Raw genomic sequence first — 756,740 nt, forward strand, 5'->3', positions numbered from 1 at the left:
TTGTTCGGGATATTTACCTTTTCTTCAAAATCCTCGCCCGTGCGTACATCATCTTTTTCGTTCACCGTTGGCTCTTGCTGGTTGACTGGTTTGCGATCAAGCGGTTTCCCTGGTTGACTTCTCATATCGTTTGGTTTTCTCTCCTGATTCTTCCCCTGATTTTTTCCGTGCTGTGGACGTGATTGGTCTGGTCGTTGTCCACCTGGTCGGCTGCCAGTTTGATTTCCCGGACGGTCATTGCGGCGATGCTGCTGTTGCTGTTGATTCGACTGTCCGGTTCGTTGTGTTTGTCCTTTGGATTCATCCCGTTTCTTCTCTTCCGTCTTAGCGGGCTTTGCCTCCCGCTGTCCGGAAGAACGTTGCTGCTCTTGTTGTTTCCCGCTTCCCGAACGCAATTTGGCCAAATGCTCTTCAATCTTTTTGACCATCGGTTCGTCCATGATACTCATATGATTTGCAACTTCTATATTTAATCTCTTTAGCAAATTGAGGATTTCCTTGCTGCTCATGTTGTGCTGCTTCGCATATTCATACACGCGTGTCTTCATGAGATCACCCCTTCTGAATTAGGTGAGCAGACGCTGTATACTTTCCGCCAGTTTTCCGTCTGTTACGGCAATCGTTACACGCTCATCCTTGCCGATTGCACGGCCAAGCTCATAGCGGTCTGTTGCTGATACACACGGCACACCATAATGGGCGCACTTGTCCTGCACTTTTTTGGATGTATTGGCAGAGGCATCGGCAGCGAGAAGCACCAGTTTGGCTTTTCCGTTCCGAACGGCCTCGACGACCAATCCTTCTCCGGTAATGACCTTGCGGGCCCGCATCGCCAATCCCAACATTTGCGCTGCCTTGGGGATCATTGTCCCATCATCTCCAGCCATTTTTCACGAAACGCATCGTACTGTTCCTGGGTGACAGACATGTTGAGGGCTCGTTCCAACACTTTTTTCCATTTACCTGCTGCAAATGTATCCGGCTTCAGGCAGCTCTCCTGACGGCAAACATACGCCCCGCGTCCTGCCGCCTTTCCGGTCGGATCAATAATGATCTCTTCCTGCGGCGTACGTACGACACGTACCAGTTCTTTTTTTGGAAACATTTCCTGACAAACGATGCACTTTCGCAAAGGGATTTTCTTTTGCTTCATGGTTATACCCAATCCGCCCCCTCATCGCCTTCCTCCGCTTTCGGATAGACGATGCCTTCTTGGTCTGCCTGAGATTCGCTCTTGATGTCGATTTTCCAGCCAGTCAGTTTGGCGGCGAGACGAGCGTTTTGTCCGCGTTTTCCGATGGCAAGCGAAAGCTGATAATCAGGAACGATCACCCGTGTTACTTTTTCCGCCGCGTTCACTTCTACATGGAGCACCTTTGCCGGGCTCAGCGAGTTGGCCACGTATTCAGCCGGGTCCTCCGACCAGCGGACAATATCAATTTTTTCGCCCTTCAATTCGTTCACGATTGTCTGAACGCGAAGACCTTTCGGGCCTACGCAAGCGCCGACCGGATCGACGTCAGGATTGATGGAATGAACGGCAATTTTGGAACGGTCTCCCGCCTCGCGGGCAACCGACTTGATCTCAACCACACCGTCGTAGATTTCCGGCACTTCCAGCTCGAACAGACGCTTGAGCAGACCTGGATGTGTACGGGACACGACGATTTGCGGTCCTTTTGTGGTCTTTTCTACCTTGATAATGTATGCCTTTACCCGATCCTGGGATTTAAAATCGTCAGTCGGCATTTTTTCCGTAATCGGCATGACCGCTTCCGCTTTTCCCAGGTCAATGTAGTAGTTGCGTTGGTCCATACGCTGCACAACACCAGTCACGATGTCGTCTTCGCGTTCGATGAACTCGCTGTAAATCAAGCCGCGCTCTGCTTCGCGGATGCGTTGGGTAACCACCTGCTTCGCCGTTTGCGCAGCGATGCGTCCAAAATCCCGCGGGGTTACCTCGATTTCGACGATGTCATCCAGGCGGAAATTGGGGTCGATCTCCTGTGATGCCTCCAAGGAAATCTCCAAGCGCGGGTCAAGCACTTCCTCCACAACGGTTTTGCGCGCAAAAACCCGAACCTGCCCCGAGTGACGATTGACGTCGACACGTACGTTTTGGGCAGAATTAAAATTTCGTTTGTATCCCGAAATGAGAGCAGCTTCAATTGCCTCAATCAGTATATCTTTGGAGATTCCCTTTTCTCTCTCAATGGCTTCCAATGCCTCGATAAAATCGGCGTTCATGATTTTCGTTGCCTCCTCCTTTACCCACAGACCACAGTATTAAAAGACAATCGCCATTCGGGCTGTGTCAATTTGCTCCAGTGCAATGACTTGCGTTTTTTTCTGCTCTTTCACTGTCAGCTTACCATCTTCAAAGGAAATCAGCTCGCCTTCGAAAGTGCTTTCGCCTTCGATCGGCTCCTTTGTCGTGATATGTACGTGCCTGCCAACAGCTTTGCGAAAATCGCTTTCTTTTCGCAGAGGACGCTCTGCTCCCGGTGAAGATACTTCCAGGAAGTATGCGGTCGGGATCGGGTCCACTTCGTCCAGCCGCTGGCTTAGCCGCTCGCTGACAAGGCCGCAGTCATCGATGTCGATGCTTCCTGTTTCATTGTCGATGAACACGCGCAGAAACCAGTTGCTGCCTTCTTTTTTGTACTCGATGTCAACCAGTTCCAGACCCAGCTCGTCGAGAATGGGAGTTACCAGGTCGGTGACGATGTCTGTTACCTTGCTCAAGCAAGTACCTCCTTGTCAAATGAAGCATTAAGTTCAGCCAGAAAGAAAGAGTGGGTTTCCCCACTCTCGATCTGCGTTCGTAATAACCAGTATTTCCAAAAAAATTATAGCATAACAGCCCTTTGTTGACAACCGCGGCTATGAAACCTGTCCGAACCGGCTTGGGAAGGTCGCCAAACCCTCTCCTATTTTTTAGAACAGGGAGAGCTGATTGGATTCTGGCAATCCCTGAAGCGCTCCTTGTTCTTCCAAATATTCCAGAATGGTTTTGGAAATGCGGGAGCGGGTGAGCAGGTCCTCTTTGGACAGAAACTCCCCTTCCTCTCTGGCTTTTACGATCCCGATAGCGGCGTTCGTACCAAGCCCAGGCAAGGCATTGAAAGGCGCGATCAGCTTGTCGCCGTCAATGAGGAACTTGGTGGCATCCGAGCGGTACAAGTCCACATTGGCAAATTTGAAACCGCGTTCTACCATTTCGAGAGCCATCTCCAAAACAGTCAAGAGCGACTTTTCTTTCGGCTGTGCGTCATGCCCTTTGCCCTCGATCTCTTCGATCTTTTGGCGAATCGCCGAGGAACCTTTTACCATCAACGGAATGTCGAAGTCGTCAGCGCGTACCGTAAAGTACGTCGCGTAGAATTCAAGCGGGCGATGCACCTTGAAATAGGCGATGCGGACAGCCATCATGACGTAAGCGGTCGCATGCGCTTTCGGGAACATGTACTTGATCTTTTGACAAGATTGAATATACCATTCAGGCACATTGTTCTTGCGCATCTCTTCCTGATCTTCCTCGGGAACCCCTTTTCCTTTACGGACCGACTCCATGATTTTAAAGGCCCGGGATGGCTCAAGACCTTTGTAGATCAAATAAACCATGATATCGTCCCGGCAACCAATAACTTCCGGCAGTCTGCACGTTCCGCTGCGAATCAGGTCCTGGGCGTTGTTCAGCCAGACGTCGGTTCCGTGTGAAAGACCGGAAATCTGCACAAGCTCGGCGAAGGTCGTCGGCTTCGTATCCTCAAGCATCTGCCGGACAAACTTCGTACCGAACTCCGGAATACCGAGTGTCCCCATGTTCGTGCGAATCTGCTCCGGCGTTACATTCAACGCTTCTGTCGAGCTAAAAATCGACATCGTCGCTTTGTCATCCAGCGGAATGGTTTTTGGATCGATTCCGGTCAAGTCCTGAAGCATCCGAATAACGGTCGGGTCATCGTGTCCAAGAATGTCGAGCTTCAGCAGGTTGTCATGGATGGAGTGGAAGTCAAAATGCGTCGTTCTCCACTCGGACTCGTTGTCATCCGCCGGAAACTGAATCGGGCAAAAATCCTCGATCTCCATATAGGACGGTACGACGATAATCCCTCCCGGGTGCTGGCCGGTCGTCCGTTTTACCCCGGTACATCCGTTTACCAGTCGCGCAATCTCTGCATTTCTGAGAGTCATTCCTCGCTCATCCGCATATTTGCGGACATAGCCGTACGCTGTTTTTTCCGCAACCGTGCCGATCGTACCCGCACGGTACACATAGTCCACACCGAACAGCTCTTGCGTGTATTTGTGCGCCCGCGGCTGGTATTCGCCCGAAAAGTTCAAGTCAATATCGGGGACCTTGTCCCCCTTAAAGCCAAGAAACGTTTCAAACGGGATGTCCTGTCCGTCTTTTGCCAGCTTATGCCCGCAGGAGGGACATTCCTTGTCAGGCAGGTCAAAACCGGAAGCGATCGAACCGTCCGTAATAAACTCGCTGTGCTTGCACTCCGGGCAACGGTAATGCGGAGGCAGCGGATTTACCTCGGTAATGTCGGACATGGTCGCAACAAAGGATGAACCGACCGATCCCCGTGATCCGACGAGATAGCCGTCAGAGAGCGATTTGGTCACGAGTCGCTGCGAGATAAGGTAAATGACCCCAAAACCGTGCTTGATAATGCTCGTCAGCTCTTTTTCCAGCCGACTCTCAACAATTTCAGGCAGCGGATCTCCGTACAGTCTCTTGGCCTTGTCATAGCACATCTGACGGAGCTCATCATCGGCCCCTTCGATGATCGGCGTGTACAGCGAATCCGGGATCGGCGAGACCTCTTCAATACTGTCGGCAATTTCATTCGGGGCGGTGATGACCACTTCGCGGGCGATATCTTCCCCGAGGAATTGAAAAGCCTCCAGCATCTCATCGGTCGTCATCAAATACAGCGGCGGCTGGTTGCCGGCATCGTGGGAGCCCTGCGAGAGCAAGAATACATCCCGGAAAATATCATCCTGCGGGTTGAGAAAATGAACGTCCCCGGTCGCCACCACCGGTTTTCCCAGCTCTTTCCCGATTTCCACGATCATCTTGTGATAGCCTTTCATCGTTTCCAGCGAGGGAATTTCCTCATTTCTGAGCAGCGGCGCGTAATGGGCGATGGGCTGCAGTTCCAGGTAATCGTAAAAAGCTGCCACTTCTTTCAACTCTTCCCTCGATTTCCCGCGCAGAATCGACTGCATCAGCTCGCCGTCTTTGCAAGCGGTCCCTATAAGCAAGCCTTCGCGGAATTTTACGAGCTGGCTCCGCTGGATGCGCGGCACCCGGTAGAAGGTTTCCACATGGGATTTGCTGACCAGCTTGTACAAGTTTTTCAGCCCGGCTTTGTTTTTGACCAAAATGGTTGCATGAAACGGTCTTCCGCTCTTGTAATCGACTTCGGCATTGCTCCGCTCGTTGAGGTCCATGAGGCTTTGAATCCCGGCTTCTCGCATATCTTTGAGCATATACTGGAACACGTGCGCCAATGCGACAGTATCGTCCAAAGCGCGGTGAGCGTTGATCAATTCAACGTTGAAGCGTTTTGCCAGCGTACCCAGGCGGTAGTTTCGCATCCCTTTATACATCATGCGGGCCAGCGGCAGAGTGTCCAAAAACGGATTGCTCCACGGCTCCATGCCGATCCGCTTTGCGCAGGCATTGATAAAGTTCTTGTCAAACTCCGCGTTGTGGGCGACGAGCACTGCATTGCCGGCAAACTCTTTAAAGCGGGGAAGGACAACTTCCAGGGTGTCTTTTCCGCGCAGCATCTCGTTGGTAATCCCTGTGATCTCTGTCGTTTTGGGCCCGATTTCCAACTGTGGATCAATCAGCTCTGTCCATTTGTCCACAATTTCCAGACCGCGCATTTTTACGGCGGCGATCTCGATAATCGTATGTTCGGCTGCGTTCAACCCGGTTGTCTCGGTATCAAATACGACATACTCCGTCTTTTCGTCGATCGGCAAATCACTCTCCGGCGTCAAATTGTAGATGATGTCGACACCGTCCTCTACGACATACGCCTCCATGCCGAGAATGCATTTGATGTTGTTCTTTTTGGCAATGCTGTATGCCTCCGGGAAGGACTGTACAACACCGTGATCCGTTACGGCAATCGCTTTGTGTCCCCACTTGGCAGCAGTTGAAATGAGAGATTTGACCGATGCGACGGCATCAAGCGCACTCATCGGCGTGTGGCAGTGCAGCTCCACCCTTTTCTCCGGCGAAGTATCTTTCCTGCTTACCTGCTCGATTTGATTGACGTCATTGGCCATCATGACCAATTCGCGCAGGAACGTATCGTGCTGGACGCTTCCGCGAACCTTCACCCACATGCCGTCCTTGAGCGCCTCCAGCATTTTGACGTCCTCTTTGTCGCGCGAGAAGATTTTGACGGTCAACGAGTCTGTGTAGTCTGTTACGTTGAACGTCAGGAGATGTCTGCCGCTACGCAGCTCCTTGACCTCAACATTGAACACCGTACCTTGGATCACGACACGGCGTTCCTCTTCCTGTATTTCGCAGATCGGAATCGGCGCATCCTTGATGTCATAGCCGATCATCAACGTAGTGATTGCTTCCGTCTGGTCGCTTCCCTTGCTGTCCTTCTCCTGCTGGACAGCACTCATGACCACTTCGACCAGCGCACGTTCTTCTTCTTCGCGCTGTTCCACAAAGGCCTTGTACGCCTCATCGCTTTCTTCTGCAATAAAGGCAAAACGGGGAACACAGCTTGTCGCTTTTTCAAACGACGACGCCAATTCACTATCGGCCCGTTTGCGTTTGGCCATCTCTACGGCCATCTCCGTCGGCAAGTAAATTTTGACTTCCTGCTGCTCTACCTGCTTGCGCGCCGTACGCAGAGTGACTGCCAACGAATTGAGGCTTTGCTCCAAATTTGCGAGCAGTACATCCCAATATTCCTGAACGGCAAATTCTACGGATGGCTGCTCGTGATAACGGAAACGGGCGTCCACCGAAGCCAGATGCGAGAACGTTTGCTTGAGCCGCTCGGAAAACGCCTTGAAAACATCAGCCGGAAGCAAGCGAGGAAGTGTAAAATGAAAGACCCATTCCTTGTTTTGACGATACAGCTCCAATTTGTCGATATGTGCATCAAGAAAAAATCGCTCCACCCAATCAGTTGGCAGGTCCATCTGCTTAACCAACAGTGAGAAGCGATGTTTTTGTTCTTGTAACCGATTCACGGTCTCTTCCACCTCAATCTCCCGATCTTACCCGAAAATGTCTCCCTTTTTCGCAAGGAGCGAACAAAAGAAATAAAAAAGGGATACTCCCCCATCACAAGGGGGCGTACCCCGACTAATTCGACAAAATCCGTGCAAGTTCCTGCTTGATTTTAGGACTTAAAACAGTTCCGCACCTGTACTGTCCACACGGGCGAGAAGCGATTTGACAAACGATACCAGTTCGGTTCGTTTCACTTCATGCGTTTCGCCTGTCCGGCGCACCCGCACCTCCACCAGCCCCTCTTCTGAGGCCTTGTCTGAAACGGTAATGCGAAGCGGCAGTCCGATCAAATCCGCATCTTTGAATTTGACGCCGGCTCGTTCCGGACGATCATCATACAGCACTTCAACACCGGCTGCCTCCAGTGCTTCGGTAATCTCCTCGCTGATCAGTCGCTGCGCTTCGACTTTGGCGTTTACCGGAATGACATGGACGTGGAACGGCGCGATCGACACAGGCCAAATGATCCCGTGTTCATCATTGTTTTGCTCGATCGCAGCTGCCAGTGTACGAGACACGCCGATGCCGTAGCAGCCCATGATCATCGGCTGGCTTCGGCCGTTTTCATCCAGATAGGTCGCGCCGATGGCTGTAGAGTATTTCGTGCCGAGCTTAAAGACGTGCCCCACTTCCACGCCGCGGGCAAACTTGATCAAGCCGCCGCCGCGCGGGCATTCATCTCCCTCCATAATGTTCCGCAGGTCAGCATAGCGGGAGACGGTAAAATCGCGGCCAGCCTGCACATGAACGAGATGGTAGTCCTTCTCGTTGGCACCAGCTACGCCGTCGGCAACATCCTGAACAAAGTTGTCGGCGATGATCTCCAGCTTCTCCTGGTCTACACCGACTGGCCCGACAAAGCCAACAGGTGTTCCAATCGCCGCCAAAATGTCCTGCTCTGAAGCCAAGCCGACATGGGTAGCATCATACAGATTTTTCAATTTCACCTCGTTGATCTCGTGATCCCCGCGTACCAGGACCATGACCAGCTTCTCATCCACTCGGTAAACGAGACTTTTGATAATCCGGCTGGCCTCAACATCGAGAGCTTGCGTCAACTGTTCAATTGTTTTTACATCAGGCGTGTGCACCTTCTCAACCGCCGGCGTATCTCCCTTCGGCTTCGCTGCAGGCTTGTACACCACTTCCGCTTTTTCCAGATTGGCTGCATAGTCGCCATTTTCCGAATAGGCGATCGTATCTTCACCGATATCGCAAAGCGCCATAAATTCATAGGTGCCTTTTCCGCCAATCGCTCCCGCGTCAGCTTCCACTGCACGGAAGTTCAGACCTACCCTCGTGAAAATGCGTGTGTAGGCATCGTACATCGCTTGGAAATTCTTATCCAGCCCTTCCTGCGTCGTGTCGAATGAATACGCATCCTTCATGATAAACTCCCGGCTGCGGATCAGACCAAAGCGAGGGCGGACCTCGTCGCGGAACTTCGTCTGAATCTGATACAGATTGATCGGCAGTTTTTTGTAGGAGTTGATCTCGTCTCTGACCAGGCTCGTAATCACTTCTTCGTGAGTGGGGCCGAGTGCAAAAGATCGATCATGACGGTCTTTCAAGCGTACCAGCTCCGGCCCGTACACATCCCAGCGGCCGGTTTGGTGCCACAGCTCTGCCGGCTGCATGGCTGGCATAAGCAATTCCTGTCCGCCTGCCCGGTTCATTTCTTCGCGAACGATTGCCTGAATTTTTTGCAGGGTCCTGAGCGCAAGCGGCAGATAGGTATAAATGCCTGAAGCTAACTGCCGCGCCATGCCTGCACGGAGCAGCAGTTTATGACTGGCAATTTCCGCATCCGACGGGACTTCCCGCAGAGTAGGAATCAACATCTGACTTTGCTTTAACACACACGTGTCCTCCTTCACGTTGCAGAGGGTCTAGCCGACCTGGGTGGTCTTTTTCTCTTCCACGATTTCATTGATTTCTTTCATCAATTCCTCGAACAATTCCGTTTCTTTTACCTTCCGTACAATTTCGCCGTTTCGGAAGATCAGGCCTTCGCCATTACCGCCGGCAACACCTACGTCCGCTTCACGCGCTTCGCCGGGACCATTTACCGCGCATCCCATTACGGCGATTTTCAAAGGTGTTTTGAGTGTAGAAACAGCATCCTCCACCTTGGTTGCAAGTCCGATCAGATCGATCGCACAACGTCCGCAAGACGGGCAAGCGATTACGACCGGATCGTTGTTCACAATCTCAAGGCTGCGCAAAATTTGCTTGGCTACCTTGATTTCCTCAACCGGATCAGCGGTCAGCGAAACCCGGATCGTATCGCCGATACCCATTGACAGCACTGTACCGATCCCGACAGCGGATTTGATGCTACCAGAGAACTGTGTCCCGGCTTCGGTCACTCCGACGTGCAGCGGATAATTGCGCTTCTGCGCCATCAAAGAGTACGTCTGGATCATGGTCGGAACATCGGAAGACTTCAGTGAAATGACGATGTTGTCGTAATTGAGCTCTTCCAGAATGTGCACGTGATCCATTGCGCTCTCCACGATTGCTTCCGGAGATGGGTAGCCGTATTTTTCCAACAGCCGTTTTTCCACGGAACCGGAGTTCACCCCGATCCGGATCGGAACATTGCGCTCACGGCATGCTTCCACGACCGCTTTCGTCTTCTCTTTTGAACCGATATTCCCCGGATTGATGCGGATTTTGTCAATTCCGCTCTCCAGGGCGATCAGCGCCAGTTTATAGTCAAAGTGAATATCTGCCACTAGCGGGAGTGGAGAACGTTCTTTAATCGCTTTGATGGAACGGGCCGCATCCTCGTTGATAACCGCCAGACGAACAATTTGGCAGCCTGCGTCATAGAGCCGCTGAATCTGTGCCAGCGTCCCTTCTACGTCCCGCGTATCAGCGGTTGTCATCGATTGAATGACAACACTTTTTTGTCCGCCGATTTGTACGCCTCCCACAAATACCGGTTTGGTCTCCTCACGCTTGTACATAGGGCACCATCCTTTATGTTTGTCAAACAGCCTGTGAACACTGCTTTATTCTGTAAACAATCGGTGTAAATCGTTCCATGTCACAACCAAAATCAACAACATCAAAAAGGCAAACCCAAGGAAGTGTACCATCCCTTCCTTATGCGGATCAAGCGGTCTTCCCCGCAGGGCTTCGATCAGCAGGAAGGCGAGTCTGCCTCCGTCCAAAGCAGGCAAAGGAAGCAGGTTGATCAGTCCCAGGTTAATACTCAGGACAGCTGCCCATTTCATCAGGATCGCCAAGCCTTGCTGAGCAAATTCGCCGGTCATCTTAAAGATTCCGACTGGTCCGCTAAGATCGTTCAATCCCACTGAACCTGTAAAGAGCATGCCGATACTCGTCAAAATCATCGTGGTAAACTCGTATGTCGATTTTCCGCCATACTGAAGCACTTGCCCCGGAGCGTAGGTGACAGCGTTGCCCACCATGATCTTCCCGACATTCTCCTCGTTCTTGACATGGACCATGGCATTGATCATCTGTCCTCCCCGATCAACAACGATTTCCAGTTGCTTGTCCGGCGATTTGCTGACGATCTCCACCATTTCTCTCCATGTCGATACAGGCTGTCCCTGAATCGTAATAACCTTGTCTCCTGATTGCAATCCCGCCTGTGCTGCCGGTCCTCCCTGGATGATCTCGCCCAGCACGGGCTCATTTACAGGTACTCCATAAACGAGTCCGATGACGATAAACAACACGAAAGCGAGCAAAAAGTTTGCAGCAGGGCCCGCAAAGATTGCCCAGAAGCGCTGCATAACCGTCTTTCCTTTAAACTGGCGGTCCAACGGGGCGATTTGCACCTCATGACCGTCTTTTACGAGCTGGGCTTGCGGATGCACCGAAAAAGTGCGTTGTTCTCCGTCTGTTTCCAGAACGATGGACAATGCTTTCTCCAGGTCGAAATCGACAATTGTACCTGTTACCGCACCTTTGCCTTCACCATTTGGGCCATCCAGCAGGATGCGGGTTACCTTCCCCACCGGATCTCGCTCCAAGGTCACTTCCATGTGCGGCTTCAGAACGTCCAGCTCAGGGTCCTCCCCCGCCATGCGTACCATCCCGCCAATCGGCAGCAGCCGCAGTGTGTATTCTGTTTCTCCTCGCTTTACGCTAAAAATCTTTGGTCCCATTCCAAGTGCAAACTCCCGGCACAAAATGCCGGCCCGTTTTGCCAACAGAAAATGACCAAGCTCGTGCACAAAGACAAGTACACCGAACACGATGACTATCGCGAGAATTGATTCCACTGAATCCAAGTTGGGAAAAGGCAAGAGAACAGCCACCTTTCATTCCGTTTTTAACGCTTGTTAACGCCCAGACAGCTCGCAGCCTGATCGCGTGCCCACTGGTCGGCTGCCAAAATTTCTTCCAGAGAAGGATGACTCGTGCCCTGATGGGCTTCGCACGTTTGGCGAACGATCTTTTCAATCTCCAGAAATGCGATGCTTCCTCGCAAAAAGCTGTCTACAGCCACCTCATTTGCAGCGTTCAATACAGTGGGGTGAGTCCCGCCTACTCTTCCGCACTCATACGCCAATTGTAACAGAGGATAGCGGTCAAAATCCATTGGTGCAAAATGAAGCGTGCCGCTCTTCACCAGATCGAGCGGTTCCGTACCAAGCGGCATTCTTTTCGGATAGCTCAGCGCATACTGGATCGGCACGCGCATATCGGGCGTACCCAGTTGTGCCATGACAGCCCGGTCTTTGTATTCTACCATAGAGTGAATGATGCTCTCATAATGGAGAACACATTCGATCTGTTCATAAGGAAGGTCGAAGAGCCAATGAGCCTCGATGACCTCAAAGCCCTTGTTCATCATCGTCGCCGAATCGATCGTGATTTTGGAGCCCATGCTCCAGTTCGGATGATGCAAAGCCTGCTCCACAGACACATCGGCCAGCTCCTCCCGGCTCAAATGGCGAAATGACCCGCCTGAAGCTGTCAAAATGATGCGGGCGATATCCTCGCGACGCTCCCCTTGCAAACACTGAAAGATTGCCGAGTGTTCGCTGTCGACCGGAATGATCTGCACACCTCTGTCCCTGGCTGCTTTCATCACGATATGGCCAGCGCTGACAAGCGTTTCCTTGTTGGCCAAACCGATGGTCTTGCCAGCTTCTATGGCAGCGAGTGTAGGCGCAACTCCGATGCTTCCGACCACTGCCGTCATTACGAAATTGGCCTCAGCATGCTTCGCCGTCTCCTCCAATCCCGCTTCTCCGTACATAATCTCGACCCGGCTGTTCCCCAGACGTCCCTGCAATTCTTTGGCCGCTTGAGCGTTTCCTACAGAGACCAGTTCCGGCCTGAACTGTTCGATCTGTTCAGCCAGCAGTTCGATATTGGACCCGGCTGCCATCGCGACTACGCTAAACTCCTCCGGATGTTGAGACACCACGTCGAGCGTGCTTTTGCCGATGGAGCCTGTTGAGCCCAAGAGCGATATTCGTTTCAAACGCTTCACCCTCTATATACTTTCTATATGGCTTTTCCCGTTAGACAATGCCCAGCAAATGCAAAACCGGAAAGACAAGAATCATGCTGTCAAAACGGTCAAGAACTCCCCCGTGTCCAGGGATGATTTGTCCTGAATCTTTTACTTCAAAATGACGTTTGATCGCGGACTCAACCAAATCGCCAAGCTGACCCGCAATCCCACTGACGAGGGCAATGATCAGCGCCTTGTCCAAAGAGATTCCGCCAATCCATACGTTTACTGCCATAACGACAAGAACAGCCGCAAGCAAGCCGCCTGCGGCTCCCTCAATCGTTTTGTTCGGACTAATTGCAGGCCAAAGCTTCCGCTTGCCGATGGCTTTTCCCATGAAATACGCTCCTGAATCTGTTGCCCATATTCCCAGGATAACGAGAACTGTAAGCATCAGCCCTGTGTCTGGCAAATTGCGCAGCGCAGCCATATAGGCAAAGCCATAGCCTATGTATAACGCCCCCACCAATGCAAGGGCGGCGTGTTCAATGTGAAACTGATTTTTCCGAAAGACCGCGTACAAAAGCAAAAGAAGGGTTACGGGCAGTACCAGATCAGGCAGTATGACTCCTGTCTCTTTCGTAAAGGAAAGAGACGGCCACAACAGGCTGATCATGAGCAGATACGCCAGTACCCCTGCCACACTCAGCGGTTGAACCTTTGCCATCCGCAAAAATTCAAAAAGGCCTATAACGGCCAAGAAAAATACGAGCAACGAGAACCAATGGTCCCCTAAATAAACCAATAACAAAAAGCCTGCCCCACCAATGAGGCCTGTAATGATCCGCTGCTTCAACTGATTCCACCTCTCGGCTTATACCGCTCCGTAGCGACGAGCTCTGCCCTGGTATTCAGCAATCGCTTGATATAAATGTTCCCTGGTAAAATCGGGCCAAAGCACATCGGTGAACCACAATTCCGTGTAGGCCAGCTGCCACAACATAAAGTTGCTCAAACGAAGTTCTCCACTGGTGCGTATCAACAGGTCTGGATCTGGGATGTCACTCGTGTACAAATGTCGGGAAATCATCTCTTCGTCCAATTGTTCCAGGTCGATCTCACCCGCTTGCAAACGGGTACCTATATCTTTTACTGCTAAGGCAATTTCCTTTCGTCCCCCGTAATTAAGGGCAAAAATCAACTGCAGCCCCGTGTTTTGCTTCGTCCGCTCCTCCGCTGTTTCCAGCGCTTTCAGCGTATGTGCAGGCAATTCGTCTTTGCTGCCGACCATTCGAATCTGAACGTTGCGTTCGATCAATTCTTCCAATTCTGTCGACAAAAATTCCTGCGGCAGTTTCATCAAAAAGTCTACTTCTTCTCTGGGTCGCTTCCAGTTCTCGGTAGAAAATGCATACATGGTTAAATACTTGACGCCAATTTCATCGGATGCTTTGACGATCTCTTTTACCGTCTTCATCCCTGCCCTGTGTCCGGCAATCCTGGGAAGATTCCGCATTTTGGCCCAGCGTCCGTTCCCGTCCATAATTACGGCCAAGTGGTTCGGGACTGGTCCGGAGCTGTCAAACTCTACGGATGACCCCTGTTTTTCTTTTCGAGTCAACTTGCGCGCGAGATGTTCTAACATAAAGTGTTCCCCCAAAATGAGAGATATAGACATTCATCCCCCTCAGATGAGGGGGATCATGCATTAAACTTCCAGAATGTCCTTTTCCTTTTCCTTGACGATCTTATCGACTTCAGCGATGTACTTGTCAGTCGCCTTTTGAATCGTCTCCTGATGGCGGCGGGACTCATCTTCTGATATCGTTCCGCCCTTTTCCAGCTTTTTGATGTCATCGTTGGCATCGCGGCGGATGTTCCGAATCGCTACTTTCGCTTCTTCCCCGCTCTTGTTCGCTACCTTGACCAATTCCTTGCGGCGCTCTTCTGTAAGCGGCGGGATCACAATGCGAATGATTGTCCCGTCGTTGGAAGGAGTCAAACCGAGGTCGGATTGCTGAATCGCTCTGTCGATTTCCTTTAAGGAAGACTTATCCCATGGCTGGATGGTCAGCATGCGCGGTTCCGGCACACTGATATTAGCCAATTGGCTGATCGGTGTCGGTGTTCCGTAGTAATCCACCACAATCTTATCCAAAATGGCCGGGTTTGCACGACCCGCACGCAGGCTGGCAAGATCTTTTTTTAGTGTGCTGATGGCTTTGCTCATACGTTCTTCCATATCTTTCAATACGGTTTGCGGCATGTATTATTCCCCCTTAACCAATGTTCCGATCTTTTCACCCATAACGGCGCGACGAATATTGCCTTCTTCAGAAATATTAAAGACAATCAATGTAATGTCATTATCCATGCAGAGGCTCGATGCCGTGGAATCCATTACGCCCAGACCCTTGCTTAACACTTCGAGGAACGTGAGCTTGTCGTACTTCACTGCTGTTGGGTCAATGCTCGGATCAGCGGAATAGACACCGTCTACTTTGTTTTTAGCCATCAGAATGACTTCAGCTTCGATTTCGGCGGCCCGCAACGCAGCCGTCGTATCTGTGGAAAAATAGGGATTCCCCGTACCTGCGGCAAATATGACCACTCGTTGTTTCTCCAGATGGCGTATTGCCCTGCGGCGTATGTATGGTTCGGCTACTTGCCTCATTTCGATGGACGTTTGTACACGAGTCGGGACGTTCACTTTTTCTAATCCATCCTGCAGAGCGAGCGAGTTCATAATGGTTGCAAGCATCCCCATGTAATCGGCTGTGGCCCGATCCATGCCTTTGGAGCTGCCTGAGAGTCCGCGCCAGATATTTCCACCACCGACAACAACTGCAACTTGTACTCCCAATTCTACAATTTCCTTAATCTGGTTGGCGATGGAGAAAATCACCTTCGGGTCAATCCCGTACCCGATGTCTCCCGCCAGAGCTTCCCCACTCAACTTTAACACAACCCGTTTATAGGCAGGAAGTGGCATGTGAAACGGCCTCCATTCATGAAACATTCTCTGTGCTTTACCGGAATCCTCCCAGCTAGCCGAGCGACTTTTCCGATCACCGGGCAATACGTGCCTAGCGGCGATCCGCCTGCTCTTATAAAATAGGGAACACGCAGGTGTTCCCTATTTTTACGGTCATTACTGTTTATTAACTTGCGCCATTACTTCAGCGGCAAAGTCTTCTTGTTTTTTCTCGATGCCTTCGCCCACTTGATAACGGACAAAGCCCTTCAAAGTAGCGCCTTTTTCTTTCAGCAGAGCGGCAACTTTTTTGTCTGGATCTTTAACGAATGGCTGCTCAACCATTACGTACTCTTCAAAGTATTTGGAGAGGCGGCCTTCTACCATTTTTTCTACGATATTTGCCGGTTTGCCCTCAGCCAGAGCTTGGTTTTTCAGTACTTCGCGCTCGCGCTCGATCTCGTCTTGAGATACTTCCTCACGGTTGGCAAAACGCGGGTTGGATGCAGCTGCGTGCATACCCAGGTCTTTTGCCAGCGTTTCGTCTGTAGTTCCTTCGAGGACGACTACAACACCGATGCGGCCGCCCATGTGCAGGTAGCTGCCGAACACGCCGTTATCGGATTTCTCCAGGATGGAGAAGCGACGGAAGGAAATGTTTTCTCCGATGGTGGAGATTTTTTCGTTGATCATGTGGCCGAGAGTTTCTCCTTGGCCTTTGAACGGCTGCTCCAGAGCAGCTTCTACGCTCGCAGGACGTTGGGATACAACGTGCTCAGCGATGTCCTTCACCAGCTCTTGGAACTCAGGGTTTTTCGCTACGAAGTCTGTTTCACAGTTTACTTCCACGATTGCCGCAACGTTGCCGGCTACAGCGCAGGAAGTCAAGCCTTCTGCTGCGATGCGGCCCGCTTTTTTCGCAGCCTTCGCGATTCCGCGTTCACGGAGAAGGTCAATCGCTTTTTCCATGTCACCGTTCGTTTCTTCGAGAGCGCGTTTGCAGTCCATCATCCCTGCGCCTGTACGCTCGCGCAGTTCTTTCACCGCTTGTGCACTGATTGCCATATCGTAGAACCTCCTTGGGAAAGTCGAATCTAAGTATAGGTGTTAAAAAGGGTGGACGGGGTTCTGAAACCCTCAGTCCACCCTCATACACTTGCTTACGCAGTTGTTGTAGCTTGTTCGCCGCCTTGGTTGCCTTCAACCAGAGCGTCAGCCATTTTGGAAGTCAGCAGCTTAACAGCGCGGATGGCATCGTCGTTACCTGGGATCACGTAGTCGATTTCATCCGGATCGCAGTTAGTATCTACAATCGCAACGATTGGGATACCCAATTTGCGAGCTTCTGCTACTGCGATGCGCTCTTTGCGCGGATCGATTACGAACAGCGCGTCTGGCAGTTCTTCCATGTGAGCGATACCGCCCAGGAATTTTTCCAAACGCTCTTTTTCCTTGCGAAGAACGATAACTTCTTTCTTCGGCAGAACTGCGAAAGTACCGTCTTCTTCCATACGGTTCAGCTCAGCAAGGCGAGCAGTACGTTTTTTAATCGTAGAGAAGTTCGTCAGCGTACCACCCAGCCAGCGTTGGTTGATGTAGTAGTGGCCTGTACGGATTGCTTCTTCTTTTACGGATTCTTGTGCTTGTTTCTTCGTTCCAACGAAGAGCACTTTTCCGCCGTTTTGAGCGAGTTCACGTACAAAGTTGTACGCTTCCTCAACTTTTTTCACGGTTTTTTGCAGGTCAATAATGTAGATGCCGTTACGTTCGGTGAAGATATAGCGTGCCATTTTCGGGTTCCAGCGGCGAGTTTGGTGACCGAAGTGTACACCAGCCTCGAGGAGCTGTTTCATCGAAATCACTGCCATATTTTCACACCTCCTTAAAAAATGGTTTTTTTGTGCTTACCTCCGCCTCACCGCATTTTCCAAACAAAACTGCCAATCTGGCAGCACCATTGCCGGAATTGGTGGACGTGCGAATTCAACACCGTTAATGAATATATCATATGACCTAAACGATTGCAAGAAACCAATCCCATTTCCCGCAAAAAAAATCGCCTCACTTTTTCGGAGGCGTCGCGATGATGGACACGATGTCAGCTTCGCTTGCCCCGAGGGGAATCTGATACGTGCCGACACGTATGCGATTGAGTTTGTTCTGCTTTTTCAACGTTTCTACAAACTGGTTGTCGGGTTCCAAAATCCCAGCGTCCACCAATGTGCGCTCGACACTTTCCGCCGTCGCTTTATATGGAATCTGGATCGTCTTCGTCTCTTTTGGCAAGGGCTCTGTCGGCACGGACACCTGAGAACTATCCGCCGGAACAGGCTGCTGCGGCTTGCTTGGATCAGCGGTTTCGGCAGTGGGCATGACCGAGGTCTCGCTTTTTGGTTCCTTTGCTCTCACCGGCGCTTGCGGCAGTGCTGCTTCGGGTTTCTCAGGCTTTCCCGCTTGCGGCTGATCCGGTGTCGATGAAACAGGGGCAGAAGGCTTCTTTGGCGGGGTTGGCAGCGGTTGGAGCTCAATCTTTTTTTCTTGTTGCAGCTGATTGAACTCTTCCTTAGAAAGAACGACCAGTTGCAGCTCTTCTGCAGCTGTCTCCAGCTGTTCCTTCGTCAAGGACTGGTGGGTTCCCGGGGCTTCCTTTTGTGTTGTAATTCCCAAAATCGATGCTGCCACGAGGAGACCGGCCCCGAATCCAAAAAAGATATCGCGCTTATTCATTGGCCGCTCCTGCCTCCCGTGGCTTGGCCAATGACAAGATCAAATCGATCTCTCCTCTGCCTGCCCCCAGCCTTTTTGCAATCTCGTCAGGCCCCAGTCCTTCTTGCATCAATTCGAATACGCGCCGATAGCGCTCACGCATGGAAAGCACATCCGCCGCCTCTCCGGAGGACTCCTGCTGGTCTGGACTTGCCGGCTGCCGACGGGCGGTACGCAGTTCAGCCAATTCCCGCTCCACTTTGTCCAGTCGCCCTTTCGCATCAGCCAGTTCTTTCTTGAGTTGTGCATTCGACTTGTAGAACGCTTCACTCTCAGCTTCTTTCTCTTGCTTGATTTGCAGGACAAAACGCTGGAGCGTTGCCTCCACTTCCTCTATATTCAGTTGTGGAGCGGCTGGCATGCGATCCCTTTTTGAACGTCTGGAAGAAAACAGCAGGGCCAGCACCATGATTGCCACCCCTGCCCCTGCCAAAATATAATAAGACCCATTCATTGTAGTCACCTATACTTCCTTCATTTTCTTCTTGATGGTAAGGTTACAAGGATATGTCGATGTAACGTCCGCGAAGAGGGTCGCGCATCGCCACTTCCCCAGATGCGGTGCCGCCATTTCCGGGAGATTGTGCCGCCTGTTTTGTAGAGGCTTCCAACGCCGACTCCTTGCTGCCCTGCTGGTCTTGTCGCTCTTTATCCCTCAGCTGGTTTTTATCTGTCTCGTTGACCTCTGCTGCACGCTGACTTTTTTGTTGGTCTATCCCTTTCTGCTCTTGTTGCAGGAGATGCTGCTCGTTGGTTAGCCGATGCTGGTATTGTTCCTGAATGCGCCCAACCTCAGTGGTTCGCGGCAGTGCCACCTGTAACTCAACCGTTTTGAGACTCATCAGGGCCATCTCCTTTTTCCGTATCGCTATGCTCAGACGAGAGTGGAAGTCGTGATCTCTCCGTTAACGACGAGAAAGCGGGTACGTGCAAACTCCTGCTTGATAAACCGGACCAGTTTGCCAAATACCATTTTAATGCCAGGATACATCGTGTAATACACATCAATGGCGGCTGGTGAATCTCCCTCCAGCTCCGCTTCCACTTCTTTTTTGCGAGCTTCGAGCTGTTTTCCTTCTTTCTCCAGAATCAGCCTTGTATTGGCCAGCTTGATTTGCATGGTCTTCTTTTCCGGAGAAAGCTCGCCATTTACCTGCAGGAGCTGGTTTAGTACGCCCAGCCCTTGATCCGTTTTGCGCAAATTTTCATACACAATTTGCAGTTCTTTATTGATCGATGCCAATTCCAGACGCAGCTCCGGCTTGACGCCAACCTCCAGAACCGTAGGCGTTGCACTCGTATTGCCTATCACACGAGCCGTTATTTTTTCTCCAGCTTGAAGCGTGCCGCCAATAATGATTCCTTTTGGACCATTACAAATAATTTGCTTTCCCGCCCGCACCTGGGAGAACATGATGCTCTGCGAAACCAGGACTTGATTGCCTGCCGTAACATTTGCATTTTGAATAAATGACGTCTTCACGTTGTTGCCGGCGATTACTTGTCCTTTGTCTTGAGCGACAATACCACTCTTGATCTCAACCGAACCTCCGGCTTCCAATTCGGCGCCCTCGACACTTCCGAGGACGCGAATATCCCCTGATGCCTTCACCCGAAAGCCAGTCGGAATGTTACCGCGAATGACCACCGTTCCCACAAAATCGATGTTCCCGACGCTAAAATCGACATCACCATTGACTTCGAACACAGGAAATACATTCACTTTATGATTGTCCGTAAAGGAAACCTGACCGTCTATCGCTGAATACAGCATCGTTTTCTCTGCATTCAACACCACATTTTTGCCGAGCTTCAGCACAGCTTCCTTGCCGGCTTTAGGAACGATGGGCTCTCCGGTAACCGCAATACCCGCTATTCCGGGCACTGGGGGTGTTTTCCGCGCCAACAGCTGCCCTTTAGCCACATTGGGAATGTTCGTAATGCTGTAATAGTCAACCCGTCCGTCTTCCAGCTCTTTTGGCCGTTTTTCGTCTTGATTTTTTTCAAGAAAGGTGTACTCGATCTCGCCATCCTTCCCGGCAACAGGAGCAGTTCCGTTCGCGATCGTAACGTACGTGTTCACAAATTTTGCCGGGTTGCTGCACAGTTCTTGGACGACCTGATCAAGAATTCCATGTGTAATTTTTTGTTGTCGCAATACTTCACGCACTTCTGTCTCCGTTATGCGAAGCTGCGATCCTAGCTCCTGGTCGGCAATCACCAACATGATCCCGGCTTCCAGTTTGTCCTGAGAGATTTTGACTTCGAGCTTGTAGTTTCCTATCGCTTCCATCTTTCTACCCCTCTCAAACCATGGGCCCTCTTCTCCCATTTTCTGTATCTTCTATTTGTAGCTATTTATCTTTTAGACAAGCTGAGACTTCCATCTGGCAAGTGCGGAACGCAAACGAAATATCGCCTTGGAATGAAGCTGCGAGATACGCGAGGGTGACAAGCTCATCACATCTGCAATTTCCGACAAGGTCAGCTCCTCAAAGTAAAACAAGGAAACGACAAGACGCTCTTTTTCCGGCAGCTTGTCGATGACGGCGGTCAACACTTCTTTCAGGCCTGCCAATTCAGCCACCTGATCGGGACGCGGTGTCACTTCATCGACGATGTAGGAATGCCTTGCTGTCTTTTGCTCCTCTTCTTCCCCCACAGCTTCATCTATAGAAATCATCGTGGCGAGTGAAGTTTCATAAAAGACCTGCTGCAAGTCTTTCTCCGAAATGCCGAGGTAAGAAGAAACCTCGGAGTCAGTCGGCGCTCGCAGTTGCTTTTGCTCCAAGAGCGTATACGCCTCTTCGATCTTCTTTGCCTTGTCTCGAACCGTCCTGGGGATCCAATCGTTCTCCCTCAAACCATCGATCATGGCACCGCGAATCCGCCACATCGCATACGTCTCAAACTGAAGCCCGCGGGTATGATCAAACTTGGCCAACGCGTCCAACAAACCAAAGCGGCCATAGCTGATCAGATCATCTTTGTCCACATTATTCGGAAGGTTGATCGCAAGCCTGTTGGCTACCTTGTCCACTAACGGGAGATACTGTGTGACCAGATCCACCTCCGCGTCCCGGCTGCCTTCTTCTTTCCACAATACCCATTTGTCAAACTGCCTTGCTTTTTCTTGATTGGTTAGCCGTGCCACGATTTCGTCACCAACCTTTACTCATCAGTTAAACGCCTCACAACATCTGCAACGGTGGTGGGATCATGCGCCAGAGGAGCGCTCCCCATTTGGTCCAGAGACAGCGGTATAAATTCACCGTCTCCCTGGGGATCATCCGGCTCTCCGGAAGCCGAGGGGACGCCCCCCTCGGCAGCTTCTGCCGGAACCATGGTCTCAGGGGCTTGGAAAGAGCCCATGATTTTAGCAACGAGCCAACGTATCGGGAAAGCTGCAAGAAAAAAAAGGATAAATGCATAACCGGCGCGTTCCAAAGAAACCAGCCAGACGTTTCCGGCCAAAGCCGTAAAAAACGTAATGACAGAAGCAAGTGCTCCGAACCCTGTATTCACCCACATCGTACCCAGCATACCTATACTTCCTTCACACCTTGATTGACGGTTCGAATTTGCAGAAGACCCGTAGCCGCATCAAACTCGATGGTCCTCCCGCAATTTCCTCCTGTATCCTCGGCAACTACTTTTATCTTTGCCTGCTGCAGTGCCATTTTGCACGCCTCTACATTTCGCGGTCCGATCCTCATCGAGTCACTCTTTCCGAGGAATGCAAACATCTGAGCTCCGCCGGCCAGCTTTGCCACCATGTTGGTCGTCGATGCTCCAGCCAGCTTCATGTCCTGAATGAGACGGGGGATAGCGGTATCGGCGTATTTCCCGATCGCGATCTCCCCGCCTTTTCCGAGAGAGGACTCAGGCAGCATGACATGGGCCATCCCGGCAACTTTATGTACAGAATCATACAGGACGACTCCCACACATGAACCTAACCCTGTAGTCCGTAATCGGTCAGGAGATTTTGCAACTCCGAGGTCCGCCATCCCAATTTTAATAATCTCCATCGAACGGTACTCCTAATGATCGAAATAATGTCTTTAAGGATTCGGGATCAGGGATCAGAAAAAAGTGACCTTGGACTTGTTCATTGCCTTCAAAGAAAGCCGTATCGATAGTGAGCGCGAAGTCCCCTGCTTGTCCCAGCTCCAAAAGTCCGTAGCTGAGAATGGCCCCCGCCATATCGATCGCCAGAGCCGGTACGGATGGCTGCAGATTCAAATTCGTAAAATCAGCCAGCGAAGACAAGTAGGAACCGGTGAGGATGTTGCCGATTTCATGAAGAGCGGAAGCCTCGTACTCTGTCCATTCTTCTACATCCTTTACTTCGCCGATAATCTGCTGCAGAACGTGCCGAGCGGAAGCCATATCCAGGATGAAAAACATGTTGCCCGGACAATCTCCCTCAACCCGAAGAAAGACAGTAACAACGACCGCCTCTGGACCTCCGACGCAGTCCGCTACTTCGTCAAAGGGAATAATTTTTACCTGCGGCACCTTCATGTCGATTTCTTTTTGTATCAGTTTGGAAAGTGCAGTAGCCGCGTTGCCAGCGCCAATGTTCCCTACTTCCCGAAGTACGTCAAATTGAAAATCGCCAAACTTTGTAAAGTATTCCATCCCTTATCCCTCAAAGGAGTCAAGTTGTTTGATTTCCTCGTTGCTCAACACCTTATCCAGATTCAACAGGATCAGCAGGCGTTTTTCCAGCTTGGCCACTCCGCGCAGGTAGGCGGCCTCCACTCCTCCGACAACCTCCGGCGGCGGTTCGATCGCGTTCACCGGTATATCGATCACATCATTAGCCGCGTCTACGATCAGGCCTACTTCCAGTTCACCAACCGCCACAATAATAATCCGCGTCGATTCGGTATACGCTGTCTCTTCCAGACTGAAGCGATTGCGCAGGTCGATAATCGGCGTTACAACTCCGCGCAGGTTGATTACCCCTTTGACAAATGCCGGAGTTCGCGGAACGCGGGTAATATGCTCCAATTTCTCAATCGATTTGACCTGATTTACATCAACTCCGTATTCTTCGTCTTTCAAGCGAAATACGATGACTTTTACTTCTCCGATGATTTCCTTTTGCTCGAGCATACGGCTGCCCTCCTCTTACTTAATCAGTGCGTTGCAGTCGATAATCAGCGCTACTTGTCCGTCTCCCAGGATCGTTGCCCCAGAAATGGCGAACACGTTTACCAGGTACTTGCCGAGTGACTTCAGGACGATTTCTTGCTGGCCAATAAATGAATCGACGACAAGTCCGGCCATTTTTTCACCCTTGCGGACGATTACGACTGCTACTTCGTCATCTTTGTCCGCTCCGTTATCCGGAATCTGGAAGATTTCCTGCAACGAAACGAGAGGAACCACTCTTCCGCGGAAATCAATGACTTTCTGGCGATGCGCCATCATGATTTGATCTTTGCGGAATACCGCTGTTTCAATGATAGAACTGAGTGGAACAGCGTATTTCTCGTTTTGAACCTGAACGAGCATGGCCGAGATGATCGAGAGCGTGAGCGGAAGCTGGATCAGGAATGTCGTTCCCTGTCCACGAACAGAGTCGACGCTTACGTTTCCGCCCAGGGACTCAATCTTCGTTTTCACTACGTCGAGCCCGACTCCTCGTCCCGAGATGTCCGAAATGACCTCAGCGGTACTAAAGCCTGACGAGAACAGCAGTTCAAAGATTTGCCTGTCGCTCAAGGAATCTGCGTTAGCCGGATTTACGATGCCCCGTTCAATCGCTTTCTTCAGAACTTTATCTTTGTTAATGCCGGCACCGTCATCTTTTACTTCGATAAACACATGGTTTCCGCTATGGAAGGCACGAAGCTGAATCGTTCCTTCCTCCGGCTTGCCAGCCTGCTTTCGTTGGGCTGGAGATTCCACACCGTGATCGAGCGAATTTCGCAGGAGGTGAACAAGCGGATCGCCAATTTCATCGATGACCGTCCGATCAAGCTCTGTTTCCGCGCCATATATCTCCAGATTTACTTTTTTGTTTAAATCTTTTGCCAGGTCGCGAATCATCCGAGGGAAACGGTTGAATACTTGCTCGACCGGAACCATGCGCATCGTCAGAATGATGTTTTGCAAATCGCCACTGATGCGGCTCATATGCTCAACGGTTTCCTGCAACTCGCTCTTGCCGAGTTCGCGGGCCAGCTGCTCCAAACGCCCACGGTCGATAACCAGCTCACTAAACAGGTTCATCAGGACGTCCAATCTCTCGATGTCTACGCGGATCGTTTTTCCGCCCGCCGTCACTTTTTTCACGGCCGTGTTGTTCTGTGCGGGTCCTTCGGCTTTTTTGACTTCTGCAGGCGCAGCGGCTGCAGCAGCTACCTGCTGCTCTGCTTGCTTGGCTTGCTTTCCTGCTTCCTTCATTTCAACCGGTTCTACGAGCACTTCCTCAATTTCCGAAATATTACCGATTGCTTTTTTCACTTTCTCCAAAGGTTCCATCGTGACAAAGACTACTTCGAAGGAAAGATCAAAGCGCTCGTTTTCCAAATCCTCTACCGCAGGTGTCGATTTGATCACTTCCCCCATCGACTCCAGCTGGTCAAAAACCATATACGCACGGGCTGCTTTCAACAGGCAGTTCTCCTGCAAGGTTACTTTGATCCAGAACAGGTTGTTGCCCGCTTCCTTCGATTGCTTCAAAACCGTAAGAGAAAACTCGTCCAGATCGTACTCGCGGTTGCCGTCTTCGGAGCCGCCAGCAGCGACTTGCTCGACTGACGCAGTTGCTTCCTGGGCTGCCACATTCGCAATGGCAGAAAAATCCCCCGATACGATTGCCCGCAGTTTAGCAACTGGCTGTGACACGTCTGCCGAGCCGTCTCCGCCTTCCATAATATTCATGACCATGCCTTCAATCAGGTCAACGCTTTGGAAAATCACATCCATAATATCGCTGTTGATTTTCAGCTTGTCATTTCGGATTAAATCCAGCACATTTTCCGCTTCATGGGTCAGACTCGCCATATCCTCAAAACCCATTGTCGCCGACATACCTTTTAGCGTATGCGCGGAACGGAATATTTCGTTGACGATCTGAGTGCTTTCCGGATCATTCTCCAAAACGAGCAAGTTCGCATTGATCGCTTGCAGGTGCTCCTTTGACTCTTCAATAAACATGTCCAAATATTGATTCATGTCCATGGGTGTTCCACCTCCCAAAATCAGTGCAGCAGCTTGCAGAGTGTTTCTGCAATTTTGTGTAATGGCACGACATGATCAGCGAGGCCTGCCTGGATGGCCGCACGCGGCATCCCGAACACGACACATGTCGATTCATCCTCGATAATACTCGTTACAGGACCTATTTCCTTCATTTTGATCAGGCCCTTCTTCCCATCATTTCCCATGCCTGTCATGATAATTGCCCATTTGTCTACTTTTGTCAATCGGCTGACAGACTCAAAAAGGATGTCGACAGAAGGACGGTGACCACCTCGGGGCTCTTCCTGATGCAGTTTGGCCTGCAGTCTTCCGTTCGTTTGTACAACTTCAAAATGATAGCCGCCAGGTGCGATGTACGCGGTTCCGGGCTCCAACCATTCTCCGTCTGTTACCTCTGTTACGCGGATCGCACAGAGAGAGTCCAGACGCTGTGCCAGCGATTTTGTAAAACCGGCTGGCATATGCTGCACGATTGCTATCGGAGCAGGGAGCTGACTGGGCAATGCTGTCAGAACAGTTTGCAGTGCTTTGGGGCCTCCGGTTGAAGTTCCCAGCACCACAAGCTTGGCCGAACCGGATGCAGCTCTGTTTACAGGCATTTCAGTCGATGCCTGCCGGGGTGCAAGCACAATGTCTTCCGTGGCCTTGGCTGCGAACAGGAACGGGGAAGCAGTACTCTCTGCATGAAGCTTAAACTTATTCGTTCTTTTCTTGGCTTGAGAGGCAGCTTTCACTCTCTCGATCAGACGATCGCCGACTTTGTGAATATCAAGTGAAATCGGCCCGGATGGCTTTGCAACAAAATCGATGGCTCCGAGCTCAAGCGCTCGAATCGTTGCTTCTGCGCCCTCTCTGGTCAAGCTGCTCAACATCACTACAGGAACAGGACTTTGCTTCATTAGCTGTTCCAAAGCTTCCAAGCCATTCATGATCGGCATTTCGATATCCAGCGTGATTACATCAGGCTTCAGCTTGGCAGCCTTCTCCACGCATTCAAGTCCGTTCTTCGCACGATCAATTACTTCGATTTCAGGGTCGCTTTGCAGGATGTCAGAAATAACCTTACGCATGAATGCCGAATCATCTGTGACGAGAACACGAATAGTACTCATCCGCCATCGCTCCCTTCCGAAGTCTAGTTGTATTATGGGATGAAGCCCTTCAGCTTCTTAAAGAAACCTTTTAAACCTCCTGGTGAACCGGAACCCGCTGCTCCAGCGCTCCCGAGATATGCAGCTACCAGATTTCTGATGCTTTTGGAAGCTTGCGATTGCGGAAAGGCAAGGAAATACGGACGCTGCTGTTTTACAGCCTTTGTGACATGATCGTCATCCATGACATAGCCGAGCTTGCTTATCTCCATATCCAGAAATCGTTTGGCTACCATGCTCAATTTGTCCGCAGTGGCTTGTCCTTCACGATCCGACGTTGCCCGGTTAATGACAAGGCGTACCTTCGTCTGAGGATTGCGGGAGTGAATCATTTTAATTACAGCATACGCATCCGTAATAGCCGGCGGCTCTGGCGTCGTGACCAAAATCACTTCATCCGAAGACAGCATGAATCGCAAAGACTCCTGAGAGATGCCCGCCCCGGTGTCAAAAATAATCGTATCGGCGTAGCCGTGAAGCGGTTCCAGCTTTTGAAACAGGATATCCAGCTTGTGGTTGTCGAGCTGAAGAATTTGGGTAAACCCTGAACCTCCCGCGATAAATTCCAAATTTCCGGGTCCTGTCTCCATGATGTCCCAGACTGTTGCCTCTTGATCGATCAAATGCAGCAGGTGACGCTTTGGCGTAATTCCCATCAGTACATCCAGGTTTGCAAGTCCCAAATCGACATCAAACAGGATAGCCTTGTGCCCTTTTTCGCGCAAGCCAAGTGCGAAATTCAGGCTGAAGTTGGATTTCCCTACTCCCCCTTTGCCGCTCGTCACCGTAACCAACCGCGTCTGCCGGGAGGACGAATTCTGCTGCATTCGCTCACGAAGTCGTTTTGCTTGGTCATGCATACGATTCATTCCCCCATTATCATGTTAGCTATCAGTCGGGGGGTCGCCACGATAATATCGTCCGGGACATTTTGGCCCGTAGTCACATAAGAAATCGAGAGCTCCGTCTCAAACGCTACGTTTAGCATGGCCCCATAGGCATCCGTTTCGTCCGCCTTTGTAAAAATGACCCGGGAAACCGGAACATCGTCAAAATTGCGGATGATCGTCTTCATGTCGCTGTATTTGGACGTGAGACTCAGTACCAAAAAGTTTAGACTGTTTTGATCTGCCACCACCAAATCGCGAATCCCTTGCACATACTCGTCATTTCGGTAGTTTCTTCCCGCTGTGTCGACAAAGATCAGATCACACCCGCTTAATCGCTCCATCGCTTGCGGAATCTCTTTCGGAGAAAAAACCACTTCAAACGGTACATTCAATATGTTTGCGTACGTCTTCAGTTGTTCAACGGCCGCAATCCGATATGTGTCTGCCGTAATAAAGCCGACTTTCCGCTTTTCCTTTAACATGCAGGCTGCCGCCAATTTTGCGATGGTCGTCGTCTTTCCCACGCCAGTCGGTCCAAAGAAGAAAGCATACCGTACGTCTTTTTCGATGCAAGATGGCCGTTTCACGGCTTTTTCGAGACGCTTGGCGATCAATTCCTCCGCTACCTGCGAGGCCTTGGCATCATCCCAATCAGTCTCGCACTCCAGAATGACTTGCTGAATAACCTGCGCTGCAGCCTCCTCAGTTACCTCTTGCTGCCTCAATCGGCTTCTCACCGCTTGAACCGGCTGGGGCAATTGCTGTGTCATATCATTGGTCAACAGCTTTTCAAACATCTGCCGCATGCTGCGGACCTCAAGTGCGATCTGATCGCTCTGCTCACTCGCCGACGGGGGCGAGTCGGTTTTCGAGTTCCGGGGTTGGATCGGTTCTTTCATTGGTTCTTTCATCAATTCTTTTATCGGTTCTTTTTCTGGGTGGTGCTCTTTCAGAAGATTGTCTGATCCGTGACGTTCCGCCTCCACCCTCTGCTCACGTGTATCCTGCTTGCCGAAGAGGACTGGTGCAGCGTCTTCCGACAGCGGCTGGCTCCCAATGCCCTGGCTTTTGGTCTGGGAGCTTGCCGCAATAGACTGATAGGCTCGCTGGGCAGTGCTCGTGCCGGTCGTTACAGGTCTGGCGGGAACGGTCCGCTGTCTGGCCGCAGCCGAGCTTTTTTGCTTTTCGGATTCTTTGTCGTCGACAGCCGCGACCACCTCAATTTGCTGCTTTCCAAAAAAACCGAGAAAGCCTCCCGTCTTGATTGCTTTGGAATTGAGAATGATGGCTTCAGACCCTAGATCAACACGAATTTTGTCAAGTGCTTCCGGCATGGAATCGACTATGTATCGTTTTACTCTCACGAAATGTTCACCATCCCTACACTTTGCACTTCAACATGTGGCTCCAGCTCGCTGTACGACAGAACAGGAACATCCGGCATCATCCGCTCCATGAGCTGACGCAGATACATGCGGACGGCAGGCGATGAGAGAATGATCGGCTGCTGTCCCGAATTGACCATTCTGCTAACCTCCGCTGACATATTCTGATAAATGCGCTGTGATGTTTCCGGATCGATAGCCAGGTAGCTGCCCTGCTCAGTCTGCTCTACGTGCTCGGAAATCGTCTTTTCTAATCCTGGTCCGGCGGTGATGACGCGGAGCGGCTGTCCCGGCTCCGTATATTGCAGGGTGATCTGGCGCGACATCGCCTGACGCACGTATTCGGTCAACACTTCCGGATCTTTTGTGTACATCGCATGATCAGCCAATGCTTCCAAAATGACTGTCAGGTTGCGAATCGAGACTTTTTCACGCAGAAGCTTTTGCAGCACCTTCTGCACTTCGCCGATCGACAGAGAGCCTGGAATCAGCTCATCGACGAGAACCGGTGCCACCTCTCTAACATTGTCAATCAGTGCCCGCGTCTCTTGACGTCCAAGCAATTCATGAGCATGACGCTTGATCACTTCGGTCAAATGAGTGGCGACAACAGATGGAGGGTCCACAACCGTATATCCGGAAAGTTCAGCAATCTCCTTATTTTCTTCTGTTACCCATAAAGCGGGAAGACCAAACGCAGGTTCAACGGTTTCGATCCCGACGACCGAATCATCGTCAAAGCCCGGGCTCATGGCGAGATAATGATCGAGCAGGATTTCTCCCGTCGCAATCTGATTCCCCTTGATTTTGATCACATATTCATTCGGGCGAAGCTGGATGTTATCCCGGATGCGGATGACCGGCACGACAATGCCAAGTTCCAAGGCAACCTGGCGTCGAATCATAATGACGCGATCGAGCAGATCACCACCCTGCTTGCTGTCCGCAAGCGGAATGAGTCCATAGCCAAATTCAAATTCGATCGGATCGACCTGAAGCAGGTTGACGACGCTTTCTGGACTGCGCACTTCTTCCAGCTGCTGATCTTCTTCTTGTTGAGCCGTCTCTTCCCAGGCCACCTTTTGCTTCCGCGTCATTTTCCATCCGGCAAAAGCGAGCAAGCCGGAAATCGGAACAACAGGCACCAGACCAATGGGCGTGAGCAAGCCAAGCAGGAATATTCCACCGGCCACGATAAACAGCAGGCGCGGGTAGCTGAATAGCTGATTGGCGATATCTTCGCCCAGTCCGTCTCCAGACGTTGCGCGCGTTACGATGATACCGGTCGCAGTCGAAATGAGCAGCGCCGGGATTTGGCTGACAAGCGCGTCACCTACGGACATCGTTGTAAATTTAGAAGCGGACTCGGCAAAGCTCATGTCATGAATCACCATGCCGATGATAAATCCGCCGATAATATTCACGATAAAGATGATAATACCGGCGATGGCGTCCCCTTTCACAAACTTGCTGGCACCATCCATCGCGCCGTAGAAATCCGCCTCGTCTTCGATTTTTTTCCGACGGGCCCGAGCTTCTGTATCGGTAATCATCCCGGCATTCAAGTCCGCATCAATACTCATTTGTTTCCCTGGCATTGCATCCAGGGTAAAGCGTGCTGCAACCTCGGCAACGCGCTCCGAGCCTTTTGTAATCACGATAAACTGAATAATGACAAGGATCAGGAAAACAACAAAACCTACGACCTGATTGCCGCCTACGACGAAGCTGCCGAACGCTTCAATAACTTTTCCGCCCTCGGCATGCGAAAGAATGTTTCGCGTCGTCGAGACGTTCAAAGCCAGTCGAAAGAGTGTCGTAATCAGCAGGACTGTAGGAAAGATGGAGAACTGCAATGTCTCCCGCGTGTACATAGACACTAGCAAAATCGTCAAGGCAAGGGAGATGTTCAATATGAGAAGCAGATCCAACAACTCGGAAGGCAGTGGGATCACCATCATGACAACGATACTAATGACAAACAAGACCGTACCTAGCTCTTTCATCTTTAATCCCACCGTTAGTCCTCCTCTCTTCTTTGTTTTACTTCACTTTCCCTTGCAGTTTGTATACATAGGCGAGAACCTCGGCAACCGCTTTAAACAATTCTTCAGGTATCGGCTGACCAATCTCCACCTGGCTATGTAGAGCCCTGGCAAGAGGCTTGTTTTCCATCGTTACAATACGGTGTTTCTTTGCAATTTCCTTAATCTTCAATGCCATGTAGTCTTGCCCTTTGGCAATCACTGTCGGCGCGTGCATCTCATTGCTGTCGTAGCGGATCGCAACCGCAAAGTGAGTCGGGTTGGTAATCACTACATCGGCTTTCGGCAGCTCCTGCATCATGCGCCGCATTGCCATGCTGCGCTGACGCTCACGAATCTTCCCTCTAATGAGGGGATCACCATCTGATTGTTTGTATTCGTCTTTAATATCCTGTTTGGACATTCGCAGATTTTTTTCGTACTCATATCGTTGATACAAGTAATCCAAAATAGCCAAGATGAGAAGCAACAGCCCGATTAGCAGTCCCAGTTTGGAAGCTTCCGCTGCAGCAAAGGAGAGCGTCGCTTCCAGCGGTTGCATGGAGAGCTTGATTAATTCATCTCGCACATCCCACAAGATCATGTAGGCAACCAGTATGCCTGTACTGATTTTTAAAAGCGATTTGGCCAGCTCCACCAATGAACGGAGGCTGAACATTCGTTTGGCCCCCTTGATAGGGTCCAATTTTTCCAGTTTGAACTGAATCGTCTCTGTCGTAAACAGCCACCCCACCTGGGCGTAGTTTGCAAAGAGGGCAACTAAAAAAACAGCGGCGAGCACTGGCCCGGCAATCTTGACTGCTTCCCAGGCAACCTTCCGGATAATGATTGCCAGGTTTTCTTCATTTACTTGCCACGTCGCAAAGGTGATCAGGGACTCTCTCATCAGGTTTTCAAAGGAATGAAACATAGTTGCACCAAAAGCGACGAGCATGAGAAACGCTGCCATCAGGCTAAGCGCCGGAGACAAGTCGGCGCTTTTCACCACTTGCCCTTTTTTACGGGCATCCTGTTTCTTTTTGGGAGTTGCCTTTTCTGTCTTCTCTCCGCTGAAGTATTGGAGGTCGACAGGGTACAAAAAAGTTATTCGGTTCATCCTGTTCCTCCGAGCAGCTTCATCATCTCCGCTAACGATCGAAACATTTTTTCGAACAAACTGCTTAACGTCAGGAGAAATGCAGGCATCACTACGATTAACAGAAGAAAGCCTGCCAGCAGTTTGATCGGAAATCCAACAACAAAAATATTAAATTGCGGGACTGATTTGGCGATAATACCAAGAGAAAGGTCTACCAGAAACAATGAAACGATTATCGGCGTAGCAATCAGAAAGGCGCTTAGAAACATTTCCCGAAATACTTTTACCGCCAGCCACATGACCTGTTCGCTGCCCAAAGCAGCCCATACGGCATCGATTGGAATGGCTTGATAGCTTTTGATGATTCCGCGAATGAGCATATGATGTCCATTCATGCTCAGAAAGTATAGCATCGCCAAAACGTTTTTGAATTGGCCCGTAAGCGGAACGTACGCACCGGTCCGCGGATCGATGACGTTGGCCATAGCCAGCCCCATTTGCATATCCATGATCCCGCCCGCAACCTGGACAGTGACATACATCAACTCGCAAATATAGCCCAATATGACGCCGACCAATGCCTCTTTGATGACGTAAAGGATAAATGTCAAATCCATCGGGATTGCCCCTTGAACCGGGACAGAACCAAAACTGATGACCGCCATAAACAAAGCCAAACCGATCTTAAACTGATTCGGCACGCCTTTCATCGAGAAAAACGGAGCCGATACGAAGAAAGCGGTCAGGCGGACAAATACAAGCAACAACACAGGTAGGTGAACCAAGAAGGCTGTCATTGGTTACCCGACAAACTTGTGGAGATTCCCAAATATCCCCATGGTGAACTCGAGCATGATTCGCAGCATCCAAGGGCCGACAGCCAGGATGGTGACCAGGATGGCGACGATTTTGGGAATAAAAGCGAGCGTTTGCTCCTGAATTTGTGTCGTTGCTTGAAAAATGCTGACGATCAACCCTACCAGCAGACCTACGCCCAGCGCCGGAGCAGCGATCAGCAAAATCGTATAGACAGAGCTTTGGGCAACTCTCATAAGTAACTCTTGTGTCATGCTCTACCCTCCTTGGCCGGGTGCCTCTCGTACGCTAAAAGCTGGTCAGAAGAGATTTGACTACCAGGTACCAGCCATCGACCATGATGAACAGCAAAATTTTGAACGGGAGTGAGATCATCACCGGGGGAAGCATCATCATCCCCATTCCCATCAGAATACTTGCAATAATCATATCGATGACAAGAAACGGAATAAAAATCATAAAACCGATTTGAAATGCTGTTTTCAGTTCACTGATCGCATAAGCGGGAACCAATGCAGTAAGCGGAATATCTTGTACTGTCTTCGGCCGCTCTGCCTTTGCAAACTCCAGAAACAGCGCCAGGTCCTTTTCACGTGTCTGTTTGGCCATAAATTCCTTGAATGGGATGACCGCAGCCGCAAACGCCTGTTCTTGCGATAATTGCCCCTGCATAAAAGGCTGGACAGCCGTCTCATTTACCTTGGCCAATGTCGGGGACATGATAAAAAAGGTCATGAACAGAGCGAGTGCGATCAATACCTGGTTTGGTGGCATTTGCTGAGTTGCCAATGCATTGCGGACAAACGACAATACGACGACAATTCGCGTAAAGCTGGTCATGAGCAGCAAAATGGCAGGCGCTACGGACAGAACTGTCAAGATCAACAGCAATTGAATGGCTGTCGAAGTCTCCTGCGGCGTACCAGCTCCGCCCCCAATTTTCAAGTCAATCGTAGGGACCAATGATGGTTGAACCGGTGCTGCTGCCGCCATATCCGGTATGACCAGCAATGCGAGCACAATCACGAGCAGCTGCAGTATTTGTTTCATCCCAAATCTCCTCTGTCCTTACCTTGCTCATCCATCCAGCGGACATTTTGTTCCGAGCGTTTTGTTACCGTTCCCCACTGGTTTCGTAGGATTTCTTCAAACGTACGACCTTGCCCATCGGAAGGCTGGAAAAATTCGTCACTGTTCTTTCGATTGCCGCCAAATGGGAGCCATTTCAGCGGCGATGGCAGCGCGCCTTTTATTTCTGCATCTGCCAAAATCAGGTCAGCTTCCTCTCCAGCCGGTATGTGATGAAGCAATTGAACATTTTCACCGACACCGAGCACGTACAATGATTCTCCGATCATTACCACTTGGACCGACTTCCCATTCCCGAGCGGTGCCATACTGATGACTTTAATCGGCCCTTGTGCCATTCCAACCTGACGCTTTGACAAAAAACGCAGCAACAAATAGATGAGAACCAGAATGATGCCCAGTGAGAAAATAACCTGTATCAGGTAACCCCACATACTGCCAGACCCGCTTCCTGGAATGGGTGCCGGTTCCTGTGGACCGGCGGACCCATCAGTCGATAGCGTGCCTTTTTTCAGTGCATCGGCGACAGAACTGCTCTCCGCCAAAGCCTGAGCCGGAAGGGAAGCGACGAACAACAACAGCAGGCAACAAATCCAGATGAGCCGCACCCTTGTGTCCCGGAGTTTCATCATTAGCTCAACGTCTTTTTGATCGCTTCCAATACGCGATCTGCCTGGAACGGCTTCACGATAAAATCTTTTGCTCCTGCCTGAATGGCGTCAATTACCATTGCCTGCTGCCCCATCGCAGAACACATGATGACACGAGCATTCGGATCAATCTTTTTGATTTCTTTCAGTGCCGAGATTCCATCCATCTCTGGCATGGTAATATCCATGGTGACCAGGTCAGGACCGAGTTCTTTGTATTTTTCTACTGCCTGTGCTCCGTCGCTTGCTTCTCCGACGACGCTGTACCCGTTTTTAGACAGAATTTCTTTAATCATCATGCGCATAAATGCTGCGTCATCAACAATGAGAACTTTGTTAGACATGGATTAGCTCCTCCTCGTTTTTACCGTTGTTATTGCAATTTCGAAACGCGGTCAATCGGACTGATAATGTCGGTTACGCGAACCCCGAAGTTTTCGTCGATGACCACAACCTCGCCTTTGGCGATCAATTTGTTGTTTACCAAAATGTCTACATGCTCACCAGCCAGCTTGTCCAGTTGGATGATCGATCCGGCTGAAAGATCCAGTATGTCTTTGATCAGCTTCTTCGTACGGCCAAGCTCGACTGTCACCTGCAGAGGAATGTCCAATAGCAAATTCAGGTTCTGTTCGTCAGGTGCAGCCATCATACCGCCACCGAACGGAGAAAATTGCGCTGCTTTCACATTGGCAACATTCATCGGCTGTGCTCCAAAGTGCTGGGGAGCGTGTGGAACCGGCGGCTGGACATATTGCGGCGGGTACGCATAAGCCGGTGGATAAGGATGCTGACCATATGGATCCTGGTACATCGGCGGAGCCTGATAACCCATCGGCGGTGGTGCGTAACCAGGGTGCGGCGCTTGTGCCGGCTGTTCTGGATAAGGTGTCTGTGCAGCTGCTGCTGGCGGCTGAGTGGCTGGACTTGCCGGAATCGTTGGTTCGGTGTGGCCAGCCGGCTGACTAGGAGCAGAGGGCGCTTGAGCTTCCTCAGCAGGACTTGCAGCAGCGGCATCCGCATCTGATGCGCCAGTCAGACGTCCGATCATATCCTTCGCAAAGGATAGCGGCAAGAGCTGCATGATATTGGAGTCGATCAGCTCTCCTTGCTCCCCTACCTTTAAACGGAATGAGACTTTGACCAGCGGGGTGTCATCCTCCGTGAAGCTGTCTCCGCCCTTCCCCTGCGCAAGATCCATCACATCAATCCCTGGCGGTGTGATGTTTACCAGTTGATTAAAAATGGTAGACATCGACGTGGCTGCAGACCCCATCATTTGATTCATGGCCTCTTGAACTGCACTTATATGCAGATCGGACATTTCCGTCGTGCTCGGGCGACCATCCCCGCCCATCATCAGATCGGCTACAACCGCCGCATCTTCCATCCGGACGACAAGCAGGTTGACGCCTTTAAAGCCATCTGTATACTCTACGTGAACTGCGACATGCGGCATGGGAAACTCTTTTTCCAACTCGCTGACTTGAACCATCGAAACAGTAGGCGTCGTAATATCCACCTTTTGGCTTAACAAGGTAGAGAGAGCCGTTGCTGCACTGCCAAAAGAGATGTTTCCAATCTCTCCAAGTGCGTCTTGCTCAAACGCCGACAGGTAGTCGGCCACATCTGGCACGCTCTGTTGTTCCGTTTCCTCTTCTACCAAATTGTTTGCTCGCAGCAGCGCGTCAATTTCTTCTTGAGAAAGCATGTCTCTACTCATTCATTTCCTCCCCTTCCTCAAGGACTTCGTCGATCTGCACCGCAACACGACCTTTTTGCGTGCCGGGCTGTCCCAGGAACTTCAGTTGATCTCCCACTTTAATTCTCAACTTGTTATCGACGAGATGATCGAGCTGGATCACATCACCGACCTGAAGCTGCAAAAACTCTCCTACGGTGATGGTAGCGGTACCCAACTCCGCGATAATCGGCAGGCTGGCTGCTTTCACCCGCTCCTCAACCCGCAATCGCTCCTCTTCATCCCTCGTTTTCTTCTGTTTGGAAAACCAGTACTGTCCGGACAGCTTCGACATGATTGGCTCCAACACGACGTGTGGCAGACACAGGTTGATCATCCCCGTCGTATCTCCAATTTTTGTACTAAAGGAGATAACCGCCACGATTTCGTTCGGAGAAACGATCTGCATGAATTGGGGATTCATTTCAAGCCCTTCCAAATACGGGTCCAACTCGATAATTTGTTTCCACGCTTCATGGAAGGTATCCAATGCCTTTCCAAACACGCGCTCCATCACGGTTGTCTCGATTTCTGTCAGTGCCCCCATTTTGTCGGGGATAATTCCTTGCCCGCCAAGGAGTCGATCCAGCATCGTGTATGCGATGTTTGGATTCACTTCCAAAACCATTCGGCCTTCAAGTGGTGGCGCCTCAAAAATATTGAGAATCGTCATCTTCGGAATGGAGCGAATAAACTCGTCATACGGTAATTGGTCGACGGAGGCAACTGTTATTTGCACGAAGGTACGAAGCTGAGCTGAAAAATATGTCGTCAACAACCGTGCATAGTTTTCGTGGATACGCGTCAATCCGCGAATCTGATCTTTGGAAAATCGCAATGCCCGCTTGAAGTCGTATACTTTAACCCGCCGCTCAGTCTCTTCTTTTTTCAGCTCGTTGGCATCCATCTCTCCGGAAGAAAGTGCTGCCAACAACGCGTCAATCTCACTTTGTGAGAGAACCTCGGCCATCTGTCGTCACCCCCTTGCTATGTATTCATTCATCATTTGTTAAGATAGGAGCTGTTTCGTTGTGATTACCTGAACGATTTTGCCTTCCTGCATCAATGCGCTAATCTCGTTCATGATTTTGGCTTCCAGCTTGTTGATTCCCTCTGTTCCCTTGATGTCATCGGGTTCCAGACCTGCTAGTGTCTTGATGATAATCTGGTTCACCTGAGGCAGGCGTTGCTCCAGCTCTTCCTTGGAACTGCTGCTGTCCGCAGTGATGGTGAAACGAACGATGATGTAGTTTTTGGAGAGCAGGTTTGTGGTAATCTCGCCAGTGTCAACCGAGTACTCTTGCATTTCCTTGGCCGAAAGAGCCTTTACCTCTTTGGATTCGTCATGGCTTGCTGATTGTGCTGCAGGGGAGAGATAGGTTTGCCAGAGCACGAACGATATGACTCCTAGAAGCGATATCGCAATAATGATGATAAGGGCCATGTTAAACAAGCGATTTTGAAACATTTTTTGCGCCTCCCGCTATTCAATGGAATCGTCTTCCGGCATGCGCGGCGGTGTAAACGCCGGGAACGCGTGCTGGTAGAAACGCAGGATCCGCGCGATCACTTCCTCTGCCGTTTCTTTCACGATGTGCTTTTTCCCCGTAAGCAAGGTGATAACCGTATCGGGAGTGGACTCCACCGTCTCTATGTGCGTCGCGTTCAAGTAAAACTGTGCGCCGTTGAATCGGGTTAGTTGGATCATCTGCCGCTCCTTTCGGGTTGTAGGGGGGAGGAAGCAAGCAGCTTCACTCCCCGATCCCCTTTACACATTATCGTTTCAGATTCACCAGTTCTTCCAGTACCGTATCAGATGTCGTAATGATCCGGGAGTTTGCCTGGAATCCGCGCTGAGCAACGATCATCTCGGTGAATTCCTCGGACAGGTCAACGTTGGACATTTCCAGCTGTCCGGAGATGATGCTTACTTGAGCCTGAGCAGCTGTGATCGGCGTATCAGGAGCACCATCGAATGGGCCAGCATTGTTCGTATTTTCATACAAGGAATTGCCGATTTTTTTGAGCCCGCCCGGATTGTTGAATTTCATGACGCCAATAGTGAACGGCGTGTCCAAAGCACCTTGCGCGTCAACCGTAGTGACCACCCCATCTTTTCCAATCGAATAGGAAACGTAGGTGTCCTGCGGGATTTGAATGGTTCCTCCACCGCTGTCTACGAGCTTGAGACCCTGGGAGTTTACCAAGTATCCTTGCGAATCCCGGGTAAAGTTCCCTGCCCGCGTATAGTAGAAAGTAGTGCCATCGTCGGGCGTTACCATGAAGAAGCCGTCGCCTTCAATGGACAAATCGGTTGGCAGGTTCGTTTGCATAGGGCTGCCGGCAGAGAAGACAGTATCAATTGAAGCCATTTGCGACCCCAAACCGATTTGAATCGGGTTTGTACCGCCTTTCCCTCCCTGATCTGCTGGCGCTGTCGCTCCCGCGATGTTCTGGCTGAGAATGTCCTGGAACATGACGCGTCCTTTTTTGAAGCCTACGGTATTCACGTTGGCGATGTTGTTGCCGATCACATCTAGTTTTGTCTGAAATCCGCGCAAACCTGAGATGCCCGAATACATAGAACGCAGCATAATGCGATTCCTCCTCGATAATATTCAGTAATTGACTGCTTCAGTCAGTCGGCAGTCCGCAGGCTTCCTCCGAAGAGGTCCAGCCCTCGTTCGTTACACAAACACAGCACTGTCTATATTGGTAAAAACGCTATCCTTCATTCGTCCGTCATCTACGGCAGTAATCACTTTCCGATTCTGGATGCTGACCACGAACGCTACATTGTCCATCATGATCAGAGATTCCCTTGCGCCTTTGTCGGCAGCCTTTTTGACGCCGCCAGCCAGACGGTCCATCTTGGTCTCATCCAGGCTGATTCCTCTTTCATTCAAACGGTTCAACGCATGCTGACTGAAAGTGATCTCCTGAGACCTCTTGGCTTTCTCAACAGATTCCGTCAGGTAGTCGCGAAAGGCTTTCCCGTTTGTCGCAGAACTGCCTGAACGTGCAGGTACGGTATGGCTTGGTTTGACAGGAAAGTAGGTCTGCCCGACGTTAAACGAGTGCATGGCGGTTCCTCCTTGTCCTGTTCCTTAGCCGGAATAACCGATTTTACTGATCTCATCGCTGCCTTCTACAAGAGCATCGAGCGAGAATTCAGCTTTGTCCTGCCTGTCGCTTTGCTGATTTTCATTGTTTTGCTGCTGCTGGCGTTCTCGTTGCTGCTGCTGAAATGGCAAGCTTCCAGCCTGTTGCTGCTGATTTACCTCCAGACGGTCGACTTGCAGTCCTTGCTGCGTCAATGCAGCGCGCAGCTGAGGCAGCTGGTTGTCCAGCAATTCTTTTCCGGCGGTTGTTTCCGCGGAAAAATGAGCGGTAATCATCCCGTTATGGGAAGTGATTTTGACGTCAACCTGTCCGAGAGACTGCGGATACAAGATCAGCCTTGCCTCGTGCACCCCGTCCACTTGCGTCAGCTTCATTTGCTTCACAAACAACTGTGTCACCTGCTGGCTGAACTGATTCGCGTGGATTGGATGGCCGCCAGTCGGAACATTTCCTTTTTGCCCAAACGTTTGCACATTCGGATTGTTCTGTTGTGCAGTCAAAGGATTGGCGTCTGGCTCCATCATGAAATCTGCCGTTTGCTGCTGGCTGGTTGGAGCGGCTGTTTTCGCCTGCACACCGGCCTCGGCCTGGTAGCTGGACAATGCGTGTGACACGCGCACCGGCTGTATCGTCGACATCAGGTTTGTCCGCTGTGACATATACGCCGCAGTCGACTGTTCCTTTGAACGAGCGGGCACAAGGCCTTGGGGCATAGTCTCATTGGATTGGTTGAGCGCCGCCATAAAATTGGCCAGCTTTTCTGCTGTTGCTTGGGAAAGTCCCCGTTGAGTGAACGTAGCTAGCAAGTTCTGAACTTGACTGTCAGACAAGACCGCTGTCTTCGGAAGCTTGTTCATCATGTCAGCCAGCTCTTTTGTCTTTGCTTCCAACGAATTGACGATGTCATGGCTCTGGGACTGCGACGTTGCAAACAACTGTTGGAGCATGGCTAGCAATTCAGCAATTTCTTCCTGGTCTTCTGTGTCCATTCCGTCCGCTTCAACCTGAATGACAGCATCCTCCATTCCCTCTAATTGTTCGAGAGCTGACATCATCTGCATGGCAAACAAATTCTCCAGAGTCCCAGGCAGTTGCTGACCAGCCGTCCCCGTCAGAATGGCTGAACCGTTTGCAGATGTTCCTACCGAAGCGGGTACTGCTGGCGCAGCGACATTGGCTACATTCATCTCTGTCACCTCCTCTTGTTTTTTGTTGCTTATGGAAAACGACAAGCGAACAAGCTTTAGGCTCTTCTCCGCTTATCGAAGCAACTCGCTGGTAATTCGGGCTGCTACATCTTCTTTCTTTTTGCTGTCTTCCTTGGCTACGGCCGCCAGGATAGACGCCCGTTTGTCATTGGACATGCCCGCCAGAACCGAGATTGCACGGTTCTTATTGGTCCCCATGAGCGAGCGGATAATGGAGGCCGCATCCTCGGCGGGCATCTGTGAAAATGTCTGAACAAGCGCGTCCAAGCTGGTCGTATCTTTCCTCGTTTCGCTCAGCGCTTTTGTCAGCACTTGAACTCTCTCCTGCAAGGCTGCGATGTCGTCGTCTTTGTTTACAACCGAGTCCTTCAGCAGGATCGAGATATCAGCAGCTTTTTTCGGGTCCATTTTGGCCAAAATGTTCGCCTGCTGATCCGCCTTCATCTTCTTCATCACCGTAACGGCTTCTTCCAGACTTAAATTCTCTACGATGGCAGCCGCGTTTTTCGGCGACATCGTAGAATACAGCTTCGCCAAATCCTGGTACTGCTTTTGGCGTTCTTCCTCTGTCGTCCGCTTGTCCTCGATCATTTTTTGCAAATCCTGAACTTGTTTCTCCAGCGCTTGAATGGTGGCGTCCTTCTTCTCTGCTTCTCCTTGCAAGCTGGCGATGGTTTGCTGGCTTTTTGCTTGTTCTTCCTGCAGGCTTTGTACCTGTTTTCCCTTATCTACCATTGGTGCTTCTCCATCGCCTGCCGCATAATCGTCGGGAACTAATTTTTCCACGTAGGGAATGCTGTTTGCCCATGTAAGCACTTGTCCCAAGACGTTGACACCCAGAAAGCTGAGAAAGACCCCCCCAAGGAGTGTGGCAAACAGAGCAGGGATGACAATCATGTAAAAGAACCATTCCCACCTGCTGTATTCCCGTTCTTCTTGGATCTCTTCCATAGTGAACCTCCATCAGTTGCTTTTGCGAAGATAGAGCTGCGTGCCAATTTCGTCCATCTCTTTTTGTTCCCGTTGTTTTTCAGCCTCGAGATACTGCCCATGGGCCCTCTCCCGGAGCTTATGCCACAATTGCGTTTCTTTCATGCGCTCTGTCAAGAGCATTTGACACCGTTCCATTTCGCGTACGCATCCATACACCATTTGCTTCTGGTTGTGGATAGAACGCTCGACTGACTGGCGATACCGCGTAATCTCCATAAGGTGTGCAACACTGACAGGCTCGGCTTGAACGGAGTGCAGCATCCCTGTCGCTTCTTCATGGAGCTCATGCAGCTGCCCCAGCTTCCACTCTTCTTCATTCTTTCTTTGGATTGACTTGCCGAAGTCCCATTCAGCCTGTTCCTTCTCTTTTTCTTTCACATCCAAAACCTTCTGGAGATGAAACTGGAACACCTTCACACTAGTTCACTCCCCCGAAATGAGCTGTCAGCGCCTTAATGGCACTTTGGAGATCCGAAGGCTCATGGGTGCCCTGCATCGTAAAATCTCTGATCACATCTCGGTAACGAATCGCCTGGTCAATCTCCCTGTTCGTGCCCGGCTTGTATGCTCCAATATTGATCAAATCCTCTGCTTCCTTATAGGTAGCCAAATACCGCTTCAACTGACGGGCTGCCTCCAGATGATCGTCTGTACAAATTTCGTTCATCACCCGGCTGACGCTTGCCATCACATCGATCGCCGGAAAGTGGCCTTTGTGGGCGATTTTCCGGTCAAGGACGATATGCCCGTCCAAAATTCCGCGAACAGCATCGGCAATCGGATCGTTCATATCATCAGAATCAACGAGTACAGTATAAAAGGCTGTAATACTTCCCTTGTCTGCTGTACCCGCACGTTCCAGCAGCTTTGGCAGCATGGCAAAGACGGAAGGCGTATAACCGCGAGTCGCAGGTGGCTCCCCGATGGCCAGCCCAATCTCGCGCTGCGCCATAGCAAAGCGAGTCACTGAATCCATCATCATCATGACATTGAGCCCGCGATCCCGGAAATACTCGGCGATCGAGGTCGCGATCATGGCACCCTTGATCCGTATCATAGCGGGTTGATCCGAAGTCGCGACTACGACGACCGATCTTTTCAACCCCTCTTCACCGAGGTCGCGTTCGATAAACTCCATGACCTCGCGCCCGCGCTCCCCGATCAATCCGATCACGTTAATGTCGGCTGTCGTATTGCGGGCGATCATGCCCATCAATGTACTCTTACCGACACCAGACCCGGCGAAAATCCCTACGCGCTGACCTTTTCCGACTGTCAACAATCCATCAATCGCCCGCACTCCGACACTAAGCGGCTCCTGAATACGCGGCCGCAACAACGGATTTGGCGGCATGTTCGATGTAGGATATGAAGCAAGGCCCAGCGGAAGGCTGCCCTGGAGCGGACGGCCGAGCCCATCGAGAATTCGGCCGAGAATTTCCGGGCCTACTTTGACGTGGAGAGAGCGGCCAGTCGCAACAACATCACTGCCCGGCCCGATTGCGGTCAGTTCTCCGAGCGGCATCATCAGCACTTTATTGTCTCGAAAGCCGACAACTTCTGCTGCAATCGGTTCCTCGCTTTGACTTGCATAGATATGGCAAATTTCTCCGAGCTTAACCTCCGGTCCCTGCGATTCGATCGTCAACCCTACTACCTGGGTAACCTTTCCATTGACGCGTACCGGATCTATTCCTTGCAGGATATGTCTGTACTTGCCTACATCAAGAACAGTCATGCCTCGTCACTTCCCTTGGCAATATCCAGCAGCGCTTGTCTGATTTCTGTCAATTGCGTATCAATCCGGGCATCCACGCTGCCCAGCGGGGTGCGGATGACACAGCCGCCCTCATCTACCGTGTGGTCAGGGTAAATCGCAATCTCTGCTTGTCCATCCAAAAGCGCAAGCAGCTGCGGGCGGTGCTGCTGAACAAAGTCAAAGTGACGCTGATTGACGCAGACAGTTATTTCACCGTGCACCCGCGAACGCTGAAGCGTATTTTTTACGATCTCAAGGACAGCTTCCGGAGATGCGCTCAACTCATTGCCGATAATTTTTTTTGCAATTTCCAGGCTTAACTCCACCAGGAACGGTTCAGCTTCAGAGATGATTCGCTCTTTCTCCCGGTGGGCAAACTCCAACAGATTCCGAGCTTCTTCTACCTTTTCACGCTCTTCCTCCCATGCCAGCTGCTTGCCATCCTGAAGACCGGCTTGAAACCCTTGTTCTCGGGCTTGTGCTTCGATTTCGGAAAAAAGCGCAGCTGCTTCCTGCCGTTTGTTTTCCCACCACTGTTCAATCTCCGCAAGGGCATCCTGCCGAATTTTTTCAGCCTGCTCCATCGCTTCGCGAAGCTGTCCCTGCGCGGTTTCTTCCGCATCCTGGAGAATCATTCCGGCTTCTTCTTCTGCATTTTTTACAATTTGTAGATTTTCTTGCAACCTTTCATCCGATTCAACCGTCTGTATGTGTGTAGACTTCACGGAGAGAAGAAAAGATTCGTCCGATGTCTGATAGTGAGACAGCTTGATAATCCTAGACAATGATATCATCTCCTCCGCCGCGAGCGATGATGATCTCACCCGCTTCTTCCAGGCGGCGAATGATCGCGACGATACGGGACTGCGCTTCCTCTACATCACGCAGACGGACAGGTCCCATAAATTCCATTTCTTCTTTGAATGTATCTGCCATCCGTTTGGACATGTTCCGGAAGATAACTTCACGGACTTCTTCGCTGGCAACTTTAAGCGCAAGCTGGAGATCTGCATTTTCCACATCGCGGATAACCCTCTGAATGGAGCGGTTGTCCAAAGTAGCGATATCCTCGAAGACAAACATACGCTTTTTGATCTCTTCTGCCAGCTCTGGGTCTTGTATTTCCAAAGAATCCAGAATCGTCCGCTCTGTACCTCTGTCTACACCATTAAGAACAGCGACAATCGCTTCGATACCACCAGCCTGGGTATAATCCTGAGTAACGGTGGCTGACAGTTTTTGTTCCAGAACCTGCTCCACTTGCGTGATAACCTCCGGTGACGTGCTGTCCATCAAGGCGATGCGCTTTGCTACCTCCGCTTGTCTCTCTTGAGGAAGCGCGGAGAGAATCATCGCTGCCTGTTGAGGTTCCAGATAAGAAAGAACTAACGCAATTGTTTGCGGATGCTCATTTTGGATAAAGTTCAGGATCTGGCCTGGGTCCGCTTTTCTTGCAAAGTCGAATGGACGAACCTGAAGATTTGCTGTCAAGCGGTTAATGATGTCCATTGCCTTGGTCTCGCCAAGTGCTTTTTGCAGGATCTCCTTGGCGTACGTAATTCCGCCTTGAGAGATGACTTCCTGAGCGACCGCTATCTGATGGAATTCTGCCAAGATCTTGTCCTTTTCATCCGCGTCTACCTTACGAACGTTGGCAATTTCCAACGTGAGCTGCTCGATCTCGTCCTCTCTGAGGTGCTTGAACACCTGGGCGGAGATTTCCGGCCCGAGAGAGATGAGCAGGATCGCAGCCTTCTGTCTTCCTGACAATTCTTTTGCGCCGCGAGCCATTTGCTTTCACTCCTTAATCTTCAGCTAACCAAGTACGAAGCAAAACAACGAATTCGTCCGGCTTGCTGCGCGCCAATTTTTCCAGTTGTTTCCGCACCACTGCCTGATCTGTATCGTCTTGATAGGTTAAATCGGGTACCTCCGTCGGTTGCATCGACATGACATCTGCGACTTCCTCTTCTTGCTGTTTGGCCTGGCGGCGTCTGCGGTAGATCAGGTAGGCAACCGCTCCGAGAGCCAGCAAGGCTACAGCACCCGTACCATACAAGAGGGCAGGAGTCAGACTTCCGGAACCATCAACTGCGACTTTTCCGGAGAATGGACGCGGCAGAACAGAGATGTGCTTGTCCAGTTCTTCTTGTGTCAAATCTATGCCTTTGTCGCTTAACGTAACGCGAACCACATTGCGAAGGACTTGCTTGATACTGTCGATAGTTTGTTCGTCGAGCTGTCCGCCTTCGGGTGGTTCTACCCCAACGTTGATCGTGATGTCATCGATTTTATAGGGACTCATTGAAATATTGCGGGTGATCCGGTTGACTTCCCGATTGATCGTGTCATTCAGTTCTTCATACTGACTGTTGTTGCCCTGCGGCGTACTGCCCGGGTAGCCTGGCGTGTCGTTCGCTCCCGTTCCCGCGATTCCTCCGGGAGGGGCGCCCTGGCCGCTAAAGGTTTTCGATAATTTTTGCGATGAGATGATAAGTCCTTCGTTGTTTTCCTTGTCTGGCGCTTCAACCAGATTCTCAACACGGTTTTCCTTGTCAAAGTTCATGCTGATAAAGGTATGAACAATGACTTTGTCTCTGCCCATAATCGTGCCCAAGAGCGTGTACAAATTTTGCTGGATCTTTCTTTCCACATCTGCTTTGATCTTCTCTTGCTGCTCGTAAGCTGTCAGGTTTCCTTCTGGTTCACTGCCGTCAGTTCGCTCCAGCAGATTGGAGTACTGGTCGGAAATGGTAATGTTTTCAGGCGACAGCTTGGGTACGCTGCGGGAAACAAGCAGATACAAGGAGTTGATCTGTTTTTGATCCAGTCTGGTTCCGGGCTCGACATCAACGATGACCGAAGCTGTCGCGCTATCAGGTGTCTCCGTCACCCAAACGCTTTCCTGCGGCAGAGTAATCATTACCTGCGCGGTGCGAACACCTTTTACCCGTTCCAGCATTTTTCTCAGTTCTTGCTGCAAAGCTTCTTTTTTCATCACGTCAAACTGACGGTCTGTTACTCCCAGGGTGTTAGAAAATATTTCCGAGTTGATGCCTGCTTCGCTGGGGATCCCTTGTGCAGCCAAGTCAACTATGACATCCTGAGCCATTTTTTCTGGCACTTCTATACTTGTGCCGTTGTCTGTAATTCGAAATGGAACTTTCTTTCCTTCCAGTTCCTGCTTGATGATCCCGATTTCCTGTTCACTTAACCGCTGGTTGTATAACGGCTTGTACACCGGCTGAGAAGCGATGTATATGTATAGGCCAAGTGATATGAGCAAAAACAGCGCGATACCGGAAATCATCCATTTCTGTTTAGCAGGCAGCTGGTTCCATTTCGCCAAAGCTTGATCTTTATATAGTGCTAGACGCTCGTTCATGGTTCACCTCACCAATGATACCGCCAAAACATTAAAGTGGCATGCGCATGATTTCCTGATAGGATTCTATGACTTTGTTACGAACTTGCATGGTCATTTGCAGCATGACAGAGGCCTTCTGCCCTGCAATCATGACCTGATGGACATCCTGAACTTGTCCCATCGCAAACTTGTCTGCCAAATTTGCCGATTCTACCTGGGCCTGGTTGACTTGGTTCAGTGCATCGGAAAGATACGCTGAGAATGATTTGCTTACCTCATCCGGCGTATAGGTCTTGGTCTGGATTTGAGGCTGCACTCCGCCAATCCGGGAAAGCGCGTTAATATCCATCCGTTCTTACTCCTTTCCCTACTTGATTTCCAGTGCTTTCATCATCATGCTCTTCGCACCGTTCAGTATGGTAACGTTCGCTTCATAAGCTCTCGATGCGGAAATCATATCGACCATTTCCTTCATCATGTCCACATTCGGCATCAGAACATATCCGTCCGCATCCGCATCCGGATGTGTCGGATCGTATACCCGCTTAAATGGGGTATTGTCTTCGCGAATGGACGTTACCCTCACTCCCTGCTCCGTTCTGCCGGACACCATGCCAATCGCTCCTTGCAGTACACTGTCGAAGGACTGGCTGGGCGCTTTCGGGGACAGCTCAACCATTTTTCTTTTGTAAGGCTGCCAAGCCCCGTTTACAAATGTAGCGCGGGTCGTATTTGCGTTGGCCACGTTCGCTGCAATTGTATCCAGTCTGAGCCGGTTTGCAGTCAGAGCGGAAGCGCTTGTATCAAGCCCTTGGAACAAACTCATTCTTATCTACCTCCGCCTTCAATTACGCTGCGCAATTTTTGAAAATGCCCTGCAGTCAATTGGGTTAACCCATTGTACCAGATCTGGTTTTTGGCGTACTCGCTCATCTCAAACTCAAGATCCACGTCATTGCCATTGTTTTGAACGAAGTTCTCTGGGTTGGAGACAATTCTCGGCACCACATTCAAACCGCTGTCGGCAAACGGGATATGCCGGGCATTAGTACGATACGCCTGCAGTTTTTGTTGTCCTGAAGCCCCATTCATCTCTTGTTTCAGTAGGTCTTCGAACACAACCTGCTTGCTCTTAAATTGCGGGGTGTCAATGTTAGCGACGTTGTTGGCTATCGTTCTTTGTCGAAGCATAGCGGCGTCCAAAGATCGCTCCAAGATTCCTAAATGGTTACTGACTAGCATTTTTTCCAAACTCCCCCAATCTTGCTTTCGCTCCATTCCCACAAATATTCCATTTTTTCCTGTTAATTCGACACAAGAATACGACTCAATCATAGCAAAACTGCTATGGCGAAAAAAGCCCTATTCTCACAAGTTGTGACAAAATGATTCAATGGGACTAAATCCCTGATGCTCCCTATTTTTGTTAGTGTGATGGAAAATTGTAAAAGAACCTTACATATATTTGAATAAACTAGCTTTTTTAGTTAATAATTTTTGACCGTTTCGATTTAATTCCCCCAATTTCGACAAATATCTAGGTACAAATACCTAGAAAAAAGGTGTAGCACGTTTAGCTACACCTTACCTATTCCCGTTATATATTCACTTTGAAACCTATTTATTTGCATAGCCCGCTTACCTGGAGCCAAAAAAATGTCATGAAGTTTTCAGCTTTTCCAGTTCTGGAAGCAGCTTCTCATTCAGAACCTTAATGAAGGTCCCTTTCATACCCAAGGAACGGGATTCGATCACGCCAGCACTCTCCAGCTTCCGCAGTGCATTTACAATGACAGAACGGGTAATGCCCACGCGGTCTGCAATTTTCGAAGCGACAAGAAGACCTTCTTTTCCTTCCAGCTCCTCAAAAATATGTTCAACAGCCTCCAGTTCACTGTAAGACAGGGAACCGATCGCCATTTGCACAACTGCTTTGCTGCGTGCTTCTTCCTCAATTGCCTCGGAACGTTCACGCAAAATTTCCATACCGACGACAGTTGCCCCTACCTCTGCGAGAATCAGGTCATCGTCGACAAACGGGTTGTTGACGCGTCCAAGGATCAGGGTACCGAGTCGATCACCGCCGCCCATTACCGGAACCAATGTCGTCCAGCCTGTGCGGAATACTTCTTTCATCTCCACTGGGAAAATGGTGTACGGGCTGTCCACATCCAGGTTTGCGGACGTCTCTTCCACTTTGAGCAAGCCAAGGCTGTACTCTTCAGGGAAGCGGCGTTCTTCGAGCATTTTACGGATGCGCTCGTTGTCCACTTCTTGGTGGATCGAGAAACCGAGCAGTTTTCCCTTGCGGCTGACCACGAAAATATTTGCTTCAATTACATCGCTTAATACTTGGGCCATTTCACTAAAATTGACCGCGTGTCCCGCTGACTTTTGCAGCAGACGGTTAATTCTTCTTGTTTTTGACAACAGATCCATTATGGTTTCCTCCCAGTCAATAATTGACCATCGTATGTTTTATAGGATGTATTGGCTCAAGTCCTTGTTGCCAACGATAGAGCCAAGCTTTTCACGCACATACTCAGGCGTGATCTGCACCACATCCAGATGAATGTCAGGGGCCTCAAAAGAAAGGTCTTCCAAAAGCTTTTCCAACAGGGTGTGAAGCCGTCTCGCACCGATGTTGTCGGTTGACTGATTCACTTCTGCGGCCAATCGGGCAATCTCCGAAATGGCATCCGGGGTAAAATCGACCCGAATCCCTTCTGTTTCGAGAAGAGCGATGTATTGCTTCAACAGCGCATTTTTCGGTTCCGTCAAAATCCTGACGAAATCCTCCACCCGCAAGCTGGTGAGCTCGACCCGGATCGGAAAACGTCCCTGCAGCTCCGGAATCAAATCGGACGGTTTGGCGATGTGGAAAGCGCCAGCTGCGATAAACAAAACAAAGTCAGTCTTTACGGGACCGTATTTTGTCATCACGGTAGAGCCTTCCACGATGGGCAGGATGTCTCGCTGCACACCTTCACGCGATACGTCGGGGCCTCTCCCATCCTTGCCGGCGATCTTGTCGATTTCATCAATAAAGATGATGCCGTGGTTCTCGGCACGCCGAATCGACTCCTGCGTGACTTCATCCATATCCACCAGTTTTTGCGCTTCTTGCTGAATTAATACCTTTCGTGCATCTTTAATTCGCAATTTTCTCTTCTTCGTCCGCTTCGGCAAAAGATTGCCCAACATATCCTGCATTTGCATCCCCATTTGTTCTGTACCCGGAACCTGGAACATATCAAACATGGAGGGGGATTGGTCCTCCACATCGATCTCAATCATCTGATCTTCCAGTTGTCCAGCCTCCAGCTGCCACTTAACCTGACGTCGCTGCTGTTCAATGGAAACGTCCTCGGGTTCAGATGATTGCTGTTGCTGTTGTCCGCCTCCGAACAACATTTCCAGCGGGTTTTTAAATGACTGCTGCTGCTTTCGCGTTGGAACGAGGATATTTACGATGGCCTCGTTGGCCAGTTTCTCGGCCTTTTCCTTTACGGATTCCATCTTCTCCTGTTTTACAGTGCGGATTGCTGCCTCTATCAAATCCCGAACCATCGACTCTACGTCACGGCCTACGTATCCGACTTCCGTAAATTTGGTGGCCTCGACCTTGATAAAAGGCGCGCCCGTCAATTTGGCAATCCTGCGAGCGATTTCTGTCTTCCCCACACCTGTCGGCCCGATCATCAGGATGTTTTTCGGTATGACTTCATCCCTCATATGCTCCGGAAGCATGTTCCGGCGATATCGGTTGCGCAAGGCCACGGCTATCGCTTTTTTGGCTTGACCTTGTCCGACGATGTATTTGTCCAGATGCTCTACAATCTTACGCGGGGTTAATTGTTCAAGGCTCAGCACCAGGAGTCCTCCCTTCCTTTCACTTCATCTCGTCGACAACGAGATTGTCGTTGGTGAATACGCAAATCTCAGCAGCTGTCCGCAAAGAAGCTTCGGCAATCTCTCTCGCACTCAGATGCGGCGCATACCGTTTCAACGCCCTGCCTGCAGCAAGCGCAAAGCTTCCTCCTGACCCAATGGCTAGAATACCGTCGTCCGGCTCGATGATTTCGCCGTTTCCAGAGATCAAAAGCAGATTATTTTTGTTGCAAACGATCATCATCGCTTCCAGTCTCCTGAGGACTTTGTCCATTCGCCATTCCTTTGCCAGTTCCACAGCAGCTCTTTGCAGATTGCCGTGGTACTCCTCCAGCTTTGCTTCAAACTTTTCAAACAGGGTGATCGCGTCTGCTACCGAGCCGGCAAAACCGGCCAGCACCTCACCGCGATACAACCGTCTTACTTTTTTAGCGCCGTGCTTCATTACCATGCTGTTGCCGAACGTGACTTGACCGTCGCCAGCCATGGCCGCTTCTCCGTTATGGTGTATGGCAAAAATTGTAGTAGCATGAAACTGTTCCATTGCAGATTCCTCCCGCTTATGTACTTCCGGCCGATCCTGGACGGGAATGACCCGCACGTGGATGGGCTGCGTCGTAAACGTGGCGCAACCGTTCCTTGGTCACATGCGTGTACACCTGGGTTGTCGAAATATTGACGTGACCAAGCAGTTCCTGCACCGTACGCAAATCCGCACCTCCATTCAGGAGATGGGTAGCAAATGTGTGGCGAAACGTATGCGGCGATACGCGCAGATTGAGCGCGTGGGCCTCCACATGCTTGTCGACGATACGGCGGACACTGCGGTCGGAGAGCGGCTCCCCGCGATAATTGAGAAGAAGGTACCCGTGGTCAGCCTTGCCGGCAAGAAGCTTCTTCCTTCCATTATCTAGGTATTGCCGAAGAATGTCGCACGCATAACTGCCGATTGGAACATATCTCTCCTTCGCACCCTTCCCGTAAACAAGAGCAATCCCCATGCTTGGGTTTACCGCTTCCAATGTTAGTGTTACCAGCTCCGACACGCGAATCCCACTTGCATACAACAGCTCGAAAATGAGCCGATCCCGCATGCCAAGTGGGGTCGAAGTGTCAGGCAGGTCAAAAAACGATTGGATTTCGTTCGGATACAGGAAGGATGGCAGTTTCTTCTCCACTTTTGGTGTCGATACCAATTGAAACGGATTTTGCGCCAGTTGACCTTCCCTTAACAAAAAACGGTACAGACTTCGCAAACTGGACAGCTTGCGGGCGATGCTGCGCCGCGATAGACCCTTTTTAGCCAAATGAGCGAGAAAGGAGCGGCCGTGCAAATAAGAAACAGCAGCAAATACAGGGATTTGGTGCTGTTCCATAAAGGCGACGAATTCGCTGATATCTGCCACGTAATGCTTCACCGTATGAGTAGAGGCGTTTTTTTCGACACGCAAATAGTCCACAAACATATCAATTTCCGTGGATATTTGCTGTGAATTGTCCATCTGACGCGCACCTCCTCAAAGGCACCTATATAGTAACATAGCCAAAAATCTGATATCAACCTAATTTGTGTCGTTTTTGTGTAAAATTCTGAATTGTGTCTAGCGCCCGCTCAGCGAGCTTTTCGTTTTTCTCCCGTTTATTGCGAATGCGCTTCTCGAGTTCCGGCACCAGCCCAAAGTTGGCATTCATCGGTTGGAAATTGTTTGGATCGGTTGTCGTGATGTAGCGTGCCATGCTGCCCATGATCGTTTCCGGAGGCAGTACGAGCAATTCCTCGCCTTTTGCCAGTCTGGCAGCATTCAGTCCAGCAAGCAAGCCCGACGCGGCCGATTCTACGTAACCTTCCACACCAGTCATCTGTCCCGCAAAAAACAGTGTATCCCGGTCCTTGTACTGATAGGTCGGCTTCAACAGCTTAGGGGAATTGATAAACGTATTCCGATGCATGACGCCGTAGCGGATGATCTCGCAGTTCTCTAGACCTGGAATCATCGAAAAGACGCGTTTTTGTTCCGGCCATTTCAGATGCGTCTGGAATCCGACGATGTTGTAAAGGGTTGCCGCACTGTTGTCCTGACGAAGCTGCACTACCGCATACGGCTGTTTTCCGGTGCGCGGATCGATCAGTCCGACAGGCTTTAACGGGCCAAACAGCATCGTTTGACGGCCTCTTTTTGCCATAACCTCGATCGGCATGCAGCCCTCAAAGAAAATTTCCTTCTCAAAATCCTTGAGCGGAACAGCCTCGGCTTCGATCAGGGCATCGTAGAAGCGGTTGAATTCCTCCTCCGACATCGGGCAGTTGAGGTACGCGGCTTCGCCTTTGTCATAGCGCGAAGCCACAAAGACCTTCTCCATGTCGATGGAATCTTTCTCAATAATGGGAGCAGCTGCATCGTAAAAGTACAGGTACTCCTCTCCTGTCAAAGACTTGAGCCTTTCAGACAAAGCGGGCGAGGTAAGCGGTCCCGTCGCAATTACGACGATACCGTCCGGGATCTCTGAAACTTCTTCTGTCATTACTTCAATCAGCGGATGGTTCCGCACAGCGTCGGTCACATACTGGGCAAATTCATGCCGATCGACTGCCAGCGCCCCGCCAGCAGGTACGGCACATTTATCCGCAGCGCCAATGATGACAGATTCGAATCGGCGCATTTCTTCCTTTAACACACCTACTGCATTGGTCAGCGAGTTGGCACGCAAAGAGTTGCTGCAAACGAGTTCGGCAAATTTATCGGTATGATGGGCCGGCGTCTGCTTTGTCGGGCGCATTTCGTACAGTTTGACGTGTACACCCGATTCGGCGATCTGCCAGGCTGCTTCACTTCCTGCAAGCCCGGCGCCGACCACAGTTACATACGGTTGTTTTGTCATGCTGTTATCCTCCATACGTTCTCAGGAATCCGCTTAGGAATCTGCTTCTTCCTGGTAATCGCAATTGGTGCACACCACGCTGACGCCCTGCTTCTTGCGTTTCTTTTCGACCAGCAGGCTGCTGCATTTCGGGCAAGGACGTGCAATCGGTTTATCCCAAGAGACGAAATCACAGTCTGGATATCGGTTGCATCCATAGAAAATACGGTTCTTCTTGGATTTACGTTCGATAATCGATCCGGTTTCACAGTTTGGGCACTTTACGCCGATTTCTTTGACAATCGGCTTGGTATTCCTGCAGTCCGGGAACCCGGAGCAAGCGAGAAACTTCCCGAAACGTCCGAGCTTGTAAACCATGACGCTTCCGCACAGCTCACAGAACTCGTCTGATTCTTCATCTTTGATCTCGACTTCTTCCATCTGTTCTTCAGCGACTGACAACCGTTTTGCAAAGTCTTGATAAAACTGGTCCAGCACCTTTACCCAATCTGCAATACCTTCTTCGACTCCGTCCAGATCCGATTCCATATTTGCCGTAAATTCAACATCGACAATCTCCGGAAAGAACTCCTCGATCATGGTAACGACGAGCTCTCCGAGTTCTGTCGGCAGAAAGCGTTTCTCCTCTAAGGCAACGTAGCCACGCTTTTGAATGGTTTCGAGTGTTGGAGCATAAGTGGAAGGACGTCCGATTCCTTGCTCCTCCAGCGTCTTGATCAGCCTTGCTTCCGAATAGCGCGGAGGAGGCTGGGTGAAGTGCTGGGTGGGCTCGATCTCCTTCAATTCAAGGGATTCTCCTTCTTCAATTGGAGGCAGGAATGATTCTTCCTCTTTATTGTCGTCGCTTCCTTCTATATATACCTTCATGAATCCGGGGAATTTTACCTTGGAACCGGTGGCGCGGAAGGTCACCCCGTTTACATCAATATCCACACTCATCGTATCCAAAACGGCGGAAGCCATCTGGCTCGCCAGGAAGCGCTCCCAGATCAAGCGGTACAAGCGGAGCTGATCCCGACTGAGGACCTCTTTCAACTGGTCGGGCGTCCGCAGCACGGAAGTCGGGCGAATCGCTTCGTGAGCATCCTGAGCGTTCTCGTTTTTCGCTTGTGTTCTCTGTTCCGTCAATATGTAGTCTGCACCGAAATTCTCCAGGATGTACTCTTTTGCTTCATTCTGAGCAGTCACGGAAATTCGCGTGGAATCCGTACGCATGTAGGTAATTAGACCTACCGCTCCCTCTTTGTTGCCCAGGTCAATCCCTTCGTATAGCTCTTGGGCAATCCTCATCGTTTTGGCTGTTCGGAAATTCAGCTTCCGAGCCGCTTCCTGCTGAAGCGAGCTGGTAATAAAAGGCGGAGCCGGATTTCGCTTTCTTTCCCGCTTGGTCACCTTTTTCACCAGGTAAGGATGATTGCCGATCTGCTCGATCACCTGTTTGACGTCGGCTTCGGACTTCAACTCTGTTTTTTCGTCGCCAATCCCGTAAAATTTGGCTTCAAAAACTTTTCCTTTGCTGATTAACATGCTGCTGATCGTCCAATACTCTTCGGGAATAAACTGTTGAATTTCTCTTTCCCGATCCACAATCATCTTGACAGTGACAGTTTGAACCCGCCCTGCGCTCAATCCTTTGCGGATCTTTTTCCAAAGTATCGGGCTGATATTGTAGCCGACGAGACGGTCCAGAATTCGTCTCGCCTGCTGGGCATTCACCAGGTCCATATTGATATGGCGAGGATGCTTGAAAGCCTCCTTGATGGCGTCTTTCGTGATTTCATTGAAAACAACCCGCAGAGGCTGGTTCATATCAAGGCCAAGATATTGAGCCAGGTGCCAGGCGATGGCCTCCCCTTCGCGGTCCGGGTCGGCTGCGAGATAGACTTTTTTCACTTTTTTCGCAGCGTCCTTCAAGGTTTTCAAAACGTCGCCTTTGCCGCGAATGGTTATGTATTTCGGTTGAAACTGCTGATTAACATCAACGCCCATTTGGCTTTTTGGGAGGTCGCGTACATGGCCCATGGACGCTTTCACTATATATTTGCTTCCCAAATATTTTCCAATTGTTTTTGCTTTCGCCGGGGATTCGACAATCACTAGCGTGTCAGCCATCTTTTTCCTCCCCTTTCTGTAAGGAATCTCCCCTATTATTAAATATGCTTATCCGATTTGTCAAACACTTGAAGCATGAAGGCTTCGGGAGGATTCCAGCGATTCCGGGAGAAAGTGACTATCGTCTCACATAATATCCTCCCGGTAGGCTGGCAATCACATTTTTACTTTCCAGCTTTAGTAATGTCCGAAACAAGCAGGCCTGATCAGCCCCGGAAAGACGTCGGCCTACTTCATCCATATGGATCGGTTCGTGGCGGATATGCTGAAAAAGCCGTTGTTCCTCGTCATCCAGTGCGACTTTCCCGTCCGCGAAAGCACCCGACCCCTTTTTCTTGTTCGCAATGACCGCTTTCCAATAAGGTGGCAGCTCATCGAGAACATCTTCAATGCCTGTTACTAGCTTTGCACCTTGTTTCACCAAGTTATTCGGCCCAGCGCTTACCTCAGAAAATATGGGTCCGGGCACAGCAAAAACCTCTCGCCCCTGCTCGAGCGCACAATCCGCTGTAACTAACGACCCGCTCCTCTCCGCCGCCTCAACGACCACTACCCCTACACTTAAACCGCTGATAATCCGGTTGCGCTCGGGAAACAGGCCAGGTACCGGCGGCACACCCGGCGGATACTCGGAGACAAGCAGGCCTGCGGATTCAACCTCTCGGAACAAGGGACGGTGGGCGGCAGGGTAAACGACGTCGATGCCGCATCCCAATACGCCGATTGTCGCTCCTTTCATCCGCAGGGCAGTCCGATGCGCCTCTGCATCAATCCCGTGAGCAAGACCGGAGACGATAACCAGACCTTCGCCACAAAGCTCCTTGACCAGTTGTGCGCAAGCGGCCCGGCCGTAGGGCGTTGGCTTTCTGGACCCGACAATGCCAATCGCAGGCCCGACGATCAATTCGATATTTCCTTTGTAAAAGAGTGCAAGCGGGGGATCGGAAATGTTTCGCAGCAGAGGAGGAAACACCTCTTCCCAGCATCCGATCACACCGATACCGTTTTGTCTTAAAAAAGTCAGACGTCTTTCTGAATGCACTCCGCTCAGCCGTTCTACTCCCGCTCCGATCAGCTTGACGGGGAATCCGGCTTCTGCCGCAACCTGACGCCACCCTTTGCCCACTGCCGTAAATGACCCATGCTTCTCATATAACTCTCGAAGCCTTTTTCTTCCCAGCCCCGGAATGCCCACAAGCCCGCAATACCAGGCAATCTCTTCTTCGTTTCCGACAGGTGTCATCCCTTCTCCACTCTCCCTTGAGCCCCTTTTTCATTAATTTTACAAAGAGACAGAGAGTCACTCTAGAAAACCTGGATATGCGTTTTTTTCTAGTAGTCGACGTTTGTCGGAGCTTTTATAACAAAACATGAGCTGATTTGACAACATTGGACCCGGGAATCGAGTAGGAGGGGGCGACTAACCCCCGTCCTCTCACACCACCGTACGTACCGTTCGGTATACGGCGGTTCACCAAGCTTGACGAATTTGAGAATATCGTTGCACTAAGCTTTTCAGCCCTTGTTGTTGCCAGTAGGCAATGCCGAGGGCTTTGTGTATATGCGGAGATTTTGTGGTACGCCATGCACCCTTGCGGGTATTTGCAATTTCAATGGCTTTTACGTGAGATATGCCAAGAGAACGAAGTTCTCGATATCTGGTTCTCACGCGTTTCCACTGCATCCACAAACAAAGACGGAGCCTGCGCCTTGTCCATTCCTCAATGGATTGTAGAATGCCCTTCGCGTCTGCAAGGGCGAAATATCCAATCCAGCCCATGAGGTACTGATTTATTCTTTCAATCCGCTTCTCCATCGAGATGCTCCACACCGGATTCGTGATCGTGCGGATTTTCTCTTTTAGCTTGAGGAGGGATTTGGGGTGGATGCGAATCCTTGTCTGTTTTGCAAAGGTAAAACTAAAGCCCAAGAATTTTCGTTTCCATGGTCGGTCTATCGCGCTTTTCTCCTCATTTACTTTTAGCCTTAGTACCTTCTCCAAGTGGTTTTGAATACTCTTCTTTACTCGTTCCCCTGCCCGTTTTGTTTTCACGTAGATATTACAATCGTCTGCGTAGCGGCAGAAACGGTGGCCTCTCTTTTCGAGTTCCTTGTCCAAATCATCAAGTAGGATATTTGCCAAAAGTGGGCTTAACGGCCCACCTTGCGGTGTTCCTTCACTTGATGTTGTACAGACGCCATTTATCATGATCCCCGCATTCAAGTAGGAACGAATCAGTCTTAAAATTCTCTTGTCCTGAACTTTTCGAGCCACACGGCTCATTAGAATATCATGATTTACGCGATCAAAGAATTTCTCTAGATCGATGTCCACCACGAAACGATATCCTTCGGAGATATACGCTTGCGCTTTCCTTACTGCCATGTGAGCGCTACGTTTTGGACGGAACCCATAGCTAGATTCCGAGAAGGTGGGGTCGAAGATCGGCGTTAACACTTGGAGGATGGCCTGCTGAATAAAGCGGTCTACCACGGTGGGAATGCCTAATAACCTTACACCACCGTCAGGTTTCGGGATTTCGACTCTGCGAACAGGTGAAGGTCTATAGGTTCCCCTTTCCATCTTCTCGCGGATGGCTTGCCAGTGTTCACGTAGATAATCGCGTAGTTGTTCGGTTGAAACACCATCGACTCCACCGACACCTTTGTTTTCCTCCACTCGTTGGAGTGCCATCCGTAAGTTTTCCCGTGATAAGACTTTTTCCAGCAAATCCATAATGATGTTCCTTCCTTCGCACATGCGGACTCCGTGCTTGCTGTACGATACTCAGCCCTCTTTTGTACCCTCGGGGCTTCACCCCTGCTCTTCAAAAGTAGTTCCTTGACAGAATTCTGCTTCGACGTACCGTATCAAAAGACATGGATCGCATGCTGGCTTGATGTTCGGCCCTTCCCCATTCAAGCGTCCTCTACTCGGGTACTATGGCCTCTGCTGACTTCTGCATGTTCAGCGTCTCCTTACGGAGACGGTTACCAACAGTTGAAGGCGTTTCATGCAGACCTCCCCAGGTAAGAACGATAACTTTCATCCCATGTACCTGCCCAAGTTTACTACTGTATCCCTTGGCTGTATGGGGCTTTGTCTTGTTTGGCAGACTCGCCCGGATACAACAGCCTCAAATTGGGTTCGTGTACCTCAGGTCGGGATTTTGCCGCCGGCTTCCTTCAGATTCGACCTCGCGGTCGACACCCTTGCCTTGAGCTAACGGTTGGTACAGCCAACCCCCGTTCGGGACTTTCACCCTATAGCTATCGCCCATGCTGGGCGCACCAAAAAAAGAAAGGGCAGGCACAAGGCCTGTCCTTTCTATGGCTAAAGCAGGAATCCTGCTTAGTTGCTCATTACTTTTTCGAGAAGTCCGCGTTCTTTCAGTACTTCAACCAGCGTTTCGCCAATTACTGCAGGGGTTTTCGCTACGCGAACACCGCACTCTTCCAGTTTGGCAATTTTTTCAGCAGCTGTTCCTTTACCGCCGGAAATGATCGCACCAGCGTGGCCCATGCGCTTTCCTGGAGGCGCTGTTTGACCGCCAATGAAACCGATAACCGGTTTTTTCATGTTGGCTTTGATCCATTCTGCTGCTTCCTCTTCGGCTGTACCACCGATTTCACCGATCATGATTACTGCTTCGGTATCCGGATCTTCATTGAACATTTCCAGAACGTCAATGAACTCCATGCCTTTTACAGGGTCTCCACCGATACCTACAGCGGTAGATTGACCGATGCCGCGGGTAGAGGTTTGGTGGACCGCTTCATAAGTCAAGGTACCAGAACGGGAAACGATACCCACTTTACCTGGCTTATGGATGTAGCCTGGCATGATACCGATCTTGCACTCGCCCGGAGTGATAACGCCAGGGCAGTTTGGTCCGATCAGTTTTGTCTTTTTGCCTTCCATATAGCGTTTTACTTTCACCATGTCCAGAACAGGGATGCCTTCGGTGATGCAGATTACCAGATCAAGACCTGCATCTACAGACTCCATGATGGAGTCAGCAGCGAAAGCAGCCGGAACGTAAATCACAGAAACGGTCGCGCCTGTCTTTTCCACTGCTTCTTGCACAGTGTTGAATACAGGAATGCCATCGACTTCCATGCCGCCTTTGCCAGGGTTTACGCCGCCGACCATTTTTGTTCCGTACTCGACTGCACCTTGTGCATGGAAACGACCCGTTGCACCAGTAATATTTACGGTAATGACTTTCGTGTCTTTATTAACAAGAATACTCATCGCGTATATTTCCCACCTTTTTCATCACGTGTAGATACCGCTCGAAAATATGGCCTTTCGAACCTGTACGTCAGGGAATGTTTGTTATTTTACCAACGCTACGATCTTTTCAGCGCCATCTGCCATGGACTCGGCAGCCACGATGTTCAGACCGGATTCGTTAAGAATCTTTTTACCCAAATCGACGTTGGTACCTTCCAGACGCACAACCAACGGACGATCCAGTTTCACTTGTTTGGCAGCGGCCACGACACCATTTGCGATGACATCGCACTTCATGATACCGCCAAAAATGTTGACGAAGATCCCTTTTACTTTCGGGTCTTTCAAGATGATCTTGAATGCTTCCGTTACTTTTTCTTCCGTTGCGCCGCCGCCTACATCGAGGAAGTTGGCAGGGTCGCCACCGTAGAATTTCACGATATCCATGGTTGCCATGGCAAGACCCGCACCATTTACCATGCAGCCGATGTTTCCATCGAGTGCGATGTAGGACAGGTCGTATTTGGAAGCTTCGATTTCTTTCTCATCTTCTTCGTCCAGATCGCGCAGCTCTTGGATGTCAGGGTGGCGGAACAGAGCGTTGCTGTCGAAGTTCAGCTTGGCATCCAGTGCCATAACTTCGCCGTCGCCGGTAACAACAAGCGGGTTGATTTCAGCGATGGAGCAATCTTTGTCAACAAATGCTTGATACAAGCTCATCATGAACTTGACAGCCTTGTTAACGAGTTCATTTGGAATGTTGATGGCATAAGCCAGTTTGCGTGCTTGGAAAGCAGTCAGACCAGTTACCGGATCGATTACTTCTTTGATGATTTTCTCAGGGGAGCGCTCTGCAACCTCTTCGATTTCAGTACCGCCCTCTTCGGATGCCATCATAACGACACGACCCGTTGCACGGTCAACTACCACACCCACGTAGTATTCTTTCTTGATGTCGCAGCCTTGTTCGATCAAGAGGCGTTTTACTTCTTTTCCTTCTGGACCGGTTTGGTGAGTCACCAGAACTTTGCCGAGGATCTCTTGGGCGTATGTACGAACCTCGTCGAGGTTTTTCGCAACTTTCACGCCGCCAGCCTTACCACGGCCACCTGCATGGATTTGCGCTTTCACCACAACAACCGCTGTGCCCAGCTCTTTTGCCGCTTCAACCGCTTCATCGACAGTGAAAGCAACTTTTCCCTCAGGAACTTTTACACCGTACTGCTTAAGTATCTGTTTGCCTTGATACTCATGAATGTTCATTCTCCATCCTCCTATGGCAGATAAAGATCGGCAGTCCAACCGTGCCAAACGCTTTTTGCGCATGATAAAAACTGCCACTATCAGTGCAACATGACTATTCTACGACAAAATTCGCAAAAGTGGTAGTGTCATGATCGGTTTCTTCTCTTTTATCCTGACCATATGAGGTGAACTTCATGAAATTCGGCTCTTACTTTTTTGCTCCGAGGAGCCGGATCATTTCTTCATCAAGCTTGTTTTGGGAGTACCATTTCCCTTCGTAACGGAAATAGTCGTCAAAAAAATGTATGGTATGATTTTTCTCTCCTACCAAAAACGTTAACTGAAACCTTTCTTTCCCTACATTTTGAGGTACTTTTGTCAGGGCGACGCTGTTTTTTAACAGGCGGATACATTGATGAGCCATTCCTTGCTCAACTGTAGTCTCTGTCGGCTTTTTTTCCAACGCTGGCACTTTCTCGTCCCCAGTGGCGATCAAGCGTATCGAAGTGGCTTGATAAAGCTGCTGAAAAGAATCATCGGTCGTTTTCCGGGGAGGCATCCATTGGGTCAGCTTGGAAAACAGCGAACCTTGAATCCGGTAATATTGGGTCTCCCGTCCGAACGGAATGGCAATCATCGTTGGTGTAAGCAAAGTCGCGTCCAGCATTCTCTCCCCGGAGTCTACCCTCAGTTGATAGTACGGATGTAGCGGATACTGCCGTTTTTCCTTCTCTATGAGTGGTTCTGCCGCTAAAAACGTCTGCTGGACCATTTCTGTCTGTCCATTATCCAAGGACATTGTTTGGTTCAGATCGACAGCAGAAAGCACTGCATTCTTGTATGTGCCCGACAGCAAGCCGACTCCAGCCTGACGGTAAATCCATTGGTACAGCTTCACGGCACCCTGTCCCCGGTATGTATTTTCTCCATATTGACTGGCCTGCTCTCCCACTTCGACAACCAACGGAGCCTGCTTTGACCGGTACAAAACAAGGGTATATCTGATTTCATCGCGGGTCAGTACTTGATCAGACTTGTGCAGGTCTCCTCCCTGCTCAGGCAATTCCTTGAGAAACTTTTGCAATTCCAGCGGAACTTCTACACCATCCGTAGACAGTACGGTAACCTTTTCAACCGACCCAAGTTCGTTATCCATCTGTTTTTTCATGTCAGCTGGTTGTCCATTCGTGTTTTCTGCGCACCCAGCCAAGAGTAACCCGGCCATTAGTACCGGGAACAGATACGTACGCAAATTCCCCTTCATGCAGGTACCTCCCCATCGTGTTCGCTTTTCTGTCAACACACTCACAGAAGCCCCAATCGACGGCTGATTTCGCTGCCCAATTTACGCTTCACGTAGATTTCCCCAATCTGGTGTGGATCTTTGACTGCGACAGAGCGATTGTTCGTTCGGATGGCTACGAATTTTTCGTTGTTCTTATCCAAGCCGCATACCAATTCTGAGCCCACTTCCACGAAAATGGCGACCACATATTTGTCCTGCACTTTTCTTACTGTAATCTTGGGAAACGGAGTCAAAAACGGAACCGTCTTGTCCTGGATGTACTGTGTAATGGCCAGAACGTACTTGTCTGGGTCCCCATATTGTTCCACTTCATGGTTTACTCCGATGATTTCCCCCTCATCGGATATGCCCAAAAACAGATTGCCGTTATTGGAATTGGCAAAGGCTACTACCGTTTTAATAATGCCGCTTTTGGAAAGGAGAAAATCCCGCTTAAACTCAATCATGTCATTTTCGCCGAGCTGTGTAGCAACGACAGGGTCATCCACCCGTCCCAAATAGCGAAAACGGCTTATCGCGCCCAAGCGGTATACGTACTCCTCAAAAATATCGGCCGGCAGTGAAATATCGGTTAGAATCATATCTGCATTTTGCCAGAGCTTGTAGGTTTGCGGCGAGAAACACATGTCAAATAAAACGGAGCTTCCCAGAGAACGAATGTTCATCCCGATGGCTGCCGGCTGGGCTTCCAGCGGTTGATAAAGGACGCTGCTCTCCACTTCCAGTACCCCGTTGTACAAGAGATAATCGAAGTAATGGCGAGGCAGTGTGACAGCATTCTTCAGCAGCTCTCTGGATGTCGGCGGTCGTTTCGTGACGTGATAAAAGTCAAAGTGAACGCTTTTTTCATCCGTTTCCTTGATGATCGCTAAAAATGTACACGTATGGCGCATAATTCCCTCTTTTGGCTCCTGGTTCATTTGTCTTATTCTATATCAGCCCTTCAGCGATTGACCAGTATTTTTCTGTCAATTGCGGAAATGAATCCGGTTTTCCAGAAATTTGACTTGGATGTTTTCCCGTTTTCAAGGTGTTTGATTGCCTATTTTTTTGAGGTTATTGATACTTTTGCAGGATCGACTGCAGCTTGAGAGACAACCCCAAATCACCCTTCACTTTTAGCTTTCCCATCATGAAGGCCATCGTTGGATTTAATTCCCCCCGGACCAGCTTGATGAAATTTGAATCAGACATCTCCAATATGCAAGCGGCTTCGTCCGGACCACCTTCGACCACACTTACGGCGTTCTCGCTAAAGGTTATCTGGAAAAGACCGCTGTCCTTGAGCTGAAAATGGAAGACTGCCCGCAGTCCTTCCAAACCGGCCGGATTCGCGTTTATTTTGTCTGCTAATGCCGCCATTGTCTCTTGTACTGTCATACGGATCACTCCTCAATTCTCTTTTTCAGTTTTTGGTCCATTCTGTCCAAATATTCCTTCTATTCATTAGCATAGTCCGATTCAATGTGCAGAGTAAAGCAAAAAAGAAGCCGGACCTTCCTGCTGTCCGGCTTCCTCTTCTTTTTGGGGGTTACTGCTGGCGTTTATGATGCGTCGATTCCTGCACTGAGAGTAAGGCTTATCTGACTCTGACCGCTGTTCCGGTGGCGATTACCATCATCATGCCTTCTCTGAGGGTTTCGAAGTCGAGATCGACACCGATGACAGCATTCGCGCCGAGTGCACGTGCCCTGTCTTTCATTTCACGCAGTGCCATCTCTCTTCCTTCTGCAAGCTTGCTTTCATATGCCCCGCTTCGGCCGCCAATAATATCCGTAATCCCTGCCAAGAAGTCACGGACAACATTGGCGCCTAAAATAATTTCCCCACTGACTATATCGAGATACTCCTCGATTTCTTTCCCTTGCAATGTACTCGTTGTTGTAACGATCATCCTCGCACCCTCCCGCTTGTTTAAACTAAGTCGTCTTTCTACTACTACGTTATGATGTCACTCCAAGTTTCACATGTCGCTGTTTTACATACTGTCGCTTCACTCGTTCACGTTTCACATGTTGCGGTGCCTAATCCTTCGTTTATTAACGTTTGTTTTGCTGGTGCTCCCTGGATGTGGGCTCGGTCTGCGGAGCCACTTCGGCTGCCTTGCCCTTGCTGCTCTGCTTATGCAAATCGATGTTTTTGTTCTTGGACATGCAATCCTCCTGCTACAGTGTTTTTCTACAGTATGCCCGGAGCATCTCCTCATATTATCAGAGGACACGGTGCATTCTATTGGAAATGGAAACGACAGGAGGCCAAAGATGAAAGAGCCTTTTTGGACAAAGCGGCATGATTACGCGGATGACGCAGATGGCTTGCAGCAATTGGTCGAGGTCATCAACGCCAAGGGAGACACCGGCGAGCTTAACGAGATTCTGTCGGAAGATGAATCCATCGGAAGTCAATCCGATGCCGAATCAGATCGGCTCAAGCCCTGACATTCAAAAAAAGAGTATCCTTCATGAAGAGGGGCACTCTTTTTTGGTTTTCCCTCACCTGTTTTGGTGATACATTATTCGTATTGTATTTGTAATTGCGAAGGAATTGATGCGGAGGATTTGGACATGAATGGAATTCGGCTTGCTTTACAGGACATTAAAGAGATGTGGTCCTCACACCTACTGAGAAGGTCCGTACTTGGCTTGATGATTCTGCCCTTGTTGTACAGTTTTCTCTATCTCTGGGCTTTTTGGAATCCGACCGAGCTTGTCAACAAGCTTCCCTTGGCCGTCGTCAATCTGGATCAAGGGATGGTCCAAGGCGCCAAAAAGGTTACCCTCGGACAAGATTTGACGAATAAACTGATTGCCGATGAGAAAACCAATTGGCAGGAAGTTTCCTTGGCCGAAGGTGAGGAAGGGATCAACAAGCTTGACTATTTTATCTTGTTGGTGATCCCTGAGGATTTTACTGCAAAAGCGTATAGTGCAGGTACTTCTGCTCCAGAACAGACCCAGCTTCAGTACCGCATTAACGAAGGTGCAAACATGCTGGGAGCAAAAATTTCCAGAACCATCGCAGAAACTGTAGAAAAACAGCTCCAGCATGAGCTGACCACACGATATCTTCAAGTGGTATTTGACAACTTGATGGAAGGCGGAGAAGGCCTCCAAAAAGCGGCTGATGGATCGGCTGCACTTGCCGCTGGAACCGACCAGGCCCTAAACGGGGCAAATGCGTTGGCAGCCGGATTAAAGGAAACTCATTCAGGGATGGCAAAATTGTCCTCTGGACTTGCTGATTTGTCGACAGGTGCCAATCAACTGGAAAACGGAATCATACGGTTGGACACAGTGGCCGGACTGTCATCTGCCGCAATCGGAAAAACAGCGGAGCGCTTGCAGTCCCTTGTCTCGTCATCTGAAAAACTGTCAAGTGATTTGGATGTGATTTCTGAAGGAGCACAAGCGTCAATCCGCGAGCTGCGCAACGGTCGCCAGGCGATAGCAGCTGTCGCTGAATCTATCAATACCAGCGCTCAATCTGCAGCCAAATTGCGCGATGATGCACTGGCTCCAGTCAATACTGCACTGGATAAGCAGCAGGCAGCTATGGACGAACTCAATCATTCTCTTGTCAGCTTATTCGATTCGCATCCCGAGCTGAAGAATTCTGAAGCGGGAAAAAGGGCCTTGAATGCGCTGGAAAATGTCTCACGCTACCGACAAACCGTACGGGATGATATGGAGCAGGCTAAGAATTCGGTCGACCAGCTTAGAGCCGATATGGCTAGTGCCCATTCCAGACTGAATGAGGCTGACCAGAGTATTCAAAAACAAACCGATCAATTACAGGCGGCGCTGAACCGTATTCATAGCGGCATAAACGGCCTTACGAGCAAACTGAGAAACGATGCCGCCCTCGCTTCACTGCCAGAGCAACTGCGAAGCTTGTCTGAAAATATCCACAAGCTGCAGGAGGGCAGTACGGCCCTGGTAAATGGTTTACAGACCTTTGGCCAAGGCTTCTCCCGTTTGCAGGAGGGGAATTCCAGACTCATGGATGGAGCCGACAAACTAAGCAGCGGTCTGGGAGAAATCTCCCGCGGGCAGCATGAGCTGACCCAAAAGCTCCAAGAAGCAGCAGGCATGGCCAAGCAGGACGGGAAGGCCGATCAGCGAGTTCAGGTTATTGCCGACCCAGTCGTCGCTGTTGAGCAAAATCTGCATCCCGTGCCGAATAACGGCACCGGCTTTGCTCCATACTTCCTCGCGCTCTCGCTCTGGGTAGGCTCATTGGTATTGTTCTTTGTGATCGATATCAAGAAGGTATATGCGATGCCGAAACGACCGCTTTCTTATATCACAAACAAATATTTTGCTTTGGCTTCGGTCAGCATCCTGCAGGCGATCATTTCGGTGTTCATCCTGCATGCCGGACTGGGTGTCCATACGGAGCTCCCCCCTCTCCTGCTTTACGGTTTTGCTATTCTGATCGGACTGTGCTTTACTGCCATTTTGTTTATGCTGTTGTCTGTACTCGGCAATGATGTGGGAAGATTTGCTGCTGTTCTCGTATTAATGCTGCAGCTCACCTCTAGCAGCGGGTCCTATCCGGTCGAACTGGAGCCTGGCCTCTTTTCCTTTATCCAGCCGTTTTTGCCGATGACCTATGCAGTGGAGGGACTGCGCCAACTCATCTCTGTCGGCAACACGGGAATTCTGCAGATCGACGCCCTGGCTCTCTTCTTGTTTGGACTGGGAGCATTGGTTCTGCTTTACGTCACCAAACGCCGCAGTATTTTTGAGGAGATCAGCCAATCTGTTTAGCTTTGCAAGTTGTCTGTGATTCCGGTATGATTACCGGTATGAATCATGGTCAGGAGGCAGTTTTTTTTGACACTCACCTATAACAAAAAAAGATTTAGTTCCGTTCAAATCATCGTATTTTTGTACTTATGCAGTGTGCTGGTAGCTTCTATTTTGCTATGGCTGCCGTTTTTCCACCTTCCAGGTGTGAGGCTCTCCTTCATCGATGCCATGTTTACTGCAGCCAGCGCCATTAGCGTAACCGGACTGAACGTAATTACGATTCATGAGGTCTTTAATCAAAAGGGGATTATTCTGCTTACGCTGCTCTTTCAAGTTGGCGGAATCGGGATTATGACATTGGGAACCTTTTTTTGGATGATGCTGGGGCAACGAATTGGCTTGGAGTACCGCAAGTGGATCGCAACCGACCACAATCGCCCAACCTTGGCCGGCCTGGTTGAATTGATGCGCAACATCATCGTACTCGCCGTAGTAATCGAGCTTGTAGGGACCATTTTGCTCGGCAGCTATTTCCTGATCGCAGGCTATCACCAAGATTGGTACGAGGCTTACTACTACGGATTTTTTGCCGCCGTCAGCGCTTTTACCAATGCAGGTTTTGACATCTACGGAAACTCCCTGCAGGACTTTTCCCACGACTATATCCTGCAATCCATCACAATGGGCCTGATCATCTGTGGTGCTGTTGGCTTTCCCGTTCTGATCGAGCTGAGAAACTACTTTGCCCATCGACGAGTAGGGCAACGATTTGCCTTTTCTCTATTTACAAAAATTACGACTGTTACTTTTTTTTCTTTGATTGTTGTTGGGACATTGCTCTTTTTCCTGTTTGAAAAGGACTTCTTCTTGCAAGGAAAGAGCTGGCATGAATCACTGTTTTACTCCTTGTTTCAGTCGGTGACAACGAGAAGTGCCGGGCTATCCACAATGGATAGCAGCCTCCTTTCCACCCCTACGATAGTAGTCCTGGCTGGCCTGATGTTTATCGGGGCTTCTCCAAGCAGTGTAGGGGGCGGGATTCGGACGACCACCTTCTTTGTTCTCGTCGCTACAGTGGTCGCATATATGAGAGGCCATAAAGACGTAAAGGTCTTCCGCCGGGAACTGGTCGAAGAAGACATCATTCGTTCGTTCATCGTCTTCTTCGTTGCCGTCATACTTGTCATCGCAGCGGTTGTGTCGCTGATGTGGATTGAGCAGCTCCCGCTTCCGCAGGTTCTGTTTGAGGTGTGTTCCGCCTTTGGAACGACAGGACTGTCTATGGGAATCACCCCCGAGCTGAGCGGTGCCGGAAAAATGATATTGATTGTCATGATGGTCATCGGCCGGATCGGGATCATCAACCTGTTGCTCTTCCTCAAAAAAGACGATCGCATTATTACGTATCACTATCCAAAGGAACGCATTATCATCGGCCAGTAAATATTGGGGCCGGACGAGAATGCAGCTTTTTGTACGAGTTTGCAGTCCGTTTCTTTCCCTCGACCCTCTTCATCTGAAGAGGGTTATTTTTATATCGCAGGAGAAATCAATGATGCTTTCCCATCCGCAAAACTCTCGTTCAAACAGCGATATTGCGATCTAGCGCCCTGTAGCGGATTGCTTCCGCCACGTGCGCGGACCCAATATCTACCGCTCCCGCCAAATCCGCTATTGTCCGGGCCAGTTTTACGATCCTGTCGTAGGCTCGGGCGCTCAGCCCCAGCGTGTCGAAAGCCATCTGGAGCAGCTCCTGTCCCTCCTTGTCCAGTTTGCAGTAACGACGCAGTTCTTCTCCATTCATTGCGCTATTGAACGGTGCTGCAGGGCGATTTGCAAACCTCTTGCTCTGGATCGCTCTGGCTGCTTCTACTCGAAGGCGAATTTCAGCGGAGCTTTCAGCTGCGTTCCTTTCGTTCAGCAACTGTACCGGGACTCTTGGCACTTCTAGGTGAAGATCGATACGATCGAGCAAAGGGCCGGAGAGCTTGGCGCGATATCTGTAAATTTGCTGCGGTGTGCACGTGCATTCACGCTGGTCTTTTGAGCCGTAGAAGCCGCACGGACAAGCGTGAAGATAACAACCTAGAAATTTCGATTCACAAGGAAACGTCGATGTCTCCTACATTGCCGGAAGATGATACCCCTGGAGGGCGCATCAGACGTGCACGTTTAGAGAAAAACATGTTGCTTGTCGATCTTGCTGCTGCAACCGGTCTTAGTGTCGTGTCTCTTCGTCTGGCCGAACAGAACAAGACAACAGTAAGCCCGCCTAACCTCAGAAAGTTGTCTGAGGCATTGGGGGTGTCAATCGCTTACCTCGGTTGTTTCGAAAACCTTCCGGAACATACACTAGGCCAGCGGATCAAAAAGGCTCGTCTGTATCATGGATATAACAAAAGAGAATTTGGAGAAATTCTTGGATTGAGCCCGCGGATGATATTAGGATGGGAAAAAGACGAGTACCAGCCTTCCGAAAAATATATGGAGCATCTTGATACTTTCCTAGCTGTTTTGCATTAACATGAAAGCCCTCCTCGGTCGAGAAGAGCTTGATTCATTACTCGCACGCGATTCAATCTTAGACGAATAGACAGGAGGTTGTGGCTACTGCCAAGCAATCTCCTCAATGCATTCAGGGAAATCATTTTTCGGGTTTCCAACAATCGTTGATACTGGATACACTCGCATCTGTCCGGGGTCAAATGGAACGAGCAGCAACTGTAACAAGTCGGGATCAAATTTCTCCCGGTCGAGCCATAGGTCTTCATCCTCCCGCCGTAGAATCACCGGCATCCGGTCGTGGATGTCAGCGACGACCTCATTGGGCCGGGTGGTAATGATCGTGCAGGTGTGAAGCTTCCGGCCATCGGGGGCCATCCAGGTGTCAAACAGGCAGCGAAGGCAAAGGGTTCTCCGTCCCGCATCGAAATCCTCATCGGCTGTTTCCCTCTGTCCATCTGCTTCCACTCGTAGAAGCCGTCGGCCGGGATCATGCAGCGTTTACGTTCAAACAGTCGACGAAATGCTGGCTTCTCCTGCAGCTTTTCGGCGCGGGCGTTGATCATCTTGTAGCCGATCTTCTCGTCCTGTGCCCATGATGGAACCAAGCCCCAGCGCAATTGGCCGATTCTGCGGTGTTTATGGCAGACTAAAAATGTAGGTTATGGCAGTTAATTTATGCAGACCCGTAGGGGCTGCATAAATTAAAAAACCACTTGCCAACATCCCCTTATCAAAATACACTCCTGTTGGGCATTACAGACGACGGGAGGTATAAAGTTAGGAGATGTTAGCAGTGGCAGAAATTAATTATATCAGGCATGAGGCAAACAAAAAAGGGCGAGCTTATAGCAAGATTGCCAAACAAATGAATCGTGATTCAAGGACGGTTCAGAAGTATGCAGAAATGGATGATTTCAATCTACAAGAAAAGCCCAAGCAAATTCGAAAAGCTAGAGTCATGGAGCCCGTTAAACCTATTCTTGATCAATGGATCAAAGAGGACTTGAACAAGAAAAAGAAGTTCCGAAGAACAGCACAACGCTTGTTCACGCAATTAGTGGAGGAATACCAATTTACAGGATCATCTCGCTCTGTCAGACAATATGTTTCCCAACGTAAGCACCAGTTAGCGGAGACAAGTGATGCTGCGGCATTGCCATTGGAAACGAGACCTGGATCAGCTCAAGTTGATTTTGGAGAAGCACCATTCAAATATCAGGGAGAAAGTGTTACCTTGCCATTCCTCGTTCTCTCGTTTCCTTATAGCAACACGTTCTACTTTCAAGTTTTCCAGTCTCAGAATCGAGAATGCTTTCTGGAGGGATTAAAGCGTATCTTTCACTATATAGGTGGAGTTCCAAAGGTCATTCGATTTGATAATTTATCACCAGCGGTGAAAAAGATCATGCCAAATGGTCAGCGTGAACTGACGGAGGAATTTCAAAACTTCGTTTTTCATTATGACTTTGAATACGAGTTTTGCAATCCCGGTAGTGGCAATGAAAAAGGGCACGTAGAGGCGATGGTCAAGTACGTTCGCAACAACTTCCTGCTTCCTGAGTTGCAGATACACAATCTTGATCAGCTAAACGAAACCCTTTGGAAAAAAGCCGAGAAAGATCGGGAGAGACCTCATTATGTGAAAGAAACCATGCTTTCCGAACTATATTTGGCAGACAAGGAACACCTTCTTCAATTACCTGCCAAAGAGTTTGATTGTATCCGATATGAACGAGTAAAAGCGGATAAATACGGATATATCCGAGTCGAAAATAAACTCTACTCAACGTCTCCCCGTTTTGCCAAATGTATGGTTTTGGCAAAGATCTCATTTGACCGAGTCGATATTTTAACTGAAGAATATGAGCTGATCGTACAGCATCCCAGGCTGTATGGCAAAGAGCCAAAATCAGTGATTTGGCAGCCATATTTGATATTGATGGCAAAACGGCCAACTGCTATTAAATACACAAGTTTTTATGAACAATTGCCAATCGAATGGCAAGTCTATCTCTCGAATTGCACGGTCCCAGAGAAGCAAGAAGCTCTCCAGCTACTATCCGTCATTTTAAAAAACGATGATATGAAAATACCCACGCAAGCTTTGCAGCTTGCCTCTGAGAATGGTCACCCAGCCGTTGATTCTATTAAGCAGATCTATTATCAACTCATGAATGGCCGTGGACAAAGGGATACCATCCAACCGAAAGGTTTTGTTCCTGCCGTTCCAACAGCCACTAGAGGATTAGCCCATTACAATGAATTTTTTAAGGGAACGGGAGGTCATCACTAGTGGATGCATTGATAAAAGAATATTCAAAGCGTCTCAAGTTGAGTTGGGTTCGGCAACATTTCCATGAGGTTGAAGCTACTACAAATGAAGAGTACTTACTCAAAATACTAGAAAACGAGATACAACAACGAGAAGTACGGAAAATCAATCTGCTCTTTAAACAATCTTCCTTGCCAAGAATAACAGGAAAGCCATTTGAATGGGGTCATATTCAGATGGGACAAGGTCTCACGCAGGATCATATCCTTCATGGTGGATTTATAGAGGAGAAAGAAAATCTGATCTTTTATGGCGGTGTGGGAACGGGGAAAACGTACTTATCCACTCTGATTGGCTTAAATGCCATTCAGCAGCAAGGGAAAAAGATAAAGTTCTTTACTGTCGCTGGATTAGTCAATCGGCTGCTAGAAGCTCACGAGACTGGCTCGTTGAGCCGATTCTTTAACCATATTGAGAAGCTAGATCTGTTAATACTCGACGAACTGGGGTATATTCCTCTGCATAAACAAGGTGCAGAACTGCTATTTCAGATTATCTCCATGTGCTACGAAAGAAAAAGTATTATTATCACGACCAATCTACAGTTTGGCCAATGGAATCATATATTTGGTGATCCAATTTTAACAGAGGCAGTTATTGATCGCTTGATTCATCACTCTCATTTGATCGTCTTCAATGGCGAAAGCCATCGATACAAAGAATCGCTATTACACGGTAAATAATTTAGGGGTTGGCAAGTGGTACATTTTTAATTGCCATTTGCTACATTTCTTACTTGCCAAAAACAATTCTGCGGTGCCCGCAGTCAGCAAGAATGGCCGGGATCGGCTGGCCAAGGGCGATATTGAACCACGGCTTCAGATCAAACGGGAACTCCTGTAGTTGAAATCGGCTCATCGGTTTTTCCGGGGCGGTGACCAACGTAAAACGTCCGCACATGGGCAGTCCCCTCCAGCCACCATCATACCTAAGTAGGCAAAAAAATAGTCCCCCCCGCCGAGCATTCCCCCTTTCTCTGTGAAGGTGTATTCAGTATCAATTGTGTTCACGTAAACTGTAAAAAGTGAAAAAAGCAAAGGGAGAACCCCTTTCTCCCTTTGCTTAAACATTGTTAAATTTACGGTAAAGTGTAGAATCTTCACAAATGTTAATGGTATCTGGAAATGCGTCTGTCGTGGAACAAGCTGAAAGTTTATATGCCGGGTCAATTTCGTACTGTCGAAAGAAAAAAGATTGGAGACAATGGTTCTGATGGATCGTAAACCGTCCTTCCTCTCCCTCTCGACTGATAACAAACGAGTCAAACGCAACGGACAAGCCTCTACCAATAGCTTTGACATAACTTTCTTTTAATGTCCACTGTTCGTAAAAGTATTCCAGTCTTTCCTTTTCCCTTTTTTTCATTAAGCATATGTAATCATCGAGAGAAAAGAAGTTCTTTGCAAGCTCCATCTCCATTGGGAGGATTTCTTCGATATCTATACCCACCAACTGTCGGTTTCCAACTATCGCAACGACCCATTTTCCTGAGTGTGAAACATTGAATGCAAAATCACGATCCCATTCCAAGAACGGTTTACCATACGAATTGTAAATAAACGTAATTTCCTTATTTGGTATTCCGTATTTGTCCGAAATGATAGATCGGATTAAAAGGTCGGCAAAAAGCGTTCGTAGGGAATCTTCTATTCTTAAAAATCGCTTTATTCGTTCCCGTTTCTCCATTGAAACACACGACAAGAGCCTCAAAAACAGTTTAGTATCCACCTCGTTTGGAACTTGTAAAGCATAGATTTCCATCATGTGTGATTTAACCTCTCTTGAGACATCTAAACCAAAAGTCAAATCGACGTATACTCTTTTCAAGTATTCAACAATGAAAATGAGTAGAACCTTTTGGTTTTGCTTACTTCCAATCCCTTTGTTTGTGTAAAACATTTTTGATAACTTGTATCACTTCCCTTTTAAAGGGTTGGATAAAAAAGTGCCCGCCGTCAAATTCAAAAAAACGGCATTGCTTTGTCGTATGAATCTTCCACTCCTCAATATCACCTACCTGCATATCATCTCGATTACCGTAGATTACGGAAATATCATAGTTTAACGGAATTTTTTTATTAAACTTGTACGTTTCAACTAATTTGTAGTCAGCTTTAATTATCGGAATAAAAATTTCCATCAGAGCATCATTTTCCAAACATTCCTTAGGGGTTCCCCCTAAATCTTCCAAAAACATAAGGAATTCATCGTCCGGAAGCAAATATTTGTAATCCAGTGTGTCCATTTTCTTATGAGGAGCAGATATGCCCGAAAAAAAGACGTGCAAAGGATCATCCATTCCGATCTCTTTAAGCTTATAGCATATTTCGAAGACGATTAGCCCCCCCATACTGTGTCCAAACAAGGCATAGTCGTCACCGGGAACTAAACATGATTGAATTTGTTTTAATACGTCATCAACTGCTTCTTCCAATGTATTGTATAATGGGTTATTAAACCGTTTGCCTCTTCCTGCTAACTCGATGGGGATGAGTTCAATTTCATTATCAAAATATTTTTTCCACTCCTGAAACACTACGCTTGACCCACCTGCATATGGAATTGTAAATAGTTTTATCTGTTTCATGGTACCCCCTTCAAACTGCACCTTTCCCTTGATTTATTGAAGCAAGAGAAGCTTATGCTATGTTAAAACTTCTCTTGCTTTCTCACTTAACATTTCACCCGTTATCAATATGCCGGGGTAAAGTATTCCAAAAATTGTATTTGATTGGATTCCTTAAATTTATTGATTCTTAATGTTCCAGCCTCATGCCATAAATCTAATGGTATTCCCAAACGAACAGCTTCTATCGCTGCAATCTTGTAATAATTTTGAATGGGGGCATCTAATGTTAATCCAAATGATCCGTGTAAATGTACACCCTCTCTTGTCGTCTCTAAAGCCAATTCGCTTATCATGGCCAAGGCTTCTGTAGCATGTTGTAAAGAAGAAACTCGTTCGTCTTCAAGCCAAGCTGCGTATTGAATTTTCAGTTTTGCTGCTTCTAATCGTCCATGTAAGGAAGCCAACCGAAACCCCACACTTTGATTTTCAATTACACTTTGACCAAACTGCTTCCTCGATGAAGTATATTTAACTGTTTCCCGAAGGGCACCCTCGGTAATCCCGGAAAGGTACGAGGCTTGACGGATTTTGAACCGAGCCATCACACGATTATGAATTTCTTGGTTAGCGTTTTGGTTATAAACAACAATATTTGAATCACTAAAATTTAAGTCCTCACAAATGACTTCGTATATACTATTACCTGTAATGCTTTTGTAAGGAACAAATTTGATTTCTTCCCCAACAGGGATAATTACCAGCATATTAGCACCTTCATACTCAAGTGGAAGGATCAGTTCCTGGATCATTTTTTTGCAAGTTGTTGTGAAACCAAGCGATCCGTTGATTGTCCAACCACCAGCCGACCTCATCAGACAACTGGAACCAACGCTATTAATTCTTCCTAGCCTTTCAACTGTACCAATTAATAATTTCCCGTGGGCAATTTTCCTAAGCTTCTCCCAATGAAAATCTTTTTGTTTCCCATCGTGGGATAGGGATATACTATCTACAGCAATCATCGTATCTATAAATAAATGGTTAAATAGGACCTTACCCAGCTCTTCGCATACCATTACGTTGACAAGCATGCCCAAATCATATCCATCTGCCGAAACCGGAACACTGTAAGCCGGTATTCCCAGATCAACCAGTTCAGACCAAACCTGTTCAAATGATACGTTGGCAGAGCGCTTCAAAGTATTGGAGATTTTCATTTGTAACTCCTGTAAAATCGGATCTGCTTCCAATCTCATTATTTTACCTCCAATATTAATGTTATTTATTGGGTGTCAATTTTATTTTTGTAAGTGTTTCAAGCATCATTTCCGAAGTTCCTGCCGATATGGTTAAACCTGGTGCCTCTCTGTAAGCAGCTTCAAGGCTGCCATAAACTTCAGGATAACCATGACTGTCCCCCAAACAGGCACCTATTCCTCTTACCTCCAAGCCCTTCCAGATAATTTCACACGCAAGTTCACTGCAATACCACTTGGAGATAGCCGCAAGAGATTCATCGACATGTCCTCTATCTTCCATTTGTTCTATTGATTTGTATGTAAGAAAACGAGCCGCATCCAATTTACTCCCAAGCTTCGCCAATTCAATTAATACGCTATCGCTTCTCACAAGTCCATTTTGATAAGCATTTTGCAAAATCATATGGTACCATCGTTCTGCTCGGATATAGTAGTCGAGCCCGGTCCGCTCGATCGCCAGCATTTTATTAATGACGGGCCAACCGTTGTCAACTTCGCCAATAATCATTTCAGGACTGACACGAACTCCATTCAGTGTCACCTTATAAAAGGATTCGTCAGCCAAGCTGTCTATTTTCGTGAGGCTAACGCCTTCGCTTTTGAGTGGAACCATAAAGAGGGTAATTCCGTCATATTTAGTTCCTCTCGTGGTGGTCCTCGCCGCGCACAGGCCATAATCACACAAATGCGTCTTCATATTATAAACTTTCTCGCCATAAATCCTGTAATAGCCATCTTGATCAAGTTCGGCCCTTGTTTTCAGTCCGCCTAAATCAGACCCAGCCGACGGTTCCGTGTAAAGAACACAAGCATATGCTTCCCCTTTTGCCATAGGTGGCAACAGTAATTGTTTTTGTTTCTCGGTTGCTACTTTTAAAAGTAACATTCCCACAATTTGAATTGAGATGACATGGAGCGACTCAGGAATCCCATTGCGAGACATTTCTTCAGCAACAATAGCTGACTCCACCATGGTTTTCCCTTGTCCGCCATACTCGATGGGCCAATTAACGGCGAGGAACCCTTGTTCCCCCATTATCCTGTAAAGCTTGCGGGGATCTACTTCCTCTCCCGTTTCTTTAATTTCTTTCAAAACTTGCTGGACCTCATCTGACTGGAAAAAATTTTTTATTACACCTCGAAAACGCTCCTGTTCTTCTGCAAATGCAAAATTCACAGTTTTTCCACCTTCCTGATCCCAGATTATAGTGAACGCAACAAGTCTCGTATCTCTTGATTAAATCTCTCTGTATTTTCCCAAAAAGGTGCGTGACCAACTTGAGGGAATAGTGATAGTTTGGCATCAGGATATCGTTTTTTTCCCAGTTCAGCGGTTTTAGGAAGAGACAATTTATCCTCCAAACCGTGAGTAATAACAACCGGTTTGGTTATCTTGACCAATTCAGGATTTTCAAGTGGTTTCCTTGAAAGGATGGCTTTGCGAACATGCGGAGGAACCAACGATTGAAATCCCTGAAACAAAAAATACTCCTCCGGTTGCATCGGTTCATGGATCATCGCATCAAGCAACATTGTATTCGCTTGGATGATCTCCTCTGCATCTTCTGACATCATTTTGGAATGGATCTTTGTCCAAGTCTCACCTACTACATCTTTTCCTGGAACGGATGCTACAAAATGAAATCCTCTTATCTCCTCTTCTCCATACTTTTGTAAATAATCCCCGATGATTCGAGTCCCGTACGACCATCCACATAAGACTGGATGATCCAATTGCAAAACTTGAATGATGGATCTCACATCATCTGCCCATACATCCGTGCTATCGTACATGTTTCTAGGCTTGTCTGAGAAACCATGTCCACGTAGATCGTATGAAACCAAGCGAAAATCATGTAACAGATCCGAATGAAACTGTTTTCTCCAAGCCAGATGGCTTTGGCAGAATCCATGAATGAATAATATAGGGATTCCGTTTCGGTTGCCGGCCTCCACAACGTGAAGTGCGGTTCCATCATGGCTTTTAACTCGATATGTTTGCATGATCAATCACCTAAAAGATTAACTATCCGACTCAGAGATCTTCCGTTATTTGTTTAAGCTGTGCGATAAATTGATGAGAAAATTGCGATACTGTGTCAAAATCTAGAACGGTCTGGTTGAACTCGAAAAGTCCAACCAATCCATATTCTCTTTCACTCATAACCAAACTGAGATCCAATTTTGCGTTATTGGGCATACTGTAAAATTCCAATATAGGTCGAATATGTAAGTCATCTTTATCACGGATTGTTGTTATATCGATACCGATTAAATCTTCATTACCACCGCTAGGTGCATTTTGCAATGCGAACAAGAAAGGAAATAGAGGTGGACAATTCGGTGAGACAGATAGCCCCAACGAATCAATTAATTGTTCAATCGGTAGTTCTTGGTGTGCAAAAGCTTCGGCTGATACTTGGCGAACTATATCAAGCAAGTCATGGAAACTGACCGATCCCTTCCAATTTAACCGCAAAACGGAGATATTGGCGAACATGCCAATCAAATCCTCAATCTCTTTGCGAGTACGGCCAGCGACAGGTGTTCCTATTACAATGTCTGTTTTCCCGGTAAATTTGCTCAGTACGGCAGCAAAGGCTGTTAACAGCGTCATGTACAGGGTAACCTTTTCCCGCCCGCTGAAAATCTTCACCTTCTCTAACAACATTTTTTTAATTGTGAACGGAACTCGACCATACCGAAATTCGCCTTTTCTTGGACGGTTAAAAGGCGATGTGATTTTTGGTTCGGTCAGTAAATCATGAAATATATTTCTCCAATATGCTCGTTCCTTTTCAAATTTTTGTTGTTTTTCCCATGCGGCATAATCGGCGTACTGCAACGGCGGAAGCGATGGAGAATACTCTGTCCCCATGCTGTAAGCGTTATAGAAAGCCGCCAATTCGCGGAAAAATATTCCCATAGACCATCCATCAAAAACAATATGATGGAAGTTTAGCAAAAGAATGTTATCTTGTTCTCCAAGTTGAATGATCTTAACCCGAATTGGTAACATCCTGGATAAATCAAATGGTGATTTTGCTTCCTTAATCCTCTCCTGGTTAACAATTTCCTCCTGTTTTTCAGTTGACATCTCCCGCAAATCTACCAAAGACGCCTGAAACTCATCGGCTCCGAGAATGACTTGATAAAGCTGACCCTCTTCCAAATGAAACGTCGTCCTCAACGATTCATGCCTCTGGACTATCATTTCAATACTTTTAATAAGAGCTGGAACATTTAGCCTTCCTTTCAAGCGATACGCAAACGGTATGTTTCCGACGGTTTGATTTGGGTCCTCATGATGGAGTTTCCATACACGAATTTGTGCCGCAGTTGCCACCTCTTGATTCTTTGGTTCGGTACGAGCACGAATAGAGGTTATAGATCCCAAGGAAGTTCCTTGGGATGCGAGTAGTATCTCCAGCAATTTTTTTTTCCGATCCGACAAAGCATGAATCCGGGAGTCGAGTTCAATCAATTGAGAACACCTCCAGTTTCCTGCAATTTTTGAATATAGAGCTCCGCATCCTCTTCGGAAAGAGCTTCGATTTGATCCAGCGTTTCCATTATCTTCATGCGGGCTGCCGTTTGCTGTTCTTGGTATTTCATTACCAAGTTGGCCACATTCGCTATAGTCGGAGACTGGAAGAATTCTACCAAACTAATATCTACTCCAAAAATTTCTCGGATCCGTGACACCACTTGAATCGCCTGCAGGGAGTTCCCACCCAAATCAAAGAAGTTGCCATGAATGTTTACCTGATTAATTCCAAGTAATACTTGGAAAACATCCTTTGCAACACGTTCTTCTATTTCGTTGGTTGGCAATTGGATGTCGTCTTGTGTTAGGGGTACCATATCATCCGGGGAAGGCAATGCTCGCCTATCGATCTTGCCGTTAGACGTTAACGGAATTGACGGAATTGTCATAATTCGAGATGGTACCATATATGTCGGCAGTCGTTCCAATAGGTATTCGCGAATCTTTGGCAACTCAGGTGTTCTCCCATCCTTCATCACGATATAGGCAACCAACTGCCGGCCACGTTGTTTGTCATCATGCACTTCAATAACGGCTTGCAAAATATCAGGGTGCTCCACCAATACAGATTCAATTTCTCCCAACTCCACACGGAACCCACGAATCTTGATTTGGCGATCCGTTCTTCCTAGAAACTCCAACTGACCTTCTATATTCCATCTTACAAGGTCCCCGGTTTTATAGAGACGGGATTCCGGTTCATCGCTGAATGGGTTTCGGATAAACACTTCTTCCGTTAAGTCTGGTCGATTTACGTAACCCCGTGCCAACCCTACCCCGGTGATATACAATTCTCCAGCGACTCCTACTGGTACTGGTTTCAAACTATTGTTCAGAACAAAAACCTGATGATTGGCCAATGGTCTGCCAATTGGCGGTGAGGTTTCCCATTTTCCCTGGCAATCCATGAGGACTACCGCAACAGTTGTTTCTGTCGGGCCGTATCCATTCATAAAACGGCGTGTCGGTGTGGCCCATTCATTCACAAGGTCACCAGAGAATGCTTCACCACCAACTGATACAAGCCGAATTGTCTGTAGCTTGTCCGGATCTAACATAGGCAATAAGGCAGGAGGCAACTCCGCGACCGTAACGCCTTTAGCATTCATCATAGCCTTCAAATGATCCGGCGATTTTTTCTCAAGATCGTTGGCGATACAAAGTTCAGCTCCAGTCAACAGTGCGGTGAAAATATCAAATACTGATACATCAAATCCGATGGAAGCGAATTGAAGGATACGGTCCTGAGAAGTGATCCCATAGGCTTCCGATATGGCAAGGATAAAGTTAATCACGGAGCGATGCTCAATCATGACCCCCTTAGGTTTTCCCGTACTGCCGGAAGTATAAATGATATAGGCAAGGGAAGTCGGATCAACTGTTTCAGGAAGATCTGCCGAGGGCTGATTTGAAAATTCTTCGGATTCGTTCTGAACTATAACCAGATGGCAGGATGGGAACCGTTCCCTAAGATGATCCTGGGTTATCACAAACTTGGCTCCTGCATCCGACAAGATAAAGTTAATCCGCTCCTGTGGATAGGTCGGCTCCATTGGAATATAAGTTCCACCTACTTTTAACGTAGCAAGGATAGCCACAACCATTTCAATTGAACGTTCTACGCAGATACCAACCCTATCTTGCGGCATTACTCCTTTATTAATGAGATAATGAGCTAACTTGTTGACACGGACTTTTAAATCCTTATAGGAAATCCGCGTGTCCTCAAAACTGATCGCTGTATTATAGGGGGTTTTTCTCACCTGATCCTCAAACGCTTTATGTAACGTGATTTGTGGGATAGGACGCTCCGGTCCTTTTCCCCATTCTTCCATAAGCAGCTTCAAATCAACTTGACTCAGAGGCGAAATCTCTGAAATACGTTGCTCCGGTTGATCGACGACGCGTTCCAAAACCCGCTCTAGCCCGATCATCAAACGCTGGATCGTTATTTCTTTAAACAACTTGGTGTTATACTCTACGATAAACACAAGATTGTTGGGATTTTCTTGAACGATAAAACTCAAATCAAAGCGAGAACCACTATCATGGATTAATTTGTGACTTAAAACGAGTCCATCTTCCTTTTTATCAGTTTTGCTCTCTAAAGATTGAAGAGTAAATTCGATCTGAAACAACGGATGACGGCTCGAGTCCCGAACCGGATTTACAGTTTCCACCACTTTTTCGAATGGCAGATCCTGATGAGTAAAGGCTTCTAACGCGGTCTCACGGACACGGTTCAATAACTCGATAAACGTAATATCTCCATTAAGGTTGGTACGCAAAACTAGCATGTTGACAAAGAACCCGATTAACTTTTCCAAATCAGGATGAGGGCGATTTTCTCCAGGTGTACCTACGACGATATCATCACTGCCAGTATAATGATGTAACAAAACCTTAAAGGCAGCGAGCAGTGTCATATACAGCGTTGTTCCTTGTCTACGGGACAATTCTTTGATTCGTGGAAGCAAATCGCTGTTGACCGGATGATAAACACGTGCTCCTTCGTAGCTGACTTGCTTCGGACGTGGATAGTCAGTAGGTATTTCGGTGACTTCCAATCCTTTTAACTGCTCTTTCCAAAAATCTTTGAGGGATTGGAGCCGTTTTCCCTGCAACACTTCCTTCTGCCATATCGCGAAGTCTGCATATTGGATCGCCAAATCTTCCAAAGGTGATGGCTCTCCCTTTAGAAAAGCATCATACAAAGCTAAAAGTTCTCTCTTAAAAACGTCAAGGGAACCGGGATCCCACACAATGTGATGGGCAACCCAAAGCAAAGCATACTCATTCTCCTGCAAATGGAACAGGAGATAGCGGAAAACCGGACCGTTCTCCAAATCAAACGGTTTGGCAGACTCCTCTTTGGAGATCCGTTCCAATTCCTGTTCCCTTCTCTCTGCAGGTACACCTCGTAGATCCATGACCGGCAGATTCACTATAATATGGGGAACAATCTCTTGATTGACCAGTCCATTTACGTTTTTAAAACGAGTTCTCAAGGATTCATGCCGTTGCACGATTTCTTGCAGGGCTCGATTCAGAACTTGGACGTTCAAAGCTTGGTTGATAAAAAAGATTGAAGCAACGTTGTTACGTGCTCGCCCCCCAGAGGAAAATTGGTCAATAAACCACAACTGCTCCTGTTGATAGGAGGCAACGACGTAGTCCCCCCGTTCGCGTCTTACCAATTCTGGTTTTTGCAAATGATTTTTCTCCACGTCAGATCGCAAATGTTTCAGCAAATGTGCTCGTTTTTCCTTCGGCAAACGTTTTAGACGATTGAGCAAATCACTCATAAAGATTTCCTCCTATACCCAAGTAACTTCAGTCTCTTTTGCAAAGTTTTCTATGACCTGATTCAGAAGAGGCAAGCTTTCAAGCACCTCATCCACCTCTATCCCAAAATCAACCAAACACGCAATTTCTGTTACTCCTATTTCCTTAAACCGCTCTACGATCTTAACACATGAGCTAGGGGTACCAACTAATCCGTTCGTTTGAAACAGCCGGTCGACAGCATGTGAAATTAGGCTTTCTTTTTCGTCCTCCGATAAGGTCTCTTCTTCAGCGTGCTTTCTTTGTAACTCAAGGTTGTGTAATAAATAGCTTCCATAAGCTTTTTTGACTTTTTCGCGTACCGTCTGCTCATCTTTACCCACAAAGGTATGCATCATTAACGCCACTTGCCCTGTTACGGGATCATGACCTCCACGAATCATCGCCCGACGATACAGACGAATTTTTCTGGCTAAATCCTCCACTCGTTTCCCACTAAAGTTGGTAAGGACATTTGCTCCCATTTCGCCACACTTTACAAATGTCTCGTCGGACTGACATGTAATCCAAACCGGTAACGTTTTTTGCAACGGTCTTGGATAAACGTAAATGGGAACTTCTTTTCCTTCTCCATTGATACGGTAAACCGGTTGCCCTCCCCAAAGTTCCTTTACGATTTCAATTTTTTCGAACATTTGCTGTCTGCGATTTTCATATTCGGCTGGATTTAAGACAAAGTCATTGACATGCCATCCCGATGCAAATGCAACCTCGACCCTTCCGCCTGACAGATTATCGACGACAGCCCACTCCTCCGCGACACGTAATGGGTCCTGCAGAGGTAGAACAATGCTACCCGCTCGAATTTTAATTCTTTCTGTAATCATAGCCAAAGCCGCACTAGTCACGGATGGATTGGGGTATAGGCCCCCGAAAGCGTCGAAATGACGCTCGGGGGTCCAAATAGCCGTCAATGCATGCTGATCTGCAAAGCGTGCACACTCTTTCATCATAGTGTACTTGTCCTTACTGTCCGTCGTACCATCTGCTGAGAAGAAAAACATGCTAAATTTCATCGCTGTAAGTCCTCCCGACTTTTTACTTGTAGGGATTATTCCTCATCTTCATAGTTTTTCAGGTAGTCCAGTAACTCTTCCAGTGATTCTTCATCGAAACTGGACAACTGTATTAATTCCTCCATAATTTCACTAATCTCATTTGAATCCGTCCGCTCTGCCTTCATCTGATCAATAACCTGGGCAAGATGTTCTATGGTCGGATTCTCAAAGAACGCACGAAGGGGCACTTCGATACCGAACAATTCACGAAGCCGGCTAAGGACTTTCATTGCCTTCAGCGAGTGGCCTCCAAGAGTAAAGAAATTTATACTCTTGGAAACATCGGTAATACCTAATACCTCTTTCCATACCTCGACCAGACACTCTTCTGTCGGGGTAAGCGGCTCAGAAGCAACCGAAACGTAATTTGCCTGAATGGTATCGAATGAAGGCAAGCGTTTCCAGTCAATTTTACCGTTCGGGGTTAACGGTAAAGCCTCCAAGGCAATAAAGATCGACGGAATCATGTAAGCAGGCAAATATGCTCGGAGATGATCCCGCATAGCGGATTCAAGGTCTTCAACGTCCGGAGCCACCACATAAGCGATCAGCAGCTTGTCTTCTTCAGACATTTCTTTCACCACGACTACCGTATCAAGCACATCGGGGTGTCTGCTGATAACCGCTTCAATTTCATCCAGCTCAATGCGGAATCCACGGATTTTAACCTGTCTGTCAACCCTACCCAAGATTTCAATGCGACCATCAGGCAGGTAGCGTCCTAAATCCCCTGTTTTATACATGAGGTCATCGAGTTTGCCCGTATAAGGATTAGGAATGAACTTCGACTGAGTATGCCGTTGATCATGGAGATAACCCTTAGACAAATACGGTGTCCGGATATGAATTTCTCCTAGTTCCCCAATGCCTGCCAATTGATTTGTTACTGTAAGAATCAGGATATCAACCCCGTCTATTCCTCTGTCCAAAGGAATCCGCGTTTTCAAGCGAGTCGAAGCATGGATGTCCTGTTCGTCATATCCTAGATCCACTCCGAATCCCATTGCTTGCGGCGTTTCAGTAGCTCCGTAAAAGTTCACACAAGTAACCTGCGGCGCTACTATGCAGAACTTTTTGGTGTCTTCTTTTGTAAGAACGTCACCGCTGAAGAAAGCATAGCGCAACTTGGTCAAATCACCCGGCTGAGCAGCTGTCAACATGAGTTGTCCCATTGCTGGCGTCAGATGAGCAACGGTTATTCCTGCACGCTTCATCCAATCACACAAGTTTGCTGAGCTTTCCATCAATCGTTGATCAGGAATGCATAGTACCCCGCCCACATAAAAAGGAGTGAATACATCACGAAGGAGGGGATCATGCGCTAAGCCTGACAGCATGGAAATGCGGTCTTTTTCTGTCAACATGAAAGTTTTGGTATGCCAATCAAGGAAATGTACGATCGGACGGTGCGTTCCTACGATACCTTTTGGTTTTCCGGTAGTACCCGATGTAAACGCGATATAAGCAGTATCATCCAGGCCGATCGGAATACCGGGATCATTGTAGGAACATTTTGAGAACGGCTCATCATTAATTTCATCTTTCTTTGCGGTAAGGGTGACCCTAAATCCTAATTTGAACAAGTCTTCTAATGGCTCGGCCATGTTGCCAGCTTCATTGATGTAAATCAAACCGACAATGTTCGCAGCCCGTACCATATCCACCAAACGTTGGGTTGGATAAGAGGAGTCGAGCAAAACGAAGGCAGCACCGGATTTGTAGATGCCCATCAACGCCAAGACCAAAGCAGCGTTCCTTACCGCATAAACAGCAATAACGTCTCCCGTTTTAACTCCCTGTGCAATTAAATAGTTTGCTAGCTGATTGCTTTTTTGATGCAATTCATGATACGTCCAGCTTCCTAGTGAATCCTGAATCGCAATCCGCTCTGGATACAACTCTGCTATTTTTGCTAGACGAGAATGAACCATATCAAAATCCTGCACCGGCAGCGGAGCAAGCGGGTTAGGAAGGATTTTTCTGGTTTGTTCAGTCACCAGAGACAACGCATGCAACTTTATTTCCGCATTCTCCGCTACCTGCTCATACAATACTACCAGTTGATTTGAAAATTCTTCCATTCTGTTTGGATGGAACAGGTCCCTATTGTAAACCAAATCAAAACAAATTTCTTCACCGGAATCATCCACATATAAAGTCAAATCAAATTTTGAAACCACCTCGGTCTGCTCAATTTGCTCAATGTTAAGATCTCCGATTTGAAAACGAATTGGAGGCACATTTAGCATGTTGAAATAGATTTGAAAAAACGGATTTCGACTGAGATCGCGATCCACTTTCAATTCTTTGACAAGCAATTCGAACGGTACCGCTTGATGTTCAAAGGCGTTAATCGTAGTTTCTTTCACATGTTGCAAAAGTTCGCTAAATGATAGATTCCGGTCCACGCGTGTCCGCAACACCAACGAATTGACAAAGAAGCCGATTAATTTTTCCATTTCCACTTGGGGACGATTGGCTACGGGTGAACCGACCACAATATCTTCTTCTCCCGTCAAACGTGCAACAAGAGCTTTGAAACCGGCTAGCAATGTCATATACAAGGTGGTACCTTCCCGCTTGCTCATCTCACGAAGTGTCTTGGAAAGATGGGAAGATAGCTTAAACTTGTACCTTGCCCCTCGGAAAGTTTGTACAGCTGGACGCGGGTAGTCGGCAGGTAAATCGACGAACGCTGGTGCTCCATCTAATTGCTTCCGCCAATACTCAAGGTGCAATTCCCCCTCCGATTGAAGCAGATCTCGCTGCCATAAAGTATAATCACTGTATTGAATCTTCAAATCGGATAACGGTGAAGAGTTTCCGCTTACAAAGGATTGATAGAGAGTTTCAAACTCCTTATAGAGAATTCCCCACGACCATCCGTCAAATATGATGTGGTGGGCATTAAGAGAAAGCCAATATTCCTCTTTACTCAATTGGAGTAATGTCGCCCTGAACAATGGCCCGTTTTCTAGATCAAACGGTTCGAAACCTAATTGTGTCACTTTTTGCTTTGCGATATCTGCTCGCTCTTTCTCAGTTACGTCCTGCAAATCGATGAAATTAACCGAGAATAAATCAGGACTCGCAATGACTTGAATGAGGCGTTCTTCTTTATTTACAAACGTAGTTCTTAAGATGTCATGGCGGCGAACGATTTCAGACAAACTGTGTTCTAATGCCCTTCGATTTAAGTTTCCATAAAACTTAAGAATAGAAGACATATGATAAGCGGTTGAGGATGGTTGTAATTGCTGAAAAAACCACAATCCTTCTTGTGAGGGCGATGCCAAAGCTTCCCCTAGCCATTTTTGATTCTGGACTGTAGATAAGGTACTCTTATTCTCGTTCATTTTGCCACCTTGCAATACACTTGCCAGATCGGCGACAGTAGGACTGCGGAAAAGATCAACCAATGACATTTCTATACCGAATCTCTCACGAATTCGGGAAATTACTTGTACAGCTCTAAGGGAATGTCCGCCAATTGCAAAAAAGTTATCATAAATGCTGATCGCCTCTTGATTCAAACCAAGTACTTCAGACCATATTTCCGAAATTTTGAATTCCAGTTCATTCCGAGGTGAAATTCGGTCTGCCTCCCGATCAATTTCATCCAGCTTCACCGAGGGCAACTGACTCATATCAACCTTTCCGGAAGAATTCAAAGGTATCTTGTCAATCTTCACGAAAAAGGAGGGAACCATGTATTCTGGTACTTTTTCTTTCATATAGTTGCGCAACGTCTCATTCAAAGGTTGATTGGTGTCTCCCACTAAGACATATGCTACGAGATTCTTGATCCCATCGACCTCCTGAACAGTTACAATGGCTTTTTGAACGCTTGGATATTGGGAAAGAATTTCTTCTATTTCACCTAATTCAACACGAAACCCCCGAATTTTTACTTGGTGATCCAAGCGCCCCAGAAAATCGACGTTACCGTCAGGCAGATAACGAACAAGATCCCCCGTCTTGTACATTTTGGCACCTGGTTTGGATTCAAACGGGTCCGGTACAAATCTTGATTCGGTTAATTCATGCTTCCGATGATATCCTGTCGCTAAACAGTCGCCAGCAATGTAAAGTTCCCCCGGCATTCCTATCGGCACAGGATTCATTGCTTGATCGAGCACATACAGTTTAGTATTCGCGATTGGGCGTCCAATCGGAATAACCGTCAGTTTTTCTTCTACTTCTTCTTCCAATGTAAAAATCGTCGAGGTAATTGTCGTTTCGGTAAGTCCGTAAGCATGTTTAAAAACTACACCGTTTCCGGAGATCTTCTTCCACATCTTGTAACGTTCCAAGGAAACTTTTTCTCCGCCCACTACCATTAAGCGAACACATGAAGGGACTCGACTCTCACTTATAAACATCGAGTTTACCCAGTCGCTCCAATAAGCTGTAGGCAGATTCAGTACTGTTAATTGTTCTTTCTCGATCAAAGTAAGCAATTCAAGATAGGTGGGGATTCGAACATTACTTAATACCAAAGCCCCCCCACTTAATAGTGTTGGGAAAATTTCCTCTGCCGACACATCGAAAGAGATGGAGGCGAACTGAAGCACTTTGTCTTCTATGGTTAAACAAAATTCTCTGATAATAGATAAATTATGATTTACAAGCGACTGATGCGGCACTAAAACACCTTTAGGCTTACCCGTGGAACCCGACGTATAAATCAAGTATGCAGTATGTTCCACTTCAATCACACAATCGAGATTTTCTCTGCTTTCGCGAGAAATGTCTTCCCAATACTTGTCAATAGGAAGTACTTTAACTGATAAGTCGGTAAACAAGTGTTCATAATAACCATGGGTGATCAACAATGAAATTTCCGCATCTTCCACCATATACAACATACGCTCTTTCGGAAGAGACGGATCAATAGGTACATAGGCCGCACCGGCTTTCAATACTCCTAATAGCGTAATAATTAACTCCGGAGATTTATCGAAGCTTACCCCAACAAAACATTTCGAACCAACACCAATCTTGCGTAAATAATGAGCAAGCTGGTTTGCTCTTTCGTTGAGCTCATGATAAGTTACTCGCACTTCGCCGATAACCACTGCAGTGGAGTCAGGCGATTTGTTCACTTGTTCTTCAAACAGATGATGAACGCCCTTATTCTTTGGCACTTCCCGATATGTGTTATTCCATTCGACTAACATTGTTTGTCGTTCATTTTCTGTAAGAAGCGGTAATGATAAGAGACGTTGTGAGGGATCTTCAACCACTCCTTTCAGCAGTACAATATAATGATTGAGCATCCTACAAATTGTGTCTTCGTAAAACAAATCAGTATTGTACTCTAATTCGGCCAGCAATTCTTGACCCTCATCTATAATGGTCATAGTAAGATCGAACATGGCTGTGCCGTTATGCAGATCAATTCTTCGGATGCTACATTGTGGCATTTCCGAATGCTTCATTCGTGAGTTTTCATAAGCGAACATTACCTGGAAGATCGGAGAATAACTCAAATGACGGTCTTGCAACAGTTCCTCTACAATTTTTTCAAAAGGAATATCTTGATTCTCAAATGCTTGAATGACGGTCTCGCGTACTCTGGACAGCAATTCCAGGAAAGTTGGATTGCCTGACAGATCATTACGCAACGCAAGAGTATTAACGAACATTCCGATCAGATGTTCAATCTCGGTTCGGTTCCGATTGGCCACGGGTGTACCTATGATAATGTCTTCTTGTGCTGAGTAGCGGTACAACAGTGCATTAAACGCAGCCAACAATGTCATATAAAGTGTCGATCCCCTGGATTGACTCAACTCATTTAGCCCCTGGCAGATTTCAGTTGGTATTTTCATCTTCCGAACCGACCCCCGGTAGCTCTGGATGGATGGTCTCGGTCTGTCCGTAGGCAAATTTAACACAGGAAGTGTGCCGCTCAGCTTCTCTTTCCAATAATTGAGTTGATCATTCTTCCATTCGCTTTGCATCCATCGATGTTGCCATATGGAATAGTCGGTGTATTGGATTGGTAACTTTTGCAGTGAGAGTGGAGTCCCATTCAAGAAATGGTCGTAATATTGGATCCACTCCTTCATAAGTACATTCCACGACCAACCATCAGAAATGATGTGATGCATTATGAACATCAAAACGAATTCATTGGAAGAAAGCTTGTAAAGCACTGTTCGGAAGAGAGGACCTTCCATTAGCGAAAAATTGTATTGCGCATCTTGAATCAAATAACGATTCAATAACTCTTCCCGCTCTTCTTCCGGTTCGTTCGATAAATCAATTATATGAAGAGAAACCTTTTGGTCATTCAAAACGACTTGAACCAAATCGCCTTTTTCTTCGGCAAATACTGTTCGTAAAATCTCATGTCTATTTACAATCTCCTGTAAACTTTTCTCAACTACTTCGATATTTAGAAAACCTGTGATACGAAGAGGAAGATGAATATTGTACGCAGCTGTCCCTTCCGTAAACTGGTTTAGCAGCCACATTCGTTTTTGTGCAAACGATTGAGGTGTATTTTTTTCTCTTGTAACAGAAACAATGGTACTATCCGTCTTCTCCTGATTTTTTTGGAGCATATTCTCGATCCATTCAGCCATACCGGCCACGGTAGGAAAGTCGAAGAACGCACGAACGGGTAACTCAACATGGAATGTATCGCGAATTCGGGAAGCAATTCTCGCCAACAGTAATGAGTGACCACCCAACTCAAAAAAATCATGATCTCTTCCAATTTGACTAAGGTTGAGAACCTCTCCCCAAATATTTGCTAATTTCACTTCGATTGGTGTTCGTGGAGCTTCATAAATATCCAGTATCGGTACGGCCGAAAAATCAGGTTCAGGCAAAGCTTGCCGATCAATTTTTCCGTTTACCGTTAACGGCATTGAGTCCAGCCATACAAACGAAGTCGGAATCATATACTCCGGTAAGTTTTCTTTCAAATACCCACGAATTTCGGAAAGCGATTTAAGATCATTGGAATCACCGACCAAATATGCTACTAATTGCACTTCATCATTTGGATTTGTATGAGCTAACACAGCAGCTTCTCTCACATAGGGATGTTGTACAAGAACGGCCTCCACTTCAACGGGCTCAATGCGGAAGCCTCGGATTTTGATTTGAAAATCCAGTCGGCCAAGAAATTCCAAAGTATGATCCGGTAACTTCCTCACCCTATCACCTGTTTTGTATAGACGATCGAATGGATCGTTGGAAAATGGATTTTGTATAAAACGTTCTTGCGTCAGCTCTTCGTTAAATAAGTAACCCCTGGCGACCCCTGCTCCACCTATGTACAGCTCCCCTGGTTCTCCATCAGGCACCATTTGCAAGTTCTCATCCAATACATACGTCTCAACATTCTGGATTGGAGTCCCCAAGGGAACGGTAACACCATGTCGTTCTTTCCCCTTCTCGATATGATAAGTCATAACTCCTACAGTGGTTTCGGTCGGACCATAATGATTAAAAATCAACAATTCAGGTGAGGAATTTTGGATCAGATCGACTAAATCCCAGTGAAGGGCTTCTCCTCCAAAAACAAGCCTTTTTTTCGGAAGTACCATTTCAGGATTTGTGCCTAGCAATGCGGACAAATGCGAAGGGACAATTTTCAAACAATCGACTGGGTTTCGACTTAAGTATTCCGCTAATGCATGCGAATCTGTTATCCGTTCCATCGACAAAATATGTAAAGTGCCACCAAGACATAACGAAGGAAAGATGGAGGTGTTCCCCAAGTCTGCAGCCAATGTAGAAACAGTAGCAAAATTCATGCCTTCTTCCAATTTCAACGCTGGGATAATGGAGCTAACATAGTGCATTAAATTTCTATGTTCCACCATTACACCCTTTGGTCTACCCGTAGAGCCAGATGTATAAATTACATATGCCAAATCCTCATTTTTTGTAATATTGGTTGGGTTTTCGGTACTCTCTCGATCGTATTCTTCGAAAACATCTAAACAAATCTTCTTAACCGCCAACGCTGGTAGATTAGAGACGAGTGTTTGCTTTGTCAACAACACCGAAAGATTCGAATTTTCCATCATATACAACAGACGATCCTTTGGAAACCGATAGTCTAGAGGTACATAGGTTCCACCAGCTTTTAATACTCCTAAAACCCCAACCATTATTTCGAGTGATCTGTCGACACAGATTCCCACCAGTTTGTTGGGCCCAACGCCGAGGGATCTTAGCCGATGAGCGAGTTGATTCGACCTTTTATTGAGCTCCTCGTACGTCATTTGCTGATTCTCGAATACCACAGCGATACGATTTGGATATTGCTTAGCTTTTTCTTCAAATACCTGGTGGATCAAGGATTGCCCAATTTCAATAGTCTGATTCTCCTTTTTAAAAACCGAGATTCCCATGTAATACACTCCCTTATTTATGTTTCCGCTAGCGTCATCTTGCTCAGCGAAGATTTTTTATAGACGATGATACCTGAAATGATAGAAACCATTCCCCCGATGATGACGACTATTGAGATTCCAAACCAGTTAGCTATAATACCAGCTGAGACAAAAGCTATCGGGACGAATAAATTTCCGAGCATCGTAATCACAGAGTACACCTGTGCTTGTTGATGCAACGGGACAGTGGTCTGAATGATCACGTATTCCGGGACATCAAATGAAGTTAAAGTAATGCCCATTACAAAACAACAAAATACAATCATCCAAATCCAATCTGACAACCCCGTCACTAAAAGAGACGTTCCTTCCACTATGCCAGCTAATACAAACAATGCTCCAAGTCGTTTTATTTTTACCTTGGTAAGGACTATTCCCATTGCTAGAGCGCCCAATGCCGTACTAATCCGTAGGAGTGTGAGAGTGGAAGCATCACCGTGCAGTTCTTGATAAACAAATAGTGCCGACAAAGCAGACCAAGGTGCCATTCCAATATTTACAAATATAACCAGAAGGCACATGCTATTGAGAAGGGAATGTTGACGAACAATCTCGAATCCTTCCCACAAACGCTTTAGGTAGGATTCATTTTTAGAGTTCTGATGTTTCCTTTCATCAGATAACTCTTCTAAATTATTATTTTGTTCATAATAATTTGATGTTTTAACGAACAAAATTATCAGTGCTGATACCAAATAAAGGACCGCAGTTAGGAAAATTGCCGAAGTTGTTGACATAAACATGATTAAGAGACCAGCTCCAGCTAAACCAACCAATTTGATGACTTCACTTGAAGATTGCATGATAGCATTTGCACGTTGAATATTTTCTTTTGCAACAATGCGCGGCAATAACGCAATTACGGATTGGCTATAAATCGCCCCAGTTGATGCTTGCAATGTAACTAACAAAAAAAACAGCCAAAGATACAAATGATTAGATAAATATAAAATGGGTACAAGCCCTAAAGTTATAGCTCGAAATAAATCAGAAAAAAAGATCCATTGCTGATATTTTTCATTGGACAGTAGTGGACTTACAAATGGGCCAAATAATGTTCTTGGTACAGATGAACAAACGAATAATATGGAGCTGCTTAAAGCATCCCCTCCCATTTCGATCAGAAGCCAAACTACTGCAATAGTTGCAATATTCTCCCCCATTACTTTTAAAATCCTTGATAAATAAAGCAAACAAAATTGTACATTCCATAGAATCGGATTTGATTTTTCTAACATAATTTCCTGTTCCAATCATATTCACCCTCTTTTTACCATTTCACAAAAAAGATTATAATTCCAAATATAAACAAGTGCAATATCTGTATAAAAATTTTTTCAATTAAAATAGGACTTAGTCAACGATGTCCATTCAGATGTCCTACAAGACGAATCACAGCTCCTCGGTTGGGAACATCCCGACAACGATCAAGTCCTAATTTGTGTGTAAATTTTCACTCGGTTAGAATGAACGCAGGGAGCACGCCCCCTCCCCCCGTCACCTGCCGTTGGCAGGTCCAGCTAAGGGATTGCTGAGTATACAAAAGTGTGTTGAAAAGGGCCTGTCAAGGCTAAATGAAACGCTTCGCGGCCTTGACAGGCTGCGATTGCGTTCGTTAGCTGATCCGTGTGACATTGGAACTCATGTTGGCCGCCTGTGAATCGCGCCACTCCAGATATTCCACCATATCCAGTTACTTTCTGCCACTTGCCCACTTCTCGTCGATTTCCATGAGCAATTCACTGAACAGCCGAATGGCCGATTCGCAATTCGGAAAGATCCGAATTACGCGTTCACGGAGACGAATTTCCTCATTCAAGCGCTCCAGAGCATTTTTTGTACAGAGCAACTTGCGGTACTTTTCCGGCAAAAGCAAAACCGCCGTCTCGTCTTCAAAGCCGGCTTCCAGGATCGCCATAACTTTCGGCGATTTCTTTTCGAATGCCTCCAGCACCTTATTCAAGAGCAGACGTGCCGTATCAAGATTCGGTGAATCCAAAATGGCTCGAATTCGGCTATGTACCTCGTCTTACAGCTGTTTCGACGTAGCGTCCAGCTGCTCCTTCTTATCCCCTGATCCATCGGTACTGACGCGATCCTAAAACAAAGAAGAGTGCCCATTCCTGGACACTCTCAACCTTCTTGAATCCTTTCCCCACGCATGTACATTTTCTTCGCGTGGAAGAACGTCACGTGTGTAGACAACGTTCTCTCCCCAAACAATTCATTCAAGTAACCGGCCACTGCCTGCGCTGCAAACCGGTTGGTAATCAACCGCTGCGGCTCGGATGCTATCACCTGGGAACATGCCATTCCAGAAGGAGCAATCTCGTCCTTATCCTCCAATATGTCCGGGAAACGGCAGGCCACCGGTTCCAGAACAGTTTTTCCGTTCAATCTGAGCCCGGCCACCACTTGTCCCGTCCATCCGGTATTGGCGTGGCGCTGCCGCTCCTCCTCTGTCCACTCTTCACGTGGCCGGCCATCACGAGGAACCCATGCAGCTTCCACTCCCACATCGATATAGAGCAACTTCTCTTGACTGAGAAAGTAACTGTGCATGACCTGGCGTGTGTAGTTGTTATCCACTGCGCCGATCAAAATAGGGAGAAAAAACGTGTCCCAACTGTAACACCAGCGATAATCCGTAAACTGAAACAGTCGTTCTAACGTTCTTTCATCCTCAATGTACCGTTCATCGAACGCAGCAATCGGCACTTGATAATGACTGCGGTACCGATTAGCCAGTACCGCAGCTTTCTTCTGTCCGACATCCTTTAGTATAAAGAGTTGATTAGCCAAATTCTTTTGTTCTACCGTATCCGGATCGGCCACCAGGTAAAACCCCTGTACCTTGAATATACTCATCATTTGAGCACATTGCTGCAAAATATATCCTCCATTTGCACCTGCGCCGATCTGAACAATATAGTAAAAGATCTTCTTCCGTTCGTTAAACCGTATCATTGTCTCCCGCTCCTTTCACGGACACTTGAGGAAAGTCCAGGCTCGTCGGAGACTCCAACGGTGATTCAAAGACGGTATGGGGATTGATAATCAGATACTCCCCGTCCAGGCACGTTCTCACCAGGATTTGCGGGAAGAAATCCAGAACCCTTCCCACAACCGCATAGAGGATTGGCGCCTGCTCAGATCGATCATCTTGGGAAGAAAAGTAGGCTTCCATCGTGTGGTGTGAGTGAATTTCCATCACTTTCACGACGTTTTCCACGTAAGCTACTTGCTCAGTTGGTTCACACATATCACTGCTCACAAGTTGTGAAGGTATCACCAGTCGATACCCTTCTTCTCCCCAATAAATCTCTCCATGAACCTCAGCGCCATATGTCCGGGCGAAGTGGCGGGCGACAACCAAAAACTGCGTCAAAATCCCCCAGGGAATCCTGGGGAATTTTAGACGCACACCTTCTACCAACGCCGGAACACTTGGAACCTTCCGGGCTTTTTTGCAGATCGTTAACGCTTCTGTTTCGCGGATATGGTACATATGACCATCAGCTCCGGGAAGGTACATGTTGGACCGGCGGTTTGCCACAGCGTCCTCCAACGTCAGATAAACACCATGTCGGCGATCCAAGATCATGCCGCTTCCTTTCTTTCGTGCGGTTAGAACAGGGATAATCATATTCTTTTCCTTAATGAATGTCATCGTTGTTAACTCTTCAGTTAGTTCGCCAAAGTCGTTCTCCAACCGCTTTCGCACGTCTTCACCAGTAATGTTCCTCAATTTCTTTGCGGTGTTGTCTCCTGTGGTTTGTTCATCAGTTGGGGAACTCTCTGGAAGACCATTCGTGATTTCTTCCGGTGTAAAGTAATCGGTCAGAGGAATGTTCTCCCCGCCATACCGGATGATCGTCTCGGTGTTTAGTTCCCAAGTTTCCGGTTCACTTTTCGTAACAGATACAGACGGTTTCTTTTGGTCCTTGGAAGCCACCCGTGAATTATTGGCTGCCGTCGTCCTTTTGCCCTTTCCTTTGTCCTGTATGGCCTCTGGTTCTCCTTCTCCCAAGAAACTAAACAAGGTTTCTTGATACAGTTTGTCAGTCATGTTTTATTCCTCCTCGTGGATTCTTATCAAAAAAATAAAGACTGTAGCTTTCGCTAAAGTCTTTGATCTACAGTTCTTGGCAGTATTGTCCAAACGTTTTTTGCTTGGATGTTAACCATTCCTCTGGAAAAGCCTGCCCCTGCATGCGATTGTATAGCTCCCGCAAATCATTGAACCCGGATTCGTTCCGGTTCGTGTCGTAATAGCAGGTAGAACTGGGGGCCGCAAAAAAGACCTGGTGCATGGTAGCAAGTTGAGCCAAGTCTTTAATAACCGGCAACGTATTTCCCCCCATACAAACCACACCATTCGATACATTCGCGTAAGGAAACTTGTATAGTTCGGTGTCCTCGCGAATCCTCCCCTTGTCCTTTACGGCCAAGATGTGCAGTTGTTGGATGCGACCATCCCGGATTCGGTACCCAAACAACATCCGCGGGAATCCCACTTGTTCAAAAGTGGTGTTGTAATAGGCAATGTCCCATTTTCCTTTCGGCACCTCGATAAATACCATCTGGATCTTCTGCGCTCGATTAATCCAAATGTGTTTGACACTGTTGACGGGCAAGGTAGGAGTCTCGATACGTATCGCCGGATTTTTCATCCGTTTTCTTCCGATGATTTTTCGTAGTCGTTTCCGTTTCTGAACCCCCAGGATTCTCATTGGCTTTAGATTCTCCGATTCAGAATTTCGGATGGACTCGACAAAATCATCAAAACTCATCACGTATTCGTCTACCTTTACGCCCTCCGATGAGGTAACCTGGACAGTACAGTATGGTGTGTGCTGCGTAAAATCATCACTAAACTTCACAGTAAAATGCAGCATACCTCGCACCTCTATTTCCTTTTAAGTATTGGGCATACACCAACAACCTATCGAGTAACTTCCTGATCTGGATGAGCTCTTGAATGAACTGATTGAAATAGGACGGACTTTCGTGGATCTCGACGATAAAGCCCATTTTCTTCAGTTCGATGATCATCTCAGCTCCTGTCCAGTCGCAAACAACTCTCTTATTACATCTGAGCTGTCTTTCGACCCATTCATTTGTAAACACCCCAAGAAGTTCTTCGACGTCTGGACATAGGATGACAAACTTCCGGATGTCATATGACCCGTCTTCCCCTTCTTCCTCAGCGCAAGCACCAAACAGTCGCTCCGTTGCCATCATAAAGATATCTCCACCCATGTTTTCAAATGCATAATCCGTTACCCAGCACCCCATGTCGGATACCCGGTACCCAGCATCGTGAAGGCGCTTTAACGAAAGCAAATTATCCAAGGACGACTGAATGACTTGGCAATCCTCGATACTAAACATATCAATGCTCTCCCTCAGATAAAATCGTCTTCTTCTGCATACTGTTTCTTCCTTGAATGAAGCAGTGTGTAAATGTTCTGCGTGCTCCTGACATACTCATAGATCACGTTGTACCAATTGGCCCGCTCAGTCTCTTCATCATAGATGTCTTCCATTGAATACAGAGCGTGAGCTTCATTGTATACGTAATCCAGTTCGTCCAGTGTGAAGCTGTCGAAATCGACTTCTGATGCATCGGCGCCGGCATACAGGTATTCGACGATGCAAAACATACCAGGAGTTTGCATACGTGGAATTTTTGATGAGATGCTGCGGTCCTGGAGTTGTTTTAGGAACTCATTGGTAGAAAATCTCCTTTTCTTCATCGCTAATGCATCCTTTCAAAAACACAGAAGGGGAATGAAATCCCCTTCTGCTCTGTAAATTATGCCGACCGCACAGGTAGTATTAAGGCAAACCCTGGTTCATCACCTGTCGGTCGTATGATTATCGGTGCATTTGCTCCAGATGCTTGAAACATGACTTCTTTGGCCTTCATATGTCGTAGCGCCTCCAGGAGATACTTCGTACTGAACTTCATCTCAAAATTATCGCCTTCGAGATCCGAGACAAACACTTCCTCCTGTACTTTTAACATCCCCTCCTGACTGGCCGAAATGAGAAGAGAAGGCATTGCGGATGGTATCACCTGTAAGCGACACATATTGGCTTTTCCTTCCTTGGAGACGATGCTCACCCGTTCCAGTACCTTGACTAATTCATCCCGATTTGCCACAAATGTTGTCGAAAAAATTGTCGGGATTACCCTGGATGTTTCCGGGTAGGTACCGGAAATTAGCCTTGAAGCATACGTTACGTTCTTGCAAGTGAGTCGTAACGAGTTCTCTGTGCAGTGGATGGTGACCTTATCGGTCGTGTCCTCAATTAGCTTTACCATCTCTTCTGCAGCTGTGGCAGGCAAAATCATCTTCGGTAAATTCAGTTCTTGATCCAGCTGAACTGTCCAAGAGCCCAGCCTATGAGAATCCGTTGCGACGAACGTTACTGCCTTTTCCTTACTAAAGATATGGATGCCCTGTAGGGTAGGGCGCATAGCAGATACCGAGCAGGCATACTCCAAACGTAACCCGTTAGCCAAATCCGATGCTTGTATCTCAACACAAACGCCGGTATCGTCCAACGAAAAGGATGGGTACTCATCAGCTTTCATCGTCTTTAGCTCGAAAGTCGATTTCCCCGCGGCAATGGAGATCTCATTTTCCCCAATTTTCAGTTGGATCTCACCCGCTGGCAACTTACGCACAATGTCCAGGAATATTCTTGCCGGTACGACTACCGCACATGGTTGAGACGATGAGCAATTGTCATCCTCCGTAATCTGGATGGTGTTATCCGTATCCGAACCGGTAATGGTCAAAGATTCTCCCGTGAATTGGAGATGAAAACCGGTTAGAATCGGAATCGTCGTCTGTTTTGCAACTGCTCGGTACGCTTTCGACAGATCAGCAACTAAACGTTCTGAATCCTTGATCACGATTTTCTTCTTCATGCTTCCTCCTACTCGAACCGGGGCCGAGTGGCCCCATAGTTCGAGCCACACGTTTTCTTACCCCGGTGGTAGGTAGAATCATTTCGGCAAATACGTTACCTTACCGTACTAAAAGTACCTCTGTTCTTTTAAACTAATATACTTTCCATCCCCGATAATGACGTGATCAAGCAGGCTAATACCAACCACCTCTCCTGCTTGCCGTAAAATTTGCGTGATCGAAATGTCTTCCTTACTTGGGGTTGGATCTCCGCTCGGATGATTGTGCAGACAAATAATCGATGCCGCGCTCCTCTTGATCGCCTCTTTAAAAATCTCACGGGGATGCACAACCGATGAATCCAAACTTCCTATAAAGATCGTCTGCTTACCGATTACACGATTTTTTGTATTCAGAAACAGACATATAAAATGTTCCTGCGTTAAGTACCTCATTTCAGGCATCATAAGTTCCGCTACATCACGCGGGAGACGAATGGAAATCCTTTTCTCTCTTGGGCTGGTTACATATTTGTGTGCCAATCCAAAGGAGGCGACGATCCGCTGTGCTGCCATTTCACTGATAGACGCAAGTTCCATGATTTCTTGGGCAGACATCGAAGCGAGTTGTTGAATCCCGATGCCAGTTAACTTTTGAATGTTTGCAGCATCTGCTTCGTTTCCAATAATGATCGTCAACAGATCGTTCAAATTCGCTTCCTTCGTCCCGTAGAACGTGATGCTTTCTTTGGCTTTTTTGACAAATTCAGTTACGATGAAATCGTATTGAAACATTTCGATTTGCTTCACCATTACCTCCCTACTCAAACCGGGCCGTCTGGCCCAAAGTTTGAGCCACACGTTTTATCGCCTCGGTGGTAGGCGAAATGTAATGTTTATTCATGCCAGTTCATCTACATTCGATGTAACTTTCTGGCTTTGTTTCGAGATACAATGTAAACCTACACTCCCTGCAAAAGTATTTTCTGTCAGGATTGTTTTGTTCAGCTTCATCCTCCAACATGATCTGAATGAATGACTTCCTTTCTGCGGTTTTCCGAATGATCGCCTTAAGTGTTGACATGGTAAGGATTCCATTGATTACGAAATGAACCTGGTACCGAACCATGAGAGAAGAGCTATCGTCGAACGGTTTCATCCCGCTTTTTAGGGTTGAAAGCAGCAAACTAATCACATTCCAGATTCGTTCGTTTTTCGTTTGTCCTACTGTAATCGACTCTTCCGGTTCAATATAGGTCTTCCATAAGGCAGAAGAGACCGCTGCCGGAATACTGATCCCAATCTCTTTAGCCGTATCCGATACGTCGACTAATCTTCCTTCGGAGATGGCTCGTTGGAAATCCTCAAACGTTTCCAAATTCATGACTGGCAATCCTCCCCTCGGATAAATAAAAGAAGCCAGAACCTCATTTGAGATACTGGCTTACGGTCCTTTGCAGTTTCCGCTGCAATTAACATACAAGCTTCTAATATTCCCTTCTCCGTTATTTCACCTTGGAGGAGCGGAATTGCTTACCGGACATGACACGAAAGACACCGTGTTCTTTCATCTGCTCTTCGTCCCATCCCGTCTTTTTCATGAGCTTCGTTGCCTCCGTTGATCCCAGCTTGAAGAAATCAAACGGATTCAACCCTTTTTCCCGGATATGTCGGGCAAGAGCTTCCCAATTCCCCTCCCACGAATACGACGGGACAAAATCAAATTGGGTGTCTCCCACCACGACTTTTCCGTTTTGCTCAACATATTGCTTCAGCTCTTCTTTCTTGGCTTTAAATATCGCTTCCAGATGAAGAATCTCAGCCGCCAATTGTTGAGCCTGTTTATACTCTTCTTCTTTATTTTCTTCCGGGAGATCCATCGGGATTGCTCCTTCATCAATCAAAGCTGCCGCTTCGATATCCATTGGTTCATCCCATGGAAATATCACTGTTTGACCGTTCATACAATATTCCTCCTTCATTTTGATCATGGGAGAAGCCGACCCATGTAGATCGGCTTCTTCGTTTTGGTTCTGTTAGACAGCCACCTTAGCAAGCAGTTCGCCGGCGTCTTGTTCCAACTCCACCCGAGCATCCCCTTGAAGGGTTTGGGCGGCGCGGGTCATGGCCTGCATCACGTAGAACAGGCTGTCACCGGGTTCTGCCATGTAGGTGCTGGTGATGGTATCTGTCATGGACTGACTGTATTTTTTGTCCTTGGCCAGCGTTTTGATGAAATCCAGCGGGTTTTCCACCTTCACCTCTTTGGCGGCCAAAGCCCGTTCCAACATGTCATCCCCGGCTTTGACGGCAGCCGTAAACGCTTCGGCCACCCGAGCGTACATCTCGCGCTCCCGCAGGTGAATGTGACGCTGCTTGAACACTTCCCCATCGTTGGTCCAGCGCATCAAGCCATTTGAGCAAACCAGGCGGTATACCATCGGCTGAATCGTAACCGAGCGGGCGCCCACCTCGGAGTTGGACAAGTGAACCCCCACCATGTGGACATCCGGTCGTCCCTCCAGGGTTCTCCCGATGCTTCTTGTCAGATCAGGGAACACAATCCGCAGGTGCATGCCGCGCTCATCGCGGTACCAGTACGAAATCCGATGGTCTTCTTCTGACCCGATCATGGATTCGATCATGCCCAAGAACTGTTCATCATCGAACCGGCTATAATCCTTGGACAAGGCTCCACGAATCATGTGGCCCAGTTGTTCAGACCGCGACCGATACGTACGTAACAGCCATTCCTCATCCGCTGGCAACCGCTCTGCGAAGTAGTTAAAGTTCGTTGCCCTTAAATCACTTGGGCAGCGGCGCATGAAGCGAGCTGGCAACTCCAGTTTTTGATACATCTGGTTTTCCGCCCATTCGGTTGCCGGGCTGGCGGCCGCATTCGTAAAGAGTGTCTGAAACGTAAAGTGTCCATCGTCACGCATCCGAATCTGATTGGCCGGTACAACGAAATCTTCTTTTTGCTGCGCTTGACGGTTCAGTTCGTCCAAAATCCGCTTGAAATTTTCTCCTGCATTGTGCATGTAATTCATGATTCATTCCTCCTCAATGAACTTGGTATTTTTTCGTCATGGGACATTCACGGATATAGCTGCAGTTGGTGCAGCCACTTCCCAATTTGGGCGGGAATGCTATCTCCGGTGGGGTCCCTTTTTTTAGTTCCTGATAAGCGTGTCTGGCCTGATGAATCTGCGTCTTGGCCCAATTGAGGGTTTCTGCAATCGCTTCAGGCGTTACTTGTGCTGTTTTGATTTCATTCTTTCTCGGAAATAGATAAGCGACCTCCGAAGCGTAAAGGCCGGATTGCCATGCGCTCCAAGCGTAGAGAAACAGTTGCTTGGGCTTCTGCATGACCTCATAGACTGCCCAGGATGTTTTCCAGTCGTAAACCGTAAGGGAAAATATATCGTATTGGACAATGAGATCAATCACCACATGGAACAGATCCGTTTCCGTAATGGGAGTGATGATTTCACGCTCGACCGCTACAATTTCCCCTTTGAAAATGTGGGTCTGCAACAGTCGATACGCCTTTATCGCCAACTCCTGCACGTCTTTCGGAATCCCCACCGGCGGAGGCTGCCGTAAAACAGAAGAAGCAATGACGTCGTGGAATTGCTTCCCGATCGCCATTGCTTCTGTTTCCTTCTCCTGCATCCCTAACACGTACCGGAAATAGTACGCGTGGGGGCAGGAGTCATATTTAAAGAGTCGGCTATAACTCCATTTCCAGGTCACGCCGTTCTCTCCTTCATTTTTTGCAACTCTCGCTGAATGGTACCTTCCAAATCCGCCGCTTTCTCTTCGTTCCGAATCGCTTCTACAAGTTCACGAACGATGACATCAGCTCGTTTGGCCCATTCTGCCCACAAATCCTTGGGGAGCTGATGCATTTTCACGGCGCGTTCCCAAAGACTTTCAATGCCGGTATCTTTCTCGGTTTTCCTGACGAAATCCTCCACTGCTTTTTCATTCGCCAGGTATTTGCCAATCAGAAGGACATGGAACGCTTCCTTCGATTTCTCAGACGTGAATAGTTGCCACTCCCGCCATGCCCACTGAAGAACCGCGCGTGCATAATTCGGGTTGGTGTGAAACATTTTCCCGTCGATCTTCCCGAGAAAGCCCATCAGTTTCCATTGGTGTGCGGAAAGCTTCATCGCAGGATGATCTTCCCATGTCTTTTTCTTCCGCTTTTTCCTTCGGGCGGCTTCGTGTTTGGTCTTGTATTCATCGATCACTTCTTGTTCGCCTTTTCCCTCCAGAAGACCGATGAATTTGGCCACGCCCCCTTTTTCCTGGCAACGAAAGCAGTGAAACGTATTCTTGACCGGATTTAGATACAGATGGAACCCGCGATCCGCTATACCGACAATCTCTGCGCAGAACGGGCAATGGACGCGAATTTCACCTCTCGGCGCAGCTTTTTGCTGTGCCAAGAGATTAAAACGATCAGCAACGTCAAGGATTTCAGGAAAAATGCTCATGCACTGCGCACCTCCTGAATCTCTTGTCCGCTGCGGCCGGCAATTGCCTCAAAATCCCCCATCGTGCGAGTAAGGAACTTTAACAATTGTCCCCCCATCAAGTTGTTTAAGTCTTGTTGGGCTACCAGATGATCTTCCGGAATCAGGACTTTGCTGCCGTTATGCAGGAACAAAATAAAGCAAGGTGTGTCGTTGATGGCTGTTCCTTGCACATCCGTTACGGTTCCCGTAATCCAACGGGGCGTATCGGACGGAGGGATGGCAGCGTGTTCCTTATGAGCACCGGATTGATGTTGTGGCGGATGCTTCCCTTCTTGTCCTTGCGGCCGGTTTGACGTCCTTCTGCTTTCGTTCCTGTTGTGACCGGGCGTTCCATTCTCACGTCGTGGGTTGGGTTCATCCGATGGAGCCGCTTCCGCCCAATCCTTCAAGTCCTCAACATCCTGGGTAAAGATACCTGAAGAACGGGTTGCAGAAAGCACAGCGTCAATCAGGCCGCGCTTCTTGGCCATCTTCAGAACGGTGTTCCATAATGAGTGGAGATCCTCATTTTCGATCCGGTATTTGATATAGGTTCCGTTTCCGTTCTTTTTCGGAAAACTCTTCTGTACCAAGGAGTTTTTATCAATCCCCCTCGGCAACTCGTTTTCGAAGACCCAACGCCAGCGATATCGACTTTCCATGGTATTGGCTTCCCCAACACCATCAGCAATGGTTACCCCACTGCGACGATGGATCAGGCTAATCGTTACCCGAGCCCGATAGTAGCCGGTATCTCTTTCCGCCGTTTCTTCGATCATTTTTACGATCGGTGAGAAGCCATACAGTTCGCATAGTTTTTCGGCACCCGCTTTCAATAGCGTTGGTTTCGCGGTACCTTCCAGAACGCCGTAATCTTGCCCCTCAATCATGACTTCCTTGAAGAATTGCTGCGTCAGATTGAGTTTTTGTTTCATCTCCTGCAAGACAGCGTGCATCTCTTGGTAACTGTAGCCCTCCATCAAGCGAGTTTCCTGTCCATCGATGACCGTCAGTTGGTTATTCATGGCATCTCCTTTCTTCGCCTCTCGGCCAACGTGCTATTGTTTTCTCCCGCACGAGGGATTTGGTGTATACAAAAAGACTTCTCCCGAACCATCGGAGAGAAGTCTTTTTTGTCCTGCGATGACCCATTCCCTAGAACGGCAAATCGTCATCCGTAATATTGATTGGTTTTCCTGAGCCACCGAACGGATCGGCAAATGGATCTCCATGGGCAAAGGGATCATGGCTTGGTTGCTGATTGCCCGTACGAGTCTCCTCTGCTTTCTCAAGGAAATAAGCACGGTCCGCCACAACCTCCGTCACGTATACCTTTCGTCCTTCCTGGTTTTCGTATGACCGTGTTTGCAGTCTCCCTTCAACAGCAGCTTGTCGGCCCTTGCGTAAGTAGGTTGCGCACAGATCGGCAAGTTTCTGCCAGGTTACGATGTTGATAAAATCTGCTTGCCTTTCTCCTTCTTGATTGGCAAACGGTCGATTCACTGCCAACGTAAACGTCGTAACAGCGATCCCGTTTGTCGTGTAGCGCATCTCCGGATCTTTCGTCAGACGACCAATCAAGACGACTCGATTCATTTCTTCTCCTTTCTGCCGTTATCTCGGCCCGTGCTATTGGTACGCCCGCACGAGGGACAAAATCAAAATAAAAAAGACTTCCTAACCTTAGCGGTTGAAAAGTCTTGGTTTCCTGTGCCTGATGAAAAAACTCATGACAGGCTGTATTTACTTACAAACTCCTCCGGGGTCAAAAACTCAATCTCTTGGATGAGTCTTTTCCCCTCTTCATCGGTGACGTACTCATGGAGTGTCGTTAAACTCCGGTCATTGGAGACGACCGCTTGTGCACCACCATCAATTGCGCACTCAATAAACATGGAGTCATCCGGATCGTAGCACCAGGAATACACGGTTGTTGAGCGTACCCTATTGGCCCGAAGCAAATAAGTCGCCGCTACTCTCAATGGTGGTTTCGGGTTTTGCCCTTTCTTTTCTGCGACGATGACAATCGTGGCAGCAAGCTCTTTCGCCATCTCATCTGTCAGTAGTACCTGATGTTCCCGAATGGACAACGAAAGAGCCCTTTGAGCCATCCTATTTTGTTCCAACGTCGCACGAATGATTGTGCTGGTGTCGATCACCACGTTCATTGTTCCACCACCTTACGGATGGATCTGCGAACGTCTTTGATGATCGCATCCAGTTCCTCATCGCTTAATGGCTTCGTGTTTGCAGCCTCTTTCCAGCACTCTTCCAGTTCTTTTTCAAGAGTGTCCATGTTATCCCTCTCCTTTTGCATGTGTATTCCACCTCCTTCGATACAACGTCTTTCTACCCATTGTATCTCAGTGGAGATGTCCTGAAAACGCAAAAAGGCGTAGTACCTCTTTTTGCACGAAACAATCCTGCAAAAAGCGTACTACGCCTATGCTTCCATCGAGAACATTCTTGTGGCAAGTTCTACAGTCATGCACAACACGTCTGCAGCTTGCGACCGTTACGAGTCCGTGCCTAGCTCTCTCGTAACCACCATGTCGCCTTGTCTCTGCCAGGAAACGACAAGCACGACATCTTTTCCGCCCATGTTGTCCAATCTGCTTCCCTTCGCAGGATTGGAAGAGGCGCACCATGGGTCAAAGCCTCACACACTCCATCCGATTCTGCGCTCAACGCAGATCATTAACCTCATAGGGAACAGGTATTGCCAACTACCCAACGGTATGAGGTATCCCGTTTCTTCGCAATCTCCCATGCTCAACATGGTTGATTGTATACGAACCCCTATCCGCTCCACGGAAAAAGCCTCTGATGATTCGTATATTGGACTTGATTTGCCCATATTTTACCTAAGATTTTATCCCTTCGTCAAGAGGGAGAGAGGTACGGGCGTCCAATTGTGTTCCCACTTCATCACCATTCCCTTTTCCCATACGTCCAGGGTTGCGGCAAAGTGTCCCGGCTGAACAAGCGATCGAAACTCGTTCCAATTTCCTCCGAACCATAAGACCCGCTCCCGTTCGGGAGGGTGGACATCCCCATACAGAATCCGAATGTCCACCAGATCGTCTCCAATCCGGATCGTGCCCCCGCTTGGGTTTGTCTGAATGTCAATGGGCTCCACACAGTCCAACCAGTGGTCCAAGACACGCTCCAGGATCAGTTTTTTTACGGCCTCTTCGCCGGCAACCGGTTCGATGGCGTAAACAGTCAGCTTTTGGTTGTCCTCGGATTGGGCTTGGCCCCGCATAATGATGCCAGCCGACAGAAGCTGCTTGATCGTTTCCCGCGTTTCCCTCTTGGTGGCATGAAACCAGTCTGCAGAAGTGGCCGTGATGATTCCGATGGTTTTCATCCATTCCAGAAGCGGTGAATGAACTTCAAGAGATGAGGTTTGCGTAGGTTCCCAGGTGAATGTCCATGATTTCCCGAACATGTTATCTCACCCGGTTACGCGGATAATTTCTCCACTCAACCGGCGCTCTTTGTTGTTGATCCGCTGCAGCTGGATGAATACTACTTGTCCCTCCCTCAGCAAGCCTTTGTGCAGACTCCGCTTCGGATGCAGGCAATACACATCCAAGCCAGGCACGAGTTCGACCCAATACCCTGCATCGAATTGCCGTTTAATCACGCCTTTGTACACGCCTCGGAGATTGAACCGTGTGCCAATAAATTCCCATTTGTCCTGAAGAACAGGGGCCACGATGAGCCTAATGGACGGAGTTGGCATGTTCTCGCCTTGATCTTCCCTGGCTGCCGCTTCACTCTGCTGCGCCGCATGCCCATTCCTAACGATCTCCTTGACTTCAACGGTGAGCGTGTGGCCTACCTGATATACATCTCGCAAATTCTTAAAGGGCAATTTCAAGTCGGAATTGGTAAACGTAAATGAGAACCCGGAGGTTTCCACGACGATGCGGTTCTGCGACACTTTCGTTACCGTTGCCGTGTATTGATCCCCTACTTTCATCCGCCGCAAGGCAATTTCCTGCATCAGGTCGATGGCACGGGTACGACTGCACAGCACTTGTTCGGCATCCTGGTCAATATGCAGGATCATAACCGGAATGGTCTGTCCTAGGAATTCATTCATCTCGGACGATTTCTCCACGCCCGTTTCCATGCGCGGAACGATGCCCTTTACAGTACCAGTCGGCTCTACTTCCAATACCCAGCAGCGAACGGATTCTCCATTCAATTTGTGTGTCTCCAAGCCGATAACATTTGCCTGAATGGCCATGTTATTTTGTTTGGCTGCGAACAGCTCCGCCCAAAAGTTCTTCTGGTCTCCTTTGCGCTCCAAAATGTTTGCCAACATGAACAATTCCTCCTTTTTCACATGAACGTGAGAAAATAAAAATAGCCCTCATCCTTATGGGAGAGTAGCTATGATCATACCTTCCAATATCTTTCTTCTCGCTCGTCCAGGATAAATGCTCCCGTTTTTATGTCCACTCTGAGGAATGGAACAAACGGTACCTCCTCACTGACTTTTGCCGATCGCTTCTTTCGAGTTGCTGGCTTCTGGGTTGCCACCATTTGTTGTTTATTGACAGCCGCTTGTCTTGCCATGTTAAATCGCCACCTTTATCAAATATCTTGAAGCCTCCGCTAGGAGAATGCCTCCAGAAGGGTTAAACCCGTTACTATCGTGATTCCTACCAAAACCAGGGTCCAAAATCGCCATTTCATCCAATGGACACCCCCACTTCATTTGAGAGGAAGCCGTATTATCCCGTTTTTCGTTTGGCTTTTCGTAACGTAAACCATTTCTCTTCCCCGGAAAGATTGGACTGCTCCGGAAACACTATCGTGATCTTCTTTCTCGGCTGATCTCCCCCTTCTTGTGAGACTGATGCTTTTGCCTCCTCTGATTCGCTCGGGGAATCCCTCGCGATCATCTCTTCCTTCCGTTTTCTCGTCACTGTCTCTAACCACGCGTATGGTTTCCGTTTTCCTTCTTCCTCCTTCCCTTCCGGTATTCGAACCAACTCCCCCTTCACAAGTTTGGGTACCTGTAATTGCCCGTTCTTCACAAGCCTGGCGACAAAGTGATAGGCCGGCAACTCCATCAGTTGTGTCGGGGTAAACCGCGGTACTTCCTTTTCCGTCTGCGTCACTTTGTCCGCTGTGAATGCTTTCATTCCCATATGGGTGTCGTAGATTTTCGTCTGGTTGACTCGTTTTTCTGTCCCGAATAAGGCGCTAAACTTCTTCGCATCCGCTTCGTGTTCGCAGGCGAAAATCAATTTATTCCGGCAGTTGGTCATAATGGTATCCTCCAATCCGGGATATCCGTCCACCTTCAGTTGGGAAATATTCTGGATGGCGATTGTACACGCGTTTCGATATTTCCGCCCCAACGTCAATAGCCGGCGAAAATCCGGATTGAGGTATTCGGGCAGCTCATCGATGAAGGTGTAATGCGGGCGCCTCGTCCATTGATTTCCCGGCCGACGGAAAACAGCGTTTTGAAACGTCATGATAGCAAACTGACCAAAAATGCTGCTGAGATTCCCCAACTCGCCCAACGCGGAATTGATGAGAACCACGCCTCCGTTGGCCAAATGTTCTTCAAACCTGACGCTTTCCTCTTTCTTTTTCGTTAGCAGTTTCAACACCAGCTCGTTCCCCACCAAGTCTTCCAACTGCATCCGGAGGCCCGTAGAGATTTTGGTGAAGTTTTCACTGTCGAAAACCTCCACCTGAAAAAACTCCACAAGGTCATCTCGCCTGTGTTTTCGTTCATACTCCGTGATGTGTTCCTTCAACGTTTTGAGATTCCGGAGCGCACGGACAATATGCAGCAGATCGGCATCGTCTCCGTACAGACGCTTCAACAGCAAAACCGCATTTCGCGCGGCCATTTCCTGCACCAACGCAAAAAAGGCTTCTTGTTTGCCAAACAGCCTTTTTAATACGGTCCTCGTCATTTCCGCAACGACTTGGGGTTCGCCCAGCAACGGGTTTAGACCATCGCTTCCGTGCCACGTTGGATCGATTCGACGTACCGGGATTCCATAGGCAAGGCACCCCTGGTAAATATCCTCCACAAAGTCACCACTCGGCTCCAAAATCAGCATCCCGACACGGTTTCCCCGCTTATACGACTCCAAAATCTGCATAGCCATGGGAGAGAGCAAGTAACTCGTTTTCCCACTCCCCGTTGGTCCCACAACCAAGGTGTGCAAAAACGCATCCAAGCCGCCATAGGTGACAATCATCTTGTTCCCCTCCCCCTTGTTAAAATTCTACCGGATCACCGGACTGCCACTGCACATAGCGGATTACCCGGTTTCGTGCCGCTGCTCGGTAAATCTCCGCCTGTTTTCTCCTCCTCTGAGGTGACCGATCTTCCAGGGCCTCATCCGGTTCGTCCAGCACATCCACATACACAGGAGGACTTCGCTCCGGCAGAACAAAATCCGGCTGATACCCCAGCCATTCCTCTGACGGCTCAATCGGACGAAGGATGGTGTACTTTCGTTCCCGCAACAGCATGAGCAATTCCCATTCTGCTCCGCTGTGCAGCCACCAAACTTCTTCCGTGATATACCACCCCACAACCGGAGCAATAGAACGCGGTTCGTGATAGTCGAAGTTGACGCGAAGCGCAACCAGTTTGCCATCCACACGGTAACGGGTGATATGGCTTTCGGGAACAAGGACACGGATCAAACACGACCTCATGCCCTCAATCCCCCACCGCTCTCCTCCGATCACTTCTTCCCGCTCACGCAGCCACCCAAGAACCACCTTCCGCCGTTTGGGAAGCCGAAACCGCTCGTTAGGGACGTACCCAAACCAATAAAAATCTTCCGTCCCTATCCAGATTCGGTGATGGGACATGCAGTGCCAAATGTGGTACAACACGGAGGCTGGTGTCATCTTCTTGCCCCTTCCCTGCAGCTGCTCGACAGCCAGCTTGTACCAGTCGAAGATGAATGAAGGAAACAAGCGATGACGATGCGTTTGTTCTTCCGTTTTAACCCCGGTTTGATTCCCTGTCTCCCGGCTTTTCCCTGTTTGTGTACCTGTTTCCGGGAACAGCTTGATATGAACGATCAAGCGATCGCCAATCTTTTCGACTGCTCGCCTCTCCCCTGTTCGGGACCGTTCTACCTCCCCGTAGTAAGGACAAGCAGGTGTATGTTTGTCGGAGTTTTCGGGATTGTTGACAAACGTATAGCGTCGATGAGGCGTTTTTCGCACGTGCATCTCCGCTCGCATGGCATATGCCTGACACGCGCATTGTATCCGCGGCTTTTGTTCATGCCATTGTTTCAAAACGGTTTGATCGTAATCTGTACCGGAGCGATACACATCTTCGGTTATCAACTGGTCGTTTACATAAATCACCTTCCCGACACCGCCTCGTCCAGTCTTTCAGATACGCGCATCAACTGCCCTACTATATCATGGACGCGTTCCCGCACCACGGCGTCCGTCAGGTTATCAAAAAACGGGAGGAGATCTTGTTCCAGTCGTTCAATCAGCTTTTCCGCCTTGTCTAGTTTTTTGATCAACAAGCGGCGCCGCAAGTTTCGGGCACTGGATGCTTCCAACGTGGGGGCAACGGCATCAATCGCCGTCTTGGGGATCTCCTTCTCCAGTTCGGTGTGCCATTCCCTGTCCTCTTCCGGCAACTCATTCTTCTGTCCACCATCAGCTGCATCTTGCTCCTCCATTTCTGCCAATACGTCTTCTTTCATGTCCAGCAAATCCAATTGTTCTTCCTGCAGATCCACCTGCTGCGACCGGCGCTCCCGGAGATATTCCAGTTCGCTGCGTATGGCCTGGATTTCTTGGGATCGTACCTCTTTGACATTGGAACGGGTAATGGCCTCGTACAGCTGGCGTTGCTCTTTTTCCGACAAGGCAGCCAGTTCGTTCCCAGCCACCACGCCGATAACGCCACGGGAAACCAGCTCTTGTAGTTCTGGAATCAAATCCAAGAGTCTGAGCAATCGTCTTGCCGTTCTTTCTCCCTCCCCTACTAGATTTGCTACGTCATGTCGTGTTTTTCTCGCATTGTGGTCATCGTGTCCCTTTTTGGGCCTCCCCACCGTGATTCCCCAATAGTCGTACAAGACCTTAATCTTACGGGCTTTCCGCATCGGGTCTTTCTCATCCCCGCGGCGTGCATCATTGGCCATGACAAGCAGGTACAGCATTTCTTCTTCCGTGACAGATTCCACGACTCGTACCGGTACCTCTCCCATTCCCTTCTGTTTTGCGATCTTCCACCGCTCATGACCGGAGATTATAACGTTTTCACCCGTTACCCATAAAGGCTCCTGAATCCCCATTTCGTCGATGCTGTTCTCAAGCAGAGCGGCCTCCATGGAACCCAATGGGGAATTGAGCATCCGATTGAGTGGATGTTCCCTTAACTCTTCCACCCTCCGATACTCCACTTTTTCCCGAATAAGCATGATTCTCCCCCCCTATTCCCCTCCTGGACGGAATGGTTCGCTTGTGATCTCGCTTGTACGATCTACCCCCAGCTGGAATTCGATTAGCTCCCAATCTTGGCCCATGGCCTTCTTTACCGAGCGGGTCAACGTCCCCATGGACGACGTTACCCATTTGGGAAGGGCAACCGCAAAGCGGTGACACATCTTGATGCCGACCACGGCATATAAGACGGTCACCGCTAACGTAATCAACAACCAGTTCATCGCCCCATCCCCGTTCCAATACTCCAAGGCTACCTGGTACAAGGCGAGACGGACTTCATCTCCCTTCCATCCCATGAGAATCCAATAGGCCGCGCCCATCCACCAGCCGGAATAAGACTCCTGTTTTTTCCATACCCACAGAGTTATCCCCAGTATCCACAGAATCCCCAACCAAAGCAAAAGAGGGATCCAAGTCATCGGAAGGGTGTTCGCGAGAACAAAACCTGCTACGACGATGACGAGAAACGATACTCTACCTTCACCCGTCATAAAGACCCCTCCGCTTTCCAGGTGTTCCCCCCTGATGTTCTCATGGCTGCTTCCCATCCGGCGCCGAGACTCAAAATGGCCATTCCTTCATCGTAGGGAAGAACGTACTCCCAATAATCAGGAAGACCCCACTGTTCCATGCACCACCCATTTCGGCTAAGAACGATCACGCCGTCCACGACACCTCGTACCCGACGGGATTCTTCTTTTGCTCGATAAATTGGCAATCTCCCTCCCTGCGGTTCGATCACGAACAAGGCATACTTTTGCTCTTCCCAAATAAGGATGCCGCCAATACGAGATTGCTCTCGATCTTGGCGGCCCCACCCGACAAATTCATACTTTGGTATCCACACCCATCCTGCTTTTTCGCACGCTACCGCTACGTTCATAATCCATAGGCGGTTCCATTGCGCTACTTTGCTGTCATTCCGCCATTCTTCCCATCGGCGAATCTCAATCTCCAACCGGTCCAGGCTCCACCCCTCTACGTCGGCCAACACTTCCAGCCCCTTTTTTAGTAGATACCAGCAGTATCCCCTCGGCCACTCCCGGTTGTAGATTGCTCGTTTGGCAATGTAACCGCGCTCTTGTAACGTTGCGATTCGTGTATACCCGTATCTTCGGCCATCGAAAATACGTTCTCGTAACACATCTGATGTGCAACCACGATAGGCCCATATCATCCGAAACAGGGCAATATCATTTGACGTGATTTCTGGTGTTCTCACAATCGTTCCCCCTTTTTCGTTGCTGTACGGCTCGCAACCGTCGAGTGCTGGGCACTCTCCCACTTGCTCGCCCGATTTCTTTTACCGATCAACTTTCAGAATAGCCAACATTCCCTCTTTCCACCTCCGTGGAATGGTAGCCTTCCCCCCGGCATTATTGAGCTCCCCTGGCTGCTGGTCACCTGGGCAGATTAGGGGCTTCAGCCTCCGGCCTTAGCCCCTAATCCCACCGGAATTGCCCTTTGATTGCACAACCCCGACCCCCAAACTCCAAAACCCATAGAACGACATGGGATCAGGACACTTTTTTCATATGGAATCTGTCTTTTTGCTCCTTCCCCGTAGTTAACCCCCGAAAGGCAGATATGGAACCAAAGAATCTTCACAACACCCGGCAACTGAATTTTGCTTTCCTTAAATAGCACCGTTCAAACATAGGGAATCAAATGTTTCTAGCGAACCCCTGTTTTCACCCTCTGTATCGTATGGATTCTAATTTGATTCCATAGGATAGCCGCTAACGTCGCGTGGAAATTTCTGTCGATTTTTTTGATTCAATACGAAAGAGCGCTTTGATTCCATACGTATGCCACCGCTGTTTTTCGGGTTTTACACCGCCAAGAAATCCATTAATTTTCGTCTGGGCAGCACGTACATTTCCGTGTGGGGGTGGTCGACGTTTGGTTCATAGTCAAACAAAAGAGACACCCGACTTTTGTTGTCGTCGGGGATGAAATAGGCGTTTACCAACGCATCGATCATCCACTTGTACACGTGGTTGTCCAGGTCAATGAGAAGATTGGCGGGATAATGGTTCCGAATCCAGACCGCCACGGGCTCCTGGAAGTAGTAACTTCCCACTCCATCCCTCGTATTAAAACCATCCCAAGCCTTCCTGCGGTCCGGCTGCCAGAATGCTCGCAAGGCTTCTTCTGTTCCTACCAACCACTCCTGCTTGATCTGCTCTCGCAACCCTGGTGCGTGGTTCTTCAATCGACTGAACACAGGAGCCAATTCCGGATAGACCAACCGAAAACAATGGTCTTCCAATGGTTCCAACAACGGTTGAAAAGAGCATGGATTTTCCACAGGATTCCTTTCTTTCATCCATTCCTTTAGCTGATACTGCGCTTGCAGGAGAAGTTCATAGGCTTGTTCCACCCCTGTACGTTCCCACATAAAACCACCTTATCAATAAATTGGCAGAGAATACCGTCACCATTCGTTGGGATACTATCGGCATACATACCGTTCACCCTAAAATGCTGAATTCTCGGCTCTCTGTTGCAATTGGTATAGGATACCGACAGTATCCGTAGGGATACCGTTGGATGCTATTACTGGTTTTCATGCAGACGAATCTTCCGCAGCGCATCGAAACGGTTTCCTGATCGTTGGCCAAAGCGGTTCGGCTGCTCCTCTTTCTTCTCCTTCTGATTCTCATCGTCTTTGGTGACGGCTGACTGTGATCGACTGAACACTGACTGAAATCCTCCCCCAAAACCACCCCCTCCGAATTTGTTCGTTTTCGGCTGATAGGGGTTGAACGTTGACTGTTTCACATTTTTGATAGCGGCAGACACATCAACATCCAGTTCCGATTCTTGTTGAACCTGCACTTGTTTTTCCTTGATCTGTTGAAGTTCTGTCGCCAGCTCGGCGAAACGGCTTGGCATCCCCATCCCAGCAAAAAAAGTGTAGATGACCGCGTAATTTTCATTCCAGATCGGGTCGCCAAACTTACCTCTCATTTGCGTAATCGGATTGTAGTCACTGATCACTTTCTTGATCGTCCGTTCCGTGATGACATCCTTGAAAAAGTCCGCATTGGACGGTCGCAAAATAAAACCGCCGTACATCGTCGCCGTTTGGTACTGGTGCCCGCAAGCAAAGTATCCCTTCTCGATACTCGATCTCATCTTTGCTTCCAGTTTTTCAATGGTAAAATCCGGTTCCAACCGCGCTTTCGCTATCGTAAGAAGCTTGCCGGAGAGCTGCATCAGCTTGATGAAGTCTGAAGGGTCATAGGTTACGTTGTCGCTTCCAAAATTGGCAGGGATGAGATTGGCTTCGTGGATGGTACTAATGACCGCATTATTCCCCTCGTCTTTCCAGGACAGGTTTGTATGTTGGAGCGTCCGCGATCCCTTCTTCAATTCAAAATCATGGTAAATCTTTTTGTTGTCGGTTAAAATCACGCTGGCTAACGGCTTTGTGTCAGAGTATTCAAATAACTCTTCCTGTATCTTGAGAAAATCCTGAATCTCCTTTAACAGCAGCAAGGCATTTGCGATTTCATCAGGATCGTCAATCGGCAGCGAAATGAGTAAGGTGATCGGAACAGGAAAGAATCCTTCCTTGATCAAATTGAGGGTTAAAGAGCCCCAACCGGTTCCCACGCCACCCCCGGCGCCAAGTGAAATGATCAGATGCTCCACATTTGCAAATTTCTTTTCCATGGCAGCAGCCAACTGGCTTCTCAATTCATTCGCCTTGGGATTCAACGTCGGATCGAATAACTCGACCACAAGAGAAGGAGTCCGAGCAGCTCCTTTCATTCCGTCAAAGTGAATGCGATCCTTTTCCGGGATGTTTTTCAGGTGAATCATATCCGCCTGGGCAAAGTTGATTGCCAACGTTGGGTAACATTGTGTTCCATCCGCAAAGTGATAACCAGCAAAGATATCCGCATCCTTGTTCCCCTTTTGACCGGCGCCTATCACACCAAATCGCAAGGACACATCTTGGATGAGGCCGTTGCTTGTCATGAACTCCAATTCCTTACTGTTCATCAGACTCATGGTATCCCCCCTCGTTTGAAGTCAGCAACAAATAATCTACAAACGCTTGTCCTTCCTCGGAGAGTGAGTAGAGCGTTTCTCGTCTTGGTGTCCTCAACTTGAGAAGTCCTGAAAAATACAACGCTTCAACACAAGCATGGACGACTGTTTTGCTGTATCTGCTCGTGTCAATGATCGATTGTTTATTGATCTCTCCACTCTCTCCGATAATGCAAAGAACTTCCTTCATGGGTTCAGTCAAACGGGCAGAGAACAAAGCATAGTGTTTCGACTCGTACAATCGGGTCATAGTTTCACCATTCCTTTAACTGTCTCCATTTCTTTTAGAAGCCAAAATGGTAACTCTCGCTTGTACATAATGTTTAGCTTTCTCAGCACGGTCTGGCTATGTTTTTCCGCTGTATAAGGAGAAACCTCCAAATGAACCGCAACTTGCGGGATGGAGTATCCTTGCAGCAGCATGGCCAGCACTTTTGATTCTTGGGGAGTTAGGCCATATCTTTCGGAAACTCCGTTCATCAATTTGTCTAGCAACTGGTTATCTGTCATCGTCAACACCTCCTTAATCCAGAATGCACATCGGCTTGTAAGAATTGTTCAAACTGATCGGCCGGCAGCGGTTTACTGAACAAAAAACCCTGCATGACGCAACAATCTTTCTGCATGAGATAATTCTTCTGTTCTTCCGATTCAACTCCCTCGGCTACAAGCTGCAGATTCAATTCGTGAGCAAGACGAATGATGGCTGAAGTAATCGGAACTTCCTGCTGGCTGTTTTCCACATCTTGCACAAATACTTGGTCGATTTTCAATGTGTCAACTGGAAACATGCGCAGGTAATTAAGCGAAGAGTATCCTGTACCAAAATCGTCAATCGCGATCTTTATGCCAATCCCTTTCAACCTGGCGAATGTCGAAAGGATATGTTCTTGTCGAATCGCAATGTTCTCCGTCAGTTCAATCTCCAAACACTCTGGGGGCAACCGAGTTTCTTGCAAAACATTCAAGATAACCGCAACAAAGTCGGCATGTTGGAAGGAAAGCGGGGAAATGTTGATAGCGATTCGTATTGGCCCATAAGTATTTAGCCACCTCTTCGCCTGTCTGCAAGCAACTGTTAATACGAATCGGACCAATTCGGCAACCAGACCATTCGATTCAGCTAGGGGAACAAAAATTCGTGGCGAAATCTCCCCTAACAATGGGTGTACCCATCGTGTGAGAGCTTCCGCTCCAATAACCTGACCTGTCCCAACGTGAACAAATGGTTGGTAAAAAATCTCAATCCCTCCCTGCTTTCCCGCTGCCAACGCTTTTCGTAATTCTTGTTCGCATATTTCTTTGGCGTGCTGGATTACCGGCAGATCCATCGACACCTCCTCCTTATTACCCCACCGAAATCGTCGGCAGAAGGATCATGAATGAAAACGTGATAAACGGTGCAAACGGTACATGAACTTGATTCATCACTTTAGAAAAAACGAGCCCCGACAAAAAAGACAATAAGATCACCCCATTTACGAGCGGGAACCCAAGTGCAAATCCCAAGAAGGTAAGGAGTTTCATATCCCCTCCCCCAATGCCGTCTTGTACGAAAAATGAAAGTCCCAGCAGCATAGATAACACAAAAAGACCACCAAATACGGAATGCCCCAATTGGTCATGAAAGTAATGGAACAGGAGCGAAACCACCATAGACGGATACGTCAACCAATCCGGAATAATCCGCCATTTCCAATCCGTGAAAGTGGCGATCAACAGAACAATGAGAGAGAACCCCATGAGTATCACGTCCTCACCTCATCCAGACTTGTGATGTAAACGTGGCAGATGCCCGTAAGGGAACTTGAGCCGTGATTCCGATGATCTTCAAAGACTGAAATGTGTAGGTGGACGAAACGGCAATCACGCCTTCCTCCCCTTTTGCTAATGGACCAGCTGTAACCGTCAAATCCCATTCAGCAGGGTCCAGTCCGGCATCAGCAAACCGCTGTTGCAAATAGGGGATAGTACCATCCAACAGCCCGCCATGCTCCCCCATCTTTTGAGCCGTGTCATTGATACAAACCTGAGCATTGAGCCATTTTCCTCCCCATTGAACAAAATCACCCATAAGGATGAAGAACGGAAAAATCAGGGAGAAGATGATCAAGTACTCAATACTGATAAACCCATTTTGATTTCGTAGCTTTTTCATTGGAGGATCACGCTCCGAAATTCATGTGCTTTCCCGGCATGTCGTACACTGGTGGTATAGTCGGAAAAATACGAGTTGATCCAAGGTAAGGCCATGGAGGCCAAACCAAAGATCATCACCGCAGAGACCACCAAAATCACTTTCTTTTCCATCAAGACCGTACCCGATTCATCAAGGCACCACTGGCGGAGAAACCTTCGCATTCGCACCCTCTCCTTTTGGAATTGATGTAGAGTAGAGAACTGAAACTTTCGGGCGACCGTATGGTCGCCTTGCTCATTTCAGCTCCCCCTCATCAAACCGTACGTGAGGTTTTCCCTCATACGGCTTTCCGATGTTCTTCTTTCTTTGGCATTCGGCTTACTTTATCCGGCTAATTTCAATAAACTACCCTGCGTGTTTTGTATGACCTTCAGCTTTCCGGCATGTTTATTCCGCTTGCTTCTTTTCTTGTTGCAGAAGATTGTAAGGCGTTCAATCACATACCAGTCTATCCGTCTTGCCCATCGTTTGGCGATGGGCGAGATGAAGTAGTAGTTCTTGAACCCCCTTAGCTTGCGATTTAGCCCTTTCACTAGCTCTTCTAGAGACAGAAACAGTTTGTTCCTTGGTGCAGTGTATTCCTTAATTTTACGTCTCATTTCCTTCATTGCTTTCTTAGCTGGTACATGAGACATAGCAAATACCTTGCTCCCCCCTTTGTTGAACACGGGGAATTTGCGATGGTGCAGCCCAAGAAAGTCAAACCCAGTGGAATTGTCCCAAATATTAACGAGTCTAGATTTCTCTTTACTGAGACTAAGCTCCAGCTTGTTTAGAATAGCCATCAGCACTTGAATGCTTTCCAATGCTTCTTGTTTGGTTCTGCACATGATAACGAAGTCATCCGCATAGCGGATAAGTGTGCCAAGATGGGAGAATTGATTTTCCCAAATGGTGTCCATGTAGTTTAGATAGATGTTTGAAAGAAGAGGCGAGATTACCCCTCCTTGCGGAGTTCCCAGTTCTGTTTCATGGAATTGATCATTTTCCATGACCCCAGCCTGCAGCCATTGTCGGATAAGTTTCAGAACACGTCTGTCGCTGATTCTCATTTCGACCAGTTTCATCAACTTCTCATGGTTGATGTTGTCGAAATACCCTTTAATGTCAACATCTACGACCCAATAACACCTCTTGCTTGCTTTGCGTATCTGTGCAATTGCCTGGTGAGCATTTCTTCCTGGCCGAAAGCCATAAGAACAGTCCCGAAAATCAGCTTCAAAGATCGGTTCAATGACTAGCTTAGTAGCCATTTGGACCACCCGATCCTTGATCGTCGGGATGCCGAGTGGACGTTTCTTGCCATCCGGTTTAGGGATGTAAGTTCGACGAACCGGATGTGGACGATACCGCTTTTCTTTTAAATCTAGATAGATCTCGTTAAGAAAACGGCTCTCCCCATACTCCTCCACAATCTGTGCGATGGATTGTCCGTCGATTCCTCCGCTCCCTTTATTTGCTTTTACTCTCCTCCAAGCTGTCGCTAGAATATCCGGGCGGTAGATTTTGTCATACAAGGCATGAAATCGCCGTTTTGAGTTTGCCTTGGCACAAAGATATAGGGTTGTCCAAAGTTGTCGAGCTTTTACATCGGTGTAGTTAGCAAGTTTACTTGCATTCACTCACTCTTACCTCCTTCGACCCGTGAACAAAGCAGGGCTCCTTCCCTCCATAAGGTTGTGTTGTCCTTATGTTCATCGGTACTATGAACCCCTCCGACTCCCTCTCTGCCATCCACCACTTCCCTTACGGTTATAGGTTTCCGTTTTACGCTCCTGACGGGGCGTGCAGAGTAGGGTCTCCCCAGTTCCGTTAACTACTTTCTCAACATACCGCTCCCCATACCCCGAGGGATTCATAGGTGCTGTATTCCAAGTTCTCCACACCGTCCTTGGCCTTCGCCCATATGAAACAAGCTCGGCTTCCCTTTGTCCACCTCTCGGTGGTCTTTCTTAACGAGGCTGCAGGATTCACTTTATGTTACGGCCTGCTGATTTGCTCGCACTCTTTCGAGTTACTTTGTCACAGGGCTTCAACCTTAGGATTTCTCCACCAGTTGCCTGTCAGCTACGAGGTGACTTGGCTCCTGCCTCGGTTGGACTTTCACCAACTAGCAATTAACGGCTTGCTGGGCACGCTTCATAAATAGAAAAACCGGGCATTTCTGCCCGGCCAGGCTGTCGAGAAACCCCACAATATGTTGGAGTTTCTTCTTTCATAACAATAAAATTGAGCACGAAGTGCTGGAAGTCTTAGATAGCACCACACCTAACATGCCTTTGCAAGGTGGAGTGCTATCTTTTTTATATTTTGAACGGTTGCTGTCAGCAACGCTTGCTCTTGGACATTTTCACGTCCGCGCAACCTACAATAGCGAAGTCCATGCAGTTCTTTGGCATCTGCAAAACTTCGCTCTATCGTTTGGTATCTCAACCTGTATAGGTATTTTCCTGACTTACTTAAGCGGTTCTGTCGAACCCATTCTTTACTCTCTTCCCATACATGCCTGGTTATCACCTTTTGGTGATTTTTTGACCGTGTACACATAGTGAGCATCGGACATGCCTTACATATTTCTTTATTTGACTTATACATTCTGTATCCGTTACGGTCAGTTGTCGAATAAGCAAGCTCATGTTTTTGGGGGCAAATATAGACATTCTTTTCGGGATCATATTTAAACCGCCATTTGGCGATAAGGCCTTTAACAGGTGAAAAAGCTCGATGGCCAATGACGGCAAAGATATTTAGATCGTGCAGAGCCTTGCAGATTGGAGTAGTTAAATAGCCAGCATCCAATGCAACGGCTTCAATGGTATCTGTAAACCCAAACTTCTCAATTTGGTGTTGTAGCCGATCTACATAAGGAACAGAATCATGAACGTTACCCGCAGTCACGTGTACATCAGTTATGATATTGTACTTATGATCGACTGTCCGATGATCGAGATAGAAAAAGCCTTCAGGCTTTCCGTCACGAACCATGTAACCACTGTCCGGATCAGTAGTACTCACCTTGATTTCCTTTTCTTCCTTCACATCCTCTCTAGGCTTCAATCCTTTTTTCCGTGTGCTTCACGGTCTTCATTAATGGCTGCTTCTAAATCACTAAGGTAGGCTCGACTAGATTTTTCAATAACATGCTTCTTAAATTTACGTTTGTTCGCATTTGCTTTCAGATGAGTGGAATCACTTATCAAAACACGTCCGCCAACCATGCGATGTTGGATAGCAAGGCGAACGATTTCATCAAAAATCTCTTGGAAAACATTTGTGTTTTTAAAACGAGTTCGACGATTCCAACTGATGGTAGTGTGGTCTGGAACTCGATCTGTTAGTGAAAGGCCAAGAAACCAGCGGTAAGCGATATTCGTCTGAATTTCCTTTTCGAGTTGTCTTTCTGACCGGATACCGTAAAGGTATCCAATGAAAATCATTTTAAATAAAACCACCGGATCAATGGCTGGTCTACCGTTATCTTCACAATAGTATTGGCGTACTTTTTCTCGGATGAAAGAGAAGTCTACATGCTTTTGAATAACTCGTAGCAAATGGTCCTCCGGGACCAACTCATCAAGGCATACAAATTCATATTGCATTTGTTGCTTTTTTTCATTAGAGGAAAGCACAATAATCACCCGCCAGTAAATGTAATTACAAGAATATTATAACACATTAACGCGGTGTCGTCATAAAATACAGGGAAATAAAAATGGCTGTCGACTTTCTCGACAGCCTGACCGGGCATTTCTGCCCGGCCTCCTTTTACCAGCTTACTTCTTCGTTGATTTGGCTGTTGTTTTTGATGTTGTCGGATGTTTGGCTCCAATAGTCTTTTAAGAACGTATAGCCAAGGGAACTGAATCCAAAAACACCTACGACAATGACGACCAACAGAATTTTCTTTTCCATCAGCACCGTACCACGATCGTTGCGGAGCGGTTTAAACAGGACTTTTCCTTTTTGAATCATTTTTTTCCACATCGTAATCCTCTCCTACATATTTTTTTTGGCTTGATTTCTTAGAGATTGCATCTACTCCATAGGGGGATCTCTCAAACTGCTCGCCCCCCTTAAAAGGCCGGTCCTTTGGACAGCATACTCACCAAATACAACGCCATCAGGGTGGCAATAAACAGGATACCGTCCAAGGCAATGAGCATATTCATCGCCTTGACCTTGGCAGGACGTACTTGCTTTTCGCGCTCCATGAGTTTTTTGTCCAACTCCCGAAACGTCAATTCCATTTGCCCCAAGATTTCCTGACCATCTTTACCGGGCCCTACTGTCATGTATTGAGAAAGAGCTGTACTGAATTCAATCAATTCCGGCACCTTTGTACTTCTGGCAAATTTTTGAACTGCCTCCTGCGGTGACAGAAACTCCAAGTCTTGTTTGAGTACTTCCGCATACGCTCTCAGCCCACTACCTGTTCCGTGTTCGCAAGCAATTCGCAGCGCATCTGCTGGGGTCTTTTGCCCCTTGAGCAAGAGTCTGACCGTCAATGCAAAGTTGGGCGTTTCCTTTCGTATCTCTTCCCGCAATTTCTTCGCTTTGTTTTTTAGCTCTCTCCTCGGCTCGAAGAAAAAGTATACGGCTAAAAGGATACCCAGACCGAGTATGAACCAAGATTTCACGAACAAGTGAACAATAAGAAACAGCAACAACACACCGACCATGTACACAAATTGTTCAACGCCAATCTGCTCAGGTGTCTTCCTCGAATCAGCATCCAGTAGTTCTTGCTCAATCGCAGCTCTGGTTCGCAGCAAGTACTTGTTGGTCAGAGGAAAAAGAAACTCGAATGACCGGTGCCATGTTTGATCGGGTTTGACTTCCTCTAAAAGGATTGATGCCCGATAGGTTGACGAGGGCTGAAACAGGTAAAACAGGATTAGAAAAAGGAGGAAGGCCAGTAACCCTCCCCCAAAAACGAGAAAGATCAACGATCACACCTCTTTTCGGATAATGAAATAACTCACGACGGGGACAAAAAGAGCAATCCCCAGATACACGGTTAACAAGCATTGGCCTACCAAACTATTTGTGTACACTGCAAATATTTCTGGCTGAAAGAACCGGAAAAATGCCACTGCAGCAATGAACAAATAGGACAGCCAACGATTCTCTCGAACAGCACTTAGCATGGCATTGGCCAGCTCCATTCTTGCCAATCGCTTGGTTTGAAAGAAGGCACCCGCAACCAATACGCCTTCGGCTGCGCTGTCGCCAACCGATTGACTGATCTCGGCCATCTTCACAAACAAGTTCATTTCGGGTACTTTGAGCCGTTCCATCATCTCCTGTAGGGCTTCCCCAATCAAAACATCACTGCTGTGAAGCTGGTACACACGCATGAACTCGCTTTTCAACGGCTCGTCCAGGCTCGGAATCGTGGTCTCCAACGCACGTTTCCAGTTTTTTTGAATGCGAAAAGCGGCGCCCAAATTTTGAAGCGCCGGTCCCAACTGCTCTTTCGCCAGATCCCGAATATGGCGTTCTTTATTTAAGTAAAACATCTTGATTGAGAAGTAATTGGCGACCAAAACGAGTATTGGAATAAATGGGTTGAGAAAAAGAAAAGACAAGCCAACTCCGATTCCGAAAGCAAGTCCCCACCATATGACTTGTTTCTGAACCGAAACCCCCAGCCTTTCTCCCTCTGCAAAAAAACTATTGCGCTCTCTTTTTGCTGGCTTGTGCAGTTCAATCCACTTGATCGTCTCTCTTTTCCCGGACTCAAACCATAGCAAGAGAAGGAAGCAAAATAACGCGGCTCCTACAGCTAACAAAATCGCCATGCTCATCGTTGCCACCTCATCCAGCGGGTTGGAGATACTTTTCGTATCTCGTTCTTAGAATTTCTGCATGTTGGAACATTTTGACCAGACGTTCAGAAATGGGGTTGCTGCGAACAAACTTTTTATGATCCCAGTCATACTCGAAGATCGGGTTGAGGATCAATTCTCCGTCTTTGTCAACGCCAACAATCTCCACGATTTCAAACACGCGGCGGCGGTCATCTTCAGCAAAATGCTTCTGCATCATGATAATGTTAAGCGACTTGGATAACAGCCGATTGGCGTCCTGTTTGGTCATAAACCGTGCCAAAAGCATACTAATCCGTTCTGCCAATTCTGAAGCACTGAGGCCATGCATGGTAAACCACAACGGGTGCCCAATCAAGGCAGCCTCAATCGCCGCCAAGAGATCCTTCTCTTTGCGAATCTCCCCGATGATCAACCGCTTTGGTGTCTGACGCAAACTGGTAACGACCAACTTTTGGATCACAATGTCCAACGACTCATCTTCCATGATCCGACATTCTTCCGAAATAAAGTGATAGCCTTCCTCATAGGGATACAACTTTTCCAATCGCATTTCGGCGGTGTCTTCAATGACAACGACTCGTTCGCCTTTTTTGATGAAGCCTGCCATTAGCTTAAAGGTTGTGGTTTTTCCGGACCCGGTACTCCCGCCCATGCAAATGGAGCAGCCCCCTTGAACAATTAGTTTGATAAACTCAAACATCTCGGGCGACGCTGTTCCTTTTTCCAAAAATTCCGTTTCCGTCAACGTGATCGGAGGAAACTTTCGGATGGTCAAGATGGGCCCTTTCATTTGACTGATGGGTTGCCATACCACATTTACCCTGCATTCACCGATCCGCGCATCCACAATCGGATTCTTATCCGATACTGACTTCCCGCATGAATTCAGGATTTTGGTGACAATGATGGTCTCCAGGTGCTTCTGATTGTCAAATTGAATCAGATCCCCTGCTGGGCGGTCTTTTCCGTTTTGCTTTACCCACGGCTGATCGTACCCGTTAATCATGATCTCCGTGATGGAGTTGTCCTCCAACGCATCATCCAGCGGCCCCAATGAAAAAATGTCTTTCCAAATTCGGAGAACGACATCATCGATGCTCATGCCAGCCACAAACTTTCGTTCGATCTGCAGGTAGTTGCGGATAGTCCGCTCTACCTCCGGCTTTCGTTTTTTATTGAACAGCGCATCCTGGACAAGTTTGTTATGTTCGTTCATGAGAAAGTTTCGCACTTCATTTCGCACCAATTCGTAGTCGGAACTGGTGTGTTCCACACTTTGTTCTTCGTCTGGCCGAGAAGACTTCGTAGCAGCCTGCTGGCTTTGCAGTTGTTGCAGGTTTACACGTCCTCTATTTAACAGGATTTTTTCATTTTGCATCGCTGACCCTCCTCACACGTTTTTTTCTCGAAACAGGGAAAAATGTGAAAGAAGGCTGACACGCCCTGTCTTTTTTGAATCGGCTTCCCGTCTTTTCGTTTCCTTCTCTAGCCCCAATAACCCTTCAGCGATTTCACCGATGGCTGACTCAAACGACTTTCCACCAAGCAAGTTTAATTTGTGAACCTCGGTGATCATTTGCGGATCATACGGAACAGTATAGGTGACGCTGCGCTGCAGGAACTCCTCGAATACGTCAATGTCCATCTTTTCAGGAAGCTTGTTGAGAATCACCTGGGCACCGTCCGTTGGAACACCGGTGTTCTCCAGCAGTTTGATTCGTTGTGGGAACAACCGCACAGCAGATGGACTGGTATCCATAACAAAGACACGTTGATCGCAAGCCCTGAGTATAGCCAAGTGTAACGGCTCATCCGGATCGCTTCCCATGGAAAAAATGATGTTTTCAAAGAATGGTTTGGCACCCTCCACGATTTTTTTCATGTAGTCGGTAATCTCGTTGAGGTCCGTCCCCAAGGTTGGAAAATACTCGAAACCAAGGTCGGCCGACGGAGACAGGACGTACAACAAATCCGGTAGCTTCTTGAAGTGTTCCGCCAGATGTTTGGTGACTTGCCCCATCTTGGACTTATGCAAAAAGTAGGGTTCCATATTGGGCCGTTCTTTGCTTTGAAGGGCCTCCAGCAGTCCTTCCAACGTGTATCGCGAATCTTTATACCCGATCTGATACGGCGCCTTGGGGAATCGAATATCCATGTCGATGTACAGCGTTTTCTTCCCATTCATGGCCGAATAAAAAGACAAGGCCCGGGCAATCGAACCAGCTCCTACTCCCGGTTGGATTCCAAAAAACCCGATCGTTCTCTTCACGTTCAAATGGGCAATGTGCTGTTTCTGCTCTTGCGTTTGCAGGGAGGACTGAATCCAGGCGTAAATTTGCTCCCATCTCACTTCCTCCCCCTTCAAAATGGAGGTAGAGGGAGACAAATTGACGGGAGGATCGTACGCCAAATAGAGAACAGGAACCCCCTGGCTCGCCAACGTATTCGCCACTTCACCGGTCGGGTCTGTGGTATCTGACAGAATGACAGGTGATTGTGCATCTCCAAGATCATAGCGTTCTTCGCACACGATTCCATAAGAACGTGCGAGCTGAGTAATCTGCTCATAGCTGCTTGCGTTGATGATCATCGGGCATCCCCCTTTGTAGTTTCGAGAACTTGAAACGTTTTACTCAATTCTGCCGTCATCCATTCCCGCATCCTTTTGACTGACCAAAGCCCGTTGTTCGTAGCTGATGTTGTTTTGCCATAGTCCTTGTAACTCACTCCGGCTACTTGAATGGTTCCGAGTTTTTCAGCCAGTTGGATCAAAGCGATCTGCTCATTATTGACCGCGAGAAGAATCGTTTGCGGTACGACATTTGCCCCGATGGTCACCGGCTGCTGCTCATCGCTGCTGTTTTTGGTAACGGCATCTGTCGTTGGCCGTGACTTTTGAGAACTGGTTGCATACGTCCCGATCACCCTCACTTTTTCCAAGAACGGGCCAATCACCGGCTTTTTATCCTCTTTGGCAACCGCTGACAGCCACAGGTCGATGTAACTCCCTTCCGTAATCTGGGCCGCTAAGGAAGAGCGCAAATTTGTGTTGATCGCAACCATCTTCTCCCCTTCGTTGAGGAGCATTGCCGCGCCATCTTTCATTTCCTCGGCCGTCAATACCTTTCCGACGTATAAGTAGCTGTTCGGCGGCACCGTATAGTTGGTGGCTGTAAACTTATTCAGGACGTCTTCCGGTTTTCGGAACACATTGGGCGGAACGATCTTGGCCGGGTGCATGCTCACCCTGATCACCCCGTCGTCAAACATCTTTTGGGTAATCATGGTACGGGGAGGAATCTCTTGCGAGACAGTCAATACCGGAACCAATGCACTTTGTCGTTTTTCATACTCTGTATATCCGAAGTAAACCCCCCCTCCAACCAAAGTGGTAAGCAAAAGAAGGATGACGATCCTCATGGTTCTTTGCATAAGAAAAAGGCGCCTATTGTGCGCCCATTCACCACCTTTTCATTTTACTCATAGTTTTTTACGTCGTACTTCGATTCGATGATCTCCGTTGTCTGTACCGGGACGTATACAAGTATGTTATCCTCCCTCAGCATTTTGAGAAGGGAACTGCTATAGTTAGCATCTACAGCAAGGGAAAGAAGCGCGGGCGACGTTTGTACGTTCATCCGCACGTTTAATTCCTTCGGACCCACATTCAGGTTGTTTTGAAGTACCCGACTAATGGTATCTTCCAATCCCTCCCGCATCAGATAAGGTGGATCTCCTACTCGCAAAGCAGCCCAATCCTGATGTTTGATAATGGCCTGCCGAGCCGCGGCAATCGCCGCACTTCGAAAGTCTTCTTTTCCGAATACGACGATGCTTACGTCTTTAAAGTACGCAATCACAAAAGCCAAGCAAATAAAAAAGGCTACCATCTTGGGTATCCCTGTCAAAGTGATCACCTCCGCTCTTCATGTGGGTAGACGGAGAATTCCTCAACCTCAATCCCGTTGGAATTTTCCTTTCCGTTGCTGTTGTACCAGGGAACAAGTTCATCGAAGTACCATTCGTGTTCCAGCCAATCCCATCCCGGCCGAATGTTGTGGGGATTTGGATTGTTTGGATCGACCCGTCGATAGATATAATCATCATGGGGGCTTCCTTGAATGTTATATGCTTGGTCAATACATGTGGCGAGACGCGGAGAAACAGGGGTTACCGTCGTATTGCCCTTAATATCCGTGTGAGTGATAAAGGTTACTCCTGCCCCTTCACCCTTCACCACAAAAGGATACGTTCCATCCTTTTGATAAAAGCTGGTGTAATACTTGTTTTGCCCATCCACGTACTGACTTTCATCGACTTCCAATGGATCAAGCGTGTGAAGATACTCGATGGCCTCTATGTCCTTCTGCCCCCGCTCAATCTTGGCTCGTGGAAATTGCCAAATGTTTTCTGATACCGGCGGAGCGTGTTTAGGCACCAATTCAACTGACGGCAGGACGATCGTATCTCCTTGGTACTCCTCCGTATCGAACTCCGCCACGATTTTGGAAAAATCATGGTTTGATCCATTGTGGGGATTGGAGTTGTGGTACTCCGTTTTCAGCTTGTAGGCAAAACCCATCCCTGCTTTCACTGTTGCCGTTTGATACTCCGGTGTAACGACGATGGACTCATAGTACTTTCCTGTGCAAATGCTGCAGCCAGTGGGTGTACAATTGCAATAGTACTCATAGGTGCCCGAAACCGCTGTCGTCTGGACCTTTGCCCCGCGACAAGCTGCCCCGACCACCTCTTCGGGCAGCAAAACAACACTCGCAGATTTGATATTGTCCGCGTACGTAATCTCGTCAAATCTCCGCGGCAGAGGATGAATCTCGGCCTCCAGTTTGTATGTCATCCTTTCAGATTTCCCGGTTACAGGTGTCTTCCACTCGAAAGGAACCTCCCTCTCTTCTCCCGGATTCAGATGAACGGATTGTCGGCCAACCTCCTTTCCATCGAAACGCAAAACGAGATCGACCGCTTCGGGCATGATACTATCTGGTATGTTTCCTACCTGTACAACTGTCGTAACGTTGTCTCCCTGACGATAAACCCCACCTTTGACTGATTTGACGTACAGATTCATGTTCTTCGTCAAATCAAGCGTGGTGACTTCCAAGTTGTTATGGAATCCATACAACTCAACAGGAGGAGCATTCTCATGTGGATTGAGCCGGGCATATACGGTATTTTGTAGTGGAAACGTTGCCGAAATGATTTTTTCTTCCCCAACCCCAAGCGAGATATTCGAGATCTCGCCCAATTTTGTTGCTTCTGCCCCCAAACCGTACTCCATGGATGTGACCAACGTTTGGGTACGTCCCGGCAAATCCTTTTGCTTCACAGGAAATTCGACTGTGATTCCAGTAGCTGTCTTAGCGGTCAATATACCTTCCCCGATTTCTAAGTCTGGGAAGTCAAACTGAACGAGCGTGTTCGCGTGATTATCCCCGTAATCTTTTTCCAACGGATTGTGATCGGGATTCACCTCGAATTCCATTGCTCTTTCCTTTTTCCCCTGCATGTCAAACGTGATGGAAAACGATATGGCTTGGCGCCCCAGGTTCTCATACCTCCCCGGTAAGGTTACTTCCTTGACTTCCTGCCATTGTTGATCCCCCTCCCATTTCCATGCTACCTGCGTTGTTTTCGGATTTGGTGATTGATTTTCCACGGTGACCGAAACATCTCTTGTCTCCTTATCTCGTTTGATCAGGATCGGATTGGGACTCACCTCAAGCAGTTTCAAGTTTGTGTCGCTGCCTACAATAACCGTAACCGTATATGGTTGCGCCACATTCCCTTCTTCGTCTTTCGCATGAAGCGTGACCTCATACGTTCCCTTTTGAAGTGCAAAGGTTCCGGAGTTTGTCTTTTCTTCAAGCCATTGTTCTTCAAATACTGTTGTCAGTTGATTGGTTTCAGTGTTCCGGTACTCCAGGGAGACTAACACCTTCTTGTTCGCCGAAAAGCTTTCCAACAAAATCGAATAACTCACTTCTCCAACGTCCGCGTATACGGTCGGAGCATTTTGTCCATTGATCGTCAGCGAATAGATCACAGGAGGCTTGCTCGATGAAAATCCGGACGCGGGAAGAACCGTGACCATGACCATCAGGAACGCAATCACGATCAAAGGGAGCAAGGTTTTTTGTCTGTTCCTCAAGTATCCCACCTCTCACTTCTTGAAATTAACAATCGCTTGAATGGCTCCCCTTACCTGATCCGGATACGTATAACTGGCCGGCATTCCATCACTAGTTGCTGTGGCCTTAGCCCAAAAGCCGCTGTCAACCAATGGAGACGGAAACTGGATGGAATATTCCCCCTTGTACTTTTTCGCGGAAAGAACGATCTCCACCGATTGGCCTTTGTTCACCACATACCGTTTCAAGACCTTTTCTCCTTTTGTCTCAAGGAGATAGGCCACCAATGGCTTCGTATCTTTTGAGTGATTTTCTAAGATGACCCCATTTTTGCTCTTCCCAATCTTGAATTCCCATCGGTTCATAAAGATGCTTGTATGAATGTCCGACACCCGAATGGGTTGATTCAGTTTGTCGGCAATGCCGTTGTTTTTGTTTACAGATTCAAGTATGGAACAAACCGCGGAGTTATACTGCAGCCCCCAAACGAGCGGCCCTCCGTATTTGATGGTCGATCCGTCTGACACATCCGGGAAGTAAATTCTCTGCGTTGCATCCCTCATCTTCACAAGAACCGGTTGGCAGCCTTGTACGATTCCAGTCTGGATGACAATCGATTTGGAAGCGGTTCTCCCAAACTTGTCACTGACCGCGAGTGTGACTTGATTTTGGCCCTGCTTTAGACCAGGCAATTCCGATAAAGGGACATTTCCCTCATAAGTAACCGTGTAGTTGCTGACTGGCGTATTTTTCGAAAAGAGCTGCTTCGTAGCCGTTCCGTTGACGGTGATAACTCCGGTGATAGCTGTATCAAAAATCGAGTGGGCCAACGCTTTGATGTGCAGACTTCCATTCGAGTTTTGTTCCAGGATCGGGATTGATGGCCATGGTGTTGTTTTATAAGTCGTACGAAAAAGTGGAGATGTAACTCCATCTCCACCTGCTGATTGCATTTCCGGATCACCACCGCCACTTAAATAGGCGATTGCACCGATGTTAATGTACTTGTATTTCCTGTCAACTGTATATTCCTGAACATATGGATGAGGGGGATTTTTACTAACCTGTTTCCATACCCATTCAGCATTCCCGTTAGCTTTGGTAGCCAAATCTTTGACTAATCCCTCATCCAACGGTATGATATGATAACCTCGTCGATCCTTGAAGTCGTCAGTTGGCAACATCTCCTGAATGTCATGTTGCACAGTTTGAATGTAGTCGCTAGTTTGGCCACTGATTTCATTGTGAAACCGCAAATCATGGCGGTTTACAGTAGATTTTCTTTGCTGTATACCTTGCAACCCACTCTTAGAAAAATTACCTCTTAGAACGATATCTTTCGTCCCAAAATTAAAAGCTCCGTAAGGGTAGGTCGCTTGGGCTAAAGCAATCGCTACAGAGCTTAATAACGCGATAATCACAAGAATGAAGACAAAGCGAATTTTCATCGTCTTGCCTCCCATTCAACTGTCATTTCTGGCAAATTGACAACTACGCCATTTTTCCCTTCGGCTCCCTTAAACAGACCGAAAGAAAGATATCCACCTGTACCTACAACCTTTGCAGAGAAAGTATCTCCAGGTTTTAGGTTATTAAAATCCCTGTCGTTTGCACGATTACCCCACTTACCGTCACTAGTGTCCTTATAGTGAAAGTTAATTGTGTGCCCTGCCGGTAGCTCTGGAATTTTTCCACTTACAATACCGTTTTCGTACTTAAGACTCGCAATAAACGACTCAATAGCCGGCTCTGTCACCGGATCTTTCCGCAACAACATGTCCGGATCGGACGGAGCTACAACCGTAAACTGCCCATCCACACCAACTTTCGTCCCTACTCCTGTACTGCCGGGTGTAGTCGACATGTTTCCGCTTCCAGGATTGGTTGCACTTGGTTGGCCGGTGCCTGGTGTTGCCGTACCTGGAGTTCCAGTCTCATCAGGCAGTTTTGTGGTGATTAGTACAAGTCGTTCAGTTGCCTTCCAATCGACTTTTGCACCGTAGGCTTCGCTGACAAAACGCAGCGGAACGAACGTACGATTATTTTGCAGCGTCGCTGCTGCATCAAATGTGATCTCTTGGCCAGCCACGACTGCCTTCTTTTCCCCGATTTTGAGCGAGATTTGTTTTCCATTCTTGTTCATAGTGACGGTTTGTTTCGCTCCATCCCACTCTACTGAGGCACCCAGTTTTTCACTGACAAAGCGAATCGGGATCATCGTCCGACTGGTAGATGGATCGATAAACGGCTTTGCGTCTGGGAATTGGACAGAGACATTGTCCACTTTCACCTGGATGTCCTTACTGTCCGCCAAAACAGTAACCGGACTGATGGCAGCGATCATGAGGGCTGCTCCAAGGAGATACTGAGCAAATCGAATCTTTTTCATACATTATCACCTCATGAAAAATTAAATTTTCGATTTCCCCCTAACAATTCCCATTATTTCATAATCGCTCCCCCTTTGAAAGTTGTCATAAATTACTTCTATAAAAAAGCAAAAGCCCCAGTCTCGGAGAGACTGAGGCTGAATCTACCAATCCATGGTATAATATGGTTTGCACAATAGAATCGGCTCCTCAAGGGTGGTCGGCTCACTCTCTACCCCATCAGGGAAGGGGGTGAGATCCATGATGTCAGCACACGACGCAATGAATCTGATGATCCAGTTTGGAACATTTGTTGTTGCGTTGATCGCTTTGGTCGTAACACTGCTGAACATCGGAAGAAAAAAGTAGATCACCCTTGAGCTTGGCAGCATGGTGATCTACTTTCCTAGAATATGAGCCGACGCCTTTGAGGGCGGCTATTGTGTAAGACCGACAGCGTTGCCGCGCTGTTGGTCTTTTTTAGTGTGCACAAATGCTGTTGTTTTTAAGATACCACAAAACCCTGAAGAATAACAGTAGATCACCCTTGGGCTTGGCAACATGGTAACCTACTCCCCCACAATGTGAGCCACGCCTTGGTTATTATTCAAGACGGGCAACGTCCCACCGCTGTGTTGTTATTAGGATACCACAAATCACTGGAGAAAAAAAGCAGATCCCCCTTGAAGCTAATAAGCCCTCATGTAGCCAATCCTGTTACTGAGATCTTTCCTTCTGTGGTAATCGTCTTGAGTTGCAAGTACCTGAGAATTTATAGGAGATCACAATTTAGGCACTTACTTATTGTCAATACTTATATTACCATATCCTGTGAATGGGAGCAAGCATTTTTCTTTCAACCCTGTTCAAAGATAAAGCCCCTGTCATTAAGTCAGGAACGTATTTGGGTTTTTGCCTTATGAATGCAAAGAATCTCGCATAAACTGAACTAAGTAAGACTAACGATAAAAAGGACAGCATAATGAAATGCTTGGTCGAGTTCAAGCATTACATTACCAGTCGATGGATGATCTAGCTGCTTAATACCTTTTACATACATAGCCCACCAATAAAGAAAATCCCTTTTATCAATGACAAGGTGACTGAAAAAAACCAGAAAAATGGCTCCCCAACTAAAGTATCCAAGGAATAGATAGGCTGCACCTAGAACCGTAGCGGTATAAATTGCACAATGTCGAATAAGGTAGCCCCAGTTCTCCGATTTGAGCCTAGCTTGTCCGTCTGTCTGAAACAAGTAATCGGCGATTTTATGAAAAATGTACAGGACGATAAACAGTTCTACGTTCAATTGAATAGGAACCACCTCCGCTTGTTATCTGAAAAATGTATCACAGAAACCGTATAAAAATATAACCCCGAATACAACCAAAAATAACTTGACGGAATTTATCGCATCGTTTACTCGAGCTACTTTCACATTTCGAATAAATGATACCTTCTGTAGCTCTATGGCAAGCTCACATAAGATATCCTCTGCCTTAGTATCCTTTAGTTTTTCCATATAGTCAGCTGTAGTCATCGTTAACTTAGGAAGTGCACGATCATGAAATAAATGTTTACCTGTTATGCTGTTATCCAACTGATGAAGGTAAAATAGCCCTTTAGGTTCGTAACCCGTACAGTCAATTTGGGCTAGTGGATTTATCTTCGGTGTTATTACTTTTAATGCAATCCAAATACTTCTAACAAAGAAAAACAACAGAAAGAAGATGCAACTGTACACAAAAAAGCGATCAAGAAAACCATCAACTGCTTTCAACCAGGGATACCAACTTTCATTTGTCCGCAATATGCTTGTTAGGACAATTCCCCAAAAAGTAATAACTGCCCCCGCTTTTCCGTCCGTGAAGCGAACGGTGTGTTGTGTATCTTCTATCGCTTTTGTCAGTAAATCAAAGCGAAACTTATGTAAATCCTTTTCTTCCATTTTAACCTCCTGCTTTCTTTTATAAAACAATGTAAGCTTCTTTCATTATGGTATTTTGATCGTTAATGGTATAAGCGTTTGCCAAAAACTCGCCTTCCTCCAACTTAACTATGAAGTAAACAGGAAGATACGGTTTCGAAAATAAACGAAGTAACTGCGTCATGGTTTTTTTATCGACAAATGAGGGCTCTAAACCAAAAGGGGCTGGATGTGAATGCCATGTGCCTATGACAAATAAATCCTCTCGTAATCTCTCTTGTGTATATTGCTGCAAATAATTCGCTTCAAAAACAACACCCGTTTTTGTGCGAATTGCTTTTTCACCTGCGTCGGACACATCAAGAATTTTTATCCACGAAGGATTCATTCTCCCAAAAAGTAAGCCACCATTTTCTACATCCGGATAGGCTGCTGTTAATTGTTTCATTTTTTCATAGGAATTAGATTTTAAATACACTTTTCGTTCCATCTATATTTATCTATCCCCCTTACAAGTACAGGCTGGATGACATTGTACGTAGCCGACCTTTGCTCTTGGAATGATTTCATCTGTTCCCCAATAATAGTTGACAAAGTCAAATGGAAATCGCCCATGTCTGCTGTAATAAGAAAGGATTGATACGATTTGGGTAGCTAAAAAATCCATTTTCTCCATTTGTGAGATCGTATGTGGATTCCCGCAGATATCAAATTCTATTGATGTAGCTGCCTTTATCTCTTCCAAAGCAATTTTTTGAAAGGTGGCTAGCTCTTTATCACTTTCTGTTAATGCATAATAACAGTTAAGGCAACCTGTCACTGATGTGGTGATTACAATTTCTTGTAGGATATTATTGGGGGAAGACCATGCCCAAATAATTGGTTTTGAATGACCGAGAAGTTTACGAAATGCAAGCTTGTCAAATGCCTGCCGATCCCCAACGGTTATTACCAGGATGTCCGATATTCCAATAACTTTTTCGTCCTCATTCATGTAAAAAAAATTGTTACTCAAGGTTTTAGTATTTAATTCAAATGCCAAGCCCCTAGATTTTAAATGACCGAGATAAAATGGAGACAATTCATGACGACCGATGTTCTCCATGGAAAGTACGTCAGGGTCACTCATCACAACTCTCCTGGTCTCTTTTTGCGAAAGAAGCCTTGCAACCTGACTTCCGAGGGAACCTACGCCAAGTAGCCCAACTGTCATATCTATCGCCATTGGTCTTTTGGGCATACTCTCCAGTTTCATTAAATGGATCTGAAAATCCTCTTTCCCTTCAATGTACTCTTTGCTGGCAAGAAAAGCCACAGCCTCATCGCGACCTTTATCTCCTCTATACATAACGATAACCGGCATATTTTGTGACTTTTCCAAAATTTTATTTAGGTCCGTGTTTTGTTGAATAGTTTTAAGAAGCTGATAGAGCGTCTTAAATAAGTAATTTCCAGGTAATCGCACAAGAAGTAACTTTGATGAGATGAATGCGTCTCCCAATTTAGCTTTCATCAAATGGGTAAACGGATGTTCTTTAGGAGACTCTGGAAAAAAGTAATATATTCGTTTTTGAAAACTAATCTCATTAATTGGATAGGAATTCCCTTCCTTTTTACCAGATGCTTCTCCTCCAGAAGTAAAAACATATGGTGTATGAAAAGCTGTCATCGAAAAAAAAGTCTTCGCCTCTTCCTTCCTTAGCTCCTGTAAAAAATAATCAGGAAGGTACATAATCGCATTGCTAAACTGAGGGATGATTCTCCAGGTTGGTAGATCTTCATCCACATTCCAATTGTTAGTTACATTGGACTGAAGCCAGCTTAATATTCGCTCATAAATAAACTTTCCACCACGATCTGACCTAGCGCTCCAGTTATGCATGGAGCAGATATAAAATTTGGTACTTTTAGGGTCGGATGAAAAAATAAATTCATCCAAGTGTCTCCACGTTTTTGGAACACTTTTATACAGTTCACTATCGTCATTAATGGAGATGAGCCTTACCTCTGGTTGTTTAATCGGAAAACCGGTAAGCGAAATTTCGACCTGTATATATACACCATGAACATCCCCGTCTTGTGGAACCCGACCAGACAGTGTATTTTCGTTGATAAAAGAGAAGCCGAGTTGTAATAACTCAGCTTCTGCCATTTGTCGTTGTTTATCCATGTTGAACCTTCTCTTCTCCCCGCATAATACTAATACTTGCCATTTTTGCCGCTTCTGAAGCGTCATACACATTACATATACTTGCGACATCTTCAACGTTAATGACTTTATCTTTGTAGTCTTTACAATCAATATAATGGGCGTTGTAACATTTTTTAACGTTGTACATCGTCTTCTCGTATGTTGCGATTTTATTAACCTTTACATCCTCCTTAAAATCCATTAACTCTTTGTATTTATCACCAAACAAGAGGACTCTTCCATATTTAGGGGAGCCGTCTAATTCTCCTTTTGCTTTATTATAATAGCCTAACAGCTTAGCGGAAAAGTCGATCTCAAATGAAGTAGCCTTTACTTCTCCGATTGGCTTTTTCTGATTGTTTACATTGACAATCACGCCTTGCGGGTTCATTAACGTCTCTGGAGAATACTCAATTCCAACCTTGATGTCTAATAGATTATCTGCTTGTATATGAGCTTCTTTCCCCTTATCTTTTAGTGTTTGCTTGAGTTGTTCATTTAAATGATCCGCACTTTCAAGGATTCGCAAAGCAAGTAAAAACGCACGTGCACCTACCGTCCATTCGTCCTTATCATAGTCTTGTTCCCCGCCCAATAGTACCATGATTCCGTCACCGGTAATGGAGTGTATATGCCCCTGATAAAACCTTGCAAGCTTAATCCAAGTAGAAATCGCTTGTTGTTTTAGGCTTGCAATCTCTTCCAGTGTTTCAACTCCAGGATCATCAATAAACAGCGCCCGTTTGGTGAAGTTGCGAAGGTCTATAAACAGCGAACAGAGTTTTACATCCTCTTGCCGTTGTGTCTCAAAGTCAGGATAATCATTCACCTGATCCAAAAGATGATCATAGTCAGCATGTCCACCCAATTTAAAGTCTTCAGTTAATTCTTGATCCAAAATCTCTTGGATCTCTCGCTTTTCTTGCTCAGATACGTAACCCTTAACAATCATTAGGCTTTCGTTGAGAATTACGCGTAACGGATTGTAGTTGTATCGGTATCTTGCATCATTACGAAGAATTTCTCTGTAAGTAGATTTTTTCATTTTTGCCACACTCCCATAATTTTTATGAAAAGGGAGCAGGAATATTCATGGTCATATAGAATATATACAATGAAGATGAATGACCATTGGCGGAAAATTTTCCTGCTCATTTTATGTAGGCTTATCCTTTCTACCGCCACCAATAACCCAGTGAGCCCCAATCATTGGGTTATTTTGTTATACACAATTGTAAGGGATATGTTTAAAACCGGTCAATCATTTCTATCAAACATACGTTTTCTAACCACAATATCTTGCGGTTTATTTAGTGTTTTAAAGCTTTTTGCACAAAATATAGATTATTCCTACATCATTGAGTTGGTTTAATTTTTCTTTCGACTTTGTCAAGCTTACTTAAAATTTGTCACATTACCTGCTCCTTTATCAAACCTTGTGACGTTTTTCATTTTGTCGAGTATATTAAATCAAGAAAATATTTAATGGATATTGATTTACACCTATACGAAAATATGCAATTTGTTTACCCCAAGTAAAAAGCCCTCGTCATTCTTACGACGAGGGCTACTGTCGATCAATTCTTCAATTCTGAATGAGTGAGAACTTCAATCTGCAAATGGTTTCCGCTCTTCGAGATGTTTACCACCTCCGGAGTTGTTCGGTTTGGGGTTGTAATCTCCCGTTGTGCACGATACGAGTATTTGCCGTTACGTACCTCGAACGAAACGACATAGACAGTGTTGTCATCCAGATTTTCAAAGCGTGCTTTTTTTGTGATCTCTTGAGAAAACCCTTCGATGGTTGCTGTCACGGCGAAGTTTGTTTGTGGTACCTCAACGTCGATCCAGGCTTTTCCGGAATTGAGCTGACCATCGGCGATCAGATTGATCGATTGGATAAACTGTGCTGCTTCTTTACGGAATGCCTCTTCTTCTGTTGTCCCTTTCTCCGGAGTTTTAATCGGATACTGCTTTTCCCTCATTCTGGTGCCATCGCTCACCACGACCGTTAGAAGGTATTCCTTGTTCCACTCAAGGTCTCCATATCGAACGGGCGTGGCACTTAAGAGTTGGGTAACCCCGTTGATCGTCCCACGAACATCCATTCCTCGGGTGTTTGTCACGGAGACATCGACCCATGCGCCTTTATCGTCAGCGTCCACCTGGTATACAACCTCGGAGAAGATGTCCTCCGCAGCTTTGTCAAATTCCTGATCGGGGTCAGAAGTGACTGGCATCGTTCCTGTCCGGAATGTTTTGGAAACCCATTCGGAATACTCGTGATTGGAAGACTCAACCCGGGCTTCATAGGTATATTCCGTATTTTCCTTGAGTCCGGTTTCTTCGATCATGGTTCCATTTACAACAGGGTTTCCTCCTTCACGTTTAGCCTCTATCAAAACATCATCCGAATTCCCATTGAGGTCAACTTTCAACGTGATACTCGTCGTGGTTACGTTTTGAACCTTCAAGATCGGCGGCGCCGGCTTGGTCCAAATGGTAATCGTGTTTTTGTTGCTCATGACACTATTTTCGGCCCAAAACTCGTACGTGTACGGTCTTCCTGGTAAAACTGTATCATCTGTAAATGTTAAATCTGTAAACACTTTGGGCTCATCCCAGTCGGAGCGTTTCACCTTGTACACATGTGCCCCTTGCACAGGGTTTACAATCAGAGTGACTTTCCGATCGGTACTTTCTTGAGAAGCCAAGGTGGGCATGGCTGGTGCCTGAATGAGTGTAAGGGTCTCCGAGTATAAAGTCTCAATCCCTTTACCATTTCGTGCTTTGATATGGACGTACACGGTTTCCGCATCTTGCAGATCAAGCGTAAACGTATCTCTGTCATTGTGCGGCGTCCAATCCTGCACGACATCAAAAACAGAGAAGTCGGGGTCTCCCGACTTCTCAATTTTCATTTCCGTTCCCAATGGGTTATTCGTTTCAATTTGAACGGTGTGCGTATTTCCAGATACACCTGTTACAGACAAAGTGGGTACAGTTGCCAAGGTCCATTCCTCGTGCTCTGATACAGCTGACGGATTGGCCGCTACCATTACCTGAACAGGTTGGCCGGTTAAGATGACAAGCGCCAGCCCGACTGTTTTCCATGACTGCTTCATCTTCGTTCCCCCTTACTCTGCGTATCGCGCTTCTCCGAGCACCTTGTACTTTCGATTAGGCTGCAAACCGGTAAAAGTGTACGTCAGCTCCGAGGCGGCCCATCCCGTACCTTGTTGAGCCCAGTCGGTAACCGCGACTTCTTGACCGTTTTCATCCTGCAGGACAATTCGGAATTCAACATTCGTCGAATCCGAATTCGGTGTAAGAGTTACTGTGATCGAGTCTTCTGTCGGAACAGTCTCTACTGAAGGTGCAGCCGGTACAGTGCCCGTCACCAGCTCGATCTCGGCCGTTTCCTTCACATTCGGGTTTTGTGTGTTATTTCGGGCTTTTGCGTATACCTTATACCTTCCGGGCGACAAAGAGCTAAAGTTGTAGGTAAGGTCTGTAGTCCAGTCACTTTCATCAATGGCCGTACCATCTATTGTGGTGATACGATATTTGTATTGACTCGTAGACGGATTCCCGTTTGCATCAATCGCAATTGCCAAAGACGTTTCTGTGCTGGCAGTCACTCGCAAATTAGCTGGATCTTTGGCATCCGTCCAGATCTTCACTTTATCTGATGGCACTGAATCGCCTGTCGTATTGGAATGAACAATGTAAAACTCATATGCGGTATCCGGTGTTAAGTCGGCCAATATTTTGTTTGTGTCTCCGTCATCGATCGTGAGTTGCTGATCTTTGCCGTCAAACAGTTTGGTCGTCGTACCAGGCTCGTTCCCCCAGTTAACCGTGATGGTTTGGCCATCGACACTTCCAGTTGGTGCTGGCGGTTTTGCAGGTTTTGTCAAGAATTGACCGGTCAGGTACTCCCCGTTTGTTCTCGGAGGTGAATCCTGGTTGTACGAGGAAACCCGAAAGTAGTACATCTTGTTTCCCGCCAATCCTATAACCGTTTCTTCCATATCGTCAATGCCCTTGTCCTGCACAACCGTCCAGTCGGTTTGATCCTCAGACATTTCGAGAGTATACCCTGTATTTGAAGGGTTTCCATTCGCATCCCAAAGCAAAGGCAGCGACGTATCTGTCGCTGCCTCCGTGTCCAATGTCAAGTTAGATGGAGTCTTCGCCAAAGTTACCACGTTAACAGTCGTCGTAGAAACCGCACTTGCAGCGAACGAAAGTTGAGCAAAAGAAAAGCAACCTAACAGCGTTAGAATTGCCATCTGACGTCCTTTTTTCACAATAACCACACTCCTCATTTGAATCTGACATCGACTTTAACATCATATATAGTGTTAGGGTCAAGCCCATTGAAGGTATATTCTGCTTCGTCAATCCAGCTTGAACTTTGGATAATCTGACCACCTTTTAGAATGCTAAACTGACGTTCTACAAGTTCAGGGTACGTTTGGGTGTCTGTTACTCTTACGCTGTCTTCAGACAGCTCTAAAACATTCACAATCGGATTGGGCGGGCCTATCGACGTAACGAAATGTGAGGCAACACTCTCGTTACCCGCTATATCGATAGCTCTTGCGTAGATGTTTGCATTTTTTGTCAGCGTGAGCGGTGTGGTATAGGTCGTCCAGTTTCCATTGTCAATCTTGTACTCTTTTATATTTGCATCGGACGGAAAGTTAATCGTGATTGTTTTGGAGATTGCTTGTCCGATTGTGTCACCGCCGGGTTAAAATTGACCCAGGTTCGCCGGAATGAAAATGACCCACCCCTGTAGAATACCTCTCTCTGAAATTACCGACCAAAGTAGCTTCAGAGGGGAGACATATGCTAAGGAGTGGGACTGTGATCAGATTACACGAACTTCAAGTGAGCGGCAAGAGTATCCGCGAAATCACAAGGGAAACGGGTCATTCCCGTAATACCATACGAAAATACCTCCGCGCAGAAGGAATTCCGGAACCTCGTCCGCGTAAGAAGAGAGTCTCAAAACTCGATCCGTTCAAAGCCTTGCTGGATCTATACCTCGAAAAGGGAATTTTCAATTGTGAAGTGCTGCTGCGTCTCTTGAAAGAGCGAGGTTACACGGGGGGCATTACGATCATCAAGGACTATGTGAAGCCCCGTCGACCTCCAAAACAGGCACCTGCGGTGCAACGCTATGAGACAAAAGCCGGACACCAAGCCCAAGTGGACTGGAAGATTTGCGAGTACATCGATTTAAACGGTGAAGTGCGTAAAATCCCCGTTTTTACGATGGTGTTGGGTTACTCCCGAGCGATGTACATCGAATTTACAAAGCGCTGTGACATCCACAGTTTCTTACGCTGCTTGATGAACGGTTTGGAATACTTCGGCGGTGTTCCAAAGACCATGCTAACCGACCAAATGAAGACCGTTATTCTTGGCATGGGCGATGATCGAAAGCCGAGATGGCATCCGTTGTTTGAAGATTTTGCTGCGGCTATCGGCTTGATCCCCAAAGTTTGCCGCGTACGACGTCCCCAAACGAAAGGAAAGGTCGAGAGAAGCGTTCAGTTCATCGAGCAGAACTTCATGCCAGGGCGATCATTCACCGATCTTGGTGACCTAAATCGCCAAGCCAGACACTGGTGCGATGAGCAAAACCGTCGTATCCACGGTACAACTGGGGAAAGACCGATCGATCGCTTGGCACAAGAGAAGCTCGGTATGCTTCCGTCTCCGGAACGATGGGCAAAGTACCGGTTTGAACCGAGGAAAGTAAGCCGTGACGGATTTGTGAGCTACGACGGCGTTCGTTATGGCGTTCCATGGCGGTATAGCGGACGTGAAGTAAAGGTACGAGAGGTAAACAGATTCGTCGAAATATACTGCGAGAAGCAGCTCATCGCCCGGCACGAGAAGCAGTACCAATCCCGAAGGCTAGTGATGTGTGAGGACCAATACACGAATTTGAGTACAGCTCAGGGATATGCTTATCCAAAGCCGCAAGGCGTTCAGATTCCTGTACAAGACGTGGAAGTGCGTCCGTTGGACGTGTATGAACGTCTTGTGGAGGTGGGCGCATGATTGAGCTCGAACAAGCCCGCCAGCGTCTGGAGGAACTTGGTTTGGGTCAAGCCGCCCAATCGCTTGATGCCAAGCTGGAAGCTGCCAGCCGGAGCCAAAGCACGTATCTCTCTTTCCTCAATGATCTACTGGACGCTGAGATTCAGGATCGCCAGCGCCGAAATGTAGAGGTCCGCATGAAGCTGTCTCACCTCCCTTATCGGCGTACGCTCAACGAATTCGACTTCTCGTTTCAACCGGGGATTGATGAACGACTGATTCGTGAACTGGCTGCGCTGACGTTCGTTGGGAGGCAAGAAAACGTGTTGTTTCTCGGGCCTCCCGGCGTGGGGAAAACGCATTTAGCCGTTGCTATCGCTATGGAGGCCATTGGACAAGGATTGCCTGTGTATTTCGTCTCTCTCGCGCAGCTCGTGGGCGATTTACGAAAAGCTTATGAAGAGAATCGCCTGGACAAACGAATGAGGGTATATCTCAGGCCACGCATCCTCATCGTGGACGAGGTGGGCTACCTCCCCCTCGATCCGCTCGCTGCAAACCTGTTTTTTCAGTTGGTTTGTGCACGCTACGAGAAAGGAAGCATGATTCTGACTAGCAACAAGAGCTTTGGCGAATGGGGCGAACTCATGGGCGATCCCGTTCTTGCTACAGCTGTTCTCGACCGCTTATTGCATCACTCCCACGTCGTGAACATCCGGGGGAACAGCTACCGGCTCAAAGAAAAACTAAAAACCGGAATCTATTCGACACCAGGCGCACAGGTGGGTCAAAATTATACCGGCGCTCGTGGGTCAAATTAATTCCGGCGTTGACAGATTGGATCTTCCGAAAAAGTTGGTGCTGCTGGAGGGGTTTTGTCCACCACAAAATTTCTTGATCCAATACTGCTAATTCCGCCTTTATCGTCTTCAACCCACACCTTCACAACGTGGCTTCCCTCGGAAATTGAACCATCAACTAAAATATCGTAATTATTGATGTTCTGGCTACTTCCGGTCGCTGTAAGAGTCTGGAGAGTCTGTACAGCTTTGCTGTTAATTTGATATTTCACCGTGAGGCTATCACCTACGTCAGTATCTTGGACAGTACCGGAAATTGACAGCTTATTGTGGCCAGACACTTCCGATAATGTTTGATTATTCGCAGGTGATGTAATATTAATAACTGGAACTGAATTATCAGTGTAATTTAAAGTAACAGTGTATTGATAATAATAAGTGTAGGTACGTGTATCAGGTTTCGTTACTGTTCCCGAGTAAGAGTAGTTAGCATAATATTGAGTTTGTTGGGAACCGTCTGCTTTCGTGCAAGTACCAGCATAATTATGGATACCCTCAGTCTTGGAAAGAGTACCCGAATAACCTCCACTATCAGGTCCATAACTAATTGAGCTTGGGGCCGTTGTATATGAGCATGAACCTGAGGAAGCACTATTGTGGTTAGTATAAAAGTATCGGGTCCCTGGACTGTAGTTTGAGATTGACTTGCTATCGGCAGGTGATCCTCCTGTTTGAACACTTCTCGAAATTGAACCGTTTTTTAATGTAAAAGTAATTGTATCACCACTTATAGTATATGTTACTGTACCTGTATTCACAGAAACGCTATTTACAGACTTTAAGTTTGGTATCGTCCACGTTGCTGTCTGTGACTGTGAGGTGCTTTCTGGAAATGTCCTTGATTGTGTAGCTGCAGAAACCTTCTGTAAATAGCTATTATTTGTAAAAAGTGCGAATACAAATAAAAGCGCCAGTAAAGTTTTTGATGCCTTATTCAATGTCTTCCTCCCCTTCCAAATATTTGATTTTCATTGTCCCACTCCCCTTTATCTAGATTTCCTGCTCGTTTTGTTCATAGATAATTCCTTTCATTTTCAGAAAACGGACTATTATGGTAGCGGCTTCGGCCCGCGTGGTGTTTCCGGAGGGGCGAAAGGTTCCATCTGGAAAGCCCTTCAATAGCCCTGCAGCAGCCACTTTCTTCACGTCTGTTGGATACTTTATGGCATTCTCGTCTTTGAACATAACTTGCTGCAAAGAGGTTTCTGGAACATCTATGGCTGTCCAGTTGGCAATCTCTTCGCGTGGGATCGCCTCATTAGGGAAGAAAAATCCTTCCGAATATATGACTGGATTAATGTTTTTGCGGACTACAAGAGAAGAAACCGGACCGAAAAACCAGTCACTTGGCTTTACGTCCATAAAGACCGCTGTGTCCACTGGCTGAGGAACTGATGATGTCATCTTTAACACACGGTCCAAGAGCGCAGCATATTCCGCTCTCGTGATGGTTCTTTCAGGTTTAATAGTTCCATCTGGATAGCCTTTCAGTAAACCAAGTTGATTCATAAGCAGGATGTCGTTTCTGGCCCAATGGTTTACTGAATCCATCGGTACGCTAACCGTAGAATCATCCTTTTCTCCAGTACTGTCTTCGTCCGTCTTTTCTCTTTTTTTGAGAGGAACCGTTATGATTTTGGGATCGATTTTGGTTTCAGGAACCGTAACCACCACAGTAATTTGATCCTCTTTGTACGTAAACTCCAAATCTACAAAATTCCCCTCCTTGTCCACGATTTTATAAGCGCTCGTCCCTTCCGGAATTGATACCGTAGCCTTTTTTTCCGCGGACGCAAAAGAGTGGGCGCTTCCCACTAGGGAAAGCGCCACTACAATTGCTAACCACTTTTTCTTTTTCATCATTTTTTCCCTCCAAACAGTCTTGCAAAAAATCCGCGTTTTTCTTTCACCACGAATCCGGATACGAGCGATTCCATCACTCCGATAAGAGCAACAGAAAAGGGATGGGATTTATCTTCTTGTACCAGCACCTTACCCTCATTGTGAATGGCCCGCATGCCGGACGCCTCCGGCAAAAAACCGATGATGGACAACCCGTTAAAGTATGCTTTGCACTTTTCCCTCGTAAGGGTATTCCGGTCTTTTTTCATCGGCTCAAAATTGACCAACACATTGACTTTTTCCAGGGATTGTTGCCGTCTGCTCCAAAGATCCAGATATTCCTGTGAATCCTTGATAGTTGCCAAATCGTAGTCAACGACCAACAGGGTTCTGTTCGCCATCGACATCGCCACACTGAGAAGGTCTTGCCTCTCTGGCCCGATATCAATCACCACGTAGTCAAATGTCCGACTGAGATGGGTCAAAATGTAGCCGACAAGTTCGGGAGAGCAAGATTGGCCCACATTTACACCTGGCAGCACATACAGTCCGTTTGGGTGCTTGACCACTAATTTGGTGAGAACTACTTGATCGGTTACCTGCGCCTTGTTTTCGAAGTACGGCTCCCACGTTTTCAGATTTACCTCCGTCTTGATCCGCATTCGTGTTGCTACATTGCCGTGTGGGTGCATCAAGTCAACAAGAATGACCCGACCGTTTGCATGAGCATGCAACAGCCGGGCCACGTTCATGGCGACAGTAGTTTTGCCGATCCCCCCTTTTGTTGAGGTGATCACAAACATTTGTCGTCCCCCAATGGGACGGAAGTGAAGTTCATCCAGGCGTGTAAAGTTGACGGATACAGTCTCGGGTTGCTTATCATTCAGATGATGGTTCTCTGGTTTTTCTTCCTCCCTCTGAAGTTCTTCATGTTCAATCGGTTCCGAAAACATCGAACGTTCTCTACTCCGGGGAACCGAAGAAGTTGGTCTTGTCCTTGGTACCAAGCGAATAACGTGTTCGACAGGCTTCGTATCCGTTTCCGAATTGTTTGTATCATATGAAGCGGTGGAAACGTGATCCGTACGATCAAGGAAGTCATGGGCACCATTCCGTAGTGCATCCTTCATTTCTTCAACGTATTGTTCATGCTTAGGATTCCCGAGAACATACACTGTTGCATGATCCCTCAGAAGAGGAAGCAGAACTTTATCCTCTGGCCAGAGAAGATACACGATTGAGTTTTGAGTCTCTTGCACTTGGGACAGCAGTTGATCGGGGGAAACAACCGTTACGTCTTTATTTTTCAAGGGAACTGTAGAAAATACGCGTTTTGTTTGAGTAGCGAGCATAACCATCTTCCTTTCGTTTTTTCAGTCATCAAGGGTTTTCCACACGAACAATGAGTGTGCGCCACTCCCCTTTCGCCGGGGCTCGTATGTTTTGATCGTCACCATACATCTTCCTTAGTACACCTCTCCACTCTCTTTTTGTCATTGGAGCCGATTGGTCATGAATGATGGGTGCTATCTCATAAACAAGGCCTAGCCGTATGGCTTCCTTCATCGCTGCAATCGTCAACGTTTGATGGGTGGTTCCGACGTAAACCACCCTCTTTTTCTGATATGTTTTGGCGAAGTCGTACAACCGTCGCAAGTCCCTGATGTACTGCCTCAATAACCGAACAGGTGTACTTCTTTGCTTTTGAACTGGTTCCATCAAATGAATTTCAAACCAAATTTCGTCGTTGGACTCGTTGTAGGGGATCACAAATGTTCTCTCTAGGCCCATCTGCTTGGCTTCTCGATAGTAACCTTGCTTGATCGTATTGCGTTTGCCAACCCCATAGAAAACAAGAACGACGGCTCCTACATACAGAGTTGCAGCCAGGTACAAAAGAAACATCCCTACATAAAAGTGGGATAGATAACAGATGGCAGCGGTTGCCATCATCCAAAAGAACAAACGATAATCCCGTTTCTGCCATACACGCATTTCGTGCATCTTCATCCGATACCACTTCTCATGTACTGATGGAGTGGATCCATTTGAACGATCTTGACCAATCGATCGCATAGCCCCTCATCTGTAAACGCTCGGGGGATGCCGTTAGCAATGTCCAGATAGTTCTCAGGGTCATACGGAATCGCCAAAGTAAGGAGGAGAGGAATCAGTTCTTGGGGATGACAAGCACCATCATATGCCATATTCCATATCAATCCGACGGGTTGAATTCCATCCAGCGACTTACTGATGATCACTTGCCGGGCGTAATCAGAGTCTACGATTACGTACACAACAGCCCCTGGTGGGATATCTTCCTTATTGGCCGCTTCCACAATCAGTACTCCAATCTTGGCAAAAGGTTTAGCTTTCCTCCCTGCGACCGTAAGGGGAATGTCGGATAGCGTAAACGGAAACGTTGGCGCGTTAAACCAAAGTTTCGTCTTGCATGTCGTCGTGCAATCCTTGTATAGAACGGGAACCTGCAATCTTTTGGCTGCGGCAATAGCCGTATTCACGCCGACATATGTTTTACCAGTCGATTCGGGTGAATACAGCACGATAACTTTTTCTGGAGTCGCTTCCGGTTCTTTCTTTCGAACCTCTACAACCGATTTCTCGACCGTCGATGTTGTCTCGGGAGCTGGTTTGTTTTCCTTCTCGCGGGCTTCCCATTTCTCTCGTAGCTTTTCTCTTACATCCTTCACGGACTTGGTAAATCGGAATACCCGTTGGCCAATCGGCCGTTGAGAACCTTCCTGATTTTTCTCTTCAGTCGCTACCAGCTTAATTTCTTTTGCTCGGTAGGTATCCTCCGATGTAAGTTCCTCTTCCTGACAAAGAAGGTGTTTCACCTGCTTGCGAGTTCCAGGATGGTGAAGGGCGGTAATCACTTGATCCACATTGATGGTATCCCCCATGATCAAATCATAGATTCCCAATCCAATCAGTCTTTCCAAAAAGGGATGACCTGGCGGGCGTTCATTGAGGATCATGACAACACGAATCCCTTCCTCGACAATCAACTCCAATATTTTGAGAATGTTTGCCTCCGCCCCCACATGTCCTGCATTCTGATCAAAACGGGAAGTCGGAATGGTTTCCGAAAACAATACGACGTCCGGTTTCAAGGAAGCAACCATGGTGACAAGCTGTTCCGCATACAATGCCCTTCCGGCTTCCAAAATGCCATCTTTTTTGCTCACATAATCATCCAGCGCTTCATCCCCTGTGGCAAAAACAATTTTCATGATAATCACCTCATTGGAGGAATTCAATGAACTTGCGTATTAATGGAACGGCATGTATCGTCAAAAACAAGCCGAGTCCAACAAAGCCAACAAATGACCAGATCCATGCCAGGATTTTTTTCAGTCCCATAAAAAACAGCAGCACCGATCCCAAAATGAGAAACGGTCCCGCCATCAAAAGGAACTTCACTGATAATTTCACAGATAGTTCTGTTAGCCATAATCGAATGACTTCCGTTTTTTTCTCCAACCAGTCCAGAAACGCATCGTTTTCTAAAGAGGACGACTCCTTAATGATGAATGTTCCTTTTTGATTTTCCTCTAATCCAGATAAGATGCGATTGGCCAAGTCGTTTTGTGATTGCTGCTCTTGCTCGGCATAAGCAACTGAACTAAGCAACAACCAAACAATCATGAGACACCATCCCCACTTTTTCATACGATCCCACCTATTGTTTGATGATCCAGACCCTACGTTTTTGTCTTCCAAACTGCAAAGCATCTTCTAACTCGGGCATGTAGATATCGATCCGATTTCCTTTGATGTCACTACCCGCATCTTCGACCACGTAATAGGGCTCCAATCCCTCAATCTTTACAATGCTACCGGCGGGAATAACCGTCCAATCGGCTGCGATTGTATGATCACGACGTACAGGTTTTCCGGAAGCCGTGATCCCATAACCAGGATCTCCTGGCTCCTTCCGGGTCGATTCCTTCCCAGCTGTATAAGCAGTGATCTCAAATTCACCAAAATACTCCATCCTTTCTGTATCCGGATTGGAAATCTCGCCCCCTTCGAATTCGGGTTGTTCTCCGTAAACATCCAGCAGACCGTCTGCCTTCATGAAGTCGATCCACTTGAGTGGGTCCCGACGTTTTCCTCCAATAGTGACATCCATGTGAAGGTGAGCGCCAGTACTTCGCCCCGTGCTGCCAACATACCCAATCACTTCCCCCTGCCGCACTCTCTGCCTAGGAGATACCACGAACTTACTTAAGTGCAGATACCGCACAACAATGTCCTGTGTCCGATTATTTTCATGGACTTGTGTATCCAGTTTTAACGCTACGTAATTTCCGGCAGAGTCCGAGTTTTTCGCAATCTGCACGAGCCCTGAGTTAATCGCCAGGACTGGAACCTGTTCAGGAACTCCCCAGTCAACCCCATCGTGGAATTCTCGCTTGCCAAATAGTTCTCGGTAACAAAAACAGCTGGTAATCGGCCATGTACTGCCATCCCAAAATGTATTCCCCTCCACTTCAAAGTTTGGTGGCTGAATTTGAAAGTCCGGGTCGAGAATGTATATGGGAATGGATTGATAATAAACCGTAAATGCACTACTCAGGGAAGCTTGTGCCTTGACCAACTTCTCCTCGTCTGTATCTTCTCCCCCCATGAAGAGATAAACGACTTCCTCTTTCTTGGTTCGATTGGTGATATCGTCTAACCAGGAAGTGAGGAGATCATAGGACAAGAAAAGATACTGGGCCACCTCATCGACAAAACGATCTGTTAGGATGTCATCATTGATGTTATCTGAGAATTCCTCCACAACGGCGTAACCGTACCTCGGAATATACACTTTCATACCGAGTTGAAGACCGTAAGGGTTATCTTTGGCAACCGCTATCGTTCCAAACCGTGTTTCACTTCCTCTTCGGGGCAGTGTGCCAAGTGGTGTCCTGCCATTATGAATCCGCCACGAATTGTCGTACACTTGAACTTTTACATTCATGTATTCGATATACTCCTTTGGCGTTCGCTCCGGCAGGAGAGCATACAAGTCGATTTCTCCCCACTCATTTCTGGGGGCAGAACCAATCGGCGAACGGGCAATCACTTGTTGCATTTCCGGTGGCAGCAGGTACTTCACGCGAGGATCTTTCAAGTCCCGATCAAACCCATAGGCTTGAAAAATTACGATGTCAACATTCTGGTTATCTTCCAAGCCATAGTGTCGAAGTGCCTGTTTCAGCTTTTCATACGTGAAGTCCGTGTCTACGCGGGCCAACACCTCACGACATTTTTGAGTGCCGTCCGGCTGCTTTTCGTAAACGGTTTGGTAATGATACTGATAGGTCCCGATGTAGGTATGAGCAAAATCAAGAAGAGTTTTGCCATCACAAGCGATTCGGAAGCGAAACTCCGGCTTGACCAGCTCGTAGGTTTGGTTCAGATACTTTTCCATTTGGGATAGATCGTCGAAGTTGTAGGCTAGTTTGTCGATAGCAGCCAGAATGCCCCATGAAAGTTGATGATCATGCTGGAAGACCTGGTCAATTTCCTCTTCTGTCAATCCTTCTTTCCATGTAGCTGCTTTCTGCTCATACGCCGCTTTGATTTCCAGACCGATTTTCGGATCAAAATCATCTCTTCCGGTAAAGTTCAGCATTCCCCCCGTGAGATTGAACATCGAGTCTAGGGTTAACATCACGAGAAGCACAATAAAAAGCAGTGGTATCATGCTCACAATGAGAGAGAACACCATCCGTTTGACATAACGAAAAAGAAGGCGGGCCATGAGCGCGCCCACCTTTTTCAACCGTTCCATCATTCTTTACGGAATCTCCTTTGGAGTTCCAATCCCTCTTCACCTTTTCTGAAACTGCTGATAATCAAGTGTGCCTCCCCCTTGTTCTTTACTGTGCTTGCTGGAACCCCCAATTTTTCTAGTGTGTACGCTTGTTTTTCGGTAACCGGATTAGCGAACCATGCGGGTTCAACGTTCACAGACGTTTGTCGATAGGGATGCCGAAATGCCTCCCCCGATGAATTTTGGAGTGAACTTTTCCCTTGAGATACGGGCCGGAGAGCTGTTTGCTGCGGCGCTGGCGTAAATACCGGTTCAATGCGGTACTTCCTCACAGGAACGGATGGACCAGAAGAAGGTAAAGGAATCACCTTCCCGGTAACTTTTTCAAGATGCATTTTCTGCCCCTCCGCGTTCATCCTTCCAGCCAACGCTTGTTGATAGTTTTCCGCTGCTCCTTGATAGGTTCGTTCCAACTCCTCGTATCGAGCACCTGCATGAGATTCTGCTCGCTGTACTCTCTGTGCAGCCTGATTCACCTGATAGCCTGCTTCCCAATATTGAGCAAGGGAAGAACCAGGGCGATAACCTGCTTTCATGATTGATTGAACATCTTCGCTCCGATAAACGGGATTTACAGCCCGTTTCGTTTGCTGTAACTGCTTGTAGGCTTGTTCCACCTGCTGGCGGGCCATGTTCTTTTTCGGTGTATTTGTTTTGATGGCTTGGTAATCTGCCAACGCCCTTTCGTACGTTTGCTTGGCATCCTGAACCGTCTGGTTGGCATGAATCAGCTGCGGCCGTGAACGATGATACGCCCCTTCATGCTGCTGCAACAGGTTTCTTGCTTTTACGCGTTCTTCCGGCTCCATTTGTTGATACAAAGCATCAAGGTTACGTTTGGCTTGCATGTGATCCTGCTTCGCTGCAAAAACCGGGCTAATCTGGCTGTCAACCTGACGGAGAGCAAATGCTGCTTCCTCTTCACGCTGACGGGCTTCTGCCCACTTTTGTGGTAATTCCATCATCTGCTGGTAGGCTGCTGCCTTTTGGCGATGATAATCACGATCCAAAAACGGAAGACGAGATGCTACGCTGTGGAGACCTTTTCGTACTTCCGGTGACGACGCTGCCGCGGTGATTTGGTTGGCTGCATATCCGGACAGTCTGGTACCCACTTTCGTTCCCGCTAACATACCGGGCGCACCGGCCAATGCCATTCCCGCTAATCCTCCAAAAGCGCCTGCACTAAACTGGAATCCACGCCGCAGGGTATTTCCAATGGACTGCCTTAGACTTTCACCGGGTTGAGCCAAGCCGCTTTGTTGATAAGCGTCACGCATCCCGTGAAAGCTTTGCATGGCTAACTTCCCTGTGTTCATGACACCCGCAATTCCAAGACCCGAAAGAGTCAGATAGGCCATCTTCCGCATCCAACCTGCTCCCTCTTGAGCAAATCCACCACCTTGAAATACTTCCCGCACAAAAGCGCCAGCTGGAATAATCGCAAGCAATAATACTACTGAATAGGCAATCTTCTCCACATCAGGGGCATCCTGCATGAGATTGAAGGCAAAACAGTAGAGCAAGGCATGAACCGGCTGCGTGAACAGGTTGGTCAGCATTTCCCGATTCCACAATCCAAACAGGTGACGCTTGGAGGGAAAATTTTGCAGCATCGCAATGATCGGGAACAGCACCAATAACCCCATGATGACAATCTTCTGCATGAAGTAAATAAAAAAGATCATCCCGTGCTGAGCCAGAGAGATCAATTTCAGCAATGCTTCCGTCAACTTGTCCTCAATGCTGTAATTCAATAACCCCTGCACGACAATTTCCGGATCGACCAAATTGGCGAACAGGGCGACAAATAGCATGGCAATATCGGAATAGATCCCCACAAGAAAGGGGATAAACAGGATTGCCAACGCTGAAAGAACCATGGTGGAGATAATGCTTCGGGCAGTAATGCGATCCTGAACACCGCTCGGAAACATCAGGTAATTTGCCTGATACCCTACGATAATGACAGCTCCTGCCCAAAAGATTCCCATCATGTAGTAGTAGATGTACTTAATGATCTGCCATGTACTTTCATTAAAGCGATAGTAGGCAAAACGGTCTTTGTCCTTAAATCGCACCTCTTCCGTACCGTCTTCGCTCTTCACAATTTCAAAGTTAAAGATTTGCCGCTCCGGCGGTGGAATCAAGAGTTCGAGCCATGCGGCTACCTTCTGAACCACGAAACCTACACTACTCCCCAGGAAGTTGGCGTCATTAAAGGCAATATCATACGCTGAAACACCAATACCGGTGAGGATCGCTCCCCATTTTGCCTTGTCATAAACCTTCTTCGCTTTTTCCCCCACTTTCGTTGCCTTATCTGAAATTTTTCCAAACCAACCGTCTTTGAAAAGATTTCCGATCCAGCTCCCTACAGCTCCACCTTTACCGGCATCTGCTTTATACACACCAAATGTCGTCAGGCCAACACCGGTAAGCATGACAATGGCCACAGTAAGGATTACGACTCGTCTCCACAATGTTTGCTCACCCCCCATGCTCTGGGAAGAAAATCTCCTGTTCCCAGGGAGAGAACTGCGTCACCACACGCACACTGTATTTTGGCTGCTTGATGATCGCGTGGTGAGCTAATCCCATTCCCAAAAATTCCAGTTCCCCTTCGGTTAGTTTGAACAGCTCGGCACATCTCTGCAGATCGCCTTCGTGTTGAGCAAAGATAATTTTCGTGTCGCTGTTCTGAATAACTGCCCTGCCGTGCTCATTCTCATAAAACTTTTGGAAGTTCTGAGTTGCCGCAATCGGCCCTCCCTTTCTCTTGCGGAACCGCCGGAAATAGGTTTCCAACGCCTTGGCCGAATACAGGTTTTTGAACAGTTCCTGGCACTCGTCCGCATCAACGCGGAACAAAGAGCCATCATCCAAATCGCGCTTTTTCAAAAAGCGGTTCTCCAGATAAGAAAGAACCACAATGTTGGCAATCGGTAATAATTCCGAATTGTGAAGATCCCTCAAACCAAATCCTGCACAAGGTGCCTTTCCAAGTTCCACATTGGTTTGACAATCAAAAATCCCAAGGGTTCCCTTATCCGTGAATCGTTCAAGGGTTAATACGGTACCTTGCAACTCGCTGATCCCTTCCGCCAGCAAACAAAACTCATGATAAAAGTTCCCAAATTGCGGCGGTTTCTTTTTTTGCTTTGTGACGAATTGGTTATTCTGAGGATCAAAATAAGCGTCATGATACAAACTGCGTGGATCTTCCGTAATCCCACACTTTTCATACGCCCTGCGCCACGCCCGATCCATATATGCTGCGATCACTTTATGATTCGCACTCTCCGTCAGACCCGCCATTGCAGCTGACAAGTTGACCATGTCTTCGACCTTCCCCTGCAGGTCTACAATGAAGCCGCGTTCCTTGTGGTGTTCTACTTCGATGTCTGCTGGGTTGAACCGTAAATCGGAGTAACGGCTGATCGGAAGATAGATACCTCCCAAGGTTTCAATGGTTTTTTTCAGGTCTCCTTCCTGATCGATCACCGCATGGTAAACGCCGAAAGGAACCTCTCCTGTAATGATCTTTTGAAGCATAGCGGTTTTTCCGGTACCCGAAACACCAATAAGGGAGATACCAAAATTGTTGACGTGCTGTTTATTGAAACCATCGAAAAGGACCGGAGAACCAACGTCGTAGTTTAATCCCAATATCGGGCCATCCTCATGCGGCCAATCCGAAACGGTAAAGGGATACAGGTTAGTTCCCGCAGCCAAATTCATCTCCTTCCACGCTTCTTTTCGCTTGATGGCCAGAGGACTGACCGCTTTGAACATCAGGTCATGCTCATGGTCAGCCGGCTTGAGGCAGTCCTTGGTCCCGCCGAACTTTGACATGAGGCGGTCTGCCTTTTTTTCTAGCTCTTCCTGGCTTGTGGCAGCCAGAATGATAAAGTTATCGAAGTAGATTATGCGATCTCGATTGTTATCAATATCAGACCGTAATTGCTGGAGCATGGCCAGTTCCTCTTGTTTGGACAGCACACCACGGCTGGACGCTTGATTGGCACGATCAATGAGTTTGGATTCGATTCCCTCAATACGGGTCGTTAGCCAGGACAAAATCCTGTCTTTGTCAACAGGGGCGATATATTGGATGAAATCAATATCCCCAGTGAAACTCACAAGTGGGTGCAGATATCCAAAGTCAATTTCAGACGGCCACCCGTCTACAAAAAACGATTGGATGTACCTCTCTCCTACCTGGATGTACGTAGCAGGTGAGAGATCAGCAGCGTTTGGAGCCAACACTTCAATAAAATCATCGATCGGACGATATTCATCATCCTTTTCCTTCTTGGCCGACCAGGTGAACTTGACTTTTGTTTTCAGGTTAAGCAAACGCGGGCACCCCTCTCACAAACAAGCTGTCAAACCCCTTTTCATAGAGATCAACACCCGAGATGTACTTGGACTGTTTTTTATTGCACCAAGCATGCAGAATGTCGTAAACTTCCGGTGTCTCCAGACGTTTGTACCGCCGTACAAACCGTTGGATACGCCCCAAAGACTCCTCGATACGATCACTGAGAAAGTCATTGGCTTTTTCAGGAGAGCGGGTTGGGTCATCTAAAGGAAACACAAGAAAGTTTCGGCGAACCGGCAGGTTTCTCGATGCCAGCAACTCCCGATTGAAGTGTTCTTGCTCCATCAAAAACGCCTCCGCTGTTGAACCGGAAGCGTTATACGTACGGACAAAATTGATTCGATTTTCCCTTTGTCTTTTCATCACTTCTTCCAGGTCAACCTGGCGACTTTGGATATACAAAGCAATCTCAATCTCCAATGTCCGTAAGAAATCCTGCCAACCCAAGTAGACATTCCGTAATTCTTTTTCCGAGCAATGCGTTAAGGGTATCGGGAAAATCTCCAAATACTTTCGGTAACGTCCGTTTGTAAGAACCGCAAGGCCATCCTGGACATCTTCCAGTTCCAGATACTCCGGCCAACTAATGCTCTTTCTGGAGTCCAATGTATCCTCTCCTTTCCCTTCGGGTCACTCTTTTCGGTCTCAACCGGAACAAAAACCGTCGCCACCACACGATCCATGGAGATTCCCCATTGATTTTTCGAAACATGAGATAGCCCCCTGCAATAGGAAACAAGGGGACAATCTCGTACAAACCAATGGAAACGGAGACAAGCAGCCCGGTAAATGAAACAATGCAAATGATCCATTGTGTGTTGGACAGAACGAAAAGCGGGATGTCATTTTTTATCCCTTTCGGTACTCGTGCACGCATGGTACTCACTCCGTCTTTGCTACACCTGCAGCATGTTGTAGATGACCTTGGCTAACGTAACCAGGCTTGCGATCAACAGCAATGCGATAATAATCCCGAAACCCCATGTTTTTGCGGTCTGTCTTGCGTTTTGACCCAAGGCGATGAAATTAAGAAAAAACCCTAGCAATGCACCAGAAATGACGGATGAAGCTAAAGATATCCCGATAACCCAGTTAAAAATTTTGTTGATCAGATGACTAAAATCATTTTCGGGATTTCCTTCGGTCAATCCAAATGGATCAAAATTTGGCTTGCTGTTTGCATTTGCATACGCCACTTGAGACTGAGTAATCGGGACAAACAGTGACGAGAACAAAATGGCAACAAGCATCAGGATCTTGACTGATTTGACAGTCCAGCTCATGCTAATTCACCTTTCCTTTTTAAGCAATTGGGAAAATGTCGAGGCTAGCTGCGCAAAATTCCTCCCTCCCTTCAAGCATGTATTGCTAAGCCTCTCACTAATAGAAAAAGCCCGGTACCGTTTGGATACCAGGCATTCAAAATGCAGCGCTCCTAACCAGGGAGATATGACTGAATAATAATCCACGCTGTGTAGACAGTGGCCCCCCGTTGGACAAGCAGCCGTTCAGCGGTTGAACCTGTTTGAAAAAGCGTTACTCCGAAGCGCCTTGAGCTCAACGGCGAAAACAGCGCGATCTTCTCAGATATAAAATCCAAGGCAAGATGGGAACCGTACCCAATCAGGGCCGGCATCCACAAGTTCGGTTGATACAACCATGCACATGCTACGACAACTCCGATCCCCACAAAGCCATGTGTAGGGCTTTCCCGGTTTTTTACAAGCACCAGTAAAAGCAGAAGAACCCCAATGGCCATAAATAACAGTTCGTGATTTTCCCATCCGTAATAAACCAGCATCCCTCCTACCACCAAGAAAGCAAAGGAACGGAGCCAAGAAGGAATGAAGGGCATCAATATCCCACCCATTCGACTTCTTGGCTCCGTTATATCAGGAAGTAACGATGTAAAAATGACCGTGCCCAGTCCCATTCCCCATAGCGGCAATTCATCCCATTGATGCGGTAGTACGTACGAGCAGTACGCAGCAACCGCAACAGTCATATGTGTGCGTCCTAGCATGGAAGGCTCTCCTTCAGGTTGAGTAACTGTTTATTGATGTCATCTAACTTTTCTCGTAGAATTGCCACTCGTTCGGGCGGGCATGTACGCAACTCTCGTTTCAACTTGGCTCGCTCCGAAAGCAATCGTTGCACATGGTTGTTGATTTCAAACAGAACTCCCATCCAATTTAATCCTCCTTTCACAAAACGTGCCCAAAACAAAAAGCCCTTTGCAACAGGGCCTCTTACTTCAAAGCTAGTAACCGACCAAATACGGTATCGAACATGTCAATTTTGGATTCTGCCGCTTTTCTTGCTTCCTCAAGTGATGTGAATTCCTTTCCGTCATCCAATGAACGATACTTTTTTGGAGATTCAATCTCAAAAACGTAAGTTTGGGTATCACGGCGAAATGTAACCTTTCCTCGATACCCCTTTTTCTTGAACGTCCACTCCACCGGCTGTAGATACGGAAAGTCACGTAAGGTAACGGGTATTAATTTCAACCACAAAACCCCCAATCATCATACAAAAATGGGTATTTTAAGCGACGAAAGGAATAAAAATATCGCTTTTCCAAGCGATTCAGAATGTGCGTATAATTCAAGCACTTTCATATTGTCAATACATAGCATAAATCATCATGGGAATGTTTTCAAGTACCAATTTACCAGAAACTTACCATGACAAATTGTTCCGCCTTATTTCCCCCTCCTACACGAGTAACAGAATTGAATGACATCCCCTGTTCCTCTTCCTGCTGCTCTCGATCCAACCGCTCAAACCGAAAATGTTGAAGATTTGCAAGCATGCTTCTTACCTTTACACAATAGTTGAACAGACGTGCTTTTTTGGCCTGCCATTGGCCACTTGCCTGTTTCATGACAAGGGAATTTGTACCGAGTAACTTTACCGCTGTAATGCCACGGGCGAGTATTTCTTCAAGCAACACCTGGAGCGCATGATAGTACGCCTCGTTCCGATCAAGCCCTTCAATACGCTCTTGAAATTGCCACACCCTTTCTCCTTCTGGAGAAATTAACCACGCAACAGCATACAAATTCTTCTTGTTTCGGGTAATGTCAAAGCAACCTGTATACATCTTGTCTGCACCATCCTTTTTTCATCCTTGCCGATATCGAACTCTCGCCATCGTACCTTGGAGACTGATCTTTGGCCGATCTACCGCGTAATAGTCTTCCCCATTATGTTCAATCCTGGTTCGTACCCAATATCCACCGTCCTCTTCTTCGTTCATCAATATTTCGATGGTCTCTCCGCAGGTGAAGTAATGATCCTCATTGATGGCATATCTGCCGCTGCTGTTTTTGTACAAACGTCCCTGAGCGGAAACCTTCTTGTTCAAATAGCTAAGATCATACAAAGCTGCTTCCAAGTGTTCTGTTGCTCTATACAAAAGATGGTATTCCAGTCGCTCATCAGCAGATAAAACGCTCGGCTCAATATTTTCGAGGTATCGATTCACCTGCTGAACAGTAACCGATAATGGCAGTTTCCCCAGTAAAACTTTCATGTGATTGATTTTGTCCATTGTTCTCATCCTCTCTTGTTTTTCAGTTTGAAGTTGCTCGGCAATATCCTTAAAAACATCCTTCGGCCTCAGCACTTCATATTCGAAACCCTTGCTTTGAAGTGTCTTCTTTGACAATTCAGCTCCTTGTTCGCCCGCCTCGTCATTATCACGGACAACGTATATCTTCACGTCTTTTCCAACAACCCGCTCTATCAGGCATGCTTGTTCTATTGATAGATGTGAAGCTTGTATGGCCGTAGCCGGTACCCGAAGCTCTTGACGCAATAAGATCGCATCAAATCCCCCCTCTACCAAATAGAGTGTCTTGCTGCGTTTTGCCTCTTCCATCACTTCATAAAGACCAAATAAAACAGCCCCTTTTTGAAAGAGGCTGTCGTCAGGCGTATTACGGTATCGTTTTTTTGAAGTGGGAACGATTGAGCGATACGTAAATCCAAGCACATCCCCCGTTACGGCGTCTCGGTTGGGGAATACGATGCTGTTGGTCTTCTGATCCCATCCAATGCCATACGTTCGGATGGTATTGGCATTCAAGCCCCTTTCTTTTAGATAGTTCTGAGCATCATCGGAGAGACAATGATCGGAAGCATACTTATGGGCCTGTTCCCGTCGTTGCATTTTGAGGAGACTATTTGAAACGATGGCCGTCTCCCGCTTGTGCAATGTTTGACCACGGGTTCTCCTGGACTTCCCCCAATCAATCCAAGCCCGATAAGCCTCCCCTGGTATTGCTAAAAGCACTCGGGTTTCGCCTTTGAACAATAGCTGTCTTACGTCCTTAAGCACCTTCCGTACCGCATCTCCAAAGCGCATTCCGTACATGTGTCGAACCATTTCCGCAGCATCGCCAGAAATGGAGCAGGCATGGCAGTACCAGATGCCTTTTTCCCTGTTGGCATACATACTTGGTTCGGTATCCCCATGTAGCGGGCACAAGCAAGGATGTTCACCCGATCGGTTTTCTCTTTGAACCGTAATCCCAAGATGACGAAGATATACCGGGAGGTCTATCCATTCTCGTATCCATGTTGCAGCAGCTCGTACTTGATCAGTGGAAACTCTCGTAGGCAAAATCAATACACTCGCGAGAGAGATCGCAGTGATTTCCCCCTTGTCACAATCAATTGGTTTTAGAGCCGTGGTCCCCGACTGCTGATTTACCAATGTTGCAGGATTCACACACGCGCGCGTAACCAACTGGGGTAATATATACTTTTTTTTATATACTCCATTAGCGGCTGCCGGTTCTTGGAATGCAACATTACCTGCTTTATCCATGCAATTGCAGCTGGGGACGAATGCAACATCGCTTTCCATTCCCATTGCAACATTGGGAACGACCTGTTTCGTTCTGGCGTCTCCTCTGCCCCCCACCTCCTGAACCCTATTTTTTTCTTTACGAACCGTCTTTAATGCAACATTACTGTCCCGCGCTTTTCTTGGGACGACTTTAACCTGGGTAGCATCCTGCCGCCACTCACCCACCTTTTCGATTTTGACCCCTTCACATGTCCGTTGTGTCTGGATCAGATTGGCAATTTCAAGTTTCCGTATATTCCTCCAAACGGTCGCTCTATGAACCGCGAGCACATCTGCAACATCATGAATACGAACAAGGGAATGGTTGACCAAATACACATAAAGTTGGTATAATTTGTTTGTGTTCATATTGAGATTCAAAAGGGACTAGCGGCATCTAGTCCCTTTTTCTTTCCTCCTTTCTTATAGTTTTTGTTGTTTTTTTCATACCACCTTCATCAAAAAACAGCCTCGACGAGTGCCAGTTTTCTGAGCCGTCGCTTTGCCTTCTGGCTGGCTTTGATTTTCACGAACTCAACGCTGCGGCCAGCTGGCCGGAATACCTTGATGATCTCGTCGGGGCGCCGGAGGTTGCTACTCATAGAAAACTTCACTGGTTTCTGGGTCGATGAATTGCCGCACTACACGTCACCCACCTCCATGAAAAAAGCACCGTGTGGGTGCTTATCTCGTCATTCTTTCACAAACCGACTTCATATGCTCAAGAGCTGCCTGCAAATCGTCTGTTTTAGTGTCTACCCAACCGTGTGTGTGTGAATGTGGACGAAGTGCTTCTTGCGCACTGCCAAGATAGTTTCCCTCCTTGTCTTTGGCTAGTTTAATTTCCCAATTCCAAATATATGTAGTATTTGGATGAGGTTGTTCAACAGCCTGGAATAAAAAAGATTTAATCTCATTCATCAAAAATCACCGCCAGCACATTATTTCGACATTGAATAGTGTATTTTTTCTCACTTACTTCAGTAGGGGACTTTGATTCACTTTTTATCGGGATTAAAATTTACATAATAATACAAGGTTTTCATATTCCTTATAGATATGAATATTGAATGTATTGCTAAACCGACCCAGATAACTGCTATACCCCAGGCCCATAATGGTACCCCCCATTCTTTAATACCTGATGGAATGAACGAAGCGAAATAATATAATATGATACTAAAGAATGCGACAAATAATTGGATAATCACGGCCCATGAGAAATAGATAGTTAATTGTTCAAACATATTTATTTTTGGATTTTCTTCACTTGGCTCATTTTTTAACTTTGCAATCGTATCACTTTGTACTGTAGAAATGATTGTAATACTCGCTACATTAAACCCCGCCAAAATCGATACGGCTGTTAATACTTGCCCACTTATTCCTTGGAACTTTTCGATAAATGTAGTAAAAAGAGATACGGTTTGTGTAGTAAATAAAACCATGAGTATTCCTAAAACGAAAGGAATAACCACATCCATGATTAATTCTGACTTAGTCGAACAGCCCCAGTAATTTTTAAATGTTACCCACGGAAATTTATTGGCATTAAAAAACGCCTTCATTAAGCTCATCTCCTTAGTGCTGCCCGTTTACCTGCCACATCTACCAGTGCTGTTTTTACGGATTCGATCATCGGTTGATTACTTCTATCAACTTCAATGCGCCTTTTGTACTTTTCTGATGACTCTTTAAGATTTATAGATTTTTCTGCTAGTCCTAATTTTCCTTTAACAACAATACTCGTAACACCTTTTTTGTCTTTATATTCATTTATAAAAGGAATTACATTTGACAACCCTTTTCGTGAATATTTCGCTCTGAAATCCAATTTTATGTGAGTTGCCTTCAATTTATCCACTTGTTTTTGCATCAACTTAACTGCTGAATTTTCATCAGATTCCTCCTTGGAGGTTATCTCAACAAATATGTTGTCAACGGAAGTTAAAGCCTTTATATTCTCGAAAAAATCATTGTCTACCAGTGTACATACATTTATTCCTGTCAAGTTATGAAGTACTAGGTCTGGCCTACCCAATCGCTCAAAGTATTCTTGTACCTTTCCTCGGTTCAACTGTATATGGCCTTGCAGAAGAAGTAATCCGTCTGTTTTTCTGATTAAAAAATAGGTGTACTGTTCCTCGCCTTCACGAATATTTTTGGGGTTCGGTCTTTTTTGTAAAGTATCAGCATGGACTAATGCTCCATTTGTGCCATACCCTGCCGATGAAAATCGACCGAAAATGACGTGCTCATCTACCTCTAAATAATCAAGGTACATCAACCAAGAATCTTTAAATTTCAAAGTTTTATCTGTTTCCTGGAGATGATATATTCTATTCAACATATCACCAAATATCTGGCCATCCCATTTGGTAGAATCGTATTGTACTTGTTTTCTCGTAGAAATGTAGTGCAAATCTATTTGAAAAGCACTAAAAGTCTTCTCTTTGATTGCCATAAGAAAAAACCTCCTTTTCTGTCATACTTCGACAAAAGGATGGATTTTCCTGTAACATTTTTACTATTTCCCCACTTGCTACGGCAGGGGAGTTCCGCCGTGAGCCAATCCTTATGCCTGCTGCGGTCACAGACTGTAGGAGATGGTACAGCTGGGTCTGCAAGCCTGAACCAGCAAATTTTGCCCCTTACTTGCCGGCAATGACACGTCCACTGCACTCTTGGGGAGGATCGGCATATCTAATAGCATGACAAAAAGATACAAGTAAATCAGTATCCTCCGTAGCGCCCGCCGCACCTAACACCCTTTTGGAGTGTGCATGCTCTTGTCGTCATGCGCGCATATAGGACTCCTGTTGCTCTGCCTGTTCGACTACAACACTCATCGCCCCTACGTCTCGTCCCGAGTACCGCCGTGTATAAGGGAGGACACACTATCTCCCAAGAGCAAAACTCTAAACTCAAGGGTACCGATCCGGCCAAATAAAAACGTCCAGCATTTTGTCCTCGTTTGTTTTCAAATTTCCCCTCGGGTTTTGTCCTACTTTTTGTCGGACTTTTTTCGAAAAATGATCCTGAGTGCCTCATTTTTATGTTGGGGTGTGGATCGAAGAGACATGAAAGTTTTATGCCTTGTTTTAAACCATAGGCTTGTGCTACAATAATCCTGCCTCTCAAGGAGGTGATACCATGAACAGAACAATAGAATTTTTAGCTTTTCTGGCGTTCTGTCTAACATTGGCTAAGCTCATGTAAGCTTACCCATTGGACTACAGGTGAAAATCCTTGTAGTTCCAATGCGGAAAGAAATTAAAAATAAAAGTTACGGTCTCCGGAAAGGAGATTTTTTACTTTTACAATCACTCCTTTTCTCTTTTGTTAGTCAGCCCGGTACCAGGTCCAAATTTTCGTATACGTTCCCGATCACTTTACAAAAATCAAAGTCCATTTCTTCGGGCCCGTACCATTCTTCTGTGGTTTCAAACACGAACCTCGCTTCTTCCGGAAGCCACTTCACGACATGATCGAAGATATCCCCGCGGTCTTCCAGGCGGACAATATCCCCCTCGTAAATCTCCTTGCCGTTCTTGTCGCGAAGGCCGGTGTATTGGCCTACACTATCAGTGGACACTTCGTGCACATGACCAGCATCTTCCCAATATGGCCGTCAACCGCAACTAAATTGGTATGCGGCGCGATAAATGCTTTACCGTTTTTTTGGAGCAGATCGCCGAAAACCCAATTCCCTTTCAGCTCGCCCTCCGCAATGCATTTGCCCCGGAACTTGATCTCACGTCCTGCTTGCCTCCCGTTCCCTCCTCCGCAAATACTCTTCCTTACCCTGTCTTTTTATGTCTTCCCATTGCTCACCCGACAAGTATTGAGTAATTGCCAGTCTTCCGTTCACCTGACCGATAACAGCCTCATTCTCCTGGAGCGTAGCCCAATCGTATGTGCTATCCAGCAAAATTGCTCTGTCAAACTTCAGAGTCACTTCCATCCCGGTCACTCCTGATTCAAAAGTAATGTTGTGTAAAACCTTTTTTTGTCCCAACTGGTCATATTATGCTCCACGAAAAGGAACGTGATCATATGGAAAAGTCGTTTTACTATCCGGTACCCTGGTCGGAGGTCAGCTACCTACGCGAGACGCTGACTTCTTTTGAGATACCATTTGTTATCGAACAGGTTGACTGTCTTGATCTTGCCGCAGGCCAAGTCGCCTTCGTTTTCCCGGACATGCACGTGCGACTCTACCGACACGTCTTTGAGTTGTTCGGCAATGCTGGCCTGCGGTATCCAAGTTAACCCCCTTTCTCTTGTAATGAATGGCATCCCAAGCCTTTATAAGCTAGGAAAAATCAACAGCCCTTCTCTCCTCCCAATCAGGATGAGTAGGGGCTGCCTTGTTCAGTCCATACAGCTGAATATCTTCAACGATTCGTTTGGTTAGTCTCGTATTTCGTGCCACAATCTTGTTGTTCTTAATTGCAATTTGCAAGGCTTTTTTGGTTCCAACTAAAACTACTTTGCATTCGGCCCGAGTGATTCCGGTGTAGATGAGATTTCTCGCAAGCATGATGTAATGACTGGTGGATACCGGAATGATTACGATAGGAGCCTGCCCTCCCTGCGACTTGTGTATGGTGATACTATAGGCCAGTTGAAGCTCATGTAATTCTTCCTTTGTGTATGTCACCGCTTGGCCGTTGATCGTGCAGTACAGACCTTTCTCTTCCGTTACTTGTCCTTCTTTGTCCAGCAGGTAATCAATCCGATCAATCTTACCGATATCGCCGTTATAAACCTCTTTCGCGTAGTTGTTTTTGGTCTGAATAATCTTGTCCCCGACTCGAAAGACTGTTTTCCCGACCACGATTTCTTCCTTATTGGGGGCAGAGGGATTGAGGGTTTCCTGGAGCACACGATTTAACTCTTCCGTTCCGATCGGCCCCTTTTTCATGGGACTGAGGACAAGAATATCTGCAGCGGTGTATCCAAGCTGCGTAAACCTCACGACGCTGTTCCGAATCGTAGCAGCGATCTCTTCCGGCTTTTCCCGCTGGATGAAGTAAAAGTCTTGTTTCGCTGGATCAATGACAATTGACTCGCCTTTATTGATTCGGTGAGCATTGGTAACAATCTGGCTGTTTTGCGCCTGGCGAAAGACTTCTGTGAGCCGCACGTGCGGAACGCCAGCGTCTAACATGTCTTTTAGTACATTTCCTGGGTTCACGGAAGGGAGCTGATCCTGATCCCCTACCAGTAGTACTTTCGTTTTGTTCGGGTTGATCGCTCTAAACAACAGATCGGCCAGCTGTATGTCCATCATGGATATTTCATCGACGATGAGTAAATCTGCTTCAAGCGGATTGCTCTCGTTGAATTCAGGCTCCTCTCCCGGCCGGAAGTTAATGAGTCTGTGAATGGTGGCCGCATCCAGTCCGGTTACCTCCGTCAGTTTGCGGCTGGCCCGTCCTGTCGGTGCAGCCAAAGCAATACTTGCCACTGGGTTAAGCCGTTGATACACATCAATGACGGCTTTTACGCTTGCGGTTTTCCCGCATCCTGGACCACCGGTTAAGATCAACAGGTTTTCCGTGAACAACTTCCGGATCGCCTCACGTTGTCCTTCCGCCAATACGATTTTGGAACGTACCTGGTAGTCTTTGATGGCAGTATCGATAGCAGCCATGTTTACGTTGTTACTGCCGCTTCGCATAAATTTGAGCAGGAGTTGGGCCAGTCTCTTTTCGGAGCGATACAAAAAAGGAGGATAGACTCCCTCTTCCTCAATGATGAGGCGGCCGTTTTCCTCCAGCTGAAAAATCCCCTGTTCTACCTCATCCCGCGTAATGTAAACGTCCGTGTTGTGGTTGAGAACCTTCAGAACCTCATCGACCAACTCTGCTTCTGGAATGAAGCAATGGCCAAAATCGAAGCACATCTTTTTCAGAACATAATCCACACAGGATTCAATCCGGAACATTGAGTTGGGCATAATGCCCATCCTTTTAGCGATTTCGTCCGCCTTAAGAAAACCGATGAGATCCAGTTTGGTGAGCTGGTACGGATTCCGCTTGATAATGTCCAGCGTGTTGGAGCCAAACTCTTTGTAGGCCTTCACGACAATACTTGTACTTATACCGTACTGTGACAGCTCCATCATGATCTGTTGAACCTCAAACGATGCCCGGACACTGGAGACAATAGAAGATGCCTTTTGCTGACCAATTCCACGGATCGGCAGCAAGCAGGCTTCTCCTTCTTTCATGATAATATCTAATGCGTTCTCACCAAGGACATCAATAATCTGCTTGGCTCTTTTCTCTCCGCAGCCTTTCACCAGGGACGAAGAGAGGAAAGCAATCACCTGTTCCTTGCTTTTCGGAATCGGACGTTCCCAACGCTCGACACGGTACTGGTCATCATATTTGGGATGTATAAACCAATCTCCGTATACCGTGATTGTTTCATTTAGTTCAACACCATAGATCGAGCCGGTAATAGTCATATCTTTGCCATTTTCGGGACGGAATACAGCTACAATGTACTCATTCCCTATACTCCGAAAGATAAATCGAATGATTTGACCTGTAATTGCCAAAATTTCCCTCCTCTCAGCTAATAATATTTCTTGCGATAACAAAAAGCCGCTGTCTTTTTGACAGCAGCCCAAAATTAACTTCCAAAATGTTTTCGTCTAAGCATAATGTCTTTCAGTTCTACAACAGGTTCATTTTCTTTAAAATTAAGGGTTCCGGGTTCGAGTTGACAAATACGTTCAATCTCATTAGCGGAAATTTTAACATCATATACGATTTCCATTTCGGTTTTAATCTTTGATTCAAGAAGCATTCTCACAGCCTTTCTTAAGATTGTAGGGTGACTTAAAGGTAATACATCGTCGAGAGGTTCTTTTTTTCTCATTTTTTTCATTGAAATTAGTTTTTGTAAATACGTATAACGATTTTCGGAAATGATCCTCACTTCTTTGGCCCTCATAATCATTGCTGCTATGGAAACTCTCCAGTATTTTTTCAGTTCCACATAGTCATCTAAAGTATAGTTGGTTTTAACTGTTTTTCGGAAGGAAGACTCAGGCAACAAAAATGATGAGGCAAAATGATTCGCTTCATCTTCAATACGTCTATATTCTTCCTTCGTCAATTGCTCTTGATCTTCAACCCATGAATGCATGAGAAGATGTCCAAGTTCATGCGCCAAATCAAATTGCCTTCGCACTGCGGAACCTTTATCATCACCGACAATGACCAGAGGCCTTCCAGAGCGAAATTGACAAAACGCATCTACCTTCTCATTCCCGATGTTAAGCTCTGCAACGATAATTCCGTTTTTCTCTAAGACATTTATCATATTTAAAATTGGTTTGTCCCCTAGATCCCATTTTTTCCGAACATATGAAGCCAATTCTTCGATGGTTTCCGTAGACCATTCTTTATTACCAAAAATTGATGTGTTGGGTATATTAAGGCGAGGAAAATTAATATATTTTTCGAGATAGCTATATATTCGGTAAACCCAATTTGCCCTCGCCCTTTGCATATCTAATACTTTTTTGGGTGTCGTGCTTGATTTCCGAAAAAATGTATTCCCAATATACTCTTGTTCGTCATGTTCGTAAAAATACATTCTGGGTAATTCTAACGCGTTGATTATGGCCATCATCGTTTCTGCTTTTGGCATGGCGTTCCCTAACTCAAATTGCGAAACAGCTTGCTTTGTTACATTTAATATCTCCGCTAGCTCCAGAATGGTAAGTCCTCTAGCTAGCCGGGCTTCCTTTAATTTTCTAGGGTTAAATACTAAAGACTCTTTGCTTCTTACATCACTCATGTTGACCGCTCCCTATGATAATGGCATAGTGCGGTGATTATAACTCAGCTGCATCATTAGTATCGTCTTCATCAAGAGTAGACTGGTTAGAGTCTTTTTGATCTTCTATAAATTCATCTCTAATCGACAGACCATAATCGTCATCGTCTGGATCGTCATCAATATCCACTTGAATTAGCTTCGTATAATCAGCCGCATCCAATTTATACTCAAACAGCCACCTATCTAATGTCGGTGATGTTGCACCAAGTCTGAAAGGTGTATGCACCCCAAGATTCCCGTCATAAGTCAAGATCAGGCCAAAAGGAATATCTTCTAGCTCCAAGTCGTTTGCTTCTTCCACGAAATCATCTTCGACTGTATCTTCGAATTCCTCAAAGAACATGGACAATTGCTCTTCATTTTGAACATCTACACCTAATTTCCTCAAAAATTCCAAATTACCACTAACCAGATCCAATCTTAATTTTGATGGCCTTGGCAACTTGTGGCTTTGAGGAAGATGCATAATGAACATGTTGGTATTTTTGTTTTCAAAATAAATGATTATACTCGACCAAGGACCATTTTTCACTATTTTGGCCCTCATGGACAAGTCTAATCGCTGATTGACGGCATCATCGACCTCTTGAATGACAATCGATCTTCTCACAAAAGGTAAATGGTCTTTAACACGCACTTCTTCAGATGCCTTGCGTTCAAACTTCTGCAACCCACGATGGATGGCAATTAAGATTACTGAAAGTTGGTCATCATTAGGAATGACGGGAGCCAATGAGGTCATACCTTCAACACCTTTCACTATGACATCGTTGACTTGAGAATACTACTATTTTTTAGAAAAAGTCAAGTGAAAGGGATTATTCTAATAGATTTGTCTATCGCTCTTGTTGTTCCACAAACAAAAGTTAAGTATTTATTCCCCCAATCTATATTCATAGTTCTCCTGCTTCCTTACTATTTGTATCTCCTATTAATCGGCTTGTTACTAGACCGTTTCCAATTCAAAAATAATTCAGTTAGTTTGGTTTAAACTTTTCAATAAACCACTTAATCTCATCCCCCAGAAAAAACCAGATAATCGGAATTATGATCAGAAGGATGCGAAGAGTTTTTTTATTTGTTCTTCGGTATACATTGTTATTCCCCTCACTTTTCAACCTAAAAAGCTGTACAGCTCAAATATTGCAAGTGAATATCCACAAATCGGATGAAATGTTGTCCACAGGGCAATTTAACTCGCATCTGAACTCCTATTGAGCGATAATGCTAATGTTTGTTTTGTCCGCCGATGAACGAGCAGCCACTTATCGGGCAGTTTTTTGCTTACCAGCCATTCCTTCGGATTGAGGTCACGGCTAAGAAGCACGGATTTTTGCGTTCGTGTCAAGTTTTTTCCGTTTTTCACTGTCACAACCCCTTTTCCCAATTCCACCGTCAAGCCACTGAGCCCCTCAAGTCTTCTTCAATAAGTACCGGCAGCCATTTGATTAGCCATTCTGTCGGGATGAACATGTTGAGTTGGATCGCCTGTGGCAAGTGTCGTTTGATCACGCCAAGAACAAAGTCGTAAGAAAGAGAAAGAACCCGCTTGGATTTCCTGCCGATCTCCCTTTCCTCTATCTTCTGCCCCATCGAACTCACTTTTTGTTTGAAGCGCTCCACCATTTCCTTGAAGGACACGCGCTTACGAACCACTTGTTCAGTTTTGGCATCTTCAGCTACAGCCTGGATCTCAACCACCTGAACAGTGTCAGTTTCATCTTCAGGCAACACCAGGCGAATCTCTGGCTCCAATTCTGTCCCAAGGTTACGAGCCATGCGTTCAATCTCTTCCTGAGAAGTAAACAGCCGTTGTTGAATCTGCTGCCACTTCCGGACCAACCCGATCACAAATGGGATGCCGCTTGTTAGAACGCAATACAGCTTCTCCAGTTGATCGGTGGTCCAATTCATCAGATCGGCACCGATAAACAGGTAGCTTTTCACCCCCTTTTCATAGCTATATTTGACGCGGTTGGAAACCTGAGAGACCCCTTTCCGGAAGTGACATACAACCACATCCTTCAGGAACGCGTATGTATCATCGGTCTCAACCAGCATTTCGATTTTCTTCCTGAGAAGATCCATGACATTGTGTTCCCGACCGCTCAAAACCATCAGCTCAACGTATTGCATAGTGATCCCTCCTCACTCTTTCCGAATCTGACCACTAACAAATGGACAAGAGCCTTTTTAATCGTGTCCTTTTGTTACTACTCAGTTTCAATTGGTAAGAAAAACGATAGGGAAGACTGACTTCCCCTGAGTAAAGACTATTTTTTTGTATCCGTGCGTAAGGTTTCGGCTTCTTTCAAGCCAGATTCCGTAAGCAAAAAGGGTGACGAAAAGCCTGTTTCCTTCGAATTGGATTGAGCATTTTGCAGTTCGGTTAATGCCTCCTCCACCAAGGAACGTTCCATATGGATCTCCCTCCTCGGAAAAGGTTGTTAGTTGATCGATCTGGAATCAAATTAACGAGCATTCACTACACCGTGCAGTATGAGAAATTCTTAAGGTGGAGATAATTAAAGAAACGAGTAGGAAAAAGCAGGAATAGAACTGAGAATGCAAAACCGCTAGAATATTCAAAAAGGTTGGTAGTCAAGCGGATTCTTCTCTCACCGATGCTTTATCTGTCAGGGAGACTTGATTAGGCTTCACAGTTGGAGATTCCAGTACAACCTTTAGTGCTTGAACCATTCGTTCCATATCCGGCTCGAATTCACGTCGGAATTCGATACCCTTGGGTGGTTTAATCACTTCAGATCCTCCTTTTAGGCAGTTTTATCACCGTTCATTTTATGAGCGTCACACTCAAAAAAAAGATACTCAATCGAGCGTTCCAAAACCCTCGAAATCCTATAAGCAGCCTGCAAAGATGGTAATGTATAACCTCGCTCAATGTTAGAAAGCATAGCACGTGAAAGGTTTGCCCTTGTAGCCAGATCGTCTTGAGTCATTCCATGATCTTTGCGCGATTTGATTAAATTTTTGCGAGGGGAAAGCTTCTTCATGTTTTATCACCTCACTCCTAAAATGCTCATTTAATGAGCCAACACCTATAATATACGATCAAAAAATGAGCGTGTCAATGCTCACATTCAAATAATGAGCGTTTATTTTATGAACATTTTTTTGTAGAATGGAGACAAGAAATGAGCGTGATATTATGGGATTTAAGGATCGACTGAAGGATCTACGAGCAAAAAAGGGAATAACACAGGAAGTCCTTGCCCTTGATTTAGGTATACCTGAATCTACAGTTCGCCGTTATGAATCGTCTGACGAGAATACACCCAGGCGTGAACGACTTGAAAAAATTGCTGATTACTTCGGTGTATCTGTTGATTACTTACTGGGAAGGACTGATGATCCCTCCCCTTCCGAGAAGTATGACAGGCCTCGAACGGAAATTGAAAACCTCTTTTTCTACGAGTTGGATAAATTGAGTGAGGAAGATAAGAAAAAGGCTTTGGAGCATGTGAGGTACCTAAGGTATTTGGCAGAACAACAACATAAAAAATGACACCGAGACACGCAAACTCATTTTGGGATTTGCGTGTTTTTTATTCTATATTAACAAGTGGTGATGAGCTTGACCGAGATGCTAATCTATATGTATGATCGTTTATCTAAGAGGATTAGTAAAAAAATACCTGATAATGAGCTACTAGAAAAAATTAAACAAGAGATAGATGCTAACATCTCCGATATACCCATCCTGTGGAAAAATATGATATACGAATTCCTTTTTGTTGAACCAATGTCATATTGGAATCGTGAGATTGCTGAGTGTACTTTTAATGGGTTAGAAAAATTGTATCTTAAGTCAGATATTTTTTCAGATGCATCAGCATCCTCTTTATCGCATTTCTTTATTTCGTACTTTACATACAAAGAATTAGTTACAATTATTAACGATTTATCTCTTATAAACGAAAACAATCAGATAAAAACTAGAATGTATAGAATCCCCACATACGTCTCTCTTGTTGAGGGATGTCTCTCAAATTTATTTAAATATCTTAGAGATATTATAGATTTATATGTAGAAAAGGATCTTAAGTCTCAAACAAAATTAAATGGATTGTGCACTATTATGAATACTTATGGTTTCGAAAAATTGACTCATTTCGTAGATGTTGATTTACGTAATGCAATTAGTCATGGAGGCGTTTATATTACTGATAAAGAGTCACACTTTAGCTATTTTAAGAATGGTACGCCTAGCAAGAAAATAATCAATAACTACGATTTCGATAAATTAATTGAAGATACACTGGATTCAATAGGTGGAATTTTTATTGGAATAATAAGATTTTACTCTAAATACAATGGCTCTCTTCAGAATATTGACAAGATCATGGAACAAGACAGTTTCTTAAAACATAGTTTTGCGAAAATTTTGTTTTCGACACCTGATTTTAGGTGTATGATGATAAGCCTATCTCCTAATGAAGAACAAATAAACTTTGATATCAATTCAACCTCTTTTGATCACAATGAAATTGTTACATTTATTATCGAAATTAGTATTATCGCTAGAAGTCTTTTTACATCATATACTAGATATTTCTTTAGTATAAGTAATGAGAGAATGATGCCTGGATGGATCAGATTCACTGCCGAAGAAATTGATTCACTATTAAATAAGCAGCTAACATTTACAGATGTGGTGGAAAGTGCAACACGACGTGGTGACATTATGTTATGGGATCACAATGACGCGGATATTGACTTAGATATTATTAAACACTTTAGGTTTCCTCTAATTACAAAAAAGAAATGGTCTGTTCGAAATATTGATGACTGTAGCCTTCCCGATAGTAAAAGAATTAAAGCACATCTCTTTATTAAAGAACAGATGCCCAAAAAAGATATTATAAGAGCTGTTAACGATGCCATTAGAGAATTAAAAAAGTTATATACCCCACCTAACCCGATGACTGTCATCAAACATGGAGATGTCCCTGCCGATTCAGTATTTTTAACAGTATATTTCGGGAATAAAAGGGTGAGAAACAGAAGTGTTCTACCATCCAACCCTAGCTTTCTTCTAAAAGCCGAATACAGTGTTACTGGTACTTCAATCTTAAAAAATGGTGGACTACCAAAATGGCTATGGGATCAACTGATAAAGGAACAATCCGGCAATATTCTTTACGCTTGGAATCCAAATTTTTATATTTAAGACCAAAGAAATGAGGATTTTACTTATGAGTATCCCTGATTTCAATAGTAAAGGGTTTCTTCCTGAAGGTATCCATTTAGCAACTGGCTCTGAGTTTATTGAGCGTTTTTGCAACAATGAATATAGGGTAAGTTTTAGAAAGTGTATCTCCGACATTTTTGATTTTGCAAAAGAGAGTAATGCAACGCATTTCAGGTTGCAGACAAACTCCCTCGCTGAACGAACAGCAGAGGGAGTTTGTTTAATAATTTGATGAAAATACCGAAGGTGTTTTGATCGTTCACCTTTTGGCGACCTGATTTCCATAGCCAGGTCGCCATTTTTTTCAAGTTCATGGCAGCGAAAACAAGCATCGCCTGCATCGTGACCTTCTCCAGTCCTCGTAAGGTCGTCCAACGCATGCCATGCTTTTCCTTCATATCAGCGAATACACGTTCAATCGTTTCTTTCCGTTTGCTATAGATTTGTTTGTTTTCCTCGGTATGCCGGAGGTGGTCTACCTCTTCGAGGTAATCAGCCCAGATGTGGCGACTCACTCTCTTTGTGTAGTCTTTACTTTCCGTGCATTGTTTCAAGAACGGACAACTTCGGCAAACTTGAGAATTTGATCGATAGATACGGTACCCATCCTTGTTTGTTGTCTCATATGTTAAGATTTGCTCGTTCGGGCAGATGTAGCAGTCGAAATATTCATCATACACATATTCGTGCTTTTTAAAAAAACCTTCTTTGGTGCGTGGTCTTGTGTAGGGCATAACGGGGCGAATCTGGTCATCAAGGAGTGTTGTCAAAATCGGTTGTAAAATCCCCAATATCAGCGGTTTAAAATTCCCCAGAAAAAGCCGACATACTCTCCGGGAGGAGAGTAAATATGGTGAAAAATGGGGAGTTTTTTGTGATCAAAGAAATGCGTCTGAAAGGTATGAGTATTACCCAAATTGCTGAAGAGATGGGACGGGATCGAAAAACGATTCGAAAATGGCTCCTGAAAGATACGCCAGAGAGCTTTCCTACTCGCAAACCACGTCCCAGCAAGTTGGATCCTTTTAAGGATTTCATCCGTACTCGTATGGCGGAGGGCTGTCAAAATGCCCGCATCATCTTCGAAGAAATAAAAGCCCGTGGCTATACCGGAAAGGACACCATCTTACGAGACTTCATGAAGCCGCTGCGTCCCCACTTTCGTTCAAAAGTAACCGTACGATACGAAACGAAACCTGGACAACAAGCGCAAGTAGACTGGGGACATTTTCGAGCAAATGTCAACGGAAAACAAAAGCGTCTTTACGCTTTCGTCATGGTGCTGGGTTATTCACGCATGATGTATGTAGAATTTACCGAGGACGAAAAGCTGGAAACTCTCATCGGATGTCATCTTCGGGCTTGGCAGTACTTTGGGGGTGTCCCTCAAAGTTGTTTGTACGACAACATGAAAACAGTTGTTTCTGGTCGAGATGACAATGGTAGGGTGATCTGGAACGAGCGTTTCGCCCGCTTTGCCAGCCACTATGGGTGCAAGCTGCTGAGCTGCAAGCCCTATCGGGCTCGAACGAAGGGAAAAGTGGAGAATGGGGTGGGTTATCTCAGAAAGAACTTTTGGCCTCGCATCGGCACTTTTACCGGGCTACAAGATCTCAATCAACAAGTACGCTATTGGCTGGACACCGTTGCAAATTGTCGCCTTCACGGAACCACCCATCAAATGCCGAATGAACGATGGAAAGTAGAAGACCTCCAACCTTTGAACCACGTGCCTTTTGCTGTTGTGGACCGGCATTACCGGAAGGTGATGAGTGATGCTTATGTTTCTTTTGAAGCCAATCGTTACTCTGTTCCATGGGAGCACATCGGTCGAGTAGTAGAAATTCAAGATGAGAAAAATGGAGTCTTGCGATTTTATTGCAATGGCCATCTAATCGCTGAACACTCCAAACAGTGGGGGCGTCATCAGACCGTAAGCATAAAAAAACACTTCGAAGGAATTCGCACATCTACGAGCAAACCGGTTCCCCAACCTACACCTCGTTATATGGCGAATTCAACACCCGAAGTGTTGGAACGCTCTCTTACGGCGTATGAAGAACTGGCGGAAGAAGAGGTGACGCTGCAATGATCTTGCAAGAACGCCTGTTGGAAGCGTCCCGTCATTTTGGATGGATACGCATCCCCGAGATCCTCCACGATCACGCCGAAGAAGCATCCAAACACAACATATCGTATTTGGAGTTTTTGGACAAGCTTCTGCAGGAGGAATTAGCGGCTAAATACGAACGATTTTTGCATACAAGAACTCGATTAGCACGGCTTCCGTTCAAAAAAACACTAGACGAATTTGATTTCTCTTTCCAACCTTCCATTGATGAAAGACGTATCCGTGATTTGGCGACTCTAGGTTTTATTGAGCATCAGGAAAACCTCATCTTCTTGGGGCCACCCGGTGTCGGTAAAACTCATTTGGCCGTAGCGCTTGGTTTGGAAGCAATCAAGCAACGCTATACGGTTTATTTTATCACTGCCCACGATCTGGTACAGTCGCTTCAGACGGCCCATGGCAATCGCACGATTGCCCAAAAAATGCGGGCGCTCACCAAACCAGACTTGTTGATCATCGATGAAATTGGTTACCGCAAAATGGACGAAACTGCTGCTCACTTCTTTTTTCAGATTGTATCTGAACGATATGAAAAAGGTTCATTGATCTTGACTTCAAACAAATCGTACGGAGCCTGGGGAGAGATTTTCGGAGATACCATTTTGGCCACTGCGATTTTGGACCGACTGCTTCACCATTCCAGTACGATCAATATCAAAGGGGAAAGTTATCGCATTAAGGAAAAGAAAAAAGCAGGTTTCTTTCGACCGGAGCCTGCTGAAGTAAACAACCAGTAGCGACAAAAATGGGGAATTTTCAACCGATAGTTTTGGGGAAAATTAAATCGATATTGACAGTGTTTTACTGATGTAAGGCGTCTTGTATCCCGAGTCCACTGCCACAGCTTGAGGCTGTGCAAACGTCTTTCGCACTTGATTCAAAACATCCTCAAAAACCTGACTGTCATGCACATTGCCTGGCGTTACCTTGGCACCAAGCACAAATCCATTTCGATCACATGCTGTATGAAAACTATAAGCAAATACACGTTCCTTTTCCCCTTTTACAAACAATCCGCAATCCGGGTCAGTTGTGCTGACTTTCACCTCCTTCTTCGAAGTTTCTGTCTTTTTTTCAAGGGGCTTCTTTCCATGTGCAATACGATCCTGATTGATTTCTTCGTCCAGCAGCTCTTGATATTTCTTCGCTTGTTCTTCAACGATTTCTTTCACGTATTTATGCTTATTCGCACTGGCTTTTACATGCGTAGCATCAATGAAAAGCACATCAGGCTTCACGAATCCATGATGAACCGCCTCCTCCAATATTCGAAGGAAGATCGACTCGAAGAGTTGAGTATCCCGAAAACGGCGAACATAGTTCTTGCCTAGGGTCGTGAAATGGGGAATGGGCTGACTGAAATCATAGCCAATAAACCACCGATAGGCAACATTGGTTTCGATCTCTTTAATCGTTTGTCGCATGGAACGAATTCCAAAAATATATTGGATGAAAGCAATTTTAACTAAGACTACAGGGTCAACACTGGGTCTGCCATTGTCATGACAGTAAAGGCTTTCCACCAAGTCATAGATGAACGAAAAGTCGATTGCATTTTCAATTTTTCTTACGAGATGATCTTCTGGCACCAACTCATCTAGCGAGAATGCAGATATCTGATAACGCCCTTCGGCCTCTTGCTTATTAAGCATAATGCCACCTCTAAAAAATAACTTTTGAAAACGTAACATGTTCTATATTCAACAAAAAAGCCTGCAGACCCTGTTCCTTACGGAACTTTGTCTACAGGCTGTAATGCAACGCATTTATTTTTCGGTGGTTCCTTTATTACAAATAAAGCAAAGCCTCATGATATTGATTGTGTAATGGTCTTTAAGGAAGAAAGATATATCCCCCATAAATCTGAAAGACTTGTCATAGATGGTACAAAGTTGGATATCACCTTTTGTTTATGGCAGACTAAAAATGTAGGTTATGGCAGTTAATTTATGCAGACCCGTAGGGGCTGCATAAATTAAAAAACCACTTGCCAACATCCCCTTATCAAAATACACTCCTGTTGGGCATTACAGACGACGGGAGGTATAAAGTTAGGAGATGTTAGCAGTGGCAGAAATTAATTATATCAGGCATGAGGCAAACAAAAAAGGGCGAGCTTATAGCAAGATTGCCAAACAAATGAATCGTGATTCAAGGACGGTTCAGAAGTATGCAGAAATGGATGATTTCAATCTACAAGAAAAGCCCAAGCAAATTCGAAAAGCTAGAGTCATGGAGCCCGTTAAACCTATTCTTGATCAATGGATCAAAGAGGACTTGAACAAGAAAAAGAAGTTCCGAAGAACAGCACAACGCTTGTTCACGCAATTAGTGGAGGAATACCAATTTACAGGATCATCTCGCTCTGTCAGACAATATGTTTCCCAACGTAAGCACCAGTTAGCGGAGACAAGTGATGCTGCGGCATTGCCATTGGAAACGAGACCTGGATCAGCTCAAGTTGATTTTGGAGAAGCACCATTCAAATATCAGGGAGAAAGTGTTACCTTGCCATTCCTCGTTCTCTCGTTTCCTTATAGCAACACGTTCTACTTTCAAGTTTTCCAGTCTCAGAATCGAGAATGCTTTCTGGAGGGATTAAAGCGTATCTTTCACTATATAGGTGGAGTTCCAAAGGTCATTCGATTTGATAATTTATCACCAGCGGTGAAAAAGATCATGCCAAATGGTCAGCGTGAACTGACGGAGGAATTTCAAAACTTCGTTTTTCATTATGACTTTGAATACGAGTTTTGCAATCCCGGTAGTGGCAATGAAAAAGGGCACGTAGAGGCGATGGTCAAGTACGTTCGCAACAACTTCCTGCTTCCTGAGTTGCAGATACACAATCTTGATCAGCTAAACGAAACCCTTTGGAAAAAAGCCGAGAAAGATCGGGAGAGACCTCATTATGTGAAAGAAACCATGCTTTCCGAACTATATTTGGCAGACAAGGAACACCTTCTTCAATTACCTGCCAAAGAGTTTGATTGTATCCGATATGAACGAGTAAAAGCGGATAAATACGGATATATCCGAGTCGAAAATAAACTCTACTCAACGTCTCCCCGTTTTGCCAAATGTATGGTTTTGGCAAAGATCTCATTTGACCGAGTCGATATTTTAACTGAAGAATATGAGCTGATCGTACAGCATCCCAGGCTGTATGGCAAAGAGCCAAAATCAGTGATTTGGCAGCCATATTTGATATTGATGGCAAAACGGCCAACTGCTATTAAATACACAAGTTTTTATGAACAATTGCCAATCGAATGGCAAGTCTATCTCTCGAATTGCACGGTCCCAGAGAAGCAAGAAGCTCTCCAGCTACTATCCGTCATTTTAAAAAACGATGATATGAAAATACCCACGCAAGCTTTGCAGCTTGCCTCTGAGAATGGTCACCCAGCCGTTGATTCTATTAAGCAGATCTATTATCAACTCATGAATGGCCGTGGACAAAGGGATACCATCCAACCGAAAGGTTTTGTTCCTGCCGTTCCAACAGCCACTAGAGGATTAGCCCATTACAATGAATTTTTTAAGGGAACGGGAGGTCATCACTAGTGGATGCATTGATAAAAGAATATTCAAAGCGTCTCAAGTTGAGTTGGGTTCGGCAACATTTCCATGAGGTTGAAGCTACTACAAATGAAGAGTACTTACTCAAAATACTAGAAAACGAGATACAACAACGAGAAGTACGGAAAATCAATCTGCTCTTTAAACAATCTTCCTTGCCAAGAGTAACAGGAAAGCCATTTGAATGGGGTCATATTCAGATGGGACAAGGTCTCACGCAGGATCATATCCTTCATGGTGGATTTATAGAGGAGAAAGAAAATCTGATCTTTTATGGCGGTGTGGGAACGGGGAAAACGTACTTATCCACTCTGATTGGCTTAAATGCCATTCAGCAGCAAGGGAAAAAGATAAAGTTCTTTACTGTCGCTGGATTAGTCAATCGGCTGCTAGACGCTCACGAGACTGGCTCGTTGAGCCGATTCTTTAACCATATTGAGAAGCTAGATCTGTTAATACTCGACGAACTGGGGTATATTCCTCTGCATAAACAAGGTGCAGAACTGCTATTTCAGATTATCTCCATGTGCTACGAAAGAAAAAGTATTATTATCACGACCAATCTACAGTTTGGCCAATGGAATCATATATTTGGTGATCCAATTTTAACAGAGGCAGTTATTGATCGCTTGATTCATCACTCTCATTTGATCGTCTTCAATGGCGAAAGCCATCGATACAAAGAATCGCTATTACACGGTAAATAATTTAGGGGTTGGCAAGTGGTACATTTTTAATTGCCATTTGCTACATTTCTTACTTGCCAAAAACAACCTTTTGTTCTTTGGACAATAAAGAAATTGTGGACACCTATATACATTTCTTTTCCCAGTACGGTCTATTGAAAAAAATAGGTATCGTACAAGTTGTTCTTTACCATGAAGATGAAGAGTGGGAAATTCAGCATTACCCTGATCCATCTTCTCTAGAAATAGTACAAAGAGCTTATATAAATAGACATTTTGTTGATGTTTATCAACCTAATGGTGTAATAGTTACAATTCACGGGTTATTGAGCAAAGGAGAGTGGAATTCTGAGATTGTTCCTTCTGCAAGTAGCCAAGGATGGATTGTTGCACCATATATTTACGACTCAAATACTCCTGATTTATTAACTAGACCTAATAAAAGAACTGAGTTCATAGATAACTTTAGAGATTGGATTTATGATCTTAGTGAATATCGATTTCCTGGGTACCCTATCTCCGTAATAGCACATTCTTTCGGAACATATATTATTGCCGCATATCTTGACAGGTTTGAAGAGTTCTCACCCGTTCATTTTAATTGTATTATTTTGACTGGGTCTATTATTAATTCAGATTTTAATTGGGAAAAACATAGAGGAAGCAAAGTTGCTGTTTATGGCAGGATAAAAGTGCAGAGAATTGCGGCGGAAAACTGCAGAGTTCCACCGCAATTCTGAGGCCATGAAAAAGGCACTTGCCAACATCCCCCTACAAAATCTACCCTTGGATTTGGCTAGAATCTGAGGGAGTGAGAGGAATGTTGAAAGTGCCACAACAACAGTATATCCGATTTTTGCGGGAAGTCGAAGGGTGTTCGATTCAGGAAATTGCGGAACGTGTCCAGGTGAATTGGCGAACCGCCAAGAAATATGCGGATCGCGACGATTGGAATGAACCGGTATGCAAGCGAAAAGGCCGCCATCCGGTGTTGGGACCGTACTTAGAGATTATTGACACATGGCTGGAGGATGATGAGCGTCTTCCACGCAAGCAACGCCATACAGCCGTCCGCATGTTTCAGCGGTTACGGGATGAGTACGGCTTCCCTGGCGGGCAGCGAACGGTATCCGAATATGTCTCCAAACGGAAGAAAGCCATGGCAGCCGAACGAGCCGAACATTTTGAGCGTTTGGAGCATCCAGGCGGGGAAGCCCAGGCTGACTTTGGGACGGTGTACGTGGTCAAGTCGGGAGAACTGGTGGAGCGGAAAGTATTGACCCTGTCGTTTCCGTACAGCAATGCCGCCTTTGTGTTCCCGGTTCCGAAAGAAAACACGGAATGCTTTCTGGAGGCCTTAGGGCGGCTATTTCAGCAAATGGGAGGGGTTCCTCGCAAGATTTGGTTTGACAACTTGTCCGCTGCTGTTGTGTCCATCCAGCAAGGCGGAAAACGAGAGTGTACGGAAGCGTTTCGGCGTTTCTGCGCCCATTACCGCTTTGAGCCCCTGTTTTGCAATCCATACAGCGGCCATGAGAAAGGCCATGTGGAAAACAAAGTGGGGTATGGACGCCGGAACTGGTGTGTTCCGCCACCGGTTATCGATACGCCGGAACAACTGGAGACGTATTTGGCGGAAGCTGCCCGTGCGGATATGCAGCGCCCTCACTATGTGAAAAAGCAAACCATTGCCGAGTTGTGGAAGCAAGAAAAATGCAAGCTGCTGACGCTGCCGACGACACCGCTGGAGATTTTCCGGCTGGAGACGTGCCACCTGAACAAATACGCTGAGCTGTCGTTTGACGCGGCTCTCTTCCCGTTGCCGCAGTGTCGGGCCATGCAGCCGGTTTTGGTGAAAGTCAAGTGGGATGTGCTGGAGGTGTTAACGGCAGACGGGACATACACCCCGATTGTGACATTGCCTCGTCCCTATACGGAGAAAGTCATTCCAGTAGATTGGAAGGCGGTATTGAAGAGATATGAAAAACGCCCGCGGGCGGTGATGTATTCTTCCTTTACCAATATGATGCCTCAGGCGCTCCAAACGTTTTTGACGGTGGAAGACATGAATGCACGAAAAGCACGAATTCGCCTGCTCCATCGATTGCTCGACACCTATACGTTGAAGGAAATCGGGCAAGTACTGGGAGAATTGTCGCATCAGCAAGAGCATCTGGCTGTTGCCTTGGAGCATGCCCTTTACGCGATAAAACACCCTGTTTTCCGCCCGGAACCGTTTTCAGAGTCGCATACACCCCCTGCCCTTCACGGGCAGATACCCATACTGGATGAGTACGACCGGATCCTGGGGGTGAGGGTGGAATGAGAGAAGAGCTGGCAAAGGTGTGCAAAACTTTGCATTTGGCGCATGTGATGGAAACCTATGAACAGGTGCCGTTTGAAGATCGGGAGAGCTTCTTGCTGGGAGTCTTGCGGATGGAGATTCAACGGCGGGAGGAGACAAAGCTGAAGCGACTGATAAAGAAAGCCGCGTTTCCCCAACTGAAGACACTGGAAGATTACGCTTTTGAGGCAGTCACCTTACCGGAAACATGTACAAAGGAGGGATTGATCGACCTACGTTTTTTGGAGCGCAAGGAAAATGTGCTGATGCTGGGAAAAGTGGGCACGGGGAAGACCCATCTGGCAACAGCGCTTGGCGTAGAGGCGTGCCGAAGGGGATATGCCGTTCGATTCTTCCGTGTTCCCGATCTGGTTGCGCTCTTGCAGGAAAAACACGCGAATGGGGCACTGATGCGGTTTCAAAAAGAACTGGCAGACTGTGAGTTGTTGATTTTGGACGAGGTTGGGTTTGTTCCCTTTCACCAAACGGGGGCTGAGCTGTTGTTTCATGTTATCTCGGCCTGCTATGAGAGAAACAGTGTGATTGTGACGTCGAATTTGGAGTTTGGGCAGTGGAATACGGTGTTTGGAGATACGCGATTGACGGCAGCCCTTGTGGATCGCCTCGTCCACCACGCCCATATTCTGGCGTTTACCGGAGAAAGCTACCGACTGCGCCATGCTCTATCCAGCATGAAGTCTTCCTAAATTCTTTTGTATTGATGTTGGCAGTGTTCTGCATAAATTGGCCGCCAAACTCTGCATTTTTGAGTTGCAAAATACAGTTGCAAGGGTTTTAAATGAAATTGCTCCTAATGACGAATGGGTCCGACATATGCCAGAGAATTTTATTAAAAGAATATTCCCTTTTGATCCTTTATTCGGAAGATCAGGTGTAGATGGTTTTAACTACTCCTCACCAATTTTAACTCAAAGTAGAAATTCAATCTTTACTCATAATAACGTGATTAAAAGAGATGTAATTGAAAAGAAATGGATACCATTTCTAAATGCCAATAAAGAAGCTTACTATTTTGAAGGCATGGAATATAGTATTCGAAAAAATAAAATCAAGCCAATATAATGGAGCTTCTCCTCATATTATATACACGGAAATTCACATATACTCCCCCACCCACTTGAATTATGGGTGTTGGAGCAGAACATGCTGAGTGAGGAAGATAAGAGAGCATGTAAGATACTTGAGGTATTTGGCGGAGCGAGAGAATTAGAATCGACTACGAGACAAGGAGTTTTACAAACCTCTGTGTATTTCCCGACCATGCTTAGCCGCTGGTCGTAAGGGTGTAAAGTACATGGTGCACAAGATTTTTCTGAAAGTGATGTTACAAAAAGGAGGAGCTAGTTTCGCTAAGCTCCTCTTTCTATTTTTAGAACTGAACACAATCTACTATAGGTTTTGCCTTGAAGTGTTCCCGAATGCTGAATACGTCAAGACGATTATTTTGAAGAAGAGTAACTAGTTTATTGATAGCCGCTTCTTCTCCATTGTACCTCAACTCATTTTTTACTTCTCGGTTTATGTGTTCGGTTCTAGTAAACAACTCACTAATGTAATCTGGATGTACAAGAAACAGATTCTCCGTTGCGTGAGCTGAATGTGAAGATACTCTCTGTTTTGCACAAATCATTACGGTTGTGATCTCGTCTTCAGGAACATTTTTTACATTGTGACGAAACCAGCTTGCATGAGCCTGAGCTTGCCGGAGGTCATCCAAGGGAATTTCTCCATCAGGATTATCAATATCTGTTTTCATTTCAAAAACAAACCAGTCATTTAAGATCCCCCAGTATCCATCCGGAACCCCATTCCCGTTCGGTCGATTTGAGGAAAAACCTAGAAACTCCCCCCAATCTCGCATGGACAATTCATACAGTTTGGCCTCTTTTTGATTAAGACCAACCCGTATCTGTTCCATTTTGTTTTCAAACTTCCGATGATGATCCCCATATCTTTTAAGATTTTCAATAATACGCTGCACCTGTAATTCAAGCGGTGGTGGTAACTGTATCTGCTGCTTAACTGTTGGCTCATCAAATAACCGCTTGTCCAACCAAAGTTTGTAGGTCGATGCACAAATAGCACGTCGATGGTATTCGTGTTCTTTTTCACGATTGTTCTGATGGACACCAATGCAAGCGATGAGGTAGTTCCACCATGCTCGGTACCCATTCAGAGTCGGTACTTTAGAGTAAATCTGTATCACACTATCAATTTCTCTGTGTGCACGATCCCATTCCTTTTCCCACACGTGATAGAGGTAATTGATTTCATGCTTTATGGCATTTTTAAAAAGTTCGTTTAACGGGTTTTTCAGTCGATCACGTTTCTTTTGCTCCGTTGTTCCTCGAATCCACGATTCAACATCTTGCCACTCCTCTCCTTGCTGTAGGAAAACTCTTACAGACTCGTTCCATTGTTCTATTGTTTTGATGTTGTCGACCTGCGCAAAGGCAAATTCCAGCTCTGCATCAATCTCTGGAGGGAGCATCTGTCTAAACTCATTCTTATAAAGATGTTGTCCAACATTTCTCCCTAAGAAAAGCACAACGGCATAGTCATCATTTCCACGCGTACAACGCCCCAATCCTTGTGTCACTCGGGTTAGTAACATGTTCTCAAACAACTCGGTAGCATTCAGTCGGTCAAGCAGGAATTTGTCCTGCATGCTGATCCCCGTTGGAAGGTCGTAGATAATTTGAAATCGACATTGTTCATCTTTGAGATCAATTCCTTCATAACGTCCATGCAAGACAAGAACTGCTGAATCATTTCCTGTAAAAGGAGACATGTCATCCTCCACATCAGCAGCTCCAAGCACCGTATGCTGTGTATTCACTTTAAAATAATTTTCTAAAGAGGAAGAGATTCTCTTAGATGGGGTAAGGACCAGTGTCCGCGGTTGGTTTTTAACAGAATCCAGTACAACCTTATCCAAATCCTCTTCCTCAAAATGATCATTTGGGAAAAGAATCAATCGTCGCCCCGACACCTTCTGCGTAGAGTCGTCAAACGGGCAAATTCGATGTATTTCTGGCACACCAAAAACCCTTTCCAACTCTCCGGCCTCTCCTATCGTCGCAGACATGTAAATTCTCTCTTCTGCTCCAGCAAATGCTGGATGTCGTAGGTTAGGAGGGAGGACAGGTTGTATGGAAATCGTGTTGTGCGACAAATAAATCTGACACGCATGCAGATGATTTCTTATACGGGTCCAGGGGTAATACAATTTTGTTCCATCGGTATGTTGATCCAAAAAGGCTTGAATGTTATACATTCTCGGAGCCCAAAGTGCTACCGGTATTATATCAATCCCATCGGTTAGGGGATCATAGTTACCATATATAATTTTACTTTTTACGTGGGTTGCTATCACATCTCCCAGTTCTGAAATGAGGTTTAAAAATACATTTTCAAATTCAGAACGTGTAATCTGGAGCCCCCAAAATCCTTGAATGGCATACTCTGCAGCGTGTGCATCATCAAAAATAATCAGCTGCGCATCAGGAAAAGCGGGTCGTGTATTAAAGATATGTGAGTAGGTGGTTACTGCGATCAATTGCGAGCGCTGATATTTCCCTAAATCTTGTTGAGGTAGCTCACTCACTTTCCCAACGAGTGTCGTTGATTTTATACCGTAAGAATTCAGCAGTTCTGCAGTTTGATAAGCCAATTGTCGTGTTGCGCAAGTGTACACCACTCGCCAGTTCTTCGTAATACGATTAAACTCTCCAATCAATCCTCCAACAAGAGTTTTCCCATGCCCTGCCGGCATTTCGATGGCTATATCTCTCTTACTGTTTCGAATTTCTTCATACGCAGTTACGGCATCACGTTGCTGGTATGACATCCGTTCCAGTTTCCCAAGTTGTGTAAAAAGTGTCTTAATGTCTGTCGGGGTTAACTGGTTACCACCTGGGATACGAAAAACCATGTTTTATCACCTCAACATTTGATAATTAAGAATATTCTACTTTTTAACTCAATCTAGTGATTTATGCCCCCCTGATAACTCCCTCTTTTTATGTCATTCCTGTTCCTATTAATAATCCTACTAGAGCAAATCCCCCCCTTACTTCAAATAGACCGACAAGATCTAGCAAAATTTTACACCAAAAGATATAATATGAATAGTCTGTTTGACCTGCTTTTATCTTCTTACACGAACATTTATTCGCAAATGGGGTGAATAACATTGAAACTTAAGTATTCCCCTACTCCTTTAGAATCATGGGTTTCTCGATTTTATTTATCCCTTGGCATTCGTAGGCCAAATGATCTGGTTGAATCCCGAATTGCTAAAGCCTTGAACATCTTCCTTATGTATAAGGACGTCCCCTCAATGTCGTACGAGTTTGGCCGTTTCAGAAGCATCACTATAGACAAAAGGCTCCCCACCAAAGTTCAACGGGAACGTTTTTACCATGAACTTTGTCATATCCTCCGTCACGCAGGGCGACAAATTATGATGCCCGAGGCATTTCTTGAACTCCAAGAATGGGATGCCAAGAATTTTACTAGATACGCTGCTTTGCCACTACACATGTTAACTGCTTTTGATTTCAAACAGCAAGGTATTGTAGATGTATTATCGGAACAGTTTAAGGTGACACCAGAGTTGTGTGCGGAAAGATTAAAAAGGATTAGGGAAAAAGCTAAACACTTAGTACGTTAAATCGCCCCTAGTTTTAAACGATGGGAGGGTTTAAAAACATCGTACTGGTAGACTCTTGGATGGAAAGACAAACAAATGATTACTTAATCGAACTAGTTGCCATCTGAAGCTCAGCTGTTTTTGTCGTACTCAGCCCTCACGTTATATAGTAAAACTTTCCACAACTTATAAAATGAGCTATACTAAAAATAAACATTACACAAATAGAATGGTTGACTTCGTATGGAACGATTCAAAAAAGTTTTTTTAGTTTTTAGCCACGAGTTTAAGAAAATTTTTTATAAGCCATTTATTGTTGGCATACTATTGTTGATCTATTCATTTTTACCTCTTTTAAACGTAAATGTTGTATTTGTTCTTTTTCTCGTCCTTTCCGGGATATTACTTTCACTACTACTATATCGATTTGCTAACAATCCGATACTTTTTCTATATGAAAAAATATACTTGGATATATTTTTATTATTAATATATTGGATGACAATTTCCACGATATATATTGTTCTTAGTGAATTTCTCTTCGAATATAACACCGTATTAAAAAGCACATTTTTTGTTACTTGTTTGGGTCTACTTTTTCTAAGAGCTACGAAATATCTTATAGATTTAACACTAGGGATTATAAATGATGTATCAAAAGTAAAAATCAAAGACCCGAAAATGAATTTATTAGCAACAATTATTACCATAGTTTTTATAGTGATTCTAACTGATTTTATTGTTAGTATAATCTATTCATCGGTGATCCTCTTAGGTGGGTTTTTTGGTAATTTGACGGAATTTGAATACTTTACTGATATCAAAGAAGAACTTAACACTAAAACAATTCTCGCATTATCTAAGATATTTTATTTTACTTTCTCAATTCATCACTCAATCCCCCTTTCAGATGGGACAGTATTCTCTAAATTTCAAGAGGTTATAAACAATAGTCCAATTCTATTCATAATTCAAATTCTTCACGTCCTTTTGGCTAAGGCGATTGACATTTTAATTCTAGGAGTTGTTGCAAACAGATTTTTCGAATACTTTCAAAGTAGATCTCTTGAACGAAATAGTCCTTGAAGGACTTTTCTTTTTTAAATACAAACGAACATATATTCCTATTTTGTATAGTAAGCTTTGTTGAGGAGATGAAAGCATGTATAGATTTGCAGTGTATTCCCGGGTAAGCTCAGACGACCAAGCAGAACGCGGAACAATTGAAAACCAGCTCGAATTTGCTCGTAAATACGCTGACCTCCACCAACTGGAAATCGTGAAGTGGTACAAAGATGATGGGGTTACCGGTACCATTCCTTTGGAGGCTCGACCTGCCGGCCGAGATCTCCTGGAAGATGCGAAAAACGGACAAATCGATCTCTTGCTCATCTATCGGCTGGACAGGCTCGGTAGATCGGCCAGGATCATCCTTAACTCAGTTCACGAATTGGAGAGCAACGGAGTCAAGATTCGATCCATGACTGAACCGTTTGACACCGGTGATCCCTCGGGGCGCTTCCTTCTAACCATACTGGCTGGGGTAGCAGACTTAGAGCGCGAGACTATATTGGAACGTTTGTGGTACGGCGCAAACCGCGCTGCGAGGTCAGGGAAATGGCTTGGAGGAATTGTCCCTTATGGTTATCGTGTCAACAATGAGGGCTACCTTGAGATATGTGAAGACCGGCTGCCTAACTGTGACATGACGGAAGCCGAAGTCGTTCGATTGATTTTTCACATGCTAGCGAACCAAGGCCATTCTTGCATTAAGGTAGCCGATTACTTAAACGCACTAGGTATCCCCACCGCGTATGCAAAGGACGACCGTAAAGTAATCCGCGGAAAACGAAAAGAAAATACGGCTGGTATTTGGAGACCATCCAGAGTGCGCGGGATCATTACCAACACCACATACAAAGGAATCCATCGCTATGGAAAACGGAGCTCGAAAGAACGTGAGCTAATCGAACGCGAAGTCCCGGCCATTGTTGACGTCGAGACATGGGAAAAAGCCCAACAAGTCCTTAGAGATAACCAAATTGAAGCCATGCGAAACATAAAAAATCGTTATCTGCTGCGCGGGTTGATGAAATGCCAGTGTTGCGGTTTAACTTATATAGGGGTTCATTATCCAGGAAGTAGACGCGCACTAAAAGGTTTTTATGTATGTACTGGAAAACAATCTTACAAGGGAGCTATGCAGGGGAAATGTACTTCGAAAAACATTCCTCAGGATTGGATTGAGGACTTGGTATGGAAAGATTGTCTCACGTTCATAAAACAGCCAGGGGAAGCGTTACAGGAAATTGCTGCGGCGATGGAAGCTAAACAATCAGAAAAGCTTGATCTTGAATCAGAAACTGCCCTCATTCAAAAAGCGATCGACGACAAGGATATAGAACGTCAAAGTATCTTGGATCTCTTCCGAAAGAACATCATCACCTTTACGGACTTGGAGAAGCAAATCCAAAAGATTAATCAGGAAAAGGAGGTCTTGGAACAGCGGCTTTATGAAATTCAAAATTCATTGAAAGTTGAACAGGACTACACAACCAAAGTCACAAATGCTCTCGAGTTCCTCAATACATTACGGAATAAGCTCAATAGCGAACCATCATTTGAGATGAAGCGAGAAATTGTGAAATCACTGGTTCAACGTATTCAGGTGCATACCATCTATGACGAATACACGAAACGACCTCGGGCATCCGTTACCGTTCAATATTCTTTTTCCAAAGATGTTATTCACACGGGCAAGGATTTAACGACGATATCAGCAAAAACCTTGCTGGAAACGTAAAAACGTGCCGCGATCTGGCGATAGTCACAACTCCCGCTTCCAACGGTTGCCGAAGCGCTTCCAATACGTGCCGTGAAAACTCGGGCATTTCATCGAGAAACAAGATGCCGCCATGAGCCAGACTGCATTCCCCCGGTCTCGGGCTATGGGCTCCTCCGCCGACAAGCGCTGCCGTCGTCACTGTGTGATGCGGAGAGCGAAATGGCCGCTCCTGGATGAGTCCTCTTTTATCCGTCAATTGCCCGGCGATACTGTAAATTTTTGTAACATCATACGATTCATCCAGATTCATTTTTGGCATGATGGACGGCAAGCATGTTGCCAGCATTGTCTTTCCGGAGCCTGGAGGGCCCATGAGCATCACATTGTGAAAGCCGGCGGCAGCCACTTCAAGTCCCCTCTTTACAAAAGTTTGACCGTAAACCGAGGAGAAGTCGGGTAAAGACTGCCGGGCAGAGTTGTCATCTGACCTCTCTTCAACTCCCTCCGGCGCTTCGAGGGTCGTTGACCAATACTTTACAGCAGCGCTTAAACTCGCAGCCGGCAGAACGGTCAATTCGGCCAATTTCGCCTCGGCGGCATTTTGCTCAGGCAGGATCACATGTGTAAAGCCTTCCGCCTGTGCCTGCAGCAAAATGGGCAAAACACCGCTGACCGGCCGCAATGAGCCGTCCAATGCCAGCTCCCCCAGCAGCAAAATTGCTTCTCTTCTCTGTGGAATCTGTTTGGACGCCAGCAGGATTCCCATTGCGATAGACAAATCAAATCCGGAGCCTTCCTTTCTCAGATCAGCGGGAGCAAGGTTGACTGTAATTCGCTGCATCGGGTACTCGAAGCCGGAGTTGCGAAGCGCTGCCCTGACGCGATCGCGCGATTCTTTTACAGCTGATCCCCCTAAGCCGACCAGATCAAACTGGGGCAAACCATTAGCTATATCGGTTTCAACAGCGACCAGCATGCCGTTGATCCCGTAAACAGTTCCGCAAAAACTGCGCGCGTACATAGACAAGCATCACCTCTTGCTTCCACTGTAGAAAAAGTAAGAGGGGGCTGGCAAATAAGTTTCCAGCAGCCATAAGCGATGGTACAATAATAGCTGGAAATTAAAGTGAAAGGAGTTGAACAAATGGATACGACGATTGAAAGGGCACTCGGCGTGATGCTGGAAAACTGGGACCGGTTAAAGAAAAGTCAGGAGGATGACGCAGAGGAAGATGCAAATCAATTTGAGGCCTCCTTCTACGCTTTGATAGATGAGATTCGGGACTGGTTCGCAGGCCTGGAAGAGGCGCCCAAGTCGCTTGATGAAGCTGTTCGGCTCCCCGAGATGGATCAGATTTTGAAACGATTGCCTGGCGAACTCGTCTTAAATTTTGAGACTGAGTTGGAATTGATCGTCGAAGGGGAAACAAGAGAGGAAGACGAGAGGTACGACTAAGGATCAGCATAAAAATTGATAGAAATAAAGGAAAAAATATGATGAAAAAGAAATGGCTCCTCATTGTCTCATTAGTCGCTCTTCAATTTGCATGTGCTTTTTCACCTGCTCCTGCGGAAACGGATTCTGCTTCCACCCCCATTTTGGAATACCATTCCATTGTGGATAATAAAGACAACATGTATTGTGTCGACCCCGTTACTTTTGAGGAACAAGTAAAAACAATCTTGCAAATGGGCTATCAGCCAATTACGGCATCAGAATTGCTCGAAATGTGGAAAGACAAGAAAAAGACGGTCTCCAAGCCTATTTTGTTAACATTTGACGATGGTTATAAAGACAATTACACCACTGCTTTTCCCATTTTGAAAAAATATCAAATAAAAGCTACCGTGTTCCTCGTCACTTCCTCCATCGGGAAACCGAATTTTTTGTCATGGGATGAGATTAAGGAAATGCAGGAAAGCGGTTTGATAGATTTTCAGTCGCACACGATAAGCCACCCGAATCTGTTGAAATTGAAGGCGGAAGAGGTAAGAAATGAGTTTGTCGAGTCAAAGCGAATGCTGGAGCAGCACCTGAACAAACCTGTACGAATCCTCGCCTATCCATACGGCTATCACCGCCCTTACATGTTTCCCATGTTAAAAAAGGCCGGTTATGAAATGGCGTTATCTACGTATCCTGGTCTGGCTGGGGAGAGGCAAGGCATGTTTGCTGTGCGTCGTATCTCGACGACCAAGGATCCTCTGATTTTCCTTCGTTGAGTGAATTGCTCCTTTTTGCGGCACACTCAGCTTTATATCGGTTAAAACATATTGACAAAGGATTGCTGTTAAACTCTCAGCAATCCTTTTCTTCGTTTGAGTTCCATCCGGTTTCGGTTGTTTGGGATGAAAGAAAAACTTGAAACCGACTTCCCTTGCAAGTTGTTTCAACACTATATGCTTTTCAGATGAACGATCGAGCCTTCTTTTTACGACTATTCCCTTGTCAGCGAAGAGCTATGCACTTCTTGCCTGCTGGCTGTACAATCCAGACAAAAGCGTTTCGAACCGGAAAAAGCTGTGTAGTATTTTTCTTTAGAGCATCTTCTGCATTTCCAGTAAAGAGCACACGACATCGAATAGTTCTCCTCCGGCGTATTCCTGTCAAGCTGCACGTAAGAGCGATGTTTCAGTAACAAATTTGCCGTGTTGATCGCGTCGGAACGAGCGGAGTGAAGCCTTCCCTGAACCTCCAGTCCCGATTGCAGGACAGCGTCCTTCAGCTTCATTTGTGTGCGCCCGCTCAAGTACTGGCTGATCGCCGGTTGAATATCATTATAATTTTTCAACCAGTTCAAGCTAATCCCGTATCTCGCGCAATGCTCAACGAATAGTAGTCTGTCATCCCCTCCCCACGAACATAAATAATAGTCATCACCGAGCCAATCGATGAACTGCCGAATGCCTTGCTGAAACGGTACTACTCGCTGCAAATCCGCTTCTTTCATCCCTATGAACTTTCTTGTTCTCAGGCCGATCTTTCCTCTTATCTCTGGATGTGTATAGCACTGAAATGTTTGCATCTGTGCCGACTGAGGATCAGATAAGTTTATTTTTCTTGCACCAATCTCGATAATTTCGGGAGTTTGCCCCTTTTCGTATGTAAATGTAGTCTCCAGATCAAACACAACTGCATCCATATCTTCACCTCAAGTGCACCATCATGTAGTCAATCAGTTTATTATAACTCAGCAGGCCCTACTGCCATACGATTTTCAAATATTTGCGATAGAGTTCATCAAGCTGCTGTGTTGGATCGGCAATGACGCTCCTTTGCAAAGCTGCGTAATCCGTATAATGTGTCATTTGCTCTTCGATGAACAGATGTAATTCATCGATCCGCTTTTCCAGATGCAGCTCCTCTCCCGCTATCTTTCTTTTCAGCAATTCCTCGATTATGTGTTTTATCTGTGAATCATCGAGCAAATCATCGAGCAATTCCTGAAACAATATGGGCGGATTCGTGTTGTATTTCTCGATCCACATGCATGCCAGCAGAGGGCGAAGCACGTAAAAGTATTTCTTTATCCGGACCTGTTCGCCTTGCAAATAATCCCGATAATTGCCTTTGGCCATGCTGAGATAATGGTGGAGGGACGACTTTGGAGAGAATACTTGATGCCTAATATTCAGCATCTCCTCTTTAAAACCGTACGCATCGTGATAGACAATATCGGAATTCAGCCATTCCAAGAGCGGCGGATTCGATTTTCGAAACAGCTTTAAAGCCTTTCTGATATCCCAACCGCTACTATCAAGGACATCATTGATCGGTTCCTCGATGACATCCCTTTTGTCGTCGATAGACAGATACCACTCAAGGGGTTTGATATACACAAACCTCACGTCGTAGTCACTGTCTTGAGACGGAAACCCCCATGCCCTGCTCCCTGATTCCACAGCAAATAAAATGCGTACCTGATGCTCTTCTTCTATTCTTTTGAGCGCTTTTTGAATGGTTTCGATCATTTTTCGTCCCTCGTCCTTCTGATCCACGTCATTCCTTGCCATTTTTGCTTTTTTCGTAAGCAGTTCAATGATTTTCTCATTTTGATCAATTTGGTGATAATATTGGAATTGAGCCCATTTTCATTCCCAACCAGACACACTGTTTTCGATTGAGATGGCATACCGTAATTTGCTTCCTAGCAATCAAAATGACTATCTCCACCGCCTCTTCCATTCATGAACCTCATAACGCTTCCTCAAAACCAATATAATGGAATATGCTTAATGAAGCTACTAAAGTATGCAAACCGACTGAAGCTCGTCTTCCTTTTTACAGATAACTCTCTCCACTTCTTAGTACGATTCTTACCAGTAGGAGTTGTTCCCATTGATTTCGCTCAATTTCGCTTTTGAGGAAAAATACCGTTCGCATACTGTTACACTGAACATAGAAGAAACCGCTACTCCCGATACATACTCGCATGCCATTGAAAAACTTATTCATGACTTTATCCCCTATATCGGGAAGACGCAAAATGATATGTATTCCCTTGAAATCATCGTGGCCGGGGAGGAAATCAGCGAACCGGCGTTTTGGGAAAAGGCGATTCTTGATTTTCGTTTGGAGGACTTGGCAATCCGTTATCACAAAGCATTGATACATCTTGTTAAATCCTCAAAACCTGTTTGGCTCGATGAAGAAAATCCTGCTGGACGAAGTGCAGCCTTTTATCTGTCCAAGCTATCAGTCGCTAACCTCCCCTATTACACTGAGTACATAAAATGGCACGACATGGATCACGAAGTGTCAGAATATCAGGATATCGAGGAACTGATTAAAATGTACGGTTGGTGTCCTGAAACTTTGGAGCTCGCAGCCGTTCGCGGCGGCATCGGATGTGGCCAAGAGGGGCTCTGGCAGTTTGACAGCTTTGTGAAAGAAATGGGGTTAAGGGAATACTTGCTGGAAAACAATTTGCTGGATCATTTTGTCTTTGCGGTATTCCTGGAGAATTACCTCAAGCATTACGGAGAGATCATGAAGAACAACCGTCATTTTCATTGGCCATTGTCATACTGCCTTGATTTTGTTTCCGATATTCTTGCCGATTTGATCGAAGATGAGGATGTCGCTGGGGAATATTTTGCCAAATGCCGCTCCATTGCCGAGAATTATTACGCGGAGCATAAATTGCCGGTGTAATTCAGATCGTGATGTGATTTCTCTACCAGGACCATGACTGGAGAAATGATTGGGAAGCTATGAACAGCAGAATTATGCCTTTCCAAAGGACAGGGAGTGACCGTTGCGGAATGAATGCTCTGCTCAGGGGAACAAAAAAATACCCCCCGGCGAAGCCGGAAGGTCAAGAGATGGTGCTTGGAGGAGTTTCATCGCGTCGAGTACAGTACATAGTACGCGATCAAACGGCCCTCTGCTTTAGACGCATCCCCAGAAGGCGGCCTATTTGGCGCCCGTTTTTCGGTTTTAAAAGGCATACTCGACATGGGTAATGACTGGTGCTTGGACCGTAATGTCCATATTGGCCCTATCGTTCGCTTTGCCCGTATGATACTGGATCCCCACTACATCAAAGCGAAACTGTCTCACCGAAATCATCTTCGCTTGCATGTACGTGAGCGCCATCTCCCTCAGCTTTTTTTGCTTCTGCCATGTAATTGACTCTAAAGCAGAGCCGTATCTCAGGCCGCTTCGAGTACGAACCTCGACGAACACAAGAACATCCCCGTCCCAAGCAACCAGGTCGATTTCTCCCCTCGCTGTCCGGTAATTCCGTTCTACGATCCGAAGCCCTTTTTGCTGCAAATACGCTTCCGCCATGCGCTCGCCTCGATGGCCCAGTTCACGGCGTGCATCATTCACCCCAACTTTTTCCCTCCTTTGTCCAGACGGTAGACGAAAGCGAGGACTTCCGCTACTACCTGGTACAGCTCGGGAGGGATTTGCTGGTTCAGATCGAGTTTGCCCAGCACTTCTACCAGTGATGGATCTTCCTGAATCGGAATATTGCTGTCTTTGGCAGCCTTCAGCAGGTTTTCCGCCACGTAGCCCTTGCCCTTGGCCACAACGGTTGGCGCCTCCATCACGCCAGCCTGATAACGCAATGCAACGGCTTGCTTTCGCTTTTCTCTTTCAAAGGGAGGGGTGCTCATACGCGAAAATCTACCCCCTTGTAGTCTGCAAGCATGTATCCACTATTACCGCCCAGCCGGGGGGCCGTCCGTTTCGCGTCCGCGTCCGGGATGCTCTGTACCCTCATGGAGGAGAGCTGATAGCCAATGCCTTGCAATTGGTCAGCCAGACCCTCTCGCATGTTCTGGACGAGCGGTTCTACCCAATCATTGTTGTTGAACACCTGGATATTCACAATTCGGTTGACGATCCCGACATCCAGCATGGTCGTGCCCATCGCATTTAGATCGAGATGGAAAAACAGGCGGCAGTTTTCCGGGTCCAGCTCTCCTCCGCCTTTTTTCTTGGACTCGATTTGTACATAGGCCGTGTCCTCGCCATCGTTTGTCCGGATAGGGATTTGCATGACCACTTGTGCAAACGGCTGATTGGAGGGCTGTGCGAGCATGAGCTGCTGTCCGGTGACTTGCTGCAGCAGAGTGTCTGCCGCATCGCGCAGACCTGCAGGCATGCCGTTTTGCGAACTGGAGGCAAGCTGCAATAACAGGGACTTTACAGACTCCAGTTGCCTCTGAGCTTCTTGTGCACCCTTCATCGCATGTCCCAACGCATCGCGCTCGTGGGAAAGCCCCAACTGACGAAACATCTCCAAAATCGGGTGGTCATTTCGCGGAGTTTGCGAGGACTGGAGGGATGCTGCTCTGTCGGTACCTGTACCGATCGATTCCGCTTCCCATATGCCCGCAGGCTGGTCGGCGGAAGTGGTCAGACCTCCGGCTCGTGGCTGGCTGAATGGCTGATTCCCAGACCTCGAGACCTGCTCTGTCAGCGTCCTCAACTGCTGCTCGCCGAACTGCCCAGTCGCCGCTCCTTTTGCATGGCCGGCCATAGCTGCAGAATTTGACGCTGGCTGCGGTGATTCGGACACATCGCCATGTGGCAAAGCGACTGGCAGTTTGGCGACTTTATCGCGGAGCTGTCCGACAATCATCCGAAGCTGGGCGTTCAGAAGATCGGCAGCCGCATTTCCCGCTCCACTGCCGCCTGAAGGCCTTGCTTGGCTTCCGTCTTGCGAGAAGCGATTCGCCCCTTGTTCCTCAGATTGCAAAAAGCTGTCGGCTTGGTTCAAAAAATGTTGTATCACTTGAGCGAGCGGCTTTTCTGACAGAAATGCTTTCAAGCCTGCAATTGAGTCGGGCGTCACCGGTAGATTGCGCTTCAAGGCAAGCAGGAACGCATCCAGTGTCCCCTGATCCGCTCCCAACTGCTGTGTCACGGCAGCATAGCTTTGTACAGCATCCCGATTTACAGGAAGGTTTGACGAAACCAGTGCTTGGACGATCGCTCGGTTCTCTTTTGTTTCCGCGAAGCCCAGAGATCTCATCAAGCCTTCGAGGGATGCATCTGCGACCGTTCCACCCTGCGGAGAGTTCAGCACCTTCAGTGTGATGACACCGCTGGTCGGCTGGACTTGAAGCCAGGCTCGCTGGCCTGCTTCCAGATTCGCTTCCAGCTTTGCCTGGACCTGCATCCCCCCGATCTGGACCAATGCCATATTTTCTGGATATGTCCTCACTACCGCTCCTGTAAATACTTGGCCAGGTGTAAACTCAATCGGTTTGGGAGCCGCAGCGCCGGTGCGCTGCATGAGTGATTGTACCATTTGCGCAGGGGAAAACATGTCATGCCTCCTATATCGCAAGCCCGGTGCCGGAGCGTCAGGCCTGCGCCTTTACCCCGGTAAACGTCCTCCGATGGATCGGGGTCGAACCGCAGCGCTCCAGAGCCGCCAGATGCTCCGCCGTACCGTAGCCAGCGTTTTTTTCAAAGCCGTATTGCGGATAGATTTCTGCGTATTTTGCCATGATTCGGTCTCGTGTCACCTTTGCGACGACCGAGGCCGCCGCGATGGAGACACTTTTGCCGTCTCCGCCGATGATCGGCAATTGTCTGTAGGGCAGATCCTTCAACTGAACAGCGTCGATCAGGCAAGCGTCCGGGGCAATCGAAGCATCTGCGATAGCCAGCTTCATCGCTTCTTTCGTCGCTTCCAAAATATTGATCTCATCGATGCGTTCGGCGGATACGATGCCAATCCCGACCGCAACCGCTTTGGATGCAATGACTTCGTAAAATGCTTCTCTCGTCGCAGCCGGCAACTTTTTCGAATCATTCAAACCAGGCAGGTAAAAATCTGGCGGCAAACAGACAGCCGCAGCCACTACAGGCCCCGCCAGAGGGCCTCGTCCTACTTCGTCGATGCCGAGAAGATGCTCATATCCCTCAGCCCGGAGCGACCGTTCAAACGTGGTCATCTCCTCCCACTGGCAGGCAAGCTTCTCCTGTCTGGCCTTGGCTTGCTCCATTTGGCGCACAAGGTCATGCACGCCTTTTCGTTTATCTTCTTTCAGCAATTGTAAAAAATCTTTCGGGACCTCGTCCATTTTTTCTAGCAGATCCCGTATTTCTTTTATCGACATTTCGGCCAGATTCATTGATTCCATCACCTTACGCTATGTATTTACGAAAAAACCCGTCTACCCATTGGATAGACAGGTGTGTATCTGTAAGCCTCCTAAATGAGGGCTTGCGGCTTGCCGATCGGTTCTTCCATTTCCCAATCGATGGGGCGCTCCAGCGTAACGGTCCCCAATTTGCCTGACCGCAGGTCGCGCAAAAACAATTCGGCTGCCTTGTCATAGTCGATTTCTCCGCCTGATATGAGGCAGCCGCGCTTTTTGCCGATTTCCTCGAGCATGGTGACCCGGTCTTGGGGCAATTCCTTCAGCTTGAACCGCTCTGTCAAGCGTTCCGGGTAATAGTGCATCATGTAGCTGATCGCAAAGAGCGCTACTTCTGTAAAATCGATCAATTCATCCTTGATGGCGCCGCTCGCTGCCAGCCGAAGACCGACCATCTGGTCCTCAAACTTCGGCCACAGAATTCCTGGCGTATCGAGCAGCTCCAAGGTGTCGCCCATTTTTACCCATTGCTGCGCCTTGGTAACAGCCGGTCTGTCACCCGTTTGCGCCACGGCACGCTTGGCCAGTCGGTTGATCAGCGAGGATTTCCCCACGTTTGGAATCCCGAGAATCATAATCCGGATCGCTCGGGCCTGCATGCCGCGCTCCGCTCGCTTGGCCAGCATATCCGCTGCCAGCTCCCTGCAGACTTCGGGCAGCTTGTTTACACCCTTCCCGCTCAGTGCATCGATCGGTAGGGTGCGGAGGTTTTGCTCCCGGAAGTATCGAACCCACTCTTCCGTTACCTTCTCATCTGCCAAATCGGCTTTGTTCAGCAGCAGCAGCCGCGGTTTATCGCTCACGATCTCGTCGATCATCGGATTGCGGCTGGATAGCGGCAGCCTGGAGTCAAGCAGTTCGATTACTACGTCAATCTGCTTCAGCTTCTCCGTAACCTGTCTGCGGGCCTTTGCCATATGTCCGGGAAACCACTGAATGGCCATGACGTCTCACCTGCCTTTTTGTCATACATATTCGTCCGATCAACGGGTTACCCGTATGTCGGAGAAGGGCCAAAATACAAACTCGGCACGTCCCACCACGCGATCCAGCCCTACTGGGCCGATGGCGCGGCTATCGTGACTGTTCAGGCGATTATCGCCAAGCACAAAAATTTGTCCTTCGCCGATCTGGAAGGGGCCGAAATCCTCAGTCAGCGGAATCTTCCTCTCCGCTGCTTCCTTGCGATTTTGGGCCAAGTAGGGCTCGTCTACGACTTTCCCGTTTATCAATAACTGGTCATCTTTCGCTTCGACCGTATCTCCCGCTACCGCGACAACCCGCTTGATATAATCCCGTTTTTCCTCAGCGTGGAAAACGATAATATCGCCGCGCTTCGGCTCGGAGAGATAGTAGATAGCTTTGTTGACCACCAATTTTTCGTTGTTATGTAAAGTGTGCTCCATCGATTCACCGTCTACGATGAAGGGGGCGAACAGAAACGTTCGGATGATAAACGCCAAAATGATCGCTATGCCTAGTGCCTTGAGCCATTCCCATGTCTCGTTTTTGGCTCGGCTGGAGGCGACTTCTTCGCTCATATTTCGATCCCTCCGCTTCTGCCGGTATGGTCCCCGAAATAGGGTTTTTCCATTCTTCTGCAATGGAAAAAGAGGCCCGGCTAGCAGGCCAGACCCCTTTTCTATCGAACACTTGCTATTATCGACGAATTTCCTTGATGCGGGCTGCCTTACCAACGCGATCGCGCAGATAGTACAGTTTCGCACGGCGAACTTTACCGTGACGCACAACCTCGATCTTGTCGATCTTTGGAGTGTGTACCGGGAACGTACGCTCAACACCTACGCCGTAAGAAATCTTACGAACAGTGAAGGTTTCGCTGACACCTGTACCACGGCGGCGGATCACAACGCCTTCAAACAGCTGGATACGCTCGCGCTGACCCTCGATAACCTTAACGTGAACACGAACAGTGTCACCAGGTCGGAACGCAGGAATGTCCTGTTTCAGTTGCTCTTTTTCCAATTCACGAATTACTTGGTTCATCCTCAATTCCCTCCTTCCGATCAGACGTTCTTACTCGTCTATCAATAGCCGGCATGAAAACCGGGATACGAGTAGCGGACCGCCTTAGTCAGCGGGCAAAATTGCCACAAGAAGTATATTAGCATATTGATCTGCAAACTACAAGGTTTATTCCTTAGACAAGCCCGAATTTTTTTCCTCTTGTTCCAGCTCGCGCAGCAGCTTCTGCATGTCCTCGGTCATTTCCATAGCAGCCAGCAGGTCGGGCCTGCGCTCTTTTGTTCTCCTCAGGGATTCCTTCATCCGCCAGCGAACAATATTGGCATGGTGGCCCGAGAGCAAAATATCAGGCACCTTCCACCCGCGGAACTCAGCCGGGCGCGTATAGTGAGGATGCTCCAGCAATCCGGTGGTGAAGGAATCCTCCACAGCCGAGCTCTCATTGCCCAAAGCCCCGGGTTGGAGGCGGACGACACTGTCGATGACGACCATGGCAGCCAGCTCGCCACCTGTCAGCACGTAGTCGCCGATCGATATTTCATCGGTCACGAGATATTGGCGGATGCGTTCGTCATAGCCTTCGTAGTGCCCGCATATAAACACCAGGTGCTCTTCACGGGCCAGCTCCTCCGCCAGCTTTTGTCGATACGGCTTGCCTTGCGGACACATGAGGATAACCCGAGGCTTCGCCTCAGCGGTTACTGCCTCGACAGCCCGAAACAACGGTTCCGGCTTGAGAACCATGCCCCCGCCGCCGCCGTATGGCGTATCGTCCACGGTACCGTGCTTGCTCTCGGAAAACTCCCGAAAGTTTGTCACGTGAAAGTCCACGATTCCCTTTTCCTTGGCCTTGCCGAGAATGCTGCTCCCCAAGACTCCTTCGAACATTTCGGGAAACAGTGTCAATATGTCAATTCGCACCCATTGTCCTCCTCTACAGCAAGCCTTCCATCAGGTGGCAGACAACGCGTTTGCCGGCAATATCGACTTCCTTGATGCAATCGTCAATATACGGCAAAAGGATTTCTCCGCGCTTCCCTTTTACGACCCATACGTCATTGGCACCGGGCTGGAGGACATCGACGATTTTTCCCAGCTCTTCTCCCGTATCTGTCACCACCAGACAGCCTACCAGCTGGTGTATGTAAAATTCGTCTTCCTCCAGCTCCAGCAGGGCATCGTCCGGGATTTTCAGTTCGCCGCCCTTGTATTTCTCCACGTCGTTGATAGACGAGTACCCTTCAAAACTAAGGATTTCAAAATCCTTGTGGGAACGGCGGGTCGCTACTTTAAGCGTGATCGGCTTGTCCAAGGAAGGGTGGAACAAATACAGCTCGCTGCCTTTTTTAAACCGCTCGTCAGGGAAATCAGTCGTGGAAATGACCCTGACTTCTCCCCGCAGCCCTTGCGTATTTACCAGCTTTCCCACGGTATAGAAACGCTTTTCACTCATGCGGTTCCTCCTTTCGGTTCGCGAAAACCTGTGTTTCGAGTACAAGCAGTGACGAAGCACGGCTGTTTACCCGTTAGTCGGCGGTCCGTTTCTAATCTCGTTAACGACACCGTCTTTTATCAGGATTACCGTTCCTGACATTTTTTCTTCCCAAACGTCGCCAATTTCAATTTGAACCGGGCTTTGTACCGTCATATAGTCCAATTCCGCACCCGCAGGCAAGGTTTCCACCAGCCTCATCTGTACATGCAAATGCTCCTGCTTTTCCTGGCGGCGGCGCTCTTCCTGCGAAATTTTTTCCTGTACCTGCTGCAGCATGTCTGCCGATCGTTTGCGGGCATCAGCCAAAAGCTTTTTCGCCTGAAACTCCCACTGCTGCCATTCGTCCTGCTGTTGGCGAAGCTGCCTTTGGTACTGCTCGGTTAGCGCGGCACGAGACGCTTCGGTCAAAACGATTTTCACCTGGACCGTACGTAAGATCGTGAGCACGTCTGCCATTTCCTCCCGTAAGGACTAGTCGACATCTGGACCTATAGAAAAAAGACTGGGACACCTCCCAGCCTTTCCTAGACAATCTCAACCGTGACCCGCTTGTCCGTTTGCACAGATGCGGCGGTCACGACAGTGCGAAGAGCCTTCGCTATTCGCCCCTGCTTGCCGATGATCTTCCCCATATCATCGGGATGCACCGACAGTTCGTAGACGAGCGTGCGCTCTTTCTCCACCGCATTGACACGAACTTCATCAGGATGATCGACGAGAGCCTTTGCGATCGTTTCGACCAGTGCTTTCATCATCGGACCTCCAGATGAACGGCTTACTTGCCGTATTTCGTTTCGTGTACTTTCGCCATAACGCCTGCTTTGGAGAGCAGGTTGCGAACGGTATCAGTCGGAGCTGCACCGTTCAGGATCCATTGCACCGCTTTCTCAGTGTCAATGTTCACAACAGCCGGTTGAGCAACCGGGTTGTAGTAACCGATTTCCTCGATGAAACGGCCATCACGCGGAGAACGGGAGTCAGCAACAACTACACGGTAGAATGGAGCTTTCTTGGAACCCATACGCTTCAGACGGATTTTAACTGCCATGTTGTTCACCTCCTATATGGATCAACGCAATCAACTATGCGTTGGCAATGCTTATCTGAACCATCGCCGCCCTTGCTTTTGCAAAAAGAGGCGAAGAGATCATCCCACTTATTTAAATGGCGGCTTGAAATTGAACGGGAAGTTGTTTCCTCCCTGATTGCCGCCTTTGCCCATGAACGGAAGTCCGAAGCCTTTTTTCTTCGCCTTCTTTTTCATCTTGTCCGCGACGCCGGTAAACTGCTTCATCATTTTTTTCATCTCGTCAAACTGCTTGATGAACCGGTTTACTTCCTGAATCGTTGTCCCGCTGCCTGCCGCGATGCGTTTTCGGCGGCTGGCGTTGAGCAGCTCAGGGTTGGAGCGCTCTTCTTTGGTCATCGATTTGGCGATCGCCTCGACACGGGCAATCTGTTTTTCATCCACCTTTACGGAGCCCTTCATCTTGTTCATTCCCGGCATCATGCCGAGAAGGTCCTCAAAAGGTCCGAGGTTGCGCATTTGCTGCATGGCGTCGAGGAACATGTCAAACGTAAATTCCCCTTGGCGCATCTGGCGTTCCATCTCTTTGGCCTTCTCTTCATCGACGGCTTCCTGCGCCTTTTCGATCAGGCTGAGCACATCGCCCATCCCGAGAATCCGGGAGGCCATGCGATCCGGGTGAAACGGCTCCAGAGCATCCAGCTTTTCGCCCATCGCGGCAAATTTAATCGGCTTGCCTGTCACTGCTTTTACGGACAAGGCTGCACCGCCGCGCGTATCGCCGTCAAGCTTGGTCAGAATCACGCCCGTCAGCTCCAACTGGCTGTTGAAGCTCTCTGCCACGTTGACGGCATCTTGACCTGTCATCGCGTCGACTACGAGCAAAATTTCGTCCGGCCTGGCTACTTCGCGCACTTGCTTCAGCTCTTCCATCAGCGCTTCGTCAATATGCAGCCGGCCCGCCGTATCGATAATCACATAGTCGAGGTGATTGGCTTTCGCATGGTCGATCGCTTGTTTGGCGATCTCGACCGGACTTACCTGATCACCCAGAGAGAAAACGGGAACGTTCAGTTGATCCCCCAAAACCTGCAGCTGCTTGATGGCTGCCGGACGGTAAATGTCGGCTGCAACCAATAGCGGTTTGCGATTTTGCTTTTGCAAGTACTTGGCCAGCTTGCCAGTCGTCGTCGTCTTACCGGCTCCTTGCAGACCAGCCATCATGACGACTGTTGGCGGTCGGTGAGACGCGGCCAATTGGGCGACGTTTCCGCCCATTAATTCGATCAGCTCTTCGTTGACGATCTTGATGACCATCTGGCCGGGAGTGAGGCTCTTGAGCACCTCTTGCCCGACTGCCCGCTCTTTTACGCGAGCAACGAAATCCTTTACGACCTTGAAGTTGACGTCGGCTTCCAGCAGGGCCAGACGGACTTCGCGCATCGCCTCACTGACGACGGCCTCGTCGATCTTGCCTCTGCCGCGCAGTTTGTCAAATGCGCTCTGCAGCCGGCTGGCTAAGCTTTCAAACGCCATACGAGCCCTCCTAATCCATCTCTGACAGTTGGTGGAGCAAAGTCATCAAGTCATCTCTCGCTCCGCTGTCCGCAAGTCCCTCGACGATGCTCTCCATCCGGTTCAGCAAAGCCTGCCGCTGTTCATGCCGGGCCGACAAACGCAGCTTGTCTTCGTATTCGAAGAGCTGTTTCTCTGCCCGCTTGATGTGATCGTACACAGCCTGTCTGCTGACCTCGTGCATCTCGGCAATTTCGCCCAGCGACAAATCGTCCAGATAATACAATTCCAGATATTCGCGCTGCTTGCCCTTGAGGAGCGGTGCGTAAAAGTCAAACAAGAGATTAACTTGATTGGTTTTTTCGAGCATGTAACCAATCCTTTGCTGAGAGGTACTCGAATCATCCTGTAAAGACTTTTTCCTTTACAGCACGATACCTATACTACCTAATTCCCCATGTACTGTCAAGCTTTTTTATTGACAAGATTTTTGGAACAACAATTACGGTTCCTGTACGCGAAAGATCAAGCCTCCGGCTGCTGCTCGCCCTCTGTCTCCTGCGCGATCAGTCCGGCGAACAAGGCGTGGACAAACTGTTCCGGGTCAAACGGCTGCAAGTCGTCCATCCTCTCGCCAAGTCCCACGTATTTCACCGGGATGTTCAATTCGTTGCGAATCGCGATGACGATGCCGCCTTTTGCCGTACCGTCCAGCTTTGTGAGGACAATCCCTGTCACGCCGGCAGACTTTCCGAACGTTTTCGCTTGCGAGAGCGCATTTTGTCCCGTCGTGGCATCGAGCACGAGGAGCACTTCATGCGGCGCTCCTGGCAATTCCCGCTGCAGGACGCGGTGGACCTTGCTCAGCTCTTCCATCAGGTTTACTTTGTTTTGCAAACGTCCCGCCGTATCGCACAGGAGGATGTCCACTCCCCGCGATTTTGCCGCCTGCACTGCATCGTAGATCACGGCCGCGGGATCGACTCCCTGCTGGTGCTTGATCACGTCCACGCCTACGCGGTCTCCCCACACTTCCAACTGTTCGATGGCGGCTGCGCGAAATGTATCGCCGGCTGCCAGCAGCACTTTTTTGCCTTGCTGCTTGAACATATGCGCCATCTTCCCGATCGTCGTCGTCTTTCCGACGCCGTTGACGCCGACAAACAGGATGACGTTCAAGCGGCCGTCCTCGATGTTCAGGCCCGCGTCCATGGAATCGTCATTTTTCAGCAGGGCAACCAGCTTCTCGGACAAGATCGGCTGCAAGTCCATCGCGTCTTCGATCTTTTGCTTGCGAACCTCGGAGCGGAGCTCGTCGATCAGCTCCATGACGGTATTGACCCCGACATCGGCGGTGATCAAAATTTCTTCCAGCTCTTCAAAGAAGTTCTCATCGATTTTTTTGTAGCGACGGACGAGATCCTCCACCTTTTCCACCAAGAGGTCTCGGGTCTTGGCCAATCCGTCTGTAAACTTCTGCGTGACTGCTTCCGATTTTTGTACAATCGCATCCCGCAAGCGTTTAAAAAAGCTCATCTTCATCTTCCTTTTCTGTCTGAGTAAAAGCGCCATGCCTTTACATGACTGGCTTTATCGGGCTTCTCAAGCCGACTCGATATATTTGCGCGTGTCCTCCAGCTTGACGGAAACGATCTTGGAAACGCCGCCCTCCTGCATCGTGACACCGTACAGCACATCGGCGCTCTCCATGGTGCCTTTCCTGTGAGTCACGCAAATAAACTGTGTCTGACCGCTGAATTGATGCATGTATTCGGCAAAGCGGTTGACATTGGCCTCGTCCAGCGCAGCCTCTACCTCGTCGAGCACGCAGAACGGCACCGGCTTGACCTTGAGTATGGCAAACAGCAGGGCCATCGCTGTCAGTGCGCGTTCTCCCCCTGAGAGGAGGGCGAGATTTTGCAGCTTTTTGCCGGGTGGCTGGGCGACGATGTCAATGCCCGTATCGAGCAGACTGTCTGGATTGGATAATACCAGATCGGCCCGGCCTCCGCCAAACAACTGGACAAATACGTCCCGGAACTGCTCCTGGATCGCGTCAAAGGTCTCCTTGAACCTGCGGGACATCTCTTGGTCCATTTCTTCGATCACCTGGTAGAGCATCGCTTTGGCTTCATTCAAATCCTCTTCCTGGGCACTGAGGAATTGCTGTCGCTCCGAAAGGCGTTCGTATTCTTCAATCGCGCCGAGGTTTACTGTACCGAGCGCGGCAATTTCTTTCTTCAAGCGGTTGACGATTTGCTGCTCGCTTTCAATCTCGCCGCGCGGCGGATATTTTTGCTTGGCCAGATCATAGCTCATTTCGTACTCTTGGGAGAGTTTATTCAACAAGTGATCCAGTTCGACGTCAAAGCGGTTGACCTTGACCTCCTCCTGATGCAGGCTGTCTTCCAATGCTTTGAGCCGCTTGCGGATCTCTTTTACCTCCAGCTCCACCTGCTCCTGGCGATGGTACAGAGTCGCGCGTTCGCTACGGCGTTCCTGGATCAGCGAAGCGACTCGCTCTTTATCCTGGCGCAGCTCGGCGATCTTCTGGTCGAGCTCGGCACTGCTTGTTTCGTTCGTCGCCTCCAGCTCGTCGTAGGAAGCAAGTGTCTTATTCAGCTCTTCCCATTCGCGCTGCAGGGTCTTCTTTTGCTCTTCCAATCTCTCTACCTGCTCGACGCGGGATTGATGCTCAGAGCTCACCTGCGCATCCAGCACCTTCAAGCTGGTGATCCGTTGATTCATCTCTTCTTTTGATTCCAGTTGCTCCTGACGCTTTGCTTCCGCAGCGGCAATCTGGTCCGACAGCGCTTTTTCTTCCTCCGTCATCAGGGCGAGAGCTGCTTCCAGCTCCTCCAGCTTTTTGCGGGCTTCATTCATTTCCCGTTCGTAACCGGCAATGTCCTGATCGACCACGAGCAGCCGGTCGGAGAGATTTTTCCCTTCTCCCTCTGTCTGTTGCAGGATGACCTTCACTTCCTGCTCCTTGAGGCGAAGCTGTTCTCCCTGATTGCGCAGCTGCTCCTGCTCCTGCTCGATCTGAAGCAGCTCTTTGGTTACATTTTCCACCAGTGTAGTATGCCCAATAATGGCCTCTTCGATCTGGGTCATTTGCGCTTCCAGCTCTTCAGCCTGACGGTTTCTCCCCAGCAGGTTCGTCGAGTTTTTCTTCAAGGCGCCACCCGTCATGGAACCCCCGGCGTTGACGATGTCCCCTTCCAAAGTCACGACCCGGTAGCGGTACCCGATCGTGCGGGCTACGCGATTCGCCTGTTCAAGAGACTCTGTCACGATCACATTTCCCAGCAGTGACTCTACGATGGTCCGATACGCAGCATCATAGGAAACCAGTTCGCTGGCAATGCCGACGACGCCCGCCTCCTTGCCGAGAAGGCGCTTGTCCTCCGGCTGCAGACTGCGCGGACGGATGACATCCAGCGGGAGAAAGGTAGCTCGTCCCGCGTTGTGCTGCTTCAAATAAGCGATGGCAGCCCGGCCGGCAGCCTCATTTTCCACCACGACGTTTTGCAGCGCTCCGCCAAGGGCCACTTCCATCGCTGTCTCGTATTTCTCCGGTACGACAACCAGCTCCGCCACGGCGCCGTGAATGCCTTGAAATCCGCGTTCCCGGGCCTTCAATATTTCCTTTACCCCTTGCTGGAAGCCGGCAAAGTCAGCCTGCATTTCCTTGAGCATATCCAAGCGGGAACGGATCGCTTCTTTGCGCTGCTCCGCCTGCCTCAGCTCGCGCCGGGCCGTCTCCAACCGGGCTTGTCCCTCGCGAATCCGTTCGAGCGATTCCTTGTAGCGGGCCAGCGTCTCCTCAAGTGCCGCTTCGATCTCCCGAAGCTGCCCCCGAAGCTCTTCGATTTTTCCGATCCGGGTCGCTTCCTCCTGGTCAAGCCGCTCTTTCTCGCTCGAAAGTCTTTCTGCACGGGCAAGGCCTGTCTGCAGTAGCTGCTGCTGATGGCGAATCTCATTTCGCAAATTGGCCAGATCGTTTACTTTTTCAAAGTAGTCGCCCTTTAGCCGCTCTACGTCGTCGGTCAGCGATTGGACCATGGCGTAAAACTGGTTCTCCGCCTCGCGCAGGGCAGCTTGGGCTTCCGAGAGCCGCTTGCTTGTCTCTTCCTTGCGGGCCCGCTCTCCCTCTAGTTCCGCTTCCACGGCGTGCTGCTTTTCCGTAATGCGGTGAAGCTGCTCGATTGTTTGCGAGCGATTGGCTGCCAGGTTGCGCAGCCTTTCTTTCAACACTTCCCGCTGCCCCTCTACTTTTTCCGTCTCCTCACTGACGGTCAAGAGAACCTGCTGCAACTCCTCAATCGATTCATCTATCTGGCTGACGTGAAACTTCGCCTTCTCCAGATCGGCTTCTCTGGAGGATGCCTGCGCCGACTGTCCGGCCAGCTCTTCCTGAAGCTCCTGGACGCGTCTTCCCGCTTCCTCCCACTTCGCATGGGCGGCTTCGATCTGCTGTACGTAAAGGGAGATTTCATGCTCAACCAGTGTCTGATGCAATTGCTTATAGGTACGTGCGGTTTCGGCCTGTTCTTTCAAAGGGCCGACCTGCTCGTTTATCTCGCTGACAATATCATGAATACGAACGAGATTTTGTTCCGTTTCATCCAGCTTTTTCTCTGCTTCCCGCTTGCGGCTCTTGTATTTGACGATCCCTGCCGCCTCTTCGAAAATGCCGCGGCGGTCTTCGGATTTCGTGCTGAGGATTTCCTCGATCTTTCCTTGTCCGATGATCGAGTATGCTTCTTTTCCGAGCCCGGTATCCATGAACAGCTCCATAATGTCCTTGAGCCGGCACGCTCGTTTATTTATGTAATATTCGCTATCGCCCGAACGATACACCCGACGGGTCACGGATACTTCCGAATACTCCACGTCGAGAGACCTGTCGGTATTGTCCAGCGTTAAGGTCACTTCTGCATAATTTACCGGTTTTCGCGAGTCGCTGCCGGCAAAAATGATGTCTTCCATCTTGGCTCCGCGAAGAGACTTGGCGCTCTGTTCGCCGAGCACCCAGCGGATCGAGTCCGAGACGTTGCTTTTGCCGCTGCCGTTTGGTCCGACTACAGCGGTGACACCAGGGACAAATTCAAGCTCTGTCCGGTCTGCAAACGATTTGAACCCTGCCAGTTCCAGGCGTTTCAAATACATACGAATGGTCCTCCTACCAAAAAAGCTCCTGTTTTGAAGCTCTACAAAGAAACTGTCACTACTTGAATAGCGTTCTAAAAGAAAGCTCCTGCCTGGGACAGGAGCGCAAGATTTTTTCTAGGACATTCCCTTTATAGTGTACCATATAACTGCAATCGAGCGGTATCTTTCTCCGTCCTGACAGATGGAGCCTTTGCTGTACGCTTCTACAAACCATATGAAAAAAAGAGCGAGACAAGCACAGGCGCTTCCTCACTCTCCTTCATACTCATTTTCCGTATTACTTGGCACCGAGTAGAATCAATGCTTTTGCGGCTGCCTGTTGTTCCGCTTCTTTCTTGGAACGGCCTGTGCCAACACCCAGCGACCGATTGTTCAAAAGCACTTCGGACACAAACTCACGGTTGTGAGCAGGGCCTTTTTCTTCCAATATGCGGTAGTTGATTTCACCCAGGTTATCCTGCTGAACAAATTCCTGGAGCTGGCTCTTGAAGTCCGTCAGGTTGGTAAACTCCCCTTTATCCACGCGCGGATAAACGTATTTTTCCATAAAGGTGAAAACCGCATCCAGACCTTGGTCCAGGTAAAGCGCTCCGATAAATGCTTCAAACACATCTGCCAACAGAGCGGGCCGCTGCCGGCCACCCGTCAATTCTTCCCCTTTTCCCAAGAGAACGAGCTCACCAAAGCGAAGCAGCTCAGCAAACTTTACGAGTGAGGGCTCGCAGACGATCGCTGCTCGAAGCTTGGTCATTTCGCCCTCGCTCATCTTGGGAAAAGTTTTATACAGGAACTGGGAAACGGTAAGCTCCAGGACAGCGTCGCCGAGAAACTCCAGCCGCTCGTTATCCTGTATACGCTTGCCGCGTTGCTCGTTGACGTAAGAAGAATGGGTGAACGCTTGCCGCAAAACACTCTCGTCGCGAAACCGGATGCCAATGGTTTCTTGCAGCTCGGCGAAATTCATCACCCTCACCACCATCCCCGAAGACTTCCTACTCTTCTTGTGAGCAGGGACCATTTATGCCTCGTAACGCTTTAAAATAATGGTTGCGTTGTGACCGCCAAATCCAAACGTATTGGAAAGGGCCACATTCACCTTCGCCTTGCGTGCTTCATTCGGTACATAATCCAGATCGCACTCTGGATCGGGGTTCTCCAGATTAATCGTCGGCGGCAAGATTTGATCACGGAGCGCGAACGCCGTTGCAATCGCTTCTACCCCGCCTGTTGCACCGAGCAGGTGCCCCGTCATCGATTTGGTCGAGCTGACTGCAAGCTTGTATGCATGCTCGCCAAACACTTCCTTGATCGCCATCGTTTCCGCAATGTCCCCTTGACCCGTGGAAGTACCGTGTGCATTAATGTACTCCACTTCGGAAGGTTCGATACCTGCGTCTCTCAGTGCGTTCTTCATGCAGCGGGCAGCACCCTCGCCTCCCGGTGATGGAGCGGTGATGTGATGGGCGTCCGCGCTCATGCCGTAGCCGATCACCTCTGCGAGAATGGTAGCCCCGCGTTTTTTCGCGTGCTCAAGCTCTTCGAGAATAAGCACGCCCGCACCCTCGCCCATGACAAATCCGTCGCGGTCGCGGTCAAACGGCCTGCTGGCCTTCGTCGGTTCGTCATTTCGCGTAGACATAGCCTTGGCAGAACAAAAGCCGGCAAACGCCATCGGACGGATCGTCGCTTCTGCGCCCCCGGTGATCATGACATCCGCTTGATCGTATTGGATCAGGCGAAGCGCGTCGCCAATCGCGTTCGTTCCAGTCGCACATGCGGTAATCGCACTGGAAGTAGGCCCTTTGGCTCCGTATTGAATGGACACGGCTCCAGAAGCCATATTCGCGATAAGCATCGGGATAAAGAACGGGCTGACGCGGCGCGGCCCTTTTTCCAGCAGCACCTGATGCTGCTCCTCCCAAGTGCTGAGCCCCCCGATGCCTGATCCGATGTATACACCAACACGTTCGGCATTTTCAGCTGTGATTTCCAGCTTGGCGTCCTCCACAGCCATCTTGGCAGCAGCCAGTCCAAACTGAACGAATCGGTCTGTACGTCGAATATCTTTTTTATCCATATAGTCTTCTGGATTGAAATCTTTGACTTCCCCTGCAATTTGCGTCGGGTAGTCAGAGGCATCGAAAGAAGTAATCGGTGAAATGCCCGACTTTCCTTCCAGCAAGCTATTCCAGAATGTCGTCGCGTCATTGCCAAGCGGCGAAACAACGCCAACGCCGGTAATCACCACTCTGCGTTTCATAAGGTATCACCTCTATAATGAAGTCAGCCATACGCTTCCTTGTTGCTTTTTAGGGGTTGAACTGCGATCGGAAATGGAGAAAGGAAGGGGGAAGCCCCGACCATGCGGGACTTCCACTGAATGGAACTACTTGTTAGCTGTTATGTAGGAAACAACCTCACCAACAGTAGTGATCTTTTCAGCGTCTTCGTCGGAAATTTCCAGATCGAATTCGTCTTCCAGTTCCATTACCAGTTCAACAACATCCAGGGAGTCAGCACCAAGATCTTCTTTGAAAGAAGCCTCCAAAGTGATTTTGGACTCATCTACACCCAGACGATCTACGATGATTTTTTTCACACGATCAAATGTATCTGCCATTTTGCTTCACCCCCTCTCCCCGTAATTATAGTGGATGAGCCTATGAAAAACTAGCAGGCTCTTTGTTACATGTACATACCGCCGTCAACGTGAAGCGTCTGTCCGGTCATATAGCCAGCAGCATCTGAAGCCAGGAACAGAACGACGCGGGCGATGTCCTCGGCCTGTCCGAAACGGCCCAACGGGATTTGACCCAGCATCGACGATTTCACGTCTTCCGGCAAAGCGGCGGTCATATCGGTATCGATAAAACCGGGAGCGACCGCATTTACCGTGATACCGCGGGAGGAAAGCTCACGCGCAGAGGTCTTCGTCAGTCCGATCACGCCCGCTTTTGCGGCCACGTAGTTGGCCTGGCCCGGATTGCCCATCACACCGACAACGGACGTGATGTTGATAATCCGGCCGGATCGCTGCTTCATCATCGGGCGGGTCGCTGCCTTGATACAGTTGAACACGCCTTTGAGATTGATCGCGATCACATCGTCCCATTCCTCTTCTTTCATCCGCATCAGCAAATTGTCGCGGGTAATTCCCGCATTGTTGACGAGGATGTCAATGGTTCCAAAGTGATCCAAAGCCTCTTTAAACATATTGTTTACTTCTTCGGCATCGGCTACATTCGCCCGTACCATAATCGCGTCGCGGCCCAGCTCTTTCACCTTGGCAACGGTTTCGGCCGCAGCCGCTTCACTGCCTGAGTAGTTCACCACGATATTGGCTCCCGCTTCAGCCAGAGTCAAGGCGATCGCACGCCCAATTCCCCGGGAAGCACCCGTAACGAGCGCCGTTTTTCCTGTGATCATAGGATACCTCCGTTCAACAGCTCCGTCAGCGATTCCATATCCTGTACGGAGACGATTTTCGTCTCGGCCGGGGCGATTTTTTTGATCAAGCCTGCCAAAACTTTTCCTGGACCTACCTCAACGAAGGTTGTGACCCCCTGCTCGACCATCCATTGAATGGTATCTTCCCACAATACAGGGGCCGCTACCTGTTGGATCAAGCTGTCCACAATGGTTCCCGCATCCGAAACAGGACGAGCCGAGACGTTCGCCACTACCGGCACAGAAGCAGCCTGTACGCTGACTTCTGCGAGCACAGACTGAAGCTTATCGGCCGCAGGCTGCATCAGACTGGAGTGAAACGGTCCGCTTACGTTAAGCGGCAGTACCCGCTTGGCTCCGGCTGCTTTGGCCTTTTCGCCTGCCAGCTTTACGCCCTCAGCCGATCCGGAAATAACGATCTGTCCAGGGCAGTTCATATTGGCTAGTTGGACAGGGTTCCCGGCACCGCTGACTTCCTCGCAAACAGCATGCAGGGCTCCGCGCTCCATCCCGAGAACGGCTGCCATGGCGCCCTGGCCTGCTGGAACGGCTTCCTCCATGAACTGGCCGCGTGCCCGTACGACTTTCACCGCGTCCGTGAAGGACAGGGCTCCTGCCGCCACCAGCGCAGAATATTCGCCCAAGCTATGGCCCGCATAAAAATCAACCTTCATATCCGCTTTCTTTTCCCGAAGTGCCTCCAGTACGGCTACACTTGCCGTCAAAATGGCCGGCTGTGTATTGGCCGTCAGGCGAAGCTCTTCTTCCGGACCTTCAAAGCAAAGACGAGAGAGGGAAAAACCGAGCGCTTCATCGGCTTGTTCAAAAATGCGCCGTGCGGCATCTGACTGTTGCGACAGCGCCTGGCCCATCCCGACAAATTGAGACCCCTGTCCCGGGAACACAAATGCCACCTTACCCATTACTTTTCTCCTCCTTCCGCTTCTTGGGTCGACCATTTAAGCAAAGTCGCACCCCAGGTGAGTCCGCCGCCAAAGCCGACGAGAATCACGTTGTCTCCTTCCTTCAGCCGCCCTTCCTGGATCGCTTCGTCCAGCGCAACAGGGATCGATGCGGAAGACATGTTTCCGTAGCGGTCCAGGTTAATGGCCACTTTATCTTCGGAGAGGCCGAAGCGTTGAATCGCCGAGTCAATGATGCGCTTGTTTGCCTGATGCGGCACCAGCAGGTCGATGTCTTCCTTGGAGGCACCCGATTTTTCCAGCACGGCTTCCGTTGCGGAGTTCATGACACGCACCGCAAACTTGAACACTTCTCCGCCAGCCATCGAAATGTAGTGGAGATTGTTTTCAATGGATTCGGCGGAAGCCGGGATTCGGGAACCGCCAGCCGGTTGAGACAGAAGTGCGCCGCCCGATCCGTCTGCCCCCAGCTCAAATGCCTGGAACCCGAGACCATCCTTGACCGGTCCGAGTACCGCAGCCCCTGCACCGTCTCCGAACAAAACGCATGTATTGCGGTCCTTGTAGTTGGTGATTTTGGAGAGCGTCTCCACCCCTACGACGAGGATATAACGGTACAGTCCGTTGGCGATGAACTGGCTTCCCGTTGCAATCCCGTACAAAAATCCGGTACACGCAGCCGAAACATCCAGTGCCGCCGCTTTTTTCGCCCCCAGCTTTTCTTGCAAGATGCAGGCTGTCGATGGGAACATCGTGTCAGGCGTAACCGTAGCCACAATAATCATGTCAAGCTGTTCCGGACTGATATTCGCTTTGGCCAGCGCTTTTTTCGCGGCTTCCAGGGCCAAATCGGAAGAAGCCTGCTCCGGTCCGCAAATGCGGCGTTCCCGGATACCCGTGCGGCTCACGATCCATTCATCCGAGGTTTCCACCATTTTTTCCAGATCAAAGTTGGTCAGCACTCTCTCAGGTGTATAGGAGCCTGTCGCCAAAATTCCAACCGAACGCGTTCCTTTCATCTGTTCTCACTCACTTTCTCCCGGTGTATTTTTCTGCAAGGCGTCCTGAATGTACCCGTTCACATCCTGTGAAACGAAACGTACGCCACTGGCTATCGCATTTTTGACCGCTCGTTCGTCTGACGAGCCGTGCGCCTTGATGACTGGTCGCCGCAATCCCAAAAGCGGTGCTCCTCCGTATTCCGCGTAATCCATCCGTTTGCGGAACCGGACCAGACCCGGTTTTAGAATAGCCGCCCCTACTTTATTAATCAAACTGGAAGTAAATTCCTGCTTCAAGACAGAAAAGATTGTCGCTGCCGTGCCTTCCATTGCTTTTAACAGCACGTTTCCAACAAAGCCGTCAGAAACAAGCACGTCGCACTCGCCCTGCATGACATCGCGGGACTCCACATTTCCGATGAAATGCAAATCGGCATCCACGAGCATTCCGTAAACGGCTTTTGTCAGCTCGTTTCCCTTGCCTTCTTCCGTCCCGACGTTCAACAGCCCCACGCGGGGACGTTCAAAGCCAAGCACCTTTTCCGCGTACAGGCTTCCCATGATTGCGTATTGATAGAGATGCTGCGGCTTGGCGTCCATATTGGCTCCAACATCAAGCGCCAACGTGACCCTTCCTTTGATGTTGGGGATAAAGGCAGCAAGCGCAGGCCGTTCGATTCCTTCCATTCTTCCGCACAGCAGAAGTCCGGCTGTCATAAGCGCACCCGTATTTCCTGCCGAAATCGCAGCATCTACCTTGCCTTCCTTGGCAAGCTGCACCGTTACGACGAGAGACGAATCCTTTTTTCGCCGGACGGCCCGCACCGGTTCATCATCAGCCTCAATGATTTCCGACGTATGGTGGATTTCCAAACCGGACGGAAGCTCTCCAGGCAGTTCACGCCGTATGGCTTCCTCGTCTCCCACCAGCACCACCGTTAAAGCCGGATTCTCTTTGACTGCCTCCCATGCGCCCAGTACAGCGCTTCGCGGAGCGTTGTCTCCTCCCATCGCATCCAATGCGATTCGCATCCGTGTCCCTCCTTGTTTGCTCATATATTTCTCGTGCTGACATTTGACATCCCGACGACTCGGAATGTCGCTGTAAAAACGAGCTCTCCCTGCACCTTTGTTTCGACGCGAACCTTGCATTCATCGCCATCGCGATTTCGTACGACCGCTTTGGCTACCAGCTTTTCGCCCAGTCTGACCGGGCGGACAAAGCGAATGCGTGCAGTCGCGGTCAAAGCCACATCGGCATCGATGACAGCGACTGCCAGTGAATTGGCTTGCGCAAATATGTAGTGGCCTCGAGCGATTTGTGTCCGAGCAAAAACATGCTCTTCTTTAATTTCAAGTACAGAGATTGCCTGTACGTCCAGTTGAAGGTCAACCACGTCGCCGATCACTTCATCGATCCCAAGCGATTTTACCGGGTCGAGATTTTTTTCGGCAACGGACTTGATACGCTCGCGCAGCTCCGGTATTCCAAGTTCCAAACGGTCTAACCGTATTGTTTGAATACTGACCTGAAATAACTCAGCCAGATCCTCGTCAGTGGCAAAAGGATTCTCCTGCAGAAACTGCACCAGACGATTCTGGCGGTCTTTTTTTGGCAAGCGGGCGATGCTCAACACCCCCAGTGTGTCTTTATTCGCATCCATATGTTTACGAGCTGTTTTTAATACCAGGTACCAACCAAAGTATAAGGGAGGATGCTTGCAATTACAAGTAAAGATCAGGGGTTGCGGCAAAAAAACGACCATAGACCTGTGATTTTTGAAGGGGAATGGTTCCCCAAGGTCCATTTTGAAGCAAAGACCTTCGCCTGAAAGAAAATCCGGCTTCCATCGCCGGTCGAGCAATGTAAATACAAAAACTAAAAAGGAGCCCCGACCATCAGGAGCTCCCCTTTGATAAATTTGCCTGCCGTCACGCTGTTGCCATAACGCCGGCCCGGCAAAGTTTATCCCGTTTCACTATTCGGTTGCATCCTCTTTAGCCAAGTGCTTGGTCGCCTGAATCCAGTCCACATTGTTGGCCCGCAAGGCATCCTGAATCTCTTCGGCAGGTTCTTCGTCCGTAATGACGACATCGATGCGCTCCAGTCCCGCTACCCGATACAGCAGCTGGACGCCGAATTTGGAGTGGTCGGCAAGCACGTAGATCGCGTCCGCGCGGCGCATCATCTCCCGGAGGATCAAGCCATCCTCCTCAGACCACGAGAACAAGCCATGCACCGTGATTCCGCAAGCCCCGATGAACAGCTTGTTGACGTGAAAATCGGAGAGCATTTGCACCGCTCGGGGACCGTACACATACCGGTTCTCGAGATCCAGATCGCCTCCGAGCAACTTGACAGAGACATTGCCCTTGTCGGCGAGAACCGCGGCAATATCAATCGAGTTCGTAATGACCACGTTATCCTTGGACTCCATCTTCTCCGCTGCGAAGCGAACCGTGGTGGAGGCATCCATCATCACCGATTCGCGGTCCTGGATAAAACGCGCTCCAAGCATGCCTATCGCCCGTTTCCCCTCAGACTCCAGCTGAAGCCGTTCCTGATAGGAGCGGATTTGTCTTGCAGAGCCGGGCAGGATCGCCCCTCCGCGGGTGCGGACGATTGACCCCTGCTCCTCCAGCTTGAGGATGTCTCTGCGCGCCGTATCGCGTGAAACCTTGAATTGCTCTACGATATCCTGGACGCCGATACGCTCATGCTGCTCCAGATAGCGAAGAATCGCCATCAATCGTTCTTCCTGGTACACACAAGTCAACTCCGTAATGGATTTGCATCGTTCCTTGCTTCATTGTATGCATTATTTTCAGCAATTTCAAGTGAAATCAAGTCATTTAGGTGCGTTTTATTTCATTTTTCCTTTTAAACACTTACAATGACTTATACAAGCTTCATTCTATGCAATACTCCCCACTCCAACAGCCAAACAAAATAAAAAAAGCAAGGTGATTTCTCACCTTGCTCTTCTTACTTCGACACTTTCACACCTTTGTAGTGTCCGCAGCTCGGGCAAACGCGATGCGCGAGCTTGTATTCGCCACAATTATCGCATTTGATCATGCCAGGAATCTCTAATTTGAAGTGCGTACGACGCATTCTTTTACGGGTTTTGGAAGTTCTCCGTTGAGGTACTGCCATCTTCCTTACACCTCCTTCAACTGGTAAATGCTCAAGAAGCTCTATAGGGTGGATGGAATAGGCGAAACGCTTTTTGCCATCCGTTCAAAAATGAGACGCGCAGACCATCAGATCTGTCGTCACATCTTGAAAACAAGTTTACTTTCCGTCCTTGAAAAAGTCAGCCAATCCGGCCAAACGAGGGTCGATCCGCTCGTTTTTGCAGCCGCACGCTTGCTCGTTCCGATTGACGCCGCAGGTCGGGCACAAGCCCTTGCAATCATCCTCACAGAGAGGAAAAGCGGGTATGTCCAACAAAAAATCCTCTTGCAGCAAAGGAATCAGTTCGATTTCATCGCCTTCGAGCGGGATGATATCACTGTCTTCCTCATCTGCGAGCAGTGATTCCTCAGAGGCGAAGGTTTCGGAAAACGGAACCTCCGTATGCTGACGAAACGGCCTCAAACATCTGGCGCAAACGTAATCGACATCGGCTTTCATGTTTCCATTGACGTAGTACAGGTCACCGAGCTTGGTCGCTTCGCCCGACACTTCTACCGGCGTCAGATTGCGAATTTCGTGATGACGGCGCTTCAGCTCGTCCGCATCCAACGTAAGTCGAAATGGCAGCGGCTCCCCTTTGCGATGATCCAAGTCTACAATTTTAATATTCACGGCTTTTCACCTCATGCACAACAAGGATGATTATATAATCTGGGTTTTTCTTTGTCAACCATTTTTCCTTGACAGCAAGTCCGCTCAAGATTTTTTCAGAGGCTGAGAACGAAGGTAAACAAGTGCATCCTCCACTGTACGGACTGGCACTACTTTCATCGAGGTTCCGATTCGTTTTGCCGTAGCCAGCGCTTCCTCGTAATTGGAGATCGGTCCCTGATCATCCTGCGGTGCAAAAAAGATCTCTGCTCCTGCCTTGTCTGCAGCGACAATTTTGTGGTTGATTCCTCCGATTCGTCCCACAGTGCCGTCGAGCGAAATCGTCCCCGTCCCTGCTATTTGATAGCCGCGGGTCAGATCCATTTCCGTATTGAGCTGATCATATATCTCCAGCGTCATCATCAACCCGGCGGAAGGGCCTCCAATGCCCTCGGAAGAGATCGTCACCCGATTGGGCACGATAATTTCCTGCTTGTCTTCGGGCCGGATGCCGATCCCGGCATTTTTCGATTGGGGCAATTGATCGAGAACCAGTGTCTGCTTTTGCTTCTTGCCGTCCCGCGTAAACTCGATCTCGACGGAATCCCCCTTGCGTTTTTCTGACAAATACCCGAGCAAGTCCTCTTTTCGGGACATTTTCTTCCCGTCTACTGAGGTGATGACATCCCCTATTTTCAGCACATTTTTGGCCGGCATGTTGTCAACCGTGCCCATCACCCAGACGCCCTGATTTTCCACCTTCACGTCGTATCCCGCCATCCGGAAAGCGACAGCCTCCGCAATTTTTTGCGAGTTGTCCATGACCGCAAGCTCGCGTCTGGTAAAGTCCTCGTTGCTTTCCCCTTTGCCGACAACCAGCTCTTTTTCCATCAGCTCGGCATCCGGGGAGAGCTGCGCGTACAAATACCAGGCAAGATTGGCCTCTCCCATCCGCACGGTCGTCAGCATAAAGGCACCGGTCTCGTCTTTTTCCCCGCCTTCGACATCGATCATCGGGGCCAGCTCAATGGCAGAGCCAGGTCTTGTAACATAATACGGCGTAGGTACAAAAAATAACAACCCCAGGGCAACCGGGATTACAACCATCAGCCAGCGGGCAAAGCCGTTTCGCCCACTGGCACTCCGGTGTGTCGTTATTCTTTCTTCACTCATTCTCCTGCCCCCAGTTCGCGATCATTTCCTGAATTTTGTCTACGTATTCCAGTGCCGCCTGTTCTCCGAGCGCAATAATCTCTTCTATTCCTGTATACGCGATACTGCTATAGTGTCCAACATCGGGGCGAATTACGAGATCGGCTGAGAGGATTCGATGGCGCAAAATCTCCCGCTCCATCACGTCGATTGTCTGGGCGATGACATCAAAAATGGTCGTTACTTTCATCGGCGTATCAAACAGCGCGACATCAACGGCGATGACCAGATCAGCTCCCATGTCGCGGATGACCGTGATGGGGACACGGTCGATGACCCCGCCGTCCACCAGCAGCCTTCCGTCCACCCGCTCCGGTACAAAAATGCCCGGAATGGAGATGCTGGCACGGACAGCCTGATCGACCGGGCCTTCCTGAAACACGACCCGCTCTCCCGTCTCGATGTCTGTCGCCACGATGGCAAGCTCCCTTTGCAGTTCCTCAATTCTTTTCCCGTGTGTCAGCAACCGAATTAATTGCTTGATTTTCTCGCCCGTCACAAAGCCAAGGCTCGGTACCGTCAGATCGAGCCAATGCTTGCGCTTCAGGTTGAGGGCCAGCTTTTCCATCATATGCGGCTCAATGCCGTTGGCGTAAACTGCCGCAATCAGACTGCCCATACTGCTTCCCGCCAGCATATCGATCTTGATGCCATGGGCTTCAAATACCTTGAGGACGCCGATATGGGCAAATCCCCGCGCGCCCCCCGATCCCAGGGCAAGCCCTATCTTTGGTTTCCTTCTCTTTTCCATGTCCACATCCCCCTTTTCAAGCGTATGTGGCCGATCGCCAAACTTTTCATGCAAACAACGCAGGCGAATAGTTTTGTCCTTCCTCACGTAGACATGTACTATCTAGCTGCAGGACAGGAGGTAGCCATGACACGCCGCTCTCCCATTCTCACATTGTTATACGCTTGTTCAGCGATCGCTCTGGTCATCATTCTGGTCTCCCATCCGCAGACGTCCTTCGAGGCGGCGATCCGGGGCTTGAAAGTATGGTGGGAGATTGTCTTCCCATCCACTTTGCCATTTATCGTATTGTCTGAAATTCTGATGGGCGTAGGTGTCGTCCACTTCGCAGGCGTTTTGTTAGAGCCTTTGATGCGCCCCCTCTTTAACGTTCCGGGGACGGGCGGCTTTGTGCTTACGATGGGATTCGCTTCCGGGTATCCGGTCGCAGCCAAGCTGACAACCAGACTGCGGGAACAAGGAAGCATAACGCAGGCAGAAGGAGAAAGACTGGTCTCGTTCACGACGACAGGCGACCCCCTGTTTGTCATCGGGGCAGTCTCCATAGGCTTTTTCCACAGTGAACAGTTCGGTTTTGTCCTCGCCTTCAGCCATTACGCGTCCGCTTTGCTGTTGGGGGTGATATACCGGTTTTACTCGCCTTTTGCCCCATCCAGCAGACCTTTGGAAAAAAATCGCCTGCCCCTGCCGCTTCGAGCCTTGCAGGCGATGCACCGGGCCCGTATTCGGGACCGTCGGCCATTCGGGCGGCTAATGGGAGAGGCGGTTCAATCAGCCCTCCATACTTTGCTGATGATCGGCGGGTTTATCATCGTCTTTTCCGTCCTGATTCAGTTGTTCGCCACGATTGAGCTGACCCGATTTTTAAGCAGTCTGCTCGCCGTGTTTCTCGGTCCTCTGGGCGTCCCTTCGGCCTTCTCCTCCGGAATTATTGCCGGTTTGTTTGAGGTCACGCTGGGTGCTCAAGGAGTGAGCGTCGTCAGCTCTTCCGTACCTATGATCTGGAAAGCGGTCGTTGCCAGCGCCATTATTTCGTGGGGTGGGCTCAGCGTGCACGCTCAAGTGGCAAGCATCCTCAGCGAAACGGACATCCGCGTTGCTCCGTATCTGATCGCTCGGGTCATTCACGCCGGCCTCTCCGCTTTACTGGCCTTTTTCTGCTGGAAACCGTTAACGGCTGCTTCTACCTGGTTTTCCGAAAGAGACGTCCCGGTGTTTATGCCGACGACCTCCGGCGTGCCTGTCGTGAGCTGGTGGGATTCCTTGCTTCATTCCGGCCTCGCAGCAGGAGCTCTCCTGTGTGTTCTGCTGCTGCTCAGCTTTTTGTTGCGCGGCACGAAAGGCCACAAGCCGCAATAAACCGGAGGCAAGAAATCAACGGAGAAGGTGTCACTTGCCGGCAAATTTTTTCGCCAGCGCATCCTCTACCGGGGGCGGCACCAGCCCTTTAACGCTTGCGCGGTATTTGGCCAATTCCCTGACGATGCTGGAGCTCAGGTAGGCATACTGCGGGTTGGTCAAAAGAAACATCGTCTCTACATCCTCGCCAAGCGTTTTGTTGGCCGCCGCGATTGGCATTTCATAGTCAAAATCCGCATTTGAGCGCAGACCGCGGAGGATAACGCTTGCCTTCTGTTTGCGCATGTAGTCCATCAAAAGTCCACTGAAGGAATCGACTTCGACATTAGGCAGGTGTGCGGTCGACAGCTCCAGCATTTCTACCCGTTCCTCTACGGTAAACAACGACTGCTTTTGCGAGTTATTCAGTACAGCAACGATTACTTTGTCGAATATCCGGGCACCTCGCGCTATGATGTCGAGGTGTCCGTTCGTTACTGGATCGAAGCTTCCCGAACATACGGCAATCCTCATAGATTTCCTGCCCCTTTGCGTAGTTGTAGAATCATTCCGGCTGCTGGTCACTTTCCGATGCAGCTTTTGGTTCAAGTTCGTCCGTTTGCTCTTGCTCCTGCTTTTGATCCGTCGGGCCGCCCGGTTCGAAGCGGTAGATGGTAATCGTCGTTTCACCATATGTAGACGTGCGGTCAAGACAGCATTCGCCAATCACGTCGGGCAAGCGGATGGCGCTGTCGTGTTCGGCGACGATCCAGGCTCCTTCCGCGAGCAGTCCTCCCTCCTGCATCTGCATGATCTCCTCGGCGATATGCTGATGGGCATAAGGTGGATCGAGAAAAACAACATCGAAGGCGATCTTCCTTTTAAAGAGCTGCTTTAATGCTCTGCCCGCATCGTTACGGTACAGCTCGGCCCTCTCCTCCAGCCGGCAGGCGGCTACGTTCTGTTTGACGACGGAAAAGGCCTTGGGATCCCTTTCCACAAATACGCATCGCTCGATTCCCCGGCTTAACGCCTCAATCCCCAAACCGCCTGTACCTGCGTACAAATCAAGAGCAATTCCGCCCGAGAAATAAGGACCAATCATATTGAAGATGGACTCTTTTATCTTGTCAGTAGTCGGACGGGTCCCTTTTCCGGGCACCGCCACCAGCTTTCGTCCCCTGTGTTCACCTGAAATTACGCGCATAAGCCATTCACCTTTGCAGTCTGGTTTTATTCCTCTTGGTTGAGAATGATTTCATACTATCACAACGGCCTAGGCCGGTAAAATTATTCAGATGGAAAATTTTTTCGCAGATGCTGAATAAAACGCACCTCCACTGGAAAAGAATATGGATAGCGACGCAACGGTGTCGCTGACAACCGCGGAGAAGACTTACGTTTCCCCATAAGCTCTTCCTCCGGTTTCTCCTCTCCCATAATTGAAAAGCAGTTCCTACTCGCGCACGGCGTGTCTGATAGGAGCATTCCGTGCCACCGCTCCCGAACAGGGAGAGATGGACTGCTGCCTCACTGCATTTGCGGTGAGGTTTTTTTTCTGTCTGCAGGGCACACTAACGCCAGTTTCGTGTACTGGAGGGATGAAACATGGCTGAAAAACTTCCATCGAAGCAAAAGCAGGAGGCTGCAGCGGCTCAGTCACGCGCTGACCGGACAGGAACAGGCAAGGAAGAAGCTCGCCTCATGCAGTCCGCAGCAGATCAATCGGACATCGTCAAGCACGGACAATAAGCAAACAGGCCAGCCTGAAAGCGAAGGCTGGCTTTTTCTATGGAAAAAAGCGCTGCTCCCACAACGGCGCAAATCGCCTTCTTTTCCCTACCCGATCCGATCAAAACATGCGGATACTAACGTAACAAGAGCAAAAAAGGGGGATTTTCGTGCATACCGTCTGGAAGGGGTCGATCAGCTTCGGACTGGTCAACATACCTGTGCGAATGTTTACTGCAACTGAAGAAAGGGATGTCCGTTTTCGCCAGCTTCACAAGGAATGCCATACACCGATCCGGTATACGAAAATGTGTCCGCATTGCGAAAAAGAAGTGGGTGCCGAAGACATCGTTCGCGGTTTTGAGTATGAAAAAGGAAATTACGTCATTATTCAAGACGAGGATCTGGAAGCCATTACTCCCGAAACGCGCAGAGCCATCGAAATTGTAGATTTTGTCGACTTGACCGAGATTGATCCGGTTTATTTTGACAAAAGCTACTTCCTTTCGCCACAAGAAACCGGGGACAAGGCTTACTCCCTGTTGCGGGCAGCGATGAAGGAAACGGGAAAAATCGCGATAGCCCGGGTGACCATGAGAAACAAGGAAAGTCTCGCTGTCATTCGCCTCTATGAGCACTGCATCATGATGGAAACGATCTTTTATCCTGATGAGGTGCGCCCGGTAGCTCAGGTGCCTGCGCTTCCAGAAGCTGATGTGGCGCTGGCGGAAAATGAACTGAGGATGGCTGCCGAGCTGATCAATAATATGACGACAGCTTTTGAGCCGGGCAAGTACAAAGATGAGTATCGAAGCAGCCTGCAGGCGCTGATCGAAAAGAAAAAGGAAGGAAAAGAAATTGCCGTGGTTCCCGCTGCGCCGCGCGCCAACGTCGTCGATCTGATGCAGGCGCTCCGAGAAAGCTTGGCGGCGACTGGAGATCAGGCCACTCCGGCAAAATTGGAGCCGCATCCAACGCCAGCCCCTCCAGCAGGAGTCAAGAAGCAGCCTGGAATCAAGCCCGAACGCAAAAGCCCCGAAAAGCCGACCGCCGCGACAACGACAACAAAAAAACTGCGCAGAAAAAAAGCAGAAACGTCCTGACCCGTCTCTGCCCTTGTTTATCTGGCCAGCCGTTCATCCGGCTCAATATGAATGTGCACGGTCCCGATCTTGTGTTTTTCCTTCATGTGTTTCTCAATCTCTTCTGTAATGACATGGCTCTCCAAAACATTCAGGTCCGGATCGACATGAATAACGGCGTCGACGATTACACTGCTTCCCAGGTATCGGGCTTTGATGTCTTTGATCTCGGCGACACCGGGTATTTGTGAAATCGTGTTACGCAGGACCTCCAATTCACCGTAGTCAAATCCATCGGTGAGACGGTGGGCGGCTTCTCTGAAAATCTCCCACGCAGTTTTCAGGATGATCACGCCGACTACAAGCGCTGCCAGCGGGTCCAGCCAATGGAGTTGGAACTGGGCCCCGGCAATCCCCACAAAAGTACCGATGCTCACCCATGCGTCGGAGCGGTTGTCCTGCGCAGCAGCAGCTACAGCTTGACTGTCAATCAATTTGGCCAAACGGATGTTGTAACGGTAAACAGCCAGCATCACCACAGCAGAGCCCAGCGCCACCCATGCAGCCACCATATCGGGCGCCTGCACCTCCGGATTGAACAGGGATGGCACGGCCCTCGTCAACACTTCAATTCCGACCGCAAACATAATGAAGGAAGCGACCATCGAAGAGATCGTCTCTGCCCGGAAATGCCCGTAGGGATGATCTTTATCCGGCGGCTTGCGGGCGATTCGAAGTCCAATCAAAACAGCAATGGATGCTATCACATCCGTCGTGTTGTTCAATCCGTCAGCCAGAAGCGCCTCCGAGTCGGCAAACAAGGCAACGACAACTTTTATGATCGAACAGAAAATGTACGCGGCGATACTGATCCACACCCCGCGTTCTCCCTGCTTTAAATTTGCGTAAACATCCATCCGAACCACTCCAATACAATCCATTTCAAGCGATCTTCATCGTATCAGACCCGGTTCGTGTGGGTCTACAGAAACAGTTTTAGTCTGACCCATGATCGTAGAGGGGGGGAAACTATGTTGGCCTTGGTCAATTTTTCAACTCTCCAAAACACAGTGATCAGCAGGTACATCAACAACCGCTTGAATACTGGGCTGTCGCAGTGTGTATCCCTCTGTCCACTCGGCAAATTGGACCTTCACCGTGATCTTTGGCGTCAACCAGACAGCTCCTTTGACTCTCGATGGTTTGTTGGCAAAGGGTGAATTCTGTTGCGTCAAAGGCGCTATCCTTTCTGTAAGGGCCCTCCAGTCGCTTTGAGTGAATCTGCCTGTTCCCGCATGGCCAATGTAAAATAAATGCCCCTCTTGATCATACAACCCCAAAAGAAGGGCATTTACGATGTTATCGCGGAGTGTCACTCCCCCAACAACTGCGATGGTGTCCCGGTAATATTTTTTCTTTTGCCACTGCTTCTCTTTGCCGCCAATGACATATTTGCTGTTCAGATCTTTCATGACTATGCCTTCCATCCCATGCTGCTGGATAACATCATACAAAGCCTGGCCATTGTCATTGCCAGGAACCAATTGGACGTGCTCATTCGGCATGATGATTTCCGACAGCAGGCTCATGCGTTCACGCAACGAACGATTGATAATCCACTCGCCATCCAGGAAAATCACATCAAAGATCATGTAGGTAATCGGAACCGCTTTTTGTGCCTGACTGACTTTTTCCGGTCGCCGAATGCCATCCCGCCGCATCACTTCATGAAATGACGGTTTTCCGTCAGACCCTAATGCGATGACTTCTCCATCCAGGATTACGGAGCGAGCTTTGCAGTATGTTTGTATGTCAGCAAGCTCCGGAAATTGGATTGTCCGCTCATTTTTTCTCCGGTTGAACAAACGCGTTTCCTGTCCGTCAAAGTAGGTAACAATTCGGACCCCATCCCATTTAACCTGGGCTATCCAGTTCGGCCCTTCGGGGATTGTTTCGCAGCTGATCGGTTCCATCGGAATGATTGGATGCATCCTTTCACCTCATGAAAAGGATTAATTCGTACCTCTTACCATCAACATCTCCACATTCGGCCATTCAAATGCATGATGCGGGCAGAACACAAAAAAGCGGTTCTTTTCTTAGAAACGGAGACAGCTTTGAATCACTCGTTTTTGGCTGCTGCGAAAAAAAGCAGTGCTAGCCCAAGACAGAAAGGATAGCCTCAGACTTTGCACTGCCTTTATTTATTTCTGTTCATCAAGTTCTACAAAGTAGTGGTCCTTCCGATATGACACTGCCTCCATCGTAGCTATCAGATTTTCCTCGTGACATTTATCGATCCGATAGAATCCTGTACGAACGTTTCGTTTAACCTCCGTCGCACGGGCAACGATTCTGTCTCCGGCTTTGCTGATTCCATAAACTGAATAGTGGTGGAGATGCCTCAAGGATGTATTTCCGTACGCGTTACAGGCAACCGAAAATGCGTGGTCAACCAACGCATAGATAACTGCACCATGTACGGTTCCCTATGCATTTACCATATGATTTTGAACATCCGGCACCGCTTCCGCAAAACCGGCCTCAAACTTTGTTACCTGAATACCTGATGATCGGGCATACGGGCCGCTCTGTACCTTTGATCATTGCGGAACTCATTTTAACGGGAAAAGCAAAGCGTCGAGGAAAAAAGGCAGCTTGTCCAGTCGGCCAATTCCATTTTTTCTGGTATGTTCCGCAAGCTGCAGGAAATAGCCGGGGATGAATCCACTCCGCTTTATAGCGACATGCTCTCAGATTTGGCCGCTTTATGTTTGCTATGGTACCAAATGCCAACTGGTATCAGCAGCAGTGAAAGAACGCCGCCGCCAAGCGAAAGTGCCGCGTAGCTGGAATGCGCTACGACCATGCCGGATAATGCTCCGCCCGAAGCCCCCGCCAAAGCAACCAGGACATCAATGGTACCTTGCGTTTTTGCCCGAGTAGACGAGTTGGTTGCATCTACGATAAGCGCTGTGCCGCTGATCAATCCGAAGTTCCAGCCAAGCCCGAGCAGAGCGAGAGCAATCGTGAGCAGCAGCATGGAATCTGCAGGTGCGACAGCCGACAGGACCCCGGCTGCAAGCAGAATCGCCCCAGACGCAAATGACATCGCCACTCGTCCCACCTTGTCAACGAGAATACCGGTCACAAGAGACGGCAGGTACATGGCGCCAATATGAACGCCGATGACCAACCCTACCTCACTGAGCCCATGCCCGTGGTGTTTCATGTGAACAGGTGTCATCGTCATGATCGCGACCATAACGATTTGGGTTAAAATCATGACAGTCGCCCCGACAATAATGCCCCGGGTGTTTGCGGATACGAGCGAGCTTTCTTTCGCAGCCGGGCTTTGATCCTTTTTGTGTGCATCAGCGATTGCCTTGGCTACAACGAATGGGTCCGGACGGAGGAAGGTCAGAAATACAAGCCCTGCCAGAATAAACGCGGCGGCACCTAGAATGAAAGGACCTGCCAGAGCCGGAACTCCGATCGAGGCGGCGAATCGCCCCATTACCTCCACCAGATTTGGACCAGCAACCGCACCGAAAGTAGTGGACACCATTGCAATACTGACTGCTGTTGCCCGCTGTTGCGGCTTAGCCAAGTCCGTCCCTGCATAGCGTGCTTGCAGATTTGAAGCCGTGCCTGCACCATAGAGCAGCAGCGAAGCGAAAAGAAGCCATATATTGTGACCAACAGCCGCAAGCACTACCCCAACCGCACCTACGCCACCAGTCAAGAATCCTGCTGCGAGTCCAAAACGACGTCCGAAACGCTGAGAGAGCCGCCCGACCAGCATCGCGGCTACTGCAGAACCAAGGGTGAGCAGCGCGGCAGGAATCCCCGCAAAGCTGTCCGTTCCGAGCATATCCTGGGCGAGCAGCGCTCCGACCGTTACCCCGGCTGCAAGGCCGGCTCCTCCGAAAATTTGTGAAATGACAACGATAAGCAACGTCCGCTTGTACAGCTTCCCCTGCATTTCCGGGGATTGAATGTAATGGTGGAAGCTCGATTTTTGATTTTGGTTTGCGCTTGCATCACAGGGTTCTTTTGACACGAACGGGAACCACCTTTCCAGTCTAAATTTTGGGCAGCCTTGCATATTGATCGGTTTCATGTTCCCGTTTCGCATGAATCAGGCAATCAAACCGTTGCGAGATCATCAGGCAAAAGGCTGGCTGCATACTTACGAGCAAACAAGTATTGGCGAAGATTGTAAATCCACTTCATGGAAAAGTCAAATCATTTTGAGCAATCCCAGGATTGCAAAGGTCGTACAAGTGTAAAGCCGGTTCCACCCTTGCCCTGGTGAAAACCGGCTCTTTCCGACAGCTCAAGCTCTGTTTCTCTAAGCCCTTCTCGCGATTGATTTTGCTCGCTCCATGATATGATTCAGGGACTGCAGTTCCAAATAAGAGAAGATAAACGCCGCCAAAAATCCAAAAAAGTAAACGGCACCGAAAACTCTTCCCCATCCCCCATAAAAGGGCTCTATAAATGAACCGATCAAAAGAGAAATCGTGCATATGGCAAAACATATCCACCACAATCGTGTGTATCTGCGATATTTCTTTAGGAGAGGGTGGCTGCCTTGATCCGAGCCTGCTCTCTTTCCTGCCTTTTGCCGTGCGGACAAGAACAGCAATAGCAACATTGGCCATTGGATCAACGGAACAAGTACAGGCAATACAAAGCCGATGAAGTTATTCACGTCGTTTATGTGCTGAAAGGTAGTAATGCTGAGGATCAGGACAAACCAGCCAAACGGCCCGTTGCAATACGTATAGTCCTCCCTTCTGGTCAACGTCCCGATCCCGATCAGTAGGGTCAAGTAGGTGATGACCACTTTAATCGCGAAAGCGGGAAACCAGATGCTGAACAGCATCACCTCGACCCGGTCGAGGAAGTCAGTCAAGTGGATCTGCTCAACGAGAACATATACGGGATAATTCAAGCGGCTTGTGATCAGGTATCCCATGACACCCAGTTGAATAATCAGGATCAGCATTATTCCGAAGCCGGCCATCGTCGCCCCGTGCTTAACCGCCGAAAAAAACAACCGGGATTGGGAAATGGCATGCAAAAAAGCGCCAAAAACAAAGATATCCCCGTACAACCCCCCTGACATCCAATTGCTCAGCAGCAACGCGACAAACTTGCTGTCCATAATCGGCTCGAGTCGTCGAAGATCATATTCGTTGGACAAGATAAAATACATCGAGAAAGAGAGTATAAAAAACATCGGGAAATACATCTCATTTACCCGAGCCGCCACTTCCATGCTGGACCGCCCGAAATACTGGAGAACCACGACAAAGACGAGAAGAATAATCTCCAGCGGGGTCTCGCTCAGCAAACTGAGATGCAGAAAATGACCGACTCCTTTTATATCGCGCAAAAGGATGAGCAAGAAAAAAAGCAGCAGTATTCCATTAAGCAGGCTGCCGGCAACACGCCCTCTGGTCTCTATCAAGATTTCAAATATGTTCTTCCCCGGATAAGCCCGAATGAGCCTTTCAAACACATAGGCGACAAGAACCGTATACATGACAGGCAGCAATTGGGACAGCCAGGCATCGTTTTTGGCCACGACCGCCAGTTGCTGCGGAAGGCTGACAACGGCCCCTGTCATAATCACACCGCTCGTCAGCCAGGCGATCTGGCGATGGTTGATCACTTGTTTGACTTGCAAATTTTCCTGCCCCCTTAGTAAAGGCTCATCATCCATGCTTTAACCCTTGACTCGAAAGCACTGATCGTGTTTTGAAAGGGCTTGAAGATATCAACCTGGTAAAACGCAGCGACGAACAGGCACAGCGTTGCGATATAGAGCAGATAGATGACCACTCTCATTTTTGAAGAACGGTGATGCTGTAACATGATGTCACGGATTGCCATCAAAGAGAAGGAAAGGAGAAAAATCCCTGCAAAAATCAGGTTCATTTTATCTCATCTCCTCCTTGGTTAGGTTCTCTGTGGTTTGTCCGATGTTTGGAACAGTCGCTCTGGTACGAATCTCAAATGTCACTGCTTTCAAATGCTTGTCCCAGTTTTCGCGAAACGATGTTTTCCATAGCTGAGGATATTTTCTTGCGAGCACCAGTCCCAACCCCGCTATGTCGCTCTGGTTTTTCACCATTTCCTGAAGGGTTGTTCGTATGCCTTCGCTTATGTTGGCAGCCAGCTTGTTTTCCAGCATGCGCAAATTCTTCGAGTTTCCCCAATCGGTACCGCTGTGATCTTCAATGATTGCCGCTCTCGCGTGGACGTTTATTTGAAAATGAACCTTTCCATTACGGACGATCGGTGTAATTTCCATCCTACCTTGATTTACTTGAACACTGATCTCCCTGTTTTTTCGGATATCAAAATCCGTAGCGTACGAATAGAAAGTCGGTTGGAACCATCGAATCCCTTTGGCATGCTCCAAAGTTAAAAAATGAGCGAACCGATCATCGCGAAACATGGAAAAACCGATCAGCTCGATTTCCTTTGATTTCCCTTTTGGTCTGGAATCAACGCTTGCCAATACTGGCAGATACGCATCGACACCAGGTGTATTCAACATCTGCGCAATGTCTTTTACCGTAACGGTAACACCCACCATTTTGATCAATTCTCTCATCGCTTCCGCAGAAAATCTCTCGAACTGAGGCTGGGCTTTGAGAAGATCGAAGCCTTTCCCTTTCGCCACGACCATGTATGCTGTCAGGCGGTTTTCCGGGAAACGGGCGATGACATCAAGTATTTCTCTCAGCCCTGATTTGGCTGTCTCCTCGCCAATGACAATCACCCGATGATGGGCGTAAAAAAGCTTTCGACTCATCCTTGACTGCAAAACGTTGTTCGCTTCCCGGAGTGTTTTTCCGGTAGCCGAATCCACATAATAGCTCTTGTCTCCACTGGTCCCTCCACCACCGCCGGAAGGACCTCCGAGACTGCTGACCAGGGGGAGTTGTACAGACATCCGGTACAAGCCGTCCTCTTCCTTATCCACCGCGAAAGCAAGGATGAGCGCCAGATCGTTCACTTCTACCCGATCCCAGCATCCCGTAAGCAGCAGTGAATGAATCAGGATGACGATGATACTAGCAATTTTGAAGCGGGAACTCCTTTTCACAGTACCACTCCCCCGGTTATTTCTGTTTATTTTAGCCTCCTCAATCGCTCGTTTGTCTGGACTTATTGATCGAGGCTGTGTTCAAGCGTTTTTCGTCCTCTACCCCCGTAAAGCTTGGGCGTTTCTCCATTATTGTCCAAGGAGCACGAATCAGCACATCCTTGAAGTCGCCTATCGACATCGGCGCCAGCGGGGAAAGGTACGGCACCCCAAACGAGCGAAGGTTTGCCATGTGTCCCATAATCAGAAGAATGCCGACCAGAATGCCGTATATTCCCAAAAAGGAGGCGGCAAACATCAATGGGAAACGAAGCATCCGCAAAGCGATCGATGCATTGTAATGCGGCACGGTGAAGGAAGCGATTCCCGTGATCGAAACGACAATTACCATCGGTGCCGAAACGATTCCCGCCTGGACGGCAGCCTGTCCTACGACAAGCGCCCCCAGAATGCTGACTGCCTGCCCTACTGTTTTCGGCAATCGAATCCCCGCTTCGCGCAGGGCCTCGAACGAAATCTCCATGATCAGCGCCTCGACAATCGCCGGAAACGGAATGGATTCCCGCGCTGCCGCGATGCTCAGCAATAAAGTGGTTGGGAGCATCTCCTGATGGAAGGTCGAAATCGCTACATAGCCTGCCGGTGTAACAAGAGAAATAGCCAAAAACAAATAGCGCAGCCAGCGGACGAGTGTGGCCATCTGAAAGCGTTCATAGTAATCCTCGTTGGCTTGCATCATCATCCAGAACGTAGTCGGAACGATCAGGACCATTGGTGTCCCGTCGACAAAAATAGCAATCCGCCCTTCCAGCAAAGCGGCTGCAACCGTATCAGGCCTTTCCGAATATTGGACCTGCGGAAATGGCGACAAAGCATTATCCTGGATCATCTCTTCGATATAACCCGATTCCAGAACCGCGTCGATCTCGATGTGCTCGATTCTCGAAATAACCTCGTCCCGTAAAGCAGGGTCTACTATTCCTTCCAGATAGGAAACGACGAGGTTCGTATTGCTCTCCTTGCCAACGACGATTGATTTCATTTTCAATCGGGGCGTTTTCAGCTTCCGCCGGAGAAGGGACGTATTCGTCCGGATATTTTCAATGAATCCCTCCCGCGGCCCCCGTACGACAACTTCCCCTTCCGGTTCGTTTACGGAACGTTTTTCGGCTCCGCGAATCCCGAGCGTGAGAGCAATGTCGTTGCCGTCTACGAGAATTCCCGTATCTCCCCCAAGCACAGCCGACAGAAAATCCTTGTAGCTCGTGACCTCGGAAATTTGCGAGACGGGGAGAACTTCATGCTCGATGCTCCTGATGCTCTCCCGGCCACCCTTCAGGATCATCAGCGCCCTCAGTGCTTCATTAACGGATTGCGTATCAATCAAGCCATCTACAAAGACCGCACAAGCTTGAACACTGTCTTTCAGTTGAAACTCACGCAGAACAAAATCCGAGCAATCCTGAAACAGATGTTCAAGAATCTCAATGTTCTCTTCCAAAGAAGAACGAACGGGAAAAGACTCCAGCTCGCTCAGACTTTTTTCGTTTAACTGGGCAATATTTTGTTCCTTCTTTGACTGACGAGTATGCTTCATACGATTCACCAACTGTTAGTAAGCTACCCGTATTATGTTACTCGGGTTTCCAAAATATGCAGGTGCCTCGCTTGCATATGTTTGGCCAATGCGGGAAAAGTAGGGGCAGCACTAGTCCCAGAGGGAGGGATTTGTCTTGCCTACTGAAGCTGCTGACATTACCGTTGCCGTTGCGGGCAAGGAATTGACGATTACGAATCCAACCAAACCGCTTTGGCCGGAAGCAAACGTCACCAAATGGGATTACATCGGTTATTTAATGGAGGTCGCCTCTCCGTTTCTGGCTTATACGAAAGACCGCCTTTTAACTGTTATCCGTTATCCCCACGGCATCCACGACAAGCATTTTTATCAAAAGAACATTCCTGAGTACGCTCCGGACTGGATCGCTTCCAGCGTATGGGAAAATACCGCTTATCCCCTCTTAAATGATGCGGCGACTCTTGTTTGGTTGGCGAATCAGGCGGCACTGGAATGGCACGTCTCGTTTCACCTGGCGGGAGACGAGATACCGACTGAGCTCGTTTTCGACCTTGACCCGTCTACACCGGAATTCGCTCCCGTCGCCGAAACGGCCATGCTTTTGAAGGAGCTGTTGGACGATTTGCAGCTCCCCTCTGTCGTCAAGACTTCTGGCGCATCGGGCTTGCAAATTTACATTCCGATCGAACGTCGTTATACATTTGAACAAACGAGACAGGTCGGGCATTTCTTGGCGACCTACCTGGCGGAAAAGCGGCCTGATCTGATCACATTGGAGCGCCTGGTCAAGAACAGGGGCACAAAGCTCTACATCGATTACTTGCAGCCCTGGCGGGGAAAGACCTTGACCGCCCCCTATTCGACGCGGGCCCGCAAGGAAGCGACCGTTTCCACACCGCTTCGCTGGGAAGAGGTTCCCCATATCCACCCGACTGATTTCACCGTCCATACGGTTCCCGAACGGTTGCAAAAGTTCGGCGATTTGTTCGCTGCCGTCCATGACCAGAAGCGTGCTTCCCTTGATTCGATCCTGGCCTTTCTGAAACAAAAGCCATAAGTGCGGCGGTCCACAGGCTGCCTGCTGTTGCCATCTGCACAATTGGAACTGCGCATGCGATTTGTGCTATACTGTGCAGAGATGTTTGGAGGCAAGGAGGAATACAACATGATTGATCCGATAGCATTATCACTTGGCCCCATCAATATTCGCTGGTACGGAATCATTATGGGGTTTGCGTTTTTTCTGGGAACCTATCTCGCCCGCTACAATGCCAAGCGTTCGGGCATAGATCCTGATCACGTCCTGAACATGGTCGTACTCATCATTCCCGCTGCCATCATTTGCGCTCGTGCTTACTACGTCATTTTTGAGTGGGACCAGTACAAAGACAATCTCCTCTCCGTTTTCTACGTTTGGGAAGGAGGGCTGGCGATTCACGGCGGCTTGATCGGCGGCGTTCTCGCCGGTGCCTGGTATGTCCGCAAGCACAACCTGCCGTTTTTGCTGCTGGGGGATGCGATGATTCCCAGTGTCATTCTGGGGCAAGCGATCGGCCGCTGGGGCAACTTTATTAACCAGGAAGCGCACGGCGGACCGGCAACTGCGGAGTACATGGCTCATTTTCCTGCGTTTATCCGCGACCAGATGTACATCGGGGGGCAGTATTACCACCCAACGTTCTTCTACGAGTCGATGTGGAACCTGCTCGTCTTCGCCATCCTGATGGCAATGCTGTACCGCTTCAAACGCTTTGACGGACAAGTATTGTTCAGCTATCTGGTCCTGTATTCAATCGGCCGCTTTTTTATCGAGGGCATGCGTACAGACTCTCTCCTGATCGGCGGAACATTGCGCGTTGCCCAATTGGTCAGCCTTTCTCTAATCGCGGTGGGCATTATCTTGCTGATCGTGTTTGCGAGAAAAAGCAGACAGTCCATCCAGTCCCACAATACTTCAGAATAAGAAACAGAATGACAGAGCCACCCTCCAACGAGCGGTGGCTTTTCTTTCGGGGCACCTGCGTCTGAATTGTCGAAAAGATGGGCATACTAAGGAAAAAACAAGGCGGGTGTTTTGATATGAATGAGGGTATGTTGGAGGACTACCTCGACAGGGATGTCCGGGTTCACTTCGCACCGGCGATGATTTCCGCTGGTACATCCTCCTTTGAAGAGGGGCGGCTCTACGATTACAGCGAAGACGGCATTCTTCTGGAGATGACGGACGGGTCTCTCGCGTATATTCCCATCTCATCCATACGCATGGTCACCATCAAACCGAAACAAGGCTTTTGGGCGCGTCTGACGCGTCCGTCATAACTTTGCTGGCAGCAAAAAGCGTCCTTCCCCGTACGGCAGGAAAGGACGCTGGCATTTTATTTATGAACGCTATAGACGAATTCCTTTTACAGGAACACATCGTACACCACGTAACAGGCAGCAGCCAGTAAACCTGTAGCCGGCAACGTGATTACCCATGTGACCAAAATCCTTCCGGCAAGCCCCCATTTAACAGCTGAAAACTTTTGGGAGGCACCTACGCCAAGAATCGAGGAAGTAATTACGTGCGTTGTACTGACCGGCAGCTTGAACGCCGTAAAAATGGTGATGATCATCGCCGACGAAAGGTCTGCAGAGAAGCCGCTGATCGGCTTGATTTTCATGATCTTGCCGCCCATCGTCTTGATAATCCGCCAGCCGCCGACAGATGTCCCTAGTGCCATCGCCACCGCAGCGGAGATTTTGACCCAGAGAGGAATGGAGAAGTCACCGTTTTCCGGCGTCATAAATCCACCGGAAATCAATGCGAAGGTAATAATCCCCATCGTTTTTTGCGCATCGTTGGCTCCATGGCTAAAGGATTGCCAGGAGGCAGCTACGACCTGCAGCATCCGAAAACCTTTGTTCGTCGGATGATACGCCATATTGGCTACGATCGCCGAAATGATCTTGATTACGGTAAAACCGACGACAAATGCGATCAATGGAGAAAAAATCAAGGCTTGTACAATGCTGATAAAGCCTGCCATGTTAATGGAACCGACGCCAGCAGCACCTACGACTGCCCCAGCGATCCCGCCAATCAGCGCGTGCGAGGAGGAGCTGGGAATTCCGAACCACCAGGTGATCAGGTTCCACAGGATGGCTGACGTCAATGCAGCAAGCACGACGACCAATCCGTTTTCCAACTGGAACGGGTCGGCAATCGATCCTCCGATCGTTTTCGCTACCCCTGTGTACGTGAGCGCCCCGATCAGATTTAAGAACGACGCGATAATGATAGCCGTGCGCGGGCTTAACGCTCGGGTAGACACTGAAGTCGCGATGGCGTTAGCGGTATCGTGAAATCCATTGATAAAGTCGAAGCTAAGCGCCATGATCACAACGAGGATCAGGATAATCATATCCGGGGAAAGACTAGGCATTCTTCAGCACGATCCCTTCTACCAGGTTGGATACGTCCTCGGCAAAGTCGGCACAGTCTTCCAGTTTGTCGTAAATTTCCTTGAGCTTGATCGCTTCGATCGGATCAGCGTTAGGAGCGTTGAGCAAATCAGAAACCATTTTACGGTAGTTGGAGTCGGATTCATGTTCCAATTCCTTGATTTCGGCAGCGTATTTGGATACGACCTGATGATCCAGTTTGCGCAGCGTACGGATCAATTCGATCAGCTTCGCCGAGCATTTCACCAAAATGTTGGCCTGTGCAAGCACGCGCGGATCTGGCTGGCGCACCTGGTACAAGTACATCCGGTCTGCTACGCCGTCGATGTAGTCGATCATTGAGTCCATCGTATGGGCCAACTGGTGAATATCTTCCCTCTCCAGCGGAGTGATAAAGGTAGAGTTCAATTCATTCATAATCCGGCGAACGATCTCGTCCCCTTCTTTTTCCACCGACTTGATTTCTTTTACTTTGGATTCCAAGTCCTGGTAGTTCCCGATCATTTCATAAAACAGATGGGTTCCCTTGTGGACATTGGCAATTTGCTGCTCGAACAAGTCAAAGAAGATGTGCTTTTTGCTTTTTAACATAAGATCAGTCGTCACTCCTTTGAATAACTAACGCCTCACCGATTATATCGAACAACTTTGTGAAGGTAAATTTAAAAACAAGGACAAATGTGTATTTTTTTCTTTAAGAAATTGTTAAGTTTTTGTAAAGACAGATGACAAATGAAAAATGATGCGTTAAAACGGCCCCGATCCTTATTTTCTGAAAGGATAAAAAAATACCCGTCCGCCTAGGGTACGAGTGTTAGTGTTGCCAGTTGTTCACTTTTTATTTCCCGGCTGCCAGCATGCCGTTTTTTTCTTTGACTTCCCCCTTTGCTGCCTGGACTCGGCAGCAGGAATCAGCGGCGGTGCGTGATCCGGTAAAGCTTGCGCTGGCTGGCGTAGCCTTCGACCAATTCAATATCGTTGTCATATGCGTGAAACCTCTTCTTTAACAAGGCACGGAGTTCGTCGTGTGTCTGGCTGTCCCTTGGAGATCCTGTCACCTCGACGACAAGCATTCCCTTGAGTGTCTCCCCCGTTATGGCCGTTCTCTTTTTGCCCGGTTTGACCCAGAGAGTCAGCTCTGTGACCTCCCGCTTCCATTCCGCCGCCTTCTCCAGCTCCTGGCTGATGATCTGAAAAGACTTCCCGGGTGACTGCTTTCTCCTCGCCGCCTCCATCTCCCTGCTGGCCGCTCGTGCTGCACGCTTGGCAGAAACGACGCGGCTCGGCTGAATTTCGAGCGCCTCGACTCCGCATATCCGGTCGAGAAGCCTTGGCAGGCGGTGCAAGAACTGCAGGATTGTAGCGTAAGGAGGGTCTTCGCCGCAACGCTCCGTGACGACTTTGTAAAGCCCGTTTTCCACCATTTCGGCGATCATCAGCCAGCCCGGTCCGTCTGCCTTTCGTACGGTCAATTTCATCCTTCTCACCCCAACTAATTGTATATACAACCATTAGGGTAACAAAAGGAGGTTGCATATGCAACCATCATTTCTCCAGGTGGTCCCTCAGCCTTACCACCATGCTTAGAAACATGTCTTGTTCAGCTTTCGAAAATGGCGCAAATACGCTTTGCGTGAAATGGTCCCGTACTGCCTCCAATGTTTCTTCTATGACCTTCACTTTATCAGGCGCCATTTTTACGATGTAGCTTCGGGCGTCCTGGGAATGGGGCTCCGTTTTCAGCCAGCCTTTTTTCAGCAAACCGGGCAAAATGCGCGATATCGTCGTCTTGTCACGCAAAGTCCGCTTTCCCAATTCCGAGGGAGTGAGCCCGTCCGTCTGTGCGGTCGCAACCAACAGTTGCCACTGCTCGGGAGTTATGCCAAACGGCCCAAGCGCTTTGGCTGTCTCTTCCCTGATCAGTTGGCCTACGCGATGAAGGTTGTGGCCGAGGCTGTCTCGAAAGCGATCTGTCATGTACCCTGTCTCCTTTTATTCTACCCTTGGGGGATCTGGTCTTCCTGCGATAATGCAGTTACTTCCTATAGAAACACAGGAGTAAGCATCCGTCAAAGCTCTTTTATAGCTTTTAAATCTCTGAAAGTTGCCAACAGAAACAATTTCCTTTCTTTTCAATAGACGCTTCCTTATACTTATGTCTTACTAAATAACCTTTTATCGGAAGAGAGGAATTTGTCGCATGGCTTGGCTGCAGAACATCATCTCACGCTATGATACCACGATTTGGATACGCGTGATCGGAACCATCCTGACAACGTTTGCCGGTTTTATGCTTCGCCCTTTTCTCGCTTTCTATTTGTACGATCGGATGGATGGGAATCTTCTGGTAGCAGCAATGGTTACAAGCCTTCAGCCTCTCACCAGCATCGTGGCCAGCGTATACGCCGGTGGACTTGCCGACCGCTATGGACGCAAGCCTTTGATGGTGGCCGCTCTGGTCATCGAGTCGATTTCGATGGCGGGCTATATTTGGGCCGAATCCCTGATCGCCTTTGCTTCTCTAACCATCCTGAATGGAATTGGAGCCGCTTTGTTCTGGCCTGCTGCCAGCGCCCAGGTGACAGACGTCGTCCCGGAAGAAAAGCGCAGCGAGGTGTTCGCCCTGCTCCATACCGCTTTAAACCTCGGAGCAGCCGCAGGCCCTCTTATCGGGGTCACGCTTTACAAGATCAACCCGGCTATCGCCTTCGGAATTTGCTCGGCGACGCTCATGATCTATTGTCTGTTGATCATGTGGAAAATCCCGGAGACACTCCCCAAGGAAAGAAGGGAATCCGGCAAACAGAAAGGGGGGCAGCCAGAGGACGTGTCAAAAGCGCCGAAGCTCCGCTTGCGGGAGCATACCACCCTGCTGTGGATGACATTGGCCGCAATCCCCGTCTCACTGTTGTACTCGCAGGTGGAAATTATCCTGCCGCAGCACTTGCGCACTCGCTTTGACGACTTCCTGACGGTATTTGCCACCTTGATGACAATCAATGGAGTACTGGTCGTCTGCTGTCAAATCGCCATTGCCAGGTTTGCCGATCGGTTCCCGCCCGAGCGAATTATTCTCGCCGCTTACCTGCTGCTCGGATGCGTCGGATTCGGTTACGGTTGGGCCCCAGTATTCTGGCTGCTCGTAGTGGCCGAAGCCATTTTTACGATTGGCGAGATGCTCTATGGCCCGCAGATCCAAAAGGCGATCTCCGTACTGGCACCAGCGGAGCTCCGAGGGAGATACTTTTCCATTTTCGGCGCGAACTGGGGAATCACCGGTACGATAGGTCCGTCCACCGGAGCCGTCGCGTTTCGCAATATCGGCGGCGCGTACTGGTTTTCCATCGTCGGTCTGCTCTTGCTGATCGCCGGAGTGTTTCAATACGGTTTGGTGAAAAAGGCTGTCAGAAAGTCGTCTTCCGCACCGGCAGAAACTTCTGTGAATATGTCCGCATCATGATCCGCAATTATTGTTGCTGGAACAAATAGGAACATACCTGCTGGCGGAATCTTGGCTGCGGATTGCAAAACAAGCTAATGTCTGGTCGTTGCCAGGCTTTGGCTTGTTTTTGTTTTGCTTGCTTCCTGTCACGAATGTATTCCTTGCGGTAGGGAAAAATGGAACTACTTACCTTTTAGAGGAGGTGAGCTCGCTGGCGCGGATTACTGCTGCTGCTACCGCTGTTCCTGCTTATGAAGTGACGCAAGAGGCTTCGATGGCCTTTGCCCGCCTGTTGTTCCAGGATGCTTTTCCGGACATCGACCGGCTGATCAGCATTTTTTCCCACAGCCGGATTCGCAAGCGGCACTTTTGCATGCCGCTGGAATGGTTCGGACAAGACCACAGCTTTGCCGAAAAAAACCGGTTGTACATACAACACGCTGTAGCTCTCGGTGCCGAGGCGGCGAAACGCTGCCTTGAGAACAGCAATTGCAGAATAGACGATATTGATTGCCTTGTATTCGTATCCAGTACGGGTATAGCCACACCCAGTATCGATGCCCACCTGCTGAACCGCCTGGGACTGCGCTCTGACATCACCCGCATTCCTCTGTGGGGGTTGGGCTGTGCGGGCGGAGCGATGGGACTCGCCCGCTCCTGCGAATATGTCAACGCCTACCCCAAGCGCCGGGTCCTGTTGCTCAGTGTGGAGTTGTGCGGCCTGACATTTATTCGCCAGGACGTTTCCAAAAGCAATCTGGTCGCCACCTGCCTGTTCGGGGACGGCGCTGCAGCTGTGCTCATCGAAGGGGATGAAGTGGTACATACAGGCGTCTCTGATCAGCCGCAGCTCCATTTTTGCGCTGCCCGCTCCAGGACGTGGTCCGATTCGCTCGATGTCATGGGCTGGGAAGTGACCGACCCGGGACTGAAAGTTGTCTTTTCCAGAGATATTCCCACTCTGATTCACAAATCCATGCGAGAAGAGCTGGAGAGCTTTCTTGCGCCCCTCGGCACAACCGTGGAGAAGCTGAGGCACTTTATTTTCCACCCGGGCGGCGCAAAGGTGCTGAACGCCTACCAACAAGCATTGCAGCTCCCCGCTGACTCGATCAGGTTTTCAGAAGAGGTTCTGCGGGATTACGGAAACATGTCGTCCCCTACCGTCCTCTTTGTGCTGGAAAAAAGCTTGCAGAAGCCGTGGTCGAAGGGAGAACAAGGCCTGCTAGCTGCCCTTGGTCCCGGCTTCAGCTCGGAATTCATCCTGCTGGAAGCGAGGTGAGGCCGTGTCCTTTTTCCTGATTGTCTATATGGCTGTTGTCCTCCAGCGCCTTCTGGAGCTCAGGCTCGCCTCGCGAAATGCCCGGTATTTGCGTTCGATTGGCGGGTATGAAGTCGGTGCTGACCATTACAAGTACATCGTATTTCTACATGTCGGTTTTTTTGCCGCGCTGCTGGCCGAGGGCATCTGGCGAAAAGGCATGCCTGCCCCTTGGTGGCCCCTGTCTTTTTCGCTCTTTCTATTCGCGCAGACTCTTCGCTACTGGTGTATCCTGACTCTCGGAAAACGTTGGAATACGCGGATCATCATCCTTCCCGGCGCTCCCCCGATTACACGCGGCCCTTACCGTTACATCCGGCATCCCAACTACTGGATCGTGACGATCGAGCTTTTCACACTGCCGCTGACCTTTTCCGCCTATGTTACAGCCATGTTCTTTACCATCTGCAATCTCTGGCTGCTGCTGCGGGTCCGTATCCCAGCCGAAGAACGAGCCGTATACAAGCATCGATAAAAAGAACCCGACGCTTCAAATCGGGTTCTTCCGCGTGTTTATTTCACATGATCAGCGGGTAGATAGAAAGTACGATTTTTTTAAGTACCTTCCCATTTTCCATTACTGACACGAGGTGACCTGTTTTGAAAACGACCAGCATGGAAGGCCCCCATGAAGTAAAACACATCATCATCCGTGAATTTTACAGCATGATTGAGCACTTGCCTGATAACGATCAAACCGCCACGATTCAAAAACTAGTCCGTTACTTGCAAGGGCTGCTGCGCATCAAGCAGGTAATCCCGCCCGTCGTAGAGATCATGACCTTGATCAAGAAGGCAAAACCGACCTTGTACAGCGCCACACGCAGAACGGTGGCTGCCACCAGCAATCTGCATATGCTGTTTCAGGTTGACATGGACCCTGTGCTTGCTGAACAGCGCATGCGCGATTTTATAAAATAACGGTTGCCGATCAGGAGCTGAGGTTTTCTGGGTTGAGACATTCTAATTCCGGAATGACAAACCGGCCGTCCTTTCGGATCAGAACTTCGTCAAACCAGATCTCCCCTCCGCCCCAATCCGGTCGTTGGATCGATACCATGTCCCAGTGGACAGAGGATTTGTTTCCGTTGTACGCCTCGTCATAGCACTGGCCCGGCGTGAAGTGGAAGCTTCCGTCAATCTTTTCGTCAAACAGAATGTCCTTCATCGGATTTCGGATCAGCGGATTTACGCCGATCGCAAACTCTCCGATATAGCGCGCACCCTCGTCTGTATCCAGGATAGCGTTCAAGCGCTCCGTATCGTTGGCTGTCGCCTTCACGATTTTACCCTGCTCAAAATGCAGGCAGACCTGTTCGAAAGTAAATCCGTTGTACGGAGTCGGCGCATTATGCGTAATCACTCCCTCTACGGAATCCCGTACCGGCGCTGTGTACACTTCTCCATCGGGAATATTGCGCAATCCGGCACATTTGACAGCCGGGATGTCCTTGATGGAAAAACGCAAATCAGTGCCTGGTCCTACGATTCGAACGCGAACTGTCCGGTTCATCAACGCAACAAGGTTATCCATCGCTTCGTTCATTTTACTGTAATCAAGGTTGCACACCTGGAAGTAAAACTGTTCGAAAGCATCGGTACTCATGTTCGCCAATTGCGCCATGGACGGATTCGGATAGCGCAACACCACCCATTTTGTCTCAGGCACCCGGACATCCATGACAGGCAGCTCGTAAAGACGCGAGTACATACTCATCCGATCAGCTGGCACATCTGCCATCTCATTGATGTTGTCGCCTGCGCGTATCCCGATATAACAGTCCATCTGTTTCATCAAGGCTGTCTCATGCTCCGCCAGCAGCGTCAGCTGTTGCTCTGTACACTCTTTGGCGAGCTCCCGTTTGATCTTCGGATCGACCAGTTGAACAAACGGGTTTCCTTTTGCCAGATACACCTCCCGAATGATCGCCTGAACCAGCTCAGGCGTATGGCCTACCGCATGTATCAGTACATTTTCTCCCGGCTGAACACGGACAGAATAAGAAACAAGATTGCGCGCCAATTCCTCCAAACGCGGATCTCTCATACGTTCACCCCTTTTTCAATTTTCTGACTCCCTTCTATTGTTCGCAATCAACCCTTGCAAGTCAATAAAAATTTTTTTATTAAAGACCGGCAGCTCGGACCGATTACACATACCTAAACAAAAAAGCAGCCTCTTCCCGGTGGAAAGAGACTGCTTTTTCGCGTTCATTTATTGGACTGTTCCTTATTTATCGCTATCGGATTCAGGAGCGGACCATACCCAGCCGGAACGAGTTCCAGTGTCAGCACCTTTGCTGGAAATGACGATGGTATTGTCCTCTGTCGGAGCAGCTACCCAACCAGTGCGTGCAGCTTCTTGGCTAACAACTGGAGAGATGACGATTGTTTCGTCTTCCTTCGGCATTTGAATCCAACCTGTCGGCTGAACATTTTGCGCCTGACCGCGCTCCAAAATGACATACTGGTCTTCTACCGGCATGTTTACCCAGCCTTGTGTTGGTGCTACGAAGGCACCCCGGTCGCTGACTACGATTGTTTGATCTTCCAGAGGGGCATTTACCCAGCCTTTAGCCGCAGCATTGCTGTCAATTTTATTGGTAATGGTGATCGTTTGATCTTCCAATGGCATGTTAATCCAGCCGCCTTGGCCGTTTCCAAATACAGGTTTTTCAGGTTGAGTCGCTACTTCTTTAGCAAATGCAGCGTTCGTAAACAGCGTTGCGCCCAGCACCATGGTTCCGAGCATGAGAGTTGTCATTTTTTTCATCATTCATACACTCCTGTCTTTTCACGCTGTCCATGAAATATCTCTTAGCCGCTATGCTACGCGATACCGGTTGCCCAACAGGCAAACGCGATCCTTCATTCTTCGAGGCCTTGTTTCATTTTTCGCAAATAGGTTGCAAACTGCTCAAGCTCTTCGTCGCTCAAGCTCTTCAACAAGCCCTTCATCAGGTTCCTTCGCTTGCATAGCAACCGTTCGATCAAGGGGATCGCTTTATCGGATACGGTTACCCAAACAACCCGCCGGTCCTGTTCATCGCGAATTCTGTTGACGTATCCGGCTTTCACCAGACGATTCAAAGCAATCGTCGTTGCACTGTTGGATTGCCGTAACACAGTTGCGAGATCCGAGACGGTACTGCGCTGCTTGTCGTAGAGGACACGGAGCAGTATGAATTGTTTTGGACTGATAACCTCATCTTCATCCAATAGCCAGTGACTGATAAAGTAACGGGCCATCTCGATAAAGGCTTGATCCAGTTCCTCGATTTGAACAGCGCGAGACATTTCGCTCACATCATCACCCATTTTCAGAAAGTAAATACTTTTACTATAAAACTATATAGCGTTTGGTTTTATAGTGCAAGTATTTCGATAGTTTCTGCGCATTTATGTACCCGCCTGAAAATAGGTTGATACGAGAGTGGACAATGCGTTTATGATTTAATATTTTTACTGTAAAACTAATTTGCAATGTCATATTACCTCATAATGAAAAACATGGCAAGATGTTTAATGGTGACGAATTTGTGAACAGGAGGCAAGTCCCATTTCCCACCGATTTCCATGAATCCGGCTTCTTCTTCGCTTTGAAAGCATGTATAATAAGAACATCTGTCGGTTTTTCCCCAAAACGTGAGAAGACCCGCTACATACAAAGATATGCCGACGGAGAAACTTGTACATGGGAGATTGCTTATGGAACAAATTGAACGTGCTGCCAAGTGGAAAACAGAATTGCTTGATTGGGTAAAATCGTTTGTCTTGATTGGCGGACTCACCGCTTTTATCTATGTCTTTGTCATGGCGCCTTATGTTGTACAAGGCCGCTCCATGGAAAGCACACTGCACGACCGTGAACGCGTCATCGTCAACAAGGCCATCTTCTATTTGAAGAACCCGCAAATCGGTGATATCGTCATCATTCACCCGGATGCTTCGGGGGAAAATTGGATCAAGCGGGTCGTCGCCCTGGCCGGCGATACGGTAGAAGCGAAAAACGACCAATTGTACGTAAACGGCCAGCCTGTCAACGAGCCGTTCCTGACAGCCAACAAATTAAAAGCTGCTGCTGAAGGTGTCACGCTGACGGAAGATTTTGGACCGATCACAGTTCCGGAAGGACATATCTTCGTGATGGGTGACAACCGTAACAACAGCATGGACAGCCGTGCAATCGGGCCTGTCAGCCTTGATCATGTCGTGGGACGGGCCGAGCTTGTCTACTGGCCGCTGGGAAGCATCCGTCTGCCCAAGTAATTGCAAGCGAGTAATGAATCCTCTTCCTTTCGCTCATCCTATGATGGTACGGCATAACGATCATCAGGAGGTTGGGAAGATGCACAATTTGCAACATACTCAGCAGGAAATCGCTCAGTGCAAGCAAATCGCTCAACAAATGATTCAGCAAACGATGCAAGCGAGCAATACGTATCGGCAAATGCTCCAACAGGAACAGCAAAACGCAGCCACTCTGCAACAGCTTGCTGCGCGTGAATTTGAGGCCGTTCGGATGATTCAACAGGCTTTGCAAGGACATGATACGGCTATCCGGCAGCTGCAGCAGGTCATCTCTTACTGCGATCAAATGGAACGCGAGCTGCTTCAAAGATCGTACCAGCAGCAGACCGCTTTCTCTCAGCCGTCTTTGACCGCAGTTACGGGAAGACAGTAGCTGTTATTACCGGGAGTCCTGGCTGCCTGGATTTATCCGGGAAACCATTCAAAAAACATGCAAAGAGCATGACGCGGGGGATTGTCCGTCCTTCCCGCGTCTTTTTGTTTGGGAGCAGTTCTCTGTGCAATGACAAAAAAATACCGCCAGATAGCAGCTACCTGGCGGATGGTTTCCTTGAAGCGAATTGGTCCTGTTTGTTTACGATTGGCTTTGCACAGCAACAGCATCCTGGAAGTATTCCTCCAGCGTGATGCCCTTTTCCATGATTTCTTTGGCCATCGTCGTTCCTACATACCGCAAATGCCACGGTTCATACGCATAGCCCGTGATCTCTTCCTTGCCCTTTGGATAGCGGATGATAAAGCCGTGCTCTGCACAGTGAGCGGCGAGCCACTTTCCTTCCGGCGTATCGGCAAACGGCTCTTCCAGTCTGGTCCGGGAATCGGCACCGGAAACGTCCATGGCAAGCCCGGTCTGGTGTTCGCTTTTGCCGGGATTGGCACTGTAACGGGCAGCGTGCTCTGCTCCCTGCGTCTTTACGTAGCCGTCAAAGAGCGATTTTTGCGTCCGGTAGGAACGATATCCCGACACGCCGTACAACTGGATTCCGTCTTTCTCCGCGGCGGCAAACAGCGATTCGAGAGCACGAGCGGCGGGCTCGCGGAGAAGCTTTTTCTCAGCCTTGCCGGAAAACGGGAAGGGGACGTTTGGTTCCGTTAATCCTGGCGGGATATAATCGACAGGCAGCGAGCGCTGCTTGTTCACAACAACTGCAAGATCAGTAGGATTGGTTACAGTCGGAACACTGTTTACCATCATAATGGTTTCAGCAAGCGACGATTTCACCGTAATTTGAGCCGTTTTGGTTTGCCCCTGATATTCTACGGTTACCTCTGCCTTGGAGCCGATCGCTGCGTGCTCGGAAATGGCCAGCTTGCCATCCGGCGATACCGTTGCCACATCTGGCGCAGAAATGTGGTACGTGACTCCTTCTCCATGAGGCAGTGCTTTCTCGCTTCCCGGAGCGAGGACAAATGTCTCAGGAATGGCATTCCAGTCGATAGATGGCGCTTCTGGAATCGTCGTCTCTTCTCCTGTCGCTTGTCCTTCCGGTGCCGTAGTCGATTGTCCGCCTGATCCAGAGATCCACGTGCTGACATCCGGAGCTTCACATCCTCCCAGAAGCGCGCCGGAAAGTGCGGCTGCGACAGCGAGAATGACTGTTGGTTGCTTTTTCATCGGTTATGCCTCCTGGTTTCCATCAAGACAAATACAGTCTTCAGTGTCTTTACTACCTTACCATGTATGAAGACGTATGAAAAGAATGGAACGTAACGGGCCAATTGGCTGCCGCGACTCATTTTATTCTGCCGCCAAGCGCTGAATCAAAGGCACAAGCCAATCAGAGAGCGACCGAAACGCATAGCCTTCCCTCCGGGCTTTGCCCGTATCCAGAACATAGGAATCCGGGATCGCAAACGGAGACAGCTGTTCGGCCGTACCGCCGGTCAAGATTCGGGCCGGTTTGCCGATTGCGTCTTCGACTGCACCGAGCAGTTGGGGAAGTGTCCATGCGTCGTCAGAACAAGCGTTGTAGGGCCCGCAAGCCTGAGCGGATTCGCCAGCCCACTGCAGAAACCGGGCCGCTTCGTCCGCGTCTATATAGGATTGCCTCGCATGCGGGTTTCCGACATAGATCTCTTTTTGAGCTCGTATCTGGTCCACATAAAAATGCAGCCTCTTGGTATAATCCTCCACACCCAAAACGATGGGAAATCTGACGGCAATCACCGGAAAGCCGGCTTTTTGAAACAAGGCGGCCTCCGCTTGCCGTTTTCCCTCTTCATAGGAGACCTCTTCTCTCGTACCGGCTGTGATCGGATATGAATACGGGTCAAAATCAGCTTCCCTCCTGATCAGCGGAGAGTGTTCGTACACAGCTCTTGAGGAAGTGACGACGAGTCTCTTTACTTTCCCCTCCAATACTTGCACAATGTGGCTCGCATTTGCTCCCGTGTAGCAGAGACTGTCAAAGACCAGCTCCCATTCAGAGCTTCCGATGCGTTTCAAGGAATCCAGATCATTCCGGTCTACCTGCATACGGGCAATCTCGTTTCCAAACGGGTCGGCTTGCCTTCCCCTGGTGGCGATCGTGACGTCATAACCGCTATCAACGAGACCTTTTACCAGCCTTTTTCCAAAAAATCGCGTCCCACCCAATACCAGAACTTTTTTCATCTCGCACTCCTCTTTCTTTTTTTTTGGTTGTCGGTAAACTACTTCTCCTATTTCGCACGCATCCCCTGCTCTCTTTGCATGAAGAAAGGGAGCCCAGTCTTGGAGCTCCCCATTGGCTTTTCATTTTGCTTGGTCCTGTCGGAATCCAGTCTCTATCTCCTATTGCTTTTGCAAGGAGACAACTTTTTCCTTGGCATCCCACGTCACCGTAAATCCTAGCCCCTCTGCTACTTTTTTGACGGGCAGAAAAGCGCGTCCGTCGATGAAGGCCTGCTCGCTCTGGAAGGAACCTGGTTTTGCGTGCAAGCCGAGCAGCAGTTTATCGGCCTGGACGTAAGGCTCGCCTTTGTACCAAGCCAGTTGATCTGCCGTATACGGATACAGGTTTCCGTTTACCTTTATCTGGAAGGCTGCTTTTGGCGATTCCTTCGGGGCGGGCGGCTCGGCAGACGTATACGCGACCGCGTCTACGCCCAGCACCGTTCCCTCACGGGTATTGTCGGCTCCGCCGTACATCCTGCCGTTTTCCAGGTCGTAGATGATCGCCTGCACGTTTCCGATGTTTTCCGGCTGTGCCTTGAACGCATGCCCCATCCCCATCAATTGAAGGATCACATCCTGATCAATGCCTGCCTCCCAACTGACCGTCGGATAGCTGCTGGAGAAAATCCGTGGAGAGAGGATCGCTTCCTGGATCGGCATATCGTGTTCCAGCACATTCAAAATCGTCTGGGAGACGGAGGCGATGATCGTCGAGCCGCCTGGCGATCCGACCGCCATAAACGGCTTGCCGTCCTTGAGCACAATCGTCGGCGTCATGCTGGAACGAGGCCGTTTCCCCGGCTCTACCTGGTTTACCCCTCCGGGAACAGCATCGAAGTCAGTCAGTTCATTGTTCAGCATGAAGCCGTAGCCCGGGACCATGATGCCGCTGCCAAACACGTCCTCGATCGTAGTCGTATAGGAAACGAGATTGCCCCACTTATCCATGACCGCAAAATGCGTAGTCTGTTTTACCGGAGACACCTCGACCTGAGACATGGCCTTCACCGCTTTTTTGCCCTCGTACCGCCATGGGTCTCCCGCCTTCACATCACTGCTTGCCTTTTCCGGGTTGATCAGCTTTCTCCGCTCACTGATATACTCATCATGGATCAACCCCTTTTTCGGCACCGGGTAAAAGTCCTCATCCGCCATATAAGCAGCCCGGTCGGCATACGCCAAATGATTCGCTTCGATCAGCCGATGGAGATACGCGGCAGAAAGAGGGCCGTCCTTCTTGTTGTCGAAGCCCTCCATCAGCTTCAAAATCTGGATCAGAGTCAAACCGCCAGAGCTGGGCGGAGCCATCGAGACTACCTCGTACCCGCGGAAAGTGCCCTTCACCGGCTCCCGTTCTTTTACCACATAATTTTTCAGATCCTGCATCGTCATGGCTCCGCCTGTGCGCTGGACCTCCTTGACCAAAGCCTCGCCGATCTCGCCCTTGTAAAGTGCATCGGTCCCTTTTTCCTTGATCAGCTTAAACGTTTTGGCCAGCTCCGGCTGAATCAGAAGCTCTCCCGGCTTCAGCGCCTTGCCATCCGGAACAAACACCCGGCCAGCCGTACCGTGTTTTTGGAGCTTCTCCGCAGAGTCCGCAATATGCTGGGCGGTGATCCAGTTCACCGGCACTCCTTTTTCGGCCAACGCGATGGCTGGATCGATCACTTCTCCCAGCTTCATTGTTCCGTACTTTTTCAAAGCAGTATCCAGTCCAAGCAGGGTACCCGGAACCCCCACTGCCTTTCCGTTGGTATGACGCTCTTCAAAAGGTACCGGCTTCCCGTCCTTATCCAAAAACAGCTTCGGATCAACTGCTTTCGGCGCCATTTCCCGACTGTCTATGACTGTGATTTTTCCTTCCTTTTTCAGGTAGATCATCATGAAGCCGCCGCCGCCAATGCCGGACATTTGCGGTTCGACGACATTTAGCGCCAATTGAATACCGGCAGCGGCATCCACCGCATTGCCTCCCTGCTGCAGGATATCCTTGCCCACCTGTGCGGCTGCAGGATGGGATACCGCCACGATTCCTTTCGTCGCGCCCGTCGTTCCCTCGGGAATGCCCGGGACCTTGGCTTGCATGGGGACAGCCAGCAGCAAAAAAGAAGCTGCCGAAGAGACGATTGCTTGAAGCTTTGTCTTCGTCGTCGCTTTCACCTTCCTCATCCTTTCCTTCCCGTCTATGTATTGCCTAGCTTCATTATAATTTTGAATATTCCGACCAGTCAACGTGGAGAAAGTCTTATCCACCCGGAGAGGACAGCCGGAACGACGTCAGAACGAAAAAAACCCTTTCTCGTTTGCAGAAAAAGCCTTCTTTTCCTGCTTGCGAGAAAGGGATTTCGTCTGTCTTCCCATCACTGTTACGGCAAGATGACCAAATTGCTAGATACCGGCCGCTCTTTGCCTCCGGATGGACGGTTCAGCAGCTTGCCGTTGTAGAAGAAGGCACTGGAGCCGCCGCCGTCCAGATTATAGGCATCCACGACGTGAAACTCCTGCAGCTTCCGCTGAGCCTCTTCCAAGGTTACGCCGTTGCTCCACCCCTTGCGCCGGCCGTCGATGACGATCAGCAGCAAGTCGCCATTGTCAAAGTGACCAATCAGTGTCCGCGGCTGACGTGTATTCGCCCATTGCTTCGGTATCGTCATCCGCTTGCCGTTTTGGAGCAGGGTCGGCAGGAAGCTGGCCCCTTGCAAAATGCCCTTCTTGGTAATTTCAGCCTGAGAGGAAATCTTTCCTCCCACCAGTCGCCCGTTTTTGTTAAAGCCGACGAAGCTCAAATCCGTATTATTGGAAAACGTGCGAATCTTGCCGTCAACGACCGTTGTGCCAATCGGCGTCAAATATCCGCCTTTGCTCATAAAGCCCCCTGCATTGATCGCCAGTATGGCGCCAGTCCGTCGGGCTGCGTGACTCGTCGTCTCTCCGCGACTTTTGACCGAATCGCCCGCGAGCACCATCTTGAGGGCATTTGGATTGTTTAAGCGGACTTTGGCCATGTACCCCCGATAGCCTGCTTCCTCCAGGGAGTAGACCTTGACCGTTGCATTTTTGCCAAAGGTTTGGCCAATCGGGTTGCCGAGCATGTTGGCCAGGAGCTTGTCCAAGACGTCCGCCGATTTTTGCGTTTGCGACTTGCTGGCCTCCAGAAGGTTGTGGATCGATTGGTTCTGCTTCTCGTACTCTTCTTTTTCTTTGGTGGCTTGGTCACGGATGTCTTCGATCAGGAGTTCCGTATTGCGAAGCAGATCTTTCGTCTCGTTCATTTGCTCCTGCAGCATGGCCACCTGCTCGTTCGCGGCCTTTGCTGATAATGCCAACCCTTCGTAAGGCAGCTTGTCTACCGGATTGGCCTGGGAGAACGCCAGCAAAAAGCCGACAGCTGGAGCGAGCAGAAACGCAAAGAAGCGATGGATCTTACCAAGCACGAGCCGCATCCTCCAGTTTTTTCAGCGAAGCTTTCAAATCGACCAGCTGTTTGTTCAATTGATCGATCCGATCCTGCAGGGCCTGCTTCGTCTTATTGCTTCCGCCGAGCGTCTCTCCAGTGAGCTGCAGCTCCTCCTCGATGTTGGAAAGCCCGCTTTGGACCTGCTTCATCTCATCTTGAACCAGTGCGATCTGCTCCTCCATCGCCTTCATTTGCTGAGCGTTCTGCGTCTGTATCGCCTGAATTTGCTGGCTGACCAGCTGCTGCTGCTTGTCCAATGTATGTACGGCAAAAGCGTACCCGGCCCAAGCCAGCCCTCCCCACAGCACAACAGCCAGGACGATTGGAACGGCTGAGCGTTTCTCCTCCGAGCGGGGCGCTAGCGTTTGAAACAAGCTTTTAAACAAACCGTTGCGCTTCCGTCTTCCCTGCTTGCTTTGATCGGGAGCATGTAACGTTGTGGATGGTGACGACGATGCGGACAAAATTTTGTCGCTCATCAGTTCCCCCTCCTTTCGTGTGACAAAGAATGAGGTTTTATTATATCATAAAACAATTTTCGACACCTCTTTGCGCAAAAGATCAGGACCATCGTCCTGATCTTTATCTTCCGATCATCCATTCATGCTTGAGCTGCTCATGAAGCCGCAGGACAAACCCGACCGGATGCGCTTCCGCCGCCTGTCCATCCGGCCAATCGATCCGCGTGCAGATGCGGCGAACAATCTGCATGGCCAGTTCAATCCGTTTCCCCTCAGACAAAGAGGGAAGTCTGTCTACGAAGGTTGCCAGCAGGTTCCAGTCCTCACGTGTAATGGCCCGCTTTTGCCGCTCCTCGAGCAGTACCGGCGGGGCTTCCGCCTTCCATCTCTCCACCTGTCTGCCCCATCGTCCGCGAAAACGGGTACGGGCCGCGCCTTCCTCGACCACAACGATCGTCCCTGCCACCAGGTCGCCGATCCGCTTGTCTCGCGGATGAAAAAACGAAACGATGCTTCCCAGCAAGTAGCCGGTCGGCAGGCTGTCAATAATCCGAAACAGATTGCGGATCACCGCTGACAAAAACGTTAGTGATTGACCATTCTCCTGAATCACACGGATTTTCATCCATTTTTTGCCAGGCGTCTGACCGGCTCGAAAGTATTCCCAGACAAAGAAGTAGCCAAAGTTGAACAGGAACAGCGCGATCATTATAATGGCAATCGCATAGCTCTCCGACTCCAGGAAAATATCCTCTCCATTTCCAAAAACAACTATGCCAAACAAAATAAATACAGTAATATTAACCAAGAGAAGCAGCCCTGTATCGATCAGATGAGCAGCCGCCCTGCTACCGAGACCGGCTGTCTGAAACCTTAGCTGGACGTGCTCCGGTGTGACGATGGCAACTTCTCGTCCCGCCTGGTTTGGTATGTGTTGTTCATTCATGCCGGTGCTTCACCCTTCCTGTACACTACACTCTTTATGAAAAATTGAAAGGAGGCCCTTTTCGTGAATCTGACATCATTTTGGCAGGCGCACAAAGCAACCTGGGCTGAGCTCGACCGCTTGCTGGAGCACTTTCAAAAGCGCCCCCGTTCTATCGGGGCGGTGGAAATAGACCGTCTGACGCTTCTGTACAAAAAAGCTTCCGCCCATTTGGCTTATATCCGAACCTACCATCCAAACGATGAGGTGACCCGCTATTTAAACCAACTGGTAGCACGGGCCCACAACATCGCTTATCAACAGCAGTCCAGCAGTCTCGGGCAGCTGTCCCGCTTTTTTTGGGTCCATCTGTTTTCGCTGGTGCACAAGCGGATCTGGTTCATCGGCCTGGCCGGGCTCCTGTTTGCCATTGGCGGAATTTCCGGCTTTGCAGCAGTCATGGTCGATCCATTGAATCTGTATTACGTGCTGCCGGAGGGAATGGCTGCCCAAATCGATCCCAGCCGACTGGGAGAAGGCCATGATGCCATCAACAGTCCGCTTATGTCCACCGCGATCATGCTGAATAACATCAAGGTGGCATTTCTGGCCTTTATCAGCGGCATTACGCTCGGCGTGTTCCCCGTTTACCTGCTGCTTTTCAACGGCCTGTTGGTCGGAGCGTTGGCATCTGTCTACAGCCAGGCTGACAGCAGCTATGCCTTCTGGGCTTACATCCTGCCTCATGGCGTGATCGAGCTGACGGCCATCTTTATTGCCGGAGGAGCCGGACTCCACATGGGCTATCGGCTCCTTGTACCGGGCATTTACCATCGCAAATTTCAGTTTTTGCAGGCAGCGAAGGAATCCGCACAGTTGCTGCTGGGCACGATGCCGCTGTTTGTCATCGCCGGGATCATCGAAGGGTACATTACTCCGTCTTCGCTCTCTTTGGAGGCGAAGTACAGTGTGGCCGTGCTGACGCTCCTCGCCTTGGCCGGCTGGTACCTCTACGGATTGTACCGCCATCGCCGCAGCAGCGGTCAGAGCGCTTCTCTCGACTTGATGTCCAAATAAGAGTTTACAACAGTCAGCGTCAATTGATCGGCCGGAATGTCCAGTACCTGGATGCCCGCGCCGATCATTTTTTGTTGAAACGCTTTGCGGTCCAGCCAGAAGCGCTGCGCCAGCGCCTTGATGTACGCCAGACGGCTGTCTTTGGTCTCCGTCCTGCTCCACTCATGCAGCAGCGGATCAGCCAGCGAGAGCAGCAGCAGCAAATGACTTCGCCGCAGTCTCCACAGGTATGCTCCCAATTGATCCTCCAGCAAGTAATTCTCCATGTCGGAGAAGAGGACGATCAGACTCCGCCGCTTCTGCTGCCGATGCAGGTACTCCAGTGCCTGCAGAGGATTGGATTCGACAAAATCGCTTTGCAGATCGTACACCGCTTCGACGAGCGTATGCAGGTGGGCGAGCCCGCGGCCAGGCGGCACATACGTTTTGATTTCGTGGGAAAAAGCGAGCAACGCTACTTGATCTCCCTGCTTCAACGCAACGGCAGCCAAGGTGAGCGCCGATTCGATGGTCAAATCCAGCTTCGTCTTCCCTTCCAGCTCGACGCCCATCATCCGCCCGCAGTCCAGGAGAATCGTCAGCACTTTGCCTTGTTCCGGACGGTATTGGTTTGTCATCAGACGCCTGCTCCGCGCTGAGGCAGACCAGTTTATGTAGCGTGGATCATCATCCTGCACATATTCGCGGATCGCATGAAATTCTGTACCGCTTCTCGTACGCAAGAGAATTTTTTTCCCGTCCACAATCAAGCTGTCCTGAAGGGACTGCAGATAGCCCCGGACGGCGGTGAGATCCGGATACACCTTGATCTTTTGTTCACAGGGGATTTTCGCCTGCTTTTCCCACAGCCGGATTTTTCCCTGATAGCGCAAATACAAATAGGACAGCGTAAACAATCCCCGCTCGTTTCCTCGCGTTGTGTACGATACCGTTTCATACTTTTGTTTCAGAATGCCCTCTACCGCTTCCGGGCGGTCAAAGGAGATGGGCAGATCGTCTCGCAATCGGAACAGGATCGGTTGACCGCTGTGGTTCTCCAGCTCGATTGACACCGTCAGTTCCTGGCCGATGTCGGTCTGCTCAGGCAGCCTGCGAACCGCTGCGATCTTCTTTGCTCGGGGCATCGTATACCAGTCGGCGATGCTCGCCAACAGCAGCAAAGCGTTGTACATCCAAAAAAGCGCATAACCGAGTCCGGCCAGCGAGCCTGCCGCAGCGACTGCAGCACCACACCCGAGCAGGATGATCATTCTCTTGGTGGGCAGCACGCCATTTTCCAGCAGCCTGTTAACGAGGGACCGGAATGGCCGCGAGCGTTTCGTCGATGATGTGGTCACTGTTTCCCCCCTCCAATTCCACTTGTGGAGCCACAATCAGCCGGTGACGGAGGGCTGGACGGGCGACAGCCTTGACATCGTCTGGTGTGACATACATCCGGTTATCGAGCAAAGCCCATGCCTTGCTTGCCATGAGTACGGCGATGCCTGCACGCGAACTGGCTCCCAGCAATAGTCTCTTTGTCTCCCGCGTCTTGCGGATGATCGTCGTGATGTAGGCGAGAATTTGCTCCTCCACCACTACGTCCTCCAGCTTTTGCCGCTGCAAAACAATCTCCTCGATTCCGCATACGACCGTTTCGCTCTCCTTCTTTTCGGCAAAGAACGGAACATGCTGCTTCAATATCTCCAGTTCCTGCTCCTGTGACGGATAATCTACCTGCAGCTTGAACAAAAACCGGTCCAACTGTGCTTCCGGCAATACATAGGTCCCCTCGTACTCAACCGGGTTTTGGGTAGCCATGACAAAAAACGGATTCGGCAGCTCGTAAGTGACCCCGTGTATCGTCACCTGGCGCTCTTCCATTGCTTCCAGCAGCGCTGCCTGTGTCTTTGGCGGGGTACGGTTGATCTCGTCCGCCAGCAGCAGATTGGAAAAAATCGGTCCTTTAAGGGTTTCGAACGAGTTTTGCTGCATATTGAAAACGACGTTTCCGACAATGTCGCTCGGCATCAGGTCAGGCGTAAATTGAATCCTTCTGTATTCACCGCCAATCAGCCGTGAAAGGGTCCGGACCATTTTGGTTTTCCCGATGCCGGGCACCCCCTCCAGCAGAACATGGCCTCCAGCCAGCATGGCGGTAATCAGCAGGCGGATATTTTGCCGTTGTCCGAATACGTGCTTCTCCATTTCCTGTAGCAATTGCTGCACGTTTTGCTTCACTCCTTTTCCAATCGCTTGGTCACATCATCTAAAAGCCGGCTGTCGGCTACCAGCCGTTTCGCCGTGTAGTGCCGGTCTTTCTTTGCGTCATCCAGCCGGGCGAGAGCGTGGCTCAGCTTGCCGGCCTCTTGCGCTGTCCAGTGGCTTTCAGCTACCCGGACGATTTCGTAATCGGTCGTGCCTTTGTGCAATCCCCATCGGTCCGCAAGCAACTGACGCAGGTACGCCTCCCGAATCTGCAGAGCGTCCTTGGCCAGCCGTCGCCGTTCGTACCAGCTCGAAATCGCCAGAAGCGTTTCATCTCCACGACGAACTGTCCATTCTCTAAGCGTATAGACGGGGCCAAAGCGTTTCCCCTTCCACCAGATAAAGAGCAGCAGAGCGATGGCGAGCTGTGCCAGGCTGGCAATCAGCCAGTCCGGATAGATCGCCAGGATTCCCGGTCTCTGCTGATAGCCGTGATGGTACTCATCTATCCAAAAAACGCTCCAGTCTCCCTGGAGGTACGGCCAGATCAATTCAAAGTGGTTATGTTCCATTATCTTGCCGTTCGTGAGCCACTCCGGGACGAGAAACAAGCTTACTGTCCCTTCTCCCACCCGGCTCCGCCCCGCCAGAATCCCCTCCTGGTCAGAAAGCAGCGGCTCCATTCCATCCGCAGGATCGATTCTCCACTCCGTATCTGCCTGTCCGAAGCCGGGATTGTTCAGCAGCGAGCTTTCTACTCGCCGTTGTTCCGACTCGTAGCCTCCAACCAGACTGACGCTTAGGTCGGCATCCTCCCATCCTTCCGGCTCCCTTTGAAAGATGAGCAAGTCATTCCCTTTTTCCACCCATTGCAGGAGCTCTTCCTGTTCTTCCTCCTGCAAGCTATATGGTTCTACAAGCAGCATGGCCTGGCTTGTTCCTTCCGGAAGGAATCCCGTCGGTTTTCTCCATTCCTTGATTGCCTCACGTTTTTGTCCCAGCAGCTCCATTACTGCCTTCGTTCCATTGGGGTTGGGAGAAAAGGAGACATAGGCAGAATACGATTGGCTCGACGGTTTGAGCAGCATGATTCCCGCCACTAAGAAAAGCAGGATCGCCGCTCCCAGAACCAGTCTTGATTTAGCGGCGTTCGTCATGTTTTCCCTCCCCGTGCAATCTCCTCTCCAATTCGCTCAGCGATTCCCAGAAAGCAGCCGGAGCAAGCTCGGCCCTTCCATACCAAACCTGTTCAAAAAGACGGGCATGTGTGCGGAAGAACGTTTCCCACTCGGGTTGCCTTGCCTGCAATTCATCGAGGTACTCCCAATTTGTCTTCCAGCTCTCAATCCGAACCCAAGAGCGCTCCTGCATAAAACTGAGCAGAGCCAAAAAAGAATAGCGCACACCTTCGCGCCAGTCTTCTTTTTGTCCCCGTTCTTTTGCCTCGCGCAAGTAATCGGCATACGTGCGGATCCGTTCTTCTCGGGCGAGCAACTGGTTCTCCGCCGGGCCCCTGCGGACCATTCTCCGCCACCAGATCAAAAGAAAAACGATGACGCCAATCACAGCCGCGGCAACGATAACCTTTGACAACACGCTTGCCGTCCCCGGACTGACATCAGCCGACTGCAGCATGCGGGCAATCGTATCGAGGATTTCCTCGAAGAGGGCATCCAGCCAGCTCTTCCCCTGCTTTTTTACTTCCCCAAATTCGTCTCTGGCCAGAATGTCCGCAAGCCTTTCCTTGTCTTGGGTAAGCATTTCCGAATCGATCATGGCCTATCTTCCGCCCCCGGGGCAGTAAATGCCGGTTCTGTCTGTTCCTGAAGCAGCGCTTCGACATCCGTTCCGTCGTGGCGTACTTTCAGATCGAGATAGGCAAGCGAGTAAACGATCATCATCCACGGAGTCAACAGACATGTGAACAGAACCATCAACAGCTGTCCCAAAACGGATATGCCGAATATACCCATGAGAAGGGCCTGAATGCCCCCTGAAAAAATCGAATAAATGACCATGAGCACCAGGTACAGCCCGACTAACCGCCAGAAGTTCCCCTTCGTCAGCCTCCAGCTCCGTCCGATCCCGATCCCGTCGCGTTCCACCAGGACAACCGGCAGAAAAAACGCCCAGCGCAGGAGAAAATACCCGGGAACCAGAATCATCAGGACCAAAAACAGCAGATAGGCCAAGATGGCGAAGATGACGATGACAACCGGATTCGGGTCGTCAAACTCAAACAAGCTGCCAATGCCAATCCCCAGCATCGACAATAGAAAAATAGCCACGCCAAACGCGAGCATAATGCCAATTGCAATCAACATATAGACGACCGTGCTTCCTGCCATCGGCCAGAACCTTCCAAATGATTGCTTCAAAGAAGCCTTCAGCGAGATCGATTCCCCGTACACAGCAGCCTGAGTAACAAGCAGCGTCGCTCCCTGCAGCTGCGGATAGACCAGCAGGATACTCAGCGGCAGCCACAACAGCAAATACACCAGCAATTTCCCGATGTCGTCCGTCATTGCCTCATCCGATTGGATAAAACGGTTTTGCAAAAACTCTTCAAAACTGCTCGAATCATCGTCCGATACCAACAGCGGCATGCTGCCTACGTCATTGAGCAGTACCTCCTGCAGCAACAGCAGCGGAGCAAACAGGATTAGTGCCAACAGAAAAAACGTGGTAAAATGTTGGCGGTACACCGAAAAGCTCCGGTCCAATAAGCCCCCCACTCCCATGGGTTCAAGCCGCTTTCGATCCATTCGTGAAACCTCCACCATCTCTGTATTTGGGATTACCCGACCATTATACACGATTTTCCTCTTTTTTGAAAAAATTCCTCTCTATTTGACACATCATGTCGGAACACGAAGCCCTTGCAAAAAGAAAGCACTGCTCCTTTTGAAGTGACCCCAAAAAGTTAGACAGTCATTTTAATTAAGCAGCAAGTAAGGTTTGAGTTCGGTATTGCACTGGACTCAAGCCTTTTAATTTTGCCTTGATTCGTTTGTTGTTGTAGTAATCGATGTATTTTGCTAACTCTTGTTTAAAATGTTCAATGTTTTCAAACTCCTGCATATATAAAAATTCCGATTTTAAGATACCAAAGAAGTTCTCCATTACAGCATTGTCATAACAGTTTCCTTTTCGTGACATACTCTGCGTAATGTTCTTTTCTTTTAATGCCTGTTGGTACTTGCTCATTTGGTAATGCCAGCCTTGATCCGAGTGAATAAGCAGCTCGTCTTCATCTGTTAGTCGTTTAAAAGCTTGGTCCAGCATCGTTGAAACAAGAGAATACCTTGGTTTTGAATCAATCGTATAGGCGACAATTTCTCCGTTAAATAAATCTAACATTGGCGATAAATAAAGCTTTTCGCCAAATAATTTAAACTCCGTAATATCCGTTACCCACTTCTGATTTGGCTTGTCTGCGTGGAAGTTGCGATCCAAAATATTCGGCGCCACCTTTCCAACTTCCCCTTTATAGGAGCGATATTTTTTCATCCGAACCATGCTTTTTAAGCCTAACTGTTTCATCAATCGCTGTACTTTTTTATGGTTTACCTGATGTCCTAGATTCTTGAGTTCATCCTTAATACGACGGTATCCGTAGCGTCCTTTATGTTCATGGTAAATCGCCTGAATTAATGTTTTTAATTCAGCATGTTTATCTGGACGGCTGAAAGTTTTTACATAGTAATAATACGTACTTCGTGGAATACCCGCGAGTTTAAGTAGCGCTTTTATAGGAAATTCGGTCCTTAGTTCAAATACTACTTGCGCTTTGTCTTGCTTTGTAATTTTTCCTTGCTTTGAACTAAGGCATTCAACTTTTTTAAGTAAGCATTCTCCATGCGTAAACGCTCTAATTCTTCCTGCAGTGCCTCGACTGATCCTTCAACAGGTGTTCCTTTCTTGTGTCTCTTCTTCATGGCTGGACGCCCCTTTTTCTTTGAAATGAGAGCGTCTATTCCTTGTGATTGAAATTGCATTCTCCATTTTCGAATCAATCCAGGAGAGGTGATTCGAAAAATGGCGGCTGTTTCATTCGGAGACGTCCCATAAGTATTCATATAATTGAGTACGTCTAGTTTAAACTGTACCGAGTAACTTGTATAGGATTTTACAAAGGCTTTTTCACCCTGATGCTCGTACTGCAACACCCAGTTTCTCACCATATAGTCAGATGCACCAATGGACGCTGCGATCGAAGCATAACTCTCCACACCTTCTAAGTATCGTTGAACCGCAGCTAACTTAACATCCCCACTAAATTTAGTCATAAAAAAACTGCACCCCCAACTGTTGAATATGTCCAACAATTGGGGTGCAGTTCATTTTGATGTGCAGTGCTTTTTCGACTCCATTTTTCTATTCCGTGACGCGGATCACCGCACTCGCCGCTCCCCGCTTTTCGCCGTCCTCTTGTTCTACCTTCACTTCAAACGTAAACGTCCCTTTTCGTTTGGGGACAAAGCGGATCACAACCTTCTGGATTCCCCGCTTTTTGTCGTATTGCCGCGTAATTTCCTCTGCCTTGTAATTCCAGGAGATTTTATGATCCTCCCATTTGCCGATCTTGTAGTAAGCTACCAGGTAAATTTCGTCTCCCGCTTTCATGGTCGCTGTGCCCGGACTGAGAGAGACAAGTATCTTGTCATGGTCCTCGACGGTAAACTCGGTGACGGCGCTTGCCTCAATTGTCTCGCCTGTCTCTTCGTCCTCCATACCCGCAAAGAAAAATGGCTTGTAAACTCCCGGTATTTTTGGAGTAAACGTCCCCGTCGTCACGTACTGGTTGTTTTTTGGATCCAACTCAGTCTCCAATTCCTCTACAGGCTGTGATTGATCAACAGAATTAAAGAAAAACATAAACTTCGGCTCGGATACGAGTTTACCTTTATTGGGTGTATAGACAGTAAACTTGATCGGCTCGCCTACCTTATAATATTCCTTCTGCTCAATTTTAAAGATGGACTCTACAGAAGGATTCATGGGCGGCATATTGTCAACTTGGATCATTTTGCTCGCATGTCCGAACCACTTTTGCTCTCCGTCATCCATAACGATTTTGTACACGAGCTTATAAGAAGTGATTCGACTTCCCGTCGAAAAGACACCCTTTGAGACATACTGGCCGTCGACCTCTTCGGTTTTCACAGGAATATCCAGTCGTTCTCCTTTCTCACCGTAATTGTCGATGGACATCTCGACCTGGACCAAATCGCCCTTTTTCTCCGTCATGGCTATGGCTGTAATCTCTTGTTCGTAATTATATTGCTTGTAGTCTGGTGTTAAACGAAGCTGACTCTCCAGTTCACTCGCTGTTTCTTCCGCAGTTGCTGGTTGAACGCAAAAGAAGCCAAGTCCAACAGCCAACACGGCGGTCCAAACAAACATTGACCAACTGGCTTTGTTGCTTCCCGGAAACCATCTGAAGCGCTTCATACCTTACAATCCTCCTCGGCCATATGGCTTAGGTCATTTTCTTTTATTATAGCGAAACAAATCGACTTTTCATCCATTTTCCAGTTATGTAAATATACAGAGTTCACACGAGCAAAAAAAATCCTCCAGCCATTGAATCAATAGCCGGAGGCATAGTACGTGAATGGTTCTATTATATGAAAAAGGCTCGGGAATTTCCTTCGTAGGTTGCTGGCAAGTCAGGCAACATTGCCTTGGATTGGTGTTTTCTATGTAAAGAAACAGGCCCATTTTCTTGAAAAAGATCGAATCCCCTCTTCCTCTCCCCGCCCCTACCGGTTTATACTTGCCGCATATTCTTCCTTGAACTGTTTATTGTACGACGAGATCAGACTCACCTTTCGCAGCAGCTCCTTTAAGCTATGGCTGAAAAAATCCGGCTCCTTGCATCCGTCCACATGTCCGACAGCAACCGATATGGATACTCCTTCAAGCACCATTGGCCGTCCGATCTCCTCGAGATATTCCTCTACTTGCTCTTGATCCGCTAACGATATCAGCACAAATTCATCGCCAGCATACCGGCACAAATAGTCGTATTTCTCCTTGGCGAGCGCGGAAAGCCGTTGAGATAAAGTCCGAATCACGTCATCGCCAAATGGATGGCCGTATTCTTTATTGATTCGACCGAAATCGTTTATGTCCACAAAAATCAGGTGGAACGGCTGACGCTGTTTGAGGAACTCCTCTCCAATGTACTGTATATAGGGAGCCCGGTACAAGCCTGTATGCGAATCCATGAACTCAGCCAGCTTTCGCATCACTTCTTCGCGAGTCACCAGCCCCTTCATCTCTGTCTTGTCCATGACGAGAATCCGTTCAATCTGATTCTCCGTGAGCATGCGATAGGCGTCCCAAATGTCGTGATCGGGACTGATCGTGACGGGATTGGGAGTCATGGCATCTGCTACGATCCGATTGGGATGGGATGATCGGACATCCCGGGAAGTGATGATTCCCTGTACCTGGTCGTGATCGACTACAATCAGCGACCCGATCTTCCATTCATTCATTTGCTCCGCCGCATAGGAAACACTTCTTCCCGACGTAATGGTGTGAACGGAAGTAGTCATGATTTCGGAGACCTTCATGACAGATCCACCTCGCGCTGAACAGAAACAGCGATTTTCAACTCAGAGCGAAGAACCATCGAATCGCTGATCATGTTTTCTGCTTCCTCCAGAATAATGTTCATCAACACATCTCTATCCAGCATCTGCATCAGCGAATTTCGGATGAGGACAGCCTCAATTCTCGGATGATCTATCTTCACCAAAGTAAATTGCTCCGGCGAAAGCGCCTCTGCCATCCGCCTGACGGCCTCTGGCCCAATGGGGGCTTTTCTTCCTACGATTAAGAGATCCTGCATCGGCGGAACCTCGAATTCCGAGATTCGTAGAGAAAGCGTCGCTTTCCGGGAATACACGTTTCTGTCACTCATCACATATTTCCTCCAGTATGTACACTTTTCATGAATATTGATTCAGTCGTCCCGGTTTCCCGAGGTAGTAGCCCTGACCGGTTTTTACGCCGAGGCTCGCGGCGCAGCAAAAATCCTCCTCGCGCTCAATCCCTTCCAAAATAAGCTCAGCTTCATCCCGGCAGTACTCAACCAAAAGCTGTACGATTTTTTGTTTCTTTCCTGAATGGGCCAAGCCATCTGAAAAGAACTTGTCCATTTTAATAAAATCAGGGGAGATCTCGACAATCTTGCGAAAGGTTGTCGCTCCTTCTCCGACGTCATCCAGCGCGATCTTGAAGCCGATCTTTCTAAGCATGGCGATTCTTCTCGTAAACAGCGGGTTCAGCCATATTTTTCGCTCTACGATGGATTCGTTGATTTCCAGAACAATTTTGCTCAGATTGGGACGAAACCTGCTCATGATGCCATCAATAAATGCCGGAAACTGATCCTCCACGATCGTAGACGGATAAATGTTGACAAAGAGAAACTCTCTTTTTTCCTGCCTCTGCTGGGGCATGAAAAAAACAGTCAATGCCTGTGAAATAGACAGGGTATCCAATTCAAATAACTTATTCTGTTCAGTCGCCTTTTGGAACAATGCTTCAGGGCCGATAGGGGATACGCTGCGAATCAGCGCTTCATATCCTATAACCTTTTTTTCCGGAAGGTGACAAATCGGCTGGAATACGTGGTAGAATCGTCGATTTTCAATAAATTCTGCTATGCTCTCCATCGTCTTACCTTCCTTACATGTTTGATTAAAATGATCGTACCCTGCACCCTCTTCAAACGGACACGCCAGCTGGTTGTACAACCAGCCCGATCATCTATTTAGGTAAATAGACTCACTATTCACAAAGAGTCCTTTTGACAAATAGCTCCATTATCCCTAATTATTCGCTAATTTTTACCTAATTCCTTTTCTTTTTTATGTAATTTGAACTGCCTGATTATTTTTTTCTGTTGGCAAGGATATTTTTATGGAGTAAACGCTTTCTTTTGAGCGCAAAAAAACCTTTCCCCAGCCGACTCTCGGTGAAGAAAGGTTCGTTCTTGTCGATTTTGTTTGGCTTGCGGTTTTATGTCGTCAGGTTTCCGCTTGCCTTGCTCTTTGTGACGATGTGATGGCCGACGGGCAACCCCCGCTGCTGCAGCTCGTCGGACGTGAAAATTTGGAGCGTCTCACTTTTGCATGGCATTGGCATCAGGCCGCCGAGAGGGCTCATCACTCGCCCGTTTGTGTCTGTCTCGATCACGACGTACAGCCCCTTGCTCTCCAACTGCTGGATAAAGTCAGTCCAGCGCTTGGCGGTCATGTGCCCCACGTGCTTCGTGAAAATGACACCCATTTCTTGTGCTAACATGTACAATCCCCTTTGGTTCCCATCAAGTTTGATCAGTTAAGACATTCTAACGATACAAGGAAACATTCCCTTCTGGCAAAATGCGTTTTGAACAATAATCTGCGAAAAAATCCGGTTTTTCCCCGCTTATCGTTTTTAAGACCCTTCCCTCGTCACCGCACACAACTTTTCACCGCGGGCCGCTGTTTTTCGCTGTTTGTCCTTGTCCTCCCTATTTTTACCGATAGGTGACCGCTTGTTTTCCCAATGCTTCCCAACTGTTCTTCAGCGCCTGGTGAGCTACTCTCCGCTGTTTTTTTACTGTCAGCGGATCGTTGACATAGGCGTAAGTCTCATCGTATCCGACCAGCAGTACGGCATGCTCGTCAAAAGGAACCACGATCTGTTTGCCGTCGCTGTCCCAGTACTCCCACTCAGTCGGCGGCGTAAAGTCTCCGGTCGCCCATATGACTACGGGATACCCTGCGGCTACACTGTCCAGCAGCGTTTCGTAGCTTTCTCCAGTCAGATTGACCGTCCGCTCCCCCATATAATGCCGAAGCAGTTCCTCCAGCGGTTTATTGTAGACGGCAAAGCCTTTTTTCTTTCCTGTCATATCCCCGACAAAGCCTTCAGCCGGATCCCCCCATTTTTTGATATCGCCATTTTGCTGAACGATCGGTTCCGGCTCCTTTTTAACTTGCCGGGCCAGTGTCATTTTATCTACGGAATGACCGGCATGCTGCAGCAGCATCGCCAAGCTCGTCACCTCGCAGCCGTTCTTTAATTCCGGATTTTGCGCGATAACGGGAATATCCAGCATCGCTTGAGCGGGTCTGGCTGTATTTGTATGCAAGGCCAGCGGTGCCGGAATCGCTGATTGTTCGCTGCTTGGGTGCTTGCTGCTTAGTCGCTCGCTGCTTGGAACAGGCTGGGATTGTTCGGTTTGCGGCGCTGCTGCACCGCATCCCGTCAGCAAAACTCCCCATGCCGTCAGAGTGGCAATGGCCGTTTGTCTCACGGAATTGATCCCCTTCGATTTTATCCACAGGATGCCCTGGAGTCGTGCAGTCCATGTACAGACTCTCTCAGGAGATCGCTTCCAGCTCTACCGCAAGCAGGCTGGAAAAGGGAATCCAGACGGTCTTCTTATCCGTGTGCAGCTTTATCTTTTTTAATGCCTGATCGACGTGGGCGATTTTCCCCGCCAAACCGCAAGCACTTTTTCCATCGTAATACGTCAGCACGACACCCTGACCTGTTTGCAGTGCCTCCCAGATACGCCCGCTTATTTCAGCCATCTGCTCCTCGTCGAGCCCAGGCGGCACATAACGAAGCTCTTCCGCTTTGATCCTGATGTACATCTCACGGTGCTCCGGCAGCACAAAACGGCTTGCCACAAACAAATTATCCCGTTTGGAAACGCGCTTTTCCCTCATGTCCTTCTCTCCTCTTTGCTGACTGCGCCTTGTTCTTCCTCTCGCCTCTGAAACATTGCTCGCGGTTCATCCGCAAAGGATTTCGGCCTTGCCGTCATCCAGGAGCGGGCCAATTCCTGACACTCGGAGCGAAGCACTTCGATGGAATAGACCGCTTCCCTGACATATCCGCGATGTCGGTACTGTACCACATAGGTGCCATCCTGCCGGGTCGCCGTCAGCAAAATGCAGCCCATCTGCCGAAGCCGGCGCCGCAACTGATGATGCTCCCGCTCTGCCCAGCGGGACAGCTCCTGAAAAAACCAGTCGTACGAAATTTTGAAGGGAACGGTCCGCCCCTTTCCCATATCGACCATCGCAACCCGAAACAACAGGCCAAACAACACGTACAAGCGGACCAGTTCTTGCTCTTCCTCGGCGTCCTGCCTCTCCGTCATTTATAGTGCCCCCCGATCTTGCGAGCACGCTCACGAGCCTGCCCGGCTCCCGACATGGAAGCGGCACGCAAAATCGCATCCGCTCCGTAGCGATTGCGGATATCGTCTACAGCTCGGGCAAGTGAACGCTGCTTCTGAGTATCGGTAAAGAGGTTGAGCTGAACCACGTTGTCAGGCACCAGCTGCTCCAGACTGACGCCGACGCTGCGAACAGGGGTTTCCTGCCAGTGCCGGTCAAACAGGCGGCAGACAGCTTCGTAAAGCGTCATCGCGTCATTGGTCGGCTCCGGCAGCTTGAGCTGACGTCCAAATCCTGTCGGCACGTCAAAGTCGGCTCCCCGGCATCCAACCGATACCACCCAGCCCATCAGCTCTTTGCTGCGGGCCCTGCGGCATACCTCTTCACACAGCTCAAGCAGCACCACCTTGATGTCAGCAGCTGTATGGTAGTCGCGCGGCAGCGTCATGTGGTGACCGATCCCCTTCTGGGTATCATGCGTACGAGGCGAAACGGGCGAGTCATCCATGCCGTGCGCCGTACGCCACAGCACCTCCCCATTGACGCCCCAGCGCCGGGTCAACACAGCGGGCGAGAGCTGCGCCAGCTGCCCGATCTGGTATACGCCCATGCGATGAAAATGCCGTTTCATCCGCGAGCCTACTCCAAACAATTTTTCAATCGGCAGCTTCCAGAGCGTCTCTGCAAGCTCCTCCCGCTTCAGCCAGAAAATGCCTTCCTCCCGCTTCTTGGCGAAATTGTCGCACGCCATTTTGGCCAGCACCTTGTTTTCTCCAATACCGACCCGTGAATGTACTCCTGTTTCCAAGCGGATGCGCCGCTGGATCTCCTCTGCGATTTTCCACGGACCTCCAAACAGCCGGACACTTCCCGTCACATCCAAAAACTGCTCGTCGATGGAATACGGCTCCACCAGATCGGTAAACGACTCGAATATGCGAGTAATTTGTACAGCCACACGGATATAGGTCTCCATCCTCGGGCGAACCACGACCAGATGGCGGCACTTTTGCTGAGCCTGCCACAAGGCTTCTGCCGTGGTGACGCCGTACGACTTGGCAATCGGGCAAGCAGCGAGGACCACCCCGCTTCTTCGTTCGGGATCGCCTGCTACGACGATCGGTTTGTCGCGCAGCTTCGGCTGAGCCGCTTTTTCGATACTGGCATAAAAGCTCTGCATGTCAGCGAGAAAAATAATCCGTTTGTTGTCATGAGCCATTACAACCATCCCCTGAATAGGAACAAACGTTCCCGTTTCATTTCTGTTCTTATTATAGCAAACAGATGTTCGCTTTTATACCATGTACTTTTAAAAAAGGGCTGGAAATTGAAGGAAGTCGCCTGACAGGAGAGAAATTAGTAAGCATCAAAAGCGAAGGAACCGGTGGAGCGCCCGGATGGACATCCCGTAACGAGCAGCAAGCCGGATCAGGAGCTTCACGAGCAGAAAGGAGAAAAGGATGGACATTCGTCTGCGTCCCACTGCATTGGCAGATATACCGTATGTATACGAAACCGAACAGATGGAGGAAAACCGCGCTTACATCCTGCCGTGGGAGAGCACGCGGCATGAGCAGTCTCTCGCAAACCCGGATATCCGCCATTTGATTGTAGAAGATGCGAAGAAGGGGAACAGCGTGGGATACGTGATCCTGGCCGGACTGGCCAATCCGCACGCGAGTATCGAATTCATGCGGATTACCATCTCCGAAAAAAGAAAAGGATACGGGCGCAAGGTGCTGCAGGAGATCAAAAGGCTGGCTTTTGACGAGTGGGGGGCCAACCGCCTCTGGCTGGACGTCAAGGAGGAAAATCGACGAGCGCTTCAGCTCTACCTGTCGGAAGGCTTTATCATGGAGGGAAAATTGCGGGAGTGTCTCAAAACGAACGATCGGTACGAATCGCTGATTGTCCTCTCCATGCTGGCACGCGAGTACAAAAGCTGGACGCAAACTTGACTGAACGGAGTTATACGCCAAAAGCAAAGATAATGGTGCAAAAGATGAAGGTGCAAGGAAACGCAAGCCGGGAAGAAAAGGAAAGTGGAGACTCTCGTGCTTGCAAAATGCTTGCCGGGTGGGTGGAATTAGCGAATATAGCACCATCCGCTAATTCCACTTGCCGACCGTTTTTCTCGTCTTGCAGAATTCAAGCTGGTCTTCACATAAGAGGTGCGCTGTCTACCAAACTGTCTCCATCTGGGAAAGGCTTTCCTGCTCAGTGCGGCTGAAGGTCGCCGCTGCTCAGCAAGTACAGCCACTGACCGTCAGCGCTTGCACCGATAAAGCTGATTCCGAAGGAGAGGTCTGTGATCAACGTGTCCGTCTTTCGCTGGTCAGCGTCAAAAGCCATAATGTCCATCGCGACCGCGTGCCCTTCCGCGTTCTCTTTATGTCTCGCAAACAAATACCGGTGACTGTTTGGGAGCCACAACCCTTCTCCCTGGAAATCCATCAGGTGCTCCTTTCCTTTAAACAGCCCCGCATTCCAATACATCTGATACATCCCGTCATCGGTTTGCGTATAGCCAGCCCAAGCATCTCTCGGAACAGGCGGGTTCCACGCGCTGACCTTTTCCGTCTTCCAGTCATAGCGGTAACGCAATTGGTCGAAGGAACTACGGCTCTGCCGCATCGCAAAAGTGAACTGCCGCCCGTCATCATCAAAGGAAATGGGGATGACATCTCCGTACATTTCATCGATAGGCACAAAGCCTTTCAGCGTACCGGTCAACCGCTGCTTTTCTCCGGTTTCCAGATTCAGCAGCAGCAGGTCCAGATTTTGCTCCTGGTCTTTGGGCCCAACAGCCATGATCAGCTTTTTTCGGTCATGGCTAAAGTCGGCTCCGTGAACGAATTCCCCTATCTCGACGGGAACCGCAGTTTCACTGACAGGCATGTTTTGCCCCTCTTGCGGTGCCGCATAAAAAAAGCCGCGCCGGTCGGCAACAAATGCGCCTTCCCCCCGGTAACTGGTGGTCAGCTCCACTGGATAGCGAGTCAGCTCGTTCGTCTGCCTGTCATAGATCCCGTACAGGAGGGGATGCCGCGCGTCGCATTCGCAATATTCCGTATACCGCCTCAAGAGCAGATATCGCTGCTCAGGGTCGAGAAAAGAGTCGCTATGATACGAGCCGGGATACCCGCTGATCTGCTCCCGCACCTTTCCATCCAGGCTCACCTTCCACAATTGGTTGGGAGCAAGAACAACAGCCAGGAAGCCAGGGGGTTCCGACAGAACATGGCCGCTGGCGGTGCGTGCGCCTTTTACATCCAATACATACTCCTTTATTCCGTCTTCCGGCTGTACTCTCGTCCTGGGTGTCGCCCGGAGGTGAAGCTGTTTATCATGGACCCAACGGAACTCCAGGTCGGGCTCGATAAACCATTCCTCGGCAGACGCCTTCTCTTTTATCCGCGATTCAATCGCTTCTACCACACTGCTTCGGTCCATCGCCTGACGAAAGAACAACGTAAATGTCTGCGGTCCACTACCAACCGGAGTCCTGATCGGAGATTGCAGTACCGGCTCCTCATCCAGTCGGATCACAACATCTGCTTTCATCGATGCATAGTCAAACGGAATCTCTGCTGGATTCCACTCGGCGGAGGAAGGCGTTGGCGGATGCCCGGAGGAGGAATTCGGGGTTGTCCCCGGAGTTGTACTCCCAGGTGGCGCTTGTGATTCCGGCTGTTGATTTCCGCCGCTGCCGGATGGCGGTGTGCCTGTGCTTGCGGCAGGAACACATCCGGTTAAAAGCAATGTGCCTGCGAGAAGCAGCGCGAATGCCTGTAAGCGTTTCATCTGAACCATGATTTCGCTCCTTTGACTTCTTAACAATATTTCCCTGTAAGACGTAGGAAAGCGTGTTTCGTTTCAGCCATACGGCCGGGACTGGTGGGAATTACAGCGGAATTGGCTTGAGTTGGCAGCATCACAACTCATCTAGCATCACAACTCATCTTATGCTGTCCCGCTTGTTTGATCCTTCGATAAACAAAGTTCATTCCAACAAAAAACGCCCTTCCGAGTCCATTCACTCGAAAAGGCGCAGTCGTCTAGCTGCCTTCTGTCCGGGACGTTTTGGCTGACGACGATCAATCAAAGACGATCCCGTCCAAAACACCTTCCCGCTTCAGATAACTGCGAAGCCAGACGTATTCCTTGTTTTTCCAAAACTCTTCCTTCTCTACCAAAGCAGCCGTCTCCTGGCGAGCCACTTCCAATGCCTTGAAATCGCTCATCAGATCGGCCACCTTAAATTCAGGCAAGCCGCTTTGCTTTGTCCCGAAAAAGTCGCCGGGACCGCGCAGTTCCAAATCGCGGCGCGACAGTTCGAAACCGTCTGTCGTTTCGCACATAACGCGCATCCGCTCTTTTCCGATCTCCGATTTGGGATCGGCGATCAGCACGCAGTACGATTGCTCCGAGCCGCGGCCAACACGGCCTCTGAGCTGATGCAGTTGGGCAAGCCCAAACCGCTCCGCATCATAAATGATCATGAATGTCGCGTTTGGGACGTTTACCCCTACCTCTACCACGGTCGTCGAAACCAGCACCGCATACTCCCCGGAAAGAAAGGCCTGCATCACCGCATCCTTTTCCTTTGCTGGCAGGCGCCCGTGCATAAGACCGACCCCGTACTCAGGAAATACCTGCGAGAGCTGAGCATGAACGTCAATCGCATTTTGCACGTCCAGCTTTTCCGACTCCTCGATCAACGGGCAGATGACATACGCCTGCCTGCCTTTCACGAGTTCCTCTCGCATTTGCTCCAGCACCTGGTGAAACTGCTCATGCTTTTTCCACGTAGTCTCGATCGGCTTGCGCCCCGCCGGCATCTGGTCGATCGTGGAGACATCCATGTCACCGAAGGCGGAAATCGCCAGCGTGCGCGGGATCGGTGTGGCCGTCATGAACAACACGTCGGGAGTAAGGCCTTTGTTTCTCAAAATGCGCCGCTGCTCCACCCCGAAGCGATGCTGCTCGTCCGTGATTACCAGGCCGAGCTTTGAGAAAAACACATCCTCCTGAATCAGGGCATGAGTCCCGACAACGACGTCAATCAAGCCCATCTGCAAGGCTCCGATCACCTCGCGACGCCGTTTGGCTGTAAGCGAGCCGGACAGCAGCGCCACCTGGATGCCGTGCGGGGAAAGAAGCCCTGTCAGCGACTGGACGTGCTGCTCAGCCAAAATCTCTGTCGGCACCATCAAAGCGCCCTGAAAACCCGCTTTGACTGCCGCAAACAAAGCGATGGCCGCGACTACGGTTTTTCCCGAGCCGACGTCCCCTTGAAGCAGCCTGTTCATTGCGTACGGCGAACGCATATCGGTGAGAATCTCCTTGATTACCCGCTTTTGTGCATCCGTCAGCGGGAACGGCAACGACTTCACAAAGGTGCGCAATTCCTCCATCGGAATTTGCAGAGCCGTCCCTTCTGTCTGCTCCCGGGCAATCCGGCGAAGCGCCTGCATTTTCAATTGGAATAAAAAAAGCTCTTCAAACATGATCCGCCGCCGCGCCTGGCGTCCGTTCTCGGCATCCTGCGGAAAATGGATCGACCGAATCGCGTCAGGCCGGGGCATGAGCCGGTAGCGACTGACGATATCGGTCGGCAGAATCTCCGGGATTTGCTCGCCGTACTGGCGAAGCGCCTGCTGGATCGTTTTTCGCAAAAGCGTATGGGTCACATCTCCGCCGAGCGGATAAATGGGTGCCAGTTCCCCTCTCTTTTGTGCCCGGTCGGAGTCGGTTTCGGTCATTTCACTGACGGTGATTTGCAGCTTGTGCTTGTCCCACTTTCCGGTCACGAGAATTTCTTTTCCCGGAGAGAGCCTGCTTTTCACGAATGTCTGGTTGAACCAGACCGCCGTCACCACCACTCTGTCCATGACCAGCTTGACGGAGATACGCGATTTTCGCTTGCCGTAAAAGCGAACAGAGGGTTCGCCGTAGACCGTGCCTGCCAGCGTTACCCTCTCTCCGTCCTTCACCTCTGTCAAATCGCGGACGCGGTAGTCCTCATAGCGGCTCGGGAAATACTCCAGCAGCTCCCCCACAGTCTCAATGCCCAAACCTGCGAAAGCTTTGGCCCTCTCCTCGCCTACCCCATGCAAGAGCGAGACGGGCGCGTCGTACCATTCGTTCATTTACTTTTTCTCCAGCTGCACACCGAAGATTTTGGCCTCGATCTGGCGTCCGGTCTGCGTCGCGGCCAAACCTCCCTGTGCTGTTTCCTTGAGGGTAGTCGGCATGGAGCAGCCAATCCGGTACATCGCTTCAATCACTTCGTCAGTCGGCACCACACTCTTGATCCCTGCAAGCGCCATATCGGCAGCTACGGTTGCGATCGCGGCCCCCATCGCGTTCCGTTTGACACAGGGAACCTCTACAAGTCCGGCCACGGGGTCGCAAACGAGACCGAGCATGTTCTTCAGGGCGATGGCGACAGCCTGAGCCGACTGCTCCGGCGTACCGCCTGCCATCTCGACAATCGCAGCGGCAGCCATCGAGGTCGCCGAGCCCACTTCCGCCTGGCAGCCGCCGGCAGCACCGGAAATAAACGCGTTATTGGCAATGCAGTAGCCAATCGCTCCGGCAGTAAAGAGGTAGTTGACCATCTCCTCGCGCGTCGGCTTCAGCTTGTCTGATACGGCAAACAAGGTACCTGGCACAATTCCGCAAGCACCTGCCGTCGGCGTAGCCACAATCGTGCCCATCGCCGCGTTTACCTCGTTCACAGCGACCGACATGGAGACGGCATTGAGCAGGGTGGGGCCAGACAGAAACGGCTTTGTGCGCATGTACTCCTGCAGTTTTTTCGCATCGCCGCCAGTCAGTCCGCTGTGCGAACGGATGTCTTCCGTCAGTCCGCGCCGGACGGCTTTTTCCATCACGTCCAGATTCGTGTACATATCCGTTAAAATGGCCTCGCGAGTCCGCTGGGAAACCTCCATCTCCGCCTCAATCATCACCTGCGAAATTTTTTTCCCTTGGGACTCAGCCAGTTCTACCAATTCTGCTACGTTGCGAAACATGTCCTGTTCACTCCTCTCCTCCCGCTTTACTGTAAAGAAAGCAGTGAGACATCAAAAATATACGGGATGTTCCCGATTTCCTCCAGCACCTCTGGCAGGACGACAGAATCCGTCTCGATCGCCATCAGCGCGCGTGACCCGCGGTCGTGCCGGGAGACTTCCATCAGTCCCACGTTGATTTTATGCTGCGTGAGAACCTTGGCTACGCCGGCGATCATTCCGAAGCGGTCTTCGTGCAAAACCATCAGTGTCGGCGTATCGAAGCCAAGCTGGAAGGCAAAGCCGTTGAGCTTGGTTACCTCGATCTTGCCGCCCCCGATGGAAACACCGACTACCTCCACATCCTTCTCATCGTCGCTCAAGCGAATCCGCGAAGTGTTCGGGTGACCGGTCAATTCTTCGGAAGTGTTGATCACAATATCGATACCCAGGTCTTTGGCAATCTGCAGGGAGTCCTTCAGCCGCAGATCAAACGTATCAAAATCAAGAATGCCCGCGACTGTCGCGACATCGGAGCCATGCCCTTTATACGTTTTGGCAAAGGAACCGTAAAACGTGATCTCCGCTTTTTTCGGCTGTCTGCCAAAGAGCTTGCGGGCTATCCGCCCGATCCGGGCAGCACCGGCTGTATGGGAGCTTGAAGGTCCGACCATGACTGGACCGATAATGTCAAATACACTTTTATATTTCACCCGGTTCTCCTCCTGAATGCAAAGGGGTTCTCCACCTTGAAAGGTTCACTCTCATTTTATCTTACCGCCTCTGAAAGCGCTACAGGTTCCTCTCATTGAAACTGGGCCATCACCCATTCCTGCGGCAGCTCATATACTGCAGCACGGAGCATGATTGTGCAAGCGCGATTTGACCAGGAAAGGAGCGAGCAAGATGAGCGAACGGAAGGACCCCGGAAGAAGAAAATGGACAGGCGTGGAATATCTCGGCATTTTCCTTGTTTTGTCGTCTCTGGCTTCCCTGTTGTTCTGGCCGCATGCGCTGGCCGGCCTGTTCGATGCCATTATCAAAAAAGTATTTCCGATTGTTGTCGACATTTTCCTCACGGGGGAAGTGGGAATTGCCGTCATTGTCAGCGTCATCGTCGGAAGGATGCTGGAACGGCTCGGGTTTACAGATGCGCTGTTCCGCGTATTTGCTCCTGTCATGAAATGGCTGTCCATAAATCCTGCCGTCATTATCCCGAGTGTCTACAATATTCTCGGTGATATCAATGCCGCCGGGCGGATCGCCGGTCCGATCCTGATGCGGGCAAAAGCGACAAAAGCGGAACAGAAAATCGCTGTCGCCACGATGATTCAGTCCCAGCAATCATTCGCCACGTTCATGATCGGACTGATCGCTCTCGCCGCCACCGGAGCCGCTGTTTTTCCGGTCGTACTGCTCTCGATCTTTGTCCCGCTGATCCTCGTTCCCTGGCTTCTGTCGAAGACAATCTACCGGGATACCCGGACAGTAGAGCTGGAGGAGCTTCCGCGTTTTACTCCCGGCACCGCTTACCTCAAAACGGTCTTTGACGCTGCCAAAGAGGGAACGGAGCTGCTCTTGCTGGTCATTATCCCCGCGGTTGCTGTCGTATTTGGGGTCATCGGCCTGTTGGAATACATTGGCGTTTGGCAACCGATCGAGAACGCTTTTACCCTGCTGCTCTCCGCTTTGAGCATCGAGCCTGCGACAGGCATGCTGTCCCTTTTGGCCAGTCCCACGCTGGCGATGGCTGAGCTGCAAAAAATCGCCGCGAGCATCGACCCGCGCCTTGCTGTCGGTTCCTTTGTCCTAGCCTCCTCGGGGCTGCCCTTGTCAGTGATCTTCGGACAGGTTCCTGCGACATGGGCGGCCCATTCCGACTTGACGGAGCGTGAAGCGATGGCAGCCGCTGTCATCGGCATGCTCATGCGGCTCGTCACTGCTTTTGTGATCGGATACTTTGTGACGCCTTGGGTGGTGTAAACATGAGCGGAACGTATATGATCAGGGCCAAGAAGCTGGTGACCGTAACCGAAAAAGGCAGTATCAACGACGGAGCCATGCTTGTGAAAAACGGGCTGATCGCTGACATTGGCCCCTGGGAGAAGCTTAGGGTAGAGCATCGGGCGAATGGAGTGGCTTTGCTCGACTGCCGGGACTGGGTCATTGCCCCTTCGCTGGCGGACTGCCATACCCACCTTTTGGAGTTCGCTCCCAGATCACTGTTTCCGGTAACGGAAGAAACACATGGAGCCGCCGGCATGTCGCTTCTGCTCAAGGCACTGTCCTGCGGGATTACGGCCCTTGGGGAACAAATTTGCGGGCATCCAAAGTGCAGCTTCGACCTCGCTTTTTATCGTCGTCTCGCTTCCTTTGTGCCCATCGATGTCTGCTTTTCTCTGTCCAGTATCTCGATTGGATTTTCGCAGCTTGCTCATTTTACTGCGGCTACCGGCCCCCATCCGGTCGAGAGGGAGCGCTTAGCTGCCCCTGAGATCGTGCACGTGCTGGCGGGCGAGAGCGAATACCCAGGAGAGAATCTGTTTCTCAACGCCACACCGGCCAATTTCAAGCCGGAGGAGGTCCCTCGGGCGGGCGAGATCATTTATGAACAGAGCGAATTGACCCGGGTCGTCGATGCTTTCCACCGATCGGGCAAATCGATTGGCGTTCATGTCGGCGGCGAAGAAGCGATCCGTATGGCCCTTGCTGCAGGAGTGGATGTGCTTCATCACGCTCACGGTATTTCCGATCAGCAAATTATCGAAGCTGCCCAAAAGAACATAAAAATAGTCGCGACTCCGCTGGGCGGCACACATGAACTGCCGAATTCCCCGGAGCAAATCAGCCGCTTGGTTCAGGCCGGGGTGACCACCGCCATTTCTACCGATGCCTACTTGCCTCCACACGAGCAGGCCTCCTGGCTTTCTTTTCCGGATCGGGAATTAAAGGGGCCGGAGACGCTGATGGCCATCGCCCAGCCTGCGATGAAGCTTTTGCAAAAGCAAGGGTATGGGGAAAACGAGATCCTCTCGCTCATCACCCGCAATCCAGCAATGGTCCTTGGGAAGGAAAAGCGTTACGGCAGTTTGGGAAAGGGACTGGAAGCGAATTTTCTGGTGACAGCAGGTGTGCCTGGACTGGAGATAACCTCCGAAGAGGACATCAGGCAGGTGTACTATCGCGGGGTGAAGGTAATTGATCGTATCGGAGAAGGCTGATTGAGCTGGTAGCGCAGAACCTCATCCCGGTATGGGAAGGGAAACAGGCAGAAGAGACAGTTCGGGTGGCGTCTGCTTGAGACACCCAGAATTGGGAATCGTCACGCTGGATCTGTCAGAAGTCAAGCGGATTAAGGAGCAGTACCCGTTTATCTACATGGAGAGCCGTCGGGCAGACATTTATAAAGCGAATCACTTGGTATAGAAACTGATGGGGAGGCTAGGCACTTTCAGCCTTGCCGCGTTAGAGAATACAGCGCAATGCTTTTCCCGTTGAACACGATTTCACGTTCAAAGTTCATGCCTATTTTCCGCGCTACCTTCACTGAGCTATGATTGTCAAATTGGATGAGCGAGATCAGCCGCTTTTTTCCCAGATGAGACAGGCCGAAATTCCGCAAGGCCAGGGCAGCTTCGGACGCATAGCCTTGTCCCCAATGCCTTCTCGAGATCCAATACCCAACCTCTGTCTCTTTGCGCTCATCGACGAGCTGGGGAACAAGTCCTGCGTGCCCAATCAGTTCACCATCAGACTTCCTTGCCACGACCATCAGTCCAAGCCCCTGCTCCTCTTCATAGCGGTTCATCCACATGCGCAGCCGTTCGGCGGTCTGTTCTCTGGTCCAGACATTCCCTTGACCGATATACCGCATCACCTCCGGATCACCTGTCATCGACATCAAAAAATCCAGGTCCTCTGCTGTATACGGACGAAATACAAGACGCTCTGTCGCCAGCATGCAAATACACCCTCCTTGTTTTTTCAAACATGCTCATCGTGTAAATGACAGTCCCCCTGTTTTCCAGAGCATATGGTCCGCAACTGCCATGCAGCGCCGCAACATGTACCGGGAGAGCACAGGACCGTATAAAAAACCTCCTCGAAGCACACGAGGAGGTTTTTCTTTCGAAAAGGACGTCTATTCTTTTACCATCACAAATCCGAGCAATCCCGGGCCTACATGAGTACCGATTACCGGGCCGATCTCCAGCAAGAAAGACTCGGTCACCTGAAACTCCTGCTTGATCGCCGCCAAATGCTCCGCCGCTTGATCAGGTACGGCGCTGTGCAGCATCGCTACCTTCACCGGCTGGTCTGAGGCGTATTCCTTCAATGCTTCCTTCACACGGGCGATCGCTTTTTTGGTCCCTCTTACTTTGTCAAAAGCAGCTACGTACCCCGCAGGGTCCAAGGTCAGAATCGGTTTAATGTTAAGCAAGGAGCCGATGACCGCAGAAGCCTTGCCAATGCGGCCACCCTTTTGCAGAAACTCCAGCGTGTCAACGATGAAATAGACCTGCACTTCATCGAGAAAACGATCGATCATGTCGAGTATCTGCTGCTTGCTCTTCCCTTCGCGCGCTGCTTTGGCCGCTTCGACACAGAGCATGCCGTAAACAAATGAAGCTTTACGCGAATCAATGACGGTGATATCAAGCTGTTCTTCCATCATCGATTGTGCGATGACGGCAGACTGATACGTACCTGAAAGCGAACCGGAGAGCATGATGGCGATGATTTGGACATCTTTGCCGTGCTGCTCCCGAATTTGTTTGTACGTTTCAGCGAAGTCGAGCGGGGACGGTTGAGATGTGGTCGGCATCACATCCGTATGCTTCAATTTTTCAAAAAACATGGCAGATGTAATGGAGACCCCGTCCAAATACGTTTCTTCTCCAAACATCACCTTCAGCGGAACTGCTACGATTCCGAGCGACTCCCGCAGCTCGGAATCGATGTCAGCCGCACTGTCCGTTACGATCACAATGGACATCTACACAACTCCTCTCCAGGGAAGCGAGTCAAAAGCGCAGCCCTCTATGACTACTCTACAGCGAAAATAAACGGATAAAGCGGCTGTCCGCCCTCGTGGATTTCCACGTCCACGTCCGGGAAAGCTTCATCCAACGCCTGTGCGAGTTCGTCCGCTTGATTCTCTTCAGCGCCTTCCCCGATAAAAATCGTCACGATGCCAGTCTCGTCATCGACAAGCTGGAACAGCAGTTCCTTTGCGATCGCCATCATATCCGGGCCGGATGAGACGATCTCTTTTTCAGCAATGCCGATAAAGTCTCCCTGCTTGATCTCGACATCACCCATTTTCGTATCGCGAACCGCATGGGTTACCATGCCTGTTTTCACTTGTTCGATAGAAGCAGTCATTGCCTGCTGATTGGCCTCCGGAGACGCGCCTGCGTTAAAAGCAATCAGCGCAGCCATCCCCTGCGGAATGCTCTTGGACGGAACAACCGTAACGGACTTGTCCGTCAGCTCGGCCGCCTGCTTCGCCGCCATCACAATATTGCTGTTGTTCGGCAAAAGAATAATCTCGTCTGCATGCAGCCCGTCAATCGCGGAAAGGAAGTCTTCCGTACTCGGATTCATCGTTTGGCCGCCTTCCACGACTACGTGAACACCCATGCTGCGGAAAATATCAGCCAGTCCAGGACCAGCCGCAACAGCAATCAATCCATAGGGCTGAGCGGCTGCTGCCGGAGCAGTTTCAGCAGGCACCTGTGCGGCCGCTTTCCGCTCCTCCTCGCGAAGGATGTTGCCGTGCTGTTCCCGCATGTTTTCGATCTTGATCCGATGCAGGCTGCCAAACTGCTGTGCGTATTGGAGCACGTTGCCGGGGTGCTCGGCATGTATATGTACTTTGACCATATCATCGTCAGAGATGACTAACAGAGAATCCCCCATCTGATCGAGCTGGGTACGGAATGCCGCTTCTGAAAACGGCTTTTTGTTGGCTTCCGTGCTATGCGTCAGCCAAACCATAAACTCTGTACAGTAGCCAAAATGAATGTCCTCTGTTTTCATATGGACTTGTGCATTGTGGTGCTCGTGAACCAGTTCTTCCATATCGAGCGAAGCAATCGATGGCTTCGCTTCCTTGACCTGATCCGCCGTTTCACCGCGAAGCGCACGGATGAAGCCCTCGTATACAAAGAGTAGTCCCTGTCCGCCCGAATCCACCACGCCTACTTCCTTTAGGACGGGCAGCATGTCGGGTGTGCGCAGCAGCGTCTCCTGGGCCTGCTCATAGGTTCTTTCCATGACGAAGAGAACATCGTCTGTCGTGCGTGCCGTCCGTACAGCTGTTTCGGCCGCTTCTCGGGCTACAGTGAGAATCGTGCCCTCAACCGGCTTCATCACTGCCTGGTAGGCGGAATCTACTCCGGCCTTTAACGCTTCGGCAAACTGGCGGGCGTTAATCTCGTCTTTTCCGTTTACCGCTTTGCTGAATCCGCGAAACAACTGGGAGAGAATCACGCCGGAATTCCCCCTCGCTCCCATCAGCAGACCTCTGGCAAGAGCGGCCGCAGACTCTCCGATCTTGGGAGATTCCTTTCGTGCAAGTTCCTCTGCTCCCGATGTGAGCGTCAAATTCATGTTTGTCCCCGTGTCACCATCTGGAACGGGAAAGACGTTTAATCCATCCACCACTTTGGCGTTGCTGGACAGGAGCCTCGCCCCCAGATAAACCATCCGGCTAAACAGCACGCCGTCAAGACGCGTATGTACCAACTGATGTTCCTCCTTACGTATCCCTGTCTGTACGGACTCCCTGTACAAAAATATTAACTGCTGTCACATCAATGCCTACCATCTGCTCCAAGGTGTAGCGAACGCGTCTTTGAACATTGCCGGCAACCTCAGAAATTTTCACGCCGTAAGTGACGATAATATGCATGTCCAGAATGACTTCACCGTTCTGGTTATGGACGACTACCCCTTTGCTGAGGTTGTCTCTGCCCAGCATCTCGGCAATTCCGTCTTTGAGCGCTTTGCGTGAAGCCATGCCGACCAGGCCGAACACTTCCATGGCGGCGCCTCCAGCGATCCGCGCGATCACATCTTCTGTCACATCGATTTTACCAAGAGGTGTGCTCATTTCCACTGTCATGCAAGGACTCCTCCTTTTTTCAAACGGCATCGCCGTCTATTGTAACAGTAACCGTACCAGTAAGCATGTACGACATTGCCACCATCCATACCGCATAGATCTGCTCCGATATCCACTCACCTATTGCAAAGTGCGTGTTCAAAAAATGCCGCTTGTCAAAAGAACTTCTTCGATTGAAGAAGCAGCAACCCAATGCATTTCCATGCTTCTCCCAATTTTACACTATCAATAGGTAGAAATGAAGCGTTTTGTCGAATGACCCCCAAAACAGAAGGAGAATGGCTTTTCCTCATGTCAAGTATTGCAATTGACAGGGGCGTATGCTAAGATAAGCAAGTGTTTGTATTATCTAAACAAAACAAAGTATCCCGTTTATATGCATCTGAGGGAGGTGGATCGTAATGGCACGTCGCTGCTTTGTAACTGGCCGTTCTGGCAAAACTGGTAACGCTCGCTCCCACTCCATGCGCGCAAATCGCCGCAAATGGGGTGTTAACGTACAAAAAGTGCGCATTCTCGTAGATGGTAAACCGAAGCGCGTTTATGTAAGCACTCGAGCGCTGAAATCCGGTCTGGTAACTCGCGTATAGTTTCGCGTTTCAACCGAACATCAGTAAAAAAAGCACCCACGAGGTGCTTTTTTGCTTTTCTGCTGCTTCCCCTGCTTCGACTGAAGGAGACCGCTGCCTTCATTTCTTCTTATTAAATGCCTCGATGACAGCGCGAATCATGCCACCTATAAACTTCGGCAACTTGATGGTGTAAAACCGCATGACTACCCCTCCTTACCGAAATTACTTCTTGTGATACAAATACCAGCCGGCCCCGATGAGTCCTACCGCCAACAGGCTATACCAAACCCATGGAGGTGCCGAGTACAATAGAATGGTAATACCTCCGACAGCCAATGCCACCCCGAGAACACGTCGCAAGGCGCCCCCCTGTCGCAGGCGAAAGGAGCGCAATCCCATTTCATGCCGCACCTCCTTCGGGCGTTCTTTCGAAACGTGCATATTACATCTTATTCCGCTCTGGGATAAACATGTGTCTCACCTTGTCGAAACAAAAAAAATTCAGGCAACATTTCGCTGCCTGAATACTCTATGCGGCACCAGCCGCCAATATGCGTGTTTCTTTGGTAAAAGCTTCGTTACGCCAGTCTGTTTCGCACCGGGAACAAAAGCTGAGGCGCACTCGACATGACGACGGTCAAAACAATCCCTGTGATGATCATTTCCGGGAGCAGATAGGTGATGTTGTAGACGAAGGAGTACAGCGCAGCCGGCATGCCCTCTGGCGCATATTCGCCGAACCAGATCACCCCGGAGAGAAAGTGACAGACAAACCGTCCGATCACGCCGACGAACAGGACGCTCCACAGAGCCATAACCTTGTTCGTACGCTTCTCGATCGCAGACAGGCGGACAAGCCCTGCCAGTCCCAGAGCGCCGAATGCGACCGGATAATCGAGCAGCAGCTGGACCGGATGAACGTAACCGCTGCCAAAGAAGGTTTGCAGTACACCAACCAGGATACCGCATGTCACTCCCGGCAAAAGGCCGCGACGCACCGCGAGCAGCGCGATCGGCACCATCACGAGGGACACAGATCCCCCTTGCGGCATTTGAAATACCTTGATCTCGCTGAATACAAGAGCGAGCGCTGTCATCATCGCCATTTCCAGCAAGATAAGCAATCGTTGCCTAGACATTTGTTTCTACACTCCCTTTTCATTTGTAAAAAGGCAATACCGAATATAAATAGCAGAATACACCAATAATTACTCGGCTCAACCTGATTCTAGCCCAAGGCCGAATGTCTGTCAAAAAAGAAAACGCTTCGCAGCCCCAAGGCTCCGAAGCGTAAAAACCACTCGTTGTTACAGCATTTTTTCCAAAAACTGCTTGGCCCGCTCGCTTTTGGGATTCGAAAAGAACTCGCTCGGCGGCGCATCCTCCACCAATCTTCCTCCGTCAAGAAAACAGATGCGGTCGGCGACCTCGCGGGCAAAATTCATCTCGTGCGTCACGATCGCCATTGTCATCCCCGTATCGGCAAGTCCCTTCATGACATCCAATACCTCTTTGACCATTTCCGGGTCGAGCGCCGATGTCGGCTCGTCAAACAGCATGATTTGCGGTTCCATCGCCAAGGAACGGGCGATCGCAACCCGCTGCTTCTGTCCGCCGGAAAGACGATTCGGGAAGACATCCGCCTTGTTGGACAGCCCGACACGAGCGAGCAGCTCCCTTGCCTTGGCTTCCGCCGCCGCTTTGGAGAGTCCCTTGACCTTGACAGGAGCGTACGTGAGATTGTCCAGCACGCTCATGTGCGGAAACAGGTGAAAATGCTGAAACACCATGCCGATCTTTTGGCGAATGCGCATCACATCCGCTTTCGGATCCGTAATGGCTTGCCCGTCGATGACGATCGTTCCCTTTGTCGGGGTCTCCAGCAGGTTCATGCAGCGCAAGAGCGTCGATTTGCCGGAGCCGGATGGACCGATGATCGCCACCACGTCACCGCGGCCGATCTCAGTGGAGATGTCGTGCAAAACATCGAGCGAGCCGAAAGACTTGCTCACATTCTGAATCTTAATCACTGCGTCTCATCCTCCTCTCCAGCACACGCGCCACCCAAGTGAGCAGCATGACCATGACGTAATAGAGCAAGCCCGCCAGAAGGTACGGCTCAAAGTAGCGGAAGATCGTCCCTTTGACGATATTGGCGTTCTGCATGATGTCCGCAAGGCCGATCGTAGATACAAGTGCCGATTCCTTCAAGAGCGCGATCGTTTCGTTTACCAATGCAGGCAGGATGTTTTTCACTGCTTGCGGCAAAATGATATCCGTCATCATTTTGCGGTACGGAACGCCGAGAGCTTTGGCCGCTTCCCATTGCCCCTTGTCTACGGCCATAATTCCGCCGCGGATCGTCTCGGAGATGTACGCCCCGGAGTTGAGCGTAAAAGTCAAAACGGCGGCTTCAAACGCTGAAATGTTGTAGCCTGTAATCTGCGGCGTGGCAAAGTAGACGAACGTCAGCTGCAGGATGAGCGGCGTGCCGCGAAAGACAGACGTATATGCGACCGCAAATCCTTTCAGCAGACGAATGTTGGAAATTTTGATGAGTGCCAGCAAGGAGCCCCAGATAAAACCGAACACGACCGACAGAAGTGTTACCTGTAATGTGACCTTTATCCCGTTTACTATAAAGGGGATATAGGGCACAATTTGTGCAAAATCCAAACTCATGCCCTTTCGACTCCTTTTCGAATAAAACTGCGCTGTCTAGACCGGGAACAAGGCCCTTCTGTCAGCTGATTATTGGCCGAACCATTTGTTGATCAGCTTGTCCATCTCGCCGTTTTCCTGCATGGTCTTGATCACCTTGTTGAACTCTTCCACATGCGGAGAACCCTTCGGGAATGCGATAGCGGAGCCGTTAACCTCATCGCTTTGGATGGTGGTGAACTGCAGTTCCGGATTCGCTTCCACATAACCCTTGGCTACAGTATCCTCCAGGATCGCAGCATCCACACGGCCTGTTTTGACTTCTTCCACGATCTCACCGGTTTTGTTCAGCGAAACGATCTCCAGGCCTTGGATGGTCTTTTGCAGTTCCTTGGCCGCACCTTCCTGAATGGAGCCGGTTTGTACGGTGATCTTTTTGCCCGCAAGCTGCTCCGGCTTGGTCAGATTGCTCTCCTTTTTGGCGACAATCGTATTTTTCGCATCATAGTAGATCGTCGAGAAGTCGGCGTTCTGCAGACGCTCAGGCGTTGGCGTCATGCCTGCCATGACGAAATCGGCGCGCTTGGTCTGAAGCGCCGGTACCAGTCCGTCAAAGTTCATGTCGACCACTTCGATTTCATAGCCGAGCTCTTTTCCAATGTACTTGGCAATGTCGATGTCAAATCCGACGATCTCGTCCTTCCCGCTGGACAAATCGTGAAATTCATACGGTTTGTAGTCAGCAGATGTAGCCATGACCAGCTTCTTTCCGCCTCCTGCGGCTTGTCCGGCAGAATCCTGGCCTGCAGGCTGCTGTGCAGTGCCCGGCTGATTTCCTGTGCCGCAGCCAGCCAGTACGGCTACAGCCAAAAGAGAAGAAAGTGCAAGTGAAGCGAGTGCAGATTTTTTCATGATGAATCCCCCTTCGTCATCTTGTATCTGTTGAATCGTTTTACAAAAAACATAAGTGCAAAACTGTTTGTAACAAGGAATAAAAAGAACTTTGCCCAACAACTAATATTTATACAATGAAATGAGTATTTTAATCAATACTAAAATTATTTCGCTGAATATTTATAAAATTCACATAGAAATATGGACATCATTTCTGATCCGCGATTCATGACAGCTGGTTCTTGTTGTTTCGGTACGAGCTTGTCTCTTTTTCTCCCTTTCACTTTAAAGCGAAATGAAAAAGATGATAGATAATGAACAAATTTACAGAAAAAAAGAATCATTCGTCAGCGCTTTCTGGCATAATGAATAGGATCAAAAACAAACATACAATCACAGGAGGATGGAATATGACTGCGAACTGGACAGCATACTTCCGCGATCAGCTGCCAGACATCCTGGAGGAGCTTCGCCGTTATGTGGAAATGGAGTCGCCTACACACAACAAGGAGGCCGTAGATCGGGTAGGCGTATTCATTGCCGACCGTTTCCGGGCACTCGGCTGCCGGGTGGATACATATCCGCAACATGAGTACGGAGACCAGCTGCGCGTGGAATACGGTGAGGGCGAGGAGCAAATTCTTGTTCTCGGTCACTTCGATACGGTCAAAGAGATTGGCAGCTTGAGCCGCGAGCCGTGGCGGATCGAGGACGGCAAGGTTTACGGGCCGGGAACATACGATATGAAAGCGGGAATTGTCTTTTGCTACTACGCATTGCGGGCCATCATCGAGCAAAAGCTGCCCCTCTCCCGCAAGCTCGTTTTCTTCTGGAATACGGACGAAGAGACAGGCAGCCTGTCTTCAGAGGAGCTGATCAAGGAAGAGGCCAAACGGAGCCGGTGCGCGCTAGTAATCGAACCGGCAGCCGGTGACGGTTCCCTCAAGACAAGCCGAAAAGGCGGCGGAGAATTTTTGCTGAAGGTCAAGGGCCGGGCCGCACATGCTGGGAATGACCATGCCAAAGGAATCAATGCGATTGAAGAATTGGCCCATCACGTGCTGACGATTCAATCCTGGACGAATTACGAGGCTGGTACCACCCTTTCCGTCGGAACCATCCAAGGGGGCAGCGTGAGCAACGTCGTGCCGGATTATGCAGAAGCGGTCATTGATGTAAGGGTGTCTACAGCAGAGGAAGCGGTACGGATTACCCGCTTGATGCACCAGCTGCAGCCTGTCCTGCCTGGTGCCGAGCTGATCGTCGAAGGAGGCATCCCGAAACCGCCGATGGAGCGGACAGCCGGGACGGAACATTTGTTTTTCCATGCCCGCGAACAAGCGCGTTTGGAAGGCTTCGATTTGACGGAAACAGGCGTAGGGGGCACCAGCGACGGAAATTTTGCCGCTTCAGTCGGGACGCCCACACTCGATGGTCTGGGACCGAATGGCGATGGTGCCCACGCATCCCATGAGCACGTCGAAATCGACAGCATTCCACAAAAAATCGCTCTCCTGGCAAGATTGTTCACAACCTTGTAATTTTTCCTTTTTGTGCATATAATAGGACAAAAATATAGGAGTGTGACAACATGGAAACAGCAAAACCATTGCCAATTAACCCTGTCGGTTTTTGGCGACGCCTAGGTGCAAACTTGCTTGATGGAATTATTATTGGTGTTCCATTGATCCTTCTCACCTGGTTGATCACAGGAGGCTTGGAGGACAATCTCGTCTCCAATCTGATCTCTACCCTTTACTCCCTGCTGCTGCCAGTATTTTGGTATGGCTATACGGTTGGGAAGAAAATCGTCGGGGTTCGCATTGTGAAAGTAGACGGCAGCCCGGTCGGCATCGGCACGATGCTGCTTCGCCTGATTGTCGGCATGGGACTCGTATACGGTCTTACTTTTGGAATCGCGGCTATCGTCAGCGCCATCATGGTAGGCGTTCGCGAAGACAAACGCGCCATTCACGATTTGATTGCAGGTACGTATGTGACTTCGAACCAGCCATAATACTCATTATCATCAAGTATGCAAAAAGACCGGGAACTGATGTCCCGGTCTTTTTCATGCACTTTTTTACCCGCGAATCGCAGCAATTGCCGCTGCCCGGTCTGCTTGATTGAACACCGCGCTGCCTGCCACGAGGACTGTCGCCCCCGCTTCTTCGCACAGCCTGGCTGTCTCGGCGTTTACACCGCCGTCAATTTCGATCTCGACGTGCCCCAAACCGCGCTCGTCCAGCATGCGACGCAGCTCTCTGATTTTCGGCACGACGCTGTGGATGAACTTTTGACCGCCGAACCCGGGGTTGACCGTCATGAGCAGGACCATGTCCAGGTCACCCAGCATCGGTTCAATCGTCGTAATCGGTGTCGCCGGATTCAGGACTACGCCTGCTTTTACTCCCTGCTCCTTGATCAGATGGATCGTTCGGTGCAGGTGGCGGCAAGCCTCCTGGTGGACAGTGATCCAGTCTGCTCCGCTCTTGGCGAATTGAGGGATGTAGCGGTCTGGTTCTTCAATCATCAAGTGGACGTCCAGAGGCAGCTTCGTCACCGGACGAATCGCATCGACGATCAAAGGTCCAATCGTAATATTGGGAACAAAGTGTCCATCCATTACATCTACGTGAATCCAATCCGCGCCTCCGCGTTCAACATCGCGGATTTCCTCTCCCAGGCGGGCAAAGTCTGCGGACAAGATTGAGGGGGCGATTTTTACCATGGTTTGTTCCTCCGTTGGTATTCTTTCAGTTCTTCCCGAAACTGCTTGTAGTGCTCGTAGCGCTCCGGGTCGATTTTGCCTTCCTCCAAAGCGCTTTGGACGGCACAGGAGGGTTCGCTGACATGAAGGCAGCCGCGGAACTTGCACTCGCTGCTGAGAGCGGCAAAATCACGGAAGGCCTCAGCCAGATCGAGCTCGTCGATTCCGATGAATTCAAGCGAGCTGAATCCCGGCGTATCCGCTACATAACCGCCGCCTTCCAGCGGAATCAGTTCTACGTGGCGGGTTGTGTGGCGTCCCCTCCCCAGCTTTTGGCTGATATCGCCTGTCTGCAGACTCGTGCCAGGGAACAAGGCATTGATCAGGGACGATTTCCCCACACCGGACTGACCGGCAAAAACAGAGATACGATCACGAAGCACCTCCCGCACCGAATCAATCCCGCGCTCCTGCTTGGTCGAGGTCGGGATGACGCGGTAGCCGATCGCTTCGTACTTGCGAACGATCGCCTCCACATCGCTTTCCGAAGCCTTGTCTGCCTTGGAAAGTACGATCACGGAATCGATGCCTGCATTCTCCGTATGGACGAGAAACTTGTCCAGCAAAAAGGAGGTGAAAGCAGGCTCGACCATGGAAAAAACAAGGACTGCCTGATCCACGTTGGAGATGGGAGGACGAACCAGCTCACTAGTCCGTTCGCCCACTTCCATGACATATCCTTCCGTCTCGCTGGTCGGATCGTACACGACCCAATCCCCGACCAGCGGATTTACTTTGGCTCCTTTTTTCTTGAACAACCCTCGCGCCCGGCATTGGTAAACCCGGTTGCCGTCGTCCACATAGTAGAACCCGCTTAACGCTTTGACGATCCGTCCTTCTGGCATTCATGTCCCCCCAACTGCTTAGTACATAATACTGTCGTAACTGATTTCTTCGTTAGATAATTCCACACCGGCGCGGATGACCTTGATCGTTGCCTTTTTCTTCGGAGACAGGACAATGGGAACATCGAAGGTCCTGCTTTCCGTGATTTTCTCGTCTACGACAACCTGATTGTCTCCCCGGGCGTCACTGACAGTGATTTTCACCGGGATTTCTCCCTCACCCGGATACACTTCTACGTAAACCGGGGTGCTGGTGATCTTGGCATCTGCCGGGTATTGCCCGTTGCTGACTGTAACCGGGATGGCTGTGCCCTTCTCAACCTTCATCCCCGGATCGTACGGCAGGGTGTGAATCACTCTGTTGGGCTCGCCATACAGGTATGACGACTCTGCTTTGATCGCTGTTTCATCGATCAAAAGACCTTGCTTGAACAGCTCTATCCGCGCTTGCTCCAGCGTATACCCGCGAACATCGGGCATGGTTACCTGTGCCTTTCCTTTGCTCACTTCCACGAGGACTTCCGTCTTGCCGGGCACGACCTCCTGATCAGCCGGCGGGAATTGATTGATGACCTCACCGGCAGGGACGTCATCCGACTCTTTTTCCGTGAACGTCTTGTCGGTTATTTTGAATCCTTTTGACTTCAGTTCATTTTCTGCGACTGTCCGAACCTTCCCGACCAGATTCGGCATTTTGATCGCTTCTTGTCCAGTGCTGACATACAGCGTGACGACGGCATTTTCCTTCAGCTTCATCGGCGGTGACGGGTCCTGGCTGATGACCATCCCTTTCTCTACCGTATCACTGGCTTCCTCCACAACGTGGGGGACGAGCTTGGCCGCCCGGATCGCCTGTTCCGCAACCGTCCGTTCGCTCCCCTGGACGAGCGGCACGTCTACTTCCGGCACAGAAGGAAACAGCTCCATGACCAGATTAAAGCCCAGAAAGGCGAGAACGAAGAACAATCCGACCGCTCCCGTCCACAGGGCCGTTTTCATCCACCATGGGCGTTTGGCTTTCTCCTCTTCGGTCTCCTGGCGCGATGGCGTTCCTGTCCGCCCTTGTCCTTCCAGCATTTCCTGCGTAATGACGGGATAGGCTTTGGTCGCTTCATCGTCAACAGGGAACTGGATTTTTTCTTCATTCAGCCGCTCCGGCAACAGGCACGTTTCCAAATCATCCAGCATTTCGCGAGCCGATCCGTAACGCAAGGTCGGGTCCTTGACCAATGCCTTCAAAATGACGTTCTCCACGCTTTGCGGGATGGCTGGATTAACCTGACGCGGCTCCGGCAGAGGCTCCTGCAGGTGCTTCAGAGCGACAGAGATCGGCGACTCACCGGAAAAAGGCAGCTTGCCGGTCACCATTTCATACAGCACAATACCGAGCGAGTAGATGTCCGATTTTTCAGCCGTAATACCGCCACGCGCTTGTTCAGGCGAAAAGTAATGAACGGAACCGAGCACCGAATTTGTATGGGTGATTGTCGTTGAAGTAACGGCTCTCGCAATGCCGAAGTCCGTTACCTTGATACGGCCGTTTTTCCCGATCAAAATGTTGTGCGGCTTAATGTCGCGGTGAATAATCTGGTTGGCGTGCGCATGATCCAATGCATCACAGATTTCCGCTGCGATCTCCACGGCATCCTCAACCGGAATAGCCCCGTTGCGATTTATCAATTCTTTCAGCGTATACCCTTCCACGTATTCCATGACCATGTAATGGGTATCGCCATCCTGTCCCACATCGTAGACACCGACTACATTGGGATGAGACAGGCTTGCCACCGCCTGAGCTTCCCTGCGGAAACGGGTGACGAAATCTTCGTCCGTCCCAAATTGCGAACGGAGCACTTTCACAGCTACCGGTCGATTCAAAACCAAGTCTTTGGCCCTGTACACGATCGCCATCCCGCCTCCACCGACGCGGGCTTCAAGCTGGTAGCGTCCCCCCAGTCGCTGACCTTCCATCTCGCTCACCCCTCTTTCTGAACGGTGTCAACCTTTGCCTGATTGCGAACGGCCACCAACGTGATATTATCCTCGCCGCCTGCCTCCAGGGCCTGATGAACCAAACCGTCCACCTGATCCTGCAGGGACACCGGCTTTTTCAGCCAATCAATCAAAGATGCGGACTGCACCTTATTTGTCAAACCATCTGAGCACAGCAGAACGACATCGCCCTCCGACCACTCAAACTGGCCAAGGTCGATGCGGACATCAGGCTCCGTGCCAAGCGCTCGCATAATCACGTTGCGCTGCGGGTGAACAGATGCTTCCTGCGCAGTGATCTGACCGCTTTTCAACAGCTCGTGAACAAGCGTGTGATCCTCTGTCTTCTGCACCAGCTCTTCATTTTGAAAATGGTACAGACGGCTGTCCCCGATATGGGCGGTTACGACCCCTGTCGGCCCGAGCAAAGCGGCCACAACGGTCGTGCCCATGCCATTGCATTCCGGGTGCTCCTGCGCGTATCGATAGACTTCGTCGTTGGCGAGCAGAAGAGCGTTCATCAGCTTCTCCCGTTCGTCCTCCCGATCCAGTCCTGTATCCAGATGACGCAGTTCTTTTACTATTCGCTCAACGGCAAGGCGGCTGGCTACATCGCCAGCCTGATGCCCGCCCATTCCATCTGCTACGACTGCTAACACACGTCCGCTCACATCGGCTATGCACGCATAAAAATCCTCATTGACCTGGCGCACGCAGCCGACATGAGATTTCATTGCCATTTCCATGGAATCACCCCACGGTTTCTTTCGCATATTGGGCTCTTAACTGTCCGCAGGCAGCAGCAATATCGCTTCCCTGCTCGCGCCGGATCGTGACGTTGATGCCCCTGTCCTCCAGGATGTTTTTGAACTGGAAGATTTCATTTCGCGGAGTCCGTACGTAATCCCGCTCCGGCACATAGTTTACCGGAATCAGATTGACGTGGCACAGCATGTCACCGATCAGATCGGCCAACTCCTCGGCGTGTTCGGGCTGATCGTTTGTCCCGCCGAACAGGCCGTACTCAAAGCTGATGCGTCGTCCGGTCTTGGCGATATAGTAACGGCATGCCTCCAGCAGCTTCTCCAACGGGAAGCCGCGGTTGATCGGCATCAGCTTGGTCCGCAGCTCCGTATTCGGGGCGTGCAGCGAGATTGCCAGATTGACCTGTCCGCCGCGATCGGCAAACTCGTAAATTTTCGGTACGATTCCGCTTGTGGATACCGTAATATGGCGGGCCCCGATGTTCAGGCCGCGATTGTCGTTAATGATTCGCAGAAAGGCGATCAGGTTCTCGAAGTTTTCGAACGGCTCGCCAATCCCCATAACGACGACGTGGCTGACGCGTGCGCCCTCCTCATCGAGCTTTCGCTGCGCCATCAGCACCTGGGCGACGATCTCGCCGGCGTCCAGGTTGCGCTTCAATCCGCCCAGCGTGGATGCGCAGAACGTGCAGCCGATCCGGCAGCCCACCTGGGTCGTCACGCAGATACTGTTGCCGTAGCTGTGACGCATGATTACGGTCTCGATGGCGTGCCCGTCGACAAGCTTGAACAAAAACTTGACGGTTCCGTCCTGAGAGGTCTGGTGGGTGATCTCTTCCATCGCTTCGATCCGGAAAGTCTCGGACAGCTTTTGGCGAAGGTCTTTGGAGAGGTTGGTCATCTCTTCAAAGGAACGGACGCGCTTGACGTACAGCCAGTCAAAAATTTGCTGGGCACGAAACGCCTTGTCTCCGATTTCGACGAGCCATTCTTTCATCTCGTCCGGTGTCAAACTGTAAATGAGCGGCTTTTCGCTCGTATAGGAAGTCAGTGGCATTCTTCTTTTCACATCCTCAAGTCATTAGCTTGGTGCAAATCGTCATCTTATCATTGTACCCTGCATTGTCTGTCGCATCAAACAAGAAATCGGTGGCACAACGCAAAATGCATCGCTTCTCCTAGTGTAAACCATTCCATCCGAGTACAAACGGCAAGGGAGCGGCTTATCCGGAAAACGGCATGCCACCCCCTTGTTTGCTACGCTTTTCGTTTCAATCGGGCGATGAAAAAGCCGTCACTTTCAAAGTGGTGCGGCAATACTTGAACAAAGCCCTCAGTAGTGTCGATTTTATCGCGAACCGACGCTGGCAGGTCGTCTGCAAGCGTTCGATCAAGCTCAAAAGCCGGGTGATTTTTCACAAATCGCTGAACGATTAGCTGATTTTCCTCCGGTTCAATCGTACACGTGCTGTATACGAGCAAACCTCCCGGAGCCAGCAGCGCAGCTACGCTTTCCAGCAGCTTGTACTGAAGCTCCGCGATTGCTTTGACGTCATCCGGCGTCTTGTTCCACTTGAGATCCGGCTTTCTCCGAATCACGCCAAAGCCTGTACAAGGGGCATCCAGCAGGATTCGATCAAATGTACCCAGGTTTTTCTCGCCTAGATGCAAGGCGTCTGAAACAATCGGTTCGATAATGGTGATCCCCAGTCGCTTTGCATTTTGGGCAATCAGATCGCGCTTGTGGGGATGCACATCACTTGCGATGATTTCTCCGCGGTTCTGCATCAGCGCAGCGATATGGGTCGTTTTCCCTCCCGGCGCCGCACAGGCGTCAAGCACCCGCATGCCCGGATCGGCAGCGAGCGCAGGGGCCACAAGCATAGAGCTTTCGTCCTGAACAGTGAACAATCCCTGGCGGAACCATTCTGTCCCGGCTGCATGGCCGCCTTCCATGACAAGGCCGTCTGGACTGACGACGGAAGGCTCGACTGCTGAAAACTGCTCCCTCAGCTTGCCCAGCAGCTCATCTCTCGTGGACTTCAGTGTATTGACCCGAATGGAAGTGCGCGGCGGGCGGTTGTTGCTTTCGAGAATCCGCCTCGTCTCTTCTATTCCGTATTGCCCCGCCCATCTGCGCACAAGCCATTCCGGATGGGATTGTTCAATCGAAAGCCGTGCAGCGTCATCACCGCTGCCCAGCTTGTCCCACAGATCGGGACTGCGAAGAGCGTTGCGCAAAACGCCGTTTACCATTGAGGCGATGCCCTGATGTCCTCTCCGCTTGGCGATTTCTACCGCTTCATGGACGACCGCCCGATCGGGAATCCGGTCGAGAAAGCGAATCTGGTATAGACTGAGGCGAAGCAAATTCTTCACCCATGTCTGCACCTTCTTGCCCCGTATGAAACGATCCAGCGCCGTATCCAGCGTCAGTCGGCGCTGGATCGTGCCATACACCAGCTCCGTCACCAGCCCGGCATCGGGAGCGCGCAACTCCTCTCGGTTCAGGACGTGTTTAAGCTCCAAATTGCTGTAAGACTGATGTTCTTCCACCCGGTTCAAGACATCGAGGGCAATGTCACGCGCACCTTTTTTTGCCACTTGTCATTCTCCTACCTTTGTGCCGATTTCCAAGCTGCCGCCCGCTCCCCGCAAAAAGTCGAGAGCGCTCATCCGTTTTTTCCCTTCCGGCTGCAATTCGGTGAGCTTGACCGCCCCGCTGCCGCAAGCGATTACCAAGCCGTCCTGCTCGAGGGCGATGATCGTGCCCGGCTCGGCGCCTTGGCTGGTCGCAGAATGCTTTTCTACCCACCATATTTTCCAGTTTTTTCCTTGATACGTTGTAAAAGCAACTGGCCATGGGTTTAATCCTCTGACCTGGTTGTACACTTCCTCCGCTGTTTTGGTCCAGTCGACCTTCTCCTCGGACCGCTTGATCGTCGGAGCAAACGTCGCTTGCTCGTGATCCTGCGGCTCAGGCACGATTTCTCCGGCCAGAAGTCCCGGAAGTGTTTTCACCAGCAGCTTGGCGCCTTCTGCCGACAGCTTGTCAAACAGTGTGCCTGCTGTATCCCGCTCTTCGATGGGGACGGTGACTTTGGAGAGCATGTCGCCTGCGTCCAACGCTTCCACCATGTACATGATCGTTACGCCCGATTCCTTTTCCCCGGCGATGATCGCCTTGTGGATGGGAGCGCCGCCCCGGTATTTCGGGAGCAGCGACGCATGGACATTTATGCAGCCAAATCCCGGTGCTTCGAGCAATTGCTTGGGCAGGATTTGCCCGTATGCAGCCGTGACGATCAGATCAGGGCGAAGCGAAAGCACTTCCTCCAGCGCTTCCGGCGCTTTGATCTTCTCCGGCTGCAGCACGGGAATGCCATGCCGCAAAGCCGCCTCCTTCACCGGAGGCGGCGTCATCACTTGTTTGCGTCCGACAGGCCGATCAGGCTGGGTGACGGCCGCAACAACCGTATACCCGTCTGCGATCAGTGCCTCCAGGCAGGGAACGGCAAAGTCGGGCGTTCCCATAAAGAGTATGCGCACGTCTTTCAATTCGATTTATTCCCCTTCCTCGTCCGGATTTACCGTATAAACCCGGTCTGCCACGTCAATAAACAGAACGCCGTTCAGATGGTCAATCTCGTGCTGGGCACAACGGGACAGAAGGTCGTCCGCTTCCATTTCAAAGACATTGCCGTTGCGGTCTTGTCCGCGCAGCTTGATCCATTTGTGGCGGCGGACATCCCCGCGCAGTCCCGGGATGCTGAGGCAGCCTTCCGGATAGTCAAACTGCTCTCCTTTGTGGTCAATAATTTCCGGATTGACGACTTCGATCAGACCGTCGCCGCAGTCCATGACGATGACGCGTTTGGAAATGCCTACCTGCGGCGCCGCCAGGCCTACTCCGTCAGCATCGTACATCGTTTCCGCCATATCATCGAGCAGCTTGTGCAGGTTGGCGTTAAAATTTCTTACCTGGATTGCTTTTTCCCGCAGGATTGGATCTGGGTGTTTGACAATTGTGCGAATAGCCATTTGTTGTTTATCCTCCCTAAAGCAGTACGTACGGATCGACGTCAATCGTCATCAGTACCTTCTGCTGTTTGTTCCATTCTTCAAATGCGGATGTCGCCTGGGCCAAAAGGTCCGGCAGCCGCGATTCATCACGATATTTTAACATGATTTGGAACCGAAATCTATCTTTCACGCGTGCAATGGGCGAAGCGACAGGGCCCAGCAAAATCGTCGTCTCCGCCAACCGGGGACGTAGATAATCGGCGACCAGATGTGCTGCTTTGATGACGACCGGTACTTCCTCATGGGAAAACGTGATCAGCACGAGCCGGAAATACGGCGGATAGCCAGTGCGCCTGCGCTGCAGCATCTCTTCCCGATAAAAAGAAGGGTAGTCATGCCTTGTCGCGTGCATGATGCTGTAATGCTCCGGGGTATAGGTCTGAATCACCACATCCCCTTCCAATTCGTGGCGTCCGGCGCGTCCGCCTACCTGGGTAAGCAGCTGAAAGGTCTTCTCGGCGGCGCGAAAATCGGGTAAAAAGAGCGACGTATCAGCGGCAATGACGCCGACCAGTGTGACGCGGGGAAAATCAAGCCCTTTGGCAATCATTTGCGTACCGAGCAGCACATCTCCCTGACCGGTGCGAAACTTGCGGAGCAGCTCTTCATGCGCCCCTTTTCGCGAGGTGGTATCCACGTCCATGCGGATCACCCGGATCCCGGGAAACAGGCGAGCCAGCTCCTCCTCGACCTTTTGCGTTCCCGTTCCAAAAAAGCGGATATGCTCGCTCTGGCACTCCGGGCAGTGGCTCGGCTGCTTGATCGTATACCCGCAGTAGTGGCAGCGAGCCGTGTGATTGGTCCGATGGTAGGTAAGCGAAATATCGCAGTGGACACAACGAAGCGTATAGCCGCAGGAGCGGCACATGACGAATGTGGAAAAACCCCTGCGGTTCAAAAACAGCACCATCTGCTCCTGACGCGCAAGCCGCTCTCCGATCATCTCATGCAGCTGACGGCTGAACATCGAGCGGTTTTCGGAACGCAGCTCTTCTCTCATATCGACGACGTGAACGCGGGGAAGCGGGCGGTTTCCGACGCGGTCAGGCATCGAAAGCAGCGTATAGCGGCCCCGTTCGGCCAGCGCATAGGTCTCCAGGGCAGGTGTCGCGCTGCCCATGAGAAGAACGGCGTTGTTTTCCTTGGCCCGCCAGATAGCGACCTCCCTCGCATGATAGCGCGGTGTCTCCTCCTGCTTGTACGAGCTTTCATGCTCTTCGTCGATGACGATCAGCCCGACGTTTTGGAACGGGGCAAAAACAGCGGAGCGGGCCCCCACGACGACGCTTACCTCTTTGCGGATGATCTTGCGCCACTCGTCATACCGCTCTCCCTGGGACAGGGCGCTGTGCAGGACCGCTACCTCATTGCCGAATCGGGCCTTGAATTTCTCCACCATTTGCGGAGTCAGCGAGATTTCCGGCACCAGAAAAATCGCTTCCCGCCCTCTGGCCAACGTCTCTTCGATCGCTTCGAGATACACTTCTGTTTTGCCGCTTCCGGTCACTCCATGCAAAAGAAAGGCGCCGTACTCGTTTTTTTTGATCGACAGCTGCACGGCTTGCAGGACATGCTCCTGTTGGTCGGTAAAGACGGGCTTTTGGGCTGCCGCAAAACGCCTGTGCGCATACGGGTCTCTGTATACCTCCAGTTGTTCGATCGCGATCCAGCCTCGGCTCTCCAGGCTTTTCAATGGAGAGCGGGTAATCCCGAGCTCTTCCTGCAGCATTTTTACGGAGAAGGACTGGCCTTCCTGCTCGATCAACAGCTGAAGAACCCGCCGCATCTGCTCCGCCCGGGCCGGCAGGCTCTCGGCCGCTGCCGCAAGCTCCTCGCGAGTCAGCAAACTGCGGACAAACGATTGCTGTTTGCGGGTCACCCGATCGGTTACTTGATAGCCTGTGGAGAGAAGTCCGCTCGAAATCCACCCCGGCACGAGCATGGCTTCTTCGGGAAAGTGCTTTTCCACCTCGGCAAGCGGCAGCTGCTTTCGTCTGAACAGCTCCCACAGCAGCGGAGAGCGGCCGCACATCTCTTCCTCCAACTGGTCTGAGGCGAGCAGCCATTTCTCCGACTTCCCCTTCAATACCGCCGGAATCATCGCCTGCAAAGCAGTTACCCATGGACAAAGGTACTGCTTCGACATCCATTCCCCCAGTCTGATCAGCTCGTCTGAGAGCGGCGGCTGATCATCGAGAACCTGTTCGACGTCCCGCAGCTTGTCAGCTGCTCCCTGTTCGGCCGCTTCCTCCAAGCCGATGACATATCCCTGCAGCTTGCGGGGGCCAAATGGAACGATGACTCTGCTGCCCGTTTTCATCAGCGGCACGAGCCACTCAGGAACGCGGTAATCGAACGGCCGGTTCGTCCGGTTTACGGGAACATCTACAATGACACGGGCGATCATAGCTTTTCGGGCAGAGGCTGATGGTCCAGCTTGAGCAAGATCGCATCAAGCAATTTATCCGCTACTTCCCGCTTGCTCAATTTGTCCAGCGCCACCTGCTCTCCCTCCCTTGTCAACAGGGTGACGATATTGGTGTCGCTGCCCATTCCGGCGCCTTCCAGCGAGACATCGTTTGCTACAATCATATCCAAATTTTTTCTGTCCAGTTTCCCCTTTGCATGCTGCAGCACATCCTGCGTCTCTGCGGCAAAACCGACGACAAACTGCTTTTCCTTTCTCTGCCCTACCTCTTTGAGGATATCGGGTGCCTTGTCCAGCTCCAGGACGAGTGGCCCCTCTCCTTTTTTCATTTTATGCTCGTGCACCACTTTTGGCCGATAGTCGGAGACTGCGGCTGATTTGATGACAATGTCGCTGATCGGCAGTTCAGCCATGACCGCATCGTACATTTCCTGCACCGATTCTACCGGTACGAGCTTTACTCTGGCGGGCGGAGGCAAATGTGTCGGACCGCTGACCAAAACGACATCTGCTCCCCGTGCCTGAGCGGCTTCGGCGATCGCATAGCCCATTTTGCCCGAAGCATGATTGGTGATGTAGCGGACCGGATCGATCTTTTCTCGCGTCGGGCCGGCGGTTACGAGCACCCTTTTCCCTTTCAAATCCTGCTTTTCCCGTGTTTGCTCAGCAAAAAAGCGAATAACCGCTTCTACGATCTCCTCCGGCTCGGCCAGCCTGCCCTTCCCGACCCAACCACAGGCAAGCAGCCCTTCGCCCGGTTCGATGAAGCGATAGCCGAAATCGGTCAGTTTTTGCAGGTTTTGTGCAACTGCCGGATGATGATACATATTTACATTCATCGCAGGTGCCAGCATGACCGGCGCTTTCGTGGCGAGCACAGTGGTTGTCAGCATGTCGTCGGCGATCCCGTTGGCCATTTTTCCGATCACATTGGCTGTAGCCGGGGCGATCAGCACCAAATCCGCCTTGTCCGCCAGATCGATATGACTGATCACGCTTGGTTCCGGCTCCTCAAATATATCTGTATACACCGGCCCATGGGACAGCGCTTGAAAGGTGAGCGGCTGTACAAATTTTGCGGCGTTCTGGGTCATGATGACACGCACCAAAGCCCCAGCCTGGGTCAGCTTGCTGGTTAGCGCCGCAGCTTTGTAAGCGGCTATTCCCCCTGAAACACCCAATACGATTTGTTTGCCTGTCAAAGGAAGCATCCATATCTCTCCTCTCTAGGTGGGTATCTCCAGTCCGAAAAAAAACAACCTGCGCGAGGTTGTTTCGTAACGAGGTACGCGGGCAGAGGTCCGCTTATTTCCGAGAATCAATCGTATCGTGGATCAGCTTGTCTTCGATCAGCTCTTCCAGCGCTTGGCCAACAAACTTCTTGGACTTTGGCTTATCCACCTGCACAGCGCTGTTCTCGCGGATTTGGCGGGCGCGCTTGGAAGCGATCGTCACCAGCGTATATTTGCTTTCAGCCTTTGCGGTCAGCTTGTCAATCGAGGGGTACAACATGATTCATTCAGCCTCCTTCAACCATTTGCGAAACTTGTGGATTTGACGTTCTTTCTTTAAATGTTCGGCTGTAATGATCGATTGAATACGTTCGCAGGCACATTCAATCTGATCATTTACTACTACGTAATCGTACTGATCCATCAGTTCGATCTCCGTGCGAGCCATTTCCATGCGGTGACGGATGGTTTCCTCTGACTCCGTGCCTCTGCCCACGATCCGATTTTCCAGTTCGGCCAAATCCGGCGGAGCCAGGAACAAAAACGTCCCCTGCGGGAACTTTTGCTTAACCTGCAAAGCTCCCTGCACTTCAATTTCCAGGATCACGTCACGCCCGCTGTCCAAGGTCTCTTCCACGAACCTGCGCGGCGTTCCATAGTAGTTTCCTACGTACTCTGCCCATTCGAGCAGCTGGTCCTGCTCGATCATCCGGCGAAATTCTTCCTTGCTCGTAAAAAAGTAGTTCACTCCCTCTACTTCACCCGCACGCGGCGAACGCGTCGTGGCAGAAACAGAGTAGACCAGGTCCGGCATGCGCTCCCGAAGGGCTTTGCAAACCGTTCCTTTCCCTACGCCTGACGGTCCAGAGAGAACCAGAAGGAGACCCCTATCGCTCATGAATGCATTCAACTCCTGCTTTATTCGTCCGATTCATCGTCTTTGTTCGTCAGCCGCTGCGCGACCGTTTCCGGCTGAACCGCGGACAGGATGACATGGTCACTGTCGGTGATGATCACTGCCCTTGTTCTTCTGCCGTATGTAGCATCCACCAGCATGTTGCGGTCTCGCGCTTCCTGGATGATCCGCTTGATCGGCGCGGACTCAGGACTGACAATGGAAATAATACGGTTGGCGTTGACGATATTGCCAAATCCGATATTAATAAGCTTAATGGCCATGACGGCACCGTCCACCCCTTCATCGCTACTCGATGTTTTGAACCTGCTCTCTCATCTTTTCCAATTCTGTCTTGATCTCGATGGCCAACCGTTGAATGGAAAGGTTGTTGGCCTTGGAAGCTATGGTATTGGCTTCCCGATTCATCTCCTGCAGCAAAAAGTCGAGCTTCCGTCCAACTGCTTCCGGCTGTTTCAGCAGCTCTGAAAACTGTGTGCAGTGACTTTCCAGACGGGTAATCTCTTCGCTGATATCGCTTCGATCTGCGAAAAAGGCAACCTCCTGCGCCAGCCGCTGCATGTCAAGCTCAAACGGTGCGCCTTGCATCCATTCACTGATACGCTGCTGCAACCGGGCTCGGTACTCCTCCACTACGACAGGAGCGCTCTGGGCGATTTCTCTGGTCCAGGAGACAATGTCGGCAAGCCGACTGCTGATATCTTCCGCCAGCTTTTGTCCTTCTTTTTTCTTCATCGAAAGAAGGTCTTTCGCGGCTTCTCTCGTCACTTCCAGAAGCGGCTCACAGAACGACTGGGGCTCTACCGCTACTGTCTCCTTCTCGGAAATCACCATCGGCAGCTGCAGCAAGTCTTTCGCTGCCAACGGTTCGCTGAGAGAAAACCGATCGTTCATTTCACGCAACGCCCTGACGTACTTTTCTGCGGCGTCCCAGTTTACTTGAAACTCTGCCTCGCTGGATGCCGCCTCATCGATCGAAATCATCACTTCTACTCGCCCGCGGCGGACGTATTCGGCCACCAGCTTGCGAACCGGATCTTCCAGTACACCGTAGGCTTTCGGCAGTCGAACGATGATTTCCGCATAACGATGATTGACAGCCCGCATCTCCACGGACAACCTGAAAGCCCCGTACATGGTTTCCTTTCGGCCATAACCAGTCATGCTTCGGACCATGGATATCACTTCCACTGTCGTAAAATCGTTAATTCATTATAGGAGACAACTCTTTGCAGTGTCAACCAAAGCCGCCCATGCTTCCAATACCGTCAAAGGGGGTAATATGTTACACTGTGTCTGACGCTAGGCGACAATCATCCTTATTTATGAGAAGAGGTCATGAACCGTTCACAGCGTATTTTGTATTTTTTAAGAGCTAGAGGTGAAGAAAATGGCTTTTGACGGTGTTGTGACTCGTGCCGTTGTACAAGAACTAAAGCGATGGGAGGGCGCGCGGATTGCCAAAATCCACCAGCCCCATTACAGCGATATTGTCATGCAATTGCGAATGCAGGGGGAAACGGGCAAGCTGCTGCTCTCTGCCAACCCGACCTATCCCCGCCTCCATCTGACTACCGAGGATTTTACCAATCCGATGGAAGCCCCGATGTTTTGCATGCTCCTTCGAAAGCATTGCGAAGGCGGATTGATTGAATCGATTGAGCAGGTCGGTATGGAGCGGATCGTCCATATGGATATCCGTGCCCGCGACGAGCTGGGCGATACGACGCGCAGGCGGATCGTGATGGAGATCATGGGAAAACACAGCAACATCATCCTGCTCGACCCGGCGACCGGTGTAATCCTGGACAGTGCGCTGCATGTGACTCTCGCCATCAGTCAGTATCGGCAGGTGCTTCCAGGCAAAACGTATGTCGCTCCGCCCGGTCAGGACAAAAAAAATCCCCTGCTTGTATCCCAGCAGGAGTTTATCTCGCTGTTTAACTGGAACGGCGGCCGTTTCGACAAGCAATTGGTCGATACATTTACGGGGATGAGTCCCCTGCTCGCAAAAGAAATCGTTCACCGCTCCGGCCTGCCGACCCGCGAAGCATTGTGGCAAGCGTTTTCGCAAGTGATGCAAGACATTGCCCGACACGACTACGTCCCTCATTTGGCCGTGGCCAAAGACAAAACATACTTTCACGTCGTTTCCCTGACACATCTTCAAGATGCTGCCATCACTTCCTTTCCCACCGTCAGCCAATGCCTGCAGGGTTATTTTGAAGGAAAGGCACAGCGGGATACGGTCAAGCAAAAGGTTCACGATCTGATCCGCTTCGTAACCAATGAACGGAACAAAAACGTCAAAAAAATCGAGAAGCTGGAGCAAACCCTGGTGGATGCCCAGGAAGCGGAGCAATACCGCCTTTACGGCGAATTGATCACGGCCAATATGCATCTGCTGAAACGCGGAGATACCGTGCTGGAAACAGTCAATTGGTACGACGAGGATGGCGGTGTCGTCCGCATCCCGCTCGATCCCCTAAAAACACCTTCGGAAAACTTGCAGGCGTACTATAAACGATACAACAAGGCCAAAAACAGTCTTGGCATTGTAGCGGAACAGATCGCGCAGGCTGAAGAAGAAATTGTTTATCTCGACGGCCTGCTCGTTCAGTTGGAGCATGCGACTGTACAGGATACGGAAGAGATCAGAGAAGAGCTGGCCGAGCAGGGCTACATCCGCAACAGGCAAAAGCGTCAGGCCAAAAAGAAAAAAGACCACCGCCCCGAGCTGGATACGTATACGTCCTCAGAGGGTGTGGAAATCCTGGTAGGCAAAAACAACAAGCAAAATGAATACTTGACCAACAAGCTGGCGTCCTCGGGTGATACATGGCTTCATACCAAGGATATCCCCGGGTCCCACGTCGTGATCCGCGGGCGAGATTTCTCGGAACAAACACTGAAAGAAGCGGCACTGCTCGCTGCCTATTACAGCAAAGCCCAAAACGGCAGTCAGGTTCCGGTCGATTACACACTGGTGAAGCATGTGAAAAAACCTAGCGGAGCCAAGCCCGGATTCGTCATCTACGAGCAGCAGCGCACTCTTTATGTCACACCTGACGAGAACAGCGTGCGCCGGTTGAAATCGAATTTCCGCGATACGAATAGCAAGACTACCTAGGATCATACTAAGAGCATGAAAGGAGGTGTTCGTTCTTGAGCATCTTGATAAAGCTCCTCTCAAACGGGATTATTGCCGTTCCGGGGCTAATGTGGTCGGGAACGTCACTCTCATTTGCGCTCGTCACCAGCGTAGTCATCAGTCTTATCTCTTATGTGGCCGGGGATCTGTTTATCCTTCCGCGTACAAACAACACATTCGCCAGTACGGCCGATTTTGGGCTCGCCTTTGCCCTTCTCTGGCTGAGCTGTGCCCTATTTGCAGTGCCCTACCGTCTTTCGGGAATATTTTTAACCGCTTTTGCCATCTCCATCGTGGAGTATTTCTACCATAATTACTTGCAGCACCGCGGTGTCCACCATTCCAGACACCCGGGTTGATACACGACTTTGACAGCTAAGGAGGATCGGGATGAACGTCATCGGGATCATCCAGACGGACTTGAATGAATTTAGCGTCCTGTTCGAGCCTGAGCAAGGTGGACAGCAGCAAGGCGGACAGGGGCAGGGACAAGGACAGCAATCACAGCAGCAGGGTGGCGGAGATCAGGACGACTCCATGTTCCTCAGCTTTTTGGAGGACCAAACCGGCGACAGCAGCGGCGGTCAAGACCAAGGGGGAAACAGCGGCAATCAGCAGCAGAATGGTCCCCAAGAGCTGACTGTTCGGATCAAAGGCATTCCCGAGGGCCAGAAAGCAAACTTCCTGCAAATGTACCAAATCATCCAGGATGCAAAGGACAGCAAGGACCTGGAGCAGACGCTGACCATCGTGAACAATGGCGATCAGCAAAATCAAGGCGCAGGCCATAACATGGCCGGCGGGAATAACGGAGGCGGCGGCAGCAGCTTTTCAGGAGGCTCCAATTCCTCCAAAAACCAATAGCGTCCCACATCACGAATAACAAAAAAACCTGAAGCGACGAGGCCTCAGGTTTTTTATGTACAATTTTTGCCACATAGGAATGGAAATTGCTTTCCAGGCTTGGACAAAAAAATCCCCCGCTCTGCCGTCCGACCTAATGTTTCTGTAACCTGTGCTCACACAGGTGGGCGACCCGTCCACGTTTTTGCCTTCCCATGCGTCCCATACAGGGAGGTGGGCCTGACATCCGCGTGAAGTTCTGTCTCCCAGAAAATACGTATAAGGTTAGAAACATATACAGCCTAACGAACATCGCAGGATCTTGTTGTTATTTACTTTACCATAGGTTAGCCCTGTTCTCAATGGATAATTTCCCCTGAAAGGCCCGTTCTTTGATGAAAAACTCTCTTGGCGCTTTACTCTTTTTTCAGCCGCTGGCGGATGACCGTCTGAAACTCTGGATGGGCGATCAGTTTGGGCTGCTGCTGTTTTTCCCAGGCTAGAGCCTCCTCCATGTTGAGCTCCAGACATGCTGTCAATCCCATTTTGGTGGTCTCCCACGCCAGCTTCGGCATCCGCAGCAGGACTTTCGCAAGCTGGTTTGCTTCTTGTTCAAGAGCCGCTGCATCGACTGCCTTGTAGATCAACCCTATCTTCTCGGCTTCGCTTCCGCTGATTTTTTCTCCCAGCAAGGCCAGTCGTTTTGCCTGGGCCATACCGACCAGCCTTGGCAACAAATACGTGCCGCCAAAGTCGGTAGTCAATCCGATATGGACAAACGGTTCCTGAAGCACGGCCTCCTTTGCAGCCAGGACAAAATCCGCATGGAGAGCAAGGTTTAGTCCTGCTCCTACCGCCGCGCCTTCCACAACAGCAATCACAGGTTTGGGCATGTGATGCAATTGCAGCAGAAAGTCGTTGATGATGGTCAGCGCCTGATGGGCTTGATCCGATTCACTCAGCATGCTGAGCACGCTTAAATCGGCGCCGGAACAAAAATTTCCGCCTGCTCCCCGAAAGATCACCACTCTTACTTCTTCCTTGGTAGCCGCAAAGGAAATCGCATCTTTCAGGAGAGAAAACATCTCGATCGTCATCGCGTTCAATACGCGCGGACGATTCAGCACAATAGTCAGAACCCCCTCATGAAGCTCGGTATAGAGAGGAAGTGTCTGTTGGTCATTCATTCACAAAACCTCCGTTTATGCTAGTATTCAAACGAAAATGACTCCGTCCCTTCCCAATTGGGCCAACTCTTCAAGCGACAGCCCCAGCTTCTGCGTCAGTACCTGGCGGGTATTCGCTCCATAACCTGGCGGAGGCGATAGGTCCCGGACCGGCTCGTCCCTGTCAGAAAGACTGGCTCGGGTGCGAACCTGCAGTCTCTCCCCGTATTCTCCTGCTTCAAGCGTAAACGTCAGTTGTCTGTTTTTTATAAAAGCGCTATCCAGCCAAGTATCCATCTCCTCTACGGGAGTCAGGCAGCAGTCCACCTCGCTTCCCAGTTCCCCCCACTCGGGCTGTGTCCTTGATAGAAAAAGCTTTTTCATTTCTTCGTACACATGCGGGTGTTCGTCGAGCCCCGCCCCGTACAGGTCTTCCCAATCCTCGCGGCCGACTGCCCTGCAGAAATTGAGCCAGAACTTTTCCTCGAGGGCCGCGAGAACGACGTACTTTCCTTCCGCTGTTTCAAAGATCTGGTAGGCAAGGCGACCTTTAAAAAACCGGGCCATCTCTTCTTCCCGTGCATGTTGGGCGCAAAGGACGTGCATGCCCATCCAGGAGGACAATGCGTCAACCAACGAAATGTCCAGATACGCTCCCTGGCCTGTTTGGTACCGCCTGATCAATGCCGCGCAGATTTGCTCGGATGCGTACATGCCGCCCGCATAATCGGCAATCGGGACCTCTGCAGCCACCGGTTTTCCGTCCTCGCCGCGGATCGCAGCAAGGAGTCCGCTTGCGGCCTGGAAGTTGAGATCATGCCCGCCTAGCTGATGCATCGGGCCGCTCTGTCCATACCCGGTAAGGGAGCAGTAAATGATGGAGGGATGGCTTTTGGAAAGTCTTTCGTAGTCAAGGCCCAAGAGCTTCATTACTCCGGGCCGAAAGCTTTCGACAACTACATCGGCCTGCCTGGCCAACTCATACGCCAGCTCTTTGCCTTTCCCCGTACGAAGATTGAGTGCCACGCTTTGTTTATTTCGGTTGGTAGAAAGAAATATTGCTCTTGCCTCCCCGATTCTCGGTCCCATTGCCCGTCCAGGGTCTCCGGACGGATGCGTCTCCACCTTGATCACTTCTGCTCCCAGGTCAGCCAGTCTCATGGTGCAAAACGGTCCGGGAAGATGGCGCGAAAAATCGACTACCGTAATCCCTGTCAACATGGCTTTGACCGCTCCTTTCCAACCCTTTCCATGTTCATTTCGTTTTGAATGCCTTCAATCCTCTTTTTTCCAAAAAATAAAACAGTCTGACAACAAAAAAAGCGCCCGACAGAAGACCTGTGTACACACAGCTTCTGTCGGCGCTTTTGGTGAAAGACGGATCGCATTCTTTCACATTTGGAGGTATGACCGCTGGCGGTCAGCACATGCTCCCGCTTAAATGGGAAGCATGTTATTTCTGTTAATAGCGGCTGTCGTAACCACCGCTGGAGGAAGAGGAGTCGTGACCGTAGCCGCCACCATACCCTTTTTTATAGCTATGGCAGTCGTACTTATAAACAGGTTTGTAATAGCATTTTTTCTTGTAGTATTTCTTTTTGCAGCATTGTTTGTGATAGCAATGGCCGTAAGACTTTTTGCATCCGCAGCTCACTCGCTTCACCCCCTCTTCACTTGGTACAGTTACAAAATATGTCGAGGGGAGTGCTTCGGCACGGTACATGTATCTATTCAATGGGAAAATGAGCATCCGCCCTACGCGCTGCGCTAGAGGCTTTTTGACTCGAGAAACGGTTCCGCCGGGGAATTCCTTTGTTTATTTCGCTCCGCCCAGGCCACACCGATGAGAACGAGAAAACCTCCCAGCACAGTCATTGCGGTCAAAGGTTCGTGAAGAAACAGAATAGCCGTCGCCACATTGATCAATGGTGTTGCATTCAGGTAGATGCCTGCCCGGGCTGCGGACACTGTCTTCAATGCCTGATTCCACAAACTATAGGCACAAACCGTGCAGCCGAGCGTCAGGAAGAGAAAGCAGGCAAAGGTCTTTCCGTTAAAAACAGGGGGCCCGTACATCCAGACCTCCGCCAGGGCGAACGGAATCACCATGATTCCTCCGATCAAAAGCGTCAGGCAGGTAAACCATTCGCTCGGCATCTTCTCTTCCCCTGCGGGCCGTTTTTGTTGAATCACATAGATCGCGAAAACAAATTCGCCAGCCAAAACGAGCAAATCCCCCAAAACCGAGAAGCTGGCTTTGCTTTGAGATTGCAGTGTGATCATGAGTACGCCTGCCATTCCGATCAGCAGGCCGAGCCACTGGGAGATTGTAACGCGCTCTTTTAAATAAAGAGCCGCGAGCGAGAGTGTAAAGAGCGGCAGCATCGCAGCGATCATGCTGGCGTGCACCCCGCTGGTAAGAGACATCCCGGAAAAATTGCAGAGAAAGTATCCAGCGACACCGGTAAATGAAAGCATGGCCATTCGCTTCCAGGGAATGATAAATCCTTCTTGCTGGGCGCCAGCATGACGCCTTGCTTTGGCGTTTCGTTTGGCAAAGAAAAAAAGAATGAGTCCGGCTGTAAGAAGTCTCATGCACATCAGGGAAAAAGGGTGCAATGTTTCCATGGCCCATTTTACCGGGACGACCGTCAGGCCCCATAAAAAAACGGCTCCCAGCAGCATCCAGCTCGCTTGTTTCATGAAATTTTCATCTCCGTTGGCTTTTACTGGGTGACGATTTTCCTTAGCTCATTGATCCCGTGGTGGTCAGGAATTTCCTGAAATTCCTTCACCTTGGGCAGCGTCAGGAGATGCGGCCGGGTCATGTAGCCCGGTTTGGAGATGTAAACGACGTCGCAATGGGCTATCAGCTCGAATACGTCCGGGGAATTGGCTTCTATCGTTCGCAAATCCAAGTGGGTAATACCGGCATTATGCAGATCGGCGATCATTCCTTCGGCTCCACGGAGGGTTGCGCAAATGAGACCTACCTTGGTTTGCCGCGGGTACGCCTCCATGGCAGGAATCACGGTAGTCGGGTCCGGAATGAAATCGAGACTGACAATCGGCGGTGATTCGCGCGGCAACGCCTGCTTCACTCTGGCGCTGACCGAAGGATGCGTGACAATCGCTTTATACTGGCACAATAGTCCTCCTTCTTTCTCCAGCCAATCCCAAAAGTCATCCAGTGTTCGCCCTTCCACCATCGCACTGGGCAAGTGATATTGGACCAAACGCAAATATTCGGCCAGCTCCAGCTCTGTAAAACGGATGAAGAGGACGGGAAACTGATTGATCTCATGCATCACTACGGAAAGCACCCGCGTGAATTCCTCCATCGAATACCCCATAGCCTTTACTTTGTGAATCGTCTCTTTGGCCAGCAAAGCTAGATGGGCGGGGTTGCGGGTCAGCAGGGGATCATTGACAACATTGCTGACAATCGTTCCTCTTCCTTGCCTGGAGTCGACCAGGCCCTCCTGTTGAAGCCGCAAGTACACGCTGCGAATCGTGTTGTAGTTTACCTTGAGCTGTGCCGCCAGTTCTCTAACCGTGGGGAGCTGTGCATGAGGCGGCAATTCACCGCTGCGTATGGCCGCTGCGATCTGCTGGTACAATTGTTCGTGATACGAAACATTGGAATCCTTTTGCAAAGACAGGCGAAGCACGTGGCAACCTCCCCGTATATCATTTAATTTCAATCGTAAATCAATTCTGAATGTATCGTCAACATGAACAATCAGGATGAACCACGCTGCCGTATGAAATACTAAGCGTGACGATTACATCGCATGGAAAGAGGGGAATATAGATGGGCGAGCGCAGCCGTTTTCACGAGGGAGACAAGTCTCCGAAAAACGCCGTATACATGGAAATCGGGGAGACTGGAGCGAGTGTCCAGGACCCGATGATCATCGAACTGGGGAAAGGCGACAAATTTCCTCCCACCCGGAACAAGAATCGGGTTTGGACTCAAAAGTAAAGAATAAAGAGAAGAACCAACCCCCACCGGAAGGTTGGTTCTTCTTCATGTATCAATCAGCGCCTTCGTCTTCCCCGCCTTCTTCGTCATCATCGGTCACGTAAATAATCGAAACCCCCATGCTCTCAAGCAGCTGGAGCACTTCCCGGTTCAGCGTCTCGTCCCAGAGAAGCCCCAGACTCTCAACCAGCTCCAGCTCCTCCAGATCACCCGTTTCCGCATCTTGTATCAGTTCAATCACATCTGTCAATTGCTTCTCTTCCAGAATGGCAAGAATTTCTTCTTTGGTCATTTTCTTTCCTGCACCTCGTTTTCTGTATGTATCCTCCTCTATAATAGTACATAGTGAAAACGGAAAACAAAAGAGTGAGGTCATCGTTATGTACCCCCAACCCTATCTGGAATACCTGATACAGTTCCATGCCGAACGGGATTATTTTGAATGCCACGAAATTCTGGAGGAATATTGGAAAGAAAGCCCTCCCGGAGAAAGAAGGGCGGTTTGGGTCGGCTTGATTCAAGTAGCCGTGTCGCTCTACCACCAGCGCAGAGGGAATTTTGCCGGAGCCATCAAAATGATGGACAGCGCGATCAAGATCCTCAATAGAGAGAGGACCGACGTCCAGTCGCTTGGCCTGGACCCGGATGCAACCATCCAAACGCTCAGCCAGCTCCTTGCTGAGATGAAGCAAAACAGTCCCTATCACAGCATCCGATTGCCTATTGCCGACCCGGCCTTGCTGGCCGATTGCCGGAAGCGTTGCGAAGAACGAGGCCTTCATTTTGACAGCGAAAGCGATCTGTTCAATACATTTTTGTTACATAAACATACACAGCGGGACCGGTCGGATGTAATCGCCGAAAGGCTTCGCCGGCTCGATGAGCGCAGTCAGCGGCGCTCAGGCAGCACCGATGCGGATAAGTAAGCAGCAGGAATGGCCTCGGCAAAAAAATAACGTTCCGAGCCTTGATAAAAGCGTATCTTTTGCTGCCATGCATCGTGGGCACTGACTGCAAGCAAGACCAGTGTACCTTGCTCCTCACCGATATCGGCCGGGCTTGCAGCCAACTGCACATGTTCGTTTGCAATTGGCAGGAGTCCTCCCTCGGCTATTTGCGGGATCAGCTTTCGATGCGTACCATAAAACAGCTGCGGCGGCGGCTCCATCTCCTCGCCCCATTTTTTCGGACCTGGCAAAAACCCGTACGTAGCGCGGATCAACGCTCCGCCATCCCAGTCGATCCGGTGCTCCGGATCGTGATCGACCACTTGCCGGATGTCGTTCAGGGTGACACCGCTGCAGCCTTTTAACGTGCGGATGTAGGCCAGCAAGGCATTCACAGGCGTATATCCATATGTATCAAAATAAAGCAAAGGCTGTTCTCCGTTTTGTCTGAGAGCCGAGAGCAGCCTTTTCCGCAGCCGTTGTTCTTCATAATCCTTGAGCATTCGGCACCCTCCTATGGTCAATTCAGTAAACCCAGATGTGCAGTGCGAGAATGATCCCCAAATCGGCCATGAGGTGGCTCAGCCAGGTCGCGTAAACGGTCGGGAACAATCCTTTCAGCCAGCCCCACAAAAGGCCCGTTCCAAACACAAGTCCCGTGATCAGCACTCCCCATAACAATCCAAACAAAATGACTCCGACGACGAGATGATACAAGCAGTAAAAAAAACCGCTTATCAGCACAGCGACAGGCCGGGCCAGCGCATCCAGCATACGCTCCAGAACAAAGCCGCGCCAGAGCAGCTCCTCCAACAAGGAATTGACAACGACCAAATACAGGGAAAACGGGAGAAGCCAGTCAGGTGTCACTCCCCAATCATTTAGCGTGTATTTGACGTGACTGGCGTTCACTATTCCCCCGCTGATCAAGAGCCAGGTCCCCGCCATCACTCCCGTCATGAGCATCGCTCCTAGGCCCAGACCGTATAGCATTCCTTTTTGATCAAAGGGCACCCATGCCCGCTTCCACTGTGCGGACAGCTTTTCTTCCCACATGCCGTGAAACAGCGGCACCAACAGACAAACGAGCAAGTGAAACAAGAGAAAGGTGGCAAACAGGCTGCGTTTTTCCACCAATCCGTAAAATATCGCCAAGGTAGCTGAAAAACCGTAAGCCACCAATAAGAGCAAAGCTCGCTTTCGTTTCACAGAGGAACACCCTTTTCCCTTTTGACAAATATAGGGTTCCCCATTTTCCGTCGCGCATACGACAGCCGGGAATCAATATACAAAATTTTGGGCAAATGCTATACTGTGTGAATCCAATTAATAAAAAAATTTTGAATAGGCAGAAGGAGTGGCTTAGATGTTGTGGCGCAATCGTACCTTTCTCCTCCTAATGACCGGAGAAGTGATCGCTGGTGCCGGTATGTGGATTTCCATTATCGCCAACCTCCAGTTCATGCAGCACATGATCCCTTCCGACACGGTCAAGGGATTGATTCTGATGAGCGGACTGATCGTCAGCATTCTCTTGTCACCAAAAGCCGGCGTCATGATCGACCGTTACGACAAAGGAAAGATCATGCTTTATGCGAGCCTCGTGCGTTGTCTCAGTCCGATATGCATGCTCCCTGCGATCTACTACGGCTCCCTTTCATGGATGGTCGTCTCCCTGGTCATCATGCAGGTCTCTGCCGCTTTTTATTTTCCGACCGTGCAGTCTTCCCTGCCAGCCATCCTCAGTCCGGCTGACTTGTTGAAGGCAAACAGCGTCTACCTCAACCTCTCGACATTGTCACGGATTGGCGGAACAGCCGTAGGCGGCATACTCGTCGCGAACATGGATTTATCCCAGCTCTACCTGTTTTCGCTCGCGGCTTATCTGGCTCTGGCCTTTGTCACCAGATTTTTGCGTATCCCCGCAGTCGATTCCCGCAAGCGACAGGAAAAGGTGGAATTCCGCGAGGTGCTGACCGTGACGAAGAAAGACCCTGCGCTGATGGTTGCCTTGCTCAACACAGGCCTGATTACGCTGTTTCTCGGCGGCTTTAACCTGCTCGTGCTCAATTTCAGCGAAATCCAGCAAAGTCCCGAGCTGATGGGCTGGATTTATACGGTAGAGGGCATGAGCATTTTGGCGGGCGGACTCCTTGCCAAGCGTTGGATTGGCGGACGCAACCTGATCGCCGCATCCACTGTTTTGCTGTTCTTTTTTGCCCTTTCGCAGTACGGCATGTCGTTTGCAGACAGCCGGTTCATGGTCTTGGCTTCATTTGGCGTCTTTGGCTTTACCGTCGCTTTCTTTTTCCCCGTGACCACGACGATTTTTCAGCGCCGGCTGCCAGAGCACCAGCAAGGCCGGTTCTTCTCCTTCAAAGGGATGCTTGACCGCGGGTTCTTTCTCGTCGCTTTGGGAACGACCGGGATTTGCCTCGATCTGTTCGGCGTCTCCGGTTACATGCTCGGGATCGGCTCCGTTACGCTGCTGATGGCCGCGCTGACGATGGTGTATAGCAAGAAGCACAAACTCGACGTCCGCGAGACGGATGAGCCTGCAGTCGCCTGACACCCGTCTGACTGCGATTGCTTGCAGAAATGGAAAAGAGCGCTTTCCTCTTTTTTAAAAAATGGTGTAAACTAGTACCATCATGGAGTAAGGAGGAGCATTTCCATGCACATCCTGTCAACGACCGCTCTCGGGATGCTTATCCCGTTACTCATGGCTACCGCGGTTATCTTTCTGCGACTCCGCGGACAGAAAAAGCCGGTCTCCGCACGCCGGATAATCCTGCCGCCATTGTTCATGTCAACCGGTTTTGCCATGTTTCATTTTCCGGAAACGGCAACACCGCTGATCTACCACGTGATTGCATTTGGTGCAGGGATGATTCTTTCCATTCCGTTGATTATGACGTCCCGTTTTGAAATTGTCGGGCAGGACGTATATTTGAAACGATCCAAAGCGTTTTTTATGATTCTTTTGGCGTTGCTCGTTATCCGGACCGTGATCAAGCTGTGGGTCAACGACTCGTTTTCAGTCATGCAGACAGCCGGCCTGTTCTTCGTCTTGGCGTATGGCATGATCGTTCCGTGGCGACTGGCGATGCTCTACATGTATCGCCAATTTACCAAAAATCCTGTCCGGGAATCGTAACAAAACACGTGCTTCCAAAAAAACAAGAGCAGTCCCCTGCGGAAAACCAGGGAACTGCTCTTTTTCGCATCAAATGGACGACCACTCGTAGTTGCCGCCGAAAATTCCTGCGCTGTGCACGCTGGAGCCGGGACCTGCAAAACGGATGAGAAAGGGACGTTCCCCTCTGGTGGACAACGCATCCCTGGTGACACCGGCTCCCATCGGTTGACAGAGCAGCAGATCGGCCCCGTCGCATTGGATGCGCCGGCATTTGGCTTGCAGCCGTTCGTCCGCAAATTCTTCGCCTGCCACAAGACCGAGCCACTCCTGCCAGTCGCGGGCCGCTTCGTCCAAATTGCCGGTAGCAAGCGCAATGTATGCGATTTCTTGTGAGCCGTTTTCATGCGGGGCGATCATCCCTCGTCTGGTCAAGTCATTCACTCTGGCTTCATCTGACTCATCCCATTGGATCAGAAAGGGAATGCGGCGCTGCTTTTCGGCCCCCTCGGCAAAAAGCATTTTCCACTGAATGAACGTGCCGTCCTCCCGCTTTCTGCTGCCAGGCAACGGCCCTGTCACCTGGTATCCGCGCTGTTCAAAGCGCTCTGCCCACCGCTCGATCTCATCTGTGCGAAAGGCAAGCTGCCCCATTCCTTCGCCGACTGTCGCCTCGGCAACCAATTGCCGGACGAGCGGATTCTCTGCACTCGCGGCAATATCGGGAAATTCTACGGCGAGAAACTCCACGTAGGATAAGCCGAAATAGCTGAGGCTGTTGTAAGTCCCCCACGATTCATGCCGTCCCCCCGCTACTGTATGAAAGCCCGCCTTTTTCAGCCGATCAGAAGCCTCCAGGGGTGGTCTGTAAAGAAAGTGAACGAGGTGATCAAACGAAAGTTTCATCCTATCCGCCCTCTTTTCTTGAACGTCCTCATAATGATCGTTTCAAAAAATAGTACCTGATTTTTGGGAAAAGTCAATTGATTCCCCAACATGATCGGATAGGTCCTGCTCATTTCGCGGGAGATTTTTCAGCGAATGCAGGTAGTTTTGCGCTTCGGCATTCTGGCGAGCTGCCTCTGCAGCGCTCCAGCCCAGCTCCTGTGCCATCAGCCGGACGACAAGCTCTCTTAGCTCCTCGGCCTTGTGCAGTTGAAAATAGGTCCATCCCGTACGCAGTCGGAGGAAATCAACGGCCTGGACGGTCATTTCTTCCTCGATTGCATACTTGATCTGTGCCGCCAGCAATTGTTCCCGGGTGGGTGAGCCCTCGGAAATCCGCTTGTAAATGCTCAATGTGTTGCTACCGAAAGTATCGATCCACTCCTGCGCTATCTCCGTTTCTACTCCCAGCTCGATTCCCTGTCGAAGAATCTCTTTTTTCCAATCCCCGTACTTTTCATATCCATGGTGTTCCCCTCCGCTGATGACAATGCGGTCGGTGGAGCAAGCCGGGTACTCCTTGCCTTCATTCTCCTTCAGCTTGTGGGCGATCGTGTCGACCACTTTTTCCGCCATCTTGCGAAAGCCCGTCAGCTTGCCGCCAGCGATGGTGATCAATCCGGTAGGCGAGTGAAAAATTTCATCCTTGCGGGATAATTCCGACGGTCCCTTTCCTTCCTCGTAAATGAGCGGACGAAGCCCGGCCCAATTGGAGTGGACATCTGCCGGCTCCAGCCTGACGGACGGGAACATGCTGTTTACGGCACGGAGCAAATAATCCCGGTCCTCTTCTGTCGTGCGCGGATGGTCAATGGAATGCTCGTAGGCCGTATCCGTTGTGCCGATGTACGTGATCCTTCCTCTGGGAATGACAAAAACCATCCGTCCATCCGGCGTATCAAAATAGGCGGCCTGCTTGACCGGCAATCTGTCCGCCGATACGACCAGGTGAACACCTTTTGTCAAATAGAGCCGTTTGCCTTGCAGGGAGCCGTCCACTTGCCGTACGCCATCTACCCATGGCCCAGTCGCATTGACGACATATTTGGCATGAATCGGGTAGCTCTTGCCTGTTAACCGGTCTGTGACGAGCGCCCCCTTCAACATGCCGTTGTCGTACAAAAATTGTTCAGCCTTCGCGTAGTTAACGGCCGTTGCGCCCAATCCAACGGCTGTTTTCATGATGTCAAGCGTCAGGCGGGCGTCATCTGTCCGGTACTCAAAGTACAGGCCCGCGCCTTTTAACCCTTCCGTTTTGAGCAGCGGCTCCCGCGAGAGTGTTTCCTTTCTCCCCAGCATCTTGCGCCGTTCCTTCCGCGCCACTCCGGCGAGCCAGTCGTACACGTACAAGCCGACAGACGAAGCCAGGTAGCCGTAGGTCCCTCCCTTGTAGATCGGCAAAAGCATCGGTGCAGGGATCACCAGATGAGGGGCATTTTTGTACAGAATGGCCCGCTCTCGTCCCACCTCCTGAACCAGCCGCACTTCCCCTTGCTTTAAATACCGCAGACCTCCGTGAATCAGCTTGGTCGACCGGCTGCTCGTGCCGGAACCAAAGTCGTTCATTTCCAACAAGCCTACCTTCAGTCCGCGTTTGCTCGCATCAAGCACAATGCCGGCGCCGGTAATGCCTCCACCGATGACGAGCAGGTCAAGCGTATCTGTGGACATTTGCTGCAGAAGTTCCTGTCTGGTCCGTGCTGAAAATCGGTTACCCACTGGTTGCCTCCTCTCCGGCTTCGTGCCGGATGTTTTTGATCAACGAAAAAACCCCCATGAAAAGATCGGCCTGCCATGCAGACATGCCGTCTTTCCAAAGGGGTATCTCCTCATCTCTTCCCTTTTTCCTATTCAGGTGAAAACCAAAATTCTTTTGTTCCGACCGACACGGCCAGGGCGCCAGCCGCCAGTGCCTCGTCGATTTCCTGCCTGGTTCCGATCAGGCCGCCCGCGATGATCGGCAGCGGAGTGAGCTCGGTCATTTCCCGGATGACTCTGGGCATCACACCCGGCATGATCTCGACAGCATCGGGGGCGCTCTGCTCAACTACCCTGATTCCTTTGACTACCGCATTTCGGTCAATTAAAAATATCCGCTGAATCGCCATCAGATCCATTTCCTTGGCGACTCGGATCAGGTTGCTTCGCGTGGAAATAATACCGGTAGGGGCGATGTTTCTTGCCACATAGGCAACCCCGCTCTTGTCCGGTGCGATCCCCTCGATAAATTCCATATGCAGAAACACCTGTTTGCCTGCTGCTTTGCTTCTGTCGACAAGCTCCTGAATGTTAAAAATGGAGCCGGTCAACAGAAAGATGATATTGACATTGCTTCTGAGTGCGTCATCCAAATCGGCTTCGGATTGGACGGCAGCAATGGTTTCATACTCGACCAGATCTACAATAGGATACATCCGCTACCTCCATATGGTGCTTGGTTGCTCCCATTATAGCATCGCATGTCTAAAGATTCACAATTTCTTTAATACTGTTTAAAATGTACCGCGGATTGTATTCGCTTTGCTCGGCCATTTCCCTGGTCGAAATTCCGGTCAAGACCAAAACGGAGTTCATGCCTGTATCGTTCCCCATTTTGATGTCCGTTTCCAGCCGATCCCCTACCATGTAGCAAGCATGGTAGTCCAGACCGAGGTGACGTACGGCCGCTTCGGCTGCTATCGGAGAAGGCTTCCCGACCACCAGATCAATCGGTCTTCCCGTCGCGCCTTCCAGTGCCCCGATGAAGGCCCCGGTATCGGGTATTTGGCCATCCTCCAGCGGGCAGGTGCGATCCGGGTTGGACGCGATCACCTTGGCCCCGCGAATGGCGGCTTGATACAAGTCGTTTAATCCGTCATACGTGAACTGGCGATCCCAAGAGAGAACGACATAAGACACTTCATTCGGGTCTTCGCTCATCTGTATGCCGTGCGCGCGCAGCTCGTCTCGAATCGGCTGCTCGCCGATCACCAGTACTTTATCTGTCGGAGTCATCACTTGCTGAAGGTATCTGGCTGCGATCAAGGATGAGTTCAGCACATCCTCCACTGTGGTGGGAATTCCCATTTTGGTCAGCTTTTCCGCGTAGGATTGACGGGTCGCGATCGGTTTGTTGGACAGAAACACGACCTTGTCCCCGCGGTTCCTTAGTTCCTGAATCGCTTCTGCTGCTCCCTCGATCAGGCGGTCTCCGAGATACACCGTACCGTCGAGGTCGAAGATAAACCCCTTCACTGCCTTTCCTCCTTAGTACAGTTGATCCTTGGTCAATTTTTTCGCCAGGTACTGCAGGACAATGACGATCGCAATGATCAGAATCGCCATCGCTGACGCGGTGTAGTATTCACCCCGCAGCAGGTTTTGGAATACCGCCAGGCTCATCGGCGCCCAATCTGTCGGGGCCAGAAGCAGGGAAATGCTCGTTTCCTTGATCACCGTTACGAATACGAGGATAGCACCCGCTGCAATGCCGGGCAGCATCAGCGGTCCGATCACGGTCACGGCGGCGAGCAGGTTGGATGCCCCCATATTTACCGCTGCCTCTTCGATATCCTTGCGAATCGCCATCATCGAGCTCATCGTCGAGCGGATCATGTACGGCATTCGCCTGATCGTATAGGCGATGATGAGCAAGATCGCTGTTCCCGTAAGCTTCAACGGAGCGGTATTAAACGTTTGGATAAGCGCGATTCCCAGCGAGATGCCCGGTACGATCAGCGGAATGGACGAGATAAAATCAAGTCCCCCGGAGTTGCGACGCACGACAAAGTAGGAGACGAAGGTGGCAATCACCACGCTCAGGACCAGCGCTCCGCCGGCAAGAACCAGACTGTTTAGAATATTTTTATGCGACGTGCTGAAAATCGTCAGATAGTGGCTGAGCGTATAGCCGTCCGGCAATGCGTGACGTCCCCATGTAGTCGCGAGCGACGACAGGAAGATGGATGCGACACCGAGTACGGGAATCAGTACCACCAAAAAGGAGTAGGTGGTCAGTACGGAGACTACGCCCTTGTGATCGTTCATTTTTTGGCGAGTCGGTTTTCCCGAGATCGTGCCGTATTCCTTTCCCTTGATCACGAGGCGCTGGAGCCAGAAGAAGAAGGCTGCGACCAGGAGCATGATGACGGTCAATACCGCGGAACCTGCCCAGTTGAAGAAGCCGGCCATCTCCCGATACGCTTCGACCACGATCAGGTTGAGATCTTTTGGCGCCAAAATAATCGGTGTCCCGAAGTCGGAAAAGCTGACGGTAAAAATCAGCAGCATGCTCGAAACAATCCCCGGCATCGCCAGCGGCAAGGTCACTCGCATAAACGTGTACCAACTATGGGCACCGAGGTTTTGCGACGCTTCTTCCAAGGTCAGGTCGCTGATCTTGAAGGCTGCCACCATCGGCCACAGGGCGTAAGGAAAGAAGTAGAAGACCTGTACGAGCACAATCCCGAGCATCGACTGGATGTCAAAAAGCACGCCTTCCCCGCCCAATGCTTGGTAGATGTGATTGACCCACCCCGTTTTTCCGAACATCAGCATGAAAGCATAGGACGAAATAAACGTGGGTACGACCAGAGGAATTGTACACAGTGTGGCAAAAAGTCCTTTGAACGGCATTTTCGTCCGCGCAAAGGCGTACGCAATCGGAATGACAACGATGGTCACAAGCAGTGCTACTCCGGTACTCAGCTTCAGGCTGTTCAGGAGGGCATCAAAGTAGCCCTTGCCCTCAAACAGCGAGGAGTAGGCCTCCAGAGACACATTGGACAGCTTCTCGATTGTCTTTGCCAGCGTTTTTTGGCTGACCAGGCTGCCGAACAGGTTGATCGGCTGGCCGGTAAAGCTGACGAGCAAAATCGAGAACAACGGAACCAGGAGAAACAGGAAGAAGAACAAGTAGATAAACCATTTCAGGACCGTAAACCCGCTCAATGATTCGAGAAATCGCTTTTTCATAGGATCACCACTAGATGAGGATCGATGGAAAGATAGACCTTTGTGCCTGGCGGAAGCAGCGGCGTTCCTGCTTCAAACGTCTTGTCCACTTCGATCTGCATGTTTCCGACCTGTACGTCATAGCGAATGCTGGGTCCAAGGTAGGTAGACATGGTGATGGTACCCTCTATCGATTTATCACCTGCATCGACCGGTTCTCCGGCAGCCAGGCGAATGCTTTCAGGGCGAATGATTACCTCTACATCTTCACGTTTCGCGGAAAAAGCCGATGTGAGCAGTTGCCCGCCTTCAAGCTGAATGACTGTACCGCTTGCCTCCGTTCCTTTTACCTTGCCCTTGAAAATATTGGACGAGCCTACGAAATCCGCTACAAAAGTGGAGCCCGGATTGCTGTACAGCGCGGTGGGCGTGTCCACCTGCACCAGCTTGCCTCCCTGCATAACTGCGACCCGGTCAGCCATGCTCATGGCCTCTTCCTGATCGTGTGTGACAAAGATCGTCGTAATTCCTACTTTTTGCTGAATCCGGCGGATCGTGACCCGCATGCTGTTGCGCAGCTTTTTGTCCAGGTTGGAGAGCGGTTCATCCATCAACAGCACAGCCGGCTCCATGATCAAGGCCCGAGCCAGCGCCACCCGCTGCTGCTGGCCGCCGGAAAGCTGTCCCGGCAGCCTGTCGGCCAAATGACCCAACTCTACGAAATCCAGTGCATCTCTCACCTTTTTTTCTGTCTCTTTGTCCACCCTGCCCAATTTCCGATTGAGCATATTGCCGAGGACTGCGAGCTTGGTGCCGAAGCCGCCTTGGTAGAAACGGCGCACCTGCAGGCTGTAGGCGACATTTTCAAATACATTCAAATGAGGGAACAGCGCATAGCTTTGAAAAACCATTCCGCAATTGCGCTGGTTGGCGGGGACGTTGCTGACATCGCGGTCCCCGATAAAAATTTTGCCGGATGCGGGACTTTCAAACCCGGCCACGCAGCGCATAGTCGTCGTTTTTCCGCAGCCGGACGGGCCGAGAAGGGCGAAGAACTCGCCCTCCCGAATGTCCAGACTGACGTCTTCCAATGCGGCGATTCCGTTAAACGATTTGTGCAAGTTCTCAATTCTGACCGACCCCATGGAAGAACCTCCTTATTGGAATTTTTGCCGCCATTCGTTGCGTACGCGGTCGTAGTTTTGCACGACCCAATCTACGTCGAGCTCCTGTGCATGCGGGATGACCTTTTCCAGCGTGAGCGGCGTTTTCGATTCAACCTCTTTGGAAATCGGGATATGGTACCAGTTGGCAAGCGTTTGCTGTCCTTCCTTGGACAACAGGTAGTCGATCAGCGCTTTGCCGCCGTCAGGGTTCGGTCCATCCTGGACAAGAGATACCGGGTTGACGATGACAGGAGTTTTCTCAGGAACGATAAAGTCCACCTTTTCCCCCTTTGCCTTCATTTCGTATGCCATGAAGTCAAATGCGATCGCGACATGGGCTTCGCCTTTGGCTACCGCTTTTCCGGGCGCCGAGCCGGAGTCAGGCATCGCGCTCATCTGATCGACCAATTTTTTGAAGTACTCCCAGCCTGGTTCCTCCCCGCGCTCCATCAGTTGGCTCAGAACCGTAAGCGTGGCTGTTCCGGATGCTGCCGGGTTCGGCATTTGGAGCTTGCCTTTCCATTTCGGGTCCAAGAGGTCGTCCCATGTTTTCGGCGCTTCTTCCGGTTTTACCAGGTCGGTATTGTAAACAAAGCCGAGGACGAACACCTCTGCTCCGATCCATTTCCAATCCTTGTCGCGGATTTTGATCCCGTCGCGCACTTCCGGCCAATCCTTGATCGCTTCAGGCGTATAGGCCGTAATAATATCCTTGTCCTTCGCCGACTCAAACGGCAGGAAACCGCCTCCGCCATACCAGACATCCCCCATCGGATTGTCCTTTTCGGCAATCATCTTGTTCACCAGAACGTTGGTGCCGGCGTACTGAATGTTAACGGTCGAGCCCTTGAAAGCCTTTTCAAAATTCTGACCAATTTCTTTGGTCATATCAGGTGTCTCAGGCGAGTAGAGTGCAATTTGACCCAGTTCTTTTGCGGCACCCGAACCCCCGCCAGCTTCTCCTTGGCCCGTACTGGATGAGCCCGTATCCCCCGAGGAACACCCTGCTACTGCCACCGTCGACAACAACGCCGCGGTCGCTACGACATTCAGCCACTTTTTCACCATTTGTCAGACCCCTCTTTCTATTCGTGTTCATTTTTCTGTTGATCGAATAGTTCGACGATAATGAATAAAAAGAAAACCCTTACGTATATAAACACACTCCTCCCCTTAAAAGGAATGTGTTTACGGGTAAGGGTTTTCTCCGTTTTCTCCGCCTAACCGTATTTCCGTATGTTTTCGTGCTGCACGATCAACTTTTCTAAAGTATAACCATAGTTTTCAATAACTGTCAATGAAAATGCTTACACAAATGCTGCCGCAGCCCGGACAGCCTTTTGCCAACCGGCATATAGCCTGCTGCGCTCCGTCTCTTCCAGTCTCGCCTCGAATGAGCGCTCAACCTGCCAATTGTGCGAAATCTCCTCTTTGCTTTTCCAAAAACCGATGCCCAACCCGGCCAAATAGGCGGCACCGAGCGCCGTCGTTTCATGTACGCGCGGACGCTCGACGGTGACACCGAGAATATCGCTTTGAAATTGCATCAGGAACTGATTCGCTACGGCACCGCCGTCTACGCGAAGCTTGCTCAGCGGAATGCCGGCATCTGCTTCCATGGCTGCCACCACGTCTCTGGTTTGGTACGCCAGCGACTCCAGTGTGGCCCGGATGAAATGCTCTTTTTTGGTTCCCCGGGTCAGTCCAAAAATCGCGCCGCGGACCTCGCTGTTCCAGTAAGGAGTGCCCAAGCCCACAAAAGCCGGGACGACATAGACGCCTTCGGTGGATGACACGGCCGTTGCGTAGCGTTCGCTGTCTGCCGAGGTTTTGAGCATGCGCAGGCCATCCCGCAGCCATTGGATCGCAGAGCCTGCGACAAAAATGCTCCCTTCCAGCGCGTACTCCACTTTTCCGCCAAGCCCCCAGGCGATCGTCGTCAGCAAGCCATGCTCGGAGCGAACGGCTTGTTCTCCGGTGTTCATCAGCAAAAAACAGCCGGTGCCGTATGTATTTTTGGCCATGCCCCGCTCGAAGCAGGCTTGCCCGAACAAAGCGGCCTGCTGGTCTCCTGCAGCCCCCGAGATCGGAACCTCCACGCCAAAGAACAAATCCTTGTCGGTTACCGCATACACCTCCGAGCTGCTTCTCACCTCAGGCAGCATCGCACGCGGGACATCGAGCAGAGCCAGCAGCTCATCGTCCCACTTCAAATCAAAAATATTGTACATGAGTGTGCGCGACGCGTTGGTATAGTCGGTCACATGCGCCCGGCCGCCGGACAGCTTCCAGATCAGCCACGTGTCAATCGTTCCGAACAGGAGGTCGCCCTGCTCCGCCAAAGCGCGGGCGCCTTCCACATGGTCGAGAATCCATTTTACTTTTGTGCCCGAAAAGTAAGCATCGATCAGCAGACCGGTCGTATCCCGAAACAATGGGTCGTATCCCTTGCTTTTGAGCTCTTCGCAAATTCCCGCTGTCTGTCTCGACTGCCAGACAATTGCGTGATAGATGGGCACTCCGGTATGCTTGTTCCACACCACGGTCGTCTCGCGTTGATTGGTGATCCCGATGGCTGCCACTTCCTGCGCCGAAACATTGTGGCTGGCCAAAACCTCGCCGATTACGCCGACGACCGATGACCAGATGTCCAGGGCATTGTGCTCTACCCATCCTGGCTGGGGAAAGAGCTGGGGAAATTCTTTCTGGGCCATCCCGACGATGCTTCCTTGCTTGTCGAACAAGATGGCCCGGGAACTGGTCGTCCCCTGATCGATTGCGAGCACATACTTTGTATCCATGAGCTTCCTCCTTCTACCGCGGGATACGGGCACCCTTTTTCTCCTCTATTAGGGGTGAAACCGGATGCGGTCTATATCCCGAAGCATTGGGCCGTCTCCGCTCACAACACGGGAAACTCTTCCGCCCTGATGCCGAAATCGCGGTGCAGCGCCTTCTTGTGCTCCTCTGCAAAACCGCTGGCAATCATGCCGATGCGCAAGACGCTCGCCCAGTCATATTGTATTCGCTGTTTTTCCACGAGAACTCCTGCCCGATCCAAAAAATGCGTGACTTGATCAGGCGTTCCCCGCAACGCTTTACTTTCCAGATAGCAAAAGCACCGCTTCTCCCCGGCTTCCCGATTGCCTGCCGGCTCGCTTTCCTGCCAGACCGGCTGAGGAGTGAAGCGCTGGGTCAGCAAATAGGCCAGATCCTCCACCACAGCGCTTGCTGTCGGAAGCTCGCCTGCCCCTTTGCCCATGAACAAAAGGTCGCCGACGATATTGCCCGACACCTGCACGGCGTTGTAGGCATCCTGCACCTGCGCGAGTGGGTGATCCAGCGGCAGAAGCGTTGGACGGACGGAAAGCTGTAGACCGCCCCCGGCCTTGGAAGCCTTGGCCAGCAGCTTGATCCGGTACCCCAATTCGCGGGCGAGGCCGATCTGTCCGAGATGCAGCTTTTCAATCCCCTGCCTCTCGGCTGCATGCAGCGGCAGCGATTCACCAAATACGAGCTGGGCGAGGATGTACGTTTTGTACAAGGCATCCCAGCCCTCTACGTCCGAGGCGGGGTCCGCTTCGGCGTAGCCCAGCTCCTGCGCCTGCTTCAGCACTTCGGCGTAGGGAAGCTTTTCCTGTTCCATCCGCGTCAGGATGTAATTCGTCGTCCCGTTTAAAATGCCGCTGACCGATACGATGTCATTAGTCCGGAGAAACTGGCGCAGCACGCCGAGAATCGGAATCCCTCCGGCTACGCTGGCCTCGTACGCGAGCTGAACGCCGTGCCGATTGGCTAGCCGCACCAGCTCCGTTCCGTGCTTGGCAAGCAGCTCCTTGTTCGCGGTGACGATGTGACAGCCCTTTTCAATCAGTGCGCGGACATAGCCGTATGTCGGCTCGACGCCGCCCATCACCTCGACGACGATGTCCACGTCTGACGCCAGCACTTCTTCAAACCGGGTCGTGATCAGATTGTTCTCAATCGGTACAGACCGCTGCTTTTCCGCATTGCGGACCAGCGCCTTGACCACCTCGACACGTCTGCCCAACCTGTCCGACAGCTTTTGCTGCTGAGAGCGGATCGTTTTCAAGACGCCGCCCCCCACCGTCCCTACGCCAAGCAATCCTACTTTTACCACACTTGCACTCATGTACTCCACCTCTTTTTCTCATTTCAAACATAAAAAAGGCCTTCTTCCGTTTAAGAAGAAGGCTCGCGAGCTACAGGGGGCCTCCTTCTCATCTGCCAAGACATACTGCTGCTGTCTTGCAGGAATTGGCACCTTGCCACAAACTGCGTGACGGTTGCCGGGCTTCATCGGGCCAGTCCCTCCACCTCTCTGGATAAGAAAGAAGTTATGAAGTTGCGATAACTCAAAAACATTTGATCATACAAATAAAAAACCTTCTCCCGTTAAGAAGAAGGTTGGCATCCGGAATGGACGTACTCCCGCTTCTTATCTGTCAAGACTGTCATCAGTCCTGCAGGAATTGGCACCTTGTCACAAACTGCGTGACGGTTGCCGGGCTTCATCGGGCCAGTCCCTCCGCCTCTCTGGATAAGAACAGTATTTTCCTGTTGGCAACATTGTAAGGAATTCGGTTTGAGCCGTCAACCAGATATTTCCGACATTTCATCTTCGGACAATTCCTTTCATTTTTGAAAAGAAAGGTTTCTCATTTTTAATAAGGTGTTCTCATGCAGGTGATGGCGCACCAACAGACATTTCCAGCACTTTGTTTTGGTTTTTGCTTTCTCAATAGTGAGAATAATGGTACTGCCGATGCTCCTTCATACTGCACAGGAAGCAGCCGGTCATTTGGTATCATTCTTGCATATATTTTCAGAAAAGTCAGAGTATAATTCCCTTTTTCCATTCGCATGGGACGTCGGGTGCGTCGAATATACATGAATAAAAGACGCTCCACTCTGACTTTTTCAGCAGGAAGGAGGTGCTTTTTTTGAGTAGGCTGCTGCCTGTTTTGATCCACGATCGTCCCACTTAGCTTCGGTTTCTACTATGATCTGCCCGTGTGCAGAAGGAGGGTGTTTGGATGAGACTTCGTCCGCGTGAACCAATCGATGTTGCGACACAAGTCGCGGTATTTCCTGCTACGATCGATCTGCATTTGCAGAAATGGCTGTTTCGAATGCGAAGATAGAACGTTTTCCAAAAATGGAAGGAGGACTCTATGCGAGTCGCTATTTTAGGAGTTGGCGGTGTAGGACAAGTAAGCGCGTGTGAAATCGTGAAATCGAAGTATTTGCAAAAACTGGTGCTGGCAGATATATCGATCGGCCCGGCTGAAGAGCTGGCTGCCGAGCTGCGCCGGGAGACGGATGTGGAAATCCAGGTAAAACGTGTCGACGCACGCGATGTATCGAGCGTCCAATCTATTTTGACTGACATTGACGTACTGCTGCATATCGGCTTGCCGGAAAACAACTTTGAAGTGATGAAAGCGTGCCTGAACACGAAAACCCATTATATCGACACGGCTTCCAGCGGCCCGCAATGGCTCCGCAAGCAGCTAGCCTGGACCGATAAATTCAAAGCGGCAGGCATTCTCGGAATCATGGGGCTTGGGTGCGATCCCGGCTTCTCCAACATCGCGGCGCGGTACGCTGTGGATCAGTTGGACGAAGTCGATGAGATTTTGATTCGCGACGGCGACAATTCCGTCGTCGACTACGACGGCTTCTGCTCCTTCTTCAGTCCGCAGACAGCCATTCAGGAGTGTTTGGCCAAACCGAACTTCTGGACGGCTGACAAGGGTGAACAATACTTGCCTACTCCCTTTGCCAACAAAGAGGAGTTCGAATTCCCCGAGCCGATCGGCTGGCTGGACTGCTACAACGTGGAGCACGAAGAAGCGACCACTCTTGGCGAGACGATTGGCCGCGCAAAAGGGTGCAAATACGTGGACTTCAAGTACGCCCTCCATCCCGACTTTGTGAATACCCTCAAGGTGCTGAGCTATCTGGGACTGGACAGCGACGAAGAGATCGAGGTCAAAGGCGTCAAGGTAGCGCCGCGCGATGTAGTCGTGACGACCATGCCGAAACCGGCCGATCTCGCCGGAAAAATCCACGGATACTCCTCCGTCGGCGCACTCGTCAAAGGCAAGAAGAACAACAAGCGAAAAGAAGTTTACGTCTACACGATCGCCAATCACGATGAGGTTTACTACAAGACGGAATTTCAAGCAACGATCTGGCAGACAGGCATCCCGCCGGTCGTCGCTGTCGACATGATCGCTGAAGGATTGTTGACCACGACCGGCTGCATTCCGCCCGAGCTGATCGACCCGCTCCCCTTTTTAGAGCGGTTAAAGGCTCGCGGCATGACTTGGGATGTGATTGAGAAGACTGCCCCTCTCAGGCAAATATCGTAGTACGTAACTTGAGATATAGAAAAAGATCGGGATTGGCAGCTGTTGCCGCTGTCCCGATCTTTGTTAAATACAGATCGGGTACGTTTCTTCCGATTCATCAATCCTACATGAAACGAAGGTGAAACCTCTCATGATGGAGAAAAAGCGGACAAGCCTGTTCATGCTCATCTTAGTCGCTGCTCTGGTTCTGTTGACCGGATTGACTGGTTGCGGAAGCAGCTCTGTCCAGCCGGGTCAGCAGGTCCAGGGGAATGGCGCTCCCTCGTCGGGAAATGAAGCTGCCAAAGCGGGCGGAGACAGCCAGGCAGGATTGTCCAAATCGCTCAACCTCTTTATCTGGTCGGAGTACATCCCGCCAAGTGTTCTGGAGGCATTTGAAAAAGAGTACGGCGTAAAGGTGAATATCAGCACCTACTCCTCGAACGAGGAAATGTTCGCCAAACTGTCTGTCAATTCTTCGGGCTATGATCTTGCCGTCGCGAGCGACTACATGGTAGACTTGATGCGCAAACAGCAATTGATGGAAAAGTTGGACTACTCCAGCATCAGCAACATCAAAAACGTCGGTCCGGAGTTTTTGAAACGCTCCTCTGATCCCGAGGGGGCTTTTTCTGTGCCGTACATGTGGGGAAATGTCGTGATTGCGGTCAATGCGGACAAGGTTTCCATCCCCATTTCCGGTTACCGGGATCTGCTTAACCCAAAGTTGAAGGGATCGCTGGTCGTACTCGATGACGCCCGCTCGATGATCGGCATCGCCAATCAAATGCAGGGCAAGTCACTGAATGAGACGGACCCCGCCGTACTGGAAAAATCGAAAGAGCTGCTCAGCCAATTGATGCCCAACGTAAAGGCTTTTGACAGCGACAGCCCGAAGACGCTGCTCGTATCCGGCGAGGTGGCGGCCGGCATCGTCTACGGTGCCGAGGCTTCGCTAGCCCGTCAGGAAAATCCGGCGATCAAAACGATACTGCCCCAGGAAGGCATGGAGCTTTGGCAGGATAATTTCGTCATTCCCAAGGGCAGTCCAAACAAAAAAACGGCAGAGACATTCATCAACTTCATTCTTCGCCCGGACATCAGCGCCGAAATCTCCAAACATTACCCGTATGCGAATCCGAACCTGGCCGCCCACGAGCTGATCGACAAGGCCGTTTTGGAAGACCCCGCCGTCTATCCGCCGAAGGAGGACTTGGCAAAAGGGGAATACATGGTGGACATCGGGGATGCCGCCAAGCAGTATGACCGGATTTGGTCGGAAATTAAACTTGAGTAAAAAGGTGGATGACGCGTGAAACGGACAACCTGTTTTCTGGCAAGCCTGCTGCTGCTCGGTTCCCTGGTCAGCTATGGCGCAAATGCCGCACCTCTGCCTGCGGACGAGCAGGCCGATCTGATTTTGCAAAATGGAGCCGTTTACACGGTGGACAAAAACCGCAACTGGGCAGAAGCCGTCGCGGTCAAAGACGGGCGCATCCTTTTTGTCGGAACCGATGCCGATGCGAAGAAATATGCCGGCCCCAAGACCGAAGTCGTCGATTTGAAAGGAAAAATGGTGCTGCCCGGTTTCTTCGACAGTCACACTCACGCCAGCGAAACGGTCAAGCAAATTCATTCTGTCGATCTGTACGGCAAGCAATCGGTGGATGAATATTTGCAGGCCGTGCGCGAATTCGCCAAAAAGCATCCCGATGCCAAAGTCATTACCGGTATGGGCTGGAGCAACCCGCTGATCCCGGGCAAAGGGCCGAGCAAAAAAATGCTCGATGATGTCATTTCGGACATTCCCGTCGTGCTCACTTCGGAAGACGTTCACTCTGTATGGGCAAATTCAAAAGCACTCGAGCTCGCCGGCATTACCAAGGATACGAAAAATCCCGAGGGCGGCGTAATCGAACGGGATGACGCCACGGGCGAACCATGGGGGACGCTCCGCGAAAAAGCCGTTGATCTGATCGCCGACGTGGTTCCCGAATTTACTGTCGACCAGTATATGGATGGCATCCTGGCCTATCAGGAAATGGCAGCAGAACGCGGTGTCACGACAGCCCACGAGCCAATGATCGGCGGTCCCAACGTTCTGGCCGCCTACAAAAAAGCCGAGGAAAACAACAAGCTGACCATGCGTTTCCGCAATTCCTTCCTGGCTGATCCCGGAAAAGGGCCGGAACAGCTCCAGGAGTTCATTAAGGAACGGGAGAAAAACAAAGGACCGCTCTACCAGACAAACAGTGTCAAAATCTTTATGGATGGCGTAATCGAAGGCAGCACAGGTTATTTGTCCGAGCCTTACGAACATATTGATTCACTTGGCGAGCTTGTCTGGAGGCCGGACAGCTACAAGCAAATGGCAGCGGCCATCGACAAATCAGGCTTTCAGGTTCATGTTCACTCCATCGGAGATGCGGCCACTTCGATTGCGCTGGACGGACTGGAAGCGGTGCAAAAAAGCAACGGCAAACGCGACTCCCGCCATCTCATCACCCATCTCCAGCTTGTCAAGCCGGAGGATATCAGCCGCTTCAAGGCTCTGGGAGTGATCGGAGTTCCTCAGCCGTTCTGGTTCTTTAAAGAACCGGGCTATTACGAAGACATCCAGGTACCGTACCTCGGTCAGGAACGGGCTGACCGCGAATACCCGATGAAGAGCTTTATTGCCGCCGGGGTACACATGGCCTCCTCGAGCGACTATCCGGTGACGCAGGAGTTCTCTCCCCTGGATGGCATCGAGCGCGGCGTCACTCGGGCGGAGCACGGTTCTACCGATCCCGGCGACATTCTCTGGCCGGAGGAGAGAGCCACGCTGGCTGACATGATCGCCAGCTTTACGATCGAGGGAGCGTATGCCAATTTCCTCGAAAACGAGACTGGCTCCATCGAGATCGGCAAAAAGGCCGACCTGGTCGTCCTGGAGAAAAATCTGTTTGAGATCCCGGCGACCCAGATCAATGAGACAAAGGTTCTGCTCACCTTATTTGAAGGCAAGCCGGTTTATCGCGACAGCTCATTTGGACCGGCAGGCAAATAGCGTTTGATAAACAAGAAGCATGTTTTCCTCAGGCAGCCGACCGGGAGCGCTCTGCAAAATTCTTTCCTGAGCAGAGCTTGGCGGCTTGGTGGAAAGCATGCTTCTTTTCGTTTCACCTTCGCAGTCTGTTTGTCATTCTAACAACTTTTTAACCGTCACAGCCTGTTCGTTATCCCAACTCGATCTATAAACCGCTCTTCCTCTTACATCCACATTTCCGGCAAGAGGTACCCGGAAGCTACCCACCTCGTCGGTCCTCCGAGAACGATGTCTCTGACCAGATTGTTTTCAAGGCGAAAGGAAACCCTAAGCTCTCCTCCCCTGGTCAAGACTGTTACCGGCGACGCGACCAGACCGAGCAACGACGACGTGATTGCGCTGGCCGTCGCACCCGAGCCGCAGGCGAGCGTCTCTCGCTCTACTCCCCTCTCATACGTCCGGATCTTGAGCTTGTTTTCGTCAGCTATTTGCACAAAGTTCACATTGACGCCGTCAGGAAAGATCGAGTGATCGTACCGGATCGCTTTTCCCCAGGCTGATACCTGCTCGTCACTCATCTCTTCTGTATCCGCGACAAACCAGACCGTATGCGGCACACCGACCACGGCAAAATGGTATTGACGAGCTCCATCCATGGCTTCATAACGGCGATTCAGGAAAAAGTCAGCCCTGTCCATTGCCGGAAAGTACACGTCTACCCATCGACCTTCCACAAGAGAATGATACAGGCCGTCTTTGGCAGCAAACCGCATCGCTGCAGGCGCAATCCCTTTTTCAAAGGCGTAACGGGCAATACATCTGGCCCCGTTCCCGCACATTTCCCCTTCGCTGCCATCTGCGTTGAAGTAACGCATGGAAAAATCGGCAACGTCGGACTTCTCCACCCACATGCATCCGTCAGCTCCCAATGCCGTTTCCCGATTGCACAGCCGACGGGCGATTGCTCCGAGCTCCTTGCCCTCCCATTCTTCCTGCCGATTGTCCATAATCAAAAAGTCGTTGCCGCAGCCATGCATCTTCGCAAAAGGGATGCACCTTTTCATGATCTCAATGGAATTTCCGGGATTCATGCTTTGTTCATCCACCCTTTGCCCTCGAGGATGCGAGAAACGAGCATGCTGGCGGCAGTATCCCCGGTAGCGTTCACCATCGTCGCAGGGGGATCGACCAGCGTTCCGATCATCGCGACGATCGGCAGTGCTTCCGGCGGAAAAGCGTACATCGTAACGATCAGCATTTCCCCGATAAAGCCGCCGCCCGGGACGCCAGACATGACCACACCGCTCAGAACAGCGATGACAATGGCTGTCACGTATGTCTCAAACCCGTGAAACGGCATTTGAAACAAGCCAAACAGAAATGAAATTTTCAGAATGGCGCTCAGACAGGAACCATCCATATGGGCAGTGGCTCCGAGCGGGATGACGATCTCGCGGATGTCCTTTGGCACACCGAGCCGGGCCGTCGCTTCCAGATTGACTGGAATGGTCGCTACGCTGCTCGATGTCGCAAGCGAAGTGACGGCAGGAGAGACGGCTGCCCGCCAAAACTTTCCCGGACCTCCCCTGCCTGCTGCCATATACGCATACAACGTGAAGAACAGGAAGAAATACAAAATTGCAATCGGATAGTACACCGACATCGCCCGGGCGTACGAACCTAACAGCTCCGGGCCGAATACCCCGACGAGCGTGGCAAAGTAGGCACCCAGCCCAATCGGAGCATAGTACATCAGCAGCTTGATCAGCTTGATCATTACCTCGGACAAAAGAGAGAGGCCGTCTGCTACCCTCCTCCCTTTTTCTCCGGTAAGACTTACCGCAAGGCCGAACAAGATCGAAAAGACAATGAGTGCCAGCATGTTTTTCCGCGACAGCAGATCGCTAAAATTGGGCACGGTAAAGGCGTTTACGAACTGCTCTCCCGTTTGCAGCCGCTTCAGCTCGTCCGGTGCTTTGAGTTCGATTTGAACACCATCAGCCGGCGGAACAAGCGAAACTCCGACGATCATCAGCACAGATGAAACGATACCCGTAGCGACAAAGACTGCCAGCATCACGCCCAGGATTTTTCCCAGCCGCTTCAAGTTTGCGATGCTGGCTACCGCGCTGCTGATGTTGACAAAGACCAGCGGCACGACAATGGTAAACATCAGATTGATAAAAATGTCGCCAAACGGTTTGAGCACATCTGCCTTCGGTCCGGCCACCCACCCTATCACGCCGCCGATGAGGATCGCAACCAACAAAAGGATGGGATACCGATACGCTTCCCATGCCCGGCTTTTCCCGGATTCCCCCATTATTTTCACCCCTTTTTGGACTTGTGTGGAGTTGTCTACTTAAATATATGGAGGAACGCTCGATACATTTCTGAAAATTCACTAAAATAATGCCTGTTGGTTCAAAGTACGAGAACAGGGGAAAGTGTGGCACTATCACCCGCTTTAAGACTTGAAGCTTCTCCACTGACAAAAAAACTTCTCTCGAATGGAGACATTTTTCCATTCGAGAGAAGCTGATTACTCGCCGAGCGGCCGCGGATTGTAGCTGGAGCCGGTCCAGTCGGTCAACTCGCTGATCGCCTTCCATAACACCGGATAAAACTCGTGTCGGACCCCTTTCTGCAGCGCTTGGGCCGGTATCCCCTTGAGGCTGTTTGTCTCCAGGCCGATCATCCGGCGCACTAGCTGCAGATGCTGATAGCGAAAGCTTTGGAAGCCCTCGTCAAACTGGATCAGCTCCTGCATCAGCTGATACAAGGCGAGATGTGCCGTGGGCTCTTTGTGCACGTCGAGAGGAGACAGTCCCTTTTCGCCCAGGAGCTTTTCAAATGGCTCCCAAAGGGTCGGGCCAAACTGGAGGATCTGATTGAACCCCGGCGAATCCTGTCCGCTGCCCCTCCCGAGCGCGAGCCGTATGGTATGGTAATCCAACGGACTGATCACTTTGACCATCGTAAATACTTCCGGCAGATGCTTCATGTGGAGATTGACGCGGTGCAGCTGTTCCTTTGCCTTGTCAGGCTCCCCTGCGACCATCGCCGATTTGGCCATTTGCAGATATTGCATGACGAGTTTGAAATGCAGCTCCGCGATCTGATGAATCACCTGAAAGGTCAGTTCATCCGCGCACGCCAACTCATCCTCACGCTTTTGCAACCCGAGCAGTTCCTCTGTCCGAATGTATTTCTCGTAATCCGACAGCTCTCTGGTCAACGGCTTTTCCTCCCCTTTTTCAAGTAACAGCGAGCAGCATGGCCGAAAGCATCCGGCTCCGCGATGTCTTATTCATTTCCCTGTGCTAAACGGCGCAATACGGCACGAACAGGACTTCCGTCCGCCTGGACGAGCGGCAGCGGCAGGGCTATCAGCTCGTACTGTCCCGGCTCTACATGATCCAGCAGCAGCCCCTCCAAAATGTGAATATGGCAGGCGTGCAGACTGTGATGAGCCGGCAGCTCCTTGCTGTCCAGCGGATCGACCGACGGGACGTCGACACCGATCAGGCGAATGCCCTGCTCCGCTAAAAAAGGAGCCAGATCAGAGCGGAGATAACAGATATCAGAAGGAAAACGCCCAGGATCGGGCCACGAGCCGGTACGGAGCAAAAGCCGTTCCACCCCTGTCAGATCGATACCGTCCAGATCGGCGGCTCCGACGCTCTGTTTCCCGGACACATCCAGAACTATAGCCGGACCGATGTAAATCTCGATCGGCAAATCAAGAATTTTATTCCCGTCATCGTCAAAGTGATAAGGAGCGTCTACATGTGTACCCGTATGCAGGCTCATCGTCAGCTTGCCTACATTGACAGAGCCGCTCTCGGATTTCGGCCAGCTCACCTCGTAGTGAAACGGCGTATCGCCAGGCCATGTAGGGGCACCGGGCGCGAGCGGACGCGATATGTCAATCCAGTTCATATTCCTGGCAGCTCCTCTCCTGCGTTTCCGGCAGATTTATTGTGCTTCAAGCGACCACGCCGCGTTTGTTCTCGTAACGTTCATACGTCCGCTCCTCCATAATCCGCTTCAGGATTTGGACGGCACGCCATACATCATGGTATGAGGTATACAGGGCTACTGGTGCCAGGCGTATCACGTTTGGCGCCCGAAAATCCGGAATCACCCCGCTATCTTTCAAAGCCTTGCAGATGCGGGCCGCTTCCGGATGCTCCAGGCTGACATGTCCCCCTCTCCTCGCATCCTCTCGCGGATTTCCGATGACAAAGCCGTGATCCGCAAGCTCCTCATCAAGCAGATCCATCAAATAGGCAGTCTGCTGCAAGGACTTCTGGCGAATCTGGTCTATTCCCGCCTCCTCGAACATGGACAGCGCTCCGAATAAGGGGGCCATGCTCAAAATATGCGGCGTCCCGATCTGGTACGCTCCAGCCGTCTGCGCGGGCGAAAAGCTCAGCTCCATATCAAACTGTTTCTCTTTGTCCGATCCGAACCAGCCGGCCAGTCCTGGCAACCGCCCGAAGTGCTTCCGGTTTACGTACAGCGCGCCAACACTGCCAGGCCCGCCATTGAGGTACTTGTAGTTGCACCAGTAGGCAAAGTCGACATCCCATTCGCTGAATCGATGCGGAATCGCACCGACCGAATGACAGCCGTCAAAGCCGATCATGATTCCCCGCTTGTGCGCTTCCTCCGTCAATCGCGGGATATCGAGGAGCTGTCCGCTTCGATACAAAACAGTGGGGAGGACGATCAGGGCGATCTCTTCAGTCATGCAAGCGATGATGTCGTCCTCCTCCAGAAAGCGGCCATCGCGGCTGGCTGCCAAGACCAGATGCTCATGCGGATCGAGTCCACGCAGCCTGATCTGGCTTTGCAAGGCATAAATATCCGAGGGAAAGGTAAGCTCATCGGCGAGAATTTTGGTCCGTTTCCCCTCAGGCTGATAAAAGGTGGACGCCAACTGGTGGAGATTGACCGTTGTGGAACCGCTTGCAATCACTTCATCGGGATCCGCTCCGACAAGCGGCGCCAGACAAGCCCCCAGCCTCTCCGCCTGGTAAAACCACGGTCGCTCCCCTTGTGTCCACCCATCAATCCCCATCCGTTTCCAATCGTTCAGCGAGTCCATGAGGGTACGCTCGGCCCTTTTTGACAACATCCCAAGCGAGTTTCCATCCAGGTAGACAATACCTTGCGGAAGGTAGTACTCTTCGCGAAAAGGACCCAGAGCATCGCGATTGTCCTGCTCCAGAGCAAATTCTTCCGTGGGCGAAAACGCAGATTCCTTCAAGGGAAAACCTCCTTCGTATCGGTTGTTAGCACAAGATTACAGAAAAGTTGACATAGTGTCAATATTTTGAATTAGTTGGCTTTGGAGTCCGCCTCTCTTCCTTTTTCCCTTATTTCCCTGTATTCTAGTTGGTAAAGGAGGGCGGTGCTGTGGAAGAGACAAAGAGCGTAACGGATGGACGCCATTTGCGTTCGCTGCACACCCGGCACAAGCTGTTGGAAGCAGCCAAAGAAGTATTTCGCGAGGAAGGCTTCCACAAAGCGACGATCTCCCAGATCATCAAGCGGGCAAAAACAGGATACGGTACCGCCTATGTCCACTTTACAGGCAAGGATGACCTCCTGATCGTTTTGATGGAAGATGTCATGACGGCATTCTACAGTATTGCAGAGCTTCCCTTTACACCCGCTTCCCGCGCCGAAGCTGAAGAGCTTATTCTGTACCAGACGACTGCCTTTTTACGAATGGCTGAGTCTGAGCGCAAGATGCTGCAGGTATTTGGAGAGGCGATTGGCGTCTCGGCCTCTGCTTCGCAAAAATGGGCCGAGATCCGCGAGCGCTTCATCAACAGAATTGCCCAGGACATCGCCTATTCCCAGCAGAACGGCTTGGCACGGACCGGACTTGATCCGGAGCTGGTCGCACGCGGCTGGTTTTACTCGCATGAAATGTACCTCTGGGAAATCGTTCGGGGAGAACATCAAGCTCAACTGGACGAGATCGCGAAAACATTGGCAGCCATCTATACGGGTGGATTGTATTCATAAGCAGCAAAAAAGAGACTTGCAGCCCGCTTGTTGACGGACAAGTCTCTTTTTTCCGGCATTTGTACAATTTCATTCCTTTTCACGGAATTTCGGTTTCCACTTGGGGGTTCTTCATGAAAATGAAAAAAAAGCGATCTACCCGCGTTTTATTGCTGTTGTCGCTGCTTGTTCTACTGACGGTGTCTCACGCAGCCTACAGCATTTGGTCCTTTGCCTCCGTCCGCTATTGGGGAAAGACAGATGCGGCCATCGTCCTCGGAGCAGCCGTCTGGGATTCGCAGCCTTCCCCGGTGTTTCGGGAACGGATCGACCACGCTATCTGGCTGTACCAGAACGGGTATGTCCAAGGAATCCTGTTTACAGGCGGCAAAAGCGCAGACAGCGCCGAAGCCGAATCCGAGGTGGCTCGCGATTACGCCATCAAGCATGGGGTGCACCCTGCCGATATTTTGTTGGAAAACCGCTCTACTATTACGGAAGAAAACCTTTCATTCGCACTCGAGGTTGCCCGTACCGCAAACTGGCGCAGCTTTACGATTGTCAGCGATCCGCTGCACATGAAACGCTCTCTGGCCATGGCCCACGACCTGGGGATGGAGGCATACTCCTCGCCGACGCCCACCTCAGCCTATCAAAGCCTGAAGACAAAAGCTCCTTTTTTTCTTCGCGAGTTGTTCTATTACCTCGGCTATCAAGCCAGCAAGCCGCTCAGGTGGCTGGGCCTTTACCGATAGCGCCCCCATTTTCGCACTGCCCGGTAAATGAAAGGGGAGATCCATGTATATATGCAGAAAGGGACGTAGACCATGGCGAGGACTCCCGCAGCCCCCTCCCAGTCTAGCTTGCCGAAAAGAAAAACGGCCCCGATAAAACAAATCCACCAGACGACCGGCCCGCCCGTTTTCTGCATCAAGCGATTCGGGAAAAAGACCGGATGGATGATCTCGTCGATTTCTTCGATCGCATACAAGAGCGGTTCATTGCCGGGATCCAGCAAATAGGCCTGCCGGTAACACTCCCGGGCTTCCCGATAATTTCCCCGATCCAGTGCGGCCAGCCCCATTTTCAGCAGCTTGTCAACATCACTTCCGGCGATTTCGTTGTATTTTCGGATCGTTTCCTGCTGGGCTTCGACCTCATCGTACGCCCGCAAAAAATGGTAATGGTAGTGCAGGACGACTTCGCTTTCCGGGTCGACTCGCATCGCTTCAGCCATCAACAGCTTCGCCTTTTCCTCGTAACCGGTGACCAGCATCAAATACCCGTATTGGGCGAGTAAATCGCCGTCCTGCGGATTTTTGGCAAGGCCGGCCAAAAAAAATTCTTCCGCCTCAGCGTAAGCGCCCTTTGCCTTGCAAATAATACCAAGCAGCGAGTATACCTCTTCCCCGAAGTAGCCGACGCGCAAAGCTTCGCGGGCAAACGTCTCGGCTTCGTCCAGCTGGTCCAGCTTGAAAGAGCAATAGGCTACGAAGAACAGCAGCTGACCGTCCTCCTGACTGGTTGCCAAAAACGGCATGAATTTTTCTTTTGCCTGTTCATAGCGCCCCATGTGGTACAAATGCATGGCTTCCTGCCAGGCTACGTTATTGTCATCCCTGATCAAAGACATCGTGAATCCCCTTCCCCATCGTCACCAGCCAACTGTCGAATACGATTCCGGCCACCACGGCAAGCAGTCCCCACCAAAAAATCGGCTGATCCTCACCGATGATGACGGAATGCAGCTTGTAGCGCTTTCGTTGGGCGTATCGATAGACAACTGCCAGGGCGACGCCCATGATCCGTGACAGAAGCGCTACGCTGTCGGCTCCCGTCCAGGCGACGTAAGCGAGCTTCAATCCGCAAAGAAGCAAGCTGATTCCAAGCAGCATCGCGATCATCTTCTTGCTGCACCGTAGCCATATCGCATTTCTCGTACCCAAAATCATGACCGGCAGCACGCCGCCGAAAAAGCCGAGATAAAAAAAACGATCAATGTCGTAAGATTTGGTTACACGTATCTCTCCATTCGCCAAAGAAGGCTGTAAAAGCTCCCGGTTCAACAAACTGTCATCTCCAATCCCGATAATGCAAACACCATTAATCTTACTAGCATACCAAGCATTGTCAAGAATTGACAAACAAAAAGTGCCCGGTTTCCTACTGCGAAACTTTGGGCACTTTTTTCCGTTCCCCCTGGCTGATCTCGGCTCCTACTTCAAAGGAAATCCCTGCTTCCTTAAAAAGTCGCCAAGATGCGGACGCCTTGGTTTTTGCAAATAATCGGCCATCTGTTTGGTCCAGCCTTCCGCATGATCTTTCCTTGTTCTGCGGGCATAATATTCGGCGGAAACCGCTTCGTACTCCTCCAGCGCTTCCGGCAAATGCTCCGTCCGGTATTCCTCTTCATGGATGACCGCACGCTTGGGCAGTCTTGGCTTTTGCTCCACGTCTTGATCGGGATAGCCCAGGCACATGCCCATGATCGGAGCGGTTAGCACAGGAAGCTTAAGCAGGCGGGCGACATCCTCCGGCTGATTGCGTATTCCGCCGATCATTACTCCGCCCAGACCGTGAGAACGAGCGGCGACTAGCGCGTTTTCCGCTGCCAATGCCGTATCTACGGCGGCCACCAGCATATTTTCCACCTCGTCAGCCAAAAATTCGCTTCCGTGCATGTCGCTCGCCAGCTTCAACTTGTAGAAATCAGCGCAAAACACAAGAAAGACGGGACATGTCTCCACCCATTTCTGTCCCCCGCATAGCTGGGCCAGCTGTTTTTTCTTTTCCGCTGAACGCACGACGACAATGCTGTAGGCTTGAACGTTGTGCGAGGAAGGAGCCCACTGGGCGCTTGCCAAAATATCCGCAAGCACGTCGTCCGGGATCGGTCTGTCCGTGTACTTGCGGATGGAGCGGTGCGATTGGATCAACCTGGTTACATCTGTCTGCATCGTATGCCTCCTGTCGGTAACTGAACGAATATTTGATCAAGCTTATTCTTCCTTATGGTTTGCCGATTCGGTTTTTCCCCCGTAAGCCTGATACCACTATTATAGCTTGTCTGCCCCTCTTTCGTCTGAACAGCAAAAAGCTGCGGGAAAATCCGCAGCTTTTTGCACAAGCGTGATGATCTGTTGTCACTCTGCTTCGTGCTACACGCGATCAGGAAGAAAAAAAGGTTCTGGGCGATTTGCGCCAGTCGGCGAGAATGGATTCCTGATCAGCAGTGATAACTCCGTTCTCTTTGGCAGCTTCCAGCAATGCCGTATAGTTGGACAAGGTGCTTGCCTCAATGCCGGCTTCCGCGAACAGCCCCGAAGCGTCGGGGAATTGGTAGCTGAAGATCGCGATCACGCCAAGCACTTCGGCTCCTTCCTCCGCTACAGCCTGGGCCGCCTTCAGCGAGCTTCCGCCTGTCGAGATCAAGTCTTCGATGACGACTACTTTTTGGCCTTTGTGGAGGGCGCCTTCAATTTGATTTTGACGCCCGTGGCCTTTTGCCTTGTCACGAACATAGATCATCGGCAAATCGAGAATTTCCGCCACCCAAGCCGCATGCGGAATGCCAGCTGTCGCCGTGCCCGCGATCACTTCCGCTTGCGGGTACTTTTCGCGGATCGCTTTCGCAAATGCTTGCGCGATCTGGCGGCGAACAGTCGGGTAGGACATCGTGATCCGGTTGTCGCAATAAATCGGAGACTTGATCCCCGACGTCCAGGTGAACGGTTGATCCGGCCGCAGATGCACGGCCCCGATCTCCAGCAATTTGCCCGCGATTTCCTTGGCAGTAGTTTTTGTATTTGTCATCATTGCTTTTCCTCCCCCATGCGCGCTAGATGCGTGCCGCTTCTGCCTCTTGCACGATTTTTTCCCATGCTTCCGCCGGGTCCGGCGCACCCGTGATCGCCCGGCCGATGACCAGATAATCGCTGCCTAGCTGAAAAGCCTTCTCCGGTGTCGTGATACGGGTCTGGTCTCCTTTGTCCGAACCGAGCGGCCGTATCCCCGGAGTCACGGTAATAAACGAGCTGCCCGCTGCCTGTTTGATCACGGGGACCTCCAGAGGAGAGGCAACGACCCCATCGAGGCCCGCTTGCTTCGTCATCATCGTGTAGTGTACGACTACATCCTCGACATTCCCGGGAATAGCCAGCTCCTGGTTCATCGTCGTTTTCCCCGTAGATGTCAGCATCGTGACTGCGATCAGGAGCGGGCGTGCAGCGCCCGCCGGCGTTCCTTGCTCCAGGCCTTCCCGTGCAGCGGCCATCATCTGTGTGCCGCCTGCTGCGTGGACGTTGACCATGTCTACCCCGTGGCGGGCCAGGCTTCGCATCGCTCCTTTGGCCGTGTTGGGAATGTCGTGCACCTTCAGATCGAGGAAGACTTTGAGGCCCTTCTCTTTCAGGAAGTGCACGATTGCCGGACCTTCCGCGTATGCCAGCTCCATTCCCACCTTTACATAGCGGACCCGTCCATCCAGGCGCTGCAGACATTGCTCTACTTCTTTTTTGGTGGAAAAGTCCAGCGCTACGATCATCCGCTCGCGAACATCTGTTGGTTGTGATTGCACACTACTCTCCTCTTTTCTATCCCGTTTCATTCAAGCTTACCGTTCCCTTACACGGTTACCGCAACTTGCGCGCCAGAGCGCTGCGCCGGCATGGCTTCCGTGGAGAAGGTGATCGTCTCCAGTACATGCAGAAGTGCCGTCGCCGTATCCAGCGAGGTGAGACATACCGCCCCGTTTTCCACCGCTTCGCGTCTGATGCGGAATCCGTCGCGCTGCGGCGTCTTGCCTCTGGTCAAGGTGTTCAGCACGATGTTGGCTTCGCCCCTGTGAATCATGTCCAAGAGGTTCGGTGTGCCCTCTGACAATTTGTTCACGCGGGTGACGGGGAGACCTGCCTGCTCCAGATAGTCGGCTGTCCCTGCCGTAGCCAGCAGCTTGAACCCGAGCATGCGGAAGCGTTTGACGATACCCAGCGCTTCCTCTTTATCCTTGTCTGCCACGGTGACCAGCAGGGAGCCGTGAGTCGGGATGTTCATGCCCGCAGCCACCAGCCCTTTGTAAAGCGCTTTGGCCAAGGTGCTTTCACGCCCCATGACTTCCCCGGTCGATTTCATTTCCGGTCCGAGCGTGATGTCTACCCGGCGCAGCTTGGCGAAGGAGAAGACAGGCACTTTGACAGAAACCATCGCTTCTTCCGGATGGTAGCCCGGTGTAAAGCCTTGCTCTGTGATCGAGTGGCCGAGGATGGCCTTTGTCGCGATGTTGGCCATCGGAATGCCGGTTACTTTGGAGAGGAACGGCACGGTCCTGGATGATCTCGGATTCACTTCGATCACGTACGGCTGGTTTTTGTAGATGACAAACTGGATGTTGAGCAGCCCTTTGATTTGCAGTGCGCGGGCCAGCTTGGTCGTCATCTCGATCAGTTCCTGCTTGATCGCATCTGACAGAGACTGCGGCGGATAAACCGCGATGGAGTCGCCGGAGTGCACCCCTGCGCGTTCGATGTGTTCCATTATTCCCGGGATCAGGACGTTTTCGCCGTCACAGATCGCGTCGACTTCGGCTTCGGTCCCTACCATGTAGCGGTCGACCAGCACCGGGTGATCCGGGTTTACCTTTACGGCCTTTTCCATGTACTCCAGCAGCTCGTCATTGTTGTAGACAATCTCCATCGCGCGTCCGCCCAGCACATAAGACGGGCGGACCAGTACCGGGAAGCCGAGCTCTTCCGCAGCCACGACTGCCTCTTGTACCGAGGTGACCGTTTTTCCGGGCGGCTGGGCGATGTTGAGATTGCGCAGCAGAGCCTCGAACTTCTCCCGGTTTTCTGCTGCGTCGATGTTCTCCAGACTGGTTCCCAGGATTTTGATCCCCCGGGCTGCTAGCTTGTCTGCCAGATTGATCGCCGTCTGACCGCCGAACTGGACGATCACGCCTTCCGGTTTCTCCGCATCGATAATGTTCATTACGTCTTCGATGTAGAGCGGTTCAAAGTAGAGCCGGTCGGATGTGTTGAAGTCGGTGGAGACCGTCTCCGGGTTGTTGTTGATGATGACCGCCTCGTAGCCCGCTTCCTGCAGCGCCCAAACAGCGTGTACGGTCGCGTAGTCAAACTCGATCCCCTGTCCGATGCGGATCGGACCCGAGCCCAGCACGATCACCCGCTTTTTGCCTGTCTCGATGCGCTCATCCTCTACTTCGTAGCTGGAGTAGTAGTAAGGCGTTGACGCCTCAAACTCAGCCGCGCAGGTGTCTACCATTTTAAAGACCGGCGTAAACCCGTGCTGCTTTCTGAGTGCGCGAACCTCGTCTTCGGTTTGCCCCGCAAGCTCGGCGATTTTCCTGTCCGTAAATCCGAGGCGCTTGGCTGTATACAGCTTTTCTTCCGTCAAACCTTGAGCCAGCTCCGACTCGAATGCCACCAGCTTGTGGAATTTGTGCAGGAAGAAGAAGTCGATTTTGGTCAAGTCGTGAAGTCTCTCAAGGCTCCATCCGCGGCGCAGCGCTTCTCCCAGAAGGAACAGCCGCTCGTCGTCGGCAGCGATCAGGCGAGCCGTCAGCTCTTCTTCGGCAATTTCCGATGCGCCTTTCATCTCCAGGTGATAGGTGCCCACTTCCAGCGAGCGGATCGCTTTCATGATCGATTCCTCGAATGTTCGACCGATCGCCATCACTTCTCCGGTCGCCTTCATCTGGGTGCCCAGCTTGCGGTTGGCCGATTGGAACTTGTCAAATGGCCAGCGCGGGATTTTGCTCACGACGTAGTCGAGTGTCGGCTCGAAGCAAGCGTACGTTTGTCCGGTAACCGGATTGCGCAGCTCATCCAGGGTGTAGCCGATCGCGATCTTTGCCGCCATCTTGGCGATCGGATAGCCGGTCGCTTTGGAGGCCAGGGCCGAAGAACGGCTGACGCGCGGGTTGACCTCGATCACGTAATACTGGAAGCTGTGCGGGTCAAGCGCATACTGCACATTGCAGCCGCCCTCGATGCCCAGTGCGCGAATGATGTTCAGCGCGGAGGAGCGGAGCATTTGGTACTCGCGGTCCGACAACGTCTGGCTAGGCGCGACAACGATGGAGTCGCCCGTATGCACGCCTACCGGGTCGATATTTTCCATGTTGCAGACCACGATGCAGTTGTCATTGGCATCGCGCATCACTTCGTATTCGATTTCCTTCATGCCGGCAATGCTTTTCTCGATCAGGCATTGCGTAATCGGCGAGTATTTCAAACCGCTGGCGACAATCTCGCGAAGGCTCTCTTCGTCCGCGCAAATGCCTCCGCCGGTGCCGCCCAGCGTGTAGGCCGGACGGACGATGATCGGGTAGCCGATCTCGTTGGCAAAATCGACTGCTTCTTCGACCGTGCTGACGATTGTGGAATCCGGCACCGGCTCGCCCAGCTCCTTCATCAGCGCACGGAACAGCTCGCGGTCTTCCGCTTGTTTGATGGAATCCAGATTGGTACCGAGGAGCTTGACGTTCTCCGCTTCCAGCACCCCTGCCTCGGCAAGGGCTACCGCCATATTCAAGCCTGTCTGTCCGCCGAGCGTCGGCAAGAGACCATCCGGCTTTTCCTGCCGGATGACACGCGTGACAAATTCAAGCGTGATCGGCTCGATATACACCTTGTCTGCCATATTTGTATCTGTCATGATGGTGGCCGGATTGGAGTTGATCAGGACGACCTCCAGTCCTTCCTCTTTCAGCGCCTGGCAAGCCTGCGTGCCTGCGTAGTCAAACTCTGCCGCCTGCCCGATCACGATAGGACCGGAACCGATAACCAGAATCTTTTTCAAATCAGCGTGTTTTGGCATGCGAACTCTCCTCCTTGGCGTTTTCCATCATTTCGATAAAGCGGTCGAACAGGTAACCCGAATCATATGGACCCGGAGCGGCCTCTGGGTGGTACTGTACCGAGAAGGCCCGCTTCTCCGGGCAGCTCAGCCCTTCCACGGTTCCGTCATTGAGAGCCGTATGCGTAATCGTCAGACCGGTTCCGGCGATCGACTCTTCCTTCACCGCGTAGCTGTGGTTTTGCGAGGTGATATACGTGCGTTCGGTGGCGACTTCCTTGACCGGATGGTTGCCTCCGCGATGCCCGAATTTCATCTTCATCGTGTCCGCCCCGGATGCGAGCGCGAACAACTGGTGGCCCAGACAAATTCCGAAGATCGGGTATTCTCCGAGTATTTCGCTGATCATCCGGATCGCCTGCGGGACGTCTTTCGGATCGCCGGGGCCGTTGGAGAGCAGGATTCCGTCAGGCTGCAAGCGGCGAATTTCCTCGGCGGTCACGTTGTACGGCACCACGACCACATCGCATTGGCGCTTGGTCAGCTCACGCAGGATGCCGTGCTTTGCGCCGAAATCGACCAGCACCACGCGATGTCCCGTCCCCGGGCAGCTGAAAACGCTCTTGGTCGATACGCGGGCCACCTGATCGGTCATGAGCGGCGTGCTGCGCAGCGAATCAAGCAATTCGGAAAGCGGAGCGTCACTCGTCGTGATGAGCCCTCTCATCGTTCCGTGGTAGCGGATTTTCCGTGTCAGCATCCTCGTGTCCACCCCGGCGATTCCCGGGATGTCGTACGCCTTGAGCAGCTCGTCAAGGGTGCTGGTGTTGCGCCAATTGCTCGGTTCGTCGCAGTGCTCTCTGACCACAAATCCGTGGATATACGGACGTACAGCTTCGAAGTCGTCGCGGTTGATCCCGTAGTTTCCGATCAAGGGATAGGTCATCGTGACGATTTGTCCGCAGTAAGACGGATCGGACAATACCTCCTGATAGCCCGTCAAGCCCGTGTTGAACACGACTTCACCGTATGTTTCCTTCACCTTTCCAAACGCCGTTCCGACGCATTCCGTACCATCTTCCAAAATCAGTCTCGCTCGCATCTTCGCTCCTCCTTTTTTACGCTTGGCGGTAAACGATTTTTCCGTCAACCAGTGTTACTGCAGGCCATCCTTTGCATTTCCAGCCGGCAAACGGCGTGTTTTTGCCTTTGCTCGCAAACGTATCGGGGTCTACTTCTTTTTCTGTATCCAGATCAATCACGGTCAGGTCGGCCGGCGCTCCGATTTCCAGGCGTCCGTATGGCAACTGGAAGCAGTCAGCCGGCTTCACCGTGAGAAAATCGACCAGTTGTTTCAATGTAAGCTCGCCTGTCAGAACGAGGTTTGTGTACAGCAGCGGGAAGGCCGTCTCCAGACCGACGATGCCAAACGGCGCCCGCTCCAGGCCGTTTGCCTTTTCCTCTGCCGTATGCGGGGCGTGGTCCGTCGCGATGATGTCGATCGTGCCGTCCTTCAGACCCGCGATCAGCGCCGCGCGATCGTCCCGGGACCTCAGCGGCGGGTTCATTTTCCAGTTCGTATTCAAATCTTCCGGGATGTCTTCATCGCACAAAAGCAGATGATGCGGAGTCACTTCGCAGGTGACGTTGACTCCGGCGCGTTTGCCGTCGCGGACCAGCCGTACGGATTCCTTGGCGCTGATGTGGCAGACGTGATAGTGAACGCCTGTCTGCTCGGCCAGCAGAATATCGCGTCCCACATGGACCGACTCAGACTCCGACGGGATGCCGGGCAGTCCGTGGCGGGCGGCCACAACGCCGTCGTGCAGCGCGCCGCCCGGAGGCAAGAGCGTGTCGTCCTCGCAGTGGGCGACGATGGAAAGACCCAAGGCCGCCGCCTCCTGCATCGCTTTTTTCATCATGCCGGCCGATTGCACGCCTACGCCGTCGTCTGTGAGGGCAAAGATCCCTGCTTCCTTCAATCCGGCAAAATCGGTCAGCTCTTTGCCCAACTGGCGGATCGTAATTGCGCCGTAAGGGAGGACGCGGGCAGCACCTGCTTCGCGTGCCTTATCGTGGATGTAGCGGACTGTCTCGACACTGTCGATGGAGGGCCGGGTATTCGGCATGCAGGCAATGGTCGTAAATCCGCCTCGCACCGCCGCATTCGCTCCGGTCGCGATCGTTTCCTTTTGCTCCAGGCCAGGCTCGCGAAGGTGGACGTGCACATCGATGAAGCCAGCGGAAATGAGCCCGCCTCTGCAATCGATCCACTCGTGTCCGGCTCTGTCTACCTTTTCCGCTATCGCCGTGATCCGTCCGTCAGTGACCAGCACCTCTGCGGGGATCAGCTCTCCCGTCCGATTGATCAGTTTGCCGTTGCCAAGGATGATTCCCATTTCACATCGCTCCCTCTCAGTAATGTTTCCATGACGGCCATGCGTGCCGCTACGCCGTTGGTCACCTGCTTATGGATCAGCGACCGCTCGCAGTCGACCAGATCCGTGTGAATCTCCACTCCGCGGTTCACTGGAGCAGGGTGCATGATCACCGCTCCCGGCTTCATCATGCGTGCTCGCTCCAGCGTGAGTCCGTGGGCCAGATGATACTCTTCCTTGGATATGAACAGCGAGGAGGTGTGCCGCTCGAGCTGGACACGCAGCATCATGACCACGTCAGCCGTCCTGACGGCTTCGTCGATTTCGACGATTTGAACTCCATGAGGGACGAGCTGGGGTTGCGGCATCATGCTCGCAGGTCCCGCAAGCAGCAGATGGGCGCCCATTTTCGGCAGAGCGTGCAGATGCGAGCCGAGGACGCGGCTGTGCCGCAAGTCGCCGATGATCGCGACGCTCAGCCCTTCGATTTTGCCAAATTGCTGCTGCATGGTCAGCAAATCGAGCAGGCACTGCGTCGGGTGTTCGTTCGTACCGTCCCCGGCGTTGATCAGCTGGAGCTCTACCTGATCAGCCAGCTCTTCAAACAGGCCGTCCTTGCGAGTCCGGATGACCGCTGCTTCCACGCCCATCGCTTCCAGTGTTCGCACTGTATCCAGGATGGTTTCCCCTTTTACCGTGGAGGAGGTCTCCGGGATGAAGTTCAGTACATGGGCACCGAGCCGCTTCTGGGCTACTTCAAAAGAGAATCTGGTCCGCGTACTTGCTTCAAAGAACAGGTTGGCGACGAAGCGTCCCCGCAACACCTCTGATTGCACGCCCGGACTCTTTGCCCAGAAATCCGCACGCTTCAAAAGGCTGCCGATCTCTTCTCTAGACAAATTCTTGATTCCAGTCAGATGCCGCATGTTACTCATCTCGAATCCCTCCGTTATTTCCGATTTCTCCAAACCGTCTTGTAGATGTGTACAAAAAAAGCTTCTTGCCAAGCTGCCGCGTGAGGCGGGCATAGGCAAGAAGCTTTTCGCTTCGTTCGACAAGCAGGGCAAACAGCGCCCTACTTCCTTGCCAGCCTCACGGGACTGTTTTAAAGGAATTTGGAACGTGTCAGGATTGCGCTTCGCGGTGAGCTTCCCCCATCGCCGATTCTTTCCCCGGGAGAATCACGTGCAGGATGATCCCGAGGAAGGTAGCGAAGGCGATGTTGTCAATCGTCAGATTGTGCAGGAATGCCTGCCAGAAGGTAGCACCTTCGAAGCTTATTTTGTAGCCGCCGATCCCGGTTACGAGGATCGCGGCAGAGATGATCATATTGCGCTTGTTGGAAAAGTCGACCTTGTTTTCGACGAACATGCGCAATCCTTGGGCGGCGATGATTCCGAACAGGATAATGGAGACGCCGCCAAGCACCGGTGTAGGGATGGTCATCAGCAGCGTGCTGATTTTGCCGACGAAGGCGAACAGGATGGCACAGACAGCAGCCAGTCCGATCACGACCCGGCTGTAGACCCGAGTGATTGCCAGAACTCCGATGTTTTCGCCGTACGTCGTCGCCGGAGGTCCTCCGATGAACGCGGCCAGAGAGGTCGCAATCCCGTCACCCAAAAGGCTGCGGTGCAAGCCGGGGTCTTTCATCAGGTCACGGTCCATGACTTTGCTCGTAACAAGCAGATGACCCAAGTGTTCTGCCAGTGTCACGAATGCGACCGGCGCAATGATCAGCGCTGCAACCCATGCGGAAGGATTGCCGATTACAGCTGCAACTTCGCCGAATTTGAAGTGATCGTGAAACATCCCCGAGAAGCCGACAAACCATTTTGCTTCAGCCACTTTGTTCAGGTCGATCAAATCGGGATGGCGGAGCAGGGTGTAAAGATACCCGACGATGATCCCGATCAGAATCGGAATCAGGGCGAAAAATCCGCGCAGCATCACTGCCGCAAGGATTGTCACGATCATCGTGACAAGCGAAATCTCGATGGAGGTCAAGGACAGGTGCGATTGTCCGTCTACCGTTACCTTTGTCGCCATATCGACAGCGACGACAGACAGGCTAAGTCCGATTACGACGATGACCGACGCAATTACCACCGGTGGCAGTACCCGATCCAGCCACTTGACACCTGCCTTCTTGACGATGGCCGCCACGATGATGTAGACAAGGCCTGAGAGCAGACAGCCGAGCAGTGCAGTGCCGACTCCGTAAGCCTGGCTCACTGTGATGATCGGACCGATGAAGGCAAAGGAAGAGCCCAGGTAGTTTGGAATCTTTCCTTTTGTAATCCAGAGGAACAGAAGCGTCCCGATCCCGCTGGTAAACAGTGCGGTCGCCACGTCCAGGCCTGTCAAAATCGGCACCAGTACAGTCGAACCGAACATGGCAAACAGGTGCTGAATGCTGAGCGGCAAAAGCCTGGAGATCGGCGGCGTTTCGTGCACATCAACAAAGTTTTTTTGACTCATTTTCGATATCCCCCTGTGCGTGTATAACGTTTCTGTCTACTAAAAAACCTCTTTGCGAGAGGCGCAAAGAGGCATACTCCTTCCATCGAAAGACGGGAAGCAAGTACCTCTTTGCAACCTCACGGGATTGCCATTTAAAGAGGTGTATGCAGTTAGATCAACTGGCGAATGGTCACCATGTCCATGGCGTCCACTTCCGCTAGCTGTACATCGATAATTTCGCTACGCGAGGTCGGAACGTTCTTTCCTACAAAATCCGGCCGGATCGGCAGCTCGCGGTGGCCCCGGTCTACCAGTACGGCCAATTGAATCATGCGCGGACGCCCGTTGTCGATCAGCGCGTCCAGCGCCGCTCTCACCGTACGGCCGGTAAAGAGCACGTCGTCGACGAGAATCACCGTTTTACCAGTAATTTCATCAGGCAGTTGGGAACCGTGGAGTACGGCGTCCTCGGACTTGTGCTGCAAATCATCCCGGTAAAATGTAATGTCCAGCTGTCCGACAGGAACTCTTACATTTTCGATCAGTTCGATCCGCTCAACCAATCGCTCTGCAAGGTAAATCCCTCTCGTCTTGATGCCGACGACGATGCAGTCTTCCACGCCCTTGTTGCGTTCGATAATTTCGTGGGCAATCCGGGTTAAAGCCCGACGGATCGCAGCTTCATCCATAATCACGCTTTTGTTGATCATGTGTATTTCCTCCCCCGACTGACAGCTTGACATATTTGACGAGATGAAAAAAAGCTTCTTGCCGGTTGACAAGAAGCCACTGGGCATGACAGAAGAAAAGCGGCAGAGCCCCATTCTCTTTTGTCCATGCTTGTATCCGTGCCCTTGCCAGCCTCACGGGACTGGATTTAAAGGTTCTCGATTCGTCAGAACACATTATGTCATGAATCGGGCAAGGTGTCAACACTTTTTCATATTCCTCGAATCATTTCACTCAGATTGAATCCAGTAAACTCCCACCCATTCGGGCAAATAATTCGCATAGTATCCCGGGTCACCCGTCACATGGCGAACCAGCTCTTTCTCTTGCCCATCCGTTGTGCGAGCGTAGACAGAGCCATGCTCAGCTCCATCCAATCGGACAAAGATCAGCTGCTTTCCGTCTGGAGAAGGGTGGGGATACGTATCGGCTGTACCCTCGGGTCCCTTGGTGACTGGCAGCGCACGGCCTTGCGTGTCTCGCATCCAGATTCGTTGTCCGGAGATAAGAAGCTGTTTCGGATCGTAATTCCCGAGCCATTTCGCATTTTCAAACCCTCTCGCAAAATACAAGCTGTCCGCTGCTTTCTCGGGCCAACGCGGAAGGGCGTCCACTTTGCCAGGCTGTCCTGCATGTACAATCTTGCCGTCTTTATCTGCAAGGGTCAGATGTTTGTTTTCCGTTGCGATGCGTCCGCTCCCGTCGATAAAAGCCAATCGGGAACTATCCGGCGACCAGGAGAACCATTCCGGATAAGCCAGCCCCACCCCGATCTCGACCGGCTTTCGGTCCGGCTTCGTCAGGTCAAAAAGCTGAATGCTTACGCCATCGGCCGACAGTGAGCCCGATGAAACCCGGACATAGTAGGCCACCCGTTTGCCGTCAGGGGACAATGTGAGTCCTTCGGCCGAATACGGATAGATGCCTTCCTCGACATTCGGCGGCCCCCCCAGCGCATAGGCGGCCAGCTTTTTCCCTGCAAGATCGGTCAACTCCAAAGTAATAGGACGCCCCTTTGCAGCAGGAACAGACACAAGCAGACGCTTTCCATCCGGCAGCCAGGCAAAATCCTCAATCTCCCGCCTTTGCTCCAACAGCTTCTGTACCCGCTCCCCATCCAGTCTTGCCACGACGAACTCGGGAGAATAGGCATTGTCTGGACCACCTGTTTGAGTGGATTGAACCATGTATGCAAAGGTCTTTGCATCACTCGCCCATTTCGGTTTCTCCAGAACCCGGCGCGGGTCCACCTGAAAGGCTCCGGATCCATCCGCTTTCACTGCCCACAGAACATTTCCGGATGAAGCATCAGCCGGATTTTGGTTGTGCAAGTAAAACAGCCATTTTCCGTCTGGCGACCATCCTGCAATCTCCACTGCACCGGTTGTCGTGATCTGCTTGGGTTTTGCCTTCGGGTCACTGCCGTCCAGCAGCCATAATTGCGCGTTGCTGGTAAACGCCACTCTTGCAGGTACGCTCGCCTCAAATATTCTCTCAGGTGTCTGGATTTGTTCGGCTGCACTGCCGATACCGCTGCCAGCAAACAGCACAACTGCTGCGCAAACGATACCGGACAGGATGGAAACACACTTCCGCATCGCATTTGCCTCCCTCATTCTTGTTCAATCGTACGACGCATTTCGGCTGTCTTTTGTTACCTCCCAAACAAAAAACGCCAGGGAAATGATTTCTCAATCCCTAGCGTTTTCCAATCGCATCGCTTTTATGTGACACCTATACCAAGGCTGGCTCCATCAACAAAAACAGATTTCCGTACAGATCGGCAAAAATGGCTTCGCGCCCGTACATCTGATCACGCGGCTCAGTGACAAAGTGCACTCCCCGTTCGCGGAATGTCGCATACGTCTCGTCAAACCGATCCGTCTCCCACACCCACATCGGATTTTTCCCTACCAGGGCCAGCATTTGTTCCGCCGTCTCCTGATCGTGCCAATGCGTCGGGTCGTGCAGCACAATTTCCACTTCCTGCCCCGGGAGTCCGACCGTCAGCCACCAGGCTCCCGAGTCCATTTTGGCACTCATCCGCACCTCAAAGCCCAGCTTTTCCGTGTAGAATTGCAGCGCCTCTTCGCAGTCCCTCACGTACAGCGTGACATGTGCCAGTCTTCGCAGCATACCTTTGCCTCCGTTACTGTGATCATCTTGAAAAAGCCCTTCCAATCGTACGCTTTACGCTTGCCGCAAATAATCGATCACATCGACCATTTCTTCTGGCAGCGGCGCTTCGAACTGCAGGCGCTCCCCTGTTCGCGGGTGGTCAAAGCCCAATGTTTTGGCGTGGAGCGCTTGTCCATCCAGATCAAGCGTGTTCTTCGGTCCGTACTTCGGATCTCCAGCCAGCGGGTAGCCAATGTACTTCATATGTACACGGATTTGATGGGTTCTGCCCGTCTCCAGCTTCAGCTCAACGAGTGTATACTCTTTGAAGCGTTCCAGCACGACAAAATGAGTCACGGCCGGCTTGCTGTTCTCAAAGACGACTGCCATCTGCTGGCGATTTTTCGGATCACGGCCAATCGGCGCGTCAATCGTTCCCATCTCGTGCGGGATGACCCCGTGTACGATCGCCACGTACTTGCGGTCTACGGTATGCTCCTTCAATTGATGGGCAAGCGACAGATGCGCCTTGTCGTTTTTTGCCACCATCAACAGTCCCGACGTGTCCTTGTCGATCCGGTGGACAATACCCGGTCTGAGGACGCCGTTGATCCCGGACAAATCCTTGCAATGGGCAAGCAGGCCGTTCACCAATGTCCCCGAATAGTGTCCCGGTGCCGGATGGACGACCAAGCCCCGCGGTTTGTTGACGACCACGACATCGCTGTCCTCATAAACAATATCCAGCGCCATCTGCTCCGCCTGGATCTCCATTTCTTTCGGCGGCGGTACGCGCAGCGTCACCTCATCGTCGGCAGACAGCTTGTAGTTGCTTTTGATCGGCTCTCCGTTTACAAAGACTCGGCCTTCCTTGATCCAGGCCTGCACCTGAGAGCGGGACCACTCCTCGTTTTGCCCGGTAATAAATTTATCGATGCGCTCTTTTGCATCCGATGGCTCTGCCACCCAGTCATACCTTTCAAACAACTCCAAATCGTCCATGATACTCTCCTCTGGTGTAGTCACTCTAGTATCCGTCAATATCCGTTTATCCATTAAACGGCCTTGCGCTTGCTATCCAGCAGAACATCGAGCAAAAGCAGCCCCACACCGATGGTAATCGCCATGTCGGCTACGTTGAAAATCGGGAAGTTGATCACGGTCACATCGACAAAGTCAACTACTTTCCCTGTGGTGACGCGGTCAATAAAGTTGCCGATCGCTCCGCCTAAAACCATCGAAAGCGCAAGTGAAACACGCGGTTGGGACTTGCCGATCCGAATAAGCGAGATCAAAATGCCGACCACGACCGCGATCGTGATCACAACGAACAGCATTCGTTGGTTCGCAAGGATGCCGAAAGCCGCTCCCGTGTTGCGATGAGATGTCAAATGAAGCACATCCTGAATCAAGGGAATCGACTGTCCCAGCTCCATATGTTTTACCACCAGAGACTTTGTCCACTGGTCAAGCGCAATAATGGCGGCAGCGATGATAAAGTACATAATATGGAAGTCCTCCTTAAATCCCGACTACAGACAGCCGCAAAAGATTCACGTCAAAATATAATTCTACCATAGGTGGCATAGCTCAACAATCTCGCCTCTCGGCCACTTACTTTCGCAGCAGCCTGGACAGCTTTTTGTAATAGCGATACCCCCTCCGGATTCCTTCCAAAAGCCAGAGCGGCATTTTCCAGCCGCGGTCTTTGATAAACGGCAAATAAAACCGGTAGTACGCTTTTCGCAGATCACGCCACTTGCTGTCCGGCTTGTCGCTCTTGTAGTAGTCGGAGACGTCAATCAAATAGCCGCGGCCTCGGTCCATCAAGACGTTTTTGCCGTGAACGTCATGTGGAAACAGGCCTTTCGAGCGGGCCTCCTGCAACGCCTCCTCCACATCCTCGATCACCTGGGGAGGGACGGGAATCCCGTAGCGGAAGCAATCGTACAAGGAAATGCCGCGTATCCGCTTCAAGACCAGATAGTGCGGCTCCGCCTGGTAGCATACCGGGAACGAACGTGTCTCCCCCAGTTTCCGGTAGACCTCGACCTCTTGTTCCCAACCCGGCCGTCCCGGTGCGTACAGCTTGACGACGACGTCGGGATAATCGGGATGTCCGAATACGGCCGCATAATTTCCCGTACCGACCAATTCCCATGGATAGGGGGTCGACAGAACGACCACAGGATCATCCGGTGAGCGACTTTCTATTTTTACCGTTTGCAAAAAGGGGGTTAATACATCCCGATGAATGCGCATGTGTCCACTTCTTTCATGAGTAAAAAGCTGGCATTTGGCAGTCTGATGCAAAAAAAGCATCCACTCGTTCCTCCAGACAAGATTTATTGGGCGGGTCGAACGAGACCAAGATAGCTTCTTTTGATTCTAGCAAAACGCCAAAACGGTCGGCAACTCAATCGAGTAGGAGGGGGCGACTAACCCCCGTCCTCTCACACCACCGTACGTACCGTTCGGTATACGGCGGTTCACCAAGCTTGACGAATTTGAGAATATCGTTGCACTAAGCTTTTCAGCCCTTGTTGTTGCCAGTAGGCAATGCCGAGGGCTTTGTGTATATGCGGAGACTTTGTGGTACGCCATGCACCCTTGCGGGTATTTGCAATTTCAATGGCTTTTACGTGAGATATGCCAAGAGAACGAAGTTCTCGATATCTGGTTCTCACGCGTTTCCACTGCATCCACAAACAAAGACGGAGCCTGCGCCTTGTCCATTCCTCAATGGATTGTAGAATGCCCTTCGCGTCTGCAAGGGCGAAATATCCAATCCAGCCCATGAGGTACTGATTTATTCTTTCAATCCGCTTCTCCATCGAGATGCTCCACACCGGATTCGTGATCGTGCGGATTTTCTCTTTTAGCTTGAGGAGGGATTTGGGGTGGATGCGAATCCTTGTCTGTTTTGCAAAGGTAAAACTAAAGCCCAAGAATTTTCGTTTCCATGGTCGGTCTATCGCGCTTTTCTCCTCATTTACTTTTAGCCTTAGTACCTTCTCCAAGTGGTTTTGAATACTCTTCTTTACTCGTTCCCCTGCCCGTTTTGTTTTCACGTAGATATTACAATCGTCTGCGTAGCGGCAGAAACGGTGGCCTCTCTTTTCGAGTTCCTTGTCCAAATCATCAAGTAGGATATTTGCCAAAAGTGGGCTTAACGGCCCACCTTGCGGTGTTCCTTCACTTGATGTTGTACAGACGCCATTTATCATGATCCCCGCATTCAAGTAGGAACGAATCAGTCTTAAAATTCTCTTGTCCTGAACTTTTCGAGCCACACGGCTCATTAGAATATCATGATTTACGCGATCAAAGAATTTCTCTAGATCGATGTCCACCACGAAACGATATCCTTCGGAGATATACGCTTGCGCTTTCCTTACTGCCATGTGAGCGCTACGTTTTGGACGGAACCCATAGCTAGATTCCGAGAAGGTGGGGTCGAAGATCGGCGTTAACACTTGGAGGATGGCCTGCTGAATAAAGCGGTCTACCACGGTGGGAATGCCTAATAACCTTACACCACCGTCAGGTTTCGGGATTTCGACTCTGCGAACAGGTGAAGGTCTATAGGTTCCCCTTTCCATCTTCTCGCGGATGGCTTGCCAGTGTTCACGTAGATAATCGCGTAGTTGTTCGGTTGAAACACCATCGACTCCACCGACACCTTTGTTTTCCTCCACTCGTTGGAGTGCCATCCGTAAGTTTTCCCGTGATAAGACTTTTTCCAGCAAATCCATAATGATGTTCCTTCCTTCGCACATGCGGACTCCGTGCTTGCTGTACGATACTCAGCCCTCTTTTGTACCCTCGGGGCTTCACCCCTGCTCTTCAAAAGTAGTTCCTTGACAGAATTCTGCTTCGACGTACCGTATCAAAAGACATGGATCGCATGCTGACTTGATGTTCGGCCCTTCCCCATTCAAGCGTCCTCTACTCGGGTACTATGGCCTCTGCTGACTTCTGCATGTTCAGCGTCTCCTTACGGAGACGGTTACCAACAGTTGAAGGCGTTTCATGCAGACCTCCCCAGGTAAGAACGATAACTTTCATCCCATGTACCTGCCCAAGTTTACTACTGTATCCCTTGGCTGTATGGGGCTTTGTCTTGTTTGGCAGACTCGCCCGGATACAACAGCCTCAAATTGGGTTCGTGTACCTCAGGTCGGGATTTTGCCGCCGGCTTCCTTCAGATTCGACCTCGCGGTCGACACCCTTGCCTTGAGCTAACGGTTGGTACAGCCAACCCCCGTTCGGGACTTTCACCCTATAGCTATCGCCCATGCTGGGCGCACCAAAAAGGCCCTTTCACCGGAAAAAGTGAAAGGGCCGCCGATTCTACGCGTTGCTGGCTACGAAAACCACTCGCGGATGGCTTCCGTTATCTTGTTCAGCGCTCCGACACTCGCTGCCTCGCAATAAATCCGCAAAAGCGGCTCTGTACCGGACGGGCGGATCAGGACCCAGTGTCCTCCCTGGAGCAAGAGCTTGATCCCGTCCATTCTGTTCACGCCTGTGACAGCATAAGGTCCCACTTTTGCAGGAGAAACGGTCCTGATTTGCTCCAGCCAAGGCGTTTTCTCCGGCAACCGGATGTCCATACGCGTACTGAACAGTTCGCCAATTTCGTCATACACGTCCCGCAGCGTCTGGTCGATGCCTTTCTTTTCCCACGCACACATCTCCGCCAAGAGCAGGTTGATCAGGACGCCATCCTTTTCCGGGATGTGACCCAAAATACTGGCACCCCCGCTTTCCTCTCCGCCCAGCAGCACATCGCCTCGCATCATTTGGGCACCGATGTACTTGAACCCGACAGGCGTCTCCACCAGCTCCAGATCGTAACGCTCCGCCAACCGATCGAGCAAGTGAGTAGTAGCGACCGTCCGAACGATTCTGCCGCGAAGCCCCCTGTTTTTTACGAGATGATAGGCGACCAGAACGAGGATGGCATTGGGCGTCAAATACTGGCCGAACCGGTCCACGACGCCAAAGCGATCCGCATCGCCGTCATTGGCGAGTCCCAATGCCGCTTTCTGCTTGATGACCTCCTGCTTGAGCAAAGAAAGGTGCTGATCCTTTGGCTCGGGCAGCTGTCCGCCGAAAAATGGATCAGCCGTATCCCGAATCCCGCAGGTTTCTACGCCTGCTTCTGCAAGCATGCGGCTGACATAGCCAATCCCGGCACCGTGCATGGGATCGACCACAACACGAAGATGCGCCTGCCTCATCTTGTCAAAATGGATCATGCGACGCAGATGGGCTTCGTAGTGGGGACGCAGCACAATTACTTCAAGAAGCCTGCGGGCTACTGCTTCCTCAGGGGTGATCGACAGCACTTCTCCCCCGTTTTGAATGCGCTGAATTTCCTCCTCCAGTCTCTCGGTAATCTCCGGCGTTGCCGGTCCCGCGTAATCGGGTATATACTTGATGCCGTTGTATTCGGGAGGATTATGACTGGCCGTGATCATAATCGCCCCGCTGACGGCAAAATGCTTGACTCCAAAAGCGACAACAGGCGTCGGGACGGATTCGTTTGCCAAATACGTCCGAATGCCATTGGCGGCCAGGACACCGGCAACGGCAAGTGCAAAGCGTCTCCCCAAAAACCTGGTGTCATGACCGATGATAATGCCTTGCTCCTCCTGACCGATTGCCTTCGTATAAGCAGCAATGGCTTGGGCCACGACCCGTACATTTTCCATCGTAAACTCATCAGCTACGATGGCTCGCCAGCCGTCCGTGCCAAAGCGTATTGCATTCACATTGTCTCACCTCAGCTCTCTTGCTTCATTTCTCTCGTCTCCTTTATGGATCCATTTAAAATGGAAAGGCTGCAGATTTCCTTCCTCCCACATTTTACGCGGCGATTTTCCCTCTGATAACCATGGACAACCGGCTATCTTTTGCCTCACTGCAAACGGAGCGCAGCCCGTCTCTGAAGAACCAAATCCGCCAGCGAAAGCTCCTTTTTGCAAAGGTAATCTACGATGCACATGAGTATGTAGATGGCATCCAGCTTTGGATGGAAACGGGCCTCATTGGTTCCCTCGCTTCTCGTCTCGCAAAAGATCATTTGCAGATCGGCAAGCTGGTCCTCCGTCAACCGCTCGCCCGTATGGGAAAACAGCTCGAGCGCTTCCCCGCTTTGCAGAAGCCGTACGCCCATATCCGCCTGATAGCTGCTGACGCCGTCGGCAATCGAGCCAACCAAAGCGGTCATTCCCAGTTCAGTGAATAAAGGATATAAAAGGCTAAGCAAAAAACGGGATTCACATTCAACCAGTACTGTATATCCCCTGTGCTTGATTGTTCCGCCATCGACTTGCATAAACAATGCCTGTTTATACGCATCCCAAACGCGATGCTCCACATGCAGCTGACCCAAGCGCCCCAGGGAACGAGCGTACATCTCCTGTCTACATGACAACTCGATGCTTTGCTGCATCTCACGGTTGATGGGCAATCCGTCTTGATCCGCAAATCGAAGCGTTACCTGCTTTTCTCCATGCTGCTTTGCCATCTGGATATGGATGCCGCCGGTGCAGGAAAGGCTTTGTACACCATAGCGAAGCTGAGGCGCAATACCGACACCGAAATCGATTGTATCAATCCCTGCTGCACATAGGCTGGTCATGACGCTATGCTTGAGCAATTGAGCAAATGGATGATCGCAATCGCAAAGCGCTATTCGGCTCCCCGGCGGAAGCTGATAGGCGTAGGCAGCAGCCAGTCGGGAAACAAACTCCGGGGTTATGTCAACATTCCCTATCCCCGTAATCCCTTGGCTGTCAAACAACCTCCTCGGCTGCGTATTGCCGAAAATAACCGTATGGTTCACCGTTGCTCCTTCCTCAATTCCTTTGTGGGGCCAGATCAGCACACCGGCTTTGACACTGGCTGCGCGTCCGATGCGGCAACCATCCCCCACGACTGTGTTCTCCCCGAGCAGGACGCAATCGCCGATGCTTGTGTTTCTCCCGAGGATACTGCCCGACACATCCGCTTGCATCCCGATATAGCTGTTTTCCCAGAGGATCGTTTGTGTCAATGCTGACCCTTCTGCTACGACAGATCGGCTCCCGATGACAGAGTAAGCCCCAACCGATGTCCCTGTTTGCAGGTGGACCCCTTTTCCGATCAGGAGCGGTCCTTCCAATCTCACAGAGGCATCGATTGCAAGATCTCCCTCCACATAAATTCCGGGAGCCAGCTGCCTGGCGGGGATAGCCCTGTCCACCTTGCCGTCCAGCAGATCGCATTGAACCTGCTTGTATTCCATCAGCGAGTGTATTTTCGACCAATACGCCTTCATGACATAACCGCTCAGAGGGATTCCCTGTTGGAAAAGCGAGTGAACAAGCTGTTCCGGTTCCGCTAGTTCGCCTTCATCCTCAAGCAGCGAAAAAATCTCCGGCTCTATCAACACAATTCCCGTACCCAAGGCAAAACTGCCTTCTTCGACTGATTGTTCCGCAACCCCTGTTACGTTGTCTTCCCGATTTGTCCATACGTGGAGACCTTGTAAACGAGACTCGTCACCAGACAGCACCAGAGTCGCCATCGAACGCCTTTCCCGATGGAAGCCAATGGCTTCCGACAGATTGCAGTCGGTCAAGATGTCTCCGCGAATGACGACGCTTGTATCATTCAGAAATTCCGCAAGGCTCTGCCGATTTTTTTCATCGCCTGCAGACAGCCTCTGCTCCTCAAAATAGGTAAGTGCAACGCCGAACCGGGAACCGTCGCCAAAGTAATCCCGAACCAGCTCGGGAAGGTACTCTAGCGAAACGGCAATATCTGTAATGCCATGCTGCTTTAAGAGCTCGACCGTGTACTCCATGCACGGGCGATTCAATAGCGGTACCATCGCTTTTGGAGTACGCACGGTCAATGGAAGGAGCTCTTCGCCCTTTCCGTCCGCCAAGATTACAGCCTTCATCCACGGTACCTCCTTGTTTGCACAATCATCCGGAACCCCCGGGAAAGAAGCGTACGTTTACTCTATTCCGATTTTCCGGCCAATAGAACAAAACGGCGGATTTACTGCTTGAAATGAATTTGTCCTCTATCGGCTGCCTCCCGCATGCAGTCTTTGCCAAAACATCTGATTCCTCGCTGGCATCGTCACTGGCTCCGAGCGCAGGACAGGACAAAATCGTCTATCGTGAAATAATCCGAAATCAACGAGATACGTTCCACCCGGGCGCAAGCGATCAACAACAGTTTCCCTTGTATCCGCCTGCACGCAAATCTCTCTGATCGGATGAGGAGGTTTGCCATTTATTCGCAGATTCGTGGCATCGTACACACGAAGCCCTTGGGCTACTTCTTGTTCGTCAGCCTGCAGGTAGGAAGCAATCATCCGCAGCCGGGCTGCGCCTATTTCCCACTTTACACAGAAGGCGTCAGGTCTTTTTACAGCAGTCAAGATTCTGTTGTGGCCAAACGGACACGGGCTCTCCTGAGAATCGGACTTCGACTGTGAATGGATTGGAACTGGTTGAATGAGCACCGTACATCGCTCCCTTCTGTCGTATTCCCATATGTAGTTCTTCTCTCCTATCCCACGAAGACTGTTTACGGATCAATCACCATTGCAATCATAGCGGAAGTGGCAGACAAAAACTGTCGAACGCTGCAAACATATCGCTTGTTCTTTTGTCGAGTAAACAGCTCTTTTTCGTCATCATCGTACAAAAATCGTTTTGACCGTTTTGATTGGAGGGAATCACTTAAAATTGTTGCATCTTGAACAAGGAGAAAATTTATGGAAAATGTCTACATCGTAAGCAGCTATTTCCAGCGACCTCAGGCTACATAGCTGTTTCAACTCAAAAGAAAAGAGCCCACCTGTGCGGTGAAGTGCACCCCTTAGAATGGACATTGGATTAAACCCCTGGTAAATCCGATGAAATTTAAGGGGTGCATTTTTTATGGTGAAAAAGGGGCAAACGTTTAGAAGTTATTCTCACGAATTAAAGGTGGAAGCCATACGACTGCATATCGAAGAAGGATGGACATACCGTCGAATCATGGAGCATCTGGGGATTCCGGACCGCCACCGGCTTAAAGTATGGATGAAAAAATATAAACAGTTAGGCGAATTTGGGTTGATGGATCAACGAGGTAGACGTGAAGAATATGTTGATCAAGATCGATATGTTAAAAAGCTAAAACGAGAGAACTCGATGCTAAAAAAGTGTTTGAAAATCTGGATGCGGGAGGTGCAGCCCATAAGTATGAGGCGATCAAGCAAGTAGCTGGTGAGTATACGACTAGTGAACTTTGCAAGCTGTTTGGAGTCTCAAGAAGTGGATACTATGCATACTTGAAACGGCAACAAGCGGACCGGGACAAGCCCGTGAAAGACCTCATCAAAGTAGTTTATAAGAAGTATGATGGTAAATATGGGTATCGACAAACCCAGCTGTTTCTCTTACGAGATCACGGGGTATGGGTCAACCATAAGAAGGTACTACGTCTGATGCAAGAAATGAAGCTCCGTTCTCGAATACGCCGCAAATATCGAGGTCACTATGCTTCAACCGAAGGTGGACGAGTCGCTGAGAATGTGATGCAGCGGAATTTCAAAGCGGATGCACCTAATCGAAAATGGGTAACCGATGTCACACAGTATCGTGTCGCGGATACGTGGCTCTACCTGTCTGCTATTAAGGATTTGTTTAATAATGAGATTGTGGCTTACCACATTGGAGTTCGCAACGACAATCAGTTGGTCCTACGGACCTTTGAGAAAGCCTTTAAAAAGACGAAAGACGTGACTGGACTGATCGTTCACAGCGATCAGGGATTCCAGTACACGTCCTACGCTTACCACGACATGTTGCCGAAGGTTGGCGCCCAAATCAGCATGTCTCGGAGAGGCAACTGTTATGATAATGCCTCGATGGAGAGCTTCTTCTCGCATCTCAAAACGGAAGGGCTCTACCCTTATGATATCCGAAGTGTGGATGAGGCACAAAGGCGAATTGAGGAATATATTCAATTCTACAACCAAAGTCGACCACAACGAAAATTAAAAAGGCTGACGCCTGTTGAATTCAGACGTCAGCTGTCGGTCTAACGGTCGGGTTTTTTCTTACTGTCCACTAAATGGGGTCTTGACCACGGTGGCCCCGGGCTAGAAAAACTTTTTCCGATCTCGTTCTTCTTTCAGTATTTCCACTGCTTCCCTGAAACGAAGCGAGTGAATGACCTCCCGTTCACGCAGGAATTTCAGACCGTCCTGCAAATCCACGTCATCGGTCATATCGATCAGCCACTGATAGGTCGCTCTCGCTTTTTCCTCTGCGGCGATGTCTTCGTAGAGGTCGGCGATGGGATCGCCCTTGGCTTGGATGTAGGTTGCAGTCCAGGGGACGCCGGATGCATTTTGATAAAACAATGCCTTGTCGTGGTTGGCGTAATGATCGCCAAGCCCGTTTTCTATCAGCTGCTCGGGCGTAGCGTCTTTCGTCAGTTTGTAGACCATCGTCGCGATCATTTCAAGATGAGCGAACTCTTCCGTCCCGATATCTGTCAATAGGCCGATGACCTTGTCAGGAATCGAGTACCGCTGGTTCAGATAGCGGAGAGCCGCAGCCAGTTCACCATCCGCGCCCCCGTACTGCTCAAGCAGGAATTTTGCCATACGCGGATCGCATTTGCTCACGCGGACAGGATATTGCAGTTTCTTTTCATACACCCACACGATGTGTTCTCCTCCTCGTCTTTATACCTGCCAGGGCCAAGGCGTGTCGTTCCACTGCCACGGGTAACCAGAAAAACTGAGACCAAATTGCAGCAGCGGTCCGTAGCTTGCTTCAAATTCACAAGCAACCTTCCAGCGCTCCTCGGATATTTGGTTGAACTGCTGCAGCGCGTCAGCGTCATTGCTATGTGTATCGAGATAGAGCGTCAATTCGACCAAGACGAAATCGAGTGCCTGCAGTTGATGCAATAGTTGGTAGTATCGCTCGTCAACAGGCTTTGGTTCATTCATTTTTTTCTCCTCCCTTCGCTCCTGTCGCCGCGTCCTTCATAAGGGCTGTACAGCTCTGGCCACAGTGTGCCGTGGAATAGCGCCTCACGAGGTGAAAACTGCGGCAAATTGGGAGGTTGGAAGTGAATAAATAGCTGCGGCGGAACCACATATGTCTTCACTCGTTGCGGAGGGCAAGGATCAAACGGGCTGACATACGGATAATAGACTCGGTACTGGGAGTACAATGCTGGAACCTCCTTGGGGATAGGTCTTTGACTAACCACTACCACTCTATGACAATTACCCATGCCCGGTGTTGGGCAATCGCCCGATTCGCGTAAATAAAAATCGTCTATTTGCGTATGACAATCGTTCCGGTCACAGGTCAATGCGTCCAATTCTCCGCCTCTCAGCTTTAGGAGAAGAAATGTCTGTTCCTCTCCGTCAGTTATTGATGATGAAAAAATGCATGCGATTACGATTGGAAATCCTGCATGTATGTACAAACAAAAAAGACCCGCTTCTGAAAGCGGATCTTTCTCATACGGATTATCTTCTCTTGGTTATTCGTCCGTAGCCCCCTACCTTCGTACGCGGCGGCGATTTGCTTCGGGGCGTGGAAAAGATCGACGACTTCTTGCTGGAGCTGCTGTCAGAAATGCTGCTGCCCTTGCTTGAGGTTCGGGTAATTTTTCCTTTCTTGCTCGAGCCTGAAGACGTATCCACCGGCTTCTTGGTGATGCTGCCCTCGGAGCCGACGGTCGTATCTTTTCCTTTCGCTCCCCGTTTGATGATGCTGCCGGTTCCCTGCGTTGTGATCGGCGGAGCCTTCTTTATCTCTTCTGCAGTAGGTGTACGGTACGTCCCTGACGGTTTGTACACTTCCTTGGTCGTGTAGCCCCGGTACGTACCCGGATAGCTTTTGTGGCCATCGAACAGATCACTCAGGATGCTTGCAAGGATGTACCCTTCGAGGAAGGACGGATTGTAGTTTTGTCGAACAAATTCCTTGCTGTCCACTTCGATGAGCGTATCTGAAGGCTTGGCCTCATCCTGCTGCAAATGATACCATTCATCCGAGTAGACCAGAAACATGTGTTTCTCGTCCTCTTTGGAGATTTCGTCCGGCTCTCTTTGCGCGGACAACTCCTTGGCCACTTCCGGCACCGTTTTATTTTCAGCGCGGTAAACGCGGGAGGTCTGGCTTCCGTCTTTGGAAATCACAGATTCCAGCGGATAGGTTTCACCTACTGATTGGGTGTTGCACCCTGACAAGGCAAGCAGCAACAGGGCCGGGACCAGGATGAGCTTGATCGCTTTATACAGTGCCTGTCGCATGTCTCTCCCCCTTTACGTCCCGCGAATAATCTGCACGTCGGCCGGCAGGATGCTCTCCCCTTCATACAGCATAATGCGTCCGTCTTGCCACTCGATTCTGAGCAGCCGCCGGTCATCTGATTGGAACTGCCAAATATGCTGCTCCCCCGAGGATTGGAACGCTGTGCTTCCCGTCGCCGTCACCTTTCCGGAAAATTGCTCCTCCAGATGGTAGGTGGCATCGTCCAATTCAATCGTGCTCGGGATTTCATCCACTGAATCCAGCCGCCCGTCAATGACGTCATATAGCTGATAAACCGTCCGCTCCCGCTCTTCAATCAAAAAGTAGCGCACTCGATTGCCATCCTGCAAAGTGAGCATCACAGCGTTCCGGTTGAGATTGCGGGTCTTGCCCGTCACTTGATAGGTCTCCAGCGAGACTTCGATGACATCTCCCGGTCCGATCGCAAGCAAGCTCTCTTCCTCATGAGGAGGCTCATGCTTGGCAAAGATGTTTTGGATTCTCTTCCATACACTCATTGGTGAACCCCTCTCAATCTAACCATTTACAGACAGGCCCCCAAAATCAATGCTCCAACGACATGAAAGGACCCGGCCAGGAGCGCATACGCTACCATTCCCTGCTGGGTGCCTTCATCCAGATCCAGGCCTGTAAACGTTTTTAACAGCCTTTCCACCACAAATTCCAAAATGAACAAGATGATAAAAGATACCACCGAGACGAGCAGCGCTTCCCACAGGTCATTGGATGTCGCAATCGACTGCGACAGAATGTATCCCTGTGCAAACAGCTTCATCACAAATCTCGTCGTGACGGCCACATTGCCTTTTTTCATTTCCGTCAAATCTTTGTATCTGGTAAACAAGGAATCTATCCACATGAGCACAAACAACAAGATAGCCCCTGCTCCCGTCCAAACGAGCATGGCGAGAATTTCTCTCCAGGCCACTGACAATCCCCCCACGCATCAAGTTCATTCAATCCGGAAAATCCCGTGCCTTCGTCTTTCCCTCGGCTCCAACCGTCTCTGCTGATAGAAAGCCGGCTTTGCCAAGCCTTGGCTGAACGCAGTGCCCAAGGGGACAAGGGCTTCAATAGTTGTACTATCGGTCCATTACGCATCATTTCGTTACTTCCTGCGACGAAAAAAGGGGGACCGCCCAGGCGGCTTACCCCTCGTATTTTTTCATCAGCGCAGCAAGCTCGTCTTCAACCTGCTGATCCTTGCTCAGTTTGGCAATTTCTTCGTCCAGAGAGGATTGTTTCTTGTACAGCTCTCCGCTCGCTTCCGCTTCTGCTTCCAGCTGCATCGCTTTTTCTTCCATGCGCTTCAGCCCGGCCATAGCAGTACTGGAGTCGAACCCGGACATCGATTGGTTGATTTGCTTTTGCGCTTTGGCGGCATTCACGCGTGCAGCCAATGTTTCCCGTTTGTTTTTCAGCTCGGTAATCTGCTTGCGCATTTCTTCCAGCTTTTCGCGCAGCATATCGGCAGCAGCCTTGTTTTGCTCATAGCTTGTTTTGTACTCGGCCATTTTTTGCTCGGCTGCTTTCTTTTCTTCCAGCGCGCGGCGAGCGAGGTCGATATTTTTCGCCTGCGCTGCGACATGGGCCTGCTCATCGCGTTTTTTCACCAGGGCTTCCTGCTCTTCATACAGTTGTTTGAATTTCTTTTCCAAAACGATCTGAGCAGCCACCGCTTTTTCCGCTTCCGCCAGGTCTTCCTGCATGTCACGCAGGTATTGGTCGGTCATTTTAATCGGATCTTCCGCTTTTTCTATAAGCGCATACAGATTGGACATGGTCAGGTCGCGAAGTCTTTTAAAAATGGACATAGGTCTTTTCCTCCTCGGATAAGGAACTTGGAAATACAACTTTAGACGCTGTACCTCTTTCTCTATATAGGTACGGATGAGTACAAAAGAAGTTTCAAAAAACGATAGGACTCAGGGCAGAGAAACTCTTTTCGCTCCCCGATCACCCATTCAAGGCTTCAGCGCCAGTATTACGAGTCCTGTTCGACCTTCACTCTTTTCTCCTCCTCGTCCCAAACCAGATAGGCGTCAAAACTCTCCTGTCCTTTTTTAAATCCCTTGATCTTGTTGCTTTTGCCCTGCTCCATCAGCTTCTTGGCATTGGTTTCGGTAATCTTCTTGCCCATGATCTGCTTGGAGATGGTCACGCTGCATTTTGTCTTTTGGTAGTTGCTGCAGCCGTAGAAATCTCCCTTGTCTACCAGATCTCCGCCGCATACCCGGCAGGCGGCCACCTTTTTGCCGAGTCTGAATCGCGAAGCCTGTTTGGGCAGGGCCTGGACATCGTAGTCCTGCAGGTTCCATTCCTTCGATTGCTCCACGGCGTCCTGGACGATCTTATGGGACAATTTTCGCACTTGCTCCATGAACGCCTGGGCAGACGCCTGTCCCTGGCCAATCTCGGCCAGACGCTGCTCCCAACGCGCCGTCATCTCGGCGGATGCCAGAATCTTGTCTCCAATCACTTCGATCAAGAGAATGCCTTTTTGCGTGGCAAACACCTGGTTCCGTTTTACCTCGATGTACTTGCGCTGCTTCAGCATGGCGATGATCCCGGCTCTGGTCGCTTCCGTCCCCAAGCCTTCCGTCTTCATCAGGACCTTTTCCAGCTCCTGGTTGTCCAAATGCTTGCCCGCCGTTTTCATCAAGGTGATCAACTGGCCTTCCGTGTATCGCTTGGGCGGCTGCGTCTTGCTCTCCTTTACCTTTACCTTGTGCACGCTGCCCTCTTCGCCCTCTGCAAGCGGCGGCAAAATCTCATCGTCGCCGTCCTTCTCCTGGTCAAACAACACGGTTCGCCAACCGGCACGCACCTGAACCTTTCCCTTGCTGACGAACTCTGCCCGTCCCTCCACCAGCGTCAGCACGGTCGTATAGTCAAATAATGCGCTCTCGCAGTGGGCGGCGATCAGCCTGCGCGCCACCAGGTCGTAAATTTTGCGCTCTTCATCAGGCAGCTTCGCGACGTTCGGCACCTGCTCCGTCGGGATGATCGCATAGTGGTCCGTCACTTTCTTCTGATTGACGTAGCGGCTGTTCCCTGCAAGCGATGTCTTGGGCGTCGGAAAATAGCCGCTGAACGCCGGCTGCTTTGCCAGCTTGGCGAGAATATCGGGAAAGGTCCGCGCCTCCTCCGTGGTGACGAAGCTGGAATCGGAGCGCGGGTAGGAAAGATATCCTTTCAGGTAGAGCTTCTGTGCCACTTCAAGCGTCTTTTGCGGCGAGAACTTGTAGAGCTTGTTGGCGGTTGCCTGCAATGCCGAGAGATTAAACAGATAGGGCGGCAAATACTCCTTCCGTTCCTGCTTCACCTCTTTTACAGAGGCTGACTTCCCGCGGCAAAAGGCGGCGATCCGCTCTGCCATCTCCGCCTGGTCGATGCGGGACTGCCCGTCCTTTTGCCAGACGCCCTCGTACTTCTTGCCATCGATCTGAAAAGTGGCCAGCACCTCCCAAAACGGTTCGGGCTTGAAGTTCGCGATTTCCTTTTCGCGCTTGACGACCAGCGCAAGTGTCGGGGTCTGAACCCTCCCCGCTGAAAATACATCGTTGATCCCCTTGTTCTTCAGCAGAATCGTGTAGACACGGGAGGCGTTCATGCCGATCAGCCAGTCGGCACAGGAGCGGCTGTAGGCTTCCTGATACAGGTTTTGCGTCTCCGTTTCGTCCAAAAGCGACTCGAAGCCCGCGACAACGGCCTTCTCGGTCAGAGAGGAAATCCACAAGCGCTTCATCGGTTTTTTCACGCCGCACTGTTCGATGATGGTCCTGACGATCAGCTCGCCTTCTCTCCCCGCATCACCGGCGTGGATAATTTCACGAACATCAGACCGTCTGAGGAGCTGCTTGATGATGGCAAACTGCTTGGCTTTGGACCGTGTCACCTGATGGCGAAACGTCTCCGGAATCAGCGGCAGGCTTTGCAGTGTCCATCTTTTCCAGGCTGGATTGTACGCTTCCGGGGGAACGAGCTCACAGATGTGGCCGATCGCCCATGTGACGAGCGCCCCCTGGGGAAACAGGCGATTGGGGGCGATCTCAAGAAATCCCTGCTTTTTTCTATGTGTAAAGGGGCCGGCCAGTTTCATGGCTTGGTCCGGCTTTTCTGCTATGACAACCTTCATTTCCTCGTTCTCCCTATGCTATTTGTACAGGTTTTGTTGAAAAGCTTGTTCCCGTTCATTTTACACTATCCGCTTCCCTCCTTGCGAGCGGATGGAAAGCACAAAAAGGGAGCAGTCTCCTGCCCCCGTTTCCCATATGCTCGTTATTCGCTTCTCGAATGCAGCCTCGGTCTATCCGGTCTGACCGTTGTCGGCTCCCGCTGAAGGCGGACTCGGCACCCACTGCTGCGGATTGACAATGTCGGGAGGCGGCATGTCTGCCGGCGCAGGCTGACCTTCACCTCCCGGAACAGGAACCGCACCACCTTGCCCTTCTCCCGGTGCAGTATTGACATCCGGCTGCATATCACCTGGGGGCTTCGGAGGCTGCGGACTCGTTTGCTGCTTGGTTGAGCCAGAGTCCGGCTTTGCGGACGGCGGCTTAGCCGGAGTTGCATGACTTCCGCTGCCGGTGGACGGTTTTGTTCCCCCGGAAGGCTTGCGGGGCTCCGCACGGGCTACCTCCGCGATCGCAGCGTCGTTCATCGCGATTTCGGATTGAGCGCCCCGCTCGCTTTGCAGAATGCGGCGGATCTCATTCATGTTTTCCCGCGGCCACAGCGTATACAGCAGGCGGGAATCCCACAGCGCCCCGTTGTCAAGCGAAACGATGTCTTTCGAGGAGAAATTGCTGAAATCCATGGCCAAGCCTTTGATTTGATCCTTCGACAAATCGGTTTTCACATGCTTGCCGGCTGTTTCCAAAACAGCCAGGGCCTTCGTCAGTCCATCAGCAGAGGTCATCTTGTCGGTAACGGCTTTGATCACCTCTTGCTGCCTCCTGTTCCGGTCGAAATCGCTTGAATCGTATTTGCTACCCCTTCTGTCTATACGATGGCGGACATAGCCGAGAGCCTGCTCGCCATTCAGCACCTGTTTGCCAGCTCTCAGCGTCCGGTAAACACCCCCGCGCGGCAATTCGTAGACCAGCTCGCGGTCGACAGTTACCTCGACTCCTCCCAATTTGTCGATAACGGCCTTGAAGCCTTCAAAATCAAGCAGGATATAGTGGTCGACCGGGATGCCAAACATGCTCTCCATCGTTTTTTTCAGGATGGTCACACCGTTTTCGGTCACAGGCTCTCCCTTTTTCTCCGCCTGCTGCCTCAGCCCTTCTCCAATGGCGAATACTCCGTTGATCTTGTGGTATTCCGGGTAGCCGGGCACCTTTACCCGCGTATCCCGCGGAATGGAGACCATGCTCACCTTCTTGTCATCCGGATCAGCGACAGCCAGCATGAGAACATCCGTATTCAGCATGCCGATGTTCTGGCGTGTATCCGTCCCGATGATCAGGATCGAAAGCGATTTGTTTTCTTCGTAATGCTGTTCGACTACGGGCTGATCCGGCAATTTGTACGGGTTCTCGGTTACCTCCGTCAGCGTGTCATCCAGCTTGGAGAGGACATATCCCCCGCCGATGATGGCTGCTAGCAGAAGCATGCTGCCGGTCAACACGAGCCACAGCTTGAGACCCTTTTTGCTCCGCTTGGTCCGCCTCTGCTTTGCCGTCGGCACTCCGTTCTTTTGTGTATTCCCCAACATCCAGTCACTCCCTCGAAAAGACAGAGAAATTTTTGTTCTTGTAAAATTATGTCTCATTCTACCATACCCGGGTCTATTTTTGTAAAACTTTGGTGAAGGCTGCTTGACGATGCCATTTTTTTCTCCTATTATGAAAATCACAATAGAGTTAGTCATTCAACTAACTAATCAATGTCAAGAGGGTGAGTGTATGGCCAAACCGAACGTCATCTCTCGTCAGGAATTGCTCCAATCTGCCCGTCAGGTAATCGCAAGCCACGGGATGCAGGCCCTTACCTTGAAAGCTGTGGCCGAGGGAGCAGGCGTTACCCAAGGAACGGTGTACTACCATTTTCGCAACAAAGAACAACTGCTTCTCGAGTTGATTAAAGAAATGTGTCAGGATTCCTGGCATGACCTTCTGGCAGATGCCGGCCAAGGCGAAGCCATTTTGGAAAAGGCGCTCGCTTCCGCCCGGAGCCGCTGTACCCATGATTCTCCGTATCATCGCGTCTATTTCTCCTTGATCGCTGCGGGTATCTATCAGGACTCATTGCGCAGCGAGCTGGCCCTGCTGCAGGACCAGGAAAATCAAGCGCTTGGCGAGATTGTCAAAAAATTCGCGGGGGAGCGTACACCTGTTGATATTCCAGCCGAACGCTGGGCCCCTCTGTTCAATGCGTGGATTGACGGACTCGCCTTGCAGGCGCTGCTGTCGCCCACCTTTGATGCCGATCAGGCGTATGCCGACCTCGCTCATGTCATTTCATTTCTTGTTGGAAGGAAAGGAGCCGAATCACGATGAAACTGTCAACACGCGAATGGGTCACTCCGGTTGTCTCCGGCGCAATAGTCTGGCTGCTGGTCACGTTATTTTTCCGTTACTTTGGCCATCACGTACTTGTCAGTGTGACACACGACCTGTTTTTCCCCGTCTTTCTCGGACTGGAAGCTGTCACGGCCATCGCTCTTTACTTGGTGGGCCTTTCCTACCACCTGATTGATCCATCAAAGTACGGCCTCGTCCGCTTCGGGATGCTTGGCACAGCCGTAGGACTAATGCTGGACAGCATCTCCCTTTCGAATCACACTCTCTTCTTCCCGCACATGAGTGATGAGCAGGTGCTTTCCTTCTCGGTCTGGGTGGTCTTTGCCTACGGGTTGTACATCTTGATCCCGGCCTGGCAGAACACTCTTGCACTCGCCCGTCGAAAGGGGTAGTCTAAAACTGTCTGGATCATCATAGAAAGCATATATATAGAGAGCGTTTGGCAGTCTCTTTTTGGAAAGGGGGACTCGTGTGGAACATGTTCAGGTACTTATCGCTGGCGGCGGCATAGCGGGAATGTCGGCCGCCATTTGGTGCGAACGGCTCGGGTTGTCCTGCATTCTGATCGAGAAAACGGATCGGTTGGGCGGCCAGCTGGCGCAAATCCACAATGAAATCTGGGATTTTCCTCCGCATATTTACGCGGACGGAACGAACCTTCTTGAAGAGCTGCAAAGTCATAAAGTGCTTCGAAGCCTGCAAGTCCGGTTTGGTGAAGCGCTGACCTCGGTCGATCCCACCAAGCGAAAGGTAACAACCACGCGGACGGCCTATCAGACAGACTATCTGATCGTTGCGACAGGCGTAAGCCCTAATCAGATTCCTGCCCTCGCGGATTGTTCCAAGGTACTGGCCCCCTGGTTTTCCACTACCGCCGAGGCGGAAGCAGTCACCGGAATGGACATCGCCGTCATCGGCGGAGGCGATCGTGCAGCGGAGAGCGCCTACAATCTGAGCCGCTATGCACGGACGGTTCACCTCTTGGTGAGAAGCGCCCACATGCGGGCCCGCTCCCAGTGGAGAGAACGACTTTCCACGCTTCCTTCGCTGACGATTCTGTGGGAAACGGAGGTCGCCGCTTGCTCGGAGCGGGATGGAAAAGCTGTTTTGTCCCTTCGCTCCTTTCGTCCGGATACGCCTTCAACAATAAGCGTCGATCGCATTTTGCCCAGAATTGGGGTTCACGGCAATGTTGACGGGTTAGACAGCCTTTTGGGAGAAGAAAATTCCCGCTATCTGCCGGCAGACAATTATCAGCAGGTCAAAGGGACAGAATGGATTTACGCGATCGGTGATGTCACCAACGGTGCGGATTATGGCAGCCTGTCTTTGGCGGCAGGTCAGGCGATGAAGGCAGTAAAGCACATTTCACTCCAACTGAAGGAGCAGTGAAGCATGCATGAATTCGTAGATGACTTCGGCTTCGCGGTTACCCTTACCTTTGATCCTGCCGTCTTTCGCCAGCGTACCGCCAAGCACGTCCTCGTCTTCCCCTTTTGGCAAGGAAAGCTGGTGTTTACCCGTCATCGGACGCGAGGGATTGAACTTCCCGGGGGAAAAGTCGAGCCCGGTGAAACAAGCCTGGCCGCCGCCGTCCGGGAGACCTTTGAAGAGACGGGTGCTGTCCTGGAAGCAATCGAGAGGATCGGTCAGTACACGGTTGGCGGTGAAATCGTAAAGGATATCTACATAGCCCGGGTGCTGCATCTTGCGGATCTCCCAACCGGAACCGATGTGGAAGAAGCCGTTTGGTTTGAGGAAATACCCGTAGCGGTAAAAGGGCAAAAACCGTTTAGCCGATATTTGTATGATGACGTCTATCCGTTGACGCTTGAGCAAGCAAGGCGCCATCCCTTTTCCGCGAATGTGAAAACATGAAGAGACAGGCATCTCCTTTAAAAAGGCGGATGCCTGTCAGCTTTTTTCCTTGTTTTTGGTCCCTTTGTTCTTTAACAAGGCGTCCATTAAATCGTTTGGATCGAATCCAAACCTTTTTATCGCTTCCACGCGTCGTTTGTCCTCTTCGCTCTCCCGATGGATGCCAAGAATCTCCGCTACCTGCTCCATCGCCTTTGTCTCTTTGGCGCTTTCCTCCTCTTCTTCCGACGGCTGCTCCGAGGCAGCATCCCCTGCTTGCTTCGGTTTCAAGAAGAAGATCGCCACCACCCCAAATAGTGCAGCCAGCCCCGCAATCGAGAGGAACATCACGCTTCTTGACCTATCCAAAAGCCAGGTAAACACAGGCGGTCCGACGGCTACACCGATAAAACGGACACCGCTGTACAAAGAGGTTATCATGCCCCGCTCTGACTTCTTTACAGCCCCGATGATCATACTGTTCAGGCAGGGCAGGATTAATCCCGTACCGACACTTCCAATGATAAGAACGCCCGTCAATACATAAGCACCTTTTACAAAATTGGCGATAACGTAGGAAGTGGCAAGCAGGAACATCCCGATGATGACAAAGAGGCGCATGAGCCCTAGTTTTTTCTTGATAATCAATCCGGTGATGTACGCTGTGATGCTCATCACCAAAAGGGGAACCGCCAAAAATGCGCCTTTCAAGAGCCCGTCGATTTTATACTTTTCTTCCAGGAGGTCGGACAGATAGAACAAGACCCCGAAAAGCGTAAACAGACAGATGCTCCCGATAAAAAAGGCCGGAATCAACCAGCGCCCATGCTGCCGAAAGACTTGCCCAATCGACTGCAGATATTGGCGAACCGGCATCGGCTGTTTTTCCTGTTTTTTCTCCTTGGTAAAAAACAGAAACAGCAGCAAAACCACTCCGCAAATAATGGGAAAAGCCAAGAACACCATATACCACGCAATCATCGCCAGGAGCGAGCCGAAAACCGGACTGAGGACTTTCCCAAGCCCGTTGGACGTCTCCATCAAGCCAAGCGCCCGGCTTTCCGAGGCGCCTTTGAACAAATCTCCGGCCATCGCCATCGCGATCGGAGCTGTTCCTGCCGCTCCAACCCCCTGCATTACGCGACCCAGCATGATAAGCATGTACGGATTGTCCCACCAGAGCGATGCCAGACCGGCCACCAAGCCGCCTGCGCCATAGAGGATGAGCGACAGGATAATGACGATCTTGCGTCCGAACCGGTCTGACAAATAGCCCGCAAGCGGAATGACAATTCCCGCAGAGATCGAAAAAGCAGTGATCAGCAAGCTCGTCTGCAAGGCAGTCAGATCCATTTTGGATTTCATCGTGGGCAATACAGGGATGAGCATTGAATTGCCCAGCACCATGACCAGCGGGATGCCGGTTAAACCAACCAGATTTTTTGTGTTTTGCGCCATGTCCAATCTCCCCGTATTTACACGTATGCGCTGCCGTCCCAGCGCAATGCGTTTATAATTCTCCAATCCGGTTCAACACCAATACCGATGCCATCAGGGACGACAGCCAGTCCTCCCTGAAGCTTTATTGGGAATAATTCCGTAAACGGATTCTCCATGACGTCCCATTCGACAGGCTCAATTTTGTCTCCGTCCATTTTGCTCCAGGCCGGCAAGCAAGCTTGTGAGCAGATGGCATAAAGACGGGCCAGGGAGCCGTCGTAAACATGGGGGGAAACCCGATGCCCAAAATTTCGGCCCATCGTCAGGTTCTCCCGATAGCTGTCTATGCCTTCCGAATGAACGGGGTCAGGTTGAATCAAGTCAACAGCCCCATTTTTTAACAGATGTAAAAATTGATTACATCTAATCAAATTCTCCCCGCCTGCCAAAGGAACCGAAAGAGCTGCACGAAGCTTCACATACTCCTCGGTCCTTTCCATCGGCATCGGCTCTTCCATCCATAACCAATTTCCATAGCGAGAAAAAACTTGCTCCCACTTGCGGGCAGTCGCCAGATCATAGCTTTGGTTTGCATCCAGAGCCACCTGAACACTTTCCGGAATGGAGGCCTTCAGTCGTTCAATATGCCTCCGGTCCTCCTGCCAGCACCTGCCTCCGACTTTCACTTTGACCATGCGAAAACCGTTGTGAATCTGGGCTTCGACGAGGCGGACTGAATGGAGCGGCCAGTCTTCTCTATCGCTGTACGATTGAAACGAGGCGTAAACCGGAATAGAGCTATGCAAGGCACCTCCCCACAGTTCGCACAGTGACAAGCCTGCCTCTTTTGCCACAATTTCAGTCAGAGCCATGCTCACCGCCACGGCAGCACGCTGGTGCCATTTTGCGATGGTGGAGACGATTGACAACCGGTCTGGCGCCCGCTTTCCAAGCAAATAAGGAATGATCCTCTCGGAAAAGCCTTTTTCCAGTGTGGGCAGCCAGTCAACCGCTTCACCCCAGCCTTCGGTGCCGGAGTTGGTAATGATCCTGATCAGGAAACAGGTCCGGTATTTTTTGTACCCATTTGCGTCCCCATACGGCTGCCCAAGCGTGTAGAGCAAGGGATACGTCTCAACGCGTGCGATCTGCATGAAAGTCCTCCTGATTTACATCAAATCATTTCGCCCTTCCCGCTCCGCTCTTTCTTCCAAGGCATCTTCATAATTCAAGAACTGCCCTTTTCCTTCGCCTTTGCGCATATACTCTTCATACGTTCCGCTGCGCATGAATTTGACGCTGTCCGGCCCGTGATAGCCGTGAATATCCGTATATCCGATTTCCTCCACAGCCTCGACAAACCCGTCTGGCTCGTCGCTTTCTATATACATTTCCTTGTAGTCGGTTTTGTCATTATCCACGAAGGAAAACGGCGTGCTGGAGGTTCCCCACGCCTCGACGATTTGCCAGGCATCCTCGCCGTCGAAGCCGTTTTGTCCCTCTTTTTCATCCAGAGAAGTCCGCCCAAATGGCGGCTGGAGGAATTCTTCTTCGATTGGACGCGATTCGTTGAGGTTCGGAGCAGGTGCATGTTCCTTGCACGTCTGGGCTTGAGGCAACGCTTCCAGACGCTCCTCCGGTATGTCCTGTCCGCATACCGTACAGATGCCGTATGTGCCTTCCTCCATTCTGCTCAGCGCCTGATCGATTTCCTTTAGTGTTTCCCTGTCCAAGCTGTCCAGGGCAAGATCCTTTTCCCGCTCAAACATTTCGCTGCCGATATCGGCCGGGTGGTTATCGTACATGGAAAATTCCTGTAGGGAAGTAGACATCGGTTCGCGCATTCCATAGTGGTCCTGCACCCGATCCTCCAGTTCCTTCTTCTGCTCCAGAAGTCTTACCCTGAAGCGCGCCAGCTTCTGCTCGTCCACGTATGACACCGTCCTTCCTTTGTTATCTCTGAAGGGTAGTATGTCTATTCGCTGTTCAAATTAACCCCGGCCGCAAATACGCCAACCGTATCAAGGTAAAGGTCATGGAGAAAAAAACACTATTCGGAGGGATAAATCGAGTAGGAGGGGGCGACTAACCCCCGTCCTCTCACACCACCGTACGTACCGTTCGGTATACGGCGGTTCACCAAGCTTGACGAATTTGAGAATATCGTTGCACTAAGCTTTTCAGCCCTTGTTGTTGCCAGTAGGCAATGCCGAGGGCTTTGTGTATATGCGGAGACTTTGTGGTACGCCATGCACCCTTGCGGGTATTTGCAATTTCAATGGCTTTTACGTGAGATATGCCAAGAGAACGAAGTTCTCGATATCTGGTTCTCACGCGTTTCCACTGCATCCACAAACAAAGACGGAGCCTGCGCCTTGTCCATTCCTCAATGGATTGTAGAATGCCCTTCGCGTCTGCAAGGGCGAAATATCCAATCCAGCCCATGAGGTACTGATTTATTCTTTCAATCCGCTTCTCCATCGAGATGCTCCACACCGGATTCGTGATCGTGCGGATTTTCTCTTTTAGCTTGAGGAGGGATTTGGGGTGGATGCGAATCCTTGTCTGTTTTGCAAAGGTAAAACTAAAGCCCAAGAATTTTCGTTTCCATGGTCGGTCTATCGCGCTTTTCTCCTCATTTACTTTTAGCCTTAGTACCTTCTCCAAGTGGTTTTGAATACTCTTCTTTACTCGTTCCCCTGCCCGTTTTGTTTTCACGTAGATATTACAATCGTCTGCGTAGCGGCAGAAACGGTGGCCTCTCTTTTCGAGTTCCTTGTCCAAATCATCAAGTAGGATATTTGCCAAAAGTGGGCTTAACGGCCCACCTTGCGGTGTTCCTTCACTTGATGTTGTACAGACGCCATTTATCATGATCCCCGCATTCAAGTAGGAACGAATCAGTCTTAAAATTCTCTTGTCCTGAACTTTTCGAGCCACACGGCTCATTAGAATATCATGATTTACGCGATCAAAGAATTTCTCTAGATCGATGTCCACCACGAAACGATATCCTTCGGAGATATACGCTTGCGCTTTCCTTACTGCCATGTGAGCGCTACGTTTTGGACGGAACCCATAGCTAGATTCCGAGAAGGTGGGGTCGAAGATCGGCGTTAACACTTGGAGGATGGCCTGCTGAATAAAGCGGTCTACCACGGTGGGAATGCCTAATAACCTTACACCACCGTCAGGTTTCGGGATTTCGACTCTGCGAACAGGTGAAGGTCTATAGGTTCCCCTTTCCATCTTCTCGCGGATGGCTTGCCAGTGTTCACGTAGATAATCGCGTAGTTGTTCGGTTGAAACACCATCGACTCCACCGACACCTTTGTTTTCCTCCACTCGTTGGAGTGCCATCCGTAAGTTTTCCCGTGATAAGACTTTTTCCAGCAAATCCATAATGATGTTCCTTCCTTCGCACATGCGGACTCCGTGCTTGCTGTACGATACTCAGCCCTCTTTTGTACCCTCGGGGCTTCACCCCTGCTCTTCAAAAGTAGTTCCTTGACAGAATTCTGCTTCGACGTACCGTATCAAAAGACATGGATCGCATGCTGACTTGATGTTCGGCCCTTCCCCATTCAAGCGTCCTCTACTCGGGTACTATGGCCTCTGCTGACTTCTGCATGTTCAGCGTCTCCTTACGGAGACGGTTACCAACAGTTGAAGGCGTTTCATGCAGACCTCCCCAGGTAAGAACGATAACTTTCATCCCATGTACCTGCCCAAGTTTACTACTGTATCCCTTGGCTGTATGGGGCTTTGTCTTGTTTGGCAGACTCGCCCGGATACAACAGCCTCAAATTGGGTTCGTGTACCTCAGGTCGGGATTTTGCCGCCGGCTTCCTTCAGATTCGACCTCGCGGTCGACACCCTTGCCTTGAGCTAACGGTTGGTACAGCCAACCCCCGTTCGGGACTTTCACCCTATAGCTATCGCCCATGCTGGGCGCACCAAAAAGTCGCCCGAAGTCATGACGACTTGGGCGACTTTGACAAAAACTGCTTTTCATTCGTCGGTTTTCAGTTGTTTTTTGACCGATGAAAGGACCTCTTACTCCGTTACATGCGCATAGTGTTCGTTGACAACGGATGCACAGCGCTTGCAGATGGAAGGATGTGCACTGTCGGCACCGACATCCAGCTTCACGACGCGGCAGCGTTCGCATTTTACACCGTCAGCAGGAGCTACCACGACAGAGATTCCTTCCAATGCAGCCGCTTCCGCAGGAGCAGGCGTTCCGTACGGATGCAGGTCAACGTGGGCAACGATGAACAGGTCGGCCAGATCCTCCATCGAAGACAGTACGCTTGCCGTCTCTTCCGTTTGCGGATAAAGCGCCAGCTTGGCGTCTACGGAGTTTCCGAATACTTTGTTCCGGCGCGCTTCTTCCATAGCCTTCAGTACCTCATCGCGTACTGCGAGGAACGCATCCCATTTGCTGAGTGCTTCCGCTGCAAAGCCCAAGTGCTGTTCATTTGCTTCCGGCATGTCAGTCAGCTGAACACTTGCTTCTGTCACACCCGGGATAAAGCTCCATACCTCATCTGCTGTATGCGGCAGGATCGGTGCCACCAGCTTGACCAGGCTCATCAGACAATCGTACATGACAGTCTGCGCTGCGCGACGCTTGAGGTTATCCGGCGCCTCCACATAGAGTCGGTCTTTGCAAATATCCAGATAGAAAGCAGACAGATCGATGACGCAGAAGTTGTGAACGGCATGGAAGACAGTGTGGAACTGGTACTCGTCGTAAGCCTTGCGCGCACGCTTGACTACTTGCGCTGCTTTGGCCAGGACATAGCGGTCCAGCTCGCTCAATTGCTCGTAGGCTACGCGGTCTTTCGCCGGATCGAAGCCGTCCAGATTCCCCAGCAGGAAGCGGAACGTATTGCGCATTTTGCGGTATACTTCCGCGATCTGGTTGAGGATCGCGTCAGAGATGCGCGAGTCAGCCTGATAATCGACCGAAGCTACCCACAAACGCAGGATGTCCGCGCCAAGCTTGTTGATGACTTCCTGCGGAACGATCGTGTTGCCGAGCGACTTCGACATTTTGCGCCCTTCTCCATCCAGCGTGAAGCCGTGGCTCAATACCGCTTTGTACGGTGCTGTACCGTATACGGCAACGGCAGTGGACAGCGAGGAGTTGAACCAGCCCCTGTATTGGTCGGAGCCTTCCAGGTACATGTCAGCCGGCCAGCCCAGTCCACGCTCTCTCAATACCGCTTCATGGCTGGAGCCGGAGTCAAACCATACATCCATGATATCTGTTTCTTTGCGGAATTCCGTGCAGCCGCATTTGCCGCAGGACAAGCCTTCTGGCACCAGCTCATTAGCCTCGCGAGCGAACCAGACGGACGAGCCTTCTTTGCGGAACAGCTCGGAGATGTGCTCAATCGTTTGGTCATTGATGATCGGCTCGTTGCAGTCTTTGCAGTAGAAGATCGGAATCGGCACACCCCATACGCGCTGGCGGGAAATGCACCAGTCTCCGCGGTCGGCGATCATATTCGCCAAACGGGTTTCTCCCCAGTGCGGAATCCACTTCACGTTTTTGATGGCCTCGAGCATGTTTTCACGGAATGCATCAATCGAAGCAAACCACTGTTCTGTCGCACGGTAAATGACCGGCTTTTTCGTACGCCAGTCATGCGGATACGAGTGAGTGATGAAGCCCAGCTTCAAGAGCGCGCCTGTCTCATTCAGCTTTTCCGTGACCAGCTTGTTGATATCTTCGTAGAACAACCCTTCGAAGCCGGGAGCTTCCTTGGTCATTTTTCCTTCGTGGTCCACAGGACACAGTACGCCAAGGCCGTATTTTTGACCGACAGCGAAGTCGTCTTCCCCGTGACCCGGAGCAGTGTGAACGCAGCCCGTACCGGCGTCGAGCGTTACGTGCTCGCCAAGGATGATCGGCGACTCGCGATCGTAGAACGGATGCTTGGTGACTACGCCTTCGAGCTCCTGCCCTTTGAAGGTTGCCAGCACCTCTACGCTTTCCCAGCCAATTTCCTTGCTGGCCGCTTCCAACAGTCCGCCCGCAAGTACGAATTTGCGTCCGTCGGCTTTGACTACGTTGTACTCCAGTTCCGGATGCAGGGAGATCGCCAGGTTGGCTGGCAGCGTCCAAGGCGTGGTCGTCCAGATTACGACACCTGTTTCCGTATCCAGCTTGCCTTTTCCATCCTGTACCTGGAAGCTGACGTAGATGGATGGCGAGCGCTTGTCCTTGTATTCGATTTCGGCGTCGGCAAGCGCAGTCTCCGATGACGGGGACCAGTACACACAGCGCAGCCCTTTGTAGATGTAGCCTTTTTTCGCCATTTCGCCAAAAATCTTGATTTGACGTGCCTCGTACTCCGGCAGCAGGGTCACATACGGATTTTCCCAGTCACCGCGAATTCCGAGGCGCTTAAATTGGTCGCGCTGCTTGTCGATGTAGCTCCAGGCGTACTCTTCGCAGCGTTTGCGGAAGTCATTTACCTCGATGCTGCGGCGATCCAGTCCTTGGGCGTTGATGATTGCCTGTTCGATTGGCAAGCCGTGCGTATCCCAGCCCGGAATGTACGGAGCGCAGTAGCCCGCCATCGATTTGTAGCGGACGATAAAGTCCTTCAACACTTTATTCAAGGCATGGCCGATGTGGATGTCGCCGTTCGCGTAAGGAGGGCCGTCATGCAAAATGAAGCTGGGGCGTCCTTTTGTCCGCTCCTGCACTTTTTCATAAATATTCAGCTCTTCCCATTTTGCCTGCATGTCAGGCTCGCGGGCCGGAAGATTCCCGCGCATCGGAAAGTCTGTTTTTGGCAGTGCCAGCGTTTTGCTATAATCCATTGTCTGATTCACTCCTACAGAAAAATATAAAAAAGCTTTCCCTCATCCCCTGTAGGGACGAGAGAAAGCTCCCGTGGTACCACCCTGATTGAACAGAAATCAGCCGAAATATACCGGCACAAGCCCTGTTCCTCTTGATTCATTCGTAACGAGAATGACGCGCTCACTTACTCGACCGCCGCACGACGCAGCCAGCAGTCTTTCGGTTATTGAACTCCCGGGTGATTTTCAGCGGCAAGCAGCAGTCCGGTTTTCACCGTCCACCGGCTCTCTAAGCTGCGCTCGATCGCTTACTCGTCCCGATCATCGTTTGTCAGCGAGTGTATAGTTGTAAAGAAAAGTTTCAATAAATTATAGTACCATCATAGCCCTGGCGTCAATGGATTATTCGGCAAGCACTGCGGAAGACGAATCTGCTTGTTCGATATCGTCCCACGCGCCGTTTTCCAGCATCTCCAATTGGGCTTCGAGCAGCGTACGGAAACGCATCCGGTACACAGACGCCCGTTTCTTCAACTCTTCGATCTCGATTGCAATCTTGCGAGACTTCGCCAACGCTTCGTTGACGATCCGGTCTGCATTTTTCTCCGCTTCTTTCAGGATCAGCTGAGCTTCTTTTCTTGCGTTTGACTTCACGTCTTCGGCCGTTTCCTGAGCGACGAGAATGGACTTGCTCAAGTTTTCTTCCAGGCTTTTATAGTGATCCACACGCTCATTCAGTATGGCGATGCGCTCTTCCATTTCTTTCTTTTCCTTGATCAGAAGCTCAAAGTCCTTGATGATCTGATCCAGAAATTCATTTACTTCGTCGACGTTGTAACCACGGAATCCTGTGCTGAATTCTTTATTGTGTATATCTAACGGCGTTAAAGGCACATGTACCCCCCACTTCTTCCGATAATCGTACTGACATTTTCGACAGCTTCCACATCATTTCCTGCCGGATTTTGCAATTTTTTAAGCCCTTCTATGATTCTATGTAACCAAGCCGACATTCATTCGTAACCTTCCACTGCGGGTAGCTCCGGCCACTTCGAGCAGCTTGAAGCGTCCAAAACCGGCGAGGGAAACCATATCTCCCGTCTCTAGCTGGTAGGACGGATCGTCTACCACCTTCCAATTGACCTTCAAACGGCCGGCACGGATCGGGATGACCGCCTTGGCCCGTGACAGATGGTACACCTCGCCGATTACCGCGTCCACTCGCGGTGAGGGAACGGTGATGGTCTTTTCGGTCAAACGCTCTGACGGCGCCTGAAAGGAGGCCCACTCCACTTTTTCAAACGAAACGGGCGTACGGTGAATATGGGTCACTTGAACGCGGACAAAGTCAGCCACTTCCTCTGCAACGACGGCAAACAAGCCGCTTTCGTCCACGATCATATCCCCGAATTTCTCCCGCTTGAGGCCTGCATTGAGCAAGGCTCCCATCACATCCCTGTGCTCCAGCCGCTTAAACCGCTGATCAGCGGCGATGTGCAGCAAGGTCAAACGAAACTCCTCCGCCTCGGGGGTCAGATAATCAGGGTGCAGCATTACACGAACCCGCTCTGCCCCTTCATAGCCGCCGTTTGCGGTAACCGAGACGTCCTGTACCTGCGAGGTCAAGCTTTTCAGTATGGCCGCTTGCCGCGGGTCCAAAAAATCAGTAAGGCGCATGGCCTGCTTCCGCTCTACCAGCGTCAGCATTTCCAGCGCCCGTTCCACAAAGGGAAGTTCTTCTTTTCGAAAATGGTCGTATACACTCATGTGACCGGCTCCTACATATACAGCAGTTTAATGAGGATTGTCTTCAATCCGCTGTGGGCAAAATTCAGTGCGATCAACGCTACGATTGGAGATATGTCAATGAAGCCGAGCGTCGGTATGAACCGGCGAAACGGAGCCAAATACGGTTCCACCAGCCGCTCCAGCAGTTGCCCGATTCCCGTATCTCTCATCTGAGGCACCCACGACATGAGGACATACGCAATCACCATAAACTGATAAACCGTAAAGGCAAAATCAATGATCGTAAACAGAATGGCTGTCATTCACTCACCCTTTATCCTTTTCAAAGTAACAAGCATCATGTTACTCATCCAAACTTCGCTTCCGTTCAATCAAACACTTTTATTCTTCCACCACGCTGGAAATGGTACCCTGGATGTCAACATGATCGGGTGTGCAAACAAAAATGTAGTCTCCGACTTTTTGGATATCGCCGTTCAGCGCATAGACAGTGCCGCTGAGAAAGTCGATAATCCGTTTTGCCTGTTCCTTTTCCACCCGTTGCAAATTGACCACGACTGGTCTGCGGTGACGCAGGTTGTCAGCGATGTCTTGGGCGTCACTGTATTGACGGGGTTCGCAGAGGATCAAACGGATTCCCTCCTTCTCCCGTGTCTGAAAAGGAACGACATTGTTCGCACGCGCTGCAGGCTGTCGTCTGGCAATAGGCTCTTGCTCTTCGCGTTCCTCTACTACCGTCTCTTCGAAGTATTCCTCGTCTTCCAATCCCAGAAACCCTTTGATTTTATTCATAACGCTCATAGCAATCCTCCTCTCGTGAATGGTCGATTAGTCCGGCTTGACCAAAACCGAGCCTAGCCGAATATATGTAGCTCCTTCTTCAATCGCTACTTCAAAGTCGTTGGACATGCCCATCGACAGCTCTGTAATTTCCGCATGCGGAAACTTCCATTCATTGATCCGCTCTTTCCATTCTCGCAGACCACGAAATACAGGCCGCACCTCTTCCGGATCATCGACACGAGGCGCCATGGTCATCAATCCCGCGATCCTTATATGTTTCATATTACTGGTTTCGCGCAAAAAAGCCAATACGTCATTGGGACTAAGGCCAAATTTTGTCTCTTCCCCGGAAATATTGACTTGCAAAAAGCAGGGAACGACAAGATTCAACGCTTCTCCCCGTTTCTCTATTTCCCGGGCCAGGGACAAGCGGTCCAGAGAGTGAATATAGGAAAAGCGGCCGACGACCTCTTTGGCCTTGTTTGTCTGCAGGTGGCCGATAAAATGCCAAACTCCCTGCTCTCCCCATTGCTCGTATTTGGGCAGGGCATCCTGGACCCTGTTTTCGCCGATGTGCTCGACGCCGACCTTGAGCAAATCGCCAATGGTGTCGGCACCTACATATTTCGTAACCGCGACGATCTTTACCTCGCTGCGGTCGCGCCCCGAACGGCTGCAGGCAGCCGCTATTCTCTCTTCGATTCGGTCCAATCTTTCTTTCAGCAATTCCTGTTCCCGCGTCATAACTTCTTCCGACTCCCTTTCCAAACAAAGATCTATTTCAACGATCCCGCCATCCGATAAAGGAGGCCATCCTTCCCGTCTTCCCTGCAGGTCCCGCTTCTCTCCGATGGGAGAAGAACAGGTCTGTACGGCAGCTTGTACACCATTGGGTCCGTATTATGTTATCGGGCAATATTCCGCATTCCGTTACAATTTCCTGATTGAGTCTGGGCAAATCCAGCAGGTAGCGCCCATTTTCACGCGGGGACACTGCTGGCGACCAATTTTTTGCGGCTGCCCGTACCTGCCCGATAATCCGCTCATCGACCTCATAACAGTTCCCGCATATTGCCGGGCCGATCGCCACTTTCATGTTTGCCGCTTTTGCTGCGTAGTTGCGCTCAAAAGCACGCACCATTTCCTCGGCAATACGCGAAACAGTTCCTTTCCATCCGGCGTGAGCCAGCCCGATCGCCCCCGTCTCCGGGTCCAGAAAGAAAAGCGGCACGCAATCTGCGTAAAAAGACACAAGCAGGACTCCCTGTTTATTTGTAAATAGCCCATCCGTGGCTGCAATGACGTCTTCCAGACTTTCTCTGCCTGCCCCTCCTGCCACTACCTCGCATACCCGGTTGCCATGCACCTGGTCTGCGCAGGTCCACGCATCGAAGGGCATGCCCAGCTCCTCGGCAAGCCGCTTGCGGTTGGTTACCACGTGGGAGGAGCTATCGCCGACATGCAGCCCCATGTTAAACGATCCGTAAGGCTGCTCGCTTACCCCGCCGGAACGTGTGGTAAAGCCTGCGACAAGACCGGGAAACGCTTTTTCCCACTCCTCCAGCCGAAGCCCTGCTTTCCCTGTATGTCCAACAAATGGTTCGTTCATGCCGCCACCTCTTCCTTCGTGATAGAACCGTAGAAAAACCGGGTTGTCCATTCGCATGCTGGACTCTCTTTTCTATGGCTAATGATACCATAGCCCAAAAGAAAAGAAAGGCTCTCTTATGCCTTTCTACGAGCGGTACTCATCCTCGGTGCTGCCCTTCACGTCTACGCGAAGCGTCTCTTCTACTCTCACAAGAACAACGTCTTTCCCGATTTTCACAATGTTGCGCCAAGGGATGACATAATCATTGCCCGATGAAAAAAATCCGAGAAACTTACCCGGTCCGGGGACGACGATGGCCTCTACCCTCCCGTGGCGAAGGTCTATTTCCAGGTCGGATATCTGTCCAAGCCGCTTGCCGTCCAAGATGTTGACTACTTCTTTGGTCTGGAAATCTGAAATCTTGACCATCTGCTCCTCACCTACTTTTCTCCCCTTCCCTTTCATTATATGAGCAGGCGGGCGATTATGTCCGAAATCCGGCGCAAAAGAATAAGCCCTGCAGTGCCGTTCCGCAGGGCTTGGACAAACTGATAATGTTACGATTGCACGTGTTTTTGCATATGGGCGATCGCCGCTTTTTCCAGACGGGAGACCTGCGCCTGCGAGATGCCGATTTCCTCGGCTACCTCCATCTGCGTCTTCCCTTCATAAAATCTCATCGAGAGAATCATTTTTTCCCTCTCGCCTAAACGCTGCATTCCTTCACGAAGCGCGATTTCCTCAACCCAGATGACGTCCTTGTTCTTCTCGTCGCTAATCTGATCCATCACGTAGATCGGATCGCCGCCGTCCTGATAGATCGGTTCAAACAGAGAAACCGGGTCCTGGATGGCATCCAGCGCGAATACGACGTCTTCCTTGGGAACATTGAGCTCCTGGGAAATTTCCATAATGGTGGGCTCACGCGAATGCTTGTTGGTCAGATTGTCCCGCACTTGCAGCGCTTTGTAGGCGATATCCCGCAAAGACCGTGAAACGCGAATCGGGTTGTTGTCCCTCAGGTAGCGGCGGATTTCCCCGATGATCATGGGCACGGCATAGGTCGAAAATTTAACGTTTTGCCCGAGATCAAAGTTGTCAATGGCCTTCATCAGTCCAATGCACCCTACCTGAAACAGATCGTCAACGTACTCTCCTCGATTGTTGAAACGCTGAATGACACTCAGCACCAATCGCAGGTTGCCGTTGACCAGCTTTTCCCGCGCTGGCAGTTCCCCGCCCTGCAAGCGTTCGAACAGCTCCCGCATTTCCTTGTTGGTCAGCACGGGAAGCTTAGAGGTGTCTACCCCGCATATCTCTACTTTATTGCGCGTCACGTCTTTCCCTCCTCGAAGCAAGAAAAAAGTTCCTAACCCGGTTGTCTTGAAAGGCCGCGTTCTGACGCGTACCCGGACGAGAGAGTGGCGGGACCACTTTCTGGCACGGTTTAGGAACAGTATCTCCCTCGATTGGGAAAATATGCGTTAGACCATTTTGTTGAATTCTTTTCGCAACCGTTTTATAATTCGCTTTTCCAGACGGGAAATATAGGATTGGGAAATGCCGAGCAGATCGGCAACATCCTTCTGCGTCTTCTCCTCGCCTCCCGTGAGGCCGAAGCGCAGCTCCATGATGACGCGCTCCCGCTCTGTCAGCTTATCGAGTGCTTTTTTCAACAGCTTGCGGTCTACCTGGTCCTCGATGTTTTTGTAAATGGTGTCGTTTTCGGTGCCGAGGACGTCCGACAACAGCAGCTCATTGCCATCCCAGTCAATATTCAGCGGTTCGTCAAAAGAAACCTCCGACCTGATCTTGTTGTTTCGGCGCAGGTACATCAAAATCTCGTTTTCAATACAGCGCGAGGCATAGGTAGCCAGTTTGATGTTTTTCTCGGGATCAAAGGTGTTCACCGCCTTGATCAACCCAATGGTGCCAATGCTGACCAGATCCTCGATGTTGATCCCGGTATTTTCAAATTTGCGGGCAATGTAAACGACCAGCCTCAGGTTTCTCTCAATCAGCATGCTCCGCACTGCGGGATCGCCGGAAGGCAATCTGCCAAGCAAGATCTCTTCCTCTTCTCTGGTCAGTGGCGGAGGAAGGGCCTCGCTTCCGCCGATGTAGTAAATTTCCTCGGCTCGTGCACCAGTCCACAGCAGGAAACGGTACCAGAGTAGTTGTAATTGTAGGCGAAGTTTTACATACATTTTCGTTAGCCCTCCTGTTCGCGTACTGCGTATTCTTCTTGGAAAGGGGTCTCTATCATCGCAGGGTGTACGATGGCCTGGTATTGCCCGTCTGCTGCCAATGGAATCGGGTTGAGACCAACCAGTACTTTCTCGCTCACATAGCGCTTGCCGTCCTGCACGATCAGCACTTCGTCCGGTTTGAGCGCGATCAGAAAGCTCATCCCGCTGGAAACGCTGCGATACGGAACAAGCCGAAGACGAGACTGCCACGCAGGCGGCAGCTCCTCCCACACACCGTCCATCTGATTGACCGCTCCTTCGCTTTTTTCGATAAGCGTGGCGAGAGCTTCCGGCAGGATGTGGGCTAGCAGACTGCTCTCCAAAATCATGACAGGCGTACGGGTAATCGGCTCATGCAGCTGGTTTCCCGTGTCGACCAAACCTCTGCACAAGACGGTTTCACCGGCGAGCTTCACCCTTACCTCCGCGAGAAAGGCTTCGATCCGTCGCGGCTGCGAAATAGCCCCATAGCTTTGCCTGCTTAGGAAGAAAACGAGCACGAAGCCGGCCAAGAGGATGCCGAGAGTAGGCGTGAAGCCGACGCCGAAACCGTCGTTGTGGACAGTGACCAGTCCATTTACGACCTCGCTTTGCGTCGAAAGAAAATACTGGAGTCCAAACACTCCCCCGCCGAAGACAAAGGCCACAAAGTAAAAGATGACCAAATTATGCAAAAAACCGAGCAGCCTCCTTCGGCCAAAGGCAATCCACAGCATGATGACGGAAAACAGCAATTTTACAGCCCACTGATACATCGGTGCAAAAGCTGGGAAAAAGAAGAAGGCCAGATAGGTTGACCCAAACAAAGATGCCAGAGAAATCCGCCACCACCGCACCCGCTCTTTGCGAAAATATGCCGTAAACCAAAGCAGCAAGGTATCAATGGCAAAGTTGAGGAGTAGAATGATATCGAGATAGACGATCACTCCGCTATCACCCCCGATCCCGAAAAGACCAGGCCGCTCCCGGCCTCCCCGGAGGGTCGTACCTATCTCTGGCCGCTATCCCTTCCGACCAAGGCCAGTATATATCAATGTGTATGTAAAGTCTGTCAATTCTTGACCGTGTTTTTTCGGATTTTTTGTAGAAGATTTTGGGTCCTCTGGGTGAATCCCCGGTTCCGAAACAGCGCTCTCAGCATCTGATGTATAAAACCCATCAGAGAGGCAGGGAGCTTCCATTTGAGCAGAAAAAACAAGCAGTCCTCTCACAGCCATGCCATCGACTTTATCCGCTTTGGCGATATCCCGGGTCATATCCACTCTTATTCCACACTGACAAGTGTAGACGACCGTCATCGCCATGAAGTCCGAGGCCGAACCTCCCCTCCCTATCAAGGAACAGGGAGAGGACATTTGCATTACTATGAAGGCGTCACCTCCTATGATGACGGGCATGTTCACCGCTTCCGCGGATGGACCGGCCCTCCGATCCCACTTCCCGGTGGAGGACATTACCACGATTTTTCTGGCGTAACGACATTTGACGACGGCCATACACATTCGTACCGGGGAAGAACCGGAAAAGACTATGGATAAATAACGCCACGCACGATCGAGTAGGAGGGGGCGACTAACCCCCGTCCTCTCACACCACCGTACGTACCGTTCGGTATACGGCGGTTCACCAAGCTTGACGAATTTGAGAATATCGTTGCACTAAGCTTTTCAGCCCTTGTTGTTGCCAGTAGGCAATGCCGAGGGCTTTGTGTATATGCGGAGATTTTGTGGTACGCCATGCACCCTTGCGGGTATTTGCAATTTCAATGGCTTTTACGTGAGATATGCCAAGAGAACGAAGTTCTCGATATCTGGTTCTCACGCGTTTCCACTGCATCCACAAACAAAGACGGAGCCTGCGCCTTGTCCATTCCTCAATGGATTGTAGAATGCCCTTCGCGTCTGCAAGGGCGAAATATCCAATCCAGCCCATGAGGTACTGATTTATTCTTTCAATCCGCTTCTCCATCGAGATGCTCCACACCGGATTCGTGATCGTGCGGATTTTCTCTTTTAGCTTGAGGAGGGATTTGGGGTGGATGCGAATCCTTGTCTGTTTTGCAAAGGTAAAACTAAAGCCCAAGAATTTTCGTTTCCATGGTCGGTCTATCGCGCTTTTCTCCTCATTTACTTTTAGCCTTAGTACCTTCTCCAAGTGGTTTTGAATACTCTTCTTTACTCGTTCCCCTGCCCGTTTTGTTTTCACGTAGATATTACAATCGTCTGCGTAGCGGCAGAAACGGTGGCCTCTCTTTTCGAGTTCCTTGTCCAAATCATCAAGTAGGATATTTGCCAAAAGTGGGCTTAACGGCCCACCTTGCGGTGTTCCTTCACTTGATGTTGTACAGACGCCATTTATCATGATCCCCGCATTCAAGTAGGAACGAATCAGTCTTAAAATTCTCTTGTCCTGAACTTTTCGAGCCACACGGCTCATTAGAATATCATGATTTACGCGATCAAAGAATTTCTCTAGATCGATGTCCACCACGAAACGATATCCTTCGGAGATATACGCTTGCGCTTTCCTTACTGCCATGTGAGCGCTACGTTTTGGACGGAACCCATAGCTAGATTCCGAGAAGGTGGGGTCGAAGATCGGCGTTAACACTTGGAGGATGGCCTGCTGAATAAAGCGGTCTACCACGGTGGGAATGCCTAATAACCTTACACCACCGTCAGGTTTCGGGATTTCGACTCTGCGAACAGGTGAAGGTCTATAGGTTCCCCTTTCCATCTTCTCGCGGATGGCTTGCCAGTGTTCACGTAGATAATCGCGTAGTTGTTCGGTTGAAACACCATCGACTCCACCGACACCTTTGTTTTCCTCCACTCGTTGGAGTGCCATCCGTAAGTTTTCCCGTGATAAGACTTTTTCCAGCAAATCCATAATGATGTTCCTTCCTTCGCACATGCGGACTCCGTGCTTGCTGTACGATACTCAGCCCTCTTTTGTACCCTCGGGGCTTCACCCCTGCTCTTCAAAAGTAGTTCCTTGACAGAATTCTGCTTCGACGTACCGTATCAAAAGACATGGATCGCATGCTGGCTTGATGTTCGGCCCTTCCCCATTCAAGCGTCCTCTACTCGGGTACTATGGCCTCTGCTGACTTCTGCATGTTCAGCGTCTCCTTACGGAGACGGTTACCAACAGTTGAAGGCGTTTCATGCAGACCTCCCCAGGTAAGAACGATAACTTTCATCCCATGTACCTGCCCAAGTTTACTACTGTATCCCTTGGCTGTATGGGGCTTTGTCTTGTTTGGCAGACTCGCCCGGATACAACAGCCTCAAATTGGGTTCGTGTACCTCAGGTCGGGATTTTGCCGCCGGCTTCCTTCAGATTCGACCTCGCGGTCGACACCCTTGCCTTGAGCTAACGGTTGGTACAGCCAACCCCCGTTCGGGACTTTCACCCTATAGCTATCGCCCATGCTGGGCGCACCAAAACAAAAAACCTTGCTCCGTCATGGAACAAGGTTTTTCTAATGGTCATATTTTTGCCAAAACGCGAATTTACTTTTTGTTGCGGCGACGGTTGCGCAGGAAGGCAGGAATGTCCAGATTGTCCAAATTGCTCATCGAGAAGAAAGACTTCTCTTCTTCCTCTTCCTTCGCACGGCTCGCTCCCGTATTGGAGATAGGTGTCGGGCGGTTGCCTGTCTGAACAGGCTGTTGCACCCGGCGCTGTCCAGTGCTTGTGTTTTGCCGCTGGTAGTCTTCAAAGCCGGTAGCGATTACCGTTACAACGATCTCGTTTTTCAAATCCTCGTTGATGACCGCACCGAAAATCATGTTTACATCCGGATCAGCCGCAGATGAAACGATGTCTGCCGCTTCGTTTACCTCGTACAAGCTGAGGTTTGTCCCTCCCGTGATGTTCATCAGAACCCCGCGGGCACCATCGATGGATGATTCCAGCAGTGGACTGGAAATGGCACGGCGAGCCGCCTCAGCCGCTCTGTTTTCGCCGCTGCCTTCGCCAATCCCCATCAAAGCGGAGCCGCGTTCGGTCATGATTGTTTTAACGTCAGCAAAGTCCAGGTTGATCAAACCTGGAGTAGCAATCAAGTCGGATATCCCTTGCACACCTTGACGCAGGATGTTATCCGCTTCACGGAACGCCTCCAGCATCGGGGTATTTTTATCTACGATTTCCAGCAAGCGATCATTCGGGATGACGATCAGCGTATCGACTTTTTCCTTCAACGCTGCGATCCCTTGCTCGCCTTGAGTAGAACGCTTCCGTCCCTCAAATGAAAACGGACGAGTGACAACCCCAACTGTCAGAGCGCCGAGTTCTTTGGCAATTTCAGCTACGACAGGAGCCGCACCGGTACCGGTACCGCCGCCCATACCAGCCGTTACAAATACCATATCTGCCCCGCGCAGGGCTTGCTCGATCAGATCGGCACTTTCTTCAGCGGCTTTTTTTCCGATTTCCGGATTGGCCCCTGCTCCCAGTCCTCGCGTCAGTTTTTCTCCGATCTGCAGCTTGATATCAGCACTGGAGAGTTGCAAAGCTTGCGCGTCAGTGTTCAGAGTGATAAATTCTACTCCTCTTAAACCTCCGGCAATCATACGGTTTACCGCGTTGCTACCGCCACCGCCGCAACCAATCACTTTAATTCGCGCATAGGATTCCATGTCCATATCAAATTCCAGCATCTTGCTAGTCCTCCCCAATTCAACATGAGAAAAGCTTCTGTGTGGTGAAGCCGGTTGGTTGTGCGGTTCATCGCTCGCAAGAGACTACTTCCCCGCGCGCAATGTTCGTAAACATCAGCCGATTCACCGTATTCGGAGTCTTGAGGTTACAGGCGGTTATATAAACTCGCTGAACCAGTTTTTCACTTTTTCCATCAAACCGCCGCCTTCTTTCGGCTTGGAAACAGCTGCAGGCTTCGGTCCGCCTTTAAACGACGGAGGGGCTGTTCGTACGCTGCGACGTTCCATCTGATGCAGAGCGTACTGTATCAAACCCACGCCTGTCGTATAGGCGGGATCTCGCACCCCGATATAATCAGGAATCGCGACGCGCACCGGCGCATCCAGTTCTTCCTTTGCCAACTCCAGCATGCCTGGCATCGCAACCGTGCCGCCAGTCAATACGTATCCGCCGGCAACTTCATCATGGAAACCCAGCTTGTAGACCGCATCCTCCACGAGGTTAAAAATCTCCGCTGCACGCGGTTCAATGATATTGGCTAAATCCACCTGAGTAAACTGCTTTTCCACATCACTGCCAATACGGGTTACCTTGAATTTTACATCCTCCGACGCTTCATCGATCAGAGCGCAGCCATTTTTCGTCTTCACGCGTTCAGCTACATCCGTATGGGTCCGAAGTCCTAAAGCGATGTCGTTGGTAATATGGTCGCCCCCGATGCCAATCACGGTCGTTGCTGCCAGTTTTCCCTGCTCAAATACACCGATGGTGGTAGAACCCGCACCGATGTCAACCAGAACAACCCCCATATTTTTGTCATCCTTGGAAAGAGCTACCGTGCTCGAGGCTAGCGGTTGCAGAAAAATTCCGGCTACGCGAAGATTTGTCCGCTCCGTGCAACGAACGATATTATGTACGACAGTTTTCGAGCCTGTGACGATCGTGCCTTCCATTTCCAGACGGACACCAATCATCCCTCTCGGGTCCTTTATGCTGCCCTGCCCGTCGACGATATACTCTTTCGGAACGACTTCAATGATCTCCCGGTCAGGCGGTATGGCAACAACTTTTGCTGCCTGAATAACTCGCTGGATGTCTTCATCTCGTATTTCACGGTCTTCGCTGGATACAGCGACAACCCCTTGGGTTTCATGCAGCTCAATGTGGTTTCCTGTGATACCGACGTATACTTCATCAATCGATACCCCAACCATGCGTTCAGCATGGTCAACAGCTTCCCGGATGGCATGCACAGTTTGGTCGATGTCGACGATCACACCCTTCTTGATACCCTCCGAGTGTGCCTGTCCGACTCCGATGATGTTGATGGAACCGTTGTTTACTTCGCCGATCATGACGCGTACTTTTGAAGTTCCAATATCTAGGCTGACGATGAGTTCATTGCTTACCAAACCTGTGACACCTCCCTTGCTACGTCTTTTGTCGTCATAATGTGAATACATCTGCGTAATTTATTCAACACAGGACTACCATTCCCTTTTTTTGATCATGAATTTTTGTAAAAATATGACCTTCTTCCCAATTTCGAGTGATTCTCTATTCCTGCTGGTTAATCCAACGGGATAGGACTATCCGACGAATCACCGCCAAATTGTTAAACAAACGCACGCCGAAAGCAACAATCGCGGCAAGGTAGAGGTCGATGCCGAGAAAGCCTCCGATAAATGCCAGTCCGGCCGCAAACAGCGTATTGAAGAAAAAACCGGACATAAAAACGCGAACATTAAACGTGCGTTCCAGATAGGAACGGATTCCCCCGAAAATCGTGTCCAGACCAGCCAGAAGGGCGATAGACAAATAGCTGCTGTATTCTTGAGGCACGCGCCAATCCAGCATAAATCCGACAGCGATGCCAACGATGAGTCCGATAAGCGGGAGCCACATGTCAGGATTCTCCTTTTTCTTTGACTGGTTTCATGTATTGGATGGGGCGCTGCTCCCGATTAGCCGGTATGATCAGCTTGTCCCGCTTCTCTGCAATAATCTCCTTGTTGGCCAGACGAAAGTTTTCTTCCACACCCTCCAGCTTGAGCGCCGACAGCAGCACGTCCGGCTCCCCGAGCGCTTTCAGTTCGTAAGGCGGCTGAATCGTCCTGGTATCAATCTGAATCGCATTGCCGACATAACGGATCGGTGTCGTTGCCACCATTCGATGCCCATTGATGGACACTGCCTGAGAACCGTTGGCAAAGAGAATATTGACGAGCCATCTGAGGTCTTCATCGTCAATCGTATAGCCTCCGATTACCGGCTCGGTCATCCCTCCGTCGAGGCCCGCTTCCGCAGGATTCACCTGGGCATCAACGACCCGAAGTATGATCCCCTCGCCTTCCACGCTGACCATTCCCGCCATTTTCCGGTTTCTCGCCAGCTCTTCTTTCATGACAGAAAGGCTCTCATCCTCATTGAGGGCGGTCTCATACTGATAGTAAAGCTGATTGTATTTGGAGATGTCAGCCAGAAGATTTTTGTGCTTCTCCAGCTCTTTCTGAAGCGACGTCCGCAATTCCGCTATACTGCGTGATTCCTTATGTGCCGGATGAAGGCTGCTTCTGAGCTGTACGGTCAACATAACCCCTATGATAGCACTAATAATGGCAAGAATAAATGTGATTTTACGGCTTTTTTGCAACATGAGAAACGCTTCCTTCACCTAGGAATGTTTGGTCTTGGCGTCACCTACATAAGCTGGCAGTTTGATTTTTTCTTTTTTTGAAACATCAATCTGTACAAAGTCTTGCAGCGTTTGGATTACGCCGCCCGGGAGATTCAAGGCCGCCTCCAGCGTATTTGGCTCTCCGATCGCGGAGATGACGAAAGGCGCCGCCGACTTGATCCCGTTTACAATAATGGTCGGACCTACGCAGCGAATGGCCGAATTGCTGACCAGCCGTTGCCCGTTGATGCTGATCGCCTCAGCACCGGCGGCACGCAGCTCGTTTACAACCAGCCGTACGTCCTGTTCATGAACGATGTAATTCGCGACGTCCATGCTGCTTCCGGCATTTTGACTGTCCTGCATGGTTACAACGAGCCCTGGTCCTTCTACGGGTACAACCCCGGCCATCATCCTCGCTGCCTCGAGCTGACTGAGTATGCTCGCGCCTTCCGATTTTCGCTGCGCCATCGCCTCCTCGATCTTTCCGACCTGCCGCTGCAAATCGAGCAGCTGGTTCTCCAGGTGCCGGTTTTGCTCCTTTTCAGCCAGAATACGCTCGGTTAATTGCGTCTCTTGCTGAAATTGCTGGTCGTTCAAGCGTTCCCGTTGCAACAGCTTGGTCGTCTCGACCGAAGTTGCCACAAGAAAACCCGTACAAAAAGTGACGAGAGTGAGGTACAAGTTAAATTTATGACGACGACCCATTTTGCAGCTACCCCTTTTACCCATACTTAAAATGATTGGGGCTATTACCCACCGGCAGGAAGCTGAATGGGCGCCCCAGGATTCGAATACGGTACGAACCATGGCTGCTCAAACAGCGAAAGAACCCCTTTTACCCCTTTTGGCAGCTCCTGCACGATTGTCGGATACCAGTTCAGCATAGTATCCAGCTTGTACACGACACTCCTGACCTCGTTTCCGTCCCTCATGAACAGAGTGACCCGCTGATTGTCATAAATCGTCGGCGTCAGGGCGATATCGGAAATCTCCCCCAATACTGCAGGGGACAGCTTCGCCAGCGCTTTTGCCAAGTCCGGAAGCATTTCGGGATTTGGCCATGAACTGATTAGCGGCCTGTCCACCATCCGTTTGGAAAAATCCACCTGTCTGAGCACTTTCCCGTTCTCCAGGAGCGGAGCCCTGCTGCCATCCTGTCCATTCCAAAACGCCACACGTTTGAATTCGGTTACATGCAAGCGAATTACGCCGGGAAAGGATCGTTCCACAGAGATGGTTTTCACCCCTTCCAAAGGCTTGCTCGCTTTTTGCACCTGGCTTTCCCACACATTCAAAAACTGCATGCCAAGTGTCAAACCGGAATGAGCGATGATCTCCTCGCTCGAGTACATGTCGTTTCCATACACCTGAATTTCCTGAACCTTGCTGTACGGCGAGCGGATGAACAAGACGATCAATACGATCAAAAAAAACAGGACGAGCAAAACAACCAGCTTGCGATTTCCTTTGCGCCGCGGACGCTGCTCTTTAACGTGCGGAATGCGTTCTTCGATTACCGCCATGACTCAACCCTTCCTCACTACGCTAGCGTGTCACGCGCCGAGCACTGATACACGATTTTTCCGTATCCAAGGAGACCTGCTTTCCGGCAAATCACCTCACAAATAATGGCAATCCTATAAATAACTGCCACCATACAAAACAGGGAAAGCGGCATAGCATATGCCGCTCACTTTCTTCTTGTCTATATCGACACGCGGGAAATGCGGGCACCCAGCTGCTGCAGCTGCAGCTCCAGCCGTTCGTAACCACGGTCGATATGATGAATCTGTGATACCGTGGTCGTGCCTTCCGCCGCCAATCCCGCCAGAACAAGTGCGGCACCTGCCCGCAGGTCACTTGCCTCAACACTCGTACCTGACAGTTTGTTTCCGCCGCGGATAATCGCGGAACCCAGGTCGACGTAAATGGAGGCGCCCATTCGCGCCAATTCGTTCACATGTTTGAATCTTCCTTCAAAAATCGTCTCCTTGATCACACTTGTTCCTGTTGCCTGTGCCAAGAACACCATCAACTGCGCTTGCAAATCGGTCGGAAAACCGGGGAACGGAGAGGTAATTATCCGTTCGTAGGCAAGCGGGTTGCCTGTGCTCTTGACTTCCATTATATCATGGTAGGTCTTGATTTCAACACCACAGCTACGGGCGACCTCAATTAATGCGGTGAGATGCTCGGGGATGATATTGGTCAGTTCAATGTGTCCCTTTGACACTCCGACCGCCAGGAGATGAGTGCCCGCTACGATCCGATCGGGGATGATCCGATAGCTGACTGGACGCAGCCTGGTAACGCCGTTGATCTCGATCGTATCCGTTCCGGCGCCGCAGATGCGTGCACCCATGGCGTTCAGGAAGTTTTGCAAATCGACAATTTCCGGTTCCCTGGCGGCATTGCAGATACGTGTCGTTCCCTTGGCCAATACAGCAGCCATCATGATGTTTTCTGTTGCCCCCACACTCGGGAAAGAGAGAAAGATGTTAGTACCATACAATTGATCTGCCCGAAACGTAATATAGCCCTCTGCTTCCTCGATTTTTGCTCCCAGCGCTGTCAAGCCGGCCAGATGCAAGTCGATCCGCCGCTCTCCAATCAAACAGCCGCCTGGCCGGGAGATGGTCACCTCGCCCAAACGTGCCAGAAGCGGTCCGGCCAAAAAGATCGAAGAACGCATTTGACCCATCAGATCATCAGGGACATGCGACACGGAAACTGAGGTCGTATCCAGATCGACACTTCCGTCCGCATGCTTTGTCCTGGCTCCCAGTGCAGTTAAGATTTTCAGCATCACCTCGATGTCTTTGAGGTGGGGAACATCATAGATATAAAATTGCCCTTCCGCGAGAATCGACGCGGCGAGGATGGGAAGGGCAGCATTCTTGGCTCCTTGGACCCGAAGCGAACCAGACAGAGGTCTTCCGCCTTCGATCGCAAAAGTATCCAAACTTTCACCTCCGTGTTACCCCTCGCCCACCACCAACACCTCCGGATGCAAATCAACGCCAAACTTTTCTTTGATCGTGCAGCGGATGTGCGTAATCAAGGTGAGGACGTCGGTAGCCGTAGCGCCTCCCCGATTGACGATAAAATTGGCGTGAATCTCGGAAACCTGAGCTCCCCCGTAATGAAATCCTTTCAGGCCTGCAGCCTCGATCAGACGGCCGGCGTGGTCTCCAGGCGGATTGCGAAAAACACTTCCGGCACAAGGCATTTGCAACGGCTGCGTGATGCGGCGCCGCTCCTTGTTGGCTGCCAGTGTAGCAGCTATTTCTCGGCGGTCGCCCTGGCGCAGCCCAAAGCGGGCTTCCAAAACAACTCCCTTGCGCTTTTGCAAAAGGGACGTCCGATAGCTGAAGCTCAGTTCTTCGTTGTTCAACACTTTGACTTCACCATCATCAAAGAGGATTTCGGCTTCTTTGATAATACGTGACAAATCCGATCCGTGCGCCCCCGCATTCATGTAGACGGCCCCGCCTACTGTACCAGGAATGCCTCCCGCAAACTCCATACCTGTTAATCCCTTTTTGCCTGCCTCCACCGCCAGGCGGATCATGGAATATCCGGCACCCACACACACCTCTTCGCCCCTGAATTCGCAGTGACTCAAGCCCTCAGCCACCTTGAGCACGGCTCCGCGTATCCCTCCGTCCCTCACCAGAAGGTTGGAGCCGCGCCCGATTACACTCCAAGGAATATCATGACGATGGATGATTTTCAAGGCTGTCAACAACGCTGACTTATCCTTGGGCTGGATTAACAAATCAGCAGGACCCCCAATCCGCCAAGTGGTATGATTGGCGAGAGGTTCATCGGTCCACACTTTTCCAATATCCGCCTGCCTCAATTCATCTATGATCTGCTTCATTTGTGAACCTCCTGATACACATGCTAGGTCGGACCTAGGCCTTATCACGTGTTTGCTCCATACTATGCGATCGCCCATATTGGCGTGACAGTCGCCCAAAAAAGACCCTTCTACCTTTTAAGCTCCCCTAGCACCTGATAGATTTTCGTTGCGGCATCAGGCATTCCAAGCTGGCGAGAGCTCTTTTGCATCGCAGCCCACCGCTCCTCGCTTCCCAAAATGGCAGAAAGGGATTCCAACAGCCTCTCTCCGCTAAGCTCGTTTTCCAAAATAACGATGGAAGCTCCTTGCTTCTCCAGTCCGCGCGCATTTTTTTCCTGATGGTTGTTGGTAACGTACGGACTCGGAACCAGTATGGAGGGCACGCCCAACGCTGTCAGCTCAGCCAGGCTTGATGCCCCGGCACGGCCTACCATCAAGTGGGCGGCTGCAAGCAAGTCCGGCATATTGTGGACGAACGGATAGACGGAAAGGTTGCGGGGCTGCTCCCCTTTTTCTTTCAATGCAGCCGAAATGGAATCGTAGTGAACGTCACCTGTCACGTAGACAAAATGGGTGCGGGGAAACTCCTGCATGCGCGGTACAATGGCCAACGTCGCCTCATTGATCGCTCTTGCTCCGCGGCTTCCGCCAAAAATCAGCACCACACGCTTGTCCTCGCCTACACCGAGAAAAGCTCTTCCCGCCCGCGGATCTCCATGCATCACCTCGGTGGCCCGAGGATTGCCGGTCAGCACTGTTTTTCCCGCAGGAAAAAACGAAAGCGACTCCTCAAACGAGACAGCTACGCGATCGACATAACGGGCCAAAAACTTGTTTGTCAAACCCGGTACGACATTTTGTTCATGAATCACCGTAGGAATCCCGAGACGAGCCGCAGCATAGACAACCGGGCCGCACACATACCCGCCCGTGCCGATGACAACATCAGGCCGGAACTCGCGCAGCATCCGTTTGGATAAAGAGACAGCCTGGATGAATTTCCACAGTGTTTTTACGTTATCGAAAGTCAGCTTCCGCTTCAGACCAGCGATCTCGACTGATTGAAACGGAATGTCCGTCCGTGGAACGAGCTGTGCTTCCAAGCCTTTTTTACTGCCTATGTACAAAAAGGCAGCCTGCGGCTGTTGGCGAGAAATTTCTTTCGCCACCGCAAGCGCCGGATAAATATGTCCACCTGTGCCTCCACCCGTGAGGACAACACGCATAGTAATCACCTTCACCCAAGTTTGCCGTTTTCCCCTCTTCATCTGGAAAAACGCGAAATGTTTAGTAATACCCCTACCCCTGTAAGCATCAGCGTCAGCGATGACCCGCCGTAGCTGAGAAAAGGCAAGGTGATTCCGGTAACCGGAAACATGCCGGTAACGACGCCGACGTTGATCACGACCTGAATGGCGATCATGCCGATAATCCCGAGCGCCAGCAGGCTGCCGAACAGATCGGGCGCCGTAATGGCCGTGCGCATGCCTCGCCACAGAAGCAGAAGGAATACGAGCAGCACCAGTGTCCCGCCGATGAAACCAAGCTCCTCGGCGATGACCGAGAAAATAAAGTCATTATAAGGCTCCGGCAGATAGAAATGCTTTTGTCTGCTCTGTCCGAGCCCAAGGCCGAACAAGCCGCCGGGGCCGATCGCATAAAGCGATTGAATGATTTGATAGCCTGTGCCCAGCGGGTCCTGCCAGGGATCGAGGAACGATGTGATCCGTTTGATCCGGTAAGGAGCCGACAGCACGAGCCCGACAAAACCGGCGACACCAATCAAGCCGAGGCCGACAAAATGGCTGATCCTGGCTCCTGCGGCGAAAATCATCATGACCGCCGTCCCCATCAGTACAGTCCCTGTGCCAAGGTCCGGCTGCAGCATGATCAAGCCAAAACAGACAACAGGGATCGCCAGTGCCGGGGCCAAACCTGTCCGAAACAGCACGATCTGTTTTTGATTGTCTGCCAGCCAGCGCGCCAGGAAGGCGACGACACCCAGCTTGGCAAACTCGCCCGGTTGAATCCCGAACGCTCCCAGACCAAGCCAGCTTTTTGAACCATTTACCTCAATCCCGATGATCAGAACGACGATCAAAAGGCCGATGCTGATCATGAAGCCGAGCTTGGCCCACTGCTTCCATACCCAGTAGTCGATATTCATCATCAAATACATCGAGGTGATCCCGAGCAAAGCAAAGATCAACTGACGCTTGGCAAAAAAATACGGATCGTTGAAGGGCGCTCTTGTTGCAACGATGGCACTTGCGCTGTACACCATCACGATGCCAATTCCTAATAAAAAAAGTGTTGCAAAAATAATCATGAAATCGGGGGCAGAGCGTACCTTGCTCATCGTGCAAAGTCATTCCTTTCTCACGCCGTCCCGAGATGATAGTCATTTGGTGAGACAGTGCAGGGACAAGGCGTTATGCTAGGCTTGTTTTAAGTCTATGCACAACGTCCTTAAACATGCTCCCCCTCACCTCAAATGAAGGAAACATATCCCAACTCGCGCATGCCGGACTCAGCAGGACAACGTCACCCGGCACGGCTGCCTCGGAAGCGGCAATAACGGCTTTTTCCACAGTATCGACATGGATCAGCCTGTTGATTCCTGCTTCTTTGGCTCGAGCCAGCAATATCGGTGCCGTCTCGCCGAAGGCAATCACAGCTTTGACATTTTTCTGCATGACCGGAATGAGGTCGTGAAAAGTGACACCTCTGTCCAATCCGCCGCAAATCCAGATCGTCGGTTCAGACAGAGCCTGCAGCGCTCGCGAAGCAGCCTCCGAATTCGTCGCCTTGGAATCATTATAGTACTTGACTCCTGCCACGGTCCCGACAAATTCCATCCGGTGCTCTACTCCGGCAAAGCTAGACAGCACCTTGGCGATTGCTTCGCTGCCCGCGCCTGCCAGCTTGCCGACCAATGCAGCCGCCAGCGCGTTGTCCAAATGAGCCACAGACAATCTGTCCAGCGGCAAAATTTCTTCCCGCTCCCCCGCTGCGTCTACGTAGACGATGACTCCATTGTCTACACAGACGCCACGCGGAACGGGCTGTTGCTTGCTGAAGTAATAAACCGATGCTCGCAAAGCCTCATCCGCAGGCCAAGCATCCGGCTGGTCGTAAGGCAAAATGGCGATGTCGTCAGACGTCTGGTTGGCAAACAGCTTCCATTTGGCTGCCTTGTACTCGTCCATCGTATGATGATAATCGAGATGTGCCGGATAAATGTTCATCAGCACGCCGATTTTCGGTTTGAACGAAAGCGTCCCCATCAGCTGAAAGCTGCTCAACTCGGCGACCAGCCATTGATCCGGACGGGCTTCTTGGGCAAGGCCGCACAAAACGGTTCCGATATTGCCCCCTGTAAGAGCGTCGATCCCCGCTTCCTGCAGAATCAATCCGACCAAAGTGGTTGTCGTGGTCTTCCCGTTGGACCCCGTAATTCCGATAATCGGCGCCTGGGAGACCTGGTAAGCCAGCTCAACCTCCGTCACAACCGGAACGCCCAGCTCGATCGCTTTGGCTACCGGCGCTGCCTCGTACCGAATCCCCGGATTTTTCACCACAAGCGCTACTCCCGGGTGAATCAAATCATCCGGATGGCCGCCGCAGATCACCTCGATGCCGAGCGCTTCCAGCTCGTCCGCGCCCGCCGCTTCCTCGCGCGGCTTTTGGTCATTTACGACAACATGCGCACCAAAGCGGTGCAGCAGTTTGGCCACCGCTACACCGCTCTTTGCCATGCCCAGAACGACGACGTGCTGATTTTGATAGTTGTTCATCGCAGAGTCACCACCTCGAGGTAGACGCCCAATCCAGCGAAGAAAATACCCACCAGCCAGAACGTGACGACCACGCGCCACTCTGACCAGCCCGTCAATTCAAAGTGATGGTGCAGCGGACTCATGCGGAAGATGCGCTTGCCTCTCGTTTTGAAAGAAACAACCTGAAGGATGACAGACAAGGTTTCAACGACGAAGACGCCGCCGATGATCGCCAATAACAGTTCGGTTTTGGTCATGATCGCAATGCCTGCCAGCGCTCCTCCAAGCGCCAGCGAGCCGGTATCGCCCATAAACACGCGGGCGGGATGAGCGTTGAATACGAGGAATCCGAGAACCGCGCCGACTACAGAGGCGCTGAAAATGGCTGTATCGTAATTCTGGCTGAACCAGGCAATGATCGCATAAGCTCCAAATGCAATCGCTCCTGTCCCCGCCAAAAGTCCGTCGAGACCGTCTGTAATATTGACGGCATTGGTGGTACCGACCAACAGGAACAAAAGGAACGGAAAGTACAATACTCCCAGCTCAATGTTCCAGGGAGTGCCTGGCAAATGGAGCGAGGTGTCATGACCCATCAGGTGCAAAAGATAATAGGCACCGATAGCTAAAAGGATTTGGCCGGCAAATTTTTGTTTTGCAGTCAGTCCCAGATTGCGCTTTTTGATAATTTTGATGTAGTCATCCAAAAAACCGATCAATCCGTATCCAATCGTGACCAGCATCAAAAAGAGAACTTCGATGGTGGCATTGGCAAATTTAAGCACAGTGAATATGAGTGCCAACAAAATGATGGTCCCCCCCATCGTGGGGGTCCCTGCTTTTTTCTGATGGGATTGTGGTCCTTCCTCCCGGATCGCCTGCCCAAATTTCAAGCGGCGCAGGACGGGGATGAACAAGGGACCGATGAGTACGGCGATGAGAAACGCGGCTACGATCGTGACTAGGAGTACGTTGTCAGCGAACATGCCCGACCCTCCTTTCTCTGATGCTATTCAAGAATATGTGCTTCTATTCGTTCTTCTGCCCTCTGATAGCTTCTTTTGCCACTTCCCGGTCATCGAAAGGCAAAACCTCGCCCTTGATGATCTGGTACGTCTCATGGCCCTTTCCGGCGACCAGGATCACATCGCCATCAACTGCAAGGGATACGGCATGCCCGATCGCTTCCCGTCTGTCCACGATGGAAGTGTAACGGTCCGGAGCGGTTTTCTTCAGACCGGCGAGCATGTCATCGAGAATCGCCTGCGGGTCCTCGGACCTCGGGTTATCTGAAGTTAAGACGGTCAGATCAGCGTATTTCGTTGCAATTTGCGCCATAATCGGGCGCTTTGTCTTATCCCGGTCACCGCCGCAACCGACGATGCAGAACACTTTTCCTTTGGCAAATTCCTTGATCGTCACAAGCGCGTTTTCCAGACTGTCCGGCGTGTGCGAATAGTCGACGAGCACGGCAAAAGGCTGCCCTGCATCAACGGACTCAAACCGCCCACTCACGCCTTGCACCTGTTCGAGACTGGACTTGATCGCCTCTAGCGAAATTCCTTCGGCCAATCCGACCGCCATCGCCGCCAGCGCATTGTAGACGTTGAACTTGCCCATCAGCTTCAAAGACAGTTTGACAGAGCCTTGAAACGTATGGGCGACAAATGTCGTCCCTTTTGTGCTGATCTCAATGTCCACCGCTCTGATGTCAGCAGGGTTGTCAATACCGTACGTGATGACCCTGGCCGGTGTGACGGTGGCAAAAAAGCCGGACGCCTCGTCATCCGCATTCAGCACGGCTGTTTTCATCCGCTGCGGATCGTATTCATTGCCCAGTTGGGCGAACAAAAGCGACTTGGCGTGGCGGTAATTCTCCATGGTCTTGTGGTAATCGAGATGATCCTGCGTCAAGTTGGTAAAGACGGCTGTATGTACATTGCAACCGCGGACGCGGCCCAGCTCCAGCGCATGGGAAGACGCTTCGATAATGGCGTACTCCGTATCGATATCGCGCATGCGGCGAAAGCTTTCCTGCAGCTCCAGCGCATCCGGCGTCGTGTTTTTTACTTCCTCGGTGACATTGCCGATTCTCATGTGAATGGTGCCGATCAAACCGGTACGCTTCTGCTGATCAGATAAAATCTTGTCGATCAGATGGGTCGTGGTCGTTTTTCCATTGGTACCCGTAACCGCGATCACCTTCAATTCACGCGTCGGGGACCCGTAAAAGCGGTCAGCCAGCATCGCCATTGCCCGACGGGTATCAGGAACCCGAACAATGGTTGCTGGCACGTCCACATCCTTTTGAGCCAACACAGCCACGGCTCCCTTTTCCACCGCCTGCGCTGCAAACGTATGTCCATCCACGGTAAAGCCAGTCAAACAGACAAATAAAAAGCCGGGCTTTACTTTGCGTGAATCTGCTGTTATTCCTGTAATTTCGATGCTGTCATCCCCAGTAGCATGCACTGGCAACAAGGGAGCAAGCAGATCCCGAAGCAACATAAAACTGGCACCCCATTCTTTCCCTATTATAGACAAAAGCCAAGCAAATTCTACAAAAGCGGAGGGTGAGCACCTGTGTACAAGCCTCTTCCGCTCCGCTCCGAATACTCATTTTATAGCTAATCGCTTGATTTGTCACCAAGGTAGATACGAATTTTTGAGCCTTCCTCAATTTTGACTCCGGCCGCAGGCGATTGCTGGATGACATGTGACCCCTTGCCTTCGACAACGAGCGGCAGCTGATCATAGGTCGTTGCCACCTCGCGCATGGAGAGCCCCACCATCTGCGGCACCTCCAGGTAGTTCTTGTCGCCAAGCGCCCTGTTTACTTCCCTTTCGATCCCGTCCTTGCGTTTGGGTACGCCCAAGTGCTGCAGGGACGACTCCAAAATGTTCTTCACGCTGGGCGCGGCAATCAGTCCGCCGAATGCGAGCGCCTTCGGGTTGTCGACTGCGAAATAGACGAGTATCTGGGGATCGTCTGCAGGGGCGAAGCCGATAAAAGACACGATGTACTCGCCGTTTACATACCTGCCGTCCCTCACCTTTTGCGCCGTACCGGTTTTTCCGCCGACGCGGTAGCCTTCGATGTACGCGTTCTTTCCGGTTCCTCTGGCCACGACACTTTCCAGGGCGTAGCGGACTTTTTCAGAAGTCTCGGGAGTGATCACCTGACGAACCTCCGTTGGCAGCGTCCGGCCGACGATGTCATGCGTAACACTGTCCCGCCACTCCTTGGCGACGAACGGTTTCATCAGCTTCCCGCCATTTATCGCCGCCGAAACAGCAGCCATCTGTTGGATCGGGGTCACCGAGACCCCCTGCCCGAATGAGGTCGTACCCAGTTCAACGGGTCCTACCCGATTCAGATTAAACAAAAGACCGTTCTCTTCTCCAATCAGGTCAATGCCCGTCTTTTGGCCAAATCCAAATTTTTTGATGTACTCAAACAGCCTTTCCTTTTGCAGGCGTTGCCCCATGGTGACAAAGCCGGGGTTGCAGGAATTTTCCACGACTTCGAGCATCGTTTCCTGCCCGTGCCCCTGCCGCTTCCAGCAGCGCAGACGCTTGCCCGCGACCATGATGTAGCCGGGGTCAAAGAAGCTTTCGTCCAGCTTGACCTCACCTTCGTTGAGAGCTGCGGCCAGTGTTACGATCTTAAAGGTGGAACCGGGCTCGTACGTTTTCCAGATCGGCAGGTTCCGGTTGTAGATTTCGCTTGGATAATCCCTGTACTTTTCGGGATGGTAGGTTGGGCGGCTGCCCATGCCGAGAATCTCGCCTGTCTTCGGGTTCATTGCGATCGCAAGTACATCGTCCGGCTGATATGCAACCATCGCTTCATCCAGCTCCCGCTCGATAAACGACTGAATTTGACTGTCGATGGTCAGGTACATATCCATCCCGTCGACCGGCGCTACGTATTCTTCTGACCCGCCCGGCATCGTTTGTCCTGTCGCATCGGCAAGATAGGATACATATCCCTCTTTGCCTTGCAGGAACTGGTCGTATATCCGCTCAAGTCCGGTCAAGCCCTGGTTGTCGATGCCCGTAAAACCAAACAGATGGGCTGCCATCGTCCCGTTTGGGTAGAAGCGTTTGGAATCTTCTACGACGACAATGCCCGGAAGGTTCAACTCCTGGATTTGCCGCGCTTTTTCTTCAGAAATTTTCCTGCCGCCTGGAACGCGATTGATCCTCTCTTTCTTCATAATCCCCTTGTAAACGACGTCTTCCGGCTGGCCCAACAATACTGCCAGCTGCTTCGCCGTCCCATGCGGGTCTTTGATCTGAACCGGAATCGCGACCACGGAAGGAACGCTGATGTTTGTCACCAGCTCCTTGCCATTGCGGTCAAGAATGCGCCCTCGCTTCGGCTCGTATTTGATGTCGCGGTTCCACAGCTTCAACGCCTTTTCCTGGAGCTCCGGCCCCTTGACCAGTTGTACGTAGCCTAGCCTCGTAATCAGAGCCGTATACAACACGATTCCGATAACCAATGCGACAAAAATGCGGCGTCTCACGGTTACATTGGATACCCGCACAGCGAGTCCCCCCTTATGACACAGGTTGTCTCATTCCTACCCTATTCGGAGGGGGGACAGGTTAGAACCTATGGCTGTGCGGTTGTCGATCCGGCCGGAGCAGCAGGCGGCCCTGCGGGAATCTGCTGTGTGCCCGGCACAGTATTGTTTGGGTAGGGATACTGCCAGGTTGCTTGTCCCTGCGGCAAGCTTTGGCCTGTTCCGACCGGCATTTGTCCCGCACCGGCAGGTTGCCCCGGATGGCCTTGATAGCCCTGATAGCCGGAATAGCCTCCAGTCGGAACAGCTTGTGTTCCCGGGGCGATACCTGTGCCCGATTGCACGGCACCTGGCGGATAAACCGGTGGATACGTTCCCGGTGTCCCAGATGTCCCTGTCGTCGAAGCGGGATTGCCACTCCTTGTCGTACCTGTCTGGGGAACTCCAGGTACGGTCGTATTCCCGCTATCGCCTTGAGGTGTACCGTTACCAGGCACTGTTGTTTGCGAAGAGCCTGGTGGAGGCTGCCCTCCAGCAGCGTTCGCTGCACCGGACTGGCCATCAGGCGAATTTGCGTCCGGTTGGGCTCCGCCCGGATCTGTTGCCGTTCCTGGCACCACGCCTTGACCAGGCTGCAGTGCCGGAGAAAGCGGACCGGATGACGGCTGGAGAGTAATCTGAAGCTGCTCTCCTCCTTTTAACGCTGTACCTGGCGGAATATTTTGCTGCGTGACGAAGCCGGCGCCGTACGAGGTGATCTTGAGCTGCATCAGCGATGCGAACTCCATGACTTCGCGCAGCGATTTCCCTTTGAAATCAGGCATTTTTGAACCTTCGATTCGGTCTGTTACAAGCGTGACCGTCGATCCGGGCACCACTTTTTCATAAGGAGCCGGGTATTGATTGACAATCTTCGTCCCGGTTCCCATGATGTTGACCGTGATGTTGTCCTGCTCTGCCCTGAGCTTGGCGGCTGTTGTAGACATCCCGACCAGCTTGGGCATGCTGACCTCGCGAACTTGCTCTGCCTTTGCAATGGCCTGCTCCGTCACCGTTTGGGCATTTTTCTCGGCTCCTACCGCATCCGGCTTTTGCTGCAGGTACTGGAGGCTGCGCTCCATGACGGATTTGAAGATCGGCGCTACGAAATTTTTTCCCCATGAACTGTAATGCTCGTTTGTGGTCGGGTCATCCACGACGACGTAGACAAGCAAACGGGGATTGTCTTTGGGAGCAAAGCCGATAAAGGACACGATATAGTGCTGCCCCTCCATAATTCTTCCCTTGTCGTCGTACTTTTGGGCCGTTCCCGTTTTACCTGCAACATGGTAACCGTCTATAAAGTACGATTTCCCTGTACCATGCTCTCCGGTAATGACCGTTTCCAAAACATCACGAGTCTTTTTGGCGGTCGCCTCGCTTACGACACGGTGGACCACTTCCCGCTGGCTGCGTTTTACGACTGCTCCCGTCACCGGATCGCGCATTTCTTTTACGATGTGCGGCTTGAGCAGCTCGCCGCCGTTGGCGATGGCTCCTACCGCTGCCACCTGCTGAATCGCGGTGACGGCCACCCCTTGCCCAAAAGTGGTAACGGCAATGTCGCGCTGGGAAGCCGGTTTCAGCAGGTTGTTCAAAATCCCTTTCTTCTCGTACGGCAGCTCGATGCCTGTCGGCTTGCCGATCCCGAAATTCTCAAAGTACTTTTTCAAAAGCTCAGGTCCAAGGTAGTCGTATCCCATGATGACAAACACGACGTTACTGGATCTTTGCACCCCTTCAAGGAAGGAGATGGTGCCCCAGCCCGCCCCCTGGTTGTGGTCCCGGATGGGCGGCTTGAATTTCTTGTACGTCCCGGATTGATAGTATGCGTTCGGATCGAATTTGCCTTCTTCGATCGCTGCCGCCAGTGTAATAATCTTGAATGTAGAGCCCGGCTCAAACATGGTGGTTACGGCGTGATTCGTAAAGTTGGTAATCCCGGTAAAGTACGTATTCGGATTGAACTGCGGCCGGTTGCCCATCGCCAAAATCTCGCCGGTCTGCGGGTCCGCCACCACGACAGTCGCCCCTTTTGGCTTGTACTCCTGCTCGGCCTTGTCGAGCGCTTGCTCCACGTAATCCTGGATCGTCTTATCGATCGTCAGGTAGATGTTCATGCCGTCCTTGGCTGGCTTGTACTCCCGTTCGCCATCCGGCAATTGGTAGCCTACCTTGTCCGTGACTACATGCATCTCTCCCTTTTCGCCCCGGAGCTCTTTGTCGAACTGGAGCTCGATCCCCATTTTGGCCTCCTCTTCAAAGAAGTCCAAATAGCCGAGGACATGTGCTGCAAAGCTATTGTTCGGGTAGTACCTACGTGTCGTTTCGGTAATAATAATCCCCGGGAGTTGGTTGGTCTTCACTTTTTCTCCGCTTGGGAGCTGGGGGTACTGCAGGTTTTCAATGCCGACTTTTTGATTTTCGCTGATCTTTTTTCCGTATCTTCCCAGCTCAACAACTTGATTTGGCTTGGTCAGGATTCGCAACAGCTCATTTACAGGGGCATTCAGGATGGGCGCAAGCGCCTGTGCAGTATAATAAGGATCTTTCACGACATCCTGATCCCTGTCATCGCGAGGCTTGAGCCTTGCGCTCACATCATACGCCTTTCCCTCATAGGCCAAAATTTCCCCATTCCTGTCCAAAATGGCTCCACGCTTTGGCTTCAGCGTTTTCTCCAGATCCCACTGCTTTTGCGCGATTTCCATAATGCCTGTCGCTTCCACCGTCTGAATCCACCAAAGACGTACCGTGAGCGAGGAAAACAGTACGATTACACACAGGGCCAGGAGGATAATGCGCAAATTCACACGCCGTTTCAGTTCCATTTTGTTTCACTCCAAACCAAGGATATTCCATTGCATATCAAAAAACCGACTGTCAAAAGAAAAGCTTCCGTCGAATCATGTTCGACGAAGCCGGCGGATCTGCATTCGAACAGTCTTTTTATTCAGAAGACATTATGAAAAAATGTTACTCACTTGCGCAAGTAACATTTTCTACAGAGCTCATTGCTGTCCCGTGCTTGGGTTATGGCTGTTTCTTTTGACTCGCAGCTTTGCTTCCTTTCCCGTCCTTTTTTGCAGCTTCTTTGGATTGACCTACCAGATGAGCCGCTTCCGGATTGTACACCATTCCCATTCTCTCCGCTTCCATGATGATCCGATCGCGGTTGCTGAGCTGCTCGATCTGCAGCTGAAGACTGGTGTTCTTTTCCTTATTTATTCTGATCTCTTTCTTCAGGCGCTGTATTTCATAGTTGTACTGCGAGATTTGCGAATAACGAACACCAACCATCCCCACACCTATGACAACCAGGGTGATAAAAAACAGATACATCAGCTTCTCCTTGGTTGGTATAGACGGTTTGATGCGTACAGTCCGCTTCGTTTTCTTCTTGGTGACGGAACCTGGCGAATCCTCCAGTTCTACCGCGAGATTACTCCGGTAGTAGTAGCTCATCTCGGTCTCACTCCTTTTGCTCTGGCTGCGAGCGTCTCAAATTTTTTTGCCGCATTCTTTTTCTATAACTTTTCAGCGACCCTCAGCTTGGCTGAACGCGCCCGAGGATTAGCCTCCAGCTCTTCTTCTGACGGCAGGATCGGCTTTCTGGTCACGATCTTGACCGTGGCCTTGTTTCCGCAGGCACATACAGGAAAGGAAGGGGGACAAATGCACCCTTTGGAAAAATCCTGATAAACCTGCTTGCAGATCCGGTCTTCGAGGGAATGGAACGTAATCACACTCACTCTACCTTCGGGACGCAGAATGCCGATCGCATCCACGATCGCATCCCGGAAGGCATCCAGCTCGTCATTGACAGCGATCCGGATCGCCTGGAACGTCCGCTTGGCCGGATGGGGACCAGTACGGCGCGCTGCGGCCGGGATGGCTTCTTTAATAATTTCCACCAGCTCCCCCGTCGTCTCTACAGGGGCCTGCTGCCGCCTTTGAACGATTTGCCGGGCAATTCGCCGGGAAAATTTTTCTTCGCTGTATTCCCAAATAATTCGGGCCAGCTCCTGCTCGTCCCACTCGTTGACGATGTCGTAGGCGGTAAGCTCTCCCTGCTGGTCCATCCGCATGTCAAGCGGTGCGTCGGCATTGTAGCTGAATCCGCGCTCTCCTTCATCCAGCTGCGGAGACGAAACGCCCAGATCAAACAGTACGCCGTCTACACCATCGAGGCCCAGCTCAGCCACAATTTCTTTCAGATGGCGGAAGTTGCTTTTTACCAGCGTTACCCGATCTATGTAGGGTGCAAGACGTTCCTTCGCGTTATCCAGCGCCCAGTCATCCTGGTCAACCGCAATCAATCGTCCGCCTGGCGCAAGCCGCGAAGCGATCAGACTGCTGTGCCCGGCGCCACCGAGCGTACAATCCACATAAATGCCATCCGGCCGGATGTTCAGTCCGTCAACGGCTTCTTCTCGCAATACAGTTACATGATGAAAGGACAAAGCCGTCACTCCTAATTCAACGGGTGCACCTGAATGGTTCCGACGCACCGCATTTTCTCCGATTCCTATAAATCAAAATCCACCAGCTTCTCCGCAATCTCGGCGAAAGATCCTTCCGACTCCGCAAAGTAATTTTCCCAACGATCCTTGCTCCAGATCTCTACCCGATTGGATACACCGATGACGACGCACTCTTTTTGAAGCGCCGCGTAGTCGCGCAAAGTAGGTGGTATATTTACCCTTCCCTGCTTGTCCCACTCGCATTCCGCCGCTCCGGAAAAGAAGAACCGCGTAAAGGCGCGAGCATCCGCTTTGGTGAACGGCAGCGTCTTCAGCCGCTCCTCCAATGCTTTCCACTCTTCTGGCGGATAGACAAACAGACATTGGTCGAGCCCGCGGGTAATGACGAAGGAAGCCCCGAGGCCTTCACGGAATTTGGCAGGGATCGTCAACCGGCCTTTTTCATCGATGCTATGTTGGTATTCACCCATGAACACGGCCTGCCCCCCACTTTCCTTCCGCTGACCTCCACTTTCCCCCACTTTTCCCCACTCGGTCACCTACTTGCTATTATAAATAAAAAATCCTGCTTTTGTAAGCAGGATTTTTCGTTGATTTTTTTACCGGGAAAAGACGCGTTTCGCGAAATTATTCGACCCAGCTGTCCAAGTATGCTTTTTGCTCGTCTGTCAGCTTGTCGATTGTGATGCCGAGTGCCTCCAGCTTGTAGCGGGCAACCATTTCGTCCAGCTCGTAAGGCACGTTCAGCACGTGTTTGCCGATAGACTCGTAGTTTTTGTTTACGTATTCGAGAGAGACGGCTTGCAGGGCAAAGGTCATATCCATGATTTCCGCCGGATGGCCGTCACCGGCAGCCAGGTTGACCAGACGTCCTTCGGCCAGGAGATACACTTTTCGACCATCTGCCAAGACAAATTCCTCGATGTCTTTGCGAACGGTGCGCTTGGATTTCGACATCGCTTCCAACTCAACCTTGTTCACTTCGACATCGAAGTGGCCGGCGTTGGAGAGGATCGCGCCATCTTTCATGACTTCAAAATGCTCTTTGCGGATGACATCGCGGTTTCCGGTTACTGTGACGAAATAATCGCCGTGCTTGGCCGCTTCGCTCATCGGCATGACTTCGAATCCGTCCATGTACGCCTCTACCGCTTTGATAGAGTCGATCTCGGTGACGATCACTTTCGCTCCAAGACCTTTCGCACGCATCGCAACGCCTTTGCCGCACCAGCCGTAGCCGACGACAACTACCGTTTTTCCAGCGACGACCAGGTTGGTGGTCCGGTTAATGCCATCCCATACGGATTGGCCTGTACCGTAGCGGTTGTCAAACAAGTATTTGCAGAATGCGTCGTTTACCGCAACCATCGGGAATTCCAGCTTGCCTTCCTTGTCGAGCGCTTTCAAGCGAAGGATTCCTGTCGTGGTTTCCTCGGCACCGCCGCGCACTTGGGAAAGAAGATCGCGACGCTCGCTGTGCAGGATCGTCACCAGATCGCCACCGTCGTCAATGATCAGGTCCGGACGCGTTTCCAGCGTTTTGATCAGATGGCTTTTGTACTCTTCCGGGGAAGGATTGTATTTCGCAAAGACGCGAATGCCGTCTTCCACAAGCGCTGCGCAAACATCATCCTGTGTAGAAAGCGGATTGGAACCGGTGATGGTTACCTCGGCACCGCCGGCTTGCACCACTTTCGCCAGGTAGGCGGTTTTTGCTTCCAGGTGCAACGAAATCGCTACTTTCAGGCCTGCAAACGGCTTTTCCTTTTCAAAGCGCTCGCGGATCCGGTTGAGGACGGGCATATGTTCTTTTACCCAGTCGATTTTCAGGTGGCCATTCGGCGCAAGCGCCATATCTTTTACGATGCTTTCAGAAACCATGTTCATGAGCGGATTGAACCTCCTTCTTCTACAAACAAACTATGATTTATCTTACCACATGATTTTTGTTTTTCCTATCCGTTCCATAACCCTATAACCAAAAAAGCAACTATTCCGCTTTGTTTTTGCCATTTAGATCTCACGGGCAGGCATCCCTTCGGTCAACAGATTGAAAAAGTGGCGCATCGCTCGCGGCATCCACTTCTTTTTATGGTATACGAGCTGGCGGTAAACGCGAATGTCTGGATGCGTAAAGGGCAAGACCGAGATCGTCCCCTTTTTCACCTCTTCGGCCACAGCGATCATCGGGACAAGTGCGATTCCCAGCCCGTATGCCACACATTGCTTGATCGCTTCCAGACTGCCAAACTCGAGCGAGGGTTCCAAGCTCGCTCCACTGTCGCGCAGGACTGACTCGATCATCGACCGATAGCTGCAGCCCGCCTCGGGAAAAATCCACTGTTCGCCATTGAAGTCACTCGCTTCAACCCGTTTTCGCGAAGTCAGCGGATGTTCGGGAGATGCAATGACGACCAGTTCTTCTTCTCCGAGATTTACGCTTTCCAAGTCGGGGTGGGATTGCAGCCAATCGAGTACAACCGCAAAGTCGTAAGTGCCCTCCTTGACACCCTGACGGAGCTCGTAGCAGATCCCCGGATTGAGCAGCACCCGAATCTGCGGCTGCTCGCGGCGAAACTGCTGCAAATAGGGGGGCAAGTAAAAAGCGGCGAGAGATTCCACTGTCCCGATGGTCAACGTGCCGGCTAGCTGAGCCTCTTCACTCAGTTGGGCCTTCGCCTCATCAAGCAGTCCGAGCAGCTGCCCGCTGTATTCCAGCAGCACTTCTCCGGCATGTGTCAGCCTGATTTTTCGTCCCCACCGCTCGAACAGGGTGACGCCAAACTCCTGTTCCAGATTCTGTATCTGAGTCGTAACACTGGATTGGGCATAACCAAGCACTTCAGCCGCTCGGGTAAAGCTGTGCCATTTCGCCACTTCGCGAAAGGTCTGCAAATAACGGGTATCCATCGGGCTCTCCCCTTTATTATTAAATCGTTTTTTTCGATTCTCATCATCGAATATTATAGATAACTCCGATGATAACGTCTATGCTACACTTCAAATACCAGCAAATAAATAGCTTTCGGGAGAGGAATTTACATGAAAAACTCGACTTCTCACACGTCAGGACTGGCGAAAACGCTGTCGCTTCCCCAAATCGTCGCCCTGTATATCGGTGCCGTGATCGGTTCGGGAGTGCTGCTCATCCCCGGGATGGCGGCAGAAATGGCCGGCCCCGCCTCTGTCCTCGCCTGGCTGTTCATGGCCATCCTCGTACTGCCGATGGCCATCACCATGGGGCTGTTGTCCGCCCGACACCCTAGCTCAGGTGGCGTCTCCACTTACGTCAGGATGGCTTTCGGAGACCGCTATGGAAACATGGTCGGCTGGTTTTTTCTGTTGTCGGTTCCGATTGGCGCCCCGATCGTCGCTGTCACAGCGTCCCACTATGTCGCTGTCCTTTTGCAGTGGAGCCAGCTTCAAGTGTATCTCGCTGCAGGACTGATTCTTGGTTCTGTCGTCCTCATGAACGTATTTGGCCTGAAAGTCGCAAGCCGCGTCCAGACGGTTGTCGTTTCATTGATCGTGGCTATTTTGGTGATCGCGGTATTGGCCGCGCTGCCCCATGCTTCTGCCAGTCACTTTACTCCATTTGCCCCGAATGGCTGGCTGAGTGTCGTGCAAGTGGCTGGCCTGTTGTTCTGGTGCTTTATCGGTTGGGAAGCGGTGACACACCTCTCCGAGGAGTTTGTCGATCCGGAGAAAAACGCGGTCCGCGGCGTCCTGTGGAGTGCATGCATCGTCGCTTTGCTTTACTTCGCCGTTGCCCTTATGACCGTTGCTACCCACAGCTATGGCGAAGGCCGGTCGGAAGCATCTCTGAGCGTGATGGTTCAGCTTTCGTTTGGCCCGATCGGAGGGTGGATTGTCAGTGTGACGGCCCTGTTTATCTGCGTCGCTGCGGCCAATGCGTATATCAGCGCCGCTTCCCGAATTGCCTATGCTTTGGCTCAGGAAGGCACGGCCCCGCGCTGGTTTGGCCGTCTCCATTCCAAATACGGGACGCCGGTCGGCGGACTGCTCTTTTTATCGATTTGTTTTTTCATCGTTCTATTCGTTCTTGCCATGGGCTGGATTGATCTCGCTCGTCTCATCCAGTTTCCCAACGCGACTTTTTTTGCCACCTATATCGGGGGCTGTCTTGCCGGTGTCCGACTCTTGAAGAACAGCCGGTATGGACGTATCGCTGCCTGGACATCGCTGATCGTTACCGGTGGGCTTTATCCTTTTCTCGGATGGTCGGCGCTTTATCCGCTGGTGATTGCCGGCGTTCTCCTGATATGGGAAAACTGGCAGCGAAAAGCTTCATAACCTGATGGCAAAGGAGCGGGCTTCGACATAAACAATGGGCATGTGAATAGGTATCAGTCCAAAAGATGATAGTAAAAACGATTCATTTCCCAAACAAAAAAACAGCCGTTTCCGAAACAAAAAACAGCCGTTCCCTGCTTGTCAAACTTGAGCAGGAATGGCTGTTTTTCTTGTTCTCCGGCTTTACTCCGTCCCAGTTTGCAGGACAGTCTGGCAACCGTCAAACGAGCACGTGTAATCAATCTTTGTTTTTGCTGCCACCGTATCATCATCGTTTCGCTCGTCCCGTTCTATTGAAACGGGCAGCAAATTTTCCGCCTTTCCGGCAGTCCCTGCTACTCGTCTTTTCCGATCAACCGGAAGTCCTTTCCGTCCGCGGACGCGAGATAGAACGTCCTGTCTACACTGCCGCCCAGCTCTCCGGAATAGTATTGGACGGTCATCCGGTACTTGCCCTCGCTGATTTTCGCGTAGTAAATCAGTTCGTCAAAACGCGGAAAGCGAATGAAATCATAGACGTCGTATTTCATAAACGAGAAGTGCTCTTGCAGGAACTTTTCACTGACGGGCAGCTTGTTTTTTTGTACGTAGCTGACCAGATCGTCGTATCGCCGGATTTTCTCCTTGTCCATAACGGTTGTGACAAAGCTGTCTACCGCTTTTGTCATCGCCTGGCGCTCCGCCTCGGTTACCTTCCCCGGGTACAGCTCCTCCTGCGCTTCCCTGATCCTGTTCAGGAGGACCACCGCCTGCGCCCTGCTGACTTTGTCATTCGGGCGGAACGTCCCGTCCGGGTAACCAGCCATAACGCCTAGTTTATAGATCGGATACACCATCACTACCTGATGCTCATTGTCCACTGATACATCACTAAAAAAGCGGGACGTCGTACCCCGGTATTTTTCTCCCTCTGACTGTTTACCCAGCGCAGCCAAGGTCAATCTTGCCGCCTCAACGCGCGTCAGCGGCTCCTCAGGCTTTCCGCTCGGCAGTATGCCAGCTGGCAGCAAATGCTTATACGTTTTTTCCGACCAGCGGCCCTTCACGGGTTTCAGGTAAAGGTCCTGCGCGAAATCATCCGCTTCGTGTCCGTTAAATGGCGGCAGCATGCGCTCAACCAGCGCCATGAACTGCTCCTGGGAAACAGGTGTCTCCGGCCGAAACGTTCCATCCGGAAATCCTTGAACCCATCGTGCGCTTACCGCTTCTGCTATCTCTTTTTTGGCCCAATGCCGCTCGGTATCCACGAAGGTACCGCTGCTGGCTGCCAGATCGCTAATGCGGGCCTCGGCCGTCTGTCCCCCTGCTCCCAAACCGGATAGCAGCCAGGTAACAGAAAGAGCAACGGTCAACACCCATCTGCCTGTCGTCATTTTCTTGCCTCGCATGAAAAGTTTGACCACCTTTCGGAGAAAATCTCCTGTTCAAAAGGTATGACGTTTATATGCATGAAATGTTTCGACAAATCCCAACAAAACGGCAAGAAAGTTTTTCCATGGTGCATGGTCAGACCCTTCATTTCCGGGAGCACAAAAAAAGAAGCCGCAACCCGATCACAAACGGTGCGGCTTCACTCATGTTATCCGGTTTTACAGATAGACAACCTGATGGCTGCCATCGTGGACGAGGGGCGCTTCCACGAGCCGGTCGACAAGCGACAGACCGTATTTGTTTACGAACGGGATAATCGACAGCTTCCTCTCCTGCAATCCTCCTGCAGGATTCAGCGCCGCTTCCAGCCTCCACAGACGCCGCTTCCCGATATCTTCCCGCTGCTCCAGCGCCAGAACTAGCCGCCGCTCCAAAAAGTCTACCTGTTCCAATAGACGAGCCGCATTTTTCTCCGCCAACTGCTCCATTCCCGGCTCCAGGAGTGCAACCTCGCTGACGAGCGGCTGATACAGCTCCTGCATGGCGTCCCGGACATGCTGAAAGCGGTCCGTCAAGGGATGGGCTCCCCTGCTCGCTTCCCATTCCTCCTTCCACGCGGCAAACGAAGCCAGCGCCTTGTCGATGGGCAGGTCGAAATCTTTCAGCAAGCGGGCAATCGCCCCTTCAACCAGGGTGACGGAGACCCGCGGGAGCACGATCGGCAGCTGCTTGCCAAAAGCGGCAAACACCTCCTTGAAATACGCCCAGTAAGCAATCTCCCCCGCGCCAGCCACAAAAGCCAAGGTCGGGAAGAGATGCTCCTGCATCAGCGAGCGGGTGACTACATTGGAGCTGAATCGACAGGGATCTGTCTCGGCCAGCTCAATCATCTCCTCGCGGGTATACGTTCCCCGGCGGGTGACGAAGCGATCTCCGTGGCGAAGCAGCTGCAAACGATCCTTTCCTTCATACAGGAAGAGATTCGCCTCCTGTCCCCCCACCTCCAGCTGAAGCGGGTAGCCTGCACTCTCCAAACGGCCAGCCGCGTCGGCTACAAGCGCGCTGAGCTCCTCATTTCGCTGCAAAACTTGCGTAAAAACCGGCTTTTCCAGCTCTCTGACAAAAGGGAGAGAAGATTCGACCAGAATCAGGCCGTGCTTGCCAAACAAACTGGCCATCAGGCGGGCAAACCAATCGACGACGGTTTTTGACGATGCAGCAGCCTCTTCCACCCACCTGCGGATCGCCGCTGTCTCCTCCGTCTCTGTCAAATTGGCGAACAGCTTCTCCATGAATGCCTCGTACTCCGCACGTCCCAGCGGCACACTGCTGGCCGAAGGGCGTCCCGTACGCGGAAGGGAGATTTTCTCCTTATGCAGCTTTGTCTCTTGATCGGTGAGCCAGAATGTGTGGTCAATCTCATCGATGTCGTGATCCTCGCCGGCAATCCAGAACACAGGAACGACTTCTGCATTCAACTGTGCCGAAAGCTGCCTTGCAGCCTGAATCAGATGGACAGCCTTGTAAATCGTGTACAGCGGGCCAGTAAGGACACCAGCCTGCTGGCCGCCGATCACAACCATAGTACCCTGCTTTCGCAGCTTTTCGATCCCTTCCATCGCTCGCTGATGATTGCCGATCGCTTGATTGTAGGCAAGCAGCCCATCAGCTAGTTTGTCTCTGTGAGGAATCTCATTGTTTTCAAGCCATTCGAGCCGTTTCCGATACGATTCCATCTGGTACGGGGGATAGGTAAAAAAACGCAGCGCGTCGGCGTTTCCCAGCTGGTAATCATGAGCCAGCCGGTTGGCCAACGGCAGCGATACGCATTCAACATTCATAGAAGCTCACCTTTCTTACTCCATGTCACTGCAAATTATACCATGCCCCCCTCCCCCAAAAAAACAAGACAACCCGCCGTAATGGGTTGTCAAAGTGTAATTGCCATTGTATGCAATTAAAATTGCGGCGGAGTGACGGACCAGATCAGAACCGCTTCTTCCTCGCCCGTATTTTCGACACTGTGTGATTTGGTGCTGTCGAAAGTGATGCTGTCGCCGGCCTCCAGTACGTGCTCTTCATCGTTGAATCGCACGGTAACCGTTCCCTTCGTGACGACAAAGCACTCTTCTCCTTCGCCTTGCACGAATTTGTCCACTACCATTTCGCCTTTTTGCAGCTTTACTTCCAACATACCCAGTTTTGAGCTTCCCCCCGCAGACAATAACGCGTACGTCCCTGTTGACTCGGGAAAAACCATCTGTCTGCGCTTCGGCTTTCGCGTAACGTGGACCTGCTTCTGGTCGATGTCCTCGAAGAAATGGATGATCGAAGCCTCCAGAGCCTTCGTGATTTTCCACAGGGAATCAAGAGAAGGCTGAGAAATGCCGCGTTCGACCTGGCTGAGCAAGCCCTTGCTCAGTCCTGTTTTGTTCGCCATAATCTCCAGGGTAAAGCCACGCTCTTTCCGAATCATTCGAATCTTATGCCCAATCGATTCGATGGGAAGCCTCATAAATCCTACCTTCTTTCTTTATTGGTATATGTATCGGTGCCGCGAGTGTTTATACGTCGCCCATCGTCTTAAAGATCCCGGTTGTATACAGCACTACGTAGACCAGTCCAAACAGGAGGAAAGACAGTCTCCAAACCGAGAAGCTCGCCTTCAACAGCGACAGCTTACCTTTCAGCCTGATTTGAACCCAGCCGATGAGTCCAATGGCCGCGAGAAAAAATCCGGTAATCCACCACCACGCAGACAGCGCTTCCGGCCAAATTACGCTATACGCGACGACAACGGCACGAATGAGCAAAAAATTCGTGATATTTACAGCCCAGCGTCCGGCCAAACGCCGGTCCTTTTTCCACAGATACACCAAAAAGTACGCCAGTGGGAATCCAAGAAAAGGAAACGCGGTCAACGTCGCCCAAAAATAGGTCCACGTCGTTGAAAAAAACGACCAAAGCTTACCCAAAAAGGTCAATGGCGGCCTCTCCCTTCCCCTTCACCATGTCTGTCTTCAGAAGCACGGCGCGCAGCAATGTCTCATGCATCGGGACGGGTATTCCGGTTTCCCTCCCCTTTTGAACGAGATAACCGTTGATAGCGTTTACTTCCGTGTGATTCCGCCGCCGGATGTCTTGCAACATTGAGGAAATGTTACGGGAAGTATTTCGGCAAATTTTTACAACTTCCTGCCAATCTCGCTCTTCAATTTTTTCACCGCAGCGCTCCGCTACGGCCGCGGCTTCCCAAAACAGTTCTTTCATGAATGTCACGGTGTGCGGGGATTCAAGCAGCATGCCGTTTGGCATCTCGAACAGAGTTGTCAACGGGTTGATCAAGGCATTTGCCAGCAGCTTTCTCCAGGCGAATGGTTTTATCGTATCCTCATAAACGGCCTGAAAACCACAGCGGTTGGCAAGCTCTACGAACGCGTTGCAGATCGGATCGCGCTCATCCTGTTCCGTCCAAGGACCTATGCGCAAAAGTCCCGTTCCGGTATGCTCGACCTCTACAGGGGACAGCCGGCGCGCTCCTTCCGTATTGCTTGCAAAAAAACACTGACGGCTTTCAAGCACCTGTGTCAATTTCTCATAATGTCCCATGCCGTTCTGGAGGGCCAATACCCGCGATGCAGCAGAAAGGTGGCGAAGATCAGGCAGGATCGCATCAAGATCCGACTGTTTGACCGCCAGCAGGTAAAGGTCTCCTTGCGGCAAACCGTCTTCCATCGGGTTGCTTCGGATTGAAGCCTTCTGCACCGTTCCGTCGAGCTGGCGAAGGGTTACTCCTGCTTGCGTCAAGAGCTGCGCCTGCTCGCGGGTGCGGGTGACGAGTGTGACTGACTGCCCGCTCAGCAGCAACCTGGACGCGTATAAAAGCCCTACAGAACCGCCGCCTATGACAACCAAATGGAGTGGTATCGACTGAAGCTGCATTTGTTCACCTACATTAATCAATACTTATTTCAAGAATACCAAAGTTGCTGGCAATGATCAATTATTCCTACGTAAAAAGATCGAAATTGTCAAAAAAATATTCACCTGCCGAAATAAAAAAGGCCATCCCTCTTGGGACGACCAGCGGGCGAAATGGTCACACCGGATAAACGGGGTGCTTTCGCTCTGAAAAAATCTGCTTCTTGTTCGCATAAACGTCAAATCTTGCAATCAGCTCCCGCCTCAGCTCTTCGGGAGGAATGATCGCGTCCACGATCAGATTGGAAGCGAGCAAATAAATGTCGATATCTTCCTGGTACTCCTTCCGTTTTTGCATGATAAAGGCTTGCCGTTCCTGCGGATCTTCAATGGCTTGAATCTTGTTGCTGTAGACAGCATTCACCGCTGCTTCCGGCCCCATTACGGCTATTTGCGCTCCCGGCAGCGCGAGGCAGGCGTCTGGTTCAAAAGCAGAGCTGGCCATGGCATAAAGTCCTGCTCCGTAGGCCTTTCTCACGATAACCGAAATTTTCGGAACCGTCGCTTCCGCCATCGCGGATATCATTTTTGCTCCGTGGCGGATGATGCCGGCCCGCTCGACCGCCGTGCCGATCATGAAGCCCGGTACGTCCGCCAAAAACAGCAACGGGATTTGAAAGGCGTCGCACAGCGTGATGAACCTCGCCGCCTTGTCAGCCGAATCGACAAATAAGACGCCTCCCTTTACCCTCGGCTGATTCGCCACGATACCGATCGGCTTGCCATCGAGACGGGCAAGCCCCGTAATCAGTTCCTGCGCAAACAGCTTCTTCACCTCAAAAAACGAGCCTTCGTCGACCAACGCGTCGATCAGTTCATGCATGTTGAACGGAGCATTTTGATTCTCCGGGACGATCTCGCTGATTTTTTTCGCGTCTGGACGAGGCGACTTGGCGGCCCCAACCGGAGGCTTGGCCGTGTAGTCGGCAGGAAAGTAGCCGAGATAGCGGCGAGCGGCAGAAATCGCCTCTTCTTCATTGGCTGCCAGTACGTCTCCGCAGCCGCTGACAGAGCAGTGCATGCGGGCACCGCCGAGCTCTTCCAGTGTCACCTTTTCTCCGATCACCATCTCGGCCATCCGCGGGGACCCCAGATACATGCTGGCATTCTTGTCGACCATGATGACGATGTCGCAAAACGCCGGGATATAGGCGCCTCCGGCAGCGGAAGGTCCAAACAGGATGCAGATTTGCGGAATTTTGCCGGAGAGCTTTACCTGATTGTAAAAAATTCGACCTGCCCCCCGCCGGCCCGGGAACATTTCAAGCTGGTCCGTAATCCGTGCCCCTGCGGAATCGACCAGGTACAACAGCGGCACCCGCATTTTCTCCGCCGTTTCCTGAATGCGGATGATTTTCTCGACCGTCCGGGCACCCCAGGAGCCTGCTTTTACCGTAGAATCGTTCGCCATGACGCAGACCGTCTGTCCGTTTACTTTCCCGATAGCCGTAACGACTCCGTCTGCCGGCAGGTCGCCAGCCATAAAGTTGGCAAACAGGCCGTCCTCCACGTGAAATTCGTCGTCAAACAGAAGCTTCAAGCGATCACGGACAAACAGCTTGTTCTGCTCCTTCAGCTTGGCATGGTATTTTTCGTCTCCGCCCTTTTCCACCTGGGCGATGCGTTCTCTCAGCATGTCTTCTGCTTGTTTGCTCATGGGTGCCTACTACCTCCTCTTATTCGCCGCGATACACCGGCTTTCGCTTCTCTTTAAAGGCGTCGAGTCCCTCCTGCCGATCACGGGTAGGGATTAATACCTGATAGGCGTTGCTCTCCATGGCCAGCCCCGTAGCCAGGTCAGTCTCCAGACCGTAGTCGATCGCATACTTGGCCTGGGCCAAGGCGATCGGGGCATTTTCGGCAATCTCGCGGGCAAGCGACAGGGCAGCCGTCATGACTTGATCGGAAGCCGCCACCTTATTCACCAGTCCGATGGCAAGCGCTTCCCCGGCAGCTACGCGGCGGGCCGTAAAGATGAGCTCCTTTGCCACTCCTTTGCCGACCAGCCTGGGAAGCCGCTGTGTTCCGCCCGCGCCGGGAATGATCCCGAGGGACGTTTCCGTCAACCCCATCTGGGCTGTCTCGCTCATCACACGCAAATCACACGCGAGAGCCAGCTCCGTGCCGCCGCCAAGGGCAATGCCATTGATGGCTGCGATTACCGGCTTGGGAATCCGCTCCAGCTCGCTGAACGTGTCGCGGATTGTTCTGATGTAATGCTGTACCTGCAGATCGGTCATGGACCGCCTCTCCTTCAGGTCGGCCCCGGAGCAGAAAGCCCTGTCTCCCGCTCCGGTGACGATCAGCACACGCACGCTCCGATCCACGGCTGCCTCGGCAACCGTTTGCCGCATCGCGAGCAAAGTGTCCAGGTTGAGGCAGTTAAACACCTCAGGGCGGTTTATCGTCAATATCCCGATCAGTCCTTCTTTTTCATACAAGACAGTCATGCTTTGCCTCCTTCTGCCCGGGATTCGGGTTGTCTTCTGTGCGACTGGGCCAAGGCGGCCTGGAGCACCTTGGATGGCAGGGCGCGTCCCAAAAGCTGCTGGACATACGCTCCCGCCTCGACCAGCTTCTCCAGGCTGACCCCTGTCTCGTATCCCATCCCGTGCAGCATGTAAACAAGGTCTTCGCTCGAAATGTTTCCAGATGCCCCCGGCGCATATGGACAGCCGCCAAGCCCTCCGATCGAGCTGTCAAAGATCCGTATGCCCTCGTCCAGCGCTGCGGCGACATTTGCCAGACCAGTACCGCGGGTATCGTGAAAGTGACCGGCCAAGCGCTCAGTCGTAACATCTTTCACAAGCGCCGCAAAAACTTGATGAACCTGCAGGGGTGTAGCCACTCCTATCGTATCGCCAATCGAGACCTCATAGACCCCCATCGAAATCAGCTCATTCGTGACTTTGCGGGTGTTGTCCAGGGGAACCTCTCCCTCGTAGGGGCAGCCGAACACCGTCGACACATAGCCGCGGACACGCATGCCCAAGGCCAATGCTTCCCTGGCTGTCTCGCGAAGGACGGGAAAGGTCTCCTCGATCGACTTGTTAATGTTTTTCAAATTGTGCGTCTCCGATGCGGACATGAACAGGGCTACTTCGGTCAAGCCGCACTCCCGCGCCCGCTCCAGCCCTTTCAGGTTTGGAACAAGGGCGCTGTACCTCACGCGTGACTGGTGCGGAAGCGAGCGGCAAACCTCTCCCGCATCAGCCAGTTGGGGAATCCACTTCGGGTTTACGAAGGAGCTCGCTTCCACTCTTTGCAGTCCGGCTTCCGCCAGCATCTCGATCAGCCGGATTTTTTCCGGAGCGGAGAGCACTTTTTGTTCGTTCTGCAGTCCATCGCGCGGTCCGACCTCGACAATTTGTACCTGCATGGACGCTCCCCCTTTCCTAGCGGGCGCTCAGTTTAGAAGCAGCCCCATTCTATTCCAGTACGACGATCACATCTCCATCGTTGACAAAATCGCCGCTGTTGACTTTGATCTCGGCAACAACGCCGTCTGCTTCCGCCTGAACCGGCACTTCCATCTTCATTGATTCCAGTACGATCACATCTTGACCGGCTTTGACTTGATCGCCTTTTTGCACCAGGATGTTGATGACTGTTCCTGCCATCGTTGCTGCTACATTCTTCATTTTGCTCGCACTCCTTAGACTGATTTTTGTTTCCGTTCCTGGATGAAACGAGTGGTATAGGTTCCCCGGACGAACTGCTCGTCTTCGAGTACCTCCAGCAAGAATGGAATATTGGTTTTGATTCCGGTGAGGACAAATTGCTGCATTGCCGCTTTCGCCCGCTTGATCGCTTCGCTCCGGTCCGCTCCGGAAGCGATGACCTTGGCAATCATCGGATCGTAGAACGGGGTCACTTGTGTCCCTGTTTCCACACCGTCGTCGATCCGGACGCCCTCCAGCTGCGGCGGCTGATACAGCGTGATCGTTCCCGGCGAAGGCATAAACGTGACCGGGTCTTCTGCATAGACCCGCAGCTCTATCGCGTGCCGGATCGCCTTGATATCTTCCTGAGCAAATGAGAGTTTTTCTCCTCTCGCAATAGCCAACTGCATGGCGACCAGATCAAGTCCGGTCATTTCCTCCGTGACAGGGTGTTCTACCTGCAGGCGTGTATTCATTTCCAAAAAATAGAATTGTTTGTTTCCATCGACGATGAACTCTACTGTTCCGACACCGGTGTAGCCTACAGCACGTGCTGCCTGCACCGCTGCGCTGCAGAGCTTCTCTCTCGTATCGTCGTCCAAAAAGGGAGAAGGACTTTCCTCCAGTACCTTCTGATGTCTTCTTTGGATCGAGCACTCTCTCTCCAGAATATGCAGAACGTTTCCGTGAATGTCCCCGGCGATCTGCACTTCGATGTGACGGGGCTCATCGACATAGCGCTCAATGTACATCGCATCGTTGCCGAAGTACGCCTTTGCCCTGCCCTTTGCCGATTGATACGCTTGCCTCAGCTCGGCTTCGTCACGGCAAATCTGCATGCCGATCCCTCCGCCGCCAGCGCTCGCTTTCAGCATGACCGGATACCCGATCTCCGAAGCCAGCTGCGCCGCCTCGTCAGGAGACTGCGCGGGTTCCTTGCAGCCTGGTACGATCGGGACTCCTGCGTTGTGCATCACGTTTCGAGCCGTCAATTTATCTCCCATCTGGGCGATCACCTCTGGCGATGGACCGATGAAGAGCAGGCCTTCCTCCTGACAGCGGCGGGCAAACGCTGCATTTTCGGACAGCAATCCGTAACCCGGATGAACGGCATCCGCCCCTGTCTGTTTGGCCGCAGCGATGATGGCGTCTACATTGAGGTAACTGTGCGGTACCGGTGGCGGGCCGATATGTACGGCCTCGTCTGCTTCACGGACAAAGGGAAGATCTTTGTCTGCGTCTGAAAACACCGCTACCGTCCCCAGCCCCTGCTCCCGGCAGGTGCGAATAATCCGCCTGGCGATTTCCCCGCGATTGGCGATCAATACTTTTCGCATGGCAACGCTCCTCTCCAAGACCAATCGGCCGGCACCGTGAAACCGTTTGCAACTCGTCCGGACGATTGTCGAAATTGTTTTGCTTCTCTCTATTTTGCCATGAGATATGACATAGTTCTAGGTTGAAATTTAAATTTTTTCCATGGAGACGAAAACATTTTTTGCAAACAGATGGGACAAAAGGAGAAAATGCGCTCAGATGTAACCGATTTTGTGTATAATGATAAGTAATGTTATGGCAAGGCAAAGCGCGTGAGAGGAGTGGCTTACTCATGTTTGAGGTAAAACGTCTAAACATCAACTACAAGACTTTGGAGGAGTTTCAAAGATTCCGCGAATTTGGCCTGGAGGAGCTTTCGATGAAGGAAGACCTGGAGGCGAACATCGTGGAAAACGATTCCGAATCTCCTTTCTACGGCATCTATGACAATGATTTGCTGGTGGCGCGGATGAGCCTTTACAAAATCGACGGCAAGTACGATCGATACTTTGCCCCCGCTCAGGATTACTACGAGCTGTGGAAGCTGGAGGTCCTTCCGGATTATCGCGGCAAGGACTACGGTACTGCTCTGGTGAACCATGCCAAGAGCTTCGGTGCCCCGATCAAGACCAACTCCCGCTGTCGTGCGGATGAATTCTGGTTGAAGATGGGTTTTACTCCGGTCAAGTACAACCCGGTCCGTGACCGCGGCGAAAACCCTTATGTATGGCTCCCAGAGGGTGTCGGACTTCAAGACTGACGGGGTTTGAAAAACGAAAGAAGCGGCTATGCGGCCGCTTCTTTTTCATGATTCGCTGTCCCTTGCAGACTTTCGGGTCTATTTTTCCACCCTCTCCAAATTCCCGTTCTCGTCCATTTTGAAAATGGCTTTCACGGGCTCCTCTTCATTCAAGAAGGCCATTTTCCGTGCACGCTCCATGATTTGAACCAACGCTTTGTAATCCTCGTTGACTCCCTGGACCTGTTCCAAGTCTTTTTTCATCCTGTCGTGCGCTTCCTTCAACTCTTTTATCTCCAAAACCTTTCCTTCCAACTCTTGTTCAAGCTGCCGTACCTTTCGGACCAAATCCTTGTGATTCATCAGCATCCGAATCACTGCTTCAATCTGCTCCTCGGCTGAGCCGCTTGGAGAGAGCTGCTGGACCGGCGATTGCTGTTTTCTCAGAAGCTGTGCCTCTCCATTTACCTCTGTTTGGACAGAAGTAAGCCGTCCCATCTTTTTCAACTGCTGCCGCTGGTTTTTCGCTATCACAATCGCTGCGTCATATCTTTTGCGCACACAACTGTTCCAGCGAAATCCGCATGCGGCCGCCGTACGCCCAAGGCGTTGCCCTACTTCTTCAAAAGCAGCAAGCTGCGTCCCGCCCTCGCGAATATGGCGTAGGGTGACTTCCGCCAACACCAGATCGTCATCTTCAGTCCATGCGTCCTGTCTGGAAGCTACCATGTATGAAGTCCCTCCCGTTACCTTTAAAAGGATGATGTACTCCATCCTATGCTTTTTCCTACTCTGGTAGAATCGTTTTCTACTAGAAAAAGTATGTCCAAGCACACAATTGTTTAAACGGGAGCGGAGCTGGCGAGTTCCTATTCTCTATTTGCCTAAAAATTTCTCTACAAGACGCACGTGCTCGTCATTTCCCCATAGCTCGGCGCATTGGCTGACTTCCCGGCGCGTGCGTTCCGCCAGTGACAACCCTTTTCGCTTCCAGGCGAGCATGTCCATATATGCTTCGATGCTGGCCAAGGGACGGGCGGCGATTGCCGCGGCGAACTGTTCCGTCTCCTCGCGCAGGCGCTCAGGATGGCAGACGCGGTCCACCAGTCCGTAGCCTTTCGCTTCTTCGGCGCTGAGTCTTGCCCCTGTCAACAGGAGGGCCAGTGCTTTGGACTCCGGGAGCTTGTCCAGCAGCCGCGAGCCTCCTCCCCAGCCCGTCGTGATATGGAGCCCGATTTGCACAAAGCCCAGCACTGCGGTTTCACTGGCGAACCGAAAGTTGCAGGAAATCGCAAATTCACTGCCCCCGCCGAGCGCATGTCCATTGATCATGGCAATCGTAGGCTTTTTTGCAGTCTCCACTGCCTGGAGCACATCCGCCACCTTGCTGAGGATGGGCAGAGCCTGCTCCTTGCCGCGAGCAGCGATGAATTGCCTCACATCCCCGCCGGAGACGAAGCTCGCACCTTCCCCGGTGAAAATGATTACTTTGATTTCCTTATCCGCCGAAGCGTCCTCGATTGCCTGCTGCAGCTCTTCTGCCATTTCCAGACTGATCGCATTATGTACCTTTGGACGATGAAAAGTGATTGTCGCGATGCCGTCCCGTTTTTCTACCCGAATCGTTTCCACCCGGTCTCCACCCTTTCTCGCTCGTTTTCCCCATTGTAACCCCCTCTGAAAAAAGAGAAAAGAGAAGGGGGCTACCCTTCTCCTCGAATTAGGAAAGCAGGTTTTTCATAGCAGATTGATTGAAGCCGACGATCAGGTTCTCGCCGTCAGTCAAGATCGGACGTTTCAGCAATTGCGGTTCTTCGCTCAACATTTCCAAAAGCTCGCTCACAGACATATCGTTGATGTCCACATCCAGATTTTTGAATCGCTGACTGCGTGTAGACAGGATTTCATCCAACCCGTTCGTTGTCATTTTGATGATCTCCAGCAGTTCTTCTGATGTGGGCGGATTTTTAAACAAATGACGCTCTTCATAGTTCACTCCGTTTTCCGCCAGCCATGCCTTCGCCTTCCGACAGGAAGTACAGCTCGGATACGTGAAAAAAGTCAATTTTTGGGTACGTGTACGCTCTGCAACAGCCATCTTATAACCCTCCATCTCATCTATCGCATAATCAGCTATCTAAAAGTAAGCTAATAAAAAAACCTTTTCTACTTTGGATTATAAATGTGGTATTAACACTATGTCAATAGTATTAAATCTAAAAAATACGATTAGATATAACGGCAATCGACAGCGCTAAAACCCATCGGCTGCACACTCTTACCTTAACAATCGAAGAAAAATCGGATACACTTAATGTAATTTGTCAACGGAAAGGGGAGAACGGTATGGAATGCGATGCTCAGAAACTTACAAGCGCTTTGGCTGATTCTACCCGTTTTTCAATATACCAGTACGTTTCCAACAGCAGGGAGCCCGTTACCGTTCAAGACGTGGCCGAACACTTCTCGATCCATCCCAATGTAGCCCGTCTTCATCTGACCAAGCTTGAGGATGTCAATCTGCTCAGCTCAGCTTCTGACAAGAGCGGAAAAGGCGGGCGTCCCAGCCGTCTATATTCGCTTTCCGATCAGGTGGTCAGCCTGCAATTTCCTCCGCGAGATTACCGCCTCTTGGCGGACATAGCGATAGAAAGCATCCTTTCACTCGGCGAGGCCGGGGAAGCTGCGCTAACCAAGATGGGCTATCGGATGGGAACGGAAATGGCGAAACGCGCCTTGAAGGAGTTCCCTTTAGATGAAAACAAAGCTTCCTTTGAAGAAAAGCTGGAGCATATACACCGGCTGGTCGTCGCCCAAGGCTTGAAGCCTGACATCGAAGCGCTCCAGGACGGACGTTTGCGCTTTCGCGTATTCAATTGCACCTTTTCCGAAACGGCCAAGCGCTATCCTTCCTCTGTATGCAGGATGCATAACGCCTTGTTGACGGGAATATTTGAAACATACTTTGGGCAAATTGAGTTACGAGAAGACGAATCGATGCTGAGCGGCTGCCGCTCATGCAATTACACGGTAGTCCGCGTACCCGAGCTGGACTGCCAAATGTCGGTTGATTAGCTAAACCAGCAGCATTTACCAAGACAGTCAAAAAACCGTCATACCTTCCCGTTTACACGTCTCCTCCTGTCCTATATAATGGGGAAGGAATCTTGTAAATATTGCCGACTTGCTGCAAAAGGAGGGATTACAGATGGATCGTATGTATCGCGTACTGGGCTTCTGGACGATCGCAATCGCGCTGATGTCGTTCTGGGCTGGCTTGTACCCGATGGCCCTGTTGTTCTTCGGCCTGACCGCATTCTTTGTGGCGCTCAGCTACATGAATCTGACTGAGCGGGCATACTTGAACATCTTCTTCGGTTTTATGTTTGTCTCCTTCGTTGGGTTCACCTATTACACGTTCTTCGTGATGCCGGTAGGACCGCAAGAGCACTCCATGATGATTCAATCGTTTCTGTAAGAAAAAAGATGCTCACATCTGATGAGCATCTTTTTTTCTTGGCATCTTCACGCTGCCGTCATCTTTTCTCCCCGTACTTTTCTGCTGTTTGGAAACGAAACCCGTGACTTGTAACCTCCCCTTTTGCTTGCACCAGCACCCGGAACATCCCGCCCAAGCCCCCTGGGTAAATCAGCTGTTGGATTGCTCTGTTCCGTTTCATCGCCTGGCTGGTAAACGGATCTCTGTCCGTATGATTGACCGCTTTTTCCAGTATCCCGCTCCTGATCAGAAACTGATCCTGGCGCATATACGTGACCTTCTGAAATCCCTCCCGCTCCCCTGCGCGGATCAGCGCGGAGAAATTGACATGCGCCGTAATATCTTTGTCGCCGACATGCTCGTATGGATTATCATCGGCTTGGTGACGGCGGTAGCACATCAGCGTCCCCCGCTTTCTGCTCGGATGGTATAGCTCCTCCTGCAAGTCGCCGTAATCGATGGTCATCACGTATCCAGAACGGAGCAGCCGGGAGAGTTGTGCGAATGTCTCCTCGATTCCGAGATTGGCTTCCACCCGCATGCCTATGGGCAATCCATTGTCAATCTCGGCCAAGTAACGGGCCAGCGGAGGGATCGGGTCCCGATAGCACTCTGCCAATTGATCGCCGTTTTTGGTGACCCATACCTCTTGCCAGCCCTTCTGCGTTTTTTCAGCGATATGTACCGGAAAAGCATCCAGCCACTCATTGGAGAACACGACACCCTGCAGGCTCTCGGATGCTGCCGCTTGCTCGAGACTTTGATAGGTGCGGACGGGCAGCCCCCACTTCGACAGCGCCTGTTTCTGCAGCTCCCTGTGATACGGACTTGCTTCGATCAGGACGACCTGGATGGAATCGAACAAATGCGGAGAGCTCTCCTGCAATCGAGCAAGCATGCCGCTGCACAATGCCCCGGTCCCGCCACCGATCTCTATCAGAGCAGGCGAACGCCATTTTCCCGCGTCCCACATCTCTGCCACCGCGTCAGCCAAGGTCTCCGCAAAAACCGGGTGCACAGATGCACTTGTAAAGAAATCGCCTTCCTTTCCGATCTTTGGGCGGCTGTTTGTATAATAGCCCTCGCTTTCATCATACAACGCCAGCTCCATGAAGCGGACAAACGGGATTGCCCCCTCCGGATGGCTCTCTATTTCCTTGTAAATTCTGGATATTGTCGTCATCTTCACTTCTCCTGCTATCCAAATTCCGCCAACTAAGGCTATAATACGAAAAGAGATCATACAATGTGGTGAGAGCGTATTTGGCTAGTTGCTCCAATCACGCTACGAAACAAAAGGTGAAGAGATGCGTAAAATTTTGCTCGTGTTACTGCTGGCCGCGATTCCGCTTACCGCTTTTGCCCAGGAAGCGCCTCCTTTGGAACAATTGATCCTGCAGCAGCACTTTACACAAAAAGAACTGGAAAGAACCTTGGGCCTGATTAAACAGGAGGAAGGAAAGCTGAGCGGGGAAATAGCCCGTCTCGATCTGGACATGCAACGGCAAAAGGCAGTCATCGAAGCGATGAGGAGACATGCTGGTGAAGTCGCCAGAGCCTATTACATGGGAGAACGAGTGTCGTTTCTGACACTTCTGTTTGATGCCGAGAATTTCAACGATTTTCTGTTGATGTTTGAGTTTCTGCAGCTTCTCTATGAGCGGGATATCTCGCGCCTGGAAAAATTTCAGGCAGAACGCGCCAAGATGACAGCTCTGCAAGCAGACAAGCTGGAACGGTTGACGGCCCTGCAAGACCTGCGCAAGCAATACGAGCTGCAGCTGGCCGAAATGCTGGCCGTCCAGACGGAAAAAGAAAAAAACCTGCAAATGGTTGGAGATGCAACCAGCGTGCAATCGCTGATGGACCATTTGATCGTCGATTGGCAAAAACGCGGTCTGCCCGCCTTCCAAACCTTCTTTACCCAGTTGTCGACCGTCATGTTCCAAATTCCCGAGCTGGCGACACCGGAGAGAATCCAGTCGGAAGGGCTGTTCCTTCACACGCTGACGATCAATCAGAATGATTTCAACCAGTTTCTGATGAGTAAAAACGACCTGTTCAAACAGTCTCGTTTTCAATTTGAAAACAATCAGCTCATCGTTGAAGGTGAATACGATCACATGAAGCTTCGGCTCGTCGGATCATATGAGCTCGTTTCGCCGAAACAGTTGAAATTTAAGATCAATGAATTGTATTTCGACGGCTTTGCCCTGCCTTCCTCCACTGTTGAAGAGATGGAGAAGCAGTACGACCTCGGCTTTTATCCGGAATTGATCTCCCCGAACATTCAGGTGCAGGGGATCAGCATGATGGATGAAGAACTCCGTTTGCAGCTGAAGGTCAACTTCCCCTTTGGCTTCGGAAAAAAATAAATCCCCCCTTGCACGCAAAAAAGGCCAGCTTCCTAGCTGGCCTCAGGTTGCAGACAAACTCCCTCGCTGAACGAACAGCAGAGGGAGTTTGTTTAATAATTTGATGAAAATACCGAAGGTGTTTTGATCGTTCACCTTTTGGCGACCTGATTTCCATAGCCAGGTCGCCATTTTTTTCAAGTTCATGGCAGCGAAAACAAGCATCGCCTGCATCGTGACCTTCTCCAGTCCTCGTAAGGTCGTCCAACGCATGCCATGCTTTTCCTTCATATCAGCGAATACACGTTCAATCGTTTCTTTCCGTTTGCTATAGATTTGTTTGTTTTCCTCGGTATGCCGGAGGTGGTCTACCTCTTCGAGGTAATCAGCCCAGATGTGGCGACTCACTCTCTTTGTGTAGTCTTTACTTTCCGTGCATTGTTTCAAGAACGGACAACTTCGGCAAACTTGAGAATTTGATCGATAGATACGGTACCCATCCTTGTTTGTTGTCTCATATGTTAAGATTTGCTCGTTCGGGCAGATGTAGCAGTCGAAATATTCATCATACACATATTCGTGCTTTTTAAAAAAACCTTCTTTGGTGCGTGGTCTTGTGTAGGGCATAACGGGGCGAATCTGGTCATCAAGGAGTGTTTTACTGATGTAAGGCGTCTTGTATCCCGAGTCCACTGCCACAGCTTGAGGCTGTGCAAACGTCTTTCGCACTTGATTCAAAACATCCTCAAAAACCTGACTGTCATGCACATTGCCTGGCGTTACCTTGGCACCAAGCACAAATCCATTTCGATCACATGCTGTATGAAAACTATAAGCAAATACACGTTCCTTTTCCCCTTTTACAAACAATCCGCAATCCGGGTCAGTTGTGCTGACTTTCACCTCCTTCTTCGAAGTTTCTGTCTTTTTTTCAAGGGGCTTCTTTCCATGTGCAATACGATCCTGATTGATTTCTTCGTCCAGCAGCTCTTGATATTTCTTCGCTTGTTCTTCAACGATTTCTTTCACGTATTTATGCTTATTCGCACTGGCTTTTACATGCGTAGCATCAATGAAAAGCACATCAGGCTTCACGAATCCATGATGAACCGCCTCCTCCAATATTCGAAGGAAGATCGACTCGAAGAGTTGAGTATCCCGAAAACGGCGAACATAGTTCTTGCCTAGGGTCGTGAAATGGGGAATGGGCTGACTGAAATCATAGCCAATAAACCACCGATAGGCAACATTGGTTTCGATCTCTTTAATCGTTTGTCGCATGGAACGAATTCCAAAAATATATTGGATGAAAGCAATTTTAACTAAGACTACAGGGTCAACACTGGGTCTGCCATTGTCATGACAGTAAAGGCTTTCCACCAAGTCATAGATGAACGAAAAGTCGATTGCATTTTCAATTTTTCTTACGAGATGATCTTCTGGCACCAACTCATCTAGCGAGAATGCAGATATCTGATAACGCCCTTCGGCCTCTTGCTTATTAAGCATAATGCCACCTCTAAAAAATAACTTTTGAAAACGTAACATGTTCTATATTCAACAAAAAAGCCTGCAGACCCTGTTCCTTACGGAACTTTGTCTACAGGCTGAGGCCAGCTTCCTAGCTGGCCTTCGTCTGTTTATTCATCGAATTCAGATGCGTATCCATTTCCTTTTGCAGCCGGTTCAGGAAATCGGCCAGTTCCTTGCCAAGCACAGGCGGCTTCTGACCTTGCTCCATGGCTGAAACAGCGAGCGGTACAGGATAAATGACATAATGACGTTTTCCATTCTTCCGATAATAATGAACATAGGTTGTCGTCCATTCCGCTTTTTCCACTTTGGCTTCTCCTGATTCTCCTTTGTACAAGGTGAGCTTCAGGATCACTCCTACGTCTTTGTAATCCCGGCGTTGGGCGGAAATAAAATTGCCCAGTGAATAGGCAATAAATCCGGTGTGGGTACTCCCATCCTCCAGTGTCATCGTCTTCCATTCATACGGCTGCACGACATGGGGGTGCGCCCCTAGCACCAGGTCGGCTCCGAACTTGATGCACAGCTCGGCAGTCTCCCGCTGCTTGGCGTTTGGCATGCGCTGGTACTCGTTTCCAAAATGGAGCGCGACCGCGACCAGATCGACACCCGCTGCTCTTGCTTTCGCGATGTCTGCCTTGATCAGATCGGGATTGATCAAATTGACCAGGTAAGGCTTATCCTTTGGAATCGGAATGCCATTCGTCCCGTACGTGTACGAGAGCAGCGCCATCGTAAAGCCGTCTTTGTTCAAGATAAGCGGCTCATTGCGGCTTGCTTCGTCCCGAAACGTTCCGGTATGGAGCAAGCCGACCCGATCCAACTGATCGATTGTTCTCCGCACGCCCTTTTCTTTTCGGTCCATGGAATGGTTATTGGCTGTCGTCAGGGCGGTAAAACCGAGCTGTTTTAGCGTATCGGCCAAAGAATCCGGGGAATTGAACATCGGATAACCGGAATAGCGCAGCTCTTGCCCGGCGAGTGTCGTTTCCAGGTTGCCGATCAACCAGTCGGCTTCTTGAAAAATCGGTTTCACGTACGCAAATGACGGTGCAAAATCATAGGTTTTTTTATCCGGCAAAAGAGCGGCTTCCAGTTGTTCGTCATGCACCATGATGTCACCTACAGCCATTAGCGTAATGCGCTGCTCCGGAAAACGGGAAAGCGGTGCCGATAGTCCCGCTGCATGGTTGGTGCCGGACTCTTCCGTGGAGACATCTGCTGGCTCGTCTACAGGTTTGTCTGTTGGTTCGTCTGTTAGTTGGTCTGTTGGTTGGTCTGTTGGTTGGTCCGTTGGTTTGTCTGCAGGTGCCTCAGCAGGTAAGTCAGCCGGCTCTTGAGCCGCGGCGGAAGAGACAGGGGCTGCTGTGGTTTGATCGGTCTTTCCTGTCTGCGGGACACATCCAACTGTTCCCCAGCCAAGCGCAACGACGATCACCAGTGAACACCATTTTTTTCTCATGTGTCAGTAAACTCCTTTTGTTTTCCTGTCCTTCCACTCGCTTCCGTGGGGCGCTCTATCGAAGCATCCCCGTTACGTATGGATTGAAGGTTTTCTCTGCGTCGATCGTCGTTTTGGGGCCATGTCCCGGGTAGACGATCGTATCGTCATCCAGTTCAAACAATTTGTCTTGAATGCTGATCATCAGCGTCTCAAAGTCACCGCCTGGCAAATCCGTTCTGCCGATGCTCTGGGCAAACAGCACGTCGCCGCCAAAACAATGTTTCCCTATGACAAACGAACAGCTTCCCGGAGAATGGCCCGGTGTATGCAGAACGCGGAGAGAAAAACCGGCAAGCTCCAGCATCTGTCCATCGGCCAATTCATATTCGGCTGGCTCACAAATAATCGGTTCCGGCAAATTCCAGCGACTGGAACCATTCAGGTCGGGATTCGTCAACCATTCACTCTCCAAAGGATGGATGTAGACAGGCGCTTTTGTCAACGCTCTGACAGCATTCAAACCGCCGATATGGTCCAGATGGGCGTGGGTCAGCAGCACAGCCGCTACCTTTTTGCCTTCCAGTGCACGAAGAAGAGGTTCCGGTTCCATTCCCGGATCGATGACGATACATTCCTGTGTTTCCGGATGGGTCAGCACATACGCATTTGTCTGAAACACTCCAAGCGCAAAGCTCTCGATTTTCATATTGGCCTCTTTCATGTGAAACCTCCTTATGAACTATGATACGATGAAAGAAAACGGCGTAAAGTGGAGTGATGACGATGAAACGAATGTTCGGTGTTGAAATGCAAGCCCCGGCCGGCAAGCTTCCCGGATTCTATGCTCAAGTCATACATAAAATCGGAGACAATGTCAATGTGTTTGACCGCGATGGACAGCTGTTCATCGTTGAAGGCGAGCATGATCGTCAAAAGCTGAACGAGCTGTTGACGAAAGCCTCGATGCTGGGAGAGGAATTCTCCCTTTGGCTTCTCCCTCCCGACACGGAAATCATTCACCTGGATGACATCGGGTTTGAAAGCCAGGAAGGCCATACTTACCTGTATGCAGATCGGGTCGCATTTTTTTCGCTTGATGTATCCGCAGGTGACGATCAGGATCAATGGGCGGCGCTGGAACAAATGAAGGAAACTATCCTCGGGCGCATTCCCTCCACGCCGGCTGATCTGTACCTGATTGATCCTGCCCATGATCCGTTAATCGACGGAATTGCCCGGGCCTACAACATCTCTGTACTCTGGCAGGACAAAGACGTGTAAAAAACCATACGCTACCCGAAGGATGCACGCATGGCTGTTTGCGAACGTTGTATCCCATCTCTGTCAATCGCCAATCGTATCGAAACGAAAACCGATCACCTTGTCATCGTGAATGCTGAATAGCGCCTTGTACTTGCTTCCTTGAAGCGACACTTCCTGCCCGGGCTTCGCCTGGCCATACAGCTCCTGCAAGCGTTGGAAGCTGTCATAGACAGCCAATCCGCGATTCGTGGCAAATTGGGCGGCTTTTTCCGGAGGAACGCCTCCGACTGCGATCGATTTCAAGACACCTTGCTTCACCATGACTATCAGTTGGGTATCGTCGACCAGGAGCAATCCCATGACAACGGTACCGGCTCCGGAAGCCATTTGGTCCAACGTATAGCTCTCTCTCGTCACAGCATCCATAAAATCGGCCTTTGCCGGCTTCAGGACGTCCATCGCCTCTTTGACGTTTTGTCCCAAATAAATGCCGCGAATGCCGTATTCTTGCGGATTTTCCGGATCAAATGCGGCGGACAATCCTCCCTTTGCCGATTCAGCCGATCCGCACGCCTGAAGCAGAAAGACTGTCAGCAGGAAGCAAATTGCCAAAAGTCCGTACTTTCTTCTCATGCCTGCTTCTCCCTTTTTTTCTCAAAATTGCACAAGGCTATCTTATCGCAAGAGCTGTGCAAGGGGCAATAGAGCGTACGGTACCCGGGAAAGGGAAAAGGATGCCTCCTATTGCTTCGGGCCGCTCACCTTTTGCCGCGGCTTGTTGGGGATATGGTTTCCGTTCATATTATGCTTCCAGCACTCGAGAATTTTTAGGAGCGACGCAAAAAACGGAGAGCCGAAGACTGCGACGATTCCCCACATCCACGTACCCAACTGCCAGGAGTTCTCTACAAAAGCAGATGGGGCACCGACTAGAATCAAAGCCGGGTCTAGCCGGAGAAAACCAAAAATCAGACCGGCTGCGACAACAGAGATGAGCAAATTCAGGAATTTTTTGTAGTGGGAAAGCCGGGCAGCATGATTGTGATCCTCCAGCCTGTCTTCTTTTGCTTCGTAATCTGTATTTAGAAAAGGTACGACCGATTTGACAGCCTCTGTCACCCCTGCGGCCGCGCTGGAAACCGCCGTGATGTAAATCAAAAAAGAAATAGATGTATCCAGTGTAACCATGCTTCACTCCCCCCTTGCTTCATCTTTATGGGGAAAGAGACAACCATAGCACATTCGGATATTTTCACCAGCGACAATTTCAAGTAACATTTTTTTGTATGGATACGAAGATGGAAGGCGGTAATGCGAATGAACATTGCACATGCTTGGGATCATTACGATGTAGTCCGCAGTCTTACGCTTGCTACGCTGCAGGCAACGAAGGAAGAGCAGGCCGACATTGTGCCGGAAGGGTTTTCCAACAATATCCGCTGGAATATTGGCCACGTTTTATTTACCCAGGATGCTCTGCTCTACGGGGGAAAAGCTCCGCACCTCCCCGAATCTTATGCGGCCCTGTTCGGCCCCGGCACAAAACCTGCCGATTGGCAAGGGGAGCTTCCTACCCTGGAAACATTGAACCAACAATTGGCAGAGCAAACGGAACGGATTAAAAAAGAGTTTGCCGATCGCTTTGAAGAAAAGCTTCCCAGCCCGTTCAACCTTCGCGGAAAAGCCGAAATCGATACATTTGGGGGCATGTTTTTATTCAGCTTGTACCATGAAGGCATGCACGCAAGCACGGTTACATTGTTGAGAAAAGCTCTGCAAAATCAAGCTTAGCCGTTTGCCCGGGATACCGGGCTTTTTCTTTTGCCTGACAGGAAGTCAAAAAAAATACCACCCGAGAGGTGGCTAAGAGTTTATGGCAGTTCGACCTTGCTGAAATTAAGTATTTGATTGAATATTCAGAACTGAAATCACCACGGGCAGGCCCATTGTGGACCACCATTCAGACATACGCAATCCGGATGAGGTTTTGGCGCTTTGCAGCCAGCGCAAGCTTCCGAATTTGCCGTGACTGAAGAGGACAGCGTAAAAACCAGAGCTGCTCCGAGTAGAATACCAGCCAGTTTTTTCATTGTTTTCACCTCCTTATTTACTATATATTCACTATATTCCATATATTCCCTTTATCGAAAAAGCACTTTATTTGTCGATTCGTTGTCTATCTTTTTACCAAAAGATTGCTGATCGCGTTTTTAGCCATAAATCAAAACCGCTCCCAAATTGGGAGCGGCCGTGTCGAACCCGTTGCTATGGGGTAGTACCGATTATTCTCTTTAGCTCCTCAACCTCCGTAACAGAGTTTGTCTTACCTAAAGAGTACGGTGTCCGCCAGTTCGATCGATATCGAGAGCGTGATCATGACCATCCACGGTTCTTCGCCTCCTGGAAGGCTTTCGCCGATTTTGATTCATGGATCATCGGGTTCGACAATCCTAGTATGTCCGGATTCGCTTGCACTATGCACACTTACAGCAAGTCTGCCGCAAGCTGTGCCAGAACGCTGCGCTCCCCTTTTTCCAAGCGGATATGACCAGCCAGTTTCTGATCCTTAAACATCTCCACCACGTACGTAAGTCCATTGTTGCTCTCGTCCAGGTATGGATGGTCGATCTGCTCTGGATCTCCCATCAATACGATCTTCGACCCTTCCCCCACCCTAGTCAAAATGGTTTTCACTTCATGCTTTGTCAGGTTTTGCGCTTCATCAATGATAATGTACTGCTCCGGAATGGAACGCCCGCGGATATACGTCAGCGCTTCTACCTGAATGCTGCCCATCCCTGCCAATATTTTGTCAAGGTCACCGGAGCGTTTTGTATTGAACAAATACTCCAAATTATCGTAAATCGGCTGCATCCAGGGACGAAGCTTCTCTTCCTTCTCACCGGGCAAATAGCCAATGTCTTTCCCCAACGGGACGATTGGCCTTGCTACAAGCAGCTTCTTGTATGTTTGCAAATCTTCAATTTGCAAAAGCCCCGCGGCCAATGCCAGCAAGGTCTTCCCGGTACCCGCTTTTCCTGTCATCGTCACCAGCGGAATATCCTCTCGCAAGAGCAATTCGAAAGCCATCCGCTGCTGGACATTGCGGGCCCTGATTCCCCAGATCGGATCGTCGTCAGCGACCAGCATCTCCAGATTCTTTCCATCGATGTCAACCTTCCCGATAGCCGATATGGACGGATTCAACTCATCCTTCAGCACCAGGAACTGATGGGGATAAAAACGCTGCTGCGGAAAACAGGTGGAAAGTGACAACTTTCGGCTGCCGTAATAATTTTTGATGATTTCCGGGGCAACCTGCATTTTGTGATAACCACTGTAAATGTGGGAATACTCGCCGACGACGCGGTCCGAAAGAAAGTCCTCGGCAATCAGTCCAAGCGCATCAGCTTTCACTCGCATCAGGGCATCCTTCGAGACGAGTATGACAGGGCGTGGTTGAGGCAAGAGGTTTTCTTCTTCCTGCAAGTTAAGCGCTACCGCCAGAATGCGGTTGTCATTGGTCATTTCCGTAAATTGCTTTTGAAGCTTGGCAAGCGAGGAATGGTTCAATTCGACGCGCAATAGCGCACCCGTTTCCAAAAGGATGCCTTGATGCAGATGCCCCAATTCGCGAAAGCTGTCAAACAGCCGCGACACATAACGAGCGTTGCGGCCAATCTCGTCCATATAGCGCTTTTTGGAATCAATTTCTTCCAACACCACGGCGGGTATGACGATTTCGTTATCCGCAAAGGAAAACATCGCTCGTGGATCTTGCAGGAGTACGTTGGTGTCCAGCACGTAGATTTTCTTCAAAATCTCGCCTCCTATTACCCATCTGTTATACCCTATGCAATTGCGGGTGGGATGCTCAGTAGCCGCGACGTGATGTACTACAGTCTATGTCGGCAAGAGTGAAGATAGACGAGTCCCGCATGAAAAGGTGGACAGGAGAACAAAATACAGATAATCATGCATGACTTGTGTGGGAGCAACTTAAGAAGCGAAGGAGAATGACCGTGAAGCGGACAGCCGTACTTGTACTCAGTGTCAGCCTGCTGCTCTCCGCCTGCATGTCTGGCAACAAGCCTCCCGGGAATCAAGCAGCACCGCAGCCCGGGAAACGGGCAGATGAAACGCAGCGCGTACAGCAAACAGCACCGTCCCCTGGCTATAACCAATCGTCACAAGCTACTGCAGACCGGCTGGTTCAACTGGCCACCCGTGTACCAAACGTAAAGGATGCCACCGCTGTTGTATTGGGCAAATGGGCTGTTATCGGCATCGACGTCAACGCCCACCTGGATCGACCTGAAGTAGGGGTCATCAAATATACAGTGGCAGAAGCCTTGAAGGAAGATCCCCAAGGCGCCACTGCGCTCGTAACGGCCGATCCCGACATCGTTCAACGCTTGCGGGAAATGTCCACTGATATGCAAAAAGGCCGGCCCGTGGCGGGTATTGCGGAAGAATTGGCTGATATTGTCGGACGCATCATTCCCCAAGCCCCTCGCGATGTTCAAATGAAAGAGGAAGCGCCATCCAGAGAAAACGAACAACGCCTGAACAACAGCGGCAACGCAAAACCGGAAGGAAATCGCAAAATACCGGTCAACCGGCAGTAAAAAGCTCCTCAATAAAAAGGCATTCTCCCGGTTATGCCCCGGAGAATGCCTTGCTTTTGCTTTCAGATAAAGCGGCCTCTACACCTTCAAGCGCCTGTTCCAGGTCGCGGACGAGGTCGTCAGCGTCTTCCAGTCCGGCGGATAAGCGAATCAATCCGTCCGTTATACCGCGACGCTCTCTTTCTGCCGCTGGCATAGCGGCATGTGACATCATCGCCGGATACGACAGAATGGTTTCTACGGCTCCGAGACTGACCGCTACGATCGGAAGCGTAACCCGATCAAACAAAGCCTTCGCCCGCTCTCTGCTGCCCACATCAAAGGACAGCACGGCTCCGTGGCCGCTCGCCTGCCTCGATTGGAGCTGGTGGCCGGGATGACCCGCTAGTCCCGTATAATGTACCTTTGCAACGGAAGGATGATTTGCGAGCCATCGAGCGATCTTTTCCGCTGTTTGGGTGCTTACATCCAGTCTGGCTTTCAGCGATTTCAGCCCGCGCATCACCAGCCAGGAATCCTGCGCTCCGAGTACCGCTCCCATGCCGTTTTGGATAAAGTAAAGCTGTTCACCCAGCTCAGCATCCTTGGTAACAGCCAGCCCTGCAACGACATCGCTGTGGCCGCCGATGAACTTCGTCGCTGAGTGGATGACGATATCTGCTCCGAGTTCAAGCGGACGCTGGTAGTACGGGGTCAGAAACGTATTGTCGACAATGACTATGATATTCTTGGCCTTTGCGATATGGCAGACAGCTGCGATGTCTGTCACCTTCAACGTCGGATTAGAAGGTGTCTCCAGGTAGATCCCGCGAGTGCGAGGAGTGACGGCTCTCTCCACTGCCTCTACGCAGGTCGTATCCACGAACGTAACGTCAATATTCATGCGGGACAACACTTTGGTCAAAAAGCGATACGTTCCGCCGTAGACATCTTCTGCCACGACAACATGATCGCCCGCGGAAAACAGCATAAACACGCTGGAAATCGCGGCCATGCCGGAAGCAAATGCAAATCCCCGCGCACCGCCCTCCAGGACGGCAATCGCCTCTTCCAATGCATGCCGGGTCGGGTTGCCGGACCGCGCATAGTCGTATGCGCCCGGACGGTCCAAATCCGCTTGGTGAAACGTAGATGCCTGGTAAATCGGCGTGGATGCCGCACCGGTCACCGGATCGAAACAAGATGTCCCGTGAAGCAGTTTCGTGGCAAATTTCATCGTCTACACCCTTCCGCTACCAGACTTGCATCGAGAGCCTGTATCAAATCATGAATCAAATCATCCGGATGTTCAACTCCTACCGACAATCGCAGCAAACGATCACAGACCCCGACGTATTCTCGAATTTTTTGCGGAATGTCGGCATGAGTCTGTGTCGCCGGATACGTGCACAAAGACTCGACGCCTCCCAGACTCTCCGCAAAAGAGATGATGCGCAAGTTTTCCAAAAACGGCCCCACCTGAGCAGAGAAGCGAACGCGGAAGGACACCATGCCGCTGTAACCGGTCGCCTGTTTGCTCTGAATCTCGTAGCCGGGATGATCGTCCAATCCCGGATAGAATACATCGGTGACCGCCGGATGCTCCCGCAGTTCGCGCGCAACCTGGAGAGCATTGCTCTGATGTCGCTCCATACGCAAAGCGAGCGTCTTCATGCCTCTGACCAGCAGCCAGCAATCCTGTGGGCCGAGGGTTGCACCGATGGAATTGTGCAAAAACCGGACCTTTTCAGACAACTCAGCGCCTTTTGTCACAATCAGGCCAGCCAGCACGTCATTGTGGCCTCCAAGATATTTCGTCCCGCTATGGAGCACCAGATCTGCCCCCAGCTCCAGTGGACGCTGATAGTACGGCGTCATAAAGGTATTGTCCACGATGGTCAGCAAACCGCTTCGTTTGGCGATCCCGGCTACGCAAGCGATATCCGTTATTTGCATCAGCGGATTTGTCGGCGTCTCGATGAGAACGGCTTTTGTCTCCGGACGGATCGCGCCCGCAAATGCCTGAAGATCGCGCAGATCAACATAGCTGAACTGGAGCCCGTAGCGGGAAAGGACCTGCTCAAAAAGACGGTATGTCCCACCGTATAAATCAAGCGAAACGATCAAATGGTCGCCTTGAGAAAAAAGTCCCATGACTGTGTGAATCGCTGCCATCCCGGAAGCACAGGCAAAACCGGCATCACCGCACTCGGCCTCTGCGATCGCCTCCTCCAGCACCTTGCGTGTCGGATTGGCCGTACGGGTGTAATCGTATCCGGTACTTTGACCAAGAGACGGGTGGCGGTAAGCGGTCGCATAGTAAACCGGGAAGCTTACCGCGCCCGTGATCGTATCACGACCTACCCCCGCCTGTACCAGTTTCGTTTCCAGATGCATAGCAATCTCTCCCTCTGCTTTGATGTTGAGGGCATGAAAAAGCCCTCTTTTCTTTTGAAAAGAAGGCTTTGTTTACGTCGCCGCAAGCAAACCCTTCTCATCTTTCAGAGCATGATTTGCTCTGCAGGAATTAGCACCAGTATCGTCCTGTTAACAGGAAAATTGGTTGCCGGGCATCATCGGGCCAGTCCCTCCGCCTCTCTGGATAAGAAGTTTGCTATTCAATTTGTTGATCCTAATACTAACGGAAATATCGAGTGATTGTCAACAGATATTTCCTCTTCGTTTTCACCCGTTTTCTCTGTTACTCCGCTTTGCGCAGTGCTGTCATCACCTGATTGTCCAGCTTCGCCGCCGCATTTTTATCATATGTTTTTTCATACTGCGGTTCTACGGAGATACGGGAACCGTAGAACATGACATCACGCACCGCCTCAATGGTAACCTCCACCATCGCCAGCTTCAGGGGAACCTCCTCCATCCGCTCACTCTTCAATACAGCCCTTCCGTTAATGGCATAAGAAGAGCCAGCACCAATCAAATGCAGAACCACTTGTGGCTGCTTGGCGATATTGGTCAAGATGCGTGAACGGTTGTCTACCGCAAACCGGATGACTTGCGGCGATGCCGCAAACGTCCAGGAAAGCGAGCTGAGCGATGGCGCCCCAGACTCATGGTCAATGGTGCCCAATGTGATAAACCGCTCCTGCTGCAACAACCCGAACAGTTCCTCCGAAAGCGTTTGGGATACGGTCTCAGCCATTCCGAAGCCTCCTTGTGTAAGTTTTGTACGTCTATTGTACCCGCCAAGGAAGAGATAGGCAAACCTTTCCGGCATGCGCTTGATTCTTCCCCTTTTTTTCCCTACACTGTTACTTAACTGGTAACCATAGGAGACAGGAGGAGAAACCAGATGTCACAAAGCCCCACAGACCGCCTGTTGTCAAAGATTGACCAGCTCCTCGAAGAAATTCAGGAGGCACGCAAATTAAATGACCGGATGGACAAAATCGCCATGTTTTTAGAGGATATCCGTCTGGCAGATGTCATTCAAAATTATACAGCCCCGCGCAAGCTGCTTTGGATCAATTTCCTGGCAGGTCTGGCACGGGGCCTGGGACTGACGATCGGAACAGCCATCGTACTGGCCATTCTCGGTTCCGTCCTGAGCAAATTCCTCTCGATTCCCATCATCGGGGACTACATCAGCCAACTGATGGATTATGTCTCCACCTACCGTCAGCCCTAGTCAAATGGAATGATTGGCAAGCTGCCCGGAGCAGAAAGAAGATTGCCATTCGCGGTCGCTCAAGAATGCAACGGATTAGTCGTTGTCGCGATCGTCGTTATCGTCATCGTCTCCGTCATCGTCATGGCCATGCTTTTTCCAGTAGCCATACGCATTTCCGTTCGGATGCTTTTTGTCTTTGTCCTTCTTTTTCTTATCTTTATCTTTATCGTCATCAACTTCGTTTACTGGCGTACCGTGAGGAATGTCAGCTTGTGCTACGACCTTCCCGTCAACGACTACTTCCAGATGGACGGACTTGGCGCTGTAAGAACGATTTTTGTAAGAGAGCTCCACTTCGAACTCCCCGTCATCGTCTATCTTGACCTCGTGTTTTTTGCCGTCCGGAGCGATTACATACAGCTTCGCTTTTTGGTTTTTGGAGAATCCTGCGATTTCCCCTTCTACTTCAATTTCCTTATCTTTGGCGTCAAGCTTGGCGGTTCCGGTAATTTTGTATTGGGCAGGCTTCGGCTTTTCCGGCTTGGTCGGTTTATCCGGCTTGTTGACAACAAGCAGATCGACGGATTCCGAATCAAGCTTCTTGCCGTCCTTGTACACCTCAATCAATACTTTCCCTTTGTCAGCCTCTACATCCTTCATGGTGACTGAATAGGAGCCGACACCGTCCCACAGCTTTTTCACGCCGGCGCCTCTCTTGTCTCCGTCATAGGTCACGACTACTTTGCCTGCCGTAAGGTTTACAATGCCGTTTACTTTCAATTCACCCTTTTTGCTATCCAAAACAGCCTGCGTATGAATCAAAACATCGGAATCTACAACAGTTCCCGAGTTGATCCGCACTTCGCGGGTATCGACCAGTTTGTCGTTGACGTAAGCTTTCACTGTCGCGTATTGCGGAGTCGCACTCACAGTGGCCGCAAAGCTCACCGAAAAGCTGTCGTTGGCCGTTGGCACGACTTCGATGCTGTCGCCATTTGGCTTGACAACCACGACTTTGGTTACTTCATCCGTTACTTCACCTTTCAGGTAGGTGGTGCTTTCTTTTGTCTCTGGAGTTAGGCTGACAAAGCCCTGCTCGGTTTCGTCAAAACGTACTTCGAGGTAAATATCGGAATAGTACTCCTTGTAAATCCGGTTCCACTCCGCCTCATTTTGCTCAATGTACGTTTGCATTTTTACGTCGAGATTCAGTTTGTCCACTACAATGTACAAGTGATCTGCCTGCGTTTTCAGCAACAGATTGAGCGTGGCCGGATCGTTTGTTGCCAGCTCTTTCAGATTGTAGCGAGTCACTTGCTTGCCTTCTTCATTCATGACAACCTTGATCGCACTGCTGCTTCCGGTTGTACTGGCATTGGCCAGCAGCGGCGTTACGCCCCCAATTATCGTAGCGGCAGCCACAACTGCCAGCACGGGCCTGGTCATGTATTTTTTCATTGATGTACTTCCCCTTTCCATGTTTTCCCTCAATGCCCTGGGCACAGTTACAGACGAGGGCAACCTTGGAAAAGTTGCAGAAATAAAAAATAGGGCCCCGCCAAAGCATGCAAGGCGGAGCCATCTTGTTTCAGAACAGTGATTATGATTCATTGTATCGCGGTTCAAGCTCGATTGCCCTCAGCAGGGATTCTGCCTCCTCACGATCGTATCTCCGTTCGACCTTCTCTTGATTGCATAGAACGGAAACCACGTAGCTGTCTTCATTTGCCTCGTAGGTCAGGTTGCTCGCCTGATGATCCTCTTTGAGAATGGCCTCAAAAAAGGCGGCAGTATCAGCGGCGGAGCGATCGTCCGGACGAGCATCCGCAACAATCCTGATCTGCAGCCAATTGGCCAATGCATCCTCACGCTTCACGTGCGCTCCCCCTCACTTTCTGCTGCTTCCTTCCGGCTTAATTCTGACCTTGACGATCACCAGGATGGCAATCGCTACGAGCAGGGCGCTTTTCACAGGCAGCTGCACATCCAGAATGCCAAAGATCAGAGCGCCGATAAAGAGCAGTACGTAAAGCAAAATTGTTTTTAAAATGGGCATTCGCACACGAGTGGCAAATCCCATGTAATAGACAAGTATCAATTGTACAAAAATGATCCACACCCGGTTATGATCAGCCCACATCCGAAAGCTGTCATAAGCCGAAAGTCCCTCCGTTGAAGAAGGAGCATAGGTAGAAACAACCTCAAACCATTCCATCTTTAACCCTCCTGCCCTGCGGCCATACTGCTTCGGGTAAGCGCTCGCAAACCAGCGAATTCTCCCCCGCATTTTCTCTCGTATGTAATGATGTTTCCCAGAGGCTCTTGCACTGGTTTACCCCATCCTTATCACTTTATCAGTTGCCTTGAAACCTGTCAAAATGCTGTGACTGCAGGTTGACAGACTGGCATGCATTCTCGTCCTGTTTTTTTCATACGTTCAATAGAAAAGAAGCGGTCGGGAGGGGTTCGCATGAAGCACGCTCAGGTACAGGCAAGCCTGCAGTTTCTGCAGGAGCGCTTCGGTTATTCTGTCATGCATGATTCTCGGCGAAAGAGCGGGAATGGGGAGATCCGCACGATTATCGCCCAAAACCCGGAGGGAGTTGTACGCATCCTGCAAAGCACCGCACGAAAAGGGTCGGAATCTGTGCAGCAAATCATCTTGTCCGAGGTCGAAATGACGATTATCAAACAGTTGCTTTAGCCGGCAGGCTGGAATGACTCCCCTTTGACGTGGTATAGTGGACGGGATCACAACTCTTTGAAAGAGGTGGAATCCTTGCGTATTTACGACATCCCCGTCACAACCATCGCTGGTGAAGAAACGACACTGGCCCGCTACAAGGGCAACCTGCTTCTGATCGTCAACACTGCCAGTGCTTGCGGGCTGACTCCGCAGTACAAAGGACTGCAGGAATTATATGAGCGCTATCGTGACCGCGGTTTGGTCGTACTTGGTTTTCCGTGCAATCAATTCGGCGCTCAGGAGCCTGGTACGGCTGAAGAAATTTCGGCATTTTGCGATCGAAATTACGGAGTGACTTTTCCCCTGTTTGCCAAAATTGATGTAAACGGACCGAATGCTCATCCCCTGTATCAGTATCTGAAGCAGCACGCCCCCAACGAGGAAAACCAGGACATTGAATGGAATTTTGCCAAATTTCTGGTCGACCGTGAAGGAAACGTCGTCAAGCGGATTGATCCGCGGGTGAAGCCGGAAGAATTGACCGGGCTGATCGAACAGTATTTGCAGTAGGGGCAAACCAGTTCATACACATTGGTCTCGGGTGAATGCCTGCGATGTTTTTTGCCTCTTGGCCGAAGCAATTTCTTGCTGAGAAAATGAAAAAGCCGCCCTTTTACCAGGCGGCTTTTTGCATGGTTACTTTCGTATCCGGACAGTATGTCATGCCAGACAAAATTGCGTTTGCCTCTGCAAATCAAGACTGAGACGCATAGCGTTTTTGCTTCTCGTAGCGTTCGCGCTCCGATTTGGTCAGATACTTTTTACGCAAACGAACGGATTGCGGGGTAACCTCGCACAGTTCGTCGTCATTCAGATATTCCAGCGCCTCTTCGAGCGTCAAGAGACGAGGCGTTTTCATTTTCACGGTATCATCCTTCGTTGCCGAACGGACGTTGGTCGCGTGCTTCTCTTTGCAGACGTTTACGGTCAGATCGTTGTCGCGGTTGTGCTCGCCGACAATCATTCCTTCGTATACCTCGGTACCCGGCTGGATAAACATGATGCCGCGGTCTTCGACGGACATCAGACCGTACGTGGTGGCCGTTCCCGTTTCATTGGAGATCAACACGCCTGCATGGCGTCCGCCAACGCTGCCCGGAACGAGCGGACGGTAGCTGTCAAAGGAGTGGTTCATGATGCCGTATCCGCGTGTGATCGTCAAGAACTCTGTACGGTAGCCGATCAGACCACGGGACGGAATGATGAATTCCAGGCGAACCTGGCCAAAGCCGTTGTTGATCATGTTGACCATTTCAGCTTTGCGTTGGCCAAGCGTTTCCATGACGGAACCGGTGTATTCTTCCGGCACGTCGATAATCAGGCGTTCGGCTGGCTCCATCTTTTGGCCATCGATTTCCCGCACGATTACTTCTGGCTTGGATACGCCCAGCTCAAAGCCTTCACGACGCATGTTTTCAACCAGAATGGACAAGTGTAGCTCACCGCGTCCCGATACGATAAACGCATCCGGAGAATCCGTTTCGTCTACGCGAAGGGATACGTCAGTCTCCAGCTCGGCCATCAGGCGGTCGCGCAGCTTGCGGGAAGTTACGTGTTTGCCTTCGCGTCCGGCAAACGGGCTGTTGTTGACGAGGAATGTCATTTGCAGGGTCGGCTCGTCAATTTTCAGCAGCGGCAATGGATCCGGATGATCTGTATGGCAGACAGTTTCCCCTACGTTGATATCCTCGAGACCGGCGATGGCAACGATATCACCGGCTTTTGCCGTTTTTTGCTCAACACGCTGCAGGCCAGAGAATCCAAACAGCTTTTGCACGCGCATCCGTTTAACCGAGCCGTCCCGTTTTACCAGGGCAACGGTGTCATTTACGTTCAGCACACCGCGGTAAATACGGCCAATCCCGATGCGGCCGAGGAAGTCATTGTAGTCCAGCATCGTAACCTGCATCTGCAATGGCTCTTCGGAGTTCGCTTCCGGAGCTGGAATGTGCTCGATGATCGTCTCGTACAGCGGACGAAGGTTTCCTTCCAGTTTGTCCGGCTCCATACCCGCAATCCCTTGCAATCCGGATGCGTATACAATCGGAAACTCCAGTTGATCTTCGGTTGCGTCGAGATCAATAAAGAGGTCGTAAACTTCGTTGATGACTTCTTGCGGACGTGCATTATCACGGTCCACTTTATTGACCACGACGATAGGCGTCACTTTTGCTTCCAGCGCTTTTTTCAATACAAAGCGAGTTTGCGGCATGCATCCTTCAAAAGCATCGACGATCAACAGAACGCCGTCCACCATGCTCATAATCCGTTCTACCTCGCCGCCAAAGTCGGCGTGCCCAGGAGTATCCAGAATGTTGATGGTGTACTCGTTGTACTTAATGGATGTGGTCTTTGCCAGAATGGTAATTCCGCGCTCCCGCTCCAGGTCATTGGAGTCCATCATCCGCTCTTCAACCTGCTGGTTGCTGCGGAATGTACCGGATTGAATCAACAGTTTGTCCACCAATGTCGTTTTACCGTGGTCGACGTGTGCAATAATTGCGATGTTGCGTATGTCAAGACGCTTCATGTAAACCTCCTCTAGTATGCGTACCTTCCATATTAACAGGTAGAGAAAAATGGCACAATGGGGTGTTTTGACATCCAGCCCCTTCCTGAGTATCGAGTGCAATGCGGGCTCATACTAACCGAAGGAGGTGGCTCCCCATGAATAAATGGGCGTATTCTCTTGTTGGCGTAATGGTGCTGGCAACTGTATCCGGGTGTGCAAATGCAGGCACGGATCAAAATAAAGGTACCCAAACAAACAATTTGGCATACCAGCGTCCAGCTAACCTGCAAAACAATGCGCAGCCTAACAACGGCACCGCAAACAATTTCGGAGCAAACAACTACGGTGCCTACAATTATCAAAACGGCTTTACTGCCCAAGGATTTAACCGCGATGTCGCAGATCGTTTGGCGCAAGCAGCAGACAATGTTCCCGGGGTTGAAGGAGCAACGGCAGCCGTGTACGGGAACGATTGCATTATCGGCGTCAGGACCCGTTTTGGCGCTCAAGATATGCAGCAAAGGCAAGCCATCGAACGCCAGGTTCACTCTGCTGCGCGGGCTGCCGCACCAAATCTCAACATCCGCGTCACTTCAGATGACAACATGTACAGCAGGGTGCAAAACATCAGCAACACCGTGACGAACGGCCTGGCGAACACCACCAATGCCGTTACCTCCGGGCCGAATACGGTAACCGGAAATCTGGCAAACGCCGCAAACGATTTTACCGTATTGCTGCGGGATGTCGGCCGTACGATAACCGCTCCGTTCCGTTAAACCCGGGCAATTTTTGACACAAAAGAGGTGCGGACATATTCCGCACCTCTTGGCTTTTTCCAATCGTTACTTGCTTGCCACCTGGGCCGGTTTCATTTCCGGTTCAACCACTTGCAATTCGCCTGTACCGCGAACCAGTTTCTTTGCGTACACTTTTTCTGGCCGCAATACAGAAACCAGGTAATCAATGGCAACTTGCGGGTCTACGGTCTCACCGCAGGTGTAGCAATCCAGAGCCGCAAATCCACGCTCTGGGTAGGTATGAATAGACAGATGGCTTTCCGAGAGAAGAACCAGAACGGTAGCCCCTTGAGGAGAAAACTGCTTGGCTTGCACACTGAGTACAGTGGCACCACAGCTTTCAGCAGCTTCAATCATTTCCTTCTTCAAAAATTCTGCGTCGTTCAACAAGTCAAACTGAACTCCCCATGTGTCAACGGCAACGTGTCTTCCGAAAGTCGAGTATTCCATCTTTCGGTTCCCCCTTCCTAGCAAGTGTAATGTTAAACATCGCTAGGACCTGCGTCATTCACTAACGGGGGCGGTTTCCCTCTTGTTATCCACCCTTTAAAGTGAATCCTGGTTCCTAATCCTGTTTCCAACGAAAACAAACATACCATGCTTCGGCCTAGTTGACAATACTTTTTATGAAAGAAAATCATGGGAAACAAAAAATGGGCGCCGCAGCACCCATTTCATGCAGAAAATCTTCAGTTTTCTCAGGCTTCCAGTTCAAACAAACGACGTGACAATGCGCACAAACGAAGGTCGATCATGCCAAGTTTTTCCGGGGCAGCATGCTTCGCCCAGTTACGCAAGTCCAGCCATCTATCCGTCTCTTGCCGGATCGAGTCAATCTCACACTCGCTTCCCGTCTGCCGGAACAGCTCTTCCAGTTCCTTTGCGGCATGAGGGGCGGTATTTTCAAAAATGGACACTTCCTCGTCGCCGGAAACCTCCTGGATGCTTACGACAGAACCTTCGTCGTAATGATAGACGACTGTAAATCCGTCATAAATCCGATGGACGATCCCGTGGCCTCGAAACGTTTTCATTGCTTTCCGCATGGCATTAGCCAGATGCATATCTCTAATGAGGTAGGAACTTTCACAGGAATACCGGTTGCCCAAGCGGTGGAATGTCAACTGAATCGCACCGCTCTTGTCCGTCAACAAAACGTCCCGATCGCCGTTTTCACAAATTTTCACTTCGACAGAAATGTGCTCATTGGTGAAGAGAGAGACGAATCGGTTCAACTCTTCTTCGTTCATCGTAAAATAGGCCTTGGCGTAGTTTGTTGCTAAACGCTGTGCCATAAATATCTCCTCAATTCTTTTGGTTTACCTGGATCGTTTGGACGAAAACGGTTGCCAAATGAGGAGATACGCTAGGTGTCAACGAAGGAACGTTGTAGAACCTGGCCTTGCCCCGCGAATCGAAAATCGATTTGGGTATTGAAGGCGGATCACCTACTTTTCGTATTTAAAGCCAACCTTGACTCCTTTATTATACTACAGAGGCAGTAAAAAGTCTTGAGCGAAAAGCGGATGAATTTTCGCAAAAAAGCCGAATATCCGTTGAATTTTATCCTGACACAAGAAGAACTCACCTATTCTGCCGGATACTCGCTAATTTTCCTGTTTTATTTCCGTTCCAGAAGGGCTTCCAGCTATTTGATTCATTGCTTTTCTGATCGCTGTCTGCTCTTCTTCTGACAAATGGTAAGGCGAGCTGCCCTGTTCGACCGGCTTTGCGTAGACCCGGGACTCCATGCGGCTGAAAATACTGGTAACAACCACACCATTCTGGGAATCGTCGATGATTGCCAAGGAAAAGCTGAGGTCATTGCCGATGTCATCAAACGCATTGTAGCGGACAACCCCGACATTTCCGCACTGTCCGGCAATGCGCTGTGACAGGCGATTGAGCAAAAACTGCTGATCCGTTTGCCGTTTTTTCACATCATCCATCTCGTCAAAGAGACGATGCATGCCTTCCTCCAAATTAGCCCCATTTGTACCGCTCAGCAAGCGATTTAACGATTTGCGAAGACGGTTGATACGAACCGACTGCATGATCAGGAGCAAAAACAACAAGAGGATGAGCCCGAGGGTGGCCAGGAGCAAGAACGGCGTGTTTTCAGCAAGCGATAGGAGATCTACCATGTAACATTTTCTTCCTTTCTAGTGGCGCAAGGGGCCCAAAAATCCTACTCTATTGTACATCTGTTGCCTGGGCCAATTCAAATGAAAAGACGAACATTACGATCAAAAAGATGCCCAGGAGCAAAAACCAAAAAAAGCGACACTCTCGATATGAGATGCCGCTTTTTTCATTCCCTATTCACATGTGCGACCTTCATCGTTTTTGTTCTTTCCTCCACTCATGCACGCATCTTTCGCATGCTTTCGTGTAATCGCAAAGCTGTTAACGTTTCACTGGCCTGCATCTTAGGTTGGCTTTCCCTATGCTTCCAGCAGCAGCATTTCCTTGCGGAGCTGCTTCAAGCGTTCGGTCGATCTGCGAATCTGAGCCGTATCCTTGGCATGCAAAGCATCGTACAGGGTAGCCAACTCATAATCGAGTTCCAAACGCAAAACCGGTATTCGTTCCTCTGCATCACGACGTTTGAGGGCGGCAATCACCTGATCCATGGTTACACTGCAAGCTTTTTCGTAGATCACTTTTTTCTCAGCTCCTTTTATCTCCACGATTCTGACGGCTTCTCCATACCGAATGTGCTTTATGAGCAACCCGCTTTCATGGAGCATTTTTACAACGACATGTCCTTTTGCCTTCTGGATAAAGCGGTAGAGTATCAAGGCCACCCGGGTGTCACGGACTGAACAATCAGGTTGCTGCCATCTGTAGACACCGTTGACGCGTTGAAGTCTCCATTCTGCTCTGCCGTCCTGGGTGCACACGAGTAAATGAAAGTGCTCCTTGGTTTCCTTCCAAGTGACAGTTGCTCCTGCATTGACCAGAAACTGCAGCATCGCATACAAGGTTTTTCGGTCAAACCAGACAGACAAATTGCAATACTCCAATTCCTTCCCGTCTTGCATCAGATCCCTCCCATTCACAGAATACTCAGTAAATAGAACTGCTTACGGGAGTGAGTGGTATATCATATTATTCTGTTGCAGCTTTTGCTATTCGTTTCCCTGCATGTTTTTTCCTAAAATCTTATGTTATTATATGGGGGGTTCTGAGCTCTTTTGACAAAGATACTTGCCTGTTTCCCAGCGGGCTGCTTGCTACAGATCGTGCTATGAGAGGTGGTCGTGATGACGAATTCTTTTACCGGTTTTCATCAGAATGATTTTGATGTGTTTGCCATTGAGGGATTGGACAACAGAATGGAAGGGATCAAGGAGCTGATCCGGCCCAAGCTGGAGACCCTCGGACAACATTTCGCTCCGTCTCTCTCGCTGGCAACTGGCGAAGAGATGTTTTACCATGTCGCCAAGCACGCGCGCAGAACAGTAAACCCGCCAAAAGATACATGGGTTGCCTGGGCTGGCGACAAACGCGGATACAAGAAACACCCTCACTTTCAGGTAGGCTTGTGGGGCACTCATCTGTTTGTCTGGTATGCAGTGATTTACGAATCTCCCTTCAAGGAGGAGATCAGCCGGTCCATGAAGGAACACCTGGAGGAAATCCTCGAAATGGTACCTGACGACTTTCGCTGGTCCCCCGATCACATGCAGCCGGGCAGCACTCCTCAAGCAGTGTTGGGACGTGAAGGCGTACTGCAACTGATCGACAGACTGCAACAAGTGAAAAAGGCAGAAATTCTGTGCGGCATCAATATCGATCGCCATGATCCTGTCCTTGCGGATGGAGACAAACTGCTTTCAAAACTCGACGCTACCTTTGCTGTCCTGACCAAGCTGTACAATCTGAGCAAGCTGCGTACAACGGGACTCGCTTGATGAGGATGTAGTTTAGGTATATGCAGAAGAACAGGTCCGCTTTCTCTAAAAAAGCGGTTTCCTGTTCTTTTGCTTTTCGGACACATAATCGGGTGCGACCGGGAACACTAAGGAAAACCACTAGGAACGACCTGCACTGTTGTTGAGAAAAGCCAGCTTGCCTTGTACATCTTGAAACATTCGGTCAAACAGTTCTTGTACACTCGGGACATCGTCAATCAATCCGATCACTTGCCCTGCCCATCCGAAGCCCTCCTGCTCGTTTCCTTCGTGGATAAACAAGCGGTTTCGCTCACCGCTGATGTACGGCTTCAAATGCTCATAGTCCGAACTGCTTTTTTCCATTTCCAAAATGAGATCTGACCCGGGTGTTCTGACTACCCTCGCAGGAGTCCCCAACGTCCGTTTGATTACTTGGGTGTCGTGCTCTGTGCTTCTGATCAAAGCATTCTTGTAGGCAGGATGAGCATGGACGCACTCTTTGGTCGCGATAAACCGGGTCCCCATCTCTACGCCCTCTGCTCCTAAAGCGAGAGCGGCCAAAATTCCTCTGCCGTCTCCGATCCCTCCGCTGGCAAGTACAGGGATACGCACCGAATCAACGACGCGCGGGATCAGTACAAACGTGCCGATGTCATCTCTGCCCAGGTGCCCGCCGCCCTCCTGACCTACGGCCATGACCGCATCTGCGCCGATCGATTCTGCCTTTTGCGCCTGACGGACTGAGGCGACAAGCACGAGCTTTTTCACATCGAGGCCGTCCGTTCGGCGAATGAGCGGCTCGGGATTTCCTCCGGTTATGGAAATGACCCGGACCCCCTCTTCCAAAGCGGCCTCCAGCATGTGTTCATATGGGCGACCATGCTGGCCAATGGCAAAGTTCACACCAAACGGCTTGTCAGTCAAGGCCTTGGTTTTCCGAATTTCTTCACGCAAAGCCTCCGGAGAGGGAAGAGACATTGCTGTTACCTGTCCCAGACCGCCGGCATTGGAGACGGCAGCCGCCAATTCGGCATACGCCAGATAAGCCAGCCCGCCTTGTACGACCGGGTACTGGATCTGCAGCAGCTCAGTCACTCTTGTTTTCATAAGCGTCACCTCTCTCACTCACTTCTCGGCCAAAAGGGAGAACTCCTGCCGCCACAGATAAATATCAAAAAAATGAACTTGCTTTCCCCCCCCTTTTTGCTATACTCAATTTGTTTGTTTTTTACCCTTTTATTCTTGTTGCAAAGTGAGGCGATCATATGAGACAAAAGAGTACTCCTCTGTTTAGCGGGTTGTTGGAGCACGCCCGAAGAAATCCTATTCAATTTCACATCCCTGGTCATAAAAAGGGCATGGGCATGCACCCGACATTCCGTGAATTCATCGGGGAAAACGCTCTCTCGATTGACCTCATCAATATTGCTCCTCTGGATGACTTGCACCATCCCAAGGCAATGATCAAGGAAGCCCAGGATCTGGCAGCCGAAGCTTTCGGAGCTGACCATACCTTTTTTTCCGTTCAGGGAACGAGCGGCGCGATCATGGCCATGATTATGGCCACTTGCAATCCGGGAGACAAAATTATCGTCCCGCGGAACGTTCACAAATCAGTCATGGCGGCGATCATTTTTGCCGGAGCGACTCCGATTTTTATCCATCCTGTGATGGACGAGCGTTTGGGGATATCTCACGGGATTACTGTAAAAGCTGTTCAAAAAGCGCTGGAGCAGCATCCCGATGCGGCTGCTCTCCTCGTCATCAACCCGACATACTTCGGCTTTGCGGGCGATCTCAGAGAAATCGTACGTACTGCGCATAACTATGAAATTCCCGTATTGGTGGATGAAGCACACGGTGTCCACATTCATTTTCATGAAGAGCTTCCGATTTCCGCGATGCAAGCCGGTGCCGACATGGCAGCGACCAGCGTTCACAAGCTGGGAGGCTCCTTGACCCAGACCTCTATCCTGAATGTTCGCGAAGGCCTGGTCGATGTCGATCGCGTCAAGACCGTCATGAGCATGCTGACGACGACTTCGACCTCTTATATCCTGCTCGCATCTCTGGACATGGCGAGGCAGCACCTGGCCATTAACGGTCGGATGTTGACCGAGCAAGCGATGCAGATGGCCAACAAAGCCAGAGAGATGATTAACGAGATCCCGCGGATTCACTGCGTCGGTCGGGAAATTCTCGGTACGCCTGCGACTTTTGCCATGGACCCGACCAAGCTCTTGATTCACGTTCGCGATCTGGGGATTACTGGCTGGGAAGTGGAGAACTGGCTCCGTTCGAAGTACAACATCGAGGTCGAAATGAGCGATTTGTACAATGTCCTCTGCTTTGTTACCGCTGGCGATACAGAGGAATCGATTCGCACTCTGGTGAATGCGCTGAGGGAACTGTCTGTGGAATTTGCTCATGTGCAGGCAGAAGAAAAGCCGACCATTTCGCTGCCGAACATCCCGGTCCTGTCCATGACGCCGCGCGATGCCTTTTACGCAGAGACGGAGACTGTTCCCTTGGCGGAAGCGGCAGGTAGGGTAATCACCGAATTTATCATGGTTTATCCTCCCGGTATTCCGATCTTTTTGCCCGGAGAGGTGATTACAGAGGAAAACATCGCCTACATCAAGGAGAACATTCGTGTCGGCCTTCCTGTTCAAGGCCCTGAGGACGAGTCACTGAAAACGGTCAAGGTCGTAAAACGTCAAACAGCTATCTCTGGATAACCTACAAAATGCCGGCTCTACGCGAGTCGGCTTTTTTTGTCTCGAAGGTCAATTCGGAAGAGGCCATTCGCGTTTTGTATGTAGTCAGCATTTGATATGATAGGGAAAAGTGGGTATAGATGGAGGAAACCATTATGCCGGATTGGTCGTATCACACGATGTTTCGCCCCTTATTGTTTACACTGCCCGCAGAGCGGTCACGCCATTTGACCTTGACCGCTATCGGCACATTGGCAAAATGCCCGGGCGGTCCCTCACTCATCGAACTGATGGGACATATGGAGCCTCCCGCCGAGCTTTCGAGAAAGCAGTGGGGTATCTCCTTTCCCACTCCGATTGGCTTGGGAGCCGGGCTCGATACCGATGCCCGGGCGCTATCCGCCCTTTCCCAATTCGGCTTCGGCTATATAGAACTGGGTCCCGTCACCCGCAATCCCGTTGATGAATCCGGCGGCATCGAGCGGTTATTGGCAGACGAGTCTATCTCGTATCCAGCTCCCTTGGCTAACATGGGGGCGGCAAAGCTGGCCGAGCGGCTTGAGCGCTGCGGACATCGCTCGCTTCCATTGGCTTGCCGGCTGTCATTCGCCCCTGGGTCCTCTCCGCTTGAAGCGGCTCAGGAGCGCATTGAAATGATTGAACAGCTATCGCCTTACTGCGGATTCTTTACGCTTGATACACGTCAACAGCTTTTGGATGGGTGGGATGAGACTGCATGGAACCTGCATCTCTCTTTGCTCGCAGAGGCAACAAAGGCCCCGCTGCTTCTGGTACTGTCACCGGACTTGCCCAAGGTCGAGGCCGAGTGCTTGCTATTGCCGGCGATTCGCGCGGGGATAAAAGGTGTTGCAATCGCCGGTGGCATTTCCCCATCATCTGCTTTTGGCAAAACATCGGTCCCGCAGTCTGAAGCCAAAGACGCAAAGCCGCCGCAAGAGCTGTCCCCACGCCGCTTGACAGGGGGCATAACAAGAGAAAAGAGCATCCAGATGGTTCAGTGGATTCGAAAAAGTTACCCGAATCTTTTTATGATCGGTTCCGGCGGCGTGATCGAGCCAGACGATGCTCTGGCTTTATTCGCGGCAGGCGCCGATTTTGTGCAGCTTCACAGCGGACTGATTTATTCCGGTCCTGGCCTGCCAAAACGAATCAATGAAGCCATTTGGCAAAGCAATCATCCTCTTCGGACTGCTGAACTTTCTGCCGACAGCAAGTTGTCCGAGCCGGATTCACCAACCGTCGAGAGCCATCGTGCTCCTCGGAAATTCACCGGGCAGTTCACTGGATGGTTCTCTGGCTCGCTGCTGGGGATCGGCATGGTGATCGGGGGATTACTCGCACTCCTGGTAGCATTGACAACTGTCGTACTTCCCTATGATGAAGCCTTCCTGGGCATGAGAGCGTCCGAGCTCCAGGCTCTCAACCCGCAAATTCTCCCTTTCATGTCCCATGACAGGGTTAGTCTGGCGGGTACAATGATTTCGATTGGCGTGATTTATTTCCAGCTTTCCCGATTCGGCCTTAGCCGGCAGCTTCATTGGGCTAAGCAGGTCTTGCTCGTTTCCGGCTCAGTTGGCTTTCTCAGCTTCTTTCTCTACATTGGCTACGGTTATTTTGATATTCTGCATGCTGTATTGTCTCTGTCGCTGTTCCCGTTTTTCCTGTTGGCCATAAGGCAACCTGCAAACAAACAGCTCTCTCCTCTGCCCGCCCAAGTCAAAAATGACCGTGACTGGCGCCGCTCACTGTGGGGACAATTGTTCTTTGTGATTATCGGCTGCGGGTTGACCGGAGCTGGACTGATTATCTCCATCATCGGGATTACCGGTGTGTTTGTCCCACAGGATCTGGCCTTTCTTTGTGCTACGCCCGAGGTTTTGCAGGCCTATAATGAGAAGCTGATCCCCGTGATCGCCCATGATCGGGCCGGATTTGGCGGTGCCCTGTTGTCAGTCGGAATCGCGGTCCTGTTGATCAGCTTGTGGGCATTCAGACAGGGAGAGTCCTGGGTCTGGTGGACGCTGTTTCTGGGAGGTCTGCCTGGATTCGCATCCGGGATTGGCATTCATTTCGCAGTTGGATATACGGACTTTATTCATTTGATCCCTGCGTATGTGGCTGCCCTTCTCTTCCTGGTGGCATTAATGCTCACATACCCCTACTTTTGTCTGAGGAAGACGTAGCAATTACGACTCCGTCATTTGTCGGGAAGACAGGACTTATGATGAGTGTTTTTTAAAACCTAAAACAGGCATAGAGGACCTTTCCTCTATGCCTGTTTTTGTAGATACTATTTATTAAATACTCGAATCACAACAGAATTTATATTCGTTCCATTCAACAGTTTGAAAAATGTATTGACGTCATCTAATGCTGTCATGAAAGGTATGCTTTTCTCTTTACTTGTTCCAGGATCTAACACAAAATAGGTCCGATTAGCATTTTTTGCAATGATTTTAATAACTGAATCATCGCTTCCAGTCATAACCTTTATAAAGTTATAATCTGTGTAATCTCCTGGAATTTCTCCACCGTTGTCGTCATCATCGTCGTCATCTCGAGGGCTGGCAAATTCAGCGGTATAAACTGCAGGAGTGGAGTCTCTGTTATCGATCCAGACTAGTCGGTTACCACCCATTCGCGGTTCCTCAATCTCGGCATCCTCCGACCAGATTTCATTCATATAGGAATCTCTGTCTATATCGTATAGCTCAAAGTAGTAGTCGGTGTCTCTCTTGGAATTTCGATTATCCGAGAAGAACACAACATCTCTGGAAGCTTGCGGTTCGATTTGATCTCTTTCCGTCCATCGTACTGCAAGATTGGTCCGTTCCCGATCGATGTCATAATAATACAAGTCGTACGATCTCGTGGAATTGGAGTATTCACTCCAAACGACAAACTCGTCGCCTAAGCTTGCTCCTTTGATTTCCACGTCAGTACGAATATCCTCATCACGTCCTCGGTCGATATCATACAGTACAATTGTACTATCACCCGAGCGTTCTTCTTTCACCCACATCGCATAGTCTTCATTTACATCTAGATAAAGCGGTTCATCATTAAGTGTTTCAAGCTCCTCGTAATCACCTGAAGACAGGTCGGTCAGGATCACATCATAACGACGGCCCTCGTTTACCCACAGAAGATTATTCCCTTCAAGTTCGTAAAGACTGTCATGTGGCGTATCATCTTGATCAATAGCTCTTTCCAGCTTGCCAGTTCGTATGTTGTACACCATAAGCGTTTCTTCATCTTCGTCATACCAAACTACATATGGACTGCTGACAAGCGGACGGCTCGGCTCGGAATCCGGTTTGCTGATGACCTTGCTTGTTTTCTTCTGCAGATCGTACAGAACAACACTCGAGGATCTCTTTGACTCGTTTATGTAGACTACGTATCTATCATCTCCATCCGGCTGTGTAGGCTCTCCCGAGGTTCCTCCAATTTGGACAAGATCCTCATCATCCGTGTCATAAATATAGATAGATAGATTATCATCGCGGTCCTTCTTGGCGAAAATGACATAATCCCCCGCTATGCGTGGCTGCAATCTGTCATCAACGTCCGAGGCAATTTCTTTAGCGTTTTTAGGTCTGCTTACACTGCCAAAATACAATGCTTCGTCTTCTTCGTTAAAATAGATGAAGTTGTTTTTATAAATTTGCGGCATTACTTCGTCAGCGGAATCAGTTGTCAGCTGTTTATTCCTGGAACTTCCCAGTTCATGAAGATAAATATCGGTATCGCGGCCAGTGTCACTCTCGTATACGATTTGATCATCGTATATAGACGGATTGGTCTGATTTCCCGACTCTTCTACAGCTGGGTATTCGCGCCCCTTGCTGATGTCGTAATAAAAGATATCGGAATTTTTGTTTCTAGTGTCTTCCCAAGCAACGTAATTGCCGGAAACAGTCGGGTTGCTCGCTCGACCGCTGGTAGAAACACGCTTTGCTTCCCCTGCCTTGATATCGTAGAGGTAGATGTTGTCGTCTGAACTATCTGTCCACACGATCATATTGTCCGCAAGATCCAGTTGAGACGGTTTGGCGTCTCCATTCGTAATCCGGGTTTCCTTTTTTCGGTCAATATCGTAGAGGTAGACATCGTCTCCTCCGTGGCGGTCGTCAATCCAGGCAACATACTTGCCGTCCACCACCGGATTTTTCTTTCCAGAGGACTTGTCCCCAATTTTGGTTTCGGATTGATCATCGATGTCATACAGAGTAATGGTGTTTTCATTCTTCAACATCCACACGGCATAATCGGTAGAAATGTCAAAGCCTACACGGGCAATATAAGGCTGACTTGCATCGACTCGGATTTCATTTGCGGCGAAAGCCGATGTACCGCCCCAGAGGGAAGATGTCAGCAAGACAGCCGCCATCAGTCCCCGGATGCGTCCTCGCTTCATGAAACAATTCCTCCTCTTACAACTATTTTCTCTCTTTCCCATTATCCTTCATTCGCCAATCATTGTCAAAAAAAAACAGACGCTTTCGACAAGCGTCCGTGTTCTATCTATTTCGCCTTATTTCTGTTTCGTCGCTTCCGCGTGCTTGCATTCGCCTTTGCACATGCCATACAGCGTCTTTACCTGATTGCTCTCAAAATGCTCGATGATCGACTCACAGCTTTGGCAAATAATAGTCCCCATATTGCGCAAACCCCTCCGACTCTCATATTGCTGTCGCACAAGCATGTCATATATCCTACACGCCAGCAAAAAGATGATGCTCATTCATGATCGTACCTTTATGTTAATACGTCATAATGGAGGAGTCAATCAAAAAAATACACATTTTAATCTCTATTAGTATGTCACATTTCTAGTCCGTGCTGCTTCATCCACTCTACGATACAGCAGAGCACATCTTCCCGCTCCGGCTCATTCAGAAGCTCGTGACGCATTCCGGGGAAGCGCCGGAATACAGCTTCTTCCGGCAAATCAGCCGCAAATCGCTCCACGGCATCCGCGTCGACCAGCAGATCATCACCGGCCTGCAGCACAAGAGTCGGCAACAAAAGGCTGCCTCGTTCCTCCCAAGCTTCCCCCATCGCTCGATGTAGCTCCTGGTACCAGCGCACGCTTACTTTTGGATACTGCCACGGGTCTGTTATGTAAGCCTTTTGCACCTCCGGGTCGCGCGTAACCATCTCGGGCGTTATCCCGCTCGCCATTCGCAGTGTAGGCCAGCTCTTATCCAACCAAACAGCCAGCCTGGCCTTCCACTGTGGAACCGGCACCTTCAGTTGGAGACATGGAGACGTGAGAATCAGTCCGGCGAGTCGTTTTCGCTCCGCAAAGCGCTCGATGAGGCGCACCGCGACAAGGCCGCCCATGCTGTGCCCAAAAACGAATACCGGGTATTTCTGTCCCGTTTTTTGCAAGGCCGTCTCTACCCACGCCCCAGCCGCGTCCAAATACTGCGAAAAGCTGTCGATATGTCCTTTCCTGCCCGCAGACCGGCCCCACCCTGGCAGATCCCCTGTCACTACTTCGACTCCGAACCGATTTAACTCGTCAGCGACATGTTGATATCTGCCATGATGCTCGCCTGTTCCGTGGATCAGCACCATCGCTGCACGAGGCTTTTCTACAGACCATGTATGGGAAAACCACTCCATTTTGCTCCCTCCTCTTCTCCAAGAATAGCATGTGACAAGGCAATTGTATGAAAGCGCCATCTCTTCTGGAAGGCAATGATTGCATCTCACCGCACAAAAAAATGAGCAGAAGCGAACTTCTGCTCATCCGTTAATACTGGTTTTCTTCGAAGGGCAACGATGGCAAATGCTCCTGGAAAAAGTGGGAGAGCATTTCTGCTTCATCTGAACAATCCAAGCGGAAGATTTTCTTCAGGTACTCCGGGTTTACGGCATCCTCTGAACCGAGAAGGGTAGATTGCCCAGTCTGCATACAGATGACCAACGGCTTTCCATAAAACTTGTTCGTATAGACGATTCCGAAGTCGTGGCGAGTCCGTTCTGTGACAAAACCGAAAAAACGAACCTGTGCATTCTCGGCGACGTCGTACAAATGGTCATAGCGTTCCATCAGCAATCCCTCCTCCAAGTGTAATGATCCGAGCATTGTTTAAATATTCGGATTCTTTATTAGTGTAACACAATCTCCGCTCAATTTCCAGTTTACATTTCAACCTGCCAAATATTGGGCGAAGTCAGATGATCATGGATTGCCGATTGGGTACCCGGTCTTCTCCTTCCTGAATCCACCGGACCTTTTCCGATCCGTGCAGCGACTGCGCGACAAAAGACAGACACTCAAAAAAGAGCTCGACAACAGCTGTACTGTACCTCTCTTCCAGCTTCTCCAACGCATAGGTGAGACGGAAAATCGAAGGGACCCGCTGCCTGCTTGTCTCGATCACTTCTCTGCCCTTGCGCGTCGGATAGACATGGACAACCCGCCCATCCAGCTCTGACTTTTCGATGTAGACCATCTCTTTTTCCACCAGCTTTTTGATGTGGATCACAATGGAAGACGGATGCCAGAAGGTCCACTCCGCGATTTGCGTTACGCGCACGCCTTCGTAGCAATAAATGATCCATAGAATATTCAGTTGTACGGAGGAGTCCAGCTCCGCTTCTTTTGCCGCTCGCTCCCAATCTTCCTTGTTGACCACATCTATGGCGCGCATCGTATTTAATGCTTCATAGACATTTCGAATGGAAACCTCCTGCATGGTATCTTCCCTCCACAATCCATTTGTCGTTCTCTAGTGCTGTAACGCGCTGCAAATGGTATATACATTTTACACTTTTCTGAAAAAACTCGCAATTGTTTTCCCCCTGGGAATGATTCATTGCCAAAGAGTGGCAGGAATGCTACACTTAACGCAGGAGATTCCCGGGACTAGGAGTGAATGCAAACGTGAATCTGCAGTCGGCCTACATATATTTAGTGGATGGCTCTACAGCCACTGAAGCATCTCTGGATGAAGTCAAAGCAAAATTGCTGCGCTACGTCGACATGACCAAAAAAACCGGTGAACAACTCGGCTGGTCCTACGCCGATGCCGCTTTCCCTTATGTCATCGATGAACGCCCCGAGGGCAAGGATTCCTGGCTGCTGCTTCGCGGCAAAGATCCGAGCACTCACAAGGCGATTATCATCGGAGTTGGCAAACGAGAGAAAAATGGTAAAGAACATTCTTACATTCAAGTTTCCCTGCCGGACTCTGCAACACATGGCGACAAGAGCAAGGCAAATGAATTTTGCCGTTATCTTGCACGCAATTTTAAAGCAGAGCTGCACCTCTTTAACAACCGCATCCAATATTTCCAGCCGCGCAAGCCATAAAGCGCCTGGAGCAGCAGCAGCCGGCATTTCCCGGCTGTTTTTTATTTTCCGGCTGTTTTTGTCCACATTTGCCGCTCTTTCTAAAAGGAGAGACAGCAGCCTTCCCCGCTCTGCTTGTTTTCTCATAAAAATAGAGCACAACCCTTCTTTTGGGAGGAATGCCCGATGGACCAACAAGTGTTTATCCATTTTGTAGCCGGGCCAGCCCGCCAATCTTATCTGACGCATCGCATCTTCCCCTCGATCACGATTGCCCAGGCCATTCTGGAATCCGGCTGGGGCAAGCACGTTCCAACCGATGCCGCAACCGGCCGCTACTCCTATAATTTGTTCGGGATCAAAGGAAGCGGACCAGCCGGTTCTGTCACGGTCAACTCCCGGGAGGTGGAAAATGGCCAGACGGTTATTCGCCCCTCTGCCTTCAAAGCCTACTATTCCTATCAACAGTCCATCGATGACCACGCTTCGTTTTTGCTTCGGCCCGCGTATAAGCGTGTCATCCTCGCATCCACTCCCACCGAAGCCGCACAGGAGCTGCAAAAAGCGGGCTACGCAACGGATCCGGCGTACGCCGAAAAATTGACCAACCTGATACGCACCTACCATTTGACACAGTACGATCAATTTGCCCCCGAAGAGAAGTCCGTCCCCGAGTGGAAGCAGGAGCTGGGGCTGCGCGCATTAAAAGAAGGCTTGATCACCTCACCGGAATGGCTCGGAAAGCTGGATGAACCGATGCCGGCCTGGGCTGTATTCGCTGTCGCTCTGCGCCTTTTGGACAAACAGAGAAATATCCCTTAGCGAATGCAAAAAAAGGCTCTCCCAAAGGTGAAGTGACCCCAAAAAGTTAGACAGTCATTTTAATTAAGCAGCAAGTAAGGTTTGAGTTCGGTATTGCACTGGACTCAAGCCTTTTAATTTTGCCTTGATTCGTTTGTTGTTGTAGTAATCGATGTATTTTGCTAACTCTTGTTTAAAATGTTCAATGTTTTCAAACTCCTGCATATATAAAAATTCCGATTTTAAGATACCAAAGAAGTTCTCCATTACAGCATTGTCATAACAGTTTCCTTTTCGTGACATACTCTGCGTAATGTTCTTTTCTTTTAATGCCTGTTGGTACTTGCTCATTTGGTAATGCCAGCCTTGATCCGAGTGAATAAGCAGCTCGTCTTCATCTGTTAGTCGTTTAAAAGCTTGGTCCAGCATCGTTGAAACAAGAGAATACCTTGGTTTTGAATCAATCGTATAGGCGACAATTTCTCCGTTAAATAAATCTAACATTGGCGATAAATAAAGCTTTTCGCCAAATAATTTAAACTCCGTAATATCCGTTACCCACTTCTGATTTGGCTTGTCTGCGTGGAAGTTGCGATCCAAAATATTCGGCGCCACCTTTCCAACTTCCCCTTTATAGGAGCGATATTTTTTCATCCGAACCATGCTTTTTAAGCCTAACTGTTTCATCAATCGCTGTACTTTTTTATGGTTTACCTGATGTCCTAGATTCTTGAGTTCATCCTTAATACGACGGTATCCGTAGCGTCCTTTATGTTCATGGTAAATCGCCTGAATTAATGTTTTTAATTCAGCATGTTTATCTGGACGGCTGAAAGTTTTTACATAGTAATAATACGTACTTCGTGGAATACCCGCGAGTTTAAGTAGCGCTTTTATAGGAAATTCGGTCCTTAGTTCAAATACTACTTGCGCTTTGTCTTGCTTTGTAATTTTTCCTTGCTTTGAACTAAGGCATTCAACTTTTTTAAGTAAGCATTCTCCATGCGTAAACGCTCTAATTCTTCCTGCAGTGCCTCGACTGATCCTTCAACAGGTGTTCCTTTCTTGTGTCTCTTCTTCATGGCTGGACGCCCCTTTTTCTTTGAAATGAGAGCGTCTATTCCTTGTGATTGAAATTGCATTCTCCATTTTCGAATCAATCCAGGAGAGGTGATTCGAAAAATGGCGGCTGTTTCATTCGGAGACGTCCCATAAGTATTCATATAATTGAGTACGTCTAGTTTAAACTGTACCGAGTAACTTGTATAGGATTTTACAAAGGCTTTTTCACCCTGATGCTCGTACTGCAACACCCAGTTTCTCACCATATAGTCAGATGCACCAATGGACGCTGCGATCGAAGCATAACTCTCCACACCTTCTAAGTATCGTTGAACCGCAGCTAACTTAACATCCCCACTAAATTTAGTCATAAAAAAACTGCACCCCCAACTGTTGAATATGTCCAACAATTGGGGTGCAGTTCAAGGAGAGCCTTGCCTTATGCGTACGTTGATCAAATCAGTTGAGATCGCGACAGCGAATAAAATCTGCCATCAACCATCCGAATCCCCAGATCAACACAGTATCTCAGTCCCTGTGTCACTCCATAAAGAATCCATTCTGAAGACCGGTGGTTAATATCAAAGTCTGTATACAGATCTGTGCCGTCATTACGAATCTCGTTGCGGTCCGTCACATCGAAGAGGCGGAGTACAAATGGCAGTTCGGCAAATGGAATCGCGAATTTTCGCTCGACTTCCTGCTCAAACTCTTTTGTCATTTGCCATTCGGCCAAGATCGAATGCTCATCTTGCCAGGCAATGGTTATACTCGGGCCGTCAATGTCGGTGGATGACCGCGGGGGATTTGTCTCCATTCGCTCCCATCGTTCCTTTCTCTCATGTACTTGCTTGCGGATTATGAAAAAACTTGTGTTTTGTAATCATTATACCACGTTAACAAGTCATGTGGAAACGCATCCAAGCCAGATAATTTTATCTGCCCACGGAAAAACTGTTTTCCCCTACTGTTACATACTGATCAAACTTTTCGGTTTTCATCTGCACCTGCACTTTGTAGGTCCCGTACTGCTCAAGCTTGGTGGAGACAAACGGTTCCGAGAAGTAGAAGCTGTTTCCGTTTTGAGTTGAGAATTTCCAGACTTTACTTTGCTCCACTTCTTTTCCATCCGGTCCAATCAATACTACTTGCATGCGCAAATCCTTTGCCGAAGGGGCTTCGTCTACTTCGACAAAGACGTTAAACGTGCGAGGGACATCCTTGTCGCTGTACCCTTTGATCGGGTTGCTGAAGACGACATTTTTATTGCGGCTTTGCTGAACTCCCTCAAGAACAAGCACATTCACATTAGGCTTGATAATTTCCATTTTGCCCGAGCGCTGATCGTACTCTGTGAATCCACCCAAGCGATTCACCAATTCTTCCATGGAAGAAGCCGTAGACCCGGGCAGATCGCTTACAATGCGCTCGCCGCTCAGAAAAATGCGCATTGCGCCTTCGCCCAAGGCCGTACTCCCTACACCTGCAACCGTCAGCACCAACAGGGCAGACAACCACCTTTTTTTCATGACTCAATCCTCCAGTATCGTTGCGCTTCAGCGCTTGTTTTCCTCAGTGTTTCTTTCCATATTCTTATACGCCCAAGCAAGCAAATAGTTGTGGTGCCCCGCGAAGTTTTTTCTGCGATATCCACAAAATCCACATCATCCACAGCTATGGCCTGCTTGGCGGGAATAGGCACGTCACATCATGTCCAAACAATAGAAAAACGACCCCCAAGAGGTCGTTTTCCTGCTTTTATCCACATGTTTTATCCGGTCATGCCTGCTGATCGGAGAGCCATGTAAAATATCGGGTCACTACGTCGATGGCGACTTCAATCGCCTGCTCATCCGGCTCGATCTTGGAGTGGTGAAGTCCATAAGGGGTATCCGCTCCCAGCCAGAACAGGAATCCGGGAATTTCGGTCAAGAAAAAGCCAAAATCCTCACCGGTCATCGCTTCCGCGCAGTGTACAAGGGTGACGTCGGGCAGATTTCCCCTCACCCAGTCCATAAACTGAAGGGTCATTTCCTCGTGATTGTACACCTGAGCATAGCCGCAGCCGTAATCGATCTCGGCCTTGCACTCGAATCCCGCTTCCACCCCTTTGACCAGGGCTTCAATCCGGTCCTTCACCCGGGTCATGGAATCGGTGGAAAACGTCCGGATCGTCCCTTCCAGTCTTGCCTTCTCCGCGATGATGTTCTGCCGCGTACCTCCCTCAATCTTCCCGACCGTAATGACAGCCGAATCCAGCGGATCAATATTGCGGGAGATGACCGACTGCAGCTGGGTCACCAGATGGCTTGCCGCGACTACCATGTCGTTTGCCTTATGCGGAAATGCCGCGTGTCCGCCTTTTCCGACCAGATCAATCATCAATTCGGATGTGTTGGCAAACAGAATGCCTGGCTTTGTCGCGATATGGCCTACGGGATACTCTGGAGCGATGTGCAGGGCAAAAATGCAATCCGGCCGCCATTCTCCAAACTCCTCGCTCTCCATCATCGGCTTGGCTCCGCCAGGTCCTTCTTCTGCAGGCTGGAAGATAAAGAGGAGATCGTCGTCAATGGGATGATGGACGAAATGCGTCAGAATGCCGAGGCCAATCGCCATGTGCATATCGTGTCCGCATGCGTGCATATACCCTTCGTGCCTGGAGCGGAATGGATAGGAGGTCTCTTCCGTGATGGGAAGCCCGTCCATGTCCGCGCGCCAGGCGATCGTTCTTTTCGGATTGCGGCCTGCCACTTTTACGAGAATGCCTGTCTTCCATGTCTTGAGCTCAAACCGCTCTGCAGGGAGCTGCTCCAGATAATCGAGCAGGTAACGCTGTGTCTTGAACTCCGCGAACCCGGGCTCGGGAATTTGATGCAGATCTCTGCGGATACGGACAAACGTCGAAACACTCACGCTGCTACGCCTCCTTTCCGGCCGCCAACTGGCTCATTTCGCGGGTGAAGGCTTCCATAAAACGATCGACATCTCCGCGGGTCAGCGTAAGCGGCGGGAGCAAACGGACAATGGTTTTTTGCGTAACATCGACCAAAATCCCCTCCTCCAGCAAATTTTGCTGAAGCCGGCTTACTTCCTCCGGTGAAACCGAGAGCGGGATTCCCACCATCATTCCCTTTCCGCGAAGCGATTGCAGCTGCTCAGGAAAGGCTGCCCGCAGATCTTCCAAACGATCCCACAGGTATTGCGTCACATCCTGCAATTGACTTTGGAACGCTGCGTCCAACAGTTCGTCCAGAACTGCATTCCCCAAGGCGGCAGAGAGCGGTGACGGCGCAAACGTGGTGCCGTGATCACCCGGCTTGAACAAGTCTTGCAGTTTTTCGCCTGCGATGACACCCCCGAGCGGAAGCCCGCCCCCTACTCCTTTGGCAAAAAGAATGAGGTCCGGTGTCACAGCAGCGTGTTGAAAAGCGAATAATTTGCCTGTCCGTCCCATTCCTGTCTGAATCTCATCCATTGCAAACAAAGTGCCTGTCGCCTGGCAGATCGCCGCCACTTCCTGCAAATAGCTTTCAGCCAGAGGGACGACACCGCCCGAGCCCAGCACCGGCTCCATCAAAACGGCAGCAGGACGGCGTTCCTCACAGACAGCGCGAAGCTGATCAATGTCTCCTGCCTTCAGCTCATAGACCGGAAAATCGGGCTGAGGAAAATCCTGATAGACGTGAGGCTGTCTGGTCAGGCGAAGAGCTCCCAATGTCCGGCCGTGAAAGCTGTTGGACAGAACCACGATGCCTGAGCGTCCCGTACCTTCGGCAGCCGTCCATTTGTGAATCAGCTTGATAGCCGCCTCGGTCGCTTCTGCTCCGGAATTGGTAAAGAAGACTTTCCCCGGGATGGTATGCTCGATCAGCCTCTGCGCCAGCTTGATCGCAGGGGGATTGAGGAAAATATTGGAGATGTGCAAAAATTGCTCCCCTTGCTCCCGCAGGGCCTGAATAATCCGCGGGTGAGAGTGGCCGAGCACGTTTACGGCAAGTCCGGTAAACAAATCGAGATATCCCTTGCCATTCGTGTCGTAGAGGTAATTTCCCTCGCCCTTGGCGATAGCGATCGGCAGTCTTTTGTACGTAGAGACGATGTATTGTTGATCAAGCGAACGCCAGTCCATGCCTACCCTCTCCCTTACAGCTGTCTCAGCTCCTGCTTGATCTCCGTCTTGGAGCGTGTCTTTTCGTCGATTTGCTTGATAATGCGTGCGGGCGTACCAGCTACTACCACATTCGGCGGAACGTCCTCGATAACGACAGCTCCTGCGGCTACAACGGAGCCTTTTCCGACGCGAACCCCTTCCAAAATGACCGCATTTGCTCCTACCACGACATCGTCTTCGATAACGACCGGAGACGCAGATGGCGGTTCGATCACGCCGGCAATGACAGCACCTGCGCCGATGTGGCAATTTTTCCCGATCGTTCCGCGTCCGCCGACGACGACGTTCATGTCGATCATGGTGCCTTCTCCGATGACGGCTCCGATGTTGATGGAAGCTCCCATCATGATGACGGCGTTGTTGCCGATGCTCACCTGGTCGCGAATGATTGCGCCTGGCTCAATGCGTGCCTGAATGTTTTTTGTATCCAAAAGCGGAATCGCAGAGTTGCGGCGGTCGCTCTCCACTACATAATCCGCGATTTTATCCGCATGCTGCTCCAGAACAGGCTGGATTTCCTTCCACTCCCCGAAAACGACTCCCGTGCCGCCGTTCAAAAAGGCTTTTGCGCTGGGACCGAAGTCGATGCCGTCCAAATCCCCTTTGAGGTATACCTTTACAGGCGTTTTCTTTTCGCTTTTTTGAATAAACGAGATAATTTCATTGGCATCCATCATGTTCACAGTACTTCTCCTCCACTTTTCTTGAAATGAATGTAGAAAAAGCAATGAGTGCAAACGCTATACTCATTGCTTTTTGATACCGGACAAGCAAACGTAAATAGCGCTCCATAAGAGAAACTTCTCCTATGACAGGATGATCATTATTCACGAGCACCCCAGCCCTGCCGCCAATGGGGATGCGGCCAGAACTTCGGCGCTTTGGCCTTTTCTCCTCTTCCCTTTCCCCATTCCTGATGAAAAGAAGTACTCATCCGCAGCGCGCCTCTATTTAGAAGGCAATATGCAATTGTTCAGCTTTACTTACCCTGTACTGTACCAAATTCCGTACCCGGTGGCAACTGTTGAATCGAGAGTGGGCCGCTCCTGCTGGACGGCATTGTCAGCGACTCCCTTTTCCCTCTTTTCAACAGTCCTGATTCATGCTAAACTTTCCATCCACCCTATATGTGAATAGGAGGCTGAACCTGAAGATGTTTGCACCTTCTGCGTTTCTTGTTCGTCCCTTGTCTGCAAGCGATGCCCCTGCCCTGGCCTCTTTGCGGCAACAAAACCACCAATTTCTGCAGCCTTTTGAACCCATCCGCCCCGCTTCTTTTTACACAATTGAAGCGCAGTACCAGCAGTTGGAGGAGGCAGAGCGAAGCTTTCGCGAAGGGACAGGCTATTCGTTCGGCATTTTCGTCGGCCCTGATCAAACCCTCGTCGGCCGCGTCAACCTCTCCAATATCGTGCGCGGAGCCTGGCAAAACGCTACACTCGGCTATTTCCTCGATCAATCTCATAACGGCAAAGGAATAATGACCAGAGCAGTAGGAGAAGTCATCCGATTTGCGTTTACCGAAGCAAAGCTTCACCGGGTTCAAGCTGCGGTCATGCCGCGCAATACAGGCTCGATCAAGGTTCTTGCGAAAAACCGATTTCGCGAAGAAGGACTGTCGCTTCGCTATTTGCAAATCAACGGTAAATGGGAGGATCACCTGATCTTTGCCATTACCGCCGAGGAGCTGGAGACGACGTAGGAGCGGCAGCATCACTTAATCTGGACGGTTGCAATTCAGAAAATCGGTTCAATAATTCGGTTCGGCGTTTGGCTGGGCAATTTGTTCGGCCGATTCGGCCATTTGGGCTTTTGTTCACACTACAGCTACGCCTCCGTGCCAAGCCGCTCGAGAATCCTTCTCTTGCGATACAGCATCATGCCCGTCTCCGCCACGTCACGGACAGACGAGCGATTCAGATAAGCGCCGAAGAGCATTCCCGCGACCGGTACGATCTGAAACAGCTTTTTCCACCCGAAATTTTCCGTGTAGGTCACCACTACCTCTCGCCAGCCCTGAAGCTGAGAGAGTACATCCCGCTCTTTGGAAGGATTGTCGAAAGAAGACAGCTCCTCCAGGATCGCCTGCTTTCCTACAATATCCGAGGAAGCGAACTGCAGACATTTGACAATAAACAGCCGCTCCCGCTTGTCCTGCGGATCATAGCCGTAGCAAATCGCCATCTCCTGCAGTACCTTTAGCGAGGTGCCCAGCAGCAGAGGAATGTCGATTGCAAGCGTAAAGATGCCGCCAAAGCCTGTGGTGGCTCCTTGTACGGCTGCAAAGGTGGCACGCGACTCGCTCAGCTCTGCGGCGATTTTATCCATTTGCGCGAGTGGACGCTGATTGATCGGAAGCGTTTCTAGCGACTGCTCGTCCTTCCTCGGGAACGCTTCCTGAAAGCGGGTGTGGATATCCTGCTCACGTACCAGGTACTTCCCTCCGTTCTCCAAAAAGGCAACCAGTTCGTCGACGGCTGTGCCAAGTTTGTCCCGCACCACGTTTGGCGTGATCCGGTCTAGAAAGACAAAGGGGAGGCGCCCAAGCTTTTCCCAAAACCACAGATCGTTCTGGTCTGATTCCCATTTCCTTACCTCATCCAACTTACGGGTTAGTGTCACTCGATCTTCAAGCTCCACGATCCGTTCAACCCCTTTGCCGTTTATCGCGTTTCTTCTGCTTGTTTACGAGGCATCGGGTCCGCAAGCATTCCTTTGCGAATGCTTCCAACTCCGAGAGTGAATCAAAACCCGAAAAATCCTCAATTTCTTTTACGACTCCCAGCTTGAGATGTTTCACTTTTCCTTCTTCCATGCGAAAGCCAAGTTTGTAGAGGATGCCCCACTCTTCCTCCGTCATTGCCGTTCCCTCCCTGATCTTTCTTTCCCAAATCCTCGAAGCACGTCAGAAAAAATTAGGAAGGTTCAGGGTTTTTTCCTTTGCGAAGCTCGGTTATTCCCTCCTTGCAGACACCGTAGGATAACCACGAGCACCCTTCGCATAAATGGGCCAAATCATCTGGGGATACTCTCTCGCGTGTCCTTTGCACGAGTTCCGACTTGAGATAAACCTCCCCTGGCGTGATTCCCAGGTGCCGAAACACATTTTGATCCAGCGTTTGGACATGCTCCTCCGAATCAGGAGCCGCTTCGCAGCGCGTCGATCCTTTATGAGGACAGACTTGACACGTTTCATCGAATCCTTTTACGACTTGAATCGGAAAGTCTTGCTCATTGTCGCGGATTCTCTCTACAATCTCCCCCATTTTGACAACAAAGTCAGGACTGTATCCCATTCCGCGAAAACCGTGGACACACAGCAAATGATGCCCGCGCAAAACAACTGGTTCCATCCTTCATCCTCCCTTATCGTCTGCCTGAAGGCATTGTTTCGCAAATGCAAATAGAAATTTCCTATTACTTTTATACTTATTATAGATTTGACTAATACCCTTTTTGCTGGTAAAAACAAAGCAAGGAGGGGGTTCACATGACTGATACGCATTCATGGAATTCGCAATTGTACGACACGAAAATGAGCTTTGTTTCCGCCTTTGGCAAAGGCATCCTGGATTGGCTTCAAGCGAAACCGGGCGAGTCTGTCCTCGATATCGGGTGCGGGACGGGCGACTTGTCCCATGAGCTGGCGAGCATGGGGGCCAAACCGACCGGAATTGACTTCTCTGAAGAAATGATCGATGCCGCGCGAAAAAAATATCCGCATCTTCCTTTTTATGTTGCGGACGCTCATACTTATCGTACAACCGAAACCTTCGATGCCGTTTTTTCCAATGCCGCCTTGCACTGGATGAAGCAGCCCGAGAAGGTGGCTGAAAGCATTTGGATTGCGCTTCGTCCCGGCGGGCGCTTCATCGCCGAGTTTGGCGGAGCCGGCAATGTGGAAACGGTTATCGAAAAGATCCGAATCGTGCTAAGCTCAGCCGGCATTGATGCATCTGAAAGAATGCCCTGGTACTTTCCCAGTATTGGCACTTATTCCACTATATTAGAGCATCAAGGCTTCTCTGTCACTTGTGCGCAGCTTTTTGACCGCCCGACTCCCCTGCCTGATGGAGAAAACGGCATTCTTCACTGGCTGAACGCTTTTTGCTCCCCCTTCTTCACCGGGATGTCCGCTGGCGAAAAAAAGGCCGCATATCGGGACATCGCCGAAGAGCTCAAGCCTCATCTGTTTCACGACGGCTCTTGGGTCATCGACTACAAACGGATCAGAGTGGCTGCTGTCAAACCATTTGAAAAGGAGATTTCCTGATGCGCCTTGGCTGTTAGCACGCCCATCACTCCAATATCGCCCTCATTTCTGATGGTTTGTGTATCGACGGTTTGGCGTTGACCCATTTTGTCGACCCCGGCGTCCTGATTCGCTCAGAGCTTTCGGGACATTTTCCCGACGAGGCGTCGAGAGCAAAGATACGGGAACAGCTGCAATGGATCGCCGCATGCGGCGTGGACGCGATTCTCATTACTTGCACTCAGTACATTGCAGGCATGCAGCCTGAAGATGAAAATTGTGTAGAGCTGCCCATCATCAAGCTGGACGAACCATTTTTCCACGACGTATCCAGCTCCTCCGGCTCTCACCGTCTGCTTTTTTCAAACCCTGCTACGATCAAAGGGACCATGGCGCGTTACCATTCGTTCGCACACGTGCGTTCTTCGGAGACAGACGTACGTGCAGAGCTCGTTCCCGACTCATTTCCTTTGCTGATGAGCGGACGAACAGCGGAATACCGCGAAGCCATCTATCATGGCTTGCAAGTATTGGCCAAGCGAGGGGAGCCGGAGAGCATTTCCGTGGCCCAATTGTCCATGGTTCCTGCTGCCGAGCTGTTCGAAGCAAGCACCGGGCGGCCGATCGGCAATCCGCTAAAAAGCTTGCGGGCCGAAATAGAGAGAATCTTGTTTCCTTCATAATTTCATAAAAAACCGCCCGGCTGTCCATGAATAGAGACATCGGGCGGTTTCCCCTTTATTTGCGGTTCGCTCCAGCCTGCTCCGGCTACATTTCTCCGCCGAGCATCATCAAAACTTCATCTCCGGCTGCAAGCCCGCTCTTAATCTCAACAAATTCCGATCCTTCGATCCCAATCTCCACTTCTTTCGGTGTCGGTTCTCCGGACGCCGGATCTTTCACCATGACCTGTCCTTTCCCTTCTTCCAGGACTTCAACAGCCTGCATGGGGAGTCGGAGCACATTTTCTTTCTTCTCTACGAAAATATCGCAGTCCCCGGTCATTCCGTGCTTCATCTCGTTCGTATCGGACAGTTCGATTTTCACAGCAAATCGAACCGTCTTGTCTTCCTTTGTACCTTCTTTTGGCACTTCGATTACTTTTCCTGTAAACGGCTTGTTGCCAAAAGCCGAGACATACACTTCCGCGTGCTGCCCTACCTTGATCGACGGGATGTCCAGCTCGTCCACAGCCGCGATAAAGTAAACCGCGCTCGTATCCATGATGACCGCAGCAGGCTTGCCCGAGTCAGGTGTTTCGCCTGCCGTTACATTGAGCTTGGTAATTACCCCGCTGATTGGCGCCGTTACTTGTTTTTTTGCGATGTCCCGTCGCTTTTGCTCCATCGTCAGCTGGGACTCCTTCAGCGCCAGTTCTTTTTCCTTCAGTTCCAGATCGACGGAGGTCATGTCCATTTTTGCAATGAGCTGTCCTGCCTTCACTTCGTCGCCATTCTCAATCTCGACTTTGCCCACTTTTCCATGCGTACCGGCTACGAGATCGATGTCATCCGGATTCTCGAATGGCGTGGCGATCTGGCTGGCGTACAACGTGCCTTTTGCATCTGTATACTGCACCTCGCCCATGTCCCCAACGTAAATGGCTCCCGGCTTTTTCACGAGCACCTCTACGTCATGCACGCCGCCGACACCTTTTTCCTTGGTTCCGGTCAGGTCGATTTTCGTAACCGTTCCGTCGACATAAGAGAGAGAGGCTACGAGAAATACCTTCACCTGCTGGCCTACCTTAAAGCGTTCGGCCTCGTATGCCGTGAATTTCCCTTTGATTTTCAGATAATCCGTGTTGACCAGCTTTGCCACAATCGTGTCGGGCGTTACCTGATCGCCTTCCTTGATCAAAACTTCTTTGATCTTTCCGGTTTTGTCAGAGAGAATTTTGTCCTTTTTATTTTTGATCTCGGCCAAATCCTTTTGCGCCCGGATGATGTTCAATTCCTGCTTTTGCAGCTCAATGGCAGCGTCCTCGCCGTCAATGCTAAAGAGAGGATCGCCCTTTGAAACGCGCTGTCCCTCCTGCACGAACACCCTCTCGACCTTTCCGCTCAGCTCCGGCTTCACCTCTTCACGGGCCTTGGCTTCCACTGTCCCCGAAGCGAAGATGGCTTTGCTTACTTCTCCCGTCTCTACTGCCGCAGTCGGGAAGGAAGGCGGTTCCTCCTGCGGCTGCTCCGATGCCGCCTCGTTGCTCGTAAACTTCGTATAACCATACACGCTTCCGCCGCCCAACAGCACGAGAACGGCAGAAATGATGATCCACTTTTTCTTTTTGCTCATCGTAAGTAACCCCACATTTCCTTATTCAGATCGAATCGCTTGCAATGCGCTCAAACGGGACGCGCGAATGGCCGGGAAAATGCCCGCCAACAAACCGATAATAAAGGCAAATCCGATGGCGAACAGAGCCAGCCATGTCGGTATCACAGCCAACGTGGTCATTTCCTCTCCTCCGCCGCCAAAGCCCAGACTGTCCATCAGACCGCCTGCTTTGCCGAAATAGTTGACCAATTCAACGGCGCCCCAGGCAAGTCCCAGACCGGTCATGCCTCCAATCAGACCGATGAAGCCCGACTCCATCAAAAACAGCCAGCGGATGTTGTAAACGGTGGCTCCGATTACCTTCATAATCCCGATTTCTTTGGTCCGCTCCAAAATGGACATGATCATTGTGTTTACAATCCCGATGGAAGCGACCAGAAGAGAAATGGCTGCAATCCCGCCGAGAATCATTTGAATCACGAAGAAGAACTTGTTGATCTGCTCCAGTTCGCGGGCAGGCGACCAAACCTCGTAGCCAAGCTTTTTCAAATCGGATACGACGCTCTCGACCATTTCGCGAGACTCGACCTTGACTGTAATCTCATCGAATACAAACTCGTCCTGATTTTTATCGCGCGAGCGCCTTGAGCTGGTGTCACCAAACTCCTCGCCCCTGCTGCGGTTCAGCCAGTCGTTCATTTCCTTTACGAGGCTGAGTGGAGCGTAGACCGCACTTCCGTAGCGGAAATTCTCCGATTTTTGCAGTTGGCCGACGACCCTCACCCTGACGTCTTTTTTCTCCAGCTTCAATTCATCGTCGATCCGGTATTCGCGAGTCAGCGTAATCGTTGCCGGCTTGCCCACCATGTCGAATGGAGCCGGGCCTTCTTCGCCTCCTCCGCCACCACCTCGCCGAGAGAAGTATACTTCCCCTCCTCCGCCGCCACTCTTGTTGGCATTCCTCATTCGGGCTTCCCGCTTTTCTTTTTCCACGTCCCTCATCTCTCGCGGAACGTAATAGGAAACAACAACCTCCTGAGGCGCTCCCGTAAGATAGGTTCCTTTTTCAATTTCGTCCTTCCGGTATGCGGCAGATTCGCGGACGTCGACACCGACCAGCTCGATGTACCCTTCCCTTCGGCCAACCTTCAGCTTGGACTCGCCGCGGATGCGCTTGATCGGCATGACCGCAGCTACGCCTTTGACCGCTTTCAACTCTTGAACAGCCGCCATATTCAGTTTTTTTCGTTCGTCGTCGGGAATCACTCTGTCTTCTTCCGGTATGTAGAAGGCCGGTTCCACGTCGAGCTCTGTCAAGTTCCCCCAGCTCTCCAGGCTTTTTACAGCATTTGCCTTCAAGCCCAAGCTGAGGGCAATCATCGCGACAATCGCTGCCGTACCAATCATGACCCCAACCGAGGTAAGCGCTGTTCGCAGCTTCATGCGCCACAGGTTTCTCCATACAATCCGAAATGAGTCTATAAATTTCACTTTTGTTTCACCTCATACCCTCGATCACGCCGGTTTGGTACGCCTTTGCACGACTCTTCCGTCCTGTAGGTAAATCACCCGGTCGGACTGCTCGGCCACTTCCTGCTCATGCGTAACGATAATAAATGTCGTATTGCTTTCTCGGTTCATCTGCCTCATCAAGTCGAGAATTTCCTGCTCTGTTTTGCTGTCCAGGTTTCCAGTCGGTTCGTCAGCCAGCACGATACTCGGGTTGTTTACCAGGGCGCGGGCGATACTGACACGCTGCTGCTGCCCGCCGCTAAGCTCGTTGGGGCGGTGATCCAGGCGGCCTTCCAGCCCCATTTTCTCCAGGATCTCGGCAGCTCTTATCCGTCTTTTTTTCTTGCTCTCACCTGCAAAAATCAAGGGAAGCTCCACATTTTCCAGCGCGGTCAGACCCGGCAATAGATTGTAGGACTGAAAAATAAAGCCCATGCATTTGCGCCTGAACAAGCAAAGCTCGTTCTCGTTAAAACGGGAGATTTCCTCGCTATTGACGAAAATCTTGCCCTCTTCCGGTTTGGTCAATCCCGCCAGCAGGTTGAGGAGTGTCGATTTTCCCGATCCTGAAGACCCGCACAGCGCGACAAACTCCCCTTTTGCAATGTGGATATTGATGTCAAAGAGGACAGGGACTTTGATTTTCCCGGTTCCATAGCTGTGATTGACGTTTTCGACCGTCAATTCACCCATTCCGTTGGCCATCTTCTGTGTACACCTCTTTTGCTATTACAAATTTGGAAAAATCATCTCATTGTATATAGACGGAGGAGCAGGAAAAATGTAACGATTTTATTTCGTGAAATAAAATTAACCCTTTGTACACACCAAATTCAAGAACTTGTAACACTCCTGTAACCAAATCATTCCAGTTCGCTGATATAATAGGAGCAGGCAAGAAAAACACGAGAGGGCAGAGTGAAGATGAGGATCTATCGCTTTTTGTTTGAAACAGCTACACGTCAATGGATTGAAGTCATTAAAGCTCCTAGCATGTTTGAAGCAGCGAAAGAGGCCAAGAAACTGGCCAGCACAAGGTCAAAAGCAATGGCCGCTCCCATCAGCTTCTCTTTCCATCACGTCGCATCTGTCTAACACATACATAAAGTGGCCATGGTTTGACCGTCCACCTTTTTGAACCGCTCTTCCTCACAGGGAAAGCGGCTTTTTGCGTGTCACCCTTATTGACACCGCTGTGCATTTGCTCTTCAATAAGGATAAGAAGATTTCAGAGATGCCCCTACTACCATCGTAGCGGATACAAAGGGAGACGAAAGCCATGACCATGAAGAAAGCATTGACCATCGCAGGCTCTGACACAAGCGGCGGAGCAGGTATTCAGGCGGACTTGAAAACCTTTCAGGAGCTGGGCGTATTCGGGATGACTGCCTTGACTGTTATCGTCGCGCAGGATCCGCATAATTCCTGGTTCCACGAAGTGTTCCCGATCGACCTGAACACCCTGGAAAAGCAGATCGAGACGGTCCTCTCCGGGATCGGTGTCGATGCGGTAAAAACCGGCATGCTCGGAACAACGGATCTGATCGAGCTGGCTGCCAAAAAAATCGAACAGTATCAACTGAAAAACGTAGTCGTTGACCCTGTCCTGGTCTGCAAAGGGGCAGACGAGGTGCTCCATCCGGAAAATGCGGACTGCTTGCGTGACGTTCTGGTGCCGCGTGCGACCGTCGTCACACCTAACCTGTATGAAGCAGGGGCTTTGTCCCAGATGGGCGCGCTCAAGACTGTCGACGACATGAAGGAAGCCGCCAAGCGGATTCACGACAAAGGCGCGGCCTATGTTTTGGTCAAGGGCGGCGGCAAGCTGCAGCATGAAAAAGCAATCGATGTGCTCTATGATGGCAGTACATTCGACATCCTCGAAGGCGAACGCATCGATACCACCTATACGCACGGAGCAGGCTGCACGTATTCCGCGGCGATCTGCGCCGAATTGGCAAAAGGACAATCGGTTCGCGATGCCGTTAACGTAGCGAAGCAGTTTATCACGGAAGCGATCCGCCACTCCTTCAAGCTGAACGAATACGTTGGTCCGACCAATCATGGAGCGTATCGCAAGCTGCAAAAAGCGTAAGTGTTGGACTAGCTATATAAATAAAGGCAATAGCAAAAACTCCCGGCCTCCTCTATATAAGGAAGCCGGGAGTTTTTCTGTTGTTATGCTTTCTTTTTGAAAGCCAGGTTTGCGTTTGGAGCGGGAGCTGTTGATGTTCCCTTGCTTCGGAGCGAACTGATCGTAAATACGACCAATGCGCTCCAGATAAAGCCAAAGCTGATCAAATGGGTCTGGGTAAACGGTTCATGGAACAAGAAAATGGCCATCAGCAGCGTGATAGTTGGCGATAGGTATTGAACGAAGCCGACCATTGACAAAGGCAATCGCTTCGCTGCCTGGGCAAACCAATACAGCGGCAGGGCTGTCGCAACCCCAGCCAAGGTCAGCAAGACTATTTGCCAAGCTTCCAGTGAAAGGGCGGTTTCCTGTCCGTTTACCTGAAGTGCAAGCACGTAGGCAAGAGCGATCGGGGCCACAAACAATGTCTCCCAGGCGAGACTCATCATGGGCTCGAGTTTGACGGTTTTTTTCGCCAATCCATACAGGGCAAACGTGAGCGCGAGCAAAATAGCTACCCACGGAACCTTTCCGTAATGGAAAGTCATGACGGAAACCCCTATCGCCGCAAGTACGATAGCGATCCATTGCCCCAGGCGCATGCGCTCTTTAAGGAACAAAACCCCGAACAATACACTCAGCAGCGGATTTATGTAATAGCCCAGGCTCGTTTCCATCACATGGCCGATGTTGACTGCCCATATATAGATCAGCCAGTTGCCGCTGATAATTAACGAGCTCAGCACCAAAGCGATCCACGTTTTCGCTTCCGTTACCGACGATTTCAAATAGCGCAGTTTTTTTGTCACAAACAGCAGGGCTACGACAAACACCGCTGACCAGATAATCCGGTGAGCCAATATCTCCCAGGCTCCCATCTTCTCGAAAACCTTCCAGTACAGCGGCAGCATTCCCCACATAAAATAGGCCCCGATTGCGTACAAGACTCCTTGTTTCATCCACACCTGCCCCCATTTGTTTCTGTTTCGTTCTCCTCGCTCATTCTCTTCAGTGTAAACGATAGAAGAGCAACTTATCTATCTATGTACATTCTTTATAGGAAGCTCAAAAAGGAGATCAACCCTTCATTGCGCTACCATGGTAACTAAGCAGTTTATTACCTAATTATCACGATAAAGCATGGTATAAAATTTTATTGTATCAAGTTTGCTTCTATAGTACAATAGGTCCCATCAATTATTTGTTTAGTCAGAAGAAAGGAAGTTTACTAATGTCATACTGGAAATGCGTGATTCTCGTTCTCGCGGGAGCTGTCAGCTACGGAATCCTCTCTATTATCATGAAAGCAGCCTTCCACGCAGGATTTTCCCCCTATGAAATGAGCAGCAGCCAATTAATCTTTGGCGGTCTCATCATGATCGCGGTCGCCTTCTTTTTATCCAGGGAACGCTTTCGCTGGCGTTATGTGTTCATTTTGCTGCCTGTCAGCGTGATGATGGCCGCGACCAGCTTTCTGTATCATCAATCGGTCAGTCAAGTGTCCGCGTCGCTCGCCATCGTCCTGTTGTTTCAATTTACATGGATTGGCGTGATGATCGAAGCGATCGCAGACCGGAAATGGCCGACTCGTGAAAAATGGCTGTCTCTTGTTCTGCTCGGCATCGGGACGGTGCTTGCCAGCGGACTCGGCATAGACAGCCTGAAGAGCGTCAGTCTGTACGGACTCGTGACTGGACTGCTCTCAGGCGCCACCTTTGCGATGGTCATCTTTTTCAGCGGGCGGCTCGTCCCTGACATGAATCCTTATTTGCGCAGCGCCATTTCCATCAGTTTGGCAGCCATTCTGCTTTCGTTGGTGTACCCCCCTGCCTTCCTGATCAATGGCAGGCTTTTGGACGGCCTGCTTCCGTACGCTCTGCTGGTCGCCTGCTTTGGATCGGTCATCCCGATTCTTTGCCTTGCGATCGGGGTTCCTCGTCTGGGCAATGGCGTAGCGACGATTCTCAGTGCAATCGAATTGCCTACGGTCGTCCTCTTGTCCAGCTTCGTTCTCCATGAGCAGGTGTCCGGACTGCGATGGGCCGGCGTCACGCTGATCATGCTCGCGATCATCGTCCCGCAAATCAGATTGAAGCAAGCGCGTTCGACCACAGCCATTTTGAGCGAGAAAAGCATGTAATCCCAGCAAAAAAAAGCCCAGTGGCTGTCCAATTGGACAAACACTGGGCTTTTTTGCTGTTTGACAAATGGGGCGATCGATGGGAATCGAACCCACGAGTGCCGGAGCCACAATCCGGTGCGTTAACCACTTCGCCACGACCGCCATAAATGAAAAAGAGCGGGTGATGGGAATCGAACCCACGCGACCAGCTTGGAAGGCTGGGGTTCTACCATTGAACTACACCCGCACGATCTTGCTTCTATTTATAGTAGCCAACTATTCGAGAAAAAAACAAAGATGGTCGGGAAGACAGGATTTGAACCTGCGACCTCTTGGTCCCGAACCAAGCGCTCTACCAAGCTGAGCCACTTCCCGATGCAAAATGAATCATGCCTTTCGCAAAAGGCTATCAGATCAACCGAGGTACCTCCCCTTGCTGGGGGGATAAATGGCGTGCCCTGAGAGATTCGAACTCCCGACCTTTTGATTCGTAGTCAAACGCTCTATCCAGCTGAGCTAAGGGCACATATATATGGAGCGGACGACGGGGCTCGCTTCCATTGGCAATACCTCGTCGAGTATCCTTCTTTGCGCAGCCAAATCTGAAGTACCCGAGCAATTCTTCGTGTTTTACCACGAGGGTAAACCCGGCACGGGTGAGAGACCTCATACGCATCATGGAGCGGACGACGGGGCTCGAACCCGCGACCTTCGCCTTGGCAAGGCGACGCTCTACCAATTGAGCTACGTCCGCATATGGTGCGGTCGAGAGGACTTGAACCTCCACGGTGTTGCCACCACTAGAACCTGAATCTAGCGCGTCTGCCAATTCCGCCACGACCGCATGAGTTATGGTGACCCGTAGGGGATTCGAACCCCTGTATGACAGCGTGAAAGGCTGCTGTGTTAAACCGCTTCACCAACGGGCCATTTTAAGCAAGATGGCGGATGGAGTGGGATTTGAACCCACGAGACGAGTCATCCCCGTCTACACGATTTCCAATCGTGCTCCTTCGGCCACTCGGACATCCATCCAGTACCAAATCACATTGTGTTTGTCCGTTTTGACACAAATGACTATATCATAAAACAAGAGTTATTTCAATACCTTCTTTTTCCCTTCCACTTCTCGCATGTTTGACAGCCATCTGTACGCGATTTCTCATCTGATGCGAATTTCTCTAGACAAAGGCAAGGCAGTCGGATATTTTTCACAATTCGAAATTGCACGTTCAGGTACACAACTTGGTAACAGATCGGACTTTTTTTCGTCACATGTCCGACGTTTTTCTTTGCCTGATTCTGGTACGCTATTTTGTGGTCAAGGAGGGAGAGTAACCAGTGGAAATACACATACGTACCGACGCGGGAATCGCCGCCAGACTAAACAAAGAGATCGTCAGGCACGGCATTTCCAAATACTACGTTCGCCCGCTCGAACAAGATCAGGTGGAGTTTGTTTTTCTGTCACTGTCTGAGCATCAGCAAAAGCTTCTGTCGTACACGCTGAAAAAATACAGCTACATTGCATCCATGATCCGGTAAGTCGATCGCATCCAATGTGTACCCGCCTCATTCTTTCGATCTAAATGCTCAATGCGCAAATTTTTCCTCGAAACGGCCCTACATCGCAACAGCCACAGCACCATACCGCAAAATATCTTCCGATGACACCATCGCCAGTTGATTCAGAAATTCAATTTGAAAACTGCCAGGGCCTTTTTCCTCTGTTTTTTCCGCGGCAAGCTCGGCTGCAACCCCGTAGCTGACCAGAGCCGCTGCTCCTGCTGTCAAGAGGGTTTGTTCAACGGAAGCGAAAGCGCCGATCACCGAAGTCAACAGACACCCCGTCCCGGTAACCTTTGTCAAAATGGGATGACCGTTCTTGATAAGATACGCGGCAGTGCCATCCGTAATGATATCTTCCCGTCCGGTGATGACCACGTGCGTTTTCCAATGCAGCGCGGCCTTTTTCGCCAGCGCGACAATATCCCCATTGCTTTCCCCTGCATCCACACCCTTGATGGTCCAGTTTTCTCCGATGACATGGGCAATCTCGGCCGCATTGCCTCTCAGCAAAGAAACGTTGACCTCCTGCAGAATGCGTCTGGCTGTCTCTGTCCGGTACGAAGTCGCGCCAGCCCCCACAGGGTCGAAAATAACCGGCACCTGCTGCTGATTGGCTGCCTTCCCGGCAATAATCATAGCTTCTACTTCCGGCTGATTCAGCGTACCGATGTTCAACACGAGCGCCCCGGCAAGTCTGGCCATGTCTGCCACCTCTTCGCGGGCATATGCCATGACAGGCGAAGCCCCCAGAGCAAGCAATCCGTTGGCTGTAAAATTGGTGACCACCACGTTTGTGATATTATGCACGAGTGGCTTCTTCTCTCGTACTCGTTCTAATGTTCGGGCAATATCATGCAAGCTGATCATGTTTTCCTTCACTCCTGTTTCCAAAACGTAAGAAGGCAGCATGTACGCTGTTTCATACATGCCGCCTTGAATTTTGTTTTAGGCGATTCGCACCACTTTCGCTTTTTCCGTATCCGGGAGGAACGACAAATCGACATGACCTCTGGCCAGTTCCATCCCGATATCTTCCGCCAGAAGGAGTGCTTCTTCGCGGAATGTCGGCGTACAGCTGCCTTCATTCAGTTCGCATAGCCGCTTCAGCCGTTTGAGTCGCTCAGCAGTTTTTTCCGCCCTCATGACTTCGTTTTTCAGATCACATACGTTGATATGTACGGCATCTGCAACCATGCTGACATCATTCACATGGACAATCAGACGCTTGCCTTCCTGGGTGACAAAGCCAAGCGAACAAAACTGTGCATCAGACATTTCAAGCCGCGTCAGAACCGCATTGGTGAACTCTTCACCGGTCCGCAGGCGAATCAAGCCCGCCTCGACAGCACCGCCCACCTTACGTTCATTTGCCACCACCGTGTACATGTCTGTATAACCATTGATTTGATAACGCATGGCACCCTCCCGCAAAAAGGACTAGCAAAGCAATCGCAAACGTTTCATAACTGAGATCAATTATCATTACCATCGTATAATGAAAATCATTATCTGTCAACGATGAGAATGATTTTTATTGGCAATTGAATGCTTCATTTGCTCCGGTAATTTTATCGTTTCCTATTAAATAGATGTCGAAGGCAGTTCTCGCCGCTGACTGCATTTCCTTGCAGACAGTTTTCCCTCTCCTCTGTTAAGGTATTCGCCTACCGATGACACGTTCTGGGGCACTTGCCCAGATTGCTGGTACATGTCTATTTGTTACGTTTACGGCTGTGGATTGAAAAGTTGCAGTATCCCCAGCCAAAAAAAGACCCGGGGATAACCCTCGGGTCTTTTCGCTTGGCAACAGGAGGCCCTCCTGTCGCTTGTCGGATCCAGATTGAAAATGGATATTTTTATCATTTTCGTCAAAACTCATCGGTGGCTTGTCGAAACGCCCCGGACAGGTCCATGGACGTTCTCTTCTTCCTCCGTCGTTCCTTTTCCAATCGTCCAGTTAATCACCCTGCTGGCGATCAAGACCGCCAAAATGGTGTACAGCACCTCTTTGACCGGCAAATACAGGAACGACAGGCTAAGCACCATGCAGTCCAACAGGAGAAAGATCGTCCCGATCGACAGACCGGTATATTTGCTGAGCAGGACAGACATGATGTCATCCCCGCCCGTAGCAGCGCCGAAGCGCAGAACAATCCCTGTTGCCAGGCCAGTCAACACCCCGGAAAGCAGGGAGGCGACCGGCATATAGTCACTCAAATTGATTACGATAGGCGAAAATCGTTCAAACAATTCATAAAAGCCTGAAAAGGCAAGCGACGCAAGTATGGTGTTCCAGATGAACTGGCGTCCTTTCAGCAACCACGCCATGATAAAAAGCGGGATGTCCAGGACGAGCATCGTCGCAGCCGGCGGGAGATTAAAGCCGTACTTGGCCAAAAGCGCCAAGCCTACGAATCCGCCCTCCGACAAGTGGTTTTGGAAGTTGATATGGTAATACGCAAATGCCAATAAACAAGATCCGAACAAAATCAAACTAAGCTGTGCAAACTGTTGTCGTAACGGTTTTGCTCTCCTCATCATTAATTCCTCGCAATGTCATCGGTTTTGGCTTGAGCGCCCAACCGACCACTGAGGAACTTCTGACATACAGACAGCGTTCCATACGTATTTCCTCACTTTCGCAGCAGGTTGAGTCGCCCTAGTGACGATCGACATGCTGCGACGCTATGTGTAGGAGAGATCATAACGTTTCCATACGCTCCTATACGGAACCATTGGTATCCTGATCCTTTCCGTTTTTGAGATGTCTTTATTGTATCACAAAAAATGGAACTCTCCGAATCCGGCTATTCCGCATAGACCTTCAAAAACGGCCGTTTTTTCGTTTTTTTGCAAATGGCTCCTCGGCAAGATCAGGATTTTGCAATGAACCGATAGGGTTTGCTCTGTTTCCCTCGCTTTTTTGCACTCATGAGCAAAAGGAGCGGCGCATCTCCTCTGCCCGCCTGTCCTGCAGCCAACAGGAAACCTGATGCTCCGGACCAAGGCTCGTCGATTGGGGCGAAAAATGATGGCACACCCGCATCACATAGGGACAGCGAGGGGCAAAAGAGCATCCACCCATCAGCCTGGTCACATCGGGCGGAGACCCCGGGATCGGCACCAGCGGCTCGGAGCGGTCCGCGTCCAGACGGGGCATCGATTGCAGCAATCCCTTCGTGTAGGGATGCTGCGGCCTCGTGAATATCTCATGGACAGGCCCGATCTCGACGATTTCTCCCGTATACATGACGGCAACTCGCTGGGCCATATTGGCCACGACTCCCAAATCATGCGTGATCAGGATGATAGACGTCCCTGTCTGCTTCTGCAGTCCGCGCATCAGGTCGAGAATTTGCGCCTGAATGGTGACATCCAGAGCCGTTGTCGGTTCATCGGCGATCAGCACCTTCGGTCGACAGGCGAGCGCGATGGCGATGACGACTCGTTGTCGCATTCCTCCGGAAAATTGATGGGGATAGGCATCGATCCGCTCGGCTGCCTGCGGAATCCCGACCATCTCCAGCATCTGAATCGCCTTTTGCTTTGCCTCCGACTTCGTCAACTTTTCATGCTTGGCCAACCCCTCCATGATTTGGCGGCCGATTTTCATCGTCGGATTGAGCGATGTCATCGGGTCCTGAAAGACCATGGAGATCTCTTTGCCCCGCAGCTTTTGCAGCTCGCGCGGCGAAAAGGACAGCACATCCTGATTGTCATAGCGGATGGCGCCCTCCGTTATTTTGGCAGTTTGGGCCGGCAGCATCCGCATCAGGCTTTTCGCTGTCACTGATTTGCCTGAACCGGATTCTCCCACGATCGCCAGCGTCTCCCCTTTTTGCAGCGCAAAGCTGACTCCCCTGACGGCTTTGACCACCCGGTTCTGGGAATGAAACGAGACGTGCAAATTGTCTACGGACAAGATCGGTTCGTACATGGTTTGTCTCCCTTCTATTCCGGCTATTTTTTCATGCGCGGGTCAAGCGCGTCCCTCAGTCCGTCAGCCAACAGGTTGAAGCTGATCATCAAGGCGCTGATCACAATGCCCGGGAAAACGAGCTTGTAGGTGAAATAACGCATGGACACGTACCCGTCCTGGATAAGGACGCCCAGCGATGCAAGCGGAGGCTGCAAGCCCAGCCCGATAAAGCTGAGAAACGCTTCGAAAAAGATGGCAGTCGGAATCGTAAACATCAGTGTGACCAGGATCGGGCCGACCGCGTTTGGCAAAAGATGCTTGACGATCAATCGGGAGTTGGAAGCGCCAAGGGCCCGGGAAGCGAGCACAAATTCCTGCGCCTTGATCTGCATCATCTGCCCGCGTACGACACGGGCCATTCCGACCCAGCCGGTCACGATCATAGCCAAGACGATGGAGAAAATCCCCGGATCAAGGATCAAGATGAACAAAATAATCACGATCAAGTTTGGTATGCCTACGAGCACTTCGATGATGCGCTGCATTACATTGTCGATCTTTCCGCCGTAAAAGGCAGAGATTCCGCCGTAGGCCACTCCGATGAACAAATCAAGCAGTGCCGCCAAAAGGGCGATGGTAAGCGATATTTGCGTCCCCTTCCAGACACGCGTCCAGAGGTCTCGCCCGAATTCATCCGTTCCGAACCAAAAGTGCTCGGTGATTCCTCTTGCCTCGTATTGATCGATTCCTTTGGCATCCTTCCCGTCAAAACCGAGCCATTCCAGGCCAGCTACCTTGGGCGGCAGGTTGGAAAACGTCAGATTTTGTTCGTCGTAGGGTCGTCCAGACAACTGCGGTCCGATCAATGCCAAGAGTGTGATCAGGACGATGATGCACATCGCAATAACGGTTCCCCTGTTTTGCAGCAGCCGTCTCCAGGCATCCTTCCAAACAGAAACGGTCTGGCCCGATACCTGCTCTTGCAACCGAGAGTCAAGCGGTTCATGGACGAACAGGTCATCCGTGACTTCGGCAGGCGGAAAGACAGACGAATGGCTATGTACTTGCGACACCAGAGTCGATTCGTTTTTTCCCAGTTCAGCACTCATTTCGCCTTCGCTCCTCTCACGCTGATTCTCGGATCAAGCAGACCATACAGGATGTCCACCACGAAAACCATCAGGATAAAGAGCAAGCTGTAAAAAAGCGTAATCCCCATAATTACGCTGTAATCATTGACGACGATGGACAGCGTAAATTGCTCGCCCAGACCCGGAACAGAGAAGATCTTCTCGATCACAAGCGTCCCTGTCATAATGTTGACGGCGAGCGGTCCGAGCATCGTCACGACGGGAATCAAGGCGTTTCGCAGGACGTGTTTTACGATTACACCCGTCTCGGACAAGCCTTTGGCCCGGGCAGTCATGACGTAATCCTGACTGATCACGTCCAGCATTTCCGTCCGAATGAACCTGGCGACGGTAGCGATTACCGTAACCGAAAGCGCAAGAGTCGGCAAAATGGTGTACTCGTACCCCTTCCACAGAGCCGGCGGCAACAAGCCCCATTTCAATCCCAGGTAATACTGCAAAAGAGCGGCAAAGACAAAGGAGGGGATCGACATCCCCAACACAGCCAGCGTAACCGAGGTGTAGTCCCAGATGCTGTTATGCCGGAGCGCTGAGACACCCCCGAGCCCAAGCCCGACAAACGTCCCCACGATCAGCGCCTGAAATCCGATCAGCGCCGATGGACCGATCCGCTCAAAGATCACCTCGTTTACACTTCTGCCCATAAATTTAAATGACATGCCCAAATCGCCTTGGACCAGATTGGCCAAATAGCGAACGTACTGAATGGCAACCGGCTGATCCAGTCCGTATTTGGCCTTCATGTTTTCCAACTGCTGCTCATTCAACCGGTCGGCATTGGTGAAAGGTGTGCCGGGGAGCGTCTTCATTAAAAAGAAAGTAGCAGTTGCAATGATAAACAGCGTCACCAGCATGTATCCAACCCGTTTCAGCAAATAAGCTCCCATTTGTTCACCCCATCTTCAGTCTGGCTGTCCGCTTCGCAAAAAATCGGAAAACGGGAGGGTTATGCTCTCCCGTGATTTACAGGTGAAAAGAGGATACGCAAATGCGATCCTCTTTTTTTGGTCATTGGATAATGATACCGTCAATTACTGCCCTGCAATATCCACCCACATGTAGTTGTACCTCGGCGCTGTTGGCAGAACGACGTAATCCTTCACCGTCGGCCGCTGCAATACTGCAAGCCCTTCCTGATAAACAGGCGCGACAGCCACGTCCTGATCAAGCAGCATCTTCTCCAGCTCCAGCATCATCTGGAAGCGCTTGGACATATCGGTCTCCATCTTGGCCTGTTTTACCATTTCGTCGTACTTTGCATTTGAGTATTTCATCCGGTTGGCTGAGCCGCCTGTCACCCACATGTCAATGTAGGTCATCGGATCGCTGTAGTCCGGTCCCCAGCTTGAAAGCGAGATGTCGTAATTGACCGCCTTTTCGAGCTCAAGCCGTTGGTTGGTCGGTACTGATTTCAGCTCAAGCGTAAAGCCGGGGAGATTTTTCTCCAGTTGGTTCTTTAAGTATTCGCCCACTTTTTTCTGCGTATCTGTATCGGCAAGGTTAAGCGCTACCTTCACTTCGCTCAGCCCTGTTTCCTGCAATCCTTTTTTCCAGAATTCCTGTGCCTGCTCTACCGTCCCTTTGTTGATATCGCCATTGAGCTGTCGGAAATCCTTTCCTTCGGGCGAGAAGAAGAATCCACCGGGAACCATGCCATATAGCGGGGTAGCACCGTCGTTTAAAATGACATCCGTGAGTCCCTGTTTATCCCAGGCCAGGTTGATTGCCCGGCGAATGTTCACATTGCCCAGTGCAGGATGCGTATGATTGAAGCGCAAGAAACGGATAGACGGGTCCTTGATCGTCAGGAAGCCCTCTTTGTCCCTGTACTGATCCACGAAGGAAGAAGTCAGCTCCACCCGGTCGATTTGACCCGATTCATACAGAGTCAATGCCGTAGAGACATCCTTTACGACATAGGCGTCGATTTGATCCAGCTTGACCTTGTCTTTATCCCAATAGTTCGGGTTTTTCTCGTACTTCCAGCCCTGATCGTGCTTCCATTCCGTCAGCATGAAGGGGCCGTTGTACAGCACCGTGTCGAATTCCAGGCCGTATTTCTCCTTTTTGCTCTCGACGAACTCCTTCTTCTGCGGGAAGAATGTCGGGAAGGAAAGAAGCTGATTCAACAGCGGGTTGGGGTACTCCAGCTTGACTTCCAGCGTGCGGTCATCCAATGCCTTTACACCGAGATCCTCCGGCTTCTTTTCTCCTTTGAGAATCGCAGTAGAATTGAGGACCGCTGCTGTCTCGAACATAAAGCTGTAGTGGCCGGCCGCCTGAAATACCTTTTTCCAGGCGAACTCAAAGTCATGTGCGGTTACCGGCTCGCCATTGTTCCATTTGGCATTTTCGCGAATCTTGAAGGTATGTACCAGACCGTCCGGGGACATATCGTGCTTCTCCGCCATCGCCAAATACGGCTGGCTGTTCGCGTCTCTGCGATACAAGCCCTCCATCGTGTTGTTCACGACCGCGAACGAGACATCTTCGTGTACTTGAGCGGTATCCAGCGTCGGAATCTCGTCCGAGTCATAAATCCGCAGTACCTTTTTCCCCGCGGTTGGCTCAGCGGTTTGATTGCCGTTATTTGGCGCCGGTGTCTGCGTATTTGTCTGTTCGGAGTTGAAATTGCATCCGGCCACAGTAAACGCCATCAACAACGCGATGACTAAGGATAAGCCTTTCTTTTTTCGTCTCATAGTGCCCCCCATTGTTCGATTTGATGGACGTTCCATCTTTTGGTAGGATATACTAGAGATAAAATACAACTTTTTGGAATTGTCAGTCAAGTTATTTTCAGGAAATACAGTAATATTTTACATGCGCTGAATCTATTCAGCTTGCCTACATCTTTTTTTATAAGGAGAGATCGCATGTCGACTGCAAATTGGTCTTCCGGATGGCAAATGGCGTCGCTGATTGCAGGTCCTCCCCTCTTTGCTCTGGCATTTGGCTTTTTCTCTCCCTCCCCGCTGTCGCTTGGCGGATACGCAGACGGCCTCTGCTACGCTTCTCTTCTGCTGCTGATGGCATGGGGCGTGCTTTTCGTCATCCAGGGGCAATTTTTTACCGCCTTCTGGATCAGTTGCAAGCGTTTTTTTGCTTCTTGGCGGAGGCAGGAATCATACATTCGTAAGGTCGAAGGCGGGCAGAACGAAGGGATGTATGAGCTAACCGGACAGGACGACGTGTCGTTTCACCCGCGACTGATCCCCCACGGTCCGTTTTTTTGGGCGGGAGCCGGCTATTTTGCGGTCAGTTTTATTTTTTCGCTTCTTTTCATAAAATAGGAGATCTATCTTGCTCATTTGGAATATTTTCAAACAGGAGATACGACGAATACAATCAGGACCAATTCCGGAAGAAAGGAAAATCTGACAGCGAAGGCTGGACAGAGACGCAAGGAGGATCAATTCCTCTGCTCTCGATACATTCGAAAGATTTCCGCGGCGTACAGGAGGAAAAACAGGCCCAGACAGAGCGGCCACAAATCAGGGGCAGTGATGTACAAAAGAAACGGGAGAGCACCGTCCCCGATTAACCGGATGCTTCTGAACCTGGGATTGACACGCGAAAGAATTGCCCCTGCAAGCAGTATCAACCAACCGATCAGCAAAAAAAGACTTCATTGGTAGGCTTCCCTCTCTTCAGCTAAAATCATTGATATAAGTATACGGCTTCGCTTTTGGAAAATAAAGGGATTGGGGGCATTTATGAATGGGTCTGTTTTCCAGGTTTTTTTCTCGACACAAGTGCCTGGTGCATATAGCGGTCGGCACCGAAGCGTATGCCAAAGCCGCGGCAAAATTGCAGGCTCACGGCATCAGCTACCGGACAAAATCGCCAAATGACATCAATCATTTGGGTTTGGATACTTCTAGTGTAATGTTCCCCCGTACCGACCGCACCACTACCTATGAAATTTTTGTCCGTCCGGAGGATGAGCATAAGGCGCAAAAAGCGATCCATAGCGGGCAATGATTGGAAATGCAAATGGATCACCTCTCCCGGCACAAGTTCCGGGTGCGGGTATGCTGTTGATCGGATCGCTTCTCCGCAAATAGAATCCGCTTAGATTAGCTTAGCGTACCGTAATCGTATACCCAAGCTCGGGTTGCTCGATGGTGAATGGACCTCTTTCTCCTTCACTTTCTCCGCTCCTTTGCTCCACCTCCACGATGATCGGATGAATCGCGGCCGGACGGTTGGTCGGAAACCAGGAACGTCCTTGCTTTACGAGCACCAATACCCCACGCCGATCACCGAAAAAGCGAAATGTATCGCTTTCCGCTTCAAATTCGCTGCCCAAAACGGAAAGCTTCTCGGCAAAGGCAGCTACATCCGGGACCGGCATTCCAATCTCCTGAATGCGCAGCCACCCTCCTTCGGCTCCCTCTTCCTCAAAGGAAAGCACTTCTACAATATTTCCTTCCGGGTCTTCGAAATATATCTGGCTTCCTTTCCAGATCACTGAAGTCATCCGTTCCTCTCCATCCCGGTCTCGCAGCAAGCCTTGGTGCTTTTTTATTCGTTGAAGGCACGCTTCAAAATGCGGCTTGGCAATCGCAAACGCATAATGATAGAAAGCGGGCTCCGCCGACTCGGAAAAACGCAGGAGCGAGCTGCCTGCCTTTACTGCAAACGATGCGGAGTCTTCCGACGTTAATGGAAGCCTGAGCACTTCGGTATAAAACCTCTTCATGTCTGAAAGCTTGCTGGTCACGACTGAAAGCACATGAAAATTCATAATATCCTCCTCCATGAAACTTCACTCACTGACTACGCGAGCGGACAGCTTTCGACTATTCGGGCGGACAACTCACCACCCCGAGAAAAAAAGCCCCTATCTCCAAGAAGGAATTGCAATGGATTTGAAGAATACTCTGACAACTTGTCAAACTATGGGAGGCGCACGAATGGCACGAGTCGTTTTGTTTGAATTAAACAGCCAAGACCCTGAAAAAGCAGCAGCGTTCTATTCATCCGTATTTGATTGGAAAATTGCAGAACCTCACTGGGACTATCGCGAAGTCACGACTGGCTCCGATACCAAGCCCGGAATTCATGGCGGCATTGCACTCGGTCCAAGCGATTATCCGCACGGGACACGGGTTGTCATCGAGGTGGACTCGCTGGACGATACACTGGCCAAGGCGGTAGAGAGCGGAGCCAAAATAGTCCGGGATAAAATGGAGTTCGACGAGTTTTACCTGGCTTATCTGGCAGACCCTGTTGGCTTGGGAATCGGGTTGATTCAGTATAAATAACGGCAGCAAGCAAACTATGGGCGAGGAGTCTGCCGATTTAACGCAGGCGTTCTATATACTTATTAAATCAATAAGTATGTTATTCTCCAATCATTAGCAATCCCCTTTAAAACGGCACCATTTTTTTGTCCCTGAATCTGGGAAGTCCAAAGCTTAGGAAACTTTTCTCTTGTTCATGTAAGAAAACCTGACATATAATTGACTCAAATTCGTCAGGTGGTGAACAGCATGTCTTCTATTACCGTAAGAAAAGCAACCGAACACGACTTGCCCGTCCTATTGGAAATATACAATCACGTCGTACGGACTTCTCCTGCCACGTTCGACCTGGTGGAACAGACGCTCGAGCAGCGAAAGAAATGGTTCCAAAAATACGACGAGCAGCACCCCTTGCTGGTGGCAGTAGAAAACGGATCGGTAGTAGGATATGCGTCGCTTGGCACGTTTCGGGAGAAGCCCGCGTACAACCAGACAGCGGAATCTTCTGTCTACGTTCATCATGATCATCATGGAAAGGGAATCGGAGGGCTGTTGATGACAAAGCTTATCGCGGCGGCGAAAGAACTTGGCTACCACGCGCTGGTCGCCGGAATCACCGGAGGCAATGAATCCAGCGCTCAGCTTCACGTCAAGTTTGGGTTTCAGCCAGTGGGGGTTTTTCGTCAGGTGGGGTACAAATTCGGGGAATACCACGATGTGGCGTTTTATCAATTGCTTCTCGAATAAGTGATCGGTTCATGGATGGATGGAGAGACGGGACCGACTGGGTTCTCATTGGGTTGCCTCAGCAAAATACCACCACCCTAACTTGTTCTGTTTAGATACCAAGCGAGAGCTGCCTCATCGATCTGTCGCACAAGTCCGCTTTTGCCGTCTGCGTACGCCTGGCTGTCATAGCGGAATTTTTTGGCAAGCTCTTCCTTGAGGCTCGCATAAGCAGCCATTGCATCGGGGTGGCTGCTTACGTAATCGCGGAAGGCAAGATGCCTGTGGATATCGGGATGGCCTTGCTGGTACATATGGACGTGGTGTGTTCGCTGGTCGCCTCCTTTTTGAAAGTAGCGGCGGCCAGGCAACCCGTTCTCCCCTTTGGGCTCATATCCGGCCATTCGCATGGAGTCGTTATACAGATGGATCCGCTCAATGTCTTTTACGACCGGCATGATGTCAATGATCGGCTTTGCCTTCATTCCTCTGATCGAAGTGCTGCCGATGTGATGGATCGCGACCAGTTCTTCGGAGAATATGCCCTGCAAAAGCTCCTTCTCTTTTTCAAACAATGCCGCCCACTCTTCGTCATAGGGCAGGACTTCAATCTGTCTCATAACGGTTTCCCCTTTGCCTAATGCAGAACTAGTCACGCAGCAGCTCACTCAATTTATCTAAACATTTTTCAAATACGGCAATCTCGTCAGGATCCAATTGCAGGCGAAGCTGTTGATAAAATTCATGATGCATTTCCTCATGGATGCGATATGCCACTTTCCCTTTTTCCGTCAGCGAGACCATCACCGCTCTGGAATCTGTCGGGTGTGTCGTCCTTGTAACCAGCGCCTTGGCTTCCAGGCGCGTCACGAGCTGGGTCACGGCACCTTTTGTCACACCGAGGCGGGACGCAAGCGCACTCATTAGGATGCCGCCCTCACAGCCGATGGCGTCGATTGTATGAATTTCGCTCGGCGTCAGCACGCCCGCTTCCCCAAACGTTCGAGGCTGCCGCTCCAGTCGTTGAAGCTGCAAAATGACGCGCCCCAGTTTTTGACTGCCTGTATTCATTTTTTCGGGTGGGAAAATTTGCTGTTCTCTCATACCCATACTTTAGTTTCTAAACCATACCGTGTCAAGGCGCCCGTTTTGGGTCAAACAGAATGGTTTGTCTCTTGCTTTTGGCTTCCCTTGGTTTTCCGGTCCAAAAATAAGCCGTATCCAAATACCGCAATGCTCAAAACAAAAATAGCGACGTTGATTCCGAACACGCTTGTAAATGCACCCATCGCCTGTGCTTTTTCATCGAAGGACACTCCATTCATGAACCCGAGGCCCAGTGCCGCACCGAAAACCATCCCGACATTTCGCATCAGGGCAACCATTCCGCCAATCGTACCCACGTAGTGGGAAGCGACATTTTTCATAATGAAGCTGTTGTTCGGGGACGTTACCAGCCCCATGCCAAAGCCTGTCAACGCAAGCGTCAGGACAATCTCCAGCATGGACAGCTGCTCCAGCCACAGCGTCAGGATCAAAGAACCTCCGCCCATGCCGCATAAGCCGAGAAACTGGAACAGCCGGGAGCCGTACCGATCCGAGAGTGCCCCCGCAAACGGCCCTGCAGCCGCAAGTATGAGAGGATAAGCGGCCATGATGTACCCCACTTCAAGAGGAACGATTCCAACCAACCCGGTCAAGTAAAACGGCAAGACGACCAAAATCGTGTTGGCGAGCAAAAAAGAGCTTCCCGTGATGAACAGGCCGGATGTCACCGCGGCGTTTTTGAATACCGGCAGGGGCAAAAACGGGTGAGCCTGCCTTTTCTCCCACCAGAGCAGAAGTACCAGCGCGGCAAGAGCTGCGGCAAATAACGAAACAAGCCCCAGCGATCCCCAGCCCCACACCTGGCCCTGGGTTACGCCCAAGATGACGATGCCGATGACGGCGGTAAAGAGAACCGCCCCCATGCCGTCAAAAGTGCCCGGCTTTCTCTCCGGTTCCTGGTTCGGAATGCTGCGAAAGGCAAGCCAAGTCGCAAAGAGGATAATGGGAACGTGAATCAGGAACAGCCACTGCCAGCTCAGCCATTGAGCGATCATGCCTCCCGCAATGGGACCGCTCATCCCTCCAAGCGCTACAGCCGTACTGACAATTCCGAGCGAGCGGCCTCTCCGCTCCTTTGGCATATACATAGTGATCAACGCGATATTTGTCGCCTGGAACATCGAAGCTCCGGCCGCTTGCAACACTCTCAGCAGCAGCAGGATGGCCACATTCGGCGAAAAGGCGATCAAAACCGAGCTTATCGTAAAGCAAACATAGCCGAGATTATGAATGCGGCGTTGGCCATAGCGGTCGCCAAGCTTTCCCATCACGGGCAAAAGCGAAGCGACAGCCAGCAAATACCCGGTCGTGATCCACTGAACAGTGCCAATTCCCGCATGGAAGGTTTCCGTCAAACGAGGGAGCGACACGTTGACGATCCCTGCTGTGAAATGTGACACGAATGCTCCGAGACAAATGGCCATAAGCATGTAAAAAAGGTTTCGGCTTGAGCCTTCTTTTTTCTTGATTATTTCCGTTTTCATTTCGCCGTTTCACCGACCTACCATACAGTATAGATACTAAACAAATTATGCAAAAAAATATTCCTGGACCATTCTCTCCTCATCCATATTGTTTGTTGTCGCCAGGGATATGCCAAATTTTTCTATTCATTAGTTTAGACACTATACTATCTGTTGTCAATGTGTTTTCTTTCGACCTTCCTCAATCACATAAGGAAGAAACAGTGCGAAGCTTAATTGCCTTCGCACTGTTTGCTTTTCCTAGCATATCGCTTGCCTTTCCGAGCACGTCTTTTGCTTCTTCTCCGAGCATGACGTTATGGTTCTTTCTTCTGCCATAACGCTATGTTTCTGTTTCCTCGATTCCATCACGCCTTTGGCTTGCAGCCTCGTCGCCTTTTACCGCAAAACCGAACCCTCCCGTCCATTTTCTTCCTCTCTCCGATAGCGGAGGATCGGATTGCGGGCTGCCTTCGCCTCATCCAGCCTGTTCACCACAGTTGTGTGCGGCGCTTCCTGTACGGTCTCCGGGCTACTCTCAATCTCCTCGCATATCCGGATGAGCGTCTGGATAAACTGGTCCAGCGTCTCCTTGCTTTCGGTCTCGGTCGGCTCGATCATCATCGCTTCTTCGATGTTCAGCGGAAAGTAGATTGTCGGCGGGTGATAGCCGAAATCGAGCAGCCGCTTGGCGATGTCCAGCGTCCGCACCCCTTTTTTCCTGAGCTGCCTTGCTGACAGGACAAATTCGTGCATGCACGTCCTGTCGTAGGGCAGCTCGATGTGCGGCTGCAGTTTTCTCATCATATAGTTGGCGTTTAGTACCGCGTTTTCGGTCACCAGCTTCAGTCCATCCGGTCCCATCGTGCGCATATACGCATAAGCCCTGACCAGAATGCCGAAATTTCCGTAGAACCCCTTGACCTTTCCGATCGACTGCGGCTTGTCTGCATTCAACCGGTAGCGGTCCTGGTCCCGCTCTACGATCGGTACGGGCAGAAACGGAATCAGTTCCTTTTTGACGCCGACGGGTCCCGCCCCCGGCCCTCCGCCGCCATGGGGGGTGGTAAAGGTTTTGTGCAGGTTCAGGTGCACCACGTCGAATCCCATGTCTCCCGGACGGGCATAGCCGAGGATGGCGTTGGAATTGGCTCCGTCGTAGTAAAGCAGTCCCCCTGCCTCATGGACGATGCGGGCAATCTCCAGAATGTTTCGGTCGAACAGACCGAGCGTAGACGGATTGGTCAGCATCAGGGCGGCGGTATCCGGCCCTACCGCTTGCCGGAGCGATTCGAGATCGACCTCGCCGTACTCGTTGGAGGCAATCGTGACACTCTCAAACCCGGCGACGGCAGCCGAGGCAGGATTTGTACCGTGGGATACGTCCGGTATCAGCACCTTGGTCCGCTTTTCCCCGCGCGACTCATGATAGGCCCGGATCATCAGCAGGCCTGCCCATTCTCCCTGAGCTCCCGAAGCCGGCTGCAGCGAGACCTGGTCCATCCCCGTGATGGCCTCCAACTCCTTTTGCAAATGGTACATCAGCTCCAGCGCCCCTTGCACGGTCTCCTCCGGCTGGTACGGATGAATGGACGCAAATCCGCTCAGCTTGGACACTTTTTCATTTCGCTTCGGGTTGTACTTCATCGTGCAGGAGCCAAGCGGGATAAAACCATTGTCAACTCCGTGGTTTCGGCGGGACAGAGCCGTATAATGCCGGACGACATCCAGTTCGCTCACTTCCGGCAGCTCGGCCCGCTTCGCTCTGATGTAGGGCAAAGGCAGAATGTCCTCCACAGAAAGCTCCGGCACATCGAGCTTTGGCAAGCTATAGGCGCTCCGGCCTGGCCGGGACCATTCAAAAATAAGCGGCTGATCTTTTTCCTGTCTCATAGCACAGCCTCCAATCGCTCGGCTAATGTATCGATCTCCTCTTTCGTCCTCGCCTCCGTAAAGGCAAGCAGAACGCTGTTTTCGTATCTGGGGTAGTCTTTCGCCAGCTCGTATCCGCCGATGATTCCGTGCTCAAGAAGCTTTTTGTTCACTGCCGCAGGAGATGCCGGCAGCTTGAACGCACATTCGTGAAAAACGGCTGTCGAAAACAATCGCTCCACTCCTTTGATGGAGGTGAGACGCTCAATCGCGTACTGCGTTTTCAGCATGCACTGTCTCGCTACTTCGCAGAGCCCCTGCTTGCCCATATAGCTGAGGTAGACGGTCGCTGCCAAAGCATTGAGCGCCTGGTTGGAGCAGACGTTGGAGGTCGCCTTTTCCCGGCGGATATGCTGCTCTCTGGCCTGCAGGGTAAGGACGAAAGCGCGTCTGCCGTCGAGGTCCGTGGTCTGCCCGATGATCCGGCCCGGCATCCGCCGAACAAGCGCCCGGGTGGTCGCCAAAATGCCGAGATAAGGCCCGCCAAATGACAGCGGATTTCCAAGCGGCTGTCCCTCCGCCACGACGATGTCTGCTCCAAAGGAACCCGGCGGCTCCAAAATTCCCATCGCAATCGGATTGACGACCGCGATAAACAGCGCCCCGCAATGACGCGTGAGAGCAGCCAGCTCTTCCAGCGGTTCCACGCAGCCGAAAAAATTCGGATACTGGACGATACATCCGGCGATGTCGTCACCCATCCGGTCTCCCAGCTCGTCCAAATCTGTCAGCCCATCCCCCATGCCAATTTCCACGATCTCCAGCCGTTGGCCGTAAGCGTATGTTTTCAGGACTTCCCGGTATTCCGGATGAACCGCCCTGGAGACGAGCAATTTGGTTCGCTTGGTCGCCGCACAAGCCATCATCCCCGCTTCTGCCATCGCTGTCGGACCGTCGTATAGAGAAGCATTGGATACTTCCATTCCGGTCAATTCGCAAATCATCGTCTGGTACTCAAAAATCGCCTGCAGGATGCCCTGCGAGATTTCCGGCTGGTAAGGCGTATATGCCGTGTAAAATTCCGAGCGGCCGACGATGGCTTCAACCACTGCCGGAATCGCGTGCTCATAAGCGCCGGCTCCCAAAAACGAGACATATTCTTCGGTATTTTTGTTTCTGGCGGCCATCCGTCCAAACTGTCTGGTCAGCTCCAGCTCCGACCAAGCCGGCGGTATCTGGATCGGCTCCTGCAGCCTGATCTCGGCAGGAATTTGGTCAAACAGTTCTTCTGTCTGCTGCAAACCCAAAACCGCCAGCATTTCTTTGCGCTCTGTCTCTGTATGGGGCAAATACCCGAACGACTTCAAAAAAAGACCTCCCCTACCCATTGCTTTTTTGTTCACGATTTTGCACTGGACACAAGGTCACCTTCATTATAAGCTTCTATATGCATTGATCAATTCAATCATTATTATCATTTCGATTGTATTTACCTATGAAAAGAAAGCGGTGAGAACGATGGAATTGAAGCAATTGGAGTATTTTTTGGCTGTGGCACAGGAGCTGCATTTCACCAAAGCATCAGAAAAGGTCGGGATTTCTCAGCCCTCTTTAAGCCAGCAAATCCGCGCTCTGGAAGCGGAGATTGGCGTCCCGCTGTTTGACCGGATCGGCAAGAAAACCGCCTTGACGGACGCCGGCCGCATCCTGCGCGGACATGCTCAACGCGTCTTCCATGAACTGTCCCAGGCGCGGGCCGCCATCACGGAACTGCAGGGCTTGCAGCGCGGCAAGCTGACCATCGGCGCACTCCTGACGGTCGTCAATTACCTGCTGCCGCCAGCCATCCTCGCGTTTCATCGGCAGTATCCCAATATCGAGCTGTCCGTACTTGGCCTGCGAACGGGCGACATCCGCTCCGCTCTGTTAGACAACCAGCTGGATATGGGCATTGTCTTTTTGCCCGTCGAAGACGAGGAGTTCGAGACGCTGCCACTGGTACAGGAGGAGCTGTGCCTCGTAGTCCCGTCCAGCCATACACTGGCAGAGAAACGTTCCGCTCCGCTAGAGGTGTTAAAGGAGACGCCTTCTGTCCTGCTTCCGCAAAACTACTATCTCAGGCAGCTCATTGATCAGCACTGCGAGACTGCCGGCTTTTCCGTCAAGCCCTCCTTTGAGATGACAACGATGGAATCGATCGTCAATATGGTCGCAAGCGGAATCGGCGTCACAGTCCTGCCCAAACCATACGTCGACTTTATCCAGAATGGCAAAATTGCTGCCGTCCCGTTCACCATTCCGATCACCCGCCAGATCGGCATCATTTACCGGGCGGACAAATATATGTGCGCCGCCACGCGGGTTTTCCTCGAAAATCTGATTGGGACTGCCAAAAAGGTGTAGTAACCGCAGTCGCCCTCACACATAAACGACAGACAGGCTAGCGGCGGCTTTGCGCTTCCATAAAAAAAAGAGGCGTAATGCACGAGCTTACGCCTCCAAGAGGTTCTATCAACGAGGTGAGTAAAGAGCCATGAACAAATTGTTGCTACTGCCTACGATACTGCCTTCACTGCCTACGATGCCGCCTTCTTACTTGCCAACCGCCTTGCCAACAGCCTTGCGGACATCCTCCATGCTCGCCCCGTAGTTGATATGGTACACCGTACCGTTCAATACGAGTGCAGGCACAGATTTCACTCCCAGTTTTTCCGCCTCGTCCAGCTTGTCCGGATGCTGGGCGAAATGAATGGTTTCCACATCGGTTTTGGTACGGTCGAGATACGGCAAAATGGCCTGTTCCGCATCGACGCATACACTGCATCCAGCATGATAAAACACAGCTTTCGCCATCCTTTTCTCTCCTCCTCTCCTGATGTAATACAAGGGCCCTTAGCTATAAGGTAGCGATTTTGGCAGGCAGCATCAATTCCAAATCCGATATGATAAGGATTGGTTTAGCGAATGAACACATGGAAAGCAGAGACGGTGCCCCGCTTGGTCAGTTGCCGCCTTTTGATTGCCGATAGGCGCTGTGATTGGTCGGTCCGACAAACGAGCGCAAGGAAAACGAGTGACGGATGCCCTCGGTAATAAACGCTTTTGCGGTCGCAACTGCCTCTGGCACTGACCTTCCCTTTGCCAATTCCGCGGTGATTGCGGCAGAGTAGGAGCAGCCCGCCCCGTGCGTATTTGTCGTGCGGATCTTTTCCACTTCGAAAATGTCAAAGCTGCTGCCGTCATACAATAGGTCAATCGCATTGTCTCCCGGCAGCCGCCCTCCCCCTTTTACCAGCACATAAGACGGACCGAGCCGGTGAATGCGTCTGGCCGCTTCCTTCATCTCTTCCACAGATTGTAGCGGTGCCATGCCGCTCAGCTTGGCCGCCTCGATCAGATTGGGCGTCACGACGGTCGCCAGCGGAACCAGCACTTCGCGGAGGCACTCATTTACTTCCGGGTGCAGTTCTTCATCGACGCCTTTGCAAATCATGACGGGATCGATAACGATCGTTTGAATGCCGCTCGCGGCGATTGCTTGGGCCACAAGCTCGATGACCCGGATAGAGCCTAGCATGCCTGTCTTGCAAGCATCCGCTCCGATCACCTCCAGTGCCGTTCGTAGCTGCGCTGCTACCGTGTCCGGTTCAACCGGAAAAACATGATGGCCCCAGCTTTCATCTTGCGCGACAATCGTCGTCAAGGCCGACATCCCGTAAACCCCCAGCTCCTGAAAGGTTTTGAGATCGGCCTGAATACCCGCTCCTCCGCTGGAATCCGATCCGGCTATGGTCACTGTTTTATACACTTGCATGTCTGCCCTTCCTCCTTCATGGTGCTTTTTTAAGCATCGTGCTTGCCTCTCCAAATCCGTGACACTGAATCTTTTTAGGCACTCCGTCTTATTTATTTCGGCGAAACAAGTCCTGCGCCTTCTTTAATCCCAGGATCAGCGCATCTACGTCTTCTTCGGTGTTGTAGAGATAGAAGCTGGCCCGTGCCGTCGCCGCTTGTCCAAACCATTTCGCCAGCGGCTGCGCGCAGTGGTAACCGGCACGGATGGCGATCCCTTCTGCATCGAGCACGGTAGCCAGATCATGGGGATGGATCTCCCCCAGTTGAAACGTCAGGATGGACGTCCGATGCCGCAGCGGCCCCAGCACTTTGCATTCTTTGAGCTCCTGCAACCGCTCCAGTGCGTAGCCAACCAGCCTGCGGTCATGCCGTTCGATCTTCTCCATGCCGATTTGAGCGAGGAAATCAATCGCAGCCCCCAGCCCAATCGCTCCCGCAATCAAAGGGGTTCCCGCTTCCAGCCGGTACGGAAGCTCTTTCCACGACGCCCATTCGGCATCGACCGACTCAACCATCTCTCCTCCATACTCAACAGGTACCAATTGCTCCAGCAATGGACGCTTCCCGTACAAAACTCCAATTCCTGTAGGACCGCACATTTTGTGACCGGAGAAAACGTAAAAGTCGCAGTCCATCTGCCCCACATCGACTGGTGAATGAGGCGCTCCCTGCGCACCGTCGACAACCAAAACTCCTCCGTGTGCATGGACGATGCCGGCGATCTCTCTGAGCGGTACTACATCTCCCAAGACGTTGGATATATGGTGGAGTGCTGCGATTTTAGTCCGTGGGGTCACCACTGAACGGACAGCTTCCGGCGTTATCGTCCCATCTTCCTGCAAGGGAATGAATTTCAGTGTTGCCCCGGCCGCTTTTGCCGCCTGCTGCCAAGGGATCAGGTTGCTGTGATGCTCGGCCAATGAAATGACGATCTCGTCGCCTTCGCAAAGGACCAAACGGCCGTATCCGCTGGCGATCAGATTCAAGGCGCTCGTCGTCCCCCGGGTAAAAACAATCTCGGCCGCTTCGCTTGCGCGGATGAAAGCGCGGACCTTTTCTCTCGCCGCCTCGTACATGTCTGTCGCCTTTGCCCCCAGGTAGTGGACTCCCCTGTGAACGTTGGCGTTTGCCATCCGATAAAATGCTTCCAGCGCCTCAATCACCTGAACCGGTTTTTGGGCAGTGGCTGCGTTGTCCAAATATACAAGCCGCTTCCCGTAGATCGGGACATTCATAATCGGGAAGCATTTCTTCACTTCATGCGGATTCATATCGCTCTCAACTTCCTTTCCGGGATTTACCCGTAAGGATAGCCGCGGCAAACCAATAGTTCAATTCAATTATTTATATAAAAATCATTTGATTATCCTATAGATGGTTGGATTTGTCTTGAAACGTTTCCCTCTTCTTTTTCGTTTACTATATTGAGAGGGTTCGTACTTTGGGAAGCATGTCGCTGCGGCATCACATCAAAAACGGGGGTTAACTCCGGGGTTAGGGAGGCAGTATCATGGCAGTGAATTCCAGAACTCACGTGCTCCGTTTCGTCATCCTTTGTCTATCTGCACTCGTCTGCGGGTGTTCACAGCAACAAGCGCCCCACCCGGGAGCGGCGCTGGAATCGCTTTTTCATTCAGGAAAAGGGAAAGCCATATGGGTACATCACTACCGGGAAGACTCCATCAAAGCGCAACCGGAGCTTCTCTCCCTGTACTCGGATAAAACCGAGCAGATTGCCGTCGTTGATTGGATCTCCGGCAGCGAAAAAGTGGAGCAATTAACGGGAACGGCTGATTCGCTGTTCATTTTGCAGTTTGAATATGAAACGGCCAACAAGGTTTCAGACTACGCGTATATGATGTACGTGGAAACGCGGGAAGGAGAGCATTATCTCAAGCCGTTTACGATGGGGCCGAAGTTTCATCTCGACTCTTATAAGCAAGAGGATGGAGACGCGATTCTCTCCTCGGTGGGAATGGACCAATGGTACAAGCTGGACAAAGCTTTGCACGATGTCTTTCCTCCTGCTGCGACAAAACCTCTTGAACAATTGGGAAAAAGTAGTTATGCTATGGTGGAAACAACAAACTATTTCTAAACAATGATGCACGGGAGCTTGGGGATGACCAGGCTGAGAGGACGGCTACTCTGTCGTCGACCGTTGAACCTGAACTGGGTAATGCCAGCGGAGGAATGTTTATATAGACCGGAGAGGACTGCGTATGCTTGCGTCCCTTTCCTGTCTGCTCTCGCGTCTGGCGTCGCAAGTTTTTTTGCGGCGTTTTGTTTTTGTCATGCAGACGCGTCTTCTTCCGCCTCCATCAGGGTTCATGCCGCGTGCAACCATGACAAGGAGGTTTTTTTCATGTCCATTCCACACGCATCTTCCCTCAACCTGACGGCTGTACAGCCTTTCCCTGGCAGCCGCAAAGTGTACCAGGTCGGCAGCAGGCCTGATCTTCGCGTCCCGATGCGGGAAATCCAGCTTTCGCCATCCCAGGGCATGTACGGAGAAATTCCCAACCCACCCATTCGCGTCTATGACACCAGCGGCGAGTATACGGCGACCGACTACATTGCCGACATTCAAAAAGGACTGCCTTCCCTGCGGCAGCCCTGGATTGCGGAAAGAAACGATACGGAATCCTACGCGGGACGCCCGGTGCAGCCTGTCGATAACGGCTTCAAAAGCGCCGAGCAGCTTGAAGCAGTACCTGTTTTCCCCCGAAATGACCGCAAGCCGCTTCGGGCCAAAAAAGGCAGCGTCGTCACACAGCTCCACTACGCCCGCCGCGGCATCATCACGCCGGAAATGGAATTCGTCGCCATCCGCGAAGGAGTTTCGCCGGAATTCGTCAGAGCCGAGATCGCCAGCGGCCGCGCGATCCTGCCGGCCAACATCAACCATCCGGAATTGGAGCCGATGATTATCGGTCGTCATTTTCACGTGAAGGTAAACGCAAACATCGGCACATCCGCGGTCACCTCCTCCATCGGTGAAGAAGTGGAAAAAATGATGTGGGCCACCCGCTGGGGAGCCGACACCATCATGGACCTTTCCACCGGAAAACACATTCACACGACCCGGGAGTGGATTATCCGCAACAGTCCCGTGCCGATCGGTACTGTCCCGATTTATCAGGCACTGGAAAAAGTAAATGGCAAAGCCGAGGAGCTGACTTGGGAGATCTACCGGGATACGTTGATCGAACAGGCCGAGCAGGGAGTGGATTACTTTACGATCCACGCAGGGGTGCTGCTGCGCTATATCCCGCTGACCGCCAATCGGGTGACCGGAATCGTCTCCCGCGGCGGCTCCATCATGGCGGCCTGGTGCCTGGCCCACCATCAGGAAAACTTCCTGTACACGCATTTTGAAGAGATTTGCGAAATCCTGAAGGCATACGACATTTCCGTCTCGCTCGGTGACGGACTGAGGCCGGGGTCCATCGACGATGCGAACGACGAAGCCCAGTTCGCCGAATTGGAGACGCTTGGGGAATTGACCAAGATCGCCTGGAAGCATGATGTGCAGGTGATGATCGAAGGTCCCGGACACGTGCCGATGCACCAGATCAAAGAGAATATGGATAAGCAGCTTGAGCTTTGCCACGAAGCGCCATTCTACACGCTGGGCCCGCTCACGACCGATATCGCTCCCGGCTACGATCACATCACGTCCGCTATCGGCGCCGCGATGATCGGCTGGTTTAGCACCGCGATGCTCTGCTACGTCACCCCGAAGGAACATCTCGGCCTGCCAAACAAGGAGGACGTGCGCAACGGCCTGATCGCCTACAAAATCGCCGCCCATGCCGCCGATCTGGCAAAAGGACATCCGCGAGCCAAGCTTCGCGACGACGCGCTTTCCAAGGCGCGGTTTGAATTCCGCTGGAACGATCAGTTCAACCTCTCGCTTGACCCTGAGCGGGCACGCGAGTATCACGACGAGACTCTCCCTGCCGAAGGGGCAAAATCTGCCCATTTTTGCTCAATGTGCGGCCCCAAATTTTGCAGCATGAAAATCACCCAGGATATTCGCGCCTACGCCCGAGACAACCAGCTTTCGGTCCATGCGGCTATCGACGAGGGGCTGCAGGAAAAAGCCAGGGAATTCCGCGAGCAGGGAGGACAACTGTACAAAGGGACGGACAGGAAATGAAGCGGGATGCCGATATAGGAAAACTGCGTGATCCCGGCCAGCTGCGTGCTGAAATCAAGCGGTTGGAGTCGGCTTTAGCCGCACTCCGCGCGCAGCTTGGGACTGCCCAAAAAGCATGTGATCACGATTTTCTGGAGACCCCGCTTTCCCGCATGTGCCGAAAATGCCAGTGGACGGAAAGTCTTTATTATTAAAGGAGCGACTGCGGCGCTGGGTTACAGCACTGTTTCCGATGGCGAAACCGACTTTTAAAATGCCAGCGGCCTTCCTGTTTCGATCAGTGTCTTCGTGCTGCTGAGGATCATCCACCATGCCTTCGCGCTGTTATCGTATGACAGATCATTCTCATGCCAACGGTCATGGGTCAGGGTCAGCTTTGTGGACGCGCCGGCCGGTTCGAGCCGATAAGTGATGCGCGATTCGTACCGTTCCTGGCCGGGGTGGTAGGAATCGCCGACAAAGTGGGTAAAGCTGAGCGTCTTGGCCTGCTCGCACTGCAAAATGACGCCGTAGACGTGGATGGTTTTATCTCCGTCTGCGCCCGGGCCGATATAGCGGATCGGGTCTCCTTCACGGAACGTTGACTCGATCACACAGCCCCCGTAAATGGCTTTTACCCCATCTGGCGAGACGAGCGTGTCCCACACCTGCTCTGGGGTTGCCAATACGTAAAATTCGTAGTGCAAGTCGGTTGGTTTCATCTTTGAAAGTCCCCCTCGTATCGTTAGTGTTTTGTATGGCAAAAAGGTTTCCGCCCCATAGAGATCTGATACCCGGAGCTTTTTCGAGTATATCCACTCATCCCTGACAATCGCTGTCAGTGGAGAAATAGGTTACAGAAAAAAAGGCGGGTGCTATACTTGTTAACAGATACCAGTTGAGGGAGTGGGGGTAAAATGGGGCCATTTGCAAAGACGCCGAAGCCGCCTTACTATGCTGTGATCTTCACCAGTCAACGGACACAAACGGATAATACGGGGTACGAAGAGATGGCCGCAATGATGGAGAAGCTGGTATTTGCCCAGCCGGGCTTTCTCGGCGTGGAAAGCACGCGCGATGCGGACGGATTCGGAGTGACGATCTCGTACTGGCAGTCGCTGGAGGATATTCGCAACTGGAAGCAGAACGAGGACCATCTGGTGGCGCAGGAAAAAGGGAAACAGGTATGGTATGAGCAGTACGTGACGAGGATTTGCAGAGTAGAAAGAGAGTATTCGTTGAATGAGCTGTAAGATGAAGATTCGGACGCGGAGCCATTTTCCGCGTTTTTTTGTTTGCAGTCGTTCAGGCTTTTGGCAGTGGAGATGAAAATAGAAGAAAGCAATCAGGTACGGTGGGACACCTCTCGGATGTAGACTGGCCGGCTTCGCCCCAAAAGCGGAACCTCGTCCAAAAGCAGAACCGCATCCAAAAGCAGAACCGCATCCAAAAGCAGCGGACTAAAGGATGCTTAATCAAAGGTTGGCCGCATAAAAAACTGGAGGCTTTTGACGTCAGCCTCCAGCTTCTCTTTGCAAACATATGTCTTGCTTTCTTTTGAAGCGTTTTTTGCTTTTTGCTCTTTTTGCTCGTCAGCATGGTGTCCTGCAACGAATCGACGACGGCTTTGCTTTGTGTCGGTCGAATTGGCTGACATTCGTGATGAGAGCATTTTCTCGCTTCCTCTGAAGCAAGCCGTTCATACTTACTGCGTTCTTTTCAGAATGGAGGTCAGCTTGATCTGATCGTTTCGCAGCCATACTTTGGAATACTCGATCGGTACATTGTCCTCGGTGTAAATGGTCTGCTCCAGGAACGTAATCGGCGTTCCTTTGTCGATCTGCAGCATTTCCGCGATCTTCTCGTCAGCGCCTTTTCCCAAAAATGAGCGTTTTCCCCAGGAGATTCTCAGTTTGTAGCGATCTTCGATTATGGAAAACAACGTCTTCTCCTCAAAGTTGTTCTGCTCGAAGCCGGGGAAGAGTTGTTTCGGCAAAAAGTTCTCCAAAAAGACAACCGGCGTGTCTTCGATAAAACGCAGCCGCTTTAGATGATAAACCTGTCCGGATGGGTCCAACTCCAAAAACCGGCTTACGGTTTGATCGGCTGGGGAGGTCTCCAGTCCGAGCAGCCTGGTCGTAAAGTCTTTGTGACTTTCGATCATGGTTTCGGCGATGGAAATCAGTCTCTCCGCCAACGGATACTCCATTTGCTCGCCTACGACAAAGGTTCCCTTCCCGTGTATCTGGACGAGAATGCCTTCTGTGATTAACTGCTTGATCGCTTGTTTGATGGTACCCCGGCTGATTCCCAATGTGGCTGCGAGATCCGATTCCGACGGCAGCTTCTCCTTTGCCTTCCACTCGCCGCTGGCAATTTTTCCCCGAATCCAATTTTTCGCTTGAATATAAATCGGTTCCGGACCTGTTTTTTCGATCACTGGGTTCACCCTTTATCCAACTTATTCTCATTTACTATACTTTTATCCCGCTGTTTTTTCAAGACAACCCCCAGCTTGCCAGGTTTGCACACCTTACATTTTGTCTTTGTAATAATCGGGAACAACGATGCCGGGCTTGTCAAACCACTGCGGAACGCTCACCCCGGATTGCAGGATGACGTTGCCCCATGGATCGAATGCACCTGTACGGACGATCACCTTCGCTTTATAAGCCATCTCGCTCAATATTTTTTGATGCTCCATCGTGCCGATTTCTACGCCGGGGAACATCGCCTTGAGCTTGTTGTACAGAGGCGCATTGTTCGTTTCGACCTCCTCGGCGACGTAGATGTTTTCTGCGATGAAATCTCCGGCGATCAGGGAGAGAACCGTTTCCAGATCGGGCACATCCTTTTTCAGCGCCAAATCAATGCGCTTTACGCCATTTGGGATCGGAAAACCGGCATCACAGACGATCATATAATCAGTGTGACCCATCGAGGCAATCGCTTCATTCAGCTCACGGTTCAGGATTGTACCTTTTTTCATTGTTCTTCGCTCCTCGTTTCCAATTAGTTTTGAGATTCCTTGATCGCTTCTTCTACGTTATCCTTGCTTACGAAAATAGAGGGGAGCTCCAGTTTCTTTTCCACGGATTCGCCGCCGGCTACTTTCTTGGCGATCTGGACTGCCTTTTGTCCGTACTGGTTCGGATAAATGGCCATCGTCCCGGCAATGTCGCCGTCTTTTATCGCCTGAAGAGCATCGGCTGTACCGTCATTGGATACGACCATGATGCCTGTGCGGTTTGCCGCTTTGATCGCCTGTACCGCACCGAGCGCCATTTCGTCGTTTGCCGCATAGACGCCGTTTATCTCTGGATTGGCCTGAAGGATGTTTTCCATGACCGTCATGGCTTTGGCCCGATCAAAGTCGGCCGACTGCGATGCGACAATCTTGATGTCCGGCGATGTCGCAACGCCCTCCTGGAAGCCTTTGCTGCGATCCTGTGCCACGTTTGTGCCCATGATGCCTTGCAGCTCCACGACATTTCCCTTGCCGCCCAGCTGCTTGCTCATGAATTCGCCTGCGACGATGCCATGCCTGACCTCGTCATAGCCCAGATGCGTGACGACTTCGGCGCCTTCCAGCTCGCGTCCCGTGGTGATCACCTTGATCCCGGCTTTATTCGCTGCTTCTGCGGCTGGTATGGTCCCTTTGCTGTCCACCGGATCGAGGATGAGGACGTCGATCTTTTGCTGGATCAAATCCTCTACGCCTTGCAGCTGTGTGGCCAGGTCGTCGTTTGCATTGACCACCACGAGCTCTACGCCCAGCTTTTCCGCTTCTTTTTCCGCTCCATTTTTTACGGCGACAAAAAACGGGTTGTTCAAAGTGTTGATCGCATAGCCGATTTTGATCTTGCCCTCGCCCGCACTGCCGCCTTGCGCGGAGCCGCCCGATCCCGTGGCCGGAGCGCCAGTTGTACCGGACGAACCACACGCCGAAACTGTCAGCATCAGCGTCGCTGCTACCAATGAAAACATCCATTTTTTCATGAAAATTCCCCTCCTCAATTTATTGGCCATTTTCTGTGAGCTATTGTTTTTCTTTGTTGATCATCCGGTCGATGATGACTGCCAACAGGACGATCAACCCCTTTGCCACATTTTGGTAAAACGGAGAGACGTTGATCAGGTTCATTCCGCTCGTCAGTATCCCGAGCAGCAGGACCCCGATCAGTGTCCCGACCACGCTTCCTTTGCCGCCGAACAGACTCGTTCCGCCCAGGATGACCGCGGCGATGGCGTCCAGCTCATACCCCGTTCCCGCGACAGGTGTCGCCGATGACAAACGCGCTGTCAGGATGACGGAGGCCAGACCTGCCAGCAATCCCGATGTTCCGTACACAATCGTTTTGTGCAGGTTTACCCGCACCCCCGCGAGCAAGGAAGCTTTTTCATTGCCGCCGATGGCGTAAATATACTGGCCGTGAACCGTTCGCTTTAGGACGAAGTAAAGAATGGCGTAGACCAGCAAAAGAACGACGACAGGAAACGGGATCGGACCTACATAGCCTTGCCCGATGAATTTGTAGACCGGGTTTGTCACCAAAATCGGATTTCCGCCCGTATAGATCAGGGTAAAACCGGACAGCATCGTCATCGAGGCCAATGTTACGATGAAGGGCGTCAGTTTCAGGCGGGAGATCAACAGACCGTTTGCCACCCCGAATACCATCCCCGTCAACAGCCCGGCGGCAATTCCCAGAAACGCATTTCCTGTGGCAAGCGTAACTCCCGCCGAAACCGCTCCCGACAGGCCGACGATGCTGCCTACGGACAAATCAATTCCCGACGTGATGATGACGAGCGTTTGACCGGCTGCCACAATGCCGATTACCGATACCTGTCTTAAAATGTTGATCAGGTTGGACGGCGTCAAAAAGTTTGGTGTCAGCATCGTGAAGATCGCTGCCACGAGAATCAGGATAAAAAACATGCCGTATTGCTGAATCAGACTGAGCCTGTTTACCGCCGGTTTGCTTGCAACCGGATTTGTGCTATTGATCATGTTCATCCCCCCACCCCCGTTGTTTGCCGGGCTCCAGACGCATATTCCATGAGGAGTTCGATGCTGGCATCGGCCTGATCTACCTCTGCGATGATTTCTCCCCGGAACATGATCAAGACCCGATCACACAGTCCAAGGATTTCATCCACATCACTCGACGCGATCACGATCGCTTTTTCCTCATGTGCCAGCCGGTCGAGCAAGTGGTAGATCTCCGACCTTGCCCCAATGTCGATTCCCCTCGTCGGTTCGCTCAAAAGAATAATGTCCGGGGAGGTAAGCAGCCATTTGCCGAGAATCACTTTCTGCTGGTTTCCCCCGCTCAAATGCTTGACCGGATGATGCAGGGCGTGCAGCTTGATGTTCAATTTCCCCACGCACTCTTTGGCGATCTCCTTGATTTTTCCGAGGTTGCGAAGCCCGTAGCCGGAGAATTGCTCCATGCTGGTCAGCGTCATGTTCTGATCCGATCCGAGCTCCAGCACCAGGCCCTCTTCTTTTCTGTTTTCGGTCACCAGCGCGATTCCGTGGCTCATCGCGGTACGCGGTGAATCGATTTGGACCGCCTGGCCTTTGCAAATTAGCTGTCCCCCATCTGCCCGGTCTGCGCCGAAAATAATCCGCATCAGCTCTGACTGTCCGGCTCCCAAGAGTCCGAATATCCCGACGATTTCTCCCTTTCGGAAGGTGGCGGAGACATTGCGCAGGACTCCGTTTTTCCGTATATGCTGCAGTTCGAGAACGACTTCGCCCGGGTTGTGCTTCGTGTTTGGGTAGTAATGATCCATCTGTCTGCCCACCATGCATTCGATAATCCGCTCGTTGCCGAACTCCGCGATCGGCCCCTCGGCTGTTTTTCTGCCGTCTTTGAGGATCGTGACCCAGTCGCAAATTTGCTGGATTTCATCGAGGCGATGCGAGATGTAGATAATCCCGATCCCTTTTGACTTGAGGGAGTGGATCACTTCAAAGAGCTGATTGGTCTCCGCTGCGGTCAAGGTCGCTGTCGGCTCATCCATGACCAGGACACGGGAGTCCTCCGAGATCGCCTTCAAGATTTCGACCACCTGCTGCTGCCCGATCGAGAGGTCTTTGACTTTGCGGTGCGGATCGAGCTCAATCTGGTACTTGTCGAGCAGCGCTCTCGTCTTCCTAGCGGCTTCGCTCCGAGACAGAAGAAATGATCCCGGTCCTTGTGCCGGCTCTTTGCCGAGATACACATTTTCTGCGACCGTAAATTCTGGCACGAGACTCAGTTCCTGATGAATAACGCTAATCCCCTGGCGTTTGGCGTGACCTGGACTTAGGATTTGCACCTCCTCGCCTTCGATCCGGATGGTTCCCGCATCCTTGGTGTACTCTCCAGCAATGATCTTCATCAACGTGGATTTTCCGGCTCCATTGGCCCCGAGAAGTGCGTGAACCTGTCCCTTTTGCAGGTGAAAGTCTACCTGGTGCAAAATCTGATTGCTTCCAAAGCTTTTTTCGATTTTCTGCAGACTCAGTAGCGCCGGCATCTGGCTCCCTCCCCTCGTCTTTCAATCCCGCTTCCATTTAAAGCGTTTTCAAAAATGGCATTTATTCAAACGTCTTGATGAAATCATTCAGTTGTTCCCTCGTGGGGAGCGCAGGTATGACGTCTTCCTTGGTCACACAGTAGGCGCCGACGCAGCAAGCAAACCGCACGGCTTCCGCAAGCGACTTGCCTTCCGACAAGGCGACAGCCAATGCCCCTGTAAAGGAATCGCCTGCTCCGGTCGTATCTGCCACGGTTACCTTCGGAGCCGGAATCGATGCGACCTCATCTGCTGTCACAGCCATCGCGCCCTTCTCCCCTCGGGTGACAATGACCGCTTCCGGGCCTTTTTCCAAAAGCAGCCGGGCCAAACGCTCACACTCCACGTCCGTCAGCTCGGCAGCAGGATCGAGGCCGTGCAGGATCAGAAGCTCCGATTCATTCGGAGTGACGATGCTGGACAGCGCGAGCAAATCGTCCAAATCCGGCGTTGCCGGAGCCGGGTTGAGGATCACCGTTTTCCCCCACTTGCGGCCGAGCTCCATGCCTTTGCGGATCGTATCCAAGTGATTTTCCAGTTGGAATACGAGAATATCGGCGCGGCGGATGGACGCTTTCGTCTCCAATTCCTCGGGCAAAAGCAGGTGGTTTGCTCCCGGATCGACGACGATGCAATTTTCTCCATGCTGATTCAGGAAGACGAAGCCCACACCTGTCGGGGCAGCCTGTGAGAAGGAGACCTCATCCACATTGACCCCCGCTTCTCGCAGCATGGCGACGCCGGATTTCCCATACGGATCATCCCCGACACAGCCGATAAAAGAAACAGAGCCTCCCAATTTTGCTGCCGCAACGGATTGATTGGAGCCTTTCCCTCCGTCACAAACAGAGAATCCGCTGCCCAATATCGTTTCTCCCCAAACGGGCATTCGCGGCGTGCTGCAGATAAACCCGACATTGTAGCTGCCGATGACGACGATATGCTTTTGCCCTTGTGTCTCCATCTCTCTTCTCCTTTGGCATCAGAGTAAAGGTAATAAACGTATATTGACGTCTATAAACCATGATATACATCTGTTTTCTGTTTTGTCAAAATAAATAATGATCGAAAGAGTCTGAAATTACAGTTTGGGAGAAGCCCTGCTCCCTGCCATAGGATGGCTATGTCGGCATTGACCAATCGACAGGGCAGACGGCCTCGCTTTAATAAACCGTGCTTGCTTCTCCCTGTCCCGTGACGATTTTCACGCTTCCGCTGGTCCCGATCAACTCCGCGCCTGCGTTCAGTATTTTTACGGCATCCTCAAAAGTGCGAATCCCGCCGGACGCTTTTACCCGTGTCTGTGTGCCGGCGATGCGGCGAAGCAATTGGATGTCTTCCACCGTGGCATGGCCGCCCTGTCCCCAGCCGCTGGAATTTTTCAAGTAGGTGACGCCCGCTTCCTTGGCCAACGTAGCGGCTTTTATTTTTTCTTCCTCATCCAGCATCCCGAATTCGAGCATGATTTTGACCACTCTGCCCTCGGCCGCTTTGACGACAGCAGCGATTTCCTGAGCGAACTCGTCGTAACGCCCGCTTTTGAACAATCCGTAGTTCGGCATGAAGTCAAACTCATCTGCTCCGGCAGCAATCACGTCGCGCGCCTCTGCCACCTTTGTAAAAGTGGTAGCTCCGCCCATCGGGTAGCCAAATGCCGTACATACCTTTACTTTGCTGCCCGCAAGCAGTTTTTTGGCGAGGGGAATCCACACCGGCTGAATCATCGCCCCGTCAAATCCGTAGGTCAGGCATTCTTCGCAAACTCGTTTGATATCTGCCTCCGAAGCATTGGGGGTTACCAGCGTATGCTGAATTTTTGCGGCAACTTGCTCTACCGTAAATGTAGCCATTTTCTTCAACTCCTCTATGTTTGGGTAGCGATCCTTCCTACTGGGCAGCCTTACCTTTTGCGATCATCCTGTTGGCTATCTCCGTGATTTTCTCAATTTCTTCGGCTGTAGCCGTTTCCACCGTACGCTTGACGATGCTTTCGCACATTTCCTTGATCTCCGTATAATCATCCGGGTCCTGCCCCCGCTTTTTCAGTGCCGCAGACAGCCACGTCTTTCCATAGCTCGTGTGGATCGTCTCATCGGCCCAGTCGAAGTCCATGTCGTGCTGGCTGGTGCGGTCATTCATCGATTCGAAATTTTTGATTCTGTCCAGCTTTTTCCCGATGTTCTTCGATTCAAAGTAAAACAGCATGCCGAGCCGGTAGATCGGGTCCTGTCCTTTGCAGCTGTCGTAAATGTACGTGCCAAGCGGCAGTTCCGCTTCCTCAAATCCCCATGATCGGAGCCGCTCATAGCCCATCCGGCAATGTCTGCTCTCGTCGTAGACCCAGCGCGCGGCGTCATAGATAAATTCCCATCCCAGCTCCCCGGCAAACGAGTAGAGGACATGTCCCGCATTTTCCACCGCCCAAATCTCGTTCAGATGGCTGACGGCGCTCCGAAGCTGTAGCCGGAAGCCTTCTCCGTAAGGAAACGACGGGTCCACATTGTCCGGCCAGTAGAAGCGCACATGAATAAAGCGGCCATCTCTGGCGGGCACTTCCATCGGGGCAAAGGGGATCGCATGAGAGAGCGCTTCGGCGGACTCGCCGGCTGCTGCGGGCTGATTTCCCAAAGCTGTCTCTTTTTGCTCAGCCTCTGCCACTGGCGCATCAAGGCCGATTCCGCCCATCGCCTGCAAGCGCTCCTGGATCTCATTTGTCCACTGTTCGGCGAGGACTCGATCCGTATGATCGGCACGAGCCGACTCTCTTTCGAGCAACAGACTGATCTCCCGAATCTGCCTTTGTTTTTCTTCCACAGCGAGATTCATGAAGCGGTAGGTTGGGCCGTCCCCGATATGATCGGCCAAGCGGAGATAGGTTTGGTAAGCCTGGAGAAGCGCCGGTTTGAAGACATGTGCCAGCGAAGACAGGAAGGCTAGCGCATTCGGTGCCGAGCGGGCCCTCTGGATGAGGTCGATCAGCTGCTGGTCCTCGCCCACTTCAAGAATCCGGCTTGGGAAACGCAGTTCAAACACTCGTTCCCGCAGCGCATTTGCAGTCATCGCGTCCTCCCACAAGATTTTGGGCAGAAGCGTTTTCATGTCAAAGTAAGGAATGCCAGGAATCCAGCCTGCCTCGCCTACGACCAGCTCTTTTTCGCAAAGGTAAAATCGCTTCAGGATTACAGCCGTGTCGTAACGCATGTACTTGCCCCGCTCAGATCCCGGCAGATACGTTTGTGTCATCCGCTTTTCTCCTCCTTGTCGTCTCACATAGAACGTTGCTGGCGTCATTGTCGGTACATCCTTCCAGTAAATCCATGAACATCTATTTTCGATCGATTATTCACTTGAAAGAATGCGAGTTTCAGATTATGATATGTTCATGTTGGAATATATACCTCTATGGACGTCTAATAAAAACGTAAAGGTTTTTCCGCCGGATGTCAATCCCATTTTTCCAAGTAGTCAGTTTCTTTTCCTATTCTGTTTTTTTGTCTCTCTTACCACATTGTCTCTGGAAAATCCATTTCTACCGAAGGAGAATGTACATGAACTTCTTACAAAGTATGTGCGGGCCTCACCATCTTCCTCCTCGCCTGGAGGTTCACCAGTCATGGTGGGCTATGCGCGGGATCGGCGATGAAAACGGCGAGTGGTCCCTCGCAAAAAAGCTAGCGAAAATTGCGGAAGCAGGCTACGGCGGCATTATGGGGAGACTGCCTGCCCCTGAAGAAGCAGGCCTCTGGCGCAGCTTGCTCGACCATTACAACCTGCAATTCGGCGTCGAAGCTTTCCCGGAGGAGCCGGAAGAATTTGCGGCGTTTCTGCGCAAGGCTAAACAGTTTGGCGTCAGCTACGTAAATGCGCAAGTCAAGGATTCCTTCGTCGTAGGCGAAAAAGCGATCAACCGGCTCAAGGGCATCATCCGCGAAGGCAAAAACCATGGGATTCCTGTTTTTGTGGAAACGCACCGCGGACGGATTACACAGGATTTGCTGCGAACGGTCGAGTATGCGGAAGCATTGCCTGACCTTCGCCTTACCATCGATCTGTCTCATTACGTCCTGGCTGGCGAGATGCTTGTTCCCCATCCTCAGGCGGAAGCGTGCTTTCAGAAATTGCTGAAGCGGACTTCCTGCATCCACGGCAGAGTATCCAACGGCCAGCAAATACAAGCAGACATCGGACCTGGCGGCGAGCATCCGATGACGGAGCGCTATATGCAATGGTGGAAGCAGGGCATGGCTTGCTGGCTGGATGAAGCAAGGCAGGGAGATGTGCTTCCTTTCGTCTGTGAACTAGGGCCTGTCCCCTATGCGATTGCCCTGAACGGATACCTCGCTACGCCCGCGGAAGAAATCTCGGACCGCTGGCAGCAATCGCTGGTATTGAAAGAATTGGCGGAAAAGGCCTGGCGGGAAGTGCAGCAGGCCCGTTCGTAATGGAACGGGCCCACTTCCGGGCAAAAAAATAGACAGCCTCTGCACAGTTTGGCTGTCTTTGATCCCCAGAACAATTTTACGAGGAATTGTCATTCCTTACTTCTATTATCGGCCAAGCTGCCTTTCCTTTTATAGGTCCAAATTGTGGAAAATGGGCCCCTATCGATCGTTCCCGACGGAAAAAATACCGGCAAAATCGCAAAGAGAGGCAGCTTGCGTCAAATCTTTTTGTGGCCTCGCACCTTCGCGTCTTGCGAAATTTTGAGGTCGCTTGTATACTCCACCTCATCGATCTCGCAGCCTTCTCCGATCACAACATTTTTTCCTCTGACGACTTTGGCTCGCGTATATTCCAGATAGATTTCGTCGCCTTCGATGGTACCTGCGTGCAGTTCATGGGCCCCAGCGAAAAAGGATCTGATCAGCTTGCCGATGCCAAACCTTCTCCCTTGTTTGACCGTTATTTTCTCGCCGCCAATTTCCTTGGCGCGCGCCTTTCCGTACAGCTCGATGTCGATTGTTCCCGCATTCAGCAGCCCGTCAACCGAAAAACTGCCCAGTCCTCGAAAAGACTCCGCCTCACAGTCATGGGCAATCGAAACCGAACCTTGTATCTCAATGCTCTCCCCGGACACCGTCCCCTTAATGCCGCAAGAGCCGCTCACCAGCACTTCACCGCTCGTCAAATTGCCCTCAATATCGCAGGTGCCATATACCTTTACCTTTCCGGCGTTTACATTCCCCTGAAAAGAGGCTGTGCCATTCACTTTGATCCGCTCAGCCTTTACATTTCCGCGGACGTCGGAAGTCCCGTTGCAAAAGAATGAAGCACAGTCCAGATCGCTTGTTATCGTACCCGATCCGTTTATTTTCACTTCGTCGACGGAGCCTCCAGTCGCCGTTCCTGCCCCATTGATATTGATACTGCTACGCTGTTGATTATCCATCGTTGCCAACCTCCGTTACCCAATCTGTAGTTTTAGTTCTTCTATGCAGCTATTCAGGTTTAGCCGCTGCACGATTTTTGTGTTTCTTTCAAGATATACGCGACTGTCGCTTTCGATCAGCAAAAAAGTGGATATCCCCAGCTTTCGCACAAACATCAGGTCGAATTTTTTGCCTTCCAGGCTGGCAGAGTGATCCTGAAAAATCTGAAGCAGCATCTTCCCTTCATCCAGGCTCATTTCGCCGGTTTTCAGCATTTTATCCAGTACAAACAACTGCAGAATCCGTTCAAAAGGAAACGGACTGCTGTCTCCTGTTTGTTCCAGATAAAAATTCAGCGAAACCTCTGTAACAATGTTTCGTTTTATCAAATCCTCTTTCGTCAATGACAGCTCTGCTGCATTGGGCGAAAACATATCCGCCAGTTCGTCCAGGGACAAATCCTCTTTCATATTCAAGATTTTGTCGATCCGAATCAATATCTTGTCTTTGGGGAAAAACGTCTCTTGGCCCGTAAACGTGGACTTGCGGATGAACCACTCCTCCGGGATCAGTTGTTTTCGTTTCCATCTATAGAGCTGTCCGTATGAAATGCCTGTCAGCTCCAGCAGCTCTTTTTTGGAGATTAGTCCTGGTTCCATTTGGAACACCTCCTGAAGATAATGTAACATAACATTGTTACGTTGTAAATGCGGTCTTTTATCCCCTTGTTTTGTGCCTTCCTTCCTTTGACTCATTGTTCTCGTTTTTGCTTTGTTCTCCGTCCTCCTATCAACGGGACTCTCGCGCATTTTCTGGCGATCCTGCCATTTGTCCCACACTTTTTCTGATTCAGCCGCATTTTGTATACAAACTTCACCAAAAAAGGACTGATCCCATCGGTGAAACGAACGAAACAACGCCGCGATCGACTCTTCCAATACCCAGCAACAGGAAAGTGTCGGAGCGGACGGTCGCGCGCGAAATCTCGGAATGAGAGGAAAACAGTCTGAACCTAGCAAAAAGCGAAAGAAGAAACGGGACAACGAGGGTCTCGTCATCGTGATCAACAATCAGGTCGCCAAGCGCCGCAACAAGAAAAGCACAGCTGCAGCAGCTACGCAGGTGGCCAGCGGCAGTGGAAAAGACAGTACATGCGGAACGAATGCGGCTATCCAAAGCTCTACGAAGCAGCAGCAAGCTGTTGGCGGCGGAACGACCGGACGGGCTCTGAACAGGGGAATGAATAGCCGGCAAAAGGAAGGCCGTGCGAAAAGCAGGAAGAAGTAAGCATTGCAAAATAGGGAGAATGGAACAAAAAAAAGACCCCGCGAGCTTTTGCTGCCGAGGTCCCCCCATCGCTGTCTTTCCATGCTGCGCTGAATCAATTCCACAATTCATTTGTTCATCGGCGGATTGGAAAGGCGATGAATTCCTGGTTCCACATTTCCTCATTCACCTTTCTGGCTCCAAATACTGTTCCTTTTCCCGTAAACTGTTTGCGGAGGTGATTTGGTTGCGTCCGTTTTTTTTCGACTGGTAAAGGGCTTTGTCAGCAAGCCCCAAAAGCTCGGACAGATCAAAGCTGCTTTCGCTCGTCACCACTCCCAGCGATGCGCTTACCCGAATTTCTTTCTCTTCGTGGCAGATGATTCGATCGGCCAGCCCTTGGTGAATCCGCTGCGCTACTTCCATTGCCTCCTCTTCTCCTGTTTCCGGCAAAAGAATGACAAACTCTTCTCCCCCATAGCGGGCCGTACAATCCGTTTCGCGTACGTGGGAACGGATGAACCGGGCTGTCTCTCGCAGAACCGCATCCCCCGCGAGATGCCCATACTGATCATTAATCCGCTTGAAGTGATCAAGGTCGATCAAGATAAGCGAAAGCTGGTGGTGATACCTCTCGGAGCGAAGCTTTTCTTCCTTGAATTTCGCCTCAAAATACCCGCGGTTGTGCAGCCCTGTAAGCTTGTCCTCCGTCGCCTTCTTCTCCAGCTCCCGCTCCATTTCTTTTCTCTCTGTCAGATCGGACAATACGAGAATCCTTCCGTTAATAAAGCCATCGTCCTTGAAATGATACGTATTGACGCTGAACGTGTATGATTTCCCGCCTTTAACAATCTCCAACTCCCTGCATCCTGCCGTTTTTTCCGTGTACAAGAGCGAAAAGATCGCCTCCACCGCCTGGTTTTCCTCGGCACCCAGCTTTTCTTCCACTTCCCAAAAATACTGCTGAGTAACATCTGCCTTCCCTACCCCGAGAAACTGCAGCATGCTTGCGTTGCAAACATCAATAATGCCTTCCCGGTTGATCCCGATCACCAGATCGCGGGAATTCTGCAGCAGCACATGCTGCTTGTTGGCCACCTGGTCCCGCAGATTCACGACAGTTCGAATCAAATAAACGAGCAATCCCGTGAACAGGATGTTCAGGCACATCTCGATGAGGTAGTCAGCCTGAAAGCTGCCTACGAGAATTTTTACCAGCAGCAAAATGAGATTGGATATTCCGGTGACGATCAGTCCGGCTGTCGTCGACAAAAACAAGGTGGCAAGGACAATCGGGATGTAGTACAGCTCAATCCCGAGCTGGGAGCCAAACAGGTAGTAATGCTCGATTGTCCACAGGCCGCAAATAACCATCGCTATGCCCGTGATCGCGTACGTCACCCATTTGCGGAGTCTGCGAAATGTTTTGATCCAGGTGGGCTGGACCACAATATACGTCATCGAGAGCGCCGTGATGTCGATCAAAAAATGCAAAGCGTAGGGCAGTATCTGAAAGTAAAAGAGCTTTACAAGCGTGTATGCTGCATAAAATAAAAGAATGGCTATATTTTTTAAAGTCAGGGCAAGTCCTTCCTTCACGTGGTCGATCACTCCTGTTATTCGTGTTGTTAGTTAGCATAGAGACGGATGTTTTGAATGCCTGTGCCGGGGGTATTTCGGCACTCCTAGATTATATCGGCTAAACCGCTCTTTTTTCATACCGGTATTATGCATTCTACGAAAAAAGAGGTTAACCCCCTTAACGGTCAACCTCTACCCGCACGACTGTCGATTTTGCAAGATACGGCATGTAGTCCGACTACCGCCATGCAGCGCCGCAACGTGTACCGGGAGAGGCACACGTCATTTGCATGCAGCAGTTATCAGCTTGTTTCCTGCGTTTGCAATCGGATAAAACTTCTGCTCATTTCCACTTAAAAACGGTACAACAGCACGCAAGCCTTCTCATGATGATTTCACCCACACACGGAGCGATCCTATCGATGTGAAACCGGATAGTAGAGCCGCCGACAAGTCGCCCGCTCGTTCGTATCCCACCATTGGCACTCCCGGAAATTCAGCCGACACTATGCTTGCAATATCCAGCCACAGACCTTCATTGGCATGATTCGTAGTAAAGACGTTGGAAATCCCTACTACACCCGCAGCCAGATTTGCAATAAAACCGGAGATTTCACCCTTTTCTTCGTGCATGAATAGTTTCACGGCTGTTTGCTTCAATAGATCAGCCTTGATCACGTCTTGCAATCCATTGGCATGCGTCCAGCTCATCAGGTCTTTTTCGGTGGCAATCAAGCGCCATGAAGCTCGAGCTGGTCGACTAACCGAAATCGAGTCGCGGTATATCCATTCTGCCTCAAGCAAGATGTCAAAACCAAAAGGGGACAAGTCCAGATTCGCATAGCTGTCTTTAATGCTCAAAATGTCTCGCCTCCCCGCGAAGGCTTGTACATCGGCAGTTGTTGCATTCCTGCTCGAAGAGATGATATCAGGATAAAAAGCAGGCGCCTTCGAAAGCACTCCCCAGACGTGGCTGTGAGCGGCTTGGGCAATCCCGTGCGTATCACAAACAGTCCCGCACCATGCGATATTATTTTGAACGGCGGCATCCACCCGGTCCATCATCATCCGACTAGGCCTCCATCTCATTTGCCAATGCGACCAGCTTGTTGAGCGTATTCCAATTGCGGACCGTCACCGGGACATCCAGCTTCTGCAGATTCGCGGAAAGCTTGGAATTGCGAACACTCCGACTAAACAATAGGAATATCTCGCGGCCTGCAATGTAATACTGCTCGTCTTCATTTTTGTAGGGGGCCAAGCGTTCCATCCCTTCCCGTGAAGGCTCCCTGAGCAAAAAGCCTACGTACAGGCTTTCTCCCTCTGCCGATTCCTCCGCTTTCTCCAGCGCGGCTTCCGAAAATGGACAGCTCGCGGCAATCCGTCTCAATTCCTCAGCCGTCCTCAAAATGACACTCACGGACAAACCTTGGGCTGCAGCTATCTCCTGTTCAATCCGCTCGCGCAGCGGTTCTTCCTCCTCTTCCGATTCGAAGAGAACATTGCCGCTTTGGATATACGTCCGCACGCGGCCGAGGCCCATTGTTTCAAATGTACGCTTCAGCTCCGCCATCTTGATCATATTCTTGCCGCCTACGTTAATCCCTCGCAAAAGCGCGATATAAATGGCCATCGATCCCACGACCCTTTCCAGGCATAGTGTGAACACCCCATTTGATGCTCTAAAGCGATGCACCGATTTGGAAGTTTCCATTGTCGCAACATTATCTTAAAAGGGTATCATGGGCGTATCTGGATATGCAATTGCCGATTCCATTTTCAGGAGTTCGCTCACCATTTCTTTCAATCGACAGGCCATGCGTCTACGAACGCAAAAAAGCCTCACCGAATCTCGATGAGGCATGCAACCTATAGAACTGTTGCTACCATTCAAAAAATGGTGAATGAAGGCACACCTTTATGACACAGTACCCAGCCATTAGTAAAGCCGGTTCTTATAGCTGTCTTGCAGTTGGCTTGCTACCTCTTCTGCCGTAGAGTTTGGGGTTTTCGAGTGATCTGCCAGCATTTTCGGGACGGAAGGCAGCAGCTCCTTGGCCAACCACGAATCCGGATTCCACAGACCGGAGCGGATGAAGGCTTTTGCACAGTGCGCGTACACCTCTTCCACCTCAACCCCGATGCCATACATGGGAGTCCGGCCGCTTACAGCGGTTTTTTCAAGCAATTCCGGATCGCGGCAAACAACCGCTTTACCGTTTATCCGCAGCGTTTCCCCCAGTCCGGGAATGAAGAATAGAAGGCCGACGTGGGGATTTGCAATAATATTTTGAATGGAATCCATCCGGCGGTTGCCCGGGCGTTCGGGAATAAACAGATGATGGTCATCCAGCACGAGGACAAATCCGGGTGCATCGCCACGCGGCGACACGTCGCAATGGCCGTTTGCATCGGAGGTAGCCATCGCCAGGAAGGGGGACTTGGATATAAACTCGCGGCAATGGCGGTCAAGAGCGTGAACCACTTTGTTTGCCGCAAGTGAGCTCGGATTTCCCAAAGGCTCGCGAAGCTCTTTCATAAATTGTTGTTCGGTGGAGATCACATCACGAAATACGGCGCTCATTTTATCACCTTTTCCCTGTGGAATATCCTCCCATCGTACTACACTTCCTGTGTTTCTGCCATTGCGCCCGAGGGTATTGCGGCTCATCCCATGCCTTTGTTGCCGCGAAGCTACTCGATTTCAAAACGGGCAGCCACAATGATTTCCTTTTCATTTGCGGAAAAGCTTTTGATAACCCGGTATTCTCCCTTGGTCAAGGTATAGTCAAGGTCACTCATGCTAATTTGGTCCTCGCGCGTTTCTCCCGGCTCGACAAGAAGACCAATGGACGTAAACGCGATATCGGAGCGCATTGGGACCACGTACCATTTTCCTTGCTCCCGTTTCTCAAGCGTAAAAGGCGTCCCAAATGTCAACGTAGTAGGACCGTCGTTTTTGATTTTCAACGTCACCTTGTCAACGGAAGCGGAGTAGCTGGGTTGTTCTGTATTCATTTCCACCTTGGCTTCTTCTGTGCTCGCCTGATTGGATATTTCTCCGTAGCTCGACAGGGTTGTCAACGGTTTTGTCTTTTCCGAAGAACAGGCGGCCACGAGCATTACAGCCAAGGCAACAGCGGCTATCAAAAAAATCTTTTTAAGCATGTTTTTCCCCCCTTCTTTAAAAGACGGAGGCGATGCTGGAGCGTTTCCATTTTATTGGGACCTGTGAGCAGATTTTTTTATTTTCCTAAAATAGCTTTTATGCGTTCCTTTTTCTCTGTCTCATTCAAGTATTCAAAGAACCCCAGCCGATTTCCCCAGGGGTCGGAAAAAGTCCCCCATTTTACAGGAACTTCTTTTCTCGAACAGATTTCAAAGCTCTCGATATGCAATTCCCTTCTTAGCCTGTCCCGCTCCGCTTCGATATCTGCAACGCCAAAGCGAATAGGTCCGCTGCCATCAGCGGGAGCACCTTCCGCCACCTGCAGCCAACATCCGGGAATAAGCTCCCATTCTGCGAATCCTTCGTGAGGGATGAAGTCGGGTTCCTTTTTGAGCAGTGTTTGATACCACTTTTGTCCTTCTTTTATATCTGGAACACGAACTTGAACCGTCATTTCATAGATCAAACATATTCCTCCCTTACATACCCGACAGCTTGTATATACTCGTCATACCATTTTTACCATTCGCTTTCTCTGGAATCTATCGTCCTGCCATCCAATAGTGCCTTGACTTTCAGACAAACATGGCAGCGCGTTGCAGATACAGGCTCAGGCCATCCAGCCCTTAGTTCTTTCCTGCTTTTTCAAAAAAGCTGATATAAACATCAGGTGCGACCTCAACATCCCGCTTCCATTGATAATGATTTTTTTCGTACAGATTTTTGGCAGGGGTATTTTCTCTGCCGGTCGCTACTTTAAAAGAAGAACAATTTGCATTCTGCAATTCCATCGCCACCAACAGCTTTTGGGCAATTCCCTTTCTGAAATGAGCCGGATGCACAACCATTCTGCAGATCGTCAGTTCTTCATTTTCTATGGTATAGGAAATGGCGCCTGCAAGTTTGTTATCGATAAAATAACCCAAGAATTCCTCGCCGCACTGCTGGAACTCTTGAAATGATTCTTTCAACGGGGGGATTTCAAAAAAATTGATCAGTTCTGCTTCTACCTGGTATGCGGCTTTTTGCAGGTCGGAGAGCTTTTGGACGGTATCGGTTTCGGTGAAATTGATTTTGGTGATCATGGAGACTCCTTTTAGAAAGTATGTCCGTTGCAACATTTTTCCTTTATTTAGCATTTCCATTTTGATGGATCGTCTGATTGTCTATTCACTTCAGATAAATGTAGGATTGAGTTACAGATGCTGGATCTATTCATTATACCTTGAAGAATGAATATCTTACATTATGTATTTTCATCACCGAATAAACGTACGATTCTGTTTCTGAAGGTACGTCACCCTTTTTTCCTGTACCCAAATCTTTTTTATACTGATGTTTTGACTCGGAATCTTCCTTCGGATTATGTCTGTATAAATGGCCTATGCCAGTTCCTTAAAGAATGCCGCTGTTTTCCGAAGTTCGTTTTCGACTAAGCAAATCCCTCACCTCCGCCTCGACCGCATCCGTCAGCGAATACTTTGTGGCAAAGCCGAGCTTCCGTATTTTGTCGTCCTTCCAGATTCTGTTTACCGTCATTGTCTTTACGGCGAATGGACTCAACCCATAGGCAGCCATTTCATCTTCGGTCAATGCTTCCGGCAGCTCCAGCATTTTGGCAGTCTTCCCTGCGGCAAGGTCCATCGCTTCCTTCAGTTGACGCCACGTTGTATCGAATCCTTTGAGCAGGTAGACGCCGTCATCTTGCGGCTGCTTTTGGAAGGTACCCAGCCAGACCATCGCCCGGCCGATGTCGCGGGTATCTACCAGCGAAACTTGTGCAGCCCCCTCGCCGATCATCGGGTAGCGGTCATGCGCATGTGCGGCAAACAGTCTGGCGAAAAACGAGGTAGTGTCCCGGACGCCGATTGTACTTGCCGGCCGCAGCACCACGGTCGTCATTCCGGTTTTTCGTCCCACTTCCCCGACGACTCTCTCCCTTTCAATCCCCAGCCGCTGTATCGGGTACTCCGGCTTCGACACATACGACTCGTCTATCGGTTCGTTGCTTTGAAAATCGTAGATGACCACTGTGCTGAGTTGAATAAACCGGGAAATGCCCTGCTTGGCCGCTTCTTCCGCAAGCGTTCGGGTCAACTCAATTTCCACCGGGGCATTCATGCTTATTTGCGTGTGCAGCTTTGCGTCGGCTGTGCAATTGTACGCTGCGTCATTTCCTGCCATCACGTCTGCTATGGCGGCTGGATCTGAAAAATCGATGCGAACGACGTCGACCCCCAAGCTGTCCAAAAACGCGGTGTTGCTGGTCTTGCGGACAACTGCCGTCACGCGGTGTCCAGCCAGATGCAGTTGTTCCGCGACATGCCCTCCAATAAACCCCGTACCTCCAAAGACAACAGCTTTCATGCTTTTTTCCTCCATTCAATTGCTTCAGGATGATTATTCACTATAATAATGAAAGTGCTATTATTATAAAAGTACGGATATTTTTTATAGTTACTATTCAAAAAGATAGCGGAGGGATGTTCATGCCTGAAGAATATAATCAAAAAGCGTGTCCGATTGAAAAAACAATGCACGTGATCGGGGGGAAATGGACGTTCATCATTTTAAGGGAACTGTTCTATGGTCCGCGGCGGTTTGGAGAACTGCAGCGCTCCTTGAAGGGGATCAGCCCGCGGACGCTGTCCATGCGTCTGAAGGAGCTGGAAGAAGAAGGGATTATCAGCCGGACGATCTACTCGGAAATCCCCCCGCATGTGGAATACGCGCTAACCGAAAAAGGCCAAACGCTTCGCCCCGTCTTCGATGCGATGAAGGAATGGGGAAATGCGTGGGATGTGCTGAAGCTGGGAAAACAATAGAAAAACAAAAACCCTTGAGACTGTCTCAAGGGTTTGCTTGCGTATAAATATTTATTCTTGGCTTGCCGGCAACTCGGCTCGTCCCCGCATCAGTACCTTTTTCCCCAATCTGGTTCGATAAAAACCGCGTTCCAGCAAACCGAACAGGGAGCCGGTGGTCCAATACAAGCCCAAGGCGACAGGCGCTTTCCAGAGAATCATCAAGAAGAAGGCGACCATGATCAGCGAGGTCAAGGCCCGTTGAATCAGAGGCGTGTCTGTCAGCATTTCACCAGTCAACGGAATCATGCCGGTCAAAAAGGTAAGTCCAGCGGCAAGCGCAGGCAGGATGTGCCACGCGTCATGCTGGGCAAAGGAGACAACCCAGGGAATAAAGGAAGAGGACATCGCCGCTCCATGCGTCAAAAACAGTCCGTACATCGCCATGAAGATCGGCATCTGCATTATCGCCGTCGTAAACATCGACAGCGGCTTGACTCCCGCCTTTTGGTAGAGATTCATCGTCTCTTGCATCAGCTTTGGCTGGTCGTCTTTGTACCGTTCCTGAAGCAGCTTCAGCTCAGGGCGAATCAAGACCTGCAGCATCGTCTGGCGGGCCGTCCGCAGATTGAGCGGAAAAAGCAGTCCTCTCACAAACAGTGTCAAAAGAACGATCGCAATTCCCCAATCCTGCGCAAACTGAAAGATCACATTCAGCAGCGAGGCCAGCAAATCAATGACAGGTTGAACAAAGGTATACATTCGGAATTCCTCCTCGTATCGTTGCAAATGTCTTTTCGATACAAGAAGGAAAGCGGATCAGCATCGTCACTGGAAGACCCTTGCTCCTCGGGAGGCTTTTTTCGCCGCACCCAGAGCATCCTCGGATGCACGGCGGGGCGAACCGAAATCTCGTTTGGCGGCTGCGAATCTATTCCCTTTTCCAAACAAGCTACCCATCCCAGCGGCTTTACCGGACTGCATAGCAGATGTGCAACCAGATATCCCGACAGGCCCATTGCCAGCAGCAAGAGTGTCATATCCAAGGAAAACTCCACAGCGTCACCTCCCAGAGGACAAAAATCGTTCGCTTTATACTAAAGATACCATACATACTTGGATACTTCCTATAAAAAGAATATGGGGAAGGAACGGGAATGTAAAAAAAGCAGCCCGAGTTTTTTCACGGGCTGCTTCTTCTATAAAAGCCTTGCTGCTTTTTTGCCTGACCTATGCTTATCTTGCTTCTTGCATAAGCCTAACCTGTATATTCCCTGCCTCTTCTTCCCTACTTCGCTGCTGGCTTTGCCTGAGCAGCCGCAGTCTTTCTCGCTTGATTCAGCTTCTGATAGAACTCTCCCTTGGTTTTCACATTGGCAAACGCGGTTGCATTCACCTTTGCCTTTTGCGAGAGCTCCGCAATCTCTTCTTTTGTTACCGGGTCCTTGATGTTGATCGAAGCCACGTTGGTGTACTTGCCGTCTTCTGTCTTTGGCACCCCGAGGATTCCGGCGTTGATCAGCTCAACGACATCGGCACGCTCAGGCGCAGTGGTGTCCACGCCGACAATCTTCCAGTAATTCAATGCTTTTGGCTCGTAAACGCCTTTCTTCACTTCTTTGAGATAGGCGATGGCGCGGTTGCGAATCGTTCCGCCTGTTTCGCCAAATGCGCTCTCATCCTTGGACGACCAGAGCTGTTTGAACTTCCGTCCTTCCAAAGCGCCGCCCTTCGCGATGAGTGCGTCCATACGGTAGGAGTTCATGCCAAGCTTGAGCACATCCTCCGCTTTGATCGGCTTGTCGTCCAGACGACGGAGGTTGGTGATGCGGCTTCCGGCAGGTTTGGTAAGGTCGATTTCGTACTTCACTCCGCCGAAAAAGTCGTTGGTGCTGTATTTGGAGGAACGACGCGTCTTGTCAAAGCTGATCGTCACATCTCCCGGACGAGCGGTATTGAAGTAGCCAGCCGCCCATTCCATGTAGTCCTTCAAATCTTTGCCTGTTACTTCGTACACGGTAATTTCGCCCAGTGCGTACTGGTAGTTGAAGGCGATGTCCTTTTTCTTGATCGGCCCTACATCCAGACGGGCCTTGTCATTGTCGATCTGGTGAGCGACGACATCGGCCTTGCTGTAATAGAGCATGACTTCATTAAAGAAGTCGGCAAGGTGCGTCTCCTGGATTTGGACCTGCGGGATGCCCTCAATCTCATTTTTCGGCACCATATTTTCGCCCTTCAGCTCAGCCACGACGACATTGGCGTCTGCGCGGGCAATCTCGTGGAAAGGCTTCAGCGTTTCTTCCAATGCCTTATCGGACTCGACGAAGGTACCGTCTGCTTGTTTCACAGGCAGCGCTGTCGCTTCCTTGCTTTTCAGCACCACTTTGTTGCCTTGCTTGGCAAACGTCAGGTCGATGCGGGACAGATGCGTGCCGTATTTGTCCGGTTCGGTGATCAGTACGCCGTTTACCTCTTCGCTTTTCACCAGCTTGTGCATGTGGCCGGCGAAAATGGCGGTCAGCTCGGGATTGGCATTGGCAATGTCGCGCACGCCGGTCCCCGGTTTCCCGTTCTCGTTGTCCAGCCCCATATGCATCAGGCCGATCATGACGTCTACTTTTCCTTCAAGCTCCTTGATTGCCTTTTTCGTTTCATCGACAGGATTTTTAACGACAAGCCCGTTCAGGTGGTCGGTTCCCTTTTCAAAATCCTCGATCATCGGGGTGTTCATCCCGATAATGCCGATCTTTACCCCAGCTTTTTCAATAATCGTGGAGGCTGGCAGGAAGCGCTCGCCGTTTTCCTTGTAAATATTGCCCGCAAGCAGCGGCCCGTCGTATTGGCTGCTGATCTTTTCCAGCACGTCCAGTCCAAAGTTGAATTCGTGGTTGCCAAATGCCCACGCGTCGTATTTCATCGCATTCATCGCAACCATCATCGGAGACTGTGGATGGCTGTTAAACAGTTCAGCCGAATTTCCCTGGATGCAGTCTCCCGCGTCCAGAAGAATCGTGTTGGGATTCTCTTCGCGAATTTGTTTGACCATCGTAAATAATTGCGTTAGGCTTCCGTTGTTGTTTGGACCATCGATTTCATAGTCCCACGGCATGAAACGTCCATGGATGTCAGACGTCCCGAGCAGCGTGATTTTGATTTCTGAATTCCCGGCGGCTTTTGCCTGAGCGGGCTGTGCAGCAGCAGCACTGCTGAACAGCGTAAGCCCGAGAGCTACGCTCAGACAGGTTTTCAGCGCCAATTTCCCCTTGCGCATTGCTTGTCCTCCTTTTGTCTAAAGAGTTCTTTCTGAATTTTCTTTCTCTTTATTCAGACCCTCTTTCTCTTGTTGTGCATAGATGGGCACTCTAGTAGACTATCGCAACAGGAAAAGATTCTCAATCATTTTCTTGCCATTTCTGCTTTTTATCCATGGCATTCGCCTGCAGAAAAAGCCAGCGGCGAGAAACCGCTGGCTTTTCATCGTCTTGACCTTGCAAATTGTCCGAATCACGCTCGCTTACTTTTTAACGGATGGCTGCACACCTTCCGGGATCGGGCATTTGTATGGCTTTCCGCCCAAACGCTGCTGCAATTCGGCTTTGGCCTGTTCGATCAGCTCCGGATTGTTCAGCATGTCGACTGCCGTGGAGGCAAGCACCTTTCCGGCATGGAGCATGCCTTTATGGCCCAGGGAGGTACCACCGAGCGACACCCATTGCCAGGAGTGCAGCGTCGACCCGTTCACGAAGCAGGCCGTCGTACACTGTGCGGTAGGCGCGATCCAACTGACGTCACCGACGTCTGTAGAGCCGTTCAGCGGGCTCGTTTCACCGTTGTACGGATTCAGCCATGTCACCATATCGACGTCCGGCCCGTCCGGAAATTCTTTTTCCGAGGTGTTTAACTCCTGCTCAGTCAGCGTGGCGCGAACTTCCTTGGCCAGCTTGAGCTCCTCCTCGTCATGCACGGGGACGCCCAGCTCCTGGAAGTTGCGGTACATGACCTGTTCCACGACCTTGTTTTGCACCACATTGGAGCACGCTTTGTCAAACACGATCTCTACCTCGGTTTCGGTCATCAGCGCTGCCCCTTGGGCGATTTTGCACACCCGCTCATAAATTTCCTGCACCTGGTCAACCTTTGGCGCACGCACCAGATAGAGCGCCTCCGCATAGGCCTGCACGACATTCGGAGAGAGTCCGCCCGTATTGGTCACGGCGTAGTGGACGCGCGCTTCCGGGATGATGTGCTCACGCAAGTAGTTGACGCCGACGTTCATCAGCTCTACGGCATCCAGCGCACTGCGTCCCAGATGCGGGCTTGCTGCCGCATGCGAGCTTTTGCCTCTGAATTTGAAGTACACCTGGTAATTGGCCAGCGATTCGATCGCCATGATGCTGTTGTAGCCCATCGGGTGCCAGCAGAGGGCAAAGTCGACGTCGTCAAACAGTCCGGCGCGGGCCATAAAGGCTTTGCCGGAGCCCCCCTCCTCGCCGGGACATCCGTAGTAGCGGACAGTGCCTTTGAGATTGTTCTCCTCCATGTACTGCTTGACAGCAACCGCAGCGGCCAGAGAAGCCGTACCGAGCAGGTTGTGTCCGCAGCCATGCCCGTTGCCTCCCGGTACCTCCGGTTCTTGCACCGCCTGCCCTTTCTTTTGGCTCATTCCTGAGAGGGCGTCGAACTCTCCCAAAATGGCGACAATCGGACCGCCGCTGCCGAAGCTACCGATAAATGCCGTCTTGATGCCGCCTACGCCTCTTTCTACCTGAAAACCTTCGCTCTCCAGCGTTTGCGCCAGCAATTCGGCAGATTGGTACTCTTCAAAGCGCGTCTCGGCAAAGCTCCAAATGTTGTCGCTCACACTGATGAACAAATCGCGTTTTTGTTCAATCATTTCCGAAATTCGTTGGGTATGCATAAAGAAACATCCTTTCTATTCGCAGCTGCAGGATTCGGGGAGTGTCCGATAGAACGGCTTCTCACGTCAACAGACGTTTGGCGATGCGGTGCAACAGCTCTACGGAGCGCGGGAGAATCTCCTCCTGGATGTCAAATTTGGGGTGATGGTGAGGTGCGGGAATATCCGTCCCGATCGCCATGTACGTCCCTTTTCCTCCGCGCTCCTGAACGCGCTTGATCATGAAGCTGGCGTCCTCGCTGCCCATCGCATTGCTGTCGCTGACCTTGAAGGCGGTGAAGCCCTCGACCTGCTTCGCTTCCTCGATCGCCAGCTCAGCCATGTCCAGATCGCTGTTGATCGGGATGGCGCCGCCAATCACTTCGATCTCGTGCTCCAGCTCGTGCATGGCTGCGCTGTGGGCGATGATATTGCGGACACGCTGTTCCAGCTCGGCATTCACTTCTTCTGACACCGAACGGGTTTCCACGATCATTTTTGCATGCTGCGGAATGATATTGGCTGCCGTCCCGCCTTCCAATACACCCACATTCACACGGGTTGAGCCTGTGCTAAAGCGCGGAATGGCATGGATGTTCAGCAGAGCGGTAGCGGCTCCGAGCAAGGCGTTTTTGCCCTTTTCCGGAGAGGCTCCAGCATGGGACGGTACCCCGTGGAAATGGGCAACCATCTTGGTTGTAGCGAGAAAACCGAAAGAGGCTCCGTGCACCTCGCCGAGCGGGACATTGGTCCCCAGATGGTGACAGAAAATATAATCGACATCGTCGAGCATCCCTTTTTGGACGATGGAGTAAGCGCCGCGGACACCTTCTTCGGCGGGCTGGAAAATCAGCTTTACGGTACCGGAAAAGTTTCCGTCCGCCAGTTTTTCGGCAAGCCCGAGTCCAATCGTCGTATGGCCGTCATGGGCGCAAGCGTGCATGTTTCCTTCATAGCGGGAGCGAAATGCCTTTGCCTGGGGGAGGTGGTCCGCGTCCGTACTTTCCAGGACAGGCAGCGCATCCATGTCAAACCGGAACGCGACGGCAGGCCCTTCCTGCTTTCCTTTTTTCACCCCGATCACGGCTGTGTAGCCGCCTCGCATTTTCTCCACGATCTGCGGGTTTGCCCCGTCCCGCAAGGCCCGCTCGTAAGCAGCCTCCAGCACGTCCGGGGACGGCAATCCCCTGCGGGAACCGCCCTCCATTGCGTCTGCGCCGTAAATCACGTCAAAACCGAGCGAAGCAAGTATTTCCACGACCTTGGAAGCCGTACGGAATTCCGTGAATCCCACTTCCGGGTGCATGTGAAAATCTCTTCGCAGTGAAACCAAATCCAGCATAGTCAATTCCTCCTGTCTTCTCTTGGAGCCATTTTTTGCGTTACATTCTCGGATAGACGCCAGGACCGATTGGCAAGCCCAGGAAATACCAGACGACCAGCAGCAGTGTCCAGAGAATGAATATAGCGATCGGGTATGGCATGATCAGCGAATAGTACGTCCCGAGCTGGGCGTCCTTCTTGTATTCCTGCAGGAACCCGAGGAACAGCGGAATAAACGGCGACACGATCGCGAACGGAATCACGGCAGAGTCGGCGATCCGGAACGTGATTTGCGCGAAAGCCGGGTGGAAGCCCAGCGCCATGAACATCGGGATAAAGACCGGCGCCAAAAGCGACCAGATCGCAGAGCCGCTGGCAATGAACATGCAGAGGAATGCGGACAAAAACATCAAGCCGATAAAGACAGGCGCTCCTGTCATGTTCATTTTTTCGAGCAAATCGGTGATAAACAGGGCGAGGAAGCTGCCCATGTTGCTCCAGTTAAACATGGCGACAAACTGGGAGAGCGGGAAAACCATGACGATGAAGCTGGCCATTCCCTTGATCGGATCGGTCAAAAGGGCCGGAATGTCATTTTGCTTCTTGATCACGCCCACCTTGATCCCGTATGTGATGGCAACCGTGAAGAAGAACAGCAGAATGACCGGGACAATCCCTGAAATAAACGGCGACGGAACAATCGTGCCCTGCTTCGGATCACGCAGGATTCCGCCCTCCGGCACGACCAGAATGGCGAGTACGGCGATGAACACCAGCGCTGCAATTCCTGCCGCGCGAAGCCCTTTCTTTTGCTGAGCCGAAAGGTCCTCCAGCTTTTTCTCCGCACTGCCCTGATAAACACCCAGTTTGGGCTCCACAAACTTGTCGGTGATAAAGCCGATGATGGCAGAAAGCAGCAGTACCGAGACAGACATAAAGAACCAGTTGTCCAAAACGCTTACCGTCACGTTCGGGTCGACCGACTTCGAAATTTCCGAGCTGATCCCGGAAAGCAGCACATCTGTTGTTACGATCAGCATATTGGCTGTAAAACCTGACCCGACACCGGCGATGGCAGCCAAAAGTCCCGCTACCGGGTGACGTCCTACAGCCAGGAAGATCAGCGCACCGAGTGGGGGCATGATGACAAAGGCAGCATCAGACGAGACATGGCTGAAAAAAGCGATAAAGGCAACCAGGTAGCTTGCATATCGGGCATTTACCCGCAGAGACATCTTGCGGATGACCGCTTCCAACAGACCGACCTTCTCTGCCAATCCGACCCCCAGCATCAGCGTCAGAATCGATCCCAACGGCAAGAATCCGGAAAAGTTTTTAATGATATTGGGCAGCAGCCATTGAAGCCCCTCTTGGCTGAGCAGATTCTTTACCTGAACTTCCTCGTTTTTGATCGGGTCTACGGCTGTAATGTGGAAAAACGACAAAACGGCTGTCACTACGAACAAAATGGCGATCAGATAGAGGAAGAGCATGAATGGATTCGGCAATTTGTTCCCGATCCGCTCCACCCATTTCAATAAGCCTGTCCCCTTTTGCTCCTGAAACTCTGACTTTGCTTGCTGCGTTTGCGCTTGCATTGAACAATCCCCCTCGGCCCGTGTCTTTCTGTCCTGGTAAGTCACTCGTTTTCCATGTGTGTGTAAAGCAAGCCGGCAACGAAACCGAATGAGTGTTCAGTCTGCAGCCGCCCCAATGTAAGCACTTTCTTTTTGCGAAAGCGGTAGCCAGCGCCCCTTTCTTCGTGAATTCTGCGCATATTTTTCATTATGCGAATAAATAGAGAAATTGTCGTTAAATGAATTATATAGCCTTGTTAAATGTTTTTCAACAGAATTGTTCGACTTCTCACAAAACAGCAAGCGCTTTCCATACAAAAAGCCAGTCCTCTCTTGAGAACTGGCCTGCTCATCTTTTTTATCGCTACTTTTTTAATTGGTATATTTTTTTCGGACGTCCGCGCACAGCCTGAAGCTCTTCTCCCTTATACTCGGCAAGTCCGTATTCGCACAGGCTGCCGATGATCCGCTGGGCATTCCGTACCGTCATCGACAAGTACGTGGCGATGTCTGAAGTCGTGAATGTGCTCCAGCCCATGCGCTGCACCAACGCTTGCAGCTTGTTATAGGTTTTGATGCTGACGTTTGCCTTGTTTAATTTATCCAAAAGCTCCTTGTCATTGGAGCGATAGGCATAAGCGATTTGTTCCGGTTCGCCTGCCGCTTCCACGATGACGCCGTTTTCCTGGACGATCACGATCCCGTATCCGTCCCTGTTTTTTGCATGCTGAACCGCCTTGCGCGCATTGCTTTCGGCGGAAAAAGCGGTCTCGCCAAACCCGATGCCCACTGCGACGGGAACGTCCGCCTCCAGGGAGAGCTGCTGCAAGGTCGCGCGCAGCATGTCAATCTCCCGCTCGATGGCTCCCCGGGAGCTGAAAATCTGGTAGCGGCCGTTGCCGTTTGCCATAAGTGAACCGTCCAGCTTTTCGCACAGCAGCAGCAAAAGCTGCCTGATCTTCAATTCCAGATGCTGTAAATGAAAACGGGCCGTTGATTTTTCCACAATCGTGTCAAACTGCTCAAGTTCAATGATTTCGACACCGATCTGCGTATCCTTGAAGTAGGAGCTCCTCGCTCTTTCGATGACCATCTTCATTGCTTGCCGAATTTCCATCTTGGTCATATAAATGCGGTAGACAGGAACCCCTGCCTCGCGAAGAAGCTCTTCCACGGTCATCAATGTAGTAAAAGCGCCCTGGGTCTTCCCTTCCCTCCAGACCTTCAGATGGAATTGCGCGACTGCCTGCGCGTCATAATGCTCGTCGTAGGTCATCACGTGCGTGTCTTCTTCCGGTATCTGCAGTTCGGACAACTGCTCCTGCAAAAACTGCCCCTCCGACTCGATCATGTCAATCGAGACTCGCTTCACGGCTTCATCCCGGTCGATCGACATTTGAATAAAGCTCCGGTACAGGTTGGAGCCGGTAGGCGGGCAGTAGACCATATTGGCCTCGGGGCTGAGCACATTTTTCGCAATCGTGAACGGAATGGGTCCGGAGAAAAACCATCCGTCAAATTCGTGATTGCGCTCCTGAACAATGCCGCTCACTTCTTTTGCATCCCCGTACGTTATCGGAACAAATTCGATCTCATGTTCAAATTCGTTGGCTACAGCCAGTATCCGCTCGACAGAAGGAGGCGGTCCAACGACACCAATTCTATACATAATTTTCGCTAACCCCTGCCTGATTTAGATGATGTTTCATTTTTTACTATATCAGACAGGAAGTCATAATCTCCATCTCTATTTCCGAAGATCCCGATAGGCCGGGAGCCCTTCTGCCCCTTCCGCCGCTTTGATCGCGTTGACGACCGCTGCGGCAAGCACCTCCGCGGACAATGCTCCCACGAGATTGACAGATGCATCGACACCGCCTGTCGCAACTGCGAAAACCGTATCCCCGTCGCTCATCGTATGTACGGGGAATATCGCTTTGGCCAGTCCATTGTGAGCCATCTGCGCGACTTTATTCGCCTGCGTTTTGTTCAGGTTGGCATTGCTTGCGACCACCGCAATCGTGGTGTTGGTGCCGCTCGGGACAGGCGGAGAGCTCTGCTCGATCATCCAGGAGAGAGCGTCGCGAATCCTGCCGCTGTCGTCACGCGCGCCGGCCAAAATCTCTCCGGTAACGGGGTCGCGCACCTCTCCCACGGCGTTGACGGAGACGACCGCGCCTACGACCAAGCCGTTTGGCAAATGCAGGGATGCGGAGCCAAGCCCGCCTTTCATCGCCCGTTTGCCTCCTGCCAGCTTTCCTACTGTCGCCCCGGTTCCCGCTCCTGCATTTCCTTGCTTGACCGGGTCTTTGCTCGCTTTTTTGGCTGCCTCGTAGCCCATCTTTTGATCGGGCCGCACCTTTGCGCTTCCGAACGATAAATCGAAGATGACCGCTGCCGGAACGATGGGAACGACACCTACCCCCACATTGTGGCCGATGCCCTGCTCCTCCAGATAGCGCATGACGCCGCTCGCAGAATCCAGTCCGTAGGCGCTTCCTCCCGTCAGCACGATGGCGTTTACTTTTTCCACCATGTTGATCGGGTTCAACAGATCGGTTTCCCGTGTGCCGGGGGCTGAGCCGCGTACATCTACGCCGCAAGGGGAGCCCTCTTCCAGCACGACTACGGTACAGCCGGTCATCGCCTTTAGATCTTGCATCTGGCCGACTTTCACACCCGGTACGTCGACGATCGTTCCGCCTGGTTTGATCCATTCACCGATGCCTGCCGCAGCGGCTTTTGCTCCTTCCATTCCCCCCGCCTCCTCGGCCATGACAGAACCGATGGTCAGAAGACTTCCGGGAACAGCCGCAGCCAAGCCAAGCAGGGCTGTTTTGTGGAGAAACTCTCTGCGGGAGACAGATTGGGTTGTCTGTGTTTGCTGCTGTGGGTTGGGTTCTTCTGACGAAGAGAGAGCAGATTCAAAGACATCGACACTAGGAGGGGTTTGCCTGCAGCCACACTCACTAGGTGAAATATGACTCTGCATCTGGCCGATTTCTTCGGTTGTTAACGGCTTGTCCAACGATTCATTTTTCATGCTGGTCCCACCTTCGTTTTCAGATGTTCTCACAAGCACAAGACAAGTTGCCAGAGTAATTATTTGAATATTCTATCTATTAAATCGTAGCGGAATTTCTTCCCGCAATCAATTGATTTTCCGCAAATAGGGAAAAAGTCGCAGAAAAACCGGAGCTATCGAGGCCATTCAAAAAAGAGGGAGTACGAACACTTTTGTCCTTACTCCCTCGTCCTATCAACTTATAGAAAGATAAAAACGATTCCTAATACTGAAGCAAAGATGATCGTCCCTTCGCCCTATCGTGGAGCCACTCATCCACCGCGCTCTTGGGAAACAAATAGTCCCCTCTGATCTTGATATACGGAAAGTCGGAGCCATGAATGAGCTCCGTCAAATTTTGCTCACTGATCCCCAGGTATTTTCTGACTTTCTTCTGATCCATGACTTCCGGTTCTTCGGCTTGAATCATCTCGTTCACCGTTGCCTCCAGACGAACGACGGCTCCGGCGATTTCAGCGGTGTTGTGCGTTTCCGAATCGCCGTAGGCGGCAATTCCGGTTGCCGCTCTGGCTACGAGCCACGCGCCGATCAGGATAGCTGGGGCCAAAACAAAAATTTCGAGTTTTCCCGTGTTTTTCAAACTGGTTCCTCCTGTACCGACTGTTCCATATTCAGTGCTTCCGACCTTGCCTTCAGGAAAATTTCCATGACTGCAAGAAGACTTCGCTTTTCGTCCTCTGTTCCTTTTGGTCCCCTCCAGTATTCGCTCTAAAAAGACATGCCTCCACCTGGACGGCAGCCTTCCGAATGAGTGAGCGGTTTGCACGAAATGCTATTCACTTGCTCAGTAAATAGACGAAAAAAATGACTTGAAGTCACAGAACTTATTTTTTCGGCTCCCTCTCCTCCTGTTGGTGAATGGAGATAGAGGGAGCCGCTGGATGGGAACGTATGAGAACGGATGGGTCTGCATGAAAACGGGTGGGACCGGCTGGAACGTCACGTCCCCCGTCCTATTCACAGCCGCGGATCGATCTCCTTTTCCTTGGCCGCTTCAAACAACAGATTTGCAACGGCTTCCTTATACGCTTCATTGTCAGACGTGATCTCATGGAACGGAATTGCCAGCATCTTTTGTCCCAGCACGTATTCGTTCATCGATGTCCGCAGCTTTTGACCGATGTTTTTCTGTTTTAGCAGCTTCCTGTACTTGTGAGGGAAACGGTAGTCATACCCGTAGATGATCGACAAGTAGTCAGGATTGCGGACCTTCAGATAGGGAACGGCCCTGCTCGTCGCTTCCTCCGGCTTGATCACGACGCCCTCCATCCGGTTTTCCAGCGTCAATCTGGCGAAGAACCGCTCTGCCCGCTCCACGCTGTCCGGCTCAGCCAGATCGAGCAAGAGGAAGTCGTCATCCGACAGAAAGCTGTACATCTCTGACGTCTTCCAGTCCGGAAGCTGCTCCTGTCCATTCTCCAATACCGCCTTGAGCAAGGAAAACGGCTTGTATTCCAGCTTCCCGTCCCCGGCGTACAGCTCCAGCTGCTGTTTGTACGTGTGGTAGGCGCTCACATGGACGTCCAAGGGAACATACGTCTCCAAAATGTCGTGCAGATGCTTGTAATTTTGATAGACACTCGCCCCGTATTTTTGACTCAGCTCGCTCTTGGAGCTGCGGAACTGGTCTTGCTCAAATCCGCTGTTCCGGTACTCGTCCACCAGCTTTCCAAAGGCTTCCTCAAAGCCATTTTGCTGCAGAAAGGCAAGTTCGCCCTCCAACGCCTTTTCAATCGGTCTGAACTGCTTTTGAATCAGGCTGTCGCCAATCGCGCTCCAGGGAAGCAGCTCCCCGTCCAGTATGAGCATTTGCAGCCCGTTTTGCTCCATGTAGCCGCCGAATTTTTGCAGCAGCCCCTCGTAAATCTCCGTCAGGTCGACCTGCGTGATTTTATAGCCGTTCCTGCTGACCGCAAAGCACTGGACGAGTTCCCTGTGCAGATACACATTGCATCTGGAGCCCATGTACTTCGGCTGCAAAACGACGTGCCGAATCCCTTTCCCTTCAAAGTACTGCAGCCCGCGCTTCAAAGACTCCAATTCATTTGCCGCTTCGTCCTTGTCCGCCGGAGACATTGTACCCGATATAAAATTGACCCGGTTTCGCGAGCAGTAATCCAGCCTGCGGATTTCCTCCTCCTGCAATTCGTCGACAGATACCTTTTGCTCCTCCTGGAACAGCAATTGCAATTCTTCGGTCAGGACAGCCCGGCCGGATTTATATGACCGGAAGAACGGTTTGTGTGCAATACTGACGGCGGTCAGGACATTGCCGTGGACGCAGCCTGTATCGATATGCAGCTTGTTTTTGATGCGAAACGCCTGTTTCGCCGCGATGTGTCCAAATACGTGATACGGGTGGTTTTTCACCGCTTCCTGCCGCAGAAAGGCAAGCTGGTTTTCCAGCGGTTTTTCCCGATCGATCCGATAATTCCGCTGGCGGCGAACCGAATGGTCGTCCATTTTCCCCAAGTATTTGTTTTTGCACGGCGCATGGGTCACGATGAAAGAAGGGCTGTTTGCCCCGATAAATCTGTAAAACGGCTTTGACAGAGCATGCAGGCATGCAAACTTTTCCAAAAGTTCCGCATCCTGCAAAAACACCTGCGTAGAATCGAAATACGAATGGACGAGCTCCTGGTCGGCTCCCTTTATTTTTCCCCTTACATACTTGTCGACAAAGTTCTCGTGATTCCCCGTGACAAACAGGAAATGCTCCCGGTTCGCGTACAAAAACGCTACAATTTCTCTCGTGTTTTTTCCTTTGTCGAGCCAGTCGCCGACCAAAATGATCTTCGTATCCCGGACCTTCTCCGTAGCGATCAGCTTGCCCGCCTCGATCCGGTAGCCGTAGGCGAGCAATAGTCCTTGCAGCTCCTGTACGCACTCATGGACATCTCCGACGATAATATAGCGCCCATCCGGCGGCAGAATTGTCCCGAGGTACTCTTCCCTGTTTTCGATCACAACCCGGTAGTCGGGATGGACCTTGCCCTCTGCCGGCCGGTAAAAGTCTTTTGCCCGCACCCGATGGATCTTTTCGTATCCTTCCTTTGCCAGCGAGCCGAGGACATCTCTTTTCAACCGGTTAATGTGGCTGGTAATCAGCTTTTTGGACCGCTCGGAAGCGTAGTAATCCTCCCGGTTGCGATAGTCGAACACGACTGCTTCCAGTCTGTAGTGATTCTGGCTGGCAATCTCCTTCACCTTTGCCCGAAAATCGTCGGCCAGTCCCGTCGTATCGAGCACGACGAATTCCGCATTGATCGGGTAGGAGGTCACCGCTCTCAGCTTGTCATACAAGAGCTGAAACGCCTGCTCGCTCGCCTCCAGCATGACTTGGTCGTACTTGTCCAAATCCGCTCCCAGAAGCTCCTGGCGAATGCTGTCCGAGGAGATGTACTGGACATTTGCCCGATAGTTTTTCGTCTCGTCGGCAAACCGCAGACCGGGAATGAGCACTTCCCTGGCAAACGTCGTCTTGCCGCATTCCGTCGGTCCGATCAGCATGAGGATAGTGTGGACTTTCGTTTGAATTTCCATGGATTCAAGCCTCCTTTCTCCTGACAATGACGCCCTGCGTCGTGTGAATGCCGTTTACCGCGTCGCCGATGTCTACAAATTCCGTGTTTACCCCGACCCCTTTGATCACATTGGAGAACCACTGCTGAAACGCGTCTTTTCCCATCTCCCACTTGTGGTCGTCATGGCGAAATCCATCCAGCTCGTAAAACTGGTTGAAATCTGCATTCGGCGTCGTGATGATAAAGTACTCGAAATCGATATGCCTCAAGATAGACTGAATCAGCTTCCCGGCTTCATCCTCGGCCATATGCTCGATGACCTCTGTCAGGATAACGTCAACTCTCTCTCCGTTGTACACCTCCAGGAAGCGGTCAAGCGAGTCGAATACCGCGATGTTATCGATGTCTTTTGCCTGCGCCTTGCGATTTGCGGAAGCGAGCGCTTCTTTATCCGTATCAATCGCAAAATAGCTGCCTTCTATCTTCCCGGCGAACCGCAGTGCATAAAATCCTTCCCCGCAGCCTACATCGACAATCGACTTGTTGAAGGGCAGCAAACCTTCGATGTAGTTCCGGCGTTGCAGCGCGGTGCTTCCAAATGCAAACCGGATCTCGCAGCCGCCCGTTTTCTCCAGCTCTGCCTTGTATGTTTGAAAACGGTCCCGCGAGGACAGGAAGTTTCGGACAAACAGGCTGCGAATATAAAACGGCGCGTCAATCAGGTTGATGCTCCTCGTGTACTTATCGAGAATGCTGTCGGAAATGTCGATATACTCTTCGCCAAACATGGACAAGAACAGGCACAGCACACTTGCCGTATGCAGCAGATGATGCAGGCTCTTGCGCGTCGTGATGGTCAGCGCATAGCTTTTATGCGCCCGATGCTCGACGGCAAACGCAAACTCCTTGAGATGCTTGGCAAAAAACTCGATATACCGCAGCTTTTCAATATGAATCATGTGGATGTAAAAGGCGTGTTCATAGCCTTCTATGTCCCGCTCGTCATGCACTTTTAACGGTGCTGAAAAAAACTCGTTTATCGCATTTAACGGAAAGAGCGGCGTGTTGTACCGCGACACATTCAAATATTCGAATTGTTCCTGCTCATGCCGTTTGTAGGAAATTTCATTGTCCGCGTCCTTGAAGTACACGTTGAAAGTGGTCGGGTCGGTGTACCAGCCGTACGCCATTCCCTTTCGGATCGACCGGAGCAAAACGCCGGTTTGCGGGTTCTTTTTGATCAGAAAGGAAAACTGCGGGTTTGTAGATTTCAGTTGAACAATAGCCATATAAACCTCCTTTAGGGAAAGTGGATGGTTGCAGCCGCTGGATCGTTTCAGCCACCGGTTCCTTTCCGGCGGCGCCGCCCGTGATACGCAAAAAGGCCACAGACCAAACGTCCATGGCCGAACATCTGCTGTGAACAAATCTGCCTCTACTCTACTTTCCGTCCTCTATCTCCAGCGCTTCTACCTGCTCCGTCATGGAGGCATACCCCTGGAGGGTCTGGGCGATGTAAGCCAGGACGTGATCGCTCCAGCCGTAGATGTAGTAGGTGTCCTTGATTTCCGGCGGAAGCATGGCATGCCGGTACGGAGCAATGTCGACGATAAACGCTTTTGCTTCCGGGTTTATTTTCGAACGGTATTTTTGCAGCTCCAGATAAAAGGGGCTTCCGCTGTTTTGCTGCTCATCGGTTATGATGATGATCTGGTCGACCCGCTTCCGCTCCCGGATCAGCTTCCTCACGGGGGCTCCCGTATCGGTCCCCCCTCCGGCGCGGATTCGCTCCGCCTGGCTCAAGATGCTGTCGTGCCGGGAAGGCTTCGCGTCATGCACATCTGTGTCAAACAGCCAGAACAAGGAGTTCCCTTTCGTTTTTTTGAAAAGCGCCAGTGCGAATACAGAGCCTATCTGCAAATACTCCCCGTCCATCGAGCCTGAGATGTCGAGGAAGATCGCGGTATGCTCGCCCAGCTCGGGAAGATTGTCAAAGGTAAGCTCGACCGCTTCCCTGAGCGCATCGCGAAGCTCGGGATGGTCTACCTGATTGAATGCTTTTGCAAAGCGAAACGGAAGGATTTTTGCTTTTGCCAGCGCCTGGCGGTCAGTCAGCCTTTTCACCGCATAGGCGAGGCTTTCTTTGCTCTCAAAAACACCTGCCCGATCCAGCGCATTCAGATGACGCAGGAGAGCGAATGCCGGCATTTGGTGAAGCAGCGCTTCCCACACGGCCCTGGACGGCTTGATAGCCCCAGTCACCGTTTCATAAGGGAGCCTCCCTGCCTCGATCCAGTGAATCTGCTCCGCCTCCGACTCCGCTTGCTTCAATTTTTCCAATGCTTCCACCTGCGGGATCAGCGTAAGGTTCGTCTCATGTCCGCGCAAATAGCGGAACAGCGCCTGCTGCTTGTCGTCTTTCGGCTTTGGATGCGCGGTGGCGATGATATCACCGAGACTGTAGCCGCGGCCACGGCCGTTGTATTTGAGCGCCCAATACTCCGACACTCCGGCCAAAAAACGGTTGACCTGCCGCTTGACCGCCCTTCCGCCTTCCCCTCGTCCCATGCCTTGCAGGATCGTCAAAAAATCGGACAAATCGGAAGGAATACGAACGACCTGAAGAAACACCTTGGCAAACAGGTCTGGGCGGCAGCCCGACAGGACAGCCAGGCCAAACAACGGCTGCAAGCGCATAAATCCCTCGTTGCGGGCAAAAACGATTGCCTTTGCCATGAACTGCGGGTTTTGCTTGGCCATCTCATGGTGGAGCTGCTGGGCTTCATCCAAAAGCTGTTGTGTATCGGCGTAAAACGTATGTCCCAATGTATTGGTCAACAGCGTCTGCAGGTACTGCTCTTCTGCCGAACGCTTGAATGCGGGGTATCCGTCGCTGTTGTATGTAGCTGGCTTGATTCCGGAGAATACCTTTTTGGCAAAGCTCATGGGTATACCCTCCTTATGCGTAAAAAAGGAAGCGAGGAAAGAGGTGAAAAGGCACCGGCTGCCGCTCTTGGGCAACCTTTCAATCCCAATCCCATATTTTTCGAAGTAGCCCTTTCAAGCGCCTCGCTTCATCTTATTTATCAAAGGGATCATTGAGGAAAAGGTTGGATAGGTACAGATTGCTCTACCAACTGAGCTATCCTGTACGTGTACAGGAGTTGGACTCGAACCAACGACCGATCGCTTAGAAGGCGAAGTAACCCATCCGAGCGCCTCAATGATCTGATCTTCGCGGGCGCCGCCGTGCGGCGTCGACCTCGCACATTCATCATCGCCTATTTTTATGCCCGCGAACATGGCAAAAGTATTACGACATGAGAGAAACTTTTCCATTTTGACCATTTTTCGCTGTTTGGTAAAATGAGAAAGGACGATTAAGCGGAAACGGGGTATTGCCATGGCGAAAGAGAGCTTTGATAAAGAAATCCAATTCCTGCGAATGCTGGTGCTTACGAGCGGCGCCTACAACCGCCAGCAATTTGCGGAGCGCCTCGGCATCTCCGTCCATACCTTTGACAAGACGCTTCGGCGGCTGAAAGAAATCGTGCAGACGATCCATGCGGAGCTTCCGGAAAAGCAGGGAACGGAATTCGCAGACATGCTCCGCTTCAGCTACTATGAGTCGTCAGACCCGATCCTGTTGTTTTTGTACAGGGCCAAGTCGCTGAAAGAATCGGAAAGCCACCGGCTGTCTCTCATCGTTGCTGCCCTTCAGGAAAAGGCATTGACGGCAGCAGAGCTGATGGACATTTGCTGCGATGAACTGCCTGCCGATGTTTCTCTTCCCGACGAGAAAACCATTCGCTCCGATTTGAAGTATTTGGAGCAGGTCGGCGTGATCAAAAGGGAGGCTGGCGGACGGCCCTACCGCTATCGTGTATACAACGATCTGGTAGCCCAGCTTACGGACGACGAATTGCTCGATCTGTATGACTTTGTAGATGTGATGGCAAACACCCAGGTTCCTTCCGTACAGGGGTACCTGCTGCGGGACACCTTGAAGAAAGCGCTGAAGCAAAAAGAGCTTCCTCTTGCTGTCACCGATTCATTTTTGTACAAATATCACTACTACTCGCGCATTTTGGACGAGGCGCACTTGTTTCCCCTGTTCCAGGCAATCCGTCTCCGCCGGAAGGTCAGATTTCTTTACTTTTCTCCTAAAACGGGAAAAAGCTATGCTTCCCAAAATACGAATCCCCTCTTTGAAAGGGAGACAGAAGGCAGAGAAGAGCACGTCCTGCCCTTGAAGGTGGTGTATGACCATCAATATGGCCGTTGGTACCTTCTCGGGAATAACTACCGCCAGGGGATCATGAAATACAGAGTGGAAGGACTGACGCAGGTCGAGGAGAGCGAAGAGGTGCCGGAAGCGGAGTTTGCGCAAAAGCTCGCTCAACTGGAGGCGAGAACACGCTTGAGCTGGCTCGTCGACACGGGTGCGCCGGTAAAGGTCAAGGTCCGCTTTTTCAGACCGGACAAACAGCAGCCGGATTTCGTCAAGGAGCGGGTCCTGCTCCAGGGGCAATGGGGCACGATTACCGAGGAAAACGATGACTGGTTTATTTACGAGATCACGGTGAACGGGACAACGGAGATCAAGCCCTGGCTCCGCAGCTTCGGTTCGAGCTGCGAGGTTCTTGAGCCTGTGCGGCTGCGGCGGGAGTTTATTGCGGAGTGGAAGGAGATTCAGTCCTATTATGAACCTTTTCGAGAAAATCTTTAATTATCAGCTCATTTCCCGTCTGGACGAATACGGGACTTTGCCCATCACTGCCCATGAGCGATCCTGGCTGAAAGCAATGCTGGCCCACCCGTCGGCAGAAGCGGCTTTTGCCCCGGAAACGCGAACCAAATTGCAATCCCTTCTGGAGCCGGTAGAGACGGTTGCCTTCACGGAAAGCCTTGGAGAAAAGGCAAAAAGCAAGGAGCGGCACGTCTACCACCCTCTTCTCAGACTGCTTCGGCGCATTCTGGCAAAGAATCAGGGAATCCGCATGACGTACCGGACAAAAAACGGCCGGGTAAACACGGGACATAAGGGCCTTCCTTATAAGCTGGAGTATTCGATGGTCAAAAAGGAATGGTATCTGCTCTGGTATCATTTCCGCTATCAAGCCTATATGTCGACCAGGCTGCAAAGCATCGTTTCTGTCAGCGAGGAGCCGGTAGATCCAGGCGAGGCAGCTGAGATCAGAGAGAGAATCGAAGCCACTCTGGAGGCACGCAAGGAAACGGCTGTCATCGAGGTCGTCCGTTCGTACAACCGGGAGCTGTCGAGGATATTGTACGCCTTCTCCTGTTTCGAAAAGGAAGTGGAGTATCTGGATCAGACGAATACGTACCGGATCAGGCTTACTTTTCTCGCTGACGACAGCGAATACATTTTGTCCAAGCTTCGCTTCCTGGGCAAGCGGGTCCGCGTCATGGAAGGAGAGCGTCTAAAGCAGCGAATGTATGAGTCCGCGGTCAAGGCACTTTCCCGGTACGGGATCGAATCAGTGGATCCGCTTTTCTAACAGTTGTTTACAAGTCAAACATCTGTCAGCACTAAAAAAGAGATTTGCACCATGTCGAGCCATAAAACAAATAGCCAGTTGAGACGCTCCCGCCGGGAAAGGGGGAAATGGACTCACCTGGCTTTTTTCCTTGTTCATTGTTCATTTGCATTTCTCCTTAACCGCAATCAGCGCAAGGAATCAACAGGGGGGACCTCGAAGGGTTTAGGGAAGAAATGTCGAAATAGTAAGAAATATACAACGGACAATCTGTGATGGGGATGCTAAATGAGTCTATTAAAAGAGATTATCCTGCAAATCTTCTTTGCTTTAATCCCTTTTGTCGCATTTAATATCTACTACCGCGATAAAATCAGAAACTACAGCCAGACTTTTATTCTCCTCACGAGTTCACTCTGTCTGTTTCTCGCCATGACCTTTGCATCCAATGTCGTAGACGGAGTCATCTTCGATATTCGCTACGTCATCATGTTTTTTGGACTGGTTTACGGCGGTGTCCAAACAGGCATTATCCTTCTCGTCGAATTTGTCATTTACCGGTTGTACCTAGGCGGGGAAGGAATGCCGGTCGCGATGATCATCTTGGCCTGCACCTTCTCTTTATCCCTTCTCTTTTACAAATTGTACAAAGCGAATTACCGCAGAACGTTTGTTACCTTTCTGGCGGGAATTGCCTTTTCGGTTATTCCCTTGGTGCTTACGTACTCCTTTTTTCCGAACGACGTGAAGGAGCACCTCGCCTACCACCTGATCGTCATACCGATGCAAAACTCGCTCGGCACGTGGCTCCTGCTTACTTTGTTTGGAAAATCCGTAGCAGATAAAGAAATGTTCATCAGGCACGCTCAAAACGAGAAAATCGAAACAATGAGCCATGTGGCGGCCTCCCTCGCTCACGAGGTGCGAAATCCGCTGACAGCGGTTAAAGGCTTTTTAAAACTGATTCAAGAAGACCATAAACATCTGCCCAAGCTTGAACAGTACATCAACATCTGCCTCGGCGAGGTTCAAAGGACCGAGCTCATTCTCTCGGAGTATCTCTCCATTTCCAAACCGTTGACCGCCCGCCATGAGGTAATCAACTTCTCTGAGCAGCTTTACGTGATTCGGGAGGTGATGTCTCCGTACGCCAACATGCACAATGTCGAGCTGGAGGTCCATGCTCCCGACAGTCCGGTACCTGTTCTGGCAAATCCGGACGAAATCAAGCAGGTGCTGGTTAACTTCATTAAAAATGCGGTCGAAGCGTGCTCGGAGGTCTCCGACGCAAAAGTGATCCTCAGGCTGTCGTCCGAGGAGGACCGCGTCGTTCTGAAGATCAAAGACAACGGCATCGGCATGACTGAAAGCCAGATGAAACGGCTCGGCTCCATTTATTTTTCCACGAAGTCAAACGGTACCGGACTCGGGCTTACGTATTCCTATCAAGTGATACACGCCATGGGCGGGACGGTGACAGTGGCAAGCAAGCCTGGAGCAGGAACGAAGTTTACGCTCATTTTTCCCGAAGCCGAGCAAGTCGGTTGACCCTGATCGCACATGGGAGGGACTTCTATTTATCTACCTTCCATATATTTCGCTGTTCACTGTATGCAGCAACCGGTCCCCGGACAAACCGCGCAAAATGTTTTCCGCCGTCATCATCGCCATTTTTGTTCTCGTCGCGATGCTGGCGCTGCCAATATGCGGGGCAACCACTACATTGTCCAGCTCCAATAGCGGATGGCCCGTACTGATCGGTTCAGTCTGAAAAACGTCCAGTCCGGCCGCCCAGATCCGCTTCTCCTTCAACGCTTTATACAAGGCTTCCTCGTCCACGTTTGTGCCACGCGACGTGTTGATGAAAATCGCGCTGCGCTTCATCAGCGAAAACTCCCGCTCTCCCATCAGCCTTCGCGTGTCTTTTGTCGCCGGGGCCATCAGGATGACGTAATCCGACTCCAGCAGCAATTCTTCCAGTTCACAGTACCGGGACCCCAGCTTTGCTTCCGCCTCCGGCTTGCGGCTGCGGTTGTGATACAAAATGGACATGTCAAAGCCTTTGGCGCGTCTGGCTACCGCTTCGCCGATCCGCCCCATGCCGATGATCCCGATCGTTGCCCCCCATACGTCTTGTCCGGTCAACAGCATCGGGGACCAGCTCTTCCACCTGCCCTCCCGCACGAACCGGTCGGCCTCCGGTATGCGTCGGGCCGTTGCCATCAGCAGCGAAAACGTAAGGTCGGCGGTCGTTTCCGTCAAAACGCCAGGGGTGTGGCCGACGGGAATGCCGCGCCTGGTCGCCTCCGCCACATCAATGTTGTCATAGCCTACCGCCATCGTCGCGACCACGCGCAAGAACGGAGATGCATCGAATACCGCCCGATTGATCGAATCGGATACATTGGTGAAGATCGCTGCCGCGTCTTGTACTTCCCCCAGCAGCACGTCTTGCGGTATTTGCTCTTCCTCAGAATCCCACATGTATACCTCAGCTCGTGCTTGCAGCAGTTCAAGCGCTGGCTGGGGAATTTTTCTCGTTATCACAATTTTGTCTTTCACCGTACATTCCACCTCCGGTATGGAAAGAGACAGCAGGGTCATCTCGACTGCTGTCTCGTTTGGTGCATTATCTGCTTCCTCACTTTATACGCGCTTCGGCGCCAATTCGATCGCCTGCCGAAGCGCTTCTTTCAAACTGAGCTCATCGGCAATGCCTTTTCCGGCGATGTCAAAGGCAGTCCCGTGATCCACGCTGGTACGGATAATCGGCAGGCCGACTGTAATGTTCACGCCCGCCTCCAATCCAAGCACCTTTACCGGACCATGGCCCTGATCGTGGTACATCGCCACCACGATGTCGAAATCGCCGCGCACCGTCCGGAAAAACAGCGTATCCGCAGGCAGCGGCCCCACCGCCTGGATGCCTTCTTGCTGGGCCTTTTCCACAGCGGGAACAATTTTTTCCTCCTCCTCGCCGTAGCCGAACAAGCCGTTCTCCCCCGCATGCGGATTGATGCCGCAGACACAGATGCGCGGCTGGGCATAGCCTGCTTTTTGCAGTGTCTCATGGGCCAGCTTGATCACCTTGTAAACACGTTCTGCATTGATCTTTTTCACCGCGTCGATCAGTCCGATGTGCGTGGTCACGTGAATCACTTTCAGCTTCGGTGCGGAGAGCATCATGGAGTAATCTTCCGTCCCCGTCAATTCCGCCAAAATTTCGGTATGACCCGGATAAAGATGACCGCCCTTGTGCAATGCCTCCTTGTTTAACGGCGCCGTGCAAATCGCATCGATCAGTTTCTCATTTGCAAGCGAAATGGCCTTTTCCAGATAGCGAAAGGCAGCGTTGCCAGCCTCCGCCGAAACAACTCCGAACGGAAGATCGTGAGGCAGCAGATCCAAATCCAGACATTCGACAATGCCCGGTTCAAACGCGGCTTTCTCAATAGATGAGATCGAGCGCACGACGAGGTCCGAGCCTACGACTCCTTTGACACGCTCCAGCATTTTCGCGTCGCCGATCACGAATGGACGGCACGCATCGTAAATCGCTCGATCCCGGAGCGCCTTCATGATGATTTCCGGACCTACCCCGGCAGCATCCCCCATCGTGATCGCGATAATCGGCTTGTTGTTGATCGTCATAGCCGTTTTCCTCCGTTCTTTCAAAAGTCGCCGCTACAGCGCTTTGCGCAGAAGCTCTTCCAGGCTTTTCTGGGTTGGCACACGGGGGTTGTTGCGGATCAGCCGGTTGATGCCGAGCGATTTGCTGGCGATCTCGGCCAGATCCTCTTCTTTAATGCCGATCTGGGAAAGGCGGGTCGGCAATCCGATCGCTTCGACCAGCTTGAATACTTCCTGCCAGGCCACCTCTGCCAACTCCTTTTCCGTCTTGCCTGCCGGGTTCACCCCGAACGCCAGCGCGATTTTGGCCATTTTTTCCTGTTCCACGTCTGTGTTGTACGCCATGACATAAGGCAGGAGCAATCCGGTCACTTCACCATGCGGCGATTTGACCAAGCCGCCGATCGGATATGCCAGCGCGTGGGCAGCCGCTGTTCCCGCATTGGAGAAGGCCATGCCGGCAAGCAGGCTGCCGAGCAGCATGTTTCCGCGTGCCTCCAGATTGCTGCCTTGCTGAACCGCCAGGACGAGATTTTTCGCGATCAGTTCGATGGCTTTATACGCCAGTGCGTCGGCAAGCGGCAGCGATCCCTGGAACAGCAATTCGCCTTCCGCCCGAATGTAGCGAAAATCCTTCGCCGTATACGCTTCGATTGCATGCGAAAGCGCGTCGATGCCAGAGCAGGCAGTCACGTACGGAGGCAGGCCGACGGTCAGCTCGGGGTCGAGCAAAGCTACCGCTGGGCGCAAATAGTTGTCCGAAATGCCGATTTTCAGATTGTTTTCCAGGTCAGCCAATACGGCAACGGAAGTCACTTCCGAACCGGTCCCCGCTGTAGTCGGGATCGCGATCAATGGAGCGATGGGGCCGGGCACGCGGTGCTCGCCAAAGTAATCGGACGGATGTCCGCCATGGGCCATCAGCAGCGCTACCACTTTGGCCAAGTCGATGCTGCTCCCGCCGCCCAAACCGATAATCGCGTCCGTATCCATATGCGCCTTGGCAAATTCATAGCAATCGATCGCCGTTTGGATCGGCGGTTCCGGAACAGCCTGATCGTAAACGACCACCTGATACTGCGCTTCTTCCAACAGACGGAGCACCTTATCGGCGATCCCCGCCCCCTTGATGCCGGGGTCTGTGATCAAAAAAACATTTTTCGCTTTGATCCGCTGCAAAATCTTGTCCAGCTCGCGAATCGAGCCATTCCCGTATACGATCCGCTCTGTAGAAAAGAACTCCCATGTATGTCTCATACCCGCTTCTCTCCTCTTCCCTGTCGATTAAGACAGATTGATCACGACAACCCGCTCTTCCGTCATTTCCTCCACTGCCCAGCGCGGGCCCTCCTTGCCGATGCCACTGTCTTTCACTCCGCCGTATGGCATCACGTCAGCACGGTATGTCGATACGTCGTTGATGATGACTCCGCCGAACTCCAGTTCATGGACAGCCCGCATCGCCAGCTGCAGGTTGGCTGTAAACAGACCGACCTGCAGTCCAAGTCTGCTGTCGTTTGCCTGGCGGAACGCATCCTCGATGTCGTCGAACGGAATGATGCTGATTACCGGAGCAAATACCTCCTGGCAGACCACTTTCATCTCAGGCGTTACATCCACCAGTACGGTCGGGTAAAGAACCGCTCCTTCCCGCTTTCCTCCGCATGCCGCTTTTGCCCCTTGTGCGATGGCTTCGCTGATCCACGCTTCTGCCCTTTTCGCCTCTTTTTCCGAAATCATCGGACCGACATCTGTCGCCGGATCGGTCGGATCCCCCACCTTGAGCGAGTGAGCGACCTTGACCGCCTGCTCCACGAAGCTGTCGTACACGTCGCGGTGCACGTAAACGCGCTGAACGGATATGCAGGCTTGCCCGGCGTTCGAAAAGCCGCGTGTGACGCACAATTCGGCTGCCTTGCCAAGGTCTGGCGCATCCCGGTGGACGATGTTGGGCGAGTTGTTACCCAGCTCCAGCGTGACCCGGCGGATGCCCGTCGTACTCTTGATGTGGCGTCCCACACCAGGACTGCCTGTAAAGGTAAACATCGCGATGCGCTCGTCCTCCAGCAAATATTGACCCGTTTCCGGACCAAATCCGTTCACCACGTTGAGAAAGCCCGCCGGGAGCCCTGCTTCTTCCAGAATTTCGGCCAGCTTCATGGCGATGATCGGCGTCATTTCCGCCGGCTTCAGCACAATCGTATTGCCCGCCGCAAGAGCAGGGCCGACCTTGTGCACCGTCAGGTTGAACGGGAAGTTGAACGGAGTGATGGCTCCGATCACCCCCACCGGTACCCGAACGGTAAAGGCCATCTTGTTTTCATTTCCCGGCTGGCCGAGCGGAACGCCTTGCCCAGCGATTCGCTTCGCCTCCTCCGCAGAAGCGATCAACGTCTGAATGCCGCGATCGATCTCTCCCCGCGCGTCTTTGAGGACCTTGCCTACTTCCGCGACCAGAATCAGGGCCAGCTCCTCCCTGCGCTCTTTGATGATGTCCGCCGCGCGCATGAGAATTTCATAGCGCTCCACCGGACTCAGCTTTTTCGTATGAAAGGTATGAAGAGCACTCGTTACCGCTTTCTCCACGTCTTCCTTTGACGCTTTGCTGACACGAGCAAGCTCTTCTCCCGTATATTTGTTCATCACGGCGAACATATCATCATTTACTTGCCATTTCCCGTCAATATAGTTTCCGTACACGGTGGTGCCTTTTCCAGTCTGTGCTTGCATGGCGTACACTCCTCTCTTTTTTTGCTTGATCTTACGGATGGTGCTGCATTTTTGGCAGGTAGCCCTGATCGTCAAACTCCAGCTCCGCCAATTCTCCCACCACTTCCACATGCGGCAATTCGGCCACTTCCGGCAGCAGCGCCTCCGATACGTAGAGGTACTCCAGATGAAGTGTACTCGGAATCCGCATGATGCGAGCTTTTTCCGGCTCTACGCCCCAGTTGGCGCGCAGCGCTGCAGCTAACGCTGCCCGGTCGCTTTCGAGCACGATCGGAATGCTCGCCCGGGCAAGGAATGTGCTGGTGATGACATTCTCATTCATCGCTTTGAAGTCAAGCTTGTCAAAGAAACGCTGCGTGGTCAGATCAGCCAGGCCGATGCCAAGCCCATTGCCGTGCGACGCCTCGGAAAGATCGCTGGCGATGATGTACTTGATGCGCGGCGACTGGGGTTCAGGCGTCCCCTGAATCCGCAGCCTGCCGATGATATTCGTGTCCATTCCCGTGCCGCTGTAGTTCTTGCCCACTTCATCCACGATCAAAATGTCGATCTCTTCTGCGGGCAGCTTTGGCATCAAGGCCGCTGACTCTGCCAAAAGCTCCCGCTCCCTGGCTTCAATCTGTGCCGTCGGGATCGCTTCGATCAGCGCCGTCTGTTCAAACGCATTTTCCACGATGGCGATGCCGCAAAGAATCTTTGTACGGGCCAGCATGACCCGCGCCACTTTGGGCATGATGTCGCGGATGCCTGTCACCCCGTGACTGTGGATCAGCAAGGCTTGCTTGTGTTTTCCAAGCCCGATGGCGGCCATTTTCATCAATCCGCTTTCAATGCCGATCGGCGATTTGAAATCGGTATGCACCTTTACCCGCCCCATCAGGATGATCCCGTCCGCTGCCAGAGCGTTCTTGTCCACGTAAACCGGCATGCCCTCTTCTGTCTGGCCGATCTGCTCCACTTCCATCGAAGAACGGATCGGCGCTCCGCAAAAGGCCTCCGTTATCCCCAGGCTCTCCAGCACTTCCACCTGTCCTTTTGCCGTCGCGCCTCCATGGCTGCCCATCGTCGGCACGATGAACGGTTCAGCTCCCATCTGCCTGAGCTCGCGGACGACAGCCCGGATGATCAATTGGATGTTAGCAATGCCCCGGCTGCCCGCTGTAATGGCTACCTGCATCCCCGGCTTGACATTCTGCTTCAGCCCTGCGCTGTCGAGCTGCTTGCTGACGGTTCCGTCAATGTCCGCAACGACTGGTCCCGTGAATCGTTGTCTGATTTTGATCATTTTTGGAAAGTTCATGGTACAAATATGCGCCTCCCGCTTTGAACTTACGTCGTTATTTCAACAAGCTCGGCAACCAAGTGGAGATCGCCGGTACATAGGTGATGATCAGAATGTCGACGATCAGCATGATAAAGAACGGAATGAGCGCTTTCGTCAGCTCCTCCAGCTTGATCCCGGCGATCTGGCAGGCGACAAACAAGTTCACTCCTACCGGCGGCGTTACCATCCCCATCGCCAGATTGACGATCATGATCATGCCGAAGTGAACCGGATCAATGCCAAGCTGAACGGCGATTGGCGTCAACAGCGGCGCCAGAATGATGATTGAAGCAGACGTTTCAAAGAACATGCCGACAAAGATCAGCAGCAAATTGATCAAGGCCAGGAAGATAATCGGATTGTCGGAAAAAGCGGTAAACGCGGCGGCAATTTTTTGCGGCACCTGTTCGCGCGTCAAAATCCAACCGAACATTCCTGCCGCGGAAATGATAATCATGATGATCGACGTCGTAATTGCCGACTTGGAGAAAATCTCCACCAATTGCTTCCATTTGACTTCACGGTACACAAACACGCCGACGATCAATGCATACAGGACGGCGATCACTGCCGCTTCTGTCGGTGTAAAGAACCCCCCGTAAATTCCGCCCAGGATAATGACCGGCATCAACAGGGCAAGCAGCGCTTCTTTGAACGCTTGCCAGCGATGCGACCAGGTAATGCCCGTCTCGCCTTTGTAGCCGCGCCGCTTGGAAATGTACCAGCATACGAGAATGAGCGAGCCGCCGATCATGATCCCAGGAAGGAATCCCGCGATAAACAGATCGCCGATGGACACTCCAGCGGAAATACCGAACAAGATCATCGGAATGGACGGGGGAATAATGACCCCCAGCTCTCCGGATACAGCCTGTGTCGCTCCGGCAAAGCGGATGTCGTATCCCTTCTTCACCATCGCCGGAATCAGGATCGAGCCGATCGCAGCAGTAGTCGCCGCGCTGGAACCGGAGATCGCGGAGAAAAACATGGCCGTCACGACCGTTACCACTGCGAGGCCTCCCGTCATTCCCCCTGCCAGCGAATTGGCAAAGTTGACGAGCCTGCGGGAAATACCCCCCGACTCCATCAGCGAACCGGCGAGGATGAAGAAGGGAATCGCCATCAGCGGAAACGAATCGAGTGCGGCAAACATCCGCTGGATCAAAACGATGAGCGGCATCGATCCGTCGTTCATAAAAGCGACCGTGGAAGCAAGGCCGATAGACAGAGCGACCGGCACGCTCAAAAGGAGCAGCACCAATAGCGAAATCATCATGACAGCTGCCATCGTTATTCAGCTCCTTTGAAAAATTCGCGGTTCATTTTTCCGGTGACCACCTCGATCAGAACCGCTATCGAATTTAGCAACATGAACACTCCGCCAATCGGCAGCGATGCATACGGAATGGTCATGGGGATTTTCAAACCTGGGGAAAGCTGTTTTCCAACATGGGCAAGCATTTGAAAACCATACACGATTAAGACGACGAAAAAGACCATGGAAACGAGCAATACAATGATACGAAGCACCTTTTGCAAGTGGGCGGGAAGGCGTTCTGCGATTGCCTCCACTCCAATCAATGCACTGTAGCGAACAGCCAGAGATGTTCCAATCAACACAAGCCAAATCATTGCGTAGCGAGCGAGTTCCTCCGTCCAACGGGGGATATCGATATTGATATAACCGCTCAGCAAGCGCGCAACCACCTGGTATACGATCAATGCCGTCATCACGGCCAGAAGCAATGCAATTGCGTAACGCAACACCTTGTTTACACCGTCAATCGCTTTTACTATCGCCTGCAAAAGACTTCACCCCACCTTATGAATCGGCGGATAGGTCCCCCTATCCGCCTCCATCAATCTCCAGACCTTACTGAGTATTGCGAATTTTCTCGATCAGCTCTTTGCCGAATTGCGGTTCGTATTTTTCGTAAACGGGTTTCACTGTATCAACAAACGGCTGCAGGTCCGGATTTTCCACGATTTCCATGCCTTTGGACTTCAGCTCGCTCAAGTACTGCTTCTCCATCTCGGCCACGGTTTCACGCTCGAATTTCCCTGCTTCCAGCGCCGCTTCTTCAATCGCCTTTTGCTGTTCTGGCGAAAGCGCATCGAATTTGGCCTGCGACATCATCAGGATCGAAGGAGAGTAGAAGTGGCGAGTCAGGGACAGGTGCTTTTGCACTTCGTAGAAACGGGAGGTCATGATAACCGGAATCGGGTTCTCTTCCGCATCAATCGTTCCTTGCTGCAGAGCCGTAAACAGCTCGGTGAAAGCCATCGGCGTCGGCTGTGCGCCCATCGCCTTGAAGGAATCCATGTGGATGTCGTTTTCCATCGTACGGATCTTGAAGCCCTTCAAATCCTCTGGCTTCGTGACCGGATGGGCGTTGTTGGTGACGTGGCGAAACCCGTTTTCCCACCAAGCAAGCGCTTTCACACCCATGCTGCTTTCAACCTTCGCCAGCAAATCGGTTCCCACTTCACCATCCAGCACTTTGTGTGCATGATCAGCGTCGCGGAACAGGAACGGCAGGTCCACAACCGTTACTTCCTGTACAAAACCGCTCATCGGACCAGTCGAAGAAAGGACCATGTCAATGGAGCCGACATTCAGACCCTCGATCATGTCGCGCTCTCCGCCAAGCGCACCGTTCGGGAAGGTTTCAATCTTGACGGAGCCATTGGTTTTGCTCTCTACCAGTTCTTTGAACTTCTCCAGACCCACCTGGTAGTGGGATGTGTCGGCCAGCGTGTGACCTACCTTCAAAGTGACTGCTTCACCCGAAGCGGCTGCTTGCTGTCCGCCGGCATTTCCGCTGTCAGCAGGTTTTGCCTCGCTGCCTCCGCCGCCACATGCGGTCAAAAGAACCATAGTCGAGACGACCAGCGTGCTAAACATTTTTTTCATTCTTCTATTCCCCCTCTATCAAAGTCGTTTTGTATATTTTTTCCACGGCATGCACCAAGGAAAAACGATTGCCAAATGCTCCTGCCTTGGTCACGACAGGCAGCTTGTCCGCCAAACCGCCGATGATGACGGAAAGCGGAATGCCTTCTTCCACTTCACTTACGATTTGCAGTGCTTCTACACCCAGGTGCAGGCAGGTACGGTAGGCAATATCGCCGCCGGTGAGAACAAATCCGCTCAGCATGCGCCTGGCAAACACGCTTTTCCCCACTTCTCCCAGGAAATCCGCGATCGCGTTGCCGACTGCAAAACCGCTTTCTCCCGTGCGTTCCATCCACTCTGCAACTGCCCTTCGCATGCTTTCGGAAGAATCTGTACTCAGTACGGGCACAAGCTGATCGTCAATGCTTGATACGATCTCTGCTTCTACCCGCATCCTTTCCTGATAAGCAGTCTCTTCGTTTAATAGAGCCAGCGGATCGGCCGTCACGATGCGGAACTTCGGCAAGCCCCTCAGTACCTCAATCTGCTCCGCCGTAATAGCGCTTACACTTCCGGCAATCACGAAAACAGGAGCATCAATCGCAACGCTTTCCCCTTTGTCTGTAAATTGAAGCGGTTTCAAATTTCCTCGGGGGGCAAGCTCATTGGATAATGCATCGGCAAGCCCCGCAGAGCCCACCCACAGCACGCGCTTACCGGAAGCAACCAGTGCTTCTGTCGCCTTTTGCATATCCGACTGGTCAAAGGCGTCAAAAACGATCAGCCGCAAGCCCGCTGCATGTTGACTGTTGATTGCAGCAACCAGCCTGTCGCGATCGCCGCGAACCGTTCTTACATCGATATGTCCCACCGCCCGGCTCGTTTGTTTGCCCAAAAGAGTCGGCAGATGCGATTCATTCACAGGCGATTTTGGGTCGCGGGCGAACTCGGTGTCTTCGAGCAAAACCTGGTTGACCAAGTGATAACCGCCGATCGTCGTCCGGTTGTTGGCCGGATACGCCGGAATAATCGCCGCCAGATCGAACGGCCCGTCATCCATGAGTGCGTTGATTTCAATCCCCACATTCCCGCGCAGGGTTGAATCGATCTTCTTGTAGACGCAGGGAATGGTATGGAGATGCAAATGTGCCGCCATTTCCTTGTTTTTTGCATATGCCTCCGCCGGATCAAGCGACCTGGTCTCCGCGTTGATAATCCAGACGTCAGCTGCTTGTCCGCTTTGACGCTTTGACGGATCAAACAGCGATACAGTCCGAAAGCCTTTCTTTGCAAACTGCACACCCGTATCGTTTGCTCCGGTCAAATCGTCCGCGATAACGACTATCCTAGCCAATCAAACAATCACCTCTTTGCTGCATGGCACCCGTTCGAGCCGATCACCTCTTCAGCACCTCGCACAACTTCATGTGTTGCATAATTAAAATACACGAATTAGTTGCAAAATTCAATACTAATTTTTCGATTCTTCGATTCATTTTGCAACATTTTAAGAAAACTGATGATTCCCATAACAAAAAGCAACAAGCTATCTGCTCGTTGCTTTTTGAAGATTTCCGTCTATTCGCTTGTCGTTTGCTTTAATTTTCTCCACAGTGTCGACCGATTGATCCCCAGTCGTTTTGCCGCTTCCGACTGGTTCTGCCCCTCTTCCTGCAGCACGCGCCAGATCACTTCCCGCTCGATTTCCTCCAGTGTTTTTCCGCTGATGTCAATCCCGCTTCCCAGCGATTGGGCGTCTGCCGTTTTGCCTAGCTCGGTTACGATATGCTCCGCTTCCATCCGCTCGATGAAAGGACCTGTTGCAGCATGGCACATTTTCTCAACGGCTGATTTCAATTCCTGAATATTGCCGTACCAGTCGGCCCTCTTTAACAAATGAAGCAATTCCGGGCGCACCCCGACGATCTGTTTCCCGGATCGGGCATTGAAAGAAGCGATGAACCAGCGAACCAGGTCGTCGATGTCTTCTTTTCGCTCGCGCAACGGCGGAATCACAAGGGAAAACCCGTTGATCAGGTGAAATACATCTTCGCGGAAGCTGCCATCCTCGATACAATTCTTCAAGTTTCGGCCGTTGGCGCAAATAACCCGAACATCGACGGATATCGGTGTTGTACCGTTGATTCGGCTCACCTTGTTTTCCTGCAGGACATTGAACAGCATCGCCTGCACAGATAGCGGCAGCTTGCCGACAGCGTCGATGAACAGGGTGCCGCCATGGGCCATTTCAAACGCCCCGCGCTTGATCAGCGCTCCTTCGCTCCCGAACAGCTCCAGAGGTAGCTGCTCCTCCGTATAGGCCTCGCAGTTGAAGAAGACAAACGGAAAGTCCTTTCGACGTCCCGCATTGTGGATCGCCTGGGCGAGACTTTGCTTGCCTGTCCCCGGTTCCCCGTAAATCACCACGGGCAATTCGGTTTGGCTTGCTTGCATCGCTATTTTCAGCGTCTCTTTCATTTTGTCCGAACCTGCCACAAGCTGGTTGAAATGCATGCTGGCCCGGTGCTCAAAGCCCGTGATGGACTGGCGAATCTGCGACTCCGCTTTCTGTATCCGGCGTGCGGATGAAATGACCGCAAACCCGCCGTCCTCTTGCTCATCTAGCAGCAGCGCTTGTTTGGTGAGCAGCGCTTTTTCACCGTTTAACGAGACTACTTCCTCGGCAGACCGCTCTCCTGTTTTCAACACGCTGTCCATATTCAACAGCGGATGAAGCTCTTCGATCTGTTTGTCCAGCGCATGCTCAGATCTGATCCCGAACAATTCCTCTGCCTGCTGGTTAAAGACGAAGACGCGTCCCTCCCTGTCAGCGGCAACGATGCCTTCCGGAAAGCGCTGAATCACGGCCTCCATCCGCTGCCGCGCCGCTTTTTCGCGCCGGGTGTAATACGCCATATGCACTGCTTCGGAAATCGACTCTGTCACCGATTCCTTTCCCGAGGTAATCAAGATCGCCTGCAAGCCCATCCTCGTTGCCATCGAGGTGGAAATCACGTCGCCGATAATCACCTGGACGCCTTGGGCCAGAGCCAGCTTCAAGCCGTTTTCGATTTCTTCCTCCTGATCAATGGGAAAAAAGGTCAGGTTCATATCCAGCAGCGTTCCGATCGCATCGGCGCCCTGGATCGTGTTCAGGTAGCTCATCAAGCCGACTTTGCCAGTGTAGCCCTTGACCAGCGTCAAGGTCCGCAGAATATCGTAGCCGGATATTTTCACTTCCACCACCGGCAGATTGCAGTGCTTTCGGAGCAGGCGAGCGGTCGCCCCCCTGCTGATGATCACGTCATATCCGTTCTCTTCAAGGCTCTTCGCCAAGGCCAAGCCTTTGTACAGGTCGCCTACTTCCACATCCAGTTGAGCGCCGCTTGGCATGTCCTCTTTTACTTCGAGAAAAACATCGCGCATCCCCGGATACGGGGCAATTACCAGGATACGAGTCAAGAAAAACCCCTCTTTTGCGCAACATATCACCATGCTCCATGTTGCAATTTGATACATACAGTGTACAAGAATTACTTTTCCCTTTTCAATAGGGGGTGGGAAATTCTCTTGGACGAGCATTGATTTTCCGTTCAACCCCTGTAGATGAAACAGAAAAAACCTCATCGTAAAAGCCATGAGGTCCGTCTGCTCCAGATTATTTGCTCCTGTCTCGCTGGGAGAGGTAGATTCCGATGGCGATCCGGCCGACAACACTGAAGGTGAGTCCCGCTCCCGCAAAAATGTAGATCATGGTAAATATTTTTCCCTCGTTCGTTTGCGGAATAAAGCCGGCATGCCCCACTGTCGTCAGGGTTGTCACACAAAAATACAAAGCATCGAGAATGGAAAGCCCTTCCGCATTATGATAAAAAATAGTGCCAGACAGCAGCAAAAGGACGACCAGCGTAAAAATAACCTGAAAATCTTTTTCTTTGAAAGCATGCAGCAAGCCTTTCAGCATGCGTGTCAGAGTCAAAAAAAATGAAATCATGGCAGGTGCTCCATTTCCGGCTGAATTCCATTTTACACCAGCTCGTTTTGCCTAAAATTGTTCCCCCCTGTCTGCAAAAATATCCAAGGCTTTCGTGGCCTAGCAGCGCCTTCCCCGTTGGGAGTTCCCTCTGTCGGTGTCTGGGCTTCCCATTCTGGCCCGAGGGCTTCCACAATAATCATCGGAAAGGCCGAGTTCTTCGTCCCGAAAGACACTTTGCGTCGCGTAAAGGAGTACGGTCAGTTGGACTGAAGCCTTTGCCGTTGTTTAACCCTCCTGATAGCCGTACCCACCTGGACCGACAAGCAACCCTCAGAGCCGCTTGGCTGCAGGCAGATTGTAAACACCCTGACCTTTATGACCAAACGATTTTCACAGCTTGCAAAAAGAAGCACGATTCTCTCCGCAGATGCTGCGAAAAGAATCGTGCTTTTAGTGGTAAGCGATTTGGGATTCCAGCATGTAATTGAAAAACACATCGGCAAACGCTTCTGCCGTATTGTAACACTCCTCCAATGTGTTGTTCGTTCCGCCAAATTCCAAAAGCAGGCTTCCCCCGGAAATGGACTGATTGTACTCGCCATTCCCCTGGTTTGAACCTTTCAGAATAACTCCCCGCGACAAGCCGGGATACGAGGCTTCCAGACGGGCATGCAGATGTTCCGCCAGCTTCTTGTTTTCCAAATAGTTCGGATTGGCCGTCCCGATCACAAACAAGATGCGCGAATACGTCTTGCCATTCAACGTAATGGCAACCTTGCTGCGAGGCTCGTCGCTGTCGCGGTGAATATCGAAAATGTATTTCAGGTACGGACTTGTCGCAGCAGCTGCGCTTACAGCTTTGTACGATTCCGAATAGGAAAGCGAATAGCTTTTCTTTTGCTCCGCGAGCTTTTGCGCAAAGTCGTCCCGGTTCACCATCGTGGGGATGCCTCTTGTTTGCAGCAGCTCACCGAGCCTTTTTCCGACCAGTGTAATATTGATCTCGGGGTCATCCACTGAGCTGCCCTGTGTATTTCTGGCCACATTTCGCCACGACTCGCGGTTATGTGTGTGGTAGATGTAGACGGTCTCATTTCCGACCATGCCGTGGTTGTATCCGACGCCAAGGCCGTTCGTTCCATTCGCCGGCTGGCCTCCCGGCTGAATGCGATCAACGACCCAACCTGCGATATAGGCGGTCGTATTGTCGCCGCGACGGATCACATACCAGTCTCCTGCTGTCTGCACGATTGGGTATACTTCACCGGGCTGAACGGTTCCAATGACGGCGTACTCGGTTCCGGGGCCAGACCGTAAATTCGTGTCGGGATTTTTTACGCGAATCGATGCCTGAGCTTGTCCCGCCGGATTCGGAGTGCTTACCCCGGCCCCTGGAGTGCTGACCGGCTGTCCCTGTCCAGGCTGCCCTCCTGCAACAGGATTGAAAATATAGGCATAGACGCCGTTGAAGCTGATCTTGTACCAGCCATCCGCATATCCGTAATGGTTGATGGCCGTGCCGGCATTTAGCTGGCCGATCACGGGACTTAGAAAATCCGGCGCGCTAAATATTACATAGCCTTCCGACAGCATAATCGTGCCGGAGGCTTGTCCGTTGCTTGGCGTAAATGAGGATGGCGGAGCAGCCGGGACAGCAGGTGTTGTTGACGGTACAGGTGCTTCCCACGGACCAGGAGTCTGTGTCGTCAATGGCGGCTGCGTCGTCGCCTGGATTGGCGTTGGCACTGGCGGTGCTGCTGGATTCTGCGAAAAAACTGGCGGTTGCGTGGTCGCAGGATTCTGCGATAAAGCCGGTGGTTGCGTGGTCGCAGGCTGCTGCGCAGGAGCAGGTGCCGGTTTGGGGGCAGGAGCAGACGTTTCCGTTAGAAAACGTGCATTGACCCAGCCGCTCACTTTGTCAGACAGCTTGATCTGTGCCCAATCTCCCTGCTTTTTGGTTTGCAAATAGACGCCGGTTTTGTCGATGATTTGCAAAATTTGTGCCGTCGCATTCGGTTCGGCCCGAACATTCAGCATGTCTACATTGCTCTTAACATATTTCGGTTGCTGAATTTCAATCATTTTGACGTATTTATTGATGACCCAGCCTGTCTTCCCATCCGTGAGCTTCACCTGTGTCCAGTCTTTCTGCTGCTTGATGATCGGCAGCCGTGTAGCTTTGGTGATGGTTCCGACGATTTGGGAGGTTGTACCCGGAGAACTGCGAATATTCAGCTGATCAACAGCTACCTCGATATGGGTAGCCGCCCGCACCCAAGATGGCGGCAGCAGCAAAAACAAAAAACAACTGGCGATCAAAGCGACTTTTAATCGTGCATGCAACAATCTCGTTCCCCTCTGTTCGAGTATTCGGCATTGGAAAATCTATCCTAATGATTAGATTTTCTAGATTCATCTACATTTTCCTTCACCGTGCGACATTTTTTGTCTGTAAAATGAAACGGAAATGTTGAACGGAAATCAATAAAAAAATGGGTACAAACGATCCCGGCTTCGTTCCCTGATAAAAATGAAGTTTCTTGTCACACTTTCTGCTTCAGCCGGATCAATCTTGGTAGGAACAATAAATGAGGTGAAACAATTGAACGACTTGGAAGCCCTGCCGATCACGCTCACGAGAAGCCGGGAAGCGACCCTCAGATGGCTGATGCAGCAATACGGGGAAAAGGTGTACCATCTGCTCTGCCTGACGGTCAAAAACCACGCGGTTGCGGAGGACATCACACAGGAAGTATTTATCAAAGCGTATCGCGCACTGGATTCCTTTCGCGGCGAAGGCGACATCAAGCACTGGCTGTTCAAGATTGCCATGAATGAAGCGAAAAAGCACTTTCGCTCCTGGTCATTCCGCCATATTTGGACGGTGGTGGATGAGCGTCTGGGCAGCATGCTGGATCAGGACGCCAAAGACAGCGTCGAGGAGGAAGTGGAAGACAGGCTGCATCGGGAAGACATTTTTCAAGTGGTCATGTCTCTTGCCCCCAAGTATCGGCAGGTCGTCATCTTGCACTACTACGAGGATTTGACGATCAAGGAGCTTGCCCACATCCTGGGCGTGTCGCAGGAGGTTGTCCGGACCAGATTGAGCCGGGCGCGAAAGCAGTTGAGAAAGATCATGTCCGAGGAGGCCGGAAGATGAAGGAAGATCGTGTATGGAGAGAATTTGCCGAATCAGCCAAGCAGGAGCTTCGTCAAAAATATCCGTTCCGCCTGTCCGAGCTGGAAGCCAAAGTGATGGATAAAGTGGAAAAGCGAAACCGGCAGTTCCGGTGGAAAACAGCTGCTTGGATGACCGGAGCCGCCGTTTCCTGTGCGCTGGTAATAGCCGTGTGGAATCCACTTGGCCTTGGAGGCCTATTCGTAAAAAACAACGCGATCCAGTCAACGGCGAAATTCGAATGGCTGGCCCCTGACGAAGGTTTTGCCAATGCCCTTAGAAACGGCTACCCCATTTTGCATTCGGTAAAAAAAGAGCAAAACGGTTATACCGTTGAGGTCAAGGAAGCGATGATCGACCACCGCAGGGTCATCTTCACGATGCTGATCTCGGGGAAAATCATCGACGACGTCGCAAGCGAAAATGATGAAGAGAAAAAAGCGGATTTCGTTTTTGCAAAACTGACTACCGCTATTGGAAAAATCGGGAAAACAGGTGGCACGTCCTACGAATGGAAGCAAATCGACGGTACCCACTATCTTATTTTCAAGTCGAGATACATGATGGATGACGACGACATGGATGCGCTTTTGAAACAGCCAAACCCGGCTCTGCCCATCCAGCTCGTGAAACAATCCCACAATGGCGAAGAGGTGCTCGTGGAAGTCCCCCTGCCCTTGCCGGAGGAAGTCGTCTCGGCAAAGAAAAGCATTCAGCCGACAGCTACGAACAACCAGCCCCAGCTCGGGAAACAGGACCTGCTTCGCGAACTCGCCATGGAAGAAATAGAAATGACGCCGACCCTTACGCGGGTACATCTGCAGGCAAAAACGAAGGAAGGCTTTGAACTCCAAAGCTTGATCAATCCCCGTCTGGTGGATGACCAGGGAAGGGAGTACAAGCCGGCAACTGACGGCAACCCCATTCAGGGGTATAGACATATGGCTGACTCCTTCTATCTGGATATGATTCCTTCCCTGTACTATGGCGATGTTCCGCAAAAGCTGTCTCTGAAGTTTGATGGTGCAACCGTTTCAACAATGAAAACAGGCCATTTTACGCTGGAGCGAAGCGGGCAATTCCCGCTGGAAGCGCCGTTTGGAAACAAGACCGGCCGAATCCTCCAGGCTTACTACAAAGATCAAAAGCTGCATGTGCTGCTGCCAGGAGAGGCATTGTCGGAAGAAACCGTATTGAAAGTAGACGGCTTGAATTACGACAATGAAATTTTTCAAAACGGCTCCTTCATTCGCACATATTCTGTTCCGAAAAAGGATGCTTACCAGGTCGACACGGAGAGAATCGACTTTCAGGAAATCAAGATGGATGGGCTTGTTCCCATCATTGACGGCAAATAAGCTATACGAGTTCGCTAGGCTTTGGGGACGGCCAGACTGCCCATGTCACCGCCAGACGGAAGCTGACACTCTCGAAAGTGTCAGCTTTTTTCTTAGGTCCAGTTTGTATCCTTATTTCCTTTTTTGTAAAATAATAAAAAAACAGTGAGTTAACGCAAGTAAATACATCGCGGTCTGCTAAACGGGGTCGCTTCCCTATCTAATCCAAACAGGATGATTCGTACCTGATTCCCGCAAAAATAGGAGGATTCATGCAAATTTTAAAAATGCTGATGGTTCTTTTTGGGGCCGTTGCGATCTATTCGCTGGCAAGTGCTACAACAGGCCATTCGTTGGACAGCGGACTGGCGGCCATTGCCTGGATTTTATCGTTAATTGCATCTGTGCAGCTCGTAAGAATGTTCACGGATGGCAAGGACAGGTAAGGCTATTTGTACGGCTACCCCTCTCCTATTAAAATACTGAAGCACCTACTCTAATCCGACTACACTTCCCTCTATCCCCCATTGCAGAAAAAGACCAATGAGTCCCACCGTTTCAAGCCGTTTCAAAATCCGAGGCACTAGAGGCCATCTGGCTGTTTCTCATACTTCTATCTTTTATCCTTCCGGTTCCCTATTAATGAAAAAACGAGTCCGGCGCAATACCGGACTCGGAAGACTTGATCGGGATTATTTGCGTTGCCAGTTCGTTTACCGCTGAACCACTCGCTGATCCTCGTCTACACCGCGTACATCGTCGGCCAGAAGTACTCCACACCTTCCGAATACAAGAATGCCTGGAACTTTTGCAGCTCCGCAGGCGTATTGCGGACAGCACGAGGGGTCAGGCCGTATTCGAGGCAGTATGCCGCCAAATATCCGGCAGCCTCGCCGACGTTCCACTCCACCGGATGAAGCCGGAAGCAGCCATTGGTGATGTGGGTGACGCCGAGGTTCTTCGCTGCAGGCAAAAGGTTGTTCACGCGCACCGGGATGAGGCTGCCCAGCGGAATTTGGAATGGATAGGTGGAGACATCGACGTAATTGCGGTTTGCGGTACTCGGATGCAAATCGATGCGATAGCTCCCCACACCGACGGAATCATGGAATGGTTCCGCCTTCCCCGTTTGACGGCATGCCGCGCTGACATGCTGCTCAAGTACAGTGAATTCAGCCTTGATCCGCCGGGATTCGCGAATATACGGGTACATGGCAAGCCCGTCCTCTGTTCCGACGACATCCTTGCGGAGACGCAGCCCGGGGTATCCTTGTCCTCCATCCGGGCGAGGAGCCTCCGTCTGCATCCAGTACAGAAGCGACATGCTCAGTTGCTTAGCCATGTAAAGGTGGCGCTGCCGCTCTTCTTCCGGTACATCAATGATAGAGCCCAGCCAGTAGTCATTTTGCGGCCAGTTGACGAGGGAAACCCCGCTTTTGTACAAGCCGTCCCGGAAATTTTTGGGGTCTGCTACCCGGCGATACGTGAATAACGGAAAATACTCGGTTCCCGGAAACAGCTCATATCGTACAGCTTGCGTGGTGTCTCGCGGATTGGAGCCTGTCCAGCTAAGCAGCTTGTCCGGCCAGAAATCCGGTTTGTAGCTTCTCCAGAAGCCGTAGGTTTCCGGCCTTTCAATCGTATGGTCTTCATCCTCCAGATAATCCATGGCGAAGCAGTACGTAAATGCCTGAATATCGTTTGGCTGCGGCGGACCGACGACGGCGTTTGGCTCGCCTGTCTCCTCCACCGATTCTGCTCCGAGCACATATTCCACGCCTGCCAGAGGAAGCACGTCGCCGCATTCGGTAGCGTCCAGGAAATAGGGAGCCGCGAGTTCGATCTGCTCATGATGCCTTGTATCTTCTACAACGATGGACAACACCTCATCGCCGTCCACACAGACGGAATGAAGCTTGTGGTTGGTCAGAACAGTCAATCTCCCGCTGTTTATATACGGAGCGAGCATCTGATAAAAAACAGCCAGAGCGACCCGCGGCTCGTGGCAGAGACGGCTGACGGAGCCATTGCCGGGATTCAGATTGGGAATTGCTCTCGCCTCGGCCGTCATCGGATAGTGATTGCGGTAATAATCGCGGACACTGTTGCGGAATGTGCGATAGCTGCGCGTACAGCCAAACTGTTCAATCCAGGGATGCTCATCCGGCGGCACTGCTTGACTGGTAAATTGGCCGCCAATCCATTCCGTTTCCTCCGTCATAATGACTGATTTTCCTGATTTGGCTGCGGCCAGAGCTGCTGCACATCCGCCTGTTCCCCCGCCAATAATCACAACATCGGCATGAAGCTCTCTCATTCTCTCTCCCTCGCTTTCTCCAGTTTTTGGGTATCTCTACTTATAGTTACGATTAATTGGCAAAAAATGTTTCAATAAATATAAAATTTCCTTTTTTATCTTCTTCGAGAAATACGAAAAAACCCCCGGGCTACCCCGAGGGCCGTTGATGGCTGCCCCCCTCATTTTGCTAAATATTTCCACTTGCCACATTGGATACTCCAGCACGCTTGCCCTCTTCGACGATCATCCGGAAATAATACAAACCGGAAGCACGATCGGGCAGCCGGATGTTCAGGTAGCTTGTTGTGGACGTAACAGGTCTGTCTGGCTCTGCATCTACCCATGTATCCTGGTCTGTAGAGTACTGAAAGGCAACCGAGGCAGCACCGGCAGGCTCCGCAAAGGTTAAAAAGACAACTACGGAACCGTCTGCGCGTTTTGTTACGCCAAAGACATGCAAATTTGAAATGGGCGCTGGTTCTTCGCTATTCTCGACTTATCTCCTTCTTCTTGCGAGGAGCTTCGTTCGAGCCTACACCGTGCGGGCGACTTTCATCGCACACGGCGTTCCATCAACGGAAAAGAAGACTTTACAACGGGCAAGCCTAGCTTAGACCAGCTTCAAAAGGATGTCTGCTATCGAAAGTTAATTTTCTCTGATGGAACGACCTTTTTCCAGTCCTTACACGTTTACAGGCAATTCGCTATTTCAATATGCCCAAATACTCTTTCCAAGGCCCCACGTCCGTTCTGTACCTTTCAGCCATTACCCGTACGATTTGCGCTATATGTGTCAAATCGTGAACAACCCACGTAGACAGCAGTTCTCGGACCTTCACTGTACCGAATGCAGGGTGAGAGCCAGTCACCTCAAGATGCGCTTCCGGTTCAACAAGCTCCTTTAGTTTGGCGATATTTTGCATTCGGATCATTGTAAATTCCAGCAGCTTTTGTTCAATCGATCGTTCAAGCTTTTCATTCAAGTGCGAATAACGGTCAAACGGGGGAAACGGTTTCCCCTCTCCTTCCTGAAGCATAAATTCCAGTCTCGGTATCCAATTGTGTTTTTCTCCTTCTATCAGATGCTCAATCACTTCGGAGACGTTCCAGGTTCCTTCGCCTTCATTGCATTGCAGCCATCCATTGGATACACCGGACAAGAAATGCTCCAAAGCCTGTGGCGTTCGCTCAAGAATTTCAATGGCTTCTTTCAGTTGAAAATTCATAGACTTGCTCCTTTCTTTGCTTTCTGTCGAAGACTCTCCTTTCATCACGCGACTGCTCATGTCGTTTGTCGCTGTTACTAATGGAGGAACAATGTTTGGTAGCCATTTTGTTTGAGCCAAGCGAGCTTGTTCTCTATTTCAATCGCTTGTTAGATGACCTGGAAATCGGTTACGAGCGAAACAATTTTTCCGCTTTCGTCAATCCCCCAATAAGTAGCGTAAAAGCCGTCTCCGTATCCTGAGCGAAAAATAATTACATTGAGTCCCGCATCCTCGTCTGTAACCGCATTGCACCATTCATCGTCATGCTCGGTCATCAAGTCATCGATCAGGTCGTCGTATAAGCTGATAAAATCCTCGCCGCGTTCGCTTTGCAGCTTTTCCTCCAGCTCGTCCATTTTCTCGATCGCTTTTAAATCAGCAAAACATCCGAGGCCCGTATCAACCGGGTAGCCGAATATATACCCCTCTTCCAGTTCTTCTACATTCTGCCCAGGCACTGTAGCCATTTCCCAACGAACCGGCCGGGACTCGGAAAGCTTCAGTTCAGCTCCTGCGATGCAGTTTTCTTCCACGTGCCACCAGGCAATGACTGGGTACGCACCTGGCTGAATAGTCCTCTCAAATGGGGTATGCCGGGAAATAAGAGGGTCACAGGCGACAATCTTGCCGGAAATCACTTTAAGCTGTTCGAGAATCTCTGGGCGCAGCGTTTTGCTTTCGGCATTGGCTAATTCGTTCAACAGATTTGACATTTGTGCGGTTTCCTACCTTTCCCTGAATCCATTATTTTTTGTTCCATAATGCCTTGTCGTAGTAATCGACGCATAACCCCTGGTGCTTTCCTGTAAAAATGTCGAGATGCACATGAGCGTGTCCGCCATTTCTTCGATATTCTCCTGCACCAGCTCTGGAAAGCGGCTCAAACAAGCCGGAAGCCACTTCAAATACGCTTTTGCTGCCAATCAAAAACAGCGTTTCATATTTGCTTTTGACCAATATCTTGTCTTTGTTTTCTGCGAAGGCAAACTTTTGATAATCGTCATGACCGAGATCGGCAAACCTTCTCGGGTTGCAGGTATAGCTTTTCTTGTTCCCTTTTTGGGTGCGAAACCGCTCCCTCAGGTCCTTCCAGAGTCCGGTGTTCGCCTGCAAAGAATGGTGCAGCAAAACCAATTCATCATTTCTGTCGCTTGTAGAAAACGAATGCAAATCTTCGGGCAGAAACTTATCCGTATGGCGCAAATAAATGATTTTGTCTCTATTCTGACTGGCGAGAAGAAAAATGCAAGCAAGCTCCTGCAATGCCCGCTGATCCCCGAAAATCATGTACATATTCTTGTCGAACTCGCATGAATACAGATTGACCGTATCAACTGTGAGACAAAAGTACTTTTGATTGCCGAGGAACACTTCTTTTTGAACGTATTGTATTTTCAATGTTCAAACCACCATACTTAAGTATCGATATGATTTCCTTATTTAACCATTTTTTGGAGCATCCTTGGCGGCTCCTGACATTCCATCGTATGCTCCTGCAAGCTGTCCATAGACCGCACCGGTGCCGGATGTGTCTCGTCATCCCGAGATTCACGGCAGCAGTATGCCATCCTCGATACCATCCGAGTGGGAAAAGCCAATAAAACAGACTGATAGACTCTACCACATTCAATAGATTCCTGAACCTCAATGACATGTTAACGAACCGGTTTTTTTACAAGGTGCATCATGCTTGGCGATTGGAATATATAACCATTGTCTCAAGCTCTCCAGCAAAAACCTGAGAAACTTGTGTTACAATAACGCTAAAAACTGTTTCACAAGGAGAAACCATGAACCGATATTTGCTCATAACGAATCGAACCGAAAGCTTCAATTCAGCCGACATTCCGGGACATTACGAACATTTGGAACAATTAAAGCAAAACAACCGCCTGGAGCTATACGGACCTTTTAGCGATGTTTCAGGCGGAGCATACCTCATCAAGGCGGAATCGCTGGAAGAAGCCATTGCCATCGGGAACGCCGATCCCTTGATCAAATCGGGTTCTTCTACCTTGTCCGTAAAAGAGTGGCTGACCAAGTAGCATAGCTTTCCTTAATTAAACGCCTGTTTTGGAGAGTCCTGCAAAAGTCCACCTAATATCTGTAAACCGTAACCCTAGTGCCCTTAGGTACTGGGGTTTTAAGTATCGAGAATGTAGCTGTAGTGGGGAGAAGCATGTTTCCGATCTGCGCTCCGGTCTACGTCCTGCAAGGATGTGAAACTGTCCGCTCCACAGCGATCCCGGGGGAAGCGCAAAACGGCGCGCAGCTCCGGGGTTTACTCATAGATTGCGCTTCTGTTTCCCCGGGCTCGCTGTTCCGCTTGGCTGGACTCCGCCAGTCGCTCCGCCTGGAAACATGCTTCTCCTCCGAAACAGTAGGTTTTCAACAGGCTGAAACCCAATGCCCCTTCGACACTGGGTTTGTTGTACAATGAAAAGAAAACGAAAGAGTTGGAACCATTGCTACAGCCCTCTAAACAAATCACGGCATCCTTCCATGCCGAATTATATAAACTAATTCCCGCGGATCACCCTTTACGTAAAATCAATGAAATCGTAGATTTCACATTCATTCATGAGTTGGTTCGTTCCTCTTATTGTGAGCATTACGGAAGACCTGCTAACGAACCCGAACTCCTGTTTCGTCTATTGTTTTTACAAGTTCTCTACAATCTTTCGGATGAACGCATCATTCAGGAAACGCAGGTAAACCTCGCTTATAAGTGGTTTTTAGGTTTAAATCCAGAAGATCCCCTTCCTGACCCCTCTCAATTATCCCGCTTTCGTAATCATCGGTTAGGGGCCGGAGCCGTGGATGAGGTGCTTAAATCAGTTGTACGTCAGTGCATCGAAAAAGGACTTGTGAAGTCAAAGACGATCATCATGGATTCCACCCATACACTGGCAGCTTCACAAAAACAAAAGCCGCTTGAAGTACTGCGGGATGCGGCGAAGCGCTTATTCCGTGTTGTGGTGAAAAAGCATCCAAAACTCGAAAAGAAACTCCCACGGTTACCGGAGTTGAAGAAAGATCAAGAGGATGCTGAGAAGATCATGCTTCACTACTTGGCGGAACTTGGAGAGACTGTCGAGACTTTGTTACCCGATCATGAGGGTTCCATCTCGGAGAAGGTCAAGATCGCCAAGGCCATCGTGGAAGACGAACGTCTCCTCGCCAATAAAGGTATTATGTCGGCCATTGATCCAGATGCACGCTTTGGATGGAAGAGTAATACGAAATCCTTTTTTGGCTACAAAGAGCATATTGCCATGACCGAAGAAGAAATCATTACGGCTGTGGAGGTCACCGGAGGAAGTACGGATGACGGAAAACAATTCAAACAACTTTTGAACCAATCGCTTGACGTAGGAATAGAAGTACAAGAAGTGATTGCTGACACCGCATATTCGGGTAAAGATAACTTGGACGAGATGAAAGCCAAGAAGATTCAACCCGTCGTCCCACTAAACCCAATCGTACATAACGGAGGGCTAAGGCAAGAAGGTTTTGAGTACAACAAGGATGCAGACTTTGTTATTTGTCCGGCAGGACAACATAGTATCCGAAAGGCTGTCCAAGGAAGCAAGAGTGGCAAAAGTCGTTCTCTCGTTTTCTACTTCGATACGGAGAAATGTAAGACATGCCCACTTAGGGAAGGCTGTTTCAAACCAGGAGCGAAGAGCAAGACCTACTCCATCCGGATCGTGGCGGAAACCTACAAGGCGCAAATCGAGTTTGAAAACAGCGATACGTTCAAAGAACGTATTCGTCGCAGATCGATTATTGAGCACAAAAATGCTGAATTAAAAAGGTATCATGGGATGACCAAGGCCAAGTACCGTGGTCTCTTTCGTATGCGAATACAGGCAATACTTACGACTTTCGTCGTAAATGTAAAACGGATGATAAAATTGGCAGAAAAAATGCAGCCCGCCTCTTAAAGGAGAATGGGCTGCATTTTTCGTTAAAGTCCTTTTTTGTAAAAAATAGTGTGGGTTACCCGATCCGCAAACCTCAAAAGAGGTATTTTGCAGGCCTCTCTTTTGGAGGCGTTTTTTCTTTAGTAAAAAAAACAAGCCAGGGATTTTGGCCTTCAAGCGATTATACGGTCTCCTGCAGCATTTGCACAAACTTCAGATCTGCCGGCGCAAACGGATACTCATGAAGTTCACTGGGATGCACCCAGCGAAACTCATCATGATCTGTCAGAACGATTTCACCGCCAACGTATAGCGCCGTGTATGCTATCAAACGAATATGTGTGGAGCCGTATCGATGGTCATTCACGGCAAAGGGCTCGTACGGATCGATTTCGATCTTCATTTCCTCCAGCAATTCCCTTTTCAGGCAAGCCTCAACGCTTTCGCCCTCCTCGATTTTGCCGCCGGGAAATTCCCACATTCCTTCCTGAGACTTTCCCTTTTTGCGCTTTGCAATCAATATCTGTCCTTGTTCATTTCCTATAATTGCCGCGGCTACTTCAATCATCTGCGTCACGTCCTATAACATTTGCCTTTGTTTGCTGCTGGCACAACCGCGCGCAGCTCGAAATTCCCTTCCTATGGTATTATCTGTATTTCATTCTTGCCGAATTCCATTTTCCTTTCAAGCTTGTTTTCTCAAAACGAAATCCTTGCCCCATCCAGGTTATAAAAGGACATACAACGTTGGAGGGCCCAAAAGAAGGCTCTCCCCGCTCTCCAAAGCATTGCTGCAAGCAAAAAAATCCTTCCAGCCGGACAATTCCAGCGTGGAAGGACTTTACCGTGCAATTTACTTGAACAAATTGATCGTCGTAATAATGATCGGCATGCCGAACACATCGATCAGAAAGGCACCCACAATCGGGACGACCAGATAAGCTTTTCGCGAAGGCCCAAAGCGCTCGGTCACCGCGGCCATATTCGCCATCGCATTCGGTGTAGCTCCAAGTCCATGTCCTGTGAACCCTGCGACCATTACCGCGGCGTCATAGTCTTTGCCAAGCAGCCGGAACAAAACGAAGGCACCGAACAGGACGATAAAGACAACTTGCACCAGCACGATCACCAGCATTGGCAGCGCAAGGCTGGCCACTTCCCACAATTTGATACTCATAAGTGCCATGGACAGGAAGATGCCAAGCGTCACGTCGCCAATCAGATTGATGCTTTTCATGTCGATAGCTGCCGGTTTGAATTTGTCAACGATGTTGCGCACGATAACCGCCACAAACATCGCTCCTACATAACCGGGAAGAACAAAACCGGTTGCCGTTGAGAACAGCTCGCCCAAATACGTTCCCAATGCCATACAGAACGTGATGAGCAGTACCTGAATGAAGAAGACGTTTGTCGTAATCGGTTCGACTTTTTCTTCTACCTTCGCCGTTCCTTCTTCTGTTTCGGTCGGTTTCAGATTGTATTTGGAGACCAGGTACTTGACAGTCGGTCCGCCTACCAATCCTCCGGCTACAAGTCCAAAGGTAGCTGCCGCAATCCCGATGGCCAGTGCAGATTGGATCCCCATGTCTTCGAGGGTTTGTCCAAAGGCACCTGCCGCTCCGTGTCCGCCTTCCATGGAAACCGCGCCTGCCATCATCCCGATCAGCGGATGAATGCCGAACAGCGAAGCCAGGGAGACGCCAATCACGTTTTGCATCAAAGCGAGGAATCCGCATGCAATCCAGTAAATGACGAGCAGCTTGCCGCCCAGTCTGATGAGCTTGAAGCTCGCTCCCAGTCCTACTGTCGTGAAGAACGTGAGCATGAACAGGCTTTGCAGGGAAGTATCCAAGGTAATTTCCAAAACGCCTGTCGCCTTCAAGGCCGTTGCGATGATCGCAAACAACAGCCCTCCGACGACGGGTGCGGGAATACAGAACTTTTGCAGGAATCCGGCCTTTTTTACGAGGAAGGTTCCCAATACGAGCAGAGCTACTGCGAGAAAAATCGTGTTGACTTGATTAAGTGCCAACGTCATCGTTGTGTCCCCCTAAGAATCCCATGATGGCTTCGTTTGTCAGATAAGCACCTAATTTTACCGTTCTGCCGTTTTCATCCAAAACCGGATTCACTTCGCAAATGTCAAAAGAAAGCGTTTTCTTATGAGTGGCAACGGTGCGGATCAAGCTGCGGACAACCATTGGCGTCAATCCGAAAGGCGACGGAGCGCTCACTCCCGGCGCAAACGCCGCATTTAACACATCGGTACAAAGCGTGAGCATGACATGATCGTGTTTTTCGATGAATTCTTTTAGCTCGGAGATAATGTCGTCCATCTGTTCAGCGGTCATGTCTTCTTCATACACGTACCGGACACCGAGTTCGTCCGCCTTGTCAAACAGCTCCTGCGTATTGCCGAAACGCTGGATCCCGAGGACAAAATATCGGCTGTTTTTGTCATGCTCCAGGATTTGTCGGAACATCGTCCCGGAGGAAGGCTGGCTTTCATAGGAGCGCAAATCGAAATGAGCATCGATATTAATGATTCCGAGCGAAGCTTCTTTTCCGGTGTGTTTGCGGACGCCCAAATAATGGCCATACAGCGTTTCATGTCCGCCGCCTAAAATAATCGGCACCGCCGACTTGGACAAAATATCGGAGACTGCCTGGCCCAATTCCTCCTGGGCTTCTTCGAGCTTTTCATTTTCACAGCGAATATTACCGACATCGACGATGCGGTTGCCTTCCTGCAGCTTCCAGGGAAGGCTTGCAAGCGCTTGCCGAATTGCGTTCGGAGCTTTGGCTGCGCCTACTCGTCCTTGATTGCGCCGAACTCCTTCCTCACATTCAAACCCAATCATCGCACATGTGTTGTCCGCGAAAGGCAGCCATTGATCCAGATCCACCAATTCCACAACCTGGTGGTAGCGAAAACTGCTTCTTCTTTCCGTATGATCAGTCCGGCCGGTCCATACATCAGCTGAAACTTTCGTAGGCAATCTTTTCATCCTTTCTGAACCTTTTAAGTATATGTGTTTTTTTGATTATATAATGACATACTTATTATTTCTAATATATAATTTAAATAATTTTATAGTTTCAAGCTATAAATAGAGGTGGAAATTATTGTGGATATCAAACAATTGTATTATTTCGTAACCGTCTCCGATCAACTGAGCTACTCCAAAGCCGCGCAAAAGCTGCATATTTCACAGCCTTCGCTGAGCAACGCCATCAAAAATCTGGAGCAAGAGGTCGGCTCTCCCCTGCTTGAAAGAAACACGAGAAAAATGGAGCTGACGGACGCTGGGAAGATTTTCTATAAAAAAGCGATTTCGCTGCTTTCCCAAATGGATATGTTGAAAAAGGAAATGGAAGAAGTAAAGCTCACCGGCAGCGGCGAGCTGATTGTCGGCATCATCGAGTCGGTGAAGCATTGGATTCCGAAAGTGATCCGTGAGTATCAAGGGCGTTATCCTTCCATCAACATCAAGCTGATCGAAGTGCTGGGCGGAAAGGCTGTGAAGGAGTCGCTGCGGAAGTATCATACGCACCTGCTCATTACGAACCAGTATGTACATGAGGAGGATATCGAATCGATCCCGTTGTACGATGAACGATTGGTGCTCGTGCTGCACAAGGATCATCCTTTGGCGCATAAAGAAACGGTTTCTTTGCACGAGCTGGAAAGTGAGCCCTTTATCATTAGCACGGAAGGTTTTCAGACGAGGGAGGATATTGTAACAGCCTTTTCCATTGAACAGGTGACGCCGAACATTAAGTTTGAGATTGAACGGTTTGAGACTGCCTTGACCTTGGTGAGGGAAAATTTGGGCGTCACGATTATTCCCGAAAATTATTTAGCTGAATCGACGGACCCGTCTATCGTGTGGAAGGCGATTGATTCCCCGGCATTGGAGAGGACCGTTTATTTGATGTTTATGCGGAATCGTTATTTGGCTCCGGCGGTTCAGGCTTTTCTCGGCGGGATTCGGAGGAAGTTTGGGTGAATGGAGAGTAGGCTTCTCGCGGGCGCTTTTTCAGTCCCTCCTCCCCCTGCGCAACACGTGAAGTCGTGCAGCGTTCCATCGAAATGAAACAGCAAAATAACGAAATAGGCAGTGTTTATAATTGGGGATAGGTCTCTTGATCGGAGACATCGAAAACTTGGTGATTCATTTCATAGCGGGAGGAGAACGATGATGCACAAAGTCGTTGAGCCAAAAATTCTTTATTTCGGAACCCCGGTTGTACTCATCAGCACAGTAAATGAGGACCAATCCGCCAATCTTGCCCCTATGTCTTCAGCGTGGTGGCTGAATCAATCGTGCATGCTCGGAATGAGCAGTTCATCCCAAACCGTTGCGAATTTGTTGCGCGAGCGCGAATGTGTGCTGAATCTGCCCTCGTCCGAGCTCGTTCGTGCTGTAGACCGTCTGGCCCTGCTAACCGGTCGAAATCCTGTACCCGAGCGCAAGGCTCAAGTGGGATACCGATTTGAACCGGACAAATTCGAAGCGGCCCAGCTCACGCCGCAAGCTTCGGACCTCGTCCGGCCGCCGCGCGTGGCTGAGTGCCCGGTGCAATTGGAGGCCGTAGTAGAACAGGTCCATGACTTCGGGATGCCCAGTACGCTAAAAGCGATTGAGGTCAAAATCATCCGCGTTCATATCGATGAACGAATCCTGATGACTGGCGAGCAGAACTACATCGATCCCGAGAAGTGGAACCCGCTGATTATGAATTTCTGCGAATTTTTTGGACTTGACCGCAAGCTGCACCCTTCGAGATTAGCCCCGGTCTTTGCACCTTCTCTAGGTAATGTCAGCCAGGCGAATTAATCATTTGGGCACGATAGCTGGGGGACTGTTCAAAACCCCTTCACCCCCGTTGCCACCCTTCAACCTGTTGCCGAAAACTGCAGGCAAAACGAAACGGCCTTTCACCCCATGCAATTCGGGACAAAGGCCGTTTCTTTCCTTCTATTTTTCGACCGTCTGCTAGACGAGAGCCAGTTCACTGTGCAGACCAAGCGTCTGCGCTGTGGAAAAATCAATTTCACGGATAAGTTCCGGGTGCTCCAATAAGGATATACCATAAGAAGGAATCATTTCTTTTATTTTCGGTTCCCACTCATTGATATGCTGCGGGAAGCATCTTTTCATCAGGTCCAGCATGACGGAAACAGCGGTAGAAGCCCCCGGAGAAGCGCCGAGCAACGCGGCGATCGAGCCATCCGCTGCACAGATTACTTCCGTACCGAATTGCAGCGTTCCTTTGCCGCCAGTAGGCGTATCTTTGATCACCTGCACACGTTGGCCCGCTACGACAATATCCCAATCCTCGCTTTTCGCGTTCGGGATAAACTCGCGCAGCTCTTCCATGCGTTGTTCCTTGGACAGCATCACTTGCTGGATCAGGTATTTGGTCAAGGGAACGTTTTTTGCCCCTGCTGCCAGCATCGTCAGGACGTTATCCGGTTTTACGGAACCGAGCAAATCAAACATCGAACCGGTTTTTAGGAACTTCGGCGAGAAACCGGCAAACGGCCCAAAGAGCAGCGATTTTTTATTGTCGATATATCTTGTGTCCAGATGCGGAACAGACATTGGCGGCGCGCCAACCTTGGCTTTCCCGTATACCTTGGCATGATGCTGCTCGATCACATCCGGATTCTTGCAAACCATGAACAGACCGCTTACCGGGAAGCCTCCGATATGTTTCCCTTCAGGAATACCGGATTTTTGCAGCAAAGGCAGGCTTCCTCCACCGCCGCCAATAAACACAAATTTGGCCGTATGGCGTTCAACGGTGCCGCTGTCGAGATTTCGCACTTTCAATTCCCACAGGCCGTCGCGGTTGCGTTTAATATCATCAACATTATGCTTGAAGTGGATATCGACGTCTTTCCTTTTCAGATGGTCAAACAGCATCCGTGTCAAAGCACCGAAGTTGACATCTGTTCCAGAGTCGATTTTTGTTGCCGCAATCGGTTCATTCGATACCCGCCCATTCATAATTAGCGGAATCCATTCCATCAGTTTTCGAGGGTCTTCGGAGTATTCCATCCCTTTGAACAGGGGATTGTTTGACAGCGCTTCAAAACGTTTTTTGAGAAACGATACATTCTTTTCACCTTGCACCAGGCTCAAATGAGGCAACGGCCTGATAAAGTCCTGCGGATTGCGGATCAGATTGCTGTTTACAAGATAAGACCAGAATTGTCTTGAAACCTGAAACTGTTCATTAATTTTTACAGCTTTGCTGATATCAATGGATCCGTCCGGTTTCTCGACGGTGTAGTTCAGCTCGCACAGCGCTGAATGCCCCGTTCCTGCATTATTCCATTCGTTAGAGCTTTCCTCTCCTGGGCTTGCAAGCTTTTCAAACACTGTAATGTTCCAATCCGGTATCAATTCTTTCAGCAGTGTTCCCAACGTTGCACTCATGATTCCGGCACCAATTAAGATAACGTCTGTTTTGGTTTGTCTGTCGCTCATGTTTACCGTCCTACCTCGCTAATATTTGAAGAAAAGATGTAGGCCCTCCTGCTTAGGCTCCACAGCAAGCCAGGGTGCGACCTGTTCACACACCTTTTCTGCATGATTGATAACCTAAGTAATAGTGTAACACTATTATATATAGAATTAAATATTTGCTATTAAATGGATTGCTAAATGCTATTAATAAGCCGGAAAATTTGAGAAATGATATCAGGTTGTGATTAAGAGAAAGGAGACGTCCACAGATTGGTTTTTGAATCTCAGAAAGATGTGTTTCGATGGTGGCGATCTTATTGCAAGTGGTTGAACTTTTCAAAATACACATTTCGTAAAAATCCAATTTCGACAGCGAAGCCGTATGGTATAATTTTCCTAAATGAAACAAAAGGAGATATCGCCGTGAATCTTGTTCTCAAAGAAGTAACCTCTGAAAACTGGGAAGAATGCATTGAGCTGCAGCCCCGTGAGGACCAAAAACAATTCATCGCTTCAAATGTGTATTCCTTGGCACAGTCAAAATTTTTGCCGAATTTCGAAACACTGGCTGTCTACAAAGATGAACGCATGGTTGGATTTGTGATGTTTGGGATAGATCCTGACGATTCGCAATACTGGATTTATCGGCTGATGATCGATTCCCGTCACCAAGGCAAAGGTTACGGAATGGAAACCATGAAACAGGTCATTGCCAGAATAAAAGCAAAGCCTGATACCACAGATATCATGGTCGCCTATCACCCTGACAACCAAGGAGCTGCTACTCTTTATGAAAAATTAGGATTCAAGGTTCTGGGCAAAGCTCCATGGGGCGAAATCATGGCGCGTCTTTCGAAGGATGATGAAGCAAACTGATCAGTCTGGCAGTTGCTCACGATCATGGAGGTCAGATCCTCTCAAACCCAACGAATCGTTTTTAGTGAACAGCTTTATCGACGCTTTACGCAAGCTCCGTGAGAAAAATAGGAAGAAAAAGGAAACATTTGCATGCAATGAAGCGTTTTCGTAATGGATAAAAGAGGGAGGAACCAAAACCGATGAAAAAAAGCATTCTGGCTTCCATGATCACCGTCATGCTGTTATCTGGTTCATTCGTGCCAGCCATTCAAGCAGCTCCATCAGGGGCACATACATATCGTGTCACTTACAAGATGCCCACTATCAACACACTGGAAGAAGTGGAACTGCTTTATTCCCTTCTGAAAGATTCCCTGCAGGTCAAAAATCCATATGATGCTGCTCTTGTAGAAAAAAACCGGATGGATATATACGAGATTGTAGCAGATCTATATGGTACTGATTCCATTCGCTCGTTTATGATAGATGAAATGTATTTATCCAGAAACGGATATTTGCTCGAGCTCTTTAATCACATAGGGGTGTTAGAACCTGTATACCCCGCAGGCTACGACCCCGTGACTATAAAACAGCAAATCGCCAAGCTGGCAGCATCCGAAAAATGGGAACAATATGCGGAATTCAGAAAAAAACGGGGGCAGATTGAGCTTGACTCGCGCATAAAAGCACTGGTTCAGGCCGGATTTGTAAAGCCGGAGGAATGGAACAGTCAATCGATTACAAAGCAATTTGTTGCGGACACGTTGTATCGCATATACAAAAACGCGAGACCTTACAAGGGCAGTGTTGCCCCGAAGGACAGCCAAAGCGAAGCAGTTCGCTGGGCCATCGAGGCGGGCCTCCCGGGATTTCAAATCGATGCCAAAGGATACATTTATCCGGATCAGCAGTTTTACTATCATGGCGTCTTCGATTTCATTTATTTGTTTTTCCCGAGCAAATTCAATGGGACAGAGCGGGAGTACTTTCAGTTCGAAGTCAAACAAGACCGTCTGTCAGAGGCTGTTGCCAACCGTTCTCAAGAATTCTTGTATGTGAATAACAAGCCCCTTTACTCCCTTCCCGACGGTGTCATGTTGCTCGATCGTCCTGAAGTGAAAAAAGCAGCAGCGCAGCTAAGTGCCGATCTTGGCCCGAAGTTGATCGGGATGGTCGAACAAGTGCGGCGTGAAGTTCTAAAACCGCGTGTGTGGGACTGGCGAAACGATGTGATCCGGCACCCTTCCTTTGCAAAGCTCGTGCAGGAATACCGGAAAACCAAGAGCCAGAAAGCGCTCATGCAGGTATATCAAGCGGTTAAGGAACGGTATAACTTGTTTGATCGCCAGGACTCGCCGCAGGTTATGAAAAGTGTGTTGGATAATATTAAGTAACGGCTGTTTAGTAGAAGCAAATGGAAAACACCTTCTACTCGTATGTGGTTCCTATGATTAGGAGGTGTTTTGTGTTGTTAATGTGGATTAGAGAGTTGTTCTCCTATGATAGATTCCTATATTGACTTGCCTATACAAACTTTCTGGTACATCTGTATTAGCCATACATGTTCTAAACGTTGTTCTTGCTGCGTTGTTAGCGGCTGGAATTGCAGCAATCACTGCAGCGGCACAAGCAGGCGAAGGTCCACCAGCAGCACCACATGCACCAGTTAAGATACTATAGGCAGCCTGTACAGCAGGTGCTGCACATGAATAGATCGTTGCCTGTGCAGATCGGTTTACCGCTGGATGATTAAATCCAATGTAGAATGAAAGGTCATTGTATCTTCTCCTTGGACAAGGAACACATTGTCCCAAAACCCTTGAACAACATGGGTCTCTGATAAAATCATGATATCGAAAACCCCATATCTTATTTTCAAATCCTGGCAATAGGGCCACTTCCTTTATGAAATATTTATGTGAGCCTATTACACTATATTTTTCTGGAATTTCTCTGTGCTAGGCACTTGCCAAAATGTGCTTCTATTCTTTCCTAATGCACTAACCTACCCTTGCAATCAACTGTTCTTCTGTTAACAGACAAAATGGCCGTTATCATCCGCATATTTCTGTTCAAGGGTTCCAAAACATTTCAAAAGGAATCACATTGTAACAAACACCTTAACGCGTTCTGTATAAGGGTCATATAGCCTTACAATGCCGCTAAAGACAAAAGAAAGATCGTCCCGCAACATTGTGGGCGATCTTTTTCTTTTTCATAGGCTTTGCTCAACATTGAACGTCCGCAGAGAGTTTTCCAATGATTAAGAACGTACGCTCCATGCTGCTTTGTTTATCTCTCGGTCATATCATGATAGAAGCCAAGAGATAGATTTAATCAATTGGGGTGCCATATCTGAATTGCTGATAAAACGCATGATACTTTTTAGCTTATCGGGATTCAAGACAGCATACATGTTCACAATCCGATCATTCTGAATATCGAAAGAAATCGTAGCAAAGAGCTGCTCGCCTGCATAAAACACCAATCCGGGCTGGGCATTCAGTTCGCGAAGCGTAAAAGAGAAATCCGGAGGGAACTCCGGAAGAATAGCGATAAAGAAACGGGCGATTCGATCATGGCCAAACAGCGGACGCAAGGGGGCTTTCACTTTGCCTCCACCATCCATATAGAGGATCGTGTCCGCAGTTAGCGTTTCGAGCAGTATTTTCATATCCCCACTCAAAAGGGCTTGCGCAAACTGTTCAATCAAATGGATGGTGTTTCGCTCTATGCCGACGTTCACTTGAGGAATTTTGCCCAAGCTCCTTTTGGCCCGACGAAATATTTGCCTGCAATTCGTACTGCTTTTGTCGACGATCTCCGCTATTTCCTCATATTCGAATTGCAGGACCTCTCGCAACAGGAATACAACCCGCTCGGTCCATGAAAGCTGATGAATCAAGAGCAAGTAGGCCATCGAAATGGTTTCTTTCCGAATATATCCTTCCAAAGGGTCGGTTTGTCCGTCTCCCCCGCTCACAATCGGTTCCGGAAGCCAAGGTCCTGCATATGTTTCACGATGCTTGCTTTGCGCCCGCAACCGGTCTATGCACCGGTTGCTCACACTCCTGAACAAATAAGCCTTCGCATTCCTAACCGTATCGGCGGGAACCTTTTCTATCGAAAGGAACGTTTCTTGAACGATATCTTCGGCATCCATCATACTGCCCATCATACGATAAGCAAGAGAAATCAGCGAAGGCCCCAGACTTTTATACAGCTCTTCCACTTCCACCGTTTGCATGCCCCTCCGCATTGTTGTATTCTCGCAGAATCTCCTCGGAAGCCCGCTTCGCGCTGGCAAAAACCGCATCGACTAATACTTCGCTTTGACCCGTCCAATCCCCGGAAACGTACAAACCGCGCACCTCTGAGACAGAAGGGCCGTAGCGTTTGCCGAAGCGATCGATGGAATCAAAATCATGGGCAACCGTGATTTTTGGCAAGAACTGTCTTGCAACAAGTTCTTTTCGCCATCCTGGTTGAATGAAGTCCAAAGCCCGCTCCAAATGACTTTCGTCGTTTTTGGGATTGTCAGAGCCAAAGCCGATATCCTTGCACACATGAATAATGGCGGAACCATCCTCACTCGCATCGGAAATGGCAGATGGAGTGCTAACAAAGATCGGTTGATCCAGGAAGAAGGTGAAATGGCGCTTTGGATCATCTGGGTAGGGCAGCTTGCGGAGCGCGACGTCCAGACATGCAGCATAGATTGGTTTTGCCCGATCCCGCCACTCCCTGAGCGATGTGTGCTCGGCGTTTTTAACGAGCTTGCAGGTTTCGCCCGGTCCTGCCGTTACAACGACATATGGGATTTCCAATGTTTCGCCATCATGAAAACGGATTTGCCTTACTCTGTCGTCATGCTCAATCTCGGCTACATGTTTTCCGCACAGAATGGCAACTCCTGCCCGGATCGCCTCCTGCCGCAGACTTTCGACCATCTGGCCCCACCCTCTATCGACATATATCACTTGATTTCCTTTAAAAACGAGCTGCAGCCTTCTGACTCCAGGAGCCGCCAAGAGAAGTTCAGGGTATGGCACAAACGTATTGGTTCGGCAGACGGCGTAAATGAGGTGCCGTATCATCGGATCGTTTATTTCCTTTTCCGCCCATTCCCGAAAACTGATCGGCGGCAAAGCCTTTGGATCGATTTTTGCCAGTCGTGCCACAAATTGAACGATTTCCAACTTGGCGGAAGCAGATAACAATTTGGATGTGAGAATCGCGAAAGGATTTCCAGGTAGTCGGTAAAGCTTGTTATTCCACACCATGCCGCCTTTTGCGGGCACGATCCCCCCTTTGACCGGGATTCCCAGTTCGTTTAACACCTCCTCGGCGGCCCCTCCTTTATAGAGCGCATGAAGACCCAAATTCAGCATGGCCCCATTCTTTTTTACCGTAACGGAACGACCGCCCAATTGATTCGCTTTTTCCAACAGAACTACAGATAAACCTGCTTTTGCCAAATAAATCGAACTTGTCAATCCGGAAAGCCCTCCGCCGATTACCGCTGCATCATATTTTCTCATGCCCATTCTCCCTTCCATTCTTTTTACAAACAAGACGAATCGAAAGGATGGATTTGTGACAAATATTGCGTTGGTCGGGGATTCTTTCAGGTTCTTGTGAAAGTCGGCTCAACCGCCCGATCCGTTGACGCCGAAGGCAATCAAACCGAGCGCAACCGTGTAGAGCATCCAGCCGGGATGACGACCGCGCGTTGCCTTACAGTTGATGAAAGCGCCATACAGGTAGGAGCTGCCAACGAGCAGGCCCGTCACGAGCCTTGCGTCCGGCCCGAACCAGATGGAAGCAATCAAAGCGGGCCCGCCAAGAAACCAGTTGAACGTGCTGAACTGCAAGAGCCACGACACGATCCATCTGACTTCTGCCTCGGCAAATAACGACTCCGCTTTCGCCAACGGCCTGACCATGAGCCGTTGAGTCAAAATGCCGTGAACCAGCGCCACGCCGCTTCCGATAATTCCAGCTACTACCAAGGCAATGTCATGCCAATTCATGTCCATACACCTCCATAGAACTTTATGTTAAACGGACATAAAAACATTTGTGTTCCCGATGAGCTTAGATGTCATCGTCTGCACAAGCAAAGACTATTACGCAACACCTAGGGAAGGAACGCCTTAAAAAAAGCTTAATTTATCCACAAAGTCAAACACGATGGCTGCTGCAAAAATCGCCGTAACGAGACATGTTAAAAACAAGAAAATCAGTGTGCCGCGTTTCAAAGCAGAAAGCGAAACATCTCTCGCTTGTGCATAATGCGCTGCCGACAAGCCAGACAATACTCCCATGATGAAAAACCATGGTTGGTAAACGAACAAGTCCCATAATGCATCGATGCGCATATCCACTTCATCGCTAAATGTCGGCATTTTCAAGTCTATGAAGCCAGCCAAAAAGAGGACTCTTGTAATGATTCCGGCTGCTCCATGAGCGATTAAAAAGACAGAGCAGAGAAGGGTGGGGAATAACAGAAATCCTCGGTAGACATTGACTCCGCCGATCCATGGCATCCATAAAGGGACAACCTTCCCCCAAGGTTTAACGAGTCCTAACAAGACAAATCCACACAACATGATAATGACACCCACGACATAGCTTGCTTTGTATATGCCGCCGGTGGGATCAACAATCGGAGCCGAAAGACCGATTGTTCCTCCCGCAGCCTGATAGAATCGGACAAAGACCGCATACAGGAGGGCCCAGACGCAACCCGCATAAGCCGCCCATCTTGACCTCTTTGTAAAGTGGGCGTAGGCTTTCCAGCCATTACGTAACGACGAATCAAGCTTGTGTTCCACCACATAGCACCCTCTAATTTGATTTGGCGACCGGTGAATCGTAACCTTTCACTTTCGCGTTAAAAGCCACGCCTGAGGCAAACCAAGCCAAAAACCTGAAGTCGGCATCACGATAATCCCAATCAAGCAGATGGCAAACAGCATCCATCCGAGAGAAACAGGCGGGGCAATCCCTTTCTTTTTCATGAGCCAATCCACCGTATAGCCGAGAAGAATCAGCACGAAGCCGAGCATCAGATACCAAAATGCGGTTGCCCGCTCCCACTGCCCACTCCCCACCGTATCCCATAGACCCTCGGCAACCATTGGCTGCAGGTGATTCATAAATCCAATCAGCCCCAAGACCGTATGAAACAGTCCGGTCAGCACAAGTGTAAGCCCGACATGACGTTTGACCCCACTCACCATCTGTTCCTCATCCTCTCCCGATTTATGAAATATCAATTTTGCGTGCATATGGAGTGCGGCTTGGCTCCTCCAACAAGTCAATGAGGCTGTCGATGACCGCACGGGAAGCCAGCAGCCCTTCCTTGACGGTGTTTCTTGCATGCTTCCCCGCCTGGTGTCGCTTCAGATGCTCCAACAGCCGTTCTATTTGAAGCTCGTCGCTTCTCATTGCCCTTCATTCCCTTCTGCCATATTTCGCTTACCAAAACGGATGAGCAGCCGGTCCTCTGAAAACTTCGCACCTGTCACCTGCCGGCCTATAAGCGGTCTTGGCAAAATCACCTTCCGCTTGTAGGCACCTGCATGTACCGTCAGTTCGTCGCCAGTCTGCGTCAAATCCAAATCCGTTTTCTCCATAAAAGGAATCGACAGCTCCAGAACCATTCCTCCATCCTCTTCCCGGATCTTTTCTGTTCTGCCCCGATAGAGAATAGTGGAGGGATTCTGATCTTTAAAAACGATATCCGCCAACTCTTCGAGAACAGGCAATCCGATGACTTCCTTTGGCATCATGGGCGCTTTGAGAATCGGCAGCGGCTGGAAGTTCATAACGATTTCCTCTTCATATTTCCTTTGAAGGTCCCGCCAGTATGCGAAAAATCCTTCTCCTGCCTCATTCGGCAGCACCCGGTTCACGATGACTGCGTCCGTATTGAACCCGAATAAATTCAGATACGTGAAGGATCGTTTCGCTTCGGAAAGCACCATCTTCTCGGGGTTCAGCACCAGTCTCACCGATGTCATCTCCGGGTCCAAAACAATCCGCTGCAGCTCCTCCAGGCTGCGCGCCAATTGCTCAACACTGTCAAGGACATCATCCGAGGGAAGCTCTACGTTGTTGATGAACTTGGCGACCGGCCGAACGAGCTTGATCAGCCTGCGTTCGTTTGGAAACATTTTTTCGAGCCACCAATTCAAGACATTGGGATAGCTGAGCAGCCGCAGCGTCTCTCCGGTCGGCGCACAATCAACGACGACCACATCATATTTTCCGCTTTGCGCGTGTTCCTTGATTTGCAATAAACTGAACAGCTCTTCCATGCCAGGAAACACGAGCATTTCCTCCGTAGCAATATCGGTAAGCTGTGCTTTGTCGAGCAGTGCGGTCAGCCACCCTTGGACAATTCCCCAATTTTTCTCCGTCTCCCGCAGGCTGTTCACTTCCTGCCCCCATAAGTTTTCGCAGATTGGGACTGGCTCCGGCCCGATCCGCACGGCCAGTGAATCCCCTAAACTATGTGCCGCGTCCGTGCTGAGAATAAGCGTCCGTTTCCCCTGCTTTGCCATTTTCACCGCTGTCGCCGCGGCTATACTCGTCTTGCCCACGCCACCCTTGCCCGTGTAAATGATGATTCTCATATCCATTGCTCCTCTTAGTACGATTTCGTAGTAATTGTGAAATAGAAGAGTCCGGTTGAATCGGTCACTCATCGATCTTGATCTTTACCGGACGGTTCTTTGTTTCCTCAAGCTTTACAGGTTCCTCGTCTTGGAAGACTTTGATAGCCTTATACGAAAGCAGCGTAAATTGCTCCAGTTCTTCCGGCGTAAACGCCGCTTCCAGCTTGCCCAGCATCCCCAGCATGATGCGCTCCCACTCTTTCGCAAGTCGGATACCCTCTTGTGTCAGCATGACGAGCTTGACCCGTTGGTCTTTTGGAGATGTCGCTCGGGCGATATAGCCTTTTCGCTCAAGCCGCTTGGCAATACTGGTCATCGAACTCAGCGGCGCCCCCATCTCGGCCGCCAATTCCGTCATCGTCAGGTCCCCCCGAAAGAGCAGAATAAGCAGCGTCGCCAGATCCGAACGAGTCACTTTCTGTTCAAGCTGCAGCATGTCGGTCATGAATGCGAAAGGGCGCAAACCGGTCTTGAGAAAAAGATCGTATAGCTTATGCATACCGGGAGCTCCTTTTTAGTACGATTTCGTAGTAAGTGTTTGAATTCAATTTAATACGTTTTCGTAGCAATGTCAACTCGTTTTTGCGGAGGGGCTTGGTTTTTTTTGTAAAGACCATGAATGTGGTTACCTGTGTGATTCTTTTTGTGAGGCGACAACTTAATGTACTTTTGCAGGAGGCGTATATGACATGCACGTATATGACTGTATTCGAAGGACAATGGGTCAATCATAGGGAAGGTTTATTCCTCGATGGATTATCCTTATTGATCTATTCACAAATTAAGTGATCTTCTAAACTCGTTTACCATCAAAGTACCGTTACCCCGCTTTCGAATATGACTTTCATATAGTCACCCTCATAGTGAAACTCGATACTCAGGGTTAGGTCATTTGGTTCGCCATCTGTCGTCAATGCATATTCGTATGAAAGTCCGCTTCCATCAGTAAAGTGGTAAAAAGATTCTTGCTTGTAAACACTGCCATCTTTATAGACAGGCTTGAAGGTACACTCTACCTCAAATTTATCGATCTGTTCCAACTCATTATCTTCCTTAAAATTTTCGATGACCTCTTTTAATAACTCTACGTCCCAATCCCGCATATCATCAACTTTGCGAGCAATTTCTTCGTAGTTGCCTTCTGCAATTGCATCTACAATCTCTTTTGCAAATGCTCGAATGGTTTCTTCTTCTTTTCCTGCGATCCGCTTTAGCACAATAGTCCTCCTCGATTATTGGTTAATCAAATGTCATTATTATAAGCGATTCCCAGAAGCGTTTGACAATTTTATACATCTGTGAAACAAAAAACACGTAGGGGACTACTGCTACGTGCATCTACAGAGCCCTAGATTGATAAAAGTTGTAACGAGATTTGCTCCGCCATATAGCCTAGATTTCTTTACCAGGGTTATTGTAGCCGATCGTACCGATTGAAAGCTGTAATGGGCTGAGAAGTTAATCTGTTGTTTGGAGTCAATATTTCTATCACTCTCAATTTATGAGTTCGATTGTGAGAATACTCTTCTTTGCAGGATTTTCCATACCACTGTATTATTTAAACTGATAGAGGAGATGATCCTATGACTGAAGCAAAGAAACGGGCATATAAAAAACTCATTTCGCAAGCTCTACTAGATATTAAGAACACTGGGCAATTCAGCGAAGAAAATTTCCACCGGAATTTTCGGATAGCTCACGCATTCCATAACCTCGCACATTTTATCGTCTTGGATTTTGAGGGCTTCGATGAATATGAATTTTGGAATATGGTTAATGCATTAGCTGATCAATTTGATTTGCAGCATTATAGAAAAGTCTTCGATGAAGCTGTTATGGAAGGGTAGAACCATCTTGTCAACCGTCTCTGTTATCTTTTCAATCGACTTGTTTATCCCATCAATTGGTTTGTTAACTTAATCCAAAACAAAATCCCACCAATTTCCCGTATGATAAAATATTGCCTAGAGATTATAAGGGGGAATACTCTATTAAGCCGTTTGCCAAGGAAGTAAAGAAGATAGAAGTTAATGGTTCTTTATTTCATTGTGTTATTGACCAAACACCTAACAACGATATGATTAGATTTACTATTTATCCCGACAGAACAAAAACAGCGCATGTCTTACTATCATTTTCCTGGTCAACAAACTGGAAAACCAACCTTTGTAAACCGAGTGCATGTGCCAGTTTAATAAAATATGCCCTGCAAAATGGTTGGGATTTCACTAAAGAAAAGAGCGTAATGACGGTGTCGTCCCATCTTTGACTACCGAGAGGTAGGCACATTGACCATTACCGTAGTGCATATAAGTAATATCCGTGAGCAGTACTTTCTCTGGCTCCCTTTGGTCAAACCGGCGATTCAACAGATTAGGGCATGTCTGATGCTGTTGTGTTGCTTTCGCCATTTTGCGATAAGGATTAGCACGTCTAATTGTAGCTGTAAGATGATATTTACGCATTAATCGACGAATCTTTTTATGGTTCATGATTATGCCATCTACACGTTCAATCCGCATTTTAATCACAAGAGCTCCTGCCTTGCCACGCAGAGCATCAAAGTGCTCTTTGATAAGTCGGAAGTCGTGTTGATCAGCATCCTCACGGAGCTGGCGAACCTCTTCGGCAGTACGCCAGCGATAATAACCGCTCGCGCTCACGCAAGCAAGCTTACACAGATAACGTGTCATTCGCTGCAAGTTGTGTTGACGGATGGATTGGTTAATCAATTGGTAGCGCTCGGAAGGCGTCAATGTTTCCTCTGCATCTTCTGCGTTTCGAGCGCATCGAGCTTTTTTAGAAAGTCGTTCTCCGCCTCGAGCAGCTTGATACGAGCTTCGGCACGTTTTAGCTTTTCCTCCATAGACAGCCTTTCTTCTGTTGGTCTGCCAGTACTGCCTTTCCCTCGTTGTTCCTCTAAAAGCCCGTTCTCTCCAAGAGCTGAATACGTGTAGCGCCAACGTTTTAAGCACTGATGGGGTTTGTCATGACCAATGACATCTACGTTAAAACCTGCGTTACGAAAGATCTCCATAGGTGTTTGCCCGCTAATGTATGCTTTAACGGCAGCTAGTTTGAATGCTGGAGCATACGTAATACTTTTATCCGTTACATGCAAGACTGTGAATGTCAATCAAAATGTTGACCACCGTGCTCATCAAAAAATTGACCACCATGGCAAAAATCAATCCACCCGTCGGGTGGGTAACTTTTTCATGATCACGATCTTTGAATGCTCTGCTTAAAGCGATAGCTGTCTCCATTCATTGCAAAGATATGGGCACGATGGGTAAGCCGATCAACCAGGGCTGACGTCATTTGCTCATCTTTGAAAATCTGTGTCCATTCCGTAAATTCCAGATTACTGGTAATGATCATGCTTCCTTTCTCATAGCGGGCCGCACAAAATTGGAATAATAACTCCGCCCCGGTCCGACTCAGAGGGACAAACCCGACTTCATCCAAAATAATCAAATCTGTTTTCAACCATTGCCTCTCTAGCTGGAGGATTCGCTTTTGGGACTGAGCTTCCATAAGCTCGTTACATATTTTAGCGGCAGTCCAAAACTGAACGGAATAGCCATGATGGCAAGCTTCCTTCCCGAGTGCAATGGAGAGATGAGTTTTGCCAGTGCCAGAGTTTCCGATAAACATGATGTTCTCTGCCTTTTCGATGTACTCACAACGAGCCAGTTGAAGCAATTTGGGCTTATTGAGGGACGGAATCGCCGAGAATTCAAATTGATCGAGCGTTTGTTTATGGCAGGATAAAAGTGCAGAGAATTGCGGCGGAAAACTGCAGAGTTCCACCGCAATTCTGAGGCCATGAAAAAGGCACTTGCCAACATCCCCCTACAAAATCTACCCTTGGATTTGGCTAGAATCTGAGGGAGTGAGAGGAATGTTGAAAGTGCCACAACAACAGTATATCCGATTTTTGCGGGAAGTCGAAGGGTGTTCGATTCAGGAAATTGCGGAACGTGTCCAGGTGAATTGGCGAACCGCCAAGAAATATGCGGATCGCGACGATTGGAATGAACCGGTATGCAAGCGAAAAGGCCGCCATCCGGTGTTGGGACCGTACTTAGAGATTATTGACACATGGCTGGAGGATGATGAGCGTCTTCCACGCAAGCAACGCCATACAGCCGTCCGCATGTTTCAGCGGTTACGGGATGAGTACGGCTTCCCTGGCGGGCAGCGAACGGTATCCGAATATGTCTCCAAACGGAAGAAAGCCATGGCAGCCGAACGAGCCGAACATTTTGAGCGTTTGGAGCATCCAGGCGGGGAAGCCCAGGCTGACTTTGGGACGGTGTACGTGGTCAAGTCGGGAGAACTGGTGGAGCGGAAAGTATTGACCCTGTCGTTTCCGTACAGCAATGCCGCCTTTGTGTTCCCGGTTCCGAAAGAAAACACGGAATGCTTTCTGGAGGCCTTAGGGCGGCTATTTCAGCAAATGGGAGGGGTTCCTCGCAAGATTTGGTTTGACAACTTGTCCGCTGCTGTTGTGTCCATCCAGCAAGGCGGAAAACGAGAGTGTACGGAAGCGTTTCGGCGTTTCTGCGCCCATTACCGCTTTGAGCCCCTGTTTTGCAATCCATACAGCGGCCATGAGAAAGGCCATGTGGAAAACAAAGTGGGGTATGGACGCCGGAACTGGTGTGTTCCGCCACCGGTTATCGATACGCCGGAACAACTGGAGACGTATTTGGCGGAAGCTGCCCGTGCGGATATGCAGCGCCCTCACTATGTGAAAAAGCAAACCATTGCCGAGTTGTGGAAGCAAGAAAAATGCAAGCTGCTGACGCTGCCGACGACACCGCTGGAGATTTTCCGGCTGGAGACGTGCCACCTGAACAAATACGCTGAGCTGTCGTTTGACGCGGCTCTCTTCCCGTTGCCGCAGTGTCGGGCCATGCAGCCGGTTTTGGTGAAAGTCAAGTGGGATGTGCTGGAGGTGTTAACGGCAGACGGGACATACACCCCGATTGTGACATTGCCTCGTCCCTATACGGAGAAAGTCATTCCAGTAGATTGGAAGGCGGTATTGAAGAGATATGAAAAACGCCCGCGGGCGGTGATGTATTCTTCCTTTACCAATATGATGCCTCAGGCGCTCCAAACGTTTTTGACGGTGGAAGACATGAATGCACGAAAAGCACGAATTCGCCTGCTCCATCGATTGCTCGACACCTATACGTTGAAGGAAATCGGGCAAGTACTGGGAGAATTGTCGCATCAGCAAGAGCATCTGGCTGTTGCCTTGGAGCATGCCCTTTACGCGATAAAACACCCTGTTTTCCGCCCGGAACCGTTTTCAGAGTCGCATACACCCCCTGCCCTTCACGGGCAGATACCCATACTGGATGAGTACGACCGGATCCTGGGGGTGAGGGTGGAATGAGAGAAGAGCTGGCAAAGGTGTGCAAAACTTTGCATTTGGCGCATGTGATGGAAACCTATGAACAGGTGCCGTTTGAAGATCGGGAGAGCTTCTTGCTGGGAGTCTTGCGGATGGAGATTCAACGGCGGGAGGAGACAAAGCTGAAGCGACTGATAAAGAAAGCCGCGTTTCCCCAACTGAAGACACTGGAAGATTACGCTTTTGAGGCAGTCACCTTACCGGAAACATGTACAAAGGAGGGATTGATCGACCTACGTTTTTTGGAGCGCAAGGAAAATGTGCTGATGCTGGGAAAAGTGGGCACGGGGAAGACCCATCTGGCAACAGCGCTTGGCGTAGAGGCGTGCCGAAGGGGATATGCCGTTCGATTCTTCCGTGTTCCCGATCTGGTTGCGCTCTTGCAGGAAAAACACGCGAATGGGGCACTGATGCGGTTTCAAAAAGAACTGGCAGACTGTGAGTTGTTGATTTTGGACGAGGTTGGGTTTGTTCCCTTTCACCAAACGGGGGCTGAGCTGTTGTTTCATGTTATCTCGGCCTGCTATGAGAGAAACAGTGTGATTGTGACGTCGAATTTGGAGTTTGGGCAGTGGAATACGGTGTTTGGAGATACGCGATTGACGGCAGCCCTTGTGGATCGCCTCGTCCACCACGCCCATATTCTGGCGTTTACCGGAGAAAGCTACCGACTGCGCCATGCTCTATCCAGCATGAAGTCTTCCTAAATTCTTTTGTATTGATGTTGGCAGTGTTCTGCATAAATTGGCCGCCAAACTCTGCATTTTTGAGTTGCAAAATACAAGCGTTTTCATAGAAGGGAATTTGGCGTGCTTGATGCGACTCGCGATTTGGTTAGCATCCCTTTGCTGAACTTCTTGCTCTAGTAGGGCTAAGAGGAACTCCTCGTAGGGAATTTGCCGTTCAGCAGCATCATGGGCGATTTCCTTATAGACACGTTTAATCGCAGGTAAGCGAAGGCGTTTCGCGTAGGTTTCAAGCAGGAAACTCGTACTCAATGAACCACACTCCTTTTCTGTAACAAACGATTGTACTGGCTAAGATCTGGGGCCTTTACCTGAATACGTGGAACAGAGCTATCCTCCGCCAACGAGAGTTGGGGCAAACGGTGTTCCGGCAATGTTCGCTGAAACAATAATTGCCTTACGGCATCATACTGGAACATCCCTTTTTGGCAGGCCTCCCCCAGTGCTTCTTCGACGAGAGAAGTATCGAATTCACGGTGCAAAAGCAAGAGTCGAACGAACTCCTTCATCCCTCCTGGTCGGTTACGGCACTTGTCCAAGAACTTTTGGTAAATGGCGGGTAATCCTGCCTGATGCAATGGTCTAGCATAAAGAACTGCTCCTGGGCGAATAAGAAGTAAATCCAGATAATGATCGTATTGCAAAATCTCCTTTCCTTTTTCCAAGCACCGCTCATGCGTCGCAATCAGGCTTTTTCCGTGATACACCTCAATTTTTTCAGCAAATACTCGGCAAATAAGTTGGGTCGATGCATAGGAAACCGGGACGGAATAGGCATTTTTTTCAATGTGGATCATGGATAGCGTATTGCTTTTCACGGGTACAACACGGAAACAATCCAATGGCCGTGGAGGCAATGGAAGCATGATGGGCAACTCTTGAACAAATGCTTCTCCAACCGTTAGGGAAGACCGGGGAACGGTTGTATTCTCGTAAGAGATACATTTTTCGAGGAGGATTTGATTTAGCTCCTCCAGAGAAGAAACACTAGGAACAGGTGCAAAAAATTGCCTCTGGGCAAACTGTACGAGGTTTTCCACTTGGCCTTTTTGATGCCCTTTTCCCGGATCACAGAAATAGCTTTCAAACAGGTAGTGGGCACGTAGCTGAATAAATCGCTCTTGTTCCTCGCGATTTTTGCCTTCCAATACCTTCTTAACGGCTGTTGTCAGGTTGTCGTATGTGATGACTTGGGGAACAGCACCGAAAAATTCAAAAGCATCTACATGACCTTGGAGAAGAGCCTCTTGCTTCTGATGAGCAAATGTCTTGATGAAAATCTTTCTGCTGTATGTGCAACGCATACAAAAGACTTGAACCTTCACTTGTTTCCCTTGTAAATGAACCGTAACCTCACCCCAGTCAAATTGGGCAAATCGCCCTGGCGGGAAATCAAGAGGGACAAATGCTTTAGGAGGAGAAACCCGCAACTCTCTGACGTAGCGTCGTACAGTAGATTCACCGCCGGTGAATCCATGTTCGTCAACGAGTCTCTGGTAAATACGTTTGGCAGTATGACGCTGCTTCGGGGGAGCCTGTTCATCTTGACGCAGCCATTCCAAGATGATGGGCTTGACAAAATCAATGACTGGCTTCGGCTTCGGTTTTGAAAGCTGGTATACAGGGATTTCCGTTGATGTCAAGGCTTTTCGTATCACTTGACGCGAGTAGCCAGTTTCGCGAGAAATTTGACGAATCGACTTCCCTAGCAGAAAGTGTTGTTTCCTGATAAACTCATAATTAGCCATCTGAAGCATTTCCTTTCCTCCTATATCTTGTTGTCTAGACAACTACAAGATACAGGAAAGAGGTGCTCAGGTGGTCAACTTTTTTATGAGCGATGTACCACTAGGTGGTCAATTATTAGATTAGCATTCACACAAGACATTTGGATTCGACTCCAGCTGCTTTATTTCATGCTCCGAAAAAATCTTTGAACTGCTCCTTTTTTTGCCCATAAATTTTCCCCCTCTCTTTTCGAATTAGGTTGATTAAAACACAAAATGACCCACAAAGAAGCGTTCACTTAGGGATTGAAGAAAAACTTAAATGAACAGCTTCAAGCGGGGCAAAAAAGACCACATAAGAGTTTTTATACTCCTGTGTGGTCTTTTTTTACATTCAGCTAATTTTGTCCCAATAGTTCTATAATCAATAGTTTATCTGCAATATCCTTAATAAAATGAGGAATTTCCTCTATATGTTGTGCAATAGCTTTAGCTTTTCCTGGTTTTGAAGAAATATGATATTTTTCAGATATGGTTTGTTCCATTGAAGTATAATCATCTATTGCTATACGTAAATAGGATTCAAAGTCTTTACCGAAGTATGCATAATCGGCTCTAACAATACAATTTTCAGTTTCTGTATCCCATTCTTCTTCGCAAAAGATGCCATTAAACACATCCCTAGTCTTTGATGCATTCCTGTCACAATCAAATATGGCATAACAATTGTAACCGTATGCTTTAAATAACCTCCAGTACAAGGGGATTGCATCCTTACCGCGACAATTAACAATTTCGGTTCCATGTTCAGCTAAAGAATATCCACTACGTTTTAAATACACTGGCAGAGCAAAATATTCAGTAGCTCCCTCCACTAAAATGATTGTTTCGGCAAACATTCCTTTTAACTGGTCTGAAAATAGTTTTGTCGAGTAAAAATCAACTATGTTTTCTGGTGACACACAATTCTCTGGAACACCTGACCCTATACAAAAATCGCAAAGTTGTTGAGCGGATAGTTGTATTGCTTTAGTAACTCCACCCTCTTTATGTACTCGAACAAGTCCGTCTAAGTATTCTGCATCTATGAATTCTGCGGAATGTGTTGAAATGATTACTTGAATACCACATGAACACATATCTACAACATATTCCTTTAACCATCTTTGAGCTAAGGGATGGAGATGAGCTTCTGGTTCTTCAATAATCAACACAAAATTTTCACCTGTGAATACTTCCATATATGCTTTAACAAAAGCCATTAATAAGACTTGCTGTTCACCAGTGCCGAATTCTTCAAATCCACGAATATTATCTCCCTCTTTTGCATAGATCCGAAGTGACTTTGCATAATTGTTTGGATCATAGGCTGAAAAATCCACAGCCAATGAATGAACAAACCCTTTTACTGCCCCCTTTAGAGCTTCAGAAAATCGATTAAAAAAACCAGAGAATTCATCAGTCTGTTCAAAGGATGCTGTAATTTGATTAAAGGCTTGTGATAATTCATCTTTGTGTTCTGTACTTAAGGCTTCATGTATTTTCTTTGAAAATTTGCTTAACAGGGAGTAGCTACTACTATAATTAAAAGCGCTCTGGATATTTCTTTCAGCATCAATCAAGTAAGATTGACAAGCGGAACGCTCTTCATTTTTTATATATAACCTATTTCCATTAACATCGTGAAAAAGATTATTATTAGCCTGTCCATTATAATTATAACTTATAGTTATCACATCATGTCCATTCCCTCTACTATCATAATGTAAAGGCTCAGAAAATTTAGCAGTTATCTGTGCGGTAGGATATTCACTTTGATTACGTTTAAAGTAATCACTTTCCAACATCTCAATATTTGTTGGATACCTTTCACCAAGTAATCTATTTATAGCTGATAATATATTAGATTTTCCTGCGTTATTCGGTCCAAATAGGACAAGTGGCTTATTTTGAGGAAGTTTAAGAGCCACTTTTTCTATCGACCGATAATGTTTAATTAAAAATGCTTCTAACCTCAATCTTTCACCCCCCTAAATTAAATTACTCTGCCAATACTTCCTTAATAATCTGAGCCATCTGTTTGTTGTTTAACTGATCACGGAAATAAACAGTGTATCCATCTTTCGAGAGCATATCAAAGAAAACACGAGCACAATCAATTTTTGCTTTTTCTGTACCACGTAAGTCGGATTTATTTTCTACGTCTTTTGTTTCGACTACAATGTTAAGCTCTTTCTCACCGGAAGCCTTTCTTACAACATACATGAAGTCTGGACTGTACATTCCACCGGTAATAGTTGGTATGGCAATGCTGCTACGTGGAATTTTTCCATATACAATGACTTCTTCGATGTCCGACATAATATTTTTTTGTTCCAACGGTGAGTCATAAGCGAAAGCATCATATAAATACTTCTCACTTGGAGTTCCCGGAACTATCTTTGTGCCAATACGTCCCTGCGCAATATCTTCACGTGGAGAACCGTCTGAATAGGTGAGTGCTGTTGCACCAACAGGCGTATTGCTTTTTGCATAATGGAATCGACCTTGCAAATTATTGCTTCTCCAGTCATGAAATTGTTGGATAAACATGCTGACAGAATTTTCATTAATACGTTCTGGATTTATAGTTCCATTCCTCTTAACATACTCACACAATGCCTCATGCAATACTTTAATTGGAATGTTTGTAGCATTTGTGATCCTCTTAAGAAATTCATTGTAGGGAATAGGTTTGGATACTATATATTGGGCACCTGTATCTGAAACAATCATCATCTGTGAGCCATCGCTCTTAACGATATCTCTGGAGCTAGTCATGACAACGTCTGTAAAAACACCGGGTTTTTCCAGCAAAGATAAAACAACTTTAGCCATATCAGCATCCAGATCATCATCATAGAAAAGTAGGTATCGTTGATTGATTGCTTCCCATAATTCGCGTATTTCACTGTAAACAGCTTTGCGGATTTTTACAGGTCTTGGTTTTGCTACATTTCGGTCTTTTACCTTACCTGAAGACAATCCTGTAGCAAAGTCCGGGTATTCTGCAAAGAAAGCGTCCCTTGTATCGGGTTTTATATTTAATCGCCTGTCTATGTAATGTTTATCATATAGTGCATCAAAAAGTTCATCTGAAGTCATGCCAAGCTTCTTGGCCACTTGTTCCAATCTTTCTTCGCTAATAGAAGAAGCTTGTGGAATTTCTCCGTTTATTTGGTCTATTAATCGTTTAGCAAAGTCTGCCTCTGTGAAGTCGACAATATAATTAAGCTGGAATTCTTCATTGGAGATTCGATTACCATTCTCATCTACAGGCAGTCGTAAACCTCGTCCAACCTCTTGCAGTTTACTGTTTTCACTTCCACTAGAACGAAGTTTAGCTATCGTAAATACATTAGGGTTATCCCAGCCCTCTTTAAGTGTCCATTTTGAAAATAGAAAACGTAAAGTGTTATAGCTACCGTCTTTATTCTTGAAAGAGAGAAGGTGTTTTTTTCCATGAAGGATAGTTTCTACTTCTTTTGCTATATCTTCATCCGAATCGCTATTGTCCTGTGAAAAATAGCCTGCATGGCAAGCAGAAATATCTGCAAGACTTGCTTCCAGATATGCCCGATATTCAGTATCATGCTCACTGAGGGTAGATAGCACCGATTCTATCCGTTCCTTAAGCAATCTCTCAAAAGCTTGTAATAGATAAGGGGTTTTACCTTCCTCGTTTGGTCGATATGATGATATATCATCGATAAAAAATAATGCCAATGTCTTGATCTTGAAATTGCGACCACAGAAGTTTATTTTTTCTGTTTCAAAATGACGCTCAAGGGCAAGACGCATCATCTGCTCTTGATAAGAGGTCATATAGATATCCACATCCAATTCCTCACCAGTTGACTTTTGAATACCATTAGAAAACTCAACTGTTGATTTGCCAATAGCATGAACCGTAATTCCCTCGAAAGCTTCATTAATGATAGATAGTGAATCTCCAGTTTTAAGAGTAAATGTTTTAGTCGATTCATCACGCTTTTTATACTGAAAGGTAACAGAATCCTTGCTTGTGATGGAAGTGATTTTCACCTTTTCTTCACGCTTGGATACCGGTTCAAAATGCTCCTTCGTTACTCCCTTTATCAAATTTTGATTAAAAGATTCACAGGCATTTAAATCATAGAGCAGGTTTTGGTAGTCTTTTACGGTTATTTTGTTTTTTCCACGTCCACTTGTAGTTTCAGGGAAGGTAGCACCAAAGCGTATAATACACTGTGGTTTTATTTCATCAACGATAACCTTAAATGCCTTCTGGTCACGAGAAAATCTATGTGGCTCATCAATAATAACAACAGGGTTTGTTGCACGAATAGCATCAAGTGGTCTATAAAAACCTTCTACTCCATAATCATAGTCGTCACGGCTAAGCATACCATTTGATCGGACAACAAGTAGTTGCATATTAACTAATAATACATAAATCTTCTTCGTGTTCTGGCAAGAACCTTTTACAAAGTCGCTCACAACACTCGGGAAATAGGAGCGACCCTTTTTCTTGTTTTTTGGTGCTTCTAGTACTCCAACCTCAATCTCTGTACCATAGCCACAAACATCGGAAAAATGTCGCTTTACATATTCATCACGCAAAAACTGTGCAGTTCCTGCTTTAATCGCAAGTGAAGGTACAGCGATAATAAACTTATTAAGTCCGTAACGTTTATGAAGCTCATATATAGTATGAGTATAAACGTAAGTCTTTCCTGTACCGGTTTCCATTTTAATATCAATATTCAAGCAGTCATCAATAGGCATACTGCTTCGATATTCTGAAGGTATATTTTTTTGAATTTCTCTAATATTTGCAGCTAGTTTAGGATCAGAAAGAGAAATGCTTGGATTTTCATAAAATTGTACAGGAGAAGTTATCTGTACCCCATTCAAAGCAGCACTTATTGCATCTACAGCTTTTTGTTGGTGTGGTAATCCTCGTTGTAGGATAAGTTCCATAACATACCCTCCAATCAATAACGGATATCGAAGTTGATACGCAAGTTTTTCTCTGTATCCTTCAACCGTTTCAAATTAATTTTTAAAGCTTCCATTTCCGTCCATGTAAAACTATAACCGAATAACACCACGTTCTCAGGATTAAAGCTGCCGTCAGTTTCATATTTTACTACAATGGCTTCAATCGCCTTATTAGACAATTCCGGGTCAATTAGGTAAAGATGTTTTCCTATATAATAGCCATTGTATCCAGCAAAATTTAACTCCTCAGCATCTGCTGTAAGTCCATATCCATCTCTAACAAGCCACGTTGTAAGGACGGTAGGTTTTCCAAAATCACTAAGAATGTCTTTGTCAGCAAATAATTTATTTTCAGTAGGGTCAAACTTTTCAAGCTTGTCTAGAGTGTTTTGCTCAGGCTCAGCAAGAATAAAGTGCCTAAAACCGAGATCTACCTTAGTGTCTGGAAATTCTTCCTTTATCTTTTTTGCTGCCCTGATAATGCGTTCTATACCAATTTGATCAAGTGTATGAGGTCGGCTTACGCTATCAAGAAAATCAATAACTCGTTGAATTTTAGGTTTCTCCGTTGCAGAGGCATTTTCATATTTTAAATCTAAATCCTCAGGCAATTGTACTGCTATATAACGTCTTTGCCCTTTCGACATTAATTCAGCATTAAGACGCATAACTGCTTCCGCTGTTGTTGCAGAACCAGAAAAAAAATCAACGCATATACTATCATGCTCTGAACCAAGTGTAAGAACCTTTTTAACCAAGTAACTAGGTTTGGGAAAATCAAAGACATCGCCCATATCATAATTTCCTAGTTCGACTGAACCTTGCTCTGTAATCACACCTGTTTCATCCCAAATATCATCATCTTCATCGATTAAATCATCAATAATTGCATCACTAAACCATATAGTCTTTGCTTTATATGTTGTTTTACGATACTTCTCATAAATACCGTATTCACCAGTATTCTTTTTCCTTGCGACCACATTGCTAAGCATAGTATCTTCATTATTATTGGCTTCCAATTTTTTAGTACCCCATCGCCAACAACTTTCTTGTCCTTCGCTGTTTAGTGGGTATACTTCTTCAATAAAGTTACCATGTTTAGTTAATGATATCGGTGAATATCCATTTTTATCTACACGAGTAGTATCAACATAAATTGGATAATATAAATTGGGTCTGTTGAATCTTCCAAATTTCGGGTTTCTGTTTCGAAGTTCCCGTTCTGAGAATTCACTTACATTATCCTCCATCTTAAATGAACCTACTTCTTTCATAAGTTCATTTATCTTACCATCAATATTTCGCGTATAAACTAAAATATATTCGTGTGTCTTTGCTAGTTGTTTGTATGTCTGTCCCCTTTTATTTGATTGAACAATAATTTGTGCAACGAAATTATCAATTCCAAATACATCATCACATATTAATTTAAGATTTGCTTGTTCGTTATCATCTATAGATATAAATATTGTTCCTTCGCTACTCAGCAAATCTCTTGCAAGTAGAAGTCTTGGGTACATGAACATCAACCATGCAGAATCCGATGCCGAACCACGCTTTGTTAAATCTAAAATGCGTTGTGCCTGTTCTTCGCTAATACTTAGTTTTTCCGAAAGCTCTTCCACAGTAAAATTGAACTGGTCATTATACACAAATCCATCTGTTCCAGTGTTATAAGGAGGATCAATATAAATACATTTAACTTGACCTGAATAGGACTTCAAGAGATGCTTTAACCCATCAAGATTATCGCCACTTATGTAGATGTTTTCACTGTTCATATTTTCTGGTTTTGAGTTATGTTCCTCGTCTGGCACAACAACTGTTGTAGTATCAATTGAAGCCAGCAATCGGGAATAATTTTTTCCTAAAAACTTGAGTTCATAACCCTCTCCTGTTACAGCAATCTTATCACTTAAAAATTCCTTAAACCGCTCAATATCAAAGGATCCATCTGCCCTAAAACATGAGGGGAAATTTTCTTTTAATACAGCCATTTCTCGACTGTTCGGTGTTGCACTATCATTGGCATTCATAATATCCTTAATCATTGTTATCATTCACCTTGCCTTTCTCAATTTTATCAGGTACAAACTCTAAAATATCACAAATATCACATTCTAAAGCTGTGCATATTTTTTGAAGTATTTCTGTATTTACATTTTCGTTTCTACCAAGCTTTGTGATAGTTGCCGAGCTAACACCGGAAAGGCGTTGCAAATCTTTCTTTTTCATATTCTTATCAATTAGCAGCTTCCATAGCTTGTTATAATGTATTGCCATTTTTTGCACCTCCTACAAATACTAATAATTATATCACAAAAACACGCTATAAACAGTATAAATTTTTAATCTCACATTATTTTTCGTCTATTTCAATCACAATTTTCTATTTACGCATTTATCTTAAGATGTTCGAATTAAAGCTTTTAGACAAAAAAGTCGAAAAGTCTAATTGAAAAATCCAAAACTACAGCATTAAGCCTTCTTAAATTTAATACCACTTTCGCTCAAATTTGAGCAAAAGCATAAGCATTACAGCTGTCTTTTCTGGAAAAAAGACAGGCTGTTTTTTTATTTTAGGGGTTCGAATCAATAGAATTCTTCGCTTATGAATGAGGAAGAAAAATTTTTTTCTAAAATCCTCAACTAATGTGTTCTACCAAGGCTATAAGGTGAGAGGAAAAATAATCCCCATTAGCTTCCAAGTTAGAAATTAATGAGGCATATAGCTAAGGGGTTAATAATTTCGGCTATTAGTAGAGGAAAGCAATACACAGAAATATTTGTTCCGGCACTCAAACTGCAGGCTTGTGTCTTGTGCATGATGAGAGGAAATTGCCTTAAAAATACTTTGTGGATTTGCCTTTCTCATGAACAACCAATAAAAGCATAGTTTTTCTCTCACTGCTCCTTGACAACTGAATACCCCGAAATGCAAGAGATACTTCAAGCAGAATATGCCATGACGATAATTTCGAGCGTATTCCTTGAAAGATAACGAGGTTGTGTCAAACAAGGCAAACCCTCTTGAACCGTAGCTTTTCGGGTCATTTATAACAGGCAAGGAGGTGAAATAACTGAAAACAAAATATGATAACTTGCCACAGATGCTTAAAGATAAGCCACAGTTTTGTTGTTGGAAATATGAAGCGCGAAGTGGTAGAAAAACCAAAGTTCCCTATAACCCAGTAACGGGAAAAAGGGCAAAAACAGATCAGCTGAGTACATTTTTAGATTTTAGTTTGGCGGTAGCTGCTATAAGTGATTATGACGGTATCGGATTTTTGGTGGGTAATGACATATGTGTTATCGACTTAGATGATTGCTTTGATAGCAGCGGTAAGCTTAAGCCTATTTCCCAAAGTGTTGTAGACGCTTTTAGTGGTTGCTATATGGAACACAGTCCATCTGGGAAAGGGTTGCATATTTTCTTTAAGGCCACTGGCTATAACTTTGACAAGACAAAATATTATATCAACAACAGAAAGTTAGGAATCGAGGTCTATGTGGGCGGAGCAACAAATCGTTTTGTTACCGTAACAGGAAATGTATTTGCAGATGGTGATATACCGGAGAAACCCAATGAACTACAGATGATACTAGACAAGTATATGCTGCGTCCTACCCCTGTGAAGCAACTACTGGATACAGAAAGCCGATCCTATCTATCTGACAAGTCTGTTATTGAGAAGGCATTAAAATCAGCAAATGGAGAAAAATTCAAAGCATTATGGCAAGGAGATACGTCTGGTTATGCTTCTGCCAGTGAAGCTGATTTGGCACTTTGTGGTATGCTGGCATTTTGGTGTGGCAGAGATATTGGACAGATGGACAGACTTTTCCGAAAAAGCGGCTTAATGAGGGATAAATGGAATAGACCGCAGTCCGGCAGTACCTATGGAATGATAACCATAGAAAAAGCTATCGCAAATGCTACTGAAATATACAAACCAGGTGGTAAGCGTTCATCAGCTGCAGAGGATTTTGGTGAATGTTCTCTTGCTGACTTTAAGCCTGAGAGTAACGATCGCTACCCTTGGACGGATATTGGGGCAAGCAGGCTGTTTGCTGATTATTATAAATCTTTTGCCCGCTTTGTTCCCGAAAGGAAGATGTGGTTTTGCTATGAGAATGGCATTTGGATTCCTGATGTCGGTAATCTCAAAGTGATGGAAATGTGTAAATCATTGGCTAATCAACTGCTAACCTATGCTTTGACTATTCAGGATGAACATCAAAGAAAGGCATACATTGACTATTGCCGAAAGTGGCAGTCAAGAAGATACCGAGAAACGGTACTTAAAGATGCACAGAGTGTATATCCCATATCAATGGCTGAATTCGACCAAGACCCGCTTATGCTCAATTGTGCCAATGGAACATTGTTTTTAATGTCTATGGATTTTCGTCCCCACAACAGCGAGGACAGACTCACAAAGATATCTGGTGTTAAGTATGATCCAGAAGCAAAAAGTGAGCGATGGGATAGATTTATTCATGAGATTATGAGCGGAGATGAGGAAAAGGCAAAATTCCTCCAAAAAGCCTTTGGCTACAGTATCAGCGGAGACACTCGGTATGAATGCCTGTTTGTTCTCTATGGTGCTACAACTCGAAACGGTAAAGGTACGCTATGTGAGAGCATTCTTAAGGTATTAGGCAGTTATGGCTGTACCGCAAGGCCGGAGACTATCAGTCTGAAAAAGAACAATAACAGTTCAAGTCCAAGTGAAGATATTGCCCGGCTTGCAGGAGTACGCTTTGTAAATATCTCAGAACCTAGTAGAGGACTTGTCTTAAATGCTGCACAAGTAAAAAGCATGACAGGTGGTGACACCATTAACGCAAGGTTTCTACATGAGAATTCTTTTGATTTTTCGCCAAAGTTTAAGCTGTATATCAACACTAATTATCTGCCCGTTATTACGGATATGACACTGTTTTCCAGTGGCAGAGTGGTAATCATCCCTTTTGAACGACACTTTGATGAAAGCGAGCAGGATAAAAACTTAAAACGTGAATTCGCCAAACCAAAGAATCAAAGTGCTATCCTCAACTGGCTAATTGAAGGCTATCAGCTGTTAAAGAAAGAAGGCTTGACTTTACCTGATTCCGTTAAGACAGCAACGGAGGCTTATAAACGTGACAGCGACAAAATAGCATTATTTTTCGAGGATGCCTTGGAGGAAAGTCCTAACAGTGAGGTGCGGACATCCGAAGTGTATGCCCGGTATCAGCGTTGGTGCAGTGCCAATGGATGTTATTCGGAAAATGCAAGAAACTTCAAACAAGCCTTAACAGCTATCGCCCGTGTAGAACGGAAACGACCACGTTCTGGTGGTGGGATGACCACAATGCTTATCGGATATAAGCTGACAGAAGAAGAATTTTTTCTTATTTAAACACAGTGTAGCAGCTTGTAGCAAGAAAAACAGGTTATATAAAAAATCGCTCTCGTATAGAGAGTTTAGTTTTTACCTGCTACATCTTGCTACAAAGCTTAATACCACTGAAAACACTGGATACAACTTAATGTGTTGATACCTGCCCCTAGGGGAGGTCAAATCTCCACACCTTTACATCTGGACAACGGGCGTGGGGCAACGCGTAAAAAAACGCGGTTTCAAACGGGGTATATACCCCACATTTAATAAAATTTAGGAGGTAAACGATTATGGCAACATCAACAACTTATAATAGAGCGTTTTGGAATGTTATGAAAGGAAAAGAAGAAAATAATCAAAATCTAAGCGAGGGCTTTGATAATGTAGGAGCCTATGTCGCACCAGATGAGTTCAGAGAAGGCTTTAACACTGCTTTGGCAAAGGAGAATATATTCCGCAGATTTGCTACTGTTATCAATCTATCTTCTGCAGAAGGTAAAATTCAAGCGGTATCCTCAACGGGTACAGCAGATTGGGTTGAAGACGGAGATCCAATCCCCGAAAGTGCCGATACATTTACACAGTTTCTGGTGAAATCATACAAGCTGGCATCTCTTGTCAAGCTAAACCGCTCATTCGTCACCGATATGAACTTTAATCTTGAAAAATATCTGATGGGTGATTTTGCGAAGCGTTTTGGCAAGGCTGAGGAAAATGCATTACTTAATGGAAATGGCACAACACAGCCAACAGGTATCCTTACAGCAGATGCAGATGTAACTACAGCAGATAGTGCTACCATCTCTTTTGACGAGATTATCTCTCTGTATTTTTCATTAAAAGATGAATACCGAAATAACGCTGTGTTTATCATGCACGATAATACAGCTATGCTTCTTAGAACCCTTAAGGATACAAGCGGCAGTTATCTGTGGAATCCTTCAGATAACACCATCTTCGGAAAGCCTATAGTTACCTCTCCATATATGCCTACAGTATCAGCAGGAGCAAAAAGCATTGTATTTGGAGATTTATCATACTACTGGCTGATTGAACGTCAACCAATAACGATAAAAAAATTAAGTGAGTTATATGCATTGCAGGGGCAAATTGGCTTTTCTGCTTACGAGAGATTGGATGGCAAGCTAATTCAACCAGATGCTCTGAAAATATTACAAATAAAAGCTTAAAAAATGGATTAGGCACTGGATCATTGATTCGGTTCAGTGCCAGTTCCTTCAAAACATCGGACAGGAGGTCACGATATGGAAAACCAAATTAACAGCCGCACAACCAAATCCGATATCGGAGGTACGGTCTATGTGGTGGAATCACGAGTAAGTGATTCAGCAAAGGAAAGTGCATATTCCAAGCTGAAACGACTGATTACAGTCAACGCAAAAAGCCTTTCAAAGTTATCAGATAGTTCATATAAACCCACGGAAATCAACTCGACTTCTTCAAGGTAGTACGGTAATATACATAGTGCTAAACCGCTTGAAGACTGTCGGAAATGGAGGAGAAAAATGAATAGACAGTCAACATTTAGCACTATACTTAAATCAACAATAGCATTTGAAGAAGCGAAAATTACTGCTCTTTACTGCAGGCTTTCACGTGATGATGAGCTTGCAGGAGACAGCAACAGCATAGTGAACCAGAAGGCAATTCTAAAAAAATATGCTGAGGACAACGGTTTTCGCAACATCGAATTTTATGTGGATGATGGGGTCAGCGGTACAACTTTTGATAGACCAGACTTTAACCGCATGATTGCTGATGTAGAGTCCGACAGAATTGGAACGATTATCATCAAGGATATGTCCCGCTTCGGCAGAGATTACCTCAAAGTAGGCTATTACACAGAGATTATGTTTCCTGAAGCAGATGTACGATTCATTGCTATTAACAACGGTATTGATAGTGCAAACCAAGCAGACAGTGACTTTACACCGTTTCTTAACATTATTAATGAATGGTACGCTAAGGATACTAGCAAGAAAATCCGTGCTGTGTTCAAATCCAAGGGACAGTCCGGTAAGCCACTCTGCACCAATCCACCTTACGGTTATATTAAAGACCCTAAAGACAAGTTGCACTGGATTATAGATGAGAAAGCCGCCGAAATGGTCAGAGATATTTTCCGACTGTGCATGGCTGGCTTTGGACCCACGCAGATAGCAAAGCAACTTGAAAAGCGATGCATTGATACACCTACGGTTCATCTTCGCAAAATGGGTATTAACACTCCAGCAAGACCACCTGAAAACCCATATGCTTGGTCGGCTCGTACCGTAGCAGATATTCTGGCTAAAATGGAATATCTAGGTCACACGGTAAATTTCAAGACTTCTAAAAAGTCATATAAGAGCAAAGTCAAGATATTGAACAATCCAGAAGATTGGCTGGTTTTCAAAAATACCCATGAAGCAATTATTGATGAGGGCACTTGGGAAACAGTGCAGAAAATCAGAGATGGCAAGCGAAGACCATCGCGATTAGGTGAAATGGGAATGCTTTCTGGCATGATGTTTTGTGCCGACTGTGGAGCAAAGCTGTATCAGGTTAGAGGCAAGGGATGGACACACGATAAGGAATACTTCGTTTGTGCTACTTATCGCAAGAAAAAGGGTATGTGCAGTTCACATCAGATACGCAATGTTGTAGTGGAACAGCTTCTTTTAGAAGACTTAAGACGTGTAACCTCCTTTGCCAAAGACCATGAACAGGAATTCATCCGTATAGTTACGAATAATTCAGAAAAGGAACTTGCCAAAGAACTCCGCCAAAGTCAAAAGGAGTATGAACAAGCACAGACTCGCATTGCTGACATAGACAAAATCATTCGAAAGCTATATGAAGACAATGTGATGGGCAAAATTCCCGAAGAGCGTTTTTACAAGATGTCGGCTGAATATGAAGCCGAGCAGAAGGCACTGGAAGAAAGGATATCCAAATTAAAGCATACCATTGATACAGCAAATGAACAGTCCCTCAATACCGACCGCTTTTTGGCACTGGTTAAAAAGTACACAGAAATTACAGAATTGGATGCAGAGATTATCCGAGAGTTCATTGACAAAATTATAGTATTCAAGGCTGAAAAGATAGATGGCCGCAGAACCCAGCGGATTCAAATTTTCTATAACTGCATTGGTGCTATCGACTTACCAAAATAAACGAAAAAACGGCATAGCCGAATATCAACGACTATGCCGAATTTTTTAGGAATTATAAATCCCTATCTGACCGCTCCTAAGAGGGTCACTTTTTTAAAGTGTCCATCTTATGGGTCACAGTTCAGCCTTACTTCAATTCCTTTATTAATTTCTCTGCTTCCTCCAATAATTTATTTCCTTCATCAAAGTGTTTAACTCCTTCAATGATTAACTCGTTGTTGGAAGTTGTAGTGCCTTCCATTATTTTGTCACTCATTTCCTTAAATTCCTTCATACTTTTTTTAGATTCATCACCATAACCCGTGCTAGACATTGAAAAAACGCAGATGTTCCTCTATCGTGGGAGTTGTCGAGACAACCACTGAAAAGGAGGAAATCTGCGTTGTGCCTTGATTTTAGCACAGACTTTGTCAGACTTCCATCATTCCATCTCACTCATTGGGAAAAAACAACGGAAACGGATTGGATCGCTGTTCTGGAACCGAATTCTGCTTGTTATCTTTGTCCGATCTGTCTCCGAGCCAGTACCAACCATGCCCGTCCTGGACGGCGTATTCTTCGTCATCGTTTCGTTCCTTCTTGGGGGACCGTCTGGGTATCCGTTCCCGTGTATCGCCAGCGCTGTGCGAGTTGTGGGCTTACATGGACAGTGGAATGGAACGGTATCCCGCCTCGAGGATTGGTCACCTCTGCTTTTCAAGAGATGGCGGTGGATATGTGCCGCGGCCGGGATTTGCTCTCGGTTGCCAAGCAATTGAGTGTGGCCTACTCGACACTCGAACGCTGGTACTACCAACTGGCCCCCCAACGCCTTGCTCAACCAAAAGAACATGAAGCTCCTGAAGTGGTCTGTCTGGATGAGTTTGCGTTGCAAAAAGGACATAAGTACGGCGTGAACCTCATGGATGCTCAAACCGGTCATATCTGGCAAGTCACAGAAGGACGTTCACGTGAACAGGTACGAAACGCCCTGCAGCAATGGCCCTTTCGTAAGGCTCCCCATGTAGTTGTCACGGATTTGGCTCCAGGAATGGCTGAAACAGTACGCCAAGTCTGGAAGCATACCCTTGTGGTAGCAGATAAATTTCACGTGATCCAGCTTTTCTCGAAAGCGTTGGAAGCTACCCGAAAACGCACTCATGCTCGTGGAACACATCGTCGGGGCAGACATGAGCAACGCCTGCTCCATACGATCCCTGACAAGCTGAAGCCCGAAGAGCTTCAGGAACTGAAGAATTGGTTAGCAGAAGATCCACACCTCAAACGACTCTACTTTGCGCTTCAAGACATAAGAACCGTGTATGCCGTTCAAACCCAAGAGGCAGGCGAGGAAGCACTTCAGAAATGGATTGACGACCATCTCTATTCTCCGACTCCTGCGGTTCGTTCCATTGCCAAAACGATTGTCCAGTGGCGAGAGCCCATTCAGAATTATTTCTCCTTTCGGGTAACGAATGCCAAGATTGAAGGGACACACAACAAAGTGAAGGTGATCAAACGAAGAGCCTACGGCTACCGCAATCTAGAGAGATTCAAGATTCGCATTAGACTGGAGTGTAAACCGGCTACATAACTACGAAAAACTGCGATAGAGGGAGATCAAGCACGTTTTACGGTGAAGAGCTTTTTTTTATATTTCTCATCAAGAACAATTAAATCTTCGTCAGTTGTGGCCTTACTCAATGCTTCATCTGCTAAATTTTCTAAAAGCGTTAGCGTTTGATACATATTGGGAGAAGAATGAATCTTTCCATTTTGTTCAAGTAGTACATTTAAGAAAAAGATTACCTGTGCCTGTATTTTAATATCGTGTAATTTGACCCACTCTTTGTATTCATTGTCAACTTTATTTACAATATTAAAATTTGAAGAATAGTATACAATATTTTCACCAAGGGAAGAATCTTGCTTGACATAAGTTCCAATTAGATTGCTTCCTTTTTCGCCAAAGATTTTCTGTACCGAATCACTTTGGGTACTAACAATAGGAGTAGTGATCTCATATTGAAAATCACCCGACTTTAACGGCTTACCACCATCAGAAAACAAATTGGAAGTAAAAGTTCCTTTCTCGATCTTACCTTTGTCTTGAGCCACATACCCGTTTTTACCCGAAATTTTAATCATAACTTCTGTGCCATCTGGTAAATTTGTCGAAAAAGCCACTTTTACTTTGTTGTCATCTGTTCTTTCAATTTTAGGATCTAGTTTTACTTCTAATTTTGGTGCGCTACACCCTAATAACAAACTTAATATTACTAATAAAGAAAACAAAAACATTCTTGTAGAGTAGAGAACTGAAACTTTCGGGCGACCGTATGGTCGCCTTGCTCATTTCAGCTCCCCCTCATCAAACCGTACGTGAGGTTTTCCCTCATACGGCTTTCCGATGTTCTTCTTTCTTTGGCATTCGGCTTACTTTATCCGGCTAATTTCAATAAACTACCCTGCGTGTTTTGTATGACCTTCAGCTTTCCGGCATGTTTATTCCGCTTGCTTCTTTTCTTGTTGCAGAAGATTGTAAGGCGTTCAATCACATACCAGTCTATCCGTCTTGCCCATCGTTTGGCGATGGGCGAGATGAAGTAGTAGTTCTTGAACCCCCTTAGCTTGCGATTTAGCCCTTTCACTAGCTCTTCTAGAGACAGAAACAGTTTGTTCCTTGGTGCAGTGTATTCCTTAATTTTACGTCTCATTTCCTTCATTGCTTTCTTAGCTGGTACATGAGACATAGCAAATACCTTGCTCCCCCCTTTGTTGAACACGGGGAATTTGCGATGGTGCAGCCCAAGAAAGTCAAACCCAGTGGAATTGTCCCAAATATTAACGAGTCTAGATTTCTCTTTACTGAGACTAAGCTCCAGCTTGTTTAGAATAGCCATCAGCACTTGAATGTGTTTTGCAAGTAGAAAATGCTCAGCTTTGCAGCCAAAATTGCCTAAGCACTTGCCAGCCGTTTGAAACTACAAAGGAATCCTATCCATTGCCTGTTTGAAGCGGAAACTCTCACCTGTGAATGAGAGGATATGAGCGTGGTGTACCAGACGATCAACGAGCGCCGACGTGAGCTTCGTGTCTCCAAACACCGATGTCCATTGGCCAAACTCCAGGTTAGATGTAACGATCACACTCTGTTGCTCATAGCAATCCGCAATCACGTTAAACAATAACTCAGAACCGGTTTGGCTGAACGGCACGTAGCCGACTTCATCGAGAATAAGTAAATCTATCTTTTTCAATTTCTCGCGAAATCGGCTGAGTGTTCCCGCCACAAATTTTTCCTGAAGTACAGAAACAAAATCGGAAGCCCGGTAGAACTGTACCGCCTTGCCCCGGCGGCAAGCCTCCACGCCCAGTGCCGTTGCCATATGGGTTTTCCCTGTGCCGACGGCACCCATTAAGAGTAAATTTTCTTTGCGTTCGAGCCAATCCAATTCCTGGAGCAGCTCCGGACTACTGCCACTAGGGAAAGAGATATGGTCATACACATACCCCTCGAAAGTCTTAATATGCGGGAACCCCGCCTGCTGAACAAGCTTACCTAACTTGGCACGGCGGCGGCCGTCCAGTTCCGCAACAAGGATTTGCTCCACAATGCTACGAATCTGCTCATTCTGTTGAACGGATACGTAGTCCACGACATGCGCCAATCGGAGTTGTCGGCACAAATCTCCCAATGCCGTCGGCATCTCAGCTCACCCCCACAAGTTGATCATAGCGTTGGAGAGAACCTTCTACGCGAGTTCCCGGAGGGGACAACGTCTCCTCCCACGTGACAGGGAGGTCACGACTGCCATATTTTACGCCTAGCACGGCCGTGATGCGCGTAATCGGTGTGTCTTGGCCTAGTAGAGCAATTACCTCTTGAATCTGTTCGATGGTGTAAATATCACACCAGTGCGACATTGCCTGAAGACGATCTTTTCGCTCTGTTAGATCCTTCACGGTTACATACCCTTGCAAGATCTCCGGTAGCATACGGAGAAACTGCGAGTGCGTTACACTACGTGGTTTTTTCAGCCATCCAGCGCATACTTGTGACCACGGAATGTCTACATTTCGTCCCGTATAAGGTCTGGGTACTTCCCGAATTAGCTGGTGTTGGCCGTTTAGAATGACAAGGCGATCCCAAAACGTTTGGATCAGTACCTCACTGCCTGGCGTTGCCATCCCCAGCAACGGAACCGTCAATTCATCCTTCCGAATCTCTCCATACTTATTCACCACTGCAGCACCCAAGCGAAAAGCCTCAAATCCATGCTCCGGCAAGGTAAGCAATTTACGGCGATCATCCTCCCATAGATCTGCGATGCAACGATTTAGGGCATAATGCTGACGACCACGATCACGGCTAGCTTGCTCGGCGAAGTAGGCAACTAACTGTTCATGGCTTTCATAGATGGGAATCGGCACTGCCCAATTGCGCTTGGAGTACCCGCATTTGTTCTCCACGTGCCCCTTCTCATGACCACTGTATGGGTTGCAAAAGACAGCTTCAAACCGGTAGTGAGCGCAGAATCGCTGGAAGCCATCCGTTAATTGCCGTTCGCCCTGCTTCTCGATATGAACGACGGCAGCGGAGAGATTGTCAAACCAGATTCGCTGAGGAACACCTCCCATTTGTTCAAAGCACAGCTTCATCGCCTCCAAAAAGCATTCCTGATTCTCCGCTGGTGTCGGATAGACGAAAGCGGCATTGCTGTACGGAAAAGACATTACCAGCAGTTTGTATGTGACCAATCGATGATCTCGGCATACCTCAATGGTTGTAAAGTCCACTTGTGCCTCACCCGGTGGATGTTCAAGCCGTTCGTACGTTTTGGCACGGTCCAGTTCCATTTCACTTTTTCGTCTCTGCACATAGGCCAATACTGTACGTTGTCCACCTGTAAACTGATGCTCATCGCGCAAACGTTGGAAAATGCGCACACCTGTGTGTCGCTGCTTACGGGGGACCAAACGGTCCTCCTCTAACCAGGTATCGACGATCTCCATAAATGGACCCATGACAGGACTTCTGCCCTTTCGTTTTGTCATCGAGGCATTCCAATCGGTTTTATCGGCATATTTTTTGGCAGTCCGCCAGTGAACACCTACGCGTCCTGCAATCTCGTTTACCGAGCATCCTTCTACTTCGCGTAAAAACCTGATATAGTGTTGTTGAGGCATTTTCAGCATCCTTTCCATTCTCCTTCGCTAAGTTGTCCCAAACCTAACGGTAGGAGGAATTATTGATGCTGACAAGTGCCTTTTTTGTATTTGTTTTGAGCATTTTTACGCTGCAATATTAGGCATTTCTATTGTGCAATAAACAACTTGAATGCTTTCCAATGCTTCTTGTTTGGTTCTGCACATGATAACGAAGTCATCCGCATAGCGGATAAGTGTGCCAAGATGGGAGAATTGATTTTCCCAAATGGTGTCCATGTAGTTTAGATAGATGTTTGAAAGAAGAGGCGAGATTACCCCTCCTTGCGGAGTTCCCAGTTCTGTTTCATGGAATTGATCATTTTCCATGACCCCAGCCTGCAGCCATTGTCGGATAAGTTTCAGAACACGTCTGTCGCTGATTCTCATTTCGACCAGTTTCATCAACTTCTCATGGTTGATGTTGTCGAAATACCCTTTAATGTCAACATCTACGACCCAATAACACCTCTTGCTTGCTTTGCGTATCTGTGCAATTGCCTGGTGAGCATTTCTTCCTGGCCGAAAGCCATAAGAACAGTCCCGAAAATCAGCTTCAAAGATCGGTTCAATGACTAGCTTAGTAGCCATTTGGACCACCCGATCCTTGATCGTCGGGATGCCGAGTGGACGTTTCTTGCCATCCGGTTTAGGGATGTAAGTTCGACGAACCGGATGTGGACGATACCGCTTTTCTTTTAAATCTAGATAGATCTCGTTAAGAAAACGGCTCTCCCCATACTCCTCCACAATCTGTGCGATGGATTGTCCGTCGATTCCTCCGCTCCCTTTATTTGCTTTTACTCTCCTCCAAGCTGTCGCTAGAATATCCGGGCGGTAGATTTTGTCATACAAGGCATGAAATCGCCGTTTTGAGTTTGCCTTGGCACAAAGATATAGGGTTGTCCAAAGTTGTCGAGCTTTTACATCGGTGTAGTTAGCAAGTTTACTTGCATTCACTCACTCTTACCTCCTTCGACCCGTGAACAAAGCAGGGCTCCTTCCCTCCATAAGGTTGTGTTGTCCTTATGTTCATCGGTACTATGAACCCCTCCGACTCCCTCTCTGCCATCCACCACTTCCCTTACGGTTATAGGTTTCCGTTTTACGCTCCTGACGGGGCGTGCAGAGTAGGGTCTCCCCAGTTCCGTTAACTACTTTCTCAACATACCGCTCCCCATACCCCGAGGGATTCATAGGTGCTGTATTCCAAGTTCTCCACACCGTCCTTGGCCTTCGCCCATATGAAACAAGCTCGGCTTCCCTTTGTCCACCTCTCGGTGGTCTTTCTTAACGAGGCTGCAGGATTCACTTTATGTTACGGCCTGCTGATTTGCTCGCACTCTTTCGAGTTACTTTGTCACAGGGCTTCAACCTTAGGATTTCTCCACCAGTTGCCTGTCAGCTACGAGGTGACTTGGCTCCTGCCTCGGTTGGACTTTCACCAACTAGCAATTAACGGCTTGCTGGGCACGCTTCAATACAAAAACCCTCCCATTTGTAATATAGGAGGATTTTACCATACCTATAGTGTTATTTGTTTGATTTTTGGGAAATTTGGTGTTAAGTGGTCGGAATATTATTGTCCTAGCGAATCATTTAACATTTGTTCTAATTCGGCTTGAATTTCCTCTTGCGTCATAGATTCGACAGGTTTGTATTCACCGTTTTTATTGTAATCTGCTGGGTTACTTGACGCTCCATTTTGTGGAACATACTGTCCATTTTGGTCATAATCTTTTGGGTCTTTGGAAGGTGCTTGAGGATCTGATTCCAATTCTTCTTTTGAATAAACAGGTTGAACCTTGGTAGTAGGTTCTGAGATTGTGGAACTCTTATTTTGAGATGACGGTTCCGATTGTTGATTAATATTGTTGCTTGGTGGATTATCTGAGCAACCATTCAATATGCTAAGGAATAATACAGACAATAAAATCCTTTTCACGAGAAAACCCTCCTAATATAATTTACAGGAGGATTTTACCATATCTAACGAACTATTTGATGGTTTTTGGAAAAAATTCTAGTTTGTGGTCAATAGAAGAAACTATTTTTTCGCGTGTGTGTAAAACGCTATGCTACAGCACTTTTTATGCCAATTGGGGTATCGAACAATCCCAATGAAAACTTGATTTTATCATGTCTATTCCCGAACATTACCCCAAAAACTATCTCTCTACACTTGCCTATTGTCAACGCCGGAATTAATTTGACCCACGAGCGCCGGTATAATTTTGACCCACCTGTGCGCCTGGTGTCGAATAGATTCCGGTTTTTAGTTTTTCTTTGAGCCGGTAGCTGTTCCCCCGGATGTTCACGACGTGGGAGTGATGCAATAAGCGGTCGAGAACAGCTGTAGCAAGAACGGGATCGCCCATGAGTTCGCCCCATTCGCCAAAGCTCTTGTTGCTAGTCAGAATCATGCTTCCTTTCTCGTAGCGTGCACAAACCAACTGAAAAAACAGGTTTGCAGCGAGCGGATCGAGGGGGAGGTAGCCCACCTCGTCCACGATGAGGATGCGTGGCCTGAGATATACCCTCATTCGTTTGTCCAGGCGATTCTCTTCATAAGCTTTTCGTAAATCGCCCACGAGCTGCGCGAGAGAGACGAAATACACAGGCAATCCTTGTCCAATGGCCTCCATAGCGATAGCAACGGCTAAATGCGTTTTCCCCACGCCGGGAGGCCCGAGAAACAACACGTTTTCTTGCCTCCCAACGAACGTCAGCGCAGCCAGTTCACGAATCAGTCGTTCATCAATCCCCGGTTGAAACGAGAAGTCGAATTCGTTGAGCGTACGCCGATAAGGGAGGTGAGACAGCTTCATGCGGACCTCTACATTTCGGCGCTGGCGATCCTGAATCTCAGCGTCCAGTAGATCATTGAGGAAAGAGAGATACGTGCTTTGGCTCCGGCTGGCAGCTTCCAGCTTGGCATCAAGCGATTGGGCGGCTTGACCCAAACCAAGTTCCTCCAGACGCTGGCGGGCTTGTTCGAGCTCAATCATGCGCCCACCTCCACAAGACGTTCATACACGTCCAACGGACGCACTTCCACGTCTTGTACAGGAATCTGAACGCCTTGCGGCTTTGGATAAGCATATCCCTGAGCTGTACTCAAATTCGTGTATTGGTCCTCACACATCACTAGCCTTCGGGATTGGTACTGCTTCTCGTGCCGGGCGATGAGCTGCTTCTCGCAGTATATTTCGACGAATCTGTTTACCTCTCGTACCTTTACTTCACGTCCGCTATACCGCCATGGAACGCCATAACGAACGCCGTCGTAGCTCACAAATCCGTCACGGCTTACTTTCCTCGGTTCAAACCGGTACTTTGCCCATCGTTCCGGAGACGGAAGCATACCGAGCTTCTCTTGTGCCAAGCGATCGATCGGTCTTTCCCCAGTTGTACCGTGGATACGACGGTTTTGCTCATCGCACCAGTGTCTGGCTTGGCGATTTAGGTCACCAAGATCGGTGAATGATCGCCCTGGCATGAAGTTCTGCTCGATGAACTGAACGCTTCTCTCGACCTTTCCTTTCGTTTGGGGACGTCGTACGCGGCAAACTTTGGGGATCAAGCCGATAGCCGCAGCAAAATCTTCAAACAACGGATGCCATCTCGGCTTTCGATCATCGCCCATGCCAAGAATAACGGTCTTCATTTGGTCGGTTAGCATGGTCTTTGGAACACCGCCGAAGTATTCCAAACCGTTCATCAAGCAGCGTAAGAAACTGTGGATGTCACAGCGCTTTGTAAATTCGATGTACATCGCTCGGGAGTAACCCAACACCATCGTAAAAACGGGGATTTTACGCACTTCACCGTTTAAATCGATGTACTCGCAAATCTTCCAGTCCACTTGGGCTTGGTGTCCGGCTTTTGTCTCATAGCGTTGCACCGCAGGTGCCTGTTTTGGAGGTCGACGGGGCTTCACATAGTCCTTGATGATCGTAATGCCCCCCGTGTAACCTCGCTCTTTCAAGAGACGCAGCAGCACTTCACAATTGAAAATTCCCTTTTCGAGGTATAGATCCAGCAAGGCTTTGAACGGATCGAGTTTTGAGACTCTCTTCTTACGCGGACGAGGTTCCGGAATTCCTTCTGCGCGGAGGTATTTTCGTATGGTATTACGGGAATGACCCGTTTCCCTTGTGATTTCGCGGATACTCTTGCCGCTCACTTGAAGTTCGTGTAATCTGATCACAGTCCCACTCCTTAGCATATGTCTCCCCTCTGAAGCTACTTTGGTCGGTAATTTCAGAGAGAGGTATTCTACAGGGGTGGGTCATTTTCATTCCGGCGAACCTGGGTCAATTTTAACCCGGCGGTGACACCTATAAGATAGGTTATAAGCAATTACCATCAATTAGGTCAAAAATAGACCACAAACTCAAGGAGTTAGTGGTTAAGTTAGACACAATTAGCCAGATATCAGGATCAAGTTGAATAATCAGCAGAAGGAACGCAAAATTTTTGAAAATCACGTTCCCCTTGCCATTTTCAATATCGTTTCACCCAATGAAACCGTATAGGTAACATGTGAGCGCGAGTGGATATTATCCCTTCTCACTCAATACCTTATTATTCCTACAATTATTTCCCATTATCATTTCCCGAATTATCCGATTCCATATTCTCTTCCTCATCATTATTTCCCGTTTTATTTCCTACTTCATTATCCTTCAATCGTCCCATTTCCTGCACTACATCATTAGTATATGGTGAACGCTCAAGAATACTTTCAATACTAATCGCTCGCATATCACTAAGCACCTTCAAATTATCAATAACCTCTTTAGCCGACTGTGGACGAGCATATTGGAATACAATGCCCAACGAATCATAAGCATCATCTGAAATGGCAGTCTCTTTAAGCGACAACAACTTTCTAATCTTCTCAAAACGCTGTTCCAATCCTTCTCGCATATATTTTTCATTCATACTGGCTTTAATATCTGCCAATGAGAACAACAATTTAATGGATACTTCGGATAGATTACTTATATCCACCTTACCCATACTGACACCAGGTACTGAACTTATATCCAACAACGTAGTCATCAGCGTCTTATATATTGTCTCAAATGATTTATAATCCAGTTGATTGCTCACCATTTTGAAGTCGCTGCCATCATCGAGGACAATACCTGTACCGACTACATTCGGGTTTATTCCTTCGCCTTTTAACTGCTGACCAATGATGGTTGGAATAGGATTATGATGTTTATAAAACGAATCGGCAAACTTACTGAGCAAATCCTCCATGCTGTCGATGATGGTCACAATGTCCTCAAGGTCACTTCTGCCTGTCGTACTATCCAATTCATTCTGATTCTTATACACAATTGGCAATCCGCTTAAATTACTGTATTCACCGACTAACTTCAATTGGCTACCTTTGTTACAATACTTCTGCACTTTATCAGGATAGTAGACCGTATAATAACTCACATTGTCAGCCGTTGTATAATGCTCAATAAACGCTATGTAATTGTTCTCATCATCATAAATTGGATATGAGTCAGCAGGATCAATTAACTTTGATTTAATCTCTTTGTTCTCATCCAAGAAAACATATTCAGCCACAAATCCATATTTCGTAATCTTATCTAGCACATCAAAGTCAACTCGGTCATATTTCCCCTTTTTATAAACCTTCTTGTATTCCTTGGCAATGCTATCTTGTCCAGTCAGAGTGACAGGATGTGAAAGTAAATATGACGTGCTAAAATTCAGTACATTCTTAGCCCTATCACGGGGATAGGTTTTTATCATAGTTCGGATTTCGTGCAGTTTTAATTCAACTGCTCTTCGAAATCGTTCTGTTCGATTTGGAATGGGACTCTTAAGAGTTTGTCTTTAAACAGCTTTATGGTCTCAGAGTCTATTCGTCCAGCCATACTGCTTGCTTGCCATTCCGCAATGGCATCATATATGCAGTGTCTAAAGTAATTAAGCAAATCTGAAGAGCTTTGGAGTTCTAGCATATAAGGATGGTTGAGATTGACGATCACAATAATTCTATTCTGAGTGACGCTGGGTTCCCGAATGACATAAGGGTCATTAAGGCTTAATTCTCTGGAAATATAGAGTAAAATTTCTAGCCTTCCGATCTTCGCCGATAAGTCTGGTGGTGTCTCGATTATTGGTTCTGCGATTTGTGACAGAGACTGGTTGATGGCTTCCTGAGGTGGAACTTCAATTGCAATTTCGATTTGATGAGTCTGTAAAATATTTTGTGTAAACTCTCAACCTCTAAACTACAATTAGGAGTAGAAAGGTTGGGAGATTTTTATGATGTCAAAAGAGCAGATCAAGCAGTGGATCAAAGAGAAAAACATGAAGTCAGTGGACGACGTACAGTCAGCGTTAAAGGATCTATTCGCAGACACAATCCAAGAAATGCTGGAAGCTGAAATCGAGTCCTCTCTTGGATACGCCAAGCATGACATGAAAAACAAGCGGACAACCAACAGTCGCAATGGGTATAGCAAGAAAACCGTGTCAACTGCAAATGAAAATTCCCCATTATCTGCACTCGAATTTTCCCCATTATAGGCAATAGGTTTGTCTGAATGATGCCCCCTCTGAGGGGGGCGGGTGGCGACCAAAATTCCGTTTATTCTGTTTTATCTTCGGTTGACTCGGGTCGAAAGAAACCTGCTTTTTTCTTCTCCTTTATGCGATAACTTTCCCCTTTAATGTTGATCGTGTGGGAGTGATGCAATAATCGATCAAGGATGGCTGTAGCAAGTACTGTATCCCCAAATATCTCTCCCCACGAACCATAGGATTTGTTCGAAGTAAGGATAATTGAGCCGGATTCATAACGTTCTGATACAATTTGAAAGAAAAAGTGAGCTGCGGTTTCATCCATTTTGCGATATCCAATTTCATCAATGATGAGTACATTCGGTTTTATAAATGCTCGCATTTTTTGTTTGATGCTATTGTTTTGATGAGCAATCTGGAGCGTCTGAACCAAATCATGAGCAGTTGTAAAGTAAACCGTCAACCCTTGTTTGATAGCTTCGAGAGCCAAAGCAACAGACAAGTGAGTCTTGCCGACCCCTGGCGGACCAAGTAAAATGAGATTCTCTTGTTGTTGTACAAACCGGAGGGTTGCCAAATCACGAATCCGTCTTTCATCAATGGAGGGCTGGAAACTGAAATCGAATTGCTCCAACGTTTTATGGTAGGGTAAATGAGCCAATCGCGTTTTCATGCGGATAAACCGATCCCTCTTGGCCATGATTTCTTCTTGCAAAAGCTTGTCCAAGAACTCCAAATACGATATATTCTGAGCAGCAGCTTCTTCTGCGTGGTGGTGAATAATTTCCGGGATTCGTACCCATCCCATCTGTACAAAGGCTTCTTCTAAACGGGCCTGGAGTATCATTGTACGATTACCTCCTCGTCAGCAAACTGCTCATAGACAGACAAATCACGTTCCACCACTTCGGGGCTTGGATTGGGAACCAAACGCGGCATAGGTTGGGGAGCCTTCGCGCCAATTTGGTTTTGAATCCCCTCGAAGTGTTTTTTATTGGTTATGACTTGCTTGGTACGAGTAGCTTTAGGATGTTCAGCGATGATCATGTTGCCCTGATAGATCCGGATATGGCCATTCTGGAGATCTTGTACTTCTACCGTATGACCTACATAAACATAGGGGACTGAATACCGGCTTCCTCCGTAAGAAACGAGTGAATCATTCGATACTCTTCGAGTATGGCGTTCTACCTCTTCGAATGGGATCGGGTTAAGTGGCTTCAACTGTTCGTGTTTCCATCGATCTACTGGTTTTTCATGCGTGGTGCCGTGTACCCGTACATTAGCCACCGTATCCAACCAATGACGTACTTGCTGATTCAAGTCACGAAGGCTGGTAAACGTCTGCACCCGAGGCCAAAAGTTCTTGCGAACATATCCTACTCCATTTTCCACTTTCCCTTTTGTTCGTGCACGGTAGGGAGCGCAGCGTCGCAGCGTAAGACCGTGATGGCTTGCAAACTGGGAAAATCGTTCATTCCACAATACATGCCCTTGATCGTCGTAACCGACAATGACGGTTTTCATATTGTCATACAAGCATGTTTGTGAATGCTAATCTAATAATTGACCACCTAGTGGTACATCGCTCATAAAAAAGTTGACCACCTGAGCACCTCTTTCCTGTATCTTGTAGTTGTCTAGACAACAAGATATAGGAGGAAAGGAAATGCTTCAGATGGCTAATTATGAGTTTATCAGGAAACAACACTTTCTGCTAGGGAAGTCGATTCGTCAAATTTCTCGCGAAACTGGCTACTCGCGTCAAGTGATACGAAAAGCCTTGACATCAACGGAAATCCCTGTATACCAGCTTTCAAAACCGAAGCCGAAGCCAGTCATTGATTTTGTCAAGCCCATCATCTTGGAATGGCTGCGTCAAGATGAACAGGCTCCCCCGAAGCAGCGTCATACTGCCAAACGTATTTACCAGAGACTCGTTGACGAACATGGATTCACCGGCGGTGAATCTACTGTACGACGCTACGTCAGAGAGTTGCGGGTTTCTCCTCCTAAAGCATTTGTCCCTCTTGATTTCCCGCCAGGGCGATTTGCCCAATTTGACTGGGGTGAGGTTACGGTTCATTTACAAGGGAAACAAGTGAAGGTTCAAGTCTTTTGTATGCGTTGCACATACAGCAGAAAGATTTTCATCAAGACATTTGCTCATCAGAAGCAAGAGGCTCTTCTCCAAGGTCATGTAGATGCTTTTGAATTTTTCGGTGCTGTTCCCCAAGTCATCACATACGACAACCTGACAACAGCCGTTAAGAAGGTATTGGAAGGCAAAAATCGCGAGGAACAAGAGCGATTTATTCAGCTACGTGCCCACTACCTGTTTGAAAGCTATTTCTGTGATCCGGGAAAAGGGCATCAAAAAGGCCAAGTGGAAAACCTCGTACAGTTTGCCCAGAGGCAATTTTTTGCACCTGTTCCTAGTGTTTCTTCTCTGGAGGAGCTAAATCAAATCCTCCTCGAAAAATGTATCTCTTACGAGAATACAACCGTTCCCCGGTCTTCCCTAACGGTTGGAGAAGCATTTGTTCAAGAGTTGCCCATCATGCTTCCATTGCCTCCACGGCCATTGGATTGTTTCCGTGTTGTACCCGTGAAAAGCAATACGCTATCCATGATCCACATTGAAAAAAATGCCTATTCCGTCCCGGTTTCCTATGCATCGACCCAACTTATTTGCCGAGTATTTGCTGAAAAAATTGAGGTGTATCACGGAAAAAGCCTGATTGCGACGCATGAGCGGTGCTTGGAAAAAGGAAAGGAGATTTTGCAATACGATCATTATCTGGATTTACTTCTTATTCGCCCAGGAGCAGTTCTTTATGCTAGACCATTGCATCAGGCAGGATTACCCGCCATTTACCAAAAGTTCTTGGACAAGTGCCGTAACCGACCAGGAGGGATGAAGGAGTTCGTTCGACTCTTGCTTTTGCACCGTGAATTCGATACTTCTCTCGTCGAAGAAGCACTGGGGGAGGCCTGCCAAAAAGGGATGTTCCAGTATGATGCCGTAAGGCAATTATTGTTTCAGCGAACATTGCCGGAACACCGTTTGCCCCAACTCTCGTTGGCGGAGGATAGCTCTGTTCCACGTATTCAGGTAAAGGCCCCAGATCTTAGCCAGTACAATCGTTTGTTACAGAAAAGGAGTGTGGTTCATTGAGTACGAGTTTCCTGCTTGAAACCTACGCGAAACGCCTTCGCTTACCTGCGATTAAACGTGTCTATAAGGAAATCGCCCATGATGCTGCTGAACGGCAAATTCCCTACGAGGAGTTCCTCTTAGCCCTACTAGAGCAAGAAGTTCAGCAAAGGGATGCTAACCAAATCGCGAGTCGCATCAAGCACGCCAAATTCCCTTCTATGAAAACGCTCGATCAATTTGAATTCTCGGCGATTCCGTCCCTCAATAAGCCCAAATTGCTTCAACTGGCTCGTTGTGAGTACATCGAAAAGGCAGAGAACATCATGTTTATCGGAAACTCTGGCACTGGCAAAACTCATCTCTCCATTGCACTCGGGAAGGAAGCTTGCCATCATGGCTATTCCGTTCAGTTTTGGACTGCCGCTAAAATATGTAACGAGCTTATGGAAGCTCAGTCCCAAAAGCGAATCCTCCAGCTAGAGAGGCAATGGTTGAAAACAGATTTGATTATTTTGGATGAAGTCGGGTTTGTCCCTCTGAGTCGGACCGGGGCGGAGTTATTATTCCAATTTTGTGCGGCCCGCTATGAGAAAGGAAGCATGATCATTACCAGTAATCTGGAATTTACGGAATGGACACAGATTTTCAAAGATGAGCAAATGACGTCAGCCCTGGTTGATCGGCTTACCCATCGTGCCCATATCTTTGCAATGAATGGAGACAGCTATCGCTTTAAGCAGAGCATTCAAAGATCGTGATCATGAAAAAGTTACCCACCCGACGGGTGGATTGATTTTTGCCATGGTGGTCAATTTTTTGATGAGCACGGTGGTCAACATTTTGATTGACATTCACACATGTTTCCGGTCTGCCGCCAAAGTATTGCATGGCACGCAAGTGGCAGCCGATGAGGGTATCAAGCCGTTCATTCTCTGTAAATTCCACATACAACATTCTCGAGTATCCCAAAACCATGACAAAGGCGTACAGCCGTTTATATCCACCATTCCACTCTACCTTAAAATGTCCCCAGTCTACTTGCGCTTGCTTTCCGGGTGCCGTTTCATAACGGAGCGTTGCCTTGGTCTTAACAACCGGGCGCAATGGTTCCATGAATGAGCGAAGGAGCCGAATTTGCCCTGGATAACCTTGGGCTTTGATCTCATCAAACAAAACGACAGCATTGAAGCAGCCTTCTTCCATTCTCGCTTTGATATAGGGTTTAAATGGATCGAGAATGCTTGTTTTTTTAACAGATCGTTGGTATTTCGAAGGCTCATCCTTTTTCAGCCACTTACGAATTGTTTTTCGATCCCTCCCTAATGAATCAGCAATTTGTGTGATATTCATTCCTCTTTGTCTCATGTCTTTGATCAAGTAAAACTCCCCATTCTTAAGCATATTTTCTCTCCTCCAGGGAGAGATTTTCTGCCGAAAGTGGGGAATTTTCAAGTGCCGTTATTGAGGATTTTAACAGTGCCGTTCACAACCGTCCGTTCTGAGTACGGGGATGTCGACATCCAAGTCCCTCGAGATCGAGAGGGTGATTTTGAACCAAACATTGTAAAGAAACATCAATCCAATGTTACAGGGATCGAAGATCAAATTCTTGCCCTCTATGCCAAAGGCGTATCCACACGCGATATCCAAGACCATCTGCAGCAGCTCTATGGCATCGAAGTCTCACCAACGCTCATATCAAATGTAACGAATAAGATTGTACCGATGATCAAAGAGTGGCAAAATCGCCCCTTGCAAGCGGTTTATGCTGTTGTTTTCCTTGACGCCATTCACTTTAAGGTAAAACAGGACGGAGCTATCGTCAATAAAGCCGCCTATATGGTCATTGGTATTGACCTTGACGGTCATAAAGATGTGCTTGGGATCTGGATTGGGGAGAATGAATCGGCAAAATTCTGGCTGCATGTCCTCAACGAACTGAAAAATCGTGGAGTCCAGGATATTCTCATTACAAGCGTCGATAATCTTCGTGGCTTTACAGAAGCCATCTCTGCATGTTATCCGAAGACGGAGATTCAGAAATGTGTCATCCATCAAATCCGAAATTCCATCAAATATGTTTCCTATAAGGATCTCAAAAAGATCACGTCCGAGCTAAAACCTATCTATAAGGCTCCAACGGAGCAAGCCGCGTTGGAAGAACTCGATCAGTTTGAACAAACCTGGGGCAGTAGATATCCCTTGATGGTTCGTTCCTGGCGGAATAACTGGGACGAGATTGCCACTTTCTTTAAATATCCTCCAGAGATTCGAAAGCTGATTTATACAACTAACGTGATCGAGAGTTATCATCGACAGCTTCGAAAGGTGACAAAAGGAAAAGCCATGTTTCCCACAGATGATGCCCTTTTGAAGATGTTATATCTCGTAACCATGGATGTTCTACGAAAGTGGACGGGACGAGTTCAGAACTGGGGCCAGATTCTCTTACAGCTATCCGTTTTCTTTGAAGATCGGGTACAGCCGTACATCCGTTAACAAATGAAAGGCTTCATCCCCGAAGGGATTATCTTTCTCTCCACCAACGCGTCAAGGGTTCGCTTCGCCTTTCGCCCTTGACTCTATTGGTTTCGAAAAATGGCCCAATTAGGGGGATGAAACCTTTTCATATATTGGTTGATTGAGTTTACACAAAAATCTTGACAGACCCGTTCTATTCCAATGATCCCTCCTTAAAATGAAAATCAGCAGCTTTCGTATTTAATACAAGATGAATAGTTGGGCGAGTATATCCCCTTAATGTACGCTCCTGGAGCACCGACTGGGGATGAGATTGCGACCTTTTTCAAATATCCTCCAGAGATTCGAAGATGATCTATACAACTAACGTTATGGAAAGTTGCCACCGACAAAAGTAACGAAGGGAAATTCGTCTTTCCCACAAACGATCCACTTCTCAAAATATTACATCTCGTAGCCATGGATGCCCTATTTAAATTGACGAGAAGAGTCCAGAATTGGGGACAGATTCTCATGCAGCTATCTGTTTTCTTTGGGAATCACATATGACCACACATCAGCTAATAAATAAAAGAAAGGCTTCATCCCCGAAGGAACTATCTTTTTCTACACCAACACGTCAAGGGTTCGTTTCGCCTTACAACCCTAGACCCTGTTTGCTCCGAAAAAAGATGTTCCTAATTAGGGTGATGAAACCTTTTCATATATTTAGATTGATTGAGTTTACACGAAATTCTTGACAGCCCCCTTACAAGTAGCGGGCTAGTTATTTTTTAAGTTCTTGTAGTATTTTATTTATCAAGTTTTCAGCTATTGTGGACTCCAAATTATTATCAATTACTTCAAAAATGATTTGAACTATCTTCTTTTCTTTCTTTGAATACGAGGAAGGCAAATCTCTTCCTTTATATTGAACCTTATTTTCTAGTATTTGTTCAAGATTTTTTATTTTCATTTTATAATCTTTAATTTTTTCCTTACCTTCTTCGGTTGTAGCCTTTATTTTATCCGAAGATTCATTGGCCTTAATTAATAAATCCATAACTTTTTTCTTTTCCACCTTTGAACTTGCACCGTTCTTAATTAGAGCAGTCACTCTATCCTCAGCTTCTTGAACAAGTTTGATAAGCTTACCTTCTCCTTCATTTCTCTTCTTCGATGCTTCCCTAATATCTAAAGATAATCTATCGAAAAAGTCGGTTAAATAACTTCTAATTTGGTAATACGCATTATTTAGTTCAAAATTATCTCTACGAGCATTTGGTATAATTTCTGGATCAAGAATATGTATTTCTCCGATATACCAGGAGTTAAATCTCTCCTCTCTAAACAATTCCGACAGGGTATTACTATCCCCAACCATTATATTACCTTTTCTTAAACGAATTCCCTTAATATGCTCTTCAGAACATGCTCCTTGTAAGTTAGTTTTACCATACCACCCAATATAGAGAAGTTTACCATCTGATTCCTTAATAATTGGTTCTATTTGAAGGACTTCCTCAGCATTTTTTTTATTAAATAATGCATACCTATGTTTATATGGTTTATAAATCGGTTTCAAAGTCTCCTTTGAATCACCAATTGAAATTTTATACTCGGTTAATGGAACATCATATTTCTCAAATAGATTTATAATTTCTGTTGTAAATACAAACTTACCTCTATTAAATGGAACCGGTGCAACCTGACTTAAATATGTATTTACTTTCGTCATATCAAGTAATTTATCTTCGTTAGCATCGATTCCCTCCATAATAACACTAAAGTAATGGACGGCACTGTCCTCAGGAATTTTCTCGTAACTTGTAACTAAGTCTAAGACATTTTCTGCAGTTAAATGGTCACTCTCTCCAGGAATCAATAATTTTTTCATTAAAGAACAATCGAAGGTCACAATAGACTTAAATGGTTCGCCTTTAAAACTCGTTACAAATTTTAACGTATTACAATAAGCAAAACCGGCCAGTCGTCCAATTCCTCTAAATCCTCGGTTTGTTGAATAGTCTTTAGTGGATTTACCTACATCGACAAGGGTTTTAAAAGCAACGTCACCTGGGATACCCAAACCATTATCGAGTATTTCAATCCTCCGTTCTTCTTTATTAATAATAATATCGATAATGGCTTGCTGTTGTGTTATTATCCCATCTTGTACCGCCTTATCAAGTGAATCGGCACTATTCTGCACATACTCTCTATATACAACTAAGTGATTCTCGTACATACCTGTTGTTAGTGACTCAATTGAAAATTTTCCAATCTCCGCCTTTGGCTTATTCACTGATTCATTACTCCTTCGACTGGAAATATGATGGTTTTGGAAATTTTATCTTCAATAAGGTTCTAAAAATTGGATGTTGAATAATCAATTCACCTTTATTTAATCTTGTCATCATAGATTTAAAAGTATCTGAGATGAAATTATAGTCCTTCTTGGCAACCTCAATTGAGTTTGTTCTCCCGAAAACATGCGTTCCGCTATTTCCGGTAATTCTAGAGTGAACTGCACTTTTAAATTGCTGTGCTGAGAATAGTATAATTCCCATAGACCTCCCTCGCTCAGCAATTTCAAGTAACAAATTCAAAATTGGTGTTGACTTCGTAGCTGCTGGAGCATATTTATTTAATTCATCAACAAAAATAATTATTTTTGAAGGTACTGGCTCATCAGAATCTCTTCCTTCGTTTTTCAATTGATAAACTGCATCAACAATATCCCCAAAAACAAGGCATTGAAGTTGTTCCTCTAAAGCTGCAATATCCACTACAAATACATCACCAGATTTAATATTTTGAATCTCCTCAGAAAGAAAACAGTGCCCATGTTTGGGGTCGGTTGACTTCGAGTTTTGAAACAGAGAATTACCTAGGTAAGGTTTTATACTCGAATTTAAAAGTCTCTTAAATCTTCTCCAAGAGTTAATAGTAATTTCTTTATCTTTTCCCGAACTAGCTTGGGTATACTCGCTAACCTTATCTAAAAATTTTTTCCAATCAGGTACATTAAATTCACTGTCTTCGGAAATTTTTACTAATATTGAATCCAATGTTTGATTGGTATCTTCGACATTGCTGAATAATAATTCTATTTTGTCTCTATGCTCTTTATAGGTATAAACATAATTAGCGGCTTTTCCCGATTCGTGTTGCTGTTTTAAAATATTTGATGGAAGATGTGTCCTACTATAACTCCTGTCAGGATTTTTATCAAAAGGATAAAAAAATTTGACATTATCAAAAGGTTTAAATTCTAATCCACACTTCTCCCAATCTTCACGACCATCAGTATCTTCTGCGCTTTCATTGATTCTTAATAAATCACGACCCTTAACATTTAAAATTATTATTGCTGTATCCTTTTGTTTTTGTTGTATTGCTTGCAATAAAAACATAGCGTATGATGTTTTCGTTGCTAGACCTGAAATACCTGAAATATTTAAATGTGCTCCTTCTGGACCGATCAAAAAATCTGCATCGAAACATACTGGTACAGAAGTATTATTGGACATACTAATAAAGCCTGCTGGAATCTCTTGCTTAACATTGTCCAACCCCAAAGCAATTTTAATTTCATCAGCATTTGCGAATTGAACACTATTTCCATCTCGTACTGGCATATATATTTCTTTATTATTTGATAACACCTGCGCTGTTGCGTATGTAACACCTAATCTTTCAGTAATTGGTTCAGCATCTGTATCACCAAAATCGTAAGATACAAAGTTACCCATATGCCCCGGACTATCTGTAATGTAAGTTAAGTCTCTAATCAATGCATAAGTATGGGAATTTTTAAGATGAGGTACTTTAATTATGTCAAAGGTATCAACAATTTGATCGTTATCAAGCCAAAAGTGAAACTCATCTGTTGTAGATTTATGCTTTTCCGAAATTGAAACTCTTCCAATCCTCATATGTGGGTATCTCCTTTAAAAAACGTTTAAAAAATGGTAGTCACTTTTGAACGAGCTCTTTAGAAATTTCTCAGTAAGATAAATTGGATACAAATGCGAAGCCCAACGTGAATCACTACCATAACAAGTGGGTAGTCGCTCATTTATTAGACTCATTGAAATGTTGTCAATTAATCCGGTGTCAATACCATCTAAATGCTCATTTTCACTCTTTAATGCAACCTTTTCTACTTTAATAATACCATCCATAGGACTCCTCATATATTCCCTATGCCTTATTCTAAGATACCAAGCCCCAATAGTTAATTGATTTGTTTCTATTTTAAAAACAGGGGTTCTTTCCCCAAATTCAAGTGTTGACAATATAGTACCTATTTCTTGATCTCTTCGCTTTAATAATTCTTTCAGGTTAGAATTAAAGGATTTGGCGACACCTACTACATGTCTAAATGTTTCCTCTATCAACTTCGGCTTATTTATAAATTCAAGTGAACCATCTAAAATTATCATAGAATCAGTATCTAATACTCTTTCTCGATGCATTTCATTTATTATTTGTAATTCCATCCCTTGCATTTCAGAGTTTATTTTCGCTACAGATTGGTCTGCAAGATTTCCATTTGTTTTTTTAAACTCATGATTTATTGTTCTTAACTTGATACCTTTTAAACTTATCCGTTCAATATTATTCTTTAGTTCCTCTAATGTTAATTCATTAATACTATCTGGTAGTACCATTAAATTTTGTTGAAATTGCAAGTGTCTTTTCAGACGTTTACCATCTCTAACACAACATGCAGCCCCAATTTGTCCTGCTACAATTGGTAGATAGCTATCATCCACTAAAACGTCTGCAATTTTGTACGTTCGTCTCGAACCATCTAAAAAAAATTTAAACAATGATTTTGAATACTGAGGATTTATAACCGTTTTTTTACCTTTTGTCGGGTGAGTTTCTAAGAAAAACTTTGGGTCATATATTTTTTTTTGCTCATCTACAGAAAGATGCACATAGTCATCCAAAGGAATACTATCTTGTCTAAAACATTTTAGTCCTTTTTCCTCTAATAAATCCAAAAATCTCTTCATTATTACACCTACCTGAAAAGATATTTCGATACGGTAATGCGAGGATCTTCGACAGATGCATTTCTTTCTCCTTCATAAGTCTTACTAATATGGTAATAATCCTACTGAGTAATTAAATTATTTTTAACAAAACTGTGAGAAAAGCTCTAGGCCCTTGTACTTTAGAGGATATCCTATAGTTTTCACTCATAGTAGATAATACTTCAATACTCAAGATATATCCCATCAAGGTCCCTCGATGCTAGTAGTTATGGTCGGCCCCTGTTAGCTCGCCATCATTTGTCAGTACAGCTTAACAAGAAAATCTTATGTTTTTGCATATAAATATTTTCACGACTTGGTTCCTTCTTCTTTCCTTCGGAAACTTCAAGAGGATCTCCCCCTATTTCCATCTTTTTACACTACCGAATCTTCAAACATCTTTTTTATACATACTCTGTTTAGTTACTTCTACTTAATCGACCGAATAATTTCTTATACTACCTAGGAAAAGTTTCTGAGAAACAATATTCGTATTAGGGCATTTGTTTGTCATGTCACAACTTTACCAACTACAATTAGGCTACCCCCTGTCAAACATATTTTTTTCGATAAAAAGAGGCTGTCCCAAAAGTCATCATAAATGACTGAGGGACGGCCCTCTTTTCATTCAGGTAAACAAAAAGAAACCGCTCTTTGTTAAAATGGAAGTACCACCCACCATTTACAAAAAGGAGTCGGTTTCTTTGTACATTCAATATACCATGAATCAACTCTGCTTACCAATGGATTTAGAAGAAGACATTCCCGAAAATCACCTCGTTCGTGTGGTCAATGCCGCCGTCAATCGTCTCGACGACGCCATCTTCGATGCGGCTTACCCCGGTGGCGGACGAGACAGCTATCACCCCAAGATGCTCACCAAAATTATCATTTACGCCTACACGCAGCGTATCTATTCCTCTCGCCAAATTGCCAAGGCCGTCCGTGAAAACATCATGTTTATGTGGATCGCAGGCAGGCAGCGCCCAGACTTTCGTACCATCAACCGTTTTCGCTCAGAGCGCATGAAAACCGTTCTGGAGACCGTCTTTACCGCGGTGCTTCAATTTCTGGTTGAGGAGAACTACGTGCAGCTGGAGCACTACTTTGTGGACGGCACCAAGATCGAAGCCAATGCCAATCGGTATACGTTTGTTTGGGGAAAGGCTGTCGTGAAGCAGAAAGCCAAGCTTCAGGAGAAAGTCCAAACCTTGTTCGCCGCTATTGAGGAAGCCGAGAAGCATGATGAAAGAACACACGAGGGCAAGGATCTTCGTGAATTAGGCGAGTCTTCTACCATCACCAGCGAAAAGCTAGAGTATGCTGTGAAACAATTGGAAGAACGTCTGCAGCAGACGCCGAAAGACAAGCCACTAAAGAAGGCAGTTCGCACAATCCGCAAGGATCTGCTTCCTCGCCTCCATAAGTATGAGGCGCATGAATCGATTTTAGGCAAGCGAAACAGCTACAGCAAAACGGACCATGATGCTACGTTTATGAGGATGAAAGAGGACCACATGGGAAATGGCCAGCTCAAGCCGGGTTACAACGTTCAGATCGGTACCGAAAATCAATTCATTCTCGGCTACAGTGTCCACCAGCGGCCAACTGATACACGCTGCCTCATCCCTCATCTGGAGAAAATAAAATCACAGTTCGGCAAGCTGCCAAACACCGTCATTGCTGATGCGGGCTATGGCGGTGAGGAGAATTATGACTACTTGGAGCAGAATGAAGTCGAAGCCATCGTCAAATACAGCACGTACCACCACGAAAAAAGTAAGGCATGGCAAAAGGACATCAGCAAGATGGACAACTGGACCTACAACAGCGAACAGGATACGTGGACATGTGCGGCGGGTCAAACGCTCCATTTCCGCCGGATGAGTAGGGAGAAAACGGAAAGTGGGTATGAAATCGAATACCGACATTACCGAAGTGCCGGTTGTGAGGGGTGCCAGCTAAAGCCGCAGTGTACGAAAGCCCAAGGAGATCGTGAGATCAAAGTCAGCATGAAGTATTTGCGGTTAAAGAACCAAGCAAGGCAAAAACTCCGCAGCGAAGAAGGCTATGCCCTGGCCGTGAGACGCATGATCGAGCCGGAGCCCGTATTTGGCGATATGAAGAACAACCGAGGCTTTAAAAGGTTCCTGCTTCGAGGCTTACCAAAAGTAAGTCTGGAGGTCGGGTGGCTTTCCCTTGCCCACAATCTGCTCAAGAAAGCAGCGGTAGACGCTAAAAACCAAGGAGCTAAGCGAGAACAGGCCGCTTAGCTCCTTGGTTTCTTACAAACTCATCTAATTTTTGCTGATGGGGGTGTTCCAGAGTTTACTTTTGAGACACCCTCCCAGGTTGCAGACAAACTCCCTCGCTGAACGAACAGCAGAGGGAGTTTGTTTAATAATTTGATGAAAATACCGAAGGTGTTTTGATCGTTCACCTTTTGGCGACCTGATTTCCATAGCCAGGTCGCCATTTTTTTCAAGTTCATGGCAGCGAAAACAAGCATCGCCTGCATCGTGACCTTCTCCAGTCCTCGTAAGGTCGTCCAACGCATGCCATGCTTTTCCTTCATATCAGCGAATACACGTTCAATCGTTTCTTTCCGTTTGCTATAGATTTGTTTGTTTTCCTCGGTATGCCGGAGGTGGTCTACCTCTTCGAGGTAATCAGCCCAGATGTGGCGACTCACTCTCTTTGTGTAGTCTTTACTTTCCGTGCATTGTTTCAAGAACGGACAACTTCGGCAAACTTGAGAATTTGATCGATAGATACGGTACCCATCCTTGTGTCAATATCGATTTAATTTTCCCCAAAACTATCGGTTGAAAATTCCCCATTTTTGTCGCTACTGGTTGTTTACTTCAGCAGGCTCCGGTCGAAAGAAACCTGCTTTTTTCTTTTCCTTAATGCGATAACTTTCCCCTTTGATATTGATCGTACTGGAATGGTGAAGCAGTCGGTCCAAAATCGCAGTGGCCAAAATGGTATCTCCGAAAATCTCTCCCCAGGCTCCGTACGATTTGTTTGAAGTCAAGATCAATGAACCTTTTTCATATCGTTCAGATACAATCTGAAAAAAGAAGTGAGCAGCAGTTTCGTCCATTTTGCGGTAACCAATTTCATCGATGATCAACAAGTCTGGTTTGGTGAGCGCCCGCATTTTTTGGGCAATCGTGCGATTGCCATGGGCCGTCTGAAGCGACTGTACCAGATCGTGGGCAGTGATAAAATAAACCGTATAGCGTTGCTTGATTGCTTCCAAACCAAGCGCTACGGCCAAATGAGTTTTACCGACACCGGGTGGCCCCAAGAAGATGAGGTTTTCCTGATGCTCAATAAAACCTAGAGTCGCCAAATCACGGATACGTCTTTCATCAATGGAAGGTTGGAAAGAGAAATCAAATTCGTCTAGTGTTTTTTTGAACGGAAGCCGTGCTAATCGAGTTCTTGTATGCAAAAATCGTTCGTATTTAGCCGCTAATTCCTCCTGCAGAAGCTTGTCCAAAAACTCCAAATACGATATGTTGTGTTTGGATGCTTCTTCGGCGTGATCGTGGAGGATCTCGGGGATGCGTATCCATCCAAAATGACGGGACGCTTCCAACAGGCGTTCTTGCAAGATCATTGCAGCGTCACCTCTTCTTCCGCCAGTTCTTCATACGCCGTAAGAGAGCGTTCCAACACTTCGGGTGTTGAATTCGCCATATAACGAGGTGTAGGTTGGGGAACCGGTTTGCTCGTAGATGTGCGAATTCCTTCGAAGTGTTTTTTTATGCTTACGGTCTGATGACGCCCCCACTGTTTGGAGTGTTCAGCGATTAGATGGCCATTGCAATAAAATCGCAAGACTCCATTTTTCTCATCTTGAATTTCTACTACTCGACCGATGTGCTCCCATGGAACAGAGTAACGATTGGCTTCAAAAGAAACATAAGCATCACTCATCACCTTCCGGTAATGCCGGTCCACAACAGCAAAAGGCACGTGGTTCAAAGGTTGGAGGTCTTCTACTTTCCATCGTTCATTCGGCATTTGATGGGTGGTTCCGTGAAGGCGACAATTTGCAACGGTGTCCAGCCAATAGCGTACTTGTTGATTGAGATCTTGTAGCCCGGTAAAAGTGCCGATGCGAGGCCAAAAGTTCTTTCTGAGATAACCCACCCCATTCTCCACTTTTCCCTTCGTTCGAGCCCGATAGGGCTTGCAGCTCAGCAGCTTGCACCCATAGTGGCTGGCAAAGCGGGCGAAACGCTCGTTCCAGATCACCCTACCATTGTCATCTCGACCAGAAACAACTGTTTTCATGTTGTCGTACAAACAACTTTGAGGGACACCCCCAAAGTACTGCCAAGCCCGAAGATGACATCCGATGAGAGTTTCCAGCTTTTCGTCCTCGGTAAATTCTACATACATCATGCGTGAATAACCCAGCACCATGACGAAAGCGTAAAGACGCTTTTGTTTTCCGTTGACATTTGCTCGAAAATGTCCCCAGTCTACTTGCGCTTGTTGTCCAGGTTTCGTTTCGTATCGTACGGTTACTTTTGAACGAAAGTGGGGACGCAGCGGCTTCATGAAGTCTCGTAAGATGGTGTCCTTTCCGGTATAGCCACGGGCTTTTATTTCTTCGAAGATGATGCGGGCATTTTGACAGCCCTCCGCCATACGAGTACGGATGAAATCCTTAAAAGGATCCAACTTGCTGGGACGTGGTTTGCGAGTAGGAAAGCTCTCTGGCGTATCTTTCAGGAGCCATTTTCGAATCGTTTTTCGATCCCGTCCCATCTCTTCAGCAATTTGGGTAATACTCATACCTTTCAGACGCATTTCTTTGATCACAAAAAACTCCCCATTTTTCACCATATTTACTCTCCTCCCGGAGAGTATGTCGGCTTTTTCTGGGGAATTTTAAACCGCTGATATTGGGGATTTTACAACCGATTTTGACACTTGTTTGTTGTCTCATATGTTAAGATTTGCTCGTTCGGGCAGATGTAGCAGTCGAAATATTCATCATACACATATTCGTGCTTTTTAAAAAAACCTTCTTTGGTGCGTGGTCTTGTGTAGGGCATAACGGGGCGAATCTGGTCATCAAGGAGTGTTTTACTGATGTAAGGCGTCTTGTATCCCGAGTCCACTGCCACAGCTTGAGGCTGTGCAAACGTCTTTCGCACTTGATTCAAAACATCCTCAAAAACCTGACTGTCATGCACATTGCCTGGCGTTACCTTGGCACCAAGCACAAATCCATTTCGATCACATGCTGTATGAAAACTATAAGCAAATACACGTTCCTTTTCCCCTTTTACAAACAATCCGCAATCCGGGTCAGTTGTGCTGACTTTCACCTCCTTCTTCGAAGTTTCTGTCTTTTTTTCAAGGGGCTTCTTTCCATGTGCAATACGATCCTGATTGATTTCTTCGTCCAGCAGCTCTTGATATTTCTTCGCTTGTTCTTCAACGATTTCTTTCATGTTTTTGGCAAGTAAGAAATGTAGCAAATGGCAATTAAAAATGTACCACTTGCCAACCCCTAAATTATTTACCGTGTAATAGCGATTCTTTGTATCGATGGCTTTCGCCATTGAAGACGATCAAATGAGAGTGATGAATCAAGCGATCAATAACTGCCTCTGTTAAAATTGGATCACCAAATATATGATTCCATTGGCCAAACTGTAGATTGGTCGTGATAATAATACTTTTTCTTTCGTAGCACATGGAGATAATCTGAAATAGCAGTTCTGCACCTTGTTTATGCAGAGGAATATACCCCAGTTCGTCGAGTATTAACAGATCTAGCTTCTCAATATGGTTAAAGAATCGGCTCAACGAGCCAGTCTCGTGAGCGTCTAGCAGCCGATTGACTAATCCAGCGACAGTAAAGAACTTTATCTTTTTCCCTTGCTGCTGAATGGCATTTAAGCCAATCAGAGTGGATAAGTACGTTTTCCCCGTTCCCACACCGCCATAAAAGATCAGATTTTCTTTCTCCTCTATAAATCCACCATGAAGGATATGATCCTGCGTGAGACCTTGTCCCATCTGAATATGACCCCATTCAAATGGCTTTCCTGTTATTCTTGGCAAGGAAGATTGTTTAAAGAGCAGATTGATTTTCCGTACTTCTCGTTGTTGTATCTCGTTTTCTAGTATTTTGAGTAAGTACTCTTCATTTGTAGTAGCTTCAACCTCATGGAAATGTTGCCGAACCCAACTCAACTTGAGACGCTTTGAATATTCTTTTATCAATGCATCCACTAGTGATGACCTCCCGTTCCCTTAAAAAATTCATTGTAATGGGCTAATCCTCTAGTGGCTGTTGGAACGGCAGGAACAAAACCTTTCGGTTGGATGGTATCCCTTTGTCCACGGCCATTCATGAGTTGATAATAGATCTGCTTAATAGAATCAACGGCTGGGTGACCATTCTCAGAGGCAAGCTGCAAAGCTTGCGTGGGTATTTTCATATCATCGTTTTTTAAAATGACGGATAGTAGCTGGAGAGCTTCTTGCTTCTCTGGGACCGTGCAATTCGAGAGATAGACTTGCCATTCGATTGGCAATTGTTCATAAAAACTTGTGTATTTAATAGCAGTTGGCCGTTTTGCCATCAATATCAAATATGGCTGCCAAATCACTGATTTTGGCTCTTTGCCATACAGCCTGGGATGCTGTACGATCAGCTCATATTCTTCAGTTAAAATATCGACTCGGTCAAATGAGATCTTTGCCAAAACCATACATTTGGCAAAACGGGGAGACGTTGAGTAGAGTTTATTTTCGACTCGGATATATCCGTATTTATCCGCTTTTACTCGTTCATATCGGATACAATCAAACTCTTTGGCAGGTAATTGAAGAAGGTGTTCCTTGTCTGCCAAATATAGTTCGGAAAGCATGGTTTCTTTCACATAATGAGGTCTCTCCCGATCTTTCTCGGCTTTTTTCCAAAGGGTTTCGTTTAGCTGATCAAGATTGTGTATCTGCAACTCAGGAAGCAGGAAGTTGTTGCGAACGTACTTGACCATCGCCTCTACGTGCCCTTTTTCATTGCCACTACCGGGATTGCAAAACTCGTATTCAAAGTCATAATGAAAAACGAAGTTTTGAAATTCCTCCGTCAGTTCACGCTGACCATTTGGCATGATCTTTTTCACCGCTGGTGATAAATTATCAAATCGAATGACCTTTGGAACTCCACCTATATAGTGAAAGATACGCTTTAATCCCTCCAGAAAGCATTCTCGATTCTGAGACTGGAAAACTTGAAAGTAGAACGTGTTGCTATAAGGAAACGAGAGAACGAGGAATGGCAAGGTAACACTTTCTCCCTGATATTTGAATGGTGCTTCTCCAAAATCAACTTGAGCTGATCCAGGTCTCGTTTCCAATGGCAATGCCGCAGCATCACTTGTCTCCGCTAACTGGTGCTTACGTTGGGAAACATATTGTCTGACAGAGCGAGATGATCCTGTAAATTGGTATTCCTCCACTAATTGCGTGAACAAGCGTTGTGCTGTTCTTCGGAACTTCTTTTTCTTGTTCAAGTCCTCTTTGATCCATTGATCAAGAATAGGTTTAACGGGCTCCATGACTCTAGCTTTTCGAATTTGCTTGGGCTTTTCTTGTAGATTGAAATCATCCATTTCTGCATACTTCTGAACCGTCCTTGAATCACGATTCATTTGTTTGGCAATCTTGCTATAAGCTCGCCCTTTTTTGTTTGCCTCATGCCTGATATAATTAATTTCTGCCACTGCTAACATCTCCTAACTTTATACCTCCCGTCGTCTGTAATGCCCAACAGGAGTGTATTTTGATAAGGGGATGTTGGCAAGTGGTTTTTTAATTTATGCAGCCCCTACGGGTCTGCATAAATTAACTGCCATAACCTACATTTTTAGTCTGCCATAAACATTCTTTCACGTATTTATGCTTATTCGCACTGGCTTTTACATGCGTAGCATCAATGAAAAGCACATCAGGCTTCACGAATCCATGATGAACCGCCTCCTCCAATATTCGAAGGAAGATCGACTCGAAGAGTTGAGTATCCCGAAAACGGCGAACATAGTTCTTGCCTAGGGTCGTGAAATGGGGAATGGGCTGACTGAAATCATAGCCAATAAACCACCGATAGGCAACATTGGTTTCGATCTCTTTAATCGTTTGTCGCATGGAACGAATTCCAAAAATATATTGGATGAAAGCAATTTTAACTAAGACTACAGGGTCAACACTGGGTCTGCCATTGTCATGACAGTAAAGGCTTTCCACCAAGTCATAGATGAACGAAAAGTCGATTGCATTTTCAATTTTTCTTACGAGATGATCTTCTGGCACCAACTCATCTAGCGAGAATGCAGATATCTGATAACGCCCTTCGGCCTCTTGCTTATTAAGCATAATGCCACCTCTAAAAAATAACTTTTGAAAACGTAACATGTTCTATATTCAACAAAAAAGCCTGCAGACCCTGTTCCTTACGGAACTTTGTCTACAGGCTGAAGTGCTTCCGAAGGAAGCACTCTAAAAATTTATTCCTCTTGCCAGGTATCTGAAGCTCCAAACTCACCCACAAGTATCTCCTCGTTATCAACTTCCAAAATTCTAGCTATGGATTGATATTCACTATAAACTTTGCGAAATGTTTTTGATACACGAGAGTCTGCGTAAATATTAACGGACTGACCATTCACTTTTGTATTAATACGTTGCATAAAACTTTCAACTCGGACATAATCACTTATATCAATTTTACATTCCCCATGTTTGTTGATTAAGTCTTGTTTCAACATATCAAAAAACGGGAACAATTTTCCGTTCAAGTGTTGTAGGTCAAATCCCTTACTTTTGATGTAATCTTGATACTGCTCGTACACCTTTGTTGAGGGAACCGGGGTAAAAAGCATAGGTATAACTGAACCAACGCGTTCACTAGCATATAAGGCTGTATCATAAATCTCTTCTAAATCTTCGCCTGGTAATCCAAACATAACAAATGCATTCACATTTTGCTTCCTGGTGTCAAAACCTACTTCTTCTAGAGCAGCAAGAAGAGACTCGAACCGCTGGAGATTGCTATTCCATGAACGGTTCCATCGTGCGTTCGTTTCTTTTTTTATCGTTTCAAGAGGTAAGTAAATCTTCTCAAATCCTGCTAATTTCATTAAATACACTATCTCGGGAACCCCTACTAGATATAATCCTAACGAACTTTCATGCTCGTTCTCGTATACAATTTCATGTTTACCGTTGTCCTTGTGAACTTTTCTTAAGATAACCTCTTCTTCTCCACCAACTCTTAATTTGATGTACTCCTCAGGGTTACTGTTGTCAATAACTTCCACAGCTCCTTGAGTAAGATCTTCCTCAAAAGTTATATATGATCGCTTTTGAGTTAATTTTGGATTCTTAAAGCTCTCATATATCCCCTCAATATTTGGTTGTTCTAGAGGCGCGTCCGTATCAACAGACAACGTAGCTAGTATTTGCTTATTCGACTTTAACTTTAACAAAAACCGCTTACGGTCACTTAAAGCAACTCCAATCTCAATCCCTTCAGGTGCAAATATCTTAATTCCATATAATGACTTATCACTAAGAACAGCTTTCAAAATACGTTTGAACTCTTTCATTTTCATAAGTAAATTGTCCTCGTAAAAACAAAAAACGCGAGTACCCTGAACAAACTTTTCTTTGATCTCCCTGATAACGTCGTCAAAATCACGATTACGTACTTTTGTCCCATCATTAAGGACGTTTGAGGCACAATACGAACATATATGCGGACATCCACGTGAAGTTGTCAAGATAGTATAGGGAGGACGCTCATCTTCCTCATATAAATCCGTTGCCAATGATAGATTAGATGCCTCAGGGATCTCATTATAGACAATGAGATGCTGCGCCATTTGTTTTTCATCAGTAAGGTTAACCTGATCACCCTTTATAACAAGTGGCTGAATCCCGAGTTTAACCCTGGCATGTTCTGGTGCAAGCGTAGGATAGATACCACCCACACGAATTTTGGCTTGTGGGAAGACTTCTAAAGCAAGTTGAACAACATCACGGGTGCTTTCCCACCAATAGGTCATGATGGAAGTCACCCAAAACTCAATTGCTTCGTACTCTTTAAACTTGATTTCTTCTTTATATTCGTATAGCTGTCTTTCCAATGTTCCTATAGGACAACCAAATACATACTTCCACTTCTCATTTGGCTTTAGTTTGTAACTTAGTCTATCTGGTTCAAACTCCTGATTAGTTCCTAATACCACTACACTTTTTTTTTGCTTACGTACTGCATCGAAGCTTTCAAATTCGGCGACATTGTCTATAAGCCCACTTTCTTTCCCATAAGGATTCAAGCAATCAAAAAGTTTAAGGTCATATATTTGACTATCTCTTAACCATGTTGCAATTTTCAATAAACCATGAGGCATACTCCATCTAGCCCAGTATTGAGTATCATAAATTGGAGGGTTCACCAATATAGCGAGTTTTTTTCGTTCCATGTTATCACCCCTTCTTACCTAAACTTCGCTTTAAAGCTATTGAGCAATAATGATCATCAAAAAAGTTAAATGATTGACCTAAACGTTTTTCATTTAAGAAGCTTGTGTGTTGGTAAAACTCCATATATTCTTCTCTAGAAATACCATTTTTTTCAGCTAAGGGAAAAACATGAGGCGAGAGTAAGTCAAGCCTTCCTGCTCGTGAATATGATTTATATTCATCAGTATGAAACGAAGGAGTATAGGGCTTAGGTATAAGCGACCCACATAATTCCAGTAGTTGAAAACTATGACGGAACATCGTTTCAAGATCATCTTCAGGAGTACCAATCATCAGAAAACCTGCGAAATTTCCAGAGCTTATTTTATTACTTTTAAGTTCTCTGTAAACCCGGATATAGTTATCGATAATGAGCTCATTGCCTTGTTTTTCGTACTCCAAAAAAAAGGATCTATACCCACCATTATACATTTCCTGAAAGATTCCTAGAGGAGCATCCTTTATCTCAATTCCGCATAAACCATGAAAAGACAGCTGAATACCTTCCTTATTAAGAATGGACAAAAATTCTCTCAATATCTGACCTTCATGAAGGAAGAGGTTCTCCTCAAAAATGACGGTATCTTTTATATTATTCCTTCTCAGAACAGCAACTTGTTCTAGAAGCCCATTCACTGGATCCTGGGTAAACTTTAGTCCCCCAAACCGAGGAAGTTTATCCGAGTTTAGTTTTTTAGTTATCGGTTTAAAATACAACTCATAGTTTGGAATACACCGTTGAAAGTCAAGGTAATCGGTAACCAAATAGGTTGCTCCCATTTTTTTCGCATGCTCTGTCTCCATTGCGGCATAAGGACCAATTATTGAAATTCTTGTATCAGGGATCAGCGTTTTTAAATAAGGAATAAGTGTTCGTAATGTCTCATACCAGTAAGATGTAAGGGTATCGATGATTATATGGTCTGGCTCCCATTCTTTAAGAACGATCCGTAGATTTTTTGCCGCTTCATCCATAGGCATCCCATATGTACGTGCCTTATACGAGGTACTACCTATCACTTTTTGTTTTGCTAAATCTCTTATTGCAACGCGCCCAGTCTCTGAAGGGAGCATGAAATCAAGTAATTGTACATCACAATGCATTTCTGTTAATACTGTACTCAACATCAATAGTGTTGTCGGTTGATTCCAGCGTACCCAAGCATATCGTACCTCTTGAACAGGAGGATTAATTAGTAAGATCTTTGTTTTCGAATTAAATTCTTTTATCCACTGTTCTGCCTGTAAACAAATAGTCATCATTCTGCCCCTAATTAAATTTTGTTGGTTACAAGCTTAATGTATTTTTCTAATTGGTCTTGAGGGAGGTTAGAGGCAACCGTTGCTAAGCAATGCTTGATAAAACCCGCATCCCCCATTGTACCCCTTATCGGATGATCCCAGTTCAAATATATCTTTTTAAGAGATGGATTAACTTCGCAGAAAGTTTTATTTTGTTTTCCTAGTTTGTAGACAATTTCGAAATCATCCCCACCGATGGAAATGTTTCGTTTCCATATATCGGCACGTTTATTTAATTTGAGTGTTTTCGAAACATAATCAATTTCATAATCGCCATCTATGTCCTCCTCGACAGTCACCGTAAAGGAGGCAAGCTTTCCTTCCGCCTTAAATGGTGCTGCCGGGGCCAATTGAAGCTCATAATGTAAGCTACCTTTGTAAAAATGATCTATTACTTCAGGATCCTCAAAAGATAGCTCCATTATTCCCGCGCTAGCTTCTATTATTGCATTCCGTTGTCCTTCATAACGCTTAATAAAATTTGTCATGCTAGCATTAATATCACTACGGTTAATAATTGCATCAATTAGTTCTTTTAGCGGACCTTCCAAACGAGCAGAATTATCACCAATTAAAAGGTGCTTTAATCGGTTATACTGCTTACTCTCTTTATAAAACCCATCTCGTCCCGGATTAATATCGTAAATTGCATCGATACCTTTAGTAATATTTATTTCACCCGAGATTTGCGATAGGGCTACTTTTGAAGCCCCTGTTAGTATTTGATCGAGTCCTAAATATGTTGGATCTCCTATTGCTACTCCTTTCACACGTAGCAAAATTCCTCGACATTCTGCTGGATAAATAGTAGTTGATTGACCAATTAAAAATCCATTAGCTTCAAAATCCTCGCTAGTAAAATTAAGTAACTTAAATAAATCAGCATCTGTTTTTTGATCTAATGGTCGCTCTGGTTCAATTACACTCCTATAAAGATTCTCCGGAATACCACCATTGATTGAATAAGAAATAGCTATCGGATAGTCCAAATGTTCTCCGTCTATATCCGTTCGAATAAAATTACGCACTACTTCCGGAATGTTTTCATGAAGTTTTGCCTTTATTGGGATGATACGACTGAGATTCCAAAAAAATTGAGCAACGCCACTAAAACTTTCTACATTCCTTGCACCTCTTTTTGCGGGTTTAGTAAGGTCACGGACAACAAAATCTTTTAAATCTTTCAGTGTAATTTTGGTATATGATTTTCTGAGTTCTGATATCTCTACTCCTCGGACTGTGATTTCACAGAAGTTATCAATATCTTCGAGGCTACGGTTAGATGCCAGGGAAAACAAAGCTTTGAAATTAATCTTTGCAATGAGTTCAATCTCAGAAGCTTTTAAAATGTATGAGATTCTAGCGTAGTTAATTGAATCTTTAATCGTAAGAACCTGTTCTTTTACTTGGAAAGCGATTTCGTTTTCATTTTCATCTACTACTCCTACAACTAGCACTCGTCCAAGAAGTTCACCACTTAGACCGTGTGGAAGTATAGCTCGCAGATTTAAATTCTTCAGCCCCTTTGCTTGCCAGTGATACACATGCTGCGAATCCGAACCTTTCTTCGTTTTAATTTCAACTTCATCACAATACCTCGCAGGAGCTAGAAAACCAATTCCTTTACCTCCAATACGGGGTCTTCTCTTTTGTGAAGTATACCCCTCTTTTTGTAAACTCTTTCCTATCCTGATATAATCTCTTACAAATTCAACTGGGTCCATACCGCAGCCATCGTCCTCTATGGTTAAAAAACGGAAGTCATCTCTAAAATCAAGATGAACACTGTTTGCATCTGCATCATAGGCATTTGAGACCATTTCTTTAACAGCTTTTACAAAAGGCTGATAAACACCTGATAGTTCTCTTAAAACCACCGGACTTATACCACCAAACCGTAAGTTAGAATGTTCGATGATTAAATCATTTATATTGGTATTCATCAAAGAATTCCTCCAAATCAAATAAGGTTAGGTTCCCTACCTCTAATTCCTCATCTATCGTCAATGTCAATAGAAATTTATTATTAATGTCCACTAGGAATTGATTTTGCTGTTTTTCCAATCTCCCCTTTTTTCCAGTAGGTATATGAAACGAATAAAACTCGTTTCTATCAGTCGCCCAAACAATGGTATCTCGATTGATAAGTATATTCGCAATAAAACTATTTCGATAACAGGTTTCATTATAATAATCTATCTTACCCTTAGGCCTACCGTCGCGAGTTAGAGAATTTAGATAGACCTTCCACAAACAATTACCGGTTTTTTTCTCAATACAAACCAAATCATTCGATGGTAGAAGAAAAAAAAGCCAGTCACCTAAGGCTCCTTGATACTGACTTCCGAGGAAATCATTTAATTGCACGACCACTTGATCTCCACACTTAATGAAAAGCCCCTTACGATTACTATCGTGTTGCATTTCCATTTCCCCGAGATTCCAAATTCCTGATAATGGTGATGGCTTTGTTAATGGAATAACATCACCTGTTATTAGATTAATTTTCATGAGACCACAGCTATATGACATAGTTAATCGGTCGAGTGTATACGGAATTGAAAACTTCTCTATAAGTGCACTTTGGAGAAGCTCCCATTTCATTTTCAAGTTATCTAAATTTAACCATCCAAAGAAACTTAGTTGATCATGAGCTCTAGCATCTTCTACTTTAGTTAATAAGACATCAGGTCCTAACGAACCAATTAATGCATTGTACTTGGTAATTCTCTCTTGTACTGTCCTATCATTTATGTATACCACACGTAATTTTCGCTTATTCGAAGCCATATCACGAAAAAGCACAACGATGTGCTTCTCAGTAAGTAACGCCCAGTTAGCAATAGACCAGTAAGCCGGTAGTTTACCGGACCATATGACTTCCATTGTTATACCCCTCTCGAAGCGAAAATTAAGGAGTCAAGCTTTGCTTTTACCATATCTGACGCATACCGACTAGAATACCCTTTAAAGTCACCGTCACTCATCCAGTTTACATTCTCAGCACGTTTCAAATAGACCCGGAGTCGTTCTTGATCTATTACTCCTGTTTCTCTATTAAGTACAAGCGGGATCAAATAACTTCCCAGTTTACTGACGGCGAGTGTACCCATCGCTTTTTTTAATAGTGAGTTTCTAGTTGCCTGCCAAGCTTCAGGCCATACTTCAGCGACTACATTCCAAAAGTCCACTGCTAGTTGATATTGCTTTTCGATATCAAGCATTTTCACTTCCCCAGACTGCAGTAGTTCCTGTAAAGACGCCCTTAAGGATTGTAGAGAAACAGGACGTTTTGTGCCTCTAGCACCTACAAGGTTTACATTGTGATACCATGGGCTATCAGGGTCTGATTCTAATCTAATTACAAGTTCTGAGAGCATGTCATTTTTATGTCCTACAAAATGAACATGGCTCATAGAAACTTTTTTTTGCTCACGATTAATGGTAATAAATAAGTCTTGCTCGTATTCAGTGTCTAAACAGTTAAATAAAAGAAATGGAATATCAATACCATGTTCAAAATAGTCCAGAATTCCAATCGTACGATGTTGGCCATCAATAATGGATAAGTTGTGTCCTTCTTTAATATAAATACTTCCAAAAGGAGATAATATATCCGGGTTTGTAGGAATAAAATCAAGCTTCTGACGAGCATTAAGAAGGATTGGTGTAACGAATCCAGCAGGATTTTTATTTAAGTATGCTGCAAAATCGACAGCTCGTTTTTTTTCAGGTGGTCGTTGATACCCTAGTCGATTTGGTGCAGGTGGATAATGGTCACAAAAAGTCAAAGACTTAGCCAATTCTTTTGTTAGAAAACCAGTAAAGATTTCTTGGTTTTTTTGCACGGTTCTTACAACTTCAAGTTTATATATGGTCATAAAATCACCTCAATATGACTCATGTAACAGTTACATTATAAACTAATACATATGTAATTTACCATCATGTTTTCATGATGTTCAGAAAAAAGCTCATTGCTAAATTAAGTGAATCTTCGAGAATAAATATCCGGATTCAAAAATTTTTCTCAGTAAATAATAAACTCGGGATAAGTTATGTTAGTTCATTAATTTTAACTACAAATTTCGTAATTTCAACAAAAATTGGACCGCGGCTCATACCAGTGATATTAGTTTAGCTGTGATAAACACAAAACATATAATTAGTATCAAAGGAGGTTAAGTTAAAACCGGTTAAGGTTCCTACTCATAGAATCATTGAAGACAAAAACTGTAATTCCCTTTCCTAACAAAGTAGATGTAAATGGAAAATATAACTTAACCACTCATGGTCTTTTTGGATGTGTAAACGATGGCCATACATTGTAGAGTAGAGAACTGAAACTTTCGGGCGACCGTATGGTGTATTTTGCAACTCAAAAATGCAGAGTTTGGCGGCCAATTTATGCAGAACACTGCCAACATCAATACAAAAGAATTTAGGAAGACTTCATGCTGGATAGAGCATGGCGCAGTCGGTAGCTTTCTCCGGTAAACGCCAGAATATGGGCGTGGTGGACGAGGCGATCCACAAGGGCTGCCGTCAATCGCGTATCTCCAAACACCGTATTCCACTGCCCAAACTCCAAATTCGACGTCACAATCACACTGTTTCTCTCATAGCAGGCCGAGATAACATGAAACAACAGCTCAGCCCCCGTTTGGTGAAAGGGAACAAACCCAACCTCGTCCAAAATCAACAACTCACAGTCTGCCAGTTCTTTTTGAAACCGCATCAGTGCCCCATTCGCGTGTTTTTCCTGCAAGAGCGCAACCAGATCGGGAACACGGAAGAATCGAACGGCATATCCCCTTCGGCACGCCTCTACGCCAAGCGCTGTTGCCAGATGGGTCTTCCCCGTGCCCACTTTTCCCAGCATCAGCACATTTTCCTTGCGCTCCAAAAAACGTAGGTCGATCAATCCCTCCTTTGTACATGTTTCCGGTAAGGTGACTGCCTCAAAAGCGTAATCTTCCAGTGTCTTCAGTTGGGGAAACGCGGCTTTCTTTATCAGTCGCTTCAGCTTTGTCTCCTCCCGCCGTTGAATCTCCATCCGCAAGACTCCCAGCAAGAAGCTCTCCCGATCTTCAAACGGCACCTGTTCATAGGTTTCCATCACATGCGCCAAATGCAAAGTTTTGCACACCTTTGCCAGCTCTTCTCTCATTCCACCCTCACCCCCAGGATCCGGTCGTACTCATCCAGTATGGGTATCTGCCCGTGAAGGGCAGGGGGTGTATGCGACTCTGAAAACGGTTCCGGGCGGAAAACAGGGTGTTTTATCGCGTAAAGGGCATGCTCCAAGGCAACAGCCAGATGCTCTTGCTGATGCGACAATTCTCCCAGTACTTGCCCGATTTCCTTCAACGTATAGGTGTCGAGCAATCGATGGAGCAGGCGAATTCGTGCTTTTCGTGCATTCATGTCTTCCACCGTCAAAAACGTTTGGAGCGCCTGAGGCATCATATTGGTAAAGGAAGAATACATCACCGCCCGCGGGCGTTTTTCATATCTCTTCAATACCGCCTTCCAATCTACTGGAATGACTTTCTCCGTATAGGGACGAGGCAATGTCACAATCGGGGTGTATGTCCCGTCTGCCGTTAACACCTCCAGCACATCCCACTTGACTTTCACCAAAACCGGCTGCATGGCCCGACACTGCGGCAACGGGAAGAGAGCCGCGTCAAACGACAGCTCAGCGTATTTGTTCAGGTGGCACGTCTCCAGCCGGAAAATCTCCAGCGGTGTCGTCGGCAGCGTCAGCAGCTTGCATTTTTCTTGCTTCCACAACTCGGCAATGGTTTGCTTTTTCACATAGTGAGGGCGCTGCATATCCGCACGGGCAGCTTCCGCCAAATACGTCTCCAGTTGTTCCGGCGTATCGATAACCGGTGGCGGAACACACCAGTTCCGGCGTCCATACCCCACTTTGTTTTCCACATGGCCTTTCTCATGGCCGCTGTATGGATTGCAAAACAGGGGCTCAAAGCGGTAATGGGCGCAGAAACGCCGAAACGCTTCCGTACACTCTCGTTTTCCGCCTTGCTGGATGGACACAACAGCAGCGGACAAGTTGTCAAACCAAATCTTGCGAGGAACCCCTCCCATTTGCTGAAATAGCCGCCCTAAGGCCTCCAGAAAGCATTCCGTGTTTTCTTTCGGAACCGGGAACACAAAGGCGGCATTGCTGTACGGAAACGACAGGGTCAATACTTTCCGCTCCACCAGTTCTCCCGACTTGACCACGTACACCGTCCCAAAGTCAGCCTGGGCTTCCCCGCCTGGATGCTCCAAACGCTCAAAATGTTCGGCTCGTTCGGCTGCCATGGCTTTCTTCCGTTTGGAGACATATTCGGATACCGTTCGCTGCCCGCCAGGGAAGCCGTACTCATCCCGTAACCGCTGAAACATGCGGACGGCTGTATGGCGTTGCTTGCGTGGAAGACGCTCATCATCCTCCAGCCATGTGTCAATAATCTCTAAGTACGGTCCCAACACCGGATGGCGGCCTTTTCGCTTGCATACCGGTTCATTCCAATCGTCGCGATCCGCATATTTCTTGGCGGTTCGCCAATTCACCTGGACACGTTCCGCAATTTCCTGAATCGAACACCCTTCGACTTCCCGCAAAAATCGGATATACTGTTGTTGTGGCACTTTCAACATTCCTCTCACTCCCTCAGATTCTAGCCAAATCCAAGGGTAGATTTTGTAGGGGGATGTTGGCAAGTGCCTTTTTCATGGCCTCAGAATTGCGGTGGAACTCTGCAGTTTTCCGCCGCAATTCTCTGCACTTTTATCCTGCCATAAACACCGTATGGTCGCCTTGCTCATTTCAGCTCCCCCTCATCAAACCGTACGTGAGGTTTTCCCTCATACGGCTTTCCGATGTTCTTCTTTCTTTGGCATTCGGCTTACTTTATCCGGCTAATTTCAATAAACTACCCTGCGTGTTTTGTATGACCTTCAGCTTTCCGGCATGTTTATTCCGCTTGCTTCTTTTCTTGTTGCAGAAGATTGTAAGGCGTTCAATCACATACCAGTCTATCCGTCTTGCCCATCGTTTGGCGATGGGCGAGATGAAGTAGTAGTTCTTGAACCCCCTTAGCTTGCGATTTAGCCCTTTCACTAGCTCTTCTAGAGACAGAAACAGTTTGTTCCTTGGTGCAGTGTATTCCTTAATTTTACGTCTCATTTCCTTCATTGCTTTCTTAGCTGGTACATGAGACATAGCAAATACCTTGCTCCCCCCTTTGTTGAACACGGGGAATTTGCGATGGTGCAGCCCAAGAAAGTCAAACCCAGTGGAATTGTCCCAAATATTAACGAGTCTAGATTTCTCTTTACTGAGACTAAGCTCCAGCTTGTTTAGAATAGCCATCAGCACTTGAATGCTTTCCAATGCTTCTTGTTTGGTTCTGCACATGATAACGAAGTCATCCGCATAGCGGATAAGTGTGCCAAGATGGGAGAATTGATTTTCCCAAATGGTGTCCATGTAGTTTAGATAGATGTTTGAAAGAAGAGGCGAGATTACCCCTCCTTGCGGAGTTCCCAGTTCTGTTTCATGGAATTGATCATTTTCCATGACCCCAGCCTGCAGCCATTGTCGGATAAGTTTCAGAACACGTCTGTCGCTGATTCTCATTTCGACCAGTTTCATCAACTTCTCATGGTTGATGTTGTCGAAATACCCTTTAATGTCAACATCTACGACCCAATAACACCTCTTGCTTGCTTTGCGTATCTGTGCAATTGCCTGGTGAGCATTTCTTCCTGGCCGAAAGCCATAAGAACAGTCCCGAAAATCAGCTTCAAAGATCGGTTCAATGACTAGCTTAGTAGCCATTTGGACCACCCGATCCTTGATCGTCGGGATGCCGAGTGGACGTTTCTTGCCATCCGGTTTAGGGATGTAAGTTCGACGAACCGGATGTGGACGATACCGCTTTTCTTTTAAATCTAGATAGATCTCGTTAAGAAAACGGCTCTCCCCATACTCCTCCACAATCTGTGCGATGGATTGTCCGTCGATTCCTCCGCTCCCTTTATTTGCTTTTACTCTCCTCCAAGCTGTCGCTAGAATATCCGGGCGGTAGATTTTGTCATACAAGGCATGAAATCGCCGTTTTGAGTTTGCCTTGGCACAAAGATATAGGGTTGTCCAAAGTTGTCGAGCTTTTACATCGGTGTAGTTAGCAAGTTTACTTGCATTCACTCACTCTTACCTCCTTCGACCCGTGAACAAAGCAGGGCTCCTTCCCTCCATAAGGTTGTGTTGTCCTTATGTTCATCGGTACTATGAACCCCTCCGACTCCCTCTCTGCCATCCACCACTTCCCTTACGGTTATAGGTTTCCGTTTTACGCTCCTGACGGGGCGTGCAGAGTAGGGTCTCCCCAGTTCCGTTAACTACTTTCTCAACATACCGCTCCCCATACCCCGAGGGATTCATAGGTGCTGTATTCCAAGTTCTCCACACCGTCCTTGGCCTTCGCCCATATGAAACAAGCTCGGCTTCCCTTTGTCCACCTCTCGGTGGTCTTTCTTAACGAGGCTGCAGGATTCACTTTATGTTACGGCCTGCTGATTTGCTCGCACTCTTTCGAGTTACTTTGTCACAGGGCTTCAACCTTAGGATTTCTCCACCAGTTGCCTGTCAGCTACGAGGTGACTTGGCTCCTGCCTCGGTTGGACTTTCACCAACTAGCAATTAACGGCTTGCTGGGCACGCTTCAAAATTAAAAACCCTTGCCGAAGCAAGGGTTATCTTATATATGGTCTAGGTTCGAAAAACAGCGCCGCCCCAGTCATGAACTGTGAACCTCTTTGTGGACAGTTTTAAAAAAGCTTCCTGACTAGGCAGCCAATAGATGACTTCTGAATTCATCAGGAGTCATCTTTTTTAATGACCATTGGTACCGTTCCGAATTGTAATAACTGATATAGCTGTCGACTCGATCTCTCAACTCTTGAAGCGTTTGACCTGTCTTATACTCCAGATCATCCTTCATATGTCCAAAAAACGACTCCATAGAGGCATTGTCCCAACAGTTTCCCTTGCGGGACATTGACTGTTTGAAGCCAGCTTTCCTGATCAAGCGGCGAATTTTAGGATGTGTATAGTGCATACCTTGGTCAGAATGAAGAATCGCTTCGGGATGAATATTGCCATCCAGTCGATGAAATAGCCGTTTTAAAGTCCTCTTCACCAAAGAGAGCTCCAGGGAAGAGGAGAGATAGTGGGCTAAAATCTGTTTCGTTGCTCCATCTTTGACTACCGAAAGGTTGGCACATTGACCATTACCGTAATACATATACGTAATATCTGTGAGCAGTACTCGTTCAGGTTCTCCTTGATCAAACTGACGTTGTAACAGATTTGGACATGTTTTATGCTCTTGTATTGCTTTGGCCAATTTTCGATACGGATTTGCTTGTCGAATCGTAGCCACAAGCTTATACTTTCTCATTAATCGACGGATCTTTTTATGGTTCATGATCACGCCGCTTTCACGCTCAAGTCGCATTTTGATAACTAATGCTCCTGCCTTGCCACGGAGAGCGTAAAAGTGCTCCCTGATAAGCTTGATGTCGACCTCGTCTGCATCCTCACGTAGTTGTCGAGTTTCCTCGGCACGAAGCCAACGGTAATAGCCGCTCGCACTAACGTTTGCCATTTTACACAGGTAGCGGGTCATAAAATGCAGGTTGTATTGACGTAAGGTATTGTTGATGATTTGATAGCGCTCGGAGGGGGTTAAGGCTTCCTCAGCATCTTCTGCTTTTCGAGCGCATCGAGCTTTTTTAGAAACTCGTTTTCCGCCTCTAGCAGTTTGATGCGTGCTTCCGCACGTTTCAATTTTTCCTCCGCAGAAAGCTCTCCGGTCGGCCTTCTACCCGAGCTTCCCTTTCCGCGACGTTCTTCTAAAAGTCCTTCCTCACCGTGAGTCGTGAACGTGTTACGCCAACGCTTCAGACAATGTTTTGGTTTCTTGTGGCCAATGACGTCTAGGTCAAAGCCTGCTTTACGGAAGATTTCCATTGGGGTGTACCCTTCCTCATATGCCTTTACAGCAGCAATCTTAAATTCCGGTGCATACGTGATACTTTTGGCCGTTACGTGCATCACATTCGGGTTTAGCTCCAATTGTTTGATCTCATGTTCCGTAAAAAGCTTTGAAGTTCCTCTGGTTTTGCCCATTAATTTATACCTCGCCCATTTCTAATAAATTGATTAAAACACAAATGACCCGCAAGAGGGACACTTTTTTAAAGTGTCCCTCTTGCGGGTCACAGTTCAAGGGGGTTATAAAAACTATTCTCTTAATTGTCTCTTTACGCAAACAAGAGCCAAGAATGTGCATTCCACAGTGCAGGCGTAATTTAGTATCCTACTAGGTTCGGTAGTTGGCCCTCTTGAATGGCAGAAACCATTATTTCATTTTTTAATGGGGAAACAAGCAAAAAGGAAGGCATAAAAAGAAAAAACCCTTAAACAAACACGGGTTCTTTCTTTTGAAGTATGGTGATCCGGACTGGGTTCGAACCAGCGACCCCCACCCTGTCAAGATGGTGCTCTCCCAACTGAGCTACCGGATCATGGGATATTTGCTATTGTGACTTCACCACATACGTTCAATGGTGGGCCCTGTAGGACTCGAACCTACGACCAATCGGTTATGAGCCGACCGCTCTGACCAACTGAGCTAAGGGCCCGAATCGTACCGGACGTCGATCACATGTTTTAATATACAGGATTTCTTTTCCGATTTCAAGAGGAAAAACAAAATTTCTTTCAAAAAATTTTACCACCATCAAAAACCCTGCAAAATCAAGGAGCATCCCGATAGGGATGCCCCTTCACTCCACCTATCAACCAGGCACAACTAAAGGTCACCCAGCCTCATCCACAGCCTTGCCTTCCACTCGAATCTGCCCCGCAGCCAGCACCTCCGACTGCTCCTGCTCATCTCTCAACCGATGAGCCATCCGGCTTGAGGCATTCGCCGCCACGCTCGCGACCAAATCATCCAGGAACGTATGCACTTTTCCACCGGATGTCTTCGTATCCAGCCGCTTGATCACGCCAATCTTATGCTTATCCAAATGTCCAAACGTCGTTACCGCAATGCTCCCGTACCCGAACACCGAACCGAGCGCCAAGGTTTCGTCGCAGCCAAACAAGCCTTCATCGGAGGCGATAATCGACTGCAGCGGCTCGGACAATAGGCCCTTTTCCGCCAATGTATCCAGCTCAATGCCCACGAGGATGGCATGCTGCATTTCCCTTTTCTCCAAAACAGCCTTTACGCTCTCGATGCACGGTTCCATGGTCAGGTCAGGATGATAGGGCGATTGCATCAAATATACGATCTCCGCGATATCCTCTACGCGCACACCGCGCTCTGCCAAACGATCCAATGCGGCTTTTCTGACTTCGCTGCTGTGTACCTGCTTCTTCATGTAAGACAACCCCTTCCACCATTAAGTGAAGTCACCTATGTTACATAGTATCACAAGGTGACAAAATTGCGACAATCTTCGGCCGCAAGGTCGAAACCCACCCTCCATCCAAACCAAGGAGCCGAAAGGCTCCCCACCTCCCCCACTCCCGCAAAAAACACCTCTCCCCCAGACACCCCCAGCCTCTCCAGCCCCCCACACGACTGTATAATACGAAAACCACCCCCAACAATTTCATCCTCCAACACCCACGCCCCAGCAATTCGCCCGCTCTCTTCCCCACAACCCAAAAAGCTATTTTCCTCCCCCTTCCCTTTCTGCTACAGTAAAACCAACACCCCAAAGGAGGACAACGCAGTGGCACTTGACGAACTGATCCTCACCAGCAAACACCTGGGGACGACGGAGCGTCTCCTCGTCTACCTGCCGGAGCGATATTCCCCGCTCTATTCCTATCCGGTCCTGTATGTCCAGGACGGCGACGACTACCTGTCAATGGGACGTCTCGCCACTCTGCTTGAGGAAATGCACCGGGAAAAGGAAATCCCGAATCTCATCTCCGTTTTCCTTCCCGTAGACAAAGAACGCCGCTACGCCCGCTACCACCCGGACGGGGCGGAACACCAAAAGTACCTGCGCTTTCTCGCGGACGAAGTCGTCAGCGCCGTAGACAGCCGCTACTCCACCCACCCGCTGGGCATGGCCCGCACGCTATTGGGCGAGTCTTTGGGAGGCGTCGTCTCGCTGTTTGCAGCGCTCTCCTATCCTCATACCTTCGGCCAGGTGGCCTGCCAGTCCGCCGCTATGGACGCCGCCCTCAACCGCCGGGTGCAGGAGTCCGACTTCCCCGTACCGTTGCATGTCTATCTTGAGGTTGGACTCGAAGAAACGGCGGTAGAGACGAGCCGCGGCACCCTCGATTTGCTCCAGGCCAACGAAGCGCTGCGCGACATTTTGCAAACAAAAACGGTCACCCTGGCCTATGAGACCTTTGCGGGTGACCACACGTGGGGCTATTGGCAAGCCAACCTGCGGCGCATTCTTCCTGCGCTTTTCGGGTAAACTTACCTTGTCTGTTCTTCCTGAGGACCTTCTTCTTTTCCCGGGGAGACCAACGCCTCGTCGAATTCGGTTTTGCGGATTGCGGTGATGAGGGAAAAGGTAAGGAGGGACAGCAACAGAAGAACGAGAAAAATGAAGATGATCATCATAGCTGTTTTCACGATTGAATATAGCACCTCCCTGCTCCTTAACAGTCTGTCCCGAGCGGGGAGGAATATACAGGCTGACGCATAAGATTACACAAATGGAGAATTTTCTGTTAAAATAAGTTTATTGGATTTTTCCATGGGCTATATGGGCTGTATAGAAACGAAAGAGGAGGGATTCACATGAAGTACAGTATCGTTGTATTTCCATCCAGCAAGGTGCAAGAAGTCGCCAACTCATACCGCAAACGTTACGATCCAGCTTACTCTTTGATCCCGCCGTATATTCGCCTGAAAGAAGCATTTGAACTCGACGAATCTCAGCTGCCTCATTTGGTAAGCCATTTGGAGCTGGTTGCAAATTCCACGGAAGCTTTTACTGCCAATTTCCACCGGGTTTCTTCGTTCCATCCGACCAACAACGTCATTTACTTGGCGGTCCAAAACAAAGAGCCGTTTGAACAGCTCCACGCCAAGATCGTAGAAAAGGTTGTGCAAGAAAAGGAAACGTATGCATTCGTACCGCATCTCACGATTGGCCGGGACCTCTCCAATGATGAGCTGCGCGACATTACCGGACAATTGAGCATGGTCAAGTTTGACCTCACCTCCGATGTGGACCGCTTCCATCTCATTTACGAGCTGGAAGACGGCATCTGGAGCGTGTACCAGACGTTCCTGCTGAAAAAATAAACATGGGGGCCTCCCCCTTGCGCCCTTCCCTGCTGCGGAAGGGCCTTTCCTTTTTGATTTGATACTGCATCGCGTCGAGCGCTATGAAAGGAAGAAAACCATTGACTGAACCGAAAATCCACCAAACAAACGAAACAGACAATCCAATCCAAAAGAACGACTCGCATGAGGCTAGCTCCTCAACCAAGAGCCCCTACCAAATCGAAGAGGTCAAGACTGACAAGCAAATGCAAGACGCTCTTTCAGTAAGACGCACTGTCTTCATTAAAGAGCAGCAGGTTCCAGAGGAAATCGAGATTGACTCGCACGACCGCATCGGCTCCGAAACCATCCATTTTGTCGTTTATAAGGAAGAACGGGCTGTAGGAGCAAGCCGTCTTCGTCCGTACGCACCCGAGGTTGGCAAAATCGAGCGGGTAGCTGTTTTGCAAAGCGAGAGAGGCACAGGGCTCGGACGCCTGCTGATGCTCGCTATGGAGGAAACTGCCCGCCGCCAAGGCTTCAAGCGCCTCAAGCTGAATGCACAGACCCACGCGCAGCGCTTTTACGAAAAGCTGGGCTACACTCCTGCAGGAGAAGTGTTTGAAGAAGCCGGAATTGAACACATCGCGATGGAAAAAGCGATCTAGCTTGGCATCCGTACAATCGCTTTGATCCCAAAACAAAACAAGCCCCGCTTACGGACGAATCCTCATTGAAGTGCACCCCTTAGAATGGACATTGGATTAAACCCCTGGTAAATCCGATGAAATTTAAGGGGTGCATTTTTTATGGTGAAAAAGGGGCAAACGTTTAGAAGTTATTCTCACGAATTAAAGGTGGAAGCCATACGACTGCATATCGAAGAAGGATGGACATACCGTCGAATCATGGAGCATCTGGGGATTCCGGACCGCCACCGGCTTAAAGTATGGATGAAAAAATATAAACAGTTAGGCGAATTTGGGTTGATGGATCAACGAGGTAGACGTGAAGAATATGTTGATCAAGATCGATATGTTAAAAAGCTAAAACGAGAGAACTCGATGCTAAAAAAGTGTTTGAAAATCTGGATGCGGGAGGTGCAGCCCATAAGTATGAGGCGATCAAGCAAGTAGCTGGTGAGTATACGACTAGTGAACTTTGCAAGCTGTTTGGAGTCTCAAGAAGTGGATACTATGCATACTTGAAACGGCAACAAGCGGACCGGGACAAGCCCGTGAAAGACCTCATCAAAGTAGTTTATAAGAAGTATGATGGTAAATATGGGTATCGACAAACCCAGCTGTTTCTCTTACGAGATCACGGGGTATGGGTCAACCATAAGAAGGTACTACGTCTGATGCAAGAAATGAAGCTCCGTTCTCGAATACGCCGCAAATATCGAGGTCACTATGCTTCAACCGAAGGTGGACGAGTCGCTGAGAATGTGATGCAGCGGAATTTCAAAGCGGATGCACCTAATCGAAAATGGGTAACCGATGTCACACAGTATCGTGTCGCGGATACGTGGCTCTACCTGTCTGCTATTAAGGATTTGTTTAATAATGAGATTGTGGCTTACCACATTGGAGTTCGCAACGACAATCAGTTGGTCCTACGGACCTTTGAGAAAGCCTTTAAAAAGACGAAAGACGTGACTGGACTGATCGTTCACAGCGATCAGGGATTCCAGTACACGTCCTACGCTTACCACGACATGTTGCCGAAGGTTGGCGCCCAAATCAGCATGTCTCGGAGAGGCAACTGTTATGATAATGCCTCGATGGAGAGCTTCTTCTCGCATCTCAAAACGGAAGGGCTCTACCCTTATGATATCCGAAGTGTGGATGAGGCACAAAGGCGAATTGAGGAATATATTCAATTCTACAACCAAAGTCGACCACAACGAAAATTAAAAAGGCTGACGCCTGTTGAATTCAGACGTCAGCTGTCGGTCTAACGGTCGGGTTTTTTCTTACTGTCCACTAAATGGGGTCTTGACCACATCCGATGCGGGGCTTCCTTTTTTTCAAATCTGTACTACAACTTTGTACCTCAAGTCAGCACTACAAGCCGCTACTCCCCTTGCCTCTTCCGCTTACCCGCAATCTCCCGCAGCCTTTCCACCGCATCATATGGCGCGGTATGCGTACCAAGCATCGCGTGAAACGGCTCCTCGCCGCGCCAGCCGTGGAAATCCGAGCCGCCGGTCATGACCAGACCATGCGCCTCGGCCCAGCGCTGATACTGCTCCCTTTGCTCCTGGCTGTTGTCCGGGTGCCACACCTCGATGCCATCCAGACCGAACGCAATCAGCTCCTGCACAAGCTCGTCGTCATCGTACAGCCCGGGATGGGCCAGCACAGCGACGCCGCCTGCTTCCTTGATCAGCGTGATCGCCTCCTGAGGGGTAATCCGCGGCGGGTTGACGTACGCCTTTCCCTCTTTCCCCAGATAAACGGCAAAGGCTTCGTCGATCGACTGAACCACGCCCAGCTCGATCATCTCCTCCGCGATATGCGGCCGTCCGATGTTTTTATCTTCGCCTGACTTGCGCCGGTAGACTCCTTCCAGCGTGATCGGTATGCCCAGCTCCTGCAGGCGGGCGATCATCAGCTTGTTTCGCTCATGTCTTGTATCGCGCAGGCCGGACAGCCTCTGGAGAAAAGCCTGGTCCTCGTACGGTATAAAATACCCCAGCACATGGATGTCCTGTCCGCGCGCCAGCGAGCTCACCTCGACGCCGGGAATGACTTCAACAGCTTGTCCCAACTGCCCGGCTGCTTCCAATGCTGCCGGAATGCCGGCAACCGTGTCGTGATCCGTAATGGCCACGGCAGCCAATCCCGCTTCGGCGGCCAGACGCACGTTTTCATGCGGCTCGCATGTGCCGTCTGAAGCCCGGGTGTGTGTATGCAAATCCGCTCGTTTGTTCATGGAAGTTTTCTCTCCTTCTTTCCCCTTGTCTGTCATTCTGAATCCGAACTCCCCTACATATGATTAGGCAAAACGCTTTTACTACATATGCCAAGGAGGATGTCCATGCGGTTAAAGAGCAAAAACCTGACCGGTGTCGTCCAGCCGCTTTCCTTTGTCGACAAGATGCTGCGGCAGCAGGGCTTTTCCCCATCCGGCGGGGACACCCCCACCTATGATGTCGTTATTTACGATTCCGCTACCAGCAGTTCTTATTTTCTCCGCATTCCCGCCAATCCTGTGAGCAAGCCGTCCCACACCGGTGAGATGACCGTCAAATTGGGCCACCCCTATCTTGAGGCAAAACTGATCTTTCATACCGAACAAGAAGAGTATTCCGTTATTCCCAAGGAAATACGCCAAGCCGCCGAGCACAAGCTGGCTGAAATCGGGGACTACCTATCGAGGCCGTCATGTTTCCCCCACAGCCACTGATTTGCGGCAAAGCGGTACCGGATCCGCTCTTCCTTTAACAACCCAATGAAATAGCCCATCAGCGCGGTACGGTAGAGCACGTAGCTCGTCGCGTTCTCAATGGAAATTTGTAAACGCTCACAGACGAGCGCCAGCGCTTGCTCCAGCGTCCGCTCTTCCGACAAAATTTCTTCGATCATCCCGTACAGCCTGCGATGACAATGAATGTTTTGCGTCAAAACCGCTTCCGGAGTGGTGGTGTATGGCCCGTGACCCGGCAAATAGCCGCGGTAATTCGATTCCAAAAGCTTGACTAAGCTTAGCAAGGTTTCGTGAGCATCGACCAAAAAAGGCAGCTTGTGCTTCTTCAATGTCTCTTCGCCGAGGTAACTGTCGGCGCTAAAACATATCCTGTCTACGACCAATCCGACCTGATTCCAGCTGTGTCCAGGAAGGGGGATGACTTCAAAGCAGGTCTCATCAATTTCTACGCGGCCTTCTGTGGGCAAGAGGTGGTCGACGCGCGATGCTTCGGCGAGCAAAAATTTGTTGCGCAGCTCATCCAACGGCTGCGCTCCCATGCCCAGGTAGATCGGCTCCAGCAGCGGATAGCGGATGATCGCTTCCTCCAGCGGCGGAGCGTATACCTGTGCCGCTGGCCAACAGGATAACAGATAGGCATTGCCGCCAAAATGGTCGGCATGGGCGTGAGTCTGTACAATTGCGCTTAGCGGCTGGGCGATCGCGTCCAGCCCTTTCTTTATCTTTTTGGCTGTCTGGGTATCCAGCCCGGAATCAATCAGGATCGCGCCTGTTTTTCCCTGGACAAACCCGATATTGACGCTGCCGGGAAAGTATCCGACTGTTTCGGTGATCATCTCCAACGTATGCTGTGCCATCTGTCTCCCTCGTTTCTTCCTGTTTTTTCTTAGTTTCTCCATCTGCGCCCAGCTTCCCTGCCGAGCGGCCCGATTACGACATATGGAGGCTTCTTGAATCGCATGTTGTAAAAACCGTGGGTAAAAATGGCCACTGCGATGATGGTGCACATGGAAAAAACAGCGCGCTCGATCCCGATTGCGGGAAGCGAAATAGAGACAATGACTCCGTCGATCATCAAGATATACAACGCTACCGGCACCTTTGACCTCCGCGCCAAAAACTGTGCGATCAGATCGGTTCCCCCTGTGTTGGTCTGGTACGCCAGCATGAGACCGGTCCCCGCTCCGATCAGCGCTCCTCCGATTACCGCAGATGTCGGGAGCGTCCAGTTATTCCACGCTCTGAGCGGGGCAAATACGTCAATCATTAACGTTTCGATCAGCATTCCGTGAAAGCTCTGAAAAAACAACGGACGATCATAGGCAAACACCATCGCATAAACAGGTATGCTGCAAGCGATCATGACCAGGCCCGGGGGCCATTGAAAAAAATAGGTCGCCAACAGGCCAATCCCGATCATCCCCCCGTCCATCAAATGGTGCGGGACGAGAAACAGGTTTACCCCGACTGCTATCCCGATGCTCCCCAAAAGGATCGCCGCTCCCTTCTGTACCCATTCCATTCTTCTCGCCTCCAGGGACAGGGTTACTCGATTATCTTTATGTCCCCTGAAATCCGCGTATGTATGGAATTGCTCAAAACTGCAGGATAAAATCGGATGGTTTTGACTGTTTGCTTTCGTTATTGGTATACTATCCTTTAATAATGAAATCGAATGTTTCCCTCTTTGCTTTCGTACATTGAAAGGAAAGCGCAAAACGAGAATAACAAATGGAGGTGAATCTCCTCCTTTCGCCCATCGGCGGAAGGGTGGAGACTTTCTTGGAGAGTCCGATAGGGGAGATACTTCTGAATCTGCTGCTCGTTGTGTTTTTGGTACTGCTCAACGGTTTTTTTGTAGCAGCAGAATTCTCGCTGGTAAAAGTGCGTCAAACCCGTCTTGCCCAACTGGTGAGCGAAGGGAACAAATCCGCTGTCTATGCGCAGAAGGTAACGAAGCAGCTGGATGCCTACCTGTCGGCTTGCCAGCTCGGGATTACCCTGGCATCGCTCGGTTTGGGCTGGGTTGGCGAACCGGCTATATCCCAATACGTCGAACCCGTAATGGTTTCACTCGGTCTGCCGAACTATTTGGTCAGCCCTGTTTCGCTGGCGATCGCTTTTGGAATCATCACCTTCATGCACATCGTCTTCGGAGAACTCGCTCCCAAGTCGCTGGCCATTCAAAAGGCGGAGGCCGCCTCTCTCTGGACGGCTGGACCGCTGATGGTTTTCTACAAGCTCAGCTACCCGCTGATCTTGGTGCTCAACGGAACGGCGAACTTTTTTATCCGCCGCTTGGGGATTGAGCCTGCGACTGAAACGGATTTGGCGCATACCGAAGAAGAGATTCGCCTTTTGGTCAATCAAAGCCACAAAAGCGGTCATATCGATCAGACGGAGATGGCTTTGGTGGACAACGTCTTCGAGTTTTCGGAGCGTCTCGCCAGGGAAATCATGATCCCTCGCATCGATATGGTCTGTCTGTACGACGACAATACCTTTGCTGAAAATTTGGCAATTATGCGGGATTCCCGTCACTCGCGTTTCCCGGTCGCGCATGAAGACAAAGACCGGTTGATCGGCTTTGTCCACATCTCGGATTTCTACCTGTCTGCCCTGACCAACGGCAAGGCCGATTTAAAGGATTTCCTCCGCCCGCTCTTGACGGTGCCGGAATCCATGGAAATCAGCCATGTACTGCGGCTCATGCAAAAGCGGCGGTCGCAAATGGCGATCGTCATCGACGAGTACGGCGGAACAGCCGGACTGATCACGATGGAGGATATCCTCGAGGAGATCGTCGGGGACATTCAGGATGAATTCGACGAGAATGAGCGTCCTGACATCGAAAGCTCCAATAACGAGCTGTCCGTGTCCGGGAAAACGCTGTTGACGGAGTTGAACGACTATATATCTGTAGAAATTCACTCGGATGAGGTAGACACGATTGCCGGCTGGCTCTACAGCCAACTGAATGAAGAAGTAGCCGAAGGCAAATCGGTGCAGTACCAAAACTACATTTTTACGATTTCCGAGCTGGAGAACCACCGTATCACGCGAGTCGGGATCTCCTATCTGAGCGAGGAAGAACTGGTGGCAGATGATAGCGAAGACAACTACCTGCTGCACGCCCAGTCCTGACCTGTCACACACATAAGGCAAGTGTCCCCTGCCCGCAGGGGGCACTTCTTCTTTCCCTCATTGTGCGGAAGCGATCCGCAACACCCTCTCCATTCGAGGTGTCATGATGAAATTTGCACAGCTAGACGACCGGTTGATCCGGTTGCAACCCGATACATATTCGATGATTGCTGCTTGGCGCCTGGCCGCCCGGCGCGAAAAAGTGCGCTGTCTGCGATGCGGCGCACCTCTTCGGCTGTATGCCGGTGTAAGCTTTGATCCGCACTTTTTGCATCCGGAGGGCAGCACCTGCGATTGGGAAGCGTTGGACGAGCCTCCAGCCGAGTGGCTCGTTTCAGAAGCTCCGCCTGCCATTCAGGCTGCTTTTGCGGCTTCTTTGGAAACGGCAGCGGCAACGGAAGCGCTGTCTCATTCGGGCACAGGGGCAGCCGCTATTGGCGGGGCTGTAGATATTGCCGCCACTTCTGGAGCAGACAATAATGGTGCGAGGACTCGTGGACGCGCTGATTCGCAGCCTGCTGAATCTGCATCTTCTGCTGGAGCTTCCACCGCTGGGAATGGCGTTTCTGCCTTTGCCAACGGAACTCCCGCTACCGCAAACGGCGCTTCCGCCACTGCGAATGTCGCTTCCACCCTCCAAAACGACGCCGCAGTTCCTGCGAGCCAAACTGACGAGGAAGACGACACGATCACAGTAGGGGCCTTTCGCCTGCCAAAGAAGCGATCCATCCATGAAGCAGGCTCGGTCACAGTCCCTCCCCCGGCTCAGCCCAAACCGGCGCTTTTTCGCAAAAGACTGGTGCCCAAAAAGGCGATCGAGCATTTGGCTGAGCGCCACGACGAGCCGCTTCACCCCCATCAGCGGGAGGCCATGCTTACGACCGACGGGCCGCTTTTGATTCTGGCCGGTGCAGGCAGCGGCAAGACGCGTGTGATGACGGCCCGAACCTCCCATCTCATCCGCGAGCTCGGCCTTTCTCCACGGCAGATCATGGTCGTGACGTTTACGACAAAGGCCGCTGAAGAGATCAAGCACAGGCTGGCCCGCCAGCTCCCTGCGCAGCAGGCCCGGGAGCTTGTTGCCGGTACGTTCCACAGCATTTTTTACCGGATGCTTCTGTTTCATCAGCCGGAGCGTTGGGATCAGCAAAGACTGCTGAAAAAGGACTGGCAAAAGTGGCGGCTCCTGCGCGAAAGCAATGCAATGAACATGCACGCGGAAATCGGACCGCGCAAAGAAAATGAAGTGATGGACGCGCTGGCGGTCATCAGCCGCTGGAAAAACGAATACCTCCTGCCCCAGCAAGCCGGATTGCGGGAGGCAAACGATGATGCCGAACGGCTGGCCCAGCTCCTTTATCCTCACTATGAAGAGGCGAAAAGACGGACGGGCTGGTTTGACTTCGACGACATGCTGATCGGCTGCTACGAGCTGCTCCGCCATCACCCCGACATTTTGCAGCGCTATCAGGAACGGATCACGCACGTGATGATCGACGAGTTTCAGGACATCAACCGCATCCAGTACGAGACGGTCAAGCTGCTGGCAGCGCCGCAGAACAACCTGTGCGTGATCGGCGATGACGACCAGTCGATCTACGGCTTTCGCGGGAGCGACCCGCAATACATACTCGGTTTTACAAAAGATTTTCCCCAGGCGAAAACAATTACACTGGAAGTGAACTACCGTTCCCGCTCCGCTATCGTCGGGCTCGGCTTTTCGCTGATCGGCCACAATCGGGCCCGCTGGCAAAAGGACTGCCTTTCCTTTCACTCCGAAGAAGGCGAAACGTATCTGTTCGAGCCGGACGACGAAGAGGAGCAAGCGGCCCGGATCGTAGACGAGATCAGCCACCGCATCCGCGAAGGCACACCAGTGGGAGAATGCGCGGTGCTTTACCGGACGAATGAGTCAGCCCGCCCTATTCTGGAGAGATTGAGCGAAGCCGGCATTCCCTTTCACTACTCGCAGGAGGAGGAATCGTTCTACCAGCGGCAAACCGTTCGCTGGGCACTGGCTTACTTGCGCTTGTCGCTTGACCCTGACGATTCGGCGGCATTGAAAGAAATTCTGCCAACGCTCTATATTTCCCAGGAGATGTGGAACGCTGTTCGCAGTCGAGCGATCCTGGAGGATGTCCCGATCCTGCACGTGCTGCCTGGAATGAACCACTGGAAGCCGTTTCAACGCAAGGCTTTGAAAACGATCACCGAGATACTGGCAGCCTGCGCTTCGTGTCCGCCGGCCCAGGCGCTGGAGCTCATATGCGAAGACGGCAAGCTGCGGGATTACCTGAAAAAGCGGGCAAAAGAGCGGGATGGCGGCCGGGAACGCTGGAGCGAGGAGCTGCAGCAGCTGATTGCGGCAGCCAAACGACACGATAGCGTAGGCGGATTTCTCCAGTACATCGACCGGATGGTCCAACAGGAAAAGGAGTGGCGCGAGGTTCAGCCACTCCCTGGGGAAGGAGTACACGTCTTGAGCATTCACCGGGCAAAAGGACTGGAGTTCGACCACGTCTTTCTGCCTGATCTCGTTGAAGGCTCCCTTCCTCATGAATACGCGCTGGACGCCGTGAGAAAAGGAAACAATGCCGCCCTTGAGGAAGAGCGGAGATTACTGTACGTCGCCATTACAAGGGCCAGATACTCCTTGAGTGTCGGAATCCCCCGCGAGCGCTTCGGACGAAAAACCAGGCCCTCCCGGTTCATCTCCGAAATGGGCCGATAAACGGTCGATGCCGCCGCCCATGTGGATCAGAAATTCTTCCATATTCGTAATGATCGGAAACAAGGCAAAGGCTCCCTTCCGCATGTTTGCTTCTAGCATGCGGATGACGGGAGCCTTTTATTCATCGCGGGAGGTTATTAAAGGCTGTTGGAAGGCCTTTATTATAGGCCGTTATTGAAGGCCGTTATTGAAATTTCGCCAGCTCTTTCAGCCTGTTTGCCATTTCCTCCAGCGACAGCAAGGCCGCATTGATCTGTTCAATGCTCGCGGCCATTTCCTGCGTAGCGGCCGATTCTTCCTCCACCTTTTTCAGCACCGTCGCCACCTTTTGCTTCATATCGTTCATGCCTTGCAAAATATTCTCAGCGGAATGGCGAGACTGTTCTGCAAGCGCTCGGATCTCTCCCGCCACGACGCCAAAGGTGCGGCCGTGCTGGCCGGCATGGGCTGCCTGGATGGATGCATTCAGCCCCAGGAGATTGCTTTGATTAGCGATGGAGCGGACGATATCCACGACCTTGGCATTCTCCTCGACGGCATGGACCACCGTCTCGCAGTTGGTGTTGATCTCTACAATGGAGCTGGCGAGCTGTTGAGCTGTAGCCGCTATATTTTGCGCCCACGATGTCATTTGCTCGACGGACGCAGCCAGCTCCTCGGACAAGACGGCTGTCCTCTCTTCCCGGTCACTGGAGAGGATCAGCGTCAAGGCTCCCTTCAGCACTCCCTCCTCATCTCTGACAGGCACGCTTATAGCGTGAAACGCGATGCCAAATCGGGATGACTCTCGCGGGACTGTCTGGCGGATCGACTGCCCCCCTTCGAGGGTCTTGTACGTAATGGATTGCCTATTCACTTCATGGTCGACAGTCAAGCCAAGGTGGATCTCTCCTTCTCTGTAGTACCTGATGTGCGTCAAATCTGCAAGAGCCACAGTGGCCTTCGGAAACAGCAGGGACAATGTAGGCATGCTTGCCAAAACCTTATCGATCATGGAATTATGCACCAGCCCGTTTGGCCTGTCCCGGTTCAAGCCCGTCGGCTGCGGCTTCTTCTTTTACCAGCAGGATGATGAACGCCCCTAGCAAGGGACCGATCGCCAGCGTTAAAAATGCAAAGAAATAGCTGTTTGTCGCATCGAGTACGGCGCCGACGGCAAGCGGCGAGATGAGCGAGCCCAGCTGCCAGATCGTGTTGACAAAGCCTGTCGCGGTCCCGACAAGTCGGCGCGGGACCAATTCGCCGATGTAATTGTTCATGATCGGGCTGTAGACAAAGGCAGCCACGCCGAGAATCGCCGCAACCACATAGAGCATGCTGGCACTAGTTGTCATCGCAAACCACATCAGCACCGGACCAAACAAGAAGAGAACGATAAAGAGCAAGGTTTTCCGTTTTACCTTCAACACATCCGACAAGATCCCGATGACCGGCTTGCACAGTAGAGCGGTTACTCCGTAAATCGACATGATTACACCTGCTTCTACGAGGGAGATGCCCAAGCCTTTGTTCATGTACGTGTTGGCCCAGGTTGCCGTGCCCCATGTGGCCCACATCGCGCAAAATCCGGCGAATCCGGTAACCATCAGATTGCGGTTTTTAAACAAATGGGCGACGTCTTTCCAGAACGCAGCAGAGGATTCCGCCTGTGCCCGCTGCTCGGCGGCAGAGGTCTTTTCCCGCAGGAAAAAGTATCCGAGAACAAGTCCCAGCAGCGGCAAAGCACCAGCTACGAAAAAGGCCGTTTTCCAGCTATAGCTGTTGGCAACTGTCGGTACAAACATGTTTACTACCGATACCCCCAGCGAGGAGGCGGTCATAAAAAAGCCCATCGCGGTTCCCCGTCCCTTTGCCGGGAACCAGTCAAAGATGGCCCGCACACATGCGGAAAATACCGCCCCTGAACCAAGTCCGGCCAGGACCCGCATAGCAAAGCCTGTATGATAGCTATTGATCAATCCCATCGAAACCGTAAACAGACCCATAACGAAAAACGAGCCCAGCAGCACTTTGCGATAGCCAAACCGGTCGGTGAGCAATCCGCCAGGCAGCTGCGTGATCACGTAGCCGATGTAAAAGGCGGTCATGTAGCTGCCCGCTTCTGCCTTGGACAGCCCCAGATCCTGGGAAGCGAGCGGCATGATCGGCGGCCAGGACAGCCTGTCCACAAAAGAGAAGAGAAAAGCCATCCATACGATGAGCAAAACGCCCATCTGCCATCTTCGTTCATTCATTTTGTATCACTCCATTTCATTCTCTCAAACTTTTTTAGTAGAGTTAAATTTATTACTTACCTAACTATAACGCATTAACAGTATGTTTTTTTTATAAAATCGCTTCCTGGCGGAGCAATTCGGAGCGTACCGACTGGTAGTCACTTGCGCCCTGCTGTCCGTGAAGCGCCGCTGCCACACCCGCAGCCTGTCCCGTTGCAAACGCCGTTCCCATGACACGGGCGGAAGCGAACGCCAGCGGATCACAATCGATGATCCGGCCTGCGGCCCACAGATTGCCAACGCCTTTGACCTTGAGCGAGCGGAGTGGAATATCGTAAAAAGACTTGTCCTTGATCTCATGCCAGACGTTGGGCTTTCCCGGTTCCGGGTGCAGCTCTACCGGCCAGCCGCCGCGGGCGATTGCATCGGCTTGCCGTCTCGCCTGGAGCACGTCGTCCCCGGTCAGCGTGTATTCCCCCACGATATGTCTCGTCTCCCTGATACCGATCTGCGGGCCAGTCTGCACCAAGTAGGCGCTTTCAAAACCGGGCAGGTACCTTTTGAATGCTTCCAAATAAGCCCATGCCTGCCGTCTGCCGGACAGCTCAGCCTTGGTCATGCTGCCCGCTTCCAGTCCGTTTACCTCTTCATCGCACAGGATCGCGAGTACATCCTGATTTCCTCCGGGCATGCGGACGATCGTTCCCAGCTCCTTGGTCAGCCCCTCGATTCCATCCGCTTTTCCTTTCAGAACGGCCTGCTCTACCTGCAGAGGATGAGCATGCGCGCCAGTTGCTACTCCGCCGATCCGGATCATCAGCGTGGCTGACTGCAAATGGCCTTCCGCGTTTCCAAAGATGACTTCCCCTCCCGACAGACTGGCCAGATCGCCTTCCCCGCTGGCATCGACAAAAGCGGATGCTTCAATCGTGAACATACCGGCATGATCCACGCATTGAATGGCGGAAATCCTCCCTCCGCTCGTCTCCGCTCCAATCACTTGAGCGTGCAGCAAAGGCTCCACCCCCGCTTCCGTCACACAGCGGTCCAGCGCCAGCTTGGTCACTTCGGGATCGAGCAGAACGATTACGGTTCCTGTACGCGCTGTTCGCCTCGGGCCTTCATACATGCCCAAGCGGGCGAGGTGGTTCAGGACGTTTTGGCCAACGCCGCCGACAATTTGCTCAGGCGGCTCTCCCTGCGTAAAAAAACCGCAGTAGGTCAATACAGAGCTGTGAGTCGCCGCACCTCCAAAGTACGGGTTGCGGTCGATCAGGATCGTCCTTGCCCCAGTCTGAGCCGCCCCTACGGCTGCCCCGACACCGGCCGCGCCACCTCCCACTACAGCGACATCAAAGGTAAGCTTTCTTTGCATCTGTCTGTCTCCTTTTGAGTGAATTTGATTTGTCCCAAATTTACAAAATATTTGTTTATTCGTTCAATCGATCTTTCCGATACAGTTAATAACTAGGACTAATAAATCAAAGGAGACTTGCCCTATGGAACTCCACCAGTTTGAATATGTCCTGGCCGTGGAGAAACATCGCCATTTTTCACGAGCCGCCGAAGCAATTTCCATCTCTCAATCTGCCCTCTCCCAACAGATCAGAAAGCTGGAAGAAGAGCTCGGAATCGTTCTTTTCGAGCGAACCACCCGCAGCATTCAGCCTACTCCTGCAGGCGTGGAATTCGTCCAATACGCCAAGCGGATCATCGGGGAGGTAGAGCGCGTCAAGCAAGCGATGCAGGCCCACCGGACACTGGAGCGGGGGAAGGTCACGATCGGAGCCGTACCGATCCTCGGCTATCTCGGACTGACCCCCGCTATCGCCGGTTTTCGCAAGTCCTACGCCGGAATTGATCTGGAGATACGCGAAGCGACCAGCGACCATCTTCTTCAGTGGCTGCATGCCGGGGACATTGACCTGGCCCTCACTACCTTTTCCCAGCATCACGATACAGATGAACACATTCACTTCCTTCCCTTGCTTGAGGACCAATTGGTGCTGGTGACAAGCCACTATCATCCGCTTGCCCAGCGCAAAAAAATCGATTTGAGCGAAGCTGCTGGCGAGCCCTTCCTTGCGATCAAGGCAAGCCATTTCATGCGCAACATTTGTGAGCACGCATGCGAAGAGGCCGGCTTTACGCCGACCATCATTGTCGAGAGCAGTCAGGTTGAAACGATTTGCGGACTCGTCGAAGAGGGCATGGGCGTGGCCCTATTTACCCATCGGGTCGCCAAATGCTTTCCCCGCTCCCGCATCGCCGTCGTCCGGCTGAAAAAGCCTTTCACCAAAATTACGGGAATCGCGCTTTCCCGGAACCACCTTCTCACTCCGGCAGCCAATGCATTCTGCCGCTTTTTGCAGGAGTGGCAAAAGGAGCACGAGTGGCACTGATTTCACAAGCCGCCGCGATCCAAGTGCAAAACGGATGGCAACTACCCCATAAGCGACTTCAGGCAAAAACCACAGCCAAAAGAATCTCTATGCCGAAAAACAAACCGCAAAAACGAACAACAAGAAACGAACGGCAAAAAACAAACGACAAAAAACCCCCCGATATCGGATGAAAGTGTCCGTCGTTTCGGGGGGTGAAACTGTGTTTTATTTGCCCATGATGTTGTAGCCGGCATCCACGTGAATGATTTCGCCGGTGATTCCGCGGGACAGATGGCTCATCAGGAACAATGCCGTGTCCCCTACCTCTGATTGATCGATGGTGCGGCGCAGCGGCGCTCTTTCCTCGATCTCTTTCAGTACGCTGTTGAAGTTGCGAATGCCCTTTGCCGCGAGTGTGCGGATCGGACCCGCAGAGATGGCATTGACGCGGATGTTTTCTTTGCCCAGATCGCCCGCCAGGTAGCGAACAGAAGCGTCCAGCGCGGCCTTCGCCACACCCATGACGTTGTAATTGGGCACCACGCGCTCGCCGCCGAGGTACGTCAACGTTACGATGCTTCCGCCCTCCGTCATCAGCGGACGAGCAGCGCGGGCGACAGCGACCAGCGAGTATGCGCTGATGTCTTGGGCAAGGGCGTAGCCGTCACGGGAGGTATTGACAAACTCGCCTTCCAGCTCCTCCGTTCTGGCAAACGCGATGCAGTGCGCCAAGCCGTGAATGACGCCGACTTTTTCCTTGATTTGGGCAAAAGCGGCTTCTACTTCATCGTCCTTGGTCACGTCACAGTTGATCAAGAGCGATTCTTGTTCCAGCTCTTCCGTCAGCTTCGCCACGTTTTCGCGCAGGCGCTCTCCCTGATACGTAAAAATCAGATTGGCTCCCGCTTTGCTCAGGGATTGGGCGATTCCCCAGGCGATGCTGCGGTGGTTGGCGACACCCATGATCACGATATTTTTTCCTGCAAGCATGGTATTCATTATGTATCGGCCCCTTCCTACGTATTTCCCTGCCATTATAACCGATCTTGTCTGCGGTTACGAGCAAATTTAGGAACAAAACACGCAAAAGGGGCCAAGCAAAAGGCTACTCTCCCTGCTGCATGGCTCGAGCGAGGTCATCGACAGGGGCGGCAGCGGAATTGGCAAACGCCCAAGCCTCTTCGACGGGATTCAGCGGTGTTCCGGTTGCCGGGAATTCCGCCTGCATGTTTGCCATCTCTTCCGTATCGGACATAGGCTGTTTGTTCTCCACGTTTCCTTCTCTCCTTTCGAAGATCGATACATGCTGCAAAAAGCATGTTCTTAGACTAACAAGCAGGAAACGTGTTTATGCATGCAGGTGCGCATTGCTGTGAAAAAATGTCATCAGCAAAAGATAAGCCACCATCCCGGCAAAAAAGAACAGTCCCTGTCCTCCTTTTCGCTCGTGGAGGATAAACGGCACCAGATGGCTGGCCGAGACGTAGAGAAAAACGCCTGTTGTCAGCGCCATCATCACAGGGACCCAGCCTTCTTGCAAAAAAGGCTCCGCGATCTGAAAACTCAGGGCCCCTGCCAGAGTAGCCGCCCCCAGCCCCGCCGCTCCCCAAAAAGCCTTTTTCCGCGAACGCGTGACAGCCAGCAGCAAGGAGGCAACGGTTACCCCATCCGGCACTTTATGCAAAAGCATGGCAAACAGCACGGACCATCCCAGTCGCTCGTCCATCCAGAAGCTTGCCAAAATCGAGATTCCCTCCACATACGAGTGAAGCAAAAATCCGGACAAAACTCCGATGATCCGGGCTGACCCCATCGCTCTCGTGTTATTTTCACCCGCATGCCCCATCCAATCGAGCAAAAACAAGCAGGAAAAGCCAATCAGGACAAACGGCATCACCCGCCCGCTTCCCACATGCAGTGTATGGGGAAGCAAATCAAGCAGGGTAATCGCCAGAAGCAAGCCCGCTCCTGCGCTGATCATTGCAAAGAGCGACTTTTCGGACCATGACCGCAAACAGAGCAAAAACCCGCCAATGCTGCTTGCCGCCGCGGCACTCAGCAGGACGACAAGGATGACTGGCTGCATGAGACCGCCTTCCCTTCTACCGGGTGTATCCCTTCCATTCTACGCGCCTGTCCGGGTCATTATGTGTCTCGACAAAGTGCGTCAGCCTGTCCGAATTAGCCGAATTAGCACTAGTTTTTAGAACCTTTGTCGACAAGCTTTTTCCGGGAAAAAATGGTGCTATAATGAGGCCACCGGGAATACCTGAAGGGGAAAAGGAGTGATTCGAATGGATGTGCAAGTTTGGATGGCTTCCAAAGAAGTCGCAGATCGATTGGATGTTCATGTGCGGACGCTGAGAAATTGGCTGGAAATGTTCGTTCCGGCTCAGGAGCGGCTGAAAAATCCGCAGGGTCACTACCTGATCAGCGAGGCTGGATTTGCCCTGCTGAGTGAGGTGAAGCAGAGAAAAGACGAGGGAAACCACTCTTTGCGCGAGATACAGCGACAAATGATAGAGGAAGGCAAAATTCCGGAGTGCATGGCTGCGGAAAGCGAGGTGGCTGCCGCTGACGGACAGGCTCTGTCTGTTTCCGGGCCAAATGCGCTTTCGCACTCCGTACAGGAAATGGAAATGACCGTATCGGAGGCCATCGTCCAATTTCAGCAGGAGCTGGCCCAGCTCTCTACGATGAACCAGCTACAGTCCACCATTCTGCAAAAAATGGCCGACATCGAGGAAATGCAGGAGTCTCTGCGTCTTGAAATGAGGCGGGTCACCTTTGAAATGGACTTGATGCAGCAGCGGTTGACACGCAGAAAGGAGCGGCTGGACAGGCATCAACCCCGCTGGTCTCTCAATCCCTTCCGCTGGTTTACTCGTTCAGACCGCAATCTGACAGCCGGACAGTAAAAAACACGTCTTTTTTCACGGATAAAAAGTCCTCCTTTTCTGACAAACAGGTTTCGAACACCCTGTCTTTTGTGCTATATTTTTACTATTCAAACTGGTTCTTCTTTCAGAACTTTTTGTATGTAAGCCAAGAGACAGGAGTCCTCATTTGTGAGAAAAGTAAGCATCCACTCTGCAAAGCCGGGAGAAATCATCGCCAAAACGATCTTTTTGGAAAATGGCAATGTCCTTTTGGGAAAAGGTGTCCAACTGACGGATCGGTACATTCAGCGCCTGATCAACATGGGTATTGATATTCTCTATATCGAAGACAAGCATACAGATGACATTGTCCCGGAAGACGCCATTCGAGATGAAACGCGCAAACACGCAGTCGATGCCGTCTACGCCACCATGACCGGCTTAATGGAGAACACCGTCCTGAAGCGGCGCACCTCTGTCCCTGATTTGGGACTTGCCTTTCAAAAGGTTTTTGGCGAAATCCTGACTGATCTGAGCAGCCGCCGCGACATCCTGGTCAACCTTTGCAGCCTGCATGTCTTGGACGGGTACTTTTTTCATCACGCCGTCAATGTGTCCGTGCTCGCCGGAATTATCGGGCTGGCCAAAGGGTACAACCAGCAGCAATTGATGGAGCTGGGAATTGGCGCGCTTCTGTTTGATATCGGGATGACCCAGCTGCCAAAAGAATTATGGAACAAGCGGACGAGGCTGAATGACGAGGAGAAGCAGCGGATCCGCTATCACACCGAGGATGGTTTCAATTTGCTGCGGAACCAGTACAACATCTCGCTCCTGTCTGCCCACTGCGCTCTTCAGCATCATGAACGCTACGACGGAACAGGCTATCCGCGCCAACTGGCCGACAAGCAGATCCATGAATACGCGCAAATAGTGGCGATCGCAGATGTGTTCGATGCTCTGATTTCGAAGCGCCCTTACCGGGACAGCTACTCTCCGAGCGAGGCGATTGAGCTGCTGTTTGCTGCCGGGAACAGCATGTTCGATCTGGAATTGGTCAAGCTGTTTTTGCAGCATGTCGCGATATATCCGATCGCCTCGACTGTCACTCTCAATACTGGGCAGATCGGTGTCGTGTCTGCAGTGAACCCGTTGGCTGTAAACCGGCCGACGATCCGGATTCTCCGGGAAGAAGACGGCTCTCCCGTGGCCGCGCCCTATGAGATGGACCTGTACAGCAAAGACTTCATGAGCATTACGATTGTCGATTCGGTGTGAGCAAGGAAAGACTGACAGCTCTTTTGTCGCCTTGAACAATGCCGGTGCAACTGTCTGTGCTGGTACGCATTACATATTGCAGCATTCCAAGAAAATACAAAAAAGCTGGGCTCCACGTCCCAGCTTTTTCTATTTTGCAGCCACAAACATCAGGCCTGCTCTGCCGGTTTACTGCCGCCGCTTCGCTTTCGCTGAATAAACCCGAGCACTAACACGGCCGCAACGATCGCTATTTTGATCGCTGTCTCCACTCCGCTCAGCCCTTCTACCCAGTGCTTTACCACTTTTTCCTCAAAAATCATTTTGGCTGCCGCCCAGGCTAAAATGCCGGAGCCGATGTAAACGAGCCAAGGCAACCGTTCCATAGCCTTCAGGATCAGCTGGCTTCCGAAAACCATAATGGGAATGCTGATGACAAGACCCAGAATGATCAGGACCAGATCGCCGCCAGCCGCTCCCGCAATCGCCAGCACATTGTCCAGTCCCATCATGACGTCTGCAATCACGATCGTCTTGACTGCCTGTACGAGGCTGTCGCTTGCGCTGATCTGTTCCTCGCCGTCATCCTCGAGCAGCAGCTTGTAGCTGATCCAGACGAGAATGAGCCCGCCGATCAGGTACAGATAAGGAATTTTCAACAAGTAAACAGCAAGTGCTGTCGCCAAAATGCGCACAATAATAGCCAGACCGGTCGCCCAAAAGATCGCCTTTTTCCGATGCGCCGGCGTCAGCTTTCGACAAGCGATGGCAATCACGACTGCATTGTCCCCGCTCAATACTATGTTAATCGTAATAATAAGCAACAGTGCCGAAAAAAATCCTGCATCCAACAATGCCTGCGCCCCCCTGTTGGTGAGTAGTGTGCCACGTTTGCCGGGTAAAAAAACAATCCCTATCCTATGCCTGTCCAGGGTTGTTGTCAACCTCTTATTTCAGTATGATGGTAACGAGGAGGGTTGTCGAAATGTCGAAACAATTCGTTATCGAAGCGATCATGTTGGCCATCTACGGGGAATTGATGGCTCCTTCGCAACCTGCAGATTATTATATCCCTTCGTCGACAATCTACGAGCTGGAAGAGTTCATTCATAGTCCCGAACCGATTATGCCGGACCCAGACGATGATTTTCACGTGCGAAGGGTAATGCGAGAGATGAGTCAGTTTTTTGACGATCCGTTTAACCGCAAACGACTGGAAAAAGGGTTGATCGCTCCCTGGTCGACGATTCCCTTCACATTTCCGAACGGTGTCACGCTGCATGTGGTAAAGGTGGATGACAACGAGATGTGGGGCGAACTGTTTGATCCGGTGGAAACACAGCTGCTGCTTACCGCGATGCGGTTTGAAATTCCACTTGTCACAGACCAGCCTGATTTTCAGGACCGCATTCTGGAATACGTCGTCCCCGTCCAATTTTACGATATTGACGACTTTGAATTTGCGTTGGAACAAGGCATCTCTTTACATGAACTGCGGGACCCGTAAGGACTGTCCGCTGTCAAAGCGAAGCGCACAAAACCGGCACAGCCACTGGCCTGACCGGTTTTTTGGCTTTTTATAGATTGAAAATTGGCTCTTTTATTTATTTTTGGAAGAGCGTATAGTATTGAGCAATAGACTGGTGAAAAAGAGGCGACAGCATGGGGCGCAAAGCACTTTATACAAAGATCTACAATCAATTGCGCTATCAAATTTTAAGCGGGGAGCTGGCAATTGGCTCCCCTTTGCCTCCCGAGAGAAAGCTGGCCATGCAGCTCGGAGTCAGCCGCAACACGATCGTCAGGGCTTATGCAGAGCTGGAGGCGGAAGGGATCATCGCCAGCAGGATGGGCAGCGGACGTTATGTGGAGGCTCTTACTCCCGCCCCCGCGAGGATCGACTGGCATTATCACACGCTCGGCACGCTCGCCCCTGCTCCCTCTCACATGGCTGAGCTTCTGGGCGTAACGGACAAATACCCGGATATCATCAACTTTGCCCATGGCGATGGCGGCAAGCACACCCTGGAATCGTCAGGCTTCCCCGATTACGTCAAAAGTACGGCAGAGCAGCTTCACTCCTACTACTTCACCTCTGTCCAGGGGCTGCCGGAACTTCGCGAGCATCTTGTGAGCTGGATGGACATGGAACAGATTTCCTCGCCGGAGCAGGTGGTCATCACCAGCGGCTCGCAGGAAGGACTCTACCTGATCGCTTCGCTTTTAGCGCGTCCTGGCGATCTCGTCTTGACGGAAATGCCCACATACTTTGGCTCGCTGCAGCTTTTTCAATCGCTCGGGATGCAGGTTGTCCCGGTCCCGATGGATGCGGACGGCCTGCGGGTAGATGTACTGGAAAGGATCTTGAGCCATTGCCGGCCGCGATTTCTTTACACCGTCCCAACCTACCACAACCCGACCGGATGGACGATGTCGGCCATCCGGCGCAAGCAACTGCTGGCTTTGAGCGAAAAATACGGGCTTCCCATCGTGGAGGACGATGCCTACCGTCACCTCCATCTCGACAAAGAACCCCCGCCCGCCTTAAAAGCGCTGGATCATTCGGGCCATGTCGTATATTTGAACACGTTCTCGAAGCTGCTCTTCCCCGGACTGCGGATCGGATGGGTGGCGGCCAACCGCAAATTGGCCCAACTGCTCACCCGGATGAAGGAGCTGTCTATCACTACAAATACGCTGGGCCAGCTCGCTCTGGCTGCATACCTGCGAAACGGCGCTCTACGGCCGCATCTGGAAAACGCTCGCTTGCAATACAGTGAACAGGCGGCCATCATGGAAAGTCATCTGGACCGCTTCAGCCCGCTGGGAATTCGGTATGAGCGACCCAAGGGCGGGTTCTACTTCTGGGTCTCCCTGCCGGAAGAGATCAACCCGCGCAAGCTGATGGCCAGATGCCTGGAGCGAGGCGTTTCCTTTACCTGCGGCGACATGTTTCTCTTGCGGGAGGCCGAGCAGCCATACATCCGTCTCTGTTTTACCCATGAGCGCTCGGAAAAAATTGATCGAGGCATGAAAATCATTGCAGAGGTTCTGCAACAAGGAAAGGAGCTGCAAATATGAAAAACGCATCCCCCTCAACGTCCAGTTGGACGGAAGGCCTGATCGACTCTTTGCCGATCACCGCCAGCTACATCATTTACGGAGCCATCTTTGGAATGCTGGCCGGGCAGGCCGGTCTTACCTCTTGGGAAAGCATCGCGATGTCTGTGCTTGTCTACTCCGGAGCTTCCCAATTTGCCGGCAGCTCGCTCATTGCTGAACAGGCAAGCGTCTGGGCCATCATCTTGACTACTTGTCTGTTAAACCTGCGCCACTTTCTGATGGGCTTGTCAATCTCGCCTCATTACCAGCGTTTTTCCACTGCTCAAGTAAACGGGCTCGCCTTTTTTCTCACGGATGAGCAGTACGCGCTCACACTCAACCGTTTTCGCCACCGCGAAAGCGATGTTCCATATATTCTCAGCGTCAGCGTTGCCCTTTACGCAGGCTGGTGCGGCGGTACTTGGATCGGAACGGCAGCGGGCGCCTGGATACCCGATCCGGCTTCGCTCGGACTCGGCTTCAGCTTTACGGCCATGTTCCTCGCCCTCGCCTATTACCAGCTATCGTCGCTCCTGCGCATTTTTGCCTTTTTGCTGTGCGGGGCGGCGTCTGTTTTCCTGTCGTTTGTAGTGCCAAATGGCTTGCCGGTTTTGATCGCCGGATGCCTCGCCTTTGCCATCGGGTATTTCTGGCCGACACAGGAAGACGGAGATCAGACTGCCGCCGAAGAGACGAGAGGAGCTGAATCCGCATGACGACACAGACCCTTTTGCTGTTTCTGGGGATGGGCGTGCTCACCTATATTTCGCGCAGGGCGTTTCTCCGTCTGCCCAGCAAGCATTTTTCACCCCGCTTAAAAAACGGTCTCAGCTTTATTCCTTTGGGCATTTTTGCGTCCCTCATTTTTCCTTCTCTGTTTGTGCAGTCCGGCAGCTTTGTCATTCAGCCCTTGCTGCTGATCGCCAGCCTCGTCTGTCTGGGTGTTATGGCCCTCAGCAAGAATGTATTCCTCAGCTTTGGCGTAAGCCTCGGGCTCGTCGTTGTTGTCTCGCTGGGTCTGTTTTCCTGGTAAGGAACGGAGTTGAGAAAAATTCCCTTCCGATCCCGTTTGACCGTGGTACAATAAGGGTATAGATTGCAAAAGGATTTCGGGAGGGACCAGGTAATGGAAACGGTGAAACTACACGGAGAAACGGACTGGAACACAGAAGGAAGCACGGTTCATTCCATTCTCTTTCAAATGGGAAAAGAGTACTACGGCTTACCGATTTCGTTGGTAAAGGAAATCATCAAGCCTTTGCCCGTGACCCGTTTTCCCAAGTCTCCCCCATTCGTCGAAGGCGTGATTGACCTGCGCGGGCGCATCCTGCCGATCATCAACCTGCGGACGATGTTTGGCCTGGAGCCGCTTCCGCTCACGGAAGAGAGCCGGTTTGTCGACTTGCAGCTGGACGGGCTCGATATTGGCATTGTCGTCGAAGCGGTCTCAGAGGTCATGCACATACCGGCATCGCTGATTGAGCCTGCTCCTCCGATCGTGAGTGGAGTCGATGGGAAGTTTTTGAACGGGATTGCCCGGGTGCAAGATAAATTGATCATGCTGCTCGATGTGGACGAGATCTTCTCCACATGGAAAAAGTAAAAATGACACGGAAGAAATCGTCTTTCTGCTACACGCCGGAACAGCTCCCTCTCGCCTTTCTGCAGGGGGAATACGAGCAGATTTACGCGCAGACAAGCCCCGCTTTTCGCAAAAGAGTCTCTGCCGCTGAGCTTCGCTCGCTGGGAGAAGACTTCCACCGCGGTGTAGATCGCTACAAGCTGCAATCTACCATACTTCTGGAGCACGCGAAACGATATGTCTGGGTAGACGGATCGGGAGAAAAGGGATTGGCCGCTGCCTTTGACGAGGAGGGCACGATCATCTCCCTCGTCATTTTGCACCTCGAGACACATCCGGAGACTGACAGCATGCTTACCCGTACCGTGTTCGTTCCTCCGTTTGCCGGAGAGTGGCTCACGTACTGGGGAGGCCATAACGAGCTGGTCAATTATCATTACGCCTATCCGAACCAACGATACGCCTTTGATTTCCTCGTGATGAAAGAAGGCCGCACCTTTACGGGCGACCCTGCGGCAAATGAGAGCTATTACGCGTTCGGGCAGCCGATCCTCGCACCGGCCTTTGGAAAAGTCGTAGGAGTCGCAAGCCATATACCAGACAACACTCCGGTCGGAACGGTAAACGAGACACAGCCTGCCGGCAACCACGTCATCCTGGAGCACGAAGCTGGCGAATACAGCCTGCTTGCCCATCTCAAGCAAGACTCTGTCTGCGTCGAGGTCGGCGATTGTGTGCAGCCGGGCGATTTGATCGGGCTCTGCGGCAACTCGGGAAATTCCAGCGAGGCTCACCTTCATTTCCAGGTATCTGATTCTCCTGTTCTTTTAAGCGGACACTCGATACCGGTCCGCTTTCAGGACGGACGACGGATCGTACAGGGGCAGTTGGTATCGGGCCCGGACCGGCGAAGCGAATAAAAAAACAGGCGAAGCGCCGGACTCCGCCTGTTTTTGCATGTTCGTACATTTTTTCTTTCTCCGTCAGAGTTGCTGGGTCATCTTTTCATGCATGACTACGTCCTTCCCTTATTTCTGACCGCCGCTCGCCAAATAGGAATAGCTGACCCACACCATTTCCTCGATGCCCAAAATCTCCTTGAACAAATCGACTGAATCGTACAAAAGCGACGCCCCTGTCTCATCATCGAAATCCGTCAGCAGCTGCAAATCAAACAGGGAACGAAGCTGCTGCACCTGCTTGGGACCGACAATCCGGTTGAAGCATTGCGGACAAGCCCGTTTAATCCCCTTGCTTACTTCCCTTCGATACTGGTCGGACCTTGCGACCCTGTCCAGAATGTCATCGTACATCTGCCTTACGTCCTCGCTCTCGGTTATGGCCTCATGCAGGTTTATGTGGGGGTAGAGGCGGGCAAATTCCGCTTCCGCCATATCTGCATCCAGCGAATAGCTGATTGTCGCCGACGACACCTCGAAGCCCGCGTCAAAGAGCCGATACCCCCATCCGTTGTCTTCGGCGTCATGGAACCAGAGGAGCGGGACACACTGACGGGACAGGTTCAGAATAAATTGCAGGGTATGGGCTGTCTCAAGCCACTCATCCCGCAGGAAAAAGGCATTCCAGTCCCGGTTGATGTTCCTATGGAAATAAGGCTGCCTCGATTTGGGCAGGGCGATTAATACTTTTGGTTCATATTTGCGTGGATACAACATGCCTGTCGTGAACTCACCCATCCGATTCCCACCGCTTTCTGGCAGGCTCTCCCTGGTCTGGCACGGTTTGAGCCATCGTTCTTGCTACCAGTTTATTCATCGGATGGCGATTATTTGCCGTGTTCTTTATCAAACGTGCTCGTGTGGATAATCGTATGTACCGCCCCATCCGGCCGCAGCTCTGACTGGTAGAGGTGAAAACGGGTCACTTCCCAGGCGGGCGGCTCCGAGGAGAGGAGTCGTTCGTTCCATTCCGCTAGAGGCACCCCTTCCTGGCCAACCTTGGGGCCTCTTGCCAGCGTAATATGCGGGCTGTATCGCTTCTTGTCATAGGTCAGGCCGGGATGCAGATCAAACCGCTTGCCCAACAGCAAATGAAGCTGTCTGAGCGGGTCTGTCTGTCCGCGAAGCCCGAGCCAGAGGACTCGGGGACGTTCTGCGTGGGGAAATGCGCCGAAGCCTCCGACCTGCAAAGAAAAAGGCGAAATAATTTCGCTGACAATATCCATGTCCTTGCAGATTTCTGGCACCAGCTTTTCTCCTACCTCTCCGAGAAAATGCAGGGTGAGATGGAGATTGTGCAGTGACTGCCACCGATCTGCCTTGATCAGGCTCTTCACCTGTTTTTGCACGCCCGCAATGTAGCGGACAGCGTCATCGGGAATATCCAGAGCCACAAAAAGACGCATCGACATATTCCTCCTCTTGGCAACATCGCATTTGAAAACGTGGCCTCGCCAAGCTTTATGGGGAAGCCTTCGTTGCACTTATGTCGATAGGTGCATTTTCATAAATTCCTGTCGACAAAAAAAGCCCGCCCGCACGAACGGGGAGCCTTTATGCGGCCATCATCTTTCCTGTTACGATGCCCAGAACGCAGCGTACGTATTCGTTCATCCTGCTCGCACCGGGCTCGGCCTGAAAAGCAATGGTCAGCTCTATATGTCCAATATGTCCTGCGGGCGGTCTGTGCCAAAACAGCTCCACTTCCCCGTACAGGATTTCTTCGATTCGCTGCTTCAACCACTCGATATCGGTCTGCGGGTCACAGGACAGCGAAAACTTCATCGTAACCGAAATTGTTTTGCAATCGGCCAGATCGTCCGTCAATGCGTTCAGCTTCCCTTTGACAGCGACCACTCCCGCTTCCCCCCAAAGGGCGTATTCCAGCGTCGCCTGCAAGCGCGGATGGACATGCAGTTCCATGGCGGGAAAGCGGCCATCTACCTCTAGTGAAAACCGTTCTGCGAGCTTTTCCACATCCTCCTGAAACCGACGGGCACAGTCGGAAATCGCCTCAAATCCCTCAGGTTGTACTGTGAACATCCTCCTCACCCTTCCATGGAAAATCTGTCTATATCTCTTCGCAATGATGGCTAAACTTTCCTTTGTTGAATGGTGACTTCTTTTCCCGTTTTTCCACGAAAGAATGCTCGTTCCACAATCGTCAGTCGTCATGCGGGTGCCCTTCCGAAAAAACTACTCCGACACGTTCTCGTACGGATTCAGCTCTCCCGGATACAGCCTGTCAAAGATAGCTCCTAGCCGCTCCGCACTCGTCTCATCCAGCTCCAGATGGTAGAGTCGCCCCGCTTCCATGCGAATCAAAGGATAAGCTCCGTGTCTGAGCGGCACCGCATCCTCTGTCGAAAGAAATTCCGGCAACGTAAAGAGAAAGCGTGAAAAAGGATTGGCTTCATCTTCAGTCAGATGAACCACCTCAAACAAGTCTGACATCTCCGGTGTCACGATGAGTCTCAGCAGCCCATCATGTTCGGCTGCCCACACGGTAAAAGACCTCTCCCTGACTTCGCTTCTGGCATGGCGCCGCATCACCCATACAGCTTGATGGACGGTGCTCATCAGCAAATGCTGGGCTTCATCTGCGCCGTGTTTGTCCTGCAATCGCATAAAGTCGATCAAGTAGGCCGTTCCCTTTTCCTCCAGCTTTGCATCCGAGAGGAAAGAGAGCGGAACGCTTTGCGCTTCCGCTGCTTCCTGTACCTCGGCCTGATGCGGAAGCTCGTCAGCCCTGTCGAAAAACAATGCTTCCACCATCGCATGCGCTTGTCTCGCTTCCTCTGGCGAAAACGTAATCCCCTCCGTATAAATATGCGTCAGCCGTCCCTCTTCAAAGGCCAAATAGTGCAGGGGAACCTCGGCTTGTTCCAGCATCCGCAGCGCCATGCCGCGGTCCTCAGTTCGCTTGATGTCAAACGACAGCGGAAAGCCCAACGGATCGAGCGGATCAGTGAGCGTCCAGATGACAGCCAAAAGCTTGTTGCGATACGTTTTAAACTCGACGGAGACAGCGTCCCGTGTCGATTCGCTGAAGGCGTCAATGCTCTCGAAGACGAGGAACAGCTCAACATCGCCAGCCGCAGACATTCGGGCAAAGTAGGGCAATCCTTCTGTCTCTGCCAAATGATACAGATCGGAATAAACCGCGGAATCAAGCACCTCTCCCTGGGTATCGGATGTCGGCGATACCCGCTTCGGATCGGGGATCAAAGCGGGACGAAAGGACTCGTGAACCGTCATTTTTTTTCGTTGCCCGACTGCTTTACAATCGGCCACTCCAGCATTTTATCGAGCAGTGTCCGGTCTGTCGCGTCGATATGTACCGGGGTTACCGCGATGTATCCGCGTTTCACCAGATAGTAGTCTTCTTCAGGTGTAGGATTGCTTCTGTCCGGGTATTCGCGAGTCAGCCAGTAGCCTTCTGCTTCCTGATTGTATTTGTCTTCGTAGTGGTTCATCGCCAGTGCGGCAGGGACGATTCCGCGGATTTCTTCCGGCGGCAAATGCGGAATGTTGACGTTCCAGAACACTTCGGGAGCCAGTCGATCCTCTCTTGCCTGATCGCAAAACAACTGCAAAAGCGGGCGAATGATTTCCTCCACCTGTCCGTAATTGTCCTGGTCGGTCCAGTTGTCATAGGAGAGAGCCACGCCCGGAATGCCCAAAATAACGGCTTCTCTCGCTCCGCTGCAGGTACCCGAATAATAAATGTCCCGTCCCAGATTTGTCCCTACATTGATCCCGGAAAAAACGATATCCGGTTTTTTGCCTTCCTCAAACAACAGGTGGTAGGCGCCCTTGATACAGTCGGCAGGATTTCCGTCGATCGTCCACGCGGTCACCGGCAGTCCGTAAAAGGAATGCGGCTTAGGCGAGAGCGCACTGCGGTAGGTCAGGCCGTGTCCTACGCCGCTTCTTTCCTCGGCGGGAGCTACAACAAAAATCTCTACATCGGACAAGGCGAGAAGCGCTTCAGCCAGTTTGCGGATGCCCAAAGCCTCAATCCCGTCATCATTCGTCAACAATACTCGCAACATATCATATCCTCCCTTTTCGTGACGCTGCTGCCCATGATTTCTTTGTTCCGGCAAGCCGCGTCCGGATTCTGGCAGGCTGTCTTCTCCTTATTGTACCAAAAAGACCTTTTGTCCGGGAAAAAAGAGGCGTGCAAAAAAACCGCAGACCGGTTTGCACGCCTCTATAGCTATTCCCATTTCACACCAGAAAAAACTGCTTCCAAGCACTCACGGACTTATTCGCCGACGATCTCCTTCCAGCGGTCGCGCCATTGAATCCCTTCCACGATCCATTCTTCCACCTGTTTTTGCTTTTCTTCGGAGATTCCCAACAAGCAGGAAATTCGTCTAATTTCCAACGTTTCCGCAAGCGAAAGCTTTTGATCGACCAGGGCGATTTTGTACAACTGCCGGAGCAGACCGAGCTTCTCCGGCAGAGACAGGTCCACCATGTCCTTGACGATGGTTTCCGGCTGCTTGGGGTAATCCATATCGTCCATGAGAATCTGTCTTTCTCTCAGCGTAAAGTGCTCCGAGTTGACCAGCTCATGGATTCGGCTCACTTCTTTGTTTCCTATATAACCATCTGCATGACCGACGCAGATTATCAGGCGAATGGATGCAAACAAAATATGTTTGTCCTTTTCCGTTTTCGTATACACTTCTATATCCTCCCTCGAACTCTTGGACGCTGATTCTTGTTGTTATATCGTTTCCTAATTATACGATGAAAGAGGAAAGCGGTTTCATACAAAAATGTGACATTTTTTTATGTTCTCACCACAATTCGACAAAGATCCGGCCAACCGTGTGCACCAAGCGAGATACCGCCAAGCCTCGAGTCCGCCCTAGCTTCGATCCGATTGCTGTACAAGGGCAAAAACAGGCGCTGGCTGGCGATCCATTTCATCAGCTCCTGCATTTTTTGCGTTATTTGCTCCTCATCTGCTGCGGCACACCCTCTCTCAACACGTTCCATCACCTCATCGGCAAACCCAGGCGAGAGAAAATGAGACAACGCAGCCGAATCGTCAAATAAAAATTCCAGGAGTGACAGGTGCTCGCGCTCATCCATATTGGCGCTGTCCAGGATGAGATCAGCCCCGCGCATCTGTTGGCTCGCCAACACTTCGGGCTCGACATAATGGATCGCCAGCTTGATGCCGTATCGCCCCAGGCGCTTTTGCAGCCATTCCGCATCTTCCACATGATCGTATTCGGGCATCGTGAACAGACTGAGCGTCTCGCCCCGGTAGCCGCTTTGACGCAGGAGCTGCTGAATTCGCTCTTCCCTTGGACGCTCAATCTCTGGAGGCTTGACCTGACTTCCACTCCAATGAACAGCCGGCTGTCTGTCCCCTCCCAGCTCGGCCAGCATCGCCGGACGGTCGATAATGAGATCGAGCGCCTCCCGGAGTGAATCGTCCTGGAGCGGCCCCGGCTTGCCTGCATTGCAAGCCAGGTATTGAAAGCACTGCTCGATCCTGTAAACGGTTTGCCAGTCAGCTCGCATGGTCTCGCCGTCAACGCCAGCCTCGCCGGGAGCATACAGGATTCGGGGGATGTCTGCTTGCCCGAGCTCAGGCGCAGTCTCGCGTTCCGGCACCTGCCACAGCTCGATCCGATCCAGAAACGGCCTGCCCCCAAAGTACGGCTCGAACGCCTCCATCACCAGCATCGAATCGTCGTTGCGGACGATCCGAAACGGACCCGTGCCTGCCGGCATCCTACCGAACTCCTCCCCCATACGCTCCGTGTAATCCTCCGGAACGATTGCAGCGTACTCTTTGCTGAGGGCATGAAGAAACAGAAAATCCGGACGATGCAGCATGACTTTTACGACGTATGAATCAATGACCTCCACCTGCCGGATCGAGCGAGTAATCCACCGATGCGGGGAGGCCTGTTTGCCGAGCCTGAGCAGGGAATAGCGCACATCCTCCGCTGTCAAGGCACGGCCATGGTGAAACCGTACGCCTTTGCGCAAATAAAACGTATAGGCTGTGCCGCCATTATCCACTTCCCAATAAAAGGAAATTCCTGGTTCTATTGTCTTGTATGCGGGATCAAAGCGGACGAGTCCGTCAAACACGTGACGCACCAGATTTGCCTCTGAACGCATCAGCAGTCTGGCCGGGTCCAAAATCGGCTGCGGTCTTGACGCAAACAGCCGCAGCATATCGAGCCGCTTGCCGTGGCTTTTTTGGACATGCAGCCCGAACTGGCTGTCCATCCAACGCCCAAACGCCTCTCCTAGTCCTTCCCATTCATCCTGGTGAAGGGCTACAAGCTCTTGGCCGTCGCGAATATCTCCGCGAAGAATCATTTCCTGGGCCAGGGAGAGCACGACATCCCCCGGCTGCAGCCGAAAGGTCAGCGTCGACTGATTGCCCCTGCCCCTTCCTGGCCGCCAGTCTATCCATCCCCGTTGCTGCAGCTTTTTTACCGTTGTCGCGGCATTTCGCTTCGTACAGCACAAGTGAGATGCGACCTGCTCCAGACTGATGGAAATCGGGCGGGATACGCCTTGCTCCCGAAAAAATGAATACAGCCGATGGTAGTGTTCGAACAAAAGCATGCGATAGTCCCCCTAAAACATGAAAAAAAACGGGCCGAATCTGTACCCTTTTTGTCCTGGTGTTTTCCCCGTACAATCGGGAACAACCCAAAAATCATTACAGAAAGGATACCAGATATGAACGAGAAAGCGACACGCCTTTTTTCCAGGTACCCTGTGATCCTCTGGGTCCGGCTCTTCGGCGAGCTGCTGACGGAGCTGTCCCGCAGCATGATAACGCCGTTTCTCATTTTGTACCTGCACGAAAAAATCGGGGGAAGCATCCCCTTGATTATGCTCGTGATCGGGCTGCAGCCTGCAAGCGACATTCTCTTTACGCTGATCGCGGGAGGCGTAACCGATCGGTACGGCCGTAAGCCGATCATGCTGCTCGCCCTGCTTTTGCAAGGCCTCAGCATGCTCGGAATGGCCGCGGCAGGCTCGCTCGCAGCGTTTGCCCTTTTGTACGTGCTAAACGGCATCGGCCGTTCTCTGTTTATCCCGGCAAGCCGGGCCGTGCTGGCCGACAGCATGACGGCCAAGCAGTTGACAGAGGCCTTTGCCCTTTTGAGTACGGCAACCTATATCGGAGCCTCCGTCGGCCCTCTTCTGGGCGTTCTGGTCTATCAGACGGCACCTGCTCTTGCCTTTGTCTGCACCGGTCTTTCGCTGTTTCTGTATGCTGCTGTCATCTGGTGGAAGGTGCCGGAAACGAAGCATCAGGGGCAAAAAGAATGCGCGAGCGCACACGAGCAAATCTCGTTTCGCAAAGTGGGCGCCCATCGCGCTGTGCTTTCCATGATGGTCCTCGCTCTGCCGATCAGCTTCTTCTATGCCCAAACCGAGACGAACCTGCAGCTTCATCTGAAGAACGGCTTCGCCAATTATCTCGATGTGCTGGCATGGCTCGCTTTGACGAAAAGCATCTCGGCCATCATGCTTGAGTTTTGGCTGGTGAAAGCTACTCAGCGCTTTTCCCCCCGCCGACTGGTGGTCTTTTCCTACATCTGCTTCGCCGCAGTCTCCTGGACTTACGGGAATGCCGACAGCATTATCCTGCTGCTGTGTATGCAACTGGTGTTCGTCATGGGAGAAAGCATCGGCCTGAACCATATGCTGACGATGGTATCCAAAATGGCTCCCGCCGCGATGCGGGGCAGGTACTTTGCCGTGTACGGCTTGCACTGGGACATATCGCGCACGCTCGGCCCGCTTGCCGGCAGCTTTCTGTTTCTGCACTTCGACGGAGCCGTCCTGTTCACCATCGCGACGGCCTTGCTTCTGATCGGTGCTGTGATCCAAAACGTTTTCCTTCGCCGCATGGAAAAAGCCTCCCCGCTTAGTCGGGAAGGCTCCGGTTCGTAACTAGCCCGTGTATTCGTTTTGAATGCAGGCTCAGCATGACACCCCTAGGACAAAAGATACCGGTCCTCGCTGAAGGACTCTCCGCCGCGGGCTTGTTCGAAGGCCCGCAGGAGATCCTGCGGCTTCATCGTTTGCTTCTTCTCCTGAGGAATGTCCAGGATGATCCCGCCGTCATGCAGCATCAGCAGGCGGTTCCCCATATTGAGCGCCTGCTCCATGTTGTGGGTGACCATAATGGTGGTCAGTTTGTACTGCTCGACGACCTTTTGGGTCAGATCGACGATCAATTGAGCCCGTTTTGGGTCGAGCGCAGCCGTATGCTCGTCAAGCAGCAAGATCTTCGGCTCCGTAAAGGTAGCCATCAACAGGCTCAAGGCTTGTCGCTGACCTCCCGACAAAAAGCCTACCTTTGTCTTCAGGCGGTTCTCCAGCCCCTGATCTAGCTGCCTCAACTGTTCGCGGAACAGCTCCCGCTTCCGGTTGTTCACTCCAAATGAAAGTGTCCGCCGCTTTCCGCGCGCATAAGCGATCGCCAGATTTTCCTCGATCGTCATATTCGGCGCAGTCCCCGCCATCGGGTCTTGAAACACGCGGCCAACAAAGGAGGCCCGTTTGTGCTCGCCCAGCTTTGTCACGTTTTTTCCGTCGATGATGACGCTGCCGGTATCCGGGATCAGTCCGCCGGAGATGATGTTCATCAGCGTGGATTTCCCCGCTCCGTTGCTGCCGATAACCGTAATGAACTCGCCGGGAGTGACGTTCAGATTGATTTCCCGCAGAGCGATTTTCTCGTTGACTGTCCCCTCGTTGAACACCTTGCGTACACGTGAAATTTTAAGCATCGCCTCTCCCTCCTTTCGTCGCCCGGAACGGCTGCCTTTTCCAGACGCTTTTTGCAACCGCCGGAACGGTCAGCGCGATAATTACGATGAGCGCCGTAATCAGCTTCATGTCGGACGGATTGAGCCCCGCATCCAAGGCAAGCGCGATCACCAGACGGTACACGACTGAGCCGAGGATAACGGCGAGCGTAGCGCGGAAGATCGACGAGCTGCCAAACAGCACTTCCCCGACGATCACGGAGGCAAGACCGATGACGATCATCCCGATCCCCATCCCTACGTCGGCAAAGCCTTGGTATTGTGCGACCCAGGCGCCGGAAACTGCGACCAGCGCATTGGACAGGCCGAGCCCGATAATTGTTGTCGTATCCGTGTTGGCTCCAAAGCTGCGAATCATCTTCGAGTTGTCTCCGGTTGCGCGGATATCAAGTCCAAGATCGGTTTGCAAAAACCAGTCGATAATAGCCTTCAGCAAAAAGATGCCGATCAGGAAAACGAGGGCAACCCCGGTGAAAAAGACGACCCCTCCCACCGCGAGATTGGGCACCCCAAGATCTTTCACAAAGGTATACAGCGTGTCCTCGCGCAGAAGCGGCAAATTGGCCTTGCCCATGATCCGAAGATTAATGGAATAAAGTGCAATCATCGTCAGAATCCCGGCCAACAGACCGTTGATTTTGCCCTTCGTGTGCAATACTCCGGTAAAGATGCCCGCTACCCCTCCGGCCACGAAGGCCATCAGGGTAGCGAGAAACGGATTCGTTCCTTCGATGATTAGTCTGGCTGCCAGCGCCCCGCCCAGTGCAAAGCTGCCGTCCACGGTCAGATCGGGAAAGTTCAAGATGCGAAAGGTCAAATATACGCCCAGGGCCATGATCGCGAACAACAAGCCCTGTTCGATTGCTCCGTGTAATGCCAGATTCATAATATCCTCCTACGATTATTGCTCAATCACTTCGCCAGCGCGATCAAGCATGGATTGCGGAATTGTCACGCCCATTTTTTCTGCTGCCTTCTTGTTCAGCACCAGCTTCATGTCGGCTTGCATTTCTACAGCCATGTCGGCAGGCTTGCTTTCGCCCTTGAGAATTTTCACGGCCATGTCGGCTGTTTGCGCGCCCAGTTTTGTGTAGTCGATGCCGTAGGTTGCGATCGCGCCGCTTTTGACGGAGTTCTCTTCGCCGGCGACTACCGGGATTTTTTGCGATTCGGCCACACCGAGAACAGCGGAGATCGAAGAGACGACCAGGTTGTCTGTTGGAACGTAGAAAGCATCTACTTTGCCTACCATCGATTCAGCCGCCTGCTTCACTTCTGTCGCGCTCGTTACGGCTGCTTCCTGTATCGCCAGGCCGAGCTTCTCGGAAACGGCTTTGGCTGCGTCTACCTGCACCTTGGAGTTGACTTCGCCGGAGCTGTAGATGACACCTACTGTCTTGGCGTCAGGCTTCAGTTCCTTTACCAGCTTCAGCTGCTCTTCCACCGGGTTCATGTCAGACGTACCGGTTACATTTCCGCCCGGCTTATCCATCGCCTTTACCAGGCCCGCTTCGACCGGATCGGTCACCGCTGTAAACAGGATCGGAATGTCCTGGGTCGTCTGCGCGGAAGCCTGAGCGGTCGGAGTCGCGATTGCCAGGATGAGATCAACCTTGTCGGAGTTGAACTTCTGGGCGATTTGGATCGCTGTGTCCATGCTCGCCTGTGCCGAACTGATATCGTACACGACTTGCTTGTCTTTTTCATATCCGTTCTTTGTCATCTGTTCGATAAAACCTTCGCGTGCCGCGTCAAGCGCAGGGTGCTCCACAAACTGGGCGATACCGATTTTTACCTGCTTGGTTTCCTGAGAAGGTGCTGGTGCTTCTGCCGGCGTCTGAGCAGATGGCTGGGCAGAATTGTTTGCCGGTGTACTTTGTTGCCCACATGCTGCAACGGACAAAAGCAGCAAAGGACACAGAATTTTCTGGACCAATTGGATAGACTTTCTTTTTCTCATAATGTATCAAAACCCCCATTTGAAATTTTTTTAATCTTACCATGATTAAAACAGGTTGGAAAGCTGTAATCTGGTGCTTTCGGGGGAAGTGATACAAATCCTTGAAAAAAAGATAAGAAGAGAGCTTGGCGCTCTCTTCTTTTTACTTCACGATCTCTTTCGCCTGTGATTTGAGCGCTTCGGGCACAGTCAGGCCAAATGTTTCCGCGGCCTTTTCATTGATGTACAAATCAGCTTGTTTGGAAACCTCTACCGGTGTGTCAGCGACTTTTTGTCCTTTCAGGATGCGAGAAGCCATTTCACCGGTCTGCTTGCCGATTTGATAGTAGTCGATGCCGTACGTAGCCACTGCTCCCCGCTTCACCGTGTCGGTATCGGAGGCAAATACCGGGATTTTGTTCTGCTCCGCTGCTCCCAGTACCGCTTCAAACGAGGATACGACCGTGTTGTCGATCGGGATAAACATGGCGTCCGTTTTACCGGCAAGCCCCTGTGCTGCAAGCTGTACTTCAGAGAGCTGGGAGATGCCGGCCTTGACTACTTCAATGCCCTCTTTTTTCGCCGCTTCTTCCAGTTCCTTTACCTGTACCTCGGAGTTTACCTCCGAAGTCGTGTAAATAACGCCCAGCTTTTTGAGCTCGGGCAGGAAGGTTTTGACCAGCTTCAGCTGCTGCTCCATGGATACCTTGTCGGAGGTGCCTGTGACGTTTTTGTCAGGCTTTTCCAGACTGCTGACCAGTTGGGCAGACAGCGGATCGGTCACAGAACTGAAGACGACCGGCTTGTCCGTAATCGCCTTGGCGGCTGCCTGCGCGGATGGCGTAGCGATCGCTATCACCAGATCTTTTCCGTCGCCGGCATACTTCTGCGCAATCGAGACCGTATTATTCATATCACCGTGGGCGTTCTGATAATCGAGCTCCACGTTTTTTCCATCTTCATAGCCGGATTCCTTCAGTCCGTCGACAATCCCCTGACGGATCGCGTCCAGTGCCGGGTGCTCCACAAACTGGGTCAACCCGAGCTTGACGACTTGCTCACCACCCGCAGCAGGCGTAGCCGAACCGGTGCTTGCGGCTTCCGGCTGGTTGCCACAGGCTGTCAGCCCCGCGAATAAACATGCGGATAGTAAAAAAGATACTGCTTTTCTCATCTGAACTTCCTCCTCTAATCTCTGCTAAGCTAAACTTGTGTCCCATTATAGCACAATTTTTTCGGATGAAAAGATTTTTTGCCGCAACTATCGCAAACGCTTTGTCTCAGCCGTTTGGAACCGGCTCCTCCTGGCCTTCCTGCTCTTTTGGCGCTTCCTTCGCGACTTTTTTTACCAGCACCCTCGTAATCCGGTAATGATCGACCTCGCCGACGACGAATTCATAGCCGGTATGCCGCACCGTATCCCCGACTCGCGGCGGATGGTCGATCTGCATGTAAATCCAGCCGGCGAGTGTGTCTACCTCTGTATCATCGAGATCCAGGTCGAGATAGTCGTTTACTTCTTCCAGCAGCATTCGTCCGTCAAAGGAAAGCTGGCCGTCCTTTTTTTCCACCTCGGGCCGTTCATCGTCGAATTCATCCTGGATGTCGCCGACGATCTCCTCCATAATATCCTCCAGAGTAACCAGCCCCGCCGTTCCCCCGTACTCGTCGATGATGATGGCGAGCTGCACCCGCTGTTTTTGCAGCATGGTCAAAAGACGGCTGATCGAGATCGTCTCCGGGACGGTCAAAATCGGGCGCATGATCGATTCCAGGCTGTTGCTCTTGCCTTCCAGCAGGCTGGTCAAAAGGTCCTTGATATGCAGGCTGCCGACGACGTGGTCCTTGTCCCCGTCGACCACCGGGTAGCGGGTAAACCGGCCGTGCTGGACGAGCTTGATGTTTTCCTCCAGGGAGTCGTCGAGATTGAGCACGACCATATCTGTACGCGGGACCATAATTTCTCTGGCCATCGTTTCTGAAAAATCAAAGATGTTGTCGACCAGCATCAGCTCGGTTTGGTCGATCAGTCCGCTTTTGTGGCTCTCGCTGACCAAAATCCTGATCTCTTCTTCCGTGTGCGCCTCCTGGTGCGGCTCCATCGTGATGCCGGCCAGACTCAAAATTTTTGCAGCCGACCAATTGAGAAAGGCGATAAACGGGTACATGACCTTATGAAACAACTGGATCGGTCTGGACACGTGGAGGGCTACCCATTCGGTCCGCTGGATGGCGAGCGATTTGGGAGCGAGCTCGCCGAGGACGATATGCAAAAACGTAATGATGGAAAAAGCGATAATAAAGGAAATGCTGCCGACGAGGGCCTCGTTCATTCCGAAATAGTGAAAGACCGGATGCAAAAGATGGGCGATGGCAGGTTCTCCAAGCCACCCCAGTCCCAATGACGCGAGGGTAATTCCCAGTTGACAGGCCGACAGATAAGCATCCAGATTGTCCAGCACCTGCTCTACATTCCCCGCTCTTTTGTTGCCCTCTGCCACCAGCTGCGTGATGCGCGATTCCCGCACCTTGACCACGGCAAATTCAGTTGCGACGAAAAAGCCGTTGAGAAGGACGAGGATTACGATCAGGAACAGATTGAACACGTTCCCCCATACGTCCATGCCGTCTCTCCTCCTTCATCGGGGTTTCTTCGGGTTAGTGTAACCCACACAGTCCCAAAAGTTTCCCCGCGGCACTGCGCCAACAAGGACTGGAGCATTTTTCCACTGAGAAAAGGCGGTTTTTCTTTCTATATCATGATGTGATAACATGGTGCTAAACGAACATACAATCGGCGAGGTGAAGAAGTTGTCGTACCGTCCCGATTTGCCGATGATTGTGCAAAGCGATCGGACCATTCTCCTGGAAGCCCAGCACCCGTTGTTCAATGAGGCGCGTCAGGCGTTAGCAGGCTTTGCGGAATTGATCAAAAGCCCCGAGTACATCCATACGTACCGCATTACGCCGCTTTCCCTGTGGAATGCCGCAGCGGCCCATATCGCCCCTGAGCAGGTAACCGAGGTGCTTGGCACGTATAGTAAATACGGAGTTCCTTCTACGATTGTCCGTGAGATTCATGAGACGATGAAGCGCTACGGACTTATTCGTCTGGAAAAAGCAGCGGATCAACTTCTTTTGACCGGCGACGATCCCCTGCTGCTGCAGGAGCTGACGAGCTATCGCTCGATATCGTCATTGTTGGAGGAATATCGGGAAGAGCACGAGTATCCGGTCAAGCCGTACGCACGCGGTTTGATCAAGCAGGAATTGATCCGCCTGGGGTATCCCGTACAGGATCTGGCAGGCTATACAAGCGGCGAGGATTGCCCTGTTTCCCTTTTACCGACCACGGCTTCCGGAAAGGCGTTTTCCTTGAGAGGATACCAGCAGGAAGCGGTGGATGCTTTTCATGCCGCCGGATCGGCCTTGGGCGGCAGCGGCGTGCTTGTGCTCCCCTGCGGGGCGGGCAAAACCGTTATCGGGCTGGGAGCTTTGTGCCAGCTTCAAAAAGCAACCCTGATCCTGACCACCAATACCACTTCTGTCAGGCAGTGGATTTCCGAATTACGGGACAAGACAGACCTTGATCCCGCCATGATCGGAGAGTACACTGGCGAGCGAAAAGAAGTGAAGCCCGTGACTGTGGCCACATACCAGATTCTGACGTACAGACCGGACGCAGAAAGCGACTTTCCGCACATGGAGCTGTTTTCCAAGCGGGATTGGGGATTGATCATCTATGATGAGGTGCATCTGCTGCCCGCTCCCGTTTTTCGCGTCACATCAGGCATTCAGGCGACGCGCCGGCTCGGACTGACCGCTACGCTTGTCCGCGAAGACGGACGAGAAGAGGACGTCTTTACGCTGATTGGCCCGAAAAAGTACGAGATGCCGTGGAAAGTGCTTGAAGAGCAGGGGTGGATCGCCGGTGCCACATGCCAGGAAATCCGTCTGCCCTTTGAGGCGAAGTGGCGGGAGGCTTACGCCCATGCCGGAGCGAGACAAAAGTTCCGGATCGCTGCAGAAAACCCCCGCAAGCTCGATGTCGTCAGAAAGCTGCTCGACCGCCACGGAAATGACCGGGTCTTGATTATCGGTCAATACGTGGAGCAGTTGGAGCAAATGGCACAACTGCTGGACATCCCTGTCATTACCGGAAAAGTGCCGGAAAAAGAACGGGAGTCGCTCTACCAGCGCTTCAAGGCTGGCGATCTTACGCGCTTGATCGTCTCCAAGGTAGCCAACTTTGCGGTCGACCTGCCCGATGCCAATGTCGCGATTCAAATATCCGGTACGTTTGGCTCGCGGCAGGAGGAAGCGCAGCGGCTGGGCAGAATACTGCGGCCAAAACAAAAAGAAAACACGGCCCATTTCTACACCTTGGTCACCAGGGATACGAGAGAGCAAGAATTTGCTATGAATCGCCAGTTGTTTCTGGTAGAACAAGGATATAAATACGATGTGATAGAAATAGAGTCGCTGGACTGAAACGTTTCAGCATATGCCAGCGTCACATAGAGGGAAGGAGGCCGGAGATTCGATGCAATCCGACGCCGAAATCATTCAGCGGATTCTCCAGGGCGACATTGAAGGATACCGGGAGTTGATCCAAAGGTATCAGCACATGATTTACGTGTTTATCTACAAAATGGTAAACAATCGTTCCGATGCGGAAGACCTGACGCAGGAGGTCTTCGTCAAAGCGTATGAAAAACTCTCCACCTTTCGGGGGGACAGTCAATTCTCCTCCTGGCTGCATACGCTCGCACGCAACAAGACAATCGATTTTATCAGACGGCGCAAGTTCCATGATTCTGACGAACAACTGGCCTACGTCCCTTCCCAGGTGCGCGACGAATCTCCCCAGGAGTCGCTCATGAACAAGGAAACGCGCAGGGAAATCGAGGAGGCTTTTGCCTTGTTGTCTGATTCGTATCGGGAGGTCATCGTGCTGCGCTGTACGCATGAATATCCTTTCGAAAAGATTGCTGCGCTGCTCGGCATCGCCGAGTCGACAGCCCGCGTCCGATATTTGCGCGCTCGCCAGGAACTGGCCAAACTACTTTCACGCAAGGAAGGGGGGCTCGTACATGAACTGCCAGGAATTTAGAAAAGCTTGGGAAGACACCACGAATGAGAGCACGCTTTTCCATATCGAAACATGTGAAGAGTGCATGGTCTGGATCGAAGCACAATTTGCAAACGGCGAGGAGGTGCAGTTCTTGAAAGAGGTTCCTCGGCCGTCGGCGCAATTGGAAGACAACATTATGCAAGCGATATACAAGATGACCGGACAAGAGTCTACTCCCCAAGCCGCTGCAGCCCTTGTCGTCAAACCGGCTGCGCCGCGCCGCTTCAGACCGAACATCTCTTCGATGGCATGGGTTGGTGCCGCGGCTATCCTGCTTGTCGTCGGTGCGATCGGCTTCCAGCAAACACAAAACAGCAGCCAGGAAATCAGCATGAAAGCGGAGTCCAGCGCAGCCGATATGCAAGGCGCCATCGTTTCCGCTCCCGCTGCAAACAGCCCGGCTTCTGCGGCCATGGACACAAAATCAGGCACTCAGGCCTTCGGCGGCAGTTCAACTGAGCCAATCCAGGCAGCACCGCCTGAAAGTAAAGCAGCACCTGCTCAGGAAAAAGCCGGACAACCCGATGGGAATGCAGGTGGCCCAAACCAATCGGCTTTTGGCAATCAGATTGCCATGGATGTACCTGCTGAGAAAATCGGCGAGCTGAAGTCTGCCAGGGAGTCTGCAAAACCGGAAGGAAATGAAGCGCCCGAACCCAAACGGCCGATAATCGCTGCCCGCAATGCAAATGGAAAGCCTCCTGCAGATCAGCCAAAAGCGAAAGGCAATGCGGAAGCCGCGCCAAATCAGCCAGGGCAGCACAACCCGGTTGCAGGCGTTCCAGCGGACGAACAGAACAAAGCGCTGGCCAATCAGCCTGTAGGCGCACTGGCTCTGGACGCGAATGCCGACGAAGCAGGACAGCCTGCCGCGGAGCACGCACCTGCGCTCGTTGGACCTGCTGTCTCGACTATGGCAAAGTCGGAAATTACCCTTTCCAGCTTTTCTGATGTAGAGACGGCGGCACACGCCTCAGATATGCCTGTACCCCAGGCAGGACAGCTGCCTGAAGGTTTTTCTCTGCATGCGATTTCCGCTCAATACGAATCGCAAACCAGTCAAAAGGTCATTCGTTTGACATCTGAGTACAAGCGAAACAAAGACTGGATCAAGGTAGAAGTGGTTCGCAATGAACACGGGAAACGGAGTCTGTCCATCCCTGGCACCTTCACCGCGACCCAACTGTTTACCGTTCAATCAGAGCAAGCCATTGCGGTTACTTTTGACAAACAGGCAAACGCGGGCGAAGCCGCAGCACAGCACGCCGTACACTTCAACGCCCAACCGGACAATCAATCGCTGTACGTCGTTGTCACAGCAAACGGGGTTACACTGGATCAGCTTGTGGAAGCGTCAAAGCAAATCACATGGCAGTAAGAAAGACGCGGGTAGTCGCTCCCGCGTCTTTCGTTATATGAGGGTAGCCAGCAGAAGTTGGCTGGCCATTTTTTATTTTGGGGAGTGAGGCATCACCCTCACTCTCAAATCCCTGCTCTATCAAAACGGCTCTGCTCGGGTTATTGAAGCACAGTCTCGTTATTGGCCCAAGCACCCCCCAACCAATCCGTCTACGACGTCACATCCCGCTTGATAAACACAGCATAGGCAACGACGAGCGATGCCGCCCCCCATACTGTCAACACTGTCAGTGAGAACGGCAGGCTCATGCCTTTGATCGGAGGCAGCGTCCCTGCCAGGTAATCGGTCAACTGCAGGTTGACGACGAACAAGTATTTGGCGCTTTCCCATGAGGAGGCCATCTGGGTCAAAATCGCCCCGCTGATCAATGCGGCCATCATAATGCCCATACCTGCGGCCGCGCTGCGGACCAATACCGAAACCATAAAGGTGATCGTTCCCACTACTACCGAAACAAACCAGCCCAATCCGTATTGCATCAGCAGGTACTTCCATTGCGGCAGCGCAAAGACTCCGGCAGTCTCCAGCTCTCCTCCGGCAATTTCGAAGCCTGTCAGCACCGGCATGTCCCAGCCTGCATAGCCAAACACCACTCCTGAAATCAGCGCAGCCAGGATCAGGGTCATCAGCACTGTGAGCGAAGTGAACAGCAAAAGTGTCACATACTTGCTGGTCAGCACCTTCCAGCGTCTGACGGGCCTGGTAAGCAGCAGCTTGATTGTCCCCTCGCTGAATTCCGCCGATACGAGGTCGACGGCCAGCACTACGATGATCATCGGCAGAAACAGCGATATCGCCTGATCCATAAAGCCGCGGGCAAACGTCGGAGCCCCCGGAGCCATCGGATTAATGTCGTGATCCAGATAATACTGCTGCTGTTGCACGGTGATTTTCAGAAACTCGCGCCATTCCTCCGGCAATCGGCTGGAGGCAAGCCGGTTTTGCGTGTCGACGATTTTCTGTTGAAGCAGCGCTCTCCAGTCGCTTGTTCCCATCTGCTCTTGGGCAGTGAGAACGGATCTGTATTGGGCATAGGTAAAAATCGGGATCAGAATGGCCAGGATGAGCAGAATGACGAGAAAACGGCGACGGCGCAGTATCTTGATGGTCTCATTTTGCACCAGGTCCAGCATGCCCATGTTCTGCTCCCCCTTCTTCTGTCGTTAGCGCGAGGAACAGGTCCTCCAGCGTTACTGTTTTTGCGGCGATGCCCAGGACGGCGATGCCCTGCAGAACCAAAGTCCGATTGGCCTCTGCGATCCGCTCGGTGTCCATTTTGCACATGATCCGGCCTTCCTTGGATGCCACGGCTTCTTCGACGAAAGGAAGAGCACGCAAGATACGGCTGGCCGCCTCTGTCGTCTCTGGAGAAACGCTCCATTCCACCTGATCGCCAAACTGTTCCATCAAGTCTTTGACAAGTCCGACCGAAATGACTTTGCCCTTGCCTATGATCGCTACCCTGTCGCACATCATCTCGATTTCGCTGAGCAAATGGCTGGAAATGAAGACAGCCAGCCCTTCCTCTTCGGCAAGTCTGCGGATAAACTGGCGCAGCTCGCGAATTCCTGCGGGATCGAGGCCGTTGGTCGGCTCGTCCAGGATCAGCAGCTTCGGATTGTGAAGCAGGGCCTGAGCGATCCCGAGCCTCTGCCGCATCCCGAGCGAATACGTCTTTACCTTGTCGTCGATCGCTCTTTGCAAATCGACAAAACGGACAATCTCTTCAATCCGCTCACGCGAGATGCCGCCGCTCATTCTGGCAAAGTGCTCCAGGTTTTCCCGGCCTGTCATAAACTTGTACAGCTCCGGATTTTCCACAATGCATCCCACTTGAGCGATTGCCTGGGGAAAATGCTTGTGCAGCGAGATGCCGCCAATGTGAATTTCTCCCGCATCTGCCGACGCAAGCCCGACCAGCATCCTGATAGTCGTGGTCTTGCCGGCACCGTTTGGCCCGAGAAAGCCAAATACTTCACCCGCATATACGTCAAAGGAAATGTCCTTGATGATCGGCTTTCCTCCCATTTGCTTGCGAAGCCCTTTGATTGACAATACCGTTTCCGTCAAATAGCTGCACCTCCTATCCTGTCAACTGCCCCTGCTTGGGCAAAAAAGGGTCTGTTGTGGTACACTCAAAATATATGTTTACTGTCACATTATACCATGCAACACGATTCAATACCGAAACGGGAGGTACCCATGCAAAGCTCCGGCAAATGGTTATGGCGCGTGTTTGGACTTCTCTCGCTGGCCTCGATGCTGCTGCTGGCGGCTGGTTTTGTGCTCGCTCTTGACCCGAGCCAGCTTGCTCCAGAAGGCCCAGTCGGCCCTGTAAAAGAGGCAAAGCCGCCTACTCTGGTCCCGGCAGAAGGAGTCCGGCAAATCGTCGGGCTCGGTGATTCGTTGACAAGAGGTGTCGGTGACGCCAACGGGCTTGGCTACATCGGACTTGTGCGGCAAGCTCTGGAAAAAAAGAGCGGCAACAAGATCACGCTGTCCAATCTGGCTATCAACGGGCAAGAATCGCCCTCCCTCGTAGCCCAGTTGTCTCAGAAGCAGGTGCAAAGCCAACTGGCAGCCTCCGACCTCATCTTCTTTACCATTGGCGGGAACGATCTGTTCAAGCAGTCCGGAGAGCTGGAGGAACTCGATGAAAAAAAATTGGCCGCAGCCACAAAACGGCTGACGGTCAACTTTGAAGAGATTATCAAGCAAATCAGAAAAGCAAACCCGGATGCAACGATTGTCTATGCGTCCCTGTACAACCCGTTTGGAGACACCGAAGCAGCAGCGGATACGATTCAGCCTGTCCTGGATTGGAACAGCGCAGCTTCCGATATTGCCGCTCGCTATCCCCGCGTGCTGGTCGTGCCGACCTATGACCTGTTCGTAAACAAGGAGCAAGCTTATTTGTATACGGATCATTTTCACCCGAACGCAGCGGGCTACAAGCGGATTGCCGACCGGATCCTGCAGGCGTTGGAATAACTTCGCTCCCCGCTCCCTTTAGGCCTGGACTCGCGCGGCATCGAGCGCTTTCCCGCTCTGCTTCAAGTACGCGCGCTGTCCAGCCCACTGGAAGGCTGTACTGGTCAAGGAAAAAGCGGCGACGACACAGAATAAAGCGCTGCCTCCCAAAGTAGCCAGGAAAATGCCGCCCATCCACGGACCGATGAACTGCCCCAGATTGCTGAAGCTCTTGGCCCCGTAATACGTACCGCGCATATCCTCCGGGGCCATGCGGTCAATCAGCACGTCAGATGCGGTAAAGGTGAGGATTTCACCCAATGTAAAGACGACCATGGCGATGATGAACACGCTCCACGAACCGGCAAAAGCAAATCCTACATCCCCCAGCGCATAGGCCACGTTTCCGACCACGATACTGGTGAGCGGCGTCCGTTTTTCCGACCAGCGCATAAGCGGCATCTGCATCAGCACGACGACAATCGCGTTTACGCTCATCAGGATCGCAAACAGCTTCGTCCCGTCAACCACAGACATTTCCGCGTACTTTGCCAAGGTAGAGGACATCTGCGAGTAGCCGATCGCCCCGAAGACGCCAGCCACCATGTACAGGCGGAAGGCCTTGTCCTTGACCACGACTTCAAAAGCTCGCTGAAAGCTGACGGCTTCCTTCTTCTGCCCCTCGATCTTTTTGATCCCAAACACGTTCAGCATCATTTGCAAGCTGATTACGTACACCAGGTAAATGGCCGCCGTTACGAGAAACGGCAGTGCGGCGGAAGTCATGGCCAGCATCGCGCCCAGTATCGGCCCGACCGCGACCCCGACGTTGATCGCCGTATAGCGGAGTCCGAAGACGCGGAAGCGTTTTTCCGGCGGAGTGACATCCGCCATCAGCGCTTGGGAAACAGGCTCGTAAAAAGAACGGCAGAGCCCGCCGATAATATTGAGCAGCAGAAACAAAAGCGGGCTTTTCCCGAATGCAAAACCGACGAACACAAGCATCCATACATAAAGGGCACCGAGCATGACCCGGCGCCGTCCGAACTTGTCCGAAAGGGTTCCCCCGAAAAATCCTCCGATTGTTCCGGCAAGCGCACCGGCACCAATCGTCAGTCCAATCATCCCGAGGTCCATATCCGTATGGTTGGACAAAAACAGAAACAGAAAGGGCATGCTCATCGAGCTGGCCGCCCGTACAAATACCGTCCCGACCACCAATGACCAGACAATCGGGTGAAACTCACGAAACATTGCGCTGACCCTACTCATTTTTCTCTCTCCTCTAGGTGTTCTGCTCTTCTACCAATTCCGAACAGTTCCGTAAGTTTTTTTTTATTGTAGTGAGCGGCACTTGATTCGTCAATCAAGTTTGAAGCTTTTTGATTATGGAAAATTTCGATGAGGATGTTCGATTATTTGATAAGGTTGGAAAAACTCGGAGGCGGACAGATGAAAATGCAAGAAAGCCGGGGCATCTCCCCGGCTCTGAAACGCAATGGCACGTCTTTATGCTTCCACTTTGATCTGACCGATCAATTCGTTCTGCTCATTCCACTTTACCGCATGATAGATGGCGTCGTGGTAGAAGGTAAACCACGCTCCATCCTTCAAGCCTTGTTTGACCCATTTTTCCTTGGCAAAAATGGAGTCCATCGGGTAATCGTCATAAGCCAGCACCCACAGAGAATTTTGATGTGCATGAGTCGGCATCAGATCAGCCATGTGCAGGGCAAGCTCGCCCCCGCTTTCCATTCTGACAATGCTGTGTCCCTGGCTGTGTCCCCCTGTATGGTGCATCGTGACACCCGGGATGACAGAAAGCTCGGAGCCGAAGGTCTGCACCTGCTGCTCGATCGGACGCCAGTTTTCTTCCCAGTATGTATTGCGGGAACGGATGTTGGGGTTTCTCATCTCCTCCCACTCCAGCTCCTGTACGTAAATAACGGCCCTGGGGAAGGTGGAGGACAACTGGCCGCCGTCCTTGACCGATACCAGTCCATTGGCGTGATCATAGTGCATGTGGGTCATTAATACAATATCAATATCTTCCGGAGAGAGTCCAACCGCTTGCAGAGACTCGAGCACCTCTGATTCTTCCTGCAATCCGAAATTGCGCTTCTGCTTTTCGGTCAAACGATCTTTCCCGATTCCCGATTCGATCAGGATGCGCTTCCCGCCCGCTTGCAGGAGAATGGGATCAGCCCGGAGCGGTATCTGGTTCAGCTCGTTGTTTGGGTAACGCTTGCTCCACAGAGGCTTTGGCACCACTCCAAACATCGCACCGCCATCCAACTGTGTCAGGCCGCCTCGCAGCCAGGTCAGGGAAAACTCCCCCAGCTTCCATTCTGTCAACTTCATTTGCCTCATCTCCTGTCTGAAAATAGGGTCAGGATAGTGAAAAAGCACCCTGCCTGGGTGCCCTATTGTTTCACTGCTACGTTGACCGTACGAGTCGCGGGCGACATTTCCAGACAAATTTCACTGGAGATGGCCTGGACAGACAGATCCGAATCGCAGCGTCTATGACTGAGCACAAGTTGTGCGATTTTCTCGGTTTCGTGATAAATGCTGATCAACGTTTGCAGCGGATTGGCACTGCCGCCGGCAATCACCTTAAAACCCGGGGCTATTGTAAACGTCCATCCCTCCACTTTTACAACCCGCTCGGTAGAGTGCAAGAAATGACGTTTTCCCAATAAGATGCCATTTTGATTCATCAAGGCGAGAGCCCCCATTCAAATTGATTTGAACAGCACATTTTTATTTTGCAAAAAAACATGTACAAATGATAGTCTTTCGACAAAAGATCCTAAAAGCCGACAATATTCTATTATGGTGCGAATGGATTATATATTCCTGCCGATCGCCGCTCCCTCGTAAATGGCCCGTTTGGCATCCAGCTCTCCTGCCTCTCTGGCGCCGCCAATCAGATGGACCGGCAGCTTTTCCCGCAATGCTTCATACAGGCGATTGTTTGGCGTGTTTCCGGCCGCGATCACGACTGTATCTGCCGGCAGCAGCTTCTCTTCCCCCTGATGCACGATCCGCACGCCCTCCGGCGTTATCTCGCGGTACTCCACCTCCGTCAGCATTTCCACTCCCTGCCTTTTCAAATTGGCGAGCACAGCCCAGCGGGTCGTTTTGCCCAGTCCTGTTCCCACATGCTTGCCACGCCTCAGTATCGAGATTCGTCTCGGACTTGTCTGCATCCGCTGCAGCTGCTTTGGCTCCACAATCCGATACTCCAGCAAATATTTCATCGTCTCGGAGGACAGCTGGGCGGGTTCCGCCAAAAGATGGGACAAGTCGCAGGCGATTCCTCCTGCTCCGATGATCACGACCCTGCTCCCCACGCTTGCCTTCTTTTCAAAGATCTGCGCATAGCTGACTACATGAGGCAGATCGATGCCGGGAAGCTCCGGAATGCGAGGGATGACACCTGTAGCAATCACTACTTCATCGAACCCTTCTGCGATAAGCTGATCAGCGCTTGCCTCGACACCAAGCCTGACCTCTACACCCAGCAGGCGCAGCTTTGTTCGGTAATATCGCAATGTTTCGGCAAATTCGGATTTGCCTGGGACCTGAACCGCGTATGTCAGCTGCCCGCCGATCTGTGTCTGTCTTTCCAGAACGACGACCTGATGGCCGCGCTCGGCGAGAACTCGTGCCGCTTCCAAACCTGCCGGGCCCGCTCCCACAACAGCTACTTTTTTTCTCACAGGCGCACTCGCCAGCTTCCACTCCTCTTCCCTGCCAGCCATCGGGTTGACCAGACAGGACGCTGTCTTGCCTTCGAAGATGTGGTCCAGGCAAGCCTGGTTGCAGGCGATGCATGTATTGACTTCGTCAAATCTGCCCTCCATGCTTTTCTTCACGATATCCGGGTCGGCCAGCAGCGGTCTTGCCATCGAAACCATATCCGCATATTGGTCCTCCAGGATTGCGTCTGCCTGCCTGATATCGTTGATGCGATTGCTGGCGATAACCGGAATGTTGACGGCTTCCTTGACCTGTTTGGCGACCCAGACATAAGCGCCGCGCGGTACCATCATGGCGATCGTGGGGACTTTTGATTCGTGCCAGCCGATCCCGACGTTGAGCGCATCTGCTCCGGCAGCCTCGATCTGTCTGGCGAACTCGAGCGTCTCTTCCATCGTGGTGCTGTCGGGTATGAGGTCGAGACCGGACATGCGGAAAATGACCGGATAGCCCTCTCCGACTGCCCCTCTGACCCGTTTCATCACTTCGATGCCAAATCGCGACCTGCGCTCGAAGTCTCCTCCCCATTCGTCAGTGCGATGGTTCGTGACAGGAGAAAGAAATTGATTGATCAAATATCCTTCCGATCCCATGATCTCGACACCGTCAAACCCCGCCCGTTTGGCCCGAAGCGCTGCATCGGCAAACGCCTGAATCGTCCGTTCGATCTCTTCCGGACTCAGCTCGCGCGGCTTCGTCCGGTTGATCGGCGCTTGCAGGGGGGACGGGGCGACCGGTTCCAGGCCGGTCGTCTCTTTGTACGCATAGCGGCCCGCATGGAAAAGCTGCATCGCGATCTTGCCGCCTGCCGCATGTACGGCTTGCGTAAGATGGCCAAGCTGCTCGACATGATGGTCGGCATACGCATTGCAGTACGCTTCACCCATGCCGCCCTCAGGGAGAACTGCAACTCCGCCTGTTACGATCAGGCCCACTTTGCCTTTTGCTCGCTCGGCATAAAAAGCGGCCAGCCGCTGAACGCCCCCCTCCAGCCTTTCCAGGCCGACGTGCATCGATCCCATCATGACCCGATTGTCCAGCGTCAACTGCCCGATCTGAATCGGTTCAAATACCCGTCTGATCGCCATATCAGCTCACTCCTCACCATCCGAATGAATGCTCATTCATTTCTTTGCGTAATACAATTCTCCACGCTCCTTTCATTTTCCTTCTCTTCATTCTGTCCGACCTCCCCCTACAGCCCCAGCAATTTTCCCAAATCGCTGGCCGCTTGCTTGATAATCTTCTCGGTCCCCTCTTCATCGGAGCATTCCACGACGAAATGATAGTCGAGGATAAAGGTGGCTTCTGCCAACTGGCCAGGGGCCAGGAATCGCTTTTTCTCCGATAGGGACACCTCTGCTACAATCTCTCTCGCCTGCTCCCACAAGCGTTCACCCTGCTCCGAAAGGTCAAGGCCCGGGTATTCCAGCTCGATCTCCACTTCACAGCTTTTTCCCGGCTCCAGCTCGTAGAGAAAAACTGACGCAGCCGGCTGCTCCCCTTCGGCTGGGGCAATGATCAGCTTTACTTCCTTGGTTTCTTCGTCTTCCAGCAAGGAATGCTCCGAACGCAAAATCACATCATGGATCATACCGTTCTCCGGCATGTTTTGGTCCCATAGTTCAATCAGTCTTTGCAGCATTTTGTCTACTCCTTCTGTTGCACACTTACGTTCCTATCCGAAGTATACCACGCCGGGGGGATCAACGAAAAACCCCTTCATGGCGAAGGGGTGGGTGTATTGTTCAAGTCCTTGTTATTGACGAATTCCGAGAGCCAGGCACGCCTTACTTCCTTGTTGGGGCAAAAAGCGAGCACGTAGCTTTCGCCGCGCATGTATTTTTCCTTGATCCAGTCCTTATGTTTGCGAAAGAACGCCTGTTGGAAGTCGATGGGCATCTGTTGGTATTCTTCAAGGGCTGAGGGGTTCTGGAGAAAAAAATCTTCATCATATATGATTTCTTCGTTTTGTTGGCGGCTGATCAGGTACACGAACGCGATCACCAGAAACAGGTTGACCAGAAAAATTGTCATCCAAATCCCTCCCTGTCCGTTTCATTTATCAGATTTATCTGTCTTCTCAGCATATTATTATTTTACCATGCTTTTGGTGTTTTTAAACCACTTTGCAATGATTTATCCAAAAAGTTTTTTTATGAATCTTTTTCCCAACACGGCATCGACGAAAAAAGAACACCCGACATCTCGGGTGTTCCTCTGTCATTTTGTTATGGATCAGGAGGTCGTTTTCTCGCCTTCCCCTGCTGGTGGTGGAGTCATTTCCTGACTTGGAGCAGGAGTGGGCGTTGGTTGAACAATATCCGGCGGCGGCGTCGATCCGTTGCCTGGCGTCGCACCCGATCCTGGAGTGGTGGCGTCCGGTGTCGGAGTCGTCTGCCCGCTCTGCTGGTTGTCGTCAGGCGCCATAATGTCAGGCGGCGGCGCGACTGTTTCATCCGCCTCTGCGGTGTCAGGCTGCGTTTCTTTCGGCTTGCTGGCTGCCTGCTCCTTCTTTGGCTTCGCCGGTTGCGATGAAGCGGCCGACTCGCTCGTTTTCTTTGTCGTGCGAGGCTTGCTGCTGGCATAAGAATCGTCCCCGGCCGCAAGAATTGGAGAGTCGTTCAATTTCGCAACGATGCTTTCCGTCTGCCCCATCTCCGTTTGCAGCGCGGCACGTATCGAATTCAGGTTCTCCTTTGGCAGGAACGTGTAGCTTCCTTGCCAGTAGGCGCCGTTGTCCAGAGTCGTCACGGAAGCGGAATTCAAGCCTTTGAAATCATAAGCCAGCCCTTTGATCTGCTCCTTGGACAAGTCGGTATGTATGTGCTTGGCTCCGACATCCATGATGCTGAAAATTTTGGTCAAGCCTTCCAGCGAGCCTACCTTGTTGATCACTGCGGCGATGACTTCCTGCTGGCGGCGGTTGCGGTCAAAGTCGCTGGAATAGTACTTCGTTCCCCGGTTGTCGTGGCGGTGGCGGACATAGCCAAGGGCCTGTTCGCCGTTCAACACTTGAACGCCCGGGTTCAGGTTGATATGCGTGTTATCGGTCGGATCGTCGTAGACCAGCTTGCGGTCAACGTTGACCTCCACTCCGCCCAGTTCGTCAATAACGGCTTTAAAGCCGTCAAAATCGACTGCTACGTAGTGATCAATCGGGATGCCCAAAAGCTCGGTCAACGTTTTTTTGGTCAACGAAATCCCGTCTTCAGTCGGTATTTGTTTCTTTCGTTCGGCTTGACGGCGCTCAGCCTCGCCGTTGGCAAAGACCGAATTGATCTTGTGGTAATCGCGGTATCCTGGAATCTTTACACGTGTATCGCGCGGCAGAGAAACCATTGTCACCTTTTTGGTGGTCGGATTGGCAACCGCTACAATCATCACGTCCGTATTCATCGAGCCTGTTTCAGGCCGGCTATCGCTCCCCAGAATTACGAGAGAAAGAGGTTTATCATTATGGTATGTAGGATCAATATTTACAGAAGCAGGCGACACATAGCCGTCCTGCGGCGAGGTCACCGTATCGAGGGCGTTGTCAATTTTCAAGTAGATCGCCCCGGCAACTCCCCCTATCAGGAGCAAGCAAAAAACAGTAAAGAACATCAACCATTTGCGCAGATTGCGGCGGCGGACTGGTTTCTTCGTCTTATGAGCAACAGTACGCGTTTTTCCGACTGTATCCGGCATGTGCATCAATCTCCTTGTCAGCGAAAACGCTTGGTATTGTATGGAAATGTTTCTGAAAATAAGAAAAGTGCTTTTCGACAATAAGCACTAAGTTTTTCTTCCATTGGTAAAATACTGACTAAGGTATTGTAGCACATTCATGTCCGCTTTTGTAGAAAAATGTTCCGATCATGCGAAACTCCCCCATCTGTGTCGATGAGGGAGCCCGCTTTTACTGTTTGCCGTGTGGCGCTTGACTGAAGCCCTGTACGGGGCCCTCAGGCTCTTTTTGTGTAGAACGGTGAGCGTCTCCGCCATGGCGCGTGTGACTTTCCTGTTTGCCGTTTAGATCATTCGACTTCTTTTCCATGCTACCCCTCCTTTTCGGCTAGGGAATAGTGTGTGCCGCTCTTCTGTTTCTCATCCTCCTATTTTTGCATGCTATATGCTGACCTTACAGTAATGACGTTCGGAAAAAACAGTGCTACAGTAAATAGCAAAAAAATACGGAGATGAAGGAAGATATGAGTGCCCAGACCGGCAGTTTGAATGCCAGCCCAGCGGCCAGCGCCGCTCCGACGGTTTATCGCATGTTGTTTGCCATTAGTCTCGTTCATCTGCTGAACGACAGTATCCAAGCCGTCATTCCCGCCTTGCTGCCGATTTTGGAGAGCAATTTGGCACTGACGTACACGCAGGTAGGCATTATTTTACTTGTAGTGAATCTTACTTCATCCGTGCTTCAGCCAGTCGTAGGCTATGTCTCCGACCGCAAGTCCCGCCCTTATATGCCTCCGATTGCGCTGTTGATTTCCGGGTTGGGCATGCTTGCCCTGGCCCTGGCCGACCAGTATTACGTGGTACTGTTGGCTGTCGCGTGCGTCGGTATCGGCTCTGCTGTCTTTCACCCGGAAGCGTCCCGGGTCGCGCATCATGCCTCCGGTCCCAGACGCGGGCTCGGCCAATCGATTTTTCAGGTGGGAGGAAACGCCGGCCAGGCTCTGGCCCCGCTGATGACCATCCTCATTTTTCAGCCGCTTGGCCAGCCAGGTGCGATGTGGTTCCTTGTTCCTGCGGCTGCAGCCAGCGCTGTCCTGGTTTACGTCGCGATCTGGTACCAGGGACAGCAGCGAGCGAGGAAAGCCGTGCAGGAGGCCGTAGCGTACAGCTTTAAACAAAAACGGATAATCGCTCTTGGCCTGCTCGTGCTCATCGTCAGTGTCCGTTCCTGGATGAACGCCGGCTATCAAAGCTTTTACCAGTTCTTTTTAATGGATGTCAAAGGGATGGAGTACGCCAGCGCACAGCTTTGCGTATTCGGATTTTTGCTCGCCGGAGCGATTGGAACCTTCATGGGAGGGCCGATCGCTGACCGCTTTGGAAAAAGAAACTTGCTCGTGCTCTCCACGCTCGGCTCGCTTCCATTGACCTTGCTCACGCCGTATGTATCCGGAATCTGGACGTATCCTGTCCTGTTCTTGAGCGGGCTTGTCATGCTCTCCAGCTTTTCCGTTACCGTCGTGTACGCACAGGAATTGCTGCCCGGCCGCATCGGCACCGTCTCCGGCCTGATTATCGGCCTTGCCTTTGGAATGGGCGGCATGGGAGCTCTCGTACTCGGCTACCTGGCTGACCTTCAGAGCATTTCCTTTGTCATCACGGTGTGCTCGCTCATGCCTTTGATCGGCGCACTTGGTCTTCTTTTGCCAAGCGACAAGGAAATTACGAGCTGGAACAAGACGGTATAAACGCAAGATTCCAGCGCAAACAATTTACGCAGACTTGCGTAAGCAAAAAACAACAACCCCGGGCTCGGATAGCCTCGGGGTTGTTGTTTTATTTATACCAGAACTCGCTGCTTGAGTCCCATAAGCTGGCCGATAACAGGCGGATAAAGCTCGGGTGTTCCGATCAAGCTCCATGTATCGTCACCGGTTTGGCCGACCAGTCCGGAAATCAGCCAGTCGGAAGCGAGCTGCAGGACATCCTCTGCCGGAAGCGTGAGCAGTACCCGATCGCCCTTGCTGTTTTTGACGTACCAGCCTTCCGCTGTTTTCTCTTCCAGAACCATTGTCTCTTCCTTCACCGTGCGGAAGCTCTCTTCGCTGCCAAACAGCCGCTGATGTGCATCCTTTTCCAGCAAAGTCCGGTAGCGGTATGCTTCAGGAAGCGTATCCTTCAATTCTGCCAAAAGCGGCTGCATGACCGGCGTCAGCGTTGTCTGATGCTGTTTGTCCAGCCATTTGAAGAAAGCGGTCAAAACCGACAGCAGATTGGTTGCCAGCGTCTTCGTCGAAGCATCCACACGCGTAAAGATGTCGTGAACCAGGAAGTATGCCAGGTCCTCGCGTCTGAATTGCTCCCAGGAAAATCCGGGACCAAAGGCGCTCCGTACAAACGAGCGGAAGTTGGTCATGACCTCGTCGTACTTTTTCACCGTTGCCTCAGACTTGCCTTCGGTCATCTCCTGAACAAATTGGTGGATATCAGCCAAACGCTCCGGTTGAACCGTATAGACGCTCTCAGGCAATCCCTCGATCAACGGTCTGGAGAGCAAGCCGGCGATATGCAAATCATCGTTTGCGATGGCCAGGCGCGATTTGAGCGACTCCACCCGGATAAACCGGGCAACGCCCTGACCCAGCTTGTTGTCTTTTTCCAACTGCTCCACCAGCTTGTGGAGCTTGTCCTGCATCGTCTCATTGTCAGATGCAGCGACCAGGACCGGTGCGAGACCGTCCAGTGCGTCGTTCGCGGACAACAGCCATTTTTCCGTAAAGTACGTCTGGACAGCCCATTGCAGCACTTTGGAGGGCAGCGTAGGCTGACTTGTGATGAACAGCGTTCCTTTGGTCAGCTTTGCTCCCGTCGAGGACAGAGCTGTGATCGCTTCCTCCCCGGAGCTTTGCGGGAGCTGCAAGAGTGCTGCCAGCTCATCCAGTTGGGGAGCATACCCTTCCAACAAGACTGTTCCGTCCTGGATCAGAACTTCCGCCCGAACCTCATACAATTCCAGCAGCGTGTCCTTTAACGCTGTAAAAAGATGTTCTTCCTTCCGCGGGGCGTAGACCCAAATCTCGCGAGAGCCCTCCCGCTTTTTCAGCTCCAGCATTCGATGCGATTCAATCATCCGCTGCAGGCGGGACATATCCGGAACTTGATAAACGCGCCGAACCATGCCCTGCACGCTCCGGGGAGTTTCTTCCGCGCCAAACTGTACGATAAAGCGATAGAAGGCAGTGGTGTAGGTGCGTTCGGCGCTGTCGTCTGCCGCTTTGGAAATCTCGGGATGGGCTTTGAGCCACTCCAGCAGCGCCGGCTTCAGGTGAGGCTGCAGGACGATGCTGCCGGTGAACAGCACATCGCGCAATCCGAGCGAAAGCAGGCGGCCGGCAATCAATTGCCCCGGCTCAACCTGCAGTGTATTTGTTCTGATGACGTATCGGACGTCGCCGCGCAACGGATGCTGAACGGTCAGCGCGTCACGGTCTACCTGCACGATCTCGTAAACATCGAGATTCAGACGGGAGAACGCACGGCGCAGATCAGGTTCCATCCGGCGCCCGTGCTGCTTGAGATAGTTTTCAATCGGCGTGTCGCCGTTCGTCTTGACGTCCAGTACAAGCCAGTTGAAGAAGTGCGCCGTCCACTCCGGGCTCATGACGCTCTCCCCGGACAGACCGACTTCAGCGGCAAAACGGGCACGCAGCTCCTGAACGGCATCACTGCTCACCTGTCCGCTGACAAAGTGATTCAGCCGCTCTACCCAGCCGGCGTACTCCTTCTGGAGCTTTTGTTCATGGCGGCTGCGGAGCTCCGTAATCGGTGTTACGACACCGCAGCATTTTTTGTATTTTTTCCCGCTACCGCAGGGACACAGTTCGTTTCTTCCTACAGACATAAGGGGTTTGGATCTCCTTTCTATCCCGTCGCGGCATGCGCAGGGATCTAGCGCAATCCCCCTATAACTACCGCATATTTCAGGTCTTCGTATGTTCTCGTTTTGGTTCGTGCGAGATGCCGGCGTCTTGGACTGATTCCCACTCCTTGATAAATTGCTCCAGCTTGCGAATCAGTCTGACTATGCGTTGCTGTTCCTCCATGCATTCGGATATGGCCGCCAACTGATTGGCGGCGAACAGCTCCACAACTTTCCGTTCCATCTCCTGTAGGCGAATCCGATAACTCGCGATAATGTCGCGCAGCAAGGCAAACCTAACCTCCAACCGGATCTTGGCCTCCAGATCACTCATTGCTGATCGTTGGCTTTCAGCACTTGCTCAATGCCAAGTGCGAGTTGCTCATTTTTATGTTTCTCTTTCATCAGAACTTCTATAGCTTGCATATTGCTTTTTTGGAAATGGGCAACAACCTCCTGAGCCATTTCCTGATTGCGGACCTGCAGACGGTCCAGGGCCAGGCGAAGCATTTCCTTGGCCTCCTGATAAGCAGATTGAGTTTGAACAGCGTTCATTGGCAATTCCTCCTCAAATTGTAGTTGTTCATGTTGTTCATGTTGTCGTGTAGGCGGCGCTTCTTGCTGCTCATCGGGTGCTTTGGCAGGTGATGCAGCAATTTCTTCCCGCACTTCGGATTGTTCTGAAGGTGCTTGGTTTACAGACTGTTGCTCGATTTGCGCGGTTGTGGGAGCTGCTTCGGCGCTTGCTTTCTCCAGTTCCCATTCCACTTGCTCGCCGTATGGTTCGGCATCGGCATCATCTTCCTCAGAATCGGTGATGTCTTCGCGGACAATGATGTGAAGCGTCTCCTCATCTGTGCGAAACCGATCGTCCAGAGCGGACAAAAAAACGGAGCCCTGCGGCACTTCTGCTTCCAGCTCCAGAAAATGCGTAAGCGACCTAACAGATATTTGCGCAATGCCATTTTTGCGGCAAAATTGGTACACCTGATCGTTGGCCAATGTCCAATCGGCCAAAAACCAGCGAACATCCCCCTGATATTGGACGAAGCGAAGATCGCGCTCCAGTTGCAGCATCCGCATGATCTGATTCCATCCAAACTGCGTTTGTCGACGCAGCTCAGCTACGATCTGTTCCAGCGTTTTCGGCGATTGGGTATCGCGCAAAAAACGATACGCCAGATCAAACAGTTGATGGGGCTGGTACGTTACCTCCACGATCGCTTCTGTCCGCCCGATGCGCACAGGCGACTGTTCCATCTGCAGTACTTTGGCCAGCAGCGCTTCTGCATCCATGTCCAGAAGGGAAATCAGTCCGGTCTCGTTCAAACGCGCACAGATTTCTTCGCGAGGAAGCGAGCGTTCGCCTGACCGAAACACCTTTTTAACGATACTCGACAGGGTATAGGTTGGCCGTTTCATATACTTTCTCCTTCTAGTTCGCTTGGCAAAACAACCGCCAAACAAATGGGAATCACAAAGGTATTCGACACGAATAAAAAAAATCCTACTACGGATTGCCCCGATTGTCCAATCTGACTGATTAGAAAATATCTTGCTGGCCTTTTACGGGCAGATTTGTGCCTACAAAAAGAAAGGGAGGGGGATTATCCTCCCCCTCACTGTAAACAGCGCGAAATCGTACCGCTCTCCCGCCAATTTTTCGCTGCTTTCTACTCTTCTTCTGACTTTTTCTTTTTCCCTTTCTCTTTCTCCAGGTATGTCTGCTTCTCTTTGGGCACGCGTTTTACCGGCTCTCCGGTTTGGGCGTTGAGCGCCAGAGTTTCCATATTAACCGGCAGGTAGACTAATTGCGGAAGCGAAGGGGTCTGCCCTCCGTATTCCGGATAAATATAGTACAGGGATACCTCCAGGTCGCGCAAAATTGCGTCTGTTGCCGCTTTTCCTTTGACGCTCGCCAGTTTTTCTTCTGTTTCCGGACGTTTGGTCATCTTGTGTTCTACTGAGCGAATCCCGCCTCTATCCGCATCGACCACAATCGTATACAGCGGCTGCAAGCCTATTGCGCCATTGGCAAACACCTCGTGGAAAGCGTATGTGTACTCCCGGTAGTCCTTCGACTTTTCAGCCCATTTTGGCCGTTCTGCAGAAAGACTCATTTCTTTTACGAGAAAGGATTTTTTTCCGGAAATCAATGCGTTTTGAACAAAGTTGACAGCCATTTTGCTTGCTTCCCGATCCGATAACGGCTCCTCGCGCTCTTTCCGTGCTTCGTCGTCGACACTGATCGTCCAGCCTTTCTTTTCTTTATCAAAAACTGCGTGAATGCCGGCCCTTGTTACAGGGGCATCCCATCTGCCATTTTTCTCGGCGGCTGTCTTTGTTTCCTCTCCAATATCAACGGGCACGGAGGGGAGCTGAAGCTCGGCTTTCAAAACACGCTCCAGCTTGAAGCTATCCTGCCAAGCAGACAGGTCAGCCTGACCGTTTATCTCGACCTGCTCCTCCTTTACTATGCGCATGGGAGACACCGGCTCTCCTGTCAAAGCGTTGACCGCCTCTACCGTGCGCGGCAGGTACAGCCAGCTCCCGTTTTCTTCATCGTAAACCAACTTCAGCTTCAGATTTTCTGCGATAGCGTCCTTCGCTTTTTGGACCGGAACCGCTTTTCGCGGATCATCGACCGAGGACTGATTCGGAAGCTTTACGTTTTCCCGTTTGACAAACACAATATCCCTGTCTCCGTTCACGACCACTTCCGCTGCTTTCTTCTGTAACGGAACGCCGTTGATCGTAGGATAGACTGACCAGATGGCTTTGTTTTCGTGCTGACCGTCCTCGATGCCCAACACCGCAAACGAGCTTGCCGTAAAATCGGGAGAGAGACGGTAGTTTACAAAATCGTTTACCAGCTTTTTATCTCCGTACAAATCGGGCAATTTTCCGCTTGCGGCATCCGGCTCCTTCACCTATAAGGAGATCAATTCTCCATCCTCTTTGACCTTGATGGTAGCAGTTGCCTTCTCGTCGCTCCGTTCCGTCTTGCCCGCATTGGACAAGGTGACGGTGTATGTATCATCTTGATGGGAGATCGTCCCTACCCTCATATTTTTGAGCAGCGGAATATCATCACGCACGCCGGTGATTGTCAGTTGGGCTTGAAATGGCAGATCTTCCAGCTTGTTGAGCAGTGTCGTCATCAACGGCCGCTCTTGTTTTTCCGCAGCCCATGCCGGCGTAGCGAGCAGCGAGCACGCAATCAGCGCCACCAATGTTTTACTTCCGTTTTTCAATGAAAGCTCCTCCTTATTGATCACGTCTATTTGGTATTACGTTCCAGATAAGGAAATAGTCACACTGCTTTCGATCTATGAAAATAGGAGCCTTTCCGCAAAAAACCGCCTGCCGTAAGCAGACGGTTCCAGGCTGTCGAGAAACCCCACAATATGTTGGAGTTTCTTCTTTCATAACAATAAAATTGAGCACGAAGTACTGGAAGTCTTAGATAGCACCACACCTAACATGCCTTTGCAAGGTGGAGTGCTATCTTTTTTATATTTTGAACGGTTGCTGTCAGCAACGCTTGCTCTTGGACATTTTCACGTCCGCGCAACCTACAATAGCGAAGTCCATGCAGTTCTTTGGCATCTGCAAAACTTCGCTCTATCGTTTGGTATCTCAACCTGTATAGGTATTTTCCTGACTTACTTAAGCGGTTCTGTCGAACCCATTCTTTACTCTCTTCCCATACATGCCTGGTTATCACCTTTTGGTGATTTTTTGACCGTGTACACATAGTGAGCATCGGACATGCCTTACATATTTCTTTATTTGACTTATACATTCTGTATCCGTTACGGTCAGTTGTCGAATAAGCAAGCTCATGTTTTTGGGGGCAAATATAGACATTCTTTTCGGGATCATATTTAAACCGCCATTTGGCGATAAGGCCTTTAACAGGTGAAAAAGCTCGATGGCCAATGACGGCAAAGATATTTAGATCGTGCAGAGCCTTGCAGATTGGAGTAGTTAAATAGCCAGCATCCAATGCAACGGCTTCAATGGTATCTGTAAACCCAAACTTCTCAATTTGGTGTTGTAGCCGATCTACATAAGGAACAGAATCATGAACGTTACCCGCAGTCACGTGTACATCAGTTATGATATTGTACTTATGATCGACTGTCCGATGATCGAGATAGAAAAAGCCTTCAGGCTTTCCGTCACGAACCATGTAACCACTGTCCGGATCAGTAGTACTCACCTTGATTTCCTTTTCTTCCTTCACATCCTCTCTAGGCTTCAATCCTTTTTTCCGTGTGCTTCACGGTCTTCATTAATGGCTGCTTCTAAATCACTAAGGTAGGCTCGACTAGATTTTTCAATAACATGCTTCTTAAATTTACGTTTGTTCGCATTTGCTTTCAGATGAGTGGAATCACTTATCAAAACACGTCCGCCAACCATGCGATGTTGGATAGCAAGGCGAACGATTTCATCAAAAATCTCTTGGAAAACATTTGTGTTTTTAAAACGAGTTCGACGATTCCAACTGATGGTAGTGTGGTCTGGAACTCGATCTGTTAGTGAAAGGCCAAGAAACCAGCGGTAAGCAATATTCGTCTGAATTTCCTTTTCGAGTTGTCTTTCTGACCGGATACCGTAAAGGTATCCAATGAAAATCATTTTAAATAAAACCACCGGATCAATGGCTGGTCTACCGTTATCTTCACAATAGTATTGGCGTACTTTTTCTCGGATGAAAGAGAAGTCTACATGCTTTTGAATAACTCGTAGCAAATGGTCCTCCGGGACCAACTCATCAAGGCATACAAATTCATATTGCATTTGTTGCTTTTTTTCATTAGAGGAAAGCACAATAATCACCCGCCAGTAAATGTAATTACAAGAATATTATAACACATTAACGCGGTGTCGTCATAAAATACAGGGAAATAAAAATGGCTGTCGACTTTCTCGACAGCCTGAAACCGCCTGCCGTAAGCAGACGGTTCTTTTTTAGGCTGTCATGCATCAATACCCTCGCCAGATTTTCCTCTTTACGACCGCGGAATAGGCCCACTCCTCGTCTTCCATGTCACTCAACGTTTGACCCAGCGCGTTCATCTTGCTGTCGATCATATCGAGGTGGTGGAACAGGATGGCCGTTGGCGTTTTTCCCGAGACGGCGCTTCCCCAGCCGTTTTCCACGTCGCCGTGGTGACTGAGAATGCAATGCTTCAGGTGAAGCACCTCCGCGTTCCCCAGCGGAATATCGTGTTTGCGGCAGATGCCGCTGACGATCTCCACTCCCATCACCAAATGGCCGATCAATTGTCCGGGCGTTGTATATTCGGGAGCGATCGGATCGGACAGCTCGTACAGCTTGCCGATATCGTGGAGAATGCAGGTCGCCACCAGCACATCCCGATCCGCCTGCGGATAGAGCGGGAGCAGCCTCTCCGCTGCGGAGAGCAGCGAGACGATATGCTCCAGAAGCCCGTGATAGTACTGATGGTGCATTCTCACGCCAGCCGGGAAAGCACGCAGTCTTTCTGCCGTTTCCGGGTCGCTCAAGGCTTCCGTGACGATGGTCTTCAGCGTATCGCTTTTCAGACTGTCGACCGCTTTCATCAGCTTGTCCCAAAGCTCGTCTGCAGGGAAGGGTGAGACGGGCACCAGAGATTCCATCTGCACCTCATCCGATGCTGTCGCCAGCCGGACCCGCTGGATGACCAGCTGCTTTTTCCCCCGGTAGCTTTGCACAGCGGCATCAATTTTGATGACGGACTTAACCTGAATCTCTTCTTTGAGCTCGGGTGTGACATCCCACAGCTTGGCACTGATCGTGCCCGAACGGTCTCCCAGCTCCAGATTGAGGTACTCGCTCTGGTTGCTGGCGACCCCCGCTTCCTTGCTTTTCACCAGACAAAACGCGACAACCCGTTCTCCCTCTTGATAATCAAGCAAATATTTCATAGATAGGACCTCTCGTTTTATTTTTTTCGAAACAGTGTCTGTTCGATCTTTTTCACCAGCTTTTTGCCCAGCAGATCATCTGCAGAACGGACGACCTTGGTGATGACGCGGAGCAAGTCTTCTTCTCCGTTCCAGTGCTCCTTCACGATGCTCTCGTCGACATCCACGAGTATTTTTCTCAGCGCATAAACGGCGAACACGACATCGTCCAGCAGTCCGAAAGCGCCTGTAATCGCCTCCGGGATAAAATCGATCGGTGAAATGAAGTAAGCGACGGCAGCTCCGGCCAAAGCCTTGGCCTGCAGACCGACGCGCTTGTCGACCAGCAGCCGCGCCAGCAAAACAAACAGGTCCGGAGCAAGCAAAATGTATTTCGCCACCGCTTCGTTGCCGCTCTGCTCCCGAATGAACGCCTCGATTTTGGCTCTCAGCTTGTCGTAAAAGCGCTGGTGCTGTTCAGGCAGCTCGATGGGAACCAATTCTCTCGACTTTTGAACTGCCGGCAGGTTCTCACCCGTACCGCGGTTGTCTTGTTGCTCTTCGCTCAAGTGTGATTCCCCCTTTTCGGTTTTGACTGTGCCCTGCGCATGCGCCAAAAAGACCATGCGGCGATCAGGGCAAATACGGCTACGAAGAAGATCGCCAGGTTTCTGGCAATGAGATTGAACAGCTCGTCCCAGCGTTCGCCCAACTGCCACCCGAGTGTGACGAATAAAACACTCCAAAACAGCCCACCTGAATAGGTGTACAGCATGAAGGTCGGAAACGGCAGACGGGTAATCCCGGCGAAATACGCGGTAAACTGTCTGACACCAGGAATAAAATAACCGAGCGGCAACGCCCATTTTCCTACCTTGTTAAACCATCCTTCCGTTTTTTTATACAGGGAGTAGCCCAGTCCCAACTTTTTCCCGTACCGCTCGATAAAGGAAAAGCCCAAGGTTCTGCCGATCCAGTACGCTGACGTCATCGCGGAGATCGACCCCAAGAAACAAGCGATAAAGGTGGGAACGAGCTTTAACTGCCCTGTGGACACCAAAAACCCCGAGAAGACGAGCAGTGTTTCCTCCGGAAGGGGCATTCCGAGAATTCCTAGAAAAAACAAGCCGAACAAGGCTCCATAACCATAGTGTGTGATATATCCGCCAAACGATGTTACGATTTCCTCCATGCAAGACACCACATTTCAACACCGGATAAACTACTCCCTCATTATGCCAAAAACAAAGCTCAGGCACAAACATTCGCCCAGCCATATTCCCTGATTTTGGAAATTGCTGTAGAAAAATGACGAAAAACTGCACGTCAGCCGTGGCTTTCTTGTTCCCTTTTCGCTATAATGAGTTGAATGAGTTGAACTGGTAAACGAGGGACAAGCCGGCATGTGGAAAAAAATCTTCCGAAAAATGAAGTACGAGTACTACAAGCTCATCCGGATGAAGGGAGCCCCTTCCTTTGTGGCTCGCGGATTCTCCGTTGGTATTTTCGTCGAGTTCATTACGTTGCCGACCTTTGGTCTGGCATTTCTCCTGCTCTTTCCGCTGGTCAAACTGTTCCGTTGCAGCCTGCCTGCCGGACTGATCGGCTTCGTCATCGGCAAGCTGGTCTTGCCTATCTTCATGGTTTTGAACTATCAATTGGGTTACTCGATCGTGGGCAGGCCTCTTCAGGAGCATCTGGAACACAACAATGAATCGGTCGCGGGCTGGCTGGTCTGGATGAAGGAAAAAGGATTGGCTTATTTTACCGGAAGTGCCGTCATGGGGCTGATCGTCGCCATCGGAAGCTACTTCCTGGTGTACTCCGCTTTGCAATGGTACCGTCGCAAGCGTGCGCGGCGTGTTCCTGCGCGGGGGCCATCCACTCCGTAAAACAAAGCCCGCAAGCTGCAGAACCGAACATGCGTCTGGACGTTTGTAGAGTAGAGAACTGAAACTTTCGGGCGACCGTATGGTCGCCTTGCTCATTTCAGCTCCCCCTCATCAAACCGTACGTGAGGTTTTCCCTCATACGGCTTTCCGATGTTCTTCTTTCTTTGGCATTCGGCTTACTTTATCCGGCTAATTTCAATAAACTACCCTGCGTGTTTTGTATGACCTTCAGCTTTCCGGCATGTTTATTCCGCTTGCTTCTTTTCTTGTTGCAGAAGATTGTAAGGCGTTCAATCACATACCAGTCTATCCGTCTTGCCCATCGTTTGGCGATGGGCGAGATGAAGTAGTAGTTCTTGAACCCCCTTAGCTTGCGATTTAGCCCTTTCACTAGCTCTTCTAGAGACAGAAACAGTTTGTTCCTTGGTGCAGTGTATTCCTTAATTTTACGTCTCATTTCCTTCATTGCTTTCTTAGCTGGTACATGAGACATAGCAAATACCTTGCTCCCCCCTTTGTTGAACACGGGGAATTTGCGATGGTGCAGCCCAAGAAAGTCAAACCCAGTGGAATTGTCCCAAATATTAACGAGTCTAGATTTCTCTTTACTGAGACTAAGCTCCAGCTTGTTTAGAATAGCCATCAGCACTTGAATGCTTTCCAATGCTTCTTGTTTGGTTCTGCACATGATAACGAAGTCATCCGCATAGCGGATAAGTGTGCCAAGATGGGAGAATTGATTTTCCCAAATGGTGTCCATGTAGTTTAGATAGATGTTTGAAAGAAGAGGCGAGATTACCCCTCCTTGCGGAGTTCCCAGTTCTGTTTCATGGAATTGATCATTTTCCATGACCCCAGCCTGCAGCCATTGTCGGATAAGTTTCAGAACACGTCTGTCGCTGATTCTCATTTCGACCAGTTTCATCAACTTCTCATGGTTGATGTTGTCGAAATACCCTTTAATGTCAACATCTACGACCCAATAACACCTCTTGCTTGCTTTGCGTATCTGTGCAATTGCCTGGTGAGCATTTCTTCCTGGCCGAAAGCCATAAGAACAGTCCCGAAAATCAGCTTCAAAGATCGGTTCAATGACTAGCTTAGTAGCCATTTGGACCACCCGATCCTTGATCGTCGGGATGCCGAGTGGACGTTTCTTGCCATCCGGTTTAGGGATGTAAGTTCGACGAACCGGATGTGGACGATACCGCTTTTCTTTTAAATCTAGATAGATCTCGTTAAGAAAACGGCTCTCCCCATACTCCTCCACAATCTGTGCGATGGATTGTCCGTCGATTCCTCCGCTCCCTTTATTTGCTTTTACTCTCCTCCAAGCTGTCGCTAGAATATCCGGGCGGTAGATTTTGTCATACAAGGCATGAAATCGCCGTTTTGAGTTTGCCTTGGCACAAAGATATAGGGTTGTCCAAAGTTGTCGAGCTTTTACATCGGTGTAGTTAGCAAGTTTACTTGCATTCACTCACTCTTACCTCCTTCGACCCGTGAACAAAGCAGGGCTCCTTCCCTCCATAAGGTTGTGTTGTCCTTATGTTCATCGGTACTATGAACCCCTCCGACTCCCTCTCTGCCATCCACCACTTCCCTTACGGTTATAGGTTTCCGTTTTACGCTCCTGACGGGGCGTGCAGAGTAGGGTCTCCCCAGTTCCGTTAACTACTTTCTCAACATACCGCTCCCCATACCCCGAGGGATTCATAGGTGCTGTATTCCAAGTTCTCCACACCGTCCTTGGCCTTCGCCCATATGAAACAAGCTCGGCTTCCCTTTGTCCACCTCTCGGTGGTCTTTCTTAACGAGGCTGCAGGATTCACTTTATGTTACGGCCTGCTGATTTGCTCGCACTCTTTCGAGTTACTTTGTCACAGGGCTTCAACCTTAGGATTTCTCCACCAGTTGCCTGTCAGCTACGAGGTGACTTGGCTCCTGCCTCGGTTGGACTTTCACCAACTAGCAATTAACGGCTTGCTGGGCACGCTTCACATGAAAAAAGACCGGTACTGACTCTATCGTCAGACCGGTCTTTTTTCATGCGGCATAGATTATCCAAAAAAGCCCTTTTCCCGCAATTGGCTCATGATTTCAGCAACGGTCAGGTTGCCTTCTTGAAGCAAGCGAAGAGTTTCCTCTACCTGTTCAGGGGACAGTCCGTTAGCACCCAGGCTTTCTCGGACAAGGACGATGTTCGGACGGCGGAAGTGCGTTTGCAAGGTCCGAAGAACGCGTCCTTCCAGTGACGTTTTCAGCATCAGTTCAGTTGTCGACATCTGTTCCACCTCTTTACTAGAAAGATTTGCGCGTACCTTTCATTATCGTACAAACCGGACAAAGAATCAATGTTTAGATCTCCGGCATCAGACGGCGTTTGTGCTCCGAAATTCGGTGCAAGTAATCGATGCGCTTCTTGGCCTCCGGATTTGTTTCTCCTGTGATCAGCAGCCGATCCAATTCCTCGTAGGTAAAGCCCATTTCCTGTTCGTCCGTCTGTCCTTCCCACAGGTCTGCAGAAGGCGGCTTGACGATGATGGATTCGGGAACCCCCAGTTCACGGGCGAGAATCCGCATCTCGTGCTTGGTCAGGCTGGCAACCGGGTTAAAGTCAGCCAATCCGTCGCCGCCTTTGGTCATGTATCCGACATGAACCTCGCTGCGATTGCAGGTGTCTGCTACCAGGTACCCCTTTTGATTGGCGATCGCATAAAGCGTCGTCATGCGCAAACGCGCTTTGGTATTGCCCCGGGTTTTATCGTCCAGCTTCAGCACACCTTCAATCGCAGGCAGGATGGCATCATACGCCGGACCGATATCCACCGTAAACAGATCGAGCTGGATTGCCTCTGCCAATTTGCGGGAATCCTCTTCGTGGACAGGAAGTGAATAGGCAGGCATCCATACGCCGATGACCCGGTCCCGCCCAAGTGCACGGACGCAAAGCGCTGCTGTCACCGCGCTGTCGATGCCCCCGGAAATTCCGACGACTGCACCGCCCAGGCCAGGTCCGTCCACCTGCTCACGGATGAAGGCCAGTCTTTTCTCGATATCTTCTTTCACATGAGCCTGGTAATTCGCCAAATGTGCTTCAAACTTGTCCAAGTCAAGTCCCCCCGTCTCCAACATTTCCTCCTCATCCTACCATGCGGAATTGACTGTGGCAATCGACGGCAAACAGGTCTACACTATAGAGAGAAAGACTTACTTTATGAAGGAGCGAACCGATGATCATTCTCAAAAACCAAGAAGAAATCGACCAGATGAGAGCAGCAGGCGAGATTCTGGCTGCCTGCCATCGGGAGTTGGCCAAATTGATCCGCCCGGGCATCACGACTTGGGAAATCGATCAATTCGTCGAGGGATTTCTGAAAAAACATAACGTAACTCCCGAACAAAAGGGATATTCCGGCTATCCATATGCGACATGCGCTTCCGTCAACGATGTTATCTGCCACGGCTTCCCTAAAAAAGAGCCCCTCAAGGATGGAGATATTGTCACGATCGACATGGTCGTCAACCGCAATGGCTGGCTCGCCGACTCCGCCTGGTCCTACGCTGTCGGCAATATTTCGGAAGAAGCGAGACGGCTTCTGGAGGTCACGGAAAAATCCCTGTACCTGGGGATTGAGCAGGCAGTCGTGGGCAATCGGATCGGCGACATTTCCCATGCGATTCAGACCTACGCCCAGGAGCAAGGGTACTCGGTCGTTCGCGACTTTACCGGCCACGGCATTGGGCAAAAAATGCACGAAGAGCCGTATGTTCCCCACTACGGTCCGGCAGGCCGCGGGCCGCGCTTGAAAGAAGGCATGGTAATTACGATCGAGCCGATGCTGAACGTGGGGACGTATCATGTGAAAATCGACGAGGACGGTTGGACGGCGCGTACACGCGACGGCAAGCTGTCGGCACAGTATGAGCATACGATTGCAATCACAGCTGACGGTCCGTTGATTTTAACAAAGCAATAACAGGCATAAAAAAAGTGGCCCCCTTTGATCAGGCGGAGCCACTTTTTGCGTTATGCGCGGACGCTGTTTGCAGTAGTGCTGGTCAACTCTTCCAGCTTCTTTACGTCTTTCTCCAGCTCGCGAATATCTTCTTCAATCAGCTTCTTCAAGTGCTGTTTCTCCCGCAGTACCTTGCGGGTCTGCTCCAGACGCTGATTCATGTCGAACACGCCGAGATACACTGCCTTTCCCTCCCTATGTAAGTGCTGCACTCTACCTTACATCGTATGCAGAAAGGCAAAAAAGTTGTCGTCTAAATCCCTCTCCACTTGGCCAATTCCGCGCGCAGGCGATGCACCTCTTGGACCAGTGCGCGTTTTTCCAGCCGTTCGATCTCACTGTCCAGATCGTAGCCGCGTCCGAACATCGGGTCAAAAGGATCGCAGCCATCATGGCTGTAAGACCAAACCGGCTCCTTTGGCATCAGCAAGGCCAGGAGAAAATAAATCAGAAGCGGCACACCTGTAAACAAGGTCAGGATCACCACACCGATCCTCACCAATGTAGCATCTACCCCGAGAAAACGGGCCGCTCCCCCGCAGACACCAAACAGTCGCTTGTCGTAACGAGATCGATATAGACGTCTTTCCATCATGACATTCCTTCCTCTCTTTGTATCCGTTTCCGTTTGTATCTCCAAGATACCCGAAAGGAACGCCGATCAAAACTGGCCCTGGGGGGATTTGTCCTCCGTCCCGGGACGGAGGACGCGGTCGGACCCCGTTTGGCGTATGAAATGGCAAAGCTACGACCACTCTACAACTGAGGTGAATTCGATGCCATTTCTGATCATGTTTCTGGCTGCAATGTTGGCAGGATGCACGCCTGCAAATGAGTCGCCCGGACAGATGCGGACAAACGCTGTTTTGGATAGCGACCGAAGCATGTATTACCAGCAAAACGTCCTTCTCCCCCCTGGCATGGAACCAAACGCCACACCGTACGGAACACCGGCAAATTCCGGAACAGCCGGAGAATACGACCGCAGCCTTCGAAAAGACGCCGTATCCCATTACCCGGGGTTCGAATAAAACGACTCGTCGTCAGATCACCTGATTGGCAAGCAGGGCCTGCGTAATGCCGATAAAGTATTCCGATTCCCGGCGAATGTGGTTGAGCACAGTTATGGCTACGGGATTGTTGCGATACGGTGCACTTGTTTCCCCTATTTGGTTAAGGAGCTGGATAAACTGCTCACTCTGCTGCATCGCAAATGTGACCAGCTCCCTGATTTGGTGCAGCGTTTCAGCGCTCACCTGATTGCCCGACCTCACGACAACTTCGATGTATCGTACGAACATGCCTTGCGTTTGAGCAAAAGCCTGCTCCCACGCCATCAGTGCCTCTACGAACGGCGTTTCCAGATTGGGCGCAAGCTCCCGAAGCACGACAGTATGCTCGTTCTCTTGCTGCTTCCAAAAGTCTCCCTCGTCCAGAATCCTGAGCGGCATCTTGTCATCGTAATAAAATTGCACAAAGACTCCTCCTCTGTATATCTGTGCCCGTTTGGGTCCACCACAGTTTATGTGCCGAAAGCCCAAGGTTGTGCTTGATTTGTAGAGTAGAGAACTGAAACTTTCGGGCGACCGTATGGTCGCCTTGCTCATTTCAGCTCCCCCTCATCAAACCGTACGTGAGGTTTTCCCTCATACGGCTTTCCGATGTTCTTCTTTCTTTGGCATTCGGCTTACTTTATCCGGCTAATTTCAATAAACTACCCTGCGTGTTTTGTATGACCTTCAGCTTTCCGGCATGTTTATTCCGCTTGCTTCTTTTCTTGTTGCAGAAGATTGTAAGGCGTTCAATCACATACCAGTCTATCCGTCTTGCCCATCGTTTGGCGATGGGCGAGATGAAGTAGTAGTTCTTGAACCCCCTTAGCTTGCGATTTAGCCCTTTCACTAGCTCTTCTAGAGACAGAAACAGTTTGTTCCTTGGTGCAGTGTATTCCTTAATTTTACGTCTCATTTCCTTCATTGCTTTCTTAGCTGGTACATGAGACATAGCAAATACCTTGCTCCCCCCTTTGTTGAACACGGGGAATTTGCGATGGTGCAGCCCAAGAAAGTCAAACCCAGTGGAATTGTCCCAAATATTAACGAGTCTAGATTTCTCTTTACTGAGACTAAGCTCCAGCTTGTTTAGAATAGCCATCAGCACTTGAATGCTTTCCAATGCTTCTTGTTTGGTTCTGCACATGATAACGAAGTCATCCGCATAGCGGATAAGTGTGCCAAGATGGGAGAATTGATTTTCCCAAATGGTGTCCATGTAGTTTAGATAGATGTTTGAAAGAAGAGGCGAGATTACCCCTCCTTGCGGAGTTCCCAGTTCTGTTTCATGGAATTGATCATTTTCCATGACCCCAGCCTGCAGCCATTGTCGGATAAGTTTCAGAACACGTCTGTCGCTGATTCTCATTTCGACCAGTTTCATCAACTTCTCATGGTTGATGTTGTCGAAATACCCTTTAATGTCAACATCTACGACCCAATAACACCTCTTGCTTGCTTTGCGTATCTGTGCAATTGCCTGGTGAGCATTTCTTCCTGGCCGAAAGCCATAAGAACAGTCCCGAAAATCAGCTTCAAAGATCGGTTCAATGACTAGCTTAGTAGCCATTTGGACCACCCGATCCTTGATCGTCGGGATGCCGAGTGGACGTTTCTTGCCATCCGGTTTAGGGATGTAAGTTCGACGAACCGGATGTGGACGATACCGCTTTTCTTTTAAATCTAGATAGATCTCGTTAAGAAAACGGCTCTCCCCATACTCCTCCACAATCTGTGCGATGGATTGTCCGTCGATTCCTCCGCTCCCTTTATTTGCTTTTACTCTCCTCCAAGCTGTCGCTAGAATATCCGGGCGGTAGATTTTGTCATACAAGGCATGAAATCGCCGTTTTGAGTTTGCCTTGGCACAAAGATATAGGGTTGTCCAAAGTTGTCGAGCTTTTACATCGGTGTAGTTAGCAAGTTTACTTGCATTCACTCACTCTTACCTCCTTCGACCCGTGAACAAAGCAGGGCTCCTTCCCTCCATAAGGTTGTGTTGTCCTTATGTTCATCGGTACTATGAACCCCTCCGACTCCCTCTCTGCCATCCACCACTTCCCTTACGGTTATAGGTTTCCGTTTTACGCTCCTGACGGGGCGTGCAGAGTAGGGTCTCCCCAGTTCCGTTAACTACTTTCTCAACATACCGCTCCCCATACCCCGAGGGATTCATAGGTGCTGTATTCCAAGTTCTCCACACCGTCCTTGGCCTTCGCCCATATGAAACAAGCTCGGCTTCCCTTTGTCCACCTCTCGGTGGTCTTTCTTAACGAGGCTGCAGGATTCACTTTATGTTACGGCCTGCTGATTTGCTCGCACTCTTTCGAGTTACTTTGTCACAGGGCTTCAACCTTAGGATTTCTCCACCAGTTGCCTGTCAGCTACGAGGTGACTTGGCTCCTGCCTCGGTTGGACTTTCACCAACTAGCAATTAACGGCTTGCTGGGCACGCTCCAAATAATAAAGACCGTCCGCAGACGGTCTTTACTTGCTATTCGATTGGTACACCGGCCGCGGACGTTCAAAAAGCTCACCCAGCCTGGCATATGATTGTCCTGCCAGACGGCTGACAGGAGCAAAGGCTTCGATGTCGATTTTCCCGTTCTGGTACAAACGGTCTTCCACATGGACGTGAACGACTTCGCCGATAATCAGGTCGGACGTGACAGGATCGCCCAGTGTGACGATTTGATGGAGCCTGCACTCAAAGTGGATGCGAGAGTCGGCCAGCCGGGGCGGACGTACGACCGCACTTGGCTCGGTGGCCAGCCCGAGCGCATCCACTTCCCCTATCTCTGGAGGAAAGTCGGCAGAGGTTTCATTGGCAACGTCAACATTGCAGACGTCCACCATATTGACGACGAACTCTTTTGTTTCCGCGATGTTGCGAGCAGTATCCTTTCTGACACTGCCTGGCTTGCGCATGACCGCAATGGAAACCATCATCGGTTCAATGCTCGCCACATTGAAATAGCTGAACGGAGCCGCATTCAGGACACCGGCTCGGCCGATCGAGGTCACCCAGGCGATCGGCCTCGGTACGATGCAGCCGATCAGCAGCTTGTATTTGTCCTGTCGTTCGATTGCGCTGATGTCGATTTCCACGAAAAAACACCCCTTTTCACTCCGGCGACACAGGTGGAAGCCAGCTGTTCATATAGTCCGGGTCTTCGATCTCCAATGCCTGCTTCGTCACATACAGCGGTTTGAAGGTATCCAGCATGACCGCCAGCTCCTTCGTCTCCTTTTTGCCGATGCTCGCTTCCACTTTCCCCGGGTGGGGCCCGTGCGGAATGCCCATTGGATGGAGCGTGATGGACCCTTCATAGATGCCTTTGCGGCTCATAAAATTGCCGTCGACGTAATACAGCACCTCGTCACTTTCTACATTGCTGTGAAAGTAAGGGGCGGGAATCGCCTGCGGATGATAGTCGTACAGTCTCGGCACAAAGGAACAGACGACGAAATTTTGCCCGGCGAAGGTCTGATGAACAGGCGGCGGCTGATGAATCCTTCCGGTGATCGGCTCAAAATCGTGAATGCTGAGCGCGTACGGATAGAGATATCCATCCCAGCCCACCACATCAAAAGGGTGAAAATCAAACATGTAGCTGTATAAGGTGGACTGACGCTTGACCCGAACTTCGAAGGAGCCCTCCTCTACATGTGTATCCAGCCTCTCCGGCACGCGGATATCCCTTTCGCAAAACGGCGAATGTTCCAACAATTGCCCGTGCTCGTTGCGGTAGCGCTTGGGCGGAACGATCTCGTTCTGGGATTCGATGACGAGGAATCGGCTCGGCGTCTTCATTTCAATCCGGTAGGTGGTACCGATCGGAATCACCAAATAATCTCCCGGGCAGTACGGAATCGTTCCGAAAATCGTCTGCAGCTCGCCTTCTCCCTGATGGACGAACAGAAGTTCATCCCCGTCCGCATTCCGGTAAAAGTAGTTCATCTCGTCTGTAGGAACGCAAACGCCGAGCACGACGTCGCTATTGCCCAACAAATACGTTCTGCCCGAAACAGGGTCGCCTCCTGCCGGCGCATCGAACGTCTTGAAATGCTGATGCTTGAGATCGGCTTGCTCGACATATTCCGGCTTTACGTCGGCAACCCTTTTCGTCGAGCGGACCTGGGTCGGCGGATGATGGTGATACAAAATCGATTGAATGCCGGAAAAGCCTTTTGTTCCCATGACCTGTTCCCGGTACAGCTCCCCGTTTGGCTTGTGAAACATCGTATGCCGCTTCTTCGGAATCTCCCCCAAGCGGTGGTAAAATGCCATTGCGAACCCTCCTATTCGGAAATGATGTTTTGTAATACGCCGAGCCTGTCGACCTCCAGCTCCACCACGTCACCGGCTTCCAGCCATCGGTGGCGCTCCGTCCCCAGCTCGAGGATGCACCCCGTCCCGACTGTACCCGAACCGATGACATCGCCGGGGTAAAGCGGACAATCAGCGGAAGCGCGGGCGATCATCTGGGCAAACGTGTAGTGAATGTCCTGAAAATAGCCGCGGGACAGCTCGATGCCGTTCACTCTTGCGACCATCGTCAGCGCAAAGCGATTGCCTTCCTCGCCGGCTATGCAAACATCGGCGAGCTCGTCTGGCGTAACGAGCCACGGACCCATGGAAGTGGCAAAGTCCTTGCCTTTTGCCGGGCCCAGCCCTACCTTTACTTCCTCCCGCTGAAGGTCGCGTGCGCTCCAATCGTTCAGGATGCAGTAACCGGCGATGTAGCGATCCGCCTGCTCGACAGGGATGTCAACGCCCTCCTTGCCGATTACGCAGGCAAGCTCCAATTCATAGTCGAGCCATTTGGTCGTCGCTGGCTTTTTCACATAAGCATTCGGGCCGACAAAGGCGGCTGCATTGGAAAAATAGAAGACGGGGAAATGATACCATTGCGGAATCATCTCCAGCCCGCGGCGTGCGCGAGCCGTCTTGACATGCGCTTCAAACGAGTAAAAATCCCGAAAGCTTCGGGGACGAGGCAGCGGCGATCCAAGCAAGACAGCTTCTAAAGGAAAAGACTGCCCTTCGGCAGGAGTCCCAGCCTGTTGTGACAGAAGCTGCAAGGGCTCTATCCACCTCTCCCACTCATCCAGCAGCTCCAGCATCCCCGGCGGCGCCCCCGCCAGGCTGGAGGCGATGTCTACGATGCGGTCCTCCCGCAAGATTCCGGCTCTCCACGCCTGCTGTTCTTGCATTCGATACGATACCAGCTTCACATGCTCTCCCTCCTCTCCTACGGGCCCCAGCCCCGGCTTCAGACAAGCAAATGAAAGCAAAAAAGCCCAGCATACGAACAAGCTGAAGCAAGGAGCCCGAAAACGGTATCATCCATTTTCGCGGGCACCCGATCAAGCTTATTGACGTACGCTGGGCTCAGTCTGCTAACGAAGAAGACCTTGCGGGAATTCCCCCGCAGACGACCAGCAATTTCCATTGCTCACTGTTTTTTCATTGGTATATTTATCATACCGGAAACGCTTTTCGGTTGCCAGAGGCAAAAGCGTTTTTTCTATAAACGGTTTTATCTATACGTTTTTCACTCCAGCTATTTCATGCCAGTCCCTCGCCGGCAAAAAACGTCCTGTACAGCAAGGCCATATCCTCCGGCAGCGGCTCCGTCCACTCCATTTCCTGTCCCGTCCGAGGATGGGCAAAATGGAGCCTCGTTGCATGCAGCGCTTGCCGCCCGATGTGGGCTCTGCTCCCCCCGTACATGTCATCGCCTGCTAACGGATAACCCAGATGGCTCATATGGACCCTGATCTGATGCGTTCGTCCCGTTTCCAGCTTCAGCTCCACCAGGCTCATGCCAGCTCCCCGCTGCCTGACCCTGAAACGGGTTACGGCCTGCTGGCCATCCGCTCGAACCTCCCTCGCAATGATGGAGTCGTCGCGAAGACCGATCGGCTCGTCAATGACACCTTCTGTCTCATCGCACACACCCTCGACGATGGCTATATAGTATCGGTGCAGCTGGCGTTCCTTTTGGAGACGGCTGAACTGCTCGTGCGCCCACTGGTTTTTGGCTACGATCATCAGTCCTGACGTGTCTTTGTCCAAACGATTGACCGGACGGAATTTCCGCTGCTCTCCCCGCTCCTGCCAGTAGTGCGCCACGCCGTTTGCCAGTGTATGGCTGCTGTGATTCCCCGTCGGGTGGACGACGAGTCCCGCCGGTTTGGCGATGACCAAAATGTCCTCGTCCTCGTAGCGAATATTCAAGTCCATCGGTTCGGGTGCGAGCATTTCTTCTTCGGCCGGGACGAGTACGCGAACGACATCTCCCTCTTTCAACCGCTCTGTCACATAGACGGAAACACCGTTTCGCGTAATATCCCCCTGGTACTTCGCCCTGACCAGCAAGCGCCGGGAGACGCCGAAGTCTTTTTGCAGCACGTCGCGGATGGTCATGCCTTCATGCCGTTTGGCGGCTGTTATTTGCAAAAGCTCTTCCAACATGCAGTCACACCTTCTGTCGCTTCAACTCCTGCCAGTATATCAAAAACAGCTGTGCGCGTCCTGTCGAAGGCCACTGATGTGGGAAAGCCCTTTTAAACCCCCCACGGTTTTCCAATTGTATCGCAATATGAAAACAATGCACAGAAGACCGGGTCTTCTATCCCCATACAGAGGAGAAACCTTCAGGAGTCGATGAAAATGGACAAAAGCTTTTCCACATGGATAAAGAACTTTCCATTTGGCGGAAACGTCCGACAAGACGCTCTTTCGCTGCTTCGTTACCACCAGCTTGATCATATTGCCGAGCATACCGAGCGAGTCGCCAAAGAAGCGATTCGATTGGCTGAGCAATTCCATGTCGATCCTCGCTTGGCCGACGCCGCCTTCGTTTACCTTGACTATTTATGGGCGCAGCGCACCAAGCTTCGAGTGATCCATCCGTGGCTGAAGGAAGCGTATTTGCAGCTTCGCGGGGGACGCGATCTGTACTGCTGACAAGGCTCCGGTCTGTCGGCAACCTACTTTATCCAAAGTGACACCTGACCGCTGCTCGCTGTCACTTTGGCCTTGCCGCCGATCGGAAACGTGATCATCGGACTGGTATGCCCAAAGTCAGCATTGGCGACCACCGGCATGGCTGCCAGCTCCGGTTTGCTGCGGATGATCCGGACGAGCTTTTCCCGGGTCATTTGCGAAGCTTTTTGAAACCGGCCGATGACGATTCCTTTCACGCCGAAAAAGGACGGCTGATGAATCAATGATTGCAAATCCCGGTCAAACGTCGAAGGAGACACATCCCGGTCGTCCTCGATAAACAGAATCGCTCCTTGCAAGTCAGGCATGTACTCTGTACCCTGCAGCAGATTGAGCGTACACAGATTGCCGCCGATGAGTGTCCCTTCCGCCTCTCCTTCCTGAATCAAAAGGTAGCCCTCATTCGGGATAAAGCTGCGATTTTCCTGATCCAAATACCATTCGTCGTCACTCCATTCAGAGGCAGGCGTGATTTGGAGCGGTCCCGCTTCGGCTTCTCTAGCCGCCCCCGCTTCCCCCTCCAGCAAGCAGCTTTGAAAGAGGCGGATCGTGTACTCGGCTCCCTTTTTCATTCCGAATGTGGAGAAATGAGGGCCCGAGAAGCCAATCAATCCTGTTTTGGCATAGATCGCATTGGACAGTGCCGTGATGTCCGAGTACCCGCACAGTATTTTGGGGTTGCTTCGGATCAACTCATAATCGATGCCGCGAAGCAGCTGATTGCTGTTGAATCCGCCCAGCACTGTCAAAATACCTTTTACGTTCTTATCGGCAAACGCTTCATGGAGGTCTTGCAGCCTCTCTTCGACTGAACTGGAAACAAACTCGTCGCAAACCTCCACATGTTTTCCATACGTTACCGTTAGGCCCATCGATTCCAATCTTTTTTGCGCCCGCTCTCTCACGTCCTGCGACAGGATCGCCATGCTTCTGCTCGGGGCAATCACTCGGACTTCGTCGCCTCTCTTTAATTTATCTGGCCTCATTTCCCTCACTCCTCGCGGCTATTCGTTCTTTGCCTGCCCTGAATGTAGACGCGTTATGATTTGTTCATTTATTATACAGGGGCAAACAACATTTTCCATAAAAAAACCTCCTTCACGTGGAAGGAGGCTGGTATTTTTGACAGTAGACGCAAAAATGTTGGCGGGAATCGATTACTTCGCCGCTTTGGCTGCTTCGATCGCAGCTTCGTAGTTCGGATGATCGCCGACAACCGGAACGTATTCTGCGTAAACGACTTTGTCGTTTGCATCCACGACAAAGACTGCACGAGACAGAAGACGCAGTTCTTTGATCGCTACGCCGTATGCCAGACCAAAGGAGAGGTCGCGGTGGTCAGACAGCGTTTGCACCTTGTCGATGCCGGCAGCACCGCACCAGCGGCTTTGCGCGAACGGCAGGTCGACAGAGATCGTCAGGATGGTTACGCCGTCCAGCTTTGCAGCTTCTTCGTTAAAACGGCGGGTTTGCGCGTCGCACACGCCAGTATCCAGAGACGGAACGACAGAGATCACGCGTACAGTGCCTTTGGAATCATCCAGAGTCACAGGGGTCAGGTTGTTAGCCAATACGGTAAAATTAGGAGCGGTGTCCCCTACCTTTATTTCAGGTCCGAGCAAGGTAACCGGGTTGCCTTTGAAGGTAAATGCGCCATGGCGTTCTACTGCAGATGTCATCAAATCTTCCTCCTCACAAAATGATAGTAGGTTATGTACCTTCTCAATCATACCTCATTTTTCTACGATTTTCACTATGGAAACAGGGAAATTACAGATTCAGTCGCAATCCGCCGATCTGATTTTGTTCAAGTTTGGTAATGCTTTTGATTTCGTGCTCGTACTCCCAGCCGCTCCGCCTGTTCAGCTCATGGCAGCGCATGAGGGCGTGATACAGCGCTAATATAAAGCTTACTTTTTTCAGCTCGTAGCGCGTGCACATCGATTGCGGGAGAACCGTGTTGATGATTTCAATTTGAAACGAACTTGTTTCACGGGGCCTGCGGGTCGTAACGACGAATCCCATCTGCTTCAGTACAAAGCCGTAATCAAATTCCCCGTTATCGTCGAAATCGACAGTCTCCTCCGACGTTGCCAGCCATTCCAGCAGCGTTTCCAGATCGAGCTGTTCAAAACACGCCGGCTTCGGCAGAGCCAGCACCGATCCGTCCTCGTTGATAAAGTAAATCGAATCGCGATAATGAAAGATCAGCTCGTCCTCTGGCATCTCTTCACAAAACATCCAGTTTGCAGGCGGTATCAGCATGCGCCAAATTTCGGCCGGGGTCTTTTGCAAAAAGTCCATGGCAGGGTCCCCTCCTTTCCCTACCATTTTGGGCAAATCCGGTAGCTGCTATTCACCCTGCCTGCTGTCCCTCTGCCTGTCTTTGATAAACCCGGCCCAATCTCCCGACGGAATGTAAATCCCTTCCCGTCTGGCCCAGTCTTCCTTTAGATACCTGTAGAGGAATGCCCGGATTTCTTCTCCTCCAGGCATTTTCATGACACTTTCCTCCACCCGTTCATACTCATTGCGAGGGTCGCCTGGTCCGAAATAGTCCTCCAGCTCGTCCAGTCCGGCCAGTGCTTCTTCATAGACGTCTTTGGAAAATGTGAGCAGCGCTCCTTTCACAGTCCCCGATTCGCCCCGCAGCAAGCCGGGATAACCGGCAGAAAAATGGTACAAATGTCCCCGTACTATCGCAGGCTGAAGCGTATGCGGGTAAGGCTTGACATACCTATTGTGGTTGCCGAAACCGGGAAGCAGAGAGCCATATACGAACACGGGCAGGATTCTCGTCATGAATATTTACACCTACTTCAGGATTTTTCAGAAAAAAAAGGGGTGTTTCTGTATCTGCAATTTTGTATATTTACTCTATATATAATATTCACTTTACAAGTGCTTAGGGTAAAAAAGGGGGAGAAACCATGACAAAGAGAAAAATCAACCGGCTGCTGGTCGCCAACCGCGGGGAAATCGCCATTCGGATTTTCCGCGCAGCAACTGAACTGGGCATTCGCACTGTAGCGATCTATTCCGAGCAAGACAACGTGTCCATCCATCGTTTCAAGGCGGACGAGTCGTATCTGGTAGGCGCCGGAAAAGGTCCCATTGAAGCCTATCTGGACATTGAGAGCATTATCGAAATTGCCAAGCGCAACGATATCGATGCGATTCACCCGGGCTATGGATTTCTCGCGGAAAATGCGGAGTTTGCCCAGCGCTGTCTTGAAGAAGGCATCATCTTTATTGGCCCTTCCTCCACTTTGATCGACAAGTTTGGAGACAAAGTCGAAGCGCGCCGAATGGCCATCGAAGCAGGCATTCCCGTTATTCCGGGTACACCCGAGCCGATCGAAACCCTTCAGGAAGCCCTTTTGTTTGCCAAGGAGCACGGCTATCCGATAATCATCAAGGGGGTCTCTGGCGGAGGCGGCCGCGGCATGCGGATCGTGCGAAGCCAGGATGAGCTCCAGGATGCTCTGGACCGGGCCCGTTCCGAAGCTCGCTCCGCCTTTGGCAACGCCAAGGTGTATCTGGAGCGTTATTTGGAAAACCCCAAGCATATTGAAGTGCAGATTCTCGGCGATGCACACGGCAATATTGTGCATCTGTTCGAACGGGACTGCTCCGTGCAGCGCCGCCATCAAAAGGTGGTCGAAGTCGCGCCAAGCCTTTCCCTGGATGATGCGCTGCGCGAGGAAATCTGCCAGTCTGCCTTGAAATTGATGAAGGAAGCCGGTTACTCCAACGCGGGTACGGTCGAGTTTTTGCTCACGCCCGACGGTCAATTTTACTTTATCGAAGTAAACCCGCGCATTCAAGTGGAACATACGATTACCGAGCTGATCACAGGCATTGATATCGTGCAGGCGCAAATCCGCATTGCCGAAGGGCACAGCCTGTCTGATCCGGAAATTGGCATTGCCTCCCAGGAAGCGATCAAGATGAGCGGTTACGCGATACAGTGCCGGGTGACGACAGAAGACCCGGAAAACAACTTCCTGCCCGACGCCGGGCGCTTGCTGGCATGGCGTTCAGGCGGAGGCTTCGGGGTGCGGCTTGACGGCGGAAACGGCTATCCGGGGGCGATTATTACACCGTACTACGATTCGCTCCTGGTGAAGATCTCCACATACGGCACGTCTTTTGACCAGGCCGCCCGGAAAATGCTCAGAACGCTGCGGGAATTCCGCATCCGCGGTGTCAAAACAAATCTTCCGTTCCTGGAAAATGTAGTGACGCATCCCGATTTTCTCAGCGGACAATACGATACGTCTTTCATCGATACGAAGCAGGAGCTGTTCATTTTCCCGGGACGTCAAGACCGCGGCACCAAGCTTCTAAGCTACATCGGCAACACGATTGTCAATGGCTATCCGGGGCTGTCCACGCAGGACAAGAAGCCGCACTTCGATACGCCGCGCATCCCGCGCACTCCCTTTGCCCAGCCGTATCCGGACGGAACCAAGCAAATTCTGGAGCGCGAAGGCGCAGACGGCCTCGTGAAGTGGATTCAGGAGCAGAAGCGCGTGCTCGTAACCGACACCACCTTCCGCGACGCCCATCAGTCGCTGTTTGCGACTCGCGTCCGGACGTACGATTTGGCAGCTGTCGCTGAAGCGACCGGCAAGCTGGGAGCAGACCTCTTCTCCCTGGAGATGTGGGGCGGGGCCACGTTCGACACGTCGATGCGCTTCCTCAGAGAATCGCCGTGGGAGCGTCTGCAAATACTTCGTCAGCGCATTCCCAACATTTTGTTCCAGATGCTTTTGCGCGGCGCAAATGCGGTCGGCTACACCAACTATCCGGACAATGTGATTCACGCTTTCGTGAAAGCGTCCGCCGAGAACGGCATCGACGTCTTCCGCATCTTTGACAGCCTCAACTGGCTGCCGGGCATGCAGACAGCGATCGAAGCCGTCCGCAATTCGGGCAAGGTGGCCGAAGCGGCGATCTGCTACACCGGCGACATTCTCGATCCATCGAAGACCAAATACACGCTGCGCTATTACGTCGATCTGGCCAAGGAGCTGGAGAAGGCAGGAGCCCATATCCTCGCGATCAAAGACATGGCCGGACTGCTCAAGCCGTACGCAGCCTACGAGCTGGTGCGGGCTCTCAAGCAGGAGATCGGCATCCCGATCCATTTGCATACGCATGACACGTCCGGAAACGGCGGCGCGATGCTCGTAAAAGCGATTGAAGCCGGCGTCGATATCGTCGACGCGTGCGTCAGCTCCATGTCGGGGCTTACTTCCCAGCCCAGCCTGAACGGATTGATCGCTTCGCTCGAGCATACCGAACGGGATACGGGTCTATCCCTCGACGCGTTCAACAAGCTTTCCGATTACTGGGAGGATGTCCGCCCCTACTACCAAGGATTCGAGAGCGGAATGAAAGCAAGCAATACCGAGGTTTACATCCATGAAATGCCGGGCGGCCAGTATACGAACCTCGAGCAGCAGGCGAAAGCTGTCGGACTGGAAGGCCGCTGGGACGAGGTAAAACAGATGTACGCTACTGTCAATCAGATGTTCGGCGACATCGTCAAGGTCACACCGTCCTCCAAGGTAGTCGGAGATATGGCGCTGTTCATGGTTCAAAACGGACTGAACGAAGAAAACATCTGGGAAAAAGGCGAGCGGCTCGATTTCCCCGACTCTGTCATTCAGTTCTTCCAGGGGTACCTGGGACAGCCTCCGGGCGGATTCCCGAAAGAACTGCAGGCGCTCGTCTTGAAGGGACGAGACTCCTTTACGACTCGTCCGGGAGAGCTTCTGGCACCGGTAGACTTTGACAAGGTAGCGTTGGAACTGACAGAGAAAATCGGGCGGGAGGCGACAGAACTGGATGTCCTGTCCTACATCATGTACCCGCAGGTGTTTCTACAGTATGACCAAAGCTTGAAGGAATACGGCGATTTGTCCGTGCTCAATACCCCGACCTTCTTCTACGGCCTTCGTCCGGGAGAAGAGACGGCAATCACGATCGAGCGCGGAAAAACGCTGATTATCAAGCTTGTCGCCGTAGGCGAGCTGCATCCGGACGGACGGCGCATCATGTATTTTGAATTGAACGGCCAACCGCGGGAAATTTTCATCCGCGATCACGCTGCAAAGGTCTCGGAGCTGGCCCGCCGCAAAGCCGACCCGCAAGATCCCGGACAGCTCGGCGCGTCCATGCCGGGCAAAGTCTTGAAAGTTCTCGTTACAGCAGGCGACAAGGTACGCAAGGGAGAGCATCTTTTGGTCAGCGAAGCGATGAAAATGGAGACCACCATTCAAGCGCCAATGGACGGGAAAATCAAAGCCGTTCATGTAAAAGCGGGAGATGCGATCGAAACGGGTGACTTGCTTGTTGAAATGGAATAGGATTGCCTTATAATGGTAGGGAGATGAAACGCAAGTGAAAGGAGGAGATGGGTGTGCGTCTAGCACAGGTCAGCCAGATTCCGTACAGCAGGCGGGTGGGTCCATACCACTTTCAGATGATTCAAGCCAAATTGAGCGGTCCTGTCCAGCCCATTGTCGGATACAGCCTGCAGCCCTTTTATACGCGCCAACAGCAATGGATGACAGACATGGCTGACTCCCTCTCCCAGCTATATCGTTATACGGCCGAATTAAGCCAGGCTGCCAAGCAATTTGACCCTTCGCGAAGAAACAGTGTGCTGCACGCGCGAGTTGCAGTGAGCTCCCACCCGGAACGCGCTCAGGCAAAAGCCGCCCCCGGGGCAGAGCCGGGCAGCTACCAATTGGATGTCATCCGCCTGGCAACGCAGCAGACAAATCGGGGAATCATGGCTGAAAGCAGCGGCCCTTCCCTCTTGCCCCCCGGCGTGTATACGTTTTCCCTGACGATCGGTCAACAGGAGAACATCCTCGCCATCCAGGCAAAGCAAGACGATTCGCATGAACAATTGCTTAAGCGTTTGGCAGGTGTCATCCATCAGGCAGATCTGGCTGCTTCAATCGAATATTCAGAGACGATGAGCCGGATGGTCCTCCGCTCCAGTCATACGGGGGCAAAGCATGCTTTTCAGCTACGCGATATAGACGGGGCCGTGGTTCGCACTCTCGGACTCGATCAGGTCGCTATGAAAGCCTCCGATGCCGAATACGATCTGGACGGGATGCGTAGCGGCTCCCCCTCCAACCAGGTGGAGCTTTCTGGAAAGGTCGCCGCAACCCTGCTCCAGCCGGGCAAAGCATCCCTGGTTATCCAGCCGGACAGCGAACTCTTGCTGGAGAAAACCCGGGAACTGGTGACTCGTTATAATCGCTTGCATGCTTTCGTAGAAGAAAGGCCGAACCTTTTCACGACCATACTCCCTGCATCACTGGAGCAGATTGCCCGGACTGTTCAATCGGGGCTTGCTGATTACGGATTGCACATTGCTCCCAACGGTCAGTTGAAATTGGACGAGGAGACGCTGACCCGTTCTGTCGAGCGCGATTTTTCTGCTTTTGTACAAGACGTATCCAAGGTGTCTCAACTGGTCGAAAGGGAGACGGGAAAATGGAGGACGGCTTCCCCTGCCAATTTGACAGGCTTCAACGAAGAAGATGCTTCGGGTCGAGCATTCTCCTCGTTTCTTTTGCCCAATCACTTCTACCGGCAAGCGGTTTACACGGGCTTGATCATCAATCAGTTGTGGTGAATATCCCAAACAAAAAGACAGGTGTGCCCCCGCGCGGCCAACCTGTCTTTTTCGTTTTGCCTCATGCCCCAACAATCAGCTTCGCTCAATCAGTTCTTCCAGATCGTGCTCATCGACATTGGTCACGATGGTAGTCGAAGAGACCGGGGCCTCTTCCTTTTTGCCGAACATCCCCTGCATTTTCTCCACGAATTGAGGGATGCTGTCCAAAATACGGTCATACAGATGAGTGGAATTTTCGAGAGGAATGGAGCGGATGCCCTGTTTGCCCACGACCAGGAATGCAACAGGCGTAATCGATACGCCGCCCCCGCTTCCGCCGCCAAAAGGATGCCCGATCACACCCGGATGATCGCGCTCGTATTGAAACTCACTGCCCCCTGCCGCAAAGCCGAAGCCAACCTTGGAGATCGGCAGAATCACACTTCCGTCCGGCGTTTCCACCGGGTCGCCAATAATCGTATTCACATCAACCATTTGTTTGATATTTTCCATAGCCGTTCTCATCAAACCCTGAATGGGATGGTCTGCCATATCATTTCCTCCTTACTGGGGTGAAATGCAGTTTTGCGCAAACTGTTTACAACTAGTAGCTTGCCCAAAAGAAGAACAGGCCATGTACGCTTTTCCTACGCCCCGGAGGGACTCGTCTCCCATTTGTGGACACGCCCCTTTTTCAAGCGAAACAGCAGACGGAGCCCCATTACCAAGACATGGCCGAGGAAAAAGTGGAGAATGCACCTCGCTTGGGTGCGAATGACCGGTTGATTCCAGACAGGCTGCACACTAAGCCGCGGCATGCTCCGCAAAGAAATGGCGTGTGAGAAAAGCGCGATCAAAATGCTTTTCACTCCCCACACCGCTCCGAGGAGCGCACCAGTCTCCGCAGCCTCGCCCGTTCCCAGAACAGTGTGCCATTCCAGCCGTTCGCATCGAATCTGCTTGGCAAATTGCTGAAGAACCGGTTTAAAATCATGGAAGCGTTCCAGTATGACCTGATAAATCTGTTTCCACTTCTGCAGTTGATCCTTCCCTACACCTCTTACCGTTTCTGCCGTCTTCTCTTCCTGTCTCACCGTTTCCACTTTTGCCTTCAATTCGGGGCCATTTTCCGTCTGTTTTACCATCACGACCGGCAGCTCATATTTGCGCCGGATCCGGTGAAACCATGCCGAAACCTCAACGACGAGGTGATCGTTTTCACTGACCCTGCCATAGTAAAGGGAAATACGTACAGGCGTTGCGGCAAGCAGCACAATAAATACGAAGAGTCCAATTAGTATCCAGCCCAACAAAAAAACCCCATCCTTTCACCGTTAGTATGAGTGAATGGATGGGAAAATATGTTGCAAAAGGTAAATCTATCAGTCGAGGACGTAAACAGTCACGCCATCTTTAATCCCGTGGTTCAAGGCTTCCACCCGCGAAGAGAAAAACAGGTCCACGCGATTATTTTTCACCGCGCTCCCGATATCAGCCGCGACGGCATACCCATAGCCTTCAATGTACAAATGGCTACCCAGCGGGATAACAGCAGGATCCACGGCTACAATCCCTACACGCAATGGGAATTCCAGATAAGAAAGCGCCTCCGCTTTGTCCTCCGGATATGTATATGCCGTCGTCTCAACCGTCAGTTTTTTTGTGAAGGGAGTCCCTGTAGGAGCTTTTTGTTCTTCTCCTTTTTCCAAAAGGTGGATAGCGGTATAGGTCGCAGCTTCCGCTCTCGTTATTTCATGGTGTGGCTGCAGGTTTCCATCCTGGTACGGATTCACCAACCGATTTTGCAGGGCAAATGCAAATGACCGCTGATAAGCCTCTTCCACGCTGCGTCCATCCGGATACTGCTGCAGTGTTTGAATCGCGGAGGACCAAGGCAACTGATTCACCTTGCCGCTGTCGCCCATTGCCCGTATCAGCATCGACACCATCTCTTCTCGACTTACCAGCTCGTCCGGCTTGAAAACGAGTTTTCCCTCTGAATACTCTCCATGAACGATGCCGAGTCGATACGCCGTTATGGCATATGGCGCGAGCCAATCGCCCGAAGGAATATCCGCAAAGGGTGATGCCTCCTGTGCTGCTGGCTGGACTCCTTTGGCTTTTACAAACATTGTGATCAATTCTGCCCGTGTGATCGGATCGTCTGGGCGGAAACTCTTGGCATCACCGATTACCTCTGTTATGTACAATTGTTGAATGTCCTTCTCTGCCCAATGTCCGGCTACATCGGTGTATGGTAGGTTTGCTCGTGTTGTCTCTGCCTCTGCTTTTGGCATGCCCGTGAAAATGACAGCTGCCAGCGAGGCTAGAATCAGCATCTTTTTCATCATCAACCTCCTGTAGTCGATTGCTGGAAATCTCTTTGTACTATTGTAAAGGAAAATATTCAGAAAACAACCCTCAATGATTGCCAGCCTCTGTTGGTATACAAGAACCGAAAGCGGCAGTAAAAAAGGAGCTGCCCACATCGTAGATTCATCTACTCGTCGGACAACTCCACTCACTCGACGATCCCCAAATAGACCAGGTCCTCCAGACCGATCTGCCCTGTCACTGCAAGGCCTTCTTTCTTTTGAAAGCGAAAAACGGCCCTTTCAAAATGTTTGTCAAAATGACCATGCACGGGACCATTGTAATAGCCCGCCGCCTTTAATCGATTTTGTACAAGCTTGACCAATGCTCCTCGCGACCCCGGAACCAATACCCGATAAGTTAGCCTTTCATGCCCCATGATCGGCCCGTCTATGATGATGGGGGTCCCTACTTTTACAAGCGGGTAGAGCTTCTCGATGTCCTTGTTTTTCATCCGGAAGCATCCATGACTGACGTACCGTCCAATATGCTCAGGGCGATTTGTCCCATGAATTCCGTACGTCCCCCATTCAACATTGATTCCCAGCCAGCGAGAACCAAATCCGCCGCCCCAATTCAGCGATTTTTTCGTGACTGTGAACAGGCCTATGGGCGAGGGCGTATCGACAGCTCCCGGTGCTATGCGGTAAGAGGCTAGTACTTCCCCCTTATCCGTCCGCAGGTACAGCTTGTTCTCCCACAAATTGATATAAATGTAGACTGGCGGATCAGCCTGCTCGGCGTGAACCGGAACAAGCGAGGCCATGAGGATGATGAGCACGGAAATGACAGACAGAAAGGCTCTCATCATGCTGATATCGCTCCACTTCTTGATCTGATTATCAGAAGAAAAGCTGTACGAAAGCAATCACTATCGATTATTTGGCAAAGATATGGCTTCCGATTTTTTTAATCTGAGGTCTGGACCAGATCCACTTGGAAGTCGCTGTTTTGGGATTAAAGTAGAACAGGGCATTGCCCGATGGGTCCCATCCTCGCACCGCTTCATAAGCGGCTCGATATGCCGTCTTCCCTGGTGTCAGCCAGTATTGTCCGTCGTCAATCGCCGTAAAGGCATAAGGCTGAAAAATAATCTCTTGAATACTGTTGGGGAAATTGCTGGATTGCAAGCGGTTCATGACGACTGCGGCAACGGCCACCTGTCCGACATAAGGCTCGCCCCTTGCCTCGGAATAAACCAATTGGGCCAGCATTTGCATCTCGGATCGATTTACGGTAACTTTCTTCAGCTTTTTCCATGTCATTTTTCCTGTAATTCCATCTGCAGGCATCCCGTACTTTTTTTGAAACTGGCGGACTGCCTGGGTGGTCTTGCTTCCGTATATTCCATCCAAAGGCCCTTGATACAGGCCTATCACCTGCAGACGATACTGCAAATCCCAGACGTCACCGGTCCTGCTTCCCTTTTTAAGCACGGGAGCAGCAGATGCCGGAACAGCCAGCAAGAAAGCGACCAGGACAGACAAAAACAGGGCAATCCCGCTTTTTTTCTGAAACACCTATATCCCCCTCCTCAAGCCCCCATTCTATCGGGAGAGAAGATCAGGTTCAATTCAAGGTTTTTGGCATGTTTGCCAATACATGCCGTCTATCGCTCAAGCCCATGCTTCTCGTTTCATCCTTTTGGTTTGAACAGGACCGCCGCAAAAAATCCAAACACGATCGCCGCCGAAATCCCTGCACTCGTCACTTCAAATATGCCGGTAATCACGCCGACAATCCCGTGTTTTTCCGCTTCCTGCATGGCTCCGTGAACCAAAGCGTTGCCAAAGCTGGTAATCGGCACAGTGGCCCCGGCTCCGGCGAATTTGACAAGCGGCTCGTACAAGCCGAATCCATCGAGCAAAGCTCCTGCTACGACCAGAGAGGACATGGTGTGAGCGGGCGTCAATTTGACGACGTCGAGCAGAAACTGGCCAATCAAACAGATCGTGCCTCCCACCAAAAATGCCCACAGGAACGTCATGCTACCCCTCCTCCGGATGCTCTGCTTCAATGGCGACCGCATGAGCAATGCAGGGAATGCTTTCCCCTTGCTGATAGGAGATGGGTGACAAAAGGGCGCCGGTAGCGACGACCAATATGCGTTTCCATTCGCCTTCTCTCATCCTTCGCAACAGATGTCCGTATGTAACCGTAGCGACACAGCCACAGCCACTCCCTCCCGACCAGACAGTCGGATTGTCTCCGTATATAAGCTTGCCGCAGTCGATGTACCGATCCAGCGGAATATCGACGTTATGCTTCGGCAAAAGCTCCGAGAGGATCTGGTGACCGACCTTTCCCAAATCTCCCGTTACGACGAGATCGTAGTGATCGTGCGGGAGCCGCATATCGCGGAAGTGAGTCTCAATCGTCGAAAGTGCTGCTGGCGCCATCGCCGCCCCCATGTTGAACGGGTCGCTCAGCCCCATGTCGACGATGCGGCCGATCGTCGCGGCATGAACCCGCAGCCCGCTCCCCTTGTTTCCCACAACAGCTGCACCTGCTCCGGTAACGGTCCACTGGGCTGTAGGCGGCTTTTGCGAACCGTATTCGGTTGGGTAGCGGTACTGTTTCTCTGCTGCCCCGTTGTGGCTTCCGGTAGCAGCCAATACGTAGTCGGCTGACTGGCTGTCTACCAATAGCGCACCAAGCGCCAAGCTTTCCATCGCTGTCGAGCAAGCTCCAAACAGGCCGATGTAGGGGATACCCAATGTACGGGCAGAGAAGCTGGACGTAATGATCTGATTCATCAGATCGCCTGCAAGCAAGAAATGGACTTGCTCCTTTTGCAGGCCTGCTTTTTCCAATGCTTTGTCGCAAGCTTCCTCCAACAGAACTTTTTCGGCTTTTTCCCAGCTGTCTTGTCCAAGCATGAGGTCCCCATGCGTGATGTCAAAATCCTCTCCCAAAGGTCCTTTTGCTTCGAAAGGACCGCCGATGGCAGCCGTACTGAGAATGACCGGCCTCGAAGGGAACACCCATGTTTGATGCCCTTGTCGCATGGCTTATCCTCCCATTTTGATCAACGTTTTCACGATCCCGATCACGAATGCGGAAAAAACTCCAAACACAATCACCGATCCCGCCAGTTTGAACATGTTTCCGCCCACTCCCAGGACAAAGCCTTCGCTCCGGTGATCGATAGCGGCTGATGCAATCGAATTGGCAAAACCGGTTACCGGAACGCTTGTCCCGGCTCCTGCCCATTGTGCAATCCGGTCGTATACACCGAGCCCTGTCAAAAGAGCGGACAGAAAAATGAGCACGGCTGTTGTCGGATTTCCGGCCGTCTTTTCCGTAAAGTCAAAGTACCGGATAAACATCTCCTGAATGCCTTGCCCGATCAGGCAAATAATCCCCCCTGTGAAAAACGCCCGCGTAAAATTGCGCAGCAAAGGGCGAGGGGGCTCGTGACGTTTGGCTAACTGCTGATACTCCTGCTGGACGGGGGTAAGCTTTTTCTTTTTTTGATCCGCCATTGTTTTCCCTTCTTCCCTATCTTGTCAGCAGCGGCTTGACCTGATCCATAACCTTTTGCAGTTCTTCAGCGTCTCTTTGGTACACGAGTTTTTGCTGCTGATTTTTCGTAGACAGCGCAAACACTTCCAGATCGGCCTGGCACTTTTTCAACTGCGCGTAGGTTAGTTTCAACGCCTGCGGCTCAGCCACTTTGATTTTGTCGTCATACAGATCGAGGTATAGCTGACCGCCTTTGTCAACCTGGCCGAGAAAGACATTTTCCAGGGCGACGCCGGCCTTCTGCAGCTCAGCCCGTACCCAGGAACGGTTCAAGCCCATGTTCGACAGCGGCTCATCCATGATCATCCCGTCCATGATGACTGCTTGCGGCTCCTCTGCCGGCGACACCTCAAGCTCGAGATGCTGCGGGGTCACTGGCTGATGCTGCGATTTTAAAAGCACGCTCAATTCTCCACTGGTCTCCATCACTGCAAATTCGACGTCGGCCACGCGAAACACATTTTTGATTCGCAGCTGCTCCATCAGGTCTTCAGAGGTCAACCGCTCTTTTTTCAGGTTGTCTTCCAACACCTTGCCATCCTTGATCAAGATCGTCGCTTTTCCCTCAAAAAAATCCCGAAGAACCTTGCTCTTTAAAGCCAGCCATTCAAACAAAACAGGAAAGATTGCTACCACCGTCAAAGCGATCAGGCTGTGGTAGATAGGGCCGTCCATCTCTGTTGCCATGAAGGCGGCGATAGAGCCGATCGTAATGCCGACAATGTATTCAATGTACGTTAATTGCCTGATTTGACGCTTGCCGATAATTTTTGTCAGGATGAACAGATAGACCACAGCTCCGAGTGAGCGCAGTGCGATATTTAACCAATCGGGCACGCATAAACCCTCCCGCTCATGTACTAGAGAAGAGGAGAGAGAAGCCCCTCTCCTGTTTCCTGAAAGGTACTTAGAAGCCTTTGTATTGAGGCTCCTCGTTTTCAAGCTCGGTAACGCGCTGCTGCAGATTGGTCACGATCGACTCTGTCTGCTGTGCAGCTTGTGTGTACAACTGCTTCGCTTGCTGATTTTGGGTGCTGAGCGCAAATTGTTCCAGATTCGCTTGAGCTCCCTTTAAGCTTGCCAGCGTCTGCTTCACTTGGGATGCAACTGTCATCTGATTCACCTCCTAGCACCTATAGAGTCAACCAACTGCAGGCATTTAATCCCACGCTTTTAAAAAAGCGAACTGTAAAAATTTTACAAATACTAAATCGAGTAGGAGGGGGCGACTAACCCCCGTCCTCTCACACCACCGTACGTACCGTTCGGTATACGGCGGTTCACCAAGCTTGACGAATTTGAGAATATCGTTGCACTAAGCTTTTCAGCCCTTGTTGTTGCCAGTAGGCAATGCCGAGGGCTTTGTGTATATGCGGAGACTTTGTGGTACGCCATGCACCCTTGCGGGTATTTGCAATTTCAATGGCTTTTACGTGAGATATGCCAAGAGAACGAAGTTCTCGATATCTGGTTCTCACGCGTTTCCACTGCATCCACAAACAAAGACGGAGCCTGCGCCTTGTCCATTCCTCAATGGATTGTAGAATGCCCTTCGCGTCTGCAAGGGCGAAATATCCAATCCAGCCCATGAGGTACTGATTTATTCTTTCAATCCGCTTCTCCATCGAGATGCTCCACACCGGATTCGTGATCGTGCGGATTTTCTCTTTTAGCTTGAGGAGGGATTTGGGGTGGATGCGAATCCTTGTCTGTTTTGCAAAGGTAAAACTAAAGCCCAAGAATTTTCGTTTCCATGGTCGGTCTATCGCGCTTTTCTCCTCATTTACTTTTAGCCTTAGTACCTTCTCCAAGTGGTTTTGAATACTCTTCTTTACTCGTTCCCCTGCCCGTTTTGTTTTCACGTAGATATTACAATCGTCTGCGTAGCGGCAGAAACGGTGGCCTCTCTTTTCGAGTTCCTTGTCCAAATCATCAAGTAGGATATTTGCCAAAAGTGGGCTTAACGGCCCACCTTGCGGTGTTCCTTCACTTGATGTTGTACAGACGCCATTTATCATGATCCCCGCATTCAAGTAGGAACGAATCAGTCTTAAAATTCTCTTGTCCTGAACTTTTCGAGCCACACGGCTCATTAGAATATCATGATTTACGCGATCAAAGAATTTCTCTAGATCGATGTCCACCACGAAACGATATCCTTCGGAGATATACGCTTGCGCTTTCCTTACTGCCATGTGAGCGCTACGTTTTGGACGGAACCCATAGCTAGATTCCGAGAAGGTGGGGTCGAAGATCGGCGTTAACACTTGGAGGATGGCCTGCTGAATAAAGCGGTCTACCACGGTGGGAATGCCTAATAACCTTACACCACCGTCAGGTTTCGGGATTTCGACTCTGCGAACAGGTGAAGGTCTATAGGTTCCCCTTTCCATCTTCTCGCGGATGGCTTGCCAGTGTTCACGTAGATAATCGCGTAGTTGTTCGGTTGAAACACCATCGACTCCACCGACACCTTTGTTTTCCTCCACTCGTTGGAGTGCCATCCGTAAGTTTTCCCGTGATAAGACTTTTTCCAGCAAATCCATAATGATGTTCCTTCCTTCGCACATGCGGACTCCGTGCTTGCTGTACGATACTCAGCCCTCTTTTGTACCCTCGGGGCTTCACCCCTGCTCTTCAAAAGTAGTTCCTTGACAGAATTCTGCTTCGACGTACCGTATCAAAAGACATGGATCGCATGCTGGCTTGATGTTCGGCCCTTCCCCATTCAAGCGTCCTCTACTCGGGTACTATGGCCTCTGCTGACTTCTGCATGTTCAGCGTCTCCTTACGGAGACGGTTACCAACAGTTGAAGGCGTTTCATGCAGACCTCCCCAGGTAAGAACGATAACTTTCATCCCATGTACCTGCCCAAGTTTACTACTGTATCCCTTGGCTGTATGGGGCTTTGTCTTGTTTGGCAGACTCGCCCGGATACAACAGCCTCAAATTGGGTTCGTGTACCTCAGGTCGGGATTTTGCCGCCGGCTTCCTTCAGATTCGACCTCGCGGTCGACACCCTTGCCTTGAGCTAACGGTTGGTACAGCCAACCCCCGTTCGGGACTTTCACCCTATAGCTATCGCCCATGCTGGGCGCACCAAAAAGGAAAGACACCGTTATGGTGCCTTTCCGACATTCAACCTATTTGGTTATGCACGACCAGCCAATTGTTGTTCAGCGAAGGAAACGAGACGCTTAGTGATCTCTCCTCCAACAGAACCGTTTTGACGGGAAGTGGTGTCTGCTCCCAGTTGAACACCGAACTCAGCAGCAATCTCGTACTTCAGTTGATCCAGAGCTTGGTTAGCTTGCGGTACCAGAAGGTTGTTACGGGAACCACCGTTGTTGTTTGCCATCTGTAATCACCTCCTCGTTGGTTGTAAGCTTAATATGTCTGTTGACCCCCTCTTTCATTCATTCTGTCACTTTGATTTTCACTGGCAATTTATAGCGTTATAGCTGGAGCAGATATTTCGCAATCTGCTCTGCCGAATCCGGTTTGCTCAAGGAAGCCATTCTTTGGCTCACATCCTTTCTTTCTGCAGGGGAGTATCGAAGCTGCCGTACGATCTGGCTGATTTCATCTGTCGTACGTGCATAAAAAGCAGCTTCGTGCTTGAGAAGAAAGGACAAATTCCGCCATTCCTGACCTGGCAGCGGTTGAAACAAGACAAGGGGCGTTTGGACTGCAAGGGCTTCTGCGATGCTGATTCCACCCGGTTTGGTAAGAAACACATCCGCAGCAGACATCCATTTCCATATTTCGGGCTCATATCCTCTGACGATGACATTATGAACAGGCGGACATGAGGATGTCAGCCTGACCAATTTCTCCTGAAGAGAGTGATTTTTTCCTGTAATCACGACGATTTGGAGAGGCTCCGGCTCGCGCATCAAAACGCGAATCACCTCTTCCATCGAGCCATATCCCCCTTCACCTCCGCTTATTAACACAGTAAACTGCTGGGGGCCCAGGCCAAGCTGATCTTTCCAGGAAGCTTTATCCTGGAGGGCAGACGACTGGAAAGTGCGGCGGATCGGAATGCCATACTCCAGTACAGGTGTTCTCTCAAGCCGACGATCTGCCCGAATCGGATCGGCCAGTTGTTCATGGGCAACTACGTAAGCATCCGTCTCTGGATGAATCCAAAATCGATGGACGCAAAAGTCGGTGGGAACACCAACAAGCTGATAGGGTTTGGCCCCTTTCCGCTTTGCTTCAGCGAGCGCGGAAAAGCAGTACGCATGCGTAGCAACGACAACATCAGGTCTTTCCCGATCGATCAATTCCCGAACCATTCTTCTGGAGAGCCAGACTGCCAGCGGTTTGTTAAGCACGGCCGCCCACTTTTTGTCGTTGCGATGCATTTTTTGCCATAATCCGGGGTTGTACCGGAGCATGTGCAGATAAAAAAAGCGGGAGATTTCCCGCAACGCCGGACTTGCTGTTTGTAGGCCCGACACTACTTTTACATAAGCTGTGGGCCGCAGCTCTATCAGAGCTTCAGCGAGTGCTTCGGCGGCCATGCGGTGACCGCTTCCCGCCCATTCTTCGGTAACGAGCAAGATTCGCTTCGCGCTCATACCGTATCACCTGCTCGTTCGGGCTGTTGCATGAGATACCTTCGCAACAGCTCTTCCTTGGACATGTACACCCGCTTTAACGGGACGTCCTGATCCCATGTTTTCATCCTTTTCTTTCCATCCGGATGAATAAATCGAATCATCAGCTTCAGGTACCAGCGTTTGTATCGAAAAAACCAGCTCATCGGCACATTGGAAACGGAGAAGCCCAAAGGGGTTACCCCTTTGCTCAGGGTTGTTGTTCCGACGATTCCCTTGATCTCGTCCCTCTCTTCCATATTATTGAGGTAACTGGCTAGCTGCGGCAGTGAACGCATGATTTGCTGCCTGAGCAGCAAAGCCACTCTGAGGTCATCTTTTACGCCTTTGCTGAGGGTCGCGAAGTAGTAATTGTGTATATGCAGTTTTAAGATCAGATCGCCTTTTGAAATGACGCGATTATCCGAGGTGACGAGCGGTTCACCACGGTAGCGCATGCGGACAATGCGAAAGATATTGTTGCCTTTTTCAATATATCGCAGCCTGGTGCAGCGCTGATAAAGCTCGTCCCAAATCCCCCACAAGATCAAGATGCCCGTGTTCATCTCCAAATCGGTTCCTTTCTAGCTGTGTATTTCTGTATTCGTAGTATGCCCGATCCTGCTTGAAGAAAACACCGGGCTGCTGCCGGAGGAAGACTTGATTCAGCCAGTCGTTCTCCAGTAGCGCCCGAATGCGACGATGCCGCCCGCAACCAAAAATGGAATCCACGCATGATTTAAAAGCAACGGATTGAGAAGCTTCCAAACGTAAGGGTCCTCCAGGCACATCTCCGTGGCCGTGTACGCCAGTACCCCGCCGCCGAGCAGGGACAAGCTGGGAAATCTGTTAATCAAACGCGCGACCAGCGAGCTTCCCCACATCAATAGTGGTATGCTCATACCCAATCCCATCAAGATCAAGAGCAAGTCTCCGTCAGCAGCGCCGCCTACCGCCAACACATTGTCGAGACTCATGACAAAGTCCGCCAGAATAATCGTTTTGACTGCCTGCGAGACATTTTGGCTATAGGACACCTCCGTCGGTTCCTCCTGATCGCCAAACATGAGCTTCCAGGCGATCCACAAAAGCAGAACTCCTCCTACTACTTTTACCAAGGGGATGTCCAGCATCCAGGTCGTCATCCCGGTCAGCAGAACACGAAGCACGATCGCTCCCATTGTTCCTATGTAAATGGCTTTTTTTCGCTCTGTTGGCGGCAACCCCCGGCAAGCCATCCCGATAACAACGGCATTGTCACTACTGAGTACCAGATCGATGAGAAAAATTTGCAGCAAGCCAATCCAAAATTGCCCCTCCATCGCTCTTCCCCTTACCCACTTCTATTTGCCCTTCCCCTAACCGACTTCTATTTGCTCTTCCCCTAACCGACTTCTTTTTCGCCCTTCCCCCGCCCGACGATTCCGATTTACGGTTGTCCTTCTTACTCTATGCTCCCAGATGCCCCCTCATGAGCGCTTTTCTATTCCCGAATAAAGACGAGAATACTCGGATTTTGTTGAACAAAAATTCCATAAAAAAACAATTTTCAACGCAATATAGGAGATATATACCTTGTTTTTCTGGACATCCTTCCGTACGATATGAGTGGGGTGGGATAAGATATGGTGGAAACTGTCTCTCTGAACCTTCAAAACGTTTCACAAAAAATTCTGGATATGGGGCCGACCATCACTACGCTATGGTTGCAGGAGATCGTTTTGAGCATGGAAACCCCGCTGACGATCCCTCGCGATTTTGCGGAGAAGCGTACCGTATTGTTGGCACGTTATCTGGTTGAAAATGTCGAAGAGGATATGCAAACCTGGTGTCTGGAAATGGGGGAATGGCTGCGTTCCCAGGAGTACCCGTTTTCGTCGATCTTACGCACCTATCAGCTGTATCGAAATGTCTTTTGGCGTGTGATCAAGCCGGAGCTGCTCAAGTGGTCGCTGACAACTGAACACATGATTTACCTCGAAACGCAGTTGGGGAAGGCCATGGATGAAAGCATTTTTTGGGCTGTTTACCATTTTGAACAACTGATTAATAAAGAGCTTGTGAAAAAGGAAGAAACGATCTCCTTCCTGCATAACGACAAATTGACCATGTTGGGCAAGATTGCTGCTAATATGGCACATGAGCTCCGAAATCCGTTGTGTGCCATCGAAGGCTTCTTGAAGCTGATCGCCGAATCGACTCGCGACCAGGACAAGCTCCAGTCCTATATCCAAGTGGTCATGCATGAATTTGAAAACCTGCATCGGCAAATAACCGGTTTTCTCAGCTTTTCCAAGAAGCCAATCCTGGATGAAATCTTTAAGACGGTTGATGTGGAGCATTTGCTATACGAGGTAGAGCTTCTCATTACACCTCGGCTTCTGGCTGAAAATATCGGGTTTGAAAAACAGATTGAGCCCTGTATGCTGAGCTGCTATGAAGAAGGGTTAAAGCAAGTCGTCGTTAATCTTTTGACCAATGCTATCGACGCTGTCCAGGGAAGACCCGAAAAGATGATCCGGGTTCAGTCAGCTTGTCAGAATGGCATGGTACAGCTTTCGGTCGAAAACAACGGGGAAATGATTCCGCCAGACATCCTGGAAAGCTTGTTTCAGCCCTTTTTTACGACGAAACAAAATGGAACCGGGATTGGTCTGTCGATCTGCAAAAACATCATCGAGAAGCACAATGGAACGATTTCCTGCGAATCTACCCGCGAGTCCACCCGTTTTATCGTTACACTGCCTTTGGCATAAACAAAGCTTCTTTCGAGGTTTGCTCGAAAGAAGCTTTTTCATTCTCACCTGTTTGTCATGTTCGGGCTGTTTAGATCGCTTTGGACTCAGCTGCTCCCCTTTACAACAGAGACGTGCTCGTGTGGACAACGTGCTTTTTATCGAAAGCGAAAAAATGCCCTCTGATGACAGAGGGCGAGGCAAGAGATCCGTTTACCTTTCGAGTAAGCGATCTAGACCCTACTCTACACGAAAACATATGTTTCTACTACCCAAACCTTAAGACAACTTTCGACAAAGTCCATTGACCTTGTCGAACTCCTCACATATTGTCGATGGTCGAAAAATCTGGGCCAAAAGACTTATTTAGCTCATTTATATAGAGATTGGTCGGGTTACCGGTTTTAATAAATTCAATTCAATCGCAGGTAGGTATCAATCTATAATGAGAGCATAAAAAAACAGGCACTTATTGAAGTAAGTGCCTGTTTCTTCTAGCTGATGGAGCGGGTGATGGGAATCGAACCCACGCGACCAGCTTGGAAGGCTGGAGTTCTACCATTGAACTACACCCGCATAACAACGATGGTACCGAGGACCGGGCTCGAACCGGTACGGGAGATACTCCCGACAGATTTTAAGTCTGTTGCGTCTGCCAATTCCGCCACCCCGGCAAAAATCATGGTCGGGAAGAC

General features: G+C 50.0%; 727 protein-coding genes, 13 tRNA genes, 1 other RNA gene, 11 pseudogenes, 5 riboswitches and 1 other annotated feature (2 of these 758 cut by a window edge). Of the genes and pseudogenes, 154 read left to right on the forward strand and 598 right to left on the reverse strand.

From position 1 onward, the window contains the following. The 66 genes from infB to NST96_RS16130 form a co-directional block, all read right to left on the reverse strand. Nucleotides 1-548, reverse strand: partial view of a translation initiation factor IF-2 gene (gene infB, locus NST96_RS15805; protein ID WP_003385843.1) — the 5' portion only. Its footprint begins 1,915 nt before the window's first position; the window shows 548 of its 2,463 coding nt (coding positions 1-548); the start codon lies at nucleotides 546-548; the stop codon falls past the left edge of the window. Nucleotides 549-566: 18 nt separating this feature from the next. Continuing rightward, nucleotides 567-866 (reverse strand): YlxQ family RNA-binding protein, encoded by a 300-nt coding sequence (locus NST96_RS15810; protein WP_003385844.1) that lies wholly within the window; start codon nucleotides 864-866, stop codon nucleotides 567-569. Next, nucleotides 863-1,153, reverse strand: coding sequence for a YlxR family protein (locus tag NST96_RS15815; protein WP_003385845.1), 291 nt, complete (start codon nucleotides 1,151-1,153; stop codon nucleotides 863-865). The genes NST96_RS15810 and NST96_RS15815 overlap by 4 nt, the downstream gene beginning before the upstream one ends. 2 nt (nucleotides 1,154-1,155) lie before the next feature. Next, nucleotides 1,156-2,247 carry a transcription termination factor NusA gene (gene nusA, locus NST96_RS15820; RefSeq protein WP_003385846.1) on the reverse strand — a complete coding sequence of 364 codons (1,092 nt, stop codon included), beginning with the start codon at nucleotides 2,245-2,247 and terminating at the stop codon, nucleotides 1,156-1,158. A 39-nt stretch (nucleotides 2,248-2,286) separates the two neighbouring features. Then, nucleotides 2,287-2,745, reverse strand: a complete 459-nt coding sequence (gene rimP / locus NST96_RS15825; protein WP_003385847.1) for a ribosome maturation factor RimP — start codon at nucleotides 2,743-2,745, stop codon at nucleotides 2,287-2,289. A 192-nt stretch (nucleotides 2,746-2,937) separates the two neighbouring features. After that, nucleotides 2,938-7,248: a PolC-type DNA polymerase III gene (locus NST96_RS15830; RefSeq protein ID WP_031932904.1), complete on the reverse strand. Its 4,311-nt coding sequence runs from the start codon at nucleotides 7,246-7,248 to the stop codon at nucleotides 2,938-2,940. 159 nt (nucleotides 7,249-7,407) lie between these two features. Next, entirely contained in the window at nucleotides 7,408-9,150 is a 1,743-nt protein-coding gene (locus NST96_RS15835; RefSeq protein ID WP_024983829.1) for a proline--tRNA ligase, read from the reverse strand. A 30-nt stretch (nucleotides 9,151-9,180) separates the two neighbouring features. Next, a complete protein-coding gene (gene ispG / locus NST96_RS15840) occupies nucleotides 9,181-10,263 on the reverse strand; it encodes a flavodoxin-dependent (E)-4-hydroxy-3-methylbut-2-enyl-diphosphate synthase (protein ID WP_003385851.1) in 1,083 nt (360 codons plus the stop codon). A gap of 45 nt (nucleotides 10,264-10,308) precedes the next feature. Further along, a complete protein-coding gene (rseP, locus tag NST96_RS15845) occupies nucleotides 10,309-11,577 on the reverse strand; it encodes an RIP metalloprotease RseP (RefSeq protein WP_039071274.1) in 1,269 nt (422 codons plus the stop codon). A 26-nt stretch (nucleotides 11,578-11,603) separates the two neighbouring features. Continuing rightward, nucleotides 11,604-12,764, reverse strand: coding sequence for a 1-deoxy-D-xylulose-5-phosphate reductoisomerase (locus NST96_RS15850; RefSeq protein WP_122957627.1), 1,161 nt, complete (start codon nucleotides 12,762-12,764; stop codon nucleotides 11,604-11,606). A gap of 40 nt (nucleotides 12,765-12,804) precedes the next feature. After that, on the reverse strand, nucleotides 12,805-13,593 hold the full coding sequence (locus tag NST96_RS15855) for a phosphatidate cytidylyltransferase (RefSeq protein WP_003385854.1): 789 nt from the start codon (nucleotides 13,591-13,593) through the stop codon (nucleotides 12,805-12,807). Between the two features lie 18 nt (nucleotides 13,594-13,611). Then, nucleotides 13,612-14,382, reverse strand: coding sequence for an isoprenyl transferase (locus NST96_RS15860; protein ID WP_003385855.1), 771 nt, complete (start codon nucleotides 14,380-14,382; stop codon nucleotides 13,612-13,614). A 63-nt stretch (nucleotides 14,383-14,445) separates the two neighbouring features. Beyond that, complete coding sequence (gene frr / locus NST96_RS15865) at nucleotides 14,446-15,003, reverse strand: ribosome recycling factor (RefSeq protein WP_003385856.1); 558 nt, start codon at nucleotides 15,001-15,003, stop codon at nucleotides 14,446-14,448. A 3-nt stretch (nucleotides 15,004-15,006) separates the two neighbouring features. Continuing rightward, complete coding sequence (gene pyrH / locus NST96_RS15870) at nucleotides 15,007-15,729, reverse strand: UMP kinase (RefSeq protein ID WP_003385857.1); 723 nt, start codon at nucleotides 15,727-15,729, stop codon at nucleotides 15,007-15,009. Between the two features lie 159 nt (nucleotides 15,730-15,888). After that, nucleotides 15,889-16,776 carry a translation elongation factor Ts gene (tsf, locus tag NST96_RS15875; RefSeq protein ID WP_003385858.1) on the reverse strand — a complete coding sequence of 296 codons (888 nt, stop codon included), beginning with the start codon at nucleotides 16,774-16,776 and terminating at the stop codon, nucleotides 15,889-15,891. 95 nt (nucleotides 16,777-16,871) lie between these two features. Then, on the reverse strand, nucleotides 16,872-17,579 hold the full coding sequence (rpsB, locus tag NST96_RS15880) for a 30S ribosomal protein S2 (RefSeq protein ID WP_003385859.1): 708 nt from the start codon (nucleotides 17,577-17,579) through the stop codon (nucleotides 16,872-16,874). 193 nt (nucleotides 17,580-17,772) lie between these two features. Beyond that, the gene (locus tag NST96_RS15885) at nucleotides 17,773-18,438 is read right to left on the reverse strand and encodes a hypothetical protein (protein WP_024983831.1); all 666 of its coding nucleotides are present in this window, start codon (nucleotides 18,436-18,438) and stop codon (nucleotides 17,773-17,775) included. After that, nucleotides 18,431-18,931 carry a hypothetical protein gene (locus NST96_RS15890; protein WP_003385861.1) on the reverse strand — a complete coding sequence of 167 codons (501 nt, stop codon included), beginning with the start codon at nucleotides 18,929-18,931 and terminating at the stop codon, nucleotides 18,431-18,433. Before NST96_RS15890 ends, NST96_RS15885 begins: the two co-directional genes overlap by 8 nt. 43 nt (nucleotides 18,932-18,974) lie before the next feature. After that, complete coding sequence (locus tag NST96_RS15895; RefSeq protein ID WP_003385863.1) at nucleotides 18,975-19,319, reverse strand: hypothetical protein; 345 nt, start codon at nucleotides 19,317-19,319, stop codon at nucleotides 18,975-18,977. Between the two features lie 32 nt (nucleotides 19,320-19,351). After that, nucleotides 19,352-20,770: a FapA family protein gene (locus NST96_RS15900; RefSeq protein WP_003385864.1), complete on the reverse strand. Its 1,419-nt coding sequence runs from the start codon at nucleotides 20,768-20,770 to the stop codon at nucleotides 19,352-19,354. Nucleotides 20,771-20,842: 72 nt separating this feature from the next. Continuing rightward, the gene (locus NST96_RS15905; RefSeq protein WP_003385865.1) at nucleotides 20,843-21,631 is read right to left on the reverse strand and encodes a FliA/WhiG family RNA polymerase sigma factor; all 789 of its coding nucleotides are present in this window, start codon (nucleotides 21,629-21,631) and stop codon (nucleotides 20,843-20,845) included. A gap of 17 nt (nucleotides 21,632-21,648) precedes the next feature. Then, nucleotides 21,649-22,020: a hypothetical protein gene (locus NST96_RS15910; RefSeq protein WP_003385866.1), complete on the reverse strand. Its 372-nt coding sequence runs from the start codon at nucleotides 22,018-22,020 to the stop codon at nucleotides 21,649-21,651. A 2-nt stretch (nucleotides 22,021-22,022) separates the two neighbouring features. Beyond that, nucleotides 22,023-22,508: a chemotaxis protein CheD gene (locus NST96_RS15915; RefSeq protein WP_003385867.1), complete on the reverse strand. Its 486-nt coding sequence runs from the start codon at nucleotides 22,506-22,508 to the stop codon at nucleotides 22,023-22,025. Then, nucleotides 22,495-23,121: a chemotaxis protein CheC gene (locus NST96_RS15920; RefSeq protein ID WP_003385868.1), complete on the reverse strand. Its 627-nt coding sequence runs from the start codon at nucleotides 23,119-23,121 to the stop codon at nucleotides 22,495-22,497. Before NST96_RS15920 ends, NST96_RS15915 begins: the two co-directional genes overlap by 14 nt. A 3-nt stretch (nucleotides 23,122-23,124) precedes the next feature. Then, a complete protein-coding gene (locus NST96_RS15925) occupies nucleotides 23,125-23,601 on the reverse strand; it encodes a chemotaxis protein CheW (RefSeq protein WP_003385869.1) in 477 nt (158 codons plus the stop codon). 15 nt (nucleotides 23,602-23,616) lie between these two features. After that, complete coding sequence (locus NST96_RS15930) at nucleotides 23,617-25,677, reverse strand: chemotaxis protein CheA (protein WP_342404172.1); 2,061 nt, start codon at nucleotides 25,675-25,677, stop codon at nucleotides 23,617-23,619. A gap of 20 nt (nucleotides 25,678-25,697) precedes the next feature. Continuing rightward, complete coding sequence (locus NST96_RS15935) at nucleotides 25,698-26,810, reverse strand: chemotaxis response regulator protein-glutamate methylesterase (protein ID WP_342404173.1); 1,113 nt, start codon at nucleotides 26,808-26,810, stop codon at nucleotides 25,698-25,700. 32 nt (nucleotides 26,811-26,842) lie between these two features. Then, nucleotides 26,843-27,709, reverse strand: a complete 867-nt coding sequence (locus NST96_RS15940) for a MinD/ParA family protein (protein ID WP_003385872.1) — start codon at nucleotides 27,707-27,709, stop codon at nucleotides 26,843-26,845. A gap of 5 nt (nucleotides 27,710-27,714) precedes the next feature. Next, nucleotides 27,715-29,103, reverse strand: coding sequence for a flagellar biosynthesis protein FlhF (gene flhF, locus NST96_RS15945; protein WP_342404174.1), 1,389 nt, complete (start codon nucleotides 29,101-29,103; stop codon nucleotides 27,715-27,717). Beyond that, nucleotides 29,100-31,142 carry a flagellar biosynthesis protein FlhA gene (flhA, locus tag NST96_RS15950; protein WP_003385875.1) on the reverse strand — a complete coding sequence of 681 codons (2,043 nt, stop codon included), beginning with the start codon at nucleotides 31,140-31,142 and terminating at the stop codon, nucleotides 29,100-29,102. Before flhA ends, flhF begins: the two co-directional genes overlap by 4 nt. A gap of 25 nt (nucleotides 31,143-31,167) precedes the next feature. Continuing rightward, on the reverse strand, nucleotides 31,168-32,265 hold the full coding sequence (gene flhB, locus NST96_RS15955) for a flagellar biosynthesis protein FlhB (RefSeq protein ID WP_003385876.1): 1,098 nt from the start codon (nucleotides 32,263-32,265) through the stop codon (nucleotides 31,168-31,170). Next, nucleotides 32,262-33,044 carry a flagellar biosynthetic protein FliR gene (fliR, locus tag NST96_RS15960; protein ID WP_003385877.1) on the reverse strand — a complete coding sequence of 261 codons (783 nt, stop codon included), beginning with the start codon at nucleotides 33,042-33,044 and terminating at the stop codon, nucleotides 32,262-32,264. Before fliR ends, flhB begins: the two co-directional genes overlap by 4 nt. Nucleotides 33,045-33,047: 3 nt before the next feature. After that, nucleotides 33,048-33,317 (reverse strand): flagellar biosynthesis protein FliQ, encoded by a 270-nt coding sequence (fliQ, locus tag NST96_RS15965; RefSeq protein WP_003385878.1) that lies wholly within the window; start codon nucleotides 33,315-33,317, stop codon nucleotides 33,048-33,050. Between the two features lie 34 nt (nucleotides 33,318-33,351). Further along, entirely contained in the window at nucleotides 33,352-34,113 is a 762-nt protein-coding gene (gene fliP / locus NST96_RS15970; protein ID WP_003385879.1) for a flagellar type III secretion system pore protein FliP, read from the reverse strand. After that, nucleotides 34,110-34,784, reverse strand: coding sequence for a flagellar biosynthetic protein FliO (locus NST96_RS15975; RefSeq protein WP_024983837.1), 675 nt, complete (start codon nucleotides 34,782-34,784; stop codon nucleotides 34,110-34,112). The genes fliP and NST96_RS15975 overlap by 4 nt, the downstream gene beginning before the upstream one ends. Beyond that, entirely contained in the window at nucleotides 34,784-35,146 is a 363-nt protein-coding gene (locus NST96_RS15980) for a response regulator (RefSeq protein WP_003385881.1), read from the reverse strand. Before NST96_RS15980 ends, NST96_RS15975 begins: the two co-directional genes overlap by 1 nt. Before the next feature lie 29 nt (nucleotides 35,147-35,175). After that, on the reverse strand, nucleotides 35,176-36,525 hold the full coding sequence (fliY, locus tag NST96_RS15985; protein ID WP_003385882.1) for a flagellar motor switch phosphatase FliY: 1,350 nt from the start codon (nucleotides 36,523-36,525) through the stop codon (nucleotides 35,176-35,178). Further along, nucleotides 36,518-37,513 carry a flagellar motor switch protein FliM gene (gene fliM, locus NST96_RS15990; protein WP_003385883.1) on the reverse strand — a complete coding sequence of 332 codons (996 nt, stop codon included), beginning with the start codon at nucleotides 37,511-37,513 and terminating at the stop codon, nucleotides 36,518-36,520. The genes fliY and fliM overlap by 8 nt, the downstream gene beginning before the upstream one ends. A gap of 39 nt (nucleotides 37,514-37,552) precedes the next feature. Next, the gene (locus NST96_RS15995) at nucleotides 37,553-38,011 is read right to left on the reverse strand and encodes a flagellar basal body-associated FliL family protein (protein WP_003385884.1); all 459 of its coding nucleotides are present in this window, start codon (nucleotides 38,009-38,011) and stop codon (nucleotides 37,553-37,555) included. 15 nt (nucleotides 38,012-38,026) lie between these two features. Next, nucleotides 38,027-38,251 carry a flagellar FlbD family protein gene (locus tag NST96_RS16000; RefSeq protein WP_003385886.1) on the reverse strand — a complete coding sequence of 75 codons (225 nt, stop codon included), beginning with the start codon at nucleotides 38,249-38,251 and terminating at the stop codon, nucleotides 38,027-38,029. A gap of 67 nt (nucleotides 38,252-38,318) precedes the next feature. After that, complete coding sequence (gene flgG, locus NST96_RS16005; protein ID WP_003385887.1) at nucleotides 38,319-39,137, reverse strand: flagellar basal body rod protein FlgG; 819 nt, start codon at nucleotides 39,135-39,137, stop codon at nucleotides 38,319-38,321. 93 nt (nucleotides 39,138-39,230) lie between these two features. After that, a complete protein-coding gene (locus NST96_RS16010; RefSeq protein WP_003385889.1) occupies nucleotides 39,231-39,626 on the reverse strand; it encodes a TIGR02530 family flagellar biosynthesis protein in 396 nt (131 codons plus the stop codon). A 24-nt stretch (nucleotides 39,627-39,650) separates the two neighbouring features. Beyond that, the gene (locus NST96_RS16015; protein WP_171506811.1) at nucleotides 39,651-40,853 is read right to left on the reverse strand and encodes a flagellar hook-length control protein FliK; all 1,203 of its coding nucleotides are present in this window, start codon (nucleotides 40,851-40,853) and stop codon (nucleotides 39,651-39,653) included. Nucleotides 40,854-40,925: 72 nt separating this feature from the next. After that, nucleotides 40,926-41,825 (reverse strand): hypothetical protein, encoded by a 900-nt coding sequence (locus NST96_RS16020; RefSeq protein WP_327970467.1) that lies wholly within the window; start codon nucleotides 41,823-41,825, stop codon nucleotides 40,926-40,928. A gap of 12 nt (nucleotides 41,826-41,837) precedes the next feature. Beyond that, nucleotides 41,838-42,284, reverse strand: coding sequence for a flagellar export protein FliJ (gene fliJ, locus NST96_RS16025; RefSeq protein WP_003385892.1), 447 nt, complete (start codon nucleotides 42,282-42,284; stop codon nucleotides 41,838-41,840). 1 nt (nucleotide 42,285) lies between these two features. Further along, nucleotides 42,286-43,605, reverse strand: coding sequence for a flagellar protein export ATPase FliI (fliI, locus tag NST96_RS16030; RefSeq protein WP_003385893.1), 1,320 nt, complete (start codon nucleotides 43,603-43,605; stop codon nucleotides 42,286-42,288). Continuing rightward, complete coding sequence (gene fliH, locus NST96_RS16035; RefSeq protein ID WP_342404175.1) at nucleotides 43,602-44,420, reverse strand: flagellar assembly protein FliH; 819 nt, start codon at nucleotides 44,418-44,420, stop codon at nucleotides 43,602-43,604. Before fliH ends, fliI begins: the two co-directional genes overlap by 4 nt. Further along, nucleotides 44,404-45,417 carry a flagellar motor switch protein FliG gene (gene fliG, locus NST96_RS16040; RefSeq protein WP_003385895.1) on the reverse strand — a complete coding sequence of 338 codons (1,014 nt, stop codon included), beginning with the start codon at nucleotides 45,415-45,417 and terminating at the stop codon, nucleotides 44,404-44,406. Before fliG ends, fliH begins: the two co-directional genes overlap by 17 nt. Before the next feature lie 13 nt (nucleotides 45,418-45,430). Further along, a complete protein-coding gene (gene fliF, locus NST96_RS16045) occupies nucleotides 45,431-47,011 on the reverse strand; it encodes a flagellar basal-body MS-ring/collar protein FliF (RefSeq protein ID WP_024983841.1) in 1,581 nt (526 codons plus the stop codon). Between the two features lie 31 nt (nucleotides 47,012-47,042). Next, nucleotides 47,043-47,342, reverse strand: a complete 300-nt coding sequence (gene fliE / locus NST96_RS16050; protein ID WP_039070085.1) for a flagellar hook-basal body complex protein FliE — start codon at nucleotides 47,340-47,342, stop codon at nucleotides 47,043-47,045. An 18-nt stretch (nucleotides 47,343-47,360) separates the two neighbouring features. Continuing rightward, on the reverse strand, nucleotides 47,361-47,819 hold the full coding sequence (gene flgC / locus NST96_RS16055; RefSeq protein ID WP_003385899.1) for a flagellar basal body rod protein FlgC: 459 nt from the start codon (nucleotides 47,817-47,819) through the stop codon (nucleotides 47,361-47,363). Nucleotides 47,820-47,821: 2 nt separating this feature from the next. Continuing rightward, a complete protein-coding gene (gene flgB / locus NST96_RS16060; protein ID WP_003385900.1) occupies nucleotides 47,822-48,235 on the reverse strand; it encodes a flagellar basal body rod protein FlgB in 414 nt (137 codons plus the stop codon). Between the two features lie 417 nt (nucleotides 48,236-48,652). Beyond that, on the reverse strand, nucleotides 48,653-49,432 hold the full coding sequence (gene codY / locus NST96_RS16065) for a GTP-sensing pleiotropic transcriptional regulator CodY (protein ID WP_003385901.1): 780 nt from the start codon (nucleotides 49,430-49,432) through the stop codon (nucleotides 48,653-48,655). A 39-nt stretch (nucleotides 49,433-49,471) separates the two neighbouring features. Continuing rightward, nucleotides 49,472-50,866, reverse strand: coding sequence for an ATP-dependent protease ATPase subunit HslU (gene hslU / locus NST96_RS16070; protein ID WP_003385904.1), 1,395 nt, complete (start codon nucleotides 50,864-50,866; stop codon nucleotides 49,472-49,474). Between the two features lie 19 nt (nucleotides 50,867-50,885). Next, complete coding sequence (gene hslV, locus NST96_RS16075) at nucleotides 50,886-51,428, reverse strand: ATP-dependent protease subunit HslV (RefSeq protein WP_003385905.1); 543 nt, start codon at nucleotides 51,426-51,428, stop codon at nucleotides 50,886-50,888. 16 nt (nucleotides 51,429-51,444) lie between these two features. Continuing rightward, on the reverse strand, nucleotides 51,445-52,386 hold the full coding sequence (gene xerC / locus NST96_RS16080) for a tyrosine recombinase XerC (RefSeq protein ID WP_003385906.1): 942 nt from the start codon (nucleotides 52,384-52,386) through the stop codon (nucleotides 51,445-51,447). A 55-nt stretch (nucleotides 52,387-52,441) separates the two neighbouring features. Beyond that, nucleotides 52,442-53,764, reverse strand: a complete 1,323-nt coding sequence (gene trmFO, locus NST96_RS16085) for an FADH(2)-oxidizing methylenetetrahydrofolate--tRNA-(uracil(54)-C(5))-methyltransferase TrmFO (RefSeq protein ID WP_003385907.1) — start codon at nucleotides 53,762-53,764, stop codon at nucleotides 52,442-52,444. 33 nt (nucleotides 53,765-53,797) lie between these two features. Then, nucleotides 53,798-55,876 (reverse strand): type I DNA topoisomerase, encoded by a 2,079-nt coding sequence (gene topA / locus NST96_RS16090; protein ID WP_003385908.1) that lies wholly within the window; start codon nucleotides 55,874-55,876, stop codon nucleotides 53,798-53,800. Nucleotides 55,877-55,994: 118 nt separating this feature from the next. Continuing rightward, a complete protein-coding gene (gene dprA, locus NST96_RS16095) occupies nucleotides 55,995-57,119 on the reverse strand; it encodes a DNA-processing protein DprA (RefSeq protein ID WP_342404176.1) in 1,125 nt (374 codons plus the stop codon). 228 nt (nucleotides 57,120-57,347) lie between these two features. Then, complete coding sequence (ltrA, locus tag NST96_RS16100; protein ID WP_024985202.1) at nucleotides 57,348-58,613, reverse strand: group II intron reverse transcriptase/maturase; 1,266 nt, start codon at nucleotides 58,611-58,613, stop codon at nucleotides 57,348-57,350. A gap of 615 nt (nucleotides 58,614-59,228) precedes the next feature. Next, complete coding sequence (gene sucD, locus NST96_RS16105; protein ID WP_003385910.1) at nucleotides 59,229-60,131, reverse strand: succinate--CoA ligase subunit alpha; 903 nt, start codon at nucleotides 60,129-60,131, stop codon at nucleotides 59,229-59,231. 84 nt (nucleotides 60,132-60,215) lie between these two features. Then, nucleotides 60,216-61,376: an ADP-forming succinate--CoA ligase subunit beta gene (gene sucC, locus NST96_RS16110; RefSeq protein WP_003385911.1), complete on the reverse strand. Its 1,161-nt coding sequence runs from the start codon at nucleotides 61,374-61,376 to the stop codon at nucleotides 60,216-60,218. A 190-nt stretch (nucleotides 61,377-61,566) separates the two neighbouring features. Continuing rightward, nucleotides 61,567-62,622, reverse strand: a complete 1,056-nt coding sequence (locus NST96_RS16115) for a hypothetical protein (RefSeq protein ID WP_024983001.1) — start codon at nucleotides 62,620-62,622, stop codon at nucleotides 61,567-61,569. 41 nt (nucleotides 62,623-62,663) lie between these two features. Then, nucleotides 62,664-63,557, reverse strand: coding sequence for an ATP-binding protein (locus tag NST96_RS16120; RefSeq protein ID WP_024983000.1), 894 nt, complete (start codon nucleotides 63,555-63,557; stop codon nucleotides 62,664-62,666). Between the two features lie 163 nt (nucleotides 63,558-63,720). Continuing rightward, nucleotides 63,721-64,044, reverse strand: a complete 324-nt coding sequence (locus tag NST96_RS16125; protein WP_003385914.1) for an SCP2 sterol-binding domain-containing protein — start codon at nucleotides 64,042-64,044, stop codon at nucleotides 63,721-63,723. A gap of 199 nt (nucleotides 64,045-64,243) precedes the next feature. Then, a complete protein-coding gene (locus NST96_RS16130; RefSeq protein WP_003385915.1) occupies nucleotides 64,244-64,558 on the reverse strand; it encodes a YbjQ family protein in 315 nt (104 codons plus the stop codon). Between the two features lie 367 nt (nucleotides 64,559-64,925). Here NST96_RS16130 and NST96_RS16135 point away from each other — a divergent pair, with 367 nt between their 5' ends. The 3 genes from NST96_RS16135 (at nucleotide 64,926) to NST96_RS16145 (ending at nucleotide 68,858) form a co-directional block, all read left to right on the forward strand. After that, the gene (locus NST96_RS16135) at nucleotides 64,926-65,102 is read left to right on the forward strand and encodes a hypothetical protein (protein WP_170208357.1); all 177 of its coding nucleotides are present in this window, start codon (nucleotides 64,926-64,928) and stop codon (nucleotides 65,100-65,102) included. A 126-nt stretch (nucleotides 65,103-65,228) separates the two neighbouring features. After that, nucleotides 65,229-67,433, forward strand: coding sequence for a YhgE/Pip domain-containing protein (locus NST96_RS16140; protein ID WP_340701339.1), 2,205 nt, complete (start codon nucleotides 65,229-65,231; stop codon nucleotides 67,431-67,433). 45 nt (nucleotides 67,434-67,478) lie between these two features. Then, complete coding sequence (locus NST96_RS16145) at nucleotides 67,479-68,858, forward strand: TrkH family potassium uptake protein (RefSeq protein ID WP_051567323.1); 1,380 nt, start codon at nucleotides 67,479-67,481, stop codon at nucleotides 68,856-68,858. A 139-nt stretch (nucleotides 68,859-68,997) separates the two neighbouring features. Here NST96_RS16145 and NST96_RS16150 read toward each other — a convergent pair whose 3' ends face one another. Beyond that, complete coding sequence (locus tag NST96_RS16150; RefSeq protein WP_003385919.1) at nucleotides 68,998-69,339, reverse strand: hypothetical protein; 342 nt, start codon at nucleotides 69,337-69,339, stop codon at nucleotides 68,998-69,000. Nucleotides 69,340-69,402: 63 nt separating this feature from the next. After that, nucleotides 69,403-69,471: pseudogene (locus tag NST96_RS16155) on the reverse strand (hypothetical protein); the annotation flags it as partial. A 59-nt stretch (nucleotides 69,472-69,530) separates the two neighbouring features. On the opposite strand from NST96_RS16155, the gene NST96_RS16160 reads away from it, so the two are divergent. Next, the gene (locus NST96_RS16160) at nucleotides 69,531-69,938 is read left to right on the forward strand and encodes a helix-turn-helix transcriptional regulator (protein ID WP_310764534.1); all 408 of its coding nucleotides are present in this window, start codon (nucleotides 69,531-69,533) and stop codon (nucleotides 69,936-69,938) included. 84 nt (nucleotides 69,939-70,022) lie between these two features. Here the strand turns inward: NST96_RS16160 and NST96_RS16165 are convergent. Further along, nucleotides 70,023-70,552 (reverse strand): annotated as a pseudogene (locus NST96_RS16165) (SOS response-associated peptidase); the annotation flags it as partial. 152 nt (nucleotides 70,553-70,704) lie between these two features. Here NST96_RS16165 and istA (NST96_RS16170) point away from each other — a divergent pair. Next, entirely contained in the window at nucleotides 70,705-72,213 is a 1,509-nt protein-coding gene (gene istA, locus NST96_RS16170; protein ID WP_024985313.1) for an IS21 family transposase, read from the forward strand. Continuing rightward, complete coding sequence (gene istB / locus NST96_RS16175) at nucleotides 72,213-72,935, forward strand: IS21-like element helper ATPase IstB (protein WP_342404177.1); 723 nt, start codon at nucleotides 72,213-72,215, stop codon at nucleotides 72,933-72,935. The genes istA (NST96_RS16170) and istB (NST96_RS16175) overlap by 1 nt, the downstream gene beginning before the upstream one ends. 49 nt (nucleotides 72,936-72,984) lie before the next feature. On the opposite strand, the gene NST96_RS16180 is transcribed toward istB (NST96_RS16175), so the two are convergent. The 55 genes and pseudogenes from NST96_RS16180 to NST96_RS16450 all read right to left on the reverse strand — a co-directional run bounded on the left by NST96_RS16180 (nucleotide 72,985) and on the right by NST96_RS16450 (nucleotide 133,007). Next, nucleotides 72,985-73,152: a hypothetical protein gene (locus tag NST96_RS16180; RefSeq protein WP_342404178.1), complete on the reverse strand. Its 168-nt coding sequence runs from the start codon at nucleotides 73,150-73,152 to the stop codon at nucleotides 72,985-72,987. A gap of 162 nt (nucleotides 73,153-73,314) precedes the next feature. Beyond that, the gene (locus NST96_RS16185) at nucleotides 73,315-74,016 is read right to left on the reverse strand and encodes a 4'-phosphopantetheinyl transferase superfamily protein (RefSeq protein WP_327927516.1); all 702 of its coding nucleotides are present in this window, start codon (nucleotides 74,014-74,016) and stop codon (nucleotides 73,315-73,317) included. Between the two features lie 103 nt (nucleotides 74,017-74,119). Further along, nucleotides 74,120-74,839 (reverse strand): thioesterase domain-containing protein, encoded by a 720-nt coding sequence (locus tag NST96_RS16190; protein WP_327927517.1) that lies wholly within the window; start codon nucleotides 74,837-74,839, stop codon nucleotides 74,120-74,122. A gap of 104 nt (nucleotides 74,840-74,943) precedes the next feature. Then, the gene (locus NST96_RS16195) at nucleotides 74,944-76,077 is read right to left on the reverse strand and encodes an acyl-CoA dehydrogenase family protein (RefSeq protein WP_327970269.1); all 1,134 of its coding nucleotides are present in this window, start codon (nucleotides 76,075-76,077) and stop codon (nucleotides 74,944-74,946) included. Nucleotides 76,078-76,099: 22 nt separating this feature from the next. After that, nucleotides 76,100-77,257: an acyl-CoA dehydrogenase family protein gene (locus NST96_RS16200; protein WP_327927459.1), complete on the reverse strand. Its 1,158-nt coding sequence runs from the start codon at nucleotides 77,255-77,257 to the stop codon at nucleotides 76,100-76,102. Between the two features lie 26 nt (nucleotides 77,258-77,283). After that, complete coding sequence (locus tag NST96_RS16205; RefSeq protein WP_327927457.1) at nucleotides 77,284-78,084, reverse strand: alpha/beta hydrolase; 801 nt, start codon at nucleotides 78,082-78,084, stop codon at nucleotides 77,284-77,286. A 31-nt stretch (nucleotides 78,085-78,115) separates the two neighbouring features. Further along, a complete protein-coding gene (locus NST96_RS16210; protein ID WP_342404179.1) occupies nucleotides 78,116-79,564 on the reverse strand; it encodes a condensation domain-containing protein in 1,449 nt (482 codons plus the stop codon). Continuing rightward, nucleotides 79,561-82,932, reverse strand: a complete 3,372-nt coding sequence (locus NST96_RS16215) for an amino acid adenylation domain-containing protein (protein WP_342404180.1) — start codon at nucleotides 82,930-82,932, stop codon at nucleotides 79,561-79,563. Before NST96_RS16215 ends, NST96_RS16210 begins: the two co-directional genes overlap by 4 nt. Before the next feature lie 12 nt (nucleotides 82,933-82,944). Beyond that, nucleotides 82,945-83,988 (reverse strand): MupA/Atu3671 family FMN-dependent luciferase-like monooxygenase, encoded by a 1,044-nt coding sequence (locus NST96_RS16220; RefSeq protein ID WP_342404181.1) that lies wholly within the window; start codon nucleotides 83,986-83,988, stop codon nucleotides 82,945-82,947. Nucleotides 83,989-84,023: 35 nt separating this feature from the next. Next, complete coding sequence (locus NST96_RS16225) at nucleotides 84,024-92,408, reverse strand: amino acid adenylation domain-containing protein (protein ID WP_342404182.1); 8,385 nt, start codon at nucleotides 92,406-92,408, stop codon at nucleotides 84,024-84,026. Nucleotides 92,409-92,425: 17 nt separating this feature from the next. Continuing rightward, nucleotides 92,426-93,703 carry an MFS transporter gene (locus NST96_RS16230; protein ID WP_342404183.1) on the reverse strand — a complete coding sequence of 426 codons (1,278 nt, stop codon included), beginning with the start codon at nucleotides 93,701-93,703 and terminating at the stop codon, nucleotides 92,426-92,428. Nucleotides 93,704-94,143: 440 nt separating this feature from the next. Then, nucleotides 94,144-94,506 (reverse strand): annotated as a pseudogene (locus NST96_RS16235) (transposase); the annotation flags it as partial. A gap of 77 nt (nucleotides 94,507-94,583) precedes the next feature. Next, entirely contained in the window at nucleotides 94,584-95,417 is an 834-nt protein-coding gene (locus NST96_RS16240; protein ID WP_342404184.1) for a ThiF family adenylyltransferase, read from the reverse strand. Next, complete coding sequence (locus NST96_RS16245) at nucleotides 95,404-96,519, reverse strand: Mov34/MPN/PAD-1 family protein (protein WP_342404185.1); 1,116 nt, start codon at nucleotides 96,517-96,519, stop codon at nucleotides 95,404-95,406. Before NST96_RS16245 ends, NST96_RS16240 begins: the two co-directional genes overlap by 14 nt. Nucleotides 96,520-96,586: 67 nt before the next feature. Continuing rightward, nucleotides 96,587-97,348, reverse strand: a complete 762-nt coding sequence (locus NST96_RS16250) for a hypothetical protein (protein ID WP_342404186.1) — start codon at nucleotides 97,346-97,348, stop codon at nucleotides 96,587-96,589. Beyond that, a complete protein-coding gene (locus NST96_RS16255) occupies nucleotides 97,323-97,844 on the reverse strand; it encodes a hypothetical protein (RefSeq protein ID WP_342404187.1) in 522 nt (173 codons plus the stop codon). Before NST96_RS16255 ends, NST96_RS16250 begins: the two co-directional genes overlap by 26 nt. 14 nt (nucleotides 97,845-97,858) lie before the next feature. Further along, the gene (locus NST96_RS16260) at nucleotides 97,859-98,209 is read right to left on the reverse strand and encodes a hypothetical protein (protein WP_342404188.1); all 351 of its coding nucleotides are present in this window, start codon (nucleotides 98,207-98,209) and stop codon (nucleotides 97,859-97,861) included. Between the two features lie 59 nt (nucleotides 98,210-98,268). After that, the gene (gene dnaN, locus NST96_RS16265; RefSeq protein ID WP_342404189.1) at nucleotides 98,269-99,393 is read right to left on the reverse strand and encodes a DNA polymerase III subunit beta; all 1,125 of its coding nucleotides are present in this window, start codon (nucleotides 99,391-99,393) and stop codon (nucleotides 98,269-98,271) included. A gap of 108 nt (nucleotides 99,394-99,501) precedes the next feature. Next, complete coding sequence (radC, locus tag NST96_RS16270) at nucleotides 99,502-100,182, reverse strand: DNA repair protein RadC (RefSeq protein ID WP_338018903.1); 681 nt, start codon at nucleotides 100,180-100,182, stop codon at nucleotides 99,502-99,504. 100 nt (nucleotides 100,183-100,282) lie between these two features. Continuing rightward, entirely contained in the window at nucleotides 100,283-100,756 is a 474-nt protein-coding gene (locus NST96_RS16275) for a DUF6573 family protein (protein ID WP_342404190.1), read from the reverse strand. Between the two features lie 121 nt (nucleotides 100,757-100,877). After that, complete coding sequence (locus NST96_RS16280) at nucleotides 100,878-101,336, reverse strand: hypothetical protein (RefSeq protein ID WP_342404191.1); 459 nt, start codon at nucleotides 101,334-101,336, stop codon at nucleotides 100,878-100,880. Between the two features lie 72 nt (nucleotides 101,337-101,408). Next, nucleotides 101,409-102,422, reverse strand: coding sequence for a DUF932 domain-containing protein (locus NST96_RS16285; protein ID WP_342404192.1), 1,014 nt, complete (start codon nucleotides 102,420-102,422; stop codon nucleotides 101,409-101,411). A gap of 13 nt (nucleotides 102,423-102,435) precedes the next feature. Beyond that, a complete protein-coding gene (locus tag NST96_RS16290) occupies nucleotides 102,436-103,128 on the reverse strand; it encodes a PD-(D/E)XK nuclease family protein (protein ID WP_342404193.1) in 693 nt (230 codons plus the stop codon). Next, nucleotides 103,125-103,877, reverse strand: a complete 753-nt coding sequence (locus NST96_RS16295) for a hypothetical protein (protein WP_342404194.1) — start codon at nucleotides 103,875-103,877, stop codon at nucleotides 103,125-103,127. Before NST96_RS16295 ends, NST96_RS16290 begins: the two co-directional genes overlap by 4 nt. After that, complete coding sequence (locus NST96_RS16300) at nucleotides 103,874-104,923, reverse strand: hypothetical protein (protein ID WP_342404195.1); 1,050 nt, start codon at nucleotides 104,921-104,923, stop codon at nucleotides 103,874-103,876. The genes NST96_RS16295 and NST96_RS16300 overlap by 4 nt, the downstream gene beginning before the upstream one ends. A gap of 130 nt (nucleotides 104,924-105,053) precedes the next feature. Then, entirely contained in the window at nucleotides 105,054-105,494 is a 441-nt protein-coding gene (gene ssb, locus NST96_RS16305; protein WP_342404196.1) for a single-stranded DNA-binding protein, read from the reverse strand. 131 nt (nucleotides 105,495-105,625) lie between these two features. Further along, nucleotides 105,626-106,066, reverse strand: a complete 441-nt coding sequence (locus NST96_RS16310) for a PIN domain-containing protein (protein WP_122905048.1) — start codon at nucleotides 106,064-106,066, stop codon at nucleotides 105,626-105,628. After that, nucleotides 106,063-106,194, reverse strand: coding sequence for a hypothetical protein (locus NST96_RS16315; protein WP_281274232.1), 132 nt, complete (start codon nucleotides 106,192-106,194; stop codon nucleotides 106,063-106,065). The genes NST96_RS16310 and NST96_RS16315 overlap by 4 nt, the downstream gene beginning before the upstream one ends. A 576-nt stretch (nucleotides 106,195-106,770) precedes the next feature. Further along, nucleotides 106,771-107,349 (reverse strand): hypothetical protein, encoded by a 579-nt coding sequence (locus tag NST96_RS16320; protein WP_342404197.1) that lies wholly within the window; start codon nucleotides 107,347-107,349, stop codon nucleotides 106,771-106,773. A 6-nt stretch (nucleotides 107,350-107,355) separates the two neighbouring features. Beyond that, nucleotides 107,356-108,234, reverse strand: a complete 879-nt coding sequence (locus NST96_RS16325) for a hypothetical protein (protein WP_342404198.1) — start codon at nucleotides 108,232-108,234, stop codon at nucleotides 107,356-107,358. Between the two features lie 74 nt (nucleotides 108,235-108,308). Further along, on the reverse strand, nucleotides 108,309-108,488 hold the full coding sequence (locus NST96_RS16330) for a hypothetical protein (RefSeq protein ID WP_143864256.1): 180 nt from the start codon (nucleotides 108,486-108,488) through the stop codon (nucleotides 108,309-108,311). Between the two features lie 158 nt (nucleotides 108,489-108,646). Next, the gene (locus tag NST96_RS16335) at nucleotides 108,647-110,140 is read right to left on the reverse strand and encodes a type IV secretion system DNA-binding domain-containing protein (RefSeq protein ID WP_342404199.1); all 1,494 of its coding nucleotides are present in this window, start codon (nucleotides 110,138-110,140) and stop codon (nucleotides 108,647-108,649) included. A 19-nt stretch (nucleotides 110,141-110,159) separates the two neighbouring features. Beyond that, on the reverse strand, nucleotides 110,160-111,275 hold the full coding sequence (locus NST96_RS16340) for a DUF1173 family protein (RefSeq protein ID WP_342404200.1): 1,116 nt from the start codon (nucleotides 111,273-111,275) through the stop codon (nucleotides 110,160-110,162). Further along, nucleotides 111,272-112,351, reverse strand: a complete 1,080-nt coding sequence (locus NST96_RS16345) for a ParB N-terminal domain-containing protein (protein ID WP_342404201.1) — start codon at nucleotides 112,349-112,351, stop codon at nucleotides 111,272-111,274. The genes NST96_RS16340 and NST96_RS16345 overlap by 4 nt, the downstream gene beginning before the upstream one ends. A 12-nt stretch (nucleotides 112,352-112,363) precedes the next feature. Beyond that, nucleotides 112,364-112,867, reverse strand: a complete 504-nt coding sequence (locus NST96_RS16350; protein ID WP_342404202.1) for a hypothetical protein — start codon at nucleotides 112,865-112,867, stop codon at nucleotides 112,364-112,366. Then, the gene (locus tag NST96_RS16355; RefSeq protein WP_342404203.1) at nucleotides 112,864-113,598 is read right to left on the reverse strand and encodes a hypothetical protein; all 735 of its coding nucleotides are present in this window, start codon (nucleotides 113,596-113,598) and stop codon (nucleotides 112,864-112,866) included. Before NST96_RS16355 ends, NST96_RS16350 begins: the two co-directional genes overlap by 4 nt. 609 nt (nucleotides 113,599-114,207) lie before the next feature. Then, the gene (locus NST96_RS16360; protein ID WP_024984535.1) at nucleotides 114,208-114,777 is read right to left on the reverse strand and encodes a hypothetical protein; all 570 of its coding nucleotides are present in this window, start codon (nucleotides 114,775-114,777) and stop codon (nucleotides 114,208-114,210) included. Nucleotides 114,778-114,935: 158 nt separating this feature from the next. Beyond that, nucleotides 114,936-116,399: a cell division protein FtsZ gene (locus NST96_RS16365; RefSeq protein ID WP_342404204.1), complete on the reverse strand. Its 1,464-nt coding sequence runs from the start codon at nucleotides 116,397-116,399 to the stop codon at nucleotides 114,936-114,938. A 285-nt stretch (nucleotides 116,400-116,684) separates the two neighbouring features. Beyond that, nucleotides 116,685-116,948: a helix-turn-helix transcriptional regulator gene (locus NST96_RS16370; protein ID WP_024984538.1), complete on the reverse strand. Its 264-nt coding sequence runs from the start codon at nucleotides 116,946-116,948 to the stop codon at nucleotides 116,685-116,687. A 2-nt stretch (nucleotides 116,949-116,950) separates the two neighbouring features. After that, nucleotides 116,951-117,769 carry an EAL domain-containing protein gene (locus NST96_RS16375; RefSeq protein WP_342404205.1) on the reverse strand — a complete coding sequence of 273 codons (819 nt, stop codon included), beginning with the start codon at nucleotides 117,767-117,769 and terminating at the stop codon, nucleotides 116,951-116,953. Nucleotides 117,770-117,785: 16 nt separating this feature from the next. After that, nucleotides 117,786-118,181: an A24 family peptidase gene (locus tag NST96_RS16380; RefSeq protein WP_024984540.1), complete on the reverse strand. Its 396-nt coding sequence runs from the start codon at nucleotides 118,179-118,181 to the stop codon at nucleotides 117,786-117,788. A 13-nt stretch (nucleotides 118,182-118,194) separates the two neighbouring features. Continuing rightward, nucleotides 118,195-118,596: a hypothetical protein gene (locus NST96_RS16385; RefSeq protein ID WP_310769189.1), complete on the reverse strand. Its 402-nt coding sequence runs from the start codon at nucleotides 118,594-118,596 to the stop codon at nucleotides 118,195-118,197. Beyond that, nucleotides 118,593-118,799, reverse strand: coding sequence for a hypothetical protein (locus tag NST96_RS16390; protein ID WP_342404206.1), 207 nt, complete (start codon nucleotides 118,797-118,799; stop codon nucleotides 118,593-118,595). Before NST96_RS16390 ends, NST96_RS16385 begins: the two co-directional genes overlap by 4 nt. Nucleotides 118,800-118,961: 162 nt before the next feature. Beyond that, nucleotides 118,962-120,260: a group II intron reverse transcriptase/maturase gene (gene ltrA, locus NST96_RS16395; RefSeq protein ID WP_024985477.1), complete on the reverse strand. Its 1,299-nt coding sequence runs from the start codon at nucleotides 120,258-120,260 to the stop codon at nucleotides 118,962-118,964. 646 nt (nucleotides 120,261-120,906) lie between these two features. Further along, a protein-coding gene (locus NST96_RS16400; protein ID WP_122958896.1) for an IS1182 family transposase occupies nucleotides 120,907-122,237 on the reverse strand; the annotation gives its coding sequence in 2 pieces (ribosomal slippage) (nucleotides 120,907-121,697 and nucleotides 121,697-122,237; 1,332 coding nt in all). Between the two features lie 166 nt (nucleotides 122,238-122,403). Continuing rightward, nucleotides 122,404-122,622, reverse strand: coding sequence for a hypothetical protein (locus NST96_RS16405; protein ID WP_024984543.1), 219 nt, complete (start codon nucleotides 122,620-122,622; stop codon nucleotides 122,404-122,406). 89 nt (nucleotides 122,623-122,711) lie between these two features. Then, on the reverse strand, nucleotides 122,712-123,584 hold the full coding sequence (locus NST96_RS16410) for a hypothetical protein (RefSeq protein ID WP_342404207.1): 873 nt from the start codon (nucleotides 123,582-123,584) through the stop codon (nucleotides 122,712-122,714). Between the two features lie 3 nt (nucleotides 123,585-123,587). After that, nucleotides 123,588-124,445 (reverse strand): hypothetical protein, encoded by an 858-nt coding sequence (locus NST96_RS16415; protein ID WP_342404208.1) that lies wholly within the window; start codon nucleotides 124,443-124,445, stop codon nucleotides 123,588-123,590. A gap of 10 nt (nucleotides 124,446-124,455) precedes the next feature. After that, nucleotides 124,456-125,847, reverse strand: a complete 1,392-nt coding sequence (locus tag NST96_RS16420) for an ATPase, T2SS/T4P/T4SS family (protein WP_342404209.1) — start codon at nucleotides 125,845-125,847, stop codon at nucleotides 124,456-124,458. A 12-nt stretch (nucleotides 125,848-125,859) separates the two neighbouring features. Continuing rightward, nucleotides 125,860-127,059, reverse strand: a complete 1,200-nt coding sequence (locus NST96_RS16425) for a hypothetical protein (RefSeq protein WP_342404210.1) — start codon at nucleotides 127,057-127,059, stop codon at nucleotides 125,860-125,862. Continuing rightward, nucleotides 127,056-127,901: an RcpC/CpaB family pilus assembly protein gene (locus tag NST96_RS16430; protein WP_342404211.1), complete on the reverse strand. Its 846-nt coding sequence runs from the start codon at nucleotides 127,899-127,901 to the stop codon at nucleotides 127,056-127,058. Before NST96_RS16430 ends, NST96_RS16425 begins: the two co-directional genes overlap by 4 nt. Nucleotides 127,902-127,945: 44 nt before the next feature. Next, nucleotides 127,946-128,377 carry a hypothetical protein gene (locus tag NST96_RS16435; RefSeq protein WP_342404212.1) on the reverse strand — a complete coding sequence of 144 codons (432 nt, stop codon included), beginning with the start codon at nucleotides 128,375-128,377 and terminating at the stop codon, nucleotides 127,946-127,948. A gap of 5 nt (nucleotides 128,378-128,382) precedes the next feature. Continuing rightward, on the reverse strand, nucleotides 128,383-130,638 hold the full coding sequence (locus tag NST96_RS16440; RefSeq protein ID WP_342404213.1) for a hypothetical protein: 2,256 nt from the start codon (nucleotides 130,636-130,638) through the stop codon (nucleotides 128,383-128,385). 12 nt (nucleotides 130,639-130,650) lie between these two features. Next, nucleotides 130,651-132,066, reverse strand: a complete 1,416-nt coding sequence (locus NST96_RS16445; RefSeq protein WP_342404214.1) for a hypothetical protein — start codon at nucleotides 132,064-132,066, stop codon at nucleotides 130,651-130,653. Continuing rightward, on the reverse strand, nucleotides 132,063-133,007 hold the full coding sequence (locus NST96_RS16450) for a stalk domain-containing protein (protein ID WP_342404215.1): 945 nt from the start codon (nucleotides 133,005-133,007) through the stop codon (nucleotides 132,063-132,065). Before NST96_RS16450 ends, NST96_RS16445 begins: the two co-directional genes overlap by 4 nt. A 241-nt stretch (nucleotides 133,008-133,248) precedes the next feature. Between NST96_RS16450 and NST96_RS16455 the strand changes: the two genes are divergently transcribed. Next, the gene (locus tag NST96_RS16455) at nucleotides 133,249-133,356 is read left to right on the forward strand and encodes a putative holin-like toxin (protein WP_035296997.1); all 108 of its coding nucleotides are present in this window, start codon (nucleotides 133,249-133,251) and stop codon (nucleotides 133,354-133,356) included. A gap of 580 nt (nucleotides 133,357-133,936) precedes the next feature. Here the strand turns inward: NST96_RS16455 and NST96_RS16460 are convergent. From NST96_RS16460 to NST96_RS16490, 7 genes are all read right to left on the reverse strand, one after another. After that, nucleotides 133,937-134,296, reverse strand: coding sequence for a DUF3307 domain-containing protein (locus NST96_RS16460; protein WP_342404216.1), 360 nt, complete (start codon nucleotides 134,294-134,296; stop codon nucleotides 133,937-133,939). Between the two features lie 24 nt (nucleotides 134,297-134,320). Then, entirely contained in the window at nucleotides 134,321-134,935 is a 615-nt protein-coding gene (locus NST96_RS16465; protein WP_342404217.1) for a hypothetical protein, read from the reverse strand. A gap of 19 nt (nucleotides 134,936-134,954) precedes the next feature. Continuing rightward, entirely contained in the window at nucleotides 134,955-135,404 is a 450-nt protein-coding gene (locus NST96_RS16470) for a Mov34/MPN/PAD-1 family protein (protein ID WP_238504154.1), read from the reverse strand. A 6-nt stretch (nucleotides 135,405-135,410) separates the two neighbouring features. Continuing rightward, on the reverse strand, nucleotides 135,411-137,084 hold the full coding sequence (locus NST96_RS16475; protein WP_342404218.1) for a hypothetical protein: 1,674 nt from the start codon (nucleotides 137,082-137,084) through the stop codon (nucleotides 135,411-135,413). Then, nucleotides 137,077-138,150 carry a hypothetical protein gene (locus NST96_RS16480; RefSeq protein ID WP_342404219.1) on the reverse strand — a complete coding sequence of 358 codons (1,074 nt, stop codon included), beginning with the start codon at nucleotides 138,148-138,150 and terminating at the stop codon, nucleotides 137,077-137,079. The genes NST96_RS16475 and NST96_RS16480 overlap by 8 nt, the downstream gene beginning before the upstream one ends. A gap of 532 nt (nucleotides 138,151-138,682) precedes the next feature. After that, nucleotides 138,683-140,230 (reverse strand): hypothetical protein, encoded by a 1,548-nt coding sequence (locus NST96_RS16485; RefSeq protein WP_342404220.1) that lies wholly within the window; start codon nucleotides 140,228-140,230, stop codon nucleotides 138,683-138,685. Nucleotides 140,231-140,242: 12 nt separating this feature from the next. Further along, complete coding sequence (locus NST96_RS16490) at nucleotides 140,243-141,193, reverse strand: fibronectin type III domain-containing protein (protein WP_342404221.1); 951 nt, start codon at nucleotides 141,191-141,193, stop codon at nucleotides 140,243-140,245. Between the two features lie 769 nt (nucleotides 141,194-141,962). On the opposite strand from NST96_RS16490, the gene istA (NST96_RS16495) reads away from it, so the two are divergent. Beyond that, nucleotides 141,963-143,186 carry an IS21 family transposase gene (gene istA, locus NST96_RS16495; protein WP_024982953.1) on the forward strand — a complete coding sequence of 408 codons (1,224 nt, stop codon included), beginning with the start codon at nucleotides 141,963-141,965 and terminating at the stop codon, nucleotides 143,184-143,186. Further along, a complete protein-coding gene (gene istB / locus NST96_RS16500) occupies nucleotides 143,183-143,986 on the forward strand; it encodes an IS21-like element helper ATPase IstB (RefSeq protein ID WP_024982952.1) in 804 nt (267 codons plus the stop codon). The genes istA (NST96_RS16495) and istB (NST96_RS16500) overlap by 4 nt, the downstream gene beginning before the upstream one ends. Here the strand turns inward: istB (NST96_RS16500) and NST96_RS16505 are convergent. The 27 genes from NST96_RS16505 to NST96_RS16635 form a co-directional block, all read right to left on the reverse strand. Continuing rightward, nucleotides 143,983-144,963 (reverse strand): hypothetical protein, encoded by a 981-nt coding sequence (locus NST96_RS16505; RefSeq protein WP_342404222.1) that lies wholly within the window; start codon nucleotides 144,961-144,963, stop codon nucleotides 143,983-143,985. The two genes, istB (NST96_RS16500) and NST96_RS16505, sit on opposite strands and share 4 nt — an antisense overlap. 52 nt (nucleotides 144,964-145,015) lie before the next feature. Beyond that, complete coding sequence (locus tag NST96_RS16510) at nucleotides 145,016-145,888, reverse strand: S-layer homology domain-containing protein (protein ID WP_342404223.1); 873 nt, start codon at nucleotides 145,886-145,888, stop codon at nucleotides 145,016-145,018. Then, nucleotides 145,885-146,820 (reverse strand): AAA family ATPase, encoded by a 936-nt coding sequence (locus NST96_RS16515; RefSeq protein ID WP_342404224.1) that lies wholly within the window; start codon nucleotides 146,818-146,820, stop codon nucleotides 145,885-145,887. The genes NST96_RS16510 and NST96_RS16515 overlap by 4 nt, the downstream gene beginning before the upstream one ends. 427 nt (nucleotides 146,821-147,247) lie before the next feature. Continuing rightward, nucleotides 147,248-147,877: a hypothetical protein gene (locus tag NST96_RS16520; RefSeq protein ID WP_342404225.1), complete on the reverse strand. Its 630-nt coding sequence runs from the start codon at nucleotides 147,875-147,877 to the stop codon at nucleotides 147,248-147,250. Beyond that, entirely contained in the window at nucleotides 147,874-149,121 is a 1,248-nt protein-coding gene (locus tag NST96_RS16525) for a hypothetical protein (RefSeq protein WP_342404226.1), read from the reverse strand. Before NST96_RS16525 ends, NST96_RS16520 begins: the two co-directional genes overlap by 4 nt. Nucleotides 149,122-149,131: 10 nt before the next feature. Continuing rightward, nucleotides 149,132-149,560: a hypothetical protein gene (locus tag NST96_RS16530; RefSeq protein ID WP_342404227.1), complete on the reverse strand. Its 429-nt coding sequence runs from the start codon at nucleotides 149,558-149,560 to the stop codon at nucleotides 149,132-149,134. A 10-nt stretch (nucleotides 149,561-149,570) separates the two neighbouring features. Then, nucleotides 149,571-151,679 carry a peptidoglycan DD-metalloendopeptidase family protein gene (locus NST96_RS16535; RefSeq protein WP_342404228.1) on the reverse strand — a complete coding sequence of 703 codons (2,109 nt, stop codon included), beginning with the start codon at nucleotides 151,677-151,679 and terminating at the stop codon, nucleotides 149,571-149,573. Further along, a complete protein-coding gene (locus tag NST96_RS16540; protein WP_342404229.1) occupies nucleotides 151,676-154,174 on the reverse strand; it encodes a hypothetical protein in 2,499 nt (832 codons plus the stop codon). Before NST96_RS16540 ends, NST96_RS16535 begins: the two co-directional genes overlap by 4 nt. Nucleotides 154,175-154,208: 34 nt before the next feature. Then, nucleotides 154,209-156,077, reverse strand: a complete 1,869-nt coding sequence (locus NST96_RS16545) for a hypothetical protein (protein ID WP_342404230.1) — start codon at nucleotides 156,075-156,077, stop codon at nucleotides 154,209-154,211. Then, a complete protein-coding gene (locus NST96_RS16550; RefSeq protein WP_342404231.1) occupies nucleotides 156,070-156,708 on the reverse strand; it encodes a hypothetical protein in 639 nt (212 codons plus the stop codon). The genes NST96_RS16545 and NST96_RS16550 overlap by 8 nt, the downstream gene beginning before the upstream one ends. 290 nt (nucleotides 156,709-156,998) lie before the next feature. Continuing rightward, the gene (locus tag NST96_RS16555) at nucleotides 156,999-157,385 is read right to left on the reverse strand and encodes a hypothetical protein (RefSeq protein ID WP_342404232.1); all 387 of its coding nucleotides are present in this window, start codon (nucleotides 157,383-157,385) and stop codon (nucleotides 156,999-157,001) included. Nucleotides 157,386-157,537: 152 nt separating this feature from the next. Continuing rightward, the gene (locus NST96_RS16560) at nucleotides 157,538-158,125 is read right to left on the reverse strand and encodes a metal-dependent hydrolase (RefSeq protein WP_342404233.1); all 588 of its coding nucleotides are present in this window, start codon (nucleotides 158,123-158,125) and stop codon (nucleotides 157,538-157,540) included. A gap of 226 nt (nucleotides 158,126-158,351) precedes the next feature. Continuing rightward, entirely contained in the window at nucleotides 158,352-158,612 is a 261-nt protein-coding gene (locus NST96_RS16565; RefSeq protein ID WP_342404234.1) for a hypothetical protein, read from the reverse strand. A gap of 161 nt (nucleotides 158,613-158,773) precedes the next feature. Further along, nucleotides 158,774-159,208, reverse strand: coding sequence for a reverse transcriptase-like protein (locus tag NST96_RS16570; protein WP_342404235.1), 435 nt, complete (start codon nucleotides 159,206-159,208; stop codon nucleotides 158,774-158,776). A 21-nt stretch (nucleotides 159,209-159,229) separates the two neighbouring features. Further along, nucleotides 159,230-161,329 (reverse strand): DUF5348 domain-containing protein, encoded by a 2,100-nt coding sequence (locus NST96_RS16575; protein ID WP_342404236.1) that lies wholly within the window; start codon nucleotides 161,327-161,329, stop codon nucleotides 159,230-159,232. A 315-nt stretch (nucleotides 161,330-161,644) separates the two neighbouring features. Further along, the gene (locus NST96_RS16580) at nucleotides 161,645-161,881 is read right to left on the reverse strand and encodes a hypothetical protein (RefSeq protein ID WP_342404237.1); all 237 of its coding nucleotides are present in this window, start codon (nucleotides 161,879-161,881) and stop codon (nucleotides 161,645-161,647) included. 77 nt (nucleotides 161,882-161,958) lie between these two features. Further along, a complete protein-coding gene (locus NST96_RS16585; RefSeq protein ID WP_342404238.1) occupies nucleotides 161,959-162,528 on the reverse strand; it encodes a hypothetical protein in 570 nt (189 codons plus the stop codon). A 5-nt stretch (nucleotides 162,529-162,533) separates the two neighbouring features. Further along, nucleotides 162,534-163,424, reverse strand: a complete 891-nt coding sequence (locus NST96_RS16590; RefSeq protein ID WP_342404239.1) for a hypothetical protein — start codon at nucleotides 163,422-163,424, stop codon at nucleotides 162,534-162,536. 882 nt (nucleotides 163,425-164,306) lie between these two features. After that, a complete protein-coding gene (locus NST96_RS16595) occupies nucleotides 164,307-164,564 on the reverse strand; it encodes a YopX family protein (protein WP_342404240.1) in 258 nt (85 codons plus the stop codon). Nucleotides 164,565-164,714: 150 nt separating this feature from the next. Then, the gene (locus NST96_RS16600; RefSeq protein WP_342404241.1) at nucleotides 164,715-164,924 is read right to left on the reverse strand and encodes a hypothetical protein; all 210 of its coding nucleotides are present in this window, start codon (nucleotides 164,922-164,924) and stop codon (nucleotides 164,715-164,717) included. 351 nt (nucleotides 164,925-165,275) lie between these two features. After that, complete coding sequence (locus NST96_RS16605; RefSeq protein ID WP_342404242.1) at nucleotides 165,276-167,531, reverse strand: ATP-dependent RecD-like DNA helicase; 2,256 nt, start codon at nucleotides 167,529-167,531, stop codon at nucleotides 165,276-165,278. 74 nt (nucleotides 167,532-167,605) lie between these two features. Beyond that, entirely contained in the window at nucleotides 167,606-168,781 is a 1,176-nt protein-coding gene (locus NST96_RS16610; RefSeq protein ID WP_342404243.1) for an XRE family transcriptional regulator, read from the reverse strand. Between the two features lie 37 nt (nucleotides 168,782-168,818). Further along, complete coding sequence (locus tag NST96_RS16615; RefSeq protein WP_342404244.1) at nucleotides 168,819-169,565, reverse strand: hypothetical protein; 747 nt, start codon at nucleotides 169,563-169,565, stop codon at nucleotides 168,819-168,821. A gap of 653 nt (nucleotides 169,566-170,218) precedes the next feature. After that, complete coding sequence (locus tag NST96_RS16620) at nucleotides 170,219-170,959, reverse strand: hypothetical protein (protein WP_342404245.1); 741 nt, start codon at nucleotides 170,957-170,959, stop codon at nucleotides 170,219-170,221. A 137-nt stretch (nucleotides 170,960-171,096) separates the two neighbouring features. Further along, on the reverse strand, nucleotides 171,097-171,243 hold the full coding sequence (locus NST96_RS16625) for a hypothetical protein (RefSeq protein ID WP_342404246.1): 147 nt from the start codon (nucleotides 171,241-171,243) through the stop codon (nucleotides 171,097-171,099). A 181-nt stretch (nucleotides 171,244-171,424) separates the two neighbouring features. Further along, entirely contained in the window at nucleotides 171,425-171,583 is a 159-nt protein-coding gene (locus tag NST96_RS16630; protein WP_342404247.1) for a hypothetical protein, read from the reverse strand. Nucleotides 171,584-171,597: 14 nt separating this feature from the next. Next, complete coding sequence (locus NST96_RS16635) at nucleotides 171,598-171,837, reverse strand: helix-turn-helix transcriptional regulator (protein ID WP_342404248.1); 240 nt, start codon at nucleotides 171,835-171,837, stop codon at nucleotides 171,598-171,600. A gap of 155 nt (nucleotides 171,838-171,992) precedes the next feature. Between NST96_RS16635 and NST96_RS16640 the strand changes: the two genes are divergently transcribed. Then, complete coding sequence (locus NST96_RS16640; protein ID WP_342404249.1) at nucleotides 171,993-172,349, forward strand: helix-turn-helix transcriptional regulator; 357 nt, start codon at nucleotides 171,993-171,995, stop codon at nucleotides 172,347-172,349. 69 nt (nucleotides 172,350-172,418) lie between these two features. Further along, on the forward strand, nucleotides 172,419-174,014 hold the full coding sequence (locus NST96_RS16645) for a hypothetical protein (protein WP_342404250.1): 1,596 nt from the start codon (nucleotides 172,419-172,421) through the stop codon (nucleotides 174,012-174,014). A 191-nt stretch (nucleotides 174,015-174,205) separates the two neighbouring features. On the opposite strand, the pseudogene NST96_RS16650 reads toward NST96_RS16645, so the two are convergent. Continuing rightward, nucleotides 174,206-174,796, reverse strand: a pseudogene (locus tag NST96_RS16650) (transposase); the annotation flags it as partial. 89 nt (nucleotides 174,797-174,885) lie between these two features. Between NST96_RS16650 and istA (NST96_RS16655) the strand changes: the two are divergent. Both istA (NST96_RS16655) and istB (NST96_RS16660) read left to right on the forward strand, forming a co-directional pair. Beyond that, entirely contained in the window at nucleotides 174,886-176,127 is a 1,242-nt protein-coding gene (gene istA, locus NST96_RS16655; RefSeq protein WP_311067719.1) for an IS21 family transposase, read from the forward strand. Further along, entirely contained in the window at nucleotides 176,124-176,903 is a 780-nt protein-coding gene (gene istB / locus NST96_RS16660) for an IS21-like element helper ATPase IstB (RefSeq protein ID WP_003386482.1), read from the forward strand. Before istA (NST96_RS16655) ends, istB (NST96_RS16660) begins: the two co-directional genes overlap by 4 nt. Before the next feature lie 57 nt (nucleotides 176,904-176,960). Here the strand turns inward: istB (NST96_RS16660) and NST96_RS16665 are convergent. After that, nucleotides 176,961-177,818 (reverse strand): annotated as a pseudogene (locus tag NST96_RS16665) (IS1182 family transposase); the annotation flags it as partial. A 406-nt stretch (nucleotides 177,819-178,224) separates the two neighbouring features. On the opposite strand from NST96_RS16665, the gene istA (NST96_RS16670) reads away from it, so the two are divergent. From istA (NST96_RS16670) to NST96_RS16695, 6 genes are all read left to right on the forward strand, one after another. Beyond that, entirely contained in the window at nucleotides 178,225-179,733 is a 1,509-nt protein-coding gene (istA, locus tag NST96_RS16670; RefSeq protein WP_024985313.1) for an IS21 family transposase, read from the forward strand. Beyond that, entirely contained in the window at nucleotides 179,733-180,455 is a 723-nt protein-coding gene (istB, locus tag NST96_RS16675; protein ID WP_311067724.1) for an IS21-like element helper ATPase IstB, read from the forward strand. The genes istA (NST96_RS16670) and istB (NST96_RS16675) overlap by 1 nt, the downstream gene beginning before the upstream one ends. A gap of 8 nt (nucleotides 180,456-180,463) precedes the next feature. Further along, nucleotides 180,464-181,174, forward strand: coding sequence for a hypothetical protein (locus NST96_RS16680; RefSeq protein WP_342404251.1), 711 nt, complete (start codon nucleotides 180,464-180,466; stop codon nucleotides 181,172-181,174). An 80-nt stretch (nucleotides 181,175-181,254) separates the two neighbouring features. Next, entirely contained in the window at nucleotides 181,255-182,760 is a 1,506-nt protein-coding gene (gene istA, locus NST96_RS16685; RefSeq protein ID WP_023555239.1) for an IS21 family transposase, read from the forward strand. Continuing rightward, nucleotides 182,757-183,485 carry an IS21-like element helper ATPase IstB gene (gene istB / locus NST96_RS16690; RefSeq protein ID WP_023555238.1) on the forward strand — a complete coding sequence of 243 codons (729 nt, stop codon included), beginning with the start codon at nucleotides 182,757-182,759 and terminating at the stop codon, nucleotides 183,483-183,485. The genes istA (NST96_RS16685) and istB (NST96_RS16690) overlap by 4 nt, the downstream gene beginning before the upstream one ends. 37 nt (nucleotides 183,486-183,522) lie before the next feature. Next, entirely contained in the window at nucleotides 183,523-183,861 is a 339-nt protein-coding gene (locus NST96_RS16695) for a hypothetical protein (RefSeq protein WP_342404252.1), read from the forward strand. Between the two features lie 307 nt (nucleotides 183,862-184,168). On the opposite strand, the gene NST96_RS16700 is transcribed toward NST96_RS16695, so the two are convergent. Then, on the reverse strand, nucleotides 184,169-186,733 hold the full coding sequence (locus NST96_RS16700; RefSeq protein WP_342404253.1) for a helicase C-terminal domain-containing protein: 2,565 nt from the start codon (nucleotides 186,731-186,733) through the stop codon (nucleotides 184,169-184,171). A gap of 372 nt (nucleotides 186,734-187,105) precedes the next feature. Here NST96_RS16700 and NST96_RS16705 point away from each other — a divergent pair, with 372 nt between their 5' ends. Together NST96_RS16705 and NST96_RS16710 are read left to right on the forward strand one after the other, a co-directional pair. Continuing rightward, nucleotides 187,106-187,474: an ImmA/IrrE family metallo-endopeptidase gene (locus tag NST96_RS16705; protein ID WP_342406542.1), complete on the forward strand. Its 369-nt coding sequence runs from the start codon at nucleotides 187,106-187,108 to the stop codon at nucleotides 187,472-187,474. A 1,141-nt stretch (nucleotides 187,475-188,615) separates the two neighbouring features. Beyond that, nucleotides 188,616-190,256, forward strand: coding sequence for a recombinase family protein (locus NST96_RS16710; RefSeq protein WP_342404254.1), 1,641 nt, complete (start codon nucleotides 188,616-188,618; stop codon nucleotides 190,254-190,256). Here the strand turns inward: NST96_RS16710 and NST96_RS16715 are convergent. Next, on the reverse strand, nucleotides 190,198-191,259 hold the full coding sequence (locus NST96_RS16715; RefSeq protein WP_003386009.1) for a YifB family Mg chelatase-like AAA ATPase: 1,062 nt from the start codon (nucleotides 191,257-191,259) through the stop codon (nucleotides 190,198-190,200). The two genes, NST96_RS16710 and NST96_RS16715, sit on opposite strands and share 59 nt — an antisense overlap. Before the next feature lie 123 nt (nucleotides 191,260-191,382). Between NST96_RS16715 and NST96_RS16720 the strand changes: the two genes are divergently transcribed. Continuing rightward, nucleotides 191,383-191,694: a hypothetical protein gene (locus NST96_RS16720; RefSeq protein WP_340701397.1), complete on the forward strand. Its 312-nt coding sequence runs from the start codon at nucleotides 191,383-191,385 to the stop codon at nucleotides 191,692-191,694. Between the two features lie 41 nt (nucleotides 191,695-191,735). Continuing rightward, nucleotides 191,736-192,461, forward strand: a complete 726-nt coding sequence (locus NST96_RS16725; RefSeq protein ID WP_172921129.1) for a polysaccharide deacetylase family protein — start codon at nucleotides 191,736-191,738, stop codon at nucleotides 192,459-192,461. Nucleotides 192,462-192,676: 215 nt separating this feature from the next. On the opposite strand, the gene NST96_RS16730 is transcribed toward NST96_RS16725, so the two are convergent. Both NST96_RS16730 and NST96_RS16735 read right to left on the reverse strand, forming a co-directional pair. Then, on the reverse strand, nucleotides 192,677-193,381 hold the full coding sequence (locus NST96_RS16730) for a 3'-5' exonuclease (protein WP_243014898.1): 705 nt from the start codon (nucleotides 193,379-193,381) through the stop codon (nucleotides 192,677-192,679). A gap of 58 nt (nucleotides 193,382-193,439) precedes the next feature. Then, nucleotides 193,440-194,210, reverse strand: coding sequence for a nucleotidyltransferase domain-containing protein (locus NST96_RS16735; protein ID WP_031932919.1), 771 nt, complete (start codon nucleotides 194,208-194,210; stop codon nucleotides 193,440-193,442). A 367-nt stretch (nucleotides 194,211-194,577) separates the two neighbouring features. Between NST96_RS16735 and NST96_RS16740 the strand changes: the two genes are divergently transcribed. Continuing rightward, nucleotides 194,578-195,393 (forward strand): hypothetical protein, encoded by an 816-nt coding sequence (locus tag NST96_RS16740; RefSeq protein WP_003386014.1) that lies wholly within the window; start codon nucleotides 194,578-194,580, stop codon nucleotides 195,391-195,393. A gap of 285 nt (nucleotides 195,394-195,678) precedes the next feature. Here the strand turns inward: NST96_RS16740 and NST96_RS16745 are convergent, their stop codons facing one another. From NST96_RS16745 to NST96_RS16885, 29 genes are all read right to left on the reverse strand, one after another. Continuing rightward, nucleotides 195,679-196,074 (reverse strand): YraN family protein, encoded by a 396-nt coding sequence (locus NST96_RS16745; protein ID WP_003386015.1) that lies wholly within the window; start codon nucleotides 196,072-196,074, stop codon nucleotides 195,679-195,681. After that, nucleotides 196,071-196,364 carry an EscU/YscU/HrcU family type III secretion system export apparatus switch protein gene (locus tag NST96_RS16750; protein ID WP_024982994.1) on the reverse strand — a complete coding sequence of 98 codons (294 nt, stop codon included), beginning with the start codon at nucleotides 196,362-196,364 and terminating at the stop codon, nucleotides 196,071-196,073. Before NST96_RS16750 ends, NST96_RS16745 begins: the two co-directional genes overlap by 4 nt. Further along, nucleotides 196,361-198,025 carry a hypothetical protein gene (locus tag NST96_RS16755; RefSeq protein WP_031932921.1) on the reverse strand — a complete coding sequence of 555 codons (1,665 nt, stop codon included), beginning with the start codon at nucleotides 198,023-198,025 and terminating at the stop codon, nucleotides 196,361-196,363. The genes NST96_RS16750 and NST96_RS16755 overlap by 4 nt, the downstream gene beginning before the upstream one ends. A 37-nt stretch (nucleotides 198,026-198,062) precedes the next feature. After that, nucleotides 198,063-198,839, reverse strand: coding sequence for a ribonuclease HII (locus tag NST96_RS16760; RefSeq protein ID WP_031932922.1), 777 nt, complete (start codon nucleotides 198,837-198,839; stop codon nucleotides 198,063-198,065). Between the two features lie 80 nt (nucleotides 198,840-198,919). Next, on the reverse strand, nucleotides 198,920-199,810 hold the full coding sequence (ylqF, locus tag NST96_RS16765) for a ribosome biogenesis GTPase YlqF (RefSeq protein ID WP_003386019.1): 891 nt from the start codon (nucleotides 199,808-199,810) through the stop codon (nucleotides 198,920-198,922). 39 nt (nucleotides 199,811-199,849) lie between these two features. Further along, a complete protein-coding gene (lepB, locus tag NST96_RS16770) occupies nucleotides 199,850-200,407 on the reverse strand; it encodes a signal peptidase I (RefSeq protein WP_003386020.1) in 558 nt (185 codons plus the stop codon). A 118-nt stretch (nucleotides 200,408-200,525) separates the two neighbouring features. Then, on the reverse strand, nucleotides 200,526-200,873 hold the full coding sequence (rplS, locus tag NST96_RS16775; protein ID WP_003386021.1) for a 50S ribosomal protein L19: 348 nt from the start codon (nucleotides 200,871-200,873) through the stop codon (nucleotides 200,526-200,528). A gap of 147 nt (nucleotides 200,874-201,020) precedes the next feature. Beyond that, complete coding sequence (gene trmD, locus NST96_RS16780) at nucleotides 201,021-201,773, reverse strand: tRNA (guanosine(37)-N1)-methyltransferase TrmD (RefSeq protein WP_003386022.1); 753 nt, start codon at nucleotides 201,771-201,773, stop codon at nucleotides 201,021-201,023. Nucleotides 201,774-201,786: 13 nt separating this feature from the next. Next, a complete protein-coding gene (gene rimM / locus NST96_RS16785; protein WP_024982988.1) occupies nucleotides 201,787-202,305 on the reverse strand; it encodes a ribosome maturation factor RimM in 519 nt (172 codons plus the stop codon). Nucleotides 202,306-202,371: 66 nt separating this feature from the next. Then, complete coding sequence (locus NST96_RS16790; protein ID WP_003386024.1) at nucleotides 202,372-202,803, reverse strand: YlqD family protein; 432 nt, start codon at nucleotides 202,801-202,803, stop codon at nucleotides 202,372-202,374. A gap of 68 nt (nucleotides 202,804-202,871) precedes the next feature. Further along, on the reverse strand, nucleotides 202,872-203,099 hold the full coding sequence (locus tag NST96_RS16795; protein WP_003386025.1) for a KH domain-containing protein: 228 nt from the start codon (nucleotides 203,097-203,099) through the stop codon (nucleotides 202,872-202,874). Nucleotides 203,100-203,122: 23 nt separating this feature from the next. Next, nucleotides 203,123-203,395, reverse strand: a complete 273-nt coding sequence (gene rpsP, locus NST96_RS16800; RefSeq protein ID WP_003386026.1) for a 30S ribosomal protein S16 — start codon at nucleotides 203,393-203,395, stop codon at nucleotides 203,123-203,125. A 108-nt stretch (nucleotides 203,396-203,503) separates the two neighbouring features. After that, the gene (gene ffh / locus NST96_RS16805) at nucleotides 203,504-204,910 is read right to left on the reverse strand and encodes a signal recognition particle protein (RefSeq protein WP_122958709.1); all 1,407 of its coding nucleotides are present in this window, start codon (nucleotides 204,908-204,910) and stop codon (nucleotides 203,504-203,506) included. Between the two features lie 10 nt (nucleotides 204,911-204,920). Further along, the gene (locus NST96_RS16810; protein ID WP_003386028.1) at nucleotides 204,921-205,259 is read right to left on the reverse strand and encodes a putative DNA-binding protein; all 339 of its coding nucleotides are present in this window, start codon (nucleotides 205,257-205,259) and stop codon (nucleotides 204,921-204,923) included. 155 nt (nucleotides 205,260-205,414) lie between these two features. Further along, nucleotides 205,415-206,425, reverse strand: a complete 1,011-nt coding sequence (ftsY, locus tag NST96_RS16815) for a signal recognition particle-docking protein FtsY (RefSeq protein ID WP_342404255.1) — start codon at nucleotides 206,423-206,425, stop codon at nucleotides 205,415-205,417. A gap of 66 nt (nucleotides 206,426-206,491) precedes the next feature. Beyond that, nucleotides 206,492-210,061 carry a chromosome segregation protein SMC gene (smc, locus tag NST96_RS16820; protein ID WP_342404256.1) on the reverse strand — a complete coding sequence of 1,190 codons (3,570 nt, stop codon included), beginning with the start codon at nucleotides 210,059-210,061 and terminating at the stop codon, nucleotides 206,492-206,494. 280 nt (nucleotides 210,062-210,341) lie between these two features. Continuing rightward, on the reverse strand, nucleotides 210,342-211,028 hold the full coding sequence (gene rnc, locus NST96_RS16825; protein WP_277614074.1) for a ribonuclease III: 687 nt from the start codon (nucleotides 211,026-211,028) through the stop codon (nucleotides 210,342-210,344). Nucleotides 211,029-211,082: 54 nt separating this feature from the next. Beyond that, a complete protein-coding gene (fabF, locus tag NST96_RS16830) occupies nucleotides 211,083-212,324 on the reverse strand; it encodes a beta-ketoacyl-ACP synthase II (RefSeq protein ID WP_003386033.1) in 1,242 nt (413 codons plus the stop codon). 126 nt (nucleotides 212,325-212,450) lie between these two features. Beyond that, nucleotides 212,451-212,684, reverse strand: coding sequence for an acyl carrier protein (acpP, locus tag NST96_RS16835; RefSeq protein WP_003386034.1), 234 nt, complete (start codon nucleotides 212,682-212,684; stop codon nucleotides 212,451-212,453). A 65-nt stretch (nucleotides 212,685-212,749) separates the two neighbouring features. Beyond that, the gene (gene fabG, locus NST96_RS16840; RefSeq protein ID WP_003386035.1) at nucleotides 212,750-213,490 is read right to left on the reverse strand and encodes a 3-oxoacyl-[acyl-carrier-protein] reductase; all 741 of its coding nucleotides are present in this window, start codon (nucleotides 213,488-213,490) and stop codon (nucleotides 212,750-212,752) included. Continuing rightward, entirely contained in the window at nucleotides 213,487-214,434 is a 948-nt protein-coding gene (gene fabD, locus NST96_RS16845) for an ACP S-malonyltransferase (RefSeq protein ID WP_003386036.1), read from the reverse strand. The genes fabG and fabD overlap by 4 nt, the downstream gene beginning before the upstream one ends. Then, on the reverse strand, nucleotides 214,434-215,453 hold the full coding sequence (locus NST96_RS16850) for a beta-ketoacyl-ACP synthase III (protein WP_003386037.1): 1,020 nt from the start codon (nucleotides 215,451-215,453) through the stop codon (nucleotides 214,434-214,436). The genes fabD and NST96_RS16850 overlap by 1 nt, the downstream gene beginning before the upstream one ends. A gap of 6 nt (nucleotides 215,454-215,459) precedes the next feature. Then, on the reverse strand, nucleotides 215,460-216,587 hold the full coding sequence (gene plsX, locus NST96_RS16855; RefSeq protein WP_322630262.1) for a phosphate acyltransferase PlsX: 1,128 nt from the start codon (nucleotides 216,585-216,587) through the stop codon (nucleotides 215,460-215,462). Then, nucleotides 216,488-217,072 (reverse strand): transcription factor FapR, encoded by a 585-nt coding sequence (gene fapR / locus NST96_RS16860; protein WP_024982983.1) that lies wholly within the window; start codon nucleotides 217,070-217,072, stop codon nucleotides 216,488-216,490. The genes plsX and fapR overlap by 100 nt, the downstream gene beginning before the upstream one ends. Nucleotides 217,073-217,414: 342 nt before the next feature. Then, the gene (locus NST96_RS16865; RefSeq protein ID WP_031932925.1) at nucleotides 217,415-218,203 is read right to left on the reverse strand and encodes a DeoR/GlpR family DNA-binding transcription regulator; all 789 of its coding nucleotides are present in this window, start codon (nucleotides 218,201-218,203) and stop codon (nucleotides 217,415-217,417) included. A gap of 218 nt (nucleotides 218,204-218,421) precedes the next feature. Next, nucleotides 218,422-218,592, reverse strand: coding sequence for a 50S ribosomal protein L32 (gene rpmF, locus NST96_RS16870; RefSeq protein WP_003386041.1), 171 nt, complete (start codon nucleotides 218,590-218,592; stop codon nucleotides 218,422-218,424). A gap of 138 nt (nucleotides 218,593-218,730) precedes the next feature. Beyond that, nucleotides 218,731-219,246, reverse strand: coding sequence for a YceD family protein (locus NST96_RS16875; protein WP_003386043.1), 516 nt, complete (start codon nucleotides 219,244-219,246; stop codon nucleotides 218,731-218,733). Between the two features lie 84 nt (nucleotides 219,247-219,330). After that, entirely contained in the window at nucleotides 219,331-220,398 is a 1,068-nt protein-coding gene (locus NST96_RS16880) for a SepM family pheromone-processing serine protease (protein WP_003386045.1), read from the reverse strand. Beyond that, nucleotides 220,391-221,188 carry a patatin-like phospholipase family protein gene (locus NST96_RS16885; protein WP_003386047.1) on the reverse strand — a complete coding sequence of 266 codons (798 nt, stop codon included), beginning with the start codon at nucleotides 221,186-221,188 and terminating at the stop codon, nucleotides 220,391-220,393. Before NST96_RS16885 ends, NST96_RS16880 begins: the two co-directional genes overlap by 8 nt. 126 nt (nucleotides 221,189-221,314) lie before the next feature. On the opposite strand from NST96_RS16885, the gene ylbJ reads away from it, so the two are divergent. After that, nucleotides 221,315-222,547, forward strand: coding sequence for a sporulation integral membrane protein YlbJ (gene ylbJ / locus NST96_RS16890; protein WP_003386048.1), 1,233 nt, complete (start codon nucleotides 221,315-221,317; stop codon nucleotides 222,545-222,547). Nucleotides 222,548-222,577: 30 nt separating this feature from the next. Here the strand turns inward: ylbJ and coaD are convergent, their stop codons facing one another. Further along, on the reverse strand, nucleotides 222,578-223,060 hold the full coding sequence (coaD, locus tag NST96_RS16895; RefSeq protein WP_003386050.1) for a pantetheine-phosphate adenylyltransferase: 483 nt from the start codon (nucleotides 223,058-223,060) through the stop codon (nucleotides 222,578-222,580). A gap of 31 nt (nucleotides 223,061-223,091) precedes the next feature. Then, nucleotides 223,092-223,733, reverse strand: a complete 642-nt coding sequence (gene rsmD, locus NST96_RS16900) for a 16S rRNA (guanine(966)-N(2))-methyltransferase RsmD (protein WP_024982981.1) — start codon at nucleotides 223,731-223,733, stop codon at nucleotides 223,092-223,094. Between the two features lie 401 nt (nucleotides 223,734-224,134). Between rsmD and NST96_RS16905 the strand changes: the two genes are divergently transcribed. Together NST96_RS16905 and NST96_RS16910 are read left to right on the forward strand one after the other, a co-directional pair. Next, entirely contained in the window at nucleotides 224,135-224,278 is a 144-nt protein-coding gene (locus NST96_RS16905; RefSeq protein WP_170208356.1) for a hypothetical protein, read from the forward strand. Nucleotides 224,279-224,427: 149 nt separating this feature from the next. Next, nucleotides 224,428-225,360, forward strand: coding sequence for a Ku protein (locus NST96_RS16910; protein ID WP_342404257.1), 933 nt, complete (start codon nucleotides 224,428-224,430; stop codon nucleotides 225,358-225,360). Between the two features lie 17 nt (nucleotides 225,361-225,377). Here NST96_RS16910 and NST96_RS16915 read toward each other — a convergent pair whose 3' ends face one another. The 7 genes from NST96_RS16915 to NST96_RS16945 form a co-directional block, all read right to left on the reverse strand. Beyond that, complete coding sequence (locus tag NST96_RS16915) at nucleotides 225,378-226,256, reverse strand: cation diffusion facilitator family transporter (RefSeq protein ID WP_024982980.1); 879 nt, start codon at nucleotides 226,254-226,256, stop codon at nucleotides 225,378-225,380. A 135-nt stretch (nucleotides 226,257-226,391) separates the two neighbouring features. After that, complete coding sequence (locus NST96_RS16920; RefSeq protein ID WP_003386055.1) at nucleotides 226,392-227,330, reverse strand: RNA ligase family protein; 939 nt, start codon at nucleotides 227,328-227,330, stop codon at nucleotides 226,392-226,394. Between the two features lie 746 nt (nucleotides 227,331-228,076). After that, nucleotides 228,077-229,324: an MFS transporter gene (locus NST96_RS16925; RefSeq protein ID WP_342406543.1), complete on the reverse strand. Its 1,248-nt coding sequence runs from the start codon at nucleotides 229,322-229,324 to the stop codon at nucleotides 228,077-228,079. Between the two features lie 369 nt (nucleotides 229,325-229,693). Next, entirely contained in the window at nucleotides 229,694-231,037 is a 1,344-nt protein-coding gene (locus NST96_RS16930) for an endospore germination permease (RefSeq protein WP_031932930.1), read from the reverse strand. A gap of 14 nt (nucleotides 231,038-231,051) precedes the next feature. Further along, on the reverse strand, nucleotides 231,052-231,288 hold the full coding sequence (locus tag NST96_RS16935; protein WP_003386058.1) for a hypothetical protein: 237 nt from the start codon (nucleotides 231,286-231,288) through the stop codon (nucleotides 231,052-231,054). A 1-nt stretch (nucleotide 231,289) separates the two neighbouring features. Then, the gene (locus tag NST96_RS16940) at nucleotides 231,290-232,465 is read right to left on the reverse strand and encodes a Ger(x)C family spore germination protein (protein ID WP_003386059.1); all 1,176 of its coding nucleotides are present in this window, start codon (nucleotides 232,463-232,465) and stop codon (nucleotides 231,290-231,292) included. A 40-nt stretch (nucleotides 232,466-232,505) separates the two neighbouring features. Continuing rightward, nucleotides 232,506-234,062: a spore germination protein gene (locus NST96_RS16945; protein ID WP_172921135.1), complete on the reverse strand. Its 1,557-nt coding sequence runs from the start codon at nucleotides 234,060-234,062 to the stop codon at nucleotides 232,506-232,508. 136 nt (nucleotides 234,063-234,198) lie between these two features. On the opposite strand from NST96_RS16945, the gene ligD reads away from it, so the two are divergent. From ligD to NST96_RS16960, 3 genes are all read left to right on the forward strand, one after another. Beyond that, nucleotides 234,199-235,101 (forward strand): non-homologous end-joining DNA ligase, encoded by a 903-nt coding sequence (gene ligD, locus NST96_RS16950; protein WP_003386062.1) that lies wholly within the window; start codon nucleotides 234,199-234,201, stop codon nucleotides 235,099-235,101. Between the two features lie 108 nt (nucleotides 235,102-235,209). Then, complete coding sequence (gene lgt, locus NST96_RS16955) at nucleotides 235,210-236,007, forward strand: prolipoprotein diacylglyceryl transferase (RefSeq protein WP_172921137.1); 798 nt, start codon at nucleotides 235,210-235,212, stop codon at nucleotides 236,005-236,007. A gap of 116 nt (nucleotides 236,008-236,123) precedes the next feature. Next, nucleotides 236,124-236,363: a hypothetical protein gene (locus NST96_RS16960; RefSeq protein ID WP_003386066.1), complete on the forward strand. Its 240-nt coding sequence runs from the start codon at nucleotides 236,124-236,126 to the stop codon at nucleotides 236,361-236,363. A gap of 86 nt (nucleotides 236,364-236,449) precedes the next feature. On the opposite strand, the gene NST96_RS16965 is transcribed toward NST96_RS16960, so the two are convergent. The 4 genes from NST96_RS16965 to NST96_RS16980 form a co-directional block, all read right to left on the reverse strand. Further along, nucleotides 236,450-237,469, reverse strand: coding sequence for an inorganic phosphate transporter (locus tag NST96_RS16965; protein ID WP_003386067.1), 1,020 nt, complete (start codon nucleotides 237,467-237,469; stop codon nucleotides 236,450-236,452). Beyond that, entirely contained in the window at nucleotides 237,462-238,079 is a 618-nt protein-coding gene (locus tag NST96_RS16970) for a DUF47 domain-containing protein (protein WP_003386068.1), read from the reverse strand. The genes NST96_RS16965 and NST96_RS16970 overlap by 8 nt, the downstream gene beginning before the upstream one ends. A gap of 320 nt (nucleotides 238,080-238,399) precedes the next feature. Then, nucleotides 238,400-238,966 (reverse strand): DUF167 family protein, encoded by a 567-nt coding sequence (locus NST96_RS16975; RefSeq protein ID WP_003386069.1) that lies wholly within the window; start codon nucleotides 238,964-238,966, stop codon nucleotides 238,400-238,402. A 67-nt stretch (nucleotides 238,967-239,033) separates the two neighbouring features. Continuing rightward, the gene (locus NST96_RS16980; protein ID WP_003386070.1) at nucleotides 239,034-239,465 is read right to left on the reverse strand and encodes a MarR family transcriptional regulator; all 432 of its coding nucleotides are present in this window, start codon (nucleotides 239,463-239,465) and stop codon (nucleotides 239,034-239,036) included. 223 nt (nucleotides 239,466-239,688) lie between these two features. On the opposite strand from NST96_RS16980, the gene NST96_RS16985 reads away from it, so the two are divergent. The 4 genes from NST96_RS16985 to NST96_RS17000 all read left to right on the forward strand — a co-directional run bounded on the left by NST96_RS16985 (nucleotide 239,689) and on the right by NST96_RS17000 (nucleotide 243,172). Then, nucleotides 239,689-240,948 (forward strand): MFS transporter, encoded by a 1,260-nt coding sequence (locus NST96_RS16985; RefSeq protein WP_003386071.1) that lies wholly within the window; start codon nucleotides 239,689-239,691, stop codon nucleotides 240,946-240,948. Between the two features lie 193 nt (nucleotides 240,949-241,141). Then, nucleotides 241,142-242,212 carry a 3-oxoacyl-[acyl-carrier-protein] synthase III C-terminal domain-containing protein gene (locus NST96_RS16990; RefSeq protein WP_024982973.1) on the forward strand — a complete coding sequence of 357 codons (1,071 nt, stop codon included), beginning with the start codon at nucleotides 241,142-241,144 and terminating at the stop codon, nucleotides 242,210-242,212. A gap of 4 nt (nucleotides 242,213-242,216) precedes the next feature. Then, on the forward strand, nucleotides 242,217-242,726 hold the full coding sequence (locus NST96_RS16995) for an isoprenylcysteine carboxylmethyltransferase family protein (RefSeq protein ID WP_003386073.1): 510 nt from the start codon (nucleotides 242,217-242,219) through the stop codon (nucleotides 242,724-242,726). Between the two features lie 125 nt (nucleotides 242,727-242,851). Beyond that, nucleotides 242,852-243,172, forward strand: coding sequence for a hypothetical protein (locus NST96_RS17000; RefSeq protein ID WP_003386074.1), 321 nt, complete (start codon nucleotides 242,852-242,854; stop codon nucleotides 243,170-243,172). A 10-nt stretch (nucleotides 243,173-243,182) separates the two neighbouring features. Here the strand turns inward: NST96_RS17000 and NST96_RS17005 are convergent, their stop codons facing one another. The 3 genes from NST96_RS17005 to NST96_RS17015 all read right to left on the reverse strand — a co-directional run bounded on the left by NST96_RS17005 (nucleotide 243,183) and on the right by NST96_RS17015 (nucleotide 245,548). After that, nucleotides 243,183-244,298, reverse strand: coding sequence for an aminopeptidase (locus tag NST96_RS17005; protein ID WP_122958705.1), 1,116 nt, complete (start codon nucleotides 244,296-244,298; stop codon nucleotides 243,183-243,185). A 183-nt stretch (nucleotides 244,299-244,481) separates the two neighbouring features. Further along, on the reverse strand, nucleotides 244,482-245,027 hold the full coding sequence (locus NST96_RS17010; protein ID WP_024982970.1) for a hypothetical protein: 546 nt from the start codon (nucleotides 245,025-245,027) through the stop codon (nucleotides 244,482-244,484). Nucleotides 245,028-245,119: 92 nt separating this feature from the next. Further along, nucleotides 245,120-245,548 (reverse strand): MarR family transcriptional regulator, encoded by a 429-nt coding sequence (locus NST96_RS17015; RefSeq protein WP_003386079.1) that lies wholly within the window; start codon nucleotides 245,546-245,548, stop codon nucleotides 245,120-245,122. A 411-nt stretch (nucleotides 245,549-245,959) separates the two neighbouring features. Between NST96_RS17015 and lepB (NST96_RS17020) the strand changes: the two genes are divergently transcribed. Further along, a complete protein-coding gene (gene lepB / locus NST96_RS17020; protein WP_003386080.1) occupies nucleotides 245,960-246,520 on the forward strand; it encodes a signal peptidase I in 561 nt (186 codons plus the stop codon). A 79-nt stretch (nucleotides 246,521-246,599) separates the two neighbouring features. After that, nucleotides 246,600-246,935 (forward strand): hypothetical protein, encoded by a 336-nt coding sequence (locus NST96_RS17025; RefSeq protein WP_003386081.1) that lies wholly within the window; start codon nucleotides 246,600-246,602, stop codon nucleotides 246,933-246,935. A 201-nt stretch (nucleotides 246,936-247,136) separates the two neighbouring features. Here NST96_RS17025 and NST96_RS17030 read toward each other — a convergent pair whose 3' ends face one another. The 6 genes from NST96_RS17030 to NST96_RS17055 form a co-directional block, all read right to left on the reverse strand. Continuing rightward, on the reverse strand, nucleotides 247,137-248,177 hold the full coding sequence (locus tag NST96_RS17030; RefSeq protein ID WP_024982968.1) for a M15 family metallopeptidase: 1,041 nt from the start codon (nucleotides 248,175-248,177) through the stop codon (nucleotides 247,137-247,139). 123 nt (nucleotides 248,178-248,300) lie between these two features. After that, entirely contained in the window at nucleotides 248,301-249,176 is an 876-nt protein-coding gene (locus NST96_RS17035; RefSeq protein ID WP_243014285.1) for an NAD-dependent epimerase/dehydratase family protein, read from the reverse strand. A gap of 159 nt (nucleotides 249,177-249,335) precedes the next feature. Then, the gene (gene ggt / locus NST96_RS17040; RefSeq protein ID WP_152562243.1) at nucleotides 249,336-251,303 is read right to left on the reverse strand and encodes a gamma-glutamyltransferase; all 1,968 of its coding nucleotides are present in this window, start codon (nucleotides 251,301-251,303) and stop codon (nucleotides 249,336-249,338) included. Nucleotides 251,304-251,584: 281 nt separating this feature from the next. Continuing rightward, nucleotides 251,585-252,661 (reverse strand): phosphodiester glycosidase family protein, encoded by a 1,077-nt coding sequence (locus NST96_RS17045; protein ID WP_081607698.1) that lies wholly within the window; start codon nucleotides 252,659-252,661, stop codon nucleotides 251,585-251,587. Continuing rightward, nucleotides 252,642-253,154, reverse strand: coding sequence for a hypothetical protein (locus tag NST96_RS17050; RefSeq protein ID WP_003386089.1), 513 nt, complete (start codon nucleotides 253,152-253,154; stop codon nucleotides 252,642-252,644). The genes NST96_RS17045 and NST96_RS17050 overlap by 20 nt, the downstream gene beginning before the upstream one ends. A 103-nt stretch (nucleotides 253,155-253,257) precedes the next feature. After that, entirely contained in the window at nucleotides 253,258-254,082 is an 825-nt protein-coding gene (locus NST96_RS17055) for an RDD family protein (RefSeq protein ID WP_342404258.1), read from the reverse strand. Between the two features lie 63 nt (nucleotides 254,083-254,145). Here NST96_RS17055 and NST96_RS17060 point away from each other — a divergent pair, with 63 nt between their 5' ends. Beyond that, entirely contained in the window at nucleotides 254,146-255,138 is a 993-nt protein-coding gene (locus NST96_RS17060; protein ID WP_031932938.1) for a stage II sporulation protein M, read from the forward strand. On the opposite strand, the gene NST96_RS17065 is transcribed toward NST96_RS17060, so the two are convergent. The 15 genes from NST96_RS17065 to NST96_RS17135 all read right to left on the reverse strand — a co-directional run bounded on the left by NST96_RS17065 (nucleotide 255,105) and on the right by NST96_RS17135 (nucleotide 268,740). Then, nucleotides 255,105-256,475, reverse strand: a complete 1,371-nt coding sequence (locus tag NST96_RS17065) for a DUF58 domain-containing protein (RefSeq protein ID WP_024982964.1) — start codon at nucleotides 256,473-256,475, stop codon at nucleotides 255,105-255,107. The two genes, NST96_RS17060 and NST96_RS17065, sit on opposite strands and share 34 nt — an antisense overlap. Continuing rightward, nucleotides 256,426-257,346 carry a MoxR family ATPase gene (locus NST96_RS17070; RefSeq protein WP_003386093.1) on the reverse strand — a complete coding sequence of 307 codons (921 nt, stop codon included), beginning with the start codon at nucleotides 257,344-257,346 and terminating at the stop codon, nucleotides 256,426-256,428. Before NST96_RS17070 ends, NST96_RS17065 begins: the two co-directional genes overlap by 50 nt. A gap of 8 nt (nucleotides 257,347-257,354) precedes the next feature. Continuing rightward, entirely contained in the window at nucleotides 257,355-258,482 is a 1,128-nt protein-coding gene (locus NST96_RS17075) for a DUF4350 domain-containing protein (RefSeq protein ID WP_003386094.1), read from the reverse strand. After that, nucleotides 258,466-259,101 carry a DUF4129 domain-containing protein gene (locus NST96_RS17080; RefSeq protein WP_003386095.1) on the reverse strand — a complete coding sequence of 212 codons (636 nt, stop codon included), beginning with the start codon at nucleotides 259,099-259,101 and terminating at the stop codon, nucleotides 258,466-258,468. Before NST96_RS17080 ends, NST96_RS17075 begins: the two co-directional genes overlap by 17 nt. Beyond that, nucleotides 259,098-260,090, reverse strand: coding sequence for a hypothetical protein (locus NST96_RS17085; RefSeq protein WP_003386097.1), 993 nt, complete (start codon nucleotides 260,088-260,090; stop codon nucleotides 259,098-259,100). Before NST96_RS17085 ends, NST96_RS17080 begins: the two co-directional genes overlap by 4 nt. A 175-nt stretch (nucleotides 260,091-260,265) precedes the next feature. Then, nucleotides 260,266-261,614 (reverse strand): IS3 family transposase gene (locus tag NST96_RS17090; RefSeq protein WP_155808037.1). Its coding sequence is split into 2 segments (ribosomal slippage): nucleotides 260,266-261,170 and nucleotides 261,170-261,614, totalling 1,350 coding nucleotides; the frame shifts between segments, so codons are not numbered across the junction. 88 nt (nucleotides 261,615-261,702) lie between these two features. After that, the gene (locus NST96_RS17095) at nucleotides 261,703-262,779 is read right to left on the reverse strand and encodes a hypothetical protein (RefSeq protein ID WP_122958700.1); all 1,077 of its coding nucleotides are present in this window, start codon (nucleotides 262,777-262,779) and stop codon (nucleotides 261,703-261,705) included. 311 nt (nucleotides 262,780-263,090) lie between these two features. Continuing rightward, nucleotides 263,091-263,909 (reverse strand): GGDEF domain-containing protein, encoded by an 819-nt coding sequence (locus tag NST96_RS17100; RefSeq protein ID WP_003386101.1) that lies wholly within the window; start codon nucleotides 263,907-263,909, stop codon nucleotides 263,091-263,093. Continuing rightward, entirely contained in the window at nucleotides 263,906-264,259 is a 354-nt protein-coding gene (locus NST96_RS17105) for a hypothetical protein (RefSeq protein ID WP_003386102.1), read from the reverse strand. The genes NST96_RS17100 and NST96_RS17105 overlap by 4 nt, the downstream gene beginning before the upstream one ends. 28 nt (nucleotides 264,260-264,287) lie before the next feature. Further along, nucleotides 264,288-265,016 (reverse strand): EAL domain-containing protein, encoded by a 729-nt coding sequence (locus NST96_RS17110; protein WP_251246859.1) that lies wholly within the window; start codon nucleotides 265,014-265,016, stop codon nucleotides 264,288-264,290. 346 nt (nucleotides 265,017-265,362) lie between these two features. Beyond that, the gene (locus NST96_RS17115) at nucleotides 265,363-265,647 is read right to left on the reverse strand and encodes a hypothetical protein (protein ID WP_003386104.1); all 285 of its coding nucleotides are present in this window, start codon (nucleotides 265,645-265,647) and stop codon (nucleotides 265,363-265,365) included. Between the two features lie 217 nt (nucleotides 265,648-265,864). Further along, nucleotides 265,865-266,647 carry a C39 family peptidase gene (locus NST96_RS17120; protein ID WP_227277745.1) on the reverse strand — a complete coding sequence of 261 codons (783 nt, stop codon included), beginning with the start codon at nucleotides 266,645-266,647 and terminating at the stop codon, nucleotides 265,865-265,867. Between the two features lie 67 nt (nucleotides 266,648-266,714). Further along, nucleotides 266,715-267,065 (reverse strand): YolD-like family protein, encoded by a 351-nt coding sequence (locus NST96_RS17125; protein ID WP_003386106.1) that lies wholly within the window; start codon nucleotides 267,063-267,065, stop codon nucleotides 266,715-266,717. After that, the gene (locus NST96_RS17130; protein WP_003386107.1) at nucleotides 267,062-267,502 is read right to left on the reverse strand and encodes a hypothetical protein; all 441 of its coding nucleotides are present in this window, start codon (nucleotides 267,500-267,502) and stop codon (nucleotides 267,062-267,064) included. Before NST96_RS17130 ends, NST96_RS17125 begins: the two co-directional genes overlap by 4 nt. Next, nucleotides 267,499-268,740: a DNA polymerase IV gene (locus NST96_RS17135; RefSeq protein ID WP_122958698.1), complete on the reverse strand. Its 1,242-nt coding sequence runs from the start codon at nucleotides 268,738-268,740 to the stop codon at nucleotides 267,499-267,501. Before NST96_RS17135 ends, NST96_RS17130 begins: the two co-directional genes overlap by 4 nt. A 241-nt stretch (nucleotides 268,741-268,981) precedes the next feature. Between NST96_RS17135 and NST96_RS17140 the strand changes: the two genes are divergently transcribed. Next, nucleotides 268,982-269,479, forward strand: coding sequence for a GNAT family protein (locus NST96_RS17140; RefSeq protein ID WP_024982903.1), 498 nt, complete (start codon nucleotides 268,982-268,984; stop codon nucleotides 269,477-269,479). A 259-nt stretch (nucleotides 269,480-269,738) separates the two neighbouring features. Here the strand turns inward: NST96_RS17140 and NST96_RS17145 are convergent, their stop codons facing one another. The 4 genes from NST96_RS17145 to sdaAB form a co-directional block, all read right to left on the reverse strand. Beyond that, nucleotides 269,739-271,334 (reverse strand): hypothetical protein, encoded by a 1,596-nt coding sequence (locus NST96_RS17145; protein WP_342404259.1) that lies wholly within the window; start codon nucleotides 271,332-271,334, stop codon nucleotides 269,739-269,741. A gap of 284 nt (nucleotides 271,335-271,618) precedes the next feature. Further along, nucleotides 271,619-273,673, reverse strand: a complete 2,055-nt coding sequence (gene recG / locus NST96_RS17150) for an ATP-dependent DNA helicase RecG (RefSeq protein WP_031932946.1) — start codon at nucleotides 273,671-273,673, stop codon at nucleotides 271,619-271,621. Then, nucleotides 273,674-274,561, reverse strand: coding sequence for an L-serine ammonia-lyase, iron-sulfur-dependent, subunit alpha (gene sdaAA / locus NST96_RS17155; RefSeq protein ID WP_003386114.1), 888 nt, complete (start codon nucleotides 274,559-274,561; stop codon nucleotides 273,674-273,676). Between the two features lie 26 nt (nucleotides 274,562-274,587). Next, nucleotides 274,588-275,253, reverse strand: coding sequence for an L-serine ammonia-lyase, iron-sulfur-dependent subunit beta (gene sdaAB / locus NST96_RS17160; RefSeq protein ID WP_024982905.1), 666 nt, complete (start codon nucleotides 275,251-275,253; stop codon nucleotides 274,588-274,590). Between the two features lie 193 nt (nucleotides 275,254-275,446). On the opposite strand from sdaAB, the gene NST96_RS17165 reads away from it, so the two are divergent. From NST96_RS17165 to NST96_RS17175, 3 genes are all read left to right on the forward strand, one after another. Beyond that, nucleotides 275,447-276,523 carry a hypothetical protein gene (locus tag NST96_RS17165; protein WP_024982906.1) on the forward strand — a complete coding sequence of 359 codons (1,077 nt, stop codon included), beginning with the start codon at nucleotides 275,447-275,449 and terminating at the stop codon, nucleotides 276,521-276,523. Between the two features lie 2 nt (nucleotides 276,524-276,525). Further along, nucleotides 276,526-277,761, forward strand: a complete 1,236-nt coding sequence (locus NST96_RS17170) for an amidohydrolase family protein (protein ID WP_039070102.1) — start codon at nucleotides 276,526-276,528, stop codon at nucleotides 277,759-277,761. A 76-nt stretch (nucleotides 277,762-277,837) separates the two neighbouring features. Continuing rightward, nucleotides 277,838-277,966 carry a hypothetical protein gene (locus NST96_RS17175; RefSeq protein ID WP_255320315.1) on the forward strand — a complete coding sequence of 43 codons (129 nt, stop codon included), beginning with the start codon at nucleotides 277,838-277,840 and terminating at the stop codon, nucleotides 277,964-277,966. A gap of 25 nt (nucleotides 277,967-277,991) precedes the next feature. On the opposite strand, the gene NST96_RS17180 is transcribed toward NST96_RS17175, so the two are convergent. The 4 genes from NST96_RS17180 to NST96_RS17195 all read right to left on the reverse strand — a co-directional run bounded on the left by NST96_RS17180 (nucleotide 277,992) and on the right by NST96_RS17195 (nucleotide 281,669). Beyond that, on the reverse strand, nucleotides 277,992-278,501 hold the full coding sequence (locus NST96_RS17180; RefSeq protein ID WP_003386118.1) for a GNAT family N-acetyltransferase: 510 nt from the start codon (nucleotides 278,499-278,501) through the stop codon (nucleotides 277,992-277,994). A 180-nt stretch (nucleotides 278,502-278,681) separates the two neighbouring features. Then, entirely contained in the window at nucleotides 278,682-279,536 is an 855-nt protein-coding gene (locus NST96_RS17185) for a DegV family protein (protein WP_003386119.1), read from the reverse strand. Nucleotides 279,537-279,586: 50 nt separating this feature from the next. Further along, nucleotides 279,587-281,290: a DAK2 domain-containing protein gene (locus NST96_RS17190; RefSeq protein WP_031932948.1), complete on the reverse strand. Its 1,704-nt coding sequence runs from the start codon at nucleotides 281,288-281,290 to the stop codon at nucleotides 279,587-279,589. 13 nt (nucleotides 281,291-281,303) lie between these two features. Next, the gene (locus NST96_RS17195; protein WP_003386122.1) at nucleotides 281,304-281,669 is read right to left on the reverse strand and encodes an Asp23/Gls24 family envelope stress response protein; all 366 of its coding nucleotides are present in this window, start codon (nucleotides 281,667-281,669) and stop codon (nucleotides 281,304-281,306) included. A gap of 401 nt (nucleotides 281,670-282,070) precedes the next feature. Between NST96_RS17195 and rpmB the strand changes: the two genes are divergently transcribed. Then, the gene (gene rpmB, locus NST96_RS17200; protein ID WP_003386124.1) at nucleotides 282,071-282,259 is read left to right on the forward strand and encodes a 50S ribosomal protein L28; all 189 of its coding nucleotides are present in this window, start codon (nucleotides 282,071-282,073) and stop codon (nucleotides 282,257-282,259) included. Between the two features lie 99 nt (nucleotides 282,260-282,358). Here the strand turns inward: rpmB and spoVM are convergent, their stop codons facing one another. The 6 genes from spoVM to NST96_RS17230 form a co-directional block, all read right to left on the reverse strand. Next, a complete protein-coding gene (spoVM, locus tag NST96_RS17205; protein ID WP_003386125.1) occupies nucleotides 282,359-282,442 on the reverse strand; it encodes a stage V sporulation protein SpoVM in 84 nt (27 codons plus the stop codon). A gap of 21 nt (nucleotides 282,443-282,463) precedes the next feature. Then, nucleotides 282,464-282,640 carry a hypothetical protein gene (locus NST96_RS17210; protein WP_024982910.1) on the reverse strand — a complete coding sequence of 59 codons (177 nt, stop codon included), beginning with the start codon at nucleotides 282,638-282,640 and terminating at the stop codon, nucleotides 282,464-282,466. A 179-nt stretch (nucleotides 282,641-282,819) separates the two neighbouring features. Then, nucleotides 282,820-283,380, reverse strand: a complete 561-nt coding sequence (thiT, locus tag NST96_RS17215; RefSeq protein WP_024982911.1) for an energy-coupled thiamine transporter ThiT — start codon at nucleotides 283,378-283,380, stop codon at nucleotides 282,820-282,822. Between the two features lie 168 nt (nucleotides 283,381-283,548). Beyond that, a complete protein-coding gene (locus NST96_RS17220) occupies nucleotides 283,549-284,271 on the reverse strand; it encodes an amino acid ABC transporter ATP-binding protein (protein ID WP_003386127.1) in 723 nt (240 codons plus the stop codon). Beyond that, complete coding sequence (locus NST96_RS17225; protein WP_003386128.1) at nucleotides 284,264-284,923, reverse strand: amino acid ABC transporter permease; 660 nt, start codon at nucleotides 284,921-284,923, stop codon at nucleotides 284,264-284,266. The genes NST96_RS17220 and NST96_RS17225 overlap by 8 nt, the downstream gene beginning before the upstream one ends. Before the next feature lie 69 nt (nucleotides 284,924-284,992). Then, a complete protein-coding gene (locus NST96_RS17230) occupies nucleotides 284,993-285,814 on the reverse strand; it encodes a transporter substrate-binding domain-containing protein (protein ID WP_003386129.1) in 822 nt (273 codons plus the stop codon). 392 nt (nucleotides 285,815-286,206) lie between these two features. Between NST96_RS17230 and NST96_RS17235 the strand changes: the two genes are divergently transcribed. Further along, nucleotides 286,207-287,337 (forward strand): M20 family metallopeptidase, encoded by a 1,131-nt coding sequence (locus tag NST96_RS17235; protein WP_342404260.1) that lies wholly within the window; start codon nucleotides 286,207-286,209, stop codon nucleotides 287,335-287,337. Between the two features lie 50 nt (nucleotides 287,338-287,387). Continuing rightward, nucleotides 287,388-287,813 (forward strand): RDD family protein, encoded by a 426-nt coding sequence (locus NST96_RS17240; protein ID WP_003386131.1) that lies wholly within the window; start codon nucleotides 287,388-287,390, stop codon nucleotides 287,811-287,813. A gap of 66 nt (nucleotides 287,814-287,879) precedes the next feature. On the opposite strand, the gene rpe is transcribed toward NST96_RS17240, so the two are convergent. The 14 genes from rpe to NST96_RS17310 form a co-directional block, all read right to left on the reverse strand. Further along, on the reverse strand, nucleotides 287,880-288,527 hold the full coding sequence (gene rpe / locus NST96_RS17245; protein ID WP_251237717.1) for a ribulose-phosphate 3-epimerase: 648 nt from the start codon (nucleotides 288,525-288,527) through the stop codon (nucleotides 287,880-287,882). Continuing rightward, the gene (gene rsgA / locus NST96_RS17250; protein ID WP_340701407.1) at nucleotides 288,521-289,411 is read right to left on the reverse strand and encodes a ribosome small subunit-dependent GTPase A; all 891 of its coding nucleotides are present in this window, start codon (nucleotides 289,409-289,411) and stop codon (nucleotides 288,521-288,523) included. The genes rpe and rsgA overlap by 7 nt, the downstream gene beginning before the upstream one ends. A gap of 18 nt (nucleotides 289,412-289,429) precedes the next feature. Further along, nucleotides 289,430-291,382, reverse strand: a complete 1,953-nt coding sequence (gene pknB, locus NST96_RS17255) for a Stk1 family PASTA domain-containing Ser/Thr kinase (protein ID WP_327986030.1) — start codon at nucleotides 291,380-291,382, stop codon at nucleotides 289,430-289,432. A gap of 5 nt (nucleotides 291,383-291,387) precedes the next feature. After that, nucleotides 291,388-292,149: a Stp1/IreP family PP2C-type Ser/Thr phosphatase gene (locus NST96_RS17260; RefSeq protein ID WP_024982915.1), complete on the reverse strand. Its 762-nt coding sequence runs from the start codon at nucleotides 292,147-292,149 to the stop codon at nucleotides 291,388-291,390. 4 nt (nucleotides 292,150-292,153) lie between these two features. Next, nucleotides 292,154-293,224 (reverse strand): 23S rRNA (adenine(2503)-C(2))-methyltransferase RlmN, encoded by a 1,071-nt coding sequence (gene rlmN, locus NST96_RS17265; RefSeq protein ID WP_024982916.1) that lies wholly within the window; start codon nucleotides 293,222-293,224, stop codon nucleotides 292,154-292,156. Between the two features lie 200 nt (nucleotides 293,225-293,424). Further along, nucleotides 293,425-294,771, reverse strand: a complete 1,347-nt coding sequence (rsmB, locus tag NST96_RS17270) for a 16S rRNA (cytosine(967)-C(5))-methyltransferase RsmB (RefSeq protein ID WP_024982917.1) — start codon at nucleotides 294,769-294,771, stop codon at nucleotides 293,425-293,427. A 3-nt stretch (nucleotides 294,772-294,774) separates the two neighbouring features. Beyond that, nucleotides 294,775-295,701 (reverse strand): methionyl-tRNA formyltransferase, encoded by a 927-nt coding sequence (gene fmt, locus NST96_RS17275; protein ID WP_172921162.1) that lies wholly within the window; start codon nucleotides 295,699-295,701, stop codon nucleotides 294,775-294,777. 30 nt (nucleotides 295,702-295,731) lie between these two features. Beyond that, the gene (gene def, locus NST96_RS17280; protein WP_003386140.1) at nucleotides 295,732-296,208 is read right to left on the reverse strand and encodes a peptide deformylase; all 477 of its coding nucleotides are present in this window, start codon (nucleotides 296,206-296,208) and stop codon (nucleotides 295,732-295,734) included. A gap of 16 nt (nucleotides 296,209-296,224) precedes the next feature. After that, nucleotides 296,225-298,657, reverse strand: coding sequence for a primosomal protein N' (gene priA / locus NST96_RS17285; protein WP_031932953.1), 2,433 nt, complete (start codon nucleotides 298,655-298,657; stop codon nucleotides 296,225-296,227). Then, entirely contained in the window at nucleotides 298,654-299,889 is a 1,236-nt protein-coding gene (gene coaBC, locus NST96_RS17290) for a bifunctional phosphopantothenoylcysteine decarboxylase/phosphopantothenate--cysteine ligase CoaBC (RefSeq protein ID WP_003386144.1), read from the reverse strand. The genes priA and coaBC overlap by 4 nt, the downstream gene beginning before the upstream one ends. A 94-nt stretch (nucleotides 299,890-299,983) precedes the next feature. After that, nucleotides 299,984-300,190: a DNA-directed RNA polymerase subunit omega gene (rpoZ, locus tag NST96_RS17295; RefSeq protein WP_003386145.1), complete on the reverse strand. Its 207-nt coding sequence runs from the start codon at nucleotides 300,188-300,190 to the stop codon at nucleotides 299,984-299,986. A 3-nt stretch (nucleotides 300,191-300,193) separates the two neighbouring features. Further along, nucleotides 300,194-300,808: a guanylate kinase gene (gene gmk / locus NST96_RS17300; protein WP_003386146.1), complete on the reverse strand. Its 615-nt coding sequence runs from the start codon at nucleotides 300,806-300,808 to the stop codon at nucleotides 300,194-300,196. 20 nt (nucleotides 300,809-300,828) lie between these two features. Beyond that, nucleotides 300,829-301,089, reverse strand: coding sequence for a DUF370 domain-containing protein (locus NST96_RS17305; RefSeq protein WP_003386147.1), 261 nt, complete (start codon nucleotides 301,087-301,089; stop codon nucleotides 300,829-300,831). Between the two features lie 25 nt (nucleotides 301,090-301,114). Then, nucleotides 301,115-302,002, reverse strand: a complete 888-nt coding sequence (locus tag NST96_RS17310) for a YicC/YloC family endoribonuclease (RefSeq protein WP_003386148.1) — start codon at nucleotides 302,000-302,002, stop codon at nucleotides 301,115-301,117. A gap of 214 nt (nucleotides 302,003-302,216) precedes the next feature. Here NST96_RS17310 and NST96_RS17315 point away from each other — a divergent pair, with 214 nt between their 5' ends. Genes NST96_RS17315 through NST96_RS17325 form a run of 3 tightly spaced genes read left to right on the forward strand, consistent with a single transcriptional unit; the run spans nucleotide 302,217 to nucleotide 304,841 of the window. Further along, entirely contained in the window at nucleotides 302,217-303,956 is a 1,740-nt protein-coding gene (locus NST96_RS17315; protein WP_031932955.1) for an NFACT RNA binding domain-containing protein, read from the forward strand. 35 nt (nucleotides 303,957-303,991) lie between these two features. Next, complete coding sequence (locus tag NST96_RS17320) at nucleotides 303,992-304,336, forward strand: DUF2512 family protein (RefSeq protein WP_003386149.1); 345 nt, start codon at nucleotides 303,992-303,994, stop codon at nucleotides 304,334-304,336. A gap of 31 nt (nucleotides 304,337-304,367) precedes the next feature. Next, the gene (locus NST96_RS17325; protein WP_003386150.1) at nucleotides 304,368-304,841 is read left to right on the forward strand and encodes a hypothetical protein; all 474 of its coding nucleotides are present in this window, start codon (nucleotides 304,368-304,370) and stop codon (nucleotides 304,839-304,841) included. A 109-nt stretch (nucleotides 304,842-304,950) separates the two neighbouring features. On the opposite strand, the gene ssrS is transcribed toward NST96_RS17325, so the two are convergent. The 5 genes from ssrS to NST96_RS17350 form a co-directional block, all read right to left on the reverse strand. Continuing rightward, a non-coding RNA gene (ssrS, locus tag NST96_RS17330) (6S RNA) lies at nucleotides 304,951-305,144 on the reverse strand. A gap of 92 nt (nucleotides 305,145-305,236) precedes the next feature. Further along, nucleotides 305,237-306,007, reverse strand: coding sequence for an enoyl-CoA hydratase-related protein (locus NST96_RS17335; protein ID WP_024982920.1), 771 nt, complete (start codon nucleotides 306,005-306,007; stop codon nucleotides 305,237-305,239). 27 nt (nucleotides 306,008-306,034) lie between these two features. After that, entirely contained in the window at nucleotides 306,035-307,207 is a 1,173-nt protein-coding gene (locus NST96_RS17340) for a CaiB/BaiF CoA-transferase family protein (protein ID WP_003386152.1), read from the reverse strand. Between the two features lie 546 nt (nucleotides 307,208-307,753). Next, entirely contained in the window at nucleotides 307,754-308,689 is a 936-nt protein-coding gene (locus tag NST96_RS17345) for an EamA family transporter (RefSeq protein WP_342404261.1), read from the reverse strand. A gap of 23 nt (nucleotides 308,690-308,712) precedes the next feature. Further along, nucleotides 308,713-309,657, reverse strand: coding sequence for a GntR family transcriptional regulator (locus NST96_RS17350; protein ID WP_024982922.1), 945 nt, complete (start codon nucleotides 309,655-309,657; stop codon nucleotides 308,713-308,715). A gap of 143 nt (nucleotides 309,658-309,800) precedes the next feature. On the opposite strand from NST96_RS17350, the gene NST96_RS17355 reads away from it, so the two are divergent. Continuing rightward, the gene (locus NST96_RS17355; RefSeq protein ID WP_003386157.1) at nucleotides 309,801-309,971 is read left to right on the forward strand and encodes a YjzC family protein; all 171 of its coding nucleotides are present in this window, start codon (nucleotides 309,801-309,803) and stop codon (nucleotides 309,969-309,971) included. Nucleotides 309,972-310,023: 52 nt separating this feature from the next. On the opposite strand, the gene NST96_RS17360 is transcribed toward NST96_RS17355, so the two are convergent. Further along, nucleotides 310,024-310,263, reverse strand: a complete 240-nt coding sequence (locus NST96_RS17360; RefSeq protein ID WP_342404262.1) for a hypothetical protein — start codon at nucleotides 310,261-310,263, stop codon at nucleotides 310,024-310,026. A gap of 88 nt (nucleotides 310,264-310,351) precedes the next feature. Here NST96_RS17360 and NST96_RS17365 point away from each other — a divergent pair, with 88 nt between their 5' ends. Then, the gene (locus NST96_RS17365) at nucleotides 310,352-310,897 is read left to right on the forward strand and encodes a DUF309 domain-containing protein (protein ID WP_003386159.1); all 546 of its coding nucleotides are present in this window, start codon (nucleotides 310,352-310,354) and stop codon (nucleotides 310,895-310,897) included. Here the strand turns inward: NST96_RS17365 and NST96_RS17370 are convergent. Beyond that, a complete protein-coding gene (locus NST96_RS17370) occupies nucleotides 310,861-311,421 on the reverse strand; it encodes an RNA 2'-phosphotransferase (RefSeq protein ID WP_003386160.1) in 561 nt (186 codons plus the stop codon). The two genes, NST96_RS17365 and NST96_RS17370, sit on opposite strands and share 37 nt — an antisense overlap. A gap of 22 nt (nucleotides 311,422-311,443) precedes the next feature. Continuing rightward, nucleotides 311,444-312,127: a type II CAAX endopeptidase family protein gene (locus tag NST96_RS17375; RefSeq protein WP_024982925.1), complete on the reverse strand. Its 684-nt coding sequence runs from the start codon at nucleotides 312,125-312,127 to the stop codon at nucleotides 311,444-311,446. Between the two features lie 157 nt (nucleotides 312,128-312,284). Here NST96_RS17375 and NST96_RS17380 point away from each other — a divergent pair, with 157 nt between their 5' ends. Next, entirely contained in the window at nucleotides 312,285-313,487 is a 1,203-nt protein-coding gene (locus NST96_RS17380) for an MFS transporter (RefSeq protein ID WP_003386162.1), read from the forward strand. 105 nt (nucleotides 313,488-313,592) lie between these two features. Beyond that, entirely contained in the window at nucleotides 313,593-314,075 is a 483-nt protein-coding gene (locus NST96_RS17385; protein WP_003386163.1) for a cytochrome c biogenesis protein CcdC, read from the forward strand. 69 nt (nucleotides 314,076-314,144) lie between these two features. On the opposite strand, the gene NST96_RS17390 is transcribed toward NST96_RS17385, so the two are convergent. From NST96_RS17390 to NST96_RS17430, 9 genes are all read right to left on the reverse strand, one after another. Next, nucleotides 314,145-314,960: a VOC family protein gene (locus NST96_RS17390; RefSeq protein WP_003386164.1), complete on the reverse strand. Its 816-nt coding sequence runs from the start codon at nucleotides 314,958-314,960 to the stop codon at nucleotides 314,145-314,147. Nucleotides 314,961-315,002: 42 nt separating this feature from the next. Continuing rightward, nucleotides 315,003-316,718, reverse strand: coding sequence for a glycerol-3-phosphate dehydrogenase/oxidase (locus NST96_RS17395; RefSeq protein ID WP_342404263.1), 1,716 nt, complete (start codon nucleotides 316,716-316,718; stop codon nucleotides 315,003-315,005). Between the two features lie 128 nt (nucleotides 316,719-316,846). Continuing rightward, nucleotides 316,847-317,413: a glycerol-3-phosphate responsive antiterminator gene (locus tag NST96_RS17400; protein WP_003386166.1), complete on the reverse strand. Its 567-nt coding sequence runs from the start codon at nucleotides 317,411-317,413 to the stop codon at nucleotides 316,847-316,849. A 49-nt stretch (nucleotides 317,414-317,462) separates the two neighbouring features. After that, on the reverse strand, nucleotides 317,463-318,233 hold the full coding sequence (locus NST96_RS17405) for an HAD-IIA family hydrolase (RefSeq protein WP_003386167.1): 771 nt from the start codon (nucleotides 318,231-318,233) through the stop codon (nucleotides 317,463-317,465). Between the two features lie 12 nt (nucleotides 318,234-318,245). Continuing rightward, entirely contained in the window at nucleotides 318,246-319,952 is a 1,707-nt protein-coding gene (locus NST96_RS17410) for an iron ABC transporter permease (protein ID WP_003386169.1), read from the reverse strand. Then, nucleotides 319,949-321,076 (reverse strand): ABC transporter ATP-binding protein, encoded by a 1,128-nt coding sequence (locus NST96_RS17415; protein WP_342404264.1) that lies wholly within the window; start codon nucleotides 321,074-321,076, stop codon nucleotides 319,949-319,951. The genes NST96_RS17410 and NST96_RS17415 overlap by 4 nt, the downstream gene beginning before the upstream one ends. Nucleotides 321,077-321,088: 12 nt before the next feature. Beyond that, a complete protein-coding gene (locus NST96_RS17420; RefSeq protein WP_003386172.1) occupies nucleotides 321,089-322,165 on the reverse strand; it encodes an extracellular solute-binding protein in 1,077 nt (358 codons plus the stop codon). Nucleotides 322,166-322,404: 239 nt separating this feature from the next. Next, a complete protein-coding gene (gene glpK / locus NST96_RS17425; protein ID WP_339166250.1) occupies nucleotides 322,405-323,898 on the reverse strand; it encodes a glycerol kinase GlpK in 1,494 nt (497 codons plus the stop codon). A 101-nt stretch (nucleotides 323,899-323,999) separates the two neighbouring features. Further along, nucleotides 324,000-325,250 carry a homoserine dehydrogenase gene (locus NST96_RS17430; protein ID WP_031932960.1) on the reverse strand — a complete coding sequence of 417 codons (1,251 nt, stop codon included), beginning with the start codon at nucleotides 325,248-325,250 and terminating at the stop codon, nucleotides 324,000-324,002. Between the two features lie 85 nt (nucleotides 325,251-325,335). Further along, nucleotides 325,336-325,450: riboswitch (SAM riboswitch) on the reverse strand. A gap of 103 nt (nucleotides 325,451-325,553) precedes the next feature. After that, nucleotides 325,554-325,665, reverse strand: a riboswitch (SAM riboswitch). Nucleotides 325,666-326,292: 627 nt separating this feature from the next. On the opposite strand from NST96_RS17430, the gene NST96_RS17435 reads away from it, so the two are divergent. The 3 genes from NST96_RS17435 to NST96_RS17445 all read left to right on the forward strand — a co-directional run bounded on the left by NST96_RS17435 (nucleotide 326,293) and on the right by NST96_RS17445 (nucleotide 330,523). After that, nucleotides 326,293-327,495, forward strand: coding sequence for a saccharopine dehydrogenase C-terminal domain-containing protein (locus tag NST96_RS17435; protein ID WP_003386175.1), 1,203 nt, complete (start codon nucleotides 326,293-326,295; stop codon nucleotides 327,493-327,495). Nucleotides 327,496-327,625: 130 nt separating this feature from the next. Then, on the forward strand, nucleotides 327,626-328,771 hold the full coding sequence (locus NST96_RS17440) for a spermidine/putrescine ABC transporter substrate-binding protein (protein WP_003386176.1): 1,146 nt from the start codon (nucleotides 327,626-327,628) through the stop codon (nucleotides 328,769-328,771). Nucleotides 328,772-328,786: 15 nt separating this feature from the next. After that, complete coding sequence (locus tag NST96_RS17445; protein WP_342404265.1) at nucleotides 328,787-330,523, forward strand: amidohydrolase; 1,737 nt, start codon at nucleotides 328,787-328,789, stop codon at nucleotides 330,521-330,523. 203 nt (nucleotides 330,524-330,726) lie between these two features. Here NST96_RS17445 and dapF read toward each other — a convergent pair whose 3' ends face one another. The 5 genes from dapF to kynU all read right to left on the reverse strand — a co-directional run bounded on the left by dapF (nucleotide 330,727) and on the right by kynU (nucleotide 335,777). Beyond that, the gene (gene dapF, locus NST96_RS17450; protein WP_003386178.1) at nucleotides 330,727-331,593 is read right to left on the reverse strand and encodes a diaminopimelate epimerase; all 867 of its coding nucleotides are present in this window, start codon (nucleotides 331,591-331,593) and stop codon (nucleotides 330,727-330,729) included. Beyond that, entirely contained in the window at nucleotides 331,590-332,825 is a 1,236-nt protein-coding gene (locus tag NST96_RS17455; RefSeq protein WP_172921154.1) for a dicarboxylate/amino acid:cation symporter, read from the reverse strand. Before NST96_RS17455 ends, dapF begins: the two co-directional genes overlap by 4 nt. Before the next feature lie 219 nt (nucleotides 332,826-333,044). Then, nucleotides 333,045-333,740 (reverse strand): tryptophan 2,3-dioxygenase family protein, encoded by a 696-nt coding sequence (locus NST96_RS17460; RefSeq protein ID WP_227277748.1) that lies wholly within the window; start codon nucleotides 333,738-333,740, stop codon nucleotides 333,045-333,047. A gap of 68 nt (nucleotides 333,741-333,808) precedes the next feature. Continuing rightward, the gene (gene kynB, locus NST96_RS17465; protein WP_003386182.1) at nucleotides 333,809-334,444 is read right to left on the reverse strand and encodes an arylformamidase; all 636 of its coding nucleotides are present in this window, start codon (nucleotides 334,442-334,444) and stop codon (nucleotides 333,809-333,811) included. Between the two features lie 46 nt (nucleotides 334,445-334,490). After that, nucleotides 334,491-335,777: a kynureninase gene (gene kynU, locus NST96_RS17470; protein ID WP_024982935.1), complete on the reverse strand. Its 1,287-nt coding sequence runs from the start codon at nucleotides 335,775-335,777 to the stop codon at nucleotides 334,491-334,493. A gap of 149 nt (nucleotides 335,778-335,926) precedes the next feature. On the opposite strand from kynU, the gene NST96_RS17475 reads away from it, so the two are divergent. Together NST96_RS17475 and NST96_RS17480 are read left to right on the forward strand one after the other, a co-directional pair. Beyond that, complete coding sequence (locus NST96_RS17475; RefSeq protein ID WP_003386184.1) at nucleotides 335,927-336,544, forward strand: TetR/AcrR family transcriptional regulator; 618 nt, start codon at nucleotides 335,927-335,929, stop codon at nucleotides 336,542-336,544. Nucleotides 336,545-336,657: 113 nt separating this feature from the next. Next, nucleotides 336,658-337,278 carry a YdcF family protein gene (locus tag NST96_RS17480; RefSeq protein WP_031932965.1) on the forward strand — a complete coding sequence of 207 codons (621 nt, stop codon included), beginning with the start codon at nucleotides 336,658-336,660 and terminating at the stop codon, nucleotides 337,276-337,278. Here the strand turns inward: NST96_RS17480 and NST96_RS17485 are convergent. The 20 genes from NST96_RS17485 to NST96_RS17580 all read right to left on the reverse strand — a co-directional run bounded on the left by NST96_RS17485 (nucleotide 337,269) and on the right by NST96_RS17580 (nucleotide 360,556). Then, the gene (locus tag NST96_RS17485; protein ID WP_003386186.1) at nucleotides 337,269-338,156 is read right to left on the reverse strand and encodes a tetratricopeptide repeat protein; all 888 of its coding nucleotides are present in this window, start codon (nucleotides 338,154-338,156) and stop codon (nucleotides 337,269-337,271) included. The genes NST96_RS17480 and NST96_RS17485 overlap by 10 nt on opposite strands. Beyond that, nucleotides 338,137-338,589: a hypothetical protein gene (locus NST96_RS17490; protein ID WP_003386187.1), complete on the reverse strand. Its 453-nt coding sequence runs from the start codon at nucleotides 338,587-338,589 to the stop codon at nucleotides 338,137-338,139. Before NST96_RS17490 ends, NST96_RS17485 begins: the two co-directional genes overlap by 20 nt. A gap of 150 nt (nucleotides 338,590-338,739) precedes the next feature. After that, complete coding sequence (gene nfsA, locus NST96_RS17495) at nucleotides 338,740-339,480, reverse strand: oxygen-insensitive NADPH nitroreductase (RefSeq protein WP_003386188.1); 741 nt, start codon at nucleotides 339,478-339,480, stop codon at nucleotides 338,740-338,742. 211 nt (nucleotides 339,481-339,691) lie between these two features. Further along, on the reverse strand, nucleotides 339,692-340,336 hold the full coding sequence (pyrE, locus tag NST96_RS17500; RefSeq protein WP_003386189.1) for an orotate phosphoribosyltransferase: 645 nt from the start codon (nucleotides 340,334-340,336) through the stop codon (nucleotides 339,692-339,694). Between the two features lie 25 nt (nucleotides 340,337-340,361). Next, entirely contained in the window at nucleotides 340,362-341,066 is a 705-nt protein-coding gene (pyrF, locus tag NST96_RS17505; protein ID WP_031932966.1) for an orotidine-5'-phosphate decarboxylase, read from the reverse strand. A gap of 80 nt (nucleotides 341,067-341,146) precedes the next feature. Then, nucleotides 341,147-344,359, reverse strand: coding sequence for a carbamoyl-phosphate synthase large subunit (gene carB, locus NST96_RS17510; protein ID WP_031932967.1), 3,213 nt, complete (start codon nucleotides 344,357-344,359; stop codon nucleotides 341,147-341,149). Beyond that, nucleotides 344,343-345,440: a carbamoyl phosphate synthase small subunit gene (locus NST96_RS17515; RefSeq protein WP_031932968.1), complete on the reverse strand. Its 1,098-nt coding sequence runs from the start codon at nucleotides 345,438-345,440 to the stop codon at nucleotides 344,343-344,345. The genes carB and NST96_RS17515 overlap by 17 nt, the downstream gene beginning before the upstream one ends. A gap of 16 nt (nucleotides 345,441-345,456) precedes the next feature. Further along, complete coding sequence (locus NST96_RS17520; protein WP_327956674.1) at nucleotides 345,457-346,737, reverse strand: dihydroorotase; 1,281 nt, start codon at nucleotides 346,735-346,737, stop codon at nucleotides 345,457-345,459. Further along, nucleotides 346,707-347,651 (reverse strand): aspartate carbamoyltransferase catalytic subunit, encoded by a 945-nt coding sequence (locus tag NST96_RS17525; protein ID WP_342404266.1) that lies wholly within the window; start codon nucleotides 347,649-347,651, stop codon nucleotides 346,707-346,709. The genes NST96_RS17520 and NST96_RS17525 overlap by 31 nt, the downstream gene beginning before the upstream one ends. Nucleotides 347,652-347,841: 190 nt before the next feature. Then, nucleotides 347,842-349,197 (reverse strand): solute carrier family 23 protein, encoded by a 1,356-nt coding sequence (locus NST96_RS17530; RefSeq protein WP_031932970.1) that lies wholly within the window; start codon nucleotides 349,195-349,197, stop codon nucleotides 347,842-347,844. Between the two features lie 152 nt (nucleotides 349,198-349,349). Next, nucleotides 349,350-349,889 carry a bifunctional pyr operon transcriptional regulator/uracil phosphoribosyltransferase PyrR gene (gene pyrR / locus NST96_RS17535; RefSeq protein WP_003386197.1) on the reverse strand — a complete coding sequence of 180 codons (540 nt, stop codon included), beginning with the start codon at nucleotides 349,887-349,889 and terminating at the stop codon, nucleotides 349,350-349,352. Nucleotides 349,890-350,138: 249 nt separating this feature from the next. Beyond that, a complete protein-coding gene (locus tag NST96_RS17540) occupies nucleotides 350,139-351,506 on the reverse strand; it encodes a hypothetical protein (protein ID WP_342404267.1) in 1,368 nt (455 codons plus the stop codon). A 136-nt stretch (nucleotides 351,507-351,642) separates the two neighbouring features. Then, a complete protein-coding gene (locus tag NST96_RS17545) occupies nucleotides 351,643-352,044 on the reverse strand; it encodes a VOC family protein (protein WP_003386199.1) in 402 nt (133 codons plus the stop codon). A gap of 54 nt (nucleotides 352,045-352,098) precedes the next feature. Then, entirely contained in the window at nucleotides 352,099-353,028 is a 930-nt protein-coding gene (locus tag NST96_RS17550; protein ID WP_031932972.1) for an RluA family pseudouridine synthase, read from the reverse strand. A gap of 53 nt (nucleotides 353,029-353,081) precedes the next feature. Further along, complete coding sequence (gene lspA / locus NST96_RS17555) at nucleotides 353,082-353,534, reverse strand: signal peptidase II (RefSeq protein ID WP_035988805.1); 453 nt, start codon at nucleotides 353,532-353,534, stop codon at nucleotides 353,082-353,084. Nucleotides 353,535-353,640: 106 nt separating this feature from the next. Then, nucleotides 353,641-354,288 (reverse strand): serine/threonine protein kinase, encoded by a 648-nt coding sequence (locus NST96_RS17560; RefSeq protein ID WP_031932973.1) that lies wholly within the window; start codon nucleotides 354,286-354,288, stop codon nucleotides 353,641-353,643. A 227-nt stretch (nucleotides 354,289-354,515) separates the two neighbouring features. Continuing rightward, nucleotides 354,516-355,781 (reverse strand): group II intron reverse transcriptase/maturase, encoded by a 1,266-nt coding sequence (gene ltrA, locus NST96_RS17565; protein WP_024985202.1) that lies wholly within the window; start codon nucleotides 355,779-355,781, stop codon nucleotides 354,516-354,518. Between the two features lie 612 nt (nucleotides 355,782-356,393). Further along, nucleotides 356,394-357,806, reverse strand: a complete 1,413-nt coding sequence (locus tag NST96_RS17570) for a phosphoglucomutase/phosphomannomutase family protein (RefSeq protein ID WP_342404268.1) — start codon at nucleotides 357,804-357,806, stop codon at nucleotides 356,394-356,396. A gap of 146 nt (nucleotides 357,807-357,952) precedes the next feature. Continuing rightward, nucleotides 357,953-359,983 carry a sugar phosphate nucleotidyltransferase gene (locus NST96_RS17575; RefSeq protein WP_342404269.1) on the reverse strand — a complete coding sequence of 677 codons (2,031 nt, stop codon included), beginning with the start codon at nucleotides 359,981-359,983 and terminating at the stop codon, nucleotides 357,953-357,955. 126 nt (nucleotides 359,984-360,109) lie between these two features. Then, on the reverse strand, nucleotides 360,110-360,556 hold the full coding sequence (locus NST96_RS17580) for a DUF4912 domain-containing protein (protein WP_024982951.1): 447 nt from the start codon (nucleotides 360,554-360,556) through the stop codon (nucleotides 360,110-360,112). Between the two features lie 421 nt (nucleotides 360,557-360,977). On the opposite strand from NST96_RS17580, the gene NST96_RS17585 reads away from it, so the two are divergent. Beyond that, nucleotides 360,978-361,304 (forward strand): helix-turn-helix domain-containing protein, encoded by a 327-nt coding sequence (locus NST96_RS17585; protein ID WP_024985204.1) that lies wholly within the window; start codon nucleotides 360,978-360,980, stop codon nucleotides 361,302-361,304. Beyond that, nucleotides 361,244-362,128: an IS3 family transposase gene (locus tag NST96_RS17590; protein ID WP_155808033.1), complete on the forward strand. Its 885-nt coding sequence runs from the start codon at nucleotides 361,244-361,246 to the stop codon at nucleotides 362,126-362,128. The genes NST96_RS17585 and NST96_RS17590 overlap by 61 nt, the downstream gene beginning before the upstream one ends. A 57-nt stretch (nucleotides 362,129-362,185) precedes the next feature. Here the strand turns inward: NST96_RS17590 and NST96_RS17595 are convergent, their stop codons facing one another. The 9 genes from NST96_RS17595 to NST96_RS17635 form a co-directional block, all read right to left on the reverse strand. After that, entirely contained in the window at nucleotides 362,186-362,755 is a 570-nt protein-coding gene (locus NST96_RS17595; RefSeq protein WP_024984275.1) for a manganese catalase family protein, read from the reverse strand. Between the two features lie 21 nt (nucleotides 362,756-362,776). Then, the gene (locus NST96_RS17600) at nucleotides 362,777-363,046 is read right to left on the reverse strand and encodes a spore coat protein CotJB (protein WP_003386213.1); all 270 of its coding nucleotides are present in this window, start codon (nucleotides 363,044-363,046) and stop codon (nucleotides 362,777-362,779) included. Continuing rightward, on the reverse strand, nucleotides 363,043-363,273 hold the full coding sequence (locus tag NST96_RS17605; protein ID WP_003386215.1) for a spore coat associated protein CotJA: 231 nt from the start codon (nucleotides 363,271-363,273) through the stop codon (nucleotides 363,043-363,045). Before NST96_RS17605 ends, NST96_RS17600 begins: the two co-directional genes overlap by 4 nt. Before the next feature lie 304 nt (nucleotides 363,274-363,577). Beyond that, the gene (locus NST96_RS17610) at nucleotides 363,578-364,366 is read right to left on the reverse strand and encodes a DUF4247 domain-containing protein (protein WP_003386217.1); all 789 of its coding nucleotides are present in this window, start codon (nucleotides 364,364-364,366) and stop codon (nucleotides 363,578-363,580) included. A gap of 12 nt (nucleotides 364,367-364,378) precedes the next feature. Then, nucleotides 364,379-364,885 (reverse strand): DUF4178 domain-containing protein, encoded by a 507-nt coding sequence (locus tag NST96_RS17615; RefSeq protein ID WP_003386218.1) that lies wholly within the window; start codon nucleotides 364,883-364,885, stop codon nucleotides 364,379-364,381. Between the two features lie 26 nt (nucleotides 364,886-364,911). After that, nucleotides 364,912-365,316, reverse strand: coding sequence for a DUF350 domain-containing protein (locus tag NST96_RS17620; protein WP_003386219.1), 405 nt, complete (start codon nucleotides 365,314-365,316; stop codon nucleotides 364,912-364,914). Nucleotides 365,317-365,536: 220 nt separating this feature from the next. Further along, nucleotides 365,537-366,202, reverse strand: a complete 666-nt coding sequence (locus tag NST96_RS17625) for a PspA/IM30 family protein (RefSeq protein ID WP_024984277.1) — start codon at nucleotides 366,200-366,202, stop codon at nucleotides 365,537-365,539. 170 nt (nucleotides 366,203-366,372) lie between these two features. Continuing rightward, entirely contained in the window at nucleotides 366,373-368,526 is a 2,154-nt protein-coding gene (locus NST96_RS17630) for a DNA topoisomerase III (protein WP_003386221.1), read from the reverse strand. A 171-nt stretch (nucleotides 368,527-368,697) separates the two neighbouring features. Next, entirely contained in the window at nucleotides 368,698-370,110 is a 1,413-nt protein-coding gene (locus tag NST96_RS17635; RefSeq protein WP_243014800.1) for an LCP family protein, read from the reverse strand. A gap of 190 nt (nucleotides 370,111-370,300) precedes the next feature. On the opposite strand from NST96_RS17635, the gene NST96_RS17640 reads away from it, so the two are divergent. The 4 genes from NST96_RS17640 to NST96_RS17655 all read left to right on the forward strand — a co-directional run bounded on the left by NST96_RS17640 (nucleotide 370,301) and on the right by NST96_RS17655 (nucleotide 372,796). After that, nucleotides 370,301-370,894 carry a TetR/AcrR family transcriptional regulator gene (locus tag NST96_RS17640; protein ID WP_003386224.1) on the forward strand — a complete coding sequence of 198 codons (594 nt, stop codon included), beginning with the start codon at nucleotides 370,301-370,303 and terminating at the stop codon, nucleotides 370,892-370,894. Continuing rightward, nucleotides 370,891-371,310, forward strand: coding sequence for a hypothetical protein (locus NST96_RS17645; RefSeq protein ID WP_003386225.1), 420 nt, complete (start codon nucleotides 370,891-370,893; stop codon nucleotides 371,308-371,310). Before NST96_RS17640 ends, NST96_RS17645 begins: the two co-directional genes overlap by 4 nt. 79 nt (nucleotides 371,311-371,389) lie before the next feature. Next, nucleotides 371,390-372,310, forward strand: coding sequence for an NAD(P)/FAD-dependent oxidoreductase (locus tag NST96_RS17650; protein ID WP_003386226.1), 921 nt, complete (start codon nucleotides 371,390-371,392; stop codon nucleotides 372,308-372,310). A gap of 3 nt (nucleotides 372,311-372,313) precedes the next feature. Then, nucleotides 372,314-372,796: an NUDIX domain-containing protein gene (locus NST96_RS17655; protein ID WP_003386227.1), complete on the forward strand. Its 483-nt coding sequence runs from the start codon at nucleotides 372,314-372,316 to the stop codon at nucleotides 372,794-372,796. Nucleotides 372,797-372,832: 36 nt separating this feature from the next. Here the strand turns inward: NST96_RS17655 and NST96_RS17660 are convergent, their stop codons facing one another. The 15 genes from NST96_RS17660 to spoIIGA all read right to left on the reverse strand — a co-directional run bounded on the left by NST96_RS17660 (nucleotide 372,833) and on the right by spoIIGA (nucleotide 388,335). Then, nucleotides 372,833-374,233 carry an MFS transporter gene (locus NST96_RS17660; RefSeq protein WP_031932816.1) on the reverse strand — a complete coding sequence of 467 codons (1,401 nt, stop codon included), beginning with the start codon at nucleotides 374,231-374,233 and terminating at the stop codon, nucleotides 372,833-372,835. A 17-nt stretch (nucleotides 374,234-374,250) separates the two neighbouring features. Further along, nucleotides 374,251-375,369: a mandelate racemase/muconate lactonizing enzyme family protein gene (locus NST96_RS17665; RefSeq protein ID WP_243014799.1), complete on the reverse strand. Its 1,119-nt coding sequence runs from the start codon at nucleotides 375,367-375,369 to the stop codon at nucleotides 374,251-374,253. Between the two features lie 15 nt (nucleotides 375,370-375,384). Then, nucleotides 375,385-376,146, reverse strand: coding sequence for a TraR/DksA C4-type zinc finger protein (locus NST96_RS17670; RefSeq protein WP_003386231.1), 762 nt, complete (start codon nucleotides 376,144-376,146; stop codon nucleotides 375,385-375,387). Between the two features lie 205 nt (nucleotides 376,147-376,351). After that, complete coding sequence (gene ltrA, locus NST96_RS17675) at nucleotides 376,352-377,617, reverse strand: group II intron reverse transcriptase/maturase (protein WP_024985202.1); 1,266 nt, start codon at nucleotides 377,615-377,617, stop codon at nucleotides 376,352-376,354. Between the two features lie 654 nt (nucleotides 377,618-378,271). Further along, nucleotides 378,272-381,055: an isoleucine--tRNA ligase gene (ileS, locus tag NST96_RS17680; protein ID WP_024984193.1), complete on the reverse strand. Its 2,784-nt coding sequence runs from the start codon at nucleotides 381,053-381,055 to the stop codon at nucleotides 378,272-378,274. A gap of 50 nt (nucleotides 381,056-381,105) precedes the next feature. Further along, nucleotides 381,106-381,371 (reverse strand) — a binding site (T-box leader). A 68-nt stretch (nucleotides 381,372-381,439) separates the two neighbouring features. Further along, nucleotides 381,440-381,931 (reverse strand): DivIVA domain-containing protein, encoded by a 492-nt coding sequence (locus NST96_RS17685; protein ID WP_003386233.1) that lies wholly within the window; start codon nucleotides 381,929-381,931, stop codon nucleotides 381,440-381,442. Nucleotides 381,932-382,030: 99 nt separating this feature from the next. Continuing rightward, on the reverse strand, nucleotides 382,031-382,804 hold the full coding sequence (locus NST96_RS17690) for a YlmH/Sll1252 family protein (RefSeq protein WP_003386234.1): 774 nt from the start codon (nucleotides 382,802-382,804) through the stop codon (nucleotides 382,031-382,033). Nucleotides 382,805-382,815: 11 nt separating this feature from the next. After that, entirely contained in the window at nucleotides 382,816-383,088 is a 273-nt protein-coding gene (locus NST96_RS17695; protein WP_003386235.1) for a YggT family protein, read from the reverse strand. 79 nt (nucleotides 383,089-383,167) lie between these two features. Then, nucleotides 383,168-383,587: a cell division protein SepF gene (locus NST96_RS17700; RefSeq protein WP_003386236.1), complete on the reverse strand. Its 420-nt coding sequence runs from the start codon at nucleotides 383,585-383,587 to the stop codon at nucleotides 383,168-383,170. 27 nt (nucleotides 383,588-383,614) lie between these two features. Further along, complete coding sequence (locus NST96_RS17705) at nucleotides 383,615-384,313, reverse strand: YggS family pyridoxal phosphate-dependent enzyme (RefSeq protein WP_122958258.1); 699 nt, start codon at nucleotides 384,311-384,313, stop codon at nucleotides 383,615-383,617. Between the two features lie 37 nt (nucleotides 384,314-384,350). Continuing rightward, nucleotides 384,351-385,178, reverse strand: a complete 828-nt coding sequence (gene pgeF / locus NST96_RS17710) for a peptidoglycan editing factor PgeF (protein WP_003386238.1) — start codon at nucleotides 385,176-385,178, stop codon at nucleotides 384,351-384,353. 126 nt (nucleotides 385,179-385,304) lie between these two features. Further along, nucleotides 385,305-385,589, reverse strand: coding sequence for a YlmC/YmxH family sporulation protein (locus tag NST96_RS17715; protein ID WP_003386239.1), 285 nt, complete (start codon nucleotides 385,587-385,589; stop codon nucleotides 385,305-385,307). A gap of 128 nt (nucleotides 385,590-385,717) precedes the next feature. Further along, a complete protein-coding gene (sigG, locus tag NST96_RS17720) occupies nucleotides 385,718-386,497 on the reverse strand; it encodes an RNA polymerase sporulation sigma factor SigG (RefSeq protein WP_003386240.1) in 780 nt (259 codons plus the stop codon). 147 nt (nucleotides 386,498-386,644) lie between these two features. Continuing rightward, the gene (gene sigE, locus NST96_RS17725; protein ID WP_003386241.1) at nucleotides 386,645-387,367 is read right to left on the reverse strand and encodes an RNA polymerase sporulation sigma factor SigE; all 723 of its coding nucleotides are present in this window, start codon (nucleotides 387,365-387,367) and stop codon (nucleotides 386,645-386,647) included. Nucleotides 387,368-387,372: 5 nt separating this feature from the next. Next, a complete protein-coding gene (spoIIGA, locus tag NST96_RS17730) occupies nucleotides 387,373-388,335 on the reverse strand; it encodes a sigma-E processing peptidase SpoIIGA (RefSeq protein WP_122958257.1) in 963 nt (320 codons plus the stop codon). Between the two features lie 255 nt (nucleotides 388,336-388,590). Between spoIIGA and NST96_RS17735 the strand changes: the two genes are divergently transcribed. After that, complete coding sequence (locus NST96_RS17735) at nucleotides 388,591-388,947, forward strand: YmaF family protein (protein WP_024984197.1); 357 nt, start codon at nucleotides 388,591-388,593, stop codon at nucleotides 388,945-388,947. An 85-nt stretch (nucleotides 388,948-389,032) separates the two neighbouring features. On the opposite strand, the gene ltrA (NST96_RS17740) is transcribed toward NST96_RS17735, so the two are convergent. The 21 genes from ltrA (NST96_RS17740) to NST96_RS17840 form a co-directional block, all read right to left on the reverse strand. Next, the gene (gene ltrA, locus NST96_RS17740; RefSeq protein ID WP_024985202.1) at nucleotides 389,033-390,298 is read right to left on the reverse strand and encodes a group II intron reverse transcriptase/maturase; all 1,266 of its coding nucleotides are present in this window, start codon (nucleotides 390,296-390,298) and stop codon (nucleotides 389,033-389,035) included. A 626-nt stretch (nucleotides 390,299-390,924) separates the two neighbouring features. Next, entirely contained in the window at nucleotides 390,925-392,076 is a 1,152-nt protein-coding gene (gene ftsZ / locus NST96_RS17745) for a cell division protein FtsZ (protein WP_003386245.1), read from the reverse strand. Between the two features lie 156 nt (nucleotides 392,077-392,232). Further along, nucleotides 392,233-393,489, reverse strand: coding sequence for a cell division protein FtsA (ftsA, locus tag NST96_RS17750; RefSeq protein ID WP_340701422.1), 1,257 nt, complete (start codon nucleotides 393,487-393,489; stop codon nucleotides 392,233-392,235). Nucleotides 393,490-393,634: 145 nt separating this feature from the next. Continuing rightward, complete coding sequence (locus NST96_RS17755) at nucleotides 393,635-393,982, reverse strand: small basic family protein (protein WP_003386249.1); 348 nt, start codon at nucleotides 393,980-393,982, stop codon at nucleotides 393,635-393,637. Nucleotide 393,983: 1 nt separating this feature from the next. Further along, the gene (locus tag NST96_RS17760) at nucleotides 393,984-394,733 is read right to left on the reverse strand and encodes a DUF881 domain-containing protein (RefSeq protein WP_003386251.1); all 750 of its coding nucleotides are present in this window, start codon (nucleotides 394,731-394,733) and stop codon (nucleotides 393,984-393,986) included. 18 nt (nucleotides 394,734-394,751) lie between these two features. Beyond that, complete coding sequence (locus tag NST96_RS17765; protein WP_003386252.1) at nucleotides 394,752-395,462, reverse strand: DUF881 domain-containing protein; 711 nt, start codon at nucleotides 395,460-395,462, stop codon at nucleotides 394,752-394,754. Between the two features lie 44 nt (nucleotides 395,463-395,506). Next, nucleotides 395,507-396,280, reverse strand: coding sequence for an FtsQ-type POTRA domain-containing protein (locus NST96_RS17770; protein WP_024984199.1), 774 nt, complete (start codon nucleotides 396,278-396,280; stop codon nucleotides 395,507-395,509). Between the two features lie 182 nt (nucleotides 396,281-396,462). After that, on the reverse strand, nucleotides 396,463-397,719 hold the full coding sequence (gene murA / locus NST96_RS17775) for a UDP-N-acetylglucosamine 1-carboxyvinyltransferase (RefSeq protein WP_003386254.1): 1,257 nt from the start codon (nucleotides 397,717-397,719) through the stop codon (nucleotides 396,463-396,465). A 15-nt stretch (nucleotides 397,720-397,734) separates the two neighbouring features. Beyond that, nucleotides 397,735-398,640 carry a UDP-N-acetylmuramate dehydrogenase gene (murB, locus tag NST96_RS17780; protein ID WP_003386255.1) on the reverse strand — a complete coding sequence of 302 codons (906 nt, stop codon included), beginning with the start codon at nucleotides 398,638-398,640 and terminating at the stop codon, nucleotides 397,735-397,737. Between the two features lie 110 nt (nucleotides 398,641-398,750). Continuing rightward, on the reverse strand, nucleotides 398,751-399,848 hold the full coding sequence (gene murG, locus NST96_RS17785; RefSeq protein ID WP_003386256.1) for an undecaprenyldiphospho-muramoylpentapeptide beta-N-acetylglucosaminyltransferase: 1,098 nt from the start codon (nucleotides 399,846-399,848) through the stop codon (nucleotides 398,751-398,753). Between the two features lie 38 nt (nucleotides 399,849-399,886). Beyond that, complete coding sequence (gene spoVE, locus NST96_RS17790) at nucleotides 399,887-400,981, reverse strand: stage V sporulation protein E (RefSeq protein WP_003386257.1); 1,095 nt, start codon at nucleotides 400,979-400,981, stop codon at nucleotides 399,887-399,889. Nucleotides 400,982-401,054: 73 nt separating this feature from the next. Continuing rightward, on the reverse strand, nucleotides 401,055-402,419 hold the full coding sequence (gene murD, locus NST96_RS17795) for a UDP-N-acetylmuramoyl-L-alanine--D-glutamate ligase (RefSeq protein WP_024984201.1): 1,365 nt from the start codon (nucleotides 402,417-402,419) through the stop codon (nucleotides 401,055-401,057). Next, complete coding sequence (gene mraY / locus NST96_RS17800; protein WP_003386259.1) at nucleotides 402,416-403,387, reverse strand: phospho-N-acetylmuramoyl-pentapeptide-transferase; 972 nt, start codon at nucleotides 403,385-403,387, stop codon at nucleotides 402,416-402,418. The genes murD and mraY overlap by 4 nt, the downstream gene beginning before the upstream one ends. 43 nt (nucleotides 403,388-403,430) lie before the next feature. Next, on the reverse strand, nucleotides 403,431-404,909 hold the full coding sequence (locus tag NST96_RS17805; protein ID WP_342404270.1) for a UDP-N-acetylmuramoyl-L-alanyl-D-glutamate--2,6-diaminopimelate ligase: 1,479 nt from the start codon (nucleotides 404,907-404,909) through the stop codon (nucleotides 403,431-403,433). Nucleotides 404,910-405,028: 119 nt separating this feature from the next. After that, the gene (locus tag NST96_RS17810; RefSeq protein ID WP_024984202.1) at nucleotides 405,029-406,954 is read right to left on the reverse strand and encodes a stage V sporulation protein D; all 1,926 of its coding nucleotides are present in this window, start codon (nucleotides 406,952-406,954) and stop codon (nucleotides 405,029-405,031) included. Nucleotides 406,955-407,022: 68 nt separating this feature from the next. Next, complete coding sequence (locus NST96_RS17815) at nucleotides 407,023-409,803, reverse strand: PASTA domain-containing penicillin-binding protein (RefSeq protein WP_172920690.1); 2,781 nt, start codon at nucleotides 409,801-409,803, stop codon at nucleotides 407,023-407,025. A gap of 202 nt (nucleotides 409,804-410,005) precedes the next feature. Next, nucleotides 410,006-410,437: a cell division protein FtsL gene (ftsL, locus tag NST96_RS17820; RefSeq protein WP_003386265.1), complete on the reverse strand. Its 432-nt coding sequence runs from the start codon at nucleotides 410,435-410,437 to the stop codon at nucleotides 410,006-410,008. A 62-nt stretch (nucleotides 410,438-410,499) separates the two neighbouring features. Further along, a complete protein-coding gene (gene rsmH, locus NST96_RS17825; RefSeq protein ID WP_342406544.1) occupies nucleotides 410,500-411,444 on the reverse strand; it encodes a 16S rRNA (cytosine(1402)-N(4))-methyltransferase RsmH in 945 nt (314 codons plus the stop codon). 56 nt (nucleotides 411,445-411,500) lie between these two features. Further along, nucleotides 411,501-411,932: a division/cell wall cluster transcriptional repressor MraZ gene (gene mraZ / locus NST96_RS17830; RefSeq protein WP_003386267.1), complete on the reverse strand. Its 432-nt coding sequence runs from the start codon at nucleotides 411,930-411,932 to the stop codon at nucleotides 411,501-411,503. Nucleotides 411,933-412,083: 151 nt separating this feature from the next. After that, a complete protein-coding gene (locus tag NST96_RS17835) occupies nucleotides 412,084-413,343 on the reverse strand; it encodes an adenosylhomocysteinase (RefSeq protein ID WP_003386269.1) in 1,260 nt (419 codons plus the stop codon). A gap of 126 nt (nucleotides 413,344-413,469) precedes the next feature. Further along, nucleotides 413,470-414,366, reverse strand: coding sequence for a LysR family transcriptional regulator (locus NST96_RS17840; protein ID WP_003386270.1), 897 nt, complete (start codon nucleotides 414,364-414,366; stop codon nucleotides 413,470-413,472). Between the two features lie 132 nt (nucleotides 414,367-414,498). Here NST96_RS17840 and NST96_RS17845 point away from each other — a divergent pair, with 132 nt between their 5' ends. Continuing rightward, nucleotides 414,499-415,770, forward strand: coding sequence for an amino acid permease (locus tag NST96_RS17845; protein ID WP_172920692.1), 1,272 nt, complete (start codon nucleotides 414,499-414,501; stop codon nucleotides 415,768-415,770). A gap of 335 nt (nucleotides 415,771-416,105) precedes the next feature. Here NST96_RS17845 and NST96_RS17850 read toward each other — a convergent pair whose 3' ends face one another. The 10 genes from NST96_RS17850 to NST96_RS17895 form a co-directional block, all read right to left on the reverse strand. Continuing rightward, complete coding sequence (locus tag NST96_RS17850) at nucleotides 416,106-417,158, reverse strand: S-layer homology domain-containing protein (protein ID WP_035988933.1); 1,053 nt, start codon at nucleotides 417,156-417,158, stop codon at nucleotides 416,106-416,108. A gap of 201 nt (nucleotides 417,159-417,359) precedes the next feature. Next, nucleotides 417,360-418,982, reverse strand: coding sequence for a bacillithiol biosynthesis cysteine-adding enzyme BshC (gene bshC, locus NST96_RS17855; RefSeq protein ID WP_251237670.1), 1,623 nt, complete (start codon nucleotides 418,980-418,982; stop codon nucleotides 417,360-417,362). 116 nt (nucleotides 418,983-419,098) lie between these two features. After that, nucleotides 419,099-419,656 (reverse strand): cupin domain-containing protein, encoded by a 558-nt coding sequence (locus NST96_RS17860; RefSeq protein ID WP_003386275.1) that lies wholly within the window; start codon nucleotides 419,654-419,656, stop codon nucleotides 419,099-419,101. 49 nt (nucleotides 419,657-419,705) lie between these two features. Then, nucleotides 419,706-420,125 carry a DUF3397 domain-containing protein gene (locus NST96_RS17865; RefSeq protein ID WP_003386276.1) on the reverse strand — a complete coding sequence of 140 codons (420 nt, stop codon included), beginning with the start codon at nucleotides 420,123-420,125 and terminating at the stop codon, nucleotides 419,706-419,708. Further along, the gene (locus tag NST96_RS17870) at nucleotides 420,109-421,083 is read right to left on the reverse strand and encodes a 2-dehydropantoate 2-reductase (RefSeq protein WP_039071149.1); all 975 of its coding nucleotides are present in this window, start codon (nucleotides 421,081-421,083) and stop codon (nucleotides 420,109-420,111) included. The genes NST96_RS17865 and NST96_RS17870 overlap by 17 nt, the downstream gene beginning before the upstream one ends. 157 nt (nucleotides 421,084-421,240) lie before the next feature. Continuing rightward, entirely contained in the window at nucleotides 421,241-422,779 is a 1,539-nt protein-coding gene (locus NST96_RS17875) for an acyl-CoA carboxylase subunit beta (RefSeq protein ID WP_003386278.1), read from the reverse strand. A gap of 19 nt (nucleotides 422,780-422,798) precedes the next feature. Beyond that, nucleotides 422,799-423,572: an enoyl-CoA hydratase-related protein gene (locus NST96_RS17880; RefSeq protein ID WP_003386279.1), complete on the reverse strand. Its 774-nt coding sequence runs from the start codon at nucleotides 423,570-423,572 to the stop codon at nucleotides 422,799-422,801. Continuing rightward, the gene (locus tag NST96_RS17885; protein ID WP_003386281.1) at nucleotides 423,569-424,501 is read right to left on the reverse strand and encodes a hydroxymethylglutaryl-CoA lyase; all 933 of its coding nucleotides are present in this window, start codon (nucleotides 424,499-424,501) and stop codon (nucleotides 423,569-423,571) included. Before NST96_RS17885 ends, NST96_RS17880 begins: the two co-directional genes overlap by 4 nt. A gap of 49 nt (nucleotides 424,502-424,550) precedes the next feature. Next, a complete protein-coding gene (locus tag NST96_RS17890; RefSeq protein WP_003386282.1) occupies nucleotides 424,551-424,763 on the reverse strand; it encodes an acetyl-CoA carboxylase biotin carboxyl carrier protein subunit in 213 nt (70 codons plus the stop codon). Nucleotides 424,764-424,777: 14 nt separating this feature from the next. Next, nucleotides 424,778-426,121: an acetyl-CoA carboxylase biotin carboxylase subunit gene (locus NST96_RS17895; protein WP_024983990.1), complete on the reverse strand. Its 1,344-nt coding sequence runs from the start codon at nucleotides 426,119-426,121 to the stop codon at nucleotides 424,778-424,780. A 272-nt stretch (nucleotides 426,122-426,393) separates the two neighbouring features. Between NST96_RS17895 and NST96_RS17900 the strand changes: the two genes are divergently transcribed. Beyond that, nucleotides 426,394-426,861, forward strand: coding sequence for an N-acetyltransferase (locus tag NST96_RS17900; protein ID WP_003386284.1), 468 nt, complete (start codon nucleotides 426,394-426,396; stop codon nucleotides 426,859-426,861). A gap of 78 nt (nucleotides 426,862-426,939) precedes the next feature. Here NST96_RS17900 and NST96_RS17905 read toward each other — a convergent pair whose 3' ends face one another. The 3 genes from NST96_RS17905 to NST96_RS17915 all read right to left on the reverse strand — a co-directional run bounded on the left by NST96_RS17905 (nucleotide 426,940) and on the right by NST96_RS17915 (nucleotide 428,938). Further along, nucleotides 426,940-427,569: an RsfA family transcriptional regulator gene (locus tag NST96_RS17905; RefSeq protein WP_024983991.1), complete on the reverse strand. Its 630-nt coding sequence runs from the start codon at nucleotides 427,567-427,569 to the stop codon at nucleotides 426,940-426,942. A 147-nt stretch (nucleotides 427,570-427,716) separates the two neighbouring features. Then, nucleotides 427,717-428,472, reverse strand: coding sequence for an enoyl-CoA hydratase/isomerase family protein (locus tag NST96_RS17910; protein WP_003386286.1), 756 nt, complete (start codon nucleotides 428,470-428,472; stop codon nucleotides 427,717-427,719). An 88-nt stretch (nucleotides 428,473-428,560) separates the two neighbouring features. Further along, a complete protein-coding gene (locus tag NST96_RS17915) occupies nucleotides 428,561-428,938 on the reverse strand; it encodes a Spx/MgsR family RNA polymerase-binding regulatory protein (RefSeq protein ID WP_003386287.1) in 378 nt (125 codons plus the stop codon). Nucleotides 428,939-429,186: 248 nt separating this feature from the next. Between NST96_RS17915 and NST96_RS17920 the strand changes: the two genes are divergently transcribed. Continuing rightward, nucleotides 429,187-429,915 carry a helix-turn-helix domain-containing protein gene (locus NST96_RS17920; RefSeq protein WP_024983993.1) on the forward strand — a complete coding sequence of 243 codons (729 nt, stop codon included), beginning with the start codon at nucleotides 429,187-429,189 and terminating at the stop codon, nucleotides 429,913-429,915. A 133-nt stretch (nucleotides 429,916-430,048) separates the two neighbouring features. Beyond that, nucleotides 430,049-430,318, forward strand: coding sequence for a DUF2626 domain-containing protein (locus NST96_RS17925; RefSeq protein ID WP_003386289.1), 270 nt, complete (start codon nucleotides 430,049-430,051; stop codon nucleotides 430,316-430,318). Nucleotides 430,319-430,376: 58 nt separating this feature from the next. On the opposite strand, the gene NST96_RS17930 is transcribed toward NST96_RS17925, so the two are convergent. Further along, nucleotides 430,377-431,522, reverse strand: coding sequence for an SAM-dependent methyltransferase (locus NST96_RS17930; RefSeq protein WP_024983994.1), 1,146 nt, complete (start codon nucleotides 431,520-431,522; stop codon nucleotides 430,377-430,379). Between the two features lie 124 nt (nucleotides 431,523-431,646). Here NST96_RS17930 and NST96_RS17935 point away from each other — a divergent pair, with 124 nt between their 5' ends. After that, a complete protein-coding gene (locus NST96_RS17935; RefSeq protein ID WP_003386291.1) occupies nucleotides 431,647-432,714 on the forward strand; it encodes a hypothetical protein in 1,068 nt (355 codons plus the stop codon). Between the two features lie 42 nt (nucleotides 432,715-432,756). On the opposite strand, the gene NST96_RS17940 is transcribed toward NST96_RS17935, so the two are convergent. From NST96_RS17940 to NST96_RS17950, 3 genes are all read right to left on the reverse strand, one after another. Further along, nucleotides 432,757-434,202 (reverse strand): IS1182 family transposase, encoded by a 1,446-nt coding sequence (locus NST96_RS17940; RefSeq protein ID WP_024985259.1) that lies wholly within the window; start codon nucleotides 434,200-434,202, stop codon nucleotides 432,757-432,759. Nucleotides 434,203-434,314: 112 nt separating this feature from the next. Then, nucleotides 434,315-435,688 carry a CapA family protein gene (locus NST96_RS17945; RefSeq protein ID WP_342404271.1) on the reverse strand — a complete coding sequence of 458 codons (1,374 nt, stop codon included), beginning with the start codon at nucleotides 435,686-435,688 and terminating at the stop codon, nucleotides 434,315-434,317. A 55-nt stretch (nucleotides 435,689-435,743) separates the two neighbouring features. Beyond that, nucleotides 435,744-436,391 carry an MBL fold metallo-hydrolase gene (locus NST96_RS17950; protein ID WP_342404272.1) on the reverse strand — a complete coding sequence of 216 codons (648 nt, stop codon included), beginning with the start codon at nucleotides 436,389-436,391 and terminating at the stop codon, nucleotides 435,744-435,746. Nucleotides 436,392-436,453: 62 nt separating this feature from the next. Between NST96_RS17950 and NST96_RS17955 the strand changes: the two genes are divergently transcribed. Next, entirely contained in the window at nucleotides 436,454-436,951 is a 498-nt protein-coding gene (locus NST96_RS17955) for a hypothetical protein (RefSeq protein ID WP_227277550.1), read from the forward strand. A 63-nt stretch (nucleotides 436,952-437,014) separates the two neighbouring features. Here NST96_RS17955 and NST96_RS17960 read toward each other — a convergent pair whose 3' ends face one another. Together NST96_RS17960 and NST96_RS17965 are read right to left on the reverse strand one after the other, a co-directional pair. Then, nucleotides 437,015-437,566: a hypothetical protein gene (locus NST96_RS17960; protein WP_003386296.1), complete on the reverse strand. Its 552-nt coding sequence runs from the start codon at nucleotides 437,564-437,566 to the stop codon at nucleotides 437,015-437,017. 108 nt (nucleotides 437,567-437,674) lie between these two features. Further along, a complete protein-coding gene (locus tag NST96_RS17965; protein ID WP_003386298.1) occupies nucleotides 437,675-438,121 on the reverse strand; it encodes a hypothetical protein in 447 nt (148 codons plus the stop codon). Between the two features lie 129 nt (nucleotides 438,122-438,250). Here NST96_RS17965 and NST96_RS17970 point away from each other — a divergent pair, with 129 nt between their 5' ends. Next, nucleotides 438,251-438,724, forward strand: a complete 474-nt coding sequence (locus tag NST96_RS17970) for a DinB family protein (RefSeq protein ID WP_003386299.1) — start codon at nucleotides 438,251-438,253, stop codon at nucleotides 438,722-438,724. A gap of 693 nt (nucleotides 438,725-439,417) precedes the next feature. On the opposite strand, the gene NST96_RS17975 is transcribed toward NST96_RS17970, so the two are convergent. After that, nucleotides 439,418-440,752, reverse strand: coding sequence for a PhoH family protein (locus NST96_RS17975; protein WP_003386300.1), 1,335 nt, complete (start codon nucleotides 440,750-440,752; stop codon nucleotides 439,418-439,420). Nucleotides 440,753-440,949: 197 nt separating this feature from the next. On the opposite strand from NST96_RS17975, the gene NST96_RS17980 reads away from it, so the two are divergent. Continuing rightward, complete coding sequence (locus tag NST96_RS17980) at nucleotides 440,950-441,561, forward strand: YhcN/YlaJ family sporulation lipoprotein (protein WP_172920694.1); 612 nt, start codon at nucleotides 440,950-440,952, stop codon at nucleotides 441,559-441,561. A gap of 31 nt (nucleotides 441,562-441,592) precedes the next feature. On the opposite strand, the gene NST96_RS17985 is transcribed toward NST96_RS17980, so the two are convergent. The 3 genes from NST96_RS17985 to NST96_RS17995 all read right to left on the reverse strand — a co-directional run bounded on the left by NST96_RS17985 (nucleotide 441,593) and on the right by NST96_RS17995 (nucleotide 444,700). Further along, nucleotides 441,593-442,777, reverse strand: a complete 1,185-nt coding sequence (locus NST96_RS17985; RefSeq protein ID WP_031932802.1) for an aminotransferase class I/II-fold pyridoxal phosphate-dependent enzyme — start codon at nucleotides 442,775-442,777, stop codon at nucleotides 441,593-441,595. Continuing rightward, a complete protein-coding gene (locus NST96_RS17990; RefSeq protein ID WP_171506289.1) occupies nucleotides 442,774-443,937 on the reverse strand; it encodes an aminotransferase class I/II-fold pyridoxal phosphate-dependent enzyme in 1,164 nt (387 codons plus the stop codon). The genes NST96_RS17985 and NST96_RS17990 overlap by 4 nt, the downstream gene beginning before the upstream one ends. A gap of 94 nt (nucleotides 443,938-444,031) precedes the next feature. Further along, nucleotides 444,032-444,149: riboswitch (SAM riboswitch) on the reverse strand. Between the two features lie 92 nt (nucleotides 444,150-444,241). After that, on the reverse strand, nucleotides 444,242-444,700 hold the full coding sequence (locus NST96_RS17995; protein ID WP_024984000.1) for a pyridoxamine 5'-phosphate oxidase family protein: 459 nt from the start codon (nucleotides 444,698-444,700) through the stop codon (nucleotides 444,242-444,244). A gap of 150 nt (nucleotides 444,701-444,850) precedes the next feature. Between NST96_RS17995 and NST96_RS18000 the strand changes: the two genes are divergently transcribed. Next, nucleotides 444,851-445,186: a DUF5665 domain-containing protein gene (locus NST96_RS18000; RefSeq protein WP_003386306.1), complete on the forward strand. Its 336-nt coding sequence runs from the start codon at nucleotides 444,851-444,853 to the stop codon at nucleotides 445,184-445,186. A gap of 75 nt (nucleotides 445,187-445,261) precedes the next feature. Here the strand turns inward: NST96_RS18000 and NST96_RS18005 are convergent, their stop codons facing one another. The 3 genes from NST96_RS18005 to NST96_RS18015 all read right to left on the reverse strand — a co-directional run bounded on the left by NST96_RS18005 (nucleotide 445,262) and on the right by NST96_RS18015 (nucleotide 447,383). Then, complete coding sequence (locus tag NST96_RS18005) at nucleotides 445,262-446,626, reverse strand: hypothetical protein (RefSeq protein ID WP_342404273.1); 1,365 nt, start codon at nucleotides 446,624-446,626, stop codon at nucleotides 445,262-445,264. A gap of 142 nt (nucleotides 446,627-446,768) precedes the next feature. After that, complete coding sequence (locus NST96_RS18010) at nucleotides 446,769-447,044, reverse strand: hypothetical protein (protein WP_003386308.1); 276 nt, start codon at nucleotides 447,042-447,044, stop codon at nucleotides 446,769-446,771. 12 nt (nucleotides 447,045-447,056) lie between these two features. Continuing rightward, nucleotides 447,057-447,383, reverse strand: a complete 327-nt coding sequence (locus NST96_RS18015) for a YlaH-like family protein (protein WP_003386309.1) — start codon at nucleotides 447,381-447,383, stop codon at nucleotides 447,057-447,059. A gap of 255 nt (nucleotides 447,384-447,638) precedes the next feature. Here NST96_RS18015 and NST96_RS18020 point away from each other — a divergent pair, with 255 nt between their 5' ends. Continuing rightward, nucleotides 447,639-447,872 carry a hypothetical protein gene (locus NST96_RS18020; RefSeq protein ID WP_003386310.1) on the forward strand — a complete coding sequence of 78 codons (234 nt, stop codon included), beginning with the start codon at nucleotides 447,639-447,641 and terminating at the stop codon, nucleotides 447,870-447,872. Between the two features lie 75 nt (nucleotides 447,873-447,947). Further along, nucleotides 447,948-448,424 carry a glutathione peroxidase gene (locus tag NST96_RS18025; protein ID WP_031932800.1) on the forward strand — a complete coding sequence of 159 codons (477 nt, stop codon included), beginning with the start codon at nucleotides 447,948-447,950 and terminating at the stop codon, nucleotides 448,422-448,424. A gap of 184 nt (nucleotides 448,425-448,608) precedes the next feature. Here the strand turns inward: NST96_RS18025 and typA are convergent, their stop codons facing one another. After that, nucleotides 448,609-450,444: a translational GTPase TypA gene (gene typA, locus NST96_RS18030; protein ID WP_003386312.1), complete on the reverse strand. Its 1,836-nt coding sequence runs from the start codon at nucleotides 450,442-450,444 to the stop codon at nucleotides 448,609-448,611. A gap of 137 nt (nucleotides 450,445-450,581) precedes the next feature. Between typA and NST96_RS18035 the strand changes: the two genes are divergently transcribed. Next, on the forward strand, nucleotides 450,582-451,205 hold the full coding sequence (locus tag NST96_RS18035; protein WP_003386314.1) for a YhcN/YlaJ family sporulation lipoprotein: 624 nt from the start codon (nucleotides 450,582-450,584) through the stop codon (nucleotides 451,203-451,205). 66 nt (nucleotides 451,206-451,271) lie between these two features. On the opposite strand, the gene speD is transcribed toward NST96_RS18035, so the two are convergent. The 4 genes from speD to NST96_RS18055 all read right to left on the reverse strand — a co-directional run bounded on the left by speD (nucleotide 451,272) and on the right by NST96_RS18055 (nucleotide 454,270). Beyond that, a complete protein-coding gene (gene speD, locus NST96_RS18040; protein WP_003386315.1) occupies nucleotides 451,272-451,676 on the reverse strand; it encodes an adenosylmethionine decarboxylase in 405 nt (134 codons plus the stop codon). A 248-nt stretch (nucleotides 451,677-451,924) separates the two neighbouring features. Then, on the reverse strand, nucleotides 451,925-452,521 hold the full coding sequence (locus NST96_RS18045; protein ID WP_003386316.1) for a hypothetical protein: 597 nt from the start codon (nucleotides 452,519-452,521) through the stop codon (nucleotides 451,925-451,927). Between the two features lie 312 nt (nucleotides 452,522-452,833). Then, nucleotides 452,834-453,370 (reverse strand): DUF4446 family protein, encoded by a 537-nt coding sequence (locus NST96_RS18050; protein ID WP_003386317.1) that lies wholly within the window; start codon nucleotides 453,368-453,370, stop codon nucleotides 452,834-452,836. A 300-nt stretch (nucleotides 453,371-453,670) separates the two neighbouring features. Beyond that, nucleotides 453,671-454,270 carry a hypothetical protein gene (locus NST96_RS18055; protein ID WP_003386318.1) on the reverse strand — a complete coding sequence of 200 codons (600 nt, stop codon included), beginning with the start codon at nucleotides 454,268-454,270 and terminating at the stop codon, nucleotides 453,671-453,673. A gap of 222 nt (nucleotides 454,271-454,492) precedes the next feature. Between NST96_RS18055 and NST96_RS18060 the strand changes: the two genes are divergently transcribed. Next, entirely contained in the window at nucleotides 454,493-455,143 is a 651-nt protein-coding gene (locus NST96_RS18060; RefSeq protein WP_031932797.1) for a DUF1054 domain-containing protein, read from the forward strand. A 120-nt stretch (nucleotides 455,144-455,263) separates the two neighbouring features. Here the strand turns inward: NST96_RS18060 and NST96_RS18065 are convergent, their stop codons facing one another. Continuing rightward, a complete protein-coding gene (locus NST96_RS18065; protein WP_003386321.1) occupies nucleotides 455,264-456,232 on the reverse strand; it encodes a nitronate monooxygenase in 969 nt (322 codons plus the stop codon). 158 nt (nucleotides 456,233-456,390) lie between these two features. Here NST96_RS18065 and NST96_RS18070 point away from each other — a divergent pair, with 158 nt between their 5' ends. Next, a complete protein-coding gene (locus NST96_RS18070) occupies nucleotides 456,391-457,863 on the forward strand; it encodes an aminotransferase class I/II-fold pyridoxal phosphate-dependent enzyme (RefSeq protein WP_003386323.1) in 1,473 nt (490 codons plus the stop codon). A 134-nt stretch (nucleotides 457,864-457,997) separates the two neighbouring features. After that, the gene (locus NST96_RS18075; protein ID WP_342404274.1) at nucleotides 457,998-460,046 is read left to right on the forward strand and encodes a dihydroorotate dehydrogenase; all 2,049 of its coding nucleotides are present in this window, start codon (nucleotides 457,998-458,000) and stop codon (nucleotides 460,044-460,046) included. A 107-nt stretch (nucleotides 460,047-460,153) separates the two neighbouring features. On the opposite strand, the gene NST96_RS18080 is transcribed toward NST96_RS18075, so the two are convergent. The 5 genes from NST96_RS18080 to NST96_RS18100 form a co-directional block, all read right to left on the reverse strand. Beyond that, the gene (locus NST96_RS18080) at nucleotides 460,154-462,283 is read right to left on the reverse strand and encodes a hypothetical protein (protein WP_311068345.1); all 2,130 of its coding nucleotides are present in this window, start codon (nucleotides 462,281-462,283) and stop codon (nucleotides 460,154-460,156) included. A 117-nt stretch (nucleotides 462,284-462,400) separates the two neighbouring features. Next, nucleotides 462,401-462,526, reverse strand: a complete 126-nt coding sequence (locus tag NST96_RS18085; protein WP_003386327.1) for a GapA-binding peptide SR1P — start codon at nucleotides 462,524-462,526, stop codon at nucleotides 462,401-462,403. A gap of 164 nt (nucleotides 462,527-462,690) precedes the next feature. Next, nucleotides 462,691-463,497: an alpha/beta hydrolase gene (locus NST96_RS18090; protein WP_039071158.1), complete on the reverse strand. Its 807-nt coding sequence runs from the start codon at nucleotides 463,495-463,497 to the stop codon at nucleotides 462,691-462,693. Between the two features lie 130 nt (nucleotides 463,498-463,627). Then, nucleotides 463,628-463,927, reverse strand: a complete 300-nt coding sequence (locus tag NST96_RS18095; protein WP_003386329.1) for a DUF3055 domain-containing protein — start codon at nucleotides 463,925-463,927, stop codon at nucleotides 463,628-463,630. A 124-nt stretch (nucleotides 463,928-464,051) separates the two neighbouring features. After that, on the reverse strand, nucleotides 464,052-464,576 hold the full coding sequence (locus tag NST96_RS18100) for a MarR family transcriptional regulator (RefSeq protein WP_003386330.1): 525 nt from the start codon (nucleotides 464,574-464,576) through the stop codon (nucleotides 464,052-464,054). A gap of 188 nt (nucleotides 464,577-464,764) precedes the next feature. On the opposite strand from NST96_RS18100, the gene NST96_RS18105 reads away from it, so the two are divergent. Both NST96_RS18105 and NST96_RS18110 read left to right on the forward strand, forming a co-directional pair. After that, nucleotides 464,765-465,193 (forward strand): DUF1885 family protein, encoded by a 429-nt coding sequence (locus NST96_RS18105; RefSeq protein ID WP_003386331.1) that lies wholly within the window; start codon nucleotides 464,765-464,767, stop codon nucleotides 465,191-465,193. A 165-nt stretch (nucleotides 465,194-465,358) separates the two neighbouring features. Next, nucleotides 465,359-465,994 carry a glucosaminidase domain-containing protein gene (locus NST96_RS18110; RefSeq protein ID WP_003386332.1) on the forward strand — a complete coding sequence of 212 codons (636 nt, stop codon included), beginning with the start codon at nucleotides 465,359-465,361 and terminating at the stop codon, nucleotides 465,992-465,994. A 63-nt stretch (nucleotides 465,995-466,057) separates the two neighbouring features. Here the strand turns inward: NST96_RS18110 and NST96_RS18115 are convergent. The 6 genes from NST96_RS18115 to dapD all read right to left on the reverse strand — a co-directional run bounded on the left by NST96_RS18115 (nucleotide 466,058) and on the right by dapD (nucleotide 471,892). After that, nucleotides 466,058-467,406, reverse strand: a protein-coding gene (locus NST96_RS18115; protein ID WP_155808037.1) for an IS3 family transposase whose coding sequence is annotated in 2 segments (ribosomal slippage) — nucleotides 466,058-466,962 and nucleotides 466,962-467,406 — 1,350 coding nt in all. Because the reading frame shifts where the segments join, the coding sequence is not laid out codon by codon here. An 83-nt stretch (nucleotides 467,407-467,489) separates the two neighbouring features. Then, nucleotides 467,490-467,852 (reverse strand): DUF4912 domain-containing protein, encoded by a 363-nt coding sequence (locus NST96_RS18120; protein WP_003386333.1) that lies wholly within the window; start codon nucleotides 467,850-467,852, stop codon nucleotides 467,490-467,492. Nucleotides 467,853-467,970: 118 nt separating this feature from the next. Then, on the reverse strand, nucleotides 467,971-468,564 hold the full coding sequence (locus NST96_RS18125; RefSeq protein ID WP_003386334.1) for a hypothetical protein: 594 nt from the start codon (nucleotides 468,562-468,564) through the stop codon (nucleotides 467,971-467,973). A 250-nt stretch (nucleotides 468,565-468,814) separates the two neighbouring features. Then, the gene (locus NST96_RS18130) at nucleotides 468,815-469,951 is read right to left on the reverse strand and encodes an N-acetyldiaminopimelate deacetylase (RefSeq protein ID WP_003386335.1); all 1,137 of its coding nucleotides are present in this window, start codon (nucleotides 469,949-469,951) and stop codon (nucleotides 468,815-468,817) included. A gap of 4 nt (nucleotides 469,952-469,955) precedes the next feature. Continuing rightward, nucleotides 469,956-471,167: an acetylornithine transaminase gene (locus tag NST96_RS18135; protein ID WP_003386336.1), complete on the reverse strand. Its 1,212-nt coding sequence runs from the start codon at nucleotides 471,165-471,167 to the stop codon at nucleotides 469,956-469,958. A 14-nt stretch (nucleotides 471,168-471,181) separates the two neighbouring features. Then, nucleotides 471,182-471,892, reverse strand: a complete 711-nt coding sequence (gene dapD / locus NST96_RS18140) for a 2,3,4,5-tetrahydropyridine-2,6-dicarboxylate N-acetyltransferase (protein ID WP_003386337.1) — start codon at nucleotides 471,890-471,892, stop codon at nucleotides 471,182-471,184. A 90-nt stretch (nucleotides 471,893-471,982) separates the two neighbouring features. Continuing rightward, nucleotides 471,983-472,167, reverse strand: a riboswitch (Lysine riboswitch). A gap of 195 nt (nucleotides 472,168-472,362) precedes the next feature. Between dapD and NST96_RS18145 the strand changes: the two genes are divergently transcribed. Continuing rightward, the gene (locus tag NST96_RS18145) at nucleotides 472,363-472,911 is read left to right on the forward strand and encodes a GNAT family protein (RefSeq protein ID WP_003386338.1); all 549 of its coding nucleotides are present in this window, start codon (nucleotides 472,363-472,365) and stop codon (nucleotides 472,909-472,911) included. Nucleotides 472,912-473,036: 125 nt separating this feature from the next. On the opposite strand, the gene NST96_RS18150 is transcribed toward NST96_RS18145, so the two are convergent. From NST96_RS18150 to NST96_RS18160, 3 genes are read right to left on the reverse strand one after another with little or no spacing between them, the layout of a single operon-like run. Next, a complete protein-coding gene (locus tag NST96_RS18150) occupies nucleotides 473,037-473,849 on the reverse strand; it encodes an EcsC family protein (protein ID WP_003386339.1) in 813 nt (270 codons plus the stop codon). Nucleotides 473,850-473,856: 7 nt separating this feature from the next. Continuing rightward, nucleotides 473,857-474,069 carry a hypothetical protein gene (locus NST96_RS18155; RefSeq protein ID WP_003386340.1) on the reverse strand — a complete coding sequence of 71 codons (213 nt, stop codon included), beginning with the start codon at nucleotides 474,067-474,069 and terminating at the stop codon, nucleotides 473,857-473,859. A 55-nt stretch (nucleotides 474,070-474,124) separates the two neighbouring features. Next, the gene (locus NST96_RS18160; RefSeq protein ID WP_003386342.1) at nucleotides 474,125-474,562 is read right to left on the reverse strand and encodes a DUF1284 domain-containing protein; all 438 of its coding nucleotides are present in this window, start codon (nucleotides 474,560-474,562) and stop codon (nucleotides 474,125-474,127) included. 137 nt (nucleotides 474,563-474,699) lie between these two features. On the opposite strand from NST96_RS18160, the gene NST96_RS18165 reads away from it, so the two are divergent. Continuing rightward, complete coding sequence (locus NST96_RS18165; protein WP_003386344.1) at nucleotides 474,700-475,482, forward strand: class I SAM-dependent methyltransferase; 783 nt, start codon at nucleotides 474,700-474,702, stop codon at nucleotides 475,480-475,482. A gap of 71 nt (nucleotides 475,483-475,553) precedes the next feature. Beyond that, on the forward strand, nucleotides 475,554-476,144 hold the full coding sequence (locus NST96_RS18170) for a hypothetical protein (RefSeq protein WP_342404275.1): 591 nt from the start codon (nucleotides 475,554-475,556) through the stop codon (nucleotides 476,142-476,144). Nucleotides 476,145-476,229: 85 nt separating this feature from the next. Here NST96_RS18170 and NST96_RS18175 read toward each other — a convergent pair whose 3' ends face one another. The 3 genes from NST96_RS18175 to NST96_RS18185 are packed head-to-tail and all read right to left on the reverse strand — an operon-like array spanning nucleotide 476,230 to nucleotide 479,955. Further along, nucleotides 476,230-477,756: an efflux RND transporter periplasmic adaptor subunit gene (locus NST96_RS18175; RefSeq protein WP_003386348.1), complete on the reverse strand. Its 1,527-nt coding sequence runs from the start codon at nucleotides 477,754-477,756 to the stop codon at nucleotides 476,230-476,232. A gap of 21 nt (nucleotides 477,757-477,777) precedes the next feature. Beyond that, a complete protein-coding gene (locus NST96_RS18180; RefSeq protein WP_024984010.1) occupies nucleotides 477,778-479,229 on the reverse strand; it encodes an ABC transporter permease in 1,452 nt (483 codons plus the stop codon). Nucleotides 479,230-479,253: 24 nt separating this feature from the next. Next, nucleotides 479,254-479,955 (reverse strand): ABC transporter ATP-binding protein, encoded by a 702-nt coding sequence (locus NST96_RS18185; RefSeq protein WP_003386350.1) that lies wholly within the window; start codon nucleotides 479,953-479,955, stop codon nucleotides 479,254-479,256. A 213-nt stretch (nucleotides 479,956-480,168) separates the two neighbouring features. Between NST96_RS18185 and NST96_RS18190 the strand changes: the two genes are divergently transcribed. Both NST96_RS18190 and pdxK (NST96_RS18195) read left to right on the forward strand, forming a co-directional pair. Then, a complete protein-coding gene (locus NST96_RS18190; RefSeq protein WP_155807973.1) occupies nucleotides 480,169-480,345 on the forward strand; it encodes a hypothetical protein in 177 nt (58 codons plus the stop codon). A 184-nt stretch (nucleotides 480,346-480,529) separates the two neighbouring features. Further along, on the forward strand, nucleotides 480,530-481,345 hold the full coding sequence (pdxK, locus tag NST96_RS18195; protein WP_003386352.1) for a pyridoxine/pyridoxal/pyridoxamine kinase: 816 nt from the start codon (nucleotides 480,530-480,532) through the stop codon (nucleotides 481,343-481,345). 83 nt (nucleotides 481,346-481,428) lie between these two features. Here the strand turns inward: pdxK (NST96_RS18195) and rarD are convergent, their stop codons facing one another. After that, entirely contained in the window at nucleotides 481,429-482,343 is a 915-nt protein-coding gene (gene rarD / locus NST96_RS18200; protein WP_031932788.1) for an EamA family transporter RarD, read from the reverse strand. Nucleotides 482,344-482,615: 272 nt separating this feature from the next. Here rarD and NST96_RS18205 point away from each other — a divergent pair, with 272 nt between their 5' ends. Continuing rightward, nucleotides 482,616-483,524: an EamA family transporter gene (locus tag NST96_RS18205; protein ID WP_003386354.1), complete on the forward strand. Its 909-nt coding sequence runs from the start codon at nucleotides 482,616-482,618 to the stop codon at nucleotides 483,522-483,524. Between the two features lie 68 nt (nucleotides 483,525-483,592). On the opposite strand, the gene NST96_RS18210 is transcribed toward NST96_RS18205, so the two are convergent. The 8 genes from NST96_RS18210 to NST96_RS18245 all read right to left on the reverse strand — a co-directional run bounded on the left by NST96_RS18210 (nucleotide 483,593) and on the right by NST96_RS18245 (nucleotide 484,541). After that, nucleotides 483,593-483,668, reverse strand: a tRNA-His gene (locus NST96_RS18210). A 14-nt stretch (nucleotides 483,669-483,682) separates the two neighbouring features. Next, nucleotides 483,683-483,753, reverse strand: a tRNA-Gly gene (locus NST96_RS18215). A gap of 51 nt (nucleotides 483,754-483,804) precedes the next feature. Then, nucleotides 483,805-483,881: transfer RNA gene (locus NST96_RS18220), tRNA-Pro, on the reverse strand. 74 nt (nucleotides 483,882-483,955) lie between these two features. Continuing rightward, a tRNA-Arg gene (locus NST96_RS18225) sits at nucleotides 483,956-484,032 on the reverse strand. A gap of 152 nt (nucleotides 484,033-484,184) precedes the next feature. Next, nucleotides 484,185-484,260 (reverse strand) — tRNA-Gly (locus NST96_RS18230). A gap of 3 nt (nucleotides 484,261-484,263) precedes the next feature. Then, nucleotides 484,264-484,350, reverse strand: a tRNA-Leu gene (locus tag NST96_RS18235). 8 nt (nucleotides 484,351-484,358) lie between these two features. Continuing rightward, nucleotides 484,359-484,435 (reverse strand) — tRNA-Glu (locus NST96_RS18240). Between the two features lie 13 nt (nucleotides 484,436-484,448). Next, nucleotides 484,449-484,541, reverse strand: a tRNA-Ser gene (locus NST96_RS18245). Between the two features lie 306 nt (nucleotides 484,542-484,847). On the opposite strand from NST96_RS18245, the gene NST96_RS18250 reads away from it, so the two are divergent. Next, on the forward strand, nucleotides 484,848-485,051 hold the full coding sequence (locus NST96_RS18250; protein WP_003386355.1) for a hypothetical protein: 204 nt from the start codon (nucleotides 484,848-484,850) through the stop codon (nucleotides 485,049-485,051). Nucleotides 485,052-485,129: 78 nt separating this feature from the next. Here the strand turns inward: NST96_RS18250 and thiM are convergent, their stop codons facing one another. The 7 genes from thiM to NST96_RS18285 form a co-directional block, all read right to left on the reverse strand. Next, the gene (gene thiM / locus NST96_RS18255) at nucleotides 485,130-485,942 is read right to left on the reverse strand and encodes a hydroxyethylthiazole kinase (protein WP_024985597.1); all 813 of its coding nucleotides are present in this window, start codon (nucleotides 485,940-485,942) and stop codon (nucleotides 485,130-485,132) included. 78 nt (nucleotides 485,943-486,020) lie between these two features. Further along, nucleotides 486,021-486,491 carry a hypothetical protein gene (locus NST96_RS18260; RefSeq protein WP_003386358.1) on the reverse strand — a complete coding sequence of 157 codons (471 nt, stop codon included), beginning with the start codon at nucleotides 486,489-486,491 and terminating at the stop codon, nucleotides 486,021-486,023. A 459-nt stretch (nucleotides 486,492-486,950) separates the two neighbouring features. Beyond that, on the reverse strand, nucleotides 486,951-487,616 hold the full coding sequence (locus NST96_RS18265) for a YitT family protein (protein WP_031932787.1): 666 nt from the start codon (nucleotides 487,614-487,616) through the stop codon (nucleotides 486,951-486,953). A 388-nt stretch (nucleotides 487,617-488,004) separates the two neighbouring features. Next, a complete protein-coding gene (locus NST96_RS18270; RefSeq protein ID WP_003386360.1) occupies nucleotides 488,005-489,012 on the reverse strand; it encodes an ABC transporter ATP-binding protein in 1,008 nt (335 codons plus the stop codon). A gap of 23 nt (nucleotides 489,013-489,035) precedes the next feature. Then, on the reverse strand, nucleotides 489,036-490,103 hold the full coding sequence (gene opp3C / locus NST96_RS18275) for an oligopeptide ABC transporter permease (RefSeq protein ID WP_341073399.1): 1,068 nt from the start codon (nucleotides 490,101-490,103) through the stop codon (nucleotides 489,036-489,038). Beyond that, on the reverse strand, nucleotides 490,100-491,032 hold the full coding sequence (locus NST96_RS18280; RefSeq protein WP_342404276.1) for an ABC transporter permease: 933 nt from the start codon (nucleotides 491,030-491,032) through the stop codon (nucleotides 490,100-490,102). Before NST96_RS18280 ends, opp3C begins: the two co-directional genes overlap by 4 nt. A 144-nt stretch (nucleotides 491,033-491,176) precedes the next feature. Then, the gene (locus NST96_RS18285; protein WP_003386363.1) at nucleotides 491,177-492,847 is read right to left on the reverse strand and encodes a peptide ABC transporter substrate-binding protein; all 1,671 of its coding nucleotides are present in this window, start codon (nucleotides 492,845-492,847) and stop codon (nucleotides 491,177-491,179) included. A 174-nt stretch (nucleotides 492,848-493,021) separates the two neighbouring features. Between NST96_RS18285 and NST96_RS18290 the strand changes: the two genes are divergently transcribed. Together NST96_RS18290 and NST96_RS18295 are read left to right on the forward strand one after the other, a co-directional pair. Then, a complete protein-coding gene (locus tag NST96_RS18290; protein WP_024985601.1) occupies nucleotides 493,022-493,438 on the forward strand; it encodes a DUF3899 domain-containing protein in 417 nt (138 codons plus the stop codon). Between the two features lie 427 nt (nucleotides 493,439-493,865). Then, the gene (locus NST96_RS18295) at nucleotides 493,866-494,129 is read left to right on the forward strand and encodes a hypothetical protein (RefSeq protein WP_003386367.1); all 264 of its coding nucleotides are present in this window, start codon (nucleotides 493,866-493,868) and stop codon (nucleotides 494,127-494,129) included. A 100-nt stretch (nucleotides 494,130-494,229) separates the two neighbouring features. On the opposite strand, the gene NST96_RS18300 is transcribed toward NST96_RS18295, so the two are convergent. Further along, complete coding sequence (locus tag NST96_RS18300; RefSeq protein WP_003386368.1) at nucleotides 494,230-494,895, reverse strand: VOC family protein; 666 nt, start codon at nucleotides 494,893-494,895, stop codon at nucleotides 494,230-494,232. A gap of 169 nt (nucleotides 494,896-495,064) precedes the next feature. On the opposite strand from NST96_RS18300, the gene NST96_RS18305 reads away from it, so the two are divergent. Both NST96_RS18305 and NST96_RS18310 read left to right on the forward strand, forming a co-directional pair. Beyond that, nucleotides 495,065-495,415, forward strand: a complete 351-nt coding sequence (locus NST96_RS18305) for a VOC family protein (protein ID WP_003386369.1) — start codon at nucleotides 495,065-495,067, stop codon at nucleotides 495,413-495,415. Nucleotides 495,416-495,643: 228 nt separating this feature from the next. Continuing rightward, nucleotides 495,644-496,141 (forward strand): GNAT family N-acetyltransferase, encoded by a 498-nt coding sequence (locus NST96_RS18310; protein WP_003386370.1) that lies wholly within the window; start codon nucleotides 495,644-495,646, stop codon nucleotides 496,139-496,141. A gap of 77 nt (nucleotides 496,142-496,218) precedes the next feature. Here the strand turns inward: NST96_RS18310 and NST96_RS18315 are convergent, their stop codons facing one another. The 5 genes from NST96_RS18315 to gcvPA form a co-directional block, all read right to left on the reverse strand. Then, nucleotides 496,219-496,740 carry a GrpB family protein gene (locus NST96_RS18315; protein ID WP_024985606.1) on the reverse strand — a complete coding sequence of 174 codons (522 nt, stop codon included), beginning with the start codon at nucleotides 496,738-496,740 and terminating at the stop codon, nucleotides 496,219-496,221. Nucleotides 496,741-496,768: 28 nt separating this feature from the next. Then, nucleotides 496,769-497,224 (reverse strand): MarR family transcriptional regulator, encoded by a 456-nt coding sequence (locus NST96_RS18320; RefSeq protein ID WP_003386372.1) that lies wholly within the window; start codon nucleotides 497,222-497,224, stop codon nucleotides 496,769-496,771. A gap of 50 nt (nucleotides 497,225-497,274) precedes the next feature. Beyond that, on the reverse strand, nucleotides 497,275-498,711 hold the full coding sequence (locus NST96_RS18325; RefSeq protein ID WP_003386374.1) for an MFS transporter: 1,437 nt from the start codon (nucleotides 498,709-498,711) through the stop codon (nucleotides 497,275-497,277). A 378-nt stretch (nucleotides 498,712-499,089) separates the two neighbouring features. Then, nucleotides 499,090-500,583 (reverse strand): aminomethyl-transferring glycine dehydrogenase subunit GcvPB, encoded by a 1,494-nt coding sequence (gcvPB, locus tag NST96_RS18330; RefSeq protein WP_031932781.1) that lies wholly within the window; start codon nucleotides 500,581-500,583, stop codon nucleotides 499,090-499,092. Beyond that, the gene (gene gcvPA, locus NST96_RS18335) at nucleotides 500,580-501,950 is read right to left on the reverse strand and encodes an aminomethyl-transferring glycine dehydrogenase subunit GcvPA (RefSeq protein ID WP_342406545.1); all 1,371 of its coding nucleotides are present in this window, start codon (nucleotides 501,948-501,950) and stop codon (nucleotides 500,580-500,582) included. Before gcvPA ends, gcvPB begins: the two co-directional genes overlap by 4 nt. Nucleotides 501,951-502,071: 121 nt before the next feature. Here gcvPA and NST96_RS18340 point away from each other — a divergent pair, with 121 nt between their 5' ends. Next, a complete protein-coding gene (locus tag NST96_RS18340; RefSeq protein WP_342406546.1) occupies nucleotides 502,072-502,965 on the forward strand; it encodes a LysR substrate-binding domain-containing protein in 894 nt (297 codons plus the stop codon). A gap of 189 nt (nucleotides 502,966-503,154) precedes the next feature. On the opposite strand, the gene NST96_RS18345 is transcribed toward NST96_RS18340, so the two are convergent. The 3 genes from NST96_RS18345 to NST96_RS18355 form a co-directional block, all read right to left on the reverse strand. Next, nucleotides 503,155-503,415 (reverse strand): thioredoxin family protein, encoded by a 261-nt coding sequence (locus tag NST96_RS18345; protein ID WP_342404277.1) that lies wholly within the window; start codon nucleotides 503,413-503,415, stop codon nucleotides 503,155-503,157. Between the two features lie 148 nt (nucleotides 503,416-503,563). Next, nucleotides 503,564-504,376, reverse strand: coding sequence for a pyridoxine/pyridoxal/pyridoxamine kinase (gene pdxK / locus NST96_RS18350; RefSeq protein WP_003386387.1), 813 nt, complete (start codon nucleotides 504,374-504,376; stop codon nucleotides 503,564-503,566). Between the two features lie 88 nt (nucleotides 504,377-504,464). Next, entirely contained in the window at nucleotides 504,465-505,688 is a 1,224-nt protein-coding gene (locus NST96_RS18355) for a SufS family cysteine desulfurase (protein ID WP_024985611.1), read from the reverse strand. Between the two features lie 239 nt (nucleotides 505,689-505,927). Between NST96_RS18355 and NST96_RS18360 the strand changes: the two genes are divergently transcribed. The 3 genes from NST96_RS18360 (at nucleotide 505,928) to NST96_RS18370 (ending at nucleotide 508,773) form a co-directional block, all read left to right on the forward strand. Next, complete coding sequence (locus NST96_RS18360; RefSeq protein WP_024985612.1) at nucleotides 505,928-506,515, forward strand: hypothetical protein; 588 nt, start codon at nucleotides 505,928-505,930, stop codon at nucleotides 506,513-506,515. A 1-nt stretch (nucleotide 506,516) separates the two neighbouring features. Further along, nucleotides 506,517-506,628, forward strand: a riboswitch (TPP riboswitch). 154 nt (nucleotides 506,629-506,782) lie between these two features. Then, complete coding sequence (gene thiC, locus NST96_RS18365) at nucleotides 506,783-508,579, forward strand: phosphomethylpyrimidine synthase ThiC (protein ID WP_342404278.1); 1,797 nt, start codon at nucleotides 506,783-506,785, stop codon at nucleotides 508,577-508,579. Next, nucleotides 508,576-508,773, forward strand: coding sequence for a hypothetical protein (locus NST96_RS18370; protein WP_122958233.1), 198 nt, complete (start codon nucleotides 508,576-508,578; stop codon nucleotides 508,771-508,773). Before thiC ends, NST96_RS18370 begins: the two co-directional genes overlap by 4 nt. Nucleotides 508,774-508,827: 54 nt before the next feature. On the opposite strand, the gene NST96_RS18375 is transcribed toward NST96_RS18370, so the two are convergent. Further along, nucleotides 508,828-509,280 (reverse strand): SRPBCC domain-containing protein, encoded by a 453-nt coding sequence (locus NST96_RS18375; RefSeq protein WP_003386394.1) that lies wholly within the window; start codon nucleotides 509,278-509,280, stop codon nucleotides 508,828-508,830. 195 nt (nucleotides 509,281-509,475) lie between these two features. On the opposite strand from NST96_RS18375, the gene NST96_RS18380 reads away from it, so the two are divergent. Beyond that, nucleotides 509,476-509,811, forward strand: coding sequence for an antibiotic biosynthesis monooxygenase (locus NST96_RS18380; protein WP_003386395.1), 336 nt, complete (start codon nucleotides 509,476-509,478; stop codon nucleotides 509,809-509,811). Between the two features lie 452 nt (nucleotides 509,812-510,263). Here the strand turns inward: NST96_RS18380 and NST96_RS18385 are convergent, their stop codons facing one another. The 8 genes from NST96_RS18385 to NST96_RS18420 all read right to left on the reverse strand — a co-directional run bounded on the left by NST96_RS18385 (nucleotide 510,264) and on the right by NST96_RS18420 (nucleotide 518,371). Beyond that, nucleotides 510,264-510,998: a GntR family transcriptional regulator gene (locus NST96_RS18385; protein WP_003386397.1), complete on the reverse strand. Its 735-nt coding sequence runs from the start codon at nucleotides 510,996-510,998 to the stop codon at nucleotides 510,264-510,266. A gap of 93 nt (nucleotides 510,999-511,091) precedes the next feature. Continuing rightward, nucleotides 511,092-511,547 (reverse strand): D-ribose pyranase, encoded by a 456-nt coding sequence (gene rbsD / locus NST96_RS18390; RefSeq protein ID WP_024985617.1) that lies wholly within the window; start codon nucleotides 511,545-511,547, stop codon nucleotides 511,092-511,094. A 23-nt stretch (nucleotides 511,548-511,570) separates the two neighbouring features. Next, nucleotides 511,571-512,557 carry a substrate-binding domain-containing protein gene (locus tag NST96_RS18395; RefSeq protein ID WP_342404279.1) on the reverse strand — a complete coding sequence of 329 codons (987 nt, stop codon included), beginning with the start codon at nucleotides 512,555-512,557 and terminating at the stop codon, nucleotides 511,571-511,573. 40 nt (nucleotides 512,558-512,597) lie between these two features. Further along, nucleotides 512,598-513,578, reverse strand: a complete 981-nt coding sequence (locus tag NST96_RS18400) for a ribose ABC transporter permease (protein WP_024985618.1) — start codon at nucleotides 513,576-513,578, stop codon at nucleotides 512,598-512,600. Beyond that, nucleotides 513,575-515,089, reverse strand: a complete 1,515-nt coding sequence (locus NST96_RS18405; protein WP_031932771.1) for a sugar ABC transporter ATP-binding protein — start codon at nucleotides 515,087-515,089, stop codon at nucleotides 513,575-513,577. The genes NST96_RS18400 and NST96_RS18405 overlap by 4 nt, the downstream gene beginning before the upstream one ends. A gap of 61 nt (nucleotides 515,090-515,150) precedes the next feature. Then, nucleotides 515,151-516,092 carry a ribokinase gene (rbsK, locus tag NST96_RS18410; protein ID WP_327927498.1) on the reverse strand — a complete coding sequence of 314 codons (942 nt, stop codon included), beginning with the start codon at nucleotides 516,090-516,092 and terminating at the stop codon, nucleotides 515,151-515,153. Between the two features lie 199 nt (nucleotides 516,093-516,291). After that, nucleotides 516,292-516,978: a deoxyribose-phosphate aldolase gene (deoC, locus tag NST96_RS18415; RefSeq protein WP_003386405.1), complete on the reverse strand. Its 687-nt coding sequence runs from the start codon at nucleotides 516,976-516,978 to the stop codon at nucleotides 516,292-516,294. Between the two features lie 37 nt (nucleotides 516,979-517,015). Next, nucleotides 517,016-518,371, reverse strand: coding sequence for a DUF455 family protein (locus NST96_RS18420; protein ID WP_024985621.1), 1,356 nt, complete (start codon nucleotides 518,369-518,371; stop codon nucleotides 517,016-517,018). 305 nt (nucleotides 518,372-518,676) lie between these two features. Here NST96_RS18420 and NST96_RS18425 point away from each other — a divergent pair, with 305 nt between their 5' ends. Next, entirely contained in the window at nucleotides 518,677-519,570 is an 894-nt protein-coding gene (locus NST96_RS18425) for a sugar phosphate isomerase/epimerase (RefSeq protein WP_227277541.1), read from the forward strand. Nucleotides 519,571-519,788: 218 nt separating this feature from the next. Here the strand turns inward: NST96_RS18425 and NST96_RS18430 are convergent, their stop codons facing one another. Both NST96_RS18430 and NST96_RS18435 read right to left on the reverse strand, forming a co-directional pair. Continuing rightward, nucleotides 519,789-520,517 carry a polymer-forming cytoskeletal protein gene (locus NST96_RS18430; RefSeq protein ID WP_003386408.1) on the reverse strand — a complete coding sequence of 243 codons (729 nt, stop codon included), beginning with the start codon at nucleotides 520,515-520,517 and terminating at the stop codon, nucleotides 519,789-519,791. Between the two features lie 15 nt (nucleotides 520,518-520,532). Next, entirely contained in the window at nucleotides 520,533-521,156 is a 624-nt protein-coding gene (locus NST96_RS18435; RefSeq protein WP_003386409.1) for a YhbD family protein, read from the reverse strand. A gap of 253 nt (nucleotides 521,157-521,409) precedes the next feature. On the opposite strand from NST96_RS18435, the pseudogene NST96_RS18440 reads away from it, so the two are divergent. After that, nucleotides 521,410-521,784, forward strand: a pseudogene (locus NST96_RS18440) (hypothetical protein); the annotation flags it as partial. Between the two features lie 165 nt (nucleotides 521,785-521,949). Here the strand turns inward: NST96_RS18440 and NST96_RS18445 are convergent. The 8 genes from NST96_RS18445 to NST96_RS18480 all read right to left on the reverse strand — a co-directional run bounded on the left by NST96_RS18445 (nucleotide 521,950) and on the right by NST96_RS18480 (nucleotide 528,880). Beyond that, nucleotides 521,950-523,362 (reverse strand): diguanylate cyclase, encoded by a 1,413-nt coding sequence (locus NST96_RS18445; RefSeq protein ID WP_339166313.1) that lies wholly within the window; start codon nucleotides 523,360-523,362, stop codon nucleotides 521,950-521,952. A 366-nt stretch (nucleotides 523,363-523,728) separates the two neighbouring features. Further along, nucleotides 523,729-524,412 carry a hypothetical protein gene (locus NST96_RS18450; protein WP_031932766.1) on the reverse strand — a complete coding sequence of 228 codons (684 nt, stop codon included), beginning with the start codon at nucleotides 524,410-524,412 and terminating at the stop codon, nucleotides 523,729-523,731. Nucleotides 524,413-524,416: 4 nt separating this feature from the next. Further along, nucleotides 524,417-524,977, reverse strand: coding sequence for a DUF1697 domain-containing protein (locus tag NST96_RS18455; RefSeq protein ID WP_342404280.1), 561 nt, complete (start codon nucleotides 524,975-524,977; stop codon nucleotides 524,417-524,419). Between the two features lie 306 nt (nucleotides 524,978-525,283). Beyond that, nucleotides 525,284-525,928 (reverse strand): pyridoxamine 5'-phosphate oxidase family protein, encoded by a 645-nt coding sequence (locus NST96_RS18460; RefSeq protein ID WP_003386415.1) that lies wholly within the window; start codon nucleotides 525,926-525,928, stop codon nucleotides 525,284-525,286. Between the two features lie 110 nt (nucleotides 525,929-526,038). Beyond that, on the reverse strand, nucleotides 526,039-526,512 hold the full coding sequence (locus tag NST96_RS18465; protein WP_024985628.1) for an immunoglobulin-like domain-containing protein: 474 nt from the start codon (nucleotides 526,510-526,512) through the stop codon (nucleotides 526,039-526,041). A gap of 77 nt (nucleotides 526,513-526,589) precedes the next feature. Further along, the gene (locus NST96_RS18470; RefSeq protein WP_024985629.1) at nucleotides 526,590-526,979 is read right to left on the reverse strand and encodes a VOC family protein; all 390 of its coding nucleotides are present in this window, start codon (nucleotides 526,977-526,979) and stop codon (nucleotides 526,590-526,592) included. A 160-nt stretch (nucleotides 526,980-527,139) separates the two neighbouring features. Next, entirely contained in the window at nucleotides 527,140-527,598 is a 459-nt protein-coding gene (locus NST96_RS18475) for a GNAT family N-acetyltransferase (RefSeq protein ID WP_327956037.1), read from the reverse strand. Between the two features lie 310 nt (nucleotides 527,599-527,908). Next, nucleotides 527,909-528,880 (reverse strand): NAD-dependent epimerase/dehydratase family protein, encoded by a 972-nt coding sequence (locus tag NST96_RS18480; RefSeq protein WP_003386419.1) that lies wholly within the window; start codon nucleotides 528,878-528,880, stop codon nucleotides 527,909-527,911. A 122-nt stretch (nucleotides 528,881-529,002) separates the two neighbouring features. Here NST96_RS18480 and NST96_RS18485 point away from each other — a divergent pair, with 122 nt between their 5' ends. Further along, nucleotides 529,003-529,338, forward strand: coding sequence for a helix-turn-helix domain-containing protein (locus NST96_RS18485; protein ID WP_039070708.1), 336 nt, complete (start codon nucleotides 529,003-529,005; stop codon nucleotides 529,336-529,338). A 51-nt stretch (nucleotides 529,339-529,389) separates the two neighbouring features. On the opposite strand, the gene NST96_RS18490 is transcribed toward NST96_RS18485, so the two are convergent. The 12 genes from NST96_RS18490 to NST96_RS18545 all read right to left on the reverse strand — a co-directional run bounded on the left by NST96_RS18490 (nucleotide 529,390) and on the right by NST96_RS18545 (nucleotide 546,672). Beyond that, nucleotides 529,390-530,079 (reverse strand): YidC/Oxa1 family membrane protein insertase, encoded by a 690-nt coding sequence (locus NST96_RS18490; protein ID WP_039070709.1) that lies wholly within the window; start codon nucleotides 530,077-530,079, stop codon nucleotides 529,390-529,392. Beyond that, the gene (locus NST96_RS18495) at nucleotides 530,031-530,375 is read right to left on the reverse strand and encodes a hypothetical protein (protein WP_024985633.1); all 345 of its coding nucleotides are present in this window, start codon (nucleotides 530,373-530,375) and stop codon (nucleotides 530,031-530,033) included. The genes NST96_RS18490 and NST96_RS18495 overlap by 49 nt, the downstream gene beginning before the upstream one ends. A 230-nt stretch (nucleotides 530,376-530,605) precedes the next feature. Next, nucleotides 530,606-532,591 carry a 5'-nucleotidase C-terminal domain-containing protein gene (locus NST96_RS18500; RefSeq protein ID WP_342404281.1) on the reverse strand — a complete coding sequence of 662 codons (1,986 nt, stop codon included), beginning with the start codon at nucleotides 532,589-532,591 and terminating at the stop codon, nucleotides 530,606-530,608. Between the two features lie 243 nt (nucleotides 532,592-532,834). After that, nucleotides 532,835-534,238 (reverse strand): M20 family metallopeptidase, encoded by a 1,404-nt coding sequence (locus NST96_RS18505; protein WP_171506615.1) that lies wholly within the window; start codon nucleotides 534,236-534,238, stop codon nucleotides 532,835-532,837. Nucleotides 534,239-534,299: 61 nt separating this feature from the next. Beyond that, nucleotides 534,300-535,559 (reverse strand): amidohydrolase, encoded by a 1,260-nt coding sequence (locus NST96_RS18510; protein ID WP_342404282.1) that lies wholly within the window; start codon nucleotides 535,557-535,559, stop codon nucleotides 534,300-534,302. A 40-nt stretch (nucleotides 535,560-535,599) separates the two neighbouring features. Beyond that, the gene (locus tag NST96_RS18515; protein WP_024985637.1) at nucleotides 535,600-537,138 is read right to left on the reverse strand and encodes an AbgT family transporter; all 1,539 of its coding nucleotides are present in this window, start codon (nucleotides 537,136-537,138) and stop codon (nucleotides 535,600-535,602) included. Nucleotides 537,139-537,481: 343 nt separating this feature from the next. Next, nucleotides 537,482-538,786 (reverse strand): hypothetical protein, encoded by a 1,305-nt coding sequence (locus NST96_RS18520; RefSeq protein ID WP_003386428.1) that lies wholly within the window; start codon nucleotides 538,784-538,786, stop codon nucleotides 537,482-537,484. Between the two features lie 78 nt (nucleotides 538,787-538,864). Beyond that, the gene (locus NST96_RS18525; protein ID WP_051925529.1) at nucleotides 538,865-539,872 is read right to left on the reverse strand and encodes a P1 family peptidase; all 1,008 of its coding nucleotides are present in this window, start codon (nucleotides 539,870-539,872) and stop codon (nucleotides 538,865-538,867) included. Between the two features lie 532 nt (nucleotides 539,873-540,404). Continuing rightward, the gene (locus NST96_RS18530) at nucleotides 540,405-540,782 is read right to left on the reverse strand and encodes a helix-turn-helix domain-containing protein (RefSeq protein WP_342404283.1); all 378 of its coding nucleotides are present in this window, start codon (nucleotides 540,780-540,782) and stop codon (nucleotides 540,405-540,407) included. Between the two features lie 377 nt (nucleotides 540,783-541,159). After that, entirely contained in the window at nucleotides 541,160-543,745 is a 2,586-nt protein-coding gene (locus tag NST96_RS18535; RefSeq protein ID WP_342404284.1) for an AAA family ATPase, read from the reverse strand. Nucleotides 543,746-543,749: 4 nt separating this feature from the next. Continuing rightward, nucleotides 543,750-545,015 carry a methyltransferase domain-containing protein gene (locus tag NST96_RS18540; protein ID WP_039070716.1) on the reverse strand — a complete coding sequence of 422 codons (1,266 nt, stop codon included), beginning with the start codon at nucleotides 545,013-545,015 and terminating at the stop codon, nucleotides 543,750-543,752. A gap of 151 nt (nucleotides 545,016-545,166) precedes the next feature. Then, nucleotides 545,167-546,672, reverse strand: coding sequence for a TROVE domain-containing protein (locus tag NST96_RS18545; RefSeq protein WP_311068331.1), 1,506 nt, complete (start codon nucleotides 546,670-546,672; stop codon nucleotides 545,167-545,169). A 457-nt stretch (nucleotides 546,673-547,129) separates the two neighbouring features. On the opposite strand from NST96_RS18545, the gene NST96_RS18550 reads away from it, so the two are divergent. The 3 genes from NST96_RS18550 (at nucleotide 547,130) to NST96_RS18560 (ending at nucleotide 550,775) form a co-directional block, all read left to right on the forward strand. After that, on the forward strand, nucleotides 547,130-548,455 hold the full coding sequence (locus NST96_RS18550) for a WYL domain-containing protein (protein WP_003386435.1): 1,326 nt from the start codon (nucleotides 547,130-547,132) through the stop codon (nucleotides 548,453-548,455). Then, nucleotides 548,430-549,248, forward strand: coding sequence for a WYL domain-containing protein (locus tag NST96_RS18555; protein ID WP_024985643.1), 819 nt, complete (start codon nucleotides 548,430-548,432; stop codon nucleotides 549,246-549,248). The genes NST96_RS18550 and NST96_RS18555 overlap by 26 nt, the downstream gene beginning before the upstream one ends. Nucleotides 549,249-549,515: 267 nt before the next feature. Further along, nucleotides 549,516-550,775 carry a HAMP domain-containing sensor histidine kinase gene (locus NST96_RS18560; protein ID WP_003386437.1) on the forward strand — a complete coding sequence of 420 codons (1,260 nt, stop codon included), beginning with the start codon at nucleotides 549,516-549,518 and terminating at the stop codon, nucleotides 550,773-550,775. Nucleotides 550,776-550,808: 33 nt separating this feature from the next. On the opposite strand, the gene NST96_RS18565 is transcribed toward NST96_RS18560, so the two are convergent. From NST96_RS18565 to spoIIP, 12 genes are all read right to left on the reverse strand, one after another. After that, nucleotides 550,809-551,789, reverse strand: coding sequence for a D-glycerate dehydrogenase (locus NST96_RS18565; protein WP_122958219.1), 981 nt, complete (start codon nucleotides 551,787-551,789; stop codon nucleotides 550,809-550,811). Between the two features lie 84 nt (nucleotides 551,790-551,873). Then, the gene (gene pdxA, locus NST96_RS18570; RefSeq protein ID WP_031932757.1) at nucleotides 551,874-552,878 is read right to left on the reverse strand and encodes a 4-hydroxythreonine-4-phosphate dehydrogenase PdxA; all 1,005 of its coding nucleotides are present in this window, start codon (nucleotides 552,876-552,878) and stop codon (nucleotides 551,874-551,876) included. 33 nt (nucleotides 552,879-552,911) lie between these two features. Continuing rightward, nucleotides 552,912-554,114, reverse strand: a complete 1,203-nt coding sequence (locus tag NST96_RS18575; RefSeq protein WP_003386440.1) for a hydroxyacid-oxoacid transhydrogenase — start codon at nucleotides 554,112-554,114, stop codon at nucleotides 552,912-552,914. 27 nt (nucleotides 554,115-554,141) lie between these two features. Further along, entirely contained in the window at nucleotides 554,142-555,587 is a 1,446-nt protein-coding gene (locus NST96_RS18580) for an aldehyde dehydrogenase family protein (RefSeq protein ID WP_024985646.1), read from the reverse strand. Between the two features lie 31 nt (nucleotides 555,588-555,618). Beyond that, a complete protein-coding gene (locus NST96_RS18585; protein ID WP_172920806.1) occupies nucleotides 555,619-556,887 on the reverse strand; it encodes a lactate racemase domain-containing protein in 1,269 nt (422 codons plus the stop codon). Nucleotides 556,888-556,924: 37 nt separating this feature from the next. Further along, nucleotides 556,925-558,199 carry a TRAP transporter large permease gene (locus NST96_RS18590; protein WP_003386444.1) on the reverse strand — a complete coding sequence of 425 codons (1,275 nt, stop codon included), beginning with the start codon at nucleotides 558,197-558,199 and terminating at the stop codon, nucleotides 556,925-556,927. 2 nt (nucleotides 558,200-558,201) lie between these two features. Continuing rightward, nucleotides 558,202-558,717, reverse strand: a complete 516-nt coding sequence (locus NST96_RS18595) for a TRAP transporter small permease (protein ID WP_003386445.1) — start codon at nucleotides 558,715-558,717, stop codon at nucleotides 558,202-558,204. A 67-nt stretch (nucleotides 558,718-558,784) separates the two neighbouring features. Next, nucleotides 558,785-559,825, reverse strand: coding sequence for a TRAP transporter substrate-binding protein (locus tag NST96_RS18600; RefSeq protein ID WP_031932754.1), 1,041 nt, complete (start codon nucleotides 559,823-559,825; stop codon nucleotides 558,785-558,787). A gap of 4 nt (nucleotides 559,826-559,829) precedes the next feature. Then, nucleotides 559,830-561,161, reverse strand: coding sequence for a four-carbon acid sugar kinase family protein (locus tag NST96_RS18605; protein WP_003386447.1), 1,332 nt, complete (start codon nucleotides 561,159-561,161; stop codon nucleotides 559,830-559,832). Between the two features lie 224 nt (nucleotides 561,162-561,385). Continuing rightward, nucleotides 561,386-563,269 carry a PrpR N-terminal domain-containing protein gene (locus tag NST96_RS18610; protein WP_327986079.1) on the reverse strand — a complete coding sequence of 628 codons (1,884 nt, stop codon included), beginning with the start codon at nucleotides 563,267-563,269 and terminating at the stop codon, nucleotides 561,386-561,388. A 196-nt stretch (nucleotides 563,270-563,465) separates the two neighbouring features. After that, complete coding sequence (locus NST96_RS18615) at nucleotides 563,466-563,801, reverse strand: potassium channel family protein (protein ID WP_003386449.1); 336 nt, start codon at nucleotides 563,799-563,801, stop codon at nucleotides 563,466-563,468. Nucleotides 563,802-564,233: 432 nt separating this feature from the next. Beyond that, nucleotides 564,234-566,126, reverse strand: a complete 1,893-nt coding sequence (gene spoIIP, locus NST96_RS18620) for a stage II sporulation protein P (RefSeq protein ID WP_342404285.1) — start codon at nucleotides 566,124-566,126, stop codon at nucleotides 564,234-564,236. 250 nt (nucleotides 566,127-566,376) lie between these two features. On the opposite strand from spoIIP, the gene NST96_RS18625 reads away from it, so the two are divergent. The 3 genes from NST96_RS18625 (at nucleotide 566,377) to NST96_RS18635 (ending at nucleotide 568,744) form a co-directional block, all read left to right on the forward strand. Beyond that, entirely contained in the window at nucleotides 566,377-566,943 is a 567-nt protein-coding gene (locus tag NST96_RS18625) for a sigma-70 family RNA polymerase sigma factor (protein WP_238986221.1), read from the forward strand. Further along, complete coding sequence (locus NST96_RS18630) at nucleotides 566,940-568,319, forward strand: DUF4179 domain-containing protein (RefSeq protein WP_342404286.1); 1,380 nt, start codon at nucleotides 566,940-566,942, stop codon at nucleotides 568,317-568,319. The genes NST96_RS18625 and NST96_RS18630 overlap by 4 nt, the downstream gene beginning before the upstream one ends. Nucleotides 568,320-568,570: 251 nt before the next feature. Continuing rightward, nucleotides 568,571-568,744: a hypothetical protein gene (locus NST96_RS18635; protein ID WP_155808082.1), complete on the forward strand. Its 174-nt coding sequence runs from the start codon at nucleotides 568,571-568,573 to the stop codon at nucleotides 568,742-568,744. Between the two features lie 296 nt (nucleotides 568,745-569,040). Here the strand turns inward: NST96_RS18635 and NST96_RS18640 are convergent, their stop codons facing one another. From NST96_RS18640 to NST96_RS18655, 4 genes are all read right to left on the reverse strand, one after another. Further along, nucleotides 569,041-570,615, reverse strand: coding sequence for an FAD-dependent oxidoreductase (locus tag NST96_RS18640; RefSeq protein ID WP_227278447.1), 1,575 nt, complete (start codon nucleotides 570,613-570,615; stop codon nucleotides 569,041-569,043). Between the two features lie 686 nt (nucleotides 570,616-571,301). Beyond that, complete coding sequence (locus NST96_RS18645) at nucleotides 571,302-571,823, reverse strand: DinB family protein (protein WP_031932748.1); 522 nt, start codon at nucleotides 571,821-571,823, stop codon at nucleotides 571,302-571,304. Between the two features lie 149 nt (nucleotides 571,824-571,972). After that, nucleotides 571,973-572,578 (reverse strand): DUF4241 domain-containing protein, encoded by a 606-nt coding sequence (locus NST96_RS18650; protein ID WP_122959091.1) that lies wholly within the window; start codon nucleotides 572,576-572,578, stop codon nucleotides 571,973-571,975. 31 nt (nucleotides 572,579-572,609) lie between these two features. Next, nucleotides 572,610-573,263 (reverse strand): hypothetical protein, encoded by a 654-nt coding sequence (locus NST96_RS18655; protein ID WP_003386459.1) that lies wholly within the window; start codon nucleotides 573,261-573,263, stop codon nucleotides 572,610-572,612. Between the two features lie 392 nt (nucleotides 573,264-573,655). On the opposite strand from NST96_RS18655, the gene NST96_RS18660 reads away from it, so the two are divergent. Continuing rightward, entirely contained in the window at nucleotides 573,656-573,910 is a 255-nt protein-coding gene (locus NST96_RS18660) for a YciI family protein (RefSeq protein ID WP_003386460.1), read from the forward strand. A 441-nt stretch (nucleotides 573,911-574,351) separates the two neighbouring features. Further along, nucleotides 574,352-575,812, forward strand: a complete 1,461-nt coding sequence (locus NST96_RS18665; RefSeq protein ID WP_327927883.1) for an IS1182 family transposase — start codon at nucleotides 574,352-574,354, stop codon at nucleotides 575,810-575,812. 160 nt (nucleotides 575,813-575,972) lie between these two features. Here the strand turns inward: NST96_RS18665 and mutT are convergent, their stop codons facing one another. The 3 genes from mutT to hutG form a co-directional block, all read right to left on the reverse strand. After that, nucleotides 575,973-576,359, reverse strand: coding sequence for an 8-oxo-dGTP diphosphatase MutT (mutT, locus tag NST96_RS18670; protein WP_172920915.1), 387 nt, complete (start codon nucleotides 576,357-576,359; stop codon nucleotides 575,973-575,975). A 285-nt stretch (nucleotides 576,360-576,644) separates the two neighbouring features. Next, nucleotides 576,645-577,832, reverse strand: a complete 1,188-nt coding sequence (gene gltS / locus NST96_RS18675; RefSeq protein WP_003386462.1) for a sodium/glutamate symporter — start codon at nucleotides 577,830-577,832, stop codon at nucleotides 576,645-576,647. Further along, nucleotides 577,816-578,802 carry a formimidoylglutamase gene (hutG, locus tag NST96_RS18680; protein WP_342404287.1) on the reverse strand — a complete coding sequence of 329 codons (987 nt, stop codon included), beginning with the start codon at nucleotides 578,800-578,802 and terminating at the stop codon, nucleotides 577,816-577,818. Before hutG ends, gltS begins: the two co-directional genes overlap by 17 nt. Nucleotides 578,803-578,922: 120 nt before the next feature. On the opposite strand from hutG, the gene NST96_RS18685 reads away from it, so the two are divergent. Together NST96_RS18685 and NST96_RS18690 are read left to right on the forward strand one after the other, a co-directional pair. Then, nucleotides 578,923-579,804 carry a LysR family transcriptional regulator gene (locus NST96_RS18685; protein ID WP_003386464.1) on the forward strand — a complete coding sequence of 294 codons (882 nt, stop codon included), beginning with the start codon at nucleotides 578,923-578,925 and terminating at the stop codon, nucleotides 579,802-579,804. A 192-nt stretch (nucleotides 579,805-579,996) separates the two neighbouring features. Continuing rightward, nucleotides 579,997-580,635, forward strand: a complete 639-nt coding sequence (locus NST96_RS18690) for a flavin reductase family protein (RefSeq protein WP_342406547.1) — start codon at nucleotides 579,997-579,999, stop codon at nucleotides 580,633-580,635. A 159-nt stretch (nucleotides 580,636-580,794) separates the two neighbouring features. Here NST96_RS18690 and NST96_RS18695 read toward each other — a convergent pair whose 3' ends face one another. Next, a complete protein-coding gene (locus tag NST96_RS18695; protein ID WP_003386467.1) occupies nucleotides 580,795-582,294 on the reverse strand; it encodes a malate:quinone oxidoreductase in 1,500 nt (499 codons plus the stop codon). Nucleotides 582,295-582,696: 402 nt separating this feature from the next. Here NST96_RS18695 and NST96_RS18700 point away from each other — a divergent pair, with 402 nt between their 5' ends. Next, nucleotides 582,697-583,149, forward strand: coding sequence for a GNAT family N-acetyltransferase (locus tag NST96_RS18700; protein ID WP_003386468.1), 453 nt, complete (start codon nucleotides 582,697-582,699; stop codon nucleotides 583,147-583,149). A 182-nt stretch (nucleotides 583,150-583,331) separates the two neighbouring features. Then, nucleotides 583,332-584,525 (forward strand): hypothetical protein, encoded by a 1,194-nt coding sequence (locus tag NST96_RS18705; RefSeq protein WP_172920913.1) that lies wholly within the window; start codon nucleotides 583,332-583,334, stop codon nucleotides 584,523-584,525. A 914-nt stretch (nucleotides 584,526-585,439) separates the two neighbouring features. Here NST96_RS18705 and sigJ read toward each other — a convergent pair. The 9 genes from sigJ to NST96_RS18750 form a co-directional block, all read right to left on the reverse strand. After that, nucleotides 585,440-586,378: an RNA polymerase sigma factor SigJ gene (sigJ, locus tag NST96_RS18710; RefSeq protein WP_342406548.1), complete on the reverse strand. Its 939-nt coding sequence runs from the start codon at nucleotides 586,376-586,378 to the stop codon at nucleotides 585,440-585,442. Further along, nucleotides 586,347-587,672, reverse strand: a complete 1,326-nt coding sequence (locus NST96_RS18715) for an FAD-dependent oxidoreductase (RefSeq protein ID WP_342404288.1) — start codon at nucleotides 587,670-587,672, stop codon at nucleotides 586,347-586,349. The genes sigJ and NST96_RS18715 overlap by 32 nt, the downstream gene beginning before the upstream one ends. A 108-nt stretch (nucleotides 587,673-587,780) precedes the next feature. Then, nucleotides 587,781-588,164: a hypothetical protein gene (locus NST96_RS18720; RefSeq protein ID WP_171506502.1), complete on the reverse strand. Its 384-nt coding sequence runs from the start codon at nucleotides 588,162-588,164 to the stop codon at nucleotides 587,781-587,783. A gap of 123 nt (nucleotides 588,165-588,287) precedes the next feature. Continuing rightward, nucleotides 588,288-588,968: a DUF3995 domain-containing protein gene (locus NST96_RS18725; RefSeq protein ID WP_039070736.1), complete on the reverse strand. Its 681-nt coding sequence runs from the start codon at nucleotides 588,966-588,968 to the stop codon at nucleotides 588,288-588,290. Nucleotides 588,969-589,016: 48 nt separating this feature from the next. Continuing rightward, a complete protein-coding gene (locus NST96_RS18730) occupies nucleotides 589,017-589,376 on the reverse strand; it encodes a DUF6463 family protein (protein WP_003386476.1) in 360 nt (119 codons plus the stop codon). A 22-nt stretch (nucleotides 589,377-589,398) separates the two neighbouring features. Continuing rightward, entirely contained in the window at nucleotides 589,399-589,584 is a 186-nt protein-coding gene (locus NST96_RS18735) for a hypothetical protein (protein WP_003386477.1), read from the reverse strand. Next, on the reverse strand, nucleotides 589,581-590,774 hold the full coding sequence (locus NST96_RS18740) for an ArsA family ATPase (RefSeq protein WP_342404289.1): 1,194 nt from the start codon (nucleotides 590,772-590,774) through the stop codon (nucleotides 589,581-589,583). The genes NST96_RS18735 and NST96_RS18740 overlap by 4 nt, the downstream gene beginning before the upstream one ends. Nucleotides 590,775-590,838: 64 nt before the next feature. Beyond that, complete coding sequence (locus NST96_RS18745) at nucleotides 590,839-591,315, reverse strand: MarR family transcriptional regulator (RefSeq protein ID WP_003386479.1); 477 nt, start codon at nucleotides 591,313-591,315, stop codon at nucleotides 590,839-590,841. 310 nt (nucleotides 591,316-591,625) lie between these two features. Further along, nucleotides 591,626-592,033: a hypothetical protein gene (locus tag NST96_RS18750; RefSeq protein WP_031932740.1), complete on the reverse strand. Its 408-nt coding sequence runs from the start codon at nucleotides 592,031-592,033 to the stop codon at nucleotides 591,626-591,628. 366 nt (nucleotides 592,034-592,399) lie between these two features. On the opposite strand from NST96_RS18750, the gene NST96_RS18755 reads away from it, so the two are divergent. Further along, a complete protein-coding gene (locus tag NST96_RS18755) occupies nucleotides 592,400-592,663 on the forward strand; it encodes a hypothetical protein (RefSeq protein ID WP_024985666.1) in 264 nt (87 codons plus the stop codon). A gap of 381 nt (nucleotides 592,664-593,044) precedes the next feature. Here the strand turns inward: NST96_RS18755 and NST96_RS18760 are convergent, their stop codons facing one another. The 3 genes from NST96_RS18760 to istB (NST96_RS18770) form a co-directional block, all read right to left on the reverse strand. Next, the gene (locus NST96_RS18760) at nucleotides 593,045-593,572 is read right to left on the reverse strand and encodes an IS3 family transposase (RefSeq protein WP_342404290.1); all 528 of its coding nucleotides are present in this window, start codon (nucleotides 593,570-593,572) and stop codon (nucleotides 593,045-593,047) included. Beyond that, entirely contained in the window at nucleotides 593,569-593,853 is a 285-nt protein-coding gene (locus tag NST96_RS18765; protein ID WP_340701447.1) for a hypothetical protein, read from the reverse strand. Before NST96_RS18765 ends, NST96_RS18760 begins: the two co-directional genes overlap by 4 nt. Nucleotides 593,854-594,038: 185 nt before the next feature. Continuing rightward, complete coding sequence (gene istB / locus NST96_RS18770; protein WP_342404291.1) at nucleotides 594,039-594,629, reverse strand: IS21-like element helper ATPase IstB; 591 nt, start codon at nucleotides 594,627-594,629, stop codon at nucleotides 594,039-594,041. 91 nt (nucleotides 594,630-594,720) lie between these two features. On the opposite strand from istB (NST96_RS18770), the gene istA (NST96_RS18775) reads away from it, so the two are divergent. Beyond that, entirely contained in the window at nucleotides 594,721-596,226 is a 1,506-nt protein-coding gene (gene istA, locus NST96_RS18775) for an IS21 family transposase (protein WP_023555239.1), read from the forward strand. Continuing rightward, nucleotides 596,223-596,951 carry an IS21-like element helper ATPase IstB gene (gene istB, locus NST96_RS18780; protein ID WP_023555238.1) on the forward strand — a complete coding sequence of 243 codons (729 nt, stop codon included), beginning with the start codon at nucleotides 596,223-596,225 and terminating at the stop codon, nucleotides 596,949-596,951. The genes istA (NST96_RS18775) and istB (NST96_RS18780) overlap by 4 nt, the downstream gene beginning before the upstream one ends. Here istB (NST96_RS18780) and NST96_RS18785 read toward each other — a convergent pair. From NST96_RS18785 to NST96_RS18810, 6 genes are all read right to left on the reverse strand, one after another. Continuing rightward, nucleotides 596,928-597,242, reverse strand: coding sequence for an ATP-binding protein (locus NST96_RS18785; protein ID WP_342404292.1), 315 nt, complete (start codon nucleotides 597,240-597,242; stop codon nucleotides 596,928-596,930). The two genes, istB (NST96_RS18780) and NST96_RS18785, sit on opposite strands and share 24 nt — an antisense overlap. After that, nucleotides 597,239-598,747, reverse strand: a complete 1,509-nt coding sequence (gene istA, locus NST96_RS18790; protein WP_251256056.1) for an IS21 family transposase — start codon at nucleotides 598,745-598,747, stop codon at nucleotides 597,239-597,241. Before istA (NST96_RS18790) ends, NST96_RS18785 begins: the two co-directional genes overlap by 4 nt. 368 nt (nucleotides 598,748-599,115) lie before the next feature. Further along, nucleotides 599,116-600,735 (reverse strand): AAA family ATPase, encoded by a 1,620-nt coding sequence (locus tag NST96_RS18795; protein ID WP_172920168.1) that lies wholly within the window; start codon nucleotides 600,733-600,735, stop codon nucleotides 599,116-599,118. Nucleotides 600,736-600,757: 22 nt separating this feature from the next. Then, nucleotides 600,758-603,718: a type III restriction-modification system endonuclease gene (locus NST96_RS18800; protein WP_342404293.1), complete on the reverse strand. Its 2,961-nt coding sequence runs from the start codon at nucleotides 603,716-603,718 to the stop codon at nucleotides 600,758-600,760. 14 nt (nucleotides 603,719-603,732) lie between these two features. Next, on the reverse strand, nucleotides 603,733-605,793 hold the full coding sequence (locus tag NST96_RS18805; RefSeq protein WP_342404294.1) for a site-specific DNA-methyltransferase: 2,061 nt from the start codon (nucleotides 605,791-605,793) through the stop codon (nucleotides 603,733-603,735). Further along, on the reverse strand, nucleotides 605,786-606,025 hold the full coding sequence (locus NST96_RS18810; protein WP_012103576.1) for a helix-turn-helix transcriptional regulator: 240 nt from the start codon (nucleotides 606,023-606,025) through the stop codon (nucleotides 605,786-605,788). Before NST96_RS18810 ends, NST96_RS18805 begins: the two co-directional genes overlap by 8 nt. Before the next feature lie 827 nt (nucleotides 606,026-606,852). On the opposite strand from NST96_RS18810, the gene NST96_RS18815 reads away from it, so the two are divergent. From NST96_RS18815 to NST96_RS18830, 4 genes are all read left to right on the forward strand, one after another. Next, entirely contained in the window at nucleotides 606,853-609,147 is a 2,295-nt protein-coding gene (locus NST96_RS18815; protein ID WP_342404295.1) for a phage/plasmid primase, P4 family, read from the forward strand. 272 nt (nucleotides 609,148-609,419) lie between these two features. Beyond that, a complete protein-coding gene (locus NST96_RS18820; protein WP_195923575.1) occupies nucleotides 609,420-610,319 on the forward strand; it encodes a phage major capsid protein in 900 nt (299 codons plus the stop codon). A gap of 75 nt (nucleotides 610,320-610,394) precedes the next feature. After that, the gene (locus NST96_RS18825) at nucleotides 610,395-610,598 is read left to right on the forward strand and encodes a transposon-encoded TnpW family protein (protein ID WP_195923574.1); all 204 of its coding nucleotides are present in this window, start codon (nucleotides 610,395-610,397) and stop codon (nucleotides 610,596-610,598) included. A 57-nt stretch (nucleotides 610,599-610,655) separates the two neighbouring features. Then, nucleotides 610,656-612,308 carry a recombinase family protein gene (locus NST96_RS18830; protein ID WP_342404296.1) on the forward strand — a complete coding sequence of 551 codons (1,653 nt, stop codon included), beginning with the start codon at nucleotides 610,656-610,658 and terminating at the stop codon, nucleotides 612,306-612,308. A 127-nt stretch (nucleotides 612,309-612,435) separates the two neighbouring features. Here NST96_RS18830 and NST96_RS18835 read toward each other — a convergent pair whose 3' ends face one another. Further along, a complete protein-coding gene (locus tag NST96_RS18835) occupies nucleotides 612,436-612,564 on the reverse strand; it encodes a hypothetical protein (RefSeq protein WP_342404297.1) in 129 nt (42 codons plus the stop codon). 126 nt (nucleotides 612,565-612,690) lie between these two features. Between NST96_RS18835 and NST96_RS18840 the strand changes: the two genes are divergently transcribed. Beyond that, complete coding sequence (locus NST96_RS18840; protein ID WP_172920624.1) at nucleotides 612,691-613,881, forward strand: ISL3 family transposase; 1,191 nt, start codon at nucleotides 612,691-612,693, stop codon at nucleotides 613,879-613,881. Nucleotides 613,882-613,907: 26 nt separating this feature from the next. Here the strand turns inward: NST96_RS18840 and NST96_RS18845 are convergent, their stop codons facing one another. The 9 genes and pseudogenes from NST96_RS18845 to NST96_RS18885 all read right to left on the reverse strand — a co-directional run bounded on the left by NST96_RS18845 (nucleotide 613,908) and on the right by NST96_RS18885 (nucleotide 623,276). Continuing rightward, entirely contained in the window at nucleotides 613,908-614,582 is a 675-nt protein-coding gene (locus NST96_RS18845; RefSeq protein WP_342404298.1) for a hypothetical protein, read from the reverse strand. A gap of 146 nt (nucleotides 614,583-614,728) precedes the next feature. Next, entirely contained in the window at nucleotides 614,729-615,004 is a 276-nt protein-coding gene (locus tag NST96_RS18850) for a group II intron maturase-specific domain-containing protein (protein ID WP_342404299.1), read from the reverse strand. A gap of 267 nt (nucleotides 615,005-615,271) precedes the next feature. Further along, a complete protein-coding gene (istB, locus tag NST96_RS18855; RefSeq protein ID WP_171506466.1) occupies nucleotides 615,272-615,997 on the reverse strand; it encodes an IS21-like element helper ATPase IstB in 726 nt (241 codons plus the stop codon). A 1-nt stretch (nucleotide 615,998) separates the two neighbouring features. Continuing rightward, nucleotides 615,999-617,486 (reverse strand): IS21 family transposase, encoded by a 1,488-nt coding sequence (istA, locus tag NST96_RS18860; RefSeq protein WP_227278712.1) that lies wholly within the window; start codon nucleotides 617,484-617,486, stop codon nucleotides 615,999-616,001. 132 nt (nucleotides 617,487-617,618) lie between these two features. After that, nucleotides 617,619-618,455, reverse strand: a pseudogene (gene ltrA, locus NST96_RS18865) (group II intron reverse transcriptase/maturase); the annotation flags it as partial. A 619-nt stretch (nucleotides 618,456-619,074) separates the two neighbouring features. Then, the gene (locus NST96_RS18870) at nucleotides 619,075-619,440 is read right to left on the reverse strand and encodes a hypothetical protein (RefSeq protein WP_342404300.1); all 366 of its coding nucleotides are present in this window, start codon (nucleotides 619,438-619,440) and stop codon (nucleotides 619,075-619,077) included. A 259-nt stretch (nucleotides 619,441-619,699) separates the two neighbouring features. Next, nucleotides 619,700-620,503, reverse strand: coding sequence for an IS21-like element helper ATPase IstB (gene istB / locus NST96_RS18875; protein ID WP_024982952.1), 804 nt, complete (start codon nucleotides 620,501-620,503; stop codon nucleotides 619,700-619,702). Further along, nucleotides 620,500-621,723, reverse strand: coding sequence for an IS21 family transposase (gene istA, locus NST96_RS18880; protein WP_024982953.1), 1,224 nt, complete (start codon nucleotides 621,721-621,723; stop codon nucleotides 620,500-620,502). The genes istB (NST96_RS18875) and istA (NST96_RS18880) overlap by 4 nt, the downstream gene beginning before the upstream one ends. A 371-nt stretch (nucleotides 621,724-622,094) precedes the next feature. Further along, nucleotides 622,095-623,276, reverse strand: a complete 1,182-nt coding sequence (locus tag NST96_RS18885) for a phage portal protein (RefSeq protein WP_342404301.1) — start codon at nucleotides 623,274-623,276, stop codon at nucleotides 622,095-622,097. Nucleotides 623,277-623,798: 522 nt separating this feature from the next. On the opposite strand from NST96_RS18885, the gene NST96_RS18890 reads away from it, so the two are divergent. Beyond that, nucleotides 623,799-624,059, forward strand: coding sequence for a transposase (locus NST96_RS18890; protein ID WP_342404302.1), 261 nt, complete (start codon nucleotides 623,799-623,801; stop codon nucleotides 624,057-624,059). Nucleotides 624,060-624,120: 61 nt separating this feature from the next. Here the strand turns inward: NST96_RS18890 and istB (NST96_RS18895) are convergent, their stop codons facing one another. Both istB (NST96_RS18895) and NST96_RS18900 read right to left on the reverse strand, forming a co-directional pair. Then, on the reverse strand, nucleotides 624,121-624,900 hold the full coding sequence (istB, locus tag NST96_RS18895; protein WP_024985201.1) for an IS21-like element helper ATPase IstB: 780 nt from the start codon (nucleotides 624,898-624,900) through the stop codon (nucleotides 624,121-624,123). Then, complete coding sequence (locus tag NST96_RS18900) at nucleotides 624,897-625,580, reverse strand: hypothetical protein (RefSeq protein WP_342404303.1); 684 nt, start codon at nucleotides 625,578-625,580, stop codon at nucleotides 624,897-624,899. Before NST96_RS18900 ends, istB (NST96_RS18895) begins: the two co-directional genes overlap by 4 nt. Before the next feature lie 142 nt (nucleotides 625,581-625,722). On the opposite strand from NST96_RS18900, the gene istA (NST96_RS18905) reads away from it, so the two are divergent. Both istA (NST96_RS18905) and istB (NST96_RS18910) read left to right on the forward strand, forming a co-directional pair. Continuing rightward, complete coding sequence (gene istA, locus NST96_RS18905) at nucleotides 625,723-627,231, forward strand: IS21 family transposase (RefSeq protein WP_251256056.1); 1,509 nt, start codon at nucleotides 625,723-625,725, stop codon at nucleotides 627,229-627,231. Beyond that, entirely contained in the window at nucleotides 627,228-627,971 is a 744-nt protein-coding gene (gene istB / locus NST96_RS18910; protein WP_025846873.1) for an IS21-like element helper ATPase IstB, read from the forward strand. The genes istA (NST96_RS18905) and istB (NST96_RS18910) overlap by 4 nt, the downstream gene beginning before the upstream one ends. On the opposite strand, the gene istA (NST96_RS18915) is transcribed toward istB (NST96_RS18910), so the two are convergent. Continuing rightward, nucleotides 627,946-628,590, reverse strand: a complete 645-nt coding sequence (istA, locus tag NST96_RS18915) for an IS21 family transposase (protein ID WP_342404304.1) — start codon at nucleotides 628,588-628,590, stop codon at nucleotides 627,946-627,948. The genes istB (NST96_RS18910) and istA (NST96_RS18915) overlap by 26 nt on opposite strands. 75 nt (nucleotides 628,591-628,665) lie before the next feature. Between istA (NST96_RS18915) and NST96_RS18920 the strand changes: the two genes are divergently transcribed. Continuing rightward, nucleotides 628,666-629,712, forward strand: a complete 1,047-nt coding sequence (locus NST96_RS18920; RefSeq protein WP_342404305.1) for an IS256 family transposase — start codon at nucleotides 628,666-628,668, stop codon at nucleotides 629,710-629,712. Between the two features lie 748 nt (nucleotides 629,713-630,460). Here the strand turns inward: NST96_RS18920 and NST96_RS18925 are convergent. Genes NST96_RS18925 through NST96_RS18935 form a run of 3 tightly spaced genes read right to left on the reverse strand, consistent with a single transcriptional unit; the run spans nucleotide 630,461 to nucleotide 634,700 of the window. Beyond that, on the reverse strand, nucleotides 630,461-631,978 hold the full coding sequence (locus NST96_RS18925; RefSeq protein ID WP_342404306.1) for a hypothetical protein: 1,518 nt from the start codon (nucleotides 631,976-631,978) through the stop codon (nucleotides 630,461-630,463). Between the two features lie 7 nt (nucleotides 631,979-631,985). Further along, nucleotides 631,986-633,611 carry an ATP-binding protein gene (locus NST96_RS18930; protein ID WP_342404307.1) on the reverse strand — a complete coding sequence of 542 codons (1,626 nt, stop codon included), beginning with the start codon at nucleotides 633,609-633,611 and terminating at the stop codon, nucleotides 631,986-631,988. Between the two features lie 15 nt (nucleotides 633,612-633,626). After that, nucleotides 633,627-634,700, reverse strand: coding sequence for a hypothetical protein (locus NST96_RS18935; RefSeq protein WP_342404308.1), 1,074 nt, complete (start codon nucleotides 634,698-634,700; stop codon nucleotides 633,627-633,629). A 725-nt stretch (nucleotides 634,701-635,425) separates the two neighbouring features. Between NST96_RS18935 and NST96_RS18940 the strand changes: the two genes are divergently transcribed. Further along, a complete protein-coding gene (locus NST96_RS18940) occupies nucleotides 635,426-636,994 on the forward strand; it encodes an IS1182 family transposase (RefSeq protein WP_172920515.1) in 1,569 nt (522 codons plus the stop codon). Nucleotides 636,995-637,014: 20 nt separating this feature from the next. Here the strand turns inward: NST96_RS18940 and NST96_RS18945 are convergent. From NST96_RS18945 to NST96_RS19035, 19 genes and pseudogenes are all read right to left on the reverse strand, one after another. After that, nucleotides 637,015-637,512, reverse strand: a pseudogene (locus NST96_RS18945) (transposase); the annotation flags it as partial. A gap of 57 nt (nucleotides 637,513-637,569) precedes the next feature. Then, the gene (istB, locus tag NST96_RS18950) at nucleotides 637,570-638,349 is read right to left on the reverse strand and encodes an IS21-like element helper ATPase IstB (protein WP_003386482.1); all 780 of its coding nucleotides are present in this window, start codon (nucleotides 638,347-638,349) and stop codon (nucleotides 637,570-637,572) included. Next, nucleotides 638,346-639,587: an IS21 family transposase gene (gene istA, locus NST96_RS18955; RefSeq protein WP_311067719.1), complete on the reverse strand. Its 1,242-nt coding sequence runs from the start codon at nucleotides 639,585-639,587 to the stop codon at nucleotides 638,346-638,348. Before istA (NST96_RS18955) ends, istB (NST96_RS18950) begins: the two co-directional genes overlap by 4 nt. Before the next feature lie 86 nt (nucleotides 639,588-639,673). After that, nucleotides 639,674-640,198 (reverse strand): annotated as a pseudogene (locus tag NST96_RS18960) (transposase); the annotation flags it as partial. 67 nt (nucleotides 640,199-640,265) lie between these two features. Next, nucleotides 640,266-640,988, reverse strand: a complete 723-nt coding sequence (gene istB, locus NST96_RS18965) for an IS21-like element helper ATPase IstB (RefSeq protein WP_122915621.1) — start codon at nucleotides 640,986-640,988, stop codon at nucleotides 640,266-640,268. Next, nucleotides 640,988-642,496, reverse strand: a complete 1,509-nt coding sequence (gene istA, locus NST96_RS18970) for an IS21 family transposase (protein WP_024985313.1) — start codon at nucleotides 642,494-642,496, stop codon at nucleotides 640,988-640,990. Before istA (NST96_RS18970) ends, istB (NST96_RS18965) begins: the two co-directional genes overlap by 1 nt. A 145-nt stretch (nucleotides 642,497-642,641) precedes the next feature. Further along, a pseudogene (locus NST96_RS18975) lies at nucleotides 642,642-643,136 on the reverse strand (transposase); the annotation flags it as partial. Between the two features lie 131 nt (nucleotides 643,137-643,267). Continuing rightward, a complete protein-coding gene (locus tag NST96_RS18980; RefSeq protein ID WP_342404309.1) occupies nucleotides 643,268-645,247 on the reverse strand; it encodes a radical SAM protein in 1,980 nt (659 codons plus the stop codon). Between the two features lie 4 nt (nucleotides 645,248-645,251). Then, on the reverse strand, nucleotides 645,252-646,547 hold the full coding sequence (locus tag NST96_RS18985) for a hypothetical protein (RefSeq protein WP_342404310.1): 1,296 nt from the start codon (nucleotides 646,545-646,547) through the stop codon (nucleotides 645,252-645,254). Nucleotides 646,548-646,561: 14 nt separating this feature from the next. Next, nucleotides 646,562-648,532: an ATP-binding protein gene (locus tag NST96_RS18990; protein ID WP_342404311.1), complete on the reverse strand. Its 1,971-nt coding sequence runs from the start codon at nucleotides 648,530-648,532 to the stop codon at nucleotides 646,562-646,564. Continuing rightward, nucleotides 648,513-649,475 (reverse strand): hypothetical protein, encoded by a 963-nt coding sequence (locus tag NST96_RS18995; protein ID WP_342404312.1) that lies wholly within the window; start codon nucleotides 649,473-649,475, stop codon nucleotides 648,513-648,515. The genes NST96_RS18990 and NST96_RS18995 overlap by 20 nt, the downstream gene beginning before the upstream one ends. A 2-nt stretch (nucleotides 649,476-649,477) precedes the next feature. Further along, a complete protein-coding gene (locus tag NST96_RS19000; protein WP_342404313.1) occupies nucleotides 649,478-650,470 on the reverse strand; it encodes a DGQHR domain-containing protein in 993 nt (330 codons plus the stop codon). Nucleotides 650,471-651,030: 560 nt separating this feature from the next. Next, entirely contained in the window at nucleotides 651,031-651,759 is a 729-nt protein-coding gene (istB, locus tag NST96_RS19005; RefSeq protein WP_023555238.1) for an IS21-like element helper ATPase IstB, read from the reverse strand. Next, nucleotides 651,756-653,261 (reverse strand): IS21 family transposase, encoded by a 1,506-nt coding sequence (gene istA / locus NST96_RS19010; RefSeq protein WP_023555239.1) that lies wholly within the window; start codon nucleotides 653,259-653,261, stop codon nucleotides 651,756-651,758. The genes istB (NST96_RS19005) and istA (NST96_RS19010) overlap by 4 nt, the downstream gene beginning before the upstream one ends. Before the next feature lie 253 nt (nucleotides 653,262-653,514). After that, nucleotides 653,515-654,813 (reverse strand): group II intron reverse transcriptase/maturase, encoded by a 1,299-nt coding sequence (gene ltrA / locus NST96_RS19015; RefSeq protein WP_024985477.1) that lies wholly within the window; start codon nucleotides 654,811-654,813, stop codon nucleotides 653,515-653,517. Between the two features lie 640 nt (nucleotides 654,814-655,453). Beyond that, nucleotides 655,454-656,799, reverse strand: a protein-coding gene (locus NST96_RS19020) for an IS3 family transposase (protein ID WP_251247587.1) whose coding sequence is annotated in 2 segments (ribosomal slippage) — nucleotides 655,454-656,415 and nucleotides 656,415-656,799 — 1,347 coding nt in all. Because the reading frame shifts where the segments join, the coding sequence is not laid out codon by codon here. Between the two features lie 322 nt (nucleotides 656,800-657,121). After that, nucleotides 657,122-657,197, reverse strand: a tRNA-Val gene (locus tag NST96_RS19025). A 40-nt stretch (nucleotides 657,198-657,237) separates the two neighbouring features. Then, nucleotides 657,238-657,314 (reverse strand) — tRNA-Ile (locus NST96_RS19030). A 177-nt stretch (nucleotides 657,315-657,491) separates the two neighbouring features. Continuing rightward, nucleotides 657,492-658,061, reverse strand: a complete 570-nt coding sequence (locus NST96_RS19035) for a phosphatidylglycerophosphatase A (RefSeq protein WP_003386612.1) — start codon at nucleotides 658,059-658,061, stop codon at nucleotides 657,492-657,494. A 357-nt stretch (nucleotides 658,062-658,418) separates the two neighbouring features. On the opposite strand from NST96_RS19035, the gene NST96_RS19040 reads away from it, so the two are divergent. Beyond that, nucleotides 658,419-659,123: an alpha/beta hydrolase-fold protein gene (locus NST96_RS19040; protein ID WP_122959074.1), complete on the forward strand. Its 705-nt coding sequence runs from the start codon at nucleotides 658,419-658,421 to the stop codon at nucleotides 659,121-659,123. 2 nt (nucleotides 659,124-659,125) lie between these two features. Here the strand turns inward: NST96_RS19040 and NST96_RS19045 are convergent, their stop codons facing one another. Then, the gene (locus tag NST96_RS19045; RefSeq protein ID WP_170208424.1) at nucleotides 659,126-659,299 is read right to left on the reverse strand and encodes a hypothetical protein; all 174 of its coding nucleotides are present in this window, start codon (nucleotides 659,297-659,299) and stop codon (nucleotides 659,126-659,128) included. 153 nt (nucleotides 659,300-659,452) lie between these two features. Between NST96_RS19045 and NST96_RS19050 the strand changes: the two genes are divergently transcribed. The 4 genes from NST96_RS19050 to NST96_RS19065 all read left to right on the forward strand — a co-directional run bounded on the left by NST96_RS19050 (nucleotide 659,453) and on the right by NST96_RS19065 (nucleotide 661,883). Further along, on the forward strand, nucleotides 659,453-659,962 hold the full coding sequence (locus NST96_RS19050; protein ID WP_003386617.1) for a 2'-5' RNA ligase family protein: 510 nt from the start codon (nucleotides 659,453-659,455) through the stop codon (nucleotides 659,960-659,962). A gap of 101 nt (nucleotides 659,963-660,063) precedes the next feature. Further along, a complete protein-coding gene (locus tag NST96_RS19055; RefSeq protein WP_342404314.1) occupies nucleotides 660,064-660,591 on the forward strand; it encodes a GNAT family N-acetyltransferase in 528 nt (175 codons plus the stop codon). Nucleotides 660,592-660,732: 141 nt separating this feature from the next. Further along, nucleotides 660,733-661,059, forward strand: a complete 327-nt coding sequence (locus NST96_RS19060; protein ID WP_024985204.1) for a helix-turn-helix domain-containing protein — start codon at nucleotides 660,733-660,735, stop codon at nucleotides 661,057-661,059. Then, nucleotides 660,999-661,883 carry an IS3 family transposase gene (locus tag NST96_RS19065; protein WP_155808033.1) on the forward strand — a complete coding sequence of 295 codons (885 nt, stop codon included), beginning with the start codon at nucleotides 660,999-661,001 and terminating at the stop codon, nucleotides 661,881-661,883. The genes NST96_RS19060 and NST96_RS19065 overlap by 61 nt, the downstream gene beginning before the upstream one ends. Before the next feature lie 116 nt (nucleotides 661,884-661,999). Here NST96_RS19065 and NST96_RS19070 read toward each other — a convergent pair whose 3' ends face one another. After that, nucleotides 662,000-662,860 (reverse strand): PHP domain-containing protein, encoded by an 861-nt coding sequence (locus NST96_RS19070; RefSeq protein ID WP_024985104.1) that lies wholly within the window; start codon nucleotides 662,858-662,860, stop codon nucleotides 662,000-662,002. 105 nt (nucleotides 662,861-662,965) lie between these two features. Here NST96_RS19070 and NST96_RS19075 point away from each other — a divergent pair, with 105 nt between their 5' ends. After that, nucleotides 662,966-663,334 (forward strand): hypothetical protein, encoded by a 369-nt coding sequence (locus NST96_RS19075; RefSeq protein WP_024985103.1) that lies wholly within the window; start codon nucleotides 662,966-662,968, stop codon nucleotides 663,332-663,334. On the opposite strand, the gene NST96_RS19080 is transcribed toward NST96_RS19075, so the two are convergent. Together NST96_RS19080 and NST96_RS19085 are read right to left on the reverse strand one after the other, a co-directional pair. Continuing rightward, nucleotides 663,295-664,212 carry an MBL fold metallo-hydrolase gene (locus tag NST96_RS19080; protein ID WP_024985102.1) on the reverse strand — a complete coding sequence of 306 codons (918 nt, stop codon included), beginning with the start codon at nucleotides 664,210-664,212 and terminating at the stop codon, nucleotides 663,295-663,297. The genes NST96_RS19075 and NST96_RS19080 overlap by 40 nt on opposite strands. A gap of 29 nt (nucleotides 664,213-664,241) precedes the next feature. Then, nucleotides 664,242-664,877, reverse strand: a complete 636-nt coding sequence (locus NST96_RS19085) for a YitT family protein (protein WP_003386623.1) — start codon at nucleotides 664,875-664,877, stop codon at nucleotides 664,242-664,244. A 209-nt stretch (nucleotides 664,878-665,086) separates the two neighbouring features. Here NST96_RS19085 and NST96_RS19090 point away from each other — a divergent pair, with 209 nt between their 5' ends. Both NST96_RS19090 and NST96_RS19095 read left to right on the forward strand, forming a co-directional pair. Then, nucleotides 665,087-666,499, forward strand: a complete 1,413-nt coding sequence (locus NST96_RS19090) for a hemolysin family protein (protein WP_003386625.1) — start codon at nucleotides 665,087-665,089, stop codon at nucleotides 666,497-666,499. Nucleotides 666,500-666,605: 106 nt separating this feature from the next. Further along, entirely contained in the window at nucleotides 666,606-669,230 is a 2,625-nt protein-coding gene (locus tag NST96_RS19095) for an ATP-dependent helicase (protein WP_122958793.1), read from the forward strand. Nucleotides 669,231-669,414: 184 nt separating this feature from the next. Here NST96_RS19095 and NST96_RS19100 read toward each other — a convergent pair whose 3' ends face one another. The 3 genes from NST96_RS19100 to NST96_RS19110 form a co-directional block, all read right to left on the reverse strand. After that, entirely contained in the window at nucleotides 669,415-670,224 is an 810-nt protein-coding gene (locus NST96_RS19100; RefSeq protein ID WP_003386628.1) for a methyl-accepting chemotaxis protein, read from the reverse strand. Nucleotides 670,225-670,228: 4 nt separating this feature from the next. After that, the gene (locus NST96_RS19105; RefSeq protein ID WP_003386630.1) at nucleotides 670,229-671,464 is read right to left on the reverse strand and encodes an MFS transporter; all 1,236 of its coding nucleotides are present in this window, start codon (nucleotides 671,462-671,464) and stop codon (nucleotides 670,229-670,231) included. A 91-nt stretch (nucleotides 671,465-671,555) separates the two neighbouring features. Further along, a complete protein-coding gene (locus NST96_RS19110) occupies nucleotides 671,556-672,821 on the reverse strand; it encodes an FAD-dependent oxidoreductase (protein ID WP_251255357.1) in 1,266 nt (421 codons plus the stop codon). 124 nt (nucleotides 672,822-672,945) lie between these two features. On the opposite strand from NST96_RS19110, the gene NST96_RS19115 reads away from it, so the two are divergent. Beyond that, nucleotides 672,946-673,848 (forward strand): LysR family transcriptional regulator, encoded by a 903-nt coding sequence (locus NST96_RS19115; RefSeq protein ID WP_342404315.1) that lies wholly within the window; start codon nucleotides 672,946-672,948, stop codon nucleotides 673,846-673,848. Nucleotides 673,849-674,055: 207 nt separating this feature from the next. Here NST96_RS19115 and fabI read toward each other — a convergent pair whose 3' ends face one another. The 3 genes from fabI to NST96_RS19130 all read right to left on the reverse strand — a co-directional run bounded on the left by fabI (nucleotide 674,056) and on the right by NST96_RS19130 (nucleotide 675,916). Beyond that, a complete protein-coding gene (gene fabI / locus NST96_RS19120) occupies nucleotides 674,056-674,829 on the reverse strand; it encodes an enoyl-ACP reductase FabI (RefSeq protein WP_003386635.1) in 774 nt (257 codons plus the stop codon). Between the two features lie 106 nt (nucleotides 674,830-674,935). Continuing rightward, nucleotides 674,936-675,103, reverse strand: a complete 168-nt coding sequence (locus NST96_RS19125) for a hypothetical protein (protein ID WP_227277894.1) — start codon at nucleotides 675,101-675,103, stop codon at nucleotides 674,936-674,938. Between the two features lie 75 nt (nucleotides 675,104-675,178). Then, nucleotides 675,179-675,916 carry a ZIP family metal transporter gene (locus tag NST96_RS19130; protein ID WP_003386637.1) on the reverse strand — a complete coding sequence of 246 codons (738 nt, stop codon included), beginning with the start codon at nucleotides 675,914-675,916 and terminating at the stop codon, nucleotides 675,179-675,181. 208 nt (nucleotides 675,917-676,124) lie between these two features. On the opposite strand from NST96_RS19130, the gene NST96_RS19135 reads away from it, so the two are divergent. Together NST96_RS19135 and NST96_RS19140 are read left to right on the forward strand one after the other, a co-directional pair. Then, complete coding sequence (locus NST96_RS19135) at nucleotides 676,125-676,748, forward strand: MerR family transcriptional regulator (protein WP_003386639.1); 624 nt, start codon at nucleotides 676,125-676,127, stop codon at nucleotides 676,746-676,748. Between the two features lie 150 nt (nucleotides 676,749-676,898). After that, on the forward strand, nucleotides 676,899-677,987 hold the full coding sequence (locus NST96_RS19140) for an HD-GYP domain-containing protein (protein ID WP_024984985.1): 1,089 nt from the start codon (nucleotides 676,899-676,901) through the stop codon (nucleotides 677,985-677,987). Between the two features lie 149 nt (nucleotides 677,988-678,136). Here NST96_RS19140 and NST96_RS19145 read toward each other — a convergent pair whose 3' ends face one another. Next, entirely contained in the window at nucleotides 678,137-678,820 is a 684-nt protein-coding gene (locus tag NST96_RS19145; protein ID WP_003386641.1) for a TerC family protein, read from the reverse strand. A 131-nt stretch (nucleotides 678,821-678,951) separates the two neighbouring features. Here NST96_RS19145 and NST96_RS19150 point away from each other — a divergent pair, with 131 nt between their 5' ends. The 6 genes from NST96_RS19150 to NST96_RS19175 all read left to right on the forward strand — a co-directional run bounded on the left by NST96_RS19150 (nucleotide 678,952) and on the right by NST96_RS19175 (nucleotide 683,570). Continuing rightward, the gene (locus NST96_RS19150; protein ID WP_003386642.1) at nucleotides 678,952-679,473 is read left to right on the forward strand and encodes a hypothetical protein; all 522 of its coding nucleotides are present in this window, start codon (nucleotides 678,952-678,954) and stop codon (nucleotides 679,471-679,473) included. A 155-nt stretch (nucleotides 679,474-679,628) separates the two neighbouring features. Further along, on the forward strand, nucleotides 679,629-681,047 hold the full coding sequence (locus NST96_RS19155; protein ID WP_024984984.1) for a PLP-dependent aminotransferase family protein: 1,419 nt from the start codon (nucleotides 679,629-679,631) through the stop codon (nucleotides 681,045-681,047). Beyond that, nucleotides 681,044-681,784, forward strand: a complete 741-nt coding sequence (locus NST96_RS19160) for an AzlC family ABC transporter permease (protein WP_342404316.1) — start codon at nucleotides 681,044-681,046, stop codon at nucleotides 681,782-681,784. The genes NST96_RS19155 and NST96_RS19160 overlap by 4 nt, the downstream gene beginning before the upstream one ends. After that, nucleotides 681,781-682,101 (forward strand): AzlD domain-containing protein, encoded by a 321-nt coding sequence (locus NST96_RS19165; RefSeq protein ID WP_003386645.1) that lies wholly within the window; start codon nucleotides 681,781-681,783, stop codon nucleotides 682,099-682,101. The genes NST96_RS19160 and NST96_RS19165 overlap by 4 nt, the downstream gene beginning before the upstream one ends. A gap of 93 nt (nucleotides 682,102-682,194) precedes the next feature. Further along, complete coding sequence (locus NST96_RS19170) at nucleotides 682,195-682,671, forward strand: chemotaxis protein CheW (protein ID WP_003386646.1); 477 nt, start codon at nucleotides 682,195-682,197, stop codon at nucleotides 682,669-682,671. Continuing rightward, nucleotides 682,659-683,570: a M23 family metallopeptidase gene (locus tag NST96_RS19175; RefSeq protein ID WP_227277892.1), complete on the forward strand. Its 912-nt coding sequence runs from the start codon at nucleotides 682,659-682,661 to the stop codon at nucleotides 683,568-683,570. Before NST96_RS19170 ends, NST96_RS19175 begins: the two co-directional genes overlap by 13 nt. A 108-nt stretch (nucleotides 683,571-683,678) precedes the next feature. Here the strand turns inward: NST96_RS19175 and NST96_RS19180 are convergent, their stop codons facing one another. From NST96_RS19180 to NST96_RS19210, 7 genes are all read right to left on the reverse strand, one after another. Continuing rightward, nucleotides 683,679-684,347, reverse strand: a complete 669-nt coding sequence (locus tag NST96_RS19180; RefSeq protein WP_003386649.1) for a hypothetical protein — start codon at nucleotides 684,345-684,347, stop codon at nucleotides 683,679-683,681. An 89-nt stretch (nucleotides 684,348-684,436) separates the two neighbouring features. Then, nucleotides 684,437-685,015, reverse strand: a complete 579-nt coding sequence (gene thpR / locus NST96_RS19185; RefSeq protein ID WP_024984982.1) for an RNA 2',3'-cyclic phosphodiesterase — start codon at nucleotides 685,013-685,015, stop codon at nucleotides 684,437-684,439. 148 nt (nucleotides 685,016-685,163) lie between these two features. Beyond that, nucleotides 685,164-685,652, reverse strand: coding sequence for a hypothetical protein (locus NST96_RS19190; protein WP_003386651.1), 489 nt, complete (start codon nucleotides 685,650-685,652; stop codon nucleotides 685,164-685,166). Between the two features lie 153 nt (nucleotides 685,653-685,805). Continuing rightward, complete coding sequence (locus tag NST96_RS19195) at nucleotides 685,806-686,867, reverse strand: hypothetical protein (protein WP_003386652.1); 1,062 nt, start codon at nucleotides 686,865-686,867, stop codon at nucleotides 685,806-685,808. After that, complete coding sequence (surE, locus tag NST96_RS19200; protein WP_003386653.1) at nucleotides 686,864-687,664, reverse strand: 5'/3'-nucleotidase SurE; 801 nt, start codon at nucleotides 687,662-687,664, stop codon at nucleotides 686,864-686,866. Before surE ends, NST96_RS19195 begins: the two co-directional genes overlap by 4 nt. 215 nt (nucleotides 687,665-687,879) lie before the next feature. Further along, nucleotides 687,880-688,305, reverse strand: coding sequence for a TerB family tellurite resistance protein (locus NST96_RS19205; protein ID WP_003386654.1), 426 nt, complete (start codon nucleotides 688,303-688,305; stop codon nucleotides 687,880-687,882). 107 nt (nucleotides 688,306-688,412) lie between these two features. Next, entirely contained in the window at nucleotides 688,413-690,221 is a 1,809-nt protein-coding gene (locus NST96_RS19210; protein WP_227277889.1) for an SgrR family transcriptional regulator, read from the reverse strand. Nucleotides 690,222-690,338: 117 nt separating this feature from the next. Here NST96_RS19210 and NST96_RS19215 point away from each other — a divergent pair, with 117 nt between their 5' ends. Further along, a complete protein-coding gene (locus NST96_RS19215; protein ID WP_172920317.1) occupies nucleotides 690,339-691,565 on the forward strand; it encodes an MFS transporter in 1,227 nt (408 codons plus the stop codon). A gap of 44 nt (nucleotides 691,566-691,609) precedes the next feature. On the opposite strand, the gene NST96_RS19220 is transcribed toward NST96_RS19215, so the two are convergent. From NST96_RS19220 to NST96_RS19240, 5 genes are all read right to left on the reverse strand, one after another. Beyond that, complete coding sequence (locus NST96_RS19220) at nucleotides 691,610-692,407, reverse strand: ATP-binding cassette domain-containing protein (protein ID WP_003386658.1); 798 nt, start codon at nucleotides 692,405-692,407, stop codon at nucleotides 691,610-691,612. Beyond that, entirely contained in the window at nucleotides 692,400-693,332 is a 933-nt protein-coding gene (locus tag NST96_RS19225) for an ABC transporter permease (RefSeq protein ID WP_342404317.1), read from the reverse strand. The genes NST96_RS19220 and NST96_RS19225 overlap by 8 nt, the downstream gene beginning before the upstream one ends. Before the next feature lie 15 nt (nucleotides 693,333-693,347). Next, the gene (locus NST96_RS19230) at nucleotides 693,348-694,409 is read right to left on the reverse strand and encodes an ABC transporter substrate-binding protein (protein WP_024984976.1); all 1,062 of its coding nucleotides are present in this window, start codon (nucleotides 694,407-694,409) and stop codon (nucleotides 693,348-693,350) included. A 139-nt stretch (nucleotides 694,410-694,548) separates the two neighbouring features. After that, nucleotides 694,549-695,559: an ABC transporter substrate-binding protein gene (locus tag NST96_RS19235; protein WP_024984975.1), complete on the reverse strand. Its 1,011-nt coding sequence runs from the start codon at nucleotides 695,557-695,559 to the stop codon at nucleotides 694,549-694,551. 106 nt (nucleotides 695,560-695,665) lie between these two features. Further along, nucleotides 695,666-697,009 (reverse strand): hemolysin family protein, encoded by a 1,344-nt coding sequence (locus tag NST96_RS19240; RefSeq protein WP_003386662.1) that lies wholly within the window; start codon nucleotides 697,007-697,009, stop codon nucleotides 695,666-695,668. 148 nt (nucleotides 697,010-697,157) lie between these two features. Here NST96_RS19240 and NST96_RS19245 point away from each other — a divergent pair, with 148 nt between their 5' ends. The 3 genes from NST96_RS19245 to NST96_RS19255 are packed head-to-tail and all read left to right on the forward strand — an operon-like array spanning nucleotide 697,158 to nucleotide 700,897. Continuing rightward, nucleotides 697,158-698,876, forward strand: coding sequence for a DNA repair helicase XPB (locus NST96_RS19245; RefSeq protein ID WP_172920316.1), 1,719 nt, complete (start codon nucleotides 697,158-697,160; stop codon nucleotides 698,874-698,876). A 52-nt stretch (nucleotides 698,877-698,928) separates the two neighbouring features. Further along, nucleotides 698,929-699,498: an RNA polymerase sigma factor gene (locus tag NST96_RS19250; RefSeq protein WP_003386667.1), complete on the forward strand. Its 570-nt coding sequence runs from the start codon at nucleotides 698,929-698,931 to the stop codon at nucleotides 699,496-699,498. Continuing rightward, a complete protein-coding gene (locus tag NST96_RS19255) occupies nucleotides 699,479-700,897 on the forward strand; it encodes a hypothetical protein (RefSeq protein ID WP_342404318.1) in 1,419 nt (472 codons plus the stop codon). Before NST96_RS19250 ends, NST96_RS19255 begins: the two co-directional genes overlap by 20 nt. A 191-nt stretch (nucleotides 700,898-701,088) precedes the next feature. Here the strand turns inward: NST96_RS19255 and NST96_RS19260 are convergent, their stop codons facing one another. Together NST96_RS19260 and NST96_RS19265 are read right to left on the reverse strand one after the other, a co-directional pair. Then, nucleotides 701,089-702,072: an ABC transporter permease gene (locus NST96_RS19260; RefSeq protein WP_003386669.1), complete on the reverse strand. Its 984-nt coding sequence runs from the start codon at nucleotides 702,070-702,072 to the stop codon at nucleotides 701,089-701,091. Continuing rightward, nucleotides 702,050-702,967: an ABC transporter ATP-binding protein gene (locus NST96_RS19265; protein WP_227277895.1), complete on the reverse strand. Its 918-nt coding sequence runs from the start codon at nucleotides 702,965-702,967 to the stop codon at nucleotides 702,050-702,052. Before NST96_RS19265 ends, NST96_RS19260 begins: the two co-directional genes overlap by 23 nt. Nucleotides 702,968-703,141: 174 nt before the next feature. Between NST96_RS19265 and NST96_RS19270 the strand changes: the two genes are divergently transcribed. Then, nucleotides 703,142-703,930 (forward strand): GDSL-type esterase/lipase family protein, encoded by a 789-nt coding sequence (locus NST96_RS19270; RefSeq protein ID WP_122958783.1) that lies wholly within the window; start codon nucleotides 703,142-703,144, stop codon nucleotides 703,928-703,930. 18 nt (nucleotides 703,931-703,948) lie between these two features. Here the strand turns inward: NST96_RS19270 and NST96_RS19275 are convergent, their stop codons facing one another. From NST96_RS19275 to NST96_RS19310, 8 genes are all read right to left on the reverse strand, one after another. Then, nucleotides 703,949-705,181: an MFS transporter gene (locus NST96_RS19275; protein ID WP_024984970.1), complete on the reverse strand. Its 1,233-nt coding sequence runs from the start codon at nucleotides 705,179-705,181 to the stop codon at nucleotides 703,949-703,951. Between the two features lie 237 nt (nucleotides 705,182-705,418). Beyond that, complete coding sequence (locus NST96_RS19280) at nucleotides 705,419-706,270, reverse strand: MBL fold metallo-hydrolase (RefSeq protein WP_003386673.1); 852 nt, start codon at nucleotides 706,268-706,270, stop codon at nucleotides 705,419-705,421. 62 nt (nucleotides 706,271-706,332) lie between these two features. Continuing rightward, complete coding sequence (locus NST96_RS19285) at nucleotides 706,333-706,629, reverse strand: hypothetical protein (RefSeq protein WP_039070878.1); 297 nt, start codon at nucleotides 706,627-706,629, stop codon at nucleotides 706,333-706,335. A gap of 129 nt (nucleotides 706,630-706,758) precedes the next feature. Further along, the gene (locus NST96_RS19290) at nucleotides 706,759-708,762 is read right to left on the reverse strand and encodes an NADPH-dependent 2,4-dienoyl-CoA reductase (protein ID WP_122958782.1); all 2,004 of its coding nucleotides are present in this window, start codon (nucleotides 708,760-708,762) and stop codon (nucleotides 706,759-706,761) included. Between the two features lie 107 nt (nucleotides 708,763-708,869). Next, nucleotides 708,870-709,319, reverse strand: coding sequence for a hypothetical protein (locus NST96_RS19295; RefSeq protein WP_003386678.1), 450 nt, complete (start codon nucleotides 709,317-709,319; stop codon nucleotides 708,870-708,872). A 77-nt stretch (nucleotides 709,320-709,396) separates the two neighbouring features. Then, nucleotides 709,397-709,711 carry a hypothetical protein gene (locus NST96_RS19300; RefSeq protein WP_003386679.1) on the reverse strand — a complete coding sequence of 105 codons (315 nt, stop codon included), beginning with the start codon at nucleotides 709,709-709,711 and terminating at the stop codon, nucleotides 709,397-709,399. A 201-nt stretch (nucleotides 709,712-709,912) separates the two neighbouring features. After that, nucleotides 709,913-711,364, reverse strand: coding sequence for an LCP family protein (locus NST96_RS19305; protein WP_003386680.1), 1,452 nt, complete (start codon nucleotides 711,362-711,364; stop codon nucleotides 709,913-709,915). Nucleotides 711,365-711,575: 211 nt separating this feature from the next. Next, nucleotides 711,576-711,713: a hypothetical protein gene (locus NST96_RS19310; protein WP_003386681.1), complete on the reverse strand. Its 138-nt coding sequence runs from the start codon at nucleotides 711,711-711,713 to the stop codon at nucleotides 711,576-711,578. A 154-nt stretch (nucleotides 711,714-711,867) separates the two neighbouring features. On the opposite strand from NST96_RS19310, the gene NST96_RS19315 reads away from it, so the two are divergent. After that, nucleotides 711,868-713,091 carry an MFS transporter gene (locus NST96_RS19315; protein WP_342404319.1) on the forward strand — a complete coding sequence of 408 codons (1,224 nt, stop codon included), beginning with the start codon at nucleotides 711,868-711,870 and terminating at the stop codon, nucleotides 713,089-713,091. A 92-nt stretch (nucleotides 713,092-713,183) separates the two neighbouring features. Here the strand turns inward: NST96_RS19315 and NST96_RS19320 are convergent. The 9 genes and pseudogenes from NST96_RS19320 to NST96_RS19360 all read right to left on the reverse strand — a co-directional run. Next, nucleotides 713,184-715,274, reverse strand: a pseudogene (locus NST96_RS19320) (SEC-C domain-containing protein); the annotation flags it as partial. A 49-nt stretch (nucleotides 715,275-715,323) separates the two neighbouring features. Continuing rightward, on the reverse strand, nucleotides 715,324-715,596 hold the full coding sequence (locus NST96_RS19325; protein WP_003386684.1) for a hypothetical protein: 273 nt from the start codon (nucleotides 715,594-715,596) through the stop codon (nucleotides 715,324-715,326). Then, entirely contained in the window at nucleotides 715,593-716,684 is a 1,092-nt protein-coding gene (locus tag NST96_RS19330; protein WP_251238218.1) for a hypothetical protein, read from the reverse strand. The genes NST96_RS19325 and NST96_RS19330 overlap by 4 nt, the downstream gene beginning before the upstream one ends. A gap of 251 nt (nucleotides 716,685-716,935) precedes the next feature. Beyond that, nucleotides 716,936-718,192 carry a hypothetical protein gene (locus NST96_RS19335; RefSeq protein ID WP_342404320.1) on the reverse strand — a complete coding sequence of 419 codons (1,257 nt, stop codon included), beginning with the start codon at nucleotides 718,190-718,192 and terminating at the stop codon, nucleotides 716,936-716,938. Next, a complete protein-coding gene (locus NST96_RS19340) occupies nucleotides 718,193-718,516 on the reverse strand; it encodes a hypothetical protein (RefSeq protein ID WP_340701458.1) in 324 nt (107 codons plus the stop codon). A 224-nt stretch (nucleotides 718,517-718,740) separates the two neighbouring features. Continuing rightward, nucleotides 718,741-720,071 (reverse strand): IS1182 family transposase gene (locus NST96_RS19345; RefSeq protein ID WP_122958896.1). Its coding sequence is split into 2 segments (ribosomal slippage): nucleotides 718,741-719,531 and nucleotides 719,531-720,071, totalling 1,332 coding nucleotides; the frame shifts between segments, so codons are not numbered across the junction. A 186-nt stretch (nucleotides 720,072-720,257) separates the two neighbouring features. Next, nucleotides 720,258-721,202 (reverse strand): HD domain-containing protein, encoded by a 945-nt coding sequence (locus tag NST96_RS19350; protein WP_003386687.1) that lies wholly within the window; start codon nucleotides 721,200-721,202, stop codon nucleotides 720,258-720,260. A gap of 17 nt (nucleotides 721,203-721,219) precedes the next feature. Continuing rightward, a complete protein-coding gene (locus NST96_RS19355; RefSeq protein ID WP_003386688.1) occupies nucleotides 721,220-721,750 on the reverse strand; it encodes a DUF1232 domain-containing protein in 531 nt (176 codons plus the stop codon). Beyond that, the gene (locus NST96_RS19360) at nucleotides 721,747-722,373 is read right to left on the reverse strand and encodes a DedA family protein (protein ID WP_003386689.1); all 627 of its coding nucleotides are present in this window, start codon (nucleotides 722,371-722,373) and stop codon (nucleotides 721,747-721,749) included. Before NST96_RS19360 ends, NST96_RS19355 begins: the two co-directional genes overlap by 4 nt. A 211-nt stretch (nucleotides 722,374-722,584) precedes the next feature. Here NST96_RS19360 and NST96_RS19365 point away from each other — a divergent pair, with 211 nt between their 5' ends. Continuing rightward, nucleotides 722,585-723,073 (forward strand): DUF2062 domain-containing protein, encoded by a 489-nt coding sequence (locus tag NST96_RS19365; RefSeq protein WP_003386690.1) that lies wholly within the window; start codon nucleotides 722,585-722,587, stop codon nucleotides 723,071-723,073. A 181-nt stretch (nucleotides 723,074-723,254) separates the two neighbouring features. On the opposite strand, the gene ltrA (NST96_RS19370) is transcribed toward NST96_RS19365, so the two are convergent. The 3 genes from ltrA (NST96_RS19370) to nadE form a co-directional block, all read right to left on the reverse strand. After that, nucleotides 723,255-724,553 carry a group II intron reverse transcriptase/maturase gene (gene ltrA, locus NST96_RS19370; protein WP_024985477.1) on the reverse strand — a complete coding sequence of 433 codons (1,299 nt, stop codon included), beginning with the start codon at nucleotides 724,551-724,553 and terminating at the stop codon, nucleotides 723,255-723,257. A 580-nt stretch (nucleotides 724,554-725,133) separates the two neighbouring features. Next, nucleotides 725,134-725,358, reverse strand: coding sequence for a hypothetical protein (locus tag NST96_RS19375; RefSeq protein ID WP_003386691.1), 225 nt, complete (start codon nucleotides 725,356-725,358; stop codon nucleotides 725,134-725,136). A 73-nt stretch (nucleotides 725,359-725,431) separates the two neighbouring features. Beyond that, complete coding sequence (gene nadE, locus NST96_RS19380) at nucleotides 725,432-726,184, reverse strand: NAD(+) synthase (RefSeq protein WP_122958795.1); 753 nt, start codon at nucleotides 726,182-726,184, stop codon at nucleotides 725,432-725,434. Between the two features lie 122 nt (nucleotides 726,185-726,306). On the opposite strand from nadE, the gene map reads away from it, so the two are divergent. Further along, nucleotides 726,307-727,053, forward strand: coding sequence for a type I methionyl aminopeptidase (gene map / locus NST96_RS19385; protein WP_003386693.1), 747 nt, complete (start codon nucleotides 726,307-726,309; stop codon nucleotides 727,051-727,053). Between the two features lie 50 nt (nucleotides 727,054-727,103). Here the strand turns inward: map and NST96_RS19390 are convergent, their stop codons facing one another. Together NST96_RS19390 and NST96_RS19395 are read right to left on the reverse strand one after the other, a co-directional pair. Beyond that, nucleotides 727,104-727,274, reverse strand: coding sequence for a hypothetical protein (locus NST96_RS19390; protein WP_003386694.1), 171 nt, complete (start codon nucleotides 727,272-727,274; stop codon nucleotides 727,104-727,106). Nucleotides 727,275-727,345: 71 nt separating this feature from the next. Next, nucleotides 727,346-727,687: a PspC domain-containing protein gene (locus NST96_RS19395; RefSeq protein WP_003386695.1), complete on the reverse strand. Its 342-nt coding sequence runs from the start codon at nucleotides 727,685-727,687 to the stop codon at nucleotides 727,346-727,348. Between the two features lie 181 nt (nucleotides 727,688-727,868). On the opposite strand from NST96_RS19395, the gene NST96_RS19400 reads away from it, so the two are divergent. Beyond that, nucleotides 727,869-728,123 (forward strand): hypothetical protein, encoded by a 255-nt coding sequence (locus NST96_RS19400; RefSeq protein ID WP_122958779.1) that lies wholly within the window; start codon nucleotides 727,869-727,871, stop codon nucleotides 728,121-728,123. A gap of 12 nt (nucleotides 728,124-728,135) precedes the next feature. Here NST96_RS19400 and NST96_RS19405 read toward each other — a convergent pair whose 3' ends face one another. The 6 genes from NST96_RS19405 to NST96_RS19430 all read right to left on the reverse strand — a co-directional run bounded on the left by NST96_RS19405 (nucleotide 728,136) and on the right by NST96_RS19430 (nucleotide 734,625). Next, nucleotides 728,136-728,567, reverse strand: coding sequence for a DUF2935 domain-containing protein (locus NST96_RS19405; RefSeq protein WP_003386697.1), 432 nt, complete (start codon nucleotides 728,565-728,567; stop codon nucleotides 728,136-728,138). Nucleotides 728,568-728,784: 217 nt separating this feature from the next. Then, nucleotides 728,785-730,083 (reverse strand): group II intron reverse transcriptase/maturase, encoded by a 1,299-nt coding sequence (gene ltrA, locus NST96_RS19410; RefSeq protein ID WP_024985477.1) that lies wholly within the window; start codon nucleotides 730,081-730,083, stop codon nucleotides 728,785-728,787. Nucleotides 730,084-730,631: 548 nt separating this feature from the next. After that, a complete protein-coding gene (locus NST96_RS19415; protein WP_003386698.1) occupies nucleotides 730,632-731,252 on the reverse strand; it encodes a flavin reductase family protein in 621 nt (206 codons plus the stop codon). Nucleotides 731,253-731,268: 16 nt separating this feature from the next. Then, nucleotides 731,269-732,435: a homogentisate 1,2-dioxygenase gene (locus tag NST96_RS19420; protein ID WP_039070873.1), complete on the reverse strand. Its 1,167-nt coding sequence runs from the start codon at nucleotides 732,433-732,435 to the stop codon at nucleotides 731,269-731,271. Between the two features lie 11 nt (nucleotides 732,436-732,446). Beyond that, complete coding sequence (locus tag NST96_RS19425; protein ID WP_003386700.1) at nucleotides 732,447-733,382, reverse strand: fumarylacetoacetate hydrolase family protein; 936 nt, start codon at nucleotides 733,380-733,382, stop codon at nucleotides 732,447-732,449. A gap of 334 nt (nucleotides 733,383-733,716) precedes the next feature. Continuing rightward, complete coding sequence (locus NST96_RS19430) at nucleotides 733,717-734,625, reverse strand: RluA family pseudouridine synthase (protein WP_122959094.1); 909 nt, start codon at nucleotides 734,623-734,625, stop codon at nucleotides 733,717-733,719. A 198-nt stretch (nucleotides 734,626-734,823) separates the two neighbouring features. Here NST96_RS19430 and NST96_RS19435 point away from each other — a divergent pair, with 198 nt between their 5' ends. Further along, nucleotides 734,824-735,120 carry a hypothetical protein gene (locus tag NST96_RS19435; RefSeq protein WP_003386702.1) on the forward strand — a complete coding sequence of 99 codons (297 nt, stop codon included), beginning with the start codon at nucleotides 734,824-734,826 and terminating at the stop codon, nucleotides 735,118-735,120. A 23-nt stretch (nucleotides 735,121-735,143) separates the two neighbouring features. Here the strand turns inward: NST96_RS19435 and NST96_RS19440 are convergent, their stop codons facing one another. From NST96_RS19440 to NST96_RS19455, 4 genes are all read right to left on the reverse strand, one after another. Continuing rightward, nucleotides 735,144-736,145 carry a S66 peptidase family protein gene (locus NST96_RS19440; RefSeq protein WP_342404321.1) on the reverse strand — a complete coding sequence of 334 codons (1,002 nt, stop codon included), beginning with the start codon at nucleotides 736,143-736,145 and terminating at the stop codon, nucleotides 735,144-735,146. A 171-nt stretch (nucleotides 736,146-736,316) separates the two neighbouring features. Further along, entirely contained in the window at nucleotides 736,317-736,838 is a 522-nt protein-coding gene (gene tpx / locus NST96_RS19445; RefSeq protein WP_003386705.1) for a thiol peroxidase, read from the reverse strand. A 91-nt stretch (nucleotides 736,839-736,929) separates the two neighbouring features. Beyond that, a complete protein-coding gene (locus NST96_RS19450) occupies nucleotides 736,930-737,463 on the reverse strand; it encodes a hypothetical protein (RefSeq protein ID WP_342404322.1) in 534 nt (177 codons plus the stop codon). A gap of 48 nt (nucleotides 737,464-737,511) precedes the next feature. Then, nucleotides 737,512-737,961 (reverse strand): gamma-glutamylcyclotransferase family protein, encoded by a 450-nt coding sequence (locus NST96_RS19455; protein WP_024985674.1) that lies wholly within the window; start codon nucleotides 737,959-737,961, stop codon nucleotides 737,512-737,514. Between the two features lie 128 nt (nucleotides 737,962-738,089). On the opposite strand from NST96_RS19455, the gene pyc reads away from it, so the two are divergent. Both pyc and NST96_RS19465 read left to right on the forward strand, forming a co-directional pair. After that, nucleotides 738,090-741,536 carry a pyruvate carboxylase gene (gene pyc, locus NST96_RS19460; protein WP_031933477.1) on the forward strand — a complete coding sequence of 1,149 codons (3,447 nt, stop codon included), beginning with the start codon at nucleotides 738,090-738,092 and terminating at the stop codon, nucleotides 741,534-741,536. A gap of 53 nt (nucleotides 741,537-741,589) precedes the next feature. After that, a complete protein-coding gene (locus tag NST96_RS19465; RefSeq protein WP_122958216.1) occupies nucleotides 741,590-742,825 on the forward strand; it encodes a flagellar cap protein FliD N-terminal domain-containing protein in 1,236 nt (411 codons plus the stop codon). A gap of 75 nt (nucleotides 742,826-742,900) precedes the next feature. Here the strand turns inward: NST96_RS19465 and ytfJ are convergent, their stop codons facing one another. The 15 genes from ytfJ to NST96_RS19540 form a co-directional block, all read right to left on the reverse strand. After that, complete coding sequence (gene ytfJ, locus NST96_RS19470) at nucleotides 742,901-743,359, reverse strand: GerW family sporulation protein (protein WP_003386710.1); 459 nt, start codon at nucleotides 743,357-743,359, stop codon at nucleotides 742,901-742,903. Between the two features lie 95 nt (nucleotides 743,360-743,454). Then, nucleotides 743,455-744,120 (reverse strand): DUF2953 domain-containing protein, encoded by a 666-nt coding sequence (locus tag NST96_RS19475; RefSeq protein ID WP_171506548.1) that lies wholly within the window; start codon nucleotides 744,118-744,120, stop codon nucleotides 743,455-743,457. 69 nt (nucleotides 744,121-744,189) lie between these two features. Continuing rightward, the gene (locus NST96_RS19480) at nucleotides 744,190-745,155 is read right to left on the reverse strand and encodes an S-layer homology domain-containing protein (RefSeq protein WP_003386712.1); all 966 of its coding nucleotides are present in this window, start codon (nucleotides 745,153-745,155) and stop codon (nucleotides 744,190-744,192) included. Between the two features lie 173 nt (nucleotides 745,156-745,328). Beyond that, on the reverse strand, nucleotides 745,329-745,991 hold the full coding sequence (locus NST96_RS19485) for a L,D-transpeptidase family protein (RefSeq protein WP_251238200.1): 663 nt from the start codon (nucleotides 745,989-745,991) through the stop codon (nucleotides 745,329-745,331). A 67-nt stretch (nucleotides 745,992-746,058) separates the two neighbouring features. Continuing rightward, the gene (gene sleB, locus NST96_RS19490) at nucleotides 746,059-746,673 is read right to left on the reverse strand and encodes a spore cortex-lytic enzyme (protein WP_194247002.1); all 615 of its coding nucleotides are present in this window, start codon (nucleotides 746,671-746,673) and stop codon (nucleotides 746,059-746,061) included. Between the two features lie 143 nt (nucleotides 746,674-746,816). Next, complete coding sequence (spoVAE, locus tag NST96_RS19495) at nucleotides 746,817-747,167, reverse strand: stage V sporulation protein AE (protein WP_003386716.1); 351 nt, start codon at nucleotides 747,165-747,167, stop codon at nucleotides 746,817-746,819. 1 nt (nucleotide 747,168) lies between these two features. Beyond that, nucleotides 747,169-748,188 (reverse strand): stage V sporulation protein AD, encoded by a 1,020-nt coding sequence (gene spoVAD, locus NST96_RS19500; protein ID WP_003386717.1) that lies wholly within the window; start codon nucleotides 748,186-748,188, stop codon nucleotides 747,169-747,171. Nucleotides 748,189-748,191: 3 nt separating this feature from the next. Continuing rightward, nucleotides 748,192-748,665, reverse strand: a complete 474-nt coding sequence (gene spoVAC / locus NST96_RS19505) for a stage V sporulation protein AC (protein ID WP_003386718.1) — start codon at nucleotides 748,663-748,665, stop codon at nucleotides 748,192-748,194. Nucleotides 748,666-748,681: 16 nt separating this feature from the next. Then, nucleotides 748,682-749,542, reverse strand: coding sequence for a DUF421 domain-containing protein (locus NST96_RS19510; protein WP_342404323.1), 861 nt, complete (start codon nucleotides 749,540-749,542; stop codon nucleotides 748,682-748,684). Between the two features lie 70 nt (nucleotides 749,543-749,612). Then, nucleotides 749,613-749,819, reverse strand: a complete 207-nt coding sequence (locus NST96_RS19515; protein WP_003386720.1) for a DUF1657 domain-containing protein — start codon at nucleotides 749,817-749,819, stop codon at nucleotides 749,613-749,615. A gap of 166 nt (nucleotides 749,820-749,985) precedes the next feature. Beyond that, a complete protein-coding gene (ltrA, locus tag NST96_RS19520) occupies nucleotides 749,986-751,251 on the reverse strand; it encodes a group II intron reverse transcriptase/maturase (protein WP_024985202.1) in 1,266 nt (421 codons plus the stop codon). A 606-nt stretch (nucleotides 751,252-751,857) separates the two neighbouring features. Beyond that, nucleotides 751,858-752,064 (reverse strand): alpha/beta-type small acid-soluble spore protein, encoded by a 207-nt coding sequence (locus NST96_RS19525; protein WP_003386721.1) that lies wholly within the window; start codon nucleotides 752,062-752,064, stop codon nucleotides 751,858-751,860. 97 nt (nucleotides 752,065-752,161) lie between these two features. Beyond that, nucleotides 752,162-753,292 carry a glycosyltransferase gene (locus tag NST96_RS19530; RefSeq protein WP_003386722.1) on the reverse strand — a complete coding sequence of 377 codons (1,131 nt, stop codon included), beginning with the start codon at nucleotides 753,290-753,292 and terminating at the stop codon, nucleotides 752,162-752,164. Beyond that, nucleotides 753,289-753,876, reverse strand: coding sequence for a hypothetical protein (locus NST96_RS19535; protein ID WP_003386724.1), 588 nt, complete (start codon nucleotides 753,874-753,876; stop codon nucleotides 753,289-753,291). Before NST96_RS19535 ends, NST96_RS19530 begins: the two co-directional genes overlap by 4 nt. Nucleotides 753,877-753,975: 99 nt before the next feature. Further along, nucleotides 753,976-754,632, reverse strand: a complete 657-nt coding sequence (locus NST96_RS19540) for a TerC family protein (protein ID WP_039070863.1) — start codon at nucleotides 754,630-754,632, stop codon at nucleotides 753,976-753,978. A 303-nt stretch (nucleotides 754,633-754,935) separates the two neighbouring features. Between NST96_RS19540 and NST96_RS19545 the strand changes: the two genes are divergently transcribed. Next, the gene (locus NST96_RS19545; RefSeq protein WP_003386727.1) at nucleotides 754,936-756,066 is read left to right on the forward strand and encodes a HAMP domain-containing sensor histidine kinase; all 1,131 of its coding nucleotides are present in this window, start codon (nucleotides 754,936-754,938) and stop codon (nucleotides 756,064-756,066) included. A gap of 481 nt (nucleotides 756,067-756,547) precedes the next feature. On the opposite strand, the gene NST96_RS19550 is transcribed toward NST96_RS19545, so the two are convergent. The 3 genes from NST96_RS19550 to NST96_RS19560 form a co-directional block, all read right to left on the reverse strand. Continuing rightward, nucleotides 756,548-756,621 (reverse strand) — tRNA-Gly (locus NST96_RS19550). A 10-nt stretch (nucleotides 756,622-756,631) separates the two neighbouring features. Next, a tRNA-Leu gene (locus NST96_RS19555) sits at nucleotides 756,632-756,719 on the reverse strand. Between the two features lie 8 nt (nucleotides 756,720-756,727). Next, nucleotides 756,728-756,740, reverse strand: a tRNA-Pro gene (locus NST96_RS19560); it runs 64 nt beyond the window's last position.

Origin of the sequence: Brevibacillus sp. FSL K6-2834 (assembly GCF_038592925.1) — a bacterium.
Classification (GTDB): domain Bacteria; phylum Bacillota; class Bacilli; order Brevibacillales; family Brevibacillaceae; genus Brevibacillus; species Brevibacillus borstelensis.

What these genes read in the sequence shown, in the direction of transcription:
- NST96_RS17805 (WP_342404270.1), bottom strand. Translation starts at nt 404,909, where the DNA reads ATGTTGCTTCGGGATCTGCTTGCTCCCTTGTTGCCAGTGCATGCTACT.
- NST96_RS15980 (WP_003385881.1), bottom strand. Translation starts at nt 35,146, where the DNA reads ATGTCTAACAAAGTTCTCATTGTTGATGACGCAGCATTTATGCGCATG.
- NST96_RS18540 (WP_039070716.1), bottom strand. Translation starts at nt 545,015, where the DNA reads ATGGCTATTGTTCAACTGAAATCTACAAACCCGCAGTTTTCCTTTCTG.
- NST96_RS18980 (WP_342404309.1), bottom strand. Translation starts at nt 645,247, where the DNA reads ATGGAACGAAAAAAACTCGCTATATTGGTGAACCCTCCAATTTATGAT.
- NST96_RS18085 (WP_003386327.1), bottom strand. Translation starts at nt 462,526, where the DNA reads ATGGGGACTATTATTTGCCAAAGCTGTGAGTCGATCATCGAGCATTTT.
- NST96_RS19540 (WP_039070863.1), bottom strand. Translation starts at nt 754,632, where the DNA reads ATGGAGGGGCAATTTTGGATTGGCTTGCTGCAAATTTTTCTCATCGAT.
- thpR (WP_024984982.1), bottom strand. Translation starts at nt 685,015, where the DNA reads ATGCGTCTTTTTGTGGCTCTGGATATTCCCGATGACGCTGTCCGCTAC.
- NST96_RS18740 (WP_342404289.1), bottom strand. Translation starts at nt 590,774, where the DNA reads ATGAGAATCATCATTTACACGGGCAAGGGTGGCGTGGGCAAGACGAGT.
- gcvPB (WP_031932781.1), bottom strand. Translation starts at nt 500,583, where the DNA reads ATGAGACAGGAAAAAGATCAGCCGCTTATTTTTGAATGGTCCCGGCCA.
- pgeF (WP_003386238.1), bottom strand. Translation starts at nt 385,178, where the DNA reads ATGAACGAACCATTTGTTGGACATACAGGGAAAGCAGGGCTTCGGCTG.
- NST96_RS18360 (WP_024985612.1), top strand. Translation starts at nt 505,928, where the DNA reads ATGGCAGTGAATTCCAGAACTCACGTGCTCCGTTTCGTCATCCTTTGT.
- NST96_RS16145 (WP_051567323.1), top strand. Translation starts at nt 67,479, where the DNA reads ATGGTCAGGAGGCAGTTTTTTTTGACACTCACCTATAACAAAAAAAGA.
- rbsK (WP_327927498.1), bottom strand. Translation starts at nt 516,092, where the DNA reads ATGGAGACACAAGGGCAAAAGCATATCGTCGTCATCGGCAGCTACAAT.
- NST96_RS17970 (WP_003386299.1), top strand. Translation starts at nt 438,251, where the DNA reads ATGAACATTGCACATGCTTGGGATCATTACGATGTAGTCCGCAGTCTT.
- NST96_RS18270 (WP_003386360.1), bottom strand. Translation starts at nt 489,012, where the DNA reads ATGTACGAACCGATCTTGTCCGTAGACAATTTGCACGTCTCGTTTCAT.
- rnc (WP_277614074.1), bottom strand. Translation starts at nt 211,028, where the DNA reads ATGAATTTCGCCGAGCTGCAAGAAACCATTGGCATCCGGTTTCGCGAC.
- NST96_RS18575 (WP_003386440.1), bottom strand. Translation starts at nt 554,114, where the DNA reads ATGAGACATACATGGGAGTTCTTTTCTACAGAGCGGATCGTATACGGG.
- ylbJ (WP_003386048.1), top strand. Translation starts at nt 221,315, where the DNA reads ATGACACGCCGCTCTCCCATTCTCACATTGTTATACGCTTGTTCAGCG.
- NST96_RS18300 (WP_003386368.1), bottom strand. Translation starts at nt 494,895, where the DNA reads ATGAATTTTCATGTGCTTTCAGTCGTGACCAGCAAGCTTTCAGACATG.
- NST96_RS19235 (WP_024984975.1), bottom strand. Translation starts at nt 695,559, where the DNA reads ATGAGAAAAGCAGTATCTTTTTTACTATCCGCATGTTTATTCGCGGGG.
- NST96_RS17080 (WP_003386095.1), bottom strand. Translation starts at nt 259,101, where the DNA reads ATGATCGATTCGGAAATGCTTACCCAAGACAAGGAAAGGCTTGCGGAC.
- NST96_RS19110 (WP_251255357.1), bottom strand. Translation starts at nt 672,821, where the DNA reads ATGCAAAGAAAGCTTACCTTTGATGTCGCTGTAGTGGGAGGTGGCGCG.
- NST96_RS16575 (WP_342404236.1), bottom strand. Translation starts at nt 161,329, where the DNA reads ATGAACACAAACAAATTATACCAACTTTATGTGTATTTGGTCAACCAT.
- NST96_RS18500 (WP_342404281.1), bottom strand. Translation starts at nt 532,591, where the DNA reads ATGCGCAAGGGGAAATTGGCGCTGAAAACCTGTCTGAGCGTAGCTCTC.
- NST96_RS19135 (WP_003386639.1), top strand. Translation starts at nt 676,125, where the DNA reads ATGGATGTGCAAGTTTGGATGGCTTCCAAAGAAGTCGCAGATCGATTG.
- NST96_RS18075 (WP_342404274.1), top strand. Translation starts at nt 457,998, where the DNA reads ATGCCGGATTGGTCGTATCACACGATGTTTCGCCCCTTATTGTTTACA.
- NST96_RS16905 (WP_170208356.1), top strand. Translation starts at nt 224,135, where the DNA reads ATGGCTGAAAAACTTCCATCGAAGCAAAAGCAGGAGGCTGCAGCGGCT.
- NST96_RS17035 (WP_243014285.1), bottom strand. Translation starts at nt 249,176, where the DNA reads ATGAAAAAAGTTCTGGTATTGGGTGGGACGCGATTTTTTGGAAAAAGG.
- NST96_RS19220 (WP_003386658.1), bottom strand. Translation starts at nt 692,407, where the DNA reads ATGCTTAAAATTTCACGTGTACGCAAGGTGTTCAACGAGGGGACAGTC.
- ltrA (WP_024985202.1), bottom strand. Translation starts at nt 355,781, where the DNA reads ATGGATTTGCTGGAAAAAGTCTTATCACGGGAAAACTTACGGATGGCA.
- NST96_RS16585 (WP_342404238.1), bottom strand. Translation starts at nt 162,528, where the DNA reads ATGAAGGCGTTTTTTAATGCCAATAAATTTCCGTGGGTAACATTTAAA.
- NST96_RS19100 (WP_003386628.1), bottom strand. Translation starts at nt 670,224, where the DNA reads ATGATCGATAAGGTTTTGGCAAGCATGCCTACATTGTCCCTGCTGTTT.
- glpK (WP_339166250.1), bottom strand. Translation starts at nt 323,898, where the DNA reads ATGGATACAAAGTATGTGCTCGCAATCGATCAGGGGACGACCAGTTCC.
- NST96_RS18930 (WP_342404307.1), bottom strand. Translation starts at nt 633,611, where the DNA reads ATGAGGATTGGAAGAGTTTCAATTTCGGAAAAGCATAAATCTACAACA.
- NST96_RS17895 (WP_024983990.1), bottom strand. Translation starts at nt 426,121, where the DNA reads ATGCGAAAAGTATTGATCGCCAATCGCGGGGAAATCGCCAGGCGGATT.
- NST96_RS16535 (WP_342404228.1), bottom strand. Translation starts at nt 151,679, where the DNA reads ATGATGGAACGGTTGAAAAAGGTGGGCGCGCTCATGGCCCGCCTTCTT.
- NST96_RS18185 (WP_003386350.1), bottom strand. Translation starts at nt 479,955, where the DNA reads ATGGCCAACGGAATGGGTGAATTGACGGTCGAAAACGTCAATCACAGC.
- NST96_RS18560 (WP_003386437.1), top strand. Translation starts at nt 549,516, where the DNA reads ATGAGTCTATTAAAAGAGATTATCCTGCAAATCTTCTTTGCTTTAATC.
- murD (WP_024984201.1), bottom strand. Translation starts at nt 402,419, where the DNA reads ATGAACAACTATCAAAATCAGCACGTCGTCGTTCTGGGCATGGCAAAG.
- NST96_RS18600 (WP_031932754.1), bottom strand. Translation starts at nt 559,825, where the DNA reads ATGAAAAAAATGTTTAGCACGCTGGTCGTCTCGACTATGGTTCTTTTG.
- NST96_RS18050 (WP_003386317.1), bottom strand. Translation starts at nt 453,370, where the DNA reads ATGGTAGATCTCCTATCGCTTGCTGAAAACACGCCGTTCTTGCTCCTG.
- NST96_RS16190 (WP_327927517.1), bottom strand. Translation starts at nt 74,839, where the DNA reads ATGAAACAGATAAAACTATTTACAATTCCATATGCAGGTGGGTCAAGC.
- nfsA (WP_003386188.1), bottom strand. Translation starts at nt 339,480, where the DNA reads ATGCAGACAGATGTAACCAGGTTGATCCAATCGCACCGCTCCATCCGC.
- NST96_RS18310 (WP_003386370.1), top strand. Translation starts at nt 495,644, where the DNA reads ATGTCTTCTATTACCGTAAGAAAAGCAACCGAACACGACTTGCCCGTC.
- sigE (WP_003386241.1), bottom strand. Translation starts at nt 387,367, where the DNA reads ATGTATGTAAAACTTCGCCTACAATTACAACTACTCTGGTACCGTTTC.
- NST96_RS18290 (WP_024985601.1), top strand. Translation starts at nt 493,022, where the DNA reads ATGTCGACTGCAAATTGGTCTTCCGGATGGCAAATGGCGTCGCTGATT.
- surE (WP_003386653.1), bottom strand. Translation starts at nt 687,664, where the DNA reads ATGTTGCGAGTATTGTTGACGAATGATGACGGGATTGAGGCTTTGGGC.
- deoC (WP_003386405.1), bottom strand. Translation starts at nt 516,978, where the DNA reads ATGGCTACATTTACGGTAGAGCAAGTTGCCGCAAAAATTCAGCATACG.
- NST96_RS17885 (WP_003386281.1), bottom strand. Translation starts at nt 424,501, where the DNA reads ATGCAGGTACAAATTGTCGAGGTCGGACCGCGCGATGGACTGCAGAAC.
- NST96_RS16720 (WP_340701397.1), top strand. Translation starts at nt 191,383, where the DNA reads ATGGATACGACGATTGAAAGGGCACTCGGCGTGATGCTGGAAAACTGG.
- NST96_RS17225 (WP_003386128.1), bottom strand. Translation starts at nt 284,923, where the DNA reads ATGAGTTTGGATTTTGCACAAATTGTGCCCTATATCCCCTTTATAGTA.
- istA (WP_024985313.1), top strand. Translation starts at nt 178,225, where the DNA reads ATGTTAGCAGTGGCAGAAATTAATTATATCAGGCATGAGGCAAACAAA.
- fliH (WP_342404175.1), bottom strand. Translation starts at nt 44,420, where the DNA reads ATGATATCATTGTCTAGGATTATCAAGCTGTCTCACTATCAGACATCG.
- NST96_RS16530 (WP_342404227.1), bottom strand. Translation starts at nt 149,560, where the DNA reads ATGAAAAAGTGGGGATGGTGTCTCATGATTGTTTGGTTGTTGCTTAGT.
- NST96_RS15885 (WP_024983831.1), bottom strand. Translation starts at nt 18,438, where the DNA reads ATGAATAAGCGCGATATCTTTTTTGGATTCGGGGCCGGTCTCCTCGTG.
- NST96_RS19420 (WP_039070873.1), bottom strand. Translation starts at nt 732,435, where the DNA reads ATGGCATTTTACCACCGCTTGGGGGAGATTCCGAAGAAGCGGCATACG.
- NST96_RS17765 (WP_003386252.1), bottom strand. Translation starts at nt 395,462, where the DNA reads ATGGGTCGTCGTCATAAATTTAACTTGTACCTCACTCTCGTCACTTTT.
- NST96_RS16610 (WP_342404243.1), bottom strand. Translation starts at nt 168,781, where the DNA reads ATGAGTGATGTAAGAAGCAAAGAGTCTTTAGTATTTAACCCTAGAAAA.
- ltrA (WP_024985202.1), bottom strand. Translation starts at nt 390,298, where the DNA reads ATGGATTTGCTGGAAAAAGTCTTATCACGGGAAAACTTACGGATGGCA.
- NST96_RS18435 (WP_003386409.1), bottom strand. Translation starts at nt 521,156, where the DNA reads ATGGAACCAGGACTAATCTCCAAAAAAGAGCTGCTGGAGCTGACAGGC.
- tpx (WP_003386705.1), bottom strand. Translation starts at nt 736,838, where the DNA reads ATGACATCTGCAGTAGAACGCCATGGCGCATTTACCTTCAAAGGCAAC.
- NST96_RS18590 (WP_003386444.1), bottom strand. Translation starts at nt 558,199, where the DNA reads ATGGCAGCTGTCATGATGATTTCGCTATTGGTGCTGCTCCTTTTGAGC.
- NST96_RS17400 (WP_003386166.1), bottom strand. Translation starts at nt 317,413, where the DNA reads ATGTATCCTATTGTAGATCTGGTCGAGTATGAAACCATTGCTGCCGTC.
- NST96_RS16360 (WP_024984535.1), bottom strand. Translation starts at nt 114,777, where the DNA reads ATGTGGGAACGTACAGGGGTGGAACAAGCCTATGAACTTCTCCTGCAA.
- NST96_RS17905 (WP_024983991.1), bottom strand. Translation starts at nt 427,569, where the DNA reads ATGGTAGCTTCCAGACAGGACGCATGGACTGAAGATGACGATCTGGTG.
- NST96_RS19310 (WP_003386681.1), bottom strand. Translation starts at nt 711,713, where the DNA reads ATGGAAAAGAAGTCGAATGATCTAAACGGCAAACAGGAAAGTCACACG.
- NST96_RS16960 (WP_003386066.1), top strand. Translation starts at nt 236,124, where the DNA reads ATGAATGAGGGTATGTTGGAGGACTACCTCGACAGGGATGTCCGGGTT.
- acpP (WP_003386034.1), bottom strand. Translation starts at nt 212,684, where the DNA reads ATGGCAGATACATTTGATCGTGTGAAAAAAATCATCGTAGATCGTCTG.
- gcvPA (WP_342406545.1), bottom strand. Translation starts at nt 501,950, where the DNA reads ATGGGTAGGGGAGGTCTTTTTTTGAAGTCGTTCGGGTATTTGCCCCAT.
- NST96_RS19485 (WP_251238200.1), bottom strand. Translation starts at nt 745,991, where the DNA reads ATGATGAGAGCCTTTCTGTCTGTCATTTCCGTGCTCATCATCCTCATG.
- istA (WP_024985313.1), bottom strand. Translation starts at nt 642,496, where the DNA reads ATGTTAGCAGTGGCAGAAATTAATTATATCAGGCATGAGGCAAACAAA.
- ftsL (WP_003386265.1), bottom strand. Translation starts at nt 410,437, where the DNA reads ATGAGCTACTACTACCGGAGTAATCTCGCGGTAGAACTGGAGGATTCG.
- NST96_RS17925 (WP_003386289.1), top strand. Translation starts at nt 430,049, where the DNA reads ATGGATCGTATGTATCGCGTACTGGGCTTCTGGACGATCGCAATCGCG.
- ggt (WP_152562243.1), bottom strand. Translation starts at nt 251,303, where the DNA reads ATGCAAGCCAAGGTCCCGGGCATTCCCGAGGGAACGACGGGCGCGACG.
- NST96_RS16220 (WP_342404181.1), bottom strand. Translation starts at nt 83,988, where the DNA reads ATGAAATTTAGCATGTTTTTCTTCTCAGCAGATGGTACGACGGACAGT.
- NST96_RS18090 (WP_039071158.1), bottom strand. Translation starts at nt 463,497, where the DNA reads ATGGAGTGGTTTTCCCATACATGGTCTGTAGAAAAGCCTCGTGCAGCG.
- NST96_RS19075 (WP_024985103.1), top strand. Translation starts at nt 662,966, where the DNA reads ATGCGGTTAAAGAGCAAAAACCTGACCGGTGTCGTCCAGCCGCTTTCC.
- NST96_RS18320 (WP_003386372.1), bottom strand. Translation starts at nt 497,224, where the DNA reads ATGAGAGAACAGCAAATTTTCCCACCCGAAAAAATGAATACAGGCAGT.
- istB (WP_023555238.1), bottom strand. Translation starts at nt 651,759, where the DNA reads ATGAGAGAAGAGCTGGCAAAGGTGTGCAAAACTTTGCATTTGGCGCAT.
- NST96_RS17755 (WP_003386249.1), bottom strand. Translation starts at nt 393,982, where the DNA reads ATGTGGCTCCCGCTTATCGGACTCATCGTTGGCATCGCTGTCGGATTT.
- rpe (WP_251237717.1), bottom strand. Translation starts at nt 288,527, where the DNA reads ATGGTAAAAATCGCCCCCTCAATCTTGTCCGCAGACTTTGCCCGCCTG.
- NST96_RS17890 (WP_003386282.1), bottom strand. Translation starts at nt 424,763, where the DNA reads ATGAAGAATGTAGCAGCAACGATGGCAGGAACAGTCATCAACATCCTG.
- NST96_RS16850 (WP_003386037.1), bottom strand. Translation starts at nt 215,453, where the DNA reads ATGAAAGGAACGCGTTCGGTTGGAATTTTGGCGACAGGCTCCTATACA.
- rimM (WP_024982988.1), bottom strand. Translation starts at nt 202,305, where the DNA reads ATGAGTGAAAAGCGTTTCTATACCGTGGGAAAGCTGGTAAATACGCAA.
- NST96_RS17585 (WP_024985204.1), top strand. Translation starts at nt 360,978, where the DNA reads ATGGTGAAAAAGGGGCAAACGTTTAGAAGTTATTCTCACGAATTAAAG.
- NST96_RS18480 (WP_003386419.1), bottom strand. Translation starts at nt 528,880, where the DNA reads ATGAAAGCTGTTGTCTTTGGAGGTACGGGGTTTATTGGAGGGCATGTC.
- NST96_RS17480 (WP_031932965.1), top strand. Translation starts at nt 336,658, where the DNA reads ATGAAAATGAAAAAAAAGCGATCTACCCGCGTTTTATTGCTGTTGTCG.
- fliR (WP_003385877.1), bottom strand. Translation starts at nt 33,044, where the DNA reads ATGACAGCCTTCTTGGTTCACCTACCTGTGTTGTTGCTTGTATTTGTC.
- NST96_RS17840 (WP_003386270.1), bottom strand. Translation starts at nt 414,366, where the DNA reads ATGGATACCCGTTATTTGCAGACCTTTCGCGAAGTGGCGAAATGGCAC.
- lgt (WP_172921137.1), top strand. Translation starts at nt 235,210, where the DNA reads ATGATTGATCCGATAGCATTATCACTTGGCCCCATCAATATTCGCTGG.
- NST96_RS17195 (WP_003386122.1), bottom strand. Translation starts at nt 281,669, where the DNA reads ATGACAGTGGAAATGAGCACACCTCTTGGTAAAATCGATGTGACAGAA.
- NST96_RS17715 (WP_003386239.1), bottom strand. Translation starts at nt 385,589, where the DNA reads ATGGTCAAGATTTCAGATTTCCAGACCAAAGAAGTAGTCAACATCTTG.
- istA (WP_023555239.1), top strand. Translation starts at nt 181,255, where the DNA reads ATGTTGAAAGTGCCACAACAACAGTATATCCGATTTTTGCGGGAAGTC.
- NST96_RS17180 (WP_003386118.1), bottom strand. Translation starts at nt 278,501, where the DNA reads ATGCTGGCGACAGAGCGTCTTGTATTTCGTCCGTATACAGCAGAGGAC.
- NST96_RS18325 (WP_003386374.1), bottom strand. Translation starts at nt 498,711, where the DNA reads ATGAAAACGGAAATAATCAAGAAAAAAGAAGGCTCAAGCCGAAACCTT.
- NST96_RS17630 (WP_003386221.1), bottom strand. Translation starts at nt 368,526, where the DNA reads ATGAAGGTTGTCATAGCAGAAAAGCCGGACCAAGCCATGAAACTGGCC.
- istA (WP_023555239.1), bottom strand. Translation starts at nt 653,261, where the DNA reads ATGTTGAAAGTGCCACAACAACAGTATATCCGATTTTTGCGGGAAGTC.
- sigJ (WP_342406548.1), bottom strand. Translation starts at nt 586,378, where the DNA reads ATGCAAACGGTGGAAGTGGAAGAGCTGTATAAAAGTCTGGGGCCTTCG.
- NST96_RS17990 (WP_171506289.1), bottom strand. Translation starts at nt 443,937, where the DNA reads ATGCATCTGGAAACGAAACTGGTACAGGCGGGGGTAGGTCGTGATACG.
- NST96_RS16625 (WP_342404246.1), bottom strand. Translation starts at nt 171,243, where the DNA reads ATGGAACGTTCCTTGGTGGAGGAGGCATTAACCGAACTGCAAAATGCT.
- NST96_RS18515 (WP_024985637.1), bottom strand. Translation starts at nt 537,138, where the DNA reads ATGCAAGCGCAAACGCAGCAAGCAAAGTCAGAGTTTCAGGAGCAAAAG.
- NST96_RS18485 (WP_039070708.1), top strand. Translation starts at nt 529,003, where the DNA reads ATGCCTGAAGAATATAATCAAAAAGCGTGTCCGATTGAAAAAACAATG.
- NST96_RS18395 (WP_342404279.1), bottom strand. Translation starts at nt 512,557, where the DNA reads ATGAAAAAATGGATGTTTTCATTGGTAGCAGCGACGCTGATGCTGACA.
- NST96_RS16330 (WP_143864256.1), bottom strand. Translation starts at nt 108,488, where the DNA reads ATGGCAAGACAAGCGGCTGTCAATAAACAACAAATGGTGGCAACCCAG.
- NST96_RS18995 (WP_342404312.1), bottom strand. Translation starts at nt 649,475, where the DNA reads ATGGAAGTCATATGGTCCGGTAAACTACCGGCTTACTGGTCTATTGCT.
- NST96_RS16420 (WP_342404209.1), bottom strand. Translation starts at nt 125,847, where the DNA reads ATGCAAAATGAAAAAATCCTGTTAAATAGAGGACGTGTAAACCTGCAA.
- NST96_RS17085 (WP_003386097.1), bottom strand. Translation starts at nt 260,090, where the DNA reads ATGGATCGAAAGCGGCTTGAACCCATGGGAGTGGGGGGCTTATTGGAC.
- spoVAC (WP_003386718.1), bottom strand. Translation starts at nt 748,665, where the DNA reads ATGGCGGATCAAAAAAAGAAAAAGCTTACCCCCGTCCAGCAGGAGTAT.
- NST96_RS18815 (WP_342404295.1), top strand. Translation starts at nt 606,853, where the DNA reads ATGCTTAAAGATAAGCCACAGTTTTGTTGTTGGAAATATGAAGCGCGA.
- NST96_RS18055 (WP_003386318.1), bottom strand. Translation starts at nt 454,270, where the DNA reads ATGCAAGACGGGAAGGAATTGGAGTATTGCAATTTGTCTGTCTGGTTT.
- NST96_RS17695 (WP_003386235.1), bottom strand. Translation starts at nt 383,088, where the DNA reads ATGACAGCCATTCTGTTTACGATCATTGATTTTGCCTTTACGGTTTAT.
- topA (WP_003385908.1), bottom strand. Translation starts at nt 55,876, where the DNA reads ATGGCTGACACGCTAGTGATTGTCGAATCCCCGGCGAAAGCAAAAACA.
- NST96_RS18585 (WP_172920806.1), bottom strand. Translation starts at nt 556,887, where the DNA reads ATGAACTTTCCAAAAATGATCAAAATCAGACAACGATTCACGGGACCA.
- NST96_RS18315 (WP_024985606.1), bottom strand. Translation starts at nt 496,740, where the DNA reads ATGAGACAGATTGAAGTCCTGCCCTATGACGAAGAGTGGGCGGCATTG.
- NST96_RS17410 (WP_003386169.1), bottom strand. Translation starts at nt 319,952, where the DNA reads ATGAAAAAGCGATTTCTCGAATCATTGAGCGGGTTTACGGTCCTGAAA.
- NST96_RS18650 (WP_122959091.1), bottom strand. Translation starts at nt 572,578, where the DNA reads ATGTCAAATCTGTTGAACGAATTAGCCAATGCCGAAAGCAAAACGCTG.
- NST96_RS17095 (WP_122958700.1), bottom strand. Translation starts at nt 262,779, where the DNA reads ATGAAGCGCTTCAGATGGTTTCCGGGAAGCAACAAAGCCAGTTGGTCA.
- fliQ (WP_003385878.1), bottom strand. Translation starts at nt 33,317, where the DNA reads ATGACACAAGAGTTACTTATGAGAGTTGCCCAAAGCTCTGTCTATACG.
- NST96_RS18450 (WP_031932766.1), bottom strand. Translation starts at nt 524,412, where the DNA reads ATGATGATGGACCGGGTGGATGCCGCCGTTCAAAATAATATCGCATGG.
- NST96_RS17435 (WP_003386175.1), top strand. Translation starts at nt 326,293, where the DNA reads ATGCGAGTCGCTATTTTAGGAGTTGGCGGTGTAGGACAAGTAAGCGCG.
- NST96_RS19440 (WP_342404321.1), bottom strand. Translation starts at nt 736,145, where the DNA reads ATGAGGCCAGATAAATTAAAGAGAGGCGACGAAGTCCGAGTGATTGCC.
- NST96_RS17915 (WP_003386287.1), bottom strand. Translation starts at nt 428,938, where the DNA reads ATGGCTGTTGCAGAGCGTACACGTACCCAAAAATTGACTTTTTTCACG.
- hutG (WP_342404287.1), bottom strand. Translation starts at nt 578,802, where the DNA reads ATGAAAAGATTGCCTACGAAAGTTTCAGCTGATGTATGGACCGGCCGG.
- NST96_RS18830 (WP_342404296.1), top strand. Translation starts at nt 610,656, where the DNA reads ATGAATAGACAGTCAACATTTAGCACTATACTTAAATCAACAATAGCA.
- NST96_RS17640 (WP_003386224.1), top strand. Translation starts at nt 370,301, where the DNA reads ATGGCCAAACCGAACGTCATCTCTCGTCAGGAATTGCTCCAATCTGCC.
- NST96_RS19000 (WP_342404313.1), bottom strand. Translation starts at nt 650,470, where the DNA reads ATGACCATATATAAACTTGAAGTTGTAAGAACCGTGCAAAAAAACCAA.
- dnaN (WP_342404189.1), bottom strand. Translation starts at nt 99,393, where the DNA reads ATGAAGAAGAAAATCGTGATCAAGGATTCAGAACGTTTAGTTGCTGAT.
- codY (WP_003385901.1), bottom strand. Translation starts at nt 49,432, where the DNA reads ATGGATCTGTTGTCAAAAACAAGAAGAATTAACCGTCTGCTGCAAAAG.
- NST96_RS16180 (WP_342404178.1), bottom strand. Translation starts at nt 73,152, where the DNA reads ATGTGCGGACGTTTTACGTTGGTCACCGCCCCGGAAAAACCGATGAGC.
- NST96_RS18205 (WP_003386354.1), top strand. Translation starts at nt 482,616, where the DNA reads ATGTCATACTGGAAATGCGTGATTCTCGTTCTCGCGGGAGCTGTCAGC.
- fabD (WP_003386036.1), bottom strand. Translation starts at nt 214,434, where the DNA reads ATGGGTAAGGTGGCATTTGTGTTCCCGGGACAGGGGTCTCAATTTGTC.
- rpsB (WP_003385859.1), bottom strand. Translation starts at nt 17,579, where the DNA reads ATGGCAGTGATTTCGATGAAACAGCTCCTCGAGGCTGGTGTACACTTC.
- NST96_RS17870 (WP_039071149.1), bottom strand. Translation starts at nt 421,083, where the DNA reads ATGCAGCTTCAGTCGATACCACTCCATTTGGTTGTCATAGGCGGCGGT.
- NST96_RS19300 (WP_003386679.1), bottom strand. Translation starts at nt 709,711, where the DNA reads ATGACAATTTTTCTGGTCAACCTGTTTCTGGTGATCGCGTTCGTGTAC.
- NST96_RS19215 (WP_172920317.1), top strand. Translation starts at nt 690,339, where the DNA reads ATGAACGAGAAAGCGACACGCCTTTTTTCCAGGTACCCTGTGATCCTC.
- spoVAE (WP_003386716.1), bottom strand. Translation starts at nt 747,167, where the DNA reads ATGACGTTCCTGTGGGCATTTTTGGTGGGAGGCACGATCTGTTTGATT.
- NST96_RS17165 (WP_024982906.1), top strand. Translation starts at nt 275,447, where the DNA reads ATGAGCGAACGGAAGGACCCCGGAAGAAGAAAATGGACAGGCGTGGAA.
- NST96_RS17185 (WP_003386119.1), bottom strand. Translation starts at nt 279,536, where the DNA reads ATGTCCATTGTGATCGTAACGGACAGTGCGGCTGACATCGATTCCGAG.
- pdxK (WP_003386352.1), top strand. Translation starts at nt 480,530, where the DNA reads ATGACCATGAAGAAAGCATTGACCATCGCAGGCTCTGACACAAGCGGC.
- NST96_RS18380 (WP_003386395.1), top strand. Translation starts at nt 509,476, where the DNA reads ATGGGGCCATTTGCAAAGACGCCGAAGCCGCCTTACTATGCTGTGATC.
- NST96_RS16450 (WP_342404215.1), bottom strand. Translation starts at nt 133,007, where the DNA reads ATGAAAAAGATTCGATTTGCTCAGTATCTCCTTGGAGCAGCCCTCATG.
- NST96_RS17860 (WP_003386275.1), bottom strand. Translation starts at nt 419,656, where the DNA reads ATGAGGCTTCCCATCGAATCGATTGGGCATAAGATTCGAATGATTCGG.
- NST96_RS17045 (WP_081607698.1), bottom strand. Translation starts at nt 252,661, where the DNA reads ATGCGGCTCGTGCTTGGTAAGATCCATCGCTTCTTTGCGTTTCTGCTC.
- NST96_RS19175 (WP_227277892.1), top strand. Translation starts at nt 682,659, where the DNA reads ATGGAAAAAGTAAAAATGACACGGAAGAAATCGTCTTTCTGCTACACG.
- NST96_RS18990 (WP_342404311.1), bottom strand. Translation starts at nt 648,532, where the DNA reads ATGAATACCAATATAAATGATTTAATCATCGAACATTCTAACTTACGG.
- NST96_RS17240 (WP_003386131.1), top strand. Translation starts at nt 287,388, where the DNA reads ATGGAAACAGCAAAACCATTGCCAATTAACCCTGTCGGTTTTTGGCGA.
- NST96_RS18135 (WP_003386336.1), bottom strand. Translation starts at nt 471,167, where the DNA reads ATGGACTGGCGTTCGCTTGATCAACAATACATCGTCTCTACGTACAAA.
- NST96_RS16760 (WP_031932922.1), bottom strand. Translation starts at nt 198,839, where the DNA reads ATGAATCTGGCCGAAATGTCGATAAAAGAAATACGGGATCTGCTAGAA.
- coaBC (WP_003386144.1), bottom strand. Translation starts at nt 299,889, where the DNA reads ATGCTTCCTTTGACAGGCAAACAAATCGTATTGGGTGTTTCAGGGGGA.
- ylqF (WP_003386019.1), bottom strand. Translation starts at nt 199,810, where the DNA reads ATGGCCATTCAGTGGTTTCCCGGACATATGGCAAAGGCCCGCAGACAG.
- NST96_RS18100 (WP_003386330.1), bottom strand. Translation starts at nt 464,576, where the DNA reads ATGCAGGAGGTTTCCATTCGAAATGTCTATGAAGCATTAAATACGATG.
- NST96_RS17455 (WP_172921154.1), bottom strand. Translation starts at nt 332,825, where the DNA reads ATGGGGGAATCCGGGAAAAGCCGGGCATGGGAAGCGTATCGGTATCCC.
- NST96_RS17360 (WP_342404262.1), bottom strand. Translation starts at nt 310,263, where the DNA reads ATGACCAAAGAAGAAATTCTTGCCATTCTGGAAGAGAAGCAATTGACA.
- NST96_RS17235 (WP_342404260.1), top strand. Translation starts at nt 286,207, where the DNA reads ATGACTGCGAACTGGACAGCATACTTCCGCGATCAGCTGCCAGACATC.
- NST96_RS18285 (WP_003386363.1), bottom strand. Translation starts at nt 492,847, where the DNA reads ATGAGACGAAAAAAGAAAGGCTTATCCTTAGTCATCGCGTTGTTGATG.
- NST96_RS18280 (WP_342404276.1), bottom strand. Translation starts at nt 491,032, where the DNA reads ATGGGAGCTTATTTGCTGAAACGGGTTGGATACATGCTGGTGACGCTG.
- NST96_RS18820 (WP_195923575.1), top strand. Translation starts at nt 609,420, where the DNA reads ATGGCAACATCAACAACTTATAATAGAGCGTTTTGGAATGTTATGAAA.
- NST96_RS17850 (WP_035988933.1), bottom strand. Translation starts at nt 417,158, where the DNA reads ATGCGAGGCAAGAAAATGACGACAGGCAGATGGGTGTTGACCGTTGCT.
- NST96_RS18145 (WP_003386338.1), top strand. Translation starts at nt 472,363, where the DNA reads ATGTTTGCACCTTCTGCGTTTCTTGTTCGTCCCTTGTCTGCAAGCGAT.
- NST96_RS16880 (WP_003386045.1), bottom strand. Translation starts at nt 220,398, where the DNA reads ATGAGTGAAGAAAGAATAACGACACACCGGAGTGCCAGTGGGCGAAAC.
- fliI (WP_003385893.1), bottom strand. Translation starts at nt 43,605, where the DNA reads ATGACTGTTCTTGATGTAGGCAAGTACAGACATATCCTGCAAGGAATA.
- NST96_RS18005 (WP_342404273.1), bottom strand. Translation starts at nt 446,626, where the DNA reads ATGAAAAAATACATGACCAGGCCCGTGCTGGCAGTTGTGGCTGCCGCT.
- NST96_RS18065 (WP_003386321.1), bottom strand. Translation starts at nt 456,232, where the DNA reads ATGAAAACAAGAGTGACTGAGCTGCTGCAGATCCAGTACCCGGTCGTA.
- NST96_RS18125 (WP_003386334.1), bottom strand. Translation starts at nt 468,564, where the DNA reads ATGAAAAAAAGGTGGTTGTCTGCCCTGTTGGTGCTGACGGTTGCAGGT.
- NST96_RS17880 (WP_003386279.1), bottom strand. Translation starts at nt 423,572, where the DNA reads ATGACTGTCTTGTATGAAAAAGAAGGACTGATCGGGATATTGACGATA.
- NST96_RS19130 (WP_003386637.1), bottom strand. Translation starts at nt 675,916, where the DNA reads ATGCAGCCAGTCATCCTTGTCGTCCTGCTGAGTGCCGCGGCGGCAAGC.
- NST96_RS18305 (WP_003386369.1), top strand. Translation starts at nt 495,065, where the DNA reads ATGGCACGAGTCGTTTTGTTTGAATTAAACAGCCAAGACCCTGAAAAA.
- NST96_RS19290 (WP_122958782.1), bottom strand. Translation starts at nt 708,762, where the DNA reads ATGGCGATCAGACGGGTATTTGAACCGATTCAGATCGGGCAGTTGACG.
- NST96_RS17540 (WP_342404267.1), bottom strand. Translation starts at nt 351,506, where the DNA reads ATGCGGAAGTGTGTTTCCATCCTGTCCGGTATCGTTTGCGCAGCAGTT.
- NST96_RS17705 (WP_122958258.1), bottom strand. Translation starts at nt 384,313, where the DNA reads ATGACGCGGGAACAGGAATTGCTGAAAGAAAGATTGGACCGAATCGAA.
- NST96_RS16260 (WP_342404188.1), bottom strand. Translation starts at nt 98,209, where the DNA reads ATGAAGAAAAGGAGATTTTCTACCAATGAGTTCCTAAAACAACTCCAG.
- NST96_RS16965 (WP_003386067.1), bottom strand. Translation starts at nt 237,469, where the DNA reads ATGCCTAGTCTTTCCCCGGATATGATTATCCTGATCCTCGTTGTGATC.
- NST96_RS17690 (WP_003386234.1), bottom strand. Translation starts at nt 382,804, where the DNA reads ATGAGTGTATACGACCATTTTCGAAAAGAAGAACTTCCCTTTGTGGAA.
- NST96_RS15910 (WP_003385866.1), bottom strand. Translation starts at nt 22,020, where the DNA reads ATGCTGGGTACGATGTGGGTGAATACAGGGTTCGGAGCACTTGCTTCT.
- NST96_RS19435 (WP_003386702.1), top strand. Translation starts at nt 734,824, where the DNA reads ATGGACAAAAGCTTTTCCACATGGATAAAGAACTTTCCATTTGGCGGA.
- NST96_RS17345 (WP_342404261.1), bottom strand. Translation starts at nt 308,689, where the DNA reads ATGAAACAAGCGAGCTGGATGCTGCTGGGAGCCGTTTTTTTATGGGGC.
- ltrA (WP_024985202.1), bottom strand. Translation starts at nt 751,251, where the DNA reads ATGGATTTGCTGGAAAAAGTCTTATCACGGGAAAACTTACGGATGGCA.
- NST96_RS17635 (WP_243014800.1), bottom strand. Translation starts at nt 370,110, where the DNA reads ATGTTGGGGAATACACAAAAGAACGGAGTGCCGACGGCAAAGCAGAGG.
- NST96_RS19070 (WP_024985104.1), bottom strand. Translation starts at nt 662,860, where the DNA reads ATGAACAAACGAGCGGATTTGCATACACACACCCGGGCTTCAGACGGC.
- pyrE (WP_003386189.1), bottom strand. Translation starts at nt 340,336, where the DNA reads ATGACAAATACAAAAACTACTGCCAAGGAAATCGCGGGCAAATTGCTG.
- NST96_RS18355 (WP_024985611.1), bottom strand. Translation starts at nt 505,688, where the DNA reads ATGAATCCGCATGAAGTGAAGAAATGCTTCCCGATTATGAATGTCCCG.
- NST96_RS16555 (WP_342404232.1), bottom strand. Translation starts at nt 157,385, where the DNA reads ATGAGCTGGACTGTCAAATCAGTCAAGATCCTGATGCTTGTTGCCATT.
- NST96_RS15925 (WP_003385869.1), bottom strand. Translation starts at nt 23,601, where the DNA reads ATGCTCGAGCAAAAGGAAATCATCGGAGAAGTAAAAGTCATCGTATTT.
- NST96_RS19375 (WP_003386691.1), bottom strand. Translation starts at nt 725,358, where the DNA reads ATGTCGACAACTGAACTGATGCTGAAAACGTCACTGGAAGGACGCGTT.
- NST96_RS16255 (WP_342404187.1), bottom strand. Translation starts at nt 97,844, where the DNA reads ATGTTTAGTATCGAGGATTGCCAAGTCATTCAGTCGTCCTTGGATAAT.
- NST96_RS18160 (WP_003386342.1), bottom strand. Translation starts at nt 474,562, where the DNA reads ATGGAACCAGTTGTTTTGCGCGGGCATCATTTGCTGTGTGTCCACGGT.
- NST96_RS19105 (WP_003386630.1), bottom strand. Translation starts at nt 671,464, where the DNA reads ATGAATGAACGAAGATGGCAGATGGGCGTTTTGCTCATCGTATGGATG.
- NST96_RS17965 (WP_003386298.1), bottom strand. Translation starts at nt 438,121, where the DNA reads ATGGTTACACTGGATACATCTATTTCTTTTTTGATTTACATCACGGCG.
- flgC (WP_003385899.1), bottom strand. Translation starts at nt 47,819, where the DNA reads ATGAGTTTGTTCCAAGGGCTTGATACAAGCGCTTCCGCTCTGACTGCA.
- NST96_RS17845 (WP_172920692.1), top strand. Translation starts at nt 414,499, where the DNA reads ATGAAAAACTCGACTTCTCACACGTCAGGACTGGCGAAAACGCTGTCG.
- NST96_RS18690 (WP_342406547.1), top strand. Translation starts at nt 579,997, where the DNA reads ATGCACAAAGTCGTTGAGCCAAAAATTCTTTATTTCGGAACCCCGGTT.
- NST96_RS15815 (WP_003385845.1), bottom strand. Translation starts at nt 1,153, where the DNA reads ATGAAGCAAAAGAAAATCCCTTTGCGAAAGTGCATCGTTTGTCAGGAA.
- NST96_RS17985 (WP_031932802.1), bottom strand. Translation starts at nt 442,777, where the DNA reads ATGAAATTTGCCACGAAACTGCTTCACGGGACATCTTGTTTCGATCCG.
- sdaAA (WP_003386114.1), bottom strand. Translation starts at nt 274,561, where the DNA reads ATGTTTCGCAACGTAGCAGAATTGGTAGAACTGGCTGAGTCCCAAGGG.
- NST96_RS16185 (WP_327927516.1), bottom strand. Translation starts at nt 74,016, where the DNA reads ATGATGGAAATCTATGCTTTACAAGTTCCAAACGAGGTGGATACTAAA.
- NST96_RS17815 (WP_172920690.1), bottom strand. Translation starts at nt 409,803, where the DNA reads ATGGAACTGAAACGGCGTGTGAATTTGCGCATTATCCTCCTGGCCCTG.
- istA (WP_024982953.1), bottom strand. Translation starts at nt 621,723, where the DNA reads ATGCTAAGGAGTGGGACTGTGATCAGATTACACGAACTTCAAGTGAGC.
- NST96_RS16310 (WP_122905048.1), bottom strand. Translation starts at nt 106,066, where the DNA reads ATGAACGTGGTGATCGACACCAGCACAATCATTCGTGCGACGTTGGAA.
- NST96_RS17355 (WP_003386157.1), top strand. Translation starts at nt 309,801, where the DNA reads ATGGGCGAGCGCAGCCGTTTTCACGAGGGAGACAAGTCTCCGAAAAAC.
- NST96_RS17140 (WP_024982903.1), top strand. Translation starts at nt 268,982, where the DNA reads ATGGACATTCGTCTGCGTCCCACTGCATTGGCAGATATACCGTATGTA.
- sucD (WP_003385910.1), bottom strand. Translation starts at nt 60,131, where the DNA reads ATGAGTATTCTTGTTAATAAAGACACGAAAGTCATTACCGTAAATATT.
- NST96_RS18900 (WP_342404303.1), bottom strand. Translation starts at nt 625,580, where the DNA reads ATGAAAACCGTCATTGTCGGTTACGACGATCAAGGGCATGTATTGTGG.
- NST96_RS18015 (WP_003386309.1), bottom strand. Translation starts at nt 447,383, where the DNA reads ATGGAATGGTTTGAGGTTGTTTCTACCTATGCTCCTTCTTCAACGGAG.
- NST96_RS18640 (WP_227278447.1), bottom strand. Translation starts at nt 570,615, where the DNA reads ATGAGAGAGCTTCATGCCGATGTTGTGATTATTGGCGGGGGAACAGGC.
- murB (WP_003386255.1), bottom strand. Translation starts at nt 398,640, where the DNA reads ATGAAGCAGATCATAGATGAATTGAGGCAGGCGGATATTGGAAAAGTG.
- NST96_RS18000 (WP_003386306.1), top strand. Translation starts at nt 444,851, where the DNA reads ATGTCACAAAGCCCCACAGACCGCCTGTTGTCAAAGATTGACCAGCTC.
- NST96_RS16445 (WP_342404214.1), bottom strand. Translation starts at nt 132,066, where the DNA reads ATGAAAATTCGCTTTGTCTTCATTCTTGTGATTATCGCGTTATTAAGC.
- NST96_RS17995 (WP_024984000.1), bottom strand. Translation starts at nt 444,700, where the DNA reads ATGGCTGAGACCGTATCCCAAACGCTTTCGGAGGAACTGTTCGGGTTG.
- frr (WP_003385856.1), bottom strand. Translation starts at nt 15,003, where the DNA reads ATGCCGCAAACCGTATTGAAAGATATGGAAGAACGTATGAGCAAAGCC.
- NST96_RS16365 (WP_342404204.1), bottom strand. Translation starts at nt 116,399, where the DNA reads ATGAGTCTGATGAACAGTAAGGAATTGGAGTTCATGACAAGCAACGGC.
- flgB (WP_003385900.1), bottom strand. Translation starts at nt 48,235, where the DNA reads ATGCTAGTCAGTAACCATTTAGGAATCTTGGAGCGATCTTTGGACGCC.
- NST96_RS18260 (WP_003386358.1), bottom strand. Translation starts at nt 486,491, where the DNA reads ATGCGTTATCAAATCAATGGTTATACAGACATGTACACGGTGGTGGCA.
- NST96_RS17130 (WP_003386107.1), bottom strand. Translation starts at nt 267,502, where the DNA reads ATGACGGAGAGGCAGGACGCCGAGGAAGAGCAAGAACTGGTCCGCTTG.
- NST96_RS17010 (WP_024982970.1), bottom strand. Translation starts at nt 245,027, where the DNA reads ATGATGAAAAAAATGACAACTCTCATGCTCGGAACCATGGTGCTGGGC.
- NST96_RS16015 (WP_171506811.1), bottom strand. Translation starts at nt 40,853, where the DNA reads ATGAATGTAGCCAATGTCGCTGCGCCAGCAGTACCCGCTTCGGTAGGA.
- NST96_RS17560 (WP_031932973.1), bottom strand. Translation starts at nt 354,288, where the DNA reads ATGCGCATTCATCGGGATGTATTAACCCCCTTTTTGCAAACGGTAAAA.
- NST96_RS17030 (WP_024982968.1), bottom strand. Translation starts at nt 248,177, where the DNA reads ATGAAAAAGCAACCAACAGTCATTCTCGCTGTCGCAGCCGCACTTTCC.
- spoVAD (WP_003386717.1), bottom strand. Translation starts at nt 748,188, where the DNA reads ATGCGACAAGGGCATCAAACATGGGTGTTCCCTTCGAGGCCGGTCATT.
- NST96_RS17365 (WP_003386159.1), top strand. Translation starts at nt 310,352, where the DNA reads ATGTACCCCCAACCCTATCTGGAATACCTGATACAGTTCCATGCCGAA.
- NST96_RS18580 (WP_024985646.1), bottom strand. Translation starts at nt 555,587, where the DNA reads ATGCAAGCACAGACTGGAAAAGGCACCACCGTGTACGGAAACTATATT.
- NST96_RS16240 (WP_342404184.1), bottom strand. Translation starts at nt 95,417, where the DNA reads ATGATACGGTTTAACGAACGGAAGAAGATCTTTTACTATATTGTTCAG.
- NST96_RS17260 (WP_024982915.1), bottom strand. Translation starts at nt 292,149, where the DNA reads ATGGAAATGGCAATGAAATCTCATGTCGGCTGCGTGCGCCAGGTCAAT.
- NST96_RS18425 (WP_227277541.1), top strand. Translation starts at nt 518,677, where the DNA reads ATGAACTTCTTACAAAGTATGTGCGGGCCTCACCATCTTCCTCCTCGC.
- fliP (WP_003385879.1), bottom strand. Translation starts at nt 34,113, where the DNA reads ATGAAACAAATACTGCAGCTGCTCGTGATTGTGCTCGCATTGCTGGTC.
- NST96_RS18555 (WP_024985643.1), top strand. Translation starts at nt 548,430, where the DNA reads ATGAACCTTTTCGAGAAAATCTTTAATTATCAGCTCATTTCCCGTCTG.
- NST96_RS17340 (WP_003386152.1), bottom strand. Translation starts at nt 307,207, where the DNA reads ATGTTGACAGGGATTACGGTAGTCGATTTTTCGCGCCATCTTCCCGGA.
- NST96_RS16390 (WP_342404206.1), bottom strand. Translation starts at nt 118,799, where the DNA reads ATGCGAAGGTTTCTCCGCCAGTGGTGCCTTGATGAATCGGGTACGGTC.
- NST96_RS17530 (WP_031932970.1), bottom strand. Translation starts at nt 349,197, where the DNA reads ATGAGTCAAAAAAACTTTGTTGATGTGCACGAAACGCCGCCGATCTCC.
- NST96_RS19280 (WP_003386673.1), bottom strand. Translation starts at nt 706,270, where the DNA reads ATGAAGTTGACAGAATGGAAGCTGGGGGAGTTTTCCCTGACCTGGCTG.
- NST96_RS18070 (WP_003386323.1), top strand. Translation starts at nt 456,391, where the DNA reads ATGAGACAAAAGAGTACTCCTCTGTTTAGCGGGTTGTTGGAGCACGCC.
- NST96_RS19180 (WP_003386649.1), bottom strand. Translation starts at nt 684,347, where the DNA reads ATGGGTGAGTTCACGACAGGCATGTTGTATCCACGCAAATATGAACCA.
- NST96_RS16370 (WP_024984538.1), bottom strand. Translation starts at nt 116,948, where the DNA reads ATGACAGATAACCAGTTGCTAGACAAATTGATGAACGGAGTTTCCGAA.
- NST96_RS19190 (WP_003386651.1), bottom strand. Translation starts at nt 685,652, where the DNA reads ATGTTCACAGTACAACCTGAGGGATTTGAGGCGATTTCCGACTGTGCC.
- NST96_RS18020 (WP_003386310.1), top strand. Translation starts at nt 447,639, where the DNA reads ATGAAGCACGCTCAGGTACAGGCAAGCCTGCAGTTTCTGCAGGAGCGC.
- ffh (WP_122958709.1), bottom strand. Translation starts at nt 204,910, where the DNA reads ATGGCGTTTGAAAGCTTAGCCAGCCGGCTGCAGAGCGCATTTGACAAA.
- NST96_RS16325 (WP_342404198.1), bottom strand. Translation starts at nt 108,234, where the DNA reads ATGTTGGCAAACATTTTGGAGCGCAAAGGAGACCAGAAGAACTTTTGG.
- NST96_RS16300 (WP_342404195.1), bottom strand. Translation starts at nt 104,923, where the DNA reads ATGAATAACCAACTGACGGTCATCGATGGACAGGAAACTCGCTTGATG.
- xerC (WP_003385906.1), bottom strand. Translation starts at nt 52,386, where the DNA reads ATGGACAATTCACAGCAAATATCCACGGAAATTGATATGTTTGTGGAC.
- NST96_RS16715 (WP_003386009.1), bottom strand. Translation starts at nt 191,259, where the DNA reads ATGTACGCGCGCAGTTTTTGCGGAACTGTTTACGGGATCAACGGCATG.
- NST96_RS19315 (WP_342404319.1), top strand. Translation starts at nt 711,868, where the DNA reads ATGAGTGCCCAGACCGGCAGTTTGAATGCCAGCCCAGCGGCCAGCGCC.
- NST96_RS18265 (WP_031932787.1), bottom strand. Translation starts at nt 487,616, where the DNA reads ATGATGAGGAGAGCAAAACCGTTACGACAACAGTTTGCACAGCTTAGT.
- NST96_RS18475 (WP_327956037.1), bottom strand. Translation starts at nt 527,598, where the DNA reads ATGATCACCAAAATCAATTTCACCGAAACCGATACCGTCCAAAAGCTC.
- trmFO (WP_003385907.1), bottom strand. Translation starts at nt 53,764, where the DNA reads ATGACAAAACAACCGTATGTAACTGTGGTCGGCGCCGGGCTTGCAGGA.
- NST96_RS17875 (WP_003386278.1), bottom strand. Translation starts at nt 422,779, where the DNA reads ATGAGCAAACAAGCAGAAGACATGCTGAGAGAACGCATCGCCCAGGTG.
- NST96_RS18510 (WP_342404282.1), bottom strand. Translation starts at nt 535,559, where the DNA reads ATGCTGGATTTGGTTTCACTGCGAAGAGATTTTCACATGCACCCGGAA.
- NST96_RS16465 (WP_342404217.1), bottom strand. Translation starts at nt 134,935, where the DNA reads ATGGAAGAAAAGGATTTACATAAGTTTCGCTTTGATTTACTGACAAAA.
- NST96_RS17380 (WP_003386162.1), top strand. Translation starts at nt 312,285, where the DNA reads ATGTTGTGGCGCAATCGTACCTTTCTCCTCCTAATGACCGGAGAAGTG.
- NST96_RS17170 (WP_039070102.1), top strand. Translation starts at nt 276,526, where the DNA reads ATGAGCGGAACGTATATGATCAGGGCCAAGAAGCTGGTGACCGTAACC.
- NST96_RS16320 (WP_342404197.1), bottom strand. Translation starts at nt 107,349, where the DNA reads ATGTTCGGGAAATCATGGACATTCACCTGGGAACCTACGCAAACCTCA.
- NST96_RS17945 (WP_342404271.1), bottom strand. Translation starts at nt 435,688, where the DNA reads ATGAGAAAAAAATGGTGTTCACTGGTGATCGTCGTTGCGCTTGGCTGG.
- NST96_RS16980 (WP_003386070.1), bottom strand. Translation starts at nt 239,465, where the DNA reads ATGACAGATCGCTTTCGAGACAGCCTCGGCCACAACCTTCATCGCGTA.
- istB (WP_003386482.1), top strand. Translation starts at nt 176,124, where the DNA reads ATGATCTTGCAAGAACGCCTGTTGGAAGCGTCCCGTCATTTTGGATGG.
- NST96_RS18405 (WP_031932771.1), bottom strand. Translation starts at nt 515,089, where the DNA reads ATGCCGGCGCTACTGAGTCTGCAGAAAATCGAAAAAAGCTTTGGAAGC.
- NST96_RS17050 (WP_003386089.1), bottom strand. Translation starts at nt 253,154, where the DNA reads ATGAGCGACAAAATTTTGTCCGCATCGTCGTCACCATCCACAACGTTA.
- NST96_RS15935 (WP_342404173.1), bottom strand. Translation starts at nt 26,810, where the DNA reads ATGAGTACTATTCGTGTTCTCGTCACAGATGATTCGGCATTCATGCGT.
- NST96_RS16285 (WP_342404192.1), bottom strand. Translation starts at nt 102,422, where the DNA reads ATGAATTACATGCACAATGCAGGAGAAAATTTCAAGCGGATTTTGGAC.
- spoVM (WP_003386125.1), bottom strand. Translation starts at nt 282,442, where the DNA reads ATGCGGTTTTACACCATCAAGTTGCCGAAGTTTATAGGTGGCATGATT.
- istB (WP_024982952.1), top strand. Translation starts at nt 143,183, where the DNA reads ATGATTGAGCTCGAACAAGCCCGCCAGCGTCTGGAGGAACTTGGTTTG.
- flhB (WP_003385876.1), bottom strand. Translation starts at nt 32,265, where the DNA reads ATGAACCGAATAACTTTTTTGTACCCTGTCGACCTCCAATACTTCAGC.
- rlmN (WP_024982916.1), bottom strand. Translation starts at nt 293,224, where the DNA reads ATGCCACTGACTTCCTATACGAGCGAAAAGCCGCTCATTTACAGTTTG.
- NST96_RS18110 (WP_003386332.1), top strand. Translation starts at nt 465,359, where the DNA reads ATGGACCAACAAGTGTTTATCCATTTTGTAGCCGGGCCAGCCCGCCAA.
- NST96_RS17015 (WP_003386079.1), bottom strand. Translation starts at nt 245,548, where the DNA reads ATGTCTCGCGCTGTTCAAATCGAGGAACTGGATCAAGCCTTTATCGAG.
- fliY (WP_003385882.1), bottom strand. Translation starts at nt 36,525, where the DNA reads ATGAGTAGAGACATGCTTTCTCAAGAAGAAATTGACGCGCTGCTGCGA.
- NST96_RS17145 (WP_342404259.1), bottom strand. Translation starts at nt 271,334, where the DNA reads ATGGTTCAGATGAAACGCTTACAGGCATTCGCGCTGCTTCTCGCAGGC.
- gltS (WP_003386462.1), bottom strand. Translation starts at nt 577,832, where the DNA reads ATGACGTTGGCACTTAATCAAGTCAACACGATTTTTCTCGCAGTAGCT.
- NST96_RS19240 (WP_003386662.1), bottom strand. Translation starts at nt 697,009, where the DNA reads ATGGACGTATGGGGGAACGTGTTCAATCTGTTCCTGATCGTAATCCTC.
- NST96_RS16920 (WP_003386055.1), bottom strand. Translation starts at nt 227,330, where the DNA reads ATGCATCCAATCATTCCGATGGAACCGATCAGCTGCGAAACAATCCCC.
- NST96_RS16010 (WP_003385889.1), bottom strand. Translation starts at nt 39,626, where the DNA reads ATGCACTCGTTTAACGTCGGGCAGACCTACTTTCCTGTCAAACCAAGC.
- NST96_RS17385 (WP_003386163.1), top strand. Translation starts at nt 313,593, where the DNA reads ATGCACATCCTGTCAACGACCGCTCTCGGGATGCTTATCCCGTTACTC.
- NST96_RS17550 (WP_031932972.1), bottom strand. Translation starts at nt 353,028, where the DNA reads ATGGACGATTTGGAGTTGTTTGAAAGGTATGACTGGGTGGCAGAGCCA.
- NST96_RS19255 (WP_342404318.1), top strand. Translation starts at nt 699,479, where the DNA reads ATGAACTGCCAGGAATTTAGAAAAGCTTGGGAAGACACCACGAATGAG.
- NST96_RS19430 (WP_122959094.1), bottom strand. Translation starts at nt 734,625, where the DNA reads ATGTTGGAAGAGCTTTTGCAAATAACAGCCGCCAAACGGCATGAAGGC.
- NST96_RS17305 (WP_003386147.1), bottom strand. Translation starts at nt 301,089, where the DNA reads ATGGCCATTAAGCTTATTAATATCGGATTTGGCAATATCGTCAACGCC.
- NST96_RS16140 (WP_340701339.1), top strand. Translation starts at nt 65,229, where the DNA reads ATGAATGGAATTCGGCTTGCTTTACAGGACATTAAAGAGATGTGGTCC.
- NST96_RS16350 (WP_342404202.1), bottom strand. Translation starts at nt 112,867, where the DNA reads ATGACGGGTGAAGGTAGAGTATCGTTTCTCGTCATCGTCGTAGCAGGT.
- NST96_RS15975 (WP_024983837.1), bottom strand. Translation starts at nt 34,784, where the DNA reads ATGATGAAACTCCGGGACACAAGGGTGCGGCTCATCTGGATTTGTTGC.
- fabF (WP_003386033.1), bottom strand. Translation starts at nt 212,324, where the DNA reads ATGAAACGCAGAGTGGTGATTACCGGCGTTGGCGTTGTTTCGCCGCTT.
- NST96_RS17770 (WP_024984199.1), bottom strand. Translation starts at nt 396,280, where the DNA reads ATGGCGGTAATCGAAGAACGCATTCCGCACGTTAAAGAGCAGCGTCCG.
- rarD (WP_031932788.1), bottom strand. Translation starts at nt 482,343, where the DNA reads ATGAAACAAGGAGTCTTGTACGCAATCGGGGCCTATTTTATGTGGGGA.
- NST96_RS19035 (WP_003386612.1), bottom strand. Translation starts at nt 658,061, where the DNA reads ATGAAGAAGCAGGTACACAGCAGCGAAGTCAGAAAAGCCGCATTGGAT.
- NST96_RS19450 (WP_342404322.1), bottom strand. Translation starts at nt 737,463, where the DNA reads ATGGACTTTTTGCAAAAGACCCCGGCCGAAATTTGGCGCATGCTGATA.
- NST96_RS19295 (WP_003386678.1), bottom strand. Translation starts at nt 709,319, where the DNA reads ATGCTGCAAAGACTGATTGAACTATGGGACCAAAACATGCCGGAGAAC.
- rpoZ (WP_003386145.1), bottom strand. Translation starts at nt 300,190, where the DNA reads ATGTTGTACCCCTCGATTGACAAGCTGACCGCAAAGGCTGAAAGCAAA.
- NST96_RS16000 (WP_003385886.1), bottom strand. Translation starts at nt 38,251, where the DNA reads ATGATCCAACTAACCCGATTCAACGGCGCACAGTTTTACTTGAACGCG.
- NST96_RS16790 (WP_003386024.1), bottom strand. Translation starts at nt 202,803, where the DNA reads ATGGCAGACGTGCTCACGATCTTACGTACGGTCCAGGTGAAAATCGTT.
- NST96_RS18715 (WP_342404288.1), bottom strand. Translation starts at nt 587,672, where the DNA reads ATGAGAAAATATGATGCAGCGGTAATCGGCGGAGGGCTTTCCGGATTG.
- NST96_RS18490 (WP_039070709.1), bottom strand. Translation starts at nt 530,079, where the DNA reads ATGTATACCTTTGTTCAACCTGTCATTGATTTGCTGGCCTCGCTGCTG.
- NST96_RS18165 (WP_003386344.1), top strand. Translation starts at nt 474,700, where the DNA reads ATGACTGATACGCATTCATGGAATTCGCAATTGTACGACACGAAAATG.
- NST96_RS17920 (WP_024983993.1), top strand. Translation starts at nt 429,187, where the DNA reads ATGGAATGCGATGCTCAGAAACTTACAAGCGCTTTGGCTGATTCTACC.
- NST96_RS16975 (WP_003386069.1), bottom strand. Translation starts at nt 238,966, where the DNA reads ATGAAATTGACCGTACGAAAGGCAGACGGACCGGGCTGGCTGATGATC.
- NST96_RS16915 (WP_024982980.1), bottom strand. Translation starts at nt 226,256, where the DNA reads ATGGATGTTTACGCAAATTTAAAGCAGGGAGAACGCGGGGTGTGGATC.
- recG (WP_031932946.1), bottom strand. Translation starts at nt 273,673, where the DNA reads ATGAACGAATGGTACGACGCGCCCGTCTCGCTCTTGCATGGGGTAGGC.
- NST96_RS18375 (WP_003386394.1), bottom strand. Translation starts at nt 509,280, where the DNA reads ATGAAACCAACCGACTTGCACTACGAATTTTACGTATTGGCAACCCCA.
- NST96_RS16600 (WP_342404241.1), bottom strand. Translation starts at nt 164,924, where the DNA reads ATGGAAGTGACTCTGAAGTTTGACAGAGCAATTTTGCTGGATAGCACA.
- NST96_RS19480 (WP_003386712.1), bottom strand. Translation starts at nt 745,155, where the DNA reads ATGAAAAAGATGCTGATTCTAGCCTCGCTGGCAGCTGTCATTTTCACG.
- NST96_RS18615 (WP_003386449.1), bottom strand. Translation starts at nt 563,801, where the DNA reads ATGATTTCATTTTTTTTGACTCTGACACGCATGCTGAAAGGCTTGCTG.
- NST96_RS17950 (WP_342404272.1), bottom strand. Translation starts at nt 436,391, where the DNA reads ATGAAAGAGGCCAATATGAAAATCGAGAGCTTTGCGCTTGGAGTGTTT.
- NST96_RS17135 (WP_122958698.1), bottom strand. Translation starts at nt 268,740, where the DNA reads ATGGCTCATGACAACAAACGGATTATTTTTCTCGCTGACATGCAGAGC.
- NST96_RS16945 (WP_172921135.1), bottom strand. Translation starts at nt 234,062, where the DNA reads ATGAAGCATACTCGTCAGTCAAAGAAGGAACAAAATATTGCCCAGTTA.
- NST96_RS17075 (WP_003386094.1), bottom strand. Translation starts at nt 258,482, where the DNA reads ATGACGAACGCCGCTAAATCAAGACTGGTTCTGGGAGCGGCGATCCTG.
- NST96_RS16250 (WP_342404186.1), bottom strand. Translation starts at nt 97,348, where the DNA reads ATGCTGCATTTTACTGTGAAGTTTAGTGATGATTTTACGCAGCACACA.
- NST96_RS16135 (WP_170208357.1), top strand. Translation starts at nt 64,926, where the DNA reads ATGAAAGAGCCTTTTTGGACAAAGCGGCATGATTACGCGGATGACGCA.
- NST96_RS16415 (WP_342404208.1), bottom strand. Translation starts at nt 124,445, where the DNA reads ATGAGCATGGCGATTTTGTTAGCTGTAGGAGCCGCGTTATTTTGCTTC.
- NST96_RS19285 (WP_039070878.1), bottom strand. Translation starts at nt 706,629, where the DNA reads ATGAATCAAAATGGCATCTTATTGGGAAAACGTCATTTCTTGCACTCT.
- NST96_RS19090 (WP_003386625.1), top strand. Translation starts at nt 665,087, where the DNA reads ATGGAGGTGAATCTCCTCCTTTCGCCCATCGGCGGAAGGGTGGAGACT.
- NST96_RS15930 (WP_342404172.1), bottom strand. Translation starts at nt 25,677, where the DNA reads ATGGACATGAATCAATATTTGGACATGTTTATTGAAGAGTCAAAGGAG.
- fmt (WP_172921162.1), bottom strand. Translation starts at nt 295,701, where the DNA reads ATGGGAACGCCCGACTTTGCCGTTCCCTGCCTGGAGGCACTGATCGCA.
- NST96_RS17025 (WP_003386081.1), top strand. Translation starts at nt 246,600, where the DNA reads ATGCACAATTTGCAACATACTCAGCAGGAAATCGCTCAGTGCAAGCAA.
- NST96_RS17960 (WP_003386296.1), bottom strand. Translation starts at nt 437,566, where the DNA reads ATGAGAAGAAAGTACGGACTTTTGGCAATTTGCTTCCTGCTGACAGTC.
- NST96_RS19225 (WP_342404317.1), bottom strand. Translation starts at nt 693,332, where the DNA reads ATGAATCTGGCATTACACGGAGCAATCGAACAGGGCTTGTTGTTCGCG.
- NST96_RS17310 (WP_003386148.1), bottom strand. Translation starts at nt 302,002, where the DNA reads ATGGTCCGAAGCATGACTGGTTATGGCCGAAAGGAAACCATGTACGGG.
- istA (WP_024982953.1), top strand. Translation starts at nt 141,963, where the DNA reads ATGCTAAGGAGTGGGACTGTGATCAGATTACACGAACTTCAAGTGAGC.
- NST96_RS16810 (WP_003386028.1), bottom strand. Translation starts at nt 205,259, where the DNA reads ATGCTCGAAAAAACCAATCAAGTTAATCTCTTGTTTGACTTTTACGCA.
- NST96_RS17315 (WP_031932955.1), top strand. Translation starts at nt 302,217, where the DNA reads ATGGCTTTTGACGGTGTTGTGACTCGTGCCGTTGTACAAGAACTAAAG.
- NST96_RS16485 (WP_342404220.1), bottom strand. Translation starts at nt 140,230, where the DNA reads ATGAAGCAGTCATGGAAAACAGTCGGGCTGGCGCTTGTCATCTTAACC.
- NST96_RS16020 (WP_327970467.1), bottom strand. Translation starts at nt 41,825, where the DNA reads ATGGAAGAGATCCAAGAAGAACGGGAATACAGCAGGTGGGAATGGTTC.
- ytfJ (WP_003386710.1), bottom strand. Translation starts at nt 743,359, where the DNA reads ATGGCAGACCATCCCATTCAGGGTTTGATGAGAACGGCTATGGAAAAT.
- istB (WP_003386482.1), bottom strand. Translation starts at nt 638,349, where the DNA reads ATGATCTTGCAAGAACGCCTGTTGGAAGCGTCCCGTCATTTTGGATGG.
- NST96_RS18525 (WP_051925529.1), bottom strand. Translation starts at nt 539,872, where the DNA reads ATGGAAGGAGCAAAAGCCGCTGCGGCAGGCATCGGTGAATGGATCAAA.
- NST96_RS16795 (WP_003386025.1), bottom strand. Translation starts at nt 203,099, where the DNA reads ATGAAAGCACTGGTCGAAACGATCGCAAAGGCTCTCGTCGATCATCCT.
- gmk (WP_003386146.1), bottom strand. Translation starts at nt 300,808, where the DNA reads ATGAGCGATAGGGGTCTCCTTCTGGTTCTCTCTGGACCGTCAGGCGTA.
- NST96_RS16480 (WP_342404219.1), bottom strand. Translation starts at nt 138,150, where the DNA reads ATGAAAAAATCTACTTACAGAGAAATTCTTCGTAATGATGCAAGATAC.
- NST96_RS19050 (WP_003386617.1), top strand. Translation starts at nt 659,453, where the DNA reads ATGAAGTACAGTATCGTTGTATTTCCATCCAGCAAGGTGCAAGAAGTC.
- NST96_RS19545 (WP_003386727.1), top strand. Translation starts at nt 754,936, where the DNA reads ATGGTGGAAACTGTCTCTCTGAACCTTCAAAACGTTTCACAAAAAATT.
- NST96_RS19350 (WP_003386687.1), bottom strand. Translation starts at nt 721,202, where the DNA reads ATGAAATATTTGCTTGATTATCAAGAGGGAGAACGGGTTGTCGCGTTT.
- NST96_RS18550 (WP_003386435.1), top strand. Translation starts at nt 547,130, where the DNA reads ATGGCGAAAGAGAGCTTTGATAAAGAAATCCAATTCCTGCGAATGCTG.
- NST96_RS17210 (WP_024982910.1), bottom strand. Translation starts at nt 282,640, where the DNA reads ATGGGATTGCGCTCCTTTCGCCTGCGACAGGGGGGCGCCTTGCGACGT.
- NST96_RS17930 (WP_024983994.1), bottom strand. Translation starts at nt 431,522, where the DNA reads ATGACGACAATATCCAGAATTTACAAGGAAATAGAGAGCCATCCGGAG.
- NST96_RS18460 (WP_003386415.1), bottom strand. Translation starts at nt 525,928, where the DNA reads ATGAGCGCCGTATTTCGTGATGTGATCTCCACCGAACAACAATTTATG.
- istA (WP_024985313.1), top strand. Translation starts at nt 70,705, where the DNA reads ATGTTAGCAGTGGCAGAAATTAATTATATCAGGCATGAGGCAAACAAA.
- NST96_RS17335 (WP_024982920.1), bottom strand. Translation starts at nt 306,007, where the DNA reads ATGAATGACCAACAGACACTTCCTCTCTATACCGAGCTTCATGAGGGG.
- NST96_RS19245 (WP_172920316.1), top strand. Translation starts at nt 697,158, where the DNA reads ATGGTGCTAAACGAACATACAATCGGCGAGGTGAAGAAGTTGTCGTAC.
- ftsZ (WP_003386245.1), bottom strand. Translation starts at nt 392,076, where the DNA reads ATGCTGGAATTTGATATGGACATGGAATCCTATGCGCGAATTAAAGTG.
- istB (WP_023555238.1), top strand. Translation starts at nt 182,757, where the DNA reads ATGAGAGAAGAGCTGGCAAAGGTGTGCAAAACTTTGCATTTGGCGCAT.
- nusA (WP_003385846.1), bottom strand. Translation starts at nt 2,247, where the DNA reads ATGAACGCCGATTTTATCGAGGCATTGGAAGCCATTGAGAGAGAAAAG.
- NST96_RS19270 (WP_122958783.1), top strand. Translation starts at nt 703,142, where the DNA reads ATGCAAAGCTCCGGCAAATGGTTATGGCGCGTGTTTGGACTTCTCTCG.
- NST96_RS18890 (WP_342404302.1), top strand. Translation starts at nt 623,799, where the DNA reads ATGTCAAAAGAGCAGATCAAGCAGTGGATCAAAGAGAAAAACATGAAG.
- lepB (WP_003386020.1), bottom strand. Translation starts at nt 200,407, where the DNA reads ATGAGCGAAGAAGTCGCCTCCAGCCGAGCCAAAAACGAGACATGGGAA.
- NST96_RS16315 (WP_281274232.1), bottom strand. Translation starts at nt 106,194, where the DNA reads ATGGACACTCTTGAAAAAGAACTGGAAGAGTGCTGGAAAGAGGCTGCA.
- NST96_RS15860 (WP_003385855.1), bottom strand. Translation starts at nt 14,382, where the DNA reads ATGTTAGAACATCTCGCGCGCAAGTTGACTCGAAAAGAAAAACAGGGG.
- NST96_RS17610 (WP_003386217.1), bottom strand. Translation starts at nt 364,366, where the DNA reads ATGCGACAGGCACTGTATAAAGCGATCAAGCTCATCCTGGTCCCGGCC.
- rpmB (WP_003386124.1), top strand. Translation starts at nt 282,071, where the DNA reads ATGGCACGTCGCTGCTTTGTAACTGGCCGTTCTGGCAAAACTGGTAAC.
- mutT (WP_172920915.1), bottom strand. Translation starts at nt 576,359, where the DNA reads ATGATTGAAGTAGCCGCGGCAATTATAGGAAATGAACAAGGACAGATA.
- NST96_RS17835 (WP_003386269.1), bottom strand. Translation starts at nt 413,343, where the DNA reads ATGAACATGGTTTCTGAAAGCATCGTAAAAGATATGGCGCTTGCGCCG.
- spoVE (WP_003386257.1), bottom strand. Translation starts at nt 400,981, where the DNA reads ATGAGCAAGGTACGCTCTGCCCCCGATTTCATGATTATTTTTGCAACA.
- NST96_RS19395 (WP_003386695.1), bottom strand. Translation starts at nt 727,687, where the DNA reads ATGATGGAAAGACGTCTATATCGATCTCGTTACGACAAGCGACTGTTT.
- NST96_RS18735 (WP_003386477.1), bottom strand. Translation starts at nt 589,584, where the DNA reads ATGAGAAGCGACGAGCTTCAAATAGAACGGCTGTTGGAGCATCTGAAG.
- NST96_RS18465 (WP_024985628.1), bottom strand. Translation starts at nt 526,512, where the DNA reads ATGCTTAAAAAGATTTTTTTGATAGCCGCTGTTGCCTTGGCTGTAATG.
- NST96_RS19155 (WP_024984984.1), top strand. Translation starts at nt 679,629, where the DNA reads ATGGGGCGCAAAGCACTTTATACAAAGATCTACAATCAATTGCGCTAT.
- NST96_RS19085 (WP_003386623.1), bottom strand. Translation starts at nt 664,877, where the DNA reads ATGGAATGGGTACAGAAGGGAGCGGCGATCCTTTTGGGGAGCATCGGG.
- coaD (WP_003386050.1), bottom strand. Translation starts at nt 223,060, where the DNA reads ATGAGGATTGCCGTATGTTCGGGAAGCTTCGATCCAGTAACGAACGGA.
- NST96_RS16590 (WP_342404239.1), bottom strand. Translation starts at nt 163,424, where the DNA reads ATGGCAATCAAAGAGAAGACTTTTAGTGCTTTTCAAATAGATTTGCAC.
- NST96_RS16295 (WP_342404194.1), bottom strand. Translation starts at nt 103,877, where the DNA reads ATGAGCATTTTTCCTGAAATCCTTGACGTTGCTGATCGTTTTAATCTC.
- NST96_RS18805 (WP_342404294.1), bottom strand. Translation starts at nt 605,793, where the DNA reads ATGATTAAGGATATTATGAATGCCAATGATAGTGCAACACCGAACAGT.
- NST96_RS18630 (WP_342404286.1), top strand. Translation starts at nt 566,940, where the DNA reads ATGAAGGAAGATCGTGTATGGAGAGAATTTGCCGAATCAGCCAAGCAG.
- NST96_RS15920 (WP_003385868.1), bottom strand. Translation starts at nt 23,121, where the DNA reads ATGGAATACTTTACAAAGTTTGGCGATTTTCAATTTGACGTACTTCGG.
- priA (WP_031932953.1), bottom strand. Translation starts at nt 298,657, where the DNA reads ATGATCGCCCGTGTCATTGTAGATGTTCCCGTAAACCGGACGAACCGG.
- NST96_RS16120 (WP_024983000.1), bottom strand. Translation starts at nt 63,557, where the DNA reads ATGCGCCATACGTGTACATTTTTAGCGATCATCAAGGAAACGGATGAA.
- NST96_RS17430 (WP_031932960.1), bottom strand. Translation starts at nt 325,250, where the DNA reads ATGAGTGCAAGTGTGGTAAAAGTAGGATTGCTTGGCGTAGGGACGGTG.
- NST96_RS16615 (WP_342404244.1), bottom strand. Translation starts at nt 169,565, where the DNA reads ATGACCTCATTGGCTCCCGTCATTCCTAATGATGACCAACTTTCAGTA.
- NST96_RS19525 (WP_003386721.1), bottom strand. Translation starts at nt 752,064, where the DNA reads ATGGCAAACAACAACGGTGGTTCCCGTAACAACCTTCTGGTACCGCAA.
- NST96_RS16700 (WP_342404253.1), bottom strand. Translation starts at nt 186,733, where the DNA reads ATGGTTTTTCGTATCCCAGGTGGTAACCAGTTAACCCCGACAGACATT.
- NST96_RS18295 (WP_003386367.1), top strand. Translation starts at nt 493,866, where the DNA reads ATGGGTCTGTTTTCCAGGTTTTTTTCTCGACACAAGTGCCTGGTGCAT.
- NST96_RS16475 (WP_342404218.1), bottom strand. Translation starts at nt 137,084, where the DNA reads ATGGATAAACAACGACAAATGGCAGAAGCTGAGTTATTACAACTCGGC.
- NST96_RS16280 (WP_342404191.1), bottom strand. Translation starts at nt 101,336, where the DNA reads ATGAACGGTCAAACAGTGATATTTCCATGGGATGAACCAATGGATATC.
- NST96_RS17900 (WP_003386284.1), top strand. Translation starts at nt 426,394, where the DNA reads ATGTTTGAGGTAAAACGTCTAAACATCAACTACAAGACTTTGGAGGAG.
- NST96_RS18660 (WP_003386460.1), top strand. Translation starts at nt 573,656, where the DNA reads ATGAACCGATATTTGCTCATAACGAATCGAACCGAAAGCTTCAATTCA.
- NST96_RS19115 (WP_342404315.1), top strand. Translation starts at nt 672,946, where the DNA reads ATGGAACTCCACCAGTTTGAATATGTCCTGGCCGTGGAGAAACATCGC.
- kynB (WP_003386182.1), bottom strand. Translation starts at nt 334,444, where the DNA reads ATGAACTGGATTGACATATCGCGTCCGCTCGCGCCCGGTGCCCCTACA.
- NST96_RS15915 (WP_003385867.1), bottom strand. Translation starts at nt 22,508, where the DNA reads ATGGAGATTATTAAAATTGGGATGGCGGACCTCGGAGTTGCAAAATCT.
- NST96_RS18730 (WP_003386476.1), bottom strand. Translation starts at nt 589,376, where the DNA reads ATGGTGAGTGGGGTCAAACGTCATGTCGGGCTTACACTTGTGCTGACC.
- NST96_RS19360 (WP_003386689.1), bottom strand. Translation starts at nt 722,373, where the DNA reads ATGGAGGAAATCGTAACATCGTTTGGCGGATATATCACACACTATGGT.
- dprA (WP_342404176.1), bottom strand. Translation starts at nt 57,119, where the DNA reads ATGACACCTGTCGGAAACGAAGAAGAGATTGCCTGGTATTGCGGGCTT.
- NST96_RS16520 (WP_342404225.1), bottom strand. Translation starts at nt 147,877, where the DNA reads ATGAAGATGCACGAAATGCGTGTATGGCAGAAACGGGATTATCGTTTG.
- lepB (WP_003386080.1), top strand. Translation starts at nt 245,960, where the DNA reads ATGGAACAAATTGAACGTGCTGCCAAGTGGAAAACAGAATTGCTTGAT.
- map (WP_003386693.1), top strand. Translation starts at nt 726,307, where the DNA reads ATGATCATTCTCAAAAACCAAGAAGAAATCGACCAGATGAGAGCAGCA.
- istA (WP_311067719.1), bottom strand. Translation starts at nt 639,587, where the DNA reads ATGGTGAAAAATGGGGAGTTTTTTGTGATCAAAGAAATGCGTCTGAAA.
- NST96_RS18645 (WP_031932748.1), bottom strand. Translation starts at nt 571,823, where the DNA reads ATGAATTTTCAACTGAAAGAAGCCATTGAAATTCTTGAGCGAACGCCA.
- fliG (WP_003385895.1), bottom strand. Translation starts at nt 45,417, where the DNA reads ATGGCTCGCGGCGCAAAAGAATTGTCAGGAAGACAGAAGGCTGCGATC.
- NST96_RS17110 (WP_251246859.1), bottom strand. Translation starts at nt 265,016, where the DNA reads ATGGAGAGCATAGCAGAATTTATTGAAAATCGACGATTCTACCACGTA.
- NST96_RS16750 (WP_024982994.1), bottom strand. Translation starts at nt 196,364, where the DNA reads ATGAGCACCCCTCCCTTTGAAAGAGAAAAGCGAAAGCAAGCCGTTGCA.
- NST96_RS15995 (WP_003385884.1), bottom strand. Translation starts at nt 38,011, where the DNA reads ATGTTTCAAAATCGCTTGTTTAACATGGCCCTTATCATCATTATTGCG.
- rbsD (WP_024985617.1), bottom strand. Translation starts at nt 511,547, where the DNA reads ATGAAAAAAGGTACAATCCTGAACCGTGAGCTGAATGAAGCGATTGCC.
- NST96_RS17420 (WP_003386172.1), bottom strand. Translation starts at nt 322,165, where the DNA reads ATGGTGAAAAAGTGGCTGAATGTCGTAGCGACCGCGGCGTTGTTGTCG.
- NST96_RS18520 (WP_003386428.1), bottom strand. Translation starts at nt 538,786, where the DNA reads ATGTATAGAATTGGTGTCGTTGGACCGCCTCCTTCTGTCGAGCGGATA.
- NST96_RS18155 (WP_003386340.1), bottom strand. Translation starts at nt 474,069, where the DNA reads ATGACGGAGGAAGAGTGGGGCATCCTCTACAAACTTGGCTTTCGCATG.
- pyc (WP_031933477.1), top strand. Translation starts at nt 738,090, where the DNA reads ATGACAAAGAGAAAAATCAACCGGCTGCTGGTCGCCAACCGCGGGGAA.
- NST96_RS16885 (WP_003386047.1), bottom strand. Translation starts at nt 221,188, where the DNA reads ATGGAAAAGAGAAGGAAACCAAAGATAGGGCTTGCCCTGGGATCGGGG.
- rsmD (WP_024982981.1), bottom strand. Translation starts at nt 223,733, where the DNA reads ATGCGCGTAATTTCAGGTGAACACAGGGGACGAAAGCTGGTGGCGGTG.
- NST96_RS15895 (WP_003385863.1), bottom strand. Translation starts at nt 19,319, where the DNA reads ATGAGTCTCAAAACGGTTGAGTTACAGGTGGCACTGCCGCGAACCACT.
- thiM (WP_024985597.1), bottom strand. Translation starts at nt 485,942, where the DNA reads ATGATCAGCTTGCATGATATTGCCCGAACATTAGAACGAGTACGAGAG.
- NST96_RS16970 (WP_003386068.1), bottom strand. Translation starts at nt 238,079, where the DNA reads ATGTTAAAAAGCAAAAAGCACATCTTCTTTGACTTGTTCGAGCAGCAA.
- istA (WP_251256056.1), top strand. Translation starts at nt 625,723, where the DNA reads ATGCTTCAGATGGCTAATTATGAGTTTATCAGGAAACAACACTTTCTG.
- fabG (WP_003386035.1), bottom strand. Translation starts at nt 213,490, where the DNA reads ATGATCACAGGAAAAACGGCGCTCGTTACGGGTGCTTCCCGGGGAATT.
- NST96_RS17485 (WP_003386186.1), bottom strand. Translation starts at nt 338,156, where the DNA reads ATGTCTTTGATCAGGGATGACAATAACGTAGCCTGGCAGGAAGCCATG.
- fliM (WP_003385883.1), bottom strand. Translation starts at nt 37,513, where the DNA reads ATGGCCGAGGTTCTCTCACAAAGTGAGATTGACGCGTTGTTGGCAGCA.
- rplS (WP_003386021.1), bottom strand. Translation starts at nt 200,873, where the DNA reads ATGAACCAAGTAATTCGTGAATTGGAAAAAGAGCAACTGAAACAGGAC.
- mraY (WP_003386259.1), bottom strand. Translation starts at nt 403,387, where the DNA reads ATGTTCGCTGACAACGTACTCCTAGTCACGATCGTAGCCGCGTTTCTC.
- istA (WP_023555239.1), top strand. Translation starts at nt 594,721, where the DNA reads ATGTTGAAAGTGCCACAACAACAGTATATCCGATTTTTGCGGGAAGTC.
- NST96_RS17525 (WP_342404266.1), bottom strand. Translation starts at nt 347,651, where the DNA reads ATGAGTAACATGCGGCATCTGACTGGAATCAAGAATTTGTCTAGAGAA.
- istA (WP_251256056.1), bottom strand. Translation starts at nt 598,747, where the DNA reads ATGCTTCAGATGGCTAATTATGAGTTTATCAGGAAACAACACTTTCTG.
- NST96_RS19260 (WP_003386669.1), bottom strand. Translation starts at nt 702,072, where the DNA reads ATGCTGGACCTGGTGCAAAATGAGACCATCAAGATACTGCGCCGTCGC.
- NST96_RS18045 (WP_003386316.1), bottom strand. Translation starts at nt 452,521, where the DNA reads ATGGCACAGCGTTTAGCAACAAACTACGCCAAGGCCTATTTTACGATG.
- NST96_RS16640 (WP_342404249.1), top strand. Translation starts at nt 171,993, where the DNA reads ATGGGATTTAAGGATCGACTGAAGGATCTACGAGCAAAAAAGGGAATA.
- NST96_RS17105 (WP_003386102.1), bottom strand. Translation starts at nt 264,259, where the DNA reads ATGAGTGACAGAAACGTGTATTCCCGGAAAGCGACGCTTTCTCTACGA.
- rsgA (WP_340701407.1), bottom strand. Translation starts at nt 289,411, where the DNA reads ATGCCAGAAGGACGGATCGTCAAAGCGTTAAGCGGGTTCTACTATGTG.
- bshC (WP_251237670.1), bottom strand. Translation starts at nt 418,982, where the DNA reads ATGAATGTTGAATGCGTATCGCTGCCGTTGGCCAACCGGCTGGCTCAT.
- fabI (WP_003386635.1), bottom strand. Translation starts at nt 674,829, where the DNA reads ATGAATACCATGCTTGCAGGAAAAAATATCGTGATCATGGGTGTCGCC.
- NST96_RS16725 (WP_172921129.1), top strand. Translation starts at nt 191,736, where the DNA reads ATGAAAAAGAAATGGCTCCTCATTGTCTCATTAGTCGCTCTTCAATTT.
- NST96_RS16115 (WP_024983001.1), bottom strand. Translation starts at nt 62,622, where the DNA reads ATGAAGGGGAATTTGCGTACGTATCTGTTCCCGGTACTAATGGCCGGG.
- NST96_RS15890 (WP_003385861.1), bottom strand. Translation starts at nt 18,931, where the DNA reads ATGAATGGGTCTTATTATATTTTGGCAGGGGCAGGGGTGGCAATCATG.
- NST96_RS18035 (WP_003386314.1), top strand. Translation starts at nt 450,582, where the DNA reads ATGAATAAATGGGCGTATTCTCTTGTTGGCGTAATGGTGCTGGCAACT.
- NST96_RS16730 (WP_243014898.1), bottom strand. Translation starts at nt 193,381, where the DNA reads ATGGATGCAGTTGTGTTTGATCTGGAGACTACATTTACATACGAAAAG.
- carB (WP_031932967.1), bottom strand. Translation starts at nt 344,359, where the DNA reads ATGCCAAAACACGCTGATTTGAAAAAGATTCTGGTTATCGGTTCCGGT.
- thiT (WP_024982911.1), bottom strand. Translation starts at nt 283,380, where the DNA reads ATGTCTAGGCAACGATTGCTTATCTTGCTGGAAATGGCGATGATGACA.
- NST96_RS19060 (WP_024985204.1), top strand. Translation starts at nt 660,733, where the DNA reads ATGGTGAAAAAGGGGCAAACGTTTAGAAGTTATTCTCACGAATTAAAG.
- NST96_RS16160 (WP_310764534.1), top strand. Translation starts at nt 69,531, where the DNA reads ATGTCTCCTACATTGCCGGAAGATGATACCCCTGGAGGGCGCATCAGA.
- NST96_RS16375 (WP_342404205.1), bottom strand. Translation starts at nt 117,769, where the DNA reads ATGGATCTGCCGGTAATCCAGCACGCCAAAGAAATATGCGAACAAGAA.
- dapF (WP_003386178.1), bottom strand. Translation starts at nt 331,593, where the DNA reads ATGAATCCCGGAAATTCCATTGAGATCATGAAAAGGTGCATCCCTTTT.
- NST96_RS18885 (WP_342404301.1), bottom strand. Translation starts at nt 623,276, where the DNA reads ATGATAAAAACCTATCCCCGTGATAGGGCTAAGAATGTACTGAATTTT.
- NST96_RS18080 (WP_311068345.1), bottom strand. Translation starts at nt 462,283, where the DNA reads ATGAAGCGAGGACGCATCCGGGGACTGATGGCGGCTGTCTTGCTGACA.
- pyrF (WP_031932966.1), bottom strand. Translation starts at nt 341,066, where the DNA reads ATGATCGTAGCGCTGGACTTTTCCACCAAAAAAGAAGTAGAGCAATGT.
- NST96_RS18370 (WP_122958233.1), top strand. Translation starts at nt 508,576, where the DNA reads ATGAAGCGGGATGCCGATATAGGAAAACTGCGTGATCCCGGCCAGCTG.
- NST96_RS16925 (WP_342406543.1), bottom strand. Translation starts at nt 229,324, where the DNA reads ATGCAGGGGAAGCTGTACAAGCGGACGTTGCTTATCGTTGTCATTTCA.
- pyrR (WP_003386197.1), bottom strand. Translation starts at nt 349,889, where the DNA reads ATGATCAACAAAAGCGTGATTATGGATGAAGCTGCGATCCGTCGGGCT.
- pdxK (WP_003386387.1), bottom strand. Translation starts at nt 504,376, where the DNA reads ATGCAAGTGTATAAAACAGTGACCATAGCCGGATCGGATTCCAGCGGA.
- NST96_RS16985 (WP_003386071.1), top strand. Translation starts at nt 239,689, where the DNA reads ATGGCTTGGCTGCAGAACATCATCTCACGCTATGATACCACGATTTGG.
- NST96_RS19400 (WP_122958779.1), top strand. Translation starts at nt 727,869, where the DNA reads ATGCCATTTCTGATCATGTTTCTGGCTGCAATGTTGGCAGGATGCACG.
- NST96_RS17645 (WP_003386225.1), top strand. Translation starts at nt 370,891, where the DNA reads ATGAAACTGTCAACACGCGAATGGGTCACTCCGGTTGTCTCCGGCGCA.
- NST96_RS16195 (WP_327970269.1), bottom strand. Translation starts at nt 76,077, where the DNA reads ATGAGATTGGAAGCAGATCCGATTTTACAGGAGTTACAAATGAAAATC.
- NST96_RS17665 (WP_243014799.1), bottom strand. Translation starts at nt 375,369, where the DNA reads ATGCAGATCGCACGCGTTGAGACGTATCCCTTGCTCTACACGCTTGGG.
- NST96_RS18095 (WP_003386329.1), bottom strand. Translation starts at nt 463,927, where the DNA reads ATGGAACGCTATGACCATTTGTACGACGTCGCCGAGAATGCACAGGTT.
- NST96_RS17125 (WP_003386106.1), bottom strand. Translation starts at nt 267,065, where the DNA reads ATGAGGGAAAAGCGCGTTTCCAAACGGGATAATTTGTTTGTGGCAAGC.
- pdxA (WP_031932757.1), bottom strand. Translation starts at nt 552,878, where the DNA reads ATGACGATCAACAACAAGCCGATTATCGCGATCACGATGGGGGATGCT.
- NST96_RS16455 (WP_035296997.1), top strand. Translation starts at nt 133,249, where the DNA reads ATGATGTCAGCACACGACGCAATGAATCTGATGATCCAGTTTGGAACA.
- NST96_RS17005 (WP_122958705.1), bottom strand. Translation starts at nt 244,298, where the DNA reads ATGAGAGATCCGCGTTTGGAGGAATTGGCGCGCAATCTTGTTTCTTAT.
- NST96_RS17955 (WP_227277550.1), top strand. Translation starts at nt 436,454, where the DNA reads ATGAAACGAATGTTCGGTGTTGAAATGCAAGCCCCGGCCGGCAAGCTT.
- NST96_RS16580 (WP_342404237.1), bottom strand. Translation starts at nt 161,881, where the DNA reads ATGAATGAGATTAAATCTTTTTTATTCCAGGCTGTTGAACAACCTCAT.
- NST96_RS19365 (WP_003386690.1), top strand. Translation starts at nt 722,585, where the DNA reads ATGTGGAAAAAAATCTTCCGAAAAATGAAGTACGAGTACTACAAGCTC.
- NST96_RS18455 (WP_342404280.1), bottom strand. Translation starts at nt 524,977, where the DNA reads ATGGCCATTTATATCGCGCTTTTGCGAGGGATTAACGTAGGCGGCAAG.
- NST96_RS18695 (WP_003386467.1), bottom strand. Translation starts at nt 582,294, where the DNA reads ATGAGCGACAGACAAACCAAAACAGACGTTATCTTAATTGGTGCCGGA.
- pknB (WP_327986030.1), bottom strand. Translation starts at nt 291,382, where the DNA reads ATGGAAGGTCAGCGACTGGGGGGACGCTACCAGCTTGAAGCCCGCGTC.
- NST96_RS17055 (WP_342404258.1), bottom strand. Translation starts at nt 254,082, where the DNA reads ATGAATGAACAACACATACCAAACCAGGCGGGACGAGAAGTTGCCATC.
- NST96_RS18535 (WP_342404284.1), bottom strand. Translation starts at nt 543,745, where the DNA reads ATGGAAATTCAAACGAAAGTCCACACTATCCTCATGCTGATCGGACCG.
- NST96_RS19455 (WP_024985674.1), bottom strand. Translation starts at nt 737,961, where the DNA reads ATGACGAGAATCCTGCCCGTGTTCGTATATGGCTCTCTGCTTCCCGGT.
- NST96_RS18060 (WP_031932797.1), top strand. Translation starts at nt 454,493, where the DNA reads ATGACGAATTCTTTTACCGGTTTTCATCAGAATGATTTTGATGTGTTT.
- NST96_RS18705 (WP_172920913.1), top strand. Translation starts at nt 583,332, where the DNA reads ATGAAAAAAAGCATTCTGGCTTCCATGATCACCGTCATGCTGTTATCT.
- NST96_RS19195 (WP_003386652.1), bottom strand. Translation starts at nt 686,867, where the DNA reads ATGACGGTTCACGAGTCCTTTCGTCCCGCTTTGATCCCCGATCCGAAG.
- NST96_RS18175 (WP_003386348.1), bottom strand. Translation starts at nt 477,756, where the DNA reads ATGAGCAAAAAGAAAAAGTGGATCATCATTTCTGCCGTTCTCGTGCTG.
- NST96_RS19515 (WP_003386720.1), bottom strand. Translation starts at nt 749,819, where the DNA reads ATGACAGTTGCATCCCAAGTGAAGCAGACGCTGGCAAGCTTAAAGGGA.
- hslV (WP_003385905.1), bottom strand. Translation starts at nt 51,428, where the DNA reads ATGGAACAGTTTCATGCTACTACAATTTTTGCCATACACCATAACGGA.
- NST96_RS18400 (WP_024985618.1), bottom strand. Translation starts at nt 513,578, where the DNA reads ATGAACATGATCAATAGCACAAATCCGGTTGCAAGCAAACCGGCGGTA.
- NST96_RS18420 (WP_024985621.1), bottom strand. Translation starts at nt 518,371, where the DNA reads ATGACACAAACGTATCTGCCGGGATCTGAGCGGGGCAAGTACATGCGT.
- NST96_RS18935 (WP_342404308.1), bottom strand. Translation starts at nt 634,700, where the DNA reads ATGAAGAGATTTTTGGATTTATTAGAGGAAAAAGGACTAAAATGTTTT.
- istB (WP_171506466.1), bottom strand. Translation starts at nt 615,997, where the DNA reads ATGCCGACGGCATTGGGAGATTTGTGCCGACAACTCCGATTGGCGCAT.
- NST96_RS17370 (WP_003386160.1), bottom strand. Translation starts at nt 311,421, where the DNA reads ATGCTCAAGGATTATGAAGAACAACGGCTGCGGAAAAGGCTGCTCTCG.
- NST96_RS17655 (WP_003386227.1), top strand. Translation starts at nt 372,314, where the DNA reads ATGCATGAATTCGTAGATGACTTCGGCTTCGCGGTTACCCTTACCTTT.
- NST96_RS19080 (WP_024985102.1), bottom strand. Translation starts at nt 664,212, where the DNA reads ATGGCACAGCATACGTTGGAGATGATCACCGAAACAGTCGGATACTTT.
- NST96_RS17545 (WP_003386199.1), bottom strand. Translation starts at nt 352,044, where the DNA reads ATGCTGCGAAGACTGGCACATGTCACGCTGTACGTGAGGGACTGCGAA.
- NST96_RS15810 (WP_003385844.1), bottom strand. Translation starts at nt 866, where the DNA reads ATGATCCCCAAGGCAGCGCAAATGTTGGGATTGGCGATGCGGGCCCGC.
- NST96_RS18745 (WP_003386479.1), bottom strand. Translation starts at nt 591,315, where the DNA reads ATGCATAAGCTATACGATCTTTTTCTCAAGACCGGTTTGCGCCCTTTC.
- NST96_RS16490 (WP_342404221.1), bottom strand. Translation starts at nt 141,193, where the DNA reads ATGTCTGAGGATCAAACCGACTGGACGGTTGTGCAGGACAAGGGCATT.
- NST96_RS19250 (WP_003386667.1), top strand. Translation starts at nt 698,929, where the DNA reads ATGCAATCCGACGCCGAAATCATTCAGCGGATTCTCCAGGGCGACATT.
- NST96_RS17980 (WP_172920694.1), top strand. Translation starts at nt 440,950, where the DNA reads ATGACCGTGAAGCGGACAGCCGTACTTGTACTCAGTGTCAGCCTGCTG.
- NST96_RS17935 (WP_003386291.1), top strand. Translation starts at nt 431,647, where the DNA reads ATGCGTAAAATTTTGCTCGTGTTACTGCTGGCCGCGATTCCGCTTACC.
- ispG (WP_003385851.1), bottom strand. Translation starts at nt 10,263, where the DNA reads ATGTACAAGCGTGAGGAGACCAAACCGGTATTTGTGGGAGGCGTACAA.
- NST96_RS17520 (WP_327956674.1), bottom strand. Translation starts at nt 346,737, where the DNA reads ATGGGAATCATCCTTGGCAACGGCAAACTGATCAATCGGACGGGAGAG.
- NST96_RS18825 (WP_195923574.1), top strand. Translation starts at nt 610,395, where the DNA reads ATGGAAAACCAAATTAACAGCCGCACAACCAAATCCGATATCGGAGGT.
- NST96_RS18345 (WP_342404277.1), bottom strand. Translation starts at nt 503,415, where the DNA reads ATGGCGAAAGCTGTGTTTTATCATGCTGGATGCAGTGTATGCGTCGAT.
- fliE (WP_039070085.1), bottom strand. Translation starts at nt 47,342, where the DNA reads ATGGATATTAACGCGCTTTCCCGGATTGGCGGAGTGCAGCCTCAAATC.
- NST96_RS19210 (WP_227277889.1), bottom strand. Translation starts at nt 690,221, where the DNA reads ATGCTTTTGTTCGAACACTACCATCGGCTGTATTCATTTTTTCGGGAG.
- NST96_RS18720 (WP_171506502.1), bottom strand. Translation starts at nt 588,164, where the DNA reads ATGAATTGGCATGACATTGCCTTGGTAGTAGCTGGAATTATCGGAAGC.
- ltrA (WP_024985202.1), bottom strand. Translation starts at nt 377,617, where the DNA reads ATGGATTTGCTGGAAAAAGTCTTATCACGGGAAAACTTACGGATGGCA.
- NST96_RS18810 (WP_012103576.1), bottom strand. Translation starts at nt 606,025, where the DNA reads ATGGCAATACATTATAACAAGCTATGGAAGCTGCTAATTGATAAGAAT.
- istB (WP_024982952.1), bottom strand. Translation starts at nt 620,503, where the DNA reads ATGATTGAGCTCGAACAAGCCCGCCAGCGTCTGGAGGAACTTGGTTTG.
- ftsY (WP_342404255.1), bottom strand. Translation starts at nt 206,425, where the DNA reads ATGAGCTTTTTTAAACGCTTGCGGGATGCGATTGTACAAAAATCGGAA.
- typA (WP_003386312.1), bottom strand. Translation starts at nt 450,444, where the DNA reads ATGAAGCGTCTTGACATACGCAACATCGCAATTATTGCACACGTCGAC.
- NST96_RS16430 (WP_342404211.1), bottom strand. Translation starts at nt 127,901, where the DNA reads ATGCAAAGAACCATGAGGATCGTCATCCTTCTTTTGCTTACCACTTTG.
- rpmF (WP_003386041.1), bottom strand. Translation starts at nt 218,592, where the DNA reads ATGGCAGTACCTCAACGGAGAACTTCCAAAACCCGTAAAAGAATGCGT.
- NST96_RS17390 (WP_003386164.1), bottom strand. Translation starts at nt 314,960, where the DNA reads ATGAAACTTTCGTTTGATCACCTCGTTCACTTTCTTTACAGACCACCC.
- NST96_RS18545 (WP_311068331.1), bottom strand. Translation starts at nt 546,672, where the DNA reads ATGAGCTTTGCCAAAAAGGTATTCTCCGGAATCAAGCCAGCTACATAC.
- NST96_RS17760 (WP_003386251.1), bottom strand. Translation starts at nt 394,733, where the DNA reads ATGTTGCAAAAAAGCCGTAAAATCACATTTATTCTTGCCATTATTAGT.
- NST96_RS19160 (WP_342404316.1), top strand. Translation starts at nt 681,044, where the DNA reads ATGAAAAACGCATCCCCCTCAACGTCCAGTTGGACGGAAGGCCTGATC.
- NST96_RS19265 (WP_227277895.1), bottom strand. Translation starts at nt 702,967, where the DNA reads ATGGGAGGAAAGCCGATCATCAAGGACATTTCCTTTGACGTATATGCG.
- NST96_RS16570 (WP_342404235.1), bottom strand. Translation starts at nt 159,208, where the DNA reads ATGTATACAGGTTGCTTTGACATTACCCGAAACAAGAAGAATTTGTAT.
- NST96_RS18800 (WP_342404293.1), bottom strand. Translation starts at nt 603,718, where the DNA reads ATGGAACTTATCCTACAACGAGGATTACCACACCAACAAAAAGCTGTA.
- NST96_RS16125 (WP_003385914.1), bottom strand. Translation starts at nt 64,044, where the DNA reads ATGACAGTACAAGAGACAATGGCGGCATTAGCAGACAAAATAAACGCG.
- NST96_RS19165 (WP_003386645.1), top strand. Translation starts at nt 681,781, where the DNA reads ATGACGACACAGACCCTTTTGCTGTTTCTGGGGATGGGCGTGCTCACC.
- istA (WP_311067719.1), top strand. Translation starts at nt 174,886, where the DNA reads ATGGTGAAAAATGGGGAGTTTTTTGTGATCAAAGAAATGCGTCTGAAA.
- NST96_RS17515 (WP_031932968.1), bottom strand. Translation starts at nt 345,440, where the DNA reads ATGCGAGCGAGACTGATTTTGGAAGATGGTACGGAATGCGTCGGAACG.
- NST96_RS16405 (WP_024984543.1), bottom strand. Translation starts at nt 122,622, where the DNA reads ATGTGGAAAAAAATGATTCAAAAAGGAAAAGTCCTGTTTAAACCGCTC.
- NST96_RS18850 (WP_342404299.1), bottom strand. Translation starts at nt 615,004, where the DNA reads ATGAGACGTAAAATTAAGGAATACACTGCACCAAGGAACAAACTGTTT.
- NST96_RS16215 (WP_342404180.1), bottom strand. Translation starts at nt 82,932, where the DNA reads ATGAGTGATTTGCTCAATCGTCTAAAACGTTTGCCGAAGGAAAAACGA.
- NST96_RS18985 (WP_342404310.1), bottom strand. Translation starts at nt 646,547, where the DNA reads ATGACTATTTGTTTACAGGCAGAACAGTGGATAAAAGAATTTAATTCG.
- NST96_RS17700 (WP_003386236.1), bottom strand. Translation starts at nt 383,587, where the DNA reads ATGAGCGTTATGAATAAAATCAAAGGGTTTCTGGGATTGGAAGACGAG.
- speD (WP_003386315.1), bottom strand. Translation starts at nt 451,676, where the DNA reads ATGGAATACTCGACTTTCGGAAGACACGTTGCCGTTGACACATGGGGA.
- NST96_RS17325 (WP_003386150.1), top strand. Translation starts at nt 304,368, where the DNA reads ATGAACGTCATCGGGATCATCCAGACGGACTTGAATGAATTTAGCGTC.
- rpsP (WP_003386026.1), bottom strand. Translation starts at nt 203,395, where the DNA reads ATGGCAGTTAAAATCCGTCTGAAGCGTATGGGTTCCAAGAAAGCTCCA.
- NST96_RS16635 (WP_342404248.1), bottom strand. Translation starts at nt 171,837, where the DNA reads ATGAAGAAGCTTTCCCCTCGCAAAAATTTAATCAAATCGCGCAAAGAT.
- NST96_RS17940 (WP_024985259.1), bottom strand. Translation starts at nt 434,202, where the DNA reads ATGCTTAATAAGCAAGAGGCCGAAGGGCGTTATCAGATATCTGCATTC.
- istB (WP_024985201.1), bottom strand. Translation starts at nt 624,900, where the DNA reads ATGATACTCCAGGCCCGTTTAGAAGAAGCCTTTGTACAGATGGGATGG.
- NST96_RS16515 (WP_342404224.1), bottom strand. Translation starts at nt 146,820, where the DNA reads ATGTTTTCGGAACCGATTGAACATGAAGAACTTCAGAGGGAGGAAGAA.
- NST96_RS16755 (WP_031932921.1), bottom strand. Translation starts at nt 198,025, where the DNA reads ATGTTTTCCCCTGCGCAAATGGTACAATCACTCATGCAGCGCACCGGC.
- NST96_RS16345 (WP_342404201.1), bottom strand. Translation starts at nt 112,351, where the DNA reads ATGCTTATTCGGGAAAAAGTGGAGTATCGGAGGGTGGAAGAGTTAAGG.
- NST96_RS18120 (WP_003386333.1), bottom strand. Translation starts at nt 467,852, where the DNA reads ATGGAGACAAATCCCCCGCGGTCATCCACCGACATTGACGGCCCGAGT.
- pyrH (WP_003385857.1), bottom strand. Translation starts at nt 15,729, where the DNA reads ATGCCACTTCCTGCCTATAAACGGGTTGTGTTAAAGTTGAGTGGGGAA.
- NST96_RS19170 (WP_003386646.1), top strand. Translation starts at nt 682,195, where the DNA reads ATGGAAACGGTGAAACTACACGGAGAAACGGACTGGAACACAGAAGGA.
- tsf (WP_003385858.1), bottom strand. Translation starts at nt 16,776, where the DNA reads ATGGCAATCAGTGCACAAGCGGTGAAAGAACTGCGCGAGCGTACAGGC.
- NST96_RS16225 (WP_342404182.1), bottom strand. Translation starts at nt 92,408, where the DNA reads ATGGGAATCTCGGTTTTTAAAAAGGAGAATCAGACTATTGAAATTGGG.
- opp3C (WP_341073399.1), bottom strand. Translation starts at nt 490,103, where the DNA reads ATGAGTGCTGAACTGGGAAAAAACGAATCGACTCTGGTGTCGCAAGTA.
- NST96_RS16275 (WP_342404190.1), bottom strand. Translation starts at nt 100,756, where the DNA reads ATGAATTTGGAAACGTTTGAGGATTTCCAACGAGCCATCTCCGAAGGA.
- NST96_RS15940 (WP_003385872.1), bottom strand. Translation starts at nt 27,709, where the DNA reads ATGCATGACCAAGCAAAACGACTTCGTGAGCGAATGCAGCAGAATTCG.
- def (WP_003386140.1), bottom strand. Translation starts at nt 296,208, where the DNA reads ATGGCTATTCGCACAATTGTCAAACACCCAGATCCAATCCTGCGGGAA.
- NST96_RS16385 (WP_310769189.1), bottom strand. Translation starts at nt 118,596, where the DNA reads ATGAAAAAGCTACGAAATCAAAATGGGTTTATCAGTATTGAGTACTTG.
- NST96_RS16510 (WP_342404223.1), bottom strand. Translation starts at nt 145,888, where the DNA reads ATGATGAAAAAGAAAAAGTGGTTAGCAATTGTAGTGGCGCTTTCCCTA.
- NST96_RS19150 (WP_003386642.1), top strand. Translation starts at nt 678,952, where the DNA reads ATGTCGAAACAATTCGTTATCGAAGCGATCATGTTGGCCATCTACGGG.
- sucC (WP_003385911.1), bottom strand. Translation starts at nt 61,376, where the DNA reads ATGAACATTCATGAGTATCAAGGCAAACAGATACTTAAGCAGTACGGT.
- NST96_RS18835 (WP_342404297.1), bottom strand. Translation starts at nt 612,564, where the DNA reads ATGAGTGACAAAATAATGGAAGGCACTACAACTTCCAACAACGAGTTA.
- NST96_RS16560 (WP_342404233.1), bottom strand. Translation starts at nt 158,125, where the DNA reads ATGCTAGGACGCACACATATGACTGTTGCGGTTGCTGCGTACTGCTCG.
- NST96_RS18765 (WP_340701447.1), bottom strand. Translation starts at nt 593,853, where the DNA reads ATGGAGATCTTTCGTAACGCAGGTTTTAACGTAGATGTCATTGGTCAT.
- NST96_RS16130 (WP_003385915.1), bottom strand. Translation starts at nt 64,558, where the DNA reads ATGATCGTTACAACAACGAGTACATTGCAAGGGAAAGAAATCGAGGAG.
- NST96_RS16710 (WP_342404254.1), top strand. Translation starts at nt 188,616, where the DNA reads ATGTATAGATTTGCAGTGTATTCCCGGGTAAGCTCAGACGACCAAGCA.
- smc (WP_342404256.1), bottom strand. Translation starts at nt 210,061, where the DNA reads ATGTATTTGAAACGCCTGGAACTGGCAGGGTTCAAATCGTTTGCAGAC.
- plsX (WP_322630262.1), bottom strand. Translation starts at nt 216,587, where the DNA reads ATGCAAGGTTCGCGTCGAAACAAAGGTGCAGGGAGAGCTCGTTTTTAC.
- NST96_RS16735 (WP_031932919.1), bottom strand. Translation starts at nt 194,210, where the DNA reads ATGATCGAAACCATTCAAAAAGCGCTCAAAAGAATAGAAGAAGAGCAT.
- NST96_RS17575 (WP_342404269.1), bottom strand. Translation starts at nt 359,983, where the DNA reads ATGAAGGCTGTAATCTTGGCGGACGGAAAGGGCGAAGAGCTCCTTCCA.
- flgG (WP_003385887.1), bottom strand. Translation starts at nt 39,137, where the DNA reads ATGCTGCGTTCTATGTATTCGGGCATCTCAGGTTTGCGCGGATTTCAG.
- NST96_RS16935 (WP_003386058.1), bottom strand. Translation starts at nt 231,288, where the DNA reads ATGAACCTGATTTTTGCAGGGATTTTTCTCCTTTCCTTCTCTTTGATG.
- thiC (WP_342404278.1), top strand. Translation starts at nt 506,783, where the DNA reads ATGTCCATTCCACACGCATCTTCCCTCAACCTGACGGCTGTACAGCCT.
- NST96_RS16425 (WP_342404210.1), bottom strand. Translation starts at nt 127,059, where the DNA reads ATGATCATCAACGCAAGCAGCTATGAGCAGATTACTCAGCTCGCACGT.
- NST96_RS15900 (WP_003385864.1), bottom strand. Translation starts at nt 20,770, where the DNA reads ATGGAAGCGATAGGAAACTACAAGCTCGAAGTCAAAATCTCTCAGGAC.
- NST96_RS19305 (WP_003386680.1), bottom strand. Translation starts at nt 711,364, where the DNA reads ATGCCGGATACAGTCGGAAAAACGCGTACTGTTGCTCATAAGACGAAG.
- ltrA (WP_024985202.1), bottom strand. Translation starts at nt 58,613, where the DNA reads ATGGATTTGCTGGAAAAAGTCTTATCACGGGAAAACTTACGGATGGCA.
- NST96_RS17600 (WP_003386213.1), bottom strand. Translation starts at nt 363,046, where the DNA reads ATGAATGAACCAAAGCCTGTTGACGAGCGATACTACCAACTATTGCAT.
- NST96_RS16335 (WP_342404199.1), bottom strand. Translation starts at nt 110,140, where the DNA reads ATGATTGTCACCTATGGCGGCTTGGATGCGTTTTTGCACACCTTGGTT.
- NST96_RS18430 (WP_003386408.1), bottom strand. Translation starts at nt 520,517, where the DNA reads ATGGATAATCAACAGCGTAGCAGTATCAATATCAATGGGGCAGGAACG.
- murG (WP_003386256.1), bottom strand. Translation starts at nt 399,848, where the DNA reads ATGCGTGTTGTCCTCACGGGTGGAGGCACAGGTGGACATATTTATCCG.
- NST96_RS16380 (WP_024984540.1), bottom strand. Translation starts at nt 118,181, where the DNA reads ATGGGGTTCTCTCTCATTGTTCTGTTGATCGCCACTTTCACGGATTGG.
- NST96_RS17615 (WP_003386218.1), bottom strand. Translation starts at nt 364,885, where the DNA reads ATGAGTGTATGGAAGAGAATCCAAAACATCTTTGCCAAGCATGAGCCT.
- NST96_RS19095 (WP_122958793.1), top strand. Translation starts at nt 666,606, where the DNA reads ATGAAATTTGCACAGCTAGACGACCGGTTGATCCGGTTGCAACCCGAT.
- NST96_RS17625 (WP_024984277.1), bottom strand. Translation starts at nt 366,202, where the DNA reads ATGTCCATTTTTAAAAGACTTCGCGACCTGACCATGTCCAATCTGTAT.
- NST96_RS17115 (WP_003386104.1), bottom strand. Translation starts at nt 265,647, where the DNA reads ATGTTAGCACAAGAAATGGGTGTCATTTTCACGAAGCACGTGGGGCAC.
- NST96_RS17660 (WP_031932816.1), bottom strand. Translation starts at nt 374,233, where the DNA reads ATGGCGCAAAACACAAAAAATCTGGTTGGTTTAACCGGCATCCCGCTG.
- NST96_RS17440 (WP_003386176.1), top strand. Translation starts at nt 327,626, where the DNA reads ATGATGGAGAAAAAGCGGACAAGCCTGTTCATGCTCATCTTAGTCGCT.
- ssb (WP_342404196.1), bottom strand. Translation starts at nt 105,494, where the DNA reads ATGAATCGAGTCGTCTTGATTGGTCGTCTGACGAAAGATCCGGAGATG.
- NST96_RS16525 (WP_342404226.1), bottom strand. Translation starts at nt 149,121, where the DNA reads ATGAAAATTGTTTTTGCCACAGGGGATGAAGCGCTGGATGATTATGTG.
- istA (WP_227278712.1), bottom strand. Translation starts at nt 617,486, where the DNA reads ATGCTGAAAATGCCTCAACAACACTATATCAGGTTTTTACGCGAAGTA.
- NST96_RS17230 (WP_003386129.1), bottom strand. Translation starts at nt 285,814, where the DNA reads ATGAAAAAATCTGCACTCGCTTCACTTGCACTTTCTTCTCTTTTGGCT.
- NST96_RS18505 (WP_171506615.1), bottom strand. Translation starts at nt 534,238, where the DNA reads ATGCATACCCAACGAATTTCGGAAATGATTGAACAAAAACGCGATTTG.
- istB (WP_023555238.1), top strand. Translation starts at nt 596,223, where the DNA reads ATGAGAGAAGAGCTGGCAAAGGTGTGCAAAACTTTGCATTTGGCGCAT.
- fliF (WP_024983841.1), bottom strand. Translation starts at nt 47,011, where the DNA reads ATGAACGAGCGTCTAGCACTATATAAAGATCAAGCTTTGGCGAAATGG.
- NST96_RS19325 (WP_003386684.1), bottom strand. Translation starts at nt 715,596, where the DNA reads ATGAGTGATCTGGAGGCCAAGATCCGGTTGGAGGTTAGGTTTGCCTTG.
- NST96_RS16620 (WP_342404245.1), bottom strand. Translation starts at nt 170,959, where the DNA reads ATGCAATACGTTGAGCTGATGGTTTTGAGCGGTCGGGAACACAATGTC.
- NST96_RS19530 (WP_003386722.1), bottom strand. Translation starts at nt 753,292, where the DNA reads ATGAGCGCGAAGCGAATCTTGCTCGTTACCGAAGAATGGGCGGGAAGC.
- NST96_RS18635 (WP_155808082.1), top strand. Translation starts at nt 568,571, where the DNA reads ATGCAAATTTTAAAAATGCTGATGGTTCTTTTTGGGGCCGTTGCGATC.
- NST96_RS17100 (WP_003386101.1), bottom strand. Translation starts at nt 263,909, where the DNA reads ATGAAGGTCTCCGAAATCATGACTACTTCCGTTCACACCATTACGTCG.
- NST96_RS19535 (WP_003386724.1), bottom strand. Translation starts at nt 753,876, where the DNA reads ATGAACACGGGCATCTTGATCTTGTGGGGGATTTGGGACGAGCTTTAT.
- NST96_RS19330 (WP_251238218.1), bottom strand. Translation starts at nt 716,684, where the DNA reads ATGAAACGGCCAACCTATACCCTGTCGAGTATCGTTAAAAAGGTGTTT.
- NST96_RS17415 (WP_342404264.1), bottom strand. Translation starts at nt 321,076, where the DNA reads ATGGGGTCGGTCAGAATTGAGAACTTGCACAAATCGTTTAACGGAATC.
- NST96_RS19275 (WP_024984970.1), bottom strand. Translation starts at nt 705,181, where the DNA reads ATGAGTAGGGTCAGCGCAATGTTTCGTGAGTTTCACCCGATTGTCTGG.
- NST96_RS16205 (WP_327927457.1), bottom strand. Translation starts at nt 78,084, where the DNA reads ATGCAAACATATCGAGTTAAAAGCCATGATGGAACCGCACTTCACGTT.
- ileS (WP_024984193.1), bottom strand. Translation starts at nt 381,055, where the DNA reads ATGGATTATAGCAAAACGCTGGCACTGCCAAAAACAGACTTTCCGATG.
- NST96_RS16245 (WP_342404185.1), bottom strand. Translation starts at nt 96,519, where the DNA reads ATGACTGACAAACTGTATCAAGAAACCTTGTTTAGTTTCTTGGGAGAA.
- NST96_RS18755 (WP_024985666.1), top strand. Translation starts at nt 592,400, where the DNA reads ATGACTGAAGCAAAGAAACGGGCATATAAAAAACTCATTTCGCAAGCT.
- NST96_RS16470 (WP_238504154.1), bottom strand. Translation starts at nt 135,404, where the DNA reads ATGGAACGAAAAGTGTATTTAAAATCTAATTCCTATGAAAAAATGAAA.